This is a genomic window from Streptomyces sp. NBC_00726 (assembly GCF_045161735.1).
Classification (GTDB): domain Bacteria; phylum Actinomycetota; class Actinomycetes; order Streptomycetales; family Streptomycetaceae; genus Streptomyces.
Map to the genome: position 1 here is coordinate 4501705 of NZ_CP108983.1, position 922746 is coordinate 5424450.

The window sequence follows — 922746 nt, forward strand, 5'->3', positions numbered from 1 at the left end:
CCGGGGCTTCGAAGCCGTGGTCCTGGCGGATGCTCGGGTCGACGTTGAAGTAGCAGTAGCTGCCGAGTCCCCAGCCTTCGTGGGTGTTGACCGAGTCGTCCACCTTGTAGGCGGCGTAGCCCTTGATGTCGCCGTTCTGCACGGCGGCCTGGTTGGGGGCGTCGTATGCCTTCTCGTTCTGGAAGAAGATGGTCTTGCCGTTCTCGCCGGACCAGCGGACGTCGTACTTGTTGAAGTGTTCGACGAAGAGTCCGGTGGCCAGGACGTTGTCGCCGTTGACCTGGAGGCCGTAGTCGGAGCGGTTGGTGTCCCAGCCGATGCCCTCGCCGTGGTCGGCGCGCCACAGCCAGGTGTGGTCGATGATCGTGTCGTTGCTGTTGATCACCATGCCCGTGGTCGCTTTGCCGGCGCCCGCGCCGCCGACCCGGACGAACACGTCCTGGACGCTGGTCGGGTTGGCGGAGTGGTTCGCGGAGGCGCCGTCGGGGCCGACCTCGACCAGGGTGTCGCTGTTGGTGGTGCCGGCGTCGATGAGGAGGCCGGCCAGCTTCACGCCGTCCACGTCACCGACCTTGAGGGCGGTGACTCCGTTGTCCGGGATGATCGTCGCCAGGCCGAGGCCCAGCACGACGGTGTCGGCGCGGTCGATGTTGATCGTCTGGTTCACGTGGTAGATGCCGGGTGTGAACAGCAGGTGCAGGCCCTGCTGGACGGCCGCGTTGATGGTGGCGGCGGTGGCCCCCGGCTTGACGACGTAGAACTGGCTCAGCGGGATGGAGTCGCCCTGCGGGGTGCCGTTCCAGGAGACGCCGCGCGCGTTGGTGCGCTTGGCGGGGACGAACACCTTGTAGTCGTTGCCGTCCAGGTAGAGGAACGGCTTCTCCCGGGAGACGGGGGTGTTTTCGAGTGTGGTGTAGGGCGGTTCGGGGAAGCTCTGTGCCGGTGCGCCCTCGACGCCGGAGAACGTCATGTTCCAGACGCCGTTGCCCCAGCTGCCGATGGAGCTGTCACGGGTGTACCACTGCTGTTGCGAGTACGGGCCGACCTGCCCGTCGATCTTGCTGTCGGCGATGTACCCGCCGCTGGCCCAGCCGTAGCCGTTCGGGGCGAGGTTGAGCCCGCCCTTGACGTGCATCCGCCGGAACGGCGCGGCCTGCGACACGGCCCAGCGGTCGGTGCCGTTGACCGGGTTCAGCGCCAGGTTCTCCGCCGAACGCCAGAAGTTCTGCGTGGCGTTCCCGTTGAACCAGCCCGCGTCCACGGTGACATCACCGTTGAACGTGGTGTCGTCGGGCTTGAGGCCGAGACCGGCGATCGAGGTGTAGAAGCCGATCTGCGCGTTGATGTTGTCGTACGTGCCCGGCTTGAACAGCAGCGCGTAGCGGCCGTCACCGAACTGCGCCGACTCCTGCTTCTCGAAGACCTCGTCGACCTTGGCCTGAATGCCCGGCGTCGACGGATCGAACACCAGGACGTTCGGCCCGAGATCGCCACCGCCCTCGACGGCCTGCGCGTCCTGCCCGAAAGCGGTCTGCGCCGCGGGGACGGCCATGAGTAGCGATACGGCGAACGCGGCGAACCCGAGGGCCCTGCCCCGGCGCTTGCGGCGGGATGGTGCGGTGGGGGTGGATGTGGGGGGTGTTGTGGGGGCTTCCGTGGGGGGAAGGTGCATGGACGTACGTCTCCTGGGTCTTGGTGCGGGTGACGCCACGAACAGTCCGGTGAAACGTTCAGAGAGCGCTCTCCGGTGGGTGTTGATGGTTCCGCTGTTACCCGGGACACGTCAAGAGGTGTGCGTCGGAAGCCTGAACCGAACCACGTCGTGCGCAACAAATAATGTCTGCGGCACGGCAATTGGCCCGCTCTGTGGCCAGTTCGGCGTGCTCGTGTGTTCAGGAACTGGCGGTGACTGCCGGGGAGCGCGGGGTACCCGGCCCTCACCGGCGTAACCCACCCCGTAGGGTCGTACGGATGACCGAACTCGACGCGACCCGCGCCTATTACGACACCGTCGCCGAGGACTACGCCGCCCGCGTCCCCGGCCTCTTCGCCGAGGACGTGCCGGGGCGCGCGCTGATCGGCGCGTTCGCGGAGGAGGTCCGCGCGGGCGGCGGGCTCCCCGTCGCCGATCTCGGCTGCGGACCGGGCCATGTGACGGCTCATCTGGCCGGCCTCGGGCTGAACGCCCACGGGGTGGACGTGTCGCCGCGCATGGTGGAGATCGCCCGGCGCCGCCACCCGGAGCTGCGCTTCGAGACCGGAACGATGGGCGCGCTCGCCCTGCCGGACGGCGGCCTCGGCGGGATCGTCGCCTGGTGGTCCATCCTGCACACCCCGCCGGACCTGCTCCCGCCCCTCTTCGCGGAGTTCCGCCGCGCCCTGGCCCCCGGCGGCCGGCTGCTGCTGGGGTTCCACGCCGGGAACGGGGAGCCCTATGTCTCGGAGAAGCGGGCCGGCGGATTCGCGTACGCCATCCACCTGCTGTCCACCGACCGGGTTGTCGGACAACTCGAAGAGGCCGGGTTCACCCTCACCGCCCGGCTGACCACCCCGGGCACGAGGTGGCCCCAGGTGTGCGTGCTGGCCCGGGCGGCCGGTGCGTGACGGGTGACCTGGCCGGCACCTTGGTCAGGTGGGGTGCCGGCCAGGAGCTGTGGGTGCGGGTCAGGCGCGCGTGATGCGGGCGATGGCCTCGACGGTCAGCGCGCGGTCGTGCGGTTCGGTTTCCAGCGCGCGGTGGATGGAAAGGCCCTCGATCAGCGCGTCGAGCTGACGGGCCGTCGCCGGGTCGAAGTGCCACTCCAGGGCGACCCGGCTGCGGCGCATCCACTCGCGGGTCAGCTCGCGGTAGGCGGGCTTGCGGGCGGCGAGGGTGTACAGCTCGTGCGTGAGGACCAGTTCGCGCTGATTGCCGCCGGACAGATGGTGCACCAGATCGGCGACCGCCTCCCGGGCCTCGTCCTGCGTGGTCGCGGCGCCCAGACGCTCCTCGAAGACGGCGACGATACCGCTGGAGAAGCGGGTGAACGCCTCCCGCAGCAGCTCGTCCATGCCGGCGAAGTGGTACGTCATCGAGCCGAGGGGCACCCCGGCACGCGCGGCGACCTTGCGGTGCGAGGTCCCGGCGACCCCCTCGGCCGCGATCAGGTCGAGCGCGGCGGTGATGATGCGCTCCCGCCGCTCGGGGTCGTTCTGTCCGGTCGCCACGCGCTGTCCCTCGTCTAGATCGAACGGATCACCCGGGCCGGATTGCCCACGGCGACCACATTGGCGGGGATGTCCTTGGTGACGACGGCACCCGCGCCGATGACGCTGTTGTCCCCGATGGTCACCCCGGCCAGCACGATCGCCCCGCCGCCGAGCCAGACATTGTCGCCGATCGTGATGGGCCGCGCCGCCTCCAGCTTGTCCCGGCGGGGCTCCGGCTCCACCGGATGCGTCGGCGTGAGCAGCTGGACGTTCGGCCCGATCTGGCAGTCGCGGCCGATGGTGATCGGCGCGACGTCCAGCGCGGTGAGGTTGTAGTTGATGAACGTGTCCTCGCCGACCGTGAGGTACGAGCCGTAGTCGACGTACAGCGGCGGCCGGATGTGCGCCCCCGCGCCGAGCCCGCCGAGGAGTTCGGCGACGACCGGCTGCGCCGCGTCCGGGTCCTCGGTGTAGGCGGCGAGATAACGGGCGGTCAGCCGCACGGCCCGCTTCTGGGCCTCGACGATCTGCGGGTCGTCCGCGATGTACAGGTCTCCGGCGAGCATCCGCTCGTGGTTCGTACGCGGATCGCCCGCGAAGTAGTCCGTCATGGGTACGAGCGTACACTCCAGGCGTACGATCGTACGCTCGTGGCGTCCGCCACCTTTCCGACCGTCTGACGAGGCCCCGCCGTATGGATGCCGCCACCGCCGCCACACGCCGCTGGCGTGCCGCACTGTTCCTCTTCATGCTCGCCGCCGGTACGGGCATGGCCTCCTGGGTCGCGCGCACCCCGGCCGTCCGGGACGGGCTCGACGTGTCCACCGGCGCGATGGGCCTGGTGCTGTTCGGGCTCTCCACCGGTTCCATGGCCGGTGTCATGGCGTCCGGGCCGCTGGTGCGGCGCCACGGGGGCCGGGCGACGATCCTCGGCGGGGTCGCCCTGATCGTCGCCGGGCTGCTGGTCGTCGCGGCGGGCACCGCTCTCTCGCTCGCCGCCGTGGTCTTCGGAGGACTGGCCCTGTTCGGCGGCGGGATGGGGATGAGCGAGGTGGCGTTCAACATCGAGGGCGCCGCCGTCGAGAGGGCCATCGGACGGCCCGTCCTGCCGGTGCTGCACGGCTGCTTCAGCCTGGGCACCGTCGTCGGGGCGCTCCTCGGCATGGCGCTGACGGCGGCCGCGTTCCCCGTCGGATGGCATCTGACACTCGTCGCGGTGCTGATAGCCGCGGCCGGTACGCGTGCGCTCCTCGCCATCCCGCCCGGTACCGGCAAGGACGACGCGCCCGCCGCCGGCCCAGGGCAGGGCGGCCTGCGCGGACAGCTGCACGTCTGGCGCGACCGGCAGCTCGTTTTCATCGGCGTGATCGTGCTGGCGATGGCCTTCGCGGAGGGCGCGGCCAACGACTGGCTGCCGCTGCTCATGGTCGACGGGTACGACGTGAGCCCCACGGCGGGCTCGCTGACCTTCCTGGTCTTCGCCGCCTCCATGACCCTGGGCCGGCTCGCCGGCGGCCCCTTCCTGGAGCGGTTCGGCCGGGCGCTGGTCGTCCGGGTCAGCGGCCTGACCGCCGCGCTGGGCCTGGCGGTGGTCGTCGTCGCCCCGAGCCCCCTGATGGCGGGCGCCGCCACGGTGCTGTGGGGGCTCGGCGCCTCGCTCGGCTTCCCGGTCACGGTGTCCGCCGCGGGCGACCACCCGACGGACGCCGCCGCCCGGGTGGCCGCGGTCTCCACGGCGGGCTACGGCGCCTTCCTGGTCGGCCCGCCCGCCCTCGGCTTCCTCGCCGACCACATCGGCCTGCGCCTCACGATGACCGTGGTGCTCGTCCTGGTGGCCGTGGCGGCGCTGCTGGCCGGGGCGCTGGGCCCCGGCCGCGAGAGCGACGCGGCCGGGACGGAGGCGGCGCCGGTCGCGCCCTGAGGAGGCCGCCCCGTCACGCCTCCTCGTCCCACAGCGCGGTGCTGTGCGCGGCGGTCAGCGCGGCGATCCGGGACAGCGCATCCCCGGCCGGCATGGGGGCGAGCCGGCGGCCGTCGCGCAGGCGGAGCGCGACGAGCCCGGCCGACGCCTCCGCCGCGCCGATCACCACCTGATACGGCACCAGCCTGGCCGCGCGGATGCGGGCGCCCAGGCTGCCGCGCTCCCGGCCGCTGATCTCCGCGCGCAGCCCCAGTCCGGCGCACCGCCCGGCCAGCGCCTCCGCGTCCGGGAGTTCGGCGTCGGACACCGGCAGGACCGCCAGCTGTTTCGGGGCGAGCCAGGCCGGGAAGGCGCCGCCGTGCTGCTCGATGAGATGGGCCACGGCCCGCTCGACGCTGCCGATGACGGAGCGGTGCACCATGACCGGGCGGTGCTTCGCCCCGTCGGCCCCGGTGTAGTGGAGGTCGAAGCGCTCCGGCTGGTGGAAGTCGGCCTGCACGGTGGACAGGGTGAACTCGTGGCCCGCCGCGTCCTCCACCTGGACGTCGATCTTCGGCCCGTAGAACGCCGCCTCGCCCTCCGCCGCCTCGTACGGCAGCCCCGACGCCTCCAGCACCTCGGTCAGCAGCGCGGTCGAGCGCCGCCACAGCTCCGGGGCGTCGACGTACTTGCCGCCCGGCCCCGGCAGCGAGAGCCGGAAGCGGGCCGCGCGGATGCCCAGCGCCTCGTACGCCCGGAGGATCATGTCCAGCGCCCCCCGCGCCTCGTCGGCGACCTGCTCGGCGGTGCAGAAGATGTGCGCGTCGTTCAGCTGGATGGAGCGCACCCGGGTCAGCCCGCCGAGCACCCCGGACAGCTCCGCCCGGTACATCCCGCCCAGCTCCGCCATCCGCAGCGGCAGTTCGCGGTAGCTGTGCGCCCGGGAGCGGTAGATCACCGCGTGATGCGGGCAGAGGCTGGGCCGCAGCACCAGCTGCCGGCCCTCGCCCAGGTCCATCGGCGGGAACATGTCGTCGCTGTAGTGCGCCCAGTGCCCCGAGCGTTCGTACAGCTCCCGCTTGCCGAGCACCGGCGAGTACACATGGCGGTAGCCCGCCCGCCGTTCGGCCTCCCGGATGTACTCCTCCAGGGTGTGCCGCAGCTCCGCCCCGTCCGGCAGCCAGTAGGGGAGTCCCGCGCCGATCAGCGGATCGGTGTCGAACAGTTCGAGCTCGCGGCCGAGTCTGCGGTGGTCGTGCATGGCGGTCTCCTCGCGTGGGAAGGGCGAGCGACCCCACGCGAAAGCCCCGGGGCACTCGCCCCGGGGCTTGTCGGCTGGTCAGCAGTCAGCGCGCCGGGACACTCTCCGGCGTCGTCGTGTTCACGGCGGCACGCTGCATGGTTCCGACGCTAACCGCGCCCCGCGCCCGCGCGCATCCGGTTTTCCCGCCCGTACGCGGGGGAAGGCAGCCGCTCACCCCTTCTTCACCGAGTCCAGGTGCGCGAAGACCACGACGTTGTCCTCGTAGTCCTTGGCCTTCCGGTCGTAGTTGCCCCCGCAGGTGATCAGCCGCAGCTGCGCGTCCGGGGTGTCGGCGTACACCTTGTCGTCCGGGAAGTCCGCCTTGCTGAACGTCTCCACGGTGTCCACGGCGAATGTGGCCACCGTGCCGTCGGCGCGGGTGATGTCGACGGTCGCCCCGGGTTTCAGGAAGCGCAGCTGGAGGAAGACGGCCGGACCGGTCGTGGTGTCCACATGGCCCGCCACGATCGACGCCCCCCGTTCCCCGGGTGTCGCACCGTCCTTGAACCAGCCGACCAGGTTCTTGTCGTTCGGCGGCGGTGCGTCGAGCCGGCCCGAAGCCCCGATGGAGAGCGGGGTGAACGGCGCGTCCACCGCGATCGTCGGGATACGCAGCCTCGTCGGCACCGAGCGCGGCAGCGCGGGCGACTCGCTCGGAGCGGCCTCCGCCGAGGCCGAGGCCGAGGCCGACGGGGACGCGGCGGCGACGGCGGCCGGGGGCGGGGCGGGCGCCTTGTCGTCGGCCGGCGAACCGATGGAGTGGTAGATCAGGGTCATGCCGAGACCGGCCGTCGCGAGGGGCCAGAACAGGGCCCGGCCGAGCGAGCCGGTGCGGGACGCGGCCCCGGGGGAGGGGGTTTCGGAGGTCTGCGGGGCGGCCATGGAGAACGTGCCTTTCGTCCGTACGGGGGCGGTACGAGTGCGGAGGACCGGGGAAAACGCGGGCGCCGCGGCCGCCGGTCCCGGAGGGACGGCGACCGCGACGACAGAGGCCCGCGGGCCGGTCAGGCCATCGCACCGCCGGACGCCTGACGGCGGCGGAGCCGGTACGCGGCCACGCCGGCGCCACCGAGCAGCAGCAGCGAACCGGCCGCCAGACCGCTGCCGGTCATCGCCATCGCACCGCCACCCGTGTGCATGCCGCCGTGCGGCTTGTCCTCGTCCTTGTACTTGCCGCCTTCGTCGCCCGGCTTCCACTCCTCGGCGACCGTCTGCGCCAGCGCGCCGCCGCCCGTGTGGACGCCGCCGTGGGGCTTGTCCTCGTCCTTGTACTTGCCGCCCTCGTCGCCCGGCTTCCACTCCTTGGCGAGGGTGTTGGCCAGCGCACCGCCGCCGGTGTGCATGCCGCCGTGCGGCTTCTCCTTGTCCTTGTACTTGCCGCCTTCGTCGCCGGGCTTCCACTCCTCGGCGACCGACTTGGCGAGGGCGCCGCCGCCGGTGTGCATGCCGCCGTGGGGCTTGTCCTCGTCCTTGTACTTGCCGCCCTCGTCGCCCGGCTTCCACTCCTTGGTGACGGTCTTCGACAGCGCACCGCCACCGGTGTGCATGCCGCCGTGCGGCTTGTCCTTCTTCCACTCGCCGTCGGAGTTGTTGTGCTCGTGGTCGGAGGCGGACGAGCCGCCGTGCTGCTGGTCGGCGGCGACGGTCATCGCGTAGGCCGAGGGAGAGGTGATGGCGAGGACCGCCGTGACGGCGGCCGAAGCGAACAGCGTGCGGGCAGAGCGCATCTGTACACATTTCCTTTCGTCGCCCCTGCGAGGAGTGACGGCATGTCGACTCCTGGTGACGCAGCGGCTACGTGATCCACCGTCAGTCCGAACCCGGGAGCGCGCCATCGGAGAGCGCCGCATTGGGGCTACGGCGTGGGCCCATCGAGTGGCGAAGAGCGGATAATCACCCATTGGACGGCATGCCGCGCCCCACGAGGTTTGGGCGCCGCGCCCCACCTCCCGCGCCGTCAGTTCAGCAGCGCCCGCGCCGCCCGCGCACTGTTGCGCACCGCCTCCGCCACGGCCGGCTCGACCTCCTCCACGACCTGCGCGTACTCCTCCATCTCGGCCGCCCCGCGCAGGAACTCGCCCGCGCGCACCAGCAGCTGGGCGTGCTCGTAGCGCAGCCTGGCCGGGTGCGACGGCAGCAGCAGCGACAGCTCGGCCGCCCACAGCGCCACGGCCGTGTGCTCCGGGCGGGCCGCGGCCCAGGCCCGGATGTTGTTCAGGACCCGCAGCACGACCTCCAGCGGCCGCGCGGGCTCCAGCGACGACGGCTCCCACCGCTCCCCGGTCGCGCTCGTCACCATCAGCTCCGCGTCCTGGTCCGTCAGCGGCCGCCCACCGGCGAACGGATCGGCGAGCACCCGCTCGGCCGGGTCGCCGAAACCGACCACGAAATGACCAGGCAGCGCCACCCCGTACACCGGGGCGCCCGCCCGCCGGGCGACCTCGATCCACACCACCGACAGCAGGATCGGCAGCCCGCGCCGCCGCCGCAGCACCTCGTGCAGCAGGGACGACTCCAGCCGCTGGTAGTCCGCCGCCGCCCCCTCGAACCCGCACCGCTCACCGAGCAGTTCGGCCAGCGCCGACGCCCAGGCATGGGCCCCGCGCAGCCCGTACGGGAGCAGCCCGGCCAGCCGGTCCAGCTCGATCTGGGCCTCGTCCATGCCGTGCGCGTCCAGCTCCGGATCCGCCTCCGCCGCCACCAGCAGGCACAGCATCGCCAGGTCGGGCCGCTCGGCCCGGGCCTCCTCCGCGAACCTGCGGCGCAGCTCCTCGCGGTCGTTCCCCTCGGGCGCCACCGGTCACACCGGCCGGAAGTGGTGGTAGCGGTGGTGCGTCGCGAAGCCCATCCCGTCGTACAGCGCGCGGGCGCCCTCGTTGTCGGCCTCCACCTGGAGCCAGGCGGCGGACGCGCCCTCGTCCAGGGCCTGCCGGGCCAGCGCGGTCATCACGGCGGTCGCCAGGCCCCGCCGGCGGTGCTCCGGAGCCACCTCGACGGCCATGAAGCCGGCCCACCGCCCGTCCACCACACACCGCCCGATCGCGGCCGGCGCCTCGCCGTCCTCGCCGGGCACGGTCGCGAACCACACCGAGGGGCCGCTGTGCAGCACCGCCGTCACCTCAGGCCCCGGCGCCCCGACGCGCTGGTAGCGGGCCAGCCACGCCGCACCGGCCGTACGCTCCAGCCGGACCCGGGACACCTCGGCCGGCAGGTCACCGACCGGGGCGAGCGCCGCGATCCGCACCTCCGCCGTCACCTCGCGCCGCCAGCCGTGCTCCTCCAGCGCCGCGCACAGCTCCTCCTGCGCACCCTCGGCACCGGTCGCGGTCTGTACGTACGGGGGCAGCCCCCGTTCCGCGTACCACTCGCGCACGCGTCCGAGCGCCGCGTCGAGCGGCACGCCCGGATCGCCGAGCGGCAGCACCGAGTTGGCGCGGCGGGTGAATCCGGCGGCGGCGCGCAGCCGCCAGTCGCCCAGCGGTTCGCTCTCCACCGGCTGCCAGGCACGCGCGGTCACTTGGGCGAGTTCGGCGAACGAGGCGGCGGGGCCGCGCCGCCGGGCCGGGGCGGCGGGCACGACCTTGCCCGCCACGAGAGAGGACTCCGCGATCCGCACGGACACGCCGTTCTTGGGTGTGACGCACAGCACACCGTCGTTCCATGATGTGAGAACTCCGACCGTGTCGGTAAATTTCGACCCGTCGGAGCCGTCTCCGCCCAGACGCCGGACTGATACCCGTTTGCCCACGTCAGCTGGTGCAATTCGGACCTCAAGCCGTCCGCCGATGGTGAATTCCACAGCTCTGTCCGCCCCTCCTGTTCGGATCGTGCCCGCGAACGGAGATACTAGGTGTGGGCATCGACGACGCCGCGCTCCCGCGCGAGAGCCAACGCCCTACCGAGGAGGAACGACAGCGTGACCTACGTCATCGCGCAGCCTTGTGTCGACGTCAAGGACAAGGCCTGCATCGAAGAGTGCCCCGTCGACTGCATCTACGAGGGCCAGCGGTCCTTGTACATCCACCCGGACGAGTGCGTCGACTGCGGAGCCTGCGAGCCGGTCTGCCCGGTGGAAGCGATCTTCTACGAGGACGACACCCCGGACGAGTGGAAGGACTACTACAAGGCGAACGTCGAGTTCTTCGATGACCTCGGTTCGCCGGGTGGTGCCTCCAAGCTTGGTCTGATCGAGCGCGACCACGCGTTCATCGCCGCGCTGCCGCCGCAGAACCAGTAACAGCGCCCCGGCACGTGCGCCGCCCCGGTCCCGTACGGCTCGCCGCCGTGCGGGACCGCGGTGTTTCCGGTACCCGCCGGGCCGCCCGCGTGAACTCCGTACGAGAAAGCAGAGAGCCGTGTCCGCAGTCTCCTCCCGCCTCCCGGTCTTCCCCTGGGACAAGCTGGCGCCCTACAAGTCGACGGCCGCGGCCCACCCGGACGGGATCGTGGACCTGTCCGTCGGCACCCCCGTCGACCCGGTGCCCGAGCTGATCCGGCAGGCGCTCGTCGCGGCCGCGGACAGCCCCGGCTATCCGACGGTGTGGGGGACCGCCGCGCTGCGCGACGCGCTCACCGGCTGGGTGGAGCGGCGGCTCGGCGCGGTGTCGGTGGCCCATGAGAACGTGCTGCCCGTCGTCGGCTCCAAGGAACTGGTGGCCTGGCTGCCGACCCAGCTCGGCCTGGGCCCCGGTGACAAGGTCGCCTACCCGCGCCTCGCCTACCCGACGTACGAGGTCGGCGCCCGGCTCTGCGGCGCGGAGCCGGTGGTCTACGACGACCCGACCGAGCTGGACCCGGCCGGTCTGAAGCTCCTCTGGCTCAACTCCCCGTCCAACCCGACCGGCCGCGTCCTCGCCAAGGACGAGCTGATCCGCATCGTCGCCTGGGCGCGCGAGCACGGCGTACTGGTCTTCAGTGACGAGTGTTATCTGGAGCTGGGCTGGGAAGCGGAGCCGGTCTCCGTGCTCCACCCGGACGTTTGCGGTGGTACGTACGAGGGCATCGTCGCCGTCCACTCGCTGTCGAAGCGGTCCAACCTCGCCGGCTACCGGGCCGCGTTCATCGCGGGCGACGCGGCCGTGCTGGGCGAGCTGCTGCTGATCCGCAAGCACGGCGGCATGATGACGCCCGCGCCCGTCCAGGCCGCGACCGTCGCCGCGCTCGGCGACGACACGCACGTCGCCGAACAGCGCGCCCGGTACGCGGAGCGGCGCGCCGCCCTGCGCACGGCCCTGGAGGCCCACGGCTTCCGCGTCGAGCACAGCGAGGCGAGCCTCTACCTCTGGGCCACCCGCGACGAACCCTGCTGGGACACCGTGGCGTACCTGGCGGAGCGGGGCATCCTGGTCGCACCCGGCGACTTCTACGGACCGGCCGGCGACCGCTTCGTCCGCGTCGCGTTCACGGCCACGGACGAGCGCGTGGCGGCGGCGGTCAAGCGGCTCGGCTGACCACCGGCGTACGAGAGGGCCCCGGGAGCACGCGTTCCCGGGGCCCTCTCGCGTCGGGCGGGCGTCAGCCGAGCGGCAGGCCCTTGCCAAGGGCGTCGGTGGGCAGACCGCCCTTGGCCGCGTCGGTGAGTGCGCCGGTGACGTCGGCGCCCTTGGTCGCGCTCTTGCCCTTGGTCGCGCCCTTGGTGGCGCCGGAGACCTTGTTCGCGGCGGGGGCGGCCTTGCCGCCGACGTCGGTGAGCGTCTTGCCCGCCACCGGCAGCGCGGTGCCGACGAGCTTGCCGCCGGTCTCGTTCGCCGCACCCGAGGCCGGCTTGGCGGCGCCTTCGACCGTCTTGCCGAGACCGGAACCCTCGACGCTGGTGAGACCGCCGAGGTCCGGGGCCTGCGGGAGCTCCGCGGCACCCGCGGCACCGGCCGCACCGACCACGGGGGCCGCACCCGCCGCGATCAGCAGCGCGGTACGGGCGATCCGACGGGTCAGGGGGAGGGACATGATGCTCCTTCGACGGGAGAGGAATTCGGGCTGTCCGTGAGCCGGACGCCCTGACAACCGTCGTGGGGGCGGGTGAGGTTGCGGTGTGGCGACGTAAAGACTGAGTAATGCGTCGGATAATCCTCAGCGGAGGAACCCGGGCAAACCGTGCGCTCCGCCGTCACCCGGCGAACCGTCACTCCCCTTGCGTCACAAGGCTCGCGGGAGGCGCGCGACCGGCCCCCGACGGACCTTCGGGGGGCGCCGGGGGGCGCACGGCGGTACCCCCGTCCGGGCGACGGCCCGCACGCCTGCGCGGGCGGCCCCTGGTGCTCTCAGCTCACCAGGCGGAGCCGTACCTCGTCCGTGTCCGACGCCTCGCGCTCCGTCCCCTCGCGCTCCGTGCGCCAGCCCGCGCCGGCCGCCCACACCCGGCCCCCGTACGCGACCTGATCGATGCCCAGCGCCTCCGACTGGGCCACTGCCCAGTGCGCCAGCTCCCAGCCCCGCTGCGGTACGCCGTCCCGGTCGGCGCGGCGGTCCGCCCGCACCGGGACCGTCAGCGCGCCCGAGGCCGAGGGGCCCGACGTGCCGGTGCCGGCCGGGAGCACGCCCTTGCCGAACGCGCCCACCAGGGCCGCCCGCACCTTCGTCGCGTCGCCCGTCCCGGCGGTGGTCCGCGGCGGCTCGCAGTCCAGCGCGGCCGGGGTGCGGCCGGTCAGCGCGGCGGCCAGCAGCGCCGCGTCCGGCTCGTGCTTCGCGTACGCCTGCGGGAAACCGCTGCGCTGGACGCGCTGCGCGGCCTCGGTCAGCGGCAGCCGCGAATATCCCGGCACCTCGGCCAGGTGCTCGTAGAACTTCCCGGCCGCGTACACCGGGTCCATGACCTGCCGCGCGGTGCCCCAGCCCTGCGAGGGCCGCTGCTGGAACAGCCCGAGCGAGTCCCGGTCGCCGTGGTCGAGATTGCGCAGCGCGGACTCCTGCAACGCCGTGGCCAGCGCGATGGTCACCGCGCGCTCCGGCATCCCGCGCGTGGTGCCGACGGCGGAGATCGTCGCGGCGTTTGCGGCCTGCTCGGGCGTGAGCCGGTACGAACCGTCCGCGGACCGCACCGTGCACTGATCGGACCCGCGCTCACCCGAAACGTACTGAACCGCCAGATAACCGGCCACCGCCACGAGCACACCGACGGCCGCCACGACCCGCAGCCGACGACTGCGGCCGGGACGCCGGGGAGCAGCGGAATCGGTCCTGGTCACGGGGCCACCGTACGCGAGGCACTAGGCTCCTAGCCATGGCCGACAGCATGCTTGACCTCGCCCTTGACGGGCCCGCCCTCACCGCCGCGCTGGTGGACTTCCCCTCGGTCAGCGGGGACGAGAAGGACCTCGCCGACGCCATCGAGACGGCGCTGCGCGCGCTGCCGCATCTGAGCGTCGAGCGGTACGGCAACAACGTCGTGGCCAGGACGGATCTCGGCCGCTCCGAACGCGTCATCCTGGCCGGGCACATCGACACCGTGCCGATCGCCGACAACGTGCCCTCCCGGCTCGACGCGGACGGTCTCCTCTGGGGCTGCGGCACCTCCGACATGAAGTCCGGCGTCGCCGTCCAGCTGCGCATCGCCGCGACCGTGCCCGAGCCCAACCGCGACCTCACCTTCGTCTTCTACGACCAGGAGGAGGTCGCCGCCCACCTCAATGGCCTCGGCCGCATCGCCGAAGCCCACCCGGACTGGCTGAAGGGCGACTTCGCCATCCTGCTGGAGGGCTCGAACGGCGAGGTCGAGGGCGGCTGCCAGGGCACCCTGCGGGTCTTCCTCCACCTGGCGGGCGAGCGGGCGCACTCCGCGCGCAGCTGGATGGGGTCCAACGCCGTCCACGCCGCCGCCCCGGTCCTCGCCCGCCTCGCCGCGTACGAGCCCCGGCGGCCGGTGATCGACGGCCTGGAATACCACGAGGGCCTGAACGCCGTACGCATCGAGGGCGGCGTCGCCAACAACGTCATCCCCGACGCCTGCACGGTCGTCGTCAATTACCGCTACGCCCCCGACCTCGGCCAGGAAGAGGCCCTGGCCCACGTCCGCGAGGTCTTCGCGGACTGCGGCGTCGCGGAGTTCACGGTGGACGACCACTCCGGCGCGGCGATGCCCGGCCTTTCCCACCCGGCGGCCAAGGCATTCATGGACGCGGTCGGCGGTGTCGCCCGGCCCAAGTTCGGCTGGACGGACGTGGCCCGCTTCGGCCCCCTCGGCGTCCCCGCGGTCAACTACGGCCCCGGCGATCCGGTCCTCGCCCACAAGCGCGACGAGCACGTCAAGGTCGAGCGCATCACCCACTGCGAGGAGCGCCTGCGCTCCTGGCTCACCGCCTGACCCACGACCTGACCTCCCGGATTCCCCTGTCCGTAACCCGTGGCGATCTACGCTGGCGGGAGACGGAGGCGTCGCAGGGCGCCCCCGACGTCGGCGGAGGGAGCAGATCATGGGCAACCGCGAGGACGCGCGCATTCCCGGGGGTGCGGAGATTCCCGAGGGCGCGGTACGGCCCGAGGAGCAGCGCCTCGGCCCCGTACTGCGCCGCAGGGACCAGGTGCAGCCCGGCACGACCGATCAGCGGCTGCTGGACTCCGAGGACGACTCCGAGTGGGTGCACACCGACCCGTGGCGGGTGATGCGCATCCAGTCGGAGTTCGTGGAGGGCTTCGGCGCGCTCGCCGAACTGCCGAGCGCCATCAGCGTCTTCGGCTCGGCCCGTACGCCCGCCGGTGCGCCGGAGTACGAGGCGGGGGTACGGATCGGCAGGGCGCTGGTCGACGCGGGCTTCGCGGTCATCACCGGGGGCGGCCCGGGCGCGATGGAGGCGGCGAACCGGGGCGCGCGCGAGGCGAGCGGCGTCTCGGTGGGCCTCGGCATCGAACTGCCCTTCGAGTCCGGGCTGAACCCGCACGTCGACATCGGCGTCAACTTTCGCTACTTCTTCGTCCGCAAGACGATGTTCGTCAAGTACGCGCAGGGCTTCGTCGTCCTGCCCGGCGGCCTCGGCACCCTGGACGAACTCTTCGAGGCCCTGACCCTGGTCCAGACGGGCAAGGTCACCCGCTTCCCGATCGTCCTCTTCGGCACGGCGTACTGGGGCGGCCTGGTGGACTGGCTCCGCGACACGGTGGTGGCCCAGGGCAAGGCGTCGGAGCGGGATCTTCTGCTGTTCCACGTGACGGATGACGTGGACGAGGCGGTGGCGCTGGTGACGAAGGAAGTGGGCCGCTGAGCTTTGCGGGGGCCGTGCCCCGCGGGGGCTGCTGTGCCCCGCGGGGGCGCTGCCCCCGCACCCCCGCTCCTCAAACGCCGGAGGGGCTTGGCTTTCCGCCCCTACGCCAACCCCCGCCGTGCGACCGCCGGTGCCCGCCACCCCGCGAGAGACGCCACCATGTCCAGGACATCCCGCGTCTCGGCCACCTCGTGCACCCGGTACACCCGCGCCCCCAGCCACGCGGACACCGCGGTCGTCGCCAGCGTGCCCAGCAGCCGTTCCTTCACCGGCCGGTCCAGCGTCTCGCCCACGAAGTCCTTGTTGGAGAGCGAGACCAGCACCGGCCACCCCGTCTCCGCCATCTCGCCGAGCCGGCGCGTCGCCTCCAGCGAGTGGCGGGTGTTCTTCCCGAAGTCGTGACCGGGGTCGATCATGATCCCGTCGGGCCTGACCCCCAGGGAGACGGCCCGCTCGGCCAGCCCCACGGTCACCCGCAGGATGTCGGCCATCACGTCCTCGTACCCCACCCGGTGCGGCCGGGTCCGGGGCTCCGCCCCTCCCGCGTGGGTGCACACCAGCCCCGCCCCGTACCGCGCGGCGACCTCCGCGAGCTTCGGGTCCACCCCGCCCCACGCGTCGTTCAGCAGATCCGCCCCCGCCTCGCAGACCGCCTCGCCGACCTCGTGGCGCCAGGTGTCGACGCTGATCACCACGTCCGGGTGGCGGCGGCGCACCTCCGCGACGAACCCGACCGTGCGGCGGGCCTCCTCCTCGGCGGTGACCTCGTCGCCGGGCCCGGCCTTGACGCCGCCGATATCGATGATCGCCGCGCCGTCGGCCACGGCCTGCTCGACCCGGGCGAGCGCCGGCTCGTCCCGGAAGGTGGCGCCCCGGTCGTAGAAGGAGTCCGGGGTGCGGTTCACGATCGCCATGATCACCTGCTCGTGCGCCCCGAATTCACGCCGCCCCAGCCGGAGCACACCGCTTGCCATCCGTGTCCCTTCCTGTGAATCCGGCCCCGCACCATCCGCCGGGGCCGACAGCCGACACTAACTGTCAGTGCCGCATGGCACGATCGGACCCGGACGAATTCCGCTCCCGGGGAGATACGCGTGTTCTGGTTCTTGCTGCTGGCGATGGTGGTGGTGGTTGCCGCGGTCACCCTCGCGGTGGTCGGTGGAGGCAGGAGCGCCGTCCTGCAGGACGTGGCGCCCGAGCAGCTGACGGACCCGCTGCCCGCCTCGCGTCCGGTCGGCCGGGCGGACGTCGAGGCGCTGCGGCTCCCCGTCGGCCTGCGGGGGTACCGGATGCCGGAGGTGGACGACGCGCTGGCCCGGCTCGGCGCCGAGCTCGCCGAGCGGGACGCGCGGATCGCGGAGCTGGAGTCGGCCCTCGCCGGTGCGCAGGCGACCAGGACGGGCGGGCCCGACCTGTTCAAGGAGGGGCACGACCAGCCCCGCCGCGACGACGAGGAGCCCGGGCGATGACCGGCGGAGCCGTGGCGGCGGCGGACGGCGGGCTGCGCTGCCCCTGGGGCCTGTCCACCGAGGACTACCTCTGGTACCACGACACGGAGTGGGGCCGCCCGGTCCACGGCGACGACGCCCTGTTCGAGCGGCTGTGCCTGGAGGCGTTCCAGTCGGGCCTGTCCTGGCTGACGATCCTGCGCCGCCGCGAGGGCTTCCGCAGCGCGTTCGCCGGCTTCAGCATCCCGGCGGTCGCGGAGTTCACCGAGGCGGACCGGGAGCGGCTGCTGGCCGACGAGGGGATCATCCGCAACCGCGCGAAGGTCGACGCGACCATGGCCAACGCCCGGGTGCTGGCCGGCTGGGCCACCGGCGAGCTGGACGAGCTGATCTGGTCGTACGCCCCCGACCCGCTGAGCCGCCCGGCCCCGAAGACCCTCGGGGACGTACCGGCGGTCACCCCCGAGTCCACGGCCCTGGCCAAGGAGCTGAAGAAGCGGGGGCTGCGGTTCATCGGACCGACCACGGCCTACGCCCTGATGCAGGCGTGCGGCCTGGTGGACGACCACCTCGCCGACTGCGTCTCCCGCCCCAGCCCCACGTAGGACCCGCCTACCGCCCCAGATACTTCGGCTTCTCCTTCGCGAGGAACGCCCGCACCGCGATCCCGTGGTCCTCGGACACCCCCGCCCTGGTCTGGAGCTCGTCCTCCTTCTCCAGGGCCTCGGCCAGGCTGTGGCTCGCTCCGAAGGCGAGCGACTCCTTGAGTGCCGCGTAGGCGACGGTCGGGCCGTCGGCCAGGGCGCGGGCCACCGCGGCCGCCTCGGCGGCCAGCTCGGCGGCGGGCACCAGCCTGTTGACGATGCCCAGCTCATGGGCGTCCCGCGCGGAGATGGAGCGCGGGAAGAGCAGCAGGTCGGCGGCGCGGCTCTGGCCGATGAGCCGGGGCAGCGTCCAGGAGACGCCCGAGTCGGCGGTGAGCGCGACCCCGGCGAACGAGGTGTTGAAAGAGGCCGTGTCGGCGGCCACCCGGTAGTCGCAGGCGAGCGCGAAGCCGAAGCCCGCGCCCGCGGCGGCGCCGTTGATCCCGGCCACGACCGGCTTCGGCATCTCGGTCAGCGCCCGCACGATGGGGTTGTAGTGCTCCCGCACGGTGCTGAGCGGGTTGCCCCCGCCCGCCGCCTCGGTCTCGGCCAGCTTCGACAGGTGCTCCTTGAGGTCCTGTCCGACGCAGAAGGCGCGCTCCCCGGCCGCGGTGAGCAGCACCGCCCGGACGCCGGTGTCTGCCGCGGCGGACCGCAGCACGTCACGGAGGGCGACCTTCGCGGCGGTGTTCAGGGCGTTCATCGCGTCCGGGCGGTCGATCGTGATGGTCGCGAGCCCGTCGCTGATGTCGTACCGCACCACGTCGTCGTGATCGGCCATGTGAGGGGTCCCCTTTGCGTGTCGTCGACCTGCGTGTCCAGGCAAGCATGGCCGACTTCGCCGAAGGCGGACATGTGACCTGCGTCAAACATTTTCGCGCTGTGGAGGGGCCCAAGGGGCCGGAGTATCCCAGTGAGGTCCCCGAATTGGGTGGTTTTGAGTGAGCGCGTTGCCCAAGAGATGCAGAGCGATGTTGGTCATCGGGGTCGGTGATGCGGGATAATGGCGTGGAAGCATTGTGTTCGATGCCGGTGAGGCAGCGCCTGTCATGGGGCCGCCGGTTGCGATGAGCTGGTTTCAGGAAGGGGAACGAGCATGGCGGCCATGAAGCCGCGGACGGGCGACGGCCCGCTCGAGGTGACAAAGGAGGGGCGGGGCATCGTCATGCGAGTTCCGCTCGAAGGCGGCGGTCGGCTTGTCGTGGAGCTGACGCCGGACGAGGCCGATGCCCTCGGCGACGCCCTCAAGCAGGTCGTCGGCTGAGCAGACGCTCATAACTTCACCGCTGCCCCGGCATGGTTCCCGTGCCGGGGCAGCGGCGCGTCCGGAGCCGGGCGACTTCTGCGTCCGGAGCCGGGTGACTTCTTACGGTGGAGCGGCGTGCTTACGCCTCAGCCGCGCCGGACCGCGCAGAGCAGACCGTCGCCCACCGGCAGCAGCGTCGCCATCAGCTCCTGGCTCTCGCGGACCGCCCGCAGCAGCTCCCGTACCCGCAGCACCTCCGCCGGCTGGGCGGCCGAGTCGACCGTACGGCCGTCCGCGAAGACGCCCTCGAAGCAGACGAGACCCCCAGGTCGCAGCAGGCGCAACGATTCAGCGAGACAGTCCAGGCTCTCCATCCGGTCGCCGTCGCAGAACACGAGGTCGTAGCCGCCGTCCGCGAGCCGGGGGAGCACATCGAGGGCGCGCCCGGGGATGAAGCGGGACCGGTTGGCCGCGAAGCCCGCCGCGCGGAACGCCTCCCGGGCGAACTGCTGGCGCTCGGGCTCCGGGTCGACCGTGGTCAGCACCCCGTCCGGCCGCATCCCGTGCAGCAGATAGATGCCGGACACGCCGGTGCCGGTACCGATTTCCGCCACGGCCTTGGCGTCCGTGGTGGCAGCGAGCAGGCGCAGGGCGGCCCCGGTGCCTGGCGACACCGAGCGGAGCCCTGCCTCGCGGGCCCGGTCCCGGGCCCAGCGCAGTGCTTCGTCCTCGGCGACAAAGGCGTCGGCGAACGCCCAGCTCGTCTGCCGGTTGGCGGTAATGACCCTCTCCTGTCCCCTTAGTTGGCGCAACGGTGACTGTATCCGCTGGACCCGGGAACCCGCAGATGGGACCGGGCGTTGTCCAAAGGCGGGGAGAAGCCCGGTGTCGAGGCCCGCCGGTCGGGTGCGCGGCACGGGTGGGCTTCCGGGGATTTCCCCGGCCCCAGCTGCAAAAAGGCTTATCCGGAGCTAACGGGCGAGGTGGTTATGGTAGGGGCTCCACTGGACACCACCAGAGCCGATAGGGGAGGTGCGGCTGCGCCTGTGGATCGGGGAGGAGTGCTGCGGCGCTTTCTCAGGTCGGCGGGTGAGCCGAAATCCGTGACCGACATTGCTGACCGTTCTTCCAAAGACTCCGCACCGACCGCGACCTTCGCCTCCGATGCGGAATCCCAGGCGTGGACCCCGCCCACATGGGAAGAGATCGTCAGCACGCACAGCGGCCGCGTCTACCGCCTCGCCTACCGGCTGACGGGAAACCAGCACGACGCGGAGGACCTCACACAGGAGGTCTTCGTCCGCGTCTTCCGTTCGCTGTCGACCTACACGCCCGGCACCTTCGAGGGCTGGCTCCACCGCATCACGACCAACCTCTTCCTGGACATGGTCCGCCGCAAGCAGCGCATCCGCTTCGACTCCCTCGGGGACGACGCCGCCGAGCGGCTGCCCAGCCGTGAGCCCTCGCCCCAGCAGGTCTTCAACGACACCCACTTCGACGCCGACGTCCAGCAGGCGCTGGACACCCTCGCGCCCGAATTCCGGGCCGCCGTCGTCCTCTGCGACATCGAGGGCCTTTCGTACGAGGAGATCGCGGCGACGCTCGGCGTGAAGCTGGGCACCGTGCGCAGCCGTATCCACCGCGGGCGCTCCCACCTGCGCAAGGCGCTGCGGCACCGCTCGCCCGAGGCGCGCGCCGAGCAGCGCTCGCTCGCGGGCGCCGGCGCCCTCCTGGCCGGGGAGGGCGGCACGGCGTGAGTGGTCCGGATCCGACCCCCGCGGAACAACACCTGGGGGACCGCCTCGCCGCGCTTGTCGACGGCGAGCTGAAACACGATGCCCGCGACCGGGTGCTCGCCCATCTCGCGACCTGTGCCCGCTGCGCGGCCGAGGCGGCCGCCCAGCGCCGCCTGAAGAACGTGTTCGCGCAGGCCGCCCCGCCCTCGCCCTCCGAAGGCTTCCTGGCCCGCCTCCAAGGGCTTCCGGGCGGACCGCCCGGGGGTGACGACGACCGGCAGGGAAGACCCGAGGGCGCCTCCGGGCGGTTCGGTGACGGACTCTTCCCCGGGACGCGCCCGCCGGGCGGCCGGGCGGACCTCACCACCGCCCCCGGCCCCCTGGACGGCTTCGGCTACCTCCCCGCGGCGCACGGCGGGGCCACGGCGCTGCCCCCGGCCGGTACGGGCTTCCGCATCCATGAGGTGGGGCGCGAGGGCGACCGCTCGCCGTGGCGCGGCCGCAGATTCGCCTTCGCCGCCGCCAGCGCCGTCTCGCTGGCCGCCATCGCGCTCGGCGGCGCCCTCCCGACGACCACCGGCGAGACGCCGACCCGCGCCTCCGGCTCGGGCAACAGCGTGACCCCGGCGGGCGGCGACGCCCGGACCGGCGGCTCCATCCTGGCCGCCCGGCGGAACGGGACGGGGCAGGGCATGCGCCCCATGTCCGGCCGGACGGACCGCTCGGCCCCCCTCGCGGTGAACGCCCCCCTCGCGGTGAACACCGTGTCGGCCGGGTTCGCCGCCCCGTCGCAGCTGGGCACCGGCCGCCTCTCCGGCAATCCGTACGGGCTGGGCCTGCGCTCCGGCATGTCCGCGATACGGCCCGGCGGGGCCGGTTCGCTGCTGGGCCGCAGCCTGGGCGGCGGGCTCGACCCGGTCCTGCCCGCCCCCACCCCGCAGCCCTCCCTGCCGCCCACCTCCGCCGCCGCGAAACCGGCTTCCGCCGACCACGGACTGCCCCTCTCGCCCCGTCGCTGATCCCGCACCCCGTACGGGCTGCGCACCCCCGGCCCAAACCTGGTTGAATTCCGGCAGGATTTTCGGGAGGGACGCCCCTGCGGGGCGTGCGGAGGGCCGGTTGCGGCAGTTGCGGGGAGAACATGGACGACGGGAAGCCGACCGAGCCCAGGGCGAAGTGGTGGAGCCGGCCCACACCGGGGCCGGCCACGGCCGGCGAGGCCCCGGAACCCGCGCCCGCCCAGCCGGCCCAGCCGGCCCCGGCGCCCGTGTCGGCTGAGGCGCCCACGGCGAGCGTGCCCCCGGCAACGCCCAAGGCACCCGAAGCCCACGACGCAGCCGCCCCCGAGGCGCCCGCGTTGCCCGACGCGCCCCACGACGCCCCCGCGCCCCAGCCGCTGCACGAGCCGGACCCGTACGGCACCCCGCCCTACGGCGGCCCGGGCCCCTGGGCGCCCGCCCCTCCCGTACAGCGGCCGACGCCCGCGCACGGCACGCCCGTGCCCCCGCCGTACGCGGGGACGAACGGCGCGGGGATGTCCGTCGCGCCTCCGCCGGCCCCGCAGGACCCGCACCCGCCCGCCCCGCCGTGGCAGAGCTACGACCCCTGGGGCGCACCCCGGCAGCCGCTCGTCACCCAGCCGGGCCCCCCGCTCCCGGACGGCCGGCGGAAGAACCGGCGCGGCGCGATGCTGATCGGCGCGCTGCTCCTCGCCCTGGTCGCGGGCGGCATCGGCGGCGGCATAGGCGCGTACATAGAGCGCAACGGCGGTCTCACCAGCGTCGAGCTGCCGCAGGACGAGCGGGACGGCGGCGGACGCGCCCCGGACAGTGTGGCCGGTATCGCGGCCAGCGCCCTGCCCAGCGTGGTCACCCTGCACGTCAGCGGCGCCACCGAGTCCGGCACCGGCACCGGCTTCGTCCTCGACGACCGGGGCCACATCCTCACCAACAACCACGTGGTCGCCCCGGCCGGTTCGTCCGGCGAGATCACCGTGACGTTCAGCGGGGGCGAGACGGCGACCGCCGAGGTCGTCGGCAAGGACAGCGGCTACGACCTGGCCGTCGTGAAGGTCAGCGGCGTCTCCGGGCTGAAGCCGCTCCCGCTGGGCAACTCCGACAACGTCCAGGTGGGCGACCCGGTCGTGGCCATCGGCGCGCCGTTCGACCTGTCCAACACCGTCACCTCCGGCATCATCAGCGCCAAGGACCGCCCGATCACCGCGGGCGGCGAGAAGGGCGACGGCAGCGACATCAGCTACGTCAACGCGCTCCAGACCGACGCCCCGATCAACCCGGGCAACTCCGGCGGCCCGCTGGTGGACACCGACGCCCATGTCATCGGCATCAACAGCGCCATCCGCGCCGCCGACAGCGGCTCGTCCGGCGAGGGCGGGCAGGCCGGGTCCATCGGCCTCGGCTTCGCCATCCCGATCAACCAGGGCAAGCTCGTCGCCGAGCAGCTGATCAACACCGGCAAGGCCACCCACCCGGTGATCGGCGTCACGCTCGACATGAAGTACACCGGCGACGGCGCCAAGGTCGGCGGGAGCGTGCAGGGGTCCTCGCCGGTCACGGCGGGCGGTCCGGCCGACAAGGCCGGTATCGAGGCGGACGACGTCATCACCGCGGTGGACGGGAAGCGGGTGCACAGCGGCGAGGAGCTGATCGTCAAGATCCGGTCGCACCGGCCCGGGGACGATCTCAAGCTGACCGTGACCCGCGGTGGTAAAGACCTGTCCATAACTTTGACGCTGGGCTCGGCAACCGGCACGTGACGGCCCCGGGACGCTACCGTCCGGACAGATTCGCCGGGTACCGTGTTCGATGTCCGGACCTCATCCGAGCTGGTCGCGGAGAATACGAGGAGCCGCAAGGTGTTCAACGACATAGGCGCACTAGAGCTGCTGACGCTCGCGATTCTCGGCGTGCTCGTCTTCGGTCCGGAAAAGCTGCCCAAGGTCATCCAGGACGCCTCCCGCCTCATCCGCAAGATCCGTGAGTTCTCGGAAAGCGCCAAGGAGGACATCCGCACGGAGCTGGGCCCGGAGTTCAAGGACTTCGAGTTCGAGGACCTCAACCCCAAGACGTTCGTCCGCAAGCAGCTCATGGACGGCAACGACGACCTGGGGCTGAAGGAGATCCGCGAGAGCTTCGACCTGCGCAAGGAGATCACCGAGGTCACCGACGCGGTGAACGGGCGCGGGACCGAGTCCGTCGAGGCGAAGACCGGCGTGTCGGGCGGTGCCTCGGTCACGGCCGCGAACGGCTCGAAGGGCGCTCCGGACCTGCTCAAGAAGGGCGAGCAGCCGCCGAAGGACACCCCGCCGCCGTTCGACGCGGACGCCACCTGAGGGCGGCCAATCCCGGGTCGTCCGGACGGTATGGCTATTCTCCATCTGTCCGGTTGTGAGACGCCCGCGGGGGGCGGGCCGCTCCGGACCCATGGATCGAGGAGGCGGCCGGGCTGATGGAGACGACGAGTCGGGTGGGCGCACAGGACGCGCCGGACACGGTGGAGGCGGTCCCGGCGGCCCGGCTGACGGTGGTCGACGGCTATCTGAAGGCCCCGTTCCCCTGGTACGCGCTGGACGAGGCGTTCACCGGTCCGCGCCGGCTGATGCCGCTGGGCACCGCCGCCGACGGCGAGGTGCAGCACGGTTCCATCGGGCACGGCGACGAGCCGCTGGTCCGGGGCGACGCGGGCGCCGACAAGCAGCGGTTCGCGGTCGTGGTGACCGTCGCCAGCAGCCCCGTACGGCGCAGTGGTGACGGCACCGGGGTGCTGGAGGCGACGACGGTGTCCTCCGCGGCCTGGCTGGCCGGTTCCGGGCTGCTGTCCTGCACCTGGCCCCCGCAGCTCGACCACACCCTGCGCGACGACTGGCTGGACCAGCAGACGGAGACCGCGTTCGAGCTCGCCGACGATCTGGAGGGCCCCGCCTGGTCGGCGCTGTCCCTGCCGGTCGACGGCGTCCCGGTCCCCTTCCACTACCGCGAGTCCGAGTTCGGCTGGGTGCTCGCCGGCTCCGCGCCCGGCGGGGTGCACATCGGCGCCTACGGGCGCGGGATGAGCGCCTATGGGCTGGGCTTCTCGGTGGTCAAGGACATCCAGGCGTACGCGTAAGGCATACGAGAACGGGGAAGGCCGGGGCGTTCGAGCCCCGGCCTTCCCCGTGTCCGTACGCGGGTCAGAACTTGTTGCGCGGGGTGATGCCCAGCGACATGCCGGACAGGCCGCGCTGACGGCCGCTCAGCTTGCCCGCGATGGTGCGCAGCGCCTTGCCGGCGGGGGAGTCGGGGTCGGAGAGCACGACGGGCTTGCCCTCGTCGCCGCCCTCGCGCAGCCGTACGTCGATCGGGATCGCGCCCAGCACCGGCACCTCGGCGCCGACCGTCTTCGTCAGCCCCTCGGCGACCTTCGCGCCGCCGCCCGAGCCGAAGACGTCGACCATCTCGTCGCAGTGCGGGCACGGCATCCCGGACATGTTCTCCACGACGCCGACGATCTTCTGGTGGGTCTGCACGGCGATCGAACCGGCCCGCTCGGCCACCTCCGCGGCGGCCTGCTGCGGGGTCGTGACGACCAGGATCTCCGCGTTCGGCACGAGCTGCGCGACCGAGATCGCGATGTCACCGGTGCCCGGCGGCAGGTCGAGCAGCAGGACGTCCAGGTCGCCCCAGAAGACGTCGGCCAGGAACTGCTGGAGCGCGCGGTGCAGCATCGGGCCGCGCCAGACCACCGGGGCGTTGCCCGGGGTGAACATGCCGATGGAGATGACCTTCACACCGTGCGAGGACGGCGGCATGATCATGTTCTCGACCTGGGTCGGACGGCCGTCCACACCGAGCATCCGGGGCACGCTGTGCCCGTAGATGTCCGCGTCCACGACACCGACCTTGAGGCCGTCCGCGGCCATCGCCGCGGCCAGGTTCACCGTCACCGAGGACTTGCCGACGCCGCCCTTGCCGGAGGCGACCGCGTACACCCGGGTCAGCGAGCCGGGCTTCGCGAACGGCACCTCGCGCTCCGCCGTGCCGCCGCGCAGCGAGGCCGCGAGGTCCTTGCGCTGCTCGTCGCTCATCACGTCGAGGGTGACGTCGACCCGCGAGACGCCCTCGACGAGGGCCACCGCGTCGGTCACGTTCCGGGTGATCGTCTCGCGCATGGGACAGCCGGAGACGGTGAGGTACACCGTGACAGCGACCACACCGTCAGGATCGATGTCGACCGATTTCACCATGCCCAGCTCGGTGATCGGACGGTGGATCTCGGGGTCGTTCACTGTCGCCAGTGCCTCAAGCACCGCGTCTTCCGTAGCCATACATCGATAGTACGGGTGCGCGCAGCGCTTCCTGCAAGGGTGGTGGTGGGCGACGGGAGGGCGGTACGGCGCCTCACCGTACGCGCGGGTAGCTCCGTCAGCGGTCTTCGTCACTCTCGGCGGAGAGCAGGGCCCGGCGGTCGTCCAGGTCCTTCACCAGGTCCTCCAGCTCGGACCGGATCCAGTCCCGGGTGGCCACCTCGCCGAGGCCCATCCGCAGCGCCGCGATCTCCCTGGTCAGGTACTCGGTGTCGGCGATGGAGCGCTCGTTCTGCTTGCGGTCCTGCTCGTGCGTGACCCGGTCCCGGTCGTCCTGCCTGTTCTGCGCGAGCAGGATCAGCGGAGCCGCGTACGACGCCTGGAGCGACAGCATCAGGGTCAGGAAGATGAACGGGTACTGGTCGAACCGCAGGTGTTCGGGCGCGAAGATGTTCCACGCCACCCACACGATGATGATCAGCGTCATCCAGACGATGAACCGGCCGGTGCCCAGGAAGCGCGCGATGCGCTCCGAGAACCGGCCGAACGCCTCGGGGTCGTACTCCGGAAGCAGCCGCCGGCGCGGCGCCTTCGGCTGGTCGAGCCGGTTCCTCGGGGTACGGGTCAGCGCCGTCGAGCCGTTCGACGCGCGGGCGCGGTCGTCACCGGTCACGGAGCACCCCCTCACGGCCGTGGAAGTCCGTCTCCCGCCAGTCCTCCGGCAGCAGGTGGTCCAGCACGTCGTCCACGGTCACCGCGCCCAGCAGCGAACCGCTCTCGTCCACCACCGGCACCGACACCAGGTTGTACGCCGCCAGATAGCTGGTCACCACCGACAGCGGGGTGTCCGGCGGCAGCGGCACCAGATCGCTGTCCAGGAGCGAGCTGACCAGGGTGAACGGCGGGTCCCGCAGCAGCCGCTGGAAGTGCACGGTGCCCAGGTACTTGCCCGTCGGCGTCTCGTCCGGCGACCGGCACACGTACACCTGTGCGGCCAGCGCCGGGGACAGGTCCGACTGGCGCACCCGGGCCAGCGCGTCGGCCACCGTGGCGTCCGGGCGCAGGATGACCGGCTCCGTCGTCATCAGGCCGCCCGCGGTGCGCTCCTCGTACGACATCAGCCGCCGCACGTCCGCCGCGTCGCCGGGGCGCATCAGCGTCAGCAGCCGTTCCTTGTCCTCCTCGGGCAGCTCGGAGAGCAGGTCGGCCGCGTCGTCCGGGTCCATCGCCTCCAGGACGTCTGCCGCGCGCTCCTCCTGGAGCTTGCCGATGATCTCCACCTGGTCGTCCTCGGGCAGCTCCTCCAGGACGTCGGCGAGCCGGTCGTCGTCCAGTGCCGCCGCGACCTCCGCCCGGCGCTTCGGGGTCAGGTGGTGCAGCGCGTTGGCCACGTCGGCGGGGCGCAGCTTCTCGAAGGTGGCCACCAGGGACTCGGCGCCCTGCCCGTGTTCCTCCAGCGAGAAACCTTTCACCGCCGACCACTCGACGGTCAGCGTCTCGCCCTTGCGGCGCAGCGCCCCGCCCCGGCCCTTGCGGACGAAGTACTTGTCGATCTCCCAGTCGCGGCGGGCGGGCAGCTGCTGGATGGCCACGTCCAGGATGGTGACCTCCTCGTCCGTCTCCACCAGACGCACCCGGCGGTCCAGGAACTCGCCGAGCACCAGGCGTTCGGTGGGCCGCTGTTCGAAGCGGCGCATGTTGACCACGCCCGTGGTGATCACCTGCCCCGACTCCACGCCCGTCACCCGGGTCATCGGCAGGAAGATCCGCCGCCGGCTCACCACCTCGACCACCATGCCGAGCAGCCGGGGCGGACGGCCGCCGACGCGGAGCATCGCGACCAGGTCGCGGACGCGTCCCACCTGGTCGCCGTTGGGGTCGAAGACCGGCACACCGGACAGATGCGAGACGAACACCCGGGGCGTCACCGGTGTCATCCCGCACCTCCTCGCTCGCCTCGGACGGCCCCCGGCCGCCCGCTTCCGACAGTTATCGCGCTGTTATGACGTGATCAGGCTAGCCCGTGCGCACGCGGACCGCCCCGGCTGGCCGTCCGTACGGCTCCGGGTCCGATGGCGTAGGCCACCCGGGTACGCTGCCGTCTGCCACCCCCCACCATGGATACGAGAGGCAGTGCGCCTGTGACCTCTTCCGCCCCGGCCGTACGGGCCCGCCGCCGGAACGCGTTCCTCGCCGTCACGCTGTGCGCGGGGCTGACCGCGGCGCTGACCGCCTGCGGGAGCGAGGACCCGGACGAGGGGACCAACGGCGTCGGCAAGCTCTCCGCGCCGGAGATCGAGAAGAAGGCGCAGGCCGCGACGGACTCCGCCGACGCGGTGCGGCTCGCCGGGACGCTGGTCAGCAAGGGCGGCACGTACAAGATCGACATGCGGCTCAAGGACCAGGGCGGCGCGGGCTCCGTCACCTCGAAGAACAGCACCTTCACGCTGCTGCGGATCGGCGACGAGCTCTATCTCAAGGCCGACGCCGGTTTCTGGAGCCACGACGGCAAGGACGGGGCGGACGGTGGCAAGGACGGCGCGGCGGCGGCGGACAAGCTGGAGGGCAAGTACGTCAAGGTCCCCGAGGGCGACCCCACGTACAAGCAGCTGAGCGGCTTCACCGACAAGAAGGTGCTGCTCGACGGGATGCTCACGCTGCACGGCGAGCTCACCAAGGGCGACCGCGACAAGGTCGCCGGGGTGCGCACGGTGCGGATCATGGGCGGCGAGGGCGCGGGCGGCGCGCTCGACGTGGCGCTGGAGGGCAAGCCGTATCCGTTGCGCTTCGCCCGGGGCGGCGGCGGAGGCGTGATCACGCTCGCCGACTGGGGCAAGGACTTCGCGCTGAAGGCCCCCGCGAAGGACGAGACCGTCGACTACGGCAAGCAGCTGCCGAAGACCTCGTCCTGAGACACCTTCATTTGCGCAGGGAGCGCTTCAGCAGACGCGGCAGGCCCGCCGGGACCGGCAGCCGGGTCGTCGCCGTCGTCGGCAGCGGTGCCGCGGCCCCGGAGGTCCCGGGCAGCTCGGTGCGCGCGTCGAGGGGTGTGAGCCGGACGACCCGGCACTCGCGCGCCCAGCGGTCCGTCAGCCGCTCCGCGTCCGGCGCGTTCAGCCGCTTGCCCTTCAGCTCGGCGACGGCGGCCTCCCACTCCTCGGAGTGCGGGGCGAGCACGGCGACCGAGGCGGACCAGGCGACGAGGCGGCCGCCCTTGTCCTTGCTGCGGACGGTCACCTCGGCGGTGGCGCCCTCGGTGAGCCCGGACGGCAGCGGCTGCTCGCCGGGGCCGTCGCCGACGAGGTGGGCGGCGCCCTCGTGCCATACGTGCCACAGGGCCCGCGCCGCGCCGGTGGAGCGCACCCAGACGAGGCCGGACTTCTTCGTGGCCTCCTCGACGAGGGCGGACCCGAGCAGCGTGTCAGCAGCAGTCATGGGCAGAGCTTAGACCGGCCGGTTTCAGAACGTCGGCGTACGGGAAGGGCTCAGAGCCATCCGTTGCGCTTGAGCATGCGGTGGATGGAGAAGCAGACCACGCCGATGAAGCCCAGCACCATCGGATAGCCGTACGTCCAGCGCAGCTCCGGCATGTGGTCGAAGTTCATGCCGTAGACCCCGCAGATCATCGTCGGCACGGCGACGATGGCCGCCCAGGACGTGATCTTGCGCATGTCCTCGTTCTGCGCGACGGTGGCCTGCGCCAGGTTGGCCTGGAGGATGGAGTTCAGCAGCTCGTCGAAGCCGATGACCTCTTCCTGGACCCGCACCAGGTGGTCGGCGACGTCCCGGAAGTACTTCTGGATGTCGGGGTCGATCAGCCGCATGGGCCGTTCGCTGAGCAGCTGCATCGGGCGCAGCAGCGGGGAGACGGCCCGCTTGAACTCCAGCACCTCGCGCTTGAGCTGGTAGATCCGTCCGGCGTCCGAGCCGCGCGCGCTTCCCTTGTCCGGGGTGGAGAAAACCTCGATCTCCACCTCGTCGATGTCGTCCTGCACGGCACCCGCCACCGCGATGTAGCCGTCGACCACATGGTCGGCGATGGAGTGCAGCACGGCGGAGGGGCCCTTGGCCAGCAGCTCGGGGTCCTCCTCCAGGCGGTGGCGCAGCGCGCGCAGCGAGCCGTGGCCGCCGTGCCGGACGGTGATGACGAAGTCCCGGCCGGTGAAGCACATGACCTCGCCGGTCTCCACGACCTCGCTGGTCGCGGTCAGTTCGGCGTGCTCGACGTAGTGGATGGTCTTGAAGACGGTGAACAGCGTGTCGTCGTAGCGCTCCAGCTTCGGGCGCTGGTGGGCGTGGACCGCGTCCTCCACGGCCAGCGGGTGCAGCCCGAACTCCCGGGCGATGCCCGCGAATTCCTCCTCGGTCGGCTCGTGCAGCCCGATCCAGGCGAAGCCGCCCTTCTCGCGGACCCGCAGCATGGCCTCGCGGGCGGTGCGGCAGGTGCCGTCCGCCTCGGCGAGCCGGCGGCCGTCTCGGTAGACCGCGCAGTCGACCACCGCGCTGGAGGCGGACGGGTCGCGGGTGGCGTCGTAGCCGTTGTGCAGGGGGGCGCTCTTGCGCAGGGAGGGGCGCACGACGGCGCGCAGGTCACGGATCATCGACATGGCTGGCTCCTTCACGGAGGGCCGTCGTCGGAGGGCCTGGAACAGCCCGGAATGGGGACGTGGACTCACATCCGCAAAGCGGGCGGCACCGCGGCGGCACGATGACGGCGTTCGCTACAGACAGGCAAAAAGACGTGCTCTTCCGTCATGCGACATGCCAGGGCCCGACCGGGTGTCAGATCACACGGAGGGGCGTCCGGTGGAAGAGCGGTTGGTACTGCACGATCGACTCGGATCCACCGCAGCCCCACCTCCTCCTGCCGGTCCCCCGTGGGGGATGACGTAGCGCCGGGACTTGAGAGCGACGCTTCAGCGTGCTGTCCCGGGCCGACACCCCAGGCTAGCAGCCGGTAGAGGGCCAATCCCTTACTTTGCCCGTTCCATACGCGACCTATGCTCGCGGCATGGCAGAAATTCTTGCTCTGGTCGAGGCTCGTCTGCGGACGGCCCTGGGTGAACCGGACGCACGTGCGGCAGTGACGTTTCTCGGGACTGACCGGATCGAGGTGCTCCGGTTCATCGACGGCGACCTCGTGCGGTACGCCACGCTCGGTATGTCCGCCCAGCCGATGTCCGACCCGACGGCCGTCGTGGCCGACCCGCTGAAGGGTCCGCGCGCCGAGCTGATCCTGTCGGTACGCGGCGGCCTGGCCGACACCGACCAGGTGCTGCGCAAGCTCGCGGTGCTCGCGGCCTCGCCCCAGGTGGAGGGCCTGGTCGTGGCGCCCGGTGCCTCGCTGGACGTCGGCGAACCGCTGTGGCCGGGCGCGCCGTTCACCTCGGTGCTGGTCGCGGAGAGCGGGGGGCTGGTCGAGGATCTGGACTTGGACGAGCCGCTGGAGCCGGTGCGCTTTCTGCCGCTCCTGCCGATGACGCAGAACGAGGCCGCCTGGAAGCGGGTCCGGGGTGCGCAGGAGCTCCAGGAGAAATGGCTGTCGCAGGGGACCGACCTGCGCGATCCCCTGCGACGTTCCGCCGGTCTGGACTGACGGCGTCAGCCGGCGAAGACCGTGACGCCGTCCTCCGTGGCGTGCTTCGGCTCCAGCTCCTCGGCCTCGTGGGTCAGCGCGGAGCGCCGTACCCAGACCACGATCGCACCGGTCACCGAGGCGCCGGCGGCGACCACGAACGGGATGTGGATGTTGCTCCACTCCTCGACCTTCGGGGCCAGGTAGGGCGCCGCGGCGGCGGCGAACCAGCGGACGAAGTTGTAGCCCGCGCTGGCCACCGGGCGCGGCGCGTCCGAGACACCCAGCGCCAGCTCCGTGTACACGGTGTTGTTCATGCCGATCAGCGCACCGGACACGATGGTGCAGACGATGGCCGTGGTGTGGCTTCCGTAACCGAGGACCACCAGGTCGGCGGCGAGCAGCACCAGCGAGGCGCCGAGCACCTTGAGCGAGCCGAACCGCTGCTGGAGCCGGGGCGCGACGAGCACCGAGAAGACCGCGAGCAGCAGGCCCCAGGCGAAGAAGACGGCACCGGACTTGTACGGCGTCATGTCCAGCACGAACGGGGTGAACGCCAGGATCGTGAAGAAGGCGTAGTTGTAGAAGAACGCGGACGCGGCGACGGAGGCGAGCCCGCCGTGGCCGAGCGCCTTGACCGGGTCGAGCAGTGAGGTCTTACGGGCGGGCCTGGGCTGCTCCTTCAGGAACGCCGTGATGCAGACGAAGCCGATCGCCATCAGCGCGGCCGTCCCGAAGAACGGGTAGCGCCAGCTGGCGTCCCCGAGCAGGGCGCCGAGCAGCGGCCCGCACGCCATGCCGAGGCCGAGCGCCGACTCGTACAGCAGGATCGCCGCCGAGCTGCCGCCGGCCGCCGCGCCGACGATCACCGCGAGCGCGGTCGAGACGAACAGCGCGTTGCCGAGGCCCCAGCCGGCCCGGAAGCCGACCAGCTCGCCGACGGACGACGAGGTGCCGGAGAGCGCCGCGAAGACCACCACGAGCGCCAGCCCGGCCAGCAGCGTCTTGCGGCCGCCGATCCGGCTGGAGACGAAGCCGGTCACGAGCATCGCGACGGCGGTGATCAGGAAGTACGAGGTGAAGAGCAGCGACACCTGGCTCGGCGTCGCGTCCAGGCCCTTGGCGATGGACGGCAGGATCGGGTCCACCAGGCCGATGCCCATGAAGGCCACGACGGACGCGCCCGCCGTGGCCCAGACGGCCTTCGGCTGGCGCAGGATGCTGACCGGCTCCTGGTTGAACGGATCCTCTCCCGTTACTGCCTCTGACGGCATGGGCCTCTTCCTCTCCGTCGGCTCCACTGGATCGATGTGTTATGCACAGAATAAGTTAGAGAAGCTAATGAATGCAAGTTACATCTAAATTCCCCGGTGGTGGCCCGGTGGCCGGGACGCGCGCGGGGTAGAGGGGCCTGGTGCGCGGCGCGCGAGGGTGATCGTCCTTGACGCGGCGACGGCCGGAGAGGACCGTAAGAAGGTATGAGGGGCGAACCAAGTTGCCCGAAGTGCGGAGGCCGGGTCAGGGCGCCCGGGCTCTTCGCCGACACCTGGCAGTGCGCCGAGCACGGCAGCGTGCACCCGCTCCAGCCGGTCGTCCCGCCGAGCGTCGAGGCGCTCGGCGTGGTGGTGCACCGCGCACAGGTCCCCGTGTGGATGCCCTGGCCGCTCCCCGTCGGCTGGCTGTTCACCGGCGTCGCCTCGGCCGGGGACGACCGCACCGGCGGACGCGCCACCGCCGTCGCCTGCTCCGGACCCGGACCGCTCGGCGGCATGGGCGAACTGCTGCTCGTCGCCGAGGAGCTGGGCGTCGGGCTCGGCGCGCGGTACGCGGGCATCGACGGACCCGACCCCGGGCCCCTGCTGCGGGTGGACGGCCCCCCGGAATCCAAGGTGCTCGCCGCCGGACGACCCACCCCGCTCTGGCACGTCGGACACGCCCCCGCCGACCGCGCCGTCTTCGCGGGCGAAGCGTGCGGCCTGTGGCTGTGGGCCATCGTGTGGCCCGAGCAGTCCGGGCTGCTCATGTACGACGAGCTGGTGCTCACCGACCTGCGCGACGCCGGGGGAGAGGTCGACCTGGTGCCCTGCGGCGCCCTCACCCCCCGCCTCCTGACGGGCCCCTGAGCGCGGCCGGACCCAGCGCGCGCGCCGGTTATCCTTGAGCGTCCCCCTGTCCGGCCGCGAGCACTGGAGTACGAGTCGTGCGCATCGATCTGCACACCCACTCCACCGCGTCGGACGGCACGGACACCCCGGCCGAGCTGGTCCGCAATGCCGCCGCCGCGGGCCTCGACGTCGTCGCCCTCACCGACCACGACACCGTGCGCGGCCACGCCGAGGCCGCCGCCGCGCTCCCCGCAGGACTCACCCTCGTCACGGGCGCCGAGCTGTCCTGCCGCATCGACGGCGTGGGCCTGCACATGCTGGCGTACCTCTTCGACCCGGCCGAGCCCGCATTCGCCCGCGAGCGCGAGCTGGTCCGCGACGACCGGGTGCCGCGCGCCCGGACCATGGTCCGCAAGCTCCGGGAGCTGGGCGTCCCCGTCACCTGGGAGCAGGTCGCCCGGATCGCCGGCGACGGCTCGGTCGGCCGGCCGCATGTCGCCACCGCCCTCGTGGAGCTGGGCGTCGTCCCGACCGTGTCCGACGCCTTCACGCCCGACTGGCTCGGCGACGGCGGGCGCGCGTACGCGGAGAAGCACGAGCTGGACCCCTTCGACGCGATCCGGCTGGTCAAGGCCGCGGGCGGCGTCACCGTCTTCGCCCACCCGGCCGCCGTCAAACGCGGTCGTACGGTGCCCGAGGCGCGGATCGCCGAGCTGGCCGCCGCCGGGCTCGACGGCATCGAGGTCGACCACATGGACCACAACGAGCCGACCAGGACCCGGCTGCGCGCCCTCGCCCGCGAACTCGGGCTGCTGACGACCGGCTCCAGCGACTACCACGGCAGCCGCAAGACCGTGCAGCTCGGCGCGTACACCACCGACCCCGAGATCTACGGCGAGATCACCCGGCGCGCCACGGGGGCCTTCCCGGTGCCGGGCGCCGGCGGACCCGCCCCCGCGTAACGGCACCCGGGCCCCGCCCGCTCGTTTCTCCTTACGCCCCGCCGCCGTCCGGCATGTCCGGACGGCGGTGCGGTGCGCCTCCCTTCCCCGCGGTCAACCGCCGCACACCCGCTCACTCCCCACAAGGCTCACCCGTGTTCGACGTCGCTGTCTTTGGATCCCTTTTTCTCACCCTTTTTGTGATTATGGATCCGCCCGGAATCACTCCGATCTTCCTCGCCCTCACCGCCGGGCGCCCCGCCAAGGTGCAGCGCCGGATGGCCCTCCAGGCCGTCGCCGTCGCCTTCGGCGTCATCGCCGTCTTCGGCGTGCTCGGCCAGCAGATCCTGGACTACCTGCACGTCTCCGTACCGGCGCTGATGATCGCCGGCGGGCTGCTCCTGCTGCTCATCGCGCTCGACCTGCTGACCGGCAAGACCGACGAGCCGACGCAGACCAAGGACGTCAACGTCGCCCTCGTACCGCTCGGCATGCCGCTGCTCGCCGGGCCCGGCGCGATCGTCTCGGTGATCCTCGCCGTGCAGCACGCCGACAGCGTGGCGAGCCAGGTCTCCGTCTGGGCGGCGATCCTCGCCATGCACATCGTGCTCTGGCTGACCATGCGCTACTCGCTGCTGATCATCCGCGTCATCAAGGACGGCGGCGTCGTGCTCGTCACCAGGCTGGCCGGCATGATGCTGTCCGCCATCGCCGTGCAGCAGATCATCAACGGCGTCACCCAGGTCATCCAGGGCGGCTGAGCGGCCCCCGGACGCAACAGCGCCCCCGCACGATCGTTTCGTGCGGGGGCGCCTCGTCTTCGTTACGACGGCAACTCACATCGGCAAAATATTACGAAGCCGGACTTTCGGCCGGGCGGATATAGATGCGCTGGCCCGTAGCCGCGGCCTGCTGCACGATCCGCTTGACGGAGGCGGCGTCCACAACGGTGCTGTCCACGGCGGTACCGTCGACATCGTCGAGTCGCGTGATCTCGAAGCGCACAAGGCTTCCCTTCGTCTGATCCTCCTGCTGGAGAACTACTGGGAGGACGGTGTCCCGTCCGCAAGGATGAGGAGCGCCAGGCATGCCTGTCGTGCGCCCCACGGTGGATACAACGACTTGCCTCCTGCAATCATTCCCTACGCTAAGGAAATTTTTCGGATGTCTAAGTACCGGCCGGTAATCAGGCGTGCGGGCGCGACGGGACGCGCATGAACGACGTGGAGATCGGCGAGCGGCTGGACCGCACCAACGCCCTGCTCGAACGCGTGCTCGCCGAGGTCTCGAAGACCCCCTCGACCCACGCGATCTTCGTGGACGCGGGCTATGTGTACGCCGCCGCCGGGCTGCTCGTCACCGGCACCGAGGACCGGCGCTCCTTCGACCTCGACGCCGAGGGGCTGATCGAGGCGTTCATCGACAAGGCCCGCACCATCTTCGCGGACAGCAGACTGCTGCGCGTGTACTGGTACGACGGGGCCAGGCGCCGCATCCACACCACCGAGCAGCAGACCATCGCCGAACTCCCCGACGTCAAGGTCAGGCTCGGCAACCTCAACGCCAACAACCAGCAGAAGGGCGTCGACTCCCTCATCCGCACCGACCTGGAGTCGCTGGCCCGCCACCGCGCCATCAGCGACGCCGCGCTCGTCGGCGGCGACGAGGACCTGGTCTCGGCCGTCGAGGCCGCGCAGGGCTACGGCGCCCGCGTCCACCTCTGGGGCATCGAGGCGGGCGAGGGGCGCAACCAGGCGGAACCGCTGCTCTGGGAGGTGGACAGCCAGCGCACCTTCGACCTGGACTTCTGCCGCCCCTACGTGACCAGACGCCCCGTCACCACATACGAGGACGACGCCCCCGTGCCCTCCCGCGAGGACGTCCACTTCGTCGGCGCGCAGATCGCGGCGGCCTGGCTCGCCGCGCGCGGCCGGGAATCCCTGGCCGACCTGCTGCCCGGCCACCCCTTCCTGCCGGGCTCGGTCGACCAGGACCTGCTGCACGAGGCCGAACGCCTCCTCCAGCGCTCTCTGCGCGGCCACCCCCCATTGCGCCGGGCCCTGCGCGACGGCTTCTGGCAGCACCTCCAGTCCCGGTACTGAAAGCCGCGGTGCTTGGGGCCCGCCGGTACGGGGAAGGGCTACAGGCCGTCCCAGAAGGCGGCGAGCGCGGCGGCGGTCTCCTCAGGGCGGCCCGTGTTGGGGGAGTGCTCGGCGCCCGCGATCCGGGTCCGGCGCGCCCCGAGACGTACCGCCATCCCGTCCAGCACCGGCACCGGCCAGACGTCGTCCACCTCGCCGGAGATGACATGGACCGGCAGCCCGGTCGCGGCGAGCTCGGCCACCCGGTCCGGCTCGGTGGCCAGCTGACGGCCCGTCGCGATCAGCTGGGCCGGCCGGTGGAGCAGCCAGCGGCGCCGCAGGTCCTCGCCGCCCGTCTCCGCCTCGGCCGGCGGGTCGAAGGCGCGCATCGCGTCCCAGACCGTGCTCATGGTCATGGTGGCCAGCGCGTCACCGAGGATCTTCAGCTTGACCTGCTGCGCCTCGACCACCTCGGCGGGCCCGGAGGACATCAGGGTCAGCGAGCGGAACGGCGCCGCGTCCCGCAGGACAGCGGCCCGGCAGAGCTGTCCGCCGAGCGAGTGCCCCAGCAGATGCACCCCGCCCCCGGTCTCGCTCCCGGTGGCGCCCCCGTTTTCGCCGGCGCCGAGCGCGGCCGTCTGTGCGAGCACATCACGGGCCAGCTCCTCCTGCGCGTACTCCTGGAGGTCGTCCGTCCCCGGGCTCTCGAACTGCCCGCGTCCGTCGACGGCGACGGCCCGGTAGCCGGCCTCCGCGAGCGGTTCGAGCAGCGCGATGAAGTCCTCCTTGCTGCCGGTGTACCCGGGCACCAGCAGGATGGTGCCGCGCGGGGTCCCGGCGGGGGCCGCGTCCAGCACGGCGAAGTTCCCGCGCGCGGTGGACAGCGCACGGGCGCGGGCGCAGGAGGGCGGGATGAAGGTGGGTGGCCGGCTCATGGAACGAGGTTAATTCGTCCCGCGCGTACGCGAACGACGGGCGGCCCCGGGGAGAGTTCCCCGGGGCCGCCCGTCAGCTGCTGCGTGGTCCGCTCAGCCCTCGGCCTTCGCGGTGGCGCGCGGTGCCCGGCGCCGGCGCGGCTTGGCCTCGCCCTCGGCGGCCGCGGTCTCCGCCACGGCCTCCGTCTTCGGCTTGGACGCCGTGCGTGTACGACGACGGACCGGCTCGGGCTCGGAGATCGGCGCGATCTGGAAGTCGACCTCGTCCTCGGCGGGCTTGATCACCCGGCGACGGCGCGGCCGGGTGACGGCGGGCGCCTCCGGCTCGGCCGCCGGCGCGGCCTGGACCACGGCCTCCTCGGTCACCGGCTTGGCCGCGCGGGCCCGGCGACGACGCGGCTTGGCCTCGTCCTCGGCAGTCGCGCTCTCCGCGACGGCCTCGGCGGCGACGGTCTCCGCCACGGCCTCCGTCTTCGGCTTGGCGCTCCGGGTCCGGGTGCGCTTCTTCGGCGCGGCCTCGGCCTCCGGCTCGGCCACCACGGCCGCGGGGGCCTCGGCCACGGCGACCGCGGCCTGGGCGGCGACGGCCTCCGCCGCGATGGCCTCCGCCGCACCGGCACGGGTGCGCCGGCGGCGGCGCGGGGTGCGCGGGGCGTCGGCCACCGCTTCCGCACCGGCCTCGGCGGCCGGGGCGGGCACGGTCGCGGTGCCCTCGGCGACCGACGCGCCACCACGGGTGCGACGGCGCTGACGCGGGGTGCGCGGGGCCCGCTCCTCGCGGGCGGCCGGCGGGGCGGACTTGCGGCCGCGGCCGCCCGTCTCGCCCAGGTCCTCGATCTCCTCGGCCCCGAGACCGGCGCGGGTGCGCTCGGCGCGCGGCAGGACACCCTTGGTGCCGGCCGGGATGGCCAGGTCCTCGTACAGGTGCGGGGAGGTGGAGTACGTCTCGGCCGGGTCCGGGAAGCTCAGGTCCAGGGCCTTGTTGATCAGCTGCCAGCGCGGGATGTCGTCCCAGTCGACCAGCGTGATCGCGATGCCCTTGGCGCCCGCGCGGCCGGTGCGGCCGATGCGGTGCAGATAGGTCTTCTCGTCCTCGGGGGACTGGTAGTTGATGACGTGCGTCACACCCTCGACGTCGATGCCGCGGGCGGCGACGTCGGTGCAGACCAGCACGTCGACCTTGCCGTTGCGGAAGGCGCGCAGGGCCTGCTCGCGGGCTCCCTGGCCGAGGTCGCCGTGGACCGCGCCGGAGGCGAAGCCGCGCCGTTCCAGCTGCTCGGCGATGTCCGCCGCGGTGCGCTTGGTGCGGCAGAAGATCATCGCGAGCCCGCGGCCCTCGGCCTGGAGGATGCGCGCGACCATCTCGGGCTTGTCCATCGAGTGGGCGCGGTAGACGTACTGCGCCGTGTTCTTGACGGTCGTGCCCTCGTCGTCGGGCGAGGTGGCGTTGATGTGCGTCGGCTGCGACATGTAGCGGCGGGCCAGCGAGATGACCGCGCCCGGCATGGTGGCCGAGAACAGCATGGTCTGGCGCTTCGCCGGCAGCATCGTGATGATGCGCTCGACGTCGGGCAGGAAGCCCAGGTCCAGCATCTCGTCGGCCTCGTCGAGGACGAGCGCGCGGACCTTGGACAGGTCCAGCTTGCGCTGGCCCGCGAGGTCGAGCAGCCGGCCGGGGGTGCCGACGATCACGTCGACGCCCTTCTTCAGGGCCTCGACCTGGGGCTCGTAGGCCCGGCCGCCGTAGATCGCGAGGACCCGTACGTTGCGCACCTTGCCGGCGGTGAGCAGGTCGTTGGTGACCTGCTGGCACAGCTCGCGGGTGGGCACCACGATGAGGGCCTGCGGGGAGTCGGTCAGCTCCTCCGGCTTCGCGCGGCCCGCTTCGACGTCGGCGAGGACGGTGACGCGCTCAAGGAGCGGGAGGCCGAAGCCGAGCGTCTTGCCGGTGCCGGTCTTGGCCTGGCCGATGACGTCGGAGCCGGAGAGGGCGACCGGGAGCGTCAGCTCCTGGATGGGAAAGGGGGACGTGATGCCGACGGCCTCAAGGGCCTCGGCCGTCTCGGAAAGAATCCCGAGGTCTCGGAACGTAGTCAGGGTGCTGCCTCTTCTGTGAGACGCGGTCCGAGGCGAACGAAGGGGGTCGTACCGTGCCGGGGTTGGTCATCCGGCGGATGTGCCGGGTGGCGCGGGACCACTGCCGTCGCTCGAGCGCTCGTGCCGCTGAGGGGGCCCCTCATCTGCGGTCGTACGTGTGCACACACCGCGTGGAGGGCTGTCGGGTCGGAGCCGATCGGGCCACCGACCGGGCATCCTCATTCAATTTCGCGCCACGAGCAGATGCAAAGTGCTCAGTAAGCGCATTACCACTGTACCCCGGATCCGCGCATCTGTGTTGGGCGAATGCGGCGGAACGGTGTGACGTCGGTCGTCGGGCGGGCCCTTACGCCGCTGCCCGGGCGGGCTATTCTGCGCTGCATGGAGACGCCTGACAACGCCAATGAAGCCCCCGCGACGACCAGAATCGCCGACCAGGACTGGGCCACCGCGTCCGAGCAGCCGCAGTACCGGGCCGCCGTCGTGGATCTGCTGGGCGCCCTCGCCTACGGGGAGCTCGCGGCCTTCGAGCGGCTGGCCGAGGACGCCAAGCTGGCGCCGACGCTGGCCGACAAGGCGGAGCTGGCGAAGATGGCGTCCGCCGAGTTCCACCACTTCGAGCGGCTGACGGAGCGGCTGACCGCCATCGAGGTCGAGCCGACCGCCGCCATGGAGCCCTTCGCCCGGGCGCTGGACGACTTCCACCGCCAGACCGCCCCTTCGGACTGGCTGGAGGGCCTGGTCAAGGCGTACGTCGGCGACTCGATCGCCAGCGACTTCTACCGGGAGGTCGCGGTCCGCCTGGACTCCGACACCCGCTCGCTCGTCCTGGCGGTGCTGGACGACACGGGCCACGGCAACTTCGCCGTCGAGAAGGTGCGCGCCGCGATCGAGGCGGACCCGAGGGTCGGCGGCCGGCTGGCGCTGTGGGCGCGGCGGCTGATGGGCGAGGCGCTGTCGCAGGCGCAGCGCGTGGTCGCGGACCGGGACGCGCTGTCGACGATGCTGGTCGGCGGGGTCGCCGACGGCTTCGACCTGGCGGAGGTGGGCCGGATGTTCTCCCGGATCACCGAGGCGCACACCAAGCGCATGGCCGCCCTGGGGCTGGCCGCGTAACGGACCGGCGGGTCAGGCGGCGGCCGAGCGGCGCAGCCGGCGGCTGCGGGGGCGGATCAGCAGGGACACCGTCACGGCGGCGATCAGCACGGCGCCCACCACGACGGGCGCCGCATGGTCCGGGCCGAGCACCGAGTGCATCAGGGACGCGCCGAACAGGCCGCCGAGCGCCCCCGTGCCGAACACGGTCCGGCGGGCCGGCAGCCGGCCGGGGAGCGAGCGCAGCGCCGCCCAGGAAAGGGCCACTCCGAGTACGACGGCGCTCACGGTTTCCAGGATCACGGACGATCACCTCGCAGGTATGCGGAACGGGCGCTTCGGTCCTGCTGGTACTACCCGTGAGCGACCGCTCACAACCCTCCCGCGCACAGGCTTCGCTCAGCCGCCGCACAGCCGGCCCCGGACACGAGAGCGGCCCGGCGGGAAATTCCCACCGGGCCGCTTCTCGCGTTCGTACGCTCTACAGCGCGCCGAACCCCACCCGCCGGGTGCTGGGCTCGCCGATCTCCACATAGGCGATCCGGTCGGCCGGCACCAGGACCTTGCGGCCCTTCTCGTCCGTGAGGCTGAGCAGCCGCGCCTTGCCGGAGAGCGCCTCGGACACCGCGCTCTCGACCTCTTCGGCGGAAAGCCCGCTCTCCAGAACGATCTCCCGGGGCGTGTGCTGCACCCCGATCTTGACCTCCACGGCTATGTCCCTCCGACGGTCAGTCCCTGCGCGGTGAGCCGCGCCGTACGCAGCACACATTAGCCCGCTGAGGGGACTCGTCAGGGCTCCCCGGGGCACGCCCGCAGCGAACACGGGCGGGCGCCGGGCGGTCAGTGCTGATCGATGCCGTGCAGGGGGAAGCCGGCGATGCCGCGCCAGGCCAGCGAGGTGAGCAGCTGGACCGCGGTGTCGCGCGGAATGGCCGACTGGCTGGACAGCCAGTAGCGGGCGACCACCTGGGACACCCCGCCGAGGCCCACCGCGAGAAGCATGGACTCGTCCTTGGACAGGCCCGTGTCGCCCGCGATCACGTCGGAGATCGCCTCGGCGCACTGGAGCGAGACCCGGTCCACGCGCTCGCGCACGGCGGGCTCGTTGGTCAGGTCGGACTCGAAGACCAGCCGGAAGGCGCCGCCCTCGTCCTCCACGTAAGCGAAGTACGCGTCCATCGTGGCGGCGACGCGCAGCTTGTTGTCCGTGGTCGACGCCAGGGCCGTGCGCACCGCCTGGAGCAGCGACTCGCAGTGCTGGTCGAGAAGGGCCAGGTAGAGCTCCAGCTTGCCCGGGAAGTGCTGGTAGAGCACCGGCTTGCTGACCCCGGCGCGCTCCGCGATGTCGTCCATCGCCGCGGAGTGGTAACCCTGCGCGACGAAGACCTCCTGCGCGGCTCCCAGCAGCTGGTTGCGTCGGGCGCGGCGGGGCAGGCGAGTGCCCCGCGGGCGCGCCGCCTCGGTCTGCTCGATGGCTGTCACGCCGCCTCCCAAATTCGTGGTCCGACACAGCCGTTCCGTACGTGCCGCGCCATACCGACATCGTACTTTTGGGTAACCCCGGTATGCGCGGCGCGGACGCAGAATTTCACGGACCGGACGGCTGCGGTAGCCGCAGACCGCCCCTTCCCGTGCGCAGAGCGGGACGTATCAGCGGTAATCGTCCTCATCCTGGGGGACCACGCGGGCCTGGTCCGCCGCGTCCGCCTCGCTGGCGCCGCTGCGGTCGAGGTCCGTGAGCGGTTCGTCGCTCTCCGGACGGAGGTCGGTGTGCTGCTCGGCGGCGTCCGCCTCGGGCGTCTCCTGGTCGGGCTCGTCCGGCTGGACGCCCTCGAAGGTCTCCGGCTCCCTCGGGTCGACCGTCATGGTGACTCCCTTCCTCGGTTCGAGCCTATGAGGTACCCGGTGAAGCCGCTATACGATCGTGTGACGGCGAACACATGAACCCCGGTGTGATCATCTCGTAACATTGCCGCATGTCTTCGACCGAGCTGCCGGGAGTCCGCGCCGCCGCCGCGGCGGTGTCGCCCACGGTGAGCGCCGTCCGGGTCGCGGCGGGGGAGCGGCTGCGCTCCGTCGAACTGCCCGGGCTGACGCTCACCGTCCGTTCGCGGCCGTCCCGGGGGCCCGGGCTGCCGCCCGCCCTCTTCGTGCACGGCCTCGGCGGCTCCTCGCAGAACTGGTCGGCCCTGATGCCGCTGCTGGAGGACCTGGCCGACTGCGAGGCGGTCGACCTGCCCGGCTTCGGTGACTCGCCGCCCCCGGACGACGGCAATTACTCGGTCACCGGACACGCCCGCGCGGTCATCCGTCTGCTGGACGCCCAGGAGCGCGGCCCCGTCCATCTGTTCGGCAACTCGATGGGCGGCGCGGTCGCCACCCGGGTCGCCGCGGTCCGCCCCGACCTGGTGCGTACGCTCACGCTGGTCTCGCCCGCGCTCCCGGAGATCCGGGTCCAGCGCACGGCCGCCCCGACCGCCCTGCTCGCACTGCCGGGCGTCGCCTCCCTGTTCGCCCGGCTCTCCCGGGACTGGACCGCGGAGGAACGCACCCGCGGAGTCATGGCACTCTGTTACGGCGATCCGGCACGGGTCTCCGAGACGGGCTTCCGCGACGCGGTGGCCGAAATGGAGCGCCGGCTGGAACTGCCGTACTTCTGGGACGCCATGGCGCGTTCCGCCCGTGGCATCGTCGACGCGTACACGCTGGGCGGACAGCACGGGCTGTGGCGCCAGGCCGAGCGGGTGCTCGCGCCGACCCAGCTGGTGTACGGCGGACGGGACCGGCTCGTCTCGTTCCGGATGGCCCGCAGGGCGTCCGCGGCCTTCCGCGACGCGCGCCTGCTGACACTGCCCGATGCCGGGCACGTGGCGATGATGGAGTACCCGGAGGCGGTCGCCCAGGCGTTCCGGGAATTGCTCGACGAATGCGGCGGGAGCTGATCCAGGGCGTGGGACGACACAGCCGGAAGGGCCCTGCGCCCAGCGCGCCCGTGACGGGGCAGGCGGAGCCGGACGAAGCGGGGCGCGAGGCCGCCCGGCCCGTCGCCGGCACCGGACGGCGCAGACGGCAGGCGGGACCCGCGCCCTTCGCGGGAGCGCCCGAGGTGCGCGGCGGTCACCCCGAACAGCGTGAACCGGGCGGCGGCTGGGGTGCGGGCCCCATGCGCGCCCCTTCCCGCCCCGGCCTCCAGGCGCCCGCGCCCGGCGCGCGCCCCGGCGCCCCGAACCACCAGCAGGCCACCGGCACCCGGCCGCTGATACCGGGCCCGCGGCGCGAGTTCGTGGAAGCCTTCGACAGCCCGCCCGCACCGCCCGCCCCCTCGGACCCGCACCGGCGCGGCCCGGTGGCCGAGGACCCGTACCGCTCCGTCACCGACTGGGACACCCGCGAGCCGGAGACCCGGCACGACGAGGACGCGGCCCCGGTCAGGGAGGCCAAGGGCGGCAAGGGCCGTACGTTCACCGGTATCGCGGCCGCCGCGGTGACCACCGTCCTCGCGGTCGTGGTGGCCGGGCAGGTCGCCCACGACAGCACCTCGGGGAACGGCGCCGCGCAGGCCACCGAGGTGGACCGGGACGACACGGACGACGCCTCCCGTTCGGACAGCCGTACGACCCCCTCGCCCGAAGCGGTGGCGGTCAAGCCCCTGACGTACGACCAGAAAATGGCCAAGCCCTATCCGCTCTCACCGGCGCTGACGGGCCCGGGGAAGTTCGAGACCGTGCCCGGCACCGCCGAGGCGCCCGGCAAGGGGGCGGTCCACCGCTACCGGATCGACGTGGAGAAGGGCCTCGGGCTCGACGCCGAACTGTTCGCGCAGGCCGTCCAGAAGATCCTGAACGACGACCGGAGCTGGGCGCACGACGGCGATATGACCTTCGAACGGATCTCCGAGGGCAAGCCGGACTTCGTCATCACCCTGGCCAGCCCCGGCACCACCGGGAAGTGGTGCGCCAAGTCCGGCCTGGACACCATGGAGGACAACGTCTCCTGCGACTCGGCCGCCACCGAGCGCGTGATGATCAACGCCTACCGCTGGGCGCAGGGTTCGGCCACCTTCGGACCGGACAAGCTGTACGCGTACCGGCAGATGCTCATCAACCACGAGGTCGGCCACCGGCTCGGCCACAATCACGCGAGCTGCCGGACGGAAGGCGCGCTCGCGCCGGTCATGCAGCAGCAGACCAAGACGCTGGATCTCAACGGCATCAAATGCCGCCCCAATCCGTGGGTCTACCCCACCGCTGAGTAACCCTCAGTTTCTATAGCGCGACAGAACGTCGTCGCGCCGGGAAAGTTACGCCGGTTCACCCCTTTCGGTGGCGCGATGGACAACCGTCCGTCGCGCCACCGGCGTATCCGCTTACGGTCGTCCCGCCGCGAGTCGCCGAAGGAACGGCGGCCGCTCACAAGGGAGATCGGGGGTGCGCTCGTGCGGATCGGACTGCTCACCGACGGTGGTTATCCGTACGCGACCGGTGAGGCCAGGCTCTGGTGCGACCGGCTCGTCCGCGGGCTCGCACAGCACGAGTACGACCTCTTCGCGCTCAGCCGTTCCGCCGAGCAGGAGGCGGCCGGCTGGGTCCGGCTCCCGCACCAGGTCGCCGGCGTGCGCACCGCGCCCCTGTGGACCGCCGACCAGGACACCCTCGGCCTGCACGCCCCCCGGGGACCGCTCGCCCGGCTGCTGACCGGCGGGGGCGCGCGGACATACGCCCGGCGCGAACGGCGGCGCTTCGCCGCGCACTTCGCGGACCTCGCGGCCTCCGTCTGCGCCGAATCCCGCCTCGCGGACGAGCGGTTCACCCGCGGGCTCTACGGCCTCGCCGAACTCGCCCGGGAACACGGCGGACTGCCCGCCGCCCTGCGCTCCGAGACGGCCGTGCGCATCCTGGAGGCCGCCTGCCGCGCCCCCGGCACCGGACGCACCGTGCAGACCGCCACCGTCACCGACCTGCTCGCCTTCACCGCCGAGCTGGACCGGGTGCTGCGCCCCCTCTCCCTCGACTGGTACGAGGACGACGGCCTCGGCGCCGTGGACCTCTGCCACGCGACGGCGGGCGGTGCCGCCGCACTGCCGGGGCTGCTGGCCAAACGCTTCTTCGAGGTGCCGCTGCTGGTCACCGAGTACGCCGTCCGGGTCCGGGCGCACTACCTCGCCTCGGGCGGTGCGCCGTGCAGCGCGCCGGTGCGCGCCCTCCTCGCCAACCTGCACGGACGGCTCGCCACCGAGGTGTACCGGCAGGCCGACCTCATCACCCCCGGCAACACCCACGCCCGCCGCTGGCAGGAGCGCTGCGGGGCCGACCCGGCGAAGCTGCGGACGGTGTACCCGGGCATGGAGGCGGCCCGGTTCGCCGCGCTCGGCGAGAGCGAGGACGACGGGGGGCCCGACACGCTGGTCTGGGTCGGCCGCATCGAGCCCGCCAAGGACCTGACCGGCCTTCTGCACGCCTTCGCCGAGGTGCGCCTCGCCGAGCCGGACGCCCGGCTGCGGATCATCGGCGCCCCGGCCCCGGGCCCCGCGGGCGCCGCCTGTCTGGCCCGCTGCCGCGCCCTGGCCGGCCGGCTCTTCCCCGAGGAGGACGCGGTCGGCTTCGAGGAGATCGGCGGGCCCGAGGTCCCGGAGCTGGCCCAGGCGTACGCGGCGGCCGGGGTCGTCGTCCTCTCCAGCGTGGTCGAGGGCTTCCCGATCAGCCTGGTCGAGGCGATGTTCTGCGGCCGGGCCACGGTGTCGACGGACGTCGGCGCGGTGGTCGAGGTCATCGGCGGTACGGGGCTCGTGGTCCCGCCGCGCAACCCCCGGGCGCTCGCGGACGCCTGCCTCGCGCTCCTGCGCGACCCCGAGCGCCGTGCCCGCCTGGGAGCGGCGGCGCGCGCCCGGGCGCTCGAACTCTTCACCGTCGACCAGAATCTCGCCGCCTTCCACGGCATCTACCTGGAGCTGATCGCCCGGGCGCCGGTACGCGAGAGGCCGCATCCCGCCCCGCACGACGGCCCGCGCCCCTTCGCCACCCCGCCGGAGGCCCATGTCCTGGGCCACTGGCCGGAGCGGGCGGGACCGGAGCACGCCGACCGCACCCCCAGCTGGGCGGGCGCCGGGAGCGGCGATGCGTAGCCACGAGACGGCAGCCCCGGCACCGGGCGAACAGCACCACGGAGGAACGACGATGAGCCGCGAGGGCCACCAGGGGGACGCCGCCCCGGCGGAGGAGGTCACGCCCGGGGAAGCGCCCGGGGAGGCGCCCGCGCGCGCCCCCGAAGTGGCGCACGCCCACCCCGCCGCCGCCCTGCGCAAGGCGGCCGTCGGACGGCGGGGGACCGCCGACCCGGTGCGGGCGCTCATGCACCGGCACCGGGAGCTGTGCGAACGGGCCGTCGACCCGCTGGAGATCGCCGCAGGGCTGGAGGCCCACGGGGTCACCGACCGCACCGCCGCCCGCTACCGGGACGTGTTCTCGCTCGCCGAGGAACTCTTCGCCCGGGTACCCGCGGTCGCGGGGGAGCCCGTGGCGGCGGGCCCCGCTCCGGCGCGCGACGTCACCACGCGCGCCGCCTGGTCCCTGCGCGCCCTGCTGCCCGGCGCCGCCTGCCTCGCGACCCTCGTCGCGCTCGGGCTGACCGACGGGGTGCTCGGCGGCGACGCCCGCCTCGCCCTCGCCTCCGCCGGGGCGCTCCTCGCGCTCACCGGCCTCGCCCTCACCCTGCGCACCGGCCCGCTCAGCGCCCGGGAGGGGGCGGGCTCGTCCGGCGCCGCCGCGCTCGGCGTCTGCTGGCTGCTCGGCTATGTCCTGTACGGCGACGACCTGCTCCACCAGGTCCTCAGCGGCGGCCCCGAGGGCCCCTGGACCCTGACCCCGGCACCCCTGCTCGGGCTCGCCGTCGCGGTCGCCCCGGCCGCCTGGTGCGCGCACCTCTTCGCCCTGGCCGCGCACCGCCGGCTGCACGGCAGCCATGCGCTGGAGGAGTTCGGGGCGGGCGTGCGCCCCCTGCTCTTCGGTGTCGTCGCGCTCTTCGCCTGCGCCCTCGCCGCACTGCTCTGCCTGGCCCGCCTCGGCTTCGGCACCGGCGGCTCACCGGCCGGGGCCGCCGCCCTCGGGATGCTGCTCCTGCTGGCCCGCCTGCTGACCGTCCACGGCTTCCCCGAACCCGCCGCCACCGGAATCGCCGCCGCCTGCGCCATGGAGGCCGCGGCCCCCGCCCTGATCCTGGCCGGGCGGCTGCCCGGGCTGCACGCGGCCGCCCGCCCCGTCGACGCCCTCATCGAGGCGGCGGGCCCCGGGGCCGTGCCCGTACTGGCCTGCGGCACCGCCGCGTTCGGCCTGCTGATCACCGCCGTCCTCGCCCTCTCCCGGGCCTCCGCCCACGCCGCCCCCTGAGGCGGCCCCCGATCCACCCGCGGAGCCGACGCCGCGGGCCGTCACCACCCGCACCGTACGCACCGACGCGTACGGGACAGCCCTCAAGGAGACACCGACATGACCCGCCAATCCCCCGCACCGGCAGCCCGCCGTCGGCCCTCAGGCCGGGGCGGTGCGCGATGAGGGTGCTGCTGCTCGGAGCCAACGGATTCATCGGCCGGTTCGTGGCCGACCGGCTGCTCGCCGACCCCGCCGTCCACCTCACGGCCCTCGGCCGCGGCGACGACGCCGACGTCCGGTTCGACCTCGCGACCGGCAGCCCCGGAGCGCTCACCCGCTTCCTGGACGCCGTCCACCCCGGGGTCGTCGTCAACTGCGCCGGCGCCACCCGGGGCGGTGCGCGCGACCTCACCCGGCACAACACCGTCGCCGTCGCCACCGTCTGCGAGGCGATGCGGCGCAGCCGCTGCACCGCCCGCCTGGTCCAGGTCGGCTGCGCCTCGGAGTACGGGCCCTCCCAGCCCGGGTCCTCCACCGCCGAGGACGCCATCCCGCGCCCCGGCGGCCCGTACGGCGTCAGCAAGCTCGCCGCCACCGAGCTGGTCCTCGGCTCCGGGCTCGACGCGGTCGTCCTGCGGGTCTTCTCGCCGGTCGGCCCCGGCACCCCGGCCGGCTCCCCGCTCGGCCGGCTCGCCGAGGCGATGCGCCGCACCATGCAGGCCGGCGACGGCGAGCTGAAGCTCAGCGGCCTCGGCGTGCAGCGGGACTTCGTGGACGTACGCGATGTGGCGCGGGCCGTGCACGCCGCCTCGCTCTCCGCCGCGCAGGGCGTCGTCAACATCGGCACCGGCCGGGCCGTCCGGCTGCGCGACACGGCGGCCGTCCTCGCCAAGGTCGCCGGATACGCCGGCGCGCTCCACGAGCTGGACACGCCCCCCGCCCGCCTCCCCATCGGCGCGCCCCGCACCTCCACCGAGTCGGTCATCGAACACCTCTCGGCCACCCCGTCCCCGTACCCGGACGGCTGCGGCGCCTGGCAGCAGGCCGATGTGCGCACCGCGCGGGACCGGCTCGGCTGGCGCCCCCGGATCAATCTGGAGGAATCGCTCGCCGACATCTGGATGGAGGCGGCGTGCCGTATCTGACCAGCACCGGCACCGCCCGGCGCACCAGCGGCGCCGACCGGCTCGGCTTCGGCGTCCCCGGCTACGCCCACCCGCTGCTCGCCCCCGCCGAGTGGGCCGAGCTGAGCCGCCCCGGCACCCCGCTGCACTGGGCCGTCCTCAACATCGACAACGGCCCCGGCAGCCGGCCCGACCCGCACTGCCTGGAGGCGGCCGGCCGGCTGCGCAACGCCCGCGCCCGCGCGCTGCGCGAGGGGGACCCGCTCGACGCCGTACGGGCCTATGGCGGCAGGCTGCTCGGGCAGCTCGATCTCGCCCACGGCACCCGGCCGTTCGGGGAACTGCTCGCCGACGCCCGGTCGTACCTGGACTGGTACCGGGTGGACGGCTTCTACCTGGACCGCTGCCCGGCCGGCCGCGCCGAGCTGCCCGCCGTGCGACGGCTCACCGGCACCCTGCGGGCCTTCCTGGGGAAGGACGACGGGCACCTCGTGCTGGGGCACGACACCCATCCGTATCCCGGTTACGCGGAGACGGGGGACCAGCTCGTCACGTTCCGGGGCGCGTGGAGCGACTACCGCTGGTCGCAGGTGGCGGAGTGGACCGCGGCCTACCCGCCCGGCCGCTTCGCACACTTCGTGCACGGCGTTCCGCGCACGCATCTGGAGGAGGCGATGCGCATCGCCCGCTGGCAGGGCGCCGGGACGATCTTCTTCACCGACCGCGGCGGCCGGTCCGGTCCGGGGAACGGCCGGAACGGTCAGGGACAAAGCGATCCATTCGCGGCACTGCCCAGGTACTGGGACGAAATCGTCTCGCGGATCGGACCCGGTATCTCGGAATGAGAGGGGGCGTGGCAGTGTTACGGGAAGAACAACCGTACGTAGTCGAAGTACGTAGAAACCGACCACCTGCATTGTTGAGGTTCCTGTGTCGCTGCCACCCCTGGTCGAGCCAGCTGCTGAGCTCACCGTCGACGAGGTCCGCAGGTACTCCCGCCACCTGATCATCCCGGATGTCGGGATGGACGGGCAGAAGCGGCTGAAGAACGCGAAGGTGCTCTGTGTCGGCGCCGGCGGCCTCGGTTCGCCGGCCCTGATGTACATGGCCGCCGCCGGTGTCGGCACGCTCGGCATCGTGGAGTTCGACGAGGTCGACGAGTCGAATCTCCAGCGCCAGGTCATCCACAGCCAGGGCGACATCGGCAAGTCCAAGGCCCAGTCGGCCAAGGAGACCGTCCAGGGCATCAACCCCCTGGTCAACGTGGTCCTTCACGAAGAGCGGCTCGAAGCCGAGAACGTGATGGACATCTTCTCCCAGTACGACCTGATCGTGGACGGCACGGACAACTTCGCCACCCGCTATCTCGTCAACGACGCCGCGGTCCTGCTGAACAAGCCCTACGTCTGGGGCTCGATCTACCGCTTCGACGGCCAGGCGTCCGTGTTCTGGTCCGAGCACGGTCCCTGCTACCGCTGCCTCTACCCGGAGCCGCCCCCGCCGGGCATGGTTCCGTCCTGCGCCGAGGGCGGCGTCCTCGGTGTGCTCTGCGCCTCCATCGGCTCGATCCAGGTCAACGAGGCCATCAAGCTGCTCGCCGGCATCGGCGACCCGCTGGTCGGCCGGCTGATGATCTACGACGCCCTGGAGATGCAGTACCGCCAGGTCAAGGTGCGCAAGGACCCCGACTGCGCGGTCTGCGGCGAGAACCCCACCGTCACCGAGCTCATCGACTACGAGGCGTTCTGCGGCGTCGTGTCGGAGGAGGCCCAAGAGGCGGCGGCCGGTTCGACCATCACTCCGAAGCAGCTCAAGGAGTGGATCGACGCCGACGAGAAGATCGAGATCATCGACGTCCGCGAGCCGAACGAGTACGAGATCGTCGCGATCCCGGGCTCCCGGCTGATCCCGAAGAACGAGTTCCTGATGGGCAACGCCCTCCAGGACCTTCCGCAGGACAGGCGCATCGTCCTGAACTGCAAGACGGGTGTCCGCAGTGCGGAAGTCCTCGCGGTCCTCAAGTCGGCGGGCTTCGCCGACGCGGTCCACGTGGGCGGCGGCGTGATCGGCTGGGTCAACCAGATCGAGCCCGAGAAGCCGGTCTACTAGCAGACCTCGAAGGGGCCGGTCCGCATCGCGCGGGCCGGCCCCTTCGGCGTTCACCGGTGCCGTTACGAGCAGGTCGTGCCGTCCGCCGGGACCTTCCCGTCCAGGAAGTACGCGTCCACGGCCGACGTCACACAGCTGTTGCCGCCGTACGCGCCGTGCCCCTCGCCCTTGTTGGAGAGCAGCACACCGACGCCCTCGCCCAGCTCGTCCGCCATCCGCCGGGCGCCCTCGTACGGTGTGGCCGGGTCGCCCGTCGTGCCCACGACCAGGATCGGACCGGCGCCCGGAGCGCTCGCCTCCGGATGGTCGTGCTCGCCCGCCACCGGCCAGCCGGAGCACCAGCCCGCCGTGTCCCAGGCCAGGAACGGCCCGAAGACCGGGGACAGCCTCTCGAACTCGGGCAGCAGCGCCTTCGCCTCGGCCGCCGTGGGCCGCGCCTTGCCGTCGGCGCAGGAGATGGCCCGCTGCGCGTGGTTCTGGGTGTCGTAGTGGCCGTTCTCGTCCCGGCCGTTGTACGAGTCGGCGAGCTGGAGCAGCGCGGCTCCGCTGCCGTCCTCGGCCTTGTCCAGGGCGCGGGTGAGGGTGGGCCAGCTGTCCTTGGAGTAGAGGGGGAGCACGATGCCGGTGAGCGCCAGCGACTCGTTGAGCTCGCGGTCCGTGCCGGTCGGCAGCGGCTCGGCGTCGATCCGCTTCAGCAGCGCCGCGATCCGCCGGGTGCCCGCCTCCGGGTCCTGGCCGCGGTCCTTGAGGTAGTTCTCCAGGGCCCGCTGGAAGCCGGTCGCCTGGTTGCGCGCCTGCCCGGTGGCGTCGGCGGTGGGGTCGACGACCGCGTCGAAGACCGTACGCCCCACGTTCTCCGGGAAGAGGTGGGCGTAGGTGCCGCCCAGCTCGGTGCCGTACGACATTCCGAAGTACGTCAGCTTCTCGTCGCCGAGAGCCCGGCGGATCACGTCCATGTCGCGGGCGGCGTTCGTGGTGCCGACGTACGGGAGGACCTTGCCGGACAGGCGGGCGCAGCCGGCCCCGAAGTCGGCGCCGTCCGCCATGAAGGCCGCCTCCTCGGCCGCGGTGTCCGGGGTCATGTCCACATTCTGGAACGCCTTTTCCTGCGCCTGGTCGTCGCGGCACCGCACCCCGGCGCTCTGCGCCACCCCGCGCGGGTCGAAGCCCACCAGGTCGTAGCGGGTGTTGAGGGTGGTGTAGCCGGCGGCGGCGCGCGGCAGGATCGAGACGCCGGAGCCGCCGGGCCCGCCGAAGTTGAAGAGCATCGAGCCCAGGCGCTTGGACTTGTCCGTGGCCTCCTTGCGGATCAGGGCGATGCCGATCGTGTCGCCCTCGGGCTTCGCGTAGTCCAGCGGCACCCGCACCGTCGCGCAGCGCCACTCGGAGCCCGGCGTCTCACCGCCCTCGGGGGCCTTGCAGCGGGTCCAGTCCAGAGACTGCCGCGAGGCGGGCGACGAGGCGGTGCCGCCGTCCGCCCGCTCGCCCGGCTTGTCGTCCGTACCGTCCTCGCAGCCCGCGAGCAAGCCCGTCAGCAGGAGTGCGGCGGCGGCCAGTGCCCCGGCCCGTGCGTGTGCGACCACGTGTGCGTTCCCTCTCCGTCGAGCGCTGCCCGTACGGCAGTTCGCTCATCGTAGGGGGGCGTGCCGCAGGGGCTCAGCCGCAGACGGTGCCGGCCTCCGGGGCCTTGCCGTCGAGCAGATAGCCGCCGACCGCCTTCTGCACGCAGGCGTCGCCGCTGTTGTACGCGCCATGGCCCTGGCCCTTGTACGTCATCCGCACGCCGACGTCCTCGCCCAGCTCGTCGGCCATCGCCTGGGCGCCCTCGTACGGGGTCGCCGGGTCGCCGGTGTTGCCGATGACGAGGATGGGGGCGGAGCCGGGGGCGCTGACGTCGGGGGTCTTCCAGGTGCCCTCGACCGGCCAGTCGGTGCAGCCCATCAGGCCCCAGCCCAGGTAGTTGCCGAAGACCGCCGAGGCGTCGCGGAATTCGGGGAGCTTCGCCTTGGTCTGCTCCAGGGTGAACCGCTCGCGCGAGTCGGCGCAGCTGATCGCGGAGTAGGCGGCGGCGGAGTTGTCGTAGCGCCCGTCGTCGGAGCGGCCGTTGAGGGAGTCGGCGAGCGCCAGGAGCAGGGAGCCGTTCCCGCCGTCGGCCTCGTCCACACCTTGTTCGAGCAGCGGCCAGGTCTCCTTGGAGTAGAGGGCGGCCGCGATGCCGGTGGTGGCCTGGGTCTCGGTCAGCTTGCGGGCGCCGATGCCCTTGATGGGCTTCTCCTCCAGCTGGTCCAGCAGGGAGGCGATGCCCTTCTCGATCTCCTTCGCGTCGGAGCCGGGCAGCTTGCAGGCGTCGCCCCGGTCCGCGCAGTCCTTGGTGAAGTTCTCCAGGGCGAGCTGGAAGCCCTTGGCCTGGCTCAGCGAGGACTCCTCGGCGTTCTCGGTGGGGTCGACCACCGCGTCCAGGACCGCCCGGCCGACCTTCTTCGGGAAGAGGTGCGCGTAGACGCCGCCCAGCTCGGTGCCGTACGAGATGCCGAAGTAGTACAGCTTGTCGTCGCCGAGCACCTGGCGCATCAGGTCCATGTCGCGGGCGGCGTTGGTGGTGCCGACGTACGGGAGCTGTTCGCCGGACCGCTTCTCGCAGGCGGCGGCGAACCGCTTGGTGTCCTGGACGAACGCCTTCTCCTCCGCCGCGTCGTCCGGGGTGCCGTCCTCCTGGTAGCGGGCGTCCAGCTGCTTGTCGGTCTCGCACTCGACGCCGTCGCTGTTCCCCACTCCGCGCGGGTCGAAGCTCACCAGGTCGTACCGGGTACGCAGCTTGTCGTACGCCGTACCGAATGCGGGGAGGGTGGCGACGCCCGAGCCGCCGGGGCCGCCGAAGTTGAAGATGAGCGAGCCGATCCGCTTCTTCGGGCTGATCGCCTTCGCACGGATGAGCGCCAGTTCGATGGTGTCGCCGTCCGGCTTCGCGTAATCGAGGGGGGCCTTCATGGAAGCGCACTCCCAGTTCGCCCCGCCGGGCAGCGGCGACGGCGGTTTGCCGCCCCCCTGTGCCTGGGAAGGGGCGGGGCACTTCTTCCACGTCAGCTTCTGGGCGGCGAGGCCGGACGACGGGCTGCCGGTGGCGGCGTTCGCCGCGCGGGCCTGGCTCGTCGGCTCGGCGGTTTCCTTGTCACCGCCGTCCGCACAGCCGGCGAGGGGGAGCAGCACGGTCACGGTGGCGGCGAGGGCCGCGGCGCGCAGGGCAGGGGAGGTCCTCATCGCTCCATGCTGCGGGGGCGCGTGGGCGCGCGCACGGGGTGCCGGTCCAAGTGGGTGGCCGGTGCACGCAGGTCCTCCGGGCGCTCGGACTTACAGCTGCCCCTTGCGCGTGAGGTGGTTGAAGCACAGCCAGCCGGGAAGGACCGGCAGCCACAGGGTCATCAGCCGGAACAGCAGCACCGCCGGTGCGGCGACCTCCTTCGGCAGCCCGACCGCGATCAGACCCAGCGTCAGCGCGCCCTCGACGGCGCCCATCCCGCCCGGTGTCGGCGCGGCCGAGCCGAGCGCGTTGCCGGCGAGGAAGACCACCGCGATGCTCGCGTAACTGAGGTGCGGGGTGTCCGGTCCGCTGAACGCCCGGACCGAGGCGTCCAGGCACATCACGAAGACACCGGTCAGCAGCAGCATCCCGCCGATCCCGGTGAGCAGCTTCTGAGGGCGCTGCACCACGTCGAGCATGCGGGGCACGACCCCGGCGAACAGCGACCGCACCCGGGTCACCACGAACTTCCGCAGGAACGGGATCGCGGTGACCACCAGGACCAGCACGGCGACCGTCAGCAGCCCGGCGATCACGGTCCTGGACGGGGTGAGCGAGGACGGCGTCTTCTCGGTGCCGGTCAGATAGCCGAAGGCGCCCAGCAGCAGGATGTGGCAGCCGAGCCCGAACAGCTGGGACGCGCCCACGCTGGCCACCGCGAGACCGGGCCGGACCCCGGAGCGCTGGAGGAACCGGGTGTTCAGCGCCACCCCGCCGACCGCCGCCGGTGCCACGATCTTCACGAACGACCCGGCGACCTGCGCCAGGACGGTCCGCCCGAACGACACCCGCTCGGGTACGAAGCCCAGCAGGCTCATCGCGGCGGCCACGTAACTCAGCGCCGAGAAGCCGAGCGCGGCGGCCACCCAGCCCCACTCCGCCTGCTCCACGACCGCCCCGAAGTCGGCCTCGGTGACCTGTGAGATCAGGAAGTACGCGGCGATGGCGCCGGCGATGAAGCTGAACAGGGTGCGCGGCTTGATGCGTTCCAGGCGGACCGGCTCGACCGGGGCCTGCGGCCGGATCAGCAGCACCTCCCGGCGGATCTGGGAGAGCAGGTCCTCCTCGCGCGCCTCTTCGAGGGCGTCGTCCATGGCCCGTTTCTCGGCCTGCTTCTCGGTGCGCAGCGACTTGCGGTCGTTCTTGCGGTCACCGTCCCCGGACAGCTCCGCGTCCTCGGTCCGGGCGCGCTTGGCCGCGTCCGACGCTTCGAGGACCGCTTCGCGTTCGCGCTGCGAGCGTTCCCGGGCGAGCCTGCGCAGCTGCGCCCGGGTGGAGCGGCTGAGCGCGATCGGCTGGAGGAGGGGCAGGCAGTCGGCGACCGCGTCGGGGCCGAGCACGGCGAGCGCGGCGGCCACGGCCCGCTCGGGGCCCACCCGCAGCCCGGTGGTGGTGAGCAGCTGCGCGACGTCCATCCGCAGCACCAGATCCCCGGCCGCGATCTCGCCGCCGCGCAGATCGGTGACGAACACCGTGCCGAAACGATCCACCAGTATGGCGTCACCGGTGAGCCTGCGGTGCGCGATCCGGCGCGACTGGAGGGCCTTGACCTGCCTCCACGCCCCGCGCACCAGATCGTCGGTGATCTCGGAGTCCTCCAGGGCGTCCAGGGACCGGCCGCCGATGTGCTCGTAGACCAGCATCACGGCGTCCGGGCCGAGCTCGGAGGTGGCGATGAGCTTGGGCGCGTTGGCCCCGGCGGCGATGGCCGCGTACGCGAGCAGCGCTTCCTGTTCCAGCGCCTGGCGCAGCGACTGGATGGACCGCCGCTGGGTGATCCCGCGCAGGGTGAGCCTGCGCCACACCCGGTAGAAGAACCCCTGGGCCTGCTGCTCGCGGTCCACGACGGTCACGTCGAGCGGTGGCCCGTCCTCCAGCGAGACCAGATAGCGGCGCCCCCGGTCGCTCTGGTCGCCGGAGTCGGGCGCGTCGTCCGCCCGCATCGCGGTGACCGGCCGGAAGCCGACGTGCCGCAGACCGGCCATCAGGTGCTGGCCGGTCGGGCGGACGTTCGGCGAGCCGACCGCGTACAGCGTGCCGTACGCCACCGTCCAGCCGATGAGCACCGTGAGCACGATGGAGAACGGGGTCGTGTAGCCGCCGACCAGCATCGCGAAGGCGTCCAGCAGCAGCACCACCCACAGCACGACCCGCCAGCGCGGCCGTCTCGCCATGCCGACCGCGGTCATGTACGCGATCACGGGCGCGAGATAGCCGTGTACGGGATCGGTCACCGCGTCGCCGGGCTGCGGCTGGGTCAGCGCGTCCTGGAGGGTGCCGGAGGCGGACTTGGCGACCCACAGATCCGTGGCGAGCGTCACCCCGTGCGCCAGCACCGCGGCCAGCACTCCGTCGGCGATCCGCAGTCCGTCGCGTTTGATCAGCCGCTCGATGGCGAAGGCGACCGGCACGAGCAGCACGGCGATGCTGGAGACCAGCCCGGCGAGCTTGATCAGCAGGTCGGGGGCCTGTCCGGTGCCCTTGTTGATGTCCTGTTCGAGGCCGGTGGTCGTGCCGTGGGCGAAGGCGGCGACGGAGAACAGCACGACGACCGCGAGCACCCCGATGAGCAGGCGCATGAGGTCGGAGGGGCGGTGCACCCGGGCGGGCAGCAGCGGTTCGTCACCGGAGACGCGCTCGGCCTGCGAGGCGTCGGAGCCGGCGAGGGTGGACCCGGCCGAGGTCCCGGCGTCCGTGCCCGGCTCCCGCCGGGGGCTGTCCGGACGCGGCTCGGCATCGGAGGCGTCGGCCGCCTTCGGTGGCTGCACGCCCTGCTCCTTCGTCGCCTCTGATTGGTCTTCGTGTTCTCGTATCACCGGTCACCGCCCGCATGATGGTGGCACGGCCGATGGGCGCAAGGGGGCATCAGGGTGCGATGCGGGGGCGTGCGATGCGCAACATACGCTCCTTTCCCAGCCTGTGCACGCTGTGTGTGCGCGCGAACACGGCGGGGTCGGGGGTGTCGGTGGCGTACGGCAGGATGGGGCGGATGAGCGAACACCCGACGGGCGACGCGCTGCCGGAGTACGCGGAGCGCGTGCTCGATGTCGCCGACCTGATCCCGCCCGGCCGCGTCATGACGTACGGCGATGTCGCGGAGTGGCTGGACGAGGGCGGCCCGCGCCAGGTCGGCCGGGTCATGGCGCTGTACGGGAGCGCGGTGCCGTGGTGGCGCGTGGTGCGCTCCGACGGCAGGCTGCTGCCCGGCCACGAGCTGCGCGCCCTGGACCACTACCGCGCGGAGAGCACCCCGCTGCGCGAGGCCCCGGCGAGCGCGGAGGGCCACCTGCCGCGCCTGGACATGCGGCGCGCGCGATGGGACGGCGTGACGGGCGGCGGTGGGGGAGCTCACACCTGACAGCTTCGGCCATGGGACGGCGGAACGGGCGGATCCGCGTCCGTACGGTGTGCGCCGGGCGTGCGGCGGGCCGTCCGGCGGTGTGCGGCCGGAAGAACGTGACGATCCCCGCAGCCGTCCCGCCGCATTCGGGGGGCGCGCCGGAGTAGCGTCTTCAGTTCGCGGCGGGCGCCGCGCCCTCACCACCCGTACACCCACCAGGACCGGCGAACCCACGTGAGCACCTCCTCCACCACCCGGCACAGTCCTCACCGTCACGCACGGCCGGGGACCACGGGCCCGTACCGGCTGGTGCGCACCCTGCCGGGTTCGGTGGAGCCCCCTCTCCTGGACGCGGCACAGCGCGCGGTGGTTGACCACCCGGGCGGTCCGCTGCTGGTCCTCGCCGGACCCGGTACGGGCAAGACGACGACGCTGGTCGAAGCCGTCGCCGCGCGCATCGCCCGGGGCGCCGACCCGGCCCGCCTGCTGGTCCTCACCTTCAGCCGCAAGGCCGCCGTCGAACTGCGCGACCGGATGGCGGCCCGGCTCGGCGCCGCCCGGGGCCCGCAGGCCACCACCTTCCACTCCTTCTGTTACGCCCTGGTCCGTGCCCACCAGGACGCCGACCTCTTCGCGGACCCGCTGCGGCTGCTCTCCGGCCCGGAGCAGGACGTGACCGTCCGCGACCTCCTGGCCGGCCAGCTCGAACTGGAGAAGGAGGGGCGCCCGCACATCAGCTGGCCCGACGAGCTGCGCGCCTGCCTGACCACGCGCGGCTTCGCCGACGAGGTACGCGCGGTGCTCGCCCGCAGCCGTGAACTGGGCCTCGGCCCGGACGCCCTCGCCGCCTTCGCGCGGCGCACCGGCCGGCCCGACTGGGGCGCTGCCGCCCGCTTCCTCGCCGAATACCTCGACGTGCTCGACGCCCAGGGCGTGCTGGACTACGCGGAGCTGGTGCACCGCGCGGTGCTGCTCGCGGAGCGCCCCGAGGTGTCGGCGCAGCTGGCGGGGGCGTACGACGCGGTCTTCGTGGACGAGTACCAGGACACGGACCCCGCCCAGGTGCGGCTGCTGCACGCGCTGGCCGGTAACCGGGGCAGCGCCCCGGTGGGCGGCGGCGGGCGCGACCTGATCGCCTTCGGTGACCCGGACCAGTCGATCTACGCGTTCCGGGGCGCCGACGTCAACGGCATCCTCGACTTCCCGGAGATGTTCCGGCGGGCGGACGGGGCCCCCGCCCCGGTCGGCGTCCTCACCACCTCGCGCCGCTCGGGGGACCGGCTGCTCGCCGCCACCCGGCTGCTCACCCGGCGGATGCCGCTCACCCGGCTGCCGTCGGCCAAGGTCCGCGCCCACCGCGAACTCGGCGCGGTCCGCGAGGGCGGCTCCGTCGAGGCGTACACCTATCCGACCGCTTCCACGGAGCTGGACAACATCGCGGACCTGCTGCGCCGGGCGCATCTGGAGGACGGGGTGCCGTGGTCCGAGATGGCGGTGCTCGTCCGCGCCGGCGGCCGCATGCTGCCTTTTCTCCGCCGGGCCCTGACCTCGGCGGGCGTCCCCCTGGAGGTCGACGGCGACGACCTGGCCCTGCGCCACGAACCGGCGGTGGGCCCGCTCCTGACGGCACTGCGCGCGGTGGCGGAGGCGGCGGTGCGGGATGGGGTGCCTGAAGAGGGGGAAGCCTCCTGGCTCGGCACCGAGACCGCGCTGACCCTGCTCGCCTCGCCCCTCGGCGCGATGGACGCCGCCGACCTGCGCCGCCTCGGCCGCGCCCTGCGGGACGAGGAGCGTGCCGCCGGGAACAAGGTGCCCGCGCCCTCCGGTGAGCTGCTGGCCCGGGCGCTCGCCGAGCCGGAACGCCTGGTCACGCACGATCCGGCGTACGCCCGGGGCGCCCAGCGCCTGGGCGCGCTGCTGCGTACCGCCCGCGAGCTGCTTGAGGCGGGCGGCACCGCCGAGGAGGCCCTGTGGGCGCTGTGGTCCGGCACCCCGTGGCCGGGCAGGCTGGAGCGGGCGGCCCTGCGCGGGGGCACCGCGGGGCGCAACGCCGACCGCGATCTCGACGCGGTGTGCGCGCTGTTCGAGACCGCCGCCCGTGCCGAGGAACGCACCGGCGGCCGGGGCGCCCTCAACTTCCTGGAAGAGGTCGACGCGCAGGACATCGCGGCCGACACCCTCTCCCGCCGCGCGGTCCGCCCCGACGCCGTCCGGCTGATGACCGCCCACCGCTCCAAGGGCCTGGAATGGCGGCTCGTCGTCGTCGCGGGCGTCCAGGAGGGGCTGTGGCCGGACCTGCGCCGCCGGGGCTCGCTCCTCGAAGCGGACCGGATCGGCCGCGACGGGCTCGCCGAACCGCTGACGCCCGGCGCCCTCCTCGCGGAGGAGCGGCGGCTGTTCTACGTGGCGGCGACCCGGGCCCGCGACCGCCTGGTCGTCACCGCGGTCAAGGCCCCCGCCGACGACGGCGACCAGCCCTCCCGCTTCCTCGCCGAGCTGGGCGCCGAACCCCGCGACGTCACCGGCCGCCCGCGCCGCCCGCTGTCCGTTGCCGCGCTCGTCGCCGAGCTGCGCGCCACCACCGTGGACCCGGCCGCTTCGGACGGGCTGCGTGAGGAGGCCGCCCGCCGCCTCGCCCGGCTCGCGGCGCTCACCGACGACGACGGCCAGCCGCTCGTACCGGCCGCACACCCGTACCGCTGGTGGGGCCTGTACGAGCCGACCCGCTCGGCCGTGCCGCTGCGCGACCGGGACCAGCCGGTGACCCTGTCCGGCAGCGCGCTCGACCAGCTCGCCAACACCTGCGCGCTCCAGTGGTTCCTGGGCCGCGAGGTGAAGGCCGACGCGCCCGCGTCCGCCGCCCAGGGCTTCGGGAACGTCGTCCATGTGCTGGCCGACGAGGTGGCCTCCGGCCGTACGCCCGCCGATCTGGCCGTCCTCATGGAACGGCTCGACTCGGTCTGGGACGGGCTCGTCTTCGACGCCCCCTGGAAGTCGCGCCAGGAGAAGGAGCAGGCCCGCGCCGCCCTCGAACGCTTCCTGCGCTGGCACGTCATGGACCGGGCCGGACGCACCCCGGTCGCCAGCGAGCACGGCTTCGACGTGACGCTGGAGGCGGGGGAGTACGCGGTGCGCATCCGGGGCTCCATGGACCGCGTCGAACGGGACGCCGACGGCCGCGCCTATGTGGTCGACTTCAAGACCGGCAAGCAGTCCCCGACGAAGGACGAGGTCCACCGTCACCCCCAGCTCGCCGTTTACCAGCTGGCGGTACGGGAAGGCGCGGTCGACGGCGCCTTCGGCGGTACGCGGCCGGGGCCGGGCGGCGCCGAACTCGTACAGCTGCGGCAGTCCGCCCCCAAGAAGGAGGGCGGCGACGCCGCGCCCAAGGTGCAGGCGCAGGCGCCGCCGGACGGCGAGTGGGTCTCCGACCTGCTGGCGACCGCGGCGGGCCGGGTCCTGGACGAACGGTTCACACCGACGACCGGCCAGCACTGCGGCCACTGCTCCTTCAAGGCGTCGTGCAGCGCGCAGCCGGAGGGCCGGCACGTCATCGAGTGATCAGTGCTTACGGGCCACCAGGCCGTAGACGCTGACGTCGGCGTCGGTGACGTCGTTGATGTCCTGGTAGCGCGTACGGTCCAGCTCGTCCAGGCCCGCCACGAACTCCGGGTCCGGCTCCGCGGCCTCCGGCAGGTCCACGACCCGCTCGGGACGCCAGCGGTGCACGGGGACGATGCCGGGTTCGAGGAGTTCCAGGCCGTTGTCGGTGACGAACCGTTCCATCTGGGCGTACGAGCGGCGCACCATGGCGAAGCCGCGCTCCTTGAAGCCCTTGGTGATGCTGCCGACCTGCTCCTGGTTGAGGTCCGAGCTGACGTTGCTCAGGACGAGGACGCTGCCCGGGGCCAGCGCGTCGACCAGTTGTTTCACGACCGGGTAGGCCGTCTCGTCCTCGATGAAATGGGTCACGGCCGCGAGGACCAGGGTGACCGGCCGGCCGAGGTCCAGCGTGCGGCGGGCGGCCTCCAGGATGCGGCCGGGGTCCCTCAGATCCGCCTCGATGTAGTCGGTGCGGCCCTCGGGACCGCTGGTCAGGAGGGCCTGCGCGTGCACGAGGACCACCGGGTCGTTGTCCACGTAGACGACGCGCGACTCGGGTGCGATGCGCTGTGCGATCTGGTGCACGTTCGCTTGCGTGGGCAGCCCGGTGCCGACGTCCAGGAACTGCCGGATGCCCTCGTTCGCGGCGAGGGTGACCGCCCGCCGCATGAAGTCCCGGTTGTGCCGCACGGTGAGGTAGCCGCGCGGATTGGCGGCCAGCGCCATGGCCGCGGCCTCGCGGTCGGCCGGGTAGTTGTCCTTGCCGCCGAGGAAGACGTCGTACACCCGTGCGGGATGCGCCTTCGTCGTGTCGATGCGCTTTCTGAGCTCGGTGGCGTCAGGGGCGGGTGCGTCGGCGCTCATATGACCGTCCTCGTAAGGCTGTTGGTGCGACAAGCAGATAATTTAGACCCGCTTCGGTGTGACGGACGCCACCGGGAGGCGGGGATGTGAGCCCCCTCCACGATTTCGTGGGTTGTCGGTGGCGCCGGTTAGCCTCTGTGGAGTGTCCCCGCGCCTCACCGATCCCGAGCAGCTCAAGGAGCTGCTGGGCATCCCCTTCACCCCGGAGCAGACGGCCTGCATCACCGCGCCGCCCGCCCCGCAGGTGATCGTGGCCGGAGCCGGGTCGGGGAAGACCACGGTGATGGCCGCCCGCGTGGTCTGGCTGGTCGGCACCGGCCAGGTCGCCCCCGAGCAGGTCCTCGGGCTCACCTTCACCAACAAGGCGGCCGGTGAGCTCGCCGAGCGCGTACGCAAGGCACTCGTCGCCGCCGGGATCACCGACCCGGACGTGATCGACCCGGACAACCCCCCGGGCGAGCCCGGCATCTCCACGTACCACGCCTTCGCCGGGCGGCTGCTGACCGAGCACGGACTGCGCATCGGACTCGAACCGGGCACCCGCCTCCTCGCCGACGCCACCCGCTACCAGCTCGCCGCCCGCGTGCTGCGCGAGGCCCCCGGCCCCTACCCGGCCCTGACCAGGTCCTTCCCCACCCTCGTCAGCGACCTGCTGGCCCTCGACGCCGAGCTGGCCGAACACCTCGTACGCCCCGACGCGCTCGACGCGTACGACACCGAACTGCTGGACGCGCTCGCGACCGCGAAGCTCAGCAACGACGAGCTGCGCAAGATCCCCACGACCGCCGAGGCCCGCCGCGAACTGCTCGCGCTGACCCGGCGCTACCGCGAGGCGAAGCGGAGCCGCGACCTCCTCGACTTCGGCGACCAGATCGCCCTCTCCGCCGAGCTGGCCCTCACCCGCCCCGAGGTCGGCGCGATTCTCCGCGACGAATACCGGGTCGTCCTGCTGGACGAATACCAGGACACCTCCGTCGCCCAGCGCCTCCTGCTCTCCGCCCTCTTCGGCAGCGGCCCTGGCAGCGACGGGCCGACCGGGCACGCCGTCACCGCCGTCGGCGACCCCTGCCAGGCCATCTACGGCTGGCGCGGCGCGTCCGTCGCCAATCTGGACGACTTCCCGAGCCACTTCCCGCACGCCGACGGCACCCCCGCGACCCGCTACGCCCTCAGCGAGAACCGCCGCAGCGGCGGCCGCCTCCTCCACCTCGCCAACGGACTCGCCGCGCCCCTGCGCGCCATGCACGAGGGCGTCGAAGCCCTGCGCCCCGCCCCCGGCGCCGAGCGCGACGGCCTCGTCCGCTGCGCCCTGCTGCCCACCCACACCGAGGAGATCGCCTGGCTCGCGGACTCCATCGCCCACCTCGTGCGCACCGGCAAGGCACCCGGCGAGATCGCCGTCCTGTGCCGCACGGCCGGTGACTTCCCGGAGATCCAGGCCGCGCTGGTCGCCCGCGACATCCCGGTCGAGGTCGTCGGCCTCTCCGGGCTGCTCCACCTCCCCGAGGTCGCCGACCTCGTCGCCGTCTGCGAAGTCCTCCAGGACCCGGGGGCCAACGCCTCCCTGGTCCGCCTGCTCACCGGCCCCCGCTGGCGGATCGGCCCCCGCGACCTGGCCCTGCTCGGCCGCCGGGCCCGCCTCCTGGTGCACCGCGCCGCCCACGCCGACGACGAGGACCACGACCCCGACCGCAGGCTCGCCGAGGCCGTCGAGGGGATCGACCCGGCCGAGGTGATCTCCCTCGCCGACGCCCTGGACACCTTCCTGGACGGGGGCGGCGAGGCGGACGACCGGCTTCCGTTCTCCGCCGAGGCCCGCGTCCGCTTCGCCCGCCTCGCCGCCGAACTGCGCGACCTGCGCCGCTCCCTCGCCGACCCCCTGATGGACGTCCTGCACCGCGTCCTCGCCACCACCGGCCTGGAGGTCGAGCTGTCCGCGTCCCCGCAGGCGCTGGCCGCCCGCCGCCGCGAGACCCTGGGCAACTTCCTCGACGTCGCCGCCCGCTTCGCCGCCGTCGACAACGAGGCCACGCTGCTCGCCTTCCTCGGCTTCCTGCGCACCGCCGTCCAGTACGAGAAGGGCCTGGACAACGCGCTGCCCGGCGGCGAGAACACCGTCAAGGTCCTCACCGCCCACAAGTCCAAGGGCCTGGAGTGGGACGTCGTCGCCGTGCCCGGCCTGGTCACCGGCCAGTTCCCCAGCAGCCAGTCCCGGGACGCCTGGACCTCCCAGGCCAAGGTCCTCCCGCACGCCCTGCGCGGCGACACCGCCACCCTGCCCGCCCTCCGCGGCTACGACGCCAAGGGCCTCAAGAGCTTCAAGGCGGAGCTGAAGGAGCACCAGCACACGGAGGAGCTGCGCCTCGGTTACGTCACCTTCACGCGCCCCCGCACCCTGCTGCTCGGCTCCGGCCACTGGTGGGGCCCCACCCAGAAGAAGCCGCGCGGCCCGTCCGCCTTCCTGCACGCGCTGTACGAGCACTGCGCTGCCGGGTACGGCGAGATCGAGGTGTGGGCGGACGCCCCGGCGGAGACCGACGAGAACCCGGCCCTGGCCGAGGCGTCCGCCGACCACGCCTGGCCGCTCCCGCTGGACGACACCGCCCTGGCCCGCCGCAGGGCCGCGGCGGACACGGTCATGGAGCTGCTGGACGCCCCGGAGCCCCCGGACGGCGACGAGCACGCGCACTCTCCTCAGCTCCCGGCCCCCCGTCTCACCCCCGAGGAGACCCGCACCCTCGCCTCCTGGGACCGGGACCTCGACGCGCTGGCCGGGGAGCTGCGCCGGGCCCGTGCCACCGTGCGCGACGTCCTCGTCCCCGCCTCGCTCTCCGCCACCCAGCTGCTCCGCCTCGCCGACGACCCGGACGCCTTCGCCCGGGAGCTGGCCCGGCCCATGCCCCGCCCGCCGCAGCCCGCCGCCCGCCGGGGCACCCGCTTCCACGCCTGGGTGGAGTCCCGGTTCGAGGAGCTGCCGCTGCCCATGCTCGGCCCCGACGAGCTGCCCGGGGGCGACGAGAGCGACGCCGACATCGCCGACGAACGCGACCTCGCCGACCTCAAGGAAGCCTTCGAACGCACCCCGTACGCCCGCCGCACCCCGTACCGAGTGGAGACACCGTTCCAGATCACCCTGGCCGGCCGGGTCATCCGGGGCCGTATCGACGCCGTGTACCGCACGGGGGACACATACGAAATCGTGGACTGGAAGACCGGCCGCACCCACACCGCCGACCCGCTCCAGCTCGCCGTCTACCGGCTGGCCTGGGCCGAACTGCACGGACTCCCGCTCACCGACGTCACCGCCACCTTCCTCTTCGTCCGCAGCGGCGAGGCCGTCCGCCCGGCCTCCCTGCCGGGCCGTCCGGAGCTGGAGCGCATCCTCCTGGACGAGCCACTTCCGTCGGACGGATAAGCTGAAGGTCATGAGCGACACCCCGGACAGCGCCGTCCGCACGTACACCGAGCAGCACCGCGCGGCCTTCCTCGAAGACCTCGCCGAGTGGCTGCGCATCCCCTCCGTATCCGCTCAGCCGGAGCACGAGGGCGACGTACGGCGCAGCGCCGAGTGGCTTTCGGCCGAGCTGAAGGAGACCGGATTCCCGGTCACCGAGATCTGGGAGACCGACGGCGCACCCGCCGTCTTCGCCGAATGGCCCTCCGACGACCCGTCGGCGCCCACGGTCCTGGTGTACGGACACCACGACGTGCAGCCCGCCGCCCGCGCGGACGGCTGGAGCAGCGAGCCGTTCGAGCCGGAGATCCGCGACGGCCGGATGTACGGGCGCGGCGCGGCCGACGACAAGGGGCAGGTGTTCTTCCACACCCTCGGCGTCCGGGCCCACCTCGCCGCCACCGGCCGCACCGCCCCCGCCGTGCATCTCAAGCTGCTCGTGGAGGGCGAGGAGGAGTCCGGCTCCCCGCACTTCCGCGACCTGGTCGAGCGGCACGCCGGCCGCCTCGCCGCCGACGCGGTGATCGTCTCGGACACCGGCATGTGGAACGAGACCACGCCGACCGTCTGCACCGGCATGCGCGGCCTCGCCGAGTGCGAGATCGAGTTCCACGGACCGGCACAGGACATCCACTCCGGCTCCTTCGGCGGCGCCGTCCCCAACCCGGCCACCGAGATCGCCAGGCTCGTCGCCGCGCTCCACGACGCGGACGGGAAGGTCGCGGTCCCCGGTTTCTACGACGGCGTGGCCGAGCTGACCGCGACCGAACGCGCGCTCTTCGCCGAGCTGCCCTTCGACGAGGCCGACTGGCTGCACACCGCCAAGTCCCGGGCCGCCTCCGGCGAGACCGGGTATTCGACGCTGGAACGGATCTGGGCCCGCCCGACCGCCGAGGTCAACGGCATCGGCGGCGGCTACCAGGGCGCCGGGAGCAAGACGATCATCCCCGCGTCCGCCCGTGCGAAGATCAGCTTCCGGCTGGTCGCCGGCCAGGACCCGGACCACATCGAGAAGACCGTACGGGCCTGGGCCGAGGCCCGCGTCCCGGCCGGGATCAGCCACCGGATCACCTTCCTCCCCGCCACCCGGCCCTGTCTGACGCCCCTGGACCACCCGGCGCTCCAGGCCGTGGTCCGCGCCATGGGGCGGGCGTTCGGCAAGAAGGTCCTCTTCACCCGCGAAGGAGGCTCCGGACCCGCCGCCGACCTCCAGGACGTGCTCGGCGCGCCCGTCCTCTTCATCGGCATCTCCGTACCGTCCGACGGCTGGCACGCCCCCGACGAGAAGGTCGAACTGGACCTCCTCTTCAAGGGCGTCGAGACCGCCGCCCACCTCTGGAGCGACCTGGCGGCCGCCCTCCGCTGAATTCTCTGAACGCCCGATCCATCCCGGGGGAGTAGGAAGCACCTGTGAGCACCTTCGACAACGCCACCACGGACCGGCCCATCGGTCTGACCGCGCCGAGCGGCATCGACCGCGCGGCGCACCACCGCCTCGACGAGGCATGGCTGTCCGCCGCGTGGAGCCATCCGACGACCCGGGTCTTCGTCGTCTCCGGGGGCCAGGCGCTGATCGACGACACCGACGACGGCACCGAGCTCGTGATGACGCCCGCCTTCGAGGCCCCCGTCACCGAGACCCACCGCTACTTCCTCGGCACCGACGCGGACGGCGTCAGCTATTTCGCCCTCCAGAAGGACACCCTGCCCGGCCGCATGGACCAGTCGGCCCGCCCGGCGGGGCTGCGCGAGGCGGGGATGCTGCTCGGCCCGCGCGACGCCGCCCTGATGGTGCACGCGGTGGCCCTGGAGAACTGGCAGCGGCTGCACCGCTTCTGCTCCCGCTGCGGCGAGCGCACGGTGATCGCGGCGGCCGGCCACATCCGCCGCTGCCCGGCCTGCGGCGCCGAGCACTACCCGCGCACCGACCCGGCGGTCATCATGCTCGTCACCGACGACCAGGACCGGGCGCTGCTCGGCCGCCAGGTGCACTGGCCCGAGGGCCGCTTCTCCACGCTCGCCGGATTCGTGGAACCGGGCGAGTCGATCGAGCAGTCCGTGGCCCGCGAGGTCTTCGAGGAGGCCGGCATCACGGTCGGCGAGGTCGAGTACGTCGCCAGCCAGCCCTGGCCGTTCCCGTCCAGCCTGATGCTGGGCTTCATGGCCCGGGCCAGGACGTTCGACATCAACGTGGACGGCGAGGAGATCGAGGAGGCGCGCTGGTTCTCCCGCGAGGAGCTGACCGCCGCCTTCGAATCGGGCGAGATGCTGCCCCCGTTCGGCATCTCGATCGCCTCCCGGCTGATCGAGCTCTGGTACGGAAAGCCGCTCCCGAAGCCGGTGCGCGCGGGCGTCTGACCCGGGCCCGGACATACGACCGCCCCCACCGGTGCGCGGACCGGAGGGGGCGGGGTGCCCGGGGATCAGGCCCCGAGGGCCTGCTTGACCTGGGCCAGGCTCGGGTTCGTCATCACGACGTCCTGGCCGCCGCTCTCGGGGATCACGAGCACGGTCGGGACCGTCTGGTTTCCGCCATTGGCCTTCTCGACGAAGGCGGCCGACTCCGGGTCCTGCTCGATGTTGATCTCGGTGTAGGCGATGCCCTCGCGGTCCATCTGCCCCTTCAGCCGACGGCAGTAGCCGCACCAGGTGGTGCTGTACATCATCACAGTGCCCGGCATGTCTTCGCGCTCCTCTGTCTCTTCGGTCCCGGCAAATCCCGTCACGCCCGGACGGCCGCCCACGCGTCTGGTACGTCACACGGGGCAGGGGCGTGCGTTGCCGCACGCCAGGTGAACGTCTGCGCCCCGGCAGCCATTCCCGCTCCCGCGTTAGTACGACGGATACCTCGGCCCTGTGGACAACCGCCGCACGCGTCCCGGGCGACCTGGCAGCATGGCGGGGTGACATCAGCAACGCACTCCACCCTCTTCCCCCGGGTCCCGGACACCGCGGACGCCGTCCTCGACGGGCTCGACCCCGAGCAGCGCGAGGTGGCGACGGCCCTGCGGGGCCCGGTGTGCGTGCTGGCCGGAGCCGGTACGGGCAAGACGCGGGCCATCACGCACCGCATCGCCTACGGGGTGCGCGCGGGGATGCTCCAGCCGTCGAGCGTCCTGGCCGTCACGTTCACCAACCGGGCGGCGGGCGAGATGCGCGGCCGGCTGCGCCAGCTGGGCGCGGGCGGGGTGCAGGCGCGCACGTTCCACTCCGCGGCCCTGCGCCAGCTTCAGTACTTCTGGCCGAAAGCGGTCGGTGGCGAGCTGCCCCGGCTCCTTGAGCGCAAGGTCCAGCTGGTGGCCGAGGCGGCGGCCCGCAGCGGCCTGCGGCTCGACCGCAACGAACTGCGCGACGTCACGAGCGAGATCGAGTGGGCCAAGGTCACCCAGACCGTCCCCGCCGACTATCCGGCGGTGGTCGCCAAGGCCCAGCGGGACGCCCCGCGCGACGCGGCGGAGGTCGCCAAGGTCTACGAGACCTACGAGGAGCTGAAGCGCGAGCGCACGGTGATCGACTTCGAGGACGTGCTGCTCCTCACCGTCGGCATCCTCCAGGACCGGCACGACATCGCCGCCCATGTCCGCCGCCAGTACCAGCACTTCGTCGTAGACGAGTACCAGGACGTGAGCCCGCTCCAGCAGCGGCTGCTCGACCTCTGGCTCGGCGACCGGGACAGCCTCTGCGTCGTCGGGGACGCCGGCCAGACGATCTACTCGTTCACCGGGGCGACCCCGGACCACCTGCTCAACTTCCGCACCCGCCACCCCGGCGCGACCGTCGTCAAGCTGGTCCGGGACTACCGCTCCACCCCGCAGGTGGTCCACCTGGCCAACGGGCTGCTCTCCCAGGCCACCGGGCGGGCCGCCGAACACCGCCTGGACCTGGTCTCGCAGCGGGAGCGCGGCCCCGAGCCCGCCTTCGTGGAGTACGCGGACGAGCCCGCCGAGGCCGAGGGCACCGCCCGCCGCATCCGCGACCTGATCGCGGCGGGCGTCCCGGCCGGCGAGATCGCGGTGCTCTACCGGGTCAACGCCCAGTCAGAGGTGTACGAGCAGGCCCTCGCGGACGCGGGCGTGCCCTACCAGCTCCGGGGCGCCGAGCGGTTCTTCGAGCGCGCGGAGGTCCGCGAGGCGGGCGTGGCCCTGCGCGGCGCGGCCCGTGCGGGGGGCAACGACTCCCTGCTGGACCACGCGGACGACCTCCCCGCAGAGGTGCGCGCGGTGCTCTCCACGAAGGGCTGGCGCAGCGAGCCGCCCGCCGGGTCCGGCGCGGTGCGCGACCGCTGGGAGTCCCTGGCCGCCCTCGTCAGGCTCGCCGAGGACTTCGAGCGGGCCCACCCGGGGGCGACGCTCTCCGACCTGGTCGCCGAGCTGGACGAGCGGGCCGCCGCCCAGCACGCGCCCACGGTCCAGGGCGTCACCCTGGCCTCGCTGCACTCCGCGAAGGGCCTGGAGTGGGACGCGGTGTTCCTGGTCGGGCTGACCGAGGGCATGATGCCGATCACCTACGCCAAGACGCCGGAGCAGATCGAGGAGGAGCGCCGCCTGCTGTACGTCGGCGTCACCCGGGCCCGCTGCCACCTCGCCCTGTCCTGGTCGCTCTCCCGGTCGCCCGGCGGCCGCCCCGGACGCCGGCCGACCCGCTTCCTGAACGGGCTCCGCCCCGGCTCCACGGGCCCCGGCGGCCGGAGCGCGGCGGCGGCCGGCCCGGGCGGTGTCTGGGCCGGCGACGGCTTCCGGAGCGGCGAGGGCGGGGCGGCCGGCGGTGGCGGCGAGGGGCGGTCGGCGGCGGCGAGGCGGAAGCCCCGGACGCCGGCCCGGTGCCGGGTCTGCGGCAGGACGCTGACGGACGCCGGCGAGATGAAGCTGATGCGCTGCGACGACTGCCCGTCCGACATGGACGAGGCGCTGTACGAGCGGCTGCACGACTGGCGGGCGGCCCGGGCACGGGAGATCGGCCAGCCCGCCTACTGCGTGTTCACCGACCGGACGCTGATGGCCATCGCGGAGGCGGTGCCCGGCACCGAGGGCGAGCTGGCCGGGATCCCCGGGGTCGGCGCGCGGAAGCTCGGCCGCTTCGGCGCCGCCGTTCTGGACATCTGCGCAGGTGGGGACGGATGCGAGGGTGAGGCGAAGGCCGCCGGGGAGAGGTGAGAAAAACTCGTCGCAAAAATAGTTTGCGCCCGCCCCAGTCATCACCATAGGTTCTTAACCACGGAAACAGCGGCTTCTCTGAAGCCCTGGATCCGTGCTGTACTTATCCGAATACGCAGGACCGGCCCGCCGGTCCCCCCGAGACGCCGAGAGGAGGCGATTGAAGTGATCAGCATCATCGAGACCAACAAAATGACCGATCTCTCGGTCGTCTCCGCCTGCTCGCTCGGCCTTCTCGCCCGTGCCCCGAAGTCCTCCCTGCGCGCCACCGGTGTGTCCGGCGTCTCCGCCGTCGCTCCGATGTCCCTGGCCGGTCTTCCCGTGCGGGAGCGCAATGAGCGACCGACCCAGGCACCGGCAGCAGCAGTAGCGAAGGGACAGGCCCCGGCCTATGCCTTTGCGGCCGTCGGTGCGGGAGCGGAAGCCGGCGTCACCGAGCAGACGAAGCAGCACCACACGATGTGGGCCTTCCGTGGGCCTGAACCCTGGAGTGATCCAGCCTGATCCAGCATCAGGCCGGCGCCTTCAGGGCCGCGGAACCCCACTCGGGATCCGCGGCCCTTTTGTTTTGCCTCAACGGGCGAGACAAGGAGAAGGGGCCTCGGGACAAGCAGGACCTGGTACCAGCCGCCCCCCGGCCAACAGGCCGGAAACGACCAGACGAGGACACCACCACCGTGCAACTCGAAGCGCACGCCCCGTCCGTACCGCCTTCCGACACGATCTCCCCGCCCGGCCTCACGGAGGACTCCACCTTGACCCCCCTCACTGCGCTCACCGCGCTCGACGACGCCATCGAGAACCTCGGTGTGCCCGTCCCCTGCCGCGCCTACGACCCGGAGGTCTTCTTCGCCGAGTCGCCGGCCGACGTCGAGTACGCCAAGTCCCTCTGCCGCACCTGCCCGCTTGTCGAGGCGTGTCTCGCGGGCGCCAAGGAGCGCCGCGAGCCGTGGGGTGTCTGGGGTGGCGAGCTCTTCATCCAGGGTGTCGTCGTCGCCCGGAAGCGGCCGCGTGGCCGTCCGCGCAAGAACCCGGTCGCGGCGTGACCGCCGACCTGGGGGTCCCGGCCCCCAAGCCCATGAAGCGCATCGGAACCATCGACCGTCCCCTGACCCACGATCCCCGAAACCAGGCTCCAATGACCATCCCCACCCCCACGTCCGAGCCCGCCGGCTCCGCGACCCCAGACGTCACCATCATCGGCGCGAACGACTCGCGTCAGAACAGGACCCGCGAAATGCAACTCATCCCAGAAGCCCTGGCCCGTGCGCATATGCACGAGCGCCTGCGCGAAGCCGACGCGGACCGTCAGGCCGTGCGCCTGATCTCCGCCCGGCGGATGCAGCGCCGCGCCGAGCGCGCCTCGATGCGCGCCCGCCGCGCGCTGGCCATGGCCGTCATGCACTGACCGGGCCCGGCCGGCCACGGAGGCCCCCGCCCGGACGCAGCCGCTCTCTGCGCCCGGCGGGCCACGCCTCCAGCACCACCCGCGCAGCAACACCCCACCCCGGGGCCGATCCGCCCAACGGACCGGCCCCGGGGTCGTTTCGGGTGCGGGCGGGGCGGTGCGGGGCGGGGCGGTGCGGGGTAGGGCGTGGCGGGGTACGGGCGGGACCCGGGACCCCGGTCGGCCGGCCCCAGCCCGGCTAGCCGGCGTCCACCGTCTCTGCGGACCTCGGCGCCGGCGGCACGTGCTCCGGGCCCTGGCCCTCCGAGCCTGAGTCCTTCGAGCCCGGGTCCTCCGGGGCCTCCAGGTCCTCCGCGACCTCGTCGCCCGCGAGATCCTCCGAGACCTCCTCGCCTTCCTCGCCCTCCGGCGGCAGGAAGCCCGGGAGCCAGGATTCGAGTTCGTCGCGGAGGCGGACCGCGGCGCCGAGCTGGCACAGCACCCCGATCGTGCTCAGCGTCACCCGGTGTATCAGCAGGTAGGACGGCGGCAGGTTCAGCTGCTTGCCCAACTGGTGGGCCGGGGAACGGGGATCAGCTATCCGGGCCGCCTGATGACGCATCCAGCTCCGGCTGAACGTGAACTCCTCCACCTCGGCCGGCTCGATGATCGGCAGCAGATAGTCCAGCACCGCGTCCGGTTCCAGGTCGATCGAGTCCTTGACGAACCCCTCCGCCCGCAGCATCTCGTAGACCGCGTCCGCGTCGCCCCCGAGCGTCAGCCGCAGTGCGTCCCCGATGGTCTGCGGCAGCCCGCCCGGCAGCCGGTCCACCGTCCCGAAGTCCAGCACCCCCAGCCGCCACGGCACCGTGTCCGCATCCTCGTCGCCGGACGCTTCGGTCTCCGGGTCCGGGGGCAGCAGCCGGAAGTTGCCCGGGTGCGGGTCGGCGTGGAGCAGGCCCGTGCGCGCGGGGCCGGAGAAGAGGAACCTCGCGAGCAGCTGGCCGGCCCGGTCCCGCTGCCCGGCCGTGCCGTCGGAGATCACATCGGCCAGCGGGACCCCGTCCATCCACTCGGTGACCAGCACCTGCGCCGACTGGTGGACCACCGCCGGGACCACGACATCGGGATCGTCCGCGAACTCCTCGGCATGCGCCCGCTGGGACCGCGCCTCCTGCTCGTAGTCCAGCTCCTCGGAGACCCGGTCGCGCATCTCCGTGATCAGCGGCTTGATGTCCATGCCCGGAACCAGCGGGCCCAGCAGCCGCGCGAACCGGCTGAGCTGGGTCAGGTCCGAGAGCAGCGCCTCGCCCGCGCCCGGGTACTGCACCTTCACGGCCACGTCCCGGCCGTCGTGCCACACCGCCCGGTGCACCTGGCCGATCGACGCCGCGGCCGCCGGCTTGTCCTCGAAGGTGAGGAACAGCTCCCGCCATTCCTCGCCGAGTCGTTCCGCCAGGACCGCGTGCACCGTGCCGCTCGGCATGGGCGGGGCGGCCTCCTGGAGTCGGGTGAGCGCCGCGCGGTAGGGCCCCGCGACCTCCTCGGGCAGCGCGGACTCGAAGACGGACAGGGCCTGGCCGAGCTTCATCGCCCCGCCCTTCAGCTCCCCGAGGACCTTGAAGAGCTGGTCGGCGGTGCGCTGCTGCACCTCGCGGGCCACCAGCTCCGCCGACTTCCCGCCGATGCGCTTGCCCAGCCCCCAGGTGGCACGGCCGGCGAAACCCAACGGCAGCGCGGCCAGCTTGGCGGTACGGGTGACCGCCTTCCGGGGAAGATCAGACATATGCCCCTCCAATTCCCAGACTGCCGCGCTGCGTGCGGCGGTTACCCGGCCATTGTGTCGTGCGCCGTGCCGGCTTCGGAGGCGCGGACCCCCTCAGTGTGACCGGCGGCGCCACAGGAACAGTCGAGGTGCGCCCCGATCCGTTCCGACCTCCAGTCCAACAGCGGCAGCGCCGCCTCCCACCGCGCGCCGGTGCTCACGGGCAGCTCGCCGTCCAGGAAGGCCAGCGCGTGCGCCGCCGCGAGCCCCGCCACCGCCGTCGCCAGGCCCAGGTCGCACGCCTGGGCCGCGCCGCGCCGCCCCGACTGCCACTGCGCCAGCATGCGCGGCCACTGCGGATCCCGGTCCCGCCGGTGCAGCTGGAGGCAGCCGGCGCAGGCCGTGCCGCCGGGCAGCACCAGCGGCCCGACGAACCCGGTGGCCTCCATCACCCCCGCGTACAGATGAGGGGTGCCCGAGGAGATCCACGGCTCGGCGGTGCCCGGATCGGGGACGTACGCCGAGAGTCCGTCGCGCGGGGCGACCACGATGAGGGACAGCCCCGGCTCGTGCCCGGCCGGACCGCAGCCCGGGGCCCCGGGCGCCCGGGGCCCCGGGCCGGGGGCCGACCGGCGGACCAGCTGCCGGGCCGCCAGGTCCCTGCGCTCCCCGACCGCGGAGGCGGGCAGCCCGCCCGGGGACACGTCCCCCGGCTCCGTACACCCGCCGTCCATGACCTCCACCCTTCCGACCCCCGCTCCTGAGAGCACCGCCGCGACGGCCGCGCCGACCCGGCCCGCGCCCCTGACCTGCACCCGCATCGAGCGGCGGGCCGCGAGTCTGCGCATCCCCGCGCCGGGCTCGGGATGCACGACGGAGAGCGAGGCCAGGTCGGGCCGGTGGCGCTCCAGGACATCGGACCTGGCCCGCAGCGCTTCCGCCGCCGGTCCGCCCGCCCGTACGTCGTCCACGAGGCCGGCGTCCACCAGCCGCGTCACCAGGGTGTCCACATGACGCTCGGTCAAGTCCATCGCCCTGGCCTGTTCGCGGAGCAGCGGCATGCCTCGGGTGCCGTCGAGCAGTTCCATGAAACAGCCCGTCGCGATATCCATCGGGCCGACCTTCACCGCATGTGCGGGTGTCACTCCGAATTGCACGGTGTCCCCGCCCCGCCAAGCGCGGCGCAGTGCGGGCTTCAACATCGGATGCACGGCTTCCCCCGGTCTGTGTGTCTGTGTCTGCGCGTGTTCCTTTGCCAGAATGCAGCGGGGCGCCGAGACGTGCGGAAAGTTATCCACAGGCGTGGGTATTAGTCGTTCAAATGGTGCAAGGCGTGAAGCCGATCATGGAGAACCGTCCCGGAGGCGGGACTTCCCCCGCACACAGCGGGTAACGTCGAGATGTGCCCGCCGACCCGTCGCCCGGCTCCGCCGGGGAGCCTGCCGTGCCCGGCGCCGGACCCCGCCGGCGCGGTGCGGACCCTGCCCGCCGCGTCCCGGCGACGAGCGCGGTCGAGGTCCGCAGAAGCGCCCGCCGGAGCAGAACGGTCTCCGCCTACCGCGAGGGCGACCGCACGATCGTGCTCATCCCCGCCCGGATGTCCGAGGCCGAGGAGCAGCGCTGGGTGGACGTGATGCTCGACAAGCTGGCCGCCCAGGAGAGCAAGCGCGTCCTCGGCGACACCGAGCTCGCCGCGCGGGCAGAGCGCCTGTCCGCCCAGTATTTCGAGGGCCGGGCCAGGCCCGCGTCCGTGCGGTGGGTGACCAACCAGAACACCCGGTGGGGCTCGTGCACCCCGTCCGAGGGCAGCATCCGGCTGTCGCACCGGTTGCAGGGCATGCCGGAATACGTCGTGGACTACGTGCTCGTCCATGAACTCGCCCACCTCCTGGTCCCCGGGCACGGGCCCCGGTTCTGGCGGCTGCTGGACGCCTACCCCCGCACCGAGCGGGCCCGCGGCTATCTGGAGGGTGTGGTGGCCGCCGACCGGCTGCCGCATCTGCCGGCCGCACGCGGCGAGTGACCGGTGGTGGCGCCGGGTGAGCGGTGCCGGGTGTTTCTGTACCGGGTCTGTACCGGCTTCGCCCGATGCCGGAGTTTGCGGATAGCCTGACGCGACGCATTCACCTTCCGGATGGGGGACGGTCGTTACGCATGGCCAGGGAATTCCAACGCGGCCACAAGGCCAAGATCAGCGATCTCACGCCGGGGACGGACCTGTACGTAGGGGTGCAGATCGCCGGCCCCGGGCTGAGCTTTGACATCAGCTGCTTCGGGCTCGATGCCAATGAGCAGCTCTCCGACGACCGGTATTTCATCTTCTTCAACCAGCCGAAATCCCCCGAGGAGTCCATTCAGCTCCTCGGCGCCCAGGCCGGTGACACCGAGTCGTTCCGCGTCACCCTGGACCGTATTCCGGCGAACATCCACAAGCTGTCGTTCACCGCGACCGTGGACGGTGCCGGACAGATGTCGCAGGTCGGACCCGGATACATCCGGATTGTCGCGGGCGGCGAGGAAGTCGTCAGGTACGCGTTCAACGGCTCGGAGTTCAGCACCGAGCGTGCCGTCATGCTGGGCGACTTCTACCTCAAGGACGTCTGGCGCTTCGCCGCGGTCGGCCAGGGCTTCGACGGCGGCCTCGAAGCGCTGCTGAAGAACTTCGGCGGCGAGGTCGCCGAGGAGGAACCGGCCGCCCCCGCGCCGCCGCAGGGCGCCGCCCCGTCCTTCGCGCCGCCCGCCCAGGCAGCCCCGGCCCCGTCCTTCGGCGCCCCGGCAGCCCCGCAGGCACCCCAGGCACCCCAGCCCCCGCAGCCCGCGCCCTCCTTCGGGACCCCGCCGCCCGCCCCCGGCCCGGCGCCGACCCCGCAGCAGCAGATGCACGCCGCGCCGACGATCATCGCTCCGATGACCCCGCCCGGCGGCACCGTGCCCCCGCCGCCCGCGCCGGCCCCGTACGGGCAGCCCGGCCAGCAGCCGCAGCAGCACTTCGGACAGCCGCCCCACCAGCCCCAGCAGCAGTTCGGGCAGGTCCCTGGCCAGGCGCCCGCGCCCTACGGACAGCAGCCCCCGTCCCCGTACGGCCAGCAGCCTCCCGGCATGCCGCCGGGCGGGCAGGGCATGCCCGGCGGCATGCCGCAGGCCGCCGGTGCCGGTCTCCAGGCCGCGCTCCAGCTGTACAAGGAAACCGAGACCGGCCAGCGCTGGACCCCGCAGAACGGCAAGCTCATGCGGGTCGACCTCGGTATGAGCGGTGGTGCCGGCGTGCTCGCCCGGCAGGGCAGCATGGTGATGTACCAGGGCAAGGTCGACTTCAGCTACAAGGGCGCGGGTTTCGCCGGCCGCCTCGTCGGGAACGCCACCGGCCAGGAGATGCAGCTGATGCGCTGTACCGGCCGCGGACAGGTCTTCCTCGCCGAGGACAGCACTCATCTGCACGCCGTCGAGCTCCAGGGTGACGGCATCTGCGTCTCCGCCGAGAACGTGCTCGCCTTCGACGAGTCGCTCCAGTACGAGGTCCGCCGCATCGAGGGCCACGGCATCCCCGGCGGCGCCCTGTTCACCATGCAGTTCCAGGGCACCGGCACCATCGTGATCAAGACCCACGGAACCCCCGTCGTGCTCCCGGTCACCCCGACCACCTTCGCCGACTGCAACGCCGTCGTGGCGTGGTCGTCCGCATCGCAGGTGATCATCTCCAGCCAGGTCCGGCTGCGCCGCAACGCGTACCCCGGACACAGCGGCGAGACCGTGAACCTCCAGTTCCGGGGCGCGCCCGGGAACTTCATCGTCGTCCAGCCCTACGAGGTCTGAGGGAGCCCGTCATGAACCAGCAACTCGCGGGCTACGCCCCGACCCCCGTCACGGCACGGATGGAGAACCACGGCCATTCCATGCTGAAGGTCGCCATGGCGACCGGCCAGGACCTCTACGCGCGCACCGGATCGATGGTCGCGTACGAGGGCTTCATCCAGTACGAGCCCAACCCGCCGGCCGTCCGCCAGATCGCCTCGCAGTGGATCACCGGCGAGGGCACGCCCCTCATGAAGTGCGCCGGCGACGGGCTGCTCTATCTCGCCGACTACGGCGCCGACGTCGTCGTCATCAACCTCAACAATGACTCGATCTCGGTCAACGGCACCAATGTGCTCGCTTTCGACGGCCACCTCACCTGGGGCGTCGAGCGGGTCAAGGGCCTCGCCAAGTTCGCCGGCCAGGGCCTGTGGAACGTCTGCATCTCGGGCACCGGCTGGGTCGCGATCACCTCGCGCGGCACACCGCTCGTGGTCGACTGCGGACGCGGCGAGGACGAGACGTACGTCGACCCGGACGCGCTGGTCGCCTGGTCGCCGAACCTCAAGGTGAAGGGCAAGCGCAGCTTCAAGGCGGCGTCGCTCATCGGCCGGGGCAGCGGCGAGGCGTTCCAGATGGCCTTCTCCGGCCAGGGGATCGTCGTCGTCCAGCCGAGCGAGGACAGCACCGACCGGCTGCGCGTCCGGCACTGACGGGGAGGGAGAACACACCATGCAGAGTTCGCTTTTCGGCCTCACGGAACAGCAGTCCCAGGACCGCTACACCATCCAGAACCCGCAGCTGCTGAGGGTCGCGCTGACCGGCCACGACGACGTCCTCGCCCGCAAGGGCGCCATGGTCGCCTACCAGGGGCTGATGGAGTTCGACGGCGAGTACCAGTCGAACAGCCAGCGCCGGTCCCGCGCCCACACCGGTGAGGGCCTGGACCTGATGCGCTGCTCCGGACAGGGCACCGTCTACTTCGCCAACCTCGCGCAGTACATCCACGTCGTGGACGTCGACCACGACGGCCTGACCGTGGACAGCTCCTACGTCCTGGCGCTCGACTCCTCGCTGCACACCGAGGTCATCGCGGTGGACAGCCAGTACGGCATCTCGGGCACCGGCAAATATCAGCTCAACATCTCCGGCACCGGCAAGGTCGCCCTGATGACGTCCGGCCAGCCGCTGATGATGCAGGTCACGCCCGACAAGTACGTCAGCGCGGACGCCGACGCCATCGTCGCCTGGTCCACCTCGCTGCGGGTGCAGATGCAGGCCCAGACGCACTCCTCGGGCGTCTTCCGCCGACGCGGCAACACCGGCGAGGGCTGGGAGCTCAGCTTCCTCGGACAGGGCTTCGCCCTGGTCCAGCCGAGCGAGCTGATGCCGCCGCAGAACGCCCAGATCGGACAGGGCCTCGCCGCCCAGTACGGCATGGGGCAGCACGGCGCGCACGGCCAGAACCAGGGCAACGCCTGGAGCTGAGCCACACGGCGAAGGTAAGGGGCGGCCTCCCAGGAGGCCGCCCCTTACCGATTGTCACGTCGTACGGGTGGCTACCGGCCGCCCTCCAGCACCGCGCGCGTACGCTCCATCAGCCGGATCACCGAGGCGTCGGCGACCCCGGCCACCTCGTCGTAGGCGAACCAGCGCAGATCCAGGGACTCGTCGCTGATGCTCTCGGTCGCCCCCGCCGGCGCCACCGCCGCGTACTGCACATCCAGGTGCCAGTGGCACGGCGCGGGGATCGGATGCCGGTCCAGCACCACGGGCCCGCCCGGCAGCAGCGTCAGCCCGGCGATCCCGGACTCCTCCGCGGCCTCCCGCAGCGCGGCCGCCGCGAGCGTGGCGTCACCGGGCTCGCAGTGGCCGCCCATCTGGAGCCACATCCGCAGCTTCCGGTGCAGAGTGAGCAGCACCCGGCCGTGCTCCGGGTCCACGACCAGGGCGCTGGCCGTCAGATGCCCGGCTCCGCAGGACTTCCACATGCCGTCCGGATGGCGCGCCAGGTGCTCCAGATACGTGTCGCGCAGCTCCTCCTGGGCGGGGCCGGCTCCCGCCCCGTAACCCTTCAGTACGAGGACGGCGTCATCGTGCAGGCTCACTTGTCGGAGTCGTCCTTGCCGTCGCCTTCGCCCTCGTCCGGGGCGTCCGCACCCGGCTCGGGCTTCTTCGGGCCGTTCGCCGCCTCGCCGAGCATCTTGTCCAGCTCGGAGAAGTCCAGCTGCTCGTGGTGGACGAAGCCGTCCGGATCGTCCAGGTCGTGAGCGGTCGGGAGCATGTCGGGGTGCTCCCACAGCGCGTCGCGCCCCTCAAGACCGCGCGCGTCCGTGAGCGAGGCCCACAGCCGCGAGGCGTCCCGCAGTCGGCGCGGACGCAGCTGGAGGCCGATCAGAGTGGCGAAGGTCTGCTCGGCGGGGCCGCCGGACGCACGGCGCCGGCGCATCGTCTCGCGCAGCGCGTCGGCCGAGGTCAGCCGGGACTTCGCGGCGGCGTGCACCACCGCGTCCACCCAGCCCTCGACCAGCGCGAGGGCCGTCTCCAGGCGGGCCAGGGCCGCCTTCTGCTCCGGCGTCTCCTCCGGCTGGAACATGCCCTGCTGAAGGGCCTCCTGCAACTGCTCGGGCTGCGAGGGGTCGAACTGGCCGACCACGTCCTCCAGCTTGCTGGTGTCGACCTTGATGCCGCGCGCGTACCCCTCGACGGCGCCGAACAGATGCGAGCGGAGCCACGGGACATGGGCGAACAGCCGCTGGTGGGCGGCCTCGCGCAGCGCCAGATACAGCCTCACCTCGTCCTGCGGGACGGACAGGTCCTTGCCGAACCGCTCCACGTTCAGCGGAAGGAGCGCGGCGCGGCCCGCCGGGCCCAGCGGCAGCCCGATGTCGGTCGAGCCGACCACCTCGCCCGCCAGCACACCGACGGCCTGCCCGATCTGCTGACCGAACATCGCGCCGCCCATCGACCGCATCATGCCGATCAGCGGGCCCGCCATCGCCTGCATCTCCTCGGGCAGCACATCGCCCATGGCGAGGCCCACCCGCTCGGCGACCGGGTCGACCAGCTGCTGCCAGGCCGGGAGCGTCGCCTCGACCCACTCCGCGCGGCTCCACGCCACGCTGGAGACGGCCCCGGACGGCATCGACGTCACCCCGTCCAGCCACAGGTCGGCCAGCCGCAGCGCCTCGTCGACCGCCGAGCGCTCGGCGGGGCCCACGCTCGCGTCCTTGGAGCCGTCCGGCGTGCCCTGCGACACCGTCTGCCGGGCGATCTGCTTGGCCATGTCCCAGTTGACCGGCCCGCCCTCGTAGCTCAGCATCTGGCCGAGCTGCTGGAAGGCCGCGCCCAGGTCGTTCGGGTTCATCGAGCCGAACATGGCGGCGAAGGGATTGTCACCGCCCGCGCCGGGGCCGAAGCCGAACGGGTTCGCCGGACCGCCCGAACCCTGCCCACCTCCGGTGGGGTCGTTCTTCTTGCCCTTGTCGCCGTCGTCCGGCTCCTCCGGCGGAAGGCCGAATCCGAATGGGGTGTCACTCACGGGTTTCCTCGGCTCGTAGGGCCGCCGGGGGAACCGACGGCGACTGCCCGACATCACCATCCAGCGTAGACACCAAGTCCGCTCAGGGCCTCAGTGCTCCGCCCGGTCCGGCCCTGCGGCAGGATGGACGCCACCTGGTACGTACGTGTCACGCGGGTACGTACTGAAGACAACCGCTGGAGCCGCCCGGTGAGTTCCCCAGATCCGCAGGTTCGCGCAGCGCGAAACCTGGCCGACCCGTCACCCGAGAAGAAATCCGCGCCCGGCCGCCCCAGAGGCCGCGGCCCGGTCGTGGCCGTCACCGGAGCCGCGACGGGCGTCGGTGAGCTGCTCACCGCCCGCCTCGCCGCCTCCGAGGAGATCAAGCAGGTCATCGCCATCGACGAGCGCCGGGGCGAGGTCTCCGACGCGACCTGGCACCTCCTGGACGTCCGGGACCCCGCCATCGCCGACAAGCTGCGCTGTGCGGACGTCGTCGTCCACCTGGCGCTCGACCTCGACCTGGAGACCGACCCCGCCGCGCGCACCGCCTACAACGTGCGCGGCACCCAGACCGTGCTGACCGCCGCCGCGGCCGCCGGCGTCCACCGCGTCGTCCTGTGCACCTCCGCCATGGTCTACGGGGCGCTGCCCGACAACGACCTCCCGCTCGCCGAGGACGCCGAGCTGCGGGCCACCGCCGAGGCCACTGGCGTCGGCGACCTGCTGGAGATCGAACGGCTCGGCCGTCGCGCCCCGCGCGCCCACCCCGGGCTGCACGTCACCGTCGTACGCCCCGCCGTGCTGGTCGGCGGCACGGACACCGCGCTGACCCGCTACTTCGAGTCACCCCGGCTGCTCGTGGTCGCCGGTTCCCGGCCCGCCTGGCAGTTCTGCCATGTGGAGGACCTGGTCACGGCGCTGGAGTACGCCGCCCTGGAGAGGATCGACGGGGAGTTCGCGGTCGGCTGCGACGGCTGGCTGGAACAGGAGGAGGTCGAGGAGCTGAGCGGGGTGCGCCGGATGGAGCTTCCCTCCGCCGTCGCGCTGGGCGCCGCCGCCCGGCTGCACCGGATCGGCCTCACCCCCTCGCCCGCGGGCGACCTGGCGTACACCATGCATCCCTGGGTGGTCAGCGTGAGCCGGCTGCACGACGCGGGCTGGCGCCCGGCCTGGACCAACGAGGAGGTGCTCGCCGCGCTCCTGGAAGAGGTGGAGGGGCGCCACACCGTCGCCGGCCGCCGCCTCGGCCGCAAGGACGCCACCGCCGCCGGAGCCGCCGGGGCGACCGTCGCACTGCTCGGCACCGCGGCCCTGGTGCGCCGCGCCCGCAAGGCCCGCCGCCGCATCTGAGCATCCGGTGCCCGGGCACCCTGTAGAAGACTCCAAGACGGGGCGCGGCCCGCCGGGCGAATCGGCAGTTCCGTCCCGTGGGTGCCGTACGGCACGATGGGGTCATGGCACTCACGTACGACCACCCCGGCGAGCAGACGGCGCAGGACCCGATCCGGCTGCTGGACATCCGTGACACGCCGCTGTCGGTGGACGAGGTCTTCCGGGCCGTCGGTGACGACGCCGCGGGCGGCACCACCCTCTTCGTCGGCACCGTGCGTGACCACGACGGCGGACAGGACGTCGACGGACTCGGCTACTCGTGCCATCCCTCGGCCGCCGCCGAGCTGCGCCGGGTGGCGGAGAAGGTCGTCGCCGACTTCCCGGTCCGGGCGCTGGCCGCCGTCCACCGGGTGGGTGAACTGCGGGTGGGTGACATCGCGGTCGTCGTGGCGGTCTCCTGCCCGCACCGCGCGGAGGCGTTCGCGGCCTCCCGGAAGCTCATCGACGACCTCAAGCACGAGGTTCCGATCTGGAAGCACCAGCGCTTCTCGGACGGCACCGAGGAGTGGGTCGGCGCCTGCTGAGCGCAAACCGGAACGGCGGGCATCCGCCCCGATTTGCGTAACCGCACCCCTGCCACGAGCGTTGGTTTTCCACATGGTTAATCTGCTGATCGGCCAGTAGGCCGTATCAGGGGGTAGGGAGGTCGGCATGGCAGCGCTCGCCTGGTTGTTGATTCCGGTTTTCGCCGCGTTCGGCGCGGCGATATGGGGAGGCTGGGCCGCCCGCAACCGCACCACCGGTGACGTCACCGAGCTCGCCGGGTACGCGAGGTTCCGCGAAGCTATGGAGAAGTCCCACTCCGGTTCCGAACCGGTGGAGCAGATATCGAACGTCTGAGGCCGCATCCCGCGTTCTCACCCCGCCCGCCCGCGGCCCCGTACGGACCGGCCCCGGCGGTGCACTGACAGACCCTTCCCGTACTGTCGTTCCATGCCACGCCGCACCGCGACGATGCTCGCCTCCACGCTGATCCTGATCGCGCTGATCATGGCAGGCGTGCTGATCAAAGTGCCGTACTCGGAGATGTCTCCCGGTCCGACGGTGAACACGCTCGGTGACGTCGAGGGCGATCCCGTCCTGCGGATCACCGGCCACAAGACGTACAAGACGTCCGGCAACCTCAATATGACGACGGTCCGCGTCACCGGCGCCGACTACAGCATGAATCTGGTCGAGGCCGTCGCCGGTTGGCTGGGTCACGACAGCGTCGTCGTACCGCACGACACCCTCTACCCGGACGGCAAGACCGAGGAGGAGTCGACGCAGGAGAATGCCGAGGAGTTCAGCCAGTCCCAGGAGAGCGCCAAGGTCGCGGCCCTCAAGGAACTGAACATCCCGGTGACCTCGCACGTCGTGGTCTCCAGCGTCGTCAAGGACAGTCCCTCGCAGGGCAAGCTGCACGCGGGCGACATCATCAAGAACGTCGACGGCACCGCGGTCGAGAAGCCCGAGGACGTCGCGAAGCTGGTCACCAAGCACAAGCCCGGCCAGGACGTCACCTTCACCGTGATCCCGGCCAAGAACGCGGCGGCGGCCGAGAAGGCCGGCAAGGAGCCCGAGGGAACCGAGAAGATCACCCTCACCACCGTGAAGGCCGACCCCGACGAGAACCGCGCGATCGTCGGCATCCAGGCGGGGACCGACCACACCTTCCCCTTCGACATCGACATCAAGCTCGCCGACGTGGGTGGTCCGAGTGCGGGGCTGATGTTCTCGCTGGGCATCCTCGACAAACTGACCCCGGGGCAGCTGACGGGCGGCAAGTTCATCGCCGGCACCGGCACCATCAACGACGACGGCGAGGTCGGCCCGATCGGCGGGATCACCATGAAGCTGGTCGGCGCGCGCAACGCGGGCGCACGCTACTTCCTGACCCCCGACGACAACTGCGCGGCCGCCGCGGCGGACACGCCCGACGGGCTCACCCTGATCCGCGTCAAGAACATCGACGACGCCAGGAAGTCGCTGGACAAGCTCCGTACGGGGGACACGGCCGGGCTGCCGAGCTGCTCGGCAGGCTGACCGCGCCCCCGCGACACACGGCGGCGGTCAGGACTCGAAGGTGGCCGCCAGCGCCTCGGCCAGCCCCGGCACGAGACCGGCGCCGGTCAGCACCTCGCTCGCCGAGTCCTTCTCGCGCAGGCGTACGGCGGACTCGCGCGCCCCGTCCCGCAGGACGGCCACGGTCATCCGCACCTCCTGCCGGTCCGGGTGCTCGGCGACCCACTTGGTCAGCCGTTCGTCGTCCAGCCCGTCCGGCACGGACGCCTCGGCGGACGGCGGCAGCATCAGCCGCTCCACCGTCATCGCACACCCGGCGACCGCGTCGGGCCAGGCGATCGTGGCGAGGAACTCGTCCAGCGCCGTGCCCGCGGGCAGCTCCTCCTGCTCGACGGGGGTCAGCGCGGCGGCCTTCGCACCGTCGTCGTCAAGGCCGAGCTGGGTGGCCAGGCCGGGCTCCTGCGCCCGCAGCCGCGCGGTGTCGACCAGGGCGAAGAGGCGGGCCGGCTGGTCCCAGCCGAGGGTGGAGACGTACTCATCGATTTCGAGCACCGCGACGGTGAGCGGGCTCGCGGCCATCGGGGGGCCTGAGGGGGAAACGTTGGACATGGACAACATCCTGCCTCCTTCCGCCCCCGGAACGGGAACTAGGTAAAGCATCAGTAAGTTGAAGGGATGGGCTCTACGATCGCTGGGCCCGCTCCACACGACCCGCGAACTTCGAGGTGCGCACGTTGGCTTTCCAGATGCCGGACCGCGGCGGAGGCCCGACCGGGCCACGGATCAGAGTCGGCCGCCCGTCCCGGCGCGCCCGAACCCTGCTCATGACTCTGGGCGTCCTGGCGATTCTCGCCATGGCGTTCGTCATGTTCGCCGGGTTCTGGACGGACTGGCTCTGGTACCGGTCGGTCGCGTATTCGTCCGTCTTCACCACCACCCTGTGGACCAAGATCGGGCTGTTCCTCGTCTTCGGACTGCTGATGGCCCTGGCCGTCGGCCTGAACATCTGGCTCGCGCACCGGCTCCGGCCGCCGCTGAGCGCGATGTCGCTGGAGCAGCAGAGCCTGGACCGCTACCGGATGAGCCTCGCCCCGTACAAGAAGTGGGTGCTGCTCGCGGTCACCGCGCTGGTCGGTCTGATCGCCGGCGCCTCCGCCTCGGGCCAGTGGCGGACCTGGCTGATGTACGTGAACGGCGTGTCGTTCGGCCAGAAGGACCCCCAGTTCCATCTGGACGTGTCGTTCTACGCCTTCGATCTGCCCTGGTACCGCTTCCTGCTGGGCTTCGGCTTCGCGGCCACGGTGCTCTCGCTGATCGCCGCCGCGCTGACCCACTACCTGTACGGCGGGCTGCGTGTCACCAGCCCCGGCGCGCGGGCGACGGGCGCGGCCACCGGCCACCTGTCGGTGCTGCTCGGGGTCTTCGTCACCCTGAAGGCCGTGGCGTACTGGCTCGACCGGTACGGCCTGGCGGTGAAGTCCAGTGACTTCAAGGCCACGGACAACTGGACGGGCCTGCGGTACGTCGACGCCAACGCGTACCTTCCGGCGAAGACGATCCTGTTCTGCATCGCCGCGATCTGCGCCGTGCTGTTCTTCGCGACGCTCTGGCGCCGGACCTGGCAGCTGCCGGTGATCGGCTTCGGGCTCATGGTGCTCTCGGCCATCCTGATCGGCGGCCTCTACCCGGCGATCGTGCAGAAGTTCCAGGTCCAGCCGAACGAGCAGGCCAAGGAAGCCCCGTTCATCCGGAAGAACATCGAGGCCACGCGCAACGCGTACGGCATCGATGACGCGCAGGTCTCGGACTACACGGGCAAGTCCACCGAGGACGACGACACCAAGCTCCGGGCCGCGGCGAACGACGCGGCCAGCTACCGGGTGATGGACCCCAACGTCGTCTCGCCGGCCTTCCAGCAGCTCCAGCAGAAGAGGAACTACTACCAGTTCCCCAAGACGCTGGACGTCGACCGGTACAAGGACTCCTCCGGCAAGGAGCAGGACACGGTCATCGGTCTGCGCGAGCTCAACATCCAGGGCATCCCGAAGCGCAACTGGATCAACGACCACTTCACCTACACCCACGGCTACGGCGCCATCGCCGCCCGGGGGACCACGACCGGTAAGAACCCGAAGGGATCTCCCGACTTCACCGAGTCCGGACTGCCGACCACCGGCGACCTGGGCACGTACAAGCAGGAGATCTACTACGGCGAGAAGACCGAGCAGTACTCCATCGTCGGCGGGCCCCAGAAGGAGCTCGACTACGAGGAGGACGGCGAGAAGACCACCAGCTACAAGGGCAACAGCGGGGTCAGTCTCTCCAGCACGTTCAACCGCGCCGCGTACGCCGTGGCGTTCAGCGAGCCGCAGATCCTGTACTCGGGCGCCATCGGCGACGGTTCGCGGATTCTCTACAACCGCACGCCCAAGGAGCGCGTCGAGGCGGTGGCCCCCTGGCTCACCATCGACGGCGACGCCTACCCGGCCGTGGTCAACAAGCGCATCCAGTGGGTGGTCGACGCCTACACGACGACCAACGGCTACCCGTACGCCTCGCGCACCACGCTCGGCGACACCACGGCCGACTCGCTGACCACCAACCAGCGCGCGGTCGTCGCCCAGCAGAACCAGGTCAACTACATCCGCAACTCGGTGAAGGCGACCGTCGACGCGTACGACGGCACGGTCACGCTGTACGAGTGGGACACCAAGGACCCGGTCCTGAAGACCTGGCGCAAGGCGTTCCCCGGGACCGTGAAGTCCAAGGCGGACATCCCGCAGGACCTGATGGACCACCTGCGCTACCCGCAGGACCTGTTCAAGGTGCAGCGCGAGCTGCTGACCCGTTACCACGTCACGAGCCCCGCCCAGTTCTACAGCGGCAGTGACGCCTGGCAGGTCCCGGACGACCCGACCAACAAGGAGTCCGGCTCCGTCCCGCCGTACTACCTGAGCATAAAGATGCCGGGTCAGACGGCTCAGAAGTTCTCGCTCACCACGACGTTCACCCCGAAGGGGCGGCCCGACCTCGGGGCGTTCATGGCGGTGGACGCCGATGCGGCCAGCAAGGACTACGGCACCATAAGGCTCCTGAGAGTCACCGGTGCGGTGAAGGGCCCCGGGCAGGTACAGAGTGAGCTCAACGGCAACGACGACGTCGCCGAGTTCGTGAGAAACCTCAAGGGCACCGACTCCGACATCGAGTACGGCAACCTGCTGACCGTGCCGCTCGAAGGGGGCTTCCTCTACATCGAGCCGGTCTACACGCGCGGTGGTACGCAGAACTACCCGCTGCTGCGCAAGGTCGCCGCCTCGTACGGCTCGAAGATCGTCTTCGAGAACAGCCTCGGCGAGGCCCTGAACGCCGTGTTCGGCGCCGAGGGCTCCGATACGAGCGAGCCACCGGGCGACACCACCGAGCCGCCGGACACCAGTCAGCCGCCGGCCACCGGTGACGCCGCGCTCAAGAAGGCCATCGCGGACGCCCAGAAGGCGTACGACGAAGGCGAGGCGGCCCTGAAGAAGCAGGACTGGACGGCCTACGGCAAGGCGCAGACCGATCTTCAGGACGCGCTGGAGCGGGCCGCCGCGGCCCAGTCCAAGGCGGACAGCGACGGCAAGGCCGACAAGTCCGACGACGGCAAGGCGGCCAAGCCCGACAAGGCGAGCCAGGCCGGCGCTTCGGACAAGGCCGGTGCCACGGACAAGGCCAGTGCTTCGGACAAGGCGGGTGATGAGGGCGGGGGCTGAGTAACCCGGTAAAGCTCCACCTCCGCGTCGTGATACGGTTTGAACACAACGACGCGGGGTGGAGCAGCTCGGTAGCTCGCTGGGCTCATAACCCAGAGGTCGCAGGTTCAAATCCTGTCCCCGCTACTGAAAGACGAAGGCCCGGATCCTCCAGGGGATCCGGGCCTTCGTCGTGCCGTGGTGGCCTGTTTCGCGAGGTGGGCGTGAAGTGCGGTTCGAGGGGCACGAGTTGGCCCGAGACGTGTTTGACTTGTCTCTCTGTGGGCATGTCGACAAAACGCTGAAGTGACGTCACTGACCGCGATATACCAGGTGTACGCGGGTTACAGGTGGTGCGACGATGGTATTTATGGGGGACAGGTCAACTCTGTTGAAGACAGGGCGGTTTGCGCGGGGGCACGTCCATCCGGCGGAAAAGTTGGTGGATGAGGTGTTTGCCGCTGCCGCCGAGCAGTACAAAGACACCATCGAGAGCGCCGAGACTTCCGAGACCGCAGAGAGCATCGAGACCGCCGACGGTGTGGAGAACGCCGAGCGGGCGGAGACCGAGGCGAGCGCGGACGGCGCGGAGACCGAGGCACGCCACCGCCGCGCCGCCGACGCCGGTGACACCGCGTCGATGAGCGTGCTCGGCGCGCTGCTCCTGCGCCGGGGCGACCTCGCCGGCGCCGAACCCTACCTGCGGGGCGCCACCGCCGACGGGGACCGGGCCGCCGCCAACAACCTGGGCGTCCTGCTGCACCAGCGCGGCTACCCCGACGAGGCGGCCGGCTGGTGGCGCACCGCCGCCGTGGCCGGCTCCGCCGCGGCCGCGCACGCCCTGGGCCGGCACTTCCGCGAGCGCGGGGACGAGCCCGCCGCCGAGTACTGGCTGCGCCAGTCCGCCGAGCAGGGCCACGCGCTCGGCGCCTACGCCCTCGCCGACCTCCTGGAGCACCGCAGCGACGTCGGCGCCGAGCGCTGGCTGCGCGCCGCCGCCGAACAGGGCCACCGCGAGGCGGCCTACCGGCTGGCCCGCCTCCTGGAGAGCAACGCCGCCGACGCCGCGCACGAGGTGTTCGGCCGCCCCGGCCTGGGCCCGCGCACGGGCGCGGAGCCCGCCGCGGACCCGGGCACGGACCCCGGCGCGCCCCGCCGTGCCGCCGAGGGCGACGGCCCCGTCGCCGGCCCCGGCCACGCGCGCGGCGGCGAGGCCGAGCAGTGGTACCGGCAGGCCGCCGCGCGCGGTCACCGGCGCGCCGCCCTGCACCTCGGCGCGATCCTCGAACAGCGTGGCGAGCTCAAGGAGGCCGGGCGCTGGTACCTCATGTCGGCCAAGGCGGGCGAGGCCCGGGCCGCCTGTGCGCTCGGCTTCCTGCTGCGCGACGCGGGGGACCGGGAGAGCGCCGCCGTGTGGTGGCTGCGCGCCGCCCAGGACGGCGACGGCAACGCCGCGAATGCCCTCGGCGCGCTGCACGCGGCCCGGGGCGAGCAGCAGACCGCCGAGCGCTGGTACCGCGCGGCGATGGACGCGGGCGACGTCAACGGCGCGTACAACCTCGGGCTGCTCTGCGCCGCCCAGGACCGCACCGCGCAGGCCGAGCAGTGGTACCGCCGCGCCGCCTACGCGGGCCACCGCGAGGCCGCCAACGCGCTCGCCGTGCTCCTGCTCCAGGCCGGCGACCCGGCCGGCGCCGAGCCCTGGTTCTCCAAGGCGGCCGAGGCGGGCAGCGTCGACGCGGCCTTCAACCTCGGCATCCTCTACGCCGGGCGCGACGAGGACCGCACCGCCCTGCTCTGGTACGAGCGGGCCGCCGCGGCCGGGCACACCGAGGCGGCGCTCCAGGTCGGCATGGCGCTCCTGCACCACGGCGAGGAGCAGGAGGCCGAGCGCCACCTGCGCTGCGCGGCGGGCGGCGGCAGCGCGGAGGCGGCCTTCCGGCTGGCCGGGCTGCTGGACGCGCGGCAGCCGCCGCCCGGGCCGCCCGCGCTGGGCGAGCCGCTGCCCGAGAAGACCGAGTGCGAGGAGTGGTACGAGCGGGCCGCCGAACAGGGGCACCGCCGCGCCCAGGTCCGCGTCGGCATGCTCGCCGCCTCCCGGGGCGACGTGGAGAGCGCCGGCCACTGGTACCGGGCGGCGGCCGAGTCCGGCAGCCGCAACGGCGCGTTCAACCTCGGCCTGCTCCTGGCCCGGGAGGGCAGCGAGCGCGAGGCCGCCCTGTGGTGGACCCGCGCCGCCGCCGACGGGCACGGACGGGCGGCGCTGCGCCTCGCCCTGCTCGCCGCGCGCCGCGGTGAGCTGGCGGAGGGGCAGCGCTGGTGCGCCCGGGCGGTCGAGCTGGGCCCGGCGGAGGTCGCGGAGCGCGCGGCGCGGCTGCGCGAGGCCCTGCACCAGGAGCTGACGGCGTGAGCCCCGGGGCGGCCGGGCCGCCCCACGTCAGGGCGGCCCCGCAAACGAAGCCGCGCAACGAAGCCGCGCAAACAAAGCCCCGCAAACGAAGCCGCACAAACGAATTTGCACTGGTCCGAGCCGTCCCGTAGGGTTGTGAACACAACGACGCGGGGTGGAGCAGCTCGGTAGCTCGCTGGGCTCATAACCCAGAGGTCGCAGGTTCAAATCCTGTCCCCGCTACTGAAGACTGAGGGCCGGATCTTTTCGAAGATCCGGCCCTCAGTCGTATGCGTCGTCATATGCGCCGTCGTGTGCGCACGCGAAGACCGCCCCCGGCCCGGGGGCGGTCCGGTGCGTTCAGGCAGCGGCGGCGCAGTCCGGGCAGATGCCCCGGTAGGTCAGCTCGACGCCGGAGATCGTGAAGCCGAAGCGCTCGCCGGCCGGCAGGTCCGCCAGCGGGTCGCCCGACGGGTGCACATCGCGGATGGCACCGCACTGGGCGCACACCAGGTGGTGGTGGGCGCGGTGCGCGTTGGGGTCGTAGCGCTTGGCGCGGCGGTCGGTGGAGACCTCGATGACCTCGCCGAGGCTCACCATCTCGCCCAGCGTGTTGTAGACGGTGGCGCGGGAGATCTCGGGCAGCCGGGCCACCGCGCGGGCATGGACCTCGTCGGCGGTCAGGTGCACATGGTCCCCGTCGAGGACCTCGGCCACGACGCGCCGCTGCGCGGTCATGCGCCAGCCGCGTCCTCGAAGTCGTTCCAGCAGGTCACTCATGGGCGTCATTCTAGCAGCGCACGGGCCAGGTCTTGAATAGGTGCGACTTTGGATGTCCATTTGACTTGGACTTTGTCCAATGTAGGATCGCATATGGCGTCGGCCGGAGGACAGGAAGGCCGGACGCGGGCACGGCATGAAGGCATGGCGTGCGGGAACGACGCAGGAGGCGCACGTGACGCAGGGACCGCTCACCACGGAGGCAGGCGCACCGGTCGCCGACAACCAGAACAGCGAGACCGCCGGGATCGGCGGCCCGGTCCTGGTGCAGGACCAGCTGCTGATGGAGAAGCTGGCGCACTTCAACCGCGAGCGCATCCCGGAGCGCGTGGTGCACGCGCGGGGCGCCGGTGCGTACGGGACGTTCACGCTGACCCGTGACGTGTCGCAGTGGACGCGGGCGAAGTTCCTCTCGGAGGTCGGCAAGCGGACCGAGACGTTTCTGCGCTTCTCGACCGTCGCGGGCAACCTCGGTGCCGCCGACGCGGTACGGGACCCGCGCGGCTTCGCGCTGAAGTTCTACACCGAGGACGGCAACTACGACCTCGTCGGCAACAACACCCCGGTGTTCTTCATCCGGGACGCGATCAAGTTCCCCGACTTCATCCACACCCAGAAGCGCGACCCGTACACCGGCTCCTCCGAGGCGGACAACATCTGGGACTTCTGGGGGCTCTCGCCCGAGTCCACCCACCAGGTGACCTGGCTCTTCGGCGACCGGGGCATCCCCGCCTCGTACCGGCACATGGACGGCTTCGGCTCGCACACCTACCAGTGGCAGAACGAGGCGGGCGAGGTCTTCTGGGTCAAGTACCACTTCAAGACCGACCAGGGCATCAAGAACCTCACCGCCGAGGAGGCCGACCGTCTCGCCGGCGCGGACCCGGACAGCCACCAGCGGGACCTGCGCGAGTCCATCGAGCGCGGCGACTTCCCGTCCTGGACGGTGCAGGTGCAGATCATGCCGGCGGCCGAGGCGGCGACGTACCGCTTCAACCCGTTCGACCTCACCAAGGTGTGGCCGCACGCGGACTACCCGCCGGTCGAGATCGGCAAACTGGAGCTCAACCGCAACCCGGAGAACATCTTCGCCGAGGTCGAGCAGTCCATCTTCAGCCCGGCGCACTTCGTCCCCGGCATCGGTCCGTCCCCGGACAAGATGCTTCAGGGCCGGCTCTTCGCGTACGGCGACGCGCACCGCTACCGGGTCGGTATCAACGCCGACCACCTCCCGGTGAACCGCCCGCACGCCACCGAGGCGCGGACCAACAGCCGGGACGGCTATCTGTACGACGGCCGCCACAAGGGCGCGAAGAACTACGAGCCCAACAGCTTCGGCGGCCCCGCCGAGACGGGCCGGCCGCTCTCGGGAGCCACCCCCGTCACGGGCGTCACGGGCAACCACCCGACCCCGCTGCACGCCGAGGACGACGACTTCGTGCAGGCCGGGAACCTGTACCGGCTCATGTCCGAGGACGAGAAGGCCCGGCTGGTCGGCAATCTGTCCGGCTTCATCGCGAAGGTCTCGCGCGACGACATCGCCGAGCGCGCGATCGGCAACTTCCGCCGTGCCGACGAGGACTTCGGCAAGCGGCTGGAGGCGGCCGTGCAGGCGCTGCGCGCCTGAGTCCCCTCGGTCGTACGACCGGCCCGGCCCCGCACCCGCGGGGGCCGGGCCGGTCGCATGTGCGGGGGTGGTCAGCCGACCAGGGCGGCCGGGCGGGGGCGGGACGGGGACCAGCAGCGGATGATGTCGCGGACCGAGACGATGCCGGCCGGGCCGCCGTCGTCGAGGACGATCAGATGGCGGAAGCCGCCGTGGGTCATGGCCGCCGCGGCCTCTTCGAGCGTCCAGGAGGGCGCGGCGAACACCACATCGGTGGTGGTGTGGGCGGAGGCCGTCTCGGTGTCGGGGTCCTGGCCCGCGCCGACGGCGTTGAGGATGTCGCGCTCGGTGAGGATGCCGAGCCCGCAGGTGTCGGGGTCGTGCACGACGGCCGCCCCGATCCGGCGGGCCGACATCAGCCGGGCGGCCTGGCGCAGCGTATGGGCCGGGCCGATGGTGAGGACCATCGTGCTCATGGCGTCACGGACGAGCATGAAGGGTGCCACCTCCTCGGTGAAGCGACCGCGTGAGCCGATTCACAAGTTCACAAGTGGGGGAATCATCAGAGTTGCACCGATACGGGAAGCCGACAAGGGGTCGCGAAGATCACGAAAGGGGCGTGCGGACCCGGCCGCACGCCCCTCGTATGCCCTTACGCCGCCCTGCGGGCGGGACGCACTCAGTAACGCTGGTTCAGGTAGCCCAGCAGCTCGCGGTGGAGCGCCCCGTTCGACGCCGCGCCGTTCCCGCCGCCCGGCCCGTCCACACCGTCCAGACTGGTGAACCTGCCACCCGCCTCCTGGACGACGATCGCGGTCGCCGCCATGTCCCACAGCGACAGCTCCGGCTCCGCGCACATGTCCACGGACCCCTCGGCGACCATCATGTACGGCCAGAAGTCCCCGTAACCCCGGGTGCGCCAGCAGGCCCGGGTCAGGTCCAGGAAGCCGTCGAGCCGCCCCTGCTCCTCCCAGCCGGTCAGCGAGGAGTACGCGAACGAGGCGTCGGAGACCCGCTCCACGCTGGAGACCCGGAGCCGGGTCGCGGAGGTCAGACTGCGGCCGGTGTACGCCCCCGAGCCCTTCGCCGCCCACCAGCGCCGGTTCAGCGCGGGCGCCGAGACGACACCCACGACCGGCTGGAAGCCCTTCTCCCCTGCCTCCATCAGCGAGATCAGCGTCGCCCAGACCGGTACGCCCCGTACGTAGTTCTTGGTGCCGTCGATCGGGTCGATCACCCAGCGCCGCGGACCCGTGCCCTCGATGCCGTACTCCTCGCCCAGGATCGCGTCGCGCGGGCGCGCCCGGTGCAGATGGCCCCGGATCAGCTCCTCGGCGGCCTTGTCGGCCTCGCTCACCGGCGTCATGTCCGGCTTGGTCTCGACCTTGAGGTCCAGGGCCTTGAACCGGTCCATCGTCACCGCGTCGGCGGCGTCCGCCAGTACGTGGGCCAGGCGCAGATCATCGTGGTAATCGGGCATGCCGTCACAGTATCGACCCGCCGGTGAGCCGGGCCACACCGGCCCGGGGCGGTCAGTGCGCGGAGCCGGAGAGCTGGAGGCCGATCACGCCGAGGATCACCAGCGAGATCGACACCAGCTTGAGCGTGGAGACGATGTCACCGAGGAAGACCATGCCGTAGATGGCCGTCCCCGCCGCGCCGATGCCGGTCCACACCGCGTACGCGGGCCCGACGTCGAGCTTCTTCAGCGACATGGTGAGCAGACCGAAGCTGCCGAGCGCGAAGACGCAGAACGCGATGGTCGGCCACAGCCGGGTGAAGCCGTGCGAGAGCTTCAGGCAGACCGCGAACCCGGTCTCCAGAAGTCCCGCGACCACGACCAGCAGCCATGCCATCGTCCGCACCCTCCCGCATCGCCCACCGCCCCGCACCGGCCGGTGCCGCTGGGCGTGATTATGCACTTACCGGAAGCAAGTGATCGCAAACGTGCCCGGCCCGGTCGCCGCTCAGTCGCCCTCGCGCCTGTTCCGGGTCGAGAGCAGCCGACGCAGCGAGTCCAGCCGCGCCGGGTCCGCGTGCCCCGCTGCCACCCAGGCGTCCAGCGCGCATTCCGGTTCATGGCTGTCGTGGGTGCAGCCGCGCGGGCACTCCTCCGTCCCGGGCTGGAGGTCCGGGAAGGCGTTGATGACCCGCGACGGGTCGATGTGGTTCAGCCCGAACGAGCGCACCCCGGGGGTGTCGATCACCCAGCCCCGGTAGCCCGGCAGCGGCAGCGCCAGGGCCGACGTGGTGGTGTGCCGGCCCCGGCCGGTCACCGCGTTCACGACCCCCGTGGTGCGCCGCTTCTCCTTCGGCACCAGCGCGTTGACCAGCGTGGTCTTGCCGACGCCCGAGTGCCCGACGAAGGCCGTCACCCGGCCGTCGAGCTGTTCGCGGACCCGGTCGGCCGCGTCCCCGTTCTCCAGCTCCTCGCGGCTGGTGACGACGAACGGCACCCCCAGCGGGGTGTACGCGCCCAGCAGCTGGTCCGGGGACGCCAGGTCGGACTTGGTCAGCACCAGGAGCGGGGAGAGCCCCCCGTCGTACGCGGCGACCAGGCACCGGTCGATCATTCGCGGACGCGGTTCCGGATCGGCCAGCGCGGTCACGATCGCCAGCTGGTCCGCGTTGGCCACAACCACCCGCTCGAACGGGTCGTCGTCGTCCGCCGTCCGGCGCAGCACCGAGCGGCGCTCACCGATCCGGACGATCCGGGCGAGGGTGTCCTTGTCGCCGGACAGGTCGCCGACGAGTGAGACGGTGTCGCCCACCACCGCGGCCTTGCGGCCCAGTTCGCGGGCCTTCATCGCGACGATCGTGCGGTCGCCGACCAGGACGGTGAGACGGCCCCGGTCCACGGTGAGGACCATGCCGTCCTCGGCGTCCTCGTGCTTGGGCCGGATGTGGGTGCGGGGGCGGTTGCCCTTGCGGTTGGGGCGGACGCGGATGTCGTCCTCGTCGGGGTTCTTGCCGTAGCGGCGCATGTCTCAGGCCCCGAGCATTCCGGTCCACATCCGCGGGAAGTCCGGCAGGGTCTTGGCGGTCGTCGCCACGTTCTCGATCTCCACTCCGGGGACGGCAAGGCCGATGACGGACCCCGCGGTGGCCATCCGGTGGTCGTCGTACGTATGGAAGGTACCGCCGTGCAGCGGGCGCGGGCGGATGTGCAGGCCGTCGGCCGTCTCGGTGACGTCGCCGCCGAGGCCGTTGATCTCCTTGGTGAGCGCGGCCAGCCGGTCCGTCTCGTGCAGCCGCAGATGGGCGACGCCGCTCAGCGTGGAGGGGGAGTCGGCCAGGGCGGCGACGGCGGCGATGCCCGGGGTCAGCTCGCCGACCTCGGAGAGGTCCACGTCGATGCCGTGGACGCGGCCGGAGCCGGTGAAGGTCAGCCCCTGCTCGGTCAGCTCGCAGCTGCCGCCCATCGCGGTGAAGATGTCGCGCAGCGCGTCACCGGGCTGCGTGGTGCGCGCCGGCCAGTCCGGGATGGTCACCCGGCCGCCCGTGACCAGCGCCGCCGCCAGGAACGGCTGGGCGTTGGACAGGTCCGGCTCGATGGTCAGGTCGCGGCCGAGGAGCGCCGAGGGGGAGACCCGCCAGACGTTCGGCTCGCCGCCCGTCTCCGGCTCGTCCACCTGCGCGCCGACGGCCCGGAGCATGTCCACGGTCATCCGGATGTGCGGCATCGAGGGCAGCCGGTCACCGGTGTGCCGGACCTCCACGCCCTGGTTGAAGCGCGGCGCGGACAGCAGCAGCGCCGAGACGAACTGGGAGGACGAGGAGGCGTCGATCGCGACCGGGCCGCCGTCCAGCGCGCCGCCGCCGTGCACGGTCATCGGCAGCGAGCCCCGGGAGTCGTCGTCGATCCGGGCGCCGAGGACCCGCAGGGCCTCGATCACCCCGGTCAGCGGGCGCTCGTAGGAGCGGGGGTCGCCGTCGAAGCGGACCGGTCCGTCGGCGAGCGTGGCCACCGGGGGCAGGAAGCGCATGACCGTACCGGCGTTGCCGACGTCCACGGTGACCGGGCCGTGCAGCGGGGCCGGGATGACCCGCCACGCCTCGCCCGCGGCCTCCGCCCCGGCGGTCGCGGGCGTCGCCGACGAGCTGGAGGACACCGTCTCCTCGATGCGTACGCCCATCGCGCGCAGCGCGTCCGCCATCAGCAGGGTGTCCCGGGAGCGCAGCGGGCGGCGCAGCCAGCCCGGCTCCGAGGAGAGCGCGGCGAGCACCAGCGCCCGGTTGGTGACCGACTTGGAACCGGGCACCGTGACGGTCGCGTCGACAGCCCCGCTCGCGAAGGGGGCGGGCCAGAGGGCGGGGGTCACGGAGCTTTCGGTCATGCGCTCACTTTAGAGGTTTGGCCAGCAGTGAGCCCGGTCACAGTCCGTCACAGCCCCAGCAGCCAGCGCCCGCCGCCGATCAGGGAGCACAGCGACACCGCGTGGAAGAGGAACAGCCACAGCGCCGCCGGGACGTCGGTCAGGCGGGACAGCTGGTCCGCGTCCGAGTCCGGCGCGCCGCCGTGCCGTCGCTTCGACTGGAGCTCGAACACCGGGCGTACGCCGCCCAGCAGCAGGAACCACACCACGCTGTACGCGAACAGCGACTGCCAGGCGGGCGAGGCCAGCCAGGAGACCAGCAGGAACACCGAACCGGTGAGGATCACCGTCAGCGCCCCGTACACATTGCGGATCATCACCAGCATCACCGCGAGCAGGGCCGTCGCCAGCCACAGCAGCAGCGTGATCCGGCCGTCCACCAGCAGCCAGGCGCCGCCCAGTCCGAGCAGCGAGGGCGCGGTGTAGCCCGCCGCCGCGGTCAGCACCATCCCGATCCCGGTCGGCTTGCCCCGGCTCACCGTCAGGCCGCTGGTGTCCGAGTGCAGCCGGATGCCCGAGAGCTGCCGGCCGGAGAGCAGGGCGACCAGTCCGTGGCCGCCCTCGTGCGCGATGGTGATCGCGTTCCGGGACATCCGCCACAGGATGTTCGGCACGACCGCGATGAGCGCCGCGGTCGCGGTCACCACCACCAGCCACTGCTCGGGGGCGGGCTGGGTGCCGGTGACGCGGTCCCACAGGTTGCCGAGATCGGTGCTGTCCATGGGGCGGGCGGCTCCTTGCCGGATAGGGGTCCGTTCGGGATGGCGGTCGTGGCAGTCTGGCACTCATGTGCGGACGGTATGCAGCGAGTCGGCGGCCCGAGGACCTGACCGGACTCTTCCAGGTGGAGAAGTGGGAACCGGCCGAGGCGCTGGAGCCCGACTACAACGTGGCGCCGACCAAGAAGGTCTACGCCGTACTGGAACGTCCTGTGAAAGACGCGGACGACCAGCGCCCGGTTCGTCAGATGCGGGCACTGAAATGGGGGCTCGTCCCGTCCTGGGCCAAGAACCCGGAGGGCGCCGCCCGGATGATCAACGCCCGGGCCGAGACCGTGCACGAGAAGCCGTCCTTCCGCCGCCCCTTCGTCTCCCGGCGCTGCATCCTGCCCGCCGACGGCTATTACGAGTGGGTGACCGGCGCCGAGGAACGGCAGCTGGAGGAGAAGGGGCGCCGCAAGCGGCCCCGTAAACAGCCCTACTTCGTGACCCCGGCCGACGGCTCGGTCTTCGCGATGGCCGGACTGTACGAGTTCTGGCGCGACCGCACCCTGCCCGACGACCACCCGCAGGCGTGGTGGGTCACCTGCTCGGTGATCACCACTGAGGCGGAGACCACCCCGCTCGCCGTCGCCCCCGCCGACGGACCGGCCTCGCTCGCCGAGATTCACCCCCGGATGCCGCTGATGCTCACCCCGGACCGCTGGGACGACTGGCTGGACCCCGCGCGCACCGACATAGGGGAGCTGCGGGCCCTGCTGACACCGCCGCCGCCCGGCCTGATGCGCGCTCACCCGGTCGCGACCGCCGTCAGCAACGTCCGCAACAACGGCCCCGAGCTGAAGGAGGAGCTGGCCGAGCCCGAGGTGAGCACCCTCTTCTGAGCCACGCACGCGGGGGCCTCGCGCCATCCCCGTACCGGACACCGGGTGTTGGTTGGATGGCGACCGTGAACACCGACGACGTGACCCCCCGGACCGAGACCGTCGAGACCGGCACCGGCACCGCCCGCATCACCTGGCTCGCGGCCCCCGCCCCGCGCCTCGTGCTCGCCCTCGGCCACGGCGCCGGCGGCGGCATCGAGGCCCGCGACCTCAGGGCCCTCGGCGCCGCCCTGCCCGCGCACGGCGTGAGCGTCGCCCTCGTGGAACAGCCCTGGCGGGTGGCCGGCAGGAAGCTCGGGCCCGCCCCGAAGACCCTGGACACCGGCTGGCGCGGCATCTGGCCGGCCCTCGCGGGGCCGGGGCTGCCGGTCGTCGCCGGGGGACGCAGCGCCGGGGCCCGCGTGGCCTGCCGCACCGCCGCCGAGCTGGGCGCCCGGGCGGTCCTCGCGCTCAGCTTCCCGCTGCACCCGCCGGGCCGCCCCGAGAAGACCCGCGCCGACGAACTGCTGGGCTGCGGGGTGGCCGCGCTCGTCGTCCAGGGCGGCAACGACCCGTTCGGGAAGCCCGCCGAATTCCCGCCCGGCGACTACCGGATCACCGAGGTGCCGTACGGGGACCACGGCTTCGCCGTACCGAAGAAGTCCGGGCTCACCGAGGAGCGGGCCATGGAGATCCTCACCGCGTCCGTCACCGAATGGCTGGCGGATGTGAAGTGACGAGAACCACCCTCGCACCCCCGGGAATGCCCGGCGGGGGGCCGCTGTTGTGAGGGACATCGGTACGCCAACGTCGTAAGTGGAGAGGGAGTCCGTCGTATGGGTTCGACCATCTGCCCGCGTCGCTCGAACACCGCTGACCTGGAGTGGACGGTCCTGCACGCGGCCAAGACCACTCCCGAGCGGTCACCCGGCGGAACGGAACGACAGCCCGCGCCGGACCAAGGTCGACTATTCTCCGATTCGAGCGGGTCCGGTTTCGGCTCCGCCCCAGCGTTGGAGGAGGTGGGTCCGGTCACAGGGACCGACACAGGGACCGACGACGGCCGCCCGCAGGAGACGACGGCCGAGCGCAACGCGCGTTTCGAGCGCGACGCCCTCGGTTTCCTCGACCAGATGTACTCGGCGGCCCTGCGCATGACGCGCAACCCCGCGGATGCCGAGGACCTGGTCCAGGAGACGTATGCCAAGGCGTACGGCTCCTTCCACCAGTTCCGTGAGGGCACCAACCTCAAGGCGTGGATGTACCGCATCCTCACGAACACCTTCATCAACTCGTACCGCAAGAAGCAGCGCGAACCCCAGCGCAGTGCCGCCGAGGAGATCGAGGACTGGCAGCTGGCCCGCGCCGAGTCGCACATGTCCACCGGGCTGCGCTCCGCCGAGTCCCAGGCCCTCGACCACCTGCCCGACTCGGACGTGAAGTCCGCGTTGCAGGCGATCCCCGAGGAGTTCCGCATCGCGGTCTATCTCGCCGACGTCGAGGGCTTTGCCTACAAGGAGATCGCGGACATCATGGGGACTCCCATCGGTACGGTGATGTCCCGACTGCACCGGGGCCGCCGTCAACTGCGCGGCATGCTGGAGGACTACGCTCGTGACCGCGGGCTCGTCCCGGCCGGCGCCGGGGAGTCGGACGATCGGAAAGGCTCGGGCTCATGAGCTGCGGAGAGCCGCACGAGACGGAGTGCGCAGAGGTCCTCGACCACCTCTACGAGTTTCTTGACCGGGAGATGCCCGACAGCGACTGCACCAAGTTCGAGGAGCACTTCGTGGAGTGCTCCCCGTGTCTGGAGAAGTACGGCCTTGAGCAGGCCGTCAAGAAGCTCGTGAAGCGCTGCTGCGGCCAGGACGACGTGCCGGCCGACCTGCGCTCCAAGGTGATGGGCCGCATCGACCTCATCCGCTCCGGACAGGCGGTGCCCGAACAGGACGTCGCGGTCTCCGGCCCCGAGGTACCGAGCGCCGCGAAGGAATAGCCGCCCGGCGCCTTCCGCCCCGCCGCTTCACCGCCTCGCGCCGCACCAACCCCCGCTTCACCCGAACGTGCTAATCGCCCCCAACGGCGCCCGCCCGGATCGCCCCGCTCGTTAGCGTGGCCCCTCCATGAGCGGAGCTGGGGGGCGAGCGAGGGTGAGAGCCACACGCGGGGCGGCGCGGGCCCATATCGGTGCCGTCGCCCTCGGCGCGGCCCTGTGCGCCGCGCCCGCCCTGCACCCCGCCACCCCGTGGACTACCCTCGCCCTGCTCGCCGGGCTGTACCTCGCCTGCGAACTCCTCGGCCGCCGCCCCTTCCCGGTCGGCGCCGTCGGCGCGGGCTCCTTCTTCCCGCTGCTGCTCGCCGCCGCCTTCCTGCTGCCGCCCGCGGCGGCGGCGCTCGTCGCCGTCCCCGGCTCCCTCGCGGGCCGGGCCGGGAAACCGCCCGCCGCCGCCCGCCGGATCTGGCGCGCCGCCGAGCTCGCCCTCGCCGTCTGGGCGGCCGCCCGGGTGCACGCGCTGCTCGGCGGGCCCGCCGCGCTCGACAGCCCGCCCGACCTGCCCTACGCGCTGCTGCCCGTCTGCGCGGCGGCCCTCGCCTTCAGCGCCGTGCTCGCCGCCCTCGACGGCTCGATCCTGCTCGCCGCGGAACAGCTCCCGGCCCGGCGCGCCTGGCGCGGGCTCCTGCCGCGCTCACTCGCCCCCCACCTGGTGCACGGCCTCGCCGGGCTGATGATGGCCGTCCTCTGGAACAGCTCGTACGGGCCGCTCACCGCGCTCTTCGTGCTGCTGCCCATGTACATCTCCTGCTGGGTCTACGCCCAGTACCACCGCGAGCACGCCGCGCACCGGGCCACCATCAGGGCGCTCGTCCAGGCCGTCGACATCAAGGACACCTACACCCGGGGCCACAGCGAACGGGTCGGCCGCGCCTCCGTCCTCATCGCGCATGAACTGGGCCTCGACCGGGAACGCGTCGAGGTCCTCCGGTTCGCCGGCATCCTCCACGACGTCGGCAAGCTGGGCGTCCCCACCCGCGTCCTGCGCAAGGACGGCCCCCTCACCCCCGAGGAGCGGCGCGTCATCGAGCTGCACCCGGAGTACGGGCACGAGATCGTCCGGGGCATCGGCTTCCTCGGCGAGGCCAGGGCCGCGATCCTGCACCACCACGAACGCCTCGACGGCAGCGGCTACCCGTACGGGCTCTCCGGCCGGGGCATCCCCGAATGCGCCCGCATCGTCGCCGTCGCCGACGCCTTCGACGCCATGACCTCGACCCGCTCCTACCGGCGGGGCCGGCCGGTCCCGGTCGCCGTGGAGGAGTTGAAGCGGTGCGCGGGCACCCAGTTCGACCCCCAGATGGTGCGGGCCCTGGCGCGCGGCCTGGAGCGCTACGGCTGGTTCGGGGCCGTCACGGCGGACGACGCGCGGCTCCCGCCCCCGCGCACGGAGGACGGCGGCCGGGGCGCTCAGGGAACCGAGGTCCTCAAGGCGCCGCTCGGCCCCGGCCCGCCCGCCGGCCCCCGGCCGCCCGACGCCACCGAGGGGCCGCGGTGACCCCAGGGCCGGTGACCCTCGGTGTGCGCGGCGCCGCCCTGCTGCTCGCCGCCGCCGGGCTCGGCCACACCCTGTGGCGCGGGGTCCACGATCCGGGCCACGCCCTCGCCTTCGGCACCCTCATCACCATCGGGGAGCTGGCCCGCTGGGGCGCCCTGCCCGGGGAACGGGAGCCCGCGCCCCTAGGGGCCGCCGGGGCCCTCGCGTACGCCCTGCTCGGTCGCAGCGGCGGGCAGCCCACCGGCCACGGGGTCCTCCAGGTCGTCGCGGTCCTTGCCGCCGCCCAGCTCGTCGCCTCGGTGCCGCAGCTGGCGCGGGGCGACGGGCCGGGCGCCGACCAGGTGGCCCGGCGGCTGCTCACCGTGACCTTCGCGGCGGTCTGCTTCCAGCCGCTGTACAACGCGGGCCTCAGCGAGCGGTGGTTCGGCGCCGGTCCGTACTACGCGGCCTTCCTGCTCCTGCTGCTCGGCCTGACCGCCCTCTGCGACGCGGTCCTCGCCGCGCTCCTGCGCCGTGCCCGCACCCGGCCACGCGGCTCCCGCGCCGCCCCCGCCCCGTACGGCCCGCTGCTCCGTGACGAGCTGCGGGCGCTCACCGGCATCGGCTCGGCCGTCTGCGCGACCGGTGCGGTCATGGCGCTCGGGGTGGCCGCCGCCGGGCTGTGGGCGCTGCCCGTGCTCTGCGTGCCGCTGCTGCTCACCCAGCTCTCGTACCGCAGGTTCGCCGCCGTGCGCACCACGTACCGGCAGACCATCGCCTCGCTGGCCCGGTCCACCGAGATCGCCGGCTACACCCCGCACGGCCACGCCCGCCGGGTGGCCGAGCTGTGCACGGCCGTCGGGCGCGAGATGGGCCTGTCCGGGCCGGAGCTGACCGTCCTGGAGTACGCGGCGCTGATGCACGACATCGGCCAGCTCTCCCTGGTCGACCCGGTGCCGGACGGGGCGACGGCCCTGCTGCCGGCCGCCGAGCAGCGCCGGATCGCGCTGCTCGGCGGTGCGGTGGTCCGGCAGACCGGGGTGGACGCGAAGGTGGCCGTCGTGGTGGAGCGGCAGGCCGACCCCTATCGCGAGCAGCCGCTGTCCGCCAGGATCGTCCGGGCGGTGAACGCATACGACGACCTCAGCGGGGAAACCCTCTCCGGGCCACTGGGCGCGCTGGAACAGCTCAGGCTCGGCACCGGGCACGACTACCAGCCGCAGGTCGTGGAGTCGCTGGCCCGGGTGCTGGCCCGGGGCGGTCCGACCCCCGTCCCGCCCGGGTAACCGATGGGTAATGAGCGGGCCCCTGGCCCGGCATGGTTGGATGCGAAGAGAGCGGTAGAACGAGGGTGTCCAGTCGGGACAGGCGGGAATCGTGAGGATCTTCGGGAAGGTACGGCATCGGCCGTCCGCCTCTTGGCGGCAGGCCACGGACCGCGCGTTCACGCTGATCGGCGACGGCCGGTACGAGGACGCGGGGGCGCTGCTGACACGCGCCGCGGACCTGGAACCCTGGCTCTCCGAGTCATGGTTCAACCTGGCGCTGCTGCATAAGTTCCGGCACGACTGGGAACAGGCGAGGGCCGCCGGGCTGCGGGCCGTCGCCCTGCTCGACAAGGAGTCCGGAGCGCCGGACTGGTGGAACGTGGGCATCGCCGCGACCGCCCTCCAGGACTGGCCGCTGGCGCGCCGCGCCTGGCAGGCGTACGGCCTGAAGGTCCCCGGCGGCGGGCAGCAGACCCCGGCCGCGGGCAGCGAGCCGGTGGGCATGGAGCTGGGCAGCGCGGCGGTGCGGCTGTCGCCGGAGGGCGAGGCCGAGGTCGTCTGGGGCCGCCGGCTGGACCCGGCCCGCATAGAGGTGCTGTCGATCCCGCTGCCGTCGTCCGGGCGGCGCTGGGGCGAGGTCGTGCTGCACGACGGGGTGCCGAACGGCGAGCGGATCACCGCGGCGGGCCCGTCCTATCCGGTGTTCGACGAGATCGAGCTGTGGGCCCCGTCGCCCGTGCCGACCTGGGTGGTGCTGCTTGAGGCGGCCACCGAGGCGGACCGGGACGCGCTGGAGCAGCTGGCCTCGGACGCGGGCTTCGCAGCCGAGGACTGGTCCTCTTCGGTGCGGCTGCTGTGCCGGTCCTGTTCGGAGAGCCGGATGGAGAGCGACGAGGGCGACGGCGAGCACCTGGACCCGCACGACCACAGCGAGCCGGGGCATCCGGGCCCGCTGGGCCATCGCACGGCCGGTGAGCTGTGGGTGCCGGAGCGCGAGTGCGGTCTCGCGGCCCCGGCCGGACTGGTGCGCGGGCTGCTGGACGGCTGGGTGGCGGACAGCCCGGACAGCCGCGAGTGGCGCGATCTCGAAGAAGTCTGCTGAGCGCCGCCCCGCATCCCGTCCGGCCCCGATCCGCCGGACAGGCCATAGGCTGTACGCCTATCGATTCGGGTTTTGAGGAAGGCGTACGGCGGACATGGCGCAGCAGGAGACGGACGAGCAGGTCAGCGTCGACGAGGAGGGCTTCCTCATCGACACCGAGGACTGTGAGGCGCGCGAGACGGCACACCGCGAGCGCGGTACCTCCCGTCCGATCACGGTCGTGGGCAACCCGGTCCTGCACAAGGAGTGCAAGGACGTCACGGAGTTCGGCGACGAGCTGGCCGCGCTGATCGACGACATGTTCGCGAGCCAGCGCACGGCGGAGGGCGTCGGCCTGGCCGCCAACCAGATCGGCGTCGACCTCAAGGTCTTCGTCTACGACTGCCCCGACGACGAGGGCGTCCGGCACGTCGGCGCGATCTGCAACCCGGTCCTTGAGGAGCTGCCGCCCGAGGCGCGGGTCCTGGACGACTCCGGCGAGGGCTGCCTCTCCGTGCCGACGGCGTACGCCAAGCTGGCCCGCCCGGACTACGCGGTGGTGCGCGGCCAGGACGCCGAGGGCAATCCGGTCCGGGTGCGCGGCACCGGCTACTTCGCGCGCTGCCTCCAGCACGAGACGGACCACCTGTACGGCTACCTGTACATCGACCGGCTCTCCAAGCGCGAGCGCAAGGACGCGCTGCGGCAGATGGCGGAGAACACCCCGCGCTACGAGGTCGTCCCGAACGACTGAGCTTGTGGGGCGAAAAGGCGAACGCGGCGCGGGCCGTTCCCGCGCCGCGTTCGCTTTTCCGCCAACCACCGTTTCTACACGCGTAGTTGACGGACCCCGCCGCATCCGACAGGCTCATGCACCACACCTTCGACCGTGGTAGGGAGCCCCCGTGATCAGACGTTCCGCACGACTCCTGCTCAGCCTTGTCATGGCCATGGCGTTCGCATTGGGCGGTGCCGTGGTCACCGCCGGTACCGCGCACGCCGACGGCTGCTACACCTGGACCCGCACCCTGAAGTCCGGCGCCACCGGCAACGACGTGAAGCAGCTCCAGATCCGGGTCGCCGGCTACCCCGGCTACAACTCGGTGCTGGCCATCGACGGCTCGTACGGCCCCGCCACCACCGCCGCCGTCAAGCGCTTCCAGGCCGCCTACGGGCTGGCCGCCGACGGCATCGCGGGCCCCGCCACCCAGGCCAAGCTCTACGCCCTCCAGGACAACGACTGCACCCCGGCGCACTTCACGTACGCCGAGATGAACCGCTGCAACAGCACCTGGTCCGGCGGCGCGGTCTCGGCGGCCACGGCGAAGGCCAACGCGCTGAGCACCATGTGGAAGCTGGAGGCGCTGCGCCACGCGCTCGGCGACCGGCCCATCAACATCAACAGCGGATTCCGCTCGAAGTCCTGCAACAGCGCCGTCGGCGGGGCCTCGAACAGCCGCCATATGTACGGTGACGCGGCCGACCTCGGCGGGATCGCGTTCTGCACCCTCGCCAAGGAGGCCCGCAACCACGGGTTCAACGGAATCCTCGGCCCGGGCTACCCGGACCACAACGACCACGTCCACGTGAACCAGGGCCCCAGCCACTACTGGTCGGCGCCCAACTGCGGGATCTGACCCGCACGGTGGGGCCCGCCGGTCACCGGCGGGCCCCCTTCGCGCGGACCGCCTCAGGCCGCCTCACCGAGGACGGCGGGCCCCCGGAAGGTGCGCCGGTACGCCTGCGGTGTGGTGTCCAGCGCCCGTACGAACTGATGGCGCAGCGCCGCCGCCGTCCCGAAGCCGGTCCGGTCGGCGATGGTGTCGACGGTCTCGTCGGACGTCTCCAGCAGATGCTGGGCCAGCAGGACGCGCTGGCGCAGCAGCCAGCGGTACGGAGTGGTCCCGGTCTCCTGCTGGAAGCGGCGGGCGAAGGTGCGCGGCGACATGTGCGCCCGGTCCGCGAGCTGTTCGACGGTCATCTCGCGGTCGAGGTGGCGCTCCATCCAGGCCAGCGTGTCGCCCACGGTGTCACACCGGTTGCGCGGCAGCGGCCGCTGGATGTACTGCGCCTGCCCGCCGTCCCGGTGCGGCGGCACCACCATCCGCCGGGCGATGGTGTTGGCGGCGGCCGGCCCGTAAGCCCGGCGGACCAGGTGCAGACAGGCGTCGATCCCCGCCGCCGTCCCCGCCGATGTGGTGACCGGCCCGTCCTCCACGTACAGCACGTCCGGCTCGACGGCGGCCCCGGGGAAGCGGCGGGCCAGGTCGTCGGCGTGCCGCCAGTGCGTGGTGCAGCGGCGGCCGTCGAGCAGACCGGCCGCGCCCAGGAGATACGCCCCCGAGCAGACGCTGAGCACCTTGGCGCCCCGCTCCACGGCCCGGCGCAGGGCGGTCAGGACCTCCGCGGGGAACTCGCGGTGCGGGAAGCGGCTGCCGGCCGGTACGGCGATCAGGTCGGCCTCCTCCAGCCGGTCGAGGCCGTAGGGGGTGTGGATCGTGAAGCCGGCGTGGGTCCGCAGCTCGGGCCCCTCGCCGGAGACCACCGCGAAATCGTGCACCGGCAGGCCGTCGTCACTGCGGTCGAGGCCGAAGACCTCGCAGAGGACGCCGAGTTCGAAGGGGTGGACATCATCGAGCAGCAGGGCGGCGACGTTGTTCAGCATGGAACCAGTGTGGCAGTAATTCGATGCCCTATGACAGTCCTGCCACTGCCGCTTTTCCGCCGGACCGAGGACAGTAGAGGCATGAACACATTCCTGAACTTCCTCGGCATTTCCGCACTTTTCGCCCTCGTCCTGCTGCCCGCACTGGCCGGCGTCGCCCGCGAGCGCCGCATCGACCGCGAGCTGCGCGAAGCGGAACGGGACCGGAGCACCCGCCCACCGCAGAGCGCGGACGCCGCGCGGCCGGTGGCGGCCGCACGGCGTCCGTACGTCAGGAGCTGGGCGAGGATCTAGAAGTCGTCGTCGAAGCCGACCGTGCCCTCGACGGCCACCTGGTACGCCGACGGGCGCCGCTCGAAGAAGTTCGTGAGCTCCTGGACCCCCTGGAGCTCCATGAACGAGAACGGGTTCTGCGATCCGTACACCGCCGGGAAGCCGAGCCGGGTGAGCCGCTGGTCGGCGACGCACTCCAGGTACTCGCGCATCGACTCGGTGTTCATGCCGGGCAGCCCGTCGCCGCACAGATCGCGGCCGAACTGCAACTCCGCCTCGACGGCTTCCTTCAGCATGTCGGTGACCTGCTGCTCCAGGGCGTCGTCGAAGAGCTCCGGCTCCTCCTTGCGGACCGTGTCCACGACCTCGAACGCGAAGTTCATGTGCATGGTCTCGTCGCGGAAGACCCAGTTGGTCCCCGTGGCGAGACCGTGCAGCAGCCCGCGTGAGCGGAACCAGTACACGTACGCGAAGGCGCCGTAGAAGAACAGCCCCTCGATGCACGCCGCGAAGCAGATCAGATTCAGCAGGAAGCGACGGCGGTCCGCCTTCGACTCCAGCCGGTCGATCTTCTCCACCGAGTCCATCCAGCGGAAGCAGAACTGCGCCTTCTCGCGGATCGAGGGGATGTTCTCCACCGCCGCGAACGCCGCCGCGCGGTCGTCCGGATCGGGCAGATAGGTGTCGAGCAGCGTCAGATAGAACTGGACGTGCACGGCCTCCTCGAACAGCTGCCGCGACAGATACAGCCGCGCCTCGGGGGAGTTGATGTGCTTGTACAGCGTCAGCACCAGGTTGTTCGCGACGATCGAGTCACCGGTCGCGAAGAACGCCACCAGGCGTCCGATCAGGTGCTGCTCGGCGGGCGTCATCTTCGCGAGGTCCGCCACGTCGGAGTGGAGGTCGACCTCCTCGACGTGCCAGGTGTTCTTGATCGCGTCCCGGTAGCGCTCGTAGAAGTCCGGGTAGCGCATGGGCCGCAGGGTCAGCTCGAATCCCGGGTCGAGCAGGTTCTTCGTGGTGTTCTCGGTGGTCATTACTGGCATGCCTCGCAGGACTCGGGGTTTTCCAGGGAGCAGGCGATGGCGTCCGCGTCGGGAGCCTGCGCCTGCTGTACGGGGATGGGGGCGGCGGCCGACGCGGTCCCGGACGCGGCACGGGCGATCCGGGTCGCCGGACGCGACCGCAGGTAGTACGTCGTCTTCAGGCCCTGCTTCCAGGCGTACGCGTACATCGAGGAGAGCTTGCCGATCGTCGGCGTCTCCAGGAACAGGTTGAGCGACTGGCTCTGGTCGAGGAACGGCGTACGGGCCGCCGCCATGTCGATCAGGCCGCGCTGCGGGATCTCCCACGCGGTGCGGTACAGCGCCCGCACGTCCGCCGGAATCCACGCGAAGCCCTGCACCGAGCCGTTCGACTCGCGCAGCGCCTCACGCGTCCGCGCGTCCCACACGCCGAGCCGCTTCAGCTCATCCACCAGATAGCCGTTGACCTGGAGGAACTCACCGCTCAGGGTCTCCCGCTTGAAGAGGTTGGAGACCTGGGGCTCGATGCACTCGTAGACGCCCGCGATCGAGGCGATCGTCGCGGTCGGGGCGATGGCCAGGAGCAGCGAGTTCCGCATCCCGCTCTTCGCGACCCGGGCGCGCAGCGCGTCCCAGCGCTCCGGCCAGTTCAGCTCCGTGTCGTAGTGGTCGGGGTGCAGCACGCCGCGCGCGGCCCGGGTCCCGGACCAGGCGGGCAGCGGACCGGACCGTTCCGCGAGGTCGCAGGACGCCTCGTAGGCGGCGAGCATGATGCGCTCGGCGATCTTCGTGGAGAGCGCCCGGGCCTCGGGGGAGTCGAAGGGCAGCCGCAGCTGGAAAAAGACGTCCTGAAGGCCCATCGCGCCCAGGCCCACCGGCCGCCAGCGGGCGTTGGACCGGCCGGCCTGCTCGGTCGGGTAGAAGTTGATGTCCACGACCCGGTCGAGGAAGGTCACCGCGGTGCGCACGGTGGCGTCCAGCCGCTCCCAGTCGATCGAGCCGCCGGCCACGAACGCGCCGAGGTTGACCGAGCCGAGGTTGCAGACGGCCGTCTCGCCGTCGTCGGTGACCTCCAGGATCTCCGTGCACAGGTTCGAGGAGTGCACGACCCTGCCCGGCTCGGCGGTCTGGTTCGCCGTGCGGTTGGAGGCGTCCTTGAACGTCATCCAGCCCTGCCCGGTCTGCGCCAGGGTCCGCATCATCCGGCCGTACAGCTCACGGGCCGGCATGGTCTTGCGGGCCAGCCCCTGCGCCTCGGCCGCCCGGTACGCGGCGTCGAACTCGTCGCCCCACAGGTCGGTCAGCCCGGGCACGTCTGCCGGGGAGAACAGCGACCAGGGGGCGTCCGCGTCGACGCGGCGCATGAACTCGTCCGGAATCCAGTGCGCCAGATTCAGGTTGTGCGTGCGGCGCTGGTCCTCGCCCGTGTTGTCGCGGAGCTCCAGGAACTCCTCGATGTCCGCGTGCCAGGTCTCCAGGTAGACCGCGGCGGCGCCCTTGCGCCGGCCGCCCTGGTTCACGGCGGCGACGGAGGCGTCCAGCGTCTTGAGGAACGGCACGATGCCGTTGGAGTGCCCGTTGGTGCCCCGGATCAGGGAGCCCCGGGCGCGGATGCGGGAGTACGAGAGGCCGATGCCGCCCGCGTGCTTCGACAGGCGGGCCACCTGGTGGTAGCGGTCGTAGATCGAGTCCAGCTCGTCCAGCGGCGAGTCCAGCAGATAGCAGGACGACATCTGCGGGTGACGGGTGCCGGAGTTGAAGAGCGTCGGCGAGGACGGCAGGTAGTCCAGCCGGCTCATCAGCCCGTACAGCGCCGCGACCTCGTCCAGCGCCCGCTCGGAGGTGTCCTCGGCGAGCCCGGCGGCGACCCGGAGCATGAAGTGCTGGGGGGTCTCGATGACCTGCCGGGTGATCGGGTGGCGCAGCAGATAGCGGCTGTGCAGGGTGCGCAGGCCGAAGTAGCCGAAGCGGTCGTCGGCCCCGTCCGCGAGGGACCGTTCCACCAGGGCGTCCAGGGCGGCGGCGTGCAGCGTGACGAACTCGGCGGTCCGGTCCGCGATCAGGCCCTCGCGGTGGCCCACGGCGACCGAGGCGGAGAAGGAGGTGGCGCCCTGGCCCGCGGCCTCGTCCGCGATGGTCCGGGTGAGCAGCCGGGCGGCGAGCCGGGAGTAGGCCGGGTCCTCGGAGATGAGGCCCGCGGCGGCCTCGGTGGCCAGCGAGCGCAGCTCCGCCTCGTCCGACCGGGCGTTGCGGCCGCGCAGTGCGGCGGCGGCGACGCGACCGGGGTCGGTGTCGGGCAGGTCGGCGGTGAGATCGGTCAGGGTCCGCAGCAGTGCGGTGCCCGGTCCGTCGTTCCCGGTCCCCGTTGCTTCGGCCGCTGAAACCGGATCGGCTGGCGCGATGGTCACGTGGTGCTCTCCCTCGCTCGGCTCTGGGCCGGCGGGGAGCGGGGGCAGCCGGGCAGGAGCGGGCCCGGTCGGGGCGGCACTCCGTGCGGCGTCCACCGGCCCATCCACGAGGCCCGGACGTCTGGGCATCCGGTTCGGTCGAGCCGGATGCGCCGTCGGCAGGTCCTCGGACTCCACGGGTGCGCGAAAGCACACCGATCACACCGTTGCGGGACAGTTCCGGATTCGCACCGGATTCCCCTGCGGCGACAGCGAGCATGAGCATACATGTGGGGGCCGCCCTGTCGGGCAGCCCCCACATGTTGTGTCGCGAGGCGTAAAGGTGTGCGGTCAGTGACCGCCCGGGGCTCCCGCCGTGGCCGGCGGCAGCTTCTCCTGGACACCCGGGTCGCCCGCGTCCGCGGTGTAGTCGCCCGGGGAGGTCTCGTCGGTCCCGGCGGGGGCCTTGACCGCGTTCAGGACGAAGGTGAGGACGATGACGACCACGACGTTCAGCACGAACGCGGTGAGGCCGATGTAACCGATCTCACCGAGGCCCGGGATCTCCTTGGAGGACCCGCCGAAGTGCTTCTGCGTCGGGCTCGCGACCCCGTACGCGGCAGCCGTGCCGTAGATCATGCCGACCGCCCAGCCGGCGAGCAGCGCCCAGCGGTGGAACCACCGGGTGAACAGGCCGCCGACCAGGGCCGGCATGGTCTGGAGGATCCAGATCCCGCCCAACAGCTGGAAGTTGATCGCGACGGTCTTGTCCATGGTGAGGACGAAGGCGAGCGCGCCGACCTTGACCAGCAGCGAGACCAGCTTGGAGACCTTGGTCTCCTGCTCGGGCGTCGCATCCGGCTTCAGGAAGTCCTTGTAGATGTTGCGCGTGAAGAGGTTCGCCGCGGCGATCGACATGATCGCGGCCGGCACCAGGGCGCCGATGCCGATCGCGGCGAACGCCACACCCGCGAACCAGTCGGGGAACATGTTCTCGAACAGCTGCGGGATGGCCAGCTGGCCGTTGTCCACCTTGACGCCGGCGGCGATCGCCATGAAGCCGAGCAGCGCGAGCAGGCCCAGCATCAGCGAGTACAGCGGCAGGATCGTGGTGTTGCGGCGGATCACCTCACGGCTGCGGCTGGAGAGCGTCGCCGTGATCGAGTGCGGATACATGAACAGCGCCAGCGCGGACCCGAGCGCCAGGGTCGCGTAACCCCACTGGCCCGCCGCGGCCGGTGCGAGGCCGCCCGCGCCCGCCTTGGTGAACTTGTCCTGGGCGGAGGCGAAGATGTCGTCGAAGCCGCCGAGCTTGATCGGGATGTAGATGATCGCCACGGCGATGACCAGGTAGATCAGCCCGTCCTTGACGAACGCGATCAGCGCGGGCGCCCGCAGCCCCGAGGAGTAGGTGTACGCGGCGAGCACCGCGAACGCGATCAGCAGCGGCAGGTCCTTGACGAACCAGTTGGTGTTCTCGCCGCCGCCGACGCCCATCACGTCCAGCACCGCCTGGATGCCGACGAGCTGGAGCGCGATGTACGGCATGGTGGCGAGGATGCCGGTGACCGCGACGGCCAGCGAAAGACCCTTCGAGCCGAACCGGCCGCGGACGAAGTCCGAGGTGGTGACGTACCCGTGCTTGTGCGAGACCGACCACAGGCGCGGCAGGAAGGTGAAGATCAGCGGGTACACCAGGATGGTGTACGGCACGGCGAAGAAGCCGGCCGCGCCCGCCGCGTAGATCGCCGCGGGCACGGCGACGAAGGTGTACGCGGTGTAGAGGTCGCCGCCGAGCAGGAACCAGGTGACCCAGGTGCCGAACGACCGTCCGCCCAGGCCCCATTCGTCCAGCGTGGCCTCGTTCTCGGCCTTGCGCCAGCGGGCGGCCAGGAAGCCCATGACCGTGACGGCCAGGAAGAAGAAGATGAAGACGCCGAGCGCGACGCCGTTCACGCCGTCCTTCATGCCGACGCACCCCCCTTGCGGGCGCGCTGGTCACGCTGCCACAGCTTGTACGCGATCATGGTGAGCGCGGTCGAGATCAGCACCCAGAGCATCTGGTACCAGTAGAAGAACGGGATGCCGATGAAGGCCGGGTCGAGCTTCGCGTACGAACTCACCCAGAGCATCGCCACGAACGGCGCGATGAGGCACAGGGCGATGACCACTCGCAACGGTGTGACCGTGGGTGGCTTTCCTTCAGGTTCTTCCGCCATGGCGGCGACTCCGTCCCCTCGCTGATCACCTGTAGTGCGCAGGAAATCTAGGCGAGGGATCCGGCCAGCGTCACCCCCCGTCCGTATTGCGGTCCGGCAACGGTCGTCGGGGGACGGGCGGATGGCCCCAATGGCGGCAAACGTCCGTGGCTGGTCCGGACCGGAAAGGCCCCCGGAGGCGGGTCCGGGGGCCTTTCCGGGAGCACGTGTGCGAGGGGTCAGTCCAGCGGCCGCTTCAGGCGGGCCACGAACTTGTAGCGATCGCCGCGGTAGACCGAGCGCACCCACTCGACCGGTTCGCCCTGCTCGTCCAGCGAGTGCCGGGAGAGCATCAGCATCGGCAGGCCCACGTCGGTGCCGAGCAGCCCGGCCTCGCGCGGGGTGGCCAGGGAGGTCTCGATGGTCTCCTCGGCCTCCGCCAGCCGGACGTCGTACACCTCGGAGAGCGCGGTGTAGAGCGAGGTGTACTTGACCAGTGAACGGCGCAGTGCGGGAAAGCGCTTGGCCGAAAGATGCGTGGTCTCGATGGCCATCGGCTCGCCGCTCGCCAGGCGCAGGCGCTCGATGCGCAGCACCCGGCCGCCGGCGTTGATGTCGAGCAGCCCGGCGAGGGTGTCGTCGGCGGTGACATAGCCGATGTCCAGGAGCTGCGAGGTCGGTTCGAGCCCCTGGGCGCGCATGTCCTCGGTGTACGAGGTGAGTTGCAGGGCCTGGGAGACCTTCGGCTTGGCGACGAAGGTGCCCTTGCCCTGGATGCGTTCGAGCCGGCCCTCGACGACCAGCTCCTGGAGCGCCTGGCGCACGGTGGTGCGCGAGGTGTCGAATTCGGCCGCCAGGGTCCGTTCCGGGGGGACGGGGGTGCCCGGCGGCATGGTGTCCGTCATGTCGAGGAGATGTCGCTTCAGCCGGTAGTACTTGGGTACGCGCGCGGTGCGCGTCCCGGCGCCCGCGCCCGTCTCGTTCTCGGAACTGCCCCCGTCGGCGCCCATGGCCCGCCTTCCCGACTGCTGCGTTGCTGCCGTCACCGGCTCCTCCGTCTGTCGCGGCTCACATGGTGGCACGGTCCGGTCACGGCTGGTCGCCCTCCCTCAGGTGTCGGTCCTATAACGGACGCGAGTGCACTTCTTATACACCCTTGACACCCCTAAAGGTCTAGGCCAAGCTCCCGGTACTGGTCTAAACCATTAAAGACCAGGTCCCAGCCCCAGAGGTACTCGTCGACGTTCTCGCGCGGTGGGGAGGGGGTTGCAGCATCCCTGAGGAGGGTGGCGTGAAGCGCAAGCTCATCGCGGCGATCGGCGTCGCGGGCATGTTGGTTTCCATCGCGGCATGTGGTTCGGACGACAAGACGTCCTCGAAGGACCCGAAGGACCGCAAGGAAGACCTGACTGTCTGGCTCATGGGCGAAGCCCAGTCGACCTGGCCCGAACTGGTCAAGGACGTCAACGCCCAGTTCAAGAAGAAGTACCCGAACGTCAACGTCAAGATCCAGTACCAGGGCTGGGCTGACAAGGTCAAGAAGCTCGACACCTCCCTCGGTGGCGACAAGTTCCCGGACGTTGTCGAACTCGGCAACACCGAGACCATGCAGTACATCCTCAACGGTGCGCTCGGCGAGATCGACACCTCGAAGTACGAGAACTCGGACACCTGGATCAAGGGTCTGAAGGACACCTGCTCCTACGAGGGCAAGATCTACTGCGTTCCCTACTACGCCAGTGCCCGCCTCGCGGTCTACAACAAGGACATGCTGAAGGCCGGTACCGGCAGCGACGTCCTCCCGCAGAACGAGGACGACTTCCTCAAGGCGATGGACAAGGTCCAGGCCGAGCTCGCGAAGAAGGACAAGCGCGCCTCGTCCCTGTACTACCCGGGCCGTTACTGGTACGCCGCGATGTCCTACGTCGCGGCCGAGGGCGGCCAGATCGCCAAGTACGACGAGGGCTCGAAGGAGTGGAAGGCCACCCTCTCCACCCCCGAGGCGCAGAAGGGCATCCAGCACTTCATCGACCTGGTCAAGAAGTACAACAAGGCTGACCAGACGAAGGACGAGCAGGACCACGCCAACGTCATGGCCAACGAGAAGGCCGCGGTCATCTACGGCCAGGCTTGGGAGGCCGGCAGCGTCACCGGTGGTGACAACGGCAACCCGAAGCTTGAGGGCAAGATCGCCACGGCCGGTATGCCCGGCCCGAACGGCAAGGCGCTCCCGTCCTTCATCGGCGGCTCCGACCTCGCCACCATCTCCAAGTCCAAGGTCCAGGACCTCGGCGAGGAGTGGATCTCCCTCTTCACCAACGCGAAGTCCATGGACGTCCTCGCGTCGAAGAACATCCTCCCGAACAACGAGAAGCAGCTGGAGCCGCTGAAGGCCAAGCCGGAGACGGCCGCCATCGCCAACGCGGTGCCGGACGCCTGGTTCACGCCGATCGCTCCGGGCTGGGCCTCCATCGAGAAGGAGGAGATTCTGGAGAACATGCTCCTGAAGATCCTCAAGGGCACGTCCGTCGCCGACGCCACCAAGAAGGCCGACAGCGAGATCGACGCACTGATCAACAAGAAGGCGTAAGTCTTCCGATCGCCAGGCGGGGGCCCGGCATTGCGCCGGGCCCCCGCTCCCCTTTAGCTCAAGAACGCCGTGTTATCCGGGGGCTGCCTCGGACCCGCGATGGAAGGTCAGCCACGTGACTGCCGCCGATACCAAGGCCGCCGGGCCACCGGTCCCCGTACCACGTGATCCCCAGGCGGACGGGAGCCCGCTGTCCGATCAGGGCGGCAACGTGCCCCTGAAGCAGAAGAGGAAGCGGAAGAAGGGCGAACTGCTGCCCTACCTCCTGATCCTCCCGGCGATCGTGGCGATCGCCGCCGTCTACCTCTACCCGCTCGCCAAGACCGTCATCATGTCCTTCCAGGACATGGGCCGGCGCGAGCTGTGGACCGGTGATCCCGCACCCTGGGTCGGCTTCGACCAGTTCACCAACATCCTCGGTGACTCCGAGTTCTGGTGGGTGACCTTCCGTACCGTCGTCTTCATGGCCGTCTGTGTGACGCTGACCATGGGCATCGGTCTCCTGATCTCCCTGCTGATGCGCCGGCTGTCCAGCTGGGTGCGGCTCATCCTGACCTTCTGCCTCATCGCCGCCTGGGCGATGCCGCTGATGGTCGCCGCCTCCATCTTCCGGTTCATGGCCGACTCCGACTACGGCCTCATCAACACCCTCATCGCGAAGGTCGTGGGCGAGGACTGGCTCGGCCACAACTGGTACCTCGACCCGGTCCAGGGCTTCGCGATCATCACGCTGCTGGTCGTCTGGGGCGCCATCCCCTTCGTCGTCGTCACCCTGTACGCGGCCCTCACCCAGGTTCCCCAGGAGCTGGAGGAGGCCGCCTCGCTCGACGGCGCCAGCAGCTTCGGCGTCTACCGCTACGTGACCTGGCCGGTCATCAAGCCGGTCTTCTCCATGGTCGCCACGCTGTCGGTGATCTGGGACTTCAACGTGTTCGGCCAGATCTGGCTGCTGCGCGGCAGCAAGCCCGAGCCCGAGTACGAGACCCTCGGCCTCTACTCCTACTCGAAGGCATTCGAGTCCACCTCCTTCAGCCAGGGCACCGCGATCGCCCTGATCACGGTGATCCTGCTGTCCGCGGTGGCCGTGTACTACCTGCGCCAGCTCATGAAGACGGGAGAGGTCGAATGAGCACCACGACCGACACACCACAGGTCCTGCGCCCGGACCGCAAGAAGTCCCGCGTCGGCCTGAACATCCTCGGCCTCTGCATCTCGCTGGTCATGGTCTTCCCGGTCTACTGGCTGGTCGTGAGCGCCCTGCGGCCCAGCCGCGAGATCCGCTCGTACGACCAGACCCTGTGGCCCTCCTCGATCACCTTCGACAACTTCGTCAAGGCGGTCCACCAGCCGAACTTCGGCACCGCGGTCCAGTCCAGCCTGATCGTCACGATCACCGCCGTCGTCGGCGGCATGATCATCGCCACCCTGGCGGCGCTCGCCATCGGCCGGTTCCGCTTCTTCGGCCGCAAGCCGCTGCTCCTGATCATGATCCTGGTCCAGATGCTGCCGCCCACGGCGATGCTCATCCCGATCTACGCCCAGCTCAACGCCATGGGCGGCATCGACGAGTACTGGAGCCTGATCGTCGTCTACCTGGTCTCCACGCTGCCGTTCGCGACGATCATGATCCGCGGCTTCGTGGTGAACATCCCGGTGGAGCTGGAGGAGTCCGCCATGGTGGACGGGTGCACCCGCTTCGGCGCCTTCCGCCGCGTGATCCTGCCGCTGCTCGCGCCCGGCCTCGCCGCCGCGTCGATCTTCGCACTGGTGAACGCGTGGAACGAGTACCTCTTCGCCTACATCCTGATCAACGACAACTCCAAGTACACGCTCAACGTGTGGCTGATGACGTTCACCAGCGAGCGCGGTACGGACTACGGCGCCCTGATGGCGGCGTCCACCATGATCGCTCTTCCGGTCGTCATCTTCTTCATGTTCGTGCAGAAGAAGATGGCCGCGGGGCTCACCTCCGGCGCCGTGAAGGGATAACGCCGCCCCATGACCACCCTCACCTCCACCACGGACACCGTCACCCGTGACGCGCTCGCCGTGCTACAGCCCGGTTTCACCGGCACCACGGCACCCGAGTGGCTGCTCCGCCGGGTCGGCGAAGGGCTCTCCTCCGTCGGCCTGTTCGGCCGCAACATCGAGACGCCCGAACAGCTCGCCGCGCTCACCGCCCAGCTCAGGGCCGAGCGGGACGACGTGCTCGTCGCCATCGACGAGGAGGGCGGCGACGTCACCCGCCTTGAGGTGCGGCACGGCTCCTCCTTCCCCGGCAACCTGGCGCTCGGCGCGGTGGACGACACCGACCTGACCCGGGCCGTCGCCCACGAGCTGGGCCGCCGGCTCGCCGAGTGCGGGGTCAACCTCAACTGGGCCCCGTCCGCGGACGTCAACTCCAACCCGGGCAACCCCGTCATCGGCGTCCGCTCCTTCGGCGCCGACCCGCACCTGGTCGCCCGGCACACCGCCGCGTACGTCGAGGGCCTTCAGGCCGCCGGGGTCGCCGCCTGCACCAAGCACTTCCCCGGGCACGGCGACACCGCGGTCGACTCGCACCACGCACTGCCCCGGATCGACGTCGACCTGGAGACCCTGCACGCCCGGGAGCTCGTCCCGTTCCGGGCGGCCATCGCGGCCGGCTCCAAGTCGGTGATGAGCGCGCACATCCTGCTGCCCGCTCTCGACCCGCACCGCCCGGCCACCCTCAGCCCCCAGATCCTCACCGGTCTGCTGCGCGAGGATCTGGGGTACCAGGGGCTCATCGTGACCGACGCCGTGGAGATGCAGGCCATCGCCTCGACGTACGGGATCGAACGCGGCTCCGTCCTCGCCGTCGCGGCCGGTGCCGACGCGCTCTGCGTCGGCGGCGGGCTCGACGACGACAGCACCGTCCTGCGGCTGCGCGACGCGCTGGTCGCCGCGGTGCGCTCCGGTGAACTTCCCGAGGAGCGGCTCGCCGACGCCGCTGCCCGGGTCCGCGCCCTCGCGTCATGGACGCGGGAGGCCGGGGGGGCTGTACGGGAGCCGGGTGCGGCAGCACAGGAGGGGACCGCGCCCGGCACCGCGCAGAGCACCGGCATCGCCTCGGACATCGGTCTGGTGGCCGCCCGCCGCGCGGTGACGGTGACCGGCCGGGCCGCACCGCTCACCGGTCCCGCCTATGTGGCCGCCTTCACCCCGGTCGCGAACATCGCGGTCGGCGACGAGACCCCCTGGGGCCTCGCGGCCGAGCTGGCCCGGCTCGTCCCGGGCACCGGCACCGACACGTACGACAGCGAGTCCGAGGCCCCGGCCGAGGCCGCGCTGAGGGCGGCGGGGGAGCGGCGCATCGTCGCCGTGGTCCGCGACGCGCACCGGCACGCGTGGATGACCAAGGCCCTGGACGCACTGGTCGCGGCGCGCCCGGACACCGTGGTGGTCGAGATGGGCGTCCCCCAGGCCGAGCCCCGGGGAGCCCTGCACATCGCGACGCACGGTGCCGCCCGGGTCTGCGGCCAGGCGGCGGCGGAGATCATCGCCGGAAGCTGACCCCGCATACGGGAGAGGGCCAGGACACCACGCGGTGTCCTGGCCCTCTCCCGTATGAGAACTACAGCCCCTGCCAGGCCGGCTTCGCCGCGTACGTCGCGCGGAAGTAGTCCGCCAGCTTCAGCTTCGACGCGGCCGCCTCGTCCACGACCACCGTCGCGTGCGGGTGCAGCTGGAGCGCCGACGCGGGCACGATCGAGGCGACCGGACCCTCGACGGTCGCGGCCACCGCGTCCGCCTTGCCCTCGCCCGTCGCGAGCAGGATCGGGTGGCGGGCCTCCAGGATCGTGCCGATGCCCTGGGTGATGACGTGGTGCGGCACCTGGTCGATGTCGTTGTCGAAGAAGCGCGCGTTGTCGACCCGGGTCTGCTCGGTGAGCGTCTTGATCCGGGTGCGGGAGGCGAGCGAGGAGCAGGGCTCGTTGAAGCCGATGTGCCCGTCGGTGCCGATGCCCAGCAGCTGGAGGTCGACGCCGCCGGCCTCGGCCAGCGCCCTGTCGTACGCCTCACAGGCCGCCTGGACGTCCTCGGCGGAGCCGTCGGGGCCCATGAACGCGGCTTCGGAGAGCCCGAGCGGCTCTATCACCTCGCGCAGCACCACGGAGCGGTACGACTCCGGGTGGCCCGCCGGCAGCCCGACGTACTCGTCCAGCTGGCAGACGCGGGCGCGCGAGGCGTCCACGGCACCGGAGCGGACCAGGTCCGCGAGGGCCTGGTAGATGGGCAGCGGGGTAGAGCCGGTGGCAACGCCGAGCAGGGCGTCGGGCTTGCGGCCGAGCAGGGCGCCGATGGCCCCCGCGATCAGTTCGCCGCCTGCCTTGGCGTCCGGGACGATGACAACTTCCACGCGGGGCCTGCCGATCCGATCGAGAGTGACGATATGTGGTATAGACCAATCAAGGTCCCAATCTAGCAGACTCGGCCCGCTTCCCGGGGCCCGTACCGGTACGCGGACGCCCCGCCGGCCGCCGCCCGCTGGCGGCCCCCGCGTACCCCGTGTTCGACTTGGGCGAGCCAGCGCGACCCCCGGGAGGTACCAGACATGTCCGCCACGTACCCGGCCGGTGAGGGCGAGTGGCCCGGCCGCATCATGTCCGGCGAGATGGCCGAGCAGCCCGCGATGCTCCGCCGCGTCCTGGAGCGCGGCGCGCCCGCCATCCGCGAGACCGCCGGGCGGATCGCGGCCAGGAACCCGCGCTTCGTCCTGCTCACCGCCCGCGGCACCTCCGACAACGCCGCGCTCTACGCGAAGTACCTGCTGGAGATCACGCTGGGGCTGCCCTGCGGGCTGGCCTCGATGTCGACCACCACGGCGTACGGCGCGAAGCCGGACCTCCGTGACGTGCTGGTCATCACCGTCAGCCAGTCCGGCGGCTCGCCCGACCTGGTGGCGTCCACCAAGGCGGCCCGGGAGGCCGGCGCGGTGACCCTGGCGGTGACCAACAACCCGGACTCGCCGCTCGCGGCCGTCTCCGAATACCACATCGACATCCTGGCCGGGCCCGAGAAGGCGCTGCCGGCCACCAAGACCTACACCGCGTCCCTGCTCTCGCTGTATCTCCTCGTGGAGGGGCTGCGCGGCGGCGACGGAGCGGCGGCCGCCGTCCTGCCGGACCTCGCGGAAGAGGTGTTGGCCCGCAAGGACGAGGTGCGGGCCCTGGCCTCGCGCTACCGCTTCGCCGAGCGCATGGTCATCACCTCGCGGGGGTACGGCTATCCGACGGCCAAGGAGGCCGCCCTGAAACTCATGGAGACGAGCTACATCCCGGCGCTCTCGTACTCCGGCGCCGACCTGCTGCACGGCCCCCTCGCGATGGTCGACAACATCTCGCCGGTGATCGCCGTGGTGACCGACGGCCGGGGCGGCGAGGCCCTTCAGCCCGTCCTGGACCGGCTGCGCGGCCGGGGCGCCGACCTCTTCGTCGTCGGGCCCGCGGCCCAGGTGGCGGCGGCGTCCGCGGGGTTCGTGCTGCCGACGGCCGGCGTTGCGGAGGAGGTCCAGCCGGTCCTGGAGATCCTGCCGCTCCAGATGCTGGCGTACGAGGTGACGATCGCGCGGGGCCAGGACCCGGACGCGCCGCGCGCGATCGCGAAGGTCACCGAGACCCGCTGAGGCGGGGAGCCCCCGGAAGAACCCGCGGGCCGCGGCGCCGGGCCGGGACCCTCAGCCCGACCAGCACCGCAGCCCGGAGTAGGGCCGCCTTCGCGGGCGGCCGGCTCGGCCGGCGGTGTGCGGTGCCCCCGGCCGGGGGAGAGGCACCGGCGCAGTCAGGGCAGAGAGCGCGGGTACCTCGTTCCGCTCCCCTGTGCGGGGAGAGCGGAAGCCCTACACCAAGCATTGTGGACTAGACCACTGGGCCGTGTCCATCCATGCGCGGCGCCAATGTCGGCCCCGGTTCACCGCACGTACGGGCGGCGCTTCCGGTTCGGACCGGCGCGCATCCACGGGTACGCTCGCACCCGTGCCCTCCATGAACGACCTCGTACGCCAGCACACCGCCCTGAGCGACACCGACCTTGAGTGGCTTCATCTGCTGGTCTCGGAGTGGCAGCTGCTCTCCGACCTCTCCTTCGCCGACCTCGTCCTGTGGGTCCCCACCCGCGACGGCACGCGGTACGTCTCCGTCGCGCAGATGCGGCCCAACACCGGCCCGACCTCCTACCAGGACGACATGGTCGGCCATCTGGTCCCGCGCGGCCGCCGCCCGCTGCTGGACGCCGCGCTGGACGAGGGCCGGATCGTGCGCGAGGGCGACCCGGAGTGGCGCGAGGAGGTGCCCGTACGGGTCGAGTCGATCCCCGTACGCAGGGAGGGCCGGGTGCTCGGCGTGATCGCGCGCAACACCAACCTCCTCACCGTCCGCACCCCGTCCCGGCTGGAGCTGACCTACCTCCAGTCCGCCTCGGACCTGGCCCAGATGATCGCCGCCGGGTCCTTCCCCTTCCCGGGCCAGCAGGTGGACATGGACGCGTCCCCGCGCGTCGGCGACGGCCTGGTCCGGCTGGACGCCGACGGGGTCGTGCAGTACGCCAGCCCCAACGGCCTCTCCGCCTACCACCGCCTCGGCCTCGCCTCCGACCTGGTCGGCCAGCACCTCGGCCAGATCACCGCCGAACTCGCCCCGTCCAGGGGCCCGGTGGACGAGGCCCTGGTCAAACTGGCCAGCGGTTACGCGCCCCGTGAGTTCGAGGTGGAGTGCGCGGGCGGGGTGATCCAGCTGCGCGCGATCCCGCTCAAGCCCAAGGGAGTCCGCATCGGCTCCCTGGTCCTGCTGCGCGATGTGACGGAACTGCGCCGCCGCGAGCGCGAGTTGATCACCAAGGACGCCACCATCCGGGAGATCCACCACCGGGTGAAGAACAACCTCCAGACGGTCGCCGCCCTGTTGCGCCTCCAGGCCCGCCGGATGGACTCCCCGCAGGGCCGCGAGGCGCTCAACGAGGCGGTTCGGCGCGTCGGTTCGATCGCCATCGTGCATGAGACGCTGTCCCAGAATCTGGACGAGCGGGTGGAGTTCGACGACATCGCGGACCGGGTGATCGCCATGGTCGCGGAGATCTCGCCGGGCAAGGTGACCTGCCGCCGCACGGGACGCTTCGGGATACTCGACGCCGAGGTCGCGACGCCGCTCTCGATGGTCCTCACCGAAGTCCTCCAGAACGCCCTGGAACACGCCTTCTCCGTCGCGGAGTCCGGCACCGTCGAGGTCTCGGCGGTCCGGGGCGGCTCGCCCGCCGAGGGGCGGCTGCTCATCACGGTCCAGGACGACGGCTCCGGTCTGCCCGAGGGGTTCGACCCGCAGAAGGCCGGCAACCTCGGTCTCCAGATCGTCCGCACGCTGGTCGAGGGCGAGCTGGGCGGCACCTTCGGCATGGTGCCGGCGCCGGAGCGCGGGACGCAGGTCGTCCTGGACATCCCGGTCCGCAACGAGAAGTAGTGGCGGGACCGCCCGAACACACCGAAGAGCCCGGACCGTTGGTGAACGGTCCGGGCTCTTCGGCCAAGCATGCGCTTCGGGGGTACTGCGCGCTGCGACTCGGGGGGCGGGGTGGTGCGTACACGCTGTACGCGCCGCCTGCGCTGAGGTTCGTAGCGGTGGCGTCGGTCAGGCGCTGGCGTTGCGCGCCCGGTTGCGAGCGGCGCGGCGCTTCATTGCGCGGCGCTCGTCCTCGCTGAGGCCACCCCAGACGCCGGAGTCCTGGCCGGACTCAAGCGCCCACTGCAGGCACTGCTCCATGACGGGGCAGCGGCGGCAGACGGCCTTGGCTTCCTCGATCTGCAGCAGCGCAGGACCGGTGTTGCCGATGGGGAAGAACAGCTCCGGGTCTTCCTCACGACAAACGGCGTTGTGACGCCAGTCCATGGCTGCTACCTCTCCTTGGTGTTACGTACTGTGGCTTGTGAATGTGAACGCTTTCACGAATCCCCCCGCAGGTGCAGGCCCGACGCCCAGATGAACTGGTTGTGGTCCTGTGCAGTGAGGAGGGGTTCTGACTCTCAGTGGAGGCCGTTGTTGCGGGCCGTCCCGATCGCCATGTAGAGATTCGCAAACCTCGGCGGCGGATACAACCCCTTCAGGAAAGTTTTTTTTGATTCCTCGGTGTCGGCTAGGTCACAGCCGTACTTCTAGAGGGTGGAAGCCAGTCCAAACGTTCGAGTTAAAGGACTTTGGTCCCTTCCACTCACACAATCACACGCAGTGCACGGCGTACGCCTGTGAACGTCACACTGGTACGCACTCCGAGGTGGTCACCGTCCATCTGGAAGGGCAGTGGAACCTTTGAATGCAAGGTGAAGTCCGTGAGGTCGTGCCGTGAAACCGCGTGCTTCCCCCGCGGGCCCTTCTCCGGGCTCGACATGAGCAGCTGGGTGGCATAGCGGCCGACCGCCGCCGTGGAGAGTTTCCGCAGGCCCAGCACGTCCAGGGCGGTGTCGAAGGACGCCTTCGGGGCCGCGTACACCGGTCGGTTCCCCAGGTACGTCCACGGGTTCGTGTTGCAGATTATGGAAAGCGCGAGATCGGTGACCGGCTCCTCGCCGGGCACGTCGAGCGTTATCACGCCCTGTCTTCGGTGCGGCTCGTCCAGGAATTGCCGGAGGACCTGGCGCACGTACAGGGCATGGGTCGAACGCTTGCCGCGTTCCCGCTGCTGTTCGACCCGCCCGACCACTCCGGCGTCGAATCCGAGGCCGGCGCAGAAGGTGAACCAGCGCTCCGGCACCGATTCGTCCTCCGTGCCCGGAGTCCCCGCCGCGAGACCGAGACCCACCGTGCGCTCGGTCCGGTTCGCCAGCGCGTCCAGAATGGCGCCGGTCGCCTCCACCGCGTCATTGGGGAGCCCGAGCGCCCGCGCGAAGACATTGGTGGACCCGCCGGGCACCACGGCCAGCTTCGGCAGGCTGTCCAGATCGGGGCCCCGGTGCAGCAGGCCGTTGACGACCTCGTTGACCGTGCCGTCACCGCCGAGCGCCACCACGAGATCGATGTCGTCGCTGTCGGCGGCCCGCCGCCCCAGGTCGCGGGCGTGCCCGCGGTACTCCGTGGAGACGGCCTCCAGCTTCATCTCGCTCGCCAGCGCGTGGATCAGCACATCACGGGTCCGCGCACTGGTGGTGGTGGCGGCTGGATTGACCACAAGAAGTGCGCGCATGACTGCCAGCCTACCTACCGCGGGGTACCCCCCTGAAGTCCTGCCCGCGGAACCTCACGCTCGGTGACGGTACGGGGATGCGGCGGTGGCACGCGCCACCCCGGCTTCCCTTCGCCGGGGCCGGGATGCCAACCTGCAAGGGTGAGCACTCAGCAGAACGCGCCCTCGCCCCTGGCCGAGCCGGCGAAACCGGCCAGGATCACGCTCGTGGCCGCCCTCAGCGGCCTCGAAGGCGCCGCCCTCGTCATCGGCGGGATCTACATGCTGGTGATGGGCCTGCTGGGCAAGCCCGACAGCCCCGAGCAGGCCGAGATGGGCGGCCTGACCGTCATCGCGCTCGGCCTGATCCCGCTCGTCGCCGCCCGCGGCCTGCTGCTGCGCCGCAGCTGGAGCCGGGGCCCCGCGCTCATCACGCAGATCATCGCGCTGCCGGTGGCCTGGACGCTGCTGCGCTCCCACGGCGTGCTGATCCCGGCCGGCATCGTCCTCGCGGCGGTCGCCCTGACCGCGCTCTACCAGCTGGTCAGGCCCGCCACCATCGACGCCCTGGGCATCCGCAGGCCGGGCAGCGCACCCGAGACGGACACCGAGGACGCCTGACGGCTCCCCGCACACACGAAGAGGCCGCCGGAACGACCCGGCGGCCTCTTCCGCGTAAAAACGCGCCCGCTACTCCTCCACGAGCAGCCGCTCGCGCAGCTGCGCCAGCGTGCGGGCCAGCAGCCGAGAGACGTGCATCTGCGAGATGCCGACCTCCTGCGCGATCTGCGACTGGGTCATGTTGCCGAAGAACCGCAGCAGCAGGATGCGCTTCTCGCGCGGCGGCAGGTCCTCCAGGAGCGGCTTCAGCGACTCCCGGTACTCGACGCCCTCCAGCGCCTCGTCCTCGGAGCCCAGTGTGTCCGCCACGGCCGGCGACTCGTCGTCGGTGTCCGGCACGTCCAGCGAGAGCGTGCTGTACGCGTTGGCCGACTCCAGGCCCTCCAGGACCTCCTCCTCGGAGATCCCCAGCCGCTCCGCCAGCTCGTGCACCGTCGGCGAGCGGCCGTGCAGCTGGGAGAGCTCCGCCGTCGCCGAGGTCAGCGACAGCCGCAGCTCCTGGAGCCGGCGCGGCACCCGCACCGCCCAGCCCTTGTCCCGGAAGTGGCGCTTGATCTCCCCGACGACCGTCGGTGTCGCGTACGTCGAGAACTCGACGCCCCGCTCCGGGTCGAACCGGTCGACGGACTTGATCAGCCCGATCGTGGCGACCTGGGTCAGGTCGTCCAGCGGCTCCCCGCGATTGCGGAAGCGGCGGGCCAGGTGCTCCACCAGCGGCAGATGCATCCGCACCAGCCGGTTGCGCAGCTCCGCCCGCTCCGGCGAACCGTCGGCGAGCTTGCCCAGCTCGATGAACAACGCCCGCGCCTCGCTGCGGTCGTTTGGATCGTGGTGCCCGTGCTCGCTCATCTGGCCTGCCCGCTCCGCCTGCGACTGCTCCACCGCGACCGTAATGCCGGCGGGCCCGTCCGGCCCGTCCACCGCACGGGGCGACTTTGCCCCGTCCACCGGATGAGGCAGGGCCTGCTGCTCCGGGATGCCTGCCGCACGCACCACCCCTGGTCGGATCGTCTCGTCCCGCACAGGACCGTCCCCGTTCCCGTCGCTCACGCCGGCCCGGGTCCCGCGCCGCGCTGTTTGTACAGGCTGATGCTGACCGTACGGTCGTCGGCGACCGAGGAGTCGACCTTTCCGGCCAGTGCGGAGAGCACCGTCCAGGCGAAGGTGTCGCGCTCCGGGGCGCGGCCGTCCGTGGTCGGGGCCGCGACCGTCACCTCGAGTGAATCGTCGATGAGACGGAACACGCAGCTGAGGACGGAGCCGGGCACGGCCTGCTGAAGCAGGATCGCGCACGCCTCGTCCACCGCGATGCGAAGGTCTTCGATCTCGTCGAGAGTGAAGTCCAAGCGTGCTGCGAGACCGGCCGTGGCCGTGCGCAGCACCGACAGGTAGGCACCCGCAGCGGGCAGCCGGACCTCTACGAAGTCCTGATTCCCGGGCTCGCCTGCGATCTGGGACACCCTCACCTCCAAGGTGGCACAAACTCATTCGAGGTTCCGGGAGAACGCCCGGAGCCATGCGGTACGTCTTCGGTTGTCGGTCCGGCGACGCTATCGCGATCCATGATGCCGTGTCGCCGGAATCCCTTCCTGTAGCTGTCACTCATGGTAAGCCCATGAGTACACACAGTGCCTAGGGGTCTGCGTCGCTCAATTACGAACAACGCGCGCCGGTTTGACGTACCCGGACGTCAGACGATCGAACCGTCGACAAAGCACCAACGCCACTTCTCGCCCGGTTCGAAGCTCCGCATGACCGGATGTCCGGTCCGCTCGAAGTGCCCCGTCGCATGCCGCCCGGGCGAGGAGTCGCAGCAGCCGACATGGCCGCAGCTCAGGCACAGCCGCAGCTGTACGGGGTGGGTGCCGGCCGCCAGGCACTCGGGACAGGTTTCACCGAGGGCCGCGGGCTCGGGGCGCGGCAGGTCCGGTACATGCGGGCAACCACTCATGATGGCCAGGTTACGACGGATGCGAGGATCATGAGATGGACGCATTGCCCCTGGTGGCGCTGGTCGCGGGCAGTGCCGCGACCGCGGGCCTCGCACGCCGCACCCCGGTGCCGGCCCCGCTTCTCCTGGTCGCCGCCGGCCTGATCGCCTCGTATGTGCCGGGGGTGCCGTCGTACACCCTGGACGCACACATCGTGCTCCCCCTGCTGCTGCCCCCGCTGCTCTACACGGCCGCCGTGGACAGCTCCTACCTGGACCTGCGGGCCAATCTGCGGCCGGTGGCCCTGCTGTCCGTCGGGTACGTCCTGTTCGCGACGGTCGCGGTGGGGTGGCTGGCCCATCTGCTGGTGCCCGGCCTGCCGCTGACCGCCGCGCTGGTGCTCGGTGCCGTGATCGCCCCGCCGGACGCCGTCACCGCCGCGGCCATCGCCCGCCGGGTGGGGCTGCCCGCGCGTGTCACGACGATCCTCCAGGGCGAGTCCCTGGTGAACGACGCCACCGCGATCACCGCGTTCAAGGTGGCGCTGGCCGCCGCCGTGGGGGAGGGCATCAGCTGGGGCGCGGGGGTACGGGAATTCCTGCTGGCCTCGGTCGGGGGCGTCGGGGTCGGCCTGCTGCTGATGGTCCCGCTGCACTGGCTGCGTACGCGTCTCAAGGAACCGCTGCTCCAGAACACCCTGTCGCTCCTCATCCCGTTCGTGGCGTACGCGGCGGCCGAGCGCGTGCACGCCTCGGGGGTGCTCGCCGTGGTCGTCGTCGCGCTGTATCTGGGCCACCGGTCCTGGCAGGTCGACTTCGCCACCCGGCTCCAGGAGGCCGCCGTCTGGAAGATGGTCGCCTTCGTCCTGGAGTCGGCCGTGTTCGCGCTGATCGGCCTCCAGCTGCCGTTCGTGCTCAAGGGGCTCGGCGCCCACTCCGTGGCGGACGCCTTCGGGTACGCGGTGCTGGTCTTCCTGGCCGTGGTGGTGGTCCGGTTCGTCTGGGTCTACCCGGCGACCTATCTGCCCCGGTGGCTGTCGCGGCGGATCAGGGAGCGCGAGAGCGGTACGGACTGGACCTCGCCGCTCATCGTCGGCTGGGCCGGGATGCGCGGGGTCGTCTCGCTCGCCATCGCCTTCTCCGTCCCGCTGGTCACCGCGGACGGCGACGCCTTCCCGGCCCGCAATCTGGTGCTGTTCCTGACGTTCACCACGGTCATCGGCACGCTGGTGGTCCAGGGGCTCACCCTGCCGCTCCTGGTGCGCGTGCTGAAGCTCCCGGGCCGGGACCGGCAGGCCGACACCCTGGCCGAGGCGCAGGCCCAGAGCGAGGCGTCCACGGCCGCCGAGGCCCGCCTGGACGAGCTGCTCACCGATGAGCGCAACCGGCTGCCCCCGCCGCTCGCCGACCGCCTGCGGACCGTCCTGGAACGCCGCCGCAACGCGGTCTGGGAACGCCTGGGCACGGCCAACCCGGTCACCGGCGAGTCGGCGGACGAGACCTACCGGCGGCTGGCCGGCGAGATGATCGAGACCGAGCGGGAGGTCTTCGTACGGCTGCGGGACGAGCGCGGGATCGACGACGAGATGATGCGGACCCTGCTGCGCCGGCTGGACCTGGAGGAGGCGGCGGCCTACCGGGAGGAGTCGTCCTAGACGTCGTCGTCCGGCTCGTCGGGGCGGCCGGTGATCACGGCCGCGACGGTGGTCCCGGCGGGGAAGGCGCCCTCCTCGGTCAGCACGGTGAGCGCGTGCAGCATTTTGGCCACATACAGCCGCTCCACGGGCAGCCCGTGCCGGTCCTCGAAATCCTTTGCGAACGCGTGCAGGGCCGGTGTCGTACGGGCGTAGCCGCCGAAGTGGAACCGCTCGTCCAGCCACCAGTCGCCCGCCGGACCGCCGAACGCCGCCCGCTGGAGCTCCCGCACCGCCTCGCCCAGGAAACCGCCGCGCAGCACCGGGACGCCCAGCGCGCGCTGCCCCGGCGCGAGTCCGGCGGCGAGCCCGGCCAGGGTGCCGCCGGTGCCGCAGGCCACCGCCGCCACATCGGCCACGCCCCGCAGCTCGCGCCCGAGCGCCGCGCAGCCCCGGGCCGCGAGGGCGTTGCTGCCGCCTTCCGGGACGACCTCGCAGTCCCCGTACGCCGCCAGCAGCCCGGCCAGGACCGCCGGATCGCTCTTGGCGCGGTATGTCGCCCGGTCCACGAAGTGCAGCCGCATCCCGTCGGCGGCGCACCGGGCGAGCGACGGGTTGAGCGGGCGGTGGGCCAGCTCGTCACCGCGTACGACCCCGATGGTGCGGAATCCGAGGAGCCGTCCGGCGGCGGCGGTGGCCCGCAGATGGTTGGAGTACGCGCCGCCGAAGGTGAGCACGGGGCGCCCGGCGGCGGCCGCCAGATTGGGCGCGAGTTTCCGCCATTTGTTGCCCGGCAGATCCGGGTGGATGAGGTCGTCGCGCTTGAGCAGCAGCGTCACCCCGTGCCGGGCGAAGCGCCCGTCCTCGGCCTGCTGCACGGGCGAGGGCAGCAGCGGGCGCAGCCGGGACGCGGGAGACGGGGCGGGCATGCCCCCATTGTGGCGGCGGGTCCTGCCGGGGGCTTACTTGAGGCGGTCGTGGATGCGGTCGCGCATGGCGTCCATCGTGAAGCCCTTCGGGTCCACCTTGCCGGGCTGCCACTCGCGGTGGCCGATGACCGAACGGGCGGTCCAGCCGTGGTGCCGGCAGATGGCCGCCGAGACCTTCTCGATCGCTTCGAGCTGGGCGCCGGGCCAGGGGTCCCTGCCGTCGCCGAGGTTCTCGCACTCGAAGCCGTAGAAGTGCCGGTTTCCGTCGGTGTCGGCCTCGTTGTCGTGGGGAAGGCGCTTCTTCTCCGCGATGACCGCGCGCAGGACGTCGCCGTCGCCCATGCCCGCGTGGTTGGCCCTGCCGTAGCCGACCAGGTGGACCCGGCCGTCCTTGGCGATGACGCCGTGGCAGAGCGGGCCCGGCAGGTCGGGGTGGCCGTCGCGGCACAGCTTCACGGTGGCGTCGGTCCCCTTGGTGACGGAGTGGTGGATCATCACCCCGTTCACGGGGCCCCAGGGGCCCTTGTGGTTCCGGTTGTGGCTGCGCCAGTCGCCGACCTCGACGACGGTGAGCCCTTCCTTCTTGAGAGCGGCGAGAAACGCACTCGCGGACATGGGTGAGGACATGACCGGCTCCTTTTGTGTGGGTTGGAGCGCTTCTACCCGGCCGGAAGGGCCCCGACCGTTCGCGCGGCGACGGCGGGGCCCTGTTCGGATCGTGTGCGAGCCGATCCGGACATGCTGTGGCTCAGGAGGCGAGCCACAGGTCGGGGCCGAACACCTCGTAGTGGATGTCGGAGGCCGGGACGCCCTTGGCGAGCAGCTGGGTGCGGACCGCGCGCATGAAGGGCAGCGGGCCGCAGAGGTAGGCGTGGGTGCCGGAGGGGATGACGACCTCGCTCAGGTCGACGAGCCCGGTGCGGTCGGCGGGGTGGCCGTCCTCCGGGTTCTCGTACCAGAAGTGGGCGACGGCGTCGGGCAGCTTGGCGGTGAGCGCGGTGTGGTCGGTGCGCAGCGCGTGGTCGGCGGGGGAGCGGTCGCCGTGCACGACGGTGACCGGGGCGCGGTGCTCCGACTCCGCGAGGTGCTCCAGCATCGACAGGATCGGGGTGCAGCCGATGCCCGCGGACGCGAGCAGCAGCGGGGCCTCGTCGGACTTCAGTACGAGGTCGCCGTACGGGGCCGAGATCCGGAGCCGGTCACCGGCGCGGACCCGGGCGTGCAGGTGGCGGGAGACCTCGCCGTCCGGGGCGTCGTTGCCGTGCACCCGCTTGACCGTGATCGAGCGGACCGCCGAGCCGGGGGCACTGGACAGGCTGTACTGGCGGATCTGACGGGCGCCGTCCGGGAGTTCGACCTGTACGGAGACGTACTGGCCGGGGCGGAAGGCGGGGGCCGGGGAGCCGTCGGCGGGGCGGATGCGGAACCGGGCGACGTCGTCGGTCTCCTCGGTGCGCGAGACGACCTCCCAGTCGCGCCAGACGTCGCCGGCGACGACGCCCTGCTCCGCGTACAGCCGCTCCTCGATCGCGATCAGGGCGTTGGCCATCAGCCAGTAGACCTCGTCCCAGGCGGCGGCGACCTCGGGGGTCACCGCGTCGCCCAGGACCTCGGCTATCGCGGCGAACAGGTGGGTGTGGACGACCTCGTACTGGGCCGGGGTGACCCCGAGGGAGGCGTGCTTGTGCGCGATCCGGCCGAGCATCACATCGGGGCGGGTGTCGGGCTGCTCGACCAGCTGGGTCGCGAAGGCGGCGATGGAGCCGGCGAGCGCCTGGCGCTGGGCGCCGGACGCCTGGTTGCCCCGGTTGAACAGGTCGCGAAGCAGCTCCGGGTGGGCGTCGAACAGCTTCCGGTAGAAGAGATCGGCGATGTCCCCGATGGCCGCGCCGACGGCGGGCAGGGTGGCGCGGACGGTGGCGGTGGACGGCTCGGAGAGCATCGTGACTCCTCGGATTTTGAATTGGCATCTTGGATGCGCATTTAACGGCAGTGTAGGCAACGGGCCGGCGGCCCGGTGCGGCGGGGGTCAGTCCCCGGGGGGCGGCCCGCTGCCGAGGCTGATCAGCAGGGGGCCGGTGGGTGCGGCGGTCAGCTCCGCGATGGTGAGCGGGTCGAGGGAGGCGTAGAAGGCTTCCTGCGCCTCGCGCAGTGCGCCGCGCAGCCGGCAGGCCGCCCGGAGCGGGCACGGGGTGGCGCCCTCGCAGTCGACCACGTCGCCGGGCTCCTCCAGCTCGCGGACGAGGGCGCCGACCGACGCGGTGCGGCCCGCCTCGGTGAGGGTGAGCCCGCCGCCCCGGCCCCGTCGCGCCTCGACCAGGCCGAGGTGCTGGAGGCGGGCCACGATCTTCGCGGTGTGCGAGTACGGCACCTGCATGACCGCCGCCACCTCGCGGGTGGTCGGCGGATCCTCGTGCTTCACGACGGCGAGGCGCATCAGGACGCGCAGCGCGACGTCGGTGAACTTGGTCAGCCGCATGCCGGTCAGATTAGTTAATTGGCATTCCGGATCCAAATTTAGGCCGGCGGAGGTATCGCGCAGCGTTGTGCCCCGCCCAAAGCCCGATTAGTCACACTCTTTTGTGTAATGGCGTTCCCGGTCCTCGTGCTGGAAGTGTTCTTCCCGCAGGTCAGCCGATAGATCGAGAGGACGACAGATGTCCGTTGGTGAAGAGGTTCAGAACGTGCAGGTGCCGCCGCAGCAGAGTCTCGGCACGGCAGCCGCGCGGAACCTCGCGACGACCACCAAGTCCGCTCCGCAGATGCAGGAGATCACCTCACGGTGGCTGCTGAAGATGCTGCCCTGGGTCCAGGTGCAGGGCGGCACGTACCGGGTGAACCGCCGACTGAGCTACTCGGTCGGGGACGGCCGGGTCACGTTCGTGCAGACCGGGGACCGGGTCGCGGTCATCCCCGCCGAGCTGGGTGAGCTTCCGGCGCTGAGGGACTTCGGGGACGAGGAGGTGCTGGCCGAGCTGGCCCGGAGGTGTGAGCAGCGCGACGTCCCCGCCGGCCAGCTCCTGGCGACCGAGGGGGAGGCGGCGGACCGGGTCTACCTGCTGGCGCACGGCAAGGTCGAGAAGGTCGGCACCGGCCCCTACGGGGACGAGACGGTGCTCGGGGTCCATGCGGACGGGGCCTATTTCGGGGACCACTCCCTCATCGAGGGCGACGCCGTCTGGGAGTACACCGCCCGCGCCGTCACCGCGTGCACGGTGCTGACACTCTCGCGCGCCGATGTGCTCAACCTCGCCGAACGCGCCGATTCGCTGCGCAACCACCTCGCCGGGCTGCTGGCCGTCCCGCAGCAGCGCACCAACAAGTACGGCGAGGCGGAGATCGACCTCTCCGCGGGCCACGTCGGCGAGGCCGTCGTCCCACACACGTACGTGGACTACGACGCGGCGCCCCGCGAGTACGAACTGAGCGTCGCCCAGACCGTTCTGAAGGTCCACAGCCGGGTCGCGGACCTCTACAACCAGCCGATGAACCAGACCGAGCAGCAGTTGCGGCTCACGGTCGAGGCGCTGCGCGAGCGCCAGGAGCACGAGCTCATCAACAACCGCGAGTTCGGCCTCCTCAACAACTGCGACTACGGCCAGCGGCTCCAGCCGCACGACGGGGTGCCGAGCCCCGACGACATGGACGAACTGCTCTCGCGCCGGCGCGGTTCCAAGCTCTTCCTCGCCCACCCGCGCGCCATCGCCGCCTTCGGCCGCGAGTGCAACAAGCGCGGTCTCGTACCGGAGAGCGTGGACATCGGCGGGCACCACGTGCCGGCCTGGCGCGGTGTCCCGATCTTCCCCTCCAACAAGATCCCGGTCAGCGACGCCCGCACCACGTCGATCATCTGCATGAGGACCGGCGAGGCCGAGCAGGGGGTCATCGGCCTCCAGCAGACGGGCATCCCGGACGAGATCGAGCCCAGCCTCTCGGTCCGCTTCATGGGCATCGACGAGCAGGCGATCATCTCCTACCTCGTGACGGCCTACTACTCCGCGGCGGTCCTCGTCCCGGACGCCCTCGGCGTCCTGGAGAACGTCGAGGTCAGCCGCTGGCGGTGAGCCACGGGGCCCGGACCCCTCGCGGTCCGGGCCCCCGGCCGCCCGCACGCTCAGCAACCACCCACGTCCCCGCCCCGCCGCGCCGGCGGCCGGGCGGGGCGGCAACGACAGGGGTGACCGATTGACCATGACCCGAACAGACGCCGCGACCGAGGGCAACGAGGCAGCGGCTCTCCTTGAGTACACCCGGACCCTCGTGGACCCGCGTCTGCGGGCGGCGGTCGACTCCCTGCCCGGCTCGATCCGGCGGGTCGCGATGTACCACTTCGGCTGGCAGCACGCCGATGGCAGCCCGGCGTCGGGCGGCGCGGGCAAGGCGATCAGACCGGCGCTCGTCCTGGCGGCCACCCGCGCTCTGGGCGGCGACCCCGAACAGGCCGTCCGGGCCGCCGTCGCCGTCGAGCTCGTCCACAACTTCACCCTGCTCCACGACGACGTCATCGACGAGGACCACACCCGCCGCCACCGGGCCACCGCCTGGACGGTGTTCGGCGTCCCGGACGCCGTCATCGCCGGCGACGCGATGCTGGCCCTCGCCCAGCGGCTGCTCGCCGAGGACGGCAGAGCGATGTCGCCCGGCGCCTCGGCCCGGCTCTCCACCTGTGTCATCGAGCTGTGCGCGGGCCAGCAGGCCGACTGCGCCTTCGAGGACCGCGACCCGGACCAGGTGTCGCTGGACGAGTGCCTGACCATGGCGACGGCGAAGACCGGCGCACTGCTCGGCTGCGCCTGCGCCCTGGGCGCGCTCTACGCGGGCGCCGACGACCGGGCCGTCCGGGCCATGGACGGCTTCGGCCGGGAGGCGGGGCTCGCCTTCCAGCTGATCGACGACCTGATCGGCATCTGGGGCGACCCGGCCCAGACCGGAAAGCCGGTCGGCGCGGATCTCAGCGCCCACAAGAAGTCGCTGCCCGTGGTGGCCGCGCTCACCGCGGGCGGCCCGGCCGCGGCCGAGCTCGCCGAGCTGTACCGGGGCGCGATGAACACCCGCGCCGAGGTGAGCCGGGCCGCGGAGGCGGTGGACCGGGCGGGCGGCCGGGACTGGGCGCAGAGCTGCGCCGCGGACCGCATGGCGCGGGCCGTGCACCACCTGTCCAGGGCGGTTCCGGACCTCTCGGCGGCGGGCGATCTGCTGGCCCTCGCCGAGTTCGTCACCCGCCGCAAGCACTGATGAGGAGCACGGTCGAACCGCCCGCCGAGAGGGGGTGTTGAAGGGCGGGGCCGGCCAGGCGGAGGGCGGCCGGGGCGGTGTCGGAGGCAGGAGCTACAGTCCCTGCTCATGACAGATGAGTCGTGGGCAGGGTGGTACCGGGACCGGCAGGGATCGGACGCCGTCATCCTCACCACCGACGGGCAGCAACTCCGCCTCCGCGTCCGGGGCGTGGACTTCGAGGGCGGCAGCTTCGACGGCCTGCGCCCGGTGGCGGCCGGACCGGCCGAGCAGGGGCTGTTCGCGCTGACGGACGGCGTCCTGGGCGACTGCGTCCTGGAATGGGACCTGCCGTTCCCCGTCATGGCGGAGGGCGTGGAGCGGCAGGCGACCCTGAGCTGTCTGCTCGCGCTGCGCAGGCCCGACCCGTATCTCTTCCTGGAACTCCGGTTCGGCGGGGCGGCCTTCGGTTCGCAGCGGGCCGAGAGTGACTTCGGGTCCGCGCTGGCGACGATCCAGCGGGAGCTGCCGCCCGGGGTCAGCCTGCGGACCTGCATAGCCTGCGCGTTCTCCGACTACTTCCCGGCCCCGGACCCGGTGCGCGGTCTCTCCGGCGGACTCGCCTGCTTCCGGGGCGCCAAGGAGGCGTACCGGGGCACGGCCGGTGAGCAGGACGTGCTCGGGCTGTGGGAGCGGCGGACCGGCTTCGTCCAGGAGGTCTGGAGCTGCCGCGAGTTCGAACCCCGGCCGACGGAGGGCGCGGGTACGGGCCACCGGGGAGCGTTTCCACTGGAAACGGCCTGACCGCCGGGGCGCGCCGAGCCCGCCCGCCGTACCGCCCCGCACCATTCCGCCCGCCGCCCTCTCCCACGTAACTCCGCACCTCGTTGCCGTCACCTTCATTGTTCTACTAACATGCGAACAAGGGAGGTTTCTATGAATCTGAAATCCATCGGCCGCGTGGCGCTCACCGCCCTGCCGTTTCTGCTCGCGCTCGCCGTCGACCTGCTGCTCTTCGCCACCCGCCGCGACCGGCTGCCCGCCCGGCTGGCCAGCCACTTCGTGGGGAACGGCCGGGTGGACGACTACGCCGGCCAGACCTCGTACCTGGTCGCCACCACGCTCGTACTGCTCGGGGTCGGTCTGCTGTGGGTGCTGGCGGCGGGGTTCGGGAAGTTCGCCGGCACGGCCTACCGCGTGATGGTCGCCCTCGGGTACGGCTTCGCCGCCTTCCTCGGCTATCTGATGGGGGCCGTGCTCCTCATCAACGTGGACGCGGTCGAGGACGCGCAGGGCCGGGGCCAGGGCGTCCACTTCCCCATGTGGCACATGGCCGCGGCCTTCGGGGCGGGCGTCGTCGCCTTCGGGATCGGCTACCTCGCGGCGATGCTGACGCCGGTCCCCGGACCGGTCGCGGACGACGGGCCCGAAGGGGACGGCGAGCGCATCGCGCTGGGTGCCGGGGAGGTCGCCGGGTGGGGCCGGGGCGCCGGGTCCTGGTGGCTGCCGCTCACCGGGCTCCTGGTCATCGGGACCGGTATCGCCATGCTGTTCACGGCCAGTTGGCCCTTCGCCCTGCTGCCCCTCGTCCTCGGCCTGCTCATCGCGGCCTTCGCCCGCCCGTACGTCACCGTGGACCGGCGTGGGATCATCGTCTCCGGGCTGCTGCCCCGGCCGCGCATCCGGATTCCGCTGGACCGGATCGAGGCGGCGGCCAGCCGTGACATCCGGCCGCTCAGCGAGTACGGCGGCTGGGGGTACCGCATTCGGCCCGGGCGCAGCGGTGTCATCATCCGGTCGGGGGAGGGCATCGTGGCCCGGCTGACGAACGGCCGCGACTTCGCGGTGACCGTGGACGACTCGGCGACCGGGGCCGCGCTCCTCAACACCCTCATCGACCGGCGCCGAGCGGAGCGCTGACCATGCTCTTCCGGGTCGACCCCACCTCCACCGTGCCGCTCGGCGACCAGATCGCCGCCTGTGTACGGCGCGCCGTGGCCGACGGCGCGGCGGCCCCCGGCGAACGGCTGCCCGCCGCCCGGGTCCTGGCCGAATCGCTCGGCGTCAACGTGCACACGGTGCTGCGGGGCTACCAGCGGCTGCGCGAGGAGGGCCTGATCGAGCTGCGCCGGGGCCGGGGCGCGGCCATCGCGGACGGCGCGTCCCCGCACCGCGCCCGCCTCCTCGAACGGGTCCGCGAGACCGTCGGCGAGGCCAGGGGCCTCGGCCTCACGGTGGACGAACTGCTGACCCTGGTCCGTACCGAATACGGCACCGGCTGACGACACGGCGACACATCGGCACACCGATATGGCGACACGGCGACAGGCCGCCCCGTCCTGCGAGGCGGCCCATCGGCGGGTGGGAGCGGGACCGGTCAGGAAGCGGCCTTGGTCAGCGCGGCCGCGAAGCCGTACTGCCACAGGTAGTTCACCTGGTTGCGCTCATTGGCGTTCGGGTACGGGTTGGTGCAGGACGGGCCGGGACCGCCGCCCGACATCAGCTCGCTGCACGGCCCCGAGTAGTGGTCCGGCAGGCCGAGCACGTGCCCGGTCTCGTGGGTGGTGACCCGGGTCGAGTCGTACTGCCGGTTCTGCGCGTAGTCCAGGAAGATGTAGCCGCGGCCGTGCCCGTCGGTGCTCGCGTACGAGCCCCGGTAGTCGTTGCCCTCGTAGTAAACGAAGTCGGCGTTCGAGCCCTCCTGGAGCCGGACGGTGGAAACCGAGCTGTTCCAGATCGCCGCGCTGTTGGCTATCTGGGTCCGGAAGCTGGGGGCGTTGGCGGCGCTGTAGACGATGGTGATGGACTGGGCGCCGGGGTTGGCCGCCCGCTTCTCGGCCACCGACTTCGTGACGGCCTCGAAGAACGCCTTGTTGGCGGCGGCGTCCTCGTGCGAGGTGGACGCGGCCGAGTACGCCACGTGCGCGGTCGCCTCGGGGGCGGCGATCGCCGGTCCCGCGCCCAGCGCGGCGATGGTGAGGCCGAGTCCGAGCACGGCGGACATGACGGTCCTGGGGTGTCTCATGTGGGGGGTCTCCTACCAGTTACCTGTCAGAGGAACCCGTCCGATGATCGGACTCGGACGGGGGCGGTACGCAGCGAGTGTCGGGGAAACGGAGCCCGCGCGGATGATGTCAGCCGGTGATAACGCGGCCCTATCACCGGTGTGTGGACAACCCGTGCACACCTGTCATCCAGATGCCCAACGCCCGCTGAATCGCCCGCCTTTGGCCGGGTTACGGCCCATGGTGCGGCCCGGCCCGCCGCCCTAACCTCGGCACCATGGAGCTTGAGGTGAGACACCTCAGGGCGCTGTGCGCCATCGCCGACGCCGGCAGCCTGCACCGGGCGGCCCGCACCCTGGGCGTGAGCCAGCCCGCGCTCACCACCCAGCTGCGCCGGATCGAGAACGCGCTCGGCGCCGAACTCTTCAGCCGAGAACGCACCGGCTGCCGCCCCACCCTCCTCGGCCGCGCCGTCCTCAGCCGCGCCCGCCCTCTGGTCGACGGCATGAGCGCCCTGGTCAGCGACGCGAAGGCGGAGGCCGCGGCCGTCGAAGGGCCCCGGCTGCGCATCGGCTGCACCGCCAGCCGGGTCATCGGAGGCTGGCTGCGCCGCCTGCGGCTGAGGCTGCCCGGGACCGACATCTCGCTGCGGGTCGACGTCTCCGCCCACGCCCTGCTCCGCGCGGTCGACGCGGGCCGGCTCGACGTGGCCTTCGTGCACGAGGTGGAGGGCTGCCCGCTCACCGTCCCGGACGGGCTGGAACAGCGGGTCCTGGTGGACCGCGAACCACAGTTCGTCTCCATGGCCCGCGACCACCCGGCCGCCGCGCTGCCCGTGGTCGACCTGGCGGACCTGGCCGCCGACCGCTGGATGGTCGATCCCACGGTGGACGGCGAATGGGACGGGCTGCGCCGGATGTTCAGCGAGGCCGGGCTGGCGCCCGTCATGCTCCACGGCGACTATCTCACCGCCGCCTCTCTCGTCGTCCTCGGTGAGGCGGTCGCCCCCTGCCAGCCGACCTCCGGCCCCCGCGACGACATGGCGATCCGCCCGCTGCGCGACGACCCGCTCGGGGTCCGGCTGCTGCTGGTCTCCCGGCCCGGCGCGGACATGACGGCGGTGTACGCGGAACTGGAGGCGGCCTACCGGGATGCGGCGCGCCGGGTGGCCGGATACCACCAGTGGCTGCTGCGCAACCGCAGCCCGCTGGCCCGCTCCTGAGCCCGGGGGCCCCGGCCCGGCGGCCTGCCCGGGAAGTTCCCGCTTCCGGGCGATTCAGCCGAGAGCGTGGGCCGTTCCGGACCGGGCCGCGACAGGGCAGAGTCGGGGACATGAGGCTTCTGATGCTGGGCGGTACGCAGTTCGTCGGCCGGGCCGTGACCGAAGCCGCCCTCGGGCGCGGCTGGCAGGTCACGGTCTTCCACCGGGGCCACCACGCGCCCCCGCCCGGCACCGCCGAGATCATCGGCGACCGCACCGCCGGCAACGGCCTGGCCGCGCTCGCCGGGGCCCCGGATGCCGAAGGCCCCACCTGGGACCTGGTGGTCGACACCTGGAGCGGCGCGCCCTCGGCGGTGCGCGACGCCGCCCGGCTGCTCTCCGCCCGGGCCGCCCGCTACACGTACATTTCCAGCCGTTCCGTCTACGACTTCCCGACCCCGGCGGGCCTCACCGAGGACGGCCCCGTGGTGCCGGGCGCCTCGCCGGACGCCGGTGACGACCAGTCGTACGCCCTGGCCAAGCGCGGCGGCGAACTGGCCGCCCAGGACGCCTTCGGTGACCGGGCGCTCCTGGCCAGGGCGGGCCTGATCCTCGGCCCCTGGGAGAACATCGGCCGGCTGCCCTGGTGGCTGAACCGGATCGCCCGCGGCGGCCCGGTCCTGGCCCCCGGCACCCCGGACACGGACCTCCAGTACATCGACGTCCGCGACCTCGCCGACTGGGTGCTCGACGCGGCGGGGCACGGGCTGCACGGCCCGTACAACCTGGTCAGCCGGCCCGGGCACACCACCATGGGCGGACTCCTCGACGCCTGCGTGCGCGCCACCGGCTCGGACGCCGAACTGCGCTGGACCCCGGCGGAGAAGATTCTCGCGGCGGGCGTCGAGCCGTGGACCGGCCTGCCGGTGTGGCTGCCGCCGGGCGAGACGTACGACGCCCTCCACCAGGGTGACGTCGGACGCGCCCACGCGGCCGGACTGCGCTGCCGCCCGGTCCAGGAGACCGTCGCGGACACCTGGGCCTGGCTGCGCGAGCTGGGCGGTACGGCTCCGCAGCGCCCCGACCGCCCCGCCGTGGGCCTCGCCCCGGAAACGGAGGCGAAGCTTCTGGCAGGCTGAGAGCGGGCCGCCGCGCCGACGCGGCGAGGGGTTATCCACAGGGTCCGGCCCGAGCCCCGTCACGGCGTTAGCCTCGGCCCATGGCCGAACTGCTGCACCTCACCGAAGCACCCCTCTGGGAGGCGGCGCGCGGGATCGGGACGTACGAGATGTCCACCCGCGGCCGCACCCTGCACGAAGAGGGCTTCATCCACTGTTCGTTGCCCCACCAGCTGCCCGGTGTGGCCGAGCTGTTGTACGGAGCGGAGAGCCGGGCCGGAGCCGCCGGCCAGGAGCTCGTGGTCCTCGTCATCGATCCCGCACGGCTCACCGCGCCCCTGCGGTACGAGGCGGTCGCGCCCGGCGGCGAGGAGTTCCCGCACATCTACGGACCGCTTCCCGTCGACGCGGTCGTCGAGGTGCGCCCCTGGCCGTCCGAGGAGGGCACCCCCGCATGAGCCCCGCCACCGACCCCGCCACCGACCCCGCCACCGACCCCGCATCCGAACCCGCATCCGGGCCCGTCACCAGCGGTCCCCCCACCGCCGTCACCGGGGCGAGCGGCGCGCTCGGCGGCCGCGTCGCGACCCGGCTGGCCCGGGCCGGCGTCCCCGTCCGGCTGCTCGGCCGCGACCCCTCCCGGCTGCCCGCGATCCCCGGCGCCGACCTCGCACCGCCCGCGCCCTACGGCGACGGCGAGGCCATGCGGCGCGCCCTGGCCGGGGCGCACACCCTGTTCCTCGTCTCGGCGCACGAGAGCCCGGACCGGGTCCGGGAGCACACGACGGCGGTGGACGCGGCGGTCGCGGCCGGCGTCGAACGCATCGTGTACGTCTCCTTCCTGGGCGCCGCCCCCGACGCCACGTTCACCTTCGCCCGGGACCACTGGCACACCGAGGCGCACATCCGGACCGCCGACGTCCGGCACACCTTCCTGCGCGACAGCTGGTATCTCGCCGGGCTCCCCGCGATGACCGGCGCCGACGGTGTGCTGCGCGGCCCCGCCGGGGACGGCCGGGTCGCCGCCGTCGCCCACGAGGACATCGCCGACGCCGCGACCGCCGTGCTCCTCGCGGACACCGACCCGACCGGCCCCTCGCACGACGGCCGCACCTACGACCTGACCGGCCCCGAGGCGTTCACGCTGGCCGAGGCGGCGGAGGAGCTGAGCCGGGTCACCGGACGGACCGTCAGCTATGTGCCGGAGACCCGCGAGGAGGCGTACGCCTCACGGGCGGGATACGGGGCCCAGGACTGGGAGGTGGCCGGCTGGGTCACCTCGTACGAGGCCATCGCGGCCGGCGAGATGGCCACCGTCTCGGACGCCGTCCCGACACTGACCGGCCGCCCCGCCACGGACCTGGCCACCTATCTGCGCGAGCACCCCGACAGCTACCGCCACCTCCTGAAGCAGGGCTGACCCGCCGTGCGCACGGAAACCCCCTGGGGCGTCTGGGACCCGCCGCCGCTCGCCGACGCCGTCCGCCTGCTCGCCCCGCTGCGCGCCCCGTGGTGGATCGCCGGCGGGTACGCGGTCGAGCTGGCGGTGGGCCGCGCCTACCGGGAGCACGGGGACATCGACGTGCTCCTGCTGCGCCGCGACCAGGCGGAGGCGCAGCGGGTCCTGGCCGGCTGGGAGTGGTGGGCCGCCGATCCGCCCGGCACGCTGAGGCCCTGGCGCCCCGGCGAGACGCTGCCCGCCGGTGTCCACGACATCTGGTGCCGGCCGGGGCCGGACGAGCCGTGGCGGTTGCAGTTCATGCTGGACGACACGGACGGCGACGACTGGGTGTTCCGCCGCGACCCCCGGGTCCGCCTCCCGCTGGAGCGGCTGGGCCGGGTCTCGCCGGACGGCGTCCGCTACCTCGCGCCGGAGATCCAGCTCCTCTACAAGTCCAGGTCCCGGAGGCCCAAGGACGAGCGGGACTTCGAGGCGGCGCTGCCGGTCCTGGACGACCACGGACGCGCCTGGCTGGCCGAGACGATCACGCTGACCGAGGGCGCGGACCACCCATGGGCGGCCCGGCTGCGGGCGGCACTCGCGGGGTGAGACGGGCGCACCCCGCCGCTCACCCCACGTACGCGCCCCGCCTTCGCCGTATCAAACCGGGCGGGTTCACAGCGTCAGCCAGCCACGCGAAGCCGCCTGTACGCCGGCCTGGAAGCGGGTCTCCGCCCTCAGTTCCCGCATCAGGCGGCTGATGCGCCGGCGGACCGTGTGGACGTGCACATCCAGCCGGCGGGCTATCGCCTCGTCCTTCAGGCCGGAGGACAGCATCGTCAGCAGCTCCCGGTCCTCGTCCGTGACCTGGCTGTTGTCGACCGAGCCGATCGGGACGGCCCGCTCCCACACCGCCTCGAACAGCGGCACCAGCGCGTTGCTCAGCAGCGCGTCGCTGACCACCAGGGCGGTGGCGGTGGGGTCGGCCGCGTCGGTCGGCGGCAGCAGCGTCATCCGGCGGTCGACGGTGATCAGCTTCGTCGGCAGGGCCATGCCGAGCCGGATCTGCACCCCCTCCGCGGCCAGCACGTTCAGCCCGCGCGCCCGCCCGTGGAAGCTCAGCCCCTCCCGGTCGACCACGGCCCGCACGCGTACTCCGCGCCGGACCGGCTCGGCCATGTCGATCGGTTCGGGCATGCCGTCCGGCTCGCTCGCGGCGTACGGGGGCCGGTCCAGCAGGGCCACCTCCTCGGTCGCGGACACCACCAGCGAGGTGACCCGCTCGGCGATCGCCTTACGCCCCCGCAGCGTCTCGATTCCCAGGGTGCGCGGGGTGTGCGAGGCGGACATGAGCTGTGCGGCGATCCGGTCCACGGAGCCGGTCAGCTCCTCCAGTTCCGCCTCGCGCCGCAGCAGTTCCGCCTGGTGCAGATGGATGAGATTGCGCAGCGCGGTGGCCGGGGCGTCCGGGACCGGCAGCCCGGCGCCCCGGGCGGGGCGGGTGAAGCCGCGCTCGGCGAGGCGGTCCAGCGCGTTGCGGAGCTGCCGGGGCGAGAGGGCGACGGCCTGGGCGAGGGCTGCCCGGGTGGCGTTGCCGGGGGTGTTCAACAGCGCCTCGTACACCCGGAGTTCGTCCGCCCCGAGCCCGAGGGCCCGCCACTGTTCGTCCAGATCAGCCCATTTCACCCGCTGATCTTCGCCGCCGCATGCAGGCCACACAAGTGTCCACGTACAGAAGTGTGCTGGTGGAACGCATTGTTCCCACCCCGCTCCGGGTCTTCCATGTCGGCATCCGATAACCGTTCACGCCTTTGTGGCAACCGGAGGAACACCGTGCGGACTTCAGTACGCAGACGAGCAGCCGGCTCCCGGGGACGCCGCACCGGCGTCATGGTCGGCCAGGGCATAGCCGCGCTGCTGGCCACGGCGGGCCTGATGGCCACCGCCGTACCGGCAGCGCACGCCGACACCGCGGCGGCCGCCCCCGCCGCCTCCGACACCACGCCCGGCGGCGAGACCGACACCCCCTCGCTCGTGACCGGCCTGCACGAGGAGGTCGCCGCCACCGGCAGCGCGGCCGACGCCGCCCGGGGCCACCTCAGGGCCAGGAAGGGCCGCTACCACATCGCGGACACCTCGGCGAAGGACCTGACCTCCGTCGGGACCACCACCGAGAAGGGCGGCGGGGAGACGGTCCGCCTCCAGCAGAAGTACAAGGGCGTCGAGGTCCTCGGCGGCCAGTACGTCGTCCGGATGACCAGGAAGGACGGCAAGCGCGCCGTCACCGGCACCTCCGGCAACTACTTCACCAGGCTGAAGCTGGACACGGTCGCCCCGGAGGTCTCCGAGAAGACCGCGATCGAACGCGCGGTCGGCGCGGTCACCGCGCGGTACGACCGTGGCCTCCTGCGCGCCCCCGCCGAGGCCGGCTTCACCGGCACCGCCGGCGCCGTGACGATCCTCCCGCAGGGCACCGGCGTGCTCACCCGGCACATCACCGTCACGGGCACCAACCCGGCCGACGGCTCGCCGGTCCAGCAGGAGGTGTACATCGACGCGCACTCCGGCTTCCCGGTCATGCAGTACAGCGGCATCCAGACCTTCGGCGCGACGACCTCCGGCGGCGGCTCCGTCCAGGGCGCGGCCGCCCCCGCCGACGCCTCGACCGCCGCCGACCAGCTCGTCGTCAAGGGCAGCGGCGTCCGTTACAACGGCCGGAAAGTCGACATCAATCTGTACCAGGACACCAAGGGTGGCCTCCAGATGATCGACTACAGCAAGCGGGCCGCGGATTCCCCGTACGAGGGCCCGATGATCGCCACGTACGACGCCCGCGGCAAGGAGGCGTCCAGCGCCTCCGGCGTCTGGCCCAGCGGCATCCAGACCTTCCGTCCCGCCACCCCGGAGCTGGGCGAGGACTACACCGAATCCGGCGCCGTGGACGCCCACTGGGCCGCCGGCAAGGTGTACGACTACTACAAGAACCACTTCGACCGGGACAGCCTGGACGGCAAGGACGGCTTCATCTACTCCCTGGTCGGGGTCGTCAACAACGGCATGCCGTACAACAACGCCTTCTGGGACGGCACCAAGATGGTGTACGGGCAGGGCGGCGGCGACTACCGCACCTTCTCCGCCGACACCGACGTCGTCGGGCACGAGATGACGCACGGTGTCGTCCAGCACACCGCGAACCTGGTGTACGCGGGCCAGTCCGGCGCCATGAACGAGGCCCTGGCCGACTACTTCGGCAACGCCATCGACCTGGAGGCCAACGGCCAGTCGATGGACGACCCGGACGCCGGGCTCCTCGGCGAGGACCTGTGCACGACGCTGAGCCCGCGCGAGTGCGCCCTGCGCGACCTGAACGACGGCGCCACCACGTCGAAGAACTTCATCGGCGTCACCTACGGCGGTGACAACGGCGGCGTCCACCTCAACTCCACGATCTTCTCCGGCGCGCTCTGGGACATGCGCCAGGACCTCGCCCCCGAGTTCGCCGACCAGATCGTCTACCGCGCGCTCTCCGCGTACATGACCCCCCTGGACGGCTTCACCGAGGGCCGCGCCGCGGTCATCGCGGCCGCGAAGGAGCTGGGCGCCACCAAGGCCCAGCTGAAGACCGTCAAGCGCTCGTTCGACGCGCACGGCATCACGCCCGGGTGGGAGAAGGCGCTCGGCATCGACACCGACACCATCATCTCCAAGGTCAACATCTACAGCACCGGGGTCGGCGCCGGCGGCGGCAAGTACGCAGTCTCGCGCTCCAACGAGGAGGGCAGCGAGCCGTACTCGGTGTGGCTGGGCAACACCTCCGGCAAGGGCCGGCCGCAGCTGGTGAGCCCCAACAACGGTGACTACAACGTCTACGCGACGACTGACGGCACGACCGTGGTCTGGGCGGACTACAGCGCCACCGGCGTCAACATCATGGCGCGGCCGGTCAAGGGCGGCCTCGCCAAGGTGGTCGACTCCATCGGCAGCAACGTCTCCGGCCTCGTCGTGGACGGCGACTATGTCGCGTACACCGCCGTCAACCCGCAGTTCGGGGTGACGAACGTCCGGTACGTCAACATGAAGACCGGCAAGATCGGCCTGGTCGACGACGGCCGTCCCGCCAATGTCTCGGGCCTGGCCTCCATCAAGGACGGGAAGATCGCCTACGCCAGGGTGTACCCCGACGCCAACGGCGACATGCAGGTCGGCGTCGAGGTCTTCGACGCCGCCACCGGTGCCAAGAAGCAGATGCCCGTCGCCGACGGTGTCATGGGCATCGGCCAGACCGCGATCACCGACGACGGCGTCTTCTGGATCGAGGACGACGACGCCACCGACAACGGCCAGGCCGCGGTGCGCCGCGCGAACCTCGACGGTACGAACCCGGTCACCGTCACCCCGGAGGCGGGCGAAGGCTCCCTCTACGCCTACTCGCTGACGGCCTCGGACGACGCGGTCAGCATCTCGACCGCCATGCCGGCCACCTGGTGGGCCAACGACACGCTGATGAAGCTGTATCAGGTCGCGCCCGACGGCAAGGGCGGCCCGCAGCGCATGTCCTGCAACCGCGGCGAGCAGGCGTTCGGCACCGCCGACGAGGGCACCCGCGTCCTGTGGCTGGACGGCACCACCGGCTACACCAACCTGGTCAAGCGCGACCGCCCGGCGGGCAAGTGCTGACCTGACTCCGTGAAACCCGCGCGGCCGGGCCCCTGTCGGCGGGGGCCCGGCCGCTCGGGTTTCAGGCCGGATTCCGGAGCAGGCGCGGCGCCTCCTCGCCAATCGCCTCCGCCGGTGGGCCGCACAGGGCGTCGATCCCCGGTCCGCCCTCCACGAGGTACGACCAGAAGCCGACGGCCGCGTGCGCGTGGAGGCTGCCCGACCGGCCGGTGCGGTCGGCCTCTGCGGCCGGCCGGGGTGCCGGAACCCGTTGCGCTCCCCGTCGAAGAGCACCCCCGCACCGGCGACGTCATGCTCACGCCCGCCGGCGTAGCCTCGCGGGGGTGCGGGTTCGGAGCGCACAGGGCCGCTGCCGGGAGACGCCATGCTGACTTTCATCGCCACTGTGATCCTCGTGGCCCTGTTCGCCCCCGTCGTCCTGGTCGGGCATGGAGTCACCCTGTGGCGCCGCGGAAGCCGCCGACCGGCCGCCGCGCTCTTCTCGACGGCCGCCTCGGTGCTCGTCTACGCGACCGGCCTCCTCTGGTTCGTTGCTTTCGTGGACTTCGCCAAGATGTGCGGCCACGAAGCGGTCCGTCCGCCGCGCGACGCGGACTGGTTCGAGCAGAGCTCCTTCCCACTGACCGCCACCTGCCACTGGAACGACGGCCGCAGCTACAGCTTCGTCCCGCCCTTCGCCAACCCCCTGATCTACGCGTGCATCGCCATCACGGCCCTCTGCATCGCCCTGGCCATCCGCGACCACCACAGGAACGGCCGCACGCCGTGAACGGCACGGATCGCCCCGTGCTGGGCTCAGGACCGGCGGGACGGGAGGAGGACGTCGGGGCGGGGCCGGGCCTCCCCCCGGACCGGGCCACCGGCCCGCCGGGAAGGTAGTGGTCGACGGCGTGGCCCAGCAGGTCCGCGACGGGACCGGGAGGACGCCCCGGGCCACCGGTGCCGTCAGCTCCGTGCCGCACTCGGCACACACGAACACGTCCAAACAGTTTCTTCCTCACCGCAGTTCCGAAATGCCCGGAGGGGTACGACCGCTCGGCGGTCGTACCCCTCCGGGACAGGGCCGGGAGATCAAGCCTTCTTGGTCTCCTAGTAATGGGGCGGGGCGGCGACCTGCGGGGATCTTCCCGGTAGGCCACTGGCCTGGCCTTTTACTGATGGCTGGTGACGGGGTGCGACGGTCCTGATCGGGTGTCTTGCGGACTGTGTGCGGACTGGGCCGAGAGCCCTCGCTTGCGTCTCAGCGATCAATAGCATGACGCAGCGTAGAGCCGACACCGGGAGCGATGGATGTGATCCGGCAAAGGCCGCAGTCGTCGGTTCCAGGAGGTAGGCATGGAGCCCCGTCTCCTGAGCAGGCGCATATCTTCACGGTGCGCTTAATTTCGCTCCCACTCATCGAGAAGCATTGCCAAACGCGTCGTGTGCTCACAGAGCTCTTGGCCCAGCGTGGCGAAGTCGTGCGCCGGGTAATATTCCTCGACCAGCCCGTAATACGGCAAGCTCAAAGACAGCCGGGGTGCAACCCGTTCCTCGGGGGTGTAGTGAACGAGCGTGTTACGGAAGCCTCGCCCCTCTGCGTGCATGATAGTGGCGCTCGACTTATGACTCAGAATGGCGTTCAAGAGGACCAGGGACCTGCTGTTCAGTTTGCTGCCGTACTCGACCTTAAGTTCAGTGAGACTTGAGAGCACGTGGTAAAGCGTGATGAACCTGAGTTTGAGCATGGTTTCTGCCGAAGCAGCTGTCTGGTCAGCTGACAGCATTACGTCGAGAAAGTTAAGCGAGCATTGAAATGCGGATAGTGAAGCCGTTAGCTCATCTGATAGGGCCGGATCGAAGAGGCGCTTGAAGTATCGCTCAGACCGCCGGTCCCTGCTCTTGAGCTCTCCGAATTTCATGGTGGTCATGAACGACGGTCCGTGCCACGGCAGTAACTCGGTTGCCTGGTCCACATAGCGCGCTTGGGACTCGGCCACGGTCATGAAAGCGCGGCCGATGGCAGGGATGTCGGACGTAGCAATAGTGGGGATGCCCATGAAGAAACTGGCCACCTGGGTTGTCGTTACTAGCCGACCTCGGTACCGCCACTCGCCAAGGTCGGTTTCCAACACTCTGGCCGGTGGAAACCAGGTGTTGTTGAGGAACCTCTCTCGACCGGCGGAGATGATCGCTGTGAAGTCACCGAGGACGCCAGAGTGGCCAACCTTGGATCCATCGAACAGCTTGACGCTGTGTCGCGCTTTCTCAATCACGGCTTCGTTGCTGTAAGCCAAGAGCGCCGCTCGCTGCGGGTCGATGACCTTTAGGGTCCTATGCGACTCGTAGATGAAGAGCGAGAGGTAGTTATTCATACAGAAGGCCGGAATGACCGAGTTTTCCTGGTCTGCAAGTATGCTCCCGAGGAAGCGACGAGAGGACATGAGGTCACTTTCGAGGAGCTTGGTGGCTATAACGTTCTTAAGGCTGGCGTTCGTGCTCATCCAAGGTCCTTTTGGCGATACTTGTTGATCAGGTTGGGCTGCCCGCTAGTTGGTTCGCGGATGAACCTAAATCGGCTGCGAGGAGCAGGTGTCCAAACCGTGGATCCGCCGTTTCGGCTGACTGTTTTGAGCCACTGCGGGGCTGGGGTAGCGCGCGGTGACGTACCACTGTGTGTCGCCGTCTCTCATGAAACTTCCAGTTTGAACCTTTTATCTCAAGCTCCACCCGGGTGCACGAACTTGGCTCCCTATCCCCAGCCGTCGAGAGAGACTTCCGGGCCATCTGCGAGGTAATGGTGTAGGGCGCTGGAGGTTGTTCCCACGAAGGCGTCGGGGATGGTGTCGGCGTCGACCCAGCGGACCTGGGAGTGCTTGTGAGGTTCGCGGTTTTCGGGTTCGTCGGTCCATTCGTGGGTGGCGAATACGACCGTGAGGAATCCATTGGGGGACTCAACGCCCCAGGCTCCGTGAATGATGTGCGCGACCTTAAGGGACTCGGGCTTCACCGTGAGGCCGGTCTCCTCGTAGAGCTCGCGGACTGCCGTCTCGGTGATGGGCTCGCCCGGTTCGCTCTTGCCGACGGGCAGGTCCCACATCCCCTGGGCGAACTTGGCGTTCTTGCTGCGCTGGAGTAGGACGACGCGGTTGGTGGCCTTGTCGTGGACGATGACGGCCGCGACCAGCAGCGTCATCGATTCGAGCGCCGGCTTGAGGGCCGGGGGACGGTTGTCGGTCTGCTGGGCCACGGGGTTCCCTTCGTCGGGCGGGTTGTTGGGCATGTTAGGCGAGGGCCTCGCGGGCTCGGCGGGCGAGATCGGCGGCGCCGGGGACGCGGCGGCGCTGGTAGATCGCGAGCGTGGAGCGGATTGAGGTGATGGCCTTGCGGGTGCGGTCGGAGGTCATGCCTTCCATGAGGACCAGGGCCTGGGTCCAGGCGGCGACTGCTTCGTCGGCTCGGGCCTGGGCGGCGAGGCTGTCGCCGAGGTCGGCGTGGGTGAGGGCGTGGACGCGCTTGTACTTCTCCGGGTCCCAGCGGGTGAGCGCGTCGCGGTGCTGCTGTTCCGTTCCGATGTGGTCGGCGAGGTCGGTCAAGGTGCGGGCGGTATGGCTGGCCACGGTGCCGGCGGCGGGGCCGCTGACGCGGGAGAAGCTGGGCTGGGGTCCGTCCTCGCGCAGGAGGGCGTCTTCGGCGGCGAGGAGAGCGCGGGCGGCCAATGGGTTCTTGCCTACGGCTGCGTAGGCGCGGGCGTGCGTGATGTGGAGGAGCGCTTCCGTCTGACCGTCCACGTGGCCGAGGCCGCGGGCGAGGGCGCCTTTGACGAGGTCCACGCAGTGGTGGGGTTGCTTAAGGCTGAGGGACTGGTGGGCGAGGGCGCGCATCATCCAGGCGGCATGGCCGTGGGGGTCGGCTTCGCAGGCGAGCTGGTAGCCGACCTGGTAATAGCGCTGGGCAGCGCCTTCGTGTCCGAGGTCGTGGTGCTTCCACCCTGCGAGGTAGGCGAGTTCGGCGACGGCGCCGAAGGCGGCCTGGCGTAAGGCTTCTGTGGGGAAGCGGCAGCGCAGTATGGGGCTGCCGTGTCGGCGAGGTAGGCGGTGACTGTGGTCAGGCCGTGGCCGCCGCCGAGGCGTTCGTCGGCGGCGCTGAAGGCTGCCGTGATCTGTCGTACGACGTCGATGTCGTCGCTGCCGACGAGGGAGCGGGCGGTGCGGGCGCGGAGCATCCGCGAGGTGGCTTCGTGGTCGTGCAGGAGCGGCATGGCCACGCTGGCCGTGGTGAAGGCGGCGATGGCGAGGAAGCGGCTGCGTTCGACGTCTGCGCGGGCGAGGCCGGTGACTGCGGTGACGGGGTCGGTGTCTGGTGGCGACTCCGTGTCGGGTGAGTGGAGGCCGAGCTCGGTTCGGGTGACGACGCGGCCCAGCCGCCGTGAGAGGGCTTCGGCGAGGTACTGGCCTGTCTGGCCGGTCGGCGTGCGGGCACCGCCCACCCAGTGGGAGATGGCCGACTTGTTGGTCTGGAGCAGTTCGCCGTTCTCGGCGGCGATGCGGCGTACGTCCTTGGCGAGCGCGTCGTACGTGCACCCGGCCGCGTTGATCGTGTCGCGCAGGCGGGAGTTGGCGCTGGTCGGTGTCGGCACGATCGCCTCCGCTCCGGATCCGTAAACCGTGTATACCGCTTGACCTCGGTCACACCGTACCCACTCTGCGTAGCGGGCGGTTCACTTATCGACAGCCGCCCCACTCACGGCATCGCGGGCCGGGCGGCCCCCAAGTTCCGTACGCCCTAACGGGCTCGGGCATTCCTGTGCCCCGGGCCCGGACGATCAGAGACGGAGACACGGTGACCACCATCGACACCGCGACCATCACGGTCGAGCTGCCCGACGCCTTCGACCCGCGCTGGAACCGCCTGCCCGGCATCCACGTGGACGGCCGGAGCGTCACCATCGACCCTGCCGAGTACTTCTTCCGCTTCGAGTCCAGCACCTGGCTCGTCGCCGACTGGGAGCTGGTCAAGACTCAGCTCCTGGACGTGGACGAGACGACCGAGAGCGCGGTCGAGCAGCTCGCGCTCGACTTCATCAAGAGCCACGGCGAGTCCACCTCCGATGAGGCCCGCGTGCTGGCGACGGCGTACGGGGTGTACTCGTACCTCTTCCGCGAGGAACACCTGGACGGCCTCGGCCTCCCGCAGGTCACCGCCGACCACCTGCGCATGCTGCGCGAAGCGGCCACGCTGATGGCGCTCAACAAGGTCGAGCTGGACGGGCACATCTCCAACGTCGGCCCGTGCTGGTTCTTTCCTGCCGCCACCTCCGTCGTCTTCGACCTGGACGACGAGACGGGCGGAATGCTCGACGAGGTCTACCACGGCGGCTGGTTCAACGAGCACCGCCGGATCGAGTCCATCAAGGCCCACGCCGCACTCGGCGGCCGGCTCGTGCACGGCTGCCAGTCCGTGCCGGACCAGTCCGGCGGCGTCGTCGCGCCCTACGGTGCCTCGATGGCCAACTTCCGTGACGACCTGGCCGAGTTCAAGGCGGGCTGGATCGAGCAGGTCTACGCCCACCGCCTGACTGCAGCCGAGTAACCCTGCCCCAGTACGGATCCGGGGCGGGCCAGCTCGCGCGCGCCCGCCCCGGAGCCCACCAGCCCCTGGAGACCCCCATGGACCAGAGCCTGTCCGCCACCCTGCTGGACGACCTGTGCACCCTCGTCGGCAAGCCCCTCCCCAACCGTGCCGAGATTCGCGTCTGGGGCATGTCCGGCGTCGAACGCGTCACCTTCCCCGACGGCACCACAGCCGTTTTCAAGTACGCCAAGGAGCCCTTCGACCGCGAGGCGCAGGCCCTGCGGGCGGCATACCAGAGCGGGCTCCCGGTCCCCGCGCTCCACGCCACCGCGATGCAGGACAAGTGGCTCGGGATGCTCATGGACGACCTCGGCACCCTCGTACGGGACGCCGACGACCTCGACGGCGTCGCCGCCGCCGTCATGCTCCATGCCGCCCGCCCGGCGGGCGGTCTACCCCTCCTCGACGGGGCGGGCCTCGCGGCCCTGCCCGGCCGGGCCCTCGATCACCTCCAGCGGCTCCAGAAAGCCGACCGATGGACGGACTGCGACGACATCGAGACGGCGTTGGGGAAGATCTCCGCCGCAGCCGAGACCCGGGTCCAGGGGGCGACGCTCGACCCGTTCGGCTGGGTGCACTCCGAGTTCCACCCCACGAGCGTCCACATCGGGGAGAACGGATGGCACCTCCTCGACTTCGCACGCGCCTTCACCGGCCCCGGCCTGATCGACCTCGCCTCGTACCACGGCACCACCGACGTGCCGAGCCCTTTCCGCATGCGGGTGTTCCTGGAGCAGTACGTCACCGCAGGCGGTCATGAAGACGCCCTCGCCGCGCGGGGCGGACTGGCCGCAGAGGCATGGGCCCTGGGCTGGCACCGCATGTGGGCCGTGGAGTGGTTCATGGAGCAGGCCATCCGCTGGATCGACGACCCGGCCAAGGACCCCGCGTACATCCCGATTGTCCGTCGCCACCTGGGCGATGTGGTCCAACTCCTGGAGGTCTAGGTGCTCGCTCAGATCTCCCCCTGGTACGCCCACGCAGCCCAGCGCACAGCCGCCGCCCCCGCGCACGCCCTCACCGCACCGGCCCGAATGGAATGGAGCACCCACGCGGGCATCGGTCCCGGCGCCGAGATTCTGGGCCGGGACCTGTACGGCAAACGCGTCCTGGAGCTGGGCTGCGGCCCCGGCCACAACGTGGCCCACCTCGCGAAGCACCACCAGGCCCGCGCCACCGGCGTGGACCTGGTCGTCCTCCAGGTGCGTCGGGCCCGCTCCCACTACGGCCACATTGACGGCGCCACATTCGCTGCTGGCCACGCACTGCACCACCTGCAGGCCACCGGCCGGACCTTCGACGCGATCTACTCCGTCTTCGGTGCCGTCGGCCTCGTCGCCCCCGAGCTCCTCCTCGCTGCCATTTCCCGACGCCTGAAATCGGGCGGTGTCCTGGCGTTCTCCGTCCCTCACCCGGCGCGGGCCGGAAGACATCCATCCACGGACGACGGTCCGCGCGAGGACTACGTCACCATGCCCGACCGCACCCGACTGCCCCTCGCCCGATGGGAGTTCGATTCCCGCCGCTGGGAAGCCCACCTCTCCCGGACCGGCCTGCGCGTCACCTCGGCGTTGGAGCTGCGGCACCCGCGCCGCGACCCGTGGCCCACCACCCTCCTGATCACCGCCCGCAAACGCTGACCGAGAGAAACAACGATGCCCCTGCCCTACCTGCTCCTGGACATCGACGGCGTCCTCATCCCGTTCCCGGCCGCCGACGGCAGCACTCCGCCCACGCACGTCCGCCACACCGTCCTGCCCGCCGGCCGACACCCCGACGACCCCGTGCCCATCTGGCTCGACCCGAGCCACGGCGTCCTTCTCACCGACCTCCTGACCAGCGAACTCGTCACCCCCGTGTGGTGCACGAGCTGGCGCAAGGACGCCACCACGATCATCGGCCCTCTCCTGGGGCTGCCCGACTTCCCATACCTCGACCTGCCTCGCCCCCAGATCACCACCAGCCACCCTGACGGCTACCTCTGGAAACGCGACCACGTCGACGTCTGGCTGGCAGACGCCCCCGCCGTCTGGATCGACGACGACTTCACCGGCCTCGACCACGCCTGGGCGGCGGAGCGCACCGCCAGAGGAGCGCCGACCCTCCTCGTGCAGCCCGACCAACATCTCGGTTTGCAACCCGAGCATCTGACCGAGGTGACGAAGTGGGTCTCGCAGTCACCCACAGCCCGCGCCGTCTGACGACTGATGCCCTCGCCGCCACGAGCAGCGAGGGCATCAGGGTGTTGCTCGTGCGTGAGCCGCCTGCGGTTCGTGGCAGGCATCGGCAACGCCAATGTCGGAGTCGGCTGGAACACTGCGGCTGTGATCAACGAAACAACCCCAGACCTTCCCAACACGCCCGTCAGCTCCCTGCCACCCGCAGCACGGGCGGAGCTCGCCGGAACAGCCTGGGAAGACCTGCCACATATCTGCACGGGCCTGCACGGTGTGCCCGATACACCGGACATCCTCGGCGCCGTGCTCGCCGACGACCCGGCCCACCGAGTGCGAGCGGTTGAGGATCTGTACCAACTGCTTCTCAACGGGGCGCGGGTATTTCCGGCAACCGCCTCGGCGGCCCTGGTCCTCACTCGCCTTCTCGACGACCCGCGCACCCTCGCCGAGGACCGATGGGGGCGCAGGGCCGGCCGACGACCGCTCCGCGCCGAACTGCTGAACTGGCTGGCCTCGTTCGCTGACATCAGTCGCCTGGACATCGAGGACGGTGCCGGGGCCGCGCAGGATCTGACCGCTGCCCGTGCGGCACGGCCAGTGCTTCACGTCCGCATCGCGGAATTCTGTGATGCCAATGATCCACTGGTGAGAGAGGCCGCGCTCGCGGCCACCGCCCTGCTCCTGGCCGACCCCGCGCTCGCGCCGGCTGTCCCCCGATACGCACCCGCCGTCCGTACGGTCCTCGCTGTGAGCGCAGACTCGTACTACCGGTGGATCGCCCGGGAGCGCCTGGCAGCCTGGGGCGAGGACGTCACCGATCTCGTCGCCGCAGAGAGGGACCATCACGCGGCCCTGAACAGGGCACACGCTCTGGCGGACGACCCGTTCGGGGAGGGCCAGGAGCAGGCGATCCGCTGGTTGGAAGAGCAACCCGAGGACACTGCAGCTCCGGAACAACTCAGCCGCCGGAGTGAGGACCGGACCGCGCCACTACAGGCGGCTCCTCACGAGTCAGCACCCGAGCCGCCCATTGCCAATCCGGGGAGCGAGGCGGGGTACCTCGGCGCCTGGCGGATCGCCAGGGAAGAGGAGCGCGCCGAGTGGACGTTCACGCCGTACGTAGGAGTCGGCCCCCTGCGTTTCGGGATGACCCTGAAGGAGATCACAAGCGCCCTCGGGGAAGAACCGGTCGTCTTGTCCCACTCCAGTCACGGCGAAGACCAACAGCTCAACTACGCTGATTTCGCAGAGAGTGGGGTCAGAGCCCTCTTTGAGGGAGGCCGCCTCGGGTGTGTCGCCGTGAACGCCCTCACCGGCCCCCAGGTGAGACTGGACGCAGCCCCGCTGACCGGCTGCGCACCTTCCCACGTGGAGGACTGGCTCGTCCACCGGACAACACGGTCCGGGAGCCTGACGTACAGCCCCGCCGCCGATCCGGTCTTCCACGACCTCGGCCTGGCGATCAGGTCCCAGCGGGCCGGCGACATCGTCCTGACCCGACCGCTCTTCCTGCTCCATGACTGGCTCGACCTGTGGCACTCGCTGCCCAGCGAAGAGTGGAACTACGCCTGAAAGGGCGTGGCGAGAGCATCTGCCCAGGCCGTCAGCGGTGTCGGCTGCGCTCTTCGGGCCTCCTGACCACTGATATAGCTGAAGGGCGCGGCCTGGCGGACGTGGACGTCGTTTCGCTGGTGATGCTTCGGCTGCGAGCCGCTTGCCTCCGCCGGTTCGGCTGAGCGGTGATGCGCCAGTTGAGGACCTCGGCGGGGCGCTCGGCGCTGTCGGCCCGCCGAAGACCGCGAAGTCACGTCGGACGGTCCCCGTCGGGGAGGTCGTCACCGACGCGCTCCTCGGACACCTCGCCGCGCGCCCCTCCACGGAGTGGCTGTTCACGATGGAGGAGGGGGAGCCCCTCAACTACCGCCGCTGGAAGACCGAGTGGAACTGCGCCCGTAGGGCGCTCCAGGCGGAGGAGAGCGAGGCGGCCAAGAACGAGGGCCCGCAAGCCCGTCGAGCTGCCGCACCTGGTGACCCACGACCTGCGGCACTTCTACGCCTCCGCGCTCATCGCCGGCGACGCGAGCGTCAAGCAGGTCCAGATGGTCCTCGGCCACGCGTCCGCCGTCATCACGCTGCGGATCTACGCGCACCTGTGGCCGGGGGAAGAAGACCGCACCCGGTCCGTGATGGACGCCGTTCTCGGCGGCCTGCGGACCGGGTGCGGACAGGTAGGCGACATGACCAGCGAAACCGCAGGTCAGACGGCCTAGCCAGAGATCAAGCCTTCTTGGTCTCCCAGAAGATCTTGTCGATCTCCGCGATCAGGTCCAGCGCCTTCTGGCCGGTGGCCGGGTCGGTCGAGCCCTTGGCGGCCGAGAGGGCCTTCAGGGCGTCGTTGACCAGCTGGTGCAGCTCCGGGTACTTCTCGAAGTGCGGGGGCTTGAAGTAGTCGCTCCACAGCACCGAGACGTGGTGCTTCGCGAGCTCGGCGCGCTGCTCCTTGATGACCACGGCGCGGGCCCGGAAGTGCGGGTCCTCGTTGGCCTGGAACTTCTCCTGGACGGCCTTGACGGACTCCGCCTCGATGCGGGCCTGGGCCGGGTCGTACACGCCGCAGGGCAGGTCGCAGTGGGCGCTGACCTTCACCTTGGGGGCAAACAGGCGGGAGAGCATTGAGCTGTCCTTCCTCGTGATCGTCTTCTCAGGTGGGACATTACTCCGTGAGAAGCCCGTTTCAGCTAGTGCCCCCAGGGGCTTAGGCCAAAAGTCCGGGATGAGTGTGGGACCAGTGGCCGAATGTACGAAACCCTGTGGGGAACGGAGATGAGGGAGGTGCCGGAGGTGCCGGAGCCGGCCGATGAGCAGCCCGTGCGCGGGCTGGCGGGGCGGGTGCCGTTCCAGGTGGTGGAGGTGACGGGGCCCTCGATGGTGCCCACGCTCTATCACGGGGACTGGCTGCTCGTGCAGTACGGGGCGCCGGTGCGCCCCGGTGACGTGGTGATCCTGCGCCACCCGTTCCAGCAGGACCTGCTGGTGGTGAAGCGGGCCGTGGAGCGGCGGGCCGGGGGCTGGTGGGTGCTGGGGGACAACAGTTACGCGGGCGGGGACAGCACGGACTACGGGGCGGTGCCCGAGGAGCTGGTGCTGGCCCGGGCCCGGGCCCGGTACCGGCCGCTGACGAAGGGTCAGCGCTCGGTGCGCGGGGTGGTGACCTGGGCGGTCTCCGCACTGCGCCCGGTCTCGGCGGCCCGCTCCGTCTCCAGGCGCTTGCGGGCCCGGTAGGCCGCCACGTTCGCCCGGGTCGCGCAGCGGTCCGAGCAGTAGCGGCGGGAGCGGTTGGTCGAGGTGTCCAGATAGGCGTTGCGGCACGGCGCGGCCTCGCACAGGCCGAGCCGGTCCACGCCGTACGAGGTGAGGTGGAAGGCCAGGCCCATGGAGGCGATCGCGGCGTAGCCCGCGGTGGCGTTGGACGGGTGGTCCGCCAGATGCATGTGCCAGTCCGGCCTGCCGTCCACGTCGCGCTCCTCGTGCCCGGAGACCTGCGGGCTGACCGGGAACTCCATCAGCAGCGAGTTCAGCCGGTCCACCGCCAGCCGCTCGTCCCCGGTGTCGGCCGCCTCGAACACCGCGCGCAGCCGGGCCCGTACCGAACGGAACCGGGTCACATCCGCGTCGGTCGCCCGGCGGGCCGCCGAGCCGCTCGGGCCGAACAGGTCACGGACCGCGTCGACGGAGGTGAGGGTGTCCGTGTTCCGGGCCGGCTGCTCGGTGTTGACCAGGCGCACGGCGTAGTCCGCGTAATAGGCGAGTTCCACGAGGTGTCCTTACGGCGTCGGGCCAGGGGCGGTGCGAAGCAGGCGTAATGGGTCGCTCAGCCTACAGGGTATTACGGGCGAGGGGTGGGGTGTTCGGGAGGCCGAGGCGCCCCGAAATCACCCCGCGCGGGCCGCAACCCGCCGGGCCGGCCACCGCACTGGAAGGGTGAGACGGTCCGCGCCCGCGGGCCGGGGGAGGGACGACCGGATGCGGAGCGATGACCACGCCGCGCTGCACGCCTTCGTGGAGGACAGACGTACCGCCCTGTTCCGCAGCGCGTTCCTGCTCTGCGGCGACCGGCACGAGGCCGAGGACCTGGTCCAGACGACCCTGGTCAAGGTGGTGCTCGGCGGCCGGCGGCACGGGCGGCTCGACAACATCGAGGCGTATGCGCGGGGGACCCTGGTCAACACCTTCATCGCGGGCCGCCGCCGGTTCTGGCGCCGCGAACAGGCGTACGGGGAACTGCCCGAGCGAGCCGTCGAGGCACCCGACACCGACACCGGCCTGGCGGTACGGGCGGCGCTCGCCCGGCTCACGCCCAGGCAGCGGGCGGTGCTGGTGCTGCGCTACTGGGAGGACCTGAGCGTGGAGGCCACGGCCGAGACGCTCGGGATGCGGGAGAACACGGTCAAGAGCCACGCGGCTCGGGGGTTGGCGGCGCTGCGCGCCGAGATGGCGGAGGTATGGGTATGAACGACGTGCGTGAGCTGCTGGGGAGGGCCGCCGCCGATGCCGGACGGCCCGTCATCAGCACGGAGGCGGTCTACGCGAAGGCCGCCCGGGTCCGCCGGCAGCGGCGGGCCACGGTGTCGGGGACGGCGGTGTGCGCGGTGGCGGCGGGGGTGTTCCTGGTGCCGGGGCTCACCGGCTCCGCGCCGGCCGGCCCGCAGACCTCGTCCGTGGCCTCGTCGGACGGGTCGCCCGCCGCCACCGGGCGGGCCGCGCGGCTGACCGCGCTGCTGCCGAAGGGGGTCGGCGCGGTCGAGGAGGTGTCGTTCGCCGACATCATCAAGCACGCCTCGCCCCTGCCGCCCGAGCCGCCCAGGACCGGGCCGCTGGACGGGCAGTACGCCGTCCGGCGGGACGGCGGAGTCGGCTATCTGACCGTCGACGTCATGGACGCGAAGGCGGTGGAGAAGAAGCTCGGTGGCGGGGCGCCGGCCGTGGACCTGTGCCACCCGACGAACGGGGAGCCGGCCCCCGGCGACTGCGTCCGCGAGGAACTGTCCGGCGGCCGGGTGCTCACCATCTGGAGCGACGGCATGGACTACGGCGACGGCACCCCGCAATGGGGGCCGGAGCTGGCCGCCCGGCTCACCCTGGCGGACGGCACCCTGCTGGGCGTACGCGACAGCACCGGCTTCCAGGCCGATGTCGTCCAGGGCCCGCTGCTGAAGACCCCGCCGCTCACCCGCGCCCAGCTGCGCGCGCTGGTGCTGCGTACGGAGCTGCTGCCGGGGAAGTGACCCGGGGAAGCCGGAAGGGCGGTACGGACCACGTGGTCCGTACCGCCCTTCCCCGTAACGCCCGTAACGCCTGTAACACCCGTACCGCCTAGAGCACCTTCGACAGGAACGACTTCGTCCGGTCGTGGTGCGGATTGGTCAGGACGTCGCGCGGGTGGCCCGACTCGACCACCACGCCGTCGTCCATGAAGACCAGCGCGTCGCCGACCTCGCGGGCGAAGCCCATCTCGTGCGTGACGACGATCATCGTCATGCCGTCCTCGGCCAGGCCCCGCATCACGTCGAGCACATCACCGACCAGCTCCGGGTCGAGCGCCGACGTGGGCTCGTCGAAGAGCATCAGCTTCGGCTCCATGGCCAGCGCCCGGGCGATGGCCACCCGCTGCTGCTGCCCGCCGGAGAGCTGCGAGGGGTAGTTCCCGGCCTTGTCGCGCAGGCCGACCCGGTCGAGCAGCCGCTCGGCGCGGGCCCGGGCGACCGCCTTGGCCTCGCGGCGCACCTGGACGGGCGCCTCCATGACGTTCTCCAGCGCCGTCATGTGCGGGAACAGGTTGAAGCGCTGGAAGACCATGCCGATGTCCCGGCGCTTCAGGGCGACTTCGCTGTCCTTGAGCTCGTAGAGCTTGTCGCCCTTCTGGCGGTAGCCCACCAGCTCGCCGTCCACGTACAGCCGTCCGGCGCTGATCTGCTCCAGGTGGTTGATGCACCGCAGGAACGTCGACTTGCCGGAACCGGACGGGCCGATCAGGCAGAAGACCTCCCGCGGGGCGACCTCCAGGTCGATGCCCTTCAGGATGTGCGCGGTGCCGAAGGACTTGTGGACGCCCTCGGCCTTCACCATCGCGGTCATGCGATGCCTCCCTTCGGGCGGCCCACCGAGAGCACGGTGGCCCTCAGCTTCTGGAACGGGGTCGGCGGCAGGCTGCGGCTCGATCCACGCGCGTAGTACCGCTCCAGGTAGTACTGCCCGACGCTCAGCACCGAGGTCATGATCAGATACCAGGCGGCGGCGAGGAAGTACATCTCCACCGGCGAACCGGAACCGCTCCCGATGTCCTGGGCGTTCTTGAAGAGTTCGTAGAACTGCACCGCCGCCACCAGCGAGGTCGTCTTCAGCATGTTGATGACCTCGTTGCCCGTGGGCGGCACGATCACCCGCATGGCCTGCGGGATCACGACGCGCCGGAGGGTCTTGGCGTGGCTCATGCCCAGCGCGTGCGACGCCTCGGTCTGGCCCTCGTCCACCGAGAGCAGACCGGCCCGGCAGATCTCCGCCATGTACGCGGCCTCGTTGAGGCCGAGTCCGAGGAGCGCCGTGAGCAGCGGCGTCATGAAGCTGGACCAGTAGTCCTTGTAGATCGGCCCGAGGTTGATGTACTCGAAGACCAGACCCAGGTTGAACCACACGAACAGCTGCACCAGGACCGGGGTGCCCCGGAAGAACCAGATGTAGAACCACGAGATCGACGCGGTCACCGGGTTCTTCGACAGGCGCATGACGGCGAGCAGGACGCCGCCGACCACGCCGATCAGCATCGACAGGGCGGTGAGCAGCAGGGTCTGGCCCACACCGTCGATGATGCGGTCGTCGAAGAAGTAGTCCGGGATCGCGCCCCAGTTGATCTTGCCCTGGCTGAAGGCGTAGACGAGGGACGCGAGTACGGCGATGGCGACCAGCGCCGAGACGTACCGGCCGTAGTGCCGGACCGGGATGGCCCGGATGGCCTCCGGTGCGGGTGCCGCCGCCGTGGCGGCGGATGCGGGCGGCTCGTCGGCCGGTCCCGTCTTCTTGATGTCAGTCACGGCTGATGCCTTTCAGCGCGGGATCCGGTCAGGACCCGCCGTTCACCTTGGCCTCGGTGACCGCACCGGCCTCGACGCCCCACTTGGCGATGATCTTGTCGTACTCGCCGCTCTTGATGATCTCGTTCATGGCCGCCTCGATGGCCTGGGTGAGCTTGTCGTTGCCCTTGGCGACGGCGATGCCGTACGGGGCCGCCTCGACCTGGTCGCCGACGATCTGGAAGTCCTTGCCGCCGCCCGAGGTCTTCACGGCGTACGCGGCGACCGGGAAGTCGGAGGAAACGGCCTGGACACCGCCCGAACGGAGCCGGGTCTGGGCCTCCAGATCGGTGTCGTACGGCTCGATGCCGACCTTCTTGCCGCCGGTGCACTTCTTGGACTCGTCCTTGGCCAGGTCGTGCGAGACCGTGTTGCGCTGGACGGCGATCTTCTTGCCGCAGAGGTCGGACCAGGTCTTGATGCCCTGGTCGTCGCCCTTCTTGGTGTAGATCGAGACACCGGCGGTGAAGTAGTCCACGAAGTCGACGCCCTCGCCGACCTTCTTCTTCGTCTCCGGGTCGATGCCCTCCTGGCGCTCCTTGCTGTCCGTCATCGCCGACATCGCGACGTCGTAACGCTTGGCGCGCAGGCCGGTGACCAGGGTGTCGAAGGTGCCGTTCTCGAACTTGAACTCGACGCCCAGCACCTTGCCGAGCGCGTCGCCGAGGTCGGGGTCGATACCCACGGTCTTGCCGGACTTGTCCTTGAACTCGACCGGCGGGTAGGCGATGTCGGAGCCGACCCGGATGACGCCCTTGGACTTGATGTCCGCGGGCAGCAGGTCGGCGGGGGAGGACGTACCGGCGGAGGTGCCGGTGCCGGCCTTGGTCGACTCGGCGTCGTTGTTCTTGGTCTGGTCGCCGCAGGCGGTCAGCAGCATGGTGCCGGCGACCGCGATGGCGCCGACCGCGGCGATGCGGGTGGTCGCGGCCGTACGACGGGTGGAGCGTGCGGTCATGTTCGGGTTCCTCCGGCAGGTGGGGATGGTTCGCCAGGCGGTAATGGCACGCGGCGTCGGGTGTCGCCGCCTTGTGTGATTACGGCATGTTGCCATGCGGATTAGCCCGAACAGGGGGCCCGGCATGTCAAAATCGGATAACGGGCGATCCCCGAACCTCTTGAGGCCGGTACACCAAGGCCGGACCTTTTATGGGGTTTCCTTCTCACGGCCGGAGGATCTGCGGCGCGTCTCGCGTGCCGGACTCAGCTCCGGCACAAGGCTGACCTGTTGAAATGGCAGCCAGGTATGAGTCATGTCACGGAGCGCATATGGACTCGTCCGTGACCAGGTCCGTCCGGTAAGAAAGACCTTTACACCCCTCATCCGGGGCTCAGGGCGCGTGTGCGGCGCGCCCGCGCGTACGTATCTCCCCCTGCCGGGGCGGGCCAACCGCCAGGCGCAGGGCACGTACGCGGGTCCGCCCACCCCTCCTCAACCAGGAGTGGCCACCCTCAAACGATGAAGACTTAAGGGGTCAACACCATGGCAGCGGAGATCGTCAATCCTCGCAGCGACAGCAGTACCGACAGCACCACCGACGAGCCGTTCGATCCGGCCTTCGCGCTCCACCGGGGCGGCAAGATGGCCGTGCGGGCCACCGTCCCGATCCGGGACCGGGACGACCTGTCCCTCGCGTACACGCCGGGCGTGGCGAAGGTGTGCAGCGCGATCGCGGAGCAGCCGGAGCTCGTCCACGACTACACCTGGAAGTCGCAGGTCGTCGCCGTCGTCACGGACGGCACGGCGGTGCTCGGCCTCGGCGACATCGGTCCCGAGGCGTCCCTCCCCGTGATGGAGGGCAAGGCCATCCTCTTCAAGCAGTTCGGCGGGGTGGACGCGGTGCCGATCGCGCTCGCGACCACCGACGCGGACGAGATCGTGGAGACCGTCGTCCGGCTCGCGCCCTCCTTCGGCGGGGTCAACCTGGAGGACATCTCGGCGCCGCGCTGCTTCGAGATCGAGCGCAAGCTCCAGGAGCGGCTGGACATTCCGGTCTTCCACGACGACCAGCACGGCACGGCCGTCGTCACGCTGGCCGCCCTGCGCAACGCCGCGAAGCTGTCCGGGCGCAGCCTGGGCGACCTGCGCGCGGTGATCTCCGGCGCCGGTGCGGCCGGGGTCGCCATCGCGAAGTTCCTGCTGGAGGCGGGTCTCGGCGACGTGGCCGTCGCCGACCGCAAGGGCATCGTGAGCCGGGACCGCGAGGACCTGACCGACGTCAAGCGCGAGCTGGCGGAGCTCACCAACCGGGCGGGCATCTCCGGCCCCCTGGAGGTGGCGCTGGCCGGCGCCGACGTCTTCATCGGCGTTTCCGGCGGTACGGTGCCGGAGGCGGCGGTCGCCTCGATGGCGCCGGGCGCCTTCGTCTTCGCGATGGCCAACCCGAACCCGGAGGTCCACCCGGACATCGCCCACAAGTACGCGTCCGTCGTGGCGACGGGGCGGTCGGACTACCCGAACCAGATCAACAACGTGCTGGCCTTCCCCGGGATCTTCGCGGGGGCGCTCCAGGTGCGGGCGTCGCGGATCACGGAGGGCATGAAGATCGCGGCGGCCAACGCGCTGGCCGACGTCGTCGGCGATGAGCTGGCGGCGGATTACGTGATTCCGTCACCGTTCGACGAGCGGGTCGCTCCGGCGGTGACGGCCGCGGTGGCCGCGGCGGCACGTGCGGAGGGTGTGGCCCGGCGCTGACGTTCCCGGGGGCGCTGCCCCCGGACCCCCGCTCCTCAATCGCCGGAGGGGCTTGATCTGGCCGAGGCCACTTCAGGCCCCTCCGGCGTTCGTGCGGGCGCCCCCGGCGCGCGGTGCGGGTCACAGTCGCAGGCGGTTACGTACCGGTACGGTGACGCCTATCGTCGGCGGCATGTTCGCCGCCTACGCAGCCGCCCTGGACCCCGCCCACCCCCTCAACGGCCTCGAACTGGGCGACCGCCCAGCCCCGCGGGCTCGCCCCGGGTGGACCACCGTCGACGTCCGGGCCGCTTCCCTCAACCACCACGACCTCTGGTCCCTGCGCGGCGTCGGCCTCGCGGAGGACAAGCTGCCGATGATCCTCGGGTGCGACGCCGCCGGGATCGACCAGGACGGCAACGAGGTCGTCCTGCACTCCGTCATCGGGCAGACCGGGCACGGGGTCGGGCCGGACGAGCCCCGGTCCATCCTCACCGAGCGCTATCAGGGCACGTTCGCGGAACGGGTCACCGTTCCCACGTACAACGTGCTGCCCAAGCCCCGGGAGCTGAGCTTCGAGCAGGCCGCCTGCCTGCCGACCGCCTGGCTCACCGCGTACCGGATGCTGTTCAGCAACGCCGGGGTGCGCCCCGGGGACTCGGTGCTCGTGCAGGGCGCCGGCGGCGGGGTCGCGACCGCCGCGATCGTGCTCGGCCGGGCGGCCGGGCTGCGGGTCTACGCCACCAGCCGGGACGAGGCCAAGCGCCGGCGGGCCGTCGAGCTGGGCGCCGTCGAGGCGTTCGAGGCGGGCGCCCGGCTGCCGCACCGGGTGGACGCCGTCATCGAGACGGTCGGCGCCGCGACCTGGTCCCACTCCGTCAAGTCGCTGCGCCCCGGCGGCACGCTGGTCATCTCCGGCGCGACCAGCGGCGACCGCCCCTCGCACGCCGAGCTGACCCGGATCTTCTTCCTGGAGCTGAAGGTCGTCGGCTCGACCATGGGCTCCAAGGACGAGCTGGAGGACCTGCTCGCCTTCTGCGCCACGACCGGCGTGCGCCCCGTGATCGACGAGGTGCTGCCCCTGGACCGCGCCCGGGAGGGCTTCGAACGCCTCGCGGCGGGCGACCAGTTCGGGAAGATCGTGCTCACTGTCAACAATGGTTGACAAGGTCGAGGTGTCAATGTAAGTTGACATCATGACCGAAGCAACGGATCTCGCCGAGCGGGCGGGCGACCGCGACCCCCGGGTGGGGCTGCGGTCGGTCGCCGCGCTGCGGCGGCTGCTGGAGCAGCTGGAAGCCGTACAAGTCAGAAGCGCCCGCGCCAAGGGCTGGTCCTGGCAGGAGATCGCCGCCGAACTGGGCGTCAGCAGGCAGGCCGTGCACAAGAAGTACGGGAGGCATTGATGTTCGAGCGATTCACCAAGGAAGCCCGTGCCACGGTGACCGGCGCCGTGGACCATGCCGAGCGGACCGGGGCCGGCGCGGTCACCGGGGAACATCTGCTGCTCGCCCTGCTGGACCGGGAAGGCGGCCGGGCCGCGTTCGCGCTCACCGCGCTGGGGCTCGTGGACCGCAGGGAGTCCGTCGCCGCCGCGCTCGCCGAGGCCGGCCGGCGCGGCGGCATGAGCAGGGCCGACGCCGACGCGCTCGCGGACATCGGCATCGACCTCACCGCCGTCGTCTCGCGCATCGAGGAGGCGCACGGCGAAGGGGCCCTGCGGGGCGGCGGCGGCCGCCGCCGGGCCGGCCGCCCGTCCTTCTCCCGGGAGGCCAAGAAGACCCTGGAGAAGTCGCTGCGCGTCGCACTCGGACGCGGCGACCGCTTCATCGGCGGCGAACACCTCCTCCTGGCCCTCACCGCGAACCCCGGCCCCGTCGCGGACGTGCTCGCGGACCACGGGGTGACGTACGCCTCGGCCGGGCGCGCGCTGTACGGGAACGGAGGCGCGGACGGCGAGGCCCGCAAGGCGGGCTGACCCCGCGGGCGGCCCGCGTCCAGGCCCTAGCTCTCCCCGTCCCCCCGCAGCACCGCCCCCACCTGTGCGACCGCCGTCGCCAGGTGGTGGCGGGCCTCCGTGAGCTGGTCCTCCGTCACTCCGTGGTCTCTCGCCGCGTCGCGGATCTCGTCGCGGAAGCGGTCGAGCAGCCGGTCCAGGTCGCGGGCCGGGTCGCCCGTGCCGGCCGTGTCCCGGGCCCACTCGGTGCCGGCGGGGTCGGGCTTGGCGTGCGGCCCCCAGCTCCCCGTACGGGCGAAGCCGCCGAGCTGGCCGGTGATCTCGGCCAGGCCCTCGCGGACCCCGGCCGGCCAGTCGCCCCGGGCGAAGTGCTCCTGGACCTGGCGGGCGGCGTTCTGCATCTGCTCGCGCGCCCGGTCCTGGGCCTCCTTCGCCTGGCGGCGGGCCTGCTGGGCGTCCTGGCGGGCGCGCCGGGACTCGTCCTTGGCGCGGCGGGCCTGCTCCTTCCACTCCTGCTTGGCCCTGCGCAGCTCGTCCTTGGCGGTACGCCACGTCTCGTGGTCGCCGAACGGGTCCCTGCCGCCCGAAGCGCCGCCCGGCGTGTGGCGCGACTCGTCGGCCGCCGCCCGCATCTCGCTGCGCAGCTTGCCCGCCGCGCCGCGCACGTCGTCGCGCATCTCGGCGGCCAGCTCGGAGACCGACTCGCGGATCTCCAGCTCCAGATCGGCCAGCTCCCCGGTGCGGTCGGCCAGTTCGGCGCGGCCGGCGTCGGTGATGGAGTAGACCTTGCGGCCGCCCTCCGTGGCGTGCGTGACCAGGCCCTCCGCCTCCAGCTTGGCGAGCCGGGGGTAGACCGTGCCGGCCGAGGGGGCGTACAGGCCCTGGAAGCGCTCCTCCAGGAGGCGGATCACCTCGTAGCCGTGCCGGGGGGCCTCGTCCAGCAGCTTGAGGAGGTACAGCCGGAGCCGGCCGTGGGCGAATACGGGGGGCATGTCAGAGCACCTTCCCGGTCTGCTCGGTGTCGTACGGTTCCTCCTCGGCCGGCGGGCGGCGCAGCAGCGCGATCGACCCCGATACGGTCGTCGCCCGCAGGGTGCCCGTGCCGGGGCCCAGTGTGCCGGTGATCTTCTTCGCGCCCCACTGGCCGCTGACCCGCAGGTCGTCGAAGCCGTTGGAGACGGAACCGCTCGCCGTGTTCGCCTCCACCCGCGCGTCGGCGGGGTGCGGCAGCCGGATGGCGATCTCGCCGGAGACCGTGGTCAGCCGGATGTCCGTGGGCTTCCCGGTCGGGTCCAGATCGAGCACCATGCCGCCGCTGACGGACTCCGCCTTCACGGAGGCGCCCGCGCCCTCGACCACCGTCAGCTCGCCGGAGACCGACTTGAAGCGCAGGTCCCCGGTGACGGACTGCGCCTCGATGCTGCCCGACACCGTCTCCGCGCCGACCGGCCCGGAGAGCTTGACGAGCGTGGTGTCACCGGTGACGCCACGCACCTCCGTACGGCCCCGGACACCGGAGACGAACGCCCCGGCGCCGACCACGCCGACCTCCACCGAGGAGCCGGCGGGCACCGCGAGCGAGACGACCGCGCTGCGGCGCCACTCCTTGCGGTCGAACCACTTCAGCAGGTTCTGCCAGGCCAGATCCTCGTACGCCACGGTCAGGACGCCGTCCTCCTGCGTCACGACCAGCGGCGGGCCCTCGATGGCGGAGACCTCCAGGCGCGCGGTCGGCTCGTCGGTGCCGACCACGTTGACCGTGCCGTTGACGACGCGCACCTTCAGCGCGGTCACGGGGTCCTCGAAGGTCAGTTTCCGGGGCTCGGCGACGGCCCACGTCGAGACAGGCATGGATCTGACCTCCCGATAGCACTGACGACGCAACATATCGCGTCTCTTGAAGAACACGATATATCGCGGCTTCGGGAAGTCAAGAAAACGGACTCCGGTGCGGGTGGGCGGGGTGCGCAAAACCCCGCAAGCAGGGGCAAGGTGTCCTACGGTGTGAGGCATGGACGCGACCTCACCCGTGGGTGCCCTGCTGCTGTGCCGGACCGTGCCGGACGCCGTGCGCCCGGTCGCGCAGCTGCTCCGCGAACCGCTGCTGCTCGCGCCGGCCGGACCGGGCTGGAGCGTTCTCGTACCGGAGGGGGAGCCCTGGCAGGGCGGCCGCCGGGCCAGGGCGGGAGAGGGGGAGCGGGCCGAGCCCGTCGACCGGGTGCTGGGCGGCTGGGCCACCGCGCTCGCCGTCGGCTCCACCTGGCCGGTGCTCGCGCTGTGGTGGGACGGCGACCGGGCCGGATACACGCTGGCCTCGGGATTCCGCCGCCCCGTGGGCTACGTCTGGCTGGCGGACGGCACCCCGGCCGGTGAGGACGAGGCCATGCGTACGTTCGCCGAGCGGCTGGGGCTCGACCCCGTACTGGACGTGCAGTCGCTCGAAGCGCTCACCCGGCCCGACCCGGACGCCGACGCCCGGGCCCGGCTGCGCGGGCTGCTCGCCGTGCTCGGCCGCACCGGCCTCGCGCTGCCGGCCGGGAGCGAGCCCGGCAGCGAGGCGTGGGAAGGGGCCGAGCGCATCGAATGGCCCGGCTGGCGCGACGCGGTCAGGGTCGACCTGGGCGCGGTGGAGCACAGCCGGCTCGGACCGTGGGTGCGGGGCCCGCGGGCACGGGCCCTCGCGGGCGCCCAGCTCGCGGCCGGACTGCCGCTCGCCCTGTGGGGAGCGGCCCGGCGCAGCGGCGGCTGGGCCTTCGCCGGGGTGCTCCTGATGGCGCACGGGGCGCTGGGACTCGCGTACGACCGCGTACGCGGAGGGCACCCCGGCGGGGAGTGACCCTTACCGGGGAGTGAACCCCTACTCGTCCTCGTCCTCGTCGTCCAGACGGGCCAGCCAGGTCGCGAGGCGCTCGACCGGCACCTCGAAGTCGGGATTGAGATCGACGAACGTACGAAGCTGCTCGGCGAGCCACTCGAACGTGACCTCTTCCTCGCCTCGCCGCTTCTCCAGCTCCTCGATACCGCGGTCGGTGAAGTACATGACCGCAAGTCTAGAGGCGCCTTCGCACACCTCTGGACGCCTCCTCGCCGATCCGCCCCGCATCCGCCGACTACGCCGGTTAATCTGCGGGTAGTTGGCGAACGGGGGGTGTCATGGGTGACAGTGGGTCCCGTATTACGCGCATTGAGCTGCCGGACGGTACGCCGGTCTGGGCCAGGATCTCCGGGGCCGAGGAGCTGACCGCTCCCGCGCCCGGCGGCGGTCCGACTTACACGGACACCGGGTTCGGGGACTTCGCGGACCAGGTGCAGGCCCGGGTCGAGAGCCTGCACTCCGTGGTGACCGGGGTGGCGCGCTCGCTCGCCGTGCCGCTGCGCGCGGTGCGGCCGGACGAGGTGAGCGTCGAGTTCGGTATCGAGCTGACCGCCAAGGCCGGGAAGATCGTCGGGCTGCTCGCGGACGGCGAGGCCAAGGGTGCCATCACGGTCACCCTCACCTGGAACGGCGGCGGGCCACCCGTCGACCCGCCCCCGCCCGCCCCCGTACCGGCGCAGACGGCCCCGCCGGACCCCGTGCCCTTCGCGCCCCCCGCACCACCCCCCGGCACGCCGCCGGGCGCCGGCGCACCTCCGGGCCGCCCGCCCGCCGGGGCACCCCCCGGCGCACCGGCACACCCCGGCGGTGCGGGCGACACCGACGGCGGCGGGGCATGACCTTCGGGGAACAGGGGGGCGCAGAGGGGGCCCTCGGCCCCGCTCAGGCCGCCCTCATGGACCTCGTCCAGGACGCCACCGTACGCATCCATCGCCCGCCGTCCGGGTATGCCCAGGACGGGCCGGAAGGGGACTTCCTGGGCAGCGGCTTCTTCGTCGCACCCAGCTGGGTCCTCACATGCGCGCATGTGGCGATGCGGGGGGAGGCGGGCATGGTGGGCGTGTGGTTCAAGGAGGACCGCTACAGCACGGAACTGACCGAGGTGCCGGGCCGCGTCGTCGCCGCCCTGCCCGGCACCCGCCCCCCGGGCCCGGGCGGCTGGCCCGCCCCCGACCTCGCGCTCATCCAGCTCCAGCGCCCCGTCGAACACCCCTGCGTGTACGTCACCGAGCGGTCCGAGGCGATGCTCCGCAGCCGCGAGGTCCGCTGCGTGGGCTGGGCGCCCGTCCAGGGCGGCGGCCTCCGGAACCGCAGCGGCGTCTGCGTCGTCAAGGGCTCGTACGGGGCATCGGGCGACGCCGAACAGGTCGTCAGGATCGACGGCGACTGGGTGGAGCTCGGCATGTCCGGCGGCCCGCTGGTCGACCTGGCCCGGGGCGAGGTCGTCGGCGTCATCAAGTCGCAGATCGACGGCCACCAGGGCGGCACCGCCGTCGGCGTCGAACGGCTGCGCACCCTGGAGGTGCCGGCCGGGCCCGTCGAGACCGAGACCGACGACATATACCAGTCCGTCTTCCACGCCCACGACCGCTACCACGCCGACCGGCACACCAGCTCCGCCGGCGCCGAGCGGACCTGGACCGACGCGCAGAGCGAGCTGCCCGACCCGCCCGGCGGCATCCTCGGCCCCAAGCTGCGCGCCGAACTCCTGGGCCGGCTCGCCGAGCTGTCGCCCCCGGCCAGCACCCGGTCGCTGCTGACGCTGCTCGACCGGCTGCCCGGGGTCTACGCCCGCGACCACCGCCCGGCCCCGCGCGGCTGGCGCGACGGACTCGGCGCGCTGTACGACGCCCGCGCCCGCGACCGCGAGGCGCGGTTCGAGCTGATCATCCGCTACTGCATGGGCGTTCTCGCGGCGGACCACCCCTGCGGCCGGCTCTCCGAGCGAGGCGTCAAGGGGCTCTGGGACTGGGTCAAGCGCATCGCCGAGAGCGAACTGCCCCGCGACCTGCGCCGACAGCTCGACGTGGAGTGGGCCGCGATCCGGCTCCGGCTGGAACAGAACCGCGGGCGGGCCGCCCGTGCCCCGGCCGGCGACCCCGTCCGCCACGGCGAACGCGACTGCGTCGTGCTCCATGTGGACCTCCAGGGCTGGGCCCGGGACCAGTACGACTGGCGGGTCGCCGTGGACCGCCGGGCCGGCGAGGCGGAGCCCGTGGACGAGGACAGCCGCGGGGTGCCGCTCGGCACCGTCCCGGACCGGCTCGCCGCCGCGCTGACCGAGGCGTTCCGCCGGTGCGACGAACCGGACAGCCCCGCCATGCTCCAGGTCGTCGTCGCGCCCGCGCTCTTCGGCCTCCCGGTGGACGACTGGGAGCTGCCGCCGTCCGGGATGCGCCTCGGAGCCGTACGGCCCGTGGTGCTGCGCAGCCCCTACCAGGGGGCGGCCGAGGAGCGGCCCGCCCGGTGGGACGCGGGTCTCGCGGCCGCGATCCGGGCCGAGGTCGTCGACTGCGAGGACGAATTGCGGGTACGTGTACCGGAGTCGGCGCGGCTGCGCGCCATGGCCCACGAGACCGTGCCCGTCCTGTGCCGCTACGGAAGCCCGGACCCCGATGTGACGGCCGGGGTGGTGCGGCTGCTCGACAGCGGCTTCGGTGTGGCGCTGCTCCAGCGGCGCACGGCGGAGGGCGACACCGTCTGCAAGGAGTTCCACCGGCGCGTGGCCGAGGCGGTGTCGGACACCCGCACCCATGACCGGCTGCCGTGGAAGATCCACGAACTGCGACGCGGGGTGAGCGCGGGGCGGACGGAGATGTACTGGTCCGCCGGCGCCGCCCTCTACTACGACGATCCACACCGTCCGCTGCCGGGCTCCGACTTCCTGGAGGCGCCGTGAGCCACCGCGCAAAGCATCAGTCGTGTACGCGAACTGACCTTCCCCTTACGGGTGTTGAACAGGATCGCTACGGTAGGGCACGTCCGACGCAGGCCGCCCCTGGCGGACGAGTGACAACGAGGGGCACGCTATGAGCGAACCGAGCGAGTGGCTCATCTACCGGGGCATCGGCGAACCGCACGACCAGGTTCCCCAGCTGCCGCCCCCGCCGCCCTGGCGCGACTTCACCGGAGGGCGCGGGCCCGGCGGGGCGGACGGCGGCGAGTCCGCCGACCGGCGGCTCGGCATCCCCGGCCGGGTCGCCGAGGAGCACCGGCCCGGCGCCGAGGAACTGGAGATGATCAACGCGGCGCTGTATCTGCGCCGCCCCCTGCTCGTCACCGGGGACCCGGGCGCCGGCAAGAGCACCCTGGCGCACTCCGTGGCGCGGGAGCTGGAGCTGGGCAAGGTGCTGCGCTGGCCGGTGGTCAGCCGCACCACCCTCCAGGACGGCCTCTACCACTACGACGCCATCGCCAGGCTCCAGGACGTCCAGATCGCCTCGCACGCGGCGGCCGGCGGCGCGGAAGGGGCCGACGCGGCCCAGAGCGTGGGCAGTTACATCCGGCTCGGCCCGCTCGGCACCGCGCTGCTGCCCTCGGACCGGCCGCGCGTCCTGCTCATCGACGAGCTGGACAAGAGCGACATCGACCTCCCCAACGACCTGCTGAACGTGCTGGAGGAGGGCGAGTTCGCCATCCCCGAGCTGGAGCGGATCGCCGACCGGCTGCCCGACGGCGAGGCGGACGTCCTCGACCACGACGGCAACAAGGTCCGCATCAAGGGCGGCCGGGTGGAGTGCCGGGCCTTCCCCTTCGTGGTGCTCACGAGCAACGGCGAACGGGACTTCCCGGCCCCGCTGATGCGCCGCTGCATCCACCTGGAGCTCGGCCGCCCCGACCACAAGCGCCTCGCCTCCTTCGTCAAGGCCCACCTCGGCGAGGAGGCCGCCCGCGCCAGCGACGACCTGATCGCCCACTTCCTGGAGCGGTCCCGCACCGAACTCCTCGCCACGGACCAGCTGCTGAACGCCATATACCTCACGCACGCCGCTTCACCGGCGGGCCGCGACCGGCTCGCGGACCTGCTCATCCAGCGACTCGACCGGCCGAGGTGAGGCGCTGATGCCCGGTGCGGCGGACGAGAGCGGTGGCGGCGGGCCCGGGGCCCCGGAGCTCCACGACGACGGCTTACTGCCCGAGCTGGTCGCGCGGCTGCGCGGCGCCGGGCTCGACCCGGACGTCGAGCAGCTCTGCGACGCCCTCTGGCTGGCCCGGTGGACCCGCCGCGCGTCCGTGCCCGACGAGGAGGGCGCCGGCCGGGACCCCGCGCACCGCCCCGGCCGCCGTCCCGCCGAAGAACGCCCCGTCCCCCGCCGCACCGCCACCCCGGACGTCCGCTCCCCGGGCACGGCCCCGGACGCCCGCCGAGAGGAGACGCCCGCACCGGGGGACGGCGAGCGGATCTCCCTGCACCCCGTCCCCGGCCGCACGCGGACCGGCGGCCCGGACCCGGCGGCGGACCCGGCACCGGACCCGGCGGACATCCGGCCCGGCGCGGACGCCCGCGCCGCCGTGCTGCCCCTCGGTGTACCGGCCGCGCCCGTGCTGCCCGCCCCCCTCGAACTGACCCGCGCACTGCGCCCGTTGCAGCGCTACCGCCCGGTATCCGCACCCCTGCGCCAGGTCCTGGACGAGTCCGCGACCGCCGAACGCAGCGCCCGCGCCGGGGGCGTGGTCATGCCGGTCTTCCGGGGGGTCCGGCGCGGCGACGCCGTGGTGCAGTGCGTGATGGATGCCTCCTCCTCGATGCTGGTCTGGGACCGGCTGTTCGAGGAGCTCCAGCAGATCTTCGCCCGGATCGGCGCCTTCCGGGACGTCCAGATCCGCTACCTCCACCCCGGACCCGACGGCGGCTGCACGGTCAGCCGCAGCCCCGACCCCACCGCCGCCCCGCTGCACTCCGCGGACCGGCTCAGCGACCCCACCGGACGCCGGGTGACCGTCGTGGTCAGCGACTGCGCGGGCCCTCTCTGGCGCACCGGACACGCCCACCGGCTGCTGCACCAGCTCGCCCGGCTCGCCCCCGTCGCCGTGCTCCAGCCGCTGCCGCAGCGCATGTGGAACCGGACCCGGCTGCCGGTCACCTTCGGCTCGCTCACCCGGGGCGAGGGCCCGGCCGGGGCCACCCTCCTCAAGGTCAGCGGCGACGCCGGAACGGGCCCCGCGCACCCCGGCGCCCTCGCCGTCCCGGTGCTGCCGCCGGTCGCGGACGCGCTCGCCGCCTGGGCCCGGCTGCTCTCCGGCACCGGCGCGGCCTCGGTGCCGGGCGCGGTCGGCTGGGTCCGGGCCGACCAGCCGGCGGCCCCCGCCCGCCGCGCGGGCGAGGCCCCGTCCTCGCTGCAACTCGTCAGCCGGTTCCGCTCGACGGCCTCCCCGGCGGCCGGCCAGCTCGCCGTCTACCTCGCGGCGGCCCCCCTCTATCTGCCCGTCATGCAACTCGTGCAGCGCACGATGCTGCCCCACTCCGGCCCCTCCGAACTCGCCGAGGTCCTGCTGAGCGGACTCCTCAAGCGGCAGGGCGGCGGCACCGGACGCGGACAGTGGTACGTCTTCGAGCCCGACGTCCAGGAAGCACTGCTCGGTCCCCTCGGCCGCGACGAGGCCCTTCTCGTGCTCAAGCACTGTTCGCAGTACATAGAGCAGCGGTTCGGCAAGGGCGGGCCCAACTTCCCGGCCCTGGCCTACGCCCAGCTCGGCGACGGCACCACCGGCGACGCCGCGCACGGCACCCCCTGGCCCCTCCCGGGCACGGACACCGGGGCCCGCGACGCCGACGCCGACGACGGTGAGGAGAACGAGGAGAACGACGGGAACGGGGGGACCGGGAGACCCGGGGGTCCGCGTGTCCCCCACGCCTTTGCCGAAGTCGCAGCCCGTGTACTGGAGCGATTCATGCCCGTACCGCCACGATTCGTCACCCGGGAAACCAGGCCCTCCGGAAGCCTCCCGGCCGCCGGGCTCGCCGTGCACCGCGCGCGGGAACTCGTGCGCCACTTCGAGACCGACAAGATGGTGCAGCGCCTGATCGACGCCGTACAGCTGCTCAGAGGCGCCGCCGAGCACGGCCGGGCCGCCGCCGACGACACCGAACTCCAGGCGGAGTACGCGCGCTGCGTGCTGCGCCTGTGGGAGGTCCAGGGCGGCGCCGACCTGCTCGAAGAGGCCGAACACGCCGCGGAACGGGCCGCCGCCCGCCCCGGCGCCGTACGGGAACGCGCGGTGCTCGCCAAGGTGCTGCACGCGGCCGCCGACGACCGGCGCAGACGCGGCGACCGGCGCGGCGCGCTGGAGCTGCTGCGGCGCGCCGACCGCGAGTACACCGCGGCCTGCGCCAGCCCCGGCCTGGAGCCCGGCGAAGCCCTCCGCCTCACCCTGGAACGGGTCCGGGCCCTGGAGGCGCAGTGGCGGCTCGACGGCGACACCGCGCTGCTCCAGAGCGCCTGCGGCATGCTCGAAGCCTTCGCCGACGCCTGGCCCGACCAGGAGAACCGCCCCGCCGTCCTGCCCCTCCAGCACGGCCGCACCCTCCTGAAGCTGGCCCGCGCCACCCAGGACGGCGAACAGTCCCGTGAATACGCCCGCCAGTCGGCCCGGTCCCTGCGCACCGCGTTCGCCCGGAGCACCGGGCAGACCATGGGCACCGAGGTCCGCATCGTCCTGGACCTGGTCGACGCGCTGCTCGCCTCGGGCGCCGAGCCGGAGGAGGCCGCAACGCTCACCGCCCAGTCGCTGGCGACCGTACGCGACCAGCGGCAGCGTGCCCAGCTCCAGACCCGGGCCGGCCGGGTCCGGACCGCCCGCTACGAACACACCGGCGACCCCGCCGAACTCGTCGCCGCCGCCGAGTGGTTCGCCCGCGCGGCCCGGGGCATCCCCCGCGACTCCCGCGCCTACACCGACCTGCTCGCCGAATGGGGCGCCACACTGCTGCGCCGCGCCGAACTCCCGGACGGCGGCGCGCACATCGGCGCGGCGGTCCGGGTGCTGCGCGACTGCCGCTCCGAGACGCCGGCCGGCGGCGCCCAGCAGTCCGAGCGGCTGCTGATGCTGGGCCGCGCCCTGATGCTGCGCCACCGCGCCACGGCGGACCGGGTCGACCTGCGGGAGGCCGAATACCTCTTCAAGCTGGCGGCCGAGGAGGCCATCGCCCCGCTCACCGCCGCCCGCTGCTGGCTGGAGCTGGGCCGGGCCCTCCTCCAGGCGGCCGGTGTCCTCGACCGCCCGGCCCGCCGCGACGAGGCCGCGGAGGCGTTCCGGTCGGCCGCCGACGCGGCCGGCGAGGCACAAATGGAGCCGGAGAGTCCACAACATCTCCGGGAAGCCGTGGAGTTGGCTGCTACAGCCAACCACTGGCGGGGTATGACGTACGAGAGGGCGGGACGCCCCCGGGCCGCGCGCGACGCGTACCGGGCGGCCCGCCGGGAGTGGCGCAAACTGCCGGACACCGGCGGCGCGGCGGGTGAGGCGACCGACGAGCGGCTGGCGGAGCTGGAGCGGTGAGAGCGGTGCGCTCGACGGCGAGCGCGCCCGGGCTCCGGCGCACACGCCGGGCAGAGGGACGACGGAGCAGGTCAGGGATGCGGGACCGGCGGGACGCGCTCAACGGCGAGCGGGTCACCGGCCGGCCCGGTGCTGCGGTACGGGGAGACGTGATGAGCGAGTCGACACGGTACGAGGGAACGGGTGCGGCCGGCGCGGGCGAACTGCCGGACCTGCTGGGCCTGGACCTGGCGACCCTGCGGACGATGGACCACCCGGTGCTGTCCGAGGTGGTGGCCGATCTGCGCGGCCGGGCGGAGCAGCCGAAGGAGATGCTCTGGGGGTTCACCAACGCCTTCTGATGAGCGCCGGACCCGCACGGTTTCGGCCGGGGGTGTGCCCGATCCGGACATCATGGCCCGGGCCGGGCCTGCGTCCGCCGTACCCCGGGGACACTCACCCCGGGCCGGCGGCGGGGCCATCCCGGCCGGCGTACAGCACGGGGGTGCTCGAATGGCTGGACCGACGACGCCTCGGGGGGCCGCGCCCGCGCCGCGAGGCGATACCCGTGCGCACCCGGTGCCCTTCGGGCAGTTCATCGTGAAGGTGCACGGCCGCTGCAACCTGGCCTGCCGCTACTGCTATCTGTACGAGGGGCCCGACCGCACCTGGCGCGACCGCCCGTCCGCCGCTTCGCCCGCCGTCCTCGACCGCACCGCCGCCCGGATCGCCGAGCACGCGGCCGCCCACGGGCTCGGCGGCATCGCCCTCGTCCTGCACGGCGGCGAACCCCTGCTCGCCGGGCCCGGCCGGCTGGCCGCCCTCGCCGACGCGGTGCGCGAACGGGCGCCGGCCGGCTGCGCCGTTCACACCACGGTGCAGACCAACGCCACCCTGCTCACCGGACCCGCCGTCAGCACGCTCGCCCGGCACGGCATCCGCATCGGCATCAGCCTCGACGGCGGGCTCGCCGCCCACAACACCCTGCGCACCGACCACGCGGGCCGCCCCTCCTGGCCCGCCGCCTCCCGGGGCGCCCGGCTCCTGGCCGACCACCACCCCGAGGCGTACGCGGGCATCCTCACCGTCGTGGACCCGGCCACCGACCCGGTGGAGATGTACGAATCCCTGCTCGCCCTGCGCCCGCCGGCCCTGGACCTCCTGCTGCCGCACGGCAACTGGTCCAGCCCGCCGCCGGGCCTTTCCGCCGCGACCGGTCCGGGGCGCCCCACCCCGTACGGCGACTGGCTGTGCACGGTCTTCGACCGCTGGTGGGGGGCGCCCCGGCGGGAGACCCGCATCCGGCTGTTCGAGGAGTGCTTCGCCCTGCTTCTCGGGCTGCCCGCCGCGACCGAATCCCTCGGCCTGGACCCGGTCAACGCGGTCGTGGTCGAGACGGACGGCTCCATCGAGCAGGTCGACTCGCTGAAGTCCGCGTACGACGGCGCGGCCGCCACCGGCCTCGACGTCTTCCACCACACCTTCGACGAGGCGCTGCGCCACCCGGGCGTGGCCGCCCGCCAGGCGGGGGCCGGCGCGCTCGCCGCCGCCTGCCGCGCCTGCCCGCTGCTGACCGTGTGCGGGGGCGGCCACTACGCACACCGCTACCGCGCAGATAACGGCTTCCGGAACCCCTCCGTCTACTGCGCCGACCTCGAACGGCTGATCCGCCACATCGCGGACCGGCTCGCCGACGCAACCGCTGGAGGCCCCCCATGAGCCCCGTCCCCGACCACGTCCTGCGCGAACTCGGCCGCACCGAGGGCGACGCCGCATCGCTGGGCCTGCTCGTCCGCGACCAGGACACCCGCCGCCTGGTCCTCCTGCGCGCGGTGCTCGACGCGGCGGAGGCCGCCCCGGCCACCGTGTGCCCGCCCCCGCTGCTCGACCGGCTCCGCGCGGACTGGGCCCTCCTCGAAGCCGCCGAACACGCGGACCGGGGGGCGGTGCGCACGGTTCTCTTCCACCCCTTGGCCGGACCCTGGGCGCAGCGGCTGCTGGGCGGGCTGACGGCGGAGGCGGCGGCCGGACCCGACCTGCTGGCCGACCTGGCCCATTTGACGGCGCTGGTCGCCGCCGCCGGGGCGCGGGCGGGGGTGGAGTTCCGGGTGCGGCTCGGTCCACGCGGCGGGCTCCTGTCGCTGCCCACGCTGGGAGCCGTGCGCGCGGACACCGGACCGGTCGAACTCCACTGCCGTGCGGGCGAGCTGACGGTACGCCCCGCCGTCGGCGCGCCCTTCACCGTCCGGGTCCAGCCGGACGGGGCCACCAGCTCGGCGGACCCGCGCTGGGTGCCCCTGGTCATGCTGCCCGCCACGGTGCCCGGGGCGGGGCCCGTGGTGCTGGACGACCTCGACCCGTACCGGACGGGCGGCGGCGGGCTCGCGGGGCACGGGCTGAGCGGGTCGGCCCAGCTGGACGACTGGGAGCGCAAGGCGTGGACCGAGTCCTGGTCCGGAGTCGAACCGCTGCTGCGGCTGGGCGGGGAGCACCGGCTCACCGAGGCCGCCGTCCTGCTGCGCTGCATGGTGCCGCTCGGGCCGCCGCCCGGCTCCGGGCCCACCGGGCGCAGCGCGGCGCATTGCAGCGGCACCCGGCGCGAGGCGTTCGGCGCGGTCCTCAGCAGCAAGCCCGCCACCGCCGCGTACTTCGCCTCCACGCTCGTGCACGAGCTCCAGCACACCAAGCTCGCCGCGCTCTGCGCCCTCGTCCCGCTGCACCACGAGGACGCGACGCCCCGGCACTTCGCGCCCTGGCGTCCCGACCCCCGGCCCTTCGACGGGCTGCTCCAGGGCGCCTATTCGCACCTCGCGCTCGCCGACTACTGGCAGCGGTTCGCGCTGCACGCCCGGCGCGTCGCGCACCGGGACCCGGCCTGGGCCGAGCACGCCCGCTGCCGGCAGCAGGTCGGGGCCGTACTGCCGGTGCTGGCCGGCTCGGCCGCGCTCACCGCCGAGGGACGCACGCTCGTCAACGAGATGATCACCCTCTACCACCGTCTGGAGGATTCGCCGCCACCCACGGGTCACCTCGCGCGTGCGGAGGCGTACGTGTCCACCGCCAAAGTGATATGGCAGCAGAGGAACGGCTCATCCAGGAGGTGAGCGGCCACGCGATCGCGACCGGCGCGCGCATGCCCCGGTGTATCTTGAAAAAGCTCACAACGAGGTCAGGGAGACGGTTCAATGCCCGCTACGCGTAAGCAAGTTGGAGCAATCGGGGCGCAGACCATCACCCTGAGCTTCGCCGGGTACAACCGGGCCTGGGCGGCATGGATCTCGGACCGGCTGGAGCGGCGCGGGGTGACCGTCGTCCAGCAGCGCTGGGACCCGCCGGTCGATGTGCCGCTGGAGGATTCGCTCCGCGACCTGATGCTCGCGCGCGGACAGATCATGGTCCTGCTCAGCGACTGGTACTTCCAGCTCGGGCCGCGCAGCCACGAGGAGTGGAACCGGGCCCTGCGCGAAGTGGTCGTGCCCGACCCGGACCGCTTCGCCGCCGCGTCCGTCACCACCGCGGCCCTGCCCGGCGCGACCTCGGTGTTCGCCGCCGCCGACCTGACCAACGTCGGCGCGGACGAGGCGGAGCGCCGGCTGCTCGTCCGGCTGGGACTGCCCACCGACCCGCTCCCGGAGACCGCCGCCGCGCGCCCGGGGCCCCGCTACCCGGCGGACATCCCCGAGGTCTGGGGCGGGGTGCCGCGCCGCAACACCCGGTTCACGGGCCGCGAGGGGCTGCTGGCCGAGACGTACCAGGCGCTCCAGGAGGCGGGCAGCGGCGCGGGCGTGGTGACGCTGCACGGCATGTCCGGCGTCGGCAAGACCCAGCTCGCCGCCGAATACGTCTACCGCTTCGGCTCCGAGTACGACGTCGTCTGGTGGGTCCCCGCCGACCGGCGCGCGCTCTACCGGCAGAAGCTCGCCGAACTCGCCCCGGAGCTGGGCCTGTCCACCGGTGCCGAATACGGCCAACGGCTCCGCGCCGTCCGCGACTCGCTGCGCCGGGGCAACCCGCACTCCCACTGGCTGCTCGTCCTGGACGGCGCCGACGAACCCGACCAGATCTGGGACCTGGTGCCCACCGGGCCCGGGCATGTGCTCATCACCTCCCGCAACCCGGAGTGGAGCGAGCACAACAGCAACCTGGTCGAGGTGCCCGTCTACCGGCGCGACGAGTCGGTGGCCTTCATCCGCCGCCGCGCCCCGCGTCTGACCCCGGCCGACGCCGACCAGCTCGCCGACGCGCTGGAGGACCTGCCGCTGCTCCTCGACCAGACGGCGGGCTGGCTGAACGACTCCGACATGTCCGTCGAGGAGTACATCGAACTCCTCAACGGCGGGATCGACCAGGACGTCGTCAAGGTGTCCGCGGACTTCCCGCTCGCCTTCCAGACCGCCTGGTCGATACTGCTGAACAAGCTCCGGGACACCGTCCCCGAGTCCGTCGACCTGCTGCGCCTGTGCAGCTTCTTCGCACCCGGCTCCATCCCCGTACGCCTGCTGAAGGAGATGCCGGCCGGTGAGCTGCCCGAACAGCTCTCGGGGCTGTTGAACGACCCGCTGCTGTGGAACAGGGCCATCGGCCAGCTGCGCCAGTACTCCGTGGTGCGGCTGGAGTCCCATGAGACCGCCGTCGACGAGACGTCCTCGGGCGAGTCGGTCTACCTGCACCGCATGGTCCACCAGATCGTCCGCAAGGACATGCCGGACCAGGACCGGCGGGAGTTCATCGACGTCGTCCGCCGCGCACTCGCCGCCGCCGACCCCGGCCGCCCGACGGACACCAGGCTCTGGCCGCGTTACGCCGAGATCACCCCGCACCTGAAGTGGGCCGACGTCCTGCGCAGCACGAACCCGGCCGTGCACAACCTGGTGCTCAACTGCCTGCGGTACATGTACATCTCGGGCGAGTACCGCGCCGGGATCAAGCTGGGCGAGCGCGCCATGACCGCCTGGCGCGAACTGCTCGGGGAGAACCATCCGCGCGTCTGGGACCTGAGCTACAACTACGCCAACCTGCTGCGGGCCGTGGGCGACTACGCCGGGACCGAGGCCATCGAACGGGCCGCGGTCGAACACCTGCGGGCCGAACGCGGGCCCCAGGACCTGGAGCACATCCGTGCGGCCGGCGGCCTCGCGGCGGACCTGCGAGGGCTCGCCCGTTACGAGGAGGCGCGGGAGCTGTCGAGCTGGATCCTGACGCAGTACCGGGAGCTGCTGGGCGAGCAGGACTACCGCACACTCAACGCCCAGAACAACCTCGGTACGTCCATGCGGCTCCTCGGCCGCTACGAAGAGGCACTGGGCCTCAACCGCCGCACCCTCGAAGCACGCCGCCAGCTGCTGCGACCGCGTCACGCCTGGACGCTCTACTCCGAGATCCACTACGCGACCGACCTGCGCCTGCTCGGCCGCTACGAGGACGCCAAGTCGATCCAGGAACGGAGCGTCGGCGTCCACCAGACCGTAATGGGCGCCGACAACCCGCAGACCCTGAGTGCCGAGCACAACCTGGCGCTCTGCCAATACCGCGCGGGTGAGCGGAACAAGGCGGCGGCGCTGTTCACCGGCGTGCTGGAGCGGGCCGAACGCGTGCTCGGCGAGAGCGACCCGCTGACCTTGATGTTCGCCGCCAGCCAGAGCTTCTTCGCGCGCGAGCACGGCGACATCGACCAGGCCAGGGCCATAAGCGAGAAGGTCGTCCAGGGCTATGTGGACATGCTGGGCGAGGAGCATCCATTCGTGGCGGGCACCCGCGCCAACCACGCCCTGATCCTGCGCAGTGTGGGGGAGCGCCAGCAGGCGCACCATCTGTCGGAGCAAGCACTTGCCGACCTCGGTCTTGCTGTCGGAGAGAACCATCCCTGGACGCTCGGCTGTGCCGTCAACACCTCCGCCATGCGCAACCTGGTCGGTGATGTGGAAGGGGCCGTGGCCCTGACCGACTCCCTGGTCACACGCGCCATCGAGGTCCTGGGGCGTACGCACCCCCTGACGCTCTCCGCCCGTATCGCCCACGCCGCGGACCTGCGCGGAATCCGGGAGAGGCAGCGGGCGGACAAGGTCGAGTCGGAGGCGCTGGACGACCTGGTGGCCACGCTCGGCGCGCAGCACGTGCACACTGTGTCGGCGCGCTCCCGCAACCGGCCGTACTGGGACTTCGAGCCGCAGATCATCTGACGGCATGGCGTAGATGATTGCCAGTCAGTAACCTTGCTGTATAAGGCAATTGGGTAATTCAGGGGGCAGTGATGGCGGTAGTCGTGGGTTCACCCGCACCGGGCGAGGACGCCCCCATCCCGGTGGTCGTGGACGCGGACGCGTTCGCCGCCACCGGGGTGCCCGTCACCGATGCGGACTCCCTGTACGGGAGCGAGGAGACCCGGGACGGCGCCGGGCGCCGGGCGCTCGGCACGGCGCGGGATCTGTACGGGGACGGCCTCGACCTCGCCCGGCGCTGCGCGTCGCAGGCGATGCGCAGGCTGGGCGATCTCGGGGACGGGCTGCGGCCCGACGAGGTCGAGCTCCAGGTCGGCATCACCTTCGAGGCGGGCATGGCCGCCGTGGTGAAGGCCGGGGCGGAGGCGCAGATCCAGGTCACCTTCCGCTGGCAGCCGGGGCGCGAGGAGCGGGTGTCCACGGCGGTGGCGCCCTCGTGAGCGAAACGGCGGCCGAGGCGTTGTCCGCGCCGATCCTCCCGTACAGCCGCATCGTCGGGCAGGACGAACTGAAGCTGGCCCTGGAGCTGAACTTCATCGCACCGGCCATCGGCGGCGTCCTCATCGCCGGACAGCGCGGCACGGCCAAGTCCACCGTGGTGCGGGCCTTCGCGCTGATGACCGGCGGATGCCTGCCCGTCACGCTGCCGATCAACGCGACCGACGACCGGGTGCTCGGCGGCTGGGAGCTCGACGCCCTGATGCACGGCCGGGCGCGCCGGCAGCCCGGCCTTCTGGAGGAGGCCCATGAGAAGGGCCTGCTGTACGTGGACGAGGTCAACCTGCTGGACGACCACATCGTCAACATCATCCTCGACGTCGTCTCCACCGGGGTCCTGTCCGTGCAGCGGGAGGGCATCGACACCGAGGCCCACGTCTCGTTCGGGCTCGTCGGCACGATGAACCCCGAGGAAGGCAGTCTGCGGGCCCAGCTGCTCGACCGGTTCGGGCTGATGGTGACCGCGGCCGAGCTGGACATCGAGGAGCGGCACCGGATGATCACCACCGTGCTCGCCTTCGAGGAGGAACGTCTCGTCGCGGACTCCGCCTGGTTACGGGAGGCCGAGGACGACAACAGACGCCTGCGGGACGCTCTGGTCACCGCCCGCGAACGGCTCACGGCGGTCCGGCTGGACCCGGACATCAGCAGGCTCTGCGCCGAGGCCGCCGCCCGCACCGGGGCCGTCGGCCAGCGGGGCGACCTGCTCGTGGCCAAGGCCGCCCGCGCCCTCGCCGCGCGGGAGGGCGCCCCGGCCGTGGCGCGTGCCCACGTACGACGGGTGGTGCCGCTCGCCCTGCGCCACCGCCGGCCCGACTCGGTGCACGGACCCGAACCGGCCTGGGGGCAGGAAGAGGAATCCGTGCTGGACGAGCTCTTCGGCTGACATGGGGACGCCGGCGCACACGACAGGGGACCAGGACCCGGAGGAGCCGGACGGGGTCCTCCGGCGCCTGCTCACCGTGCTCGCCTCCGCCGCGCTGGAACCCTCGCTCGCCGGGGTCCTGCTCTTCGACCTCCCGCCCGAGCACCTGCCCGCCGTCTCCCGGACGTTCGCCCGCCTGCTCGGCCGCGCCACCGACGCCGGCCGCCCCGCGCCCCGGACCGTGCTGGACTCCGCCACCGTGGACGAGGACCTGTGGATACGCCCCCGAGTGCGCCGGGGTCCCGAAGGCATCGGGTTCACCTTCGGCCCCGGGCCCCTCGCCGAGCCGGACGCCGGGCCCCGCCTGGTCGTCGTCCCCGACCTCGCCCGGCTCAGCGTCCCCGGCCGGCGCGCCGCCGTCCAGCTGCTCGGCGCGGACACCGCTGCCCTGGAGCACTCCGGCATCCGGCACCACTGGCGGCCCCGCGCACGGTGGCTGGCCTGCTGCCGGTCCGAGGACGCCGCACTCCTCTCCCCGCACCTCCTGGACCGCTTCGCCCTGCGCCTCGCCGCCCCCGGCCTGCGCCCGCACCCCGGACCCGACCCGCTCGGCCCGCTCCCCGCCGGCTGGGCGACGGCCCTCGCCCCGCAGACCCCCCGGCCCCGCGCCACGCTCACCGGCGAAGCGGCCTCCGCCGTGCTGGACCTCCTGGACGAGCAGGAGGGCGGCGGCAACCGGCGCGCCCTCGCCCTGGCCCGCATCGCCCGCGCCCTGTCCCGGCTGGACGGCCCGGCGGACGCGGCGGGCACCCCGGAGCACGGTCTCCCCGTCACCCCCGCCCACGTCGACCGTGCCGCGCGCCTCATCCGGCTCCGCACCCCGCACCGCCCGGAAGCGCGGCCGGAGCACGCCCCGGACCGGGAGCCGCCCGAGCCGCCGGGGGCGGGGCGGCCGTTGCCGTGGCCGGAGGTCCCGCGCGGTGCGGAGCAGGAGGCCGAAGCGGGGGTCCCTGTGCACGGGCCGGAATCCGCGCAGCCGCTCGGCCCGGCGGCGACCCCCGGGGAACCGGCACCGCCCGACAACCTCCCGTACCCGGAGGACGCGGCCGGTCCGGGGCACCACGAGGCCACGCTGCGCGTGCCGGTCCGGCGTGGCGCGGGGGCGCGGGCCTCCCGGGGGCCCGTCATCGGGGTGCGGCGCGCCCGTGACCTGTGGGACCTGGCCCCGGTCCGCACCGCGATGGAGGCCGCGAAACACCGGGCCGTCCGGGGCGGTAGGGGAGGCCGGCTGGTGATCGCCCCGCCGGACCTGCGCGGCTATGTCCGGGCCCCGGAGCCCGTACGGATGCTCACCGTCGTCCTCGACCACACGTGCCGGGGCGGCTGGGACTGGTACCCGGCCCTCGAACCGTTCCTGCGCTGGGCGTACGTCACCCGGGCCGCCGTCCATGTGGTCGAGGTCGGCGGCGGGGGCGAGCCGGACGAGCTCCGGGCCCGCGCGTTCACCGCCCGCTCCACCCGGGACCCCCGCATCGCCGCCGCGCTGGCCAGGCACCCCGGCCGGGCCACCCCGCTCGCCCACGGACTCGACCTCGCCGGGCAGGCGCTGCGGCGGGCGTTCCGGCACCACGGCGCCGGACCGGTCGAAGCGCTCCTGGTCGTCGCCACCGACGGCCGGGGCAACGTCCCGCTCGCCGTGAGCCGCAGCGGCCGGCCGGGGCCCGGCCCGGTGTGCCGTACGGGCGTGGACGACGCCGTGGCCGTCGCGGCACACATCCGCGCCCTCGGCCGCAGCCGCCTCCGCAGCGTCGTCGTGGACCCCGGCCGGCCCCCGTACACCCGCCTCCCGGCCGCCCTCGCCGAGGCCCTGGGCGGCGGGGTCGTCGCGCGCGCCGACGAGCAGGACGCCCCCGGCGCCCCGGACCGGGAGGCGCGCCATGGCTGACGGCCGGCTCCGGCTGATCCGGAGCATGGTCGCCTCCGCCGCACAGGCGCTGCCCGGCCAGCGCCCGCCGGGCCCGGGGGACGCGCGCACCGCGGAGCCACGCGGTCTGGGCGCCGCACCCGTGGACGCCGCCCGCCCGCCGGACACGGCGTACGCCCGCATCCGGGTCGGACGCCACCACACCGGGGCCGGCGACCCCGACGCGTTCGGGATCGAGGCGTGGTGCGCGGGCGTGGACCACCTCCCGTACACCACGGGACCCGGCCAACTGCGGCCCGGGGACATCGGATTCGGCCATGCGCGCCGGGGCGGCACCCCGCCCTCCGAGCTCTTCCGGTCCATCCGGCGCTGGTCGAGGTACCAGGACCGGCTGACCGGCTGGATCAACCGGTGCCGGCGGGTGCACGGCGAAGCCCTCCAGATCGTCGTCCTGGACCAGACCGGCTTCGAACTGCCGTGGGAGGCCCTGGACCTGCCCCCGGAGCCGGGCGCCGGGCTGCGCGGCGGGCCGCTCGGCGCGCTCGTGGACGTGGCGCGCTGGCTGGACGACTTCCCGGACCGGGCGGTCGCCCCCGACGGCCGGGTCCTGAGCTTCTTCCACGCCGACATGACCCACGACCAGCAGTTCTTCGACCCGTACGAACACCGGCCGCACTTCGGCATCGAGAGCTTCCTGAACAACCTGGACGATCTCGCCGAGCAGCGCACCGGCCTTGTCTACATGGGTTGCCACGGCACCTTCGGCCAGGAACTCGGCAAGGTCACCCTGGCCGGCGGCACCTGGGCCGACTACCACGACCTCGACATGCGCCTCCTGGGCCGCGACGAGGCCCTGGTCTGCCTCAACGCCTGCCACTCCGGACGCTTCCTCGACTACGGCGGCGACGGCAGACAGTATCTGCGCGGGTTCACCCAGATCTTCCTGCGCAACGGCGCCGGCGGCTGCATCGTCTCGGCGGGCGCGGTCGGCGACCCCGAGGCCCGGGTGATGATCCGCCGCATCGTCGACACCGTGACCGAGGACTCCGGCCGGCCCGTCGCCGGTGCGCTCCGGGCCTTCCGCGCGGAGGTCCACGACAGCTTCCTCGCGGGCGGCGGAGTCCCGATGATGGTCACGGACGACGGCACCTTCGACGCGGACCGGCAGCGGAACGTGCTGCGCCTGCTGTACAGCCTGATGTTTCAGTACTACGGGCATCCGCTCAGCACCCTGCGCCTCACCGCACGCCCGCACGGCTCACCCGTACCGGCCGGGGCGGGTGGGCGGCCATGACCCGTGACGCACGCCCGCTGCTGATCGAACCCGTCGTGGGCTGGCTCCCCGAGGTGGAGCCGGGCCTCGTCCAGTGCGTCAGCGTCGACCTGCGCGGCCCGCTCGACGCCCGGGGCGACACGGACGGCGACGCCTGGCCGTACGACGAGGAGGAGCTGACGTTCAGCGTCGCCCTGGAAGGCGCGCCGCACTTCGTCTGCGAGGCGATCGAGGACCCCGGCCTCGTCCTGCACCGCTTCGGCGGTACGTACGGTCCCGCGACGTTCCTCGTCACCGCGGGCCCGGCGGCCGGCCCAGGGGTGCTGCGGCTGACCATCTTCAACCAGTGGGGCGCCTCGGTCCGCAAGGCCGAACTGCCCTGTGCCATCACGGAGTCGGCCGCGCCCGGCGCGGTGGTACGGGGCACGGTCGCGACGCGCCCGAACGCGTGGGCCCCGCCCGGGCCCCCGCAGCCCGACGCGGGCATCACCATCGGTGCCACCGGATACGACCGGGCCTGGGCGGTGTGGATCGGGCACCGGCTGGAGCGGCGCGGGGTACCGGTGAGCCACCGCGAGTGGGACCCGGCACCCGAAGTGCCGCTGGAGGAGGCCCTTGAGGATCTCGCCGCCCGCGCATCGGGCCGCGTCCTCCTGCTGCTCAGCGGCTCGTTCTTCCGGCAGGGCTCTCGCGGCCACGACGACTGGGACCGGGTCCTGCGCGCCGTCGTCGCCCGCGACCCGGACCGCTTCGCCGCGGTGACCCTCACGGCCTCCGCGCAGCCCGGCGCCGCCACGGCCCTCAACGCGGCGGACCTCACCCATGTCGGCGCGGACACCGCGGAGTCACGGCTGCTCAAGCGGCTGGGACTGCCCACCGGCCCCCACGCGTCCACGGAACCGGCCGGCCCCCGCTTCCCGCCGGACCCGCCCGCCGTATGGGGCGGCGTCCCCCGCCGCAACAGCCGCTTCACCGGCCGCGACGAAACGCTGGCGGCCGTGCACGACCTCCTGCGCGCCACCGGGACCCGGCCCGGCCGTGTCGTCCTGCACGGCATGCCCGGCATCGGCAAGACCCAGCTCGCGCTGGAGTACGTGTACCGCTTCGGGTCCGACTACGACGTGGTGTGGTGGGTGCCCGCCGAGCGGCGCGCCGCCTTCCGGCAGCAACTCGCCGACCTCGCCCCGGAGCTGGGGCTCTCCACCGGGGCCGAGTACGGCGAACGCCTGCGCGCCGTCCGGGACGCGCTGCGGCGCGGCGAACCCCACCCGCGGTGGCTGCTCGTCCTGGACGGCGCGGACGACCCCGAGCAGATCCAGGACCTCGTACCCACCGGACCCGGCCATGTCCTGATCACCTCCCGCAACCCCGAGTGGACCGAGCACGGCTGCGCGGCCCTCGACGTCCCCCCGTACACGCTTCAGGAGTCCGTCGCCTTCGTCCGCCGCCGGGCCCCCCGCCTCACCCGGGAGGAGGCCGCCCGGCTGGCCGGGGCCCTGGACGGGCTCCCGCTCCTGCTCGACCAGGCGGCGGGCTGGCTGAGCGAATCCGCGATGCGGGTCGAGGAGTACATCGCACTGCTCGAAGAAGGCGCCGAACAGGACGTCCTCAGGGTGTCGGCCGACTTCCCGGTCGCCTTCCGGACCGCCTGGTCGCTCCTGCTGAACCGGCTCCGCGAGACCGCCCCGGAAGCCGTCGAACTGCTGGACCTCTGCTGCTTCTTCGCACCCGGCGCCATCCCCGTACCGCTGCTCGGATCCGTACCGCCGGAGGTGCTGCCCGAAAGGCTCGCCCGGCTGATGAACGATCCGGAGCTGTGGAACGGCGCACTGCGCCGGCTGCGCCGGTTCTCCGTCATCCGGGTGGAGTCCCGGGGGACCGAGGAGTCCGTCCACCTGCACCGCATGGTCCACCAGATCATCCGCAAGGACCTGCCCGAGCGGGAGCGTCGGGCGCTCGCCGAGGGGGCCGCCCGGGCGCTCGCCGCCGCCGACCCGGGCGACCCCTCGGACCCGCGCCACTGGCCCGCGTACGCCGCACTCACCACCCACCTCGAATGGGCGGAGGTCCTGGACAGCACGGACCCGCGGGTCCACCAGCTGGTCCTCAACTGCCTGCGCTACATGTACCTCTCCGGCGAGTACGGCAGCGGCATCCGGTTCGCCGCCCCGGCGATGCGGTCCTGGGAGAGCGCTCTCGGCGCCGCCGACCCGCGGATCTGGGCGCTGCGCCACCATTACGCCAATCTGCTGCGGGCCCTCGGCGACTACCGCAGCAGCGAGCGCGTCGAGCGCGCCACCGCGGACTCCCTGGCCGCCGAGCGCGGCGAACTGGACCTGGACCATCTGCGGGCCGCCGGCGGGCTCGCCGCCGATCTGCGCGGGCTCGGCCGCTACCAGGAGGCGGTGGAGCTGTCCGCGTCGATCCTGGAACGCGACCGCCGGCTCCTCGGCGCCGAGGACCCGCGCACCCTCAACGCGCAGAACAACCTGGCCGTCTCGCTGCGGCTCGTCGGCCGGTACGGGGACGCGCTCGCCCTGGACGAACACTGCCTGGAACTCCGCCGGGCGGTGCTCTCGCCGGACGCGCCGCCCGCGCTGTACTCGGAGCTCAACCTCGCCATGGACCTGCGGCTCCTCGGCCGGTACCGGGAGGCGGAACACGCGCTGCGGGAAACGGTCGACCACCATCTGCGGGTGCTCGGGGGCAACGCCCCGCAGACCCTGCGCGGCCGCTACCACCTGGCGCTGTGCCGGTACGAGACCAGAGGCGCCCCGGCCGTGCTGGAGGACCTGAACCGCATCAGGGCGGACGCCCTGCGCACCCTGGGCGAGTACGCCCCGCTCACCCTCATGATCAGCACCGGCACCGCGTCCGTGCGGCGGGAGGCGGGCGAACCCCGCGAAGCCCTGGACCTCCACGAACAGGTGGTGGCCGGCTACCGCAGCATGCTGGGCGACGAGCACCCGTACACCATCGGCACCCGGGGCAACCTGGGGCTGATGCGCTGGACGGCCGGCGACCGGGACCGGGGGGCCGAGGGCATCGAGCGGGCCGACGTCCGGATGGCCCGGGCCGTCGGCGACGGGCACCCCTGGGCGATCGGCTGGGCGCTGAACGTGGCGCTGGTGCGGCCCGCGGACCGGCGGCTGCCGGGGCGTACGAACAGCGCCCGGGCCGACGAGGCGCTGGGCCCCCGCCACCCGCTCGCCATGGCCTGCCGTCAGGTGGTCACCGCCGGCCCGGCGGACCCGCTTCCCCGGTTCTGGCCCTTCGAACCACTCGTCACCTGAGCCGGCACGGCCGAGGGGCCCGCCTCGCGAACGGATCGCGGGACGGGCCCCTCGGGCGTACGGGCTGCCGGTCAGGCTTCGAAGACCTCGTTGACCAGCTGGGTCTGCTCCGCCTGGTGGCGCTTGGCCGAGCCGACCGCCGGGGACGAGCCGCGCGGCCGCGAGATGCGGCGCAGGCGCTCGCCGTGCGGCACGTCCGCGCCGACGGCCAGGTCCAGGTGGTCGATCAGGTTCAGCGCGATGAACGGCCAGGCACCCTGGTTGGCCGGCTCCTCCTGGGCCCACAGGTACTTCGCCGCGTTCGGGTACTTGGCGATCTCGGCCTGGAGCTCGGCACCCGGCAGCGGGTACAGGCGCTCCAGCCGGATGATCGCGGTTTCCGTGTCGCCACGCTTCTGACGTTCCGCCTCAAGGTCGTAGTACACCTTGCCGGCGCAGAAGACGACCTTGCGGACGGCGCTCGGCTCGACCGTGTCGTCGCCGATGACCGGGCGGAAGCCGCCGGAGGTGAACTCCTCCACCTTCGACGCCGCCGCCTTGAGACGGAGCATCGACTTCGGGGTGAAGACGATCAGCGGCTTGTGGTGCGGGTTGTGCACCTGCCACCGCAGGAGGTGGAAGTAGTTCGACGGCAGGGTCGGCATCGCGACCGTCATGTTGTCCTGCGCGCACATCTGGAGGAAGCGCTCCGGGCGGGCGGACGAGTGGTCCGGGCCCTGGCCCTCGTAACCGTGCGGCAGCAGCAGCGTGACGCCGGAGGTCTGGCCCCACTTCTGCTCGGCCGAGGAGATGAACTCGTCCACGACGGTCTGCGCGCCGTTGACGAAGTCACCGAACTGGGCCTCCCAGATGACCAGCGACTCCGGGCGGGCCAGCGAGTAGCCGTACTCGAAGCCCATCGCCGCGTACTCGCTGAGGAGCGAGTCGTAGACGTTGTAACGGGCCTGGTCGTCCGTCAGGTAGAGGAGCGGGGTGTAGTCCTCGCCCGTGACCTGGTCCACCAGCACCGCGTGGCGCTGGCCGAAGGTGCCGCGGCGGCTGTCCTGGCCGGCGAGCCGGACCGGGGTGCCCTCCATCAGCAGCGAACCGATGGCCAGGGTCTCGCCCATGCCCCAGTCGATCGTGCCGTTCTCCACCGAGGCGGCACGGCGCTGCATCTGCGGCATCAGCCGCGGGTGCACGGTGATCGACTCGGGGATGTTGACCTGCGACTCGGCGATCCGCTTGACGACCTCGGCGGAGACCGCGGTGCTCACGGCGACCGGGAAGTGCGCCTGCGGGTCGGAGACATGCGGCTGCGCGGGCTGCGAGGTGGCCTCGCGGACCTCGGCGAACACCTTCTCCAGCTGGCCCTGGAAGTCCTGGAGCGCCTGCTCCGCCTCTTCCAGGGTGATGTCGCCGCGACCGATCAGGGACTCGGTGTAGAGCTTGCGCACCGAGCGCTTCTTGTCGATCAGGGTGTACATCTGCGGGTTGGTGAACTCCGGGTTGTCGCCCTCGTTGTGACCGCGGCGGCGGTAGCAGATGAGGTCGATCACGACGTCCTTGTTGAACGCCTGGCGGAACTCGAAGGCCAGCCGGGCGACCCGGACGACGGCCTCGGGGTCGTCGCCGTTGACGTGGATGATCGGCGCCTCGATCATGCGCGCCACGTCGGTGGCGTACATCGAGGAGCGCGAGGACTCCGGGGCGGCGGTGAAGCCGACCTGGTTGTTGATCACCACGTGCACGGTGCCGCCGGTGCGGTAGCCGCGCAGCTGCGACATGTTGAGCGTCTCGGCGACGACGCCCTGGCCCGCGAAGGCCGCGTCGCCGTGCAGGGCGACGGGCAGGACGGTGAAGTCCGTGCCGCCCTTGTTGATGATGTCCTGCTTGGCGCGGGCGATGCCCTCCAGGACCGGGTCGACCGCCTCCAGGTGCGAGGGGTTGGCGGCCAGCGAGACCTTGATCTGCTCGCCGTCCAGGCCGGTGAAGGTGCCCTCGGCGCCCAGGTGGTACTTCACGTCGCCGGAGCCGTGCATCGAGCGCGGGTCGAGGTTGCCCTCGAACTCGCGGAAGATCTGGGCGTACGACTTGCCCACGATGTTCGCCAGGACGTTCAGCCGGCCGCGGTGGGCCATGCCGATGACGACCTCGTCCAGGCGGGCCTCGGCGGCGGAGTCGATGACCGCGTCGAGCAGCGGGATGACGGACTCGCCGCCCTCCAGCGAGAACCGCTTCTGACCGACGTACTTGGTCTGGAGGAACGTCTCGAACGCCTCGGCGGCGTTCAGCCGGCGCAGGATGCGCAGCTGCTCCTCGCGCTCCGGCTTGGGGCGCGGACGCTCCACCCGGTCCTGGAGCCACTTGCGCTGCTTCGGGTCCTGGATGTGCATGAACTCGATGCCGGTGGTGCGGCAGTACGACTCACGCAGCACGCCGAGGATGTCGCGGAGCTTCATCATCGACTTGCCGGCGAACCCGCCGACCGCGAAGTCCCGCTCCAGGTCCCACAGGGTGAGGCCGTGCTCGGTGATGTCGAGGTCGGGGTGCTTGCGCTGGTGGTACTCCAGCGGGTCGGTGTCGGCCATGACATGGCCTCGGACCCGGTAGGAGTGGATCAGCTCGAAGACCCGCGCGGCCTTGGTGACGTCGTCGTCGTGCGAGGCGTCGATGTCCTTGAGCCAGCGGACCGGCTCGTAGGGGATGCGCAGCGCCTTGAAGATCTCGTCGTAGAACTCGTTCTCGCCGAGCAGCAGCTGGGAGAGGATGCGCAGGAACTCGCCGGACGCGGCACCCTGGATGACCCGGTGGTCGTAGGTCGAGGTCAGGGTCATGACCTTGGAGATGCCCAGCTTGTTCAGGGTGTCCTGCGAGGTGCCCTGGAACTCCGCCGGGTAGTCCATCGCGCCGACGCCCATGATGAGGCCCTGCCCGGGCATCAGGCGGGGCACCGAGTGGACGGTGCCGATGCCGCCGGGGTTGGTCAGCGAGGCGGTGACGCCGGTGAAGTCGTCCATGCCGAGCTTGCCGTTGCGGGCGCGCCGGACGATGTCCTCGTACGCCTGCCAGAACTCGAAGAAGTTGAGCGTCTCGGCCTTCTTGATGGCCGCGACGACCAGCTGGCGGTCGCCGTTCGGCTTCACCAGGTCGATGGCGAGGCCGAGGTTGACGTGCTCCGGCTTGACCAGGGTCGGCTTGCCGTCCTTCTCCGCGAAGGAGTAGTTCATGGCCGGCATGGTCTTGAGCGCCTGCACCATCGCGTACCCGATGAGGTGCGTGAAGGAGATCTTCCCGCCCCGGGCGCGCTTGAGGTGGTTGTTGATGACGATGCGGTTGTCGAAGAGCAGCTTCACCGGGACGGCGCGCACGGACGTGGCCGTGGGCAGCTCCAGCGAGGCGTTCATGTTCTTCGCGACCGCGGCGGACGGGCCGCGCAGCGTCACGTACTCGGGACCGGCCGGCGCCTCGGTGTCCGCGGCGGCCCTGGCCTTCGCGGCGGGGGCCTTGGCGGCCGGAGCCGGGGCGGCCTTCGCCGGAGCCTTGGGGGCGGCGGGCGCGGCCGGGGCCGCCTGGGCCGGTGCGGCGGGCGCCGCCGGGGCCTGGGCGGCGGGCTGTGCCGGGGCCGCCGGTGCGGTGGTGGGGGCGGCCGGGGCCGCGGGCGCAGCAGCCCCCGCGGCTGCGGCGCCGGTCTTGTCCGCCGTGCCGGTCTTGCCCGGCTTGTAGTCGGCGAAGAAGTCCCACCAGGCACGATCGACCGAATTGGGGTCCTGGAGGTACTGCTGGTAGATCTCGTCGACGAGCCACTCATTGGCGCCGAACGCCGCGGCCGGGTTGGTGCCCGGGCCGGCCTGGTCGGTCGAGATGCTCGAGTTACTGGGGGACTGAGACGACACGGCGGTGACCGCCCTCTTCCGCTTCGCAAGGTGATGGACAGCGGGAATCAAGGCTACGCCTCCGCGGCCGTTCCTTGCAGGCCGGGGAGGTCTTCGTCGTGCAAGTCACATCGGAAGCCGGGTTTCGGCACTGGAAATGGCGGGAAACAAGCATGGTTCCGCTTCACTCCGGGTACGCGAGGCCGCCGCGGCGGCCCCCTGGACCGTACCCCTTGAGAAGAACACGCAGAACGTGCCCTTCCGGTTCGAACCCTATGTCAACCTCGCTGTTGAGGAATCCCTGGAAGGGTGACGCGGATGCGGCAGCCGCGTGCAGATTCGGCCACGCCGATCCGGCCGCCGTGGAGATCCACCGCCCAGCGGGCGATGGCCAGGCCGAGCCCCGTACCGCCGTCGCTGCCCGGGCCGTGCGGGGATGCCACATCGCCCCGGTTGAACCGCTCGAAGACCCGGTGGCGCTCGGACTCGGGAATGCCCGGGCCCTCGTCCACCACCTCCAGAATCAGCGACTCGGCCTGCGGGCCGCGCCGGGCCAGCACCGTGACCCGGCCGTGCGGCGGGCTGTGCTTGACGGCGTTGTCGATGAGATTGGCCACCACCTGGTGCAGCCGCTCCGCGTCCGCGTGCGCGGTCAGCTCCGGCGGCGACACGTCCAGGTGCAGATGGACGTCCGTACGGGAGTGGTTGCCGGACCCGGAGGAGAGCCGGCGGTGCGCGGCGGCGAGGTTCGCCTCCTTCAGCACCCCGGACAGATAGGGCCACACCTCGAAGCGGTTGGCCTTCAGCGTGACGACGCCGTTGTCCAGCCGGGACAGGTCGAGCAGCGTCTCCACGAGACGGCCCAGGCGCTCCGTCTGTTTCAGCGCGGTCCGCATCGTCTCCGGATCGGCCGACGACACCCCGTCCACGACGTTCTCCAGGACGGCTCTCAGCGCCGCGATGGGCGTGCGCAGCTCGTGCGAGACATTCGCCACCAGCTCCTTGCGGTGCCGGTCCACGGCCGCCAGGTCGTCGGCCATCAGATTGATGGTCTGCGCCAGGTCGCCGAGTTCGTCGCGCCGGCCCGCGCCGTTGACCCGCCGCGTGTAGTCGCCGTGCGAGATCGACCGGGCCACCGCGCGCATCTCGTCCAGCGGCGCGGTCAGGCCGTGCGCCACGAACTGGGTGATCAGCAGGGTCGCGATGACCGAGAACACGGTGATGAACCGCAGCTCGGTCCGCGTACGGAAGGCCACCATGATCAGCCCGGTGGTGATGAACACCGAGACCACCACCAGGGTGCCCAGCTTGGCCTTGATCGAGAACGGCCGCAGCCCCGGTCCGGGCGAGGTCATGGCGCGGGGGTCTCCAGCGCGTAACCGACGCCGTGCACGGTACGGATGCGCTCCGCGCCGATCTTCCGGCGCAGCGCCTTGATGTGGCTGTCGACCGTCCGGGTGCCCGAGGCGTCCGCCCAGTCCCACACCTCGGCGAGCAGCTGCTCCCGGGAGAGCACCGCGCGCGGGGTGTTGGCCAGGCAGACCAGCAGGTCGAACTCGGTCGGGGTCAGATGCACGTCGTCGGCGCGGACCCGGACCCGGCGCTGCGCGTGGTCGATCTCCAGCTCGCCGAGGCGGAGTATGCCGCTGCGCGGCGTCACCGCGGCCAGCGCGGCCCGCTCCACCCGGCGCAGCAGCACATGCACCCGGGCGGCCAGCTCGCGCATCGAGAACGGCTTGGTCATGTAGTCGTCGGCGCCGACCCCGAGCCCGACGAGCATGTCCGTCTCGTCGTCGCGCGCGGTCAGCATCAGCACCGGCACCGGCCGCTGGGCCTGGACCCGGCGGCAGACCTCCAGGCCGTCGAAGCCGGGCAGCATGATGTCGAGCACCATCAGGTCCGGCTGCCATGCCTCGGCCGCGTCCACGGCGGCCGGGCCGTCCAGCGCGGTCTGCACGAGAAAGCCCTCCGCCCGCAGCCGGGCGGCAATGGCATCGACGATCGTGGCGTCGTCCTCGACCACCAGCACCCGGCGCTGCGCGCCCGGGGTGGCCGCGACGCCGGTGTGGGTGGTGTGTGTCTGTTCCATCGCCCCGCCCCTGCCCGTTCTCACGGAGGCCATTCCCCCGGACGTACGGTTTTCGTTCGTGAATTTCGTGGGTGATCCCGCTACCGGTCAGCAGCGTAGAGGCAGCGGAGGCTTTCCGGCTACGCAGGGTGCAAGGCCGGACCGCCCCGCGCGGCCCCCGGACAGGGCGGAGTGTCGCGCTTGTGGGCCTTGGCCCCGGGGCGTTCGGGGGCTTTCGATACCCGCCGGGGGGATCTCAGTCGCCCCGGACTGCGAGATGGACCACGTCCGGCACACCTCGGGCAACGCCCACTTCTTCCGCCCGTACCCCCTGGAACCCGGCATTCCGTAGGGCCTGGTCGAATGCGGCGGACGGTTGCGCGGACCAGACGGCGAGCACCCCGCCCGGGTTGAGCCGCGCCCGGCAGTCCGCGAGCCCGGCGGGGGAGTAGAGGTCGTCGTTGTCCTCGGTGACCGTCCAGTCCGGCCCGTTGTCGATGTCCAGACACAGTGCGTCGTAACGGTCCGTAGTCGTACGCAGATACGCGACGAGGTCGGTCGTCAGGATCTCCGTACGGGGGTCGGCGAGCGCGGGCCCCGAGATCCGGTCCAGCGGCCCCCGCCGGTGCCAGTCCACGATCGCCCCCTCCCGCTCGGCGACCGCGATCCGGCCCCACCGGGGCTCGCCGGCGGCCCGGGCGAGCGAGAACCCGACCCCGAGCCCCCCGATCAGCACCGCGGGCGCGGTGCGGCCGGCCGGCAGCGCGGCGAGCGCGGCGTCGACCAGCAGCCGCTCGGACCGCCCGTCCGAGGTGTCCATCAGGAAGCACCCGTTGGCGATGATCTCGAAGTCCTCCCCGCGCCGCCGGAGGACGACCTCCCCGTACGGTCCCTCGCGGCGGTCCAGGGTGACGGGGGCGTTGGCGTCGGGGCCGAACGTGTGGGGCATGGCACTGATCTCCGGTGGCCGGGGCGGACTGTCCCCGCCATCCTGTCGCGCGGGGGCGGGCGGGGGCCAGCGGGTTCGTACGAGGGACCGCCTCGGTCAGCCGCCTTCGCGGCGCGCCCCGCGTACCGCGTAGAGCGCCGCCCCCGCCGCGAACGCCGCCGCCGCGACGGCCCACGCCCACACCTGCGGCCCCGGCTGCATCGGCCAGGCCCACACGGACGCGGCTCCGCCCGGGGCGCGCGGCGCGGCCAGATAGACCGCGCCGGTGTACACGGTGACCGGCAGCCAGCTGAGCCGGGCCCCGATCAGGGCGGCCGCGGCGGCCGTGATCCCGGTCGCGCCGAGCACATTGCGCACCATGCCGGGCGCGCCGAACGCCTCCGGGTGCCCGGGGACGGCCAGCGCGAGGGCGGCGGCGGCCGGGACGGTGAGCGCGAGCAGGTGCGCCAGCCGTCGGGGCCACCAGCGCCGGACCGCCGTCCGGTCGAGCTCGTCGGCGGCGGCGTACAGGCTCGTGCCGATGGCCGACGCGGCCAGCAGCGGCGCGAGGACCAGGACGGGGACGCGGGCGCTGTGGTCGAAGGTCGGCTGTGCCTGGATCCAGTGGGCGGCCCAGGCGGCGAGCAGGGCCGTGCAGGCCACGGCGGCCGCGGTACGGGGGAGGGCGCGGGAGCGGAGATAGAGGACGGGGAGGCTCACAGGACCGGCACCTCCGAGGGGTCGCAGCTGGTGCGCGTGGCCATGTAGCGGCCGAGCCAGGCGCGGCGCTCGGCGTCGGGCATGGCTTCGAGGCGGCGGAACTCGGGGGACTCCTCGTCACCGGGGACCGACGCGGAGGGGCCGTTGAGCCAGCTCGCGACAGCGTGGTCCGTCGTCCGAACCCGACCGTCGTCGGCGTCCATGGAGTCCGAACCGTGGCATCCCCGGTCCGTCAAGTGGTAACCCACCTGCCAGGCGTAGTCCTCCGTGTGCTGCAACCGTCCACGCAGGAGGTACCAGCCTGCGTTCGGCGTTGGAATCCATGTGTCGTCGGGGCGTTGCTCGGGAAGGCGGTCGACGTAGCGCTCGGGTGCGCCCCGCACCCCCTCCAGCCGCCCGGTCAGCTCCGACAGCGCCTCGGCGACCTGGGGCAGCAGGTGCTTCTGGCGCCCGCTCAGGCATATCTGCGGGCTCCCCTCCGTGCAGGCGAGGTGGTGGGCCGCCGGGTCGTCCCGGAACAGGCCGTCGCCCGTGGACACGACCAGCGGGGCGACGGCGGCCGCCACGGCGAGCGGTACGAGAGCGGTGAGCCGGCGCCGGGCCGCGACGGCGGTGAGCGCGGCGGCCGCGAGTCCGCCGGTCCAGGCCACCATGGCGGGGGCGAACCACCACACGGGCAGCTGGTCCCACAGCGCGTACTGCTCGGCCGGGTCGAGGTACCGCGCCGGGGATTCCGAGTAGTTCGGCACCCCGAGCACCAGGTACATCAACGCGGCGAGCACGGGCGCGGCCAGCCGCCACCGGCACAGCACGCCGACGGAGAACCCGAGCAGCGCCACGGCCGCCAGGAAGGCGGCGTCCACGACGACGAGCGAGGGAAGCGGGCCGCCGCCGCCCGCGTACGGCCAGGTGGCCCCCAGCGCCCCGGCCAGCGCGACCACGTACCCGGCGACCGCCCACAGCGCGAGCGGCAGCGCGGCCACCGCCATGCGCCGCCACCGCGCACGCGGCGTCGAGCGCCACAGCTCATCGGTGGCGCGCCGGTGGTCGCGGGCGCCCTGCCAGCAGGCAGCCGCGGCCACCAGCGGGCCCGCGAGCAGGGTGGCGCCGGAGTGCAGGAGGCTCTGGGTCTCGATCCAGTCGCCCTGCCAGTCGTCGGCCTTCGCGGCCATGGTCACGCCGAGCGTGAGCGCGGTGGACAGCCCGGTCCACGGGCCGATACCGCGCCGCGCCTCGGCCCGCAGCGGGGGGCTTGGGGTCTTGCGCCGTACGGGGGCTTCGGTGACGGTCATCGGGCGCCCGCCGTCGCCCGGTGGGAGCGCAGGGCCGTCGTGTATCCGCGCTCGATAGGGCTGCCGTGGAGCGCGTCCGGATCGTCGTCGTCCTTGCCGAGGGCCGCCAGCTCGTCCGTCGTCCCCCGGTACGCGACGCGGCCCGCCTCGATCAGCGTCACGTCCTCGCAGGCCGCCACCACGTCCTCCACCAGGTGTGTGGAGAGGATGACCGTCGCGTCCTTCCCCAGGTCCCGCATCAGGGCCCGGAACTCGACGCGCTGTTCCGGGTCGAGCCCGGCGGTCGGCTCGTCCAGGAGCAGCAGCTCCGGTTCGTTGACGATCGCCTGGGCGATGCCGACGCGCCGGACCATGCCGCCGGACAGCGTCTTCATCCGGGAGTCGATCCGGTCGGCAAGACCCACGCGGTCCACCGCGCGCTCCACGGCGGCGGCCGCCCGGGTCCCGTCCATTTCCTTGAGCCACGCCACATAGGCGACGAACTCGCGGACGGTGAACCCGGCATAGTGCCCGAACTCCTGCGGCAGATAGCCCAGCCTGCGCCGGACCTCCGCCCGGGCGCGGTGGTCGGACGCCGCCCCCACGTCGGCGCCCAGCAGCTCGATCCGCCCGGCGTCCGGCGCGGTGGCCGTGGACAGGACCCGGATCAGCGAGGTCTTGCCGGCGCCGTTGGGGCCCAGGAGCCCGTGCACTCCGGGCCCGAAGGCGAGATCGACGGCGTCCAGGGCGGTCCGGCGGCGGTGCCGCACCGTCAGCCCCGACGCTCTCACGGTGCTGATCGCGCTCATGACGTCTCCAGATGGTCGAAGGATCGGCGGCGCAGGACGAGCAGCGCCGCACCGAGCACGGCCGCCACCGCCCACGCGCCCTGTGCGGGCAGCCCCGCGAAGTAGCGGAGCGCCGTCGGCGTTCCGTCGAGCAGTGCGGCCGGGGAGGTGTCGAGCGCCGGTACGGTGACGGCGGCCGCCCACCCCGCCGCGACGACGAGCGCCGAGGTGCGGCAGCCGACGTACGAGCCGAGCCCCAGCGCCGCGAGCGTCAGCGCGAGCCCGGGCAGCAGCCAGGCCAGGGGCCCCGGCCCGCCGGCCGACGCGGGCAGCACCAACCAGGCCAGCGCGAGCACCGGAACGGTCACCCCGAGCACCGCGGCCGTCCTGGCCAGCAACAGCCGCAGTCCGCCGCCGGGCGAGGTGGCGATGATCTCGTGCAACGGGTCGGCGGAGCGCCCGTACGAAACCCCGACCCCGGCAAGCGGCAGCACAGGCGCGACAAGCAGCAGCAACGCCCGCACCGCCCCACCGAACCCACCCCCGTACGCCAGCGCGACGGCCGCGCACACCACCAGCGCCAGGGCCCCGGTCCACGGCCCCCGCAGGGCGGGCCCGGCCGCCCACCACACCCGGCCGACGTGGTGGCGCCCGGGCAGACGGCGCCAGGCGGCCCCGGGCCCCACACCGAGCGCCCGACGCCGCGCCCCCGCCGCCGGAACCGGCCGCGCCGCCGCCTCCGCCAGGACCGCCGTCCGGATCGCGTCCAGCGCCATGGCCCCGGCCCCCCGGTCGCGTACCGCAGCCGACACGCGTTCCGCGCAGTCCGTGCAGGACTCGACGTGTCTCTCCACGGACCAGGCGTCCGGTTCGGGGGTGGTGCCTGCCGCGTAGCGGAGGGCGAGGACGTTCGTTACGTGCCAGGTCTTCATGCCGTGCCTCCCAGGGGGCCGGTCTCCGCGGTCAGCCGGTCGAGGGCGGTGCGTAGTTCGCGGCGGGCGCGCATGGCTCGGGTCTTGACCGTGCCCTCGGGTATGCCGAGGAGCCGGGCGGCCTCTCTGGTGGTGAGGCCGTCGACCACCGTGGCCCGCAGGACCTCCCGGAGTTCGGGGGAGATGCGGTCGAGCGCGGCGCCCACGTCGCCGTATTCCAGGCCGGCCAGGACGCGGTCCTCGGCGGATGGTGCGGGGGAGGTCCAGCGGGTGTCGCCCGCCTGTCCGGCCGCTGCCGCGCGTTCCGTACGGGCCCGGGTGCGCTGGGCGTCGACCAGGCGCCGGGCGGCGATCACCCAGAGCCAGCCGCCCGCCGCCGTGCCCCGGTGCGCGGCGGCGGAGCGCCAGACCGTCACGAAGGTGTCCTGGACGACCTCCCGTACGGTCTCCGGGTCCGGGCAGCGGCGGCCCAGCCGGACGAGAAGCCAGCCGGCGTGCCGGTCGTAGAACGCGGCCAGGGCGGCCGTGTCCCCCTGCGCGACGGCACGCAGCAGCGCCTCGTCGGTCCGGTCGTCCCCCGAGGGGCGCAAGTCGCTCACACCCCCTCTATCGGCGGTCGCCCGCCGACCGGTTCACGCGCCCGGCGGCGCCGTGAACCGTACGGCCGAGGCAGGCGTGGTGACGTCCGCGTCCGCGCTGATCGCCCAGGCGGCGACCCGGGAGACAACGGCGGCGGGCACCGCTGCGCTGATCCCGGGCGCGGGCGGGACGTCGTGCGTGGCGTGGGCGTCGTGCGGGAGGACGGCCCGGTAGCCCAGCTCCAGGGCGGTGCGGGCCGTCGCCTGGACGCACATCTCCGACATGACGCCGCAGACGGCCAGCGATTCGACGCCCGCCTCCGTCAGCACGGCGCCCAGGGACGTGTCCTTGAAGCCGTCGTCCCAGGTCTTGCGGATCACGGACTCCCGGGGCCCGGCCCCGACGGGCAGATGCAGCGCCCAGCCCGGCGTGTACGGCTCGTCGCCCGACCCGGGGTCGCCGTCGTTCTGGAGGTGGACGACGACCGCGCCCGCCCGCCGGGCCCGCGCCAGCAGCCCCGCCGTACGGTCCAGCAGCACACCGGCCCCGGGGACGGCCCCCGCGCCGGTCACCCCGTCCTTCTGCACATCCACGACGATCAGGGCCTGCACGGGGAGCGGGGTCTCGGTCATGCGGCCATCCTGTCCGGTGCGGGGCCGGCGCTCCACGGAATATCGGGGCCGCCGCGCAGGGGCCCGCCGCTCAGGGCCGGGGCATAAGCGTCCCGCGCAGCTGGTTGATCCCCGTGTGCCAGGGCCCGTCCTCCGCTTCCTCCCAGAGCTCCAGCGCCTCGGACGGTTCCGTCAGGACCCGGTCCAGCGCCCGGAGCGCGAGTTCGCGCAGGCCGGTCAGGTCCGGAAGGGGCTCGTCCGGGCCGTACGCGGAGTCGGCGGGGGCACCCCCGGGGCACTGCGCCGCGACCAGGGCGGCCGCGGCTATCGCCTCGTTGGCCACGTCCGAGTCCAGGTAGTCGGTGGTGCCGGCCGTCTCGGCCAGCGCGGCCCGGACCATCCCCTCGCGCGCCTCCGGTGCGGCGTCGTCCAGCCCTCCGCACCAGTCGGCGGCGGTGTCGTTGTCGAACGGGCCCACGTCCCACGTACCCATATGCGTCTCCTTGCCGAATCGATCTCCACGCATCGTGACAGGCACCACTGACAACGGGCCCATGCCTGATCGCTCAGAGCGAACAGCCCCGGGGAACATTGCGGGGCTCACAAGCATTGAGTCGGTATAGCTCAACTTGACTGCCGAAGGGGAGATCATGGCTACTGAGTCCACTGCCGTCACACCACTCACCCTGCCCGTGCTGCCGCTTGACGACGAGGTCGTGCTGCCGGGAATGGTGGTGCCGCTGGACCTGTCGGACACCGAGGTGCGCGCCGCCGTGGAGGCCGCGCAGGCCGCCGTCCGGGAGGGCGGGGGCAAGCCCGAGGTGCTGCTCGTCCCGCGCATCGACGGGACGTACACCGGGATCGGTGTCCGCGGCACCGTCGAGCAGGTGGGGCGGCTCTCCGACGGTGACCCGGGCGCCCTCATCCGGGGCCGCGACCGGGTCCGTATCGGAGCGGGCACCGGCGGCCCCGGTGCCGCCCTCTGGGTGGAAGGGGTCCGGGTGGGCGAATCCGTCCCCGACCCCCTGCCCGGGTCCGTCGCCGAGCTGGTCAAGGAGTACAAGGCGCTCGCCACCAGCTGGCTGAAGAAGCGCGGGGCCTGGCAGGTCGTGGACCGGGTGCAGCAGATCGAGGGCGTCTCCGCGCTCGCCGACAACTCGGGGTACTCGCCCTTCCTCACCACCGCCCAGAAGGTCCGCCTCCTGGAGACCACCGACCCGGTCGCCCGGCTGAAGCTGGCCATCCAGTGGCTGGGTGAACACCTCGCCGAGCAGGACGTCGCGGAGTCCATCGCCAAGGACGTCCAGGAGGGCGTCGACAAGCAGCAGCGCGAGTTCCTGCTGAGGCGCCAGCTCGACGCCGTACGCAAGGAACTCTCCGAGCTCAACGGCGACGCGGAGGACGAGTCCGACGACTACCGGGCCCGTGTCGAGGCCGCCGACCTGCCCGGGCACGTCCGGGAGGCCGCGCTCAAGGAGGTCGACAAGCTGGAGCGCGCCTCCGACCAGAGCCCCGAGGGCTCCTGGATCAGGACCTGGCTCGACACCGTCCTCGAACTGCCCTGGACCGAGCGCACCGAGGACGCCTACGACATCAAGGGCGCCCAGGCGATCCTGGACGCCGAGCACGCCGGCCTCCAGGACGTGAAGGAGCGCATCACCGAATACCTCGCGGTCCGCAAGCGCCGGGCCGACCGCGGCCTCGGCGTCGTCGGCGGCCGGCGCGGCGGTGCGGTGCTGGCCCTGGTGGGGCCGCCCGGCGTCGGCAAGACCTCGCTCGGGGAGTCCGTCGCACACGCCATGGGCCGCAAGTTCGTCCGCGTCGCGCTCGGCGGTGTCCGGGACGAGGCGGAGATCCGCGGCCACCGGCGTACGTACGTCGGGGCGCTGCCCGGACGCATCGTGCGCGCCGTCAAGGAGGCCGGCTCGATGAATCCGGTCGTCCTCCTGGACGAGATCGACAAGGTCGGCTCCGACTTCCGGGGCGACCCGGCCGCCGCCCTTCTCGAAGTCCTCGACCCCGCGCAGAACCACACCTTCCGCGACCACTACCTGGAGGTCGAGCTCGACCTCAGCGACGTCGTCTTCCTGGCCACCGCCAACGTCCTGGAGGCCATCCCGGAAGCCCTGCTGGACCGCATGGAGCTGGTCAGGCTCGACGGCTACACCGAGGACGAGAAGGTCGTCATCGCCCGTGACCACCTGCTCCCGCGCCAGCTGGAACGGGCCGGTCTGGAGAAGGACGAGGTCGCCCTGGACGAACCGGCGCTGCGCAAGCTGGCCGGCGAGTACACCCGCGAGGCCGGCGTACGGAATCTGGAGCGCGCCGTCGCCCGGCTGCTGCGCAAGGTCGCGGCCCAGAGCGAGCTGGGCGACCGCGCGCTGCCGTTCACGGTCGGCGCGGACGACCTGCGCGGCCTCATCGGCCGCCCGCACCATGTGCCCGAGTCCGCCCAGGACCCGGCCGAGCGCCGTACGTCGGTGCCCGGCGTGGCCACCGGGCTCGCGGTGACCGGGGCCGGCGGGGACGTCCTCTTCGTGGAGGCGTCGCTGGCCGACCCGGAGACCGGGGCATCCGGTCTCACCCTCACCGGCCAGCTGGGCGACGTCATGAAGGAGTCCGCGCAGATCGCGCTCAGCTTCCTCCGGTCGCACGGCGCGGAGCTGGAGCTTCCGGTCGCGGACCTCAAGGACCGGGGCGCGCACATCCACTTCCCGGCGGGCGCGGTCCCCAAGGACGGCCCGAGCGCGGGCATCACGATGACGACCGCGCTGGCCTCGCTGCTCTCCGGCCGGCTGGTCCGCACGGATGTGGCGATGACCGGTGAGGTCTCGCTGACCGGGCGGGTGCTGCCGATCGGCGGCCTGAAGCAGAAGCTCCTGGCCGCGCACCGGGCGGGCATCACCACCGTGGTGATCCCCAAGCGGAACGAGGCCGACCTGGACGACGTCCCGGCCGAGGTGCTGGAGACCCTGGAGGTCCACCCGGTCACCGACGTCCGCCAGGTCCTGGAGATCGCCCTGGCCCCGGCCACGGCGGAGCGCCGGATTCCGGCGGCGCAGGCCGCGTAACGGCGGCGACGGCAGCCACGGACGCGGAACGGCCCGGACGCGCGGGCCGTTCCGCGTACCGCCGCGCCCGGCTCCGTACCGGACCTACGGGCGGTAGATCGTGCCCGGCACCGGCTCGGCGGGAGCCATCAGCTGGGGGACCGTCACGAAGGTGTAGCCCTGCTTCTTCAGGGTGTCGATGATCCCGGGCACGGCCGGCACGGTGCCCTTGTAGATGTCGTGCAGCAGGATGATGCCGTCCTTGCTCGCCTGGTCGACTATCCGCTTCTTGATCAGCGCGGAGTCGGTGGTCGAGTAGTCCTTGGCGGTGGCGCTCCACAGGATCTGGGAGAGCCCGAGGTCCTTGCAGATGCCGGAGATCGTGTCGTCGGTGCGGCCCTGCGGCGGGCGCATCAGCCGGGGCTTCTTGCCGGTGATGTCCGCGATCGCGTTCTGCGTCTTCTCCAGCTCGGCGCGTATCTCGGCCGGCTTCCGGTCGGTCAGGATCTTGTGCGACCAGGTGTGGTTGGCGATCTCATGGCCCTCGGCCGCGAGCCGCCGCACGGTCTCCGGGTGCTTCTTCACGTGGTTCTTGCCGAGCAGGAAGAACGTCGCGTGGACCTTCTTCTCCTTGAGGATGTCCAGCAGACGGGGCGTGTCCTCGGCCGGGCCCGCGTCGAAGGTCAGGGCGATGCACTTGGCCTTGCGGCAGTCCACCGGGCCCATTGGCGCCTTGGCGTCCGACGCGGCGTCGTCGCGGGCCGAGGCGGGCGCGGTGGTCTCCATCGCGCAGCCGCTCAGGGTGAGCGTGAGCGCTGTCACAAGAGCGGCGGCCAACCCCGTACCGATGGACTTCCTCTTACTGGGCACGGCGTGCCACTCCCTCTGGTGAACGGACGCACTGGTGTGCGACCTGGAACGATGACTATACCTGTGATGTATACACCGGGTTCATAGTGGGGTGTCCGGGACGCGAAGAAGCCCGGCGACGGGGGATGTCACCGGGCTTCGCGCCGTACGGGGAGGCCGGCGCCGCTATCCGTTGGCGAGTGCCTGTACGCGGTCGAGGGCGCCGTTGAAGTGGTTGTGGTCGCCCACCGTCGGACCGGAGGACGTGTACTGCCAGATCGTGTAGAAGCCCCAGCCGGCCGGGAGCTCGCCGACCGTGGTGTTGTAGCGGGCCACCCAGAGCGGGTTGGTGGTCGCGAAGCCGGCGTTGTTGCCGGTGCAGTCCTTCCACCAGCTGGTCGCGGTGTAGATCACCGCGTCGCGCCCGGTGCGCGCCTTGTACGTGTTCACGAAGTCACGTATCCACGCGACCATCTGGGCCGCGCTCTTGCCGTAGCACTGCGCGCCGTACGGGTTCCACTCGATGTCGAGCACGCCCGGCAGGGTCTTGCCGTCCCTGGACCAGCCGCCCCCGTGGTCCACGAAGTAGTTGGCCTGGACGGCGCCGCTCGTGGTGTCGGGCGTGGCGAAGTGGTACGCGCCGCGGATCATCCCGACGTTGTACGAGCCGTTGTACTGCTGCGCGAAGTAGGGGTTCCGGTAGTACGTCCCCTCGGTGGCCTTGGTGTAGGCCCACTTCACACCGCTGTTCCAGAGCGTCGGCCAGGCGACGTTGCCCTGGTAGCTGGCCACGTCCACGCCCTCGGTCTGGACGGCGCGGCTCTCGATGGGCAGGCCGCCCTTGCCGTCGTGGGCGATGACGCCCATGCCCATGGTGGCGGTGCCGCGCGCGGGTGCGGTGGGGTCGCCGCCCGCCGCGTTCGAGGCGCCGGGAAGCGCGATGAGGAGGGAGAGGGCTGCGAGCAGGGTGCCGGCCGCGGCGAAGCGCGAGCGGCGGGACTTCGTGGAGCCGGATCTGTGCACGGGCATTGCGTGCCTCCGAGAGCTCGGTGGGGGGATCTGCCGACCCGGGAGGCGCCGCACGGCGACCCCGGCGGCATGCCATGGTGTGGACATGCCATGCATGACGCTACGCACGTAGACCCGTGCCGGGAAGGGGGGCTGGACGGCGCCGTTGGTCTACTCCTGCGAAATACTGGCGGAGCTGCGGCGATGGCCGTCGGCGGAAGAAACTTTCATCTGCGGGAAAGCTCTTGAGGGGAGTTGACGTGCACGGGAGTGAAAGCGGGCGTAAACCCGGCGCTACCGGAGGAAGTGGTGTGGACCACGAATTCCTCGCCCTGGAGCTGGAGTTGGCCGTCTTTCTGCGCCGCGCGCGGGCCAATTCCGGCGAGATGGCACGCGAGGTCCATCCCGAACTGGAGGCGGCCGCCTACGGCCTCTTCGTACGCCTGGAATCCGCCGGCCGGCAGCGGGCCACCGATCTCGCCGCCTACTTCGGCGTCGGCAAGGCCACCATGAGCCGGCAGCTCCGCGCCCTGGAAGCGCTCGGCCTGGTGGCGCGCGAGCCCGATCCGGCCGACGGGCGCGCGTTTCTCGTGCACCTCACCGAGGAAGGGCTGGCCCGCTTCCGGAGCGTCCGCGACGCCCGCCGCGACCGCTACGTCCGCAAGCTGGCCGACTGGGACCGCGCCGAGGTCGCGGAACTCGCCCGCCTGCTGCACCAGCTGAACGCGCGCGCCGAGGACTGAGCGCGCGGGGTGCGCGATGCCTCACAGCCGTACGTACGCCGCCGTCGCGTCGTCGTGGGTCTTGCCCCGGAGATGCTTACGCTCCGTGTCCGCGTCCTCCAGGGCGCGGACCCGGTCGATCAGCGCCTGCGGGCCCTCCTTCTCCAGGATTCCGAGGCATGCCGCCCAGTCGCCCTCGCCGAACATCTCCGTCCAGCGGCTCGCCCCGTCCGTCAGCGCCGCCAGGGCCCGCACCCCGGCGCGCGGCGTCCGCCCGGTGACCGCGCGCTCCGCCACGGCCGGGTCGGCGGCGGCCGTGAAGAAGCCGCCCTCCTTGTTGCGCGCCCGGGCGTCCGCCACCGCGTCCGACACCAGAAACTCCCGGGGCAGCCGGTCGAGCCGGTCGTCCAGCACCGCGCGGACGTCCCCGGCGGGCGAGGCGAGCAGCAGCACCGAATCGGACAGCACCAGGTGCTCCACCTCGGCCTCGTCCCAACGCACCACGACGACGGTTGCCTGCGGCGTACGTACGTGAGAAAGGTCACAGGTCGAGCGGTGAGCGTCCGCGGTGCGCCGGATGGACTCCGCGAGGACCTCCCGCAAGGTCAGATCCCGCCGCGAACCGGACAGTTCAACCAGGGCCCCACCCAGCCGGGCGGTGAACCACGGAACCGGGTGCACACAACCGGCATCGCCCTTCGGCGGGGTCACACCGTCCAGCAGCACCAGCCCGCCGCCCCGACCGGAGGCGGGGAGGACCGAGGCCGTCCAGTCCTCGTTCGGGCGGTCCGGAGCGCCGGGGGCGGTCGCGAGTTCGATACGCATACGGTCAGTCTGCACGATGCCTTCACCGTGCCTGCACCGCACCGCGATTGGTGTGTACCAGCAGGTCAGAAGCGTGACGGGGCGGAAGGAGCCCCTCCGCCCCGAGATGCGGGCGGGCATCCTGCCAAAGCCCGGGCGGAAGTTCCAGCCGGTGTCCACGCATGGCGCCGGGTCCCGCCGGGGAGACTTGTTCGCCAACTCCGGAGTGTTGTTCACTCGTTCGTGTGGCGGAGCGGTTGATGCGCGCCCCCTCCTGAAAAGCACTGGAATGGTCGGAAGCCGTACCAGGGGGCGGGACGCTCGTTCATGTGACCGTGCGTCACCTCTGCTTCAAGGGCGGACGAGTCGAGATTGCGAGCACCGGTGCAGAAGAAGCGGCCTCGGAGCAAGGGCGGCAGCAACAGCGGTTCCGAGGCGGCGCCGACGGACCGGGCCGAGGGCGGTCGCCGTGTACGCGTCCGCAGCCGGCTGGTCGCGGGTGTCGCCGTCGTCGGGATCACCGCCATAGCGGCGGGGACACCGGCCGTGCTCGCCGCCTCGTCCGACCTCACCGACTCGCAGCACCTGGTCACCCTCGCCCAGCTGAACCAGCAGGCGATTTCCCTGGCCCACTCCCTCGCCGACGAGCGCGACGAGGTCACCGTCTACATCGCGGGCGGCCGGGACGGCGAGCCGGGCGACCGGGGCGCCCGCGTCGACCAGCAGGTGGACGAGATCCGGGCGGCGGCCCCGGCCGACCTCCTGCGCGACCTCTCCACCGTCCCGTCCCTGCGCCGCGACGCGATCAGCGGCAAGGGCACGGCCCTGGAGGCCCATCGGGCGTACTCCGAGGTCATCGCCAAACTCCACGGCCTCGCCGACCAGCTCGCCCGCTCCACCCCGCCGCGCGCCGCCGACGCCACCCGCACCCCGCAGGCGCTCGGCCGGGCCACCGAGGAGGCGTCGGCCGCCCGGGGGCTGCTGCTCGCCGCGCTCGCCGTGCCCCGCCCGGAGCCGGCGCCGCCGCGCACCGACCCGTTCACCGGGCTGCCCGTGCAGAGCGAGGACGAGGGCGAGACCAAGGAGGACCGCACCCGGGACGAGCTGAGCGCCGCCGCCCAGCGGGCCCGGGTCGGCGAACTCTCCGCGCTCGCCGACTTCGACCAGTCCGCCGGCGCCACCGCCCGCGACAAGCTGGCCTCCACCGTCACCGGACCCGAGGTCAACAGCGCCGAGAAATACCTCGCCGAGCTGACCGACCGCCCCGAGCTCTCCGACGACGACCTGAAGGTCAGCGGCAAGAAGGTCGCCGCGGCCCTCACCGCCCGCGTCGACCGGATGCGCTCCGTGGAGGCCGCGCTCGGCACCACCCAGGTCCGGGGCCTCGAACAGCTCCGCGACGACGACGTCACCGCCCTGGAACTGCGCATCGCGCTCCTCGGCGGCTGCTTCCTCGTCGCGGTCGCCGTCTCCACCGCCGTCGCCCGCACCCTCACCCAGCCGCTCGCCGTGCTCCGGATCGGCGCCGCCCGCCTCGCCGCCGAACCCGCCACCGCCGAGCCGGTCCGCTACACCGGCCGCAACGACGAGTTCGCCCAGACCGTCCGCTCCATCAACGCCCTGCACGGCCGCCTGCGAGAGCTGCTTCAGCAGTTCGACGGGCGCTTCGAGAACCTGGAGACCGAGCGCGCCGAACTGCTCGCCGGACGCGAGGCCCTTACGGTGCAGCGCGCCGAACTCCAGGTGCACGCGGCGGACCTCGCGACCCAGCTGGAGAAGCTGAGGAACACCGTCCACCACACCTTCGTCAACCTCTCGCTGCGCACCCTCGGCCTGGTCGAACGGCAGCTCGGCGTCATCGAGTCCCTGGAGGAGCGCGAGCAGGACCCGGAACGGCTCGCCACCCTCTTCAAGCTCGACCACATGGCCACGGTCATGCGCCGCCACAGCGAGAACATGCTGGTCCTGGCGGGCGCGGACCACGGCCACGGCCACCCGGGCCCGATCCCGCTGGTCGACGTCCTGCGCGCGGCCGTCAGCGAGATCGAGCGGTACGAGCGGGTCACCATCCAGTCCCTGCCGCCGCACGCCCAGGTCGCCGGGTTCGCCGCCGACGACCTCAGCCATCTGGTCGCGGAGCTGCTGGAGAACGCCACCTCGTTCTCGCCGCCCGACTCTCACATCCAGCTCTCCGGCTGGCTCCTGGAGAGCGGCGAGGTGATGCTCTCCGTCCAGGACGAGGGCATCGGCATGTCCGCCGTACGGATGGGCGAACTCAACACCCGCCTCGCCGACCCGGCCCTCTTCGAGGCCGGCGAGCAGAACGCGGACGGGGCCGGGCTCGGCCTCCAGGTCACCTCGCTGCTCGCCGCCCGGCACGGCGTACGCGTGGAGCTGCGCGAGCAGAAGGGGAGCGGGGTGACCGCGGTCGTCGTCCTCCCGGGGGCCCTGCTGCCCAAGGCCCTCCCGGCGGCGACACCCCCACCCGTAACCGCCCCGGGCGACGCCCCCACGCTGAACCTCCCCGGCTCGGTCGCCGAGGCCAACTCCAACACCCTGCCGGGGCGCGGTGCGCCCACCTCGGACGACCCGATGATCGCGGCGGCGGAACGGGCCCTGGCGGAGGCGCCGGATGCGCCGGAGGGCCCTGAAGCCGATGTGACCCCCGAGCCGGAGCCCGCCCCCGAGCCGGAGCCCGAGGCCGACCCCGAGCGCACCCTCCAGGTCCGCCTGCCCAAGCCGCCGCAGGCGGCGGACGCGGCAGATCCGGCGGACGCCGGCCCCTACGCCATCGGCCCCGACCGCCACGAGCGCGCCGCCGACGAGGCCCCGGCCCCCGTGACCACCGAGGCCCCCGCGCCGGCGGACGCCGTGCCCGCCCCCCGTCGGCCCGAGGCCGACCCGGTCACCGACAAGGGGCTGCCCAAGCGGACGCCCAAGGTCGTGCGGCCCGCCGGGGCGCCCGTGGCCGAGCGGCGGGGGAGCGTCGACAAGGAGGCCCTGCGGCGCAGGCTCGGCGGCTTTCAGCAGGGGGCCAGGGACGGCCGCCGTGACGTCGAGGCCGAACTCGCCGAGGGCGCGAGCCCCACACGTACCGAGCACGCCGAGCCGGCAGGCCGTAGCGACGGCCGGACCGGAGAGACGGGGGACACAGTCGAGGAGGCACGCAGTTGACTGCGCCCAGCACATTCGGGCTGAGTACCGAGGCCCGGAACCTGCACTGGTTGCTGAGCAATCTCGTGGAGGAGGTGCCAGGGGTCCACTCGGTCACCGTCGTCTCGTCCGACGGGCTGATGCTGCTGTCCTCCGACCCCGGCCACCACGCCGCCGAGCCGGCGGCCCCGCGGAGCGGACCGCGAGGTTCCAGCGCCGACCTGGCGACCATCGTCTCCGGCATCGGCAGCCTCACCGTCGGCGCCGCGAAGCTGATGGACGGCGGCGGCGTGAAACAGACCATGGTCGCCATGGAGGAGGGCAGCGTCTTCGTCATGTCGATCAGCGACGGATCACTGCTCGGGGTGCACGCCGCGCCCGACTGCGACATGGGCGTCATCGCGTACCACATGGCGCTGTTCGTCGGCCGAGCCGGACACGTACTCACCCCCGAACTCCGCAGTGAGCTGCGCAAATCGATGGAGAGCGCCCAGTGAGCCACGCCGCAGCCGGACCCGCCCGCAAACTGCCCGTCCGGGGGGCCGGCAAACGGCCCGCGCGGGTCCGCCCGTACTCGCTCACCGGCGGCCGCACCCGCTTCGGACACGTCCTGCTGGTCGAGACGTTCGTCGCCGCGCTGGAGGCCCCCGAGGAGCGCCGCGAGCTCACCAACGGCAATCTGGCGACCCGTCTGATGCCGGAGCTGAGGGCCATCGTCGAGCTCTGCCGCCGGATGCGTACCGTCGCCGAGATCTCGGCGCTGCTGAAGATGCCGCTCGGCGTGGTCCGGGTGCTGCTCAGCGACTTGGCCGACCAGGGAAAGATCCGCGTGTACGGGACCGGGCACGGCACCGGCCAGCCCGACCGCGCACTGCTCGAAAGGGTGCTCGATGGACTCCGCCGTCTCTGAGTCGCTGTTCGCGCCGCGGCAGCCGGGCCCGGAGGAGCGGCCCGAGGAGCAGCTCCAGCCCTGGCAGCTGGACCGCACCCGGGCCCCGATCGCCACGAAGATCGTGGTCGCGGGCGGCTTCGGCGTCGGCAAGACCACCTTCGTGACCGCGGTCTCCGAGATCACCCCGTTGCAGACCGAGGCCATGATGACCCGGGCCAGCGAGGACACCGACGACCTCAGCGCCACCCCGGACAAGGCCACCACGACCGTCGCCATGGACTTCGGCCGGCTCACGCTGGACGACGACCTCGTGCTGTACGTGTTCGGCACCCCGGGCCAGCAGCGGTTCTGGTTCATGTGGGACGACCTGGTGCGCGGTGCGATCGGTGCCGTCGTCATGGCCGACACCCGCCGCCTCGCCGACTGCTTCCCCGCCCTCGACTACTTCGAGAGCTGCGGACTGCCGTACATCGTGGCCGTCAACCACTTCGAGGGGACGCCGGGCTTCGAGGCCGAAGACGTCCGGGAGGCCCTGACCGTACCGGCGCACGTGCCCATAGTGATCATGGACGCGCGCAACAGGATCACGGTGGTCGAGTCCCTGCTGGCCCTCGTCGGCCACGCCCTCGACGCCACCCCGGCCTAGAGCCTTTCTGATCACACACAACGGAGAACCGCGATGCGGAAGATACTGATAGTCGGAGCCGGTCAGTCCGGGCTCCAGCTCGCCCTGGGACTTCAGTCCAAGGGATACGAAGTCACCCTGATGTCCAACCGCACCGCCGACGAGATCCGCTCCGGGCGGGTCATGTCCACGCAGTGCATGTTCCACACCGCGCTCCAGCACGAGCGGGACCTCCGGCTCAACTTCTGGGAGTCCCAGGCCCCCCGCATCGAGGGCCTCGGCGTCTCGGTCGCCGCCCCCGATTCCTCGCGGGCCGTCGACTGGGTCGGCAAGCTCGACGGATACGCCCAGTCCGTGGACCAGCGCGTCAAAATGGCCGGCTGGATGGACACCTTCGCCCAGCGCGGCGGCCAGCTCGTCATCCACGGCGCGGCCGTCTCCGACCTGGACTACTTCTCCCGCACCTACGACCTGGTGATGGTCGCCGCGGGCAAGGGCGAGCTGGTCTCGATGTTCGGCCGGGACGCCGCCCGTTCGCCGTTCGACGCGCCGCAGCGCGCGCTGGCCGTCGCCTACGTCCACGGCATGGGCCCGCGCCCGGAGCACCCCGACTTCGACGCGGTCCGCTGCAACCTGGTCCCGGGCGTCGGCGAGCTGTTCGTGATGCCGACCCTGACCACGTCCGGCCGCGCCGACATCCTGTTCTGGGAGGGCGTCCCGGGCGGGCCGCTCGACGCGTTCCAGGGCGTCAAGGACCCCTCCGAGCACCTGGCGAAGACCCTGGAGCTGATGGAGACCTTCACGCCCTGGGAGTACGCCCGCGCCACCAAGGTCGAGCTGACCGACGCCAACGGCACCCTCGCCGGCCGCTACGCCCCCACCGTCCGCAAGCCGGTCGGCCGGCTGCCCGGCGGCGGTCTGGTGCTCGGCGTCGCGGACGTCGTCGTCGCCAACGACCCGATCACCGGACAGGGTTCCAACTCGGCGTCCAAGTGCGCGGCCGCCTACCTCGACGCGATCGTGGAGCACGGCGACCGCGAGTTCGACGAGGCGTGGATGCGGGCCACGTTCGACCGGTACTGGGACACCGCCCAGCACGTCACCAAGTGGACCAACGCGATGCTCGGCGTCCCGCCGGAGCACGTGCTGAATCTGATCGGCGCCGCCGGACAGCTCCCGCCGGTCGCGGACCGCTTCGCCAACGGCTTCAACGACCCGGCGGACTTCGAGAACTTCTTCTTCGAGCCGGAGAAGGCCGACGCCTACCTCGCCTCGGTGGCGGGCCCGGCCGCCTGACCCGGCGCCCCTCCGGTCCCGGCCGTTACGAGGCCGGGGCCGAGGAGGAGCCGTACCCCTCGTCCGAACCGTCCGTCGCCCCGGCGGGCAGCTCCGGGCCCCGGTACGAGGCGAGCGGCGTGCCGGCCGGGTCGGGCCGGACCGCGCCGAGCACCGGATTGGACGCCACGGGCGACACCTTCACGCTGGCGCCGGGCCGGGGCGCCTGCACCACCAGGCCGTTGCCGATGTACAGCGCCACATGGGTCGCCTCCGGGAAGTACACCACCAGATCGCCGGGGCGCAGCGCGTTCATCGGGACCCTGGTCAGCTGCCGCCACTGCTCCTGCGAGGTGCGCGGGATGACGCGGCCGGCACTCGCCCACGCCTGCGAGGTGAGCCCGGAGCAGTCGAACGAACCGGGTCCCTCCGCGCCCCACACATACGGCTTGCCGATCTGCCGGACCGCGTACCCGACGGCCTCGCCGCCCTGGGCGGTCGGCGGCCGGGACGAGGACAGCGCGCCGGAGGCCACCAGGGCGCTCTGGGCCTGGTCCGTGTTCTTCCGCTCCAGCCCCGAGACATCGGCGAGCTGATCCGCGGAGAGCGAGGCGATCTTCGCCTCCACCTGTTTCAGCCGGGTGCGTACGGTGTCGCGGTCCTTCTTCTTCCGCGCGGCCAGGGTCCGCTGCTCGGCGAGCACCTTCCGGGACTCCTTCGCCAGCTCGCCGGCCCGTTTCTCGGCCGCGCCGAGCCGCTGCACGGCCGCCACCCGCCCGGCGGCGAGGCGCTGGATGACCTGTCCCTGGGTCAGGGCGGCCTCCGGGTCGCGCATCAGCAGCAGCCGCAGATACGCGGAGAGCTCGGACCGCCCCTGATACTGCTCGCGGGCCAGCTGCCCGGCCGCGTCACGCCCCCTGTCCAGCGAACGGCGCGCGGCGACGAGGGCCGCGTCGAGCTTCTTCGCCCGCGCGGTCCGCTTCTTCAGCTCGGCCGCCGTGCCGTTGTACGTCTCGGTGGCCGCTTCGGCCTGCTGGTAGAGCCGCTGCAACTCGGTCAGCAGCCCGGCGACGCTGTCACCCGGCGGGGGCGAGGGGGCGGCTACGGCGGTGGCCGGCGAGACCACGACGACGGCGGCCAGCGCCGCCGTACCGAGGGAACGCACCAGGGTGCCCGACGACACGACATCACCTCCGGAACCGGGGTGAATCGTGCGACTACCCCATGAGTGAGCGCAATTCGTCCATACGCTCACCCGTGCGACGGGGCGATGCAAGAAGCCACGGCCGTGGGGACCCCCTGCCGCCTTCCGGATTCGCCCGGAAGGCGGCGGCCCGTACGCCGGGCGGGTGCGGTGCGGTCAGGCGACCGGGAACGCGTACACCGTGCGGCCGCGCCGGACGACCGCCGTCTTGTCGTACGTCAGCACCTGGTAGCCGGCCTTGACGGGCTCGCCGTCCGGAGCCTGGTTGCCGATGTCCTGGAACTTCCAGAGGCGCTTGCCGTCGGAGGCCGCGAACGCGGTGACCTGGCCGGGGTCGGCCGCGAGCACCGTGCTGCCCGAGCCGCTGACGGAGATCACGGGAGCCTTGTGGCCCGCCGCCTCCGTGGACCGGTGCCACTTCGGCTTCCCGGTCTTGGGGTCGAGCGCCCCCACCTCCTGGTTGCGGTTCGTGGTGTAGAGCAGGTCGCCCGAGGGGAGGGACGTCCCGAAGACGGAGCCCCGGGTGCCCTTCAGCGTCCACTTCGCCTTGCCGGCGGGCGTCTCGAAGGCGCGCAGATCAGCGCCGTCCGCCGCGTAGATGGTGCCTTCCGCGTCGCCGGCCGCCGCTCCGTCGAGGGCGACGTTCCCGAACCTGCGGCTCCACTGCGCCTTGCCGGTCTTACGGTCGAAGCTGCGGAAGACGCCCTTCTTCTTGGCGGCCTTCAGGGCGGCCGGGGCGAGCGTCCGAGAGTCCTGCCGCACGACGATGGCGTCGGGCCGGATCGCGATCAGCCGGAAGACGGGCGCGATCGGGCCGCGGCCGCTGGGCACCGGGGTCCGCCACAGCTCCTTGCGCTGCACGATGTCGTACCCGAACAGGTACGACTTGACGACTTGCTGGTCCTTGCCGGGCTTCTGGCCCTTCTTCGGCTTCGGAGCCTTCACGGTGGTCCGGTGCGAGCCGGTGAACCAGATGGTCGCGCCCTCCGACCCGATCAGCGTGCGGATCGTCATGCCGGGCACGCCCTGGAAGCCGTCGGAGAACGGGACCCGATGGGCCGTCTTGCCGTCCTTGGCGGACAGCCACAGAAACTCCGTCGGCGTCGCGACGAAGCAGAACTCGTCGTCCGCGGCCAGCGCCGCCTGGCCCTTCGCGCCGTCCGCGTTCTGCCACAGCCGGCGGCCGGTCCGCAGGTCGACGGCTGTGGCCTGGCTGTCGTCGGTGAGGACCAGCAGGCGGTTCCTGCAGACCGCGGCGGTCCGGGGGAGCGGATCGGAGGCCGGGTGGTTGTAGACCCACTGGGGCTGCGGGGGGAGCCCTGCCACGCTGGGCCCGCCCGACGTCGGTGCCGGCTTCGGGTCCGGGCCCGGCTTGTCGTCGTCCTCGCCGGACGTCAGCGCGTACAGTGTCCCGCCGCCGACCAGCAGCCCGGCCACGCCGCCCACCGCCCCGAACAGCAGCCCGCGCCGGCTGGGCCCGGAGCGCCGCGGCTCGGCGGGCGGTGCGATGTTCGGGATGGGCGCGGGCGGCAGCGGTACGGGGGCGGGCTGAGGAGCCTGGTGCTGGTACGGGTGCTGGGGCTGGGCCTGCGGGTACCCGTACGCGGACGGGTCAGGCCAGGGAGCCTGCTGCCCGGGCTGGACGGGCGGGACAGGCTGCCCCGGCTGCCCGATCGCCCCGAGCTGCGTGGTGCGGGTGTCCGGGATGGCGGACGTGTCGGGGCCCGTGCTGCCACCGGCGACTGTCGGCTGCTGCCACTCGGGCACCGGCGTCGGCTCGTGCCGCGGCGGCACGGCGTCCTGTATGTCGGGCTCGGGCTCCGGCCGGGGCGCGGGCGCGACGGCGTCCCAGACATCCCCGTACGACTTCGGGGCATTCGAACCCCGGGCGCCCGAGGGGTTCTCGTCGGACACCGGATACTGATCGGACACGGGGTTCTCCACAGACGTGTTCTTTACGGGCACGGGCAGGTTCACGGGCGGGGCGGTGCTTACGGGCGTGGCGTCGGCGCCGGTCGGCGAGTCCGCCCCTCCCGCCAGCCGCCGGGCCCCGGACCCTTGTTCGGCCACCGCCGCCGCCAGCTCCTCCGGGAGCCAGCCGGACGCGGCCAGGGCGGCCGCTCCCTCCAGGGCGAGTTCGGCGGCCACCGTGCCCGCCGTGGGACGGTCGGCCGGGTCCTTCGCCAGGCAGCGAGCGATCAGGTCGCGCAACTCGTCGGGGACACCGCCGAGTTCCGGGGCGGCCTCGGCGATGCGGTCGGCGGCCTCGGCCGGAGGGCCATCCGCCAGCGGGGTCGTCCCGGTCGCGGCGTAGGCGAGCAGCAGGCCGAGCACGAAGAGGTCGGAGGCTGGGCCCGCCTCCTCGCCCGCGAGCTGTTCGGGGGTCAGATAGCCGAGCCGCACGGAGAGCCGGCCGCCCGGGCCCGCCGATGCCTCGGCCGCCGCGCCCAGCGGGCCGAAGGCGGTGAGCCGGGGGCCGTCCTCGGCGAGCAGCACGGTCCCGGGCGCGAGGCCGTGCAGCACGGCGCCGGTGGCGTGGACGCGGGACAGGGTCTCGGCCAGGCCCGCGCCCAGTATCCGCACAGCACGCGCGGGCAGTGGTCCCGCGGCCTCTATGGCCTCGGCCAGGGTCAGCGCGGGGACGTACACCGCGGCGGTCCACGGCGCGTCGGACCCGTCCGTGCGGGTCTCCAGCGGCCCGTCGACCCAGCCCCCGGCGAGCCGGCCCGCAAGGCGCGCCTCCGCGTCGAAGCGGTGGCGGAAGGCGGGCGAGGCGGCGAGCCCGGGCCGGGCGGCGGTGACCACGACGAGCTCGGCGGGATCCGTACCGTATGCGAGGTACTGCGCCGCGGCGGCCGTCTCACGCAAGCGGGCCAGCACGGTGTACGAACCGAAGCGGCGTGGCTCGTCCTGACGCGGCGCCTCCATGGCGCATCCCCCCTTGTGACCGTCCCGTCCCGTCCCCAGGGACCAGACGTTCGATCCTAGTGGGGTGGTTCCTGCCGCCCACCGCCCGGCTTCGACCACGGCCACCGCGCCCGCTCGCGCCCCTCGGGGGCGTACTCGTAGATCCACCCCCGCTGGATGCCGAGCCGCTTCGTGTGACCCGCCGGGGTCCTGCGGTACGCGTACACCGCGGGCGGTCCGCCGGCCGCGTCCGGGACCGGGACCTCGTACCACTTGGGCGGGTGGCCGGTCGCGCCGGTCAGGACGGGCAGCACCCGGCCGTCCAGCGGGCCGCCGACGAAGGCGGTGTTCTCACTTCTCACCGGGTCAGTCTGACCGATCACTCCGGCGGCAGCAGATGCGCGGCCGCGCCGGTCAGCGGGGCCAGCCGGTCCGCCAGGCGTCCCGCCGGGCCCTCCACGGTCTCCAGGGGGAGCAGCGCGGCCACGGCGGCCGCGGTCCGTGGGTCCGAGGACGAGGTGACGGCCAGCAGGCCGATGAACTGGTCGACCAGCCAGTCCCGCAGCTCGGCGGCGTCCGGCCGCTTGCCCTCGTCCAGCCAGATCAGCGAGGCGGCCTCGACCGCGGCGATCCAGGTGCGCACCATCATGCTCATCCGGGGCGCGGGTTCGCTGTGCGCGTCCTGCCCCAGATGGCACAGGATCTGCTCGGCCGCCGCGCGCCGCACCTCGTCCACGATGGTGGTCGTCCGGGACGTCTCGGCGACGCTGCCGCCCCGCAGCAGTGCGCTGAAACCGGCGTCGTGCTCGTCCACGAAGGCCAGATAGCGGTCGAGGACGCGGGTCACCCGCTCGGTCGGCGGGCCCTCGGGCGGCTCGGTGAAGCACAGCTTCAGCTGCTCGGCGGCGGAACGGAGCGCCGCCTCGTACAACTGCTGCCGCCCGCCCGGGAAGTAGCGGTAGACCAGCGGGCGCGACACCCCTGCCACCGCCGCGACCTCGTCCAGCGAGACCTCGTCGGGGGACCGGTGCGCGAAGAGCGTGAGGGCCGCGCCGAGCAGCTGGGTGCGGCGCTCCTCGACGCTGAGTCTTCGGTACGCACGTCCGGTCGGCGCGGCGGCTGGGGTCATGGCCCCCAGACTAGGGCCTGTATTGAGTTGTGGCGCGGGAGAAGGAGCGGCGTTCGGTGCGTGCGATCACGGTGCGGTCGGGATGTCCTCGTAGCGGAGCTACTTGGGTATTTCGGCCGTGCCGTGAGCGTGCGTGCCGGGCGTCGCGACGCCGCGCCACAACTCAATACAGGCCCTAAGCGCACCCACCCTCACGCCAGCAGGCCCGAGCTCTTCCAGAGCCGGCGCCCCACCCCGTTCAGGACGCCGATGTCCTCGAAGAAGTCGGTCAGCCGCCGGGCGCCCGTCTGCATGACCTCCGCCCGGTGTCCGCTGGCCTTGACCTGGGCGACCGCCTCGTGGCGGTTCAGCCCGACGTTCTCGTACACCCGCGGGTTGATGAAGCAGACGGAGAAGACGCGGGCGGCCTGGCCACAGCTGACGCGGGCCAGTTCGCGTTCCCAGCGGGGCGCGGTCACCATCTGGCGGCGCAGCTCCTCGCGGGCGTAGCGGACGTGCCGCGCCTCCTCGATGACGTGGATGCGGGTCACTCCGCGTACCAGGGGCTGGACGCGCTCGTCGGGGAAGGTCAGCCGCTGCATCCAGTCGAGGATTTCCTCGCCGAGGAGCGTCCCGGCGAACGAACCCGGCGTCGTGGACACGCTCTTCAGGACGCGCGCCATGTTGTGGTAGCGGCGCGGCACGGTGTACGTGGGCCCGCCGCCCCAGGTGATCATGCGGCCGAACATCATCGAGTGCCGGCACTCGTCGGCGATCTCGGTGAGCGCGTAGCGGACGTGGTTGCTGGTCGGGGGCTTGTCGTAGACATGCCGTACGAGCAGCTGCATGAGGATGATCTCGAACCAGATGCCGAGCGAGGCGAGGGACGCGGCCTCGTGCCGGGCCAGCTCCTGCCGCTGGTCGTGCGACATCCGCCGCCACAGCGGGGTGTCGTACAGCGAGACCAGCTCCGGCGGCCAGAACCACTTGCCGTCCTCCGGCGGTGTGTCCCAGTCGAGCTCCTTGTCGGGGTCGAAGGAGTGCTTGGCGGACGCCTCCAGGAGCCGTTCGGCGATCTGCTCGCGGCCGCGCAGCGGGCCGAGTGCGTCGCGGAGCGTCTGGAGGTCGCTTTCGGTCACGGTCGTCATCGCGGATCCACCTCACCCATGGGTTACCGACGGTCACCCGCTATGAGACTGCTTGTCAGCAAGGCCGTCAATCCCTTGCGCGCGACTTGTTGACCGCGCGTCTACCAACGTGTGAACCTGCCAACTGAGCGGGGAGCCCGCCGACTTCCCGGCAGTCGCGAGGCTAAGGAGCCCGTCCGTGTCGACCCACGACCTCTACACCACCGCCCCCCAGGAACCGCTGTGGACCGTGCCCGCCACCGGCGCCGCCCGCTTCAGCTGGGACTACGACGACGGCCGTGAGCGCCTTCTCGCCCTGTACCAGAAGGGCAAGGACAAGCAGTGGGACGGCAACAAGCGCATCGACTGGAGCCTGGAGGTCGACCCCGCCGACCCGCTCGGCACCCCCGACGAGGCCCTGACCCTGTACGGCACCCCGCACTGGGCGCGGATGACCGAGAAGGACCGGGGCGAGCTGCGGCAGCACTACACCTCCTGGCAGTTCAGCCAGTTCCTGCACGGCGAGCAGGGCGCGATGATCTGCGCCGCCCGCATCGTGGAGGCCGTCCCCGACCTGGACGCCAAGTTCTACTCCGCGACCCAGGCGATGGACGAGGCCCGGCACGCGGAGATATACGGCCGCTTCCTGCACGAGAAGATCGGGATGCTCTACCCGGTCAACAGCAACCTCCAGGGCCTCCTCGGTGACACCCTGCGCGACTCCCGCTGGGACATGCCCTACCTCGGCATGCAGGTCCTCATCGAGGGCCTGGCCCTGGCCGCCTTCGGCATGATCCGCGACACCACGACCCGGCCGCTGCCCAAGCAGATCCTGGCGTACGTGATGCAGGACGAGGCCCGCCACGTGGCCTTCGGCCGGATGGCGCTGCGCGACTACTACCAGCAGCTCAGCGACGCGGAACGGCGCGAGCGCGAGGAGTTCGTCATCGAGGGCTGCTACCTGATGCGCGACCGGCTCAGCGGGGTCGAGGTCCTGGAGAACTTCGGCGTGGGCAAGCAGGAGGCGAAGGAGCTCTCGGAGCACTCCGAATACCTCCAGCTCTTCCGCAAGCTGCTGTTCAGCCGCATCGTCCCGTGCGTCAAGGACATCGGCCTGTGGGGCGAACGGCTCCAGAAGGCGTACGTCGACATGGGCGTCCTCGAACTCGGCGACTCCAGCCTCGACCTGCTCATGGCCCAGGACGAGGAGATAGCCGAACAGCTCGACAAGGACCGCTTCGAGGCGGAGGAGCGGGCGCGGGTGGCGGAGGTGTCCGAGGCGATCGCACAGGGCGGGGTGGAGGGGTGAGCCCGTGCGGGGGAGCGCACGGCGGGGCCCGCCCCGGAAAGCGGTGCGTACGCATGCCGTAGCTTGTGCGGCATGAGCATGCCCCCGCCGCCGCAGGACCCTTACGGTGCACCCCAGGGCCCCTACGGGCCGCCGCAGCCCCAGCCGAATCCGTACGCCCAGCAGCAGCCCTGGGGAGCCCCGCAGGGCGCCGGGCCCCAGCCCTGGGGAGCCCCGCCCGGCGGGCCCCAGCCGTGGGGGGCTCCGGTCGGCGGGCCCGGGTTCCCGCCGCCCCGGCGGACCCGGCCCGGGGTGATCGCGGCGGTCGTCGTCGGGGCGCTCCTGGTGGCCGGCGGCGTCGTCTTCGGCGTCGTACAGCTGGGGGACAAGGCCGACGACAAGCTGCCGGTGTCCGGCGGGTCCGGCGGGTTCCCGGCGGCCGAGTACAAGCTCACCGTGCCGAAGACGCTGCTGGAGGGCGACTACACCCTTCTGGCGGACACCTCGGCGACGGACGGCAAGGACATCGAGGACACGTACGACCCGACCATCCGCGACCCGAAGGCCGTGGTCACGCAGTACACGTCCAAGGACGGCGGGACGCTGATCGTCTCCGGGATGTGGGGCCGCATCAAGAAGCCCGAGTTCTCCCGCGACACGATCCTCAAGGGGGCCGCCGAGGCCGAGGGGATGACCGTGGCGGTGCCCGCCCGGGAGTTCACCCCCGCGGGCTACGGGATCACCGTCGCCTGCGAGGTCGTCCGCTCCGAGGACGGGGACATCACCAGCACCCTGCCCATGTGCGCCTGGGGCGACGACAACACCGCCTCCTTCGTCGCCGTCGTCACCCCCGAGACCGCGCTCCAGGACCCCGACGAGGTCGACCTCGCCGAGGCGGCCCGGCAGGCGGCCCAGGTCCGCAAGGAGATGCGCAAGCCGATCGGGGCGGGGACGGGGGTGGCCGGCTGACCGGCCGTCACTGCGAGACCTCGATGATGTTGCCGTCCTTGTCGAGGCTGTGCTCGTTCCAGTACGTCCACCACTTGTCGTCCACATGCTCCGGGACCTTGCCCTCGGGGTAGCGGGCGTACCCCTCGGGCGGCTCCTCGCCGTCCTTCACGCACGCGCTGCCCGTGCTGCCGACGTACAGCACCGGGTACTCGCCGCCGGAACACACCGCGTCCGCCGTCGAGCACGCGGACGTGAGCAGCGCGAACACCGCACCGCCGGCGGCGAGGGCGGCGGTGGTCCGCAGCGAACGGGGACGACTGGTCGTACGCATCGTGGCACTCCTCCAAAGAACGGTGGTCGCGGTCCAGGCTGCCTGCCCCGCCCTCCGGCCGCCCTGAGTACACGTACTCATCCACGAGGTCCGCGTACCCGTGCGAACGGCGCACCCGGCCCCCACAGCGCCCGCTCCACCGCCCCCGCCGCGCCCAGCAGTTCCGCGTCCCGCCCCCGGGCGGCGACCAGCTGGAGCCCCACCGGGCAGCCGTCCCCGGTGAACCCGGCGGGCACGCTCGCCGCCGGCTGCCCGCCCAGGTTGAACGCCCAGGTCAGCGCGGTCGAGAAGGTGTCGCCCGGGCCCTCGTGGCCATGCGGGCGGTTGGGCGTGACCGGGGTCAGCAGCAGCGGCGTCCGGGCGAAGAAGGCGTCCAGCCGGCGATCGTTCTCCGCCCGCACCTCCGCCTCCGGCGGCCGTACGTTCCCGTCCCGCACCGCCGCCTCCGAGGCCCGTACGCCCCCGCCTCGCACCGCGAACCACGCCGCCGCCGGGTCCAGCAGATCGCAGCCGCCCCCGACGAGCCGCACGGCCCCGGCCGCCTCCAGCTGCCGCACCGCGCCCCGCACCACCGCCGCCACCTCCGGCTCGGTCTCCGCGAAGCCCAGGTCCGGGCTGTAGGCGGCGGACAGCGGCAGCACCGGCGAAACACGCGCGTACCCGTCCAGGACACAGCGCAGATACGTCCCCGCCTCCGCCGCCGAGGCCGCCAGCACTCCGGCCGACGCGAGCCCCGACCGGTCCGGCGAGGGCAGCAGGCCGTTCGTCGTCTTCAGGCCGAACACCCCGCACCAGGCGGCCGGAATGCGCACCGACCCCGCCCCGTCACTCCCCGTCGCCAGCGGCACCAGCCCCGCCGCGACCGCCGCCGCCGAGCCCGCCGAGGAACCGCCCGGAGTCCGGTCCGGGCGCCAGGGGTTGGCCGTTCGGCCGTGCCGGCCGAGGCCCCACGTCTGCCAGTACGTTCCCGGGCCGGGCACGGAGGTCGAGCCGACCGGGACGCCGCCCGCCGCGATCAGCCGGCGCGCCGCGTACGAACGGAGGCCGGTGGGGCCCTTCACCGCGAAGGGGAGACCGGACAGCGGGAGCCGGGACGCGGCGGGCAGCCGGGCGAGCGCGTCCTCGGGCCAGACGTCGAGGAAGGCGCACAGGGCCGGGTCCTCGCGGTCGATCGAGGCCAGCACCTCGCGCAGTTCGCCGCGTATGTCCCCGGAAGCGGTCATGCGTTCAGTCTTCCAAAGCCGCCTCCATCACGGCACGGGCGATCGGGGCCGCGCTGCCGCCGCCGCTGATGTCGACGCGGTCGGCCTCGGCGTCCTCCACGACGACGGCGACCGCGACCGCCGGGCGGGCCGCGCCGTCCGCCTGCGCCCAGGAGATGAACCAGGCGTACGGCAGGTCGGAGTTGTCGACGCCGTGCTGGGCGGTGCCGGTCTTGCCGCCGACCGTCGCCCCGTCGATCGCCGCGTTCGAGCCCGTACCGTCCTGGACGACGTCGACCATCATCTGCCGCAGCCGCGTCGCCGTCATCGGGTTCATCGCCCGGTGGTACGACTTCGACCCCGTGGTGCGGACCGTGGCCCCGTCGTGCTTGGTCGTCCGCTCCACCAGGTGCGGGTACATCAGCTCCCCGCCGTTGGCGACGGCCGCCGCGACCATCGCCATCTGGAGCGGGGTCGCGGTGGTGTCGAACTGGCCGATCGAGGACTGCGCCAGCTGGTCGTCGCTCATCTCCGTGTCGAAGTTGCTCTTCGCCACCCCGGACGGGATCTTCAGCCCGGTGTCGTTGAAGCCGAACCGCTCGGCCGCCGCCACCATCCCGTCCAGCCCGACCCGCACCCCCAGGTGCGCCATCACGGTGTTGCAGGAGACCCGGATCGCGTCCGCGAGGGACGCCTTCTCGCAGCCGCGCGACTCGTTGGGCAGCACGGTCGAGGTGCCCGGCAGGACATACGGGGACGGGGTGTCGGTCTCCTCGTCCGGATCGGTGACGACCTCCGCGTCCAGCGCGGCCGCCGCCGTCACGATCTTGAACGTGGAGCCCGGCGGATAGGTCTGCCGGATCGCCCGGTCGAGCATGGGCCGGCTCTCCGCGTCGTTCAGCTCCCGCCAGGCGCCCGTGACGGCCGCGCCGGTCCCGGACAGCCGCCCGGGGTCGTACGAGGGCGTGGAGACCAGGGCCAGGATGCGCCCGGTCGACGGTTCGACGGCGGCGACCGCGCCCCGCCGGTTGCCGAGACCCTCGTACGCGGCACGCTGCATCGCGTCCCGGACCGTGGTCACGACGTCCCCGCCCGGCTGCTGCGTCCGGCTCACCTCGCCCCACAGGGGGAGCGGGGCGAGCAGCGGGTCGGTGCCGGCGAGGATGCCGTCCTCGGCGTTCTCGATGAGGGTGGTGCCGTACGTCTGCGAGGCGTATCCGGTCACCGGCGCGTACAGCGGCCCATAGCGGTAGGTCCGCTCGTACGCCAGCTGCTCGCCGGTGTCCTTGGAGCCGGTGACGGGCCGTCCGTCGACCAGGATGTTGCCGCGCGGCTGGTCGTAACGGGCGATGGTGTTACGCCGGTTGGCCGGGTTGTCGTCCAGTGCGTCGGCCTCGAAGACCTGGACCCGGGCGGCGTTGGCCAGCAGCGCCACGAGCAGCAGCAGACAGAACGCGGCGGCGTGCCGGATGTAGCGGATCACCGCTCGTCCTCCGCGGCCGGCGGCTCCGGGGGGCCCGCCGGGACCGACGCCACCACGCCGGGCTCCACCTCGTCCGGCGCCGGCCTGCGGGCGAGATCGCTGACCCGGATCAGCAGCGCCACGATGATCCAGTTGGTGACCACGGACGAACCGCCCTGCGCCAGGAACGGCATCGCCATCCCGGTCAGCGGGATCAGCCCCGTCACCCCGCCCGCGATCACGAAGACCTGGAGCGCCAGGATCGAGGCGAGGCCGATCGAGAGCAGCCGCCCGAACGCGTCGCGCAGCGCGAGCCCCGCCCGGAAACCCCGCGCCACCAGCAGCGCGTACAGCAGGAAGAGCGCGGTCAGCCCGGCGTACCCCAGCTCCTCGCCGGCCGTCGCCAGGATGAAGTCCGACTTGGCGGCGAACCCGATCAGGACGGAGTGCCCGAGCCCCAGCCCCGTACCGAGCATCCCGCCGGCCGCGAAGGCGAACAGCGACTGGGCCAGCTGGCCGGGACCGCGCCCGGCGTCGATCGAGGCGAACGGATCGAGCCAGTCCTGCACCCTGCTGTGCACATGCGGTTCGAACGAGCCGACGACGAACGCGCCGACCGCCGCGAGCAGCAGCCCCACCGCGATCCAGCCCCGGCGCCCGGTCGCCACGTACAGCAGGATCACGAACAGGCCGAAGAACAGCAGCGAGGTGCCCAGATCGCGTTCCAGGACCAGCACGCCGACGCTGAGCAGCCAGATCGCCACGATCGGGCCGAGCACCCGTCCGGTCGGCAGCTGGAACCTCCAGACCTTGCGGCCGGTGTACGCGAGCGCGTTGCTGTTCGCCGCGAGGTAGGCGGCGAAGAACACCGCGAGCAGGATCTTGGCGAACTCGCCGGGCTGGAAGGAGAAACCGCCGGCCCGGATCCAGATCTTCGCCCCGTTCACCGCCGGGAAGAAGATCGGCACGATCATCAGGACCAGCGCGGCGGCCACCGACACATACGCGTACCGCTGGAGCATCCGGTGGTCGCGCAGGAACACCACGACCGCGATGAAGAACGCGACGCCGATCGTGGACCAGATCAGCTGGGTCGTCGCCGCCCGGTCGCCCGAGGTCTCCAGATCGAGCCGGTAGATCAGCACCAGGCCGATCCCGTTGAGCAGGACGGCGATGGGCAGCAGCAGCGGATCGGCGTACGGGGCGCGGAGCCGTACCGCGAGATGCGCGAGCAGCGCCAGCAGCCCGAGCCCGCCGCCGTACCCCGCGACATCGGGCGGCACCGCGTCGTCGTGGGCGAGCCCGACCGCGGCGTAGCCGTAGACGGAGATCAGGACGGCCCCGATGAGGAGCGAGAGTTCCACGCCGCGCCGCCGGGGCAGGCGCAGCTCGGGCGGGGGTGCGTCCGCCGTGGATGCGGTCATGCCCCGCAACGTAGCAAGACCCGGGTGGTATGTCGGCTATGTCGCGGCGCGTACGGGCGGCTGCCCGCCCTCCGGGCCCAGGTACCGGGGCAGCGTCAGCCGGGCCACCGCGCCGCCGTCCGGCGCGTTCCCGAAGGTGAGCGCCGCACCCATCACCTCGGCCTGGCCGGCCGCGATGGTCAGCCCGAGGCCGTGCCCCTTGCCGCCGCCCTCGGTGCGGAAGCGCTGCGGGCCGTCCGCCGTCAGGTAGTCCGGGAAGCCGTCGCCGTGGTCCCGCACGGTCACCACGGGCCCGTCGACGGTGAGCACCACGGGCGGCCCGCCGTGCCGGTGGGCGTTGCTGATCAGGTTGCCCAGGACGCGTTCCAGGCGCCGCCGGTCCGTCTCGACGCGCACCGGCTCCCCGGTGACCTCGACCCGGGTGTCGGTGCCCCGCGCCACCCGGGCGGCGAGCGGGGGCAGTTCGTGGACGGCCAGGTCCACGTGCTCGGTGCGGGCGTCCAGGCGGGAGATCTCCAGCAGGTCCTCGGTCAGCGCGCGCAGCGCCCGGGCCCGGTCCCGCACCAGCTCGGACGGGCGGCCCGGCGGCAGCAGCTCGGCGGCGGCCGACAGACCGGTCAGCGGGGTCCGCAGCTCGTGCGCCACGTCCGCAGTGAACCGCTGCTCCGCCTGGAGCTTGCGCTGGAGCGTCGATGCCATGGTGTCCAGCGCCCCAGCGACGACGGCGACCTCGTCCTGCCGCCGCGACGGGTCCGCGGTGCGCGGGTCGCCGACCCGGGCGTCCAGGTCACCCGCCCCGATCCGCCGGGCCACCCGCGCGGTCTGGTGCAGCCGCCGGGTGACCCGGGTGACCGCGAAGGCGCCGGCCAGCAGCGTGGCGCCGATCGCCAGCACCGAGGAGCCGATGATCGCCCCGTCCAGGCCGTTGATGGTGCGGGCGCTCTGGCTGTAGTCGGTCCAGGCCGCCAGCGCGTGCCCGCCGTCCGCCGGGGCCGCCGCCCACATCGCGGGCCGCCCCCGCAGCCGGCCGACCATCGTCCCGCGCCGCCCGCCCGCCGCCAGCGCCCGCAACGGCCCCGGCAGCCCCGGCGGATCGACCCCGGAACGCGGCGGCAGCGCCTCGCCCGCCTCGTAGGCGCGCGACACCTCGGCCAGCCGGGCGAGGGACTTCTCGCGGGCGTGGCCGACGGTCTGGCGGGTGACCGCGGTGTGCACCAGGACACCGAGGAGCGCGGCGAGCACGCAGCACATCACGGTGATGAAGACGGCCGCCTTCCAGGTCAGCGTCGCCGTCCAGGCCGGAAGCCGCAGCCGTGACCGCAGCCGCAGCCGTGACCGCGACCGCCGCCGAGGCGCGTCCACCAGGCGGCTCACCGGCGCTCCGCCGGCACGGAGGCCGTGGGCCGGGGCGTGCGCGGCGCGGAGGGCCGTGGCACCGGAGTGCGCCGCCCACCGTCCCGGGTGCGCAGGATCTCGTCCTGCGCCGGCAGCATCGCGCGCTGCCGCCCGTCCCAGGACCAGGCCGTGCGGTATTCGTACCCGGTGATCGCCGACGGCGCCCGCATGATCAGGTCGCGCCCGGCCAGCTGGACGCTGATGACCGCGTCCGACGTGGACATGATCCGGGTCAGCCCGCCGGACTCCGGCATGTAGACCCGTACGGACAGCTGACGGCCCGGCATCCGGACCGCGAGGACCATCTCGTCCCGCCCGTCGCCCGTGAGGTCCCGGAAGTACGGCGGCAGCACCGGGCAGGTCCGGGGCACGGACTCGCAGGCTTCGACCAGCCGCACGGTCCGGGCCGGCAGCTCACCGCCCCCGCCGGCCCGCTCGGGCGGCACCTTCAGGCCCGCCCGCACCACCGCCACCGGGTCGAGCCCGCGCACATCGCCGCCGGTGACCCGGATGCCGGGGATGCGCGCGGTCTCGCCCTCGCCGTAGTCGTAGGGGGCCGCGGACGCCGGCGGGAGCGTCGGCCACAGCCGCACCGGGCCGTCCGCGGGCGCCGCCCGGCCGGCGCTCCGCAGCTCCCCGCCGGTGCCGCAGCCGGCCAGCAGCACGACGCCCAGGGTCGCCAGGGCGGGCAGCCGCAGACGCATGACTTCCTCCGTTCCCGGCGGCCGGACGGGCCGACCCCGCCGACCCTATGCGGAAGGAAGTCTCTAATGTGTATTTAGTGCCGGTTCGGCCCCGAGGCGCCCGGCGCGTACCCCTGCTGCGGCGCCTGGCCGTACGGATTGCCGCCCTGCGAGGCCACCTGCTGGGCCAGCAGCTGCTCGGCCTGCTCCTTCGGTATCCGCTGCTCGCCGCCGCAGAACGTGCACTGCGTGGCGTACGAGGTCGAGATCGGGAACAGCGGCACGAAGAACAGCGTGAACTTCGTGACCCGCTTGCGCAGCGTGTGCGCCGCCGGATTCCCGCACCAGCCGCAGACCAGCGTGAGGATCGCCAGCTGGTACAGATAGCCTCGCGTGCCGAAAATGATCATGTCGTTTCCTTCCCCGTGTTCCCCGGGAGCGCCCGCCGGCAGAACGCCAGCAGCTTTTCGTCGGTGTACGTGTCGTGGCTGCCGCAGTCGCCCTCCGGCGCGTTGTGACGGCGTACGGAGGTGAGTTCGGCGCGCAGCACACGTGCCGCGTCCGACCCTGCACCGGCGGGTCCCATCCGCGCCAGGCATTCCGCCACCCGGACCCGGACCCGGTGGTTCTGCCCCCAGGCGGCCAGCAGCACCGGGACGGAGTCCTCGGCACGACCGGAAACCTCCCACAGCGCGATCGCCGCGTCCACCCGCAGCCACACGTTCCCGTCGTACAGCAGCTCCCGCAGCCGGGGCGCGCCCGCCGCCGCCCGCCAGCCCAGGCGCCCCACCGCGCCCGCCGCCGCCCGCCGCGCCTCCCCGTCCCAGGTGCCCAGCCCCGCGATCAGCGCGGGCAGCACCGCGTCGGCGTCCCCCTCCACCGCCCACAGCGCCCCGGCCGCCTCCGCAGCCTCCACCGTGCCGGTCCGCCGCAGCAGGGCCCGCAGCTCCGGTACGGCGCAGCCGGCGGCGGGCCCGAAGGCGGCGAGGGCCCGCAGCGCCGCCGTACGCACCCGCTCGCCCCCGAAGTCCGGGGCCCCGCGCAGCACCCGCAGCACCTCCGGGGCCGCCCCGCCCGCCCGGAGCGCGGTGAGCGCGCCGAGCAGCGGGCCCACCCGCTCGTACGCCCGCTCGTCCAGCACCGCGTCGCCCAGCCGCTGCCGCAGCGCACCGGCCAGCGGCAGGGCCGCGTCGCCCAGGCGGGCGACCCCGGACGCCACCTCGGCTGGCACCAGGGGATGGCGGAGGGCCGCCGTCAGGGCGGGCAGGGCGCGCGGGTCGCCCAGCCGGGCCAGGGCCGTCGCCGCGCTGCCCAGCCGGGTCCGCCCGTCCGGCCAGGTCCGTACCCAGGCCCCGGGGTCCGCCGCGACCCGTTCCGCCAGCGCGTCGGCCGCCGGGGCGGCCAGCCCGGACAGCCCCTCCAGCAGCTGCGCGGCGGACTCGGCGAGCCTCGGTTCGGGCGCGGCCAGCTGCTCGCCCACCAGCCGCACCAGCTCCGCGTACGAGCCCCGCCGGCCGCCGATCAGCCGGTCGCTCATGCGGACGGCGTCCACCCGCTCCCAGGGGTCGGGGCTGCGCAACTGGTCGGCCAGGAGCGCGGTCCGCTCGGCGACCCGGTCGTTCAGCCCGGCGTGCAGGGTGCGCAGCAGATCGGCCGTCCAGGGCGCGGCCCGCCCCGCCGCCTCCTCGGCGGACAGCGCCCGCACCTGCCCCCGCAGGGTCAGCGGGACCGCCTCGGCGCCCTGATCCGGCGGCTCCACGGGGCGCGCCCGGGTGCCGCCGGGCCCCGCGGACGCGGTGCGCAGCTGCCGCAGCAGGCCCGTCACCACGGGCACCACATCGGCCGGCAGCGAGCACGGGGCGCAGCGCGCCAGCTGGGCCAGGGCCGCGAGCCGCAGCCCCGGCGGGCCGGCGTCGCCGGCGAGCCGGCCGAGCCATTCGGCGACCGGGCCGGCCAGCGGCCGGTGGCGCAGGGCGAGCCGCCCCGCCGCCTCGACCAGGGCGAGCCGCACCTCCTCGTCCCGCTCCGCCGCCAGCCGCGCCCGCAGCAGGGCCAGCACCCTGGCCGGCTCGTCGTGCAGGGCGGCCAGCGCGAGCGGGGCGCTCAGCCGTACGCCCTGGTCCTCGTCGGCCAGCAGCGCGAAGAAGACCCCGGCCCCGGCGGAGACGGCCGCCGCCGCCATCGCGTAGTTCGCGGCGCACTCCGCCTCGTCCTCGCCGATCTCCTCCTCGTCGTCCGAGCCCAGGTCGATGCCGCCGATGCTGGTCAGCAACTCGACTATGTCGCCCCGGTCCGGCACCCACGGATCGGCGACCAGCTCGAAGAGGAAGGGGATGCAGGCCAGCGTGCACGGATAGACGTCACCCTGGTGGTGCACCGCCCCGTACATCCCGTCCAGCGCCCGTTCCCGCTCCGCCGGATCGGCGGAGGCCAGCCCCCGTAACAGCGCCGGCACATCGTCCGCCGGCCCGTAGGCATGTCTCATCGAGGCCCAGTCGACCTCTTCGATCCCCGCGAACACGCCATCGCCTCCCCGCCGACGTCACACACGCAGTGTCTGCCGCAGAGTGTGCACCACCGCTCGGACGATCCGACCATCTCCGGCACGCATTTGCCCTGGAGCATGACAAGAATCGCGTGCTTACGGTATGGGCGGGGCGGGTGCGCGCGGTCAGACCGGAAGCGGCCGTCCCGCGTCCGGATCGCAGAGCGGGGCCAGCAGATCGCCGTGCCGGGCCAGCCGCGCCGCCATGCCGTCCGCCAGGAACACCAGATCGCCGGGGGAGCGGCAGCCCTCGATCTCCGCCCAGGTGACCGGCGCCGAGATGGCCGGCTCGGCGCGGGCCCGCAGGGTGTAGGGCGTGGCGGTGGTCTTCGCGGCGGCGTTCTGGCTGAAGTCGACGAAGACCTTGCCCGGCCGCAGCGCCTTCCGCATCCGGTGCACCGCCAGGTTCGCGAGCTCCTTCTCGGCGCGGACGGCGAGGCCCTTCGCGTACGCCGACACCGCCGCCGAGTCCGTGGGGACGATCGGGACCAGCAGATGCAGGCCCTTGGCGCCCGAGGTCTTCCCGTACGCCGTCAGGCCGTCCTCGGCCAGCCGCTCCCGCAGCCACAGCGCGACCCGGCAGCACTCGACCACCGTGGCGGGCGGCCCCGGGTCCAGGTCGAACACCAGCCGGTCGGCCACCGCGGGGGTTCCGGCCCGCCACTGCGGGGTGTGGAACTCCACCACCAGGTTGGCCGCCCACATCAGCGAGGCCAGATCCGCCACGACCACCTGCTCGGACGGCTCGCTCCCGTGGTGCGGCACCGGGGCCCGGCGTACCCAGGACGGAGTACCGGGCGGCGGGTTCTTGGTGAAGAACAGCTGGCCCTCCGGCCCGTCCGGATAGCGCAGGAAGGACACCGGCCGGTCCCGCAGATGCGCGAGCAGCGCCCCGGCCGCCGTGGCCGCGTAATAGTGCAGCACCTCGCCCTTCGTGGTGCCGGTGGCCGGATACAGCACCTTGTCCAGATTGCTCAGGGACAGCCGTCGCCCCTCCACCTCGGTGATCGGCGTCATACGATAAGAATCACACGCGAAACGCTGCTTTCTTCGTATAAGCGGATGCAAGGGGTGAACCGGTGAGATCCATCTGGAACGGCGCCATCTCCTTCGGGCTGGTCAGCATCCCGATCAAGCTGGTCAACGCCACCGAGAACCACTCGATCTCGTTCCGGCAGGTCCACGTCGAGGACGGCGGCCGCATCCGCTACCGCAAGGTGTGCGAGCTGGACGGGGAGGAGGTGACGCCCGCCGAGATCGGCAAGGCGTACGAGGACGCCGACGGCACCATGATCCCGATCACCGACGAGGATCTGAGCCGGCTGCCGCTGCCCACCGCGAAGACCATCGAGATCGTGGCCTTCGTCCCGGCCGACGCGATCGACCCGCTCCAGATGGACGCGGCCTACTACCTCTCGGCCAACGGGGTCCCGGCGGCGAAGCCGTACACCCTGCTGCGCGAGGCCCTGAAGCGGAGCCGGAAGGTGGCCCTCGCCAAGTACGCCCTGCGCGGGCGCGAGCGGCTCGGCATGCTCCGGGTCGTGGACGATGTGATCGCCATGCACGGGCTGCTCTGGCCGGACGAGATCCGGGCCCCCGAGGGCGTCGCCCCGGAGTCCGACGTGACCGTCCGGGACGCGGAGCTGGACCTCGCGGACGCCCTGATGGACACCCTCGGCGAGGTCGACATGGACTCGCTGCACGACGACTACCGGGAGGCGGTCGAGGAGCTGATCGCCGCGAAGGCGTCGGGCGAGGCGCCGGAGCCGGCCGAGCCGGGCGCGAAGGGCGGCGGCAAGGTCATCGATCTGCTCGCGGCCCTGGAGAGCAGCGTCAAGGCGGCGAAGGAGGCCCGGGGCGAGGAGGAGGACTCCGTGGCGGACGTCACGTCCCTGGCCGACCGCAAGTCGTCCGGCGCCGCCAAGAAGTCCGCCTCCGCCCCGAAGACCGGCGGCGGCAAGAAGTCCACGGCGAGCGGCACGGGCAAGCAGGCGGCCAAGAAGACGGCCACCAGGAGCACCGCGAAGAAGACGGCCGCCAAGAAGACGACGGCGAAGAAGACGGGCTCGAAGAGCACGGCGTCCCGCAAACGCGCCTCGGCCTGAGCCTCTGCGAATGAACGTGGGGCCGCCACCAGGATCGGTGGCGGCCCCACGCCTCGTCCCAGCGCCGGGCGGTCAGCGCCGGCGGTAGGAGTTCACATAACCGGCGGCCGGGGTGCCGACGCCCGTCACGTCGTCGTAGCCGCGCACGGCCGCCAGCGAGGCGTCCTTGCCCAGGCTGCGCACGGTGGTCCGCAGACCGTCCGCCGCGTCGAAGCCGTTGACGTAGTCGACCCGGACGACCGCCAGGTCACGGTGTGCGCCCAGCGGGTGGTCGGTCACGTCGTGGTACGCCTTCGAGTGGTACCGGGCGTAGATCGCCGGGTTGGCGAAACCGATCGGCCGCCCGTGCCGGGCCTGCTGCGCCAGCGCCTGGATGCCCGCGATGACCGGGGCCGCCAGCGAGGTGCCGCCGATGCGGTATTCGTCGTAGCCCAGCGAACCGTCGGGCAGGGTCTGGGTCTGCCCGACCAGGAAGCCGGTGTTCGGGTCCGCGACGGCCGCGATGTCCGGGGCCGTGCGCATCCGGGTCTTCCCGTTCGCCCGCGCCAGCGAGTCGGGCACGATCCCGCGCTGGTAGAACGGCTGCTTCACGGTGGAGCTGGTGCCGCCGCCCGCGCCGGAGGTGTACCCGCCGGGGAATCCGTCCCAGCTGCGGCCGTCCGCCGCCAGCGGGGCGTTCAGCGTGCCCCAGCCGGTCTCCCAGAGGTACTTGTCGTGCTTGCCGACCGAGAGCGCGGTGCCGCCGACCGAGGTCACCCAGGCCGAGTTGGACGGCACGTCGATCTGCTTGGTGCCGGTCGACGCGACGTTGTCGCCCGCGTCGCCGGAGGAGAAGTAGAAGCCGATGCCCTCGACCGCGCCCATCTTGAACACCTGGTCGTAGGCGAGCGCCAGGTCCGGGGTCTGGTTGGCCTCCACATCGCCCCAGGAGTTGGAGACGATGTCCGCGAGGCGGTGGTCGACCACCTTGTTCAGCGAGTCCAGCAGGTCGTCGTCGTAGCAGGAGGCGCCGCCCACGTACACGATGTCGGCGGCGGGCGCGACCGCGTGCACGGCCTCGACGTCCAGGGTCTCCTCGCCGTACCAGCCGGAGGCCCCGCACTCGTCGGTCTTCGTGTAGTCGTCCGGCAGCACCTGGCTCAACTGCCCCCGCTTGTACGGCGCGTCGCCGTGGCGCTTCGCGTACTCTGCGGCGTCCTTCGCGATGGTCGGCGAGGCATACGCGTCGGTGATGGCGACGGTCACCCCCTTGCCGGTGTAGCTCCCGGCCCCGTACGCGGCGCGCAGCTGCTTGCCGGTGTAGCCCTTGACGGCGTACGGCGCCTTCGACCCGTACGCCTTCGGCAGCGAGGAGGCCGTCTTCGACCCGAAGTACGAGGAGAACGGGCCGGAGTTGCGGAACACCGCGTCCGGCGGCGGCAGCACGTCGTCGTGGCGGGCGGTGTGCGGGGCGTTGTCCAGCCCGGACACGGCGAGCACGGCGTCACCGAGCGCGGCGGGCACCGAGGCGGTGGCGGCCGGGGCCCGGTAAGTACGCCCGCCCTTGCGGTAGTTACGCAGCTGGGTGGAGAACACCTTCTCGGCGGCGGCCACATCACCGGTGGCCGAGACGTAGTGCTCGTTCGCCCCGGTGACCGTCAGCCCGCCGTCCTCCAGCCACTGGGAGACCTGCTCGATCTGCTCCCGGCTCGCCCCGAACCGGGCCCGCGCCCGCGCGGGGCTCAGGAACTTCCCGTACGAGGACGAGTCCGGGTCCGACACGGCCGCGGCGTAGGCGGCCAGCCCCTTCGCGTCCCGGCCCGCCAGGTGCACCCGGACGGCCACCTTCGTGCTGTCGGACGCGGCCCCCTGGTCGGCCGAGGCGGTGGCCCAGGCCGGTTTGGTGCCCTGCAACGCGTTCCGGCCCCCGTGCCCGGCATCGGCACTGGCGTCGGGCATCCCGAGGGCGAGCGCCCCGGCGAGCAGCGGCAGTGTCACTGCCATGCTCAGCCCGGCGCGTCGTCCTGCGCGGCTGAATATCAAAACAACCCCCTGCGATATGGGTCTCGCGTACGGAGCATGTGCCGAATGAAGTGCACATGTAATGCGCCACTCTTGCGAGGAACGCTTCATGCAGGGGGCATGCGTTACCCAAGACTCGACCAAGTGCCGTGGGAACCGGGCCGGTTCACTTACCGCCGGGCGCCCGGCCCGGCCGCCCGGTAAGGTGCGGAGGGCCGCGACTGGCGCGCATCCCTCACGGGGTGCTCAGTGGAATCGACCACGAGGGAGCGGCACACCCCGGGCGTGCCCGGGGGCGTCATGCCGGAGAGCCGTCCGCCTGGGCATCCGGGTCCACGCCGCAGCCATGCGACCGACCCGGGAGGAACCCGTGACCGCGTCCGTACCCGCACAGCCCCGCCACCCCGCCCTGCTGGCCGCTGATCCGGAACTCGCCGCCCTGGTGGCAGCCGAGGAGCGGCTTCAGGCGGACACCCTGCGCCTGATCCCCAGCGAGAACTACGTCTCCGCCGCCGTGCTCGAAGCGTCCGGCACGGTGCTCCAGAACAAATACTCCGAGGGCTACCCCGGCAAGCGCTACTACGAGGGCCAGCAGGTCATCGACCAGGTCGAGACCCTGACCGCCGAGCGCGCCCGCGCCCTCTTCGGCATGGACCACGCCAACGTCCAGCCGTACTCCGGCTCACCCGCCAACCTCGCCGTCTACCTGGCCTTCCTCAAGCCCGGCGACACCGTGCTCGGCATGGCCCTGCCCATGGGCGGCCACCTCACGCACGGCTGGGGCGTCTCCGCCACCGGCACCTGGTTCAACGGCGTCCAGTACGGCGTACGCCGCGACACCGGCCGCGTAGACCTGGACGAGGTCCGCGACCTGGCCCTCGCCGAGCGGCCCAAGCTCATCTTCTGCGGCGGCACCGCCGTGCCCCGCACGATCGACTTCGCGGGCTTCGCGGAGATCGCCCGCGAGGTGGGCGCGGTCCTGGTCGCCGACATCGCGCACATCGCGGGCCTGGTCGCGGGCGGCGCCCACCCCTCGCCCGCGCCGCACGTGGACGTCGTCTCCACCACCACCCACAAGACCCTGCGCGGCCCGCGCGGCGCGATGCTCCTCAGCCGCGCCGAGCACGCCCGCGCCCTGGACCGCGCCGTCTTCCCCGGCCTCCAGGGCGGCCCGCACAATCAGACCACGGCGGCCATCGGCGTAGCCCTGAGCGAGGCGGCCACGCCTGCCTTCTGCTCCTACGCCCACGCGGTGGTGGCCAACGCCCGCGCGCTGGGCGAGGAGTTGGCGGCCCGGGGCTACGACCTGGTCTCGGGCGGCACGGACAACCACCTGCTGCTGGTGGACCTCACGGCCAAGGGCGTCCCGGGCAAGCCGGCGGCCAAGGCCCTGGACCGGGCGGGCATCGTCGCCAACTACAACGCGGTGCCGTACGACCCGCGCAAGCCGTTCGACCCCTCGGGCATCCGCCTCGGCACCCCGGCGCTCACGTCCCGGGGCATTCCCGTCTCGGAGATGGCCAGGATCGCGGACTGGATCGACCGCGTGATCACGGGTGACGAGGACACGATCGGGAAGGTCCGCGCCGAGGTGAAGGACCTGATGGACGCGTATCCGGCCCCGGGCCTGCCGGTGGGGTGAGCCGCCGCGTGCGACAGTGCCCCGCGCCGGAGGTGTCCGGCGCGGGGCTCAGGCGTCCGCGGGGACGCCGATGGCTTCCGTGATCGCGGCCACGGCATCGGCGCGCATCATGCCGAGGTGCACGTACGGCTTGCCGCTGTGGGTGACCATCGGCCGCGCGTTGACCCAGACCCGTTCCGGCAGCCCCAGTCCGGCCAGGGCCGCCCGGAGAGCGTCGGCCGCGTCGTCGGCGGCCTGGCGGCCGTCTCGATAGGTCTGCATGTCCATCGGCATCAGTGGCTCCCCGAGGCATGGTCGCGGATCTTCGTGGCGTGCCGCGCGGCCTGCCAGACGTCCCCGGCCTCCTTGGCGGACTTGAGACTCCGCCACTCGGTACCGCAGGTCGTGCAGCCCGGGGCCGGGGCACAGTCCAGCAGCCAGGCGTAGAAGCCCACGGGAAGGTCGATGGGTGGCTCTTGGGTGCTCTTGTGTCGCATCGTCAATTCTCCCCGGCTGCGAACAGGTGTGGTGGGAGAGCCCTGGTCGGCCCTGCGGCGACGCTAGGGAACACCTGTGCCGGGGCTCCAGTTCCTTGCACAAGCTTGCACGGCAATTACGCCTGCATAGGGGGGTCTTGACGTATCTGCACAGGTCGGGAAGGCTGATGCAAGTCTGAGCAAGCACCTGATTCGGGAGGCTGGCATGTCCGTGGAGTTCGTAGGGATCGACCCCAACACCGACCGCGACCACTGCCCGACCGTGTGGGCCGACGGGGAGGCGCAGGAAGTTCTCCTCCAGGGCTGGAAGCCTGACGCCAAGACCCATGCCCAGTGTGAGGCGACCAGTCCGGCGAACGGCTCCGTGCCGGACACCGAAGCGATCGTCCGGATCCCGGCCCGGATGATCCCGATGATCAGGGAGGCATGTGATGCCGTCGAGCGTGCCCAGCTTCGGTGAGCTGCTGGGCAAGTGCCAGCGGACCGCCGTCCATCTGGAGCTGCGCGACTCCTACGCGCCCACGGAACGATTCGAGGCGTGGCAGCGGGGCGAGCGCATCAACTGGGCCGATCGTGAGTCCTGGTGGCATCCGTACGACCAACTGATCTCCGAAACCGTGGCCCGTGGCGTCACCATCCGGCGTGCCCGGATCGTCTCGGAGCCGGTGAGCGAGTACATCCGCTGGGAGCACTACGTCACTCACGCCAACGTGACAGTGGGTGAACAGGTCCGATGGCTGCCCAGAAGGTTGGCGACCGGCATCGCGCTGCCGGGAAACGACTTCTGGCTGTTCGACGGCACCCTGTTGCGGGTTCACCATTTCTCGGGTGACGGTGCCGTGGTGGAGGACGAGATCACGAACGAGCCGGCCGTTGTGGCGCTGTGCCGCTCCGCGTTCGATACGGTTTGGCAACTCGCCACCCCGCACGAACAGTTCGAGATCTGACAGAACGGCCGGTTCGTTGTCCCAACACCCGTCGCCCAACGTCCAGAAGGCGCGTGAGGCGATAGCTGCCCGCCTGCGGGAGCTACGTCTGGACGCCGGTATTTCAGGGCGCGAACTGGCCGTTCGCTGCGGATGGCACGAGTCGAAGTCCTCGCGCATCGAGAACGCTCGAACGCCCCCTTCGGACGCCGACATCCGGGCCTGGTGTGCCACCTGTGGCGCCCCTGGGCAGGCGGACGACCTGGTGGCGGCCAACCGGCAGTCGGCGGAGTCGTACGTCCAGTGGAGGCGCCTCCAGGGCACCGGCTTGCGACGCTTGCAGGAGAGCGGGGCATCCCTGTACGACCGGACCAAGCTGTTCCGCGTCTACTGCTCCGACGTGATCCCCGGGTTCCTGCAGACGCCTGAGTACGCCACGGCGCTGCTCTCGTCCATCGCGGCCTTCCGGGGGACCAAGAACGACGTGGGCGAGGCCGTGGCGGCCCGCATGGACCGCAATCGGGTCATCAGGGAGGGCAACCGCCGGTTCCTGATCGTGCTGGAGGAGTCGGTCCTGCGGTACCGCGTCGCCGACGCCGAGACGATGGCCGTCCAGTACGGGCACCTGCTGGCCGCCATGGCCCTGCCCAGCGTCGCCCTGGGCATCATCCCGTTCGCCGCTGAGCGCACCGTCTGGCCGATGGCCACCTTCACCATGTTCGACGGGAAGAGGATCCACGCCGACACGCTCGACGCTGCCCAGACCCTCGTTGAACCGAGCCAGGTGACCCTGTATGCGCGGGCATTCGATCGGCTCTCAGAACACGCCGTACGGGGGCAGGCGGCCCGCGGAATCATCGCGAACGCCATTGCCGCTCTCGACTCCTGATCGGCGCTCGGATCTCGAAACCCGGAGCTCGGGTTCCGGGCGCCGTGGGGGAGTCGTGTTCGGCGCCCGGGTAGCGCTTGAGCTTCGGGATTCGAGGTCCGAGCCGTGTTCTTCGTCCGGCGGGTAGGTGAGGGATGGGGAAACCCTCCTGCCCTCCCCACCCCGTCACGGCCAGCAAGTATGACTAATAGTGAGCGAATTGCAGCGGAAAGTCGCGACTGCTTACGGTGCCCCCAACGAAACGACCCCGACGCGGTGTAGTCGCACCGGCCGGGGTCTGACCCAAGATCGACCCAGCGGAAAGTCCCGATCTCATGGCTGCCCAGCACTTTAGTCCCGCCCTGCCCGTCTCCGCCGAAGGCCCCCGCGCGGCCCGCCCCGGCTACGGCAAGCGTTCCGCGCCGCCCGGTCAGGACGCACCCCGCCCCGCAGACTTCACCGGCCTCCCCGAGCGCGAGCGGTACGTCGCCGCGTACATCGACCGCTTGCCCGACGGCGCTGCGATGGACATCAAGTCGCTCGCCAAGGACCTCCCCCTGTACGGCCAGATGGCCATCGGCTCCGCCCTGCGCGCGCTCGCGGTGGCCGGGCACCTGCGCCGCGTACGGCGGCGGGTCGACGGGGAAGGCACATGCCGGTGGGTGACGTACACGTACTGGTCCCGGACCGCCCGCGACAATGAGTGGTGGAGCGCCGCGCTTTCCGGACCGGCCGATGTGCCCCCGCAGCGCATCGCCCCCGAGCCGCCCGCGCCGCCGAAGGCTCCCGGCGCACCCTCCGACGCGTACCGCGCCCTCGCCGGACTCGGCCGCCGCGAACCCCGGCTGGCGCTCTCCGCCGCCGACTGCGCCGCCCTGGAACCGCTGGCCGCCGCCTGGTTCGCACGCGGCGCGGGCGCCGAGCACCTGACGGCGGCGCTCACTGCCGGGCTCCCGGAGCACGTCGCGTTCCCGCTCGGGCTCGTGCGCCGCCGCCTGGCCGACAAGATGCCGCCCGAGCTGCCGGACGCGGGGGCCCCGGCGGGCGGCCTGAGGGTCGAGTGCGTGGAATGCGGCCGCCCGGGCCCGGCGGAAGCCCTCCCGGACGGCCTCTGCGGCCCCTGCCGTACGTCCCCCGCGACGCCCTCGGACGACACCGCTGACGTCCCGGCCCGGGTCGCCGGGCTACGGGACCTGATGCGGGCGCGCTGACCGCGTACTCCGCACCGGAGTACGCGGGTTGCTGCTGGTGCGCGCCGTGGACGTAGCGCCAGATTGAACGCATGACACCACTGCCCGCCGCGGTCGCCCCCCACGCCCCCGCCACCGCAACCGAGTTCACCCAGCGCTTCAGCTCCACCCCGCGCGGCGCCCGCCTCGCCCGGCGCCTCACCCTGCACCAGCTCGACGCCCGGGGCGAACGCCGCCCGTCCACCGGGGACGTGCCCGATCCCGCGCCCCTCGCCGAGGACGGCCGTGGCCTGCTCCTGGTCTCGGCGCTCGCCGACCGGTGGGAGGTGCTGGACCGTGTGCCGCTGGGCAAGACGGTGGTGGCCGAGCTGGAGCCGGCGGGCTGAGGGCGAGGACTCCCCAGTAGCCGGCAACACCTCCTCTCGGGCCGCCGTGCCCCTGCGAGGGGATTCGGAAGTTCCGAAAGTAGGAATCTCTCACTTTCCTGCCGGTTCGGGTACGCTGGTGCCACGAGGCAGACACGGAATGCGGATAGGGAGGTCACTCATGGCTGCGACCACGTTCCATGCCGGCGTGCGCGACAAGGGGCAGCTGACGCTGCCCGCAGGGGTCCGCGAGGCGCTGGGAGTCTCCCCGGGCGACGAGCTTGAGTTCGCCATCAACGACGACGGCGTTGTCGAGGTGCACGGACTACGCAAGATCCGCACGGACCAGGCGTGGTTCTGGACGGAGCGGTGGCAGGCGGGTGAGCGTGACGCGAGCGAGGACATCGCCGCGGGGCGCACCACCCGGCATGAGGACGCGGACGAGATGTTCGCGCACCTCGCCGAGGAGAACTGACCCCGACCCCTGGGAGGCCCATTGCCGACTTTCGAGACGACCGCTCGCTTCGACCGTGATTTCAAGAAGCTCCTCCCCGAGGAGCGGGCACGGTTCCAGGACTGCGTTCGCAAGAAGTTCGTGCCGGACGCGGCCAACGGGCGGTTTCGGCCCGGCCTCCGGGTCAAACCGGTCCAGGGAGTGCCACTCCCAGCCGGCGCGCGTCCCGTCATGGAGATGACATGGGTGCCCGACGGGCGTGCCACCTGGCAGTACGCGGATGAAATCCGCGCGGGTGAGCCGCATATCGTCTGGCGCCGAGTCGGTGGGCACGAGATCTTCGATCCCGGCCCCGCTTGAGGGACAGAGGGCCGCATCCGACGAGGTGCGGCCCTCGGTGCTTTACGCCGGCGGCCTTACGGCTCCGGCAGGGCGCCCGTACATACGCGAAGACCCCGACCTCAGCGTTTCCGCTGACGGCGGGGTCTTTGGCACCTTCTGGAGGTGCCCCCGGCAGGATTCGAACCTGCGCACCCGGCTCCGGAGGCCGATGCTCTATCCCCTGAGCTACGGGGGCGTATCGCTGTGCTGCTCTGCGACGGGTGAAACACTACCAGCTCCGGCGGGGTGCCCGTGAACAGGTATTCCGCGTCATCGCGTGACGGTCCGCGCCCCCTCGTACACACATTCAGCCATCCTTACGGGGCCGCTTCCGGGGGCGGAAGTGGGCAAAACCCGGACGCAGCCCCTCCGGCGCGCCTACTCTCGAAGGGTGTCTGGGGCATGCGGCCGCGTGCTTGTTGTCGACGACAACAAGGTCATCCGGCAGTTGATCAGGGTCAACCTTGAGCTGGAGGGCTTCGAGGTCGTGACCGCGGGCGATGGTGTCGAGTGTCTGGATCTCGTGCACCGCGTCCGGCCCGACGTGATCACGCTCGATGTGGTCATGCCCCGGCTCGACGGCCTCCAGACCGCCACCCGGCTGCGGTCCGACCCGCGCACCGGGCATCTGCCGCTCGCGATCGTCAGCGCCTGCACGCCGTACGAGGTGGACAGCGGGGTCGCCGCCGGGGTCGACGCGTTCCTCGCCAAGCCCTTCGAGCCGGCCGAGCTGGTGCGGCTCGTGCGCCGGCTGATGGAGCGCGGGCGGCGGGCCGCGCTCGACGGGCGGGCGGAGAGCGCCGTCGGCTGACCGGATGGCGAAACCGGTTCGCGAAGGGCCCCCCTTCCTCCCATACGCTTGTCCCGTGACCCCCGTCGATCTCTCCACGACCGTGCTGCACGCCGTGCGCCGCGCGGTCCGCGAGGACGCCCTGCGCGCGCCCGTGCCCGCGCGCGTACGGGTGGAGAGGACCCGGCCCGGCGGGCGCGGCGACTACGCCAGCGCCGTCGCCCTCCAGCTCGCCGGCCTCGCCGGCCTCCGCGCCGGCGAGGTCGCCGAGATCCTGCGCGACCGGCTCGCCGGAGCCCCCGGAGTCGCCGGCGTCGAGATCACCGGACCCGGCTTCCTCAACTTCACGCTCGACGCCGCCACCGGCGCCGCCGCCCACCGCGACCTCGTCCACCGGGTCCGGGAGCAGGGGCGGCGGTACGGACACGGGGACGCCCTCGCCGGACAGCGGCTGCGGCTCGGCCACGCCCGCGAGGTCCGGGCCGCCGTCACCGCCGACGCCGTCCGCCGGCTGCTGACCGCCCAGGGCGCCGACGTACACCTCGCCTGCGACGGCGAGCCGGACCCGGACTGGGCGCGGCTCGGGGTGGGTACGGAGGCGTACGGGATGCCGCAGGCGGAGGCGCCCGGCGCGGCGCACGACGAACCGCGCGTCCCCGGAGCCCAGGCGGAAGCCCTCATACGCCCCGTCCCCGCAGGCGACACCGCCGCCGCCCTGCCGGCCCGGCTCGGCCGAGACGCCGCCCGCTGGGGTCTGCTCAGTGTCGCCGGGCACGACCGTGCCCCCCTCGGGCCCGGGCTCCTCGCGCAGACCGAGGCCAACGGCCTCTTCCGTGTCCGGTACGCACACGCCCGCGCCCGCGCCGTGCTCCGGGGCGCGGACCGGCTCGGGGTCGCCGTCGCGGGGCCCGGCGAGGACATCGACGCGACCGGGGCCGCCGGCCTGCTCACGCTGCTCGACGCGCACCCGGGCGTCCTCGCGGGCGCCGCCCGCCACCGCGCCCCCGACCGGCTCGTCCGGCACCTCGACGCGGTCGCCGCCGCCTTCTTCGACTTCCACGACGCCGCCCCGCCGCTGCCCGTCGGGGAGGAGAAACCCTCGGCCGCCCACCGCTCCCGGACGGCCCTCGCCGAAGCCGCCGGGACGGTGCTGGCCGGCGGCCTGTCCCTGCTCGGCGTCAGCGCGCCCGAACACCTCTGACCACCCGAGAGAGCCGAGCCCACACCATGAGCCGATCCGCACACCCCGCCGGACCCCGTCACGCCGACGTCATGTCCGACGGCCACTACCTCGCCCCCGCCGACGACCTCAACGTCCTGGACGAGAAGGTGTGGTCCAGCACCGTCACCCGTGACGAGCACGGCGCCCTGACCGTCGGCGGGCTCACCGTCTCCCGCCTCGCCGAGGAGTTCGGCACCCCCGCCTACTTCCTGGACGAGACCGACTTCCGGGCCCGCTGCCGCGCCTGGTCCGACGCCTTCGGGCCCGGGGCCGACGTCTTCTACGCCGGCAAGGCGTTCCTCTCCCGGGCCGTCGTGCGCTGGCTCAAGGAGGAGGGGCTCAACCTCGACGTCTGCTCGGCCGGCGAGCTGACCACCGCGCTCGACGCCGGAATGCCCGCCGAGCGCATCGCGCTGCACGGCAACAACAAGTCCGTCGAGGAGATCGAGCGCGCCGTCACCGCGGGCGTCGGCCGCATCGTCCTCGACTCCTTCCAGGAGATCGTCCGCGTCGCCCACGTCGCGCAGCGCCTCGGCAAGCGCCAGCGCGTCCAGATCCGGGTCACCGTCGGCGTCGAGGCGCACACCCACGAGTTCATCGCCACCGCCCACGAGGACCAGAAGTTCGGCATCGCGCTCGCCGGCGGACAGGCCGCCGAGGCCGTGCGCCGGGCGCTCACCCTGGACGGGCTCGAACTCGTCGGCATCCACTCCCACATCGGGTCCCAGATCTTCGATATGGCCGGCTTCGAGGTCTCCGCCCGGCGCGTCGTGCAGCTGCTCGCCGAGGTGCGCGACGAGCACGGCGTCGAACTGCCCGAGATCGACCTCGGCGGCGGCCTCGGCATCGCGTACACCTCCGAGGACGACCCGCGCGAACCGTACGAGATCGCCAAGTCGCTCGGCGACATCGTGACCCGCGAGTGCGAGGCCGCCGGGCTCGCCACCCCCCGTATCTCCGTCGAGCCCGGCCGCGCCATCGTCGGCCCGACCGCCTTCACGCTGTACGAGGTCGGCACCATCAAGCCGCTGGAGGGCCTGCGCACCTACGTGAGCGTCGACGGCGGCATGTCGGACAACATCCGGACCGCGCTGTACGACGCCGAGTACAGCGTCTCGCTGGCCTCGCGGACCTCGGACGCCGAACCGATGCTCGTCCGGGTCGTCGGCAAGCACTGCGAGAGCGGCGACATCGTGGTCAAGGACGCCTTCCTGCCGGCGGACCTGGCCCCCGGCGACCTGATCGCCGTGCCCGCCACCGGCGCGTACTGCCGCTCCATGGCGAGCAACTACAACCACGCCCTGCGCCCGCCGGTCGTCGCCGTGCGGGACGGCGGGGCGCGGGTGATCGTCCGGCGCGAGACGGAGGAAGATCTCCTGCGTCTCGACGTCGGCTGATGCCGTATTTCCGGGGGCGTACCACGCTGTCCCGGTAAACATCTCAGGATCCGGACGGGTGGCGGGAACACCCGTCCGGTGAGTGAGACTGGTCCGTACTACAGGTGTAAAGGAAACGAGGTCGGATGATGCGTACGCGTCCGCTGAAGGTGGCGCTGCTGGGCTGTGGTGTGGTCGGCTCAGAGGTGGCGCGCATCATGACGACGCACGCCGACGACCTCGCCGCGCGCATCGGCGCGCCGGTGGAGCTCGCCGGTGTCGCCGTCCGCCGGCCCTCCAAGGTGCGCGAGGGCATCGACCCCGCGCTGATCACCACGGACGCGACCGCCCTGGTCAAACGCGGCGACATCGACGTCGTCATCGAGGTCATCGGCGGCATCGAGCCCGCCCGTACGCTGATCAGGACCGCCTTCGAGTACGGCGCGAGCGTCGTCTCCGCCAACAAGGCGCTGCTCGCCGAGGACGGCGCCGCCCTGCACGCCGCCGCCGAGCAGCACGGCCGGGACCTCTACTACGAGGCCGCCGTGGCCGGTGCCATCCCGCTCGTACGGCCGCTGCGCGAGTCCCTGGCCGGCGACAAGGTCAACCGGGTGCTCGGCATCGTCAACGGCACCACCAACTTCATCCTCGACAAGATGGACACCAGCGGCGCCGGCTACTCCGAGGCGCTGGACGAGGCCACCGCCCTCGGTTACGCGGAGGCCGACCCCACCGCCGACGTGGAGGGCTTCGACGCCGCCGCGAAGGCCGCCATCCTCGCCGGGATCGCCTTCCACACCCGGGTGAGGATCGGCGACGTGCACCGCGAGGGCATCACCGAGGTCACCGCGGCCGACATCGCCTCCGCCCGCCGCATGGGCTGCACCGTCAAGCTCCTCGCCATCTGCGAGCGCGCCGCCGACGGCGCCTCCGTGACGGCCCGCGTGCACCCCGCGATGATCCCGCTCAGCCACCCGCTCGCCTCGGTGCGCGAGGCGTACAACGCGGTGTTCGTGGAGGCCGAGGCGGCCGGACAGCTGATGTTCTACGGTCCCGGCGCGGGCGGGTCGCCCACCGCGTCCGCGGTCCTCGGCGACCTCGTGGCCGTCTGCCGCAACAAGCTCAACGAGGCCCCCGGGCCCGGCGAGTCCGCGTACACGCGCCTGCCGGTGAGCCCCATGGGCGACGTCGTCACGCGGTACCACATCAGCCTCGACGTGGCCGACAAGCCTGGCGTGCTCGCCCAGGTCGCGACGGTCTTCGCCGACCAGGGCGTATCCATCGATACGGTCCGCCAGCAGAGCCGGCCGGACAGTCAGGAAACCGACGGCGAGGCATCGCTCGTCGTCGTCACCCACCGCGCGCCCGACGCCGCCCTCTCAGGGACCGTCGAGGCGCTGCGCAAGCTCGACACCGTACGCGGTGTCGCCAGCATCATGCGTGTTGAAGGGGAGTAAGGACCCATGACCACCAAGGGCACCCACCAGTGGCGCGGCATCATCGAGGAGTACCGGGACCGTCTCCCGGTCACGAGCACGACGCCGGTCGTCACGCTCCGTGAGGGCGGTACGCCGCTCGTCCCCGCTCAGGTCCTCTCCGAGCGCACGGGCTGCGAGGTGCATCTCAAGGTCGAGGGCGCCAACCCCACCGGGTCCTTCAAGGACCGCGGCATGACCATGGCCATCACCCGGGCCAAGGAGGAGGGTGCGAAGGCCGTCATCTGCGCCTCCACCGGCAACACCTCCGCCTCGGCCGCCGCCTACGCGGTCCGGGCCGGCATGGTCTGCGCGGTCCTCGTGCCGCAGGGCAAGATCGCGCTCGGCAAGATGGGCCAGGCGCTCGTGCACGGCGCCAAGATCCTCCAGGTCGACGGCAACTTCGACGACTGCCTCACGCTGGCCCGCTCGCTCTCGGACAACTACCCGGTCGCGCTGGTCAATTCGGTCAACCCGGTCCGTATCGAGGGCCAGAAGACCGCCGCGTTCGAGATCGTCGACGCGCTCGGCGACGCCCCGGACATCCATGTCCTCCCGGTCGGCAACGCGGGCAACATCACCGCGTACTGGAAGGGCTACACCGAGTACGCCGGGGACGGTGTGTCGACGCACAAGCCGCGCATGTGGGGCTTCCAGGCGTCCGGTTCCGCGCCCATCGTGCGCGGCGAGGTCGTCAAGGACCCGTCGACCATCGCCACCGCGATCCGGATCGGCAACCCGGCCTCCTGGAACTACGCGCTGGCCGCGCGGGACGAGTCGGGCGGCTTCATCGACGAGGTCACGGACCGTCAGATCCTGTCCGCTTACCGGCTGTTGGCCTCTCAGGAGGGCGTCTTCGTGGAGCCCGCGTCGGCCGCTTCGGTCGCCGGACTGCTCAAGGCCGCCGAGGAGGGCAAGGTCGACCCCGGCCAGCGCATCGTCTGCACGGTGACCGGCAACGGCCTCAAGGACCCGGACTGGGCCGTCGCGGGCGCCCCGCGGCCCGTCACCGTCCCGGTCGACGCGGCCGCCGCCGCCGAGAAGCTGGGCCTGGCGTAATCACGTAACGCCTCACCCCCGGGCCGGTCCGGACGACGGCCCGGGGTCAGGGCCTTTCGTTTGGATCATGCCGGGCTCGCGGGGCCTGGTGCCGCACCTCGCGGCGTTGTCGTCAGTCACCAACGCTCCGCGTTGCCTCAATCCTCCGCCTTGCGATGCACGGCACCAGGCCCCGCTCCCTGATCCGGTCTGATCCAAACGAAAGGCCCTGCGCGACGACTCGTCAGAAAGGGCGCCCTACCGGCCCTTTCCGGCAACAAGAGCGCACCGCGGGCGTGCGACACGCATCGTGCGCCTCCCGTGCGCCCTATGTCGCCACGGAACCTTCCTTCGATAAGCTGTACCCAACCCGCCCCGCCGCATCTGCCGGGGTGCCCCGGGCCGTTGCGGCTCCCCCGAAGAATCCCCGCCCGCAGCCCCCGGAATCCCCGCCGCCTCACAAGGAGAGTCGTCACAGCGATGGCCGGTCCCGCCTTCCGAGCCGCCGCCGTCCGGGTGCGCGTCCCCGCGACCAGCGCCAACCTGGGCCCCGGTTTCGACACCCTCGGCCTGTCGCTCGGCCTGTACGACGACGTCGTCGTCCGCGTCGCCGACTCCGGACTGCACATCGACATCGCCGGCGAGGGCGCGGACACCCTGCCCCGCGACGAGAAGCACCTGCTCGTACGGTCCCTGCGCACCGCCTTCGACCTGCTCGGCGGACAGCCGCGCGGCCTGGAGATCGTCTGCGCCAACCGCATCCCGCACGGCCGCGGCCTCGGCTCCTCCTCCGCCGCCATCTGCGCCGGAATCGTCGCCGCCCGCGCCGTGACGACCGGCGGCGACGCCCGGCTGGACGACGCCGCGCTGCTGGAGCTCGCCACCGAGATCGAGGGCCACCCCGACAACGTCGCGGCCTGCCTGCTCGGCGGATTCACGCTCGCCTGGATGGACGGCGCATCCGCCCGCGCGATCAGGATGGACCCCGCTGATTCCATCGTTCCGGTGGTTTTCGTCCCCGGCAAGCCGGTGCTCACCGAAACCGCCCGCGGACTCCTGCCGCGCACCGTCCCGCACGTCGACGCCGCCTTCAACGCAGGCCGTGCCGCCCTCCTCGTAGAGGCCCTGACCAGGCGCCCCGAGCTGCTGCTCACGGCCACCGAGGACCGGCTGCACCAGGACTACCGCGCGCCCGCCATGGCCGAGAGCGTCGAACTCGTCGGCCGGCTGCGCGCCGAGGGCGTCCCCGCGGTCATCTCCGGCGCCGGACCGACGGTGCTGGCCCTGGCCGGGGACGGCGACGCCGACAAGGTCGCCCGGCTGGCGGGCGAGGGCTGGGCGGCCAACCGGCTCGCCCTCGACGCGCGGGGCGCGAGCGTCCTGCCGCTCGCGCCGTAGCCGCGGGGCCGCTGGCCGAGAAGTGATTGCCGGTGAGTGAGAGGGGGAATGTTTGTTGGAGCCGGTAGTGTTAACCTCAAGTCTGCAATCGACGTCCATGAGGCGCGTTGCTTCGTGTCCCCTTCGGGACCACCATTTCTTCCGGGAGCCTCCCCAACTGCCTGAGCAGCCTGCCTGAGCAGTTGCGAGCACGCTCCGGAACCGGCACGACACCCCTCGCTCGTCCAGGAGTGGGCCGAGCAGGGGGATGCTCGCGCCGGGCACATGCACACCTCATCTCTCCGCCGTTCCATCCGGCGGACCACCGCCCCGGCACGGGCCGCACCAACCGAGGACCGCAGCCGGACAGCACAACCGGTCGCCGAGCCAGAAGGCCGACGTCCGCTCCAGGGAAGGACCCTTCGTGAGCGACACCACCGATCTGATGGGCGTGACTGCCGACAAGAGCGTCGACAGCGCCGCGCCCGCCGAAGGTGCTGCCACTGGCACCACCGCACGGCGCCGCCGCTCCGGCACCGGCCTTGAGGGCATGGTCCTGGCCGAGCTCCAGCAGGTCGCGTCCGGCCTCGGTATCAAGGGCACCGCGCGGATGCGCAAGAGCCAGCTGATCGAGGTCATCAAGGAGGCCCAGGCCGGCGGCGGCTCCTCCGCCCCCAAGACCAAGGCCGCCGCGGCCCCCGCCGAAGGCGCCGAGACCAAGCCGAAGCGCCGCGCCACCTCCAAGGCGCGCACCGGCGCCGACGAGGCCGCCCCGGCCGCCGCCGCGCCCGTCGAGAAGGCCACGGCCCAGCAGCAGATCGACATCCCGGGCCAGCCGGCCAGCGACGACCAGCCCGCGGGCGAGCGCCGCCGTCGCCGCGCCACCGCGCAGGCGGGCAGCCCGGAGAGCAAGCCGGACGCCAAGGCGCAGACCAAGGACCGCGCCCAGGACGAGCCGAAGCAGGAGCAGAAGCAGGAGGCGCCCGCCGAGGACCGCTCCGCCGACTCCAGGACCGAGTCCAAGGCCGAGTCCGGCGCGGACAACGCCGAGGGCCGCCGCGACCGCGGCGACCGCCAGCGCGGCGACCGGGGCGGCGAGCAGCGCCGCGACCGCCAGCGCGACCGGCAGCGCGGCAAGGGCGACGACCAGGGCGGCAACCGGCGCCAGGGCGGCGGCCAGAACCAGGGCGGCAACGGCCCGCAGGACGACGGCTTCGACGACGACGGCGGCCGGCGCGGCCGGCGCGGGCGCTACCGCGACCGCCGGGGCCGGCGCGGGCGCGACGAATTCGCTGACGCCCCGCCCGTCACCGACGACGACGTCCTGATCCCCGTCGCGGGCATCCTGGACATCCTCGACAACTACGCGTTCATCCGGACCTCCGGCTACCTGCCCGGCCCGAACGACGTGTACGTCTCGCTCGCCCAGGTCCGCAAGAACGGCCTGCGCAAGGGCGACCACGTCACCGGTGCGGTGCGCCAGCCCAAGGACGGCGAGCGCCGCGAGAAGTTCAACGCGCTGGTCCGCCTCGACTCGGTCAACGGCATGGCGCCCGAATCGGGCCGCGGCCGCCCCGAGTTCCAGAAGCTGACCCCGCTCTACCCGCAGGACCGGCTCCGCCTGGAGACCGACTCCAACGTCCTGACGACGCGGATCATCGACCTGGTCGCCCCCATCGGCAAGGGCCAGCGCGGTCTGATCGTGGCCCCGCCGAAGACCGGCAAGACCATGATCCTCCAGGCCATCGCCAACGCGATCACGGTCAACAGCCCCGAGTGCCACCTGATGGTCGTCCTCGTGGACGAGCGTCCGGAAGAGGTCACCGACATGCAGCGGTCGGTGAAGGGCGAGGTCATCTCCTCGACCTTCGACCGCCCCGCCGAGGACCACACCACGGTCGCCGAGCTGGCCATCGAGCGCGCCAAGCGCCTGGTGGAGCTGGGCCACGACGTGGTCGTCCTGCTGGACTCGATCACCCGCCTGGGACGCGCGTACAACCTCGCCGCCCCGGCCTCCGGCCGCATCCTGTCCGGTGGTGTCGACTCGACCGCGCTCTACCCGCCGAAGCGCTTCTTCGGTGCCGCGCGCAACATCGAGGACGGCGGCTCGCTGACCATCCTGGCCACCGCGCTGGTCGAGACCGGCTCGCGCATGGACGAGGTGATCTTCGAGGAGTTCAAGGGCACCGGCAACATGGAGCTCAAGCTCGACCGCAAGCTCTCCGACAAGCGGATCTTCCCGGCGGTGGACGTCGACGCGTCCTCCACCCGCAAGGAGGAAATCCTGCTGGGCGGCGAGGAGTTGGCGATCGTCTGGAAGCTGCGCCGGGTGCTTCACGCGCTCGACCAGCAGCAGGCCATCGAGCTCCTGCTCGACCGGATGAAGAAGACCCAGTCGAACGCGGAGTTCCTGCTCCAGATCCAGAAGACGACGCCGGCCCCGGGCAACAACGACTAGTCGCAGCCCCCGGCCGCACACAGGGCCGCCCCCGCACTTCCGGTGCGGGGGCGGCCCTGTGCCGTACCCCGTTGCCGTTCCGAGACCTTCGCCACACGGGCGCCGGCGCGCAGCACCCCGTACAACCGTTGTACGGGCCACGAAACCGCAGGTGGGCGCCGGAATACCGGCCGGCACCGCACCCGCGCGGGCCGGTCCGGGCGCAGCCGGGGGCCACAGCCGCCTGTGCCAACCTTTTCGTCGCCACCACCGCAAGGGGGTCACCGACGGAACGAGGGAGACGCATGAGCGAGCCAAGCGGGAGCAGCGGCCGAATACGGGCCACCGGCAAACGCCGGAAGAAGCCGTCCCGCGGTCGCAGGGCCACCCGGATCGCCCTCTGGGGCCTGGCCGGCGCGGTCGTCGTCGGCGGTGCGGGGCTCGGTTACGCGTACGTCCATCTCAACGGAAACCTCCAGGCCGTCGACATCAACACCGCGCTCGGCAAGGACCGCCCCGAGAACATCGACAACGGCTCCGAGGACATCCTCGTCCTGGGCTCCGACTCCCGTTCCGGCGCCAACGGCGAATACGGCGAGGACGGCGGCGCGGCCCGCTCCGACACCGCGATGGTCGTCCACGTCAACAAGGGACACCGGACCGCGAGTGTGGTCTCCATCCCGCGCGACACCCTCGTCACCCGCCCCGACTGCACCGGCGCCGGCGGCGACCCGGTGGCCGGGCAGCGGCGGGCCATGTTCAACACGGCGTACGAGGTCGGCGGGCCGGCCTGCGCGGTGAAGACCGTGGAATCCATGTCCGGCATCCGCATGGACCACTACATCGAGGTCGACTTCACCGGCTTCAAGAAGCTGATCGACAAGCTCGGCGGCGTCGAGATCACCACCACCGAGGCGATCGACGACCCCGACAGCCATCTGGACCTCGAACCCGGCACCCACACCCTGGACGGCGAGCAGTCCCTCGGCCTGGTCCGCACCCGGCACAGCGTCGGCGACGGCAGCGACCTCGGCCGCATCCAGCTCCAGCAGGCGTTCATCAAGGCGCTGATGCAGCAGGTCAAGAGCGTGGGCGTGTTCGACGGCACCAAGCTCTACGGCATCGCGGACACCGCCACCAAGGCGGTCACCACCGACTCCGACCTCGGCTCGGTCACCAAGCTCGCGGGCTTCGCCAAGGGCCTCAAGGGCCTCGGCTCCGACGACGTGAACATGGTGACCCTGCCCGTCGAGTACGACCCCGCCGACCCCAACCGGGTCGTCCCGCTGGAGGAGGCCGGCCAGCAGGTCTGGGACGCCCTGAACGCCGACAAGCCGATCCCCGCCTCCGCGACGGAGCAGTCGGCCGGCGACAAGGGCGACGCGGGCAAGATCGTCCGGTGACCCGGACCCCCGGCCGCACACCGGGGGAATACCCGGCCCTCCACCCTGGTTTTGGGAGATACGGCCGGTCCTGGCAGACTGGTACGTCGGCCCCGGTTCACGGACGCGCAATCCGCGCGTACGACCCGGAGCCCTCCCGAACCTAGGAGACACCCTTGAAGCGCGACATCCACCCCCAGTACGTCGAGACGCAGGTCAGCTGCACCTGTGGCGCGTCGTTCACCACCCGCTCCACGCTGGACAGCGGCACCATCCGTGCCGAGGTCTGCTCCGAGTGCCACCCGTTCTACACGGGCAAGCAGAAGATCCTCGACACCGGTGGCCGTGTGGCCCGCTTCGAGGCCCGCTTCGGCAAGGGCGCCAAGGCCGCCGGCAAGTAGCGAGCCGTCCGCGCCGGTCCGCGGTGCCCTCTTCCCGGGGGCGCCGTGGCCGGCGTTTTTTTCCGGTCCGGGCACGGGGTCTCCGTACCCCGGCCCCGGCAGGCACCCACCGGCCGGCAGGCACGACGAGCGAAGGAACCAGGAGCCCGAGATGTTCGAGGCGGTCGAGGAACTGATCGGTGAGCACGCCGATCTTGAGAAGCAGCTCGCCGACCCCGCGGTCCACGCCGACCAGGGCAACGCGCGCAAGCTCAACAAGCGCTACGCGGAGCTGAGCCCGATCGTCGCGACGTACCGCTCCTGGAAGCAGTCCGGTGACGACATCGAGACCGCCCGCGAGTTCGCCGCCGACGACCCCGACTTCGCCGCCGAGGTCAAGGAGCTGGAGCAGCAGCGCGAGGAGCTCACCGAGAAGCTCCGCCTCCTGCTCGTCCCCCGGGACCCCAGCGACGACAAGGACGTGCTCCTGGAGATCAAGGCCGGGGCGGGCGGCGACGAGTCCGCGCTGTTCGCCGGCGATCTGCTGCGCATGTATCTGCGCTACGCCGAGCGCGTCGGCTGGAAGACCGAGATCATCGACTCCACCGAGTCCGAGCTCGGCGGCTACAAGGACGTCCAGGTCGCCGTCAAGACCAAGGGCGGCAACGGGGCCACCGAACCCGGCCAGGGCGTCTGGGCCCGGATGAAGTACGAGGGCGGGGTGCACCGCGTGCAGCGCGTGCCGTCCACCGAGTCCCAGGGCCGCATCCACACCTCCGCCGCCGGTGTCCTCGTGACCCCCGAGGCCGAGGAGGTCGACGTCGAGATCCACGCCAACGACCTCCGCATCGACGTCTACCGCTCGTCCGGCCCCGGCGGCCAGTCCGTCAACACGACCGACTCCGCCGTCCGCATCACCCACCTGCCGACCGGTGTCGTCGCCTCCTGCCAGAACGAGAAGAGCCAGCTCCAGAACAAGGAGCAGGCGATGCGCATCCTGCGCTCCCGGCTGCTCGCCGCCGCCCAGGAGGCCGCCGAGCAGGAGGCTTCGGACGTACGTCGCAGCCAGGTGCGAACGGTCGACCGTTCCGAGAAGATCCGGACGTACAACTTCCCGGAAAACCGGATCTCGGACCACCGCGTCGGCTTCAAGGCGTACAACTTGGACCAGGTGCTCGACGGCGACCTGGACGCGGTGATCCAGGCGTGCGTCGACGCCGACTCCGCCGCCAAGCTGGCCGCCGCCTGAGCCCACCGCCCGCCCCGCCCCGCTCGTGAACCCGTACGGAGAGACCGCGATGAACCTGCTGCTCGCCGAGGTGGCCCAGGCCACCCAGCGGCTGGCCGACGCCGGTGTTCCCTCACCGAGATTCGATGCCGAGGAACTCGCCGCGTTCGTGCACGGCGTCAAGCGGGGCGAGCTGCACAACGTGCCGGACGCCGACTTCGACGCCCGCTACTGGGAGACCATCGCCCGCCGCGAGGCCCGCGAACCCCTCCAGCACATCACCGGCCGCGCTTTCTTCCGCTACCTGGAGCTCCAGGTCGGGCCCGGCGTCTTCGTGCCCCGCCCGGAGACCGAGTCCGTCGTCGGCTGGGCCATAGACGCCGTCCGCGCGATGGACGTCGTGGAGCCGCTGATCGTGGACCTGTGCACCGGCTCCGGCGCCATCGCCCTCGCCATGGCCCAGGAGGTCCCGCGCTCCCGGGTGCACGCCGTGGAGCTCTCCGAGGACGCCCTGAAGTGGACCCGGAAGAACGCCGAGGGCTCCCGCGTCACCGTCCACCGCGGCGACGCGCTCACCGCCCTGCCCGAGCTGGACGGCCAGGTCGACCTCGTCATCTCCAACCCGCCCTACATCCCGCTCACCGAGTGGGAGTACGTGGCGCCCGAGGCGCGCGACCACGACCCCGAGATGGCGCTGTTCTCCGGCGAGGACGGCCTCGACACCATCCGCGGCATCGAGCGCACCGCGCACCGGCTGCTCCGCCCCGGCGGCCTCGTCGTCATCGAGCACGCCGACACCCAGGGCGGCCAGGTGCCCTGGATCTTCACCGAGGAACGGGGCTGGGCCGACGCGGCCGACCACCCCGACCTCAACCGGCGGCCCCGGTTCGCCACCGCCCGCAAGGCGATGCCGTGACCCGGGCCGGCGCCCCGCACCCCTACCCGTACATGCTTGAGGAGGCCGGCTGATGGCACGGCGATACGACTGCAACGACGCGACGGACCGCACGACGGGGCTGCGCGAAGCCGCGTCGGCCGTCCGCCGCGGCGAGCTCGTCGTGCTGCCCACCGACACCGTGTACGGGATCGGCGCGGACGCCTTCGCCTCCGAGGCGGTCGGCGACCTGCTGGAGGCCAAGGGCCGGGGCCGCAACATGCCCTCGCCGGTCCTCATCGGCTCCCCGAACACCCTGCACGGCCTGGTCACCGACTTCTCCGAGCAGGCGTGGGAGCTGGTCGACGCCTTCTGGCCGGGCGCCCTGACCCTGGTCGCCAAGCACCAGCCCTCGCTCCAGTGGGACCTCGGCGACACCCGGGGCACCGTCGCCGTCCGGATGCCGCTGCACCCGGTCGCCATCGAGCTGCTCACCGAGGTCGGCCCGATGGCCGTGTCCAGCGCCAACCTGACCGGCCACCCCTCGCCGGAGGACTGCGACGCCGCCCAGGAGATGCTCGGCGACGCCGTCTCCGTCTACCTCGACGGCGGCCCGACCCCCGGCATCGTGCCCTCCTCCATCGTGGACGTCACCGGCAAGGTGCCCGTCCTGCTGCGTGCCGGGGCGATCTCGGCGGAGGAGCTGCGCAAGGTGGTCCCCGACCTTGAGGTGGCCAATTGACCGCCCCCGAGGGGCGTGGCATAGCGGGGCGGCCCGACACTTTCCGCATCCTCCACGTCAGCACCGGCAACGTCTGCCGCTCGCCGATCACCGAGCGGCTGACCCGGCACGCCCTGGTGCACCGGCTGGGGGACCCGCTCCAGGGCGGGCTGATCGTGGAGAGCGCCGGGACCTGGGGCCACGAGGGCGCCCCGATGGAGGCCAACGCCGAGGTGGTCCTCGCCGACTTCGGCGCGGACGCCTCCGGCTTCACCGGCCGTGAGCTGCTGGACGAGCATGTGATCCGGGCCGACCTCGTGCTCACCGCCACCCGCGACCACCGCGCCCAGGTCATCTCCATGGGCCACTCGGCCGGGCTGCGCACCTTCACGCTCAAGGAGTTCACCAGGCTGGTCCGGGCCATAGACCCGGCCACCCTGCCCGACGCCCGCGAGGAGGGCGTGGTCGAGCGCGCCCGCGCCCTGGTCCGGGCCGCCGCGGCGCTGCGCGGCTGGCTGCTGGCCCCGACCGCGGACGCCGACGAGGTCCACGACCCGTACGGCGCCCCGATCACCTTCTTCCGGTCCATCGGCGACGAGATCAGCCAGGCCCTGGACCCGGTCGTCACCGCGCTGACCGGCGTCTCCGCGCACCGCTGACCCCGGCGGCGGGCTTCCCGCGGGGGCCCTCGATGATCTTCCTGAGCGGTGCCGTGCAACCATCGCGGACAGCTTCGTGTCCTCAACCATGGGACCTGTCTAGTTAAGGTGTGGGCTGAGATGGCCGGCGATATCTGTGGGGCAGCCCGTGCGTGATTACCTGCTGACACTCTGTGTCACGGCCGCTGTGACCTACTTGCTCACCGGTCCGGTGCGCAAGTTCGCCATCGCGGTCGGGGCGATGCCCGCGATCCGCGCGCGCGACGTCCACCGCGAACCGACCCCGAGGCTCGGCGGCATCGCCATGTTCGGCGGGCTGTGCGCGGGGCTCATCGTCGCCAACCACCTGGCCAACCTCGACGGCGTCTTCGAGCTCTCCAGTGAACCGAGAGCGCTGCTCTCCGGGGCGGCGCTGATCTGGCTGATCGGGGTCCTGGACGACAAGTTCGAGATCGACGCCCTGATCAAGCTGGGCGGGCAGATGCTCGCCGCCGCCGTGATGGTCCTCCAGGGCCTCACGATCCTGTGGCTGCCGATCCCGGGCGTCGGCACCGTCGCCCTCACCCCGTGGCAGGGCACGCTGCTCACCGTGGCGCTGGTCGTCATCACGATCAACGCGGTCAACTTCGTGGACGGCCTGGACGGGCTCGCGGCGGGCATGGTGCTCATCGCCGCCGCCGCGTTCTTCCTGTACACCTACCGGCTCTGGTACGGGCACACCATCGAGGCCGCTGCCCCGGCGACGCTGTTCGCGGCGATCCTGATGGGCATGTGCCTCGGCTTCCTGCCGCACAACATGCACCCCGCGCGGATCTTCATGGGTGACTCGGGGTCGATGCTCATCGGCCTGGTGCTCGCGGCGGGCGCGATCTCGGTGACCGGGCAGGTCGACCCGGACACCATGAAGATCTTCGAGGGCAGTGAGCGCCAGGCGACCCACGCGATGCTCCCGGTCTTCATCCCGCTGCTGCTGCCGCTGACCATCATCGCGATCCCGGCGGCCGACCTGGTGCTGGCGATCGTCCGGCGCACCTGGAACGGCCAGTCGCCGTTCGCGGCGGACCGCGGTCACCTGCACCACCGGCTGCTCAACATCGGCCACTCGCACAGCCGGTCGGTGCTGATCATGTACTTCTGGTCGGCGCTGATCGCGTTCGGCGCGGTGGGGTACTCGGTGCACTCGACGTCCCTGTGGATCGTGATCGTGATCGTGGGGCTGAGCGCGCTCGGGCTGATCCTGCTCCTGATGCCCCGCTTCACCCCGCGCGCCCCGCACTGGGCGGAACGCTTCGTGCCGCCGCGCTACCGCCGCAGACGGCGTCGGGCGGAGGAGCCGGGTGCCGCCGTGCCGGGTGCCGCCGCGCCGGAGGAGGCCGGGGAGGCCGCGGAGGGCCAACAGGGCGCCGTGGACGGCCAGATGGGGACTGGTGGGGCCGGTGGGGCCGGTGAGGCCGTGGACGGTGCCCAGGAGCGTGAGGCGGCCGCCGGGGCGCCCGTCGCCGCGGGTGTCTCGGGCGTCAACGGAGCGACCGCTATCGGCCACCGTTCGCGTACGAGCGACCGCCGGGCGGCCGGTTCCACCCGCCGCTGAACCGGTCACCGGCACCCAATAGCAGACAAAGCGAAGCCGCGCCTCGCTCACACGTGCTTATTAGCCCTCACGTGTGACGGCGAGCACACTTTCTTGGTAAAGACCTCATCAAATAGTTTGTGATACCGTTCACGAAGCCCGGTGACACAGCCGAAGGACCTGATGTAGCACGGTCCATCGGCCCGAGGGATTCACTCGGACCGGGCCTACGCTCGTCCATGACGACACACTGCCCACCCCCTGCAAGCGGAGCTGCCGCCATGCCGTCCAACGACGTCCGGACTCTCCTCCAGACCGCCGTACCCACCGCTGTCGCCGGCGCTGTCGCCGCCGCGATCAGCGCTGGCGTCGCCGGCGGCAAGGGAGCCCTGGGCGCGATCGTTGCCACGGTCGTGGTGATCGTCTTCATGGGGATCGGGCTGGCGGTTCTGCAACGGACGGCCAAGTCCCTGCCGCACTTGTTCCAGGCGATGGGGCTGATGCTGTATACGGCTCAGTTGCTGCTGCTGTTCATTTTCGTCGCCGTGTTCAAGAACACCTCGCTGTTCAACCCGAAGGCGTTCGCGATCACCCTGGTCGCGACGACCCTCGTGTGGATCGGCGCACAGGCGCGTGCGCACATGAAGGCCAAGATCCTTTACGTGGAACCCGAATCCGAGAAGGCCGACAAGGCCGGAAACCGGGGTCCGAAGCGTGAAGGGTAGGGGCGGAATAAGCGCGGGGTCAGGACCCTGCTATCGTCCGGTTCCAACTGCGGCACTGCGGGCGCGTGCATGTGAGCTGACGCCTGCTCGATCGCGAGGCTCACATGCCTGACTGCCGCTCACACATCCGAAACACCAGTCCAGTGCCGAACCGCGGCTGCGCGCCGCGCCGACACAACGAGGTTGCCGTACCTATGCGCCACGCTGAAGGAGCCCGCGGTGAGTGCTGACCCGACACAGGTGCTCGCCTTCGAGACCGATTGCCACATCTTTTCCGGCTGTGGTTTCGATGCACCTGGCTTGCATTCGTTCCTGTTCGAGCCTCTGTGGGGTGACGCGGACAGCAACCTGTACTTCAACAAGACGATGCTGCTGGCCCTGCTCGGCTCGATCATCATCGTCGGCTTCTTCTGGGCCGCCTTCCGCAAGCCGAAGATGGTGCCCGGCAAGCTCCAGATGACGGCCGAGGCCGGCTACGACTTCATCCGCCGCGGCATCGTCTACGAGACGATCGGCAAGCGTGAGGGCGAGAAGTACGTTCCGCTCGTCGTCTCGCTGTTCTTCTTCGTCTGGATGATGAACCTCTGGTCGATCATCCCGGTCGCCCAGTTCCCGGTGACGGCGATCATCGCGTACCCCGCAGTGCTCGCGGCGATCGTGTACATCGTCTGGGTCAGCCTGACGTTCAAGCGCCACGGCTTCGTCGGAGCGTTCAAGAACTTCACCGGCTTCGACAAGTCGCTCGGCGCCGTCGCGTATCTGGCCGCCGCGATCGAGCTGTTCTCGAACCTGCTGGTGCGGCCGTTCACGCACGCGGTCCGACTGTTCGCGAACATGTTTGCCGGCCACACGCTGCTGCTGCTGTTCACGATCGCCAGCTGGTACCTGCTCAACGGCATCGGGTTCGCCTATGCCGGCGTGTCCTTCGTGATGACCATCGTGATGACCGCCTTCGAGCTTTTCATCCAGGCGCTGCAGGCGTACGTCTTCGTGCTCCTGACCTGCAGCTACATCCAGGGCGCGCTCGCCGAGCACCACTGAGTCCCGCCCGCACCACTCGCAGTCGTCCGGTGGCCAACCCCCACCGGTCCGTGAAAGAAAAGGAAGAACTGGCATGTCCCAGACTCTTGCTGCCGTCAGCGGCTCCGTCGGCTCCATCGGTTACGGCCTCGCCGCCATCGGCCCCGGCGTCGGCATCGGCATCATCTTCGGTAACGGCACCCAGGCGCTCGCCCGCCAGCCCGAGGCGGCCGGCCTGATCCGTGCCAACCAGATCCTCGGCTTCGCCTTCTGTGAGGCGCTCGCCCTCATCGGTCTGGTCATGCCGTTCGTCTACGGCACCTGATCCCCGGATCACAGACCAGCCCCCTAGACGAAAGGCACTGACGTGAGCCAGTTGCTTACGGTCGCGGCCGAGGAGATGGAAAATCCCCTCATCCCGCCGATTCCCGAGCTCGTCATTGGCCTCATCGCTTTCCTTATCGTCTTCGGCTTCCTCGCCAAGAAGCTCCTCCCGAACATCAACAAGGTTCTGGAGGAGCGCCGCGAGGCCATCGAAGGCGGTATCGAGAAGGCCGATGCGGCCCAGACCGAGGCCCAGAGCGTTCTTGAGCAGTACAAGGCTCAGCTCGCCGAGGCCCGCCACGAAGCCGCTCGTATGCGCCAGGAGGCGCAGGAGCAGGGCGCCGTGATCCTGGCGGAGATGCGCGCCGAGGGCCAGCGCCAGCGCGACGAGATCGTCGCCGCCGGCCACGCCCAGATCGAGGCCGACCGCAAGGCCGCCGCCGCCGCGCTGCGCCAGGACGTGGGCAAGCTCGCCACCGACCTGGCCGGCAAGCTCGTCGGTGAGTCCCTGGAGGACCACGCCCGGCAGAGTGGCACCGTCGACCGCTTCCTCGACGAGCTCGAAGCGAAGGCCGAGGCCGTCCGATGAACAGCGCGAGCCGCGAGGCACTGGCTGCCGCACGCGAGCGTCTCGACGCACTGACCGACTCCACGTCGGTCGACGCGGCGAAGCTCGCCGAGGACCTGGCCGGCGTCACGGCGCTGCTGCACCGCGAGGTGTCGCTGCGCCGGGTCCTGACCGACCCGGCGCAGCCGGGCGAGGCCAGGGCCGAGCTGGCAGGCCGCCTGCTCGGCGGCCAGGTGGGCGGCGAAGCCGTCGACCTGGTCTCCGGCATGGTCCGTTCGCGCTGGTCGCAGTCGCGTGACCTGGTCGACGCGGTCGAGGAGCTGGCGAACACCGCCGACCTCACCGCCGCCCAGCGCACCGGCGACCTGGACGACGTCGAGGACGAACTCTTCCGGTTCGGCCGCATCGTCGCCTCGGACACCGCCCTGCGTGCCGCGCTCACCAGCCGGACCGCGACCCCGTCCGCCAAGGGCGAGCTGCTCCGCAGCCTGCTCGGCGGCAAGGCGCGGCCCGCCACCGAGCGCGTCATCGTGCGGCTTGTCACCCAGCCGCGTGGACGTAGCCTGGAAGCGGGACTCGACTCCCTGTCCAAGCTCGCCGCGGAGCGCCGGGAGCGCACGGTCGCGATCGTCACCTCCGCGGTGCCGCTCAGCGACCGGCAGAAGCAGCGCCTGGGCGCCGCCCTGGCGAAGATCTACGGCCGCCAGATGCACCTGAACCTGGACGTGGACCCCGCGGTCCTCGGCGGGATCGCGGTGCGCGTCGGCGACGAGGTCATCAACGGCACCATCGCGGACCGCCTCGACGAGGCGACCCGCCGTATGGCCGGCTGACGCAGGCGCAACAGAACAGAGCAAGACCAGCGGCCCGGTTGGGCCGTGCAGAAACTGCAGAAGATTCCTGGGGGTCGCCCCCAGACCCCCTTAAGAAACTTCGGGCCCAACAAGGAGAGCAGGGAACCCAGATGGCGGAGCTCACGATCCGGCCGGAGGAGATCCGGGACGCGCTGGAGAACTTTGTCCAGTCGTACAAGCCGGACGCGGCCTCGCGCGAGGAGGTCGGTACGGTCAGCGTTGCCGGCGACGGCATCGCGAAGGTGGAGGGCCTGCCCTCCGCCATGGCGAACGAGCTGCTGAAGTTCGAGGACGGCACCCTCGGCCTCGCCCTCAACCTTGAGGAGCGCGAGATCGGTGCCATCGTCCTCGGCGAGTTCAGCGGCATCGAGGAGGGCCAGCCGGTGCAGCGCACCGGTGAGGTGCTCTCCGTCGGCGTCGGCGAGGGCTACCTCGGCCGCGTCGTCGACCCGCTCGGCAACCCGATCGACGGTCTCGGCGAGATCGCGACCGACGGCCGCCGCGCCCTTGAGCTGCAGGCCCCTGGCGTCATGGTCCGTAAGTCGGTGCACGAGCCGATGCAGACCGGCTACAAGGCCGTCGACGCCATGGTGCCGATCGGCCGCGGCCAGCGTCAGCTGATCATCGGCGACCGTCAGACGGGTAAGACCGCTCTGGCCGTCGACACCATCATCAACCAGCGCGACAACTGGCGCTCGGGCGACGTGAACAAGCAGGTGCGCTGCATCTACGTCGCCATCGGGCAGAAGGGCTCCACGATCGCGTCCGTGCGCGGCGCCCTCGAAGAGGCCGGTGCGCTGGAGTACACGACCATCGTCGCCGCCCCGGCGTCCGACCCGGCCGGCTTCAAGTACCTCGCGCCGTACACCGGTTCGGCCATCGGCCAGCACTGGATGTACCAGGGCAAGCACGTCCTGATCATCTTCGACGACCTCTCGAAGCAGGCCGACGCCTACCGCGCCGTCTCCCTGCTGCTGCGCCGTCCGCCGGGCCGTGAGGCGTACCCCGGCGACGTCTTCTACCTCCACTCGCGTCTGCTGGAGCGCTGCGCCAAGCTCTCCGACGACATGGGTGCCGGTTCGATGACGGGTCTCCCGATCGTCGAGACCAAGGCGAACGACGTGTCGGCGTTCATCCCGACCAACGTCATCTCCATCACCGACGGCCAGTGCTTCCTGGAGTCCGACCTGTTCAACGCCGGCCAGCGTCCGGCCCTGAACGTCGGTATCTCGGTCTCCCGCGTCGGTGGCTCCGCCCAGCACAAGGCCATGCGCCAGGTGTCCGGCCGGCTCCGCGTGGACCTCGCCCAGTACCGCGAGCTGGAGGCGTTCGCCGCCTTCGGTTCCGACCTGGACGCGGCCTCCAAGGCGTCGCTGGAGCGCGGTAAGCGCATGGTCGAGCTGCTGAAGCAGCCGCAGTACGCCCCGTTCCCGGTCGAGGAGCAGGTCGTCTCCGTCTGGGCCGGCACCAACGGCAAGATGGACGACGTCCCGGTCGAGGACATCCGCCGCTTCGAGACGGAGCTGCTGGAGTACCTGCGCCGCGAGCGCAAGGACCTCCTCACCAGCATCCGCGAGGGCGCCAAGATGTCCAACGACACGCTGGAAGCGATCGCCGACGCCGTGGCCGCCTTCAAGCAGCAGTTCGAGACCTCGGACGGCAAGCTCCTGGGCGAGGGCTGATCGATGGGCGCTCAGCTTCGCGTTTACAAGCGCCGCATCCGCTCCGTCACCGCCACGAAGAAGATCACCAAGGCGATGGAGATGATCGCCGCCTCGCGCATCGTCAAGGCGCAGCGCCAGGTGGCGGCGTCGACGCCGTACGCCACCGAGCTGACCCGCGCGGTGACGGCGGTGGCGACCGGCTCCACCACCAAGCACCCGCTGACCACCGAGGCCGAGTCCCCGGCCCGGGCCGCGATCCTGCTCATCACGAGCGACCGCGGTCTGGCCGGCGGTTACTCCTCCAACGCCATCAAGGCCGCGGAGAAGCTGACCGAGCGGCTGCGCGGTGAGGGCAAGGAGGTCGACACGTATGTGATCGGCCGCAAGGGTGTCGCCTACTACGGGTTCCGCGAGCGCAAGATCGCGGGCTCGTGGACCGGCTTCACCGACAGCCCGACGTACGCGGATGCCAAGCGGGCCGCTGCCCCGCTGATCGAGGCGGTGTCCAAGGAGACCGCCGAGGGCGGCGTCGACGAGCTGCACATCGTCTTCACGGAGTTCGTGTCGATGATGACGCAGAACCCGGTGGACGACCGGATGCTGCCGCTCAGTCTCGGTGCCACGGAGCAGGAGACCGGCAAGGGCGAGATCCTGCCGCTCTTCGACTTCGAGCCGTCGGCGGAGGACGTCCTCGACGCCCTGCTTCCGCGGTACGTCGAGAGCCGTATCTACAACGCGCTGCTTCAGGCCGCTGCTTCCGAGCACGCCGCCCGCCGCCGCGCGATGAAGTCGGCCACCGACAACGCCGGTGAGCTCATCAAGACGCTCTCCCGGCTTGCCAACGCGGCCCGCCAGGCCGAAATCACCCAGGAAATCAGCGAGATCGTCGGTGGTGCCAGTGCGCTGGCCGACGCGACCGCGGGGAGTGACAAGTAATGACGACCACAGTTGAGACGGCCGTTGCCACGGGCCGCGTCGCCCGGGTCATCGGCCCGGTCGTCGACGTGGAGTTCCCCGTCGACGCGATGCCGGACATCTACAACGCGCTGACCGTCGAGGTGGCCGACCCGGCCGAGGACGGCAAGCTCAAGACGCTGACGCTCGAGGTCGCCCAGCACCTCGGTGACGGCGTGATCCGCGCGATCTCCATGCAGCCCACCGACGGTCTGGTCCGCCAGGCCCCGGTGACCGACACGGGCACGGGCATCACCGTCCCCGTCGGTGACATCACCAAGGGCAAGGTGTTCAACACCCTCGGCCAGATCCTCAACAAGCCCGAGGCCGAGGCCGAGGTCACCGAGCGCTGGCCGATCCACCGCAAGGCGCCCAACTTCGACCAGCTCGAGTCCAAGACCGAGATGTTCGAGACCGGCGTCAAGGTCATCGACCTCCTCACCCCGTACGTCAAGGGTGGAAAGATCGGTCTGTTCGGTGGTGCCGGTGTCGGCAAGACCGTGCTGATCCAAGAGATGATCTACCGCGTCGCCAACAACCACGACGGTGTGTCGGTGTTCGCGGGCGTCGGTGAGCGCACCCGTGAGGGCAACGACCTCATCGAGGAGATGGCCGACTCCGGCGTCATCGACAAGACGGCGCTCGTCTTCGGCCAGATGGACGAGCCGCCGGGGACCCGTCTCCGCGTCGCCCTGGCCGGTCTGACCATGGCGGAGTACTTCCGCGATGTGCAGAAGCAGGACGTGCTCTTCTTCATCGACAACATCTTCCGGTACACCCAGGCCGGTTCCGAGGTGTCCACCCTGCTCGGCCGTATGCCGTCCGCGGTGGGTTACCAGCCGAACCTGGCCGACGAGATGGGTCTGCTCCAGGAGCGCATTACGTCGACCCGCGGTCACTCGATCACCTCGATGCAGGCGATCTACGTCCCCGCGGACGACCTGACCGACCCGGCGCCGGCCACCACCTTCGCCCACCTCGACGCGACGACGGTGCTCTCCCGCCCGATCTCCGAGAAGGGCATCTACCCGGCCGTGGACCCGCTGGACTCGACGTCCCGCATTCTCGACCCGCGGTACATCGCGGCGGACCACTACGCGGCCGCCATGCGTGTCAAGGGGATCCTCCAGAAGTACAAGGACCTCCAGGACATCATCGCGATCCTCGGTATCGACGAGCTGGGCGAGGAGGACAAGCTCGTTGTCCACCGTGCCCGTCGCGTCGAGCGCTTCCTGTCGCAGAACACCCACGTCGCCAAGCAGTTCACCGGCGTGGACGGTTCGGACGTTCCGCTCGACGAGTCGATCGCCGCGTTCAACTCGATCTGCGACGGTGAGTACGACCACTTCCCCGAGCAGGCGTTCTTCATGTGCGGTGGCATCGAGGACCTGAAGGCCAACGCCAAGGAGCTCGGCGTCTCCTGAGCCCCCGGCTCACCGAGGGGGGCGGGTGCGTCCCGTCCCCCTCACCACGCCCCGTAGAATTGACCCAACACCCGGCACGACCGCCGGGTGGTGACCCGAGGAGCCACCCTTGGCTGCTGAGCTGCACGTCGAGCTGGTCGCCGCGGACCGCAGTGTCTGGTCCGGCGAGGCCACCCTGGTCGTCGCGCGCACCACGTCCGGCGACATCGGCGTCATGCCCGGTCACCAGCCGCTTCTGGGTGTGCTGGAATCGGGCCCGGTGACGATCCGTACGAGCGAGGGCGCGACCGTCGTCGCCGCCGTGCACGGCGGTTTCATCTCGTTCGCCGACGACAAGCTGTCGCTTCTCGCGGAGATCGCGGAGCTTGCCGACGAGATCGACGTCGAGCGCGCCGAGCGCGCGCTTGAGCGTGCGAAGTCGGACACGGACGCCGCTTCCGAGCGGCGCGCCGAAGTACGACTGCGTGCGGTGGCGGCACACTAGCCACCTCACGACAGGTTTTACCCTCAGCCGCGGCCCGTGCCGGAGACCTCTCCGGACCGTGTCGCGGCTGAGGCGATGCAGATGCAGGTGACGTACGGACGGTGTCCGTCTACTCGATGATGCGAGGAGGTCGGTGGAGATGTACCTCGCGCTGTGGGTGGGCGGACTGGTCGTCGCACTGGTGGCAGTGGGGCTCTTCGTCTTCGGTCTGCGCCGGCGGCTGATCCAGCGCTCCGGCGGGACCTTCGACTGCAGTCTCCGGTGGAATGTGCCGGAGGAGCCCGACCTGTCCGGCAAGGGCTGGGTGTACGGCGTCGCCCGCTACAGCGGCGACAAGGTGAACTGGTTCCGGGTCTTCAGCTACTCGCCGCGCCCGCGCCGGGTCCTGGAGCGGTCCGCGATCGAGGTCGTGGCCCGCCGGATGCCGGAGGGCGAGGAGGAGCTTGCGCTGCTCTCCGACGCGATCGTGCTCGGCTGTCTCCACCGGGAGACCCGCCTGGAGCTGGCGATGAGCGAGGACGCGCTGACCGGTTTCCTCGCCTGGCTGGAGGCGGCCCCGCCGGGCCAGCGAGTCAATGTGGCCTGAGCGGGCGTGCGCACACGCGAAAAACCGGGGAGACAGGGGGCGGACCTGTCTCCCCGGCGTTTTTCGGGGGGTGGCGCTCGGGGTTACTTGAGGCCGGTGTTCATCGCGCTCACGAGTTCACCGTTGCTGGTGTCCCCGCTGAACTCCCAGAAGAACGCGCCTCCCAGGCCCTGCGTCTTCGCCCAGGCCATCTTCGACTTGATGGTGGCCGGGGTGTCGTAGCTCCACCAGTTGCTGCCGCAGTGGGCGTACGCGGTGCCGGCGATCGTGCCGGTGGTCGGGCAGGTGTTCTTGAGGACCTTGTAGTCCTCGATGCCCGCCTCGTACGTGCCAGGGGCGGCGCCGGTGGCGGTGCCGCCGGGCGCGTCCTGGGTGACGCCGGTCCAGCCGCGGCCGTAGAAGCCGATGCCGAGCAGCAGCTTGGACGCGGGGACGCCCTGGGCCTTCAGCTTGGCGATGGCGTCGGCGGAGTTGAAGCCGTCGATCGGGATGCCGGAGTACGAGTTCAGCGGGGAGTGCGGGGCCGTCGGGCCCTTCGCGTCCCAGGCGCCGAAGAAGTCGTACGTCATCACGTTGTACCAGTTGAGCGACTGCGCGGCGCCGGCGTAGTCCGCCAGGTCGATCTTGCCGCCCTGGGAGCCGTCGGCCGTGATGGCGGCGGTGACCAGGTAGTCCTTGCCGAACTTGGTACGCAGCGCCGAGGTGAGCTTCTTCAGCGCGTCCGGGCCGCTGGTGTCACAGGTGAGACCGCAGGCGTTCGGGTACTCCCAGTCGATGTCGATGCCGTCGAAGACATCGGCCCAGCGCGGGTCCTCGACCAGGCTGTAGCAGGAGTCGGCGAACGCGGCCGGGTTCTGGGCCGCCTGGCCGAAGCCGCCGGACCAGGTCCAGCCGCCGAAGGACCACAGCACCTTGATGTGGGGGTACTTCGCCTTCAGCTTGCGCAGCTGGTTGAAGCTGCCGCGCAGCGGCTGGTCCCAGGTGTCGGCGACGCCGTCGACGGACTGGTCGGCGGTGTACGCCTTGTCGTAGTCGGCGTACGAGTCGCCGATGGTGCACTTGCCGCCCTGGACGTTGCCGAAGGCGTAGTTGATGTGCGTGATCTTCGCGGCCGAACCGGACGTGTCCAGGTTCTTGACGTGGTAGTTGCGCCCGTAGACGCCCCACTCGGCGAAGTAGCCGAGGTTGACCTTGTCGCCGGTCTCGTCGCCGCCGTCGTCACCGCCGCCGCCACCGGTGGTGTGGACCTTGACCGCGCCGCTGACCGGGCCGGTCTGGTCGGCGGTGTCCCGCGCCTGCACGCTGTACGAGTAGTCCGTGCCCGCGGTGAGGCCGGTGTTCGTGTACGTGGTGCCGGTGACCGTGGCGACGACCGCGCCGTCGCGCAGGACGTCGTAGTTCTTGACGCCGTTGTCGTCGGTGGCCGCGGTCCAGCTGATCTTCGCCGAGGTGTCGGTGATGGAGCTTGCGGTGGGCGTGCCCGGCGCCGACGGAGGATTGTCACCCGGGACGGTGGGGCCGCCGTCGCAGGAGGCGCCGTTCAGCGTGCAGTTGGTGGCGGCGCCGCTGCCGGAGCCGGTGCCGTTGAAGCCGAAGGAGACGCTGGCGCCGGGGGCGACGGTGCCGTTCCAGCCGACGTTCTTGGCGGTCCAGTGGTCACCGGTGTGGGTGACGGTGGCGTCCCAGGCGGAGCCGACGCCGGTGCCGCTGGGGAAGTCCCACTCGATGGTCCAGGAGCTGAGGGCCGTGGTGCCGGTGTTCTTCACCGTCCACTGGCCCTCGAAGCCGGTGCCCCAGTCGGACTTCTTGACGTACGTGGCCGTGGCGGAGGTCGCCGCCTCGGCGGGGGAGGCCATGCCGACCATGGCGGCAAGCGGAAGGAGCAGTGCGGTGAGGCCCGCGACGGCTCTGGTTCTGGTACTGGTGGCTTGACCGGACCCGAGTCTGAATCGGGTCCGGCGGGGGGTCTCAGTGCTCAACGGTGCTCCTCGGGTGAGGTCCGGACATACGGGGTGGTCCGTGAACTGCAACCCTGCGCCGCCCTGAGCCCACCTTTGTCATGGCAGGCTCACCGCAGTGTGTTCGGTGAGATTAGGAAGGTCTGGACCAATCGTCAAGAGGTCTGGACCAAAGATCGTGACCACTCGCTGAATAAACCTCAGACCCCCAACTCCTGTGCCAGGAGCGCCGCCTGGGCCCGGCTGCGCGGCCCTAGCGCTCGCCGCCCGGCACCCACAGGACGTCGCCGACCTCCTTGTTCGCCACCCTCGCCAGGATGAACAGCAGGTCGGAGAGGCGGTTGAGATAGGTCGCCGTCAGCGGGTTCATCACCTCGCCGTGCACCTCCATCGCCGCCCAGGTGGACCGCTCGGCGCGCCGGACCACGGTGCACGCCTGGTGCAGCAGCGCCGCGCCCGGCGTACCGCCCGGAAGGATGAAGCTGCGGAGCTTCTCCACCTGTTCCAGGTAGTGGTCGCAGTCGCCCTCCAGCTTGTCGACGTACGACTGCTCCACCCGCAGGGGCGGGGCCATCGTTTTTGAAAGAGCCGGGTCCTCGACCACCGGCGTGGAGAGGTCCGCGCCCACGTCGAACAGGTCGTTCTGCACGCGGACGAGGACCTTCACGACGTCCTCGGCCAGCTGCCCGAGGGCGATGGCGGTGCCGATGACCGCGTTGGCCTCGTTGGCGTCGGCGTAGGCGGAGATCCGCAGATCGGTCTTGGCGGTGCGGCTCATGTCGCCGAGGGCGGTGGTGCCGGTGTCGCCGGTACGGGTGTAGATGCGCGTCAGATTGACCATGCGGCCAGCCTAGTTATGTCCCGGCACCTTCCGGAGGGACCTGCTGGGCGAAAAGGTGCTCAACTATGCCCGGCGCGCCGCCGAATGACGGCCCCCGGTGTGATGTCCGTCATTTGAGACGTGACGCGCATCTCTTCGTGGCCCCAGCACCCGCCCCGGGTACTAACCTCCGCCGGAGGGCATGGACCGGAACCGGCGACACATGCCGAAGCGACACATACAGAGGGGTGCCAACGTGGCCAGGAAGCTCGCCGTCATCGGAGCCGGACTCATGGGGTCCGGCATCGCGCAGGTCTCCGCCCAGGCCGGCTGGGACGTCGTCCTGCGCGACGTCACCGACGCGGCCCTGACCCGCGGCCGCGACGGCATCAAGGGCTCCTTCGACAAGTTCGTCGCCAAGGGCAAGCTGGCCGCGGCCGACGCCGAGGCCGCGCTGGGCCGGATCACCACGACCACCGACCTCGACGCCGTCGCCGACGCGGACATCGTGGTCGAGGCGGTCTTCGAGAAGCTGGAGGTGAAGCACGAGATCTTCCGGTCGCTCGACAAGATCGTCCGGGACGACACCGTGCTCGCCTCCAACACCTCCGCCATCCCGATCACCAAGATCGCGGCCGTGACGGAGCGCCCGGAGCGCGTGGTCGGCGTGCACTTCTTCTCGCCGGTCCCGATGATGCAGCTCTGCGAGCTCGTACGCGGCTACAAGACCAGCGACGAAACCCTGGCCGCCGCGCGGGAGTTCGCCGAGTCCGTCGGCAAGACCTGCATCGTCGTCAACCGCGACGTGGCCGGCTTCGTCACCACCCGGCTGATCTCGGCGCTCGTGGTCGAGGCCGCCAAGCTGTACGAGTCGGGTGTCGCCACGGCCGAGGACATCGATGTCGCCTGCAAGCTCGGTTTCGGCCATGCGATGGGGCCGCTCGCGACCGCGGACCTCACCGGGGTCGACATCCTGCTGCACGCCACGAGCAACATCTACACCGAGTCGCAGGACGAGAAGTTCGCCGCCCCGGAGCTGATGCGCCGGATGGTCGATGCAGGTGACATCGGGCGCAAGAGCGGGCAGGGCTTCTACACCTACTGATCATTTTCGGTCCGGTCCGGCTGATCCGCTGTCAGCCAGACCGGGTGCCGTTCGGGGTACACCGTCCGGATCCACCGGATCCACCAGCGTCCGTGACCATCCCGTATCACTCCTCGGAGTGAATTCGGTATCGGTTCGCTTACAGACGGCAACTACCCTGTCGCTGCCGCAGTCAGTTGGGGCAGAGACAGTTTCGGACAGACGGACCGGGCCACGGAGCATTCCAGGGGAGCGCGTATGTACATCAGGGGCGACCACGCCGAGCTGGTCGTCGGGGGCCGCCTCGACGTCCGAAGCGCGGCGGACGCCCGTACGGTCCTGCACTCGGCCCTGGACGACGGCGTCGGTGATCTGGTGCTCGACCTGACCGAGCTGGATTCGTGGGACGCGACCGGCCTCGGCGTCATCATGGGCGCACACCGCAGGGCCGGGCGCGCCGGACGGCGCCTCGTGCTGCGCGGCGTGCCTCCGCAGATGCAACGCCTCCTGGTGGCCACCCGGCTGCACCGCATCCTCGCCATCGAGGGCGGCATCGCGGCGGAGTCCCTGCCCCGCGTCTGAATCCGAAGGGGCTTTACGGGGACACCGCGTCGCCCCCGCCCGACCCTCGGTGACCGTACGGCAAGACGGCACACAATCCTCACGAGACCGTGATCTCGGGGCGGCGCGCCAGCCCGGATGGTCGTGGATACTGTGCGAAGGTTTAGGGTTCGGCCGTCTGCCGATTGACGGACCCGACCCGGCGGACACCGGACCGTGGGCGGCATCTGGACGTGCGAGGCCGGGAGGGGCAACCGTGCTCGACGCGTCTTGGGAGCTTTGGCGATGGACCCGATACACCGGGGGCCGGAAGAGTTCGGCCACGACAGCAACGACTTCGCCGACGAGGCCGGCCCGCGCCGCCCCTCCCGCGATCCACTGACCCCGGATTTCGGTCAGCAAACACCTCAGCAGGTCCGCATGGTCACCCTCGTCGCCGGCGACCTGACGCTCACCGTCAACCCCGTCGACGGCAGCGAGGTCGAACCGTGCCCGCCCGGTGAGCGGCCCGCCGCGCCCGTCCGCCGCACCCCCGAGGAGCGCGCCGCCCGCGCCCGCTCCGCGACGCCCCCCGTCCCGCCCGGCCCGCCCGTCCTCCAGCTCCCGCTGCTGCGGCGCGACGAGGAACGCGAACGGCTGACCCGCCTGCTGGCCCGCGGCCGCTCCGTCCGGCTCACCGGACCGGCGGGTTCCGGCCGTACCGCCCTGCTCGACGCCGTCGCCGCCGACTGCGCGGACTTCGCGCCCGACGGGGTCGTCCGCCTCAGCGGTCACAAGCGCACCGCCACCGATCTGCTGTACGCGCTCTTCGACGCCGTCCACGACGCCCCCCTGCACCGGCCGGACCGGGCGCTCCTGCTGGAGACGCTGCGCTCCACCGGCGCCGTCGTCGTCCTGGACGACCTGGAGCTCGGCGGCGCCGCCCTGGACGAACTCCTCGACGCGACCCCCGAGTGCGCCTTCCTGTTCGCCGCCACGCCGGAGACCGCCGCGCCCGGCGCGGACTCCGCGCTCGAAGAGGTCTTCCTCACCGGCCTCGACCGCGCCACCTCCCTCGACCTGCTGCGCCGGGTGGTCGAACGCCGGCTCACCGAGGAGGAGGCCAACTGGGCCGGAGACCTCTGGTTCGAGTCCGAGGGCCTGCCGCTGCGCTTCGTCCAGGCCGGTGCGCTGCTGCGCCGGCGCGACCAGCTGCACACCGACGCCACCGCGTACGACGAGTACGGCTATCTGGAGAACCGGCCCGCCGAGGCCCCGCCCGCGCCCGAGGCGACCGAGGAGCCCGAGGTGCCGCTGCCCAGCCTCGGCGAGGGCGCGGCGCCCGCGGCCCTGCTCGCCTCCCGGCTGAGCGGCGCCGCCCGGGACACGCTGCGGTTCGCGGTGGCCCTCGGCGGTGAGGTGCCGCACCAGGCCCATCTGCCCGCGCTCATCGGGGACACCCATGCCGACGCCGCCCTCGGCGAGCTGGCCGGCTGCGGGCTCCTCTCCCCGTCCGGCTCCCGCTACCGGCTGGCCGCCGGGGTCCTGGCCCAGCTGGCGGCGGCCGGTTACGAGGACGACGCCGCCGACCGCGCCCGCACCGCCGCCCAGCACTACGCCTGGTGGACCGGGCACCCCTCGGTCACCCCCGAACGGGCGGCCGCCGAGGCCGACGCGATCATCGCCGCCATGGGCCGGCTGGTGCCCGGGGAGGCGGCCGGCGGGACCAGCGCCGCCGTGCTCCTCGCCCGCAGCGCGGCGCCCGCCTTCGCGGCCGGGCTGCTCTGGGGGGCCTGGGAGCGGGCGCTCCGGATCGGCCAGGAGGCCGGGCGGCTCGCCGGGGAGGTCGCGGAAGAGGCGTACTTCCACCACGAGTTGGGCGTCCTCGCGCTCTGCACCGGTCACCCCGACCGGGCCAGGGCCGAGCTGGAGACCGCGATCAGCATGCGGGGGGCGCTCGCCGACAAGAGCGGCGCGGTGGCCGGGCGGCGCGCGCTCGCCCTGGTCGAGGACCGGACCGCGGGGCCGGCGACGGGGGGCGACGCGGCGTCGCCGCCGCTGGGTGTGCCGGCCGTCGTGCCGGTCTCGATGACCAGTGCGTTCGCCGAGACCGCCGTGGTGCCGCGCCAGGAGCCGGTGACGGCGCCCGTGCCCGCGCCCGTGCCTGCGGCGGGCGGCGGCAAGGGTGCGGCGCGGGGCGGGCCGCTGGCCCTCATCGGCGGGGCCCGGCGCAATCTGGTCGCCGCCGGGGCGGGCGTGCTGCTCGCCGGGGTCCTCGGCACGGTGGTGACGCTCGGGCTGACGTCGAGCAGCGACCCGCAGGGCGGGGCCGGTACGTCGACCGAGCAGGAAGTGCCGGACGACGACGGCATCTACGACGAGGAGCTGGAGACCGGGGAGCCGGCGGACGGGCCGCCCACGACCGGGGCGCCTTCCGAGTCCGCGTCCGCCTCGGCCTCGGTGACGCCGTCCGCCACGGGCAGCGAGTCGGGGCCGGCGGTGCCGCCGCCCTCGGCGACGTCCTCGGCGCCGGGCACGCCGTCGTCCCCGGGGTCGCCGTCGTCGCCCCGGGCCACCGAGTCGTCGGTGAAGCCGACGTCGGCCTCGCCGACGCCCACGAAGACGGCCACCTCGCCCACGCCGACGGAGACGGAGACGGAGCCCCCGAGCCCGACGGAGACGGACACCCCGGACCCGGACGATCCGGGCACGAAGCCGGGCACCCCGGAACAGGCGAGCGGCTCCTCCACCACGGTGAGCGGCAGCCCTTCGGAGACGTAGCCCGCCACGCGGGGCCCCGGCCCCACCGCTCAGAACAAGCGCAGCTTGTCGTCCTCGATGCCTCGCATCGCGTCGTAGTCCAGGACCACGCAGCCGATGCCGCGGTCCGTGGCGAGGACCCTTGCCTGTGGCTTGATCTCCTGGGCGGCGAAGATGCCCTTCACCGGGGCCAGGTGCGGGTCGCGGTTGAGGAGTTCCAGATAGCGGGTCAGCTGCTCGACGCCGTCGATGTCGCCGCGTCGCTTCAGCTCGACGGCCACCGTCCGGCCGTCCGCGTCGCGGCACAGGATGTCGACCGGGCCGATCGCGGTGAAGTATTCGCGGCGGATCAGCGTGTAGCCCTCGCCCAGGGTCTCGATGCGGTCCGCCAGCAGTTCCTGGAGGTGCGCCTCGACGCCGTCCTTGATCAGCCCCGGGTCGACGCCCAGCTCATGGCTGGAGTCGTGGAGGATTTCCTCCATCGTGATGATCAGTTTTTCGCCCGCCTTGTTCACCACGGTCCAGACACCCTCGGTGTCACCGCTGCCCTCCTTCAAGGTGCAGGGCGGCGACATCCAGTTGAGCGGTTTGTACGCCCTGTCGTCGGCGTGAATCGACACGCTCCCGTCCGCCTTCACCAGGATGAGGCGGGGAGCGGAGGGCAGGTGGGCCGTGAGCCGGCCGGCGTAATCCACGGAGCAGCGGGCGATGACGAGACGCATGGTCGGCAACGCTACTCGACGTCGGGGGCCCGGCGCGATTCACCCATCCGTCACTCCCGCCCCTTCCGGAGTTGACGCTTTCTGTCTTGCCCCTCTTTGAACCCCTTCGTTATTGGCCGGTTGTGTTCCCATTCTCCTGGTGCGGCCCGGACTGCGCCCTTACCGTGGAAGCGGGAGGTCGCCGTGCGTGCACGCTGCGTCGTCGTCGGCCTTCTTCCCTGCCCGTAAGGCTCCGGTAATCCGCCGGGGCCGCGAGAGGAGAACCCATGTCGCTCGACGTCTCACCGGCGCTGTTGGAACAGGCCGAGCGAGGCGAGGTCGACGAAGCCGACTTCGTCGACTGCGTCCGGACCTCCCTGCCCTACGCATGGGAGATGATCAGCTCGTTGGTGGCTCAGCTGAAGGTCGACGGCGGGGAGTTCGCCGACAACCAGACGCCGCCGCCCAACGAGCAGGCACGTGGTCAGCTGCTGCGCGCGCTCGCGAGTGATGCGATACGCGGAGCGCTTCAGCGGCACTTCGGGGTGCGCCTCGCATTCCAGAACTGCCACCGGGTCGCGGTGTTCCCGCTGGACGCCTCGGTCGACGACCGACTGGCCAAGTTCACCTCGGTGAGGGGTCAGTTGCTCAACCAGTCGCCCGAACTACGGGACTGCTGAACGCTTCCGTCGCCGTTCCGGGCCGCGGGAGGTGCAACTGGTCCGGGGCGGCGGCTCCGTACGCACACCGCCGTACACCCTTCCGTCCGCGTGCGGGGGTCATTCGAGGAGCGGCCGTACCTCCGTGCCCAGCCGCGCTACGTTCTCCTCCGTGGCGACGAGATCTCCGGACCCCTCCACCAGGAGCGCGAAGCGGGTGATGCCCGTGCGCTCGGCGGTGACCGCGAGGCGCTCGGCCGCCAGCTCCGGCGTGCCCACCGGATGAAGGCCGCACAGCAGCTCCGCGTACCCGACGGGGTCCCGCATCACGCGGTGCCGGCCGTCCACGGTGACATGGGCGCCGAGCCCCTGGCGCAGCCAGCCCGGCATCGCCTTCACCAGCGTCTCGACGGCGTCCTCGGTGCGGTCGGCGATCTGGGCCACCCCGGCCGAGACATGTCCCGCCCCGTGCACGCGCTCCGGCGCATGGCCGGCCGCCAGCGCGCGGGACCGCCAGAGCGCCGCCATCTCCGCCTTCTCCTCGTCCCCGCAGTGCATGCCGAGGAGCATCGGCAGACCCCGGTCGGCGGCGAGCTCCACGGTCTTGCGGGAGGTGCACGCGACGATCACCTCGGGCCCGGCCCGCTCCGCCCCGTCCGCGCCGATCAGCTCGCCGGCCCGGGGGACGACCGCGACCTCGCGGAAGGCGTACCGCCCGCCCCGGCCGGCCACACGCGGCTCGCGCAGCCAGTCGAGCAGGAGCCCCAGGGACTCCGGGAACTCCTTCTCGTACGCCTCCAGACCGCCGCCGAACACCTCCAGGTCCACCCACGGACCGCCCCGCCCGACCCCGAGGCTGAACCGGCCGCCGCTGGTCAGATGGAGCAGCGCGGCCTGCTCGCCGAGCGCCACCGGATGCTGCGTGGGCAGCACGCTCACCGCCGTACCGACGCGGATGCGGCGGGTCCGGCCGAGCAGCTGCGCGGCCAGGGTGACGGCGGACGGGCAGACCCCGTACGGCACGAAGTGGTGTTCGGCCAGCCAGACCGAGTCGAGCCCGGACTCCTCGGCGACCTCGGCGGACCGGATCGCGCGGTGCAGCGCTTCCCCCGGCCCCTGGCCCGGAAACTGGGCCGCCAGTACGAACGTTCCGACACGCATCGCCAATTGCCTCCTTGCGGCCGACCCGGCTCTCCCCTACTGGCAACAACGTCTGACACGTGCCAAAGGCACGGTCCGGCACGGAGTTGTTGCGATTTTCCGGTAACCGCTCGCGCCACGAAGCCCGGAAGTCGGGCACCCCGCCCGAATGGCCCTACGCTGGACGAGTCCCGCCCAGCCCGTTCCGTGAGGTGAAACACGTGTCCCCGCGCCACAACCGCCCCCGAGGCGGCGAGAGCCGCAACGACAGTGCGAGCGAGTCGGCGGACCGGTACGGCGGGGGAGGGCGTACCGAGGAGTGGCAGGGCGAGGAGTGGTCGGTGCGCCCGGTCAGCGGCGCGAGCGCGGCCGGCAAGCGCTACCGCTGCCCCGGCTGCGACCAGGAGATCCCGTCCGGCGTCCCGCATCTGGTGGCCTGGTCCGAATACGGCGGCGTCGACGACCGCAGGCACTGGCACAAAGCCTGCTGGAACGCGAAGGACCGCCGCACCACGAAGGTGCAGCGGTCCCGGAACGCGCCCCGCTACTAGGGCCTCAGACGTCGCGCTGGTTCATCGACAGGTACGCCCCGCCCATGGCCAGTCCCGTCACGACGAGGAGAATCCACAGCGGCTCCCAGCCGGACGGGCCGCCGGACGACGTGACCGAGTTGTCGTAGAAGACGCTCAGCTGATTGGGGATCGAGTACTCCAGCAGCTTCTCCTGGAGCGTCGAGAGCGACGACGCGAACATGAAGATGGCCAGCACGAGCGGCAGCAGCACCACGCCGATCATGATCGTGATCGCCCCGGCCGAGTGCCGGATCAGCGCCCCGACGGCGAGCGCCAGCAGCCCCAGCGTCGCCACATAGAGCCCGACACCGACCGTGGCGCGCAGCCACTCCTCGCCGGTCGGCGACACCGCGTCCAGCATGGACGACTGAATCAGGGCGACGATCGACGTCATCACCGTGGTGATGACGAAGGTGAGCAGGAAGAAGACGAGCGCCTTGGCGCCGAGCACCCGGCCCCGGCTCGGGCAGGCCGTCAGCGTCGTACGGATCATGCCGGTGCCGTACTCCGAGGCGATCGTCATCACGCCGAGCGTGATCACGCAGATCGTGCCGAGCAGCACCCCGAAGAAGCCGAGGCTCAGCACCGGCGTCTCGCCCATCTCCGCGTCGGACGCGGAGACGGCGACGGCCGCGAGCACCCCGATGACCAGCAGCAGCGCGGTCAGGACACCGAGCGTCCACACGGTCGAGCGCACGGACCGGATCTTGGTCCACTCCGAGGCGATCGCGTCCCCGAGCGTCGCCGGACGCAGCGGGATCGGCGAGACGTAGGAGCCCGGTGCCTGCTGGTACGCCTGCTGCGGCGCGGGCTGCTGGTACGGCGCCTGCGGCGCCGGCGGCGTGCTCATCGGGGGTCCTCGCTGGTCTCGCGCTTGGTCAGGTCTGCGGGGGCGGGCGCCGCCGGGGCGGCGGCCGGTGCCTCGGCCGGGGGCACGGGCGCCTGGGCCGGTGCGCCGACCGCGTACGGGTTCTGTCCGGGCGGCGGCGGGGCGTACCAGCCCTGCTGCGGCACGTCCGGCACGGGCTGCTGCGGCGGCGGCGCGTACCCCGGCTGCTGCCCGTAGCCGGGATGCGGGGGCCGCTGCTGGAGGTGGGCCCGCTGGTCGGCCGTCGAACGGTAGTCCACGGCGCCCTGCGTCATCCGCATGTACGCCTCCTCCAGCGACGCCTGGTGCGGCGAGAGCTCCCAGAGCCGGACGTCCGACCCATGGGCCAGATCGCTGATCCGGGGGAGCGCCAGGCCGGTGACCCGCAGGGCGCCGTCCGGCTCGGACAGGACCTGGCCGCCCGCCTCGGTCAGCGTGGCCGTCAGCTTCTCCCGCTGCTCCGGAGTCTCGTCCGGGACGCGCACCCGGGCGAAGTCGGCCGAGTTGGCCGAGATGAAGTCCTTGACGCTCATGTCGGCCATCAGCTGGCCGCGCCCGATCACGATCAGATGGTCGGCGGTGAGCGCCATCTCGCTCATCAGGTGCGAGGAGACGAAGACCGTGCGGCCCTCGGAGGCCAGCAGCTTCATCAGATTGCGGACCCAGAGGATGCCCTCCGGGTCGAGGCCGTTGACCGGCTCGTCGAACAGCAGCACCTGCGGGTCGCCGAGCAGCGCCGCCGCGATGCCGAGCCGCTGCCCCATGCCCAGCGAGAACCCCTTGGAGCGCTTACGGGCCACGTCCTGGAGGCCGACGACACCCAGCACCTCGTCCACCCGGGCCTCCGGGATACCGGCCAGCTGGGCGAGCGAGAGCAGGTGGTTGCGCGCGCTGCGCCCGCCGTGCACCGCCTTCGCGTCGAGCAGGGCGCCCACCTGGCGGGGCGCGTTCGGCAGGCTCCGGAACTCATGGCCGCCGATGGTGACCCGGCCGGCCGTCGGCCGGTCCAGGCCGAGGATCATGCGCATGGTGGTCGACTTGCCCGACCCGTTGGGACCGAGGAACCCGGTGACGGCACCCGGCCGCACCTGGAAGGAAAGGTTGTACACGGCCGTCTTCGCGCCGTAGCGCTTGGTCAGGCCGACTGCCTCGATCATGGTCCAGCCCCATCGGCTCATCGGTCGTCGGGGCACACGACGTCCGGCCGTACGCCCCCGTAAGAGTTAGGAGGATATCCGCGCCTTGACGGTTCCGGCCAAGTCGTTACGGGGGTGAGTCCCGGGCCACCCTGTCGTACGGGGCCCTCAGGCGTCCCGCTTCTTCAGTACGAGGAAGCCGCCGAGCACCGCGGCCGCCACCCAGCCCACCATGATCAGCAGCCCGGCCCACGGCCCGTACGGCCCCGCATCGCTGTTCATCGCGTGCGGCACCACCTGCATGATCTTGGAGCCCGCCTGGTCCGGGAAGTACCGGGCGACGTTCTTGGCACCCGGCACCGCCGACAGGATCTGCGAGACCAGGAAGAAGAACGGCATCAGGATGCCCAGCGACAGCATGGAGCTGCGCAGCATCGCCGCCACCCCCATGGAGAACAGCGCGATCAGCCCCATGTAGAGCCCGCCGCCGACGACCGCGCGCAGCACGTTGTCCGCGCCGATGTCCGTACCGTGGTCGCCCAGCAGCGCCTGGCCAAGGAAGAACGTGACGAAGCTGGTGACCAGCCCCACCCCCAGCGCGAGGGCCCCGGCCACCAGCATCTTGCTGAGCAGGAAGGTCGCCCGCTGCGGCACGGCCGCCAGCGAGGTGCGGATCATGCCGGAGCTGTACTCCGTACCGACGACGAGCACCCCGAACACCACCATCGCCAGCTGGCCCAGGATCATCCCGGAGAAGCTGATGAGCGTCGGGTCGAAGGTCAGCCGCTCGGCCTCCTTGAGGTCGTCGAACTGGGCGTTCATCACCGCGCACAGGGCCGCGCCCATCGCCACGGTGACCAGGAACGCCGAGATCAGCGTCCAGGTGGTGGAGGAGACCGTGCGGATCTTGGTCCATTCGGAATTCAGGACCGCGGGAACCGAAGCCATCGTTATGCCCCCTCTCCGCCGCCGGGCCGCTGGACCCAGCCCTCGCCCCACTGCGCGCCCTCGGGCGGTGGTGCGCCGCCGCCCGGCTCCGAGTGCGCGTGGTACTCGACGGAGCCCGCCGTCATCTGCATGAACGCCTCCTCCAGCGACGCCCGCTGGGCGCTCAGCTCGTGCAGTGTGATCGAGTGCCGGGCGGCCAGCTCGCCCAGGTCCTCGGTGGTGGCACCGTCCACCTCCAGCGTGCCGCCGTCCGCCTCGACGGCGACGACGCCCTCCTGGTGCAGCACGTCCCGCAGCCGCTCCTGCTGCGGGGAGCGCAGCCGGACGTAACTGCGCGAGTTCTCCTGGATGAAGTCGGCCATCGACGTGTCGGCGAGCAGCCTGCCCTGGCCGATCACGATCAGATGGTCGGCGGTCAGCGCCATCTCGCTCATCAGATGCGAGGAGACGAAGATCGTCCGGCCCTGCGAGGCGAGCGTCTTCATCAGGTTCCGGATCCAGTGGATGCCCTCGGGGTCGAGCCCGTTGACCGGCTCGTCGAACATCAGGATGCGGGGGTCGCCGAGCAGCGCCGACGCGATGCCCAGGCGCTGGCCCATGCCGAGCGAGAACCCCTTCGACTTCTTCCGCGCCACCGCGGTCAGACCGACGGTCTCCAGCACCTCCGCCACCCGCTGTTCGGGAATGCGGTTGCTCTGCGCCAGGCAGAGCAGATTGTTGTACGCGCTGCGCCCGCCGTGCATCGCCTTGGCGTCCAGCAACGCCCCGATGTACTTCAGGGGTTCTTCGAGTTCGCGGTAGTGCTTGCCGTCGATCCGTACCGAACCGCTGGTCGGGTTGTCGAGATCGAGCATCATCCGCATCGTGGTGGACTTGCCCGCCCCGTTGGGTCCCAGAAAACCCGTCACCATTCCCGGTTTGATCACACACGACAACTGGTCGACGGCGATCTTGTTCCCGTACCTCTTCGTGAGGCCATCGAGCTCGATCATGCGTTCACGCTAGAGCGCCCGCGTGCCCGGCGCCACCACAAAGGCGGAACCGGGCACGCGGGCCTGCGAAAACGGGTGCTGCTTCCCGGGTCAGCGGGTCTGCTGGGCCGGGACGCCGCGGGAGGCGGGCTCCTCGTCGGCGGGGGTGCCGGCGGCGGCCACCGCGGCACCGGTCAGCGTCGCCAGCATCTCGCGGACGTTGGTCAGCTGCGCGTTGATCGAGTCGCGGCGGTTGGTGAGGGCTGCGAGCTCGCGCTCCGACTCGCTGCGGATGCGGTCCGCCTTCGCGTTGGCGTCCGCCACGATGTCCTCGGACTGGCGCTGCGCGGTCTCCACCGTCTGACGGGCCCGGCGCTCGGCGTCCGTGCGCAGCTTCTCGGCCTCCAGGCGCAGCTGCTCGGCGCGGTGCTCGATCTCGGCGAGGCGCTTCTCGGCCTTGGCCTGGCGGGACGCGAGGTCGCGCTCCGACTGGTCGCGGCGCTTGGCGAGGTTGGTCTCGAAGTCCGCGGCGGCCTGGGCGGCCTTGGCGCGGGTCTCCTCGAAGAGGGCGTCGGCCTCCTCGCGCTTCTGCGCCGCGTCCTTCTGCGCGTCGGCGCGCAGCGCGGTGGCCTCACCCTTGGCCTTGTCCACGATGCGTACGCCGTCGTCCTCGGCCTTGGCCTTGCGCTCGGAGGCGAAGGTCTCGGCGTCGTTGCGCACCTGCTGGGCGGCGGACTCGGCGAGCTCGCGGTGCTGCTCGGCGGCGCGACGGGCCTCCTCGCGCAGGTCCTTCGCCTCCTCCTCGGCCAGGCGGAGAATCTTCTCCACACGCGCGCCGAGACCCGCGTACGACGGCTCCGCGTCGTTCACCTGGGCCTGGGCGTTCTGCGTTTCGAGGTGCAGCTCCTCGATGCGCTTTTCCAGCGATGTGATGCGGGCGAGAGCACTATCACGGTCGGCGACGAGCTTGGTAATGCGGTCATCCACCTGACCGCGGTCGTAACCACGCCGCACGAGTTCGAAGCCGAAGGGGGAGGAAGGGTCACTCATGGGGTTCCTGTCGAAGTGAGACCGGTGAGGTGATAGAGGGAATCCTAGGGGCCGAAACGGCGTGTCATCGAGCGGATGCCGGTTTGATCTGGAGAATGACACCCCTTTTGAGTGGCTGACCCCCGTAACCCTTGCCACTCGGACGAATGACGGTCCATGCGGAACCACGGACGACGGCCCGTCGGCTAGCCATCGGACTGCTTGCCACTCGATCGAGTGCCCGCCGCGGCCCCGGCCTTGACGCCGCCGGCCGGTGCGGAGCCGCCGCCCTTACCGCCCGCCGCGGGGGTCTCGAAAGACTCCAACGCCTCCAGCACGTCCTGGACACGGGAGATCTCCGTGTTGATGTCCTCGCGCCGGCGCACCAGGACCTCCAGCTCGTGCCGGCCCTCGTCCACCACCCGCTTGGCCTCCGTCTCGGCGTCCGCCCGCAGCTTCTCCGCCTCGCGCACCAGGCTGGCCTTCTTCTGCTCGGCCTCCTTCAGCAGCGACTCGGCCCGCTTCACGGCGGCGATCCTGACCTTGCTCGCCTCCGAGTTGGCGTCCGCCAGCAGCTCCTTGGACTTCGCCGCGGCCTCCTCGCGCTGCTCGGTGGCGGCCTTGATCAGCTTGTCGACGCGCTCGCCGACCGTCTTGACCTGCTCGGCCGTCTCCCGGCGCGCCCGGTCGTGCAGCTCCTGGACCTCGGTCTCCGCCCGGGTCTTCAGCTCCTCGGTCCGCTCCCGGATCTGCGTCGCGTCCCGGCGCGCGCCGACCAGCAGCTCGTCCGCGTCCGTCCGGGCCCGCTCCACCAGCGCATTGCCCTCGACCGTCGCCTCGGAGGTGATCCGCACGGCCTCCTTGCGCGCCGCCCCGACCATCGTGTCGGCCTGCTCCTCGGCCTCCGTGGCGGCCCGCAGCGCCTCCTCCTGAGCCTTGGCGATGAGCTGGTCCGCCTGCTCGGCCGCATCCGCCCGGCGCTTCGACGCCGCCTCGCGCGCCTCGTCCAGCAGCCGGTCCGCCTCCTGGCGCGCCTCGGCCCGCATCTGTTCGGCCGCCGCCTCCGCGTCCGACCGCAGCCGCTCCGACTCCTCCCGGGTGCGCGCCGCGTGCTCCTGCGCGGAGCCCACCGTGGCCGAAGCCTCCGCGCGCATCCGTTCCGCGTCGCCCGCCGCCTCGTCCACCGTCCGGGCCGCCCGGCGCTCCGCGTCCGTGCGCAGCCGGTCGGACTCGGCGGTCGCCTCGGACACCAGCTGGTCCGCCTGGGCCGCCGCCTCGGTCCGCATCCGGTTGGCGTCCTCGCGGGCCTCCGCCCGGCTGCGCGAGGCGTCCTGCTCGGCGGACGCCAGCGCGTCCGACGCCTCGGTCCGCATCCGCTGGCTGTACTCGGCGGTGTCCGCCCGCAGCCGCTCGGACTCCGCGATCGCGTCGGAGACCGTACGCTCCGCCATCGCCTTCGCGGCGTCCGTCTCCTCCTTGGCCACCTGGCGGATGCGCGAGGCGTCCTCGCCCGCCCGCTCCCGCTCGGCGTGCGCGTCGGACCGCAGCCGGTCGGCCTCCTCCTGGGCCTCCGACTTCGTCCGCTCCGCGACATGCTCCGCCGTCGAGCGCAGCCCGGCGATCTCCGCCTCGGCCTGCTCCTGGAGCCCGCTGACCGAGTCCCGCACCTGCTGGGCGGTCTGCTCGGCCGCCGCGACCAGCTCGGCCGCCCGGGTCTCCGCCTCGCCGGTCAGGCGCTGCGCCTCGGCCTGCGCCTCCTCGACCCGCTTGCGCGCGGAGGCCAGCAGCTCCTCGCTCCGCTCACGGGCGCGCTCACGCTCCTGGTCCGCCTCGGAGCGGGCCGCGTCCAGCGTCTCCTCGGCCGCGCGCCGGCGCCGGTTCGCCTCCTCCTGGGCGGCGGCCAGCGCCTCCGCGGCCTCCGTGCCGACCCGCTCCGCGGCCGCCGCGGCCTCCGCACGCATCCGGTCGGCGCTCTCCTGCGCCTCGGTCCGCAGCCGCTCCGCCTCGGTGGCCGCCTCGGTGCGCAGCCGTACGGCGACGGCCTCGCCCTCCGCACGCGACTGCGAGGCGTCCGCCGCGGCCTCGTCGCGCAGCCGCTGGGCTTCGGCCTCCGCCTGCTCCTGGAGCGTCCGCAGCCGCTCGGCGGACTCCGCGCGCAGCCGCTCGGACTCCTCACCGGCCTCGCGCCGGATGCGCTCCGACTCCGTACGCGCCTCGCCCAGCGCCTGCTCGGCGGCGGTGACCCGGGCCGCGGCCTCGTCCTTGAGCCGGGTCAGCTCACCGGCCGCCTCCGACTGCCGGGCCGCGACGGCGAGCTCGGTCTCCTCGCGCAGCGCGGCCGCCGCCTCCTCGGCAGCGGTCCGCGCCGCCTCGGCCTGCTCCTCGGCCTCGGTGCGCAGCTGCTCGGCCTCCGCGCGGGCCCGGTCGAGCGCGTCCTCCGCCTGCTTGCGCAGCGCGGCGGCCCGCTCCGTGGCCTCGGTCCGTACGCGCTCGCCCTCGGCGGTCGCCGTGCCGCGCAGCTCCTCCGCGTCGGCCTTGGCCTTCGCCAGCAGCTCCTCGGCGGTCTTCGCGCCCTCCTCGATCTGCTGAAGGGCCTCGCGGCGGGCCTCGCCCCGGATGCGCTCGCCCTCCGCGACCGCCTCGGCCCGCAGCTGCTCGGCCTCCCCGCGCAGCCGGCGCGCCTCCTCCTGGAGCTCGACCGTCTTGGCCCGGTACTCCTTGGTGTCGTCCTTGGCCGCGCCCTTGAGCTGGTCGGCCTGCTCGGCCGCCTCGCCGCGCAGCCGGTCCGCCTCCGCCTCGGCCTCGCGGCGGATGCGCTCGGCCTCCTCGCCCGCCGCCCTGGTGGCCGTCTTCGCGTCGTCGGACGCCTTGGTCAGGATCTCCTCGGCGGACCGGGCTGCCTTCGCGAGCTGGGCCGCCGCGTCCTCGGCGGCGGCGGTGCGCGCGGTCTCGGCCGCCTCCGAGCGCAGCCGCTCGGCCTCGCCCCGGGCGTCCGCGAGCGCCTGCTCGGCCTCTGCCTTGAGGGTCTCGGACTCCTTGGTCGCCTCGCCGACCAGCCGGGCGATCTCCGTCTTGGCGGTCCGGGTGCGCTGCTCGTTCTGCGACTCGGCCGAAGCCAGCCGCTTGACCGCGGCCTCCTTGGCCTCGGCGAGGACCTTCTCGGCCTCCAGGCGGGCCTCGCGCAGCCGGGTCTCGGCCTCCTGCATGCGCTGCTCGGCGGCCCGGTTCAGCTCGGTCGTCCGCTGCCGGGTCTGCTCGGTCTCCGCGGTCGTCGTCAGCCGCAGCTGCTCCGCGTGGCTGGTGGCCTCCTGGGCCTGGCCGGCCGCGGCGCCGAGCATCCGCTCCGCGTCCTTGCGGGCCCGCATCAGGATCGACTCCGCCTCGGCCCGGGCGGACTCCGCCTCGGAACCGACGCGCTGCCGGGTCTCCTCGGTCAGCCGGGCGGCCTCGGTCCGGGCGGTGGCGAGCGCCTGCTCGGCCTCGGCCCGGGACTCCTCCATCAGGCGGCGGGCCTGCGACTCCGTCCGGGCGCGCAGCTGCTCGGCCCAGGCGACGTTCTCGTTGACGTGGGACTCGACGGTCTGGCGGCGCTCCGCCAGCTCCTGGTCGAGCTGCTGGCGGCGCTGGACCGCCTCGGTGTGCAGCTCGGCCTGGAGGCGGGCCTGGTGCTCGGCGTGCTCCTGGAGGATGCGCTGGGTCTGGGCGCGGGCGTCGCGCAGCTCGCGTTCGGCGTCGCTGCGCAGCTGCTCGGCCTGGACCTGGGCGTTCCGGAGCAGCTGCTCGGCCTGGTAGCCGATGTCCGCGCTGTCGTAGGCGGGACGCGTCGCCAGACTGCGCCGTGCCTCGTGCAGCTTGGCGCGCAAGACCTCGACCTGATAGCCGAGGTCCTCGGCGTGCTGGACGGCCTTCTCCCGGTCGGTCCTGAGCCGGTCCATCTCGGCCTCGAACCGCGAGAGATGGTCCTCTTCAGCTCGGTGGCTCTCCTGGCGTTCGTAGCCCCGCACTGCGCGGTCCCATCCTTCCCCGAGCTCTCAACGTTCGGGGAATGGTGACAGATCAACGGCTGGGGACGCGGCGCACCCCCGACCCGGCCCCGGCCCGGAAGAGCCCACTCTACCGGGCGGGTATGGCTGGGGTCAGTGCTCCGTCTTCGCCGTGACCAGTTCGGTGAGGACGCCGTGGCAGTCCTTCGGGTGGAGGAAGGTGATCCTGGACCCCATCGAACCCGTCCTGGGCTCGTCGTACAGCACCCTGACCCCCTTCTCGCGGATGTCCGCGGCGTCCGCGTCGACGTCCGCCGTACCGAAGGCGATGTGGTGCACACCCTCCCCGTTCTTGGCCAGCCATTTGCCCACGGCCGAGTCCTCGCGGGTGGGCTCCAGGAGCTGGAGGTAGGAGGCGCCGCCGTCGGACGTATCGTTGATCTTGAGCATGGCCTCGCGTACACCCTGCTCCTCGTTGACCTCGGTGTGGAGGACCTCGAACCCGTAGGTCGAGCGGTAGAACTCGACGGTCGCGTCGAGGTCGGAACAGGCGATTCCGATGTGGTCGATTCGCGTCAGCATGGGACCAGTGCAGCGCGCTCCGGATGGTTACGCAACGTGCGCGCGATCACACCCGCGGGCGGATGACGGGGCGGGTACCGCTCAGTACATTCAAGCGGAGGGGCCGGCATGTGAGGGGTGGAAGAAGGAGCAGGGCCTGGTGCGTGCAGCTGCAAGGCGGAGGAGGGAGGCGTGGCGGAGCCACGCCGACCGACGACAACGCCGCAGATGTGCGTGCCAGGGCCTGTGACGCCGCCCCTCACATGCCGGCCCCTCCCACCCTCGTTCACATCTAACCCAAGGGGCTGTGCCTCATGTCAGGAACGACCGGTACCACCTCCGTGATCGTCGCGGGCGCCCGGACGCCCATGGGCCGGCTCCTCGGCTCCCTGAAGACCTTCTCCGGCGCGGACCTCGGCGGGATCGCCATCAAGGCGGCGCTGGACCGGGCCGGCATCGGCGGCGACCAGGTCGAGTACGTGATCATGGGCCAGGTGCTCCAGGCCGGCGCGGGCCAGATCCCCGCCCGCCAGGCCGCGGTCAAGGCCGGCATCCCGATGAACGTCCCCGCGCTCACCGTCAACAAGGTGTGCCTCTCCGGGCTCGACGCCATCGCCCTGGCCGACCAGCTCATCCGCGCCGGTGAGTTCGACGTCGTCGTGGCCGGCGGCCAGGAGTCCATGACGAACGCCCCGCACCTGCTCCCCAAGTCCCGCGAGGGCCACAAGTACGGCGCGATCGAGATGCTCGACTCGATGGCGTACGACGGTCTGACCGACGCGTACGAGAACATCCCGATGGGCGAGTCCACCGAGAAGCACAACACCCGCCTCGGCCTGGACCGCGCCGCCCAGGACGAGATCGGCGCCCTCTCCCACCAGCGCGCCGCCGCCGCCCAGAAGAACGGCCTGTTCGAGGCCGAGATCACCCCGGTCGAGATCCCGCAGCGCAAGGGCGACCCGGTCCTCTTCGCCAAGGACGAGGGCATCCGCCCCGAGACCACCGCGGAGTCCCTGGGCAAGCTGCGCCCGGCCTTCGCCAAGGACGGCACGATCACCGCGGGCACCTCCTCGCAGATCTCCGACGGCGCCGCCGCGGTCGTCGTCATGAGCAAGGCCAAGGCCGAGGAGCTGGGCCTGGAGTGGATCGCCGAGATCGGCGCCCACGGCAATGTGGCGGGCCCGGACAACTCGCTCCAGTCGCAGCCGTCCAACGCGATCCGGCACGCCCTGAAGAAGGAGGGCATCGGCGTCGAGGACCTGGACCTCATCGAGATCAACGAGGCGTTCGCGGCCGTCGCCGTCCAGTCGATGAAGGACCTCGGCGTCACCTCGGACAAGGTCAACGTCAACGGCGGCGCCATCGCGCTCGGCCACCCCATCGGCATGTCCGGCGCCCGTGTGGTGCTGCACCTGGCGCTGGAGCTGAAGCGGCGCGGCGGCGGCACCGGTGCGGCGGCGCTGTGCGGCGGCGGTGGCCAGGGCGACGCGCTGATCCTGCGCGTGCCGGGCAAGTAGAGCGGTACGGAAACGAGCGTCGAGCGGAACGGAGCGGTGATGGTGGACGTCCCCACCCTGGTGGAGCAGGCCCGCGCGGGCGGACCCCGGGCGGTGGCCCGGCTCATCTCCCTGGTGGAGGGGGCCTCGCCGCAGCTGCGCGAGGTGATGGCGGCCCTGGCGCCGCTGGCGGGCCGCGCGTACGTGGTCGGCCTGACCGGTTCGCCGGGCGTCGGCAAGTCCACGTCGACGTCGGCGCTCGTCTCCGCGTACCGGAAGCAGGACAAGCGGGTCGCGGTGCTCGCCGTCGACCCGTCCTCGCCGTTCTCCGGCGGGGCGCTGCTCGGCGACCGGGTCCGGATGTCGGACCACGCGTCCGACCCGGGCGTCTACATCCGCTCCATGGCGACCCGCGGCCACCTCGGCGGCCTCGCCTGGGCGGCCCCGCAGGCGATCCGGGTGCTGGACGCGTCGGGCTTCGACGTGATCCTGGTCGAGACGGTGGGCGTCGGCCAGTCCGAGGTGGAGATCGCCTCGCAGGCCGACACCTCGGCCGTCCTCCTCGCCCCCGGCATGGGCGACGGCATCCAGGCCGCGAAGGCGGGCATCCTGGAGATCGGCGACGTGTACGTGGTGAACAAGGCGGACCGGGACGGCGCGGACGCCACCGCCCGCGAGCTCAACCACATGCTGGGCCTGGGCGAGTCCCGGGCCCCCGGCGACTGGCGCCCGCCGATCGTCAGGACGGTCGCCGCCCGGGGCGAGGGCGTCGACGAGCTGGTCGAGGCCCTGGAGAAGCACCGCGCCTGGATGGAGGAGCGCGGCGTCCTCGGCGAACGCCGGGCGGCCCGCGCCGCCCGCGAGGTCGAGACGATCGCGGTCACCCGCCTCCGCGAACGCATCGGCTCCCTGCACGGCGACCGCCGCCTGGACACCCTGGCCGCCCGCATCGTGGCCGGCCGGCTGGACCCGTACACGGCGGCGGACGAACTGGTGGCGGGACTGACGGGCGAGAGCTGACGGCCTCTCCCGGGGCGCGGCGTGCGGGCCGCGCCCCGGGAGTGCCCCCGGACCGGCTCTGCGTGCCTCAACTCCCTTGCCCCCGTGGCAGGATGGCCGCCGGTTCCGGCACCGGCGGACGAGGCCGACCTGCTCCTCGCCGGTGACCGTCTCGTCGCGGTGGGCGAGGCCGTCACCGCCGTGAAGGCCGCGGACGGCGCCCGGCAGCTGCTCTGTTCGGGCCGCGAAGGTCTGACGATCGTGGACATGGAGGCCCCGGACAAGCGCCGCACCGTCGCCCCCGGCGCATGGAGGGATACGGGCCCGGAGCCATTCCCCTGAACTCAGTCCTCGTCCCGGCCGTCCGCCGTGACGACCCCCGTCAGCGCGTCCACCGACAGCTCGTGCTCCCCGCCGTCCTTGCCGCGCACGTCCGTCTCCCAGTGCGCTGCCCCGCCGTGCCGGCCCTCCAGCTCCACCGACGTCACCACGCCGGGCACCGACTTGAGTGCGGCGCCCGCTGCCTCCTCCAGCGAGACCGAGACCGTCCGGGGCGCGCTCCGGCTGTCGTCCTCGTCCCGGTCCACCCGCTTGCCCAGCACCTTTCCACTCTCCGCGTCCACCGTCACATCGCGCCATACCTTGTCCGCCCCGTACACCTCCAGTTCCCAGCGGAGCCGCCCGTCCTCCTCGTCGAGCTCCGCCTCGGTCACCGTGCCGGGGACGGCCTTCCGGCCGGCCGCGACCGCCTCGCCGACCGTGACGCGCGAGGCGGCGGCACGCGCCGTACCGCCGCCGTCGTCGTCCGCGAGGGCGACAGCGGTCGCCGTCCCGCCACCGATCAGCACCGCCGCCGTCACCACACCGATCACGATCTTCCGCTTCATGAGGGTTCCTCCCGGAATCGATACGAACCACTGAGACGCCCCCACACTGCCCGCGCCACCCTGAACGCAGCCTGAAGCCACCTGAAACCGTCTTCAGCTTCCGTTTGGGACGCTGGGCGCATGCGCCTGTTGATCGTGGAGGACGAGAAACGGCTGGCGATCTCCCTGGCCCGGGGGCTCACCGCCGAGGGATTCGCCGTGGACGTCGTGCACGACGGGGCCGAGGGCCTGCACCGGGCGACGGACGGCGCCTACGACCTGGTGATCCTCGACATCATGCTGCCCGGGATGAACGGCTACCGCGTCTGCGCAGCCCTGCGCGCCGCAGGCCACGACGTACCGGTGCTGATGCTGACCGCGAAGGACGGCGAGTACGACGAGGCGGAGGGCCTGGACACGGGTGCCGACGACTACCTGACCAAGCCGTTCAGTTACGTGGTGCTGGTCGCCCGGGTCCGCGCCCTGCTGCGCCGCCGGGGCGGCACCGGCTCGCCGGTGGTCACCGTGGGGGCCCTGCGCATGGACACCGCCGCCCGCCGCCTGCACCTCGACGGCGAGGAGATCGCACTGACGGCCAAGGAGTTCGCCGTGCTCGAACAACTCGCCCTGCGCGCCGGTCAGGTGGTGAGCAAGGCGGAGATCCTGGAACACGTCTGGGACTTCGCGTACGACGGCGACCCGAACATCGTCGAGGTGTACGTCAGCACCCTGCGCCGCAAGCTCGGCGCGGCCGCCATCCGCACGGTGCGGGGCGCCGGTTACCGGCTGGAGGCGCTGTGAGGTCGGTACGGGCCAGGGCCGCGCTCGGCGCCACCGTGGTCGTCGCCCTCGCCCTGGGCGCCGCCGGGATCGCCGTCCTGCTCGTTCTGCGCGCCAACCTCACCGACCAGGCGGGCCTCCAGGCCGAGGTGACGGCCCGGGAGGTCGCCGGACAGCTGGCCCTCGGTGTGCCGTACGCCGAGCTGGACACGGGTGACGAGGAGGAGCACCCGGTCCAGGTCACCGACGAGGACGGGCGCGTGGTCGCCGTCTCCAAGGACCTGGAGTCGATATCCGGCACCGGCACGGACCGGGTCGACGCATCGGGGACGGCAGGGGCGGGCGACGACGACCACGACGACGACCGCGACGGTGACGACGACCCGGGCCGCGGCGAGGTCTCCACGGACGAACCGGACTTCGGCAACGGCACCGCCACCGTGGACGGCGACCGCGCCGACTACCGGTTCGCCGCGGTCGAGGCGACGGACCCGGCGGGACGCACCCTGACCGTCCACGCGGGCGCCCCGCTCGCCGCCGAGCGGCGGGCCGTGGAGAGCGTGCGCTCGGCGATGCTGGCCGGGCTGCCCGTGGTGCTCCTGGTCGTCGCCGGGGTGACCTGGCTGGTGACCCGGCGGGCCCTGCGCCCGGTGGAGGGCATCCGGCGCGAGATGGCGGCGATCACCGCGTCCGAGGACCTGGCCCGGCGGGTGCCGGAACCGGGCTCCCGTGACGAGGTCGCGAGGCTGGCCCGTACGACCAACGAGACCCTCGCCGCGCTGGAGGAGTCCGTCGGCCGGCAGCGGCGCTTCGTGGCCGACGCCTCGCACGAGCTGCGCAGCCCGATCGCCTCGCTGCGCACCCAGCTGGAGGTGGGCGCCGCGCACCCGGAGCTGCTGGACGTGCCGGGCGCGGTCGCCGACACCGTACGCCTCCAGGCACTCGCCGCGGACCTGCTGCTGCTGGCCCGGCTGGACGCGGGGGAGCGGGCGGGGCTCACGCGGCTCGACCTGGGGGCGCTGGTCCGCGAGGAGGTCTCCCAGCGCGTCGGCGACCGCGTCCCGGTCACGGTGTCCGTGAGCGACGGCGGCCTCGACGTGGCCGGTTCGCACGCCCGCCTGGCCAGGGTCCTCGGCAACCTGCTGGACAACGCCCAGCGGCACGCGGTGCGTTCGGTGTCCGTCACGGTGGCCCGGGACGCCGCAGAGGTGCTCGTCGCCGTGACGGACGACGGGGCCGGGGTGCCGGATGCGGAGTGCGACCGCGTCTTCGAACGCTTCGTCCGCCTCGACGAGGCGCGCGCCCGCGATGACGGCGGGGCGGGCCTGGGCCTGGCCATCGCCCGAGACGTGGCCACGCACCACGGCGGAACCCTCACGGTGTCGGGAGCCCGCTTCGAGCTCCGGCTCCCGCCCACAGGCCCGCCGCGGGCGTAACGCACCCGCACCCGCCCCCAAGGCCCCCTACCGCTGTCCCCGCAGATGCTCCGCCACCGGCGTCAACGCCGCCCGCAGCTCCGCCAGCCCCTCCGCCGACAGCAGGTCCACGAAGTGCCTCCGCACGGACGCGACATGGTGCGGTGCCACCCGCCGCATCGTCTCCGCGCCCTCCTCCGTCAGCACCGCGTACAGCCCCCGCCGGTCCGACTCGCAGTTCTCCCGCCGTACCAGGCCCGCGTTCTCCATACGCGTGATCTGGTGCGACAGCCGGCTCTTCGACTGAAGGGTCGCGCCCGCGAGATCGCTCATCCGCATGCGGAGGTCGTCCGACTCGGAGAGGTTGACGAGGATCTCGTAGTCGTTGTTGGTCAGCCCGAACGGCTGGAGGTCCTTCTCCAGCTGGTGCATCAGCAGCCTGCTGACGTCCAGGTGGGTGCGCCAGGCGCACTGCTCGGCGTCGCTCAGCCAGCGGGTGGCCGTCTCGGTCTCCATGTATGGATTCTACCTAAGAAGTTGAAAGCCGGACGAAGTGTGGGGATGTGACACCCGGCACCGCGCCGCCCGCACGGGCGGCCCGCACCGGGGCGCAGACGTTCGACGTCACACTCCGCAGACTACCGTTCACGAACCGAAGCGACGCTGGAGGTCCCCCCGCTGACCACCCGGCACCCCCGCCTGCTGCGGCACCGCCCCCGCCGGCTGTTCGGCCATCAGCTCCTCGGAGGACTGGAGCAGCACCGTACCGGCGCCGACGAACTCGAACTGGTGCTCCTCGCCGGAGGCACCGCCGAATCCGGTCAGCCCGCGCAGGCCGCCCAGGAGGCCGGTCATGTAGCCGTGGTCGTAGTGGTGGCAGGGGGACGGGCAGTCCGCCCAGCCGACCAGGGCCTGCGGGTCCACCCGCAGCGGGGGTTCCATGAAGACCACCGGCCCGTTGGACGCGGCGACGAACTTGCCGGTGCCGATCAGCGTCAGGAACCCGGGCACGATCGACTGCTTCAGCGCCAGCGACGGCTGGTACGCGAGCAGGTTGCCGGACCGGATGGTCAGGTTCCCGTCGTCCAGGTCGTACGAGTTCACATCGAACGCCCGGTCCGCGAGCAGCATCTTGCCGCTGCCCTCGGCCACCACCCAGTCGCTCGCGTGCAGCGGGGAGTGGAAGCTCGACCGGACCAGCCGCTCGAAGCGGCCGTGTCCGATGCCGTCGAAGCCGATCTGCCCGTAGTAGGCGATCATCTTGCCCTTCTGGAGGAACCACTGGCTCCCCTTGAGCTCCACACAGAAGGTGTACGCGTTGACGTTGTCGTCCGCCGGCAACGTCATCGGGTCGAAGACCACGGGCCCGTTCACAGCTTCTCCTCCGACGCCTGGACGTACACCGCACCGCTGCCGCTCAGCTCCAGCTGGAAGCCCTCGCCCGAGCCGCGGCCCACCATCTCGCGCCAGCCGATCGCGGTGGAGAGCTTGTTGCGTACGTCGCCGTGGTGGGCGACGTACGCCTGGGGGTCGACGTGCACCGTGCGGCCCGGCGCGATCGGCAGCTCGATCACCCCGCCGTGCGCCATCACGGCCACCGCCCCGTGCCCCTGGAGCGTCGTGGTGAACAGGCCCTGCCCGGTCACCTGGCCGCGCACCATGCCCATCACCCCGCCCTGCGAGCCCATGAACATCGTGCCCTGCCGGAGTGTGCCGTCGAAGGCGAGCAGCCGGTCCGCCTCCACGTAGAGGGTGTCCCCGGAGAGGCTGATCACATGGATGTGGTGGCCGCCGTGGCCGAACATCACCGTGCCGTTGCCCTCGACCGTCATCAGCGGGGTCGCCTCGTTCGCCATCCGGCGGCCGATCATCGACATCATGCCGCCCTGACCGCCCTGGATGTTCGGCGTGAACGCCACCTCACCCCGGTACGCGAGCATCGCCCCGCGCTGGCTGAACATCTTCTGGCCGGGGACCACCGTCGCCTCGACCATCTTCGAGTTGATCTCACGGAACGGCATCAGACGTTCCCCCCGATCGTGTTCCGCTCGCTGGGCTGCACGTAGACCAGTCCGTCGCCCTCGAACCGGATCTGGAAGGACTCGCCGGAACCCTCGCCGATCAGCGTCCGGAAGTTCACCCCGGACTGGAAGTTCTGCTGGAGGCTGCCCTGGTGGGCGATGTACGCGCCGGGGTCCACGAACAGCGGGTACTGCGGGGAGACCCGCAGCACCACGGCCGTGCCGTCCGACATGATCGCCGCCTGGCCGGACCCCTCCACGGTGGTGGTGAACAGGCCGTTGCCCGTCGCCCCGCCGCGCAGGCCGGTGAACGTGGTGCCGGTGCGCAGACCCGCGTCGGTGCAGAGCAGATTGCTCGCCTCGACGTACAGCTTGTCGCCGTGCAGCGTGACGAGGTTGATCTCGCTCGCCCGGTCCGCGAAGTAGCAGGTGCCCTGGCCGGTGACCTGCATCACCGCCATCGACTCACCGGTCAGTCTGCGGGTCACCATCCCGCGCAGTCCCTCACCGCCGCCCGTCATCTTCTTGAACGTCATCTGGCCCTCGTACGCGACCATCGAGCCGTTCTTCGCCTTGACGGCATCGCCTGCCAGATCGACGGCGAGCGTCTTGCTTCCCTCAAGCCGGAACATTGCCACCCGCCGAAAATAGCCGCAGCCACCGCCGCCGGGCCAGGGGGGTGGTACCCGGCGCCGGAGGTGCCCGCCCGCGATGTCACAATGGGTGCCGCTTGTGCGTGCGTTCACAAGCCGTCACGCCCCTCCCACCGAAGGTGCCCCCGTGGACATCAAGACCGCTAACGCCCTGCACCGGCTGCGCCTCATCTCGATTCCCGAGGCGCTGTCCTTCCCGGCGCTGATCCTCTTCGGCTCGGTGCTGAGCCGGGTCTCCGACATCGACTTCCTGATGATGCCGCTGGGCATGCTGCACGGCGTGCTCTTCGTGATCTACGTGGTGCTGCTGCTCGACGTGTGGGCGAAGACCCAGTGGCCGCTGAAGCGCGTCGCGTTCTTCTTCCTGCTGTGCGTGCTGCCGTTCGGCGGTCTGTACGGGGACAAGGTGCTCAAGCGCTACGAGGCGGACAGCGTGATCGCCGCCCGGGCCCGCCGCGAAGGCACGGTCAGCGCATGATCGTCGCCTTCTCCGTCAGCCCGCTCGGAGTCGGCGAGGACGTCGGCGAGTACGTCGCCGACGCCGTCCGGGTCGTCCGCGAGTCGGGGCTGCCCAACCGTACGGACGCCATGTTCACCTCCATCGAGGGGGAGTGGGACGAGAGTGGGGTCTCCCCTGCTCGAACGTAGTTGAGAGCTTGGGGAAGGATGTCGTCAAGCGCGCGGTGGCCGCTGTCGAGGCGCGGGCGGGCCGGGTCTCCCTGGTCCTGAAGGCGGACATCCGCCCCGGGGTCACCGACGGTCTGACCGCCAAGGTCGAGACGGTCGAGCGCTACCTCGCGGAGTGACCCCGTACCGCCCATGAGCCCCTGCCGGACCGGCGGGGGCTCTCCTCATTCCGGGACCGCCAGCGTGATCCCCAGCGGCGTCCGCTCGTACAGCACCTGGTGTCCGTAGCGCCGCGAGGTCAGCAGTCCCGCCGCCCGCAGCACCGACAGATGCTCCGACACCGAGGACGGCGCCAGGCCCAGCCGGTGGGCGAGCGCGCTCGTGCCGGCCGGCTCGTCCAGCGCGCACAGCACGTCCGCCCGGGCCCGGCCGAGCAGCCGCGCCAGCGCCTGAGGGGTGCTCGCGCCCGGCTCCGTCCACAGGCCCCCGATGCCGCGCGCCGGGTAGACGACGGCCGGGAGCCAGGGGTCCTCGAAGCCGGCGACCGTGGCCGGCCAGACGAACACGGACGGCATCAGCACCAGACCCTGGCCGCCCAGCACCCGGGAGTGCCGGCTCTTCGTGTCGGTGATGGTCAGCGTCGAGCCGGACCAGCGCAGCCGGGGGCTCAGCTCACCGAGCAGCTGCTCGAAACCGACCGCCGCCAGCCGCCGCGAGTGGTACGCCACGTCCGCTTCGAGCAGCGCGCGCAACCGGGGCCAGTGCGGCGCGACCAGCACCTCCCAGGCCCGCTCCAGCAGGTCCGCCAGCTCCCGCACGCTCCGTGCCGGATCGGCCAGCAACGCCTGCCCGACGGGCGAGCCAAGCGCCCCCGGCCGGTCCCGCAGCGAGGCCGCGATGTCCTGGCGGGCCAGCTCGGGACCGACCGCCCGCACCGCCGCGATCTCCTCCTCGAAGGAGGCCAGCGGCCCCACGGGCGGCGGCGAGAAGAAGTCCGGGCAGTGCCCGCCGTCCGGCATCAGCAGCCACAACGGCTCCAGTTCCAGCCCGGCCGCCGCGTCCCGGATCCGGCGCAGCCACGGCAGGTGGTAGCCCTGCTGCTCCGGCCGCGCCAGCACCCGTACGGCCGCCTGGGTCTCCCAGAGCGGGGAGACGGCGAAACGGCAGCGCAGCAGATCGCTCCCGTCGAAATGCAGCTGGGAGGACATCGGCGCACCCCGGGAAGATTCGGCTGGGCCCGAAAGTCTACGCCCCGGGCCGCCCGGTCGCGCAGGCTGCGCCCATGCCGAGAAACACCCCCGGGCCCCGGTCGGGCCCGCAGACCCCCGAGCCCGGGCCGGGCCCGCAGACCCCCGACACCCGCGGCCCCGCCGCGCCCCGCGGCTACCGTGCCGTCTTCGGCCTCCGCGAGTTCCGGGCCGTCTTCGCCGCGCATCTGCTCTCGCTGCTCGGTGTCGTCGTCAGTGAGCTGGCGCTCATCGTGCTGGTTTACGACCTCACCGCCTCGCCGCTGCTCAGCGCGCTGACCTTCGCGCTCGGCACGCTGCCGTATCTCGTCGGCGGCACGCTGTTCGCCGGGGTCGCCGACCGGTATCCGGCCCGTCGGGTGCTGGTCACCTGCGACCTGGTGTGCGCGGTCTGCGTCGGGCTGATGGTGCTGCCGGGCACCCCGGTCGCCGGGCTGCTGGTGCTGCGCTGCCTGGTCGCCGCCGTCTCGCCGGTCTTCACCGGGACGCGGATGGCCGCGCTGACCGACATCCTCGGCGAGGGCGAGCTGTTCGTGCTGGGGCGCTCGCTGCTGCGGATCGTCTCGCAGGGGTCGCTGCTCGCCGGTTTCGGCGTCGGCGGGGTGCTGCTGACCGTGCTGTCGCCGCGCGGCGCGATCACGATCACCGTCGCCACCTTCCTCTGCTCGGCGGCGCTGCTGCGCTTCGGCACGCGTGACCGGCCCGCCCGTGAAGGCGGCGGCGCCGGTCTGCTGCGGGAGTCCCTGTCCGGCGCCCGGCTGGTCCTCGGCCACCGCCGCCTCCGGGCCCTGATGCTGCTCTTCTGGCTGCCCCCGCTGTTCATCGTCGCCCCGGAGGCGGTCGCCGCGCCGTACGCCGACGAGATCGGCGTCGGCCCGGCCGCGCTCGGGCTGCTGATGTGCGCCATGCCGGTCGGCCACATCGCCGCCGAGCTGTACACGGGCTCCGCGCTGCGCCCGCGCACCCGGGAGCGGATCGTGCTGCCGCTGGCCGCCGCCGGGCTGCTGCCCCTCGCGGCGTACGCGCTGACGCCGGGCGTCGCGGCGGCCGGCGTCGCGCTGATGGTGGCCGGGGCCTCGTCCGCGTACGTCATCGGCCTGGACCAGTGGTTCGTCGCCGAGGTCCCGGAGGAGCTGCGCGGGCGGGCCATGACCCTGCTGACCGCCGGGCTCATGACGCTCCAGGGCGTCGGGATGGCGCTCACCGGGCTCGCCGCCGAGTTCTTCCCCGTGCACCGGGTGGTCGCCGGGGCGGCCGTCCTCGGTACGCTCTGCCTCCTTCCGCTGGTCGCCGAGGTCCGCAGAACCGCACCCGTTGCCGGGAGCCGGACCGAAGTGCGAGACGGGGAGGACCGACAAGTTCCCCATGGGTAAGGTCGTGGCCGTGCCGAAGCCGCTCAGCCTTCCCTTCGATCCCATCGCCCGCGCCGACGAGCTCTGGCAGCAGCGCTGGGGCCCGGTCCCGTCCATGGGGGCGATCACCTCGATCATGCGGGCGCAGCAGATCCTGCTCGCCGAGGTCGACGCCGTCGTCAAGCCGTACGGACTGACCTTCGCGCGGTACGAGGCGTTGGTGCTGCTCACCTTCTCCAAGGCCGGTGAGCTGCCGATGTCCAAGATCGGCGAGCGGCTGATGGTCCACCCGACGTCCGTGACGAACACGGTGGACCGGCTGGTGCGCTCCGGCCTGGTCGACAAGCGCCCGAACCCGAACGACGGCCGGGGCACGCTGGCCTCGATCACCGACAAGGGCCGCGAGGTGGTGGAATCGGCCACCCGGGAACTGGTCGCGATGGAGTTCGGACTCGGGGTGTACGACGCCGAGGAGTGCGCCGAGATCTTCGCGCTGCTGCGGCCCCTGCGCATCGCCGCGCAGGACTTCGAGGAGATCTGAGAGACGCGGTTCCGGTGCCCGGCCCGCTGCAAGATCGCCCCGGACGTCCGGTTACGCTCGTTGGCATGAAACGCAGTGTGCTGACCCGATACCGGGTGATGGCTTACGTCACCGCCGTCATGTTGCTGATCCTCTGCGTGTGCATGATCTTCAAATACGGCTTCGACAAGGGCGAGGGTCTGACGCTCGTCGTCTCCCAGATCCACGGCGTGCTGTACATCATCTACCTGATCTTCGCCTTCGACCTGGGCTCCAAGGCGAAGTGGCCGCTGGGCAAGCTCGCCTGGGTGCTCATCTCGGGCACGATCCCGACGGCCGCGTTCTTCGTGGAGCGCAAGGTCGTCCGCGAGGTCGAGCCGCTGGTCGCCGACGCGACGCCCGCGGCCGCCGCGAACGTCTGACCTCACCGAACCGCCCCGCGCGAAGCGCCGGGCGGTTGGTCATCGACATTTACTAGGACGTCCTAGTAAATTGGTGGGCATGGACGCTGACGCGATCGAGGAAGGCCGCCGCCGCTGGCAGGCCCGTTACGACAAGGCCCGCAAGCGTGACGCGGACTTCACCACGCTCTCGGGCGACCCGGTCGAGCCGGTCTACGGCCCCCGCCCCGGGGACGCGTACGAGGGCTTCGAGCGGATCGGCTGGCCCGGGGAGTACCCCTTCACCCGGGGCCTCCACCCGACCGGCTACCGGGGCCGCACCTGGACCATCCGCCAGTTCGCCGGCTTCGGCAACGCCGAGCAGACCAACGAGCGCTACAAGATGATCCTGGCCGCCGGCGGCGGCGGGCTCAGTGTGGCCTTCGACATGCCGACGCTGATGGGCCGCGACTCCGACGACCCCCGCGCGCTCGGCGAGGTCGGCCACTGCGGCGTCGCCATCGACTCCGCCGCCGACATGGAGGTCCTGTTCCGGGACATCCCGCTCGGTGACGTCACGACGTCGATGACGATCAGCGGCCCGGCCGTCCCGGTCTTCTGTATGTACCTGGTCGCCGCCGAACGCCAGGGCGTCGACCCGGCCGTCCTCAACGGCACGCTTCAGACCGACATCTTCAAGGAGTACATCGCGCAGAAGGAGTGGCTCTTCCAGCCGGAGCCCCATCTGCGCCTCATCGGGGACCTGATGGAGCACTGCGCCGCCGCCATCCCCGCGTACAAACCGCTGTCCGTCTCCGGCTACCACATCCGCGAGGCCGGGGCGACGGCCGCGCAGGAGCTGGCGTACACCCTCGCCGACGGCTTCGGCTACGTGGAGCTCGGCCTCTCCCGCGGTCTGGACGTCGACACCTTCGCGCCCGGCCTGTCCTTCTTCTTCGACGCGCACCTCGACTTCTTCGAGGAGATCGCCAAGTTCCGCGCCGCCCGCCGCATCTGGGCCCGCTGGATGAAGGAGACGTACGGCGCGAAGACCGACAAGGCCCAGTGGCTGCGCTTCCACACCCAGACCGCCGGGGTCTCCCTCACCGCGCAGCAGCCGTACAACAACGTCGTACGCACCGCCGTCGAGGCCCTGTCCGCCGTCCTCGGCGGCACCAACTCGCTGCACACCAACGCCCTGGACGAGACCCTGGCGCTCCCCTCCGAGCAGGCCGCCGAGATCGCGCTGCGCACCCAGCAGGTGCTGATGGAGGAGACCGGCGTCGCCAACGTGGCCGACCCGCTGGGCGGTTCCTGGTACGTGGAACAGCTCACCGACCGCATCGAGGCCGACGCCGAGAAGATCTTCGACCAGATCAAGGAGCGCGGCACCCGCGCCCACCCGGACGGGCGGCACCCGGTCGGCCCGATCACCTCCGGCATCCTGCGCGGCATCGAGGACGGCTGGTTCACCGGCGAGATCGCGGAGTCCGCGTTCCGCTACCAGCAGTCCCTGGAGAAGGGCGACAAGCGGGTCGTCGGCGTCAATGTGGCGCACGGCTCGGTCACCGGCGACCTGGAGATCCTGCGCGTCAGCCACGAGGTCGAGCGCGAGCAGGTCCGCGTCCTCGCCGGCCGCAAGGAGGCCCGCGACGACGCCCGGGTCAAGGGCGCCCTCGACGCGATGCTGGCCGCCGCCCGCGACGGCTCCAACATGATCGCGCCGATGCTCGACGCGGTCCGCGCGGAGGCGACCCTCGGCGAGATCTGCGGCGTCCTGCGCGACGAGTGGGGCGTCTACACGGAGCCGGCGGGCTTCTGACCGTACCGCCGCATCCGCGCCGGAAGAGCATCGAGCCCCCGTCAGTTCGCCGACGGGGGCTCGCTGTTGTCCGTACGGGAGGCGACTGCCGGGTAACAAGATGATCAATGTGCGGATCACTTTGCCCGTTCTTGGGGTCCGTGACCCTTTGCGGAAGTTTCTTTGATCTTCCCGTGAAGATCAACACATGACATGGTCACAGGACAAGCGGCAGCGTCGACTCGTGGGGGAGGCGGGAACGCCGGCGGTGCCGTGCGGGAGGAGTGCGACTCGGGCGGTGGGCCCTGTCATGCCCACGTAGAACCGCTGCCGGAAGATCCGAGAGATCAAGGCAGACATGTCAATGCTCAGAGACGTCGGCAGACGCCGGCGTCGCATACGTTCCGCACTGGCGGGAGCCACCGGCGCGACAGCGCTGCTCACCGCCGCCGCCGTACTGGCGGGCATGCTCCAGGCTCCCCAGGCGATGGCCGCCCCCACGCCCGAGGAGGACACCGGGGTCAGCCGCAACAGCATCGGCCAGACCGTCCGGCGGGACCGCTGCCTCGCCGGCGTGGCGCTGCACATCGGCGGCCCCCGGATGAAGGCCAAGGCCATCGAGGGCCTGACCGGCACCGGCGAGAAGCTGCACGACGTCGTCGTCGGTGACTACGACTGGATCGGCTACGGGCCCCTCGGGGACGCCGGAACCGCCGACAAGGAGGACGGCCAGAGCTACTGGAGCGCCAGCACCGCGCGTACCCAGGGCCTCGACGAGGCCAACAAGCCCTACGTCGAATCCGCCTGGGCCAGCGACGACATGGAGTGGCACGCACCGCAGTTCGGTGCGGACGTCGACTACTTCACCGCGCTCAGCCAGGTGCAGCTCGCCACCCCGCTCGGGACCGACGGCCACAGCGAGGCCGGCGCGGAGGCGATCGCGCGCGCCGAGGAGATCACCGAGCAGAACCGCGGCAAGGACAGCTGGCACGACGCCGCGGCCGACCTCATGCTGCGCGACGTCGGAAGCGAGTACTCGGGCGGCACCACCTCCAGCGACATCGCCGCCTACCTGCGGCGCGGCGGGTTCGCCGCCGAGGCGCCCGCCGAGGACTCGGCCGAGTACCGCGTCGAGGTCGAGGACCTCAAGCAGGCATGGGCGGCCTGTGACCACCAGAATCCGCTCGACCCGCGACGCATGCTCAACGCCCCGGTCATGACCGCGATGGCCGAGTGGGAGACGGAGTACGCGGGGCAGGCCCCGCAGCGCGCCGTCATCGTGCAGGCGGAGGCCGACGCCGCCGCCGCGACCCGGTCCGCCACGGACCACATGGTCGAGGCCATCGGCGAGGCGTGGCGCGTCGAGCAGATCCTGATCTGGCGCAAGTACTGGCAGGACGAGCTCGCCAACGACCCCGACACCATCTTCGAGAAGCCCGACCAGGCGTTCTACGACAAGGCCACGGCGGACCTGGCGGCGGCCCGTACCAAGGTGGCCGCCCTGGTCGTCTCGGCCAAGGAGGAGGCCGGCAAGGCCGCCACGGCCGCGCAGCGGGCCGCGACCGCGCAGCAGGAGGCGTGGGCCGTCGCCGACACCACCGGTGTGCCGCGCGGCCGGGGGCTGATGTACGCCCAGCAGTCGGTCCAGGTGGCCCGCGCCTCGGCCGCCGCCGCCGACGCCGCCGCCAAGGCGACCGAGACGGCACTCGGCGCCGCCGACGCGACGGTCGCCGACGTGGGCGCCCTGCTCGCCAAGGCGCAGACGGACGCGCATGCCCTGAGCACCGAATTCCGCCGCGTCGCCGCCGAGGAGGCCGCCGCCCAGGCGAAGGCCGCCGCCGACAGCGCCGAGACCAACGCCTCGGCCGCCGCCGACCGGGCGAAGACGGCGAAGACCGCCCGCACCACGGCGGAGCAGAAGCGCGACAAGGCCGAGACCGCCGCCGCGACCGCCGCCACCCAGCGGGCCAAGGCGCAGGCGGAGAAGGCCAACGCGGCCGCCTCCCGGGCCACGGCCGCCACCGAACGGGCCAAGGCCGAGGAGGCCGAGCAGCGGGCGGAGACCCAGCACACCACGGCCACCGCCGCCGACACGACGGCCGGGACCGCGACCGCCGACGCGACCGCGAAGCGCAAAATCGCCGACGAGAAGGCCAAGGCCGCACAGACGGCGCGCGAGAAGGCCGTCGCCGCGCTCCAGGCCAAGCAGGCCGTCGCGGCCCGCGCCGCCGCGCTCGAAGCCGCCGCCACGGCCGCCGAAGGCACCGACGCGGCGACGGAGACCCGGACCGCGGCCACCGCCGCCCGCACCGCGGCGAACGAGGCGGCCCAGGCGGCCACCGCCGCGCAGACCGCGGCGGGCGAGGCGACCACCGCCGCCGTCACCGCGCGGACCGCCGCGACCAAGGCCGAGGGCGCCGCCAAGCGCGCCGAGGCCGACGCGACCAAGGCATGGTCCGCCTACCGCACCTCGCTCGGCGCGGCCTCCTCGGCGCACTCCGCCGCGGCCGTCGCACTCGACGCGGCACAGGAGGCGGCGCTCCTCGCGGACAACGCCGCCACCGCGTCCGGAAACGCCACGACCCTGGCCGGGAAGGCCGAGCGGGAAGCCGTGAAGGCGGGAGGCGACGCGGCCGATGCCGTGAAGTCGGCCGCCACGGTGGCCGGACGCGCCTACGCGGCCGGGCAGGCGGCACTGGCGGCACGCGACAGCGCGAACCAGACGATCGCCGCATCCGACGAGGCCGTCGCCGCGGGCACCCCCTACCGGGTGACGGACAGTTCCGCCGCGTTCGCCGTACTCGTCGGCCAGTCCTCCAAGACGATCGCCGAACAGCACGCGGCGGCCGCCGAGGCCAAGGCCGCCGAGGCCGCCTCGGCATCCGAGGCCGCCCAGGAGGCCGCCACCCGGGCCACCGGCGACGCCAAGCTCGCCGCCGAGGCCGCCGCACGGGCCGCGAGCGATTCGCTGCGCGCCGTCGAGGCCGTGGCCCGCGCGCAGGCGTCCGCCACCGCGGCGGCCGACGCCCGCAAGGGTGCCGAGGCCGCGTCCACCGCCGCCGCCGGCTACTCCGAGCAGGCCGGCACCGACGCGGCCGCCGCCGCCCTCCTCGCCCAGGACGCGAGCGACACCGCCGACCAGGCGGACCGCGAGGCGACCGAGGCCGAGCGGCACGCCGCCGAGGCCGACGGCAGGTCCGGCCGGGCCGCCGAAGCCGCCAAGGATGCCCAGGACAAGGCGACCCGGGCGGAGACGGACGCGAAGGAGGCCGAGGACAGGGCCTCCGACGCGCAGGGCGACAGCACCTCCGCCGAGGACGCCGCGGCCCGGGCCGAGCAGGAACAGCGCGAGAAGAACGAGGCCGCGCACAAGGACGCCCTCACCGAGGGCGTCACCCCCATCGAGGGCGGCGCCGCCAACTGGCCGGCCCTGGGTGAGCGGGAGGAGAAGATCCTCCTCGACGCCTGCGGCCAGACCTGCGTGGACGACTACCGCGAGGGCCTGAAGGCCGTCTCGGTGGACCTCGTGGCCTGGACGAAGGCCAACGGCGGACAGATCCTCTTCGACCAGCTCGACGCGGCCGAGGTGAAGAAGTGCCTGGCCCGCTACGACGTGGAGGAATGCCTCTGGGACCTCGTCGACATCGCCTCCGCCGCCCCGGTCGTGGGCCGGATGCCCGCGCTCGCCCAGGCGGTCGAGAAGGTGTCCGAGGGCGCCCGGCGGATCTTCATCGACGCCGACAACGCCCTGCGCCGGCTCACCGAGCTGACCGCGGTCATCAGTGACGTCCGGTCCACGCCGCGCCTCAACCAGTGCGTGGCGGGAGTCGCCCTGCACGCGGGCGGCGCCCGGATGAAGGCCAAGGCCATCGAGGGCCTGACCGGCACGAACGACGAGCTGGCCGCCACCATCGGCGACCTCGGCATGATCGGGTTCATGCCGCTGGGGCAGGCCCGCGACCAGGACGAGGCGGATGCCTACGCCTTCCTGGACGCCATGGCCGCCCGCGAGGCCGTCCTGGAGGACGCCAACCGGCCGTACGCGATGAGCTCGTTCGACGACGGGATCACCCTGCACGCGCCGACGTTCGGCGAAGACATCCTCGGGTTCACCCTCGCCGCACAGGCCGACCTCTCCCACCGGCTGGGCTGGGACGGTCACACCAACGCGGGCGACGACGCGCTGGCGAAGGCGCGGGAGATCACCGAGGAGAACCGCGGCAAGGACAGCTGGTTCGACGCCGAGGCCGACGTCATGCTGCGGTACGGCAGCGTGAGCAACACCCGGTACTCCGGAGGCACGACCGCTGCCGACATCGCCGCCTACCTGCGGCACGGCGGCTTCCTCGACAAGAAGGTCACCGAGGACTCCGCCGAGTTCCGGATCGAGGTCGAGACCCTCAAGCAGACCTGGGCCTCGTGCAACCACCAGGACCCGGTGGACCCCCGCAACTCCCTGAGCGAGGTCGTCTCGCAGGCTTCGGCCGAGTGGGAGGCGGAGTACGCGGGCCAGGCCGCACCGCGCGCCGTCATCGTGCAGGCGGAGGCCGACGCCGCCGCCGCGACCCGGTCCGCCGCGGACAACATGGTCGAGGCCATCGGCCAGGCATGGTTCGCCGACCAGATCCTGCGCTGGCAGAAGTACTGGCACGACACGCTTGAGAACGACCCGGACGACATCTTCAAGCCGAAGCAGGCCCTCTTCGACAAGGCGAAGACGGACCTGGCGAAGGCCCGGGGCAGGATTCAGGCGCTCGTCACCACCTCCCAGCAGCAGGCCACCGCTGCCACGGCCGCCGCGCAGCGCGCGGTGACCGCCCAGCAGCAGGCATGGGCGATCGCGGACGCCGCCGAGGTGCCGCGCGGCCGCGGGCTGCTCTACGCCCAGCAGTCGGTCCAGGTCGCCCGCGCCTCCGGCGCCGCCGCCACGGCCGCCGCGAAGGCCACGGAGACCGCGCTCAACGCGGCGAACGCCACCGTGTCGACGTCCGAGGCGCTGCTCGCCCTGGCCCAGACCGAGGCGCACGCGGTGAACACCGAGTTCCGCCGTATCGCCGCACAGGAGGCCGCGTCCCAGGCGAAGGCCGCCGCGGACAGCGCCGACGCCTACGCCACCTCGGCCGCGGCGAACGCCGCCAAGGCCAAGAAGGCCAAGGAAACCGCACTCGCGGAGGAGGAGGACGCCCGCAAGGCCGCGGCCGAGGCCCAGCGCACGCGTGCCGTGGCCGAGCTGGAGCGCGCCAACGCGGCGGCCTACCGGGCCACCGCGGAGCGCGAGCGGGACAAGGCCGCCACGCATGAGGCGGACGCGGTCGCGCAGGGCCGGATCGCCGCCGAGGCCCGTTCCTCGGCGGAGGCGTCCGGAGCCACGGCCTCGGCCCGCAGATCCGAGGCCGAACAGGCGGAGCGCGACGCGGTCGCCGCCCGTAACAAGGCCCTTGAGGCCGAGCGGCTGCGGGACTCGCTGAAGGCCAAGGCCGCCGCACTGGAGGCCCACGCGGCCGCCGTCGACGGCACGGACGCCGCCGGGGAAGCCCGTACCGCGGCGACCGAGGCACGTAGCGCAGCCGACACCGCGACCACGGCGGCGACCAACGCCCGTTCGGCGGCGAACGCCGCGACGACCGCCGCCACGAACGCCCGTGAGGCGGCCACCAAGGCGCAGGGCGCGGCATCCCGGGCCAAGGCGGCGTCCGACGCCACTTGGGCCTCCTACTTCGTCGCGGTGGGTTCCGCGGCGGCCGCCCACGCCGCGGCGGCCGAGGCGATCGACGCCTCCGAGGAGGCGGCGATCGACGCCGAGGGCGCCAAGGAGGAGTCGGAGAAGGCCGGCACCGCGGCCAAGACCGCCAAGAACGAGGCCACCGCGGCCCGCACCGAGGCGGTCCAGACGGCGAACTGGGCGGCGACCACGGCGGGCAAGGCGCTCGCGGCCGTGCAGGCGTCACTCGCGGCGCGGGACTCCGCGGCGGCGGTGAACAAGCCGGCGAACGAGGCGATCGCGCTCGGCGGTCCCTACCAGGAGACCGACAGCTCGGCGGCGTTCGCCACGCTGCTCGGCCAGCAGTCCCTGACGCTCGCCGAGCAGCAGGCGGCGGCGGCCGGTGCCACGGCCGGTCTGGCCGAGGAGTTCTCCGCGGCGGCGAAGGCCCGTGCGGAGCAGGCCGCGGCGGACATGAAGCTCGCGGCACAGGCGTCCGCGGCTGCGGCGTCCGACGCGTCCCGCGCGGCCAAGGCGTACCAGCGGGCCCTGGCCTCGGCCGGCCAGGCCGCGGCGGACGCGAAGCTCGCCGGGGCATCGGCGAACCGTGCCGACGGTTACGCGCAGTCGGCCGGCGCGGACGTGGCCAGGGCGTGGACCGCGGCGAGCGACGCCCAGACGGACGCCAACGCGGCGGACAGCGCGGCCACCGAGGCGGAGCACGACGCCGCTTCGGCCCGTGCCGCCGCGACCAAGGCCGAGGAGGACGCGGCCAGCGCCCGGGACACCGCCACCCAGGCGGAGACCGACGCGACGGCTGCGGAGAAGGCCGCGGAAGGTGCCTGGGACGCGGCGAACGAGGCCCAGGAGGCCGCGGACCGCACGGAGAAGGAGGTCAGCAACGAGCAGATAGCCGAGGGCGCCACCACCGGGATCGGCGGGGTGTGGCAGGTCCTGGACCACATGGAGTTCATCGGCGAGCCGAAGAACGTCGTCAAGGACAACTGCAACCCGATCATCCACGTCGGCGACTGCACGATCACGGCCACCGTCACCTACCGGCAGCACTACGACGTGTTCATGTGCCTCGCCGAACAGGGCACCTACGCGGGCAGCTGCCCGGACGTGGACACGGTCTACCTGGGCCGTGACGTCTCGGATCCCAAGACCGAGGAGATGTCGTACACGCTGACGATGGTCGAGTTCAACTCGGGCATCGATCCGATCGACATCATGCTCGGCGACTTCATCGGCTGCGCGAAGAAGATCAACCCGTTCGTATCGGGCGGCACCTGGGGCGACTGCGCCTGGGTTGTGGGCTTCTTCGTCGCCGGGGCGCTGTTCAAGGCGGCGTCGACGGCCGTGACGGCACTGGACGGCGCCGCCAAGACCGGAATCGGCTTCCTCGACGCGTGGAAGGCGCTGAGGACTCTCCGGATGTCGGAGGCCGCTGCGGCCGGCGTCGCCAAGAAGGTCGCGGAGAAGTTCTACAACGTCTGCCGGAAGAAGCCGAGATTCGCCTCGCTCGCCCCGCAGTCGCGGGTCGGGACCATCGCTCCGATGGGCACAATCGGGAGCCCGGTTCCCGAGTACTCCTGCGTCGGACTGGTCGGCTACAACAGCACGGATCTCGCCAGTGCCGCATACCAGGCCAGAATCAAGGCTGGTTTTGGGGCCTACGGCAAAAGGAATGTGGCCGTTGCCCGGGTGACGGGCTGGAAGGACCCGAAGACCGGAAGCGATCTCGTCATCGGTTTCAGTAAGGGAGGCGGATTCCACGCCGAGGACGACATTCTTGAGCAGCTCGCCAAGGCAGAGGTCTCACCGAAGAAGATAACCGCGCTCTACAGCGAACGGCAGCCCTGCCCCGTGTGCGGGCCGAATCTGGAAGAATTCCTTGAGGACGGCACAGAGATCACCTGGTCCGTGCAGTGGGGATCGGACGGGCTGATGAACAGTGCGTTCGAGGAGCTACTGGCAGGAATGATCCAGGCTCAGTGATTCCTCTGGCCCCCGAATCCGGCCGGCCAGGCCCGTAAGATACGGAGGGGTGGGTGACCCCCTGACCGGTCACCCACCCCTCCTTCCAACCTCGCGTCGAAATGGTGGCAAACAGAAATGTTCGAAGTCGAGAAGGCGAGCGAGGCGGAGGCCGCCGAAAGGAACGATCTGGCCGACAAGGCGGCCGAAGCGCTGATATTGGCGGGCTTTACCGTGCACCGGGATGTGAACGAGCCGTCCGGCGCCCGAGGCCCCCTGGTCTGGGCCGATTTGACCGCCGACTCCGGGGGCGGAGTCTTCGTCAAGTGGCTCATCGATCCGGCGCTCAGCCGTGCGGCGGTGGAGAGTGCGCAGCGCGGGAACGTCGGTTCGGCGGCATTCCGGCACTACGGTTTCGTGACGAAGCACATGCACGCCACATTGCTCGCGATTCTCGGATCCGCCGGAATCCAGGCCGAAGACGCCGATGACGACATGAGTCCCTACCTGATCCGGGTCGTGGGGTGACCTCGGAGAAGGGAACACAGCAGCCCGCCCGGGCGTGGGCGCAGCACCACCCCGGGCGGGCTGCCGCCGTCAGTCCGTGACGTCCCCGATCCGGTCGAGCTGCGCCTGTACGAACACCTTCGGGATCGCCGCCTTCTTCTCGTCCAGCATGTTCACCCCGTAGAAAACAGCGATCACACCCCCACTGCGCACCACCGTGTACGTCATCGGCACCTTCTGCTTTCCGACGTCACCCGTGATCCGGTAGTCGACGCTCTCGTCGCCGAAGTCCCGCGCGGGCAGCTTCTCCACCTTGCCGTACGTCAGGCCCAGCGTGTGGAATCCCTTGGGGCACGCGGTGACCGCCTTCCGCAGGTCCTTCATCACCTGAACGGCGTTCTTCTCGGAATGCGAGGCGAGCCACATCGAGCCCACCGTCGCATCGGTCGCCTCGACCGGCGTGAGGGAGCGGTGCGTCTCGCTCACGGCGTTGATGTGCGTAAAACCGCCGATGAGGCTGGCGAGCGGCTGGCATTCCTTCTTGTCCGCCTTCATACCGCGCCCGGCCTCGACCTCCGCCTTGGCCACCTTCTTGGCCTCGACGCCCTTGACCTTTCCCGTGACGGTCACCTTTTCCAGGTGCTTGGTGTCCAGGGCGCCGAGCCGCTCGGCCTCCGCGGCTTCCTTCTCTTCGGCGCTCTGCGCTTTGTTCGCCTTCGGCTTCCCTTTTCCGGAATCCGTCGATTCGCCGCTGCAAGCGGATGTCACCAACAGGGCCGAAAGAACGGCGACGATCGGGAGGGCGGCCCTGTGCAGTCTCATGTGGTGATTCTTTCCTGGCGTCTCTCGCGGGCGAAGCAAAGCGAAAATGATCTTACTGTCGCCAGGAACTCTCTCTCGTCACAATTTGAGATCAACCGGCGGCGGCCGCGCCCAGCCCCGCCAGCAGCAGCAGCGTGAAGCGCCGGGCCCAGTCCGCGTCCACCGGTTCCGCGCTCACCAGCGTCCGGTGCACCACCGCACCGGCGATCACATCGAAGATCAGGTCCGCGGTCAGGTCCGCCGTGGCGTCGTCCGTCTCGACGGGCAGCTCGCCCCGCTCCTGCGCCCGCCGCCGGCCCTGGAGTACGAGCCGCTTCTGGCGGTTGACGATCGAGTCGCGGATACGGGCCCGCAGCGCCTCATCGCGCGTCGACTCGGCGACCACCGCCATCAGCGCGGTCCGGGTCTCCGGCCGGTCGAGCAGCGCGGCGAACTGGAGCACCACCGCCTCCACATCGGCGGCCAGGCTGCCCAGGTCCGGCATCTCCAGCTCGTCGAAGAGCACCGCGACCGCGTCCACGACCAGTTCGTTCTTGCCCGCCCAGCGCCGGTAGAGGGTCGTCTTGGCGACCCCGGCCCGCGTCGCCACGTCGCCCATGGTCAGCTTCGACCAGCCGAGGTCCACGAGCGAGGCTCTGGTCGCCTCCAGGATCGCCTCGTCGGCCTCGGCGCTGCGAGGACGTCCCGATCGTGCGGGTTTGGGGTGGCTACGGCTGAGCATGCGGCGACCATACCCGTCAGTAGGTAAATCCGACCGGCCCCGGAAGCCGTGAGACAGATCACCGGGCACTCTTGTGCGCGAGGGGGCATGGCCAGTTACGCTACGGGTCGTAGCGTAAGACGACGGTCCGGACCGTCGTGGGCGCCACGAACGAACGACAGCCACAGGCGCCGGGTGGGGACCGGGCGCCGAACCGGGTCTTTCAGGGGCCTGGGGGTGTCTTGTCGGCCCTGGCCGACAAGACACCCCCTTACGACCGTGTCTGTCCGTCCACCCCGCACACCGGCGGGGGCCGCGGACGGGCGCGGTTCACGTATCGCTTTCCGGAACGGCGCACCGAGGGGGGAGGATGTACCTATGCAGCCCAGAAACATGTCCATGAGCGGCGTGGTCGACCTCGCCGCGGTGAAGGCGGCCGGAGAGGCCAAGGCGAAGGCGGAGCAGGCGCGCGCCGAGTCCGCACGCCAGGGCGGTCCCGCAGCCGTCCCCGCGTCCTCCCTCGTGATCGACGTCGACGAGGCGGGCTTCGAGAACGATGTCCTCCAGCGCTCCGCCGAAGTGCCCGTCGTCATCGACTTCTGGGCCGAGTGGTGCGAGCCGTGCAAGCAGCTGGGCCCGCTTCTGGAGCGCCTGGCCCATGAGTACAACGGCCGCTTCCTGCTGGCCAAGGTCGACGTCGACGCCAACCAGATGCTGATGCAGCAGTTCGGCATCCAGGGCATCCCGGCGGTCTTCGCGGTGGTCGCCGGACAGGCGCTGCCGCTCTTCCAGGGCGCGGCTCCCGAGGCCCAGATCCGGCAGACCCTGGACCAGCTGATCCAGGTCGGCGAGGAGCGCTTCGGCCTGACCGGCATCGCGGTCGACCCGACGGCGGCCGGTGAGCCGGCCCAGGCGGCGGCTCCGGTTCCGCCCGGCCCGTACGACTCCCTGCTGGAGGCGGCGGCGCAGGCGCTGGACGCCAACGACTTCGCGGGCGCCGTCCAGGCGTACAAGAACGTGCTGTCCGACGACCCGGCCAACACCGAGGCGAAGCTGGGCCTCGCCCAGGCCGAGCTGCTGTCCCGGGTCCGGGCGACGGACCCGCAGAGGGTGCGCGCGGAGGCGGCGGAGAAGCCGGCCGACGCGGACGCGCAGCTGGCGGCGGCCGACCTCGACCTCGTCGGCGGCCATGTCGAGGACGCCTTCGGCCGGCTCGTGGAGACCGTGCGGCGCACGTTCGGCGAGGACCGCGACCGGGTGCGGCTGCGGCTGCTCGACCTCTTCGAGGTGATCGGCCCGGAGGACCCGAGGGTCGGCGCCGCGCGTACCGCGCTCGCGCGCGTCCTGTTCTGACCCGGTCTGTCCGATCCGATTGTGCTGAACTGACAACACGGCCGCGGCCGCCTCCGGGCGCCGCGGCCGTTTTCGCGATCAGGCGATAAGAGCGGGCCTTGCTTTACCAAATCTTGATAAAAGCACGGCCTGTTACTCGCAGTAAATCGATCTTTGCGATCTGCCCCGTTTCGCTCACTCTTCCTCCTCTTCGTCCATTGGTCCGGGGCAACCCTGTGTGGCCGCCCGGTGCCGGCAGGTCGTGGCCCGGTTATGGGGGCATTACCAGCGAGTAACGAACCCCCTTGTGTCCCGGCCGGGAATGGACCACGATCGGCCACGCTCGGTCCAATGACGCCAGCCCGGTTGCCAGCCGGGAGCGGCGGCTCCGTTGGGTCCCCACCGGGCGGGCCGGCGGCAGTGGCGCCGGCTCCGGACAGGGGGGTTCCTGCCGGTCGGCAGGGCCTGTCCGATCAGGTCGCGTACCTGCGTGACCAGTGGTTGTCGCTCGGGGGTGATCGCCGGTGAAGCGGACGCGCTACAGCCTCCGTTCGCGGGCGTTCCCCTTTCCGAGGACGTAGCACTTCTCCCATCCCAGGTCGGGCAGGATGCCTGACCGGAGATGTACGTCCGAGAAGGAGGAAAAGTATGAGTTCCCAGGTTCGCGGTGGCACGAGATGGAAGCGTTTCGCTGTCGTCATGGTGCCGAGCGTCATAGCCACCGCCGCCGTCGGCGTCGGTCTGGCCCAGGGCGCGCTCGCCGCGTCCTTCAGCGTGTCGGGGCAGGAGTTCAAGGTCACGGCCGAGGAACTGGACGGTGAAAACTTCGTTCAGTACGGCAGCATCGCGACCGAGGACGGCGCCGTAGCCACGAAGGAGGGCAAGGCGCACGCCGTGGCCGTCTCCGGGTTCAGCAGCGCCAAGATCACCAAGATGTGCCAGTCGGTCGTCACGCCCAACCTGCCGTTCGGGCTGGGCAGCATCACGCTGAAGCTCAAGGCGGGCGACCCGGGGAATGCCACGGGTGACGAGCGCGAGAAGAAGCTGGTCCACGCGACCGGCCTCTACCTCGACGTTTCGGATCTCAACGCTGACGCCGAGTTCCGCAACATCGACATCGGTGTGGGCGCGGGCCAGCTGCACGACCCGGGCATCCAGCCCAACGCCGACAAGTACGTCAACCCGAACGGCTTCGCGCAGCGGGCTGAGCACGCCAACCTGAAGAACGTCAAGCAGAAGGCGTGGGCCACCACGGCAGGAACGTTCAAGCTGCCGGGTCTGCACCTTGCGCTGTCCAAGGGCGTCGACGAGTGCTACTAGGGCACTAGCCCGGGCGGCCGGGGGCGCACGACGGGTCCCCGGCCGCCCACCCTTCTCTTTCTCACAGCAGTACCGGTTCCCAGGGAGCTGTTTTCCATGAGCCCCGAATCCCAAGGGCAGAACGAGCACTACCTCACCCTCTCCCGGCGAGGCTTCCGCACCTGGCGGGGTGACCGGCCGTTCTGGGCCGGACTGTTCACCATGCTGGGCGGCGTGCCCATCATGTACTTCCCGTACGCGAACATGCACCTCGGCAATGTGACGCTGGCGATGTCCACCACCGCCGGCGCCGGTTCGCTGATCATCGGTGTTCTGCTCGTCACGCTGGGCCTGACGATGTGGTTCCACAGCATCGTCCGCGTGTTCGCCGGTGTCGCCGCGATTCTGCTGGCCCTCATCTCCATACCCGTCGCCAACATCGGCGGCTTCCTGATCGGCTTCATCTTCGCCCTGCTCGGCGGCGCGCTCTCGGTGGCCTGGGCCCCCGGCGAACCCCCGGCCGAGGCGGAGCCCGCTTCAGCCGAGGAGGCCCCGGAGACCGTTTCGTTCGCAAAGGGCGACGAGCCGCTTCCCGAGGGCGCGCTGTACGGGGCCGGTGTTCCCGAGCAGCCGCAGGCCCCGTACGACACCACGGTCGATGCCGAGGGCGGGAGGCACCGTGCGGGGTGACGACGAGCAGGTGAACGGCGCGGGCGAGAACGGGACCCGCGAACGCAGAGGTCCCCGCCACGCCGCCCCCAGGAAGTCGCTGCTGACGAAGCTCCACATGCCCGCGGGCAAGAAGGCGTTCGCGCTCGCCGCGATGCCGACGGCGGTCTTCGTCGGGATGGGGCTCACGCCCCGGCTGGCGATGGCCGACGACACGACGGACATCCCCTTCGCACCCGGCCCCTGCGTCACGCGCTCCGACGAGCCGAGCGAGTCGGCGGACCCGACGCCCTCCGCGTCGAAGACGCCGTCGCCGTCCACGAGTGCGAGCGCGAAGCCGACGCCGGGGACGACGACCGACAAGGCGACCCCGATGCCCACGGCCACGGACTCGGCGGACGACACCGCGAAGAGCACCGACACCGCGAAGAAGAGCACCGAAGCGGCCCCGGCCGAGACCCCGGCCGCCACGCCGTCGCCCACGAAGACGCGGAACCCGCTCGACCCGCTGGGCCTCGGCGACGCGCTCAAGGACCTCTTCGACGGTGACAAGGACAAGGAGACGGCGAGCCCGTCCCCGAGCCCCACCACGGCGTCCCCGAAGCCGTCCGCGACCGCGGACGCCGAGGACTCCAAGGACGAGACCGCGGACAAGGCCACCGACGCGGCGAAGGACGCGAAGGACGCGGTGCAGGACACCGCCGACAAGACCACCGAGGCCATCCGCGACGCGGCCGGCAAGGCGGGCCGCACGGTCGAGGAGCTGGACGAGGACGTCAAGGGCACCGACGCCAAGAAGGACGAGGACATCCCGGACGGCGCCAAGGAGCCGTTCCCGTGCCCCACCGCGGACCCGGAGGCCCTGGCCAACGCGAAGCTGGAGCCGGGCATCCCGAGCCTGCCCACCGACCCGTGGATTCTGGAGAGCTCGCTGCTCACCCTGAACGGGCTCGACTACAAGGGCATCGTGGAGGTCCGCAAGGGCGACGGCTCCATCAAGAAGGTGCTGAAGTTCACCGCGTCCTCGATCGACATCAAGGACCTGCACCAGCTGACGACCGGCCCGGTGCCGGGCACCACGGGCCATGTGCAGGCGCGGAAGGGCTCCACCTCCACGATCCGCAACGGCACGGTGACGATGTACACGGAAGAGCTGAAGGGCAACCTCTTCGGCCTCATCCCGATCACCTTCAGCCCGGAGACCCCGCCCCCGCTGAACGTCCCCTTCGCCTTCTTCACCAAGGTGAAGGTCACCCAGGCCGGCCAGTTCGGCGGCACCCTGACCGTCCCGGGACTGCACAACTACTTCACCGAGGACGGCGCCTGACGCGTCCGCAAGCAGCGCAAAGCCTGTGGGCCGCACCCCGAGGGTGCGGCCCACAGCCACGTTCGGGCCCTGCCGCCGGCCGGGGCCCTATGCTTTCCGGTCTCCTTGCCACGTCACCGATTTCAAGGTGGCCGGCCCTCCGTGCGCCATGCCCCGGTAGGTCACTTTCCGCAGGTCCCCGAGTTCGTGGGCGACTCGTCGCGCCAGATCCTCTCCCTCACGGAACTGCCGGAGCGCGATGTCCTGATACCCGGCCTCATCCCGATCCTGGAGGTACGCGTTCATCCCGTCGTCGATGCTCCGAGCCCATGCGTAGAGGTCGGCCACCAGGGCCCCGGACAGCGCCAGCGCGGCCGCCGGATCATCCGGGAAGAAATCCCCGAACCCGTCGGACCGCAGCGGCCCGAACTTGAACTCCCCCTCGACCGAGATGTCGACGGGATGCGGCGGAGTGCCGTGGCTGTCCCGCTCCCAGTGAAGCCGATCGCAACCCCAGCAGACCCATTTCGTCGTTCCGTGTGGTTCATCCCAGTAGCGCACGGCCCACGACGGCCCAAGATGTCTGGCCACTCCCTGGGTGACCTTCAAGCCGCGCGCCGCGTGTTTGCGTACCGCGGCACGGGAGCCGGACCCCTCCGGAGGGCGGGACGCGGCCCAGAAGCCGAGCGCCTCCGCCAGATCGGCGGGCAGAAGCAACGAGGCGTCGTCCAGCGGAACATGGCGGGTGAAGGAATCGACGTCGGCGTCCGCTCCCTCCGAAGAGGTGTACAGCGGAGACGCTTCGCCGCGGGCCCGCACAAGCAGTGCGCGTGGCTTCTCGGTCATGCGGTGTCTGCCCTCGTGCCGGTCCGGACACGGCGGTGCCCCCGGCCCGGAACATTCCGGGGCCGGGGGCACCGCCCGTGTCGTGCGGGTCAGTCCTGGCCGCCCACGTGGTGGACGCGGACCATGTTGGTGGTGCCGGGGACGCCGGGGGGCGAGCCGGCGGTGATGACCATCGTGTCGCCCGTGTTGTAGCGGCCGAGCTTCAGGAGCTCCGAGTCGACCAGGTCGACCATCGCGTCCGTGTTGTCGACGTGCGGGACGACATGGGCCTCGACGCCCCAGCTGAGGGCCAGCTGGTTGCGGGTGGACTCGTCCGTGGTGAAGGCCAGGATCGGCTGCGCGGCGCGATAGCGGGACAGACGGCGGGCGGTGTCGCCGGACTTGGTGAAGGCGACCAGGGCCTCGCCGCCCAGGAAGTCGGCGATCTCGCAGGCCGCGCGGGCGACCGAACCGCCCTGGGTACGGGGCTTCTTGCCCGGGACCAGCGGCTGGAGGCCCTTGGACAGCAGCTCCTGCTCGGCGGCGACCACGATCTTCGACATGGTCTTCACGGTCTCGATCGGGTACGCGCCGACCGAGGACTCCGCCGAGAGCATGACCGCGTCCGCGCCGTCCAGGATCGCGTTGGCGACGTCGGACGCCTCGGCGCGGGTCGGGCGGGAGTTGGTGATCATCGACTCCATCATCTGGGTCGCCACGACCACCGGCTTGGCGTTGCGCCGGCACAGCTCCACCAGGCGCTTCTGCACCATCGGGACGCGCTCCAGCGGGTACTCGACGGCGAGGTCGCCACGGGCGACCATCACACCGTCGAACGCCATGACGATGCCCTCCATGTGCTCGACGGCCTGCGGCTTCTCCACCTTGGCGATGACGGGGACCCGGCGGCCCTCCTCGTCCATCACCTTGTGGACGTCCTTGATGTCATTGGCGTCGCGGACGAAGGAGAGCGCGACCAGGTCGCAGCCCATCCGCAGGGCGAAGCGCAGGTCCTCGACATCCTTCTCGGACAGGGCCGGGACGTTGACCGCGGCACCCGGCAGGTTGATCCCCTTGTGGTCGGAGATCACCCCGCCCTCGATGACGATGGTGTGGACCCGGGGGCCGTCCACGGAGACGACCTTCAGCTCGACGTTGCCGTCGTTGATCAGGATCGGGTCGCCCTTGGCGACGTCACCGGGCAGACCCTTGTAGGTCGTGCCGCAGATCGACTTGTCCCCGGGGACGTCCTCGGCGGTGATGACGAACTCGTCCCCGCGGACCAGCTCGACCGGACCCTCGGCGAACTTCGCCAGGCGGATCTTCGGGCCCTGGAGGTCGGCGAGCACGCCGACCGCCCGCCCGGTCTCGGCGGCGGCCTTGCGGACCCGGTCGTAACGACCCTGGTGTTCCGCGTGGGAGCCGTGACTGAAGTTGAAACGGGCCACGCTCATGCCGGCCTCGATCAGAGCGACGAGCTGCTCGTGGGAGTCGACGGCGGGGCCGAGGGTGCAGACGATTTTGGAACGGCGCATGAGGCGGATCCTATCGGTTTGTTTCGCTGCGGAATATTCCGGCTGGTGGAAGATACAAAAGGGCGGGGGTCCGCTCAGTTGTCGACCAGGGTGAAGGTCTGGGTGGCGATCTCCAGCTCCTCGTCGGTCGGCACCACGGCGACCGCGACCCGTGCGTAATCCGGCGAGATCAGCCGCGGTACGCCGGACCGTACGGCGTTGAGATCCGCGTCCACCGCGAGGCCCAGCTCCTCCAGGCCGGCGATGGCAGCCTCCCGTACCGGAGCCGAGTTCTCGCCCACCCCCGCCGTGAAGACCACGGCGTCCACCCGGCCGAGGACCGCCGAATAGGCGCCGATGTACTTCTTCAGCCGGTGCACGTAGATGTCGAAGGCGAGCGCCGCACGCTCGTCGCCCTCGTCCACCCGGCGCCGGATCTCCCGCATGTCGTTGTCACCGCACAGCCCCACCAGGCCGCTCTTCTTGTTGAGCAGGACGTCGATCTCGTCCGCCGACATCCCCGCCACCCGCTTCAGATGGAAGGTGACGGCCGGATCGATGTCCCCGGACCTGGTCCCCATCACCAGCCCCTCCAAGGGGGTCAGGCCCATCGACGTCTCCACGCACCGCCCGCCCGCGACCGCCGACGCGGACGCCCCGTTGCCCAGGTGCAGCACGATGACGTTGACGTCCGCCGGCTCCTTGCCCAGCAGCTCGGCCGCCTTGCGGGAGACGTACGCGTGTGACGTGCCGTGGAAGCCGTAGCGGCGGATGCGGTGGGCGTCGGCCGTCGCCACGTCGATCGCGTACCGCGCCGCGTACTCCGGCATCGTCGTGTGGAACGCCGTGTCGAACACCGCCACCTGCGGCAGGTCCGGGCGCAGCGTCACGGCGGTGCGGATGCCCGTGATGTTGGCCGGGTTGTGCAGCGGCGCCACGGGGACCAGGCGCTCGATCTCCTTCAGGACCTCGTCGGTGATCACGGTCGGCTCGGTGAACCGGAGCCCGCCGTGCACCACCCGGTGCCCGATCGCCGCCAGCTCCGGGGAGTCAAGCCCGAGCCCGTCGGCGGCCAGCTCCTCGGCCGCCGCCTTCAGCGCCTCGTCGTGGTCGGCGATCCGGCCCTCGCGCTCCCGGGGCCCGCCGCCCCCGGCCGGCGGGGTGTGGACGAGCCGCGAGGTCTCCTCGCCGATCCGCTCGACCAGGCCGGACGCCAGCCGGGAGCGGTCGTCCATGTCGAGCAGCTGGTACTTCACGGAGGACGAGCCGGAGTTGAGCACGAGCACCCGGCTCGGCTTCCGGGCCGCCGCGTCTTCGGTGTTCGGGGTGGTCATGCGGGTTACTCCTCGCCCTGGGCCTGGATCGCGGTGATGGCCACGGTGTTCACGATGTCCTGCACGAGCGCGCCCCGGGACAGGTCGTTGACCGGCTTGCGCAGCCCCTGGAGGACCGGGCCGACCGCCACCGCGCCCGCCGAGCGCTGCACGGCCTTGTAGGTGTTGTTGCCGGTGTTCAGGTCCGGGAAGATCAGGACCGTCGCCTGCCCGGCCACCTCGGAGCCCGGCAGCTTGGTCGCGGCCACGCTCGGCTCGACCGCCGCGTCGTACTGGATGGGCCCCTCGATCCTGAGGTCCGGGTGGCTCCCGCGCACCCGGTCCGTCGCCGCGCGCACCTTGTCGACGTCGGCGCCGGTGCCCGAGGTCCCGGTCGAGTACGACAGCATCGCGATCCGGGGCTCGACGCCGAAGCGGGCGGCGGTGGCGGCGGACTGCACGGCGATGTCCGCGAGCTGCTCGGCGTCCGGGTCCGGATTGACCGCGCAGTCGCCGTACACCAGCACCTTGTCGGCGAGGCACATGAAGAAGACCGACGAGACGATCGAGGCATCGGGTTTCGTCTTGATGATCTCGAAGGCCGGCCGGATCGTCGCCGCCGTGGAGTGCACCGCCCCGGAGACCATCCCGTCGGCCAGCCCCTCCTGGACCATCAGGGTGCCGAAGTAGTTGACGTCCGAGACCACGTCGTACGCCAGCTCGACCGTCACTCCGCGGTGCGCCCGCAGCTGTGCGTACCGCTCGGCGAACGACTGGCGCAGCTCCGAGGTCTGCGGGTCGATGAGCTGGGTCTCGGCCAGGTCGATGCCGAGGTCGGCGGCCTTCTTGCGGATCACGTCCGGGTCGCCGAGCAGCGTGAGGTCGCAGACGTCCCGGCGCATCAGCACGTCGGCCGCGCGCAGCACGCGTTCCTCGGTGCCCTCCGGCAGCACCACCCGGCGCCGGTCCGCGCGCGCCTGCTCCAGCAGCTCGTGTTCGAACATCATCGGCGTGACCCGGCCGCTGCGGGCGACCGAGATCCGGTCGAGGAGGGCGCCGGTGTCGACGTGCCGCTCGAAGAGGCCGAGCGCGGTCTCCGCCTTGCGCGGGGTCGCCGCGTTCAGCCTGCCCTCAAGCGCGAAGAGTTCCCCGGCGGTGGGGAAGGAGCCGCCGGCCACCGAGACGACCGGGGTGCCCGGTGCGAGCCGTGCGGCCAGCGTGAGTATCTCCTCGCCGGGCCGCTCGTCCAGGGTGAGCAGCACCCCGGCGATCGGCGGCGTCCCGGCGCTGTGGGCGGCGAGCGAGCCGACCACCAGGTCCGCGCGATCCCCGGGCGTCACCACCATGCACCCCGGGGTCAGCGCCTTCAGCAGATTCGGCAGCATCGCCCCGCCGAAGACGAAGTCCAGCGCGTCCCGGGCCAGCCCGGAGTCGTCGCCGAGGAGCACCGTGCCGTCCAGGGCCGCGGTGATCTGGGCGACCGTCGGCGCCGAGAGGGCCGGCTCGTCCGGCAGCACCGAGCAGGGCACCGGCAGGGTCGCGGTGAGGCGTTCCGCGATGACGTCCCGGTCGGCCGGGGCCACCCGGTTCACGATCATCGCGAGCACATCGCAGCCCAGGCCCGAGTAGGCCCGGTACGCGTTGCGGGTCTCGGCGCGCACCGACTCCGCGTTCTGGTCCCGGCCGCCGACCACCGCGATCACCGAGGCGCCGAACTCGTTGGCCAGGCGGGCGTTGAGCGCCAGCTCGTCCGGGAGCTGGGTGGCGGCGAAGTCGGTGCCGAGGACGAGGACCACCTCGTAGTCGACGGCCACCCGGTGGAAGCGCTCGACCAGCCGGGAGACGAGTTCGTCGGTGCCCTGCTCGGCCTGGATCGCGGACGCCTCGTGGTAGTCCATCCCGTAGACCGTGCCCGGGTCCTGGGAGAGCCGGTAGCGGGCCCGCAGCAGCTCGAACAGCCGGTCGGGGTCGTCGTGCACCAGGGGGCGGAACACCCCGACCCGGTCCACCTGGCGGGTCAGCAGCTCCATGACGCCCAGGTCCACGACCTGGCGGCCGTCTCCCCGGTCGATCCCGGTCACGTACACGCTGCGCGTCACGCGTGTCTCCCGTCGTCTCTGGTCCGGTATGGTGCCCGGTTCGCGTGGTAATCGCCCGTTTGACGATACCCGTGGGGGTGGCGGGGCCGCCCGCCGGACGACTGCCCCGCGAGGGCGTCCGCGGGCCGCCCCGGAGCAGCCGGGAGCGCGGGCCCCGCGCCCGGCGTGGGACACTCGTCGTGACTCACGGTACGGGGGAGGCGGAAGCGACCCCCGTACCGGATGCCAGTGGAGCGGGCCCAGCGAGCAGGAGACGGAACAGGATGCGCATCGGAGTTCTCACCGCAGGCGGCGACTGCCCCGGCCTGAACGCAGTGATCCGCTCGGTCGTCCACCGGGCCGTCGTCGGCCACGGCGACGAGGTCATCGGCTTCGAGGACGGTTTCAAGGGCCTCCTCGACGGCCACTTCAGGCCCCTCGACCTGAACGCGGTCAGCGGCATCCTCGCCCGCGGCGGCACCATCCTCGGCTCGGCCCGCCTGGAGCGCGCCCGGCTGCGCGAGGCCGCCGAGAACTGTGCCGAGCTGAGCCGGCGTTACGGCATGGACGCGCTGATCCCGATCGGCGGCGAGGGCACCCTGACCGCCGCCCGGATGCTCGCGGACGCCGGAATGCCCGTCGTCGGCGTCCCGAAGACCATCGACAACGACATCTCCTCCACCGACCGCACGTTCGGCTTCGACACCGCCGTGGGCGTCGCGACGGAGGCCATAGACCGTCTGAAGACCACCGCCGAGTCCCACCAGCGCGTGATGGTGGTCGAGGTGATGGGCCGCCACGCGGGCTGGATCGCGCTGGAGTCCGGCATGGCCGGCGGCGCCCACGGCATCTGTCTCCCCGAGCGCAAGTTCGAGGTGGACGACCTGGTCAAGATGGTCGAGGAGCGCTTCGCGCGCGGCAAGAAGTTCGCCGTCATCTGCGTCGCCGAGGGCGCGCACCCGGCCGAGGGCTCGATGCCGTACGCCAAGGGCGAGATCGACCAGTACGGACACGAGCGGTTCCAGGGCATCGGCAACCGGCTGGCCGTCGAGCTGGAGAAGCGGCTCGGCAAGGAGGCCCGCCCGGTCATCCTCGGCCACGTCCAGCGCGGCGGCACCCCGACCGCGTACGACCGCGTCCTCGCCACCCGCTTCGGCTGGCACGCGGTGGAGGCCGCGCACCGGGGCGACTTCGGCCGGATGACCGCGCTGCGCGGCAACGCCATCGAGATGGTCCCGCTCGCCGAGGCGGTCACCCAGCTCAAGACGGTCCCGCTGGACCGGATGCACGAGGCCGAGTCGGTCTTCTGAGCGCGTCTTCCGCGCTTGCGTTACGCGGGAGGGCCGGCCCGTTACGCCGGAGGCCCGGCCGCCTCCCAGAAGCGGGGCACGATCCCGGCGAGGAAGGCCCGGCCCTCCTCGCCGGTGTTGCCCGGCCGGTCCGTGCCCGCGCTGCTCCAGCTCAGCGTGGAGACCATCAGCGCCTGGTAGTCGCCGTGCAGCCGCTCCAGGACCTCCTGGACCCGGCGCCGGTCCACCGGTGCCAGCTTGGCCACCGGCCGGGCGTACGCCTGCCACCGCGTCGTCACCGCGCTGCGCAGCAGGTCCGCCAGCTCCTCCTCGCGCCCGGTCGCCGTCACGAAGTCCGCGGGCGTCAGGCCCAGCGCCTCGCTCAGCGCGGCGGACTGGCGCTCGTTGCCCCGCCAGCGCCCCGACTCCTCCATCCGCAGATACGCGGCGGCGGCCATTCCCACCCGGGCGGCCAGCTCGTCCGGCGACAGCTCCCGGGAGACCCGGTGCTCGCGCAGGCTGCGCGCGGCCGTCAGCAGCTCGCCCGGGGCGCACCACAGCACCCCGGCCAGTGCGGTGAGTTCGTATTCCGAGGGGATCGCGAGCCCGCGTTCCCAGGCGGCCACCGTCTCGGCGGTGATCCGTAGTCCGTACTGAGCGCCGAGGCCGTAGGCGACATGGCCGGGAGCCATACCCAGGGCCTCGCGGAGTCTTCGGGCGGCGGGGGCGTTGAAAGGCGGAGAGGGGTGCACGGGGACACCGTAAGGAGGTCGGGGCCCCGCTGACTACGGTGTGTTCGCCCGAGAACACGGCTCATAGGAAGGTCCTAGGTACAAAAGCCGCACCACGGGACCGGTCGCCCCTCACCTCGCCCTCTCCGGCCGCCTCCGCTCAGCGTCCCTCCGGCCGCCACCGGTAGTGCAGCTCGGGCCGCCCCACCTGCCCGTACTGCGGACTGCGCACCGCCCGCCCCGCCGTCACCAGGTGTTCCAGATAGCGGCGCGCGGTGATCCGCGAGATCCCCAGCTCCAGGCCCGCCGCCGAGGCCGTCAGACCGTCCGGGGCCGCCCGCAGCGCCCCGGTCACCGCCTCCAGGGTCGGCGCGCTCAGCCCCTTGGGCAGCCGGGCCGGCTCCGGGGCCCGCAGCGCGGCGAGCGCCCGGTCCACCTCGTCCTGCCCGCTCGCCTCACCGGCCGCCGCCCGGAACTCCGCGTACCGCACGAGCCGGTCCCGCAGCGTGGCGAAGGTGAACGGCTTCAGCACGTACTGCACGACGCCCAGCGAGACGCCCTCCCGGACCACGGCCAGGTCGCGGGCCGAGGTCACCGCGATCACGTCCGCCGCGTGCCCGGCCGCCCGCAGCGAGCGCAGCAGCTGGAGCCCGTGCCCGTCGGGCAGATAGAGGTCCAGGAGCAGCAGGTCGACCGGGGTGCGCTCCAGCGCCCGGACGGCCTCGGCGCGCGAGTGCGCCACGGCGGCCACGGCGAAGCCCGGCACCCTGCCCACGTACAGCCGGTGCGCGTCCGCCGCCACCGGGTCGTCCTCCACCACCAGGACCCGGATCACGACCGCACCCCCGCGCCCAGCGGCAGCCGTACGGTGAATTCCGCGCCGCCGTCCGGACCCCGCTCCAGCGCCACCGTCCCGCCGCCCCGGTGCGCCGCCTGCCGGACCAGGGCCAGGCCGAGGCCGCGCCCCGCGCCGTGCGTCGACCAGCCGGCCCGGAACACCTCGGCCGTGTCCGCCGGGGCGACCCCGGCCCCGTTGTCCGCGACCCGCAGCAGCAGTTCGCCCCCGTCGGCGAGCGCGGTGACGGTGACCCGGCCGCGCCCGGGCGCCTCCCGGGTCACCGCGTCCACCGCGTTGTCGATCAGATTGCCGAGGACGGTCACCAGATCGCGGGCGGGCAGCGACGCGGGCAGGGCGCCGTCGTCTATCAGGCTGTCCTCCGCGAGCACCAGCTCCACGCCCCGTTCGTTCGCCTGCGCCGCCTTGCCCAGGAGCAGGGCGGCGAGCACCGGTTCGGCGACCGCGCCCACCACCCGGTCGGTGAGCGCCTGGGCCAGCTCCAGTTCGGCCGTGGCGAAGCCCACCGCCTCCTCCGCCCGGCCCAGCTCGATCAGCGAGACCACGGTGTGCAGCCGGTTCGCCGCCTCGTGCGCCTGGGAACGCAGCGCCCGGGTGAAGCCGCGCTCCGAGTCCAGCTCACCGGAGAGCGCCTGGAGCTCGGTGCGGTCGCGCAGGGTCACCACGGTCCCGCGCCGCTCGCCGCCGACCACCGGACGGGTGTTGACGACGATGATCCGGTCCGCCGTCAGATGCACCTCGTCCACCCGCTCCTCGGAGGCGAGCAGCGCCCCGGTCAGCGGGGCCGGCAGATCGAGGTCGGCGATCCGGCGGCCCACCGCGCCCGGGGCCAGGCCGAGCAGCTCCCGGCCCGCGTCGTTGACCAGGGCGATCCGGCGCTGCCCGTCCAGCATCAGCAGTCCCTCGCGCACCGCGTGCAGGGTCGCTTCGTGGTAGTCGTGCAGCCGGCTCAGCTCCGCCGCGTTCATCCCGTGCGTGTGCCGGCGCAGCCGCGCGTTGATCACGTACGTGCCGAGCCCGCCGAGCACCAGGGCCGCGCCGGCCGCCAGCGCCAGGGCGCCGAGCTGCGCCCGCACCTGTGAGGAGACCCGGTCCACGGTGATGCCCGCGCTGACCAGGCCGGTGATCCGGCCGCCGTCGCGGACCGGGGTGACGACCCGGATCGAGGGGCCGAGCGTGCCGGTGTACGTCTCCGAGAAGGTCTCGCCGCGCAGCGCCCGGGCGGTGTGCCCGAGGAAGGTCTCCCCGATGCGGTCGGCGTCCGGGTGCGTCCAGCGGACCCGGTCCGGGCTCATGATCGTGATGAAGGCGATCCCGGTGTCCTTGCGCACCCGCTCCGCGTACGGCTGGAGCGCGGCGGACGGGTCGTCGGTGCGGATCGCCTCCCGGACGGACGGCGATCCGGCCACCGAGAGGGCCACCGCCCGCGCCTGCCGCGCCGCCGTCTCCTCGGCCTGGCCGCGCCCGGAGACGTACGCGAAGCACGCGCACCCCGCCACGACGGCCGCCACCAGCACCACCTGCCACGCGAACAGCTGGCCGGCCAGACTGCGCGGTCGGGTACGGGGGAAACGCATGCGGATAAGTGTGCCTGGCCGAAAACCTGGGTGGGGCCGGCCACCGGTGAACGAAATGCACGCAACGGTGACCGGCGTCACAGCGGGCGGGATAGTCGCCGGGACCCCCGGCACGGGGGTGGGACGAGGACGACCCGAGGAGACCCCCGTGGCAGTGAGCGCCGCCGAAACGGAACGCACCAAGCCGGACCGTACGAAGTATCTGTACATCGCCGTGATCGTGGCCGTGGGCCTCGGCATCCTGGTGGGCTTCGTCGCCCCCGACGCGGCCGTCGAGCTCAAGCCCATCGGCACCGGGTTCGTGAACCTGATCAAGATGATGATCTCGCCGATCATCTTCTGCACGATCGTGCTGGGCGTCGGCTCGGTCCGCAAGGCCGCCAAGGTCGGTGCCGTCGGCGGGCTCGCCCTCGGCTACTTCCTGGTCATGTCGACGGTCGCGCTGGCCATCGGCCTGATCGTCGGCAACATCCTGGAGCCCGGCTCCGGCCTCCACATCACCGAGGCGGTCCGCGCCGCCGGCGAGAAGCAGGCCGCGGGGGCCGGCGAGTCCACCACGGACTTCCTGCTCGGGATCATCCCGACCACCCTGGTCTCCGCGTTCACCGAGGGCGAGGTCCTCCAGACCCTGCTGATCGCCCTGCTCGCGGGCTTCGCGCTCCAGGCCCTGGGCCCGGCGGGCGAACCGGTGCTGCGCGGCATCGGGCACATTCAGCGCCTCGTCTTCCGCATCCTCGCCATGATCATGTGGGCGGCGCCCATCGGCGCGTTCGGCGCGATGGCCGCGGTGGTCGGCGAGACCGGCGTGGACGCGCTGAAGTCCCTCGCGGTCATCATGATCGGCTTCTACGTCACCTGCGCGCTCTTCGTCTTCGTGGTGCTCGGCGCGATCCTGCGGCTGGTCGCGGGGGTCAACATCTTCGCGCTGCTGAAGTACCTCAGCCGCGAGTTCCTGCTGATCCTGTCCACCTCCTCCTCGGAATCGGCGCTGCCCCGGCTGATCGCGAAGATGGAGCACATGGGCGTCAGCAAGCCCGTCGTCGGCATCACCGTGCCGACCGGCTACTCCTTCAACCTGGACGGCACCGCGATCTACCTCACGATGGCCTCGCTGTTCATCGCCAACGCGACCGGCGACCCGCTGAGCATCGGCGAGCAGATCTCGCTGCTGGTCTTCATGGTCATCGCCTCCAAGGGCGCCGCGGGCGTCACCGGTGCCGGTCTCGCGACCCTGGCCGGCGGCCTCCAGTCGCACCGCCCCGAGCTGGTGGACGGTGTCGGCCTGATCGTCGGCATCGACCGCTTCATGAGCGAGGCCCGCGCCCTGACGAACTTCGCGGGCAACGCGGTCGCCACGGTCCTCGTCGGCACCTGGACCAAGGAGATCGACCGCGAACGGGTCGGCCAGGTGCTCTCCGGCGCGATCCCCTTCGACGAGAAGATGCTCAGCGACGAGGGCCCGGCCGAGCCGTACGTCCCCGAGGCCCGCGAGGGCGGCGAGGACCGGCCCTCGCTCACCAAGGTCTGACCGGCCCGCATTCCTCCTTGCCTTGACGTCGGCGTCAAGGATTACGGTCGCGGTATGCGAATCGGGGAGCTGGCCGAACGGGCCGGGACGACGACGCGGACGCTGCGCTACTACGAGTCGCGCGGGCTGCTGCCCGCGCGGCGCGCGGTGAACGGCTACCGCACGTACGACGAGAGCGACCTCAGGCTGATCCGGCAGATCCGGACCCTCCAGGACTTCGGGTTCGACCTGGAGGAGACCCGGCCCTTCGTGGAGTGCCTGCGCGCCGGGCACCCCGCCGGGGACTCCTGCCCCGCCTCGCTCGCCGTCTACCGGCGCAAACTCGGCGAGCTCGACCGGCTCATCGAGCAGCTGCGGGGCGTCCGCGCGGAGGTGGGCGCCCAGCTGGCCCGCGCCGAGCTGGAGGCGTCCGCCGAACTGCCCGGCGGCCCCGAACCACGCTGCGAACTGGGAGGATGACAGATGATCCACGTAACGGGCGTCGACGAACTCACCGACGAGACCTTCGACGCCGAGGTGCTGGGGGAGACCCGGCCCGTCCTGGTGGAGTTCACCGCCGAATGGTGCGGCCCCTGCCGCCAGCTCGCCCCGGTCCTGGGCGCCATCGCCGAGGAGGAGCGCGAACGGCTCCGCGTCGTCCAGATCGACGTCGACCGCAACCCGGGCACCAGCACCCGGTACGGCGTCCTGTCGATGCCGACCCTGATGGTGTTCCGGGACGGCGAACCGGTGAAGTCCATGGTCGGCGCCCGCCCGAAGCGGCGGCTGCTCCAGGAGCTGGAGGACGTACTCTGAAACGCCCGGGGGCGGGGCCACCGCGGCCCCGCCCCCCGTCGCGTCACGTCACGTCACGCCGGCTTGAACCACACCGTCGCCAGCGGCGGCAGCGTCAGCGACACGCTCGACGGCCTGCCGTGCGACGGTACGTCCTCCGGCTTCAGCGGCTCCTCGTTGACCACCCCGCCGCCCCCGTACCGGGCCGCGTCCGTGTTCAGGACCTCCGCCCACAGCCGGGGACCCTCCGGCACCCCGAGCCGGTAGTCGTGCCGCACCACCGGTGAGAAGTTGGAGACCGCCAGCAGCGGCGCGCCCTTCGCGTCGTGGCGCAGGAACGCGAACACGTTGTCCTCCGCCGCGCCCCCGTCCACCCAGGCGAAGCCCTCCGGACGGGTGTCGCGCTGCCAGAGCGCGGGCGTCGCCCCGTACACCCTGTTCAGCTCGCCCACCAGCTCCCGCACCCCGCGGTGGTCGCCGGACGCCTCGTACGACGGGTCCAGCAGCCACCAGTCCGGGCCGTGCCCCTCCGACCACTCCGCGCCCTGCGCGAACTCCTGCCCCATGAACAGCAGTTGCTTGCCCGGGTGGGCCCACATGAAGCCCAGGTACGCGCGGTGGTTGGCGCGCTGCTGCCACCAGTCGCCCGGCATCTTGGAGACCAGCGCCTGCTTGCCGTGCACCACCTCGTCGTGCGAGATCGGCAGCACGTAGTTCTCGCTGTACGCGTACACCATCGAGAACGTCATCTCGTTGTGGTGGTACTTGCGGTGCACCGGCTCCTTGGAGATGTACACCAGCGAGTCGTGCATCCAGCCCATGTTCCACTTCAGCCCGAAGCCGAGCCCGCCGTGGTCGGTGGCCCGGGTCACGCCGTCCCAGGCGGTGGACTCCTCGGCGATGGTGACCACACCCGGATTGCGCCGGTAGACCGTGGCGTTCATCTCCTGGAGGAAGGCGACCGCGTCCAGATTCTCCCGCCCGCCGAACTCGTTGGGCGACCACTGGCCGTCCTCGCGCGAGTAGTCCAGGTAGAGCATCGAGGCGACCGCGTCCACCCGCAGCCCGTCGATGTGGAACTGCTCGCACCAGTACGTGGCGTTGGCGACCAGGAAGTTACGCACCTCGGTCCGCCCGTAGTCGAACTCCAGGGTCCCCCAGTCCGGGTGCGCGGCCCGTCGCGGGTCCTCGTGCTCGTACAGCGGCCGGCCGTCGAACTCCGCGAGCGCCCAGTCGTCGCGCGGGAAGTGCGCCGGCACCCAGTCCATGATCACGCCGATCCCGGCCCGGTGCAGCGCGTCCACCAGGAAGCGGAAGTCGTCCGGCGAGCCCATCCGGGAGGTCGGCGCGTAGAACCCGGTGACCTGATAGCCCCAGGAACCGCCGAAGGGGTGCTCCGACACCGGCATCAGCTCGACGTGCGTGAAGCCCAGCTCCTTGACGTAAGCGGGCAGTTGCTCCGCCAGCTGCCGGTACGAGAGACCGGGCCGCCAGGACGGCAGATGCACCTCGTACACCGAGAACGGCGCCTCGTGCACCGGCACGTTCCCCCGGTTCGCCATCCACTCCTGGTCCTGCCACACATGGTGCGCGGCCGTCACCACCGAGGCGGTGGCGGGCGGCACCTCGGTGTGCCGGGCCATCGGGTCCGAGCGCGTCGTGTGCGAACCGTCCGGGCGGCAGATGTCGAACTTGTACAGCGCGCCCTCCCCGGTTCCCGGCAGGAACAGCTCCCACACCCCGGACGCGCCCAGCGACCGCATCGGGAAGCCCGTGCCGTCCCAGTAGTTGAAGTCACCGCACACCCGCACACCCCGGGCGTTCGGCGCCCACACCGTGAACCGCGTCCCGGCGACCCCCTGGTGCTCCATCGGCCGCGCCCCGAGCGCGTTCCACAGCTCCTCGTGCCGCCCCTCCCGGATCAGGTGCAGATCCAGTTCCCCGAGCGCGGGCAGGAAGCGGTACGGGTCGTGGACCTCGATCTCGTTGTCCTCGTAAGTCACCAGCAGCCGGTACTCCGGCACCTCCGGCAGCGGCAGCACCCCGGAGAACAGCCCGTCCCCGTCGCTGTGCAGCGGCGCCCGCAGCCCCTTCGCGAGCACGGTGACCGCCCGGGCGAACGGGCGCAGCACCCGGATCTCCACCCCGTCGCCCACCTGGTGCGCGCCCAGCAGACCGTGCGGGGCGTGATGCTCGCCGGCCAGCAGCCGGCCCCGGTCGGCGTCGTGCAGCGGGGTGGCCGGGCGCAGCTCCTGACTGCCGGCGCTGCGGGGCTTGGGCGGTGCGGCGGCGGCCTTCTTCGTGCGCTTGGCCGGGGCGGCGGCGGCCCCCGACGCGGAGGTCTTCTTCGGGGCGCGCTTCTTCGCGGGCGGCCCGGCCTGCGGGGAGGACAGCGTGGCGGCGATCGGTTCCCCGGCGGGCGGGAGCTCGGCGGCGGGCGCGGCGGGTGTGGCGGACACGGCGGGCTCGGACTTGCGGGACGGCTTGCGGGCGGTCACAGGGACAGCCTCCTCGGAGATGTCGGCGGGGCGGTACGGATGGGGCGGTACGGGGGAGGGGGCATCCTCAGCCGGCGGAGTCCGCGGCCAGGCGGTGGATCGCGGCCATCGGGACCGGCAGCCAGTCGGGCCGGTGCCGGGCCTCGTACAGCACCTCGTACACCGCCTTGTCGGTCTCGTGGGCGCGCAGCAGCTCCGGTTCGGCGCGCGGGTCGGCGCCCGCCGCCTCGGCGTAGCCGTCGCAGTAGGCGTCCCGGCAGCGGGCGGCCCACTCGGGCTTCCAGGGCCGGTGCGAGCGGGCCGCGTAGTCGAAGGAGCGCAGCATCCCGGCCACATCGCGCACCGGGGGCTGCGGGCTGCGGCGCTCCGGCAGCGGCCGGGCCGGCTCGCCCTCGAAGTCGATCAGCGACCAGAAGCCGTCGGCGCCGCGCAGGGTCTGGCCGAGATGGAGGTCGCCGTGCACCCGCTGGGCGGCCCAGCCGCACCCCCGGTGCCCGAGCGCGACGACCGCGTCGAAGGCGGTGCGCAGCCCCGGGACGTACGGGACCAGCTCCGGGACCGCGTGGGCGGCGGCCTCCAGGCGCTCCACCATGGCGGCGGCCAGCTCGTCGGTCTGGGCGCGGCGGAGCACCGGGGTGGGCAGGGCGGCGGCGAGGGCGGTGTGCACCTCGGCGGTGGCCCGGCCCAGCGCCTTCGCCTCGGCCAGGAAGTCGTGCCCGGTGGCGAGGGCGCGCAGGGCGAGCTGCCAGCCGTCCTGGGCGCCGCGCAGGAAGGGCTGGAGCACCCCGAGCGTCAGCCGCTCCGGTGTCGCCGCCTCGAACCAGGCGACCGGCGCCGGGACCCGCCCGCACCCCTCGCGGGAGAGCGCGAGCGGCAGTTCCAGGTCGGGATTGGTGCCCGGGAAGACCCGGCGGAAGATCTTCAGGATGTACGCGTTGCCGTACACCAGTGAGGAGTTGGACTGCTCGGTGTCCAGCACCCGGGGCGGCAGGTCCTCCGGGATGGGCTCCGGGCCCCGGTCGAAGCGGACCGCGCCGAGCCGGCCGGGGCTGCGCAATCGTTCCAGCAGCAGTGCGGCGAGGCGTGCGTCGTGCAGCCCGTCGTAGACCGCGAGCCCGGCCAGCGGCCCGTCGGGCACCCGGCCGATCGCGGCGGGCGCGAGGTGCTGGGGCAGCGCGGCGCGGACGCCGAGGAGCAATTGGTAGCAGTCCACCGGGGGCTGGGCGGGCATCGTGGGCTGGTGGACCCGCACCAGCAGGTGCAGCAGTCCGGGGGTGGTGCCGTCGCCGTCCACCGGCAGTATCTCGGTGGCCGAGACGAGCGAGAAGGCGGTGATGGACCGTCCCTTGCCCGCGAACCACCGCTGCCGGGGCAGCCATTCATGGAGCAGCGGTCCGAGAGACGGGATCAGGGCTGTGCTGTTCGCCAGGGTGACCTGAGCGGATGCAGCCTCCGACATGGCATCGCGTCCTTTCCCCGGGCACACCACAGGATGCGAAGAGTGTCCCGGATTGCGGCATTGGCTGTCCGGCTGTGCGGGACGTGTCGGGTCAGGATGATCCGTACGGACTCGACATGAGGGGATCGAAACGCCAGGAGGATCCAGGAAGCTTCCTGAACCACCCGGTATGGGGGCGGGTGCCCGGTGCGGGGCGGCGGAAACCGCCCCGCACCGGGCTTTGCGCGTCAGCTCGGCGGTGCGTCCTTGCGCAGCCGGAACCAGTAGAAGCCGTGTCCCGCGAGTGTCAGCAGGTAGGGCCACTGACCGACGGCGGGGAAGCGCACCCCGCCGATCAGCTCCACCGGATGACGCCCGTTGAAGGACCTGAGGTCGAGCTCCGTCGGCTGTGCGAACCGGGAGAAGTTGTGGACGCACAGCACGAGGTCGTCCCCGTGCTCACGGGTGAAGGCGAGCACGGCCGGGTTCGACGACGGCAGTTCGTTGTAGGTGCCGAGGCCGAACGCGGGGTTCTGCTTGCGGATCTCGATCATTCGCCGGGTCCAGTGCAGCAGCGAGGACGGGGAGGCCATCGACGCCTCGACGTTGGTGACCTGGTAGCCGTAGACCGGGTCCATGATCGTGGGGAGGTAGAGCCGCCCCGGATCGCTGGAGGAGAATCCGGCGTTGCGGTCGGGCGTCCACTGCATCGGGGTGCGGACCGCGTCCCGGTCGCCCAGCCAGATGTTGTCGCCCATCCCGATCTCGTCCCCGTAGTAGAGGATCGGGGAGCCCGGCAGCGACAGCAGCAGGGCGGTGAACAGCTCGATCTGGTTGCGGTCGTTGTCCAGCAGCGGCGCCAGCCGGCGGCGGATGCCGATGTTGGCCCGCATCCGGGGGTCCTTGGCGTACTCCGCGTACATGTAGTCGCGCTCTTCGTCCGTCACCATTTCGAGCGTCAGCTCGTCGTGGTTGCGCAGAAAAATGCCCCACTGGCAGTTGTCCGGGATCGCCGGGGTCTTCGCCAGGATTTCGGATACCGGGTAGCGGCTCTCGCGCCGTACGGCCATGAAGATGCGCGGCATCACGGGGAAGTGGAACGCCATGTGGCACTCGTCCCCGCCGGAGCCGTAGTCTCCGAAGTAGTCCACCACGTCCTCGGGCCACTGGTTGGCCTCGGCGAGCAGGACCGTGTCCGGGTAGTTGGCGTCGATCTCCTTGCGGACCCGCTTGAGGAAGTCGTGCGTCTCCGGCAGGTTCTCGCAGTTGGTGCCCTCGCGCTGGTAGAGGTACGGCACCGCGTCGACCCGGAAGCCGTCGATGCCCAGGTCCAGCCAGAAGCGGAGCGCGGAGATGATCTCCTCCTGCACCGCCGGGTTCTCGTAGTTGAGGTCGGGCTGGTGCGAGAAGAACCGGTGCCAGTAGTACTGCTTGCGCACCGGGTCGAAGGTCCAGTTGGACGACTCGGTGTCCACGAAGATGATCCGGGCGTCCGGGAACTGCTTGTCGTCGTCGGCCCAGATGTAGTAGTCGCCGTACGGCCCGTCGGGGTCGGTCCGGGACTGCTGGAACCACTCGTGCTGGTCGCTCGTGTGGTTCATGACGAAGTCGATGATCACGCGCATGCCGCGCTGGTGCGCGGCGTCCACGAACTCCACGAAGTCGGCGAGATCGCCGAACTCCGGCAGCACGGCGGTGTAGTCGGAGACGTCGTAACCGCCGTCGCGCAGCGGTGACTTGAAGAAGGGCGGCAGCCAGAGGCAGTCGACCCCCAGCCACTGGAGGTAGTCGAGCTTGGCGGTGAGCCCCTTCAGGTCTCCGATGCCGTCGCCGTTGGAGTCCTGGAAGGACCGGACGAGCACCTCGTAGAAGACGGCACGCTTGAACCAGTCGGGATCGCGGTCCTTGGCCGGGGTGTCCTCGAACGTGTCGTGGACGGGCTCATTGACGATCATGGTGTGGGTGACCCTCCGGTCGGCGGGGACGGTCGCAGGACGGCGATGTGCGCGGGCGTCACGCCCGGCTCAAGGCGCACATAGAACGTCCTGCCCCAGTGATAGGAAGTGCCGGTGAGCTCGTCGCGCACCGGCACGCTCTCGTGCCGGTCGAGGCCGAGTTGCGGCATGTCCAACGAGACGGTCGCCTCCTGGGTGTGGTGCGGGTCGAGGTTGACGACCACCAGAAGGATGTTCGAACCGGAACGCTTGCTGTACGCGATCACCGCGTCGTTGTCCGACGCGTGGAAGTGCACGTCACGCAGCTGTTGCAGGGCCGGGTGGCGGCGCCTGATCCGGTTGAGCGAGGTGATGAGCGGGGCGAGCGAACGGCCCTCGCGCTCTGCGGCTTCCCAGTCCCTGGGCCGGATCTCGTACTTCTCCGAGTCGAGGTACTCCTCACTGCCGTGATGGATCGGGGTGTTCTCGCACAGCTCGTACCCCGCGTACACCCCCCAGGAGGGGGAAAGGGTCGCCGCGAGCACCGCCCTGGCCTCGAAGGCGGGCCGGCCGCCCTCCTGAAGGTATCCGGGAAGGATGTCGGGGGTGTTCACGAAGAAATTCGGCCGCATGAACGCGGCGGTCTCACCGGCCAGTTCGGTCACGTAATCCGTGAGTTCCCGGCGGGTGTTCCGCCAGGTGAAATACGTGTACGACTGCTGGAATCCGATGGCGCCGAGGGTGCGCATCATCGCGGGGCGGGTGAATGCCTCGGCCAGGAAGATCACATCGGGATCGGTGCCGTTGATCTCCGCGATGACCTTCTCCCAGAAGATCACCGGTTTGGTGTGCGGATTGTCGACACGGAAGATCCTCACCCCCCGGTCCATCCAGAACCGCAGGATGCGGACGCTCTCCGCGACGATGCCCGGAAGATCCTTGTCGAAGGCGATCGGATAGATGTCCTGGTATTTCTTCGGCGGATTCTCCGCGTACGCGATCGAGCCGTCGGCCCGGTGCTGGAACCACTCGGGGTGCTTCGCCACCCACGGATGGTCGGGCGAGCACTGGAGGGCGAAATCCAGGGCCACTTCGAGACGCAGACGACGGGCCGTCTCCACGAAATGGACGAAGTCCTCCAGCGTGCCCAGATCCGGGTGGACCGCGTCGTGCCCGCCCTCCGCCGAACCGATCGCCCAGGGCACGCCCACATCCTCGGGGCCCGGGGTCAGTGAGTTGTTCGGGCCCTTGCGGTGGGCCGTGCCGATGGGGTGGACGGGCGGCAGATAGACCACGTCGAAGCCCATCGCGGCGACCGCCGGAAGCCGCTCGGCCGCCGTCCGGAAGGTGCCGCTGACCAGCCGGGCCGGCTGCGCCTCGGCGGCCTTGGCGCCCCGGCCCCTGCGCGGCTTCGGGGTCTCGTAGCGGGCGCCCTCGGAGCGCGGGAACATCTCGTACCAGGAGCCGTACAGCGCGCGCCGGCGCTCGACCACCAGCGGGTGCGGCCGGGACGCGGTGACCAGCTCGCGCAGCGGGTGGCGGTCCAGCGCCTCCCGGGCCTCGGGCGCCAGGGCCGCCGCCAGCCGCGCCTCGGCGGGGCGGGACGCGTCGCGCAGCGCGTCCACCGCCGCGAGGACCGCCTCCCGGCCGTCGCGCTTCGGGACGCCCTCGGCGGCGCGCTCGTACAGCTCGGCGCCCTCGGCGAGGACCAGCGCGGTGTCGATGCCCGCCGGGATCTTGATCCCCGCCGCGTGCCGCCAGGTGGCGACCGGGTCGCTCCACGCCTCGACGGTGTACGTCCAGCGGCCCTCGGCGTCCGGGGTGACCTCGGCGCCCCAGCGGTCGGTGCCCGGCGCCAGCTCGCGCATCGGCGTCCAGGGGCCCGGGCGGCCGCTCGGGCTGTGCAGCACCACATTGGCGGCCACCGCGTCATGGCCCTCGCGGAAGACGGTCGCGGTGACCTGGAAGGTCTCACCGGCAACGGCCTTGGCGGGCCTTCTGCCGCAGTCGACGAGCGGATGGACGTCGAGAACGGGAATGCGACCGATCATGGAATCACCTGGGGGCTGGAGCTCGGACTCGGCAAAGTGGGCAGCGTGCGCCGAGGGCTTTACGCGCGCGCCGCGAAGGTGGGGATGCGTCCTTTCTAGTCGCTCCGTGGATGACTGGTGGGGTGTGGGCATGGCCGCTCCTGTGCGCGTTCACTCGAATGGCAGTCCAAACAGGTCGTATACGAACCGGGGGGCCGGTCACCGTGGGCCGGGGAATGAAGGACACGCGTGCCGGAGAAGCCTTTCCCCGCAACATGATGGGCCAATCCGGTGAAATGTCGTCCGAGGAGAAAGAACCGGCCATAACCTCTGTGGCGTACGGGTCCGGTGAACCCTTCCGGTACGGACGGGGCATACGGGAAATTCACGCGCCGTGTCCGGCGCGCCGGGGGCCCGGCTACCGTCGAGGGTGATGGAGCGGTGCACATGGAGGTGCGTCCCGCTCGGATTCGTACGTCCCCTGTAAAGGTGGAATACGTGAAGGCCATTCGTCGATTCACCGTGCGTCCCGTCCTTCCGGACTCCCTCCAACCCCTCAGCGACCTGGCGCGGAACCTGCGCTGGTCCTGGCACACCGAGACCCGCGAGCTCTTCCGGTCCGTCGACCCGGCGGCCGGCTCCGGCGCGGAGTGCGATCCCGTACGCCTGCTCGGCTCCGTGTCCGCGGGGCGGCTCGCCGAGCTGGCCCGGGACGAAGCGTTCCTGCGCCGGCTCGCCGAGGCGTCCGCCGACCTCCGCGCCTATCTCCAGGGCCCCCGCTGGTACCAGGAGCAGCGCGAGCAGGACGCCGCGCTCCCCGCCGCCATCGCCTACTTCTCACCCGAATTCGGGGTGACCGCCGCCCTGCCCCAGTACTCCGGCGGGCTCGGCATCCTCGCCGGGGACCACCTCAAGGCCGCCAGCGACCTGGGCGTGCCCCTCATCGGCGTCGGGCTGCTCTACCGCCACGGCTATTTCCGGCAGAGCCTGTCCCGGGACGGCTGGCAGCAGGAGCACTACCCGGTCCTCGACCCGAACGAGCTGCCGCTCACCCTGATCCGCGAGGCCGACGGCACCCCGGCCCAGGTCGTCCTGGACCTGCCCGGCGGCCGCTCCCTGCACGCCCAGATCTGGCAGGCCCACGTCGGCCGGGTCCCCCTGCTGATGCTCGACTCCGACGTCGAGGAGAACGCCCCCGGCGAGCGCGAGGTCACCGACCGGCTGTACGGCGGCGGCAGCGAGCACCGGCTGCTCCAGGAGATGCTGCTGGGCATCGGCGGGGTCCGCGCCGTGCGCGCGTACTGCCGGCTCACCGGCCACGCCGCCCCCGAGGTCTTCCACACCAACGAGGGCCACGCCGGCTTCCTCGGCCTGGAGCGCATCCGCGAACTCGCCACCACGGGCCTGGACTTCGACGCCTCGGTGGAGTCCGTCCGGGCCGGCACCGTCTTCACCACGCACACCCCGGTCCCGGCCGGAATCGACCGTTTCGACCGCGAACTCGTCGCCCGCCACTTCGGCGAGGACGGCGAACTGCCCGGCGTCCCCGCCGACCGCGTCCTGGAACTCGGCACCGAGACCTACCCCGGCGGCGACCCGGGTGTCTTCAACATGGCGGTCATGGGGCTGCGGCTGGCCCAGCGCGCCAACGGGGTCTCCACGCTGCACGGCGCGGTCAGCCGGGAGATGTTCGCCGGGCTCTGGCCGGGCTTCGACGCGCCGGAGGTCCCGATCACCTCCGTCACCAACGGGGTCCACGCGCCGACCTGGGTCGCCCCCGAGGTCTACCGGCTGCGCGCCGAGTCGGGCTCGGCCCCGGGCCGCTGGGACTCCGTCGCGGACATCCCGGCCCGCCGGCTCTGGGACCTGCGCCGCACCCTGCGCGAACAGCTGGTGGCCGAGGTCCGGCAGCGGCTGTACGCCTCCTGGCGGCACCGGGGCGCCCAGCCCGCCGAGCTCGGCTGGATCGACGGGGTGCTCGACCCGGACGTCCTCACCATCGGCTTCGCCCGCCGCGTCCCCTCGTACAAGCGGCTGACGCTGATGCTGCGCGACCGGGACCGGCTGCGGGCGCTGCTGCTGCATCCGGAGCGGCCGGTCCAGATCGTCGTCGCGGGCAAGGCGCATCCGGCCGACGACGGCGGGAAGCGGCTGGTCCAGGAGCTGGTCAGATTCGCCGACGACGCCCGGGTCCGGCACCGGATCGTCTTCCTGCCCGACTACGGGATGGCGATGGCCCAGAAGCTCTACCCGGGCTGCGACGTCTGGCTGAACAACCCGCTGCGCCCGCTGGAGGCGTGCGGCACGAGCGGGATGAAGGCCGCGCTGAACGGCTGTCTCAACCTGTCGGTGCTGGACGGCTGGTGGGACGAGTGGTTCGAGCCGGACTTCGGCTGGGCGATCCCCACGGCCGAGGGCGGTGCGCTGGACGAGGACCGGCGCGACGACCTGGAGGCGAACGCCCTGTACGAGCTGATCGAGGACCGGGTCGCCCCGCACTTCTACGAGCGCGGGGACGAGGGGCTGCCGGGCCGCTGGACCGAGATGGTCCGCCGCACGATGGGCACCCTGGGGCCCAAGGTGCTCGCCGACCGGATGGTCGCGGAGTACGTGGAGCGGCTGTACGCCCCCGCCGCGCTCGCCCAGCGCGCGCTGGACGGGCCCCGGGCGCGGGAGCTGGCGGGCTGGAAGGCGAAGGTCCGGGCCGGCTGGCCGAGGGTGGCCGTCGACCATGTGGAGGCGGTGACGCCGACCGCCTCCGGCACGACGGCGGAGCTGGGGTCCACGCTGGCGCTGCGGGTCCGGGTCTCGCTGGGCGCGCTGGCGCCGGACGACGTGGAGGTGCAGGCGGTGGCCGGTCGGGTCGACTCGGCCGACGCGATCTCCGACGCCCAGGTCTTCCCGCTGAAGCCGGCGGGCGGCCAGGACCTGGAGGGCCACTGGCTGTACGAGGGCCCGCTCGCCCTGGACCGCACGGGACCGTACGGCTACACCGTGCGCGTGCTGCCCGCCCACCGGCTGCTGGCCGGCGGCGCCGAACTCGGCCTGGTCGCGCAGCCGACCGGGGCCATGGGCGACGGCGGGGGCGTGCTGCTGCGCTGAGCCGAGCGGCCCCCGGGGCCCGGCACCGGGAGAGGGCTTCCCGGTGCCGGGCCCTTCGCTTTCCGAAGACAGCAGCCTCCGCCGGGCCGGCCGCCACCCCGGCCCGGGCCGCCGCCCCCGCGGCCTTCACCCACCCCGGCGTACTCGTCAGCCGCCCCCAGCTCGACTTCGTACGCTCCAAGGTGCAGGCGCCCAGCCCTGGAAGAGCGCCTACGACCAGACAGCCGTTACGCGCAGAAGGCGATCGGGATCATGGATGCCTGGTCGGCCGTGATCAGGGACCACACCAACAGCAACGCCCCGCTCCAGACCGGCTGGGCGGGCTCCTCCTGGCCGCGGGCCGCCGAGATCATCAAGTACACGTACAACTCCTGGCCGAACTCCGGCCGCTTCGCCGCCATGCTGCGCGACGTCTATCTGCCGAAGGTCATCAACGGCTCGAACAGCAACGGCAACTGGGAGCTGTCCATGACCGGGGCCGCGATCGGCATCGCGGTCTTCCTGTGGGAGACCCTGACCCACGCGAACAACCCGAACTGAGCACATGGGACAGCCGCCCGGGGGGAGATGTCTCCGCCCGGGCGGCTGCGTCGGGTCAGTGACGGGTCATGCGGTGACCCGCGCACTGGTGGGGGTGGCGCTCAGGTGGTTCAGAAGGTCAGCTTGAAGCTGTTGATCGTGCCGCCGTAGTAGTAGTAGACGTCCTGGACCCGGAGCTTCCAGGTGCCGTTGGCGTTCTCCGACGAGGCGTTGACGGTGTACGTCGTCTTCACGTTGCTCGCCGAGTCGTAGTACGAGGCGTTCTTCAGCCGGTACGCGGTGCCGTCCGGTGCGACCAGGTCGATGACCAGGTCACCGCGCCAGCTGTGGGTGATGTCCACGCCGACCTTCAGGGCGCTGGGCGCCTTGCCGGAGCGGCCGGTGACGGTGACCGCGCTGGTGACGGCCGGGCCGGCGTCGGGGATGGTCACCGGGGTGTTGTTCTGGAAGACCGTGCCGTCGCCCGGGTCCGTGGGGTCGGTGCCGCCGCCGGAGCGCTCGCCCACGTTGATCCCGGCCCAGGCGTCCTGGACGGCCTTGTACTCGGCGCTGCTGGTGCCGTACAGCTCACCGGCCGCCGCGAGGGTGCCGGTGCGGGCGCCCGCGTAGTTGGTGGTGGAGGTGAACTTGGTGGAGAGCGCCTTGAACCAGATCTGCTCGGCCTTCGCGCGGCCGATGCCGGTCACCGGCAGGCCGTCCGAGGTCGGGGAGTTGTAGCTGACGCCGTTGATGGTCTTCGCGCCGCTGCCCTCGGACAGCAGGTAGAAGAAGTGGTTGGCCGGGCCCGACGAGTAGTGCACGTCGGTGTTGCCGATGCCCGAGTACCAGTTGTCGGGGGAGATGCCGTCGCGGCTCGGCTTGTCCTGGTAGCGCAGCGGGCTGCCGTCGCCGTTGATGTCGATCTTCTCGCCGATCAGGTAGTCACCCTTGTCGGTGGCGTTGTTGGCGTAGAACTCGACGGAGGTGCCGAAGATGTCGCTGGTCGCCTCGTTGAGGCCCCCGGACTCACCGCTGTAGATCAGTCCGGCGGTGTTCGCGGTGACGCCGTGGCTCATCTCGTGGGCCGCCACGTCCAGCGCGGTCAGCGGGTGGGCGTTGCCGCTGCCGTCGCCGTACGTCATGCAGAAGCAGCTGTCGGACCAGAAGGCGTTGACGTAGTTGTTGCCGTAGTGGACGCGGGAGTACGCGCCGACGCCGTTGCCCTTGATGCCGTTGCGGCCGTGGACGTTCTTGTAGTAGTCCCAGGTCATGGCCGCGCCGTAGTGGGCGTCCGCGGCCGCGGTCTCCGGGGTGGTCCCGTTGCCGTCTCCCCAGACGTCGTCGGAGCCGGAGAACAGCGTGCCCGTCCCGGAGGACGTGCTGTGGTTCAGGTTGTACGTCTTGTGGTTGCCGCGCGCGGTGTCGGTCAGGTTGTACGAGCCGGAGGACCCGGAGGTGCCCAGGGTGACCTGGCCGCTGTACTCGGTGTTGCCGACGCCGTTCTCGATGGCCTGCCACTCGAAGAGCTTGGCCCCGGACGTGGCGTCGGTGATGACGTGCAGCTCGTTCGGGGTGCCGTCCTCCTGGAGGCCGCCGACCACGGTCTCGTACGCGAGCTGCGGGGTGCCGGAGGCCATCCAGACGACCTTGCGGGGCGCCTGGTCCGCCTCGGCCTTGTCCGAACCGGCCGCCTTGGCCGCGCCGAGCGCCTGCTTGGCGGCCGCCGCCGGGGCGATGTCCGCGACCGTGTCCACGGCCTTCAGCTGGGAGGCGGTGGCGGGGGACGCCTTGACGACGCTCTGGGTCGCGCCGGCCTTGGTCTCCTGGACGACCAGGTCGCCGCCGAGGACCGGGAGGCCGTCGAAGGTACGTTCGTAACGGGTGTGCGTGGTGCCGTCGTTGTCCTGGACGACGTCCTTGACGACGAGCTTCTCCTGGGCCCCGAGGCCGAGCTCCTTCGCCGTCGCGGCCCGGCTCGCGGTGGCCTCGCGGATCAGCTCGGCACGCTGCGAGGGCGAGAGCTGCTTGGGCAGGGCGCCGGGGTTCGCCTTGCCGGCGGTGGCGGTCCTGGTGGTGCCGTTGTCCGGGGCGGCGGAGGCCGGTCCGGTCTGGACGCCCACGGCGAGGAGGGCTGCTGCGGCTATGAGAGCGCCGGTCGCGGTGGCACGACGGCTGTGCGTGGATCTCACGCGGACTCCTTCTGCGAGGGGGGTACCGGCGGCTGGGTGAGCCGTCCGGACAGAGCAAGCAGAGCGCGGAACGGGGTGAAGAGTGTCAGGAGTCGGCCATCTCTGTCAGGACCGCGTCAACAACTTGGCTGGAATTCGTTCGTTGCCGGAAGATGCGTGTTCGTTAAGCGGACGTTTCCCGGGCGGTGATCAAGGGGTGCCGAGGGGTGCCCCGAGGGCTCCTGCGGCCCGAAAGTGCAGGGCGCGTCGTGGTTACCGGCGGAAGGGCGGAGTGCGACGCGAATGTGAACAAGCGGAAAGTTCCCACCTGTCGAGACAGTGCGCGGGTGTGGCGCGATCCGGCTGTCCGCCCTCGTGACAAATGGGGCGGACGGCCGGGGCGGTCCCGGGCCGTCAGGCCAGGCTCTCCCGCCAGGCCCGGTGCAGGCCGGCGAAGCGGCCCGTGCCCGCGACGAGTCCGGCCGGTGTGCCGTCCTCCACGATCCGGCCGTGCTCCATCACGAGCACCCGGTCCGCGACCTCCACGGTCGAGAGCCGGTGCGCGATGACCACCGCGGTGCGGCCGTGCAGCACCGTGTCCATCGCCTGCTGGACCGCGCGCTCACCGGGAATGTCCAGCGAGCTGGTCGCCTCGTCGAGGATCAGCACCGCCGGGTCGGCCAGCAGCGCCCGGGCGAACGCCACCAACTGCCGCTGCCCCGCCGAGATCCGGCCGCCCCGCTTGCGTACATCGGTGTCGTAGCCGTCGGGCAGACCGGTGATGAAGTCATGCGCGCCGATCGCCTTCGCGGCCCGCTCGATCTCCTCCCGGCCCGCCTCCGGGCGGCCGATCGCGATGTTCTCCGCGACCGTTCCGGAGAACAGGAACGCCTCCTGGGTCACCATCACCACGCCGCGCCGCAGCTCGGGCGTGGCCAGGTCGCGCAGATCGGTGCCGTCCAGCAGGACCCGGCCCGCGCTCGGGTCGTAGAACCGGGCCAGCAGCTTGGCCAGCGTCGACTTGCCGGCCCCCGTGGAGCCGACCACGGCCACCGTCTGCCCGGCCGGGATCGTCAGGTCGAACGGGGGCAGCACCTCGCCGCCCGTCCGGTATCCGAAGCCCACCCCGTCGAAGACCACCTCGCGGCCCGGGGTGTCCCCGGTCCGGGCCGGCAGCGCGACGGGCTCCAGTGCCTCCGGGACCGTCGGCGCCTGGGCCAGCAGCCCGGCGATCTTCGCCAGCGAGGCCGCCGCGGACGAGAAGGAGTTCAGGAACATGCTGAGCCGGTCGATCGGGTCGTACAGCCGCCGCAGATAGAGCACCACCGCGGCCAGCACCCCCAGCGCGAGACCGCCGTCCGCCACGCGGTAGGCACCCCACAGCACGATTCCGGCCACCGCGGTGTTGGCGACGAGCCGCGAGCCGACGACGTACCGCGCGTTCTCCATCATCGCGGCGCTGTTGGCGGACCGGTGCCGCGTGTTCAGCGCCAGGAACGCCGCTTCGTTCACCGGCTCGCGGCGGAACGCCTGGACCGGCCGGATGCCGTTCATGGTCTCCGCGAACTTCACGATGACCGACGCGATCGCCGTCGAACGGGCCGCGAACAGCACCGAGGCGCGCTTCCGGTAGAGCCGCACCAGCAGATACAGCGGCAGGAACGACGCCATCGCCACCGCGCCCGTCGCCGGGTCCAGCCAGAGCAGCACCACGGAGATGGACACGAACGACAGCACGACGTGGATCAGCTCCTGGAGCCCCTCGTCCAGCAGCTCCCGCAGCGACTCCAGGTCCGTCGTGGACCGCGAGATCAGCCGGCCCGAGGTGTACCGCTCGTGGAAGTCCACGCTCAGCGCCTGCGCATGCCGGAAGATCCGGCCGCGCAGGTCGAGCAGGACGTCCTGGCTGACCCGCGCGGACAGCCGGATGAACGCGTACTGGAGGGCGCCCGAGACCACCGCGCACAGCGCGTAGCCCAGCGCCACGGCGATCAGTGGCCCGTAGTCGTCGTCGCGGAAGGCGGGCACCCCGCTGTCGATGGCGTACGCCACCAGCAGCGGGCCCGCCTGCACCGCGGCCTGCTGCAACAGGATCGCCAGGGCGGACGCCGCCACCCGCCTCCGCATCGGCCGCAGCAACGAGCCGAGCAACTGCGCTGTCGCGCCGCGCGGGGCCGGCAGGTCGTCCTGGTCGAACGGGTCCCCGGCCGCCGCGTCCGGGGCGACCGGCTGCTCGTCCGCCTCACCGCCGGGCTCGGCGGGCCGTCCGGTCGTCGTGCTGGTCATCGGGTGCTGCCTTCCTCGGCGGGGGCCTTCGCGCCCGGGGGATCGGTGGGGCCGGTGCCGGGTACGGGCTTCGCCTGCGCTACGGGCTCCGCCTCCGCGCCGCCCTCCGCCTCCGCCCCCGACATCAGCCACGCGTACTCCGCATTGGTGCGCAGGAGTTCCTGATGCGTGCCGACCGCGCTGATCCGGCCGCCGGACAGCAGCGCCACCCGGTCCGCGAGCATCACGGTCGACGGGCGGTGTGCGACCACCACCGCGGTGGTATCCGCCAGGACCTGGCGGAGTGCCGCCTCCACCAGGGCCTCCGTGTGCACGTCGAGCGCGGAGAGCGGGTCGTCGAGGACGAGGAAGCGCGGGCGGCCGACCACCGCACGGGCCAGGGCGAGGCGTTGGCGCTGGCCGCCGGAGAGGCTCAGGCCCTGCTCGCCGACCTCCGTGGCGATGCCCTGCGGCAGCTCGTGGACGAAACCCGCCTGGGCGACCGAGAGCGCCCTCAGCAACTCCTCCTCGCCGGCCGCCTCGTCGCCCATCAGGACGTTCTCGCCGACGCTCGCCGAGAAGAGCGTCGGCTCCTCGAAGGCCACCGACACCAGCTCCCGCAGCCGGGCGCGCGGCATCGCGGAGATGTCCTCGCCGTCCAGGGTGATCCGCCCGGCCGTCGCCTCGTACAGCCGGGGCACGAGCGAGGTGAGCGTGGTCTTGCCGGACCCCGTCGCGCCGACGAGGGCCATCGTCTCGCCCGGCCGGATGCGCAGATCGATGCCGGCCAGCACGGGCGCCGAGCCCTCCTCCGCGTCGGGGTAGCGGAACTCGACGCCCTCGAAGACCATCCCGCCCGGCCCGGCGGTCCCGGGCGCGGCCGGCTGCCCGGCGTCCTCCTCCTCCTCGGCGGCGTCCATCACCTCGAAGTACCGCTCGGTCGCCGTCGCCGCCTCCTGGCTCCACGCGAGCATGAAGCCGATCGACTCGACGGGCCAGCGCAGCGCGAGGGCGGTGGACAGGAAGGCGACCAGGGTGCCCGCGGACAGCTCACCGTCGGCGACCTGGATCGTGCCGAACACCAGCGCGGCCCCGATGGCGAGTTCGGGCAGCGTGGTGATGAGGGCCCAGATCCGGGCGAGCAGCCGGGCCTTGCCCAGCTCCGTGCCGCGCAGCTTCCCGGCGAGCGCCCGGAAGGCGTCGGACTGGCTGCGGTGGCGGCCGAAGCCCTTGATGATGCGGATGCCGAGGACGCTCTCCTCGACCACCGTGGTCAGGTCGCCGACCTGGTCCTGAGCGCGGCGGGCGACCTTGGCGTACTTCGCCTCGAACGCCGAGCAGATGAGCATGAGCGGGACGACCGGGGCGAGCAGCACCAGCCCCAGCGTCCACTCCTGGACCAGCAGCACCACGAACCCGGCGAGGATCGTCGTCGCGTTGACCAGCAGGAAGGTCAGCGGGAAGGCCAGGAACATCCGCAGCAGCATCAGGTCCGTGGTCCCGCGCGACAGCAACTGCCCCGACGGCCACCGGTCGTGGAAGGCCACCGGAAGCCGTTGCAGATGCCGGTACAGATCGGCCCGCATCGACGCCTCGACCCCGGCCAGCGGACGCGCCACCATCCACCGCCGCACCCCGAACAGCACCGCCTCCAGGATGCCCAGGAGCAGCAGACACAGCGCACCGAGCCAGACCCCGCCCGGGTCCGAGTGCGCGACCGGCCCGTCCACGATCCACTTCAGGACGAGCGGGATCACCAGGCCCAGACAGGAGGCGACGACCGCCACCAGGGCGGCGCCGAAGAGCCGTACCCGTACCGGCTTCACGTACGGCCACAGCCGCAACAGTGAGCGCACGGCCGACCGGTCCTTGGCTTCTACATGTTCCTGGTGCATCAGGAAGGAGCCTACGGTCCGTCCGTATATCGGTCCTCCGGTTTTATCCCGCCAGGCGGCGCACCGGGGCGGACCCCCAGGGGTCGTACGGGCCATCAACCGATCGGCCGATGCCGGTTCGAGCGCGATGGCCGATACCGGGGCGGGCCCGGCGGGCGGATGCTCGGTGCCATGGCAATCATCGAAGCGAACGGGGTGCGTAAGTCCTACGCCGGCCGCCCCGTGGTCGACGGCGTCTCCTTCGCCGTCGAAGAGGGGGAGATCTTCGGAATTCTCGGCCCCAACGGCGCGGGCAAGACCACCATCGTCGAGTGCGTCGCGGGCCTGCGGGTCCCCGACGCGGGCACCGTCCGGGTCGCCGGGCTCGACCCGGTCGCCGACCGCTACCGGGTGACCGGGCTGCTCGGCACCCAGCTCCAGGAGAGCGAACTCCAGCCCAAGATCACCGTACGCGAGGCCCTGGACCTGTACAGCGCCTTCTACCCCCGGCCCGCCGACTGGCGCCCGCTCGCCGAACGGCTCGGCCTGGACGGCAGGCTGGACACCCGCTTCCACCGGCTCTCCGGCGGCCAGAAGCAGCGGCTGTCCATCGCGCTCGCCCTCGTCGGCCGGCCCCGCGTGGTCATCCTGGACGAGTTGACCACCGGCCTGGACCCACGGGCCCGGCGCGACACCTGGCAGCTGATCGAGGACATCCGGAACGGCGGCGTCACCGTCGTGCTCGTCACCCACTTCATGGAGGAGGCCCAGCGCCTCTGCGACCGCATCGCCGTCATCGACCGGGGGCGCGTCGTCGCGCTCGACACCCCGGCCGGTCTGGTCGCCGGCGCCGACGGCTCCACCGTCATCTCCTTCACGCCCTCCGCCCCGCTGCCCGAGGCCGAACTCGTGGGCCTGCCCGGCGCGGTGTCGTACGAGACCGAGGGCGGCCGGGTCGTCATCAACGGCACCGACGAGACCGTCAACGCCGTGATCTCGCTGCTGGCCCGGCTCCGCGTCACCGCCCACCGCCTGCGCGTCTCCGAGGCCACCCTGGACGACGCCTTCCTCGACCTCACCGGCCCCGCCGACGGGCCCGGCCGCACAGAACGGGCAGCCTGAGATGGCCACAGCGCACACCGCACCCACCGCACCCGCACCCGCGCCCCGCACCGCCGTGCCCGGCGCGACGCTCGCCGTCCTCAAGGCGGAGACCCGGCTCTTCCTGCGCGAACCGGGCAGCCTGTTCTGGATCGTGGTCTTCCCGACCGTGCTCCTGGTGATCCTCGGCTTCGTCCCCTCCTTCCGGGCGCACGACGACGGACTCGGCGGCCGGCGCGTCATCGATCTGTACGTGCCCGTCTCGGTGCTGCTCGCCCTGATCATGTCCGGGCTCCAGGCGATGCCGCCCGTCCTCACCGGCTACCGCGAACGCGGCATCCTGCGCCGGATGTCGACCACCCCGGTGCGCCCCGCCGCCCTGCTCGGCGCGCAGATCGCGCTGCACGGCGCGGCCGCGCTGCTTTCCGCCCTGCTGGTCGTCGTCGTGGGCCGGACCGCCTACGGGGTGCGGCTGCCGGAGCAGCCGTTCGGCTATCTGCTGGCGCTGCTGCTCGCGGTCGCCTGCGTCCTCGCCATCGGCTCGCTGATCTGCGCGCTCTCCCGTACGACGAAGATCGCCGCCGCCGCGGGCTCGCTCGTCTACTTCTCCATGATGTTCACGGCGGGCGTCTGGGTCCCCGTCCAGGCCATGCCCGACGCGCTGCGCCGCGTCGTCCAGGCCACCCCCTTCGGCGCCGCGTCCCAGGCCCTGGACCAGGCCGCCCGGGGCTCCTGGCCGGGCTGGGCCTACCTCGGAGCGGTCGCCGCCTGGGCCCTCGCGGCCGGGTGGACCGCCATCCGCACCTTCAGGTGGCAGTAGCCGGGACCGGGGGAGACTTTCCCGTATGAGCGCACACGTCACGACGGCCGAGCAGTGGTGGGGACGGTTCTTCCGCTACGGCCCCTACGGGCTGCTCGGCCTGTCCGCCGTCGTCTCGGCCGTCACCCGCAACCTCGTCATGTCCCCGGCCGACGTACGCGCGGCCGCGCTGCTCCTCCCGGCGGCGCTCGGCCTCCAGCTGTGGTGGTCCCGCACCGCGTCCGGCGCCGGACCGGGGGCGAGCGTCTGCTACTTCGGCGCCCGCACCCTGCTCGCCTTCGGGCTGACCTGGTGCAACCCCTTCTTCTCCATCTACGCGGTGTTCGGCTACTTCGACGCCGGCCGGGTCCTCCCGCAACGCGTCTTCCGGGCCGGGCTGCTGGCCGTCGCGGTCATCATGGCGGCCGCGCAGAGCGGCAGCCCGCTGCCGCCCGCCACCCTGATGAACTGGATCGTCTTCGGCGTCGTCCTCGCCGTGCACGCCACGCTCACCATGGTCTTCGCCCAGATCGGAGACCGGGAGGCCGAGCAGGACCGGTCCAGGAACGCGACCATCACCGCCCTGGAGACGGCCAACGCCCGCCTGGAACAGGCCCTCGCGGAGAACGCCGGGCTGCACGCCCAGCTCCTCGTCCAGGCCCGCGAGGCCGGGGTGGCCGATGAGCGGAGCCGGCTGGCCGCCGAGATCCACGACACCATCGCGCAGGGCCTCACCGGCATCATCGCCCAGCTCCAGGCCGCCACCTCCACCGGCGACACCGACCCGGACCTCGCCCGCGAACACCTCGTCCGGGCCGCCGCCCTCGCCCGGCACAGCCTCGGCGAGGCCCGCCGCTCGGTGCACAACCTGCTGCCCGCGGCCCTCGAACACGACGACCTGCCCGGCGCGCTCAGGAAGACCGTCGCCGCCTGGTCCGGGCGTACGGGCGTGCGCGCCGAGTTCACCGTCACCGGCACCGTCGCCCCCCTGCACGACGAGGTCGGCGCCACCCTGCTCCGCATAGCCGAGGAGGCCCTGGCCAACGCGGCCCGGCACGCCGGGGCGTCCCGGGCCGGGGTCACCCTGTCGTACATGGGCGACGAGATCACGCTCGACGTCCGCGACGACGGGCGCGGCTTCGACCCGGCCGAGCTGCCCCCGTACCGGGGCGCCGGCGGATTCGGCCTCGGCGGCATGCGCTCGCGCGCCGAACGCATCGCGGGCACCGTCGAGGTGGAGACCGGACCCGGCCTCGGCACGGCGGTCAGCGCCCGCGTCCCGCTGGTGCCGCACGGCTGACCCGGTCCCGTACGGTGTCCGTCATGGACTGGGAACCCGCGCGCGTCATCACCCTGATCGTCGTCGACGACCACCCCGTCGTACGGGACGGGCTGCGCGGGATGTTCGCCTCCGCACCGGAGTTCCGGGTGCTCGGCGAGGCGGCCGACGGGGTGGAGGGCGTCGAGATGGCCGCCCGGCTCGACCCCGACGTGGTGCTCATGGACCTGCGGATGCCGGGCGGCGGCGGGGTCGCCGCGATCACCGAGCTGACCCGGCGCGGCGCCCGCTCCAAGGTCCTCGTCCTCACCACGTACGACACCGACTCCGACACCCTCCCCGCGATCGAGGCGGGCGCCACCGGCTACCTCCTCAAGGACGCGCCCCGCGAGGAGCTGTTCACCGCGGTCCGGGCCGCCGCCGAGGGCCGGACCGTGCTCTCACCGGCCGTCGCCTCGCGGCTCGTCTCGGCGGTCCGCGCCCCGGCCGCCCCCGGCAACGAGACGCTGTCCGCCCGCGAGCGCGAGGTGCTGGCGCTCGTCGCCCGGGGCACCTCCAACCGGGAGATCGCCGCCGAGCTGTTCATCAGCGAGGCCACCGTGAAGACCCACCTCACCCACCTCTTCGCCAAACTGGGCGTCAAGGACCGCGCCGCCGCCGTGGCCACCGGCTACGACCGCGGCATCCTCGGCTGAGAGGGCCCGCCCCCTCACTCCCGTACGCGCAGCAGCAGCACCGACCGCTCCGGCACCGTCAGCCGCTCGCCGCCCCGGTGCACCGTGCCCGGGGGTTCGCTCTGGTCCTCGCGCGAGGTGTCCAGGACCCGTTCGTACGCCTGGGCCCACGGCGGGCCCGGCAGCAGGAAGTCCGCCGGTTCGTGGCCCGCGTGCAGAACGGCCAGGAAGCTGTCGTCGGTCACCTGCTCCCCGCGCGCGTCCCGCCCCGGGATGTCCCGGCCGGAGAGATAGAGGCCGACCGTCGCCGCAGGCGCGTACCAGTCGGCCTCGGTCATCTCCGTGCCCGCACCGGTGAACCACGCCAGGTCCCGCAGCCCGTCCGGGGCCTGCGGCCGCCCGGAGAAGAACGCCCGCCGCCGCAGCACCGGATGGCGGTGGCGCAGCGCGAGCACCCGCGCGGTCAGCGCCGCCAGCTCCCGCCACTCCGGCTGGTCGAGCAGCGACCAGTCGACCCAGCCGGTCTCGTTGTCCTGGCAGTACGCGTTGTTGTTGCCGCCCTGCGTACGCCCCATCTCGTCGCCCGCGACCAGCATCGGCACCCCGGTCGACAGGAGCAGTGTGGTGAGCAGGTTGCGCAGCTGCCGGCGGCGCAGCGCGTTGATGTCAGGGTCGTCCGTCTCGCCCTCGGCGCCGCAGTTCCAGGCCCGGTTGTCCGAGGTGCCGTCCCGGTTGTCCTCGCCGTTGGCCTCGTTGTGCTTCTCCTGGTAGCTCACCAGGTCGCGCAGGGTGAACCCGTCGTGCGCGGTGACGAAGTTGACCGAGGCGTACGGGCGGCGCCCGCCCCACGCGTACAGGTCGCTCGACCCGGTCAGCCGGTAGCCGAGATCCCGTACGTCGGGCAGCGCGCCGCGCCAGAAGTCCCGTACGGCGTCCCGGTAGTGGTCGTTCCACTCCGTCCACAGCGGCGGGAACGCCCCCACCTGGTAGCCGCCGTTGCCGACGTCCCACGGCTCGGCGATGAGCTTGACCCGGCGCAGCACCGGGTCCTGGGCGATCACCGCGAGGAACGGGGAGAGCATGTCCACGTCGTGCATGGACCGGGCGAGCGCCGCCGCGAGGTCGAAGCGGAAGCCGTCCACGCCCATCTCGGTCACCCAGTACCGCAGCGAGTCCGTGATGAGCCGCAGGACGTTCGGCTGGACGACGTGCAGGGTGTTGCCGCAGCCGGTGTAGTCCGCGTACCGGCGGGCGTCGGCCTGGAGGCGGTAGTGGCCCCGGTTGTCGATGCCGCGCAGCGACAGCGTCGGGCCCAGCTCGCCCGCCTCCGCGGTGTGGTTGTAGACGACGTCGAGGATGACCTCGATGCCCGCGTCGTGCAGCGCGCGCACCATCCGCTTGAACTCGCCGACCTGGCCGCCCGCCGTGCCGCTCGCCGAGTAGCCGGCGTGCGGGGCGAAGTAGCCGATGGAGTTGTAGCCCCAGTAGTTGCGCAGCCCGCGCCGCAGCAGATGGTCCTCGTGCGCGAACTGGTGCACCGGCAGCAGCTCCACCGCCGTCACCCCGAGGCGCTTCAGATGCCCGATCGCCGCCGGGTGCGCGAGCCCGGCGTAGCTGCCGCGCAGCTCCTCGGGGATGCCCGGGTGCCGCTGGGTGAAGCCCTTCACATGCAGCTCGTAGATGACGGAGTCCGCCCACGGCGTCTTCGGCCTGCGGTCGTCGGCCCAGTCGTCGTCCTCGTGGACGACGACCCCCTTCGGTACGTACGGGGCGGAGTCCCGTTCGTCCCGCACGGTGTCCGCGAACCGCTGGTCGGGCCAGTCCCTCACATGGCCGTACACCTCGGCCGGAAGGGTGAATTCGCCGTCCACGGCCCGGGCGTACGGATCGAGCAGCAGCTTCGCCGGATTCCACCGGGCGCCCGTCCACGGGTCCCACCGGCCGTGCACCCGGTATCCGTACCGCCGGCCGGGCAGGACCCCGGGCACGAAGCCGTGCCAGACCTCGTGGGTGAGCTCGGTCAGCGGGAGCCGGGTCTCGGTGCCGTCCGCTTCGAAGAGGCACAGTTCGACGGCCTCCGCGCCGCCCGCCCAGAGCGCGAAGTTGGTGCCCGCCACCCCGTCCGGTCCGGTCCTGAAGCGGGCGCCGAGCGGCATCGGCGCCCCCGGCCACACCACCGGCGGGCGGGGCCCGGACGCCGCGGCGGCGGCTTCCGCCCCGGTCCCCGGGTCCGTCTCCGGTACTGCCTGCTGCTCGGCTGCGCTCGACACCTGCTCGCCTCCCGCGGCTCGTGGGACCGGCACCGGAAGGGGAGTGTGCGGCGTCCCGGCCGCGGCTCCCCGAGTGCGGCCGTCCCCTGTGTTCTGCCCACCGGGCGGCCCGCACTCACGTTTCCCCCGACCGGCCCCCGTCGTTGGGGGGACATGACTGACGTAGCGAAGAAGGCAGGGGCGCGCCCGGTCACCCCGCCGCCCGTGCGGGGTCTGCTCGCCGTGCTGGCGCTGCTGGCCGTGCTGACGGGCTGTTCGGGCGCCGGTTCGTTCATCGGCGGGAAGGGGAAGCCGCAGGAGGCCATCCGGGTCACGCCCGCCGACCGGGCCGAAGGCGTCCGGGCGGACGACCGGGTCGGGGTGGAGGTCCCGGACGGCCGGCTGGAGAGCGTCCGGGTGCGGCGGATCGAGGACGCGCGGGAGCAGGAGGTGCCGGGCCGGATCGCCGAGGACGGCCACTCCTGGGCGCCGGCGAAGGGGGCGCGGCTGGGGCTCGCCGCCAAGTACAGCGTCGACGCGGTCGCGGTGGACGGCGGCGGCCACCGCGCGGCCCGGCACACCACCTTCACCACCGCCGTCCCCAAGGACCGCTTCATCGGCTACTTCAAGCCGGAGAACCGCTCGACCGTGGGCACCGGGATGATCGTCTCCTTCGAGTTCAACCGCCCCGTCACCCGGCGGGCGGCCGTGGAGCGGGCGATCCGGGTGACCGCCGATCCGCCGGTCGCGGTGGCCGGGCACTGGTTCGGGAAGAGCCGCCTGGACTTCCGCCCCGAGGAGTACTGGCGGTCCGGCACCGAGGTCACGGTGGACATCGGGCTGGCCGATGTGGAGGGCGCGCCAGGGGTGTACGGCAGCCAGCGCAAGACCGTGCGCTTCACGGTGGGCCGGGAGCAGATCTCCCGGGTGGACTCCGCCGCGCACACGATGGAGGTGCGCCGGGACGGGCAGCTGGTCTCCACGGTCCCGGTCACCGCGGGTTCGCCGACCACCACCACGTACAACGGGAAGATGGTGGTGAGCGAGATGCACGAGGTGACGCGGATGGACGGGCGGACCGTCGGCTTCGGCGGCGAGTACGACATCAAGGACGTGCCGCACGCCATCCGGCTGACCAGGTCCGGCACCTTCCTGCACGGCAACTACTGGTCCGACGACAGCGTCTTCGGCTCCACCAACGTCAGCCACGGCTGCATCGGGCTGCGGGACGTCCAGGGCGGCAGCGGCTCGACCCCGGCCGGCTGGTTCTTCGACCGCACCCTCATCGGGGACGTCGTCGAGGTCGTCAACTCCCCGGACAAGACGGTCGCACCGGACAACGGGCTCAGCGGCTGGAACCTGGACTGGACCCGGTGGCGGGCGGGCTCCGCACTCCGTTAGGGCCTGGCCGGGCGGGGTGGGCGGCGCTTCGCGGCCACTTGGGACGGAACGGTGACATTCCCGGGAGGATCTGCCCACAGTCGGTGTGATTATCTCTTTGATGAGCGCGCATTCTGTAGCGCGCGGGGGCGGGAACCCACGGGTTCCCCGGGCCTTGGCGGGGCCAGGCCGTGTGAGGGGAGACGACCACATTGAACGGGCAGCCGATATCGGGGACATCGGCCGGGACGGGCGGCAGGCGGCGGCTGCGGGGAGCCACCGGTCTGCCGGCCCTGGCGGTGGGTGCGCTGTTGCTTCTGGTGACGGCATGCGGCGGGGGAGCCGGTGGCGGCGGAACCGCGGACGCCAAGGCGGGCGGGGTCAAGGAACAGGACACCAGCGCCTCGCAGGCGGTGGTGACCGTCGCGCCCAAGGACGGGACCGGTGACGTCGCGACGAGCGGTGCGCTGAAGATCACCGCCGCGCAGGGCAAGCTGACGGTCGTCAAGGTCTCGGACCCCAAGGGCGGCGAGGTCGAGGGGAAGATCGCGGCGGACGGCGCGAGCTGGGTGCCCGACCATCACCTGGCGGCGGCGACCAAGTACAAGGTCCACGCGGTGGCCAAGGACGCCAAGGGCCGCGAGTCCGCCAAGGACACCTCCTTCACCACGCTCGTCCCCCAGAACACCTTCATCGGCCAGTACACCCCGGAGGACGGCTCGACCGTCGGCGTCGGCATGCCGGTCTCCATCCACTTCACCCGGGGCATCACCGACCCGGAGGCCGTCGAGAAGGCCATCAAGGTGACCGCCGAGCCGGCCGTCCCCGTCGAGGGCCACTGGTTCGGCAACGACCGCCTGGACTTCCGCCCCGAGCAGTACTGGGCCGCCGGCACCAAGGTCACCGTGAAGCTCAACCTGGACGGTGTCGAGGGCCGCCCCGGGGTCTACGGCAAGCAGGCCAAGACCATCTCCTTCACCATCGGCCGCAGCCAGGTCAGCACGGTCGACGCGAAGACGCACCGGATGAAGGTCGTCCGGGACGGCGAGCAGATCAAGGACATCCCGATCTCGGCGGGCGCCCCGGCCACCACCACGTACAACGGCCAGATGGTCATCAGCGAGAAGCTGCGGGTGACCCGGATGAACGGCGACACCGTCGGCTTCGGCGGCGAGTACGACATCAAGGACGTGCCGCACGCGATGCGCCTGTCCACCTCGGGCACCTTCATCCACGGCAACTACTGGGGCGGCCCGGGCGTGTTCGGCAACGCCAACACCAGTCACGGCTGTGTCGGCCTCCAGGACGTGCGCGGCGGCGGCAGCTCGTCCACGCCGGCGGCCTGGTTCTTCAACAACTCGCTCATCGGCGACGTGGTCGTCGTGAAGAACTCGCAGGACAAGACGATCAGCCCGGACAACGGCCTCAACGGCTGGAACATGAGCTGGCCGGAGTGGACCGAGTAGGTCCACACCCCTCACCCCCGGCGGGCCCGGCACCGAGATTCACGGTGCCGGGCCCGCCCGCGTCCGCCGTGACGCACGGCACCGCCCCCGGCCCCTACGAGGCCGCGTTAGCGCCGGTTAACCTGCACCCCATGACCGTAACCCTCGAAGTACGCGACGGCGTCGGCACCATCCGCCTGGACCGTCCGCCGATGAACGCCCTGGACGTGGCGACCCAGGACCGGCTGCGCGAGCTGGCCGAAGAGGCGTCCCGGTGCGACGACGTGCGCGCCGTGGTGCTCTACGGCGGCGAGAAGGTGTTCGCGGCGGGCGCGGACATCAAGGAGATGCAGGCGATGGACCACGCGGCCATGGTGCTGCGCTCCAAGGCCCTCCAGGACTCCTTCACCGCCGTCGCCCGCATCCCCAAGCCCGTCGTCGCGGCCGTCACCGGCTACGCGCTCGGCGGCGGCTGCGAACTGGCCCTCTGCGCGGACATCCGCATCGCCGGGGACAACGCCAAGCTCGGCCAGCCGGAGATCCTGCTCGGTCTCATCCCGGGCGCCGGCGGCACCCAGCGCCTCGCCCGGCTGGTCGGCCCCGCCAAGGCCAAGGACCTCATCTTCACCGGCCGGCACGTCAAGGCGGACGAGGCCCTGGCGATGGGGCTCGTGGACCGCGTGGTGCCCGCCGCCGAGGTGTACGAGCAGGCGCACGCCTGGGCGGCCGGGCTGGCCAAGGGGCCGGCGCTGGCGCTGCGCGCGGCCAAGGAGGCCGTCGACGCCGGTCTGGAGACGGACATCGACACGGGCCTCACGATCGAACGGACCTGGTTCGCCGGTCTGTTCGCCACGGAGGACCGGGAACGCGGCATGCGCAGCTTCGTGGAGGAGGGCCCGGGCAAGGCGAAATTCCTCTGACCGGCAGCTGGTTGAAACCCCGCCCGAACGCCGGTGGAGAACGCGGACAGGCGCGTTCATCCGTGCGGGCGGATTAGCGGAACCTTAAGAGAACCTTAAGAGCCACCGCGTCCGGGGCGTCGGCGAACCCGACCGGAGGGATTGTTTTCGCAGGTCAACCGGGCTGTCTTCAGTGGCGCAGTGCCAGTGGCATATGCCGGACGCCCCTCGGGGAACGACTGATTGGGGGTCGGGTATTCCCCCGGAACGGCCCCGGAAGGCCCGCTGTGCAGCCATGATGGTGTGCATGGCGGGCCTGGAGGGTGTGGAGCAGCCGCGACCGCGCAGCAGCGCGACAGCGGCACGGAGATTGCCGGCCGTCGAGGACGAACAGGCGTTCAAAGCGCTGGAGTTGTTCGGGAACCCGACGGAGGAAGAAGTCCGGCTGCCCTCTCGCCCGGAGTCCGCGGCCACCGCGCGCCGGCTCACCTCGTGCGTCGTCCTGCATCAGTGGGCGCTCTCCGAGCAGACCGCCGAACACGCCGTCCTGCTCGTCTCCGAGCTCGTCGGGAACGCCGTGCGGCACACCGGGGCCCGGGTCTTCGGACTGCGCATGCTGCGCCGCCGCGGCTGGATCAGGATCGAGGTGCGCGACCCCTCGCGCGGGCTGCCGTGCCTGATGCCGGTCCGCGAGATGGACATCAGCGGCCGCGGCCTCATGCTCGTGGACAAGCTCTCCGACCGCTGGGGCGTGGACCTGTTACCCCGGGGCAAGACCACCTGGTTCGAGATGCGCATCTCCGACCGCTGAGCGCCGGCTTCGCGGCCGCCCCCGGGCAGACAGAAGCCCCCGTGTCGGCCGTGGTGCGGCGCCTCGGGGGCTTCTGTGGGGGACCGTGAAATGGGGGGTGTTGTTCACGGCCGCTCTTGACGACCTGGCCCGGGTCAATGGGGGTCGTGCCACCGACTATGACAGACGGAAGACTCCGCAGCCAAAGCCGCATACTTCATATATGGCCACACATCCGGACATTTCATTGAAGAAACGCAGGTGTGGTGGGTCACGTGCCTGGAAATCAATGAATATCCATGGGTTCACGCGCATGATCCATTGATCGTCCACGATGTGGACGGCGTGTGCCGCTTCGCTGCCCCTCCCACGCGTCGGCCCGGCCGGAGCGCCCGATAATCTGAGCCCCGTCAGACAGTCATACGAAGGGGCGGAACAGTGGCGGACATCGAGTCGGCGCGCAAGGCGTTCGAGCGGTACGACCTGAACGGCGACGGGCTGATCTCGGCCGCCGAGTACAAGAGCGTCATGGCCCAGCTGGGCGACCCGTACGTCACCGAGCCGGTCGCGCAGGCCGTGATCAACTCCCACGACGCGAACGGCGACGGGCTCCTCACGTTCGACGAGTTCTGGGCCGCGCAGAACAAGGGCTGATCCGGGACAGACTCCGGGCCATCGGTTCCGGCCACCGGTGGCCACCCGGCCCCCGCCGGGACGCGCGGGGGACCGGGTGGCGAGAAATGTCCGGAAATCGCTGACACGGCCGCGCGCGCCGGTCCCGGTCACTGCCCCGCCCGCGCCCGCTCCGCCCCTTTTCCGCCCCGTCAGGCCGCGAAGTTACGGGACATCGCCCCGCCCTCCTCGATCTCCGTCAGCTCCGGGCGGGTGTAGCGCTCGGCCCGGGCGTGGTAGTCGAAGTCCCCCCGTACGAGCCCCCGGTAGTCCAGGACGCAGCGCTCCAGGGCGATGCGCGTCGGGCCCTCGATTCCCGCCGCCTCGATCTCCTGGACGAGTTCCTTCTCGGCCCGCTGCACCCGGTCGGCGATACGGCCGAGCAGAATTCCGGCCTCCTCCACCGCCTCCTGGAGGGTGCACCCCCGGTCGCGCTGGAGCAGCCGGACGGTGTTGTGCTCGTATCCGAGCATCGCCTCCTTCTCGAACGAGCAGATGTCGTTGCAGAGCCCGGAATGGTCGGCCACCGCATTGCGCAGCGCGATATAGGCGGGCAGGCTCCGGGCGGATTCCGGGAGGTCGATTCCGGCGGTGATCTCGTGCAGATCCAGGAACGGCTGCATCGCCACGGAATCCCGCCGGTGCTTCACGAAGTCGGCGGTGCTCGGCACATGCCCGGCCGCCCGGTCCACGGCCTCCGCGTAGTACGTCCACAGCCAGGCCGCCGTGTCCCGCCGGAACTGCCGCACCCAGTGCGCCGGACGGTCCACGCAGGTCCGGGCGAGCAGTTCGTCCAGCGCGTGCTCCATGCGGCCGACGGGCGCCCGCATCCCGTCCAGGACGTCCACCAGACGCCCGATCGCGCTCTCGCACAGCCGGGGGTCGCGCCCGGCCGGCCCGTCGTCGAACTCGTCGTCCACCAGAAAGGCCCAGAAGAGCCACTGGCAGAAAAGGTCCAGATGCTTCTGCGAGGCCCGGGGGAATATCAGCGAGATCCAGAGCTCCGGGCGGGTCCGGATCATTTTCTTCACGGCCACGGGTGACAGGACGAGTTCACTGGCCTCCGCCCATTCCCAGGCGGCCTTTTTCGTCTTCTCAACTCCCGGATGGCATCCCGCACTTTCGAACGGCATGTGGAATGCGGGAAGCGCGATCTTGCTCATGGTGCACCTCGTCGTGACGATAAGAACAGGGCAGGGGGATGCGCGAGACGGACACGCGCACGCGGAACGCGCGACGACGAGTGGCGGACGCGCGTGAGGCCGTGCCCCCGGCCGTACGGCAACACCCCGCACCGGCCCGGCGGGAGCGCGGCGGGACCGCCGCCCGGACGCGACGGCGCCCGCCGCGCCCCCGGAGCGGGAAGGGCGCGGCGGGCGGTCGCCGCCGGACACCCGGCCGCCCCCTCCGGACGGCCGTGCCCGGCCCGTACGGCCGGATCACGCCGCGGGCGTGCCGGGGAAGGGGCGGCTGGCATGGCTGTCCTCTTTCCTCCGCGCGGACCGGGCGGCCGGAGCGGGGCCCGGGGCAGCGCACCGCCTGACGTGCGCGGCGGTCGCGTCACCACTCGTCACGTCCAGTGAACTCCCCGCGAGCGAGGGAGGGAAGGCGCCGGTGACCGAAAATGTGTCATCGGCGCGAACTCCTGCGCGCTTGTGAGCAGTTGGCGCACTCCTGGGCCGCCCGGGAGCCGGTCAGTTGTAGCCGAAGCCCGCCGGCAGCGGTGACGCCTCGAAGAGCCGGGCCGGGACCGCCCCGGCGAGGGCCCGGTAGCCGGCCGGGTTCAGATGCAGATGGTCGCCGTCGTCCAGGGACGCGCGGATCGCGGCGGGCCGGTGCGGATCGCGGACCGCCCGGTCGAAGTCCAGCACCGCATCGAACCGGCCGCCGGCGCGTATCCAGGAGTTGACCGTACGCCGGGCCTCCTCGCGGTACCCGTCCGGATCGTCGTAGTCCGTGTTGCCGCCGAACGGTGTCAGCGTCGCCCCGTACACCCGGATGCCCTGGGCGTGGGCGCGCGTGATGATCTGGTCGTACGCGGTGATGACGGCCTCGGCCGTGCGCTTCTGGGCCGCCGGGGTGGCGGCCGCCGTGCCGATGTCGTTGACGCCCTCGAAGACGATCAGCCGGTCCGTCCCGCTCTGCGCCAGGACGTCGCGGTCGAGCCGGGCCAGCCCGTTGGGGCCGAGGCCGTCGGCGAGCAGCCGGTTGCCGCCGGCCGCCTGGTTGACCACGGACGTACGGTCCGTCAGCCGCTTCTGGAGCACGTCCGGCCAGCGGTCGTTGCCGTTGGTCGTGGAGCCCCGGCCGTCCGTCAGCGAGTCCCCGAGCACGGCCGTCGCCGACGTGGTGCCCCGGGCCCAGACCTCGACCCCGCTGAGCAGATACCAGTGGTCGGTGGTCGTCGCGCCGGGCAGGTCCCCGTCCCGTACGTGGTCGCCGCGCAGCAGGTACGAGGTCGTGCGGGAGCCCGGGTGCGAGGTGAGGGCGGTGGACGCCTGCCCGGTCGCCAGATAGACCGTCGCCGTGAGGTTGGACCCGGGGGCGATCCGGAAGTCCAGCGGGTCGGACACGGCCTGCGCCCCGGCCGGTACGTCGATGGACGCCGAGCCCCGGAAGGTCACCCTGTGCGAGGTCCCCGGACGGATCGCCCCGGTCCCCGCCCTCCCGTCCAGCGGGAGCGCCACGGAGACCTCGGTGATCGGCAGCACCGCGCCGCCGAACGCGTTGGAGAACCGCAGCCGGATGTGGTCGCCGCCCGCCGAGACATGGACGGTCTGCCGCAGCGTCGTGTCCGTCAGCACGGAGTCGTCGCCGGTGAAGGGGGCCGGCGGCATGTTCGACGGCTCGGTCAGCTGGGGCATCGACGTCCAGGTGCTCACCCAGTGCGCGCCGCGTTCCCGGGGGCCGGGCACGCGGCAGATTAGCGCCACCGAAACTTTCGGTCAACGGTTCGAAATATTTCGACGGGGAGTGAGGGCGCCCCGGAACGCGAAATCGCCCGGCCGGAAGGACCCGGCCGGGCGACGACGTACGACTGTGCGGGACTACTGGGCGCCGAAGCGCGCGCGCCACGCCTCCAGGTCCTCGTCGGTGATCTTGGCGAAGAGCACCGGCGGCACCGTGAACGCGGTCCCGGCCGGCACGGACGCCAGGGCGCGGGCCTCGTCGGCGCCCACCCAGGTCGCGGTGTCGTCCGCCAGGGCGAACGCCTCGCGCATGGCCCGCGCGGACGACGGGATGAACGGCTCCGAGACCACCGCGTACAGGTGGATCAGGTTCATCGCGGTGCGCAGCGTGAGCGCGGCACCCTCCTGGTCGGTCTTGATCTCCAGCCAGGGGGCCTTCTCCTCCAGGTAGGAGTTGCCCGCGCTCCACAGCGCGCGCAGGGCCTGGGCCGCCTTGCGGAACTGGAGCGCCTCCAGGTGGCCCTCGTACTCCGCGAGCAGCCGCGCGATCTCCTCGCCCAGCTTCCGCTCGGCCTCCCCGGCCTCCTTGCCCGCCGGGACCTCGTCGCCGAACCGCTTGCGCGAGAAGGACAGCACCCGGTTCACGAAGTTGCCGAGGGTGTCGGCCAGGTCCTTGTTGACCGAGGTGGCGAACAGCTCCCAGGTGAACGACGTGTCGTCCGACTCGGGGGCCTGCGCCATCAGGAAGTAGCGCCAGTAGTCCGCGGGCAGCAGCTCAAGGGCGGTGTCCGAGAAGATGCCGCGCTGCTGCGACGTCGAGAACTTGCCGCCGTAGTAGTTCAGCCAGTTGAACGCCTTGACGTGGTCGACCCGCTTGACCGGCTCACGGGTGCCGATCTGCATCGCCGGGAACATCACCGTGTGGAACGGGACGTTGTCCTTGGCCATGAACTGCGTGTACCGGACGTCGGACGCCTCGTACCACCAGGACTTCCAGTCCCGGGACTCCGGCTCCAGGTCCGCCCACTCCTTCGTCGCCCCGAGGTACTCGATGGGGGCGTCGAACCAGACGTAGAAGACCTTGCCCTCGGCCGCCAGCTCCGGCCAGGTGTCGGCCGGGACCGGCACGCCCCACTCCAGGTCACGGGTGATCGACCGGTCGTGCAGGCCCTCGGTGAGCCACTTGCGGGCGATCGAGGACGCCAGGTGCGGCCACTCGTCGCTCGTCTTGTCGATCCACGCCTCGACCTCGCCGGACAGCTTCGACTGGAGGAGGAAGAGGTGCTTGGTCTCCCGGACCTCCAGCTCGCTGCTGCCGCTGATCGCGGAGCGCGGCTCGATCAGGTCCGTCGGGTCCAGCACCCGGGTGCAGTTCTCGCACTGGTCGCCGCGCGCCTTGTCGTACCCGCAGTGCGGGCACGTACCGACGATGTAGCGGTCCGGCAGGAAGCGGTCGTCGGCGATCGAGAAGACCTGGCGGATCGCCCGCTCCTCGATGAAGCCGTTCTCGTGCAGCTTGCGGGCGAAGTGCTGGGTGATCTCGCGGTTCTCGGCGGAGGAGCTGCGCCCGAAGTAGTCGAACGCGAGCCCGAACCCGTCGTAGACCGCCTTCTGCGCGTCGTGCTGCTGCGCGCAGAACTCGGCCACCGGCAGCCCGGCCGCCTTCGCGGCCAGCTCCGCCGGGGTGCCGTGCTCGTCGGTGGCGCAGATGTACAGCGCCTCCTCGCCCCGCTGGCGCAGATACCGCGTATAGACGTCCGCCGGGAGCATCGACCCGACCAGGTTCCCCAGGTGCTTGATCCCGTTGATGTAGGGAAGCGCGCTGGTGATCAGGTGTCGAGTCATCGTCGGATGCTCCCAGTTTCTAAGGTGCCGGTGCCTCTGTCGCAGGCCGTTTGCATCTTATCGAATGGGGGAGAGCCCCCTTTACCGGATTTACGGGCCCTCGGCTCCGCGGACCCTCAGCACTCGATGATGTTCACCGCGAGCCCGCCCCGCGCGGTCTCCTTGTACTTGACCGACATGTCCGCGCCGGTCTCCTTCATCGTCTTGATGACCTTGTCCAGGGAGACCTTGTGGCTGCCGTCGCCGCGCAGCGCCATCTTCGCGGCAGTGACCGCCTTCACCGCGGCCATGCCGTTGCGCTCGATGCACGGGATCTGGACGAGGCCGCCGACCGGGTCGCAGGTCAGGCCCAGGTTGTGCTCCATGCCGATCTCGGCGGCGTTCTCCACCTGCTCGGGGCTGCCGCCCAGGACCTCGGCGAGGGCGCCGGCGGCCATCGAGCAGGCCGAGCCGACCTCGCCCTGGCAGCCGACCTCGGCGCCGGAGATCGAGGCGTTCTCCTTGAACAGCATGCCGATCGCGCCGGCCGCCAGCAGGAAGCGGACCACGCTGTCGTCCTTCTCGGCCTCGGTCGCGCCGCCCGCCGCGAAGTTCATGTAGTAGTGCAGGACGGCCGGGATGATGCCGGCCGCGCCGTTCGTCGGGGCGGTGACCACGCGGCCGCCCGCCGCGTTCTCCTCGTTGACCGCCATCGCGTAGAGGGTGATCCACTCCATGGCGTGCGTCTGGGGGTCGCCCTCCGCGCGCAGCTGGCGGGCGGTCTTCGCGGCGCGGCGGTGCACCTTGAGGCCGCCGGGCAGGACGCCCTCGCGGGACATCCCGCGCGTCACGCACGCCTGCATGGCCCGCCAGATGCCGAGGAGCCCGGAGCGGATCTCCTCCTCGGTGCGCCAGGCGCGCTCGTTCTCCAGCATCAGCGAGGAGATCGACAGACCGGTCTCGCGGGCCAGCCGCAGCAGCTCGTCGCCGGTGCGGAAGGGGTGCTTCAGGACCGTGTCGTCCAGCACGATCCGGTCCTCGCCCACGGCGTCCTCGTCCACGACGAAGCCGCCGCCGACCGAGTAGTACGTCTTCTCCAGGAGCGGGGCGCCCTCGGCGTCGTACGCGAAGACGGTCATGCCGTTGGCGTGGTACGGGAGTGCCTTGCGGCGGTGCAGGACCAGCTGCTCGTCCGCGTCGAAGGGGATCTCGTGCATCCCGAGGAGGTTGATCCGGCCGCCGGCGCGGATCGCCTCGACGCGCTCGTCGGCCGTCTCGACGTCCACGGTGCGCGGGGACTCGCCCTCCAGGCCGAGCAGGACCGCCTTGGGGGTGCCGTGGCCGTGGCCGGTGGCGCCGAGCGAGCCGTACAGCTCGGCCCGGATGGCGGCGGTGTGCGCGAGCAGGCCCTCGTTCTTCAGGCGCCGCGCGAACATACGGGCCGCGCGCATGGGGCCGACCGTATGGGAGCTGGACGGGCCGATGCCGATCGAGAACAGGTCGAAGACCGAGATGGCCACGGGGGACTCCTAAGGGTTGGTAGACGCCGTTGTCTGCCGGGTGGTGCGTACGGGCCGGGTCGGCCCGGAGTGCATGAGACAAAGCGGAGGGAACAAGGGGCGGGGCACCGTGCTCACTCTCCAGTGTGCGCGGTGCCCCGCCCCGACGTGCGATCACGCAGGTCCGGCTACTTCAGGCCGGGGTACAGCGGGAACTTCTCGGCGAGCTTGGTGACCCGGGCCTTCAGGTCGTCCGCGTCGTAGGACGGCTTGAGGGCCGAGGCGATGATCTCGGCGACCTCGGTGAAGTCCTCGGTGCCGAAGCCGCGGGTGGCCAGGGCCGGGGTGCCGATCCGGAGGCCGGAGGTGACCATCGGCGGGCGCGGGTCGTTGGGGATGGCGTTCCGGTTGACCGTGATGCCCAGCTCGTGGAGCCGGTCCTCGGCCTGCTGGCCGTCCAGCTCCGAGTTGCGCAGGTCCACCAGGACCAGGTGCACATCGGTGCCGCCGGACAGGACGGAGACGCCGGCCTCGGTGACGTCGGGCTGCACCAGGCGCTCGGCCAGGATGCGGGCGCCCTCCAGGGTGCGCTGCTGGCGCTCCTTGAACTCCTCGCCCGCCGCGACCTTGAACGAGACCGCCTTGGCCGCGATCACGTGCTCCAGCGGGCCGCCCTGCTGACCGGGGAAGACCGCCGAGTTGATCTTCTTGGCGAGCTCCTGGGTGGAGAGGATCACACCGCCGCGCGGACCGCCGAGGGTCTTGTGCGTGGTGGTGGTGACGACGTGGGCGTGCGGCACCGGGCTGGGGTGCAGGCCCGCGGCGACCAGGCCGGCGAAGTGCGCCATGTCGACCATCAGGTACGCGCCGACCTCGTCCGCGATACGGCGGAAGGCGGCGAAGTCCAGCTGGCGCGGGTAGGCGGACCAGCCGGCGACGATCAGCTGCGGCTTGGCCTCCTTGGCCAGGCGCTCGACCTCGGCCATGTCCACGACACCGGTGTCGTCCACGTGGTACGGGACCACGTTGTAGAGCTTGCCGGAGAAGTTGATCTTCATGCCGTGGGTCAGGTGACCGCCGTGCGCCAGATTCAGGCCCATGATCGTGTCGCCCGGCTTCAGCAGCGCGAACATCGCGGCGGCGTTCGCCTGTGCACCGGAGTGCGGCTGGACGTTCGCGGCCTCGGCGCCGAAGAGCGCCTTGATCCGGTCGATCGCGATCTGCTCGACCACGTCGACGTGCTCACAGCCGCCGTAGTAGCGGCGGCCGGGGTAGCCCTCGGCGTACTTGTTGGTCAGGACGGAGCCCTGTGCCTCCATGACCGCGACCGGAGCGAAGTTCTCCGAGGCGATCATTTCGAGCGTGGACTGCTGGCGCAGGAGCTCGGCGTCGACGGCGGCGGCGACGTCCGGGTCCAGCTCGTGGAGGGAGGAATTGAGAAGCGACATCAGGTGGTCCCTTGGGGTCTCAGTTGCCGGAGAACTCGGTGTACTCGTCGGCGGAGAGCAGGTCCTTCGGCTCCTCCGCGACACGTACCTTGAACAGCCAGCCGCCTTCGAACGGAGCGGAGTTGACCAGCGACGGGTCGTCCACGACGTCCTGGTTGGACGCGGTGATCTCACCGGTCACCGGCGAGTACAGGTCGCTCACCGACTTGGTCGACTCCAGCTCGCCGCAGGTCTCGCCCGCGGTCACCTTGTCGCCGACCTCGGGAAGCTGCGCGAACACGACGTCACCGAGTGCGTTGGCCGCGTGCTCGGTGATGCCGACCGTCGCCACACCGTCCTCGACGGGCGACAGCCACTCGTGTTCCTTGCTGTACCGCAGCTGCTGGGGGTTGCTCATGGTCTGAATTCTCCTGTACGCGGGGAGTGCGGATGAACGATGGTCTTACGGTGTGAGACGGGACCGCGTCACGTGTGCGGCACCGGCCGGGTCCTACGGTTCTACTTCTCGCGCTTGTAGAAGGGGAGCGCCACGACCTCGTACGGCTCGTGGCTGCCCCGGATCTCCACCGAGACTCCGGCGGTGCCCGGCTCGGCGTGCGCCGCGTCGACGTACGCCATGGCGATCGGCTTCCCCAGCGTCGGGGAGGGGGCCCCGGAGGTGACCTCGCCGATGACCTCGCCGTTCGCCACGACCGGGAAGCCGGCGCGCGGCACCCGGCGGCCCTCGGCGACCAGGCCGACGAGCTTGCGGGGCGGGGCGGTCGCGGCGCGCTCCGCGGCGGCCTCCAGCGCCTTGCGGCCGACGAAGTCGCCGTCCTTCTCGAACTTCACGACCCGGCCGAGCCCGGCGTCGAACGGGGTCAGCGAGGTCGTCAGCTCGTGCCCGTACAGCGGCATGCCCGCCTCCAGGCGCAGCGTGTCACGGCAGGACAGGCCGCACGGGATCAGGCCGTGCGCGGCGCCCGCCTCGGTCAGCGCCTTCCACAGCTGCTCGGCGTGGCCGGGCGCGACGAACAGCTCGAAGCCGTCCTCGCCGGTGTAGCCGGTACGGGCGATCAGCGCGGGCACCCCGGCGACCGTGCCGGGCAGTCCGGCGTAGTACTTCAGGCCGTCCAGGTCGGCGTCGGTCACGGCCGCCAGGATCGCCGGGGACTCGGGGCCCTGCACGGCGAGCAGCGCGTACGCGTCGCGGTCGTCGCGGACCTCGGCGTCGAAGCCGGCGGCGCGCCCGGTCAGCGTGTCCAGGACGAGCTGGGCGTTGCCGGCGTTGGCGACGACCATGTACTCCGTGTCCTGGAGGCGGTAGACGATCAGGTCGTCCAGGATGCCGCCGTCCTCGGCGCAGATCATCGTGTAGCGGGCCCGGCCGGTGGAGACCGTGCCGATGTTGCCGACCAGCGCGTAGTTCAGCAGGTCCACGGCCTGCGGCCCGGTGACCGTGATCTCGCCCATGTGGGACAGGTCGAAGAGCCCGGCCTTCGTGCGCACGGCGTTGTGCTCGTCGCGCTCACTCGCGTAACGCAGCGGCATGTCCCAGCCCGCGAAGTCGGTCATGGTGGCGCCCAGCGACCGGTGCAATGCGTCGAGGGCGGTGAGACGAGGGGTGCTGCTCATGAAAACGGGCTCCCAGGGCATGACGACGACGAGGACGATCCCTCCCCATCTGTCATCGGAACCTGAGAGGTTCGCCGAGAGACCCCACAGGGGTTCGGCTTGCACCTTGGGTGGAGCCGCCGGGCGGCTCGCTTTTCAGATCTGCCTCATCCACGCGGTACGGGGCCTGAGAGATTCAAGGGAGGATCTTGCTCCTTCGGCGCCCGGCACGGTGACCGGGACTCTCCCGCGCGGATTCAAGCGGCCTGTATGCAGTTGGCGGGGTCATCATCGCACGCATTCCGGGGGAGCGGGGCGCCGGGACGGGTGGACCGGGTCACGGTTGCGCGGCGGGCCGGGTCGCGGTCGCGAGGTGCGTCGGAGGCTTGTGCCGTATTACCTTTTCTTTACACTTCAGGGGTAGGTATCGGTCCTGCACGCGTCGGCCGTACGGCCAGGGGGAGGCGACGACGTTGCGCCATGCGCCCCATCCGCCCGTCGTCCGCGACCTGCGCGGCCGGTCCGGGCACGGCCCGGTCGCCCTGAGCTTCGCCGCCGGGGACGTCGTGGTCGTCTCCGGGCTCCCCGGCGCCGGCAAGTCGACGCTGATCGCCCGCACCGCCCCCGGGCAGGCGGTCGACTCCCAGGACACCCGGGACCGCTGGGCCCGCCGGCTGCCCCGCTTACTCCCCTACGTCCTCTACCGCCCGCTCGTCCGCCTCGCCCACTACCGCGGGCTGCGGCGGACGCTGCGCTCCGGCGCCTCCGCCGTCGTCCACGACTGCGGTACGCAGAGCTGGGTCCGCGCCCTGCTCGCCCGCCATGCCCGGCGCCGGGGCGGCGGCCTGCATCTCGTCCTGCTCGATGTCTCCGCCCGCACCGCGCGCGAGGGCCAGCGCGAGCGCGGCCGGGGCGTCTCCGCGTACGCCTTCGCCCGGCACCGCAGAGCCGTCGGCCGGCTGCTGCGCGACACCGAGGCCGGGCTGCTGCCGCACGGCTGCGCCTCGGCGGTGCTGCTCGACCGCGAGGCGGCCGGGGCGCTCACCCGCATCACATTCGCGAACGCACAGACCGACGGCTGAAAATGGACCGTCCAACGGCTGGACGGTAGCCGGGACGGGCAGTTTCCGGACAGCCCCGGGACAGCCCCGGGGAGCGACGGAGTCCCGCCGAGGCCGTACCCTCTTGCTGCACGGCAACGGGGTGAGAGGGAAGCAGTGGACATTCCGGCACAGACCGGGAGCCTGCCGCAGGGCGGCTGGCCGGCCAATGAACTCGAAGAGGTGCTGAGCGCCTCGCTCGGCGCTCCGGAGGCGGGCGGCCGCCTGCTGGAGGTGCTGGGCCGCAGCCATGTCTGGGTGCCCCTGCCGAACGGCGGCGGACCCGACGCCCGGGACCTGGACCTGCCCGCGCTGGAGATCGACGGCGCCGCGTACGTCCCCGTCTACAGCTCCGAGCACCAGTTCCTCAGCTGCGTCGGCGCCCAGCTGTCCTTCACCGTCGCCCCCGCCGTCGAATTCGCCCGCGGACTGCCCCCGCAGCTCGGTATCGCCGTCAACCCGGGCGGCGCCGTCGGACTGCCGCTGCCGCCGCCCGCCGTCGCCGAGCTGTGCCGGGCCGGGCGCACCCCGCTCGACGGCTCCGCGACCGGGGGCCGGGTCCGGCTGTACGAGCCGGACTGGAAGGAGGAGCCCGTCGACTTCCTGGCCGCCGCCGCAGGCGAGTTCCAGGAGAGCGGCGTCGTCCGCACCGCCCGCCGGGTCCTGGCCGACGTCGAGGGCGACGGCCCGGTGCTCTTCGTCGGCGTCGAGTTCGCCACCTGGGACGGCGCCGGACAGAGCGCCCCGATGGACGCCCTGGGCCGGGCGCTGGGCCGCGTCGCGGTGCCGTGGCCGGTCAATCTCGTCCTCCTCGACGTGGCGCAGGACCCGGTCGCCGACTGGATGCGCGAGCGGGTGCGGCCCTTCTACACACGCGCCCCGGAGTGACGGGCGGCGGCCGCGGCGTCAAGCCGGTGACAGTGCGGCCGCATAAGCTGGTTTGATGGCTGAAGGCCGATGCCCGGTGGCCGAAGCAGAGGATCTACGAGGGGCGGGACCAGGGTGAGTGCGTCAGGCACCGCGGCGGCCGGTCAGGTCGAGCACATGCTGCGACAGGTCGCTCCCGGGCGGTACGACGCGTACGAGGCGCTGCTCCGGGCCCTCGCGTCCGGCCGGGTCTGGATGCTCCTGTGGCACGGCCGCCCCGGCGCCCCCGACGCCCAGTACGGGAACATGGAGGTCGACGGCCTGGGCTACGCCCCGTGCGTCACCTCCCCCCAGGAGCTCACCGCCAGCGGCTGGAACCGGGACCACGAGGTCGTCGCCGGACTGGACATCGCGCGCGCCCTCTACCCGGACCGCTGGGGCGTCTGGCTCAATCCGCACGCCCCGGGCGGCGGCGTCGGCATCCCCTGGCTGGACCTGCGCCGCATCGCGACCGGCCTCGACCGGATGCCCGCCGGCCCGCTGCGGATCGGCGAACCCGCCCTCGACCTCGCGCAGTTCTACGCCCAGCTCACGCAGAACGCCCACCACACCCCCGCGATCCGCTCGCTGCGCCGCGCCTGGGTGCAGCCCGCGCTCGGCGCCCCGTATCTCGCGGTCGGCCTCGACCTGTACGACACGAGCCGGGCGTCCGTCGACGCGGTGCGCGCGATGATGGGCCAGTCGGTCGGCGCCGTCCCGGACGGGCTGCCGGTCTCCACGGTCGCGATGTCCGACGAGTACGACCCGGTCGCGATGTGGCTGCGGGCCAACTCCCGCCCCTTCTACGACCGCGAGGCGCACGCCGCGCCCGGTTACGGCTACCCCCAGGCACCCACGTACTGATTCCGCGTCAGATCCCTGCCGTATCGGGGGCATTGCGGGCACTTCGGTGTTCGTGCGCGAAGTGTTCGTTATCGCTGTTTTGCGACCGAGAGGCCCGAATTCCGAGCCCGGCTGTTCGGATATCGGAAGCATTCTGACGTCATCACGTTTGAGCAAACATTCCCCGCCAGGTCTGGCGGGTGTGCAGGCCGTGGCTGAAGACTCCCACGCAACTAGCTATGTACGAGCCGCTACCGCGGCGGTCACGGGCCGGCCACCGCCGGCCGAGAGGGGTCTCCAGCGCAATGACGGCACCTATCGAGACCACCAGGGCGGATGCGCGGCCCGAAGCGGTGCTGGAAGGCGCGGGCCGCAAGGAGATCGAGGGCCGTTCGCTCGGCCGCATCGCCTGGACCCGGTTCAAGCGGGACAAGGCCGCGATGGCCGGTGGCATCGTTGTCGTCCTGCTGATCCTGACCGCGGTGCTCTCCAAGCCGCTCCAGTCGCTCCTGGGCCTCGACCCCAACGCGTTCAACCAGACGCTGGTCGACCCCGTCATGCTGGCGCCCAAGGGCAGCTTCGGCGGGATCAGCTGGGACCACCCGTTCGGCGTCGAGCCGCAGACCGGCCGCGACATCTTCGCGCGCATCCTCGAAGGCTCCTGGGTCTCGCTCGTCGTGGCCGTCGGCTCCACCCTGCTCTCCGTCGTCATCGGCGTCGTCATGGGTGTCGTGGCCGGTTTCTACGGCGGCTGGGTGGACAGCCTGATCAGCAGGCTGATGGACACCTTCCTGGCCTTCCCGCTGCTGCTCTTCGCGATCTCCATCTCCGCGTCCCTCCAGGGCAACGCCTTCGGGATGGAAGGGCTCACGCTGCGGATCGCGGTCCTGATCTTCGTGATCGGCTTCTTCAGCTGGCCGTACATCGGCCGCATCGTGCGCGCGCAGACGCTGTCGCTCCGCGAGCGCGAGTTCGTGGAGGCCGCCAGGTCGCTGGGCGCCCGCGGGCCGTTCATCCTCTTCCGCGAGCTGCTGCCCAACCTGGTCGCGCCGATCCTCGTGTACGCGACGCTGCTGATCCCCACGAACATCCTCTTCGAGGCGGCCCTGTCCTTCCTGGGCGTGGGCATCGCACCGCCGCAGGCGTCCTGGGGCGGCATGCTCACGCAGGCGGTCGACCTCTACGAGGTGGACCCGATGTTCATGGTCATCCCCGGCATGGCGATCTTCATCACCGTGCTGGCCTTCAACCTGCTGGGGGACGGGCTGCGTGACGCACTCGACCCTCGTGGCAAGTAAACGCGGCAGTCGCCGCACAGGACTAGCGAGGGGGCTTTCCTCAGCATGCAGAACAGAAAGACAGCGGCGCTCATCGCCGTCGCGATCGCGGTGTCGCTCGGCGCCACGGCGTGCAGCAAGGACTCGGACGGCGGCAGCGGCAAGAGCGGCGGCGGCAGCGCCAAGGCCGACGCGGGCCTGACGAGCATCGTCAACGCCAGTGACAAGAAGGGCGGGACGGTCACCTACGAGCACACCAGTGGCCCGGACTCCCTGGACCCCGGCAACACGTACTACGGCTGGGTGCAGAACTTCGCCCGCCTGTACGCCCGTTCGCTGGTGACCTTCAAGCCGGCCGCCGGCAAGGAGGGCCTCCAGGTCGTCCCCGACCTCGCCACCGGTCTCGGCAAGGCGAGCGCGGACGCGAAGACCTGGACGTACACGCTGCGCAAGGGCGTGAAGTTCGAGGACGGCTCCGAGATCACCTCGCAGGACGTCAAGTACGCCGTCGAGCGCTCCAACTTCGCGCCGGAGGCCCTGTCCAACGGCCCGACGTACTTCAAGGCGTACCTTGAGGGCGGCGACAAGTACAAGGGTCCCTACAAGGACAAGTCCACCGCGGGTCTGAAGTCCATCGAGACCCCGGACAAGTACACGATCGTCTTCCACCTCAACAAGCCGTTCGCGGACATGGACTACCTGGCCGCGTTCTCGCAGACCGCGCCGATCCAGCAGAAGGCCGACACGGGCGCCAGCTACGTCCAGAAGATGGTCTCCTCGGGTCCGTACAAGTTCTCGGCGTACGACGAGAGCAAGGGCGCGACCCTGGTCCGCAACCCGGAGTGGGACCCGAAGACGGACCCGATCCGCAAGGCGCTGCCGGACAAGATCGAGCTGAAGTTCAACGTCAACCCCACCACCGTCGACGAGCACCTGCTCAACGACGAGACCACCGCGGACATCGCGGGCACCGGTCTCCAGTCCAAGACCCAGCCCAAGGTCCTGAGCAAGGCGTCCGAGAAGGCGAAGACGGACAACCCGTACGCCGGCGCCCTCCAGTACCTCGCGCTGAACGTCAACGTGAAGCCGTTCGACAACGTCGAGTGCCGCAAGGCCGTCCAGTACGCGGTCGACAAGCAGAGCATGATCGACTCGATCGGCGGCTCGGTCAAGGGCGACCCGGCGAGCACGGTCATCCCCCCGACCGTCGCCGGCTACAAGAAGTTCGACCTGTACCCGAGCGAGGGCAGCAAGGGCGACGCGGCCAAGGCCAAGGAGCACCTGGCCAAGTGCGGTCACCCGGACGGCTTCAAGACCACGCTGACGGCGCGCTCCGACCGTCCTGACGAGGTCACCGCCGCCACGCAGCTCCAGAACAGCCTGAAGGCGATCGGTATCACCGCCGAGATCAAGCAGTTCCCGGCGGACAAGTACTTCACCGACTTCGCGGGCGTCCCGGCCTGGGTCCACAAGAACAACGCGGGCATGATGATGATGGCCTGGGGTGCCGACTGGCCGACCGGCTTCGGCTTCCTCGACCAGATCGTCAACGGCTCGGCCATCAAGCCCTCCGGCGGCACCAACCTGATGGAGCTGAACGACAAGGCGATCAACGACCTCCTCGTCAAGGGCATCGGCACCGTCGACACCACGGAGCGCAACGCCACGTGGGGCGAGGTCGACCAGAAGGTCATGGAGAACGCCTCGGTCGTTCCCCTCTTCTACCGCAAGAACCTGCTCTACCGCCCGTCCTCCGCGGCGAACGTCACCGTCACCGACGCGTACCTCGGCATGTACGACTACGTGCTCATGACGTCCAGCAAGTAGTAGCGCCTGTTCATCAAAAGCATCCCCTGAAAGGCAGGTGAAGGCGCCGGGCGGCGGGGTTTCCCGCCCCACCCGCCCGGCGCCGCACGGCTGTGGCTGCGTATATCATCCGACGCGTATTCGCCGCGGTGTTGCTGCTGCTGGTGGTCAGCGCAGTCACGTTCGCGATCTTCTTCCTGGTGCCCCGCCTCGGCGGGCAGACCCTCGACTCCATGGCCGCCCAGTACGTGGGGAAGAGCCCCGACCCCGACGTCATCGCCGCGGTCAAGAAGAACCTGGGGCTGGACCAGCCCCTGTACCTCCAGTACTGGCACTTCATCAAGGGCCTCGTGGTCGGCGCCCAGTACCAGTTCGGCCCCGACCCCGTCACCTGCAACGCCCCGTGCTTCGGCTACTCGTTCAAGACGCACACCGAGATCTGGCCGCAGCTCGTGGACCGGGTCCCGGTCACCCTCTCGCTGGCCGTCGGTGCCGCCGTCATCTGGGTCGTCTCGGGTGTCGCCATCGGCGTCGTCTCCGCGCTGAAGCGGGGCTCGCTCTTCGACCGCCTCTCCATGGGCGTCGCCCTCGCCGGTGTCTCGCTGCCGATGTTCTTCACCGGCCTGGTCGTCCTGGCGCTCTTCGGCAACGGGGAGTACGTGCCCATCACCGAGGACCCGGTCGCCTGGGCGGGCAGCCTGGTGCTGCCCTGGTGCACGCTCGCCCTGCTGTACTCCGCCCTCTACGCCCGGCTCACCCGGGCCGGGATGCTGGAGACCATGAGCGAGGACTACATCCGCACCGCGCGCGCCAAGGGCCTCCAGGAACGCAAGGTGGTCGTCAAGCACGGGCTGCGGTCCGCGCTCACCCCGCTGATCACGATCTTCGGCATGGACTTCGCGCTGCTCCTCGGCGGCGCGGTCATCACCGAACGCGTCTTCTCCTTCCAGGGGCTCGGCGCCTTCGCCATCCAGGGCGTGACCACCGCCGACCTGCCCAAGGTGATGGGCGTGACCCTGGTCGCGGCCTTCTTCATCGTCATCTGCAACCTGCTGGTGGACCTCGTGTACGCCGCGATCGACCCCCGGGTGAGGCTCTCATGAGCGGCGCGACCAAGAAGGACTCGACCAAGAAGGACGCGGCCGGGAAGGACGCGGCCGTCCCGGCCCCGCGCCCGGGCGACGGCCGCCCGTTCCTCTCCGTACGCGACCTCAGCGTCCACTTCGACACCGACGACGGCCTGGTCAAGTCCGTGGACGGCGTCAGCTTCGACCTGGAGGCCGGCCGGACCCTCGGCATCGTCGGCGAGTCCGGCTCCGGCAAGTCCGTGACCTCGCTGGGGATCATGGGCCTGCACACCTCGGAGCGGGCCCGCATCGGCGGCGAGATCTGGCTGGAGGGCGAGGAGCTGATCGGCTCGGGCGCCGAGCGGGTACGGAAGCTGCGCGGCCAGAAGATGGCCATGATCTTCCAGGACCCGCTGTCCGCCCTGCACCCGTACTACACGATCGGCGCGCAGATCGTGGAGGCCCACCGGGTCCACCACAAGGTCGACAGGAAGACCGCCAGGAAGCGCGCCGTCGACATGCTCGACCGGGTCGGCATCCCCGAGCCGCACCGCAGGTTCGAGGACTATCCGCACCAGTTCTCCGGCGGCATGCGCCAGCGCGCGATGATCGCGATGGCCCTGGTCAACAATCCGCAGCTGCTCATCGCCGACGAGCCGACGACCGCCCTCGACGTCACCGTCCAGGCGCAGATCCTCGACCTGATCCGCGATCTCCAGAAGGAGTTCGGCTCTGCGGTCATCATGATCACCCACGACCTCGGCGTCGTCGCCGAGATCGCGGACGAGATCCTGGTGATGTACGCGGGACGGTGCGTCGAGCGCGGCTCGGCCGAGAAGGTGTTCTACGAGCCCCAGCACCCGTACACCTGGGGCCTGCTCGGCTCGATGCCGCGGATCGACCGGGAGCAGACCGAGCGGCTGGTCCCCGTCAAGGGCTCGCCGCCCAGTCTCATCAACGTCCCGCCGGGCTGCGCCTTCCACCCGCGCTGCCCGTACGCCGACGTCCCGCCCGACAACATCACCCGCACCGAGCGTCCGGAGCTGCGCCAGGCCGGCGACGGGCACTTCTCCGCGTGCCACATGTCGCCCGAGCAGCGCGACCGGATCTGGACCGAAGAGATTGCGCCGAAGCTGTGACTGAGCTGAACAAGAAGACTCCCGCGCCCGCCGCGGCCGGGTCGGACGGGTCCGGCGCCGAACCGCTGCTCAAGGTGGACGGCCTGGTCAAGCACTTCCCGATCACCAAGGGCGTGCTGAAGCGCAAGGTCGGCGCGGTCCAGGCCGTGGACGGGCTCACCTTCGACGTGCGCCCCGGGGAGACCCTGGGCGTCGTCGGCGAGTCGGGCTGCGGCAAGTCGACCATGGGCCGGCTGGTGACCCGGCTCCTTGAACCGACCGGCGGCAAGGTCGAGTTCCAGGGCCGCGACATCACCCATATGTCCGCCGGACGGCTGCGGCCGATGCGGCGCGACATCCAGATGATCTTCCAGGACCCGTACGGTTCGCTGAACCCGCGCCACACGGTCGGCGGGATCGTCTCCACCCCCTTCCGGCTCCAGGGCGTCAAGCCCGAGGGCGGCGTGAAGGCGGAGGTCCAGCGGCTGCTGGAGCTGGTCGGGCTCAATCCCGAGCACTACAACCGCTATCCGCACGAGTTCTCCGGCGGCCAGCGCCAGCGCATCGGCATCGCCCGGGCGCTCGCGCTCAAGCCGAAGCTGGTCGTCGCGGACGAGCCGGTCTCCGCGCTGGACGTGTCGATCCAGGCCCAGGTGGTGAACCTGCTGGACGACCTCCAGGACGAGCTGGGTCTCACGTACATGATCATCGCGCACGACCTGTCGGTGATCCGCCATGTCTCGGACCGGATCGCGGTCATGTACCTCGGCAAGATCGTGGAGCTGGCGGACCGCAAGTCGCTGTACGAGGCGCCCATGCACCCGTACACGAAGGCGCTGATGTCCGCGGTGCCCGTGCCGGACCCGCGCCGGCGCGGTGCCAAGAGCGACCGCATCCTGCTCAAGGGCGATGTCCCGTCGCCGATCTCGCCGCCCGCCGGCTGCCGGTTCCACACCCGGTGCTGGAAGGCGACGAAGGTCTGCGGCACGACCGAGCCGCCGCTGCTCCGACTGAAGACCGGGCACCAGGTGGCCTGCCACCACCCGGAGAACGGCGAGGACCAGGCACCGGGCGACGCACCGCTGGTCACGGATGTGATCACGGTCCGGTCGGCACCGGCGGAGCCCACGGAGGTGCCCGCCGAGGAGGCACCGGAGGAGCCCGCGAAGTCCGCCGAGTCCTCCGAGCCCGCCCCGGACGGTACGAAGGAGTAGTACGGGCACAATTGCCCGGTGCTCAACGAACTGTTCACGCCCTCCGTCCAGCACGCGCTCGACATCGTGGGGATCTTCGTCTTCGCGATCTCGGGCGCCCTGCTCGCCGTACGCAAGAACTTCGATGTCTTCGGCATCGCGGTGCTCGCCGAGGTGACCGCGCTGGGCGGAGGGCTCTTCCGCGATCTGATCATCGGCGCGGTACCGCCCGCCGCCTTCACGGATCTCGGGTACTTCACCACCCCGCTGCTCGCCGCCGGACTCGTCTTCTTCCTCCACCCGCACGTGGAGCGCATCCAGGTCGGCGTGAACGTCTTCGACGCGGCCGGCCTCGGGCTGTTCTGCGTGACCGGCACGGTGAAGGCGTACGACTACGGGCTCGGCCTCACCTCGTCGGCGGCGCTCGGGCTCGCCACGGCGGTCGGCGGCGGTGTGCTGCGGGACGTCCTGGCCAACGAGGTGCCCTCGCTGCTGCGCTGGGACCGGGACCTGTACGCGGTGCCGGCCATGGTGGGCGCCACCATGATCGTGCTCTGCATCCGCTTCGACACGCTCAACGCCCTGACCAGCGGCGCGGCCGTGATCACCGCGTTCGTCCTGCGGCTGCTCGCGCTCCGCTTCCACTGGCGGGCCCCGCGCGCCTACAACCGGCGCTCGGCGCGGGCGGACGAGGGGTGACGAGGGGGCGAGGGGTGACGAGGGGTGGCTCACTCCGGCAGTCAAAAAGCTACCGCTCAGTAATACAATCGGTGTACGGTGCGTCCATGGCACAGGCAACCATCGGGGACAGCGAGTTCGACCGGGACACCGCGGTCACCCTGCGCGAAGAGGGCGTCTACGACGCGGAGCTCTCGGCGGGCTGGACGATCATCCACGCCGTCAACGGCGGCTATCTGCTGGCGATGCTGGGCCGCGCGCTCGGCGAGGCCCTGCCGCACGCGGACCCGTTCTCCGTCTCCGCGCACTACCTCACCGCCTCCGTGCCCGGCCCGGCGGTGATCCGGACCCAGGCCGTCCGCACCGGCCGCACGCTCTCCACCGGTCAGGCGTCGCTCTTCCAGTACGCCGAGGACGGCACCGAGGTCGAGCGCATCCGCGTCCTCGCCACCTACGGCGACCTGGACGCGCTCAGCGACGACGTCCGCACCGCCGCGAAGCCGCCGGCCATCCCGCCGCGCGAGCACTGCCTCGGCCCGAGCGACGGACCGGCGCCGATCCCGGGCAGCTCCGCGATCACCGACCGGCTGGACATCAAGCTGGACCCGGCGACCCTCGGCTGGGCGATCGGGCAGCCCTCCGGCAAGGGTGAAATGCGCGGCTGGTTCGGTCTGGCCGACGGCCGCGACGCCGACGCGCTCTCCCTGCTGCTCACCGTGGACGCGCTGCCGCCGACCTCGTTCGAGCTGGGGCTCAAGGGCTGGACGCCCACCATCGAGCTCACCACGCACATCCGCTGCCGCCCGGCCCCGGGCCCGCTCCGCGTCTCCATCACCACCCGCAACCTGGCGGGCGGCTTCCTGGAGGAGGACGCGGACGTCTGGGACAGCGCCGACCGCCTGGTCGCCCAGTCCCGCCAGCTCGCCCGCGCCCCGCGCGGCTGACCCTCCCGGCCGTTCTTCTTCTCAGGCGCCCTGGGCCGGCTCGTCGAGCCAGTGCAGGGCGCCGAGTGCGATGAGCCGCAGCCGGCGCCCCGCCGTGCGGGCTACCCGCTCGTCGTCCGCCGGGCCCGTGTCCAGCAGGGCCGACGCGGTGATCACCATGTGGTCCACATAGAGACCGCCCAGCATCAACAGGTCCTCCTCGGACCAGCCCGCGGACTCCGGCTCGGCCGCGAGGGCCGCCGCCACCTCCTCGGCGAACCGCCGCAGCTGTGCCGCGATGGCCTCGCGGACCGGGCCGACCCCGCCGTGCTGCTCCCGCGCGATGAAGCGGAAGTGCGCGGGCTGCTCCCGTACGTGACGCCGTATCAGCTCCACGCTGCGGTCGAGCCGGGCCTCGCTGTCGCCGGTCCCGGCGAGGATCGCGCCGATCATGCCGTGCAGGCTGCCCAGGGTCTGTTCGACCAGGGCGACCCCGAGTGCGGGCACGCTCTCGAAGTGCCGGTAGAAGGCCGTGGGCGTGATGCCGGCCGCCCGGGTCACCTCGCGCAGTCCGAGACTGCTCAGGCTCTGCTCCGCCAGCAGCCCCAGCGCGGCGTCCAGCAGCGCCTGGCGCGTGCGCAGCTTCTGGTTCTGGCGGACCCCCGCGGTGTGACTCATGCCATTCAGTAAACAACTGTTCTCCGGGGCGGGGAAGGGCTGTACGGGTTTAGACTCAGGAGTCAGTGAACAGTCGTACTCTCAATGGTCCGTCCGCACACGGAAAGGCCGAACATGATCGTCCTCGTCGCCGCCCTGCTCCTGCTGGGAATCGTGCTGGGAGCGGTGGCCCAGATCCCGCTTCCCCTGTCGCTCGTCCTCGGCGCCCTCATCGCCTGCTGGCTCCTGGTCTTCGCGGTACGCGAGCGGGCGCGGAGCACCCGGTGAGCGCCCCGGCGCAAGCCGCCCCGCGCACCCGCCGGGACGCCGACGGACTCGCCGTCGCCTCGTTCGTGCTGGGCCTCGTCGGGCTCCTGGTGATGAACCTCCTGCTGGGCCCCGCAGCCATCGTGATGGCCCTGGTGGCCCTGGCCCGCTCCACCACCCGGCGCACCCGCGCCTTCCTCGGCCTCGCGCTCGGCGTCGCCGACCTGGTGGTCCTGGCCTTCCTGGTCACCGGAAACGGCGTCGTCTCCTGGGGCTTCGGCGCCTGACCCGCACGGCCGTCGCGCGGCGCGCGGGCCCGGGACCCGATGCGCCCGCCGTACGCCCCATCGGGGGCTCGTAGAATCGAGCCCACCATGGCTTACCTCGACCACGCCGCGACCACGCCGATGCTTCCCGAGGCGATCGCGGCGATGACCGCGCAGCTCGCCGTCACGGGCAACGCGTCCTCACTCCACGCCGCCGGGCGCCGGGCCCGCCGTACCGTCGAGGAGTCCCGGGAATCCCTCGCCGACGCCCTCGGCGCCCGCCCCAGCGAGGTGGTCTTCACCTCGGGCGGCACCGAGGCGGACAACCTCGCGGTGAAGGGCCTGTACTGGGCCCGCCGCGACGCCGACCCCCGCCGCACCCGGGTCCTCGCCAGCCCCGTCGAGCACCACGCCGTCCTGGACGCGGTCGACTGGCTGGCCGCCCACGAGGGCGCGACCGTCGAATACCTGCCCGTCGACCGGTACGGGCGGGTCCACCCCGAGGCGCTGCGCGAGGCGGTCCTGCGCGACCCCGACGACCTCGCGCTGATCACCGTGATGTGGGCCAACAACGAGATCGGCACGATCCTGCCGGTACGCGAACTGGCCGAGGTGGCCCGCGAGTTCGACATCCCGATGCACGCCGACGCGGTCCAGGCGTTCGGGCAGCTCGATGTGGACTTCGGCGCGTCCGGGCTCGCCGCGATGACCGTCAGCGCGCACAAGATCGGCGGGCCCACCGGTGTCGGCGCGCTGCTGCTCGGCCGCGAGTACACCCCGGTGCCCGTGCTGCACGGCGGCGGGCAGGAGCGCCATGTCCGCTCCGGCACCCTGGACGTGGCGGGCATCGCCTCCTTCGCCGTCGCCGGAACGATCGCCGCCGACCGGCGCGCGGACTTCGCCCGGGAGACCGGCGCGCTCCGCGACGAGCTTGCCGCCGCCGTCCTGGCGGAGGTCCCGGACGCCCTCCTGGGCGGCGACCCGGCACCGGGTGGCCGGCTGCCGGCCAACGCGCACTTCACCTTCCCCGGCTGCGAGGGCGACTCGCTCCTGCTGCTGCTGGACGCCCAGGGCATCGAATGCTCCACCGGCTCCGCCTGCACCGCCGGAATCGCCCAGCCCAGCCATGTGCTGCTCGCCACCGGCACCGATCCGGACCTGGCCCGGGGCACCCTGCGCTTCTCGCTCGGCCACACCTCGACCGGGCAGGACGTCCAGGACGTGGCCCGGGCGATCGGCCCGGCGGTGGAACGGGCACGCTCGGCGGGGCTCAGCTAGCCCTGCCGGCCTTCCCGGACGCCTTCCCCCGATGTCTTCCCGGACGTCTTCGCGCGCCGGACCAGCTCCATATAGCGGTCCCAGTCCCAGCCGCGCCCCGGGTCCGTGTGGTCGGCGCCCGGGACCTCCACATGTCCGATGATGTGCTCCCGGTCCACCGGGATGCCGTACCGCCCGCATATCGCCGCGGTGAGCTTCGCCGAAGCCCCGTACATCGCGGCGGTGAAGTCCTGCGGGCGCTCCACGAAGCCCTCGTGCTCGATGCCCACACTGCGCTCGTTGTACGAGCGGTTGCCCGCGTGGAACGCCACGTCCAGCTCGCGGATCATCTGCGTCACATGCCCGTCCTTGCGCACCACGTAATGCGCCGCGGCCCGGTGGCCCGGGTCCTGGAAGGCACGGACCGCGCTGTCGAAGCCGCCCTGCGTGACATGGATGACCACCCGGTCGATCCCGTAGTCGTCGGGGCGGTCGGCCCGCCGCCAGTTCGCGTCCGAAGCGGCGACCCACTTCGCCGCCGCGTAGTCCACCGCCCCCGGAGTGCGCGGCTTCTCCACGCCGGGCAGCCGCCACCAGGCGCGCTTCAGCCGGTCCCGTGCCAGCGCCGCCGTGGCCACGGCCGTGACGGCGCCACCGATCACCACCGACCGCCGGCTGATCCCGGTCCCGGTGCCGCCGCCGGCCGTCCCCTTGGTCCCCATGTGACGGACAACGCTTATCCGCGAGCTTTCGGTTCCCGCTCCCACGTACCCTGGTGGGGCTATGACTGAGACTCCCCAGCGCCCCCTCCGCGTGCTCGCCGCCATGTCGGGCGGTGTCGACTCCGCCGTCGCCGCGGCCCGCGCCGCCGAGGCGGGCCACGATGTGACCGGTGTGCACCTCGCCCTCTCCGCGAACCCGCAGTCCTTCCGGACCGGCGCCCGGGGCTGTTGCACCATCGAGGACTCCCGGGACGCCCGCCGCGCCGCGGACGTCATCGGCATCCCCTTCTACGTCTGGGACCTGGCGGAACGCTTCCGCGAGGACGTCGTGGAGGACTTCGTCGCCGAGTACGAGGCGGGGCGCACCCCCAACCCGTGCCTGCGCTGCAACGAGAAGATCAAGTTCGCCGCGCTCCTCGACAAGGCCCTCGCGCTCGGCTTCGACGCGGTGTGCACCGGCCACTACGCCACCGTGGTCACCGGCGCCGACGGCCACCGCGAGCTGCACCGCGCCTCGGACATGGCCAAGGACCAGAGCTATGTGCTCGGCGTGCTGGACGAGCGCCAGCTCGCCCACGCGATGTTCCCGCTCGGCGACACCCTCACCACCAAGGACGAGATCCGCGCCGAGGCCGAGCGCCGGGGCCTCGCGGTCGCCAAGAAGCCCGACAGCCACGACATCTGCTTCATCGCCGACGGCGACACCCAGGGCTTCCTGGCGAACCGCCTCGGCGGCAAGGCGGAGGGCGACATCCTGGACGAGTCCGGTACGAAGCTCGGCACCCACGAGGGCGCCTTCGGCTTCACCATCGGCCAGCGCAAGGGCCTGCGCATCGGCCACCCCGCCCCCGACGGCAAGCCGCGCTACGTCCTGGACATCTCCCCGGTGAACAACACGGTGACCGTCGGCCCCGCCGAGGCCCTGGACGTCACCGCGCTCACCGCGATCAAGCCCCGCTGGTGCGGAACCCCCCCGTCCGGCCCGGGGGCGTACACCGCGCAGCTCCGCGCCCACGGCGGCGAGACCGAGGTGACCGCCGAGCTGACCGGCACCACCCTGCACGTCACGTTCACCGAACCGGTCCGGGGCGTCGCCCCCGGCCAGGCGGTCGTGCTGTACGACGGCACCCGCGTGGTCGGCTCCGCGACGATCGCGACGACGGCACGCCGGGAGCGCGCCGCGGCGGGCTGACCTCGGCTCGTGCGCGAGCCCGGCCGGCTACGGCGGACCGGGCTCGGTGCGAGCGGAGCGTTCCGTCGCCGCGGGGAAGCGGCGCGGGCCTCTGAGAGCGAGGGACACCGCGATCAGCTGTCGGGTATCGGCGTCGAGACTGTCCCCGACCGACTGCATGATGTCGACCGCCCGGTCCGTGGCGGCATCTCCGGACGCCTGCGCACGCAGTGCCCTGGGCAGGTGTTTCGCGACGGTCTCGGGCGATGCGCCGGTCCCCACTCCGCAGGCGGCCAGGTGCGGGCTGAGACGGACCAGCCCGTCCCGGCACTCGATCACTCGCCGGTAGTACCGCCGGTGGATGCCCCAGGCGTGCAGCGTCTCGCGCCATGGTGCGGCCGGGGAGCCGCGCAGGGTGTTCTCGGGGAACACCTCGTGGAGGCCGAGCCACAGCGGCGCGAGCTGCCGGTAGTTCCGCCGGTGCCGGATCCAGATCTGTACGGAGGCGAGCCGGGCCATGATGCTCGCGTAGCTCAGACCCGTGGCGAACAGCAGGATCGCCGGTGTGAGGAGTTGCCGGCAGACGTGGTCCAGCCGGCCCGGGAAGAGCCACTCGCACCAGCGGGCCAGTGTGCTGAGCTCGAAGACCACGTTGGCCGCCAGCATGCACGCCAGCGACGCCGCGGTCAGGCGCAGCCCGGTGGCCACGGCGCCGTCCGAGATCCTCACGTAGCCCCAGGTCCACCACAGCGCCATGGCGAGCGTGTACATCAGATACAGGGGCGGGACGGCGTGGAGCGCGACGACCGCGGGCGCGCTCATGTCCCCGTAGCCGAAGAGGCTGCTCCGGGCCGCCGGTGGCGTCGCCAGGAAGGCCGTGGTGACGCAGGCGACCGCGAGGGAGAGCAGAAGCGTCTCGCGGCGGACTCGAAGGGCGGACCGCCGGGAGACCGGCAGTAAGTGGAGGTAGAAGCGCACCAGCCAGTAGGCCGTGTCCATGGCGAAGATCTCCGCCAGCAGCCGGCCCGTGCCGGGGCCCAGTACGGAGCTGAGCGCGGCCGACACGGATGGCAGGAGGAGGCACAGTTCGGCGGCCCGGCAGGCCAGGCACAGCGAGACCGCGCGCAGGGCACGGTCGCCCGGCGCCCTGGACAGCTGGTAGAGCTTCCAGACCACGGCGAGTCCGAGCAGCACGGTGACCGGGACCTCACCCACGATCACAGCCATCCCCGCCGGTCGCCCAGCGCGGCCTGGATGCGTCGCAGTGAGGGCTCGCTCGCCGCATGCGGTGCGACATGGTCGAGGACCGAGGCCCAGCCCAGAACGATGGTGGCGATCAGCTCCGCCTCGCGTTCCTCCACGGCCTCGTACGAAGTGCGGCGCAGGGCTCGTCTGATGGTCCTGGGTGAGATGTCGGGCATCTCCTGCTGCCAGAGTGCCTCGTCGGGGTAGTCCTCGTCGTTCCGGTGCCCGGCGAGAATATGGCCCACTTCGTGCAGGATGATGTGGTCCTGGTGCGGCTTCGTCGTGTTCTGCTGGTACAGCACGTAGTCGGCCGTTCCGGTGGCGATCCAGGCGCCGTAAGGCCCCGGCACCGGCATCGGGTAAGGGACGAGGTGGAGCGGGCGCCCCCTGCGCTCGCCGAGCAACTGGCACACTTCCGCCACTTGCAAGGGGGGTTGGATGCCCAGCTCCCGGAGTACCCGCTTGCAGTGGCGTCGCAGCCGCCATTCCGTAAGCCGGTCATGGACGGACCAGTTCGACAGACCCACTCCAGCAACCCCCTGTCGCGCCCCCCGGCGCACGAGTCAGTCACTCGAGGCGGACCGACGTTCTGCCTGTTCCAACTTGTAGACGACATCGATTAGTTCCATCACCTGCTTGCGACGCGCCGGCGACAGTTCGCCGGCGCGCATGGCCATCAGCCGCACATCCCGCCCCCCGTTCTGCGCGAGCCGGTCCTGTTCGGCCCGCAGCGACGTGAGCTGGCCCTCCACGCGGCGGGCGACACCGTTGTCGAAGAAGTAGGCGGCCGGGACACCGAAGAAGTCGGCCAGCGCCTGAAGATGGCGGAGGGTCGGGTTCTCCTTGCGCCGCTTGCGGAGCTGCCAGATGTAGCTCTGCGAGATGGGGACGCCGGTCTTCCTGATCGCGGCGGCCACCTGCTCGTTGCTGTACTCCTGGCCGCTGTCCGGGCCCACTGTGGCGAACAGATGATTGAGCCGATCCGCCAGGGTCGTGCTGTTCTCATCGGACATGGCTCTGCCACCTTCTCTGCGCTCGCACCCGGTACATCCGCTTCGGCCCGCTGCCGGGTCAGCGTCCGAACTTGTCCGTGATCTTCCGGGTGTGCCTGCGTGCATTGTACGGAGGTGAAGGGTTCACCCGGTCAGGATTCGATATCAGTTGCATGGCGATCGAGCGGTGACCTAGTGTTCTCATCGCCGAGTCTCCACTGATGTGAAGAAGTGACCCCGAGGGCTGCTTGCATGAGTGGAAGATCCCCCGGCTCATGGTGTCTGGCGCAAGGAAACGGGAGTCGCTACGTGACCGATCCGACAGAGGTGCACGTGGCGGTGAAGCCGGCAGTCGGCCGGCGCCTGCGCGTGCTGACGCGGGCGCTCGCGGGGCAGCTTCGGCGACAGCCGCCGGACTGCGCCGGACCCGGCGTGGCGGTGATCCGCCACTCGGCGGAAGTGCGCCAGGCGGTGTGGGCTCTGACTCTGTGCGAGATCCCCGTCGCCTTTCTGGTCTCGTCGATTCTGCCGGTGCCCGCCCGGGTGCCGCACGCGTTGCTGGAGGCGGCACTGATCCTCCTGGGCTTCAGCGTGCTCGCGGCGATGGCGAGGCATCCGCACACCGTTTCGTCGTCTCGGGTGGTGCTGAGCACCGGGTTTCTCGGGGAGATCTCACTCCCGCGCGACCGGGTGCAGTCGGCATCCCGGTCGATGAAGACCCTCCCGGGCCGCGGGCTGCGCGCGATTCCGGGCGAACCCGGTGCCCTGGCGTGCTCACTCGGCGGTTCGGTGAGCATCTGCGTCCGGCTCGACCCGCCCGTACATGTCGACCTCGGCAAGGGCGGAGCGGTCGAGGCCACCGCGGTCTATGTGTCGGCGGACACCCCGGAGGCGTTCCCCCGGGCCCTGAGCAACTCCAGAGCATGCTGATCCTCAAGAAGGAGCCCTCTGTGACCCGCGAGTCCCGTTCCGCGGAAGCGATGGTCGTGGACCGTCAGATGGATGCGTACAACCGGCAGGCCCTGGACGAGTTCCTGGACTGCTACGACGATGCGGTGGAACTCTTCGCGGACGGTGCGGCCTTCGCGTCGGGCAGGGCGGCGCTCCGCGAGGTCTACGGTCCGCAGTTCGCGTCGGCCCGGGTGCGCGCAACCTCCCTGGCCAGGATTGAGCAGGCCCAGTGGGTCGCCGACCACGAACTGGTCGAGGCCGAGGGCGCGGCCGCCCTCACCGTTCTGGCGCTCTACCGGGTCCGGGAAGGCCGCATCGACCAGGTCCACTTCCTCGGGCAGGAGGCGGGCGCGTGAACGCGGAGTCCAGTGGTGCCGGGCGGGTCTCGGTCTTCTTCCCGATCATGCCGGTGAAGCCCGAGACCATCGTGGGATTCGCCGAACTCGTACGTGACGCGGGGCTGGCCAGGCTGTGGATGGGGCAGAGCCTCACGTACGACGCCTACCATCTCTTCGCCTATCTGGCCGGTCGGGGGCTACGCATCCCCACGGGCACCGCCGTCACGGTGATGGGCTTGCGACACCCGTACGAGGCGGCGGTGCAGGCCCGTTCGGTCGCGTTGTTCACGGGGCGGCCGATGACCGTCGGGTTCGGTCCGGGCAGCCCCGAAATGGTCGCCTCGTTGCGAGGCAGGCGCTTCGCCAGCCCGCTCACCGCGAGCCGCGAGTACCTGTCCATGGTGCGTTCCCTGGTGAACGGTGAACCGGTCAGGCGCTCCGGGGAATACCACTTCCTGGAAGGCGCTCTGCCCGCGATGCCCGCCGGTGAGCCGGAGATCCGCGTGGGTGCCGGGGTGCTGCGGTCCGGCATGGCACGGGTGGCCGGCGAGGTCGCCGACGCGGCCATCACCTGGCTCACGCCGCTGCCCTACATCCAGGAGGTGCTGGCTCCCGCGTTGCGGGAGGGGGCACAGAGCCGGGGCCGTCCGACACCGGCCGTCGTCTCGATGGTGCACTTCGCCGTGGACCGCCCGGGTGTCGACCCGCTGGCCATGGTGCTGGCCGCCAACCGGGATCACCTCGGCACCGAGCACTACACGGCGATGCTGCGCAGCGCGGGTCTGGCGGCGGATCCCTCGGACCCCGAGGCCGGAGCGAAGGGGCTGGTGGACTCCGGGGTCTTCCTGACCGGATCGGCCGAGGAGATCGCCAAGAGGGTGGCCGAGCACCTTCGGGGAGGCGTGGACGAGGTCGTGCTGTCTCCGGGCGGTGTTCTGCTGACCCGCGGGGTGGAGGCGGCGTTGGCCGACCTCCGCGACGTGGTGGCGGAGCTGGAGCGTCTCGGTGGCTGACGGCGACATACCCGGCGCCTCGGGGGGCGTGGTGTTCACGCCGCGCCGGCTCCTGCTGGTGGGCACCGGGTCGATCGGGGCGGCGTTCCTGCCGTACTGGATGAACTGGCTGGCGATGGCGCTGCCCGAGGTGGAGTGCAGGGTCGTGGTGACCCGGAGCGCGGAGCGTTTCGTCACCCGTGCCGCACTGTCGGCGGTCAACTCGACTCCGGCTCTCCTGGACGTCTGGCCGGATGAGCCCCGTACGGGGGCGCTGCACGTCGAGTGGACCGAGTGGGCCGAGGCGGTCGCCGTCTATCCGGCGACCGTGGACTTCATCAGCAGAATGGCCGCGGGCCGGGGTGACAGCCCTGCGATGCTGGCGCTCCAGTGCACGGAGGTGCCCGTGGGGATCGCTCCGTCACTCCCCCCGGGAGCCGTGCGCAACCCCCTCCTGGCGCAGCACCTGAAGAAGCTCCGGGAGCGGCCCAATATCTGTGTGGCGACGCCTGAACCGGGGGAGAGCAGCACGACCGGCCGCCAGGACGCCTATGTGCCGCCCGCGTTGCCGAATCTTCTGGCGCTGATGGAACGGGCTGGGGTCCGTGCCGAACGATGACCGCCTCTTTCCGGGTGCGAGTCCGGTCGACTCCTACGGAACGGGGTTCACCAGTACGGCTGTCTACCGCCTGCCGGCGGGGGGCGGGTTCCGGTGGGTGCGCTCCGCCGGTCCGCAGCGGTCCGAGCCGGTGCGCCCGCCGCCCGCAGTCGTACTCGGCCGCATACGCGCCCTGCCGGCCGAAGGGATGGATTTCGCGCTTCCGGAAGCCCGGGGACATCGGCTCGTTCACGCGGCCAACGGTCCGGAATCGCTCGCGAATATTTTGATGACACAGAGCCGGGAATATTCCTATCCGAGAGCTTGTGATCTGCTCGGGAGGCTCGGGAAGAATCTGGGAGAGCTGCATTCCATTTCTGGCCGTGACATGCAGGGGAAAGGGCATTTGGGGATTTCCAGACTCTCCGGATGGCTGGGCGACGGGAGCGGAGCGGGGGAATCCGGACGGCTCTTCACGGCTGCGAGGAAGCGGCTGGGGAGCGCGCGGTGGGATCTGCTCCGCGACTGGTGCGACGCATGCGCGGAGCCGTCACCCGACGACGTTCTGCTGCACGGCAAACCCGGTACCGGGCTCGTCGTACCCGGATTGAACGGCAGCCGGGCCGCGCTGCTCACCGGCGAGGACATGGCGGTCGGCCGACCGTCGCTCGACGTCGGATGGGTGCTGGGCGAGCTCGCGGAGCTGCGTGGAGTCATCCGTGACCAGGCCGGTGACGCCGCCGCCGCGGAGTGGTCCACGCTGGGCAGCGCCTTCGCCGGCGGTTACGGGCGAGCTCCGACCGCTGAGACGGGCCGGGTCGCCACGTTGTGCGTGCTCAACCACGTCAGGGACTACTGCGCCCATGTGGAGTGGAGCGAGTGGTGGGTGCCGACGGTGCTGAACTTTGTCGCCGATGAATGCGACCGGGGCGGGTCGGGGACGCTTGCCTGGGGAGAAGCCGGTGGCGGATAGGCGCGGGTAGTTCCATCGAACGGGTGCGGTGAATGGAGCCTGATCGACGAGTCGATCGGGCTCCTTCCCGTGCCCTTTTTCTTCGGCGGGGAGATCTCGAAATTCTGCCGGAAAACCCTTTCCTGGAATGTCGAAAGGGTGCTAGAAATGAGAACGCAAGGGCGCTTCGGGCAATTCCTGGAGCGTGTATCGACTATATGAGGGGAATCCCTATGGACGCCGAGAAGCTCATCGAGGGTTACACCGTGTACACCGACGCCGAGGAGCTGGCGGCGGCGCCGGAGGTCGACGAGGCGCCGGCCACCGTCGCGCTGTCGGTCGCCACGGGTCTGCTGACCTGGAAGAAGGGCTGCTGACCCGACGTCAGGGTCTGCCTGAGAGCCGGGGCGCCGGAGCCGACTGATCCCGCTAAGTATCGAGTCGGCTCCAGCACTCCGGATCCATGATAGGGCCGGGGGCGCCGTCCGGAAGGACTGCGCCCCCGGCGGACCTGTGTGCACCGTGCGCGGTGCACACCGAGGGGACCGACACTTCATGACCCGGTTGCGTCGGCTGACGCTCACCAACGGCCTCCGCGTACTCCTGGCGCCCGCGCCCTTCGCGCCGGCCGTCGCGGTCGCCGTGCACTACGACGTGGGATTCCGGTCGGAACCGGAGGGGCGCAGCGGCTTCGCCCACCTCTTCGAGCACCTCATGTTCCAGGGGAGTGCGCGCTATCCGAAGCTCGAACACTGGAGCTATGTCCAGGGGCTCGGCGGCACTGCCAACGGATCGACCCACCAGGACTACACGGACTACTACCAACTGGTACCGGAGCGGGGCCTGGCAGGCGTGCTCGCCATGGAGGCCGACCGGATGGGTTTCCCTCTCATCACGGACGAGAACCTCCGCAACCAGCGAGCGGTTGTCAAGGAGGAGGTCGGTCTCAACATCCTGAACCGGGCCTACGGCGGCTTCCCGTGGATACCGCTGCCGGCTCTCCTCTACCGTTCGTACGCGAACACCCACAACGGCTACGGCGAGTTCACGGATCTGGACCGGGCGACGGTCGATGAGGCCCGGGACTTCCACGCCACGTACTACGCGCCGTCGAACGCCGTGCTGAGCATTGCGGGAGCCTTCGACGAGGCCGCCGTCGCAGCACTGGTCGAGAACCTCTTCGGCGGGCTGCCGGCCCGGCCGAAGCCGGACCCCGCCCTCCTGAGCGAACCCCCGCCCGTGAACCCGCGGCACGGTGACTGGGCGGACGTCCACGCCTCCAGGCCGGCCCTGGCCCTCGGCCACCAGCTGCCGGACCCTGCTCGGCAACTGAACGCGTACGTGGCATGGATGACCGTGTGCGAGCTGCTGACCGGCGGCCCGACGGCCCCCCTGGAACAGAGGCTCGTGCGGGACACCGGGCTGGCGGTCCGGGTCACGGCCGGCTGCGGACTGTTCGATTCGCTGGATGCCCGCGCGCCCGACACGCTCGCCCTCGTCGTCACCCATCACGACCACGCCGAACAGGACGCCCTGCTCGCCGTGATCGACGAGGAGATCGAGCGCCTGACCGACCCGTCCACAGCGGCCTCGCGCCTCCCCGTGGCCACGGGGAGGCTGTCGGCACGCGTCTCCCGGCGCAACGCCGATCTGATGGCCCGCACCAGAGCCCTGGGAGCCTGCGAGCTCCTTCACGGCCGTGCGGCAGTCGTGGACGAACTCCCCTCCATCACGGCCGAGGTGACCGCACAGGCTGTCGCCGATGCGGCCGGTGAACTCCTCACGGGAGCGCGCGCCGTACTGCGTCTGCTCCCCGGCCGGTCGGCCGCAGGCGCCGACGGCACCACGCAGAAGGCGGCACTCACATGACAGACGTACGAGCAGACACCCGTGTCGTTCTCGACCGGACCCTGTCCAACGGGCTCCGAGTGGTCGCCGTCCCGGACGCCACCGCACCACTGGTGGAGCTCCGGCTGAGCATCCCCTGCGCCGGACCCGGGGACGCGCACGCGGCCCGTGCCCAGGTCCTCGGCGACGTGCTGCTGCCGTCGGCCGCCGAGCTGCCGCCGGAGCGCGCGCTGCACTGGGAGATCGCCGGTCTGGCCGCCGGCCGTGACGTCAACCGGCTGGGGGTCTTCGGCTGCATACCCACCGCATCGCTCGTGCCCGTACTGAGGGAGACCGCCGCCGCGTTGGCGGCTCCGCGCTACCCCGACGAACGGGTCCTCGAATCCCGGCAGCGCGTGGCCGCGGAGGTCGCCATAGGGCGTAGCGAGGCCCGCTGGATGGCGCTGGCCGCGCTGTTGCGCCGATGGAGTCCGCACCAGGTGGCGCCCTGCGACATCCCGCCTCCGGAGGCGCTGCCCCAGGTGGAACCCGAGAGCGTGAGGGAGCTGCACCGCGGCAGGCTCATGCCGCGCGGAGCGGTCCTCGTACTGGTGGGAGACTTCGCACCGGACGGGATCATGGCCACCGTTGACCGGGCGTTCGCGGAGTGGCGGGGGGACGAGAGAACGGCGTCCGCCCCGGAGCCGCTCCTGCCCGGGGCCGTTCCGGGTGACGTCGTCCTGGTGCACCGCCCGCGTTCCACGCAGGCCGAGCTGCTGCTCGCGGGGCCGGCGCCGCACCGGACCGCCCCGGACCGCCCCGCCTTCGACATGGCCAACGTCCTCTTCGGCGGCGGGGTCTCTTCCCGGCTGAGCCGGAACGTCCGCGAGGAGAAGGGGTACGCGTACGTGGCGGCATCCGCGGTGGAGGTGGTCGCGGGCCTGCCCACCGCCTTGGTGAGAGTGGCCGTCGGCGGTCCGGCCGTGGCCGATGCCCTGGCCGAGACGCGCCGGGAGCTCGGCGCGCTCGTGGGCTCCCCGCCGACCGAGCGCGAGATCGGTCACGCGAAGCAGCTGCTGGCAGGCCGGATCGGGACCGCGGCCGTCTCGCCCTCCTCGTACGCGACGTTCCTGGCCAATCTGCTGGCCGAGGGGGCCGATCCCCAGTGGGGCGCCGGATACCGGGACCGGGTCGACGCGGTTGCCGCCGAGGACGTCGTCTCGGCGGCGGGCCGCTACCTGAACCCCGACCGTCTCACCGTCGTGCTGGTTGGTGACGCGGACGTGCTGGCGGACCGCCTGGCGGGTCTGCCCGATACCCGGGTACAGCGCTTCGAGCGGCTGGAACTCGTGACGCCGCAGCAGAGGGCACGATGACGACGACCCGACGCCGCTATCTCACCCGGGCCACCGATCTTTCGCAGGTCCCCGCCGTCGCGGCGTTTCTACGCCGTCTCGGTCTCGGCGAATTCGTTCCGGAGGGCCTGGTGTCGCACACCGGGCGCAACGAGAACTGGTCCGGAACGACCACTTCGGGCCACGCGGTCTTCGTCAAGAGACTGGGCGGCGACTCCCAGGACGTGCGGCGACGTCTGCGCGGCATCATCGCTTTCGAGGAGCTCCGGGCGGACGCCCCCGGCACGACGCCGCGTGCCCCGAGGTGCCTGGGGTGGAGCGAGGAGGACGCCCTGGTGGCCTTTGAGATGCTGCCTCTGTCCCGTACCGGGGCGGAGCTCGCCGACGCGAAGGAGTTCGACGAGGGCCACGCGCGGCAGATCGGCGAGCTGATCGGTGAACTGCACGGCCTCAAGCCCTCCGGATGCGTCCGTCTCGACGCGTCGGTGCCGAGCCAGCCCTCGCCGGCCGCCTTCGAGGCACTGCCCCTGGAGGTCCACCGGGCGTCGAGCGCGGCAGAGCTTCGAGCCTGGAGCATCCTTCAGCAGGACACGGAACTCGTCGGAGCCGTCGAGGAATTGCGACGGGTCGAGGCCGCGGCCGCGACCTGTCCGACGCATGGCGATCTCCGCCTGGACCAGTTGCTGCTCTCCGGGCCCGGCTTCCATCTTCTCGACTGCGAGGAACTGCGCCTCGGGGATCCGGCTCGCGACACCGGCGCGTTCATCGGGGAGTGGCTCCACCGCGCGGTCGCCACCCTGCCGGGCCCGGCACGGAACGAGCCGGCCGGCGCGGTGCCGGCCGACCGCGAAGTGATCGCCAGGGGTGCTCGGGAGCTCCACCGCGTACGCCCCCTCGTCCGGCGATTCCACGAAGGCTATGTCTCCACCGGACGGCCCGTTACGCACGGCCTGCAACTCCAGAGCGTGCGGTACGCCGGCTGGCACCTCATGGACCGGGTGCTGGCGCAGGCGTCCCAGAGTTCGGTGCTGCATCCGGTGCAGCGTGCCGCGATGGGCATCGCCCGGACGGTGCTGCTCACTCCCGAAGCGCTCCTCACCACTCTCGGCCTCAAGGACTGAACCGATGCCGCACACGATGCTTCACCCGAGGCTGCGCGCCGCGGTCGGCCTGGTCGACATGGGTGCGGACGGGCACACCGCACGCGTACAGGGGGCGCCGGTCGCGGCGGACACCAGGGCCGCACTGCGCCACGCACTGGCCAACAGGCTGTACGAGGTCTTCCACGCCGGTCTGGAGAGGGACGACGGGCCGCGTCCCCGGACCCTGCGGGACCCTGGGTTCGAGGCCCTTCTCGCGGACGCTGTCCCGCACAGCGAGACGCGGCTGCGCGTTCCCGCCGACTCGATCGTCCGGAACGAGGACCCCGAATACCTCGTGGTGCCCGTGGACGGCGTACGGACCCTGATTCCGGTGGCGTCGGTGGACGAGGAGACGATGCCGGACGGCACGAGGACGGTGCGCTACCCGGCCGGGAGGCCCGCGCTGTCGGCCGGGTTCTTCCTGGTGGACGGCTCGGCGGGGCGGCCGGACGACCACGAGGCGACCACCCGCTTCTACCTCCATGTCGTGAACGCGGACGCGGCACCCGCCCTGTGGGGCGGTCTCCTGGAGCACCTGGAGGAGCGCGGACTGAGGTATCGCACCAAGGTCAGCTCGTCGCGGCTCTTCTACCCGCGGCGCGACGCGATCGTCGTCTACCTCCGCACCGCCGACGCCGCGGGGGCGGGGCTCGTCGAAGCGACCGCCGGACGCCCCGGAGTCGGGCGGCAGACCTCGGTGTTCGCCCAAGAGCTCGCACCGGGACTGGCCACTGCTTGCGAGCCGTCCGACAACCGCAAAGGCATGGCGTCCATGAGCTTCGGACAGCACAGGGCCCATGCCGTGGCGGACGGCCTGCTGGACCATTCCGGGGCCGGGCACGAGGGCACCCTCGGTGAGGCCGTCTGCCATGCCCTGAACAGAGCCGGAGTGCGGCCCGACGCGCCCTGGCTCAATCTCCCGCCCACGAGCCATCATGACGACTGAGGAGCGACAGATGCCGAGCGGTCCGCTGCGGGAAAACGGGCGGGTGGTGCTGATCACGGGGGCGACGGCCGGGCTGGGCCGCCACATCGCGGGTCGGCTGGCGACTCCGGGCACGACCCTCCTGCTGCACGGACGTGATCCGGCCGCCCTGCACGACCTGGGTGCGATCCTGAAGGACAAGGGAGCGACGGTCCACACGTACCGCGCGGACCTCGCCTCGCTCGACGAAGTCCGTGACCTGGGCCGGTCCGTGCGGGACAGACACCACCGGATCGACGTGCTCATCAACAACGCGGGCGTCGGCCCGGGCGCTGAGGGTGCCGGGCGGGAATCGAGCAAGGACGGACATGAGCTGCGGTTCGCCGTCGGATACCTCGCGCCCTATGTGTTCACCCGGCTCCTGCTCCCCGCGCTGAGGTGTTCCGCCGCGGCGAGGGTGATCAACGTCGGATCCGCCGCCCAGTCCGAGATCGACCACGACGATCCGGAGATGACGGCGTCCTACCACGGATGGGTCGCCTACAGCCGTACGAAGCTTGCTCTCGCCTCGTTCAGCAGGGACCTGGCGGACGAGCTCAAGCCGTACCGGATCGCGGTCAACTGTGTGCACCCCGCCGATCTCATGGACACCGCACTGGTACGGGACACCGGGCTCGCGCCGCAGTCGACGGTCGCGCAGGGCGGCGACGCGGTCCTCGCCCTGATGAGCCAGCCGTTCACGGAGGCCGGCACCGGCGGCTACTACAACGGCCTGGAGCGGGCCGAGCCGCACGAGGATGTACAGGATGCCGTGAAGCGCCGCAGACTTCGTGAGATGACCGAGCGGCTCCTGTCCGGCCGGTAGCAGCATGAGGTGAGCCCCGCACGGCCACGCCCGACCCCAGTACGGGCGTGGCCGCGCGGGGCGCTCAAGGGTGTGCGCACCACGCATTTCAGGGTCCGTCACCCGGCCGCCCGCCGCATCCCGGCGGCGGCCCCGCACGGGGCGGGCCTTACCGTGGCAGCCATGAACATCTGCGTCTTCCTCTCCGCCGCCGATCTCCCCGACCGCTACACCGTGCCCGCCCGTGAATTCGCCGAGCTGCTGGGGCGCGGCGGGCACACCCTCGTCTGGGGCGGCTCCGAGAGCGGCCTGATGAAGGTCGTCGCCGACGGCGTCCAGGAGGCGGGCGGGAAGCTGGTCGGGGTCTCGGTGGACTTCCTGGCCGCCAAGGCGCGTACCAACGCCGACGAGATGGTCATCGCCCGCGACCTCGCCGAGCGCAAGGCGCTCCTGCTCGCGAAGTCCGACGCGATCGTGATCATGGTCGGCGGCACCGGGACGCTGGACGAGGCGACCGAGATCCTGGAGCTGAAGAAGCACGGCAAGCACACCAAGCCGGTCGTCCTGCTCAACACCGCCGGCTTCTACGACGGCCTGCGCGAGCAGTTCCGGCGCATGGAGGACGAGGGCTTCCTGCCGCTCCCGCTGACCGAGCTGGTCCTCTTCGCGGAGGACGGCGTCGGCGCCCTGGCCTACCTGGAGGAGTCGGCCGGCCTGCGGTGATGTGCCGTACGGGGGCCAGGCGGCGGATGCGACGATGGGGGCCATGTCCACTCACCTCATCACCGGTGCCGGCTCCGGCATCGGCGCAGCGGTCGCCCGGCGTCTCACCGCGCGCGGGGACGACCTCGTCCTGCTGGCCCGCGACGCCGGCCGCGCCAAGGAGCTCGCCGCGCTCCACCCCGGCGCCCGCACCCTCGTCGGCGACCTGTCCAACCCGGACCGGCTCTCCTGGGCCCTCGCCCAGCAGTCCGTCCCGGAACGGCTCGACTCGCTGCTGCACATCGCGGGCGTGGTCGAGCTCGGCCCGGTCGGTGAGCTGACCCCCAAGGCGTGGCACCTCCAGCTCAACGCCAACCTCGTCGCCCCCGCCGAGCTGACCCGGCTCACCCTGCCCCAGCTGCGCGTCGCCCAGGGCCATGTGCTCTTCGTCAACTCCGGGGCCGGGCTCTCCGCGAGCCCCGAGTGGAGCGCGTACGCCGCCAGCAAGCACGGCCTGAAGGCGCTCGCGGACTCGCTGCGCCACGAGGAGCACGGCAACGGCGTCCGGGTCACCACGGTCTACCCGGGCCGCACCGCCAGCCCCATGCAGGAGAAGGTCCACCGGCAGGAGGGCAAGGAATACGACCCCGCCCGCTGGATCGACCCCGACTCCGTCGCGACCACCATCCTGATGGCGCTCGACCTGCCCCGCGACGCCGAGGTCAACGACCTCACCGTCCGGCCCGGCCGCTGATCGCGGGGGCCCAACGACCTCGCCCGCGGTCGTTACCCTTCTCGCGTGAGCGAGATCAGCGAGTTCAGCGACTGCCCGGCCACCGGGATCGGTTCGATGCCCGGGGGAGACGCCCGGGAGGCGGCGAAGACCGTCACCGGCTCCTTCGGCGACGGCGAGGGCATGCCGTACCTGGCGGAACTCCCCGCCCGCGGGCCCGGCGCCGACATGACCGGCCGCACGATCGGACTGCTCTCCGAGCTGTACGGGCACGTCGAGCCGAGCGGCTGGCGGATCAGCGACCGCCCCGGCCGCGACACCCGCCGCGCCCGGTCCTGGCTCGGCGAGGACCTGGACGCCCTGGAGGAGTTCACCCAGGGCTACGAGGGCCCGCTCAAGGTCCAGGCCGTGGGGCCCTGGACCCTCGCCGCCGCCCTGGAACGCCGGGGCGGCGAGGCGTTCCTCGGCGACCCGGGAGCCTGCCGCGACCTCGCGGACTCGCTCGCCGAGGGCCTGCGCGGCCACCTCGCCGAGGTGCGCCGCCGGGTCCCCGGGGCGCGGCTCGCCCTCCAGCTGGACGAGCCGTCGCTCACCGCCGTACTGCGCGGCCGGGTCCGGACCGCCAGCGGCTACCGCACCCACCGGGCGGTGGACCGCCAGATCGTGGAGGCCACCCTGCGCGAGGTCCTGGCGGCGGCCGGGGACACCGCCACGCTGGTGCACACCTGCGCCCCCGAGGTGCCGTTCGCGCTGCTGCGCCGGGCCGGGGCGGACGGTATCTCCTTCGATCTCTCCCTGCTCACCGAGCGTGAGGAGGAGGCGGTCGGGGAAGCCGTCGAGGGCGGCACCCGGATGTTCTTCGGGGTCGTACCGGGCACCGACCCGGCCTCGGGCCGATTGTCCGACCCGGGCGGTAGCGTCATGGGTGTCAGGACGCTGTGGCGCAGGCTGGGGCTGAATCCGGGGACTCTCACCGAGTCCGTGACGGTCACCCCCTCGTGCGGACTCGCGGGTGCCTCGCCCGGGTACGCACGGGCCGCGCTCGCCCACTGCGCCCGGGCCGCGAGATCGCTCGCAGACAACCCTGAGTAGCGGGACGCTGGGTAACGGGAGGACGGGACGATGGCCGGCGAAGAGCAGACGGCGGTGCCAGCCGAGGCGCGGGAGCGGCACAAGCTCCTCGCGGAGCAGATCGAGGAGCACCGCTTCCGGTATTACGTGAACGACCAGCCGGTCGTCAGCGACGCCGAGTTCGACCGGCTGCTGCGCGAGCTGGAGGCCCTGGAGGAGTCCCACCCCCCGCTGCGCACCCCGGACTCGCCGACCCAGAAGGTCGCCGGTCCTTACCGCACGGAGTTCACGTCGGTCGAGCACCGCGAGCCGATGCTGTCCCTGGACAACGCCTTCGACGACGAGGAGCTGGCCGCCTGGGGCGAGCGCATCGCCCGGGACGTCGGCGCGCCCGGCTACCACTTCCTGTGCGAGCTGAAGATCGACGGCCTCGCCGTCAACCTCACGTACGAGCACGGCGTGCTGACCCGCGCCGCGACCCGGGGCGACGGCCGCACCGGCGAGGACATCACGCCCAACGTCCGCACCATCGCGGACATCCCGCACCGGCTCAAGGGCGACCGCGTGCCGCCGCTGGTCGAGGTGCGCGGCGAGGTCTTCTTCCCGATGGAGGGCTTCGAGAAGCTGAACGCCCGGCTGGTCGAGGCCGACGAGAAGCCCTTCGCCAACCCCCGTAACGCGGCGGCCGGTTCACTGCGCCAGAAGGACCCCAAGGTCACCGCCACCCGCCCGCTGCACATGGTGGTGCACGGCATCGGCGCCCGCGAGGGCTTCGACATCGACTGCCTTTCGCACGCCTACGAACTGCTGCGCGAGTGGGGCCTGCCCACCGCCAAGTACAACAAGGTGGTCGACTCCCTCGCGGGCGTACGGGAGTTCATCGCGCACTTCGGCGAGCACCGGCACTCCGTGGAGCACGAGATCGACGGCGTCGTCGTCAAGCTGGACGAGATCCCGCTCCAGGGCCGGCTGGGCTCCACCTCCCGCGCCCCGCGCTGGGCCATCGCCTGGAAATACGCTCCGGAGGAGGTCAACACCAAGCTCGTCAACATCCGCGTCGGCGTCGGCCGCACCGGCCGCGTCACCCCGTACGCCCAGGTCGAGCCGGTCGTGGTGGCCGGCTCCGAGGTCGAGTTCGCCACCCTGCACAACCAGAACGTGGTCAAGGCCAAGGGCGTCCTGATCGGCGACACGGTGGTGCTCCGCAAGGCCGGGGACGTCATCCCGGAGATCCTCGGCCCGGTCGCGGACCTCCGCGACGGCACCGAGCGGGCGTTCGTCATGCCGGACCACTGCCCCGAGTGCGGCACCGAGCTGAAGCCCATGAAGGAGGCGGACGTCGACGTCCGCTGCCCCAACGCCCGTTCCTGCCCCGCCCAGCTGCGCGAGCGCGTCTCCTATCTCGCCGGCCGCAAGTGCCTCGACATCGACCACTTCGGTTACGTGGTCGCCGCCGCGCTGACCGCACCGCTGGAGCCCGCCGAACCGCCGCTGCGCGACGAGGGCGACCTTTTCGGGCTGACCGTGGACGAGCTGCTGCCGATCCGGGCCTATGTCCTCGACCAGGACAGCGGGCTGCCCAAGCGCGACCCGAAGACCGGCGAGGAGAAGATCGCCCGGGTCTTCGCCAACCAGCAGGGCGAGCCCAAGAAGAACGCCCTCGCGATGCTCGACGCCATCGCGGCGGCCAAGGACGCCCCGCTGGCCCGTGTCCTCACCGGGCTCTCCATCCGCCATGTCGGCCCGGTCGCCGCCCGGGAGCTGGCCCGCCAGTTCCGGTCCATCGACCGCATCGAGGAGGCCACTGAGCAGGAGCTGGCCGACGCCGACGGGGTCGGGCCCATCATCGCGGCCTCGGTCAAGCAGTGGTTCGCCGAGGACTGGCACCGCGAGATCCTGCGCAAGTGGCGCGCGGCCGGTGTCCGGATGGAGGACGAAGGGGCCGGCGAGGACGAGGGCCCCCGCCCCCTCGAAGGGCTCACCGTCGTCGTCACCGGCACCCTGACCGGGCACACCAGGGATGGCGCGAAAGAGGCCCTGCAAAGCCGGGGAGCGAAGGTCACCGGTTCCGTTTCCAAGAAGACCGCCTTCGTCGTCGTCGGCGACAACCCCGGATCCAAGTACGACAAAGCGGTCCAGCTGAAGGTCCCCGTGCTGGACGAGACCGGCTTCGCGGTGCTGCTCACCGAGGGCCCGGACGCGGCCCGCGAGGCGGCCGTCCCGACCGGGGAACCGGCCCCGGACCCGACTCCGGAACCGGCCCCGGAACCGGCCCCGGCGGAGGGCCCCGCCCCCGGAGAGTGAACGGCCGCCGACACTCCGTCGAAACGTCACCCGATCGGCGCATAGCAGATGCTGACGGATAGTCGGTTCGCATTCGGGCAAGACCCGTAGACCGCTGCCCGTAGCACCCCTCCGCGGCCTACTGTGGTCTGACACGCCCTCGAACCTGGCCACCGGGCGGGGCCGGGGTGCGTCGTGGCACGGCACGCATTCATCGGGTGACATCGGCATCGCCGGCTGTGAGAGGGACGGAATGAAACCGACCGAGAGCGCCGCACCGGTGGCGCGGCTGCAAGGTTTCGTGGGACCCGCGCCCAAAGTGGGCGCCGTCGTGGTGGCCCTGGCCACGATCCAGCTCGCGACCGGCTTCTCCCGCGCCCTCGGCCAGGGGCACGCCCTCTTCCCGGACGGCCGGGCCGGCTGGTCGCTGGCCGTGCTCACCGGCATCGTCGTCGGCCACCTCGTCGCGCTCGGCCGGGACCGCTGGTGGGGCGGCACCGGCTCCGGCGCCGCCCTCACCCTGGCCGTCCTGCTGCTGTACGGCTGGGTGCCGGCCGGACTCGTCAGCCTCGTCGTGGTCGTCCTCGTCGGCGTCGCCCGCCGGCACCGCTGGTGGCAGGGGCTTCTCCACGGCGCCGTGGACATCCTCGGGGTCGGCGCGGCGGCCCTGGTGCTGGCCGCGTTCGGCGAGGTGCAGTCCGTCGAGTCACCGTGGCGGCCACTCGACTGGGGCATCGACGCCGTCCCGGAGGTCCTGCTTGCCGCCGCCACGTATCTGCTCGTCACCCGGGTCCTGCTGTGGTATTCGCGGGCCCAGCCCGGCGGCGGCCTGCCCACCGTCGCCCGCACCGCGATGCTCCGCCAGGGCCTCGTCGCGGTCGCCCTGCTCGGCATCGCCCCGCTGATCTGCGTCGTCGCGATGGCCCGGCCGGTCCTGCTGCCGCTCTTCGCGGTGCCGCTGATCGCGCTCGACTCCACGCTCTGGATCGCCCGCGCCCGCGCCGAGGAGCAGCTGAAGGACCCGCTGACCGGGCTGCCCAACCGCCAGTGGCTGCTGGAGCGGACCTGGAGCGCGCTGGAGGAGGCGGAGAGCGTCGGCAGCCGGGTCGCCCTGGTCCTCATCGACCTCGACCGCTTCCGGGCCGTCAACGACACCCTCGGCCACCTGGCCGGCGACCGGCTGCTGCTCCAGATCGCGGAACGGCTCCGGCTCGCCCTGCCGCGCGGCGCGGAGGCGGCCCGGCTCGGCGGCGACGAGTTCGCGGTCCTGCTGCCCACCGCCGACTCCACCACCAGCGCCCAGCGCGTCGCCCGCCATCTGGTCGCCGAGCTGTCCTCCCCGCTGGACCTGGACGGGCTGACCCTGGTCCTGGAGGCCAGCGCCGGCGTCGCCGTCTTCCCGGACCACGCGCTGGACGCGGAGGGGCTGCTGCGCCGCGCCGACGTGGCGATGTACCAGGCCAAGCGGGACCGCACCGGTGTGGAGGTGTACGAGTCCAAGCGCGACAGCAACACCCCGGACCGGCTCGGCCTCCTCGGCGACCTGCGCCGGGCGCTGGACGCGGGCGAGGTGGAGCTGCACTACCAGCCCAAGGTCCGCTTCGACGGCCAGGTCGCCGGGCTCGAAGCCCTGGTGCGCTGGGTGCACCCGGAGCGCGGCCGGGTGCCCCCGGACGAGTTCATCGCCATCGCGGAGTCCTCCGGGCTGATGCCGCACCTCACGGAGTACGTCCTGGAGACGGCGCTCGCCCAGGTCGCCCGGTGGCGGGCCCAGGGCCTCTTCGTCCCGGTCGCCGTCAACGTGTCGCCGCGCGATGTGCATACGCCCGGGTTCGCCGGCGGCGTCGCGGCCCGGCTCGCCCGGCACGGCGTCCCGGCGGGAGCGCTCCAGCTGGAGATAACGGAACACGTGCTCCTGGAGGACCCGCAGCGGGCGGCGGACACGCTCGCCGGGCTGACCGGGCACGGCGTGAAGATGTCCCTGGACGACTTCGGCACCGGGTATTCCTCGCTGGTCCATCTGCGCCGGCTGCCGGTCAGCGAGCTGAAGATCGACCGCTCCTTCGTGGCCCGGCTCGCCATCGACCACGAGGACGCCGAGATCGTCCGCTGCACCATCGACCTGGCCCACTCGCTCGGCCTGCTGGTCGTGGCCGAGGGCGTCGAGGACGACGAGACCTGGGAGCGGCTGCGGGACCTGCGGTGCGACGCGGTCCAGGGCTGGCTGGTGGCGGCCGCGATGCCGCCCCAGGAAACCACCGCCTGGCTGCGGGCCCGCGACGAGCACGGCTGGCGCCGCCCGGCGGAGCTCGCCGCGGCGGCGGGCGCGACGACCCCGGCATCCGCCGCGACCCCCACGGCCCCGGCGGCCGAGCTGGAACAGCGCCCCTCCGGCCGCACGACGGGCCCGCGCCCGGCGACGACGTAGCGGCCTCCCGTAAAACCGTGTCCTCGGGCATGCGGCCGACCCCATAGGATTGGGGGCCTGCGGCACATTTCCACCTGCCGCCGGCCCCCGGCAAAACCACACACCAACCCCTGAGGATCGCTGCATGCCTGGCATCACGCGCGAGGAGGTTGCCCACCTCGCTCGGCTGGCGCGTCTGGAGCTGAAGGGCGAAGAGCTCGATCACTTCGCCGGACAGCTCGACGACATCATCGGCGCGGTCGCCCGCGTCTCCGAGGTCGCCGACCAAGACGTACCGCCGACCTCCCACCCGCTGCCGCTGACGAACGTCATGCGGGCGGACGTCGTCCGTCCGTCTCTCACCCCCGAGCAGGCGCTCTCCGGCGCCCCGGCCCAGGAGCAGCAGCGTTTCAAGGTGCCGCAGATCCTGGGGGAGGACTGACAGCCATGACGGACATCAGCAGCATCATCAAGCTCACCGCGGCCGAGATCGCCGCGAAGATCGCCTCCGGCGAGCTCACCGCCGTGCAGGTCACCGAGGCCCACCTGGCGCGGATCGACGCCGTGGACGAGAAGGTGCACGCCTTCCTGCACGTCGACCGCGAGGGCGCGCTCGCCCAGGCCCGTGCCGTGGACGCCAAGAAGGCGGCCGGCGAGAAGCTGGGCCCGCTGGCCGGCGTCCCGCTCGCGCTCAAGGACATCTTCACCACGAAGGACATGCCGACCACCGTCGGCTCGAAGATCCTCGACGGCTGGATTCCGCCGTACGACGCGACCCTCACGCAGAGGCTGAAGGCCGCCGACGTCGTCATCCTCGGCAAGACCAACATGGACGAGTTCGCCATGGGGTCCTCCACCGAGAACAGCGCCTACGGCCCGACCGGCAACCCCTGGGACCTGACCCGCATCCCGGGCGGCTCCGGCGGCGGCTCCTCGGCCGCCCTCGCCTCCTTCGAGGCCCCGCTGGCCATCGGCACGGACACCGGCGGCTCCATCCGCCAGCCCGCCGCCGTCACCGGCACGGTCGGCGTCAAGCCCACCTACGGCGGGGTCTCCCGCTACGGCATGGTCGCCTTCTCGTCCTCCCTGGACCAGGGCGGGCCCTGCGCCCGTACGGTCCTGGACGCGGCGCTGCTGCACGAGGCGATCGCCGGCCACGACCCGATGGACTCGACGTCGATCGACGCGCCGGTGCCGCCGGTCGTGGAGGCCGCGCGGAGCGGCTCCGTGCGGGGCATGCGCGTCGGCGTCGTCAAGCAGTTCTCCGGCGAGGGCTACCAGGCCGGGGTCGTCCAGCGCTTCAACGAGTCCGTCGAGCTGCTGAAGTCGCTCGGCGCCACGGTCGTGGAGCTGGACTGCCCGACGTTCGACCTGGCCCTTTCGGCGTACTACCTGATCGCGCCGTCCGAGTGCTCCTCGAACCTCGCCCGGTTCGACGCCATGCGCTACGGCCTGCGCGTCGGGGACGACGGCACGAAGTCCGCCGAGGACGTCACCGCGCTCACCCGCGAGGCCGGCTTCGGCGACGAGGTCAAGCGCCGCATCATCCTCGGTACGTACGCGCTCAGCTCCGGCTACTACGACGCGTACTACGGCTCCGCGCAGAAGGTCCGTACGCTGATCACGCGCGAGTTCGAGCAGGCGTTCGAGCAGGTCGATGTGATCGTCTCGCCGACCACGCCCACCACTGCCTTCCCGATCGGCGAGCGCGCCGACGACCCGATGGCGATGTACCTGGCCGACCTGTGCACCATTCCGACCAACCTCGCCGGCAACGCCGCCATGTCGCTGCCCTGCGGCCTGGCCCCCGAGGACGGTCTGCCCGTCGGACTCCAGATCATCGCCCCCGCCATGAAGGACGACCGGCTGTACAAGGTCGGAGCCGCCGTCGAGGCCGCTTTCGTGGAAAAGTGGGGACACCCGCTGCTGGAGGAGGCTCCGTCGCTATGAGCACCATGGCCAAGGCCAAGAACTTCAAGAAGTCGAAGACCGGGCTGTACGTGTCGATGGGCACCACCGCGTTCGGCGCGCTGAGCGTCGCCAAGCAGGCGAAGGCGGCCCGCTCGGACAACGACATGCTGCGCCTCATCGACGCCGCCGTGTCCGCCGCCGCCATCGTGACCGGCCTCGCGATCCTCTATCGCGAACTGAAGCGTCTCGGCGACGACGACGTCCTGCTGGGCTGAGAGGGAAAGTTTTCCGTGACTGTCATCGACCTGGAGTCGTACGAGGACGCCCTCGCGACGTACGACCCCGTCATGGGCCTTGAGGTCCATGTGGAGCTCGGCACCAAGACGAAGATGTTCTGCGGCTGCTCCACCGAGCTGGGGCAGGACGCCAACACGCAGACCTGCCCGGTCTGCCTCGGGCTGCCCGGCGCGCTGCCGGTCGTCAACGAGATCGGCGTGGAGTCCGCGATCAAGATCGGCCTCGCGCTGAACTGCGAGATCGCCGAGTGGTGCCGCTTCGCCCGGAAGAACTACTTCTATCCGGACATGCCGAAGAACTTCCAGACCTCCCAGTACGACGAGCCGATCGCCTTCGACGGCTATCTGGACGTCCAGCTGGAGGACGGCGAGGTCTTCCGGGTGCAGATCGAACGCGCCCACATGGAGGAGGACACCGGCAAGTCGACGCACGTCGGCGGCGCCACCGGCCGTATCCACGGCGCGTCCCACTCCCTGCTCGACTACAACCGCGCGGGCATCCCGCTCATCGAGATCGTCACCAAGCCGATCGAGGGAGCGGGCGCACGCGCCCCCGAGGTCGCCAAGGCGTACGTCGCCGAGCTGCGCGAGCTCATCAAGGCGCTCGGCGTCTCCGAGGCCCGCATGGAGATGGGCCAGATGCGCTGCGACGTCAACCTGTCGCTGCGCCCGAACGGCACCGAGAAGTTCGGTACGCGCTCCGAGACGAAGAACGTGAACTCGCTGCGTTCCGTCGAGCGCGCCGCCCGCTTCGAGATCCAGCGGCACGCCGCGGTGCTGAACTCCGGCGGCACGATCGTGCAGGAGACCCGGCACTTCCACGAGGAGGACGGCTCCACCACGGCCGGCCGCATCAAGGACAACGCCGAGGACTACCGCTACTTCCCCGAACCCGACCTGGTGCCGGTCGCCCCGGCCCGGGAGTGGGTCGAGGAGCTGCGCAAGGACCTCCCGGAGCTGCCGCGCGTCCGCCGCGCCCGGCTCAAGGAGGAGTGGGGCGTCTCCGAGCACGACATGCAGTCCATCCTCAACGCGGGCGCGGTCGACCTGATCGTCGCCACGACCGAGGCGGGCGCCCCGTCGGACCAGGCCCGCAAGTGGTGGATGGGCGAGCTGGCCCGTAACGCCAACGAGGCCGGCCGCGGCCTGGACGAGCTGCCCGTCACCCCGGCGCAGGTCGCCCGGGTCGCCGAGCTCGTCGCCGCGGGCGACCTCAACGACAAGCTGGCCCGCCAGGTCCTGGAGGGCGTGCTCGCCGGCGAGGGCGACCCGGACACCGTGGTCGAGAAGCGCGGCCTGAAGGTCGTCTCCGACGAGGGCGCGCTGTCCACCGCCGTGGACGAGGCCATCGCGGGCAACGCCGCCATCGCGGACAAGATCCGCGGCGGCAAGGTCGCGGCGGCCGGCGCGCTGGTCGGCGCGGTCATGAAGGCGACCCGGGGCCAGGCGGACGCGGCCCGCGTCCGTGAGCTGATCCTGGAGAAGCTGGGCGTCGAGGGCTGACGCCTTCCGCGTACGCCGAAAGGGGCGGTGGGTCCGGTGGGAACCGGGCGCACCGCCCTTCGCCGTGACCGGCTCCCCGGAGTGGACGCGGCCATGTCGCCCATAAGGGGATGTGCCCGCTGTGACCCTGCCCACGAAACGGGCAAATGATCTCGAATGGCTGCGAGAGTGGCCGTTCTCAGGTCATGCGTTCTCCTACGGGCGGCTTTCGCCGGTCCCGGGACGACCACGAACCCGCAGGGAGTACGTCCCTTGGCTGCCATCGCCCGCTGGTGCGTCACGCACCGCCTCATCGCCGTCCTGATCTGGCTGCTCGCCCTCGGGGGCACGGCCGCCGCCGCGGGGTTCGCGGGGTCCGCGTACACCAACGACTACGAGGCACCGGGCACCGAGTCCGGGCGGGCCGCGGAGCTGCTGAAGAGTGGGTTCACCGACCTCGGCGGGGACACCGACACCATCGTCTGGCACACCGACGACTCCACGGTCCGGGCCACCGACGTCGAGCAGAAGATGACCCGCACCCTGCACGCCGTGGAGCGGCTGCCCGGGGTCGGGGCGGTCGACAGCCCCTACACCGAGACCGGGGCCGCGCAGATCAGCACCGACGGGCACACCGCGTACGCCACCGTCACCTTCGACCAGCGCGCCGACGACGTCCCCGTGGCACAGGCCCGGGCGGTCGTGGACACCGCGAAGACGGCCGAGAGCCCGCATCTGCGCGTCGAACTCGGCGGCCAGGCCATCGGGCTCACCGAGGCGCCCGCCGCGCATCTCAGCGAGGCGATCGGGGTCGCCGTCGCGGCCGTCGTGCTCTTCCTCGCCTTCGGCTCCCTCGCCGCGAGCCTGCTGCCCATCGCCACGGCCCTCGTCTCGGTCGGCACGGCGTACGCGGGCATCGTGCTCCTCGGCCATCTGATGACCGTCGCCGACTTCGCGCCCATGCTCGGCATGCTGATAGGGCTCGGCGTGGGCATCGACTACGCCCTGTTCATCGTCACCCGGCACCGCAGAGGGCTGCGGCGCGGCATGACCGTGCCGGAGGCCGCGCAGCACGCGGTGGCGACGACCGGGCGGGCCGTGGTCTTCGCCGGGGCCACCGTCTGCATCGCGCTCCTCGGCATGCTGATCCTCCGGCTGAGCTTCCTCAACGGCGTGGCCATCGCCGCCTCGCTCACCGTCGTTCTGACCGTGGCCGCGTCGGTGACCCTGCTGCCGGCTCTCCTCTCGCTCATCGGACTGCGGGCGCTCAGCCGGCGCGAACGGGCCCGGCTGGCCGCGCACGGGCCGCAGCCCGAGCCGCCCACCGGTTTCGCCGCCCGCTGGTCCGCCTTCGTGGAGCGGCACCCCAAGCTGCTGGGCGCGGTGGCCGCCGTGGTGATGCTGGTCCTCGCACTGCCCACCTTCTCGCTCCACCTCGGCAGCTCCGACCAGGGCAACAACGCGGAGACCGCCACCACCCGGCAGGCGTACGACCTGCTCGCCGACGGCTTCGGCCCCGGCGTCAACGGACCGCTGACCGTCGCCGCGCACCTCGACGGCGCCGACGACCGGCTCGCGATGGACGCCCTGCCCGCCACCCTGCGCAAGGTTGACGGGGTGGCGTGGGCCCACCCGGTCACGTACAACGCGGCGGGCGACACCGCGTACGTCACCGTCGTCCCCGACTCCTCCCCGCAGTCCCGCGCGACCAGCGAGCTGGTGGAGCGGCTGCGTACGGACGTGCTGCCGAAGGCGGCCGACAACACCTCGCTGGAGACCCATGTCGGCGGGGTGACGGCCAGCTACGACGACTTCGCGCAGATCATCATCGGCAAGCTGCCGCTGTTCATCGGCGTCGTCATAGGACTCGGCTGCCTGCTCCTGCTGCTGGCCTTCCGGTCCGCCGGCATCCCGCTGAAGGCGGCGGCGATGAACGTCGCGGCGGTCGCCTCGTCGTTCGGCGTCGTCGTCGCGATCTTCCAGTGGGGCTGGGGCAGCGGGCTGCTGGGCCTCGGCAGCCCGGGCCCCATCGAACCCTTCCTGCCGGTGATCATGGTCTCGGTGCTCTTCGGCCTCTCCATGGACTACCAGGTCTTCCTGGTCGGCCGGATGTACGAGGAGTGGCTGGAGACCCGCGACAACCGGCGCGCGGTCCGGGTGGGCCTCGCCGAGACCAGCCGGGTCATCAACTCGGCCGCTGTGATCATGATCTCGGTGTTCCTCGCCTTCGTCCTCAGCGGCGACCGCGTCATCGCGATGTTCGGCATCGCCCTCGCGGCGGCCGTGGCCCTGGACGCGTTCGTCCTGCGCACCCTGCTCGTCCCGGCCCTCATGCACCTGCTGGGCGGCGCCAACTGGTGGCTCCCCGGCTGGCTGGAGCGCCGGCTGCCCCGCCTCAGCATCGAACCGCCGGACCGCCCGGTGGCGCGGGTGCCGGTGCCGGGTGTGCGGACGTACGAGGACGAGCCGGCCGAGCGCGTCCACTGACCGCCCGCCGGGGCGACGGAGGGCGTTAAGGGACCTCTCATCTGCGGCACCTAGCGTGCGCCGCATGAACCCCACCACGCCCGAAGCCGTCGCCGACGGCGAGAAGACGACCGACGACACGACCGAAGCGACAGCCGCCGCTACGGCCGGCCGCGCTGTCGCGGAGAATCCGGAACCGCAGGACCAGGACGAGACGGGCCCGGGGACCGGGCCGGCAGCCGTCGATGAGGCCGACGCCGACGCCGATGCCGATGCCGATGCCGATGCCGATGCCGACGACTCCGACTCCGACGACGAGGAGACCTCCGGGCGGCTCGCCGCCGCCTCCGCGGCCGTCGTCTCCGCCGGACTCGGCGTCGTCGGCCTCACCGGCGCCTGGAGCGGCCGGGTCGCCGCCGAGCGCGAGACCCTGATCGGGCAGATCAAGACCTCGTCCGGCGGCTCGGCCGCCCAGCAGATCAACGAGATCTACGGCGACGCCTGGCACGCCACCGCCCTGGTCAACGGCCTCTTCGGGCTCCTCGCCCTGCTGGTCGGCAGCTATGTCCTGGTCCGGCCCGCGTTCGGCGCCCCGGCCCGGCAGCCGCAGGCCGGCTGGGTCCGCGCGGTCGCCCGGGGCGGCATCGCCCTCGGCACCCTCGGCGTGCTGCTCTCCACAGCCATGTACTTCGACCTCATCGTCGCGCTGCCCACGACGGCCGGCTAGGACGGTCCGCGGCGCCCGGACCCCTCGCCTAAGGCATGTCCGGATGGTTTCAAGGACCCTGGGCGGTGGTAAGGCCCCGCGCCTAAGGCACCCGTACGCCACAGATGCGGAACACGCCCGATGTGGCGCACCCCCCTGGGGGACGAGAGTGGTGGCACGGCAGAAGAACTGCCGCCACCGAGGCCCGCAAGGGCCCTCACCCCAGGGGGACGATCCCATGTTCGAGTACGAACTTCACAAGGCCATGCACGCCGAACTCCTCCGCCGCGCCGACCTCCAGCGCCTCGCCGGCGAGGCGACCCGCGCCCGTCGCGCCCGCCGCGACGCCCGCCGGACCGTACGCCAGGAACCGGAGGGGCCGGTGAGTACCGGCGGCGTACGGGACCGGTTCACGCACGCCGCCTGAGGCGGTGGCGGTGGACCGGGGGCCTTTCGGCCCACGGCTGATCCGGTCCGCACTGTCGGACCCGTGTGCGATGCTCGCCCACGTGGAGACCAGGTCAGTCAGCCCCGTGTTCGTCGGCCGCACCGGCGAACTCAACTCGCTCACCGGCGCGCTCACCCGCGCCACCAAGGAACCCTCCGGCACCGCCGGAGGGTTCTGCGGCGCGCCCCAGGCCCTGCTCATCGGCGGCGAGGCCGGCGTCGGCAAGACCCGCCTCGTGGAGGAGTTCCTGGCCGTCGCCGCCCGCCGCGACACGGTCGTCGCCGTCGGCGGCTGCGTCGAGATCGGCGCCGAGGGCCTGCCGTACGCCCCCTTCTCCACCGCCCTGCGCGCCCTGCGCCGCACCCTGCCCGACGAGATGGCCGCCGCCTGCGCCGGCCAGGAGGGCGAACTGGCCCGGCTGCTCCCCGAGCTCGGCGAGACCGGCCGCGACGGCAACGACGAGCTCGGCACCGCCCGCCTCTTCGAACTGACCGTCCGGCTCCTGGAACGCATCTCGGCCGACCGGGCCGTCGTCCTCGTCCTGGAGGACCTGCACTGGGCGGACTCCTCCACCCGCCACCTGCTCGCCTACCTCTTCCGCACCCTGCGCAGCGGCCGACTCGTCGTCATCGGCACCTACCGCGCCGACGACATCCACCGCCGCCACCCGCTGCGCCCGCTCCTCGCGGAGATCGACCGGCTCCGCACCGTCCGCCGGATCGAACTCTCCCGGTTCACCCGGTCCGAGGTCCGCCGCCAGCTCGCCGGCATCCTCGCGGACACCCCCGACCCCGCCCTGGTGGACGAGATATTCGAGCGCTCCGACGGCAACGCCTTCTTCGTGGAGGAGCTGGCCTGCATCCTGGAGTGCGGCGACGGGGACGGCGACGGCCTGCCCGAATCGCTCCGCGACCTCCTCCTCGTCCGCGTCGAGACCCTGTCCGCCGACGCCCAGAAGGTCGCCCGGATCGTCGCCGAGGGCGGCTCCGCCGTCGAGTACGAACTGCTCGCCGCCGTCGCGGGACTCAGCGAGGACGACCTCATCGCGGCGCTGCGCACGGCCGTCGGCGCCAACCTCCTCCTGACCACCCCGGAGGGCGACGGCTACCGCTTCCGCCACTCCCTGGTCCGCGAGGCCGTCAGCGACGACCTGCTCCCCGGCGAGCGCTCCCGCCTCAACCGCCGGTACGCGGAGGCGCTGGAGGCCGACCCCGCCCTCGTCTGCGACGGCGAGCGCGCGACCCGCCTGGCCAGCTACTGGTACGGCGCGCACGACCCCGCCAAGGCGCTGCCCGCCGTCCTGAAGGCATCGGTCCGGGCCCGCCGCCGCAACGCCTACGCCGAACAGCTGCGCCTCCTGGAACGCGCCCTCGAACTGTGGGACGACGCCCCCGAGGACGTCCGCCGCACCCTGCGCCCCATCGACTACGCCGAGGTCTACCCGACCGGCGGGCGGGACGCCTCGACCCCGCTGACGTATCTCGACCTGATGACCGAGGCCACCGTCGCCGCCCGCCTCGGCGGGGAACGCGAACGGGCCTTCGCCATCTGCAAGAAGGCCCTGCGCATCCTGGAGGGCGAGGACGACGCGCTGCGCGCCGCCTGGTTCTGGGTCCAGCGCTCCCGCCTCGTCCAGGACCTCACGCGCGGCGACGGCTGGGAGGAGCTGGCCACCGCCGAGCGCCTGGTCCGGGGCCTGCCCCCGTCCGCGGTGCACGCGGACGTCCTGATGCTGGTGGCCGGCTGGGGCGCCCTGCACCGCCCCGGCGCCGAGACCCTGGCCGCCGCCGAACGGGCCGTGGAGTACGCCCAGCTCGTCGGCGACGAGTACATCGAGCTGCACGCCCGCCTCACCCGGGGCTGGCTCAACGCGGACGCGGGCGCCGTGGACGAGGGCATCGCCGAGATGTACACCGTGCGCGACCGGGCCGACGAGCTGGGTCTCATCGACATCATGGGCCGGGCCAGCATCAACCTGCCCTCCACCCTGGAGGCCATGGGCCGCTCCCTGGAAGCGGTGGCCGCCGCCGACCACGGCATCCGCATCTGCCACGAGCACGGCGTCGCGGACATGGAGGCGTGGGTCCGTACCAACCAGGCGATGTCCCTGTTCTCGCTGGGCCGCTGGGACGAGGCCGCCGCCACCACGGAGGCCGCCGCCCGCAAGTCGCTGTCCCGCAAGTCCCAGGGCCTGGTCGCCTCCCGCCGTACCGAACTCGCCGTCGCCCGCGGCGACCTCGCCGAGGCCGAACGGCAACTCGCGCTGACCCGCCGCTGTTTCGGCTCCAGCGACCCCCAGCCCCAGCACTTCATCAACCCGGTACGCCACGCCATCCAGATCGCCGTGACGCAGGGCCGGCTGCCCGAGGCGCGCGCCGCCTTCGAGGCACAGGCCGCCGAGGGCTTCCCCACCGGCACCCAGCGCTACGCCTTCCCCATGCTGCACGCCGTCGCGGCGGCCGAGGCCGACGCCCGGGGCCTGCCCGCCACCGAACCGGGCCGCCCCGCCGTCCTCGGCCTGGTCCGGCGCCACCTCAAGCGGCTGCCGGTCCTCGTCCCCGTCTGGTCCGCCTACGCCCTCCTGATCGAGGCGGAGCTGGCCAGGGCCGAGGGCACCGACACCCCGGACCACTGGGAGGGCGCCGCCCGGGCGTTCACCCCGCTGCACCGCCCGTACGAGCTGGCGCAGATCCACCACCGCTGGGCGGAGGCCCTGCTCATCGCCTCCGGCGACCGCGCCGCCGCCACCGGCCTGCTGCGCGACGCCCACACCACCGCCGCCCGGCTCGGGGCCCGCCCGCTCACCGAGACCGTCGAGCTGCTGGCCGGCCGCGCCCGCATCACCCTGGCCGGCGAGCCCGAGGAGATCCCGCCCGCGGTCGTCGTCTCCGACGAGCCCGGCCCCGCCCGCGACCCCTCCGAGGAACAGCTACGGGCCGCCGCGGCCGCGGTGGAGTCCTTCGGCCTGACCCCACGCGAACAGGACGTCCACCGCCTGGTCGCGGCCGGCCTCACCAACCGCCGCATCGCCGAGGAGCTGTACATCTCCCCGAAGACCGCGAGCGTCCATGTCTCCAACATCCTGGCCAAGCTGGGCGTAACGGGCCGGGGCGAGGCCGCGGCACTGGCGCACCGGTTGCGGCTGTATCCGGTGCCGGAGCAGCGGTGAGGCGTCCGGCGGCTAGGTGACCCGCACCAGCACGATCTTGTCGTCGCCCGGCTTCGGCGTGCCCCGGCCGTCCGTCTCGCTCGTGACCAGCCACAGCTTGTCGCCGCCCGCCGCGAGGACCGTGCGCAGCCGGCCGTACTCGCCCTTCAGGAAAGCCTGCGGATCGGCCAGGGGCTCCTGTGCGGCCCCGCCCTCGCGGGAGAGCGGGATGCGCCACAGGCGTTCGCCCCGCAGCCCGGCCATCCAGATGGAGCCCTTGACGTACGCGATGCCGCTCGGCGACGCCTCGGAGGTCTTCCACTGGGCGACCGGGTCGTGGAAGCCCTTCTGGTGCGCGGTGCCCTCGACGTCCGGCCAGCCGTAGTTGCCGGCCGGCTCGATCAGGTTCAGCTCGTCCCAGGTGTCCTGGCCGAACTCGGAGGCCCACAGGCGTTTTTCCGCGTCCCAGGCGAGGCCCTGGACGTTGCGGTGGCCGTACGAATACACCACGGAGTCGGCCTCCGGGTTGCCGTGCAGCGGCTCGCCGTCGGGGGTCATCCGCAGGATCTTGCCCGCCAGGGACTTCTGGTCCTGGGCGCGGCCGTCGTCGCCCGTCTCGCCGGTGCCCGCGTACAGCGCGTGGTCGGGGCCGAAGGCGATCCGGCCGCCGTTGTGGATCTGGCCCTTGGGGATGCCGCGCAGAATCGTGTCCGGGGCGCCGAGCAGCCGGCCGGGCGAGCCGTTCTCGTCGTAGATCATGCGGGCGATGCGGTTGTCCGACGCGGTGGTGAAGTACGCGTACACCTGGTGGTCGGTGCCGAAGTCGGGCGATACGGCGAGGCCGAGCAGCCCGCCCTCACCGGCCGGGGCGACCCCGGGGACCGTGCCGAGGAGCTTCTTCTCGCCGGTCTTCGCGTCGATCCGGGTGATCGTGCCCTTGTCCCGGGAGCCCACCAGGAGGTCGCCGCCGGGGAGCGCGGCCAGCCCCCACGGGGAGTTCAGCCCCTCGGTGAGCGTCGAGACCACCTTCGCCGAGCCCTTGGCGGGGGGCCGGCCGGCCGGGGGGAGCGAGACGGACGGCGACGGGGAGGCGGACCCGGCGGCCGATGCGGTGGGGGAGTGCGCCGGAGAGCTCGCGCCCGCCGGACTCCCCGTGCCCTCCGGCGAGCCGCACCCGGCGGCCATCAGCAGGGCCCCGGCCGCCAGCACGGCCACCGCGCCCCGCCGCGCCCCCGGACCGCCCCCGCCGTGCCCCGTACGACGCCCCTCGGAGCCCTGCACTGATCCCACCACCGCACCCTGTCCCTTCAACGGCCGCCTGTCCCCTGTTCTTACACCGAGCCGGCTCCGACCGGGGCGCTTTCCGGACCGGCGCACAGGCCCTAGGGCCTGTCTGACAATTCCCGTCTGCCGGGCGGCGCCATGCACGCACTCTCGCCGCACCGGCCCCAGACCCCAGTACGTCCAGTACAGGGGTCTGGGGCCGGCACGCCGAGAGCACCCGCCTGACGCCGCCCGGCCCGCCCTCCGGGCGGACGACGCGAATTGTCAGACAGGCCCTAGTCCCAGGACTCGCGCGGCGCCGGCAGCCGGTCGATCTCCGCCAGGTCCCGTTCCGTCAGGGTCAGCCCCGCCGCGCCCGCGTTCTCCACCGCCCAGTCCGCCCGCTTGGTGCCGGGCACCGGCACCACCTGGGGGCCCTGGTGCAGCACCCAGGCCAGGGCGACCTGCGCGGGTGTCGCCCCGTGCCGCTCGGCGACCCGGCGCAGCCCCACCACCAGCGGCTGGTTCGCCGCCATCATCTCGGCCGTGAAGCGGGGGTGCCGGGCCCTCAGGTCCTCCGGCTCGAACCCCTGGCCCGGTGTCAGCGTCCCCGTCAGGAAGCCGTTGCCCAGCGGCATCGCGGCCAGGAAGCCGACGCCCCGGTCCGCGCACCACGGCAGCAGCGACTCCAGCGCCTGCGGCGACCACACCGACAGCTCCGCCTGCACCGCGCTGACCGGGAAGACCTGCTGCACCCGCTCCAGCTGCCGGATCGTTCCGTCATGCATCCGGGCACCCGGCCGCCGCGCGGCCCGCGCACCGACCGCGCACAGCCCCAGCGCCCGCACCTTGCCCGCGCCCACCAGCTCCGCCATCGCGCCCCAGGTCTCCTCGACGGGCACCTCGGGGTCGGCGCGGTGGAGCTGGTAGAGGTCGATCACATCGGTCTGGAGCCGCCGCAGCGAGGCGTCGCAGGCCCTCCGTACATAACCCGGCCTGCCGTTGGCCACGATGTGCTGATCACCCACCAGGAGCCCGCACTTGGTGGACACGAACGCCTTCGCCCGCCGCCCCTTGAGGGCCCGCCCCACCAGCAGCTCATTGGTGAAGGGGCCGTACATGTCGGCGGTGTCGAGCAGATCGACGCCCGCGTCCAGGGCCGCGTGGACCGCCCGCAGCGCGCGGTCGCCCCGCTGCTGCGAGGCGCTGTACGCCCAGCTCATCGGCATACAGCCGAGACCGACCGCACCCACGGCGAGCGCCGCCGCACCGAGACTCCTGCGCTCCAACTCCCCGAACCCTCCCTCGCACCCACAACAACCTAACCTCTGCGCTCCCGAGGGCTTCGCATAGCCTCCTGGCCATGACTTCCACCACGCATTCCGCCCCCGCCCCCGAGGTCTGGCTGCCCCTGCGCGCTGACGAGATCGACGGGCTTCCCGAGGGTCTGACGTACCACTTCTGGGACGGCGGGAAGGACTACCCGGCCGACCCCGCCGACTGCGCCTACTACGTCGTCCCCTACATGAAGGGCATGGAGATCGCGGTCCGGCCGCTCGGTGCCATGAGCCGCGTCCAGGTCGTGCAGACGCTGTCGGCCGGCACCGACCACGTCGAACCCGGCCTCGCCGGACTGCACGCCGGCGTGCGGGTGTGCAACGCCAAGGGCGTCCACGAGGCGTCCACCGCCGAACTGACCCTCGCGCTGATCCTGGCCTCACTGCGCGGGTTCCCCGGCTTCGTGCACGGCCAGGACGACGAGGAGTGGCGGTCCGGCTTCTACCCGGCGCTCGCCGACAAGTCCGTGCTGATCGTCGGGTACGGATCGATCGGCTCGGCCATCGAGGACCGGCTCGTGCCGTTCGAGTGCGCGCGGGTCGCGCGCGTCGCGCGCTCCGCACGGACAACCGCACGCGGCCCCGTACACACACTCGACGACCTCCCGGCCCTGCTGCCCGAGGCCGATGTGGTCATCCTCTCCACCCCGTTGAACGCCTCCACACAAGGGCTGGCGGGCGCGGACTTCCTCGCCGCGATGCGCGACGGGGCGCTTCTGGTGAACGTCGCACGGGGCGGAGTGGTCGACACCAAGGCCCTGTTGTCCGAACTCGAGTCCGGCAGGCTGCGCGCCGCGCTCGACGTCACCGACCCGGAACCGCTGCCTTCCGGCCATCCCCTCTGGCATGCTCCCAACGTCCTCATCACCCCGCATGTCGGCGGCAGCACCTCCGCGTTCCTGCCGCGTGCCAAGCGGCTGATCGCCGGACAGCTCACCCGCTTCGCCGCGGGGCAGCCGCTGGAGAACGTCGTACGCACCACCGGCTGACCACGCAACGAGCGCGCCCGGCTCCCCTCAGTGGCCACAACACCGCAGGTCGTCACGGAGAGTAGAGGAACTATGTCCCTGAGTGACGAGTCTGGTGTATCGTCCCGAAAGGGGTGTCGCGCCGTGGCAGGGACGGCGCCGGGGAGCCAGCCACACGCGAGGGGGCGACGGGCGATGGACGGCCGATGGGCGAACGATCCGACACGGCGAGGCCGACGACGGCGCGCGGAGGGCCCGGTGAGCCGGTGGCGCAGCCGGCCGGGGACCACGGGAGGGCCGCGGTGAGCGCCCCGGTGAGCACCCGCGGAGCCTTCCTCGCCCGGCAGTCCGGGGCGGGCCGCACCTCCGCGCTGCTCCCGCAGCTCGTCCTCGGCCTCGTCTGCGGCGGTTACGCGGTGGGCGCGGCCACCGGCTGGGGCTCGGCCCGGGTCGCCCTGTTCATGGGGGACTTCGGCCTCAGCGCCGCCGCCCTCGCCGCCGCCGTCTCCTGCTTCCTCTTCGCCCGCGTAGCCGACCCGCGATTCCGCCCGGCCTGGCTGCTGTTCGCGCTCTCCTCGCTGATGGCCGCCGGCGGCAACGCCGTCTGGGGCTGGTACGAGTGCGTGCGCGCGGTCCGGGTCCCGAGCCCGTCCCTCGCCGACGTCTTCTTCCTCTGCTTCGCACCGCCCGCCATCGTCGGGCTCCTCGTCCTCGCCAAGCGGCCCGTCACCCGCGCCGGCTGGGTCTGCCTGGCCCTCGACTCCTGGCTGATCGGCGGCTCGCTGCTCACCCTGTCCTGGAGCCTCGCCCTCGCCCACACCGCGCATGTCGCGGACATCGAGGGCGACAGCGTGGCCCGTGCCGCGCTCTCGCTGGCCTACCCGCTGCTCGACATCGTGCTCGTCTCGATGGTCCTCGCCCTGCACTTCCGGCGCTCCAGCGTCAACCGCGCCGCGGTCAACACCGCCATCGCCGCGCTCGCCCTGACCGTGCTCTGCGACGCCCTGTTCACCTCGCCGCTGCTCCGCCAGACCTACCATTCCGGCCAGTTGCTCGACGCCGGCTGGTTCGCCGGCTCGCTGCTCCTCGCGTATGCCCCCTGGGGCGCCGCGCGCGACACGGACAACGCTGTCCAGGCCGAGGACGAGTGCGCGGACCCGGCCGCCCCGGGCGCCGCCGGCCGTCCCATCGCCGGCTCACTGGCCGCGCTGACCCCGTATCTCGCCGCGGCCGTCTGCACCCTGGGCATCCTCTACAACGTGATCGAGGGCCGTCGGGTGGACCGCGTCGTCGTCCTCACCGGGTGCACGGTGGTCCTCGCACTCGTCGTCCGCCAGGGCATCATGCTCCTCGACAACATCGCCCTCACCCAGGAACTGGCCCAGAAGGAGAACCACTTCCGCTCCCTGGTGCAGGGCTCCAGCGACGTCATCATGATCGCCGCCCCCAGCGGCGTCCTGCGCTACGTCAGCCCCGCCGCCGCCGGTGTCTACGGGCGCGACGCGGACGAGCTGGTCGGCGCCGAGCTGTCCTCGATCATCCACCCCGACGACCTCGGCCGGGTCGTCCACGAGGTCCGCCGCTTCCTCGCCGCCCCGCCCGGCGAGGAGCCCAGCGCACGCATCGAGTGCCGCTTCCGGTCCGGCTCCGGCGACTGGCTCAACGTCGAGTCCACCGTCAACCGCCACCAGGGCGGCCTGCTCCTCAACAGCCGGGACGTCACCGAACGCGTCCGCCTCCAGGCCCAGTTGCAGCACAACGCCGAGCACGACCCGCTCACCGACCTGCCCAACCGGGCCCTGTTCACCACCCGGGTCCGCCAGGCGCTCTCCGGCCGCCGCGCCGGCGACGCGGGCACCGCCGTCCTCTTCATCGACCTGGACGGCTTCAAGGCGGCCAACGACCGGCTCGGCCACCAGGCGGGCGACGAACTGCTCGTCCAGGCCGCCCGCCGCCTCCACGAGTCCGTCCGCTCCGGGGACACCGCCGCCCGCCTCGGGGGCGACGAGTTCGCCGCCCTCATCGTCGGCGACGCCGGCCGCGAGCAGGACGCCCGTGAGTGCCAGGTCCACGAGATCGCCGACCGGCTGCGCCTCACGCTCTCCGAGCCCTACCGCGTCGGTGACGGCGAGGTCCGCGTCACCGCCTCCATCGGCGTCGCCTTCGCCGAGCCCGGCATCACCCCCAACGACCTCATGCGCAACGCGGACCTCGCCATGTACCGCGCCAAGGCCGGCGGCAAGAACCGCGTCGAGCTGTACGCCCCGCAGATGCAGGCCGACGTGGTCCGCCGTTCCGAGCTGGCGACCCGGCTGCGCGGCGCCCTGCGCGACGGCGAGTTCGCGCTCCTCCACCAGCCCGTGGTGCACCTCGCCACCGGCCGGGTCGCCGCCGTCGCCGCCCAGGCCCGCTGGCGCTCCGCCCAGGGCATCCTGTTCACCCCCGCCGAGTTCCTGCGGATCTCCGAGGACGGCGACCGCACCACCGAGCTGGGCCGCTGGCTCCTCGAAGAGGCCGTCGAGCAGGCCGCCGACCGGGCCAGGGCCGGCCACCGGACCGCGGTGTCCGTCCGCCTCCCGGCCCGCCGGCTGCTCGACCGGGGCTTCCCGGCCGGCTCCGTCGAGGCGCTGCTGACGCGGCACGGGCTGCCCTCCGGGGCGCTCATGATCGAGGTCGCGGACAGCGACCCCCGGGTCTCCTTCGAGGACCTGGAGCAACGGCTGGCCGCGCTGCGCCGGCTGGGCGTCCGGATCGCGCTCGACGGCTTCGGCAGCGGATACGCCGCGATCAACGCCCTGCGCCGCCTCCCCATCGACGTGCTCAAGCTGGACCGGGGCCTGGTGGAGGGCGTCGTGGAGTCGGCCCGGCTGCACAAGATCACCAGCGGGCTGCTCAGGATCGCCTGCGACCTCGGCATGCAGTCCGTGGCCGACGGCGTGGACGTCCCGGAGCAGGTCCTCGCCCTGCGCGCCATGGGCTGCACGCACGGCCAGGGCGCGGCCTTCTCCGGGCCGCTGGACGAGTACCGGCTGCGCCGCGCCCTGGCCCGGGGTACCTACCCGGTGCCGGCCGGGGTGCCCGCACAGAAGGTGCTCACGGGCGGTGCGGCCCCGTCCCTCAGCCGCTCACATGGTGAGACACCCGTCCCACCCACTTGACACCCCGCGTGCGTCGGAGAGAGGGTCAATGCCATGCGCACCCGAATTCTCGTACTTGGAAAGCGCGTCGGCTGAAGCAGAGTCACTCCATGACACTCTGCGGACCGCACCGGCGCGCTCCCCTCGCTTGCCTCACGGCACGGGGGGTTTTTTGTTGCACCGGACCAGGCAAAACGTCGTAAAACACTCGCAAAAACCTCAGCTTCGAGAAGAGTATGCCGATGACCGAGCAGGCCACCGGGGCCCACCATCCCCAGCCGCGGGCCCGTACCGGCGGATCCCCCTCCGCCACCGTTGAGCACGTCACGGGTGCGCAGTCCCTCATTCGCTCCCTCGAAGAGGTGGGCGCCGACACGGTATTCGGTCTTCCCGGCGGCTGCATTCTCCCGGCGTACGACCCGCTGATGGACTCCACCCGGGTCCGCCATGTCCTGGTCCGCCATGAGCAGGGAGCGGGCCACGCGGCCACCGGCTATGCCCAGGCGACCGGCAAGGTCGGCGTCTGTATGGTCACCTCGGGTCCGGGCGCCACCAATCTGGTCACCCCGATCGCCGACGCGGCCATGGACTCCGTGCCGATGGTCGCGATCACCGGTCAGGTGGCCTCCAGCGCCATCGGTACGGACGCCTTCCAGGAAGCCGACATCTGCGGCATCACCATGCCGATCACCAAGCACAACTTCCTGGTCACCCGCGCCGAGGACATCGCCCACACGATCGCCGAGGCATTCCACATCGCCTCGACCGGCCGCCCGGGCCCGGTCCTGGTCGACATCGCCAAGGACGCGCTCCAGACGAAGACGACCTTCAGCTGGCCGCCGGTCATGGACCTGCCCGGCTACCGCCCGGTGACCAAGCCGCACGCCAAGCAGATCCGCGAGGCCGCCAAGCTCATCACCCAGGCCAGGCGCCCGGTGCTGTATGTGGGCGGCGGCGTCATGAAGGCCGGGGCCACCGCCGAACTCAAGGTGCTGGCCGAGCTGACCGGAGCGCCCGTCACCACCACCCTGATGGCGCTCGGCTCCTTCCCCGACAGCCACCCGCTGCACGTGGGAATGCCCGGGATGCACGGTGCGGTCACCGCCGTCACCGCGCTCCAGAAGGCCGACCTGATCGTCGCCCTCGGCGCCCGCTTCGACGACCGCGTCACCGGCAAGCTCGACAGCTTCGCCCCGTACGCCAAGATCGTCCACGCGGACATCGACCCGGCGGAGATCGGCAAGAACCGCGCCGCCGACGTCCCGATCGTGGGCGACGCCCGCGAGGTCATCGCCGACCTCGTCCAGGCCGTCCAGGCCGAGCACACCGAGGGCAACACCGGCGACTACAGCGCCTGGTGGAAGGACCTCAACCGCTGGCGCGAGACCTACCCGCTCGGCTACGACCTCCCCGAGGACGGCAGCCTCTCGCCGCAGCAGGTCATCCAGCGCATCGGCGAGCTCGCCCCGCCGGACACGATCTTCGCCGCGGGCGTCGGCCAGCACCAGATGTGGGCCTCGCACTTCATCCAGTACGAGCAGCCCGCCACCTGGCTCAACTCCGGCGGCGCCGGGACCATGGGCTACGCGGTGCCGGCCGCGATGGGCGCCAAGGCCGGCATGCCCGACCGCACGGTCTGGGCGATCGACGGCGACGGCTGCTTCCAGATGACCAATCAGGAGCTCACCACCTGCGCCCTGAACAACATCCCGGTCAAGATCGCCATCATCAACAACGGCGCGCTCGGGATGGTCCGCCAGTGGCAGACCCTGTTCTACAACCAGCGGTACTCCAACACCGTGCTGCACTCCGGCGCCGACACCGAGGGCAACGCGGCGAAGGGCACCCGGGTGCCCGACTTCGTGAAGCTCTCCGAGGCCATGGGCTGCTACGCGATCCGCTGCGAGGACCCGGCCGACCTGGACAAGGTCATCGCCGAGGCGAACTCGGTCAACGACCGCCCGGTCGTCGTGGACTTCATCGTCCACGAGGACGCCATGGTGTGGCCGATGGTCGCCGCCGGCACCTCCAACGACGAGGTCATGGCCGCCCGGGGCGTCCGCCCCGACTTCGGCGACAACGAAGACGACTGAGAGACAGAGAGAGACCGACCTCATGTCCACCAAGCACACGCTCTCCGTCCTGGTCGAGAACAAGCCCGGTGTCCTGGCCCGGATCACCGCCCTGTTCTCCCGCCGCGGCTTCAACATCGACTCGCTCGCGGTCGGCACCACCGAACACCCCGACATCTCGCGCATCACCATCGTCGTGAATGTCGAGGACCTGCCCCTGGAGCAGGTCACCAAGCAGCTCAACAAGCTGGTCAACGTCCTCAAGATCGTCGAACTCGAGCCGTCCGCTGCGATCCAGCGGGAGCTCGTCCTGGTGAAGGTCCGCGCCGACAACGAGACCCGCTCCCAGATCGTCGAGATCGTCCAGCTGTTCCGCGCCAAGACCGTCGACGTCTCGCCCGAGGCCGTCACGATCGAGGCGACCGGCGGCGCCGACAAGCTGGAGGCGATGCTCAAGATGCTGGAGCAGTACGGCATCAAGGAGCTCGTCCAGTCCGGCACCATCGCCATAGGGCGCGGCGCGCGCTCGATCACCGACCGGTCCCTGCGCGCCCTCGACCGCTCGGCGTAAAGCCAGAGGTCCCGCCGCCCCGCTCGTATGGCGAGACCCCGAAACGTATCTGACGCACCCCGCCGTACGGTGGGACGCAACACCTGCACACCAAGGAGAAGACCCAGTGGCCGAGCTGTTCTACGACGACGATGCCGATCTGTCCATCATCCAGGGCCGTAAGGTCGCGGTCATCGGTTACGGCAGCCAGGGCCACGCCCACGCGCTGTCGCTGCGTGACTCGGGTGTCGATGTCCGTGTCGGTCTGCACGAGGGTTCGAAGTCCAGGGCGAAGGCCGAGGAGCAGGGCCTGCGCGTGGTGACCCCGTCCGAGGCCGCTGCCGAGGCGGACGTCATCATGATTCTGGTCCCGGACCCGATCCAGGCCCAGGTCTACGAGGAGTCCGTCAAGGGCAACCTGAAGAAGGGCGACGCGCTGTTCTTCGGGCACGGTCTGAACATCCGCTTCGACTTCATCAAGCCCCCGGCGGACGTCGATGTCTGCATGGTCGCGCCCAAGGGCCCGGGCCACCTGGTGCGCCGCCAGTACGAGGAGGGCCGTGGTGTTCCGTGCATCGTGGCCGTGGAGCAGGACGCCTCGGGCAACGGCCTGGCGCTGGCTCTCTCGTACGCGAAGGGCATCGGCGGCACCCGCGCCGGTGTGATCAAGACGACGTTCACCGAGGAGACGGAGACCGACCTCTTCGGCGAGCAGGCCGTTCTGTGCGGTGGCACGGCGGCTCTGGTGAAGGCCGGGTTCGAGACGCTGACCGAGGCGGGTTACCAGCCGGAGATCGCGTACTTCGAGTGCCTGCACGAGCTGAAGCTGATCGTGGACCTCATGTATGAGGGGGGTCTGGAGAAGATGCGCTGGTCGATCTCGGAGACCGCCGAGTGGGGTGACTACGTGACCGGTCCGCGGATCATCACGGACGCCACGAAGGCGGAGATGAAGAAGGTTCTCGCGGAGATCCAGGACGGCACCTTCGCGAAGAACTGGATGGCCGAGTACCACAACGGTCTGCCCAAGTACAACGAGTACAAGAAGGCCGACGAGAACCACCTCCTGGAGACCACCGGCCGCGAGCTGCGCAAGCTCATGAGCTGGGTCAACGACGAGGACGCGTAACACCCCTGCCCCGGGGGCGGGTCACCCCCGCCCCCGGGGCCCACGCACTCGTGCGGGTGATCCTTCCGAAGGGGCGCTGATCGGGGTCTCGCGCATGACTACACTGCTCCACATACACGCGTCAGGCCCACAGTGTCGTGCGTCTTCCACGCGGCAAGCCCCTCCACGCCTGCGGCCGTCGGGACGGCCGTCCGCACTGGATCTGTGAGGACTCACGTGAGCTCGAAACCTGTCGTACTCATCGCTGAAGAGCTGTCGCCCGCCACGGTGGACGCCCTGGGCCCGGACTTCGAGATCCGGCACTGCAACGGCGCCGACCGCGCCGAGCTCATCCCCGCCATCGCCGATGTCGACGCCATCCTGGTGCGCTCCGCCACCAAGGTCGACGCCGAGGCCATCGCCGCCGCGAAGAAGCTGAAGGTCGTCGCCCGCGCGGGCGTCGGTCTGGACAACGTCGACGTCTCCGCCGCCACCAAGGCCGGCGTCATGGTCGTGAACGCGCCGACCTCCAACATCGTCACCGCCGCCGAGCTGGCCTGCGGCCTCCTGGTGGCCACCGCGCGCCACATCCCGCAGGCCAACACCGCCCTGAAGAACGGCGAGTGGAAGCGCTCGAAGTACACCGGCGTCGAGCTGAGCGAGAAGACCCTCGGCGTCGTCGGCCTCGGCCGCATCGGCGTCCTGGTCGCCCAGCGGATGTCCGCCTTCGGCATGAAGATCGTCGCCTACGACCCCTATGTGCAGCCCGCGCGCGCCGCCCAGATGGGCGTCAAGCTCCTCTCGCTGGACGAGCTGCTCGAAGTCGCCGACTTCATCACGGTGCACCTGCCCAAGACCCCCGAGACGCTGGGCCTGATCGGCGACGAGGCGCTGCACAAGGTGAAGCCCACCGTGCGCATCGTCAACGCCGCGCGCGGCGGCATCGTGGACGAGGAGGCGCTGGCCTCCGCGCTCAAGGAGGGCCGCGTCGCCGGCGCCGGTCTCGACGTGTACGCGAAGGAGCCCTGCACGGACTCCCCGCTCTTCCAGTTCGACCAGGTCGTCTGCACCCCGCACCTCGGCGCCTCCACCGACGAGGCCCAGGAGAAGGCGGGCATCGCGGTCGCCAAGTCTGTGCGCCTCGCGCTCGCCGGTGAGCTCGTCCCGGACGCGGTCAACGTCCAGGGCGGCGTCATCGCCGAGGACGTGCGCCCCGGGCTGCCGCTCGCCGAGAAGCTGGGCCGGATCTTCACCGCGCTGGCCGGCGAGGTCGCCGCCCGCCTGGACGTCGAGGTCTACGGCGAGATCACCCAGCACGACGTCAAGGTGCTCGAACTCTCCGCGCTCAAGGGCGTCTTCGAGGACGTCGTGGACGAGACCGTGTCGTACGTGAACGCTCCGCTGTTCGCCCAGGAGCGCGGGGTCGAGGTCCGTCTGACCACCAGCTCCGAGTCGCCCGAGCACCGCAATGTGGTCACCGTCCGGGGCACCCTGGCCGACGGCCAGGAGGTCTCCGTCTCCGGCACCCTGGCCGGCCCCAAGCACCTCCAGAAGATCGTTGCGATCGGTGAGCACGATGTGGACCTGGCGCTCGCCGACCACATGATCGTGCTCCGTTACGAGGACCGCCCCGGCGTCGTCGGCACGGTCGGCCGCATCCTCGGCGAGGCCGGTCTGAATATCGCGGGCATGCAGGTCTCCCGCGCCGACGTGGGCGGCGAGGCGCTGGTCGTTCTCACCGTGGACGACGACGTCCCGGCGACCGTGCTCACTGAGATCTCCTCGGAGATCGGCGCCGCCTCGGCCCGCTCGGTGAACCTCACCGACTGACCTTCCGGACCTCACGGGTCCCAGCCGCACCCGGTATGTAGACGCGCGTCTTACACAAACGTCTGCATGCCGGGTACGCTGCTGTCATGGGACATCGTGAGGATCTGCTCGAAGGCGCCAAGCGCTGCCTGCTGGAGAAGGGGTACGCGCGCACCACGGCGCGCGACATCGTGGCCGCGTCGGGCACGAATCTCGCCTCCATCGGCTACCACTACGGCTCCAAGGACGCGCTGCTCAACCTCGCCTTCCTCAGGCTGACGGAGGAGTGGGGCGATCTCGCGACCAAGGAGGACGAGGGGGAGCGGGCGGCGGAGGCGCAGGCCGCGCCGCTCGACCAGTTCCGGGGCGCCTGGGAGCGGGTGATCGGGAGCTTCGAACAGAGCCGGGCGGTCTGGCAGCTCCAGATGGAGGTCGTCTCCCGGATCCACACCGACCCCGAACTGCGGAAGGCCCTCGTCGGCCCGCAGCGCGAGGGCCGTAACGGCCTCGCCGAGAACATGCTCGGCATCGACCCCGGGACCGACCCCGAGCGCGCCCGCGTCGCCGGCCTCTTCTGCCAGGCCCTCCTGGCCGGGGTCATGGTCCAGTGGCTGATGGACCCCGAGTCGGCCCCGTCCGCCCAGGACCTGACGGACGGCCTGAAGCTGGTCCTGGAAGGACGCGGCCCGGCCCCCGAGTGCGCCCGGTGACCGTCCGGGCCGGCGAGCCCTTCGACCTCGCGCGCACCGCCGCCGAGGTGGCCGCCCTGCTCACCGCCCCGCTCCCGGCCGCCGGCCCCACCGCGGCCGGGGGCGACCCGGACACGGGGGAGTGGCGGGCGACCACCGGCGAGGGTTTCCGGGCCGTCCCGCTCTGGGAGTCCGACGGCGATGACGACGACCCCGACGCGGCCGAGGCCCGGCTCGACGCCCTAGTCGCGGAGCTGGACACCCACTGGGGCCCGGACCGGGGGACCGCTGGGTCGGTGTGAGCGTCGGCCGCAGCGACGGCGACGCGCCCCTGGTCATGGCCGCCGTGGTCAGCGACCGCCCGATCACGGCCCCGCCGCCGCCCGCCCGGCGGTGAGGCCCCCGCCTCACCGCAGCCGGGCCGCCTTCAGGGCCATGTGGAGCAGTAGCCGGTCCTCGCCGTCGTTGAGGTCGAGGCCGGTCAGCTGCTGGACGCGGGACAGGCGGTAGTACAGCGTCTGGCGGTGGATGCCCAGCTCGGCGGCGGTCCGGGACGCCTGGCCCGCGCAGTCCAGGAACACTTCCGCGGTGCGGGCCAGCTCCCGCTGGGCCGGGGTCAGCAGGGGGCGCACGGCAGGGTCGGGCAGGGCGTCCGGGGCGAGCGCGGTCAGCGTGCGGTACGGGCCGATGGCCGGCCAGCCGGCGACCGGGCCGTACCGGGTCTCCGCCGCCGCGGCCCGGGCCGCCGCCGACGCCTCCTGCCAGGCGTCCGCCAGCTCCGCGAGGCCCCGGCGCGGGACCGCGATCCCGGCGGTGGCGCCCTCCCCGGCGGCGGTGCGCAGCCGGCCGGCGGCGGCGAGCGCGGGGTCCAGGACCTCCGGCGACCGCAGCCGGATCAGCGCCGCCAGCGCCGGCGGCCCGGACCGGCCCGGCAGCGGGGCGGCGGTCAGCGCCGCCGCCGAGGGGACGGTGCGCACGGCGGGCGCGGCGTCCGGCCACGGGGCCACGCACACCACGGTGTGCAGCCCGTCCGCGTCGGGGCCCAGCGCCTCGGCGAGCGCGGCGACCGCCATGTCCCGCTGCCAGCCGCGCCCGGCGGCCAGCACCGCGCCGAACTCCCGGGACAGATCGGTGCCCGCCCGCTCCTCGTCGGCCAGCAGCGCGCCGATCCGGGCGGCGACGTCCATCGCCGCGTCGAGCTGGCGGTCGGTCGGCCCCGGATCGGCGTCGAGCAGCCACACGTAACCGAGCACGACACCCCGATGGCGTACCGGCAGGCAGATGCGGTCGCGGTAGACGCCGGCCTCGGGGGCGGCGGGGATGCGCAGGGGGCCGGTGGCGCGGGTGATGCCGAAGTTCTCGAACCAGGCGCGGACCGCCGGGGTCGAGCGGCGGGTGAGGATCGACCGGGTGCGGACCGGGTCCATCGCCGTGGTGTCGTCGCTGTCGTGGGCCCCGAAGGCGACCAGCCCGAAATCCCGGTTCTCCAGCGTCGCCGGGACGCCGAGCAGCGCGGAGATCTCGTCCACCAGCTCCTGGTAATCGCCCTTCACCCGGCCATTCTCGCACCCCCTTCAGACATATGTCTGAGATCCAGTCCACGGATGTGTGGCAGCTGTCGATGGCAGGGAATCGGCGCGATCCTTAGATTTCACGGTGGTTCTTCGTGCTGTACCGCTTATGTTCGTCACACGGCATATACGGCGGTGTGGCCTCGTTCGTACTTTCCGTGGAGGTGCCCGTGCTGGGTCCCGTGATTCTCGCCGCGTCGCGCAGCGACAAGATGCGCCGGTTCATCTCGGCCGCGCCCGGCACCAAGCAGGTCGTGGACCGCTTCATCGCCGGTGAGACGGTCGACCAGGTCGTCCCGGTCATCGAGGACGCCGCCGGCAAGGGCCTCGAAGTCACCCTCGACGTCGTCGGCGAGGACATCACCACGCCCGAGCAGGCTGCCGCCGCGCGCGACGCCTACCTGGAGCTGGTCGAGCGCCTCAAGGACCTCGGCCTGGGCACCCGGGCGGAGATGTCCGTCAAGCTCTCGATGTTCGGCCAGTCCCTGGACGGCGGCCACGAGCTGGCCCTGGCGAATGTGCGCCCCGTCGTGGAGGCCGCCGCCGCGATCGGCACCACGGTCACCCTGGACGCCGAGGACCACACCACCCTCGACTCGATGTTCGCCATCCACGAGGAGCTGCGGAAGGACTTCCCGCAGACCGGCTGCGTCATCCAGGCGTACCTGTTCCGCACCGAGGAGGACGCCCGCCGCCTTGCCGACGCAGGCAGCCGCGTGCGTATCGTGAAGGGCGCCTACAAGGAGCCCGCCTCCGTCGCGTACCAGGACAAGGCCGAGATCGACAAGGCGTACGTCCGCATCCTGAAGACCCTGATGGAGGGCGAGGGCTACCCGATGATCGGGTCCCACGACCCCCGCCTGATCGCCATCGCCCAGGAGCTGGGCCGCAAGGCCGGGCGCAAGCTGGACGAGTACGAGTTCCAGATGCTGTACGGCATCCGCAGCGACGAGCACATCCGGCTCGCCGCCGAGGGCCACCGCATGCGTGTCTACACCGCGTACGGCACCGACTGGTACGGGTACTTCATGCGCCGCCTCGCCGAGAAGCCGGCCAACCTGCTGTTCTTCGGCCGTTCCGTCCTCACCAAGGGCTGAGCCCCCCTCCACCCCCCTCTACTTGAAGGAGCACTGGACACCATGGACGCTGTGACCCAGGTCCCCGCGCCGGTCAACGAGCCGGTCCACTCCTACGCCCCGGGCTCCCCGGAGCGCGCCCGCCTGGAGGCCAAGCTCAAGGAGCTCAGCCAGAACCCCGTCGACCTGCCGATGACCATCGGCGGCGAGAAGCGGATGGGCGGCGGCGAGCGCGTCGACGTCGTGCAGCCCCACAACCACAAGGCCGTCCTCGGCACCTTCGCCGGTGCCACCGAGCAGGACGCCCAGGACGCGATCGACGCCGCCCTGGCCGCCGCCCCGGCCTGGCGCGCGATGTCCTTCGACGACCGCGCCGCGATCATCCTGCGCGCCGCCGAGCTGCTGTCCGGCCCGTGGCGCGAGACGCTGGCCGCCTCCACGATGCTCGGCCAGGGCAAGACCGCCCAGCAGGCCGAGATCGACTGCCCCTGCGAGCTGGTCGACTTCTGGCGCTTCAACGTGCACTACGCGCGCCAGATCCTCGCCGAGCAGCCGCCGGCGAACTCCCCGGGCGTGTGGAACCGCATGGACCACCGCCCGCTGGAGGGCTTCGTCTACGCGATCACGCCGTTCAACTTCTCGGCCATCGCCGCCAACCTGCCGACCGCGCCCGCCCTCATGGGCAACGTCGTCGTGTGGAAGCCGTCCCCGACGCAGACCCACGCCGCCGTGCTGCTGATGCGGCTCCTGGAGGAGGCCGGTCTGCCCAAGGGCGTCATCAACCTGGTGACCGGCGACGGCATCGCCGTCTCCGAGGTGGCCCTGAACCACCGCGACCTGGCCGGCATCCACTTCACCGGCTCCACCCCGACCTTCCAGCACCTGTGGAAGACCGTCGGCAACAACATCGCCAACTACCGCACCTACCCGCGGCTCGTCGGCGAGACCGGTGGCAAGGACTTCGTCGTCGCCCACCCGTCGGCCGACCCCGCGATCCTGAAGACCGCGCTGACCCGCGGCGCCTTCGAGTACCAGGGCCAGAAGTGCTCGGCGACCTCGCGCGCCTACATCCCGGCCTCCATCTGGAACGCCGGCTTCAAGGAGGCGTTCGCGGCCGAGGTCGACTCGATCACCATGGGTGACGTCACCGACCTGTCCCACTTCATGGGCGCCGTCATCGACGACCGCTCCTTCGCGAAGAACAAGGCCGCGATCGACCGCGCCGCCGCCGACCCGGCGTGCACGATCGTCGCGGGCGGCAGCTACGACGACTCGGTGGGCTACTTCGTCCGCCCGACCGTCATCGAGTGCACCGACCCGGAGAACGAGGTCTTCACGACCGAGTACTTCGGCCCGATCCTCGCCGTGCACGTCTACGAGGACGAGCAGTACGACGCGATGCTGGAGCAGATGGAGTCGGTCTCCGACTACGCCCTGACCGGGTCCGTCATCGCGAACGACCGCGCGGCGGCCGCGTACACGATGGAGAAGCTGCGGTACGCCGCGGGCAACTTCTACATCAACGACAAGTCGACCGGTGCCGTCGTCGGCCAGCAGCCCTTCGGCGGCGGCCGCGCCTCGGGTACGAACGACAAGGCCGGCGCCCCCCAGAACCTCCAGCGCTGGACCCTCACCCGGGCCATCAAGGAGACCCTGGTCCCGCCGACCGAGTACACCTACCCCCACCAGGGCTGACGCCCCCGGGGTGCCCGTCGCCCCGCCCCGAGTCCCGCCCCCCGTCCGGTTCCCCTGCCGGACGGGGGGCGGTTTCCATATACGGGTCAGCCGGCCCCACCCGTATACGGGTCAGCCCCACCCGTGCACGATCAGCCCGAGCCCGGCCGCGAAGCCGACGCCGAGCAGCGCCAGGTAGCGCCCGTACAGCCGGCGGTGGCGGCGCAGCAGCAGGCCGAACGCGGCGAACGCGAGCCCCACCGTCAGCGTCCGCCCGCCCCGGGCCGCCGCCGAAGCCGCCACCCAGTCCGCCGCCGGCACCGAGGCCCGCCCCGCCTCGGCCCCGTACACCTTGAACGGGATGCCGTTCCACGGCTGGTGGCGGACGGCCCGCGCGCCCTCCACCGCCAGCTCCGCGCGCACCTCCGCTCGCATCCGGTCCGTGGTCAGCGGGGCCGGCAGCCGCACGCCCGCCGCCGCCAGGTGCAGCGCGAGCAGCCCGCCCGCCAGGCTCCCGGCCAGCGCGCCCAGCGACATCTTCAGGGCCGCGCGCGGCACCGCCACGCACACCACGCCCAGCAGCAGCTCCGGCATCAGCGGCCAGCTCAGCGCCTCCGCGAAGGCCCAGCAGAAGGCCAGCGGCAGCCCCACGCGGGACGTGACGACCGAGGCGACCCGCCTGCGCACCGCCGAGTCCCGGAGCGGTTCGGCGGCCGTACGGTGGTGCAGCGCGCGCACCGCGTCGCGGGCCGCCTCCGGGGTGACCCCGGCGGGCAGCGGGGCCCCGACCGTCACCCGGACCAGCGACGAGCGCAGCCGGCCGTGCTTGGGCAGCAGCCGGTCCGTGCCCGCGATGCCCACCGGCACCACCGGGACGCCCGCCTCCTCGGCCAGCACCAGCGCGCCCTTGTGGAAGGAGCCGAGGGTGCCGTCCTCGGCGCGGGTGCCCTCCGGGAAGAGCACGACCGCCCGGCCCTCGCGCAGCTCGCCGGTCATCGTCAGCAGATCCGCCATCCCGCCGCCCGCCCGCCGGACCGGGAAGCCGGCCGCCAGCCTGCGGCAGATCCGGCGCCGCCACGGGGAGGCGAACCAGTAGTCCGCCGCCGCGCCGATCGCCGGGCTGTGCCGGGCGTCGAGCGCGGCCAGGAGCGCCGCCGTGTCCGCGTGCGAGCTGTGGTTGGCGACGACCACGCAGCCGCCGTGCGGCAGCCGGCCGCGCCGCTCGATGCCGCCGGTGAGGCTGAGCACGCCCCACCACAGCCCGCGCCGCAGCGCGGAGGCGACGCGGGAGCGGACCGGGAGGACACCGGAGGTGCGTACGAGAGTGCTGTCAGCAGGTGTCACGTCATCACCATCGCCAGGAGAAGGGCAACCAGCAGGGAGTCGATCCGGTCGAGCAGGCCGCCGAAGCCCGGCAGCCAGCTGCCCGCGTCCTTCACCCCGGACTCGCGCTTGACCATGGACTCGACCAGGTCGCCGAGCACACAGCCGCCGACGACCGCCGCCCACAGCCCCGGGCCGAACACGCCGAGCACCGCCAGCAGCGCCCCGGTGGCGGCGGCCGCGCCCAGCACCCCGGCCCATGTCTTGTTCGGGGAGAGCGGCGACAGCGGCCGGGCGAGCGGACCGCGCCGCCCCAGCGCCGTACCGCCGCACCAGGCGCCGACGTCCCCGAGCGCCACCGCCAGGCCCACCGCGACCGCCGTGTCCCCGAGCGTGACCAGGCCGGTCAGCGCGACCGGAATCCACAGCAGTCCGAAGGCGGTCCGGGCGGTGCGGGTGAAGCCCGTGCGGTCGTCGCCGCCCAGCACGGAGGGGAGCGCCGCCGCGACGAGCAGCAGGGCCGCCGTCCGCAGGTCCAGCGTGTGCGGGGCGAGCCAGGCCAGCGCCGGGAAGGCCGCCGACGCCACCGCGAGGACGGCCAGGTCGCCCCGGCGCAGCCCGGCCATCCGGGCGTACTCACCGGCCGCGACCACGCCCAGCCCGGCGGCCAGCGCGTACGTGCCGCCGCCGCCCAGGAAGAACGCCCCCAGGAAGACGGGGGCCACCAGCGCCCAGGTCCGCCAGCGCCTGCGCAGCTCGGCGCGCATCCGGACCCGCGCGGGCAGCACCGCGACGGCGACCCCGCCCACGCCCAGCACGCCCGCGACCAGCGGCACCGCGCGGACGGCGGCCTCCTCGGCGATCAGGACGGCGCTCATGCCACCTCCCGCCAGAGGCCGGCCAGCCGGAGCGCGGCGGTGAGCAGGGAGCCCGCGGCGATCACGGCCAGCACCGGGACGACCCAGCCGCTCGCGGCGGCGATCACGACGAGCAGGCAGCGTTCGGTCTTGCCGACCGGGCCCCCGTTGCGCCGGGGCGCCCCGGCGGCGGCCCCGGCCAGCGACACCCAGGAGGGCAGCGTGGCCGCGAGCCCGGCCAGCGCGACCAGCCAGAGCGGGGCGAGCGCCAGGAAGCCGGCGAGCACGACGAGGTCGGCGGCCCGGTCGCCCAGCTCGTTGAGGACGGCGCCGCGCCGGGTGGTGCGGCCGGTGTCCCGGGCGAGCGCCCCGTCCAGGTTCGCGAAGGCGAGCCGCGCCGCGAGCAGGACGGCGACCGGCAGCGCGGCGACCGGGGCGGGCAGCCAGGCCAGGGTGGCGGCGGCACCGGCCGCGGCGGCCACCCCGGCGGCGGTGAGGGTGTCGGGCGACACCTCGTGCCGGACCAGCGAGGCGCGGACGCCGGCGAGCCGGTCCGCGTACCAGGGCTTGAGAGCGTAGAGGCCGTTCATGGCTGCAACTCTCGTGCGACGCACGTTCTTTCGACACGGCCCGGGTACTCAATTACGCCTGAGTACGCGGGCGGCCCGGCCGCCCCACTCGCCCAGGAAGCCGTCCACGACCGTGACGTCCGGACTGTTCCTGGCGCGATCCGCGGCCGTCCGGGCCCTGATCAGGGAGCTGAGGGTGAGCGGCAGATGAGCGGCAGTCGAGCCGGCGCAAACCGCCGTCTCAGATAGTAGGAAGTCCGAGTAATTGTGGAGACAGACCGGCCGGGCTGCTTTAGCTTTGTAGAAGCCGAACGTCTCGCTAGATCAAGCGACTGGCGGTCGAGAGCGCGCGCCCTTGCGCAGGCAACCCCTGCGGCGTCCGTTCCCCGCCCCTTCCGGCGCCTCGAAATCAACGATCTCGACATCACCCCACGCTGTTCGATCTCGAAATCCTCGCGATCTCAAGGAGTCGATCCACCATGGCCGAGACCATCACCCGCCGTGTCCGTCACGCCCACCGCCCGACCGAGTCGGAGCGCCGTGCTGCCGCCGCCGCCCTCCAGCGCGCCCTCGACCGCAGGGACAACGGCGGCTCCACCGGTCACTGACCGGGACCCTCTCAGCCCCGGCTGATCTCGAAGTGGTCGATGCGCTCGCCTGACTCGGCGAGCGCGGTGACCCTCATCCGGGCGTGCCGCCCGGCCCCCACCTCCACCGCGAGGAACGAGAAGCCGGGTTTGACCTCCACCCCTGCCGTCCTGGTCAACAAACGACGCCCAGCCCGCGTCGTGGACCGATTTGGCCAGGCGGGTTTGGGCGAGCGCCGCGCGTCGGCCACCTGCGCGTACGGGACACGTACAGCTGCTCGCATGTCCGTATGGTGGACGCGACGTGTCATGGGGTGGGACGAGCAGTAGGGTGCCAGCATGTCTCGCAGCATCAATCTCGCAGTGATCCCCGGTGACGGTATCGGCCAGGAGGTCGTGGCCCAGGGCCTCAAGGTCCTCAACGCTGTTCTTCCGCAGGATGTGAAGCTGGAGACCAAGGAGTACGACCTTGGCGCCCAGCGCTGGCACCGTACCGGTGAGACCCTTCCCGACGCGGAGCTCGACGCCCTCAAGGGGCACGACGCCATCCTGCTCGGCGCGATCGGCGACCCGTCCGTGCCCTCCGGCGTCCTGGAGCGGGGGCTGCTGCTGAAGCTGCGCTTCGCCTTCGACCACTTCATCAACCTGCGGCCGTCGAAGCTCTTCCCGAACACCGAGACCCCGCTCGCCGGCCGTCCGGACATCGACTTCGTCGTCGTCCGCGAGGGCACCGAGGGCCCGTACACCGGCAACGGCGGCTCGCTGCGCACCGGCACGGAGCACGAGGTCGCCACCGAGGTCAGCCTCAACACCGCCTTCGGTGTCGAGCGGGTCGTCCGGGACGCCTTCGAGCGCGCCGCCGCCCGCCCGCGCAAGAAGCTGACGCTGGTCCACAAGAACAACGTCCTGGTCTACGCGGGCCACCTGTGGAAGAACATCTTCGACAAGGTCGCCGCGGAGTACCCGCAGGTCAGAACCGACTACCTGCACGTCGACGCCGCGACGATCTTCTTCGTGACGCAGCCGGAGCGCTTCGACGTCATCGTCACCGACAACCTCTTCGGCGACATCCTCACCGACCTCGCCGCGGCCGTCTCCGGCGGCATCGGCCTGGCCGCCTCCGGCAACATCAACCCGACGGGTGCCTTCCCGTCGATGTTCGAGCCGGTCCACGGCTCCGCCCCCGACATCGCGGGGCAGGGCAAGGCCGACCCGACCGCCACGATCCTCTCCGTCGCCCTCCTGCTGCGACACCTCGGCTACGAGGCCGAGGCCGTGCGCATCGAGGACGCCGTCTCCGCCGACCTCGCGGAGCGCGACGGCAGTGCCCGTACGACCGACGAGATCGGCGACGCCCTCGCGGTACGGGTAGCGGGCTGACCGACGACTCCCACAGAAGCCGCCGGGTAGCAGCCGCACCCGGCGGCTTCTCCTGTGCGGCCCCGGGTGTCACCATCGAACCCTGGACCGCATTCACGCCATTTCGTGCACGGCAGCCGTCGAGAGATAATCGAACGGGGCCGTGGCTCGCAGCGAAGCTCGGACGTCCTAGCACTTGAAGGCGTGCGCGCGGTCCTACACACACATCACGGTGAAGGACACGCACTCATGACGACCACGATCGAGCTCAAGCCCTCCTCGAACCCGCTGTCCGACGCGGAGCGCGAGGCGATCCTGGCCCAGCCCGGATTCGGCCGCTACTTCACCGACCACATGGTGACGATCAAGTGGACCGAAGGCCGCGGCTGGCACGACGCCCAGCTCGTGCCGTACGCCCCCCTGTCGATCGACCCCGCCAACATGACGCTCCACTACGGCCAGGAGATCTTCGAGGGCCTGAAGGCGTACCGCCAGCCCGACGGCTCCGTCGCCACCTTCCGCCCCGAGGCCAACGGCGAGCGCTTCCGTTCCTCCGCCCGCCGCCTCGCCATGCCGGAGCTGCCCGTCGAGACGTTCGTCGCGGCCTGTGACGCGCTCGTCCAGCAGGACGCGGCCTGGGTCCCGGCCCACGGCGGCGAGGAGTCCCTGTATCTGCGCCCCTTCATGATCGCGACCGAGGTCGGCCTCGGCGTGCGCCCGGCCAACGAGTACCTGTTCCTGGTCATCGCCTCGCCGGCCGGTGCCTACTTCCCGGGCGGTGTGAAGCCCGTCTCCATCTGGCTCTCCGAGGACCGGGTCCGCGCCGTCCCCGGCGGCATGGGCGACGCCAAGACCGGCGGCAACTACGCGGCCTCCCTGCTCGCCCAGGCCGAGGCCGCCGCCAAGGGCTGCGACCAGGTCGCCTACCTCGACGCCGTCGAGCACAAGTGGGTCGAGGAGCTGGGCGGCATGAACCTCTACTTCGTGTACGGGGACCGGATCGTCACCCCGTCCCTCACCGGCTCCCTGCTCGCCGGCATCACCCGGGACTCGCTGCTCAAGCTCGCGAGTGACCTCGGCTACACCTCCGAGGAGTCCCGCGTCTCCATCGAGCAGTGGCGCGAGGACACCGCCGCCGGCACCCTCACCGAGGTCTTCGCCTGCGGCACCGCCGCCGTCATCACCCCCGTCGGCACGGTGAAGAGCGCGGGCGGCGAGTGGACCCAGGGCGACGGCACCCCCGGCCCGGTCACCCTCAAGCTGCGCGAGCGCCTGCTCGACATCCAGCGCGGCACCGCCGAGGACACCCACGGCTGGATGCACTCCCTGGCCTGAGCACGCCGTACGGGGGTGCCCCGGCCTCTCGCCCGAGCACCCCCGTACGACCGCATCCTGAGACGGGCGGTTCACGGCGGCGGTCCTTGTGCCAGACTGCTTCCGTGTCCTCGTACGTCATGATTATTGGCAGCAGGCGCGCCGGTCCGCAGTGATCGTTCCGTACCACCACGTACGGCACGGCCACCGTGCCCCAGACCCGCGCGCAGACCTCTCGCACCCGCGAGGGGTTTTTTGTTTTCCGGCCTCCACCTCGGCCGGAGAACGCGGCGCACGGGATGATGGGGGCAAGTGGAGCCAGACCGTCCGGATCCACTCATCCGACAGGAGTCAGACCAGCAATGACCAACAAGGCCAAGCCCACCGACGACAGCTTCCATGTCTTCGACACCACGCTGCGTGACGGTTCACAGCGTGAAGGCATCAACCTGACGGTCGCCGACAAGCTCACCATCGCCCGGCACCTGGACGAGTTCGGCGTCGGCTTCATCGAGGGCGGCTGGCCCGGCGCCAACCCCCGCGACACCGAGTTCTTCGCCCGCGCCCGCCAGGAGATCGAGTTCAAGAACGCCGAGCTGGTCGCCTTCGGCGCGACCCGCAGGGCGGGCGGCACCGCCGCCGAGGACCCCCAGGTCAAGGCGCTGCTGGAGTCCGGTGCCCCGGTGGTCACGTTGGTCGCCAAGTCCCACGACCGCCATGTGGAACTCGCCCTGCGCACCACGCTGGAGGAGAACCTGGAGATGGTCCGCGACACCGTCGCCCACCTCCGCGAGCAGGGCCGCCGGGTCTTCGTGGACTGCGAGCACTTCTTCGACGGATACCGCGCCAACCCCGAGTACGCCAAGGCCGTCGTGAAGGCCGCCGCCGGGGCCGGCGCCGACGTGGTCATCCTCTGCGATACCAACGGCGGGATGCTCCCGGCCCAGATCCAGGCCGTCGTCGCCACGGTCCTCGCGGACACCGGCGCCCGGCTCGGCATCCACGCCCAGGACGACACGGGCTGCGCCGTCGCCAACACCCTCGCCGCCGTCGACGCGGGCGCCACCCACGTCCAGTGCACCGCCAACGGCTACGGCGAGCGCGTGGGCAACGCCAACCTCTTCCCGGTCGTCGCCGCGCTGGAGCTCAAGTACGGCAAGCGGGTCCTCCCCGACGGCGCCCTCGCCGACATGACCCGCGTCTCGCACGCCATCGCCGAGGTGGTCAACCTGACCCCCTCCACGCACCAGCCGTACGTCGGTGTCTCGGCCTTCGCCCACAAGGCCGGGCTGCACGCCTCCGCCATCAAGGTCGACCCGGACCTCTACCAGCACATCGACCCCGCCCTGGTCGGCAACACCATGCGGATGCTGGTCTCCGACATGGCCGGGCGGGCCTCCATCGAGCTGAAGAGCGACGAGCTCGGCATCGACCTCGGGGGCGACCGAGAGCTGGTCGCCCGGGTCGTCGCCCGGGTCAAGGAGCGCGAGCTCAGGGGCTACAGCTACGAGGCCGCCGACGCCTCCTTCGAACTGCTGCTGCGCGCTGAGGCCGAGGGCCGGGTGCGGCGCTACTTCCGTACCGAGTCCTGGCGGGCCATCGTGGAGGACCGCCCGGACGGCACCCACGCCAACGAGGCGACCGTGAAGCTGTGGGCCAAGGGTGAGCGGATCGTCGCCACGGCCGAGGGCAACGGCCCGGTCAACGCCCTGGACCGGGCGCTGCGGGTGGCCCTGGAGCGGATCTACCCGCAGCTCGCCAAGCTGGAGCTGACGGACTACAAGGTCCGCATCCTGGAGGGCCGCACCGGCACCGACTCCACCACCCGCGTCCTGATCACCACCGGCGACGGGACCGCCGAGTGGTCGACCGTGGGGGTCGCCGAGAACATCATCTCCGCGTCCTGGCAGGCGCTGGAGGACGCGTACACCTACGGGCTGCTGCGCGCCGGCCTCGAACCGACCGACTGAGCCGCACGGCACCGCCTCCGCACCCGCACGCCCCCGTCCGCCCGCCGCAACCGGCAGGGCGGACGGGGGCGTTCGCGTGTACGGCCCCGTACGGGCACCGAGTGAACGGGATTCAGGGGCCCGCGTCAAGAGGTGTTTTCGTTCAGAAGTTGAACGCAAGGACCGTGTTCTTCTCGTTATCAGATGGGTACGGACCAATCTCGACGTGAAGTATTGACGGCGGTGTTTCTGCGGGGTTAACTCACGCCACCAACGCCGGTACCGGTTCCGGAACCGGTTGCGGTACCGGTTCCATCGCCGGCCGTCGCGGCCGTTCTCATCTGTCCCGTTGTGTCCTGGAGGCCCGATGCGCGTCACCATCGCTGATGTCGCCCGCGAGGCCGGCGTCAGCAAGACGACCGTCTCCCGGGTCATCAACACCAAGGGCGAGGTGGACGGCTCGACGGCCGCACGCGTTCGCGAAGTGATCGCGCAGCTCGGTTACGTGCCCAGCTCGGGCGCCGTCGGTCTGGCCCGCGGCAGCAGTCGTACGGTCGGCATGCTGGTGCCCTCGCTGACCTGGCCCTGGATGGGCGAACTCCTCCAGGGCGTGGTCGACACCGTCGAGGCCGCCGACTACGGGCTGCTGCTGTTCACCTGCAATCGCGGGGCCGAGTCCGTCGAGCGCTTCACCAGCCAGGTGTCGGCGCGGGCCTTCGACGGCCTGGTGGTGGTGGAACCCGAGAACACCCTGGACCACCTCACGGAACTGCACCGCGGCGGCCTGCCGATCGTGCTCATCGACGACCGCGGCCACCACCCCGAATTCCCCTCCGTCGTGACCACCAACCACGAAGGAGGCGCGTCGGCCGCCCGTCATCTGCGGGACGCCGGTCGCACCAGGCCCGTCGTGATCACCGGCCCCGCGCACTTCGGCTGTGTACGCGACCGGCTGGCCGGGTTCGTCTCGGTCCTCCCCACGGACCACGTCGTCCTGGGGGACTTCACCGAACGCTCCGGCCGGCTCGCCGTGGAGGAACTCCTCGCCTCGGGCACGGAGTTCGACTCGGTCTTCGCGCACAACGACATCACCGCGGCGGGCGTGCTGCGGGCGTTGCGCGCCGCGGGGAAGACCGTGCCCGGTGACATCGCCGTCGTCGGCTTCGACGACATCCCGATGTCCGAGCACACCGAACCGCCCCTGACCACCGTGCGCCAGCCCACCCGGCAGATGGGTGAGATGGCCGCCCGGATGCTGCTCTCCCACCTGGGCGGCACACCGGCACCGGACACCCCGGTCGTGCTGCCCACCGAATTGGTCGTGCGCCACTCGGCGCCCTAGCGAGGGTCCCCCCAGGCCCGTACCGCACCCGCACCCGCACCGCCCGCGAAGCAACGCCCGTACAAGGCGTGCCGAGCGCTGCCCGTTTCCGGATCCCAAGACCCGCCAGTCCCTCCTGGAGTCGCTATGTCCGCACGCCGTCACACGCTGAGAGCCGCCGCGCTCGCCACCGCGGTGGTCGCACTCGCCGCAGGCTGTTCCTCGGCCAACTCGAACCACAACAAGAACGGCGGCAGTGCCGCTTCGGGCGTCCTGAACATCGGCAAGCCGGACGGGCCGCAGACGGACAACAGCAACCCGTTCCTCAACACCTCGGCCGGCGCCACCCTCGGCTACCGCTGGATGATCTACGAGCCGCTGGCGATGGTCAGCCAGATCCGGCCCGCCGACAAGCCCGACCCGTGGCTGGCGACCGACTGGAAGTGGGACCTCAACTTCACGAAGGTCACGCTCACCATGGACGAGCGCGCCAAGTGGGCCGATGGCAAGCCGCTGACCGCCGACGACGTGGCGTACACCTTCAACCTGCTGAAGAAGCACCCGGCCCTCAACGCCGACGGCATCCAGTGGGGCGGTGTCGAGGTCAAGGACAAGAAGGTCATCCTGACCTTCAACACCTCGCAGTACGTCAACCAGAACAAGATCCTCCAGCAGTACATCGTTCCGAAGCACATCTGGGAGAAGGTCGACAACCCGGAGACCTGGCCGAACCGGCACCCCGTCGGCTCGGGCCCGTACAAGCTGAAGAGCTTCACCCCACAGACCACCACCCTGACCGCGACGCCCACCTACTGGAAGGGCTCGACCAAGGTCAAGGAGCTGCGCTACAGCACGTACAACGACAACAACGCGGCGACCACCGCGCTGGCCAGCGGCAAGCTGGAGTGGTCGTTCGTCTTCATGCCGGACTTCAAGAAGCTGTTCATCGACAAGGACCCGAAGAACCACAAGCTGTGGTTCCCGTCCGGGCTCGGCATCCACGGCCTGTGGATCAACACCGCCCGCAAGCCGTTCGACAACGCGGCGCTCCGCAAGGCCATGGCGATGGTGGTCGACCGCAACGCCATCTACACGCAGGCCGAGGCGACCCTGTACCCGGAGATCACCAACCCCACCGGCATCCCGCTGCCGGCCGGTGAGTCCTTCATCTCCGACGAGTACAAGAATGCCACCACCAAGCCGGACGTCGAGGGCGCCAAGCAGGTCCTGGAGAAGGCCGGCTTCACGCTCAGCGGCGGCGTCCTCAAGGACCCGTCCGGCAAGCCGGTGAAGCTCACCCTCACCGACCCGGCCGGCTGGAACGACTACATCACCGGCCTGTCGATCATCAAGGACAACTTCAAGAAGATCGGCATCGACGCCAAGGTCAAGACGCAGACCGCGGACGCCTGGGGCGCGGACGTCGCCAACGGCAACTTCGACGCCACCCTGCACTGGACCAACAGCGGCGCCACGCCGTACGACATGTACCAGAACATCATGGACGGCGCCCTGCTCCAGCCGATCGGCAAGCCGTCCCAGTCCGGCAACTTCGGCCGCTTCAAGAGCACCGAGGCGACCGAGGCGCTGAAGGACTTCGCCCAGGCCACCACGGACACCGCCCGCAACGAGGCGATGAACACGCTCCAGAAGATCATGGTCGAGCAGGCGCCGATGATCCCGACCGCGGCGGCACCCGTCGGCGCGGAGTACTCCACGAAGAACTGGGTGGGCTGGCCCACCGAGGACAACCCGTACGCGGACCCGCAGCACACCCAGCGCACCTCGCTGGAAGTCGTGCTGAATCTCAAGCCCGCCAAGTAGTACGCAGGGATCAGGTACCGGCCATGTCTGAACAGCCAGAGAACAACCACATCGTGCTCGAAGCACGCGGAGTCACCAAGCACTTCGCCGTACGGCGCAACGCCCGCGATCTCCTCGCGCGCACGCGCCGTACCGTCCACGCCGTGGACGACGCCTCGCTGCAACTGCGGCGCGGCACCGTCACGGCACTGGTGGGGGAGTCGGGCTCCGGGAAGTCCACCGTCGCCAGACTGCTCGCGCAGCTGTATCCGCTCACCTCGGGCGAGATCCACCTGAACGGGCAGCCGGTGAAGGCCGGACGTGGCCGGTCCTTCCGCAGTTACGTACGCCGGGTCCAGCTCATCTTCCAGGACCCGTTCGCCTCGCTGAACCCCGTGCACACCGTGCGCTACCACCTGACCCGGTCGCTGAAGATCCACGGCCGGGCGGGCAGCGGCGAGGCGGAACTGGAAAAGAACCTGACCGCTCTGCTGAACCGCGTCCAGCTGACTCCTCCTCATCAGTACCTGGACAAGTTCCCGCACGAGCTGTCGGGCGGTCAGCGTCAGCGCGTGGCCATCGCCCGCGCGCTCGGCGCCGACCCCCAGGTCCTCCTCGCCGACGAGCCGGTCTCGATGCTGGACGTCTCCATCCGGCTCGGGATCCTCAACCTCCTCAAGGACCTCAAGGACCGCTTCCAACTGGCGATCCTCTACATCACCCACGACATCGCGTCCGCCCGCTACTTCGCCGACACCACCCTCGTGATGTACGCGGGCCGGATCGTCGAGGGCGGTGACAGCGAGACCGTCACCCAGCGCCCCGCCCACCCGTACACCCAGCTCCTCATCGCCTCCGCCCCCCACCCGGACCGGGCGGGCGACGACGAGGACGCGGAGGAGAACGGCACCGGCGAGCCGCCCTCCCTCATCGCCCCGCCGGCCGGCTGCCGCTTCCACCCCCGCTGCCCCAAGGTGATGGAGCGCTGCCGCACCGAGCTGCCGCCCCGGTTCGACCTGGCCGACGGCCAGTGGGCCGCCTGCTGGCTGTACGACGGCACCGGCACCGCCCGCACCGACGACCACGAGAAGGAGGCTGCGAAGTGAAGTTCCTGCTCCAACGGCTCGCCTTCTACCTGGTCACGGCCTGGGCCGCCATCACGATCAACTTCCTCATCCCGCGGCTGATGCCCGGCGACCCCGTCCAGGCACTCATGGCCCGCTTCCAGGGCCAGCTGGACACCAACGCCATCGACTCGCTGAAGGCCCTCTTCGGCCTCGACCAGCAGCAGTCGGTCTGGCAGCAGTACATCGACTACTGGGTGCACCTGTTCCACGGCGACCTCGGCCTGTCGTTCACCTTCTTCCCGACCCCGGTCAGCGAGGTCATCGCGCAGTCGCTGCCCTGGACCCTCGCCCTCGTCGGCATCACCACGCTGATCAGCTTCCTGCTCGGCACCGGCATCGGGGTCTTCACGGGCTGGCGGCGCGGCTCCTGGATGGACAACCTGCTGCCCGTCACCACCTTCATCTCGTCCATCCCGTACTTCTGGCTCGGGCTCATCGCGATCTCGCTGTTCGCCGTGAAGTGGCCGCTCTTCCCGGCCGACGGCGGCTACGACAACTCGCTGGTGCCCGCCTTCGACTGGCCGTTCATCTCCAGCGCGCTCTACCACGGGGTGCTGCCCGGCTTCACGATCGTCCTCAGCGCGGTCGCCGGCTGGATTCTCGGCATGCGGAACATGATGGTGACGGTGTCCAGCGAGGACTACGTCATGGTCGCCCAGGCCAAGGGCCTCTCCGAGCGCCGGGTGATGTTCGGTTACGCGGCACGCAACGCGATCCTGCCCAACATCTCCGGGTTCGCCCTCTCGCTCGGCTTCATCGTCGGCGGCACGCTCCTGGTGGAGATGGTCTTCTCCTACCCGGGCATCGGCTACCAGCTCTTCCAGGGCGTGGGCGCCAAGGACTACCCCCTCATGCAGGGCATCTTCCTCATCATCACGCTCTCCGTCCTGGCGGCGAACCTCCTCGCCGACATCCTCTACATGCTCCTCGACCCCCGTACCCGAAGGGAGGCGTAGGACATGGCCGTCACCGCCACCGAGGTCGCCGTACTCGATGCCGCCGAAAGCCCGGCAGCGAGCAAGCGCAAGTTCCGGTTCCTGCGCGGCCGGAAGACCGTCATCGGCCTGGGCATCCTGCTCTTCTTCGTGCTGATCGCGATCATCGGCCCGTGGATCGCCCCGTACGACCCCAGCGCGATGAGCCAGGACCTGCTGGAGGCGCCCTCCGGTTCGCACTGGTTCGGCACCACGCAGACCGGTCAGGACGTGCTCTCGCAGATCCTCGTCGGCACCCGGGGCGTGCTCGTCGTCGGCTTCGTCGCGGGCATCCTCGCCACCGCCCTGTCGGTGCTGATCGGCGTCACCGCCGGGTTCCTCGGCGGGCTGGCCGACGAGGCGCTGTCGCTGCTGTCCAACGTCTTCCTGGTCATCCCGGGACTGCCGCTGATCATCATCATCGCCAGCTTCGTCACGGACGCCGGCGACCTGCTCATCGCCTTCGTCATCGCCCTCACCTCCTGGGCCTGGGGCGCCCGCGTGCTGCGCGCCCAGACGCTGTCGCTGCGCCGCCGCGACTACGTGGAGGCGGCCCGCGCCACGGGTGAGCCGACCTGGCGGATCATCATCTTCGAGGTGATGCCGAACCTCACCGCGGTCATCGCGTCCGGATTCGTCGGCACGGTCATCTTCGCGATCCTTTCCGAGATCACCCTGGCCTTCATCGGCGTCGCCGACATCTCCAACTGGAACTGGGGGACCGTCCTGTTCTGGGCGCAGTCCAGCCAGGCACTCGCCCAGGGCGCCTGGTGGTGGTTCGTCCCGGCCGGGCTCTGCATCGCCCTGCTCGGCATGTCCCTCGCCCTGATCAACTTCGGCATCGACGAATTCGTCAACCCTCGCCTGCGCACCGAGACCGGCGGCTCCAAGAAGGTCCGGATGCGCGTCGGCTTCACCCCGGTCGCCCGCTCCGGCAACGGCACCCCGCGCCACAAGGAGACCCGCTCATGAGCGAGCCCGTCCTCACCATCAGCGGCCTCAACGTGGACTACGGGACCGGCACCGACGCCGTGCACGCCCTGCGCGACATCGACCTCACCCTGCACCGCGGCGAGGTCCTGGGCCTGGCCGGTGAGTCCGGCTCCGGCAAGTCCACCCTGGCCTACGCGGTCACCCGGCTCCTCTCCCCGCCCGGCGTCATCACCGGCGGCGAGGTGCATTACCACGGGCGCGGCGGCGAGGCGATGGATCTGCTCGCCATGTCGGCGGCCGAGCTGCGCGCCTTCCGCTGGGCGGAGCTGTCCATCGTCTTCCAGGGCGCGATGAACTCGCTGAACCCGGTCTACACGGTGCACAACCAGCTCACCGACGTACTCCAGGCGCACCGCCCGGAGATGAAGAAGGCCGACCGCACCGCCCGGGCCCGGGAACTCCTCAGCCTCGTCGGGATCTCCCCGGACCGGCTCGGCGCCTACCCGCACCAGCTGTCCGGCGGCATGCGCCAGCGCGTGATGATCGCGATGGCGCTCGCCCTGGAACCCGAGATCGTCATCATGGACGAGCCGACGACCGCGCTCGACGTGGTCATGCAGCGGCAGATCCTGCGCCAGCTGGTCCGGCTCCGCGAGGAGCTGGGCTTCTCGGTCGTCTTCATCACGCACGACATCTCGCTGCTGATCGAGTTCTCGGACCGGATCGCGATCATGTACGGCGGCCGGATCGTGGAGGAGGCCGGCGCCACCGAGATCTACCGCGACCCCCACCACCCCTACAGCGCCGGGCTGCTGCACTCCTTCCCCGCGCTGCACGGACCCCGCCGCGAGCTCAGCGGCATCCCCGGCTCGCCGCCGCACCTGTCGTCCATGCCGTCCGGCTGCGCCTTCCACCCGCGCTGCGCCAAGAAGGTCGAGGGCTGCGACACCCACGTCCCGGTGCTCGCGGCGCCCGGGACGGACGGCTCCCGCTCGGTGGCCTGCTGGCTCCACCACGAGGCCCCGGCCACCGCCGCCCGCGCCTAGCCCCCGCCGGCCGCCGCCCCGAGCAACGCCCACCACAGGAGAACCATGAACCTCGTCACCCCCCAGGCATACGCCCGCGAGATCGCCGCCCAGGCCGTACCGGGTCTGCCCGCCGGCTTCCGCTGGGGCGTCGCCACAGCCGCGTACCAGATCGAGGGCGCGGCGGCCGAGGACGGCAGAACGCCGTCCATCTGGGACACGTACTGCCGGGTGCCGGGCATGGTCGTGCGCGGTGAGAACGGTGACGTGGCGTGCGACCACTACCACCGCATGCCCGAGGACGTGCGGCTCATCGCGGACCTCGGCGTCGACACGTACCGCTTCTCGCTGGCGTGGCCGCGCATCCAGCCGGGCGGCCGGGGCCCGGCCAATCCGAAGGGCCTCGACTTCTACAAGCGGCTGCTGGACGAGCTGGAGGCCAAGGGAGTCACCCCCTGGGTCACCCTCTACCACTGGGACCTGCCGCAGGAGCTGGAGACGGGCGACCTCAGCGGTTCCACCGCGGGGGGCGGCTGGCCGGTGCGCGACACCGCGTACCGCTTCGCCGAGTACGCCGCGCTCGCCTACGACGCCTTCGGCGACCGGGTCAAGCACTGGACGACGCTCAACGAGCCCTGGTGCTCCGCGATGCTCGGCTACGCCTACGGCGGCCAGGCGCCGGGCCGGCAGAACTTCGGCGAGGCCATCCACGCCGTGCACCACCTGCTCCTCGGCCACGGACTTGCCTCCCAGTACCTGCGCGAGCAGGCCGCCGCCCGGGGCAACGACCTCGAACTCGGCATCACCCTCAACCTGGGCACCGCCACCCCGGAGACCGGCAGCCACGAGGACGCCGAGGCGTGCCGCCGCGCCGACGGCCTGGGCGCCCGGCTCTATCTGGACCCGGTCGTCAAGGGCACCTACCCCGAGGACATCGTCGCCGACCTCGCCGCCCAGGGCATCGAACTGCCCGTCCAGGACGGCGACCTGGCCGCGATCTCGACGCCGCTGGACGTGCTCGGGGTCAACTTCTACCGCGGTTCGCTGTTCTCCGGCGTCACGGAGGACGGCGCGACCACGGACGCGGAGGGGCTGCCCGTCACCCGTCAGGTGGAGCGCGAGCTGCCGCGTACCGCCATGGACTGGGAGATCACCCCCACCGCCCTCACCGACCTGCTCGTCCGTCTGGAGAAGGACTACGGCCTCCCGACGGTCATCACGGAGAACGGCGCCGCCTTCGACGACACCGTCTCCGAGGACGGCGAGATCCACGACGCCGACCGCACCACCTATCTCGCCGACCACATCGCCGCCGTCGCCGCCGCCCGCGCCCAGGGCGCGGACGTGCGGGGCTACTTCGCCTGGTCGCTGATGGACAACTTCGAGTGGTCCTACGGCTACGACAAGCGGTTCGGCATCGTCCGCGTCGACTACGACACGCAGGTGCGGACGCTCAAGGACAGCGCCAAGTGGTACCGCGACACCATCCGGCTCACCCGCGACGCGTCGTAGCCGCGACCGCGGGTGTGGCCGCTCACCCTCACCGATACGAACGGGATACCCCACCATGCCCTCTCGTACGACCCTGGCAGCCACCACCGCCGCTCTGATCGCCCTCGCCGCCCCCATGGCGTTCGCCGCCCCGGTCCCCAAGCCGGCGGCGGCGCAGGCCGCGGCCTGGGACACCGACCGGGCCGCCGCCGCCCACACCGCCGACCCGGACTCCGTCACCGCGTCCGGGAGCGAGAACGCCGCCTCCGGACCGGGGGCGGCGGCCGACGGCGACTCCACCACCCGCTGGTCCAGCGACTTCGCCGACGACGCCTGGATACGGGTCGACCTCGGCTCCGTCATCCGCGTCAGCAGCGTCACCCTGGACTGGGAGGCCGCCTACGGCAAGAAGTACGTCCTGGAGGTGTCGAAGAACGGCACCGACTGGACCACCTTCTACACCGAGGACGACGGCACCGGCGGCAGCGTCACCGCGCACACCTACCCGCAGGAGGTCACCGGCCGCTATGTCCGGATGCGCGGCATCCAGCGCGCCACCCCCTGGGGCTACTCGCTGTATTCCTTCAAGGTGTACGGAGGAGAGCCCGCCCCGGCCTCCACCACCCGCAGCAACCTCGCCCTCAACCACCCCGCGTACGGCGACTTCTACCAGCACGCCGGCAACTCCCCGGCCTTCGTCACCGACGGCGGCTGGCCCGCAGACCTGAAGGCCGACCAGTCCCGCTGGTCCAGCGACTGGAACGCCAACCGCTGGGTGGGCGTCGACCTCGGCGCCACCTCCACCATCGACAGCGTGGACCTGTACTGGGAGGCGGCCTACGCCGTCGACTACCGCATCCAGGTCTCCGACGACAACCGCACCTGGCGCACCGTCTACCAGCCGTCCGCCGCCGAGGCCGCCGCCCGCCGTGCGGACGTCAAGTCGCCCGGCGACGCCGTGGGCCGGCACGACACCGTCCAGCTGCCCACCCCGGCGACCGGCCGCTACGTCCGGATGCTGGGGGTCGAGCGGCGCTCCTTCTACAACCCCGCGCCCGCCACCGCCCAGTTCGGCTACTCGCTCTACGAGTTCCAGGTGTGGGGCACCGGGGGCAGCGCGAACGCCGCCTACCCGGCCCTCCCCAGGGACCCCGGCGGCGCCTACACCACCACCTTCTTCGACGACTTCAACGGCTCCGGCCTCGACCGCGACAAGTGGCGGGTCGTGCGCACCGGCACGGAGATGAACCCGGTCAACGGGGAATCCCAGGCATACGTCGACTCGGCGGACAACATCCGTACCGAGAACGGCTCCCTGGTCCTGCAATCGAAGTACTGCAAGGGCTGCACCCAGACCCCGGCGGGCACCTTCGACTTCACTTCCGGCCGCATCGACACCAACACCAAGTTCGACTTCACCTACGGCAAGGTCAGCGCCCGCATGAAGCTGCCGGTCGGCGACGGCTTCTGGCCCGCCTTCTGGATGCTCGGCAGCGACGTCGACGACCCGGACGTCTCCTGGCCCGGCTCGGGCGAGACCGACATCATGGAGAACATCGGCTACGGCGACTGGACCAGCTCAGCCCTGCACGGCCCCGGCTACTCCGCCGACGGCAACATCGGCAAGCAGCAGACGTACCCGAACGGCGGCCGCGCCGACGAATGGCACACCTACGGCGTCGAATGGACGCCCGAGGGCATGACGTTCACCGTGGACGACCGAGTCGTGCAGACGACCTCCCGCTCCAAGCTGGAGTCCACCCGCGGCAAGTGGGTCTTCGACCACAACCAGTACGTGATCCTCAACCTGGCGCTCGGCGGCGCCTACCCCGCCGGGTGGAACCAGGTCACCAGCCCTTACTGGGGCCTGCCGCAGTCCAGCGTCGACCGCGTCGCGCAGGGCGGCGTCAAGGCGGAGATCGACTGGGTGCGGGTGGAGCAGAAGAAGTAGCTCACCCCGGCCCCCCCCGAGCCCCCCCCACGCACCACCACCCCCCACAGGCACGTCACCTCCCGGTACCACCCGCGTCCCGCGCGCGGCCCAGCACCCCCGCTGCGCCGCGCGCGGGCACCGTACGAAGGAGTCGCACAGATGCCACCCCGCACCCGTCGCCGGGCCAGACCCGCGACCGCTGTGCTGGCCGCCGCCACCGTGGTGGCCGGCCTGCTCGCCGGCGCGGTCCCGTCCACGGCGGCCCCGGCCGCCGACGAACCGGCACCGGTCGCCATCGACCGCTTCGAGGGGGAGGTGCCCTTCGCCGGTCAGCCGGCCGAGGGCATCTTCACCTGGGGCGGCGACGCCGACGACCCGCCCACCCTGGCCCTGAAGGACCGGGCCGACGCCCCCGAGGGCGACAAGGTCCTCGAAGGCACCTACGACATCAGCGGCTACGGCGGCTTCAGCCACGACTACGCCGCCGACGCACAGCCGCACGACTGGTCCGCCCACAAGGGCATCCGCTTCTGGTGGTACGGCCAGAACACCGCGCCGCTGCCGCCCGGTTCGGGCAAGCGGATCAACTTCGAGATCAAGGACGGCGGCGCCAACGGCGAGGCGTCCGAGCTCTGGACCACCTCGTTCACCGACGACTGGGAGGGCTGGCACCTCGTCGAGATCCCGTTCGCCGACTTCACCTACCGGGGCGACTACCAGCCCGTCGGCGGCATCGACCAGGTCCTCGGCCTGAACGAGATGTGGGGATACGCCCTCACCCTGCCGACCGGCGCCCCCGGCACGTTCGCCATCGACGGCATGGAGCTGTACGGGAAGGCCGACGCGGCCCTGAAGGCGAGCGTCGTCACCGAGGCGGCGGTGGTCCCGGTGAAGCAGGGCGCGTCCGCGTCCCTCGGCTTCACGCTCACCACGACCGGGTCCGTCCCGCTGGACGAGCCCGTCACCGTCGCGTACGAGACGAAGGGCGGCACGGCCGAGTCCGGCACCGACTTCACGCCGGTCAGCGGCACGTACACCTTCCCGGCGGGCACCGCCTCCGGCACCACCCACCAGGTGAGGATCGCGACCAAGAAGGTCTCCGGCGCCGCCACCGCGAAGACCGTCCCGCTGGAGCTGACCGTCACCGGCGCCCGGCCGCCGAAGGAGAACCCGCAGGCCGTCATCGACGCCCACGGGCTGCCGTACCAGAACGCGAAGCTGCCGGTGAAGCAGCGCGTCGCCGACCTGCTGTCCCGGATGTCGCCCGCCGAGAAGGCCGGCCAGATGACCCAGGCCGAGCGCAACGCGCTCTCCTCGCAGGGCGACATCGCCGCGTACGACCTCGGCTCGCTGCTCTCCGGCGGCGGCTCGGTCCCCTCGCCCAACACCCCCGAGGCGTGGGCGAAGATGATCGACGGCTACCAGCTGCGCGCCCAGGCCACCCGCTTCCAGATCCCGCTGATCTACGGCGTGGACGCGGTGCACGGCCACAACAACCTGGTCGGCTCGACGATCATGCCGCACAACGTCGGCCTCGGAGCCACGCGCGATCCGAAGCTGGCCGGGAAGACCGGTGCCGTCACCGCGAGCGAGGTCCGCGCGACCGGCGTCCCGTGGGACTTCGCGCCCTGCCTCTGCGTCTCGCGCGACGAGCGCTGGGGCCGCTCCTACGAGTCGTACGGTGAGGACCCGGCCCTCGTGAAGTCCCTGGAGACCGTGATCCAGGGCATGCAGGGCGCCGCGTCCGGCAAGGACCTGGACCGCAACGACAAGGTGCTGGCCACCGCCAAGCACTACGTCGGCGACGGCGGTACGGAGTACGGCTCGTCCACCACCGGTTCGTACACGACCGACCAGGGCGTCACCAAGGTCACCCGGCAGGAGCTGGAAGCCGTCCACCTCGCGCCCTTCGAGGAAGCGGTCGACCGGGGCGTCGGCACGGTCATGCCGTCCTACTCCTCGCTCGACATCATCGGGGACGACAAGGGCCCGGTGAAGATGCACGCCGACGCCGAGATGATCAACGGCGTCCTCAAGGACCGCATGGGCTTCGAGGGCTTCGTCATCAGCGACTACGCGGCGATCGACCAGATCCCCGGCGACTACGCGAGCGACGTGCGCACGTCGATCAACGCCGGGCTCGACATGATCATGGTCCCGACCAACTACAAGGACTTCACGAGGACGCTCCAGGACGAGGTCACCGCGGGCCGCATCCCGCAGTCCCGGATCGATGACGCGGTCTCCCGCATCCTGACCCAGAAGTTCAAACTGGGCCTCTTCGAGAAGCCGTACGCGGACACCGCCAACCTCAAGAAGATCGGCTCGGCGGAGCACCGGGCCGTGGCCCGCGAGGCCGCCGCCAAGTCGCAGGTGCTGCTGAAGAACGACGGCGGCGTGCTGCCGCTGAAGTCCTCGCAGAAGGTGTACGTGGCCGGCTCCAACGCCGATGACATCGGCAACCAGGCCGGCGGCTGGACCGTCAGCTGGCAGGGCTCCTCCGGTGCCATCACCACGGGCACCACGATCCTGTCCGCCATGAAGAAGGACGCCGCGTCCGTCACGTACTCCAAGGACGCGTCCGCCGACACGGCCGGCTACGACGTCGGTGTGGTCGTCGTCGGTGAGACCCCGTACGCGGAGGGCGTCGGGGACGTCGGCAACGGGCACGACCTGAAGCTGTCCGACGCCGACCGGGCCGCGATCGACAAGGTCTGCGCCGCGATGAAGTGCGCCGTCCTGATCGTCTCGGGCCGCCCCCAGCTCATCGGGGACCAGCTCGACGGCATCGACGCGCTGGTGGCGTCCTGGCTGCCGGGCTCCGAGGGCGACGGCGTCGCCGACGTCCTCTTCGGCAAGCGGGCCTTCACCGGGCAGCTCCCGGTGACCTGGCCCAAGTCCGAGGCACAGCTCCCGATCAACGTGGGCGACGCCTCGTACGACCCGCAGTTCCCGTACGGCTGGGGCCTCACCACGCTGAAGAAGCCCCCGGCCGGCGGCGAGGTCACGCTCGCCCTGCTCGGCCTGGCCGCCCAGGTCACCGAGCGCGCCGGACTCGGGAAGACCGGGATCGGCCGGGAGATCGTCGGGCAGGCCCGGCTGCTGGTCCAGCAGAAGACCGGCGGCAAGCTGACCGAGAAGGTGTCCAAGCCGTTCGCGGACGCCGACCACCTGCTGCTCACCGGTGATCTGACCGGTGCGGTGGCGAAGCTCAGGACGGCCTACCGGGCCGCCTGAGGGCGCGGAACGGGCGGGCGGCACCAGGAGGCCGCCCGCCCGTTCCGTACGTCTGGACCCGTTTCATACGGGTGTGCGTTAGCTTGGGAGTATGCGGAACAGGCCGTTTTGCGTGCTTACGGCCCCGGCGGCGCTTCTGGCGGGGCTCCTGGCCCTGCTGTCCGCCCTCGCCCTCTTCCTGGCCCCCGCCGCCCCCGCCGCGACCGGGGCCTCCACCGTCAACGACGTCGCCCAGGCCCTGCGCAAGGGGCCCGTCTACGTCGACCCGGCCGCGTCCGACGAGCTCTCCCGGAGCCAGGCCGCCGCGCTGAGCAGGAAGATCGAGGACGCGGACAAACCGGTCTTCGTGGCCGTGCTGCCGAACACCGCCGCCTTCCCCAAGGACACCGTGCTGCGCACCCTGCGCGCCGAGACCGGCATCTCCGGCGTCTACGCGATCCGCCTCGGCGACGGCTTCAGCGCGGGCGCCGACCCGCGGGTGATGTCCCGGAACGCGGTCATCAACCTCACCGCCGCGGTGAAGACCCCCGGAGCGGACACCGACGCGGCGACCCAGCTGGGCGCCTTCGTGGACCGCGCCCTCGAACAGGCCCGGGGCAGCGCCCCCGCCTCCTGGAGCGGCGGCGAGCACTCCGCGTCCACCGGCCGCTCGACCGCCGTCGGCCTCGCCGTGACCGGGGCCGTAGTAATCCTCGGCGGTGCCGCCGCGTACACGGTCGTACGCCGCAACCGCAGGCGCAAGGAGGAAGAGGAGCGGGTCGCGCTCGACCGGCTGCGGGTGGTCGTGGACGAGGACATCACGGCGTACGGGGAGACCCTGGAACGGCTCGACTTCCACCCGGCGGAGCCCGGCGCCGACGACACGATGCGCGGCGACTACGAACGCGCCCTCGACTCCTACGAGAGCGCCAAGTCCCGGATGGCCGGGGCGAAACACCCCTCGGACGTGCGTGGCGTGACCCAGGCCCTGGAGGACGGCCGCTACTCGCTCGCGGTGCTCGACGCCCGCCGCTCCGGCCGCGAACTCCCGGCCCGCCGTCCGCCCTGCTTCTTCGACCCGCGGCACGGTCCCTCCGTCGCGGACATCCGCTGGGCCCCTGCGGGCGGCAGCGCCCGGGAGGTCCCGGTGTGCGCGGCGGACCGGACGCGGCTGGACGAGGGCGAGGACCCGATGAGCCGCACGGTCGAGGTGGGCGACGGCACCCGCCGTCCGTACTGGGAGGCGGGCCCGGCCTACGGGCCGTGGGCGGGCGGCTACTTCGGCGGCGGCCTGCTCCCGGGCCTCCTGATGGGCACGATGCTCGGCTCGATGCTGTCCACCCCGGCCTACGCGGCGGACTACGGCGGCGGCGACTACGGCGGTGGCGGCGACTTCTCCGGAACGGACTTCGACTCGTCCGGCTTCGGAGGCGGCGGGTTCGGGGACGGCGGGGGCTTCGGGGACGGGGGCGGGTTCGGCGGGGGCGGGGACTTCGGGGGCGGGTTCTGAGAGCGCCGCTTCCGGCGGCATGACGGAGGGGGTACGGGGCCCGCGCCCCGCACCCCCTCCGTCATGGTCCGACCGGCTCAGCGACCCCCGTGGGCCCGCTCGAACGTGGCGAAGGCCGCCTCCTGGCGCCACTCCGTCGCCGCCTTCGGGCTTCCCGCGAGGTAACGCGCACAGCGCGCGCTCGGGTGGGCGGTGCCGGGGCGGTCGGCCCGGCAGGCCGCGACCGTGCGGTAGGCGGAGGGGGCGGTGCCGGTGGCCCACAGGCTGCGGCCGTCGCGGAAGGCGTACTCCAGCGAGGCGCGGGCCAGGTCCTTCAGCTCGGTGTACGAGAGGCGGTAGGTCTTCGCCGCGTACTGGTACTCGTGGCTGATGTCGATCCGGGAGACGCCCGGGTCGTCCGTGGAGAGGACGATCGGGACGCCGTAGCGGCGGTACGCGTTGAACGGGTGGTCGTCGCCCGCGATGCCGAGGATCTGCTTGTTGCTGGAGAACGGCACCTCGACGGCCACATGGCGCCGGGCCATCGTCCGGGCCAGCGCGCGCCAGTCGTCCTCGTGGACCAGGTCGACGCCGTGGCCGATGCGCTCGGCGCCGGCGACCCGGACCGCCTCGTTGATGTGGAAGGTCAGGTCCTCCGGCTTGACCAGGCCCGGAGCCAGCTCACCGGCGTGCAGGGTGAGGTGGGCGCCCGGGTACCGCCCGCGCAGGTACTTCAGCATCCGCATCTGAAGGCTGTAGTCGCGCAGCGAGGTTTCGCCGTCCTCCGGCTGCACGAGGTTGACCGCGACGAACCTCGGGTCGCGCTCGGCCAGCCGCATGCCGACGGCCATCTGCGTGAACACGCGGTTCGGGGCGCTGCCCCGGGACACCTGGGAGATCCACCGGACCGGCAGCTTGCAGGCGGGGGCGGGGCGCGGGGTGTCGCAGTGGGCGGCCTCGCGGAACTGCGCGTCGCTGTCGTCGGCCTCCTGGACGGCCTCGTCGATGACCTTGTCCAGCTTGCCGCCCGCGACCAGCTTGCGGTGGAACGCGGCGAAGTCGGCGTCGTAGCCCACCTCGTCGGCCAGCTTCTTGGCGCTGTCCGAGGCCGGGCTGACCATCGTCTCCAGGTAGAACTGGTTCTGCTTCACCACGGTGTTCGCGACATTGGCGAGCATCTTGCCCCGGGCGTACCAGGTGGCCATGCCGAACTTGCCGAAGGTGTCGAAGAAGTGGTCGTGCCCGGACTCGTCGGCCGGGAAGTCCTGCATCGACCAGGCCCGGATGATCTGCTGCTTGAACGCGGCGTCGGTGCGCGCGTCGGAGGCCGGCCGGGCGCCCGGGGCGCACGGCGAGGCCACCGCGGTCATCGTCGCGTCGACGCAGAGCCCCTGCTCGATCGCGAGTTGGAGCAGATATTCGGTGGTCACCGCGCCGGACAGGTGATTGTGCAGGTCACCGCCCTTGGGCAGCTCCTTGAAGAAGGCCCGCAGCTGAGCGGGCCGCTCCCGCAGCGAGTCCAGATAGGCGGCGGTACGGCGTTCGGCGGGCGTCACCGGGCGCGGCGCCGCGTACGCGGTGGTGCGTACGGCGCTGTCGCGCGCGGGAGCGGCGGCGGTCGCGGGGAGCGCCGGAATCAGACTCAGCAGGGCGAGCGCACCGCCGAACCCGGCCAGCAAAGGGGACTTGGGACGGCGGACCGTCCGGTTGGTAGAGATCACCGACGCATGATCGCGCTCGCCAAGGTCATTTGCCCGCGAATCATGCCTATGCGCGGGAACGTCCACCCGAACGAGTGGGGTCCGGCCTGGCGGACCGGCCCGGGGCGCGGAAAGTTCCGGCGGGCGGCGGGCGTTCGCGCTGCTCACACGGGCGGGTCATGGTCTAGACCACTAACGAAGGGCGAAAACTGTTTACCGGAGGGCCGCTTCTGTGGCTGACTATGTCGTGTTCGCGACAAGTGGACGCGCGTAGACCCATGCGTGAAGCGTGCTGCCCGAGCGGCCGGCCCCGGCCGCTTCCCCCACCAGCAGGAGGCTCCTCATGATCACCCGCAAGAGACTCACCGCGGCCGGCGTCCTCGGTACGAGCGCGGCACTGCTGCTCGGCCTGATGTCCGGCACCGCCTCGTCGGCGCCCCGCCACGACAACCCCGTCCCGCTCGGCAAGGGGTACATGGGCGTCGGCTACGTCCAGGACGGCAAGGACTTCAAGCCCGACACCCGGCAGCTCGCCCTGGACGCGGCCCCGGAGGCCAACCTCAAGGCGAACCCGGCCGGCATCGACGTCTCCAGCTGGCAGGGCGGCATCAACTGGAGCTCGGTGCGCGGCGCGGGCATCGAGTTCGCCTGGATGAAGGCCACCGAGGGCCTGACGTACAAGGACCCGACGTTCAGCGCCAACTACCTGAACGCCTACAACGCGGGCGTCATCCGGGGCGCCTACCACTACGCGCGCCCGGACGTCTCCGGCGGCGCGGCGCAGGCCGACTTCTTCGCCGGCAACGGCGGCGCCTGGTCCCGCGACAACCTCACGCTCCCGGGCGTGCTGGACATCGAGGGCACCTGCTACGGCTACTCGCAGGCCGGGATGCGGCAGTGGATTCTCGACTTCTACAACAAGTACAAGGCCCGCACCGGCCGCGACGTCGTGATCTACACCAGCCCGAGCTGGTGGAACACCTGCACCGGCGGCTGGAACGGCATGTCCGCCCGCAGCCCGCTCTGGGTCGCCCACTGGACGTCCGCGGGCAGCCCCAGCATCCCGTCGGGCTTCCCCTTCTACACCGTCTGGCAGTACAGCTCCACCGGATCGGTGAGCGGCGTCTCCGGCAACGTCGACCGGGACCGCTTCGGCGGCGACCGCTCCCGCCTCCTCGCCCTGGCGAACAACACGCCGTGAACGTAAACGTATAGGTGTACGAGCCGGAGCGGCCCGACCCGGGCCGCTCCGGCCCCCACCAGCCCCCCACGACCGTTCACGAAGGAGTACGTCATGACCCCACCCCTGAGCCGGCGCGGCGCCCTGATCGCCGGGGCCGCGGCCCTCGCCGGCGGTCTCGGCCCGGCGGCCGGCGCGGCGGAGGCGGCCCTCCGGCTGCCGGAGAGCACCCGCCCCCGCTTCTCCGCCCTGTCGCCCCTCCAGCGCGCCGGGCAGCGCGTCATCCACTCGTACCCGGGTCTCACACCCCCCGCCTCCCTGATGACCGCGATCAAGCAGGGCCACACGGCGGGCGTCATCTTCTTCGGCGAGAACGTCCAGAACCTGACGCAGATAGAGGGCGTGATCCGCTCCATGAACGAGGCCCGCGCCTCGTCGCCCATCCAGGCCCCGCTGCTCCTCATGACCGACCAGGAGGGCGGCCTGGTCCGCCGCCTGCCGGGGGAACCCGTCAAGTCCGCGAAGGCCGTCGGCGCCTCCTCCGACCCGCACTACTGGGCCGACTTCACCGGCAGCGGCGCGGGCCTCAACCTCGCGGGCGTCGGCATGAACGTCAACCTCGCCCCGGTCCTCGACGTCTACCGCGCCAACGGCGACTTCACCGACCAGTACGAGCGCTCGTACAGCAAGTCGGCCGCCGCCGTGGCCAGTTGCGGCGCCGACTTCATCACCGCCCAGCAGCGCGAGGGCGTCGCCGCGACCGCCAAGCACTTCCCGGGCCTGGGCCCGGCGACGGCGAGCCAGAACACCGACCTGCGGTCCGTCACGATCACCACCTCCGCCGCCACCCTCCGCAGCGTGGACGCGGCCCCGTACAAGGACGCCATCGCGGCGGGCGTCAAGCTCGTCATGCTCTCCTGGGCGATCTACACGGGCCTGGACTCCGCCCGTCCCGCCGGCCTCTCCCCGACCGTCGTCGGCGAGCTCCGCAACCGGCTCGGCTTCAAGGGCGTCACCGTCACGGACGCCCTGGAGGCCGGCGCCCTCTCGTCCTACGGCAGCACGTCCCGGCGCGCCGTCAAGGCCGCCGCCGCCGGAATGGACCTCCTGCTCTGCTCGGCCCGCGACGTCTCCCAGGGCGACGAGGCGGTCACCGCCCTGGCGGACGCCCTGGGCGACACCCTGGACCCGGCCGCCTTCGACGCGGCGGCGGCCCGGGTGAACGCGTTGCGCGGGGGGTTGTGAGGGGGCGCCCTGCTGCCGGCCCTTCCGCCATGGCCTGCCATGGGTATCGGCTTGAAGCGACCTCTATCGTTCCCCTATGCGAATAGAAAGATCAACAGCATGGCGGGGGGTGGTCGCCGTGCTTTCCACGGCGCTCCTCCTCGGCGTGGGGTCCGTGGGACAGGCGTCCGCACTCGACACCGTGCCCGGAGACCCGGGGAACAACGCCCACACCGTCGAGCCGCTGCGTGTGATGACGTGGAACGTGTGCGGAGAGGCCGGTGGGGCGGGACCCTGGGCATCGGGGTACTGCCCGGAACGCAACACCCGGCTGCCCGACGGCACCAACACTCTGAAGAAGGCGGCGCAGATCTCCGACGTCGTCACCGGGGAGAACCTGGACGCCGTTCTGCTCCAAGAGGTCTGCGCCGGCACGCGGAACAGCAACGGAACGCGAGGTGCCAGTCAACTCGACCAGATCCTCGGCATGCTCAATCGAACGGACACGTCTTGGAGCGCCGTATCGGCCATCACCCCGCGTCCGAACGGTGATTCCGACTGCCGGGGCAGCCTGTCGGGGGACGTGAGCGTGGCGATTCTGGCGAAGGGCGGTATCGACTGGAAGCGCGAGACGCAGCTGCCGGCACCGGCCGGAGTGCAGCAACGCGGAAAGGTGCTGTGTGCGGGGGTCGCCGGATGGGAGACCCATCTGTGCACGACGCACCTCACCAACTACGACACCTCCCTGCCGTCCGGTGAGGCCGCAGCGGCGTACCAGGCACAGATCGGGGCCGTCTCCGACCAGGTGGACGACTTCCGGCAGGTCGTCCTGGGAGGTGACTTCAACACGCGGGTGCGTGACAGCCTGCAACCGCTGTACCGGACCTTGGCCGAATGCGACCAGCAGGGCTACTACGCCGGTGACACGCCGAATGAGATGACCAAGGTCACGAACCAGTGGCTTCCGACGGCGGACGGCACTCTTACACAGGGAACGGTCCAGACCTCGAAGATCGACTACCTGTTCGCCACAGCCGGGTTCGGGGGCTGCGACTCCCTGCCCGAGCTGGCGGACAGCGCCGACTACTCCGCCCAGCCCGACTGCACCACGAGCAACGGGGCGGCCTGCGTACCGAACGCCCCCTCCGACCACGCCCCGTTGCTCGGGACGGTGAAGGGCGGGCCACGCCTGAACTGGTCGCTCCGCAATGAGCAGGGCCATTCCGGTTCTGCGCAGGGTGGTGTCGGCTGGAGCACCGAACACGGAGGCGCTGCGATACTGGACGGAACGACAGGGGAGATCGACGCTGGCGGCCCCGTCGTGGACACCACGCGGAGCTTCACCGTCTCCGCCTGGGCCAAGATCGACCCGGACGCGGGCACCTCCGTAGTGATGGCGCAGGACGGCTCCAGGATCAGCGGCATGATGCTCTGGTTCAACCAGGGGGACCGGACCTGGCGGTTCGGTATGCCCAAGGCCGACAGCAACACCTGGGACATGGACCAGGCGATTTCCCGGACGCCCGCTGTGCCCGGCCGCTGGACCCGTCTCACCGGAACATTCGACGCGCTGAGTGGTGCCATCACCCTGTATGTCGACGGTGTCCCGGTCGGCTCTGCCGTCCACCCGGCGACTTGGCGGGCCACCGGAGCCTTCACCGTCGGCCGCGACAAGGTGTCCGGCCACGCCAACGCGTTCTGGAAGGGGTCCCTCCAGTCGGTCACGACGTTCGATTACGCGATGACCGCCGCCCAGGTCGCCTCCGCGGCGGGTGCGCTCACCGCACCCACCCGGACCGGGACAGCCCCCGGCACAGAGACGAACGGGCCCGGGTGCCACAACGGGAGCTACACGGCCGGGGACTTCGGTACCGTCCCCACCACTACCCCCGAGCTGACCGCGTACGTGGCACACCCGGACCCCTCCCACGACGTCTGGGCCGAATTCTCGATCTGGGACAACACCGACCCGCAGCAGCCGCAGCCGATCTACCTGGGGGGCCCGGGCTCCGCGAGCGGAAAAGTGCTGGGGGAGGGCACGGTCTCGGTCCGGCCGACGCTGCTCGCCGGACACAAATACGGCTGGTACGTCCGGACCGCAGACGGCACCTCGGCCCCGTCGCCGACGGCAGCGGTCTGCCACTTCACGGTCGCTTCGTCGTGACCCGAGAAGGCGGCATCGTCGGTCAACGGGGCTTATCGGGGACCGGAGTCGCGTCATAGACTTCGCGACCATGACCTTCGAAACGGTGTACACCGACGCGCCCGTGCGCTGGTAGCGGCACCCGTGTCCTCGCCCGAGCCCGGCAGCGCCGCCGACGTCGTCCGTACGTGGGACGCGCGTGCGGACCACTACCTCCGGCTTTTCCGCCACGAGCTGGACGGCAAGCCGTACGACCTGGCGGTCCTGCGCGCGTTCGCGCGGCGGGTCGGCGTGGGCGGCAGGGTGTACGACGCGGGCTGCGGGCCCTGCGGCCATGTCACGGCGCTGCTCGCCGCCCAGGGCCTCGACATGCTGGGCATCGACCTCTCACCCCGCTGCGTCGCGCTGGCGCGCCGGGAGCAGCCGGGCGTGCGGTTCGCGGTCATGGACCAGGGCGCGGTCACCGGCGGCCCGCTCGACGGCCTCGTCGCGTACTACTCGCTCCACGACCAGCCCAAGCACCGGCTCCCCGACACGATGGCGGCCTGGGCCGCCGCGATACGCCCCGGCGGCCGGCTCCTCGTCGTCGCGAAGGAGGGCGCGGCGGACGGCGTCATCGACGACCCCCTGGGTAGCGAACTCCGCGTCTACTGGGCGGAGTTCACCGCGTACGAACTCCGCAGGGCGGCCCACGGGGCGGGCTTCAGTACCGACGACTGCACGGTCCGCGAGGCGTACGAGGACGAGATCCCGGCCCGCCGCGTCTACCTCGCGGCCACGAGGCGTTAGGCGTTCGCCCGGAGAAAGGCGTCCCAGGCGGCGGGCGGCACGGTGAGCATGGGCCCGTCGGCCACCTTGGAGTCCCGGATATGCACGGCCGCGGGGTGCGCGGCGACCTCGACGCAGTCGCCGCCTTCGCTGCCGCTGTAGCTCGACTTGCGCCAGTTGTAAGCCACTTCGAGGCAGTCGCCGCCCTGGCTGCCGCTGTAGCTGGACTTGAACCAGTTGAGGCCGGTGCGGGTCATCTCTCTCCAAGCAGGTGTTCCAGTAGGCGGATGCTCTCCTCGGGCGTGAGAGCCTGCGACCGGAGCATCCCATATTTCTGCTGGAGAACGCTGACGTCATCCGGATCATCGTGGAGGAAGCTGACCAACTGCCCTTCCACATAGGCGAGATAGTCGTGGTCCGGGGTTTCGAGAAGGACCATCGGGCCGTCAAGGGCGGCGTGCTTGGGCAGGTTCGACGGCATGATCTGAATGCTCACGAAGGGGAGTTCGGCGCACTCGCGAAGGCGCTCGATCTGCCTGCGCATCATGCCGGGCTCTCCCATCTCGCTGCGCAGGACACTCTCCTCGATGATGAAGTGCAGCATGGGGCGCGGCTTGCGGGTCAGGAGCTTTTGCCTGGCCATACGGGCCGCTACCTGGTCTTCCTGCTCGTGCTCCTCCAAGGGTGGGTACTGGCAGGACAGAACGAACCGCGCGTACTCCTCTGTCTGAAGCAGTCCGGGGACGACCTGGTTCTGGTACGACATCAGGCTCAGCGCGTTCTGCTCGTAGTCGACAAAATCCTGTACGAACGCCGGGAACCGCTCCTTCTGCGGCATCTTGGAGACGGCGACCTGCAATGCTTGCTTGGTGTCCAGGAGCTGGTCCAGGACCATCGCGAAGTCCAGTTGCAGCGCGCGACGCCCCTGCTCGATCGACGCGATCGTGTCCTCGCTGACCCGGCACAGGTCCGCGAGGGCGGCCTGCGTTAACCCGGCGGCTCGCCGGAAGGTCGCCACCTGGGCGCCGATCAGGTGCCACGACGTAATCCGCTTCTTACTCGTCCGCTGCGCTTTCTGCATGCAGTGCCTCTCCCCGCTACGACCGCGTGATGACCCGTCAGCGCTCGTACATTGACTCCGTACGACCTGACGCGGTGCACAACGGTAGTGACGATGTGTGACCTTCGTCTCATGAACGAAGCAACTCAACTCCTCGAATTCCGCGAAGCCTTCTACCGCCGGGAGCGCCGGTCCGTACCGCTCGTACGGAAGTTCGCGCGGCAGGCCCTGGTCGACTGGGCGTGCGAGGAGCACCAGGTGAACACCGACGACGTACTGCTCTGCGTGAGCGAACTCGCGACCAACGCCCTCGTGCACGGCGTGCCGCCGGGGCGGGGCTACCGCCTCTTCCTGTACTGGGACCGCGCCGAGGCCCGGCTGAGGGTCGAGATCCACGACAGCGGCGACGGCGAGGTCCCGGAGATGGCCCCGTCCCCGGACCCCACCGCGGAACGCGGCCGCGGCCTGATGCTGGTCGCTGCCCTGGCCGCCAAGTGGGGCGTCGGCGAACGCAACCCGGGCAAGATTGTCTGGTGCGAGTTTGCCACCTAGGCAAGGAACCTTTGCTGAAGCATGGGCATGTCACCGTGCAACCGTGATGCAGGCCGCACCTGGAATGGGTGGTTCTAAGTCGTGCGCCCGACTTCTCCTGGCTGCTGACCAGCGGATTTGCTGTTTAGGGTCTGGGATGGTTCCCGCCCTCAGGGAATTTTCACAATGTGACTTCTCTGAGGTGGGGGTATGTGGGTGCGTGTGCGAACGCGCGGTGGTGCTGGAGCGCTCTCGGGGTTGCAGCCTGTCGTGGTGCTTCACGCTGCAAAGGCACGTCGTGAGCGGGGCGGGGAGAATATGCAAAGAAGAAGACGTCACAGCCAGCAGCGTTGGTTGGGGGCGGTGCTCGCGGCCGCGCTCGGGGGAGCGGTGCTGCCTGGCCTGTCGATAACGGCAGCCGCTCCGGCGGCCGCCGCTTCCAGTGAGACCGCCGCCGACACCGGCGATGCGTCGGCCGGGGCGGCTTCGGAGTCCGAGGCGCTGGCACAGGCGAAGAAGTCTGGCAAGCCGGTCGAGGTGCTTGCCCAGCGGGGTGAGACGCGGGAGGTCTTCGCGACGGCTGACGGGAATCTGGAGGCGCGGGAGTACCTGCGTCCGGTCTGGACCCGGTCGGGCAAGGGCTGGAAACACATCGACACCACGCTGGCGCGACAGGATGACGGCACGGTCGCCCCGGCCGCGACTACGGTGCAGCTGGCGTTCTCCGGCGGCGGTGCCAAGGAGCCGCTGGTGCGTCTGGAGCGAGCGGGCCGTGCGGCGAGCCTGACGTGGCCGACGTCGCTGCCGGCCCCGGTATTGGACGGTGCGGTAGCCACCTACCCGTCGGTGCTGCCGGGCGTGGATCTGCGAATGACGGCCCAGGAGGACGGCTTCTCGCAGCTTTTGGTGGTCAAGACGGCCGAGGCTGCGCAGAGCGAGGAGCTGGCTGAGCTGCGGTTGAAGCTCGGTACCGAGGGCCTGGACGTCAAGGAGACCAGCCAGGGCGGATTGCAGGCGGTCGACCGCGGTGCCGGCGGCACGGTATTCGAGGCGCCGCAGCCGTTGATGTGGGACTCCAGCAAGGGCGATGCGCCGGCGGCGAAGTCGCTGGGCGTCACGGCCACGGCCACCGACGGCGGAGACGGGGAGCCGGGGGCCGCCGAGTCGGGGCAGCTGGCACCCGTCGGCGTGGATGTCACCACGGACGATGAGCTGGTACTGACCCCGGATACCCAGGTGCTCAAGGGAGAGGGCACCACCTACCCGGTGTTCATCGATCCGCAGTGGTATTCGCCGCATGCGTCGGCGTGGACGATGGCGTCGAAGTACTGGGCGTCGTCGCCGCAGTGGAAGTTCAACGGTGACTCGGACTCCGGTATGGGTTACTGCAACTGGTCGTATTGCCAGCCCAATGACACCAAGCGGCTCTTCTACCGCATCCCGGTGTCCACGTTCGCGGGCAAGTCGATCCTGTCGGCCGAGTTCGTCGTGCACAACACATGATCGGCGTCCTGCTTGGCGCGTTCGGTGGAGCTGTGGGAGACAAAGGGCATCTCGTCGTCGACGACGTGGAACTCGCAGAACGCTTCGGGGTTCTGGGTCAATAAGCTGGCCTCCGACTCGTTCGCGTACGGCTACAGCGGCTGCTCGGCCAAGGACGCCGAGTTCAACGTGAAGTCGGCCGTGCAGTCGGCGGCGAACGCGCACGACTCGACGATGACGTTCGGTCTGCGGGCGGGCAACGAGAATGACGGCTATGGGTGGAAGCGGTTCTCGGACAAGGCATTCCTGCGGGTGCAGTACAACCGTCCCCCGTCGCAGCTGAAGTCTTCGCAGCTGACGATGGAGTACGGCGGTACCTGCAAGCCCGCGTCGAAGGCCGCGCGGGTGCGTACCCTGGGCAAGATCACCGCGAACAATGTGACGGACCCGGACAAGGACAGCGTCTCGGTGCAGTTCCAGGCGAGCTGGGACGGGGGTTCGTGGAGCCCGGCCAGGACCGGTGCCAAGAAGTCGGGTTCCGACTTCACGATCAGCTTGCCCTCGTCCATCCCGGCCAACAAGACGGTGAACTGGTATGCCCGCGTCTACGACGGCGCGCAGTACTCACCATGGTCGTATGCCGGCGACCCGCAGGCTTGCTACTTCGTCTACGACACGTCGGTGCCCAAGGCGCCTGCCGTGGCCTCGGGCCAGTACCCGGAGTCCGATCCGAGCGATCCGGACGACCCGTGGTACGACGGGGTGGGGCAGTACGGGTCGTTCACGATCGACTCGGCCAGTACGGACGTGACGTCGTATTGGTACGGCATCAACACCGACCCGTCCTCCAAGAACAAGATCACGACCTCGGGTGGGGCCGCTCAGATCGCGAAGGTGCTTCCCGCCAAGCCGGGCGTGAACTTCGTGACGGCGCAGGCTTTCGACTCGGTCGGCAACGGCAGCGAGATCCGGACCTATCAGTTCCGGGTGAAGGCGGGGCAGCCGGCCCGGGCGACCTGGCAGCTGGACGAGGCCGCAGGTGCGAGCGAAGCCAAGGGGTCCACTCCGGGGCGCGCGCTGGGGCTGCACGGTGGCGCGACCCCGGGCGTGGCGGGGGCGGATGGCACGGCGGTGCATTTCAACGGCACTGACGCCTACGCTTCCACCGATCTCTCGCCGGTCGACACCAGCAGGGGCTTCGCGGTCTCGGCGTGGGTGAAGCTCGACAAGATTCCGACCGCGACCGCGGATGTGGCCCTGATCCCGGGCAACAACGCGCCTGGCATGGAGCTGTACTACTCGACGACGTTCGGCTGGTCGTTCAACCAGTACAAGTCCGACGACGCCTCCGCCGGCCTGGCGCGCGCCGACCAGGGTGACACCAGCAAGGTGAAGGCGGGGACCTGGACCCATCTGGTCGGCTCCTACTCGAACTCCGCCTCCACCCACGAGTTGCAGTTGTTCGTGGACGGTGTGCTGGCCGAGACGGTGCCCTACGACGCGCCGTGGATCGCGCGGCGCGGCCTGCTGGTGGGCGGCAAGAACTTCACCGGCACTCCGAGCGCCCTGTTCCCGGGCACCATCGATGATCTGCAGATCTTCGACAAGCCGCTCGCCCAGGACGAGGTCGACAAGCTCAAGGCCAAGCAGAGCGTGGGCGACCCCGGCCGCCCCGCCATCGCCGTCTTCGGCATGGACGACGCGGCCGATGCCACCGAACTGAGCGGACACGGCGGCGTCCTGCCCGCCAAGTACAACGGCACGGTCACCACGGGCGTGGAGGGCATCGCCGGCAAGGCCGCCAAGTTCAACGGCACCAACGCCTACGCGAAGATCGGCCAGACCAGCGGCCCGCACGTCAACACCGAGCGCAGCTTCACCGTCTCGGCCTGGGCCAAGCTCGACAAGAAGCCGACCGGCGCCGCGGTGATCACCGCACAGGCAGGCCAGGTGGCTCCCGGCTTCGAGCTGTACTACTCGGCCGGCTATGACCGGTGGGTGTTCAACCAGTACTCCGGCGACAGCGCCGACGCCACGCCGATCCGTGCGATGCAGCCCGACGGCACCACCGCCCGGGTGGGGGAGTGGGTGCACCTGGTCGGTGTCCACGACACCGTCGCCAACACCCTCACCCTGTACGTGAACGGAGCCAAGGCCGGCGCGACGACGCTGGAGGGGGCCTTCTACGCGAACCAGTCGATGTACATCGGCGCGTCCAACTACAGCGGAGCCATGGGCTCCTACTTCCCCGGCACCATCGACGACGTCCGGATCATGGACCGGCCCGTCTCCGCCGAGGAGGCGGCGCAGATGTTCCGCCAGCGCCCGCTGGTCAAGGCCCGCTGGAACTTCGAGACCGTCACCACCGGGTCCCCGGTCACCAGCCCGGACTCCTCCGACAACGCCAACACGATGACCCTGGGTGGTCAGGCCCAGCAGGGCATGGGCTGGATCGACTTCAACGGCCTGCAGCTGGACGGCGTGGACGACTACGCAACCGCCACCAGCCAGCCGCTGGATACCTCCTCCAGCTTCACCGTCACCGCATGGGCCCAAGCCGCCGCACTGCCCACCCAGAACGCCAGTGTGGTTTCCGCCGCCGGCACTCACACCAGCGCCTTCGACCTGCACTTCACCCCCGATGCCGCGAACGCGGACGGGATGGGCAGCTACAGCGCGGACATCCGCACCGAGGACACCGTCGACGCCGACACCGACAGCGTCTCGAACTCCGAGTTCTACGACGCACGGGACTGGAACCACCTGGCCCTCGTCTACGACGGCTTCGCCAAGGAAGCCCGGCTGTACGTCAACGGCGTGCTTCAGGAGACCGCCTGCACCGACGCCGACGGCAACGGCGACGCGGACGACACCTCGTGCCAGGACCTGATCGCCTGGGCCGACAACGTCCTGGCGTTCAAGGCGGGCGGCACCCTACAGGTCGGCCGTGCCAAGACCGGGGACGCGTTCGGGCAGTACTTCCCCGGCGTCATCGACGACGTCTGGACCTTCCAGGGCGCGCTGAACGATGACCAGATCGCCCAGCTGGCCAGCTCATTCTTCGACATTCCCACCGACGTCCCCAGCGGCAACCAAGGCTGATCCACGAGCGTCGGGTGGGCGGGCCTGTCAGTGGTCCGCCCACCCGGCACACGCGGTTGCCTCTGCGATATCTCCACCTGATTTTCCGCGCCCGGCCCATCAGAGTGGCCAGGCGCCCGACAGCGATGGACACGTCACGTATGAAAGCCAGTCCCGGGGCAAGACTGCTCCGCAGAACCTCACTCGCCCTGTCCACGGTCCTCATAGGCAGCCTGCTACAGGGTGTAGCAACCCCGGTCGCGGCTGCGGCGTCGAGCCTGCCCGGTCTGCCGGCGTCGGAGAAGCCCGTCGCGGGCACCAAGGACACAAAGGTCAAACCGCGGGCACAGCACAAGGGATCCCGCGTCCCGACAGGCACCCCGCACAGTACGCTGCCGAAGGCGACCGAGGTCACCACGTCGCTGCCGGCTGCGGGTGCCAAGGGCGCGAAGCGGTTCGCCTCGCCGAAGGGGCAGCCGATCGGGATCGCGCGCGCCACGAGCAGCGCGGCCGGCAAAAGCAGGGCGAAGAGCGGCCCGGCGAGCGATGCCCTCGCGCTGAACGGCGTCACCTCACGCGTATTCGATTCCCAGCATGCCGAGCGCGCGGGAGTGAAGGGCATGCTCTTCACTCTCGCCCCGAAGGCCGCGGATCCCGCTGCCAAGGGGAAGGCGCCGGTTGACGTCTCCGTCGACTACTCCTCCTTTGCTCAGTCCTTCGGCGGCTCCTACGCGTCTCGCATGCAGCTGGTGGAACTGCCGGCCTGTGCGCTGACGACGCCCGAGCAGGACAAGTGCCGTAAGGCGCAGCCTGTTGCGGCGGTCAACGACACGGACCAGCAGACACTGACCGCCAGCGCCATGTCCCTCCAGGCCGGCGCACCGACGGTGCTGGCGGCCACGGCGGAGGCGGAAGGGGACAAGGGCGACTACAAGGCCACCTCCCTTTCGCCGTCCTCCACCTGGTCGACGAGCCTCAACACCGGTGCCTTCACCTGGTCCTACGACTTCCAGACCCCCGAGGTGCCGGGCGGGCTGAAGCCGAGCGTCGGTCTCTCGTACTCGTCGGGTGCCATCGACGGGCGCACCGGAGGCACGAACAACCAGGGCTCGTGGGTCGGTGACGGCTTCGACCTGTGGCCCGGTTCCATCGAGCGCCGCTACAAGCCGTGCGCGGACGACGGGGTCAAGAACGCCGACGGCAACAAGCCCGGCGACCTGTGCTGGGCGTACGACAACGCCTACATCTCGTTCAACGGCGCGAGCGGCGAACTCGTACAGACCGGCACCAACACCTTCAAGCTCAAGAACGACGACGGCACGAAGATCGCCCGTAGCTACAACACCGCCCTCGAAAACGGTGACAACGACGGCGAGTACTGGCGTGTGACCACCCCGGACGGTACGAAGTACTACTTCGGCCTCAACCGGCCCAGCGACTGGAAGGAAGGCGACGAGGACACGAACTCGGCCTGGACGGTTCCGGTCTACGGGAACGACGCCGGCGAGAAGTGCCACGGCGCCACGTTCGCGGAATCCTGGTGCCAGCAGGCTTGGCGGTGGAACCTCGACACAGTTGTTGACACACACGGCAACGCCATCACCTATCACTACGGCAAGGAGACGAACTCCTACGGCCGCAACCTCAAGGCCGACGACGACACGACGTACGTCCGCGGCGGATACCTCGACAAGATCAACTACGGCCTGAGGCAGGGCGCCTATTACGCCCCGCCGCTGGCCCAGGTCGTCTTCGACAACAAGGAACGCTGCCTGCCCCAGACCGGCGTGACCTGTGCGTCCGACACGATCGACTCCAAGTCGGCCTACTGGTACGACACCCCCTGGGACCTGAACTGCAAGGCCGGTACCAGCTGCGACAACGGCCGGCTCTCCCCGTCCTTCTGGACCCGCAAGCGACTGACCGGCATTACCACCCAGGTACGCAACACCGCGGGCACCTACGACAAGGTCGACTCCTGGAAGCTCGACCACCACTGGGGCACCGCGGACACCGACTACCAGCTCCTGCTGGACAGCATCCAGCACACCGGTGAATCGGCGACCCCGGCGATCACGCTTCCCAAGACCACCTTCGATTACACACAGCTGGAGAACCGGCTCGACAAGACCGGCGACGGCTACGCCCCGTTCATCAAGGCCCGGCTCTCGACTGTCGCGGACGAGTCGGGTGGTCAAGTCGATGCCAACTACTCCGCTCCCGCGTGCGACTGGAGCGAGTTGCCGACCCCCGAGACGAACACCACGAGGTGCTTCCCGCAGTACATCGGCGGGGACAGCACCGATGACGCGGACCTGCAATGGTTCAACAAATACGTCACCACATCCGTGACCAAGACCGACCGGACAGGCGGGTCGCCGGACCAGGTCACGTTGTATGACTACCTCGGTGACGCCGCTTGGCACTACGACGATGACGACGGCCTGACCAAGGAGAAGGAGAAGACCTGGTCCCAGTGGCGTGGCTACCAGCACGTCAGGGTCAGGACCGGCGGCCAGGGCGGCGCCACCGAGATGAAGACACAGCAGGACAGCTACTTCCTGCGTGGCATGAACGGCGACCGCAAGGATGCCTCCGGAGGTACCAAGTCCGTCTCCATCACGCTGGGCACGGACGAGGGCGACCCCATCACCGACCACGAAGCCGTTCCCGGCTTCGGCTACAAGACGGTGACCTTCGACAAGCCCGGCGGCAAGGTTCTCGGCAAGACGATCAGTCGTCCCTGGTACCACCAGACCGGGAAGAAGGTCCGGGACTGGGGCACCGTCACCTCGAACTTCACCGGAACCTCCAGCAGCAAGACCTGGACCTCGCTGGACGCGGGTGCGGGTGCCAAGTGGCGCACCACCGCAACAGCGACCAAGCACGACACCATCGCCGGCCGAATCACCGAAGCCGACGACTACGGCGACGACACCACCTCCACGGACAACACATGCACGCGTACCACCTACGCGGGGGATGCGAGCAGCGCGATTCTCAGCATGCCGGTTCGGGTTGAGACGGTTGCGAAGGCATGTGACGCACCTGTCGACAAGACCAAGGATGTCCTGAGCGACGTCCGCACGGTCTACGACAGCGGCACCTACGGCGCCGCGCCCACGAAGGGCAACGTCACTGCTGCGGCCACGTTGAAGAGCCACGACGGCACGAAGGCGACCTACCTCGAAGCCGGGGCCACCTTCGACAGCTACGGCAGGCCACTGACCGCCACGGACCTGACCGCCAACGTGACGGTCACGGACGACGGCACCCCTGTCCGCACCGCACGTACCGACGGCCGCACCACCACGACCACCTACACACCCGACACCGGCTTCGCCACCCAGACGAAGGTGACGACGCCACCGGCCAAGGCGTCCGACGCAACGACGGCCCAGGCCACCACCACGGACATCGATCCGGTACGAGGGCTGGTCGCCAAGCAGACCGACACGAATAACAACGTCACCGAGTACGCGTACGACGCGCTCGGCCGGACGATCAAGGTCTGGGCCGCCGATCGCCGCAACACGCAGACGCCGACCAAGCAGTTCGCCTACACAGTCGATGAGGGCAAGCCGGTCACTGTCGCGACCAAGTCGCTGAACAATACCGGCGGACAGATCACGTCCTACGAACTGTTCGACGGATTCCTGCGAAGCCGGCAGGCTCAGGACCCTGGGCCCGACGGCGGCAGCGTCATCACGGACACCTTCTACGACGAACGCGGCCTCGTCAGCAAGACCTTCGAGCCCTACTACGTCACGAACGCGCCCAGCGCCGAGCTGTTCAAGCCGGACGACGCGCTCTCGGTCGAGACCCAGACGCGCACCGCGTACGACGGACTGAACCGCGCTGTACAGACCCAGCAGATAGCCGGCAACGGGGACGGCGGCCAGGTCCTCAATACCACCAAGACCATCTACGGTGGCGACCGCGTCACCGTCATTCCGCCGGTCGGCGGTACAGCCACCACGACCCTGAGTGACGCCCGCGGCAACACGACCGAACTGCGCCAGCTGCACAGCCGTTCCGCCGACGCCGCCTACGACACCACCACCTATCACTACACACCGCGCAACGAACTGGACAAGGTCACCGACCCTGCCGGAAACCACTGGACGTACACCTACGACCAGCTCGGCCGGAAAATCTCCACGACCGACCCCGACCAGGGCACCACAACCACCACCTACGACGACCGCGGCCAGGTGACCTTCACCAAGGGCTCGCGCACCGACGTACCCGGACTGGCATTCCTCTACGACGGTCTCGGCCGCCAGACAGAGGTACGCGAGAAGACCGCGACTGGAACCCTGCGGACCAAGCAGGTCTACGACACGGTCGCAGGCGCCAAGGGGCAGCTTGCCGAATCCATCCGGTACGTGGACGGCCAGGCGTACACCTCGAAGGTCACCGCCTACGACAGGCTCTACCGCCCCATCCGGTCTGCGGTCGTCATTCCCGCCGCTGAGGGCGCCCTCCAGGGCACCTACCAGACGGGGGCCACCTTCCTGCCCTCCGGCCTCGCCGCCGGCGTGAGCTACTCCGCGGCCGGCTCCCTGCCGGGCGGCTCCGCCAACTACACCTACGACAACGCGACGCTCCGCCCGGCCACGGTCTACGGCGAGGGCATGACGTCCAGCGTCAGCTACAGCCTCACCGGCAAGCCGCTCCAGTACCAGATGAGCCTGACCTCCGGCGGCAAGATCACGCAGGTCACCAACACCTACGAGTGGGGCACCCAGCGCCTGGCCACCTCCCGCGTCGACCGCCAGGACCAGCCCGGAGTCGACCGCTACGCCACCTACCACTACGACGAGGTAGGCAACGTCCGCTCGATCTCGGACACGTCCCGGACCGGCACGGACAACCAGTGCTACACCTATGACTACCTCGGCCGGCTCACTGAAGCCTGGGCCCAGCCCACGGCGACCTGCGTAGCCGCGCCCGCGGCGTCCCAGGTCGGAGGTCCCGCCCCGTACTGGCAGTCCTTCACCTACGACAAGTCCGGCAACCGCGCCACCCAGACCCGGCACGACGTCACGGGTGACACGGCCAAGGACCTCAAGGACACCTACACCTACCCCACGCCCGGCGCGGCCCAGGCGCACAGCCTGAGCTCCCGGACCACCACCGGGCCTGCCGGTTCCACCACCGACACCTACACCTACGACTCCTCCGGGAACACGATCACCCGCCCGGGCCAGTCGCTGACCTGGGACGCCGAGGGCCACCTGGCAAGCGTCACCAAGAGCGGCGAGACCACCAGCTACCTCTACGACGCCTCCGGCAATCGGCTCATAGGCCGAACCCCGACCGAGACCACCCTGTACCTGGGGAACACCGAAGTCACCCTTCCCGCCGGCGCCACCAAGGCAAAGGCCACCCGGTACTTCGACCTCGGCGGCGGCCAGATGGCCATCCGCAGCGACGACGGCACCTTCGCCTTCACCGTCGCCGACCAGCACGGCACCGGCGAACTGTCCATCCAGGCATCCAGCCTCGCCCTCACCCAGCGCCGCACCCTCCCCTTCGGCGGAGAACGCGGCACCACACCGACAACCTGGCCCGGTACCAAGGGATTCGTCGGCGGCACCGACGACACCAAGACCACCGGCCTCACCCACCTCGGCGCCCGCGAATACGACGCCAACCTCGGCCGCTTCATCTCAGTCGACCCGGTCCTCGACCTAACCGACCCCCAGCAGATGAACGGCTACACCTACAGCAACAACAGCCCCGTTACATACTCCGATCCCACCGGCCTGTGGCTCGATGACGGCACTGGCCACAACGAGCCACGCCCTGGCCAGCATCGCGAGGATGCCGGCAAGGCACCCGGAGGTACTGGAGAGAATGGCTGTTACTACACCTGTGACTATGGCACCGGAGACGGCGGCGTAATTCCGTCGGCCGGCAGCTTGCCCGCCGCTCCCACCAAGAGTTCAGGTGTGCCGAGTCCGCAGCCTCAGGCTCCACCCTTGACGATCCCTGGCTGGGTCTGTGATCACATGTGCTCAGCGGAGAACTTCGAGCGCAGCACTCTGGGACTCGTTCCTGCGGCAACAATTATGAAGTGCAAGCAAGGGGCCGTGGCGAGTTGTGCTCTACTCGCGGCCGAATTTGCGCCCTGGGGTAAGATTCTTGGGAGTGCGCTCTCTGCAGGGGCCCGGGTGCTGGCTGTTAGTCGACTACTGGCTACGCACGATGCCACCGTCGTGGCTGCCATTACCGGACTTCGATCGACATGGCATATCGGGAAGAGGCGTGTAGTTGCTTCCGGTCTTCTCCAGACAGAGGACGGGACCACTATTATGAGGTCGGCAAGCGGTCCCGATAAAGCTGGCCTTCTTGAAACCCCGAGAAATCCAGTTTTTGCGACCAAAGATACCGGGATTGGTTATAGTTTCAATCGGGGTGCTGACGCGGAATACAAAGTCATGGAAGAGGCTGCGCGGGTTCTTGGGGAGCCGGTGGGGCAGCGAGGTATCCTCACCATCAGGGTGAGTAAGACCCCGTGTACTTCCTGTGGTGGCGTGATAGATCAGTTCAGGGAACGCTATCCGAACGTCTGGCTCCGGATTGCGATTGGAGAGTAAAGCGCGTAAGTAGTTGTTGGGCATCCGGTCGAGGCTGGATGCCCAACAACTGTCATTTAATCTGTGGAGGTTGAGTTGAGTTATATCGATGGTTACAAAAGGGCGCTTGGGCTTGGCGCCTCAAAGGGGTTCGTTCGTCTCGAAGTAAATGGAATGTCGTCCGCCGAGATTCAAGAGGTTGAGCTTGACCAGGGGGTGTGCTTGCCACGCGCGTACAGAGAGTTTCTGGAGATTTGTGGAAGTTCTCGCGGTGGCGTATTGGGTTCCGAAGATGTCTACTATCCAGACTTGATCGGAATCAAGGATGCCGCGTATGAGATTCTGCGAGATGGTGGGGATGAGATTTCACTGGATGGCTATGTAGTATTTTTTATGCATCAAGGATATATTTTCTATTGTGCGAAGGCTGATTCTGTCGACCCGTCGGTATTTGGGTATTCGAGCATGGAGGGGGGTGAACTGATTCCGCAAGGAGTTACACTTTCGGAGTTCATTGCCCAAATGATTGCCCACGGGCTCTAGCTGTTGGTTCCAGGCGTACTTGTCGTCAGGCAGGGCCCTGAGCTGGGATAAGGGGTCATGTCCAGGCGACGGGTCAGTGATTTGTTCGGGTAATCTGGGGATGGGGATGGGGATGGGGATTGAATTTGATTAAGATCGGTGTCCTCGGAAAGATTGTCGAAGACTATCCTTCGCTCATTGAATTCTTCAAAGAAGGTCAATGGGTAGTGCAATGGCGCCGATTTCCCGGGGTGTGTGAAATATTCCGTCACTGAGCGTTTTCAGAGCGGCCACCGATCGAGTGACGGCGGGAAGGCTGCAACGCACGAGGCGGTGCGACCTTGCGTCTGCGTGGGGCGTTTTGCCGCATCGGCAAGTATGTTTGCCGCGAAGGGCGGTTGCGCGCACCATCTCCGTACATGGAGGAGGTTCGCATGAGCGACAACACGCAGGCGTACGACGTAGTGGTGATCGGTGGCGGGGTCGCCGGGCTGAGTGGGGCGCTGGCCCTGGGGCGGGCGCGGCGGTCCGTGCTGGTGGTTGACGCGGGGGACCCGCGCAACGCGCCCGCCGCGCACGTGCACAACTACCTGGGGCGTGAGGGCACCCCGCCCCTGGAGCTCGTGGCGATCGGGCGGGACGAGGTCGCCGGGTACGGGGTCGAGGTCGTGACCGGTGAGGTCACCGTGGCCGAGCGGCTGCCGGAGGGGGCCGGGTTCCGGGTCGTGCGCGGGGACGGGGCCGCCGTCACGGCGCGGCGGCTGCTGGTCGCGACCGGGCTGGCCGACGAGCTGCCGCCGGTCCCGGGCCTGGCCGAGCGGTGGGGGCGCGAGGTGCTGCACTGCCCGTACTGCCACGGCTGGGAGGTGCGCGACGCGGCGATCGGGGTTATCGCGGTCAGCCCCATGGCCGTGCACCAGGCGCTGCTGTGGCGGCAGTGGAGCGAGGACGTCACGCTCTTCCTGCACAACGGGCCGGAGCCCACGGACGAGGAGTACGAGCAGCTCGCCGCGCGCGGCATCGCGGTCGTGGACGGCGAGGTGGCCGGACTGGAGGTGGCCGGCGACCGGCTGACCGGCGTCCGGCTCGCGGGCGGCCGGGTGGTCGAGCGGGCGGCCGTGGTCGTCCAGCCGAGGTTCACGGCGCGTTCCGGCGTACTGGAGAGCCTGGGGCTGCGCCCCGTACCGCTGGAGGCGGGCGGACACACGCTCGGCTCGTACATCGAGGCGGACCCGGCCGGTGCGACGGCGGCCGCCGGGGTGTGGGTCGCCGGGAACGTCACCGGGCTCATGGACCAGGTCATCGGCGCGGCGGCGGCCGGGCTCAAGGCCGGCGCGGCCATCAACGGGGACCTGGTCACCGAGGACACCCGGCGCGCCGTGCAGGCCCGCAACGCGCCCTCCGACGCGGAGCTGTGGGACAACCGCTACCGCGAGAGCCACCGCATCTGGAGCGGCAGGCCCAACACCGTGCTCGTCCGCGAGGTCGAGGAGCTGGCGCCGGGCCGGGCGCTGGACCTGGGCTGCGGCGAAGGCGCGGACGCGGTCTGGCTGGCGGGCCGGGGCTGGCACGTCACCGCGACGGACATCTCGCGGGTGGCGCTCGGCCGGGCCGCCGAGCACGCGGCGGATGCCGGGGTCGCCGACCGGGTGGACTGGCAGTTCCACGACCTGGGCGCCACCTTCCCCGAAGGGGCGTACGACCTGGTCTCGGCGCAGTTCCTGCACTCCATGGGCGACCTGCCCCGGGAGCGCATCCTGCGCCGGGCGGCCCGCGCGGTCGCCCCGGGCGGGGTGCTGCTGATCGTGGGGCACGCGGGCTTCCCGGCCTGGGACGACCGGCACGCCGACATGAAGCTGCCGACGCCCGACGAGGTGCTGGCCGCGCTGGAACTGCCGGCGGGGGAGTGGGAGGTGCTGCTCAGCGGGGAGCACGAGCGCGTCCAGAACGACCCGGACGGCAATCCCACCACCCGTACGGACAACGCCCTGAAGGTCAGGCGGCGTTGACCGTGCGTACAGGACCGGATCTGACCTAATGCGCTCGTACTGTCGGTTCTGACGGCGGAACAGGAGCGACGGAAGGCAGCACCATGAACGCCAGCGAGACGGCCACCGTGACCACCGGCTCGGACGAGCGGGCGGACCTCCTGGAGGCGCTGGGCAAGCAGCGGCACTTTCTGCGGTTCACCACCCGCGACCTGACCGACGAGGAGGCCGGGAAGCGGACCACGGAGAGCGAGCTGTGTCTCGGTGGCCTGATCAAGCACGTGACCTCGGTCGAGCGGAACTGGGCCCGCTTCATCGTGGAGGGCGCGGCCGCGATGCCGGACTTCACCAGGATGACCGAGGCCGACTTCGCGAAGCGGGCCGACGATTTCAGGATGCTGCCGGGCGAGACGCTGGCCGGCGTGCTCGAAGCGTACGAGAAGGTGGCGGCGGCGACCGACGAGCTGGTCGTCTCGCTGCCGGACCTGGGCGCCGCGCACGCGCTGCCGAAGGCGCCCTGGTTCGACGGGGACGCGAAGTGGTCGGCCCGCCGTGTGCTGATGCACATCGTCGCGGAGACCGCGCAGCACTCGGGCCACGCGGACATCATCCGGGAATCCCTGGACGGCGCGAAGTCCATGGGCTGACCGCCCGGCACGGCCCGCCGCCCCGCTCCCGTACGACGGGGCGGGGCGGCGGGCGTTCAGGCGGGTGGCCGGGCCGGCGGCCGGGAAGGGGTCACGCCCGCGGGGCGGCCTTGATCGCGGAGATGTCGAAGTTCAGCTTCACCTTGTCGCTGACCATGACACCGCCGGTCTCCAGCGCCGCGTTCCAGGTCAGGCCCCAGTCGGAGCGCAGGATCTCGGCACCGCCCTCGAAGCCGACGCGCTCGTTGCCGTAGACGTCGGTCGCGGAGCCGTTGAACTCCAGGTCGATGGCGAGCGGGCGGGTCACGTCCTTGATGGTCAGGTCGCCGGTGACGCGGTACTTGTCGCCGCCCAGCTGCTCGGCGGAGGTCGAGCGGAACGTCATCAGGGGGAACTTCTCGACGTCGAAGAAGTCGCCGCTCACCAGGTGGCCGTCGCGGTCCTTGATGCCGGTGTCCACGCTGGCGATCTTCACGTCGATGGAGGCCGTGGAGTTGCCCGGGTCGCTGCCGTCGAGCTTCAGCGAGCCCTCGTGCTCGGCGAACGAGCCGCGTACGTTGGTGACCATGGCGTGACGCACGGTGAAGCCGATGCTGCTGTGCGCCGGGTCGATCGCGTAGTCACCCGTCAGCGCGGCCAGGGCGGGGTCGACGTCGGCCGTGGTCGTGGCGGCGGCAGCGGCGTCGGCGGACTTGCGGTTGAACAGAGCCATGGCTCCTCCTCGAAGACCTGGCCGAGTGGACTCGACCTGTTGTTTAACCTTCAACGACTTCGACTGTAGACCTATCTTGTTCAAAGTTCAACATCTATGCCGAGGATCGTCGCATCGTCCGCGATCTGTTCACGCGGCCGTTACGCGAAGCCCCCTGGCGACGCGCGTAGAACTGGGGCACCATCTCCCCTGCCCCTTTGTCATGCACAGGAGGAGAATCCCCCCATGGTCTTCCACGCACCCCGGCTCCCCCGGATGACGCTGCGCCCCGTCCTGACCGCCCTCGCCCTCGTGCTCGGCGTCCTCTTCGCGCCCGGCTTCGGCCTGGTGAGCGGCACGACCGACGCGTACGCCGTCACCAAGCTCACCCACAGCCAGGCGACCTCCCGCTTCAGCTCCTCCGGCGTCACCTGGTCGTCCTCCGGCGGCTGCTCCAACCGGAACGTCTCCACCTGCACCTCCTTCGACCAGCTCAACCTGCCGACCGCACAGGGCGCCCAGACCCTGAAGAGCGCCACCGGCTGCGCCCTGAACATCACCGGCGGCACGGAGACCGGGCACGCGAGCGGCACGTACTCGCACTGGAACGGCTACAAGCTGGACTTCGGCAAGACCACCTGCCTCACCAACTACGTGAAGAGCGCGTTCACCTACATCGGCCTGCGCGGCGACGGCGCCCCCCAGTACAAGTCCGCCTCCGGCAACGTCTACGCCGACGAGGGCAACCACTGGGACGTGACCTACTACAACTGCGGCGGCTGCTGACCGCCTCCCCACAGGAGCTGCCCATGCACGCCAACAACCCGAGCCGCCGCGCCCTGCTGCGCACCGGCGCCGGAGCCGCCCTCGCCGCGGCCGGGATCGCCGCCGGGACGCCGGCCGCGAGCGCCGCGTCCTTCGTCACCGGCGGCAAGGTCCGCAATCTCACCGGCCCGGCGGAGACCGGCCGCTTCGCCGCGCCCTGGACCGACCTCGGCATCCCGGCCCGCTGCCCGGACGGCTCGATGCTCTTTGTCTGCGGCGACACCTTCGACGGCGGCGGGGTCGGCGGGCCCGACTGGCGCGCCCCGGTCGGCCTGCGGGCCTCGAACCCCTCCCTCGGCTCCCTCGTCATCGACGGGAGCGTCGGCGGCGCCCACGCCGGCGGGCTCGTCCCCGAGGGGCACGCGGGCGGCACCACCGCCATCCCGTCCGATGTGTTCACCATCGGCTCCACGATGTACATGCACCTGATGCGCGGGGTCATCTACCGCACCCACCACTCGGACTTCTGGCGCTCCGACGACAACGGCAACACCTGGCAGTACCTCTGCCAGTGGCCCGGCGACCAGTACGGCGGCCAGTTCCAGCAGAAGACGTACGCGGTCGCCGACGACGGGTACTGCTACGTCCTGTCCACCGCCTTCAACCGGGACGTCACCTCGGGGCTGCTGCTCCACCGCGTACGGCAGGACGCCCTCGGCAACCCGGCCGCCTACCAGCCCTGGGGGTACGCGGGCGGGGCCTGGGCCTGGGGGAACGCGCCGACCACCATCACCGGGGCCCGCCGCTGGGGCGAGATCTGCTTCCGGGCCATGGGCGGCAAATATGCCCTGACCTGGCTCAACATGGCCCCGCTCGACATCCGGGCCCAGGTCTTCGCGCTGCCCACGTCGAATCTGTTCGCCACCCCCGAACAGACCGTGATCGTGCCGACCGTGCCCGGTCTGGAGGTGGGGAACGCGGTCGCCAGCCCGTACGGCGGCTTCATCGTCCCCGGATCGACGTTCGCGGACTTCCACCTCGCCGTCAGCCAGTGGTTCGACAACCAGAACTACCGGGTCATGCAGTACCGCATCAACGGACTCGCGGCCTGAGTACGCGCCGACGCATGGGGAAGGACCCCCGTCCCGCCCGGACGGGGGTCCTCCCGGTCTGCGGGCGAGGTCAGGAACCGACGCTCACCGTGAACCGCCTCGGGTTGCCGTCGTTCGCGGCGCCCGAGACGTCCGGCTGCCCGTCCGGACGCACGTCGTCGTACGGGAAGGCGTAGCCGATCGGGCTGTTGGCGTGGACGATCCGGGACCAGTGGTTGGTCACCGCGCCCTGGTAGTAGTCGGACACCGAGGTGCCGTTGGGCTGGTCCGGGTGGCTGAGCATGATCGAGCGGTTGAAGCCCGCGGCGAGCCGGGCCAGCAGGGCCTTCTTGTCGTCGTTGTCCGCCGGGTTGTTGGTGAAAGGACCGTGGTTGCAGGTGAAGATGTCCTTCGACACCGGCTTGCCGAAGGTGTGCCCGCCGTCGAACGTCAGCGTGTCCCCGCTGACCCGGCCCGTGCGCACGCCGCGCCCGCCCTGGAGGTCGATGCGCAGGTCCGTCGAGCGGTACTTCTCCCAGACCTGGTCGATCTGCGCCGTGAACAGGTCGCGGAACGGCATCTGGTCGGGCCGGTCGAAGTAGGGCGCCATCAGATTCTGCGGAGAGATGACCCGCAGCACGCTGCCGTCCGCGCCGCGGGTCACCAACTGGTCCCAGGGCTGGCCGTCGGCGGCCGCCTGGGCGATGAGGCCGTCGGCGATCCGGTTCACGGCGCCGTCGGGGAGCGGGGCGACGGTGTGCGTGGAGTCGCCCTCCAGGGTCAGGCCGATCGGGAGCGCGGTCACCAGGTCGACGTAGCTGATGTTGGCGTACAGCTGCTGCGGGTTGAACGTGAACTCGCAGAACGACCAGGTGCGCCCGTAGTTCGGGTCGGTGGAGGTGGCGAACGCGGGCTCGACCAGGGCCGGGCCCGGGTTGAGGTAGAAGGTCAGGGTGTCGTCGCGGACGAAGTAGACCCGGGCGCCGTACATCTGAGGCAGAGTCAGTACGACCGGCGCGCCGCCCGCCCCGTTCAGCGGGATCGCGCAGTCGACCGGCAGCGGGGTCTGCGGCGCCGAGGGGGAGTCGGGGTGGTAGGCGCTGCCGTCGGCGCGGAGCAGGACCCAGCGGCCGGTGCCCTGCTCGTGGCCGGTGACATAGGCGTTGACGCGGCCGGGCAGCGACTTGTTGACCAGGGCCAGTTCGCAGGTGGCGGCGGAGGCCGACGCGCTCGGGCTCAGCGCGCTGCCCCAGAGCGGGTAGCTCAGTGCGGTGGCGGTGGCGGCGGCTCCGCCCGTCAGGAACTTCCGGCGCGAAATCATGAGGCGACTCCGGGGTTACGTGGGGGGCGCGGACGGGTGGACCGTACGGGGGAGGTGGAGCGGGGGCGTCCGCGGTGCGCACCACTTTCTCGACGCGCGGCACGGGCGTCAAGACTTGTGACTGAGAGCGCTCTCAAAAAGAAGAACTCTTCACAACTCGACGCTGGTGGGCAGCACTTGCCTGCATGGCGCTCGCCCCCCGCAAACCCCGTGATCAGAAACTGAACACGGCGCCCCGGATGTCCCGGTCCCGCCCCGCTTGGGCTGGAACGGGAAGCTCATCGACGACGTACGTCGAGCTGATCGCCGGTGACGGCGGCGACGGCAACGACCACGCGGACTGGGGCAGCGCCCGCTTCCACCGCGGCTGAGATCCCCGGGCCCCGCTTCCCCCCCCGTGTCCTTGTGTCCGGACACTGGGAAGCGGGGCCCGTGCGCGCGTACGCTCTTCGGCCATGGGGGAGTTGAGAGCGGACTGGCGACTGCGGTTACGCCGGGACGGCCCGCGGGGCGAGGTGTGCGGGGCCGGGGTGCTGATCACCCAGGACCGGATGCTGACCTGCGCCCATGTCGTCGGGGAGTCCGACGCCCGGATGTGGGTCGAATTCGCCGAGAACCCCGCCATCCCGCCCGTCGCCGCCCGGGCCGCCCCCGACGGCTGGCTCGACGGCCGCGAGGACATCGCCGTCCTCGCCCTGGACGGCCCCCGCCCCCAGGCCCAACCCGCGCCCCTGTCCCGGCGCCTGGAGCGCGGCGCCGAAGTCTGGCTCGGCGGCTACGCGGCACCCTTCGACGCCGACGGGATGTGGCTCGCCGCACGGATCAGCGGCCTCCACGGCGACTGGGTGCAGCTCGACGCCCGCACCAACGCGGAGGTGGTGCGCCCCGGTTTCAGCGGCGCCGCCGTCCACACCGGGTGCCGGGGCGAGCGCCCCGAGAGCGTCGTCGGCCTCGTCGTCAGCTGGCGCGGCGACCTGGAAATGGCGCTGCCCACCGACAACGACCTCGCCTTCTCGTACATGATCCCCGTCGACCGGATCGCGGAACTCGTGCCCCTGGTCGCCGAGCTGAGCGGCCCGGACGGCTGGGACCACGCCTTCGCCGCCCGGCTGCGGCGCTGGTTCGCGGGCACCGACCAGCCCGCCGTGCGCTTCGGCGTCGTCCCGGCGGGCGGCGGCCGCGACCGCACCCTGCGCCACCAGCTGCACCGCGCCCACCTCGTCCACCACGGCGGACGCCACCGGCCCGACGAGCTCGTGGACACCCTGGTCGCCCAGCTGCGGCCCCCGCGCCACCAGCGCAACCGCTACCGCGACTGGCTCCTCGAAGGCGGCGACGAACCCGAACGCTCCCTCGCCGGACGCCCCGCCGCCGGCCCGGTCCTCGCGGTGGTCGGCCTGGACGAGGAGCCGGACCCGGCGGCGCTCGTCCGCGTCCTCGCCCGGGTGCGCGCCCTCGGCTTCCGGCTGCTCGTCGTCGTACGCGGCACGGACGGCCCGGCCCCCGGCGCGGTCGAACGCGACCTGCTCGTACCGGCCCTGGACGAACGTGCCGAGGAACTGGTGCGCGGGGCCGAGCGGATGGAGCGTGCCTGGGCCCGCCTGGACGGCCTCACCGACTCCGCCTCGGCGCCCCCGCGCCCGGCCACCGACCCGGCGGCCCGCCGCCGGCGCCTGGCGGAGCTGCGGGCGCTGCGCGAGCCGCACGCCCGGCTGGTAGGGCTCAAGCAGCTGTTACGCGACTTACGCGCCGACCTCGGCGGGCCCGCCGGACTGCCCGGACAGCGCACCGGACCCATGGGCCGCCCATGAGGATTCCCTGCCCGCACCGCCGCTTCACCGGCGGCCCCTGCACCGGCGCCGTCCGGTCCACCGGCTACTGCGACACCTGCGGCCGCGGCGAGACCGCCCCCGGCCTGCCGCCGCTGCCCGGCGCGCCCGAGGACCACGGCCCCGCCGGGCTCCTCGAACTCCCGCTGCTCGACCCGGGCAGCCCGGCCGAACGGCTCGCCGCCGCCGAGCACCCCGTGCGCATCGTGATGACCTGCTCCGTCAAGTCCTGCTCCACCGCGTTCGTCCCGCCGCACACCGCCGCGCCGCCCCCGGACGAGGGGTACTGCCCGGTGTGCGGGGCGCGCTACTCGTACCGCCCCGAGCTCACCAAGGACGGCCCGCCGCTCCAGGACCAGTACGTCATCCGGGGCCCCATCGCGCACGGCGGGCAGGGCTGGGTCTACCTCGCCGAGGACACCCACCTGGAGGACTTCGTCGCCGTCAAGGGGCTCCTCAACCGCTACGCCGAGCGCGGCGCCGCCCAGGCCGGTGAGGAGCGCCGCAGCCTGGTCGCCATCCGGCACGAACGGATCGTCCAGATCCGCGACTTCGTCTCCACGGCCAACGCCGACGGCACGGTCTCCGGCGGCTACATCGTCATGGAGGACGTCGGCGACCGCACCCTGTCCGCGCTGGTCGAGTCCGTCCGGCGGGGCGCCTTCGTCCTCGACATCGAACATGTCGTCACCTACGGCTGCCAGATCCTGGAGGCCCTGTCCCATCTGCACGGGATGGGCTTCCTCTACGGGGACATGAAGCCGTCGAACGTGATCCACCACCTCGACGGCATCAAGGTCATCGACCTCGGGGGCGTCCGCAAGGCGGGCAGCGTCGACCCCCCGCCCGTGATCACCCCGTACTTCGCGGCCCCCGAGACGGACGGCACCAAGCCGCTCACCGTGGCCCACGACGTGCACACGGTCGGCGTCACCCTCGACGAACTGGCCCGCTGGGCGGTCGGCGACGACGTCCCCGGGCTCGGCACCAGCTCCTTCCGGCTCGTCGTGGCGCGGGCCACCGCCGAGGACCCCGAGGAACGCTTCGGCACCGCCGAGGACATGGCCGGGCAGCTGCGCGGGGTGCTGCGCGAGATCCGGGCCCTGCGCGGCAAGCGCGACCAGCCCGAACCCTCCGCCCACTTCACGCCCTCCACCGAACTGCTCGGCGCCCGCCTCGGCTCGGTCCCGGACTACGCGCACTGGCTGCGCCGCCCGCTGCACAGCCGCCGCGAGACGCCCCCGGCGCCCACCCTGGACCCCGGCACGCCGACCCCGACCGAGATCGCCCGCCGGCTGCCGGTGCCCCGGCCCTACCCCGGCGACCCGCAGGCCGCCCGCTTCGGCGTCAGCAGCTACGACCCCGGCCAGCCGCTCGCCCAGCCCGCCGAGGGGGAGCGGTCCGTCGAAATCTGCCTGCACAACGCCCGGTTGCTGCTCGGCCAGGAGGGCCCCGACGCGCTGGCCGCCGCCCAGGAGCAGGTCGAGGCGGCGGCCGCGATCCCCGGGCCGGGACCGGTGCGGCAATGGCGCCTCAGCTGGCACCGCGGCCTGGTCGCGCTGCGCGGCGCGGACGTGCGCGAGGGGGAGCGGCAGGCGCTGCTGACGGACGCGCACGGCCACTTCTCGGCCGTGCACCGCGCCCTGCCCGGCGAGTACGCGGCGAAACTGGCCCTCGCGTACTGCGCGGAGCAGGTCGGGCCCGGCACGTCCACCGGCCACCCGCCAAGGTCCGGCACGTCCACCGGCCACCCGCCGGGCCCGTCCGCGTACGAACTGTTCCGCGCGGTGCACGCCCGCAACCCCTCGCACGTCGGCGCCGCCCTCGGCCTCGCCCGGCTCGCCCTGGCCCGGGGCGACCGGACCGCCGCCGGCCACGTCCTGGACCTGGTCCCCGACGAGTCCCGCGACCACACCGTGGCCCGCGTCGCCGCCCTGCGCATCCGGGCCGCCCGGCTCGCCTCGGGCGCGCACCCGCTGCCCGGGCCGGGCGAGATCGACGCCGCGCTCGCCGCGCTGACCGGCCCGGTCGTCGCGGGCGACGAGGCGGCCTGGCTGCTGCGCACCGAGCTGTACGAGTGGAAACTCGACGCGGTCCGCGCCACGGCCGCCCCCCGGCCCCCGCACCGGACATGGCTGCGCAGGGGCCTCCCGCCGCCGCCCGTCCCCGGCGAACGGGAGGTCCGCGCGGAACTGGAGCAGTGCTACCGCTGGCTGGCCCGCCAACGCCAGAAACCGGCGGAGTACGAACGGCTCATCGACCTGTCGCACGCGGTGCGCCCGCAGACGCGGTTCTGAGGTGCGGCGGGCCCCCACGAACCGCCCGCGCCCCGACGCCCTACCCCAGGAGATCCGTTTCATGGCCGCACCCGACCCGTCGCCGACCGGGCTCCGGTTCGCCGTGTCCGTCGACGTCCGGCGCGACCAGCAGCCGCACCACGACACCCGGATCGACGCCCATGTGCGCGTCAAGGCCACCGGCACCGGGCCCCGCGACCAGCGGCCCGCCACCGAGCTCGCCGTCGTCCTCGCCCTGGACGTCGCCCCCGCGCGCCGGACCGACGCCGCCACCGCGCTCGCCGCCGCCCTGCGCGCCCTGCCGGACGGGCTGTCGTTCGCCGTGCTCGGGGGCGCCGGGGACGACGAGCCCGGGCGCTGCTACCCGCTGCGCGGGCCCTGGGCGCTCGCGGACACCGACGAGAAGCGGCGTGCCGCGTTCAGCGCGGGGCGCGTCGCCCCGACCCCCGACGACCGGCCGGCACCGGGATACGGGGCCTGGCTCACCGCCGCCCGGACCCTCTTCGGCCAACGCACCCTGCCCGTACGCCATCTGATCCTCGTCACCGACGGCGGCGGGCACGACCCGGCGGGCGAGGCGGCCCTCGGCGCCGGGATCGCCGCGTGCGAGGGGCAGTTCAGCGCGGACGTCCTCGCGCTCGGCGCCGACTGGGACCCGGCACCGCTGCTCGCCCTCACCGAAGGGCTGCACGGCACGGCCGAGACCGCGCCCGACCGCTTCGCCCCCGCCGTCACCGGGACACTGCGTCGGCTGCGCCGGGTCCGGAGCCCCGAACTGCCCGTCACCGTCACCGGCCGCCCCGCCGTCACCGGGATCGCCCTCAGCGAGCGGCAGCCCCGGCAGCACCCCCTCGTACCGGTGACCGCACCCGGGCACCCGCACCGGTACGACTTCGCCACCCACCAGTGGGAGCCGGGCGCCCGGGACTACCTGCTCTCCGTGCGGGCGGACGCGAGCGCCGACCCGCTCGGCGTGCTGCTCCAGCTCGCCACGGTGTCCGTGGGCGAGGCCACCGCCCCGCTCGTGGTCCGCTGGCTGCCGCCCGGCGTCGCCGTGGGCGCGGGCGGCGGCGGGGGCGGCACGCTCGACGCGATGAACGCCGCCACCCGGATGCGGACCGCGCTCGACCGGGGCTACGCGGCGCTGGACCCCCTCAGCCGGGAGGAGGCCGAGCGGCATTTCGGGCTCGCGGTCCGGCTGGCCCACGAGATCGGCGCCGCCTGGGTCCTCGCCGACGTCCGCAAGGTGGCCGACATCGTGGACGGGGCGCGGGGCCTGGTCCGCGTCGGGGCCACCGTCGACCTGGGGACCGTGCGCGAGGGGCGGCTGCACGCCGCCTCCGGACCCCTGCTCGATCTGCCCGCGCACACCGGGGGCCCGCCCGGCAAGTGCCCCGGCTGCCGCCACCCCGCCGGCCCGGGCGCCCGGCACTGCATCGTCTGCGGGAGGCATCTGTGAAGCCCCGGCCCACCCACTGGACGCGCGCCTTCCGGGCCCGCGGGCTCACCGGCTCCCGCACCCGGCGGCTGCTCGAACTCCACCTGGCCGTCATCGTGCTCGCCGCGCTCGTCTCGATGACCGCGCTCCTCGTCTCGTACCGCGAGGTCCAGAACGCGGCCGGGGAGATGCGCACCCACGCCGCCCCCGCCGTCCAGGGCGTCGCCGCGACCCAGCTCGCCCTGCTCCGCGCCCACCAGGAGGCCGAGGTCTCCGTGCGCTTCGGGATCGACGAGGTCGTCGGCGCCGGGGCCCGCTACGAGGCCCAGCTCTCCGCCGCGAGCCAGGGCCTCTCCCGGCTCTCCGACGTCCAGATCGACGGCGAGCGCGGCCGGGGCGTCCTGGCGACCGTCACCGGGGTGCTCACCTCGTACAGCGGCTCCATCACGCCCGGCACCGTCAAATATGTGCACGACGACCTGATGCAGCGGCAGAAGATGAGCGACGCGGACCGCCAGCTGAACCGGCCCGGCACCGGCGTCGTGCCCCGTCTCGACGTCCTCCAGGACCACCAGATGCGCCGGATGGGCCGGATCAGCACCCTCGGCCCCCTCCAGGTCACCGGCTGGGCCGTCGCCGAACTCGGCCTGCTCGTCCTCGCCCTCACCACGCTCAGCGCGCTCCGGCTGCTGCGCCGCCGCTGCGGGTACAGCCTGGACCCGTGGCTGCTGCCGACGCTCCTGGTGGCCGTCGCCCTCGCCGTCGTACCGCTGTGGGCGACCGCCGCGACCCAGGAGCGGCTGGACGCGGCGCGCCACCAGCTGGTCCGGATCGAGCACACCGCCCGCGACCCCGCCGTACGGTCCGCGGACACCGCCCGCGACCCCGACCGGCTCGCCGACGCCCAGCAGTACGTCACCCGCGCCTCCACCGAGCTGCGCGGCGGACTCGCCGCCCGGAGCTGGCAGAGCTGGACCTACTACGGGGCGCTCGGCGCGGGCGCGCTGGTCCTGCTGCTGCCGGCCGCCGGGCTCAGCCGCAGACTCAACGCCGACTACTACTGGAGGGCCGGATGAGGCGGCCGCCCCGGGCACTCCTGCTCGTCCTCGCCCTGCTCCTGACCGCCGCAGGCTGCGGCCTCGCGGCCCCCGGCGGCAGCGACGCCGAACCCCGGGTGACGATCCTCGGACCCTGGACCGACGCGCAGGAACGGCAGTTCAAGGACGTCCTGGACGGCTTCGGCATCCCGTACACCTACCAGGGCACCGCGGCCACCCGCGAGGTGCTGCTCGCCGAGGTCCAGGCCGGGAACCCGCCCGACATCGCGATCCTGCCCGGCGTCGGCGAACTCGTCGAGTACGCCGCCGACAACCGGCTCAAGCCGCTCACGGACCTCTACGACCACGAGGAGTACGGCCACCCGTGGCTGCCGGAGGCGGAGGGCATAACGAAGGATCTGTGGGTGCCGCTCAAGGTCGACCTCAAGTCCATCGCCTGGTACCGCGAGGGCGAGACCCCGCGGCCCGCCCCGGCCCCGCTCGCCGCCTGGTGCGCCGCCATGGGCGACGACGGCTCCTCCGGCTGGCCCGGCAGCGACTGGATCGAGGACCTGCTGCTCCAGCAGGCGGGCGCGGTGCTGTACGCGCGCTGGGCCACCGGCGACCTGCCCTGGACCGCCCCACACGTCGTCACCGCCTGGACCACCTGGGCGGGCCTGCTCGCCCAGGGCTCGCGCGAGGCGCGCCTCAAGATCCTGGAGGGGGACCACCGCGGCCCGGCCGGCGGACACGGGCTGCTCTTCGGCGGGGGCGGCTGCTCCCTGGAACACCAGGGCTCCTTCGCCCGCTCGTTCTACGGGGACCGCAGCGCCGGGGCCGCCTTCACGGACTCGGCGCCGCTGCTGCCCGGGGGCTCCTATACCGTGAAGGCCCACGAGGTGTCGGCGGACTTCGCCGCGCTGTTCGGGGACGGTGACCGGGCCCGGACGATGATCCGGCACCTCACGTCCGAGAAGGCCCAGGAGCGGTGGGGCCGTGCGGGCGGGGTCTTTTCGGCCAACTCCGCGGTCCCGGCCCGCAAGGGCGCGGTCGAGCGGGAGGTCGGGCGCCGGCTCACGGACCAGCGGGTGCCGTTGTGCCTGGACGCGTCGGACGTGATGCCGGCCGCGGTGCGGGACGCCTTCTACGAGGCGGTGCTGCTGACCGTGGCCCACCCGGACGAACCGGTGCTGCCGCGCCTGGAGGACATTCAGAAGGTCCAGGACGCCCAGCTGGACCGGGTGCCCCGGCTCACCGGCGTGTGCGGCAGACCACAGTGAACCCTTTGTGGGACCCCCACAAGCAGAACCCGGTACCGGCTGGTACTTCGCCTGCATGGGCCCGGGCATCTGTCAGGCTCCACCAGTAATCCGGGCAGGAGACTGTACGGAGTCGACGGCGAGATTTTCTTGGCGGGGTTCGTAGGGTCGTTACATGACCGTTGTGGACGAAACCCAGGGCGAGCCGAGCGACACCCGCGGCCGTGTGGCCGAACTGCTGGCACTGCGCGAGCAGGCCCGGCGCGGACCCAGTGACCGGGCGACCGAGGCACAGCACGCCAAGGGCAAGCTGACCGCCCACGAGCGCATCGAGCTCCTCCTCGACCCGGGTTCCTTCCACGAGGTCGAGCAGCTGCGCCGGCACCGGGCGACAGGTTTCGGCCTGGAGGCCAAGAAGCCGTACACCGACGGTGTCGTCACCGGCTGGGGCACGGTCGAGGGCCGGACGGTCTTCGTGTACGCCCACGACTTCCGGATCTTCGGCGGCGCCCTGGGCGAGGCCCACGCCACGAAGATCCATAAGATCATGGACATGGCCATTTCGGCCGGTGCGCCGCTGGTGTCCCTGAACGACGGCGCCGGTGCCCGTATTCAGGAGGGTGTGTCCGCGCTCGCCGGATACGGCGGTATCTTCCAGCGCAACACCAGGGCGTCCGGTGTCATCCCGCAGATCAGTGTGATGCTCGGCCCTTGTGCGGGTGGCGCGGCCTACAGCCCCGCTCTGACGGACTTCGTGTTCATGGTCCGTGAGACCTCGCAGATGTTCATCACCGGTCCGGATGTCGTGAAGGCGGTCACCGGCGAGGAGATCACCCAGAACGGCCTGGGCGGCGCGGATGTCCACGCCGAGACCTCGGGCGTCGCGCACTTCGCGTACGACGACGAGGAGACCTGCATCGCCGAGGTCCGGTACCTCATCGGGATGCTCCCCTCCAACAACCGGGAGAACCCGCCCACCGCGGCGAGCGACGACCCGGCCGACCGGCGCGGCGACGCCCTCCTGGACCTGGTCCCGGCCGACGGCAACCGCCCGTACGACATGCACAAGGTCATCGAGGAGCTCGTCGACGACGGCGACTACCTGGAGATCCACGAGCGCTGGGCCCGCAACATCATCTGCGCCCTGGCCCGGATGGACGGCCAGGTCGTCGGCATCGTCGCCAACCAGCCCCAGGCCCTGGCCGGTGTGCTGGACATCGAGGCGTCCGAGAAGGCCGCGCGATTCGTCCAGATGTGTGACGCCTTCAACATCCCCATCATCACTCTTCTGGACGTACCCGGCTTCCTGCCCGGCGTCGATCAGGAGCACGGTGGGATCATCCGGCACGGCGCGAAGCTGCTCTACGCGTACTGCAACGCGACGGTGCCGCGGATCTCCCTGATCCTGCGCAAGGCGTACGGCGGTGCCTACATCGTCATGGACAGCCAGTCCATCGGCGCGGACCTCACCTACGCCTGGCCCACCAACGAGATCGCCGTGATGGGCGCGGAGGGCGCCGCCAACGTCATCTTCCGGCGGCAGATCGCGGAGGCCGAGGACTCCGAGGCCATGCGGACCCGCATGGTCAAGGAGTACAAGACCGAGCTGATGCACCCCTACTACGCCGCCGAGCGCGGCCTGGTCGACGACGTCATCGACCCGGCCGAGACCCGCGAGGTCCTGATCGCCTCGCTCGCGATGCTCCGCACCAAGCACGCCGACCTGCCGTCCCGCAAGCACGGCAACCCGCCGCAGTAGAAGACGGAGAACCCACTCATGACCACTGCCACCGCCGAATCCGTGCTGCGCGTCGAGAAGGGCCTCGCGGACCCCGAGGAACTGGCCGCGATCACCGCGGTCCTCCTCGCCCGCGCCGCCGCCCAGCCCGCCACCGCCCCCACCCGGGTCCGCGACACGGCCGGCTGGCGCCGCCTGGAGCGCACCCCGGGCTTCCGCGCCCCGCACAGCTGGCAGGGCTGACCCCCGCTGCTTACGCCGATGGCCCCGTACTCCTCGGAGTACGGGGCCATCGGCGTAACGGAAGCTCCTACCGCAGGCGCGCCATCAGAGCGTGCTCGACCAGCGTGATCAGCGCACTCTTCGCGTCCGCCCGGTGCCGCGCGTCCGTCGTCAGGATCGGCGTGTCCGGCCCGATCTGAAGCGCCTCGCGCACCTCGTCGGGTGTGTAGGGCTGGTGGCCGTCGAAGCCGTTGAGGGCGATGACGAAGGGGAGCCCGCTGTTCTCGAAGTAGTCGACGGCCGGGAAGCAGTCGGCGAGGCGGCGGGTGTCCACCAGGACGACGGCGCCGATGGCGCCGCGTACCAGGTCGTCCCACATGAACCAGAAGCGGTCCTGGCCCGGCGTACCGAAGAGGTACAGGATCAGGTCCTGGTCCAGGGTGATGCGGCCGAAGTCCATCGCCACCGTCGTGGTGGTCTTGTCCCCCGTGTGCGTCAGGTCGTCGATGCCCGCCGAGGCGGACGTCATCACGGCTTCGGTGCGCAGCGGATTGATCTCCGAGACGGCACCGACAAACGTGGTCTTACCCACGCCGAAGCCCCCTGCCACCACGATCTTCGCCGAGGTAGTGGAGCGGGCCGCTCCGCCGCTAGAGCTTGCGAAGTCCACTGAGCACCCTTTCGAGCAGTGTCACATCTGGCTGGCCGCCGGCGGACTCGTCGCCGCCGGGCTGGTGGATAGCGACGAGTCCGGCCTCGGCCAGGTCGGCAACGAGAATCCGGGCAACGCCGAGGGGGATCGAGAGGAGGGCCGAGATCTCGGCCACCGACTTGATCTCGAAGCAGAGCCGGCAGATCCGCTGGTGCTCGGGCAACTGCCCTTGCAGCCGGGACGGATCGGCCGTCGTACTGACCAACGCCTCAATGGCGAGTTGGTAGCGCGGTCGGGTCCGGCCACCTGTCATGGCGTACGGACGGACCAGCGGATTGTGCGCGGCCGGAGCCGCCGGCTCGGGAGCCCGCCGGGGCTGCACCGGCTGAATCCGGGGCTGCTGCGGCCCGTCGAGGCGATGGGGGCGCCGGAGGTGCTGAGGCTGCTGCGAGGGCTGCTGACCGCCCTGTCTGCCGGGTGCGGAGGGGAAGTTGAAACGTTCGTCCCCGTGCCCACCCGGAACATACCGGTCACCGTCGTACCGGTGCCCGCCTGGGGGTGTACCCACGATTCCTCCTCCGCCTGCCGGTCCCGATCCAGTGGACCGCGCCACCGCACCCTATGGCGCGGTGACGCGAAACGCACTGTCTGGTTACTGGATAAGACTAGTTAAGAAGACTTCCCTGGAGTTCGGCACGGAGGTCCGGAGTCAGAACGCTGCCCGCGCGGTCGACCAGGAGGGCCATTTCGTACCCGATGAGGCCGATGTCCGCATCCGGGTGTGCGAGAACGGCCAAGGAAGACCCGTCGGAAACGGACATGATGAAGAGGAATCCTCGCTCCATCTCCACAACCGTCTGATTGACCGCGCCGCCCTCGAAGATCCGCGAGGCACCCGCGGTCAGCGAGGTCAGCCCGGAGGCGACCGCCGCCAGCTGGTCCGCGCGGTCCCGGGGGAATCCCTCGGACATCGCCAGCAGGAGTCCGTCGGCGGAGACCACCACCGTGTGCGACACCCCGGGGGTGTTGTCCACGAAGTTGGTGATCAACCAGTTCAGATTCTGCGCCGCCTGGCTCATCGGGCTCACACTAACGCTCCTGGTTGTAGGTAGTACTTGTGTCCGTACCCGCGTTGCGTCCCCGGAGGACACCGCGCCGCAGGTTGCTCAGCCTGCCACGCACGTCTTCCGGAGCGCGGGAGACCTGGGGGCCGCCCTGCTGGGTCTGTTCGGCGGTGCCCTCGACCAGGTTGGCCTTGGGCACGCGCCGGGGAAGACCGGACGGGGTTATCCCGCCCGCCTTCGGCTCCCGGAGCTGCTCGGCCCGCTCCCAGCGCTCGTCGTTGGCCGAGCGCCAGTCGTCGGTGCCGTCGGTTCCGGCGTCTCCGTCGGTGGCCTGCTGCGCCGGGGCCGGCCGCTGCGGCAGTTCGTGCTGCTGCGGACGCTCCTGCGCTCCACCGGGCCGGCCGTTGCCGCGGCCGGTGGGCTGCCAGTGCTGCTGGCCGCCCCGGCGCGGCAGACCGGCGTCGGTCAGTTCGTGGCCGGTGTTCGGGGCGGGGCCCGAACGCTCGAAGCCTACGCGCTCCTGCGGCTCGGCGGGAGCGCTCACCGCAGATTCCGGTTCGGCCTGGGCGACCGGCTTGTAGCCGCCCTGGTACGTGCCCTGATCTGCCCACTCTTCCTGCTGGGGCTGGGCAGCGTACTGCCCGTCATAGCCCTGCGCGGGTGCCTCGGGGACCGGGTAGGCCGCCTCCGGATAGCCGCCCTGGGCGTCATAGCCGGTCGCCCCGGCGTACGGGTCGTAGCCGCCCTCGTACTGCTGCGCGGCGTAGCCGTCCTGACCGTTTCCGGCGTAGGCCGCCGCACCGTTCCCGGCGTAGGCGTCCTGGCCGTACGCGCCCTCGGCGTACACCTGCTCGGGCTGCGCCTGCTCCGGCTGGTCCGGGAACGCCTGGCGCTCGCCGCCGGCGGCCTGGGCCTCCAGCGCCGCGCGGCGCTCCTCGCGCATCAGCGAGCGGCCGACCGGGTCGAGCTGCGCGGAGTCCGCCGCGCCCTCGTCGTAACGCGAGTCGTCGAAGCCGAGTTCGGCTGCCGTGCGCAGCTGCGGCTGCTGCGGCAGCGCGTCGAACGCCTGCTGCTGCGGGATGATCGAGGAGACGGTGAAGTCGTCCTGCTCCGGCGCGTCGCCGCCGCCGCCGTGGGTGATCGCGTCCGGCAGCATGACCAGCGAGGTCGTGCCGGCCTGCTCGCCCGAGGGGCGCAGCTGGACGCGGATGCCGTGCCGGTCGGCGAGCCGGCCGACCACGAACAGGCCCATGCGCTGCGAGACCGCAGCGTCCACCGTCGGCGGGTTGGCCAGCTTGTGGTTGATGTCGGCGAAGTCCTCGGCGGTGAGGCCGATGCCCTTGTCGTGGATCTCGATCATCACGCGGCCGTCGGGCAGCCGGGTCGCGGTGACGCGGACCTTGGTCTGCGGCGAGGAGAACGTGGTGGCGTTCTCCAGCAGCTCGGCGAGCAGGTGCACGAGGTCGGTGACGGACTGGCCGTGGATCTCGGTCTCCGGGACACCAGAGAGCTCGATGCGCTCGTACGACTCCACCTCGGAGGAGGCGGCGCGCAACACGTCCACCAGCGGCACCGGCTGGTTCCAGCGGCGGCCGGGCTCCTCGCCGGCGAGGACGAGCAGGTTCTCGCCGTTGCGCCGCATGCGGGTCGCCAGGTGGTCCAGCCGGAACAGGCTCTCCAGCTGGTCCGGGTCGGCCTCGTTGTTCTCCAGGTCGGTGATCAGGGTCAGCTGGCCCTCGATGAGCGACTGGTTGCGGCGCGACAGGTTGGTGAAGATCGCGTTGACGTTGCCCCGGAGCATGGCCTGTTCGGCGGCGAGCCGGACCGCTTCCTGGTGGACCTGGTCGAAGGCGCGGGCGACCTCGCCGATCTCGTCCTGCGAGGTGATCGGGATGGGCTGCACCCGGGTGTCGACCCGGCCCGGGTCGGTGCGCGAGAGCTGGTCGACCAGCGAGGGAAGCCGCTGCTCGGCGATCCCGAAGGCGGCGGTACGCAGCCGGCGCATCGAGCGGCTCATCTGGCGGGCCATGAGCCCGGCCAGGAGGAACGCGGCCAGCAGGGCGACGACGACGATCGAGGCGTTGACGATGGCGTCGGTCCGGGCGTCGGAGGAGATCTCCGCGGCCTCGGCCACGGCCTTCTCGACCAGCTCGTTCTCGACCGTGGTGTAGCCGTCGAACTTGGCGGTGGCGGCGGCCATCCAGGTCTCGGGGGTGATCCCCTTGGCCTTCAGCTCGTCCTGGTCCCGGCCGAGGCCGATCTCCTTGGCCATGCCGTCGTAGACCGAGCCGTCGATGGAGGGCGGCGCCACGAACGGCACACCGGCCGTGGCGGCCTTCGCCTTGGCGTCCTTCAGCTCGGCGGCGCCGGCGGCCGCCTTGGCCTCCATGACCTTGCGCAGCCGGGTCGCGTCGGCCTCCGTACCACCGGAGGTGAACTCACCGAGGGCGATCTGCTCCAGGTAGTTGTACGAGCCGAATGCCTTGACCTGGTCGTTGAACTTGCCGCCCTCCTTGCTGGGGCGGACCAGGAGGTGCATGCCGATGGAGCGCTGAAGCGATTCTGCAGCCTTGGCCAGCTCGATCGCGTAGACGGTCCGGCCGTAGCTGGTGATGTTTCCGGTGCCGAGGCCCAGTTCGTTGCAGAACTCCATCAGGGAGTGCTGGACCTGGACGTAGCCCTCCTCGGTCTTCACCGGGTCCATGGCCGCGGTGTAGGCCGCCTTGCGCAGCCGCGGGAGCTTCGGCTCCTCCAGCTTGAACAGCTTGAGACGGCGCTCCAGGCCCTCCTTGGCCGGCATGTCCTTGACGGCCTCGGCGAACTTGGCGGCGGCCGTGTCGGTGGTGGCCCGGGTCTGCGAGACGACCTCGTCGTCGCGCTTGTTGGACAGCAGCGGCTGGGCGGTGAGGTCGCGCTCGTTGAGCAGCGCCTGTCCGTACTCGGCGGCGGCCCGCACGATCAGCGCGGTCTTCTCCGCGTCCTGGGCCTCCTGCCAGGTGTCGACCGAGCCCTTCACCTGGAAGCCGCCCATGACGAGGCCGACCAGCACCGGGATCAGGAGGATCGCGTTCAGCCGGGTGGGCACCCGCCAGTTGCGCGGCGACAGCCGGCTGGTGCTGCCACCGGCCGGTGCCCCTTCGGACACGTCGGCGGACGGCGCCGCGGCACGCGACGGCGGGGTGAAGTTGCCCCGCTCCGCCTGCGCCGTCGCGCCCTCGTTGTTACGCCTCACTCGACCAACAACCTCTCGGCGTCGGCACCTACGCTGTGCCGGGTTTAGTTCAGGGCCGTACTACCTACTCGGGAGTTGGTCGAATTGCAGCACGGCTGACGGTCGCGTTCCAAACAGTCGGAATGGGCGATTCCGAGTGGCTCACGCCTCAGATAAATCGGGCATAAAGAGCGAGCCCCGCCAAAAGGCGAGGCTCATGTGAGCGCAGCGACACCGCTCGTACGCATCCGGTGTCGGTCGCGGGGCAATTCTCTTTCGAAACGTTATGAATACGGGGGCGGATCGTGTCAAAGGACACAGCCCGCCCCCGTGTGACTACGGTAACTGCCGTATGCCACTTCCTACTTGTGACTACTTCAGCCTGGCCATCAGAGCGTGCTCGACCAGCGTGATCAGGCCGCTCTTCGCGTCCGCGCGGTGCCGCGCGTCCGTGGTGATGATCGGGGTGTCGGGCCCGATCTGAAGGGCTTCGCGTACCTCGTCGGGGGTGTACGGCTGGTGGCCGTCGAAGCCGTTGAGGGCGATGACGAAGGGGAGCCCGCTGTTCTCGAAGTAGTCGACGGCCGGGAAGCAGTCGGCGAGGCGGCGGGTGTCCACCAGGACGACGGCGCCGATGGCGCCGCGTACCAGGTCGTCCCACATGAACCAGAAGCGGTCCTGGCCCGGTGTACCGAAGAGGTACAGGATCAGGTCCTGGTCCAGGGTGATGCGGCCGAAGTCCATCGCCACCGTCGTGGTGGTCTTCCCGCCGGTGTGCGTGAGGTCGTCGATGCCCGCCGAGGCGGACGTCATCACGGCTTCGGTGCGCAGCGGATTGATCTCCGAGACGGCACCGACGAACGTGGTCTTGCCCACGCCGAACCCACCGGCCACGACGATCTTCGCCGAGGTGGTGGCCCGGGTCGCCGCGCCGCCGTTAGAGCTTGCGAAGTCCACTGAGCACCCTTTCGAGCAGTGTCACATCCGGCGCGCCGCCGGCCTCTCCATTGCCCGGCTGGTGGATGGCCACCATGCCGGCTTCCGCCAGGTCCGCGACGAGAATCCGCGCCACACCGAGGGGCATCGACAGCAGGGCCGAGACCTCGGCCACCGACTTGACCTCGCGGCACAGATGGCAGATCCGCTGATGCTCGGGAAGCAGAGTCCCCAGATGCGCGGGATCGGCCGTGGTGCTGACCAGTGCTTCTATCGCTAGCTGATAGCGCGGCCGGGTGCGTCCACCGGTCATGGCGTACGGACGGACCAGCGGCTGGTCGCCCTCACCTTCGTACGACGCGTGGCTGGACGCGCCGTACGGATCGGGTGAGGCGGGTGGCGGGGTCATGAATCCTCCGGGCGTGACAGCAGGGTGTCGGCTTGCCGTCTGAAGGGGCCGGTGGGGGGCTGTAAGCGGCCGGACGGTCGAGGGTTGGTTTTCGGGTTGATCGTCTGTGTCACTGGTTCACGGCCGCCTAGTGGAGCAGGCTGCCCTGGAGCTCTGCGCGGAGGTCCGGGGTCAGGACGGTGCCCGCCCGGTCCACCAGCAGGGCCATTTCGTAGCCGACCAGACCGATGTCGGCGTCCGGGTGGGCCAGTACGGCGAGCGAGGAGCCGTCCGAGATGGACATCAGGAACAGGAAGCCCCGCTCCATCTCCACCACGGTCTGGCTGACGGCGCCGCCCTCGAAGATCCGGGAGGCGCCGGCCGTCAGCGAGGTCAGCCCGGACGCGACGGCCGCCAGCTGGTCGGCGCGGTCGCGCGGGAAACCTTCGGACATCGCCAGCAGCAGCCCGTCCGCCGATACCACCACCGTGTGCGACACCCCTGGGGTGTTGTCCACGAAGTTGGTGATCAGCCAGTTCAGATTCTGTGCGGCCTGACTCATCGGGCTCAACTAACGCTCCTGCTGGTGAGTGGGGCCGAGGGGGAAACTGCCGGTCTGACCGCTGCCCGCCTGGCGCCCCTGCTGGATGCCCCGGCGGAGATTGGTCAGACGCCCGCGCACGTCATCGGGCGCGCGCGAGACCTGCGGACCGGCCTGGTTGTCCTGCTGCTGGGCGGTACCCGGCACCAGGTTGGCGCGCGGGACCCGGCGCGGCAGACCGGACGTGGTGATTCCGCCCGCTGCGGGCTTCTTCACCCGCTCCGCCTGCCGGACGATCTCATCGTTCGGCGACGCCCGCCAGGCGCTCTGCGCCCCGCTGTCGCCGAGGGTCCGCTGCGGCGCGGGAGGAGCCACCGGCTCCGGGGCCGGCTGCGGCGGGAAGTCCTGCGCCGGGGCGGCCGGCGGCTGCTGCGGGGCACCCGGCTGCGGACCGCGGAACCAGTTGGTCTCCAGCGTGTCGTACAGCGGGGTGCGGCCGTCGCCCGGCCCGGCCGGCGGCAGCGCCTCGGGCTGCTGCGGCTGCTGGGGCACCACCGGGCGGTACGGGGCCTCGGGTGCCTGGCCGCCCATGGGCGGACGCGGCGCGCCGAAGTCCTGGTTGTCGCGCTGCCGGGGCGCCGGCTGCTGCGGTCCGCCGAAGTCCGGACGGGCGAACTGCGAGGTGCTCGCCACGTCGGGGTTCTGCGGGCCGTTGCCGTACGCGCCGTTGTGCTGGGGGCCGTTCGGCTGCGGTACGCCGCGCTGCGGCAGACCGGGCAGCGGGCCGTTGTGCTGCGGCGCGTTGTGCTGCGGTGCCTGCGGGCCGCCGCCCTGCTGCTGGTTGTGCTGCGGCAGACCGGGCTGCTGACCGTTCGGCGCGGGCGCCGAGAAGTCGGGCCGGGCGAACTCCGCCGTGGCGCCGGGGCCCTGGCGGTCGTCGGCCGGCAGGCGCGGTGCCTGCGGGAAGCGGCCCGTGGTCTCCGACTCCTCGTGACCGCGCGGCGCGTCGAGCGGGGTGCGCCGGGGCGCGGACGGCTCGTCGGTGCCCCAGCTCGTCGTCTGCGGGCGCTGCGGGGCGGGGAAGCCGGGGCCTCCGGGGCCCTGGCCCTGGTTCGGGGAGCCACCGGGCAGCTCGGCGCGCGGACCGCCGACCGGCGGCAGCTGGCGCTCGCCCCGCCCCGGACCGCGCGGCGGCTCGAAGGCGTTGCGCCCGTCCTGACCGCCCTGGCCGGGCTGGTCGAACCGGGCCTGCTGGGGCTGCGGGGCCTGCGGGGCCGCGGGGCCGTTCTGCTCGGGGCGCCGCTGGTCGAAGAGGCTGGGCCGGCTGGTGTCCGCACCGCCGTCGCCCTGACTGCCGGCGCCGAGCCGGGCACCGCCGAACGCACCGGCCAGGCCGCCGCCCTGACGGGGGCCGTCCTGGGCCGGGCGGCCCTGCGGGTTCTGGAACGCCGAGTCCTGCGCGCCGGGTCCGCCCTGCGGGTTCTGCGGGCGGTTGCCGTCGCGGGCGGGCAGCGCGGCCCGGGGACCGGAGCCGGCGCCGACCTGGCCGCGCTGGGGAGCGGGGCCCGCTGCGGGGCGTCCGCCCTGGGCGTCGTTGCCGCCGCCGAGCAGCCCGCCGGGGGCCTGCTGACCGGGCGCCTGCTTCGGGGCCGGCTGCCGGCCGCCGTGCGCGACGTCCACCGGGAGCATGACCAGCGCGGTGGTGCCGCCGGAGTCCGAGGGGCGCAGCTGGATGCGGATGCCGTGACGCAGGGAGAGCCGGCCGACCACGAACAGGCCCATGCGGCGGGAGACCGAGACGTCCACGGTGGGCGGCGAGGCGAGCCGCTCGTTGATCGCGGCCAAGTCCTCCGGGGAGAGCCCGATGCCGGTGTCGTGGATCTCGACCAGCACCCGGCCGTCGGGCAGGGCATGACCGGTGACCCGGACCTTCGTCTGCGGCGAGGAGAACGACGTGGCGTTCTCCAGCAGCTCGGCGAGCAGGTGCACGAGGTCGTTGACGACCCGGCCCGCGACCTCGGTGGCGGGCACCGCGGCCAGTTCGATGCGCTCGTACTGCTCCACCTCGGACGCGGCGGCGCGGAGCACGTCGACCAGCGGCACGGGGCGGGTCCACCGGCGGCCCGGCTCCTCACCGGCGAGGACGAGAAGGTTCTCGCCGTTCCGGCGCATACGGGTCGCGAGGTGGTCGAGCTTGAAGAGCGAGGACAGCTGGTCCGGGTCGGCCTCGCGCGACTCCAGCTCGGAGATGAGCGACAGCTGGCGCTGGATGAGGCCCTGCGAACGGCGCGAGAGGTTGGTGAACATCGCGTTGACGTTGCCCCGCAGAAGGGCCTGCTCGGCGGCGAGACGGACCGCCTCGCGGTGCACGTCGTCGAAGGCCGCGGCCACCTTGCCGATCTCGTCACGGGAGTGCACACCGACGGACTCGACCGAGGTGTCGACGTCCTGCGGGTCGGACTCGGAGAGCTGCTTGACGAGCTCGGGCAGCCGGTCCTGGGCGACACGGGTCGCGGTGTCCTGGAGGCGGCGCAGCGAGCGGATCATGGACCGGGCGACGACGAAGGCGCCGACCAGCGAGACACCGAGCACGAGCAGGATCAGCGCACCGGAGATGATCGCCTCGCGCTGGGACTCCTCGCGCAGCTCGCGCGCCTTGCTCTCCATGTCGCTCAGCAGGGTCTCCTCGACCCGCTTCATGGTGTTGATCTTGGTGGTGTCCTGGTCGTACCAGTTCATGTACGAGCGCCGGGCCTTGGAACCGCCCATGGCGAGCGGGTTCTCCAGCATCTTCTGCGCGTACGTGTCCGCGGCCTTGATGTCCGGGTTGCCGTCGTCGAGCGTCGAGGTCAGCTCGTCGGCGTCCTTGCCGGTGGAGGTGTAGATCGCCTCGAACGAGGTCCGGGCGGCCTGCTCCTTGCTCCGGGCGGCCAGACCGAACTGCTGGTCGTTGCGGTCGAGGTCGGGCTTCTTGTCGTCGCTGGTGGGCAGTGCGGCGGCGATGATCGCCCGCTGGATCGAGGCGTACTCCTTGGCGGAGGAGAACGCCGCCAGCGCACGGGTCCGCTTGATCATCTCGGGGCTGCTGGTCGCCTGGGCCATGTCCTGGGACAGGCTCAGTAGCGAGGTGATCAGCTGGCTGTAGGCGTCGACCGTCTGAAGGGTCGGGCTGCCCTTCTCGTACGCGTGCTTGCGGATGTCGCGGATCGAGCTGAGCCGGGTCGCGATCTGCTGGACGCTGGTGTGGATGCTCTCCAGGGTGTCGTCACCGGTGGTGTCACCGATGTCGCCCGTGCCGTGGAGGAACGCCAGCTGCGCCTTGTCGGTCTTCTGCCGGGGCGCGGTGATCTTGAAGTCGGTCGCCGGCACGCCGTTCGACAGCGGACCGGCCGTCTGGTCGCGCTCCTCCTGGAGCGCCTGCGCCAGCGAGGTCGCCTGCTTCGTCATCTCGGTCAGCAGCTGCATGTGCTCCAGCTGCTGGATGTCGTTCAGCGAGTCGTTGATGCGCAGGCCGCCCAGCGTGGTCGCGGCGACCACGGGGAGGGCGAGCAGGGACACCAGGCGCGTGCTGATGCGCCAGTTGCGGAGAGCTACCCGCGAGCCCGTGTTGACGGGGCCCCGGGGCTTGGGTGCGGCGGCCTGCTCGGGCTCGCCGCCGGGCGGAGCGGCGCCAGGGCGCCGGTCGCGGTCACCTTGGTCACCGGCCGCGGCCGATCCGGGGTTCTGGGCGTGCTGGGGCGAGGAGCCGCGGTCGGTCCCGCCGCGCGGCTCCTGTTCCGCCGCAGCGCTGCCATCCCTCTTGAAACGTCCCTGCACTAGCGTCGCAACCTCTGGACCAGGCGTTCCTCCGTCATGAACGGAGAAAACGGTGTCGGCGTGTGTGGGGCGATGTCCCGCCCCATTGGTGGTCGTGAGTGACCGGCGCTCTTCCCCTTCCCGCCGCCACTCGGCGCTGCGTTGCGCCCCTGCGCGCCGGCTTGAAACCCGCGGCGGTGCGTGGAATTTCAGCACAGTGCTGGATCTCCAACAAGGGCCAGGTACCGGGCTGTGACCTGCGTGACACCGTGTGATGGGTGCGTAACAAGCGGTGGAGGCGGTTAGCGGACATTCCGGACTATTCGGGGTGAGTTCGAGCGGAGTGCAGGGTGTCCCAGTCGCCATGATCAGGAGCGGAATGGACGGTTCAGGGGCGACATGTCCGTTTTGAAGGCCCGGGTCGCCTGTCCGTATTGACGCGATTGTCGTGGTCCTCGTGAGCAAACTCACACGAAGATCGCTGTCTTTTCCGGGTCACCGAAGGGAATTGAATGTTTAGCCTGACGCTTTACTGGGATGGCAGAACCGACAACCGGCGCCCCCCTCGTACGGGCGGCGCCCCGACGACAGGGCCGTACGGCAGATGAACACGACGAAGCTCCGCCACCTCGCCAACCCCCGCCGCACCACGCTGGCGCACCTCAAGGACGCCGACGCGCTCCGGGCGGCGGAACTCCCGGAGCACGCGGTCCAGCTGCCGACGCAGACCGCCAACCCGCGCCGCACGATCCTGATGACGGCCCCCGCCGCCGTCACCGCCGCCGCGGAGTAATCCCGCGCGGAAGCGCCCCTCACCCGCGCTAGCCTGGAGCGTCAGTCTTTCTTTTCAGGCACCCAGCAAGCAGTGAGGGGCGACAGCAACCCGTGCGCATCGCCAGGTTCTCCATCGACGGCAATGTCGCCTTCGGCGCGGTCGAGGGCGACGGGCCCGACGGTCTCGTCCTCGACATCATCAAGGGCATCCCGTACTCGGAGTTCGAGCTCTCCGGGACCAAGGTCCCGCTGAACAAGGTGCGGCTGCTGCCGCCCGTGCTCCCCAACAAGGTCGTGGCCATCGGCCGCAACTACGCGGAGCACGCCGCCGAGCTCGGCCACGAGGTCCCCGACGTCCCCGTCGCCTTCTTCAAGCCCACCACCTCGGTGATCGGCTCCGGCGACGCCATCGAGTACCCCTCCTTCTCCGACGAGGTCCACCACGAGGCCGAGCTGGCCGTGGTCATCGGCCGGATGTGCCGCGAAGTGCCGCGCGAGCGGGTCAAGGACGTCATCTTCGGCTACACCTGCGCCAACGACGTCACCGCCCGCGACGCCCAGAAGCGGGAGAAGCAGTGGGCCCGGGCCAAGGGCTTCGACACCTCCTGCCCGCTCGGCCCCTGGGTGGAGACCGACCTCGACCCCACCGACCTCGCCATCCAGGCCACGGTCAACGGCGAGCAACGCCAGCTCGGCCGGACGAGCGACATGATCCGGTCCATCGAGGACCTGGTCGTCCACATCACGGAAGCCATGACGCTGCTTCCGGGCGATGTGATCCTCACCGGAACCCCCGCGGGGGTCGGACCCCTCCATGTCGGCGACGAGGTCGCCGTCACCATCGAAGGCATCGGCACTCTCACCAACAAGGTGATCAAGCGTGGCTAACGCACCCGTACGTGTACGTTTCTGTCCCTCCCCGACCGGCAACCCGCACGTGGGCCTGGTCCGGACGGCCCTGTTCAACTGGGCCTTCGCCCGGCACCACCAGGGCACCCTGGTCTTCCGCATCGAGGACACCGACGCGGCGCGCGACTCCGAGGAGTCGTACGAGCAGCTCCTCGACGCGATGCGCTGGCTCGGCCTGGACTGGGACGAGGGCCCCGAGGTGGGCGGCCCGCACGCGCCGTACCGCCAGTCGCAGCGGATGGACATCTACAAGGACGTCGCGGAGCGGCTGCTCGCCGGCGGTTACGCGTACCCCTGCTACTGCACCACGGAGGAGCTGGACACCCGCCGCGACGCCGCCCGAGCAGCCGGCCGCCCGTCCGGCTACGACGGCCACTGCCGCGAGCTGACCGACGAGCGGAAGGCCGCGTACGAGGCCGAGGGGCGCACGTCGATCGTCCGCTTCCGGATGCCCGACGAGGCGATCACCTTCACGGACCTGGTCCGCGGCGACATCACCGTCCAGCCGGAGAACGTCCCGGACTACGGCATCGTCCGCGCCAACGGCGCCCCGCTCTACACGCTGGTCAACCCGGTGGACGACGCGCTGATGGAGATCACCCACGTCCTGCGCGGCGAGGACCTGCTCTCCTCCACCCCGCGCCAGATCGCCCTGTACCGGGCGCTCATCGAGCTGGGCGTCGCCAAGGACGTCCCGGCCTTCGGGCACCTGCCGTACGTGATGGGCGAGGGCAACAAGAAGCTCTCCAAGCGCGACCCGCAGGCTTCGCTCAACCTCTACCGCGAGCGCGGCTTCGTGCGTGAGGGGCTGCTCAACTACCTCTCGCTGCTGGGCTGGTCGATCGCCGAGGACCGCGACATCTTCGACATCGACGAGATGGTCGCCGCCTTCGACATCAAGGACGTCAACGCCAACCCGGCCCGCTTCGACCTCAAGAAGTGCGAGCACGTCAACGCGGAGCACATCCGCCGCCTCGACGTGAAGACCTTCACCGAGGCGTGCGGCCCGTGGCTCCGGGCGCCGTTCGCCCCCTGGGCCCCGGAGTCCTTCGACGCGGCGGTCTTCGCCGAGATCGCCCCGCACGCCCAGACCCGGGTCACGGTGCTCTCCGAGATCACCGCCAACGTGGACTTCCTGTTCCTGGACGAGCCGGTGCACGACGAGGCGTCCTGGACCAAGGCGATGAAGGCGGGCTCCGACGCCCTCCTCGTCACCGCCCGCGCCGAGCTCATCGCCGCCGACTGGAACGCGGACGCCCTGAAGGCCGCCGTCCTCGCCGCCGGCGAGCGGCACGGCCTCAAGCTCGGCAAGGCCCAGGCCCCGGTCCGGGTGGCCGTCACCGGCCGCACGATCGGCCTCCCGCTCTTCGAGTCCCTGGAGATCCTGGGCCGCGAGAAGACGATCGCCCGCATCGACGCGGCCCTGGCCAAGCTGACCGCGTAACACCGCACCGCCACCAGGCACGGGCCCGGCAGCCGCACCCCGCGGCCACCGGGCCCGTCCCGCTGCACAGGGCCGCGCGTAGAGTCGGCCCATGCCCATCAGAGCCGTCCTCTGGGACATCGACGACACACTGTTCGACCACACGACGGCCGCCGCCACCGGGATGACCCGGCACCTCGCCGCAGAGGGCCTGCCCCCGGGGCACGCCTCGGCCGAGGCGGCCGTCGAGGCATGGCAGCGGCTCACGCGGCGGCACTGGGCGCGGTTCTCCGCCGGGGAGACCGACTGGCAGGGGCAGCGACGGGACCGGGCCCGGGAGTTCCTGGGCCGGGCGATGGCCGACGACGAGGCCGACGCCTGGTTCGCCCGCCACATCGCGCACTACGAATCCGCCTGGTCGCTCTTCCCGGACACCGTCCCGGCGCTCGACGCCCTGGCGGGGACGTACCGGCACGCCGTGCTGTCCAACTCGGCCCTGGAGCCCCAGCACCGGAAGCTGACGGTGCTCGGGGTGCGCGACCGGTTCGAGTCCCTGCTGTGCGCCGCCGAGCTGGGCGTCTCCAAGCCGGACCCCGGGGCCTTCCTGGCCTCCTGCGAGGCGCTGGGGCTCGATGCGCGCGAGGTGCTGTACGTCGGGGACGAACCCGACATCGACGCCGCCGGGGCCACCGCCGCCGGCCTCGCGGGCGTCTGGCTGGACCGGCGCGGCCGGGGCGGGCGGCCCGGGCTCGTGCGGATCACGGGGCTGGAGCAGCTTTCCGGGCTGCTCGCGGGCGATACCCGTTTTGGAGCGCCGGACACCTTCGGGTAATGTTCTTTCTGCGCCGCCCGAGCGGGCCGAAAGAACCGGCCGGGAAGCGCAGACAGGAACAAGGCCCCCAGGGGTTGCGTTTCAGTGGGCTATGGTGTAATTGGCAACACTACGGTTTCTGGTACCGTCATTCTAGGTTCGAGTCCTGGTAGCCCAGCGCAGTACAGAGCAAGTTGCAGGACAAGCCCCCGTTGTGTAGCGGCCTAGCACGCTGCCCTCTCACGGCAGTAGCGCCGGTTCGAATCCGGTCGGGGGTACAGATCCTTCCCGCGAGATCACCTGGGTCGCACCCACGGTCTCGATGCAGGATCGCTAGGGCCCCCGTTGTGTAGCGGCCTAGCACGCTGCCCTCTCACGGCAGTAGCGCCGGTTCGAATCCGGTCGGGGGTACTTGAAACACCATGGGCTATGGTGTAATTGGCAACACTACGGTTTCTGGTACCGTCATTCTAGGTTCGAGTCCTGGTAGCCCAGCGCAGTACAGAGCAAGTTGCAGGACAAGCCCCCGTTGTGTAGCGGCCTAGCACGCTGCCCTCTCACGGCAGTAGCGCCGGTTCGAATCCGGTCGGGGGTACAACAGGCAAGAGGCGAAGGCCCTTCACTCCGGTGAAGGGCCTTCCGCTTGTACGCGGCACGGGGCCGCCCCCGCTCAATACCCGTACCGCCGGGCCGACTCCTCCTCCTGGGCCAGCTTGCGCAGCGACGTCAGCAGCGGCTCGTACAGCACCGCCGACGCCACCGCCATCTCCACCTGCTGCACACTCGTCGGGTAGTTCTCCATCAGGTCCAGATCCCGCGCGGCCACCTCGTGCATCAGCCGCGCGTACTCCTCCAGATGCGCGCTCTCGTACGGGTAGCCGAGGCGGGTGAGCGTGGCCAGACCCGCGACGACCGAGCGGTAGACGGGGGACAGCTCACCGATCTCCCGGGCCCCGGCCCAGCCCAACCGGTCGAGCAGCGCATCGACTTCCGCCCGCGCCGCCGCCGTCTCCGGGGCCTCCTCGTCCGGCTCCGGCCCGTGCGGCAGCGCCCAGAGGGCCGCGCCGAGCCGGATCGTACGGCTCAGCGACTCGTCGTCCACATGCCCCAGCACCTCACGGGCCGTGGCCACCGGCAGCCGGCCCACCTGGATCAGCGCCCGGACCAGCCGCAGCCGGCGCAGATGGCCCTCGCCGTACTCGGCCTGCGTCGCGCTCACCCGCTCTCCCGGCGGCAACAGCCCCTCGCGCAGGTAGTACTTGATCGTCGCGGTCGAGACACCGCTCCGCTCGCTCAACTCCGAGAGACGCATGCCGTCCTTCCCTTGCGCCCGCCCTTGGACAGTGCCACTATCCAATCATTGGGCAGTGCCGCTATCCCATGCCTGTCAGGGGGCCCCAGTGTTCGCGAACATCATGCCGGGACGGACGACCGCCGCAGCCGAGGGCGATGTCGTCGTCCTGCTGATCGGCATGCGGATCAACCACTTCAGGGGCGTGCACCACTGGCTGCCGGTCATGCTGGCGATGCTGCGCATGCTGCGGGAGCTCAAGGCGGACCGGGCCAGGGGGCTGCTCGGCCACGTCCTGCTGTCCGGCTCACCGAGGACGTACTACGTCGTCCAGTACTGGCAGTCGAAGGAGAAGCTGTACGCGTACGCCTCGGCGCCCGACATGTTCCACCGGCGGGCCTGGGCGCTGCTCAACCGCAAGGAGAAGAAGTCCCGGCGGCATGTGGGGCTGTGGCACGAGACCTACATCGTGCCCGAGGGCGGCTACGAGTCCATCTACGCCGATATGCCGGCGTACGGACTGGCCGCGGCGACCGGGTCGCTGCCGATCGAGGGGCGGGGCCGCCGGGCGGCGGACCGGCTCGCACACCGGTCGGGCGCTGCCGGCACCAGGTGAAGCGGTGCGGGGCCGAGCGGGAGGCGAGCGGGGGTGTTGAGAAGGGGGTGTTGAGAAGGGGGCCGCCACGACGCTGGGGCGGCCTCGGGGGAGGGGGAGGCGCGGGGCCGGGGCTCAGCCGCTGCGGCGCAGCGCCTCGCTCAGCCGGGCGGCCGAGTCGATGACCGCCTGGGCGTGCATCCGGCCCGGGTGCCGGGTCAGCCGCTCGATCGGCCCGGAGACCGAGACCGCGGCGACCACGCGGTTCGACGGGCCGCGCACCGGGGCCGAGACCGAGGCCACGCCCGGCTCGCGCTCACCGATCGACTGGGCCCAGCCGCGCCGCCGTACGCCGGAGAGCGCCGTCGCCGTGAAGCGGGCGCCCTGGAGGCCGCGGTGCAGCCGCTCCGGCTCCTCCCAGGCCATCAGGATCTGCGCCGAGGAGCCCGCCTTCATGGTCAGCGTGGAGCCGACCGGCACGGTGTCCCGCAGCCCGGACAGCCGCTCCGCCGCCGCCACGCAGATCCTCATGTCGCCCTGCCGGCGATAGAGCTGCGCGCTCTCGCCGGTGATGTCCCGCAGATGCGTGAGCACCGGCCCGGCCGTGGCCAGCAGGCGGTCCTCACCGGCCGCCGCCGCCAGCTCGGAGAGCCGGGGGCCGAGAATGAACCGGCCCTGCATGTCCCTCGCCACCATCCGGTGGTGTTCCAGTGCCACGGCCAGCCGGTGGGCCGTGGGTCGTGCGAGCCCGGTCGCCGCGACCAGCCCGGCGAGGGTGGCCGGCCCGGACTCCAGGGCGCTCAATACCAGAGCTGCCTTGTCGAGAACGCCGACGCCGCTAGAGTTGTCCATACGACGATACTCGCGTCTCACTCTGTGAAACGCAAGTTCAATTTTCCCGGGAAGTTGCGAACCTGTACCGGCGGCCCCACAACGGCCCGTAGCCACCGCCCCGCACGGGGGTCCGGACGGGGGCGCACCGAATCTCTAGTTGGGCCGGCGATGACGCCGGCCGGAGGGAAAGCGATGGGTAGGACACTCGCGGAGAAGGTTTGGGACGACCATGTCGTCCGGCGCGCCGAGGGCGAGCCCGACCTCCTCTTCATCGATCTGCACCTGCTGCACGAGGTGACCAGTCCCCAGGCGTTCGACGGCCTGCGGCAGGCCGGCCGCCCGGTGCGGCGGCTCGACCTCACCATCGCCACCGAGGACCACAACACCCCGACCCTCGACATCGACAAGCCGATCGCCGACCCGGTCTCCCGCGCCCAGCTGGAGACGCTGCGCAAGAACTGCGCGGAGTTCGGCGTCCGGCTGCACCCGCTGGGCGACGTCGAGCAGGGCGTCGTGCACGTGGTCGGCCCGCAGCTGGGCCTGACCCAGCCCGGCACCACCGTGGTCTGCGGTGACTCCCACACCTCCACGCACGGCGCGTTCGGCGCCCTCGCGTTCGGCATCGGCACCAGCCAGGTCGAGCACGTGCTGGCCACCCAGACGCTGCCGATGGCCCGCCCGAAGACCATGGCGATCACCGTCGACGGCGAACTGCCCGACGGCGTCACCGCCAAGGACCTGATCCTGGCGATCATCGCCCGGATCGGCACCGGCGGCGGCCAGGGCTACATCCTCGAATACCGCGGCTCCGCCATCGAGAAGCTCTCGATGGAGGCCCGGATGACCATCTGCAACATGTCGATCGAGGCCGGCGCGCGGGCGGGCATGATCGCCCCCGACGAGACCACCTTCGACTACCTGAAGGGCCGCGACCACGCCCCGCAGGGCGAGGACTGGGACGCCGCCGTCGCGTACTGGAAGACGCTGCGCACCGACGACGACGCGGTCTTCGACGCCGAGGTGGTCATCGCGGCCGCCGAGCTGGCGCCGTTCGTCACCTGGGGCACCAACCCCGGCCAGGGCGCGCCCCTGTCGGCCAACGTCCCCGACCCCGCTTCGTACGAGGACGCCTCGGAGCGCAACGCCGCCGAAAAGGCCCTGGAGTACATGGGGTTGACCGCGGGCCAGCCGCTGCGCGAGATCAGCGTCGACACCGTCTTCGTGGGCTCCTGCACCAACGGCCGCATCGAGGACCTGCGCAACGCCGCCGCGATCCTGGACGGCCGCAAAGTCGCCGACGGCGTACGGATGCTGGTCGTCCCGGGCTCCGTCCGGGTCGCCCTCCAGGCCGTCGACGAGGGCCTGGACAAGGTCTTCACCGCCGCCGGCGCCGAATGGCGGCACGCGGGCTGCTCGATGTGCCTCGGCATGAACCCCGACCAGCTGGCCCCCGGCGAGCGCTCCGCCTCCACCTCGAACCGCAACTTCGAGGGGCGGCAGGGCAAGGGCGGCCGCACGCACCTGGTCTCCCCGCAGGTGGCCGCCGCCACCGCGGTGCTGGGCCACCTGGCCTCGCCCGCCGACCTGTCCGACACCCGTACGCCCGCCGGAGTCCGATAACCATGGAAGCCTTCACCACGCACACCGGCCGGGCCGTTCCGCTGCGCCGCAGCAACGTCGACACCGACCAGATCATCCCCGCCCACTGGCTCAAGAAGGTCACCCGGGACGGCTTCGAGGACGGCCTCTTCGAGGCGTGGCGCAAGGACGAGACCTTCGTCCTCAACCGCCCCGAGCGCCAGGGCGCGTCGGTCCTGGTGGCCGGCCCCGACTTCGGCACCGGCTCGTCCCGCGAACACGCCGTCTGGGCGCTCCAGAACTACGGCTTCAAGGCCGTCATCTCCGCCCGGTTCGCCGACATCTTCCGCGGCAACTCGCTGAAGAACGGTCTGCTGACCGTGGTCCTGGACCAGCAGACCGTCGACGCCCTCTGGGAGCTGACGGAGGCGGACCCGACGGCCGAGGTGACGGTCGACCTGGAGGCCCGGCAGGTCCGCGCCGAGGGCATCACCGCCGACTTCGAGCTGGACGAGAACGCCCGCTGGCGGCTGCTGAACGGCCTGGACGACATCAGCCTCACCCTTCAGAACGAAGCCGACATCGCGGCTTACGAGGCGGCCCGGCCGGCCCACAAGCCCCGCACAATTTCGGCCTGATCAGCGCGTTTTCGGGACTGCGCCCCCTGCCTTCTGGTAGGGGGCGCAGTCGTTTGTTGGGACCCCGTCGGGCGACAACTCGCCCCAGATGGCACAATCGGTGCATGGAACGCGACAGCCAACTCAAGATTTACGGCCAAGTCGCCGACCAATTGAAGGAAGCGCACTCCCGGGTGCGCGCACTGCAAGTCCCGGACGGCGTAAGGATGGCGTTGAACCGGAAGCTGTTGGCCGTGACGGCCGCGGCGAAGCACGATCTCCCGGGCGCGGCAAGGCGTCTGGACCGGTTGATGAAGGACCTCGACGAGGGCCGATTCCCCGAAGGTGACTGACTCCGCAGAACTGCGCAGCGGTCGACTTCGTTGCGGCACTAGGGTGATTAGCCCGTTTCGTGTTTGATTTGCGGTATATATCTGCCTAACGTGCGAAAAAGCCGGACAGATTCGTTCCGGCAATGTCTCCGAAGGGGAAGACGTGAACAAGGCGCAGCTCGTAGAAGCGATTGCCGACAAGGTCGGCGGTCGGCAGCAGGCCGCGGACGCCGTCGACGCGGTGCTCGACGCGATCGTCCGTGCGGTTGTCGCGGGGGACCGGGTCTCGGTCACCGGCTTCGGCTCGTTCGAGAAGGTCGACCGCCCCGCCCGCTACGCCCGTAACCCTCAGACGGGTGAGCGCGTGCGGGTCAAGAAGACCTCGGTGCCCCGCTTCCGCGCGGGCCAGGGCTTCAAGGACCTGGTCAGCGGCTCCAAGAAGCTCCCCAAGAACGACGTGGCCGTGAAGAAGGCCCCCAAGGGCAGCCTCTCCGGCGGCTCTTCCACCCGTACGACGGCCAAGGCCGCCGCCAAGAAGGCCACCGCGAAGAAGGCCGTGGCGAAGAAGGCCACCGCCAAGAAGGCCACCCCGGCGAAGAAGACCACCGCCGCGGCCAAGAAGACCACCGCGAAGAAGACCTCGCCGGCGAAGAAGACCACCGCCGCGAAGAAGGCCACCCCGGCGGCGAAGTCGACGGCGGCCAAGAAGACCACCGCCGCCAAGACCGCGCCCGCCAAGAAGACCACGGCGAAGAAGGCACCCGCGAAGAAGACCACCGCGCGCAAGACCACGGCCAAGAAGGCCACCGCGCGCAAGAAGTGAGACCGGGCCGCACAGGCCCCCACACGCGCCGGGCCGGGCTCCCTCCGGGGAGCCCGGCCCGCGGGCTGTCCGGGGCACGCGCCCCCGCAGAAGCCTCAAAAGGCCCAGCAGGCCCAGCAGGCCCAGCAGACTCAGAACGTCTGAAGCGTCACCAGGCTGATCCGCAGCCCGGCCCCCTCGCCCTCGCCCTCGATCCGCACCCGCTGCCCCGGCCGCAGCAGCCGCAGGCCGCCCGCGTCGAAGGCCGCCGCGTCGAAGTCCACCGGGGTGCCGTCGTCGAGCAGCACACTGCCGCTCCGCGTCTCGGGGTCGTACGTGTACGAGGTCGCCTGCATGGGTGCAGACTATCGGTCCCGTACGAACGCCCCGGCGGCCCAGCGGCCCGCCGTGAACGGGCCGACGCCCAGCTCCAGTGCCACCCGCAGATCCTCGCCGGTGTCCACGTCCCGGCGCACCGAATCGATCCCCGGCAGCGTGATTTCCACCGCGCCCGACGCCAGATGGTGCACCCGGGACGGGCCGCCGAATGCGGGCTGCAATTCCACTCCCGGCGCAGCCGACAGAAATGTCGTCCCGATTCCCGCCGCATCGGGAACAAATGCGCGGGGAAAAGCGGCGGCGAATTCGAGAACCCGGGACAATTCCGCCGGCCGCAGCGCGGGCAGATCCGCGTTGAGCGCGGCCAGCGGCGCCCCCGGCCTGCCCGCCCTGGCCGCCCGCTCACCGTGCGCGAGGGCCGCGTTGAGCCCCGCCCCCGGCGCATCGGGCACCACCAGGGCGCCGAGCGCGGCCAGCGCCGCCCCCGCCGCCGTGTCGTCCGTGACGACCACCACATCCGCCACATCCGGGCAGGACAGCGCGGCGGCCACCGTGTCCCGGGCGAAGGCGAGGGCGAGCCGGGGCCGCAACAGCGCGCCGGAGGCGGGCGCCAGCCTGCTCTTGGCCCGCGCCAGGGGCTTCAACGGGACGACCAGGGACCAGCGCCCGCCCGGGTCGGTGTTCGTGGCGGTCCCTCCCTCGATACGCATCGCCGCCTATTCTCGCCTGCCGGTGCGCCGACCCGGAGGGTCGCTCCCCGGGGCGAGGCGTACGGTGTTCTCGACAGAGCAGGGGCCTGGGGCGAGACTTGACCCTCGGTAGTCAGACAGCAGACAGTTCCACGGTCTTGTTCACAGAGGAAAGGTGTCCGAGTGTCCCGCCGCAGAATCGGCTTCTGGTACCGCCTGGCGGCGGTCATCGCGAAACCGCCGCTGGTGGTTCTGTTCAAGCGCGACTGGCGGGGAACGGAACACATTCCGGCCGACGGCGGATTCATCACAGCGGTCAACCACAACTCGTACCTGGACCCGCTCTCGTACGGGCACTTCCAGTACAACACCGGCCGCGTACCGCGCTTTCTGGCCAAGGCGGGGCTCTTCAAGGGTGCCTTCATCGGCACGATGCTGCGCGGCACCGGCCAGATCCCCGTCTACCGCGAGACGACCAACGCGATGGACGCCTTCCGGGCCGCCGTCGGCGCCATCGAGCGCGGCGAGTGCGTCTGCTTCTACCCCGAGGGCACCCTCACCCGCGACCCCGACATGTGGCCGATGGCCGGCAAGACCGGCGCCGCCCGCGTCGCGTTGATGACCCGGGCCCCCGTCATCCCGGTCGCGCAGTGGGGCGCCAACGAGGCGATGCCGCCGTACGCCACGGAGAAGAAGATGCGTCTCCTGCCCCGCAAGACCCTTCGGGTCAAGGCCGGGCCGCCCGTCGATCTCTCCCGGTTCTACGACCGGGAGCCGACGCCCGAGGTGCTGCGCGAGGCCACCGAGGTGATCATGCGGGCGATCACCGCGCAGCTGGAGGAGATCCGCGGGCAGCAGGCCCCCGCCGAGCCCTACGATCACCGCAAGGCCCGCGCCGAACAGCGGCGCAAGGCCCAAGGAGAGGGACGCACGTGACGCACCGCCCGAAGGCCGCCGTCTTCGGAACCGGCTCCTGGGGTACCGCCTTCGCCGTCGTCCTCGCGGACGCGGGCTGCGAAGTGACGCTCTGGGGCCGCCGGGCCGAGGTCGCGGAGGCCGTCAACACCACCCGTACCAACCCCGAGTACCTGCCGGGCATCGAGCTGCCCGACTCGGTCCGGGCCACCACCGACGCGGCCGAGGCGCTGCGCGGCGCCGACTACGCGGTGCTCGTCGTGCCCTCCCAGACGCTGCGCGCCAACCTCGCCGACTGGGCCCCGCACCTGGAACCGCAGACGGTGCTCGTCTCCCTCATGAAGGGCGTCGAACTCGGCACCGCGAAGCGGATGAGCGAGGTCATCAAGGACGTCACCGGGGTCTCCGACGACCGCATCGCCGTCATCACGGGACCCAACCTCGCCAGGCCCATCGCCGAACGCCTCCCCGCCGCGGCCGTCGTCGCCTGCCGGGACGAATCGGTGGCCAAACGCCTCCAGGCCGCCTGCCACACCCCGTACTTCCGCCCGTACACCAACACCGACGTGGTCGGCTGCGAGCTCGGGGGAGCGGTCAAGAACGTCATCGGCCTCGCCGTCGGCATCGCCGACGGCATGGGGCTCGGCGACAACGCCAAGGGCTCGCTCATCACCCGGGGCATCGCCGAGACCACCCGGCTCGGCCTCGCCATGGGCGCCGACCCGCTGACCTTCTCCGGACTCGCCGGTCTCGGCGACCTGGTGGCGACCTGCTCCTCGCCGCTCTCGCGCAACCACACCTTCGGCATGAACCTCGGCCGCGGGATGACGCTTGAGGAGACCATCGCCGTCACCAAGCAGACCGCCGAGGGCGTGAAGTCGTGCGAATCGGTGCTCGACCTGGCCCGTCGGCACGGTGTCGACATGCCCATCGCCGAGACGGTCGTCAGCATCGTCCACCAGGGCAAGCCGCCGCTCGTCGCGCTCAAGGAGCTCATGTCGCGCAGTGCCAAGCCCGAGCGGCACTGACAGCCCGCCCCGGGCGGCCCGTGCCGCGCTGACGCCACCGGTACCAGCAGGTACGCTCATCGCGATATGAGCAGCGAGAACCTCCCCCAGAGCCCGGAGCAGCAGCTCCGCAAGCCGCGCGTGGCCGTCGTGTTCGGCGGCCGCAGCTCCGAACACGGCATTTCGGTGGTCACGGCCGGCGCCGTCCTGAACGCCATCGACCGGACCAAGTACGACGTCCTGCCGATCGGCATCACGACGGACGGCCGCTGGGCGCTCACCGCCGACGAACCCGAACGCATGGCCATCGCCGACCGGACCATGCCGGACGTGGCGCAGCTGGCCGAGTCCGAGGAGGGCGGGGTCGTGCTCTCCGTCGACCCCGGCAGCCGCGAAGTGGTCTACACCGAGCCCGGTGCGGTGCCCAAGGCGCTCGGCGAGGTCGACGTCGTCTTCCCCGTCCTGCACGGCCCGTACGGCGAGGACGGCACCCTCCAGGGACTCCTGGAGCTGTCCGGTGTGCCGTACGTCGGCGCCGGGGTCCTCGCCTCGGCCGTCGGCCAGGACAAGGAGTACATGAAGCGGGTCTTCACCTCCTTCGGGCTCCCCGTCGGCCCGTATCTCGTGGTCCGCCCCCGTGAGTGGGAGAGCGACCCGGCCGCCGCCCGCGAGCGCATCACCGGCTTCGCCGCCGAGCACGGCTGGCCGCTCTTCATCAAGCCGGCCCGGGCCGGCTCGTCCATCGGCATCACCAAGGTCGAGGACGCCTCCGGTCTCGACGCGGCCATCGCGGAGGCCCGCCGCCACGACCCGAAGTTCCTGGTCGAGTCGCTGCTCAGGGGCCGCGAGATCGAGTGCGGCGTCCTGGAGTTCGAGGACGGGCCGCGCGCCAGCGTGCCGGCCGAGATCCCGCCGGTCACCGCGCACGACTTCTACGACTTCGAGGCCAAGTACATCGACTCCGCCTCCGGGATCGTGCCCGCGCCGCTCACCGGGGAACAGACCGCAGAGGTCCAGCGGCTCGCCGTCGAAGCCTTCGACGCCTGCTCCTGCGAGGGCCTGGTGCGCGCCGACTTCTTCCTCACCGAGGACGGCGGCTTCGTCATCAACGAGATCAACACCCTGCCGGGCTTCACCCCGATCTCCATGTACCCGCGCATGTGGCAGGAGAGCGGCGTCAGCTACCAGCAGCTGGTGGACCGGCTCATCCAGGCCGCGCTGACCCGCCCGACCGGCCTGCGCTGACCCGGCGGAACACGGCGAAGGGGTGTGCGCCCGCGAGGTGCGCACACCCTAGGGCGTGTCCGGAAAGTCCCGTCTGGCCCGCGACGCCTGGCACGCACTCTCGCCGCACCGGCCGAAATCCCAAGTACATCCAGTACGAGGGATTGCGGCCGGCACGCCGAGAGCACGCACCATGCGCCGCGGGCCACGCCCTCCGGGCGTACGACGGGACTTTCCGGACACGCCCTAGAACCGGTTCGGGATCGTCTTCTTCACCGCCGGGGCGAACGCCGCGAGCGGCGTCGTGTCATGTGCGTACGCCTCCGAGAGCGACACCTCGACATACGTCTTGCGCAGGGTCGTGGTGAGCCGGGGGCCGTCGCCGTCCCGCTGCTCCAGCATCCAGTTGACCCCGCTCGCGGTGATGCCCTTCGACTGGTCGTCGTCCATCTTCGTGGGGCGTTCCACACCGCAGCGCAGTACGATCGCCCCGTCCCCCCACCCGGCGGTCAGCACCGAGGCGGGTTCGGGGTCGTTCCGCTCCAGACCGCCGACGGTGTCCGGCAGTTCCCCGTCCAGCGCGCGGCAGTAGGCTGCGGCTTCCGGGGACGGGGAGGGCGCCGTGACCGACGCCGTCGCCCCGCCCCCGGAACAGCCCGCCACCAGCAGCATCAGGGCGGCGGACGGACCGAGGAACACGGGGTGCGGGAGCCGGCGGCTGGAGGACGTCACCGGCCCAGCGTAGACGGGGGCTAGAGGTGAACGACCGGGCAGGTCAGGGTTCGGGTGATGCCGTCCACTTGCTGGACCCGCGCCACCACCATGCGCCCGAGTTCGTCCACCGTGTCGGCCTGGGCACGCACGATCACGTCGTAGGGACCGGTGACGTCTTCTGCCTGGATGACTCCCGGGAGCTTGGAGATGGTCTCGGCGACGGTCGACGCCTTGCCCACCTCGGTCTGAATGAGGATGTACGCCTGTACCACGGAACCTCCAGGGCGGCCACGAGGATCATGTGGGGGAAAGGGACGCCACGTTATCGCGTCGCCGCGCGGAGCGGGGAGACCCGCGGGCCGGATGACGTCCTCAGCGTGGCGTACACAACGCGCAAGTTGACGTAACTCTTGACAGTACCGACAGCAGAGACCGCACGCGACCGCGAGTGGGGCGGCGCGCACGGGGGACAGGCCGGAGCGTCCGGCCCGACAGATGAGAGGTGACACTCGGTGAAGGCAACCGTGGGCGAGTTGGGGGAGTTCGGGCTCATCAAGGAGCTCACGTCCCGGCTCACCACCACTCCGGCGGTCCGGCTCGGCCCGGGCGACGACGCCGCGGTCGTGACCGCCCCCGACCGCAGGGTCGTGGCCAGCACGGACATCCTGCTGGAGGGACGGCACTTCCGGCGCGACTGGTCGACGGCGTACGACGTGGGCCGCAAGGCCGCCGCGCAGAACCTCGCCGACATCGCCGCCATGGGCGCCGTGCCCACCGCGCTCCTGCTCGGCCTCGTCGTCCCCGCCGAACTCCCGGTCACCTGGGCCGCCGAGCTGATGGACGGACTGCGCGACGAGTGCCAGGTCGCGGGGGCGGCCGTGGTCGGCGGGGACGTCGTGCGCGGCGACCTCATCACCGTCTCGATCACCGCGCTCGGCGACCTGCGCAACCACGAACCCGTCACCCGGGCCGGCGCCCAGCCCGGGGACGTCGTCGCCGTCACCGGCTGGCTCGGCTGGTCCGCCGCCGGATACGCCGTGCTCTCCCGGGGCTTCCGCTCCCCGCGCGCCTTCGTGGAGGCCCACCGCCGCCCCGAACCGCCGTACCACGCGGGCCCCGCCGCCGCCGGGCTCGGCGCCACCGCCATGACCGACGTCAGCGACGGGCTCGTCGCCGACCTCGGGCACATCGCCGAGGCCAGCAAGGTCCGCATCGACCTGCGGTCCGGGCTCATCGACGTGCCGTCCCAGATGTCGGACATCGGGCAGGCCGTCGGCGTCGACCCCATGCAGTGGGTGCTGACCGGTGGCGAGGACCACGCCATCGTCGCCACCTTCCCGCCCGACGTGAAGCTCCCGGCCCGCTGGAAGGTGATCGGCGAGGTCCTCAACCCCTCGGCGCTGCCCCAGGTGACCGTCGACGGAGCGCCCTGGACCAGCAAGAACGGCTGGGACCACTTCGCCGACATCGAGGACGCCTAGCCTCTGCCCGGACACGCCCTAGTAGATTGCGGCGTATGCCGATAACCACCCCCGTACCGCCCCGCGTGCTCACCGTCGCCGGATCCGATTCCGGCGGCGGTGCGGGCATCCAGGCCGACCTCAAGACGATGCTCGCCCTGGGCACGCACGGGATGAGCGTGCTCACCGCCGTCACCGCGCAGAACTCCCGCGGCGTCCAGGGCGCCTGGGAGCTGCCCCCCGAGGCGGTCCGCGCCCAGTACCGCAGCGTCGTGGACGACATCGGCGTCGACGCAGTCAAGACCGGGATGCTGGCCTCCGCCCCGCTCGTGGAGACCGTCGCGGAACTCCTCGCGGACACCGCGGCGCCCGTCGTCGTGGACCCCGTCGGCGTCTCCAAGCACGGCGACCCGCTCCTCGCCGCCGACGCCCTGGAATCCGTCCGTACGAAGCTGCTCCCCGTCGCGACCGTGGCGACGCCCAACCTGGACGAGGTGGCGCAGCTCACGGGCATCGCCGTCACCGACGAGGCCGGGATGCGCCGGGCCGCCGGCGCGCTGCTCGCCTTCGGACCCCGCTGGGTCGTGATCAAGGGCGGCCACCTGCCCGGCGAGCCCGTCGACCTGCTCACCGACGGCAGCGAGGAGCACTGGCTGCGCGCCCCCCGCCACGACAACCGGCACACCCACGGCACCGGCTGCACCCTGGCCTCCGCCATCGCGAGCCACCTGGCGCGGGGCGCCGGGGTGCCGGAGGCGGTCCGGGCCGCGAAGGCTTATGTCACCGGGGCGATCGCGGCGGGCTTCCCGCTGGGCACGGGCATCGGCCCGGTCCGCCACGGCTGGCGGCTGCGCGACGCGGGCTGACCGGGAGGCACGGCCCCGTACGGGCACAGCAAAAAGCCGGTCCACCGAGGTGGACCGGCTTTTCGGGCAACCGGTAGGGCTGCGCTACGACGGGAACGTCAGCGCGCGACCTTGCCGGCCTTGATGCACGAGGTGCAGACGTTGAGCCGCTTCGGCGTCCGACCGACCACGGCACGCACGCGCTGGATGTTGGGGTTCCAGCGACGGGACGTACGGCGGTGCGAGTGCGAAATGTTGTTGCCGAAGCTCGGCCCCTTGCCGCAAACGTCGCAGTTGGCAGCCACGGGTCACTCCAAAGACTTCAGATGCACTTACAGTGAATTCCGGTACGCCGGATTCAAGAACTGAAGTGGCGGTACCGGGGGAATGTCCCGACTCTCGTCGGGCAACCGAAGCAGCATACAACGCCTGCTCCGGAGATACGAAACTACCATGTCTTCCACCCCCGCCCTGCCCGCCCCCGGACCGCCCGCACCCTCCGACCGGGGCTAACCTGCGGTGCAGCCAGCCGCCCCGCCCCCGTCACGAGTCCCCGTTCCGAGTCCCGTCCGAGGAGGACCCGAGGTGCCGCAGACCGCCGACGAACCGGATGCCGTCGCGGTACGGAGCTGGTGCTCCCTGGCCCTCGAAGCGCTCGGCCGGGAGCGGGCGGCGATCGACGCGATCAACGTCTATCCCGTCGCCGACGGGGACACCGGCACCAATCTCTACCTGACCGTGGAATCCGCGGCCGCCGCCGTCGAAGCGGTCTTCGCCGCCCACGAGACCGGCACCTCGGTACCCTCCGCCGCCGACGCGGTACGCGCCATGGCCCACGGCGCCCTCATCGGCGCCCGCGGCAACTCCGGCACGATCCTCGCCCAGCTCCTGCGCGGCATGGCCGGCGTCCTCGCGGAGGGCACCGGCGGCGACCGGATGCGCCTCGCCCTCCACCGGGCCGCCGCCTGGGCCCGCGAAGCCGTCGCCCACCCCGTCGAGGGCACCGTCCTCACCGTCGCGGACCGGGCCGCGGCCGCCGCCGGACAGGCCGCCCCCGGCGCGGACACGGCCGAGGTGGCCCGGGCCGCCTACGAGGGCGCCCGCGCCGCGCTGGACGCGACCCCCGGACAGCTCCCCGCCCTCGCCAGGGCCGGGGTGGTCGACGCCGGCGGGCGCGGCCTGGTCACCCTGCTCGGCGCCCTGGTCGAAGCCGTCTCGGGACGCGGTCCGGAGCGGCCGTACGAGGCCCCCGTCCCGTTCGTCCCGGCCGGCGGCGACGACCCGGAGTGCCCGGCCGGCGACGACGGGGAGGCGGGCGGCCCCGCCTTCGAGGTGATCTACCTGCTGGAAGCGGACGACGAAGCCGTCGAGCGGCTGCGCGCCCGGCTGGACGCCCTCGGCGACTCCCTGGTGGTGGTCGGCGGCGACGGGCTGTGGAACGTCCACGTCCATGTGGACGACGCCGGCGCCGCGGTCGAGGCGGGCGTCGAGGCCGGCCGCCCGTACCGCATCCGCATCACCCACTTCGCCGCCGACCGCGCCCGGGCCCGCCCCGAGCCCGCCCGGCGCGCGGTCGTCGTGGTCGTCCCGGGCGACGGACTCGCCGCCCTCTGCCGGGAGGCCGGCGCGACCACCGTGCTCGCCCGGCCCGGCGAACCCCCCGCCAGCGGCGAACTGGCCGACGCCGTCCGCCGCGCCCACGCCCGCGAGGTGGTCCTCCTCCCGAACGACGCGGACCTGCGCCACACCGCGGCCGCCGCCGCCGAACAGGCCAGGGCCCAGGGCGTCCGGGTCGCCGTCATCCCGACCCGGGCCGCCGTCCAGGGCATCGCGGCCCTCGCCGTCCACGAGCCGGACCGCAGCTTCGACGAGGACGTCGTCGCGATGACCTCGGCCGCGGGCGCCACCCGCTACGCCGAACTCGCCGTCGCCGAACGGCAGTCCTGGACCACGGCGGGCATCTGCCAGGCCGGGGACGTCCTCGGCCTCATCGACGGCGATGTGGCGGTCATCGGCCAGGACGTCCCCGGCACCGCCCGCAAGGTGCTGGACCGGATGCTCGCGGCCGGCGGCGAACTGGTCACCCTGGTCCTGGGCGAGAACACCCCGCCCACGCTGGCCGAAGCCCTGGAACAGCACGTCCGCGACGGCCACCTCGCGGTGGACACCACCACCTACCGGGGCGGCCACCAGGGCGCGCCGCTGCTCATCGGCGTCGAGTAGCACCCGGCGCGACGACGGGCCAGGGCGGCGGCCGACGGACAACTGTCACCGCCGTGGTGTGCAATGGACCGCGTGTCTGCGTTCGAAGAACCCCTCAAGAAGCTGCTCGGCGGGCCCACCGCGAAGGTGATGGCCGAACACCTCGACCTGCACACCGTCGGTGATCTCCTCCATCACTACCCGCGCCGGTACGAGGAGCGCGGCCGGCTCACGGCGCTGACCGACCTCCCGCTGGACGAGCACGTCACGGTCGTCGCCCAGGTCGCCGACGCCCGCGTGCTCACCTTCAACGGCGGCCGCGGCAAGCGCCTCGAAGTGACCCTCACCGACGGCCACGGCCGCCTTCAGCTCGTCTTCTTCGGCCACGGCGTCCACAAACCGCACAAGGACCTGCTGCCCGGCCGGCGCGCGATGTTCGCCGGCAAGGTGTCCGCCTTCAACCGCAGGATGCAGCTCGCCCACCCCACGTACCAGCTGCTCGACACCGCCTCGACGGACGACGCCGGGGCGACCGAGGCGGTGGACGCCTTCGCGGGCAAGCTGCTGCCGATCTACCCCGCCTGCAAGCAGCTCGACTCCTGGCGGATCGCCAAGGCGGTCGACGCGGTGCTGCCCAGCGCCCGGGAGGCCGTCGACCCGCTCCCCGAAGCCCTGCGCGAGGGGCGCGGTTTCACCTCGCTGCCCGAGGCCCTGCTCAAGATCCACCGCCCGGCCACCAAGGCCGACGTGGCGGCGGCCCGGGACCGGCTCAAGTGGGACGAGGCGTTCGTCCTCCAGGTCGCCCTGGCCCGCCGCAGGTACGCCGACACCCAGCTCCCCGCCGTCGCCCGCAGGCCCGTCCCCGACGGCCTCCTGGACGCCTTCGACGCGAAGCTGCCGTTCACCCTCACCGACGGCCAGCGGAAGGTCACCGGGGAGATCTTCGACGACCTCGCCACCGAGCACCCGATGCACCGCCTCCTCCAGGGCGAAGTCGGCTCAGGGAAGGCGCAGCCCCTCGACTCACTGGTCCTGACGCCTGCCGGCTTCAGGAGGATGGGGGACATCTCGGTGGGAGACCGGGTCGTGCTCCCCAGCGGTGAGGTCAGCTTCGTCGGCGGTGTCTTCCCTCAGGGCGAGCGGGACGTATGGCGTCTCGTACTGTCCGACGGCACCTCCGTGGAATGCGATGACGAACATCTGTGGATCGTCGGAACCAGCTGCGCCTGGGTTCGGGGACAGGCCCCCAAGGTCATGACGACCCGCGAGATTCGCACGGATACGTTCGAGGCCAACGGTTCTTCGAAGTGGTACCTCCCGGTGGCCACCCCGGTGGATCTGTTCGATGGCACGGCACCGCCTTTCGACCCCTACCTCTTCGGTCTCCTGTTGGGAGACGGGTCCTTCCGGCACGACCTGCGCTTTTCGACGGCCGACGAGGAGCTTTTGGCTGCCGTGCGCTCGACTCTGGCTCCGGACTGCGCGGTCACACCGGTTTCCGGCTCGCGCTGCGACTACACCATCGGGCCGGCAGGCCCCAGGGGCGGCACCCGACGGAACCCGGTGATCAGCGTGTTGCGTGAGCTCGGTCTCTGGGGACTCACTTCCCACGACAAGTTCCTGCCCCTCGCCTTCAAGAACACATCGGTCAAAAACCGTCTGGCGGTCCTGCAAGGGCTCATGGATACGGACGGGACAGTGGATGCCCAAGGTCTGAGAGTGTCGTTCTGTTCTGCCTCCCGGCTGCTGGCCGACGATGTGGCATGGCTGGTCCGCTCGCTGGGAGGACGGGCTCGAGTCCTGCCGAGCAAGGCAGCGTTCGATGTCTCCGTCGCATTGCCCGACGAGTACGTCCCGTTCCGGCTCGACCGGAAGGCGCGTCGCATGCGCCCGAGGCCGAAGTACAACACCTTCCGACGCGGGATCCGTGCGGTCGAGTACGTCGGACGCAAGCCCGTGCAGTGCATCAGCGTCACCGACGCGAGTCATGCGTACGTCACTGATCACTTCACCGTGACTCACAACACCATGGTTGCGTTGCGTGCCATGCTCGCCGTCGTCGACTCCGAGGGCCAGGCCGCCATGCTCGCGCCCACCGAGGTGCTGGCCCAGCAGCACCACCGGTCGATCACCGAGATGATGGGGGAGCTGGCCGAGGGCGGCATGCTGGGGGGCTCCGACCAGGGCACCAAGGTCGTCCTGCTCACCGGGTCCATGGGCACCGCCGCCCGCCGGCAGGCCCTGCTCGACCTGGTCACCGGCGAGGCCGGCATCGTCATCGGGACACACGCCCTGATCGAGGACAAGGTCAAGTTCCACGACCTCGGCCTGGTCGTCGTGGACGAACAGCACCGCTTCGGGGTCGAGCAGCGCGACGCCCTCCGCTCCAAGGGGAAGCAACCGCCCCACCTCCTCGTCATGACCGCGACGCCCATTCCCCGTACCGTCGCCATGACCGTCTTCGGTGACCTGGAGACCTCCGTACTCGACCAGCTCCCGGCCGGCCGCTCGCCCATCGCCAGCCATGTCGTCCCCGCCAAGGACAAGCCGCACTTCCTCAGCCGCGCCTGGGAACGCGTCCGCGAGGAGGCCGAGAACGGCCACCAGGCGTACGTCGTCTGCCCCCGCATCGGCGACGACGAGGACGACCCCGCAAAGAAGAAGGGGAAGAAGGCGGCAGCGGAGGAGGAAAGCGACAAGCGCCCCCCGCTCGCCGTCCTGGAGATCGCCGGACAGCTCGCCAAGGGCCCCCTGCACGGACTGCGCGTCGAAGTGCTGCACGGCAGGATGCAGCCCGACGACAAGGACGACGTGATGCGCCGCTTCGCCGCCGGCGAGGTCGACGTCCTGGTCGCCACCACCGTCATCGAGGTCGGCGTCAACGTCCCCAACGCCACCGCGATGGTCATCATGGACGCCGACCGCTTCGGCGTCTCCCAGCTGCACCAGCTGCGCGGCCGGGTCGGCCGCGGCTCCGCCCCCGGACTCTGCCTGCTGGTCACCGAGGCCCACGAGGCGAGCCCCGCCCGCGCCCGGCTCTCCGCCGTCGCCGCCACCCTGGACGGCTTCGAGCTCTCCCGTATCGACCTCGAACAGCGCCGCGAGGGCGATGTGCTCGGCCAGGCCCAGTCCGGGGTGCGCTCCTCGCTGCGCGTCCTCAGCGTCATCGACGACGAGGAGGTCATCGCCGCCGCCCGCCAGGAGGCCGTCGCCGTCGTCGCCGCCGACCCCGAGCTGGAACGGCTGCCCGAGCTGCGCACCGCCCTGGACGCCCTGCTCGACAAGGAGCGCGAGGAGTACCTGGACAAGGGGTGAGCCGGCCCGCGCCGGGAAGCCCGGGGCGCCCCGCCCCGCCCGACGCCATATCGTGGGAGGTACGGCGCCCACGGCACCCCGCGCGCCGCCCCGACCCGAGGACCAGTCACCCATGACCCGCGTGATCGCAGGCGTGGCCGGCGGACGCCGCCTGGCCGTCCCGCCCGGCACCGGCACCCGGCCCACATCCGACCGCGCGCGCGAGGGCCTGTTCTCCACCTGGCAGGCGCTCCTGGGCACCCTCGACGGCATCCGGGTCGCCGACCTCTACGCCGGCTCCGGCGCCGTCGGCCTCGAAGCGCTCTCCCGGGGCGCCGCCCACGCCCTGCTCGTGGAGGCCGACGCCAAGGCCCTGCGCGCCGTCCGGGACAACGCCCGCACCCTCGGCCTGCCCGGCGCCGAGGTCCGCGGCGGCAAAGCCGAACAGATCGTGACGGGTCCGGCACCCGCGGAGCCGTACGACGTGGTCTTCCTGGACCCGCCGTACGCCGTCACCGACGACGATCTTGGGGAGATCCTGCTCACACTCCGTACCCAGGGGTGGCTCACGGGCGACGCACTCGTCACCGTGGAACGCAGCACCAGAGGCGGAGAATTCAGCTGGCCCAAGGGTTTCGAGCCATTGCGGGCCCGTCGCTACGGCGAGGGAACGCTTTGGTACGGTCGCGCCGCCGCCACGTGCGAAGACGCACGATGACCGGACCGGAGAGCGAGGGAATCAAGTTGCGCCGCGCCGTATGCCCGGGGTCGTTCGACCCCATCACCAACGGACATCTCGACATCATCGGCCGAGCCTCGAAGCTGTACGACGTCGTGCACGTCGCGGTGATGATCAACCAGTCCAAGAAGGGCCTGTTCGCGGTCGAGGAGCGGATCGAGCTGATCCGCGAGGTCACCGCCGAGTTCGGCAACGTCGAGGTCGAGTCCTTCCACGGCCTGCTCGTGGACTTCTGCAAGCAGCGCGACATCCCGGCGATCGTGAAGGGCCTGCGGGCCGTCAGCGACTTCGACTACGAACTCCAGATGGCCCAGATGAACAATGGGCTCTCCGGCGTCGAGACGCTCTTCGTGCCGACCAACCCCACCTACAGCTTCCTGTCGTCCTCCCTGGTCAAGGAGGTCGCGGCCTGGGGCGGCGACGTCTCCCACCTGCTGCCGCCGGTCGTCCAGCAGGCGCTGACCGAACGCCTCGCGCGGAGCTGAGCCACTGACGGTACGTCAGCGTCACGCACCGCGGGTGTCGGGCGGGCACCGACTGGCCGTACAGTCGTCCCGTCCGTCTCCAACCGGCAGTAGAGAGTGGCGAGCACACGGTGGACGTGCAGAAGAAGCTGGACGAGATCGTCGCGACGGTCGGGAGCGCCCGGTCCATGCCCATGTCGGCGTCCTGCGTGGTCAACCGCGCCGACCTGCTCGCGATGCTCGAAGAGGTGCGCGAGGCCCTGCCCGGCTCGCTCGCCCAGGCCGCCGAGGTCATCGGCGGCCATGAGCAGCTGGTCGAGCAGGCCCGCCAGGAGGCCGGCCGCATCATCGAGAACGCCCACGCCGAGCGCACCTCCCTGATCTCCGACACCGAGATCGCCCGGCGCTCCCAGGCCGAGGCGGACCGCATCCTCGCCGAGGCCCGCAAGGAGGCCGACGAGGTCCGCGCCGAGGCCGACGAGTACGTCGACAGCAAGCTCGCCAACTTCGAGGTCGTCCTCACCAAGACCATCGGCTCCGTCGACCGCGGCCGCGAGAAGCTCCTCGGCCGCGGCCAGGGCTTCGACGACCAGGGCTACGAGGACCCGGACTTCGCCGACGCCCCCGAGCGCAGCGCCGACCCGGACACGCTCCGCGAGCGCGCCGACGCGTACGTGGACACCAAGCTCGGCGCCTTCGAGGCGGTGCTCGCCAAGACCCTGGAGGCCGTCGGCCGGGGCCGGCAGAAGCTGCACGGCCGGGTCGCCACCGACGAGCTCGGCGCGCACATCGCCGCCCAGGACGCGGCCGGTGACCAGGGCCACACCAGCGACGAGGACCACTGGGCCGGCCTCGCCGAGGTCGCGGCCCCGCAGCCGCTGCCGATCCCGCACCAGACCGAGCCGCAGTACGCGCAGCCGGAACCGCAGTACGCCCAGGGCTACGGCTACCAGGACCAGCAGCAGGACGCGTACCAGCAGGACGTCTACGGCTACCAGCAGCAGCCCGACCCGTACGCGGCCTACCAGCAGCAGGGCTACGACGCCTGGCAGCAGCAGCCTCAGCAGCCGCTTCCGCAGCAGGGCGATGCCGCCCTGGACGAGACCAGCCTCTTCGACACCAGCATGATCGACCTGGACCAGCTGCGCCGTTACGAACAGGAACGCTGACCCCCCCCCACGGGGGTCGTCCGGGCCCGGATTGGGAGCTGGGCGGTGTGTCCAGTATCCTGGCTCTTCGGTCGCGCGTATGTCCGCGATCCCGGCTGCCCGCTTCGACTCCGGACGGGCCGGCCCCTCCCACCACGCGTGACGCGTTCGATCCGAAAGCAGGAGAAGCCCTGAACGGCCACCTCGACCACCGAAACCCCCTCGTGTTCGACACGCACGAGCTGGGCCGGCGTCCGGGTGCCATGAAGCGGCTGACCCGCACGGCGGACGCCCCCGCCGACCTCGGGATCGGCGACGTCATCGGAGTGCCGCAGGGCGCGCCGGTGGAGCTGGACCTCCGTCTCGAATCCGTCATGGAGGGCGTGCTCGTGACCGGGACCGCCCGTGCGACGGTCGAGGGGGAGTGCGTAAGGTGTCTGGAGCCGCTGAGCCGTGAGGTCGAGGCGGACTTCCAGGAGATGTTCTCGTACCCTGACGCCGACGACCGGAACCACGGCAAGCCCGCGGATCCGGCCGACGACGCCGAGGACGACGAGGACAGGCTTTTCCTTGAGGACAGCCTGTTCGATCTCGAACCAGTGCTGCGTGATGCGGTGGTGCTCGCACTGCCGATGCAGCCGGTGTGCAAGGAATCCTGTGCCGGTCTGTGCTCCGAGTGCGGAGTGCGGCTGGACGAGAATCCGGGCCACCACCACGATGCCGTCGACGCTCGTTGGGCGGCACTGCAAGGACTCGCCGAGACCATTCAGGACGGCGAGAAGGACAACATGGGCGGCGCCGCACCCGGCGTCGACAAGAAGCAGGAGAAGTAGCCGTGGCTGTTCCGAAGCGGAAGATGTCGCGCAGCAACACGCGCCACCGCCGGTCGCAGTGGAAGGCTGCGGTCCCCACCCTGGTTTCGTGCGAGCGCTGCCAGGAGCCGAAGCTCCAGCACATCGCGTGCCCCAGCTGCGGCACGTACAACAAGCGCCAGGTCCTCGAGGTCTGAGCGGCTGGTGAGAGGCCCGATGTCTGAGTTGTCCCACGCCAAGAAGCAGGCAGACAACGTCAACACAGCCTCGTCCCACACGCTTCTGGAAGGGCGGCTCGGGTACCAACTCGAGTCCGCCCTTCTGGTGCGTGCGCTGACCCACCGTTCGTACGCGTACGAGAACGGCGGTCTGCCCACCAACGAGCGGCTGGAGTTCCTCGGGGACTCCGTGCTCGGCCTGGTGGTCACGGACACGCTGTACCGCACCCACCCCGATCTGCCCGAAGGCCAGCTGGCCAAGCTTCGGGCCGCGGTGGTCAACTCGCGTGCGCTTGCGGAGGTGGGCCGCGGCCTCGAACTCGGCTCCTTCATCCGGCTCGGCCGGGGTGAAGAGGGCACGGGAGGCCGGGACAAGGCGTCCATCCTCGCCGACACCCTGGAAGCGGTGATCGGCGCGGTCTATCTCGATCAGGGCCTGGACGCGGCGTCCGAGCTGGTTCACCGGCTCTTCGACCCGCTGATCGACAGGTCCTCGAACCTCGGCGCCGGCCTGGACTGGAAGACCAGCCTCCAGGAGCTCACCGCGAGCGAGAGCCTCGGAGTCCCCGAGTACCTCGTCACGGAGACCGGCCCGGACCACGAGAAGACCTTCACTGCTGCCGCCCGCGTCGGTGGTGTCTCGTACGGCACCGGCACCGGCCGTAGCAAGAAGGAAGCGGAGCAGCAGGCGGCCGAGTCCGCCTGGCGGGAGATCACCGCCGCCGCCGAGGCACGGGAGGCGGCGAAGACCGCCGCTGACGGAGGGGCCGCCGACACCCCTGCCGACCCCGCGCCGTCCTCGGACGTCGCTCCGGCCTGACCTGCGAGAACCCCCCGGCGCCACCGTGCGCCGGGGGGTTCTTCCTTTCTCTTCACGCCCTTCGCCCCAGGAGCCCGCCCGTGCCCGAACTGCCCGAGGTCGAAGTCGTCCGCCGAGGTCTGGAGCGCTGGGTCGCCGGGCGGACGGCCGGTGAGGTCGAGGTCCTGCACCCGCGCGCGGTCCGCCGCCACCTCGCGGGCGGCGTGGACTTCGCGGCCCGGCTCACGGGAACGCGGTTCGGGACCGCGATGCGCCGGGGCAAGTATCTGTGGGTGCCGCTGGACGACGCCGGCTCGCTCCTCGGCCACCTGGGCATGAGCGGTCAGCTGCTCGTCCAGCCCGAGGGGGCGCCGGACGAGAAGCATCTGCGGATCAGGATCAGATTCGCCGACGCGGTCGGCACCGAGCTGCGCTTCGTGGACCAGCGCACCTTCGGCGGGCTCTCGCTCCACGAGAACACCCCGGACGGGCTGCCCGACGTCATCGCGCACATCGCCCGCGACCCCCTGGACCCGGCCTTCGACGACGCCGCCTTCCACACGGCGCTGCGGCTGCGGCGTACGACGGTCAAGCGCGCCCTGCTCGACCAGTCGCTGATCAGCGGGGTCGGCAACATCTACGCGGACGAGGCGCTGTGGCGCGCCCGGCTGCACTACGACCGGCCGACCGCGACGCTCACCCGCCCCAAGTCCGCCGAACTCCTCGGCCACGTCCGCGATGTGATGAACGCCGCCCTTGCCCAGGGCGGCACCAGCTTCGACAGCCTCTATGTCAACGTGAACGGTGAGTCCGGCTACTTCGACCGCTCGCTGGACGCCTACGGCCGCGAGGGCGAGCCCTGCCACCGCTGCGGTACGGCGATGGCGCGGCGCCCCTGGATGAACCGGTCCAGCTACTACTGCCCCCGCTGCCAGCGCCCGCCGCGCGTCAGGCCCTAGCCTCGTCGCGCGCCTCGTCGTAGCGGGCCCGGGCCGCCAGGACCTCGGGCATCCGGCCCTCCACGAAGTGGATCAGGCCGAGCAGCCGCTGAGCGACCTCGCGGCCCAGCGGGGTCAGCTCGTAGTCCACTCGGGGCGGATTGGTCAGCTGGGCCTCGCGGTGCACCAGGCCGTCCCGCTCCAGCGCGTGCAGCGTCTGGGACAGCATCTTCTCGCTGACCCCGTCGACCTTGCGGCGCAGCGCGTTGAACCGGAGGCTGCCCTCGTACAGCGCGCCGAGCGTGAGGCTGCCCCAACGGCCGGTGGCGTGCTCAAGCAGCCCACGCGAGGGGCACTCCTTGGAGAACACGTCGAAGGGCGGGATCACGTCCTGCCACTCCTCGGGCGATGCGGTGCTCTGGTCCATGAAACCAGCGTACGCCCGCACAGCGCTTTCCCTGAGTCAGCGTGATTCGGGGGAGGCGAGTGGGGCGTACGAGGTGGTGGTTACGGCGGTGGTGCGGGTCAGAAGCCGAAGTCCTGGGTCCACCAGGGGCCGCCGGCCCCGTAGTGGACGCCGACGCCGAGCGTCTTGTAATCGCAGTTGAGAATGTTTGCGCGGTGGCCGTCGCTGTTCATCCAGGCGTCCATCACGGCCTGTGCGTCGGCCTGTCCGCGGGCGATGTTCTCGCCGCCGAGGCCCGAGACACCGGCCGCGTCCGCCCGGTCCCAGGGGGTCTTGCCGTCGGGATCGGTGTGGTCGAAGAAGCCGCGTGCCGCCATGTCGTCGCTGAAGCTCTGGGCGAGCGAGGCGAGCGAGGCGCTGGCGGTGACCGGGCTGCATCCGACCTTGCCGCGCTCCTCGTTGACGAGGGCCAGGATCGCGGCCTGGGTCGAGGCGGCGGTGGTCGTCGGCGTGCTGCTCTTCGACGGGGCCGGCGCGGAGGACTTCGCGGCGGCCTTGGTCTCCGGGGCCTTCGAGGCCGAGGAGGAAGAGGAGGAGGGCTTGGCCGGCTCCTTCTTCCGCACCGACGCCTTCTTGCTCGCCGTGGTCTTCGACGGCGAGGCGGTCCTGGCGGGCGACGCGGTCTTCGACGGCGACGCGGACTTGGACGGCGAGGCCGTCTTCGAGGGCCCGGCGGAGGCGGAAGCGGAAGACGAGTGCGAGGCGCTGGGCGAGGCCGAGCCGGAGGGCGTCGACGTCGCGGAATGCGACTTCCTGGGCGCGGCGGGGCGGTCGGTTCCGCGGCTCGCCGGGGTGGAAGCGGAGGACCGGTCGGAGGGCGATGCGGTGACGCCCCCCTGGGTGAGCAGGTCCGGGGCGGCCTGCGAGCGGATCTGGTCGGCGGCCGGACCGCCGCCCACGGTGTAGCCGTCCCCGCCGGGCAGCAGACCCGACGCCACCGCGACGGCGCCGACGGCCACGGCCGCCGAGACACCTATGAGTCCGGTGCGCACGGGGATCGCGGACCGCTTCCTGCGGCCCGTCCCGCGCTGCCGGGCCGGGGCCCCGTCCGTCTGTTCCTCAGCGGCGGGGGCCGCGGCGCTGCGTCGATGGCGTCCCATCTGCTGTGCCCTTCTGACGACCTGAACGCCGTTTTCGACGCCCGTGCTCACCCGAACGAGTGAAGCTTTTGCGAGGGGACTGTACGCCATGGCGATCCGCCGAGAGGTGCTTCGAAAGGAAGGGGGCCGATAACGTTCGGGCATGAACGAAGATGCACGGCTCACCGCTTGGGTACGCGGCCGAGTACAGCAAGTAGGCTTCCGATGGTTCACCAGGGCAAACGCTTTGGAGATCGGCGGCCTCACCGGTTTCGCGCTCAATCTGGACGACGGCCGGGTGCAGGTCGTGGCGGAGGGTCCGCGTGAGAATTGCCACCGTCTTCTCGACTGGCTCCGCTCGGACGACACACCCGGCCGCGTTGACGGCGTCACTGAGATATGGGACACGCCGCGCGGCGGATACGAGGGATTCGCGATCCGCTGAGACCGCCCCCGAAACGCTCCTGAAACGGGCCCGTGTTCGGCCCGTGTTCGATGCGCGGCGGGCGGTGACGGAATGCGCCCCCGTCGCGCGTACACATGAAATGACCTGCGGAATGTCCTGATGGTTGCCAAGATTCGGTTGGCATGCCAGGCTGCCGCCCTAAGGATGATCTCCGTACCCCTGAGGGCCCCGTCGGAGAGCCGCGCCGCATGATCGTCTCGCCGCGCGCCCCGGGACGCCCGCCTCTGTGGGGTGTGATCGTGTTGACCGTCAAACTTTTTGGTGAGACTCTGAAATCCCCGCGCACCTCAGCTGTTCGGCAGAGCTGGTAGGCAGCAGGACAGCAGTGACAGTGAGCACTGCCGAACACCGCGGGTGCGATCCCTCACGACCCACACCGCATCGGTCGGTCACTCATTGTGGAGGACCATCCATCATGGCAAAGGCGCTTCTCGGTTACGTCGGCGGTTCCGACCCGCGACTCCTCGCCGAGATGCGACGGCTCCAGCAGCGCGTCCAGGACCTCGAATCCGAGCTTGTACGGATTCAGGAGGAGAACGACGCGCTCAACGCCGCCGCCCAGCACCAGTCGCTGCTCGACAGCATCGACATCGACGTACCCCAGGCGGAGCCGGCACTCACCTGACCCGCACGGCGATCTGATCCGCAGAATCACCAGAATCACAGGGGACGCTTCGGCGTCCCTTCTTTCTTTTCCGCCCGCCTCGCGCAGGTCCCGCCCCGGACGTACACCCCTTCCCTTACCGTCTGATGTGCCCTGCACCTTCATCAGCGAAACCGAGAGCGAAAGGTAGAGTCCGGCGGCGTGCACCTCAAGGCCCTGACCCTGCGCGGTTTCAAGTCGTTCGCCTCCGCCACGACGCTGCGGTTCGAACCCGGTATCACCTGCGTCGTCGGGCCCAACGGGTCGGGAAAGTCCAATGTGGTGGACGCGCTCTCCTGGGTGATGGGTGAACAGGGTGCGAAATCCCTGCGCGGCGGCAAGATGGAAGACGTGATCTTCGCCGGGACCACCGGCCGGCCGCCGCTGGGCCGGGCCGAGGTCTCGCTGACCATCGACAATTCCGACGGCGCCCTGCCCATCGAATACGCCGAAGTCACCATTACGCGGATCATGTTCCGCAACGGCGGCAGCGAATACCAGATCAACGGCGACACCTGCCGGCTCCTGGACATCCAGGAACTCCTTTCCGACTCCGGTATCGGCCGCGAGATGCACGTCATCGTCGGCCAGGGCCGGCTGGACTCCGTCCTGCACGCCGACCCCATGGGCCGCCGCGCCTTCATCGAGGAGGCGGCCGGCGTCCTCAAGCACCGCAAGCGCAAGGAGAAGGCGCTGCGGAAGCTGGACGCGATGGGCGCCAACCTCGCCAGGGTCCAGGACCTCACCGACGAACTGCGCAGACAGCTGAAACCCCTCGGCCGGCAGGCCGCCGTGGCCCGCCGCGCCGCCGTCATCCAGGCCGACCTGCGCGACGCCCGGCTGCGCCTCCTCGCCGACGACCTCGTCACGCTGCGCACCGCCCTGCGCAGCGAGATCGCCGACGAGGCCGCGCTCAAGCAGCGCCGCGAGGCCGCCGAGGCGGAGCTCAAGGCCGCCCTCGCCCGCGAGGCCGAACTGGAGGACCGGGTACGGCGGCTGACGCCCAGGCTCCAGCGCGCCCAGCAGACCTGGTACGACCTCTCCCAGCTCGCCGAGCGGGTACGCGGCACGATCTCGCTGGCCGACGCCCGGGTGAAGAGCGCCACCGCCCCGCCCGAGGAGGAGCGCCGCGGCCGCGACCCCGAGGACATGGAGCGCGAGGCCGCCCGCATCCGCGAGCAGGAGGCCGAGCTGACCGCTGCCCTGGAAGCGGCCGAACACGCGCTGGACGACACCGCGTCCCACCGCCAGGAGCTGGAGCGCGAGCTGGCGGCCGAGGAACGCCGCCTCAAGGACGCCGCCCGCGCCCTGGCCGACCGCCGCGAAGGGCTCGCCCGGCTGCACGGCCAGGTCAACGCCGCCCGCAGCCGCGCCGGTTCGGCCCAGGCGGAGATCGACCGGCTCTCCGCCTCACGAGACGAGGCCCGGGAGCGGGCCGTCGCCGCCCAGGAGGAGTACGAGGAGCTGAAGGCCGAGGTCGACGGCCTGGACGCCGGGGACACCGAACTCGGCGAACAGCACGAGGCCGCCCGCCGCGCCCTGAAGGACGCCGAGGCGGCGCACTCCCGGGCCCGCGAGGAGGCCACCGCGGCCGAACGGCAGCGCGCCGCCGTCGCGGCCCGGCACGACGCGCTCGCCCTCGGCCTGCGCCGCAAGGACGGCACCGGGGCGCTGCTCGGGGCCCGCGACCGGCTCACCGGCCTGCTCGGGCCCGCCGCCGAACTGCTGACGGTGGCCCCGGGCCACGAGGTCGCGGTGGCGGCGGCGCTGGGCGCGGCGGCGGACGCGGTCGCGGTCACCGACCCGGCCACCGCGGCCGAGGCGATCCGGCTGCTGCGGAAGCAGGACGCGGGCCGCGCCGCTCTGCTCCTGGGCGGGCCGGCGCGGGCCGCCACCGGGGACGGCGACGCGACCGGGCATGTACCCGGCCAGGGCACCTCGGCACACCCGCCGCACCACGGGGACGCCACGCACGTCGCGCTTCCCGGCCGGAGCACGGACGGCGGGGGAGCGGCGGAGGCCGCACCGGCGACCCGGGCGCCGGACCCCGTGCACACCGCGCGGGCCCTCGCCCCCACCGCCGCCCATGTCGCCGATCTCGTCAGCGGCCCCGCCGAACTGGTGGCCGCCGTCCGCAGGCTGGTCCGGGACATGGTGGTCGTCGCGACCCTGGAGGACGCCGAGGACCTGGTCGCCGCGCACCCGGAGCTGACCGCGGTGACCGGTGAGGGCGACCTGCTCTCCGCCCACTTCGCGCACGGCGGCTCCGCCGGGGCGCCCAGCCTCCTCGAAGTCCAGGCGTCCGTGGACGAGGCCGCCGCCGAGCTCGCCGGGCTCGCCGTGCGGTGCACCGGACTGGCCGAGGACCAGCGGCTGGCGGCCGGGCGGCGGACCGAGTCGGCGGCGCTGGTCGAGGAGTTGGGGGAGCGGCGGCGCGCCGCCGAGCGGGAGCGGGCGGGCGTTGCCCAGCAGCTCGGGCGGCTCGCCGGGCAGGCGCGGGGCGCCGCCGGTGAGGCCGAGCGCATGGACTCCTCCGCCGCCCGGGCCCAGGAGGCGCTGGAGCGGGCCACCGAGGAGGCGGAGGAGCTGGCCGAGCGGCTGCTCGTCGCGGAGGAGGCGGCCGGCGACGGTGCCGACGACGAACCGGACACCGGCGTGCGCGACCGGCTCGCGGCCGACGGTGCCAACGCCCGCCAGACCGAGATGGAAGCCCGCCTCCAGGTCCGTACCCACGAGGAACGCGTCAAGGCCCTCGCCGGGCGCGCCGACTCGCTGGACCGGGCCGCGCGCGCCGAGCGCGACGCACGGGCCCGGGCCGAGCGGCGGCGGGCCCGGCTGCGCCACGAGGCGGAGGTGGCGGCGGCCGTGGCGTCGGGGGCCCGGCAGCTCCTCGCGCACGTCGAGGTGTCCGTCGTACGGGCGGAGCGGGAGCGGGCGGCGGCCGAGGAGTCCAAGGGGGAGCGGGAGCGCGAGCTGGTGGCGGAGCGGCTGCGCGGCCGGGACCTCAAGGGGGAGCTGGACAAGCTGACGGACTCGGTGCACCGGGGTGAGGTGCTGGGTGCCGAGAAGCGGCTGCGGGTGGAGCAGCTGGAGACCAGGGCGCTGGAGGAGCTGGGCGTCGAGCCGGCCGGTCTGGTCGCGGAGTACGGCCCCGACCAGCCGGTGCCGCCGTCGCCGCCCGCCGAGGGCGAGGAGCTGCCGGCGGACCCGGAGCATCCGCGTAACCGCCCCAAAGCGTTCGTCAGGGCCGAGCAGGAGAAGCGGCTCCGGTCGGCCGAACGGGCGTATCAGCAACTCGGGAAGGTGAATCCGCTCGCCCTTGAGGAGTTCTCCGCGCTGGAGGAACGGCACAAGTTCCTCTCCGAGCAGCTGGAGGACCTGAAGAAGACCCGGGCCGATCTGCTCCAGGTCGTCAAGGAGGTCGACGAGCGGGTCGAGCAGGTGTTCACCGAGGCGTACCGGGACACCGCGCGCGAGTTCGAGGGCGTCTTCTCGCGCCTCTTCCCGGGCGGTGAGGGGCGGCTGATCCTGACTGATCCGGACCACATGCTCACCACCGGGGTCGATGTCGAGGCCCGGCCGCCGGGCAAGAAGGTCAAGCGGCTCTCCCTGCTGTCCGGCGGCGAAAGGTCCCTGACGGCGGTGGCGTTGCTGGTCTCGATCTTCAAGGCGAGGCCCAGCCCGTTCTACGTGATGGACGAGGTCGAGGCGGCGCTGGACGACACCAACCTCCAGCGGCTGATCCGGATCATGGAGGAGCTCCAGGAGAGCTCGCAGCTCATCGTCATCACGCACCAGAAGCGGACGATGGAGGTCGCCGACGCGCTGTACGGCGTGTCGATGCAGGGCGACGGCGTCTCGAAGGTCATCAGCCAGCGCCTGCGCTGAGCACGGCGGCAGCCGAGTGGTGGCGGGGCCGAACCTGTGCGCCACTTGAGATCAGCTGACCCATGCCCGATGCCGCGGTCCCGTCCCAGGGAGGCCATACGTGACCAGTCCATCGCAGGGACCCGGACCGGAGTCCGGGGCCCGTTCGGCCCACCCGGACCACCTCGGCCATGTCATCTTCATCACCGCCGCGGCCGCGATGGGCGGCTTCCTGTTCGGCTACGACAGCTCCGTGATCAACGGCGCCGTCGAGGCGATCCGCCACCGTTACGACATCGGCTCCGGCACCCTCGCCCAGGTCATCGCCATCGCGCTGATCGGCTGCGCGATCGGCGCCGCCACGGCCGGCCGGATCGCCGACCGCATCGGGCGCATCCGCTGCATGCAGATCGCCGCCGTCCTGTTCACCATCAGCGCCGTGGGCTCCGCGCTCCCGTTCGCGCTCTGGGACCTGGCGATGTGGCGGATCATCGGCGGCTTCGCGATCGGCATGGCCTCGGTGATCGGCCCCGCCTACATCGCCGAGGTCTCGCCGCCCGCCTACCGGGGCCGGCTCGGCTCCTTCCAGCAGGCCGCGATCGTCATCGGCATCGCCATCTCCCAGCTCGTCAACTACGGCATCCTCCAGATCGCGGACGGCGACCAGCGCGGCAAGATCGGCGGCCTGGAAGCCTGGCAGTGGATGCTCGGTGTGATGGTCGTGCCCGCCGTCCTCTACGGGCTGCTCTCCTTCGCGATCCCCGAGTCGCCGCGCTTCCTGCTCTCCATCGGCAAGCGCGAGCGGGCCCGGAAGATCCTCGAAGAGGTCGAGGGCAAGAACGTCGACCTCGACGCGCGCGTCGAGGAGATCGAGACCGCGATGCGCCGCGAACACAAGTCGTCCTTCAGGGATCTGCTCGGCAGCCGCTTCGGCTTCCTGCCGATCGTCTGGGTCGGTATCGGCCTCTCGGTGTTCCAGCAGCTCGTCGGCATCAACGTGGCGTTCTACTACTCCGCGACGCTGTGGCAGTCCGTCGGCATCGACCCGACCGACTCCTTCTTCTGGTCGTTCACCACGTCGATCGTCAACATCATCGGTACCGTCATCGCGATGATCCTGGTGGACCGCGTCGGCCGCCGCCCGCTCGCCCTCGTCGGCTCCTGCGGCATGGCCGTCGCCCTCGCCTTCGAGGCATGGGCCTTCTCCGCCGACCTGGTCGACGGCAAGCTCCCGACCGTCCAGGGCGCGGTGGCCCTCACCGCCGCCCACGTCTTCGTGCTCTTCTTCGCCCTGTCGTGGGGTGTCGTGGTCTGGGTCTTCCTCGGCGAGATGTTCCCCAACCGCATCCGGGCCGCCGCGCTCGGCGTGGCCGCGTCCGCGCAGTGGATCGCCAACTGGGCGATCACCGCCAGCTTCCCGAGCCTCGCGGACTGGAACCTCTCGGGCACGTACATCATCTACGCCTGCTTTGCCACGCTCTCGATCCCCTTCGTCATCAAGTTCGTGAAGGAGACCAAGGGCAAGGCGCTGGAGGAGATGGGCTGAGCCCCTTCGTCAGGGCCTCGCAGGGCGGCCCGGGCGCGGCAGTACCGCGTACAGGCCGCCCGAGACGAGTGCCGTGGCCGCCCAGCCCAGGCCGCTGCGGCCCGGCCAGGTGGCGGCGAGCGGGCCGGTGAACCACTCCACGCCGGTGAACAGCAGCCCCACCACGAGCCCCGCGCCCCACGCGGCCACGGCGGGCCACGCGACACCGCCGGTGTACCAGTACGCGCCGCCCCGGCCGGTGTCCATCAGCGCCACCGGGTCGTAGGCCCGGCCGCGCAGCATGTCCGTGGCGAAGACCCCGATCCACGCCGAGAACGTCACCGCGAGCAGCCGCAGGAACGACACGAAGGCGTCGATGAAGCTGCTCGCCACCATCATCAGGAGCGCGCCCAGGAACAGGCTGATCGCCGCGTTCACCCCGACGGCCCAGGCGCGCGGCACGGTGAAGCCGAGGGTCTGCGCGGTGAACCCGGCCGAGTACATCGACAGCGCGTTGATCAGCACCATGCCCGTGACCGCCATGACCAGATACGGGACGGAGAGCCAGGTCGGCAACAGGACCCCGATGAAGGAGACCGGATCACGGGTCACGGCCAGCTCCGGCGTCCGCACCGCCATCACCGCTCCCAGCACCACCAGCGGCACCAGCACCACCAGCGCCCCGCCCACCGTCGCCGCGACCATCGCCCGGCCCTTCGACGCGCGCGGCAGATAGCGGGTGAAGTCCGGACCGGACGGTGCCCAGCTGATCCCGCCGGCCGTCAGCGTGCCGATGCCCGCGATCACCGCCGGCACCGCACCGGGCGGCCGGTCCAGCACCGCGCGCCACGGCACCACCACCGCCAGATGCGCCAGCACCAGGACGCTGAAGGCGCCGAAGAGATACGCCGACCAGGTGCAGCACACCCGCAGCGCCCGCAGCCCGAGCCCCGACAGCAGAAAGCTGCCCGCCACGAACGCGAGCAGCGTCGCCATGATCAGCGCGGGTGTGCTCCGGACCCCGAACAGCACCTGGCCCACGGTCAGCAGGGCGTACGCGCCGGTGACCGCGTTCATCGTCTCCCAGCCCCACCGCGCCACCCAGATCAGCGCGCCCGGCGCCAGATTGCCCCGCACACCGAAGACCGCCCGGGACAGCGCCATGCCGGGGGCGCCGCCCCGCGTCCCGGCCGACGAGACGAAGCCGACCAGGCCGAACGAGATCAGGGGCGCCACCACGGCCGCCACCAGCACCTGCCAGAGGCTCAGCCCGTCCAGCACGACGAGCCCCGCGCCCACGGTGACGAGCAGCACGGTCATGTTCGCCGTGGCCCAGGTGGGGAAGAGGGCCCGGACCCGGCCGGTGCGCTCCTCGTCGGGCACGGGGTCCAGGCCACGGGTCTCCACGGCCAGGATCGTACCTTTCCGGCATACCGGTCGTAACGACCGTAAGGGTGCACAGGCCCGCGATCCTTCGCCGAACCCGTCCCTCCCTCGATTGCCGACCCGGGTGACCGATACTGGGAGGGTTATGGAATTCGTCATCCTTGCTGTAGTCATCGCCCTGGTCGCGGTCGGCGTGATCAGCGGGCTCGTGGTCAGCAGCCGCAAGAAGAAGCAGCTGCCCCCGGCACCGTCGAGCACGCCGACCATCACACCTCCCGCCGAGCCCCGTGCCGGCGAGGAGGCCGAAGAGCCGCGCGAGGAATCGCGCCGCACCATCGAGGACGTCGCGGCCCCGCCCGCCGAGGCCGAACCGGAGACCGCCGAACCGGAGACCGCCGAGCCGGCGGCCCCCGCGCTCGACGTCCCCGAGCCCACCGCCGGCCGGCTCGTCCGGCTGCGCGCCCGCCTCGCCCGCTCGCAGAACACCCTCGGCAAGGGGCTCCTCGCCCTGCTGTCCCGGGACAATCTGGACGAGGACACCTGGGAGGAGATCGAGGACACCCTCCTCACCGCCGACGTCGGCGTCGCCCCCACCCAGGAGCTGGTCGAGCGCCTGCGCGAGCGCGTCCGGGTGCTCGGCACCCGCACCCCCGAGGAGCTGCGCGCCCTGCTCCGCGAGGAGCTGCTCACCCTGCTCGGCACCGACTTCGACCGCGCCGTGAAGACGGAGGGCGGTCTGGAGACCCCCGGCGTCGTGATGGTCGTCGGCGTCAACGGCACCGGCAAGACCACCACCACCGGCAAGCTGGCCCGGGTGCTCGTCGCCGACGGCCGCAGCGTCGTGCTCGGCGCGGCCGACACCTTCCGCGCCGCCGCCGCCGACCAGCTCCAGACCTGGGGCGAGCGCGTCGGCGCCCGCACCGTGCGCGGTCCGGAGGGCGGCGACCCGGCCTCCATCGCCTACGACGCGGTCAAGGAGGGCATCGCCGAGGGCGCCGACGTGGTGCTCATCGACACCGCGGGCCGGCTGCACACCAAGACCGGGCTGATGGACGAGCTGGGCAAGGTCAAGCGCGTCGTGGAGAAGCACGGCCCGCTGGACGAGGTGCTGCTCGTCCTGGACGCCACCACCGGGCAGAACGGCCTGGTGCAGGCGCGGGTCTTCGCCGAGGTGGTCGACATCACCGGCATCGTCCTGACCAAGCTGGACGGCACCGCCAAGGGCGGCATCGTCATCGCCGTCCAGCGCGAGCTGGGCGTCCCGGTCAAGCTCGTCGGACTCGGCGAGGGCCCGGACGACCTGGCCCCGTTCGAGCCGGAGGCGTTCGTGGACGCGCTGATCGGGGACTGACCCGACCGGACAGCCGGAAGCCCGGCCGCGCACACCCGCGCGGCCGGGCTTCCGGCTGTCCGGGCTGAGAGCGGCCCCGGGCTTCGGGCAGCCGCCCGGCCGGTGCGCGGCTCAGCCGCAGGGCGCCGCCCACCGATGGCAGAGGTAGGCCAGCGTGCCCAGCAGCAGCCGGGCCTCCGGCGGGGTCGCGCTGTCGGGCCCGGGCGCCCGCAGCCAGCGGACCGGGCCGAGCCCGCCCCGGTCCGAGGGCGGCGCGGTGATGTGGCCGCCCGGGCCGAGCGCCCGCAGATCGAGCCCCGCGTCGTCCCAGCCCATCCGGTACAGCAGCCGGGGCAGCCCGGCGGCGGCGCCCGGCGCCACGAAGAACTGCGCCCGGCCCTGCGGGGTCACCGAGACCGGGCCCAGCGGCAGCCCCATCCGCTCCATCCGCACCAGGGCCCGGCGCCCGGCCGCCTCCGCCACGTCGAGCACGTCGAAGCTCCGGCCCACCGGGAGCATCATCGAGGCGCCGGGCACCTCGGCCCAGGCGTCCGCCGCCGCGTCGAGGGTCGCCCCGGCGGGCACCTCACGGGCGAACTCCAGCGGATGCGCGCCCGGGGCGGCGCAGCCCGGGTCCCCGCAGGAGCAGATGCCGTCCGCCGCGCGGGCGCCGGGCACCACGGCCCAGCCCCACAGCCCGGTGTACTCGGCCACCTCCGTACCGCCGGCGGTGGCCCGGGCGCGACGCCGTGCGCCGGTGCGCATCTCGCGGATTCCGATCGTGAAGCCCATGCCCCCTCCAACGGGTCCGGTTCGCCGGTGGTTACGAAGAGAGCGTGCGACCGTCCGCGCGCCCCCGGGCGCTTCCTCACGCCCGTGCGAATCGTCCTGTCAAGTGAATCGCGGCCCACGGGGGTGGCGTTCAATCGAAGGGGTGGCGAATGGTGGCGATTACGCAAAGGGCCTCGCCGGGCCCGTGATCGTAGGATTACCGTCGGTACACGAACCATGGAAGTATGTGCGCCCGTGGGTATGCCGCAGGCAACCCGGTTTTCTGTTCGATCGGGCCCAACGCCCGTGCGGGCGGCATGAGTTCGGGGCATTCTGGTAGTGCTTCGCGCGACACGTATTCGGCGGGATGGGGGCTTATCCGTGAGTGGCAGCGGCGCAGGCGAGACGAATGCCGGCAAGCGCCCGAACGGCCAACTGGGGTCATGGTTCGTGCGCAGCGGCTGGTCGAAGGGCGAGCTGGCGCGGCAGGTGAACCGCCGGGCGCGCCAGATGGGCGCCCACCACATCAGCACCGACACCTCCCGGGTGCGGCGCTGGCTGGACGGCGAGCAGCCGCGCGAGCCGATCCCGCGCATCCTGTCCGAGCTGTTCTCGGAGCGCTTCGGCAGCGTCGTCGCCGTCGAGGACCTGGGGCTGCGCACCCCGCACCAGGCGCCCTCGGTGGCCGGCGTCGACCTGCCGTGGGCGGGCCCGCAGACCGTCGCCCTGCTCAGCGAGTTCTCGCGGAGCGACCTGATGCTCGCCCGCCGGGGCTTCCTCGGCAGCTCGCTCGCCCTCGCCGCCGGTCCCGCGCTCATCGAGCCCATGCAGCGCTGGCTGGTGCCGGTCGCGGCCGCCCCCGCCGCCGAACCGGAACCCGCCGCCGCCCGCCGTCCGTCCAGGCTCTCCGGCCCCGAGCTGGACCTGCTGGAGTCGACCACCGCGATGTTCCGCCAGTGGGACGCGCAGTGCGGCGGCGGGCTGCGCCGCAAGGCCGTCGTCGGCCAGCTCCACGAGGTCACCGACCTGCTCCAGGAACCCCAGCCCGCCGCCACCGCCAAGCGCCTGTTCCGCTGCGCCGCCGAACTGGCCGAGCTGGCGGGCTGGATGAGCTACGACGTCGGCCTCCAGCCCACCGCCCAGAAGTACTTCGTGCTCGCCCTGCACGCCGCCAAGGAGGCCGGCGACAAGCCGCTCGGCTCGTACGTCCTGTCCAGCATGAGCCGGCAGATGATCCACCTCGGCCGCCCCGACGACGCCCTGGAGCTGATCCACCTCGCCCAGTACGGCAGCCGCGACTGCGCGACCCCGCGCACCCAGGCCATGCTGTACGCGATGGAGGCCCGCGCCTACGCGAACATGGGCCAGCCCAGCAGGTGCAAGCGGGCCGTCCGGATGGCCGAGGACACCTTCCAGGACGCCGGCGTCGACGGCGAGCCCGAGCCCGACTGGATCCGCTTCTTCTCCGAGGCCGAGCTGAACGGCGAGAACTCGCACTCGTACCGGGACCTCGCCTACGTGGCCGGCCGCAGCCCCACGTACGCCACGCTCGCCGAGCCCGTCATGCAGCGGGCGGTCCGGCTCTTCGGCGAGGACGACGAGCACCAGCGCTCCTATGCGCTCAATCTGATCGGCCTCGCCACCGTGCACCTCCTCAAGGGCGAGCCCGAGGCGTCCACCGTGCCGGCCGGGCAGGCGCTGCGCGTGGCCAAAAAGGTGCGCTCCGAGCGGGTCAACACCCGGCTCCGCAAGACCGTCGACACCGCCGCCAGGGACTTCGGGGACGTGCCCGAGGTCGCCGAGCTCACCGAACTCCTCATCGAACAGCTGCCCGAAACTGTGGAAACCGTCTAGCGACGGCCATCGGGCCCCAGACCCCGGCCACGACGATCACCCAGCACAGACCGACTTCGGCTCCCCCCATTGCCAGGTCAACGGGTGATCGCCGTGGCCGGTTCGTGTGGTCGTTCCCCCGCCGGAGCGTCGTAACCGCACCGTATGCGGCCCGGGCCGCAGAGTGGGCGCGAGCGTGGGTACGGCACGCGCGGTTCATGGGGACGTAACACGGCGCTTCCCTTCGTCACTGCCGCGAAACATCGCGGCGCACCGGCCGAAACCGCGCTGGGCGAATCTCGTGGCTCATAACGGCCCGCCCCCTTCCCCAGTGGTCCCGCAGTGGTTGTGCCCCCACCGCCCGCACGCGGCCGCACCGACGACGAGGAGACGCCGATGCCCCCAGGCATCACGACGCTTGCCGCAGACACCCCGACGCTGTCTGCCGCCAACACCGGCTTCATGCTCATCTGCTCGGCCCTGGTGATGCTCATGACCCCGGCCCTCGCCTTCTTCTACGGAGGCATGGTCCGCGTCAAGAGCACCCTCAACATGCTGATGATGAGCTTCATCAGCCTCGGAATCGTCACGATCCTGTGGGTGCTGTACGGCTTCAGCCTGACCTTCGGCACCGACGCAGGCTCGGTCATCGGCTGGAGCCAGGACTTCCTCGGCCTCAGCGGGATCGGCGTCAACGAACTCTGGGACGGCACCACCATCCCGGTCTACGTCTTCGCCGTCTTCCAGCTGATGTTCGCCGTCCTCACGCCCGCCCTGATCAGCGGCGCCCTGGCCGACCGGGTCAAGTTCACCTCCTGGGCCCTGTTCATCACCCTCTGGGTCACCGTCGTCTACTTCCCGGTCGCGCACTGGGTCTGGGGCGCGGGCGGCTGGCTGTACGAGCTCGGCGTCATCGACTTCGCCGGCGGGACGGCCGTCCACATCAACGCCGGTGCGGCCGCCCTCGGCGTGATCCTGGTGATCGGCAAGCGCGTCGGCTTCAAGAAGGACCCGATGCGGCCGCACAGCCTGCCGCTCGTCATGCTCGGCGCCGCGCTCCTCTGGTTCGGCTGGTTCGGCTTCAACGCGGGCTCCTGGCTCGGCAACGACGACGGCGTCGGCGCGGTCATGTTCGTCAACACCCAGGTCGCCACCGGTGCCGCGATGCTCGCCTGGCTCGTCTACGAGAAGATCCGCCACGGCGCCTTCACCACCCTCGGTGCCGCCTCCGGCGCGGTCGCCGGACTCGTCGCCATCACCCCGGCCGGCGGCGCGGTCAGCCCGCTCGGCGCCATCGCGGTCGGCGCCATCGCCGGTGTGCTGTGCGCCATGGCCGTCGGCCTCAAGTACAAGTTCGGCTACGACGACTCCCTCGACGTCGTCGGCGTCCACCTCGTCGGCGGCATCATCGGCTCCCTGCTCGTCGGCTTCTTCGCCACCGGCGGCGTCCAGTCCGACGCCAAGGGCCTCTTCTACGGCGGCGGGCTCGACCAGCTCGGCAAGCAGGCCGTCGGCGTCTTCGCGGTCCTCGCGTACTCTCTCGTCGTCTCCGCGGTCCTCGCCCTCCTGGTCGACAAGACCCTCGGGATGCGGGTCGACGAGGACGACGAGATCTCCGGCATCGACCAGGTCGAACACGCCGAGACCGCGTACGACTTCAGCGGCGCCGGCGGCGGCGCGGCCTCCCGTACCGCCGCCCCCGCCCCCGGCCCGGCCGCCCCGACGAACAAGAAGGTGGACGCATGAAGCTCATCACCGCAGTCGTGAAGCCCCATCGGCTGGACGAGATCAAGGAAGCCCTCCAGGCGTTCGGCGTCCAGGGCCTCACCGTCACCGAGGCCAGCGGCTACGGCCGGCAGCGCGGCCACACCGAGGTCTACCGGGGCGCCGAGTACACCGTCGACCTCGTCCCCAAGATCCGCATCGAGGTCCTGGTCGAGGACGAGGACGCCGAACAGCTCCTCGACGTCGTCGTCAAGGCCGCCCGCACCGGCAAGATCGGCGACGGCAAGGTCTGGACCGTCCCCGTCGAGACGGCCGTCAGGGTCCGTACGGGCGAACGCGGCCCGGACGCCCTCTGACCGGCCCCCGCCGACTGTTTCGCACGGTTCCGCACACGGAAAGGGCAGCTGGGTGACGAGCACCGAAGCGACCACCGAATCCGAGGACTCGCGCCCCAGCGGCTACGCGGCGGCCCGGCTGCGCCTTCTCCAGGAGAAGGAGCGGCCCGGGCCGCCGCGCCGTGCGGCCCTCGCCGCCCTCACCGACGACTGGCTCACCACCCTGTTCACCGGCGCCGCCCAGCACGCCGGGGTCCGGGGCGCCGCCCTCGTCGCCGTCGGCGGCTACGGCCGCGGCGAACTCTCCCCGCGCAGTGACCTCGACCTCCTCCTGCTGCACGACGGCACCGCCGACGCCGCGGCCGTCGCCGCCCTCGCCGACCGGATCTGGTACCCCGTCTGGGACCTGGGCCTCGCCCTCGACCACTCCGTCCGCACCCCCGCCGAGGCCCGGAAGACCGCCGGCGAGGACCTCAAGGTCCAGCTCGGACTGCTCGACGCCCGCCCCGTCGCCGGCGACCTCGGCCTCGTCGCCGCCCTGCGCACCGCGATCCTCGCCGACTGGCGCAACCAGGCCCCCAAACGCCTCCCCGGCCTCCACGAGCTCTGCCGCGAACGCGCCGAACGCCACGGCGAACTGCGGTTCCTCCTCGAACCCGACCTCAAGGAGGCCCGGGGCGGCCTGCGCGACGTCACCGCCCTGCGCGCCGTCGCCGCCTCCTGGGTCGCCGACGCCCCCCGCGAAGGACTTACCGAGGCCCGCCGCACCCTCCTCGACGCCCGCGACGCCCTCCACCTCACCACCGGCCGCGCCACCGACCGGCTCGCCCTCCAGGAACAGGACCAGGTCGCCCAGGCCCTCGGCCTCCTCGACGCCGACGCCCTGCTCCGCCAGGTCTACGAGGCCGCCCGCACCGTCTCGTACGCCACCGACGTCACCTGGCGCGAGGTCAACCGGGTGCTGCGCGCCCGCTCCGCCCGGCCCCGGCTGCGCGCCCTGCTCGGCGGCGGCCGAAGCCCCGCCCCCGACCGGACCCCGCTCGCCGACGGCATCGTGGAGGCCGACGGCGAGGCCGTCCTCGCCCGCACCGCCCGGCCCGAACGCGACCCGGTGCTCGTGCTGCGCGCCGCCGCCGCGGCCGCCCAGGCCGGACTGCCGCTCTCCCGCCACGTCGTACGCCACCTCGCCACCACCGCCCAGCCGCTCCCCGTGCCCTGGCCGGCCGAGGCCCGCGAGGAGCTGGTCACCCTGCTCGGCGCCGGCGAGGCCACCATCCCGGTCTGGGAGGCGCTGGAGGCCGAGGGGCTGATCACCCGCCTGCTGCCCGACTGGGAACGCGTCCACTGCCGCCCCCAGCGCAACCCCGTCCACACCTGGACCGTCGACCGCCATCTGGTCGAGGCGGCCGTCCGCGCCGCCTCGCTCACCCGCCGCGTCGGCCGCCCCGATCTCCTCCTCGTCGCCGCCCTGCTGCACGACATCGGCAAGGGCTGGCCCGGCGACCACTCCGTCGCCGGGGAGGTCATCGCCCGCGACATGGCCGCCCGCATCGGCTTCGACCAGCACGACGTGGGCGTCATCGCCACCCTCGTACGCCATCACCTGCTGCTCATCGAGACCGCCACCCGGCGCGACCTGGACGACCCGGCCACCGTCCGGGCCGTCGCCGACGCCGTCGGCAGCGCCGCGACCCTGGAGCTGCTGCACGCCCTCACCGAGGCCGACGCGCTGGCCACCGGGCCCGCCGCCTGGTCCGCCTGGCGCGCGTCCCTCGTCACCGAACTCGTCAGACGCGTCGCCCAGGTCCTGGCCGGGGAGGCCCCCGAGGAGCCCGAGCCGGCCGCCCCCGGCGCCGAGCAGGAACGCCTCGCGATCGAGGCGCTGCGCACCGGTAACCCCGTCCTCGCCCTGCACACCAGGACCGAGACCCCGCACGAGGAGGACGGCCCGGAACCGGTCGGCGTCGAACTCCTCATCGCGCTGCGCGACCGGCCCGGCGTGCTGCCCGCCGCCGCGGGCGTCCTCGCCCTGCACCGCCTCACCGTCCGCGCCGCCGACCTGCGCGCCGTGGAGCTGCCCACGGAGCTGGGGGACTCCGCGGACCTGCTGCTGCTCAGCTGGCGCGTCGCCGCCGAGTACGGCTCGCTGCCCCGGGCGGACCGGCTGCGCGCCGACCTCGTACGCGCCCTGGACGGCACCCTGGACATCCCCGCCCGCCTCGCCGAGCGGGAGGCGGCCTACCCCCGGCGGCGCGGGGTGAAGGCGCCACCGCCCCGGGTGACGGTGGCCCCGGCGGGCTCCCGGCTCGCCACGGTGATCGAGGTCCGCGCACAGGACGCCCTCGGCCTGCTGCACCGCATCGGGCAGGCACTGGAGCGGAGCGCGGTACGGGTGCGCAGCGCCCATGTGTCGACGCTCGGGGCGAACGCCGTCGACGCCTTCTACGTAACGGACACCGGCGGGGAGCCGCTGCCGGCGGCGCGGGCGGCGGAGCTGGCCCAGGAGGTCGAGAAGGCGCTCGGCTGAGGCCGGAACCGGGCGAGGTCTTGGCGTTCCCCGGCGTCCGGATACCCTGGGAACCTACTGACCCGACCCGCCCCCGACCCTGAGGACCGACGAGCGCCGTGTTCGATACTCTCTCCGACCGCCTTGCCGCGACTTTCAAGAACCTCCGGGGCAAGGGCCGCTTGTCCGAGGCGGACATCGACGCCACGGCTCGCGAGATCCGTATCGCCCTGCTCGAAGCCGACGTGGCGCTGCCCGTCGTCCGGTCCTTCATCGCCAACGTCAAGGAGCGGGCGCGCGGCGTCGAGGTCTCCCAGGCGCTGAATCCGGCGCAGCAGGTCGTCAAGATCGTCAACGAGGAGCTCATCTCCATCCTCGGAGGCGAGACCCGGCGGCTGCGGTTCGCCAAGAACCCGCCCACCGTGATCATGCTCGCCGGTCTCCAGGGCGCCGGTAAGACGACCCTGGCCGGAAAGCTCGGCCTCTGGCTCAAGGGCCAGGGCCACTCCCCGCTGCTCGTCGCCTGTGACCTCCAGCGCCCCAACGCCGTCAACCAGCTGAGCGTCGTCGCCGACCGCGCCGGTGTCGCGGTGTACGCCCCCGAGCCGGGCAACGGCGTCGGCGACCCGGTCCAGGTCGCCAAGGACTCCATCGAGTATGCGAAGACCAAGGTCCACGACATCGTCATCGTGGACACCGCCGGCCGCCTCGGCATCGACCAGGAGCTGATGCGGCAGGCCGCGGACATCCGCGACGCCGTCAGCCCGGACGAGATCCTGTTCGTGGTCGACGCGATGATCGGTCAGGACGCGGTCAACACCGCCGAGGCGTTCCGCGACGGCGTCGGCTTCGACGGCGTGGTGCTCTCCAAGCTCGACGGCGACGCCCGCGGCGGTGCCGCCCTGTCGATCGCCCACGTCACGGGCAAGCAGATCATGTTCGCGTCGAACGGCGAGAAGCTGGACGAGTTCGACGCGTTCCACCCGGACCGCATGGCGTCCCGGATCCTCGACATGGGTGACCTGCTCACCCTGATCGAGCAGGCGGAGAAGACCTTCAGCCAGGAAGAGGCCGCCAAGATGGCCTCCAAGCTGGCGTCCAGCAAGGGCAAGGACTTCACGTTCGACGACTTCCTGGCCCAGATGGAGCAGGTCAGGAAGATGGGCTCCATCTCCAAGCTGCTCGGCATGCTGCCCGGCATGGGCCAGATCAAGGACCAGATCAACAACATCGACGAGCGCGACATCGACCGCATGGCCGCGATCATCAAGTCGATGACCCCGAAGGAGCGGGCCGACCCGACGATCATCAACGGCTCGCGCCGCGCCCGTATCGCCAAGGGCTCCGGTTCCGAGGTCTCCGCCGTCAAGGGACTGGTCGAGCGGTTCTTCGAGGCCCGCAAGATGATGTCGAAGATGGCTCAGGGCGGCGGCATGCCGGGGATGCCCGGGATGCCGGGCATGGGCGGCGGTCCGGGCCGGCAGAAGAAGCAGGTCAAGCAGGCCAAGGGCAAGCGCAAGAGCGGCAACCCGATGAAGCGCAAGGCCGAGGAGCAGGCCGCGGCCGCCCGCCGCGAGGCCGCGCAGAACGGCGTCCCCGGCCTCCCGGCCGGCCAGGACGGCCAGAACTTCGAGCTGCCCGACGAGTTCAAGAAGTTCATGGGCTGACGCCCGCGTCACGTCCTGCCGGAGGGGCGCTCACCGTACGGGGTGGGCGCCCCTCCGGCGTACACCCAAGGGTGTGCGTTCACGGGCGTACGTTCACGGGCTCATGTTCACGTCGTGCAGACCAGGTACCGGAACACGTTGGACATCCACACCGTGCCGTCCGGCCGCCGGTGCGGGTGCAGCGCCTCGGCCAGCTCCTTCTCCACCTGCCACCGGTCCGTCGCCCGGACCGCCGCCTCGAACAGCCGGGTCGACAGCAGGCCGCGTACCGCGCTGTCCAGGTCCGCGTAACCGAACGGGCAGGCCACCCGGCCGGAGCCGTCCGGCCGCAGCCCGGCCCTGAAGGCCACATCCTCCAGATCGTCGCGGCGCGGTCCGCGCCAGCCGCCGCCCGGTCCGCGCCCGTCGTCGGCGAGCCGACCGGCCACCCGGAGCACCGACTCCGTGGCGCACCGCTCCGGCGGGCCCCAGCCGGTCAGGACGACCGTGGCGCGCCGGTCCGCCGACGGCACGGTGGTCTCCAGCGCCCGCACCAGCTCCTCGCCGTCGCCCGCCGCGCAGCCGATCGGGGTGAACGCGGTGATCAGGCTGTGCGGCCCGCCGTCCGCCGCCTCGGCGACGCCCTGTGTGAGCAGCGGGGCGGCGGCCGGCGCGGTGCGGTCCTCCGGCGCGGGCAGCAGCCGGGTCCTGGCGAGGGCGAGGCGGTCCGGGTCGGTGTCCACACCGGTGACCGCGGCGCCCCGGCCCACGGCCATCAGCAGCGCCAGGCCGGAGCCGCAGCCGAGCGAGAGCATCCGCGTGGCGGGCCCCACCTCAAGGCGCGTGTACACCGCTTCGTACAGCGGTGCCAGCATCCGTTCCTGAATCTCCGCCCAGTCACGGGCGCGGGAGGCGCCGTCCGCGAGGGCGGACGGCTCCGTGTGCCGGTGGTGCCGAACGAGGGTTGGTGTCATGGAATGCGCCCCAATCCGCCGAGGTTGCCGGTTCTGCCGATCGGTCGTGCCCGAGTGGACGGCCGTCCCGTCCAGTGACGCGCGCTTCCCCCGTATGCCAGAGAACTGCGCATCCGCCGCCGCGTCCAGAGGTCTGCGGGGCGTGGTTGTCCGCACGGCCGTCCGGCGCACGCCGGCACCGGCGCACCCGGGATCCCAGTCTCACCCGACACGCCGGTGGGGGCACGTCGGGCACATCACGGCGGTGCGGGTACCCTCGCCCCCTGCCGTCCGTCCCGGAGGGGGCGCGTACCGCGTCCGTGCGCGCAGGCGTACGCGCCGCTACGTACCGGCTTGGTGCGAGCTGTGAGGCTTCTCCGCAGATCAGCGCACCCGCCCTCGTCGCGACGCATCAAGGGTCAACCGACTGGTACGTGCAAAATATTTGGGATGGCCCGGAATCGGAACACCGAGGGCCCCGCGCTCGTTGGTCACGACGTGAGCACGACACCACCTGTACTTGCCGCAGAGCTGGCGCAGGCGTGGGCCGACATTCAGCGGTACCACCCCGAGCTGCCCGATCTCGCCGCACCCGAGTCCCTGATCGGAGAGTCCTCGTCCGCCTGTGGCGCCGAGCTCTCCTTCGAGCGACTGCTCCACGAGGCAGTCCACGGCATCGCCGCCGCCAGAGGTGTCCGGGACACCTCGCGCGCCGGCCGCTATCACAACCGACGATTCCTGGCGATCGCCGAGGAGCTGGGCCTCGATCATGCCGAGGAGCCCCATCCCAGCAGCGGCTTCTCGCTGGTCACGCTCAACCCCGAGGCCAAGCGCCGCTACCGGCCGACGACGGAACGGCTACAGCGCGCCCTCAAGGCGCACACCGTGGCCACCGCCGCCGACACCAAGCGCTCCTTCCGCGGCCCGGCCGCCCGGCACGGCTCCTCCGGAGGGGGCGTGCGGGTCAAGGCCGTCTGCGACTGCGGCCGCAATGTGCGCGTGGTCCCCTCGGTCCTCGCCCAGGCGCCGATCGTCTGCGGCGGCTGCGGAAAGCCGTTCCGGATCCCGGAGACCGCGGTCGCGGTGGGGTGAGCCGATGGGGTGTGGCACAATGGCTAGCTGTACTCGACAGTCGCACAGGACCCCTCTCTCCTCCGGCTGACGCGTCCATCGGGCACCCGAGTACCGCAACCCCACGTGGCATCTTCGTTGTGCCCAACCACGTCATAGACCAGGAGACACCACTTCCGTGGCAGTCAAGATCAAGCTGAAGCGTCTGGGCAAGATCCGTTCGCCTCACTACCGCATCGTCGTCGCCGACTCCCGTACCCGCCGTGACGGCCGGGCCATCGAGGAGATCGGCCTGTACCACCCGGTGCAGAACCCGTCGCGCATCGAGGTCAACTCGGAGCGTGCGCAGTACTGGCTGTCCGTCGGCGCCCAGCCGACCGAGCCGGTCCTCGCGATCCTGAAGCTCACCGGCGACTGGCAGGCGCACAAGGGCCTCCCGGCCCCGGCCCCGCTGCTTCAGCCGGAGCCCAAGGCCGACAAGCGCGCCCTGTTCGACGCCCTCTCCAGCGATGGTGAGGAGTCGAAGGGCGAGGCCATCACGCCGAAGGCGAAGAAGGCCGACAAGAAGGCGGACGAGGCTGCTGCCGCCTCCGCCGAGTCGACCGAGGCCTGAGCATGCTCGAGGAGGCTCTCGAGCACCTCGTGAAAGGCATTGTCGACAACCCCGACGATGTGCAGGTCGCCTCGCGCAACCTGCGCCGTGGCCGCGTGCTTGAGGTCCGGGTCCACCCCGACGACCTCGGCAAGGTGATCGGCCGCAACGGCCGCACCGCACGCGCGCTGCGTACCGTCGTGGGCGCCATCGGCGGCCGTGGCATCCGCGTCGACCTCGTCGATGTGGACCAGGTTCGCTGACAGAGTTGAACACCGGCACGGGCCGGGGAGGGCCAAGCGCCCGCCCCGGCCCGTCGTCGTACGACAGGAGAGACACAAGGTGCAGTTGGTAGTCGCGCGGATCGGCCGCGCCCACGGCATCAAGGGCGAGGTCACCGTTGAGGTGCGCACGGACGAGCCGGAGCTGAGGCTCGCGCCCGGCGCCGTCCTGGCCACCGACCCCGCCACGACGGGCCCGCTGACGATCGAGACCGGCCGGGTGCACAGCGGCAGGCTGCTGCTGCGCTTCGCGGGCGTGAAGGACCGTACGGCCGCCGAGGCGCTGCGCAACACCCTGCTGATCGCCGACGTCGACCCGGCGGAGCTCCCGGAGGACCCCGAGGAGTTCTACGACCACCAGCTGATGGACCTGGACGTGGTCCTCGCCGACGGTACCGAGGTCGGCCGGATCACCGAGATCACGCACCTGCCCTCGCAGGACCTTTTCATCGTGGAGCGGCCGGACGGCAGCGAGGTGATGATCCCGTTCGTGGAGGAGATCGTCACCGAGATCGATCTGGACGAGCAGCGTGCGGTGATCACCCCGCCGCCCGGCCTGATCGACGCGAGCGAGGCGGTCGTGGCGTCCGCGCGCGACGCGGAGTCCGAGGACGGGACCGAGGGTTCAGCGGCGAAGGCCGAGGACGCCTGATGCGGCTCGACGTCGTCACGATCTTTCCCGAGTACCTGGAACCGCTGAACGTCTCCCTGGTCGGCAAGGCCCGTACGTCCGGCCGCCTCGACGTCCATGTGCACGACCTGCGCGACTGGACGTACGACCGCCACAACACCGTGGACGACACCCCGTACGGAGGCGGCCCCGGCATGGTCATGAAGACCGAGCCGTGGGGCGAGGCCCTGGACGAGGCCCTCGCGGACGGTTACGAGGCCGGCGCGCACTCCCCGGTCCTCGTGGTGCCCACGCCGAGCGGACGGCCGTTCACACAGGAGCTCGCCGTCGAGCTGTCCGCGTGCCCCTGGCTGGTCTTCACCCCGGCCCGCTACGAGGGCATCGACCGGCGGGTGACCGAGGAGTACGCCACCCGGATGCGGGTGGTCGAGGTGTCCATCGGGGATTACGTGCTGGCAGGCGGGGAAGCCGCGGTGCTGGTGATCACCGAGGCGGTGGCCCGGCTGCTGCCCGGCGTCCTCGGCAACGCGGCCTCCCACCAGGACGACTCCTTCGCCCCCGGCGCGATGGCCAATCTGCTGGAGGGGCCCGTCTACACCAAGCCGCCCGAGTGGCGCGGCCGGGGTATCCCCGATGTGCTGCTCAGCGGCCACCACGGGCGGATCGCGCGCTGGCGGCGGGACGAGGCGCTGCGCCGTACGGCCGCCAACAGGCCCGATCTGATCGAGCGGTGCGAGGCGTCCGGCTTCGACAAGAAGGACCGGGAGATGCTGTCCATCCTCGGCTGGTCCCCGGAGCCGGGTGGCCGATTTTGGCGCAGGCCCTCGGACGTGGAAGAATAGGCCGCTGCCGTCCGTCCGGCGTGCGCCCCTGCCACAGGGGGACACGACGCCCGTCCGACGCACCGGCCCCTAGCATTCATCACTCTCCCGTCGATGACCTGTGGCATCGGCGAAGAAAGCAGACAACATGGCTTCCCTGCTCGACGACGTCAATGCCGCGTCGCTGCGTACCGACGTCCCGGCCTTCCGCCCGGGTGACACGGTCAACGTTCACGTCCGCGTGATCGAGGGCAACCGCTCCCGTGTCCAGCAGTTCAAGGGTGTCGTCATCCGCCGCCAGGGCGCGGGCGTCAGCGAGACCTTCACGGTCCGCAAGGTCTCCTTCAGCGTCGGCGTCGAGCGCACCTTCCCGGTGCACAGCCCGATCTTCGAGAAGATCGAGCTCGTGACCCGCGGTGACGTCCGTCGCGCCAAGCTGTACTTCCTCCGTGAGCTGCGCGGCAAGGCCGCGAAGATCAAGGAGAAGCGCGACCGCTGAGCTGACTGCCTGGTCCACAGGGTGTCCGGTTAAGCTCTGGCCCCGATGGACACGCACGCAGAACTCCAGGAGCGCGACCTCTCCGCCGCACCCGATCCGGGTCCGGGGGAGGGGTCGCGCTCTTCGCGTGTCCGTGCCCGGCTCACCGGACCGAGGTCCTGGCGGCTGTCCTGGCGGGGCACGCTCGGGCTCGGCGCGGTCTGCGCCGTGTTCGTGTTCCTCTTCAGCACCTTCGTGGTGCAGCCGTTCCTGATCCCCAGCGGCTCGATGGAGCAGACGCTCCGGGTGGGCGACCGGGTGCTCGTCAATAAACTGGCGTACCGCTTCGGTGCCGTCCCCCGCCGCGGTGACGTGGTGGTCTTCGACGGCACCGGCTCGTTCGTACGCGAGGGGGCGGAGCAGAACCCGGTCGGCGCGCTGCTGCACGGGGCGGCGGCGTCCCTCGGGCTCGCCGAGCCCGCCGAGACCGACTTCGTGAAGCGGGTGGTGGGCGTGGGGGGCGACCGGGTGGTCTGCTGCGACGCGACGGGCCGGATCGAGGTGAACGGCCGGCCGCTGGACGAGGACTACCTCTTCCCCGGGGACGCGCCCTCGAAGGTGCCCTTCGACATCGTGGTGCCGGAGGGCACCCTGTGGATGATGGGCGACCACCGCTCCCGCTCCCGGGACTCCCGCGACCACCTGGGGGAGCCGGGCGGCGGCATGGTGCCGGTGGACCGGGTGATCGGGCGGGTCGACTGGCTCGGCTGGCCGCTGGGCCGGGTCGGCTCGCTGCCGGGGACCGCCGCCTTCGACTCCGTACCGGCGCCCGGCGCGTCGCATGGGTAGCCACGGGCGCCACGGTGCCCCGGCGTCGGACGGCGAGGCGCGCTCCCTGCCCACCCGGGCCGAGCGGCGCAAGCTGGCCCGCAAGGTGAAGCGCAAGCGCCGCAGATCGGCGATACGGGAGATCCCGCTGCTGATCATGGTGGCGCTGCTGATCGCGCTCGTTCTCAAGACCTTCCTCGTACAGGCGTTCGTGATCCCGTCCGGGTCGATGGAGCAGACCATCCGGATCGGTGACCGGGTGCTCGTGGACAAGCTGACGCCCTGGTTCGGCTCGAAGCCGCAGCGCGGCGACGTCGTGGTGTTCCGCAACCCCTCGGACTGGCCGCCGCCGAACCAGGAGAGCCCCGGCGAGTCACCCGTCGTCGTCAAGCAGGTGAAGCAGGTGCTCACCTTCGTCGGGCTGCTGCCCTCGGACGACGAGCAGGATCTGATCAAGCGGGTCGTGGCCGTGGGCGGCGACACCGTGAAGTGCTGCGCGCCGGACGGGAGGCTCCTCGTCAACGGAGTGGCGGTCGATGAACCGTACGTCTATCCCGGGGATTCACCCTCCACCATCAAATTCGAGGTAAAGGTTCCGGCTGGCCGCCTCTTCGTCATGGGCGACCACCGCTCCAATTCCGCCGATTCCCGCTTCCACATGGACAGGACGGCGGACGGCACGATCTCCGAGGACGCGGTCGTGGGACGGGCCAAATGGATCGTCTGGCCCTTCGGGCACTGGTCAGGACTGGAGCAGCGCTCGGCGTTCGCCTCGGTCCCGGACGCGCGCGCCGGTACGGAGGCGGCCTCGGAGCCGTCGAATAGTGTGTCCAGTGATCCAGGCGGATCGATCCGGCTCCCGACCCCTGCGGAACTCCCGCTCGTTATGGGAGTGGTGGGCCTGCGTCGGCTAGGACGCGGGCGGTGGCACGGAGTAAGGAGTGGATGTGGGGGATTTGGCGGTCGGCGCACGATCCGGACACGACGAACCCGAGGACCGGCCGGGCCGTCCGGCACATTCCGAGCCCGCCGCGGAGGCGGAGGACGGGACGACGGTGAGCGGGACGGACGATGACGGCGGCGCGTCCGGGGGCAGCACGGCCCGGAAGAAGAATCCCCGCCCGTTCTGGAAGGAGCTGCCGCTCCTCATCGGCGTCGCCCTCGTCCTGGCGCTGTTGATCAAGACGTTTCTGGTGCAGGCGTTCTCGATTCCGTCGGATTCGATGCAGAACACGTTGCAGCGGGGTGACCGGGTCCTGGTGGACAAGCTGACGCCGTGGTTCGGTTCGGAGCCGGAGCGCGGCGAGGTCGTCGTCTTCCACGACCCGGGCGGCTGGCTGGAGGACAGCCAGGCCCCCGAGCCGAACGCGGTGCAGAAGTTCCTGAGTTTCATCGGCCTCATGCCCTCGGCCGAGGAGAAGGACCTGATCAAGCGGGTCATCGCGATCGGCGGTGACACGGTGGAGTGCAAGAAGGGCGGCCCGGTCCAGGTCAACGGCAAGGCGCTGGACGACAAGTCCTTCATCTTCGAGGGCAACAGCGCCTGCGACGACGAGCCGTTCGGGCCGATCAAGGTGCCCAAGGGCCGGATCTGGGTCATGGGCGACCACCGGCAGAACTCCCTGGACTCGCGCTACCACCAGAACCTGCCGGGCAACGGCACCGTCTCCAACGACGAGGTGGTCGGCCGGGCCATCGTGATCGCGTGGCCGGTCGGCCGCTGGGCGACCCTGCCGGTCCCGAAGACCTTCGACCAGCCCGGCATCAACGCCGCCGCCGCGGCGGCCCCCGGGGTGATCGGCCTCGCGGGAGCGGTGCCCCTGGTGCTCTGGCGCAGGCGGCGCCGGACCACGACCGCCGGCACAGTGAGGAACGACGCGTGAGCGATCTGGCAGACGGAGCACAGTCCGAACAGGCGGGGTCCGCGGAGCCTTCCGCCACCGAGCCGTCCACCGTGGAGCCCTCGGCCGCTGAGTCTTCTTCCGGCGAGTCCTCTCCGAGCGAGCCGGCGGCCGGCAAGAAGAAGAATTCCCGGCCGTTCTGGAAGGAGCTGCCGCTCCTCATCGGCATCGCGCTGGTCCTGGCGCTGTTGATCAAGACGTTTCTGGTGCAGGCGTTCTCGATTCCGTCGGATTCGATGCAGAACACGTTGCAGCGGGGTGACCGGGTCCTGGTGGACAAGCTGACGCCGTGGTTCGGTTCGGAGCCGGAGCGCGGCGAGGTCGTCGTCTTCCACGACCCGGACGGCTGGCTGGACGGCGAGCCGACCCCGAAGCCCAACGCCGCGCAGAAGTTCCTGAGCTTCGTCGGGCTGATGCCGTCCGCCGAGGAGAAGGACCTGATCAAGCGGACGATCGCGGTCGCCGGTGACACGGTGGAGTGCAAGAAGGGCGGCCCGGTCCAGGTCAACGGCAAGGCGCTGGACGACAAGTCCTTCATCTTCGAGGGCAACAGCGCCTGCGACGACATGCCCTTCGGGCCGTTCAAGGTGCCGGACGGCAAGATCTGGGTGATGGGCGACCACCGCCAGGACTCGGCGGACTCCCGCTACCACACCGACGACGTGAACAAGGGCTTCGTGCCGGTGAGCCAGGTCGTGGGCCGGGCCGTGGTCGTCGCGTGGCCGGTGAACCGCTGGTCCGTGCTGTCCGTCCCGGACACCTTCGACCAGCCCGGGATCAGCGCCGCGGCCGGTGCCGCACCGGGCGTCCTGGGGCTCGCGGGCGCGGTCCCGTTCGTGCTGCGGCGCCGGCGGAGGCTGACCGCCGGGCGTACTGCCGGGTAGGGTGCCCACGCGGATCAGCGATTGTCGATCTCCGATGGGGGACGCCGGTATGGGTGCAACAGGTCGTACGGACGACGGCCGCGGCCGGCTCGGCAGCAGGCTGTCCGGGGCGGCGGTGGCCCTCGGCTGCCTGCTCTTCCTCGGCGGCTTCGTCTGGGGGGCGTTCGTCTACCTGCCCTACACGGTGCCCACCGGGTCGATGTCGCCGACGGTCGACGCGGGCGACAAGGTCCTGGCGCAGCGCGTGGACGGCAGCGAGGTCCGGCGCGGTGACATCGTGGTGTTCAAGGACCCGGATTGGGGCGACACCCCCATGGTGAAGCGGGTCGTCGGCGTCGGCGGCGACAAGGTCGCCTGCTGCGGCAAGGACGGCCGCCTCACGGTCAACGGCATACCCATTGACGAACCGTATCTGCGGTCGTCCGACCGTGCCTCGGCCCAGGACTTCACCGCCGAGGTCCCCAAGGGCCAGCTCTTCCTGCTGGGTGACGACCGCACGGTCTCGCTGGACTCCCGGGTCCATCTGGAGGACGCCATGCACGGCTCGGTGCCCCGGGACGCCGTGGAGTCCAGGGTCGACGCCATCGCCTGGCCGCTGGGCTCCATGACCGACCGGCCCGAGGCGTTCGCCGCGCTGCCGGGCGGTGTCTCGTCGGCCGGGCCGCTCAGGCTTCAGCTGACCTCGATGGTGGTGGGCATCGTGCTCATCCTGGGCGGGGCGGCGTACGGCCCGCTCGCGGCCCGGTCCGCCAGGCCGAAGCGGAGCGCGAAGAGGGAGGCGGCCGCCGGTGTCCGCTGAGGTGCGCAGGGTCGCCCGTCTGGTGCTCCTCGATCCGGAGGACCGGATTCTGCTGATGCACGGCTTTGAACCGGAGGACCCGGCCAGCACCTGGTGGTTCACCCCGGGCGGTGGTCTGGAGGGCGACGAGAACCACGAGCAGGCCGCGCTGCGCGAGCTGGCCGAGGAGACCGGGATCACCGAGGCCGAACTGGGCCCGGTGCTCTGGCGCCGCCGATGCTCCTTCACCTTCGACGGCCGGCGATGGGACCAGGACGAGTGGTACTTCCTGGCCCGTACGGCACAGACCGCCACGGACACCAGCGGCCACACATGGCTGGAACGCCGCAGTGTCACGGACCTGAGGTGGTGGACCTCCGCCGAACTGTCGGCGGCGCGTGAGACGGTGTACCCCACCGGGCTCGCCGACCTGCTCCGGAGGCTGCTCGAAGAGGGCCCTCCGCGTACGCCGGTGGACCTGGCCCCCGGAAGCGGCTGAGCGGCCGGGGCGCCGGAGCCCGGCGCACAATGGGGAAACGCACGGCTGAAGGGGAACATGCCAATGAGCGCCGAGGACCTCGAGAAGTACGAGACCGAGATGGAGCTGAAGCTCTACCGGGAGTACCGCGATGTCGTCGGTCTGTTCAAATTCGTGATCGAGACCGAACGGCGCTTCTACCTCACCAACGACTACGAGATGCAGGTGCACTCGGTCCAGGGCGAGGTGTTCTTCGAGGTGTCCATGGCGGACGCCTGGGTCTGGGACATGTACCGGCCCGCCCGGTTCGTGAAGCAGGTACGGGTGCTCACGTTCAAGGACGTCAACATCGAGGAGCTCAACAAGAGCGATCTCGAACTTCCGGGTGGCTGAGTTATCCACAATCGCCCGCTTGTCCACCAAGATCCACTGAAGTAGGGCGGACGCGTCAGAGTCGGTGCCGGAGGTGGTGCCGATATGAACGCACGGGGGGCTCTCGGGCGGTACGGCGAGGACCTGGCGGCGCGGCTGCTGGCCGACGCCGGCATGTCCGTACTGGAACGGAACTGGCGCTGTCGCGCCGGTGAGATCGACATCGTCGCGATGGACGGGGACGCGCTCGTCATCTGCGAGGTGAAGACCCGCAGATCGGGTGCGTACGAGCACCCGATGGCCGCGGTCACCCCGGCGAAGGCCGAGCGGCTGCGCCGGCTGGCCGCGCTCTGGCTGGAGCGGCACGGCGGCCCGCCGCCGGGCGGGGTGCGCATCGACCTGGTCGGGGTGGTGCTGCCCGAGCGCGGCGCGCCCCTGGCCGAGCACGCGCGGGGGGTGGCCTGAGATGGGGTTCGCACGTGCCTGCTCGGTCGCCCTGGTGGGCGTCGAGGGCGTGGTGGTGGAGGTCCAGGCGGACCTGGAGGCCGGTGTGGCGGCGTTCACGCTGGTGGGGCTGCCCGACAAGAGCCTGACGGAGAGCAGGGACCGGGTCAGGGCGGCCGTGGTCAACTCCGGGGCGGAGTGGCCGCAGAAGAAGCTCACCGTGGGGCTCTCCCCGGCCTCGGTGCCCAAGGGCGGCTCGGGCTTCGACCTGGCCGTGGCCTGCGCGGTCCTGGGCGCGGCGGAGCGGATCGACCCCGAGTCGATCGCCGATGTGGTGATGATCGGGGAGCTGGGGCTCGACGGCCGGGTCCGCCCGGTACGGGGTGTGCTCCCCGCGGTCCTGGCGGCGGCCGACGCCGGCTACCGCCAGGTGGTCGTCCCGGAACAGACCGCGGGCGAGGCGGCCCTCGTCCCCGGCGTCTCCGTGCTCGGGGTGCGCAGCCTGCGGCAGCTGATCGCGGTGCTGTGCGACGAACCGGTGCCGGACGAACAGCGGTCCGAGGAGGAGGGCCGCCCCGATCCGATGCTCGCCGGGCTGATGGTGCCCGGCGCCGGACTGGGCACCGGCCTCGCCAGGGGCCCGGCGGCCGGGGACGGCGCCCGGCCGGACCTGGCGGACGTGGCGGGCCAGGAGCGGCCGCGCAAGGCCCTGGAGGTCGCCGCGGCCGGCGGCCACCATCTGCTGCTGACCGGTCCGCCGGGCGCGGGCAAGACCATGCTGGCCGAGCGCATGTCCGCGATCCTGCCGCCGCTGACCCGGCAGGAGTCCCTCGAAGTGACCGCCGTCCACTCGGTGGCCGGCATCCTGCCCCCGGGCGAGCCCCTGATCGCCCGGCCGCCGTACTGCGCGCCGCACCACTCGGCGACCATGCAGTCGCTGGTCGGCGGGGGCAACGGACTGCCCAGGCCGGGGGCCGTCTCGCTCGCCCATCGCGGAATCCTCTTTCTGGACGAGGCGCCCGAGTTCTCCGTGAAGACACTGGACGCGCTGCGCCAGCCCCTGGAGTCCGGGCATGTCGTGGTGGCCCGCAGCGCCGGGGTGGTGCGGCTGCCGGCCCGGTTCCTGATGGTGCTCGCCGCCAACCCGTGCCCCTGCGGGCGGCACACCCTGAGCGGTGAGGGCTGCGAGTGCTCGCCGTCGGCGGTGCGGCGGTATCAGGCCAGGCTCTCCGGGCCGCTCCTCGACCGGGTGGACCTCAGGGTGACCGTCGAACCGGTCACCCGGGAGGACCTGATGGGCCGGGGCGCCCGGGGCGAGTCCACGGAGACCGTCGCCGCCCGGGTGCGGGAGGCCCGGGAGCGCGCGGCCGAGCGGCTGGCCGGCACCCCCTGGACGACCAACAGCGAGGTGCCGGGCCACGAGCTGCGCACCCGCCTGGCCGCGGTCCCGGGCGCACTGATGGCGGCCGAACGGGACATGGAACGCGGCCTGCTCACGGCCCGCGGCCTGGACCGGGTGCTGAGGGTGGCATGGACGGTCGCGGACCTGCGCGGCGCGCCCCGCCCGGACGCGTCGGACGTGGCCGCCGCCCTGGAACTGCGCAGCGGCATCCTGCGCGGGGTGCCGCTGGGGGCGGGGGCGCTGTGACGGGGGGTGGGGGAGACGGGGCGGACCTGACCGGGGGCGCGGGCCTGGCATCGGGCGGGGGCGCGGATCGCGCGGGTCCGGCGGTCGGCAGGAGTGCGGATCGTGCGGGTCCGGCGGTCGGCAGAGGTGCTGACCGTGCGGGCCCGGCGGTGGCCGGAAGTGTGGGTGGCCCGGGGGCGGTCGCCGGTGCGGCCGAGCGGCTGGCGCGGGCGGCGTTGACCCGGGTGCTGGAGCCCGGCGACGAGCGGGGCGGGCGGTGGCTGCGGGAGTGCGGCGCGGTCGGGCTGTGGCGGCGCATCACGGACCCGGCCGGGGAGGCGGAGCGGCTGCGCGGCATGACCGTGCGGCGGCTCGCGGGCTACCGGCTGCGGGCCGCCCGGGCCGACCCCGAGCGGGATCTGGCCGCCGTCGCCGCGGTCGGCGGACGCTTCGTCTGCCCGGGCGACCGCGAGTGGCCGACGCAGCTGGACGACCTGGGCGACGCACGGCCGACCGGGCTGTGGGTGCGGGGCGGGCCCGATCTGCGGCTCTGGGCGCTGCGCTCGGTCGCCGTGGTCGGCGCCCGCGCCTGCACCCCGTACGGGGCCCACATGGCGACGACGCTGGGCGCGGGGCTCGCGGAGCGCGGCTGGGTGGTGGTCTCGGGCGCCGCGTCCGGGGTGGACGGCGCGGCGCACCGGGGTGCGCTGGCGGCGGGCGGGGCCACGATGGCGGTGCTGGCCTGCGGGGTGGACGTGGTCTATCCGCCGGGCCACGCCGAGCTGATCGGGCGGGTGGCCGGACAGGGGCTCGTCATCGGGGAGCTGCCGCCGTCCGAGCACCCGACGCGCAGCCGGTTCGTCCTGCGGAACAGGGTGATCGCCGCGTTGACGCGGGGGACGGTGGTCGTGGAGGCGGAGTACCGCAGCGGTTCGCTGGTGACGGCGCGGGTCGCCCAGCGGCTGGGGCGCTTCACCATGGGGGTGCCGGGGCCGGCGACCAGCGGTCTGTCGGCCGGTGTCCACGAACTCCTGCGCGGGGAGGGCGTGCTGGTGACGGACGCCGCCGAAGTGGCCGAGCTGGTGGGCGACATCGGGGACCTGGCCCCGTCCAGGAGCGGTCCGGTGCTGGCCCGGGACCTGCTGGACGCCGTCGCCGGGCGGGTGCTGGACGCGCTGCCGGCGCGCGCCGCCGTCGATGCCCGGGAGGTGGCGCGGGGCGCGGGGACCAGCGCCGACGAAGCCCTCGGCAAGCTGTACGAACTGCTCTCACTGGGATACGTCGAACGCGTGGGTGGGGGATGGAGGTTGACGCGGAGGCCGACTTGCCGGGACGACGCGCGGCGAGGCGGTTCTTGACCTGGGGCATTCGGGTGAAAAGGTGATGCCGATGACCTCGGCGGACGCTTCGGCGGTGACTCCGGGGCCGGTGGGCGCCCGGTCTCCATCCTCTATCCTGCGCGCACCGCGACAAGCCAGTCACGCTACGCTCACAAGGATTCCGCCCCAGAGACAAGTCCCAGTACTTCACGGCAGAACGGCTCAAGGCACCACATGCCCCCTCACACCTCCGGGTCTGACCGCGCGGCAGTACCACCGGCTGCGCGTGGCACTGTGCGCCCTCCCGCCCCGTCCTCGCTCGACGAGTTGTGGCGCTCGTACAAGACGACCGGCGACGAACGGCTGCGGGAGCAGCTGATCCTGCACTACTCGCCCCTGGTCAAGTACGTCGCCGGGCGGGTGAGCGTGGGCCTGCCGTCCAACGTCGAGCAGGCGGACTTCGTCTCGTCCGGGGTGTTCGGGCTGATCGACGCGATCGAGAAGTTCGACGTCGAACGGGCCATCAAGTTCGAGACGTACGCGATCACCCGCATCCGGGGCGCGATGATCGACGAACTCCGGGCGCTGGACTGGATCCCGCGCTCCGTGCGGCAGAAGGCACGCGCCGTCGAACGCGCCTACGCGACCCTGGAGGCGCAGCTCCGCCGCACCCCCTCCGAGGCGGAGGTGGCGGCGGAGATGGGCGTCACGCTGGACGAACTGCACGCCGTCTTCAGCCAGTTGTCCCTGGCCAACGTGGTCGCGCTGGAAGAGCTGCTGCATGTGGGCGGCGAGGGCGGCGACCGGCTGAGCCTGATGGACACCCTGGAGGACACCGCCGCCGACGATCCGGTCGAGGTGGCGGAGGACCGGGAGCTGAGACGGCTGCTCGCCCGGGCGATCAACACCCTCCCGGACCGCGAGAAGACGGTCGTCACGCTCTACTACTACGAGGGCCTGACCCTCGCCGAGATCGGCAACGTCCTCGGGGTCACCGAGAGCCGGGTCAGCCAGATCCACACCAAATCGGTGCTCCAGCTCCGCGCGAAGCTGGCGGACGCCGGGCGCTGAGCCGGTGCGCCGGGCACCCGGACCGGTCACCTCGGCCCGTGCGCATACCTCCCGGCCGCGGTCGCCGTAGAGTGGAGTCGTGCCCAGGATTCGAGCGGCCTCCGTGGCCGAGCACCGGACCATGCAGCGCGGCGCCCTCCTGGACGCAGCGCGCTCCCTGCTGTCCGAAGGGGGTACGGAAGCGCTGACCTTCCCCGCCCTCGCCGAACGCACGGGCCTCGCCCGGTCCTCCGTCTACGAGTACTTCCGCTCCCGCGCCGCCGTCGTGGAGGAGCTCTGCGCCGTCGACTTCCCCGTCTGGGCGGCCGAGGTGGAGAGCGCGATGGAGCGGGCGGGGACGCCCGAGGAGAAGATCGAGGCGTACGTCCGGCGCCAGCTCGACCTGGTCGGGGACCGGCGCCACCGGGCCGTGGTCGCGATCTCCGCCAGCGAACTGGACGCGGGCGCCCGCGAGAAGATCCGGGCCGCGCACGGCGGGCTCATCGCCATGATCGTGGAGGCGCTCGGCAACCTCGGCCACACGGAGCCCCGCCTCGCGGCCATGCTGCTCCAGGGCTCCGTGGACGCCGCCGTCCGGCGCATCGAGCTGACCGTCGCGGAGGAGCCCGGGATCATCGCCGACACCGCCGTGGCCATGATCCTCGACGGTGTCCGGGGCCCCGGCCCCCGAGGCTGACCCGGCCGCGCCCGGGCCGGGCCGGGCCGCACCGCGCCCGCCCCCACCGCGCCGGCCGCACCGTCCCCACCACGGCACCCCGAGCACCACCAGCAGGCCCGGCCCGGCGGCCCCCTGCACGGCCGGCGCCCCCGCCCCCGGCAGCTCCGGCAGAGGCACCCCGTACACCGGCAGCAGGCGCGAAGGGCCGTGCCGCAGCAGTGACGGCGGCAGCAGCGACAGCGGGTCCAGATACGCGGCGCCCCGGCGCAGCCCCCAGTGCAGGCAGCCCGCCGCGCAGTGGGACGGCCCCGCCGCCAGCACGGCCACCGCCTGGCCCGCCGTGACCTCGTCGCCCTCCGCGACCAGCGGGCGCACCGGCTCGTACGTCGTCCGCAGCGGCGGGTCGCCCGTCCCCGCGAGCTCGACGGAGACCACCCCGCGCCCGGCGACCGGCCCCGCGAACGAGACCCGGCCCGCGGCGGCCGCCAGTACCTCGGTGCCCGGGGCGGCGGCCAGGTCCACGCCCCGGTGGCCCGGCCCGTAAGGACCGGCGGGCGGCTCCCATCCCCGTACGACCGAAGGACGCCCCGCCAGCGGCCAGACCCGCGCCCCGCCGCCCGCCGCCACGGCCGCGCCCGGCCATCCGCCCCACGCCGTCAGCACGGCGAGCAGGACGGCCCAGGGCAGCCACCACCGCGCCCGTTCGCTTGTGATTCGCATGGCGCCACCGTCCCCCGGACCCCGCCCGCGTGGGGATCATGAGCCGGATCTGTGGACTACCGGCCGGTTGTGGACAGCGCCGTCACCCGGGACCCGGACGGTCCCGTACACTTCTTCAGGCGACCCGGGTCACCGGGTCGACTTCGCACGCCCCGCCACCACCCGTTCAGCGGAGGTGGCCGCGCCCCTCGGTCCCTTGCGGCACGGCGCGCCGGGGCGTCAGGCGCGACAGCAATCCTGCTGCCGCGGCAACCGAGAAAATCAAGGAGTACGGCCATGGCCGTCGTCACGATGCGGGAGCTGCTGGAGAGCGGCGTCCACTTCGGTCACCAGACCCGTCGCTGGAACCCGAAGATGAAGCGCTTCATCTTCACCGAGCGCAACGGCATCTACATCATCGACCTGCTCCAGTCGCTGTCGTACATCGACCGCGCCTACGAGTTCGTCAAGGAGACCGTCGCGCACGGCGGCTCCATCATGTTCGTGGGTACGAAGAAGCAGGCCCAGGAGGCCATCGCCGAGCAGGCGACGCGCGTCGGCATGCCGTACGTCAACCAGCGCTGGCTCGGTGGCATGCTCACCAACTTCTCCACCGTCTACAAGCGCCTCCAGCGCCTGAAGGAGCTGGAGCTCATCGACTTCGAGGACGTGGCCGCCTCCGGCCTCACCAAGAAGGAGCTCCTGGTCCTCTCCCGTGAGAAGGCCAAGCTGGAGAAGACCCTCGGTGGTATCCGCGAGATGCAGAAGGTGCCGAGCGCCGTCTGGGTCGTCGACACCAAGAAGGAGCACATCGCCGTCGGTGAGGCGCGCAAGCTCCACATCCCGGTCGTCGCGATCCTCGACACCAACTGCGACCCCGACGAGGTCGACTACAAGATTCCGGGCAACGACGACGCGATCCGCTCCGTCACCCTGCTCACCCGCGTGATCGCCGACGCCGTCGCCGAGGGCCTCATCGCCCGCTCCGGCGCCGCCACCGGCGACTCGAAGCCGGGCGAGAAGGCCGCCGGCGAGCCCCTCGCCGAGTGGGAGCGTGACCTGCTCGAAGGCGACAAGAAGGCCGACGCCGAGGTCCAGTCCTCCGTCGAGACCGAGAAGGACGCCGCCGCCGACGCGAAGCCGGAGGCCATCGCCGCCGACGCCGAGCAGGCCGAGGCCCCGGCCGCGGACGCCGAGCAGGCCTGACACCCGTCACGGCTGAAGACGGCGGGGGCCGGTGCACTGGCACCGCCCCCGCCGTCCACCCGTAGATCTTTCAGACTTCGAGAGAGAACACAGACTCATGGCGAACTACACCGCCGCTGACGTCAAGAAGCTCCGCGAGCTCACCGGCGCCGGCATGATGGACTGCAAGAAGGCGCTCGACGAGGCCGACGGCAACGTCGACGCCGCCGTCGAGGCGCTGCGTATCAAGGGCCAGAAGGGCGTCGCCAAGCGCGAGGGCCGTTCCGCCGAGAACGGCGCGGTCGTCTCCCTCGTCTCCGAGGACAAGACCTCCGGCGTTCTGGTCGAGCTCAAGTGCGAGACCGACTTCGTCGCCAAGGGCGACAAGTTCCAGGCCGTCGCCAACGCCCTCGCCGCGCACGTCGCCGCGACCGCCCCGGCCGACATCGAGGCGCTGCTCGCCTCCGAGATCGAGCCCGGCAAGACCGTCCAGGCGTACGTGGACGAGGCCAACGCCAACCTCGGCGAGAAGATCGTCCTGGACCGCTTCGCGCAGTTCCAGGGTGCCTTCGTCTCGGTCTACATGCACCGCACCATGCCCGACCTGCCCCCGCAGATCGGTGTGATGGTCGAGCTGGACAAGGCCGACGCCGACCTGGCCAAGGGCCTCGCCCAGCACATCGCCGCCTTCGCGCCGAAGTACCTCGCCCGCGAGGACGTCCCGGCCGAGGTCGTCGAGGCCGAGCGCCGCGTCGCCGAGGAGACCACCCGCGCCGAGGGCAAGCCCGAGGCCGCCCTCCCGAAGATCGTCGAGGGTCGCGTCAACGGCTTCTTCAAGGAGGCCACCCTCCTCGGCCAGCCGTACGCGCTGGACAACAAGAAGTCGGTCCAGAAGGTTCTGGACGAGGCCGGTGTCACCCTGAAGCGCTTCACGCGTATCAAGGTCGGCATCTGAGTCCGTCCGCGAAAAACGGCGGACCCGGTAGGGTCTGGTGCAGTCGACGGCCGCACACCGCCGTACGACCGCAGATCTGACGAGGAGGCCATTGCCGCAAGGGACACCAGACCCATCGGCAATGGCCTTCTTCGTATGTGCACGAGGAGAACCCATGAACAAGGGCGCGGACGCCGCCAAAGACGACGACAAGCGCGAGGACGGCAAGGTGCGCGGACGCTTCATGCTGAAGCTGTCCGGAGAGGCGTTCGCCGGTGGCGGGGGCCTCGGTGTCGACCCCGACGTCGTGCACGCCATCGCCCGCGAGATCGCGGCCGTCGTCCGGGACGGCGCGGAGATCGCGGTCGTCATCGGCGGCGGCAACTTCTTCCGCGGCGCCGAGCTCCAGCAGCGGGGCATGGACCGGGCGCGCTCCGACTACATGGGCATGCTCGGCACCGTGATGAACTGCCTCGCCCTCCAGGACTTCCTGGAGAAGGAGGGCATCGACTCCCGCGTCCAGACCGCCATCACCATGGGTCAGGTCGCGGAGCCGTACATCCCGCTGCGCGCCGTGCGGCACCTGGAGAAGGGCCGCGTCGTGATCTTCGGCGCGGGCATGGGCATGCCCTACTTCTCCACCGACACCACCGCCGCCCAGCGCGCCCTGGAGATCGACGCCGAGGCGCTGCTCATGGGGAAGAACGGCGTGGACGGGGTCTACGACTCCGACCCGAAGACCAACCCGGCCGCGGTCAAGTTCGACGCGCTGGAGTACAGCGAGGTGCTCGCCCGCGACCTCAAGGTCGCCGACGCCACCGCCATCACGCTCTGCCGTGACAACGAGCTGCCGATCCTCGTCTTCGAGCTCACCGCCGCGGGCAATATCGCCCGCGCGGTCAAGGGTGAGAAGATCGGCACGCTCGTGAGCGACCAGGACACCCGCGCCTGACCACCGGCGCGCCCACCGGGGAGACCCGGTGGGGCAGGGGTGCGGGACCGCCCCGGAAGATGGACAACGGCCTGCCGGTCGGACACCGTGCAGGTGAGGACGCGACGCAGGACCCGCCGGGCCCGCCGGGCCCGGTCAAGACACGCAGGAGCACGTGGTGATCGAAGAAACCCTCCTTGAGGCCGAGGAGAAGATGGAGAAGGCCGTCGTCGTGGCGAAAGAGGACTTCGCCGCGATCCGCACCGGCCGTGCGCACCCGGCGATGTTCAACAAGATCGTCGCCGACTACTACGGCTCGCCGACCCCGATCAACCAGCTGGCCTCGTTCTCGGTGCCCGAGCCCCGTATGGCCGTCGTGACACCGTTCGACAAGACCGCGCTGCGCAACATCGAGCAGGCCATCCGCGACTCGGACCTCGGCGTCAACCCGAGCAACGACGGCAATATCATCCGGGTCAACTTCCCCGAGCTGACCGAGGAGCGCCGCCGCGACTACATCAAGGTCGCGAAGACCAAGGCCGAGGACTCCAAGATCTCGATCCGGGCCGTCCGCCGCAAGGCCAAGGAAACGCTCGACAAGCTCGTCAAGGACAAGGAGTCCGGCGAGGACGAGGTGCGCCGTGCCGAGAAGGAGCTCGACGACACCACCGCGAAGTACGTCGCGCAGGTGGACGAGCTGCTGAAGCACAAGGAAGCCGAGCTGCTCGAAGTCTGATGAACGACTCTTCCTGGGGCGCTCCGCAGGGCGCCGGCCACCGGGGCGCGCCGGAGATGCAGGGCGCTGCGGCGGGTCCTGCCTACGATGTGCACGACGCCCAGCAGACTCGGCCCATGCCCATCGTGCCGGACGTTCCCGACGCAGGTAGAGACGCTGAAGACCGTGATCACCGGGACCAGGGGGCCGGACGCCTGAGCGGCGGCCCCCTGGTCCGCGACGAGAAGCCGCAGGAGCCCATGCCGACCGAGCCGACGCCCCCGCCGCCTCCGCAGAAGAAGCGCGCGGGCCGGGACCTGGGAGCCGCCATAGGGGTCGGCCTGGGGCTCGGCGCCCTGGTCGTCGTCTCGCTCTTCGTCGTCAAGGCCGTCTTCGTCGGCGTCATCGTGCTCGCCGTCGTGGTCGGCCTCTGGGAGCTCACCTCCCGGCTTGAGGAGCGCAAGGGCATCAAGGCGCCCCTCGTGCCGCTCGCCGTCGGCGGCGCCGCCATGGTCGTCGCGGGGTACGCGCGCGGGGCCGAGGGCGCCTGGATCGCCATGGCCCTGACCGCCCTGGCGGTGCTCGTGTGGCGGATGGCGCAGCCGCCCGAGAACTACCTCAGGGACGTCACGGCGGGTATCTTCGCCGCGTTCTACGTGCCCTTCCTGGCCACCTTCGTCGCCATGCTCCTGACCGCCGACGACGGGCCGCAGCGGGTGCTGACCTTCCTGCTGCTGACCGTGGTCAGCGACACGGGGGCGTACGCGGTCGGCTGGCGGTTCGGCAAGCACAAGCTGGCTCCGCGCATCAGCCCCGGCAAGACCCGCGAGGGCCTGTTCGGGGCGGTCACCTTCGCCATGGTGGCCGGCGCGCTGTGCATGCAGTTCCTGATCGACGACGGTTCCTGGTGGCAGGGGCTGCTGCTGGGCCTCGCGGTCGCGGCCAGCGCCACCCTGGGCGACCTGGGCGAGTCCATGATCAAGCGGGACCTCGGGATCAAGGACATGGGCACGCTGCTGCCCGGCCACGGCGGGATCATGGACCGGCTGGACTCGCTGCTGCCGACCGCCCCGGTGGTCTGGCTGCTGCTCGTGCTGTTCGTCGGCTCCGGCTGACCGGCTCCGGCCTGCGGTTTTCCGCGCGAAGGCCCGTCGTCCACAGGGCGGCGGGCCTTCGCCGTTCCGTCTGCGACACTGGAAGAACCATGCCTAAGCCCGGAGAACTCACTTTCGTCGCGCCCCGCGGAGCCAAGAAGCCGCCGCGGCACCTCGCCGACCTCACGCCCGCCGAGCGCAGGGAGGCCGTCGCCGCGATCGGCGAGAAGCCGTTCCGCGCCCAGCAGCTCTCGCAGCACTACTTCGCGCGGTACGCGCACGACCCGGCCGAGTGGACCAACATCCCGGCCGGATCGCGGGACAAGCTCGCCGAGGCGATGTTCCCCGACCTGATGTCCGTCGTCCGGCACATCAGCTGCGACGACGACACCACCCGTAAGACCCTCTGGAAGCTGCACGACGGGACGCTGGTCGAGTCCGTCCTGATGCGCTACCCGGAGCGGGTCACCATGTGCATCTCCTCGCAGGCCGGCTGCGGGATGAACTGCCCGTTCTGCGCGACCGGGCAAGCCGGTCTCGACCGGAACCTGTCGACCGCGGAGATCGTCCACCAGATCGTGGACGGCATGCGCGCCCTGCGTGACGGCGAGGTCCCCGGCGGCCCCGCCCGGCTCTCCAACATCGTGTTCATGGGCATGGGCGAGCCGCTGGCCAACTACAACCGCGTCGTCGGCGCGATCCGCCGGCTGACCGACCCGGAGCCCGACGGTCTCGGCCTCTCGCAGCGCGGGATCACCGTGTCCACCGTCGGCCTGGTGCCCGCGATGCTGCGGTTCGCCGACGAGGGGTTCAAGTGCCGCCTCGCGGTCTCGCTGCACGCCCCGGACGACGAGCTGCGCGACACCCTGGTGCCGGTCAACACCCGGTGGAAGGTGCGCGAGGTGCTGGACGCCGCGTGGGAGTACGCGGAGAAGTCAGGCCGCCGCATCTCCATCGAGTACGCCCTGATCCGCGACATCAACGACCAGGCGTGGCGCGGCGACCTGCTGGGCCGCCTCCTCAAGGGCAAGCGGGTCCACGTCAACCTCATCCCGCTGAACCCGACGCCCGGCTCCAAGTGGACCGCCTCGCGGCCCGAGGACGAGCGGGCGTTCGTGGAGGCCATCGCGAGCCACGGTGTGCCGGTCACCGTCCGCGACACCCGGGGCCAGGAGATCGACGGCGCCTGCGGGCAGCTGGCGGCCTCCGAGCGCTGAGGACGAGCGGCCCCGGGACCCGGCCGAAAACGGCCGTGTAGCCTGGGGCCGAAATCAACTGCATATTCCGACAGGGGAGCGCCACAGCGCTGAGAGTGCGGCACCAAGGACAGGTTGGCCGCAGACCCTCTGAACCTCGCCCGGGTCATTCCGGGTAGGAAGTTCGGACCTTACTCAAGCTGTTGCGCCCTGCCCGCTTCCGGCTCCGGCCGGTGTGCGGGCGGGGCCGCGTCTCTTCCTGGTCACTCCAGGAGGAATCACACATGAGCACCACCCAGAAGGCCGCCGTGGCGGCCGTCGCAGCCGCGCTCGGCGTCACCGCGCTGGCCGGCTGCGGAAGTTCCGACGACTCGGCGTCCGGTTCCGGCTCGGCCAAGGGCTCCGGTTCCAAGACCGTCACCCTGGTCAGCCACGACTCCTTCAACGCCTCCAAGGACGTGCTGAAGGAGTTCACCCGGGAGACCGGCTACACCGTCAAGGTCCTCAAGAGCGGGGACGCGGGTGCCGCGCTGAACCAGGAGATCCTGACCAAGGGCTCCCCGCGCGGCGATGTGTTCTTCGGCGTCGACAACACCCTGCTCTCGCGCGCCCTGGACAACGGCCTGTTCACCCCGTACGAGGCCAAGGGCCTGGACCGGGTCCCGGCCGATGTCCAGCTGGACGCGGACAAGCACCGGGTCACCCCGGTCGACACCGGTGACATCTGCGTCAACTACGACAAGAAGTACTTCGCCGACAAGAAGCTCGCGCCGCCGAAGACCTTCGCCGACCTGGCGAAGCCCGCGTACAAGAACCTGCTCGTCACCGAGAACGCCGCGACCTCCTCGCCCGGCCTCGGCTTCCTCCTCGGCACCATCGGCACCTTCGGCGAGGACGGCTACCAGGACTACTGGAAGAAGCTGAAGGACAACGGCGTCAAGGTCGTGGACGGCTGGGAGCAGGCGTACAACGAGGAGTTCTCCGGCTCGGCCGGCGGCAAGAAGGCCAAGGCCGACCGCCCGCTCGTCGTCAGCTACGCCTCCAGCCCGCCCGTCGAGGTGCTGTACGCGGACCCGCAGCCGAAGACCGCGCCGACCGGGGTCGCCACCGGCACCTGCTTCCGCCAGATCGAGTTCGCCGGTCTGCTGGACGGCGCGAAGAACGAGGCGGGCGGCAAGGCCCTGCTGGACTTCCTGATCGGGAAGAAGTACCAGGAGGACATGCCGCTCACCATGTTCGTCAGCCCGGTCGCGAAGGACGCCAAGGTGCCCGAGCTGTTCACGAAGTTCGGCGCCACCGCGGACAAGCCGGCGACGGTCGCCCCGGACGCCATCGCCGAGAACCGTGAGCAGTGGGTCCAGTCATGGTCCTCGCTCGTAGTGAAGTAGCGAAGACCCCCGTACGCGGACCGGGCGCGCGCGGGAGGTCCGCACGCGCCCGGGCCCGGCGCGGGACCGCGGTGCGGCTCGGCCTGATGGCCGTGCCCGTCGTGTTCTTCGCCGTGTTCTTCGCCTACCCGGTCGCCGCGATCGTCGGCCGGGGGCTCAAGGCGGACGGCGTCTGGCAGTTCGGCAGGTTCGGCGAGGTGCTGGCCCGGCCGGAGATCCGGGACGTCCTGTGGTTCACGCTGTGGCAGGCGCTCGCCTCGACCGCGCTGACGCTGCTGATCGCGCTGCCCGGCGCGTATGTCTTCGCCCGGTTCGACTTCCCCGGCAAGCAGGTGCTGCGGGCCGTGGTCACGGTGCCGTTCGTGCTGCCGACCGTCGTCGTGGGCACCGCCTTCCTCGCGCTGCTCGGGCGCGGCGGGCTGCTGGACGAGCTGTGGGGCGTACGGCTCGACACCACCGTGTGGGCGATCCTGCTGGCGCACGTCTTCTTCAACTACGCGGTCGTCGTCCGGACCGTGGGCGGGCTCTGGGCGCAGCTCGACCCGCGCCAGGAGGAGGCCGCCCGGGTGCTGGGCGCGAGCCGGTTCACCGCCTGGCGGCGCGTCACGCTGCCCGCGCTCGCCCCGGCCGTGGCCGCCGCCGCGCTGATGGTCTTCCTCTTCACCTTCACCTCCTTCGGGGTCGTGCAGATCCTCGGCGGTCCCGGCTTCTCCACACTGGAGGTGGAGATCTACCGGCAGACCGCCCAGCTGCTCGCCCTGCCCACGGCCGCCGTGCTCACGCTCGTGCAGTTCGCCGCCGTCGGCGCGATCCTCGCCGTGCACGCCTGGACCGTACGCCGCAGGGAACGCGCCCTGAAGCTGGTCGACCCGGCGGCGACCGCGCGCAGGCCGCACGGGGCCGGGCAGTGGACCCTGCTCGCCGGGGTCCTGCTGAGCGTGCTGCTGCTCGTCCTGCTGCCGCTCGCGGTGCTGGTGGAACGCTCTCTGGGCGGCTCCGGTTTCGCCTACTACCGCGCGCTGACCTCGGCGGACGCCAACAGCGGTACGTTCCTGGTGGCGCCGGTCGAAGCCATCGGGAACTCGCTGCGCTACGCCCTCGTCGCGACCCTGATCGCCCTTGTCGTCGGCGGGCTCGCCGCCGCCGCGCTCACCCGGCGGGCGGGCCGGCTCGTCCGGGGCTTCGACGCGCTGCTGATGCTGCCGCTCGGGGTCTCCGCGGTCACCGTCGGCTTCGGCTTCCTGATCACCCTGGACGAGCCGCCGCTGGATCTGCGCACCTCCTGGATTCTGGTGCCGCTCGCCCAGGCGCTGGTCGGGGTGCCCTTCGTCGTACGGACCATGCTGCCGGTGCTCCGGGCGGTGGACGCGCGGCTGCGCGAGGCGGCGGCGGTGCTCGGAGCCTCGCCGCTGCGGGCCTGGCGCGAGGTGGACTTCCCGCTCGTACGGCGGGCGCTGCTGGTCGCCGCCGGGTTCGCGTTCGCCGTGTCGCTGGGGGAGTTCGGCGCGACCGTGTTCATCGCGCGGCCCGACAACCCGACGCTGCCGGTGGCCGTGGCGCGGCTGCTCGGCCGCTCCGGGGACCTCAACTACGGGCAGGCCATGGCCCTCAGCACCGTCCTGATGCTCGTGTGCGCGGTGTCGCTGCTGCTGCTCGAACGCATCCGCACCGACCGATCCGGGGAGTTCTGAAACATGCTGACGCTCGAATCGGCCACCGTCCGCTTCGGTGACCGGGCCGCGCTCGACGGGGTCGACCTGGAGGTCGCCGACCATGAGACCGTCTGCGTCCTCGGGCCGAGCGGCAGCGGCAAGTCCACCCTGCTGCGTCTGGTCGCCGGGCTCCAGGAGCCGGACGGCGGCCGGGTTCTGCTCGATGGCACCGACCAGGACGGCATCCCGGTCCACCGGCGCGGCCTCGGCCTGATGTTCCAGGACCACCAGCTCTTCCCGCACCGGGACGTCGGCGCCAACGTCGCCTTCGGCCTGCGGATGCACGGGGCCGGCCGGGGCGAACAGGACCACCGGGTCGCCGAACTCCTCGACCTCGTCGGCCTCCCCGGCGCCGAACGCCGCGCCGTCGCCGCGCTCTCCGGCGGCGAGCAGCAGCGCGTCGCCCTGGCCCGTGCCCTCGCCCCCAGCCCCAGGCTGCTGATGCTCGACGAGCCCCTGGGCCAGCTGGACCGCAGCCTGCGCGAACGGCTCGTCGTGGAGCTGCGCGCCCTCTTCGGCCGCCTCGGCACCACCGTGCTCGCCGTCACCCACGACCAGGGCGAGGCGTTCGCGCTGGCCGACCGGGTCGTCGTGATGCGCGACGGCCGCGTCGCCCAGGCGGGCACCCCGCTGGAGGTGTGGCAGCGCCCCGCCTCCGCCTTCGTGGCCCGCTTCCTGGGCTTCGACAACGTGGTCGAGGCGACCGTCGAGGGGGCGGCGGCGGACACGGCCTGGGGCGAGGTGCCGGTCCCGGTGGGGTCACCACAGGGCGCCTGCGATCTGCTGGTGCGGCCGGCCGGCGTCCGGATCGGCGGCCCGGGGAAGGGACTGCGCTGCGTCGTGGGCGCGCGCACCTTCCGGGGCAGCCATGTCGCCGTGACCCTGCGCCCGGAGCGCGGTCCGGTGCTGGAGGCCGAGTGCTCGCTGCGCGGGACGCCGGAGGAGGGCGAGCGGGTGGGCGTCACCTTCGACGCGTCGGAGTGCGTGGTGCTGCCCGCGCTGTTCTGACCGGGCCGCGCGCCGTCGGCCGTGTCGTCGGACGCGCCGCCGGACACGCCGCCGGACACGCCTTCATACGGGCCGGCGGAGCGCGTCGACCAGGGCGCGGGGGTCGTCGGCGTGGAAGCGGATGGTGTGCGCCCCCTCCGGAGCGCCGAGCGGGCGGGTGAAGGGCAGCGGCCGGTTCAGCTCCAGGGTCACCGAGGTCTGGCTGCCCACGATCAGGTCGAGGACCCCGTCGTCGGAGAGGCTGATCAGGCGGCCGTCCGGGTAGCGCCGGTCGACCCGGGCCGAGACGACCGCGTCGCGCGGCACGACGAGATCGAAGAGTGCCCCGTAACGGATCCGCAGAGAGCCGTCGGGGCGCACGACATGCGGCCGGGTGACGCAGGCCGCGTGCAGGGCCAGCACCAGGACGAGGCCGTACAGGTCGAGCACCAGGAACACCCGGTGCACCACCGGCCACGGGATGAGGAGGGCCAGGCCCACCGTCTCGACGGCCATCACGAAGAGCATCCCGTACATCATCGCGGTCTGCGGCGCGGTGTACGCGACGGCGAGGTCCCCGGGGCGTACACCGTGCGTGCGGCGCCGGACCCATCGCGCCAGGGACGCGACAGCGCGCAGCTCGTGGAGGACCAGGCGGCGGACCGCCACCGGCACCGCCTGCTCCACGGCGGCCCGCCGCGCCGCCCGGGGGTCCGCGCCGCCGGCGCGCGCCGCGGCGTACAGCGAGCGCAGCACCCGGGCCTCCAGGAGCAGCACGGCGAGCACCAGCGCCTCGGCGCCCGCCAGGGCCCACCCGGGCGGCCGGACCCCGGCCACCAGGCAGGCCGCCAGGGCCAGTTCCCCGGACAGCACGGCGGCTGCGGCGACCCGGGCCGTCCGTACGCCGCTCATCCCCGGCCCCGCGCGACGAACGCCTCCATGAGCCGGCTCACGACCTCCGCCTGCGCGGGGGCGTACTCGGCGAGCATCGCCTCCTTGAGCCCGGCCACGACGACCCCGTCCGCGGGAATCGCGGCGAACAGTTCCTCGGGGACGGCCGCCATCAGATCGGCCGCCAGCGGGGCGATCCGAGGATCGTCGGCCGGCGCGTCGGCGAGCGCGTCCAGGCGCTCGTACAGTGCGCTGACCGCGGGGTCGGTGACCAGCGTTCCGAACAGCGCGAACATGTCCTGGGCACCGGTGCCGGGCGCGTCCATCAGCGTGAGGTGGTCGCGGTCCTTGGCCGCGCTTGGCGAATCGGTCTCCGGGGCCTGTGCCAGCAGCGCGGCGAGGGCGGGCGAGACGGGCCCGGTGGCACCGGGCGGCTCGGCGAGCAGGGCTGCGAGGCGGCGCCGGCGCTCCCGGATGGCCGCCTCCTGACGGGCCAGGTCCGCGTCGAGCTCCGCCAGCACCTCGGCCAGGTCCCGCCCGGCGTCGTCGGCGAGGACGTCGCGCACCTCATCGAGCCCGAGACCGAGCTCGGTCAGCCGGCGCACCCGGGCGAGCAGTACGGCATCGCGGATGCTGTACGCCCGGTAGCCGTTGGGGCGCCGCTCCGGTTCCGGGAGCAGCCCGACGTGGTGGTAGTGCCGGACGGCCCGGGTGGTGAGCCCGACGAGCGCGGCGATCTCTCCGATTCGCATGCCGCCAGTAGAAACCCTGCCGCTGCGTCAAGGTCAACCGCGGGCCGCTCACGAAAAGTCGCGTTTAACCGGCCGGGCAAGGGGCCCGGCCGGTCCGGTGGTCGCGTCCGGCCGCGCTCAGGGGGTCAGCGGCAGCGCGGCCAGTTCGGCGATTGCCCAGGTGAGCGGGGCGAAGAGGGCCAGCAGCGCCACCGCGCGCAACGCGGTCGCCGCGCGCAGCGCCGAGGCCGGGGCCCCGAGCCGTAGCAGCGCCCTGGCCGTCTCGGCGCGGGCCTGGCGGGCCTCCAGGGCCGAGGTCAGCAGCGTCGCCGTGGTGCAGCCGACGACGAGCACCGCCCCCAGCGCGGTGAGCGGGCCGAACGGCCGGGGCCCGGTCCCGTACAGCGCGAAGGCGGCGATGACCGCCGACAGGACCGCGCAGACGATGCCGAGCGGGCGGCCGATCCGGCGCGCCTCGTCCATCAGGACCCGGCCGGCCAGCAGGCGTACGGCACCGGGCCGGGCCGTCTGGAGCAGCTTGCCGCACAGGTAGGTCAGGCCGGGGCCCGCCGTGGCCAGGCCGATCGCCGTGAGCGTCCAGCCGACGAGCACCCAGGCCGGGGTGGAGTCCAGTTTGCCCGGCAGCGGGAAGGGGCTGCCGGGCGTGCCCCGGCTCGCGTACGCCTCGACCGCGAGACCGGCCGCGGTCAGGGCCACCCCCCAGGGCAGCCCGCCCGGCGGCGCGGCGGGGGCCGGGATCTCCTCGGCGGGCACCGGGTCGCCGCCGTCGTCCGTCTCGCGCGCCGCCCCCGCCGGGCGGCCGCGCAGCGCCAGCGCACTGCCCGTCGCGGCCGCCACCGGCACCAGGGCCAGCAGGACCAGCACGGCGGCGATCGGCAGCGACGCGTCCGCGCCGAGCAGCCCGGCGGCGGCGCCGTCGAACGGCAGTCCGGACAGGTCACCGCGCAGATGGAGGAAGAACAGCAGCGCCACCGCGGAGCCGAGCGTGCACGAGACGGCGGTGGAGACCGCGGCGAGCACGCTGAGCTTCACCGGCCCGAGGCCCACGGCGGACAGCCCGCTGCGCGGCCGGGTGCTCGGGTCCGTACGGGCCACCGCGACGGCGAACTGCACGGTGGCGGCCAGCGGGATGAAGCACCACAGCAGCCGCAGCACCGAACCCGCCGAATCCGGGTGCCCGGCGGCGTAACCGAGGGCGCACAGGAGGAGGAAACCGACCCCGGCGGAGGCGGCCGCGACCAGCAGCCGCCGCATCAGGACCAGTGGATGGGAACCGCGGGCTAGACGGAGAGCGAGCACGCCGCGCGCCCCTCCGGATCGGCTTCGGCGGGCAGCCCGACGGTGGCGACCCGGCGCCCGTCGAGCAGCGGCACCACGCGGTCGGCGAGCGCGGCGATCTCGGCGTCGTGCGTGGCGAGCACCACCGTGATCCCGTGCGAGCGGGCGGCACTGGTCAGGGTCCGCAGGACGTGCGTGCGGTCCGTGCGGTGCAGCGTCGCGGTCGGCTCGTCGGCGAAGATCACCGAGGGCCCGGCGGCCAGCGCGCGGGCCACGGCGATCCGCTGCCGCTGGCTCTGCTGGAGGGTGTGCGGGCGCTTCTTGGCGCAGGTGCCGATGTCCAGGCGCTCCAGCCACTCCATGGCGGCCTTCCTGGCCTCCCGGTGCGAGGCGCCGCGCAGCAGGAGCGGCAGGGCGGTGTTCTCCCAGGTGTTCAGCTCCGGGACGAGCTGCGGTTCGGGGGCGATCCAGCCGAACTTGTCGCGGCGCAGCCGCTCGCGCAGCCGCGGCCCCATCGTGTGCACGGGCACGCTGTTGAACCAGACCTCGCCCTGCTCGGGCACCAGCTGGCCGGAGAGGCAGTGCAGCAGCGTCGTCTTGCCGCTGCCGCGCGGACCGGTGACCGCGAGGATCTCGCCGTCGCGGATGCCCAGGGAGACCCCGCCGAGCGCGGGTGAGCCGTTGTGGGAGTGCTGTAGGGAACGCGCCCAGATCACATCGTTGTCCGGCGGGGCCACCATGGCGTACACCTCGGTTCAGATCAGATATCCCGTCCCCTGTACGGGGGAACGAAGAGGGGGCCGATCGGTCACTCGGCACCGTAAGGATTCGGATCGCGGTGAGCGGACAGCACGCGGCCCGGGCCCGCCTCTTCCCACTCGATCGGGCGCATACCGGCCGCTCCTGAGCCCGGGGGAAGCCTCGCCCGGCACAGCACACCGGTGCCCGACTACGCTGGTCGTCTCACCCATTGGACATTTACGAGGAGGGGTGGCCGTGACCGCCGAGGTACGCCGTCTGCGCAACTACATCAACGGGGAGTTCCGGGACGCCGCCGACGGGCGGACGATCGACGTGGTCAACCCGGTGACCGAGGAGGTCTACGCGACCTCGCCGCTCTCCGGCCCCGCCGACGTCGACGCCGCGATGGCCGCCGCCGCGGCCGCGTTCCCCGCCTGGCGCGACGCCACACCGGCCGAGCGCCAGCGCGCCCTGCTCAGGATCGCGGACGCCTTCGAGGAGCGGGCCGAGGACCTCATCGCCGCCGAGTCCGAGAACACCGGCAAGCCGCTCGGGCTGACCCGCACCGAAGAGATCCCGCCGATGGTGGACCAGATCCGCTTCTTCGCGGGCGCCGCCCGGCTCCTGGAGGGGCGCTCGGCCGGTGAGTACATGGAGGGGCTGACCTCCATCGTGCGCCGCGAACCGGTCGGCGTCTGTGCGCAGGTCGCGCCGTGGAACTACCCGATGATGATGGCCGTCTGGAAGTTCGCCCCGGCGCTCGCCGCGGGCAACACCGTCGTCATCAAGCCGTCCGACACCACGCCCGCCTCGACCGTGCTGATCGCCGAGATCATCGGGCAGCTGCTGCCCAGGGGCGTCTTCAACGTCATCTGCGGCGACCGCGACACCGGCCGCGCGATGGTCGAGCACCGGACCCCGGCGATGGCCTCCATCACGGGCTCGGTGCGGGCGGGTATGCAGGTCGCCGAGTCGGCCGCCAAGGACGTCAAGCGGGTCCACCTGGAGCTCGGCGGCAAGGCGCCCGTCGTCGTCTTCGAGGACACCGACCTCGCCAAGGCCGTCGAGGACATCTCGGTCGCGGGCTACTTCAACGCCGGCCAGGACTGCACGGCCGCCACCCGCGTGCTGGTTCACGAGTCCATCCACGACGAGTTCGTCACCGCGCTCGCCAAGGCCGCCGCCGACACGAAGACCGGCCTGCCGGACGACGAGGACGTGCTCTACGGCCCGCTCAACAACGCCAACCAGCTGGCCCAGGTCAGCGGCTTCATCGAGCGCCTTCCCGCCCACGCCCGGGTCGAGGCCGGCGGCCACCGGGTCGGCGACAAGGGCTACTTCTACGCCCCGACCGTCGTCTCCGGGCTCAAGCAGGACGACGAGATCATTCAGCACGAGGTCTTCGGACCCGTCATCACCGTCCAGTCGTTCCGCGACGAGGCCCAGGCAGTGGAGTGGGCCAACGGTGTCGAATACGCCCTCGCCTCCTCGGTGTGGACCAAGGACCACGCGCGCGCCATGCGGATGTCCAAGAACCTGGACTTCGGCTGCGTCTGGATCAACACCCACATCCCGCTGGTCGCCGAGATGCCGCACGGCGGTTTCAAGAAGTCCGGTTACGGCAAGGACCTCTCGGCCTACGGCTTCGAGGACTACACGCGCATCAAGCACGTGATGACGTCCATCGAGGGCTGAGCGAACACCCCGCGCCCCCGTGCGAACCGGCCGGTTCACACGGGGGCGCGGCCCGTGCTGCCCTCTACCGGGGGTGGCGTAAAGAGCCGGTAAATGCGGGCGTACGCTGCGGACATGAGCGAGCAACGCGCCTTGCGACGGCGTATACGCGTGTGGTTGGTCGTCTTCATCGTCTGTCTGGTACTGAGCGGGCTGACCGCCTTCCCGCTCGTCCACGAACTGCGGTGGACCGAGGATCTGCTGACGTCCTCGGCCTCTCCCGTCCCCGAACACCTCCCCGGCCTGCTGGACTGGATCACCCGCGTCCGCACCGGCCTCGACGAGGCCGACGCCCGGTATCCCTTCGTGCTGTACGGCACCGACTGGCTGGCCTTCGCCCACCTGGTCATCGCGGTCGCCTTCTACGGGCCCTTCCGCGACCCGGTCCGCAACATCTGGGTCATCGAGTTCGGCATGATCGCCTGCGCCGGGGTCATCCCGCTCGCGCTGATCTGCGGCCCGATCCGCGACATCCCGTTCTGGTGGTCGGTCATCGACATGTCGTTCGGCGTCTTCGGAGTGATCCCGCTGCTGATCGTGCACCGCAAGATCAAGCGCCTTGAGGCCATGGAGCGGGCACCTGAGCCGGAGCCGGTGGCGGCCTGACGCGACTGCGGTACGGGGGCCGGGTCACCGGCCCCCGTACCGGTCGATCAGCTTGCGGAGCACGTCGATCCGGTTGGTGGTGACGGAGTCCACGCCGTGCGCGAGCAGCCGGCGCATCGTCCGCCCGGTGTCGGCGGTCCAGGCCGAGACCAGCAGCCCGTCGCGGTGGTTGCGGTCCGCCAGCTCCCGGCTGACCAGACCGAACCGGTAGTTCAGCCAGCGCGGCCGGACCGCGTCGAGCAGCGCCGCACGCGGCGGGGCGAGCGTCGTCCAGGTCATCGCGATCTCGGCCGACGGGTCGGCCGCCCGCACCCGCAGCATCGCCTCGGGCCCCGCGCAGTAGTACACGCGCTCACCGGCCCCGCACTCCCGCACCACGCCCACCGTGCGCTTCACCGACTCCGGTGTGGAGCCCGGCAGATCGATCATCACGCGGTGCGCGCCGACGGCGAGCAGCGCCTCGCGCAGTGACGGCACCCCGCCCGCCGTCAGCTCGGTCAGCTCCTGGTGGCTGAGCCGGTCCAGCCGCAGGTCATGGCCCCACAGCCGGTCCAGCGTGGCGTCGTGCAGCAGGACCGGCACCCCGTCCCGGGTGACCCGGACGTCGATCTCCACCGCGTCCGCCCCGCGTTCGAGCGCGGAACGGATCGAGGCGAGGGTGTTCTCGCGGGCGCGGTACGGATCGCCGCGATGCGCGACGGCGGTGACAGGCATGGGGATGGGCATGGGGCCATTGTCACCGCCGGTGCGTCAGCGCCCGGCGCGGGTCAGCCAGTTGGCGGTGTACGTGTCGATCTCGTCGGACAGCGTCCGCTTGCCGGCCGGGTCCAGGAAGGACGCCTCGACGGCGTTCTTCGCGAGCGCGGCCAGACCCTGCTCGTCCAGGCCGAGGATGCGGGCGGCCACCGCGTACTCGTTGTTGAGGTCGGTGCCGAACATGGGCGGGTCGTCGCTGTTGATCGTGACCAGTACCCCGGCCTGGACCATCTCGCGGACCGGGTGCTGCTCGATGTCCTGCACGGCCCGGGTCGCGATGTTGGACGTGGGGCAGACCTCCAGGGCGATACGCCGCTCGGCGAGGTGGTCCAGCAGCTTGGGGTCGGCGACCGAGCTGGTGCCGTGGCCGATGCGCTCGGCGCGCAGCTCGGTCAGCGCGTCCCAGACGGTCTGCGGGCCCGTGGTCTCCCCGGCGTGCGGCACCGAGTGCAGGCCCTCGGCGATCGCGCGGTCGAAGTAGGGCTTGAACTGCGGGCGGTCCACACCGATCTCCGGGCCGCCGAGGCCGAACGACACCAGCCCCTCCGGCCGCAGGTCCACCGCGAGCCGGGTGGTCTCCTCGGCGGCCTCAAGACCGGCCTCACCGGGGATGTCGAAGCACCAGCGCAGTACGACGCCGAGCTCCCGCTCGGCCGCCTTGCGGGCGTCCTCGATCGCCTCCATGAACCCCTGCTCGGGAATGCCGCGCCGGGTCGAGGAGAACGGGGTGACCGTCAGCTCCGCGTACCGGATGTTCTGCCGGGCCATGTCCCGGGCGACCTCGTACGTCAGCACCCGGACGTCCTCCGGGGTGCGGATCAGGTCCACGACCGACAGGTAGACGTCGATGAAGTGGGCGAAGTCGGTGAAGGTGAAATAGTCGGCCAGCGCCTCGGGGGCGGTGGGGACCTTGGAGTCGGGGTGGTGCGCGGCCAGCTCCGCGACGATGCGGGGGGAGGCCGAACCGACGTGGTGGACATGGAGCTCGGCCTTGGGCAGCCCCGCGATGAAGGGGTGCAGGTCGGTCATCGGGGCCTCCGTGGGAGTGGCGTGTGACGGGCTCCGGTCGTGGGGTGACCGGGGCGGGGGACGGGAGTCATCGTAGGACGGGCCCGTAGCATGACCGCATCACGATGGGGGAGGCCCATGTCAGACAACACGGATCAGCCTGCGGACGGGGCCGCACCGATCGATCCCTGGGCACCGCCGGAGCGGCGCACACCGGCGGCTCCGGGCGGCCCCGAGCCCTCGGACAGCCCGGCGCCCCCGGTCGGCCGCGTGCCCCTGGACAAGAAGCCCGGCGCCGGGACCCCCGGCCCCGACGCCCCGCACACCCCGGCCGGCGGAACCCCGGCCGACGGAATACCCGGCGACGGCATATCCGGCGCCCCGCGCCCGCCCGCCGTGCACGACCAGCAGACGGTCACCTCCATGCCGGGCATCGGTACGGGACCCGTCCCGCCCACCGGATTCGGCACCCCGCAGACCGGGCCCGCCGGATGGGCCGCGCCCGGAACACCCGGGTCACCCGGAACACCCGGAACGCCCGGGTCCGTGCCCCCGCCGCCGGTCGGGCCGAACGGCCCGGGCCAGGCCGGACCGCCGCCGCAGGACGGCTTCCCGGGCACCCAGCCCCAGGAGGGCTACCCCGGCACCCCGCCGCAGTACGGCTACCCCGGCCCGCAGGCCCCCGGATACGGCTACCCCGGCGCCCAGCCCCCGCAGTTCGGCTACCCCGCCGGGCAGGCGCCGCAGTACGGCTACCAGGGCTACCCCGGCTACGGGAACCCCTGGGGCGGACCGGGGCCCGCCAACGGGATGGGCATCGCCGCCCTGGTGCTCGGCATCATCGCGACGGCCGGCTTCTGCATGTACGGCCTGGGCATCGTCCTCGGCGTCCTCGCGCTGATCTTCGGCATCATCGGCCGCGGCCGCGCCCAGCGGGGCGAGGCCGACAACGGGGGCGTGGCGCTGGCCGGGATCATCCTCGGCTCCATCGGGATCGTCATCAGCGCGGCCTTCCTCGGCTTCTTCATCTGGCTCGTGACCAACGACGAGTTCGACAACGAGGACAGCGGGTCCGACTACGAGCCCGCGCCCGTCTCCCTGGTCGCCGAGGCGCGCGGACTCCCGCCGCTGGGCCACTTCTCCGTACGGGCCTGAGCGCACCGGGACCACGGCTCGCGGGGCGACGGGGGACACCCCCGCCGCCCCGCGAGCCGTCTCATACGGACTCCGCCGCGCCCCGCAGCTCCCCCCGGGCCGCCATCAGCGCGAACCCGAGCAGATTGAGCCCGCGCCACTCCGCGGGGTCCTGGGCGCGCGGGTCGTCGGCCGCGAGCCCGATGCCCCAGATCCGGTCCATGGGGCTCGCCTCCACCAGCACCCGGTCGCCGGTGCGCAGCAGGAACGCGCCCAGCTCGGGGTCCTGGCCGAACTTGTGCGCGCTGCCCGCCACCACCAGGCCGTACCGCTCCCGCTTCCAGACGGTGTCCTCGAAGCCCCGGACCAGGCGGCCGATCTTCTTCGCCTCGGCCGGGCTCTTCGCCGCCACCGCCCGCTCCGCCGCCTCCGCGTCGCCGAACAGGCGGGCCTTGCCGGCCATCATCCAGTGCTCCGCCGACGCGTATGTCACTCCGTCGACCGTGAACGGCGAGGGCCACCACTGACTGAGGCAGCTCGCGCCGATGGAGCCGTCCGGGCGCGGCCGGTGCCCCCAGAAGCGCAGGTACTTCACCTTCTCGCCGCGGCCGGCCAGCCCGACGAGGTCTTCGATACTGCGCACGTCCCCCATGTGTTCCATGCTCCGGAGTCTGCCACCCGCCACTGACAACGGTCCGGCGTGACCTAGATCACTACCAATGAGTAGCCGAACCCGCGTCATGAACGGGCCCGGGCCCGCTCTCTCCCGTGAACGCGCCCGCCGCCCGGCCGGCGCGACCCGGACTACGGAGGCGGGCCATGAAGGGCTCGGAGGTCAGGGCAGCGGTCGAGTGGCTGGCGTCGGCGGCGCCCGATCCGCTCGCCTGCCGGTGGGACTGGGAGCGCGATCCGCGGGGGATCGCGCTGCTGCCCGCCGGCCGGCGCTGGGACGTACTGATCCTGCCGGGGGAGCTGGGCTATCCCACGCTCGACGTGCTCACCCGGCTCATCGACCGGCCCGGCCCGGTCCTCGCGGACTTCGGTGAGTCCCGGATGGGGTTCTTCGTGCCGCCGGGCACCGTCGCCCGCTGGGTCGGCACGGGCATCCGGGGGGCCGGGCACGGCACCTGGATCGTCGTCCCACACCCGGGCCGCCCGGCCGGAAAGGTGCGCTGGCTCGTCCCGCCCGACGGCTCCGGCACCCTCACCGACGCCGCGCTCCTGGAGCTCGCGATGCACGAGGCGGCGGCCGGTCCCGCAGGCGGCGAGGAGGTCTGACGGTGCCAGAGGTCTTGACAACCCGATTGGTCTGGACCATGTTGTGCGCGCCGCATCAATTCCCCGCGTCGCACCAATTCCCCCCTGTACGGAGGCCGTTGTGGAACGCACAAGACCCCCCGCCCGCCTGACCGGACTTGTGGCCGCCTTCTCGGCCGCCCTGCTCGCCGCGGGCGGTCTCGCCGCCTCGGCCCCCACCGCCGCCGCGGCCGACGCCGAGCTGGCGACCAACGGCACCTTCGAGGCCGGGCTGTCCGGCTGGAACTGCTCCGGCGGCAGCGGAGCGGCCGTCAGCACCCCCGTACACGGCGGGACTTCGGCGCTGAAGGCCACTCCGGCCGGCAGCGACAACGCGCAGTGCTCGCAGTCCGTGAAGGTCAAGCCCGGCTCCACGTACACGCTGAGCGCCTGGGTGCAGGGCAGTTACGTCTACCTCGGAGCCTCGGGCACCGGCACGACGGACGTCTCCACCTGGACGCAGTCCGCCCCCGGCTGGCAGAAGCTGACGACCACCTTCACGACCGGGCCGTCCACCACCTCGGTCGGCATCTACACGCACGGCTGGTACGGCACCCCGGCCTACTACGCCGACGACATCAGCCTCATCGGCCCCGGCGGCGACCCGGTCGTGCTGCCCTCCGCCCCCACGGCCCTCAAGGCCGGTACGGTCACCTCCTCCTCGGTCGCCCTGTCCTGGACGGGCTCCTCCGAGGCCACCGGCTACAACGTCTACCAGGGCGGCACCAAGGTCCGGAGCGTCACCGGGACCTCGGCCACCGTGACCGGACTCAGCGCCTCCACCGCGTACAGCTTCCAGGTCAGCGCCGTCAACGAGGCGGGCGAGTCCGCCAAGTCGGCCGCGGTCTCGGCGACCACCGGCAAGGGCGGCGACGACGGCGGTGACGGCGGTACCGGTACCCAGCTGCCGGCCCACGCGCTCGTCGGCTATCTGCACGCCAGCTTCGCCAACGGCTCCGGTTACACGCGCATGGCGGACGTCCCCGACTCCTGGGACGTCATCGACCTGGCCTTCGGTGAGCCGACCTCCGTCACCTCGGGCGACATCCGCTTCAAGCTCTGCCCGGTCGCCGAGTGCCCGAACGTCGAGTCGGAGGCCGAGTTCAAGGCGGCCATCAAGGCCAAGCAGGCCGCCGGCAAGAAGGTCCTGATCTCCATCGGCGGCCAGAACGGCCAGGTGCAGCTCGCCACCACCGCCGCCCGCGACATGTTCGTCTCCTCGGTGAGCAAGATCATCGACGAGTACGGTCTGGACGGCCTGGACATCGACTTCGAGGGCCACTCGCTCTCGCTGAACACCGGGGACACCGACTTCCGGAACCCCACCACCCCGGTGATCGTCAACCTGATCTCGGCGGTGAAGACCCTCAAGGCCAAGTACGGCGAGAAGTTCGTCCTCACCATGGCCCCGGAGACCTTCTTCGTCCAGCTCGGGTACCAGTACTACGGCTCCGGTCCCTGGGGCGGCCAGGACCCGCGCGCCGGTGCCTATCTGCCGGTGATCCACGCGCTGCGCGACGACCTCACCCTGCTGCACGTCCAGGACTACAACTCGGGCTCCATCATGGGCCTGGACAACCAGTACCACTCGATGGGCGGCGCCGACTTCCACATCGCGATGACCGACATGCTGATGGCCGGCTTCCCCGTCGCCGGTGACCAGACGAAGGTGTTCCCCGGACTGCGGCCCGACCAGATCGCGATCGGCCTGCCGGCCTCCACCCAGGCGGGCAACGGACACACCTCGCCCGCCGAGGTCACCAAGGCGCTCAACTGCCTCACCAAGAAGACCGACTGCGGCTCCTACACCACCCACGGCACCTGGTCGGGCCTGCGCGGCCTGATGACCTGGTCCGTCAACTGGGACCGCTTCAACAACTGGGAGTTCTCGAAGAACTTCGACGCCTACTTCGGCTGAGCACCCCGTACAACAGCAGGAGCAGCAGCCCGCACAGGAACCAGCTGCCCAGCACATCCAGCGGCCAGTGATAGCCGCGGAGCACCAGACCGATGCCCGTCATCGCCGTCAGCAGGACGGCGATGACGGGCATCATCCACCTGTGCCGCCCCCGCCCGGCGAGCAGCAGCGCCGAAGCCCCGTACGCCACCGCCGCCGTCGCCGCGTGCCCCGACGGGTAGTAGCCGGTGGCCTCCGTCAGCGGCCCGGGCCGGGCGATCCAGTCCTTCAGCGGTACGACGACCAGGGGCACCGCCGCCATCGCGAGCACTGCGGCCGGCGCCTCCCGCCACCGCCCGCGCAGCACCGACCAGCCGATCGCACAGGCCAGCACCGGAAGGGCGACCTGCATGTTGCCGAGATCGGCGAGGAATTCGGTGAGCCACCGGGGGCCGTGGCCGACGAGCGCCCGCCCGGCGCGCTCGTCGAGGCCGCGCAGCGGGCCGTCGGCGGCGATCTGCCAGGTGGTCAGCGCGAAGAGGGCCGACAGACCCGGGACCAGGGAGAGGAAGAAAGCCGTCCGCCCCGGAACTGGGGGGGTTGTTCCGGAGCGGACGAGTGGACCGGTTTGCCGCGCGCCCCGGGGGGTGTGGGGCGGGCGGCCATCCGATCGGTGAGGAGTTCCGGAGCGTGATGCCCCAGTGGTGTGCGCGAAGGCACGCCCGGGACGGTGCCGGGAAGGCTCCGACCCGGAATCACCCGCAGTCCCCTGCGGGCGGGGTGTTTCTCTCATCTGCGGAAACCGTACGTCAGGCGGAAGGGGACCGATAGCGGGTACGGTATCCCGCCATCGGCCCCCCACCTTTTCTTCACAGGCCCGCACGCGATCCGGGATCAGATCCCGGCGAAGGCGCCCTCCAGGACGTCCAGACCCTCGTTGAGCAGGTCCTCGCCGATCACCAGCGGCGGCAGGAAGCGCAGGACGTTGCCGTAGGTGCCGCAGGTCAGGACGAGGACGCCCGCGGCGTGGCACGCCTTCGCGAGCCGCGTCGCCGCCTCCGGGTGCGGGTCCTTCGTGCCCGGCTTCACCAGCTCGATCGCGATCATCGCGCCGCGGCCCCGGATGTCACCGATCAGCCCGCCGTTCGGCAGCGTCGCGCGCATCCCCTCCAGGCGGCCCTTCATGACCTCCTCGATGCGCTTCGCCTTCTTGTTCAGGTCCAGCTCGCGCATCGTCTCGATCGCCCCGAGGGCGCCCGCGCAGGCGACCGGGTTGCCGCCGAACGTACCGCCGAGGCCGCCCGCGTGCGCCGCGTCCATGATCTCGGCGCGGCCGGTCACGGCCGACAGCGGCAGGCCGCCCGCGATGCCCTTGGCCGTGGTGATCAGGTCCGGGAAGATGCCCTCGTCCTCACAGGCGAACCACTGGCCGGTCCGGCAGAAGCCCGACTGGATCTCGTCGGCCACGAAGACGATGCCGTTGTCCTTCGCGAACCGGGCGATCGCCGGCAGGAAGCCCTTGGCCGGCTCGATGAAGCCGCCCTCGCCCAGCACCGGCTCGATGATGATCGCGGCGACGTTCTCCGCGCCGATCTGCTTGCTGATCTGGTCGATGGCCTGGGCGGACGCCTCCGCACCGGCGTTCTCGGCACCGGTCGGCCAGCGGTAGCCGTACGCCACCGGCACCCGGTACACCTCCGGCGCGAACGGGCCGAAGCCCTGCTTGTACGGCATGTTCTTGGCGGTCAGCGCCATCGTGAGGTTCGTCCGGCCGTGGTAGCCGTGGTCGAACACGACGACCGCGGTGCGCTTGGTGTACGCGCGAGCGATCTTCACCGCGTTCTCGACGGCCTCGGCGCCCGAGTTGAACAGCGCCGACTTCTTCGCGTGGTCGCCCGGGGTCAGCTCGGCGAGCCGCTCGCAGACCTCCACGTACCCCTCGTACGGCGTGACCATGAAGCAGGTGTGGGTGAAGTCCGCGAGCTGCGCGGAGGCCCGGCGCACGACGGCCTCGGCGGAGGCGCCGACCGAGGTGACGGCGATGCCGGAACCGAAGTCGATCAGCCGGTTGCCGTCCACGTCCTCGATGATCCCGCCGCCCGCCCGCGCGGTGAACACCGGCAGCGTGGAGCCGACGCCCGCGGCGACCGCCGCGAGCCGGCGGTCTTGCAGCTCCACCGACTTCGGACCGGGGATGGCGGTGACGAGTCGGCGCTCCTGCGGGATTTCGGTCATGCGGGGCTCCTGGGGGTGTTTCGGACGCTTCTTCGTTGTGCAGGCTAGGCGCGGGACCGGGGGCGGGGCATGCTCCGATCGGTAGTGGTCGCGTACGTGTCGTTGTCCGCGAAGGACAGAAGCCGGTGCGGGCGTACGGGGCGCGATCCCGGCGGTCACCATCCGGGCGCGTTGCTGAACTCACCGTGTGCGCGCACTAGATTGACCGGTGCAGCGACGGACCTGGCTGGTCAAGGGGGCAACGGTTCATGGACAACGACGGTACGCACGGCGTGTGGGACACACGGGGCGCACAGCCGCCCGGCGCGCGGTCCGGAGGCTCCGTACCGCGTCCGGCCGGCCCGCCCCCGGCCCACCCGCCGGCCGTCCCGCCACCCGCCCGGCCCCCCGCCGCGCCGGTCCCCCTCGCGCACAGCCCGGCCCCGGGCACCGCCTCGCCCACCGCCGACTGGTTCAACGCCCGCCGCCCCGACGCCGGACCCGGCGTCTGGCGGTACGGATTCACCCCCCGGCCCGCCGAGCGCCCGCCGCGCCCCTCGCTGGTCGGCCCGGCCGCGACGCTGATCCTCTGGCTGCTGCTGTGGCTGCTGCTCTCGGCGCGCGCCGTCCCCTATGTGTTCAAGCCGATCGAGATCATCACCGGACCCAAGTGGTGGGTCCTGGGCGGCCTGCGGGAGGACGCGCCGGGCCTGGTGGTCGACTCCACCACCCTGTACTACGAGGTCCTGGTGCTCATCCTGGGCTTCTACGCCGCCCGGATCGGCGGCTGGGCCCACGTCCTGCGGTACTTCGCCGGCGAGCGGTTCGAACGCGTCCGGCTGACGCTGTCGGTGGCCGGCGCGGCGCTGCTGCTGTGGCTGGCCTGGACCCCGAAGGTGCCGCTGCTGCTCGTGCTCATGGGATCGGCGCAGGGGTGGCTGCTCAGCGGCGACCGGTTCAAGGCCACCGCGGCCGCCTACACCTGCTACGCGCTGACCACCGCCATCGTCGTGTGGCCCATCGCCCGCGCCGCGCACTGGGCGGACGCCCTCCGCGACCTCCGCGCCGGACGCGCGCCCACCCGCCCCCAGGGCGCCGAAGCCACCGCCCCGGCGGACGGCCCCCCGCGCGCCCAGTGGCCCGAGCTGCGCGCCGCCGGCTCCGCCGACGCGGCCGAGGCGCTGACCGCCGCCGTGTACGCGGGCCGGATGAACGACGTGGACTGCGTACGGGTGGGGCACGCCTGGACCGGGGCGCGCGGCCGCCCCGACCGCCTGGCCTCCTTCACCGAGACCGTGCTCCGCAAGGGCGCCGACGCCTTCCTGCACCCCTCCGGCCTCCGGGACGTGCCCCGGCGCACCGCCCCCCACGACCCGCTCACCGGCCAGGTCCGCATCGGGGAGTGCGCCGACGACCCGCGCAACCCCTACACCCGCCGGGGCTCCGGCCTGGCGCTGGACCCCGCGTCGCTCGGCACCTCCCTGCTCGCCGTCGGCCCGCCCGGCTCCGGCAAGACCGAGCGGATCGTCCGGCCCGTCGTGGAAGCCCTCGCGCTGCGGGCGCTCACCGGCCAGGCCGCGGTGCTCGCCGTCGGCGGGGCGGGCGGCGGGCTCGGCCCGGACGACGCCTACGACGTCGTCATCCGCATCGGCGACCCCGCGTCCCTGCACGACTTCGACCTGTACGGCGGCACCACCGACCCGGACGAGGCGGCGGAGGCCCTCGCCGAGGGGCTGGCCGGGGACATCCCCACCCTGGAGACCCGGCGCGCCGCGACCGTACTCGGACAGCTGCTCGGCCCGTTCCGCACGGTCCACGGCCGCTTCCCCTCCGTACCCGAGCTGCGGGAACTCCTCGAAGGCTCCGCCGCCGCGCTCGGCGCCCTGCGCCGGGCCCTGGCGGCCGGGGCACACCAGGCGATGCTGCGCGAGCTGGAGGCCCGGGCCCGCCAGGCGGGCGGCGGTGCCGACCCGGCCGCCGTCCTGGCCGACCGGATCGCCACGCTCGACCGGCCCGCCTTCGCGGGGTTCTTCGCCACCGGCGAGGACGCCCGGCCGTTCTCGCTGCGCTCCCTGGGCCGGCACCCGCTGCGGGTCCGCGTCGACCTGCCGGAGCGGGGCCACGCCGAGGCGTCCCGCATCCTGGCCCGCCTGGTGCTCGCCCAGTTCAACGCCGTCACCGCCGCCCGCACCGACCGCTCGCTGTTCGTCTGCCTCGTCCTGGACGACGCCACCCACGCCGTCACCGCCGACACCGTCCGGGGCATCCGCCGCCTCCGGTCCGTCAACGCGGGCGCGGTCCTCGCCCTGCGCACCCTGGACGACGTGCCGGAGGGGCTGCACACCGCGCTGCTCGGGGCCTTCGGCTGCACGATGGTCTTCCCCGGCCTCACCACCTGGGACGGCAAGCGCTTCGCGGAGGCGTGGGGGAAGGAGTGGGTGGAGGTCCGCGAGGTCGCCGAGCACGGCGTCTTCGCCGCCCAGCCGCTCACCCGCGCCCTGCACTCGCTGCGCAAGATGGCCACCGGCAAGGCGGTCACCACGGACGCGGTGACCGTCCGCCAGGTCGAGCGCGAGCGCTGGTCCGCCTCCGCGCTCGCGTACGAACTGCCGCACGGTCACGCGGTGCTCTCCCTGACCACCGTGGACGGCGAGCACATGCCCCCGCTGCTCGTACGGCTGGCCCGCTGAGACGGGGGAGGGGCGGCAGGGGCGCACGGGACACGAGTGGCAGCGGTGACAGAAACTCTGCCAACCTGGCAGAATCGCAGTGAGCCGTTCATACGGGACGGCGAAATCACTCCCTGCTGAATCGCCCCCTGCCGAAGGCCCTCACCCTCATGCCGCCCACGCTCGCCTCGCTCGTCCAGCACTCGGCGCTCAAACTCACGGTGCGCGCGGGGGCGGACCGCCTCGGCACACCGGTGCGCTGGGCGCACGCCAGCGAGCTGACCGACCCCGTCCCCTATATGGAGGGCGGCGAACTGCTGCTGGTCACCGCGACCAACCTGGACGCGGAGAACCCGGAGGCGATGGGGCGTTACGTGCGCCGGCTCGCCGACGCCGGGGTCGCCGGGCTCGGCTTCGCCGTCGGCGTCAACTACGACGAGGTGCCCCGGCCGCTGATCGGCGCCGCCGAGGAAGCCGGGCTGCCGCTGCTCGAAGTGCCCCGCCGCACCCCCTTCATCGCCATCGCCAAGGCCGTCTCCTCGCAGATCGCGGCCGACCAGTACCGCGCGGTCACCGCCGGCTTCGAGGCGCAGCGCGAACTCACGAGCGCGGCGCTCGCCGGGGACGGCCCCGCCGCCCTCCTCACCCGCCTCGCCGCCCACGTCAACGGCTGGGCCGCCCTCTACGACACCGCCGGGACCGTCGTGGCCGCCGCCCCCGACTGGGCGGCCCGCCGTGCCGCCCGGCTCACCCCCGAGGTGGAGCGGCTGCGCGCCCGCCCCGCCCCGGCCAGCATGGTCGTCGGGGACACCGACGACCGCGTCGAGCTCCAGTCCCTGGGCACCGGCCGCAGGGTCCGCGGCGCCCTCGCCGTCGGCACCGGGGCCGCCCTCGGCACCGCCGAGCGGTATGCCGTGCACTCGGCGGTCGCCCTGCTCACCCTCACCACCGCCCGCTCCCGCGCCCTCCAGGGCGCCGAACAGCGCCTCGGCGCGGCGGTGCTCCGGATGCTGCTCGCCGGCCAGCCCGACCACGCCCGCGCGGTCGCCGGGGACCTCTACGGCGGGCTGCTCGACGCCCCCTTCCGGCTGCTCATCGCCGAGGGCCAGGACCCCACGGCCACGGCACTCCTCGCCGACGCCCTGGACACCGCCGCCGACCGGTCCGGCGAGACCCTGCTGATGGTCCCCGAGGGTGAACGCCTCCTGGTGCTGGCCGCCGACGGCGGCGCGGCGGTGACCGCCTGCCAGGCGTATGCCGAGGCGCAGGACGGGCTGACCCCGCGCGAGCCGGCCGCCGCCCAGGAGAGCGATGTCGTGGTGGGCATGTCCGCCCCGGCCGGACCGGTCGCCGTCTCCGCCGCGTACAAGCAGGCCGAACAGGCCCTCTCGGTGGCCCGCCGCCGGGGCCGGGCGCTGGTCGAGCACGCCGAGCTGGCCACCGGGTCCGTGCTGCCGCTGCTCGCCGACGACGCGGTGCGGGCCTTCGCGGACGGGATGCTGCGCGCGCTGTACGAGCACGACGCCAAGGGCCGGGGCGATCTGGTCGCCTCCGTGCGCGCCTGGCTCTCGCACCACGGGCAGTGGGACGCGGCCGCCGCCGACCTGGGGGTCCACCGGCACACCCTGCGGTACCGGATGCGGCGGGTGGAGGAGATCCTCGGGCGCTCGCTGGACGACCCGGACGTCCGGATGGAGCTCTGGCTCGCCCTGAAGGTCACCACACCCCCTGGCCAATAAGGCGCGCCCCGGCCCCGCTCTGCTCCACCCAGGACAAACGCCAGGCGGCCCCGGCGGCCCTACCGTGGGGGCCGACACACCCCACGCCATCGAAGGGCCGGAACTCCATGACCTCCACCCACGCCTTCTGGCTGGCCGGCCGCCAGGCCACCGGCGAGGAAAGCTTCGACGTCACCAACTCCTGGGACGGGCGCCTCGTCGGAACGGTCTCCGTACCGACCGCGGCCCAGGTCGAGGAGGCCGTCGCCGCCGCGCACGCCGTGCGCGAGGAGTTCGCCGCGACTCCGGCCCACGTCCGCGCCGCCGCGCTCGACCACGTGGCCCGCCGGCTCGCCGAGCGCACCGAGGAGCTCGCCCAGCTGATCTCCGCCGAGAACGGCAAGCCCGTCAAGTGGGCGCGCGGCGAGGTCGGGCGCGCCGTGTCCGTGTTCCGCTTCGCCTCCGAGGAGGCCCGCCGGTTCAACAGCGGCGAGGCCCAGCGCCTGGACACCGACGCCGGCGGCACCGGCCGGCTCGGCCTCACCCGGCGCTTCCCGCGCGGCACCGTCCTCGGCATCGCGCCCTTCAACTTCCCGCTGAACCTGAGCGCCCACAAGGTCGCCCCGGCCATCGCCGTCGGCGTCCCGATCATCCTCAAGCCCGCCCCGGCGACGCCGGTCTCCTCGCTGGTCCTGGGCGAACTGCTGGCCGAGACGGACCTCCCGGCCGGCTCCTGGTCGGTCCTCACGGTCCCCAACGACCGGATGCCCGCCCTGGTCCAGGACGAGCGGCTGCCCGTGATCTCCTTCACCGGGTCCGCCCCCGTCGGCTACGCGATCATGGACTCGGTGCCCCGTAAACACTGCACGCTGGAGCTCGGCGGCAACGGCGCCGCCGTCGTCCTCGGTGACTTCGCCTCCGACGAGGACCTGGACTGGGCCGCGACCCGCATCGCGACCTTCTCCAACTACCAGGGCGGTCAGTCCTGCATCTCGGTCCAGCGCGTCATCGCCGACGCGGCGGTGTACGACCGGCTGCTGCCCAGGATCGTCGCCGCCGTGCAGGCCCAGGTCACCGGCGACCCGTCCGACCCCACCACCGACGTCGGCCCGCTGGTGGACGAGGCCGCCGCCCGGCGCGTCGAGTCCTGGGTCGACGAGGCCGTCGCGGCGGGCGCCCGGCTCCTCGCGGGCGGCGAGCGCGACGGGTCCACGTACGCCCCGACCGTCCTCGCCGACCTGCCCGACGGCGTCACCCTCGCCACCGAGGAGGTCTTCGGGCCGGTCCTGTCCGTGCAGAAGGTCAACGGCGAGGCCGAGGCGTTCGCCGCCGTCAACGCCTCGCAGTACGGGCTCCAGGCGGGCGTGTTCACCCATGACATCCAGGCCGCCTTCCGCGCCCACCGCGCGCTGGAGGTCGGCGGTGTGATCATCGGCGACGTCCCCTCGTACCGTGCCGACCAGATGCCGTACGGCGGCGCCAAGCAGTCCGGCGTGGGCCGCGAGGGCGTCCGCTACGCGATGGACGACTACACCTACGAACGCGTCCTCGTCCTCACCGGCCTCGCGCTCTGACACCCACCCGGACGCCTCCCGCACCCGGCGGCGGGCAGCGGAGTGGCGACCGACCCGATCGGCGCCCCGAGGCTGGTCGAGTCAGCCGGAATCGGGTACATACGGACGGTAGGGCCTGTCCGGCGGACAGGCCCTAGAACCGGACAGGTACGCGCGCACGGACGGACTCCGCCGCCCGTGCGCCTGCCGGGTCCGCCACCCGACGACGCGGCGAGGTGAGCCCTCATGTCCGCTCCATCCGCACAACAGCCCACGCCCAAGGTCACCGAACGCGAAGCGCGCCAGGTCGCCGAGGACGCCAGGGAACAGGACTGGCGCAAACCCAGCTTCGCCAAGGAACTCTTCCTCGGCCGCTTCCGCCCGGACCTGATCCACCCGCACCCGCAGCCCGCCGGCGAGGACGTCCGGCGCGGCGAGGAATTCCTCGCCAGGCTCCGCGAGTTCTGCGAGAACCGGGTCGACGGCGCCCTCATCGAACGCGAGGCGAAGATCCCCGACGAGGTCGTGAACGGCCTCAAGGAGCTCGGCGCGCTCGGCATGAAGATCGACGTCGAGTACGGCGGCCTCGGCCTGACCCAGGTCTACTACAACCGGGCCCTCGCCCTGGCCGGCTCCGCCAGCCCCGCGATCGGCGCGCTGCTCTCCGCCCACCAGTCGATCGGCGTGCCGCAGCCGCTGAAGACCTTCGGCACCCAGGAGCAGAAGGACACCTTCCTGCCCCGGCTGGCCCGTACCGACATCTCGGCCTTCCTCCTCACCGAACCGGACGTGGGCTCCGACCCCGCACGGCTCGCCACCACCGCCGTCCGGGACGGGGACGACTACGTCCTCGACGGGGTGAAGCTGTGGACCACCAACGGTGTCGTCGCGGACCTGCTGGTCGTCATGGCACGTGTACCGAAGTCCCCGGAGGGGAAGGGCGGCATCACCGCTTTCGTAGTCGAGGCGGACGCCCCCGGCATCACCGTCGAGCACCGCAACTCCTTCATGGGCCTGCGCGGCATCGAGAACGGCGTCACCCGTTTCCACCAGGTGCGGGTGCCCGCGGCGAACCGCATCGGCCCCGAGGGCGCCGGGCTCAAGATCGCGCTCACCACGCTCAACACCGGCCGGCTCTCGCTGCCCGCGATGTGCGTCGGCTCCGGCAAATGGTGCCTGAAGATCGCCCGCGAATGGTCCGCCGTCCGCGAGCAGTGGGGCAGGCCGGTCGCCCGGCACGAGGCCGTCGGCTCCAAGATCGCCTTCATCGCCGCGACCACCTTCGCCCTGGAAGCCGTGGTCGACCTCGCCTCGCAGATGGCCGACGAGGACCGCAACGACATCCGTATCGAAGCGGCGCTCGCCAAGCTGTACGGCTCCGAGATGGGCTGTCTGATCGCCGACGAACTGGTCCAGATCCGCGGCGGACGCGGCTTCGAGACCGCCGCCTCCCTCGCCGCCCGGGGCGAACGGGCCGTGCCCGCCGAACAGATGCTCCGCGACATGCGGATCAACCGGATCTTCGAGGGCTCCACGGAGATCATGCACCTGCTGATCGCCCGCGAGGCCGTCGACGCCCACCTCAAGGTCGCCGGCGACATCATCGACCCCGACAAACCGCTCTCCGCCAAGGCGAAGGCGGGCGCCAACGCGGCCGGCTTCTACGCCAAGTGGCTGCCCAAGCTCGTCGCGGGCCCCGGTCAGCTCCCCACCACCTACGCCGAGTTCCACCCGGCCGGCCACCCGGACCTGGCCACACATCTGCGGTACGTCGAACGCGCCTCCCGCAAGCTGGCCCGCTCCACGTTCTACGCGATGTCCCGCTGGCAGGGCCGGATGGAGACCAAACAGGGCTTCCTCGGCCGGATCGTGGACATCGGCGCCGAACTCTTCGCGATGAGCGCCGCCTGCGTCCGCGCCGAGCACCTGCGCGCCACGGACGAACACGGCCGCGAGGCGTACCAGCTCGCCGACGCCTTCTGCCGCCAGGCCCGCATCCGCGTCGAGGAGCTGTTCACCCGGCTCTGGTCCAACACCGACGACCTGGACCGGCGCGTCGTGGAGGGCGTCCTGTCCGGCACGTACGGCTGGCTGGAGGAGGGTGTGGTCGACCCGAGCGGCGAGGGCCCCTGGATCGCCGACGCCACCCCCGGCCCGTCCACCGAGGAGAACGTCCACCGCCCGATCCGCTGAGCCACCGGGCTCCGGGCCGGCCACCGCTCCGGGTCACCGGACACCGCGGGGCGCGTCCAGTCGCTGGACGCGCCCCGCCGCACGCCCCGGTACACGGCAGGATGGACGCCCGTGACCGTCATCCATGTCCCCGGCTCCAAGTCCGTCACCGCGCGCGCCCTCTTCCTGGCCGCCGCCGCGAACGGCCGCAGCACGCTCGTACGCCCGCTGAGCTCCGACGACACCGAGGGCTTCGCGGCCGGGCTCACCGCGCTCGGCTACGAGGTCGGGCAGGAGGCGGACGCCTGGCACATCACCGGCCGCCCCGCCGGGCCCGCCGCCCCCGAGGCCGACGTCTACTGCCGCGACGGGGCCACCACCGCCCGCTTCCTGCCCACCCTCGCGGCGGCCGGCGCCCGCGGCAGCTACCGCTTCGACGCCTCCGCCCAGATGCGCCGCCGCCCCCTCGCCCCGCTCACCGAGGCCCTGCGCACCCTCGGCGTCGACCTGCGCCACGAGCAGGCCGAGGGCCACCACCCGCTGCGCATCGAGGCCGCCGGCATCAAGGGCGGCGAACTCACCCTGGACGCCGGGCAGTCCAGCCAGTACCTCACCGCCCTGCTGATGCTCGGCCCGCTCACCGGAACCGGGCTGCGGATCACCGTCACCGACCTGGTTTCGGCGCCCTACATCGAGATCACCCTCGCGATGATGCGCTCCTTCGGCGCCGAGGTCACCCGGAGCGGCCCCGACGGCACCGTCTTCACCGTGCGGCCCGGCGGCTACCGCGCCACCACCTACGCCGTCGAACCCGACGCCTCCACCGCGAGCTACTTCTTCGCCGCCGCCGCCCTCACCGGCCGCGAGATCACCGTCCCCGGACTCGGCGAGGGCGCCCTCCAGGGGGACCTGCGGTTCACCGACGTCCTGCGCCGCATGGGCGCCGACGTGCACATGACCGCCGACTCCACCACGGTCCGCTCGAACGGCACCCTCAGCGGCCTCACCGTCAACATGCGCGACATCTCCGACACCATGCCCACGCTCGCCGCGATCGCCCCCTTCGCCTCGGGACCCGTCCGCATCGAGGACGTCGGCAACACCCGCGTGAAGGAGTGCGACCGGCTGGAGGCGTGCGCGGACAACCTGCGGCGCATGGGCATCACGGTCACCACGGGCCCCGACTGGATCGAGATCCAGCCCGGCACACCCGGGCCTGTCGAGATCGAGACGCACGGCGACCACCGCATCGTCATGTCGTTCGCCGTCGCCGGCCTGCGCACCCCCGGCATCACGTACGACGACCCCGGCTGCGTACGCAAGACGTTCCCCGGCTTCCACGAGGCGTTCGCCGCCGCCACCCGCTGACGGGGGAGCGCGGGGACGGGGGACACGGACGGGTCAACCCGGGACACCCTGTCCCCGCGCACAGCGGGAGCGGCGACAATGGGGCCCATGACCGACAGCCCTGCCCCTCTCGCCGACCCGCACCTCGTCTTCGACGCCGTGGAAGGACGCCGGGATCTCGTCATCCTCGGCTCCACCGGGTCCATCGGCACCCAGGCCATCGACCTGGTGCTGCGCAACCCCGACCTCTTCCGCGTCACCGCGCTGTCCGCGGCCGGCGGCCGGGTCGCCCTCCTCGCCGAGCAGGCCCGCCTGCTCAAGGTGCGCACCGTCGGCGTCGCCTCGCCCGAGGCCGTGCCCGCCCTGCGCGAGGCGCTGCGCCAGGAGTACGGGGCGGGCGAGCCGCTTCCCGAGATCCTCGCCGGGCCCGACGCGGCGACGGAGCTGGCCGCGAGCGACTGCCACACCGCGCTCAACGGGATCACCGGCTCCATCGGCCTCGCCCCGACCCTGGCCGCCCTGAAGGCGGGCCGCACCCTGGCGCTCGCCAACAAGGAGTCCCTGATCGTCGGCGGCCCCCTGGTCAAGGCGCTGGCCGCCCCGGGGCAGATCATCCCCGTCGACTCGGAGCACGCCGCGCTCTTCCAGGCGCTCGCCGCCGGCACCCGCGCCGATGTGCGCCGGCTCGTCGTCACCGCGTCCGGCGGCCCCTTCCGCGGCCGCACCAGGAGCGAGCTGGCCGAGGTCACCCCCGAGCAGGCCCTCGCGCACCCGACCTGGGCCATGGGCCCGGTCATCACCGTGAATTCGGCCACCCTGGTCAACAAGGGCCTCGAAGTCATCGAGGCGCACCTGCTCTACGACATCCCCTTCGACCGCATCGAGGTCGTCGTCCACCCCCAGTCGTACGTGCACTCCATGGTCGAGTTCACCGACGGCTCCACGCTCGCCCAGTGCACCCCGCCCGACATGTGCGGCCCGATCGCCATCGGCCTCGGCTGGCCGCTGCGCGTCCCGGACGCGGCGCCCGCCTTCGACTGGACGAAGGCGTCCAGCTGGGAGTTCTTCCCGCTGGACACCGAAGCCTTCCCGTCCGTCGGCCTCGCCCGGCACGTCGGCGCGCTGGGCGGCACCGCGCCCGCCGTGTTCAACGCGGCCAACGAGGAGTGCGTCGACGCGTTCCTGTCCGGGAAGCTGCCCTTCAACGGCATCATGGACACGGTCACCGCGGTGGTGGGCGAACACGGAACGCCCGCCTCGGGAACTTCTCTTACCGTCGCGGACGTACTGGAAGCGGAGACCTGGGCGCGGACCCGGGCCCGGGAACTCTCGGCCGAGGCCATCGCGGAGGCACACGCATGAGCATGACGACGATCCTGCTGACGATTCTCGGCATCGTGATCTTCGCCTTCGGCCTGCTGTTCTCCATCGCCTGGCACGAGCTCGGCCATCTGTCGACGGCGAAGCTGTTCGGCATCCGCGTCCCCCAGTACATGGTCGGCTTCGGCCCCACCATCTGGTCCCGCAAGAAGGGCGACACCGAGTACGGCATCAAGGCCATCCCGGCCGGCGGCTACATCCGCATGATCGGGATGTTCCCGCCCGGCGCCGACGGCAAGCTGGAGGCCCGCTCCACCTCGCCCTGGCGCGGCATGATCGAGGACGCCAGATCCGCCGCCTTCGAAGAGCTGGAACCGGGCGACGAGAAGCGCCTCTTCTACACGCGCAAACCGTGGAAGCGCGTGATCGTCATGTTCGCCGGGCCCTTCATGAACCTGGTCCTGGCCGTGGCGATCTTCCTCGGCGTCGCCATGTCCTTCGGCTTCCAGACCAACACCACCGAGGTCGCCGGCGTCCAGAAGTGCGTCATCCCGCAGAGCGCGGAGCGCGAGACCTGCGAGAAGACCGACGCCGTCTCGCCCGCGCAGGCCGCCGGGCTGAAGAAGGGCGACAAGATCGTCGCCTTCGACGGCGAGCGGATGGACTCCTGGGACACCCTCTCCGACCGCATCCGCGACACCATCGGCCCCGCCACCATCACGGTCGAACGCGACGGACAGGAGAAGGACCTGCACGCGGTCCTCCTGAAGAACGCCGTCGCCAAGAAGGACTCCCACGGCGAGGCGGTCGCCGGCGAATTCGTCACGGCCGGCTACCTCGGCTTCGCCGCCCGGACGAAGATCCTCCCGCTCTCCTTCGGCGACTCGGTCGTCCGCATGGGCGACATGGTGGAGAACGGCGTCGACTCGATCATCGCCCTGCCCTCCAAGATCCCCGCCCTGTGGGACGCCGCCTTCGGCGACGGCGAACGCGCTGCGGACTCCCCGGTCGGCGTCGTCGGCGCGGCCCGCATCGGCGGCGAGGTGATGACGCTCGACGTCCCGGCGGAGAACCAGATCGCGATGATGCTGTTCCTGCTGGCCGGCTTCAACCTCTCGCTGTTCCTCTTCAACATGCTGCCGCTGCTCCCGCTCGACGGCGGCCACATCGCGGGCGCCCTGTGGGAGGCACTGCGCCGGAACACCGCACGCGTCTTCAAGCGCCCCGACCCCGGCCCGTTCGACGTTGCCAAGCTGATGCCCGTCGCCTACGTGGTCGCCGGGGTCTTCATCTGCTTCACCCTGCTCGTCCTCGTCGCCGACGTGGTCAACCCGGTCAAGCTCACCTGACCGGGGCCCGCCGGACGGCCCGACATTCCGTGCGGGCCGGACGCGGTGTGCTCCCGGCCGCCGCCGGTGACGTAACCTCGAAGGCCGGAGCCCGCCGATACCGGGACCTCGATCCACACCTTGGGGATGCTCAGCGCATGACTGCGATTTCTCTCGGAATGCCCGCCGTTCCGACCAAGCTCGCCGACCGGCGGGTCAGCCGGAAGATCCAGGTCGGCTCGGTTGCGGTCGGCGGGGACGCGCCCGTCTCGGTGCAGTCGATGACGACGACCCGTACGTCCGACATCGGCGCGACGCTTCAGCAGATCGCCGAACTCACCGCCTCCGGCTGCCAGATCGTCCGCGTGGCCTGCCCGACGCAGGACGACGCGGACGCCCTGAAGATCATCGCGGCCAAGTCGCAGATCCCGGTGATCGCGGACATCCACTTCCAGCCGAAGTACGTCTTCGCCGCGATCGACGCCGGCTGCGCCGCGGTGCGCGTCAACCCGGGCAACATCAAGCAGTTCGACGACAAGGTCAAGGAGATCGCGCGCGCCGCGAAGGACGCCGGCACGCCGATCCGGATCGGCGTCAACGCCGGCTCGCTGGACGCCCGGCTGCTGAAGAAGTACGGCAAGGCCACCCCCGAGGCCCTGGTCGAGTCCGCGCTCTGGGAGGCGTCCCTCTTCGAGGAGCACGACTTCCGCGACATCAAGATCTCGGTCAAGCACAACGACCCGGTCGTGATGGTCAACGCCTACCGCCAGCTCGCCGCCCAGTGCGACTACCCGCTGCACCTCGGCGTCACCGAGGCGGGCCCCGCCTTCCAGGGCACCATCAAGTCGGCCGTCGCCTTCGGCGCCCTGCTCAGCGAGGGCATCGGCGACACCATCCGCGTTTCGCTCTCCGCCCCGCCCGCCGAAGAGGTAAAGGTCGGCATCCAGATCCTGGAGTCGCTGAACCTGCGCCAGCGCCGCCTGGAGATCGTCTCCTGCCCCTCCTGCGGCCGCGCCCAGGTCGACGTCTACAAGCTTGCCGACCAGGTCAGCGCCGGCCTTGAGGGCATGGAGGTCCCGCTGCGCGTCGCCGTCATGGGCTGCGTCGTCAACGGCCCCGGCGAGGCCCGCGAGGCCGACCTCGGCGTCGCCTCCGGCAACGGCAAGGGCCAGATCTTCGTCAAGGGCGAGGTCATCAAGACCGTGCCCGAGTCGAAGATCGTGGAGACCCTCATCGAGGAGGCCATGAAGATCGCCGAGCAGATGGAGAAGGACGGCGTCGCCTCCGGCGAACCCGAGGTCTCCATCAGCTGACCCGCTCCGCCCCCGGCAGCGCCCCGCGAGGACCCCTCGGCGGGGCGCCGCCATGTGTACGGGCCACGGCGGATGCGCGGAGCCGTTCCCGGGCACGAGCGGCGTCACTCAGGCTCTTCGGTTACAGTGCGGAAATCAGCAGACCGCATGGTGAGGCCCCCTCGTGTTGACGCACACCACTACCCGGGTCCTCGAACCCAGCGACCTCGGCGCCGCGCTCGCCATCCTGGAGAGCGAGCCCGTGGCCAACGCCTTCGTGACGTCCCGCGTGCAGATCGCCGGACTCGACCCCTGGCGCCTCGGCGGCGAAATGTGGGGCTGGTACGCCGACGGCCGGCTCCGCTCCCTGTGCTACTCGGGCGCCAACCTCGTCCCCATCTGCGCCGGGCCCGAAGCCGTCCGCGCCTTCGCCGACCGCGCCCGCCGGGCCGGCCGCCGCTGCTCCTCGATCGTCGGCCCCGCCGAGCCCACCGCCGAGCTGTGGCGCCTCCTCGAACCGGGCTGGGGCCCCGCCCGCGAGGTCCGGGCCAACCAGCCCCTCATGGTTACCGAGAGCCCGTCCGCCGACATCGAACCCGACCCGCTCGTCCGCCGCGTCCGCAAGGACGAGATGGACATCCTGATGCCCGCCTGCATCGACATGTTCACCGAGGAGGTCGGCGTCTCCCCGCTCGCCGGCGACGGCGGACTCCTCTACCAGGCCCGCGTCGCCGAACTCATCGGCGCCGGCCGCTCCTTCGCCCGGATCGATGACGGCGAGGTCGTCTTCAAGGCGGAGATCGGCGCCACCACCCCGCAGGCGTGCCAGATCCAGGGCGTGTGGGTCGCCCCCGAACACCGCGGCCGCGGCCTCTCCGAGACCGGCATGGCCGCCGTACTGCGATACGCGCTGGCCGACGTCGCCCCGGTCGTCAGCCTGTACGTGAACGACTACAACACCCCCGCCCGCAAGGCGTACCACCGCATCGGCTTCCGGGAGACCGGCGCCTTCATGAGCGTGCTCTTCTGACCGGCCCCCGACCCGGGGCCCCGGACAGTAGGGTCGGCCCATGGCAGCAGCTTCCGGGGGCGGCCCCCGCACCACCGGTGTCCGGGTCGGGCCGATCGACCTCGCGGCCCGCGTCGACGAGGCCCTGGCCGTCCAGGCCGTCGCCTTCGGCCTGAGCGCCGGGGAGATCGAGGTCCGCCGGCACATCGTGCTCCGGCACCTCGACCACCCGCACGCCCGCGCGCTCGGCGCCCTGACACCCGAGGGCCGGCTCGTCGGCTTCGTCTACGGCATGCCCAACGACCGCGGCCACTGGTGGTCCACCGTCGTGGAGCCCTATCTCCGCGCCACCGGCAGCGCCCACTGGCTGAACGACGCCTTCGTGATCACCGAGCTCCACGTCCACCCGGACTTCCAGAACCGGGGCGTCGGACGCACCCTGATCACCACCATCACCGACGCCGTCGCCCAGCCCCGCTCGATCCTCTCCGCGATCGACACCGAGAGCCCGGCCCGCGGCCTCTACCGCTCCCTCGGCTACCAGGACCTCGCCCGCCAGGTGCTCTTCCCCAGCGCCCCCAAGCCGTACGCGGTGATGGGGGCGCCCCTGCCACTGCGCCGTACGTGAGGGAATGGATTTCCGCCCGCACGGGCCGCCCCGCTAACCTCGGGCCCATCACCCTTTCCGAGCAGGAGTTCACCATGGCCCAGGTCCAGCGCATGTCCCGATTGATGATCAAGACACTGCGCGACGACCCGGCGGACGCCGAGACGCTCAACCACAAGCTCCTCGTCCGAGCCGGCTACGTACGACGCACCGCCGCCGGAATCTGGTCCTGGCTGCCGCTCGGCAAGAAGGTCCTGGAGAACATCACCCGCGTCGTCCGCGAGGAGATGGACGCCATCGGCGGCCAGGAGGTCCTGCTCCCCGCGCTGCTGCCCAAGGAGCCCTACGAGGCGAGCGGCCGCTACGACGAGTACGGCGACCTGCTGTTCCGGCTCCAGGACCGCAAGGGCTCCGACTACCTCCTCGGCCCCACGCACGAGGAGATCTTCACCCAGGTCGTCAAGGACATGTGCTCGTCCTACAAGGACCTGCCGGTCATCCTGTACCAGATCCAGACGAAGTACCGCGACGAGGCCCGCCCCCGGGCCGGTGTGCTGCGCGGCCGCGAGTTCCAGATGAAGGACTCGTACTCCTTCGACACCACCGACGAGGGCCTGGTCGAGGCGTACCAGCTGCACCGCGCCGCGTACATCCGCATCTTCGAGCGGCTCGGCCTGGACCACCGCATCGTGTCCGCCGTCTCCGGCGCCATGGGCGGCTCCGCCTCCGAGGAGTTCCTGGCCCCGGCACCCGCCGGCGAGGACACCTTCGTGGACTGCCCGAACTGCGACTACGCGGCCAACACCGAGGCCGTCACCTTCAACGCCACCCCCGGCGACGCCGCGTCCGCCGGCCCCGTCGAGGAGCTGGACACCCCCGACACCCCGACCATCGAGACCCTGGCCGTGCACCTCGGCGTGCCGGCCTCCGCCACGCTGAAGAACCTGCTGGTCAAGGTCGACGGCGAGATCGTCGCCGTGGGCGTGCCCGGCGACCGCGAGGTGGACCTCGGCAAGCTGGGCGAGCACCTGACCCCGGCCGTGGTCGAGCTGGTCACCGCCGAGGACTTCGTCGGCCGCCCCGACCTCGTACGCGGCTATGTCGGCCCCCAGGGCCTGGAGAAGGTCCGCTACATCGCCGACCCCCGCGTCGCCCCCGGCACCGCCTGGATCACCGGCGCCAACAAGGACGGCAAGCACGCGAAGAACGTCGTCGCGGGCCGCGACTTCGAGGTGGACGACTACCTGGACGTCGTCGTGGTCGAGGCGGGCGACCCCTGCCCCAAGTGCGGCACCGGCCTCCAGGTCGACCGCGCCATCGAGATCGGCCACATCTTCCAGCTCGGCCGCAAGTACGCCGACATCTTCGCGCTCGACGTGCTCGGCCAGCAGGGCAAGCCCGTCCGCGTCACGATGGGCTCGTACGGCATCGGCGTCTCCCGCGCCGTGGCCGCCCTCGCCGAGCAGACCGCCGACGACAAGGGCCTGTGCTGGCCCCGCGAGGTCGCCCCGGCCGACGTCCACGTCGTCGCCGCGGGCAAGGCCCTCCAGACCGAACTGGCCCTGGAGGTCTCCGACAAGCTGGCCGCCGCCGGACTGCGCGTCCTGGTGGACGACCGCGCCGGCGTCTCGCCCGGCGTCAAGTTCACCGACTCCGAGCTGATCGGCGTCCCGAAGATCCTGGTCGCCGGCCGCCGCTCCGCCGAAGGCGTCCTGGAGCTGAAGGACCGCCGCACCGGCGAGCGCGAGGAGCTGACGGTCGAGGAGGCCATCGCCCGCCTCTCCGAGCAGCAGGACTGACGCTCCTTACGCGTGAGGGCCCCGCACGGAATGTTCCGTGCGGGGCCCTCACGCATGTCTTACAGCCAGCCCGCGAACTCCAGGGTCACTTCGCCCTCCTGGCGGCGCCCGGCCGCCAGCGCCCGGGTGCCCGACTCCACCGCGCGGAACAGCGTCCAGCCGTGCAGCCGCTCCTGGTCCACGTCCAGCGAGTCCGCGAGCTTCTTGACCCGGCGCCGGGCCGTCGTCGCCCCGGCGGGCGAGGCGATCAGGTCCTCCACCCGGTCCCGGACCAGCCGCGCCAGATCGTAAGCCCGCTCACCGACCAGCGGCTCGGGCCCGACCGTCAGCCAGGGCGCCCGCTCACCCGCGAGCACCTTGCTCTGCCGGAAGTTGCCGTGCAGCAGCAGCGTCTCGGAGGAGCCGGCGACCAGCCCGTCGCGGGCCGCGAGCGCCGCGGTGACCAGGGGTTCGAGCGCGGGGTCGGACGCGGCGGCGGCGCGCATCGCGTCCACCCGCCGCCCGGTCCGCTCGGCGACCGTCTCGAAGCCGTGCCCGGCCGGCGGGTCCACCCACAGCCGGCGCACCGTCCCGGCCGCTTCGAGGAGCGCCTTCGCCTCCGGCAGCGACCGCAACGACATCTCGGGGTGCAGCCGCTCCAGGAGCAGCGCGCCCGCCACCGGCCGCCCGCCGTCCGCGGGATCGAGCAGCCGCACCGCGCCCCAGCCGTTCCAGTGCGCCAGCGCCGCCTGTTCGAGCCCCGGCGCGGCACCGGACGGGGCCAGCTTCAGGGCGGCCGGGGTGCCGTCGGCCCCCCGGACCAGCAGAACCAGACTGCTGCGCCCGCCGGGGGCCGCGACCCGCTCCACGACCGGGGCGCGGCCGGTCGCGGCCAGCGCCTGCCCGGTCAGTGCGGGAAGCCCCGCGAGCCATTCCCCGGCGGCCGTATCCCCGTACGACTCGCCGAGCGCTCGCACCAGACGCTGCGGCGGTTCAAAACCCATACGTGCTGTGTTCCCTTTCAAGCCTTCTCGTGTGCGCCCTTTTCAGCGCGCGGTGGCGGCCCCGGCCCGCGTCTCCGTGCCGGCCTCGGCACCGGCCCGCTCCGCGAGCCCGGGAAAGGGTACGCCGCTGCCCCGCCAGCGCGCCGCGCGTACCGCGGCCTCCCGCAACGCGTCCGCCGCGCTGCGCCGCAGCGACCCCTCGGCGGCCCGGACCAGGTCGGAGTAGACGTACCCGACGCGGTCCTCAAGCACCGCGGCGAGCCGGACCGCCGCCGCCGCGTCCGGCACCGCGAACGGCAGAGCGTACGCGGCGTCCGAGGCCACCGGCTCACCGCCCAGGTCCCGGACCGTGCGGACCAGGGCATCGCGGCGGGCGCGGTGGGCGTGGAAGGCGGCGGTGGCCTCGGCCCGGCGCGCTGCCGCGACCCGGCCGCCCGCGACCCCGTAGCCGTAGACGGCGGCGTGCTCGGCGGCCAGCGCCGCCTGGGCAGCCTCCAGCGGGCCGTCGTTCTTGCCGTCGCTCATGCCGGGGTCTCCTTGGCCAGTTCGGTCAGCAGGTAGGCGTGCGCCGCGCAGGCGGCGGCGACCGAGGCCAGCAGCCGGGCCAGCTCCCCGGGCGCCTCCGGGAGCAGCGCGGTGTAGGCGTCCGCCGCGGCGCGCTCCGCCGCCGCCAGCTCCTTGACCGCGGCGGCGGGCCCGGTGGCGCGCGAGCGGGCCATGCCGAGCGCGGGGGTCTTCTCCGGGGAGAGCGCCTTGAGATGGGCGCGGACCGCGTCACGCAGCGGGGTGAGGGCCGCCGTCGTCGTCGGATGGGCCCGCAGCACCTGCTCGTAACCGGCGAGCAGGGTCGCCGTGGTGCGGGTGGCTCCGGTGCGCAGCGCCTTCTCCGCGCGCGCCGAGGATGCCTTGCCGGCGGCGGTCCGCGCGCCGCTGTGCGCGGAGCCCTTGGTGGACCCGCCCGTGTCGTCGTCGCTTCCGCAGCCGGACAGCACCGCCCCGGCGGCCAGCGCGCCGGTCGCCGCGAGCGCGCCCCTGCGCGTCGTCCCCGTACGCCGCACTTGCTCTCCTTCGGGCTGGACCTGTCTTGACTGGATCTGTCCGGAAGTGATCACCGCTTGTGAGCGTACCCGCGCCCGGGGGACCGGCTGACAGCAACACCCCTTGCGACCGGATACCCTTTGACCAGACACGCGAGATCCCCACAACAGCACACGCGGCCGAGGAGTCACCCGGATGAGCACCACCCAGAGCGAGAGGCTGCGCGGGCTGGTCGAACCGCTCGTCAGCGCCGAGCAGCTGGAGCTGGAAGAGATCGAAGTCTCCCGGGCAGGCCGCCGCAGGGTGCTGCGGATCGTGGTGGATTCCGATGAGGGTGTCGAGCTCGACACCTGCGCGGAGCTGAGCCGCGCGATCTCCGCGAAGCTGGACGAGACCGATGTGATGGGCGAGGACGAATACGTCCTGGAGGTCAGTTCGCCCGGCGCCGACCGCCCGCTCTCGGAGCACCGCCATTACGTACGCGCCACCGGGCGCCTCGCCAGGCTGACCCTGCGCGAGGGCGGCGAGCTGGTGGCCCGCATCCTCGCGGTGGACGAGGACGGTCTCGACCTGGAGGTGCCGGGCGTCAAGGGCCGCAAGCCCACCGCCCGCCGGATCGCCTTCGACGAGATCGCCAAGGCCCGCGTGGAGCTGGAATTCAACCGCAAGGACAAGAAGGAAGAGGAGGCGTAGCCGTGGACATCGACGTGAAGCTCCTGAGGGGCTTGGCGCAGGACAAGGAGATCCCGTTCGACGTCCTGGTCGAGGCGATCGAGTCGGCCCTCCTCATCGCGTACCACCGCACCGACGGCAGCCACCGCAGGGCGCGTGTGGAGCTGGACGAGCGCGGTCATGTGACGGTGTGGGCCAAGGAGGACCCGGCCGATCTGGAGGAGGGGCAGGAGCCCAAGGAGTTCGACGACACCCCGTCGGGCTTCGGCCGGATCGCCGCGACCACCGCCAAGCAGGTCATCCTCCAGCGTCTGCGCGACGCCGAGGACGACCGCACGTTCGGCGAGTACGCGGGCCACGAGGGCGATGTCGTCACCGGCGTCGTCCAGCAGGGCAAGGACCCGAAGAACGTCCTGGTCGACATCGGCAAGCTGGAGGCCATCCTGCCGGTGCAGGAGCAGGTGCCCGGCGAGGAGTACACCCACGGCCTGCGGCTGCGCACCTACGTGGTGCGCGTCGCCAAGGGCGTGCGCGGCCCCTCCGTCACGCTGTCGCGGACCCACCCCAACCTGGTGAAGAAGCTCTTCGCGCTGGAGGTCCCGGAGATCGCCGACGGTTCCGTCGAGATCTGCGCGATCGCCCGCGAGGCCGGCCACCGCACCAAGATCGCGGTCCGCTCGACCCGCTCCGGCCTCAACGCCAAGGGCGCCTGCATCGGCCCGATGGGCGGACGTGTGCGCAATGTGATGGCCGAGCTGCACGGCGAGAAGATCGATATCGTGGACTGGTCGGACGACCCGGCCGAGCTGGTCGCCAACGCGCTGTCACCCGCCAGGGTGAGCGAGGTCGAGGTCGTTGACCTCGGCGCCCGTTCCGCCCGGGTGACCGTGCCGGACTACCAGCTCTCGCTGGCGATCGGCAAGGAGGGGCAGAACGCCCGCTTGGCCGCCCGCCTCACCGGCTGGCGCATCGACATCCGCCCGGACACCGAGACCGACGCCGAGCGCGACGTCGCCGACCGCGAGCGCGCCGAGCGGGCCCGGGAGCGCTCGGACCGGCGCTGACGCGCCCCTGAGCGGCACCGGGGAATAGATCCCGTCGACCGGCCGCTGAGATCACGACAACGTCCGTTCGATTTTTGCCCCAAAGGGGTGAGGTCGGTGCGGGGAGGTAGACTTAACCGTGTCTGGCCGGACGCAAGCCCGCGCTTGCCCTGAGCGAACCTGTGTGGGATGCCGGGAGCGGGCGGCCAAGAACGAGTTGCTGCGCATCGTCGTGGACGGGGACGCCTGCGTCCCCGATCCTCGCGGTACGCTGCCCGGCCGGGGTGCCTATGTGCATCCCGTCCCCGACTGTCTGGACCTGGCGGTTCGCCGCCGGGCATTCCCCCGGGCCTTCAAGGCCAAGGGGCCGTTCGACCCGACCGCGGTACAGCGGTTCGTCGAGCGGGTGACACCGTAAGAAATGAACGGCACGGGTCCCCGTGCGGTCAGGTACCTCGCGAGTTGGAAGTAGGTCGAGATTGCGATGAGCACTCGATGAGTACGCGATGAGTACGCCCATGAAGTAGCGACGGTCCGGCGGTAACCCGGACCTAAAAGGAGCGAAGTGGCTAAGGTCCGGGTATACGAACTCGCCAAGGAGTTCGGTGTGGAGAGCAAGGTCGTCATGGCCAAGCTCCAAGAACTCGGTGAATTCGTCCGTTCGGCGTCCTCGACGATCGAGGCGCCGGTCGTGCGCAAGTTGACTGACGCACTGCAGGGGCCCGGCGGCAACGCCGGCAAGCCCGCTGCCAAGCCGGGCGCGCCTCGCAAGGCCGCCCCCGCCAAGCCCGCGGCGCCCTCACCGGCCGCGGCACGTCCCGCTGCCCCGAAGCCCGGCGCCCCGGCCCCCAAGCCGGCCGCCGCCGAGGCCCCGAGCAGCACCCCCGCCGCCCCGTCGGCGCCGGCCCCCGGCCCGCGTCCGGGCCCGAAGCCCGCGCCGAAGGCCCCGGTCACGCCGGTGCCCGCCGCGGAGTTCTCGGCCCCCGCCCCGGCCCAGCCGGCCGCGCCGCAGGCCCCGCGCCCCACCGGCGCGACCCCCGGCCCCCGTCCCGCGCGTCCGGCCCCGTCCGGTCAGCAGGGTGGCGGCCAGCGTGACGGCGGCCGCGGCGGCGAGCGCCCCGCGCGTCCCGCCGGCCAGGGCGCCCCGCGCCCCGGCGCCCGTCCGGCCGGTCCCCGTCCGGGCAACAACCCCTTCACCTCCGGTGGCTCGACGGGCATGTCCCGTCCGCAGACACCCCGTCCCGGCGGCGCCCCGCGTCCCGGTGGCGGCCAGGAGCGTCCCGGCGCCCCGCGTCCGCAGGGCGGTCCCGGTGGCGCCCCGCGCCCGCAGGGCCAGGCCGGCGGCGGTGCCCCGCGTCCGACTCCGGGCGGCATGCCCCGGCCGCAGGCGCCCCGTCCGGGCGGCGGCCCCGGTGGTAACCGACCCAACCCGGGCATGATGCCGCAGCGTCCCGCTGCCGGTCCCCGTCCCGGTGGTGGCCCCGGCGGTGGCCGCGGTCCCGGCGGCGGCGGTCGTCCGGGCGGCGCCGGCCGTCCCGGCGGCGGCTTCGCGGGCCGTCCGGCCGGTCCCGGTGGCGGTGGCGGCGGCTTCGCCGGCCGTCCCGGTGGCGGCGGTGGCGGCGCGGGCCGTCCCGGCGGCGGCGGTGGCTTCGGCGGCCGTCCCGGCTTCGGCGGCCGTCCCGGCGGCCCCGGTGGCCGTGGTGGCACGCAGGGTGCCTTCGGCCGTCCCGGTGGTCCCGCGCGTCGTGGCCGCAAGTCGAAGCGGCAGAGGCGCCAGGAGTACGAGGCCATGCAGGCCCCGTCGGTCGGCGGCGTGATGCTGCCTCGCGGCAACGGACAGGCCGTCCGGCTGTCGCGCGGTGCCTCGCTCACCGACTTCGCCGAGAAGATCAACGCCAACCCGGCTTCGCTGGTCGGCGTCATGATGAACCTCGGCGAGATGGTCACCGCCACGCAGTCCGTCTCCGACGAGACGCTGAAGCTCCTCGCGGACGAGATGAACTTCGTCCTGGAGATCGTCAGCCCGGAGGAGGAGGACCGCGAGCTGCTGGAGTCCTTCGACATCGAGTTCGGCGAGGACGAGGGCGGCGACGAGGCCCTGCTGCCGCGTCCGCCGGTCGTGACCGTCATGGGTCACGTCGACCACGGTAAGACGCGACTCCTGGACGCGATCCGCAAGACGAACGTCATCGCGGGCGAGGCCGGCGGCATCACCCAGCACATCGGTGCCTACCAGGTCGGTGCCGAGGTCAACGGCGAGGACCGTCGGATCACCTTCATCGACACCCCGGGTCACGAGGCGTTCACCGCCATGCGTGCCCGTGGTGCGAAGTCGACCGACATCGCGATCCTCGTGGTGGCGGCGAACGACGGTGTGATGCCCCAGACGATCGAGGCGCTGAACCACGCCAAGGCGGCCGACGTGCCGATCGTGGTCGCGGTCAACAAGATTGACGTCGAGGGTGCCGACCCGACCAAGGTGCGCGGCCAGCTCACCGAGTTCGGTCTGGTGGCCGAGGAGTACGGCGGCGACACCATGTTCGTCGACATCTCCGCCAAGCAGGGTCTGCACATCGACCAGCTGCTGGAGGCCGTCGTCCTCACCGCCGACGCCTCGCTCGACCTGCGGGCCAACCCGGAGCAGGACGCGCAGGGCATCGCGATCGAGTCCCACCTCGACCGCGGCCGCGGTGCCGTCGCGACCGTCCTGGTCCAGCGAGGCACCCTGCGGGTCGGCGACACGATGGTCGTCGGCGACGCCTACGGCCGGGTCCGCGCGATGCTCGACGACAAGGGCGAGAACGTCGAGGAAGCGGGTCCGTCGACCCCCGTCCTCGTGCTGGGTCTCACCAACGTCCCGGGCGCCGGCGACAACTTCCTCGTCGTGGACGAGGACCGTACGGCCCGCCAGATCGCCGAGAAGCGTGCCGCCCGCGAGCGCAACGCCAACTTCGCCCGCAAGGGTGTCCGGTTCTCCCTGGAGAATCTGGACGAGGCGCTCAAGGCCGGTCTGGTCCAGGAGCTCAACCTCATCATCAAGGGCGACGCGTCCGGTTCGGTGGAGGCTCTCGAGTCCTCGCTGCTCCAGCTCGACGTCGGTGAAGAGGTCGACATCCGGGTCCTGCACCGCGGTGTGGGTGCGGTCACCGAGTCGGACATCGACCTGGCGACCGGCTCCGACGCCATCGTGATCGGCTTCAACGTGCGCGCCGCCGGGCGTGCGCAGCAGATGGCCGACCGCGAGGGTGTGGACGTCCGTTACTACTCGGTCATCTACCAGGCGATCGAGGAGATCGAGGCGGCCCTCAAGGGCATGCTCAAGCCGGAGTACGAAGAGGTCGAGCTCGGTACGGCGGAGATCCGCGAGATCTTCCGCTCGTCCAAGCTGGGCAACATCGCCGGTGTGCTCGTCCGGTCCGGCGAGGTCAAGCGCAACACCAAGGCGCGCCTGCTGCGCGACGGCAAGGTCGTCGCGGAGAACCTCACCATCTCCGGTCTGCGCCGCTTCAAGGACGACGTCACCGAGATCCGCGAAGGCTTCGAGGGCGGTATCAACCTCGGAAACTTCAACGACATCAAGATCGACGACGTCATCGCGACGTACGAGATGCGCGAGAAGCCGCGAGGCTGACCCGTACCTCAACAGTCGGGGCCGGTCGACGGGACCTATTTCCGTCGATCGGCCCCGGCCGTTCCGTGTACGGTTCTTGTGTCCCCGCCGATCATCGGCGGGGCGCGAACCCGAACCGGCGGGACATCCGGGCATACATGTATGTGGGGACACTGTCCTTCGACCTGCTTCTCGGCGACGTACGGTCGCTGAAGGAGAAGCGCTCCCTGGTCCGACCGATCGTCGCCGAACTCCAGCGCAAATACGCGGTGAGCGCGGCGGAGACGGGCGGACAGGACCTCCATCGCAGGGCCGAGATCGGCCTCGCCATGGTTTCCGGGGACACCCGGCACCTCACAGACGTACTCGACCGGTGCGAGCGCCTTGTCGCCGCCCGGCCGGAAGTGGAGCTGCTGTCCGTACGGCGGCGGCTGCACAGCGACGAAGACGATTGAGCAAGGCGAAGGAGACGGACCAGTGGCCGACAACGCGCGGGCTAAGAAGCTGGCGGACCTCATCCAGGAGGTGGTCGCCGGGAAACTGCAGCGCGGCATCAAGGACCCGCGCCTGGGGACCCACGTGACGATCACGGACGTCCGCGTCACCGGTGACCTGCGGGAGGCCACGGTCTTCTACACGGTCTACGGCGACGACGAGGAGCGGGCCAGCGCGGCGGCCGGCCTCCAGAGCGCCAAGGGCATCCTGCGGTCGGCGGTCGGCTCGGCGGCGGGGACGAAGTTCACCCCGACGCTCACCTTCGTGGCCGACGCCCTCCCGGAGAACGCCCGGGCCATCGAGGACCTGCTCGACCGGGCACGGGCCTCGGACGCCAAGGTGCGCGAGGCGTCCTCGGGCGCCACGTACGCCGGCGAGGCGGACCCGTACCGCAAGCCGGAGGACGAGACCGACGAGGACGCAGCCTCCGAATGACGCAGAACAAGACGCCTCAGGAAGGGGGCGGGAGCGCAGCGACCCCGGGCAAGGGCGGTGGCGGGCGACGGGAGGGCGGCCTTGTCATTGTCGACAAGCCGTCCGGCTTCACTTCGCATGACGTCGTCGCCAAGATGCGCGGCATCGCCCGTACCCGCCGCGTCGGCCACGCCGGCACCCTGGACCCGATGGCGACCGGTGTGCTGGTGCTCGGCGTCGAGAAGGCCACCAAGCTCCTCGGCCACCTCGCGCTGACCGAGAAGGAGTACCTGGGCACGATCCGGCTCGGCCAGAACACCGTCACGGACGACGCGGAGGGCGAGATCACCTCGTCCGCCGACGCCTCCGGCGTGACGCGTGAGGGGATCGACGCCGGGGTCGCCGCCCTGACCGGCGCCATCATGCAGGTGCCGTCCAAGGTCAGCGCCATCAAGATCGACGGCAAACGGTCCTACGCGCGGGTGCGCGGCGGCGAGGAGTTCGAGATCCCGGCCCGGCCGGTGACCGTCTCGTCCTTCCGCGTCTACGACGTCCGCGAGGCCGTCGCCGAGGACGGTACGCCGGTGCTCGACCTGGTCGTCTCGGTGGTCTGCTCCTCGGGGACGTACATCCGGGCCATCGCCCGTGACCTGGGCGCCGGGCTCGGGGTGGGCGGTCATCTGACCGCCCTGCGGCGGACCCGCGTCGGCCCGTACGGGCTGGACGCCGCGCGCACTCTGGACCAGCACCAGGAGGAGCTGACCGTGATGCCGGTGGCCGAGGCCGCCGCATCGGCGTTCCCCCGCTGGGACGTGGACGAGAAGCGGGCCAAGCTGCTGCTGAACGGCGTACGCCTGGACATGCCCGCGTACCCGCCGGGGCCGGTCGCGGTCTTCGGGCCGGACGGGCGGTTCCTGGTGCTGGTCGAGGAGCAGAAGGGCAAGGCCAAGAGCCTCGCCGTCTTCGCCTGACCGGACACCGGCGCCTTACCGGACCTCATCGTGGAGCGGGCAGAGCCCCCTCGTACCCGCTCCACGATCCCCCCACCCATTCCTGTCCGGCGAACGCCCCCGATTCACCCCAACGGGCAGGCGCTCGGAGTGAATCAGGGGGTGACGGGGGCGCTTTCGCCCTGAGTGGTCCGCGCGGGGATCTTCGGCGGCCTACCGTCGGATCATGGGATGCGGGGACCGGGCGACGCTGGTACGACTGTGCGATCCGGCCGGCAGGCCGCGGGGGACCGGCTTCGTCGCCGACGACCGGGGCACGGTGGTCACCAGCCACGAGGCGGTCGACGGCCTTCCGTACCTCCTGCTGCACGGCACGGACGGCCGCAGCCACCGCGTCGGGGCCGCCGACATCACCGCCGTGCCCGAATGGGACCTCGCCCTGCTGCCCACCGGCGGCCCCGACACCCTCGGCGTCCGGCCACTGCCCGTGTGCGTACGCGAGCGCATCGACCCCGGTACGTATGTGACGGTCGCCGCCCACGGTCTGCGCGAGGCGCGCATCCTGGGCCGCACACCGGTCACGTACACCAGCCGCGGCCGCACCCACCGGATCGACCAGGCCCTGGAACTGGCCCTCGGCACGGACGGCAGCGACGCGCTCCGGCTGGGCGGCGCGGCGGTCGGCGGGCCCGTGCTCGACCCGGACAGCGGGGCCGTCATCGCCGTCATCGGACTCGCCCTGCGCGCCTCCCACGCCACCGCCGGCTGCGCCGCGCCACTGGCCGGGGCGCCCGCCGACGGGCCGCTGGGCGAGCTGCTGCGGCGCAACGCCGCGACCGTCCCCGGCTACGGCCCCGATCTCAACCTCGCCGGGGCCCTCCAGCTCACCGCCATGTCCGTCGGCTCGGCGGGCGGTCCGGGCGAGCGGTACGAACCGGTGGAGCGGCCCGACGTCCGCGCCGAGGCCGAGGCGTTCGCCGGGCCCTTCGCCGAGCCCTTCGCGGCGACCGAACCCCTCGCGGCGGCCGGGCCCTTCGCCGCGGCCGGCTCGGACGAACCCGCCGTGGTCCTCGGCCTCGTCGGCGAACCGGGCACCGGACGCACCACCGAGCTGGCCGCCATCGCCGCGCGCCGGGCGACCGGCCCGGTGCCCGCGCCCACGCTGTGGCTGCGCGGCGCCGACCTCCTCGCGGACGACACCTCCGTCGCCGACGCCGTCGGGCGCACGCTCCAGCAGGCCGGGCGCATCGTCGGCGCCGCCGGAGCCCCGGGCGACATGGCGAGCGCCACGCCCGAGCGGGTCGCCCGGCTCGCCGCGGCCTCCGGCGTGCCGCTCCTCGTCCTGCTGGACGCCCCGGAGGAGATGCCGCCCGTCCTGGCCCACCGGCTCGCCCGCTGGACCACCGGCACGGTCGGCTGGCTCCGCGAGAACGGCGCCCGGCTCGTCGTCGGCTGCCGCCCCGAGCACTGGGAGACGGCCGGCGCGCTCTGCCCGCCCGGGGCCCTGCACCGGCCCGCCAGGCCCGTCCGGCGGCTGCCCCCGGCGGTCCGTGTCACCGACTTCACCGCCGCCCAGGCCGAACGTGCCAGGGAAGCGCTCGGCCTCCCGCCCGACGCCCTCGCCGCCGGCCACGACCGCCATCCGCTGACCCTCCGGCTGCTCGCCGAGGTACGCGAGGCCCTGCCACCGGACACCGCAGGGCGCCCCGGCACGGAAGAGGTCTTCGCCGCCCACCTCGACCTGATGTGCCTGCGCATCGCCGTCCGCATCGCCGCCGGGAGCCGTCCCGGGCCCACAGCGGTGCGGCGGCTGGCGGCCCGGGTGGCCGGACAGGTCCACGAGGCGGCCCGCCGCTGCCTCGGCCCCGGCCAGGGCGAGCTGGACCGGGCCGCCTTCGAGGAGCTGTTCCCCTGGCGTACGGGATGGGCCCCGGCGGTCCTCACCGAAGGGCTCCTCGTCCCGGCCGGGGCCGGCTACCGCTTCGCCCACGAAGAGGTGGGGGACTGGATCCAGAGCACCCACCTCGACCTGGACGCGGCCCTGCGCGCCCTGGTGCACCGGTGGCACGCGGAGCCGGCGGAGGACGACGACAGGGTGCCGCGCCCCCGCCGGGGCGGCCCCGCCGAGGACCCGCCGCCGGCCGGACCGCGCAGCCTGCCCGTGCCCCGGCACCGCATCGGCCCGGTCATCCAGGCCCTCCTGCTGCTGGCCCGCCGCCACGGCACGGCCGCCCTGGCCCACCGGCTCGCGGACCTCATCGAGGCGCTGGACCGGCTGCCGGAAGGGGCGGCGGACGGCGACCGGGCCCTGCCCCTGTCCGACCCGCGCTGGTGGGCCGCGCGCCTGCTCGCCGAGACGCTGCTGAGGGTGCCCGACGCCCGTCCGTATCTCGGCGTGCTCCGGCTGCTCGCCGGGCGTGTCGTGCGGAGTTCCGCCGAGGCGGGCGGGGGAGGGGCGCGCGGGGGAGGGGCGCGCGGGGCGTACGCCGAATTCGGGCCCTGGTTCTGGCGGGGGCCGCGGCTGCCCGAGGCGGACCGGATGGACCTCTTCCGCCGCCTCGTCCCCGCCGACGGGCCACCGGGCGAGGGGGACGGCGACGCGCGGTTCCTCGACGCCGTCGCCCGGCGGCTCGCCGCCCATCCGCGTACCGTCATGCCCCTCCTGTGCGCGTGGTTCACGGACGAACGGACGCTCGCCACAGCCCCGGACACCCCCGTGCGCCCCACCGTCGCCGCCGCCGCGCAGGCCCTCCTGCACGCCCGCCGGGACCTCGCGGTCGACGACCTGGCCGACGCGCTCGTCGCCGCCGGGCACCCCCGGGCCGAGGAGCTGCTCGCCGCGCTCGCCGAGGATGAGCCCACCGCGCTCTGCCGGGCCGTCGAACGCTGGGCCGGGGACGAGGACCGGCGCGCCCGCCGGGTCGCCGCCGTCTCGTACGCGACGCTCGTCACCCCCCACATCACCCTGGACGCGGACCGCGACCGGGTGCGCCGGGCCGTGCTCGCGGTGCTGGCCCGCCCGGCCGACAGCGAGCTGCACGGACCGGTCCTCGCCCTGCTCGTCGCGGACCCCCGGACCCGGGCCCGCTACCTCCCGCAGGCCGTCCGGGCCTTCGTCGCCGAGGGCCCCCAGGACGTGCGGGTGCCCGCCGCCGCGCTCGCCGCCGCTCTGCCCACGCACGCGGACATCGTGGTGACCGCCTACCGGGACCGGCTCGCGCGGCCGGACCAGGGCGCGGGCGAGGTGCTGCGGGCGCTGGCCGGGATCGACGCCCCGGAGCTGGCGCTGCACGCCGCCGGACTCGTACGTGCCTATGCCGAGGGCCATCCGGAGGACACGGCGCACACCGCCGCCTATCTGGACCGCCGGCTGGAGCACGGGCCCGCCGCGCGCGCCCTGCTGCTGCCGCTGCTCACCGGGCTGCTCCGGGACCGCCCGGCGGCCGCGCCGGTCCGGGGATCGCTGGCCGCGGTGCTCGCCTCGCCCGGCAGCCCCGCGTCGCAGCCCGCCCGCGACGAGCTCCTGGAGGTGCTGCTGGACGCCGAGCAGCGCGGCGGGACCCCGGACCCGGTGGTCCTGGAAGCCCTGCTGAGGGCCGCCGCGGCCGGCTGCGCCGGGCGGTCACCGGTGCGCACCAGGGCGCTGGTGCACCGGACCGGAATGCTCCTCGTGCGTACCCCCGAAGGGGCCGCCCTGTTCGACCGGCGGCTCGTCGCGCTGGTCCGCGAGGTGCCCGGGTTCGGCGCGCTGGTCGCGGGCTGGCTGGCCGACGCGCCGCAGGAGTGGGCGGCCGTCGTGGGGCCCAGCGCGCGGCGCACGGTGGAGGCGCCGCATGCCCCGATGACCATGCCGATGCAGGCCGCAGGGCGTGAGCATGGCAGTCTTAGACCTGCGTAAGCGAGATATCCACGTACACAGGTTCGGGCGAGGAGCGGTCAGAGTGCAGCGCTGGCGAGGCTTGGAGGACATCCCCCAGGACTGGGGGCGCAGCGTCGTCACCATCGGCTCGTACGACGGGGTGCACCGCGGACACCAGCTGATCATCGGCCGTGCCGTCGAACGGGCCCGCGAGCTGGGCGTGCCGTCGGTCGTCGTGACCTTCGACCCGCACCCCAGCGAGGTCGTCCGGCCCGGCAGCCACCCCCCGCTGCTCGCCCCGCACCACCGGCGCGCCGAGCTGATGGCGGAGCTGGGTGTGGACGCGATGCTGATCCTGCCGTTCACCACGGAGTTCTCGCGGCTCGCCCCGGCCGACTTCATCGCCAAGGTGCTCGTGGACAAGCTGCACGCCCGGCTGGTCATCGAGGGCCCCAACTTCCGTTTCGGCCACAAGGCCGCGGGGAACGTCGAGCTGCTGGCCGAGCTGGGTGCCGAGCACGACTACCGCGTCGAGGTCATCGACCTGCGGGTGAGCGGCGCGGCGGGCGGCGGCGAGCCGTTCTCCTCCACGCTCACCCGGCGCCTGGTCGCCGAGGGTGACGTGGCCGGGGCCGCCGAGATCCTGGGCCGCCCGCACCGCGTCGAGGGCGTCGTCGTCCGGGGCGCCCAGCGCGGCCGCGAGCTCGGCTTCCCCACCGCGAACGTCGAAACCCTCCCGCACACCGCGATCCCCGCCGACGGCGTCTACGCGGGCTGGCTGCACGCGAACGGCGAGGCGATGCCCGCCGCGATCTCGGTCGGCACCAACCCGCAGTTCGACGGCACCGAGCGCACCGTGGAGGCGTACGCGATCGACCGCGTCGGCCTCGACCTGTACGGCCTCCACGTGGCCGTGGACTTCCTGGCGTACGTACGCGGAATGCTGAAGTTCGACACGATCGACGACCTGCTGGTGGCGATGGCCGCCGATGTGAAGCGGTGCAGCGAGCTGGTCGCCGCCGCCGAGGCCGGACAGGACTGACCACGCGGGTTTCCCGGCCGGGCGGGCCGGGAAACCCGGACGGCCGTCAGGACGTGGGCGCGGCCACCTCCGCCGTGGCCCAGTGGCACGCCACCTGCGTCTCCCCGCCGCCCGACAGGACCGGCAGGTCCTGCGTACGGCAGGCGTCCGCGACGCCCGCCCGCTCCGCCTCGCCGGATGACAGCACCTGGCAGCGGGCGTGGAAGCGGCAGCCGGACGGCACCCGGGACGGGTCCGGCGGCTCGCCCGTGAGCACCACCGGATCGCCCGGCGCCTCCGGCAGCACCGACAGCAGCGCCCGGGTGTACGGATGACGCGGGGCCGTCAGGATCTGCTCGACGGCACCCGTCTCCACGATCCGGCCCAGATACATCACCGCGACCCGGTCCGCGATGTTCCACGCCAGACCGAGATCATGCGTCACGACCAGCGCGGAGAGACCCAGCTCCTCGCGCAGCCGCAGCAGCAGCGCCAGGATCTCGCCGCGCACCGACGCGTCCAGCGAGGCGACCGGCTCGTCCGCCACGATCAGCTCCGGCTCCAGGACCAGCGCCCCCGCGATCACGACGCGCTGGCGCTGACCGCCCGACAGCTCGTGCGGGTAGCGCAGGAAGAACCGCTCCGGCGGCCGCAGCCCGGCCCGCGACAGCGCGTCGTGCACCGCCTGCCGCTCATCGCCCGCGTAGCCGTGGATGCGCAGCCCCTCGGCCACCGCCTCGTACACCGTGTGGCGCGGGTTCAGCGAGCCGCTGGGGTCCTGGAGGACCAGCTGGGCGCGCTTGCGGTACGCCTTGAGCGCCCGGCTCCCGTAGTCCAGCGGCTTCCCGTCGAACGTGACCTGACCGGCCGTCGGCGGGACCAGGCCCAGCAGGGAGCGGGCCAGCGTCGTCTTGCCGCACCCCGACTCGCCGACCAGGGCGACGATCTCGCCGGGCCGGATGTCCAGGTCGACCCCGTCCACCGCACGCGCGGGTCCGGCGCCGTGCCGGCCGGGGAAGGTGATCCGGAGCCCCTGCGCGCTGAGCAGGTCCACGGGGGTCGTCGTCATGATGTGCTCCTCGCTTCCTCGGCGCCCGGCAGGACCGGCGCCGCCCCCTCCGTACCGACCAGCACGCACGCGGCCTGCCGCCCGTCGCCCGCGTCCCGCAGCTCCTGGTCCTGTGTGGCGCAGGAGTCCAGGGCCAGGGCGCAGCGCGGGTGGAAGGTGCAGCCGGCCGGCAGCGCCGACGGGTCGGGCGGGTCGCCGGGCAGGCCCTGCGGCGCGAACCGGGACGACAGGTCCCCGATGCGCGGGAAGGCGCCCGACAGGGCCCTGCTGTACGGGTGGTGCGCGCTCTCGTAGACCTCGGACGCCGGGCCCTCCTCCACGACCCGGCCCGCGTACATCACGGCGAGCCGGTCGCAGGTGTCGGACAGCACCGCCAGGTCGTGGCTGATCATGATCAGGCCGAGGTCCTGCTCGGCGACCAGCTGCTCGATCAGGCGCAGGATCTGGGCCTGGATCATCACGTCCAGGGCCGTCGTCGGCTCGTCGGCGATGATCAGGCCCGGATCGCAGGCGAGCGCCATCGCGATCATCACGCGCTGCCGCTGCCCGCCGGACAGCTCGTGCGGATAGGCGTCCGTCCGGGCCGCGGGCAGCCCGACCTGTTCCAGCAGCTCACCGGCGCGCTTGCGGGCCGCCACCGGGGTCGTCTTCCCGTGCAGCAGGATCGGCTCGGCGATCTGGTCCCCGATGCGGTGCACGGCGTTCAGCGAGTGCATGGCGCCCTGGAAGACGATCGACGCGCCCGCCCAGCGGACGGCCCTGACCTGGCCCCACTTCATCGCGAGGACGTCCTCGCCGTTCAGCAGGATCTCGCCGGTCACCTTCGTGCTCGCGGGCAGCAGCCGCAGCAGGGCCAGCGCCAGGGTGGACTTGCCGCAGCCGGACTCCCCGGCGATGCCCAGCTTGCGCCCGGCCTCGACCCGGAGGTTCACGCCACGGACGGCCTGCGCCCCGCCGGCGTACGTCACCGTCAGATCGCGTACCTCCAGAAGAGGCGTCTTGCGAATGCTCGTCGTGCTCAACGGGCCACCCCCAGCTTGGGATTGAGGACGGACTCGATGGCGCGGCCGCACAGTGTGAACGCCAGGGCCACCAGGGCGATGGCGATGCCGGGCGGTGCCAGATACCACCAGTCGCCGGCGCTCACCGCCCCCGCGGCGCGCGCGTCCTGGAGCATGCTGCCCCACGAGGTGATGGTCGGGTCGCCGAGGCCGAGGAAGGCCAGGGTGGCCTCGCTCAGGATCGCGCCGGAGATGGCCAGCGTGGTCTGGGCGAGCACCAGCGGCATCACGTTCGGCAGGACGTGCCGCAGCATGATGTGGCCGTGGCCGCCGCCCAGCGCGCGGGCGCGCTCGATGTACGGGCGGGACTCCACGGCGAGCGTCTGGGCCCGGACCAGCCGGGCCGTGGTCGGCCAGGTCGTGACGCCGATCGCGATGATGATCGTCCACAGCGAGCGGTCCATCACCGAGGCGAGGGCAACCGCGAGGACCAGCGTCGGCATCACCAGGAACCAGTCCGTCACCCGCATCAGCACCGTCGAGTACCAGCCGCGGAAGTGGCCCGCGACGATCCCCACGATCGTGCCGATGGCGACGCACAGGAACGCCGCGAGCAGCCCCACGGTCAGCGAGACACGGGCGCCCCACACCAGGAGCGCGAGCACGCTGCGCCCGAACTGGTCGGTGCCGAGCGGGAATTCACCGCTCGGCGATTCGAGCGCGCCGCCGGACGCCTCGGTGACGCTCTCCGAGTCGGCGCCGACCAGCTGGGGCGCGGCCAGGGCGACCAGGGCGATCAGGATCAGGCCGCCCAGCCCCCACATGCCGCCCTTGTGGCGGCGGTACTCCCGCCAGAAGCGGGCCGCGGACTGGCGTTTACGGGCCCGGGCCAGGGCGCGGGCGCTCCGGACGGGCTCGGGCGGGGCCGGTGCCGGGGTCGGCGTGGGCATGGAATCGGTCGTGGTCATCGGCCCACCCGGGGATCGAGCAGCGGATACAGCACATCGGCCAGGGTGTTCGCCAGGATCACCGCGGTGGCGAAGACGAAGAACAGGCCCTGGACGAGTGGCAGGTCGGGGGTGCTGAGGCCCTGGTAGAACAGGGAGCCGAGGCCCGGCCAGGAGAACACGGTCTCCACCAGGATCTGCCCGGCGACCACATGCCCCAGGTTGACGAACATCAGTGTGAAGGTGGGCAGCATCGCGTTGGGCACGGCGTGCCTGCGCCGTACGACGTCGTCCCGCAGCCCCTTGGCGCGGGCCGTCGTCAGATAGTCGCTGCCCATCTCGTCCAGCAGCGAGGACCGCATCACCAGCAGCGTCTGCGCGTACCCGACCGCCACCAGCGTAATCACGGGGAGCACCATGTGATGCGCCACGTCGATGACGTAATCGAAACCGCTCGTGTCGCCCGATGACATCCCCCCCGTCGGGAACATGCCCGGGATCGGGCCGACGCCCACCGAGAACACGATGATCAGGAGCAGCCCGAGCCAGAACGACGGCACCGAGTACAGCGTGAGCGCGAGCGCGGTGTTGAACCGGTCGCCGGCCGAGCCGTTGCGCCAGGCGGTGCGGGTGCCGAGCCAGATGCCGATGATGCTGTAGAGGACGTAGGCGGTGCCGGTGAGCAGCAGCGTCGCCGGCAGCTTCTCCACGATCTTGTCGATGACCGGTGCGTGGTACGCGAACGAGACGCCGAAGTCGCCGGTGAGCGCGTCCCCGATGTAGCTGGTGAACTGCTGCCACATCGGCTGGTCGAGCCCGAGCTGGTGGCGCAGCGACTCCAGCTGTTCGGCCGATACGGGCCGGCCGCCCGTCATCTGCTTGACCGGGTCGCTCGGAATGAGCCGGAAGAGGAAGAAGCTGGTGACCAGAACCGCGAACAGCGAGACGACGGCGCCCGCGATCTTGGCGGCCACGTATTTCAGATAGGCCGTGGTGTTGCGCGCCCGTGGACCGCGCGCGGCCGAGGGTCCGGCCGGAGGGCCGTCCGCGGCCGCGTCCGCCTGTTTCACGAGCGCCGGAGTGCTGTCAGCTGTCATGGGGAACTCTCGTTACTCGTGTCGTTCCTGGAAGAAGCCGGCCGGCGCGAGCTTCGTACCGCATCCGCGCCGGCCGGCCCCTTTCCTCCCGTTCGAGAACCTACTCGCGATCGTCCGCGGTGGTGCGGCGGCGCCGCGAGATCAGGAAGCCGCCACCTGCGAGGACCACGACTGCCACCACGATTCCGATGATCACACCGGTGGAGGAGCCGGAGCCGTCGCTGTCCGAGCCGCCGTCGCCGCTCGCCGGCACGGCCGACCACCAGCTCCAGTAGCCGTCCTGGCCGTAGATGTTGCCGGCCGCCTCGGGCATGGTCGTGATCGACTTGATCTGGTCGGTGCGGTATGCCTCGACCGCGTTCGGGTACGCCATCACGTTCATGTACCCGGAGTCGTACAGCCACGACTGCATCTGCCCGACCAGCTCGGTGCGCTTCGCGGGGTCGTACTCGGCGAGCTGCTTCCGGTACAGCTCGTCGTACTTCTTGTCGCAGATGAAGTTGTCCGTGGTCGCGCTGGCCTTGGCCTTCGTCGGCAGGGCCGCGCAGGTGTGGATGCCGAGGACGAAGTCCGGGTCCGGGTTGACCGACCAGCCGTCGAAGGCGAGGTCGTACTCACCGGCGTACCAGGGCACGGAGACGTCGTCCAGGCAGTCGACCTTCAGCCCGATGCCGAGCTTGCCCCACCACTCCTTCAGGTACTTGCCGACCGCCTTGTCGTTCGGGTCGGTGGCGTGGCACAGGAGGCGCAGGTCGAGCGGCTTGCCGTCCTTGCCGACGCGCTGGTCGCCCTTGAGCTTGTAGCCCGCCTCGTCCAGCAGCTTCGCCGCCTTGTCGGGGTCGTAGCTCAGCGCCTGGTCGGCGGAGGGCTCCCAGGTGTACGCCGAGAAGCGCGGCGGGATGTAGCCCTTGCCCTCGACGGCGTGGCCCTGGAAGACCTTGTCGATGATCGTCTCGCGGTCGACCGACAGGAACAGCGCCTGACGCACCTTCTGGTCGAGCAGCGCCTTGTTGCCGTTGCCGAACTTCTTGCCGTCCTTGGTCTGCGCGCCGGGGTTGGTGGCCAGCGCGTAGAAGCGGCGGCCGGGACCCTCGTTGACCTTGATGTTCTTGTCGCCCTTGAGCGAGTTCGCCTGAGCGGGCGTCAGCGCGGGCGAACCGGCGACGAAGGAGACCTCACCCTTGCGGAGGGCGGCGACGGCGGCGTCCTGGTCCTTGTACGTCTTGAAGACCAGCTCGTCGAACTTGGGCGCGCCGCGCCAGAAGTCCTTGTTGGCCTTGAGCTTCACGTACTGGTCGACCTTGTAGTCCGTCAGGATGAACGGGCCGTTGCCGACGACGGGGAACTTCGTGTCGTTGTTGAACTTCGAGAAGTCGCCGACCTTCTCCCACACGTGCTTCGGCACGATCGGCACGTCGAGCGCGGCCATGGTGGCCTGCGGCTCCTTGAGCTCGATGACCAGCTCGGTCGGGCTGGGGGCCGTGACCTTCTTGAAGTTGGTGACGAAGCTGCCGTTGGCCTGGGCGGCGGCCTCGTCGTCCATCATCTTGTTGAACGTCCAGGCGGCGTCCTCGGCGGTCGCCTGCTGGCCGTCGGACCACTTCGAATCGCTCCGAATGGTGTACGTCCACGTCAGCTTGTCGGCGGAGGGCTCCCACTTGGTCGCCAGGCCGGGGATGGCGTGGTTGTCCTTGGCGTCATAGTTCGTCAGGAAGTCGTACATGAGCCGCGAGACGCTGGTGCTCAGCAGCTTCTGGGCGAGGAACGGGCTCAGGGAGTCGACGCTCTGCGCGACCGCGACGGTGAGCGTCTTGTTGCCGCTGTCGGCGGCCTGCGCCTGCTGGGGCGCGGCTCCGAGGGGCATTCCCGGCACAACGGACCCGGCCGCGAGAGCGAGGGCGGCGGCACCGGAGGCCAGGAGCACACGCAGACGTGAGCGTGGCGGGGCGGAGGACGGTGGAACTCTTACGACCATGGTCTGGGACCTCGCGTCATGACTCGCACGGGAAGGTGTGTTGAACATCGGTTCGCCGGCTGGTGTTGCGAAGGTTTATCAGCGGTGGTCGAGCCGCGTCAACGGTCCCCGAAACGGCGTGTGGTCTGCGGATATGCCAAAAGGGTCCGCATCGCGGAGGCGATGCGGACCCTCATTGGTTTAGACCTCTGACGCCTTACTGCTGAGGCGCTGGCGGCGGCTGCTGCTGCCATCCGGCGGGCGGTACGGGACCTTGCAGCCCGGGCTGCGCGGGCTGTCCGGGCTGATCACCCTGCGGCTGGGGCTGCGGGTACGGCTGCTGGGCCTGGGCCGGGGGCTGCTGCTGCCAGTTCTGCCCGGCACCGGGACCCGGCTGCGGGGGGTAGGGCTGCGGCTGGCCGCCGTACGACTGGGGCTGCTGGGGCTGCGGATAGGGCTGACCGGGTTGCTGTGGTGCGTACGGCTGTCCGGGGTACGGCTGCTGGGGTGCGTACGGCTGCTGGGCCGGGGCCTGCTGACCGGGGGTCTGCTGGGCCGGGATCTGCCGGCCCGGCAGTGGCGGGGCGTACTGCGGCGGCGGGCCGCTGCCGTCCGATGTCCACAGCCCCTGCTGCTGCTGGGCGCGCGCGAAGTCCTCGGCGACCAGGGCGGAGAGGTTGAAGTACGCCTCCCGGGTCTTCGGCCGCATCATGTCGAGGTCGACCTCCGCACCGGCCGACAGGTGCTCGTCGAACGGCACGACGACCACCCCGCGGCAGCGCGTCCGGAAGTGCTGCACGATGTCGTCGACCTTGATCATCTTGCCGGTCTCGCGGACACCGGAGATCACTGTGAGGGACCGCTGGACCAGCTCCGCGTACCCGTGCGCCGACAGCCAGTCCAGGGTCGTGGACGCACTGGAGGCGCCGTCGACCGAGGGCGTCGAGACGATGATCAGCTGATCGGCCAGATCCAGCACCCCGCGCATCGCGCTGTACAGCAGACCGGTGCCGGAGTCCGTGAGGATGATCGGGTACTGCTTGCCGAGCACGTCGATCGCACGCCGGTAGTCCTCGTCGTTGAAGGCCGTGGAGACCGCCGGGTCCACGTCGTTGGCGATGATCTCCAGCCCGGAGGGCGCCTGCGAGGTGAACCGCCGGATGTCCATGTACGAGTTGAGGTGCGGGATCGCGTGCACCAGGTCGCGGATGGTCGCCCCGGTCTCGCGGCGCACCCGCCGGCCCAGCGTGCCGGCGTCCGGGTTGGCATCGATGGCGAGGATCTTGTCCTGCCGCTCGCTGGCCAGGGTCGCCCCGAGCGCGGTGGTGGTCGTGGTCTTGCCGACGCCGCCCTTGAGGCTGATCACCGCGATCCGGTAGCAGGACAGCACGGGCGTACGGATGAGCTCCAGCCTGCGCTGCCTCTCCTGCTCCTCCTTCTTGCCGCCCAGCTTGAAGCGCGAGGCGCCCGACGGGTTACGGCTGCTCCGGGTCTTCTGCTTGCCCCGGATGAGCCGGTCGGAGGTGAGTTCGACGGCCGCGGTGTAGCCCAGCGGGGCGCCGTGCGCGGAACGCGGGGCGGGGGTGGGCCAGGAGGTGCCGACCCGGGGGTCGACGGGGGGCTGGGGCTGCTGGGGCTGTTCGGGCTGTGGCTGGGCCTGTGCGGGAAGGTTCGGGGTGCCGGTGGCCGGGGTGCCGTTGGCCGGAGGCTGGGCGCTCTGGGGGACTTGGGGCTGGGGCTGCTGCTGTGCGGACCAGGGGGTCTGCGGCTGCGGCGCCTGGGGGGCTTGCGGGGGCTGCGGTGCCTGAGGGGGCTGCGGTGTCTGAGGGGTCTGGGGCGCGGGCGGCTGCGGGCGCTGCGCCGGGAGGTTGGCGGCCGGGAGGGGCTGCTGGGGCTGCGGTTCCGGCTGGTGCGGCTGCGGGGCGTGCGGTGCCTGCGGTTCCGGCTGGGGGAAGCCGTAGCCGGACTGCGGGGCGGGGGGCTGGGGCTGCGCGGCTTGGGGCTGGACGGGCTGCGGGGTCTGCGGCTGTGGGGCCTCCGGCTCCTGCGTGGCCGGCTGGAAGGCGGGCGGCAGCGGCGGGAGACCGCCCTGCGCGGGGGCGGCCGGCGCCCAGGGGGACGGCGAGGAGTCCTGCGGCGCACTGTCCGCCGGTACGCCGAGGGGTGCCGCGTCGTCAGGGGCGGCGTCGTTCACCGGAGCGTCGTCGTCCGCCTTGAGGGAGCCCGCCTCGGGGGAGCCCGCCTCGGGGGAGCCCGACTCGGGGGAGCCCGACTCGGCGGGGGGCTCGTCGGCGGGCACGGCGTCGGACGGCACCGCGTCGGACGGTTCCATATCGCGCGGCTTCAGGCTGTACGGCTCCGAGGACGCGTCGGCCGACGCGAGGCCGGCGCCATCGCCCTCCGCGCTGTCCCCGGTCCCGTCGGTCCCGTCCGAGGACTTGGGCGTCGTCGCCGCCTCCTCGGGCTCGAAGTCGAAGACCCTTCCCAGGACGTCGTCCCAGGACTCCTCCGGCTCCGCGCCGGGCGTACCCGCCTCCTCGTCGTCCGAAACGGCACGGGCGGCCCCGGCCGCGTGGTCGCCGGCATCGGACGGCGCATCGGCGTCCGGCTCCGCCGCGCGCTCCCGCTCCTCGATCTCCCGCTTCAGCGCGGAGGCCGAGAACCGCATGGTGGCGCCGCTGTCGAGGTCGCCGGTGCCCTGCACGCCCGCGTCCAGGGGCTCCGCCGGGGCGGGTGTCCAGTCGAGGTCGAAACCGCGCTGCGCAGGCGGCGGGGGCAGCGGCACCGGGTCCCCGCTCGGCGGCGGGGGCGATGCCGGAGGCGTACCGGCGCCGCCCGAGGAGTCGCCCGGCGCGTTCTGCGTGTACCAGGCGGGCGGGGTGTAGTCGATGGTGAACTCACCCGTCGCCTCGGCGGGCTCCGCGTCGGACGACTCGTCGACGGGCTTGTCCCAGCCCCCGCGCATCTCGTCCCGATCGCCGTTCACTTTGCCTCCTGGTGTGGTCGAGCACCCTTGTGCCGTGGTGGGTGGGGGCCGTTCCCGTAACGCGAAACCGCCCGGCTCTCCCCCTGGGACGCACATGGCCTGCCCTCGGGTTCTCCGCCGCGTCCGGCCCCAGCCTAAACGCCATGCACCCCGTCATGGCAGGCCGTACGACGCCGCGAACACTGTCCCGTACGTCACGTACTGCACCCAAGTGGACTGAGTGCGACAGGGAGTAAAACCCAAAGCGGTCAAATGCGCGCAACCGCACCGTGAATCGTGTCCGCCGCGCCCCTGTACCCCCTACCGCACAGCGGTAATCCCAGGCGTACGCCCGTCAGTCCACCCGGCGCGCGGCGCCCAGCAGCCCCGTCTCCGCGTCGGTCGCCCGGGTCGTCACCAGCCGGCTCTCCCGTCGCGTGCACCAGAGGGTGGCCCCGTCCGCCAGGGCGGGCAGCGCGCGGACCGCACCGGCCGGCAACCGCAGGAGGCGCCCGGCCTCCGCCGCCTCGTCGGGCGACACCCGCTGCACGCCCACCAGCGACGCCCTCTCGATCAGCCCGGACGCGGCGGCACCCAGATAAGGCAACAGGGTCAGCACCGACTGCCACGGCCCGGACCCGGCCCGCCCGGGCGGCGGACGCATGCCGCAGTCCCGTACGACGATAACCGGCGAGGCCGCCGAGGGGCCCAGCGGCGGCACCCGGCCGACCTCGTGCAGTGCGACGCACCCGCTGCCGCCGGCGGCCCGGGCCAGGCTCGCCCAGGCGGGCGCCCGACCCGTCTCCACCACGATCCGCGCACCCGTCGCCGCTGTCCGCAGCGCGAGCACCTGCGCCGTCCACAGCCCGCCGACGAGCGTGATCTCGTACGGGGAAGGGCGGTTGAGGCCGAGCACGGCGGGGAAGCCCTCCTCGTCCGCGCCGATCACCACCCCGTCGTCGCCCACCGGCATGCCCAGCGAGGCCAGTTGCTCGGGTCCGATGGTGTACCGCCGCCGGCGCGGCCCGACCGGCCCGAAGCCCAGCCGGCCCCGCACCCGCCCGGGCGCCGCCATCAGCGGACCCCGCCCAGCGGCAGCGTGGCGAGCACCCCGGGCAGCTGCTCGCGGTCCAGCCGCACGAGCGAGACCCGCACCCCGCGCGCCACCCGCTCCAGTTCACGCCGCGCTGCCCGAAGTTCCTCACCGGTGCGCGCGCTGATCCGCAAGTGCCCCGCCGCCGCGACCTCCTGCCGGTCACCCCGCGCCAGCGTCAGGCTGAACGTCGTGGCCGGCGCCGGCACCGAACTGAGCAGCGCGACCAGCCGGGGCATCGGCACCTCCCCGGAGCGCGGCCACCGGCGCACCCAGTACGCGGTGTGCCGGTGCCCGTCGCAGCTCCACGTCCGCGAGGTCTCCCGGGTGCGACGGGCGGGCCGCGCGGGCTCGTCGGCACGGGGCGCACCGGCCGCGTCCACGCAGGCCGCGGTGGCGAGCGCGGCCGCAATCTCCGGCTCCGTCAGCACGGTCGCGCCGAACCCCGCCCCGGCCAGCCGGCCGGACAGCTGGTCGGCCGCCCGCGACAGACACCGCTGCGCCCCGGTGAGACCGCCGCCACGCATGCGTACCGCCTCCGGGCAGAGCTCCGGATCGAGCGTCAGCGTGACCCAGGTGATCCGCACCGCCGGTGACCCCGTACGGGCCTGGAGGGGCGCGTAGTTGAGCGTGGCGACCGAGTCGCCGGGGAAGTGCGGGGCCGGCGCGGGCCGGGTGTGCTGCACGATCCGCGCCGACTCCAGGCGGATGCCGTCGACGTCCATCGCATCCCGGACGAGCCCCAGCGGCAGCGGCCGCACGGTCCGGTCCGCCCGCAGCACCGTGTCCGCCGCGTCCACCCGCACCACCACCGTGAGGTGCGTACCGTCGCCGACCATCCCCACCGGCCGCCGGTCCCGGTACGTGAACGAACAAGTACGCAGGCCCGGTACGCACTCGGCCAGCGGGGCCACCAGGGACCCGGTACCGGGGCCGGCGGCCGGCATCCGCGCGGCAGCCCTTCGGTTCCGCACCCGGAACGCGACCACCGTGGCCAGCCAGGCCGGAAGGGAACGGCGGCGCCTGCGCACGACGGCGAGCACCACGAGCAGCGCGGCCGTCATGCCCGCAGGCCCCAGGAGCGCGGGGCCGACGACCCAGGCGCACAGCAGGACCGCCACCGCGACTTCGAACAGGACCAGCTGTTGCAATCGAAAAGTACCGATCGGGCCGAACCGCCGGTTCAGCCGCGCCCCACTCCTGTTCGCCATCCCGCCCTGCCCCCGTCCGTGCCGTCCCGGTCCGCGCCGCACCCGCCCCGCCGAGTGCTCCGACGGAAGCGCACAGCGTATCGGCCTTTGATCAACACCCAGGTACGGGCGGCATAGTGGTCGCCGACAGCGGGAAGCCCCACCGAAGCGCAGGCGGTGGGCGCCCGCAGGTGTGCGGTGCGGGCGGAGAGGGAAGGCGGACCGGTCATGGTGACCCGACGGGACGAGCTGAACGCGTACACATTTGCGAAGAGAAGGGTCCTCGCCGCCTTCCTTCAGCCCTTACCCGACTGCTCCGACGAGGGCGCCCCGCGCCCGCTGCGCGCCGTCCTTCCCGGGGTGCTCACCGGCGCCCTGCTCCTCGCCGGCTTCGGCGCGTACGGCATGTTCCGCCCGGTCGCGCCCAAGGGCTGGGACCGCCCCGGCGCCAAGGTCGTCGTCGGCCGGACATCGACCACCCGCTACGTGGTGCTCACCGCCGGCCGGGGCGCCCATCGCCGTACCCGGCTGCACCCCGTCCTGAACCTCGCGTCCGCCCGGCTGCTGCTCGACCCCGGCGACTACGGCGTCGTCCAGGTCGCCGACGACGTCCTCGACGCGGAAGGACCCCCGCGCGGACCGGTCATCGGCATCCCGTACGCCCCCGACCGGCTCCCCGGGAAGCGGGACGCGGGCACCGCCAAGCGATGGGCCGTGTGCGTACGGCCGGGCGGCGGAGGCACCGGTGTGCAGAAGGCCGGCTTCGTCCTGGCCGCCCGCGACCACCGGCTGACGGAGGGCCCGGACCGGCTCACCGGCGGCCAGGTCCTCTACGTACAGGACCCGCACGGCACCCGGTATCTCGTGGACGCGCGGGGCACCAAATACCGTGTGGACGAGCGGGCCGGCGACCTCGGACACCTCACCGACGCCCTGGTCGGCCGCGCCCGGCCGCGACCCGTCACCGGAGACTGGCTCGCCACCCTGCACACCGGCAGCCCCGTCGCCTTCCCCGTCGTCCCCGGCGAGATCGGCGCCCCCGCCCGCGTCGAGGGCCGGCTGTCCGCCCGCGAGAACCGGGTCGGCGCGGTGCTGCGGACCAGGACCGGCGCGGGCACCGCGTACCACGTGGTGCTCGACGGGAGGGTCCGGTCCGTCTCCGAGTTCACCGCCTGGCTGATCGTCAACTCCCCGCAGACCGCCGCCCTCGACCAGGCCGGCACCGCCTACCCGGCGGGGCTCCAGGACTTCGTTCCCGACCCCGCGCCCTTCGCCGGCCAGGCCGCGCACTGGCCCGCCCGCAAGGCCGTCCGCGTCGACACCGCGCACCGGAACACCGTCTGCTCCGTACTGCGCGCGATGGACGGCAAGGGCCGCACCACCCTGAGCACCTGGGCCGGCACCACGTATCCCGCCGCCGTCGGCACGGGCGGCACCAGCACCTACGTCACCCCCGGCAGCGGGCTCCTTTACACCCAGGTCCGGGGCCACCAGACCAGGCCCGACGGATCACTCTTCCTGGTGACGGACACCGGATTGCGGTACGCGGTTCAGGGGAACGGCGACGGCGACCCCGGGCACTCCGCGCTCCCCGCCGGCACACCCTCCGGCGGCACCCCGCACAGTCCGGGGCGGGCCAACGAGGCTCAGATCCGGCTCGGTTACGAGGGCGTGCGGCCCGCCCTCGTACCGGCCGAGTGGTCGGAGTTCCTTCCCCGCGGACCACGGCTCGACACCTCCAGCGCGCGCCGCCCGCAGGGTTCCTGACATGGCGGCGAACCGGCCGATGGCGGCCCTCGCCGCGCTGGCCACCCTCGCCGTGGCCCAGCCCGCGCACGCGGCCACCGGGCCGGACGGCGGCGCGTGCGTCCTCCCGGTGAACCGGCGGTTCGAGGGCCGCCCCTGGCCGTTGCAACGGGTGCTCCTGGACGAGCTGTGGCACGACACCCGGGGCGAGGGCGTCCGCGTCGCCGTCATCGACACCGGGGTGGACGACACCCACCCCCAGCTCGCGGGCGCGGTCGCCCCCGGCGCCGACACGCTGGCCCCCGGCGGCGACGGCACCGGCGACCCGGTGGGCCACGGCACCCTGGTCGCCGGGCTCATCGCGGCCCGCCCGCGCGAAGGCACCGGATTCGTCGGGCTCGCCCCCGGAGCGACCGTCATCCCGGTCCGCCAGAACGACGCGCGCGGCCACGGCACCGACGCGACGCTCGCCGCCGCGATCGACCACGCCGTCGCCCGGGGCGCCCAGGTCATCAACATCTCGCAGGAGACCGTCCGCCCGCCGGTCCCCGGCTCCGCCCTGGAACGCGCGGTGGCCGAGGCCGTCCGCCGGGACATCGTGGTCGTCGCCTCCGCCGGCAACAACGGCGCCGACGGCGGCCGTACGCCCGCCTACCCGGCCGCGTTCGACGGGGTCCTCGCGGTCGCCGCGTCCGGCCGTGACAACGAACGCGCCCCCTTCTCCCGGCCCGGGAGCTTCGTGGACATCGCCGCGCCGGGCGTCGACATCGTCTCCACCGCCCCCGGCCGCGGCCACTGCGCCGACAGCGGAACCAGCTTCGCCGCCCCCTACGTCAGCGCGGTTGCCGCACTGATGCGCGCCAAGTACCCGCACTGGACGGCCGCGCAGATCGCCGCCCGTATCGAACAGACCGCGGAACGCTCCGTCAACGGCCGTGACGACTTCGTCGGATGGGGTGTAGCCGACCCGGTCCGCGCCCTGTCCGGCGACGACGCCCCGCAGGACACCCCGCACCCCGACGAGCCGCCCCCCGGCGCCCGCGCACCCGACCCCGCGCCGCTGCCGGCAGCCGACACCCCGCAGCGGCGCGACCGCCGCCACGCCGCCTGGGCCATGGCCCTCACGGCCCTCCTGACCGGCGCGGTGGCGGGCGCCGCAGCCGTCGCACGAGAGCTGCGCCGACGCCGTACGCGATGAGCCGGAGGGTTCCCGGAAGCCGGCTTCGTACACCCGCGAGGGGCGTTCGAGGCGAGCGGGAACGGGCGCCGGACTGGCTAGCCTGAGCCGCCTGAACGGCCCAGAGAGAGGACCTCGTATGACCAGCCCCACGGGTGGATTCGCGCTCGCCGACGATCCGGTCGTCCAGGCCAGGAACAAGATCGTCCACACCGCCGATGCGGTGTCCCGGCAGGCCCGGGAGCTGGCCGACGTCCTCGCGACGGTGGGGGCCGGCTGGACCGGCGCCGGAGCCTCGGGGTTCACCTCCGCGCAGCTCGTGGTCAACGAGGACCACGACGAGATCCGGCGCCTCCTCGGCGTACTGCTCAACGCCGTCGACGGCACCAGGAATCTCAGCAACGCCAATGACGAAGAGGTCCGCGCGGCCTTCAAGGCGGTACGGGAACCGGCTTCCGCAGGCGGCTCCTCCGCCCTGAACGGCGTCTGAAACCGGCGCTGTTCCCCCGATACGACCAGAGGAAACCCGATGGGGCAAGACCCGCACACCAAGGTCAGGTACGAGAGCGTCCAGGAGGTCGCCGACCGCATCCGCGCGGTCTCACGGAACATCTGCCGGGACCTGGAGGAGATGGACGGCGCGCTCAAGGTCGTCACCGACACCTGGGACGGCCAGGCGCACGCCGAATACGTGGCGCTCCAGCACAAGTACCGCAGCAAGGCCGACCACATGAGGGCCCGGCTCGACGAGGTCGCGAGGCTCATCGAGACCGGCAAGGACCACTACCGGGCCACCGACCTCCGGTCCTCACGCCTGTTCACCGAGGCTTACTGAGCCGGCGGCACAGGGGCCCGGACGCACGAAGGGGGCACGTTCACCCGAACGTGCCCCCACGCCTGCCGGCGTCGCCTACGGAAGGTCGAACTCACCGTCCCTGGCGCCCAGGACGAATGCCTCCCACTCGGCCTCCGTGTACCTGAGCACCGTGTCCGGGTCCAGGGAGGACCGCATGGCCACCGCGCCACCGGGCAGGTGCGCGATCTCGACGCGCTCCTCCTCCTGCTCCGTCCCGGGAGCACACAGCCACTTCACCTCCGAGATGTCGAGTGCGTACAGCTCGTCCTTCTCCGCCTGCGTGCCCATCGTGAGGGCTCCTTTCGTACCTGGCTCTGCACGGCACCGTACAGGCAACACGGCGGCCGGGGACCCGCTCCGCCGAAGCCCCGCCACCCGGCCCCGCGCTCAACCCCGTTCCGGCAGCCAGCCGGTCTGCACGAGGCTCTTCCCACCACGCCGGGTCGCCATGCACGCACGGCCAGGCGGCATCGGGCGGGCACGTACCGAGCCGACCAGATCGCCCTCCGCCGGATCGCCCGACAGCACCACGCCCTGCGCACCCAGCTCCTTGATCCGTTGCAGGAACGGCTCGTACAGCGCACGGGAGGCGCCGGCACAGTTGCGCGCGAGAACGAAGCGCACCCCGGTGTCCCGTGCGAACGGCAGACAGTCCGTCAGCGCGGCGAGCGGGCCGCCCGTACCCGTCGCGACGAGGTCGTAATCGTCCACGACGACGAAGATCCGCGGCCCCGACCACCAACTGCGCTCCCGCAACTGCCGGGGCGTGACGTCCGCCGGCGGCCGGCGCCGCGCGAATACCCCGGCCAGCGCCTCCATATGCGTCGCGAGCGCGTCCGGTGTCGGCGCGTACTCCAGCAGGTGGCTCTCCGGCAGGGCGCCCAGCAGCCCCCGCCGGTAGTCCCCGACGACGAGCTTCGCCTCGTCGGGGGAGTAGCGGCGGGCGATCTGCCGGACGAGCAGCCGCAGCAGCGCGGTCTTCCCCGATTCGCTCTCTCCGAACACCAGAAGGAAGGGATCGGCGTCGAAGTCCACGAAGACCGGATCGAGATCGGCCTCGGCGATGCCGATCGCGACACCCCGCTCCGGGAATTCGTCCCCCTTGGGCAGCCGCTCGGCGGGGAGCACTGCGGGCAGCAGCCGTACGGGCGGGGCCGGCGGACCCGCCCAGCCGGCCCGGACCCGCCCGGCCAGCGCCGCCGTACGGTCGGGGAGCCCGGCCGCGTTCTCCACCGGGCCGAGGCACGGCGAGGCGGCCAGGAAGTGCAGTCCCTCCGCCACCTGGCCCCGGCCCGGCACCCCGGCGGGCACCTGCGCGGCCACCCTCCGGTCGAACTCGGAGTCCGACACATCGCCGAGCCGCAGTTCCAGCCGCCCGGTCAGCTGGTCCTTCAGCGCGGCCCGCACCTCCAGATAGCGGGCGGCGCTGAGCACCACATGCACCCCGTAACCGAGCCCCCGGGCCGCGATGTCGGTGACGACCGGCTCCAACTCCTCGTACTCCGTACGGAAACCGCCCCAGCCGTCCACGACGAGGAAGACATCGCCCCACGCCTCACCGGGCAGCCCGCCCCCGGCCCGCTCGCGCCGGTACGCGGCCATGGAACCGATGCCCCGCGCCCGGAACAGCTCCTCACGGGCCCGCAGCACCCCGGCCACCTCCGCGACCGTCCGCCGCACCCGCTCGGGATCCAGCCGCGAGGCGACCGAGCCCACATGCGGCAGGCCCGACAGCGACGCCAGCGCGCCACCGCCGAAGTCGAGCCCGTAGAACTGGACCTCACGCGGTGTGTGGGTGAGCGCGAAGGACATCACCAGCGTGCGCAGCAGCGTCGACTTGCCGGACTGCGGCCCGCCGACCACCAGCATGTGGCCCGCCGCGCCGGAGAAGTCCTGGAACAGCACCTCCCGCCGCTGCTCGAACGGTTTGTCGACAAGCCCGAGCGGAACGACCAGCTCACCGGGTTTGCCATCCCCGACAACGGTGAACCCGCGCTCCGGGTCCGTACCGAGGTCCGGCAGCAGCGCATCCAGACCCGGCGACCGGTCCAGCGGCGGCAGCCACACCTGGTGGGCGGGCACGCCCTGCCCCGCAAGCCGCCGCACCACCACATCGAGCACGGACTTTGCGACGGCGTCATCCCCGCGTACCTCCGCGACAGACGCGGGCGCAGGCGGAGGCACAGACGCGGTCGTGGTCGCAGCCACAGGCACGGACGCAGGCACCGGCAGCGCGCTGAACAACGCCGCCGCAAGGCTGCCCGTCCCCTCCCCGGCGGCCCGCCCAGGCCCACCCGGGCGGTAGGGCCCCGAGACGTACGCCGCTTTGAAGCGCGTCAATTCCCGCGTACCGGTCATCAGAAACCCCGAACCGGGCACCGGCGGCAGGCCGTAGGCGTCCGGCACCCCCAGCGCGGCCCGCGACTCCTCCGCCGAGAACGTGCGCAGCCCGATCCGGTACGAGAGGTACGTCTCCAGGCCCCGCAGCCTGCCCTCCTCAAGGCGCTGCGACGCCAGCAGCAGATGCACGCCCAGCGAACGGCCGATGCGCCCGATCCGGATGAACGTGTCGATGAAATCGGGTTTGGCGGTCAGCAGTTCGGAGAACTCGTCGATGACCAGCACCAGCGTGGCCAGCGGTTCCAGCGCGGCGCCCGCCGCCCGCGCACGCTCGTAGTCATGGATGCCGGCGAAATTGCCCGCCGCCCGCAGCAGTTCCTGACGGCGCTGGAGTTCACCGCGCAGCGCGTCCCCCATCCGGTCGACCAGCGCCAGATCGTCGGCCAGATTCGTGATGACGGCCGCCACATGCGGCATCCCCGCCATCCCCGCGAACGTCGCCCCGCCCTTGAAGTCCGCGAGCACGAAATTCAGCGTTTCGGAGGAATGGGTGACGGCAAGACCGAGCACCAGCGTCCGCAGCAGCTCGGACTTCCCCGAACCGGTCGCGCCCACACACAGCCCGTGCGGCCCCATCCCCTCCAGCGCCGACTCCTTCAGATCGAGCACCACCGGGGCACCGTCCTCACCCACCCCGATGGGCACCCGCAGCCGCTCCGCGACCGGCCGGGGCCGCCAGGTCCGCGCCACCTCCACCGCACCGGCGTCCCCCAGGCCCAGCAGATCCGTGAAGTCCAGCGCGGCCAGCAGTGGCTCGTCCCCGTCCCGCCCACCGGCCCGCAACGGAGCCAGCCGCCGGGCCAGCGCCTCCGCCGCAGCCAGCGACAGCCCGTCCGGCACACCCACCCCGCACTCCGCCTCCAGCACACCGGGACGCACCCGCACACACAGCGCACCGTGCGACCCCGCCGCATCACCCGGGGCCGCGTCCCCCGGGACGACCTCGACCAGCGTCACCCCTTCCACGCCACCCGCCGCACCCAGCACCGAACCCGCAGCCACCCCCGCCCCGTCCAGCACCACGACGACATGCGGCCGGTCCGGCGGCGGTGCCCCCTCCGGCACGAAACGCCCCCGCCCCTCCAACAGCGCCCCGAGCAGCGGCTCCAGCCCAGCCGTGTCCCGCGCGAACAGCCGCTTCGTACCGGCCCCGTCCACCTCACCCGGCACCTGGACATGCGGCAGCCACTTCACCCACTCCCAGCACACCGCCGCCTCCCGCGCGGCCACCACCGCCACCACCAGGTCCCGGGGCGAGTGCAGCGTCACCAGCTGCGCCACCAACGCCCGCGCCGCCGCCCTGACCGGCTCCGTCGCACCGCTCAGCCGCACCCGGTACGCCTCCCGCAGCGGAACGCACAACGGCAGCCCGTGCAGCGAGCCGTGCACCGCCACGAACCGCCGGAGCGCGTCCGCGCACACCGGCTCCGGCTCACCCGGGGCGGGCTCCGGCACCGCCAACGGCGTCGCGAGCGGCTGCCTGCCGAGCCCGATCCGCACCACCCCGAAGTCCGCGTCGCCGGGCCGCCGCTCCCACACCCGGCTCCCGCCCGCGACCACCGACCACAGCTGGCCGGGCGCGGGATGCGTGAACAGCAGCCCGTCGCGCTGGGCCCGCGCCGTCCGCCGCACCGCACGGCGGGTCCGCGCCAGCCGGGCCAGACAGTCGCGCCGCGCATCCGCCGACCGCCCCTGCGTACCGCGCCGGTAGCGCACCACCTGGGCTACCACCATCGCCAGCGTCGACACCAGCATCAGCACACCCATCACCCGCATGAACGGCGGCGCCTGCGGCGAGAAGAAGAACACCACCGACGACGCCATGCCCAGCACCGGAAGAAGCTGCATCAGCACCCCCTCGCGCTGCCCGCGCGGTTCCACCGGAGGAGGCTCCAACAACACCTCTTTCGTGGGAACTTCCGGCGGCAGCAGCCGGGGCGGACGCTTCACGACGATCTGACTCACCGGTGCATCGATCCTTGGGTGCGGGCGGGTGTGGGGCGCCGCCGAACGGGGAAGAGCGAGGCGGCCGGGCCGCACACAGGACGAGCCCACCCCCATCGGCCCCGCTCGAAGCGCCCATGATCCTACGCACTGTCATCCTTCGCCCCGATCCGCCCGATAGGGTGACCCGCCCATCGTGCGGACACCGCCGACCAGTGAGGAAGCGGACACCGCCGACCAGCGACGAACAGGGGCCCCCGACACGTGAGTCCGACCGCAACGACCGGCTTCCGCCGCGTCACCGTCGTCACGCCCGACACCCGCATCGACGTCGCCCTGCCCGAGGACATCGCCGCCGCCGACATCTGGCCCGAGATCCTGCGCCTCACCGGACCGGCCGCACCCGACACCGCCCCACCCGACACCACACCCCCCGGCCACCACCTCGTACGGCTCGACGGAACGGTCCTGGACGGCGACCGCACCCTCGCCGCACAACGCGTCCTCGACGGCGAGATCCTCACCCTGCGCCCCTTCGCCGCCTCACTGCCCCCGCCCGTCTACGACGACGTCGCCGACGCCATCGCCTCGGCCACCCGCCGTGACCGCCACCTGTGGAGCGACGACCTGCTGCGCGCTGCAGCCCCGGCCGCCGGCGCGCTGCTCCTCCTCCTGGCGGCCCTCGCCCTGTGGCAGGCCGACCCGGTCCGCCACGACCTGCACGGACCGCCCGGGGCCGTCGCGGGCGCCGCCGGACTCCTGTCGGCCACCGTCGCCGCCGTACGCGCCCGGGTCTACGCCGACCGCGTCACCGCCGCCGCGCTCGGCCTGGGCGCCCTGCCCCTCGTCCTCCTCGCCGGCTCCGGCCTCATCGCCCCGGACCCGGGCGGCGGAGCGGGCCGGCTGCAATTCCTGCTCGGCTGCGCCGCCGTCCTCGTCGTCTCGGCCGCCCTCACCGCGCTCGCCCCGAGCGGCGACGCCCCCTTCGCGGGCGCCGCCCTCCTCGCCGGCGCCGGAGCGCTGGCCGCGTTCGCCGCGATCCTCACCGAGGCGTCCGCCACCGCCACGGCCGCCGTCTGCGTCCCCGTGGCCCTCGGCCTCATCGCGTTCCTGCCCGGCCTCTCCGCCCGTTTCGCCCGGCTCCCGATCGGGTACGCGCCGCCCCGGCCGACGGGCCCCTACAGCGACGAGGGCGACGAGGGCGAGGACCCGGCCGCCCCGGACGCCGCCCCCGTCGACACCCGCCTCGTCGCGGACCGGGCCCGGCGCGGCCACGAACTGCTGCTCGGCCTGGCCGGGGGCTGCGCGGGCCTGGCCGCCACCGCGTCCGCCGTCCTCGGCGCCTCGGACAACACCTGGGCCCGGCTCCTCGCCCTCGCCGCCGGGCTCGCACTGCTCCTCCGCGCCCGCCTGTTCCGCTACACCGCCCAGGCCGGCTGCCTGCTGGTCGCGGGCATCGGCGCGCTCGCCGCCCCGGTCACCGGCCTCGCCCTCACCGCCCGGACGGACGACCCGGCCCTGTATCCCCGTACGACCGGACTGTGCGCGGCGCTCGTCGCCGGCGCCCTGCTCCTCGCCGCCGCCGGGGCGACCGTCCCGCGCAAGGGCCTCTCCCCGTTCTGGGGCAGATTTCTGGACCTGGCCGAAAGCGCGCTCCTGCTCTCCCTCGTCCCGCTCTGCCTCGCCGTCCTGGACCTCTACGCGCGCGCGAGGGAGCTCACCGGCTGACGACCGGCAGGGGCGGTCCGGGCGGCTGGTATCCTGGCTGCGGCCGTTTGTGTACGCGTTCCCGGTTCGCTCTGGGAGCTGCGCTCATCGGACCCTCGCTCCCGAGTCACCCAAGCTCCCCTGAGAACCAGACCAGGGGCACTCGTGAGCGCATCGAACACCAAGAGGAGTACCGCGTGCCGCTCGACGCCGCTACGAAGAAGCAGATCATGACCGAGTTCGCGACGAAGGAGGGCGACACCGGTTCCCCCGAGGTTCAGGTCGCCATGCTCTCGCGCCGCATCTCGGACCTGACGGAGCACCTCAAGACGCACAAGCACGACCACCACTCCCGTCGTGGTCTGCTGATCCTGGTCGGCCAGCGTCGCCGCCTCCTTCAGTACCTGGCCAAGAAGGACATCCAGCGCTTCCGTGCGCTCGTCGACCGCCTCGGCATCCGCCGCGGTGCGGCCGGCGGCGCCAAGTAAGGACGCTGCACAAGGGAGCGGTTCCCTGACTCGGGGAGCCGCTCCCTTTGCCGTACGTGCGGTACCGGGGGGAACCTCAGTAACCTGGACGTACAACAACAGACGAGGAGAGGCGCCGCACGGCCGCCGCCGGTCCTCGGTAGTGGCCCCCGGGACAATGCCCGGGAGCTTCGATCGAAGACCGGCCCCGCACAGACTGCGCGCTTCTCCGCTCCGTCCGGCGCCACACGGGCGCCCGGACGAAAGACGACGAGTATGGAGAATTCACTAGTGGAGAACGAGACCCACTACGCCGAGGCCGTCATCGACAACGGCACCTTCGGCACCCGCACCATCCGCTTCGAGACGGGCCGCCTGGCCAAGCAGGCCGCCGGCTCCGCCGTCGCGTACCTGGACGACGACACCATGGTGCTGTCGGCCACCACCGCCTCCAAGCGGCCCAAGGACAACCTCGACTTCTTCCCCCTCACGGTGGACGTCGAGGAGCGGCAGTACGCCGCCGGCAAGATCCCCGGCTCCTTCTTCCGCCGGGAGGGCCGCCCCTCCGAGGACGCGATCCTCACCTGCCGCCTGATCGACCGCCCGCTGCGCCCCTCCTTCAAGAAGGGCCTGCGCAACGAGATCCAGATCGTCGAGACGATCATGGCGCTCAACCCCGACCACCTGTACGACGTGGTCGCGATCAACGCCGCCTCCGCTTCCACGATCCTGGCGGGCCTGCCCTTCTCCGGCCCGATCGGCGCTACCCGCGTCGCCCTGATCAAGGGCCAGTGGGTCGCCTTCCCGACGCACACCGAGCTCGAGGACGCCGTCTTCGACATGGTCGTCGCGGGCCGCGTCCTGGAGGACGGCGACGTCGCGATCATGATGGTCGAGGCCGAGGCCACCGAGAAGACCATCCAGCTGGTCAAGGACGGCGCCGAGGCCCCGACCGAGGAGGTCGTCGCCGCCGGTCTGGAAGCCGCCAAGCCCTTCATCAAGGTGCTCTGCAAGGCCCAGTCCGACCTCGCCGCCAAGGCCGCCAAGCCCACCGGCGAGTTCCCGGTCTTCCTCGACTACCAGGACGACGTCCTGGAGGCCCTCGCCAAGGCCGTCAGCACCGAGCTCGCCAAGGCGCTCACCATCGCCGGCAAGCAGGAGCGCGAGGCGGAGCTCGACCGCATCAAGGAGATCGCGGCCGAGAAGCTCCTCCCCGCGTTCGAGGGCCGCGAGAAGGAGATCTCCGGCGCCTACCGCGCGCTGACCAAGAAGCTGGTCCGCGAGCGCGTCATCAAGGACAAGGTCCGCATCGACGGCCGAGGCGTCACGGACATCCGTACGCTCGCCGCCGAGGTCGAGGCCATTCCGCGCGTGCACGGCTCCGCCCTGTTCGAGCGTGGCGAGACCCAGATCCTGGGCGTCACCACCCTCAACATGCTCCGCATGGAGCAGCAGCTGGACACCCTCTCCCCGGTGACCCGCAAGCGCTACATGCACAACTACAACTTCCCGCCGTACTCCGTCGGCGAGACCGGCCGCGTGGGCTCGCCCAAGCGCCGCGAGATCGGCCACGGCGCGCTCGCCGAGCGCGCGATCGTGCCGGTCCTCCCGTCCCGCGAGGAGTTCCCCTACGCGATCCGCCAGGTCTCCGAGGCCCTGGGCTCCAACGGCTCGACGTCCATGGGTTCGGTCTGCGCCTCCACCATGTCCCTGCTGAACGCCGGTGTGCCCCTCAAGGCCGCCGTCGCCGGCATCGCCATGGGCCTGATCTCCCAGGAGATCGACGGCAAGACCCACTACGTCGCCCTCACCGACATCCTCGGTGCCGAGGACGCGTACGGCGACATGGACTTCAAGGTCGCCGGTACGAAGCAGTTCGTCACCGCGCTCCAGCTCGACACCAAGCTCGACGGCATCCCCGCCTCGGTCCTGGCCGCCGCGCTGAAGCAGGCCCGCGACGCCCGCCTCCACATCCTCGACGTGATGAACGAGGCCATCGACGTCCCGGACGAGATGTCCCCGAACGCCCCGCGGATCATCACCGTCAAGATCCCGGTGGACAAGATCGGTGAGGTCATCGGCCCCAAGGGCAAGATGATCAACCAGATCCAGGAGGACACCGGCGCCGACATCACGATCGAGGACGACGGCACCATCTACATCGGTGCCCAGCAGGGCTCGCAGGCCGAGGCCGCCCGCGCCACGATCAACGCGATTGCCAACCCGACCATGCCGGAGGTCGGCGAGCGCTACCTGGGTACGGTCGTCAAGACCACCACCTTCGGTGCGTTTGTTTCGCTCATGCCGGGCAAGGACGGCCTGCTGCACATCTCGCAGATCCGCAAGCTGGCCGGCGGCAAGCGCGTGGAGAACGTCGAGGACGTTCTCGGCGTCGGCGCCAAGGTCCAGGTCGAGATCGCCGAGATCGACTCCCGCGGCAAGCTCTCCCTCGTCCCCGTCATCGAGGGCGAAGAAGACGAGAAGAAGGACGACACCGACAAGTGACGTCCCGTAGTTCCGCGACGACGGCCCGCCCCTCCTCGGAGGGGCGGGCCGTCGCCCGTACCCAAACGCTTCTCAAGGGCAGCAACGGCATCGGCACGGTCCGTCGTACGGTCCTCCCCGGCGGCCTCCGCGTCGTCACCGAGACCCTGCCCTCCGTACGCTCCGCCACCTTCGGCATCTGGGCGAACGTCGGCTCACGCGACGAGACGCCCGCCCTGAACGGCGCGACGCACTACCTTGAACACCTCCTCTTCAAGGGCACCGCCAAGCGCAGCGCCCTCGACATCTCCTCCGCCATCGACGCGGTCGGCGGCGAGATGAACGCCTTCACGGCGAAGGAGTACACCTGCTACTACGCGCGGGTCCTCGACACGGACCTGCCGCTCGCCATCGACGTCGTCTGCGACATGCTGACCGGCTCGCTGATCGCCCCCGAGGACGTCGACGCCGAGCGCGGCGTCATCCTCGAAGAGATCGCGATGACGGAGGACGACCCGGGCGACTGCGTGCACGACCTGTTCGCGCACACCATGCTCGGCGACACCCCGCTCGGCCGCCCGGTCCTCGGCACCGTCGACACGATCAACGCGCTGAACCGCGGCCAGATCGCCCGCTTCTACAAGAAGCACTACGACCCGACCCGCCTCGTCGTCGCCGCCGCGGGCAACATCGACCACGCCACCGTCGTACGCCAGGTCCGCAAGGCGTTCGACAGGGCCGGCGCCCTCTCCCGTACGGACGCGGTCCCCACCGCGCCCCGCGAGGGCTCCCGCGCCCTGCGCACCGCCGGCCGGGTCGAGGTCCTGGGCCGCAAGACCGAGCAGGCCCATGTGGTCCTCGGCATGCCCGGCCTGGCCCGCGCCGACGAACGCCGCTGGGCCCTGGGCGTCCTCAACACCGCCCTCGGCGGCGGCATGAGCTCCCGCCTCTTCCAGGAGGTACGGGAGAAGCGCGGCCTCGCCTACAGCGTCTACTCGTACACCTCGGGCTTCGCCGACTGCGGCCTGTTCGGCGTGTACGCGGGCTGCCGCCCGAGCCAGGTGCACGACGTCCTCAAGATCTGCCGCGACGAGCTCGACCGGGTCGCTTCGGACGGGCTGAGCGACGAGGAGATCAGCCGCGCGATCGGCCAGCTCTCCGGCTCCACCGTCCTCGGCCTGGAGGACACCGGCGCGCTGATGAACCGCATAGGCAAGAGCGAGCTGTGCTGGGGCGAGCAGATGTCGGTGGACGAGATGCTGGCCCGTATCAGCGAGGTGACACCCGACGACATCCGCTCCGTCGCGGGCGAGATCCTCGGACACCGCCCCTCGCTGTCCGTCATCGGACCGCTCAAGGACAAGCAGGCCGCCCGTCTCCACGAAGCGGTCGCCTAAAACTCCCAAGGAAGCAGAGCAATGAGCAAGCTGCGCGTGGCCGTCCTCGGTGCCAAGGGCCGTATCGGCGCCGAAGCGGTACGAGCCGTCGAGGCCGCCGAGGATCTGGAGCTGGTGGCCGCACTCGGCCGGGGCGACAAGCTGGAGACCCTTACGGAGACCGGCGCCCAGGTCGCCGTCGAGCTGACCACTCCCGCCTCGGTGATGGAGAACCTCGAATACTGCGTCGGCCACGGCATCCACGCGGTGGTCGGCACCACCGGCTGGTCCGACGAACGGCTCGCGCGGCTCGACGGCTGGCTCTCCGCCTCCCCGGAGACCGGTGTGCTCATCGCACCGAACTTCTCCATCGGCGCGGTCCTCACCATGAAGTTCGCCCAGCAGGCGGCCCGCTACTTCGAGTCCGTCGAGGTCATCGAGCTGCACCACCCCAACAAGGCCGACGCCCCCTCGGGCACCGCCGCCCGCACCGCCCAGCTCATCGCCGCGGCCCGCCGCGAGGCGCACTGCGCCCCTCAGCCGGACGCCACCAGCACCGCGCTGGACGGGGCACGCGGCGCCGACGTCGACGGCATCCCGGTCCACTCGGTCCGCCTGCGCGGCCTCCTGGCCCACCAGGAGGTGCTGCTCGGCGGCGAGGGCGAGACCCTCACCATCCGGCACGACTCCCTGCACCACAGCAGCTTCATGCCCGGCATCCTGCTCGGCGCCCGCCGCGTGGTGACCACTCCCGGCCTCACGTTCGGCCTGGAACACTTCCTCGACCTGAACTGACTGGCCCCGCCATGCGCGCAAAGATCACTTACGTCGTCACCGCTGCCGTCCTGGTCTTCTACTTCGTCCTGGTCGGCAGCCGTGGCGTCCTGCTCATCAAGCACGGCACCCTCATCACGGTGACCTTCGGAGTCGCCGTGCTGGTCCTGCCGGCGATCGGCGTGTGGTTCCTGTGGAAGAACACCCAGTTCGTCCGCAGGGCCAACGCCCTGGCCGCCGAACTGGACGCGGAGGGCGGCCTCCCCGTCGACGAACTGCTGCGCACACCCAGCGGCCGCATCGACCGCGCCTCCGCCGACGCGGTGTTCGAACGCCGCCGCGAGGAGACGGAGGACACCCCGGACGACTGGCGCTGCTGGTTCCGCCTGGCGGTCGCCTACCAGGACGCCCGAGACACCCCCCGAGCCCGCAAGGCCATGCAACGAGCAATCGCCCTGCACCGCTCAACCGCTACCGCGGCCGATACTCATCTCCCCACGCCTCAATCGTGTCCGCAGCCCGATCGAACGCCTCCCCCCGCGCGAGAAAATCCGCGTTCGAGTCCGTGAGCAGCGGCGGCACCGCGTCCCCGCCCTTACGGACGACGATCAGCGCCTGGCCCTGCACGGTACGGGGGAATCCGAGCCACTTCACCGGCTGCTGCACCGTACGTACGGCGGTGGCCCGGCTCCACGGAACGGTCGTCGTACGGAAGAAGCCCACCCGGCGCACACCGTGCCGGCTCACCCAGGCGCCGATGCGCAGCATCCGCAGGGCACACAGGATGATCGCGAGGGCGAGCGCCAGACACGCCCCCGCCCCGGGCAGCGCCCCGGCGAACGCGATGATCATCCCCGCGAACAGGATGAACGAGGCGAGCAGCAGCAGACCGGCCGCGGCGGCGACCCGCCACGGACCGGGACGGTAGGGCCGCCGCCAGCTGTCGTGGTCGTCGAACGGCAGCGCGATGTCCTCCGCATTCGCGTCAAACGCGCGGTCGGCCGTCAGGAAGGGCAGGGGCACGACTGATCCTCACTCACAAGCACGCTCGATTGCTGTGCCCGGTGAGGCTACCGAGGAGATGCCCGGACCGACCACCCCAGGGGGTCCGTCCGGGTCAGCGCCCGTGCGCGGCCTCGGTCTGCTGCGTGTGCGCCGACGTCTGCCCGGGGGCCAGAGCGGGCAGGCCGAGGAGCAGGGACCCCGCTATCCCGCCGAGGACGACGAGGCCGATCAGGACGTGTCCCGCGCGCTCGGAGACCGTACTGCGGGGGCGGGGAGGCGGTGTGACGTTGCTGCGGAACCGCTCGGACTCGGCCACGAACGAGAACGGGACGGATTCACGCCGGCGGAACATGGGGTGGCTCTCCTTGGGATCTTTCGCGGGTGGTGCTATCGAGTCAGACGTACGACCACCCCGTTCGGTGCCCCGAATCGCCCGACGAAATCAGAAAAAACCGGAAAGACGTTCCCGCCCAAGCCGAGCGCAAACGCTGTGCGACCGGCCCGTAGAGTGGGCGCCGCCCGAGCGACGCCATTGGAAGGACCCTGCCGGTGACCGACGACACCCCCGAGCCCACGAAGGCCCATTTCCGCAGCGACGTCACCGTCGACCTGGTGAAATCCGCTGCGGGCGACGCCGACGTGCTGTTCGCCGCCCGTGTGTCCACGGCCGGCGAGCAGTCCCTGGAGGAGATCGCCAAGGACCCCGAGCGCTCGAAGGGCCTCATCAACTACCTGATGCGGGACCGGCACGGCAGCCCGTTCGAGCACAACTCGATGACCTTCTTCATCAGCGCCCCGATCTTTGTGTTCCGCGAGTTCATGCGGCACCGCGTCGGCTGGTCGTACAACGAGGAATCGGGCCGCTACAGGGAGCTGCAACCGGTCTTCTACGTCCCCGACACGTCCCGCAAGCTCATCCAGCAGGGCCGCCCGGGCAAGTACGAGTTCGTCGAGGGCACGCCCGAGCAGCACGCGCTCACCACCCGTGCCATGGAGGACTCGTACCGGCAGGCGTACGAGGCGTACCAGGAGATGCTGGCGGCGGGGGTGGCCCGCGAGGTGGCCCGCGCGGTGCTCCCGGTCGGCCTGTTCTCCACGATGTACGCCACGTGCAACGCGCGCTCCCTGATGCACTTCCTCGGCCTGCGTACGCAGCACGAGATGGCGAAGGTGCCCTCGTTCCCGCAGCGGGAGATCGAGATGGTGGGCGAGCAGATGGAGGCCCACTGGGCCCGGCTCATGCCGCTCACCCATGCAGCCTTCAACAAAAATGGACGTGTCGCCCCATAGGGCGGTGTCCGTATTGCGGCGTTTCGAGAAGTTCATCTAGGCTGATCAAACGGACCCGGCACTGCTTGAACCCCCGAGCAGGCAGTGCCGGGCTCCTCTTGCTTGTCCCCCGAGGGGGCACCGTGCGTCGAGCAGCGAGTAGCGTGTTACCCATGGCTCCGATCTCCACTCCGCAGACCCCCTTCGGGCGGGTCCTCACCGCTATGGTCACGCCGTTCACGGCGGACGGCGCTCTCGACATCGAGGGCGCGCAGCGGCTCGCCACCCACCTGGTGGACGCAGGCAACGACGGCCTGATCATCAACGGCACCACCGGCGAGTCCCCGACCACCAGCGACGCGGAGAAAGACCAGCTCGTCAGGGCCGTCCTGGAAGCCGTGGGGGACCGGGCGCACATCGTCGCCGGCATCGGGACCAACGACACCCGGCACAGCATCGAGCTCGCCCGCACCGCCGAGCGCAGCGGCGTCCACGGCCTCCTCGCCGTGACCCCGTACTACAACAAGCCGCCGCAGGAGGGCCTGCTGCGGCACTTCACCGCCATCGCGGACTCCACCGGCCTGCCGGTGATGCTGTACGACATCCCGGGCCGCAGCGGTGTGCCGATCGACACGGAGACGCTCGTACGGCTCTCCGAGCACCCCCGGATCGTCGCCAACAAGGACGCCAAGGGCGACCTGGGCCGCGCGAGCTGGGCCATCGCCCGCTCGGGCCTCGCCTGGTACTCCGGCGACGACATGCTGAACCTTCCGCTGCTGTCCGTCGGAGCGGTCGGTGTGGTCTCCGTCGTCGGCCATGTCGTCACCCCGGACCTGCGGGCGCTCATCGAGGCCCACCTCGGCGGCGACGTACAGAAGGCCACCGAGATCCACCAGAAGCTGCTGCCGGTCTTCACCGGCATGTTCCGCACCCAGGGCGTGATCACCACCAAGGCCGCACTGACGCTCCAGGGCCTCCCGGCGGGACCGCTCCGACTGCCCCTGGTCGAGCTGACCGCGCAGGAGACGGCCCAGCTCAAGATCGACCTGGCCGCCGGCGGGGTACAGCTCTGACAACGGACTTCACAACTGAATACGCGAAACACAGCTGAACACGTGGGGAAACCCGCAGCACAGCACCACCCAAGACAACAGCAAGTGCACGAATGACATGCGCGCCACGTGCCCAAGCGGTACGTGGCGCGCGTGGTAAGGAGAGTCTTTTGAGTCATCCGCATCCTGAACTCGGCACCCCGCCGAAGCTCGCGAAGGGCGCCCTCCGGGTCACCCCGCTCGGCGGCCTCGGCGAGATCGGCCGGAACATGACGGTCTTCGAGTACGGCGGCCGCCTGCTCATCGTCGACTGCGGTGTCCTCTTCCCCGAGGAGGAGCAGCCCGGCATCGACCTGATCCTGCCGGACTTCACGACCATCCGGGACCGCCTGGACGACGTCGAGGGCATCGTCCTCACGCACGGCCACGAGGACCACATCGGCGGCGTCCCGTACCTGCTGCGCCTGAAGCCGGACATCCCGCTCATCGGCTCCAAGCTGACCCTCGCGCTGATCGAGGCCAAGCTCCAGGAGCACCGCATCCGTCCGTACACCCTGGAGGTGGCGGAGGGGCAGCGCGAGCGCATCGGCGTCTTCGACTGCGAATTCGTCGCGGTCAACCACTCCATCCCGGACGCCCTCGCGGTCGCCATCCGGACCCCCGCGGGCATGGCCGTCGCCACCGGTGACTTCAAGATGGACCAGCTCCCGCTGGACGGCCGCCTCACCGACTTGCACGCCTTCGCCCGGCTGAGCGAGGAGGGCATCGACCTTCTGCTCTCCGACTCCACGAACGCGGAGGTCCCGGGCTTCGTACCGCCCGAGCGGGACATCCAGAACGTCCTGCGCAACGTCTTCGCCAATGCGCAGAAGCGCATCATCGTGGCGAGCTTTGCCAGCCATGTGCACCGCATCCAGCAGATCCTGGACACGGCCCACGAGTACGGCCGCCGGGTCGCCTTCGTCGGTCGTTCGATGGTCCGCAACATGGGCATCGCCCGTGACCTCGGCTATCTGAAGGTCCCCGCCGGGCTCGTCGTGGACGTCAAGACCCTGGACGACCTGCCGGACGACGAGGTCGTGCTCGTCTGCACCGGTTCGCAGGGCGAGCCGATGGCGGCCCTCTCCCGGATGGCCAACCGCGACCACCAGATCCGCATCGTCCAGGGCGACACGGTCATCCTGGCCTCTTCCCTGATCCCGGGGAACGAGAACGCGGTCTACCGCGTGATCAATGGCCTCTCGCGCTGGGGCGCCAACGTCGTCCACAAGGGCAACGCCAAGGTCCACGTCTCGGGCCACGCCTCGGCCGGCGAGCTGCTGTACTTCTACAACATCTGCCGCCCGAAGAACCTGATGCCGGTCCACGGCGAATGGCGCCACCTGCGGGCCAACGCCGAGCTCGGCGCCCTGACCGGCGTGCCGAAGGACCACATCGTCATCGCCGAGGACGGCGTGGTCGTGGACCTCATCGACGGCAAGGCGAAGATCGTCGGCAAGGTCCAGGCCGGTTACGTGTACGTCGACGGCCTCTCCGTCGGCGACGTTACGGAGACCTCGCTCAAGGACCGCCGCATCCTCGGCGACGAGGGCATCATCTCGGTGTTCCTGGTGGTCGACAGCACCTCGGGCAAGATCGTGGGCGGCCCGCACATCCAGGCCCGTGGCTCCGGAATCGACGACGCGGCGTTCACCGCGGTCGTTCCGAAGATCGAGGACGCTCTCAACAAGTCGGCCCAGGACGGCGTACTGGAGCCGCACCAGCTCCAGCAGCTGATCCGCCGCACGGTGGGCAAGTGGGTCTCGGACACCTACCGCCGGCGCCCGATGATCCTCCCCGTCGTGGTCGAGGTCTGACCTTCCGACAGGCGCGAACTCCGGAGCGGGGCCCCCGATTTGCATCGGGGCGCTCCGCTCCAGTACGTTTACGTCTCCACCTCACCGGGAAGAAGCGAGCGCACCTGTGCGCCCCGAGGCTTCCGAGAGGGAGTGGAAATTCCGACTCAGAACTTCTGATAAAGTCGGAGCCGCCGGAAAGGGAAACGCGAAAGCGAAGAACTGGAAAGCGAAAATCGTTTGACTCGCTTCGGCCGGGAATCGGACACGAAAGAGTCTGATAGAGTCGGAAACGCAAGAACGAAGGGAAGCGCCCGGAGGAAAGCCCGCAGGGGTGAGTACGAAGGAAGCGTCCGTTCCTTGAGAACTCAACAGCGTGCCAAAAGTCAACGCCAGATATGTTGATACCCCGGCCTGCTTCGGCAGGTTGGAGGTTCCTTTGAAAGCCCTACACGGCCCTTCGGGTTCGGGTAGGCAAAACACAGCGAGGACGCAGTGGACGACAGGTCATATTCCGACCTGATTGTTCCGCTCTCGTGATGTGTTCCCCGATTACGGGAAAACATTCACGGAGAGTTTGATCCTGGCTCAGGACGAACGCTGGCGGCGTGCTTAACACATGCAAGTCGAACGATGAAGCCCTTCGGGGTGGATTAGTGGCGAACGGGTGAGTAACACGTGGGCAATCTGCCCTTCACTCTGGGACAAGCCCTGGAAACGGGGTCTAATACCGGATAATACTTTCTCCCTCCTGGGAGAAGGTTGAAAGCTCCGGCGGTGAAGGATGAGCCCGCGGCCTATCAGCTAGTTGGTGGGGTAATGGCCTACCAAGGCGACGACGGGTAGCCGGCCTGAGAGGGCGACCGGCCACACTGGGACTGAGACACGGCCCAGACTCCTACGGGAGGCAGCAGTGGGGAATATTGCACAATGGGCGAAAGCCTGATGCAGCGACGCCGCGTGAGGGATGACGGCCTTCGGGTTGTAAACCTCTTTCAGCAGGGAAGAAGCGAAAGTGACGGTACCTGCAGAAGAAGCGCCGGCTAACTACGTGCCAGCAGCCGCGGTAATACGTAGGGCGCAAGCGTTGTCCGGAATTATTGGGCGTAAAGAGCTCGTAGGCGGCTTGTCACGTCGGTTGTGAAAGCCCGGGGCTTAACCCCGGGTCTGCAGTCGATACGGGCAGGCTAGAGTGTGGTAGGGGAGATCGGAATTCCTGGTGTAGCGGTGAAATGCGCAGATATCAGGAGGAACACCGGTGGCGAAGGCGGATCTCTGGGCCATTACTGACGCTGAGGAGCGAAAGCGTGGGGAGCGAACAGGATTAGATACCCTGGTAGTCCACGCCGTAAACGTTGGGAACTAGGTGTTGGCGACATTCCACGTCGTCGGTGCCGCAGCTAACGCATTAAGTTCCCCGCCTGGGGAGTACGGCCGCAAGGCTAAAACTCAAAGGAATTGACGGGGGCCCGCACAAGCAGCGGAGCATGTGGCTTAATTCGACGCAACGCGAAGAACCTTACCAAGGCTTGACATACACCGGAAAGCATCAGAGATGGTGCCCCCCTTGTGGTCGGTGTACAGGTGGTGCATGGCTGTCGTCAGCTCGTGTCGTGAGATGTTGGGTTAAGTCCCGCAACGAGCGCAACCCTTGTTCTGTGTTGCCAGCATGCCCTTCGGGGTGATGGGGACTCACAGGAGACTGCCGGGGTCAACTCGGAGGAAGGTGGGGACGACGTCAAGTCATCATGCCCCTTATGTCTTGGGCTGCACACGTGCTACAATGGCCGGTACAATGAGCTGCGATGCCGTGAGGCGGAGCGAATCTCAAAAAGCCGGTCTCAGTTCGGATTGGGGTCTGCAACTCGACCCCATGAAGTCGGAGTTGCTAGTAATCGCAGATCAGCATTGCTGCGGTGAATACGTTCCCGGGCCTTGTACACACCGCCCGTCACGTCACGAAAGTCGGTAACACCCGAAGCCGGTGGCCCAACCCCTTGTGGGAGGGAGCTGTCGAAGGTGGGACTGGCGATTGGGACGAAGTCGTAACAAGGTAGCCGTACCGGAAGGTGCGGCTGGATCACCTCCTTTCTAAGGAGCACTTCTTACCAAGCTTTGCTTGGTCAGAGGCCAGAACACCGGCGAGTGTCCGGTGCTGGTAGCTCATGGGTGGAACGTTGACTACTCGGCACGGCACATGAGTGTTCACCAGTACTGCTCTTCGGGGCGTGGAACGTGGAGGCGAATGGGTCGGGTCGGGCACGCTGTTGGGTATCTGAAGGTACGGCCGTGATGGTCGTTCTTCGGTTGCCGGCCCCAGTGAACTTGTTCTTCGGAGCAGGGTGGTGGGTGGCTGGTCGTTGTTTGAGAACTGCACAGTGGACGCGAGCATCTGTGGCCAAGTTTTTAAGGGCGCACGGTGGATGCCTTGGCACCAGGAACCGATGAAGGACGTGGGAGGCCACGATAGGCCCCGGGGAGCTGTCAACCGAGCTTTGATCCGGGGGTGTCCGAATGGGGAAACCCGGCAGTCGTCATGGGCTGTCACCCGCTGCTGAACACATAGGCAGTGTGGAGGGAACGAGGGGAAGTGAAACATCTCAGTACCCTCAGGAAGAGAAAACAACCGTGATTCCGGGAGTAGTGGCGAGCGAAACTGGATGAGGCCAAACCGTATGCGTGTGATACCCGGCAGGGGTTGCGTATGTGGGGTTGTGGGATCTCTCTTTCATGGTCTGCCGGCCGTGAGACGAGTCAGAAACCGTTGATGTAGGCGAAGGACATGCGAAAGGTCCGGCGTAGAGGGTAAGACCCCCGTAGCTGAAACATTGACGGCTCGTTTGAGAGACACCCAAGTAGCACGGGGCCCGAGAAATCCCGTGTGAATCTGGCGGGACCACCCGTTAAGCCTAAATATTCCCTGGTGACCGATAGCGGATAGTACCGTGAGGGAATGGTGAAAAGTACCGCGGGAGCGGAGTGAAATAGTACCTGAAACCGTGTGCCTACAAGCCGTGGGAGCGTCGCATGCAAGCTTGCTTGCATGTCGTGACTGCGTGCCTTTTGAAGAATGAGCCTGCGAGTTAGCGGTGTGTAGCGAGGTTAACCCGTGTGGGGAAGCCGTAGCGAAAGCGAGTCCGAATAGGGCGTTTGAGTTGCACGCTCTAGACCCGAAGCGGAGTGATCTAGCCATGGGCAGGTTGAAGCGGAGGTAAGACTTCGTGGAGGACCGAACCCACCAGGGTTGAAAACCTGGGGGATGACCTGTGGTTAGGGGTGAAAGGCCAATCAAACTCCGTGATAGCTGGTTCTCCCCGAAATGCATTTAGGTGCAGCGTCGTGTGTTTCTTGCCGGAGGTAGAGCACTGGATAGGCGATGGGCCCTACCGGGTTACTGACCTTAGCCAAACTCCGAATGCCGGTAAGTGAGAGCGCGGCAGTGAGACTGTGGGGGATAAGCTCCATGGTCGAGAGGGAAACAGCCCAGAGCATCGACTAAGGCCCCTAAGCGTACGCTAAGTGGGAAAGGATGTGGAGTCGCAGAGACAACCAGGAGGTTGGCTTAGAAGCAGCCACCCTTGAAAGAGTGCGTAATAGCTCACTGGTCAAGTGATTCCGCGCCGACAATGTAGCGGGGCTCAAGCGTACCGCCGAAGTCGTGTCATTCATACACATAGGGTTAACGCCTGTATGGATGGGTAGGGGAGCGTCGTGTGCCGGGTGAAGCAGCACTGGAAGGTAGTTGTGGACGGTTCACGAGTGAGAATGCAGGCATGAGTAGCGATACACACGTGAGAAACGTGTGCGCCGATTGACTAAGGGTTCCTGGGTCAAGCTGATCTGCCCAGGGTAAGTCGGGACCTAAGGCGAGGCCGACAGGCGTAGTCGATGGACAACCGGTTGATATTCCGGTACCCGCTTTGAAACGCCCAGTACTGAGCCCATTAATGCTAAGTCCGTGAAGCCGGCCTGATCTCTTCGGAGTTGAGGGTAGTGGTGGAGCCGATGAACCAAGGTGGTAGTAGGTAAGCGATGGGGTGACGCAGGAAGGTAGTCCAGCCCGGGCGGTGGTTGTCCCGGGGTAAGGGTGTAGGCCGTGTGGTAGGTAAATCCGTCACACGTTAAGGCTGAGACCTGATGCCGAGCCGATTGTGGTGAAGTGGATGATCCTATGCTGTCGAGAAAAGCCTCTAGCGAGTTTCATGGCGGCCCGTACCCTAAACCGACTCAGGTGGTCAGGTAGAGAATACCGAGGCGTTCGGGTGAACTATGGTTAAGGAACTCGGCAAAATGCCCCCGTAACTTCGGGAGAAGGGGGGCCATCTTTGGTGATAGCACTTGCTGCTTGAGCTGGGGGTGGCCGCAGAGACCAGCGAGAAGCGACTGTTTACTAAAAACACAGGTCCGTGCGAAGCCGTAAGGCGATGTATACGGACTGACGCCTGCCCGGTGCTGGAACGTTAAGGGGACCGGTTAGCTGCTCTTCGGGGTGGCGAAGCTGAGAACTTAAGCGCCAGTAAACGGCGGTGGTAACTATAACCATCCTAAGGTAGCGAAATTCCTTGTCGGGTAAGTTCCGACCTGCACGAATGGCGTAACGACTTCTCGACTGTCTCAACCATAGGCCCGGTGAAATTGCACTACGAGTAAAGATGCTCGTTTCGCGCAGCAGGACGGAAAGACCCCGGGACCTTTACTATAGTTTGATATTGGTGTTCGGTTCGGCTTGTGTAGGATAGGTGGGAGACTTTGAAGCGGCCACGCCAGTGGTTGTGGAGTCGTCGTTGAAATACCACTCTGGTCGTGCTGGATGTCTAACCTGGGTCCGTGATCCGGATCAGGGACAGTGTCTGATGGGTAGTTTAACTGGGGCGGTTGCCTCCTAAAGGGTAACGGAGGCGCCCAAAGGTTCCCTCAGCCTGGTTGGCAATCAGGTGTTGAGTGTAAGTGCACAAGGGAGCTTGACTGTGAGACCGACGGGTCGAGCAGGGACGAAAGTCGGGACTAGTGATCCGGCAGTGGCTTGTGGAAGCGCTGTCGCTCAACGGATAAAAGGTACCCCGGGGATAACAGGCTGATCTTCCCCAAGAGTCCATATCGACGGGATGGTTTGGCACCTCGATGTCGGCTCGTCGCATCCTGGGGCTGGAGTCGGTCCCAAGGGTTGGGCTGTTCGCCCATTAAAGCGGTACGCGAGCTGGGTTTAGAACGTCGTGAGACAGTTCGGTCCCTATCCGCTGTGCGCGTAGGAATATTGAGAAGGGCTGTCCCTAGTACGAGAGGACCGGGACGGACGAACCTCTGGTGTGCCAGTTGTTCTGCCAAGGGCATGGCTGGTTGGCTACGTTCGGAAAGGATAACCGCTGAAAGCATCTAAGCGGGAAGCCTGCTTCGAGATGAGTATTCCCACCCTCTTGAGGGGTTAAGGCTCCCAGTAGACGACTGGGTTGATAGGCCAGATGTGGAAGCCTGGTAACGGGTGGAGCTGACTGGTACTAATAGGCCGAGGGCTTGTCCTCAGTTGCTCGCGTCCACTGTGTTTGTTCTGAAATAACGAACGGCTGTGTTGTTGTCCGGTGTTGGTTAATTTCATAGTGTTTCGGTGGTCATTGCGTTAGGGAAACGCCCGGTTACATTCCGAACCCGGAAGCTAAGCCTTTCAGCGCCGATGGTACTGCAGGGGGGACCCTGTGGGAGAGTAGGACGCCGCCGAACTCCTTTTAGGAAGAGCCCCGTGCCCTTGTGGCACGGGGCTTTTTCGTGTTTCCGGGGGTGCCCGGTACCCCTCTACACCCGCCGGCCCAGGCGGTTTTGCATACCCCCTGGATCAGGGTATGCTTTAGCTCGTTGCCGCAGGGCAGCAAGGCCCCAATAGCTCAGTCGGTAGAGCGTCTCCATGGTAAGGAGAAGGTCTGCGGTTCGATTCCGCATTGGGGCTCAGAAGAAGGAAAGGCTCCGCCAGTAGGCGGGGCCTTTCTTCATGTCTGGGGCCCACTCCTGCCGATAGCTGCCATGTCAGTGCCGCGGTCTACGGTGCGGTCATGTCGTTTGTCCTGCCTGACGGGCTGCCTTCCGGCCGGTTCCGGTCTTCCGGTCCTACGTGTGTGTGGATCTCTGATGATTTCCCTCAAGCCGTCGAGCAGTTGTGGCCTCGACTGCTGAGCGAGCAGAGGGCCCGTGGCCTGGTTCCGCTCCTGTGCTGGCCCGATGCCATGGGGAGGCCGCCCGGCCTGGACCACGTCGATGCCGTCCGCCTGGAGGAGGTGTTGGCAGCGGACTACGCCGAGTACCGGCGTACGAGACTGCCCTTCTGGATGGACCCGACACCGGTCCCGGTGCCTGAGGGAATCGAACCATGGCCCCACGACCCGGGGCCGCCCTTCGAGCAGTGGCCGGGCCTGGCACCGCAGGTGCCGGCTGCGTCCGCAGGCGCGAGGCCCGAGGACGCAGCGGCAAGCCTGGTTTCCCAGCTCGTTGAGACGGGGCAGTTCGGGCTGGACGAGTGTCGACTCGTGCTTGTTCCGGCTCGGCGGGGCAGCGACGCGTTGGCGTCGATTGGCTGGTCCGCTGAGGCACCGCTGGCTCTGCTGTGTGCACTCCTGCGGAGTTGGGAAGACCGGTTCGGCGCCCGGGTCGTGGCAGCGTTCGGCAGCGAGTTGCACGTATCGGTCGCGAGGCCGCCCGTTGAGGCCGAGCATGCGAACCTGCTCGCTTTGGAACACGTGCTGTCGTCCGCGGACAACATCGTCGACGACCCGCCCACACCGTTCCCCGACTACGCGACGGAACTCAGGGGACGGACCGCCTGGTCGTTCTGGTGGGACTAGGCGTGACGGCCTAGTGGGGTTCCGGAACCCTCATGGTCAGGATGGCCATGTCGTCCGAGGGGGGCTCGGCGGCGAAGCGTTCGACGGCTCGGAGGATGCGTGCGGCCACCGCGCCGGCCGTGAGCCCCGTGCAGTGGGCGAGCACGTCCGCCAGGCCGTCGTCGCCGAGCATCCGCGTACCCTCACGGCGCTCCGTCACACCATCCGTCACGCACAACAGGACATCGCCCGGCTCCAGCGTGAACTCCTGCTCGTACAGCTCCAGGTCCTCCATGACGCCCAGGAGCGGCTGCGGGTCCGCCGCCGGCTCCACCGAGCCGTCCTGGCGCAGACGCAGCGGCAGCGGGTGGCCCGCGCAGACGACCTTCAGAAGCGCGCTGCCGTCCTCCTGCGGCCACAGCTCGCCGTAGAGCAGGGTGAGGAAGCGGCTGCGAGTCCCCTCGTCGAGGATCGCCGCGTTGAGCCGCTCCAGGACCGCGGGGCCGCCGAAGCCCTCCCGGGCCAGCAGGCGCAGCGCGTGGCGGGCCAGGCCCGTGACGGCCGCCGCCTCCGGCCCCGTACCGCACACGTCGCCGATGGCGAACCCGTACGCGCCGTCGCGGATCGGGAAGACGTCGTAGAAGTCGCCGCCGACCTCGTTGCCCTCGCCGGCCGCGCGGTAGATGACGTCCACCTCGACGTTGGGCACGGCGGGCAGGCCCGGCGGAAGGAGGCTGCGCTGAAGGGACTGGCTGATCGTCGTGCGCTCCGAATAGAGGCGGGCGTTGTCCAGGGCCAGGGCGGCCCGGCGGGACAGGTCCTCGGCCAGCTCCAGGATCTCCTGGCGGAAGTGGTCGTCGGACGGCTTGCCGAGCGTCAGCATGCCGATGACGCGGTTACGGGCGACCAGGGGCAGCACGACGGTCTCGCCGCCCACCGCCGCGGCGGTCGCCAGCGTCGTACGCGTGGTCGAGCCGAGGCCGCCCGCGTCACCGATCCCGATACTCCGCATCGACGTCCGCAGCGCCGCTTCGTGGGCGGCCTGGGAAGGCGCGGCCCACACCCGCGCCCCAGGGGTCCGTACGGGCTCCGGCGGGGAAATCCGGGTGAGCAGGCTCTTGAGCCCGTCGATGCGCTCCTCGTCCTCGTGCAGCACGTAGGAGAGCTCCGGGTCCGAAGCCGGGTCGGCGATCGTGTAGACGGCGCACCACGTCGCCAGCGTCGGGACCGTCATCTGGGCCATCAGGGCCAGCGTCTGGTCCCGGTCCAGGGTGCCCGCCAGCAGGTCCGACGCCTCGACGAGGAAGGACAGCGAGCCGCGGCGCAACCGCTCCAGCTCGCCGAGGCGCGCCGACTCGACGGCGAGGGCGATCCGGTCCGCGGCGAACTGGAGGCGCAGCGCCTCCTCGTTGGAATAACGGCCCGCGGCCTCGGCCGCGACGCCCAGCGAGCCCGTCAGGCGCCCCTCGACCTTCAGCGGGACCGTGACAACCGAACGCATGCCGGTGTTGCCTAGCAGCGGGACCGCGCCCGGGACGGCGTCCAGGTCCTCGTGGACGGCGGGCATCCTGGCGGAGCCGTACCGGCCGGTGCCGGCCTCGACGGGGACGCGGGCGAAGCGCTGACGGGCGGAGGGCAGGCCGGTCGTGGCGCGCACCTCCAGCTCGGTCTCGTCGTCCGTGGCGAGCAGGAGGAAGGCGGCGTCGGCGTCCAGCATGTCGCGCGCCCGTTCGACGGTGCGCTGGAGCAGGCCGTCGAGGTCGTCGGGGGCGGGGGAGCCGATGAAGACCTCGAAGGGGTCCGTCTTGTGGCTCTCGGCGGTGTCCGAGACCGGGGCGCGCGCAGGGGTCTGGAGGACCGCGCGCTCGTAGTCGCGCACCAGCAGGCAGACCGTGGACGGTTCGCCCTGAGGGTCCCGTACGCGCAGGTGGGAGCCGTAGACCGGGATGGTGCGGCCGTCGGCGCCCCGGATGCCGTAGCTGCCCTCCCAGCGGGACAGACGCAGGGCGTCCGCGATGCCGGTGCTGGTGCCGGGGGTCTGCGGCCAGGCGGTGAAGTCGGTGAGCTGCTTGCCGGTGACCTGGTCCGCCGTGTAGCCGAAGAGGTACGCGGCGTCGTCGTTCCACGCGGCGACGGCGCCCTCGCTGTCGACCTGGACGACGGCGACCCTGACGTGTTCGTCGGTGACCGGGAGCAGGCCCACGGGCAGCAGTGGACCGGCCGAGCGGACGCCCACCGGGCGGTCCGGGAGGTCGAGCTGGAACCAGACATGTTTGCGCGTGGGGGAGTATTCGACGCCCCACCGGGAAGCGAGAGCCGCGCACAGCAGCAGACCGCGGCCGTTCTCGCTGTCCAGGCTGTCGAGATCGAGGGCGGCCGGCTGGAGTGGGATCTCCCGTTCCGGGTAGTGGTCGGCGATCTCCACCCGGACGCCGTCCTCCGTGCGCAGGCACAGCACGTCCGCGGCGGTGCCGGCGTGGATCACGGCATTGGTGACGAGCTCGCTGGTCAGGACGACGGCGTCGTCCACGACGTCGGTGTATCCCCAGCCCTGGAGCGTGTCGCGGACAAAGGCACGGGCCGTCGCGACGGAGCGCGCCACCGGGTCGAAGGTGGCAGCCGCACGCGCCGTGATCACAGCACTCCCCATATGGTGTCTCGTCGCTTCCCCGAGTCCGTGCCCGTTTCTCGCCGCTTCGATTCGCCTGCCAGGCTAGACGCTCCCCCCGCACACCGGGTACACGAGGGCGGACTTCGGACAGGGCCGGGCGGGAACGGAGGACGACCGGACAGGATGGGCTTCCCCTCGGAGGGATGTGGGACAACCATGGGAGGTTCCACCCCGACCGGTTCCCGCCTGGTACGTTTCAACGATTTGACGTCCGCATGGTCACCCGTCGACGGTGGGCTGTGGCGGTGAGCCATGGAAGTTCTGGGCAGGCTCTCGGACGAGGTTCTAGCTAGAAGGTCAACCCCTGCGGGAGGGACACGGTGGAGTCTGACGTGGCGGCGCGGGGTTCGGGTACGCGCAGTAAGGGCGGGCAGTCCGTGAAGAAGCAGCGCAATGGGACCGTCGAGGTAGACGCGGCGGCGCTCCACAGACTGCTGGCCGGTCTGGTCGCCATGCGCGACGGCAACTTCCGCAGGCGCGTCACGGTCTCCGGTGAAGGCGTGATGGCGGAGCTCGCCGCCGTCTTCAACGAGGTCGCCGACCGCAATGTGCACCTCACCGGCGAGCTGGCCCGGGTGCGCCGCGTCGTCGGGCGGGAGGGCAAGCTCACCGAGCGCCTGGAGACGGGTGCCTGCGAGGGCTCCTGGGCCGCCGCGATCGATGCCTCCAACGAGCTGGTGGACGATCTCGCTCGCCCGGTCTCGGAGGTCGGGCGGGTGCTGTCGGCGGTGGCCGACGGTGATCTGGAACAGCGGATGGAGCTGCGCTCCCACACGGCGGACGACACGGTACGGCCGCTGCGCGGCGAGTTCCTGAAGGTCGCCCGTACCGTCAACAACCTGGTCGACCAGCTGTCGGCGTTCACCGAGCAGGTGACGCGGGTGGCGGTCGAGGTGGGGACCGAGGGCAAGCTGGGCGGCCAGGCGCAGGTGCGCGGGATGTCCGGTTCGTGGAAGGACCTCACGGACTCCGTCAACACCATGGCGTACCGGCTGACCGCACAGGTGCGCGATATCGCGCTGGTGACGACGGCCGTGGCCAAGGGTGACCTGTCGCGGAAGGTCACCGTCCACGTGGCCGGTGAGATGCTTCAGCTGAAGAACACCGTCAACACGATGGTCGACCAGCTGTCCTCGTTCTCCTCCGAGGTGACCCGGGTCGCCCGCGAGGTGGGCACGGAGGGCGAGCTCGGCGGCCAGGCCGTGGTGCCGGGCGTGGCCGGGGTGTGGAAGGACCTCACGGACTCCGTCAACACGATGGCCGGCAACCTCACCTCCCAGGTGCGCGGCATCGCGGAGGTGACGACGGCGGTCGCCAATGGTGACCTGTCGCAGAAGGTCCAGGTCAGCGCGCGCGGCGAGGTCGCCCAGCTCGCCGAGACGATCAACCAGATGACCGAGACGCTGCGCACCTTCGCGGACGAGGTCACCCGTGTGGCCAGCGAGGTCGGCGGTCAGGGTGTGCTCGGCGGCCAGGCGCAGGTGCCGGGCGCCGCCGGGACCTGGAAGGACCTCACCGACTCGGTGAACACGGTCTTCCGGAACCTGACGACCCAGGTCCGCGACATCGCCCAGGTGACGACGGCGGTGGCCAGTGGCGACATGACGCAGAAGGTCACCGTCGATGTGGCCGGCGAGATGCTGGAGCTGAAGAACACCGTCAACACGATGGTGGACCAGCTCCAGTCCTTCGGTTCGGAAGTGACCAGGGTGGCCCGGGAGGTCGGTGTCGAGGGCCGCCTCGGCGGGCAGGCCGAGGTGCCGGGCGCCGCCGGGACCTGGAAGGACCTCACGGACTCCGTGAACACGGCCTTCCGTAACCTCACCGGTCAGGTCCGCGACATCGCGCAGGTGACGACGGCCGTCGCCAACGGCGATCTGTCGCAGAAGGTCACCGTCGACGTGGCGGGCGAGATGCTGGAGCTGAAGAACACCGTCAACACGATGGTGGCGCAGCTCTCCTCGTTCGCCGACCAGGTCACGCGGATGGCGCGTGACGTGGGCACCGAGGGCCGCCTCGGCGGTCAGGCGCGGGTCGACGGCGTCTCCGGTACGTGGAAGGAGCTCACCGACTCCGTCAACTTCATGGCGGGGAACCTCACCTCCCAGGTGCGCCAGATCGCGCAGGTCACGACGGCGGTGGCGCGGGGCGACCTGTCGCAGAAGATCGATGTGGACGCGCGCGGCGAGATCCTGGAGCTGAAGAACACCATCAACACGATGGTCGACCAGCTCTCCGCCTTTGCCGAGCAGGTGACCAGGGTCGCCCGCGAGGTGGGTACGGACGGGCGGCTCGGCGGTCAGGCGCAGGTGCCAGGTGTGGCCGGTGTGTGGCGTGATCTGACCGACTCGGTGAACGGTATGGCGGGGAATCTGACCGCTCAGGTCCGTAACATCGCACAGGTCGCCACGGCGGTGGCACGCGGTGATCTGTCGCAGAAGATCGATGTGGACGCGCGCGGCGAGATCCTGGAGCTGAAGAACACCCTCAACACCATGGTCGACCAGCTCTCGAATTTCGCGGAGCAGGTGACGCGGGTGGCCCGCGAGGTGGGTACCGAGGGCATTCTGGGCGGTCAGGCCGAGGTGCAGGGGGTCTCCGGTACGTGGAAGGACCTCACGCAGTCCGTCAACGGCATGGCCAACAACCTCACCCTTCAGGTGCGGAACATCGCCGAGGTGACGACGGCCGTCGCCAACGGTGACCTGTCCAAGAAGATCACCGTCGACGCCAAGGGCGAGATCCTCGAACTGGTGACGACGGTCAACACGATGGTCGACCAGCTGCTCAACTTCGCCGACGAGGTCACCCGCGTCGCACGTGAGGTGGGCACCGAGGGCATCCTCGGCGGCCAGGCGCGGGTGCGCGGGGCGACGGGCATCTGGAAGGACCTCAGCGACAACGTCAACCTGATGGCCAACAACCTGACCAGCCAGGTGCGTAACATCTCCCGCGTCTCGTCGGCCGTGGCCAACGGCGACCTGACGAAGAAGGTCACCGTCGAGGCGCGCGGCGAGGTCGCCGAGCTGGCCGACACCGTCAACACGATGGTGACGACGCTGTCCTCGTTCGCGGACGAGGTGACCCGCGTCGCCCGCGAGGTGGGCACCGAGGGCGAGCTGGGCGGCCAGGCGCGCGTCCCGGGCGTCTCCGGTACGTGGAAGGACCTCACCGAGTCCGTGAACTCGATGGCGTCCAATCTGACGGGCCAGGTGCGCCAGATCGCCGCCGTCACGACGGCCATCGCCAAGGGTGATCTGACCAAGAAGATCGACATCGATGCGCGCGGCGAGATCCAGCAGCTGAAGAACACCATCAACACGATGGTCGACCAGCTGTCGTCGTTCGCCGAGCAGGTGACCCGGGTCGCCCGCGAGGTGGGCACCGAGGGGCAGCTGGGCGGTCAGGCGCGGGTGCGCGACGTGGACGGCACCTGGCGCGATCTCACCGAATCGGTGAACGAGATGGCCGGAAACCTCACCCGTCAGGTGCGCGCCATCGCGGCCGTCGCCACGGCGGTGACCCGCGGCGACCTGAACCTGAAGATCGACGTGGACGCGGCGGGCGAGATCCAGGCCCTCCAGGACAACATCAACACGATGATCGCGAACCTGCGCGACACCACCGCCACCAACAAGGAACAGGACTGGCTGAAGGGCAACCTGGCCCGCATCTCCGGTCTGATGCAGGGGCGGCGCGATCTGGACGACGTCGCCTCGCTGATCATGAGCGAGCTGACTCCCGTGGTCTCCGCGCAGCACGGCGCGTTCTTCCTGGCCACGCCCACCGGCGAGACCGATGCGCTGGGCGCTGAGGCCGAGGGGGTGTACGAACTGCGGATGCGGGGAAGCTACGGCTACTCCGCCGGCTCCATGCCGACGTCCTTCCGGCCGGGCGAGACGCTCATCGGCACGGCCGCCGAGGAGAAGCGGACGATCCAGGTGGACAACGTTCCGCCGGGATACCTGAAGATCTCCTCCGGGCTCGGTGAGGCGCCGCCCGCGCATGTGATCGTGCTTCCGGTGCTGTTCGAGGGCAAGGTCCTCGGAGTCATCGAACTGGCCTCGTTCCAGCCGTTCACACACATTCAGCGGGACTTCCTGAACCAGCTCGCGGAAATGATCGCCACGAGCGTCAACACCATCAGCGTCAACACGACGACGGAGAAGCTGCTCGAACAGTCGCAGGAGCTCACCGAGCAATTGCGTGACCGCTCGCAGGAATTGGAGAACCGGCAGAAGGCCCTTCAGGCGTCCAACGCCGAACTGGAGGAGAAGGCCGAGCTGCTGGCCAGGCAGAACCGCGACATCGAGGTCAAGAACACCGAGATCGAGGAGGCGCGGCAGGTCCTGGAGGAGCGCGCCGAACAGCTCGCCGTCTCGATGCGCTACAAGTCCGAGTTCCTGGCGAACATGTCGCACGAGCTGCGTACACCGCTCAACTCGCTGCTCATTCTGGCCAAGCTGCTCGCGGACAACGCCGAGGGCAATCTCTCGCCGAAGCAGGTGGAATTCGCCGAGACGATTCACGGGGCCGGTTCCGACCTGCTCCAGCTGATCAACGACATCCTCGATCTGTCGAAGGTCGAGGCGGGCAAGATGGACGTCAGCCCGACGCGGATCGCCCTGGTGCAGCTCGTGGACTATGTGGAGGCGACCTTCCGGCCGCTCACCGCGGAAAAGGGGCTGGATTTCTCCGTACGGGTGTCGCCGGAGCTGCCGGCCACGCTGCACACGGACGAGCAGCGGCTTCTTCAGGTGCTGCGCAACCTGCTGTCCAACGCGGTGAAGTTCACCGACAGCGGGGCCGTCGAGCTGGTGATCAGGAATGCCGGCCAGGAGGTGCCGGACGCCATCCGCGAGCAGTTGCTGGAGGCCGGTTCGCTGCGGGACGCGGACGGCGAGCTGATCGCCTTCTCGGTGACGGACACCGGCATCGGGATCGCGGCCAGCAAGATGCGGGTCATCTTCGAGGCGTTCAAGCAGGCGGACGGAACGACCAGCCGCAAGTACGGGGGCACCGGCCTCGGTCTGTCCATCAGCCGCGAGATCGCGCGGCTGCTGGGCGGTGAGATCCACGCGGCGAGCGAGCCCGGCCGCGGCTCCACCTTCACCCTGTACCTGCCGCTGCACCCGAGTGAACTCCCGCCGCAGGGCTACCCGCAGCTCGCTCCGGGGCAGTCCGACATCCAGACCGGCGCGATCGAGGGAGGCCGGACGCCGGAGGCCGGGCAGGTGTACGTGCCGGAGGCCGTGCAGGCCGTACCGCGCCGCCGGCGCAAGGCGCTGGGAGGCGCGCAGCAGCAGCCCGCGCTGCCGCCGCGTGCGGTGTCCGCGCCCGCTCCGCAGCCGGCCCCGGCCGCTGAGCCGGAGGCATGGGCCGCGGACGGTCAGGAGGAGCCCGAGCAGCCGCGCAGGACGTTCCGGTTCGGCGGCGAGAAGGTGCTGATCGTGGACGACGACGTGCGCAACGTCTTCGCGCTCACCAGCGTGCTGGAACAGCACGGCCTGACGGTCCTCTACGCCGAGAACGGGCGCGAGGGCATCGAAGTCCTGGAGCAGCACGACGATGTGACGGTCGTACTGATGGACATCATGATGCCGGAGATGGACGGTTACGCGACGACCTCGGCGATCCGCAGGATGCCGCAGTTCGCCGAGCTGCCGATCGTGGCCCTGACCGCCAAGGCGATGAAGGGCGACGAGGAGAAGGCGTTCGAATCGGGTGCGTCCGACTATGTCACCAAGCCGGTCGATCCCGACCATCTTCTTTCGGTCATGGAAGGGTGGATGCGCGGGAAGTGAGCACTCACTGAGAGAATCCACCAAGATTTGTCGACCGGTGGTGTCCGGAGGAGTGTGGGAACGCGGATTGCGGGGAACCTTCAGGTCTCCCGCCACGTTTCCGATACGTGCACAGTGACATCACGGTGACAGGGTGTGGTGACCGCCGGGGTGCGGCTACCATGACCGGCACAAGGACGGGCGGCGTAAGGGAGCCGTCCCCCGGGGCGGCGCCCGGTGCAATTCCGGGGCGAGGAGGGCGGGCCATGGTGCAGAAGGCCAAGATCCTCCTGGTCGATGACCGGCCGGAGAATCTGCTGGCGCTGGAGGCCATCCTCTCTGCGCTCGATCAGACACTGGTACGGGCATCGTCAGGGGAGGAGGCGCTCAAAGCGCTGCTCACGGACGACTTCGCGGTCATTCTGCTGGACGTCCAGATGCCGGGCATGGACGGTTTCGAAACCGCCGCGCACATCAAGCGGCGGGAACGGACCCGGGACATCCCGATCATCTTCCTCACCGCGATCAACCACGGCCCGCACCACACCTTCCGGGGTTACGCGGCCGGCGCGGTGGACTACATCTCGAAGCCGTTCGACCCCTGGGTGCTGCGCGCCAAGGTCTCGGTCTTCGTCGAGCTGTACATGAAGAACTGTCAGCTGCGGGAGCAGGCGGCGCTGCTGCGGCTTCAGCTGGACGGCGGCGAGACGGGTGCCCAGCAGGAGCGGGAGCCCGCCGGTCTGCTGGCCGAGCTCTCCGCGCGGCTCGCGGCCGTCGAGGAGCAGGCGGAGGCGCTGTCGAAGCAGCTCGACGACGAGTCCGCGGACGCGGGCGCGGTCGCGACAGCCGCCCATCTCGAACGGAAGCTGACCGGTCTGCGCCGCGCGCTCGACGCGCTGGAGCCGGGCACCGGCGGCGCGTCGGCGGCCATTCCCTCGTAACGGCGCAATCCGCCTTGTGCGCGGGGCTTCTTCGGGGGCGCCCGGGCAACCGGCCGGCGGCTGCGGGGTTTCGGCGCGGGTCCGCCGGTGAAGGCGCGTCAGTTTCCCGCCCGCGCAGGGCGACACGGACGGGTGAACCGGCACGCACCGGTATCCACAGACGTGGACACCGGTAACCTCGGCCCCATGGCCTCACGTACGTCCGGCAAGGGTTCCCAGGGCACTGCGGGCACCGCGAAGCGCGTCGGCGGTGGCCCGGGTCCGGCGAAGAAAGCCGCGCCCGCCAAGAAGACCGCAGCGAAGAAAGCGCCCGCGAAGAAGGCCCCGGCCAAGAAGACCGCGGCGAAGAAAGCCGCCCCGCCACGCCCGGCGCCTTCGCCCACGAACGGCGTGTACCGGCTGGCCCGGGCCCTCTGGCTCGGCGCCGCCCACGCCATCGGCGCGATGTTCCGCGGCATAGGGCGCGGCGCCAAGGGCCTCGACCCCGCCCACCGCAAGGACGGCGTCGCGCTGCTGCTGCTCGGCCTCGCGCTGATCGTCGCCGCCGGCACCTGGTCGAATCTGCGCGGTCCCGTGGGCGACCTGGTGGAGATGCTGGTCACCGGAGCGTTCGGCCGGCTCGACCTGCTCGTCCCGATACTGCTGGGCGCCATCGCGGTGCGGCTGATCCTGTACCCCCAGCGGCCCGAGGCCAACGGCCGCATCGTCATCGGCCTCTCCGCCCTCGTCATCGGCGTGCTCGGACAGGTCCACATCGCGTGCGGTTCGCCGGGGCGCGACGAGGGAACCGAGGCCATGCAGGACGCGGGCGGCCTCATCGGCTGGGCCGCCTCCAAGCCGCTGATCTTCGCCATGGGCGAGGTGCTGGCCGTGCCGCTGCTCCTGCTGCTCACCGTCTTCGGGCTGCTGGTCGTCACGGCGACCCCGGTGAACGCCATCCCGCAGCGGCTGCGGCTGCTCGGCGTCAAGCTGGGCATCGTGGAGCCGGCGTACGACCCCGAGGCACAGGAGGGCGACGACGAGCGGTACGACGAGCAGTGGCGCGAGGCGCTCCCGCCCCGCTCCCGCCGCTCCCAGGCGCCCGACGCGTACGACCCGGACGTCGCGGAGTCCGAGGCGCTGTCCAAGCGCCGCAGGCCGCGCAGGCCCTCGGCGCAGCCCGCGATGAACCGCACGATGGACGCGGTGGACGTCGCGGCCGCCGCTGCCGCCGCGCTCGACGGGGCCGTGCTCAACGGCATGCCGCCCTCGCCGGTCGTCGCCGACCTGACCCAGGGCGTCTCGGTGGACCGCGAGCGGGCGGGCACGCCGGTGCCGGGTGCCAGGGAGGCGGAGCGGGCCGGGAAGCGGGCGGAGGCCACGCCCGGGGCCGGTGTGCCCGATCTGACCAAGCCGGCGCCCGAGCCCCCCGAGGCCCAGTCGCTGCCGGCCCGGGCCGAGCAGCTTCAGCTCTCCGGCGACATCACGTACTCGCTGCCCTCGCTCGACCTGCTGGAGCGCGGCGGTCCCGGCAAGACCCGGAGCGCCGCCAACGACGCGATCGTCGCCTCGCTGACCAACGTGTTCACCGAGTTCAAGGTGGACGCCGCCGTCACCGGCTTCACCCGCGGGCCGACGGTGACGCGGTACGAGGTGGAGCTCGGCCCCGCCGTGAAGGTCGAGCGGATCACAGCGCTCACCAAGAACATCGCGTACGCCGTCGCCAGTCCCGACGTCCGCATCATCTCGCCGATTCCGGGTAAGTCCGCGGTCGGCATCGAGATCCCCAACTCCGACCGGGAGATGGTCAACCTCGGTGACGTGCTGCGGCTGGCGGACGCGGCCGAGGACGACCACCCCATGCTCGTCGCGCTCGGCAAGAACGTCGAGGGCGGCTACGAGATGGCCAACCTCGCGAAGATGCCGCACGTCCTGGTGGCCGGGGCCACCGGCTCCGGCAAGTCCTCCTGCATCAACTGCCTGATCACCTCGATCATGGTGCGGGCCACGCCGGAGGACGTCCGGATGGTCCTGGTCGACCCGAAGCGCGTCGAGCTCACCGCGTACGAGGGCATTCCGCACCTGATCACGCCGATCATCACCAACCCCAAGAAGGCCGCCGAGGCGCTTCAGTGGGTCGTCCGGGAGATGGATCTGCGCTACGACGACCTCGCGGCCTTCGGCTACCGACACATCGACGACTTCAACCACGCGGTGCGCACCGGCAAGCTCAAGACGCCGGAGGGCAGTGAGAGGGAGCTCGCGCCCTACCCGTATCTGCTGGTGATCGTCGACGAGCTGGCCGACCTGATGATGGTCGCCCCGCGCGACGTCGAGGACTCGATCGTCCGCATCACCCAGCTGGCCCGCGCCGCCGGCATCCACCTGGTGCTCGCCACACAGCGCCCGTCGGTGGACGTCGTCACCGGCCTGATCAAGGCGAACGTGCCCTCGCGGCTCGCCTTCGCCACGTCCTCGCTCGCCGACAGCCGCGTCATCCTGGACCAGCCCGGCGCCGAGAAACTCATCGGAAAGGGTGACGGACTGTTCCTGCCGATGGGTGCGAACAAGCCGACCCGTATGCAGGGCGCCTTCGTCACCGAGGACGAGGTCGCGGCCGTCGTCCAGCACTGCAAGGACCAGATGGCCCCGGTCTTCCGCGACGACGTGGTGGTCGGCACGAAGCAGAAGAAGGAGATCGACGAGGACATCGGCGACGACCTCGACCTGCTGTGCCAGGCGGCCGAGCTGGTCGTCTCCACCCAGTTCGGATCGACCTCGATGCTCCAGCGCAAGCTGCGGGTCGGCTTCGCCAAGGCCGGGCGGCTCATGGACCTGATGGAGTCGCGCAACATCGTCGGACCGAGCGAGGGCTCCAAGGCGCGCGACGTCCTGGTGAAACCCGACGAGCTCGACGGGGTGTTGGCACAGATTCGTGGGGAAACCGCTTCGTAAGAGTTTTACGGGCAACCGTTTCGCCGGGCCGTACGTCAAGTTGAAGGGAGGGACGGAAGGTCCTTCCCCGGGGCGTCCCGGCGAAACCGGCTCTGTTCGAATCTGATGGCGTACAAAGTCCACCCGCCCGGTTGCCCCACCCTTTCGTACCCCCCCTAGACTGAACACCCAGCAGGTGGCTCACGCTCGAAAGGCGCCCCCGTGTCCATCGGCAACTCCCCCGAAGACGACCGGCCTTCGATCGGTCGAGTGCTCCAGCAGGCTCGCCTCTCCGCAGGTCTCACGGTCGAAGAGGTCAGCACGTCCACCCGGGTGCGCATCCCCATCGTGCACGCGATCGAGCAGGACGATTTCTCCCGCTGCGGCGGCGACGTGTACGCCCGCGGCCACATCCGTACGCTCGCCCGTGCCGTCGGCACCGATCCGGAACCGCTGATCGCGCAGTACGACGCCGAGCACGGCGGCCGTCCCGCGCCCACCCCGGCGGCGCCGCTGTTCGAGGCCGAACGCATCCGCTCCGAACCCCGCAGGCCCAACTGGACCGCGGCCATGGTCGCGGCGATCGTCGCCGTGGTCGGTTTCGTCGGCTTCACCTTCTTCAAGGGTGGCGACGACGCGCCCTCGACGGCGGGCCGTGTCGCCGAGGGCCCGACCTCCGACAAGATCGCCCCGAAGCCCTCCACCAGCAAGCCCGCCGATCCCAAGCCGGCCCCGTCCGAGAGCGCCATCGCCGCGGCACCCCAGGACAAGGTCACCGTCAAGCTCAGCGCCACCCAGGGCAAGAGCTGGATCTCCGCCAAGGACCACAACGGCCGGGCCCTCTTCGACGGCACCCTCCAGCAGGGCGAGTCGAAGACCTTCCAGGACAAGGAGCGCGTCGACCTCATCCTCGGCAACGCGGGCTCGATCGAGCTCTTCGTGAACGGGAAGAAGGTCGAGGACCAGTTCAAGCCCGGACAGGTCGAACGCCTCTCGTACACCAAGGGCGACCCCGAGGTCGGCTGACCGGCCACCCGCAGACAGCACGGCGCGGCGAGCGCCCGGCCACCGCGCCGGGCGCTCGCCGTCTTTGTCACCGTGGGTAACGGCGCAACCCTCCGCGGCAGGGTCGGTGCCGGGACAAAGTAGTCTTGAGTCCATGCCCGAACGCCGTACCGTCGCCCTTGTCACTCTTGGCTGCGCCCGTAACGAGGTGGACTCGGAGGAGCTTGCAGGCCGCCTGGCAGCGGACGGCTGGGAGCTCGTCGAGGAAGCCTCCGATGCCGATGTCGCCGTCGTCAACACCTGTGGGTTCGTGGAGGCCGCCAAGAAGGACTCCGTCGACGCCCTCCTCGAAGCCAATGATCTGAAGGACCACGCCCGCACCCAGGCCGTCGTCGCCGTCGGCTGCATGGCCGAGCGCTACGGCAAGGACCTCGCCGAGGCCCTGCCGGAAGCGGACGGCGTCCTCGGCTTCGATGACTACGCCGACATCTCCGACCGCCTCCAGACCATCCTCAACGGCGGCATCCACGCCTCCCACACCCCCCGCGACCGCCGCAAGCTGCTGCCGATCAGCCCCGCCGAGCGGCAGGACGCCGCCGTGTCCCTGCCCGGTCACGCGCAGGAGACCGCCCCGGCCCCCGCCCCCGCCGACCTGCCCGAGGGCGTCGCCCCGGTCTCCGGCCCGCGCGCGCCCCTGCGCCGCCGGCTGGGCACCAGCCCCGTCGCCTCGGTCAAGCTGGCCTCCGGCTGCGACCGGCGCTGCTCCTTCTGCGCCATCCCGTCCTTCCGCGGTTCCTTCATCTCCCGCCGTCCCTCGGACGTGCTGGGCGAGACCCGCTGGCTCGCCGAGCAGGGTGTGAAGGAGGTCATGCTGGTCTCCGAGAACAACACCTCGTACGGCAAGGACCTGGGTGACATCCGTCTCCTGGAGACCCTGCTGCCCGAGCTCGCGGACGTCGACGGGATCGAGCGCATCCGCGTCAGCTACCTCCAGCCCGCCGAGATGCGGCCCGGCCTGATCGACGTCCTCACCTCGACCCCGAAGGTCGCGCCCTACTTCGACCTGTCCTTCCAGCACTCCGCGCCCGGCGTGCTGCGGGCGATGCGCCGCTTCGGCGACACCGACCGCTTCCTGGAGCTGCTGGACACGATCCGGGGCAAGGCGCCGCAGGCCGGTGCCCGGTCCAACTTCATCGTCGGCTTCCCCGGCGAGACCGAGGACGACCTCGCGGAGCTGGAACGGTTCCTCACGGGCGCCCGTCTCGACGCCATCGGCGTCTTCGGCTACTCCGACGAGGACGGCACCGAGGCGGTCGGCTACGACGACAAGCTCGACGCCGACGTCATCGCGGAGCGCCTCGCGCACATCTCGCAGCTCGCCGAGGAGCTGACCTCGCAGCGTGCCGAGGAGCGCATGGGCGAGACGCTCCAGGTGCTGGTCGAGTCCGTAGAGCCCACCGAGGACGAGCCGCGCGCCTTTGGCCGTGCCGCGCACCAGGCGCCCGAAACCGATGGCCAGGTGCTCTTCACCACACGCGAGGGCCTGGTCCCGGGCCGTATGGTCGAGGCAAAGGTCGTGGGCACCGAAGGCGTGGACCTGATCGCCGAGTGCAGTGAGCTTGTGGAGGTAGCCAGATGACCGGAGTCCCGGCATCCGCGGCAGGCGGTTCCGGCGCGACGCCGGTCCGCGGCGGAAAGCTGGGCGCCGCTGCGGTCAATCAGGCCAGTCTGTGGAACATCGCCAACCTTCTGACGATGGCCCGGCTCGTGCTCGTCCCCGGCTTCGTGGTGCTGCTGCTCCACAACGGCGGATACGACCCGGCCTGGCGCTCCTTCGCCTGGGCCGCCTTCGCCATCGCCATGATCACCGACCTGTTCGACGGGCATCTGGCGCGCACGTACAACCTGGTCACCGACTTCGGGAAGATCGCCGACCCGATCGCGGACAAGGCGATCATGGGCGCGGCACTGATCTGTCTGTCGTATCTGGGCGACCTGCCCTGGTGGGTGACGGGCGTGATCCTCTTCCGCGAGCTGGGCATCACGCTGATGCGGTTCTGGGTGATCCGGCACGGGGTCATTCCGGCCAGCCGCGGCGGCAAGATGAAGACGTTGGCGCAGGGGACGGCCGTCGGGATGTACGTCCTGGCGCTGACCGGTCCGCTGGCCACGCTGCGCTTCTGGGTGATGGCGGTGGCCGTCGTGTTGACGGTCGTCACCGGTCTCGACTACGTCCGCCAGGCCGTCGTGCTGCGGCGCCAGGGCCTCGCGGCGGAACGGGCGGCCGGGGAAGCGCCCGAGGCCGCCGCCGGGGAGACCGGCACGGTCGCCGGGGCGACCGGGGCCAGGGGATCGGCGGAGGCCGAGCGGTGACTGCGGCGGGCCGGGTGCTGCGGCTCCTTGTCGAGCGGGGGGAGACCCTCGCCGTCGCGGAGTCGCTGACCGGCGGCCTGGTCGCGGCCGAACTGACGTCCGTACCGGGCGCCTCCCAAGCCTTCAGAGGCTCGGTGACGGCTTACGCGACCCCCCTCAAGAGTGAAGTCCTGGGCGTGGACGCCGGTCTCCTGGCGGAGCGCGGAGCGGTCGACGCGGACGTCGCGCGCCAGATGGCGACAGGCGTGCGGCGGGCTCTGGGCGCAGACTGGGGAGTGGCGACCACCGGCGTCGCAGGCCCCGAACCGCAGGACGGCCGGCCCGTCGGAACGGTCTTCGTCGCGGTCAGTGGCCCGGACGGCACCGAGAAAGTGTCCGCGCTGCGGTTGAACGGCGACCGGGCGGACATCCGTAAGAAGAGCGTACGAAGCGCGCTCGACCTGCTCTCAGGCGAACTCCACGAGAATGCGAGCGCACAGGATACGGAAGAGAACGGGGGGAATTGATGTTTGCAGCCCTGAGTGAACACGACATCGCTCCCCGCACGGCCGCAGCGCTAGGCGGTACGGTGGGGCGTGAAGGATGCGGCTACGCGGTCCGAGGAGGGAGCCACCGATGATTCTGCTCCGTCGCCTGCTGGGTGACGTGCTGCGTCGGCAGCGCCAGCGCCAAGGCCGTACTCTGCGCGAAGTCTCCTCGTCCGCCCGAGTTTCGCTCGGCTATCTCTCCGAGGTGGAGCGGGGGCAGAAGGAGGCATCCTCCGAACTGCTCTCCGCCATTTGCGACGCGCTTGACGTACGGATGTCCGAGCTCATGCGTGAAGTGAGCGATGAGCTGTCCCTGGCCGAACTGGCCGAGTCGGCAGCGGCCGGCGATCCGGTCCCTGTACCGGTGCGCCCCATGCTCAACTCCGTCTCCGTTACCTCGGTGGCGGGTGTACCGACGGGGCGGGTGACCATCAAGGCACCCGCGGAAGCGGTGGACGTAGTCGCCGCCTGACCGATCGGTTCGGTGTGAAGCCGAAGCCCCGGTCTTCCCCCTGTGCGGGGAGGGCCGGGGCTTTTGTGTGCCTGGATGGCGTTTTGGTGCGCCGTGCGTGTGTCAGCGGGAACTTCCTCGAATGACTGTTTTGCTTCGTTTGTGCCATCGTGGGTGGTGCTGAACGGAACGGATTCCAGATCGGAGACGTGCATGTCTGTGGTGAAGAGCCCACTGTCCGAGACCGACCTCAAGACCGTCGGAGACGCCCTTCAGGGCGCCCTGGTGGATCTCCTCGACCTTTCTCTGGTGGCCAAACAGGTCCACTGGAACGTGGTCGGGCCGCGGTTCAGGTCCGTGCACCTCCAGCTCGACGACGTCGTGGACACCGCCCGCCAGCACTCCGACACGGTCGCGGAGCGGGCCTCCGCACTCGGCGTCAACCCGGACGGCCGAGCCGCGACGATCGCCAAGAGCACGGCCATCGCCTCCGTGTCCGAGGGCTGGATCAAGGACGTGGACGCGGTGAAGACCCTGGTCGACGCCCTCGGCGTGGTGATCGGACGGATGCGCGAGCGCATCGAGGTGACCGAGACCCCGGACCCGGTCAGCCAGGACATCCTGATCTCGCTGACCGCCGACCTCGAAAAGCACGCGTGGATGTTCCAGGCCGAGAGCGCCTGAGCACACGCCCTCACCCACCGGACTTCTCCAACGGAGGTACGAGCATGAGCAACGAAGGCGCGAAGGACAAGATCACCGGCAAGGCGAAGGAAGCCATGGGCAAGATGACCGGCGACCGTCGCAAGGAGACCGAGGGCAAGGCGGACCAGGCCAAGAGCAAGGCCAAGGACGCCATGGACGGCGCCCGCGACCGGGCGGACGGCATCAAGGACTCCCTGAGCAACGACAAGGACTGACCCGCCCCCGGCGAGCCCCCACCCGCGCGGTGGGGGCTCCGCGCTGAGAAGGACCGGTGCGGGGTGGTGCGAACGGCCCCGTGCGCGCCGGGGACGCAACGGTGCGCTCTCGCCCCGGCGGAACGGGCGCGACTAGGGTCCTTCGTTTGGATCAAGCCGGAGGAGGCGGCCATGGTACGGCGATGGGTGCCGGCGCTCGTTCTCTGCGGCCTGTGGTGGTGGGCCGTGCTGCGGCTGATACTGGCCCCGGCGCACGCGGGGGTGGTCGAGGGAGCGGTGGCGGCGGGCGGCTGGGGGCTCAGCCTCCTGCCGGTACACGTGGCCGCGACGGCCAGACCCCTCGGCATCTTCGACGCGGGTACGGGCCTGCTGCGGCGCGGCACGGCCTGGGCCCGGAGGCGGGCGGGGGCGTGGCGGCGGTGGGTGGTCCGGTAGGTGCGGGGGCGGGCCCTCCGGCTGCGCGGTCCGGCGGGGTGGTCCGCGCGGGCACCGGAGTACGTCAGGTGGGCCCCGGGCCGGTCTGGCAGCCGGGGCACCAGTACGCGGGGCGGTCGTCCTGCTCGGCCGCCCGGATCGGAGTTCCGCAGCGCAGGCAGGGGCGGTGCGTCCGGCCGTAGACCCAGAGGTTCTCGCTCGGTCTGCGCGTGCGGGCGGCGGCGCTCGCGACCGTACGGGAACGGCCCCCGGCCGTCGTGACGCGGTTCGGGCGGTCGCGGTTGGCGTCGAGCAGCTGGTGCGCCGTGCTGATCAGCAGGGTGGCCGTCCGGGCGGGCAGCTCGCCGATGGGGAGCCAGGGCGTGGCACGGGCCAGGAAGCAGAGCTCGGCCTTGTAGATGTTCCCGATGCCGGCCAGGTTGCGCTGGTCGAGCAGGGCTTCGCCGAGCGGGCGGGCCGGGTCGCTCAGAAGATTGCGCAGCGCGGTGCCGGGGTCCCAGTCCGGCCCGAGCAGATCGGGGCCGAGATGGCCGACCGCCTGCTCCTCGTCCTGGGTGCGCAGGAGCTCCAGGACCGGGAGGCGGTAGCCGACGGCGGTATGGGCCGCGTTGCCCAGGACGGCGCGGATCTGGTGGGCGGGGCCGCCGCGCCAGCGCTCGCCCGGGGCGTAGATCCGCCAGGCGCCGTCCATCCGGAGGTGGCTGTGCAGGGTGAGCCCGCCCTCGATCCGGGTCAGCAGATGCTTGCCCCGCGCGGTGACGTCCAGCACCGCCCGGCCCGTGAGGTCGGCGGTGGCGAACCGGGGGACGCGGAGGTCGGACGTGGTGAGGACCTGTCCGGCCAGCGCGTGATGCAGCCGCGCGGCGGTCTGTAGGACGGTGTCTCCTTCGGGCATGCCTCCATGATGCGTGGGACGGGGGTGCGGGTCCTCGTGCCCCGGGGCCGGGGTTACGCCGCGCGCAGGCGCAGGCCCCTCGGGGTGGCGAGGAAGCCGGCCGCCTCAAGGGTCCGCCCCAGGGGCGAGGTCAGGGACGAGGCGCCGTTGGTGCGCTCGACCGTCACCGTGCCGAGGGCCCCGGCGCGGGCCGCCGAGGCCAGCGCGCCGGCCGCCGCCCGGAGCGCGGGGTCGTCCGGATCGGTCGGCCAGGCCAGCAGCGTCTTGCCGCCGCGCTCCATGTACAGCGTCAGCTCACCGTCGACCAGGACCACGAGCGAGCCCGCCTTGCGGCCCGGCTTGTGCCCGGCCCCGTCCGGCGGCTCCGGCCACGGCAGAGCGGCGCCGTACGCGTTGGCCGGGTCGGCCGCCGCGAGGACCAGGGCGCGGGGGTCGGCTCCCGGCTCCTTGCGGTCCCGGGCCGTGGACACCGCGCGGAGCCGGTCGACCGCGCCGTCCATCGCGAACTGGGCGGCCCCCAGCCCCTCCACGACGTACCCCCGGCGCGCCTGCCCGTTGTCCTCGAAGACCGACAGCACCCGGTACGCCGCCGAGAAGCCGCCCTCGACGCCCTCGGCCTGCACCGCGCCCCGGGTCACCACCCCGTGGCGGTCGAGCAGTGTGCGCGCCAGGGCGTGGGCGCGGTGCGTGGGCTCGGGCTCGACGGCCGGCAGCAGGGACCAGCGGCCGGAGACCGTGGGTGGCCCGGTGCGCGAGGCCGGGCGGGCGGCGGCGGTGAGGGTGCCGTAACGGCCGCGCGGCACATTCCGCCGGGCACGGTGCGCGGTCGAGCCGGCCGTGCGGCCCGAGCCCAGGAGGGAGCGCAGCGGCGCGAGCGTGTCGTTGGTCAGCCGGCCGGACCAGGCGAGGTCCCACAGGGCGTCCGCCAGTTGCGGATCGGTGCAGTCGGGGTGGGTGGTGGCGCGGACCTGGTCGGCGATCTGGCGGAAGAACAGGCCGTAGCCGCCGCCGAGCGCGGTCAGCACGGACTCGTGCAGTGCGCTCAGCTCCAAGGGGCGCGGTGGGGGGAGAAGCAAGGGGGCGCTGTCGGCGAGGTAGAGGGAGATCCAGCCGTCCTTGCCGGGCAGGGCGCCCGCACCGGCCCAGACGACCTCGCCGGTGGTGGTCAGCTCGTCCAGGAGCGCGGGGGTGTAGCCGGTGACACGGCCGGGCAGGACGAGCCGTTCCAGCGCGGAGGCGGGGACGGGCGCCCCCTGGAGCTGCTCGACGGCGCGAGCCAGTCCGTCGATGCCACGCAGGCTGTTGCCGCCGAGATGCTGCCACTGCGGCAGGAACCCGGCCAGGGCGGTGGGCGGGACCGGCTCCAGCTCATGGCGGAGGGCGGCCAGCGAACGGCGCCGCAGCCGTCGCAGCACCGTGGCGTCGCACCACTCCTGGCCGATGCCGGCGGGGTGGAACTCGCCCTGGACGATGCGGCCCGACGCCGCGAGCCGTTGCAGCGCCCCGTCGGTGACGGCCGTGCCGAGGCCGAACCGGGCCGCCGCCGCGGTGGAGGTGAACGGGCCGTGCGTACGGGCGTACCGGGCGAGGAGGTCGCCGAGGGGGTCCTTCACCGGCTCGGTGAACGCTTCGGGGACGCCGACCGGGAGCGCCGTGCCCAGGGCGTCGCGCAGCCGCCCCGCGTCCTCGATCGCCGCCCAGTGGGCCGCCCCGGAGATCCGGACGCGGATGGCGCGGCGGGCGGACTCCAGCTCCTGCGCCCAGGCGGACCCGGCCCCACGCTCGGCCAGCTCCTCGTCGGTGAGCGGGCCGAGCACCCGCAGCAGGTCCGCGACGCCCTCGGCATCCTTGACCCGGCGGTCGTCCGCCAGCCACTGGAGCTCCCGCTCCAGCTCGGTCAGCACATCGGCGTCGAGCAGTTCGCGCAGCTCCGCCCGGCCCAGCAGCTCGGCGAGGAGCCGGGAGTCCAGGGAGAGCGCGGCGGCGCGCCGTTCGGCGAGCGGCGAGTCGCCCTCGTACAGGAACTGGGCGACATAGCCGAAGAGGAGGGAGCGGGCGAACGGGGAGGGCTCCGGGGTGGTGACCTCGACCAGGCGGATGCGCCGGGCCTCCAGGTCGCCCATCACCTCCGTGAGCCCCGGGACGTCGAAGACGTCTTGGAGGCATTCGCGGACCGCTTCGAGAACGATGGGGAAGGAGCCGAATTCGGAGGCGACCTGGAGGAGCTGCGCGGCCCGCTGGCGCTGCTGCCAGAGCGGGGTGCGTTTGCCGGGGCTGCGGCGGGGAAGCAGGAGCGCCCTGGCTGCGCACTCGCGGAACCGCGAGGCGAACAGGGCGGAGCCGCCGACCTGGTCGGTGACGATCTGCGCGATCTCGCTCTTGTCGAAGGCGACGTCGGCCGCGCCGACCGGGGGCTGATCGCTGTCGAAGGCGGTGTTGGCCGGGGCGAGCGGTGCGGAGGCGTCCTGGCCGGGCTCCTGCGGGTGCTGCTCCGGGTCCTGCGCCGGGTCGAAGTCCAGGAGGTCCAGGCCCATCATGTCGGCGTCGGGCAGCCGCAGCACGATGCCGTCGTCGGCATGCATGACCTGGGCGTCCATCCCGTACCGCTCGGCGAGGCGGGCGTTCAGCGCCAGCGCCCACGGGGCGTGCACCTGCGCGCCGAACGGGGAGTGCACGACGACCCGCCAGTCGCCCAGCTCGTCCCGGAAACGCTCGACCAGGATGGTGCGGTCGTCGGGGACATGACCGCAGGCCCGGCGCTGTTCGTCCAGATACGCCAGGACGTTGTCGACGGCCCAGGTGTCGAGGCCCGCGGAGAGCAGGCGGCCACGCGCGTCCTCGGGGGAGAGCCCGCCGAGCTCGCGCAGGAAGGCCCCCAGGGCGCGGCCCAGCTCCAGCGGACGGCCCAGCTGGTCGCCCTTCCAGAACGGCAGCCTTCCGGGGACACCGGGCGCGGGCGAGACGAGGACCCGGTCGCGGGTGATGTCCTCGATCCGCCAGGAGGTCGTGCCCAGCGTGAAGACATCGCCGGCCCGGGACTCGTAGACCATCTCCTCGTCCAGCTCACCGACCCGGCCGCCGCCCTTCTTGGGGTCCGCTCCGGCGAGGAACACCCCGAAGAGGCCCCGGTCCGGGATGGTCCCGCCCGAGGTGACGGCAAGGCGCTGCGCACCGGGGCGGCCCGTGACCGTACCGGCGACGCGGTCCCAGACGACGCGGGGCCGCAGCTCCGCGAAGGCGTCGGACGGATAGCGGCCCGCGAGCATGTCGAGGACGGCGGTGAACGCCGACTCGGGCAGCGAGGCGAAGGGGGCGGCCCGGCGGACCACCGCGAGCAGGTCGTCCACCTGCCAGCTGTCCAGCGCGACCATCGCGACCAGCTGCTGGGCCAGCACGTCCAGCGGATTGGACGGGACGTGCAGCGCCTCGATGGAGCCCGTCCGCATCCGCTCGGTGACCACGGCCGCCTGCACCAGATCGCCCCGGTACTTCGGGAAGACGACACCGGTGGAAACCGCGCCCACCTGGTGGCCGGCGCGGCCGACGCGCTGGAGGCCGGAGGCGACCGAGGGCGGCGACTCGACCTGGATCACCAGGTCGACCGCGCCCATGTCGATGCCCAGCTCCAGGCTGGAGGTGGCGACCACCGCGGGCAGCCGGCCCGCCTTCAGGTCCTCCTCGACCTGGGCACGCTGCTCCTTGGAAACCGATCCGTGGTGGGCCCGGGCGAGCAGCGCGGGGGCACCCTTGGCCGCGCCGGACTCCGCCATGAGCTCGGCGGGGGAGTGGTCCTCCGGCATGGTCTCGCCGGTGGCTCTCTCGTACGCGATCTCGTTGAGCCGGTTGCACAGGCGCTCCGCGAGCCGGCGGGAGTTGGCGAAGACGATCGTGGAGCGGTGCGCCTGGACGAGATCGGCGATCCGCTCCTCCACATGCGGCCAGATCGACGGCTTCTCGGCCTGCCCCGAGGTGTCGTCGGTGGCGGGGGAGCCGCCCAGCTCGCCCAGGTCCTCGACGGGCACCACCACCGACAGGTCGAACCGCTTGCTGGACGGCGGCTGGACGATCTCCACCTTGCGCCGGGGCGACAGGAAGCGCGCCACCTCGTCCACCGGCCGGACGGTGGCCGACAGACCGATGCGCCGGGCCGGCCGGGGCAGCAGCTCGTCCAGGCGCTCCAGCGATACGGAGAGATGGGCGCCGCGCTTGGTGCCCGCGACCGCGTGCACCTCGTCCAGGATCACCGTCTCGATGCCGGACAGGGCCTCGCGGGCCGACGAGGTCAGCATCAGGAACAGCGACTCGGGCGTCGTGATCAGGATGTCCGGCGGACGGGTCGCCATCGAGCGGCGCTCGGCGGCCGGGGTGTCGCCCGACCGGATGCCCACCCGGACCTCGGGCTCCGGCAGTCCCTGGCGCACCGACTCCTGGCGGATACCGGTCAGGGGTGAGCGCAGATTGCGCTCCACGTCGACCGCGAGCGCCTTGAGCGGCGACACGTACAGCACGCGGCAGCGCTTCTTCGCCTCCGCCGGCGGGGGGACGGCCGCCAGCCGGTCCAGGGCGGCGAGGAAGGCGGCCAGCGTCTTGCCCGAGCCGGTCGGCGCGACGACCAGCACGTCCGATCCCTCGCCGATCGCCCGCCAGGCACCCTCCTGCGCGGCGGTCGGCGCGCTGAAGGCCCCCGTGAACCAGCTGCGGGTCGCGGGGGAGAAGGAATCGAGTGCGGAGCCGGTCATGCCCCCATCGTGCACCCCGCCACTGACAACGGCCCCGACAGCCGCCTCGCAGACCCCGCGACCGGCGGCCGGACCGCCCGCGAGCTGGGAGAATCCCACCATGGCAGGAGCACAGCAACCGGGGGAGTGGGCGCGGCACTGGAGTTACGCGGAGCTGCCCGACCTCGACCTGCTGCGGGCCCGCTACATCCGGCACACCTTCCCGCGCCACAGCCACGAGGGCTATGTCTTCGCCACGGTGAGCCAGGGCGTCGAGGCCATCGGAACGCCCGCGGGGACCCTGCACGCGGGGCCCGGGACCGTCGTCATGATCAACCCGGAGGTACCGCACAGCGCCCGCGCGGGTGTGCCCGAAGGCTGGGTGTACGACACGCTCTACCCGTCCGCGCAGGTGATCAACGACATCGCGGCCGATACGACGCGCCTGCGCGGCACCGTCGGCTTCGCCGAGACCGCCGTGGCCGATCCGTACGCGGCCCGGCTGATAGCGGAGGTCCACCGGGCGGCCGAGGAGGGGAACGCGCTGGCCGCCGACAGCGTGCTGCGGGTCGTCGTCACCCGCCTGCTCACCCGGCACGGCACCGCGTTCCCCGCCTCCGCTCCCCGCGCCGCCGGCGCCCGTGACGCGGCGCGCGCCCGGGCCCTGCTGGAATCCCGGATGGCCGAACCGCCGACCCTGGAGGCGCTGGCCGCCGAGCTGGGCACAAGCCCGTTCGCGCTGCTGCGCGCGTTCAAGAAGCAGTACGGCATGCCCCCGCACACCTGGCTCACCGACGCCCGGGTGCGCCGTGCGCGCCGGATGCTCGACGCGGGCACGGCCCTCTCGGTCGCGGCGACGGAAGTCGGCTTCACCGACCAGCCGCATCTCAATCGTCACTTCACCCGGATCGTGGGTGTGCCTCCCGGCGCCTACCAGCGCGAACGTGCAAGAACGTACAAGACCGGTCCGGAACCGCCCCGGTAGCGTGCGGACCGTGGCCAAACAGACAACACCCCTCCGCACCACCGCCGACCCGGCCGGCGGCAGCACACTCGACGCCGGGACCAAGCCGGACTCGGCCGTCGTACGCGACGCGCTCGGCGTCGGCATAGCCGTCGGCCTCTCCGGCTTCGCCTTCGGCGTCACCTCGGCGGGCTCCGGCCTGAGCCTGCTCCAGACGTGCGCGCTCAGCCTGCTCGTGTTCACCGGCGCCTCACAGTTCGCCCTGGTCGGCGCGCTCGCCGCCGGCGGCAACCCGTACACCGCGGCCGCCGGGGCCTTCTTCCTCGGCGTACGCAACGCCTTCTACGGTCTGCGGCTCTCCCAGCTCCTCGCCCTGCCGCGCGCCCTGCGTCCGCTCGCCGCCCAGTGGGTCATCGACGAGACGACCGCCGTGACGCTGTCCCAGCCCACCCGGCGGGCCGCGCGGATCGGCTTCACCGTCACCGGGCTCACCCTCTACGTGCTGTGGAACCTGACCACCCTGGTGGGTGCCATGGGCGCCGAGGCGCTCGGCGACACCGACGCCTGGGGGCTCGACGCGGCCAGCCCGGCCGTCTTCCTCGCACTGCTCGCCCCGATGCTGAGGTCCACGACGGAGCGTGTGACGGCGGCGCTCGCCGTCCTGCTCGCCCTCGGCCTCCTGCCGGTACTGCCGGCCGGGGTGCCCGTACTACTGGCCGCGCTGGCCGCGCCCGTCGTCCTGTTCCTGATGGGGCGGGCCAAGGGCGACGGCATGGGCGGGGCCGATGCCGAGGACGCCGGTGCGACCCGGGCGGAGGGCGGCCGATGAACATCTGGATCGCCATCGCGCTGACCTGTGTCGGCTGCTATCTGGCCAAACTCCTCGGCCTCCTGGTGCCCGCCGGCGCACTGGAACGGCCGCTGGTGCAACGTCTGGCCGCCCTGCTTCCGGTGGCTCTGCTGGCCGCGCTCACCGCCCAGCAGACCTTCGGCGACGGACACCACCTGACCCTGGACGCCAGGGGCGCGGGACTCGCGGCCGCGGCGCTCGCTCTTGTCCTGCGCGCCCCGTTCCTGGTGGTCGTGGGTGCTGCCGTGGTCGTCACCGCGGGGGTGCGCGCGCTGGGCTAGGGCGTGTCCGCTCCCGGAAACGTAAGGGGCACGCCTCCTGGGGCGTGCCCCTTACCGGTGCGCCTTTCCCCGCGGTGCCGCCCTCTCAAGACAGGGCGCGGCCGTGCGCCCGCAGCGTTTCCAGTGCCCTGAGGGTCACCAGGGGGCGCCCCTCCAGTGCCGTCCCGGGGGCCCACTGCCGCCAGGTGACCGGCCAGCCGCCGTCCTCCTCCTGTGCGGCGGCGAGATGGTCGAGCGAGTGCTCCATCTCGGTGTCGGAGAACCATCGCCGGGCGAGCGACGCGGGTGTACGGGCGTAGTCGTACGGGAAGTGCTGCTCGCCCGGTGCGTACCCGGGGGCCACCGGGTACTCCGCGCGCCGGTCCGGATCGAGCACGGCGAGCCGCTGGTCGCGGACCAGCCGCCCCAGCCGTTCGGCGGCGGCCTCCGCCCGGCGCCGGTCCGGCACCCCGTCGAGAAAGGCGACCGCAGCCTCGATCTCGTACGGATGCGACACCTCCAGGGCGTCCACGGCCGACCAGCAGAAGTCCGTCGCCCGGAAGAGCCAGGCATGCCACACCTCATTGCGGTGCAGCAGCCCGACGACCGGCCCGGTGGCCAGCAGCTCGGCCGGCGGGTCGTCCACGATCGGGATGAAGGGCGCCGCCGGATAGTCGCGCTGGGAGGGCAGCAGCGCGGGCAGGGCACCCTCCTTGGTGGACACGTCCGTCAGATACCGGCAGATCCGTTCCACCCGCAGACCGCCGCACCGGCCGATGGTGTCGAGGACGCTGAGCGCGTGGGCGGTGTGCAGGGGCTGACTGACGGGGCCCCGCAGATCGGGTTCGAGCGCGTGGCCGTAACCGCCGTCCTCGTTGGCATACGCGGAGAGGGCTGTCTCCACCGCGTCCGCACCTCCCTCCAGGTATTGATGGGCGAACCGCCGCTGTTCGAGGACACGGGCCGTGAGCCAGATGAACTGCTCGGCGCGGGCGAGGGGGTCTGTTCCAGTTGCAGCCATGGACCGACCGTAGGGCTTGGGGCCCCCGAGCAGGGCCGATGCGGCCCGGCTGCACTCTCAGGAGCGGGATACTGAAGGCATGCGGTTGACGATTTTCTGGGAACGGATGGCGGACCACTTCGGCGCGGCCTACGCGGACTCCTTCGCACGTGACCATGTGATGGCCGAGCTGGGCGGACGCACGGTCCATGAGGCGCTGGCGGCCGGCTGGGAGGCGAAGGAGGTCTGGCGCGGGGTCTGCACCGCCATGGACATCCCCGCCGACCGGCGCTGAGCCGGGGGCTGGAACGTCACCTTCCGGGGTGCGCGAGGGGCTGTCACCCACATAGGCGAGACTTGCCTCGTGGCCCCCACAGACGAGACCGCTCAGATCCAGCCGCCGCGCACGCCGCCCGTACCACCGGCCGCGCCCCCGGCCCCGCCGTCCGGCGCCGGGCCCGCCCGCATGCCCGCCTGGCTGCCGCGTGCCATGGTTCTCGCCCTCGCGCTCTACGCCTGCTTCCGGCTCGGCAGCTGGGCGTTCGACCAGCTCATCGGCCTGCTGATCAATGTGCTGATCGCCTTCTTCCTGGCGCTCGCCATCGAACCCGCGGTGAGCCGGATGTCCGCCCGCGGCATGCGCCGGGGCCTCGCCACCTTCCTGGTCTTCCTCCTTGTGCTGGTCGCCGGGGCCGGTTTCGTCTTCCTGCTCGGCTCGATGCTCGCGGGCCAGATCGTGGACATGGTGGAGGACTTCCCGAAGTACCTCGACTCGGTGATCAACTGGGTCAACCAGACCTTCCACACGGACCTTTCCCGCGTCGAGGTCCAGGACAGCCTGCTGCACTCCGACTGGCTCCAGAAGTACGTCCAGAACAGTGCGTCCGGCGTGCTCGACGTCTCAGCGACCGTCCTCGGCGGCCTCTTCCGCCTGCTGACGATCTTCCTGTTCTCCTTCTACTTCGCGGCGGACGGCCCCCGGCTGCGCCGCGGGCTGTGCTCCGTGCTGCCCCCCGCCCGTCAGGCCGAGGTGCTGCGGGCCTGGGAGATCGCCGTCGACAAGACCGGCGGCTATCTCTACTCGCGTGGCCTGATGGCGCTCATCTCCGGCATCGCGCACTACATCCTGCTGGCCGCCCTCGGCGTGCCGTACGCGCCGGCGCTCGCGGTCTGGGTCGGGCTGGTCTCCCAGTTCATCCCCACGATCGGCACCTACCTCGCGGGCGCCCTGCCGATGCTGATCGCCTTCACCGTCGATCCCTGGTACGCGCTCTGGGTCCTCGGCTTCGTCGTGGTGTACCAGCAGTTCGAGAACTACATGCTCCAGCCCAAGCTCACCGCGAAGACGGTGGACATCCACCCCGCCGTGGCATTCGGCTCGGTCATCGCGGGCACGGCGCTCATGGGCGCCGTCGGCGCGCTGATCGCCATCCCGGCCGTGGCCACGCTCCAGGCGTTCCTCGGCGCGTACGTGAAGCGCTACGACGTCACGGACGACCCGCGCGTCCACGGCAGCCGCCCCGGCGTGCGGGGCGAGCCCCTGTGGACGCGCCTGAGGCGCATGCGCGCCGCGTTCGCGGGCGAGGACGGCCGGGGGCCGGACGGACGGGCGGGCGGCGGCGGGCCGGACGGTGGCGAGCCGGAGGAGCCGCGCCGGCCGGGCCCGTAGTCTGAGGCGCGGGATCTCGTGACCCTGGGGGTGGGGGGAAGATGCAGTGGTTGTCCCTGGCATCGGCTGCCGCGGCCGCCTGCGGTCCCGGGACAGCGCGATTACATGGACCGGTACGGGGCTTCCCTGGCATGGGCCGCGTTCGATCTCCAGCGCAGGCTGTTCAACATCCTGAACGGCCATGACATCGATCAGGACCCCGCGCGCGGGGACGGCTTCCTGACGGGTTTCCTCACCTGGGGCAATCCTCGCGAGGCGGACTTCGTCCGGCGCAGCACGGTCTTCGTACTGGCCGAGTATCTGGGCTGGGTGGAGATCCTGCGCCGCGACGTCCAGTTCCTCGACCTGGGCAGGAGCCGCGTCAACGCACAGGTCATGAAGCAGATCTCGCGGATCGGCAACAGCCTGGCCAGGATCGACGCGGTGAGCAACGAGCTCCGTCTGCTCAGCGCCCAGCAGCGGGCCATCGGTGAGCTCATGGTCCACCCCGACGGTGAGCCGGGGCGGCGCCGCTGCCTGGGGTACGCGGAGTTCTGCTCGAAGCTGGAGAACGACCCGGAGTTCGCCGCGTGGTTCACCGATCCGCTGGCGGACGTGGACGGACTCGCCGCCGACGCGGGGCCGGCCGTGGGCCGCCTCAAGGATCTCCAGGTCCAGCTGGTCGCGCTGATCGATCTGCTGGACCCCCGGCGGGAACGCTTTCCCCAATTCAGGCTTGCCTACAGCCCCCGCGACCGCCCCCGGCGCTGACCTGGCCGCGCCTCCGGCCCGTCCGGGAGGGGCGGCGTGGTGCGCTTGACACTAAAATCGAACATCTATTCTCATGGGATTCCGGCCGGGTTTTCCCGGGCCCGACCGTGGAGTTGTCCACAGGCCGGGAGGACGTCGAGGCCCATTGTCAGTGGCAGGGGTTAGCGTCTTTGACGTGAAGCGATCGACTCAAGCAAATCGGGTGGAACCCATGGCAGGAACCGACCGCGAGAAGGCGCTGGACGCCGCACTCGCACAGATTGAACGGCAATTCGGCAAGGGCGCGGTGATGCGCCTCGGTGAGCGGCCGAACGAGCCCATCGAGGTGATTCCCACCGGGTCCACCGCGCTCGACGTCGCGCTCGGCGTCGGCGGTCTGCCGCGCGGCCGTGTGGTGGAGGTGTACGGACCGGAGTCCTCCGGTAAGACGACGCTGACGCTGCACGCCGTGGCGAACGCGCAGAAGCTCGGCGGCTCGGTGGCCTTCATCGACGCGGAGCACGCGCTCGACCCGGAGTACGCGAAGAAGCTCGGCGTCGACATCGACAGCCTCATCCTGTCCCAGCCGGACAACGGTGAGCAGGCCCTTGAGATCGTGGACATGCTGGTCCGCTCGGGCGCCCTCGACCTCATCGTCATCGACTCCGTCGCGGCCCTGGTGCCGCGCGCGGAGATCGAGGGCGAGATGGGCGACTCGCACGTGGGTCTCCAGGCCCGCCTGATGAGCCAGGCGCTCCGGAAGATCACCAGCGCGCTCAACCAGTCCAAGACCACCGCGATCTTCATCAACCAGCTCCGCGAGAAGATCGGTGTGATGTTCGGCTCGCCGGAGACCACCACCGGTGGCCGGGCGCTCAAGTTCTACGCCTCGGTGCGCCTCGACATCCGCCGGATCGAGACGCTCAAGGACGGCACCGACGCGGTCGGCAACCGCACCCGCGTCAAGATCGTCAAGAACAAGGTCGCGCCGCCCTTCAAGCAGGCCGAGTTCGACATCCTCTACGGCCAGGGCATCAGCCGCGAGGGCGGCCTGATCGACATGGGCGTGGAGCACGGCTTCGTCCGCAAGGCCGGCGCCTGGTACACGTACGAGGGCGACCAGCTCGGCCAGGGCAAGGAGAACGCGCGCAACTTCCTCAAGGACAATCCCGACCTCGCCAACGAGATCGAGAAGAAGATCCTGGTGAAGCTGGGCGTCGGAGTCCGGCCGGAGGACGCCGCGGAGTCCGGCGCGGACGCGGCGGGCGCGGCGGCTCCGGCCGAGACCGCGGCGAAGCCGGCGACGGCGGCGGCCGGCAAGACCAAGCCGGCCAAGGCGGCCGCGGCCAAGAGCTGATCCGTGACGCGTCGTACTGAGTGGCCGGCCGGCGCCGTCGACCCCGGCGCGGCCCCCGGATCCGATGAGGGAGCGGGACGCCGTTCCCGCTCCCGGTCCAGTGACAGCGGTTCCCCCTCCTCGTCGAGGGCCGAGAAGGGGGAACCGCGTGACCCGGTCGAGCAGGCCCGCAACATCTGCCTGCGCCTGCTCACCGGTACACCGCGCACCCGCAAGCAGCTCGCGGACGCCCTCCGCAAGCGGGAGATCCCGGACGAGGCGGCCGAAGAGGTGCTGTCCCGCTTCGAGGACGTCGGGCTGATCGATGACGCCGCGTTCGCCGACGCCTGGGTGGAGTCCAGGCACCACGGCCGGGGGCTCGCCCGCCGGGCGCTGGTCCGTGAGCTGCGGACCAAGGGCGTGGACGCCGCCGTGATCGATGAAGCCGTCGGGCAGCTCGACTCCGAGCAGGAGGAGGAGACCGCGCGGGAGCTCGTCGCCCGCAAGCTCCGGTCCACCCGGGGACTGGACCGCGACAAACGCCTGCGCCGCCTCGCGGGCATGCTCGCCCGCAAGGGGTACGGCGAGGGGATGGCCCTGCGTGTGGTGCGCCGGGCGCTGGAGGGAGAGGGGGAGGACACGGAAGGGCTGGACGAGCCCTTCTGAGCCGGCTGCCGCTACTGGCCGGCGCGGGCCGCGCGGCTGATGGTGGCATCGATCAGTGCGAGGGCGTCCTCGGCGGTGCGTCCCGGGTAGCGATTCCAGGGACCGATCAGCCCGGTCCAGCCCTGGGAGCGGAGCTCCGCGATCAGCCAGGCCCCGGCCCGGTCGACCGTCTCCGCCGAGCCGTAGCCCAGGCGGTGCGCGGTGAGCATGGCACCACAGACACAGCGAGCGCCCCGGATATTGCGGAGCCGGTACGGGGTGTTCTGCCAGCCCCACTCGGTCAGGATCCGCCGGGCATGGGCGAGATGGACGGACGGCAGCACATCGGGCCGCCCGACGCGCCGCCACGCGTGGAGCCGGTCGGGCAGGATCGCACCGACGCGCCCGGGAAGCGGACGCTCGCGCGGCGCGGCGGCGGGCAGCGCCCGCACGCTGTCGGCGATCAGCCGGTCCACCGGCACGGAGAGCAGGGCACGCCAGTCGGCAGCGGGGGCCGGCGCGGCCGGGGCGCCGATCGCGGGACTCGGGGACTCGGGGGGCACCGGGGCGGTCAGGTCCCACCCGGTGACGATCTGGCGCCAGGCGTCCGTGTCATGGAGGCGCGCGGCTTGCGCGTCGAGTTCTTCGGGCGTGAGGGCGGTGGTCGGCATCGGCGCGTGCTCCCCGTCGTAGTCGGCGTACCGGCGCTCTGACGACGCCCCGGCGGACGGGCAGGCCCTCACCCGCCATGAGGCGAATGTCAGCCCGCCACCGGGGCCGCTCCACCTGAGCGACGCCATACGGGTGTGTCACGGGGCATTCCGGTGGCGCCCCACGGCTGAGACGCCCGCGCCGAGCGGTGAACGGCGCCGCGCGCCACGGGCTTGACGGGGCACCGGTGCCCGGCTCCTCGCGGGACTGGGCCCCGGCGGTCCCGCCGCGCGGAGCCGGGGCCGAGGGCCGGCGGTGACTGGTCCGGCGCCGGCACGGCTGCGCGGGCGTTGGTATGCCGCGTCTGTGGCGGCGTGCGTACTTCGGTGCGGCATACTCCGGGCCGTGTGGAACCGCGCCCCGCCCTGTGGCGGGCCGCTCGTCCGGCGCGGTGTTCTCGCCGCCGTGGAGCCGGACCGGGGTCCGTAGCGGTGAGCCGGTCCGGCATCGACACGGCTGCACCGGCGCCTGTGCGCCGTATCCGCACCCCTGTGCGGATCGCTCCGGGGCCGCGATTCCCCCCGGCCCTGCGGCGAGGCGTACCACCCCGCGCGGAGCCGGGCCGCGAGGTCGGGCGGCGAAGTCGGCGTCGGCCGTAACGGTGCCCGCGTGCCGCGTCTGCGTCCATGCGGAGCCGCGCTCGCGCCCGGTGATCCGACCTCCGCGCCCAGCGACGTGCCAGCGCCGCACCCGATATGGGGAGGTCCCAGCGCCCGCGCGCAGCCGTACTACCCGAGCCCCCGGCCGCTCCCGACCCCCGCGCCGCATCCGCTCCTCGTGCGGGCCGCCGCCTTCCTGATGGCGGGCGTGCTCCGGCGGACGGGGCCGATGAGCACCCTGGCCACCGCGAACGTCCGGGGAAACTCCACCCGGATGGCCTCCGTCGTCACCCCGCTCACCCTGCTCATTGGCATGACCTGCACGGTCCTCTTCCTCCAGCCGACCGTCGGCGACGCCGCGCGCGCCCAGGCCAGGGACGGCATCCGCGCCACCTGGGTGCTCGGCGCGCAGGGGCCGGGCGTTCCGTCGGCGGCCATGGAGGCGGTCCGCGCGACGCCCGGTGTCACCGCCGCCACTGAGGTCGTACGGACGACCGTGCGGGTGGGCCTGGAGAAGTACGCCGCACAGGGCGTCACCGGTCCGGGGCTCACCCGCACCTGGGACCCGGGCGTGACGAGCGGTTCCCTCGCCGCGTTCGCCGCAAACGAGCGGGCGGCCGCGATCAGCGAAACCGCCGCCGACCGGCTCGGGCTGCACGTCGGCAGCGGACTCGCCCTGCACCTCGGGGACGGCACCCCCACCACCCTCACCGTCGCCGCCGTCTACCGACGGGGCCTCGGCTTCGGAGACCTCACTCTGCCGCACGACCTGGTCGCACGGCACATGGACAACCCGCTCGCCGCGACGGTCCTGTTGGCCGGAGACGCGTCCGGGAGCGAACTGTCCGCCGCCGTGACGAAGTTCCCCGGTGTCGAGGTCGCCACACCGGCGGTCGCCGACCGCCTCCAGGCCGAGCGAGGGCAGGAGAACGCCGAGGTGAACCTCCTCGCCATGGGGCTGGTCCTCGCCTTCACCGCGATCGCCGTCGTCAACACGCTGGCCATGTCGGTGTCGGAACGGTTCAGGGAATTCGCCCTGCTGCGCCTCGCCGACGCTGCCCGGCCGGTTCGCGCTGCGGACCCGCCCGGTGGAGGTGGCCGCGGGCCGGTGACGAGGAGGGTGTGGGGGCGGCGCGGGCCGCCCCCACAGCTCACGGCTCGACCGGAAGGCCCGCCGCGCGCCACGCCTGGAAGCCGCCCACCAGGTCCGTCGCCCGGTGCAGACCGAGCCGGTGCAGCGATTCGGCCGCCAGGCTCGACGCGTAACCCTCGTTGCAGATCACCACCACCCGCAGGCCGTGGTCCACCGCCTCCGGGACACGGTGGCTCCCCCGCGGGTCCAGCCGCCATTCCAGCTCGTTGCGCTCGATGACCAGCGCCCCCGGGATCAGCCCGTCCCGCGCACGCAGCTCCGCGTAACGGATGTCCACGAGCAGGGCGCCCTCGGCGGCCGCCGCCCGCGCCTCCTGCGGGCCGAGCCGTTCGTAACCGGCCCTGATCCGCTCCAGCAGCTCATCGATCCCGAGAGGTTCGTCGCTCACTGCCAGTCCTCCGGTCCCTCGGTCTGCTCCAGGCGAAGCACCGCGCCGGTGCGGCTGTAACGCCGGATGCGCGGCAGCGGCGGGTAGTACGCGTGAACGGAGACGGCGTGCTCCGTGGCCGACTCGTTCAGCACCTCATGGACGTGATGGCGGCCGAAGGCCCTGCCCCGGCCGGGCGTCAGCTCCCGGGTGCGGTCGATGCCCTCGGCCAGCTCCAGGGTCTTCCAGCCGTCGGTGGGCAGCCGGGCCGCGAGGGAGTGCTCCCTGAGCGTGCCGGCCGCGGTGAGGAAGGCGCCGATCGAGTCGGCGTGGTCGTGCCAGCCGGTGCCGGCACCCGGCGGCCAGCCGATCAGCCATGCCTCGCTGCCACCCGGACCGTCGAGCCGGATCCAGGTTCGGCCCTCGGGATCGAGGGGAAGGGAGGCGATGAGTGCGGTGTCCCCGGCAGTGCGGCGGACGAAGTCGAGCAGTTCCGCGGCGGTCGGAGCCGGAGCGGACGTGCGCATGGGCACGGGGACAGAGGGGAAGGGAGAGGCAGACACGGAGACCGTCCTGAGAGTTCGCGCGGACGCCCCGCCGTACGGCACAGCGCACGGCGACGGCAGGTGAAGGCGATTCAGCAGGACGGGCGACACACGCAGCCCGCATAGCGGAGCAGGTCCATATGGACCCTCCGCCACAGGCGCACATCGGTGTCGGTCATGACCGGGAGTAGACCATGCGCGCCCGTGAGGGTCAATTGACGTCCGCGGTCCTGTCGGCACGCACCGACGTCCGGGCAGCACCGCCGCGCGCCGCGTCCGCCGCCGCGAACAGCTCGGCCGGACGCACTCCGCCGAACGCCTCCACGAGATGCCCGTCCGGCCTGACCAGCAGAACCGTGTGCGCGGACGCCCCCGGATAGCTCTCGGCCACCAGCAGTTCGGCCTTCACCGGCAGCCCCGCGACGGCCTCCGCAAGCCGGGGCATCACTCCGGCGCGCATCCAGTGGCGCCGGTCCCATACTCCGGTCCCGGGCGCCACCAGCACCACCAGCAACTGCCCCTGCCCCAGCCGCTCCCGCAGCCGCACCGGGGTGCCGTCGGGCGCGGTGACCCGCACATCGGCCACCGGCGCACCGGGGGGCGTGCCCACCGAGGCGTGCGCCTCGGTGCGCGCGGGCGCAAGGGGGGACAGGGCGTAGGAAGGGGGCGCACCGAGGGGGCCGCAGCCCAGATGCCCGTCCATCAGCAGCGTGTCGTGCCCCCGTGCGCTCCCCGGTACGAGCGTCCGCAAACCTCCGCCGCCCCGCAGTATCGGCAGCGACTGGTCGGCGGCACGCAGCCGTGCGGCGACGGCGGCCCGGCGTTCGGCCTGGTAGCTGTCGAGGAGCGCGTCGGACGCCCCGTGGTGCCAGGCCAGAGCCAGCTTCCAGGCCAGGTTTTCGGCGTCCCGCAGCCCCTCGTCGAGCCCCTGGGTGCCCAGGGCGCCCAGCAGATGGGCGGCGTCCCCGGCGAGGAAGGACCGCTTCACCCGCCAGCGACGGGCCAGCCGGTGGTGCAGCGTGTAGACCCCGGTGTCCAGCAGTTCGTACGGGGGTGTCTCGCCGCACCAGCCGGCCAGGGTGTCCCGGACCCGGGTGACCAGCGCGTCCGGCGTGACCAGTTCACCGCGCGCGGGCAGCAGCCAGTCCAGCCGCCACACGTCGTCGGGCAGCGGGCGCGCCGTGACCTCGGCGCCGCCGGTGCGCCAGGGCGGCGACCGGTGCAGCACGGCCTCACCGGGCCGGGGCAGCTCGGTGCGCAGTGCGGCCACGGCGTGCCGTTCCACCGCCGTGCGCCCGGGAAACCTGATGTCGAGGAGTTTGCGCACGGTGGACCGGGCCCCGTCGCAGCCGACCAGGTAACTCCCTCGCCACCAGGTCGATCCGGGCTCCCTGGTGTGCACGGTGACCCCGGCCGGGTCCTGCTCCAGTGCGTCGATCCGGCTGGGCCCGGCGGACCGCACCAGCTCCTGCGCGGCCACCGCGTCCCGCAGACCCCGCACGAGCGCGTGCTGGGGTACGTGGACGGGGGCGGCCGGTACAGCGCTGCCCGGGACCGGGTCCTCGCCGAGCGGCAGTTCGCGCACCGGCTGCCTGCGCCGCACCGAACGCCAGCCGGACCAGCGCAGTCCCTCGTCCCGTAGCGCCTTGCAGCCCAGACGTTCCAGGAAGGCTGCGGTGTCCTCGCGCAGCACGACCGTACGGGCAGGGCGTGTCTCGTCGTTGTCGGGGTCCTCGTCGAGCAGCACGGACGGCACGCCCTGCGCGGCGAGGGCCAGCGAGAGCGCCAGGCCGACCGGCCCGGCACCGACGACGATCACCGGGTCCACGGCGCGTCCCCCGTCGGAAGCGCGGTGAAACGCAACGGTCCGGTGAAACGGAACGGAAGGTGCGTGGGCGTCGAAGGGGGTGCTGCGGCGTCGGGGACTCGGTGCGCGATCACAGAACGTATGCAACCTACTGCCGGTGCTTGCGTCAAGCGACGCCGGAACGCGGCGAGGGGCGGTGGCAGGTGTGCCACCGCCCCTCCCGGACGTCGTACGACGAGCCGTCAGACGGCGCGTCCGTCGTCCACGTTGAGCGACGGCGCACCGATCGTCTCCAGCTCGCCCCCCGGGCCGGTGCCGACGACCGCGCCCGTGCTCTTCTTCCCGCGCCTGAGCCACCGCTCCAGCCAGCTCGCGAAGGACGTCAGGGCGAAGTTCAGCGCGAGGTAGACCACGGCGACGATCGTGAAGCACGCGATGGTGTTCGACCCGTAGTTCGCGGACATCGGCCGGACCGAGGCCAGCAGCTCCGGGTAGCTGAGCACGGCGCCGCCGAGCGCGGTGTCCTTCACGATCACCACGAGCTGGCTGACGATGGCCGGCAGCATCGCGGTGACCGCCTGCGGCAGCAGCACGAAGACCATCGTCTGCCCCTTGCGCATACCGATCGCCTTGGCCGCGTCCGTCTGCCCGCGGGGGAGCGTCAGGATGCCCGCTCGTACGATCTCGGCGAGCACCGAGGCGTTGTAGAGCACCAGGCCCGTCACGACGGCGTACAGCAGTCGTGTGTCCGGTTCGAGGTCGGTGTACTCGGAGTACGCCTGGTTGGCGATGATCATCAGGAGCAGTACGGGGATGGCGCGGAAGAACTCCACGATCACCCCGCCCGGAACGCGCACCCAGCGGTGGTCCGAGAGCCGCCCGATCCCGAACAGCGCGCCCAGCGGCAGCGCGATGATCAGCGAGTAGAACGCCGCCTTGATCGTGTTCTGGAAGCCCGGCCAGATGAACGTCTGCCACGCCTGGGTGTCGGCGAAGAACGGCTTCCACTTGACCCAGTCGAGCTGGTGCTTCTCGGCGAGGCCGTCGTACACCCACCACAGCACCGCTGCGGCGGCCAGCACGAAGAGCACGGTGTACAGGATGTTGCGCCGCTTGGCGCGGGGCCCCTGCGCGTCGTAGAGGACGGAACTCATCGCTTCACCGCCACCTTCTTGGCCACCCATCCGAGGATGAGACCGGTCGGGAGGGTCAGGATGATGAAGCCGAGAGCGAAGACGCCGGAGATCAGCAGCAACTGTGCCTCGTTCTCGATCATTTCCTTCATGAGGTACGAGGCTTCGGCCACGCCGATCGCCGCTGCGACGGTGGTGTTCTTCGTCAGCGCGATGAGCACGTTGGACAGCGGGTTGACCACCGAGCGGAACGCCTGCGGGAGCACGATCAGCCGCAGTGCCTGAGTGAAGCTGAGCCCGAGTGCCCGGGCCGCTTCCGCCTGGCCGACCGGCACCGTGTTGATACCCGAACGCAGGGCCTCGCACACGAACGACGCGGTGTAGACGACGAAGGCGAGCACCGCGAGCCGGAAGTTGACGCCCTTGATGTCGGAGGAGCCGAGGGCGATGCCGAGCGTTGAATACAGGCCCAGCGAGGCGAACAGAATGATCACGGTCAGCGGAATGTTCCGGATCACGTTCACATAGACGGTCGCGAAACCGCGCATCAGGGGGACCGGGCTGACCCTCATGCCGGCCAGCAGCGTTCCCCATATGAGGGAGCCGAGGGCGGAGAACACGGTGAGCTTCACCGTGACCCAGAAGGCCCCCAACAGGTCATAACCATCAAGAAAGTCGAACACGATCTCCCGCGCTTCCGCGTGTAGGAGGGCGCGGCGCGCCGCCGTTCAGCGGCGGCGCGCCCGGTCAGCCCTGCTTCACTTGACGACATTGCCGATCTTCGGGGCGGGCTCGTTCTTGTAGCCGGCAGGACCGAAGTTCGCGTCCACGGCCTTCTGCCACGAGCCGTCCGAGACCATCTTGGTCAGCGCGTCGTTGATCTTCTTCTTGAGGTCGGCGTCGCCCTTCTTCAGGCCGATGCCGTAGTTCTCGTTGGTCATCTTGAAGCCGGCCAGCTTGAACTTGCCCTTGTTGGCCTCCTGCGAGGCGTAGCCGGCGAGGATGCTGTCGTCCGTGGTCAGCGCGTCGACGGCGCCGTTCTCAAGACCGGTCAGGCACTCCGAGTAGCCGCCGTACTCCTGCAGATCCGCCTTCGGGGCCAGCGTGTCGTGGATGTTCTGCGCCGAGGTCGAACCGGCGACCGAGCAGAGCTTCTTGTTGTTGAGGTCCTCGGGCTTCTTGATCTTGTTCTCGTCCGCGCGGACCAGGATGTCCTGGTGGGCGAGCAGGTACGGACCGGCGAAGTCGACCTTCTTCAGACGCTCGTCGTTGATCGAGTAGGAGGCAACGATGAACTTGACGTCACCGCGCGAGATCGCCGTCTCGCGGTCGGCGCTCTTCGTCTCCTTGAACTCGATGTTCTTGGCGTCGTAGCCGAGCTCCTTGGCGACGTACGTGGCGACGTCGACGTCGAAGCCGGTGAACTTGCCGTCCGGCGTCTTCAGACCGATACCCGGCTGGTCGATCTTGATGCCGATGGTGATCTTCTTGCCGCCACCCGAACCGGCCGAGTCGTCCTTGTCGTCGGAACCACAGGCGGTGGCGGTGAGGGCGAGGGCGAGCACGGCGGCCGAGGCGGCGGTGACCTTACGAAGCTGCATGGTGAAATTCCCTAGAGTTGACGCGAAGTGAGTGATCAGCGGATACCGGAGCCGGTACGGCGGGCTCCGTCAGTGGTGAAGGATCTTCGACAGGAAGTCCTTGGCCCGGTCACTGCGCGGGTTGCTGAAGAACTGGTCGGGCGTGGCCTCTTCGACGATCTTCCCGTCCGCCATGAAGACGACCCGGTTCGCCGCCGAGCGCGCGAAGCCCATCTCGTGGGTGACGACGACCATCGTCATGCCCTCCCGGGCGAGCTGCTGCATGACCTCAAGGACCTCGTTGATCATCTCCGGGTCGAGCGCCGAGGTCGGCTCGTCGAAGAGCATGACCTTCGGGTCCATCGCCAGGGCCCGGGCGATCGCGACACGCTGCTGCTGCCCGCCGGAGAGCTGGGAGGGGTACTTGTCCGCCTGCGTACCGACGCCCACCCGGTCGAGCAGCGAACGCGCCTTGTCCTCGGCCGCCTTCTTGTCCGTCTTGCGGACCTTCAGCTGCCCGAGCATCACGTTCTCGAGGACCGTCTTGTGGGCGAAGAGATTGAACGACTGGAAGACCATGCCGACGTCGGCACGCAGCCGCGCCAGCTCCCTGCCCTCCGCGGGCAGCGGCTTCCCGTCGATCGTGATCGCGCCCGAGTCGATCGTCTCCAAGCGGTTGATCGTGCGGCACAGCGTGGACTTGCCGGACCCGGACGGCCCGATGACGACCACGACCTCGCCGCGGGCGATCGTCAGGTCGATGTCCTGGAGCACATGCAGCGCGCCGAAGTGCTTGTTGACGTTGCTCAGCACAACCAGATCGCCGGCGGGCGCGGGTGCAGCGTCCTCGGCGCCCTTGGTCACTGAAACTCCGCTCATCGGCTTCTTGCTCCGTCCTCCTCGGTTGGGAAGGACCCTAGTGACGCAGTGCTACGAACGTCATTACATCTGAGCGGAAATTGAGCATAACGATCCGGCGGCAACCGGACACTCCGCGTGAACGGGACGTCACGCCGGTCGTATCGGCCGTACCGGGTGCATAACAGAAACCCGGATACAACGGGCAGGCCCTTGACTGTCCACCGCGCATCGGCGTGGATTCCCTGGTACACCCCTACGTGAAACACCCCGGAACGGGGAAGTGACCGGGGGCGTACGCGACCGTACGGACCGGCCGCCGACACACGCCACTGCCAGAGGGGGGCCATGAGACTGCTGCTCGTCGAGGACGACAACCATGTCGCCGCCGCCCTGTCCGCGATCCTCGCCCGCCACGGCTTCCAGGTGGTCCACGCCCGCACCGGCGACGAGGCCCTGCAAGCGCTCCTGCCCACCGACACCGAGCCCTTCGGCGTCGTGCTCCTCGACCTCGGCCTTCCCGACCAGGACGGCAACGAGGTGTGCGGCAAGATCCGCAAACGCAGTTCCGTGCCGGTGATCATGGTCACCGCCCGTGCCGACGTACGCTCCCGCATCCACGGACTCAACCTCGGCGCCGACGACTACGTGACCAAGCCGTACGACACCGGGGAGCTGCTGGCCCGTATCCACGCCGTCAGCCGGCGAAACGCGAGCAACGAGGACACCCTCTCCACGCCCGTCGCGGCGCTGCGCCTGGGCCACGTCAGCATCGAACTGCCCACCCGCCGGGTCAGCGTAGACGGCACGGAGGTGCAGCTCACCCGCAAGGAGTTCGACCTGCTCGCGCTGCTCGCCCAGCGGCCCGGAGTGGTCTTCCGCCGCGAACAGATCATCAGTGAGGTGTGGCGCACCAGCTGGGAGGGAACGGGCCGCACGCTGGAGGTGCACGTCGCCTCGCTCCGGTCCAAGCTGCGGCTGCCCGCCCTGATCGAGACGGTACGCGGAGTCGGCTACCGCCTCGTCTCCCCGTCCGCGTAAAGGCGTACGTCCCCGGTGCGTACCCGGCTGCTCCCGCTGCTCATCGTCCTGATGGCGAGTGTCCTGCTCGCCCTCGGCTTCCCGCTCGCCGTCAGCGTGGCCGCCGCCGAACAGCAGCGCGTCGTGATCGACCGCATCGACGACACGGCACGCTTCGCCGCACTCGCCCAGTTCATCACCGAGCGCACCAGCGGCTACGACGAACGGCGCCGTACCCTCCAGACCGAGCTGGAAACGTACAACTCGGTGTACGGAATCCGCGCAGGTGTCTTCTACCGCGACGACTCCGCCATGGCGAAGGCCCCCGACGCGTGGCGGCTGCCCGTCGAGGGGGAGGGGCGCGCCGCGTTCAACGAAGCGCTGCTCGGCCGCCGCAGCCACGACCCGCCCCAGGTCTGGCCCTGGCAGAACGGCCGGGTGGTCGTCGCCTCACCCGTCGTACGCGACGGAGACGTCATCGCCGTCGTGGTCATCGACTCGCCCACCGGCCAGATGCGCGGCGACACGATCCGCGGCTGGCTGCTGATCGCGGCGGGTGAGGCGGTCGCGATGCTGGTCGCCGTCGGCGCCGCGATCCGGCTCACCGGCTGGGTCCTGCGGCCCGTCAGAACCCTGGACGTCGCGGCCCACGACATCGCCAGCGGCCGGATGCGCTCCCGGGTCGCCGCATCCGGCGGGCCCCCGGAACTCAGACGGCTGGCCCGCTCGTTCAACGAGATGGCCGACAACGTCGAGGACGTGCTGGAGCAGCAGCGCGCCTTCGTCGCCGACGCCTCCCACCAGCTGCGCAACCCGCTGGCCGCCCTGCTGCTGCGCATCGAACTGCTCGCCCTCGAACTGCCGGAGGGCAACGAGGAGATCGCCTCCGTGCGTACCGAGGGCCGCCGGCTCGGCCAAGTCCTGGACGACCTCCTCGATCTCGCGCTCGCCGAGCACGCCGAGAGCGACCTCCGGCTCACGGACATCGGCGCCCTCACCGCGGAACGGGTCGCGTCCTGGCGGCCGGTGGCCGAGGAGAAGGGCGTACGGCTCCGAGCCGACGGACCGCCCGCCGTCACGGCCTGGGCGGACCCCATCGCCCTGTCCAGCGCGCTCGACGCCATCATCGACAACGCCCTCAAATTCACGCCCGCCGACGAGGAGGTCCGCGTCACCGTCGCCTCCGGCGGCCAGGACGTCACGGTGGCCGTCGCGGACGGCGGCCCCGGCCTCACCGACCAGGAGCTGGAACGCGTCGGCGACCGCTTCTGGCGCAGCTCCCAGCACCAGAACATCCAGGGCTCGGGCCTCGGCCTCTCCATCTCCCAGGCGCTCCTCGCGGCGGGCGGCGGCTCACTCTCGTACGCGCGCAAGGAACCGTACGGGCTCAGCGTCACGGTCTCCGTGCCGCGCCACGACCCCAAGGGCTGAGAGCTACGGCTTGACCGAGCGGTAGTAGCGCTTCGCCCCTTCGTGCAGCGGGAGCGGATCGGTGTAGATGGCCGTCCGCAGGTCCACCAGCTGCGCCGCGTGCACCTCGCGCCCGATGCGGTCGCGGCTGTCGATCACGGTACGGGTGAACGCCTCGGTCATCGCCGCGTCCGTGCGGTCCGTGGTGACCAGCACATTGGCGACCGCCACCGTGGGCACGGCCTGGCCCTGCTGCGCGTTGCGGTACGCGTCGGCGGGCATCACGGCCGACCGGTAGTAACGGGTGGAACCGCCCGCCGCCTGGAGCTGCTTGATCAGCGAATCCTCCAGCGGGACCAGCCGGACCGGGAAGCGGTCCGACAGATCGGCCACCGCCGTCGTGGGCAGCCCGCCCGACCAGAAGAACGCGTCGATCCTGCCCTCCTCCAGCAACTTCGGCATCGTGTCGATGCCCACCGGCAACGGCGTCACATCGTTGACCGGATCGAGCCCGGCGGCCGTCATCAGCCGGTCCGCGACCAGCTTCACCCCGGACCCCGCCTGCCCCACCGCGACCGTGCGGCCACGCAGATCCGCCACCTTGTCGATGTCCGAGCCCCGCTTCACGACCAGCTGTATGTAGTCGTCGTACAGCCGGACACAGCCGCGCAGCCGCTCGAAGCCGGGCTTGCGGGCGCGCAGATAGGTGGCGACGGCATCGGTGGTGGCGATGGTGAAGTCCGCCTCGCCCGCCGCGACCCTGGCCAGGTTCTGCTGCGAACCCTCGCTCGTCTGGAGATTTATCGACACATCGGGCATATCCTTGGCCAGTGCCCCCTTCAGCCGCTCCCCGTAGCGCTGATAGACGCCGCTGCGCACCCCCGTACTGAAGGACAGGGTGCCGGTGGGCGCCGGGTCGCCGAGCGGGAGCAGCCACCAGAGCAGCAGTCCGAGCACGACGGCGAGGGCGGCGCCCGCCCGCAGGGAGCGACGCCGGCCGATTCGGGACAGGGCCGGGAGCATGGCGGCGATCCTGCCAGGTCGTTCCCGGCCGTGGCCAGGGGCGTCGTCGGATCGCCCGCCCGAGGCGGAGAGAGCCCGGACACCACCTACCCTTGTCACATGAGCAGCGGCAACCGGAGCGAAGCAGTGGACGTCAGAAAAAGCTATGAGGTGCGCACCTACGGGTGCCAGATGAACGTCCACGACTCCGAGCGCTTGTCGGGGCTCCTGGAGGACGCCGGCTACGTGCGCGCGCCCGAGGGCTCCGACGGCGACGCCGACGTCGTCGTCTTCAACACCTGCGCGGTCCGTGAGAACGCGGACAACAAGCTCTACGGCAATCTCGGCCGGCTCGCCCCGATGAAGACCAAGCGCCCCGGTATGCAGATCGCCGTCGGCGGCTGCCTCGCCCAGAAGGACCGGGACACCATCGTCCAGCGGGCACCCTGGGTCGACGTCGTCTTCGGTACGCACAACATCGGCAAGCTGCCCGTACTGCTGGAGCGCGCCCGCGTCCAGGAGGAGGCGCAGGTCGAGATCGCCGAATCCCTGGAAGCCTTCCCGTCCACGCTGCCCACCCGCCGCGAGTCCGTGTACGCCGCCTGGGTCTCCATCTCCGTGGGCTGCAACAACACCTGCACGTTCTGCATCGTTCCGGCCCTGCGCGGGAAGGAGAAGGACCGCCGCACCGGCGACATCCTCGCCGAGATCGAGGCCCTGGTCGCCGAGGGCGTCTCCGAGATCACCCTGCTCGGCCAGAACGTCAACGCGTACGGCTCCGACATCGGCGACCGCGAGGCGTTCTCCAAGCTGCTGCGCGCCTGCGGGAAGATCGAGGGCCTGGAGCGCGTTCGCTTCACCTCGCCGCACCCGCGCGACTTCACCGACGACGTCATCGCCGCCATGGCCGAGACGCCGAACGTGATGCCGCAGCTGCACATGCCGATGCAGTCCGGTTCGGACCGGGTCCTGAAGGCGATGCGCCGCTCCTACCGGCAGGAACGCTTCCTCGGGATCATTGAGAAGGTGCGGGCCGCGATGCCCGACGCCGCGATCTCCACCGACATCATCGTCGGCTTCCCCGGCGAGACCGAGGAGGACTTCGAGCAGACGATGCACGCGGTCCGCGAGGCGCGCTTCGCGAACGCCTTCACCTTCCAGTACTCCAAGCGGCCCGGCACCCCCGCCGCCGACATGGACGGCCAGATCCCCAAGGAGGTCGTCCAGGAGCGCTACATGCGCCTCTCCGCCCTCCAGGAGGACATCTCCTGGGCGGAGAACAAGAAGCAGGTCGGCCGCACCCTGGACGTCATGGTCGCCGAGGGCGAGGGCCGCAAGGACGGCGCCACCCACCGGCTGTCCGGCCGCGCCCCCGACAACCGCCTGGTCCACTTCACCAAGCCGGACCAGGACGTCCGCCCCGGTGACGTGGTGACCGTCGAGATCAGCTACGCCGCCCCGCACCACCTGCTCGCCGAGGGCACCCCGGTCGCCGTGCGCCGGACCCGTTCCGGCGACGCCTGGGAGAAGCGGAACGCCGCCGCGGCCGCCAAGCCGGCCGGCGTCATGCTGGGCCTGCCGGGCATCGGAGCCCCGGCACCCCTGCCCGCGGCTGCGGCCCCGGGCTGCGGCTGCGACTGAGGCCCCGGGCTGCGGCGGCTGCGGTCTGAGCCCCCCGGGCTGCGGCTGCGACCGAGGTACGGCGCAGTACGCTGCCGACCATGCTTGTCGCCGCCGCTGTCTGCCCCTGTCCGCCGCTGCTCGTCCCCGACGTGGCCGCCGGTGCCGCACCCGAACTGGACGACGCCAGGACGGCGTGCACCGACGCCCTGGGCGTCCTCGCCGCCTCCCGGCCCGACCTGCTCGTGGTGATCGGCCCGGCCGGGCCCGACGGGCGCGGCACCCATCCAGAGGGCGCCGCCGGCGGTTTCCGGGAATTCGGCGTCGATCTGGAGGTTCGGCTCGGCCGGGACCGGGGAACGCGTGACGCCCGCCCTCTCCCACCCTCGCTCGCGGTGGGCGCCTGGCTCCTCGCCCGTACGGGATGGGCCGACGCCCCCGTCGAGGGCCTGGGCGTCGGCGAGCCGCTGGAGACCGCGCGCTGCACGGAGACCGGGCGGGAGCTGGCCCGCCGGGCGGACCGGGTCGCCCTGCTGGTGATGGGCGACGGCAGCGCCTGCCGCACGGTGAAGGCCCCGGGCTATCTGGACGAGCGCGCGGCAGTGTTCGACGCGGAGGCCGCGCGGGCCCTGGGCGCCGCCGACCCGGAGGCACTGGCCGCACTGGACGAGGCACTCGCGTACGAGCTGAAGGCCGCGGGGCGTGCGCCCTGGCAGGTGCTGGCGGGCGCGGCCGAGGGGGCGGGCCTGGGCGGCCGGCTGCTGTACGAGGACGCGCCGTACGGCGTGGGCTACCTGGTCGCCACCTGGTCCTGACGACCGGCGGAACGTGTGGAGGGCCCCGGAGCGAGCGTCGCTCCGGGGCCCTCCACACGTTCCGCCGTCAGGCCGCCGACGGGGGCGAGGGCGGCGTGCCGCCGTCCTTGTTCGCCAGCTTGTCCACCGCGTCCTTGGCCTTCTGCCGGCCCGTCACGATCTTGTCGCTGTACTTGCCCTTGGTCTTCTCGTCCACCGTCCGGGCCGCCTTCTCAAGCCCTTGGCCGATCTTGTCCCCGTGCTGCTGCGCGAGGTCGCTGACCTTCTCCTTCGCCGGGGCCAGCTTCGCCTTCACATTGTCCATGAAGCCCATCGGGCACCTTCTCCGCTCGGGAACTGTGAGAAATAACCCATATGTACAACCACTGTACGGGGAAGGCCGCACTGTCGCGTCACCTTCCCTGCCCGGGCTTCCCTCATTCGGGATACGCGGCGCAGGTTTGAGGGAGACTGAGCCGGTGACAAGCTCAGCTCCCGCACCTCGGGTCATCACCGTCGTCGGTCCCACCGCAGCAGGAAAATCCGACCTGGGCGTGTACCTCGCCCAGCAGCTCGGCGGCGAAGTGATCAACGCCGACTCCATGCAGCTCTACCGGGGGATGGACATCGGCACCGCCAAGCTGACGCTCGCCGAGCGCGCCGCCGTACCGCACCGGCTGCTGGACATCTGGGACGTCACCGAGGCCGCCAGCGTCGCCGAGTACCAGCGCCTCGCCCGCGCCGAGATCGACCGGCTCCTCGCCGAGGACCGCACCCCGATCCTGGTCGGCGGCTCCGGCCTGTACGTGAAGGGCGCGATCGACGCCCTGGAGTTCCCCGGCACGGACCCCGGCGTCCGGGCCGCGCTGGAGGCGGAGCTGGACGAGCACGGCTCCGGAGCACTGCACGCACGGCTGGCCGCCGCCGACCCCGAGGCCGGCCGCGCGATCCTCCCGAGCAACGGCCGCCGCATCGTCCGCGCCCTGGAGGTCATCGAGATCACCGGCAAGCCGTTCACCGCGAACCTCCCCGGCGACGACGCGGTCTACGACGCCGTCCAGATCGGCGTCGACGTGGAACGCCCCGAACTCGACGAGCGCATCGCCCTGCGCGTCGACCGCATGTGGGACGCGGGCCTCGTGGACGAGGTGCGCGCCCTGGAGGTGGAAGGACTGCGCGAAGGGCGTACCGCCTCGCGGGCCCTCGGCTACCAGCAGGTGCTGTCCGCGCTCGCCGGCGAGTGCACCGAGGACCAGGCGCGCGCCGAGACCGTGCGCGCCACCAAACGCTTCGCGCGCCGTCAGGACTCCTGGTTCCGCCGCGACCCGCGCGTCCAATGGCTCAGCGGCGCCGTGGAGCACCGCGGGGAACTCCCCAGCCAGGCGCTGGCGTTGGTCGAACGAGCGGTTACAGCCTGATCACGTGATGGCATCGGGACGCTCCGCCCGTCATTTCGGCGACCGCGGCCGTGCCATCATCGAGCATCGATCGACTGGAGTCCGAGTTGGGAGGGCGCGTGGCGATGGAGGCCGGCCCTCGCGACACGGAACAAGACGCACCGGAACACGGCGCACCGGACGCCGGGCGTGAGGCGGACAGCCTCAGCCCGGACGGACCGGACGAGCTCGAAGTGACCCCCGAGGTCGAGGTCGAGCTGCGGCCCGCCCGCCGGCTGCGCATCTGGCAGCTCGCGCCCATCGTCATGCTCGCCGCGGTGGGCTCACTGATGTTCGCCTTCCCGCTGGCCTTCGAATTCGGCGACGGCGGCGCGGTCGTCGCCATGCTGGGCCTGCTGATCAGCTGCTGCGCCGCCGGATGGTCCATGATGGCCGCCCGCCGCGTCGGCTACGCCTGGCCCGGGCTGCCCTCCAGAGGCTCGTCGCAGCGCGCGGACTGGCGTGTGATCGCGCTCTACGCCGGGGTCTGCGCCGTGCTCGTCGCGCTCGCCGTCTGGCGCGTGGCGCGGCTGCGCTGACTTCCGCGCGGCGGACCGTTTCCCGGCTGTCGGCGCCGCCTCGTACAGTTGTCCCGTGACCACCTCGCAGATCGCCTTCCTCAAGGGCCACGGCACCGAGAACGACTTCGTGATCGTTCCCGACCCGGACAACGCCCTCGACCTGCCCGCCTCCGTCGTCGCCCGGCTCTGCGACCGCCGCGCGGGCATCGGCGGCGACGGCCTGCTGCACGTCGTGCGCTCCGCCGCGCACCCCGAGGCGAAGGCGATGGCCGAGGACGCCGAGTGGTTCATGGACTACCGGAACTCCGACGGCTCGGTCGCCGAGATGTGCGGCAACGGCGTGCGGGTCTTCGCCCGCTACCTCCAGCGCGCCGGCCTGATCGAGCCGGGCGACCTCGCGGTCGCCACCCGGGGCGGCGTCAAGAAGGTCCACCTCGCCAAGAACGGCGACGTCACCGTCTCCATGGGGCGCGCCCTGCTCCCCGCCGACGGCGTCACCGTCACCGTCGGAGACCGGGCCTGGGACGCCCGCAACGTCAACATGGGCAACCCCCACGCCGTCGCCTTCGTGGACGACCTGGTCCACGCCGGCGATCTGCTCACCGAGCCGTCCTTCGCCCCGGCCGCCGTCTACCCCGAGGGCGTCAACATCGAGTTCGTCGTGGACCGGGGCCCCCGCCACGTCGCCATGCGGGTCCACGAGCGCGGCTCCGGCGAGACCCGCTCCTGCGGCACCGGCGCCTGCGCGGTGGCCGTCGCGGCCGCCCGCCGGGACCAGGCCGACCCCGCGCGGACCGGCGAGCCCGTCACGTACACCGTCGACCTCCCCGGCGGCAGCCTCGCCATCACGGAGCACCCGGACGGCGGGATCGACATGACCGGGGCGGCCGTCATCGTCGCCGAGGGCGTGATCGATCCGGCCTGGCTCGAAACGCCGAACGAGTAACGCTTCGCTCGAATGGGTGATCCGTTTCACGCTGGGCGAGAGCGGGACTCCGCCACGTGGTGGGCTCGGTAGCATCAAGCACCGGCCCGGAGGCGCGCCACGCCTCCCCACCGCCGGTCGACGTCGCCGGAGGTGCCCCCATGAGTGCAGAGGCCACCAGCCCAGGTGCCCCCATCCGCAGGCGGGGCCGTCCCCGGATCGACCTCCGCAGGCTCGGCAGAGCCGCGCTCTTCGGTCCGGTCTCCCGTGACCGGCTCCCCGACGCCATCGCGCATGTCGCCGAGGTGCACCGGGTCCACCATCCCGACGCCGACCTCGCGGTCCTGCAACGCGCCTATGTGCTCGCCGAGAGCTCGCACCGGGGGCAGATGCGCAAGAGCGGTGAGCCCTTCATCACCCACCCGCTCGCCGTCACCCTCATCCTCGCCGAGCTGGGCGCCGAGACGACCACACTGACCGCCTCCCTGCTCCACGACACCGTCGAGGACACCGAGGTGACCCTCGACCAGGTGCGGGAGGAGTTCGGCGAGGAGGTCTGCTACCTCGTGGACGGCGTCACCAAACTCGAAAAGGTCGACTACGGGGCCGCCGCCGAACCCGAGACCTTCCGCAAGATGCTCGTCGCCACCGGGGACGACGTCCGCGTCATGTCGATCAAGCTCGCCGACCGGCTGCACAACATGCGCACCCTCGGCGTGATGCGCCCCGAGAAGCAGGCCAGGATCGCCAAGGTCACCCGCGACGTGCTGATCCCCCTCGCCGAACGGCTCGGCGTCCAGGCGCTCAAGACCGAGCTGGAGGACCTGGTCTTCGCCATCCTCCACCCCGAGGAGTACGCCCGCACCGACGCGCTGATCACCGAGGCGGCCGACGGCCCCGACCCGCTCGGCGCCACCGCCGGGAACGTGGCCTCCGTGCTCCGCGAGGCCGGCATCCCCGCTGAGGTCCAGGTCAGGCCCCGGCACTTCGTCTCCGTCCACCGCGTCCGCATCAAACGCGGCGAACTGCGCGGCAGCGACTTCGGACGGGTCCTGGTGCTCGTCGGTGAGGACGCCGACTGCTACGCGGTCCTCGGTGAGCTGCACACCTGCTTCACCCCGGTGATCTCCGAGTTCAAGGACTTCATCGCCGCCCCCAAATTCAACCTGTACCAGTCGCTGCACACCGCGGTCGTCGGCCCGGACGGCGAGGTCGCCGAGATCCTCATCCGCACGCACCGCATGCACAAGGTCGCCGAGGCCGGCGTCGTCGCCCTCGGCAATCCGTACGCCTCCGAGGGCGCCCCCCAGACCGCCGAACCGGCCGACGGCGAACGCGCCGACCCCACCCGCCCCGGCTGGCTCTCCCGCCTCCTCCAGTGGCAGCAGTCCGCGCCCGACCCCGACACCTTCTGGACCACCCTGCGCGCCGACCTCGCCCAGGACCGCGAGATCACCGTCTTCCGCACGGACGGCGGCACGCTCGGCCTGCCCGCCGGCGCCAGCTGCGTCGACGCGGCCTACGCCCAGCACGGCGACGCCGCCCACGCCTGTATCGGAGCCCGGGTGAACGGCCGGCTGGCCACACTGAGCACCGTGCTCAAGGACGGCGACACCGTGCAGCCGCTGCTGGCCGAGGACGCCGCCTCCGGCCCCTCGCCGGACTGGCTCGACCACACGCGCACCCCCGCCGCCCGCATCGCCATCACCGGCTGGCTCGACGCCCACCCGCAGCCTGCGGAGACCGGCCGGCCCGGCATGCAGGCCGACCCCGGCCCGCAGCCCGTTCCGCCCCCGGCGCCCCGGACCGCCCGCGCCCGCACCGCGACCGCAGTGACCGAGCGGCCGGACGCCGTGGTCCGGCTCGCCGGCTGCTGCACGCCCGTGCCCCCCGACGAGGTCACCGGCATCCCCGTACGCGGCGGTGCCGCAGTCACCGTGCACCGGCTGGAGTGCCCCGCCGTGGCCCGCATGGAGGCGGTCGGGCGGACACCGGTCGCGGTGAGCTGGGGCGAGGAGCAGGCGTGCCGGGTGACCCTGGTCGCTGAATCGTTCGGCCGCCCCCGGCTGCTCGCCGACCTCACCGAGGCGATCGCGGGCGCCGACGCCGCGGTGATCTCCGCGACCGTCGAGCCGCCGAGCGAACAGCGCGTACGGCACACCTACACGCTGCGGCTCCCGGACGCGGCCGGTCTGCCCGCGCTGATGCGCGCCATGCGCGAGGTGCCCGGCGTGTACGACGTGAGCCGCGCCCAGCATCCGGCCGGGGCGCTCTGAGGCACCGGACCGGCAAACCGCGTTCTCATTCGGGTGGCGCGGCGCGCGCCGCGCCCGTCCGGCGGGGCGGCGCTGATAGCCGTAGTCCATGCCGTTCCTCTCCCGCCGCTCGCGGGCCGCCGTGCTGGCCGCCGCTTCGGCTGCCCTCGTTGCCGCCACCCTGCCCGCCGACCCGGTGCCCCTCGGCATCGGCGACCCGCTCTTCCCGCACCTCGGCAACCCCGGCTACGACGTGCTCGCGTACGACATCGGCCTCACCTACAAGGGCCGCAACGACGAGCCACTGGACGCCGTCACCACCATCGACGCACGGACCACCGAGCCGCTGGACCGGATCAACCTCGACTTCACCCGGGGCACCGTGCGCTCCGTCGCCGTCAACGGGCTGCGCGCCGGCTTCGAGACCGCGGGCGAGGACCTCGTCGTACGGCCGGCGGGCCGCATCCCGGCCGGAGTGCCCCTGCGGATCACCGTCCGCCACACCAGCGACCCCACCGGCGAACAGGACGACGGCGGCTGGGTGCGCACCGCCGACGGGCTCGCCATGGCCAACCAGGCGGACGCGGGACACCGGGTCTTCCCCAGCAACGACCACCCCGCCGACAAGGCGTACTTCACCTTCCGCGTCACCGCGCCCAACGACCTGACCGTAGTCGCCAACGGCCTGCCCACCGGCCGCCGCCGCACCGGCTCCAACACCACCTGGACCTACCGCACCCAGCACCCGATGGCGACCGAACTGGCCCAGGTCAGCATCGGCGGCTCGACCGTCGTGCGGCGCACCGGACCGCACGGACTGCCGGTGCGCGACGTCGTACCGACCGCCGACCGGGACCGGGTGGAAACCTGGCTCAAGAAGACCCCGGACCAGCTGGAGTGGATGGAGCGGCAGGTCGGCCGCTACCCATTCGAGAACTACGGAATCCTCGTCGCCGACACCGAGACCGGATTCGAGCTGGAGACCCAGACCCTGTCCCTCTTCGAGAAGCGCCTGTTCACCGACACGCGCTTCCCCGCGTGGTACGTCGAGTCGGTCATGGTCCACGAACTGGCCCACCAGTGGTTCGGCGACAGCGTCTCCCCGGAGTCCTGGTCCGACCTCTGGCTGAACGAGGGGCACGCCACCTGGTACGAGGCGCGGTACACCGAGGACCACATGGACGCCCCGCTGGAGGCGCGCATGCGGAACGCGTACATCCGCTCGGACACCTGGCGCGCCGCCGGAGGGCCGCCCGCCCGGCCCGCCGCCCCGAAGCCCGGCCAGAAGATCAGCCTGTTCCGGCCCGTCGTCTACGACGGCAGCGCCCTCGTCCTGTACGCGCTGCGCCAGGAGATCGGGCACGACGCCTTCGGCCGGCTGGAACGGCTCTGGGTCCACAAGCACCGCGACTCCAACGCCGCCACGGCCGACTTCGTCCGGCTCGCCTCACAGGTGGCCGGACGCGACCTGACCGCCTTCTTCGACGGCTGGCTGTACGGGACGAAGACACCGCCCATGCCGGGGCACCCGGACTGGCGGAGCACCGCGCCGGCCGCCTCGTAAACCAGGGTGACGGCCCGCGCCGGCCGTGCCACTATCGACGGGTCGCCGAGGCGGCCGGAGCGGCGGAATTCCCCCTCGGGAATCTTCCGCACAGGTCACGCGTTGTGACTGATGCAACCACTTCTATCGACGTAAGGATCCAATGACCTCCTCTTCTTCCCTTCCCCAGGACGCGCACAACGCGCAGAGTGCCACGGAGAACGCGACCGAGAGCCTCACCGAGGGCCTGCGGGCCGACGCCCTGATGGAAGAGGACGTCGCCTGGAGCTTCGAGATCGACGGAGAGCGGGACGGCGAGCAGCTGGACCGCTCGGAGCGTGCCGCGCTGCGACGCGTGGCCGGCCTCTCCACCGAGCTTGAGGACGTCACCGAGGTCGAGTACCGACAGCTGCGCCTGGAGCGCGTGGTGCTCGTCGGCGTCTGGACCTCGGGCACCGTGCAGGACGCGGAGAATTCGCTCGCCGAGCTGGCGGCCCTCGCCGAGACGGCGGGCGCCCAGGTGCTCGACGCCGTCTTCCAGCGCCGGGACAAGCCCGACCCGGCCACGTACATCGGTTCCGGCAAGGCGCTCCAGCTGCGTGACCTCGTCGTGGAGACCGGGGCCGACACCGTCGTCTGCGACGGTGAGCTGTCCCCGGGCCAGCTGATCCACCTCGAAGACGTCGTCAAGGTCAAGGTGGTCGACCGGACCGCCCTGATCCTCGACATCTTCGCCCAGCACGCCAAGTCCCGGGAGGGCAAGGCGCAGGTCTCCCTGGCGCAGATGCAGTACATGCTGCCCAGGCTCCGTGGCTGGGGTCAGTCGCTGTCCCGTCAGATGGGCGGTGGCGGCACCAGCGGCGGTGGCGGCATGGCGACCCGTGGTCCCGGTGAGACCAAGATCGAGACCGACCGGCGCCGGATCCGCGAGAAGATGGCGAAGATGCGCCGGGAGATCGCGGAGATGAAGACCGGCCGCGACCTCAAGCGCCAGGAACGCCGGCGCAACAAGGTGCCCTCGGTCGCCATCGCCGGCTACACCAACGCCGGCAAGTCCTCGCTGCTCAACCGCCTGACCGGAGCGGGTGTGCTGGTGGAGAACGCCCTGTTCGCCACCCTCGACCCGACCGTGCGCCGGGCCGAGACGCCGAGCGGCCGGGGCTACACGCTGGCCGACACCGTCGGTTTCGTACGGCATCTGCCGCACCACCTGGTCGAGGCGTTCCGCTCCACCATGGAGGAGGTCGGCGACTCCGATCTCATCCTGCATGTGGTGGACGGCGCGCACCCGGTGCCGGAGGAGCAGCTGGCCGCGGTGCGCGAGGTGATCCGCGAGGTCGGCGCGACGGACGTGCCCGAGATCGTCGTGATCAACAAGGCGGACGCGGCGGACCCGCTGGTCCTCCAGCGCCTCCTGCGCAACGAGAAGCACGCCATCGCGGTCTCCGCCCGCACCGGAGCCGGCATCGACGAGCTGCTCGCGCTGATCGACAGCGAGCTGCCCCGTCCGTCGGTCGCGGTCGAGGCACTCGTGCCGTACACCCGGGGCGGACTCGTCTCCCGGGTGCACGCCGAGGGCGAAGTGGTCTCCGAGGAGCACACCTCGGAGGGCACGCTGATCAGGGCGCGGGTCAACGAGGAGCTGGCCGCCGAGCTCGCCTCGTTCATCCCCGCCGTGCACTGAGCCGTACCGCACCCGGAACGACCGGAAGGCCCGTCCCCTCGCGAGGGGACGGGCCTTCCGGTTACAAGTCCTACTTGTCCGCGTACTTGTCGCTGACCGCGTCGTAGATGCCCTTGGCCTCCGGGCCGAGGCGCGGGCCGGCGAGCCAGCCGGCCGTCACCGGGCCGATCGAGGTGTTCGAGACCAGCGCGGGCTTGCCGTCCTGGCCCTTGGCGACCCAGCCACCGCCGGAGGAACCGCCGGTCATCGAGCAGCCGATGCGGTACATCGTCGGGTCGTCCTTCGCGAGCGACAGCCGGCCCGGCTTGTCCTTGCACTGGAACATCTTCTGGCCGTCGTACGGCGCCGCGGCCGGGAAGCCGGTGGCCGTCATGTCGGTGATCTCGGGCACCGCCGGGGCGTTGAACTCGACCGGCAGGGCGGCGCCGACCGTCTCCTCCAGGGACTTGGTGCCCGAGCCCTCCTCGGGCGTGACGTGCAGCACGGCGAAGTCGTACGGGGCGCCGAGACCGCCGACCGAGGCGCCCTGGTCGATCCACTGCTGGGAGGTCTGCGCCCAGGTGCCCCACCAGATGCCGTAGGGGGCGACCTTCTCCTTCGGCGGGTTGTCCCGCAGCTCGGCCGTCGACAGACCGCTGTTGTTGTACGAGGGAACGAAGGCGATGTTGCGGTACCAGCCGCCCTTCTTGCCCGCGTGCACACAGTGGCCGGCGGTCCACACCATGTTGGACTTGCCGGGGTGCGCCGGGTCCTTCACCACGGTCGCCGAGCAGACCATCGAGCCCTCGGGGCCGTCGAAGAACAGCTTGCCCGACTCCGGCGCGTTGTCGTGGTACTGCGTCTGCACGCCGACGGCGCGGACCGGCACGGGCGTCGGGTCCGTCACGCCCTCGTCGCCGGAGATGTCGTTGTCGACCGGCTTCTCGGGCGGCTTGTCGGCGTCCTGCATACGGTCGGGGTCCCAGAGGCCCGCGATGATCGGGTTGATGTAGTCCTTGGCCTCACGCAGCCACTTGTCCTTGTCCCAGTTCTTCCAGTCGCCGTTCTTCCACTTGTCGATGTCTATCCCGTGCTCTTTGAGCCGGTCCTTCAGATCGTCCGGGACGGTGATCTTGCCGTCCGACGTCGAACCGGCCGAGCTGCTGGTGCTCGGCTCGGAGTTCGCGTCGTCCTCGGTCGGCCCGCAGGCGGTGGCCGTGAGCGCGAGGACGGCGGTGAACGCGGCGGTGACGAGCACGGGGGAGGAGGCGCGACGCGCACTCCTGCCGCGACGTGCGGTGCTTCCTGGTCGAACGAGACGCATCTGCTGATCCCCCTGGGACTTCGTAACTCAACGCTTCCGTACTGCACTTGTGTCCGGCGCGCCGCATGGTCCGCCGAACGGGCAGGGAGCAGCGCGGTCTTCGGGACATGCCCGAGCCCGGCGCGGCCCCCCACTATGCCGGTGCCGCTGTCGGCGGTACGCGGCAGGGTTGCGCTCCGCAAGGATCTTCGGATTTACCCGTGATCCTTCGCCCCCTCGGTCGTTGGTACGCGTGGGGGGCACGGAGACAGCGTTCACCCTCGCAGGCCGTCCTTGCGAAATCGTACTGACGTGCAACGCAACTGTTACAGCGGGAGGATCAAGAGCCGTGGCCGTGACCGAACCAGCTCCGGCGCCACCCCTGCCGGCCCACGAAGGCATCCTGCGCCGCCAGTCGTCGCGTGAATCGGCCGCCCGCACCTACGCCAGGTCGCTGCCGATCGTGCCGGTGCGGGCCCGGGGACTGACCATCGAGGGTGCGGACGGGCGGCGGTATCTCGACTGTCTGTCCGGGGCGGGGACGCTGGCCCTCGGCCACAACCACCCGGTCGTTCTGGAGGCGATCAAGAGGGTCCTCGACTCGGGCGCCCCGCTGCATGTGCTCGACCTGGCAACGCCGGTCAAGGACGCGTTCGTCACGGAGCTGTTCAGCACCCTGCCGAGGGAGTTCGCCGACAACGCCCGGGTCCAGTTCTGCGGACCCGCCGGCACGGACGCGGTCGAGGCGGCGTTCAAGCTGGTCCGCGCCGCCACCGGCCGCAGCGGCCTGCTGGCCTTCACCGGCGCCTATCACGGCATGACGACGGGCGCCCTCGCGGCCTCCGGCGGCGCCGAGGACGTACGGGTGACCAGGCTGCCCTTCCCGCAGGACTACCGCTGCCCCTTCGGTATCGGCGGCGAGGCCGGCGCGCGGACCGCCGCCCACTGGACCGAGAACCTGCTGGACGACCCCAAGAGCGGGACGCCGGCCCCGGCCGGAATGATCCTCGAACCGGTCCAGGGCGAGGGCGGGGTCAACCCCGCGCCCGACGGCTGGATGCGCCGGATGCGCGAGATCACCGAGACCCGGTCCATCCCGCTGATCGCCGACGAGGTCCAGACCGGCGTCGGCCGGACCGGCGCCTTCTGGGCCGTCGAGCACAGCGGCATCGTGCCCGACGTTATGGTGCTGTCCAAGGCCATCGGCGGCTCCCTCCCGCTCGCCGTGATCGTCTACCGCTCGGAGCTCGACACCTGGCAGCCCGGCGCCCACGCCGGCACCTTCCGCGGCAACCAGCTCGCCATGGCCGCCGGCACGGCCACCCTCGCGTACGTACGGGAGAACGGCCTCGCCGAACGGGCCGGGGTCCTCGGTGGCCGCATGCTGGTGAGCCTCAGGTCGCTCGCCGCCGACCACCCGTGCGTCGGCGACGTCCGGGGGAGGGGCCTGATGATCGGCGTCGAGATCGTGGACCCCGAGGCCCGCCCGCAGGGCACCGGCACCGAACCGCCGCCGGACCCGGTCCTCGCCGCCGCCGTCCAGCAGGAGTGCCTGAGCCGCGGGCTCATCGTCGAACTCGGCGGCCGGTACTCCACCGTCGTACGCCTGCTCCCGCCCCTCACGCTCACCGACGAACAGGCGACAGCGGTGGTCGACCGCCTCGCCGACGCCCTGGCAGCGGCGGAGCGCTCGCCGCACCGCCGCCTGCCGACCGGATCGCTCCGCTGACCACGGACACCAGCACAGGAAGACCGCCGTGAACCCCACCCCCGCGCCCGAGGCCGACGGCCCTCCCTCCAGCCACCTCCCCGAGTCGGACGCCCCCGGCGGGCTCGCCGTCGAGGCGACGACCGTGCCGCGCCAGAAGGAGACCCCGCACGACCTGTGGCGCGCCTCGCGGCCCGCTTCCCCGCCGCAGACCGCCGTACACCAGGAAAACCCGGCGGCGACCGCCCCGGACGACCCGGCCGCCGACCCGCTCGACCAGCCCGACCCGCTCCGCGCCGCCGACGCGGCCGGCGTCGAGAACCTGCTGCGCTGCTGGGTCCGCGAGAACGACCTGCCCCAACCGGCCGGAGGGATCCTGCGCGTCCCGCTCCCCGCGAGCGGCACCGCTCTGCTCGTCCCCGTCCGCCACTGGTCCGCCACCGGCTGGCACCGCTTCGGACTCCCCGCCCTGGAGCAGGCACCCGCCGCCGCGCCCCCCGCCGACGCGGTCACCGTGGCCGCCCTGCTCGGCCGGGAGGCCGGACACCACGACGGCGCCGACATGGCCGGCCGGGTCGCCGACTCGGTACGGCGCACCGCCTCGTTCATCGAGGAGCGGCGCCGCCAGCCCGCCGCGCCCGACGAGGCGGACCTCTTCCGCACCGCGGAACAGTCCCTCCTCCTCGGCCACCCCCTGCATCCTTCGCCCAAGAGCAGGGAAGGGCTCACCGACGCCGAGGCGCGGCTCTACTCACCCGAGCTCCACGGCTCCTTCCCGCTCCACTGGATGGCCGCCGACCGCTCCGTGCTCGCCACCGACTCCGCGTGGACCGACCAGGGCCGCCCCGTGCCCGCCGCCGACCTCGTCGCCCGGCATGCCCCGGGCCTCGCCTTCCCCGAACACACCGCGCCCCTTCCCCTCCACCCCTGGCAGGCCCGCGAGCTGCGGAGCCGGCCCGAGGTCGCCGCCCTGCTCGACGCCGGCCTTCTGTACGACCTCGGCCCGTACGGCGCCCCCTGGCACCCCACCTCGTCGGTGCGCACCGTGCACTCGCCGGGGACCGACCTGATGCTGAAGCTCTCCCTCGGCGTCCGGATCACCAACTCCCGCCGGGAGAACCTCCGCAAGGAGCTCCACCGGGGCGTCGAGGTCCACCGGCTGCTCCGGACCGGACTCGCCCGCGAGTGGCACGCGGCGCACCCCGGCTTCGACATCGTGCGCGATCCCGCCTGGCTCGCCGTCGACACCCCGGACGGCGAGCCCGTGCACGGCCTGGACGTCATGCTCCGGCACAACCCCTTCGGCCGGCAGGACGACGCCGTCTGCATTGCCGGGCTCACCGCGCCACGCCCCTGGCCGGGCCGGACGGGGCTGCACTCGCGCCTCGCCGATGTGGTCCACCGTCTCGCCTCGGCCACCGGACGGACGACGACCGCGGTGGCCGCCGAGTGGTTCCTGCGCTACCTGGAGCGCGTCGTCCACCCGGTGCTGTGGCTCGACGCCCACGCCGGGGTCGCGCTCGAAGCCCACCAGCAGAACACCCTCGTCCTGCTGGACGCCGACGGCTGGCCCACCGGCGGCCGTTACCGTGACAATCAGGGCTACTACTTCCGGGAATCGCACCGCACCGCGCTCGATCACAGGCTCCCCGGCATCGGATCGGTCAGCGACACCTTCGTCTCCGACGCCGTCACCGACGAACGCTTCGCCTACTACCTCGGCATCAACAACGTATTCGGACTGATCGGCGCGTTCGGCTCCCAGGGTCTCGTCGATGAACAGATGCTCATCGACGCCTTCCGGCGCTTCCTGAAGTCGGCGTGCGAACTGGGTTCGCCCTTCCCCGCCCACCTGCTCGAAAACCCGCGCCTGCGCTGCAAGGCCAACATGCTGACCCGTCTGCACGGACTCGACGAACTCGTCGGCCCCGTCGACACCCAGTCCGTCTACGTCACCATCACCAACCCCCTGCACAGCTGAGGGCAGAGCCGAACGACCGATCGCCGGAAGCACCGCCGAGAGCCGAGAGAGGAGCACCACCCGTGTCTCCCCCCGACGCGCCCGCCGACCCCGTCCTCCGGGCGGAATGGGCCCCCGTCCCCACACCGGCCGGGGAGTTCCAGCTCGTCCCCGTCCACCCGGAGCGCGATCTTCCGACCCTCACCCGCTGGATGAACGACCCTGTCGTCGCCGCCTTCTGGGAACTGGCCGGCGACGAGAGCGTCACCGCCCGGCACCTCGCCCCCCAGCTCGCCGGCGACAGCCACAGCACCCCGTGCATCGGGGTGCTGTCCGGCACGCCCATGAGCTACTGGGAGCTGTACCGCGCCGACCTCGACCCGCTCGCCCGCCACTACCCGGCCCGGCCGCACGACATGGGCGTCCACCTCCTCATCGGTGAGGGCCGCCACCGGGGCCGGGGCACTGGCACGACGCTGCTGCGCGCCGTGACCGGCCTCGTGCTCGACCACGTCCCCCGCTGCACCCGGGTCGTGGCCGAGCCCGACATCCGCAACGCCCCGTCCGTCTCCGCGTTCCTGAGCGCCGGCTTCCGCCTCTCCGCCGAGATCGAACTCCCGGAGAAGCGAGCCGCGCTGATGATCCGCGACCGAGCCCACCGCACCCGGCCATGAACGCATCCCCGACCCGTCCGCACCGCTCGAACCCCATCGGTTCCCACCCGAGGAGTCCCCGTGCCCACATATCCCGCGCATGACGACGCAACGGAGCCGCCCGCACTGCTCACCACCCCGGAGCTCAACCGGGACGCCTGGGACCGGGCCGCCTCCCGGATGCTCGCGAAGATGCTCGGTGAATTCGCCTACGAGGAAGTCATCGAGCCGACTCCGCGAACCGCCGGCGGCAGCACATACACCCTCCCCCTGGACGACGGCGGCAGCCTCGCCTTCACCGCCCGGCGCGGCGTGTACGGCAGCTGGCGCGTCGACCCCGGATCGATTCGCGCGCAGGGCCCCGACCCCGCGGCGGGCAGCGTCCCGTTCCGTGATCCGCTGCTGTTCGTGACCCGGGCCCGCCGCCTCCTCGGCCTCGACGGCGCCACGCTCGGCCATCTCCTCCGCGAGCTGACGACCACGCTCGCCGCGGACGCCCGCCTCGACCACACCGCGCTCGCCGCCGCCGAACTCGCCGCTCTCGGCTACGCGGAGCTGGAGGGCCACCAGACCGGCCACCCCTGGATCGTCGCCAACAAGGGCCGGCTCGGCTTCTCCGCCACCGACGCCGCCCGCTACACCCCGGAGGCCCGCGAGCCCGTCCGGCTGCCCTGGCTCGCCGTATCCCACCGGATCGCCGAGTACCGGGGCGTGCCCGCCCTTTCCACCTCGGACCAGCTCTACACCCAGGAACTCGACCCGTTCGTCCGCGCGTCCTTCGCCGACAGCCTGCGCGCCCGCGGCCTGGACCCGGACGCCTATTACTACCTGCCGGTGCATCCCTGGCAGTGGGACGAGTGGATCGTGCCCCTGTTCGCACCGGCCATCGCCGCCGGAGACATCGTGCCCCTGCCCGCCGACCCGGACGTACGGCTGCCGCAACAGTCCATCCGTACCTTCGCCAACCTCGCGCGGCCCGACCGGCACACGGTCAAGCTGCCGCTGTCCGTCCTCAACACCCTGGTCTGGCGCGGGCTGCCCACCGAGCGCACCATCGCCGCGCCCGCCGTCACCGGCTGGGTGCTGGGGCTGCGTGACAACGACCCGTTCCTGCGCGACACCTGCGGCGTGATCCTCCTCGGCGAGGTCGCATCGGTCACCGTCGAGCATCCGCTGTACGACCACCTCCCCGAAGCGCCGTACCAGTTCAAGGAGATCCTCGGGGCGATCTGGCGCGAGCCGCTGCCGCCGCGCCTGGCACCGGGGGAGCGGGCCCGTACCCTCGCCTCCCTGCTTCACACCGACCCCGGGGGACGCGCCTTCACCGCGGAGCTGGTCGCCCGCTCCGGACTGGCGCCCACCGTCTGGCTGACCCGCCTCTTCGCCGCCCTGCTGCCGCCGCTGCTGCACTTCCTCTACCGCTACGGCACCGTCTTCTCCCCGCACGGAGAGAACGCGATCGTGGTCTTCGACGGGCAGGACGTGCCCGTGCGCCTCGCGATCAAGGACTTCGTGGACGACGTCAACGTGAGCGCGCAGCCGCTGCCGGAGCACGACACCATGCCGGCGGACGTGCGCAGTGTCCTGCTGACCGAGGAACCGGCGTTCCTCACCCAGTTCATCCACTCCGGGCTTTTCACCGGGGTGTTCAGGTTTCTCTCCCCGCTCTGCGAGGAACAGCTCGGCGTTCCCGAGGGCGAATTCTGGTCACTCGTCCGGGCGGAGATCCTGCGCTACCACGCCCGCTTCCCCGAGCTGAAGGAGCGGTTCGAGATGTTCGACATGCTCACCCCGCGCATCGACCGCCTCTGTCTGAACCGGAACCGTCTGCATCTGGACGGCTACCGTGACCGGCCCGTACGCCCGCACGCGGCGGTCCACGGCAGTGTGGCCAACCCGCTCCACCTCTCCGAGTGAGGCCGGGAGTGCCCGTCGATGTCAGTGGCGCCCCGTAGGCTGGCCGGGCTATGACGAAGCCATCCCTCCCAGAGCTCCTGCACGCCGCCGTGACCGCCGTCGGCGGTACGGAGAGGCCCGGCCAGGCCGCCATGGCCGCCGCCGTCGCCGAGGCCGTAGACGACCAATCCCACCTGCTCGTCCAGGCCGGCACCGGGACGGGCAAGTCGCTCGGCTACCTGGTGCCGGCCCTGGCGCACGGCGAGCGCGTCGTCGTGGCCACGGCGACGCTGGCCCTCCAGCGCCAGCTGGTGGAGCGCGATCTGCCGCGTACGGTCGACGCGCTGCATCCGCTGCTGCGCCGCCGCCCCCAGTTCGCCATGCTCAAGGGCCGGTCGAACTACCTCTGTCTGCACCGGCTTCACGAGGGCGTGCCGCAGGACGAGGAGGAGGGGCTGTTCGACCAGTTCGAGGCGGCGGCCCCGTCCAGCAAGCTCGGCCAGGACCTGCTGCGCATGCGTGACTGGGCCGACGAGACGGAGACCGGCGACCGGGACGACCTCACGCCCGGCGTCTCGGACCGGGCCTGGGCGCAGATCTCGGTCTCCTCGCGGGAGTGCCTGGGCGCGAGCAAATGCGCCTACGGAGCGGAGTGCTTCGCCGAGCAGGCCAGGGAGCGCGCCAAGCTCGCCGATGTGGTGGTCACCAACCACGCACTCCTGGCGATCGACGCCATCGAGGGCGCCCCGGTGCTCCCTCAGCACGAGGTCCTGATCGTGGACGAGGCACATGAGCTGGTCTCCCGGGTCACCGGTGTGGCCACCGGCGAGCTGAATCCCGGCCAGGTCAACCGCGCGGTGCGCCGCGCCTCGAAGCTGGTCAACGAGAAGGCGGCCGACGCGCTGCTGACCGCCTCCGAGGGCTTCGAGCGGGTCATGGAGCTGGCGCTGCCCGGCCGCCTTGAGGAGGTGCCGGAGGACCTGGGATACGCGCTGATGGCCCTGCGGGACGCCGCGCGTACGGTGATCTCCGCGATCGGCGCCACGCGGGACAAGTCCGTCCAGGACGAGGACGCGGTCCGCAAGCAGGCGCTGGCCTCGGTGGAGTCCGTCCACGCCGTCGCCGAGCGCATCACGCAGGGCTCCGAGTACGACGTCGTCTGGTACGAGCGCCACGACCGGTTCGGCGCCTCGGTGCGGGTCGCCCCGCTCTCTGTCTCCGGGCTGCTGCGCGAGAAGCTGTTCGCCGAGCGCTCCGTCGTGCTCACCTCCGCCACCCTCAACCTGGGCGGCGACTTCAACGGCGTGGGCGCCTCCCTGGGGCTCGCCCCTGAGGGCACGGCCGGCGAGGACGTCCCCCAGTGGAAGGGCCTGGACGTCGGCTCCCCGTTCGACTACCCGAAGCAGGGCATCCTGTACGTCGCCCGGCATCTCGCGACCCCCGGCCGCGAGGGTTCCCGGACGGACATGCTGGACGAGCTGTCCGAGCTCATCGAGGCGGCCGGCGGGCGCACGCTGGGGCTGTTCTCCTCCATGCGGGCGGCCAAGGCGGCGGCCGAGGAGCTGCGCGACCGGCTGGACAAGCCGATCCTGCTCCAGGGTGAGGAGACCCTGGGCGAGCTGATCAAGAACTTCGCCGCCGACCCGGAGACCTGCCTCTTCGGCACGCTGTCGCTGTGGCAGGGCGTGGACGTCCCGGGGGCGAGCTGTCAGCTGGTGGTCATGGACCGGATTCCGTTCCCCCGGCCCGACGACCCGCTGATGAGCGCGCGCCAGAAGGCGGTCGAGGAGGCCGGGGGCAACGGCTTCATGGCGGTGGCGGCCACCCATGCCGCGCTGCTGATGGCGCAGGGTGCCGGCCGTCTCGTACGGGCCACGGGGGACAAGGGCGTCGTCGCGGTGCTCGACCCGCGCCTGGCCAATGCCCGCTACGGCAGCTATCTGCGCGCCTCGCTCCCCGACTTCTGGTACACCACCGACCGCAACCAGGCCCGCCGCTCGCTCGCCGCGATCGACACGGCGGCCAAGGCGGACGGGCGGTAGCCCCTCGGGGGGCGTACACATCCCGCAAGGGCGTACACGAAAAGGGGCCCCGGGCCCGGCGCGAAGCCGGACCGGGGCCCCTTCTCCCAGAGAGCGTGAGGTGCGGGTCTCAGACCCTGCGCAGTACCGCGACGACCTTGCCGAGGATCGTGGCCTCGTCGCCGGGGATCGGCTGGTACGCGGCGTTGTGCGGGAGCAGCCAGACATGGCCGTCCTCGCGCTTGAAGCGCTTCACCGTGGCCTCGCCGTCCAGCATGGCGGCCACGATGTCGCCGTTCTCCGCGACGGGCTGGCGGCGCACGGTGACCCAGTCGCCGTCGCAGATCGCGGCCTCGATCATCGAATCACCGACGACCTTGAGGACGAAGAGCTCGCCGTCGCCCACCAGCTGGCGGGGGAGCGGGAAGACGTCCTCGACGGACTCCTCGGCGAGGATCGGCCCACCGGCGGCGATCCGGCCCACCAGCGGCACATACGAGGCGGCGGGCTTGCCCGTGGTGTCCGTCGGCTGCGTGCTCGGCTGGTCCGAGCCGCGCACCTCGTACGCCCGGGGGCGGTGCGGGTCGCGGCGCAGGAAGCCCTTGCGCTCCAGCGCCATCAGCTGATGGGCTACGGAGGAGGTGCTGGAAAGACCCACCGCCTGACCGATCTCCCGCATCGACGGCGGATAGCCGCGCCGCTGTACGGAATCCCGGATGACCTCGATCACCCGCCGCTGCCGGTCCGTGAGCCCCGAGCTGTCCGCCCGGATTCCGGGAGGCCGTCCGGGAAGCGAGCGCGCTGGGCGCCCGGGCTCCGGGCTCTCCGTGTTCGTGACTGAGTCATTCATGGCATGCACCGGCTCGAGTCGGCTCTGGGAGCGGTCCTGGGCAGTGATGATGGCACTGTCTGCGGTCGTGGTCACGTCGGCGGCCCCTCTCGAATGGTCTCCCTGGCTGCACAACGGTAGTAGCTTTCGAAAGGTTGCGCCAAACACACGTTCGAGTGAAAAACGAATAAAAGACTGTCGGGGCTCCGATGTCAGGTGTATGAGGCTGCCTACAGTGCGCGACGAGCGCGTGCCGCCGAGGACGTCGCCGCTCGCTCCCGCGGTGGTTTACGGCCGTCTCCGGACGGCGACGCGGCGCCCCGTACTGGTCCTTCGCGGAGCTGCCGCCCGGTCGTACGTCGTCCGGGTGCTTCCCGTACCCTCTTGGTCGGCCTTACGCTGCCTTCCGGCCGCCCTCAGGTGCGACACGCGTGTAGGGCCGAATGCGCGGCCGGACCCAAGATCTAGTGGTTGGATACTTCCGACCGCCCCGAATGTAGTGGTCCCCCGTCTATAGGGGGTGCGGTCATCGCCTATGCTTGAGACCGCTTCGAGGGCCCCCGACCGGGCCTGAAGAGGCTATTCAGTCGTGCTGTGAAGGAGGGTTGGGAGCCATGCACTGCCCCTTCTGCAGGCACCCCGACAGCCGGGTCGTCGACAGTCGCACCACCGACGACGGGACCTCGATCCGCCGGCGCCGCCAGTGCCCCGACTGCTCCCGCCGCTTCACCACGGTGGAGACGTGCTCACTCATGGTGGTCAAGCGGAGCGGGGTCACCGAGCCCTTCAGTCGCACCAAGGTCATCTCGGGTGTGCGCAAGGCGTGCCAGGGGCGGCCCGTCACCGAAGACGCCCTCGCCAAATTGGGCCAGCGGGTCGAGGAGGCGGTGCGCGCGACCGGCAGCGCGGAGCTGACCACGCACGACGTGGGCCTGGCCATCCTCGGCCCCCTACAGGAACTCGACCTCGTCGCGTACCTGCGCTTCGCGTCCGTGTACCGGGCGTTCGACAGCCTCGAAGACTTCGAGGCCGCCATCACGGAACTCCGTGAGCGGCGGCCCCACGCGGAATCATGCGGGAGCGGCGAGACCCTGGTGGTCCCCGTTCCCGCCGTCGCCGCCGACTGAGCGGCAGCCGCCGGCCGCGCCGATCCGGGGATCGCGCGGGCCGGCACCTGGACCTTGCTCCGGGCGACGTATGACGAATGCGGCGGCCGAAGCATCAGACACACACTGTGCCGGGGAAGTTCTCGGCACTTCAGGGCGTTTTTGCCCACATATGGGAGGCGGCATGACAGAGACGGCGAGCGGCCCGGCACGGGGTTCCCGCAACAAGGGGACCAAGTCGACTGCGTCCAAGCAGGGCCTGCGTATCGAGCGCATCCACACCACCCCCGGCGTGCATCCGTACGACGAGGTGGTCTGGGAGCGCCGTGACGTCGTCATGACCAACTGGCGCGACGGCTCGATCAACTTCGAGCAGCGTGGCGTCGAGTTCCCCGACTTCTGGTCGGTGAACGCGGTCAACATCGTCACCAGCAAGTACTTCCGGGGCGCCGTGGGCACCCCGCAGCGCGAGACCGGTCTCAAGCAGCTGATCGACCGGATCGTCAAGACGTACCGGAAGGCCGGCGAGGACTACCAGTACTTCGCCTCCCCCGCCGACGCGGAGATCTTCGAGCACGAGCTGGCGTACGCCCTCCTGCACCAGATCTTCAGCTTCAACTCCCCGGTGTGGTTCAACGTCGGCACGCCCCAGCCGCAGCAGGTCTCCGCCTGCTTCATCCTGGCCGTCGACGACTCCATGGAGTCGATCCTCGACTGGTACAAGGAAGAGGGCATGATCTTCAAGGGCGGCTCCGGCGCCGGCCTGAACCTCTCCCGTATCCGTTCCTCCAAGGAACTCCTCTCCTCCGGCGGCAACGCCTCCGGTCCCGTCTCCTTCATGCGCGGCGCCGACGCCTCCGCCGGAACGATCAAGTCCGGTGGCGCCACCCGCCGTGCGGCCAAGATGGTCATCCTCGATGTCGACCACCCCGACATCGAGAACTTCATCGAGACCAAGGTGAAGGAGGAGGAGAAGATCCGCGCCCTGCGCGACGCGGGTTTCGACATGGACCTGGGCGGGGACGACATCACGTCCGTCCAGTACCAGAACGCCAACAACTCGGTCCGTGTGAACGACGAGTTCATGAAGGCCGTCGAGTCCGGCGGCAAGTTCGGGCTGCGCGCCCGGATGACCGGTGACGTCATCGAAGAGGTCGAGGCCAAGTCCCTCTTCCGCAAGATGGCCGAGGCCGCCTGGGCCTGCGCCGACCCGGGCATTCAGTACGACGACACGATCAACCACTGGCACACCTGCCCCGAGTCCGGCCGGATCAACGGCTCGAACCCGTGCAGCGAGTACATGCACCTGGACAACACCTCGTGCAACCTCGCCTCGCTGAACCTGATGAAGTTCCTCAAGGACGACGGCAAGGGCAACCAGTCCTTCGAGTCCGAGCGCTTCGCCAAGGTCGTCGAGCTGGTCATCACCGCGATGGACATCTCCATCTGCTTCGCCGACTTCCCGACCGAGAAGATCGGCGAGAACACCCGCGCCTTCCGCCAGCTCGGCATCGGTTACGCCAACCTCGGCGCCCTGCTGATGGCGACCGGCCACGCGTACGACAGCGATGGCGGCCGAGCGCTCGCCGGCGCCATCACCTCGCTGATGACCGGCACCTCGTACAAGCGCTCCGCCGAGCTGGCCGCCGTTGTCGGCCCGTACGACGGCTACGCCCGCAACGCCGAGCCGCACCAGCGCGTCATGAAGCAGCACGCCGACGCCAACGCAGTGGCCGTGCACGCCGACGACCTGGACAACCCGATCTGGGCCGCCGCGACCGAGGCGTGGCAGGACGTGATCCGGCTCGGCGCGAAGAACGGTTTCCGCAACGCGCAGGCGTCGGTCATCGCGCCCACCGGCACCATCGGTCTCGCCATGTCCTGCGACACCACCGGTCTTGAGCCCGACCTCGCCCTGGTCAAGTTCAAGAAGCTGGTCGGCGGCGGCTCGATGCAGATCGTCAACGGCACCGTCCCGCAGGCCCTGCGCCGCCTGGGCTACCAGGAGGAGCAGATCGAGGCGATCGTCGCCCACATCGCCGAGAACGGCAATGTGATCGACGCGCCCGGTCTGAAGACCGAGCACTACGAGGTCTTCGACTGCGCGATGGGCGAGCGGTCCATCTCCGCGATGGGTCACGTGCGCATGATGGCGGCCATTCAGCCGTGGATCTCCGGCGCGCTCTCCAAGACGGTGAACCTGCCGGAGACGGCCACCGTCGAGGACGTCGAGGAGGTCTACTTCGAGGCGTGGAAGATGGGCGTCAAGGCGCTCGCGATCTACCGCGACAACTGCAAGGTCGGCCAGCCCCTCTCCGCCAAGACCAAGGAGAAGGAGAAGGAGGCCGTCACGGCCAAGGCCGAGGACACCATCCGTACCGCGGTCGAGAAGGTGGTCGAGTACCGCCCGGTCCGCAAGCGTCTGCCCAAGGGCCGGCCTGGCATCACCACCTCGTTCACGGTGGGCGGCGCCGAGGGCTACATGACGGCCAACTCCTACCCGGACGACGGCCTGGGCGAGGTCTTCCTGAAGATGTCCAAGCAGGGCTCGACCCTCGCGGGCATGATGGACGCCTTCTCCATCGCGGTCTCGGTCGGCCTGCAGTACGGCGTCCCGCTGGAGACGTACGTCTCGAAGTTCACCAACATGCGCTTCGAGCCGGCCGGCATGACGGACGACCCGGACGTGCGGATGGCGCAGTCGATCGTGGACTACATCTTCCGCCGCCTGGCACTCGACTTCCTGCCCTTCGAGACCCGCTCGGCGCTCGGTATCCACTCCGCCGAGGAGCGCCAGCGCCACCTCGACACCGGCTCCTACGAGCCGACGTTCGAGGAGGAGCAGCTGGAGGCCGAGACCCTGGCCCAGACCGCCCCGGTACGGACGGAGACGCTGAAGGCGGTCGCCCCGGTCCAGGAGACCGAGAAGGCCGAGCCGAGGACGGCGCACACCTCGGCCGAGCTGGTCGAGATGCAGCTCGGCATCAGCGCGGACGCCCCGCTCTGCTTCTCCTGCGGTACGAAGATGCAGCGCGCCGGCTCCTGCTACATCTGCGAGGGCTGCGGCTCCACCAGCGGTTGCAGCTGATCGATAAGCGGTGAGTGCGGGCAGGTCTTCCGGGGAAGACCTGCCCGCACTGCTTGTACTGCTTGTACTGCTTGTACGCGACTGCTTGTACGCGGCGCCTACGCGCCGAACGCACGGCCGCCCATCGCCGCGGCGAACTCCTCCGGGTCGCCGTCGAAGCCCCGGACGGTGCCGTGGAAGTGCCAGCCGCCGGATTCGTCCCGTACGAATTCGGCCACGACGGCCGCGGTGGCGCCGCCCACCGCGGAGAAGTCGTTCTCCGCGAGCGTGGTGTAGCCCTCGCGGACCTGGACCCCGGTGTTCTCTATGACGCCGAACGTCTTGCGGCCGTCGCGCTGCTGGATGGCGACGCCGACGACGACCCGGGCGTAGTTGTCGGACAGCCGGTCCAGCTCCAGCGTCATCACCTCGTCATAGCCGAAACCCTGACCCGTCCTGCTGTCCCGGTCGAGGGTGATCGTGCCGTCGGGCGCCCGGCTGTCGAAGTGGACGAGGTACGCCGGACTGCCGTACGGCTCGTCCGCCGGGTAGGTCGCCGCGATGATGTCGAGGTCGTTGGGAGCCTCGCCCCGGTCGCTGGGATCCCACTTGATCCGCACTTCGACCTTGTCGAGATCCTTGTTGGGAGTGCTCATCGGACTTCCCTCCTGCGCGCGGGGACGCTCCGGTTCCATCCCCCGATCATGTCCGTAACTTGCCCCGGAACCAACCGGCTTGGGCGCGAGCGGCTGAAACGGGCCAGGATCGGGCGGGAGACGGCCGGTTCCGGCGGACTCCGCGGGAGCGTGACCCGCGCCACGTCCGACCGCCGTACGATGGCGCAGTGCTGGTCAAGTGGATTCGCTGCAATGTGTCGGACCGTCGGGGATTCGAACAGGGTCAGCGGAAGTGGGCGGGGCTGCTGGGTGAGCCGGGCTTCAGGGGGCAGGGCGGCGGCTGGAGCCGCGTCCGGCCGGAGGTGGCGCATGTCTTCGCCTTCTGGGAGAACCGGGTCTTCTACGACTCCTTCATGGCGCGCGGCCACGACACCCTGGCCGCGGCGCAGTCCGGCACCTACCAGGACCTTCAGGTCAAGCTCTTCGAGTACCGCTTCGACGTGAAGACCGGATTCGAACCCCGGTTCACGGACGCGGATGTGCTCAGGGTGGCCCACAGCCGGGTCCACGAGGACCGGGTCGAACACTTCGCGCTGATGCAGCAGCGGGTGTGGAACCCGGCGATGGCGGGCTCGCCGGGGATGCTGCGGGGGGTCTTCGGCGAGGCACCCGGACACGAGTTCCTGGTCCTGTCGATGTGGCAGTCCGGCGCGGAACGCGGGAAGTACCGGCCGGGCAGCGTGGACCGGCTCTCACAGCGCGCGGGTACGGAGGAGGACGTGGCGGCGCTCGACGGCGACGTGGTGCAACTCGAACCGTCCTGGACGGTGTGACGGCCCGGGGCGACGGGTACGGCCGCGACATGCACCGACGATTTCCGGACAGGTGCTCGAACGGCGACGACTCGATCTAGTGTCGTTGTATGGCACGACCGCAACGAATCGTTCTTGTCCGGCACGGTGAGTCCGAGGGCAACGCCGACGACACCGTGTACGAGCGCGAACCCGACCATGCGCTGAGGCTCACCCCCACCGGGTTGCGCCAGGCCCGCGAGGCGGGGGAGCGGTTGCGCGGGCTGTTCGGGGAGGAGCGGGTCAGCGTGTACGTCTCTCCCTACCGGCGCACCCACGAGACGTTCGCCTCCCTCGGCCTGGACGCCGGGCGGGTACGGGTCCGGGAGGAGCCCCGGCTGCGCGAGCAGGACTGGGGGAACTGGCAGGACCACGACGACGTCAGGTTGCAGAAGGCTTACCGGGACGCCTACGGGCACTTCTTCTACCGCTTTGCGCAGGGCGAGTCCGGGGCGGACGTGTACGACCGGGTCGGCGCCTTCCTGGAGAGCTTGCACCGCAGCTTCGAGGCTCCCGACCACCCGCCGAACGTGCTGCTGGTCACCCACGGTCTGACCATGCGGCTCTTCTGCATGCGCTGGTTCCACTGGACCGTGGCCGAATTCGAGTCGCTTTCCAACCCCGGGAACGGGGAATCGCGGACCCTGGTGCTCGGCAAGGACGGGCGGTACACGCTCGACCGGCCCTTCGCGCGCTGGCGTACTCCTGAGCCCTACGGCATCTCCGGATAGAGTGGAAGCGATGACCGAATCCGCTTTCGACCAGCGCCTCGAACGCACCCTGGCCAGCCTGCGCGGCCTGTCCGTGGGAGACGCCCTGGGCTCCCAGTTCTTCGTGCCCGTCAACTATCCGCTCCTGAAGGACCGCGCCCTGCCGGCCGGGCCCTGGCAGTGGACCGACGACACGGAGATGGCCTGCTCCGTCGTGGCCGTACTCCAGGAGCACGGCCGCATCGACCAGGACGCCCTGGCCCTGTCCTTCGCGCACCACCACGACTTCGACCGCGGCTACGGCCCGGCCGTGAACCGCATGCTGCGGCTGGTCCGCGAGGGCGGCGACTGGCGGGAGCTCGCCTCCTCCCTGTTCAACGGACAGGGCTCCTGGGGCAACGGCTCCTCTATGCGCATCGCGCCGCTCGGCGCCTGGTACGCGGACGACCCCGAGCAGGCCACGCATCAGGCGGAGATCTCCTCCTACACCACGCACCAGCACCGGGAGGCCGTCGTTGGCGCGATGGCCGTCGCGGCGGCCGCGGCGCTCGTCGCCTCACCGGCCGGGCCGCCCACGCCGGAGGACCTGCTGGACGGCGTCGTCGCGCTAGTCCCGCGCAGCGCCGTGGGGGCCGGGCTGCGCCGGGCCCGGGACATGCTCGACTACAAGGACGCGGGCACCGTCGCGGCGGTCCTCGGCAATGGACGCCGCACCAGCGCGCACGACACCGTTCCCTTCGCCCTGTGGTCGGCGGCGCGCAGCCTCGGCGACTTCGAGGAGGCGTTCTGGGTGACGGCCCAGGCGGGCGGCGACGTCGACACAACCTGCGCCATCGTCGGCGGCGTGATCGCGGCAGGCACTACGGGCGCCCCTCCGGCGCACTGGACGGCCCAGACGGAGCCCCTGCCGGACTGGACACCCCACTAGCGAGCACGGCAGGCGCGCAGCCGCAGGCCCGGCACCGGACCCGGCTCTGTCAAGTGTCACGGTCCTGACACAGCACGCCCCCGCACGACTGTCGGCCGTGACACGGGGTTACTCTTTCGGCCACGCCGCCCTCGGTGATCATGACGACGGGTGCGCACCGAATGAGACGCCGGGGGACCGCGCGCTGCCCAGAGCTCGCGTGAGCGGACCCCGGTGGGGAGGGGTCCCATGTCCGAAACACCACCAGAATCACCCCGGCCAGAGCCCACGCCGGACGAACCCGCCCCACCCGGGCCCACGCCGGCGGACGAGGGGGAGCCTGAGCGGCGCGACACCGGGCGGGATGGCGCCGGGCGGGCTGAGCCGGAGCAGGGCGTGCCGGAGCGGGGCGTGCCAGAGCAGGCCGACACCGGTCGGGCCGCACCCGGAACCGCCGCCGTGGGGGAGCGGGGCGAGCAGGTACCCGCGTCGGTCGCCGCCCCCGGAGCCGTAGGCAGAGGCGAGGCGGAAGGCGGTACGGCGTCGATGCCTGAGCCCCCCAAGATCCCCGCCTACGCGGCGCAGCGCCCCGGTGGGCAGAGACAGCCGAGCCCCTGGGGCAAGCCACCGCCCTCCGCGACGGCGCGGCTCCGGGCCATGAAGGCGGGGCCCGTTCACACCGGCACCCTCTGGGCCACCCTCGCGACGGCCCTGCTCAGCATGACCCTGCTGGGCGACGGCATCGGGCTGAACTTGCTCATCGTGGCGCTGCCCGCCTCGGCCGGCGCCTACATATCCGCCAGGGCGGCAGGCCGCAGGCTCCGCCCCTGGACCGCCGTATGGGCCATCGGGGGGCTCGCGCTCCTGGCCGTTCCCGCTCTCCGGGACGCCGGCTGGCCCACCTTCCTCGCGATGGTGTCCGCGTTGGCACTCGGCTCGCTGGCCCTGCACGGCAGCCGGAGCTGGCTCGGCGTGTTCCTCGGTTCCCTGGGCGTGTTCACCTCCGTGTTCGAATCGCTGGGCTGGGGCGTCCGCGGTGTGCGCGAGCGCATGTCGGGGTCCCGGGGCCGGTTCGGCGTCGTGTTCCGGTCCGTGGCCGTGGCCATCGTCCTGGTCATCGTGTTCGGCGCGCTTTTCGCGAGTGCCGACGCCGCCTTCGCGGACCTGCTGGGCAACCTGACCCCGGACGTGTCGGTCGGTGACGGTCCATGGCGGATCTTCCTGGGCCTCCTCGGTCTGGTCGGCGCCCTCGCCGCGGCCTACACCGCCGCCGCCCCGGTCCGCTGGGACAGGGTGACCGTACGGCCGGGCAAGGCGCGCGGCCGGCTGGAGTGGGCTCTCCCGCTCGTCGTCCTGAACCTCCTCTTCGCGGCGTTTCTCACCATCCAGCTCACGGTGCTGCTCGGCGGCTACGACAAGGTGATGGCCGAGACGGATCTCAGCTATTCCGAGTACGCCCGCCAGGGCTTCTGGCAGCTGCTCTGGGCCACGGTGCTCACGCTCGGCGTCATCGCGCTCGCCCTTCGCTGGGCCCCGCGCGGCGGCACCAGCGACCGCACCCTCGTCCGCTGTGTACTCGGCACCCTGTGCTTCCTCACGCTCGTCGTGGTGGCCTCGGCCCTGCGGCGTATGGACCTCTACGTCGACGCGTACGGCCTGACCAGGCTCCGGATCTCCGTGGCCGCCGTGGAGCTCTGGCTCGGCGTCGTCCTCGTGCTGATCATGGCGGCCGGCGTGTTCGGCCCCCGTCTGCTGCCGCGCGCGGTCGCGGCGAGCGCGGCCGTCGGCGTACTGGCCTTCGGCCTTCTCTCGCCCGATGGGCTCATCGCCGAGCAGAACGTCCAGCGCTACCGCAACGACCACTCGATCGACATCGAGTACCTCAAGGGTCTGTCGGCCGACGCCGTACCCGCTCTCGACACCTTGCCCGAACCTCTGCGCTCCTGCGCGTTGCAGGACATTCAGCGCACGCTCCGCGACTCCGACGAACCCTGGTACGCGACGAGTTGGGGCGAAGCGCGAGCCCGGGACATCCTTGGTGACTGGGACCCCGGCTACCGTGCACTCGACTGCCGGGGGCTGAGCACGGGCGACAACGGCGACGAGCGCGGCGGGACGGGCGACGTCTACGACCCGTACGACCCGTACTGATCACCCCGTAAGCGGTTGGGGTGAGGCGTCCTCCGCAGCTCCAGCCGTGCCGATCGATCGCACGGGCCGTTCCTCAGGGGGCGGCCCGCAGCGGTCCTCCGCTCCGCTCAGCATTCCCGCGGGTCAGGCCACCGGCCCTCCCGCGGCGGCTTTCCCGCTCAGGGCGTCCAGGTCGCTTTTGCGTACCCGGATGACCAGCAGCGCGGTCAGCAGGGCGAGGGCGGCCATGGCCACTGCGGCGAGGAAGGCGGTGGATATGCCCTGGGCGAGCACCGCATGGCCCCAGTCGCCCGGCAGCTCCCGGCTCTTGGCGAACTGCGCCTTCTGCTCGGGTGACGCCTGCGTCAGGAACGCGGGCACCTGCTTCTCCGCCTCGTTGCGGCTGGCGGTTCCGAAGACCGTGACCAGGATGGACAGCCCCAGCGAACCACCTACCTGCTGACTTGCGTTGAGCAGGCTGGAAGCCGCACCGGCCTCATGCTGGGCGACTCCGGAGACCGCCGTCAGCGTGAGCGTCACGAAGTTGAGCCCCATGCCGAAGCTGAATACCAGCATCGGACCCAGCACCCCGGACAGGTAGGAGCTGTCGGGTGAGATGAAGGTGAGCCAGAACAGCCCCACTCCGGCGAGCGCCGAACCGGTGATCATGAACGGCTTCGGCCCCAGAACGGGAAGGAACCGCTGTGAGAGCCCGGCTCCGACGATGATCGAGACGGTAACGGGCAGGAAGGCCAGGCCGGACTTGATGGGGCTGTAGGACAGGACGTTCTGCACGAACAGCACGATGAAGAAGAACATGCCGAACATGGCCGCGGCCAGGCTGAGCATGATCACGTACGTCCCCGAGCGATTGCGGTCGGCGAACATCCGCAGGGGCGTGATCGGCTCCTTGGCCCTCAGCTCCACGAGCACGAAGGCGGCCAGCAGCAACACCGCCGCTCCGAACGACGCCAGCGTGAGTGAGTCCCGCCAGCCCTCCTCGGAAGCCCGGATGAATCCGTAGACCAGCGAGGCCATCCCGAGCGTCGACGTCAGGGCCCCTGCTATGTCGAAGCGGCCCGAATGCCGGTCGGACTCGTTGATGTACATAGGGGCCAGGACCGCGATCAGGACGCCGATCGGCACATTGACGAAGAAGACCCAGCGCCAGTCCAGCCACTCGGTGAGCATCCCGCCCGCCAGCAGCCCGATGGCGCCGCCGCCGGCGGACACTGCGGCGAAGACACCGAACGCTCGGTTCCGCTCGGGGCCCTCGGGAAAGGTCGTGGTGATGAGCGCGAGCGAAGTCGGTGAGGCGATGGCGCCTCCTATGCCCTGGAGCGCGCGGGCCATGAGCAACTGCCAGGGCTCCTGGGCGAATCCACCGAGGAGCGAGGCGAGGGTGAAGACGAGGATGCCGGTCATGAACACCCGGCGGCGGCCGAGGATGTCTCCGGCGCGGCCGCCGAGCAGGAGCAGGCCGCCGAAGGTGAGCGTGTAGGCGCTGAGGACCCAGGACAGATCCGTGGTCGAGAAACTCAGGGCGTCCTGGATGTGCGGGAGCGCGATGTTGACGATTGTGGAGTCGAGCACAACCATCAACTGACAAGCGGCGATGACGGCCAGGGCGATACCCGGGCGGCCTTGCCGGCGTGCCGCGCCCGGTGCGCTCCGTGCGTCTAACTGAGAGGTTGTCACTGGAGGTCCCCCACAAGAGAATTAGTGAACGGCTCCGTTCACTGTTCCGTCAACGTTACTGAGTCCCCTCCAGGGAACGCAAGCGTTCACTGGATCTTCGTTGTCGGATATTTCCGGAGCCTTCGACTCCGGTCGGGAACTGCTCGATCCCGTGCCGGCCCTTCCGCTTCCGTGTCCGTCCGGCTTCGATTCCGGGGGATTCGCGGAGGCGAACCGAACCTGTCCGATGGAGAGAAGCAGATGGTCACTTCGCGATCGGCCGCCGCCGCTCGGCAGCCGGTGGTGTCCCTGCGCCGACGGGGATCCGTGCTGGAACGCGCGATCCTCGAAGCGGCGCTGGAAGCGCTGAGTACGGTGGGCTGGAACGGCCTGACGATGGAAGGTGTGGCCGCGGGCGCCCAGACGGGGAAGGCGGCGATCTACCGGCGCTGGTCCTCCAAGGAGGAGCTGGTGGCCGAGGCGCTGCGCAGCGCGATGCCGGCCCTGGGCCGTGCGCCGGACTCGGGCAACATCCGCGACGATCTCTACCAGCTGTGCCGGGGCATGCGCGACGCGATGCTGTCCACCTCCGGCTCGGCCCTGCGCGCGGTCATTCACGAATGCGACGCGGGCACGGCGGAACGCTTCCAGTCAGTGATCCTCGACGGCGTGATCCGGCCGTCCACCGACCTCATCAGGGAAGTGGTGGGCCGAGGTGTCGAGCGAGGCGAGGTCCGCCCAGGGGTCATGCGGGAACTGGCCTTCGACGTCATTCCCGCGATGATGATGTACCGCACCAAGGTATGCGGCAGCGAGTGGGACGATGCGGAGATCGAGGCGCTGATCGACCAGGTCGCCGTGCCGTTCTTCCGCTCCGGTCCTCACTGAACGCCCTGCCAGGAGCCGTGGGGCGCGCGCCTTCCGGCGCGTGACCGCCGGTGCGAGCCCGAGAGGGGTGCCCCGGGGTGTTCCTGGCGCCCCCTTCGGCGTACGCTGACAGACGCCATGCCGTACGAACCACCCACGCACACCGTCGAGCGCTCACTGCGCGCCACCACCGGTGCCAAGATCGTCGCTGGTGTCGACGAAGTCGGACGCGGAGCGTGGGCGGGCCCTGTCACGGTGTGCGCCGCGGTCACCGGCCTCCGCAGGCCCCCCGCCGGACTCACCGACTCCAAACTGATCAGCCCCAAGCGCCGTGCTGAACTCGCCCCGCTGCTGGAGAGCTGGGTCACCGCGTACGCCCTCGGTGACGCCTCCCCCCAGGAGATCGACGCACTCGGCATGACCGCCGCGCTACGGCTCGCGGCCGTACGGGCCCTGGAGGCCCTGCCGGTCCGCCCCGACGCGGTGATCCTGGACGGCAAGCACGACTACCTGGGCAGCCCCTGGCAGGTCCGTACCGTCATCAAGGGGGACCAGTCCTGCGTCGCGGTGGCCGCGGCCTCGGTCATCGCCAAGGTCCGCCGGGACGCCATGATGGCCGAACTCGGCGCGCGGAACGGTGAGTACGCGGACTTCGGGTTCGATGCCAACGCCGGGTATCCGTCCCCCGTACACAGGGCCGCGCTTGAGGAGCGTGGGCCCACCGCCCACCACCGTCTCTCGTGGTCCTACCTTGACGCGCTGCCCAGGTGGCAGCACCTGAAGAAGGTCCGTTTCTCCGCCGAGGCGGCCGCACTGGAAAGCGGGGGCCAGCTCGGCTTCGACTTCTGATCGCGCATATGTGCCCACCCGCCGATGCCTGCGGTATCGGCGTTTGATAGACAACCACCCATGCCTCTCATCCCCGAGGAGCCTCAGATTCACGAGAGCGCCCAGGGTCCCCGCGCCACCCCGGCCACCGGCCGCGCCGCGTCGACCCCTCGTCCCGTACCCGGTCCGCGTACAGCGGCCACGCCGCGCCCCGGTCGCCCGGTGCCCGGCCCGCGGCCTGCGCCCCCGGCGCAGCGCCGGCACTCCAGCTCCGGCAGGCCCCAGGCGGCTCCGTCGGAGAATCGTTCCGCACCGCAGCTCCAGGTGATCCCCGCAACGGCCGACGGGGCGCTCGACGCCGCCGACGAGGCGGTGGATCTGCTGCTCGACTCGGGTCGCGCACCCGGCGACATCCTGGTGCTGACCACGGGCGACCAGCACCCGTGGGCGACCCACGAGCTCACCTTCGGTGAGGCCGCCTACTGGGCCCAGCACGAAGCGGGCGACGACGTCTTCTTCGCCGCGGCTGCGGCGGCGGACAGGGTCAAGCCCCGGCCCGTGGTGATCGTTGCGGTCAACAGCCCGGCCGACGACGCGGCCGCGCGGGCACTGGCCAAGGGGCGGGAGTCCGCCGGTGCGCTGCTGATCGTCTGCGGCGACCCGCAGCGGATCAACGCCGTGCTCGGCGCCGGCGTCTGAGGATCGGCGCCGGCCGGTCCGTGGCTGGTTCCAACCCGGCACGACCCGGCGGCTTCGGCGGTCCGGCTGTCCGAGAGGGCTGTCGGGCCGCCGAAGTGTGCCCAGTCAGCGTGCGGCGGAGCGATGCAGTGCCTGCGCCGCTCCGCCACCAGTACGCGACGGAACCTGCTCGGAAGTCAGGGCGGTGTCCGAGAGGGCTGAGGGCTGCGACAGTGAGTTGGGACGGCGGCCGCCCCTGCCCTCGCCGAGCACCTGCCAGCCGCCCCGGGTCAGCGTGATGTACGCGCCGCACCGCAGCCCGTGCAGTGTGCAGGCGTCCCGCAACCCCCACATCCACGCTCCGTCCTCCTCCGTCCAACGCTCGTCACCTTCACGGCAGTAGAGCAGTACCGCGGTGCGGACGGGCGTACGGCGGCGCAGATCATGCGGGATGACGCGGCGCAGGTGCGCCAGCAGTGAGTTCCGGAACTCCCAGCCGTCGGCCGTCACCGAGCGGCGGGCGAACGAGGCGCTCGCCGTCAGGCGCTCCTCGTGGTCCAGGACGGCGACCACGGCGGTGGCCGGCGTCGGCCGGTGCCTGGCATGCAGACCGCTGACCACCTCACGCGGGCTGCGCAGCAGAGGTATTCCGGCCGCTGCCCACTCGGCCGGTTCGAGCATTCTGGCAAGGCGGTTGGCGGAGTCGGCGGCTGCCGACATCGAAGTGGCTGCGGACGGAGCGAATCCGAAGGTCACGGTCCTCCCTTCGCATACGCGCCCACGATGCGGGCAGGGTCGGGTGAGGGCGCGCCGCGGCACAGCCCTTTCGGGCCCGCGAAAGGACCGTGCGGGGAGCGAGTCCAATTCTTCCTGGCGTATCGGCAGGCGGCAACGAGCAATTGGCGAGGCTGACGGTATTCAGCCGGAATGACACGGATATCCCTGCCCAGTCCGGCCCCGTCTGACGCCTCCTGTCACGCCTGAACAGCGAGGACCAGCGGAAACACCGCCTCCGCTCCGGCCCGACGCAGCAAGCGGGCTGCCACGGCGAGCGTCCAGCCGGTGTCCGAGAGATCGTCCACGAGCAGTATCGGTCCGTCCACGGCCGCCAGGGCATCCGCGAGGTCGGGCGCGACGACCAGCCTCTCGTGCAGGGCGCGGACCCGCTGCGCGCTGTTGGTCTGCGACATCCGGACCGCATCGGCGTCCGGAGCCAGGGCCACACATCCCAGCAGGGGCATCCGCCCCACTCTGGCGATGTGCCTGCCGAGCGATTCGATGAGCTGGGGTCTGCGGTCCGAGGCCATGGTGACGACACCGACCGGGCGGGGCACGGCGGCGACGGCCCCAGGCGCCCAGCCGCCGGGACCTCTGGCCCAGTCGGCCAGCACGGTCACCACGGCATCGGCCACGTCACCCGGCACCGGAGCGTCGGATGCCTGGGCCGCCAGTATCGGGCGCAGCCTGTTGCCCCAACCGATGTCGGTGAGCCTGCCCAGCGCCCGGCCGGCGCCGGAGAGCTCCGTCATGGGAATCCTGCCCTTGAGATCGACCCCCACCGACGCGAGCCCGGTCGGCCACATCTTGCGAGGTTCCACCTCCACACCAGCCCTGCGAAGCTCACCCTTCGCGGTGTCCAGAGCGGCATCGGAGACTCCCGCGCCGAACCGGGCCCCGGCACAGTTGTCGCAGCGCCCGCACGCGGTCGCCGCCTCGTCGTCGAGCTGACGGCGCAGGAACTTCATCCGGCAGCTGTCCGTCGTGGCGTAGTCGCGCATGGCCTGCTGCTCGGCAGCGCGCTGACGGGCCACCCACGCATAGCGTTCGGCGTCGTAGACCCAGGGCTCTCCCGTCGAGGTCCAGCCGCCCTTCACTCGTCGGACCGCCCCGTCGACGTCGAGGACCTTGAGCATGCTTTCCAGCCGTGCGCGGCGCAGGTCGACCAGCGGCTCCAGGGCGGGCAGCGAGAGTGGCCGTCCGGCCTGGCCCAGCGCGTCGAGGGTGCGCCGGACCTGCTCCTCCGGCGGGAAGCCGACCGACGCGAAGTACTGCCAGATCGCTTCGTCCTCCTTGCCCGGCAGGAGCAGCACCTCGGCATGTTCGACTCCGCGTCCGGCGCGGCCCACCTGCTGGTAGTAGGCGATGGGGGAGGACGGCGAACCGAGGTGCACGACGAAGCCGAGGTCGGGCTTGTCGAAGCCCATGCCGAGCGCGGAAGTCGCCACCAGCGCCTTGATGCGGTTGGCCAGCAGATCGTCCTCGGCCTGCTGCCGTTCCGCGTTCTCGGTGCGGCCGGTGTAGGAGGCGACGGTGTGCCCGCACTGGCGGAGGTACGTGGTGACCTCCTCGGCGGCCGCAACCGTCAGTGTGTAGATGATTCCCGAGCCCGGAAGCTCCTTGAGGTGGTCCCCCAGCCATGCCAGGCGGTGGGCCGCGTTGGGCAGTCGCAGCACGCTGAGGCTCAGACTCTCGCGATCCAGCGAGCCTCTCAGCACGAGCGCGTCCGCGTCGGCACCGGTACCGAGCTGCTCCGCCACGTCCGCGGTGACCCGGGCGTTCGCCGTGGCGGTGGTGGCGAGCACCGGGACGCCGGCGGGAAGGTCGGCGAGCATCGTCCGCAGTCGGCGATAGTCGGGCCGGAAGTCGTGGCCCCAGTCGGAGATGCAGTGCGCCTCGTCCACGACGAGCAGACCGGTGGTCAGGGCGAGCTGGGGCAGAACCTGGTCGCGGAAATCAGGATTGTTGAGGCGTTCGGGGCTGACCAGCAGGATGTCGACCTCACCGGCGGCCACTTCGGCCTGCACGGTGTCCCACTCCTCCATGTTGGACGAATTGATCGTGCGCGCGCTTATGCCGGCGCGGGCCGCCGCCGCGACCTGGTTACGCATCAGCGCCAGCAGCGGCGAGACGATGACCGTCGGTCCGGCGCCCCGGGCGCGCAGAAGGGAGGTGGCGACAAAGTACACTGCGGACTTTCCCCAGCCGGTGCGCTGGACCACCAGTGCTCGACGCCTGTCCGCGACAAGTGCCTCGATGGCCCGCCACTGGTCCTTACGCAGCCGCGCGGTACCCGAGGCATCTCCGACGAGTCGGGCCAGTACGGAATCGGCCGAAGCCCTGAGCTCTGCGCGGTCTGCGTTGGTCATGCCTCCCATGCAACCCGATGACTCCGACAACCGCGAACAGCCGATTACCCTCTGTGGATAAGTTATCCACAGGGGGTAGCGGAAATGTGCGGGTCGCGAGACGGTCTGGCCATGAACAAGCACCCCGAATCAATCGGTCCCTCCGAGGAACAGCAGATCACCCTGCGAGGCCCGGCCGAGCTGGCCGATGCTCTCCCCTATCTCATGGGCTTCCATCCGAGCGACAGCGTGGTCATGGTCGGCCTGCACGGTGGCCGTGGCCGGTTCGGATCCAGGCTCAGGCTCGGTATTCCGCATTCCCCGTCGGAATGGCCGACGGTCGCCGATCAGCTCGCCGAGTGCCTGATCAAGGGAAGTGAGCGGCGTGACGCCCGGCCCGACGCCATCGTCGTCTTCCTCTGTCAGGACCCGGTGGACGGCGAGACGGGCAATCAGACCATGGAGCGCCTGCGGCCGTTCGCCCAGCGGCTGCGTACGGCGTGCGGAGCGCTGGACGTGCCCGTCCTCGAAGTGCTGTGCATCTCGGGCAACCGCTTCTGGTCCTATGTCTGCCCCGATGCCCGCTGCTGCCCGGCAGAAGGGAACCTGCTGGCCATGCCCGGCACCTCGGTGATGGCGGCGGCGGCCACCTACGCCGGCATTCAGGTGCGGGGATCGCTGCGCGAGATGGAGGCGAGGCTCACCCCGCACACTCGCACATCGGCCACCGCCCAACTGCGCGCCCTGGACGCGGCGGGCAGCGCGATGGTGCCGTTGCTGCTCGACCGGGAACGCCGCCAGGAGCTCGGCGCTGAAACACTGAAGCTCGCCGGCCGCCTGCTGGACCGCCTCGGGAAGGCGCCCGCGACGACGCCATCCCTCGCGGACATCAACGACGACGGACTGATCAGCGACGAGGAGGCCGCGTCGATGATTCTCGGCCTCCAGGACAGGGAGATCCGCGACCGGGCGGCCGAGTGGATGGAAGGGCCGAAGGCGTATGCGGCCTTGAGGCTCTGGCGAGCGCTGGCCCGCCGCTGCGTCGCCCCGTATGAAGAGCACGCCGCAGCTCCGCTCACCCTGGCGGGCTGGGTCTCCTGGTCGACCGGCGACGAACCGGCGGCGCGCGTCGCGCTGGGGCTCGCCCTGCGCCTCGACCCGCATTACACCTTCGCGCAACTGCTGCATGAGGCGTGCAATCAGGGCCTCGACCCGGAAACGCTGCGGCGCTGTCTGCGGGGCGAGCGCAGCGAGCGGGCAGCCCGGCACGGCCGGCGTGCGGAACGGGTCGCGGGGGCCCGTCCTGCACGGGTGAAGCCTGCCGGGCGCGCCAGGACGCGCCCTGGTTCCACTCGGCCCGGCCCGGGCGCGGCGGACAGGCGGCGGTCCGCCCGGCCAGGGGTGCAAGGACGTCGCGGGACCAGGACCGGCCGTTGAGACCAGTGCGGCGCCGGGTTCCGGCGCCGCACGCGGGGCCGGCTGTATGCCTCGCGCCGACACGGGGATGCCCGGCCCGCGCTTTTCCGGAGGCCCGGGAGCGGGCTCCGGGGGCTGGCGAAGAGTCACCGGGAAGGGAGTGTTTATCGTCAGGAAGACGACTATGATCGCGGCATGCCGCCCTACGACCCGTCGACTTTTCCACCGTTCGCCGTCACCGTCGACCTGGTGGTGCTCACGGTGCGTCGGCACGCCCTCTGCGCGCTGGTGGTACGTCGGGGCGAGACCCCGTTCCAGGGCAGATGGGCACTGCCGGGCGGTTTCGTCAGGGCGGATGAGGATCTGGGCGCCGCGGCGGCACGTGAGCTTGCCGAGGAGACCGGCCTGTGCGCACAGGATCCGGTCGCCCCGGCCGTAGGCAACGGTGCCCACCTGGAACAGCTCGCCACGTACGGGGATCCGGCCCGGGACCCGAGGATGAGGGTTGTCAGCGTCGCCCATCTCGCACTGGCCCCCGATCTGCCCGCTCCCAGAGCGGGAGGCGACGCGAACAGCGCGCGATGGGCGCCCGTCGAGGACCTGCTCGGACCTGAGGGCGGCTACGCGCCGGATGGCGAGCACCAGGCGCCGTTGGCCTTCGACCACGCGAAGATCCTCGCCGACGGGGTCGAGCGGGCCCGGTCCAAGATCGAGTACTCCTCGCTGGCCACGGCCTTCTGCCCACCCGCCTTCACGGTCGGAGAGCTGCGCCGGGTGTACGAGGCGGTGTGGGGCGTGGTGCTGGATCCGAGGAACTTCCACCGCAAGGTGACGGGTACGCCAGGCTTCCTGGTGCCGACCGGGGGCACGACAACGCGGCAGGGGGGCCGTCCGGCCCAGCTGTTCCGGTCAGGCACAGCGACCGTGCTCAACCCGCCGATGCTGAGGCCCGAGGTCTAGGCACTCCCAGCCCTGGGTGGAGACATGGGACGCCGCGCGCTCCACCTTGCGTAAAAAGTTCAATATGTCGGGTTATCGTGCTGCGGTACTCACTCGCCGCGGGCGGCTCCGCCTTCGCCGTCCCTGTTCCTGCGAGAGAAGCGATGCTCCAGGCCGTCGGACTCACCAGCACCCCCTCCCGTGGACAAGCCCCCGCCGTGGACGACCTCACCTTCGACGCGGAGCCGGGATGCGTCACCGCACTGCTGGGGGCGCCGGGTTCCGGGAAGACCGCGGCCCTGCGGTTGATGCTCGAACTGGAGCAGGGCCGGGGGGTGACCTACTTCCGAGGCCGGCCGCTGCACCGCGTCCCGAACCCGGTCGGTGAGGTGGGAGTGGTGCTGGGTGATGTGCCGGGGCACCCCGCCCGCACCGTTCGCGGGCAACTCCGCATGCTCTGCACCGCGGCGGGCGTACCCGTATCCAGGGCCGACGAACTGCTCGACGCGGTGGGCCTTGCCGGTCTGCGGGATCAGCGCATCGCCACGCTCTCCCTCGGCATGGACCGCCGGCTGGCGCTCGCCTGCGCGTTGCTCGGGGACCCGCATACGCTCCTTCTGGACGATCCGGCGGAGGGTCTGGCGCCGAGGGAGGCCGACTGGGTGCACGGGATGCTGTGCTCCCATGCCGAGCGCGGTGGAACCGTCCTGTTCGCGACCAGGGATCCCAAGGAGGCTGCCCGCTCGGCGGGTCATGTGGTCACCCTCGACGGTGGGCGCATGGTCGCCGACCAGGATGGGGCGGCCTTTTCCCGTACCCGCCTGCGGCCTCGTGTGGCGGTCCGCTCCCCGCAGGCCGCCCGCCTTGCCGTGATCGTCAGCCGGGAAGCGCGTGCTGCCCGGCGATCCGTGGAGGTCGTCGCCGAGGCGGCCGGCAATCGGCTCTCCGTGTACGGCAGCAGCTGCGCGGAAGTGGGCGACGCCGCGTTCCGGCACGGGCTTCCCGTTCACCAGCTCGCCGACGAAGTGGGCGACGCACGTCCCGTGGGCGCGGCTGCGGCCCCGGCCGGCCATCGCACCGCCGATGACCACCCCGGCGCATCCTCCCGCCCCCCACTCGCCGTCGCGCGGGGCGAGCTTCCGCCGCCGATCAGGCGGCGTCCGGCCCGAGGTCCGTTGCGGCCGGTGCGGTACGAACTACGCCGCCTGTTCGGTGTGCGGACGACAACTGTGATCCTGGCCGTCGTTCTGGCCGTTTCCGTTGGCCTCTCCGTGCTGCTGGCCCGTGACGGCCGCACCCCGCTCGTCCATGTGATCGCCGCCTGGCCTTCGCTGCTGCCGCTTCCGCCCGCCGCACTCGGGGCCGGCCTTCTCGGGGCGCTCTCCTTCGGCGACGAGTTCCGCTATCCAGCGCTCGCCGCGGGGCGGGGGAGTGTGCCCCGCAGACTCGGGCTGCTCCTCGCCAAGCTGGCGGTGTCCGGGGGAGTCGCCCTCCTGCTGGCGCTGTTCGTCGTGCTGGGCTCGGCTGCGACCCTGCGCGTCGTGTACGGCGGGAGCCTGCTCGATGTCCCCTCGAACGTGGTGTCGCTGGCGGTGAGCTGGTCCGCTCTGACCGTCGGTTGCGCCTGGGCCGGGCTGCTGGCCGCCGGCGTCTTCCGGGTGACGACCGCGGGCATCGCCGCCGTGCTCGCCGTACCCGTGGTGATGGTGCCGCTTGTCGAGCGAATGCCGAAAGTGGCGAGCACGCGTTCGATGGCTGGGCTTCCGGGCCGGCTGCGGGACCTGGCCTGGCTCCAGTGGCCGGGAGGGGTGGACCGGTGGATGTTGGCCGGTGCGCGAATCGTGGCGCATCCCGTGGGGGCGGCCCTGGCGCTGTCCCTGTCCGCTTTGACCTGCGCGTTTCTTCTCGCCGGCCTTCGCGGGAGGGTGCGGTGGTGAGCGCGCGGCAGGGCGGGCGGCAACCTCTCCGTAACCCCTACTGTGAAACGTCCGGTTTATACCAGTAAGGCGTCAATTGAGGGGCCGGTGCCGATCACCCTTTCGTGTGCTTTTCAGCAAAGACCTCAAGGGGTGGATGAGACCCGCCGACAAAGGATGCGTGAGTACCCTTGCGCACACCATGATGACCACCGCCCGCTCCGCCGATTCCGGCCTCGCCGGCCCGGGTGAACTCGACCGTTACTCGTACGCGGATGCGCCGGCCGGCGAGCGTGCCGCCGCGCGCTCCTGGGACGGCGCCGAAGCCGAACTCGGCCGGGTGGGCCGACGAGGCTCGGCCAGCCGCGGCCGCGGGCTCCACGGCCAACTTGTTCAGCAGCTGGGGCAGATGATCGTCTCCGGCGACCTCGGCGCGGACCGCCCCTTGGTGCCCGAGGAGATCGGCCAGCGTTTCGAGGTTTCCAGGACTGTCGTGCGGGAATCACTGCGCGTGCTGGAGGCGAAAGGGCTGGTCAGCGCCCGCCCCAATGTCGGTACCCGGGTGCGGCCGGTCAGTGACTGGAATCTGCTCGATCCCGACATCATCGAATGGCGCGCCTTCGGCCCGCAGCGTGATGACCAGCGCCGTGAGCTGGGCGATCTCAGGTGGACGATCGAGCCGCTTGCCGCCCGCCTTGCCGCAGGCCATGGGCGCGAGGATCTTCAGCAGCGTCTTGTCGACATGGTCGAGATCATGGGGCACGCGCTCGGCCAGGGTGACATGATCACGTGCGCCCGTGCCGATGCGGAGTTCCACTCTCTGCTCATTCAGGCCGCCGGCAACCGCATGCTGGAGCACCTTTCCGGGATCGTGTCCGCGGCGTTGCAGGTGTCCGGCGGCCCGGCCACCGCATGTGACCGGCCCAGTGAGGCATCGCTCGCCCTGCACGCGCGCATCGTGGACGCCCTCGCGTCCGGTGACTCGGCGGGCGCCGAGTCGGCCATGCGCCAGTTGCTGGTCGGGCACCACGAGACGGAACGCGTGGTGCCGGCGCCGCGCGAGCAGCACTGACCGGGGCGCGGTCAGGGTGTACGTGCCACGTGCCGTCGGACCTCGGCGGTCCGGCGGCGCAGGGCGAAGAGATGTCGCCTTGGTCGTGTTCATCGCAAATGAGGTGTGACTCGGGCCACGCGGAACGGCCGTAACACTCCTTGAAACAGCGCGATGACTTAAGAGGTGACCGTCGCAGAAGGAATACAGCAGCCGTTCAGGGCGCTGTGCAGTTCTGAGGCCAAGCCCGCGCCGTCGGTGCATTCCCCGCCCGTCGGTCGTCGGTTCCAGCCCTCTTCGGGCCGGGCCGGAAGCCGTTTCCATCGTTCCGAGAGGTTGTTCGTGTCGGCCAGCACATCCCGTACGCTCCCGCCGGAGATCGCCGAGTCCGAATCTGTGATGGCGCTCATTGAGCGGGGAAAGGCTGATGGGCAGATCGCCGGCGATGACGTGCGTCGGGCCTTCGAGGCTGACCAGATTCCGCCAACCCAGTGGAAGAACGTTCTGCGCAGCCTCAACCAGATCCTCGAGGAAGAGGGTGTGACGCTGATGGTCAGTGCCGCGGAGCCGTCGAAGCGCGCCCGCAAGAGCGTTGCAGCGAAGAGCCCGGCCAAGCGCACCGCCACCAAGACCGTCGCGGCCAAGACGACGGTGACGCGGACCGTGGCGGCGCCCGCCGCACCGGCCGCCGAGCCCGCGAGCCCGGCGGCCGAGGAGACCCCTGCGGCCGCGCCCGCGAAGAAGGCCGCAGCCAAGAAGACGGCAGCCAAGAAGACCGCCGTGAAGAAGACGGCGGCCAAGAAGACGGCCTCCAAGAAGGCCGGCAAGCAGGACGAGGAGATTCTCGACGGCGACGACGTCGTCGAGGAGGTCAAGGCCGGCAAGGGCGAGGAAGAGGAGGGCGAGGGCGAGAACAAGGGCTTCGTCCTCTCCGACGACGACGAGGACGACGCGCCCGCGCAGCAGGTCGCCGTCGCCGGTGCCACCGCCGACCCGGTCAAGGACTACCTCAAGCAGATCGGTAAGGTCCCGCTCCTCAACGCAGAGCAGGAAGTCGAGCTCGCCAAGCGCATCGAGGCGGGTCTGTTCGCCGAGGACAAGCTGGCGAACTCCGACAAGCTCGCCCCCAAGCTCAAGCGCGAGCTGGAGATCATCGCCGAGGACGGCCGTCGCGCCAAGAACCACCTGCTGGAGGCCAACCTCCGCCTCGTGGTGTCGCTGGCCAAGCGCTACACCGGCCGCGGCATGCTCTTCCTGGACCTGATCCAGGAGGGCAACCTCGGCCTGATCCGCGCGGTGGAGAAGTTCGACTACACCAAGGGCTACAAGTTCTCCACGTACGCCACCTGGTGGATTCGTCAGGCGATCACCCGCGCCATGGCCGACCAGGCACGCACCATCCGTATCCCGGTGCACATGGTCGAGGTCATCAACAAGCTCGCCCGTGTCCAGCGCCAGATGCTTCAGGACCTGGGCCGCGAGCCCACCCCGGAGGAGCTGGCCAAGGAACTCGACATGACCCCCGAGAAGGTCATCGAGGTCCAGAAGTACGGCCGTGAGCCGATCTCCCTCCACACCCCGCTGGGTGAGGACGGGGACAGCGAGTTCGGTGACCTGATCGAGGACTCCGAGGCGGTCGTCCCGGCCGACGCGGTGAGCTTCACACTCCTCCAGGAACAGCTCCACTCGGTGCTGGACACGCTGTCCGAGCGTGAGGCGGGCGTGGTCTCCATGCGCTTCGGCCTCACCGACGGACAGCCGAAGACGCTGGACGAGATCGGCAAGGTCTACGGCGTGACGCGCGAGCGCATCCGTCAGATCGAGTCCAAGACCATGTCGAAGCTGCGCCACCCGTCGCGCTCTCAGGTCCTGCGCGACTACCTGGACTAGGCCGCAACGGCGTCAGGTCGGAGTGAGGGCCCGGATTCCATGGGGATCCGGGCCCTCGCCGTGTCGTGTCCCGATCTTCACGTGCGGCGCAAGGCGAAAGTGCGCATCAGTGTTGGTGGAATGACTCTGGGTAGGCATGGTCCATCACAGAGTCAGGAGTACGCATGTCCCGCACTGTCGTCCGCACCTTGACCGGGGCGCTCGCCCTTGCCGCCACAACGGCCGTGATACCGCTCGCTTCCCCCGCCCCGGCGGCCGCCGACAGCATCATCATCGGAGGCCGGCCGGCCCACGTGGCGGACAGCCCCTGGGTGGTGGCGCTGTCCAGCCGTGACCGGTTCGGGGGTACCCGGGCCGGTCAGTTCTGCGGCGGTGTCGTGGTGGAGCCGAAGAAGGTGCTCACCGCGGCCCACTGCCTGAGCCGGGAGGCGCTGGGCACGGAGGTGGACCAGGTGAGCGATCTGCGGATCATCTCCGGCCGGGACGAGCTGAACGGCACGGGCGGCAAGGAGATCCCGGTGAGCGGGACGTGGGTCAACCCCGGGTTCGACGCCACCACCAACAGCGGGGACGTCGCCGTACTGACCCTTTCCGAGGCGCTGCCCCAGGGGGACGCGATTCCCCTGGCCGAGGCCGGTGACTCGGCGTACAAGGCGGGGACCCCCGCCGTCGTCTACGGATGGGGTGACACCACCGGATACGGCGACTACGCGTCGTCACTCAGGTCCGCACAGGTGGATGTCCTGCCCGACAGCTCGTGCGAGCGGGCGTACCCGGGCGGCAGCACCGGCACGTACGACGCCTCATCGATGCTCTGCGCGGGCGAACCGGAGGGCGGGTACGACGCCTGCCAGGGAGACAGCGGAGGGCCTCTGGTGGCGCAGGGGAAGCTTGTGGGGCTGGTGTCGTGGGGGAACGGCTGCGGGCGTGCCGGGAGCCCCGGTGTCTATACGCGGATCTCCGCCGCCATCGGCTGGATGGCGAACGCCGGCTGACGGCGCGGGCTCCCGCAGGTACGAGAACGGGCGGCTTCCCTCACGGGGAGGCCGCCCGTCGGCCGGTCCGGGACCGGCCCCTGGCTCGTCGTGGATGCAGAGGTGTCAGTGTTCCTCTTCGGCGGCTTGGGCCTGCACGGCCGTCAGCCGGTCCGTCTCATCCTGTATTTCCGCGGCGATCTTCTTGAGTTCCGGCTCGAACTTGCGACCGTGGTGGGCGCAGAAGAGCAGTTCACCGCCACTGATGAGTACGACGCGCAGGTATGCCTGGGCGCCGCAACGGTCACAGCGGTCTGCTGCGGTCAGCGGGCTCGCGGGGGTCAGAACAGTAGTCACGTCGCCTCTTCTCTAGCTCGACGAGCTGTCGTACCAGGGTCAACATCCAACCAGGCCGAAAACGTTCCCGCTCGTGGCTTTTCTTCGAAACTTCTTCTCGGGATGGCTGTCTGTTGCCGGTTCGCGGCGAATGTGCCGTATTGCGTGGCGCTACGGGTTTCGCGTTGCTTGGCTTGGTCAGTCCGGGCCGGCTGGCTTGCCGGTTGTTCATGAGGACGTGCCCGGAGCCTAAATGGTTCATGCCTGGAAGGGAACGTGATGTGCACGTCACCCCTGCGAGGGGATCGAACATGTATGCGAGCCTGGTTTAGGGTGAGGTTCTTCTAGGGTGGCGTTTCACCCGCTCTACCAGGCATCGGTACCCTCACAGCGGCACCGAAGCCGAGCCCGTGACCCACAGGGCCCCAAATGAAATTCAGCGAGGAGCGAACCGCGTGACCGCCGATACGTCCGTGCCGTCCACTGCGCTGCTGACCGGAGCAGACCGAGACGGCTCCAACTACACCGCGCGGCACCTGCTCGTACTCGAGGGGCTCGAAGCGGTTCGCAAGCGCCCGGGTATGTACATCGGGTCCACCGACAGCCGCGGTCTGATGCACTGCCTCTGGGAGATCATCGACAACTCCGTCGACGAAGCCCTCGGCGGCTACTGCGATCACATCGAGGTCGTACTCCACGACGACAACTCCGTCGAGGTCCGGGACAACGGCCGGGGCATTCCTATCGACGTCGAGCCCAAGACGGGTCTTTCCGGCGTCGAGGTCGTCATGACCAAGCTGCACGCCGGAGGCAAGTTCGGTGGCGGCTCCTACGCCGCATCCGGCGGTCTGCACGGTGTGGGCGCCTCCGTCGTGAACGCCCTCTCTGCCAGGCTCGACGTCGAGGTCGACCGCAACAGCGCGACCCACTCGATCAGCTTCCGGCGCGGTGTCCCGGGGATCTTCACCGAGCAGGGTCCGGACAGCCCGTTCGACCCGGCCAATGGGCTGCGCAAGGGCAAGCGCGTCCCGAAGACGCGCACCGGCACGCGGGTGCGGTACTGGGCCGACCGGCAGATCTTTCTCAAGGACGCCAAGCTCAACCTGGAGACGCTTCACCAGCGGGCCCGCCAGACGGCCTTCCTCGTCCCCGGCCTGACCATCGTCGTGCGCGACGAGCGTGGCCTGGACGGAGCGGGCAAGACGGAGGAGACCTTCCGCTTCGACGGAGGCATCAGCGAGTTCTGCGAGTACCTGGCCCAGGACAAGGCCGTCTGCGACGTCCTGCGCCTGACCGGGCAGGGCACGTTCAAGGAGACCGTCCCGGTCCTGGACGACCGCGGACACATGACGCCCACCGAGGTCACCCGGGAACTGGGCGTGGACATCGCGCTGCGCTGGGGTACCGGGTACGAGACCAACGTGAAGTCGTTCGTCAACATCATCGCCACCCCCAAGGGCGGCACCCACGTGACCGGGTTCGAGCGCTCCGTGACCAAGACGGTCAACGAGGTGCTGCGCTCCGCGAAGCTGCTGCGCGTGGCGGAGGACGACATCGTCAAGGACGATGCCCTTGAGGGCCTTACCGCGGTCGTGACCGTACGCCTGGCGGAGCCGCAGTTCGAGGGCCAGACGAAGGAGGTGCTCGGCACCTCGGCGGCCAACCGGATCGTCGCCAACGTGGTGGCCAAGGAGCTCAAGGCGTTCCTGACCTCCACCAAGCGGGACGCGAAGGCTCAGGCCAGGGCCGTCCTCGACAAGGCGGTGGCGGCCGCTCGCACCCGGATCGCGGCCCGCCAGCACAAGGAGGCGCAGCGCCGCAAGACGGCGCTGGAATCGTCCTCCCTGCCGGCGAAGCTCGCCGACTGCCGCAGCGACGACGTGGAGCGCAGCGAGCTGTTCATCGTGGAGGGGGACTCCGCGCTCGGTACGGCGAAGCTCGCCCGGAACAGTGAGTTCCAGGCGCTCCTGCCGATTCGCGGCAAGATCCTCAACGTTCAGAAGGCGTCGGTTTCCGACATGCTGAAGAACGCCGAGTGCGGTGCGATCATCCAGGTCATAGGAGCCGGCTCCGGGCGCACCTTTGACATCGACGCCGCCCGGTACGGCAAGATCGTTCTGCTGGTCGACGCCGATGTCGACGGCGCCCACATCCGGATCCTGCTGCTGACGCTCTTCCAGCGGTATATGCGGCCGATGGTCGAGGCGGGCCGGGTCTTCGCCGCCGTGCCACCGCTTCACCGGATCGAGCTGGTCCAGCCCAAGAAGGGCCAGGACAAGTACATCTACACCTACTCGGACAACGAACTGCGCCAGCGGCTCATGGAGCTCCAGCGCAAGAACATCCGCTACAAGGACTCGATCCAGCGCTACAAGGGGCTGGGTGAGATGGACGCCGACCAGCTGGCGGAGACGACGATGGACCCCCGCCACCGCACGCTGCGGCGGATCAACATCGGTGACCTGGAGTCCAGCGAGAAGGTCTTCGACCTGCTGATGGGCAACGAAGTGGCGCCGCGCAAGGAGTTCATCACCAGCTCGGCGGCGACGCTGGACCGCTCGCGCATCGACGTCTGAGCCACCGCTTCAGGGCCCGGCCGGTGTTCGGCGCGGGCCCGGATTCCGATGTCGTCTCCACCCGTGGGTGGAGACGACATCTCCACCCATGATCCACCCGGGAGCCGATCTGCTGGGCCGGGTCCTTCCGTAGCTTCGGAGATGCAGAACTTCTCGCGCATCTCGGAGGCGCCCATGTCCGGGCTCGTCAATGTCCTGGTGATCATCGCGGTCATCGCCCTCGTCGTGGTCCGTCAGTGCTCGGCGCAACGGATCTCCGGCGGCCGGCGCTGGTGGGTGCTGCCCGGTGTTCTGTGCTTCATGGCCCTGAGGGAGCCGGGACTCGTGGATCCGCACCATCGGATAGCCTCGGCCGTCGTCCTGGGCGCCGAACTCGTCGTCGGGCTGGTCATGGGTGCCGGATGGGCGTGGACATCCCGCGTCTGGCGTGCTGAGGACGGCTCCCTGTGGAGCAAGGGGACCCGGGCCACCGCCCTGGTCTGGGCCGGCGGACTGGCCCTGCGGGCGGCTCTGTACGGCGTCGCGGTGGTGCTGGGCGTCCATCAGGGCAGCCCCGCCCTGATGGCGGGTCTCGCGGCGACTCTGCTGATACGGGGCGGGCTGCTGGCACGCCGGGCCGCAGCGATATCCGGACCGCAGGGCGGGCCCGTCGTCGGCGCCGCGGTGCGGCAGGAGTGGAAGGACCGCGTGTGACACCCGATGCCTGGACGAGCTGGCCGTCGAGGGAAGCACTCGCCCGGGACACCCCTAGTCGCCCCCGCAGAGTGTTCGCCTGGTCGGTGCGGGCCGGCCTGCTCACGCTGATGCTGTGGGGGACCTTCACCAACGGGCAGTTCGGGCCCTGGGAGATCGTCGTCGGGCTGATCGGGGTGCTCGTCTGCGCACTGCTCGCCGTCGCCTTCTTCCGGACAACTCTCGACAACCGCCTGTGGCCGTCGCTCGGTCTGCTCGGGATGCTCATGCTGGCCGGATTCGGGGCGGGGCAGGCGGGGGCGACCGTACCCGCGACGGTGCTCTGGTGCGCCTGCGCCGTCGCCGCCCTGGAACGGCTGCCGCTGGTGGCGGGAGCGCCGGCCACAGCGGTGGCCCTCGGCGCCTACGTGGTGGTCGACACCGACGACTGGCTGACCACCGCGGCGACCACGGTGGGGCTCTGCCTCGCCGGGTATGTGCTCCGGCTGGACGCAGAGGCCCGGGGCAGTGCGCAACGGCTGCTCGCCCAGGAACGGGCGGCCCTGGTCGCGGAGGCGGAGCGGGCCGCGCTGGATGAGCGTTCCAGGATCGCCCGGGAGATCCACGACGTGCTGGCCCACAGCCTCTCCGCGCAGCTGGTGCACCTGGAGGCCGCACGCCTGCTGATCGAGAGGGAGCCCGAGGGGGAGTTCCGGGATCAGGTTCTGCAACGGGTGGTCGCGGCCCGGTCGATGGCCAGGGAGGGCCTGTCCGAGACCCGCCAGGCGCTCTCCGCGCTACGGGGTGAGGTGGCGCCGGTGGAGGACTTCCTGAGGCAGCTGGTGACGGCTGAGCCGGCCGAGGTCAGGGTCGAGGGTGCGCGGCGCACCCTGACCGCCCAGGCGTCGCAGGCGGTCCGGCGAGTGGCCCAGGAGGCCCTGACCAACGTGCGCAAGCACGCGCCCGGAGCCAGGGTGCAGCTCCGGCTGGAGTACCAGCCCGACTTCGTCGTGCTGGAGGTCAAGGACTCGGGAGGGCGGAGTCCGGAAGGGGACCTGGCTGTCAGCGGTTCCGGATACGGTCTGCTCGGGATGCGGGAGCGGGCCGAGCTGCTGGGCGGCACGCTGGAGGCAGGCCCGGGCAAGGAGGGGTTCGTGGTGAGTCTGCGGGTGCCCGCGTGACGGCGCGGGTGGTGGTGGCCGACGACCAGGCGGTGGTACGGGAAGGCATCGTTATGCTGCTCGGCCTGCTGCCCGGCATCGAGGTCGTCGGATCGGCGAAGGACGGGGAGGAAGCGGTCGCGCAGGTGGCCGAGCATGCGCCGGACGTGGTGCTGATGGACCTGCGGATGCCCCGCTGCGACGGGGTGGAGGCGACCCGGCGCATCCGTGAGGAGTTCCCCGGCACGCAGGTCGTGGTGCTCACGACCTTCGCGGACGACGACTCCCTGTTCCCCGCGCTCCGGGCGGGGGCGCGGGGCTACCTCACCAAGGACGCCGGGGGCGACGAGATCGTGAGGGCCGTCCACGCCGTCCTCTCGGGTGAGGCGGGGCTCTCGCCGACGGTGCAGCGCCGACTCCTGGAGCAGGTGACCGACGGGCCCCTCGTGACCGGTGGCGGCGGTGAGCCGGAGCCGCCGGACGGGATGACTCCACGGGAGGCCGAGGTGCTGGTCCTGATCGCCGAGGGGATGTCCAACGCGGACATCGCCCGCGCCCTCCACATCTCGCAGGCCACGGTGAAGAGCCACATCAACAACCTCTTCGCCAAGGCGGGCCTGCGCGACCGGGCCCAGGCGGTGCGCTATGCGTACCAGCGGGGGATGGTGCGCCCTCCCGGGAGATCCTTCACCTGAAGAGGTGAAGTCTCGCGAATGAAGTGCCCTGGATCTTCCCGATCTGCCCATTCTTGGATATGCGGCCGAAGTGGTCCGTGGACAAGGGGAGTTGTTCGGTGGAGAAGGAAGCAGGGCGCGAGTCCGCGGCGATGCGGCTCGACGACCCGTGGGACGACGCGCTGACCTCCGGGTGGGGCGAGCCGGACGACGCGGCCGGCTCCACGCCCGCCGTGGTGCCCGGACCGGCCGCACCACGCGGTGGCCACAGCGCGGCCGACATCTATCTGGAGGTGCAGCGCAGCGAGGCGTTCCAGGAGGTGCGCCGCCGCTACCGGCGTTTCGTCGTACCCGCCACCACGGCCTTCTTCGTCTGGTACCTCGCCTATGTCGTCACGGCGGTGACCGCGCCGGGGCTGATGGCGCGGCCGGTGGCCGGGGCGGTCAACGTGGCGATGGTGGTGGGACTCGGCCAGTTCCTGACCACGTTCCTGCTCACCGGGGCGTACGCGCGGCACGCGCGGCTGCGCAGGGACCGGGCCGCGCTCGATCTGCGGTGGGAGACGCAGGAGATGACACGGGGGGCGGGGCGTTGAGCGGCGACCACCAGACCCTGGCGCTGCTGCTGTTCAGCGCCTTCATCGCGGTCACCCTGGGCATCACCACGTGGGTGAGCCGCAACAGACACGGCTCGGCGGAGGAGTTCTACGCGGGCGGCCGTCTGTTCTCGCCCATGGAGAACGGTTTCGCCATCGCGGGCGACTACATGTCCGCCGCCTCCTTCCTGGGCATCTCCGGGCTGATCGCCCTGTTCGGCTACGACGGCATGCTGTATTCGGTCGGCTTCCTGGTCGCCTGGCTCGTCGTCCTGCTGCTCGTCGCCGAACTCGTGCGGAACTGCGGCCGGTTCACCCTCGCCGATGTCGTCGCGGCCCGGATGGCGGAGCGCCCGGTCCGCATCGCCGCGGGGACGTCCTCCGTCACCGTGTCCGTGCTCTATCTGGTGGCGCAGATGGTCGGTGCCGGGAGCCTCGTCGCGCTGCTTCTCGGCGGCACGAGCGGTGTCGCCCGCTCCTGGACCGTCGTCGGCGTCGGGGCGCTCATGGTCGTGTACGTCTCGCTCGGCGGGATGCGCGCCACCACCTGGATCCAGATCGTCAAGGCCGTCCTGCTGATGGCGGGCACCGTGGTGCTCACCGTGCTCGTGCTGGTCCACTTCCACGGGAACTTCAACGCGCTGCTCGACTCCGCCGCCGACCGCAGCGGGTACGGCAAGGACTTCCTGTCGCCCGGACTGCGGTACGGCGGGAGCTGGACGGCGCGCATCGACTTCATCAGCCTCGGCCTCGCTCTGGTGCTGGGCACGGCCGGACTGCCGCACATCCTGTCCCGCTTCTACACCGTCCCCACCGCCCGTGCCGCCCGCCGGTCCGTCGTCTGGTCCATCGGCCTCATCGGCAGCTTCTACCTGATGACCATCGTGCTCGGGTTCGGGGCCGCCGCGCTGGTCGGCTCGGCCGACGTACGGGAGTCGAATGCCGCCGGGAACACGGCCGTGCCGCTGCTGGCCATGGCGCTGGGCGGGGGCGAGGGCTCCACCGGCGGGACGATCCTGTTCGCCGTGGTCGCCGCCGTCGCCTTCGCGACCATCCTGGCCGTCGTAGCCGGGATCACCCTCGCTTCGTCGGCATCCGTCGCCCACGATCTCTACGCCTCGCTCAAGCGGCCCGGCGCCAAGCAGCGCAGCGAGGTGGCCGTCGCCCGGGTGGCGGCGGCAGGCATCGGTGTCGCCGCCATCGGGCTGGGCCTGCTCGCCCAGGATCTCAACGTGGCGTTCCTGGTGGGGCTCGCCTTCGCCGTTGCCGCGTCGGCCAACCTCCCGGTCCTGCTCTATTCGCTGTTCTGGCAGAACTTCACCACGCGCGGGGCGGTCTGGTCCGTCTACGGAGGGCTGATCCCCGCCGTGCTGCTCGTCGTGCTCTCCCCGGTCGTTTCCGGCGGCCCCAGCTCGCTCTTCCCCGGCGTCGACTTCCAGGTCTTCCCTCTGGAGAACCCCGGTCTGGTCTCCATCCCGCTGGGCTTCCTCGCCGGCTGGATCGGCACCGTTACCGGGAATGAGCCACCGGACGCGGCCAAGCACGCGGAGATCGAGGTGCGCGCGATGACCGGGGCCGGGGCCGTCTGAGCGCCGGCCGCCCCGACAGTCGGAGTCCGTCCGTGCAGAACACGCACTCCCCCCAGAACGGCAGCCCGTTCAGGACCTGGTGACGTACGTGGGACTCATGTCCCGAGGGGTGCCTGGGCCGGGTGGTGGCGGGTACGGTGGCGCCGGTGGGGGAGCGGAGGGACGGTCCGCGGGGGACTTGCTGAAATTCGTCTCTGATTCCGACCCCACGCAATCTGCTTGCGTTTCTTGCGCTAATCTTGCGTGTATGACGCGACGACTTGCTCAGGTGGCACAGAAGGTTGGAGTCAGCGAGGCCACGGTCAGCCGGGTACTCAACGGCAAGCCGGGCGTTTCCGACGCCACGCGGCAGGCCGTCCTCTCCGCGCTGGACGTCCTCGGCTACGAGCGCCCGACCCAGCTGCGCGGTGAACGGGCCCGCCTGGTCGGCCTCGTCCTGCCCGAACTGCAGAACCCGATCTTCCCCGCCTTCGCCGAGGTCGTCGGCGGCGCGCTCGCCCAGCAGGGCCTCACTCCGGTCCTCTGCACCCAGACCAAGGGGGGCGTCTCCGAGGCGGACTACGTCGAACTGCTTTTGCAGCAGCAGGTCTCGGGTGTGGTCTTCGCCGGTGGTCTCTACGCCCAGGCCGACGCCCCGCACGACCACTACAAGGTGCTGGCCGACCGCAAGATCCCCGTAGTCCTGATCAACGCGGCCATCGCCCATCTCGGCTTCCCCTGCGTCTCCTGCGACGACTCCGTGGCCGTCGAGCAGGCGTGGCGCCATCTGGTGTCGCTGGGTCACGAGCGCATCGGTCTGGTGCTCGGCCCCTCGGACCACATGCCCTCGCAGCGCAAGCTGGCCGCCGCCCGGGCGCTAGCGGAGGAATCCGGCACGACCATCCCGGACGAGTGGGTGACCCGGGCGATGTTCTCGCTGGAGGGCGGGCAGGCCGCCGCCACGCGCCTGCTGGACGAGGGTGTCACCGGCTTCCTCTGCGCCAGCGACCCGCTGGCCCTCGGGGCCGTGCGCGCGGCGCGGCGGCGGGGCCTTTCGGTGCCCGACGACGTGTCCGTCGTGGGATACGACGACTCGGCCTTCATGAACTGCACCGAGCCTCCGCTCACCACCGTTCGCCAGCCGATCGAGGCGATGGGGCGGGCCGCCGTGGAACTGCTCTCCGTGCAGATCGGCGGCCGCGCCGTGCCGTCCGACGAGCTTCTTTTCGAACCGGAGCTGGTCGTCCGGGGTTCCACGGCCCAGCCCCCGCGCACGGCTTCCCGCTGATCGTCGGGATTTTGCACCACTGAAGCTGCCAATTGCGTGCTCACGGGGACGGGGGTGGCTGGGGCGGCCGGGGGCCGGTGTAGTGCCCGCTGGGGCGCATCCGCAGCGGGCGTTCCCCGTACTCCTCCAGCGCATGCGCGATCCAGCCCGCCGTACGCGAGATCGCGAACACCGTCTCGCCCGCCTCCGCGGGCATGCCCGAAGCGGCCGAGAGCACGGCCAGCGCCAGATCGACGTTGGCGTGCAGAGGGACGTCCCGCGCGGTGGTGGCCACCACATCGCGGGCGGCGGCCAGGGCCGGTCCGGCTTGCGGGACGCGTTCCAGCAGGCCGAACAGCGTACGGGCGCGAGGGTCCTCGCCCGTGTACAAGCGGTGCCCGAGCCCCGGCACCCGGCGCCCCGCCCGCAGATGGTCCGCCACCACCGGCGCGGCGCCACCGCGCTCCAGGACCTCGGCCAGCATGCGGTGGGCCAGCCCGCTCGCCGCCCCGTGCAACGGGCCTTCCAGCACGCCGAGCCCCGCCGACACCACCGCGTACGGATGAGCCCGGGCCGATGCGGCGACCCGGGCCGCCAGCGTCGAAGCGGCCAGATCGTGGTCGATGAGCAGCGCAAGTGCGGTGTCCAGCACGGCGAGCGACGGTTCGTCGGGTCGGCGAGCGGTGAGTTTCGGCCACAGTTGGGCAGCCAGGCCGGAGGATGCGCCAGGTTCGTCCGGATCCGCCGTGCCGCTCTCGCGGCCACCCGCCGTCGGCAGCGCCGCGACCAGCGCTGGAATCAGGCTGCGCGCCCCGCCGAGCACCGTCTCGCGCGACAGGTCGAAGCGCAGCGGATCGGCGGCAGCGGCGGCCACCACCGCGACCCGGAGCCGGTCCGTGGACCCGCAGTGCACCGGCAGCGCACCGACCGCTCGCCGGGCCGCCGCCACCGCCTGCTCCGGGGCCGTGAAGCGGATGCCCGGCCGCAGCTCACCGGTCCACAGCCACTCGGCGACCTCCTCGTACGCATAGCGCGAGGCCAGCTCCGTCGCGTCCACGCCCCGGAAGTAGTAGCGGTTGTCGGCGATGAGGGTGATGCCGGTCCGGACGGCCGGCTCGCCCGAAGCGGAGGCCGGCTCCCTGCGCCCCGTACGCCGGGCCAGCGCGTCGACCTCCGCCGCGTCGAACGTACTGCCGCGACCGCCCGGCGCGCGGCTGCTGCTCAGCTGCCCCCGGCTCACATACGCGTACACCGTCTCGGGCTTCACCCCCAGGCGCTCGGCCGTCTCCCGCGTCGTGAGCCGCTGCCCGGCCGCCTCTGATCGCTCCGTCATGTCGCCACCGTATCCATATGCCGCCCTCGGCATCCATGCATTCATATTGATTCAATCAACATTGACAGGAATCTGGTCATGCATGGACAGTCGAATCAATATCAAGGAGTCACCCGACTGTCCACGGAGGAAGCAATGACGACCATGACCGGCGGAACACCGCTCGACGTCCCCCGAGGTCTCGCGGGTGTCGTCGTGACCGATACGGCGCTCGGCGACGTCCGGGGCCGCGAGGGCTTCTACCACTACCGCCAGTACTCGGCGGTCGAGCTGGCGCAGGCCCGGAGCTTCGAGGACGTCTGGTACCTCATGACCGAGGGCGAGCTGCCCGGCCCGGAAGCCCGCGCCGACTTCGCCGCCCGCACCGCCGCCCTGCGCGTACTGCCCGATGCCGTACGCGAGGCGCTGCCCGCCATAGCGCGGGCGAGCGCGGTGTCCGGCCCGCTCTCCGGGCTGCGTACGGCGCTCTCCCTGCTCGGCGCGTCGGCCGGATTCCGGCCGGTGTACGACATCGACGCGGACCGGCGCCGGGCCGACGCCCTGGCCGTCTGCGCCGCCGTCCCCACCGTGCTGACCGCCCTGCACCGCCTCGGCCAGGGCCTCGAACCCGTCGAGCCGCGCGCCGACCTGCCGCACGCGGCCAACTACCTGTACATGCTCACCGGTGCCGTCCCGGATGCCGCCCGGGCCAGGGCCGTCGAGCAGTATCTGATCTCCACGATCGACCACGGCTTCAACGCCTCGACGTTCACCGGACGGGTCGTCGCCTCGACCGGAGCGGACGTCGCCGCCTGCCTGGTGGCCGCCGTCGGAGCACTCTCCGGCCCCCTGCACGGCGGCGCCCCGAGCCGCGCCCTGGACACGCTCGACGCGATCGGCACCCCCGACCGCGTCGACGGCTGGATCCGCGAACGCGTCCTCGCCGGCGACCGCATCATGGGCTTCGGCCACCCGGTCTACCGCACCGAGGACCCCCGCTCGCGCATGCTCCGGTCCATCGCCCAGAGCTTCGGCGGCCCGCTCGTGGAGTTCGCCGTCGAGGTGGAACGCCAGGTCGAGGCGATCCTCGCCGAGCTCAAGCCGGGACGTGAGCTGCACACCAACGTCGAGTTCTACGCCGGAGTGGTCATGGAGCTGTGCGGGCTGCCGCGCGAGATGTTCACACCCACCTTCTGCACGGCGCGGGTCGTGGGCTGGAGCGCCAATATCCTGGAACAGGCGGAGGACTCCAAGATCATCCGCCCGGCGGCCCGCTATGCCGGCCCGCCCCCGCCGCAGCCGGTCCCGGCCGTCTGACCCCGCAGGAAGGCACCCGTTGAGCTCGTCGTCGCCCCACCGCCCCCGTATCCCCGTCGTCGTCCTCGCGGGATTCCTGGGATCCGGCAAGACGACGCTGCTCAACCACCTCCTGCTGCACCGCGCGGGCAACCGGATCGGCGTGATCGTCAACGACTTCGGGGCCATCGAGATCGACGCCATGACGGTCTCCGGGCAGGTCGGGTCCACCGTGTCGCTGGGCGGCGGCTGCCTGTGCTGCGCGGTCGACGCGAGCGAACTGGACACCTATCTGGAGACCCTGACCCGGCCCTCCGCCCGGCTCGACGTCATCGTCATCGAGGCGAGCGGCCTCGCCGAGCCGCAGGAACTCGTCCGCATGATCCTCGCCAGCGACAACCCGCACATCGTGTACGGGGGACTGGTCGAGGTGGTCGACGCCGCCGAGTTCGAGGCGACCCGGGAACGCCATCCGGAGATCGGCCGCCATCTCGCGGTGGCCGATCTCGTCGTGCTCAACAAGACTGACCGGGCCGGGGACGAGGAGTGCGCCCGGGTCCGCAAGGCCGTCGCGGAGACCGGAAGCACGGCCGCCGTCATCCCGGCCACGTACGGGCGCATCGACCCCGAGCTGCTCTTCGATCCGGCGCTGCGGCCCGAAGGCGAGGAGAAGGCCCGTCAGCTCACCTTCGAGGACCTCTATCTGGAGGAGTGCGCGGCGGAGGACGGTGACGGGCACGGGGGCCATCTGCACACCGCGTACGAGAGTGTCGACTTCGACTCCAGTGTGCCGATGGACCCCCGCAGGCTGATGCGGTTCCTCGACTCACGGCCCGAGGGGCTGTACCGCATCAAGGGGTACGTCGACTTCGGCGCGGGCGACCCCGGCAACGCCTACGGGGTGCACGCCGTAGGCAGGTTCCTGCGGTTCGCCCCCAGGCCCTGGACCCGCGGCGAGCCGAAGCGGACCCAGCTCGTCCTGATCGGCTCAGGCATCGACGTACCGGCCCTGCGCGAAGAACTGAGGGGCTGCGGGATTACGGAGGACCAGGCCGGGGAAACGCGACAGGACGCCGCACACGAGCGAGCTATGTGGGGCGTCCTGCGTTACGTACAACAGCCCGGCGACGACGACGCGTAGGGGCGCGCCCCGGCGCCGGGCCGGACGGCCTACGCCGGGCCGGCGATCACCGCGACCGGGCTCTCCAGCGGCGTCCCCGAACCGTCGCGCCGTGGGTCGGGCTCGGGCAGCGACGCCGGAGCGCCGTTCTTCTGCGCCGCCCTGGCCGGCAGCGCGCCCGCCCAGGCGAACACCAGCACGTCTTCGCCCTTCAGGAACCGCTGACAGCGCACCCCACCGGTCGCCCGGCCCTTGCGCGGATACTGGTCGAACGGGGTGAGCTTGCAGGTCAGGACCGAGTCGTCCAGCGTGCCGTTCGAACCGGCGACCGTGAACACCGCGGCGTCCGCCGCCGGGTCCACCGCCGCGAACGACAGCACCCTGGCACCCGCCCCCAGCTTGACGCCCGCCATACCGCCGGCCGGCCGCCCCTGCGGGCGCACCTGCGCGGCCGGGTAGCGCAGGAGCTGCGCGTCCGACGTGATGAAGACCAGGTCCTCCTCGCCCGTCCGCAGCTCCACCGCACCGACGATCCGGTCACCGTCCTTGAGGGTGATGACCTCCAGCTCGTCCTTGTTGGCGGGATAGTCCGGCACCACGCGCTTGACGACGCCCTGCGACGTACCGATGGCGAGACCCGGTGAAGCCTCGTCGAGCGTGGTGAGGCAGACGACCTCCTCGTCCGCCTCCAGTGTCAGGAACTCCCCAACCATCGCCCCGCCCGACAGATTGGGCGCCGCGTGGGTGTCCGGCAGCTGGGGGAGATCGATCACCGGGAGCCGCAGCAGCCGCCCGCCGGACGTCACCACTCCGACGTCACCGCGAGCCGTCGCCGCCACCGCCGAGACGATCGCATCGTGCTTGGCCCGCTTGGCGCCCTCGGCGACGACGATCGGCTCGTCGTTGGCCGTACGCGCCAGCAGGCCCGTCGAAGACAGCAGCACCCGGCACGGGTCGTCCGCCACCTCCAGCGGCACCGACGCGACCTGCGAACCGGCCGACTCCAGCAGCACCGTGCGCCGGGCCGTGCCGAACTTCTTCGCGACCGCGGCCAGTTCCGCGGAGACCAGCTTGCGCAGCTCGGTGTCCGATTCCAGGATCGTCGTCAGCTCGGCGATCTCGGCGGTCAGCCGGTCCCGCTCGCTCTCCAGCTCGATCCGGTCGAAGCGGGTGAGCCGGCGCAGCGGGGTGTCCAGGATGTACTGCGTCTGGATCTCGCTCAGCGAGAAGCGCTCCATGAGCCGCTCCTTCGCCTGCGCCGAATTGTCGCTGGACCGGATCAGCCGGATGACCTCGTCGATGTCGACCAGCGCGACGAGCAGACCCTCGACCAGATGCAGCCGGTTGCGACGCTTGGTCCGGCGGAACTCGCTGCGCCGGCGCACCACGTCGAAACGGTGGTCGAGATAGACCTCCAGCAGCTCCTTCAGGCCCAGCGTGAGCGGCTGGCCGTCGACCAGTGCCACGTTGTTGATGCCGAAGGACTCCTCCATCGGCGTCAGCTTGTAGAGCTGCTCCAGCACCGCCTCCGGCACGAAGCCGTTCTTGATCTCGATCACCAGACGCAGGCCGTGCGCGCGGTCCGTGAGGTCCTTGACGTCCGCGATGCCCTGGAGCTTCTTCGCCGAGACCAGGTCCTTGATCTTGGAGATGACCTTCTCGGGGCCGACGGTGAAGGGAAGTTCGGTGACGACAAGGCCCTTGCGGCGCGGCGTGACGTTCTCCACGGCGGCGGTGGCACGGATCTTGAACGTGCCGCGGCCCCTGGCGTAGGCGTCCTTGATGCCGCTGAGGCCCACGATCCGACCGCCCGTCGGCAGGTCGGGACCGGGGACGTACCGCATCAGCGTCTCCAGGTCCGCGCCCGGATGCTTGATCAGATGCCGGGCCGCGGCGATGACCTCGCCCAGGTTGTGCGGCGGCATGTTGGTCGCCATGCCGACCGCGATCCCGGCCGCGCCGTTGACCAGGAGGTTGGGGTAGGCCGCCGGGAGGACGACCGGCTCCTGCTCCTGACCGTCGTAGTTCGACTGGAAGGCGACCGTCTCCTCGTCGATCGACTCCGTCATCAGCGAGGTCGCGTCGGCCATCCGGCACTCGGTGTACCGCATGGCGGCCGGCGGGTCGTCGTTGCCCAGGGAGCCGAAGTTCCCGTGCCCGTCGACCAGGGGGAGACGCATGGAGAACGGCTGGGCCATGCGCACCAGCGCGTCGTAGATCGACGCGTCGCCGTGCGGGTGCAGCTTGCCCATGACCTCGCCGACGACCCGGGCGCACTTCACGAAACCGCGGTCCGGGCGCAGGCCCATCTCGTTCATCTGGTACACGATGCGGCGGTGCACCGGCTTCATGCCGTCACGGGCGTCCGGGAGGGCTCGTGAGTAGATCACCGAGTACGCGTACTCAAGGAAGGAGCCCTGCATTTCGTCGACGACGTCGATGTCGAGGATCTTCTCCTCGAAGTCGACCGGCGGCGGGGTCTTCGTGCTGCGGCGGGCCATCGCTGCTGCGACTCCTTCACGGATTTCGAGCGGGCAACCTCAGGTTCCCTCAGGTTCTGACGCGGTCCATTGTGGACCGCCGCACTGACAACCCCGACCTCGACCCGTCCCAAAGCCCCCTCGACGTCCGTCCCGAGGCGGCGGAGGACCACCTTCCGGGGAATTTCGCTCGCAGCTTCGTCACACGGGAACTTCGGCAGGTGCCGGTTCGCTTGCATACAGTGGCGGGTGTCTTGAAGCAATCTTCGAAGCAGCCTCCCGCAGCGGCTTCTTCATATGGACATCCAGTAGCGCGATCGAAGGGACGTACATGCCCATGGGTCACACGGCCACAGCCCAGGCCGGCTCCGGCGGCTTGACAGCGACCGAGCACCGTCTGGCCAACGGCCTGCGCGTGGTGCTCTCCGAGGACCATCTGACCCCGGTCGCGGCGGTGTGCCTCTGGTACGACGTCGGCTCACGCCACGAGGTCAAGGGCCGTACGGGCCTGGCCCACCTCTTCGAGCACCTGATGTTCCAGGGCTCCGGCCAGGTCAAGGGGAACGGACACTTCGAGCTGGTGCAGGGTGCCGGCGGTTCGCTCAACGGCACCACCAGTTTCGAGCGGACCAACTACTTCGAGACGATGCCCACGCACCAGCTGGAGCTGGCCCTGTGGCTCGAAGCCGACCGGATGGGCTCGCTGCTCGCCGCGCTCGACGAGGAGTCCATGGAGAACCAGCGCGACGTCGTCAAGAACGAGCGCCGCCAGCGCTACGACAACGTCCCGTACGGCACCGCGTTCGAGCGGCTGACCGCGCTGGCCTACCCCGAGGGCCACCCGTACCACCACACCCCGATCGGCTCCATGGCCGACCTGGACGCGGCGACCCTGGAGGACGCCCGCGCCTTCTTCCGTACGTACTACGCGCCGAACAACGCGGTGCTTTCGGTCGTCGGCGACATCGACCCCGAGCGGACCCTCGCCTGGATCGAGAAGTACTTCGGCTCCATCCCCTCCCACGACGGCAAGCAGCCGCCGCGCGACGGTTCGCTGCCCACGATCATGGGCGGCCAGCTGCGTGAGGAGGTACGCGAGGAGGTGCCGGCGCGCGCCCTGATGGCCGCGTACCGGCTGCCCCACGACGGCACCCGCGAGTGCGACGCCGCGGACCTCGCCCTGACCGTGCTCGGCGGCGGCGAGTCGTCCCGGCTGCACAACCGCCTGGTCCGGCGCGACCGTACGGCCGTGGCCGCCGGGTTCGGACTGCTCCGGCTCGCCGGCGCGCCCTCCCTGGGCTGGCTGGACGTCAAGACGTCCGGCGGCGTGGAGGTGGCGGAGATCGAGGCCGCGGTCGACGAGGAGCTGGCCCGGTTCGCCGAGGAGGGCCCCACGGCCGAGGAGATGGAGCGCGCCCAGGCCCAGTTGGAGCGCGAATGGCTGGACCGCCTCGGTACGGTCGCGGGCCGCGCCGACGAACTCTGCCGGTATGCCGTGCTGTTCGGCGACCCGCAGCTCGCGCTGTCCGCTGTGAACCGGGTCCTCGACGTCACGGCCGAGGAGGTCAAGGCCGCCGCGCAGGCGCAGCTGCGGCCCGACAACCGGGCGGTCCTGGTCTACGAACCGGTCGAGCCCGCCGAAGAGGCCGACGCCGCCACCGACACCGACGCGCACGAAGGGGCGGACCAGTGACCGACGCTGCCGCGACTGGAGTTTCGATGCAGTACCACCCCCAGCCCGCACCCGGCGTGGCCCGGCCCTGGGCCTTCCCCGCACCCGAGCGGGGCTCCCTGCCCAACGGCCTCACCGTCCTGCGCTGCCACCGCCCCGGCCAGCAGGTCGTCGCCGTCGAGATCTTCCTCGCCGCCCCCCTGGACGCCGAGCCCGAGGGCCTGGACGGCGTGGCCACGATCATGTCGCGTGCCCTGTCCGAGGGCACCGACAAGCAGAGCGCCGAGGAGTTCGCCGCCGAGCTGGAGCGGTGCGGCGCCACCCTCGACGCCCACGCCGACCACCCCGGCGTCCGGGTCTCCCTGGAGGTCCCGGCCTCCCGCCTGGCCAAGGCGCTCGGCCTGGTCGCCGAGGCGCTGCGGGCGCCGGCCTTCGCCGACAGCGAGATCGAGCGCCTGGTGCGCAACCGGCTGGACGAGATCCCGCACGAGCAGGCCAACCCGGCCCGCCGCGCTGCCAAGCAGCTCTCCAAGGAGCTCTTCCCGGCCACGGCCCGCATGTCGCGCCCGCGCCTGGGCACCGAGGAGACCATCGAGCGGATCGACGCCGCGGCCGTGCGCGCCTTCTACGACGCGCACATCCGCCCCGCCACCGCGACCGCCGTGGTCGTCGGCGACCTCACCGGCATCGACCTGGACGCGCTGCTCGCCGACACCCTCGGCGACTGGTCCGGAAACGCCGCCGAGCCCCGTCCCGTCCCGCCGATCACGGCCGACGACACCGGCCGGGTGATCATCGTGGACCGCCCCGGCGCGGTGCAGACCCAGCTGCTGATCGGCCGCATCGGCGCCGATCGCCACGACAGCGTGTGGCCCGCCCAGGTCCTCGGCACCTACTGCCTGGGCGGCACGCTGACCTCCCGGCTCGACCGGGTGCTGCGTGAGGAGAAGGGCTACACCTACGGCGTGCGGGCCTTCGCCCAGGTGCTCCGCTCCGGCGCCGCCGACTCCGCCTCCGGTGCGACGGGCGCCGCGATGCTCGCCATCAGCGGTTCCGTGGACACCGAGTCCACCGGACCGGCGCTGGACGACCTGTGGAAGGTCCTGCGGACGCTGGCCGCCGAGGGCCTGACGGACGCCGAGCGCGAGACGGCCGTGCAGAATCTCGTGGGCGTCGCGCCCCTGAAGTTCGAGACGGCGGCCTCCGTCGCGGGCACCCTCGCCGACCAGGTGGAACAGCACCTCCCGGACGACTACCAGGCGACGCTGTACGCCCGCCTCGCCGAGACCGGCACTGTCGAGGCGACCGCGGCCGTGGTCAGCGCCTTCCCGGTGGACCGGCTGGTCACGGTCCTGGTCGGTGACGCCTCGCGCATCGAGGAGCCGGTCAAGGCACTCGGCATCGGAGAGGTATCGGTCGTCACGGGCTGATCTGCCACCCGGCCCGTTCAAAACGGGTGGCGGAGGAAAGTCCGGCCCGAGGAGGGTCCGGCGCGCGGTCGCGCCGGACCCTCCTCTGTGGGACGCGCTACAAAACCCCCTGTCCGTTTGGTGGCGGGAAGTCCGTCCGCTTAGCGTCGGGTCCGCTGTCCGCCACTCGTACGTACATCCGTGACGTACCGGGCAGCCTTCGCCGTTCCCGCGCCTCCCCTCACACCTTCCGCCGCCCGGCCGCGGCCAAAAGATATTCATGAATTCCCGCCCGGCATCGGAAATGCGAGCGCATTGCAATAGAGTCACGCCAGAGGTGTCGATCGGCCGCTGTTCGCGGGGATTGAGGCGGAGGTTCGGACATGCGTGTTCCGGCGCATTCGGTATGCACGGCAATCCGTGACGACATCATCTCCGGTGTCTTCGAACGCGGCAGCCGGCTCACCGAGGAGGTGCTCGCACGGCGTTACGGGGTTTCCCGCGTCCCGGTACGGGAAGCGCTGCGCACCCTGGAGTCGGAGGGCTTCGTCGTCACCCGGAGACACGCCGGAGCCTGCGTCGCCGAGCCCTCGGAGCAGGAGGCCGCTGACCTCCTGGAGGTCCGCATGCTGCTGGAACCGCTGAGCGCGGCCCGCGCGGCCCAGCGCCGGACGGACGCCCACCTCAAGGTGTTGCGCGGCCTGGTCAGGCTCGGCCAGGAGCGGGCCCGCCGGGGTGAGGGCGAGGACCTGCGCTCCCTGGCCGGCTGGTTCCACGAGACGCTGGCCCAGGCGTCCAGCAGCCCCGGCCTCATCGCCCTGCTCACCCAGCTCCGCCACAAGATCGCCTGGATGTACGCGGTCGAGCAGCCGGCCCGCCCGGCCGAAGCCTGGGCCGAGCACGGCGCCCTCGTGGACGCCGTGGCGCGCGGGGACGCGGAGCGGGCGCGTGCCCTGGCCGCGCAGCTCGCCGAACGTCACGGCGCCGCGCACCGGCTCCGCCGCACCGCCCGCCCCGCCACCGTGCCCCGGGCCGGCCGTGTGAGGGCTTCGCAACGTGCCGTAAACACCGCGAGCGGCCGGAATTAACAAAGGGCGCGTACAAATAAAGAAAGGCGCGTGTAAAAAAACCGGAAAAGGAGTCGTCCGCCTATCCGGTCCGTGTCCGCCTATTCGGCCCGTGTCCGTCCATTCGGTCCGCGCCGTCATGGCTTCGGCCCGCGCACGCAAAAGCCGCGGCGCCCCATGCGGGGGGCCGCGGCTTTCCCGTAAGAATTCCGGCGGTGCCGGCCGCTCGGGCTCAGACGGTCTCCGGAAGCTCCTCAAGACCCTCGGCGACCAGCTTCGCCAGGCGGTCCAGGGCGGCCTCGGCGTTGTCCGCGTCGGACGCGAGCACGATCTCCTCGCCGCCCTGGGCGCCGAGACCGAGCACCGCGAGCATGGAGGCCGCGTTCACCGGGTTGCCGTCCGCCTTGGCGATGGTGACGGGGACGCCGGAGGCCGTGGCGGCACGGACGAAGATGGAAGCGGGGCGGGCGTGCAGGCCCTCGGCCCAACCGACGTTTACGCGGCGCTCAGCCATGGTTCTGCCCTTCAAGAATCAACGGTTGTCTAGACCAGTGTCTCATGTGGTGCGCGATGCTCCGGGCAGACCCGCGGGCCCTCCCGGGCGCCGCGCCCACGGTCGTCCGGAGACCTCAGACTGCCCCGGCCCCGGCACCGCCGCGACCCGTGCGACAGCCGTAGGCTTTCCTCATGCAGCCCTCTCCGGAGCAGAGTCCGCATCACGCCTACCCCGATCACTGGGAGGCGGACGTGGTGCTCCGCGACGGCGGCACCGCGCGGATCAGGCCGATCACCACGGACGACGCCGAGCGCCTGGTCAGCTTCTACGAGCAGGTTTCCGACGAGTCGAAGTACTACCGCTTCTTCGCGCCCTACCCCCGGCTCTCGGCCAAGGATGTCCACCGCTTCACCCATCACGACTACGTCGACAGGGTGGGTCTGGCCGTCACGGTGGGCGGCGAGTTCATCGCCACCGTCCGCTACGACCGGATCGACGCGACCGGCCGGCCCGCCTCGGCCCCCGCCGACGAGGCCGAGGTCGCCTTCCTCGTCCAGGACGCCCACCAGGGCCGGGGCGTGGCCTCGACCCTCCTCGAACACATCGCGGCCGTCGCCCGCGAACGCGGCATCCGGCGGTTCGCCGCGGAAGTGCTGCCCGCCAACACCAAGATGATCAAGGTGTTCCGGGACGCCGGCTACACCCAGCAGCGCAGCTTCGAGGACGGCTCCGTCCACCTCACCCTGGACCTCGAACCCACCGCCGAATCCCTCGCCGTCCAGCGCGCCCGTGAACAGCGCGCCGAGGCCAGGTCCGTGCAACGGCTGCTCGCCCCCGGCTCCGTCGCCGTCATCGGCGTCGGCCGCACCCCCGGCGGCGTCGGCCGCACGGTCCTGCGCAACCTGCTCGGCGCGGGCTTCACCGGCCGCGTCCACGCGGTCAACAGCGCCCTCTCCGCGGAGCAGGGCACCATCGACGGGGTCCCCGCGCACCGCTCCCTGGGCGAGATCGGCGAGCCGGTCGACCTGGCGGTGGTCGCCGTGCCCGCCGACCGGGTCCCGGAGGCCGTCGCGGACTGCGGTGAGCACGGCGTCCAGGGGCTGGTGGTCCTCTCCGCCGGCTACGCCGAGTGGGGCGCCGAGGGCCGCGAGCGTCAGCGGGAACTGGTGCGCCAGGCCCGTTCGTACGGCATGCGGATCATCGGACCGAACGCGTTCGGCATCATCAACAACTCCGAGGCGGTCCGGCTCAACGCCTCGCTCGCCCCGGACCGGCCCGCCTCCGGGCGCATCGGCCTGTTCACCCAGTCCGGCGCCATCGGCATCGCGCTCCTCTCCGGGCTCTACCGGCGCGGCGCCGGCCTCTCCACCTTCATCTCGGCCGGCAACCGGGCCGACATCTCCGGCAACGACTTCCTTCAGTACTGGTACGAGGACCCGGACACCGATGTCGCCCTGCTCTACCTGGAGTCGCTGGGCAACCCGCGCAAATTCACCCGCCTCGCCCGCCGTACCGCCGCTGTGAAGCCGGTGGTCGTGGTCAAGGGCGCCCGGCACAGCGGCTCCACCCCGCCCGGCCACGCCGTCCCCATCAGCCGCATCCCCGACTCCACGGTCTCCGCGCTGATGCGGCAGGCGGGCGTCATCCGCGTCGACACGGTCACGGAGATGGTCGACGCCGGGCTGCTCCTCGCCGACCAGCCGCTCCCGGCGGGCGGACGCGTCGCGATCCTCGGCAACTCGGAGTCCCTGGGGCTGCTCACGTACGACGTGTGCCTCGCCGAGGGGCTTCGCCCGCGCCCGCCCATCGACCTCACCACGTCCGCCACTCCGCAGGACTTCCGGGACGCGCTGTCGGCGGCGCTGGCCGACGGGGCGTGCGACGCCGTGATCGTGACGGCGATCCCCTGGGTCGGCGAGAACGGTGAGGCGGAGTCGGGCGACGGCGAGGTCCTGGCCACCGCCCTGCACGCGGCGGCCGCCGCCGGACCGGCCAAGCCGGTCGCCGTGGTCCACGTCGAGATCGGCGGCCTTGCGGAGGCGCTGTCGGCGGCCACCAGCACGGTGGCGCCGCCGCGCCCGCCCACCCGGCCCCTCGCGACGGCGACACCCCCCACCCGGCCCCTCGCGACGGCGACACCCCCCGCGCGGCCCACCGCGCCGTCCGCCACACCGCCCCCCGCCACGGACACCAGCACCCCCCAGACCACCCCCCGCCCAGGCCGTATCCCCGCCTACCCCGCCGCCGAGCGCGCCGTGCGGGCGCTCGCCGAGGCCGTGCGGTACGCGCAGTGGCGGCGGCAGGCGGCGGTGCCCGGTAAGGTGCCCGACTTTCTGGACGACACCACCGACGCCCCGGGCGCCGCTGCCCTCATCGACGCGCTGCTCGGTGCGGACCCGGACCCGCGCGGCCGGCAGCTCGGACATGACGAGGCCCGCGAACTGCTCGCCTGCTACGGGATCGCCGTGCGCCCCACGCTGCCCGCCCCCGGTCCGGAGGAAGCGGTGGCGGCGGCCGCCCGGCTCGGGTATCCGGTGGCGCTCAAGACGACCGCGCCGCATCTGCGGCACCGGGCCGACCTCGGCGGCGTACGTCTGGACCTGGACAGCGAGGCGGCGCTGCGCCGTGCGTACGGGGATCTCACCGAGCTGCTCGGCAAGCCGGCGGAGCTGCGGCCCGTGGTCCAGGCCATGGCGCCGCGCGGCGTCGACACCGTCGTACGGGCCACCATCGACCCGGCCGCGGGCGCCGTGCTCTCCTTCGGTCTGGCCGGGGCGCCCTCCGAACTGCTCGGCGACACCGCCCACCGTCTGGTCCCGGCCACCGACCGCGACGCCGCCGAGCTGATCAGGTCCATCCGCGCGGCCCCGGTCCTGTTCGGCTGGCGGGGTGCGGCGCCGGTGGACACCGCCGCGCTGGAGGAGCTGCTGCTGAGGGTGTCCCGGCTGGTCGACGACCATCCCGAGGTGGTCTCGATCGCCCTGGAACCGGTCGTGGTCGCCCCGCAGGGCCTCACCGTGCTCGGGGCGAGCGTCCGCCTCTCGCCGCCCCCGGCCCGGAACGACCTCGGCCCGCGCCGCCTCTCCAACTACTGACCCGGCCCCCGCTCGCGTCCCCCGGACCGGCCGGGGCGGGGCTCCGGCGGCGTCCCCGGCAGCCATCCGGCCCCCGTAGGATGGTTCCCATGGCTAAGACCGGTACGACGACCCAGGGGCTGCGCGCGGCGATCGAGCGCAGCGGCTACTACCCGGCCCTCGTGGCCGAGGCGGTGGAGGCCGCCGTGGGCGGTGAGCCGGTCGCTTCGTATCTGGTGCACCAGGAGACGACCTTCGACTCCAACGAGGTGCGCCGGCACGTCACGGTGCTGGTGCTCACGGACACCCGCTTCATCGTCAGCCACACCGACGAGCAGAACGCGGACACCAGCTCCCCGTCGCCGTACGCCACCACCTCGACGGAGTCGGTCAAGCTGGACCGGATCTCCTCGGTCGTGGTCAGCCGCGTCGTCGCCAATCCGGAGAAGTACGTTCCGGGCACCCTGCCCCGCGAGGTCGTCCTGACCATCGGCTGGGGCGCGGTCTCCCGGATCGACCTGGAGCCCGCCGCCTGCGGCGACCCGAACTGCGAGGCGGACCACGGCTACACCGGCAGCACCACCGCCGACGACCTGAGCCTGCGGGTCAGCGAGGCCGGCGACGGCCCGGACACCGTGCGCCAGACCCTCGCCTTCGCGCAGGCGCTCTCCGAGGCCACGGCCGCGACCCCCGCGGCCGGTCGCTGATGGTCCAGCCGGCCTGGCAGGACGACTTCGTCCCGCTGCCCGTCGACACCGCGCCCGTCCCGGAGTACGGCAGTGGCTCGCTGGCCGACCTGCTGCCGACCCTGCTCGCGGGCCAGGAAGTGCCCGGCTTCGACGCGGCCATCGGCGAACTCGCCCCCGCCGACCGGAATTGCGTCTTCCTGATCGACGGCCTCGGCTGGGAGCAGATCAAGGCCCACCCCGACGAGGCCCCGTTCCTGCACTCGCTGCTGCCGACCTCGCGCGGCGGCACCGGCCGCCCGGTCACGGCCGGCTTCCCGGCCACCACGGCGACCTCGCTGGCCTCCGTCGGCACCGGCCTGCCCCCCGGCGAGCACGGCCTTCCCGGTTACACCGTCCGTAACCCCGAAACCGGCGAGCTGATGAACCAGCTCCGCTGGAAGCCGTGGACCCCGCCGAAGGCGTGGCAGCCCCACCCCACCCTCTTCCAGCTCGCCGACGCCGCCGGTGTGCGCACCGCCCAGGTCTCCGCCCCGGCCTTCGAGCAGACCCCGCTGACCAAGGTCGCGCTGAGCGGCGGCTCCTTCCTCGGCCGGCTCAGTGGCGAGGAGCGGATGGACACCGCCGCCGAACGGCTGGCCGCCGGCGACCGCTCGCTCGTCTATACGTACTACAGCGAGGTCGACGGCAAGGGGCACCGCTTCGGCACCGACTCCGACGCCTGGCGCGGACAGCTGATGTACGTCGACGGGCTGGCCCGGCGCCTGGCCGAGCAGCTTCCGGCGCGCTCGGCGCTCTACATCACCGCCGACCACGGCATGATCGACATCCCCTTCGACGAGCAGTCCCGGATCGACTTCGACGAGGACTGGGAGCTGAGCGCCGGCGTCGCGCTGCTCGGCGGCGAGGGCCGGGCACGGCATGTGTACGCGGTCCCGGGCGCAGCCTCCGACGTGCTGGCCGTCTGGCGCGAGGTGCTGGGCGAGCAGTTCTGGGTGGCGAGCCGGGACGAGGCCGTCACGGCGGGCTGGTTCGGCCCCCGTGTCGACGAGCGGGTGTACGGCAGGATCGGCGACGTGGTCGCCGCCGCCCACGACGACGTAGTGATCACCGCCTCGCGCAACGAGCCGCATGAGTCGGCCATGGTGGGCATGCACGGCTCCATGACCCCCGTCGAGCAGTTCGTCCCGCTGCTCGAAGTACGCTCGTAGCCCGTTCCGCCCCGACCGGCCGCTCCCTCTTCCCGTCCCGAAAGGTGCTCAACCCCTCATGCCCGAGCTTGTGTTCTTCTCCGGAACGATGGACTGCGGAAAGAGCACCCTGGCCCTCCAGATCGGCCACAACCGCTCGGCGAGGGGCTTGCAGGGCGTGATCTTCACCCGGGACGACCGGGCGGGGGAGGGGAAGCTCTCGTCCCGCCTCGGCCTGGTCACGGAGGCCGTCGAGGCCGACGAGGACATGGACCTGTACGCGTATCTCGTCGCCCAGCTGTCCAAGGGCGGCCGGGTCGACTACGTGATCGTGGACGAGGCGCAGTTCCTGGCCCCGGCCCAGATCGACCAACTGGCCCGGGTCGTGGACGACCTGGAGATGGACGTCTTCGCCTTCGGCATCACAACGGACTTCCGCACCCGGCTCTTCCCCGGCTCGCAGCGGCTGGTCGAGCTCGCCGACCGCATAGAACAGCTCCAGGTCGAAGCCCTCTGCTGGTGCGGCGCCCGCGCCACGCACAACGCCCGGACCGTGGACGGCGAGATGGTCGTGGAGGGCGCACAGGTCGTCGTCGGCGATGTGAACCGCCCGGCGGGCGAGGTCGGTTACGAGGTCCTGTGCCGCCGCCATCACCGCCGCCGCGCGACCGCGGCATCCGCCCAGGCGGCCGCGCTCTCCCCGGACGTCCTGCCGGTGAGCTCCGCCTGACGCCCGGCCCGCCCCCGGTCCGGTCGAACCCTCAGCGTGCCGCCGTGCGCTGGATCGTGAAGACCGCGCCCTCCGGGTCCGTGACCGTCGCGACCCTGCCGCTCGGGCCCTCCCGCGGCGGGCTCAGAACCTGCCCGCCGAGCTCCGCGACCTGCTGCGCGGCCTCGTCCGTGTCGGCCACCTCGAAGTACGTCATCCAGTGCGGCCCCCGGTCGCGCAGCAGTGCGTGGCCGACGCCGTGCAGCGAGGCGACCGGACGGTCCTGGAGATGCAGGGTCTGGTAGTCGAAGTCCGCCGAGACGACGGCCTTGGTCTCGTAGCCGAAGACCGCCTGGTAGAACTTGGCGACCGTCGACGTCTCCCGGGTCACCAGCTCGTTCCAGACCGGGGTACCGGGCGTCCCGGCCAGCGTGGTGCCGATGTGCGCGGCGCCCTGCCAGATCCCGAAGACGGCCCCGCCCGGGTCGGAGGCGATGGCCATGCGGCCCGCATCGCCCGCGTCGATCGGCCCGACGCCGACCGTGCCGCCGCAGGCCCGGATGGCCTCCGCGGTCTGATCGGCGTCGTCGGTGGCCAGATAGGTCGTCCAGGCGATCGGAAGATGCCGGTCCGGCGGCAGCTGGCCGATGCCCGCGACCCCCTTCCCGTCGATCAGCGCCCGTACGTACGGGCCGAGCTGCTCGGGGCCGGGTCCGAACTCCCAGCCGAACAGCTCGGCGTAGAAGTTCTGGGTCGTGCGCAGGCCGTGCACGATCAGGCTCACCCAGCAAGGTGTTCCGGGTGTACGCCGAGCGGCAGCCTCGGTCATCGGTCACTCTCCTCGGACCATCGTGGTGGCCGTACGGGAAAACGGGGCCGGCGCGCCGGGGTGCGGTGCGAGTCGTGTACGCCCCGTGCAGATGCTTGCACCACCGGGCGCGGGATGCGCTCCGGCCGCGCCGTCATGTCCGGGATCTCGTCCCAGTCGGACCGGTTTGTCCCGGTATAAGTGCTTGGCCGTTGTTACGGGCAGCCGGGCGTCTGCGCGAGGATGGCACGTATGAAGCCCATCATCTCCGCATCCGAATGCGCGAGCGAACTGGCGGGACCGCGTCCGCCGGTGCTCCTGGACGTACGTTGGCAGCTGGGCGGCCCGCACGGCCGGCCCGACTACGAGGCCGGGCACATCCCCGGCGCGGTCTTCGTGGACCTCGACGCGGAGCTGGCCGGCCCGGCGGGCAGCGGCGGCCGCCATCCGCTGCCCGACCCGGAGGAGTTCGGCGCCGCGATGCGCCGCGCCGGAGTCCGCCAGGACCACCCGGTCGTCGTCTACGACGGCGGTCAGGGCTGGGCGGCCGCCCGGGCCTGGTGGCTGCTGCGCTGGGCGGGGCATACCGGCGTACGAGTGCTGGACGGTGGTCTCGCGGCCTGGCCGGGGGAGCTGTCCAAGGAGACCCCGGACCCGGCCGAGGGCGACTTCGCGCCAGCCCCGGGAGCGCTGCCGCTGCTCGACGCGGACGGCGCCGCCGCCCTGGCCCGCTCGGGTGTCCTGCTCGACGCGCGGGCGGCCGAGCGCTACCGGGGCGATGTGGAACCCATCGACCGGGTCGGCGGCCACATCCCCGGCGCGCTCTCCGCGCCGACCGGCGAGAACGTGGACGCGGACGGCCGCTTTCTGAGCCCCGAGCGCCTGGCCGCCCGGTTCGCCGGGCTGGGCGTCGAAGGGGAGGTCGGCGTCTACTGCGGCTCGGGCGTCTCCGGGGCCCAGCAGGTGCTGGCACTGGAGCTCGCCGGACACCGGGCCGCCCTCTACGCGGGCTCCTGGTCGGACTGGTCCGCCGATGAGTCGCGCCCGGTCGCCACCGGACCCGACCCCAGGTAACGGCACGCCGTCGCGCGAGGACGACGCGCAAGGGCCCGTACGCGCTCGCGTACGGGCCCTTGGCATGCCGTCTAGTCCTGCTTCTTGCGGCGAGTGCCGAAGACGATCTCGTCCCAGCTGGGCACCGCGGCCCGGCGCCCGGGCCGGACCCCGTCCGCCTCGGCCTGCCGGTCCGTCGTCCCCGTCAGCCGGTCGCGGTGACCGGCGACCGCGCGCGGCATCAGGACGTCCGCGTAAGCGGAGCCCGCTCCGGCCGACGCGGCCGGCGGCTCCTCGGCCTCCGGCTCCCGCTCCGGCGGCTCGATCGCCGGGGGCTCGGGCGGCGCGGGCCGCTCCGGTACGACCATGTCACCGCGGAAGCTGGGCACCGCCTCCAGCAGGCTGGTGAGGGAATCCCGCTCGCTCGCGGTCACCCCGGCGATCCGCTCCTCCGGCTCCGGGGGCGGCGGCGGGGCCGGACGCTCGATCTGCCGGTCCAGCGCGCGGTCCAGCGGCCGGTCGCGCGGCAGCCGGGCGATCCGGGGCACGAACGGGAAGCTGGGCTCGGGCGCGGCGACCTCGTCCGTCTCGCCGATCAGCGAACGGGCCTCGTCGTCCACGGCCTGGACCAGCCGGCGCGGCGGGTCGTACGTCCAGCTCGCCGAGTGCGGCTCACCCGCGACCCGGTAGACGAGCAGGACCTCCCAGGTGCCGTCGTCGCGGCGCCAGGAGTCCCACTGGACGGTTTCCTTGTCGGCGCCGCGCAGCAGCAGCCGCTCCTGCACCGCCTCGCCGAGCTGGGGGCCGGTGTTCTCGCCGGGACGGCGCACGGGGGTCTTCCGGGCCCGCTCGGCCATGAAGGCGCGCTCCGCGAGCACGGGGCCCTCGAAGCGGCGGACACGGTCGACGGGGATCCCGGCGAACTGGGCGACCTCCTCGGCGGAGGCGCCGGCTCGTATCCGTGCCTGGATGTCGCGCGGGCGGAGGTGGCTCTCCACCTCGATCTCGATCTGGCCGAGCCGGGCGCGGTCGTTGCGCACGGCGGCTCGCAGCCGCTCGTCGATCGGAAGCGTGTACTCCGTACTGTCCGCAGCCTTGAGCACCAGTCGTGTGCCGTCGTTGGAGACGGCCACGACACGCAGTTCGGGCATGGGGACCTCCCGGGTGGTGCCTGCCGACGTCACGTGCGTCGCTGCTTCCGCTAGTCGAGTGTGGCCTGCCCGGGTGCAGCCTGCCACAACATTGCCGTGTTGCCCGGCGTGTCGGGCGTGAGCCCTTGATCGCCGGTATGCCACGGTAGCCCTTGCGCAACGCAAAGTGACCGATGGTCACTCCGTGTAGCTGGCCGCCGTGCGATGCCGTGCGCCGCCGGATCGAGTGCCTCCTTCGGCCCCCTCCCGAAGGTTCCGGACGCCCGCGCGGGTGTCCGGCCCCAGGGCTCGCCACAGTACTCCATTCGGGCCATGTGGGTGGACCGCCGCGCCGCCGAAGTTCTCGTGAGGTGCGGGAGTTGGCCTACCCCTCCAGACGCCTCCCGTTCATGATCCGTGTCGTGCTTCACACAATCCACGCAACCGGAACTTTTGACTTCGCTCGCGTGTCCCTAGTTGGTGCATGGTGGGAGAGATGTCAATCAAGGGCTGGAAATGGTGCAGAAGCCGGAAAGCGACATAGAACCCAAGGAGAGGCGGATCGATCTGAGCCTGCCCCAGGTGGCGGGCAGTGCGGTCGCCGCGGTGGCGGCGGCCGTGGCGGCTTCCCAGCTCGGTGTGTACGGAACCATCGCGGGCGCCGGCATCATGAGCGTCGTGGCGACCTGCGGCGGCTCGGTCTTCCAGCACTTCTTCCGTCGTACGGGGGAGCAGATCCGCGAGGTCACGGTCCAGGTGAAGCACCCGGACCGCGAGGTGACCGTCCACACCCGTGAGACCGGTGCGCCGGAGCCCGCACCGCGGGAGACCGTCCTGCTGGGGGCGGTGGACGGCCCGGGAGCGGTGGACGACGCCACGACGGTGCTGCGCCGGGCGAACCCGGACCCGCGGCCGGACGAGACGATGCTCCTGCGCGGCCCCGCCGTCGGCGCCGGGCCGGACGAGGAGTTCTCCGAGGCGACCACGCACGGCACCCGGCTGCGTGGCTGGAAACGGTCGGCCATCGGCGCGGCCGTGGTCTTCGCGGTCTCGATGGCCGGCATCACCACGTACGAACTGATCTCCGGCGGCGACCTGAGCGGCGGACACGGTACGACCGTGGGCTCCGTCGTACGCGGTGGGCACGGCAGCGGGTCTTCCACGCCCGGGCCCGCCGAAACCACCGGCCCCGGCCAGGACGGGACGAACCCCGGCCGGCCGGACGGGAACGGCACGGCCACCCCCGGCACCGGCGGCCAGGACGAGGACGGCACCGCTCCGCAGCCGGACCGCAGCGGAGCCCCCACCGAGGGAACGACGCCCTCGCCCACCCCCTCGGACCCGGCGGGCGGTGGCGTCGCGCCCACGCCCACGCCCACCCCGAGCGCCACGGACGGCGGCGAGAGCGCGACGCCCGACCCGGCGGCCACGGACGGCGTCCCGGCGCCCGCGGGCACCGGGACGGGGGAGTGAGCCCGCGTCAGTCGCCCAGCACCCGGCGCAGATAGTCGTTGCCGAACAGCCGGTCCGGGTCCAGCCGGTCGCGTACGGCCGTGAACTCGCCGAAGCGCGGATACACCCCGGAGAGGTACGCGGCGTCCCTGGTGTTGATCTTGCCCCAGTGCGGGCGGCCGCCGTGCGCGGTCATGATCCGCTCCACCGCCGTGAAGTACGCCTGATAGGGCGTGCCCCGGTACATGTGGACGGCGATGTACGCGCTCTCCCGGCCCGACGCCGTGGAGAGCGCGATGTCGTCGGCGGGGGCGGTGCGCACCTCCACCGGGAAGCTGATCCGCAGCGGTGAGCGGTCCACCATCGCCCGGACCTCGCGCAGCGCCTCGACGGCGGCCTCACGCGGCAGCGCGTACTCCATCTCCACGAACCGCACCCGGCGCGGGCTGGTGAACACCTTGTACGGGATGTCGGTGTACGTACGCGCCGACAGGGCCCGGCTGGAGATCCTGGCGATCGAGGGGATCGTGGCCGGGACGGCGCGGCCGAGCGCGCAGGCGACCTGGAAGACGCCGTTGGACAGCAGCTCGTCCTCGACCCAGCCGCTGACCCTGCCGGGCGGGGCGGCGGGACCGGCGCTGCGGTTGTTGCGCTTGGTGTTGCAGTTCCCGGTGTGCGGGAACCAGTAGAACTCGAAGTGCTCGTTCTCGGCCACGAGCTGATCGAAGTCGGTCGTCACCCGGTCGAAGCCCATCGGCTCCTCGCGGGCGGTCAGCAGGAAGACCGGCTCCACGGCGAAGGTGATCGCGGTGATCACGCCCAGCGCGCCGAGCCCGATCCGCGCCACCGCGAACACGTCGGCGTTCTCGGTCTCCGAACAGTTCAGCACCGTGCCGTCCGCGGTGACCAGCTCCAGGGCGCGTATCTGCGCGGATATGGACGCCGAGTCCCGGCCGGTGCCGTGCGTGCCGGTGGAGGTGGCTCCGGCGACCGTCTGCTCCATGATGTCGCCCATGTTGGTGAGCGAGAGGCCCTCGCGTGCCAGCGCGGTGTTCAGGCGCTTCAGCGGGGTGCCCGCCTCGACCGTCACCGTCATCGCCCTGCGGTCGATCTCGCGGATGCCGGTCAGCAGATCGGGCCGGATCAGCAGCCCGTCGGTGGCCGCGGTCGCGGTGAACGAGTGCCCGGTGCCGACCGGCTTCACCCGCAGCCCGTCCTCGGACGCCCTGCGCAGCGCCTCGGCCAGCTCGTCCACGGAGGCGGGGGCCACGGTCCGGGCCGGCCGCGCGGTGACGGTCCCCGCCCAGTTGCGCCACGGGCCCGTCGCCGTCCGTGCGTAGGTCTCGGTCATCTTCCCCGCGCCCTTCCCTAGGAACCGGCCCACCCAGCCGGCGCTTTCCCCGGCCGGAAACCACGGGTTACCGGCCGGTTGGAGGGGGATCATACTCACGGCTCCCGCATATGCATCCACCCCTCCCGCCACCCCTCCGGGGGCCGGAAGCACCCGGTCCGGACGTCGGTGCCACCCCGCCCCGCCGCGAGTGGCAGGATCGACGGCATGTCCGATCTGCGCGACCCCGCCCCCTACGACGCCCTGCTGCTGCTCTCCTTCGGCGGCCCCGAAGGCCCGGACGACGTGGTTCCGTTCCTCGCGAACGTGACCCGCGGCCGGGGCATCCCCGAGGAACGGCTCAAGGAGGTCGGCAAGCACTACTTCCTGTTCGGGGGCGTCAGCCCGATCAACGCCCAGAACAGGGCCCTGCTCGACGCGCTGCGCAAGGACTTCTCCGAGCACGGGCTGGACCTGCCCGTCTACTGGGGCAACCGCAACTGGGCCCCGTACCTCACCGACACCCTGCGCGAGATGGCCGACGACGGCCACCGCCGCATCGCCGTCCTGGCGACCAGCGCCTACGCCTCCTACTCCGGCTGCCGGCAGTACCGCGAGAACCTCGCCGAGTCACTGGCCGCCCTGGAGGCCGAGGGCCTTCCCGTGCCGCGCGTGGACAAACTCCGGCACTACTTCAATCACCCCGGTTTCGTGGAGCCCATGGTCGAGGGTGTCCTCGCCTCGCTGGCGGACCTGCCCGACGAGGTGCGTCCGGGCGCCCACCTGGCCTTCACCACGCACTCCATCCCGACCTCGGCGGCCGACACCTCGGGCCCCGTGGAGGCGCACGGGGACGGCGGCGCCTATGTCGCCGAGCACCTCGACGTGGCCCGGCTGATCGTGGACGCGGTGCGCGAGCGGACCGGCACGGCGTACCCGTGGCGGCTCGTCTACCAGTCGCGCAGCGGCGCGCCGCACATCCCGTGGCTGGAGCCCGACATCTGCGACCACCTCGACGCCCTCCACGGCGACGGGGTCCCCGCCGTCGTGATGGCGCCCATCGGCTTCGTCTCGGACCACATGGAGGTCCTGTACGACCTCGACACCGAGGCCACCGCCAGGGCCGCCGAGCTGGGCCTGCCGGTACGCCGCTCCGCGACGGTCGGCGCCGATCCCCGGTTCGCCGCCGCCGTGCGCGATCTCGTCCTGGAACGGGCCGCCGCCGAGCAGGGCCGCGAGCCGCGGCGGTGCGCCCTCGGCACGCTCGGCGCGAGCCACGACCTCTGCCCGGTGGGCTGCTGTCCGGCCCGGGCGCCCAAGCCCGCCGCCGCGGGTGCCGACAGCCCCTGTGCGTAAGCCCCCGCCCTTCCCCGTCCGATTCCCTCTCAACCCCTTAGGAACGCCGTGACCCGAGTCGAACACTCAGTGGAGACCCTGCTCGAACTCGGCCGGGAGGCCGCGCAGCTCGCCGGCCGCCTGCTGCGCGACGGGCGTCCATCCGGACTGGGTGTGGCCGCGACCAAGTCCAGCCCGGTCGACGTCGTCACCGAGATGGACATCGCCGCCGAGAAGCTGATCACCGACTTCCTGATCGACTTCCGCCCCCTCGACGGCTACCTCGGCGAGGAGGGCGGCACGACAGCCGAGGGCGTCAGCGGTGTGCGCTGGGTGATCGACCCGCTCGACGGCACGGTGAACTATCTCTACGGACTCCCGTCCTGGGCCGTCTCCATCGGCATCGAGATGTACGGCGAGCGGGTCGCCGGTGTGGTGGAGGTCCCGATGCGCGGCGAGACGTACTTCGCGCACCGCGGCCGCGGGGCCTTCGTCACGGGCGGCGTCCACGGCCGCAAGGACGTCCCGCTGCGGTGCCGGGCCGACGCCCCGCTCGCCGAGGCACTGGTGGCCACCGGCTTCAACTACGTCGCCGAGGTCCGGGCCCACCAGGCCGAGGTGGCGCGCGACCTCATCCCGCAGGTCCGGGACATCCGGCGCGGCGGCTCCGCCGCGCTCGACCTCTGCGACGTGGCCGCCGGCCGGCTCGACGGCTACTTCGAGCGCGGGCTGCACCCCTGGGACCTGTCCGCGGGCGACATCATCGCCCGGGAGGCCGGTGCCCTCACCGGCGGGCGCCCGGGCAGGCCGGCCGACGGCGAGCTGACCGTCGCCGCGACCCCCGGGGTCTTCGAACCGCTCCAGGCCCTCCTGGACGAGCTGGGCGCCTGGCACGACTGACCCGGGGCCGCCGTGCCCGTACCGGGGCAGCGGAAAGGCCCCGCGGCCGCCGTACAGCGGCTGCGGGGCCTTTCCGCCCGAAGCGACGGGTCAGGCGTTCGTCGGCGTGCTGATCCGCACACCGTGCTCGGCGGCGAGACGACGGAGGTCGTCCAGCTCGCCCTGCTCGACGTCCGCGAGGAAGTCGTCGCCCGTCTCGCGGGCCTTCGTGAGGTCGTCCTCGGTCGTCTTGATGCGGTGCAGCAGACCTGCGGTGAAAGCGTCCATGGAGCGCCCCCTCAGCGTCGTGGGTCGGTGGCACGGGGGTGTGCCCGGGTTTCCCTCCGCCGAGGCGGTAGGGCGGGTGATCACGCACTCTCCGGGGGACGGAGGGCCTGTGGCAACGCCACATGGGAAGACGTGATCGCGGGTGTGAATGCGTACTCCCCCGCCCGAAGCTCAGAGAAACCTCAACTGGCCCGGAAATCCCGTTGCTTCCCCGAAGCCGCAGGTCGGGGCGGGACGTCTTACCGCCGGTTTATGCGGGTTACGGGCAGGATGGAGCCGCACAAGTGTGCCGGGGCCGTGCCCGCGGCGCGGGCGGCCGGGCCGTCCCGGACGCCCGGAGCCCCGTGATGCAGACCGCTTGCGAAGTTCTAGGGAAGGAAGCGCCGTGCGCGTACTCGTCGTGGAGGACGAGCAGCTGCTCGCCGATGCGGTGGCCACCGGATTGCGCCGGGAGGCCATGGCCGTCGATGTCGTGTACGACGGGGCCGCGGCCGTGGAGCGCATCGAGGTCAACGACTACGACGTCGTGGTGCTCGACCGCGACCTCCCGCTGGTCCACGGCGACGACGTCTGCCGCCGGATCGTCGAGCTGGGGATGCCGACCCGGGTGCTCATGCTCACCGCGTCCGGGGATGTCAGCGACCGGGTGGAGGGCCTGGAGCTGGGCGCCGACGACTATCTGCCCAAGCCCTTCGCGTTCAGCGAGCTGACCGCCCGGGTACGGGCCCTCGGCCGCCGTACCACCGTCGCCCTGCCGCCCGTCCTGGAGCGGGCCGGCATCAAGCTGGACCCCAACCGCCGGGAGGTGTTCCGGGGCGGCCAGGAGATCCAGCTCGCACCCAAGGAGTTCGCCGTCCTGGAGGTCCTGATGCGCAGCGAGGGCGCCGTCGTCTCGGCGGAGCAGCTGCTGGAGAAGGCATGGGACGAGAACACCGACCCGTTCACCAACGTCGTCCGGGTGACCGTCATGACCCTGCGCCGCAAGCTCGGCGAGCCGCCGGTGATCGTCACGGTGCCCGGCTCCGGCTACCGGATCTGATGCCCGTGCCCGCCGCCCCGCCGCCCGCGCCCCCCAAGCCCACCTGGGAGCCCAAGCAGCAGGAGCCCTCCTACCCCTGGCTGCGTCCGACCATCCGGATACGGCTCACGCTGCTGTACGGCGGCATGTTCCTGATCGCGGGCATCCTGCTGCTGTCGATCATCTACATGCTGGCGGCGCAGGCTCTGCACGTGGGCAGTGAGCTGCCGTTCAAGATCGTCGACGGCATCATGTCCAGCAAGGTCTGCAACCTCCTGGAGCACGGCAACTCGCCGAGCGCGGTCAACGCCGCGATGAACTCCTGCGTGAACCACCAGCGCCAGCAGGCCCTGGACACGCTGCTCAACCGGTCGCTGCTGGCCCTGGTGGGGCTCAGCATCATCGCCTTCGCCTTCGGTTACGGCATGGCGGGCCGGGTGCTCTCGCCGCTGGGCCGGATCACCCGCATCGCCCGGACCGTGGCCGGCACCGACCTGTCCCGGCGCATCGAGCTGGACGGGCCCGACGATGAGCTCAAGGAGCTGTCCGACACCTTCGACGACATGCTGGACCGGCTGGAGCGGGCCTTCACCGCGCAGCAGCGGTTCGTCGGCAACGCCTCGCACGAGCTGCGCACGCCGCTCGCCATCAACCGCACGCTGCTGGAGGTCCACCTCTCCGACCCGGAGGCCCCGCCGGAGCTCCAGCAGCTGGGCAAGACGCTGCTGGCCACCAACGAGCGCAGCGAGCAGCTGGTGGAGGGCCTGCTGCTGCTGGCCCGCAGCGACAACCAGATCGTCGAGCGCAAACCCGTCGACCTGGCCGAGGTCGCCTCGCGCGCCATCGACCAGGCGCGCGGCGAGGCCGAGGAGCGGGGCGTGGAGATGCGCGACGAGCTGGCCGAGGCCGTCGTCCAGGGCAACGGCGTCCTGCTGGAGCGCATCGCGCTGAACCTCGTACAGAACGCCGTCCGCTACAACGTCCCGGAGGGCGGCTGGGTCGAGGTGAGCACGGAGCTGCTGCCCGGCCAGGCGGTGCTCGTCGTCTCGAACACGGGCCCCGTGGTCCCGGCGTACGAGATCGACAACCTCTTCGAGCCCTTCAGACGGCTGCGTACGGAGCGCACGGGCAGCGACAAGGGGGTCGGGCTCGGGCTGTCGATCGCGCGGTCCGTCGCTCGCGCCCACGGCGGCCGTATCATCGCCGAGCCCCGCGAAGGCGGTGGTCTTGTGATGCGTGTCTCACTGCCGGTCTGACCCTCCGGGAGAGGGCTTTGCGCACTGATTATTTTTTGTTCGCTTTGAGCGGAATTTTCGGGACCTGATCCCGAAGGGGCCGTGTGTGATCGATCACAGGAGCGAATATCTCCCTGTCCACGCTCCGTGACCAGGGAACTCACCGGAAACCCGGCGAATCACCGGGTTTCCGGGGTTGGGCATGACGGGAAGTACACGGGGTGGCGCCTGCGAAGGGCGCTGCCGGGACCGTGTACGGTCCCCATCGCCACCCAAGCCGATCACTCCCGAGCGGTCCTTTTGGGTGTCGATTGAGTAACAGACCTTGATGTGAGGCAAAATCTCCGCCTCAGGTCGGGCACAAGTCCGGCCTCTCACGCGTTACGAGCGCTGAGACACCGCAGACACCCAGAGGGGGAGAGCGACATGGCAACGGATTACGACACCCCACGCAAGACCGACGACGACGTCGATCAGGACAGCCTTGAAGAGCTGAAGGCGCGCCGGAGCGACAAGACGGCGTCCGCCGTCGACGTCGACGAGTTCGACGCGGCCGAGGGCCTTGAGCTGCCCGGCGCAGACCTGTCCAACGAGGAGCTGGCCGTACGGGTCCTGCCCAAGCAGGCCGACGAGTTCACCTGCATGAGCTGCTTCCTCGTGCACCACCGCAGCCAGCTGGCCCGCGAGAGGAACGGCCAGCCGATCTGCCGCGACTGCGACTGAGGTCCGGTCGGCCGTGGCAGGGGACACACCGTTCCGCAAGCGGCGCCCCTGGGGCAGAAGGCCACCGGAGGCGCACCAGGGCGGTACAGGCCCGGCAGAAGGCGCAGAGGCGTCTGCCGAGCGGTCCGCCCTGCCACCTTCGCCGGACGGACAGGACGACGAGCGGGGCCTACAGGCGGCCTCGCTCGAAGCAGCCGAAGTAGCGGTACGCGCAGCCCGTGAGGCTGCCGGAGTCGACACGGCCGATGGGGCCGGACAGGTCGGCAGGACGGAGCCCGCGACCGGGGCAGGCCGTCTGAGTTCAGTGAAACGGGGCGTACGCAAGGGCGGGGAGAGCGCCAAGGAAGCGATCGGTCAAATCGCGGACCTGATCATCCACATCGCTCCCCGCGTCCCTGTGCGCGACCTCGCCACCCTGCGCAAGCACTTTCCCGGCCTCGGGCCGGAGGAGATCGCGGACCGGCTCGTCGTGGGCGCGAGCCGCGCGACCGCCACCGTCGGCGCCGGAATCGGCGCGGCGGCCATGATGCCCGTGCCGCCCGCGATGCTCGCCGAGCTGGCCACCGAGGTCACCGGCGTCGCCGCCATAGAGATGAAGCTCGTCGCCGAACTGCACGAGGTCTACGGACGCCGTCCCCCGGGCGGCATCGGCCGGCGCTCCACCGCCTACCTCACCGCCTGGACCGAGGAACGCGGCATCGAGATCACCCGCCCCGCCACGGTCGACGCGGCGCTGAGCGGCCGGATGAAGCGCGAGCTGCGCCGCCAGATCATGAAGCGCACCGTGCGCAATCTGCCGAGCCTGATCCCGTTCATGGTCGGCGCCGCGGTCGGCGCGTCCATGAACCGGCGCGACACCAGGAAGCTCGCGGAACGGGTCCGGAAGGACCTGCGCGAGAAGCGGATCCCCTGGGACCGCCTCCCAGAACAGCCCCCGCTGAGACCCGAAAGCTGAGCCCCGGGCCCTTGAGACCCGCGAGCCCCTAGGGCCTGTCTGACAATTCCCGTCTGCCGGGCGGCGCCATGCACGCACTCTCGCCGCACCGGCCCCAGACCCCAGTACATCCAGTACAGGGGTCTGGGGCCGGCACGCCGAGAGCACCCGCCTGACGCCGCCCGGCCCGCCCTCCGGGCGGACGACGCGAATTGTCAGACAGGCCCTAGGCGGCCCGGACCGCCGAGGTCAGCGCCGCCACCAGCGCCTGCGGGTCGCGCGTCGAGAGATAGACGTACGGGGTCGGGTCCGCCGGGTCCGTGACCTCCACCCGGACCGCCGTCGGGATGTAGCTGCGCAGCAGCATGAAGGCCCGGACGTCAGCCTTGTGCGTCCGCCAGGCGCGCGCCTCCTCGGCGTCCAGCACCTCGGCCGCCCCGAGCGCCGAGACCGGAATCCGGGCGTCCCCGGCGACCAGCGCCCCCGCCACCACCCGGATGCGGGCGGAGCCGTACGAGCTGACCGCGACGGCCGACAGGACCGTGCCGCCGGCCAGGCCGGCGAGCAGCGGCAGAGTGCCCAGCGGCAGCAGCATCAGCGCGCACGCGATGCCGATCAGGACGGCGATCAGCCACCACGAACGGGGTGCGGTGAGGCGTTCGTCGTAGGGCGGGGTCGAAGGCTGCATGGCTCCAGCTTGGCACGGCGCGACCGCCGGGTACCCGCGCGGGTAAGGTCTGCGCCTGTGAGTGGAACATCTGCGGCTCTGACGCCCCCGGCCGACGCGGTGAAACCGGTCCGGCACCCCGAGGCCCCGGCACCCGGCGAGCTCCTCGGCGCGCACTACGAGCACTGCTTCGGCTGCGGCTCCGGCCAGCCCCACGGGCTGCACCTCCAGGCGCGGGCGGGTGAGGGGGTCAGGGTGACCGCCGAGTTCACCGTGAAGGCCGCCCACCAGGGCGCCCCGGGCCTGGCGCACGGCGGCGTGCTGGCCACCGCGCTGGACGAGACGCTCGGCTCGCTGAACTGGCTGCTGCGGGTCATCGCGGTCACCGGACGGCTGGAGACCGACTTCGTGCGGCCCGTCCCCGTCGACACCGTACTGTTCCTCGACGCCGAGGTCACCGCCGTGCGCGGCCGGAAGATCTACTCCCGGGCCACCGGCCGGATCGGCGGCCCGGACGGCCCGGTCGCGGTGCGCGCCGACGCCCTCTTCATCGAGGTCAAGGTCGACCACTTCATCGAGAACGGCCGGCCGGCCGAGATCCAGGCGGCCATGGCCGACCCCGACCAGGTCAGGCGCGCCCGCGCCTTCGAGGTGAACCCGTGACGCGCCACCCCGTCGACGTACTGATCCGCCGGGTCGACCCGGACGTTCCGCTTCCGGCCTATGGGCACCCCGGCGACGCCGGCGCGGACCTCGTGACGACCGAGGCCGCCGAGCTGGCACCGGGGGAGCGGGCCGTACTGCCCACCGGGGTTTCGATCGCCCTGCCCGACGGGTACGCCGCGTTCGTGCACCCTCGATCCGGTCTCGCCGCCCGCTGCGGAGTCGCCCTGGTGAATGCCCCGGGGACGGTCGATGCCGGGTACCGTGGAGAGATCAAAGTGATCGTCATCAATCTCGACCCGCGTGAGTCCGTGCGGTTCGAGCGGTTCGACCGGATTGCCCAACTGGTCGTGCAGCAGGTCGAGAAGGTGCGCTTCCACGAGGTGTCGGAGCTTCCCGGCTCGGCGCGGGCCGAAGGGGGCTTCGGGTCCACCGGCGGCCATGCCGCCGTTGATGTTGATGGCGTCCGGGGCGGGGTTCCCCAGGGCGGGAACAGCTACGCTTCGGTCGAATCCGACCGGGAAGGACAGTGACGTGTTCGGACGTCGCAAGAACAGTGGTGCCGCCGATGACACGGCGGACGAGGCGCGCGAGGCCGAGCAGGTCGTCGACGAGCAGGAGGACGCCGAGGGCGAGTCCCGCCGGACGAACCTTCCGCCGGCACCGCGCCCGGACGGTCCGTGGGACATCAGCGAGGTGTCCCAGCCCGGCGACGGCCGGGTCGACCTGGGCGGCATCTTCGTGCCCGGCGTCGAGGGCATGGAGCTGCGCGTGGAGGTCGCCGGTGACGCGATCGTCGCCGCCACCGTCGTGATGCGCGACAGCGCGATCCAGCTCCAGGCTTTCGCCGCCCCCAAGAAGGAGGGCATCTGGGGCGAGGTCCGCGAGGAGATCGCCTCGGGCATCACCCAGCAGGGCGGCATCATCGACGAGGTCGAGGGCCCGCTGGGCTGGGAGCTGCGCGCTCAGGTCCCCGTACAGCTTCCCGACGGGGCGAACGGCGTGCAGCTGGTGCGCTTCGTCGGCGTCGACGGCCCGCGCTGGTTCCTGCGCGGTGTGATCTCCGGCCAGGGCGCCGTGCAGCCGGAGGCCGCCGGGCTCCTGGAGTCGGTCTTCCGGGACACCGTGGTCGTCCGCGGCGAGGGCCCGATGGCCCCGCGCGACCCGATCGTCCTCAAGCTCCCCAACGACGCCCAGATGGTTCCCGAGGGCGTGCAGCAGGAGGAGCAGGAGGGCTCGAAGTTCTCCGGCGGCATGGCGGGCCTCCAGCGCGGACCCGAGATCACCGAGGTGCGCTGACCCGCACCCGCGGACACCGGCCGGTGGGCCGCACCCCTTCCCGGGGTGCGGCCCACCGGCCTCTGCCCATTGCCCGGTCCCGTGCCACCTGCACATACTGGCGGCCGACAGGACCGAGGACCCACGGGGGAACGCCATGACCGAGAACACCGCCGACGCCGGCACCGGCGGGGGCCCCGGCACGGCCGTCGTAGACGCCCCCATGGTCCGCGTCGAGGACCTGCACCGCTCCTACGGCTCCGGCGCGGGGGCGGTGCACGCGCTGCGCGGCGTCTCCTTCGAGGTGCCGCGCGGCGAGCTCGTCGCCCTCAAGGGGCGCTCCGGCTCCGGCAAGACGACCCTGCTCAACCTGGTCGGCGGCCTCGACACCCCGGACGGCGGCCGGATCACCGTCGACGGCACCGACCTCTCCTCGCTCGGCGAGAACGGGCTCCTGGAGCTGCGCCGGGACCGGATCGGCTTCATCTTCCAGTCGTTCGGCCTGATCCCGATCCTCACCGCCGCCGAGAACGTGGGCGTGCCCCTGCGGCTGCGCAAGGCCGACCCCAAGGAGCGCGAGGAGCGGGTGTCGCTGCTGCTCTCCCTCGTCGGCCTCGCCGACCACGCCGCGCAGCGCCCCGGCGAGCTCTCCGGCGGCCAGCAGCAGCGCGTGGCCATCGCCCGCGCCCTCGCCAACCGGCCCGCCCTGCTGATCGCCGACGAGCCGACCGGGCAGCTCGACGCCGAGACCGGCCTCGCGGTGATGGAGCTGCTGCGCGCCGTGGTGCACAGCGAGGGCGTCACCGCGCTCGTCGCCACCCACGACGCCCAGCTCCTCGGCCTCGCCGACCGGGTCCTCGAACTCGGCGACGGCCACATCGTCGAGCACTGACCAGCGGCCGGGGCAGCGGTATCGGGGTCACGTCGAATACCGGTATCAGGGTTGCGTCAAATCCCGCCGTTCCCCCATCCCCATCCGATATGCCGGAAATTCACCAGGTACTTTCGAACCACGGCTGCCACGGCGGCAGCCGCCTGTTCCGGAAGACGATGGGGCCATGGCGCGCGGCAAACTTCGGATCTACCTCGGTGCGGCACCCGGCGTCGGCAAGACGTACGCGATGCTCGCCGAGGCGCACCGGCGTGTCGAACGCGGCACCGACTGCGTCATCGGCTTCGTGGAGCACCACGACCGCCCGCGCACCGAGACCCTGCTGCACGGCCTCGAAACGGTCCCGCGCCACGAGATCGAGCACCGCTCGGCCGTCTCCACCGAGATGGACGTCGACGCCGTCCTGGAGCGCGCCCCGGCCGTCGCCCTGGTGGACGAGCTGGCCCACACCAACGTGCCGGGCTCCCGTAACGCCAAGCGCTGGCAGGACGTCGAGGAACTGCTCCAGGCCGGCATCGACGTCGTCTCGACCGTCAACATCCAGCACCTGGAATCCCTTGGCGACGTGGTCGAGTCCATAACCGGCGTACGCCAGCGCGAGACCGTGCCCGACGAGGTCGTCCGCCGGGCCGACCAGCTCGAACTGGTCGACATGTCGCCCCAGGCCCTGCGCCGCCGCATGGCCCACGGCAACATCTACAAGCCCGACCGGATCGACGCCTCCCTCTCCAACTACTTCCGCCCCGGCAATCTCACCGCCCTGCGCGAGCTGGCCCTCCTCTGGGTCGCCGACCGGGTGGACGAATACCTCCAGCAGTACCGGGGCGAGCACAACATCCGCACCACCTGGCAGGCCCGCGAACGCATCGTCGTCGGCCTCACCGGAGGCCCCGAGGGCCGCACCCTCATCCGCCGCGCCGCCCGGATGGCGGCCAAGGGCTCCGGCAGCGAGATCCTGGCCGTCTACATCGCCCGCAGCGACGGGCTGACCTCCGCCTCGCCCAAGGAGCTGGCCGTCCAGCGCACCCTGGTGGAGGACCTGGGCGGCACCTTCCACCATGTCATCGGCGACGACATACCCTCGGCGCTCCTGGAGTTCGCCCGGGGCGTCAACGCCACCCAGATCGTCCTGGGCTCCAGCCGCCGCAAGACCTGGCAGTACATCTACGGACCCGGCGTCGGCGCCACCGTCGCCCGCGAGTCCGGCACCGACCTCGACGTCCACATCGTCACCCACGACGAGGTCGCCAAGGGCCGCGGGCTGCCCATCGCCCGGGGCGCCCGCCTCGGCCGGGCCCGCATCATCTGGGGCTGGGCGGTCGGCGTCGGCGGCCCGGTCCTCCTCGCCGTGCTCCTCAAGGCCCTGGAATCCGGCCCCGGGCTCGCCAACGACGTCCTGCTCTTCCTCTTCATGACCGTCGCCGCCGCCCTGATCGGCGGACTGCTGCCCGCCCTCGCCGCGGCCGCCGCGGGCTCCCTGCTCCTGAACTACTGGTTCACGCCGCCCACCCACACGCTCACCGTCCAGGACCCGGAGAACTTCGTCGCCATCGTGATCTTCTTCGCGGTCGCCGTCGCGGTGGCCTCCGTGGTGGACCTCGCGGCCCGCCGCACCCACCAGGCCGCCCGGCTGCGCGCGGAGTCCGAGATCCTGTCGTTCCTGGCCGGCAGCGTGCTGCGCGGCGAGACCACGCTCGCCGCCCTCCTGGACCGGGTCCGGGAGACCTTCGGCATGGGCTCCGTCGCCCTGCTGGAACGGCGCAGCGACGTCGACCCCTGGACCAGCGCCGGCAGCGTCGGCCCGGCCCCGGCCGCCCGGCCCGAGGACGCCGACGTGGACATGCCCGTCGGGGACCATATGGCCCTGGCCCTCACCGGCCGGGTGCTGCCCGCCGAGGACCGCCGGGTGCTCGGCGCCTTCGCCGCCCAGGCCGCCGTCGTCCTGGACCGCCAGCGCCTGGTGGACGAGGCCGAGGAGGCCCGCAGACTCGCCGAGGGCAACCGCATCAGGACCGCGCTCCTGGCGGCCGTCAGCCACGACCTGCGCACCCCGCTCGCCGCGATCAAGGCCGCCGTCTCCTCGTTGCGCTCGGACGATGTCGCCTGGTCCGACGACGACGAGGCGGAGCTCCTGGCAGGCATCGAGGCCGGCGCCGACCGCCTCGACCACCTCGTCGGCAACCTCCTGGACATGTCCCGCCTCCAGACCGGCACGGTCACCCCGCTCATCCGCGAGATCGACCTGGACGAGGTGGTGCCCATGGCGCTGGGCGGCGTCCCCGAGGACAGCGTCGACCTGGACATACCCGAGACGCTGCCCATGGTCGCCGTCGACCCCGGCCTCCTGGAGCGGGCCGTCGCCAACATCGTGGAGAACGCCGTGAAGTACAGCCCCGAGGGCGACCGCGTCACCGTGGCGGCCAGCGCGCTCGGCGCCCGCGTCGAACTCCGGGTCGCCGACCGCGGCCGGGGCGTCCCCGACGAGGGCAAGGAGCGCATCTTCGAGCCCTTCCAGCGGTACGGGGACGCGCCGCGCGGTGCCGGGGTCGGCCTCGGGCTCGCGGTGGCCCGGGGCTTCGCCGAGTCCATGGGCGGCACGCTGGACGCCGAGGACACCCCCGGCGGCGGCCTCACCATGGTCCTGACCCTCAAGGCGGCCCCCGGCCACGCCCCGGCCGCCCCGGGCCTTCCCGCGCGGGTCACGTCGTGAACCGCCCGGACCGCCCGAATCTCTCGGACCGCCCGGACCGCCCGGACCGCCCGGACCTCCCCGTACAGACACACACCCCGCAGAAAGGCAGGACCCCGATGACCCGGGTGCTCGTGGTCGACGACGAGCCGCAGATCGTACGCGCTCTCGTGATCAACCTGAAGGCGCGCGCGTACGAGGTGGACGCCGCCCCCGACGGGGCCACCGCCCTCCAGCTCGCCGCCACCCGCCACCCCGATGTCGTCGTCCTCGACCTCGGGCTGCCCGACATGGACGGCGTCGACGTGATCCGCAGCCTGCGCGGCCGGACCCGGGTCCCGATCCTGGTCCTCTCGGCCCGCCACACCTCCGACGAGAAGGTCGAGGCGCTGGACGCGGGGGCCGACGACTATGTGACCAAGCCCTTCGGCATGGACGAGCTGCTGGCCCGGCTGCGGGCCGCGGTGCGCCGGGCCGAGCCGGTCGGCCAGGACGGCGGCGACCAGGCCGTCGTCGTGGAGACCGCGGGCTTCACCGTCGACCTCGCCGCGAAGAAGGTGCACCGCGACGGCCGCGACGTACGGCTCACGCCCACCGAGTGGCACCTGCTGGAGGTCCTGGTCCGCAACGGCGGCCGGCTCGTCAGCCAGCGCCGGCTGCTCCAGGAGGTCTGGGGGCCCTCGTACGGCACCGAGACCAACTATCTGCGCGTCTACATGGCCCAGCTCAGGCGCAAGCTGGAGGCGGACCCGTCGCACCCCCGCCACTTCGTCACCGAACCCGGCATGGGTTACCGCTTCGAGCGCGCCTGAAACCCACGGACGGGCCTGCACCTGTCCTCCGTACGGGTGAGACGGCGGCCACCCGCCATGACCTCGCAGGACCGGTACCCTTCGGGTATGAGTGCTGTCCCTCGATCCGAGAAGCTCCACAAGGGCGACCGGCCGTCCGGGCGCTTCCGGCGCATGCTCGACCGGCTTTCCAGCTCCCAGGAGGACCTGGAGTGCGAGGAGCTGGAGGAGGACTCGCAGGCGTCGGGGTGCACCCTGATCTCCGAATGCACCGACCGCCAGATCGTGAAGGTCACTGGTACCTTGCGGACGGTCACCCTGCGGCCCCGCGCCGGAGTGCCCGCCCTGGAGGCGGAGCTCTTCGACGGCACCGCACCGCTCGACGTGGTCTGGCTCGGCCGCCGCTCCATCCAGGGCATAGAGCCGGGCCGCAAGCTCATCGCCTCCGGCCGGATCGCGATGAGCCACGGCCGCCGGGTGCTGTTCAACCCCAAATACGAACTCCGACCGCTCGGCAAGGAGTAGCCGGTGACGTCTCTCGACAAGCCGACGTCCGACACGGACCGCACCACCGACCAGCAGGAGGCCGACAGCAGGGCGGTCACCGAGGCCGCGCTCTTCGAAGCCTTCGGCGGCGTGAGGGGCATGGTGGAGACGGTCCTGCCCGGGCTGCTCTTCGTCACGATCTTCACCATCGACAAGAACCTCACCTACTCGGCCATCGCGGCCCTGGCGGTGTCGCTGGCGCTCGTGGTCGTCCGGCTGATCCGCAGGGACACCGTCAAGCACGCCTTCAGCGGCGTCTTCGGTGTGGCCTTCGGCGTGGTCTTCGCCAAGATGACGGGCAACGCCAAGGACTTCTACCTCCCGGGCATGCTCTACACCCTGGGCCTCGCCCTGGCCTATCTGGTCACCGCGGCCGCCGGCCTGCCGCTGATCGGCCTGATCCTGGGCCCGGTGTTCAAGGAGAACCTCTCCTGGCGCACCCGTAACCCCGGCCGCAAGAAGGCGTACACCAAGGCCAGCTACGCCTGGGGGCTGATCCTGCTCGCCAAGTGCGCGATCCTCTTCCCGCTGTACTGGTGGGCAGACACCACCCAGCTCGGCTGGGTGCTGGTCGCGCTGAAGATCCCGCCGTTCCTGCTGGCGGTCTACCTGACCTGGGTCTTCCTCGCCAAGGCGCCGCCGCCGATCGACGTCTTCGCCGAGATGGAGGCGGAGGAGGAGGCCGAGAAGGCCCGCAAGGCGGCCGCCGCCGAAGCAGCCGGCGGCCAGGAGTTCTGAGGCGTACGTGAGAGGGGCCCCGCCACCGGCTGGTGGCGAATTCGAGGGGTCGTTGCAACACTGCTGGTCAGCTGGCTAGGTCCAGTAGCTTAGCGAGGCGCTCGGCTGGGGTTTCCCAGCCGAGCGTTTTGCGTGGGCGGCTGTTGAGTTCGGCGGCCACGAGCTCCAGGTGGTTGGGGGTGTGAGCGCTCAGGTCGGTGCCCTTGGGGAAGTACTGCCGCAGCAGGCCGTTGGTGTTCTCGTTCGATCCCCGTTGCCAGGGACTGGCCGGGTCGCAGAAGTAGACGGGGATGTTCGTGGCCACGGTGAAGGCTTTGTGGGCGGCCATCTCCGAGCCCTGGTCCCAGGTCAGGGAACGCCATAGATGCGGCGGCAGGGCCTGGACAGTGGCGGCGAGCGCGTTGCGGGTCGCGACAGCACTGTGCCCGATCGGCAGGTGCACGAGCATCACGTAGCGGGTGGCTCGCTCGACGAGGGTGCCGATGGCGGAGCGGCCGTCCTTGCCGATGATGAGGTCGCCTTCCCAGTGGCCGGGAACTGCCCGGTCAGCGGCTTCGGCAGGGCGTTCACTGATCAGGACCATGTCCTTGATGGGGCGGGAGGTGCGCTTGTGGGCCTGGCGCTGCGGACGCCGGCGGGCCCGGCCCGTGCGCAGGGAACGGGTCAGCTCCCGGCGGAGTTCTCCGCGGCCCTGGACGTAGAGGGCCTGGTAGATCGTCTCGTGGGTCACGTGCATCTCCGACCGGTCGGGGAAGCGTGCCCGCAGAGCCTGGCAGATCTGCTCAGGGCTCCACCGCATCGTGAGGTGGTCCTGGATGAAGTCCCGCAGTTCGGGGTTGTGGCCGATCTTGCCGATCTTCGGGCGAGGCCGGCGGGCGTCTGCACGGGCCTGGGCGGTGTGAGGCCGGTAGTACCAGCCTCCCTTGGGCATGGTCCGCCGGTTGCGGCGTATCTCGCGGCTGATGGTGGACGGGCTGCGGCCCAGCTCGGCGGCGATCTGCCGGATGGACGCCTTCTCGCGCAGCCGGTCGGCAATGTGGATGCGGTCGCGCTCCTGGAGGAACCGCGAGGGGCCGCAAGACGGCGACTCCAGATCTTCCGCAGCCACGGACGCGTGCCCGAGCTCCTGGTAGAGCGGAGGAACTGCCTTGCGGCCCCTCTTGTGACCGTTGCGCCACTTCTTGCCCGTGCGGCGGTCGATGCCGACGATTCGGGCCGCTTCCCGGGTGCTGTAACCCTGCTCCATGAGCTGGAAGTATGCGGCCCGTTCCCGGGTCAACGGCTTGCGCCCCTGCCGGTTCCTGTCCTTGCGGATTTCGAAGTCCATGACACCCCTTGAACTGGGGTGTTGCAACGACCACTAGAACTTAAGGGTGACGGGGCCCCTCTCACGTACGCCTTACGCCTCCGAGTCGCCCCGGCGCACCGACAGCAGGTCCTCCAGCTGCTCCTCGCGTGCCTGCGCGGCCACGAACAGCAGCTCGTCACCGGCCTCCAGGCTCTCCTCCGGGCTCGGCGTCAGCACCCGCTGACCCCGGATGATCGTCACCAGCGAGGTGTCCTCCGGCCAGGCGACCTCCCCGACCTGGGTGCCCGCCAGCGCCGACTCCGGCGGCAGCGTCAGCTCCACCAGATTCGCGTCGCCGTGGCTGAAGCGCAGCAGCCGGACCAGATCGCCGACGCTCACCGCCTCCTCGACCAGCGCCGACATCAGACGCGGCGTGGACACCGCCACATCGACGCCCCACGACTCGTTGAACAGCCACTCGTTCTTCGGGTTGTTCACCCGGGCGACGACCCTCGGCACGCCGTACTCGGTCTTCGCCAGCAGCGAGACGACCAGATTGACCTTGTCGTCGCCCGTCGCCGCGATCACGACGTTGCAGCGCTGGAGCGCCGCCTCGTCCAGCGACGTGATCTCACAGGCGTCCGCGAGCAGCCACTCGGCCATCGGCACCCGCTCCACCGAGATGGCGGTCGGCGCCTTGTCCACGAGCAGCACCTCGTGCCCGTTCTCCAGCAGCTCGCCCGCGATGGAACGCCCCACCGCACCGGCCCCGGCAATCGCGACACGCATCAGTGACCGCCCTCCTCGGGGCCCTCGGCGAAGGCCGCCTCGACCTTCGCGATCTCGTCCGTACGCATCATCACGTGAACGAGGTCGCCCTCCTGGAGCACCGTCTGCGACGACGGCAGTATGGCCTCGCCCAGCCGGGTCAGGAACGCGACGCGCACGCCCGTCTCCTCCTGGAGCGTGCTGATCTTGTGACCGATCCAGGACGGCGTGGTGTGCACCTCCGCGAGCTGCACCCCGCCGCTCGGGTCGCGCCACAGCGGCTCCGCGCCCGACGGCAGCAGCCGGCGCAGCATCTGGTCCGCCGTCCAGCGCACGGTCGCGACCGTCGGGATGCCCAGCCGCTGATACACCTCGGCGCGCCGGGGATCGTAGATCCGCGCCGCGACGTTCTCGATGCCGAACATCTCGCGCGCCACCCGGGCCGCGATGATGTTGGAGTTGTCGCCGGAGCTCACCGCCGCGAACGCGCCGGCCTCCTCGATCCCCGATTCGCGCAGCGTGTCCTGGTCGAAACCGACCCCGGTGACGCGACGGCCGCCGAACCCGGAGCCGAGACGCCGGAACGCGGTGGGGTCCTGGTCGATGACGGCGACCGTGTGCCCCTGCTGCTCCAGGGTCTGCGCGAGAGCGGCTCCCACTCGCCCGCAGCCCATGATGACGATGTGCACCTTGCGCCTACCTCGCAGTCCTGGTCATCCGGCTGACCTGCGAAAACACCCTGCTCACACTCTTTCCTCGGCTGGCCGGGCAAACAACGGGGCAACGGTGTGCCCCGTCGCCCGGTTACGAGCTTATGCCGCGCCGGTCGCGTCGCCTCATCCGAGTGTGCGCATCGCGGCGCGGCTGTGGCAAAAGCGACGTGGCCGGGGCCCTTTCCGGCGGCGCGGCGCAAGGATCGCGTTAAGGATTCCACGGCGTTTCCGGCCGAGCGCAGGACACGGGCGGGCCACGCCGGTGCAGCGGGGGCGGGCCCCATGGCGAACCCTTACGATCCACTGCGTGTCCAAACTGACCGACGTGCCCAAACGGATCCTGATCGGACGGGCCCTGCGCAGCGACAAGCTGGGGGAGACGCTCCTCCCCAAGCGCATCGCGCTTCCCGTCTTCGCATCCGACCCGCTGTCCTCGGTGGCGTACGCACCCGGAGAAGTCCTCCTCGTGCTGTCCATCGCGGGTGTGTCGGCGTACCACTTCAGCCCCTGGATCGCGGTCGCGGTCGTGGTCCTGATGTTCACGGTCGTCGCCTCCTACCGGCAGAACGTCCGCGCGTACCCGAGCGGCGGCGGCGACTACGAGGTCGCCACCACCAACCTCGGCCCCAAGGCCGGGCTGACCGTCGCCAGCGCGCTGCTGGTCGACTACGTCCTGACCGTGGCCGTGTCGATCGCCTCCGGCGTGGAGAACCTGGGCTCCGCGATCCCCTTCGTGGTCGAGCACAAGACGGCGTGCGCGGTCGTCGCCATCGTTCTGCTGACCCTGATGAATCTGCGCGGCGTCAAGGAGTCCGGAAAGCTCTTCGCCATCCCCACGTACCTCTTCGTGGCCGGCGTCTTCCTCATGATCATCTGGGGTGCCTTCCGCGGGCTCGTCCTCGGCGACACCATGCACGCCCCGACCTCCGGATACACGATCAGGGCCGAGCACCAGGGGCTGGCCGGCTTCGCGCTCGTCTTCCTGCTGCTGCGCGCCTTCTCCTCCGGCTGTGCGGCGCTCACCGGTGTCGAGGCGATCAGCAACGGCGTGCCCGCGTTCCGCAAGCCGAAGAGCAAGAACGCCGCGACCACGCTCGCGATGATGGGCCTGCTCGCCGTCACCATGTTCTGCGGCATCATCGGCCTGGCCATGGCCACCGACGTCAAGATGGCGGAGAACCCGGCGAAGGACCTGATCAGCGACGGCAGCCCGGTCGGCGCGGGCTTCGTCCAGGACCCGGTGATCTCGCAGGTCGCGGCCGCGGTCTTCGGCGACGGCACGTTCTTCTTCGTGATCCTCGCCGCCGCCACCGCCCTCGTCCTCTTCCTGGCCGCGAACACCGCGTACAACGGCTTCCCGCTCCTCGGCTCGATCCTGGCCCAGGACCGCTATCTGCCCCGCCAGCTGCACACCCGCGGCGACCGGCTCGCCTTCTCCAACGGCATCGTGCTGCTGGCCGGCGCCGCGATCCTGCTGGTCGTGATCTACGGGGCCGACTCGACCCGGCTCATCCAGCTGTACATCGTCGGCGTGTTCGTCTCCTTCACGCTCAGCCAGACCGGCATGGTCCGGCACTGGAACCGCCATCTGGCCGTCGAGAGGGACCAGGCCAAGCGCCGCCACATGATCCGTTCCCGGGCGATCAACACCTTCGGCGCCTTCTTCACGGGCCTGGTGCTCGTCGTCGTCCTCGCCACGAAGTTCACCCACGGGGCCTGGGTGGCGCTCCTCGGCATGGTCATCTTCTTCGGCACGATGACCGCGATCCGCAAGCACTACGACCGGGTCGCCGAGGAGATCGCCGCCGACGAGAGCGCCCCGGACGAATCGATCCGCCCCTCCCGGGTCCACTCGATCGTCCTGGTCTCCAAGCTCCACCGCCCCACCCTGCGCGCCCTCGCCTACGCCAAGCTGATCCGCACGGATCACCTGGAGGCGCTCTCCATCAGCGTGGACCCGGCCGAGACGAAGGCCCTCAGGGAGGACTGGGAGCGGCGTGGCATCAACGTACCGCTGAAGATCCTCGACTCCCCGTACCGCGAGGTGACCCGCCCGGTCATCGAGTACGTCAAGAGCCTGCGCCGGGAGAGCCCGCGCGATGTGGTGAGCGTCTACATCCCGGAGTACGTCGTCGGGCACTGGTACGAGCATCTGCTGCACAACCAGAGCGCCCTGAGGCTCAAGGGCCGGCTGCTCTTCACACCCGGTGTGATGGTCACCTCGGTCCCGTACCAGCTGGAATCCTCCGAGGCGGCGAAGAAACGCGCCCGCAGGCGTGCCGACTGGAACGCGCCGGGCTCGGTGCGCCGGGGCCCGGTGGAGCGCAAGCACAAGGAGCCGACGCCGAAGGGCTGAGGCGGGGCCGCCGCGTGTGGTCGGCGGCCGGGCGACACCGACGTAGACTCGTAGGTTGTTGTCCGGCCGCCGGCCGTCCCCTTCCCTCCCTGGAGCCCGCCCCTCATGCAGAACGAATCCACGTCGCCGCTGACCGGGGAGACACAGCCGGAGTCGCTGGTCGGGCGGGAGTACGAGGTCGAGGTCGGCCCGGTCGCGCACGGCGGGCACTGCATCGCCCGCACGGACGAGGGCCGGGTGCTGTTCGTACGCCACACCCTGCCGGGCGAGAAGGTCGTCGCGCGGATCACCGACGGCGCCGAGGACTCGCGCTTCCTGCGCGCGGACGCGGTGGAGATCATCGACGCGTCCAAGGACCGGGTGCCGGCCCCCTGCCCGTTCGCCGGTCCCGGCAAGTGCGGCGGCTGCGACTGGCAGCACGCCAAGCCGGGCGCCCAGCGCCGACTGAAGGGCGAGGTCATCGCCGAACAGCTCCAGCGCCTCGCGGGCCTCACCCCGGAGGAGGCGGGCTGGGACGGCACGGTCATGCCGGCCGAGGGCGACAAGCTCCCGGCGGGCGAGGTGCCGGCCTGGCGGACCCGGGTCCAGTACGCGATCGACGCGGACGGCCGCGTCGGCCTGCGCAAGCACCGCTCGCACGACATCGAGATCATCGACCACTGCATGATCGCCGCGCCCGGGGTCTCCGAGCTGGGCGTCGAGCAGCAGGACTGGCCGCAGATGGCCACGGTGGAGGCCATCGCCGCCACCGGCTCCCACGACCGCCAGGTCATCCTGACCCCCCGCCCGGGCGGCCGGCTGCCCCTGGTCGAGCTCGACAAGCCGGTCTCCGTGCTCCGCGTGGACGAACGCGACGGCGGCGTGCACCGGGTCCACGGCCGCGGCTTCGTCCGCGAGCGCGCCGACGACCGCACGTACCGCGTCGGCTCCGGCGGCTTCTGGCAGGTCCACCCGCAGGCCGCGAACACCCTGGTCCGCGCGGTCATGCAGGGCCTGCTGCCCCGTAAGAACGACACGGCCCTCGACCTCTACTGCGGCGTCGGCCTCTTCGCCGGCGCCATCGGCCAGCGCATCGGCGAGAAGGGCGCGGTCCTCGGCATCGAGTCCGGCAAGCGCGCGGTCGAGGACGCCCGCCACAACCTGGCGGACCTGGACCGCGTCCGCATCGAACACGGCAAGGTCGACCAGGTCCTGCCCCGCACGGGCATCACCGAATGCGACCTCATCGTCCTGGACCCGCCCCGCGCGGGCGCGGGCCGCGCCACGGTGAAGCAGCTGGTGGGCCTGGGCGCCCGCCGCATCGCGTACGTGGCCTGCGACCCGGCGGCGCTGGCCCGGGACATCTCGTACTTCGCGGAGGGCGGGTACCGGGTGCGGACGCTGCGGGCGTTCGATCTGTTTCCGATGACGCACCATGTGGAGTGCGTGGCGATTCTGGAGCCGGTCGCCAAGGGCGCCTGAGCTGGGGAGCCGACTGCACCTCGCCGACGGCGATGTGGTCCGGGGTCTTGAGTGGCTGGTATCGTCTCGCCGCTCAGATACCAGTCCGGTATCATTCCTGTATGGCGATGACACTCCGACTCCCCGAAGACCTTGACGCGAAGCTCACCGAGCGGGCTCGTCGGGAGGGTCGCAGCAAGCAGGAACTTGCCATCGAGGCCATCCGTGACGCTCAGCACCGGGCCGAGCTGAAGGTCGATGACGTCCTGGCCGAGCTGATGGACAGCGATGCGGAGATCCTGGACTACCTGAAGTGACGCGAGTGCGCTACATCCATATCGACGAGATCCTGGCCATCGCCCGCACGGTCAACGATACCGAGCACAGCGTGCGTGACATGGGACTCCTGGTGTCAGCGGTCGAACGGCCCCGGACGAACGTGTTCGGGGCCGAGCTGTATCCCGCGCTGCACGAGAAGGCGGCGGCACTGCTGCACTCCGTCGCTCGCAATCACGCGCTGATCGACGGCAATAAGCGCACCGCCTGGCTTGCCATGCGTGTCTTCCTGCGGTTCAACGGCGTCAGCGCCGGTACCGCCCCGCCATCCGTCTCCGTGGCCGGCCCGTTCGTCGAGGAAGTCGCGCAGGACAACATCGATGTACCGGCTATCGCCAAGCGCCTGTCGGCCTGGTTCCCCGTTTCCTGACGTTCGACGTCGTGAACCGTGGAGAACCGTGCGGCTTCGTGTCCGATGCCACGGAGCCGCACGGTGGTTACCTCGGAAGCCGACGCCCGGATCGTCCGTTATCTACGTCCGATGCGGAGGACGGAGCAGGGGAACTCGTGCTCGCGGACCGGCCGGGTGTCCGCGCGGCGCCCGGGCCGTCCGGGCGGTCGACCCGTACGTTCAGGCTCCCCGCCGCCGGAGCGTCCGCCTCCTCGCCGGACGCAGTGAGAGCGCGCTCCTCGGTGATGCGTTCGACCTGGGTGGAGGGAAGCTCCCGCAGCCCTTCCCGGGCGAGATGCCACGCTCTGGCGCGCCGCGTGCAGCAGGGAGGAGCCGGTGAGACGGCTCGCGCCGTCCTGATCCGTCAGCTTCTCCAGGAGAGCCAGGGCCATCTCGGCCTCCACGTCCGACCGGTCGGCCCGCAGGCGCGTGCAGACCCGGTGGACCGTCCCGGTCAACCGGGGCAGGGCCAGCCAGATGGCCAGGAGTTTCCCCGTGCTGTCTGGAGTCAGGTCGCTCTGCGCCGTGCGGATGACCTCTTTTGAGGCGAACGCACTGCTGTGCGGTGGATACATTATGGAATGTCCTCTCTTTGGACTGCGGAAGCCTGAGTCCGGAGGTGCTGGAGATACCGAGATGCGGAGCCGAGAGACGGACCCGACCTGCGAGTCGGGATCGCCGTCAGGGGCGGGGGTCGGGGGTGGGGCGGTGGGTGTGCAGCTGATAGACCATTTCGTCCGGGCACCGTTCCAGGCGGGCCTGGCGCCAGGCGGATTCGTAGGGCAGGGGGGTTGTGCTGCGTCGTTGGACGAGCAGGGCCCGGAGGCTGGTCAGGGGGTCCAGTAGCGCCCACCACAGGACGGGGGTCATGGATGGGCCCTTCGAGGTGACCGGTCGGGCCCGGGCAGGTCCGGCGGCTCGGTATTGCTGGGCAGGCTGCCGCCGTTCAGTGCCTTGAGGGAGTCGGAGAGCACGACCATGGCCTGCTGCCGCTTTTCGATGTCCGTGAACCCTTGGCCGACCTGCTGCCACTGTTCCAGGAGCGGGAACCACCATTGGTCGCAGGAGCGGATGAGGCGCGCGAGGCGCTGGAGTTCGGCGATGTGCTCGTCGCCCAGGGCGCCGGGGGCGTGGTGTTCGAGTTGGTCCAGGACGATGAGGTCCGGGTGGTCGTAGAGGTTCTTCTTCAAGAAGCGCAGGCGGCGGACGCGTTGCTCGTCCGCGGCCTCCTGCGCCAGCAGTTCCTGTGCCGCGCCGGGCAGGCCGAGGGCCACCTTGGCGCTCAGCAGGCAGTGGTTCGGGGCGCGGCGAGGCAGGCGGCCCAGGGTGGCGTTGACGGCGTCCTGGGCAGCGGGCACGTCCGAGGCTCGCAGGCGTACCGCTGTCTCGGCCGCCGCGGCATGCACGGTGGCGCGTGCTGTCTCCTCCACGTTGGAAGGCACTCGCCACAGCGGTCGCCAGGTGATGGTGTACCGGGCCTCGAAGGCGATCCCCTCGGTGGCGCTGGGCAGCAGCCGCGGCTGGGCAGACCTGCTCGTACGGACCGCGCGGTGCCACGGCCACCTCATGCGAGGTCCTCTTCGAGCGGGAAGACCGGGCGCAGGCGGCTGTCGACGAGATGGCTGTAGAAGTCGTCGGCCACACTGACGGTCCCGGAGGTGTAGATGCCACGCAACCCGTTCATGAACCTCAGGCCGGCCTCGAACATGTTCTGGCCGCGCAGCGCCGGCAGCAGCTGGTCACGCAGCTGTGTGTAGGCGCCGGGATCGTCGGCGCAGGCACGGATCCAGTCCGTCAGGCGTGAGATGACCTCGGCGGCGGTCTCGGATGAGGACAGCAGATCGTGGACGCCACGCTGTACGTCGATGTCCGGGGGAGCGGAACCCACGAGCCACGGTGTGCCGTCCTGGCGCAGGGTCATCAACGCGAGGAAGGCCAGGGCGCCGCTGCGTGCGGAGGAGACCTTGCCCTGCTGCCAGCCCCGGACCTCACCGGCCAGGCGCTGGACGACGGCGGGATGCCGGAGCAGAGCGTCGAAGGCGGCCTGGACCTGGCCGACCACGGCCGCGTCGGTGTTCTTGTGCGCGACCCGGCGCAGGCGCACCATGGCCCGCTTGGCCAGAGACGTGGCGACGGAGGAGTCCTCCAGGACGCGCCGGCAGAGCGCGATCACGATGGGCGCGTAACTTTCCTTCTCCGCCCACCCGTACAGCGCCTCCCAGACGAGGCGTCCGACGTGTTCATTGCGTACGGCGCTCTCCATGACCGCGCCGAGCACCTTCGGACTGCTGCTGCCGACCAGGCTGCCCAGTGTCGTGAGGTAGTCCGCCGATCCGTGCCGCACGGTGAGTTCGGCCAGCGCGGTCACCGCGTGGTCATCCGGATCAGTGCTCTGAGCCGTCGCGACGAGCCAGGTGAGCAAGGGCTCACGCATGACGTCGTAGTTGTCCCAGACGTACTCCAGCACCGCGCGTCCATAGGCGGGCCGGTCGAAGACCACGGTGTCCTGCGTGTCGACCCGGCCTCCGACATCCTGGATGCGGCGACGCATTCCCCGTCCGGCCAGCGCGTTGAGCGGCGGTGAGAATCCCGTCGCCGTGCCGGGGGTGTCGGGGGCGCCCTCGACGGCCTTCAGCAGTGCGGCGGCGCTGCGTGCGATGACGGGCAGGGGTGCCGACTGCCGCACGGCCAGAGCCAGCAGGAGGCAACGGTCGTCCACGGTGAGCGAGGGGTTGTCGTGGGTGTGCAGACCGTTCATCTCGCCGAACCTGCGGTCGAGTTCCACGCGCCAGTCGGTCAGCGCGGCAGTGACACGGCCTTCGAGGCCGGTGTCGGCTTCCGTCTCGCCTTCGGCCTGCGTGAACGAGTGCTCGGAGCTGGCGCGGAGGTGCTCCTCCCAGGCCATGACGACGGTGCGCGCGGCCCGTACGGCGGCCACTGCCGTCAGTCCGCGCAAGGAGGCCGTGGCTTTGGGGAAGGAGTGGAGTGAGGTGACGAGCCGGTCGTAGCCGTTGGCGGCCAGATGCGCCTCGACGACGCGTTGGGCATCGGGCGGCTCGTGCAGATGAACTACCCGGATGCCGTCACGATCGCTGAGGCGGTGGTCCTTCCACAGGTCCTGTGCGACGGTCAGCACGAGATAGGAGCGGCAGTCGCGCAGGTGGGAGGCGTGTTTCGACAGGGCGTTCAGGAAGTCGGCGGACACCTGGTCGTTGTCCGGATGCTTGAGGTCGAGTTGGTACGCGTGCGCCTTCTCCAGCGGCAGGCGTCCCTGGCGGGGGGTGTCCCAGTCGGCGTCCAGCTGAACCACGGTGGTGTCGTCAGCGGTGTGCTCGGCCAGCAGTCGCAGAGCGAGGGTGGTGGAGCCGTACGAACGCGGTGCGACGATGACGAGGACAGGGCGGTGAGGGCGGCCGGTGACGGGATCGACCAGCTGCTCCCAGACCTGGTCCCAGTGCGGGTTCCGAACGAACGGCTGGTCGAGCAATTGCTTCCGGCTCTGCTCAACGCCCTCCAGCAGATCCCGTTTCCGGGTTTCCAGGATCACTTGCTCGATGTGGTGGGCGACGACTTCGGGGTTGCCGTACACGTTTGTCGTGTCAGGCCGATCGAACGGTACGTCGGACATGCGGGAACTCCAGTGTGAGTACGGGGTGGGCAGTCGGGCGGATGGCCGGACGCGTCACGGCCGGCGACGATCGATCCGCACGGTGCCGATGCTGGTGGCGATCGTGGCGTCGGTGACCTGACCGTGGAACTGGAACGTGCCGCCACTGCCGGCAGCCGGTGTCGCCGGTGCGTCGCCCGGCCGCGCAGTGGAGGCGGGAGCGGCGGCCGGCGATGCGGTGTCCGTGACGTAGGGGCGTACGGCCGGTCCGGTCAGGCCCGGCACGTGAATCCGGCAGGGCTGTGCGACGAAGCCGGGCTTGTCGCCGACGTGGGCGACCGCTTCGAGGAAGTGGTGCGGGCCCAGGTCCGGTGTGCGTCCCGCGTGCAGGGTGCGGTGGTAGACGGTCTCGGAGAGCGCGGCGGCCAGGAAGCCGCCGCTGTCCTTCGCCGCGGACAGCGCCTGGCGGGTCGCCCGGCTGTCGAGCAGCCGGACGGTGTCGTTGATGGCGTCACCGCGGTGGTGGGGCAGGGACAGCGGGCCGATGTGCACACTGGCCCGCAGCCGCAGGGCGGGACTGCTGGCCAGCCGGTGTCGCTCGTAGCGCACCAGAGCCGCGTTGAGCCGGCCCAGCAGCGGGTCCACGAGCCGGGCCAGGGCCGACGGCGGGAACAGCAGGATCGCCCCGTCGCCCCTGTCCTTGCAGCCGCCGGGAAGCTCCTGCGGGTCGGGCAGCCGGCACTCGGCGAGCACGGTCGCCACGATGTCGTCCACGTCGCACCGGGCGGCGGTCATCCTCGCTTCGGGGATCTGGCTGTAGCTCTCCATGTCGATCGCCACGAGGGCGAAGTCGGCGGGTACGTCCAGGGGTTCTGCGGGCAGCGGCGCATTCATAGGGCACCGTCCTTTCAGCACAGGCGGTCAGGGGAGTGACCATGCTGATCGGGCGGGACGGCCGCCGCTGCCCAGTAGTGGGCACGCCTGAAGTGCGGCCCGTCACTCCTGCGTACGCGCGTGCGACTGGATCGAATGGATGTCCCGTACGAGGAGCCCGCCGCTGGACGTGGTGCGGACCCAGTCCTGCTCGCGCCAGGGCTTGAGCGCGTTGACGACCGCGTTGCGGGAGGCACCGATCATCTGGGACAGCTCCGTCTGGGTCAGCCGCACGGCGAGCGCCGAATCCGACGTGGACGCGGCCTCGACCAGCCGCGACAGCGCCGATGCCAGGCGCAGTGGGACGGAGGCTGTGGCCAGTTCGAGCCGGACGGCTTCCGATTCCCTGACCCGGGCGATGGCATGACGCAGGAGAGGGGCCAGCAGATCGTGCTCCTCGACGAACGTGAGGAAGGCGGCGGCCGGGATGATGCGCACCCGGCAGGTCTCGGCGGCGATGACCGTGGCGGTGCGCGGCTGGGAGTCCAGCACGGCCAACTCGCCCAGTAACTCACCGGTGCCGCGTACGGCGAGAAGCGTCCTCTGCCCGCAGTCGCCGGCCAGGGTGATCAACGTCGACCCGGACTCCAGCACGATCACGTGCGTCGCCGGGTCTCCCTGACGGAGCAGCACACTCCGAGCGGGCCTGACGCGCTGTGGTGCGAGCGCCGTCAGGTGTGCCCATGACTTGTCGCCGATCACCGTGGCATGTGGCTGGTACATGCGTCCCCCCCTGCTGTGCGGCCCCGACACACTCAGGTGATCTTCTCAACCAAGCAGAATGTTGCTCAATAGGCACATTCCAGCCATCAGAAGTGCTGCTAGGGCAAAATCGACCGACAGGCGGGCCGTCCGCAGCTTCCTGTCCGCCAGCCAGGCCAGCACGTGCAGTCGGCGGCCCTCGACATGCCGTTCCAGCTCCCCGCGGGCGGCCGTGTTCGCGCCGGCCCGATGGTGTGCGAGCGCCTCGCGCATCAATTCGGTGTACAGCCCCGTCCTCGGGACCGCGGGCCGCAGCGCGAGCAGCGCGGCCCCTGTCGCGGCCATCAGCAACAGGCACATCAGGACCAGGGAGGCGACTGCGACCGGGGGCATGCCGGGCGTGGCCGACAGCACCGCGACCCCGGCGGCCAGCAGGCCGCCGGCTATTCCGCACAGCGCCGTTGCCTTGGTGTCGGCCCTCTGCACCTCGACGAAGGCGCGTTCCGCGTGTCCTCGCAGCCGGTCCGTCTCCGTCGGCGTACTGCCTGGCTCGTGCATGCCGTTGCACATCCCTCCGTGGCCGTCGCCCGCTTGTCGTGGCAGTTGCCAGCCTGCGCCCGGCGGGCGGGGTCCGATGCCCACCGCGGGGCAGGGGGAGCGGAAGGTTGCTCACTCCGCGATGGTTCGCCTTTGGTCCAGACCTGTTTGGTCCAGACCTATTGACGGGTTGGGTCAGCCCTTCTACGATCCCGTCGATCGTCGCACTGCGTTTCTCCAGTTCATTCGAGGCCGTGCGGCCACGCCCCCCCACGCTCACGTCCACGGCACGTGGCGAGAATGGAGCACAGCATGTTCCGTCGGAGGATTCGTACGCTGCCCGGGGTGGATGACGGGCATTCGGCCGCCGTCCGGGCCCGGCGCGGTTCGACCGTACTGACCCGTGCGATTGCCGGGGTGAGCGCTGCCACGGTCATCGGTGCCTGTGTCACGCTGGTCGGTTCCGGGTCGGCCGGGGCCGCCGATGCCGCCAATCTGGTGACCAACTCCGGGTTCGAGAGCGGGCTTTCGGGGTGGTCCTGCACCGATGGCTCGGGTGCGGCTGTCAGCAGTCCGGTGCACTCCGGCTCGTCCGCGTTGAAGGCGACGCCGTCCGGGCTCGGCAACGCCCAGTGCAGTCAGACGGTGAGCGTGCAGCCCAACTCGGCGTACACGCTGAGCGCGTTCGTCCAGGGCAGTTACGTCTATCTCGGGGCCAGTGGCACCGGTGCCAGTAGCGAGCCGCAGACGTGGACGCCCGACTCCTCCTCGTACAGCGAGCTGAGCGTCGGCTTCACCACCGGTGCGAACACCACGTCGGTGACGGTCTATCTGCACGGCTGGTACGGGACGCCCGCGTACCTGGCGGACGATGTGTCGCTCACCGGTCCCGGTGGCACGACGCCGCCGCCGACCGACCCGCCGACGACACCCCCGCCCACCGACCCGCCGACCACCCCGCCGCCCACCGATCCGCCGACCACGCCGCCGCCGACCGACCCGCCGGGCGACGCCACCTGTGCCACGAAGCCCAAGCCGGCCGGCAAGGTGCTTCAGGGGTACTGGGAGAACTGGGACGGCGCGTCGAACGGGGTGCACCCCGGTATGGGGTGGGTCCCCATCACCGACAGCCGGATCGCGCAGCACGGGTACAACGTCATCAACGCGGCCTTCCCGGTCATCCTTTCGGACGGGACCGTCCTGTGGGAGGACGGCATGGACGCGGGCGTGAAGGTGTCGACGCCGGCGGAGATGTGTGAGGCGAAGGCGAACGGCGCCACGCTCCTGATGTCGATCGGCGGCGCGACCGCGGGCATCGACCTGTCGTCGAGCCAGGTCGCCGACCGCTTCGTGGACACGGTCGTCCCGATCCTCAAGAAGTACAACTTCGACGGGATCGACATCGACATCGAGACCGGGCTGTCCGGCAGCGGGAACATCAACACGCTGTCCGCCTCCCAGTCCAACCTGATCCGCATCATCGACGGTGTGCTCGCCAAGATGCCCGCGGGCTTCGGCCTGACGATGGCGCCCGAGACCGCGTACGTCACCGGCGGCAGCGTCACGTACGGGTCCATCTGGGGCGCGTACCTGCCGATCATCAAGAAGTACGTCGACAACGGCCGGCTGTGGTGGCTCAACATGCAGTACTACAACGGCAGCATGTACGGCTGCTCCGGCGACTCGTACCAGGCCGGCACCGTGGAGGGCTTCGCCGCTCAGACCACCTGCCTCAACAACGGCCTGACCATCCAGGGCACCACGATCAAGGTGCCGTACGACAAGCAGGTGCCCGGCCTCCCGGCCCAGCCCGGCGCGGGCGGCGGCTACATGGCGCCCGGTCAGGTCGGCCAGGCGTGGAACACGTTCAACGGGTCGCTCAAGGGCCTCATGACGTGGTCCCTCAACTGGGACGGCTCGAAGGGCTGGTCCTTCGGCGACAACGTCAAGTCGCTCCAGAACCGCTAGCCGGATCCCAGCCGCACGTGGACCCTCGTCCGCTGCCCTGAAACTGCCTCCCGGGCCGCCGGTCGCGGAGCTGCCCCGGCCTTAGCGTCGGGGCACAGCACCAATCCGTCGAATGGGAATGGGAGGGGCAGGATGAACAAGGGTCTGCGTACGGCCGCGGTTGCGGCGGCTCTGGTCACCGGGATGGTCGCGGCGGGCAGTGCGCCCGCCGCGGCGGCGGGGCGCTCCGAGCGGATCACGTCGCAGGAGCAGCTCGCCGCGAACCTCGCCAAGGCCGTCGCCGTGGAACAGGCGAACGGCGCGGTGGACCACGGTGTCATCGGCGGCATGGTCGTCACCGCGACCGACGTCCGACCGGCGAGCTGCTAGGGGTGCGGAGGTGACCACCGTGGACGGGTCCGCGGGGCAGGCGCCCCTGAACTGGTGTCCCTCCGGCGACGCGAGTCGTCCGGAGAGCGTGGTCCTCGGCGTCCGCTCCGGCGACGGCGGCGAGGTCGTCTACCTGGCCGAACCGGTGCCGGCCGCCGATGTCCTCGGCGCCGTGCCGGAAGGCATCGCGCCCAACCGGGTGCTGCGGTTCGCCTCGCACTGCGTGTCGGAGTGCGCGAACCGGGTGGGCGACGCGTGCGGCCTGATCGAGCGGATGCGCGTCGTCCCGCCGGAGGACGGGGCGGACGAGCGGTCCCTGCCACGGTGTCACCTCCGCCCGCAGTGCAAGTGGTGGAACCAGGTGGGCGTCGAGGGCTGCCGTCGCTGCCCCGCCGTCGTCACCCTGAATCCGCACGACGACGAGCTGAGGGTTCTCGTCGCCGGCCCGGACACCACTCTGGAGCAGGTGGAGGAGTGGATGGCCGCGGCCGAGTAGACCGTGGGCACCACCCGGAACAGCAGGGGCCCCGCGCCGGGCGAAACGGTGCGGGGCCCCGTTCGTTGCATGTACGGGGCGAACGGGCCCCACGACCGAGAGAGGGATGTTCCATGGCCGACTGGATACGCCGTTTCCACCCCGCGCCCCACGCACCCGTCCGGCTGCTGTGCTTCCCGCACGCGGGCGGCACCGCCGCCGCCCAGTACGACCTGTCGGCCGCGGTCAGCGGGACGCTCGACCCGCTGGTGGTGCAGTACCCGGGCCGGCACGACCGCTTCGGGGAGCCGCCGGCCGAGCGGGCGGAGCAGATCGTGGGGGCGGTGCTGCGGGAGCTGCCGGACCCGGCGGACCGGCCGCTCGCGCTGTTCGGGCACAGCATGGGCGCCCTGCTGGCGTTCGAGACGGCCCGGATGCTCCAGGACCTGGGCCGTCCGCCCGCTGCGCTCTTCGTGTCGGGGCGCGGCGGGCCCTCCCTGCCGCTCCCGGCACGCTGGTCGGAGGAGCTGTCCGACGACGGACTCCTCGCCGAGATGCGGCTGCTGGCCGGGACGAGCGAGGATCTGCTCGCCGACCCCATGCTGATGGAGCTGGCGCTGCCCCCGCTGCGCGCGGACTACCGGCTGCTCGGGCGTTACGCGTATGTGCCCGGGCCTCCGCTGCGCTGCCCGGTGGTGGCGCTGGGCGGCGACGCCGACCCACGGGTGCCCGTGGCCGAACTGGCCGCCTGGGAGCGGGAGACGGCCGTCGGCCTGACCACGCACGTCCTGCCCGGCGGCCACTTCTACCTGGACGCCGTGCTGCCGGAGGTGGTGCGGCTGGTGACGGGCGCCCTGGGACGGGTCCGTAAGGCACCCGTGGCGTACTGAACCACCGCGACGCGGGAGGGGGTCGGCGGATGTTCCGCCGGCCCCCTCCCGCCGTTGGCCCCTACACGTTCTCGAACTCGCTGAGCAGCGCGTCCAGCGCGTCGTCGGGGCTGCCCGACGCGACGATCCGCCGCGCCAGCTCGTCCAGCGTCAGCTCCTCCAGGAACAGGGTGAGCGGGACATCGAGGCCGAGGTCGTCGCGCAGGCAGCCGACCAGGTGGACGGCGGCCAGCGAGTCACCGCCCGCCGCGAAGTAGGTCATCCCCATGTCCTGCTCGCCCGCGAGCCCCAGGGCCTCCACGATCAGCGCCCGCACCGCGGCGTCCGGACCCGCGTCCGGCCCCGTGTTCTCCGGCGCCTCCACCGCCCCGGCCGGAGTCCGCACCGCGTCCAGAGACAGCGCCCCGAAGCTCTCCCCGGCGAACGGATACCCGGGCAGCGAGACACGGCGGCCCCGGTCCGGCCCGTCCGGCAGCTCGCCCCGCAGCCACGCCTCGCCCCGCGCACGCGGCCCGGCCGGGTCGCCGGGCCGCGCGCCGGGGCGGCCGAGGGCCAGCCCGTCGAGCCGTGCCGCGGCCTCCGCGTGGTCCCCGGCCACCACATACCCGCGGACCGCCAGCGGGGCACGGCCCAGCCGCAGCGTGCGGGCGACGTCGGCGAGGTCCGGCGCCGCCGGGCCGCGCAGCGCGGCGGCGAGCCGGCCCGCGAGCGCCCGTAGCGCGTCCTCGCTGTGCGCGGACAGCAGCAGCGCCTCCGGCTCCCGCTCCGACGGCGCCCCGGCGGCCGCGGTGCGCGGCGGGGCCTGCTCCAGGACCACATGGACATTGGTGCCGCCGATGCCGACGGAACTGACCCCGGCCCGGCGCGGCCCGCCGGCGGGCTCCGGCCACGGCTCGGCCTCGGTGACCACGTGGAACGGCGAGTCGCCGAGCCCCAGTTCCGGGTTGGGGCGGCCCGCGCCCGCCGTCGGGGCGATGACACCGTGCTCCAGCATCAGCACGGTCTTGATCACCCCGGCCACGCCCGCCGCCGCGTCCAGGTGCCCGAGGTTGGCCTTCACCGAGCCGAGGGCGACGGACCCGGTGCCGGCGCCCGCGAACGCCGCGCCCGCGGCGCTCGCCTCGATCCGGTCACCGAGCCGCGTCGCCGTGCCGTGCGCCTCCAGGTACTGGGCGTCCGCCGGGTCGAGACCGGCCGACGCCCACGCCTCCCGGATCGCGGCCGTCTGCTGGTCCACACCCGGCGCGGTGAAGCCGACCCGGGCGGCGCCGTCGTTGGTGACCGCGCTGCCCCGGACCACCGCGCGGACCGGGTCCCCGTCGGCGAGCGCGTCCGCCAGCCGGCGCAGCACGACGACACCGACGCCGTTGCCCGGCACGGTCCCGCCCGACGCCTCGTCGAACGGGCGGCAGCGGCCGTCGGCCGAGAAGATCCCGCCCTCGTAGTGCACATAGCCCCGCCTGCGTACGGAGTCCACGGCGACGCCCCCGGCGAGCGCGGTGTCGCAGTCACCGAGCAGCAGCGCCTGGCAGGCGAGGTGCAGCGCGCTCAGCGAGGTCGAGCAGGCCGTCTGCACGGTCAGGCTCGGACCGTCCAGGCCCAGCCGGTACGAGATCCACGGCGCCAGGAACTCACGGTCGGTGAGGATGCGCGTCTGGAGCGCGCCGTGCTGCGCCGCGAGCGCCGGATCGGTCTGCGCGGCCAGCATGTGCTCGGTGACCCCGCCGCCGACGTACACGCCGGTGCGCGCCGGCGCGCCGAGCGGGTTCAGGCCCGCGTCCTCCAGCGCCGACCACGCCGTCTCCAGCAGCAGCCGGTGCTGCGGATCGAGGACGGCGGCCTCGGTGCGGTTGAAGCCGAACAGGGCCGGCTCGAAGCGGTCGGCGCCCTCCAGCACGCCCTTGGACGGCACATGGTCGCGGCCGGCGACCTGGGCGGGGTCGGCGCCGTCGGCGAGGAGTTCCGCCTCGGTGAAATCGGTGACGGAGACGACCCCGGCCAGCAGGTTCTGCCAGTAGGCCGCCAGATCGGGCGCGCCGGGGAAGCGGCCGCTCATGCCGATGACGGCGATGGCGGAGTCGAGGGTGTCGGGGGCTGCGGGCTCGGTCATCGTGACATGCCTTTCCGGGAGCGGAGTCGTCCGGCCGCGGCGTGCCGCTGATGGCGCACCCGGCCGTGGGCGGTGGAGCCGCCGGGGTCCGCCGGGGCGGCGGGGCGGTCCGTACGGATCTGGTCGAGGCGGCCCGCGAGGGCGGCGACCGTGGGGAGGCGGAACAGGTCGACGAGCCCGAGACGCCCGTCCGCGCCGGCCTCCCGGAGCGCGACCAGGACCCGCGCCAGGCGGACGGAATTGCCGCCCAGCTCGAAGAAGTTGTCGTGCAGGCCGACCCGGTCCGTCGTCAGCACCCGGGCCCAGATCCCGGCGACGAACCGCTCGGTCGGGGTGCCGGGGCCCGCGCCGGCCGGCTCCGGGGCGCGCCGGGTGACGGACGGCTCGGGCAGCGCCGCCCGGTCGGTCTTGCCGTTGCTGCTGAGCGGCAGTGCGTCCAGGCGTACGAAGACCTCCGGGAGCATGAACGCCGGCAGCCGCTCGGCCAAGTGGGCGCGGAGCACGTCGTCGGCGGGCGCGGCGGCCGGGTCCCGGCCCACCACATATGCGACGAGCCGCTGGTCCGCGCCCGTGCCGCGCACCGCCGCAGCGGCGACCCGCACCCCCGGGTGGGCGGCCAGCAGCGACTCCACCTCGCCGAGTTCGAGCCGTACACCGCGCAGCTTCACCTGGAGATCGGCACGGCCCAGGTAGGCGACCGCGCCGTCGGCGTCGACGCGCCCGAGATCGCCCGTGCGGTACATCCGGGTGCCCGGGGCGCCGAACGGGTCGGCGACGAAGCGCTCGGCGGTGAGGCCCGGCCGCCCGGCATAGCCGCGGGCGAGCCCCGCGCCGGTCACGTAGATCTCGCCGGTGACGCCGACGGGCACCGGGCGCAGCAGCTCGTCGAGAACGTAGGCGCGGCTGCCGGGCACCGCGCGGCCCAGCACCACCGGGGCACCCGGCAGGAGGTCGGCGGTGTGCGAGTAGACGCTGACCTCGCTGGGCCCGTAGGCGTTGACGACCCGCCGGCCCGGCGCGTGCAGCCGCCCGACCAGCTCGGCGGGGCACGCCTCGCCGCCGACCGCGACGGTGCGCAGGTCGGGCAGGGCGCCTTGGATGTCGGGCAGCAGCATGGCGGCGGACGGCGGCAGGAACACGTAAGTGATACGGGAGTCGCGCAGCCGGTCCAGCAGCGCCTCGCCGAGCCGTTCCTCCTCGGTCGGTACGTGCAGTTCGGCGCCGGCGACCCACGGGAAGAACAGGTCGGACACGGCGACGTCGAAGCCGAACGCGACGAACTGGAGCACCCGGTCGCCGGCCTCGACCGGGAAGGCGCGGCGCACGGCCATGGTGAGGTTCGCCAGCGCGCGGTGCTCCACGGCGACCCCCTTCGGGCGGCCCGTGGAGCCCGACGTGAACAGGACGTAGGCGAGGTCGCCGGGGCCGGGGGCCGGGCCGTCGTGGACGGGCGGCGGCTCGGCCGCCGGGACGTGGTCGACGCGCAGCTGCGGCACGCCGAGCGCACCGGCCCGTGTGGTGGTGGCGTCCGAGGTGACGAGCAGCGCAGTGCCGGAGGTGGCGAGCATGTCGCGGAGCCGGTCGTCGGGGTGGGCCCGGTCCAGCGGCACGTACGCGCCGCCCGCCCGCAGCACCGCGAGCGCGGCGATGCCCTGGAAGGCCGAGCGCGGCAGCAGCAGCCCGACACGGGTGCCGGGGCGCACCCCGGCACCACGCAGCCGCGCGGCCAGCGCGTCGGCACGCGCCAGCAGCGCCCGGTAGTCGAGGCGTTCACCGTCGTGGACGAGGGCGGTGGCGTCCGGGCGGGCCGCCGCGACCTCGGCGATCAGGTCCGGCACCAGCCGGCCGGCGGGGGCGGCGTCCGCGAGGCGGTCGTTCTGCGCGAGGAGCAGCCGGCGTTCCCCCGGCGGGACCATGTCGAGACGCGACAGCGGGGCGTGCGGGTCGGCGAGCAGGGCGTCGAGCAGGGCACGGAAGTTGCCCGCCCAGCGGGCCGCGGTCGCCGGGGCGAACAGGTCGGTGCGGTAGATGAACTGCGCCGCCAGGTCCTCGCCCCAGCGCTCCACATGCAGATGGAAGTCGAACTTGGCGGTGTCCAGCGAGAGCGCGAGCCGCCGGGTGTCCGTCCCGGCCAGGTCCAGGGCGAGTTCGGTGTCGTCGTCGTACGAGAGGACGACCTGCACCACCGGGTCGTGGCCCGGCTCGCGTACGGGGTTGAGGGCGTCCACCACCGCCTCGAACGGGGCCTCCTGGTGCGGGGCGGCGGCCCGCAGGGCGGCGCGCACCCGGCCGGTCAGTTCGTGGAAGGACGGGTCGCCGCCCACGTCCACCCGCAGGGCGAGGGTGCCGGCGAGCATCCCCACGGTGTGCTGGAGGTCGGCGTGCTCACGGCCGGAGACCGGGTAGCCGACGACCAGGTCGGTGCGGCCCGTCAGGCGGCACAGGAACGCCGCGTACGCCGCGAACAGGGCGGCGAACGAGGTCGCGCCGGCCGCACCGGCCGCCTCGGCCAGCCGGGCCCGCACGGTGACGTCCAGCGCGAACGGCACCGAGCCGCCGTCGGCCGAACGCACGGTGGGACGCGGCCGGTCCGTGGGCAGTTCGAGGACGGCGGGTGCGCCGCGCAGGGACTCCGCCCAGTGCGCGACCGCCGCCGCGTGCTCCCCGGCGGCCGCCCGCCCGCGCTGCCACAGGGTCGCGTCGGGGAATTGCAGGGGCGGTTCGGGCGGGCTGTGCGGCCGCCCGGCCGCCTCGTCCCGGTAGGCCGCGCCCAGCTCCCCGAGGATCAGGCCCAGTGACCAGCCGTCGCAGACCAGGTGGTGGGCGTTGAGCAGCACCCGATGGGTGCCGTCGTCCAGTGCGTACACCGAGGCGCGCAGCAGCGGTCCGGTGCCCGGGTCGAAGGGGCGGGCCGCGTCCCGCCGCAGCAGTTCCCCGGCCCGGCCGGCGGGCACGTTCCGCTCGACGGTGAGCGCGGCGCCGCCGGTGGCGCGGACGAGCTGGGTCCGGGTGCCGTCGGGCGCGACCCGGAAGACGGTGCGCAGCGCCTCGTGCCGGGCGACCAGGACGTCCAGCGCACGGCCGAACGCGCCGGCGTCGAACGGTCCGGTCACGGCGAACGCCGCGGGCACGTTGTACTGCGCGGTGCCGGGGTTCAGTTCGTCGAGCACGAGCAGGCGCGCCTGGGCGTCGGAGACGGGGAACTCGTACTCCTCGTCGGCGGCCGGCCCGGCGAGGCAGAGGGTCTCGGTGGTCATCGCTCACTCCCCCCGGAGGGTGGTTTCGAGGACCTGGGCGACCCGTGCCGCCTGGTCCGGCTGAAGGACTTCGCTGTGCGCGCAGTCGAGTTCGTGTACGTGGAGGGCGGCGGCCACGGACCGCCAGGCGGCCGCCTTCTCGGCGGTGCCGGCGTGCGCCGCCCGGGTCGCGGAGAAGAGCGTGACCGGTCCGTCGTAGCGGGACGGGCGCCAGGCGCGCGCCAGATGGATGTGGTGGACGCCGGTGTCGGCGAGCGCGTGCAGCACCCGGTCGTCCATCGCGGCCAGCGCCCCGTCGGCGGCGCGGACCGCGGCGAACACCGCCGCGCGGTCCAGCCTCCCGGCGGGCCCGGGGACACCGGGGGCGTGGCTGTGGAGCAGGATGCGCAGTGACTCCTGCTCGGCCACGTCGTCGCCGACGCGGGGGGTGCCGGGCGGCTGCGGCATGGCGTCCAGCACGGCCAGGACCCGCACCCGCTGCCCCTGCGCGCGCAGCCGTACGGCGATCTCATGGGCGACGGTGCCGCCGAAGGAGCGGCCGGCCAGGGCGTACGGGCCGTGCGGCAGCAGGGCCCGGATGCGCGCGGTGTACTCCTCGGCCAGCGCGGCGACGCTGTCCGGACGGCCGGCCTCGGGCGAGGTCAGCGCGGGAGTCTGGAGGGCGTACACCGGCCGGTCCGGGTACAGCCGGGGCAGCAGCGCGGCGAACGACCAGCCGAGGCCCAGCGCCGGGTGGACGCAGATCAGGGGCGTGCGGTCGCCGCCGCCGCGCAGGGTGAGCACGGGCGTCAGATCGGCGAGGGGTTCGGCGGGCGGCGCGACGGCCGCGGCGAGGCGGGCCGGGGTCGGGGCCGCGAACAGGGCGGCCAGCGGCACCCCGGACAGGGACGCGAGGCGCAGCGCGGTGAGCGAGTGGCCGCCCGCCGCGAAGAAGTCCGTGTCCGGGCCCACCTCGGGCACCCCCAGCACCTCGGCGAACCGCTCACGCAGCAGCCGCTCACGCTCGGTGCCCGGGGCACGCTCCGGGCCGGGGCGGATGCCGTCGCGCGGGGCGGTGAGCACGCCGGCGGGCTCGGGCAGCGCGGCCCGGTCCGTCTTGCCGTGCGGGGTGAGGGGGATCTCCGCGATCTCCGCCCACACGGCGGGCACCAGGTGCCCGGGAAGCTCCCGGGAGGCGTACTCCCTTACCCGGGCGAGGAGTTGGCCCGGGGCGGAGTCCATGGACGAGCCGGGTGCGGGAAGCAGCCAGGCGGCGAGGCGTCTGCCGCCCGAGGCGTCCGGGCGGGCGGCGACCACCGCCCGCCGTACACCGGGGCAGCGGGCGAGCACCGCCTCGACCTCGGCGGGCTCGATCCGCACGCCTCGTATCTTGAGCTGGTCGTCGGCCCGGCCCCGGAAGTCCAGCAGACCGTCGGGGCGCCGCCGGACCAGGTCGCCGGTGCGGTACATCCGGGAGCCGGGCGGCCCGTACGGGTCGGCGACGAACCGCTCGGCGGTCTGCCCGGGCCGGGCGAGATAGCCGTCCGCGAGACCGGTCCCGGCGATGTACAGCTCGCCGGTCCCGCCCGCCGGGACCTGACGCAGCAGGGCGTCCAGGACGTGGGCACGGGTGTTGTCCAGCGGACGTCCGACGGGGACCGGGCCCGGGGCCCCGTCCGCGGTGTGCGCGGTGGCGAAGACGGTGGTCTCGGTGGGCCCGTAGCCGTTGACGACGGCGGTGCCGGGGCAGTGGGCGCGCAGCCGGGCCACGGTGGCGGGGTCGAGCACATCACCCCCGGCCCACACCTCGGCGACCCCGCCGAGCGCGTCGGGCGCGATCTCGGCCAGGGTGCGCAGGAGTTCGGGCGTGAGGAACAGCGCGGTGATCCCCTGACGGGCGGTCACCCGGCGCAGCACCTCGGGGGTGACCGGGCCGGGCGGTGCGACGACGACGGTCCCGCCGTTCAGCAGCGGCACCCATGTCTCGTACGTGGACGAGTCGAAGGTGTACGGGGCGTGCGCGAGCACACGGCGGTGGGCGGCGCCCCGGAACCGGGCGTCGGTGGCGAGCTCCACGACGGCCCGGTGCGGCACGAGCACCCCCTTGGGCGTGCCGGTGGACCCGGAGGTGTACAGCACACAGGCGCCCGAGCCGGGGTGCGGCGCCGGGAGGCGGCCGCCGGAAGGGGCGGCGGGGGAGCGGACGGGCATGGCCGTCAGTCCTGCGGGCAGCGCCGGCGGGGAGGCGGCCGTCAGGGCCAGGCGGGCGCCCGTCTCCCGGACGGCCGCGGCCAGCCGGGCCGGTGGGTGGGCCGGGTCCAGGGGGAGCCAGCGGGCCCCCGCCTTCAGGACGCCGAGCTGGGCCACCACGACGTCCGCCGAGCGGGGCAGCAGCAGCGCGACGGTGTCGCCGGGCGCCGTCCCCGCGTGGACCAGCCGGGCGGCCAGCGCGTCGGACGCGGCGTCCAGCGCCGCGTAGGTCAGGACGCCGGATTCCGACTCGACGGCCGGGGCGTCCGGGGTGCGGCCGGCCTGTTCCGCGAACCGCCCGGTGAGGGTGGCGGGCCCGGCCTCCGGCCGGTGCGGGCCGGCTGCCAGCGCGGTCAGCCGCCGGTGCTCGGCGGACGGCAGCACGTCCAGCGTGTCCGCCGCACGCCCGCCCCCGGCCGCGAGGAGTTCCAGGGCGCGGGACGTCCGGGCGGCGAGGTCCGCGGCGGACAGGCCCCGGCGGCAGCCGACCGAAAGCAGCAGCCGTTCGCCGGCACCGACCGCCAGCGTCACCGGGTAGTGCGTGGCGTCCGCGACCTCGTGCAGGGCCAGTTCACCGGGGCCCGGGTCGCTCTCGGCGCGCTGCGGGAAGTTTTCGAACGCCAGCACGGAGTCGAACAACTCGCCCGTCCCGGCGGCGCGCTGGACGTCGGCGAGGCGCGCGTGCTGGTGCGCGGCGAGCCGGGACTGCTCGTCCTGGAGCCGGATCAGCAGGTCGTCCACCGACTCGCCGCCGCGCAGCCGTACCCGTACCGGCAGGGTGTTGACGAACAGGCCCACCATGCTCTCGACGCCGGGCAGCTCGTGCGGGCGGCCGGAGACGACCGCCCCGAACACCACGTCACGGGAACCGGTGGTGCGGGCGAGCACCAGCGCCCAGGCCGCCTGGACCACGGTGTTGAGGGTGACCCCGGCCTGCCGGGCGCGGCGCGCCAGGGCGGCGGTGTCGTCGGCGGTCAGCAGGACCCGGGCGCGGTCGAGAGCGGGGCCGCCGCCGTCCGAGGGGGCGGCGGGGCCGAGGAGGGAGGCGGCAGGGCGCAGATCCGCCAGCGCATCGGCCCACGCCGCACGTGCCTTGTCGGCGTCCTGCCGGGACAGCCAGGCGAGATAGTCCCGGTAGGGGGCGGCGGGCGGCAGCGGACGGCCCGCCGTCAGGGCGGCCAGGTCCGCCTCGACCACCGGCATCGACCAGCCGTCGAGCAGCAGGTGGTGGAAGGTCAGGACCAGCTCGGAGCCGTCGTCGCGGCGGACGAGCGTCGCCCGCAGCAGCGGTGGCCGGGCCGGGTCGAAGCGGCGGGCCGCGTCCGCCCGCAGCAGCCGGTCGGTGCGGGTGTCCGCCTCCGGCGCGGTGAGACCGGTGAGGTCCGCCTCCCGCCACGGCACCCGCACCGCGCGCGGGACGACCTGCACGGGCTGCGCCAGGTTCGCGTGGCGGAAGCAGGCGCGCAGGTTCGGGTGGCGTTCCAGCAGCGCGGACAGGGCCGCCCGCACCCGCCCCGGGTCGACGCCGGGGCCGATCCGGAAACGGGCCTGGACCAGATAGGGGTCCGGTCCCGCGGTGTCCCGCAGGGTGTGGAAGAGCAGGCCCTCCTGGGCCGGGGACAGCGGCAGGACGTCCTGCACGTGCGCGTTCACCGTCCGGCCTCCTCGGTGAAGCCGTCCGGGAACCCGTCCCCGAGGTCGTCCCCGAGGTCGTCCCCGAACTCCTCCCCGAAGGTGTCCTGGAACTCCAGGCCCCCCACCAGCGCGTCCAGCTGACCGGCGTCCAGGTCCACCAGCGGGAAGTCGGACGGGGTGTGGCCGGCGGCGGGGGCGTCCACGGCGTCGGCGGCCAGGGCGGCCAGCTCGGCGGACCACAGACCGGCCAGCTCCTCGGCCTCCTCCGCGGTGAGCACGCCCTGGGCGTACGAGAAGGTGGCTTCGAGACGCGGAGCCTCCTCCGTGCCCCGCGCCAGGACGTCGATCTCCAGGGCGTGCGCCACGGGCACCGCGTCCGGACCGGTGTCGAGCAGCCGGCCGCCGGCCGCGTCGTCCCCGGCGAAGCGGCCCAGGTAGGCGAAGCGGACGTCGGGCACCGGCAGCTCGGCCAGCGCCGGACCGGCGGTCGGGTGCAGATGGCGCAGCAGGCCCCAGCCGATCCCCGCCGACGGAACGGCCCGCAGCTGTTCCTTGACCCGCTTCAGCGCGGCGGCGCCGGTGTCGGTGCCGAGGCCGAGGCGGACCGGGTACTGGGTGACGAACCAGCCGACGGTGCGCGAGACGTCGACCGGTACGGACAGGGTCTCGCGGCCGTGCCCCTCCAGGTGGAGCAGCAGCCCGCCGCCCCCGCCGCGCCGCCGCACGGCCGCGCGGACCAGGGCGGTCAGCAGCACGGCGTCGGCACCGCAGTGGAACGCGGCGGGCAGCTCGATGAGGGCGGCCCGGGTCAGCGTGGCGTCGAGCTCGGTGGTCACCGCGCCCCGGCGCCGGCCGGACACACCGGGGGAGCGGTGCCCGGCCGGAAGCAGCCGGTCCTCCTCCGCGCCCGTCAGCCGGCTCTCCCACCAGCCGAGTTCACCGGACACACCCTCCGCCTCCGCGGGCAGCGACCGGGCCCAGTGGGCGAACGGGGTGCCCAGGCCGGCCGTGGGCGCGGTGCCGTGCTCCAGCAGGTGCGCCAGGTCCTCACCGAGGACCCGCCACGAGACCCCGTCCACGACGAGGTGGTGGACCAGGAGCAGCAGCACCCCGGGCCGGTCCGGACCGGCGTCGTACCACGACGCACGCAGCATCTCGCCGCGCTCCGGGTCGAGTTCGGCGCGCAGCGCGGCCGCGCGGGCCGGGTCCAGCGGGTCCGTGCCGGCGGGCACCGGTATCCGCTCGGTGACCGTGCCGGCCGGGGCCGGCTCCAGCGCCCAGTCGCCGGCCCCGCCGGCCGGCCGGACCAGCCGCGTCCGCAGGCTCGCGTGCCGCTCGACCAGCGCGGTGACGGCGTCGCCGACCCGCCCGGGCGCGGTGCCGGCGGCCACCGGGAACGCCATCGCCTGGACGAACGCGGTGGGCCTGCCGTCCTGTTCGCGCCACCAGCGCATGATCGGGGTCAGCGGCAGCCCGCCCTCCGCCGGATCCGGACCGGCGGCCGCCTCCCGGCTCACCGGACGGGCCGTCAGGGCCAGCCGGGCCGGGGTGCGGCCGGTGAAGACGTCCCGGGGGGCGAGCAGGAGGCCCGCCGCACCGGCCCGGGCCGCGAGCTGGATCGCCATGATGCTGTCGCCGCCGAGCCGGAAGAAGTCCGCGTCCGGGTCCACCTCACCGGTCCCGAGGAGTTCCCCGTACAACGCGCACAGGATCTGCTCGGCGGTGGAAGCGGCCGGGCGGGCCGTTCCCGGCGCCCCGGCGCGGCCGCCCGTCCGGGGGGCGGGCAGCGCGGCCCGGTCGACCTTGCCGTTCGCGCTCAGCGGGAACGCGTCGAGGACCACCACGTCGGCCGGGACCATCGCGGCGGGCAGCCGCAGGGCCGCGTCGGCGAGCACGGCGTCCGGGTCCGGGGCCTGCCCGGCGGCCGGCACCACGTACCCGACGAGCTGCGGGCGGCCGGCCGCACCCTCCCGTACCACCGCCAGCGCACGGGCCACGCCGGGGTGTTCGGCGAGGGCGGCGGCGATCTCGGCGGGCTCCATCCGCAGGCCGCGCAGCTTCAGCTGGTCGTCGTCGCGCCCCAGGAAGCGCAGGGTGCCGTCGTCGTCCTGCCGGGCCAGGTCGCCGGTGCGGTACATCCGGGCGCCGGGCGGTCCGTAGGGGTCTGCGGTGAAGCGTTCCGCGGTCAGCCCGGGCCGGTGCAGATAGCCGTCGGCCAGCGGGCCGGTGAGGTAGAGCTCGCCCCGGGTGCCCGGGGGGACCGGCCGGAGCCGTTCGTCGAGCAGCCGCACGCCGGTGCCGCGCAGCGGACGGCCCAGCGGCGGTCCGGTCCGGTCGCCCGCGGCCAGCGGCGCGGACAGGGTGACGGCGACGGTGGCCTCGGTGGGCCCGTAGACGTTGTGCAGGCGGCGGCCGTCCACCGCCCAGCGCTCCACCAGCTCCGGGGGGCACTCCTCGGCGCCGACCGCCACGGCCCGCAGCCGTGGGTAGTCGCCGGCCGGGACGGTCGCCAGCACGGACGGTGTCGTCATGGCCGCGGTGACCCGCCGCACGAGCAGTTCGCGCCCCAGGTCCTCGCCGGCCAGCGGGCCGGGCGGCGGGAGCACCAGGGTGGCGCCGGCGCCGAAGGCCATGCAGAGGTCGGCGACCGAGATGTCGAAGGTGGGCGGCCCGAGCTGGAGCACCCGGTCCCCGGGGCCCAGGCCGAGCCCTTCCACCAGCGAGGCGGCGAGCGCCGCCAGTCCGGTGTGCGGCACGACGACGCCCTTCGGCACGCCGGTCGACCCGGAGGTGTGAATCAGATACGCGGGCGCGGCCGGCGGGGGCTGCGGCCCGTCGAACGCGGGCCCGGCGCAGGGCTCTTCACCCGGCACGAGCACGGGTACGGCACCGGAGACCGCCGTACCGGGTGCCTCGTCCGCGACGAGCAGGACCGGGGCCACATCCGCCAGCGTGCGGCGCAGCCGTTCCGCCGGGTGGTCCGGGTCCAGCGGCAGGCAGGCCGCCCCCGTGCGCTGCACGGCCAGTGCCGTCACCGGCCAGTCCGTGCCGCGTCCGCGCAGCATCGCCACGATCCGGCCCGGTCCCGCCCCGCGCCGGGCCAGTTCCCCGGCCAGCAGGTCGACCCGGCCGGCCAGTCCGGCGTACGACAGCACTTGGCCGCCGAGGTCGAGCGCGGGTGCGTCGGGGGTCTCGGCCGCCCGGCGCGCCACCAGCGCGGGCAGCGCCAGCGGTTCGGTGCCCGCCGCCCCGCCCGACGCCAGGCCGAGCAGCCGCTCGCGCAGCTCCGGCGGCACGATGTCGATGTCGCCGACGCGCCGCGCCGGGTCGGCCGCGACCTCCCGCACCAGCTGTACGTAGCACTCCGCCCAGCGGGCCACCGCCTCCGGCGCGAAGGTGTCGGCGCGTACCTCGAAGCTGCCGATCATCTCGTCGCCGCTGTCCTTCACCACGCCGACGAGATCGTGCTCGCCGCCGGTGTGTATCCGCTCGGGTTCGGCGAACTCGCGTACGACCGACACGCTGGGCTGCTGCGTGAGGTGCATGAACACCCACTGGAACAGCGGGGACCGGCCGAGGCTGCGCTCCGGCGCGGTGGCCGCGACGATCCGGCCCACGGGCAGGTCCGCGTTGGCCACCAGCTCCGGGAAGTCGGCGGCGAACCCCGCCAGGAGGTCCGTGAAGGAGAGGCCGGGGCGCACCCGCCACCGGGTGGGCACGGCGTTCATGACGTATCCGACGACCCGGTCCAGGCCCTTCGCGGACCGGTTCGCGACCGGCGTGCCCAGCACCATGTCCTCGGCGCCGGTGACCCGGTGGGCCAGCACCGCGAACGCCGCCATCAGCACCCCGTACACGGTGGTGCCGGAGCGGCGGGCGAGCGCGCGGACGGCGGCGGCGTCGCGCGCGTCGAGGGTGAAGCCGATGTGCACGATGCCGTCGCGGTCCCGCCGGGGCGCTTCGGCGGCGGTGCCGTGGCCGACGGGGACGAGCGGGGCGGGCAGATCGGCCAGGTAGCGGCGCCAGAAAGCGAGCCGCTCCCCGAAGACGCCGGCCTCCTCCAGATCGTCCTGCCAGGCGGAGAAGTCGGCGTACTGCACGGCCGGCCGGCCGGTGCGGTGCGGGGTGCCGTCGCGGAACGCCAGGTACGCCTCCGCGAACTCGTTCTGGAGTACGTCGAAGGACCACCAGTCGGCGATCACATGGTGGACGCTCAGCATCAGCGTGGTGCGCCGGTCGTCGACCCGGACGAGCCGGGCCCGCACCAGCCGGCCGCCGTCCAGCTCGAACGGGCGCCGCCGGAAGGCGTCGAACGCCCGGTGCACGGAGGTGCCGGTGCCGCGCAGGTCGTCGTGTTCCAGCTCGAAGGGACCGGCCCCGGGGAAGTCGACGTCCAGCGTGCCGTCCGGTGCCTGGGTGACCCGGGTGCGCAGGATGTCGTGGTGCTCCTGGAGGCGGGTGAACGCCGCCTCCACATGCGCGGGGTCGACGGGGCCGGTGAAGTGGTAGGCGCTGCACAGGTTGAGGGCGGGGGTGCCGGGATACAGCGCCTCGTACGCCCACAGGTCCTGCTGGGCGGGGCTGAGCCGGACCGGGCGGCCGGGGTCGCGGGGCGGGACCACGGCGGGCACGTCCCGCACCCGGCCGGCGGCCACCAGCCTGCGCAGCAGTTCGACCCGCTGTTCGCGGCCGAGGGCGCTGAAGCGGTCGGCGAGGGAGCCGGCCGGCCGCGCTCCGGGGATGACGGGGGCGGTCATGACAGGCTCGCCTTCAGTTCGGCCAGCCGTTCCAGGCCGGCGAGTACGGAGTCGGTGCCGATGCCGAAGTCGATGAAGCAGGCGACCTCGTCCACGCCCAGGTCGGCCAGGTCGGCCAGCATCTTGGCGCAGTGGCCGGGCGAGCCCAGCAGGCTGCCCCAGTTCAGATAGCGCTCGAAGGCGAACTCCGCGAGCAGCGCGGTCTTCTCCTCGGTGAGCGCGGCGGTGTCCGCGTCGGCGGTGCGGTTGGCGGAGGTCTGGCGCAGATAGGAGGCGAGGTACGCCTTCAGGGGGGCGGCGGCCAGCCGGCGTACCTCGGCGTCATCGGCGCCGACGTAGGTGTGCGCCATCAGCGTCACCCTGCCGTGCGCGTCGGTGCCGCGCTGGTCGGGTGCGGCGGCGCAGGCGGCGCGGTAGCGGGCGATGCGGTCGGCGAGGTCGTCGCGGCTCTGGCCGACGGTCGCGCCCAGCACACCGCAGCGCAGCCGGCCGGCCGCCTCCCAGGTCGCCGGGTTGCCGGAGGTGGTCACCCACAGCGGCAGCGTCTCCTGCACCGGCCGGGGCTGGGGCAGCACGTGCACCGGGGTGCCGGTGCCGTCCGGGAACTCGGCGCCCTCGCCCGCCCACAGGGCGCGGAGCAGGGGGATGCTCTCCAGCGTGCGGGCGCGGCGGTCCGCGTACCGGCCGGGGGCGAGGGTGAAGTCCGCGGAGTGCCAGCCGGTCGCGACGGAGAGGCCGGCCCGGCCGTGCGAGAGGTTGTCGACGACCGCCCAGTCCTCCGCGACCTTCAGCGGGTGGTGGAGCGGCAGGACGACGCTGCCGGCCCGGATGCGGATGCGGTCGGTGGCCACGGCGAGCGCGGCGCTCAGCACCGGCGGGCTCGGGAAGACCTGCCCGACCTGCTGGAAATGGCGCTCGGGCGTCCACAGGGCGTGGAAGCCGAGCCGGTCGGCGGTGCGGGCGACGGTGAGGATGTCCTCGTACGTGCGTTCGTGCCGCACCTCACCGGTGGCGGTGCTGTCCGCACCGAAGAACATCACACTGAGGTCCACTGCCTGTCCTCCTGGACACGGGTGCCGCGGTGGGCCGCGGCCGGCTGGGGGGTGGGGGCGGCGCCGCGCGGGATGCGCGGCGCGCGCGGGATGGGGGCTGCCGCCGGACGCGCCGGCCCGGTGGCGGCTTCGAGTTCCGCCGAGAGCGTGGCCACGGTGGGCGTGGCGAAGAGCTGCGCGGCGGTCACCGGACGGCCGGGGGTGCTGAGCCGGGCGGCGACGCGGACGGCGCGCAGCGAATTGCCGCCCAGCGCGAAGAAGTCGTCGTCGCGGCCGACCCGGGCCACGCCCAGGACCTCGCGCCACACCGTCCCGATGCTCTCCTCGGCGGGGCTGCCGGCCTCGGCCGGTGCGGGGCGGACGGGCGCCGGCAGCCGGTCGCGGTCGTCCGCGCGGCGCGGCGGCGCGGGCAGGCCGAGCGCGGACAGCGGGGTGTCCGGTGTGTCGGCCAGGGCGTCCAGGGCGCGCGGCAGGGTGTCCGCGAGCCAGCCGACGAACGGCTCCTCCAGCGCCCCCGTCCGGTATTCGAAGGTGAGGGTGAGGCCGCCGGGGGTGCCGTCGGCCGCGGTGTCCTCCGAGACGTCGACCAGCAGGTCGAAGCGGGCTGACCCGGTGCGCACGAGCTCCACGCCCCCTTCGGCGCCGGGCAGGGCGACCTCGGCGCGGGCGTTGTTCTGGAGCGCCAGCACCACCTCGGTGAACGGCTGCCGGCCGTGCCTGCGGGCCGGGTTGAGGGCGCCGACCACCTGCTCGAACGGCACGTCCTGATGGGCGAGGGCGCCGAGGTCGGCGTCCCGGACCCGGGCCAGCAGCCCGGCCGGTCCGGGGTCGCCGGCCGCGTCGACGCGCAGGACCAGCAGATTCACGAAGAAGCCGACGACGTCCTCGACATCGGTCTCCGCGGCCCGCGCGGCCACCGGCGCGCCGATCGCCGTGTCCGGTCCGGCGCCGGCCGCCAGCAGTGCGGTGAGCAGCGCGGTGTGCAGGGCCATGAACAGGGTGGCGCCCCGGGCCCGCGCGGCCTCCTCGATCCGGGCGTGCGCCGCGGCGTCCAGCCGCCGTACGACGACCCCGGCGTCCGGGCCGGGCGCCGCGGGGGCACCGGGCCGGCGCGGCAGCAGCGGGCCGTCGGCGTCGAGCCCGGTCAACCGCTCCTTCCAGTAGTCGATCTGGCGGGCGGCCGGGGAGGCGGGATCGGTGGGCCGGCCGAGCCGCGCCATCCGGCGGCGGGCGTGCTCGGCGTACGGGACGGGCAGCCGGGGCAGGGCGGCGGCCCGGCCCTCGGTGCGGGCGGCGTAGGCGCGCGAGAGGTCGCGGAACAGCGGGCGCAGGGACCAGCCGTCGCCGGCGATGTGGTGCACCAGGACCAGCAGCGCGTGTTCGCCGGGCCGCTCGCGGAGGGTGAACAGCACGGCCCGGAAGGGCAGTTCGCCGGCCAGGTCGAAGCGGTGCCGGGCGGCCAGCTCGACGCGCGCGGTCAGTTCGGCCTCTCCGACCACCTCGTGCGTGAAGGACGGCCGGGCCCGGTTCCCGGTCCGTACGCGCCGCACGGGGATGCCGTCGCTCTCGCCGAACAGGGTGCGCAGCACCTCGTGGCGGCGGGCCACGTCGGTGAGCGCTCCGGCGAGCGCGTCCGGGTCGACGGTTCCGCGCAGCCGGACCAGCATCGGCAGGTTGTAGGCGGCGCCCGTCCCGGTCCGGTCCAGGAACCACAGCCGCTGCTGGGCGTCGGAGACGGGCAGCGGGCCGGCCGCGGTGGCCGGCGCGGGCCGCCGCACCGCGGCCGGAGCGCGGTCGGCGAGGCGGGCGAGCCCGGCCGGGGTCGGCGCCTCGAAGACCGTCCGGATGCCGATCTCGACGCCCAGCGCGGAGCGGATGCGCCCGGTGAGGCGCGCGGCGAGCAGCGAGTTGCCGCCCCGTACGAAGAAGTCGTCGTCGGCACCGGCCGGCACCCCGAGGATTTCGGAGAACAGCGCGCACAGGGCGGCCGTGGCCGGGTCGGCGGAGCCGTCCGCCCCGGTGGTGTCCGAGGGTGCGGCGGGGGCCGGCAGCGCGGCCCGGTCCAGCTTGCCGCTGGGCGTCAGCGGCAGCGCGTCCAGGGCGACGAAGGCGGCCGGCACCAGGTGGTCGGGCAGCAGGGCGGCGGCGTACGCGCGCAGGGCGGTGGCGGGGGGCGCGGGGGCGGTGCGCGGGACGACGTACGCGGTGAGCCGACGGTCGTCCGCCGGGTGGGCGTGGACGACGACCGCGGCCCGGTCCACGTCCGGGTGTCCGGCGAGCGCGGCCTCGATCTCGCCGGGCTCCACGCGGAAGCCGCGTATCTTGACCTGGCTGTCGGCCCGGCCCAGATGCTCCAGCACCCCGTCGGCGCGGCGGCGCACCAGGTCGCCGGTGCGGTACAGGCGTTCGCCGCCGGGGCCGGCCACGAAGCGCTCGGCGGTCAGCGCGGGCCGGCCGGTGTACTCGCGGGCGAGGCCCGCACCGGCCGCGTACAGCTCGCCGGTGGCCCCGTCGGGGACCGGGCGGAGGTCCTCGTCGAGCACGTACAGGCGTTTGCCGGCGAGCGGGCGGCCTATCGGGAGCGGGCCGCCGGCCGCCAGATCCGCGTCGGTGACCCGGTGGGTGGTGAGGAACACCATGCACTCGACGGGGCCGTAGCCGTTGCTCAGCCGCAGGCCGGGCCGGCGGGCCAGGGCGCGGGCGACGTGCGGGGGCGACAGCGCCTCGCCGCCGACGATCAGTTCGGCCGGCCCGTCGAGGGCCTCCGGGTATTCGTCCACCACCACGTTGAACAGCGACGACGACAGGTACATCGAGGTGACGCCGTGCTCGGCCGCCAGCCGGGACATCTCCAGCGGCTCGGGCCGGCCGGGCGGGTGCAGCACACAGGTCCCGCCGTTGACGAGCGGACCCCACAGCTCCAGGGCGAACGCGTCCCAGGACAGCGGCGCGCACTGGAGCCAGACCGCGCCGGGGCCGAAGGACGCGAAGTCCTGGCCGGTCAGGGTCGCCGTGACCGCGTGGTGCGGCGCGGCGGCCCCCTTGGGGCGGCCGGTGGAACCGGAGGTGAACATCACGCAGGCGGGGGCGAGCGGGCTCACCGGGACCGCGCCGTGCGGCAGCGGGGCCAGGCCCGCGGCGTCCTCGGGGTGGACCGGCCGCCCGGGGACGCCGTCGGACGGCGTGCCGCGCGGCGCGACCACGGCGGTGACACCCGCGTCCGCCGCCATCGCGGAGAGCCGCGCCGCCGGGAAGGCGGGGTCCAGGACGACATAGGCGGCGCCGGCCTTGAGGATGCCGAGGACGGCGGTCACCAGGGCGGCCGACCGCTCAAGCCGCACGCCGACGGTGTCGCCCGGCCGCACCCCGCGCGCCACGAGCAGAGCGGCGAACCCGGCCGCGCGCCGGTCGAGTCCGGCGTACGTCAGCCGCTCGGCGCCGGCCACCAGGGCGAGCGCGCCGGGGCGGGCGAGGGCCTGTTCCTCGACGTGTTCATGGACGCACTTCATCGCGGACCTCCTCGTGGCGCTCGGCCCGGTCACCGGTGAGCCCCTGTGCGGCGGGCGTGTCCCCCGTGACGGGGGTGGCGTCGGCGTCGGTCATCACCGTGTCGATCTCGCGGATGTTGCGGCTGGCGAGACCCCACAGGGAGACCCCGATGCCGGCGAGACCGGCCAGGAAGAACATCCCGGCCATTCCGCTGCCCGGGCCGTCGCCGAACAGCGGGCCGAGGACGGTGAACAGGCCCGAGCCGCGGGCGGCCGCCGGTTCGAAGACGGAGTCGGCGAGCGGACCGGCCAGGGCGGTGGCCAGCGGTACGGAGATGTATCCGAGGAACATCACCGCGCCGAAGACCCGCCCCTGCCAGTCCTGCGGGACCTTGGTCTGCACGATCGCGTTCATCTGGGAGTTGACGATCGTCATCAGCAGGGCGCCGATCAGCACGGCGGCCGACCAGCCGGCCGTGGAGTCCGCGAAGGCCATGCCGACCAGGGCGGACAGGCACATCCCGATGACGCCGAGCATCATGCCGCGCCCTCGGTCGCGCGGGCCTCCCCAGGCGGCCATCAGCAGTCCGCCGGCCACCCCGCCGATCCCGATCGCGGTGTTGACGGTGGCCAGCGCGGCCTTGTCGGCGCGCAGCAGGACCATCGGCTGGATCAGTGCGAACCCGAAGACCATCACCAGGTTGACCACGCAGAAGTTCACGATGAGGTCCCGGAGCCCCGGGGTGCGGAAGAGGTAGCGCAGGCCCTCGCCGGACTCCGCGGTGATCCGGCGGCGCGGCCCGGTGGGCGGCGGCGCGGGCCGGTCGCCGGTCAGCCGCACCACGCGTACGCCGATCAGCGCGACGGTGTAACTGACGAGGTCCAGGAGCAGGGTCGGGCCGATCCCGAAGACGGTCAGCATCAGCCCGCCCAGGGCCGGGCCGCCGATGCTCGCGGCGCTCTTCGCACTGCCCAGCAGCCCGTTGGCGCGCCCGAGCTGGTCCTTGCGGACGAGCAGCGGCACGGCCGAGGACAGCGCCGGGAGCTGGAAGGCGGACGCGGCACCGAGCAGCGCGGTGGCCACGTAGACGTGCCAGGGATGCAGGGCGCCGAGATAGTGCAGCAGCGCCAGGCAGCCCACCACCAGCAGGCCCCCGGCGTCGGCCAGCTGGAGCGCGGTCCGTTTGCGCATACGGTCGACGATCGCGCCCGCGACCGGGCTGAGCAGGGCCTGTGGGAGCAGCGCGCACAGCGAGAGCGCGGTGACGGCGCTCGCCTTCTCCCCGGAGGACCAGACGCTGACGACGAAGGCGAACCGGACCGCCGCGCTGCCGACCAGCGAGACGGTCTGGCCCGACCAGACCAGTAGGAGCGGGCCCATGCCGGCGAACCGGCCGGGCCCGGAGTCGGTTGGAGTTGCTGTCACTGCACTGCCCCCAGGACGGTCGCGTGCGGTCGGGGACACCGGGACGGGTGGCCCGGGTCCGCTCTCTCATGGGCCGTCAGCATGGGGCGGGCGGATACCGTCGCGTTCCCGCCGGGATCACCTGAACGGGAATAAAACGGGAACGGAACGGGATCGGATCGGAAGGCGCCGGGGTCAAGGTCCCGGTGTCGTTTGTCCGCACACCCGCAGAAGGAGTGCTGCCGTGAGAGACCCGCGGGACCGATCGCCGGATGGGACCGAACTCGCCCACGCGCTACAGGACCTGACGTCCGTGGAGCGCTGGGCGGAGCTGGCCGCGACCGGCGGCTCGCCCTCGTTCGTCACCGACGCACCCACCGAGGGACCCATATTCAGCGTGGAGACGGAGACGGTCGACGGGATGCACAACGTGTCCCGGATCGCCCCGCCGCCCGACGGTGAGGCGGAGCGGGCGGCCATGCGTTCGCTGGTGCGTTCGCTGCTCGATCTCGCCGGCCATGAGTCGGGACCGGCCCGCACCCAGGTGGTACTGACCACCGCCGGACCGAAGGTGGTGGCCTGTAGTTTGAGCGAGTAGTCCCAGGTCGGAGGCGGTTCCCGGGTGTTCCCGGGGCCGTTCCCGATGCGTTCCTGCGGGGCGGTAACGCGTGAGGACCGGGCGGGGAACGGCTCCCCGGAAAGTCAGTGGTGTCAGGAGGCGGAAACACCGCCAAGACGAACAGACACTACTTAAGGGGCAGATAATGGGACGCAAGGTCGCCGGGTTCATCGCTCTGATCGCCGTCGCTCCGGTCATCGCTCTCGGCGGTCACACCGTCTCGGCGGACACCTTCCGGGCCGACAACCAGAACCCGACCGTCCCGCCCGCCCCGGTCGTCCAGATCGACAACCAGAACCCGACGGTGACCGACCCGGGTGTCGTCCAGATCGACAACCAGAACCCCACCGTGACCGACCCGGGCGTCGTCCAGATCGACAACCAGAACCCCACCGTGACCGACCCGGGCGTCGTGCGGATCGACAACCAGAACCCGACGGTGGTCACCCCGGGCGTGGTGCAGGTCGACAACCAGAACCCCACCGTGACCGACCCGGCCACGCCCGACGACCACCAGAACCCGACCGTCCTCGCCGTCTGAGCCGGCCGGGCGGAAGCCCGGCGGAGGACCCGGCAGAGCCCCGGCGGCGGCTCAGCGGCGGCGCCGGTCCGGCGCGACGCCCATCCGCTCGAACAGCTTCTCCGCCGCGACCCGGTGACCGGTGACGTCCGCCTCCTCGCCCGCCGCGTCCGCGAGACCGCTCAGCGCGTACGCCTCCTCGATCCGGTAACTCATCGACGCGGCCAACTCCCTCGCGTTGGAGTGGAGCTCGCAGGCGGCCCCGCGCTCGCCCTGGCGCCTTCGAAGCCGCCCCACGATGTTCTCCACCTTCGCGCGACGCAGCGGCGACGCGTTCGACGCCACCAGCTCCAGCGCCTGTTCCGCCAGATCCGGCACCCGCGCCGGCCGTCCCAGGTGCTCGTCCACATCGGCCGACAGCGCCAGGGTCACCGCCACGTTCCCGGGGTCGGCGCCCTCGTCGAGGCGGGCGCGCGCCCGGTCCAGACTCAGGGCCGCGTCCTCCCACAGGCCCAGGCCGGCGTAGGCGAAGGCGAGGTCGGTGAAGGCGCTGAACTGGTTCTCGAACTGGCCGAGCTCCGTCTGGAGCTCTATCGCGCGCAACGCCGCGGCCTTGGCCTCCTCGTGCCGGCCCCACTGCTCGTAGAGCGTGCTGAGCAGGGTGAGACTGTCCGCCTCGGCGCGCGGGACGCCCAGTTCCCGTTCGTACGAGACGGCCCGTTGCAGATGCGCCAGCGCCTCGGGGAAGTTGCCGAGCAGGCTGTTGAACTGGCCGAGGGTGCCCTCGCTGTGCGCCACGGTGTGCCGGTCGCCGATCCGGGCGGCGACGTCAAGGCCCTCCCGGGCCGCCTCCAGCCCCTCCTCGAAGCGGCCCAGCCGCCAGCAGGCGACCCCCAGGTTGGACAGGCTCGCGCCCAGCAGCGCAAGGTCGCCCAGCTGCTTCGCCGCCGCCACCGAGGCCCGTCCGATGGCCCCGAACTCCTCAAGGTTTCCACGCGCGTTGAGCTGGAATACGAGGTTGCGGCTCAGGCAGACGACATACCGGTGCAGGCCCCGCCGCTCGGCCAGGGTCACCGCGGCCAGCAGCGCGTCCTGCTCCTGTGTGAACCAGGTCTGCGCCCGCTCCGCGTCACTGAGGTCCGGCAGGTCCGCCGCGGACTTCTCGATGCCGGTCGGGCGGTGCCGGCGGCCGGGGTAGAGGACGTCGCAGGCGGCCTCGGTCGCGGTGAGGTAGTAGCAGAGCAGCCGTTCCACGGAGACCACCGCCTCCTCGCCGCTGGGGTCGTCGGCGTCGAACAGGCTCTGCGCGAAGCTGCGCACCAGGTCGTGAAAGGAGTACAGCCCGATGTCCGGCTGGCGCAGCAGGTGTACGTCGAGCAGCCGCTCCAGGACGTCCTCGGCGTCCCAGGTGCCGCAGCCGAGCAGCGCCGCCGCCGCGTGCACGTTGATGTCGCCGCCCGGGTGCAGCGACAGGATGCGGAAAGCGGTCCGGCTCTCCTCGTCCAGCGCCTGGTACGACAGGCGCAGGGTGGCGGAGACGCTGCGCGCCCCGGCGCTGAACTCGTCCAGCCGGCGCGTCTCGTCCCGTAGCCGCTCCGCGAGGTAACGCAGCGTCCAGCGCGGCCGGTTGCGCAGCCGGGCGGTCGCGATGCGCAGCGCGAGCGGCAGATGATCGCAGAGCCGGGCCAGCTCGGCGGCGGCCTCCGGCTCGGCGGCGACCCGCTCCGCGCCCAGGGTCTCGGCGACCAGCGCGGCGCTCTCGCGCGGCGACATCACGCCGAGCGAGATCCAGTCCACGCCGTCCAGGTCGATCAGCCGGCTCCGGCTGGTGAGGATCACCAGGCAGCCGCTGCCGGTGGGCAGCAGCGGGCGGACCCCGGCGGCCTCGGCGGCGTTGTCGAGCAGGATCAGCAGCCGCTTGCCGGCGAGCGTGGCCCGCCACAGCGCGGTACGCCCGGCCGTGTCGTCGGGGATGCGGTCCCCGGGGACGCCGACCGCCCGGAGCAGGCCGTCCAGCGCGGTGCCGGTGGACACCGGCTGGTCGCCGGGGGTGTAACCGCGCAGGTCGATGTGGAGCTGGCCGTCCGGGTACTCGCCGACGAGCCGGTAGGCGGCCCGCACGGCCAGTGAGGTCTTGCCGCTGCCGCCCATGCCGTCGAGCGCCACGATCCGGGGGCCCTGCTCGCCCTTGTGGGTCGCCCTGCGCATCAGTTCGGCCAGCTCCACCTCGCGGCCGGTGAAGTCCGCCAGGTCGTAGGGCAGGGTGCACGGCGGCTCGGCCGGGAGCGGGGCCGCGGCGGCGGGCGGCGGCGGTGCGGCGGGCTCGGGGCCGCCCAGCTCCGGGCTCTCCCGCAAGATGCCCTCGTACAGCTTGGCGAGCTGCGGGCCGGGGTCGACCCCGAGTTCCTCGACGAGCAGTTCCCGTACCTTGCCGTACTCCTCCAGCGCCTCGGCCTGCCGCCCGGACCGGTACAGCGCCAGCATCAACTGGCCCCGCAGGGTCTCCCGCAACGGGTGCTGGGCCGTCAGCGCCCGCAGGTCCGGTATTAGTTCGGCGGATTCACCGAGAGTGAGGCGCAGGGCAAGGTACTCCTCCCAAACCCCCAGCCGGCGTTCCTCGATGGTCGTCGCCGCGGCCTCAATGACCGGGCCCCCGGTGCCGGAGAGGACCGACCCGCGCCACAGCATCAGCGCGGAGCGAAGGATTTCGGCCGCCTCGGAAAGCCGTTGTCCGGCCACGGCGCTTTTCGCCGCCTGGACCAGCATTCCGAATTCGGCCAGATCGCTCTGGTCCTCCTCCAGTTCCAGGCGATATCCGGGCCCGTCGGTGAACAGCACGTCCATGCCGCCGGGGATACGTTTCCGCAGGTCTGCTACGGCCTTCCGGACCTGGTGGGAGGCCGTGGCCGGCGGGTCCTCGTCCCAGGCCGCCTCCACCAGCCGGGTCACCGGAAGCACCTTCCCGGGATCGAGCAGCAAAGTGGCCAGAACTCGTTCCTGAATGACCCCGCCGAGTTTCAGTCGTACCCCGTTCGACCATCCCTCCACGGGACCGAGCACATTGAACCGAAGCCGTTCTCCTGGCGCCGCCGTCACCGACGACCTCCCCCCTGGGTTTCGTCACTGCCGAGTCGTCCGCTCCGCGCGGAGGTGATTTTAACTTCCCGGGCAAGGGTGCGGTACTGCGCCGGGAATGGTTCGGGAACGACCTGTTCCAGTCTCTTCCCGTGGCAGGCAGCACGGCCGGCTACGGGGGACCCGCCCGGCATCCGGCGGGGCCGAGGACGAAGGAGACACCGATGAATTCCGATTCCGCACCCGGCCTCGATGCGCTGCTGCAGAACGCGCGGCGGCGGGCGGGACTCACCCAGGTCCAGCTGGCCGGCCTGGCCACCGTGAGTGTGCGCGCCATCCGCGATCTGGAGCAGGGCCGGGTCCGCAGCCCGCGCAAGGACACCCTCCGGCTGCTCGCCGACGCCCTGCGGATGAGCGACGCCCGCCGCGTCGAACTGGAACTCGCCGTCGACGCCCACGCCGCCGGCCGGGTCCTCCAGTCCCTCTACAGTGCCGAACTCGCCGCCCCGCCGCCCCCGTTGCACCCGCTGATCGGCCGCCGCGCCGAACTGGACGCGCTGGTCGAGCGGCTGGAGACCGGCCGCGACCGGCTGCTGACCCTCGTCGGCCTGCCCGGGGCCGGCAAGTCCCGGCTGGCGCAGGAGGCCGCGCTCGTCCTGCACGCCCGCAACCGGATGCCGGTGGTGTGGGTGCCGATGGACGGGGCGGCGGACGCCGTCGCCCGGGGACCGCAGGCCCCGCTGGCCGACTGGGTCCGTACGCTGGTGCGCGACGGCGACCGCTTCGAGGAGCTGACGGCGGTCATCGGTGCGAAGCCCACCCTGATCGTGCTGGACGGCGCCGACGACGCGGTGCCCGTGGCATCGGTGCTCAGCCTGCTCAGCGCCTGCGAACAGCTCAGGGTCGTCGTCACCTCGCGCCGCGCGAGCCGGCCCCCGGCCGGGCGGCTGCTCCCGCTGGCCCCGCTGCCGGCGCCCGCCCCGGGCCCCGCCGGACCCGTGCGGCCGGGCGACTCCCTCACCACCGGGCGGCCCGCGGTCGAGCTGATGCTGTCGTACGTCAGTCACATGCGGCCCGACCTGCTGCTCACCGACGCGGTCGTCGCCTCCGTGGCCGGCATCTGCCACCACATGGACGGCATTCCGCAGGCGCTGGAGGCCGCCGCCTCCTGGCTGCTGCTGTACTCGCCCCACCAGCTCTTGGAGACGGCGCGCACGGCACCGCTGACGCTGGTCGACGGTGTGGTGCCGGCGGCGGAGGGGGCGGGCGGCGGACTCGGCGCGATGCTGGGCGCCGCGCTCGGCGAACTGGAGCCCGAGGCGGCCGGACTGCTCACCGTCCTGGCCGGGCTGCCCGAGCCGTGGACGGTGGACGCGGCGGCGCGAGCGGCCGGCCGGCCGCTCGCCGACACCGCGCGCGATGTGCACGGCCTGCTGCTGCGCGGGCTCGTCCGGCAGCACGCCCCGGAGCCGGACGGCCCGGTCGGCTTCACCGTCCTGAACCTGGTCCGCGCGCTGACGGCGGCCCGCCTGCCGTCCCCGGCACTGACCGCCGCCGCACGCTGAACCGCGCACCCCACGTACCCCTTCCACCACCCCGTCGAAAGGCACCCCCATGCGCAACCTCATCTCGCTCGCCGACCTCACCCCGGCCGAGCTGCACCGGATCGTGCGGCGCGCCGCGTTCTTCGGGAAGGAGGGCGTCGACCGGCGCTCGCTCGCCGGGAAGCAGGTCGGCGTCTACTTCCGCAAGTCCTCCACCCGCACCCGTACGTCCTTCTGGAGCGGGGCCACCCGGCTCGGCGCCGACGTCGTCACCTTCGGCCCCGACGAGCTCCAGCTCTCCACCGGCGAGACCGTCGAGGACACCGCACGGGTGCTCGGCCAGTACCTGGACGCCCTGGTCGTGCGCACCAACGGGGACGTCGAGGAGATCCGCCGGCTCGGCAGCAGCCCGGACCTCGCGGTCGTCAACGCGCTGAGCCTGGACGAGCACCCCACCCAGGCCGTCGCCGACCTGGCCACGCTCACCGAGCGGTTCGGCTCGCTGGACGGGCTGCACCTGCTCGCCGTCGGCGAGGGCAACAGCTCGGGCGCCGCCCTGGCCCTCGCCACCGCGCTCACCCCCGGCCTGCGGCTGACGCTGCTGTGCCCGAGCGGTTACGAGGTCCCCAAGGACAAGCTGGACCTGGCCGACGAACTGGCGGGCGGACGCGCCTCGGTCACCCAGGTGACCAGCCCGGACGAGGTCGAGGGCGCGGCCGACGCGATCTACACCAGCCGCTGGCAGACGATGGGCGTGCCGAAGGCCGACCCCGATTGGCTGGCCGCGTTCGAGGGCTTCCGCATCGACGACGCCTTCCTCGACCGGTTCGGCGGACCGGACACGGTGTTCCTGCACGACCTGCCCGCGGTGCGCGGCCAGGAGGTCACCGACGAGGTGCTGGACGGCCCGCGCAGTGTGGCCTGGCGGCAGGCGCACCACAAGATGACGGCGGCGATGTCGGTCCTGGAATGGTGCGTGACCGGCTGAGCGCGGAAAAGGGGCCGGCCGGACTGGATTCCTCCAGTCCGGCCGGCCCCTTTTTTTCCGGTCTCAGCCCGCCAGCGCGGCGACGACCGAACGCGGACGCATATCCGTCCAGTTGGCCTCGATGAAGTCCATGCATTCCTGCTTTCCGCTTTCTTCCTTCACCGTGTTCCAGCCGGCCGGCCGCTCGATACGCGCGGGCCAGAGGGAGTGCTGCCCCTCGTCGTTGACGAGTACGACATAACGGCCCTCGGAGTCCTCGAACGGATTCGTCGTCATGATGACCACCTCTGCGAAGTCGGTTGGTGGAAAAGACGTTAGATCCCGGCGGGCACGGACGCGGGCAGCGCGCCGGGCAGTTGGGCGGCACCCGGGCGGTGCGCGACGACCGCGATGCCGGTCGCGACGGTGGCCGCCCGCACGGACGCCAGCGCCTCGCGCAGCAGCTCCGCCCGCTCGGCGGCGCTCCCGTCAGGACCCGGCCGGCCCGCCCGTACGAGAATCGACGCGGCCTCCAGCACCGCCACCTGTGCCTCGCCCAGCGCCTCGCTGCGGTCGATGCCGACCCGGGCGCGGTCCAGTACGTCCTCCAGCGTCTCGGTCATGTCCTCGCTCCTCACTCGGATGTGGTGCCGTCAGTATCGGGAGCGGACGAGCCCCCGGCGGCCCTCGGACGCCAACTGCTGCCGTGCTGCCCGCTGGTTGCCGCCGGTGGCGCCGGAAGCGCGGCCGGACCGAATCTACGGTGATGTCCGAAGGGAATCCCCGGCACCCGTCCGGTACCGGCGGAATTCCTTTCTTCCCTGTCATCCCATGATGTGGACGAAGCGAACATGAAGCCTGTGGAATGGGCGGATCGCCCTCGATCCGGGCCGCTGGACGTCGTCGTTACCGGGCTGCCGTCCGATGCGCACACCTGGAATCTCGTATTCATCCAGTTGCTGCTCGAAGACCTCGGGCACAAGGTCGTCAATCTGGGTCCGTGTGTTCCCCAGGACGAAATAGTGGAATCCTGCTGCAAGTACGAACCCGACCTGCTGGTCGTCAGCAGCGTCAACGGGCACGGCCACCACGACGCCGGGCCGCTGATCGCGGCGCTCAGGTCCCGCTGGGAACTGGCGGGGCTGCGGACCGTCATCGGCGGCAAGCTCGGCGTCGGCGGCGAGGACCGGCAGCGGTCCGGCGCACTGGTCCGGGCCGGCTACGACGCGGTCTTCGAGGACGGCGGCGACCTCGAAGCATTCACCTCCTACGTCGGCTCGATCGCGGTGACACCGTGAGCTCCGGGGCGCCCATGCCGTCCTTCGGGCGTTTCGTCGCCGCAGCCCAGGCACGCGGGACGCTCGTGGTGCAGCCGCGGATGGGGTTCTCGGACCCGGTCCGGATGCGGGCGGGACTGCGGGCCACCCGGGACGCCGCCGACGCGGTCGTCGGCACCCTCACCATCGACAGCTACACCCGGGTCGGCGACGAGCCGTCCGCGGTACGGGCCCTGCGCGACGGGGTGCCGCTCAACGGATTCCCGATCAGCTCCTACAGCCCGCACACCACGGCATGGGTGCTGGACGGCGGGCCGAGCGCCGGCTTCCCCGTGCAGGTCAGGCACGGCTCGGCGCGCCCCCGGCGGATCGTCGCCGCGCTGACCCGGCTCGGCCTGGACGCCACCGAGGGCGGCCCGGTGTCCTACTGCCTGCCCTACGGCCGGGTCCCGCTGCTGGACTCGGTACGCAACTGGCGCGAGAGCTGCGAGGCGCTGGCCGCGCTGCGGGCGTCCGGCGCGGAACCGCACCTGGAGACATTCGGCGGCTGCATGCTCGGCCAGCTCTGCCCGCCGGGCCTGCTCGTGGCGATCAGCGCACTGGAGGCGCTGTTCTTCCACGCCGCCGGCCTGCGCAGCATCTCCCTGAGCTACGCCCAGCAGACCAGCCCCGCCCAGGACCGGGACGCGGTGCACGCGCTGCGCCGGCTGGCCGGCGAACTCCTGCCCGACACCGACTGGCACATCGTCCTCTACACCTACATGGGCCTGTTCCCCGGCACCCGGCGCGGTGCCCTGGACCTCCTGGAGCGCTCGGCCGAACTGGCCGTCGATACCGGCGCCGCCCGGCTCATCGTGAAGACGACGGCGGAGTCGCACCGCATCCCGACCGTCGCCGAGAACGTCGAGGCGCTGCGGACCGCCTCCCGCGCGGCGGCCCGCCACCTGGCCCTGCCCGGGGGCACCGCACGGCCCGCCGTCGACACCGGCAACCCCGTCTACACGGAGGCCCGCACCCTGGTGGACGCGGTGCTCGAACTCGACCGGGACCCCGGCCGGGCCCTGCTGAAGGCGTTCGCACGCGGTGTGCTCGACGTCCCGTACTGCCTGCACCCCGACAACGCCGGCCGGAGCAGGAGCGCCATCGACCGTGCGGGCCGCCTGGTGTGGTCGGAGATCGGTGCGATGCCCATCGGCGGCGTCTCCCGGCGCGGACGACGCCTGACGGCGGCGGGCCTGTACGACGCGCTGTCGTTCGTACAGCGCCGCCACGACACCCCATACACCCAGGAGGCAGCAGCATGACCAGCACCAGTTCGCCCGCGTTCCCGACCTCTCCCGACCAGCACCTGACGCGGGAGGCCACCCGGGCCACCCTGCGGGTGCAGTCCCGGATGCTGGCCGCGACGCGCGCCTTCCTGACCGCGCGCGGCTTCCAGGAGCTGCTGCCGCCGGTGGTCGGTCCGGTCACCGATCCCGGCATCCGCGGTTCCAAGCAGGTCGACGTCGACTTCTACGGTCACAAGTACAAGCTGATGACCAGCGCGATCCTCTACAAGCAGGCGTCGCTGCTGGCGTTCGACAAGATCTTCTACATCGCGCCGAACGTCCGCCTCGAACCTCTGGAGACGGCCGTCACGCACCGCCATCTCGCCGAGTTCCACCAGATCGACGTGGAGATACGCGACGCCCGCCGCGAGGACGCGATGGAGACCGCCGAGGAACTGGTGGCGCACGTCGTGGCCGAGGTGGTCCGGGAGCAGCCGGGCGACCTGGAGCTGCTGGGCCGGGACGCCGACGCCTTCCGCGAGGTCGTCCAGGGCGCCTTCGCCCGGACCACGCACCGCGAGGCGACCGCCGATCTGCTGGCCCTCGGCCACCCGCAGGACGCCGGCGCGGAGATCGACTGGCAGGGCGAGGAGATCATCTCCGCGAAGAGCAGCAGGCCGTTCTTCGTCGTCGACTATCCCAAGGGCTCGCGCGGCTTCTACGACCGCGAGGACCTCGCGAACCCCGGCGTGCTGCGCAACTTCGACCTGATCGCGCCCGAGGGCTACGGCGAGCTGGCCAGCGGCAGCGAGCGCGAGCACGACTACGCGGCCCTGGTCACCCGGATGCGGGAGACCGGCGAGAACCCCGCGAAGTACGGCTGGTATCTGGACCTGGCCCGGCGCGGCATCCCCGCCAGCTCCGGCTTCGGCATCGGTCTTGAGCGCTTCACCCGTTACGTCACCGGCCGCACCGCGGTCTGGGAGGCCAGCGCCTACCCGAAGGTCCCGGGAGTGGTGTCGGCATGAGCGCGCACCTGACCGCCGCCGGCTTTCCCGAGGAGCGGGTAAGGCACCGGGCCAGGACCGGCGCCGCCGCGGTGTTCCCCGCCCTGGAGGGCTACGGCAGCGGGCTGCTCGGCGCCGTCCCGGCCGGGCAGGACCCCGAGGACCTGCTGGAGCGGGCCCGGATCGTGCCCCCGGTCTTCATGCCGGAGCGGCTGAAGAAGCTCATCGAGCTGGCCCGCGAACCGCTGTACACGGACGTCGAACTCGACGCCGTGATCGGTGGGTTCGCCGCGCCGCTGCCGCTGTACGTGTCGGCGTTCGGCTCCACCCAGGTCGCCAGCCGGGACCTCGGCGAGGCCGCGGGCCGGCAGGCCGGACGGCTCGGCATCCCGATGGTCGTCGGCGAGAACGTCGTGCCCGTCAACGGCTACCGCGCCGCGGCCGAGGCCGCGGTCTCGCCGCTGCTCGGCCGTATCGCCGCCTACGCCGAGGCGTCCGCCGCGAGCGGCAACGACGCGCTCGGCGGGGTCGTCGTACAGCAGTCCACCGAGGACGCCGACGCCGAGGTGTGGAACCAGGTCTACAGCGACCCGGTGACCGAGCCCCTGCTGTCCTCCGGCCGGCTCGCCTTCGAGCTGAAGGTGGGCCAGGGCGCGAAGCCCGGCCTCGGCGGCCTGACCGTCCTGGACCGCGAGGCCGCCGGACGGGTGGCCGGGCAGTACGCCACCGACGAGGTGTTCGGCGCCGGCGACCGCGTGCTGAGGATCAGCAGCCCCGGCACCTTCACCGAGGAGATCCTGCGCCAGCAGATCCGGCTGATGCGCAACAACTTCCCCCGGGCCCGGGTGTGGGTGAAGCTGCACCCCGGCCGGGACGTGGCCCACGCGGCGGCCACCGCGTGGGCGGCGGGGGCGGACTCCGTCACCGTCGACGGCGCGGAGGGCGGCACGGCCTGGGCGCCCAGCGGCTTCCTCGACCGGGTCGGGCTCCCGCTCGGCGAGTGCCTGGCCCGGATCGGCCGCACCGGCAACTGCCTGCTGGCCAGCGGGCGCATGTGGGAGGGCACCCGGGCAGTGAAGGCGCTCGCGCTCGGCGCCCACGCGGTGGGCCTCGGCCGGGCCGCGCTGCTCGCGGTCGACGAGTCCCCGGACGACGGGCTCGTACGGCTCGTCGAGAGCATCGCCCTGGAGATGCGGCTGCTGATCAGCGCCGTCGGCAAATACCGGGTGGACGCGCTGGACGCCGAGGACGTCCTGCTGCCGGCCCCCTGACCCGCGAGGCACGTCCCGCAGTACGCCCGGCCGCGCCCGGGTCCACCAGCACCGCCCGTTCCGCCCGCCCCGTTCCGCCCGCCCCGAGCTTCCGGTCAACCGAGCCTCCCGAGAAGGTGTGTCGAGATGTCCCCTCAGCAAGCCGAACCGCGTAATCCCCAGGGCGCCGACAGCACGGCCGCCCGCGTCAGCGCGTACAACGACACCGCGGCCGACCTCCCCGTCGGAACCCTGCACGGGATGTTCGGCGCGCAGGCGGCCCGCACCCCGGACGGGGTCGCCCTGGTGGCCGGGGACCGCGAGATCACCTACCGGGAGCTGGACGCCGCGTCCGACGCGCTGGCGCACCGGCTGGCCGCCGCCGGGGTGCGCCCGGCCGACGCGGTCGGCCTGCTCTTCGACCGGTCCGCGGCGTATGTGGTGACCGTGCTGGCCGTGCTCAAGGCCGGCGGCGTGTATGTGCCGCTGGACCCGCGCCAGCGCGCCGAGCGGCAGAGCTGGATCCTGGACAACACCTCCGCCGTCATGCTGGTGACGGACCGTCACGAGACCACGGAGACCGCCTTCGTAGGCGAACGGCCCGTCCTGCGGGTGGACGACGCCGGCGTGCTGGCACACCCGGCGCTGCCCGCGCCGGACGTCGAGATCCACCCCGACCAGCCGCTGTACGTCATGTTCACCTCCGGCTCCACAGGCACTCCCAAGGGGGTCGTCAACACCCACCGCAACGTGGTGGAGCTGGCCCTCGATCCCGGCTTCGGCACCGCCGCCCATGAGCGGGTCCTCGCCTACTCGCCGCTGGCCTTCGACTCCTCGACGTACGAGCTGTGGGTGCCGCTGCTGCGCGGCGGGCTGGCCGTCGTCCTGTCCGCCCCGAAGATCGACCTCGGGGAGCTCGCCGACGCCGTGGTCCGCCACGGCGTCACCGCCGCCTACTTCACCACCGCCCTGTTCGACGCGATGGCCGGCGAGGCCGTCGGGGCGCTGGGCCGGCTCCGCGAGATCTGGACCGGCGGCGACGTGCTGTCGGCGACCGCGCTGCGCCACGTCCTCGACACCTGCCCGGACACCCGGGTCGTGCACGTGTACGGCCCCACCGAGGCGACCGTTTTCTGCAGCTACCAGGCGTTCGACCCCGAGACGCGCACCCTGGAGCGGCTGCACCTCGGCGTGCCGATGGCGAACACCTCGATGTACGTGCTCGACGCCGGACTGCGGCACACCGCACCCGGCGAGACCGGTGAACTGTACGTCGCGGGGCCGCACCTCGCGCAGGGCTACAGCCGCCGCCCCGGCACCACCGCCGAACGCTTCACCGCCGACCCGTACGGCCCGGCCGGCAGCCGCATGTACCGCACCGGCGACCTCGCCGCCTGGAACGAGCACGGCGAGATCGTCTTCCAGGGCCGCGCCGACCAGCAGATCAAGCTGCGCGGCAACCGCATCGAGCCCGGCGAGATCGAGACGGTCCTCACCCACCACCCCTCCGTGGTCCAGGCCGCCGTGATCGTCCGCGAGGACCGCCCCGGTGACAAGCGCCTGGTCGCCTATGTCGTCCCGGCCGCCGGTCAGAGCGTCGACCCCGCCGCGCTGACCCGGTACGCCGCCGGTGAACTGGTCGAGTACATGGTCCCGTCGGCGGTCGTGCCGCTCGACGCGCTGCCGCTGACCGCCAACGGCAAGCTGGACCGGCGGGCCCTGCCGGTGCCCGCCACCGCCACCAGGGCGGACGGCCGCACCGCCCGCAACGGAGTCGAGGAGGTCCTGGGCGGCCTGTTCGCCCATGTCCTGGGCGTGCCCTCGGTCGGGATCGACGACGACTTCTTCAATGTCGGCGGCCACTCGCTGCTCGCCACCCGCCTGGTCAGCCGGGTGCGGACGTCCCTCGGCGTCCAGCTCTCGCTGAAGGAGTTCTTCGAGTATCCGACGGTCGCCCGGCTCGCCGAGCACATCACCTCCGCGACCGGCGGGCCCGGCCGCCCCGAACTGACCGCGGCCGAAGGACGGCCCGATCTCCTCCCGCTGTCGGCGGCCCAGCAACGGCTGTGGTTCCTGGACCAGCTGGAGGGTCCCTCGGCCACCTACAACATCCCGCTGACGGTCCGGGTACGCGGTGAACTCGACGTGCGTGCACTGGAGTCGGCCTTCACCGACGTGGTCGCCCGGCACGAGAGCCTGCGCACCGTCTTCGTCGCCGGCACCGCCGGAGCCCGGCAGCGCGTGCTGCCCGCGGACGCCGCCCACGTCGAACTCGCGGTCACCGCAACGGACGCCACGGCGGCGCCGGGACTGCTGGCCGCCGAAGCCGCCCGGTCCTTCGACCTGGCCGGTGAACTCCCGCTGCGGGCCCACCTTTTCAGCCTCAGCCGGCGCGAACACCTGCTGCTGGTGGTGATGCACCACATCGTGTCGGACGGCTGGTCCTACCAGCCCCTGATGCGGGACCTCTCCACCGCCTACACCACCCGTGCGCGCGGCCAGCGGCCCGCCTGGGAGCCGCTGCCGGTGCAGTACGCCGACTACACCCTCTGGCAGGAGGAGCTGCTACGGGGCTGCGAGGAGGAACAGCTCGACCACTGGCGGACCGCGCTGGCGGACCTGCCGGACGAGGCGACGCTGCCGGCCACCCGCCCGCGCCCCGCCGTCGCCTCCTACCGCGGTGCCACACACACCGTGCACTGCCCGCCCGGGGTGCACGCGGCGCTCGCCGCGCTGGCCCGCGAGTCCGGGGCCTCGGTGTTCATGGTGGCGCAGGCCGCGGTGTCGACCCTGCTGTCGCGGTCCGGCGCAGGCACGGACATCCCCGTGGGCTCCCCGATCGCCGGCCGCACCGACCAGCAACTGGACGACCTCGTCGGCTTCTTCGTCAACACCCTGGTGCTGCGGACCGACCTGAGCGGTGACCCGACCTTCCGCGAACTGCTCACCCGGGTACGGGCGACCGACCTCGCGGCCTGGGCCCACCAGGACCTGCCGTTCGACCGGCTGGTGGAGGTCCTGAACCCGGAGCGGTCCGCGTCCCGGCATCCCCTGTTCCAGGTGATGCTGACCCTGACGGACGCGGCGACCCCGACCCTGACCGCCGACGGGCTGGACACCGAGGCCGAGTTCACCTGGCTGCGGGCCGCCAAGTTCGACCTGACCTTCTCCTTCGCCGAGCACCGCGGCCCGGACGGCACCCCCGGCGGCCTGGACATCACCGTCGAGTACGCCACCGACCTCTACGACGCCGACGCGATCGAGGCGAGCGCCGAACGCCTCCTGCGCCTGCTGCACGCGGCGGCCGGCACACCGGACGTTCCGGTCGGCGAACTGGATCTGCTGTCGTCCGATGAGCGGGAGTTGTTGCTCGCGGGGCGTGCGGGTGCGGTCACGGAGGATGCGGGTGCGGGGTTGGGTGAGCTGTTTGCGGCTCAGGTGGCTCGTACTCCGGATGCGGTGGCGTTGGTCGGGGGCGGGCAGGAGTTGACGTTCCGGGAGTTGGACGGTCGGGCGAATGCGTTCGCGCGTCGGCTGATCGGGGAGGGCGTGGTGCCGGGGAGCCGGGTCGCGTTGTTCCAGGAGCGGTCGTTGGATGCCGTGGTGGCGACGCTGGGTGTGGTGAAGGCGGGGGCGGTTTACGTTCCGTTGGACACGCGCTACCCGATGGAACGCGTGGAGTTGGTGGTCGGGCAGTCGGATGTTGGGTTCCTGGTCACGGACCGCGACCTGGGGGAGCTGCGGTTGCCGGCGGGTGTCAAGGTGCTGACGCGTGGAGTGATTCCCGCTGATGCCGCTGATCCGGGTGTGTGGGTGCATCCGGATCAGGTGGTGTATGCGATGTTCACGTCGGGTTCGACGGGTGTGCCCAAGGGTGTGGCGGTGACGCACCGTAATGTGGCGGATCTGGCGCGGCAGTTGATGTATGCGAATGGTGCGCATCGTCGGGTGTTGTTGCACTCGCCGTTGGCGTTCGATGCGTCGACGTATGAGTTGTGGGTGCCGTTGCTGTCGGGTGGCACGGTGGTGGTGGCCCCGGCGGGGCATCTGGATCCTGTGGTTTACGGGCGGCTGATCGCGGAGCACGGTGTTTCGGCGTTGTGGCTGACGGCCGGGCTGTTCCGGTTGGTGGCGGAGGAGGCGCCGGAGACGTTCGCCGGTGTTTCGGAGGTGTGGGCCGGGGGTGATGTGGTGCCGCCGGAGGCGGTGCGGCGGGTGCTGGACCGTAATCCTGGTATCGCGGTGGTCAACGGCTACGGGCCGACAGAGACCACCACGTTCGCGGCGACGCACCGTGTGGAGGAGGTGCTCGCGGGTTCGGGTGCGGTGCCGATCGGGCGGGCGTTGGACAACCACCGCCTGTACGTACTGGACGCGGGGCTGCGCCTGGTGGCGCCGGGCACGCCGGGGGAGTTGTACATCTCGGGTGCTGGTCTGGCGCAGGGGTATCTGGACCGTCCGTCACTGACGGCGGACCGTTTCGTCGCCGACCCCTACGGCCCGGCCGGCGAGCGGATGTACCGCACAGGCGACCTGGTGCGTTGGAACGGTCAGGGTGCGCTTGAATACCTGGGCCGGGCGGACCAGCAGGTCAAGCTGCGTGGTTTCCGTATCGAGATGGGTGAGATCGAGTCCGTGCTCGCCGGCCACCCGTCCGTGGGGCAGGCGGTGGTCTCCGTACGCGAGGACCGCCCCGGCGACAAACGCCTCGTCGCGCACATCGTGGGCGACGGCCTCGACCTCAACGAGCTGCGCCGGTATGCCGCCGCCCTGCTGCCCGAGTACATGGTGCCGTCCGTCTTCGTGCCGATGGACGCGATCCCGCTCACCGCCAACGGCAAGGTCGACCGCAAGGCCCTGCCCGCACCGGCGGTCGGTCAGGACGCCGGGGACGGGCGCGCGCCGCGCACGCCGGGCGAGGAGCTGCTGTGCGGGCTGTTCGCGGAGATCCTGGGCCTCCCGGTCGTCACCGTCGAGGACCACTTCTTCCACCTCGGCGGGCACTCGCTGCTCGCCACCCGGCTCATCAGCCGGGTCCGGGAGGCGTTCGGCGTGGGCATCACGGTCAAGGACCTGTTCCAGGGGCCCACCCCGGCCGCGCTCGCCGAGCTGGTCGAGGCGCGGGCCGACGACGACGTGCAACGCCCGGCGCTGCGGCCGGCCGCCCGGCCCGAGCGGGTGCCGCTGTCGTTCGGGCAGCGCCGGCTGTGGTTCCTGGACCAGCTGGAAGGGCCCTCGGCCACCTACAACATCCCGCTCGCGATGCGGCTCACCGGGGCCGTGGACACCGAGGCGCTGCGGCTCGCGCTGACCGACACCGTCGTACGCCACGAGAGCCTGCGCACACTGTTCTCGGCGACGGACGGCGAGGCCGGGCAGGTCGTGCTGCCGGCCGGCGAGATCCGCCTCGACCTGCCGGTCGTGCCCGCCGAGGAACACACCCTGGACGACCTGCTCGGCGCGGAGGCCGCCCGCACCTTCGACCTGGCGGCCGAACTCCCGCTGCGCGCGGCGCTCTTCCGCACCGGTCCACGGGATCACGTGCTGCTCGTCGTCATGCACCACATCGTCTCGGACGGCTGGTCCACGGCGCCCTTCCTGCGGGACATGGGCACCGCCTACGCCGCCCGCGCCGAGGGCCTGGCCCCCGCGTGGGAGCCGCTGCCGGTGCAGTACGCCGACTACACCCTCTGGCAGGAGGAACTGCTGGCCGCGGACGGCGAGCGGCAGGCCGAATTCTGGCGGCGGACCCTGGGGGAGCTGCCGGAGGAGGCCACCCTTCCCTCCGACCGCCCGCGCCCGGCGACCGCGACCTTCCGCGGTGCCACGCACGCCGTCCGGTGCCCGGGCGAGCTGCACGAGGGGCTGACCCGGCTGGCCCAGGAGACCGGCACCACGCTCTTCATGGTGGTCCAGGCCGCGGTGGCGACCGCGCTGGCCCGCTCCGGCGCCGGCACGGACCTCCCGATCGGGGCGCCGATCGCCGGCCGTACCGACCAGCGCCTGGACGACCTCGTCGGCTTCTTCGTCAACAGCCTGGTGCTGCGCACCGACGTCGAAGGGGACCCGACCTTCCGCGAACTGCTCGGCCGGGTCCGGGAGACCGACCTCGCCGCGTGGGCCCACCAGGAACTGCCGTTCGACCGGCTGGTGGAGATCCTCAACCCCGAGCGCAGCACCGCCCGGCACCCGCTGTTCCAGGTCGCGCTCACCCTCCAGGACGCCGCCAAGCCGGTGCTCGAACTCTCCGGCGTGCACACCGAGTCGGGCTTCACCCCGCTGGAGATCGCCAAGTTCGACCTGACCTTCTCCTTCCACGAGCACCGCACACCCGACGGCCGGCCGGACGGTCTGGAGGTGGCCGTCGAGTACGCGACGGACCTGTACGAGGCGCGGACCGTCGAAGGGCTCACCGACCGCTTGGTGCGGCTGCTCGGGTCCGCCGTCGCCGCCCCGGAACTGCCCGTCTCGCAGCTGGAGTTCACTGGGCCCGAGGAGCGGGAGCGGCTGCTGGAGCTGGGCGCGGGCCCGGTCACCGACGGCGCCCTGCCCGAGGCCGGTCTCGCGGAGCTGTTCGCCGCGCAGGTGGCCCGCACCCCGGACGCGGTCGCGGTGGCATCGGACGAGCGCACCTTCACGTACGCCGAACTCCACGCCGAGAGCGACCGGTTCGCGACCCGGCTGACCGGCCTCGGGGTCGGCCCGGAGTCCGTCGTCGCCGTGATGATGGAACGCTCCGTCGACCTCCTCGTCGCCATGCTCGCGATCGTCAAGGCGGGCGGCGCCTACGCGCCCCTCAACCCGGCCGACCCGGACACCCGGCACGCCCAGATCCTCGGCGAACTGGACGCGCCGGTCCTGATCACCGACCGGGCGCTGGCCGACCACACCCTCGTCACCACCGCCCGGGAACGGGGCCTGGTGGTCGACGCCAAGGAGCTCTCCGGCCGCCCCGTGCGCCGGCCGGGCATGGCCACCCACCCCGACCAGTGGCTGTACGTCATGTTCACCTCGGGTTCGACCGGCGTCCCGAAGGGCGTCGCGGTGACCCATCGCAACGTCGCCGACCTGGCCCGGCAGCGGATGTACGCGGGCGAGGCCCACCGCAGGGTCCTCTTCCACTCCCCGCACACCTTCGACGCCTCCACCTACGAGGTCTGGATTCCGTGGCTGACCGGCGGCACGGTGGTCGTCGCACCTCCCGGGCACCTGGAGGCCGACACCCTGGGCGGTCTGCTCGCCCGGAACGAGATCACCAGCCTGTGGCTGACGGCGGGCCTGTTCCGGGTGCTCGCCGAGGAGGTGCCGCAGGCGTTCGCGACCGTCCGGGAGGTGTGGGCGGGCGGTGACGTGGTGCCGCCCGAGGCGGTGCACCGTATCCAGGAACACTGCCCGGACACCACGGTCGTCAACGGCTACGGGCCCACCGAGACCACCACCTTCGCCGCCACCCACCGGGTGCACCGCCCCTGCGACTACCCGGGCACCGTCCCGATCGGCGAACCCCTCGACAACCACCGGCTCTACGTACTCGACCCGGCGCTCCAGCCCGTGCCGGCGGGCGCGCCCGGCGAGCTGTACATCGCCGGTGCCGGACTGGCGCGCGGCTACGTGGGCCGCCCGGCGCTGACCGCCGAGCGCTTCGTCGGCGACCCGTTCGGCGCCCCGGGCACCCGGATGTACCGCACCGGCGACCTGGTCCGCTGGGACCGGAACGGCTCCCTGGAATACCTGGGCCGCGTCGACCAGCAGGTCAAGCTGCGCGGCTTCCGCATCGAGCTGGGCGAGATCGAGACCGCGCTCACCGCGCACCCGGCCGTCGTGCGGGCCACCGTGATCGTCCGCGAGGACCGCCCCGGGGACAAGCGGCTCGTCGCCTACCTGGTGACCTCCGAGAGCGGCGTCGACCTGGGCGACCTGCGCCGGCACACCGCGGAGGCGCTGCCCGAGTACATGGTCCCCGCCGCCTTCGTGCTGCTCGACGCGATCCCGCTCACCGCCAACGGCAAGATCGACCGGCGCGCGCTGCCCGCGCCGCAGGTCGTGGACGACGTCGTCGGACGCGCCCCGCGCAACCCGCGGGAGGAGATCCTGTGCGGGCTGTTCGCGGCGGTCCTCGGACTGCCCTCGGCCACCATCGACGACCACTTCTTCCACCGCGGCGGCCACTCGCTGCTCGGCACCCGGCTCATCAGCCGCATCCGGCAGGCGTTCGGGGTGCAGCTCGGCGTCAAGGACCTGTTCCGGTACCCGACCGTGGTCGCCCTCGGCGAGCGGGTCACCGAGCGCATCGCCGAGAGCAGCGGCGAGGCGCCCCGGGCCGCGCTGACCCGGGCCGCCGAGCGTCCGGAGCGCGTCCCGCTCTCCTCCGCGCAGCAGCGGCTGTGGTTCCTGGACCAGATGGAGGGGCCCTCGGCCACCTACAACATCCCGATGGCGCTGCGGCTGACCGGGGCGCCGGACGTCGGCGCGCTGCGGCAGGCCCTGACCGACCTGGTGACCCGGCACGAGAGCCTGCGCACCGTCTTCCCCGTCCACGACGGCAAGGCGTACCAGGAGGTGCGCGCCCCGCAGCCCGTGGAGCTGCCGGTGCTGCCGGTCACCCCGGACACCCTCGCGGCCGGGCTGGCGGAACTCTCCGCCACGGCCTTCGACCTCGCGGCGGGCTTCCCGCTGCGGGCGGGCCTCTTCCGGCTCGGCGAGGAGGACCACGTCCTGCTGCTGGTGATCCACCACATCGCCTCCGACGGCTGGTCCAACGCACCGCTGTTCCGCGACCTGTCCGCCGCCTACGCGGCGCGCACCGAGGGCCGCGAGCCGAACTGGCAGCCGCTGCCGGTGCAGTACGCCGACTACGCGCTCTGGCAGCAGCAGCTCATGGCGGACGACGAGGAGCGCCAGCGCGACTTCTGGCGCCGGACCCTGGCCGACCTGCCCGAGCAGGCCACCCTGCCCGCCGACCGTCCGCGGCCGGCCACCGCGTCCAACCGCGGCAGCACCTGCACCGTGCGTACCGGCGCGGCCCTGCACCGGGCCCTCACCTCGCTGGCCCTGGACACCGGTACGAGCCTGTTCATGGTCGCCCAGGCCGCCGTGTCCGCCCTGCTGGCCCGCTCCGGCGCCGGGTACGACGTGCCGCTGGGCTCCCCGGTCGCAGGCCGCACCGACCAGCAACTGGACGACCTCGTCGGCTTCTTCGTCAACACGCTGGTGCTGCGGACCGATCTGAGCGGTGATCCGACCTTCCGCGAGCTGCTGCACCGGGTGCGGGAGACCGACCTCGCGGCCTGGTCCCATCAGGACCTGCCGTTCGACCGGCTGGTGGAGATCCTCAACCCGGAGCGCACCCCCGCACGGCACCCGCTCTTCCAGGTCATGCTGACCCTCGGGGACACGAGCGCCGAACCGCCCGAACTCCCGGGCCTGGCAACGGCGTACGAGTTCTCCAAGGTGGAGATCGCCAAGTTCGACCTCACCTTCGGCTTCGCCGAGAACCGGGGCCCGGACGGTGCGCCGGACGGCCTGGACATCACCGTTGAGTACGCCACCGACCTGTTCGACGCGAGCACCGTGGAGGCGAGCGCCAACCGGCTCGTCCGGCTCCTGGAGGCGGTGACGGAAGACCCTGAAACGCCCTTCACCGAGATCGAGTTGCTGTCGTCCGATGAGCGGGAGTTGTTGCTCGCGGGGCGTGCGGGTGCGGTCACGGAGGATGCGGGTGCGGGGTTGGGTGAGTTGTTCGCGGCTCAGGTGGCTCGTACTCCGGATGCGGTGGCGTTGGTCGGGGGCGGTGAGGAGTTGACGTTCCGGGAGTTGGACGGTCGGGCGAATGCGTTCGCGCGTCGGCTGATCGGGGAGGGCGTGGTGCCGGGGAGCCGGGTCGCGTTGTTCCAGGAGCGGTCGTTGGATGCCGTGGTGGCGACGCTTGGCGTGGTGAAGGCGGGGGCGGTTTACGTTCCGTTGGACACCCGCTACCCGATGGAACGCGTGGAGTTGGTGGTCGGGCAGTCGGATGTTGGGTTCCTGGTCACGGACCGCGACCTGGGCGAGCTGCGGTTGCCGGCGGGTGTCAAGGTGCTGACGCGTGGAGTGATTCCCGCTGATGCCGCTGATCCGGGTGTGTGGGTGCATCCGGATCAGGTGGTGTATGCGATGTTCACGTCGGGTTCGACGGGTGTGCCCAAGGGTGTGGCGGTGACGCACCGTAATGTGGCGGATCTGGCGCGGCAGTTGATGTATGCGAATGGTGCGCATCGTCGGGTGTTGTTGCACTCGCCGTTGGCGTTCGATGCGTCGACGTATGAGTTGTGGGTGCCGTTGCTGTCGGGTGGCACGGTGGTGGTGGCCCCGGCGGGGCATCTGGATCCTGTGGTTTACGGGCGGCTGATCGCGGAGCACGGTGTTTCGGCGTTGTGGCTGACGGCCGGGCTGTTCCGGTTGGTGGCGGAGGAGGCGCCGGAGACGTTCGCCGGTGTTTCGGAGGTGTGGGCCGGGGGTGATGTGGTGCCGCCGGAGGCGGTGCGGCGGGTGCTGGACCGTAATCCTGGTATCGCGGTGGTCAACGGCTACGGGCCGACAGAGACCACCACGTTCGCGGCGACGCACCGTGTGGAGGAGGTGCTCGCGGGTTCGGGTGCGGTGCCGATCGGGCGGGCGTTGGACAACCACCGCCTGTACGTACTGGACGCGGGCTTGCGCCTGGTGGCGCCGGGCACGCCGGGGGAGTTGTACATCTCGGGTGCTGGTCTGGCGCAGGGGTATCTGGACCGTCCGTCACTGACGGCGGACCGCTTTGTCGCCGACCCTTACGGCCCGGCCGGCGAGCGGATGTACCGCACAGGCGACCTCGTCCGGTGGGACCGCAACGGCTCCCTGGAGTACCTGGGCCGGGCGGACCAGCAGGTCAAGCTGCGTGGTTTCCGTATCGAGATGGGTGAGATCGAGTCCGTGCTCGCCGGCCACCCGTCCGTGGGGCAGGCGGTGGTCTCCGTACGCGAGGACCGCCCCGGCGACAAACGCCTCGTCGCCTACCTCACCGCCCAGGACGGCGCGCCGGTCGACCTCGCGGACGTGCGGCGGCACACCGCGAAGCTGCTCCCCGAATACATGGTTCCGTCCGCACTGACGGTGCTCGACGCGATCCCGCTCACCGCCAACGGCAAGGTCGACCGCAAGGCCCTGCCCGCACCGGAGGCGCCTGATGAGGCCCCGGCCGGGCGTGCGCCGCGCACCCCGAAGGAGGAGGTGCTCTGCGGGCTGTTCGCCGAGATCCTGGGCCTCCCGGTCGTCACCGTCGACGACCACTTCTTCCACCTCGGCGGGCACTCGCTGCTCGCCACCCGGCTGATCGGCCGGATTCGTAGCGCGCTGGGGGTCGAGGTCTCCGTGGCGACCCTCTTCGAGAACCCGATCGTGGCAACGCTTGTCGAAAAGCTCGACGGCGCCGAGGCCGCAAGGCCCAAACTGCGGCCGATGCGCCGGATGGGAGCGACCAAGTGATCCCCTTGTCCTTCGCCCAGCAGCGTCTGTGGTTCCTCGCGCAGATGGAGGGGCCCTCGACCACCTACAACATCCCGCTCGCCGTCCGGCTGACCGGGGCGCTCGACCAGGACGCGCTGCGGGCCGCGCTGACCGACGTCATCGCCCGGCACGAGAGCCTGCGCACCCTTTTCCCGGACGACAACGGAACCCCCTACCAGCACATTCTCGACGAGAACGAGGTGGACTTCCCGCTCCCCGTGGTGTCGGCCGCCGAGGATTCCCTGGCCGCCGTCCTCGCCGACGAGTCGGCCCAGGTCTTCCACCTCGCAGAGGACCTGCCGATCCGGGCCCGGCTGATCGCGCTCGCCGAGCAGGAACACGTCCTGCTGGTCGTCATGCACCACATCGTCACCGACGGCGGCTCCACCGGCCCGCTCCTCACCGACCTCGCCGCCGCCTACGGGGCGCGTGCCCGGGGCGCGGCCCCCGACGGGGAGCCGCTGCCGGTGCAGTACGCCGACTACACGCTGTGGCAGCAGGAACTGCTCGGCGACCCCGACAAACCGGATTCCACCGCCTCCCGCCAACTTGCCTTCTGGCAGGAAGCGTTGACGGGGCTGCCGGAGGAGACCACGCTGCCCGCCGACCGGCCCCGGCCGGCCGCCGCCTCCTACCGGGGGGCGCTGTGCACCCAGCACCTCCCGGCCGACCAGCACAGCGGACTCACCGCGCTGGCCCGGGAGTCGGGGGCCACCCTCTTCATGGCGGTCCAGGCCGCGGTCGCCACGGTGCTGTCCCGCACCGGCGCCGGCTCCGACATCGCCCTCGGCTCCCCGGTCTCCGGGCGCATCGACGAGGCCCTGGACGGACTGGTCGGATTCTTCGTCAACACCCTGGTGCTGCGCACCGATCTGTCCGGCGACCCGAGCTTCCGGGATCTGCTGGGCCGCGTACGCGCCACCGACCTGGCGGCCTGGAACAACCAGGACCTGCCGTTCGACCGGCTGGTGGAGGTCCTCAACCCGGAGCGTTCGGCGTCCCGGCACCCGCTGTTCCAGGTCATGCTGACCCTGGGCGAGGCCGGCTCGAACGCGGTCGGCTTCCCCGGCCTGGACGCCCGGACCGAGTACAACGAACTCCAGATCGCCAAGTTCGACCTGACCTTCGGCTTCGCCGAGCACCGCACCGGCGACGGGCGGCCCGACGGCCTGGACATCACCATCGAGTACGCCACCGACCTGTACGAGGCCCGCACCGTCGAGGCCCTGATGGCCCGGCTGCGGCGACTGCTCGAAGCGGTGCTGACCTCCCCGGACACCCCGCTGTCCGTGCTGGACCTGCTGGGCGAGCACGAACGCCGGCTGCTCCTGGAGGAGTGGGCCGGCCAGGTCACCGAGGCGCCGGACACGGGCCTCGCCGAACTGTTCTCCGCGCAGGCCGCCCGCACCCCGGACGCCGTCGCCATGGTCGACGAGTACGAGGACCACAGCTACCGCGAACTGGACGAGCTGACCAACCGGCTGGCGCACCACCTGATCTCCCTCGGCATCGGCCGCGGCGACGTGGTCGGCGTCCTCATGGAACGCTCCGCCGGGCTGCTCACCGCGCTGCTCGCGATCGTCAAGGCGGGCGCGGTGTACGCGCCGCTGAACACCACCGACCCCGACACCCGGCTGAGCCAGATCCTCACCGACACGGGCGCCCCCGTGCTGCTCACGGACCGGGCGCTCGCCGACCACCCGGTCGCCGCCTCGACCGCGGCCCGCGTCGTCGTCCTGGAGGGCACCGAGCTCCCCGCGGACCTGCCGGTCACCCCGCCGGTCACCGGCGCCCACCCCGACGAGCCGGTGTACGCCATGTTCACCTCGGGTTCGACCGGCGTCCCGAAGGGTGTCGCGGTGACCCACCGCAACGTCGCCGACCTGGCCCGGCAGCGGATGTACACCGGCGGTGCCCACCGCAGGGTGCTGTTCCACTCGCCGGCCGCCTTCGACGCCTCCACGTACGAGATATGGGTGCCGTGGCTCAACGGCGGCACCCTCGTCGTCGCCCCGTCCGGCCATCTCGACCCCACGGCCTACAAGGACCTGGCCGACACCTACAACATCACCTCCATGTGGCTGACGGCCGGCCTGTTCCGGGTGCTTGCCGAGGAGGCCCCGGAGACCTTCGCCGGGGTCCGGGAGGTGTGGGCGGGTGGTGACGTGGTGCCGCCCGAGGCGGTGCACCGTATCCAGGAACACTGCCCGGACACCACGGTCGTCAACGGCTACGGGCCCACCGAGACCACCACCTTCGCCGCCACCCACCGGGTGCACCGCCCCTGCGACTATCCGGGCACCGTCCCGATCGGCGAACCCCTCGACAACCACCGGCTCTACGTACTCGACCCGGCGCTGCGGCTGGTGCCGCCCGGCACACCGGGCGAACTGTATGTGGCGGGCGCCGGGCTCGCCCAGGGCTATCTGAACCGGCCCGGCCTCACCGCGGAACGCTTTGTGGCCGACCCGTTCGGTGCCGCCGGCACCCGGATGTACCGCACCGGCGACCTGGTCCGCTGGAACCACGAGGGCTCCCTGGAATACCTGGGCCGGGCCGACCAGCAGGTCAAGCTGCGCGGCTTCCGCATCGAGCCCGGCGAGATCGAGAGCGCCCTCACCGCGCACCCGGCCGTCGCCCAGGCCACCGTGATCGTCCGCGAGGACCGCCCCGGGGACAAGCGGCTCGTCGCCTACCTGGTCGGCACCCGGGACAACCGGCCCGACCCGGAGGAGGTGCAGCGGGAGGTCTCCGCCGCACTGCCCGACTACATGGTCCCGTCCGCCTTCGTGGTGCTCGACGCGCTGCCGCTGACCACCAACGGCAAGGTCGACCGGCGCGCGCTGCCCGCACCCGCGCAGAGCACGGACGGCGGCGGCCGCGCCCCGCGCAACCCGGCCGAGGAAGTGCTGTGCGGGCTGTTCGCGGCGGTCCTCGGACTGCCCTCGGCCACCATCGACGACCACTTCTTCCACCGCGGCGGCCACTCACTGCTCGGCACCCGCCTCATCAGCCGCATCCGCGCCGTGTGGGACGCCGACATCACCATCCGCGACCTGTTCCGCTGCCCGACCGTCGCGCTGCTCGCCGAACGGCTCGCCGAGGCCGAGGGCGGCGTCCGCCGCCCCGCCCTCGCACCCCAGGAACGGCCCGGGCGCGTCCCGCTCTCCTCCGCGCAGCAGCGGCTCTGGTTCCTGGACCAGATGGAGGGGCCCTCGGCCACCTACAACATCCCGATGGCGCTGCGGCTGACCGGCGCCCTCGACCCGGACGCCCTGCGGCTCGCCCTCACCGACCTGGCCGCCCGGCACGAGACGCTGCGCACGGTCTACCCGGTGCACGACAACACCCCCTGGCAGCGGGTCCTGCCGAGCGCGCCCGTCACCCTGCCGCTCACCGCCGCCACCGAAGCGGACCTGCCGGCTCTGCTCGGCGCCGAGGCCGCGCACACCTTCGACCTGAAGGGCGAACTCCCCTTCCGGGCCCGGCTCTTCCGGCTGGGGGAGCAGGCACACGTACTGTCCCTGGTGATCCACCACATCGCCACCGACGGCTGGTCCAACGCACCGCTGTTCCGCGACCTGTCCGCCGCCTACACGGCCCGGACCGAGGGCATCGCACCCGAGTGGGAGCAGCTGCCCGTCCAGTACGCCGACTACGCGCTCTGGCAGCAGCGGCTGATCGGCGACGACGAGGAACGGCAGCTCGCCCACTGGACGGACGCCCTCGCCGGGCTCCCCGAGGAAGCGACCCTGCCCACCGACCACCCCCGCCCGGCCACCGCCTCCAACCGGGGCCGCACCCACACCGTCCACACCGACGCGGCCCTGCACCGGGCGCTGACCGCGCTGGCCCAGGAGACCGGCTCGACCCTCTTCATGGTCGTTCAGGCCGCGGTCTCCACCCTGCTGTCCCGCTCCGGGGCCGGACCGGACGTGCCCCTCGGCTCCCCGGTCGCCGGCCGCACCGACCAGCAACTGGACGACGTCGTCGGGTTCTTCGTCAACACCCTGGTGCTCCGCGCCGACCTGGCCGGCGACCCGAGCTTCCGCGAACTGCTGCGCCGGGTCCGGGAGACCGACCTCGCGGCCTGGGCCCATCAGGACCTGCCGTTCGACCGGCTCGTCGAGGCGCTGAACCCCGAGCGCACCGCCGCCCGGCACGCCCTCTTCCAGGTCATGCTCACCCTCGGCGAGGCGTCCGCGGATGCGCCCCGGATCGGCGGTCTCGACGGCGAGTTCCTCTTCCCCTCAGCCTCGGTGTCGAAGTTCGACCTGACCTTCGCCTTCGCCGAGCGGCGCGGCCCGGACGGCGCGCCGGACGGCCTCGACGTCACCATCGAATACGCCACCGACCTCTACGAAGCGAGCACCGTCGAGGCGACCGCCGACCGGCTGCTGCGGCTGCTCGCCGCCGCCGTCGCCGACCCCGGACTCCCGGTCACCGAACTGGAGTTCCTGTCCGGCGGGGAGCGGGCCCAGGTGCGGGAGTGGAGCGGCGCACAGCGGCCGGCCCCCGTCCTCGGACTGGACGGTCTCTTCGCCGCACAGGCCGCCCGGACCCCCAACGCCCTCGCCCTGGTCCACGAGGACCAGCGGCTGACCTACGCCGAACTCGACATCTGGTCCAACCGGCTGGCCCGGCACCTGACCACGCGCGGCGTGGCCCCCGGCACCCTCGTCGCCCTGCACCTGGAACGCTCACCGCACCTCATCGCCGCGATCCTCGCCGTGCTGAAGGCGGGCGCCGGCTACACCGTCCTCGACCCGCAGTTCCCGGCCGGCCGCCTCACCACCGTGCTCGACCAGACCCGGCCGTCCGCCCTGGTCACCCAGAGCCACCTGACCGAACTGCCCACCGGGACCGTCCGCATCGACCTGACCGAGGACTCCCCGGCGGTCAGCGCCCTGCCCGGCACGGCCGTGGAGACCGGCGGACACCCGGAGGCCACCGCCTGCGTCATGTTCACCTCGGGCTCCACCGGTGTGCCCAAGGGCGTCGCCGCCTCGCACCGGGCGCTCGCCGCCACCTTCATCGGGCCGGACTACCTCGACTTCGGCCCCGGACAGACGTACTTGCAGAGCTCCCCGGTGTCCTGGGACGCCTTCGCGCTGGAGGTGTTCGGGCCCCTGCTGCACGGCGGGGTCTGCGTGCTCCAGCCCGGCCAGCACACCGACCCGCACCAGATCGCGGAGCTGGTGGAGCGACACGGGGTCACCACCCTGCAAATGTCGGCAAGTCTCTTCAACCACATGCTGGACGAGCACCCGGCCGTCTTCGCCCGGGTACGGGAGGCCATGACGGCGGGCGAGGCCGCCTCACCCGCCCACACCGCCCGCGCCCTCGCCGACCACCCCCACCTGAACCTGGTCAACGGCTACGGCCCCGCCGAGAGCATGGGCTTCACCACCGCCCACCGCATCACCGGCCCGGCCCCCGCCATCCCCATCGGCCGGCCGATCGCCGGGAAGCACGCCTACGTCCTCGACGGAAACCTGCGGCTCCTGCCGCCCGGCGTCCCCGGCGAGCTGTACGTGGCGGGGCACGGCCTCGCCCACGGCTACGTCGGACGGCCCGCGCTCAGCGCCGAACGGTTCGTCGCCGACCCGCACGGGCTGCCCGGCAGCCGCATGTACCGCACCGGGGACCTGGCACGCTGGAGCAGGGAGGGCGCGCTGGAGTACCTGGGGCGTGCCGACCAGCAGATCAAACTGCGCGGGTTTCGCATAGAACCCGGCGAGATCGAGTCCGTGCTGCTGCGCCACCCCGACGTCGCCCAGGCCGCCGTGCTGATCCGCGAGGACCGGCCCGGCGACAAACGGCTGGTGGCCTACGCGGTCGCCGCCGACGCGACGAACCGGCCCATCGACGTACCGGAGCTGCGCCGGCACGCGGCGGCCGCCCTGCCCGAGTACATGGTGCCCGCCGCCGTCGTCCCGCTGGACGCGCTGCCGCTGACCGTCAACGGCAAACTGGACCGGCGCGCCCTGCCCGAGCCACCGCTCACCGAGGCCGCCGCCGGGCGGGCGCCGCGCACCCCGGCCGAGGAGATCCTCTGCGGTCTGTACGCGGCGGTGCTCGGGGTGCCGTCGGTCTCCGTCGACGACCACTTCTTCCACCTCGGCGGCCACTCCATGCTCGCCACCCGGCTCATCGGACGCATCCGTGCGGTCTGGGGCACCCCGGTCACCATCCGGGACCTGTTCCAGCACCCCACCCCGGCCCAGCTCGCGGAGCACATCGACCGCGACAACGGCGGGGACCCGCTGGAGACGATGCTGCCCATCCGCGCGCTGCCCGCCCCCGGCGCCGCGGACCCCGGGCAGGCCCCGCTGTTCTGCGTCCACCCGATCTCCGGGATGAGCTGGTGCTACGCCGGACTGCTGCGGCACCTCGGCGACCGGCCGCTGTACGGGCTCCAGGCACGGGAGCTGACCGATCCGGCGGGCCGCCCGCCGAGCGTGCCGGACATGGCGGACGACTACCTCGCCGAGATCCGCGCCGTCCAGCCGCACGGCCCCTACCACCTGCTGGGCTGGTCCTTCGGCGGCCTGGTCGCGCACGCCGTGGCGGCCCGGCTGGAGGAGGCCGGCGAAGAAGTCGCGCTGCTCGCGCTGCTGGACGCCCACCCGCTGCCCGACGGGTTCACCGCCCCGGCGGTCGACGGACACGAGGTGCTCACCGCGTTCCTCGGCGCCCGGGGCGCCGAACTCGACGTGCGGTGCGCCCGCTCGGCACCCGACCCGGCCGAACTCGCCGAGGTGCTGCGGCGGGAGGACCCGATCCTCGGCGCCCTGGAACCGGTGCAGGCGGCGGCCGTCGTCGAGGCCACCGCGGCCCACCTGCGGATGCGCTACCGGTACGTGCCGGAGCGGCGGTTCAGCGGCCCGGCGGTCTTCTTCGGCGCGGCCCGCACGCCGGCCGCGGCCACCGGCGCCGAGGCATGGGCGCCGTACGTGCTCGGCCGGGTCGAGGAGTACGAGATCGACTGCGAGCACTGGGCGATGACGGGCACCGAACCGCTGCGCGAGATCGGCAAGGTGCTGGCCGAACAGCTCAAGGGGGTGTCCCGCTAGGCGTGTCCCACCAGGTGCCCGGATCTGCCATGCGGCGGGTCCGGGCACCTTCGCGTGTCCGGGCGCCGGTCCGCCGCCAACCTGCCGCTCCCGCCGCCGGAACGGAGGGTGCGCGCGCCATAGCGTAACGGTGTCCGCAGGCCACGGCTTCATCGGCGACAGAGAGTCAAGGACATGGTGGATCATTCCGACTGGCGTGTCGGGGCAGCCTCGGCCCCCGTCCATCACGGCGAGATTCTGCAAGGTGTCTTCACCGGCCGCGAGGGACTCGTACGGGGACTGGTGACACTGCCCTGCACCATTCACACCACCCGGGCGACCTTCACCCCGGCGCCCGGCGCCGCGGTCACCGTGTCGCCGGAGTGGCGGAGCAAGGCGCGGCGCGCGGCCGAACTGGCTGTGCGGACGGTGGTGCCGGCGGCCGCCGGACCGGTCGGCGGCCACCTTGAGCTGGCGGGCGACGTCCCGCTGTGCCGGGGGTTCGGCTCCTCCACCAGCGATGTGCTGGCGGCCGTCTGGTCCGTGAAGGACGCCTTCTGCGCCCCGCTGCCGGCCCGCGAGGTGGCCAGGCTCGCGGTGCGCGCGGAGACCGCCTCCGACTCCCTGATGTTCGAGGACTCCACGGTGCTGTTCGCGCAGCGCGAGGGCACCGTCATCGAGGACTTCGGCTACCGGATGCCGCCCCTCAGGGTGCTGGGCTTCGGCTCCCGCCCCTCCAACCGGGGCAAGGGCGTCGACACGCTCACCCTGCCGCCCGCCCGCTACGACGCGGCCGAGATCGACCGGTTCGCCGAGCTGCGCCGGCAGCTGCGCGAGGCCATACAGACGAAGGACTGCGCACTGCTCGGCGCCGTGGCCACGGCCAGCGCCGAGATCAACCAGCGGCACCTGCCGGTCCCCGGCTTCGACCGGATACGCGAAGCCGCCCGCGCCTCCGGCGCGGTCGGTGTACAGGTGGCGCACAGCGGGGACATCGCGGGGCTCCTCTTCGACCGGGACGACCCGCAGGCCGACGCGCACGTCGCGGCCGCGAGCGAACTGCTGCGCGGCAGCGGCATCGACGAGCAGTGGAACTACACGACGGGTGACTGACATGACGACGACCCTGCCCCGAGCCCATTCCTCGATCGTGGAGGCCACCGAGCTGCCACGCATCATCAAGGTGGGCGACAACCTCTACGCGGCGGCCTTCAGCCTGATGAAGCTGCTGCCGGCCCGCTACATCATCGACCGGGCCGAGGCCGCCGGGGTGCTCACCCCGGGCACCCCGGTCATCGAGACCTCGTCCGGCACCTTCGCGCTGGGCCTGGCGATGGTGTGCGGGCTGCGCGGCTACCCGCTGACCATCGTCGGCGACCGCGCGATCGACCAGGAACTGCGCACCCGGCTGGAGATGCTGGGCACCACGGTGGAGATCGTCGAGCACACCGGCGAGGCCGGCGGCATCCAGGGCGCCCGGCTGGCCCGGGTCGCCGAGCTGTGCCGGCAGCACCCGGACGCCTTCGTCCCCGGCCAGTACGACAACCCCGACAACCCGGGGGCGTACGGAGTCGTGGCCGACCTGGTCGCCGACACCGTCGGAGCCGTCGACTGCCTGGTGGGCCCGGTCGGTTCGGGCGGCTCGACCGGCGGACTGGCCGCCGCGCTCCGGCCCCGCAACCCGCAGCTCCACCTGGTCGGCGTCGACACCCACGGCAGCATCATCTTCGGCACCCCGGACGGCCCGCGCACCCTGCGCGGCCTGGGCAGCAGCATCCACCCGGGCAACGTGCGGCACAACGCCTACGACGAGGCGCACTGGGTCACCGCCCCCGAGGCGTTCCACGCGACCCGCGAGCTGTACCGGGGCCACGGCCTGTTCATGGGCCCGACCAGCGGCGCGTCCTTCCAGGTGGCGTCCTGGTGGGCCGCGGCCAACCCGGACAGCACGGTCGTGATGGTGCTGCCCGACGAGGGCTACCGCTACCAGTCCACCGTCTACAACGACGCCTGGCTCGCCGAGCAGGGCATCGTGCCCGCGCCCGCCCCCGGCGGCGCCCCCGTCACCGTGGACCACCCGCTGGACGCGCCGCCCGTCTGGTCGCGGCTGCTGTGGGCGCGGCGCGGCTTCGACGACGTGATGATGCCGGAGATGCCGTCGTGAGCGGGCGGCTGCTGCTCCTGGTGGAGTCCAACACCACGGGAACCGGGCGGCTGTTCGCCCGCCGGGCCGTCGAACTCGGCGTCGAGCCGGTGCTCCTGTGCACGGACCCGGACCGCTACCCGTACGCGGCCGAAGACGGTCTGCGCACCGTCGTCACCGACACCGCCGACCCGGACCGGCTGGCCGCCACCGCCGAACGGCTGGCGGCCGGCACACCGGTGGCCGGCGTGCTGACCAGCTCCGAGTACTACGTGCCGGCCGCCGCCGCCCTGGCCGCCCGGCTCGGCCTGCCCGGCCCGTCCGCGGACGCCGTGCGGGCCTGCCGGGACAAGGCCGAGCAGCGCCGGGCGCTGGCCGCCGCCGGAGTGGGCGTGCCCACCTTCGCCGTCGTGTCGACCCCCGCCGCAGCCCAGTCCGCGGCGGCCCACCGGATGCCGGTCGTCGTCAAGCCCTCGCAGGGCTCCGGCAGCCTCGGCGTGCGGCTGTGCGCGGACCTCGACGAGGTCGCCGAGCACACCCGCACCCTGCTGGCGGCCGGCGTCAACGAGCGCGGGGTGGCCGTCCCGGGACGCGTCCTGGTCGAGGAATACCTGACCGGCGCCGAGTTCTCCGTGGAGGTGTTCGGCACCGAGGCGGTGGTGACCGTCGCCAAACACGTCGGCCCGCTGCCCTCCTTCGTGGAGGTCGGCCACGACCTGCCCGCGGCGCTCCCGGCCGAGACGGAGCGGGAGCTCAGACGCACCGCGGTACGGGCGGTGACCGCCCTCGGCCTCGGCTGGGGCGCCGCCCACGTCGAACTCCGGCTCGACGGGGCGTCGGCCAAGGTGATCGAGGTCAACCCCCGGCTGGCCGGCGGCATGATCCCCGAACTCGTCCGCCGCGCCTGCGGCGCCGACCTCGTGCGCGCCCAGGTGCTCGCCGCCCTCGGCCGCCCCGCACACCCCGAGCGCACCGGCCCGGGCCGCGCCGCCATCCGCTTCCTGACCACCGACCACGACGGCGTCCTGGCGCCCGACCCGGCCGGCCCCCTCGCCCGCGCCCGGGCCGTGCCTGGGGTGGCGGAGGCGGTCCTCTACCGCTCGCCCGGCGAACCGGTCGGCCCCGCCGTCGACTTCCGGGGCCGGCTCGGCCACGTCATCGCGGTCGCCGACCGTGCCGCCGCGGCGGCCGACGCCGCCGAACTGGCGGTCGCGGAGCTGGCCGGAGCGATCACCCGCACGGCCACCGACCGCGAGGAGGCCCTGACATGAGCGTCACCGGCCTCCTGCCGCTCCACACCCCCGAGGAACCGTCATGACCGCCCTGTCGCACGACGGGGTCCGCACCGGCCGGCTCAGCTCGGCCCTGGACCCCGAGGCGCACGCCATCGTCTACGCCCCGTTCACGCCCGCGGGGAACGCCGACCCGCTCGGCGACGAGCTGCGCCGCATCAGCGAGGTCGACCGCGCCCACCTGATCATGCTCACCGAACGGGGCGTCGTGCGGTCCGGCCCCGCCGCCGCCCTGCTGCGGGCCGTGGAGGAACTGCGCGCCGCCGACTTCGGACCGGTGCGCGGCCGCCCCATGCCACGCGGGGTGTACCTGGCGTACGAGGGCCACCTCATCGAGCAGCTGGGGGACACCGTCGGCGGCGTCCTGCACACCGGCCGCTCCCGCAACGACCTCAACGCCACCACCGCCCGGCTGCGCGCCCGCACCCCGTTCCTCGCCCTGCTGGACGCGGTGGACGGGCTGGCCGACGTGCTGCTCGCGCGGGCCGCCGCGTACGCGGACGTGACCATGCCCGCGTACACCCACGGCCAGCCGGCCGTACCGATCACCTACGGCCACTACCTGGCCGGCGTCGCGGGCGGCGTGCTCCGCGCCTACGGCGGGCTCCTCGCCGCCGGCGACCAGCTGGACGTCAACCCGCTGGGCGCCGGAGCCGTCGGCGGCACCTCCGTCCCCGTCGACGCGGAACGCACCGCGGAACTCCTCGGGTTCACCGCGACCGTGCCCAACTCCGTGGACGCCGTGGCCTCCCGCGACTTCGCCCTGGCCCTGCTGTCCGCGTCCGCGATGCTCGGCGTCACCCTCGCCCGGGCCGCCCGCGACCTCGGCGTGTGGACCTCGGAGGAGTCGGGGCTGCTGCGGGTCACCGACACCATGGTCGGCTCCAGCTCGATGATGCCGCAGAAGCGCAACCCCTTCCCGCTGGAGCACGTCCAGGGCCGCGCCACCGCGAGCCTGGGCGCCTTCGTGGCCGCCGCCTCGGCGATGACCACGGCCGGCTACACCAACGCCATCGCCGTCGGAACCGAGGCCATGCGCCACCTGTGGCCGGGCCTCGGCGACACCACCGACGCCGTGACGCTGCTGAGGCTGGTCGTGGCCGGGACCGAGCCGTGCCCCGACCGGATGACCGAACGCGCCCGCGACGGCTTCACCGCCGCCACCTACCTCGCCGAACGGCTCGTCGCCGACGGCATGCCGTTCCGCGCCGCGCACCACCGGGTCGGCGAAACGGTCCTGGAGGCCCTGGATTCGGGCCGCTCCCTGGAGGAGACGGCCCGCTTCGACGGCGACCTCGCCCCCGACCGGGTCGCGGCCGCCTGCGCCTTCGGCGGCGGCCCCGGCGCGGACGGGCTGCCCCCGCTGCGCGACCTGCTCACCCGGCACCGCGCCGACGCCGCCGCCCGGCGCGCACGCTGGTCGGCCGCGGCCGCGCTCCTCGACGACGCCGTCGGAAAGGCGGTACGCGCATGAACAGCGAACCGGTCGCGGAAACCCCGGCACCGCCGGCCCCGTCCCTCGCCGGACACCGCGACTTCCGCCTGCTGTGGACGGGCGAGACCACCAACCGCGTCGGCATCAACATCACCACCGTCGCGATGCCGCTGGTCGCCGTGGTCACCCTGAACGCCAGCACCCTCGCGGTCAGCGTGCTGGCCGCCGTGCCCTGGCTGCCCTGGCTGCTGATCGGCCTGCCGGCCGGCGCCTGGGTGGACCGGATGCGCCGCCGCCCGCTGATGCTGGTCTGCAACGTCTCCTCGGTCGTGCTCCTCGCGAGCGTCCCGGTCGCCGCCTGGCTCGGCGTGCTCACCATGACCCAGCTCCTCGTGGTGGGCCTCCTCAACGGCCTGGCCGCGGTGTTCTTCGGCATCTCGTACAAGGTCTATCTGCCGTCCATCGTGGACCGCCGCCTGCTCCAGCAGGCCAACGCCCGGCTCCAGGGCAGCGAATCGGTCGCGCAGGTCGCCGGCCTCGGCGGCGGCGGCCTCCTCGCCCAGGCGTTCGGCGCCGTCTCCGGACTGCTCGTCAACGCCTGCACCTTCGTCGTCTCGGCGCTGTGCCTGCTCGGCATCCGCAGCCGCGAGAAGATGCCCGAACCCCCGGCCGAGCGCACCCCGCTGCGCCGCGAGGTCGGCGAGGGCCTGCGCTACGCCGCCCACGACCCGTATCTGCGGGTGCTGACCGCCTACGGCACCGTCACCAACCTGCTGCTGACGGCGTATCAGGCGATCATGCCGGTGTTCATGATCCGCCAGCTGGACGTCCCCGAGGCCGCCACCGGCTGGCTGATGGCCTCCAGCAGCATCGGCGGCATACTCGGCGCCATCGGGGTCAGGCGGGTCACCGCCCGCTGGGGCACCGCCCGCGGTCTGCTGGTCGCCACCATCGGCACCGCCCCCTTCGGCCTGCTGATCCCGATGGGCGACAAGGGCTGGATGCTCGCCGCGCTCGTGGCCGGCAACGCCCTGCTCGCCGTCGGCGTGGTGCTCGCCAACGTGATCCAGGGCGCCTTCCGCCAGCAGTACTGCCCGCCCCAGCTGCTCGGCCGGGTCACGGCCTGCATCTCGGTCGCGAGCTTCGGCGCCATCCCGTTCGGCTCCCTGCTCGGCGGTGTGCTCGGCACGGTGCTCGGACTGCGGCCGACGCTGTGGCTGCTGACGGCCGGACTCGCCGTCACTCCGCTGCTGCTCCTGGCCGGACCACTGCGTGCCCGACGCGACCTGCCCACCGCGCCCGGTGACGCGTGACACCCGGCCGGACCCCGCGAGGACGAACAGGAGGGATGATCCCGTGGACCGCGTGGACGGAACACCGCCGTGGGTCGCCCGTGAGCTGCCGGCCCTGGGCTCGCCCGACCTCTGGCTGCTGAGGGTCTCGGACGCCGCCGCCGGTGCCCTGGACGAGGCGGTGCTCGACGTCACCGAGCGCCGCCGGGCCGCCGCCCTCGTGCACGGCAGGGACCGCGTCCGGTTCACCGCCGCGCACGTCGCCCTGCGGCGCCTCCTCGGCGCCTACCTGCGCCGGCCGCCCGAGGAGATCCGCTTCGGCCGGGAGACCTGCCCCTGCTGCGGCGGGCCGCACGGCAGGCCCACCGTGCTCGGCCCGGGCCGCGACGAGCTGTTCTTCTCCCTGTCCCACCGCGGTGACCTCGCCCTCGTCGGCACCGCCGCCGTACCGATCGGCGTCGACGTGGACCTGGTCGCCGATCCGGAGGCCGGCGCCGAACTGGCCACCATGCTGCACCGCACCGAGCAACGGGAACTCGCGGCGCTCCCGCCCGCCCTGCGGCCCCGCGCCCTGGCCCGGCTGTGGACCCGCAAGGAGGCGTACCTCAAGGGCCTCGGCTCCGGACTGGGACGCGACCCGTCCCTGGACTACGTCGGCTCCGCACCCGGGGGCCCGGCACCACCGGCCGGCTGGACCCTGCTGGACGTGCCGGTGGACCGCGGCTACGCGGCGGCGGTGGCGGTACGCGGCGAACTCGCCGTACCCGACCCGACCGTCGTCCGCCTTGAGGGCCCCCTGGCCGCCGAACTGGTCCGCGCGGCGCCGCCCGTGCTCCTGACGGGAGGGAGGCCGAGCTGACCGCCCCCCGCCCGGCACACCACACCATTCTTCCTACGAACCTTGGGACCGACCATGTCACATGCTGTGCAACAGGCCCCCGCGGCCCACCTCCCGCGCGCCCACGCCGCCGACGGAACCATGACCGGCGCCCAGTCACTGATCCGCGCCCTCGAAGAGGCCGGCGCGGACACGGTGTTCGGGATTCCCGGCGGTGCGATCCTCCCGGCGTACGACCCGATGATGGACTCCACCAGGATCCGCCATGTCCTGGTCCGGCACGAGCAGGGCGCGGGCCATGCGGCCACCGGTTACGCGCAGGCCACCGGGAAGGTCGGGGTCTGCATGGCGACCTCGGGGCCTGGTGCGACCAATCTGGTCACGCCGATCGCCGACGCGTATCTGGACTCGGTGCCGATCGTCGCGATCACCGGCCAGGTCTCGTCGCAGGCGATCGGCACGGACGCCTTCCAGGAGGCGGACATCGTCGGCATCACCCTGCCGGTCACCAAGCACAACTTCCTGGTCACCTCGGCCGACGACATCCCCCGGGTCATCTCGGAGGCGTTCCATCTGGCCGCCACCGGCCGGCCGGGCCCGGTGCTCGTCGACATCACCAAGGACGCCCTCCAGGCTCGCACCCGCTTCGTCCCGTCCGGCGCCGCCCACCTGCGCGGATACCGGCCGCGCACCCGCCCGCACCCGGGTCAGGTCCGGGAGGCGGCCCGGCGGATCATGGCCGCCGAGCGCCCCGTCCTCTACGTCGGCGGCGGCGTCCTGAAGGCGCGGGCCACCGCCGAGCTGCGCGACCTGGCCGAGCTGACCGGCGTACCCGTGGTGACCACGCTGATGGCGCTCGGAGCCTTCCCCGGCAGCCACCCGCAGCACCTGGGCATGCCCGGTATGCACGGGGACGTGGCCGCGGTGGCCGCGCTCCAGAAGGCGGACCTGGTCGTCGCCCTCGGCGCCCGCTTCGACGACCGGGTCACCGGCCGCCCGGACACCTTCGCCCCGCACGCCGCCGTGATCCACGCCGACGTCGACCCGGCGGAGATCGGCAAGAACCGCGCCGTGGACGTGCCCATCGTCGGCGACGCCCGCGAGGTGATCGCCGCTCTCGCGGAGGCCGTCCGGGCCCAGGGCGGGGCCGTTCGGCGCACCGCCTGGTGGCAGGACATCGACCGCTGGCGGACCACCTACCCGCGCGGCTACGAGCTGCCCGCCGACGGCACCCTTTCCCCGCAGCTCGTCATCGAACGCATCGGGCAACTGGCCCCCGAGGGAACCCTGTTCGCGTCGGGGGTCGGCCAGCACCAGATGTGGGCGGCGCAGTTCCTGCCGCACGAGGAGCCCGGCACCTGGTTCAACTCCGGTGGCGCCGGGACGATGGGCTACGCGGTGCCGGCCGCGATGGGTGCCAAGGCCGGCATGCCCGGCCGCACCGTGTGGGCGATCGACGGCGACGGATGCTTCCAGATGACCAATCAGGAGCTCACCACCTGCGCCCTGAACAACATCCCCATCAAGGTCGCCGTCATCAACAACGGCGCCCTGGGCATGGTCCGCCAGTGGCAGAACCTCTTCTACGACGCGCGGTTCTCCAACACCGTGCTGCACGACGGCGCCACCAACGCCGCCACCGGCTCCACCCTGGGCGTCGGCTCCGCCGCCAACCGCGGCACCCGCGTCCCGGACTTCGTCATGCTCGCCGAGGCGATGAACTGCGTGGGGCTGCGCTGCGAGACCCCCGAGGAGCTCGACGCGGTCATCGACAAGGCCAACTCGGTCACCGACCGTCCCGTGGTCGTGGACTTCATCGTCCACGAGGACGCGATGGTCTGGCCGATGGTCCCGGCCGGCACCTCCAACGACGACATCATGGCCGCCCGAGACGTCCGTCCGGACTTCGGTGACGCGGCGGACGACTGAGAGGACCCTCCGACATGAACCAGCACACGCTCTCCGTCCTGGTGGAGAACACCCCGGGCATCCTGGCCCGGATCGCCGCGCTGTTCTCCCGCCGCGGCTTCAACATCGACTCGCTCGCCGTGGGCACCACCGAGCACCCGGACCTCTCCCGCGTCACGATGGTGGTCCGCGTCGAGAACGAACTGGCCCTGGAGCAGATCACCAAGCAGTTCAACAAGCTCGTCAACGTCCTGAAGGTCGTCGAGCTGGAGAGCACCGACGCGGTCCAGCGGGAACTGGTCCTGGTGAAGGTCCGGGCCGACAACACCGCGCGCGCCCAGGTACTGGAGATCGCCGGCCTGTTCCGCGCCCGCGTCGTCGACGTGGCCCCCGAGTCGGTGACCCTGGAGGCGACCGGCGACGGCGACAAGCTCGACGCGATGCTGCGGATGCTGGCCCCGTTCGGCATCAAGGAGCTGGTCCAGTCCGGGGCCATCGCCATCGGCCGGGGCTCCCGCTCGCTCACCGAACGCACCGCACGCGAGGCCCGCCCGCTCCGCATCACCGCCTCCCCGGCGAAGACCGCCCGCACCGCCTGATCCGTCACCCTCAATCCGCACACCAAGGAGAAGACCCAGTGGCCGAGCTGTTCTACGACGACGATGCCGATCTGTCCATCATCCAGGGCCGTAAGGTCGCGGTCATCGGTTACGGCAGCCAGGGCCACGCCCACGCGCTGTCGCTGCGTGACTCGGGTGTCGATGTCCGTGTCGGTCTGCACGAGGGTTCGAAGTCCAGGGCGAAGGCCGAGGAGCAGGGCCTGCGCGTGGTGACCCCGTCGGAGGCGGCCGCCGAGGCGGACGTCATCATGATTCTGGTCCCGGACCCGATCCAGGCCCAGGTCTACGAGGAGTCCGTCAAGGGCAACCTGAAGAAGGGCGACGCGCTGTTCTTCGGGCACGGTCTGAACATCCGCTTCGACTTCATCAAGCCCCCGGCGGACGTCGATGTCTGCATGGTCGCGCCCAAGGGCCCGGGCCACCTGGTGCGCCGCCAGTACGAGGAGGGCCGTGGTGTTCCGTGCATCGTGGCCGTGGAGCAGGACGCCTCGGGCAACGGCCTGGCGCTGGCTCTCTCGTACGCGAAGGGCATCGGCGGCACCCGCGCCGGTGTGATCAAGACGACGTTCACCGAGGAGACGGAGACCGACCTCTTCGGCGAGCAGGCCGTTCTGTGCGGTGGCACGGCGGCTCTGGTGAAGGCCGGGTTCGAGACGCTGACCGAGGCGGGTTACCAGCCGGAGATCGCGTACTTCGAGTGCCTGCACGAGCTGAAGCTGATCGTGGACCTCATGTATGAGGGGGGTCTGGAGAAGATGCGCTGGTCGATCTCGGAGACCGCCGAGTGGGGTGACTACGTGACCGGTCCGCGGATCATCACGGACGCCACGAAGGCGGAGATGAAGAAGGTTCTCGCGGAGATCCAGGACGGCACCTTCGCGAAGAACTGGATGGCCGAGTACCACAACGGTCTGCCCAAGTACAACGAGTACAAGAAGGCCGACGAGAACCACCTCCTGGAGACCACCGGCCGCGAGCTGCGCAAGCTCATGAGCTGGGTCAACGACGAGGACGCGTAACACCCCGGCCCCGGGGGCGGGTCAGCCCTGCCCCGCCCCGGCGGCCGGAGGCGTGTTCCCCCGCAACGCCTCCGCGATGACCTGCACCAGATGCCGGCTCTCCAGGCCCGCCAGATCCTGGACCTGCGTGCGGCAGGAGTAGCCGTCCGCGAGGATGCGGCGGTCCGGGGCGGCGGCCGCCCCGGCGAGGATGCCCTCCCGGGCGATCTTCACGGACACCTCGTAATGACCCTTCTCCATACCGAAGTTGCCGGCCAGCCCGCAGCAGCCCGCCGAGACTTCGACGTCGCAGCCCATGGACCGGAGCAGCGCCCGGTCCACCTCATAGCCCATCACCGCGTAATGGTGGCAGTGCGGCTGGACCAGGAGGCGTTCCGCCGCCTCCGGGGGCGTCCAGCCGATCGAGGTGAGGAATTCGGCGACCGTCCTGACCGCGCCCGCGAGTTCCGCCGCGCCCGGGTCGTCCGGCAGCAGCTCCACCAGGTCCGAGCGGAGCGTAGCCGTGCAGCTCGGCTCGATGCCGATCACCGCCCGGCCGGCCCGGACACGGGGGAGCAGCAGGTCCACCGTGGACCGGAGCTTCGCCTTGGCGGCCGTCAGCTGGCCCGTGGAGATCAGGGTCAGCCCGCAGCACGCGCCCGGGGCGGCGATCTCCACGTCGCAGCCGGCCGCCGTCAGGACCTCCACCGCGTCACGCGGGATGTCCGGCGCGAGCGCGTCCGAGAAGGAGTCGACCCAGAGCAGCACCTTGGGGCCGCCCGCCCTCGAAGCGGCGGCCCCGCCCCACCGGAACGGCTTCGCCGGCAACGCCGGAAGCGAGCGGCGCGAGTCCGCGCCCATCAGGCTCATCATCGTCCGCCGCAGCACCGGCACCCGGCCCGCCAGGTTGACCAGCGGGGCCACCGGCGCGAGCAGGCGCAGCCACTGCGGGAGCCGCCCCAGGGTGTAATGGCTCAACGGGCGGCGACGGCCCTTGTACGTCTGGTGCAGGGCCTCCGACTTGTACATGGCCATGTCGATCCCGGTTGGGCAGTCGTTGGCGCACGCCTTGCAGCTCAGGCACAGGTCCAGCGCCTCGTGGACCTCCGGGGAGCTCCAGCCCGCCGAGACGAAGCCGCCGTTCAGCATCTCCTGGAGCGCCCGCGCCCGGCCCCGCGTCGAGTCCTTCTCGTCGCGGGTGGCCGTGTACGAGGGGCACATGAAGCCGCCCCGGCCGCGCAGGTCCGCCCGGCACTTGCCCACCCCGACGCACCGGTGCACGGCATCCGTGACGTCCCCGCCGTCGTGCGCGAAGGCGAAACCGTCGCTCGCCCGCAGCCGGCGCGCCCCCGGCCGCCGGAGGTCCGCGTCCAACGGTGCCGGGCGCACCACGACCCCCGGGTTCATGACGTCGTCCGGGTCCAGCAGGGCCTTGAACGCCTCCATCGCGCGCAGCGCCTCGGGGCCGTACATCGTCGGCAGCAACTCGGAGCGGGCGCGGCCGTCGCCGTGCTCGCCGGAGAGCGATCCGCCGTGCTCGGCGGCCAGGGCGGCGGCGCGCTCCAGGAAGTCGCGCATCGGCCCGCCCCCGGCGTCGAGCGGGAAGTCGATCCGGGCGTGGACGCACCCGTCGCCGAAGTGCCCGTAGGCCAGCCCGGAGAGCCCCTTCTCGGCCATCAGTGCCTGGAGCCCGCGCAGATAGTCCCCGAGCCGTTCCGGCGGCACGGCGGAGTCCTCCCAGCCGGGCCACGCCTGCTTGCCGTCGGCGGTGCGCCCGGCCAGCCCTGCGCCGTCGGCGCGGATCTGCCAGAGCCGGGTCGCCTCGGGGCCCGCCGGCAGGACGACACCGTCGGCGGCGTGCGAGGCCGCGACGAGCGAGCGTGCCGCCTCGACCGCCTCCGCCGAGGTCGCCCCGCCGACCTCGGCGATCAGCCAGCCGCCGCCCTCGGGCAGCGTGGGGACGGCCGCGTCGCCGTGCGCCCGGCGCACCACGTCCACCAGCCGCGCGTCCAGGCCCTCCAGCGCGAGCGGGCGGAACGGCAGCAGCTGCGGCACGTCGTCGGCGGCCGTCGCCATGTCCGCGTAACCGAGGACGGCGAGCGCCGGAGCGGGTGCCCGCGGGACGAGCCGGACCGTCGCTTCGAGCAGGACGCCGCAGCTGCCCTCCGTGCCGGTCAGCGCGGCCGCGAGATTGCGCCCGTTCTCCGGCAGCAGGTGTTCCAGCGAGTAGCCGGAGATCTGCCGCCCGAACCGCCCGAACTCGGTACGCAGCACCGCCAGATGCTCCGCGACGAACGCGTCCAGCCCCGGCACCGCGTGCAGCGCCTCGGGACCCGAGCCCGCCGTGATCACCTCGCCGCTTCCCGTCAGCCAGGTCATCGACACCACATTGTCGGCCGTACGCCCGTACGAGAGGCCGTGCGGCCCGCACGCGTTGTTGCCGATCATCCCGCCGATCGTGCAGCGGGTGGCCGTCGAGGGGTCCGGTCCGAACCGCAGCCCGTGCGGCAGGGCCTCCTGCTGAAGGGTGCTCAGAACCGCGCCCGGCTCGACCACGGCCGTCGCGGTAGCGGGGTCGACGGACAGCACCCGGTTCATCGACCGGGAGAAGTCGATCACCAGGCCCGGCCCCACCGCGTTCCCGGCACACGAGGTCCCGCCGCCCCGGACCGTGACCGGGACTCCGTGCTCACGCGCGATTCCGGCCGCGGCGATCACGTCGTCCTTCGACCGGGGCATGAGCACCGCCCCCGGAACGATCCGGTAGTTCGACGCGTCGGTCGAGTAGACCGCCCGGGTCGTCGCCGAGGCGTCGACACGATCGCCCAGCTTCCCGCGCAGGGCGTCGAGAAACGCCTCGGTGAGAGGGATCGGGGCGTCTGCCATGGTCGCGTCCATCGGATGCTGCTCCTGGGGGCGTCGGTTCTGGTGGTGCCGGCACGGTCCCGCCGTGCCGAAGGCGTAAGCGCGGTCACGTCATCCTCGTCGCAACACCGGGCGTGGTCCCGCAGCCACCGCCGCGCACGGCTGAAGCGGCGGTGACCAGCCGTGTAATGGCCGAGTAACGGCAGGTTTCTAGGTTGCGCGCACCCCGTATGTACCGTCACTCGGAGGAGTGCTCGATGCCCCTGCTCCAACCGTCCAGGCGCAGACACGCCGTGTGGACGGTGGCCTCGCTCGCCGCGGCCGCCCTGCTCACGACCCCGCTGCCCGCCCTGGCCGCGGACTCCCCGGCTCCCTCGGCCGCCGCCTCGGCGAAGATCGACTCCGCGCTCACGAGCGCGGTGCGCAACGGCGAGGACGCCACCTTCTTCGTGGTCCTGAAGGACCAGGCCGACCTGGCCGGCGCCAAGAAGCAGAAGACGCATGCGAAGAAGGCCAAGGCCGCGTACGGCGAACTCCGTGCGCACGCCAAGTCCAGCCAGAAGTCGCTCACCGCCTTCCTCGACAAGAAGAAGGTCGGCCACCAGGACTTCTGGATCGCCAACGCGGTCAAGGTCACCGGCGACCAGGACCTCGTCGACGAGCTTGCCAAGCGCTCGGACGTGGCATCCGTCGTCAAGCGGCACTCGTTCCAGCTGGACGACATCGAGACCTCCGACAAGAAGGTCACTGCCTCGCGCACCGCCGCGCTGCACACCGACTCGTCCGCCGACGGCACCGACGCCCCGGCGTGGGGCGTCGCCGACATCAAGGCCGACCAGGTCTGGGACCAGTACCAGGACCGCGGCGAGGGCATCGTCATCGCCAACGTCGACTCCGGCGTCCAGTACGACCACCCCGACCTCGTCGCCAACTACCGGGGCAACAACGGCGACGGCACCTTCTCGCACGACTACAACTTCTACGACGCGAGCGGGCAGTGCCCCACGACCGCGCCGTGCGACAACAACGGCCACGGCACCCACACGATGGGCACCATGGTCGCCAAGAACGGCCTCGGTGTCGCACCGAACGCCAAGTGGATCGCCGCCAAGGGCTGCGCCTCCGACGTCTGCTACGACGACGAACTGCTCGCCGCCGGCCAGTGGATTCTCGCGCCGACCGACCACAACGGCCAGAACCCGCGCCCGGACCTGGCCCCGAACATCGTCAACAACTCCTGGGGCAACAAGGACACCAGCACCCCCTTCTACCAGGACATCCTGGCGGCCTGGGACGCGGCGGGCATCTTCGAGGCGTTCGCGGCCGGCAACGACGGCGACGGCGTGACCTGCTCCACGACCCACCCGCCGGGCGCGCAGGCCGATTCCTACGGCGTCGGCGCCTACGACGCGGACGGCAAGATCGCCGGCTTCTCCGGCTTCGGCCCCTCGCCGACCGACGGCAGCGAAAAGCCGAACATCTCGGCCCCGGGCGTCCAGATCCCGTCGACCTGGCCGGGCAACGATTACAACACGATCAACGGTACGTCGATGGCGACTCCGCACGTCGCGGGCGCCGTCGCGCTGCTGTGGTCGGCGGCCCCCTCGCTGATCGGCGACATCGAGGAGACCCGCAACCTCCTCAACGAGGGCGCGCGCGATGTGGACGACACCCACTGCGGCGGCACCGCCGAGATGAACTACGTGTGGGGCAACGGCAAGCTCGATATCCTCGCCTCCGTCGAGAAGGCCCCGCACACCGCGGCCGTCGTCAGCGGCAGGGCCACCGACGAGGCCACCGCCAAGGCCCTCCCGAACATCACCGTGCAGGCCACCGACGCGGCCGGTGCGGTCCGCACGGTCACCACCGGCCCGGACGGCACCTACCGCCTGCCGCTGGCCGCAGGCACGTACACCTTCGCGTTCAGCGGTTACGGTTACGCGAACGGCTCGGCCGCCGACGTCACGCTGGCCGAGAGCCAGGAGTTCACCCAGGACGTCGCGCTGACCGCGGTCGCCTCGCACAAGGTCTCCGGCATCGTCCGCGATGTCACCGGCAAGCCGCTGCCCGGCGCCACGGTCGAGCTGAACGGCACACCGCTGCCGGCCGCCACCACCAACGCCAAGGGCAGGTACACCTTCAAGAAGGTCGCCGAGGGCTCCTACGGCCTCGCCGTGAAGCCCGCCGCGCCGGTCCAGTGCAACGGTGTCTACACCGGTCCCGCCGCCGTCGGCGCCGCCGACCTGAAGAAGAACGTGCGGGTCCCGAACCGCACGGACCACTCCGGCAACATCTGCGTCCCGGCCGGCTACTCCTGGATCGCCGGTTCCAAGAAGGTCGCCCTGACCGGTGACGAGGACTCCGCCACGGTCTCGCTGCCGTTCCCGGTGAAGCACTACGGCGTCTCGTACTCCACCGCGTCGGTCACCACCGACGGTCTGGTCAACTTCCTGTCCTCCCGCGTCGGCGACTACAACAACACCGCCCTGCCGACCGCCGGCGTGAACGGTGTGAAGGGCATCGTCGCCCCGCTGTGGGACGACCTGACGCTCGACAGGAAGTCCTCCGTCCAGACCGCCACCACCGGCACCAGGGGCAGCCGCAAGTTCGCCATCGTGTGGAACAACGCGGCTTATGCGAACGGCACTTCGGGCCGCTCCACCTTCGAGGCCGTCTTCGACGAGGCCACCGGCGCCGTCACCCTCCAGTACCAGTCCGTCGCGGACCAGGGCGCCGGCGCCACCGTGGGCATCGCCGACCAGTCCGGCACCGACGCCCTCCAGTACTCCTTCGACCAGTCCGTGATCGCCGACGGCACCGCCATCAGCTTCACGCAGGGAGCCAAGTAATGAGACCCCAGCACTCCCGGCGGGCGCTCCAGCTCGCCGCCGGCCTCGTCGCGGCGGGCCTCTGCCTGACCGCCGCCCCGCAGGCCCTGGCCGCCGACAGCGGCAGCGGTACGCCGATGAAGCTGACCAGCGCCCAGGCGGAGAAGCTTGCCGCGAACGTCAGCCTCGATCCGTGGGTCAAGGCCGAGGACACCACCGGTACGCAGAAGGAGGACGCGACCGCTGCCGCCAAGGCGGGCGCCGCGACCACCGACGCCGACCCGGCCACCCCGGTCACCATGACCGCGAAGTCCACGCTGGAAGGCGTGCGCGGTCTGGGCGCCACGGTGCCGGTCGGCAAGAAGGGCGACTACTTCTCCGTCAACGCCATGGGCAACGTCCAGCGCCACGCCGCCGACGGCAGCGAGACCTGGGCCCGCACCAGCAGTTCGCTCTTCACGGACTGGCAGGTCAAGCCGCTCCAGGTCTGGCGCGTCGAGCCGTACCCGCCCCAGATCCTGATGGGCTACAACGCGGTCTCGCCGTTCTCGCCGAACTCGGACTCCGGCTACTCGGCCGGTGACCTGACCGGCGACGGCGTCCCGGACCTGGTGTTCTCGGCACGGGTCGGCAGCACCCCGTACCCGCGGCCCTTCTCCTCGCCCGGCTCCGACCTGAGTACCGGCACCTTCGTGACCGTCCTCGACGGGAAGACCGGGGCCACGGTCTGGTCGAAGCTGTACAACTACGCCTCCATGGTCAAGATCGTCAAGGGCACCCTGCTGATCGCCGACGCGCCCCGGATGAGCGGCGACGCCAAGGTCCCGGCCGACGCGACCGCCACCCTGACCGGTATCCGTTTCTCGACGGGTACGGACGGGAAGCTCACTCCGGCGCAGACCTGGTCCTTCGACACCAAGGAGGCCCGCTACACCAACTGGGGCGACATCCAGGACCTCGGCAAGGGCAAGGTCGCCGTCTCCTGGAACCTCGCCAAGGCCACCGGCGTCGACGGCCGCGGCCACACCGCCGTGCTCGACACCGCCGACGGCTCGGTCACCTGGCGCACCGACAGCGTGCTGTACAGCCGCATCATGCGCCCGGACGCCGGCCGCAAGCGCCTCGTCGCGGTCGAGCAGGCGGACGTCAACGACGCGGTGCACTACGAGGTCGCCGCGTACGACCTGAAGACCGGTCACCGCGCCACGCTGAGCGGCCGCGACAACGTGGTGCCCACCGCGCTGGCGGTCGGTGAACTCAAGGCCGGCAGGGCCGGCGACGAATACGCGGTCGCGGAGTCCTCGTTCGACGAGAACCTCGTCATCAACGCGAGCACCATCCGCGTCGTCAACGGTGACAAGGCGGACAAGATCCTCTGGTCGAGCACGACCAAGCGGGATGCCGCGAACGGCCATGACGGGCCCAGTGTCTGGGGCCTCGGGGTGATCGACGGCAAGCTCGTCGCCTCCGCCCAGGACGACCGGAAGATGAACGAGCCCGAGAACCGGGGCAGCCTGCGCTACGCGTCGCTGACGGTCTTCTCCGGCAACGGCACCGTCAAGTGGCAGTCCAGGGGCGTCGCGGCCTCCCCGATGTTCCAGGATCTCTACAGCGACGCTCAGGGCTCCCACGTCCGGGTGATCGACCAGGGCCAGAACATCCGCACCTTCAAGCTCGGCAACGGCAAGGCGCAGAAGGTCACGCCGCTCCAGGGCGACATCGCCTACGCCAAGGGCGCCGACCTCAACAAGGACGGCAGGACCGACGTCGTGATGGGCGGCTCGTCCAACGGCGTGTGGGCCTACTCCGGACCGTCGCTGGTGAACGGCTCAAAGCCCGAGAAGCTGTGGCAGGCCACCGTCCCGGGCAGTGTCCACGACATCCAGATCGGTGACGTCAACGGCGACGGCAAGCCCGAGATCGTCGTCGCGGCCGACACCGCGACGGTCGTCCTCAACGGCAAGAACGGCAGGACGCTCGCCACGATCGAGGCCGGCGAGGGCCAGTTCGTCCGCTCGGTGCAGCTGGCCGATCTCAACGGTGACGGCGAGCAGGACATCATCGTCCCGACGGACGCGGTACGCGCCTACTACGGCGACGGCCACGCCATCTGGACGTACAACGCCCCGAAGGACGCGGGCGACGTTCGCTTCGGGGCCACATCCGTCAACGACGGCCGGGTGTACACCTCGTACGCCACCCTGGGGGCGTACGACCAGCCCACCCCGGTCACGGGTGCCGTCGCGCTCAACGCCAAGAACGGCAAGGCCCGCTGGTCCCAGGCACCCGAGGCCCCTGCGGGAGCGGTCGCCGGCATCCGCGGCCTCGACCCGAACCAGGGTGTCTTCGCCTCCAAGGAGATCCCGTACGCGGGCGGCCACGCCGTGGTTTATCTGTGGGTGGTCAACGCGCCGCTCAACATCGGCGGTCAGCAGATGCTCAGCCCGCAGAACTACTTCGAGATCCGTGACGGCCGCACCGGTGAGGTGCTGCACACCCTGACCTCGGGTGGTCTGTGGACGCACAACAACTTCTTCGCCAAGGACGGGACGTTGTACGAGGCCGGCACGTCTTCGTTCCGCCGCTTCGCGGCGAACGGCAACGACACGACGCAGCTGCTCACGCCGCAGACGTACAACGGCGGATTCATCACCGGTCCGGGGGGCCGGGAGCTTCTGATCTCCGGCGCCGAGGCCGGCCTGTACCTCTTCGACCCGAGCATCCTCGAAACCGAGGACACCTGGGGCAACGCCGTCGGCAGCAGCGGCGCGCTCAACGGCGCCCGCAACTACTTCGCGGGTGACCTGGACGGGGACGGCGTCGACGAGGTGCTGAGCCTCAACGGCGACGACCACGGCCGGGACCGGGCAGCCGCCGAGTTCGGCGGCGGCTACTACATCACCGACAACGGCATCCACCAGGTCACGGCATACAAGCTCTCCTGACCTGAACCGCCTGCCACGGGCCCTCGGGACGAGGTGCGGACTCTGTTGGTTGATCCGGGCTTCGCGTGACGTCGGCTTTCAAGACCTGGTTGTGGTCTTGAAGGCCGACGTTGTCGTATGGGGTGGGTGTCGATGTCGATGCAGCCGAAGGAGCCGGTGATGCAGCGAGGCCGAACGCAGCCTGCAACGCGTCCGCAGTGGGAACGATGACAATCGCATTTCCCTGAAGTTCCACAGGAAGGTGACGACGCTCCTTCTCGTGGAAGATCAGCGCGCTGCCTTCCTGAGGGACGATTGAGGCTCCGAGCGCTGCCGCCACTCGGGAGAGCACGCCAAGCATCGCGCCTTTGGTGAAGTGCGTCGCCGTCACGCCCGTCATCCCGCCCTCGCTGTGGGACTCGTGGTAGAGATCCGCTTCGCCCCCGTCCTCCGCGCGGAGCTGGGAAAAACCGTCCTTCGGGCTGCCCGCCACCACGTATGGCTCCGTCACTTGTCGGAACCGTTCGGCGTCCAACGCGACAACCTCGCCGTCCACGAACCGGAGCAGGAAGATGCTGTAACTCACGGACACACTTTCCCATCGTCATGATCCGCCGGACAGTGCCTAGGTGCCTTTGCGTAGCCCCGACGCTCCGCGAGTGGTGCCCGCCCGGGCCACTGGGCTCCGGCAGGCCGCGAGAATCCCGTGCAGGACCCGCAAGAGCCCTGCACGAGCAACTCGCGGTGTGCTCCCGCAAGACCTGCGCTGTCCTGACCCGGCCTCGACTCCTCGGACACGAGGGTCTCCCCTCGTCATCTCCCCACAGGCGACCGGGGAGGGAATGGGTCAGGTCTTCATGAGGTACGCATCGATCGCGGCGGCGATTTCTCGCACCAGGTTGTCCCACTCGCTGCTGGATCCGTCGGGGTACTGCAATTTGTCGATGTCCACTTTCACGTTGTACCGGCGGAAATACAGTGAAGTGATCCGTGTCTCGGGCTTATAGCCGGAGGTGGCCGGGTTCGTGATCCGCCGGATCCAGAGCGCCTCGTCCCCGAGGGCCGGTTCGGAGGCCGTGAACTCCCCGGCCCCCAGGCTCTTGCCCGACTTCCATTTCTCGAACCGGCGCACGAGGTCCTTCCGGTTCTCGGAGAGGGTCACCGAGATGGCAAGGCTCGACTTCTCGGAGGGGCTGTCCCATGTGCAGGAGAGGGTTCCGGGACCGAGCTTGTACGGCCCCCCTTCCTTGGCGCCTGGCACCCACCTCTTCAGGTTCGGGTTCTTCCTGACCATGTCGCACACATGCGGAGGAGAACTGAACTTTGTGTCATCTTGCTCTCGTTTGACGAGATAGGCCGCGACGGCTGACAGACAGACAAGAACAGCGAAGATGCGAACGGTGCGCCAGACCTGCTTCGAGGAAAGGGTGAGGCGCCGCCTCGGGTAGTGGTAGTGAACGCCGCCCAGGATGGTTCCCGCCTGCACCACCGGTCCGTGGATCTCGTTGTCGGTGAGCTCGTTGCGTACGGAATTCGCCGGTGTGGCCGTGACGGGACTCTCGCCCCGTTGCTCCTCGTCCGTCACCACAGCCTCCGCCTCTTCCCCCGAACCTCTGCGATGTGACTGGTTCGAATTATGGGGCTGGAGGGCCAAGGTACCTACCGGCGATCCACGGCCGCACCAGAGACCGACCCAGCGGACCCGAGGCGGAGGCTCAGCCCGGCCAGGAACGCCGAGAGCGCGCCGTACAGTGCGTCCGGCCGCTCCAGATGCAGGTCGTGGCCCGTGCCGGGGACGCTCACGGCGTGCGTGTCCGGGCGCCGGCGCAGCATCCCGGCCACCTCCTCGGCCGGGATGAAGCTCTTCTCGGCGAGGACGAGGAGGGTGGGACACGCGACCCGGTCCCACTCCTCGTGGAAGGAGCGCCGGGCGTTCTCCGTGACGGACCCGGTCATCACGTCCCGGTCGAAGCGCGGGCCCCAGCCGCCGTCGCGTTCCGCGAGCCCCGCCGCCCAGCCCGCGCCGGCCGGGCCCCCGCCGAAGAACGCGGCCGCCGCCTCGCGGGAGGCGAACGGCACCGGCCACGAGTCGAGCCAGCGGCCGATGTGCTCGTCCAGGCCGGGCGCCGGCCCCCCGGCCCCGGCCTCCACGAGCACGAGCGCGCCCGGCAGCCCCGGATGGGCGGCGGCCGTCAGCATCGCGGTGTGCCCGCCGAGCGACTGCCCGACGAGCACGGGACGCTCCAGACCCAGCTGCTGTACGACGGCGACGACGTCCGCCACGTACGCGGCACGGGACACGTCGTCCGGCCGGCGCTCGCTCGCGCCGTGCCCGCGCTGGTCGACCGCGACGACCCGGTGCCGGGGCGCCAGCCGCTCGGCCAGCGCGTCCCACTCGCCCGCGTGGCCCGCGAGCCCGTGCAGCAGGACGACGGGCGGGCCGGACCCGCCCGCGTCCCGGCAGACGAGCCGGACCCCTTCGCGTACGACGGTGTGCTCGGTCCATGACATGGCGCCCCCAGGTGTTCGTGTGCTCAGAGCCGGCGCAGGAGCGCGGCCAGCGTCTCGGTCTCCCGCGCGGTCAGCTTGTCGGTGAAGTGACGGCGTACGGCGGCCTCCAGGCCGAGGTGTACGGCGGCGACGGTGCGGTGGCCCGTCTCGGTGAGGGTGACGACGGTGGCGCCGCCGGACCGTTCGCGGGCGACGAGATCGCGCTTGCTCATGCGGGTGAGCTGGTGCGAGACGCGGGTGCGGTCCCAGCCGAGGGACGCGGCCAGCTGGCTCTGGCGCAGCGCACCGTCCGCCTTGGTCAGGCTGACCAGGATCGTCAGGTCCGGCTCGGACAGGCCCGCCGCGTCGGCGGTGTCGGCGATCACGCGCGCCCTGACCACCTCGTGGGCCCGCTTGAAGGCGGACCAGAGGTCCACGGGGCCCGAGACCGTGCCGCCCGATGTTGACATATCAACGTACCCGTTCCTGGTGTTGAGATGTCAACGCTAGCAGGGGCCGGCTTCCGCCGTTCGGCGGACTGCGCGCCCCGGACGGCACCTTCGTCGGCATCGAGGGCCGCCCCGCCCATGCGAAGAACGCGCTCGCCCACTCACTGCGCCGCGAGCTGGGTATCGGCGTCACGGCCTATGGCGTCCTCGCCCACGGCCTGCTCACCGGCACCTACCGGCAGTCCGCCGGGGGCGACCGGCGCGCCGGCTGGCTGCCTCGCTTCCACCCCGGCAACCTGGCCGCCAACCTCGCCCCGGTGGACCGGCTGCGCCCGCCGCCCGCACCGCATCGCGGAGGCCGTGGCGGCGGCCGAAGTCGCCCTGACCGAGGCCGGCATGGCCGCGATCGACGCGGCGGTCCCGGCCGGCGCGGTGGCGGGCACGCGGTATGCGGCGCCCCTGATGGCGCTGCCGGACAGCGAGTCCTGAAGGCCGGGCCCCGGACCGTGCCCTGCGCGGTGAGCCGGTCGTTGAGGAGTCGACGGGGCGGGTGAAGCGGGATGGGTTCCCGTGTGGGCACCGCTCCGGAACGGAGCACTGCCAATGAAACGACCGGCCTCCCCCTCGATCCCGTACCGGCGCCCGCGCGGACCGGCCCGCGTCCGGACCCTGTGTCTGGCGTTCCTGCTCGCCGTGGCGGGCGTGCAGTTCATGGTCGCCCCGGCGCACGCGGTCTCCTCCATCAGCGTCTCGACCACCACGGTGGCCGCCGGCGACACCTTCACCATCGACTTCACCGGCACCGCGGACACCCCCAGGAACGGCGCCGGCGAGAACTTCTACGCCGGTTCCACCGACCTCGGCACGCTCGACGCGTTCACCGGCATCGAGTCGTGCACCGGCAACACGGCCCCCTGTACCGAGGTGGCGGATCTCGGCCCCCGCGTCCCGCTCGGGAACCTGGCCGGCGGGCAGTCGTTCGGCGGCTCGATCACCCTGCGCGTCGACCCGGAGACCCCGGCCGGCACCTTCGTGCTGCGCTACCAGCTCTACGCCAACGGCGGCGAGGCCACCGAGAACGGCCCCACCATCACCATCACCAACACGCCGGCCGAGGCGGACCTGGACGTGACCCTGGGCGCACAGCCCCGCGTCGGCATCCTGGTGCCCCACCTCTCGTACGCCCTCACCACCCACAACAACGGCCCCGACGACGCCACCGACGTCACCGTGACCGCGACGCTCCCCGCCGGAAAGACGGCCACCGACGTTTCCCCCGGCTGCACCACAGCCCCCGGCAAGGTCACCTGCACCTACCCGGCCATCACCGCGGGCGCCGACGCCACGTCCACCTTCCGCCTCCCCATCGGCCTCCTGGACTTCGGCCCGGTCAACGCCACCGCCACCCGCACCGAGTCCACCCCCGACGACCCGAACCCGGCCAACGACACGGCGGGCGCCACCTGCACCGTCATCTCGATCGCCCTGGCCGGCTGCGCCTGAGGGACAACGATCCGCCCCTCCGCCCGGCCGGCGGAGGGGCACCGGGATAATTCGTGCGGTGAACGAACGCGTGGAGTTGCCGCAAGGGCTGAGCCTGCGCCCCTGGGAGACGGCCGACGCCCCCGCCGTACGGGAGGCGTTCGCCGAACCGGGCATGGAACGGCAGGCCGACGCACCCATCGGCTCGGTGCCCGACGCCCTGCTGTGGATTCGCGGGCGGCAGGACCAGTGGAGCCGGGGGGCCGCCTTCGCGTTCGCCGTCGCGGACGCGTCGGGCGCCGCACTCGGCGGCGTGGCCGTGAGCAGCCTGGACGCCCGGCATGCCACCGGGTGGGTCTCCTACTGGACCGGTTCCGCCGCACGCGGCAGAGGCGTGGCCACTCTCGGCTGCCGCGCGCTCGCCGACTGGTGCTTTGCCGAACTGGATCTCTTCCGGCTGGAGTTGGGGCACCGTACCAACAACCCGGCCTCCTGCCGGGTGGCGCTCGCAGCCGGCTTCGCCGCCGAGGGCCTGCAACGGCAGAAGCTGGTGTACGACGGCGTCCGCCACGACGTCGAGACGCACGCCAGGCTCGCGACGGACGCGGTCGCCTGAGGGGTCCGCCCCGGCGCGTGCGGGCGCTACCCTCGCCGCCATGGTCGAACGCGAAGCCCTCTCCGCCACCCGTGCCGCCTACGACGACGCCGCCGAGCTGTACGCGCGGCTGTTCGGCGACTCCCTGCGCGACAGCCCGCTGGACCGGGCGATGCTGGACGCTTTCGCGGAGTCCGTCGGCGCGGGCGGGCGGGTGGCGGACCTGGGGTGCGGGCCGGGGCATGTCACCGGGCACCTCGCGGGGCTGGGGCTCGACGCGTTCGGGGTCGACGCCTCGTCCGCGATGGTCGGGATCGCCCGCCGGGCCCGGCCCCGACTGCGCTTCGAGGTGGGGGAGATGGGCGCGCTCGACCTCGCCGACGGCGCGCTGGACGGCGTGCTGTCGCGGTGGTCCGTCATCCACACCCCGCCCGCCGCGCTGCCACCGGTCCTGGCCGAGTTCAGCCGCGTACTCGCACCCGGCGGGTACCTCCTCATCGCCTTCTCCGCGACCGACGGGCCCGACCGCCCCACGCAGTCCTTCGACCACGCCGTCGCGACGGCCTACCGGTGGGCGCCCGGCCGTCTCGCCGGACTGCTGCGGGAACACGGGCTGACCGAGACGGCCCGGATGGTCCGCGAGCCCCGGCCGGACGACCGGCGCCAGTTCCAGGAAGTGCACCTGCTCGCCCGCAAGGCGTAGGGCTGGAGAGCTGCCCGTGTCCAAGGGGCGCCCACGGCCCGAAAAATACCCTGGGGGGTATCTCTGTTACGGTGGGAGCCAGATACCCCCCGGGGTAATGAGCCGACCGTGATGGAGGGAGTCGACCGTGTTCTTCGTGGACACCCTGGAGACCGAGGGCCTGGGCAACCGCAGCTATCTGGCCGGCGGGCAGGCGACGGCAGTCGTCGTGGACCCCCCGCGCGACGTGGAACGGGTCCTCGCGGCGGCCGCCGCGCGGGGCGTGCGGATCGCGTACGTGGCGGAGACCCATGTGCACAACGACTACGTCACCGGCGGCCCGGAGCTGGCCCGGCTGACCGGCGCCCGGTATCTGGTCCCGGCCGCCGCCCGGGTCTCCTTCGCCCGGGTCCCCGTCGCGGACGGCGACCGGTTCGCCGTGGACGCGGGCCTTGAGCTGAGGGCCCTCGCCACCCCCGGGCACACCCCGCACCACACCTCGTACGTGCTCGCCGAGGACGGCCGGGAGACCGCCGCGTTCACCGGGGGCTCGCTGCTCATCGGCACGGTCGGGCGCCCCGACCTCGTGGAGCCCCGGCTCACCGAGCAGCTGGCCCGGGCCCAGCACGCGTCCGCGCACCGGCTGGCCGGGGAGCTGCCCGACGACGTCCGGGTCCTCCCCACCCACGGCTTCGGCAGCTTCTGCTCGTCCGCGCAGGCCGAGGGCGACACCACGACCATCGGCGCCGAGCGGACGGGCAACGACGCCCTGACCCAGGACGTCGACACCTTCGTGGCCGGGATGCTCGCCGGCCTGGAGGACGTCCCCGCGTACTACGCGCACATGGCACCCCTGAACGCTGGCGGCCCCGCCCCTGTGGACCTGACCCCGCCGGAAACCGCCGACGCGGAGGAGATCGCGCAGCGCCTGGCCGCCGGTGAGTGGGTGGTCGATCTCCGCAGCCGTACCGCGTTCGCCGAGGGGCATGTGGCGGGGACCTTCAACTTCGAGGGCGAGGGCAAGCTAGCCACGTACCTCGCCTGGCTGATCCCGTGGGGCAAGCCGGTGACCCTGCTCGCCGCCACCGCAGGACAGCTCGCGGACGCCCAGCGGGAGCTGGTCCGGGTCGGCATCGACCGCCCGGCCGCCGCCGCCACGGGCGGTCCCGGCACCTGGCTGCGCGCGGGCGACGAGCCCCGCTCCTTCCCCCGGACCGACTTCGCCGCCCTGAAGCGGGCCCGCGAGCGCGGTGACCGGATCGTGGTGCTCGACGTGCGCCGCGAATCGGAGCGGGCCGACGGGTACGTACGGGACTCCGTCCACATACCCGTACACGAACTGCACGAGCGCTCCGGCGAGCTGCCGGACGGCGAGGTGTGGGTGCACTGCGCGGGCGGGATGCGCGCGGCCATCGCCGCGTCCCTGCTCGACGCGGAGGGCCGTGCGGTCGTCGCCGTGGACGACGGCTTCGAGGGAGCCCGGCAGGCCGGGCTGACGGTGGCGCCCGGGACCGGCCGCGGCTCCGCCGCGTGAGCGTGCTGCTCCTGGCCCTGGCCGCCGGGGCCGTGGTCGGTCTCGCGCTCGGCGCACTGGGCGGGGGCGGCAGCGTCCTCGCGATCCCCGCGCTCATCTATCTGCTCGGCCTCAGCCCGGCCGCCGCGACCACCGCGAGCCTGTTCGTCGTCACCGTCACCTCCGCGACCGCCCTGTACGCCCATGCCCGCGCCGGACACGTCCGCTGGAAGGCCGGGGCAGCGTTCGCCGCGGCGGGCGTCGTCCCGGCGGCGCTGGCCGGGCTCGCCGCGACCCGGCTCCCACAGGCGGTCCTGACGGCCGCCTTCGCCGCGCTCGCCGCCCTCGCGGCGGTGCGGATGCTGCGCCCCGGGCCCGAGGGCGCGCCGGGCGAGGTGCGGCCGCTGCGGGCCGGGGGAGCGGGGGCGGGGCTCGGCGCGGTGACCGGGCTGCTGGGGGTGGGCGGCGGCTTCCTGGCCGTCCCCGCCCTGGTGACGGTCCTGGCGTTCGAGATGCAGGCGGCCGTCGGGACGAGCCTGCTGGTCATCACCGTCAACTCGCTGACCTCGCTCATCACCCGTTCCGGTGGTGCGGCGGGCATGGACTGGGCGGTGACGGCCCCGTTCGCCGGCGCCGCGATCCTGGGCGCCTGGGACGGGAAACGCCTCGCCGCGCGGGTCTCCGGGCGCGGGCTCCAGCGGCTGTTCGCCTGGGCGCTGCTCGCGGTCGCCGCGTTCATGCTGGCCGACGCCCTGACGTAAGAGAGCCGGCCGACGCCCTGACGTAAAGAAAGGGCGTCGGCGCCTCTCACGCCAGGGACAGGAACAGCTTCTCCAGCCGGGTCCGCATCTGGTCCCGGTCCATCGCCGGCCGGTCGCCGTCGGTCATGCACTGCTGGAGACCCGTCGCGATGATGGCGAAGCCGGCCCGGTCCAGGGCGCGGGAGACGGCCGCCAGCTGCGTGATCACGTCCTCGCAGTCCCGGCCCTCCTCGATCATCCTGACGATCCCGGCGATCTGGCCCTGGGCCCGCTTCAGCCGGTTGAGCACCGACTTCAGCTCGTCGGCCGCCATGTCCAGCTCCACGATTCCTCCCCTGTCCAGGGCCTCGGTGACGGTTTCATACCCCTAGGGGTATATCCTACCCCGTTCGGCTCCCCGTCCGGCGTACACCCGCTTGTGGGGCCCCGTACGCCGGGCGAGGGTGGCGGTGCCCGGGCCCGCGCGGGACCGGCGGCCGCCGTCGCGAGGGAGACCACCATGCCGCAGGACAACGACGCCAAGCCCGCCGAGCGGACGGTGGCGGAGGCGAACCGGGCGGTACGGCGCGACTACCCCTTCGGCGACACCCAGGACCTGGAGGACGCCCGGCGCGGCTTCATGGGCACCGCGCGGGACCCCCTGATCCGCGACGCCACGGGCAACGCCGTATGGGACCTGGAAGCCTATGGGTTCCTCGGCCAGGAGTGCCCGGACACCGCCAACCCGAGCCTGTGGCGGCAGAGCCGGCTCTGCTCCGAGCACGGGCTCTTCGAGGTCACCGAGGGCATCTACCAGGTGCGCGGCTTCGACCTGTCCAACATGACGATCGTGGAGGGCGACCGGGGCATCCTCGTCATCGACCCCCTGGTGTGCGCCGCCACGGCCGCAGCCGGCCTCGCGCTGTACCGCGCCCACCGGGGCGAGCGGCCCGTGACGGGCGTGCTCTACACCCACAGCCACGTCGACCACTTCGGTGGCGTACGCGGCGTGCTGACCGACGAGGACGTCGCGGCCGGAGTCCCGGTGCTCGCCCCGCACGGCTTCCTGGCCCACGCCGTCAGCGAGAACGTCTACGCGGGTACGGCGATGAGCCGGCGCGCCGCCTACATGTACGGCGCCGCCCTCCCGAAGGGGCCCCGGGGGCAGATCGGCACGGGCCTCGGGCAGAGCGTGTCGACGGGCGCGCCCGGACTGATCCCGCCCACCCTGGACATCACCCGCACCGGCCAGACGGAGACCGTCGACGGCATCCGCATGGTCTTCCAGCTCACCCCCGGCACCGAGGCCCCGGCCGAGCTGAACATCCACTTCCCGGACCACTCGGCCCTGTGCATGGCGGAGAACGCCACGCACAACCTGCACAACTTGCTGACCCTGCGCGGCGCCGAGGTCCGCGACCCGCACGGCTGGTCCCGCTACCTCACCGAGTCGGTCAGCCTCTTCGGCGAGCTGTCCGACGTGGCCTTCGCCTCGCACCACTGGCCGGTCTGGGGCCGTGAGCGCGTGATCGCCTTCCTGCTGGAGCAGCGCGACCTGTACGCGTACCTCCACGACCAGGTCCTGCGGATGCTCAACCAGGGGCTCACCGGACCGGAGATCGCCGAGGAGATCGTGATGCCGCCGGCGCTGGAGCGGGTCTGGCACACCCACGGCTACTACGGCTCCGTCAGCCACAACGCCAAGGCGGTCTACCAGCGTTATCTGGGCTGGTACGACGGCAACCCCGCGCACCTGTGGCAGCACCCGCCGGCCGAGGCGGCCCGGCGCTACGTCGAGTTCATGGGCGGCGCGGACGAGATCGTGCGCAGGGCCCGGCAGTCCTTCGCGGACGGCGACTACCGCTGGGTGGCCGAGGTCGTCAACCACGTGGTGTTCGCGGACCCGGACCACGCGGGGGCGCGCGCCCTCCAGGCCGACGCCCTGGAACAGCTCGGCTACGGCAGCGAGAACGGGACCTGGCGCAGCGTCTGCCTGATGGGCGCCCAGGAGCTCCGCCACGGCAGCCTCGGCACCCCCACCACCACGGCCTCGCCCGACGTCCTGGCAGCCCTCACCCTGGACCAGCTGGTCGACTCCCTCGCCATCCGGGTCAACGGCCCCCGCGCCTGGGACGCCGACATCACCGTCCGCTGGGACCTCGCGGGCGGCGAACCCCTCACGATGCGGCTGCGCAACGGCGTCCTCACCCATGTCACGGGCACCGGACCGGCCGTGGGCGAACCCGACGTCACCTTCGCGCTGACCGAGGCCGACCTGCGGGACGTCCTGGTGGGCGCCGTACTCCCCGGCGACCTGCCCGCCCGCCCCGGTGTCGAGACCACCGGCGACGCCGGCCGGCTGACCGAACTCCTCGGCCATCTCGACACCCCGGACCCGGACTTCGCCATCGTCACCCCCTGAACGAATGTATCGCGCCACACGGGGGAGTTACCGGTGCCCGGGTGTTTCCATGACGGGGAGGCACGGCGATACAGTCCGGCAGTGGCGAGGCCGGTAACCAGGGGGAGGGGCCGACATGTTGGAGGTTGTGGCGCTCGGTGCGCTGACCACGTTCCTCATGGGGGTGGGTAACGGAGCCGCCGGGGAGATGGGGAAGAACGCGTTGCTGTCGGCCGGCGCCCTGGTGCGGCGGACGCTCGGGCGGGAGACGCCCTTGCCGGCCGACCCGGAGAGCCGCCTGGCGCTGGCGCAACGCGTGCACGCGAGCCTGGGCCGCGACCCGCGCCGGGCCGGTGAATGGGCGCTGATGCTGGAGGGCGCCCCGGACACGTCCGTCGAACCGTCCCGGGGTGCGATGCCCCCGGCGCCGTGGGCCTTCACGAATCAGGAAAAGGTGCTCAGGCAGCTTGTGAGGGAGGCCGACCGTCCCTGGGCGGGCCGGCCCCGGGTGGTCCTGCTGTCGGGCCCCACGGGCAGCGGCTCCACCTCGGTGGCGCTGCGGCTGGGAGCGGAGACCCGTGACCGTTTTCCCGACGGCCAGTACTACGTCGACCTGCGGACCGCGTCCGGGGAGACGGGCCCGGAGCCCGCGGGCGTCCTGCTGCGGCTGCTACTGGAGATGGACGTGGACCCCGATCTGATTCCGGCCACCGAAGCGGACCGCGAGCGGCTGTACCGGAAGCTCACCGAGGGGCGGAAGATGCTCGTGGTGATCGACCACACGGTCTCGCTCGCGCAGGTGCGTGCTCTCGTGCCCTCGACACCCGGTGTCCTGCTGGTGGTGGTCGTGTCGGGGCCGCCGCTGCTGCTGGAGGCCGAGCGCGTCGCCGTTCCGCCGCTGAGCGACCGTCATGCCAAGCAGCTCGTACGGAAGGTGGCCGGTCCTGAGTACGCCGACCGGGTCAAGGCCCAGCTGCCCGGAGTGCTCGAACGCTGCCGGGGCAACGCGTTCGCCCTCCACACCGAGGCGCGGCTGCTGACCAGGGCCGACGGTCCCGGGACCGCCTCCGACGACCGCGCGCCGGTGGGTGCGGACCATCCCGTACGAACCACCGCGCGCTCCGCGTCGCTCCGGCTCGGCCCGGACGCGGCGCGTCTGTGCCGGCTCATCGCGCTCGGCGGCTGGCCGTCCACCGGTGTCGCGCTCGCGGCGGCCGCCGCCGAGGTGGACGGGGTGACGGCCGCCCGGCTGCTCGAAGAAGCGGTGGAGGTCGGTCTTCTGGACGCGCTGCCCGACCGGCGGTACCGCTTCCGGCCCGAGATCAGGAGGCAGCTGGCCGAGACCGCCGCTTCCGAGTACGGCCTCGACGTGTGCGCGGAGGCCGTACGGCGGATGCTCGAAGCGCTGCTTGAGCTGGTGTTGCCGGCGTCCCGCGCCGCTCTGCCGGAGAGCTGGCGGACCGAGGTGCCGGCGGAGTACAGGGCCGCTTCCGCGGCCGTTCCGGACGGCATCGCGGTCCTGGCCGCCGAGGTCGCCAACGTGGCCCGCGCGGTCGTGGTGGCCGAGGAGCACGGGCACACCGGCACGGTCCTGTGGCTGGCGCGCTCCCTGTGGCCGTTGCAGTTGAAGGCGGGGTACTGGGACGAGGTGCTTCCCGCGCTGCGGACCGCGGCCCGGTGTGCCGAGGAGAACCGGGCGGACGAGCGGATGGCGGCCGCGCTCCACTTCCAGCTGGCCCACTGTCTGGGGGAGATGAGGCGCGGCGAGCAGGCGAACCGGGCCGCCCGGGCCGCCGTCACCTATGAGCGGGCCGCGGGCCACCTGCGGGGCGAGGCGTCGGCCGTGGAGCTGTTGGGCCTGCTGAGCCTGAACAACTGGTCGTACGAGGACGCGTACGAGAGATTCATCGAGGCCGAGTCCGTCTACCGGAGGATCGGCCCTGGCGAGGAAGGCGTGTCCGACCTTCCGCGGGCCCTTGCCCTGGTCGGGCGCCACCAGGGACGGGCCCTGCGTGGCATGGACAGGCTGGAGGACTCACGGCGGTGTCTGGAACGTGCGGCCGACTTCTTCGCGGGACGCACCGGGGCGCCGCCCGAGGCGTACAACCGGGCGCGCACCCTCACGGACCTGGCGGAGACCCTCCACGAGGCCGGTGACGACACGGCGGCCCTGGCCAGGATCACCGAGGCCGGGCCGCTGTTGCCGGACTACGCGGCTCCACACCGCGCCTACCTCGCGGGTCTGCGGCGGCGGTGCGAGGCGGGCACCGCCCGGTAGCCCGTCAGCCGCTCGCCGCCACGTGGAACGGGTGCACGCGGCCGGCGCTGTGCATCCGGAGCACGATTCCCTGCTCGGGGACCACGCCGCCGTACGCCAGCCACGCATGGAACGCGCCGGCGTAAGCGGCCGGGTCCGCGTCCGCTCCGGCGTCCGTGTCGGCGGACAGCTGGAACGTGCCCTGCCGCCCCCGGCTGCGTACGACACAGGTGTGCGGCCCGCTCACATACGCGGCGGTCGAACAATGGGGGTGCAGGCGGAGCACCTCGTCGGTCCACGCGCCCGGGCTGCCCAGCCGGAGGTCGTCGGCCGGCCCGTCGCGCGAGATGACGTCGGCCACGTCGAGGTCGCCGGGGTGCCGTGTCTCCTCGTGCACGGCGAGGTGCGCGTCGCCGGACGCCCCGGCGGGATGCCCGGTGGACCGCTCGACGACGATGTCCGTCCCCTCGGCACAGGTCCGTACGTGCAACGGGGACGTCACCTTTCCCGGGCGGTACGACGGGAGCGCGAGCGGTTCCATGGACGCGCGGCCGGGCGGTTCGGGGAGATCCATCAGCGCGTAGAGGTGCCGGCGCAGGAGTTCGGCCGACCGTCCCGGCGCCGAGGTGACGAACCCGGCGGCGGGGCCGGGGCGGTGTGTGCCGATGCCGCGTTCCACCTGGAGAAGCAGCGGAGCGCGGGGATCCAGCCGGGGCGCGCGACGGACGAACCGGGCCAGCGGCGCTTCCGGATCGAGCACGCCGGTCCCGTCGGCTGCCAGGAGTACGGGTGTGTTCAGGGCGGCGGCATAGTAGGAGACCGCGCCGAAGTCCCCGATCACGAGGTCGGCGGCGAGCAGGGCCTGCCGCCATTCGTGGACGGGGTCGATCAGGGTCAGCCCGTTGCGCCGGGCCAGGTCCAGCCATGCCCGGACCTGGCCGGGGCCGTGCCCGTACCAGATGTTCGGGTGGAGAACCGCGGCCAGCCGGTAGTCATCGGCGGGCAGCTCGGCGGCGAGCCGGGGCAGGAGGCCGGGTAGGAGGTCCTGCCCGCCACCGGTGCCGAAGAGGCCCTCCGGGTTCCAGGTCGAGTTGAGGAGGACGAGCCGCTGTCCGCTCCGGACTCCGAGTGCCCGCCGGAACCTGTCCCGGTACGGACGCGCGGCGAGCATGCGGTCGAAGCAGGGGTCCCCGGCGAGTACGGCCGAGGGCATCGCGTCCGGGCATACCCGGGCCAGCCGTTCCACCTGCTCGGGGTGAGAGAGGACGAGCCCGTCGACGAAGTGCCGCCCGTCGGCCAACAGCCACTCGGGCGACAACCCGAACGTCGGCGTCCCGGCTCCCGGCTCCCGGCTCCCGGCTCCCGGCTCCCGGCTCCCGGCTCCCGGCTCCCGGCTCCCGGCTCCCGGCTCCCGGCTCCCGGCTCCCGGCTCCCGGCTCCCGGCTCCCGGCTCCCGGCTTGCCTAGTTTCTTAGTGTATCCGACACCGTGTGACAATACTACCAACTTGCCCTGAATGGCGTTGAGTTCACCGCCGAAGCTCGCCGATACCGCGAGGTCCACCGGAGTCGACAGGGCCTGTTCCCATGGCAGTTCAGGAAGTTGCAGATCGTGGAAGAGCTCGCGGATGCCGCCCTGGAAGGCGGAGGAGCCCGTCGAAGTGACCAGTGTCTGGACCCGGAAGTCGTCGTGGAACAGCGGCAGCACGTCCAGCAGACGGCCGGCCGAGGTGACGTTGTGAACCACGAGCAGGACGCGCCGCCGCGTCGTACGGCTCGTCCACCGACCGGACCCTTCCCCGACCGGAACGCGAATCGCCGGGGGTTCTGGCCCCACCCGTAACCTCCTGAGCGAGTGTGGTGTGTCGTCGCGCGAGTACCTTATCCGCCTCCCGGCATGACCGATGGCCCGCACATTCCCCTACGGAATCGTGCGGGCCGCCGCCGGTCCGCCTCAGTGAGCCGGCCGCAGAACAACCGGCAGGCTCTGGTGGCCGTTGCTGATCAGGGACGGCAGCGGGAGCAGGTCCTCGGCCGGGACCGCGAGGCTGATGCCGGGGAAGCGTTCGAAGAGCCGGCGGAGGGCCGTGGCGATCTCCAGGCGGGCCAGCGGGGCGCCGAGGCAGAAGTGGACGCCGTGGCCGAAGGCCAGGTGGTCCTTGGCGGTGCGGGTCAGGTCGAAGGCGTCGGCGGTCTCGCCGTGCCAGTCGGGGTGGCGGTTGGCGGGGGCGAAGGAGACCAGGATCGCCTCGCCCCGGGCGATCTTCCGGCCGTCCGGCAGCGGGATGTCCGAGACGGCGAAGCGCATCGGGATGTGCTTGACCGCGGGCTCGTGGCGCAGGGTCTCCTCGACCACGTCGTTCCAGTCGGCGCGGCCCTCGCGGAGATGGGCCAGCTGTTCCGGCTGGGTCAGCAGGGCGGTGATCGCCTGGTCGATGACGTTGACCGTGGTGTCGTAACCGGCGGAGATCATCAGGAGCAGCGTGTCGCGCAGCTCCTCGTCGCTGAGGCGGCCGCCGTCGCCCTCCTCGTCGCGGGTGGCGAGCAGCAGCGAGGTCATGTCGTCGCCCGGCTGCGCCCGCTTGGCGGCGATGAGCTGGTCGAGTGCCCCGTACAGACCGGCCGTGTTCGCGGTGGCCTCCTCGACGGTGAGGGTGGTGTCGAAGACGCCGTCGACCTTGGAGCGGAAGCCGTCGAGCTGGTCCTCGGGAACGCCCATGAGCCGGCCGATCACCGCGATCGGGAGCGGGTAGGCGAGCGCGGTGCGCAGATCGACCGTTTCACCGGCGGGCCGGCCGGCGAGGCCGTCCAGGAGCTCGTCGACGACCTTCTCCACCGAGATGCGCAGGTCCTGGATGCGGCGGGCGCTGAACGCGGGGGAGATCATCCGGCGCAGCCGCCGGTGGTCGCCGCCGTACGCGGTGAACATGTTGTTCACCGCCACCCACAGGGCGAGCGGCCAGGTGGCCACCGTCTCGGCGAACGCCGGCCAGTGCGCGCGGGCGTCCTTCGAGACCTGGGAGCTGGTCAGCAGCTCCTTCAGGAGGACCGGGTCGCTGACGGACCACGCGGTGACCCCGAGGACGTCGACGCGGGTGGCGGCACCGCGCTCGCGCAGCGCCCGGTACTCCGCGTGGCGGTCGGTGCCCGCGGGGTCGAGGACGATGATCGGCTGCTCGGACATGGGTCTCCTTCAGTGGGAGGCGTGGAAGACGATCGGGAGTGATTCCAGCGCGCGGTGGAACGGGCCCGGGCGCCAGCGCAGTTCGTCGGCCGGGACCGCGAGGTCCATCTCGGGCAGGGCGTCGAGCAGATGGGTGACCGCGGTCTCCGCGATCAGATACGCGTGCGAGCGCGCCGGGCAGGTGTGCGGGCCGATGCTCCACGCCAGATGCGCCCGGTTGCCCGCGATGCCGCCGGACGCCTGACTGATCGCCGGGTCGTTGTTGCAGCCGGCCATCGAGATCAGGACCGGCTGATGGGCGGGGAGCAGCACCCCGTCGATGTCCGCCGGGTAGGGCGGATAGGTGATGCAGTAGTTCGCCATCGGCGGGTCGGTGTAGAGGACGGTGTCGAGCGCGTCCCGCACGGTGGAGTGCCCGGAGTGCAGCCCGGCCGAGAACTCCTCGTCGGTGAGGATCTTCAGCTGGGTGTTGGCGATGAGATTGGTCAGCGGCTCGATGCCCGCCCCGTACAGCGTGACCAGCTGGTGGCTCATCTCCTCGTCGGTCAGCTGCGCCGCGTGGCCGATCAGCCGGGAGGTGATGTCGTCGGCGGGGTGGCGCCGGCGCAGCTCGACGAGGTCGGCGACCGCCTGGCCCAGGATCTCGTTGCCCCGCTGGGCGTCCGTGGCCTCGAAGATCCGGGACATGCCGTCCGCGATGCGCGCCCCGATCTCGTCGGGGCAGCCGAGCAGGGCGCTCAGCACGCGGAAGGCGATCGGCCACGCGTACTGGGTGAGCACATCGGCCCGGCCCGCCGTGATGAAGTCCGCGATGGCGGCCTCGGCCAGCTTCTCCACCCGGGCCCGCAGCTCGTGCTGGTCCACGGCGTCGATCGCGGTGGTGTTGGCGGACCGGTAGCGGGCGTGCGCGGTGCCGCCGCTGCGCAGGGCGTTGGGCCGCCACTCCATCATCGGCCGCACCGGGCAGGAGGCCGGCACCTGCTCCTGCCAGACCCGCGGGTCGTGCGGGAAGTACAGCGGGTCGTTGAGGATGCGCCGGGCCTGGAAGTAGCCGATCACCAGGGTGGCGGGGATACCCGGGGACAGCTCGACGGGCACCAGCGGCCCGTAGGCCGCCCGCATCCTCTCGTACGCGGCATGCGGGTCGGCGGCGTACGCCGGGTCGTAGAGCGCGACCCGGCCCGACGGGGCCGACGGCAGGGTGCTGCTGGGGGACGTCATGGCGTGGGCTCCAGGGAGAGGGCCGGTCGTTGTGCGGCGAGGTGTTCCGTGAGCGTGATCAGGGCGTACACGCAGGAGGTACGGTCCCGGGCGTCACAGGTCGTCAGGGGCGTCCCCGGGTCCAGCGCCAGGGCCTCGCGGATCTCGGCGAGGCCGTATCCGGGCGCGCCCGGGAACACGTTGATCGCGACCGCGTACGGAATGCCCTGGTCCTCCAGGAGCCCCAGCGCCTCGTGGCTCGCGTCCAGGTCCCGTGTGTCGGCCAGCACCAGGCAGCCGAGCGCGCCGTGCGCCAGGTCCTCCCACACCGGCTGGAACCGCACCTGTCCCGGCAGGCCGAACAGATAGAGGGCGAGGGCGCCGCCGGCCAGGTGGATGCGGCCGAAGTCCATGCCCACGGTCGTCGTGGTCTTGTCCGGCACCCCGCGCAGATCGTCCACGCCGACGCTGTCCTCGGTGATCGGCTCCTCCATCCGCAGCGGCCGGACCTCCGAGACGCTGCCGATGAAGGTCGTCTTGCCGACGCCGAAGCCGCCGGCGATCACGATCTTCGCGGACTGGGTCACCGTGGCCGGCACGTACGAGACGCCGTTCGACGCGCTAGACCAGTTCTCGGAGTCCATCGAGCACCTTCTGGAGGAGGTCGTTTCGGGGCTGGTCACCGGCGGCGGGGGCCGGGCTGGCCAGATGGCCGCTGTCCATCAGGCAGGACACGATGATCCGGACGGTGGAGGGCGGCAGCTGGAGCGCGGCCGCGATGTCGGCGACGGCCAGACCGCCCCGGCCCACCGCGAACAGGCTCATCACCCGCCGCGCGTCGGGCCCCAGCTCACCGGCCGGGCCCGGCGCGGCGACGACCACGCTCTCCAGGCGCACATCCCGGTCCGGGCGGACCCGGCCGCCGGTGCGGACGTACGGCCTGACCATGTCCGGATCGTGCCGTGGGCCGCTCATGCGGCGGGGCCGCCGTCCGGCTGGAGGACCGGGGTGCGTTCCCTGGTGCCCAGCTGCTCGCCCAGGCGGACGACCAGCAGGGCCATGTGGTGGCTGATCAGGCCGACGTCGGCGTGCGGGCCCGTGGTGACGACGGACAGCATCGTGTGGTGCCCGGCCGCGGTGGTCAGCCCGATGGCCGACACGGACTCGATCAGCTGCTGCCGCACACCCTGCCCGCCGGTGAACTCGTCCCAGGCGCGGCCCGAGGCGCGCAGCGACGCGGTCAGGGCGGCCAGCTTCTCGCCGTCCTCCTGGCTGATGGTGCACGTCCGCGCCTTCAGCAGACCGTCGCCGCTCATCAGCACGGCGTACCGGACGCCCTCCACCGATCCGAGCTGCTCGTCCAGGAGCCAGCCCAGGGTGTTCGCGTGCGTGTCCGACATGATCAACGTCCTTCGTCCGTACGAGCGGTGTTCTGGTTGTCCCGGCTGCGGCGGCTGCCCGCCATCCACGCGGCGGCCACCGCGGGCCGGCCCGGCTCGACCTCGGGCTCCGGCCCGGGCCGCGCCCCGGCGGCGGGCCGTGTCCCGCGCCGACGGACGGTGAGCCCACTGGCCGTGGTCGCCGTGGTCGCCGTGGTCTCCGTGGTCTCCGGCGCGGGCCCGGCGGCGGGGGCGGCGGGCACGGGCCCGGTCATGGGCGGGGCCTCCGGGGGCGGGGACGGCCGGCGGGCCGGCGGGACGGTGGCCGCCTTCCGGGCCGTGGGCAGGGCCTGCGCGGGCACCGCCCGGGACGGCCCCGGCGTCGTCAGCAGCTCCTGCGGCAGCACGATGATCGCCCGGGTGCCCCCGTACAGGTTCGGCGCGGTCAGCTCGACGCGGAAGCCGTACTGGTGGGCCAGGACCGAGGCCACCCGCAGACCCGTCTGCGGGTAGGCGCCCAGCCGCGTGATGTCGTCCCGCTGCTCACCGGACATCACCTCGCGGGCCCAGGTCAGCCGCTCGTCCTCCATCCGGAGCCCGGCGTCGTCCACGACGAGGAACGCCGCGTTCGCCCCGTGCTCCAGGGAGACGTGGACCAGGGCGTTGGGCGGCGAGTAGCGCAGGGCGTTGTCCAGGAGCACCGCCAGGGTGTGGACGACCGCCTCCACGGACCGGCTGCGCACCGCGAAGGACTCCAGGTCCGTGTGCTGGACACGCTGGTAGCCCTCGACCCGGCCCATCGCGGTGCGGACCACATCGGTCAGCGTGGTGGCGGGCCAGCGCCGGGACAGCTTGTCACCGGCCAGGACGCCGTAGCCGGACGCGGTCAGCAGCATCTGCTGCGCCAGGTGGTCCATCTCGACCAGCGTCGCGTACGCGTCGTCCGACACATGGCGCCGCACCCCGGCGCTGATCGTGCTGCTCAGCTTCGCCGCGCGGTGCACGGTGCTGGACGCGAAGGCGCGTACCGCCGCCCGGGCCGTGTCCACCGACTCCCGGCGGGCCTGGGCGACCTGACGCTCCGTCTCGGACCAGACCTGGGTGAGCTGTTCCTCCGCGGCGTTCTGCGCGAGGCGGCCGGCCATGGTGATCGCGGAGCGCACCTGATTGGCCAGCGCGGTCAGCCCGTTGGCGAGCTGGGTGTGGGCCAGCTGGGGCGGGATGGCCGAATCCGGCTGATAGGCGCGGCCGGTCTGCGCCTCGGACGCTGCCGCCTGGACGACGCTCTGGGAGATATGCGCCACATACTGCTCGGCGGCCCGGATCTGCTGGGCCAACTGCTCGCGCTGCTGCCGCAGTTCGTCGGCCCGCCGCCGCTCGGCGCGGGCGCTGCGCAGGAACCACAGCGAGGCGCAGCCCCCCGCCACCAGCGCGAGCAGAATCAATATCGGTTCGGTCATGGGGTCCTCGCGGGAATCAAAAGGGGACGTTTCCACCGACCGCGCGGGCGCCGGCGCCCGCGCGATCAGCTCGCGATCAGCGAGGGGGACATGACAGAACACTAATCAGAAATGACCAAGGACCGTACACAGTACGACTGTTGACGATGTATCGGTGGCCGAAAAGTGGAACCGCCCGGCCGTCCACGTTCCGGACACCCCTCGCTAGGATTCGGGTGCGGGCCCCGACCGCGAAGGAGCGGGCCAACCAGCGCAAACGCAAGCGTACTTCCGCGCCTGCGCCCGGTCGGGAGAGCGGCCGGGCGGACGGCCGGGACAACAAGTGAGTGGAGAGCCAGTCATGCGTGGAGGCAGCATCGCCGTGGTCGGCGGGAGCATAGCGGGGTGTGCCGCGGCCCTGGCCGCGTCGCGCGCCGGAGCCGACCGGGTCACCGTCTTCGAGCGCGCCGACGCCGAACTCCGGGACCGGGGCGTCGGAATCGCCCTCCAGAGCGACCGCTACGAGGAGCTGAGAGAGGCCGGATACGTAGCCCCCGAGATGCCCTGGGCGCCGCTGACCCGGCGGGTGTGGAGCGTACGGGACGGAGACACGCCGTACGGCCGGGGCTTCGGGCAGCAGACGTTCCCGTTCCGCGCGTACAACTGGGGTTCACTGTGGAGCGAGCTGCGCAGCCGGGTCCCCGAGGGCGTCGACTACCGCTCCGGCGCAGTCGTCGGCGCCGTGCGGCCGGCCGACGACGGCGTCACGCTGCGGCTCGCCGACGGCCACGAGGAGCGGTTCGACCTCGTCATCGGCGCCGACGGCTACCGCTCCGTGGTCCGCGAGGCCATGTTCCCCGGCATCAGCCCCGAGTACGCCGGCTACATCGGCTGGCGCGGCGCGTCCGAGGACGTCGAGGGGCTGCCCTCGGACGGGCTCGACGCCCACAACATCGTCTTCCCCGGCGGCCACTGCATGATCTACCACATCCCGGACGGCACCGGCGGCCACCGCCTCAACTGGGTGCTCTACACCACGCCCCCGCAGGCCGGCGGCCTCCACCCGGACCTGCGCACCCCCACCTCGCTCCCGCCCGGCCGCCTCAACTCCGAGCTCACCGACTGGCTGCGCACCCTGGTCGCGGAGCACTTCCCGCCCTTCTGGGCCGACAAGGTGCTCGGCACACCCGCCGGGACCACCTTCATCCAGCCCATCTACGACCTGGCCGTCCCGCACTACACCTCGGGCCGCATGGTGCTCGTCGGCGACGCCGCCAGCGTCTCCCGCCCGCACGTCGGCGCGGGCAGCGTCAAGGCGCTCCAGGACGCCACCGCCCTGGAGGCCGCCTGGAACGCCGGGGCCGGCTGGAAGGACGTGCTGGAACGCTACGACGCCGGCCGCGGCCCGGTCGGCCCCGCGATGGTCGCCCTCGCGCGCCGCATGGGCAGCACCCAGGTCGAGAACACCCCGGACTGGTCGGCCATGGGCCAGCCCGAGTTCGAAGCCTGGTGGCAGGACCAGAACAGCGGCTCCGACCGCAGCAGCGGCTTCGGCGGCCACAGCCTGAAGGTCAAGTAGCCGCGAGCGCGAGGGGGTTCGCGCCCCCTCGCGCTCATCAGGGCGCCGAGGGCGCGAGCTCCAGCGCCGCGTGGAGGGCCGTCGGGTCCTTACGGGCATCCGCCCCGGCCAGCCGCAGTGCCACCCGGCCCGACGTCAGGACCGTGAGCGTGTCCGCGCACCCGGCCGCCGTCGCCGGGCTCGGCGACACCAGGAGTACGGCGATGCCCTCGTCGGCCAGCGTCCGCACCAGGTCGTGCACCTGACGGACCAGGGCCGGCGCCAGGCCCTCCGTCGGCTCGTCCAGCAGCAGCACGCTCGGCGAACCGAGCAGCGCCCGGGCCAGGGCCAGCATCTGCTGCTCCCCGCCCGACAGGTCCGTGCCCCGGTTCCCCCGGCGCTCGCCCAGCCTCGGCAGCAGGTCGAGGACCCGCTCGGGCGTCCACACACTCGGCCGCGAGGCGTCGCCCCGGCGCGGCGGACGGTGCGAGAGCCGCAGGTGCTCGGCGACGCTGAGGTTCGCGAAGACCCGGCGGCCCTGCGGCACGAGACCGATCCCGGCGCGGGCGATCCGGTGCGCCGGCTGCCCGGTCAGGTTCCGGCCGGACAGCCGCACGGTGCCCGCGTCCGGGCGCATCAGACCGGCGACGGTGTGGACGAGCGTCGTCTTGCCCGCGCCGTTGTGGCCGACGACGGCGTGCACCGTGCCGGCGGGCACGGCGAGATCGAGGCCGTGGAGGACCGTGCCGCCGTGGTAGCCCGCGGTCAGGCCCGTGAGTTCGAGCATCGGGGGTCGGTCATCCTCTCGCTTCGGGGCTGCCGGTGACGAGGTCCGGCACGGTGTTCCGGTAGGCGTCGCGGACCTCCGGGTGGGCCAGCGCCTCCCCGGTCGGCCCGGTCACCAGCACCCGGCCCGCCGCCAGCACCGTCACCGATGTGGCGACCTGGGCGACGACCTCGACATGGTGCTCGACCAGCACGACCGCCACGCTCGCGGGCAGCGCCCCGAGGATGGCGAGCAGCCGGCCGATGTCGCCGTCGGTCAGCCCGGCCGCCGGCTCGTCCAGGAGCAGCAGCCGCGGATCGCCCGCCAGGGCCGCGGCCAGGTCCAGCATGCGGCGCTGCCCGTGCGAGAGCTCCGAGGCCGGCCGGTGCGCCAGATGCGCGAGGCCCACGGTCTCCAGGTGCCGCCCCGCCGACTCGGTGTGCAGCCGGTAGCGGGCCGGGCTGCGCCAGGCGCCCCGGCGTTTCGGGTGGTGCGCCCAGCCGGCCAGCACGATGTTGTCGAGCACCGTCAGTTCACCGATGACGGAAGGCTGCTGGAAGCTGCGCGCGATGCCCAGCCGGCTGCGCTTCGCGGTGGACGCCCGGGTGACGTCCGTACCGTTCAGCGCGATCGTGCCCCGGTCCGGCCGGTCGGTGCCGGCGATGAGGTTGAGCAGGGTCGTCTTGCCGGCGCCGTTGGGCCCGATGACGGCGTGCCGGGCGCCCGGGGGCAGCCGCAGCGCGACGTCGTCCACGGCGGTGAGGCTGCCGTATCCGCGGGTCAGGTGGTCGAGGTCCAGCACGGGGGGCGCGGCCTCGGGGGCGGGCGTCATGGGGAGACCTTCCCGGCGGGGGACACGGTGGACGCGGCCGGCCCGGGACGGCCGGCGAAGAGGCGCAGACCGGCCAGGCCGCGCGGCAGCAGGTACACGGCGCCGATGAACAGCGCCCCGAGCAGCAGCGGCCCGTGACCGGGCCAGGAACCGGCGACCCAGTCCCGGGTGAACACGATCAGCCCGGCGCCGAGCAGGGCGCCGATGACCGACGTCGTACCGCCGATGACGACCGCGAGCAGCGCGAACGCGGCGATCTCGAAGCCGACGTCGGCGGGGGAGAGGTACTGCTGCACGGTGACCATCAGCGAGCCGCCCACCCCGGCGAGCGCGCCCGCGCAGATGTGGGCCACCAGGAGATAGCGCCCCACGGGGTGTCCGGACGCGCGCATCCGCGCCTCGGCGCCCCGGGTGCCGGTCAGCAGCTTGCCGGCCGGGGAGCGCAGCACCAGCAGGGTGAGGGCGACGGCGACGACCGCGACGACCACCGCGTACACGTACAGCTCGCGTTCCTCGGTCATGCCCTCGCCGCCCCACAGCGCCCGGGTGGCCGGGAAGCCGACCAGCCCGTCGGCGCCGCCGGTGAGGGACTTGACCTGGTTGATCACCGCACTGGTCAGCTCGCCCACCGCCAGGGTGATCATCAGCACGGTCGTGCCCCGGGCGCGGATCACCGCCGGCCCGGTCACCGCCGAGAACACGGCGGCCGCGAGCGCCGACAGGACGATCTGGACCGGGCCAACCGTCCACCCGGCGTCGGCCAGATTGGCGGTGGCGTACGCGCCGACGGCGAACGGGGCGGTCTGCCCGAGCGTGGGCAGCCCGGCGTACCCGGTCAGGACGGTGACGCTGACCGCGAGCAGCCCGAGCGCCAGGGCGGACCCGGCCAGCGAGATGCTGTACGAGTCGAGCATCCCCGGGAGCGCGAGGAGCACGGCGAGCAGCACGAGCAGCGGCACGGCCTGCCGCCACCCGGCCGAGTGCAGCCGGGCGGCGAGCCGTCCTGGGGCGGCCGGAGCGGGCGCCGCCGTGCGCGGCCGGTTCTCCCACCGCGCGGCGAGGAGCCTGCGCAGCCGGGAGACCGGGTCGGCGGACGGGCCCCGCTCCTCGTGCGCCTCCGGCTCCGTGAAGCGGGAGCGGAACACCAGCACCGCCGCCATCGCGGCGAACAGCAGATACGGCGCCAGGTCCGGCAGCACCGAGACGCCCAGGGTCTGGACCTCGCCCACGGCGACCGCCGCGGCGAACGTCGCCCACAGCGAGCGCAGCCCGCCGAGGACGACGACCACCAGGGACAGCATCAGCACGTTCTCGGAGGTGCCGGGCCCGGGGCCGATGATCGGCGCCCCGAGCACGCCCGCCGCACCGGCCAGCGCGCCCGCCGCCGCGAGCACCCCGGTGTGCACGGCGCGGGGGCTGTGGCCGGTGGCGGCGAGCATCTGGGGGTCGTCCGCCGAAGCGCGTACCGCCGCACCCACCCGGGTCCGGGTGAGCACCCACGTACCGAAGGCCGCCAGGACGACGGCCATGGCGATGAAGCAGAGCCGGTAGGCGGGGTAGCGGTGGCCCAGCAGATGGACCGAGGAGTCGAGCGCGCCGGGGACGCGGACCGGCAGCTCGTCCGCGCCGAAGAGCTGGATCAGCAGGTCCCCGCCGACGAGGGCGATCCCGAACGTCAGCAGGGCCTGCGCCAGATGCCCACGCCGGGCGAGCGGAACGGTGGCGGCGGAGAGCCCCGCCCCGGCGAGGGCCGCGGCCGCCGTTCCGGCCGCGAGTCCGAGGGCGAGGCCGCCCCACGTTCCGTCGCTCAGCTCGGCGCCGGTGTAGGCGCCGATCGCGTACAGCATGCCGTGCGAGAGATTCAGCACGCCGGCCGTGCCGAACGCGAGGCTCAGGCCGGCGGCGACGACGAACAGCAGCAGCCCGTAGGCCACGCCGTCCACCGCCGGCACGAGGTGGGCATCGAGCAGATCCATGTCAGCCGCCGAGCGTCGCCAGGTCCTGGACCATGACGTTGGACAGCTGGTTGCCGTCCGGACGCACCTGGCGCAGGTACCACGTCTGCACCGGGGCGTGCGCCTTCTCGCTGAACTCCCAGTTGCCGCGCGGGCTGTCGATCTGGCCCAGGCCCGCGATGGCCTTGTTGATCGTCTCCGAGGTCACGTCACCCTTCTTCGCGGCGTCCGCGATCGCCTTGTCGAGCACGGCGGCCGCGTCGTAGGACGACATGGCGTAGGTGGTCGGCTGGGTGTCGTGCTCGGCGGTCCAGTCGGCGGCGAACTTGCGGTTGGCCGCGTTGTCCAGGTCCGGCGCGTAGTTCAGGACGGAGTAGATGTCCTTGGCGGCCTGGCCCTCGGCCTGGAGCACGCTGCCCTCGGTGACGAAGGCGGTGTACAGCGGCAGGTCGGCGACGTCGGACTGGGCGTACTGCTTGGCGAAGTCGATCGCGGCCTTGCCGGCGTAGAAGCAGTAGACCGCCTTGGCGTCGGTCTTGGCGATCTCCGCGAAGTACGGCATGAAGTTGGTTGTCTTCGGGAACGGCGTCCACTTGGTCTTGCCGTCCGGGTTGGCGAGCTTGCCGCCGATCCGCTTGAACTCGTCGGTGAACCCGCGCAGTTCGTCGTAACCGCCCTGGTAGTCCGGGCCGATCGCGTAGACCGGGCCGTTCACCTTCTCCTTGACGTACGGGGCGATGGCCTTGCCCGGCTCGTCGGACATGAAGCTCGTCGTCCACACGTACTCGGGGTCCTTGACCTCGGGACGGGCGTTGGAGCCGAGGAAGGGGATCTTCGCCTGGCCGACCAGCGGCAGCACCGCGTTGACCGAGCCACCGCTGACCAGGCCGGTCAGCACGTCGACCTTGTCCTTCTTGACCAGCTTGGTGGCGGCCGGCACGGCGGTCGGCGGACCGTCGCCCTCGTCGGCCACGATGAGGTCGACCTTGCGCCCGCCCAGCTTGTTGTCGTGCGTCTTCAGATACAGCTGGAAGCCGTCGCGCAGGTCGGTGCCGACCGGCTTGTAGGTGCCGGAAAGCGAGGCGACCAGGCCGATCTTGACGGTCTTGTCGCCGGAGCCGCTGTCGCTGCTGCACCCGGTGACGGCGGCCAGGCCGAGGGCGAGGGCGGCGGCACCGACGGGCCTGACGAATCTGCGGTGGCGGGTGCGGCGGGGTATGTCGAAGAACATGAGTGCTCTCATCGGGGGAGTGTCGGACAACGGTATGACCCGACCGCGGAGTGTGGGCTCCGCGGACGGGTCGGTACGGCCGTGGGGGACGGCCGGGTCAGAGCGAGGAACGGACCTGGGGGGACAGCGAGTCACCGACCTGGTTGATCAGCTCGGACATCATGTAGCTGACCTCGCCGATGTCCGCGTCCCTGGTGGTCATGACCAGGAGCGAGGCGCCGCTGGAGACGGCCATGGAGAACATGTAGCCGCCCTCCATCGCGGTGAGGCTGTGCTCCACCGGGTCGGTGTCGGTGAGCTGGGCGGCCGCGGACAGCAGGTTCACGACGCCGGAGGCGATGGCGGCCAGCCGGTCGGCGTCGTCGCGCTCCACGCCGGTGTACGCGAGCGCGAGTCCGTCCACGGACACGGCTATCGCCTGGGTGACCTCCGGGATGCGTCCGGCGAAGTCGCTCAGGATCCAGCTCAGGTCGGTGGGTGAGGTCATTTCTTGGTCCGTTCGGTGTCGTCATTGTTGGCGGGACGCCCGCGGGGGTTCGTGCTCCGGCTGATGCCCTGGGCGTAGGCCGCCAGGACGTCGGATACCTGCCGGGAGTCCCGGCGTCGGGGGGTCGGCCGCGGCGCACCGGCGCCGGACCGCTGCTCGGTGGCGGCCCGCTTCTCCCGTACGGGCCACTGCTGGGGCGCGGTGCGCTTGCGGACCGGGAGGCCGGAGGCGCTGACGCCCGCGATGCGCGAGTCCGGCTCGTCGTGCACGGGGTGCGGGGCGGGCGGGTCGGCGACGTCGGTACGGGCCGGGGCCTCGTGCTCCTCGCGCGCGGCCGGGTCCGCCGGCCTGCCGGGGCGGGCGCCGAGGCCCGCGCCGACCGGGCGGCCGACCCGTCCGCGTACGGCGTCCTTCTTCCGGCGGGTGACGACCGTACGGGGTGACTCGAAGCCGTTCTCCGTCGGCGGCGCCGGCTCCTCGGAGACCTCGGCCAGCACCTCCTTGGGCAGGGTGACCTCGGCGATGGTGCCGGGGCCCGAGGAGTCGCGCAGCTCGACAACGATGCCGTGCCGGGCGGCGAGGCGCGCCACCACGTGCAGACCCATGGACCGCACGTCCCCGATGCCCGTCTTCGGCTCGCGCAGCCCGGCGTTGAGCACGGCGCGCCGGTCCGCCGAGATGCCCACGCCCTCGTCCACGATCTGGACGACGGCCCGGTCCCAGAGCCGCCAGACGGCGACCCCGACCTGGGCGTCGGGCGGGGAGAAGCGGGTGGCGTTGTCGAGGAGTTCCGCCAGGATGTGCGCGACGTCGTGCACGGCACGGGCGGCGATGCCGATGCCCGCCTCGACCGCACCGAGGGACACCCGGTCGAAGCGCTCGATCTGCTGGGCCGCCGCCACGATGACGGTGGAGCAGCCGATGTCCGCGGAGCGCACCCGGGCGTTGCCGTAACCGCCCAGCACCAGCAGGTTGTTGGTGTTGCGTTCCATGCGGATGGCGAGGTGGTCGAGTGCGAAGAGCGTCTTCATGCGCTCCGGGTCGGCCTCGTCGCGCTGCACGGTGTCCAGCTCGGACACCATGACGCTGGTCAGCTGGGCGCCGCGGCGGGCGACCCGGACCAGGGTCTCGGCGAACTGCTCGTGCACCCGGGCCTGTTCGGCCGCGAGGCGCACCGCCTCGTGGTGGACGGCGTTGAACGCCTCGCCGACCTCACCGATCTCGTCCCCGCTCGTGGTCTCGACGGGGTTGCCGGTGCGTTCGGCGACCTGCTCGGGGGTGGACCCGCTCAGCGCGCCGGGCTGGGACAGCTCGCTCATGACGGCGGGCAGCCGGGTGTGGGCCACCTCGTGCGCGGCGTTGCGCAGGTCGCGCAGCCGGTGGATCATGACGCGGCCGAGGCGGATGGCGACGAGGACGACGCCGACCAGGGTCAGCAGCACCAGGGCGACCTCGCCGCCGGCGGTCCACAGCAGCCTGGTGCGCTCGGCGTCGACGGTGGCGGCGACGGACTCGTCGATCCGCTCCTCCACCTGGTGCAGCAGGGTCTGGCGGTCGTCGGACGCCTTCTGCCACGCCTCGGGGGTGACGCCGATCGGCTTGCTGGTGTCCGTGCGGCCGATCCGGTCCTCCAGCTTGCGGGAGGCCAGGGCCTTCGGGCCGGAGAGGGTGCGCTCCAGCCAGGTCCGCCACTCGGCCGGCCCGAGGCCGAACATGACGCCGGTCGACTCGGTGTAGCCGAGCCGGCTCGCGTCGAAGGTGCGCTGGGACGCCGCGGTGAAACCACCCGCGGCCTGCGCCCTCATGACGGTGATCTGCTGCTGCGCGGTGTGCTCGGCGGCCTCGGACAGGGCCGCGGCGGCGCGGATGCGGTCGGCGATGTCGGCGTCGACACCGTCGGCCTGCGCGATGCCGTCGCGGTAGCCGTTGAGGTCCGCGATCACGATCCGGTAGCCGAAGGCGAGCGCGGAGATGGTGGTGCTGCCCGAGCGCACCTGGGCGCGCAGGGCGGGGAGTTCATTGATGAAGCGGTCGATGCGGTCCAGCGACTCCTGGGCGCTCCCGGGCACCTCGGAGAGTCCGCCGGCGCGGCTCTTGAAGGTGGCGATGCTCTTGTCGGTCGCGTCGGAGCTGGCCTGGAAGGCGGATGAGTCCCCCTGATCGGAGACCAGTGCGGTGGCGGCCGCGCGCTCACGCTGCAACTGGTGGGTTAAGTCGGCCGCGCCGGCGGCGACGTCGACCATGTGGGCCAGCCGGTTCGCCTGGAGTGCCTGGTTGGTGGCGGGCGCGAGGGCCAGGGCCGAGAACGTGACCGCGACGGTGAGGGGAGCGGTGACCAGCAGGACGAGGCGGCGATTGATTTTCACTGCGCGGCTCCGTCGCCGGAACCGGGCTTGAGTATCGGTGACACGCAGATACCTGTTAACGGGTTGGGGGGTGTCGGTGGGGACGCTCGTACGTCGTGCGCACAGTTACAGAGGGAACGGATGGGGTGGGTGGGGCTCGCGTTGCGCGGCTTGATCCTATGCCTAGTGCACAACGCCAGATGCGTGCAGCGTCGAAAATTTGCGTTCAGTTCGCTGTGTGAAAGCGGTCGGATTCGGTCAAGTGTGGCTGCGGAGTGCCGGATTGGCCCAGGTGTGCGCGGCCTGACAGCCTCCACACAGATGCGCGAAGTCAGGAGAAGTCGCGTCCGATTAGCGAAGGCGACGATGCGTCACTCCGCCCACCCCGGAGCGAACAGGCCATCCTGCGGCGGCACATGCTCCTACGGCACGCCGCCTTGACCTGACGCATGAAAGCGCCCGCCCGGCCACCACGGCTCGGACGGGCGCCGGTTACTCGCTCAGGCCCCCACGTACTGCGCCAGATGCTCGCCCGTGAGCGTCGAGCGCGCCGCGACCAGATCGCCGGGGGTGCCCTCGAAGACCAGCGTGCCGCCGTCGTGGCCGGCGCCGGGGCCCAGGTCGATGATCCAGTCGGCGTGGGCCATCACGGCCTGGTGGTGCTCGATGACGACGACCGACCTGCCGGAGTCCACCAGCCGGTCCAGCAGCCCCAACAGCTGCTCCACGTCCGCGAGATGGAGTCCGGTGGTCGGCTCGTCCAGCACGTAGACCCCGCCCTTCTCGCCCATGTGCGTGGCGAGCTTCAGCCGCTGCCGCTCACCGCCGGAGAGCGTGGTCAGCGGCTGGCCGAGGCTGAGATAGCCGAGCCCGACGTCCACCAGCCGTTCGAGGATTCGGTGCGCGGCCGGTGTGCGCGCGTCACCGGAGCCGAAGAACTCCTCGGCCTCGGCGACCGGCATCGCCAGCACCTCGCTGATGTCCCGCCCGCCCAGCCGGTATTCGAGGACCGACGCCTGGAACCGCTTGCCCTCGCACTCCTCGCAGACCGTGGCGACGCCCGCCATCATCGCCAGGTCCGTGAAGACGACGCCCGCGCCGTTGCACGTCGGGCACGCGCCCTCCGAGTTGGCGCTGAACAGCCCCGGCTTCACGTCGTTGGCCTTGGCGAACGCCTTGCGGACCGGGTCGAGCAGCCCGGTGTACGTGGCGGGGTTGCTGCGCCGCGAACCGCGGATCGCGCTCTGGTCGACGGTCACCACACCGTCCCGCCCGGCCACCGAACCGTGGATCAGCGAGCTCTTCCCGGACCCGGCGACACCGGTGACGACGGTCAGCACGCCGAGCGGGATGTCCACATCGACACCGCGCAGGTTGTTCGCCGATGCGCCCCGCACCTCCAGCACGCCGGTGGGCTTGCGGGTGTCCGCCTTGAGCGTCGAACGGTCGTCGAAATGGCGCCCGGTGACGGTGTCCGAGGCGCGCAGCCCGTCGACGGTGCCCTCGAAGCAGACGGTGCCGCCCGCCGTACCGGCACCCGGGCCGAGGTCCACGACGTGGTCCGCGACCACGATCGTCTCCGGCTTGTGCTCCACCACCAGCACGGTGTTGCCCTTGTCGCGCAGCCGCAGCAGCAGGTTGTTCATCCGCTGGATGTCGTGCGGGTGCAGCCCGGCGGTCGGCTCGTCGAAGACGTACGTGGTGTCGGTCAGCGAGGAGCCGAGGTGGCGGATCATCTTGACGCGCTGCGCCTCGCCGCCGGACAGCGTGCCGGCGGGCCGGTCGAGCGCGAGGTAGCCGAGGCCGATCTCCACGAACGAGTCGAGGGTCTGCCCGAGCGCGGTGAGTAGCGGCGCCACCGAGGGCTCGTCCAGCTCACGGATCCAGGCGGCCAGGTCGCTGGTCTGCATCGCGCAGGCGTCCGCGATGCTGATGCCCGCGATCTTCGAGGACCTTGCGCCCTCGCTGAGCCGGGTGCCGTCGCAGGCCGGACAGGTGGTGAAGGTGACCGCGCGCTCCACGAAGGCCCGGATGTGCGGCTGGAGCGCGTCCTTGTCCTTGGACAGGAACGACTTCTGGATCTTGGGGATCAGCCCCTCGTACGTGAGGTTGACGCCCTCCACCTTGACCTTGGTGGGCTCCCGGTACAGGAAGTCCCGCATCTCCCTCTTGGTGTACTTCGCGATCGGCTTGTCGGGGTCCAGGAAGCCGGACTCGGCGTAGACCCGTACGGTCCAGAAGCTGTCGGACTTCCAGCCGGGGATGGTGAACGCGCCCTCGGCGAGGGACTTGGAGTCGTCGTAGAGCTGGGTGAGGTCGATGTCCGAGACCGTGCCCCGGCCCTCGCATTCGGTGCACATGCCGCCGGTGCGGTTGTAGGTGGCCTTCACGGTCTTCTTGTTGCCGCGCTCGACGGTGATCGCACCACTCGCCTTCACCGACGCGGTGTTGAAGGAGTACGCGCTGGGCGGGCCGATGTGCGGGGTGCCGAGGCGGCTGAAGAGGATGCGCAGCATGGCGTTGGCGTCGGTCGCCGTGCCCACGGTCGAGCGGGTGTCGCCGCCCATCCGCTGCTGGTCCACGATGATCGCGGTGGTCAGCCCCTCCAGGACGTCCACCTCGGGGCGGGCCAGGGCGGGCATGAACCCCTGAACGAACGCGCTGTACGTCTCGTTGATCAGCCGCTGCGACTCGGCGGCGATCGTGTTGAACACCAGCGAGCTCTTGCCGGACCCGGAGACGCCCGTGAACACCGTCAGCCGGCGCTTGGGGATCTCGATGCTGACGTCCTTGAGATTGTTCACGCGCGCCCCGTGCACACGGATCAGATCGTGGCGGTCGGCGGCGTGCGGCCGCGTGCCTGTGGCCCTGCTCATGGTGTCTCCCTGGATTGGCGGAGCCGTCGCACAGCCCGTCGTCACCGGCGGCTTTCCCGGTTCATGCCCTCACGCTAGCGGCGTCCCCCGCAGCGGGGCTTCTCGATTCCTGACCGGCCGCGTCACCTGCTTCGCCACGCAGGACGGCAGGCCCGCGGTGGCCTGCGCCGCCTCCTGCCGGTAGACGCTCGGCGGCATCCCGACCAGCTCCGTGAAGCGGGTGCTGAACGTGCCGAGCGAGGAGCAGCCGACCGCGAAGCACACCTCGGTGACGCTCATGTCCCCCCGGCGCAGCAGCGTCATCGCGCGCTCGATGCGCCGGGTCATGAGGTAGCCGTACGGGGATTCCCCGTACGCCCTCCGGAACTCGCGGCTGAGGTGGCCCGCCGACATGTGCGCGCCCCGCGCCAGCGCCTCGACGTTCAGCGGCTGGGCGTACTCGCGGTCGATCCGGTCGCGGACCCGGCGCAGCCGCGCGAGATCGCGCAGGTTCTGCGTGGCGTCGGATTTGCTCGTCACGCTCGAAGCGTACGTCGTGGGGGAGCGGCCCGCCCGGGTATCGCGCCCCGGGATCAGGTGCGGGTGGCCGTGTCGCAGTCCGCGGCGTCCCGGTCCTTCATCCGCTCGTCCATCGAGGTGCCCCGCTCGTACGGGTCGATCTTCGTGGCGTCGTCCGAGGGCCCCCGCTCCTTCTCGAAATCGGGGCGGAAGTAGCCGGTGGTGTTGTCGCAGCCCCCGTTGGCGGAGTCCAGCCGGTACGACTTCAGCGCGAAGGTCCCCGGTGTGCCGATCACCTTCTCCGGGTCGTCCCAGCTCATCACGATCTCCCGGCGGGCGATCGTACGGGCGACCTCGTCGCCGTCCCCGGACGCCCGCACGAGGGCGTAGACGAAGGTGACGTCGGCGGTGATCTCGACCGCGCCGCGCTCGCCCTCCCGGTAGGTGAGCGCGCCGCGCGTCTTGATCACGTCACCGGCCAGGCGCGCGTACGCCGGGTCGAAGCGGCTGAACAGCAGCAGCGGGTCGTACTTCCGGGTCGGGCTGTCGAAGGCGTTCGCCAGGTACTCCTCGATGCCGGGCTGCTTGGTGTTGAGGGCCGCGATGGCCTTCGCCGGCCGTTCGCCGCGCAGCACCGCCGGGTCGAGGCCGGCGTCGGAGAGGAAGGCCAGGCTGTTGTCGAGCGCGTCGGACACCTGCTTCTCGCTCATCCACCCGGTCGCCCGCGCCGACGGCATCGTGATCCCGGCCGTCCCGGCGGCCCAGTGCTCCGCCGGTGACCCCTTGAACGGGTCGTCGAGGGTGGGCCGCCCGGGCGCCGCCGTGGAGTCGCCCGGGCCGTGGAAGCCGAGCCAGCCGGCCGCCCGGCCGGGGACCAGCGCCACGACGAGCAGTGCGACGACGACCACCAGGCCCACCACGTACCAGGTCCTGCCGCGTCGCCGGGGCGGCTGGTGGGTGCGCCATCCCGGGGGCGGTGCGGTCTCCTCGCGCAGCCGCTGGGCCACCATCCGGGCCCGGGCGGACGGTTCCTCGGGGGCACCGGGGGTTCCGGCCTCGGCCTCCCGCAGGAAGCGCTCCCACTCCTCGTCCGGTATGGATGACCCGCCCGTGTCCACGCTGTGCCCCCGTCCCCTCCGGCCTGCCCGCCGGTCCGTCTTTTCCCGCATCATCACACAGCCCGGTGACACCCGACCGGCCATCGGGCCGCGGCCGATGAGGCCCGTGCGTTACGGCTTGCGGCCGACCGCGACATAGCCGGGGGTGACGATCTCGCCGGTGCCGGGGACCGGCTCGCCGAGCTCGGGGTGCCATGCCTCGGCGGCGACGATGCCGGGCTCCACGATCTCCAGCCCGTCGAAGAACGAGGCGAACTCGTCGCGGGTGCGCGGCGCGAGCGTCAGGGTGTTGGCCTTGTACATCTTGTCGACCTCGCGCGCCTCCTTCGGGTGGAAGTCGGCGGTGATCTGCGAGATGACCATGTAACTGCCGGGCGCGAGCACATCGGTCAGCCGGCGCACCAGCTCGTGCGCGCCGTCCTCGTCGCTCACGAAGTGGAGCAGCGCGATCATCGACAGCGCGACCGGCTTGCCGAAGTCCAGCGTCTTGCCCGCGTGTTCGAGGATGGTGTCGACGTTGCGGGCGTCGGCCTGGACGTAGTCGATGACGCCCTCGGGCGTGCCCTTGAGCAGCGCCTCGGCGTGGGCCAGCACGATCGGGTCGTTGTCGCAGTAGACGACCCGGGTGGCGGGGGCGGCCTCCTGGGCCACCTGGTGAAGGTTGGGCTCGGTGGGTATGCCGGTGCCGATGTCGAGGAACTGGCGGACGCCCTGGGTGGACAGCCAGCGCGTCGCGCGGTGCATGAAGGCCCGGTTGATCTTCGCCATCACCGGGACGTTCGGCTCGACGGCCAGCATCTGACGGCCCATGGCCTCGTCCACCGGGTAGTTGTCCTTGCCGCCCAGGAACCAGTCGTACATCCGCGCGGGATGCGGCTTGCTGGTGTCGATGAGCGGGGCGGTGGGGTCGTTCTCCGGTCGGGACATGGCCAACTCCAGGGTGCGGGAGGCGCTGCGGATGATCAGCTCGGCCCCACCTTAAGTAACTCGGCCGCCGAGCAGGGAGAGTTCGCGGGCCGATGACAGTTACCAATGCGTAACTTACTCATGGGTTACCACCGGTAAGCCCCGCTGTTAGCTTGCGCTCACCCGTACTTCCGGAGCAGAGCGAGGAGTGAGCCTTGAGCCGCAAGGACCGTTCGCGTTCCCCCCTTCCCCCACGCCGCGTCCGACCCTTCCGCGCCGCGGCCGTCGCCGTGACCGCGGCGGCCTGCGTGACCGCGGCGGCCTGCGTGACCGCGGCGGCCTGCGTGGCCGCGTACGCCGCGCCCGCGTCCGCCACGGACGGCACCGCGCCCGTGGTGTCCCGGGGCGTGACCATCCCCGACTTCTACGACCCGCCCGCACAACTGCCCGCCGCCAACGGCGCGCTGATCCGGACCGAGCCCCTGCCGCTCGCCCTGAGCCTGCCGGGCCTGGACGGCCGCCCGATGCCGGGCACCGCCACCCGCCTCATGTACCGCACGACCGACTCCAACGGCCGGCCGGCCGCGGTGACCGGCGCCTACATCGAGCCCTCGGCCGGCTGGAAGGGCGGCGGCGCCCGCCCGCTGGTCGCGCTGGCCTCCGGCACCATGGGCCAGGGCGACCAGTGCGCCCCCTCGCTGGCCCTCCAGCACCCGCTGGCCATCACCCCCGAGTCCGTGTCGGTCGGCTACGAGACCCTGGCCGTCTACCGGCTGCTGGCCGCCGGAGTCGCCGTCGTCGTCACCGACTACGTGGGCCTCGGCACCACCGACCGGCTGCACACCTACGTCAACCGGGTGGACGAGGGCCATGCGCTGCTCGACGCGGTCCGCGCCGCGCACCAGCTGCCCGCCACCTCGCTCACGGCCGCGTCCCGGACGGGCCTGTACGGCTACAGCCAGGGCGGCGGGGCCAGCGCGTCCGCCGCCGAGCTCCAGCCCTCGTACGCCCCCGAGATCCAGCTCGCCGGCACCTACGCCGGGGCGCCGCCCGCCGACCTGACCGCGACCATGAAGGGCATCGACGGCAGCGCCCTGGCCGGGGCCCTCGCCTGGTCGATCAACGGCTTCGCGCAGGCCGACGCGGATCTGCGCGAGGTCGTGGAGGCCAACATCAACGACGCCGGGCGGGCCGCGCTGAAGGACGCCTCGACCATGTGCGTCGGCGACGCGATCCTCGGCTACGGCTTCGCGAAGAGCTCCAAGTGGACGACCACCGGCAAGTCCCTCGGCGAGATCATCGCCGCCGAGCCCAAGGCACAGGCCGCGCTCGACAAGCAGCGCATCGGCACCCTCAAGCCGTCCGGCCCGGTGCGGGTGGCGACCGGCATCCAGGACGACATCGTGCCGCACCGCCAGGCGCGTCAGCTCGCCGTCGACTGGTGCCGCAAGGGCGGTGACGTCACCTACGACGCCGTCATCCTGCCCAACCTCGGCGACAAGATCCTCACCAACCACCTGGTCCCGCTCATCACCGACCAGGGCGACGCCATCTCCTGGATGACCGACCGCCTGGCGGGCAAGCGCACCACCTCCAACTGCTGGACGATGCCGATCCAGCCCTGACCGCTCGCCCACCCGCCCCGGCCCGCGCCCACGGGAAACCCCGTGCGCGTGGACCGGGGCGACGGTTAGGGTCGGCACATGAACATTCACCAGCTCTACGGCTGACGCGGCCGGGGCCCGCCCCCGACCCCGTCCGGCACACCGTGTCCGCGCGCCCGACGACCGGCCTCCGCCGGGGTGGCGACGCGCCGGTCCGCCGCGTCCACTCCCGCCGCAGAACTGAAAGAGTGATCCCATGTCACGCCGCCGTGCCCATATCGCCATGATCGGCATCCCCGCCGTGAGCCACGTCCTGCCGAGCATCGAGGTCATCCGCGAACTGGTGGCCCGCGGCCACCGCGTCACCTACGCCAACGACCCCGTGATGGCCGAGCGCATCGAGGCCACCGGCGCCACCTTCGTACCGTACGACTCCGTGCTCCCGGTCGGTGACAACGTCTGGCCCGACGACCCGATCGCCGCCATGGGCCTCTTCCTGGACGACGCCGTCCAGGCCCTGCCGCAGCTGCGCGCCGTCTACGACGAGGACCCGGCCGACCTCTACCTGTACGACATCGGCGCGTACCCGGCCCGGGTGCTGGCCGAGTCCCAGAACCGCCGCCTGATGCAGCTCTACCCGACGTTCGTCGGCTGGCGGAGTTACGAGAAGGACGTGGCGGCCCAGCTGTGGACGCTGCCGGGGGCCGACGCGTACCGGACGAGGTTCACCGAGTGGCTGGCCGGGAACGGCGCGACCACGCGGGACATGGACGCCTTCACCGGCCGCCCCGACCACACCCTCGCCCTGATCCCCCGGGCGATGCAGCCGCACGCGGACGACGTGGACATGGACACCGTCACCTTCGTCGGGCCGTGCTTCGCCGGGCGCGGCGAGGAGCAGAACTGGACCCGGCCCGCCGGGGCGGACAAGGTGCTGCTGATCTCGCTGGGCTCCGCGTACACCAACCGCCCGGAGTTCTACCGCAATTGCCTGGCGGCCTACGGCGACCTGCCCGGCTGGCACGTCGTGCTCCAGGTCGGCAAGCAGACGGACCTGGCGGAGCTCGGCACCGTACCCGGCAATGTCGAGGTGCACCGGTGGGTGCCGCAGCTGGCCATCCTCCAGCAGGCGGATGCCTTCGTCACGCACGCCGGGATGGGCGGCAGCTCCGAGGGGCTGTTCAGCGGGGTGCCGATGATCGCCGTGCCGCAGGGCGTCGACCAGTTCATGAACGCCGACAAGCTGGCCGAGCTGGGCGTCGCCCGCCGCATCGACACCGACGACGCCACCCCGGAGGCCCTGCGCGCAGCGCTCACCGCGCTCGTCGACGACCCCGAGGTCGCCCGGCGTTCGGCGCGGCTGCGCGAGGACGCCCGGGCGGAGGGCGGCACCCCGCGCGCCGCCGGCCTGGTGGAGGAACTGCTCGGCTGAAACGGGACCGGCCGGGGCGGTGAGCGGTTCTCCGCGCTCAACGCCCCGGCCGGGCACTCCAGCTGAGGGAGTATCAGCCCTTGCGGGTGTTGATCTCCTCGGTGAGCTGGGGGACGACGTCGAAGAGGTCGCCGACGACGCCGTAGTCCACGAGGTCGAAGATCGGGGCCTCGGCGTCCTTGTTGACCGCGACGATGGTCTTCGAGGTCTGCATGCCGGCCCGGTGCTGGATCGCGCCGGAGATCCCGTTGGCGATGTACAGCTGCGGGGAGACGGACTTGCCGGTCTGGCCGACCTGGTTGGTGTGCGGGTACCAGCCCGCGTCCACCGCCGCACGCGAGGCGCCCACCGCGGCACCCAGCGAGTCCGCCAGGGCCTCGATGACCGCGAAGTTCTCCGCGCCGTTGACACCACGGCCACCGGAGACCACGATCGCGGCCTCCGTCAGCTCCGGACGGCCCGTCGACTCACGCGGCGTACGCGACAGCACCTTCGTACCCGTGGCGGCGGCGGAGAACTCCACCACCAGGGCCTCCACCGCACCCGCACCGGCGACCGCCTCGACCGGAGCCGAGTTCGGCTTCACCGTGATGACCGGGGTACCGTGCGTGATCCGGGACTTCGTGGTGAACGACGCGGCGAACGCCGACTGCGTCGCCACCGGACCCTGGTCACCGGCCTCCACGTCGACCGCGTCCGTGATGATGCCCGACCCGACCCGCACCGCGAGACGCGCCGCGATCTCCTTGCCCTCCGCCGAGGAGGACACCAGCACCGCGGCCGGGGACACCACCGCGAAGGCGGCCTGGAGCGCGTCCACCTTCGGCACAACGAGGTAGTCGGCGAACTCGGGGGCGTCGGCGGTCAGCACCTTGACCGCACCGTGCTCGGCGAGCACGGCGGCGGTGCCGGCGGCACCGGCACCCAACGCGACGGCAACCGGGTCACCGATACGCCGCGCGAGCGTCAGCAGCTCCAGCGTCGGCTTACGGACCGCACCATCCACATGATCGACAAAGACGAGAACTTCAGCCATCAGACCCACTCCTGCACATCAGCGAAAACGAACGACGGAACCCCGAAGCGGGATCAGATGAACTTCTGGCCGGCCAGGAACTCGGCCAGCTGCCTGCCGCCCTCGCCCTCGTCCTTCACGACCGTCCCCGCGGTACGGGCCGGACGCTCCGTCGCGGAATCCACCGCACTCCACGCACCCGCCAGACCCACCTCGTCCGCGTCGATCCCCAGATCATCCAGATCCAGGGACTTCACCGGCTTCTTCTTCGCCGCCATGATCCCCTTGAACGACGGATAACGCGCCTCACCCGACTGGTCCGTCACCGACACCACCGCCGGCAACGACGCCTCCAGCTCCTCCGACGCACTGTCCCCGTCACGACGCCCCCGCACCACACCACCCTCGACCGACACCTGCGACAGCAACGTCACCTGCGGCACACCCAGCCGCTCCGCGAGCAGCGCCGGAACCACACCCATCGCCCCGTCCGTCGACGCCATCCCCGAGACCACCAGGTCGTACCCGGTCTCCTCCACCGCCTTCGCCAGCACCAACGACGTACCCAGCACGTCCGTACCGTGCAGACCGTCGTCCTCGACGTGAACCGCCTTGTCCGCACCCATCGACAACGCCTTGCGCAACGCGTCCTTGGCATCCTCCGGACCCACCGTCAACACAGTGACCTCCGCATCACCAGCCGCCTCCGCGATCTGCAACGCCTGCTCGACCGCATACTCGTCCAGCTCCGACAACAGACCGTCGACATCCTCACGATCCAACGTCAGATCATCGGCAAAACGCCGGTCACCCGTCGCATCGGGCACATACTTCACACAGACAACGATCCTCAAGCTCACGCCGGCCTCTCCCTACCTGGTGGTGTCCTACGGGAATCTTAATGGCACTCAGTACCCTTCGTAAAGGTACCCAGTGCCGAACAGTCGCTTTCGGTGTTACGTTTCCGCCATGACCGAAGACCGCCGGCCGGCCAAGAAGCCCCCCATGCGTGACGTGCTCGCCGAGGCGGCCTTCGCGCTGTTCCTGGAGCGCGGGTTCGAGGGGACCACGGTGGACGACATCGTCGCCCGGGCCGGGGTGGGGCGGCGCTCCTTCTTCCGCTACTTCCCCTCCAAGGAGGACGCGGTCTTCCCCGACCACGAGGGGTGCCTCGCGGACATGACCGCCTTCCTGGCGGACGCCGACGGCACGGACCCGGTCGCCACGGTGTGCGACGGGGCCCGGCTGGTGCTGCGGATGTACGCGGAGAAGCCCGAGTTCTCCGTACAGCGCTACCGGCTCACCCGCGAGGTGCCCGGCCTTCGCACGTACGAGCTCTCCGTGGTGCGCCGTTACGAGCGGACCCTCGCCGGCTATCTGGAGCGGCGCTGGGCCGGGGACCCGGACGCCGGGCCCGACGCCGCCCTGCGTGCCGAGGTGATCGCCGCCTCGGTCGTCGCCGCGCACAACAACGGGCTGCGGTCCTGGCTGCGTTCGGGCGGCAAGGGTGATGCGGGGGCCGAGGTGGACCGGGCCCTGGAGCTGGTGCGCGCGGTGTGGGGCGGGGCGGACACGCGGCCCGCCGCACCCTCGCCGGAGCCTTCGCCGGACCCCGTGACCGCGCCCATGATCGCCCCCGTGACCTCCTCCGTGGGCGACGACGAGGTGATTGTCATGGTCGCGCGCAAGGGCGCCCCGATGTGGCGCGTGGTGCAGCACATCGAATCCGCGCTCGGCACCGCCTGACCGGCCCCGCGAGATTCGATCATCATTTCGCGGCACTCAGTGCCTTTACTCCTGGAACTAAGTGCCATACGGTGCCGGTGTGCCGCCGCCGAAGCTGCGGCGACCGAGTCGAGCGCGGGAGGCGGAACGTGTTCAGTACCGGAACCGACGTGATGGGGCGGCCGGCCCGCGAGGCGGCGGACGCGCACAGCCAGGAAGGGCTCGTCTATCAGGTGTGCCGCTGGTGCCACACCGCCTCCTTCCGCAAACTCCTGTGCCCCGTCTGCGCGTCGAGCGATCTCGAATCCGAGCACAGCGAGGGCCACGGCGTGGTCATCCGCTCCAACGTCGTCAACCGCTACTCGCGCGTGATGCGCAACGAGTCCCTGGTCCGCTTCCCCGAAGGCTTCGTCTACCGCTGCCGGATCGTGGGCGCGGCCCCGCACATGGTGAACGTCGGCGACCGGGTGCGACCCCTCGGCGGCCGCACCTCCGTGGCCGGCGAGGTCGTCCTCGAAGTCTGCGACCCGCCCGGCTCGGCCGGCTGGTACTGAGGGCACCACGCCCCGAAGTCATCCGATGAACTTTGCGCCCGCCCTTCACCCGGAGGGGCGGCGCCGCTACCATCGGGACGCGAAATGGGAGCGCTCCCACATCCGTTCACGCCCTTAACCGCCGTTGTCGGCGGCCCTGTTCGGAGGAGACGTTTCCGTGCGCAGAAGCGCAAGACCCTTCGCTGCCCTGGTGGCGGCACTCACCCTCACCGCCGGGCTCTTCGCCGCCGGTGCGCCGGCGTCGGCGAAGGACAACGACGCCGCGCCCATCGCCCAGGCATCCGATGTGTCCCTCGCGGCGGACACGTACGACTGGAAGAACGTCCGCATCGACGGCGGCGGTTTCGTCCCCGGGATCGTCTTCAACCGGACCGAGAAGAACCTCGCCTACGCCCGCACCGACATCGGCGGCGCCTACCGCTGGGACCAGTCGGGCAAGCGGTGGACGCCGTTGCTGGACTGGGTGGACTGGGACCACTGGGGCTGGACCGGCGTGGTGAGCCTCGCCTCGGACTCCGTCGACCCGGACAAGGTGTACGCCGCCGTGGGTACGTACACCAACGACTGGGACCCCACCAACGGCGCGGTGCTGCGGTCGTCGGACCGGGGCGCGACCTGGCAGGCGAGCACACTGCCCTTCAAGCTCGGCGGCAACATGCCGGGCCGGGGCATGGGCGAACGCCTCGCGGTCGACCCGAACAAGAACTCCGTGCTCTACCTCGGCGCGCCCAGCGGCAACGGCCTCTGGCGGTCCACCGATTCGGGCGCCACCTGGTCCGAGGTGACGGCCTTCCCCAACCCGGGGAACTACGCCCAGGACCCGACCGACACCAGCGGCTACGGCAACGACAACCAGGGCATCGTCTGGGTGACGTTCGACGAGCGCAGCGGCAGCGCGGGCAGCGCGACCCAGGACATCTACGTCGGGGTCGCCGACAAGGAGAACACCGTCTACCGCTCCACGGACGGCGGGTCCACCTGGTCGCGGATCGCCGGACAGCCGACCGGATACCTGGCGCACAAGGGCGTACTCGACTCCGACAACGGCTATCTGTATCTGACCCTCAGCGACACCGGCGGCCCGTACGACGGCGGCAAGGGACAGATCTGGCGGTACACCACCGCGACGGGGGAGTGGACGGACGTCAGCCCGGTCGCCGAGGCCGACACCTACTACGGCTTCAGCGGGCTCACCGTGGACCGGCAGCATCCCGGCACGGTGATGGCGACCGCGTACAGCTCCTGGTGGCCCGACACCCAGATCTTCCGCTCCACGGACAGCGGTGCGACCTGGACCCAGGCGTGGGACTACACCAGCTACCCCAACCGTTCCAACCGCTTCACCCAGGATGTCTCCTCGGTGCCGTGGCTGACCTGGGGCGCCAACCCGACGCCGCCGGAGACCACACCCAAGCTGGGCTGGATGACGGAGGCGCTGGAGATCGACCCGTTCGACTCCGACCGCATGATGTACGGGACCGGCGCGACGATCTACGGCACCGAGAACCTCACCGAATGGGACTCCGGCAGCCAGTTCGCGATCACCCCGATGGTGAAGGGCCTGGAGGAGACCGCAGTCAACGACCTGGCCAGCCCGCCGTCGGGCGCGCCGCTGCTCAGCGCGCTCGGTGACATCGGGGGCTTCCGGCACACCGACCTCGACGCCGTGCCGGACATGATGTTCACCTCGCCCAACCTCACCTCCACCACGAGCATCGACTTCGCCGAGAGCAGCCCGAACACGGTGGTCCGGGTCGGCAGCGCCGACGCCGCCCCGCACATCGGCTTCTCGACGGACAACGGCTCCAACTGGTTCCAGGGCTCCGAGCCGTCCGGGGTGACCGGCGGCGGCACCGTCGCGGCGGCGGCCGACGCGAGCGGCTTCGTCTGGAGCCCGGAGGGCACCGGTGTGTACCACACGACCGGGTACGGGAGTTCGTGGTCGGCGTCCACGGGGATACCGGAGGGCGCGACGGTCGAGTCGGACCGGGAGAACCCGGAGAAGTTCTACGGGTTCAAGGCCGGCACCTTCTACGTCTCCACGGACGGCGGCGCGACCTTCACGGCGAAGGCGTCGAGCGGCCTGCCCACCGAGGGCAACGTCCGCTTCAAGGCGGTCCCCGGCACCGAGGGCGACATCTGGCTCGCGGGCGGCGCCACGACGGGTGCGTACGGCCTGTGGCACTCGACCGACTCGGGGGCGACCTTCACGAAGCTGACCGGCGTCGACGAGGCGGACTCGGTCGGCTTCGGCAAGGCGGCGGCGGGCGCCTCGTACCAGACGCTGTTCGTCTCCGCGAAGATCGGCGGGGTACGCGGCATCTTCCGGTCCACCGACGCGGGCGCGACCTGGACCCGCATCAACGACGACGCCCACCAGTGGGGCTGGACCGGCGCCGCGATCACGGGCGACCCGCGCGTCTTCGGCCGGGTGTACGTGTCCACCAACGGGCGCGGGATCATGTACGGCGACTCGGCGGCCGGCGACGGCGGCACCGACCCGGGTACCGACCCTGGTACCGACCCCGGTACTGATCCGGGTACGGACCCGGGTGACGCGGCCTGTTCGGTGACGTACAAGGTCACCAACGAGTGGTCCGGCGGCTTCCAGGCCGATGTGACCCTCACCAACACCGGCAGCACCGAGCTGGACGGCTGGCAGCTCGCCTGGACCTTCCCGGACGGGCAGCAGGTCGGCCAGATGTGGAACGCGACGGCCGGTCAGGACGGGGCGAAGGTGACGGCCACCAACGTCTCCTGGAACGGCCGGGTGGCGCCGGGCGCGTCCGCGGGCTTCGGCTTCACGGGCACGCTGACCGGCGGCAACACGGCACCGGACGCCTTCTCGCTCGGCGAGGAGGTCTGCGCCACCGGCTGACGCGGGGCGCGGGGCCCCGCGCCGGGGGGCGGGCCGGGCGGCCCGGGCCCGTCCCCCGACACGGTCTTACTGGCCCCGTACAGGTTCGTCGGCCATACTGCCCGCCGTGGAGCAGCGCATAGACCCGAAGACCCAGCCCGCGTACGCCGCAGGGACCGACCCGGCGTACATCCCCGGTCTCACGGCCCCCCGACCCGCGGAAGCGGTGGAGGAGGAGCCGGAGAACACCGAGGAGCCCGCCCCCGCGGAAGCCGTCGCGGACGCCGTCGCCGAGCCGCCGGCCGACGAGGCGCCGGAGGCGAAGGAGGAGACCGAGGAGGACGAGCAGGAGGAGAGCGACGAAGAGGCCGCCGAGGGGCCCTCGTTCGAGGTGAGCGACCGGCGCGGCTCGATCTCGGCCGGGCCCGAGGGCGTCCGGTTCACGCTGGACGACCAGCAGGCGGACTTCGGCTGGGACGAGATCGGCGCGGTCGAGCTGAAGCCGGCCCGCCTCGGCCGCCGCTTCACCGTCACCGTCCACCTGTCGTCCCAGCGCTGGTTCAACGGCGAGGTCGAGGCGCCGTCCCGCGGCACCCTCAAGGAGTGGACCGAGGGCTTCGACGCGATCCTGGACACGCACTTCGAGGAGTCCTGACCGGGGGCGTTGCCCCCGAACCCCAGTCCTCGAACGCCGGACGGGCTGAAATCCAGCCCCGTCCGGTGTTTGAGGCGCGGTACGGCATCAGGCGTCCGCCAGCACCACCGAGCGCGTCAGGTGGCGCGGCGCGTCCGGGTCGAGCCCGCGCGCCGTGGCGCGGGCCACGGCCAGGCGCTGGACGCGGACCAGGTCGGCCAGCGGGTCCAGACCGCTCTCCACCCAGCGGGCGCCGGTCTCCAGGAGCTGTGCGCGCAGCCCCTCGGGCGCGGCGCCGAACATCCAGGTGGCGGTGGTGTCGGTGGCGATGGAGATCGGC

At 71.8% G+C, this 922746-nt stretch carries 763 protein-coding genes, 9 tRNA genes, 3 rRNA genes, 10 pseudogenes and 4 riboswitches (2 of these 789 cut by a window edge); of the genes and pseudogenes, 502 read left to right on the forward strand and 283 right to left on the reverse strand.

The features are described from left to right. Window positions 1–1672, reverse strand: partial view of a coagulation factor 5/8 type domain-containing protein gene (locus tag OG338_RS20270; RefSeq protein ID WP_405938674.1) — the 5' portion only. 140 nt of this gene lie to the left of the window's left edge; the window shows 1672 of its 1812 coding nt (coding positions 1–1672); its start codon is at window positions 1670–1672; the stop codon falls past the left edge of the window. 299 nt (window positions 1673–1971) lie between these two features. On the opposite strand from OG338_RS20270, the gene OG338_RS20275 reads away from it, so the two are divergent. Next, complete coding sequence (locus OG338_RS20275) at window positions 1972–2604, forward strand: class I SAM-dependent DNA methyltransferase (RefSeq protein ID WP_405938675.1); 633 nt, start codon at window positions 1972–1974, stop codon at window positions 2602–2604. 60 nt (window positions 2605–2664) lie between these two features. Here the strand turns inward: OG338_RS20275 and OG338_RS20280 are convergent, their stop codons facing one another. Beyond that, window positions 2665–3207, reverse strand: a complete 543-nt coding sequence (locus tag OG338_RS20280) for a TetR/AcrR family transcriptional regulator (protein ID WP_018520906.1) — start codon at window positions 3205–3207, stop codon at window positions 2665–2667. Between the two features lie 14 nt (window positions 3208–3221). Further along, window positions 3222–3800 (reverse strand): sugar O-acetyltransferase, encoded by a 579-nt coding sequence (locus tag OG338_RS20285; protein ID WP_405938676.1) that lies wholly within the window; start codon window positions 3798–3800, stop codon window positions 3222–3224. Between the two features lie 83 nt (window positions 3801–3883). Between OG338_RS20285 and OG338_RS20290 the strand changes: the two genes are divergently transcribed. Next, window positions 3884–5110, forward strand: coding sequence for an MFS transporter (locus tag OG338_RS20290; protein ID WP_405938677.1), 1227 nt, complete (start codon window positions 3884–3886; stop codon window positions 5108–5110). A 13-nt stretch (window positions 5111–5123) separates the two neighbouring features. Here the strand turns inward: OG338_RS20290 and thrS are convergent. From thrS to OG338_RS20315, 5 genes and pseudogenes are all read right to left on the reverse strand, one after another. Next, window positions 5124–6356, reverse strand: a pseudogene (gene thrS / locus OG338_RS20295) (threonine--tRNA ligase); the annotation flags it as partial. Between the two features lie 207 nt (window positions 6357–6563). Continuing rightward, window positions 6564–7274, reverse strand: a complete 711-nt coding sequence (locus OG338_RS20300) for a class F sortase (protein WP_405938678.1) — start codon at window positions 7272–7274, stop codon at window positions 6564–6566. A 122-nt stretch (window positions 7275–7396) separates the two neighbouring features. After that, entirely contained in the window at window positions 7397–8119 is a 723-nt protein-coding gene (locus OG338_RS20305; protein ID WP_405938679.1) for a hypothetical protein, read from the reverse strand. 230 nt (window positions 8120–8349) lie between these two features. After that, window positions 8350–9189, reverse strand: a complete 840-nt coding sequence (locus tag OG338_RS20310) for a tetratricopeptide repeat protein (RefSeq protein WP_405938680.1) — start codon at window positions 9187–9189, stop codon at window positions 8350–8352. A gap of 3 nt (window positions 9190–9192) precedes the next feature. Further along, window positions 9193–10191: a GNAT family N-acetyltransferase gene (locus tag OG338_RS20315; RefSeq protein WP_405938681.1), complete on the reverse strand. Its 999-nt coding sequence runs from the start codon at window positions 10189–10191 to the stop codon at window positions 9193–9195. Between the two features lie 117 nt (window positions 10192–10308). Here OG338_RS20315 and fdxA point away from each other — a divergent pair, with 117 nt between their 5' ends. Together fdxA and dapC are read left to right on the forward strand one after the other, a co-directional pair. Beyond that, window positions 10309–10629: a ferredoxin gene (gene fdxA, locus OG338_RS20320; RefSeq protein WP_018105475.1), complete on the forward strand. Its 321-nt coding sequence runs from the start codon at window positions 10309–10311 to the stop codon at window positions 10627–10629. 118 nt (window positions 10630–10747) lie between these two features. Further along, entirely contained in the window at window positions 10748–11842 is a 1095-nt protein-coding gene (dapC, locus tag OG338_RS20325; protein WP_405938682.1) for a succinyldiaminopimelate transaminase, read from the forward strand. 64 nt (window positions 11843–11906) lie between these two features. Here the strand turns inward: dapC and OG338_RS20330 are convergent, their stop codons facing one another. Both OG338_RS20330 and OG338_RS20335 read right to left on the reverse strand, forming a co-directional pair. Beyond that, window positions 11907–12338, reverse strand: coding sequence for an ATP-binding protein (locus OG338_RS20330; RefSeq protein WP_405938683.1), 432 nt, complete (start codon window positions 12336–12338; stop codon window positions 11907–11909). A gap of 314 nt (window positions 12339–12652) precedes the next feature. Further along, the gene (locus OG338_RS20335) at window positions 12653–13576 is read right to left on the reverse strand and encodes a hypothetical protein (protein ID WP_405938684.1); all 924 of its coding nucleotides are present in this window, start codon (window positions 13574–13576) and stop codon (window positions 12653–12655) included. A gap of 35 nt (window positions 13577–13611) precedes the next feature. Between OG338_RS20335 and dapE the strand changes: the two genes are divergently transcribed. Next, a complete protein-coding gene (gene dapE, locus OG338_RS20340; protein WP_405938685.1) occupies window positions 13612–14691 on the forward strand; it encodes a succinyl-diaminopimelate desuccinylase in 1080 nt (359 codons plus the stop codon). Between the two features lie 109 nt (window positions 14692–14800). Beyond that, window positions 14801–15586: a TIGR00730 family Rossman fold protein gene (locus OG338_RS20345; protein WP_405938686.1), complete on the forward strand. Its 786-nt coding sequence runs from the start codon at window positions 14801–14803 to the stop codon at window positions 15584–15586. A 101-nt stretch (window positions 15587–15687) separates the two neighbouring features. Here the strand turns inward: OG338_RS20345 and folP are convergent, their stop codons facing one another. Continuing rightward, window positions 15688–16548, reverse strand: a complete 861-nt coding sequence (gene folP / locus OG338_RS20350; protein ID WP_405940481.1) for a dihydropteroate synthase — start codon at window positions 16546–16548, stop codon at window positions 15688–15690. 132 nt (window positions 16549–16680) lie between these two features. Here folP and OG338_RS20355 point away from each other — a divergent pair, with 132 nt between their 5' ends. Beyond that, on the forward strand, window positions 16681–17055 hold the full coding sequence (locus OG338_RS20355; RefSeq protein WP_405938687.1) for a DivIVA domain-containing protein: 375 nt from the start codon (window positions 16681–16683) through the stop codon (window positions 17053–17055). Further along, window positions 17052–17639 carry a DNA-3-methyladenine glycosylase I gene (locus OG338_RS20360; RefSeq protein WP_405938688.1) on the forward strand — a complete coding sequence of 196 codons (588 nt, stop codon included), beginning with the start codon at window positions 17052–17054 and terminating at the stop codon, window positions 17637–17639. Before OG338_RS20355 ends, OG338_RS20360 begins: the two co-directional genes overlap by 4 nt. Window positions 17640–17646: 7 nt before the next feature. On the opposite strand, the gene OG338_RS20365 is transcribed toward OG338_RS20360, so the two are convergent. Beyond that, on the reverse strand, window positions 17647–18459 hold the full coding sequence (locus tag OG338_RS20365) for an enoyl-CoA hydratase/isomerase family protein (RefSeq protein ID WP_405938689.1): 813 nt from the start codon (window positions 18457–18459) through the stop codon (window positions 17647–17649). 315 nt (window positions 18460–18774) lie between these two features. Between OG338_RS20365 and OG338_RS20370 the strand changes: the two genes are divergently transcribed. Continuing rightward, the gene (locus OG338_RS20370; RefSeq protein ID WP_018105485.1) at window positions 18775–18942 is read left to right on the forward strand and encodes a DUF3117 domain-containing protein; all 168 of its coding nucleotides are present in this window, start codon (window positions 18775–18777) and stop codon (window positions 18940–18942) included. A 128-nt stretch (window positions 18943–19070) separates the two neighbouring features. On the opposite strand, the gene OG338_RS20375 is transcribed toward OG338_RS20370, so the two are convergent. Continuing rightward, complete coding sequence (locus OG338_RS20375) at window positions 19071–19736, reverse strand: O-methyltransferase (RefSeq protein WP_018105486.1); 666 nt, start codon at window positions 19734–19736, stop codon at window positions 19071–19073. A 177-nt stretch (window positions 19737–19913) separates the two neighbouring features. Here OG338_RS20375 and sigE point away from each other — a divergent pair, with 177 nt between their 5' ends. The 5 genes from sigE to OG338_RS20400 all read left to right on the forward strand — a co-directional run bounded on the left by sigE (window position 19914) and on the right by OG338_RS20400 (window position 24785). Next, window positions 19914–20681, forward strand: a complete 768-nt coding sequence (gene sigE, locus OG338_RS20380; protein WP_405938690.1) for an RNA polymerase sigma factor SigE — start codon at window positions 19914–19916, stop codon at window positions 20679–20681. Beyond that, the gene (locus OG338_RS20385; protein WP_405938691.1) at window positions 20678–21679 is read left to right on the forward strand and encodes a zf-HC2 domain-containing protein; all 1002 of its coding nucleotides are present in this window, start codon (window positions 20678–20680) and stop codon (window positions 21677–21679) included. The genes sigE and OG338_RS20385 overlap by 4 nt, the downstream gene beginning before the upstream one ends. Window positions 21680–21801: 122 nt before the next feature. After that, window positions 21802–23436: a S1C family serine protease gene (locus tag OG338_RS20390; RefSeq protein WP_405938692.1), complete on the forward strand. Its 1635-nt coding sequence runs from the start codon at window positions 21802–21804 to the stop codon at window positions 23434–23436. A gap of 99 nt (window positions 23437–23535) precedes the next feature. Continuing rightward, window positions 23536–24012, forward strand: a complete 477-nt coding sequence (locus OG338_RS20395; protein ID WP_405938693.1) for a sec-independent translocase — start codon at window positions 23536–23538, stop codon at window positions 24010–24012. A 116-nt stretch (window positions 24013–24128) separates the two neighbouring features. Continuing rightward, entirely contained in the window at window positions 24129–24785 is a 657-nt protein-coding gene (locus OG338_RS20400) for a hypothetical protein (protein WP_405938694.1), read from the forward strand. Between the two features lie 64 nt (window positions 24786–24849). On the opposite strand, the gene OG338_RS20405 is transcribed toward OG338_RS20400, so the two are convergent. The 3 genes from OG338_RS20405 to OG338_RS20415 form a co-directional block, all read right to left on the reverse strand. Further along, complete coding sequence (locus tag OG338_RS20405; RefSeq protein ID WP_132900081.1) at window positions 24850–25983, reverse strand: Mrp/NBP35 family ATP-binding protein; 1134 nt, start codon at window positions 25981–25983, stop codon at window positions 24850–24852. Between the two features lie 97 nt (window positions 25984–26080). Continuing rightward, the gene (locus tag OG338_RS20410; RefSeq protein WP_018105493.1) at window positions 26081–26635 is read right to left on the reverse strand and encodes a DUF1003 domain-containing protein; all 555 of its coding nucleotides are present in this window, start codon (window positions 26633–26635) and stop codon (window positions 26081–26083) included. Beyond that, window positions 26625–27899, reverse strand: coding sequence for a magnesium transporter MgtE N-terminal domain-containing protein (locus OG338_RS20415; RefSeq protein WP_093706487.1), 1275 nt, complete (start codon window positions 27897–27899; stop codon window positions 26625–26627). The genes OG338_RS20410 and OG338_RS20415 overlap by 11 nt, the downstream gene beginning before the upstream one ends. A 204-nt stretch (window positions 27900–28103) precedes the next feature. Here OG338_RS20415 and OG338_RS20420 point away from each other — a divergent pair, with 204 nt between their 5' ends. Further along, window positions 28104–28874 (forward strand): hypothetical protein, encoded by a 771-nt coding sequence (locus OG338_RS20420; protein ID WP_405938695.1) that lies wholly within the window; start codon window positions 28104–28106, stop codon window positions 28872–28874. A 7-nt stretch (window positions 28875–28881) separates the two neighbouring features. Here OG338_RS20420 and OG338_RS20425 read toward each other — a convergent pair whose 3' ends face one another. Next, entirely contained in the window at window positions 28882–29397 is a 516-nt protein-coding gene (locus OG338_RS20425; protein WP_405938696.1) for a hypothetical protein, read from the reverse strand. A 50-nt stretch (window positions 29398–29447) separates the two neighbouring features. Continuing rightward, window positions 29448–30569, reverse strand: coding sequence for a magnesium and cobalt transport protein CorA (locus tag OG338_RS20430; protein ID WP_405938697.1), 1122 nt, complete (start codon window positions 30567–30569; stop codon window positions 29448–29450). A gap of 404 nt (window positions 30570–30973) precedes the next feature. Between OG338_RS20430 and OG338_RS20435 the strand changes: the two genes are divergently transcribed. Then, the gene (locus OG338_RS20435; RefSeq protein ID WP_405938698.1) at window positions 30974–31558 is read left to right on the forward strand and encodes a suppressor of fused domain protein; all 585 of its coding nucleotides are present in this window, start codon (window positions 30974–30976) and stop codon (window positions 31556–31558) included. Window positions 31559–31563: 5 nt separating this feature from the next. On the opposite strand, the gene OG338_RS20440 is transcribed toward OG338_RS20435, so the two are convergent. After that, entirely contained in the window at window positions 31564–32811 is a 1248-nt protein-coding gene (locus tag OG338_RS20440) for an MFS transporter (protein WP_405938699.1), read from the reverse strand. A 204-nt stretch (window positions 32812–33015) separates the two neighbouring features. On the opposite strand from OG338_RS20440, the gene OG338_RS20445 reads away from it, so the two are divergent. The 3 genes from OG338_RS20445 to OG338_RS20455 all read left to right on the forward strand — a co-directional run bounded on the left by OG338_RS20445 (window position 33016) and on the right by OG338_RS20455 (window position 35344). Further along, complete coding sequence (locus tag OG338_RS20445; protein ID WP_405938700.1) at window positions 33016–33660, forward strand: DUF6758 family protein; 645 nt, start codon at window positions 33016–33018, stop codon at window positions 33658–33660. 77 nt (window positions 33661–33737) lie between these two features. Continuing rightward, the gene (locus OG338_RS20450) at window positions 33738–34604 is read left to right on the forward strand and encodes a PHP domain-containing protein (protein WP_405938701.1); all 867 of its coding nucleotides are present in this window, start codon (window positions 33738–33740) and stop codon (window positions 34602–34604) included. 134 nt (window positions 34605–34738) lie between these two features. Beyond that, window positions 34739–35344 carry a MarC family protein gene (locus OG338_RS20455; RefSeq protein ID WP_405938702.1) on the forward strand — a complete coding sequence of 202 codons (606 nt, stop codon included), beginning with the start codon at window positions 34739–34741 and terminating at the stop codon, window positions 35342–35344. 91 nt (window positions 35345–35435) lie between these two features. On the opposite strand, the gene OG338_RS20460 is transcribed toward OG338_RS20455, so the two are convergent. Next, on the reverse strand, window positions 35436–35588 hold the full coding sequence (locus OG338_RS20460; RefSeq protein WP_405938703.1) for a hypothetical protein: 153 nt from the start codon (window positions 35586–35588) through the stop codon (window positions 35436–35438). A 209-nt stretch (window positions 35589–35797) separates the two neighbouring features. Here OG338_RS20460 and OG338_RS20465 point away from each other — a divergent pair, with 209 nt between their 5' ends. Beyond that, window positions 35798–36685, forward strand: a complete 888-nt coding sequence (locus OG338_RS20465; protein ID WP_405938704.1) for an NYN domain-containing protein — start codon at window positions 35798–35800, stop codon at window positions 36683–36685. 38 nt (window positions 36686–36723) lie between these two features. Here OG338_RS20465 and OG338_RS20470 read toward each other — a convergent pair whose 3' ends face one another. Together OG338_RS20470 and OG338_RS20475 are read right to left on the reverse strand one after the other, a co-directional pair. Beyond that, window positions 36724–37599 carry an alpha/beta fold hydrolase gene (locus OG338_RS20470; protein ID WP_405938705.1) on the reverse strand — a complete coding sequence of 292 codons (876 nt, stop codon included), beginning with the start codon at window positions 37597–37599 and terminating at the stop codon, window positions 36724–36726. Window positions 37600–37692: 93 nt separating this feature from the next. Then, window positions 37693–39606 (reverse strand): DEAD/DEAH box helicase, encoded by a 1914-nt coding sequence (locus OG338_RS20475; protein WP_405940482.1) that lies wholly within the window; start codon window positions 39604–39606, stop codon window positions 37693–37695. Window positions 39607–40077: 471 nt separating this feature from the next. Between OG338_RS20475 and OG338_RS20480 the strand changes: the two genes are divergently transcribed. Then, window positions 40078–40812 carry a ferritin-like fold-containing protein gene (locus OG338_RS20480; protein ID WP_405938706.1) on the forward strand — a complete coding sequence of 245 codons (735 nt, stop codon included), beginning with the start codon at window positions 40078–40080 and terminating at the stop codon, window positions 40810–40812. Window positions 40813–40824: 12 nt separating this feature from the next. On the opposite strand, the gene OG338_RS20485 is transcribed toward OG338_RS20480, so the two are convergent. The 4 genes from OG338_RS20485 to OG338_RS20500 form a co-directional block, all read right to left on the reverse strand. Then, entirely contained in the window at window positions 40825–41094 is a 270-nt protein-coding gene (locus OG338_RS20485) for a hypothetical protein (protein WP_405938707.1), read from the reverse strand. Between the two features lie 178 nt (window positions 41095–41272). Next, on the reverse strand, window positions 41273–41500 hold the full coding sequence (locus OG338_RS20490; protein WP_405938708.1) for a DUF3107 domain-containing protein: 228 nt from the start codon (window positions 41498–41500) through the stop codon (window positions 41273–41275). Between the two features lie 131 nt (window positions 41501–41631). Beyond that, window positions 41632–42273, reverse strand: coding sequence for a TetR/AcrR family transcriptional regulator (locus tag OG338_RS20495; protein ID WP_030915445.1), 642 nt, complete (start codon window positions 42271–42273; stop codon window positions 41632–41634). Window positions 42274–42441: 168 nt separating this feature from the next. Continuing rightward, window positions 42442–42657: a hypothetical protein gene (locus tag OG338_RS20500; protein ID WP_405938709.1), complete on the reverse strand. Its 216-nt coding sequence runs from the start codon at window positions 42655–42657 to the stop codon at window positions 42442–42444. Between the two features lie 110 nt (window positions 42658–42767). Here OG338_RS20500 and OG338_RS20505 point away from each other — a divergent pair, with 110 nt between their 5' ends. From OG338_RS20505 to moeZ, 7 genes are all read left to right on the forward strand, one after another. Further along, complete coding sequence (locus OG338_RS20505; RefSeq protein ID WP_405938710.1) at window positions 42768–43733, forward strand: alpha/beta fold hydrolase; 966 nt, start codon at window positions 42768–42770, stop codon at window positions 43731–43733. Further along, a complete protein-coding gene (locus OG338_RS20510; RefSeq protein ID WP_405938711.1) occupies window positions 43718–45046 on the forward strand; it encodes a DUF3152 domain-containing protein in 1329 nt (442 codons plus the stop codon). The genes OG338_RS20505 and OG338_RS20510 overlap by 16 nt, the downstream gene beginning before the upstream one ends. A gap of 180 nt (window positions 45047–45226) precedes the next feature. Continuing rightward, window positions 45227–46912, forward strand: a complete 1686-nt coding sequence (locus OG338_RS20515) for a glycosyltransferase (protein ID WP_405938712.1) — start codon at window positions 45227–45229, stop codon at window positions 46910–46912. A 52-nt stretch (window positions 46913–46964) separates the two neighbouring features. Further along, window positions 46965–48173, forward strand: coding sequence for a hypothetical protein (locus tag OG338_RS20520; RefSeq protein ID WP_405940483.1), 1209 nt, complete (start codon window positions 46965–46967; stop codon window positions 48171–48173). A 161-nt stretch (window positions 48174–48334) separates the two neighbouring features. After that, a complete protein-coding gene (locus OG338_RS20525; RefSeq protein ID WP_405938713.1) occupies window positions 48335–49300 on the forward strand; it encodes an NAD-dependent epimerase/dehydratase family protein in 966 nt (321 codons plus the stop codon). After that, window positions 49288–50124 carry a spherulation-specific family 4 protein gene (locus OG338_RS20530; protein WP_405938714.1) on the forward strand — a complete coding sequence of 279 codons (837 nt, stop codon included), beginning with the start codon at window positions 49288–49290 and terminating at the stop codon, window positions 50122–50124. Before OG338_RS20525 ends, OG338_RS20530 begins: the two co-directional genes overlap by 13 nt. 85 nt (window positions 50125–50209) lie before the next feature. Next, window positions 50210–51388, forward strand: coding sequence for an adenylyltransferase/sulfurtransferase MoeZ (gene moeZ / locus OG338_RS20535; RefSeq protein ID WP_018105519.1), 1179 nt, complete (start codon window positions 50210–50212; stop codon window positions 51386–51388). Window positions 51389–51450: 62 nt separating this feature from the next. On the opposite strand, the gene OG338_RS20540 is transcribed toward moeZ, so the two are convergent. The 3 genes from OG338_RS20540 to OG338_RS20550 form a co-directional block, all read right to left on the reverse strand. Continuing rightward, window positions 51451–52971, reverse strand: a complete 1521-nt coding sequence (locus OG338_RS20540) for an alpha/beta hydrolase (protein WP_405938715.1) — start codon at window positions 52969–52971, stop codon at window positions 51451–51453. A gap of 73 nt (window positions 52972–53044) precedes the next feature. After that, window positions 53045–54646 (reverse strand): alpha/beta hydrolase, encoded by a 1602-nt coding sequence (locus OG338_RS20545; RefSeq protein WP_405938716.1) that lies wholly within the window; start codon window positions 54644–54646, stop codon window positions 53045–53047. A gap of 90 nt (window positions 54647–54736) precedes the next feature. Beyond that, window positions 54737–57454: a lysylphosphatidylglycerol synthase domain-containing protein gene (locus OG338_RS20550; protein WP_405938717.1), complete on the reverse strand. Its 2718-nt coding sequence runs from the start codon at window positions 57452–57454 to the stop codon at window positions 54737–54739. Window positions 57455–57675: 221 nt separating this feature from the next. Here OG338_RS20550 and OG338_RS20555 point away from each other — a divergent pair, with 221 nt between their 5' ends. Further along, the gene (locus tag OG338_RS20555) at window positions 57676–58044 is read left to right on the forward strand and encodes an MGMT family protein (RefSeq protein WP_405938718.1); all 369 of its coding nucleotides are present in this window, start codon (window positions 57676–57678) and stop codon (window positions 58042–58044) included. A 216-nt stretch (window positions 58045–58260) separates the two neighbouring features. Continuing rightward, a complete protein-coding gene (locus OG338_RS20560) occupies window positions 58261–61587 on the forward strand; it encodes an ATP-dependent helicase (RefSeq protein ID WP_405938719.1) in 3327 nt (1108 codons plus the stop codon). Here OG338_RS20560 and OG338_RS20565 read toward each other — a convergent pair whose 3' ends face one another. Beyond that, window positions 61588–62493, reverse strand: coding sequence for an SAM-dependent methyltransferase (locus OG338_RS20565; RefSeq protein WP_405938720.1), 906 nt, complete (start codon window positions 62491–62493; stop codon window positions 61588–61590). It lies immediately after the preceding gene. A 142-nt stretch (window positions 62494–62635) separates the two neighbouring features. On the opposite strand from OG338_RS20565, the gene OG338_RS20570 reads away from it, so the two are divergent. The 3 genes from OG338_RS20570 to nudC are packed head-to-tail and all read left to right on the forward strand — an operon-like array spanning window position 62636 to window position 68305. Next, a complete protein-coding gene (locus tag OG338_RS20570; protein WP_405938721.1) occupies window positions 62636–65908 on the forward strand; it encodes a UvrD-helicase domain-containing protein in 3273 nt (1090 codons plus the stop codon). Between the two features lie 10 nt (window positions 65909–65918). Next, complete coding sequence (locus OG338_RS20575) at window positions 65919–67313, forward strand: dipeptidase (protein WP_405938722.1); 1395 nt, start codon at window positions 65919–65921, stop codon at window positions 67311–67313. A 44-nt stretch (window positions 67314–67357) separates the two neighbouring features. Then, window positions 67358–68305: an NAD(+) diphosphatase gene (gene nudC / locus OG338_RS20580; protein ID WP_405938723.1), complete on the forward strand. Its 948-nt coding sequence runs from the start codon at window positions 67358–67360 to the stop codon at window positions 68303–68305. Between the two features lie 65 nt (window positions 68306–68370). Here the strand turns inward: nudC and OG338_RS20585 are convergent, their stop codons facing one another. Continuing rightward, on the reverse strand, window positions 68371–68628 hold the full coding sequence (locus OG338_RS20585; RefSeq protein WP_405938724.1) for a glutaredoxin domain-containing protein: 258 nt from the start codon (window positions 68626–68628) through the stop codon (window positions 68371–68373). 222 nt (window positions 68629–68850) lie between these two features. Here OG338_RS20585 and OG338_RS20590 point away from each other — a divergent pair, with 222 nt between their 5' ends. The 4 genes from OG338_RS20590 to OG338_RS20605 all read left to right on the forward strand — a co-directional run bounded on the left by OG338_RS20590 (window position 68851) and on the right by OG338_RS20605 (window position 72508). Further along, window positions 68851–71100 carry an ATP-dependent DNA helicase UvrD2 gene (locus OG338_RS20590; protein WP_405938725.1) on the forward strand — a complete coding sequence of 750 codons (2250 nt, stop codon included), beginning with the start codon at window positions 68851–68853 and terminating at the stop codon, window positions 71098–71100. Between the two features lie 165 nt (window positions 71101–71265). After that, the gene (locus OG338_RS20595) at window positions 71266–71604 is read left to right on the forward strand and encodes a hypothetical protein (protein ID WP_405938726.1); all 339 of its coding nucleotides are present in this window, start codon (window positions 71266–71268) and stop codon (window positions 71602–71604) included. A 173-nt stretch (window positions 71605–71777) separates the two neighbouring features. Beyond that, complete coding sequence (locus OG338_RS20600) at window positions 71778–72146, forward strand: WhiB family transcriptional regulator (protein ID WP_018105532.1); 369 nt, start codon at window positions 71778–71780, stop codon at window positions 72144–72146. Between the two features lie 32 nt (window positions 72147–72178). Further along, window positions 72179–72508 (forward strand): hypothetical protein, encoded by a 330-nt coding sequence (locus tag OG338_RS20605; protein ID WP_405940484.1) that lies wholly within the window; start codon window positions 72179–72181, stop codon window positions 72506–72508. 238 nt (window positions 72509–72746) lie between these two features. On the opposite strand, the gene OG338_RS20610 is transcribed toward OG338_RS20605, so the two are convergent. After that, window positions 72747–74273 carry an ABC1 kinase family protein gene (locus OG338_RS20610; RefSeq protein WP_405938727.1) on the reverse strand — a complete coding sequence of 509 codons (1527 nt, stop codon included), beginning with the start codon at window positions 74271–74273 and terminating at the stop codon, window positions 72747–72749. A gap of 41 nt (window positions 74274–74314) precedes the next feature. Next, window positions 74315–75463 (reverse strand): ThiF family adenylyltransferase, encoded by a 1149-nt coding sequence (locus OG338_RS20615; RefSeq protein ID WP_405938728.1) that lies wholly within the window; start codon window positions 75461–75463, stop codon window positions 74315–74317. Window positions 75464–75654: 191 nt separating this feature from the next. On the opposite strand from OG338_RS20615, the gene OG338_RS20620 reads away from it, so the two are divergent. The 4 genes from OG338_RS20620 to OG338_RS20635 all read left to right on the forward strand — a co-directional run bounded on the left by OG338_RS20620 (window position 75655) and on the right by OG338_RS20635 (window position 79532). Beyond that, window positions 75655–76275: a M48 family metallopeptidase gene (locus OG338_RS20620; RefSeq protein ID WP_405938729.1), complete on the forward strand. Its 621-nt coding sequence runs from the start codon at window positions 75655–75657 to the stop codon at window positions 76273–76275. 131 nt (window positions 76276–76406) lie between these two features. Further along, on the forward strand, window positions 76407–78065 hold the full coding sequence (locus OG338_RS20625) for a TerD family protein (RefSeq protein WP_405938730.1): 1659 nt from the start codon (window positions 76407–76409) through the stop codon (window positions 78063–78065). Window positions 78066–78076: 11 nt separating this feature from the next. Next, entirely contained in the window at window positions 78077–78757 is a 681-nt protein-coding gene (locus OG338_RS20630) for an AIM24 family protein (protein WP_405938731.1), read from the forward strand. A gap of 19 nt (window positions 78758–78776) precedes the next feature. Further along, a complete protein-coding gene (locus OG338_RS20635) occupies window positions 78777–79532 on the forward strand; it encodes an AIM24 family protein (protein WP_405938732.1) in 756 nt (251 codons plus the stop codon). 71 nt (window positions 79533–79603) lie between these two features. Here the strand turns inward: OG338_RS20635 and OG338_RS20640 are convergent, their stop codons facing one another. Continuing rightward, window positions 79604–80152: an NUDIX hydrolase gene (locus OG338_RS20640; protein ID WP_405938733.1), complete on the reverse strand. Its 549-nt coding sequence runs from the start codon at window positions 80150–80152 to the stop codon at window positions 79604–79606. Continuing rightward, on the reverse strand, window positions 80149–81585 hold the full coding sequence (locus tag OG338_RS20645; RefSeq protein ID WP_405938734.1) for a zinc-dependent metalloprotease: 1437 nt from the start codon (window positions 81583–81585) through the stop codon (window positions 80149–80151). Before OG338_RS20645 ends, OG338_RS20640 begins: the two co-directional genes overlap by 4 nt. Window positions 81586–81774: 189 nt before the next feature. Between OG338_RS20645 and OG338_RS20650 the strand changes: the two genes are divergently transcribed. The 4 genes from OG338_RS20650 to OG338_RS20665 all read left to right on the forward strand — a co-directional run bounded on the left by OG338_RS20650 (window position 81775) and on the right by OG338_RS20665 (window position 84984). Beyond that, window positions 81775–82917, forward strand: a complete 1143-nt coding sequence (locus OG338_RS20650) for an SDR family oxidoreductase (RefSeq protein WP_405938735.1) — start codon at window positions 81775–81777, stop codon at window positions 82915–82917. A gap of 104 nt (window positions 82918–83021) precedes the next feature. Further along, window positions 83022–83483: a molybdenum cofactor biosynthesis protein MoaE gene (locus OG338_RS20655; protein WP_405938736.1), complete on the forward strand. Its 462-nt coding sequence runs from the start codon at window positions 83022–83024 to the stop codon at window positions 83481–83483. Window positions 83484–83610: 127 nt separating this feature from the next. Continuing rightward, on the forward strand, window positions 83611–83799 hold the full coding sequence (locus tag OG338_RS20660; RefSeq protein WP_018520835.1) for a hypothetical protein: 189 nt from the start codon (window positions 83611–83613) through the stop codon (window positions 83797–83799). Window positions 83800–83892: 93 nt separating this feature from the next. Then, window positions 83893–84984: a PDZ domain-containing protein gene (locus tag OG338_RS20665; RefSeq protein WP_405938737.1), complete on the forward strand. Its 1092-nt coding sequence runs from the start codon at window positions 83893–83895 to the stop codon at window positions 84982–84984. A 27-nt stretch (window positions 84985–85011) separates the two neighbouring features. On the opposite strand, the gene OG338_RS20670 is transcribed toward OG338_RS20665, so the two are convergent. Then, complete coding sequence (locus tag OG338_RS20670; protein ID WP_405938738.1) at window positions 85012–85581, reverse strand: PPA1309 family protein; 570 nt, start codon at window positions 85579–85581, stop codon at window positions 85012–85014. Between the two features lie 128 nt (window positions 85582–85709). Between OG338_RS20670 and OG338_RS20675 the strand changes: the two genes are divergently transcribed. The 4 genes from OG338_RS20675 to OG338_RS20690 all read left to right on the forward strand — a co-directional run bounded on the left by OG338_RS20675 (window position 85710) and on the right by OG338_RS20690 (window position 91326). Continuing rightward, complete coding sequence (locus OG338_RS20675; protein WP_405940485.1) at window positions 85710–88715, forward strand: UPF0182 family protein; 3006 nt, start codon at window positions 85710–85712, stop codon at window positions 88713–88715. Between the two features lie 52 nt (window positions 88716–88767). Continuing rightward, a tRNA-Met gene (locus OG338_RS20680) sits at window positions 88768–88841 on the forward strand. 214 nt (window positions 88842–89055) lie between these two features. After that, complete coding sequence (locus OG338_RS20685; protein WP_405938739.1) at window positions 89056–91104, forward strand: sel1 repeat family protein; 2049 nt, start codon at window positions 89056–89058, stop codon at window positions 91102–91104. Between the two features lie 148 nt (window positions 91105–91252). Next, window positions 91253–91326, forward strand: a tRNA-Met gene (locus OG338_RS20690). Between the two features lie 117 nt (window positions 91327–91443). On the opposite strand, the gene OG338_RS20695 is transcribed toward OG338_RS20690, so the two are convergent. Further along, on the reverse strand, window positions 91444–91863 hold the full coding sequence (locus OG338_RS20695) for a Fur family transcriptional regulator (RefSeq protein ID WP_405938740.1): 420 nt from the start codon (window positions 91861–91863) through the stop codon (window positions 91444–91446). 136 nt (window positions 91864–91999) lie between these two features. On the opposite strand from OG338_RS20695, the gene OG338_RS20700 reads away from it, so the two are divergent. After that, the gene (locus OG338_RS20700) at window positions 92000–93490 is read left to right on the forward strand and encodes a catalase (RefSeq protein WP_405938741.1); all 1491 of its coding nucleotides are present in this window, start codon (window positions 92000–92002) and stop codon (window positions 93488–93490) included. 71 nt (window positions 93491–93561) lie between these two features. Here OG338_RS20700 and OG338_RS20705 read toward each other — a convergent pair whose 3' ends face one another. From OG338_RS20705 to OG338_RS20730, 6 genes are all read right to left on the reverse strand, one after another. Then, a complete protein-coding gene (locus OG338_RS20705; protein WP_405938742.1) occupies window positions 93562–93963 on the reverse strand; it encodes a cyclic nucleotide-binding/CBS domain-containing protein in 402 nt (133 codons plus the stop codon). Between the two features lie 185 nt (window positions 93964–94148). Beyond that, window positions 94149–94949, reverse strand: a complete 801-nt coding sequence (gene hisN, locus OG338_RS20710) for a histidinol-phosphatase (protein WP_405938743.1) — start codon at window positions 94947–94949, stop codon at window positions 94149–94151. 52 nt (window positions 94950–95001) lie between these two features. Then, window positions 95002–95325 (reverse strand): DMT family transporter, encoded by a 324-nt coding sequence (locus tag OG338_RS20715; protein ID WP_405938744.1) that lies wholly within the window; start codon window positions 95323–95325, stop codon window positions 95002–95004. A gap of 111 nt (window positions 95326–95436) precedes the next feature. Further along, on the reverse strand, window positions 95437–96453 hold the full coding sequence (gene rsgA, locus OG338_RS20720; protein WP_405938745.1) for a ribosome small subunit-dependent GTPase A: 1017 nt from the start codon (window positions 96451–96453) through the stop codon (window positions 95437–95439). A gap of 3 nt (window positions 96454–96456) precedes the next feature. Beyond that, window positions 96457–97806, reverse strand: coding sequence for a 3-phosphoshikimate 1-carboxyvinyltransferase (aroA, locus tag OG338_RS20725; RefSeq protein WP_405938746.1), 1350 nt, complete (start codon window positions 97804–97806; stop codon window positions 96457–96459). Window positions 97807–97853: 47 nt separating this feature from the next. Then, complete coding sequence (locus tag OG338_RS20730) at window positions 97854–98567, reverse strand: M50 family metallopeptidase (RefSeq protein ID WP_018105556.1); 714 nt, start codon at window positions 98565–98567, stop codon at window positions 97854–97856. 65 nt (window positions 98568–98632) lie between these two features. On the opposite strand from OG338_RS20730, the gene OG338_RS20735 reads away from it, so the two are divergent. From OG338_RS20735 to OG338_RS20775, 9 genes are all read left to right on the forward strand, one after another. Further along, window positions 98633–99448, forward strand: a complete 816-nt coding sequence (locus OG338_RS20735) for an SOS response-associated peptidase (RefSeq protein ID WP_405938747.1) — start codon at window positions 98633–98635, stop codon at window positions 99446–99448. A gap of 56 nt (window positions 99449–99504) precedes the next feature. After that, the gene (locus OG338_RS20740) at window positions 99505–100164 is read left to right on the forward strand and encodes an alpha/beta family hydrolase (RefSeq protein ID WP_405938748.1); all 660 of its coding nucleotides are present in this window, start codon (window positions 99505–99507) and stop codon (window positions 100162–100164) included. A gap of 285 nt (window positions 100165–100449) precedes the next feature. Next, window positions 100450–101106, forward strand: a complete 657-nt coding sequence (locus tag OG338_RS20745) for a sigma-70 family RNA polymerase sigma factor (protein WP_018105559.1) — start codon at window positions 100450–100452, stop codon at window positions 101104–101106. Beyond that, the gene (rsrA, locus tag OG338_RS20750) at window positions 101103–101423 is read left to right on the forward strand and encodes a mycothiol system anti-sigma-R factor (RefSeq protein ID WP_164401170.1); all 321 of its coding nucleotides are present in this window, start codon (window positions 101103–101105) and stop codon (window positions 101421–101423) included. The genes OG338_RS20745 and rsrA overlap by 4 nt, the downstream gene beginning before the upstream one ends. A 154-nt stretch (window positions 101424–101577) precedes the next feature. Then, a complete protein-coding gene (locus OG338_RS20755) occupies window positions 101578–102978 on the forward strand; it encodes an HD-GYP domain-containing protein (RefSeq protein ID WP_405938749.1) in 1401 nt (466 codons plus the stop codon). Next, complete coding sequence (locus OG338_RS20760; protein ID WP_405938750.1) at window positions 102975–104243, forward strand: HD-GYP domain-containing protein; 1269 nt, start codon at window positions 102975–102977, stop codon at window positions 104241–104243. Before OG338_RS20755 ends, OG338_RS20760 begins: the two co-directional genes overlap by 4 nt. Before the next feature lie 91 nt (window positions 104244–104334). After that, window positions 104335–105327, forward strand: coding sequence for a hypothetical protein (locus OG338_RS20765; RefSeq protein WP_018549909.1), 993 nt, complete (start codon window positions 104335–104337; stop codon window positions 105325–105327). Between the two features lie 94 nt (window positions 105328–105421). Next, on the forward strand, window positions 105422–106060 hold the full coding sequence (gene def, locus OG338_RS20770) for a peptide deformylase (RefSeq protein WP_405938751.1): 639 nt from the start codon (window positions 105422–105424) through the stop codon (window positions 106058–106060). A gap of 151 nt (window positions 106061–106211) precedes the next feature. Beyond that, window positions 106212–106943, forward strand: coding sequence for a D-Ala-D-Ala carboxypeptidase family metallohydrolase (locus OG338_RS20775; RefSeq protein WP_405938752.1), 732 nt, complete (start codon window positions 106212–106214; stop codon window positions 106941–106943). Window positions 106944–106996: 53 nt separating this feature from the next. Here the strand turns inward: OG338_RS20775 and OG338_RS20780 are convergent, their stop codons facing one another. Further along, window positions 106997–107971: a GlxA family transcriptional regulator gene (locus OG338_RS20780; protein ID WP_405938753.1), complete on the reverse strand. Its 975-nt coding sequence runs from the start codon at window positions 107969–107971 to the stop codon at window positions 106997–106999. 81 nt (window positions 107972–108052) lie between these two features. Here OG338_RS20780 and OG338_RS20785 point away from each other — a divergent pair, with 81 nt between their 5' ends. Then, entirely contained in the window at window positions 108053–108265 is a 213-nt protein-coding gene (locus tag OG338_RS20785; protein WP_405938754.1) for a hypothetical protein, read from the forward strand. Here the strand turns inward: OG338_RS20785 and OG338_RS20790 are convergent. The 5 genes from OG338_RS20790 to OG338_RS20810 all read right to left on the reverse strand — a co-directional run bounded on the left by OG338_RS20790 (window position 108262) and on the right by OG338_RS20810 (window position 114864). Further along, window positions 108262–109281: a ribonucleotide-diphosphate reductase subunit beta gene (locus OG338_RS20790; protein WP_405938755.1), complete on the reverse strand. Its 1020-nt coding sequence runs from the start codon at window positions 109279–109281 to the stop codon at window positions 108262–108264. The genes OG338_RS20785 and OG338_RS20790 overlap by 4 nt on opposite strands. Further along, window positions 109281–111677 carry a ribonucleoside-diphosphate reductase subunit alpha gene (locus OG338_RS20795; protein WP_405938756.1) on the reverse strand — a complete coding sequence of 799 codons (2397 nt, stop codon included), beginning with the start codon at window positions 111675–111677 and terminating at the stop codon, window positions 109281–109283. Before OG338_RS20795 ends, OG338_RS20790 begins: the two co-directional genes overlap by 1 nt. Window positions 111678–111816: 139 nt before the next feature. Beyond that, window positions 111817–111949, reverse strand: a riboswitch (cobalamin riboswitch). A gap of 58 nt (window positions 111950–112007) precedes the next feature. Then, window positions 112008–113624 (reverse strand): monocarboxylate uptake permease MctP, encoded by a 1617-nt coding sequence (mctP, locus tag OG338_RS20800; protein WP_405938757.1) that lies wholly within the window; start codon window positions 113622–113624, stop codon window positions 112008–112010. Continuing rightward, window positions 113621–113875, reverse strand: a complete 255-nt coding sequence (locus tag OG338_RS20805) for a DUF3311 domain-containing protein (RefSeq protein ID WP_405938758.1) — start codon at window positions 113873–113875, stop codon at window positions 113621–113623. Before OG338_RS20805 ends, mctP begins: the two co-directional genes overlap by 4 nt. Window positions 113876–114093: 218 nt before the next feature. Further along, window positions 114094–114864, reverse strand: coding sequence for a GntR family transcriptional regulator (locus tag OG338_RS20810; RefSeq protein WP_405940486.1), 771 nt, complete (start codon window positions 114862–114864; stop codon window positions 114094–114096). Between the two features lie 281 nt (window positions 114865–115145). On the opposite strand from OG338_RS20810, the gene OG338_RS20815 reads away from it, so the two are divergent. From OG338_RS20815 to OG338_RS20830, 4 genes are all read left to right on the forward strand, one after another. Next, entirely contained in the window at window positions 115146–116444 is a 1299-nt protein-coding gene (locus tag OG338_RS20815; protein ID WP_405938759.1) for an extracellular solute-binding protein, read from the forward strand. A gap of 115 nt (window positions 116445–116559) precedes the next feature. Then, window positions 116560–117573, forward strand: a complete 1014-nt coding sequence (locus tag OG338_RS20820; RefSeq protein WP_405938760.1) for a carbohydrate ABC transporter permease — start codon at window positions 116560–116562, stop codon at window positions 117571–117573. Then, the gene (locus OG338_RS20825; RefSeq protein WP_405938761.1) at window positions 117570–118433 is read left to right on the forward strand and encodes a carbohydrate ABC transporter permease; all 864 of its coding nucleotides are present in this window, start codon (window positions 117570–117572) and stop codon (window positions 118431–118433) included. The genes OG338_RS20820 and OG338_RS20825 overlap by 4 nt, the downstream gene beginning before the upstream one ends. Window positions 118434–118442: 9 nt before the next feature. Beyond that, on the forward strand, window positions 118443–119978 hold the full coding sequence (locus OG338_RS20830; protein ID WP_405938762.1) for a glycoside hydrolase family 3 protein: 1536 nt from the start codon (window positions 118443–118445) through the stop codon (window positions 119976–119978). Window positions 119979–120039: 61 nt separating this feature from the next. On the opposite strand, the gene nagB is transcribed toward OG338_RS20830, so the two are convergent. Further along, on the reverse strand, window positions 120040–120825 hold the full coding sequence (gene nagB, locus OG338_RS20835; RefSeq protein WP_405938763.1) for a glucosamine-6-phosphate deaminase: 786 nt from the start codon (window positions 120823–120825) through the stop codon (window positions 120040–120042). 195 nt (window positions 120826–121020) lie between these two features. Here nagB and OG338_RS20840 point away from each other — a divergent pair, with 195 nt between their 5' ends. Further along, a complete protein-coding gene (locus OG338_RS20840; protein ID WP_405938764.1) occupies window positions 121021–122091 on the forward strand; it encodes an SIS domain-containing protein in 1071 nt (356 codons plus the stop codon). A 358-nt stretch (window positions 122092–122449) separates the two neighbouring features. Continuing rightward, on the forward strand, window positions 122450–123916 hold the full coding sequence (locus OG338_RS20845; protein ID WP_405940487.1) for a sensor histidine kinase: 1467 nt from the start codon (window positions 122450–122452) through the stop codon (window positions 123914–123916). 168 nt (window positions 123917–124084) lie between these two features. Here the strand turns inward: OG338_RS20845 and OG338_RS20850 are convergent, their stop codons facing one another. Continuing rightward, entirely contained in the window at window positions 124085–124342 is a 258-nt protein-coding gene (locus OG338_RS20850) for a WhiB family transcriptional regulator (RefSeq protein WP_003953983.1), read from the reverse strand. A 319-nt stretch (window positions 124343–124661) separates the two neighbouring features. Continuing rightward, complete coding sequence (locus OG338_RS20855; RefSeq protein ID WP_405938765.1) at window positions 124662–125630, reverse strand: diacylglycerol/lipid kinase family protein; 969 nt, start codon at window positions 125628–125630, stop codon at window positions 124662–124664. Between the two features lie 207 nt (window positions 125631–125837). Between OG338_RS20855 and OG338_RS20860 the strand changes: the two genes are divergently transcribed. After that, complete coding sequence (locus OG338_RS20860; protein WP_405940488.1) at window positions 125838–126230, forward strand: hypothetical protein; 393 nt, start codon at window positions 125838–125840, stop codon at window positions 126228–126230. 69 nt (window positions 126231–126299) lie between these two features. Here OG338_RS20860 and OG338_RS20865 read toward each other — a convergent pair whose 3' ends face one another. The 3 genes from OG338_RS20865 to OG338_RS20875 all read right to left on the reverse strand — a co-directional run bounded on the left by OG338_RS20865 (window position 126300) and on the right by OG338_RS20875 (window position 128181). Continuing rightward, window positions 126300–127253: an RNA polymerase sigma factor SigF gene (locus tag OG338_RS20865; RefSeq protein WP_405940489.1), complete on the reverse strand. Its 954-nt coding sequence runs from the start codon at window positions 127251–127253 to the stop codon at window positions 126300–126302. A 23-nt stretch (window positions 127254–127276) separates the two neighbouring features. After that, a complete protein-coding gene (locus OG338_RS20870) occupies window positions 127277–127690 on the reverse strand; it encodes an anti-sigma regulatory factor (RefSeq protein WP_018105584.1) in 414 nt (137 codons plus the stop codon). 230 nt (window positions 127691–127920) lie between these two features. Continuing rightward, window positions 127921–128181, reverse strand: a complete 261-nt coding sequence (locus OG338_RS20875; RefSeq protein WP_405938766.1) for a UBP-type zinc finger domain-containing protein — start codon at window positions 128179–128181, stop codon at window positions 127921–127923. Between the two features lie 35 nt (window positions 128182–128216). Here OG338_RS20875 and OG338_RS20880 point away from each other — a divergent pair, with 35 nt between their 5' ends. Further along, window positions 128217–129815, forward strand: coding sequence for a Na+/H+ antiporter (locus tag OG338_RS20880; RefSeq protein WP_405938767.1), 1599 nt, complete (start codon window positions 128217–128219; stop codon window positions 129813–129815). On the opposite strand, the gene OG338_RS20885 is transcribed toward OG338_RS20880, so the two are convergent. From OG338_RS20885 to OG338_RS20900, 4 genes are all read right to left on the reverse strand, one after another. Continuing rightward, window positions 129812–130723, reverse strand: a complete 912-nt coding sequence (locus tag OG338_RS20885) for a 1-aminocyclopropane-1-carboxylate deaminase/D-cysteine desulfhydrase (RefSeq protein ID WP_405938768.1) — start codon at window positions 130721–130723, stop codon at window positions 129812–129814. The genes OG338_RS20880 and OG338_RS20885 overlap by 4 nt on opposite strands. A gap of 33 nt (window positions 130724–130756) precedes the next feature. Beyond that, window positions 130757–131350: an N-acetylmuramoyl-L-alanine amidase gene (locus tag OG338_RS20890; protein ID WP_405938769.1), complete on the reverse strand. Its 594-nt coding sequence runs from the start codon at window positions 131348–131350 to the stop codon at window positions 130757–130759. Window positions 131351–131471: 121 nt separating this feature from the next. Continuing rightward, entirely contained in the window at window positions 131472–132665 is a 1194-nt protein-coding gene (locus OG338_RS20895) for a globin domain-containing protein (protein WP_405938770.1), read from the reverse strand. Window positions 132666–132752: 87 nt separating this feature from the next. Continuing rightward, entirely contained in the window at window positions 132753–133202 is a 450-nt protein-coding gene (locus OG338_RS20900) for an RrF2 family transcriptional regulator (RefSeq protein WP_405938771.1), read from the reverse strand. 178 nt (window positions 133203–133380) lie between these two features. Here OG338_RS20900 and OG338_RS20905 point away from each other — a divergent pair, with 178 nt between their 5' ends. The 5 genes from OG338_RS20905 (at window position 133381) to OG338_RS20925 (ending at window position 138219) form a co-directional block, all read left to right on the forward strand. Then, window positions 133381–134787, forward strand: coding sequence for a family 2B encapsulin nanocompartment shell protein (locus OG338_RS20905; RefSeq protein WP_405938772.1), 1407 nt, complete (start codon window positions 133381–133383; stop codon window positions 134785–134787). Window positions 134788–134914: 127 nt separating this feature from the next. Beyond that, window positions 134915–135958, forward strand: coding sequence for a family 2 encapsulin nanocompartment cargo protein polyprenyl transferase (locus tag OG338_RS20910; protein WP_405938773.1), 1044 nt, complete (start codon window positions 134915–134917; stop codon window positions 135956–135958). Between the two features lie 108 nt (window positions 135959–136066). Then, a complete protein-coding gene (locus tag OG338_RS20915) occupies window positions 136067–136741 on the forward strand; it encodes a DUF6304 family protein (protein ID WP_405938774.1) in 675 nt (224 codons plus the stop codon). A 132-nt stretch (window positions 136742–136873) separates the two neighbouring features. Continuing rightward, window positions 136874–137857 carry a DUF1648 domain-containing protein gene (locus tag OG338_RS20920; RefSeq protein ID WP_405938775.1) on the forward strand — a complete coding sequence of 328 codons (984 nt, stop codon included), beginning with the start codon at window positions 136874–136876 and terminating at the stop codon, window positions 137855–137857. 2 nt (window positions 137858–137859) lie between these two features. Continuing rightward, complete coding sequence (locus OG338_RS20925) at window positions 137860–138219, forward strand: GntR family transcriptional regulator (protein ID WP_265541263.1); 360 nt, start codon at window positions 137860–137862, stop codon at window positions 138217–138219. 95 nt (window positions 138220–138314) lie between these two features. Here OG338_RS20925 and snpA read toward each other — a convergent pair whose 3' ends face one another. Beyond that, window positions 138315–138941, reverse strand: a complete 627-nt coding sequence (snpA, locus tag OG338_RS20930; protein ID WP_405940490.1) for a snapalysin — start codon at window positions 138939–138941, stop codon at window positions 138315–138317. Window positions 138942–139219: 278 nt separating this feature from the next. Between snpA and OG338_RS20935 the strand changes: the two genes are divergently transcribed. The 5 genes from OG338_RS20935 (at window position 139220) to OG338_RS20955 (ending at window position 143311) form a co-directional block, all read left to right on the forward strand. Next, window positions 139220–140164, forward strand: coding sequence for a LysR family transcriptional regulator (locus OG338_RS20935; protein ID WP_405938776.1), 945 nt, complete (start codon window positions 139220–139222; stop codon window positions 140162–140164). A gap of 122 nt (window positions 140165–140286) precedes the next feature. Beyond that, window positions 140287–141282 carry an NAD-dependent epimerase/dehydratase family protein gene (locus OG338_RS20940; protein ID WP_405940491.1) on the forward strand — a complete coding sequence of 332 codons (996 nt, stop codon included), beginning with the start codon at window positions 140287–140289 and terminating at the stop codon, window positions 141280–141282. Window positions 141283–141362: 80 nt separating this feature from the next. After that, window positions 141363–141719 carry a DUF952 domain-containing protein gene (locus OG338_RS20945; RefSeq protein WP_405938777.1) on the forward strand — a complete coding sequence of 119 codons (357 nt, stop codon included), beginning with the start codon at window positions 141363–141365 and terminating at the stop codon, window positions 141717–141719. Beyond that, on the forward strand, window positions 141716–142681 hold the full coding sequence (locus OG338_RS20950) for an SDR family oxidoreductase (protein ID WP_405938778.1): 966 nt from the start codon (window positions 141716–141718) through the stop codon (window positions 142679–142681). Before OG338_RS20945 ends, OG338_RS20950 begins: the two co-directional genes overlap by 4 nt. A gap of 6 nt (window positions 142682–142687) precedes the next feature. Further along, entirely contained in the window at window positions 142688–143311 is a 624-nt protein-coding gene (locus OG338_RS20955) for a nucleotidyltransferase domain-containing protein (RefSeq protein ID WP_405938779.1), read from the forward strand. Window positions 143312–143377: 66 nt separating this feature from the next. Here the strand turns inward: OG338_RS20955 and OG338_RS20960 are convergent, their stop codons facing one another. Beyond that, a complete protein-coding gene (locus OG338_RS20960) occupies window positions 143378–144388 on the reverse strand; it encodes a LuxR family transcriptional regulator (protein WP_405938780.1) in 1011 nt (336 codons plus the stop codon). 204 nt (window positions 144389–144592) lie between these two features. Between OG338_RS20960 and OG338_RS20965 the strand changes: the two genes are divergently transcribed. Together OG338_RS20965 and OG338_RS20970 are read left to right on the forward strand one after the other, a co-directional pair. Next, on the forward strand, window positions 144593–147379 hold the full coding sequence (locus OG338_RS20965; RefSeq protein WP_405940492.1) for a M4 family metallopeptidase: 2787 nt from the start codon (window positions 144593–144595) through the stop codon (window positions 147377–147379). A gap of 364 nt (window positions 147380–147743) precedes the next feature. Further along, the gene (locus tag OG338_RS20970) at window positions 147744–148148 is read left to right on the forward strand and encodes a hypothetical protein (protein WP_405938781.1); all 405 of its coding nucleotides are present in this window, start codon (window positions 147744–147746) and stop codon (window positions 148146–148148) included. Window positions 148149–148758: 610 nt separating this feature from the next. Here OG338_RS20970 and OG338_RS20975 read toward each other — a convergent pair. The 3 genes and pseudogenes from OG338_RS20975 to OG338_RS20985 form a co-directional block, all read right to left on the reverse strand. Continuing rightward, the gene (locus OG338_RS20975) at window positions 148759–149862 is read right to left on the reverse strand and encodes a hypothetical protein (RefSeq protein ID WP_405938782.1); all 1104 of its coding nucleotides are present in this window, start codon (window positions 149860–149862) and stop codon (window positions 148759–148761) included. 248 nt (window positions 149863–150110) lie between these two features. Then, on the reverse strand, window positions 150111–150641 hold the full coding sequence (locus OG338_RS20980; protein ID WP_405938783.1) for an NUDIX domain-containing protein: 531 nt from the start codon (window positions 150639–150641) through the stop codon (window positions 150111–150113). A 1-nt stretch (window position 150642) separates the two neighbouring features. Continuing rightward, a pseudogene (locus OG338_RS20985) lies at window positions 150643–151997 on the reverse strand (tetratricopeptide repeat protein). A gap of 203 nt (window positions 151998–152200) precedes the next feature. Between OG338_RS20985 and OG338_RS20990 the strand changes: the two are divergent. The 5 genes from OG338_RS20990 to OG338_RS21010 all read left to right on the forward strand — a co-directional run bounded on the left by OG338_RS20990 (window position 152201) and on the right by OG338_RS21010 (window position 156741). Further along, on the forward strand, window positions 152201–152950 hold the full coding sequence (locus OG338_RS20990; RefSeq protein ID WP_405938784.1) for a hypothetical protein: 750 nt from the start codon (window positions 152201–152203) through the stop codon (window positions 152948–152950). Window positions 152951–153027: 77 nt separating this feature from the next. Beyond that, window positions 153028–153939: an aminoglycoside phosphotransferase family protein gene (locus tag OG338_RS20995; protein WP_405938785.1), complete on the forward strand. Its 912-nt coding sequence runs from the start codon at window positions 153028–153030 to the stop codon at window positions 153937–153939. Beyond that, window positions 153940–154632 carry an SAM-dependent methyltransferase gene (locus tag OG338_RS21000; RefSeq protein ID WP_405938786.1) on the forward strand — a complete coding sequence of 231 codons (693 nt, stop codon included), beginning with the start codon at window positions 153940–153942 and terminating at the stop codon, window positions 154630–154632. Between the two features lie 15 nt (window positions 154633–154647). After that, window positions 154648–155193, forward strand: a complete 546-nt coding sequence (locus tag OG338_RS21005; RefSeq protein WP_405938787.1) for an HAD domain-containing protein — start codon at window positions 154648–154650, stop codon at window positions 155191–155193. Between the two features lie 54 nt (window positions 155194–155247). Next, window positions 155248–156741, forward strand: coding sequence for a hypothetical protein (locus OG338_RS21010; protein ID WP_405938788.1), 1494 nt, complete (start codon window positions 155248–155250; stop codon window positions 156739–156741). 31 nt (window positions 156742–156772) lie between these two features. Here the strand turns inward: OG338_RS21010 and OG338_RS21015 are convergent. Further along, window positions 156773–156961: pseudogene (locus OG338_RS21015) on the reverse strand (mobilization protein); the annotation flags it as partial. Here OG338_RS21015 and OG338_RS21020 point away from each other — a divergent pair. Beyond that, a pseudogene (locus OG338_RS21020) lies at window positions 156944–157439 on the forward strand (tyrosine-type recombinase/integrase); the annotation flags it as partial. The pseudogenes OG338_RS21015 and OG338_RS21020 overlap by 18 nt on opposite strands. Before the next feature lie 7 nt (window positions 157440–157446). Here the strand turns inward: OG338_RS21020 and sodN are convergent. Further along, complete coding sequence (sodN, locus tag OG338_RS21025) at window positions 157447–157842, reverse strand: superoxide dismutase, Ni (RefSeq protein WP_405938789.1); 396 nt, start codon at window positions 157840–157842, stop codon at window positions 157447–157449. Window positions 157843–157992: 150 nt separating this feature from the next. Between sodN and sodX the strand changes: the two genes are divergently transcribed. Beyond that, a complete protein-coding gene (gene sodX / locus OG338_RS21030) occupies window positions 157993–158451 on the forward strand; it encodes a nickel-type superoxide dismutase maturation protease (RefSeq protein ID WP_405938790.1) in 459 nt (152 codons plus the stop codon). Here the strand turns inward: sodX and OG338_RS21035 are convergent. Further along, window positions 158355–158984: a CGNR zinc finger domain-containing protein gene (locus OG338_RS21035; RefSeq protein ID WP_405938791.1), complete on the reverse strand. Its 630-nt coding sequence runs from the start codon at window positions 158982–158984 to the stop codon at window positions 158355–158357. The two genes, sodX and OG338_RS21035, sit on opposite strands and share 97 nt — an antisense overlap. 208 nt (window positions 158985–159192) lie before the next feature. Here OG338_RS21035 and OG338_RS21040 point away from each other — a divergent pair, with 208 nt between their 5' ends. Both OG338_RS21040 and OG338_RS21045 read left to right on the forward strand, forming a co-directional pair. Then, window positions 159193–159681, forward strand: coding sequence for a SigE family RNA polymerase sigma factor (locus OG338_RS21040; RefSeq protein ID WP_405938792.1), 489 nt, complete (start codon window positions 159193–159195; stop codon window positions 159679–159681). Further along, a complete protein-coding gene (locus OG338_RS21045; protein ID WP_405938793.1) occupies window positions 159678–160454 on the forward strand; it encodes a hypothetical protein in 777 nt (258 codons plus the stop codon). The genes OG338_RS21040 and OG338_RS21045 overlap by 4 nt, the downstream gene beginning before the upstream one ends. Before the next feature lie 88 nt (window positions 160455–160542). Here OG338_RS21045 and OG338_RS21050 read toward each other — a convergent pair whose 3' ends face one another. Genes OG338_RS21050 through OG338_RS21060 form a run of 3 tightly spaced genes read right to left on the reverse strand, consistent with a single transcriptional unit; the run spans window position 160543 to window position 163254 of the window. Continuing rightward, window positions 160543–161304 carry an amino acid ABC transporter ATP-binding protein gene (locus OG338_RS21050; protein ID WP_405938794.1) on the reverse strand — a complete coding sequence of 254 codons (762 nt, stop codon included), beginning with the start codon at window positions 161302–161304 and terminating at the stop codon, window positions 160543–160545. Continuing rightward, window positions 161301–162257 (reverse strand): amino acid ABC transporter permease, encoded by a 957-nt coding sequence (locus tag OG338_RS21055; protein WP_405938795.1) that lies wholly within the window; start codon window positions 162255–162257, stop codon window positions 161301–161303. Before OG338_RS21055 ends, OG338_RS21050 begins: the two co-directional genes overlap by 4 nt. 28 nt (window positions 162258–162285) lie before the next feature. Next, window positions 162286–163254: an ABC transporter substrate-binding protein gene (locus tag OG338_RS21060; RefSeq protein WP_405938796.1), complete on the reverse strand. Its 969-nt coding sequence runs from the start codon at window positions 163252–163254 to the stop codon at window positions 162286–162288. 525 nt (window positions 163255–163779) lie between these two features. Between OG338_RS21060 and OG338_RS21065 the strand changes: the two genes are divergently transcribed. From OG338_RS21065 to OG338_RS21080, 4 genes are all read left to right on the forward strand, one after another. Then, window positions 163780–164991 (forward strand): NADP-dependent malic enzyme, encoded by a 1212-nt coding sequence (locus OG338_RS21065; protein WP_383306381.1) that lies wholly within the window; start codon window positions 163780–163782, stop codon window positions 164989–164991. A 172-nt stretch (window positions 164992–165163) separates the two neighbouring features. Continuing rightward, the gene (locus OG338_RS21070; RefSeq protein ID WP_405938797.1) at window positions 165164–166135 is read left to right on the forward strand and encodes a zinc-binding dehydrogenase; all 972 of its coding nucleotides are present in this window, start codon (window positions 165164–165166) and stop codon (window positions 166133–166135) included. 31 nt (window positions 166136–166166) lie between these two features. Further along, a complete protein-coding gene (locus tag OG338_RS21075) occupies window positions 166167–166376 on the forward strand; it encodes a helix-turn-helix domain-containing protein (RefSeq protein WP_018102716.1) in 210 nt (69 codons plus the stop codon). Next, entirely contained in the window at window positions 166376–166948 is a 573-nt protein-coding gene (locus OG338_RS21080) for a Clp protease N-terminal domain-containing protein (RefSeq protein ID WP_405938798.1), read from the forward strand. The genes OG338_RS21075 and OG338_RS21080 overlap by 1 nt, the downstream gene beginning before the upstream one ends. A 26-nt stretch (window positions 166949–166974) precedes the next feature. On the opposite strand, the gene OG338_RS21085 is transcribed toward OG338_RS21080, so the two are convergent. Together OG338_RS21085 and OG338_RS21090 are read right to left on the reverse strand one after the other, a co-directional pair. Continuing rightward, a complete protein-coding gene (locus tag OG338_RS21085; RefSeq protein ID WP_405938799.1) occupies window positions 166975–167919 on the reverse strand; it encodes a helix-turn-helix transcriptional regulator in 945 nt (314 codons plus the stop codon). Window position 167920: 1 nt separating this feature from the next. Next, window positions 167921–168778, reverse strand: a complete 858-nt coding sequence (locus OG338_RS21090) for a DUF4097 family beta strand repeat-containing protein (protein WP_405938800.1) — start codon at window positions 168776–168778, stop codon at window positions 167921–167923. 160 nt (window positions 168779–168938) lie between these two features. Here OG338_RS21090 and OG338_RS21095 point away from each other — a divergent pair, with 160 nt between their 5' ends. Next, complete coding sequence (locus OG338_RS21095) at window positions 168939–169763, forward strand: hypothetical protein (RefSeq protein ID WP_405938801.1); 825 nt, start codon at window positions 168939–168941, stop codon at window positions 169761–169763. A 21-nt stretch (window positions 169764–169784) separates the two neighbouring features. Here the strand turns inward: OG338_RS21095 and OG338_RS21100 are convergent, their stop codons facing one another. Further along, entirely contained in the window at window positions 169785–169967 is a 183-nt protein-coding gene (locus OG338_RS21100) for a DUF6104 family protein (protein ID WP_003961784.1), read from the reverse strand. 113 nt (window positions 169968–170080) lie between these two features. Here OG338_RS21100 and OG338_RS21105 point away from each other — a divergent pair, with 113 nt between their 5' ends. The 13 genes from OG338_RS21105 to fxsT (OG338_RS21165) all read left to right on the forward strand — a co-directional run bounded on the left by OG338_RS21105 (window position 170081) and on the right by fxsT (OG338_RS21165) (window position 191352). Further along, complete coding sequence (locus OG338_RS21105; protein ID WP_405938802.1) at window positions 170081–170641, forward strand: CU044_2847 family protein; 561 nt, start codon at window positions 170081–170083, stop codon at window positions 170639–170641. A gap of 56 nt (window positions 170642–170697) precedes the next feature. After that, the gene (locus tag OG338_RS21110) at window positions 170698–172701 is read left to right on the forward strand and encodes a trypsin-like peptidase domain-containing protein (RefSeq protein ID WP_405938803.1); all 2004 of its coding nucleotides are present in this window, start codon (window positions 170698–170700) and stop codon (window positions 172699–172701) included. A gap of 130 nt (window positions 172702–172831) precedes the next feature. Next, window positions 172832–173857, forward strand: coding sequence for an AAA family ATPase (locus tag OG338_RS21115; RefSeq protein WP_405938804.1), 1026 nt, complete (start codon window positions 172832–172834; stop codon window positions 173855–173857). 7 nt (window positions 173858–173864) lie between these two features. Continuing rightward, on the forward strand, window positions 173865–177302 hold the full coding sequence (locus tag OG338_RS21120) for an SAV_2336 N-terminal domain-related protein (protein WP_405938805.1): 3438 nt from the start codon (window positions 173865–173867) through the stop codon (window positions 177300–177302). Between the two features lie 152 nt (window positions 177303–177454). Then, entirely contained in the window at window positions 177455–177643 is a 189-nt protein-coding gene (gene fxsA, locus OG338_RS21125) for an FxSxx-COOH cyclophane-containing RiPP peptide (protein WP_202542778.1), read from the forward strand. Between the two features lie 217 nt (window positions 177644–177860). Next, window positions 177861–179000: an FxsB family cyclophane-forming radical SAM/SPASM peptide maturase gene (locus tag OG338_RS21130; protein ID WP_405938806.1), complete on the forward strand. Its 1140-nt coding sequence runs from the start codon at window positions 177861–177863 to the stop codon at window positions 178998–179000. Then, window positions 178997–180385 (forward strand): aKG-HExxH-type peptide beta-hydroxylase, encoded by a 1389-nt coding sequence (locus tag OG338_RS21135; RefSeq protein ID WP_405938807.1) that lies wholly within the window; start codon window positions 178997–178999, stop codon window positions 180383–180385. The genes OG338_RS21130 and OG338_RS21135 overlap by 4 nt, the downstream gene beginning before the upstream one ends. Before the next feature lie 81 nt (window positions 180386–180466). Next, complete coding sequence (gene fxsT / locus OG338_RS21140; protein ID WP_405938808.1) at window positions 180467–183460, forward strand: FxSxx-COOH system tetratricopeptide repeat protein; 2994 nt, start codon at window positions 180467–180469, stop codon at window positions 183458–183460. A 71-nt stretch (window positions 183461–183531) separates the two neighbouring features. Then, on the forward strand, window positions 183532–183939 hold the full coding sequence (locus tag OG338_RS21145; protein WP_405938809.1) for a CU044_2847 family protein: 408 nt from the start codon (window positions 183532–183534) through the stop codon (window positions 183937–183939). Beyond that, the gene (locus OG338_RS21150) at window positions 183936–184883 is read left to right on the forward strand and encodes an AAA family ATPase (protein ID WP_405938810.1); all 948 of its coding nucleotides are present in this window, start codon (window positions 183936–183938) and stop codon (window positions 184881–184883) included. The genes OG338_RS21145 and OG338_RS21150 overlap by 4 nt, the downstream gene beginning before the upstream one ends. A 1-nt stretch (window position 184884) precedes the next feature. Continuing rightward, entirely contained in the window at window positions 184885–186807 is a 1923-nt protein-coding gene (locus OG338_RS21155; protein WP_405938811.1) for a hypothetical protein, read from the forward strand. Then, window positions 186800–188080, forward strand: a complete 1281-nt coding sequence (locus OG338_RS21160) for a CHAT domain-containing protein (RefSeq protein WP_405938812.1) — start codon at window positions 186800–186802, stop codon at window positions 188078–188080. Before OG338_RS21155 ends, OG338_RS21160 begins: the two co-directional genes overlap by 8 nt. Next, complete coding sequence (gene fxsT, locus OG338_RS21165) at window positions 188077–191352, forward strand: FxSxx-COOH system tetratricopeptide repeat protein (protein WP_405938813.1); 3276 nt, start codon at window positions 188077–188079, stop codon at window positions 191350–191352. Before OG338_RS21160 ends, fxsT (OG338_RS21165) begins: the two co-directional genes overlap by 4 nt. 71 nt (window positions 191353–191423) lie before the next feature. On the opposite strand, the gene OG338_RS21170 is transcribed toward fxsT (OG338_RS21165), so the two are convergent. From OG338_RS21170 to OG338_RS21220, 11 genes are all read right to left on the reverse strand, one after another. Continuing rightward, the gene (locus tag OG338_RS21170) at window positions 191424–195227 is read right to left on the reverse strand and encodes a multifunctional oxoglutarate decarboxylase/oxoglutarate dehydrogenase thiamine pyrophosphate-binding subunit/dihydrolipoyllysine-residue succinyltransferase subunit (protein ID WP_405938814.1); all 3804 of its coding nucleotides are present in this window, start codon (window positions 195225–195227) and stop codon (window positions 191424–191426) included. Between the two features lie 257 nt (window positions 195228–195484). Further along, window positions 195485–196561, reverse strand: a complete 1077-nt coding sequence (locus OG338_RS21175; protein WP_405938815.1) for an ATP-binding protein — start codon at window positions 196559–196561, stop codon at window positions 195485–195487. Then, window positions 196558–197295, reverse strand: a complete 738-nt coding sequence (locus OG338_RS21180) for a response regulator transcription factor (RefSeq protein ID WP_148020697.1) — start codon at window positions 197293–197295, stop codon at window positions 196558–196560. Before OG338_RS21180 ends, OG338_RS21175 begins: the two co-directional genes overlap by 4 nt. Before the next feature lie 235 nt (window positions 197296–197530). Then, window positions 197531–198223: a spermidine synthase gene (locus tag OG338_RS21185; RefSeq protein WP_405938816.1), complete on the reverse strand. Its 693-nt coding sequence runs from the start codon at window positions 198221–198223 to the stop codon at window positions 197531–197533. Window positions 198224–198319: 96 nt separating this feature from the next. Next, complete coding sequence (locus OG338_RS21190; RefSeq protein WP_405938817.1) at window positions 198320–198922, reverse strand: hypothetical protein; 603 nt, start codon at window positions 198920–198922, stop codon at window positions 198320–198322. Continuing rightward, window positions 198919–200214, reverse strand: a complete 1296-nt coding sequence (locus OG338_RS21195; protein WP_405938818.1) for a hypothetical protein — start codon at window positions 200212–200214, stop codon at window positions 198919–198921. Before OG338_RS21195 ends, OG338_RS21190 begins: the two co-directional genes overlap by 4 nt. After that, window positions 200211–201002 (reverse strand): ATP-binding cassette domain-containing protein, encoded by a 792-nt coding sequence (locus OG338_RS21200; protein WP_405938819.1) that lies wholly within the window; start codon window positions 201000–201002, stop codon window positions 200211–200213. The genes OG338_RS21195 and OG338_RS21200 overlap by 4 nt, the downstream gene beginning before the upstream one ends. Then, window positions 200999–201913 carry a hypothetical protein gene (locus OG338_RS21205; RefSeq protein ID WP_405938820.1) on the reverse strand — a complete coding sequence of 305 codons (915 nt, stop codon included), beginning with the start codon at window positions 201911–201913 and terminating at the stop codon, window positions 200999–201001. Before OG338_RS21205 ends, OG338_RS21200 begins: the two co-directional genes overlap by 4 nt. Then, window positions 201910–202512: an RNA polymerase sigma factor gene (locus OG338_RS21210; protein WP_405938821.1), complete on the reverse strand. Its 603-nt coding sequence runs from the start codon at window positions 202510–202512 to the stop codon at window positions 201910–201912. The genes OG338_RS21205 and OG338_RS21210 overlap by 4 nt, the downstream gene beginning before the upstream one ends. A 33-nt stretch (window positions 202513–202545) precedes the next feature. Next, window positions 202546–203124 (reverse strand): isochorismatase family protein, encoded by a 579-nt coding sequence (locus OG338_RS21215; RefSeq protein WP_405938822.1) that lies wholly within the window; start codon window positions 203122–203124, stop codon window positions 202546–202548. A 70-nt stretch (window positions 203125–203194) separates the two neighbouring features. Further along, a complete protein-coding gene (locus OG338_RS21220) occupies window positions 203195–203596 on the reverse strand; it encodes a DUF4259 domain-containing protein (protein WP_073862981.1) in 402 nt (133 codons plus the stop codon). Between the two features lie 157 nt (window positions 203597–203753). On the opposite strand from OG338_RS21220, the gene lon reads away from it, so the two are divergent. Further along, window positions 203754–206174, forward strand: coding sequence for an endopeptidase La (gene lon / locus OG338_RS21225; protein ID WP_405938823.1), 2421 nt, complete (start codon window positions 203754–203756; stop codon window positions 206172–206174). 84 nt (window positions 206175–206258) lie between these two features. On the opposite strand, the gene OG338_RS21230 is transcribed toward lon, so the two are convergent. Together OG338_RS21230 and OG338_RS21235 are read right to left on the reverse strand one after the other, a co-directional pair. Beyond that, a complete protein-coding gene (locus tag OG338_RS21230; protein ID WP_405940493.1) occupies window positions 206259–206939 on the reverse strand; it encodes a polysaccharide deacetylase family protein in 681 nt (226 codons plus the stop codon). A gap of 249 nt (window positions 206940–207188) precedes the next feature. Next, window positions 207189–208031, reverse strand: a complete 843-nt coding sequence (locus OG338_RS21235; protein ID WP_405938824.1) for a lysozyme — start codon at window positions 208029–208031, stop codon at window positions 207189–207191. A gap of 239 nt (window positions 208032–208270) precedes the next feature. On the opposite strand from OG338_RS21235, the gene OG338_RS21240 reads away from it, so the two are divergent. Further along, window positions 208271–208753 carry a MarR family winged helix-turn-helix transcriptional regulator gene (locus OG338_RS21240; RefSeq protein ID WP_405938825.1) on the forward strand — a complete coding sequence of 161 codons (483 nt, stop codon included), beginning with the start codon at window positions 208271–208273 and terminating at the stop codon, window positions 208751–208753. A 21-nt stretch (window positions 208754–208774) separates the two neighbouring features. Here the strand turns inward: OG338_RS21240 and OG338_RS21245 are convergent, their stop codons facing one another. Next, window positions 208775–209557 carry a hypothetical protein gene (locus tag OG338_RS21245; RefSeq protein WP_405938826.1) on the reverse strand — a complete coding sequence of 261 codons (783 nt, stop codon included), beginning with the start codon at window positions 209555–209557 and terminating at the stop codon, window positions 208775–208777. 363 nt (window positions 209558–209920) lie between these two features. Between OG338_RS21245 and OG338_RS21250 the strand changes: the two genes are divergently transcribed. Genes OG338_RS21250 through OG338_RS21270 form a run of 5 tightly spaced genes read left to right on the forward strand, consistent with a single transcriptional unit; the run spans window position 209921 to window position 215502 of the window. Continuing rightward, window positions 209921–212710, forward strand: a complete 2790-nt coding sequence (locus tag OG338_RS21250) for a nitrate- and nitrite sensing domain-containing protein (RefSeq protein ID WP_405938827.1) — start codon at window positions 209921–209923, stop codon at window positions 212708–212710. Then, entirely contained in the window at window positions 212707–213186 is a 480-nt protein-coding gene (locus OG338_RS21255; protein ID WP_405938828.1) for a roadblock/LC7 domain-containing protein, read from the forward strand. Before OG338_RS21250 ends, OG338_RS21255 begins: the two co-directional genes overlap by 4 nt. After that, window positions 213183–213599, forward strand: coding sequence for a DUF742 domain-containing protein (locus OG338_RS21260; protein WP_018102680.1), 417 nt, complete (start codon window positions 213183–213185; stop codon window positions 213597–213599). The genes OG338_RS21255 and OG338_RS21260 overlap by 4 nt, the downstream gene beginning before the upstream one ends. Continuing rightward, window positions 213580–214227, forward strand: a complete 648-nt coding sequence (locus OG338_RS21265) for a GTP-binding protein (RefSeq protein WP_405938829.1) — start codon at window positions 213580–213582, stop codon at window positions 214225–214227. The genes OG338_RS21260 and OG338_RS21265 overlap by 20 nt, the downstream gene beginning before the upstream one ends. Window positions 214228–214260: 33 nt before the next feature. Then, entirely contained in the window at window positions 214261–215502 is a 1242-nt protein-coding gene (locus OG338_RS21270; RefSeq protein ID WP_405938830.1) for a styrene monooxygenase/indole monooxygenase family protein, read from the forward strand. Between the two features lie 25 nt (window positions 215503–215527). Here OG338_RS21270 and OG338_RS21275 read toward each other — a convergent pair whose 3' ends face one another. The 5 genes from OG338_RS21275 to OG338_RS21295 all read right to left on the reverse strand — a co-directional run bounded on the left by OG338_RS21275 (window position 215528) and on the right by OG338_RS21295 (window position 221848). Continuing rightward, complete coding sequence (locus OG338_RS21275) at window positions 215528–216664, reverse strand: NlpC/P60 family protein (protein WP_405938831.1); 1137 nt, start codon at window positions 216662–216664, stop codon at window positions 215528–215530. Between the two features lie 177 nt (window positions 216665–216841). After that, the gene (locus tag OG338_RS21280) at window positions 216842–219613 is read right to left on the reverse strand and encodes a PQQ-binding-like beta-propeller repeat protein (RefSeq protein WP_405938832.1); all 2772 of its coding nucleotides are present in this window, start codon (window positions 219611–219613) and stop codon (window positions 216842–216844) included. A gap of 56 nt (window positions 219614–219669) precedes the next feature. Continuing rightward, window positions 219670–219954, reverse strand: coding sequence for a hypothetical protein (locus OG338_RS21285; RefSeq protein WP_405938833.1), 285 nt, complete (start codon window positions 219952–219954; stop codon window positions 219670–219672). A 17-nt stretch (window positions 219955–219971) separates the two neighbouring features. Then, window positions 219972–220721: a TetR/AcrR family transcriptional regulator gene (locus OG338_RS21290; RefSeq protein WP_405938834.1), complete on the reverse strand. Its 750-nt coding sequence runs from the start codon at window positions 220719–220721 to the stop codon at window positions 219972–219974. 191 nt (window positions 220722–220912) lie between these two features. Further along, entirely contained in the window at window positions 220913–221848 is a 936-nt protein-coding gene (locus OG338_RS21295; RefSeq protein ID WP_405938835.1) for a diiron oxygenase, read from the reverse strand. 178 nt (window positions 221849–222026) lie between these two features. Here OG338_RS21295 and OG338_RS21300 point away from each other — a divergent pair, with 178 nt between their 5' ends. Further along, window positions 222027–223136: a ferritin-like domain-containing protein gene (locus OG338_RS21300; RefSeq protein ID WP_405938836.1), complete on the forward strand. Its 1110-nt coding sequence runs from the start codon at window positions 222027–222029 to the stop codon at window positions 223134–223136. A gap of 72 nt (window positions 223137–223208) precedes the next feature. Next, a complete protein-coding gene (locus OG338_RS21305; protein WP_405938837.1) occupies window positions 223209–224084 on the forward strand; it encodes a hypothetical protein in 876 nt (291 codons plus the stop codon). 7 nt (window positions 224085–224091) lie between these two features. Here the strand turns inward: OG338_RS21305 and OG338_RS21310 are convergent, their stop codons facing one another. The 9 genes from OG338_RS21310 to ligD all read right to left on the reverse strand — a co-directional run bounded on the left by OG338_RS21310 (window position 224092) and on the right by ligD (window position 234125). After that, entirely contained in the window at window positions 224092–224397 is a 306-nt protein-coding gene (locus OG338_RS21310; RefSeq protein WP_405938838.1) for an SCO0607 family lipoprotein, read from the reverse strand. Between the two features lie 77 nt (window positions 224398–224474). Continuing rightward, entirely contained in the window at window positions 224475–225620 is a 1146-nt protein-coding gene (locus tag OG338_RS21315; RefSeq protein ID WP_405938839.1) for an amidase family protein, read from the reverse strand. A 4-nt stretch (window positions 225621–225624) separates the two neighbouring features. After that, window positions 225625–227082, reverse strand: coding sequence for a penicillin-binding transpeptidase domain-containing protein (locus OG338_RS21320; protein ID WP_405938840.1), 1458 nt, complete (start codon window positions 227080–227082; stop codon window positions 225625–225627). Then, the gene (locus OG338_RS21325; RefSeq protein WP_405938841.1) at window positions 227079–228485 is read right to left on the reverse strand and encodes an FtsW/RodA/SpoVE family cell cycle protein; all 1407 of its coding nucleotides are present in this window, start codon (window positions 228483–228485) and stop codon (window positions 227079–227081) included. The genes OG338_RS21320 and OG338_RS21325 overlap by 4 nt, the downstream gene beginning before the upstream one ends. A 36-nt stretch (window positions 228486–228521) precedes the next feature. Next, window positions 228522–229859, reverse strand: a complete 1338-nt coding sequence (locus tag OG338_RS21330) for an ATP-binding protein (protein ID WP_405938842.1) — start codon at window positions 229857–229859, stop codon at window positions 228522–228524. Continuing rightward, on the reverse strand, window positions 229856–230584 hold the full coding sequence (locus OG338_RS21335) for a hypothetical protein (RefSeq protein WP_405938843.1): 729 nt from the start codon (window positions 230582–230584) through the stop codon (window positions 229856–229858). Before OG338_RS21335 ends, OG338_RS21330 begins: the two co-directional genes overlap by 4 nt. Before the next feature lie 74 nt (window positions 230585–230658). Next, entirely contained in the window at window positions 230659–230973 is a 315-nt protein-coding gene (locus OG338_RS21340) for a zinc-ribbon domain-containing protein (protein WP_405938844.1), read from the reverse strand. Beyond that, complete coding sequence (locus OG338_RS21345) at window positions 230970–233084, reverse strand: PBS lyase (RefSeq protein WP_405938845.1); 2115 nt, start codon at window positions 233082–233084, stop codon at window positions 230970–230972. The genes OG338_RS21340 and OG338_RS21345 overlap by 4 nt, the downstream gene beginning before the upstream one ends. A 150-nt stretch (window positions 233085–233234) precedes the next feature. Continuing rightward, complete coding sequence (gene ligD, locus OG338_RS21350) at window positions 233235–234125, reverse strand: non-homologous end-joining DNA ligase (protein WP_405938846.1); 891 nt, start codon at window positions 234123–234125, stop codon at window positions 233235–233237. A gap of 62 nt (window positions 234126–234187) precedes the next feature. On the opposite strand from ligD, the gene OG338_RS21355 reads away from it, so the two are divergent. Continuing rightward, entirely contained in the window at window positions 234188–235213 is a 1026-nt protein-coding gene (locus OG338_RS21355; protein ID WP_405938847.1) for a Ku protein, read from the forward strand. A gap of 72 nt (window positions 235214–235285) precedes the next feature. Here the strand turns inward: OG338_RS21355 and OG338_RS21360 are convergent, their stop codons facing one another. After that, complete coding sequence (locus tag OG338_RS21360) at window positions 235286–237196, reverse strand: protease pro-enzyme activation domain-containing protein (protein WP_405938848.1); 1911 nt, start codon at window positions 237194–237196, stop codon at window positions 235286–235288. A 225-nt stretch (window positions 237197–237421) separates the two neighbouring features. Beyond that, window positions 237422–237546, forward strand: a riboswitch (ZMP/ZTP riboswitch). Between the two features lie 14 nt (window positions 237547–237560). Between OG338_RS21360 and glyA (OG338_RS21365) the strand changes: the two genes are divergently transcribed. Beyond that, window positions 237561–238856 (forward strand): serine hydroxymethyltransferase, encoded by a 1296-nt coding sequence (glyA, locus tag OG338_RS21365; RefSeq protein WP_405938849.1) that lies wholly within the window; start codon window positions 237561–237563, stop codon window positions 238854–238856. A 48-nt stretch (window positions 238857–238904) separates the two neighbouring features. Here the strand turns inward: glyA (OG338_RS21365) and OG338_RS21370 are convergent, their stop codons facing one another. Then, the gene (locus OG338_RS21370; protein ID WP_405938850.1) at window positions 238905–239129 is read right to left on the reverse strand and encodes a hypothetical protein; all 225 of its coding nucleotides are present in this window, start codon (window positions 239127–239129) and stop codon (window positions 238905–238907) included. Next, on the reverse strand, window positions 239129–239332 hold the full coding sequence (locus OG338_RS21375; RefSeq protein ID WP_405938851.1) for a hypothetical protein: 204 nt from the start codon (window positions 239330–239332) through the stop codon (window positions 239129–239131). The genes OG338_RS21370 and OG338_RS21375 overlap by 1 nt, the downstream gene beginning before the upstream one ends. A 205-nt stretch (window positions 239333–239537) precedes the next feature. Between OG338_RS21375 and OG338_RS21380 the strand changes: the two genes are divergently transcribed. The 7 genes from OG338_RS21380 to OG338_RS21410 all read left to right on the forward strand — a co-directional run bounded on the left by OG338_RS21380 (window position 239538) and on the right by OG338_RS21410 (window position 243495). Then, on the forward strand, window positions 239538–239792 hold the full coding sequence (locus OG338_RS21380) for a hypothetical protein (RefSeq protein WP_405938852.1): 255 nt from the start codon (window positions 239538–239540) through the stop codon (window positions 239790–239792). Further along, entirely contained in the window at window positions 239764–240279 is a 516-nt protein-coding gene (locus OG338_RS21385; RefSeq protein ID WP_405938853.1) for a DUF6879 family protein, read from the forward strand. The genes OG338_RS21380 and OG338_RS21385 overlap by 29 nt, the downstream gene beginning before the upstream one ends. Before the next feature lie 16 nt (window positions 240280–240295). Next, the gene (locus OG338_RS21390) at window positions 240296–241147 is read left to right on the forward strand and encodes a helix-turn-helix domain-containing protein (protein WP_405938854.1); all 852 of its coding nucleotides are present in this window, start codon (window positions 240296–240298) and stop codon (window positions 241145–241147) included. A 314-nt stretch (window positions 241148–241461) separates the two neighbouring features. Next, the gene (locus OG338_RS21395) at window positions 241462–242337 is read left to right on the forward strand and encodes a MarR family transcriptional regulator (RefSeq protein ID WP_405938855.1); all 876 of its coding nucleotides are present in this window, start codon (window positions 241462–241464) and stop codon (window positions 242335–242337) included. Between the two features lie 71 nt (window positions 242338–242408). Then, the gene (locus OG338_RS21400) at window positions 242409–242702 is read left to right on the forward strand and encodes a hypothetical protein (protein ID WP_405938856.1); all 294 of its coding nucleotides are present in this window, start codon (window positions 242409–242411) and stop codon (window positions 242700–242702) included. A gap of 160 nt (window positions 242703–242862) precedes the next feature. Continuing rightward, window positions 242863–243156 (forward strand): AbrB/MazE/SpoVT family DNA-binding domain-containing protein, encoded by a 294-nt coding sequence (locus OG338_RS21405; protein ID WP_405938857.1) that lies wholly within the window; start codon window positions 242863–242865, stop codon window positions 243154–243156. 21 nt (window positions 243157–243177) lie between these two features. Beyond that, the gene (locus OG338_RS21410; RefSeq protein WP_405938858.1) at window positions 243178–243495 is read left to right on the forward strand and encodes a hypothetical protein; all 318 of its coding nucleotides are present in this window, start codon (window positions 243178–243180) and stop codon (window positions 243493–243495) included. A gap of 145 nt (window positions 243496–243640) precedes the next feature. On the opposite strand, the gene OG338_RS21415 is transcribed toward OG338_RS21410, so the two are convergent. Then, a tRNA-Arg gene (locus OG338_RS21415) sits at window positions 243641–243712 on the reverse strand. A 216-nt stretch (window positions 243713–243928) separates the two neighbouring features. On the opposite strand from OG338_RS21415, the gene OG338_RS21420 reads away from it, so the two are divergent. The 24 genes from OG338_RS21420 to OG338_RS21535 all read left to right on the forward strand — a co-directional run bounded on the left by OG338_RS21420 (window position 243929) and on the right by OG338_RS21535 (window position 268648). Next, a complete protein-coding gene (locus OG338_RS21420) occupies window positions 243929–244327 on the forward strand; it encodes a response regulator (RefSeq protein WP_405938859.1) in 399 nt (132 codons plus the stop codon). A gap of 55 nt (window positions 244328–244382) precedes the next feature. Continuing rightward, on the forward strand, window positions 244383–245507 hold the full coding sequence (gene nrtL, locus OG338_RS21425; protein ID WP_405938860.1) for an ArgS-related anticodon-binding protein NrtL: 1125 nt from the start codon (window positions 244383–244385) through the stop codon (window positions 245505–245507). Between the two features lie 26 nt (window positions 245508–245533). Continuing rightward, window positions 245534–246925, forward strand: a complete 1392-nt coding sequence (gene lysA / locus OG338_RS21430) for a diaminopimelate decarboxylase (RefSeq protein WP_405938861.1) — start codon at window positions 245534–245536, stop codon at window positions 246923–246925. Window positions 246926–247050: 125 nt separating this feature from the next. Next, window positions 247051–248361 carry a homoserine dehydrogenase gene (locus OG338_RS21435; protein ID WP_405938862.1) on the forward strand — a complete coding sequence of 437 codons (1311 nt, stop codon included), beginning with the start codon at window positions 247051–247053 and terminating at the stop codon, window positions 248359–248361. A 6-nt stretch (window positions 248362–248367) separates the two neighbouring features. Beyond that, window positions 248368–249438 carry a threonine synthase gene (thrC, locus tag OG338_RS21440; RefSeq protein ID WP_405938863.1) on the forward strand — a complete coding sequence of 357 codons (1071 nt, stop codon included), beginning with the start codon at window positions 248368–248370 and terminating at the stop codon, window positions 249436–249438. A gap of 459 nt (window positions 249439–249897) precedes the next feature. Next, complete coding sequence (thrB, locus tag OG338_RS21445) at window positions 249898–250815, forward strand: homoserine kinase (RefSeq protein WP_405938864.1); 918 nt, start codon at window positions 249898–249900, stop codon at window positions 250813–250815. A 403-nt stretch (window positions 250816–251218) separates the two neighbouring features. Next, entirely contained in the window at window positions 251219–253252 is a 2034-nt protein-coding gene (rho, locus tag OG338_RS21450; protein ID WP_405938865.1) for a transcription termination factor Rho, read from the forward strand. A 284-nt stretch (window positions 253253–253536) separates the two neighbouring features. Then, window positions 253537–254634 (forward strand): LCP family protein, encoded by a 1098-nt coding sequence (locus OG338_RS21455; RefSeq protein ID WP_405938866.1) that lies wholly within the window; start codon window positions 253537–253539, stop codon window positions 254632–254634. Between the two features lie 155 nt (window positions 254635–254789). Beyond that, on the forward strand, window positions 254790–255014 hold the full coding sequence (gene rpmE / locus OG338_RS21460) for a 50S ribosomal protein L31 (RefSeq protein ID WP_018102644.1): 225 nt from the start codon (window positions 254790–254792) through the stop codon (window positions 255012–255014). A gap of 151 nt (window positions 255015–255165) precedes the next feature. Further along, window positions 255166–256242: a peptide chain release factor 1 gene (prfA, locus tag OG338_RS21465; RefSeq protein WP_018102643.1), complete on the forward strand. Its 1077-nt coding sequence runs from the start codon at window positions 255166–255168 to the stop codon at window positions 256240–256242. A gap of 49 nt (window positions 256243–256291) precedes the next feature. Next, on the forward strand, window positions 256292–257137 hold the full coding sequence (prmC, locus tag OG338_RS21470) for a peptide chain release factor N(5)-glutamine methyltransferase (protein ID WP_405938867.1): 846 nt from the start codon (window positions 256292–256294) through the stop codon (window positions 257135–257137). Window positions 257138–257189: 52 nt separating this feature from the next. Then, window positions 257190–257837 (forward strand): L-threonylcarbamoyladenylate synthase, encoded by a 648-nt coding sequence (locus tag OG338_RS21475; RefSeq protein ID WP_405938868.1) that lies wholly within the window; start codon window positions 257190–257192, stop codon window positions 257835–257837. After that, complete coding sequence (locus OG338_RS21480) at window positions 257834–258475, forward strand: protein-tyrosine-phosphatase (RefSeq protein WP_405938869.1); 642 nt, start codon at window positions 257834–257836, stop codon at window positions 258473–258475. The genes OG338_RS21475 and OG338_RS21480 overlap by 4 nt, the downstream gene beginning before the upstream one ends. 136 nt (window positions 258476–258611) lie before the next feature. Beyond that, entirely contained in the window at window positions 258612–260066 is a 1455-nt protein-coding gene (locus OG338_RS21485; RefSeq protein ID WP_405938870.1) for an MraY family glycosyltransferase, read from the forward strand. A gap of 260 nt (window positions 260067–260326) precedes the next feature. After that, entirely contained in the window at window positions 260327–260770 is a 444-nt protein-coding gene (locus tag OG338_RS21490) for a hypothetical protein (RefSeq protein WP_405938871.1), read from the forward strand. A 204-nt stretch (window positions 260771–260974) separates the two neighbouring features. Beyond that, window positions 260975–261811 (forward strand): F0F1 ATP synthase subunit A, encoded by an 837-nt coding sequence (gene atpB, locus OG338_RS21495; protein ID WP_405940494.1) that lies wholly within the window; start codon window positions 260975–260977, stop codon window positions 261809–261811. A gap of 73 nt (window positions 261812–261884) precedes the next feature. Continuing rightward, window positions 261885–262115 (forward strand): ATP synthase F0 subunit C, encoded by a 231-nt coding sequence (atpE, locus tag OG338_RS21500; RefSeq protein WP_405938872.1) that lies wholly within the window; start codon window positions 261885–261887, stop codon window positions 262113–262115. Window positions 262116–262157: 42 nt separating this feature from the next. Further along, window positions 262158–262703 carry a F0F1 ATP synthase subunit B gene (locus tag OG338_RS21505; RefSeq protein ID WP_405938873.1) on the forward strand — a complete coding sequence of 182 codons (546 nt, stop codon included), beginning with the start codon at window positions 262158–262160 and terminating at the stop codon, window positions 262701–262703. Continuing rightward, window positions 262700–263515, forward strand: coding sequence for a F0F1 ATP synthase subunit delta (locus OG338_RS21510; RefSeq protein WP_405938874.1), 816 nt, complete (start codon window positions 262700–262702; stop codon window positions 263513–263515). Before OG338_RS21505 ends, OG338_RS21510 begins: the two co-directional genes overlap by 4 nt. A gap of 131 nt (window positions 263516–263646) precedes the next feature. Continuing rightward, the gene (gene atpA, locus OG338_RS21515) at window positions 263647–265218 is read left to right on the forward strand and encodes a F0F1 ATP synthase subunit alpha (protein ID WP_018102633.1); all 1572 of its coding nucleotides are present in this window, start codon (window positions 263647–263649) and stop codon (window positions 265216–265218) included. Between the two features lie 3 nt (window positions 265219–265221). Beyond that, window positions 265222–266136, forward strand: coding sequence for a F0F1 ATP synthase subunit gamma (locus OG338_RS21520; protein WP_405938875.1), 915 nt, complete (start codon window positions 265222–265224; stop codon window positions 266134–266136). Continuing rightward, entirely contained in the window at window positions 266136–267578 is a 1443-nt protein-coding gene (gene atpD / locus OG338_RS21525; protein ID WP_329028984.1) for a F0F1 ATP synthase subunit beta, read from the forward strand. Before OG338_RS21520 ends, atpD begins: the two co-directional genes overlap by 1 nt. Window positions 267579–267687: 109 nt before the next feature. Beyond that, window positions 267688–268062: a F0F1 ATP synthase subunit epsilon gene (locus OG338_RS21530; RefSeq protein ID WP_143619738.1), complete on the forward strand. Its 375-nt coding sequence runs from the start codon at window positions 267688–267690 to the stop codon at window positions 268060–268062. 139 nt (window positions 268063–268201) lie between these two features. Then, window positions 268202–268648: a DUF2550 domain-containing protein gene (locus tag OG338_RS21535; protein WP_405940495.1), complete on the forward strand. Its 447-nt coding sequence runs from the start codon at window positions 268202–268204 to the stop codon at window positions 268646–268648. 83 nt (window positions 268649–268731) lie between these two features. Here OG338_RS21535 and OG338_RS21540 read toward each other — a convergent pair whose 3' ends face one another. Both OG338_RS21540 and OG338_RS21545 read right to left on the reverse strand, forming a co-directional pair. Then, the gene (locus tag OG338_RS21540) at window positions 268732–270627 is read right to left on the reverse strand and encodes a glycosyl hydrolase family 18 protein (RefSeq protein ID WP_405938876.1); all 1896 of its coding nucleotides are present in this window, start codon (window positions 270625–270627) and stop codon (window positions 268732–268734) included. 232 nt (window positions 270628–270859) lie between these two features. Beyond that, entirely contained in the window at window positions 270860–271447 is a 588-nt protein-coding gene (locus tag OG338_RS21545; protein ID WP_405938877.1) for a cob(I)yrinic acid a,c-diamide adenosyltransferase, read from the reverse strand. Between the two features lie 235 nt (window positions 271448–271682). On the opposite strand from OG338_RS21545, the gene OG338_RS21550 reads away from it, so the two are divergent. The 3 genes from OG338_RS21550 to OG338_RS21560 all read left to right on the forward strand — a co-directional run bounded on the left by OG338_RS21550 (window position 271683) and on the right by OG338_RS21560 (window position 275831). Beyond that, window positions 271683–272531, forward strand: a complete 849-nt coding sequence (locus OG338_RS21550; protein WP_405938878.1) for a 3-hydroxyacyl-CoA dehydrogenase family protein — start codon at window positions 271683–271685, stop codon at window positions 272529–272531. A gap of 237 nt (window positions 272532–272768) precedes the next feature. Beyond that, the gene (locus OG338_RS21555; RefSeq protein ID WP_405938879.1) at window positions 272769–273092 is read left to right on the forward strand and encodes an STAS domain-containing protein; all 324 of its coding nucleotides are present in this window, start codon (window positions 272769–272771) and stop codon (window positions 273090–273092) included. A gap of 264 nt (window positions 273093–273356) precedes the next feature. Next, complete coding sequence (locus OG338_RS21560; RefSeq protein ID WP_405938880.1) at window positions 273357–275831, forward strand: ATP-binding protein; 2475 nt, start codon at window positions 273357–273359, stop codon at window positions 275829–275831. A 29-nt stretch (window positions 275832–275860) separates the two neighbouring features. Here the strand turns inward: OG338_RS21560 and nucS are convergent, their stop codons facing one another. Beyond that, a complete protein-coding gene (nucS, locus tag OG338_RS21565; protein WP_405938881.1) occupies window positions 275861–276532 on the reverse strand; it encodes an endonuclease NucS in 672 nt (223 codons plus the stop codon). A 266-nt stretch (window positions 276533–276798) separates the two neighbouring features. Here nucS and OG338_RS21570 point away from each other — a divergent pair, with 266 nt between their 5' ends. Beyond that, entirely contained in the window at window positions 276799–277191 is a 393-nt protein-coding gene (locus tag OG338_RS21570) for an SCO5389 family protein (RefSeq protein ID WP_018102614.1), read from the forward strand. Window positions 277192–277290: 99 nt separating this feature from the next. On the opposite strand, the gene OG338_RS21575 is transcribed toward OG338_RS21570, so the two are convergent. Continuing rightward, entirely contained in the window at window positions 277291–278331 is a 1041-nt protein-coding gene (locus OG338_RS21575) for an LLM class flavin-dependent oxidoreductase (protein ID WP_405938882.1), read from the reverse strand. A gap of 200 nt (window positions 278332–278531) precedes the next feature. Here OG338_RS21575 and OG338_RS21580 point away from each other — a divergent pair, with 200 nt between their 5' ends. Continuing rightward, window positions 278532–278861, forward strand: a complete 330-nt coding sequence (locus tag OG338_RS21580; protein WP_405938883.1) for an ATP/GTP-binding protein — start codon at window positions 278532–278534, stop codon at window positions 278859–278861. 4 nt (window positions 278862–278865) lie between these two features. Here OG338_RS21580 and OG338_RS21585 read toward each other — a convergent pair whose 3' ends face one another. The 7 genes from OG338_RS21585 to mce form a co-directional block, all read right to left on the reverse strand. Continuing rightward, the gene (locus OG338_RS21585) at window positions 278866–279732 is read right to left on the reverse strand and encodes an ABC transporter permease (protein ID WP_405938884.1); all 867 of its coding nucleotides are present in this window, start codon (window positions 279730–279732) and stop codon (window positions 278866–278868) included. Beyond that, the gene (locus OG338_RS21590; RefSeq protein WP_405938885.1) at window positions 279729–280907 is read right to left on the reverse strand and encodes an ABC transporter ATP-binding protein; all 1179 of its coding nucleotides are present in this window, start codon (window positions 280905–280907) and stop codon (window positions 279729–279731) included. Before OG338_RS21590 ends, OG338_RS21585 begins: the two co-directional genes overlap by 4 nt. A gap of 147 nt (window positions 280908–281054) precedes the next feature. Then, window positions 281055–281834 carry an ABC transporter permease subunit gene (locus OG338_RS21595; RefSeq protein WP_405938886.1) on the reverse strand — a complete coding sequence of 260 codons (780 nt, stop codon included), beginning with the start codon at window positions 281832–281834 and terminating at the stop codon, window positions 281055–281057. 2 nt (window positions 281835–281836) lie between these two features. Further along, complete coding sequence (locus OG338_RS21600; protein ID WP_405938887.1) at window positions 281837–282826, reverse strand: ATP-binding cassette domain-containing protein; 990 nt, start codon at window positions 282824–282826, stop codon at window positions 281837–281839. A 90-nt stretch (window positions 282827–282916) separates the two neighbouring features. After that, window positions 282917–283855, reverse strand: a complete 939-nt coding sequence (locus OG338_RS21605; protein WP_018102607.1) for a hypothetical protein — start codon at window positions 283853–283855, stop codon at window positions 282917–282919. A gap of 185 nt (window positions 283856–284040) precedes the next feature. Further along, window positions 284041–287838, reverse strand: coding sequence for a polarized growth protein Scy (gene scy / locus OG338_RS21610; RefSeq protein ID WP_405938888.1), 3798 nt, complete (start codon window positions 287836–287838; stop codon window positions 284041–284043). Between the two features lie 132 nt (window positions 287839–287970). Continuing rightward, window positions 287971–288399, reverse strand: a complete 429-nt coding sequence (gene mce, locus OG338_RS21615) for a methylmalonyl-CoA epimerase (protein ID WP_405938889.1) — start codon at window positions 288397–288399, stop codon at window positions 287971–287973. Between the two features lie 293 nt (window positions 288400–288692). On the opposite strand from mce, the gene OG338_RS21620 reads away from it, so the two are divergent. From OG338_RS21620 to OG338_RS21630, 3 genes are all read left to right on the forward strand, one after another. Then, window positions 288693–289895: an acetyl-CoA C-acetyltransferase gene (locus tag OG338_RS21620; RefSeq protein WP_405938890.1), complete on the forward strand. Its 1203-nt coding sequence runs from the start codon at window positions 288693–288695 to the stop codon at window positions 289893–289895. Window positions 289896–289934: 39 nt separating this feature from the next. After that, entirely contained in the window at window positions 289935–290894 is a 960-nt protein-coding gene (gene meaB, locus OG338_RS21625) for a methylmalonyl Co-A mutase-associated GTPase MeaB (RefSeq protein ID WP_405938891.1), read from the forward strand. A gap of 84 nt (window positions 290895–290978) precedes the next feature. Further along, window positions 290979–291215 (forward strand): hypothetical protein, encoded by a 237-nt coding sequence (locus OG338_RS21630; protein WP_405938892.1) that lies wholly within the window; start codon window positions 290979–290981, stop codon window positions 291213–291215. 2 nt (window positions 291216–291217) lie between these two features. Here OG338_RS21630 and OG338_RS21635 read toward each other — a convergent pair whose 3' ends face one another. Continuing rightward, window positions 291218–291760: a PepSY domain-containing protein gene (locus tag OG338_RS21635; RefSeq protein ID WP_405938893.1), complete on the reverse strand. Its 543-nt coding sequence runs from the start codon at window positions 291758–291760 to the stop codon at window positions 291218–291220. A 120-nt stretch (window positions 291761–291880) separates the two neighbouring features. On the opposite strand from OG338_RS21635, the gene OG338_RS21640 reads away from it, so the two are divergent. Together OG338_RS21640 and OG338_RS21645 are read left to right on the forward strand one after the other, a co-directional pair. Beyond that, a complete protein-coding gene (locus OG338_RS21640) occupies window positions 291881–292540 on the forward strand; it encodes a response regulator transcription factor (RefSeq protein WP_161207155.1) in 660 nt (219 codons plus the stop codon). After that, window positions 292537–293955: an ATP-binding protein gene (locus tag OG338_RS21645; protein ID WP_405938894.1), complete on the forward strand. Its 1419-nt coding sequence runs from the start codon at window positions 292537–292539 to the stop codon at window positions 293953–293955. Before OG338_RS21640 ends, OG338_RS21645 begins: the two co-directional genes overlap by 4 nt. Window positions 293956–293982: 27 nt before the next feature. Here the strand turns inward: OG338_RS21645 and OG338_RS21650 are convergent, their stop codons facing one another. From OG338_RS21650 to OG338_RS21665, 4 genes are all read right to left on the reverse strand, one after another. Next, window positions 293983–294450 (reverse strand): MarR family winged helix-turn-helix transcriptional regulator, encoded by a 468-nt coding sequence (locus tag OG338_RS21650; protein ID WP_405938895.1) that lies wholly within the window; start codon window positions 294448–294450, stop codon window positions 293983–293985. Between the two features lie 129 nt (window positions 294451–294579). Then, a complete protein-coding gene (locus tag OG338_RS21655) occupies window positions 294580–295308 on the reverse strand; it encodes an AIM24 family protein (RefSeq protein WP_405938896.1) in 729 nt (242 codons plus the stop codon). Then, a complete protein-coding gene (locus tag OG338_RS21660) occupies window positions 295305–295955 on the reverse strand; it encodes an AIM24 family protein (protein WP_405938897.1) in 651 nt (216 codons plus the stop codon). The genes OG338_RS21655 and OG338_RS21660 overlap by 4 nt, the downstream gene beginning before the upstream one ends. Beyond that, the gene (locus OG338_RS21665; RefSeq protein ID WP_405940496.1) at window positions 295955–296587 is read right to left on the reverse strand and encodes an AIM24 family protein; all 633 of its coding nucleotides are present in this window, start codon (window positions 296585–296587) and stop codon (window positions 295955–295957) included. Before OG338_RS21665 ends, OG338_RS21660 begins: the two co-directional genes overlap by 1 nt. A 148-nt stretch (window positions 296588–296735) precedes the next feature. Between OG338_RS21665 and OG338_RS21670 the strand changes: the two genes are divergently transcribed. Continuing rightward, window positions 296736–297086: a DUF3817 domain-containing protein gene (locus OG338_RS21670; protein WP_405938898.1), complete on the forward strand. Its 351-nt coding sequence runs from the start codon at window positions 296736–296738 to the stop codon at window positions 297084–297086. Continuing rightward, window positions 297083–297414: pseudogene (locus OG338_RS21675) on the forward strand (MTH1187 family thiamine-binding protein). The gene OG338_RS21670 and the pseudogene OG338_RS21675 overlap by 4 nt, the downstream one beginning before the upstream one ends. 45 nt (window positions 297415–297459) lie before the next feature. Here OG338_RS21675 and OG338_RS21680 read toward each other — a convergent pair. Next, window positions 297460–298443 carry a DUF5937 family protein gene (locus OG338_RS21680; protein WP_405938899.1) on the reverse strand — a complete coding sequence of 328 codons (984 nt, stop codon included), beginning with the start codon at window positions 298441–298443 and terminating at the stop codon, window positions 297460–297462. Window positions 298444–298517: 74 nt separating this feature from the next. Here OG338_RS21680 and OG338_RS21685 point away from each other — a divergent pair, with 74 nt between their 5' ends. From OG338_RS21685 to OG338_RS21710, 6 genes are all read left to right on the forward strand, one after another. Further along, entirely contained in the window at window positions 298518–299855 is a 1338-nt protein-coding gene (locus tag OG338_RS21685; protein ID WP_405938900.1) for an MFS transporter, read from the forward strand. Between the two features lie 10 nt (window positions 299856–299865). Next, on the forward strand, window positions 299866–300375 hold the full coding sequence (locus OG338_RS21690; RefSeq protein ID WP_327708784.1) for a MarR family transcriptional regulator: 510 nt from the start codon (window positions 299866–299868) through the stop codon (window positions 300373–300375). 65 nt (window positions 300376–300440) lie between these two features. After that, window positions 300441–300776 carry a DUF3817 domain-containing protein gene (locus tag OG338_RS21695; protein WP_405938901.1) on the forward strand — a complete coding sequence of 112 codons (336 nt, stop codon included), beginning with the start codon at window positions 300441–300443 and terminating at the stop codon, window positions 300774–300776. 79 nt (window positions 300777–300855) lie between these two features. Further along, window positions 300856–302556 carry a methylmalonyl-CoA mutase gene (locus OG338_RS21700; RefSeq protein WP_405938902.1) on the forward strand — a complete coding sequence of 567 codons (1701 nt, stop codon included), beginning with the start codon at window positions 300856–300858 and terminating at the stop codon, window positions 302554–302556. 337 nt (window positions 302557–302893) lie between these two features. Next, window positions 302894–310237: a nucleic acid/nucleotide deaminase domain-containing protein gene (locus OG338_RS21705; protein WP_405938903.1), complete on the forward strand. Its 7344-nt coding sequence runs from the start codon at window positions 302894–302896 to the stop codon at window positions 310235–310237. Between the two features lie 117 nt (window positions 310238–310354). After that, on the forward strand, window positions 310355–310744 hold the full coding sequence (locus tag OG338_RS21710) for a hypothetical protein (protein ID WP_405938904.1): 390 nt from the start codon (window positions 310355–310357) through the stop codon (window positions 310742–310744). Window positions 310745–310813: 69 nt separating this feature from the next. Here the strand turns inward: OG338_RS21710 and OG338_RS21715 are convergent, their stop codons facing one another. Next, on the reverse strand, window positions 310814–311545 hold the full coding sequence (locus OG338_RS21715) for a hypothetical protein (protein WP_405938905.1): 732 nt from the start codon (window positions 311543–311545) through the stop codon (window positions 310814–310816). Window positions 311546–311636: 91 nt separating this feature from the next. Beyond that, window positions 311637–312266 (reverse strand): TetR/AcrR family transcriptional regulator, encoded by a 630-nt coding sequence (locus OG338_RS21720; RefSeq protein ID WP_405938906.1) that lies wholly within the window; start codon window positions 312264–312266, stop codon window positions 311637–311639. Window positions 312267–312623: 357 nt separating this feature from the next. Here OG338_RS21720 and OG338_RS21725 point away from each other — a divergent pair, with 357 nt between their 5' ends. The 4 genes from OG338_RS21725 to OG338_RS21740 all read left to right on the forward strand — a co-directional run bounded on the left by OG338_RS21725 (window position 312624) and on the right by OG338_RS21740 (window position 316872). Continuing rightward, window positions 312624–313598: a tetratricopeptide repeat protein gene (locus OG338_RS21725; protein WP_405938907.1), complete on the forward strand. Its 975-nt coding sequence runs from the start codon at window positions 312624–312626 to the stop codon at window positions 313596–313598. Window positions 313599–314276: 678 nt separating this feature from the next. After that, a complete protein-coding gene (locus OG338_RS21730; protein ID WP_405938908.1) occupies window positions 314277–314897 on the forward strand; it encodes a DUF6230 family protein in 621 nt (206 codons plus the stop codon). Window positions 314898–314993: 96 nt separating this feature from the next. Beyond that, window positions 314994–315566 (forward strand): DUF6114 domain-containing protein, encoded by a 573-nt coding sequence (locus OG338_RS21735; RefSeq protein ID WP_405938909.1) that lies wholly within the window; start codon window positions 314994–314996, stop codon window positions 315564–315566. Then, window positions 315556–316872, forward strand: a complete 1317-nt coding sequence (locus OG338_RS21740; protein ID WP_405938910.1) for a hypothetical protein — start codon at window positions 315556–315558, stop codon at window positions 316870–316872. Before OG338_RS21735 ends, OG338_RS21740 begins: the two co-directional genes overlap by 11 nt. An 87-nt stretch (window positions 316873–316959) precedes the next feature. On the opposite strand, the gene OG338_RS21745 is transcribed toward OG338_RS21740, so the two are convergent. From OG338_RS21745 to pta, 4 genes are all read right to left on the reverse strand, one after another. After that, window positions 316960–317697 (reverse strand): hypothetical protein, encoded by a 738-nt coding sequence (locus OG338_RS21745; protein WP_405938911.1) that lies wholly within the window; start codon window positions 317695–317697, stop codon window positions 316960–316962. Between the two features lie 89 nt (window positions 317698–317786). Beyond that, complete coding sequence (gene pyk / locus OG338_RS21750; protein WP_405938912.1) at window positions 317787–319211, reverse strand: pyruvate kinase; 1425 nt, start codon at window positions 319209–319211, stop codon at window positions 317787–317789. Between the two features lie 74 nt (window positions 319212–319285). After that, entirely contained in the window at window positions 319286–320524 is a 1239-nt protein-coding gene (locus OG338_RS21755; protein WP_405938913.1) for an acetate kinase, read from the reverse strand. 5 nt (window positions 320525–320529) lie between these two features. After that, a complete protein-coding gene (pta, locus tag OG338_RS21760) occupies window positions 320530–322602 on the reverse strand; it encodes a phosphate acetyltransferase (RefSeq protein WP_405938914.1) in 2073 nt (690 codons plus the stop codon). Between the two features lie 263 nt (window positions 322603–322865). On the opposite strand from pta, the gene OG338_RS21765 reads away from it, so the two are divergent. Continuing rightward, a complete protein-coding gene (locus tag OG338_RS21765) occupies window positions 322866–323891 on the forward strand; it encodes an ATP-dependent 6-phosphofructokinase (protein ID WP_405938915.1) in 1026 nt (341 codons plus the stop codon). 41 nt (window positions 323892–323932) lie between these two features. On the opposite strand, the gene OG338_RS21770 is transcribed toward OG338_RS21765, so the two are convergent. The 3 genes from OG338_RS21770 to OG338_RS21780 form a co-directional block, all read right to left on the reverse strand. Further along, window positions 323933–324562, reverse strand: a complete 630-nt coding sequence (locus tag OG338_RS21770) for an XRE family transcriptional regulator (RefSeq protein ID WP_405938916.1) — start codon at window positions 324560–324562, stop codon at window positions 323933–323935. Window positions 324563–324761: 199 nt separating this feature from the next. Continuing rightward, window positions 324762–325436, reverse strand: a complete 675-nt coding sequence (locus tag OG338_RS21775; protein ID WP_405938917.1) for a response regulator — start codon at window positions 325434–325436, stop codon at window positions 324762–324764. Then, complete coding sequence (locus OG338_RS21780) at window positions 325433–327034, reverse strand: ATP-binding protein (protein WP_405938918.1); 1602 nt, start codon at window positions 327032–327034, stop codon at window positions 325433–325435. Before OG338_RS21780 ends, OG338_RS21775 begins: the two co-directional genes overlap by 4 nt. Before the next feature lie 154 nt (window positions 327035–327188). Here OG338_RS21780 and OG338_RS21785 point away from each other — a divergent pair, with 154 nt between their 5' ends. Genes OG338_RS21785 through trxA form a run of 3 tightly spaced genes read left to right on the forward strand, consistent with a single transcriptional unit; the run spans window position 327189 to window position 329357 of the window. Further along, entirely contained in the window at window positions 327189–328562 is a 1374-nt protein-coding gene (locus OG338_RS21785; RefSeq protein WP_405940497.1) for a cation:dicarboxylate symporter family transporter, read from the forward strand. A gap of 54 nt (window positions 328563–328616) precedes the next feature. Continuing rightward, window positions 328617–329021, forward strand: a complete 405-nt coding sequence (locus OG338_RS21790) for a MerR family transcriptional regulator (protein WP_405938919.1) — start codon at window positions 328617–328619, stop codon at window positions 329019–329021. Between the two features lie 3 nt (window positions 329022–329024). Further along, a complete protein-coding gene (trxA, locus tag OG338_RS21795; protein WP_405938920.1) occupies window positions 329025–329357 on the forward strand; it encodes a thioredoxin in 333 nt (110 codons plus the stop codon). A 53-nt stretch (window positions 329358–329410) separates the two neighbouring features. On the opposite strand, the gene glgB is transcribed toward trxA, so the two are convergent. From glgB to OG338_RS21815, 4 genes are all read right to left on the reverse strand, one after another. Then, entirely contained in the window at window positions 329411–331834 is a 2424-nt protein-coding gene (gene glgB, locus OG338_RS21800; RefSeq protein WP_405938921.1) for a 1,4-alpha-glucan branching enzyme, read from the reverse strand. A gap of 67 nt (window positions 331835–331901) precedes the next feature. Then, window positions 331902–333293, reverse strand: coding sequence for a maltokinase N-terminal cap-like domain-containing protein (locus OG338_RS21805; protein WP_405938922.1), 1392 nt, complete (start codon window positions 333291–333293; stop codon window positions 331902–331904). A gap of 227 nt (window positions 333294–333520) precedes the next feature. Next, the gene (treS, locus tag OG338_RS21810; protein WP_405938923.1) at window positions 333521–335227 is read right to left on the reverse strand and encodes a maltose alpha-D-glucosyltransferase; all 1707 of its coding nucleotides are present in this window, start codon (window positions 335225–335227) and stop codon (window positions 333521–333523) included. Further along, entirely contained in the window at window positions 335224–337257 is a 2034-nt protein-coding gene (locus tag OG338_RS21815) for an alpha-1,4-glucan--maltose-1-phosphate maltosyltransferase (protein ID WP_405938924.1), read from the reverse strand. The genes treS and OG338_RS21815 overlap by 4 nt, the downstream gene beginning before the upstream one ends. 477 nt (window positions 337258–337734) lie before the next feature. Here OG338_RS21815 and glgP point away from each other — a divergent pair, with 477 nt between their 5' ends. Then, window positions 337735–340338, forward strand: a complete 2604-nt coding sequence (gene glgP, locus OG338_RS21820; RefSeq protein ID WP_405938925.1) for an alpha-glucan family phosphorylase — start codon at window positions 337735–337737, stop codon at window positions 340336–340338. After that, window positions 340335–340842, forward strand: a pseudogene (locus tag OG338_RS21825) (hypothetical protein); the annotation flags it as partial. The gene glgP and the pseudogene OG338_RS21825, both read left to right, overlap by 4 nt. Window positions 340843–340988: 146 nt before the next feature. Here the strand turns inward: OG338_RS21825 and OG338_RS21830 are convergent. The 3 genes from OG338_RS21830 to OG338_RS21840 form a co-directional block, all read right to left on the reverse strand. Continuing rightward, a complete protein-coding gene (locus OG338_RS21830; RefSeq protein WP_405938926.1) occupies window positions 340989–343046 on the reverse strand; it encodes a M4 family metallopeptidase in 2058 nt (685 codons plus the stop codon). Window positions 343047–343439: 393 nt separating this feature from the next. Beyond that, entirely contained in the window at window positions 343440–345311 is a 1872-nt protein-coding gene (locus tag OG338_RS21835) for an ABC transporter ATP-binding protein (protein WP_405938927.1), read from the reverse strand. Beyond that, the gene (locus tag OG338_RS21840; protein ID WP_405938928.1) at window positions 345308–347185 is read right to left on the reverse strand and encodes an ABC transporter ATP-binding protein; all 1878 of its coding nucleotides are present in this window, start codon (window positions 347183–347185) and stop codon (window positions 345308–345310) included. Before OG338_RS21840 ends, OG338_RS21835 begins: the two co-directional genes overlap by 4 nt. Window positions 347186–347356: 171 nt before the next feature. Here OG338_RS21840 and OG338_RS21845 point away from each other — a divergent pair, with 171 nt between their 5' ends. The 4 genes from OG338_RS21845 to OG338_RS21860 are packed head-to-tail and all read left to right on the forward strand — an operon-like array spanning window position 347357 to window position 351038. Further along, entirely contained in the window at window positions 347357–348286 is a 930-nt protein-coding gene (locus tag OG338_RS21845; RefSeq protein WP_405938929.1) for an ABC transporter ATP-binding protein, read from the forward strand. Between the two features lies 1 nt (window position 348287). Further along, window positions 348288–349085 (forward strand): ABC transporter permease, encoded by a 798-nt coding sequence (locus OG338_RS21850; protein ID WP_405938930.1) that lies wholly within the window; start codon window positions 348288–348290, stop codon window positions 349083–349085. A gap of 25 nt (window positions 349086–349110) precedes the next feature. Further along, window positions 349111–350364, forward strand: coding sequence for a sensor histidine kinase (locus OG338_RS21855; RefSeq protein WP_405938931.1), 1254 nt, complete (start codon window positions 349111–349113; stop codon window positions 350362–350364). 23 nt (window positions 350365–350387) lie between these two features. Next, complete coding sequence (locus tag OG338_RS21860; RefSeq protein ID WP_405938932.1) at window positions 350388–351038, forward strand: response regulator; 651 nt, start codon at window positions 350388–350390, stop codon at window positions 351036–351038. A 14-nt stretch (window positions 351039–351052) separates the two neighbouring features. Here OG338_RS21860 and glgX read toward each other — a convergent pair whose 3' ends face one another. Then, a complete protein-coding gene (gene glgX / locus OG338_RS21865) occupies window positions 351053–353287 on the reverse strand; it encodes a glycogen debranching protein GlgX (protein WP_405938933.1) in 2235 nt (744 codons plus the stop codon). A gap of 153 nt (window positions 353288–353440) precedes the next feature. Here glgX and OG338_RS21870 point away from each other — a divergent pair, with 153 nt between their 5' ends. From OG338_RS21870 to OG338_RS21890, 5 genes are all read left to right on the forward strand, one after another. Beyond that, complete coding sequence (locus OG338_RS21870; protein ID WP_405938934.1) at window positions 353441–354667, forward strand: Ig-like domain-containing protein; 1227 nt, start codon at window positions 353441–353443, stop codon at window positions 354665–354667. A 191-nt stretch (window positions 354668–354858) separates the two neighbouring features. After that, entirely contained in the window at window positions 354859–356112 is a 1254-nt protein-coding gene (locus OG338_RS21875; protein ID WP_405938935.1) for an Ig-like domain-containing protein, read from the forward strand. Between the two features lie 131 nt (window positions 356113–356243). After that, the gene (locus OG338_RS21880) at window positions 356244–357011 is read left to right on the forward strand and encodes an enoyl-CoA hydratase/isomerase family protein (RefSeq protein WP_405938936.1); all 768 of its coding nucleotides are present in this window, start codon (window positions 356244–356246) and stop codon (window positions 357009–357011) included. Between the two features lie 274 nt (window positions 357012–357285). Further along, on the forward strand, window positions 357286–357801 hold the full coding sequence (locus tag OG338_RS21885; protein ID WP_405938937.1) for an ATP-binding protein: 516 nt from the start codon (window positions 357286–357288) through the stop codon (window positions 357799–357801). A gap of 417 nt (window positions 357802–358218) precedes the next feature. Further along, window positions 358219–358434, forward strand: a complete 216-nt coding sequence (locus OG338_RS21890) for an EF-hand domain-containing protein (protein ID WP_018102550.1) — start codon at window positions 358219–358221, stop codon at window positions 358432–358434. Between the two features lie 170 nt (window positions 358435–358604). Here the strand turns inward: OG338_RS21890 and OG338_RS21895 are convergent, their stop codons facing one another. The 7 genes from OG338_RS21895 to gcvT form a co-directional block, all read right to left on the reverse strand. After that, window positions 358605–359615, reverse strand: coding sequence for a terpene synthase family protein (locus OG338_RS21895; protein ID WP_408997404.1), 1011 nt, complete (start codon window positions 359613–359615; stop codon window positions 358605–358607). Between the two features lie 531 nt (window positions 359616–360146). Then, the gene (locus OG338_RS21900) at window positions 360147–361316 is read right to left on the reverse strand and encodes an SGNH/GDSL hydrolase family protein (protein ID WP_405940499.1); all 1170 of its coding nucleotides are present in this window, start codon (window positions 361314–361316) and stop codon (window positions 360147–360149) included. Between the two features lie 183 nt (window positions 361317–361499). Further along, window positions 361500–363206, reverse strand: a complete 1707-nt coding sequence (metG, locus tag OG338_RS21905; RefSeq protein ID WP_405938938.1) for a methionine--tRNA ligase — start codon at window positions 363204–363206, stop codon at window positions 361500–361502. 116 nt (window positions 363207–363322) lie between these two features. Next, entirely contained in the window at window positions 363323–364705 is a 1383-nt protein-coding gene (locus OG338_RS21910; protein ID WP_405938939.1) for an L-serine ammonia-lyase, read from the reverse strand. Window positions 364706–364872: 167 nt separating this feature from the next. After that, window positions 364873–366132 carry a serine hydroxymethyltransferase gene (glyA, locus tag OG338_RS21915; protein WP_405938940.1) on the reverse strand — a complete coding sequence of 420 codons (1260 nt, stop codon included), beginning with the start codon at window positions 366130–366132 and terminating at the stop codon, window positions 364873–364875. A 19-nt stretch (window positions 366133–366151) separates the two neighbouring features. Beyond that, the gene (gene gcvH / locus OG338_RS21920) at window positions 366152–366529 is read right to left on the reverse strand and encodes a glycine cleavage system protein GcvH (protein ID WP_405938941.1); all 378 of its coding nucleotides are present in this window, start codon (window positions 366527–366529) and stop codon (window positions 366152–366154) included. Between the two features lie 101 nt (window positions 366530–366630). Next, window positions 366631–367746, reverse strand: coding sequence for a glycine cleavage system aminomethyltransferase GcvT (gene gcvT, locus OG338_RS21925; protein WP_405938942.1), 1116 nt, complete (start codon window positions 367744–367746; stop codon window positions 366631–366633). Window positions 367747–367891: 145 nt separating this feature from the next. After that, window positions 367892–367985, reverse strand: a riboswitch (glycine riboswitch). 213 nt (window positions 367986–368198) lie between these two features. Here gcvT and OG338_RS21930 point away from each other — a divergent pair. The 10 genes from OG338_RS21930 to OG338_RS21975 all read left to right on the forward strand — a co-directional run bounded on the left by OG338_RS21930 (window position 368199) and on the right by OG338_RS21975 (window position 378657). Next, the gene (locus tag OG338_RS21930; RefSeq protein ID WP_405938943.1) at window positions 368199–368807 is read left to right on the forward strand and encodes an AAA family ATPase; all 609 of its coding nucleotides are present in this window, start codon (window positions 368199–368201) and stop codon (window positions 368805–368807) included. Window positions 368808–368942: 135 nt separating this feature from the next. Beyond that, entirely contained in the window at window positions 368943–369713 is a 771-nt protein-coding gene (locus OG338_RS21935) for an enhanced serine sensitivity protein SseB (RefSeq protein ID WP_405938944.1), read from the forward strand. A gap of 114 nt (window positions 369714–369827) precedes the next feature. Continuing rightward, on the forward strand, window positions 369828–370595 hold the full coding sequence (locus OG338_RS21940) for an enhanced serine sensitivity protein SseB C-terminal domain-containing protein (protein WP_405938945.1): 768 nt from the start codon (window positions 369828–369830) through the stop codon (window positions 370593–370595). A 284-nt stretch (window positions 370596–370879) separates the two neighbouring features. Continuing rightward, a complete protein-coding gene (locus tag OG338_RS21945; protein ID WP_405938946.1) occupies window positions 370880–371872 on the forward strand; it encodes an ABC transporter permease in 993 nt (330 codons plus the stop codon). 45 nt (window positions 371873–371917) lie between these two features. Further along, window positions 371918–373678 carry an ABC transporter substrate-binding protein gene (locus OG338_RS21950; protein WP_405938947.1) on the forward strand — a complete coding sequence of 587 codons (1761 nt, stop codon included), beginning with the start codon at window positions 371918–371920 and terminating at the stop codon, window positions 373676–373678. Window positions 373679–373770: 92 nt separating this feature from the next. After that, window positions 373771–374760: an ABC transporter permease gene (locus tag OG338_RS21955; protein WP_405938948.1), complete on the forward strand. Its 990-nt coding sequence runs from the start codon at window positions 373771–373773 to the stop codon at window positions 374758–374760. Continuing rightward, window positions 374757–375863 (forward strand): ABC transporter ATP-binding protein, encoded by a 1107-nt coding sequence (locus tag OG338_RS21960; protein WP_405938949.1) that lies wholly within the window; start codon window positions 374757–374759, stop codon window positions 375861–375863. Before OG338_RS21955 ends, OG338_RS21960 begins: the two co-directional genes overlap by 4 nt. Next, the gene (locus OG338_RS21965) at window positions 375860–377056 is read left to right on the forward strand and encodes an ABC transporter ATP-binding protein (RefSeq protein WP_405938950.1); all 1197 of its coding nucleotides are present in this window, start codon (window positions 375860–375862) and stop codon (window positions 377054–377056) included. Before OG338_RS21960 ends, OG338_RS21965 begins: the two co-directional genes overlap by 4 nt. Window positions 377057–377074: 18 nt before the next feature. Next, window positions 377075–377734, forward strand: coding sequence for a trimeric intracellular cation channel family protein (locus tag OG338_RS21970; RefSeq protein ID WP_405938951.1), 660 nt, complete (start codon window positions 377075–377077; stop codon window positions 377732–377734). An 86-nt stretch (window positions 377735–377820) separates the two neighbouring features. Next, entirely contained in the window at window positions 377821–378657 is an 837-nt protein-coding gene (locus OG338_RS21975; RefSeq protein ID WP_405938952.1) for a thioesterase family protein, read from the forward strand. Between the two features lie 21 nt (window positions 378658–378678). Here the strand turns inward: OG338_RS21975 and OG338_RS21980 are convergent, their stop codons facing one another. Continuing rightward, the gene (locus OG338_RS21980; RefSeq protein WP_405938953.1) at window positions 378679–379314 is read right to left on the reverse strand and encodes a TetR family transcriptional regulator; all 636 of its coding nucleotides are present in this window, start codon (window positions 379312–379314) and stop codon (window positions 378679–378681) included. Between the two features lie 114 nt (window positions 379315–379428). Between OG338_RS21980 and OG338_RS21985 the strand changes: the two genes are divergently transcribed. From OG338_RS21985 to OG338_RS21995, 3 genes are all read left to right on the forward strand, one after another. After that, window positions 379429–379581 (forward strand): hypothetical protein, encoded by a 153-nt coding sequence (locus OG338_RS21985; protein WP_405938954.1) that lies wholly within the window; start codon window positions 379429–379431, stop codon window positions 379579–379581. Continuing rightward, entirely contained in the window at window positions 379578–379847 is a 270-nt protein-coding gene (locus tag OG338_RS21990; protein ID WP_405938955.1) for a DUF4190 domain-containing protein, read from the forward strand. Before OG338_RS21985 ends, OG338_RS21990 begins: the two co-directional genes overlap by 4 nt. A gap of 87 nt (window positions 379848–379934) precedes the next feature. Continuing rightward, window positions 379935–381104, forward strand: coding sequence for a cysteine desulfurase family protein (locus tag OG338_RS21995; RefSeq protein WP_405938956.1), 1170 nt, complete (start codon window positions 379935–379937; stop codon window positions 381102–381104). Here OG338_RS21995 and OG338_RS22000 read toward each other — a convergent pair. Continuing rightward, the gene (locus OG338_RS22000) at window positions 381101–381805 is read right to left on the reverse strand and encodes an N-acetylmuramoyl-L-alanine amidase (RefSeq protein WP_405938957.1); all 705 of its coding nucleotides are present in this window, start codon (window positions 381803–381805) and stop codon (window positions 381101–381103) included. The genes OG338_RS21995 and OG338_RS22000 overlap by 4 nt on opposite strands. A 61-nt stretch (window positions 381806–381866) precedes the next feature. On the opposite strand from OG338_RS22000, the gene mnmA reads away from it, so the two are divergent. Beyond that, window positions 381867–382997 (forward strand): tRNA 2-thiouridine(34) synthase MnmA, encoded by a 1131-nt coding sequence (gene mnmA, locus OG338_RS22005; RefSeq protein ID WP_405938958.1) that lies wholly within the window; start codon window positions 381867–381869, stop codon window positions 382995–382997. Between the two features lie 27 nt (window positions 382998–383024). Here mnmA and OG338_RS22010 read toward each other — a convergent pair whose 3' ends face one another. The 3 genes from OG338_RS22010 to OG338_RS22020 all read right to left on the reverse strand — a co-directional run bounded on the left by OG338_RS22010 (window position 383025) and on the right by OG338_RS22020 (window position 385234). Next, window positions 383025–384203: an MAB_1171c family putative transporter gene (locus OG338_RS22010; protein WP_405938959.1), complete on the reverse strand. Its 1179-nt coding sequence runs from the start codon at window positions 384201–384203 to the stop codon at window positions 383025–383027. Then, a complete protein-coding gene (locus OG338_RS22015) occupies window positions 384194–384577 on the reverse strand; it encodes a hypothetical protein (RefSeq protein WP_405938960.1) in 384 nt (127 codons plus the stop codon). Before OG338_RS22015 ends, OG338_RS22010 begins: the two co-directional genes overlap by 10 nt. Window positions 384578–384784: 207 nt before the next feature. Further along, complete coding sequence (locus tag OG338_RS22020; RefSeq protein ID WP_405938961.1) at window positions 384785–385234, reverse strand: XRE family transcriptional regulator; 450 nt, start codon at window positions 385232–385234, stop codon at window positions 384785–384787. Window positions 385235–385522: 288 nt separating this feature from the next. Between OG338_RS22020 and OG338_RS22025 the strand changes: the two genes are divergently transcribed. The 24 genes from OG338_RS22025 to OG338_RS22140 all read left to right on the forward strand — a co-directional run bounded on the left by OG338_RS22025 (window position 385523) and on the right by OG338_RS22140 (window position 412811). Further along, the gene (locus OG338_RS22025) at window positions 385523–386143 is read left to right on the forward strand and encodes a hypothetical protein (RefSeq protein ID WP_405938962.1); all 621 of its coding nucleotides are present in this window, start codon (window positions 385523–385525) and stop codon (window positions 386141–386143) included. Window positions 386144–386163: 20 nt separating this feature from the next. Then, window positions 386164–386520: a nuclear transport factor 2 family protein gene (locus OG338_RS22030; protein ID WP_405938963.1), complete on the forward strand. Its 357-nt coding sequence runs from the start codon at window positions 386164–386166 to the stop codon at window positions 386518–386520. Beyond that, complete coding sequence (locus tag OG338_RS22035) at window positions 386517–387515, forward strand: LLM class flavin-dependent oxidoreductase (protein ID WP_405938964.1); 999 nt, start codon at window positions 386517–386519, stop codon at window positions 387513–387515. Before OG338_RS22030 ends, OG338_RS22035 begins: the two co-directional genes overlap by 4 nt. After that, window positions 387508–388113: a flavoprotein gene (locus OG338_RS22040; protein WP_405938965.1), complete on the forward strand. Its 606-nt coding sequence runs from the start codon at window positions 387508–387510 to the stop codon at window positions 388111–388113. Before OG338_RS22035 ends, OG338_RS22040 begins: the two co-directional genes overlap by 8 nt. After that, on the forward strand, window positions 388100–389065 hold the full coding sequence (locus OG338_RS22045) for a hypothetical protein (RefSeq protein ID WP_405938966.1): 966 nt from the start codon (window positions 388100–388102) through the stop codon (window positions 389063–389065). Before OG338_RS22040 ends, OG338_RS22045 begins: the two co-directional genes overlap by 14 nt. Before the next feature lie 212 nt (window positions 389066–389277). Further along, window positions 389278–389421 carry an LxmA leader domain family RiPP gene (locus tag OG338_RS22050; RefSeq protein ID WP_405938967.1) on the forward strand — a complete coding sequence of 48 codons (144 nt, stop codon included), beginning with the start codon at window positions 389278–389280 and terminating at the stop codon, window positions 389419–389421. A gap of 178 nt (window positions 389422–389599) precedes the next feature. Beyond that, on the forward strand, window positions 389600–390913 hold the full coding sequence (locus OG338_RS22055; RefSeq protein ID WP_405938968.1) for a M16 family metallopeptidase: 1314 nt from the start codon (window positions 389600–389602) through the stop codon (window positions 390911–390913). Then, the gene (locus OG338_RS22060) at window positions 390910–392247 is read left to right on the forward strand and encodes a M16 family metallopeptidase (protein ID WP_405938969.1); all 1338 of its coding nucleotides are present in this window, start codon (window positions 390910–390912) and stop codon (window positions 392245–392247) included. The genes OG338_RS22055 and OG338_RS22060 overlap by 4 nt, the downstream gene beginning before the upstream one ends. Next, window positions 392244–393347 carry a class V lanthionine synthetase subunit LxmK gene (gene lxmK, locus OG338_RS22065; protein ID WP_405938970.1) on the forward strand — a complete coding sequence of 368 codons (1104 nt, stop codon included), beginning with the start codon at window positions 392244–392246 and terminating at the stop codon, window positions 393345–393347. Before OG338_RS22060 ends, lxmK begins: the two co-directional genes overlap by 4 nt. Before the next feature lie 4 nt (window positions 393348–393351). Next, entirely contained in the window at window positions 393352–394314 is a 963-nt protein-coding gene (locus OG338_RS22070) for a T3SS effector HopA1 family protein (RefSeq protein ID WP_405938971.1), read from the forward strand. Between the two features lie 10 nt (window positions 394315–394324). Then, entirely contained in the window at window positions 394325–395158 is an 834-nt protein-coding gene (locus OG338_RS22075; protein ID WP_405938972.1) for an SDR family NAD(P)-dependent oxidoreductase, read from the forward strand. A gap of 162 nt (window positions 395159–395320) precedes the next feature. After that, window positions 395321–395860 carry a TIGR00730 family Rossman fold protein gene (locus tag OG338_RS22080; protein ID WP_405938973.1) on the forward strand — a complete coding sequence of 180 codons (540 nt, stop codon included), beginning with the start codon at window positions 395321–395323 and terminating at the stop codon, window positions 395858–395860. 43 nt (window positions 395861–395903) lie between these two features. Continuing rightward, window positions 395904–396593 (forward strand): SDR family oxidoreductase, encoded by a 690-nt coding sequence (locus OG338_RS22085; protein ID WP_405938974.1) that lies wholly within the window; start codon window positions 395904–395906, stop codon window positions 396591–396593. Window positions 396594–396638: 45 nt separating this feature from the next. Continuing rightward, window positions 396639–397664 (forward strand): methionine synthase, encoded by a 1026-nt coding sequence (locus OG338_RS22090; RefSeq protein ID WP_405938975.1) that lies wholly within the window; start codon window positions 396639–396641, stop codon window positions 397662–397664. Between the two features lie 30 nt (window positions 397665–397694). Continuing rightward, a complete protein-coding gene (gene ligA, locus OG338_RS22095) occupies window positions 397695–399947 on the forward strand; it encodes an NAD-dependent DNA ligase LigA (RefSeq protein WP_405938976.1) in 2253 nt (750 codons plus the stop codon). Between the two features lie 232 nt (window positions 399948–400179). Beyond that, complete coding sequence (locus tag OG338_RS22100) at window positions 400180–402354, forward strand: putative bifunctional diguanylate cyclase/phosphodiesterase (protein ID WP_405938977.1); 2175 nt, start codon at window positions 400180–400182, stop codon at window positions 402352–402354. A 124-nt stretch (window positions 402355–402478) separates the two neighbouring features. Further along, window positions 402479–402775 (forward strand): Asp-tRNA(Asn)/Glu-tRNA(Gln) amidotransferase subunit GatC, encoded by a 297-nt coding sequence (gatC, locus tag OG338_RS22105; RefSeq protein ID WP_018102521.1) that lies wholly within the window; start codon window positions 402479–402481, stop codon window positions 402773–402775. A 5-nt stretch (window positions 402776–402780) separates the two neighbouring features. Then, window positions 402781–404283 carry an Asp-tRNA(Asn)/Glu-tRNA(Gln) amidotransferase subunit GatA gene (gatA, locus tag OG338_RS22110; RefSeq protein ID WP_405938978.1) on the forward strand — a complete coding sequence of 501 codons (1503 nt, stop codon included), beginning with the start codon at window positions 402781–402783 and terminating at the stop codon, window positions 404281–404283. Then, window positions 404280–404519: a hypothetical protein gene (locus OG338_RS22115; RefSeq protein ID WP_405938979.1), complete on the forward strand. Its 240-nt coding sequence runs from the start codon at window positions 404280–404282 to the stop codon at window positions 404517–404519. Before gatA ends, OG338_RS22115 begins: the two co-directional genes overlap by 4 nt. Window positions 404520–404534: 15 nt before the next feature. Further along, window positions 404535–406043, forward strand: coding sequence for an Asp-tRNA(Asn)/Glu-tRNA(Gln) amidotransferase subunit GatB (gene gatB, locus OG338_RS22120; protein ID WP_405938980.1), 1509 nt, complete (start codon window positions 404535–404537; stop codon window positions 406041–406043). A gap of 252 nt (window positions 406044–406295) precedes the next feature. Beyond that, the gene (locus tag OG338_RS22125) at window positions 406296–408509 is read left to right on the forward strand and encodes an MMPL family transporter (RefSeq protein ID WP_405938981.1); all 2214 of its coding nucleotides are present in this window, start codon (window positions 406296–406298) and stop codon (window positions 408507–408509) included. A 64-nt stretch (window positions 408510–408573) separates the two neighbouring features. Continuing rightward, on the forward strand, window positions 408574–409215 hold the full coding sequence (locus OG338_RS22130) for a hypothetical protein (RefSeq protein ID WP_405938982.1): 642 nt from the start codon (window positions 408574–408576) through the stop codon (window positions 409213–409215). A gap of 217 nt (window positions 409216–409432) precedes the next feature. Beyond that, the gene (locus tag OG338_RS22135) at window positions 409433–409621 is read left to right on the forward strand and encodes a hypothetical protein (protein ID WP_405938983.1); all 189 of its coding nucleotides are present in this window, start codon (window positions 409433–409435) and stop codon (window positions 409619–409621) included. A gap of 70 nt (window positions 409622–409691) precedes the next feature. Further along, a complete protein-coding gene (locus OG338_RS22140) occupies window positions 409692–412811 on the forward strand; it encodes an AAA family ATPase (RefSeq protein WP_405938984.1) in 3120 nt (1039 codons plus the stop codon). 12 nt (window positions 412812–412823) lie between these two features. Here the strand turns inward: OG338_RS22140 and OG338_RS22145 are convergent, their stop codons facing one another. Next, complete coding sequence (locus tag OG338_RS22145) at window positions 412824–414005, reverse strand: PQQ-dependent sugar dehydrogenase (RefSeq protein WP_405940500.1); 1182 nt, start codon at window positions 414003–414005, stop codon at window positions 412824–412826. Window positions 414006–414349: 344 nt separating this feature from the next. After that, window positions 414350–415342: an aldo/keto reductase gene (locus OG338_RS22150; RefSeq protein WP_405938985.1), complete on the reverse strand. Its 993-nt coding sequence runs from the start codon at window positions 415340–415342 to the stop codon at window positions 414350–414352. A gap of 74 nt (window positions 415343–415416) precedes the next feature. Here OG338_RS22150 and OG338_RS22155 point away from each other — a divergent pair, with 74 nt between their 5' ends. The 8 genes from OG338_RS22155 (at window position 415417) to OG338_RS22190 (ending at window position 426025) form a co-directional block, all read left to right on the forward strand. After that, window positions 415417–416379 (forward strand): 2-hydroxyacid dehydrogenase, encoded by a 963-nt coding sequence (locus tag OG338_RS22155; RefSeq protein WP_405938986.1) that lies wholly within the window; start codon window positions 415417–415419, stop codon window positions 416377–416379. A gap of 293 nt (window positions 416380–416672) precedes the next feature. Then, window positions 416673–419516, forward strand: coding sequence for a putative bifunctional diguanylate cyclase/phosphodiesterase (locus tag OG338_RS22160; protein WP_405938987.1), 2844 nt, complete (start codon window positions 416673–416675; stop codon window positions 419514–419516). A gap of 215 nt (window positions 419517–419731) precedes the next feature. Next, window positions 419732–421588: an acetolactate synthase large subunit gene (locus tag OG338_RS22165; protein WP_405938988.1), complete on the forward strand. Its 1857-nt coding sequence runs from the start codon at window positions 419732–419734 to the stop codon at window positions 421586–421588. Between the two features lie 22 nt (window positions 421589–421610). Beyond that, window positions 421611–422138 carry an acetolactate synthase small subunit gene (gene ilvN, locus OG338_RS22170; RefSeq protein ID WP_018102507.1) on the forward strand — a complete coding sequence of 176 codons (528 nt, stop codon included), beginning with the start codon at window positions 421611–421613 and terminating at the stop codon, window positions 422136–422138. A 106-nt stretch (window positions 422139–422244) separates the two neighbouring features. After that, window positions 422245–423246 (forward strand): ketol-acid reductoisomerase, encoded by a 1002-nt coding sequence (gene ilvC / locus OG338_RS22175; RefSeq protein WP_405938989.1) that lies wholly within the window; start codon window positions 422245–422247, stop codon window positions 423244–423246. Window positions 423247–423462: 216 nt separating this feature from the next. Continuing rightward, complete coding sequence (gene serA, locus OG338_RS22180) at window positions 423463–425055, forward strand: phosphoglycerate dehydrogenase (RefSeq protein ID WP_405938990.1); 1593 nt, start codon at window positions 423463–423465, stop codon at window positions 425053–425055. A gap of 86 nt (window positions 425056–425141) precedes the next feature. Beyond that, entirely contained in the window at window positions 425142–425744 is a 603-nt protein-coding gene (locus OG338_RS22185; RefSeq protein WP_405938991.1) for a TetR/AcrR family transcriptional regulator, read from the forward strand. Then, window positions 425741–426025, forward strand: coding sequence for a hypothetical protein (locus tag OG338_RS22190; RefSeq protein ID WP_405938992.1), 285 nt, complete (start codon window positions 425741–425743; stop codon window positions 426023–426025). Before OG338_RS22185 ends, OG338_RS22190 begins: the two co-directional genes overlap by 4 nt. Window positions 426026–426130: 105 nt before the next feature. On the opposite strand, the gene OG338_RS22195 is transcribed toward OG338_RS22190, so the two are convergent. Then, window positions 426131–427276 carry a PucR family transcriptional regulator gene (locus OG338_RS22195; protein WP_405938993.1) on the reverse strand — a complete coding sequence of 382 codons (1146 nt, stop codon included), beginning with the start codon at window positions 427274–427276 and terminating at the stop codon, window positions 426131–426133. Window positions 427277–427464: 188 nt separating this feature from the next. Here OG338_RS22195 and OG338_RS22200 point away from each other — a divergent pair, with 188 nt between their 5' ends. Both OG338_RS22200 and pruA read left to right on the forward strand, forming a co-directional pair. Continuing rightward, window positions 427465–428391, forward strand: coding sequence for a proline dehydrogenase family protein (locus OG338_RS22200; RefSeq protein WP_405938994.1), 927 nt, complete (start codon window positions 427465–427467; stop codon window positions 428389–428391). A 42-nt stretch (window positions 428392–428433) separates the two neighbouring features. Further along, complete coding sequence (gene pruA / locus OG338_RS22205) at window positions 428434–430065, forward strand: L-glutamate gamma-semialdehyde dehydrogenase (RefSeq protein ID WP_405938995.1); 1632 nt, start codon at window positions 428434–428436, stop codon at window positions 430063–430065. Window positions 430066–430176: 111 nt separating this feature from the next. On the opposite strand, the gene OG338_RS22210 is transcribed toward pruA, so the two are convergent. Genes OG338_RS22210 through OG338_RS22220 form a run of 3 tightly spaced genes read right to left on the reverse strand, consistent with a single transcriptional unit; the run spans window position 430177 to window position 432814 of the window. Continuing rightward, window positions 430177–431388 (reverse strand): lysophospholipid acyltransferase family protein, encoded by a 1212-nt coding sequence (locus tag OG338_RS22210; RefSeq protein WP_405938996.1) that lies wholly within the window; start codon window positions 431386–431388, stop codon window positions 430177–430179. Further along, complete coding sequence (locus OG338_RS22215) at window positions 431385–432245, reverse strand: phosphatidate cytidylyltransferase (RefSeq protein WP_405938997.1); 861 nt, start codon at window positions 432243–432245, stop codon at window positions 431385–431387. The genes OG338_RS22210 and OG338_RS22215 overlap by 4 nt, the downstream gene beginning before the upstream one ends. Further along, window positions 432242–432814 (reverse strand): CDP-alcohol phosphatidyltransferase family protein, encoded by a 573-nt coding sequence (locus OG338_RS22220; protein WP_405938998.1) that lies wholly within the window; start codon window positions 432812–432814, stop codon window positions 432242–432244. The genes OG338_RS22215 and OG338_RS22220 overlap by 4 nt, the downstream gene beginning before the upstream one ends. A gap of 458 nt (window positions 432815–433272) precedes the next feature. Between OG338_RS22220 and OG338_RS22225 the strand changes: the two genes are divergently transcribed. Next, the gene (locus OG338_RS22225; protein WP_405938999.1) at window positions 433273–433401 is read left to right on the forward strand and encodes a hypothetical protein; all 129 of its coding nucleotides are present in this window, start codon (window positions 433273–433275) and stop codon (window positions 433399–433401) included. A gap of 11 nt (window positions 433402–433412) precedes the next feature. Here OG338_RS22225 and OG338_RS22230 read toward each other — a convergent pair whose 3' ends face one another. Next, window positions 433413–433541: a hypothetical protein gene (locus tag OG338_RS22230; protein ID WP_405940566.1), complete on the reverse strand. Its 129-nt coding sequence runs from the start codon at window positions 433539–433541 to the stop codon at window positions 433413–433415. 178 nt (window positions 433542–433719) lie between these two features. Here OG338_RS22230 and OG338_RS22235 point away from each other — a divergent pair, with 178 nt between their 5' ends. The 13 genes from OG338_RS22235 (at window position 433720) to OG338_RS22295 (ending at window position 453335) form a co-directional block, all read left to right on the forward strand. After that, entirely contained in the window at window positions 433720–434760 is a 1041-nt protein-coding gene (locus OG338_RS22235; RefSeq protein WP_405939000.1) for a 3-isopropylmalate dehydrogenase, read from the forward strand. 228 nt (window positions 434761–434988) lie between these two features. Beyond that, window positions 434989–436074 (forward strand): branched-chain amino acid aminotransferase, encoded by a 1086-nt coding sequence (locus tag OG338_RS22240; protein ID WP_405939001.1) that lies wholly within the window; start codon window positions 434989–434991, stop codon window positions 436072–436074. Between the two features lie 341 nt (window positions 436075–436415). After that, a complete protein-coding gene (gene cimA, locus OG338_RS22245; protein WP_405939002.1) occupies window positions 436416–438023 on the forward strand; it encodes a citramalate synthase in 1608 nt (535 codons plus the stop codon). Window positions 438024–438369: 346 nt separating this feature from the next. Then, entirely contained in the window at window positions 438370–439344 is a 975-nt protein-coding gene (locus OG338_RS22250) for a LacI family DNA-binding transcriptional regulator (protein WP_405939003.1), read from the forward strand. Window positions 439345–439470: 126 nt separating this feature from the next. Next, window positions 439471–441147, forward strand: a complete 1677-nt coding sequence (locus OG338_RS22255) for an ABC transporter substrate-binding protein (protein WP_405939004.1) — start codon at window positions 439471–439473, stop codon at window positions 441145–441147. A gap of 23 nt (window positions 441148–441170) precedes the next feature. Next, on the forward strand, window positions 441171–442232 hold the full coding sequence (locus OG338_RS22260; RefSeq protein ID WP_405939005.1) for an ABC transporter ATP-binding protein: 1062 nt from the start codon (window positions 441171–441173) through the stop codon (window positions 442230–442232). After that, entirely contained in the window at window positions 442229–443209 is a 981-nt protein-coding gene (locus OG338_RS22265) for an ABC transporter permease (RefSeq protein ID WP_405939006.1), read from the forward strand. Before OG338_RS22260 ends, OG338_RS22265 begins: the two co-directional genes overlap by 4 nt. A 3-nt stretch (window positions 443210–443212) precedes the next feature. Beyond that, window positions 443213–444199, forward strand: a complete 987-nt coding sequence (locus tag OG338_RS22270; protein ID WP_405939007.1) for an ABC transporter permease — start codon at window positions 443213–443215, stop codon at window positions 444197–444199. Next, entirely contained in the window at window positions 444196–445206 is a 1011-nt protein-coding gene (locus OG338_RS22275; protein WP_405939008.1) for an ABC transporter ATP-binding protein, read from the forward strand. The genes OG338_RS22270 and OG338_RS22275 overlap by 4 nt, the downstream gene beginning before the upstream one ends. A gap of 45 nt (window positions 445207–445251) precedes the next feature. Then, entirely contained in the window at window positions 445252–446697 is a 1446-nt protein-coding gene (locus tag OG338_RS22280; RefSeq protein ID WP_405939009.1) for a GH1 family beta-glucosidase, read from the forward strand. Between the two features lie 55 nt (window positions 446698–446752). Continuing rightward, on the forward strand, window positions 446753–448627 hold the full coding sequence (locus tag OG338_RS22285; protein WP_405939010.1) for a discoidin domain-containing protein: 1875 nt from the start codon (window positions 446753–446755) through the stop codon (window positions 448625–448627). 141 nt (window positions 448628–448768) lie between these two features. Next, window positions 448769–451846 (forward strand): glycoside hydrolase family 3 protein, encoded by a 3078-nt coding sequence (locus OG338_RS22290; protein WP_405939011.1) that lies wholly within the window; start codon window positions 448769–448771, stop codon window positions 451844–451846. Between the two features lie 91 nt (window positions 451847–451937). After that, the gene (locus tag OG338_RS22295; protein WP_405939012.1) at window positions 451938–453335 is read left to right on the forward strand and encodes a hypothetical protein; all 1398 of its coding nucleotides are present in this window, start codon (window positions 451938–451940) and stop codon (window positions 453333–453335) included. Between the two features lie 77 nt (window positions 453336–453412). Here the strand turns inward: OG338_RS22295 and OG338_RS22300 are convergent, their stop codons facing one another. Further along, a complete protein-coding gene (locus tag OG338_RS22300) occupies window positions 453413–455035 on the reverse strand; it encodes an adenosine deaminase (protein ID WP_405939013.1) in 1623 nt (540 codons plus the stop codon). A 322-nt stretch (window positions 455036–455357) separates the two neighbouring features. Between OG338_RS22300 and OG338_RS22305 the strand changes: the two genes are divergently transcribed. From OG338_RS22305 to OG338_RS22320, 4 genes are all read left to right on the forward strand, one after another. Further along, window positions 455358–456215, forward strand: a complete 858-nt coding sequence (locus OG338_RS22305) for a GH25 family lysozyme (protein WP_405939014.1) — start codon at window positions 455358–455360, stop codon at window positions 456213–456215. Window positions 456216–456308: 93 nt separating this feature from the next. Further along, window positions 456309–457439, forward strand: a complete 1131-nt coding sequence (locus OG338_RS22310) for a glycoside hydrolase family 3 N-terminal domain-containing protein (RefSeq protein WP_405939015.1) — start codon at window positions 456309–456311, stop codon at window positions 457437–457439. Window positions 457440–457548: 109 nt separating this feature from the next. Next, window positions 457549–459582 carry a LamG-like jellyroll fold domain-containing protein gene (locus OG338_RS22315; RefSeq protein ID WP_405939016.1) on the forward strand — a complete coding sequence of 678 codons (2034 nt, stop codon included), beginning with the start codon at window positions 457549–457551 and terminating at the stop codon, window positions 459580–459582. A 123-nt stretch (window positions 459583–459705) separates the two neighbouring features. Continuing rightward, entirely contained in the window at window positions 459706–460350 is a 645-nt protein-coding gene (locus OG338_RS22320; protein WP_405939017.1) for a class I SAM-dependent methyltransferase, read from the forward strand. Here OG338_RS22320 and OG338_RS22325 read toward each other — a convergent pair. Further along, window positions 460347–460586, reverse strand: coding sequence for a DUF397 domain-containing protein (locus OG338_RS22325; protein WP_405939018.1), 240 nt, complete (start codon window positions 460584–460586; stop codon window positions 460347–460349). The genes OG338_RS22320 and OG338_RS22325 overlap by 4 nt on opposite strands. After that, window positions 460583–461410 carry a Scr1 family TA system antitoxin-like transcriptional regulator gene (locus tag OG338_RS22330; RefSeq protein ID WP_405939019.1) on the reverse strand — a complete coding sequence of 276 codons (828 nt, stop codon included), beginning with the start codon at window positions 461408–461410 and terminating at the stop codon, window positions 460583–460585. Before OG338_RS22330 ends, OG338_RS22325 begins: the two co-directional genes overlap by 4 nt. Before the next feature lie 111 nt (window positions 461411–461521). Between OG338_RS22330 and OG338_RS22335 the strand changes: the two genes are divergently transcribed. From OG338_RS22335 to OG338_RS22360, 6 genes and pseudogenes are all read left to right on the forward strand, one after another. Further along, entirely contained in the window at window positions 461522–461941 is a 420-nt protein-coding gene (locus OG338_RS22335) for an ATP-binding protein (protein WP_405939020.1), read from the forward strand. Between the two features lie 297 nt (window positions 461942–462238). Next, a pseudogene (locus tag OG338_RS22340) lies at window positions 462239–466504 on the forward strand (LamG-like jellyroll fold domain-containing protein). A gap of 140 nt (window positions 466505–466644) precedes the next feature. Then, a complete protein-coding gene (locus tag OG338_RS22345; protein ID WP_405939021.1) occupies window positions 466645–473088 on the forward strand; it encodes an RHS repeat-associated core domain-containing protein in 6444 nt (2147 codons plus the stop codon). Window positions 473089–473151: 63 nt separating this feature from the next. Beyond that, complete coding sequence (locus OG338_RS22350; RefSeq protein ID WP_405939022.1) at window positions 473152–473610, forward strand: SMI1/KNR4 family protein; 459 nt, start codon at window positions 473152–473154, stop codon at window positions 473608–473610. A gap of 413 nt (window positions 473611–474023) precedes the next feature. Next, window positions 474024–475598, forward strand: a complete 1575-nt coding sequence (locus OG338_RS22355) for an FAD-dependent oxidoreductase (RefSeq protein ID WP_405939023.1) — start codon at window positions 474024–474026, stop codon at window positions 475596–475598. Window positions 475599–475681: 83 nt separating this feature from the next. Continuing rightward, a complete protein-coding gene (locus tag OG338_RS22360) occupies window positions 475682–476224 on the forward strand; it encodes a DinB family protein (RefSeq protein WP_405939024.1) in 543 nt (180 codons plus the stop codon). Between the two features lie 91 nt (window positions 476225–476315). On the opposite strand, the gene OG338_RS22365 is transcribed toward OG338_RS22360, so the two are convergent. Continuing rightward, window positions 476316–476936, reverse strand: a complete 621-nt coding sequence (locus tag OG338_RS22365) for a YceI family protein (RefSeq protein WP_405939025.1) — start codon at window positions 476934–476936, stop codon at window positions 476316–476318. Between the two features lie 225 nt (window positions 476937–477161). On the opposite strand from OG338_RS22365, the gene OG338_RS22370 reads away from it, so the two are divergent. Both OG338_RS22370 and OG338_RS22375 read left to right on the forward strand, forming a co-directional pair. Continuing rightward, the gene (locus OG338_RS22370; protein ID WP_405939026.1) at window positions 477162–477701 is read left to right on the forward strand and encodes a hypothetical protein; all 540 of its coding nucleotides are present in this window, start codon (window positions 477162–477164) and stop codon (window positions 477699–477701) included. 23 nt (window positions 477702–477724) lie between these two features. Beyond that, entirely contained in the window at window positions 477725–478792 is a 1068-nt protein-coding gene (locus OG338_RS22375) for a DUF4185 domain-containing protein (RefSeq protein WP_405939027.1), read from the forward strand. A gap of 70 nt (window positions 478793–478862) precedes the next feature. Here the strand turns inward: OG338_RS22375 and OG338_RS22380 are convergent, their stop codons facing one another. Continuing rightward, window positions 478863–480092, reverse strand: a complete 1230-nt coding sequence (locus tag OG338_RS22380) for a glycoside hydrolase family 64 protein (RefSeq protein ID WP_405939028.1) — start codon at window positions 480090–480092, stop codon at window positions 478863–478865. Window positions 480093–480277: 185 nt separating this feature from the next. Between OG338_RS22380 and OG338_RS22385 the strand changes: the two genes are divergently transcribed. The 8 genes from OG338_RS22385 (at window position 480278) to OG338_RS22420 (ending at window position 489933) form a co-directional block, all read left to right on the forward strand. Next, a complete protein-coding gene (locus OG338_RS22385) occupies window positions 480278–480463 on the forward strand; it encodes a hypothetical protein (protein WP_405940567.1) in 186 nt (61 codons plus the stop codon). Window positions 480464–480547: 84 nt separating this feature from the next. Continuing rightward, window positions 480548–481903: a serine protease gene (locus tag OG338_RS22390; RefSeq protein ID WP_405939029.1), complete on the forward strand. Its 1356-nt coding sequence runs from the start codon at window positions 480548–480550 to the stop codon at window positions 481901–481903. After that, entirely contained in the window at window positions 481900–484218 is a 2319-nt protein-coding gene (locus OG338_RS22395) for a tetratricopeptide repeat protein (RefSeq protein WP_405939030.1), read from the forward strand. The genes OG338_RS22390 and OG338_RS22395 overlap by 4 nt, the downstream gene beginning before the upstream one ends. A 61-nt stretch (window positions 484219–484279) precedes the next feature. Continuing rightward, entirely contained in the window at window positions 484280–485677 is a 1398-nt protein-coding gene (locus OG338_RS22400) for a hypothetical protein (RefSeq protein ID WP_405939031.1), read from the forward strand. After that, a complete protein-coding gene (locus OG338_RS22405) occupies window positions 485674–486732 on the forward strand; it encodes a hypothetical protein (RefSeq protein ID WP_405939032.1) in 1059 nt (352 codons plus the stop codon). Before OG338_RS22400 ends, OG338_RS22405 begins: the two co-directional genes overlap by 4 nt. Then, complete coding sequence (locus OG338_RS22410; protein WP_405939033.1) at window positions 486729–487973, forward strand: carbohydrate ABC transporter substrate-binding protein; 1245 nt, start codon at window positions 486729–486731, stop codon at window positions 487971–487973. The genes OG338_RS22405 and OG338_RS22410 overlap by 4 nt, the downstream gene beginning before the upstream one ends. 154 nt (window positions 487974–488127) lie before the next feature. Beyond that, on the forward strand, window positions 488128–489711 hold the full coding sequence (locus OG338_RS22415; RefSeq protein WP_073863128.1) for an acyl-CoA carboxylase subunit beta: 1584 nt from the start codon (window positions 488128–488130) through the stop codon (window positions 489709–489711). Between the two features lie 18 nt (window positions 489712–489729). Further along, window positions 489730–489933: an acyl-CoA carboxylase subunit epsilon gene (locus tag OG338_RS22420; RefSeq protein WP_018102441.1), complete on the forward strand. Its 204-nt coding sequence runs from the start codon at window positions 489730–489732 to the stop codon at window positions 489931–489933. A gap of 67 nt (window positions 489934–490000) precedes the next feature. Here the strand turns inward: OG338_RS22420 and OG338_RS22425 are convergent, their stop codons facing one another. The 8 genes from OG338_RS22425 to OG338_RS22460 all read right to left on the reverse strand — a co-directional run bounded on the left by OG338_RS22425 (window position 490001) and on the right by OG338_RS22460 (window position 500520). Next, a complete protein-coding gene (locus OG338_RS22425; protein WP_014048542.1) occupies window positions 490001–490582 on the reverse strand; it encodes an ATP/GTP-binding protein in 582 nt (193 codons plus the stop codon). Further along, window positions 490563–491132 carry a DUF742 domain-containing protein gene (locus tag OG338_RS22430; RefSeq protein WP_405939034.1) on the reverse strand — a complete coding sequence of 190 codons (570 nt, stop codon included), beginning with the start codon at window positions 491130–491132 and terminating at the stop codon, window positions 490563–490565. The genes OG338_RS22425 and OG338_RS22430 overlap by 20 nt, the downstream gene beginning before the upstream one ends. A gap of 97 nt (window positions 491133–491229) precedes the next feature. Next, window positions 491230–491643, reverse strand: coding sequence for a roadblock/LC7 domain-containing protein (locus tag OG338_RS22435; protein WP_018102439.1), 414 nt, complete (start codon window positions 491641–491643; stop codon window positions 491230–491232). 10 nt (window positions 491644–491653) lie between these two features. Continuing rightward, the gene (locus tag OG338_RS22440; protein ID WP_405939035.1) at window positions 491654–494860 is read right to left on the reverse strand and encodes a nitrate- and nitrite sensing domain-containing protein; all 3207 of its coding nucleotides are present in this window, start codon (window positions 494858–494860) and stop codon (window positions 491654–491656) included. A 351-nt stretch (window positions 494861–495211) separates the two neighbouring features. Continuing rightward, entirely contained in the window at window positions 495212–495796 is a 585-nt protein-coding gene (locus OG338_RS22445; RefSeq protein ID WP_028444348.1) for an ATP/GTP-binding protein, read from the reverse strand. Then, on the reverse strand, window positions 495777–496184 hold the full coding sequence (locus OG338_RS22450) for a DUF742 domain-containing protein (protein WP_018521347.1): 408 nt from the start codon (window positions 496182–496184) through the stop codon (window positions 495777–495779). The genes OG338_RS22445 and OG338_RS22450 overlap by 20 nt, the downstream gene beginning before the upstream one ends. 127 nt (window positions 496185–496311) lie before the next feature. After that, window positions 496312–496725: a roadblock/LC7 domain-containing protein gene (locus tag OG338_RS22455; protein ID WP_006127850.1), complete on the reverse strand. Its 414-nt coding sequence runs from the start codon at window positions 496723–496725 to the stop codon at window positions 496312–496314. 9 nt (window positions 496726–496734) lie between these two features. Further along, the gene (locus OG338_RS22460; RefSeq protein WP_405939036.1) at window positions 496735–500520 is read right to left on the reverse strand and encodes a nitrate- and nitrite sensing domain-containing protein; all 3786 of its coding nucleotides are present in this window, start codon (window positions 500518–500520) and stop codon (window positions 496735–496737) included. A gap of 583 nt (window positions 500521–501103) precedes the next feature. On the opposite strand from OG338_RS22460, the gene OG338_RS22465 reads away from it, so the two are divergent. From OG338_RS22465 to OG338_RS22505, 9 genes are all read left to right on the forward strand, one after another. Beyond that, entirely contained in the window at window positions 501104–501292 is a 189-nt protein-coding gene (locus OG338_RS22465) for a hypothetical protein (RefSeq protein ID WP_405939037.1), read from the forward strand. A gap of 92 nt (window positions 501293–501384) precedes the next feature. Then, on the forward strand, window positions 501385–502161 hold the full coding sequence (locus OG338_RS22470; protein WP_405939038.1) for a fumarylacetoacetate hydrolase family protein: 777 nt from the start codon (window positions 501385–501387) through the stop codon (window positions 502159–502161). Beyond that, entirely contained in the window at window positions 502154–503626 is a 1473-nt protein-coding gene (gene gltX, locus OG338_RS22475; protein ID WP_405939039.1) for a glutamate--tRNA ligase, read from the forward strand. Before OG338_RS22470 ends, gltX begins: the two co-directional genes overlap by 8 nt. Before the next feature lie 91 nt (window positions 503627–503717). After that, entirely contained in the window at window positions 503718–504437 is a 720-nt protein-coding gene (locus OG338_RS22480) for an HAD family hydrolase (protein ID WP_405939040.1), read from the forward strand. Window positions 504438–504522: 85 nt separating this feature from the next. Beyond that, a tRNA-Gln gene (locus OG338_RS22485) sits at window positions 504523–504594 on the forward strand. A gap of 27 nt (window positions 504595–504621) precedes the next feature. Further along, window positions 504622–504694: transfer RNA gene (locus OG338_RS22490), tRNA-Glu, on the forward strand. 60 nt (window positions 504695–504754) lie between these two features. Further along, a tRNA-Glu gene (locus OG338_RS22495) sits at window positions 504755–504827 on the forward strand. Between the two features lie 12 nt (window positions 504828–504839). Further along, window positions 504840–504911 (forward strand) — tRNA-Gln (locus OG338_RS22500). Window positions 504912–504938: 27 nt separating this feature from the next. Continuing rightward, a tRNA-Glu gene (locus OG338_RS22505) sits at window positions 504939–505011 on the forward strand. A gap of 75 nt (window positions 505012–505086) precedes the next feature. On the opposite strand, the gene OG338_RS22510 is transcribed toward OG338_RS22505, so the two are convergent. Further along, entirely contained in the window at window positions 505087–505728 is a 642-nt protein-coding gene (locus tag OG338_RS22510) for a MerR family transcriptional regulator (protein ID WP_405939041.1), read from the reverse strand. 103 nt (window positions 505729–505831) lie between these two features. On the opposite strand from OG338_RS22510, the gene OG338_RS22515 reads away from it, so the two are divergent. After that, a complete protein-coding gene (locus OG338_RS22515; protein WP_405940501.1) occupies window positions 505832–506323 on the forward strand; it encodes a DUF4188 domain-containing protein in 492 nt (163 codons plus the stop codon). A gap of 114 nt (window positions 506324–506437) precedes the next feature. On the opposite strand, the gene ndgR is transcribed toward OG338_RS22515, so the two are convergent. Next, on the reverse strand, window positions 506438–507154 hold the full coding sequence (ndgR, locus tag OG338_RS22520; RefSeq protein WP_026237628.1) for an IclR family transcriptional regulator NdgR: 717 nt from the start codon (window positions 507152–507154) through the stop codon (window positions 506438–506440). A gap of 174 nt (window positions 507155–507328) precedes the next feature. Between ndgR and leuC the strand changes: the two genes are divergently transcribed. The 4 genes from leuC (at window position 507329) to OG338_RS22540 (ending at window position 510486) form a co-directional block, all read left to right on the forward strand. After that, a complete protein-coding gene (leuC, locus tag OG338_RS22525) occupies window positions 507329–508756 on the forward strand; it encodes a 3-isopropylmalate dehydratase large subunit (protein ID WP_405939042.1) in 1428 nt (475 codons plus the stop codon). Between the two features lie 2 nt (window positions 508757–508758). After that, the gene (gene leuD, locus OG338_RS22530; RefSeq protein ID WP_405939043.1) at window positions 508759–509352 is read left to right on the forward strand and encodes a 3-isopropylmalate dehydratase small subunit; all 594 of its coding nucleotides are present in this window, start codon (window positions 508759–508761) and stop codon (window positions 509350–509352) included. Between the two features lie 104 nt (window positions 509353–509456). Then, the gene (locus OG338_RS22535) at window positions 509457–509684 is read left to right on the forward strand and encodes a hypothetical protein (protein ID WP_405939044.1); all 228 of its coding nucleotides are present in this window, start codon (window positions 509457–509459) and stop codon (window positions 509682–509684) included. 142 nt (window positions 509685–509826) lie between these two features. Next, window positions 509827–510486: an HU family DNA-binding protein gene (locus OG338_RS22540; RefSeq protein WP_405939045.1), complete on the forward strand. Its 660-nt coding sequence runs from the start codon at window positions 509827–509829 to the stop codon at window positions 510484–510486. Between the two features lie 131 nt (window positions 510487–510617). Here OG338_RS22540 and OG338_RS22545 read toward each other — a convergent pair whose 3' ends face one another. Continuing rightward, the gene (locus OG338_RS22545) at window positions 510618–510821 is read right to left on the reverse strand and encodes a hypothetical protein (RefSeq protein WP_018102423.1); all 204 of its coding nucleotides are present in this window, start codon (window positions 510819–510821) and stop codon (window positions 510618–510620) included. 9 nt (window positions 510822–510830) lie between these two features. Further along, a complete protein-coding gene (cofC, locus tag OG338_RS22550; protein ID WP_405939046.1) occupies window positions 510831–511514 on the reverse strand; it encodes a 2-phospho-L-lactate guanylyltransferase in 684 nt (227 codons plus the stop codon). A gap of 162 nt (window positions 511515–511676) precedes the next feature. Between cofC and OG338_RS22555 the strand changes: the two genes are divergently transcribed. From OG338_RS22555 to OG338_RS22565, 3 genes are all read left to right on the forward strand, one after another. Continuing rightward, entirely contained in the window at window positions 511677–512429 is a 753-nt protein-coding gene (locus OG338_RS22555) for a lysophospholipid acyltransferase family protein (protein WP_405939047.1), read from the forward strand. After that, entirely contained in the window at window positions 512426–513436 is a 1011-nt protein-coding gene (locus OG338_RS22560) for an NAD(P)H-dependent glycerol-3-phosphate dehydrogenase (protein ID WP_405939048.1), read from the forward strand. Before OG338_RS22555 ends, OG338_RS22560 begins: the two co-directional genes overlap by 4 nt. A gap of 66 nt (window positions 513437–513502) precedes the next feature. Then, window positions 513503–514660 (forward strand): D-alanine--D-alanine ligase family protein, encoded by a 1158-nt coding sequence (locus OG338_RS22565; protein ID WP_405939049.1) that lies wholly within the window; start codon window positions 513503–513505, stop codon window positions 514658–514660. A gap of 225 nt (window positions 514661–514885) precedes the next feature. Here the strand turns inward: OG338_RS22565 and OG338_RS22570 are convergent, their stop codons facing one another. Beyond that, window positions 514886–515371 (reverse strand): DUF3515 domain-containing protein, encoded by a 486-nt coding sequence (locus OG338_RS22570; protein ID WP_405939050.1) that lies wholly within the window; start codon window positions 515369–515371, stop codon window positions 514886–514888. Between the two features lie 20 nt (window positions 515372–515391). Further along, window positions 515392–515625 (reverse strand): Lrp/AsnC ligand binding domain-containing protein, encoded by a 234-nt coding sequence (locus OG338_RS22575; protein ID WP_361029000.1) that lies wholly within the window; start codon window positions 515623–515625, stop codon window positions 515392–515394. A gap of 240 nt (window positions 515626–515865) precedes the next feature. On the opposite strand from OG338_RS22575, the gene OG338_RS22580 reads away from it, so the two are divergent. Both OG338_RS22580 and thiD read left to right on the forward strand, forming a co-directional pair. Next, a complete protein-coding gene (locus OG338_RS22580) occupies window positions 515866–516834 on the forward strand; it encodes a thiamine-phosphate kinase (RefSeq protein ID WP_405939051.1) in 969 nt (322 codons plus the stop codon). Between the two features lie 35 nt (window positions 516835–516869). Further along, window positions 516870–517679, forward strand: a complete 810-nt coding sequence (gene thiD, locus OG338_RS22585) for a bifunctional hydroxymethylpyrimidine kinase/phosphomethylpyrimidine kinase (RefSeq protein ID WP_405939052.1) — start codon at window positions 516870–516872, stop codon at window positions 517677–517679. A 98-nt stretch (window positions 517680–517777) separates the two neighbouring features. Here the strand turns inward: thiD and rpmB are convergent, their stop codons facing one another. Next, the gene (gene rpmB / locus OG338_RS22590; RefSeq protein ID WP_026171429.1) at window positions 517778–517963 is read right to left on the reverse strand and encodes a 50S ribosomal protein L28; all 186 of its coding nucleotides are present in this window, start codon (window positions 517961–517963) and stop codon (window positions 517778–517780) included. Window positions 517964–518243: 280 nt separating this feature from the next. Between rpmB and OG338_RS22595 the strand changes: the two genes are divergently transcribed. The 9 genes from OG338_RS22595 to mutM all read left to right on the forward strand — a co-directional run bounded on the left by OG338_RS22595 (window position 518244) and on the right by mutM (window position 528293). Then, window positions 518244–519881 (forward strand): DAK2 domain-containing protein, encoded by a 1638-nt coding sequence (locus tag OG338_RS22595; RefSeq protein WP_405939053.1) that lies wholly within the window; start codon window positions 518244–518246, stop codon window positions 519879–519881. A gap of 63 nt (window positions 519882–519944) precedes the next feature. After that, window positions 519945–523175 carry a helicase-related protein gene (locus OG338_RS22600; protein WP_405939054.1) on the forward strand — a complete coding sequence of 1077 codons (3231 nt, stop codon included), beginning with the start codon at window positions 519945–519947 and terminating at the stop codon, window positions 523173–523175. A gap of 112 nt (window positions 523176–523287) precedes the next feature. Continuing rightward, on the forward strand, window positions 523288–523872 hold the full coding sequence (gene rsmD, locus OG338_RS22605) for a 16S rRNA (guanine(966)-N(2))-methyltransferase RsmD (protein ID WP_405939055.1): 585 nt from the start codon (window positions 523288–523290) through the stop codon (window positions 523870–523872). 26 nt (window positions 523873–523898) lie between these two features. After that, window positions 523899–524378, forward strand: coding sequence for a pantetheine-phosphate adenylyltransferase (coaD, locus tag OG338_RS22610; RefSeq protein WP_405939056.1), 480 nt, complete (start codon window positions 523899–523901; stop codon window positions 524376–524378). Window positions 524379–524488: 110 nt separating this feature from the next. Then, window positions 524489–525526, forward strand: a complete 1038-nt coding sequence (locus tag OG338_RS22615; RefSeq protein ID WP_405939057.1) for a cell division initiation protein — start codon at window positions 524489–524491, stop codon at window positions 525524–525526. Window positions 525527–525729: 203 nt separating this feature from the next. Beyond that, window positions 525730–526338, forward strand: a complete 609-nt coding sequence (locus OG338_RS22620) for a YceD family protein (protein ID WP_405939058.1) — start codon at window positions 525730–525732, stop codon at window positions 526336–526338. A gap of 2 nt (window positions 526339–526340) precedes the next feature. Further along, window positions 526341–526514: a 50S ribosomal protein L32 gene (gene rpmF, locus OG338_RS22625; protein ID WP_003965982.1), complete on the forward strand. Its 174-nt coding sequence runs from the start codon at window positions 526341–526343 to the stop codon at window positions 526512–526514. 19 nt (window positions 526515–526533) lie between these two features. Beyond that, window positions 526534–527355 (forward strand): ribonuclease III, encoded by an 822-nt coding sequence (gene rnc / locus OG338_RS22630; RefSeq protein WP_405939059.1) that lies wholly within the window; start codon window positions 526534–526536, stop codon window positions 527353–527355. Window positions 527356–527435: 80 nt separating this feature from the next. After that, complete coding sequence (gene mutM, locus OG338_RS22635; RefSeq protein WP_405939060.1) at window positions 527436–528293, forward strand: bifunctional DNA-formamidopyrimidine glycosylase/DNA-(apurinic or apyrimidinic site) lyase; 858 nt, start codon at window positions 527436–527438, stop codon at window positions 528291–528293. Here the strand turns inward: mutM and OG338_RS22640 are convergent. Next, window positions 528283–528699 carry a winged helix-turn-helix transcriptional regulator gene (locus OG338_RS22640; RefSeq protein WP_405939061.1) on the reverse strand — a complete coding sequence of 139 codons (417 nt, stop codon included), beginning with the start codon at window positions 528697–528699 and terminating at the stop codon, window positions 528283–528285. The genes mutM and OG338_RS22640 overlap by 11 nt on opposite strands. 98 nt (window positions 528700–528797) lie before the next feature. Beyond that, entirely contained in the window at window positions 528798–529838 is a 1041-nt protein-coding gene (locus OG338_RS22645; protein WP_405939062.1) for a CAP domain-containing protein, read from the reverse strand. 142 nt (window positions 529839–529980) lie between these two features. On the opposite strand from OG338_RS22645, the gene OG338_RS22650 reads away from it, so the two are divergent. The 4 genes from OG338_RS22650 (at window position 529981) to OG338_RS22665 (ending at window position 536339) form a co-directional block, all read left to right on the forward strand. After that, window positions 529981–530262, forward strand: a complete 282-nt coding sequence (locus tag OG338_RS22650) for an acylphosphatase (protein ID WP_051093064.1) — start codon at window positions 529981–529983, stop codon at window positions 530260–530262. A gap of 436 nt (window positions 530263–530698) precedes the next feature. Then, the gene (locus tag OG338_RS22655; RefSeq protein WP_018102403.1) at window positions 530699–530908 is read left to right on the forward strand and encodes a hypothetical protein; all 210 of its coding nucleotides are present in this window, start codon (window positions 530699–530701) and stop codon (window positions 530906–530908) included. Window positions 530909–531088: 180 nt separating this feature from the next. Continuing rightward, a complete protein-coding gene (locus tag OG338_RS22660; RefSeq protein WP_405939063.1) occupies window positions 531089–534814 on the forward strand; it encodes an AAA family ATPase in 3726 nt (1241 codons plus the stop codon). A 100-nt stretch (window positions 534815–534914) separates the two neighbouring features. Next, window positions 534915–536339, forward strand: a complete 1425-nt coding sequence (locus tag OG338_RS22665) for a sugar porter family MFS transporter (protein WP_405939064.1) — start codon at window positions 534915–534917, stop codon at window positions 536337–536339. 9 nt (window positions 536340–536348) lie between these two features. On the opposite strand, the gene OG338_RS22670 is transcribed toward OG338_RS22665, so the two are convergent. Then, window positions 536349–537725 (reverse strand): purine-cytosine permease family protein, encoded by a 1377-nt coding sequence (locus tag OG338_RS22670; protein WP_405939065.1) that lies wholly within the window; start codon window positions 537723–537725, stop codon window positions 536349–536351. Between the two features lie 124 nt (window positions 537726–537849). Between OG338_RS22670 and ftsY the strand changes: the two genes are divergently transcribed. Then, window positions 537850–539055 (forward strand): signal recognition particle-docking protein FtsY, encoded by a 1206-nt coding sequence (gene ftsY, locus OG338_RS22675; RefSeq protein ID WP_405939066.1) that lies wholly within the window; start codon window positions 537850–537852, stop codon window positions 539053–539055. 111 nt (window positions 539056–539166) lie between these two features. Here the strand turns inward: ftsY and OG338_RS22680 are convergent, their stop codons facing one another. Then, window positions 539167–539826, reverse strand: a complete 660-nt coding sequence (locus tag OG338_RS22680) for a bifunctional DNA primase/polymerase (RefSeq protein WP_405939067.1) — start codon at window positions 539824–539826, stop codon at window positions 539167–539169. A 360-nt stretch (window positions 539827–540186) separates the two neighbouring features. Here OG338_RS22680 and OG338_RS22685 point away from each other — a divergent pair, with 360 nt between their 5' ends. From OG338_RS22685 to ffh, 5 genes are all read left to right on the forward strand, one after another. Further along, entirely contained in the window at window positions 540187–541659 is a 1473-nt protein-coding gene (locus OG338_RS22685; protein WP_405939068.1) for a hypothetical protein, read from the forward strand. A 375-nt stretch (window positions 541660–542034) separates the two neighbouring features. Then, window positions 542035–543384 (forward strand): ammonium transporter, encoded by a 1350-nt coding sequence (locus OG338_RS22690; RefSeq protein WP_405939069.1) that lies wholly within the window; start codon window positions 542035–542037, stop codon window positions 543382–543384. After that, a complete protein-coding gene (locus OG338_RS22695) occupies window positions 543381–543719 on the forward strand; it encodes a P-II family nitrogen regulator (RefSeq protein WP_018102395.1) in 339 nt (112 codons plus the stop codon). The genes OG338_RS22690 and OG338_RS22695 overlap by 4 nt, the downstream gene beginning before the upstream one ends. A gap of 52 nt (window positions 543720–543771) precedes the next feature. Further along, window positions 543772–546225: a [protein-PII] uridylyltransferase gene (locus OG338_RS22700; protein ID WP_405939070.1), complete on the forward strand. Its 2454-nt coding sequence runs from the start codon at window positions 543772–543774 to the stop codon at window positions 546223–546225. 98 nt (window positions 546226–546323) lie between these two features. Beyond that, a complete protein-coding gene (gene ffh / locus OG338_RS22705; RefSeq protein ID WP_405939071.1) occupies window positions 546324–547871 on the forward strand; it encodes a signal recognition particle protein in 1548 nt (515 codons plus the stop codon). 107 nt (window positions 547872–547978) lie between these two features. On the opposite strand, the gene OG338_RS22710 is transcribed toward ffh, so the two are convergent. Beyond that, window positions 547979–548824, reverse strand: a complete 846-nt coding sequence (locus OG338_RS22710; RefSeq protein ID WP_405939072.1) for a class I SAM-dependent methyltransferase — start codon at window positions 548822–548824, stop codon at window positions 547979–547981. Between the two features lie 477 nt (window positions 548825–549301). On the opposite strand from OG338_RS22710, the gene OG338_RS22715 reads away from it, so the two are divergent. The 18 genes from OG338_RS22715 (at window position 549302) to OG338_RS22800 (ending at window position 563055) form a co-directional block, all read left to right on the forward strand. Next, complete coding sequence (locus tag OG338_RS22715) at window positions 549302–549895, forward strand: hypothetical protein (RefSeq protein WP_018521397.1); 594 nt, start codon at window positions 549302–549304, stop codon at window positions 549893–549895. A 157-nt stretch (window positions 549896–550052) separates the two neighbouring features. Continuing rightward, window positions 550053–550487 carry a 30S ribosomal protein S16 gene (gene rpsP, locus OG338_RS22720; protein WP_405939073.1) on the forward strand — a complete coding sequence of 145 codons (435 nt, stop codon included), beginning with the start codon at window positions 550053–550055 and terminating at the stop codon, window positions 550485–550487. Window positions 550488–550489: 2 nt separating this feature from the next. After that, complete coding sequence (locus OG338_RS22725; RefSeq protein ID WP_005311361.1) at window positions 550490–550729, forward strand: RNA-binding protein; 240 nt, start codon at window positions 550490–550492, stop codon at window positions 550727–550729. A 79-nt stretch (window positions 550730–550808) separates the two neighbouring features. After that, on the forward strand, window positions 550809–551399 hold the full coding sequence (rimM, locus tag OG338_RS22730; RefSeq protein ID WP_405939074.1) for a ribosome maturation factor RimM: 591 nt from the start codon (window positions 550809–550811) through the stop codon (window positions 551397–551399). Beyond that, complete coding sequence (gene trmD, locus OG338_RS22735; RefSeq protein ID WP_405939075.1) at window positions 551399–552220, forward strand: tRNA (guanosine(37)-N1)-methyltransferase TrmD; 822 nt, start codon at window positions 551399–551401, stop codon at window positions 552218–552220. The genes rimM and trmD overlap by 1 nt, the downstream gene beginning before the upstream one ends. 127 nt (window positions 552221–552347) lie before the next feature. Then, a complete protein-coding gene (rplS, locus tag OG338_RS22740) occupies window positions 552348–552698 on the forward strand; it encodes a 50S ribosomal protein L19 (RefSeq protein WP_018102387.1) in 351 nt (116 codons plus the stop codon). A 45-nt stretch (window positions 552699–552743) separates the two neighbouring features. Continuing rightward, window positions 552744–553526, forward strand: a complete 783-nt coding sequence (lepB, locus tag OG338_RS22745) for a signal peptidase I (RefSeq protein ID WP_405939076.1) — start codon at window positions 552744–552746, stop codon at window positions 553524–553526. Beyond that, a complete protein-coding gene (lepB, locus tag OG338_RS22750; RefSeq protein ID WP_405939077.1) occupies window positions 553519–554580 on the forward strand; it encodes a signal peptidase I in 1062 nt (353 codons plus the stop codon). The genes lepB (OG338_RS22745) and lepB (OG338_RS22750) overlap by 8 nt, the downstream gene beginning before the upstream one ends. After that, complete coding sequence (gene lepB, locus OG338_RS22755) at window positions 554462–555388, forward strand: signal peptidase I (protein WP_405940502.1); 927 nt, start codon at window positions 554462–554464, stop codon at window positions 555386–555388. The genes lepB (OG338_RS22750) and lepB (OG338_RS22755) overlap by 119 nt, the downstream gene beginning before the upstream one ends. Then, a complete protein-coding gene (lepB, locus tag OG338_RS22760) occupies window positions 555385–556290 on the forward strand; it encodes a signal peptidase I (RefSeq protein ID WP_405939078.1) in 906 nt (301 codons plus the stop codon). The genes lepB (OG338_RS22755) and lepB (OG338_RS22760) overlap by 4 nt, the downstream gene beginning before the upstream one ends. Before the next feature lie 49 nt (window positions 556291–556339). Beyond that, entirely contained in the window at window positions 556340–557089 is a 750-nt protein-coding gene (gene lepB, locus OG338_RS22765) for a signal peptidase I (protein WP_405939079.1), read from the forward strand. Next, window positions 557079–557567 (forward strand): NUDIX hydrolase, encoded by a 489-nt coding sequence (locus OG338_RS22770; RefSeq protein WP_405939080.1) that lies wholly within the window; start codon window positions 557079–557081, stop codon window positions 557565–557567. The genes lepB (OG338_RS22765) and OG338_RS22770 overlap by 11 nt, the downstream gene beginning before the upstream one ends. Window positions 557568–557630: 63 nt before the next feature. After that, complete coding sequence (locus tag OG338_RS22775; RefSeq protein WP_043444228.1) at window positions 557631–557939, forward strand: DUF2469 domain-containing protein; 309 nt, start codon at window positions 557631–557633, stop codon at window positions 557937–557939. 84 nt (window positions 557940–558023) lie between these two features. Then, window positions 558024–558383, forward strand: coding sequence for a YraN family protein (locus OG338_RS22780; protein ID WP_018102379.1), 360 nt, complete (start codon window positions 558024–558026; stop codon window positions 558381–558383). Window position 558384: 1 nt separating this feature from the next. Continuing rightward, window positions 558385–560010 (forward strand): YifB family Mg chelatase-like AAA ATPase, encoded by a 1626-nt coding sequence (locus OG338_RS22785; RefSeq protein WP_405939081.1) that lies wholly within the window; start codon window positions 558385–558387, stop codon window positions 560008–560010. Window positions 560011–560171: 161 nt separating this feature from the next. Then, window positions 560172–561347 (forward strand): DNA-processing protein DprA, encoded by a 1176-nt coding sequence (gene dprA / locus OG338_RS22790; RefSeq protein ID WP_405939082.1) that lies wholly within the window; start codon window positions 560172–560174, stop codon window positions 561345–561347. 195 nt (window positions 561348–561542) lie between these two features. Continuing rightward, window positions 561543–562379, forward strand: a complete 837-nt coding sequence (gene whiG / locus OG338_RS22795; RefSeq protein WP_365685622.1) for an RNA polymerase sigma factor WhiG — start codon at window positions 561543–561545, stop codon at window positions 562377–562379. A gap of 103 nt (window positions 562380–562482) precedes the next feature. Next, a complete protein-coding gene (locus OG338_RS22800; protein ID WP_405940503.1) occupies window positions 562483–563055 on the forward strand; it encodes a TetR/AcrR family transcriptional regulator in 573 nt (190 codons plus the stop codon). Window positions 563056–563202: 147 nt separating this feature from the next. Here OG338_RS22800 and OG338_RS22805 read toward each other — a convergent pair. Then, window positions 563203–563652 (reverse strand): annotated as a pseudogene (locus tag OG338_RS22805) (murein hydrolase activator EnvC family protein); the annotation flags it as partial. A 381-nt stretch (window positions 563653–564033) separates the two neighbouring features. On the opposite strand from OG338_RS22805, the gene rpsB reads away from it, so the two are divergent. The 9 genes from rpsB to OG338_RS22850 all read left to right on the forward strand — a co-directional run bounded on the left by rpsB (window position 564034) and on the right by OG338_RS22850 (window position 573899). Further along, entirely contained in the window at window positions 564034–564942 is a 909-nt protein-coding gene (gene rpsB / locus OG338_RS22810) for a 30S ribosomal protein S2 (protein WP_405939083.1), read from the forward strand. 97 nt (window positions 564943–565039) lie between these two features. Next, window positions 565040–565876 carry a translation elongation factor Ts gene (gene tsf / locus OG338_RS22815; RefSeq protein ID WP_405939084.1) on the forward strand — a complete coding sequence of 279 codons (837 nt, stop codon included), beginning with the start codon at window positions 565040–565042 and terminating at the stop codon, window positions 565874–565876. Window positions 565877–566030: 154 nt separating this feature from the next. Beyond that, window positions 566031–566807, forward strand: coding sequence for a UMP kinase (pyrH, locus tag OG338_RS22820; protein WP_018102372.1), 777 nt, complete (start codon window positions 566031–566033; stop codon window positions 566805–566807). Window positions 566808–566964: 157 nt separating this feature from the next. Beyond that, window positions 566965–567522 (forward strand): ribosome recycling factor, encoded by a 558-nt coding sequence (gene frr, locus OG338_RS22825; protein ID WP_405939085.1) that lies wholly within the window; start codon window positions 566965–566967, stop codon window positions 567520–567522. Beyond that, complete coding sequence (locus tag OG338_RS22830; RefSeq protein WP_405939086.1) at window positions 567522–568616, forward strand: phosphatidate cytidylyltransferase; 1095 nt, start codon at window positions 567522–567524, stop codon at window positions 568614–568616. The genes frr and OG338_RS22830 overlap by 1 nt, the downstream gene beginning before the upstream one ends. 89 nt (window positions 568617–568705) lie before the next feature. Continuing rightward, window positions 568706–569812, forward strand: a complete 1107-nt coding sequence (rlmN, locus tag OG338_RS22835; RefSeq protein ID WP_164401695.1) for a 23S rRNA (adenine(2503)-C(2))-methyltransferase RlmN — start codon at window positions 568706–568708, stop codon at window positions 569810–569812. Between the two features lie 62 nt (window positions 569813–569874). Beyond that, a riboswitch (TPP riboswitch) is annotated at window positions 569875–569991 on the forward strand. Between the two features lie 84 nt (window positions 569992–570075). Beyond that, complete coding sequence (locus tag OG338_RS22840) at window positions 570076–571179, forward strand: thiamine ABC transporter substrate binding subunit (protein ID WP_405939087.1); 1104 nt, start codon at window positions 570076–570078, stop codon at window positions 571177–571179. Window positions 571180–571265: 86 nt separating this feature from the next. After that, window positions 571266–572870 carry an ABC transporter permease gene (locus OG338_RS22845; protein ID WP_405940504.1) on the forward strand — a complete coding sequence of 535 codons (1605 nt, stop codon included), beginning with the start codon at window positions 571266–571268 and terminating at the stop codon, window positions 572868–572870. Window positions 572871–572873: 3 nt separating this feature from the next. Next, window positions 572874–573899 carry an ABC transporter ATP-binding protein gene (locus OG338_RS22850; RefSeq protein ID WP_405939088.1) on the forward strand — a complete coding sequence of 342 codons (1026 nt, stop codon included), beginning with the start codon at window positions 572874–572876 and terminating at the stop codon, window positions 573897–573899. Window positions 573900–573962: 63 nt separating this feature from the next. On the opposite strand, the gene OG338_RS22855 is transcribed toward OG338_RS22850, so the two are convergent. The 4 genes and pseudogenes from OG338_RS22855 to OG338_RS22870 all read right to left on the reverse strand — a co-directional run. Then, window positions 573963–574790 carry a hypothetical protein gene (locus OG338_RS22855; RefSeq protein WP_405939089.1) on the reverse strand — a complete coding sequence of 276 codons (828 nt, stop codon included), beginning with the start codon at window positions 574788–574790 and terminating at the stop codon, window positions 573963–573965. Continuing rightward, the gene (locus tag OG338_RS22860) at window positions 574787–575521 is read right to left on the reverse strand and encodes a MerR family transcriptional regulator (RefSeq protein ID WP_405939090.1); all 735 of its coding nucleotides are present in this window, start codon (window positions 575519–575521) and stop codon (window positions 574787–574789) included. Before OG338_RS22860 ends, OG338_RS22855 begins: the two co-directional genes overlap by 4 nt. 117 nt (window positions 575522–575638) lie before the next feature. After that, window positions 575639–576775, reverse strand: a complete 1137-nt coding sequence (locus OG338_RS22865) for a hypothetical protein (RefSeq protein WP_405939091.1) — start codon at window positions 576773–576775, stop codon at window positions 575639–575641. A 26-nt stretch (window positions 576776–576801) separates the two neighbouring features. Next, window positions 576802–577455, reverse strand: a pseudogene (locus tag OG338_RS22870) (ABC transporter ATP-binding protein); the annotation flags it as partial. A gap of 340 nt (window positions 577456–577795) precedes the next feature. Here OG338_RS22870 and OG338_RS22875 point away from each other — a divergent pair. Further along, window positions 577796–579235 carry a gamma-aminobutyraldehyde dehydrogenase gene (locus OG338_RS22875; RefSeq protein WP_405939092.1) on the forward strand — a complete coding sequence of 480 codons (1440 nt, stop codon included), beginning with the start codon at window positions 577796–577798 and terminating at the stop codon, window positions 579233–579235. A 114-nt stretch (window positions 579236–579349) separates the two neighbouring features. Then, window positions 579350–579880, forward strand: coding sequence for a hypothetical protein (locus OG338_RS22880; protein WP_405939093.1), 531 nt, complete (start codon window positions 579350–579352; stop codon window positions 579878–579880). A gap of 24 nt (window positions 579881–579904) precedes the next feature. Here OG338_RS22880 and OG338_RS22885 read toward each other — a convergent pair whose 3' ends face one another. Together OG338_RS22885 and OG338_RS22890 are read right to left on the reverse strand one after the other, a co-directional pair. Next, on the reverse strand, window positions 579905–580606 hold the full coding sequence (locus OG338_RS22885) for a glycerophosphodiester phosphodiesterase (RefSeq protein WP_405939094.1): 702 nt from the start codon (window positions 580604–580606) through the stop codon (window positions 579905–579907). Window positions 580607–580630: 24 nt separating this feature from the next. Further along, window positions 580631–581665 carry an adenosine deaminase gene (locus OG338_RS22890; RefSeq protein ID WP_405939095.1) on the reverse strand — a complete coding sequence of 345 codons (1035 nt, stop codon included), beginning with the start codon at window positions 581663–581665 and terminating at the stop codon, window positions 580631–580633. A gap of 249 nt (window positions 581666–581914) precedes the next feature. Between OG338_RS22890 and OG338_RS22895 the strand changes: the two genes are divergently transcribed. Continuing rightward, the gene (locus tag OG338_RS22895) at window positions 581915–582799 is read left to right on the forward strand and encodes a DUF4190 domain-containing protein (RefSeq protein ID WP_405940505.1); all 885 of its coding nucleotides are present in this window, start codon (window positions 581915–581917) and stop codon (window positions 582797–582799) included. Window positions 582800–582860: 61 nt separating this feature from the next. Here the strand turns inward: OG338_RS22895 and OG338_RS22900 are convergent, their stop codons facing one another. Continuing rightward, entirely contained in the window at window positions 582861–583430 is a 570-nt protein-coding gene (locus OG338_RS22900; RefSeq protein WP_405940506.1) for an NADAR family protein, read from the reverse strand. Between the two features lie 167 nt (window positions 583431–583597). On the opposite strand from OG338_RS22900, the gene OG338_RS22905 reads away from it, so the two are divergent. Together OG338_RS22905 and OG338_RS22910 are read left to right on the forward strand one after the other, a co-directional pair. Continuing rightward, window positions 583598–584056, forward strand: a complete 459-nt coding sequence (locus tag OG338_RS22905) for a hypothetical protein (protein ID WP_405939096.1) — start codon at window positions 583598–583600, stop codon at window positions 584054–584056. Window positions 584057–584156: 100 nt separating this feature from the next. Then, the gene (locus OG338_RS22910; RefSeq protein WP_405939097.1) at window positions 584157–585992 is read left to right on the forward strand and encodes a chitinase; all 1836 of its coding nucleotides are present in this window, start codon (window positions 584157–584159) and stop codon (window positions 585990–585992) included. Here the strand turns inward: OG338_RS22910 and OG338_RS22915 are convergent. Continuing rightward, window positions 585946–586764, reverse strand: a complete 819-nt coding sequence (locus OG338_RS22915) for a phosphatase PAP2 family protein (RefSeq protein WP_405939098.1) — start codon at window positions 586762–586764, stop codon at window positions 585946–585948. The genes OG338_RS22910 and OG338_RS22915 overlap by 47 nt on opposite strands. A 101-nt stretch (window positions 586765–586865) precedes the next feature. After that, the gene (gene gabT / locus OG338_RS22920) at window positions 586866–588206 is read right to left on the reverse strand and encodes a 4-aminobutyrate--2-oxoglutarate transaminase (RefSeq protein WP_405939099.1); all 1341 of its coding nucleotides are present in this window, start codon (window positions 588204–588206) and stop codon (window positions 586866–586868) included. 248 nt (window positions 588207–588454) lie between these two features. On the opposite strand from gabT, the gene OG338_RS22925 reads away from it, so the two are divergent. The 11 genes from OG338_RS22925 to OG338_RS22975 all read left to right on the forward strand — a co-directional run bounded on the left by OG338_RS22925 (window position 588455) and on the right by OG338_RS22975 (window position 604999). Then, window positions 588455–590875: an ATP/GTP-binding protein gene (locus tag OG338_RS22925; protein ID WP_405939100.1), complete on the forward strand. Its 2421-nt coding sequence runs from the start codon at window positions 588455–588457 to the stop codon at window positions 590873–590875. 149 nt (window positions 590876–591024) lie between these two features. Then, window positions 591025–592593: a PucR family transcriptional regulator gene (locus OG338_RS22930; RefSeq protein ID WP_405939101.1), complete on the forward strand. Its 1569-nt coding sequence runs from the start codon at window positions 591025–591027 to the stop codon at window positions 592591–592593. 107 nt (window positions 592594–592700) lie between these two features. Beyond that, window positions 592701–594146, forward strand: a complete 1446-nt coding sequence (locus OG338_RS22935) for an aldehyde dehydrogenase family protein (protein ID WP_405939102.1) — start codon at window positions 592701–592703, stop codon at window positions 594144–594146. Window positions 594147–594371: 225 nt separating this feature from the next. Further along, a complete protein-coding gene (locus tag OG338_RS22940; RefSeq protein WP_405939103.1) occupies window positions 594372–596318 on the forward strand; it encodes an acyl-CoA dehydrogenase family protein in 1947 nt (648 codons plus the stop codon). A 111-nt stretch (window positions 596319–596429) separates the two neighbouring features. Then, window positions 596430–597665 carry a 3-phosphoshikimate 1-carboxyvinyltransferase gene (gene aroA / locus OG338_RS22945; RefSeq protein WP_405939104.1) on the forward strand — a complete coding sequence of 412 codons (1236 nt, stop codon included), beginning with the start codon at window positions 596430–596432 and terminating at the stop codon, window positions 597663–597665. 78 nt (window positions 597666–597743) lie between these two features. After that, window positions 597744–599006, forward strand: coding sequence for a 1-deoxy-D-xylulose-5-phosphate reductoisomerase (dxr, locus tag OG338_RS22950; RefSeq protein ID WP_405939105.1), 1263 nt, complete (start codon window positions 597744–597746; stop codon window positions 599004–599006). Beyond that, entirely contained in the window at window positions 599003–600313 is a 1311-nt protein-coding gene (locus OG338_RS22955; RefSeq protein ID WP_405939106.1) for a M50 family metallopeptidase, read from the forward strand. Before dxr ends, OG338_RS22955 begins: the two co-directional genes overlap by 4 nt. Before the next feature lie 137 nt (window positions 600314–600450). Next, a complete protein-coding gene (gene ispG / locus OG338_RS22960) occupies window positions 600451–601605 on the forward strand; it encodes a flavodoxin-dependent (E)-4-hydroxy-3-methylbut-2-enyl-diphosphate synthase (RefSeq protein ID WP_405939107.1) in 1155 nt (384 codons plus the stop codon). A gap of 163 nt (window positions 601606–601768) precedes the next feature. After that, window positions 601769–602614, forward strand: a complete 846-nt coding sequence (locus OG338_RS22965) for a GNAT family N-acetyltransferase (protein WP_405939108.1) — start codon at window positions 601769–601771, stop codon at window positions 602612–602614. A gap of 40 nt (window positions 602615–602654) precedes the next feature. Then, window positions 602655–603221: a GNAT family N-acetyltransferase gene (locus OG338_RS22970; protein ID WP_405939109.1), complete on the forward strand. Its 567-nt coding sequence runs from the start codon at window positions 602655–602657 to the stop codon at window positions 603219–603221. A gap of 74 nt (window positions 603222–603295) precedes the next feature. Further along, complete coding sequence (locus OG338_RS22975) at window positions 603296–604999, forward strand: proline--tRNA ligase (protein WP_405939110.1); 1704 nt, start codon at window positions 603296–603298, stop codon at window positions 604997–604999. A 59-nt stretch (window positions 605000–605058) separates the two neighbouring features. Here the strand turns inward: OG338_RS22975 and OG338_RS22980 are convergent, their stop codons facing one another. Genes OG338_RS22980 through OG338_RS22990 form a run of 3 tightly spaced genes read right to left on the reverse strand, consistent with a single transcriptional unit; the run spans window position 605059 to window position 607040 of the window. Beyond that, window positions 605059–605982: an aminoglycoside phosphotransferase family protein gene (locus OG338_RS22980; RefSeq protein WP_405939111.1), complete on the reverse strand. Its 924-nt coding sequence runs from the start codon at window positions 605980–605982 to the stop codon at window positions 605059–605061. A gap of 42 nt (window positions 605983–606024) precedes the next feature. Further along, complete coding sequence (locus OG338_RS22985) at window positions 606025–606507, reverse strand: ferritin-like domain-containing protein (RefSeq protein WP_405939112.1); 483 nt, start codon at window positions 606505–606507, stop codon at window positions 606025–606027. Next, complete coding sequence (locus OG338_RS22990) at window positions 606504–607040, reverse strand: hypothetical protein (protein WP_405939113.1); 537 nt, start codon at window positions 607038–607040, stop codon at window positions 606504–606506. Before OG338_RS22990 ends, OG338_RS22985 begins: the two co-directional genes overlap by 4 nt. Before the next feature lie 175 nt (window positions 607041–607215). On the opposite strand from OG338_RS22990, the gene rimP reads away from it, so the two are divergent. From rimP to OG338_RS23035, 9 genes are all read left to right on the forward strand, one after another. Beyond that, window positions 607216–607713 (forward strand): ribosome maturation factor RimP, encoded by a 498-nt coding sequence (gene rimP / locus OG338_RS22995; RefSeq protein ID WP_405939114.1) that lies wholly within the window; start codon window positions 607216–607218, stop codon window positions 607711–607713. A 2-nt stretch (window positions 607714–607715) separates the two neighbouring features. After that, window positions 607716–608756 carry a transcription termination factor NusA gene (nusA, locus tag OG338_RS23000; protein ID WP_405939115.1) on the forward strand — a complete coding sequence of 347 codons (1041 nt, stop codon included), beginning with the start codon at window positions 607716–607718 and terminating at the stop codon, window positions 608754–608756. A 118-nt stretch (window positions 608757–608874) separates the two neighbouring features. After that, window positions 608875–609153 carry a YlxR family protein gene (locus OG338_RS23005; RefSeq protein WP_405939116.1) on the forward strand — a complete coding sequence of 93 codons (279 nt, stop codon included), beginning with the start codon at window positions 608875–608877 and terminating at the stop codon, window positions 609151–609153. Window positions 609154–609300: 147 nt separating this feature from the next. Further along, window positions 609301–612366 (forward strand): translation initiation factor IF-2, encoded by a 3066-nt coding sequence (gene infB / locus OG338_RS23010; RefSeq protein WP_405939117.1) that lies wholly within the window; start codon window positions 609301–609303, stop codon window positions 612364–612366. A 137-nt stretch (window positions 612367–612503) separates the two neighbouring features. Next, window positions 612504–612800 carry a DUF503 domain-containing protein gene (locus OG338_RS23015; protein ID WP_405939118.1) on the forward strand — a complete coding sequence of 99 codons (297 nt, stop codon included), beginning with the start codon at window positions 612504–612506 and terminating at the stop codon, window positions 612798–612800. Between the two features lie 22 nt (window positions 612801–612822). Further along, window positions 612823–613275: a 30S ribosome-binding factor RbfA gene (rbfA, locus tag OG338_RS23020; RefSeq protein WP_330313952.1), complete on the forward strand. Its 453-nt coding sequence runs from the start codon at window positions 612823–612825 to the stop codon at window positions 613273–613275. Continuing rightward, entirely contained in the window at window positions 613272–614225 is a 954-nt protein-coding gene (gene truB / locus OG338_RS23025) for a tRNA pseudouridine(55) synthase TruB (RefSeq protein ID WP_405939119.1), read from the forward strand. Before rbfA ends, truB begins: the two co-directional genes overlap by 4 nt. Window positions 614226–614430: 205 nt before the next feature. Then, window positions 614431–618102: a trypsin-like peptidase domain-containing protein gene (locus OG338_RS23030; RefSeq protein WP_405939120.1), complete on the forward strand. Its 3672-nt coding sequence runs from the start codon at window positions 614431–614433 to the stop codon at window positions 618100–618102. 43 nt (window positions 618103–618145) lie between these two features. Further along, on the forward strand, window positions 618146–619105 hold the full coding sequence (locus tag OG338_RS23035) for a bifunctional riboflavin kinase/FAD synthetase (protein ID WP_391268646.1): 960 nt from the start codon (window positions 618146–618148) through the stop codon (window positions 619103–619105). A 46-nt stretch (window positions 619106–619151) separates the two neighbouring features. Here OG338_RS23035 and OG338_RS23040 read toward each other — a convergent pair whose 3' ends face one another. From OG338_RS23040 to eccE, 8 genes are all read right to left on the reverse strand, one after another. Beyond that, complete coding sequence (locus OG338_RS23040) at window positions 619152–620153, reverse strand: ABC transporter ATP-binding protein (protein WP_405939121.1); 1002 nt, start codon at window positions 620151–620153, stop codon at window positions 619152–619154. Next, window positions 620150–621175, reverse strand: coding sequence for an ABC transporter ATP-binding protein (locus OG338_RS23045; protein ID WP_405939122.1), 1026 nt, complete (start codon window positions 621173–621175; stop codon window positions 620150–620152). The genes OG338_RS23040 and OG338_RS23045 overlap by 4 nt, the downstream gene beginning before the upstream one ends. Continuing rightward, the gene (locus tag OG338_RS23050; RefSeq protein WP_405939123.1) at window positions 621172–622122 is read right to left on the reverse strand and encodes an ABC transporter permease; all 951 of its coding nucleotides are present in this window, start codon (window positions 622120–622122) and stop codon (window positions 621172–621174) included. The genes OG338_RS23045 and OG338_RS23050 overlap by 4 nt, the downstream gene beginning before the upstream one ends. Further along, the gene (locus OG338_RS23055) at window positions 622119–623198 is read right to left on the reverse strand and encodes an ABC transporter permease (protein WP_405939124.1); all 1080 of its coding nucleotides are present in this window, start codon (window positions 623196–623198) and stop codon (window positions 622119–622121) included. Before OG338_RS23055 ends, OG338_RS23050 begins: the two co-directional genes overlap by 4 nt. Window positions 623199–623298: 100 nt before the next feature. Next, on the reverse strand, window positions 623299–625173 hold the full coding sequence (locus OG338_RS23060) for an ABC transporter substrate-binding protein (protein WP_405939125.1): 1875 nt from the start codon (window positions 625171–625173) through the stop codon (window positions 623299–623301). A 196-nt stretch (window positions 625174–625369) separates the two neighbouring features. After that, window positions 625370–628138 (reverse strand): SCO5717 family growth-regulating ATPase, encoded by a 2769-nt coding sequence (locus tag OG338_RS23065; RefSeq protein ID WP_405939126.1) that lies wholly within the window; start codon window positions 628136–628138, stop codon window positions 625370–625372. 334 nt (window positions 628139–628472) lie between these two features. Then, window positions 628473–629192 carry a hypothetical protein gene (locus OG338_RS23070; RefSeq protein ID WP_405939127.1) on the reverse strand — a complete coding sequence of 240 codons (720 nt, stop codon included), beginning with the start codon at window positions 629190–629192 and terminating at the stop codon, window positions 628473–628475. Then, window positions 629192–630421 carry a type VII secretion protein EccE gene (gene eccE, locus OG338_RS23075; protein WP_405939128.1) on the reverse strand — a complete coding sequence of 410 codons (1230 nt, stop codon included), beginning with the start codon at window positions 630419–630421 and terminating at the stop codon, window positions 629192–629194. Before eccE ends, OG338_RS23070 begins: the two co-directional genes overlap by 1 nt. 207 nt (window positions 630422–630628) lie before the next feature. Between eccE and eccB the strand changes: the two genes are divergently transcribed. From eccB to OG338_RS23095, 4 genes are all read left to right on the forward strand, one after another. Next, window positions 630629–632167 (forward strand): type VII secretion protein EccB, encoded by a 1539-nt coding sequence (gene eccB / locus OG338_RS23080; protein WP_405939129.1) that lies wholly within the window; start codon window positions 630629–630631, stop codon window positions 632165–632167. Window position 632168: 1 nt separating this feature from the next. Next, on the forward strand, window positions 632169–633344 hold the full coding sequence (gene mycP / locus OG338_RS23085; protein ID WP_405939130.1) for a type VII secretion-associated serine protease mycosin: 1176 nt from the start codon (window positions 632169–632171) through the stop codon (window positions 633342–633344). A 118-nt stretch (window positions 633345–633462) separates the two neighbouring features. Next, the gene (locus OG338_RS23090; RefSeq protein ID WP_405939131.1) at window positions 633463–633813 is read left to right on the forward strand and encodes a hypothetical protein; all 351 of its coding nucleotides are present in this window, start codon (window positions 633463–633465) and stop codon (window positions 633811–633813) included. 39 nt (window positions 633814–633852) lie between these two features. Next, window positions 633853–634158 carry a WXG100 family type VII secretion target gene (locus OG338_RS23095; RefSeq protein WP_405939132.1) on the forward strand — a complete coding sequence of 102 codons (306 nt, stop codon included), beginning with the start codon at window positions 633853–633855 and terminating at the stop codon, window positions 634156–634158. Between the two features lie 75 nt (window positions 634159–634233). On the opposite strand, the gene OG338_RS23100 is transcribed toward OG338_RS23095, so the two are convergent. Together OG338_RS23100 and eccCa are read right to left on the reverse strand one after the other, a co-directional pair. Beyond that, window positions 634234–634467, reverse strand: coding sequence for a DUF397 domain-containing protein (locus OG338_RS23100; RefSeq protein ID WP_405939133.1), 234 nt, complete (start codon window positions 634465–634467; stop codon window positions 634234–634236). A gap of 99 nt (window positions 634468–634566) precedes the next feature. After that, the gene (gene eccCa, locus OG338_RS23105) at window positions 634567–638544 is read right to left on the reverse strand and encodes a type VII secretion protein EccCa (RefSeq protein WP_405939134.1); all 3978 of its coding nucleotides are present in this window, start codon (window positions 638542–638544) and stop codon (window positions 634567–634569) included. Between the two features lie 243 nt (window positions 638545–638787). On the opposite strand from eccCa, the gene eccD reads away from it, so the two are divergent. The 6 genes from eccD to OG338_RS23135 all read left to right on the forward strand — a co-directional run bounded on the left by eccD (window position 638788) and on the right by OG338_RS23135 (window position 645900). Further along, the gene (eccD, locus tag OG338_RS23110; protein WP_405939135.1) at window positions 638788–640251 is read left to right on the forward strand and encodes a type VII secretion integral membrane protein EccD; all 1464 of its coding nucleotides are present in this window, start codon (window positions 638788–638790) and stop codon (window positions 640249–640251) included. A 176-nt stretch (window positions 640252–640427) separates the two neighbouring features. Next, entirely contained in the window at window positions 640428–640718 is a 291-nt protein-coding gene (gene rpsO, locus OG338_RS23115; protein ID WP_018102307.1) for a 30S ribosomal protein S15, read from the forward strand. 270 nt (window positions 640719–640988) lie between these two features. After that, window positions 640989–643202 (forward strand): polyribonucleotide nucleotidyltransferase, encoded by a 2214-nt coding sequence (locus tag OG338_RS23120; protein ID WP_018102306.1) that lies wholly within the window; start codon window positions 640989–640991, stop codon window positions 643200–643202. Further along, window positions 643199–644578 carry a M16 family metallopeptidase gene (locus OG338_RS23125; protein ID WP_405939136.1) on the forward strand — a complete coding sequence of 460 codons (1380 nt, stop codon included), beginning with the start codon at window positions 643199–643201 and terminating at the stop codon, window positions 644576–644578. The genes OG338_RS23120 and OG338_RS23125 overlap by 4 nt, the downstream gene beginning before the upstream one ends. Window positions 644579–644599: 21 nt before the next feature. Then, window positions 644600–645352 carry a 4-hydroxy-tetrahydrodipicolinate reductase gene (gene dapB, locus OG338_RS23130; protein WP_405939137.1) on the forward strand — a complete coding sequence of 251 codons (753 nt, stop codon included), beginning with the start codon at window positions 644600–644602 and terminating at the stop codon, window positions 645350–645352. A gap of 11 nt (window positions 645353–645363) precedes the next feature. Continuing rightward, the gene (locus OG338_RS23135; protein WP_405939138.1) at window positions 645364–645900 is read left to right on the forward strand and encodes a hypothetical protein; all 537 of its coding nucleotides are present in this window, start codon (window positions 645364–645366) and stop codon (window positions 645898–645900) included. Here OG338_RS23135 and OG338_RS23140 read toward each other — a convergent pair. Both OG338_RS23140 and OG338_RS23145 read right to left on the reverse strand, forming a co-directional pair. Further along, window positions 645803–646354 carry a hypothetical protein gene (locus OG338_RS23140; protein ID WP_405939139.1) on the reverse strand — a complete coding sequence of 184 codons (552 nt, stop codon included), beginning with the start codon at window positions 646352–646354 and terminating at the stop codon, window positions 645803–645805. The genes OG338_RS23135 and OG338_RS23140 overlap by 98 nt on opposite strands. A gap of 94 nt (window positions 646355–646448) precedes the next feature. After that, window positions 646449–646688, reverse strand: coding sequence for a hypothetical protein (locus OG338_RS23145; RefSeq protein ID WP_405939140.1), 240 nt, complete (start codon window positions 646686–646688; stop codon window positions 646449–646451). A 197-nt stretch (window positions 646689–646885) separates the two neighbouring features. Between OG338_RS23145 and thyX the strand changes: the two genes are divergently transcribed. The 8 genes from thyX (at window position 646886) to OG338_RS23185 (ending at window position 657319) form a co-directional block, all read left to right on the forward strand. Next, on the forward strand, window positions 646886–647626 hold the full coding sequence (gene thyX, locus OG338_RS23150; RefSeq protein WP_161211431.1) for an FAD-dependent thymidylate synthase: 741 nt from the start codon (window positions 646886–646888) through the stop codon (window positions 647624–647626). Between the two features lie 152 nt (window positions 647627–647778). Beyond that, window positions 647779–648678: a 4-hydroxy-tetrahydrodipicolinate synthase gene (dapA, locus tag OG338_RS23155; protein WP_405939141.1), complete on the forward strand. Its 900-nt coding sequence runs from the start codon at window positions 647779–647781 to the stop codon at window positions 648676–648678. Between the two features lie 149 nt (window positions 648679–648827). Then, on the forward strand, window positions 648828–650513 hold the full coding sequence (locus OG338_RS23160; RefSeq protein ID WP_405939142.1) for a ribonuclease J: 1686 nt from the start codon (window positions 648828–648830) through the stop codon (window positions 650511–650513). 544 nt (window positions 650514–651057) lie between these two features. Continuing rightward, window positions 651058–652583, forward strand: a 16S ribosomal RNA gene (locus OG338_RS23165). A gap of 305 nt (window positions 652584–652888) precedes the next feature. After that, a 23S ribosomal RNA gene (locus tag OG338_RS23170) occupies window positions 652889–656011 on the forward strand. A 79-nt stretch (window positions 656012–656090) separates the two neighbouring features. Then, a 5S ribosomal RNA gene (gene rrf, locus OG338_RS23175) occupies window positions 656091–656207 on the forward strand. Together the 16S, 23S and 5S rRNA genes with 1 tRNA gene alongside form the textbook arrangement of a ribosomal RNA operon. 150 nt (window positions 656208–656357) lie before the next feature. Beyond that, window positions 656358–656430 (forward strand) — tRNA-Thr (locus OG338_RS23180). Window positions 656431–656533: 103 nt separating this feature from the next. Further along, window positions 656534–657319, forward strand: a complete 786-nt coding sequence (locus OG338_RS23185; protein WP_405939143.1) for a DUF4253 domain-containing protein — start codon at window positions 656534–656536, stop codon at window positions 657317–657319. Between the two features lie 10 nt (window positions 657320–657329). On the opposite strand, the gene OG338_RS23190 is transcribed toward OG338_RS23185, so the two are convergent. Further along, a complete protein-coding gene (locus OG338_RS23190; RefSeq protein WP_405939144.1) occupies window positions 657330–659936 on the reverse strand; it encodes a SpoIIE family protein phosphatase in 2607 nt (868 codons plus the stop codon). Between the two features lie 410 nt (window positions 659937–660346). On the opposite strand from OG338_RS23190, the gene OG338_RS23195 reads away from it, so the two are divergent. The 11 genes from OG338_RS23195 (at window position 660347) to OG338_RS23245 (ending at window position 675317) form a co-directional block, all read left to right on the forward strand. Next, entirely contained in the window at window positions 660347–665773 is a 5427-nt protein-coding gene (locus OG338_RS23195) for a HAMP domain-containing protein (protein ID WP_405940507.1), read from the forward strand. 245 nt (window positions 665774–666018) lie between these two features. Beyond that, a complete protein-coding gene (locus OG338_RS23200; RefSeq protein ID WP_405939145.1) occupies window positions 666019–666693 on the forward strand; it encodes a two-component system response regulator in 675 nt (224 codons plus the stop codon). A gap of 186 nt (window positions 666694–666879) precedes the next feature. After that, the gene (locus OG338_RS23205; RefSeq protein ID WP_405939146.1) at window positions 666880–669627 is read left to right on the forward strand and encodes a DNA translocase FtsK; all 2748 of its coding nucleotides are present in this window, start codon (window positions 666880–666882) and stop codon (window positions 669625–669627) included. A gap of 201 nt (window positions 669628–669828) precedes the next feature. Then, a complete protein-coding gene (locus tag OG338_RS23210; RefSeq protein WP_405939147.1) occupies window positions 669829–670632 on the forward strand; it encodes a helix-turn-helix domain-containing protein in 804 nt (267 codons plus the stop codon). 133 nt (window positions 670633–670765) lie between these two features. Further along, window positions 670766–672250, forward strand: coding sequence for a 30S ribosomal protein S12 methylthiotransferase RimO (gene rimO / locus OG338_RS23215; protein ID WP_405939148.1), 1485 nt, complete (start codon window positions 670766–670768; stop codon window positions 672248–672250). Then, the gene (gene pgsA / locus OG338_RS23220; protein ID WP_405939149.1) at window positions 672247–672984 is read left to right on the forward strand and encodes a CDP-diacylglycerol--glycerol-3-phosphate 3-phosphatidyltransferase; all 738 of its coding nucleotides are present in this window, start codon (window positions 672247–672249) and stop codon (window positions 672982–672984) included. The genes rimO and pgsA overlap by 4 nt, the downstream gene beginning before the upstream one ends. After that, window positions 672981–673490, forward strand: a complete 510-nt coding sequence (locus tag OG338_RS23225; RefSeq protein WP_018105284.1) for a CinA family protein — start codon at window positions 672981–672983, stop codon at window positions 673488–673490. The genes pgsA and OG338_RS23225 overlap by 4 nt, the downstream gene beginning before the upstream one ends. A gap of 109 nt (window positions 673491–673599) precedes the next feature. Next, window positions 673600–673983: a helix-turn-helix domain-containing protein gene (locus OG338_RS23230; protein WP_030927058.1), complete on the forward strand. Its 384-nt coding sequence runs from the start codon at window positions 673600–673602 to the stop codon at window positions 673981–673983. A 192-nt stretch (window positions 673984–674175) separates the two neighbouring features. Next, entirely contained in the window at window positions 674176–674646 is a 471-nt protein-coding gene (locus OG338_RS23235) for a Dps family protein (RefSeq protein WP_405939150.1), read from the forward strand. Window positions 674647–674690: 44 nt separating this feature from the next. After that, entirely contained in the window at window positions 674691–674882 is a 192-nt protein-coding gene (locus OG338_RS23240) for a CsbD family protein (protein ID WP_405939151.1), read from the forward strand. A gap of 171 nt (window positions 674883–675053) precedes the next feature. Continuing rightward, window positions 675054–675317: a hypothetical protein gene (locus OG338_RS23245; protein ID WP_018105288.1), complete on the forward strand. Its 264-nt coding sequence runs from the start codon at window positions 675054–675056 to the stop codon at window positions 675315–675317. Window positions 675318–675381: 64 nt separating this feature from the next. On the opposite strand, the gene OG338_RS23250 is transcribed toward OG338_RS23245, so the two are convergent. Next, window positions 675382–676212, reverse strand: a complete 831-nt coding sequence (locus tag OG338_RS23250) for a DNA-formamidopyrimidine glycosylase family protein (protein ID WP_405939152.1) — start codon at window positions 676210–676212, stop codon at window positions 675382–675384. A 53-nt stretch (window positions 676213–676265) separates the two neighbouring features. Then, window positions 676266–680951, reverse strand: coding sequence for a DEAD/DEAH box helicase (locus OG338_RS23255; protein WP_405939153.1), 4686 nt, complete (start codon window positions 680949–680951; stop codon window positions 676266–676268). Window positions 680952–681051: 100 nt separating this feature from the next. Here OG338_RS23255 and OG338_RS23260 point away from each other — a divergent pair, with 100 nt between their 5' ends. From OG338_RS23260 to OG338_RS23270, 3 genes are read left to right on the forward strand one after another with little or no spacing between them, the layout of a single operon-like run. Beyond that, the gene (locus tag OG338_RS23260; protein ID WP_405939154.1) at window positions 681052–681915 is read left to right on the forward strand and encodes an AraC family transcriptional regulator; all 864 of its coding nucleotides are present in this window, start codon (window positions 681052–681054) and stop codon (window positions 681913–681915) included. Between the two features lie 10 nt (window positions 681916–681925). Then, a complete protein-coding gene (locus OG338_RS23265) occupies window positions 681926–682723 on the forward strand; it encodes an AzlC family ABC transporter permease (protein WP_405939155.1) in 798 nt (265 codons plus the stop codon). Further along, a complete protein-coding gene (locus OG338_RS23270; RefSeq protein ID WP_405939156.1) occupies window positions 682720–683025 on the forward strand; it encodes an AzlD domain-containing protein in 306 nt (101 codons plus the stop codon). The genes OG338_RS23265 and OG338_RS23270 overlap by 4 nt, the downstream gene beginning before the upstream one ends. A gap of 85 nt (window positions 683026–683110) precedes the next feature. On the opposite strand, the gene OG338_RS23275 is transcribed toward OG338_RS23270, so the two are convergent. Further along, on the reverse strand, window positions 683111–684025 hold the full coding sequence (locus OG338_RS23275) for a hypothetical protein (RefSeq protein WP_405939157.1): 915 nt from the start codon (window positions 684023–684025) through the stop codon (window positions 683111–683113). A gap of 79 nt (window positions 684026–684104) precedes the next feature. Between OG338_RS23275 and OG338_RS23280 the strand changes: the two genes are divergently transcribed. The 5 genes from OG338_RS23280 to recX all read left to right on the forward strand — a co-directional run bounded on the left by OG338_RS23280 (window position 684105) and on the right by recX (window position 688404). Continuing rightward, complete coding sequence (locus OG338_RS23280; RefSeq protein WP_405939158.1) at window positions 684105–684299, forward strand: DUF3046 domain-containing protein; 195 nt, start codon at window positions 684105–684107, stop codon at window positions 684297–684299. Between the two features lie 171 nt (window positions 684300–684470). Next, on the forward strand, window positions 684471–685673 hold the full coding sequence (locus OG338_RS23285) for an AI-2E family transporter (RefSeq protein WP_405940508.1): 1203 nt from the start codon (window positions 684471–684473) through the stop codon (window positions 685671–685673). Window positions 685674–685778: 105 nt separating this feature from the next. Further along, window positions 685779–686423 carry a hypothetical protein gene (locus OG338_RS23290; RefSeq protein ID WP_405939159.1) on the forward strand — a complete coding sequence of 215 codons (645 nt, stop codon included), beginning with the start codon at window positions 685779–685781 and terminating at the stop codon, window positions 686421–686423. A 211-nt stretch (window positions 686424–686634) separates the two neighbouring features. Beyond that, complete coding sequence (recA, locus tag OG338_RS23295; RefSeq protein WP_405939160.1) at window positions 686635–687759, forward strand: recombinase RecA; 1125 nt, start codon at window positions 686635–686637, stop codon at window positions 687757–687759. A gap of 3 nt (window positions 687760–687762) precedes the next feature. After that, a complete protein-coding gene (gene recX, locus OG338_RS23300) occupies window positions 687763–688404 on the forward strand; it encodes a recombination regulator RecX (RefSeq protein ID WP_405939161.1) in 642 nt (213 codons plus the stop codon). Between the two features lie 11 nt (window positions 688405–688415). Here recX and OG338_RS23305 read toward each other — a convergent pair whose 3' ends face one another. After that, window positions 688416–689054: a hypothetical protein gene (locus OG338_RS23305; RefSeq protein WP_405939162.1), complete on the reverse strand. Its 639-nt coding sequence runs from the start codon at window positions 689052–689054 to the stop codon at window positions 688416–688418. A gap of 808 nt (window positions 689055–689862) precedes the next feature. On the opposite strand from OG338_RS23305, the pseudogene OG338_RS23310 reads away from it, so the two are divergent. Then, window positions 689863–690756, forward strand: a pseudogene (locus tag OG338_RS23310) (ABC transporter permease); the annotation flags it as partial. Window positions 690757–690844: 88 nt separating this feature from the next. Here OG338_RS23310 and OG338_RS23315 read toward each other — a convergent pair. From OG338_RS23315 to OG338_RS23350, 8 genes are all read right to left on the reverse strand, one after another. Further along, a complete protein-coding gene (locus tag OG338_RS23315; RefSeq protein WP_405939163.1) occupies window positions 690845–691234 on the reverse strand; it encodes a rhodanese-like domain-containing protein in 390 nt (129 codons plus the stop codon). Then, window positions 691231–691740 carry a cysteine dioxygenase gene (locus OG338_RS23320; RefSeq protein ID WP_405940509.1) on the reverse strand — a complete coding sequence of 170 codons (510 nt, stop codon included), beginning with the start codon at window positions 691738–691740 and terminating at the stop codon, window positions 691231–691233. Before OG338_RS23320 ends, OG338_RS23315 begins: the two co-directional genes overlap by 4 nt. 110 nt (window positions 691741–691850) lie before the next feature. Beyond that, entirely contained in the window at window positions 691851–691937 is an 87-nt protein-coding gene (locus OG338_RS23325; protein ID WP_311307652.1) for a putative leader peptide, read from the reverse strand. A gap of 32 nt (window positions 691938–691969) precedes the next feature. Further along, window positions 691970–693586, reverse strand: a complete 1617-nt coding sequence (locus tag OG338_RS23330) for an FAD-dependent monooxygenase (protein WP_405939164.1) — start codon at window positions 693584–693586, stop codon at window positions 691970–691972. A 221-nt stretch (window positions 693587–693807) separates the two neighbouring features. After that, entirely contained in the window at window positions 693808–694719 is a 912-nt protein-coding gene (locus OG338_RS23335; RefSeq protein ID WP_405939165.1) for an amino acid ABC transporter permease, read from the reverse strand. Further along, on the reverse strand, window positions 694716–695381 hold the full coding sequence (locus OG338_RS23340) for an amino acid ABC transporter permease (protein ID WP_405939166.1): 666 nt from the start codon (window positions 695379–695381) through the stop codon (window positions 694716–694718). The genes OG338_RS23335 and OG338_RS23340 overlap by 4 nt, the downstream gene beginning before the upstream one ends. A 75-nt stretch (window positions 695382–695456) precedes the next feature. Further along, on the reverse strand, window positions 695457–696299 hold the full coding sequence (locus OG338_RS23345) for a glutamate ABC transporter substrate-binding protein (protein WP_405939167.1): 843 nt from the start codon (window positions 696297–696299) through the stop codon (window positions 695457–695459). Window positions 696300–696368: 69 nt separating this feature from the next. After that, on the reverse strand, window positions 696369–697157 hold the full coding sequence (locus OG338_RS23350) for an amino acid ABC transporter ATP-binding protein (protein ID WP_405939168.1): 789 nt from the start codon (window positions 697155–697157) through the stop codon (window positions 696369–696371). A 327-nt stretch (window positions 697158–697484) separates the two neighbouring features. Here OG338_RS23350 and OG338_RS23355 point away from each other — a divergent pair, with 327 nt between their 5' ends. Both OG338_RS23355 and OG338_RS23360 read left to right on the forward strand, forming a co-directional pair. Further along, complete coding sequence (locus tag OG338_RS23355; protein WP_405939169.1) at window positions 697485–698177, forward strand: response regulator transcription factor; 693 nt, start codon at window positions 697485–697487, stop codon at window positions 698175–698177. 15 nt (window positions 698178–698192) lie between these two features. Then, complete coding sequence (locus OG338_RS23360; RefSeq protein ID WP_405939170.1) at window positions 698193–699587, forward strand: sensor histidine kinase; 1395 nt, start codon at window positions 698193–698195, stop codon at window positions 699585–699587. Between the two features lie 3 nt (window positions 699588–699590). Here OG338_RS23360 and OG338_RS23365 read toward each other — a convergent pair whose 3' ends face one another. Further along, complete coding sequence (locus OG338_RS23365) at window positions 699591–700589, reverse strand: TAXI family TRAP transporter solute-binding subunit (protein WP_405939171.1); 999 nt, start codon at window positions 700587–700589, stop codon at window positions 699591–699593. A gap of 99 nt (window positions 700590–700688) precedes the next feature. On the opposite strand from OG338_RS23365, the gene miaB reads away from it, so the two are divergent. Both miaB and OG338_RS23375 read left to right on the forward strand, forming a co-directional pair. After that, on the forward strand, window positions 700689–702209 hold the full coding sequence (miaB, locus tag OG338_RS23370; RefSeq protein ID WP_405939172.1) for a tRNA (N6-isopentenyl adenosine(37)-C2)-methylthiotransferase MiaB: 1521 nt from the start codon (window positions 700689–700691) through the stop codon (window positions 702207–702209). An 80-nt stretch (window positions 702210–702289) separates the two neighbouring features. Continuing rightward, entirely contained in the window at window positions 702290–703003 is a 714-nt protein-coding gene (locus OG338_RS23375) for a class III extradiol dioxygenase subunit B-like domain-containing protein (protein WP_405939173.1), read from the forward strand. 67 nt (window positions 703004–703070) lie between these two features. On the opposite strand, the gene OG338_RS23380 is transcribed toward OG338_RS23375, so the two are convergent. Further along, window positions 703071–703316, reverse strand: a complete 246-nt coding sequence (locus tag OG338_RS23380; protein WP_405939174.1) for an antitoxin — start codon at window positions 703314–703316, stop codon at window positions 703071–703073. A 145-nt stretch (window positions 703317–703461) separates the two neighbouring features. Between OG338_RS23380 and miaA the strand changes: the two genes are divergently transcribed. The 6 genes from miaA to hflX all read left to right on the forward strand — a co-directional run bounded on the left by miaA (window position 703462) and on the right by hflX (window position 711346). Next, on the forward strand, window positions 703462–704400 hold the full coding sequence (gene miaA / locus OG338_RS23385; RefSeq protein WP_405939175.1) for a tRNA (adenosine(37)-N6)-dimethylallyltransferase MiaA: 939 nt from the start codon (window positions 703462–703464) through the stop codon (window positions 704398–704400). A 104-nt stretch (window positions 704401–704504) separates the two neighbouring features. Beyond that, on the forward strand, window positions 704505–704957 hold the full coding sequence (locus tag OG338_RS23390) for a hypothetical protein (protein WP_405940510.1): 453 nt from the start codon (window positions 704505–704507) through the stop codon (window positions 704955–704957). 55 nt (window positions 704958–705012) lie between these two features. Next, complete coding sequence (gene dapF / locus OG338_RS23395) at window positions 705013–705885, forward strand: diaminopimelate epimerase (protein WP_405939176.1); 873 nt, start codon at window positions 705013–705015, stop codon at window positions 705883–705885. Between the two features lie 140 nt (window positions 705886–706025). After that, the gene (locus OG338_RS23400) at window positions 706026–708140 is read left to right on the forward strand and encodes a RelA/SpoT family protein (protein ID WP_405939177.1); all 2115 of its coding nucleotides are present in this window, start codon (window positions 706026–706028) and stop codon (window positions 708138–708140) included. 88 nt (window positions 708141–708228) lie between these two features. Beyond that, a complete protein-coding gene (locus tag OG338_RS23405; RefSeq protein WP_405939178.1) occupies window positions 708229–709683 on the forward strand; it encodes a M1 family metallopeptidase in 1455 nt (484 codons plus the stop codon). A gap of 142 nt (window positions 709684–709825) precedes the next feature. Continuing rightward, window positions 709826–711346 (forward strand): GTPase HflX, encoded by a 1521-nt coding sequence (hflX, locus tag OG338_RS23410; protein ID WP_405939179.1) that lies wholly within the window; start codon window positions 709826–709828, stop codon window positions 711344–711346. 70 nt (window positions 711347–711416) lie between these two features. Here the strand turns inward: hflX and OG338_RS23415 are convergent, their stop codons facing one another. Beyond that, on the reverse strand, window positions 711417–712649 hold the full coding sequence (locus OG338_RS23415) for a trypsin-like serine peptidase (protein WP_405939180.1): 1233 nt from the start codon (window positions 712647–712649) through the stop codon (window positions 711417–711419). A gap of 328 nt (window positions 712650–712977) precedes the next feature. Here OG338_RS23415 and OG338_RS23420 point away from each other — a divergent pair, with 328 nt between their 5' ends. Genes OG338_RS23420 through OG338_RS23440 form a run of 5 tightly spaced genes read left to right on the forward strand, consistent with a single transcriptional unit; the run spans window position 712978 to window position 720887 of the window. Then, window positions 712978–714357: a diaminobutyrate--2-oxoglutarate transaminase family protein gene (locus OG338_RS23420; RefSeq protein WP_405939181.1), complete on the forward strand. Its 1380-nt coding sequence runs from the start codon at window positions 712978–712980 to the stop codon at window positions 714355–714357. A 28-nt stretch (window positions 714358–714385) separates the two neighbouring features. Beyond that, window positions 714386–716317 carry an IucA/IucC family protein gene (locus OG338_RS23425; RefSeq protein WP_405939182.1) on the forward strand — a complete coding sequence of 644 codons (1932 nt, stop codon included), beginning with the start codon at window positions 714386–714388 and terminating at the stop codon, window positions 716315–716317. Continuing rightward, window positions 716212–716970 (forward strand): GNAT family N-acetyltransferase, encoded by a 759-nt coding sequence (locus OG338_RS23430; protein ID WP_405940511.1) that lies wholly within the window; start codon window positions 716212–716214, stop codon window positions 716968–716970. The genes OG338_RS23425 and OG338_RS23430 overlap by 106 nt, the downstream gene beginning before the upstream one ends. A gap of 60 nt (window positions 716971–717030) precedes the next feature. Beyond that, a complete protein-coding gene (locus tag OG338_RS23435; protein WP_405939183.1) occupies window positions 717031–718866 on the forward strand; it encodes an IucA/IucC family protein in 1836 nt (611 codons plus the stop codon). Between the two features lie 50 nt (window positions 718867–718916). Further along, on the forward strand, window positions 718917–720887 hold the full coding sequence (locus OG338_RS23440) for an ATP-dependent DNA helicase (protein WP_405939184.1): 1971 nt from the start codon (window positions 718917–718919) through the stop codon (window positions 720885–720887). Window positions 720888–720996: 109 nt separating this feature from the next. On the opposite strand, the gene lexA is transcribed toward OG338_RS23440, so the two are convergent. Beyond that, window positions 720997–721791, reverse strand: a complete 795-nt coding sequence (gene lexA, locus OG338_RS23445) for a transcriptional repressor LexA (RefSeq protein ID WP_405939185.1) — start codon at window positions 721789–721791, stop codon at window positions 720997–720999. Between the two features lie 518 nt (window positions 721792–722309). Between lexA and nrdR the strand changes: the two genes are divergently transcribed. Next, complete coding sequence (gene nrdR / locus OG338_RS23450; RefSeq protein WP_405939186.1) at window positions 722310–722822, forward strand: transcriptional regulator NrdR; 513 nt, start codon at window positions 722310–722312, stop codon at window positions 722820–722822. A gap of 163 nt (window positions 722823–722985) precedes the next feature. Continuing rightward, entirely contained in the window at window positions 722986–725889 is a 2904-nt protein-coding gene (locus tag OG338_RS23455) for a vitamin B12-dependent ribonucleotide reductase (protein WP_405939187.1), read from the forward strand. A gap of 98 nt (window positions 725890–725987) precedes the next feature. Here the strand turns inward: OG338_RS23455 and OG338_RS23460 are convergent, their stop codons facing one another. Next, window positions 725988–726524: a TerD family protein gene (locus tag OG338_RS23460; protein WP_405939188.1), complete on the reverse strand. Its 537-nt coding sequence runs from the start codon at window positions 726522–726524 to the stop codon at window positions 725988–725990. A gap of 188 nt (window positions 726525–726712) precedes the next feature. On the opposite strand from OG338_RS23460, the gene OG338_RS23465 reads away from it, so the two are divergent. The 4 genes from OG338_RS23465 to OG338_RS23480 all read left to right on the forward strand — a co-directional run bounded on the left by OG338_RS23465 (window position 726713) and on the right by OG338_RS23480 (window position 731104). Beyond that, window positions 726713–727318, forward strand: coding sequence for a YdbC family protein (locus OG338_RS23465; RefSeq protein ID WP_405939189.1), 606 nt, complete (start codon window positions 726713–726715; stop codon window positions 727316–727318). A gap of 89 nt (window positions 727319–727407) precedes the next feature. Next, complete coding sequence (locus tag OG338_RS23470) at window positions 727408–728067, forward strand: histidine phosphatase family protein (protein WP_405939190.1); 660 nt, start codon at window positions 727408–727410, stop codon at window positions 728065–728067. 10 nt (window positions 728068–728077) lie between these two features. After that, window positions 728078–728974 (forward strand): ADP-ribosylglycohydrolase family protein, encoded by an 897-nt coding sequence (locus OG338_RS23475; protein WP_405939191.1) that lies wholly within the window; start codon window positions 728078–728080, stop codon window positions 728972–728974. 636 nt (window positions 728975–729610) lie between these two features. Next, window positions 729611–731104 (forward strand): DUF4153 domain-containing protein, encoded by a 1494-nt coding sequence (locus OG338_RS23480; protein ID WP_405940512.1) that lies wholly within the window; start codon window positions 729611–729613, stop codon window positions 731102–731104. A gap of 123 nt (window positions 731105–731227) precedes the next feature. On the opposite strand, the gene OG338_RS23485 is transcribed toward OG338_RS23480, so the two are convergent. Then, entirely contained in the window at window positions 731228–732781 is a 1554-nt protein-coding gene (locus tag OG338_RS23485; RefSeq protein WP_405939192.1) for an MFS transporter, read from the reverse strand. Between the two features lie 240 nt (window positions 732782–733021). On the opposite strand from OG338_RS23485, the gene OG338_RS23490 reads away from it, so the two are divergent. The 3 genes from OG338_RS23490 to OG338_RS23500 all read left to right on the forward strand — a co-directional run bounded on the left by OG338_RS23490 (window position 733022) and on the right by OG338_RS23500 (window position 735154). Then, complete coding sequence (locus OG338_RS23490) at window positions 733022–733648, forward strand: TetR/AcrR family transcriptional regulator (protein WP_405939193.1); 627 nt, start codon at window positions 733022–733024, stop codon at window positions 733646–733648. Between the two features lie 117 nt (window positions 733649–733765). Next, entirely contained in the window at window positions 733766–734476 is a 711-nt protein-coding gene (locus tag OG338_RS23495; RefSeq protein WP_405939194.1) for a ribonuclease HII, read from the forward strand. 60 nt (window positions 734477–734536) lie between these two features. Continuing rightward, a complete protein-coding gene (locus tag OG338_RS23500; RefSeq protein WP_405939195.1) occupies window positions 734537–735154 on the forward strand; it encodes a hypothetical protein in 618 nt (205 codons plus the stop codon). A 105-nt stretch (window positions 735155–735259) separates the two neighbouring features. Here OG338_RS23500 and OG338_RS23505 read toward each other — a convergent pair whose 3' ends face one another. Beyond that, the gene (locus OG338_RS23505) at window positions 735260–735889 is read right to left on the reverse strand and encodes a hypothetical protein (protein ID WP_405939196.1); all 630 of its coding nucleotides are present in this window, start codon (window positions 735887–735889) and stop codon (window positions 735260–735262) included. A gap of 218 nt (window positions 735890–736107) precedes the next feature. Continuing rightward, complete coding sequence (locus OG338_RS23510) at window positions 736108–738279, reverse strand: RecQ family ATP-dependent DNA helicase (RefSeq protein WP_405939197.1); 2172 nt, start codon at window positions 738277–738279, stop codon at window positions 736108–736110. Window positions 738280–738390: 111 nt separating this feature from the next. Between OG338_RS23510 and OG338_RS23515 the strand changes: the two genes are divergently transcribed. From OG338_RS23515 to OG338_RS23540, 6 genes are all read left to right on the forward strand, one after another. Continuing rightward, on the forward strand, window positions 738391–739695 hold the full coding sequence (locus tag OG338_RS23515; RefSeq protein ID WP_405939198.1) for a DUF4192 domain-containing protein: 1305 nt from the start codon (window positions 738391–738393) through the stop codon (window positions 739693–739695). Between the two features lie 174 nt (window positions 739696–739869). Then, complete coding sequence (locus OG338_RS23520; protein ID WP_405939199.1) at window positions 739870–740634, forward strand: NUDIX hydrolase; 765 nt, start codon at window positions 739870–739872, stop codon at window positions 740632–740634. A gap of 143 nt (window positions 740635–740777) precedes the next feature. After that, window positions 740778–742550, forward strand: coding sequence for an ATP-binding cassette domain-containing protein (locus OG338_RS23525; protein WP_405940513.1), 1773 nt, complete (start codon window positions 740778–740780; stop codon window positions 742548–742550). A gap of 136 nt (window positions 742551–742686) precedes the next feature. Next, complete coding sequence (locus OG338_RS23530) at window positions 742687–743601, forward strand: FadR/GntR family transcriptional regulator (RefSeq protein WP_405939200.1); 915 nt, start codon at window positions 742687–742689, stop codon at window positions 743599–743601. Window positions 743602–743922: 321 nt separating this feature from the next. Beyond that, a complete protein-coding gene (locus OG338_RS23535; RefSeq protein ID WP_405939201.1) occupies window positions 743923–745470 on the forward strand; it encodes an RNA polymerase sigma factor in 1548 nt (515 codons plus the stop codon). A gap of 164 nt (window positions 745471–745634) precedes the next feature. Next, the gene (locus OG338_RS23540) at window positions 745635–746465 is read left to right on the forward strand and encodes a S1 family peptidase (RefSeq protein WP_405939202.1); all 831 of its coding nucleotides are present in this window, start codon (window positions 745635–745637) and stop codon (window positions 746463–746465) included. A 105-nt stretch (window positions 746466–746570) separates the two neighbouring features. On the opposite strand, the gene OG338_RS23545 is transcribed toward OG338_RS23540, so the two are convergent. Then, window positions 746571–746801: a hypothetical protein gene (locus OG338_RS23545; RefSeq protein ID WP_018105354.1), complete on the reverse strand. Its 231-nt coding sequence runs from the start codon at window positions 746799–746801 to the stop codon at window positions 746571–746573. Window positions 746802–747235: 434 nt separating this feature from the next. On the opposite strand from OG338_RS23545, the gene OG338_RS23550 reads away from it, so the two are divergent. From OG338_RS23550 to OG338_RS23580, 7 genes are all read left to right on the forward strand, one after another. After that, entirely contained in the window at window positions 747236–749356 is a 2121-nt protein-coding gene (locus OG338_RS23550; protein WP_405939203.1) for a type IIA DNA topoisomerase subunit B, read from the forward strand. Window positions 749357–749530: 174 nt separating this feature from the next. Further along, complete coding sequence (locus OG338_RS23555) at window positions 749531–750049, forward strand: DUF1453 domain-containing protein (RefSeq protein ID WP_405940514.1); 519 nt, start codon at window positions 749531–749533, stop codon at window positions 750047–750049. Beyond that, window positions 750046–751209 (forward strand): sensor histidine kinase, encoded by a 1164-nt coding sequence (locus OG338_RS23560; RefSeq protein WP_405939204.1) that lies wholly within the window; start codon window positions 750046–750048, stop codon window positions 751207–751209. The genes OG338_RS23555 and OG338_RS23560 overlap by 4 nt, the downstream gene beginning before the upstream one ends. After that, window positions 751206–751883: a response regulator gene (locus OG338_RS23565; protein ID WP_405939205.1), complete on the forward strand. Its 678-nt coding sequence runs from the start codon at window positions 751206–751208 to the stop codon at window positions 751881–751883. Before OG338_RS23560 ends, OG338_RS23565 begins: the two co-directional genes overlap by 4 nt. Before the next feature lie 131 nt (window positions 751884–752014). After that, window positions 752015–752458 (forward strand): DUF485 domain-containing protein, encoded by a 444-nt coding sequence (locus OG338_RS23570; protein ID WP_405940515.1) that lies wholly within the window; start codon window positions 752015–752017, stop codon window positions 752456–752458. Continuing rightward, the gene (locus OG338_RS23575) at window positions 752455–754047 is read left to right on the forward strand and encodes a cation acetate symporter (RefSeq protein ID WP_405939206.1); all 1593 of its coding nucleotides are present in this window, start codon (window positions 752455–752457) and stop codon (window positions 754045–754047) included. Before OG338_RS23570 ends, OG338_RS23575 begins: the two co-directional genes overlap by 4 nt. Window positions 754048–754294: 247 nt before the next feature. Next, complete coding sequence (locus OG338_RS23580) at window positions 754295–755314, forward strand: LacI family DNA-binding transcriptional regulator (RefSeq protein WP_405939207.1); 1020 nt, start codon at window positions 754295–754297, stop codon at window positions 755312–755314. A gap of 40 nt (window positions 755315–755354) precedes the next feature. On the opposite strand, the gene OG338_RS23585 is transcribed toward OG338_RS23580, so the two are convergent. Then, window positions 755355–756626, reverse strand: a complete 1272-nt coding sequence (locus tag OG338_RS23585; RefSeq protein ID WP_405939208.1) for a citrate/2-methylcitrate synthase — start codon at window positions 756624–756626, stop codon at window positions 755355–755357. Between the two features lie 135 nt (window positions 756627–756761). Between OG338_RS23585 and OG338_RS23590 the strand changes: the two genes are divergently transcribed. Together OG338_RS23590 and OG338_RS23595 are read left to right on the forward strand one after the other, a co-directional pair. Next, window positions 756762–757922 carry a citrate synthase/methylcitrate synthase gene (locus tag OG338_RS23590; protein ID WP_405939209.1) on the forward strand — a complete coding sequence of 387 codons (1161 nt, stop codon included), beginning with the start codon at window positions 756762–756764 and terminating at the stop codon, window positions 757920–757922. A gap of 19 nt (window positions 757923–757941) precedes the next feature. Then, the gene (locus OG338_RS23595; RefSeq protein WP_405939210.1) at window positions 757942–759042 is read left to right on the forward strand and encodes a CobW family GTP-binding protein; all 1101 of its coding nucleotides are present in this window, start codon (window positions 757942–757944) and stop codon (window positions 759040–759042) included. A gap of 29 nt (window positions 759043–759071) precedes the next feature. Here OG338_RS23595 and OG338_RS23600 read toward each other — a convergent pair whose 3' ends face one another. After that, the gene (locus tag OG338_RS23600) at window positions 759072–761522 is read right to left on the reverse strand and encodes a DNA topoisomerase (ATP-hydrolyzing) subunit A (RefSeq protein ID WP_405939211.1); all 2451 of its coding nucleotides are present in this window, start codon (window positions 761520–761522) and stop codon (window positions 759072–759074) included. Between the two features lie 310 nt (window positions 761523–761832). Here OG338_RS23600 and OG338_RS23605 point away from each other — a divergent pair, with 310 nt between their 5' ends. The 3 genes from OG338_RS23605 to OG338_RS23615 all read left to right on the forward strand — a co-directional run bounded on the left by OG338_RS23605 (window position 761833) and on the right by OG338_RS23615 (window position 765670). After that, complete coding sequence (locus OG338_RS23605; protein WP_405939212.1) at window positions 761833–763194, forward strand: M16 family metallopeptidase; 1362 nt, start codon at window positions 761833–761835, stop codon at window positions 763192–763194. Window positions 763195–763220: 26 nt separating this feature from the next. Further along, entirely contained in the window at window positions 763221–764603 is a 1383-nt protein-coding gene (locus tag OG338_RS23610; RefSeq protein ID WP_405939213.1) for a M16 family metallopeptidase, read from the forward strand. A 362-nt stretch (window positions 764604–764965) separates the two neighbouring features. Beyond that, window positions 764966–765670, forward strand: coding sequence for a GntR family transcriptional regulator (locus OG338_RS23615; protein ID WP_405939214.1), 705 nt, complete (start codon window positions 764966–764968; stop codon window positions 765668–765670). Window positions 765671–765881: 211 nt separating this feature from the next. On the opposite strand, the gene OG338_RS23620 is transcribed toward OG338_RS23615, so the two are convergent. Then, a complete protein-coding gene (locus OG338_RS23620; RefSeq protein ID WP_018105371.1) occupies window positions 765882–766163 on the reverse strand; it encodes an HPr family phosphocarrier protein in 282 nt (93 codons plus the stop codon). A gap of 173 nt (window positions 766164–766336) precedes the next feature. On the opposite strand from OG338_RS23620, the gene OG338_RS23625 reads away from it, so the two are divergent. The 4 genes from OG338_RS23625 (at window position 766337) to OG338_RS23640 (ending at window position 771825) form a co-directional block, all read left to right on the forward strand. Continuing rightward, window positions 766337–769240, forward strand: coding sequence for a GNAT family N-acetyltransferase (locus OG338_RS23625; protein ID WP_405939215.1), 2904 nt, complete (start codon window positions 766337–766339; stop codon window positions 769238–769240). 89 nt (window positions 769241–769329) lie between these two features. Beyond that, window positions 769330–769926 (forward strand): DUF5998 family protein, encoded by a 597-nt coding sequence (locus OG338_RS23630; RefSeq protein WP_018520601.1) that lies wholly within the window; start codon window positions 769330–769332, stop codon window positions 769924–769926. Continuing rightward, window positions 769926–771116, forward strand: coding sequence for an alkaline phosphatase family protein (locus tag OG338_RS23635; protein ID WP_405939216.1), 1191 nt, complete (start codon window positions 769926–769928; stop codon window positions 771114–771116). Before OG338_RS23630 ends, OG338_RS23635 begins: the two co-directional genes overlap by 1 nt. A 58-nt stretch (window positions 771117–771174) precedes the next feature. Beyond that, the gene (locus tag OG338_RS23640; protein WP_330314030.1) at window positions 771175–771825 is read left to right on the forward strand and encodes a thymidine kinase; all 651 of its coding nucleotides are present in this window, start codon (window positions 771175–771177) and stop codon (window positions 771823–771825) included. Window positions 771826–771856: 31 nt separating this feature from the next. Here the strand turns inward: OG338_RS23640 and OG338_RS23645 are convergent, their stop codons facing one another. Beyond that, window positions 771857–772633: a VOC family protein gene (locus OG338_RS23645; protein WP_405939217.1), complete on the reverse strand. Its 777-nt coding sequence runs from the start codon at window positions 772631–772633 to the stop codon at window positions 771857–771859. A 231-nt stretch (window positions 772634–772864) separates the two neighbouring features. Between OG338_RS23645 and OG338_RS23650 the strand changes: the two genes are divergently transcribed. Beyond that, entirely contained in the window at window positions 772865–773686 is an 822-nt protein-coding gene (locus tag OG338_RS23650; RefSeq protein ID WP_405939218.1) for a sulfurtransferase, read from the forward strand. A gap of 71 nt (window positions 773687–773757) precedes the next feature. Here the strand turns inward: OG338_RS23650 and sepH are convergent, their stop codons facing one another. After that, window positions 773758–774816, reverse strand: coding sequence for a septation protein SepH (gene sepH, locus OG338_RS23655; protein ID WP_018105380.1), 1059 nt, complete (start codon window positions 774814–774816; stop codon window positions 773758–773760). Between the two features lie 495 nt (window positions 774817–775311). Between sepH and OG338_RS23660 the strand changes: the two genes are divergently transcribed. Beyond that, window positions 775312–776268, forward strand: a complete 957-nt coding sequence (locus OG338_RS23660; protein WP_405939219.1) for a hypothetical protein — start codon at window positions 775312–775314, stop codon at window positions 776266–776268. A gap of 7 nt (window positions 776269–776275) precedes the next feature. On the opposite strand, the gene OG338_RS23665 is transcribed toward OG338_RS23660, so the two are convergent. Continuing rightward, on the reverse strand, window positions 776276–777598 hold the full coding sequence (locus OG338_RS23665; RefSeq protein ID WP_405939220.1) for a D-arabinono-1,4-lactone oxidase: 1323 nt from the start codon (window positions 777596–777598) through the stop codon (window positions 776276–776278). 207 nt (window positions 777599–777805) lie between these two features. On the opposite strand from OG338_RS23665, the gene OG338_RS23670 reads away from it, so the two are divergent. Beyond that, window positions 777806–778933, forward strand: a complete 1128-nt coding sequence (locus OG338_RS23670; protein WP_405939221.1) for a ferrochelatase — start codon at window positions 777806–777808, stop codon at window positions 778931–778933. A gap of 48 nt (window positions 778934–778981) precedes the next feature. After that, the gene (locus tag OG338_RS23675; RefSeq protein ID WP_405939222.1) at window positions 778982–779812 is read left to right on the forward strand and encodes an inositol monophosphatase family protein; all 831 of its coding nucleotides are present in this window, start codon (window positions 778982–778984) and stop codon (window positions 779810–779812) included. A 90-nt stretch (window positions 779813–779902) separates the two neighbouring features. Here the strand turns inward: OG338_RS23675 and OG338_RS23680 are convergent, their stop codons facing one another. Further along, window positions 779903–780079, reverse strand: coding sequence for a hypothetical protein (locus OG338_RS23680; RefSeq protein ID WP_405939223.1), 177 nt, complete (start codon window positions 780077–780079; stop codon window positions 779903–779905). 385 nt (window positions 780080–780464) lie between these two features. Between OG338_RS23680 and OG338_RS23685 the strand changes: the two genes are divergently transcribed. The 4 genes from OG338_RS23685 (at window position 780465) to OG338_RS23700 (ending at window position 784010) form a co-directional block, all read left to right on the forward strand. After that, the gene (locus OG338_RS23685; RefSeq protein ID WP_405939224.1) at window positions 780465–781118 is read left to right on the forward strand and encodes a response regulator transcription factor; all 654 of its coding nucleotides are present in this window, start codon (window positions 780465–780467) and stop codon (window positions 781116–781118) included. After that, the gene (locus OG338_RS23690; RefSeq protein ID WP_405939225.1) at window positions 781118–782353 is read left to right on the forward strand and encodes a sensor histidine kinase; all 1236 of its coding nucleotides are present in this window, start codon (window positions 781118–781120) and stop codon (window positions 782351–782353) included. The genes OG338_RS23685 and OG338_RS23690 overlap by 1 nt, the downstream gene beginning before the upstream one ends. A gap of 405 nt (window positions 782354–782758) precedes the next feature. Next, the gene (locus OG338_RS23695; RefSeq protein ID WP_392186614.1) at window positions 782759–783055 is read left to right on the forward strand and encodes a DUF4193 domain-containing protein; all 297 of its coding nucleotides are present in this window, start codon (window positions 782759–782761) and stop codon (window positions 783053–783055) included. A gap of 13 nt (window positions 783056–783068) precedes the next feature. After that, entirely contained in the window at window positions 783069–784010 is a 942-nt protein-coding gene (locus OG338_RS23700; protein ID WP_405939226.1) for a hypothetical protein, read from the forward strand. 205 nt (window positions 784011–784215) lie between these two features. Here the strand turns inward: OG338_RS23700 and OG338_RS23705 are convergent, their stop codons facing one another. Beyond that, on the reverse strand, window positions 784216–784677 hold the full coding sequence (locus OG338_RS23705; RefSeq protein ID WP_405939227.1) for a DUF3093 domain-containing protein: 462 nt from the start codon (window positions 784675–784677) through the stop codon (window positions 784216–784218). 57 nt (window positions 784678–784734) lie between these two features. On the opposite strand from OG338_RS23705, the gene OG338_RS23710 reads away from it, so the two are divergent. From OG338_RS23710 to OG338_RS23745, 8 genes are all read left to right on the forward strand, one after another. Next, on the forward strand, window positions 784735–785319 hold the full coding sequence (locus OG338_RS23710; RefSeq protein ID WP_405939228.1) for a PaaI family thioesterase: 585 nt from the start codon (window positions 784735–784737) through the stop codon (window positions 785317–785319). Next, window positions 785316–785852: a dUTP diphosphatase gene (gene dut / locus OG338_RS23715; RefSeq protein WP_405939229.1), complete on the forward strand. Its 537-nt coding sequence runs from the start codon at window positions 785316–785318 to the stop codon at window positions 785850–785852. Before OG338_RS23710 ends, dut begins: the two co-directional genes overlap by 4 nt. 1 nt (window position 785853) lies before the next feature. Beyond that, window positions 785854–786618, forward strand: a complete 765-nt coding sequence (locus OG338_RS23720; protein WP_405939230.1) for a DUF3710 domain-containing protein — start codon at window positions 785854–785856, stop codon at window positions 786616–786618. Window positions 786619–786754: 136 nt separating this feature from the next. Beyond that, window positions 786755–787489, forward strand: coding sequence for an ABC transporter ATP-binding protein (locus OG338_RS23725; protein WP_405939231.1), 735 nt, complete (start codon window positions 786755–786757; stop codon window positions 787487–787489). Between the two features lie 166 nt (window positions 787490–787655). Next, window positions 787656–790199, forward strand: a complete 2544-nt coding sequence (locus tag OG338_RS23730) for an ATP-binding protein (protein WP_405939232.1) — start codon at window positions 787656–787658, stop codon at window positions 790197–790199. A gap of 98 nt (window positions 790200–790297) precedes the next feature. Beyond that, on the forward strand, window positions 790298–790990 hold the full coding sequence (locus tag OG338_RS23735) for a response regulator (RefSeq protein WP_405939233.1): 693 nt from the start codon (window positions 790298–790300) through the stop codon (window positions 790988–790990). A gap of 87 nt (window positions 790991–791077) precedes the next feature. Beyond that, the gene (locus OG338_RS23740) at window positions 791078–791494 is read left to right on the forward strand and encodes an OB-fold nucleic acid binding domain-containing protein (RefSeq protein ID WP_405939234.1); all 417 of its coding nucleotides are present in this window, start codon (window positions 791078–791080) and stop codon (window positions 791492–791494) included. A 3-nt stretch (window positions 791495–791497) separates the two neighbouring features. Further along, window positions 791498–792253: a DUF3159 domain-containing protein gene (locus tag OG338_RS23745; RefSeq protein WP_405939235.1), complete on the forward strand. Its 756-nt coding sequence runs from the start codon at window positions 791498–791500 to the stop codon at window positions 792251–792253. A gap of 67 nt (window positions 792254–792320) precedes the next feature. Here the strand turns inward: OG338_RS23745 and OG338_RS23750 are convergent, their stop codons facing one another. The 3 genes from OG338_RS23750 to OG338_RS23760 all read right to left on the reverse strand — a co-directional run bounded on the left by OG338_RS23750 (window position 792321) and on the right by OG338_RS23760 (window position 794998). Beyond that, window positions 792321–793499 (reverse strand): IS30 family transposase, encoded by a 1179-nt coding sequence (locus OG338_RS23750; RefSeq protein ID WP_405940414.1) that lies wholly within the window; start codon window positions 793497–793499, stop codon window positions 792321–792323. A gap of 153 nt (window positions 793500–793652) precedes the next feature. Continuing rightward, the gene (locus tag OG338_RS23755) at window positions 793653–794330 is read right to left on the reverse strand and encodes a TrkA family potassium uptake protein (RefSeq protein ID WP_018105403.1); all 678 of its coding nucleotides are present in this window, start codon (window positions 794328–794330) and stop codon (window positions 793653–793655) included. Continuing rightward, window positions 794330–794998, reverse strand: coding sequence for a TrkA family potassium uptake protein (locus OG338_RS23760; RefSeq protein ID WP_018105404.1), 669 nt, complete (start codon window positions 794996–794998; stop codon window positions 794330–794332). Before OG338_RS23760 ends, OG338_RS23755 begins: the two co-directional genes overlap by 1 nt. A 331-nt stretch (window positions 794999–795329) precedes the next feature. On the opposite strand from OG338_RS23760, the gene OG338_RS23765 reads away from it, so the two are divergent. The 4 genes from OG338_RS23765 (at window position 795330) to OG338_RS23780 (ending at window position 799524) form a co-directional block, all read left to right on the forward strand. Beyond that, on the forward strand, window positions 795330–797378 hold the full coding sequence (locus OG338_RS23765; protein ID WP_405939236.1) for an APC family permease: 2049 nt from the start codon (window positions 795330–795332) through the stop codon (window positions 797376–797378). Between the two features lie 105 nt (window positions 797379–797483). After that, complete coding sequence (locus OG338_RS23770) at window positions 797484–798839, forward strand: class I SAM-dependent RNA methyltransferase (RefSeq protein WP_405939237.1); 1356 nt, start codon at window positions 797484–797486, stop codon at window positions 798837–798839. A gap of 101 nt (window positions 798840–798940) precedes the next feature. Beyond that, window positions 798941–799135: a ribbon-helix-helix protein, CopG family gene (locus tag OG338_RS23775; RefSeq protein ID WP_030566796.1), complete on the forward strand. Its 195-nt coding sequence runs from the start codon at window positions 798941–798943 to the stop codon at window positions 799133–799135. Next, entirely contained in the window at window positions 799132–799524 is a 393-nt protein-coding gene (locus OG338_RS23780; protein WP_405939238.1) for a type II toxin-antitoxin system death-on-curing family toxin, read from the forward strand. Before OG338_RS23775 ends, OG338_RS23780 begins: the two co-directional genes overlap by 4 nt. 702 nt (window positions 799525–800226) lie before the next feature. On the opposite strand, the gene OG338_RS23785 is transcribed toward OG338_RS23780, so the two are convergent. The 6 genes from OG338_RS23785 to OG338_RS23810 form a co-directional block, all read right to left on the reverse strand. Beyond that, complete coding sequence (locus OG338_RS23785) at window positions 800227–800415, reverse strand: hypothetical protein (protein WP_405939239.1); 189 nt, start codon at window positions 800413–800415, stop codon at window positions 800227–800229. Beyond that, window positions 800412–801113 (reverse strand): hypothetical protein, encoded by a 702-nt coding sequence (locus tag OG338_RS23790; RefSeq protein WP_405939240.1) that lies wholly within the window; start codon window positions 801111–801113, stop codon window positions 800412–800414. Before OG338_RS23790 ends, OG338_RS23785 begins: the two co-directional genes overlap by 4 nt. Next, window positions 801110–803173 (reverse strand): hypothetical protein, encoded by a 2064-nt coding sequence (locus OG338_RS23795; RefSeq protein ID WP_405939241.1) that lies wholly within the window; start codon window positions 803171–803173, stop codon window positions 801110–801112. Before OG338_RS23795 ends, OG338_RS23790 begins: the two co-directional genes overlap by 4 nt. A gap of 54 nt (window positions 803174–803227) precedes the next feature. After that, window positions 803228–804046 (reverse strand): hypothetical protein, encoded by an 819-nt coding sequence (locus tag OG338_RS23800; protein WP_405939242.1) that lies wholly within the window; start codon window positions 804044–804046, stop codon window positions 803228–803230. Window positions 804047–804148: 102 nt separating this feature from the next. Further along, window positions 804149–804808, reverse strand: a complete 660-nt coding sequence (locus OG338_RS23805; protein WP_405939243.1) for a Crp/Fnr family transcriptional regulator — start codon at window positions 804806–804808, stop codon at window positions 804149–804151. A 45-nt stretch (window positions 804809–804853) separates the two neighbouring features. Further along, a complete protein-coding gene (locus OG338_RS23810; RefSeq protein WP_405939244.1) occupies window positions 804854–805345 on the reverse strand; it encodes a hypothetical protein in 492 nt (163 codons plus the stop codon). A 291-nt stretch (window positions 805346–805636) separates the two neighbouring features. Here OG338_RS23810 and OG338_RS23815 point away from each other — a divergent pair, with 291 nt between their 5' ends. From OG338_RS23815 to OG338_RS23830, 4 genes are all read left to right on the forward strand, one after another. Continuing rightward, on the forward strand, window positions 805637–807292 hold the full coding sequence (locus OG338_RS23815) for a carbohydrate binding domain-containing protein (RefSeq protein ID WP_405939245.1): 1656 nt from the start codon (window positions 805637–805639) through the stop codon (window positions 807290–807292). 132 nt (window positions 807293–807424) lie between these two features. Then, window positions 807425–807661, forward strand: a complete 237-nt coding sequence (locus OG338_RS23820; protein ID WP_405939246.1) for a hypothetical protein — start codon at window positions 807425–807427, stop codon at window positions 807659–807661. A gap of 19 nt (window positions 807662–807680) precedes the next feature. Then, a complete protein-coding gene (locus tag OG338_RS23825) occupies window positions 807681–808157 on the forward strand; it encodes a hypothetical protein (protein WP_405939247.1) in 477 nt (158 codons plus the stop codon). Window positions 808158–808270: 113 nt separating this feature from the next. Beyond that, on the forward strand, window positions 808271–809026 hold the full coding sequence (locus OG338_RS23830) for a thioesterase II family protein (RefSeq protein WP_405939248.1): 756 nt from the start codon (window positions 808271–808273) through the stop codon (window positions 809024–809026). Window positions 809027–809087: 61 nt separating this feature from the next. Here OG338_RS23830 and OG338_RS23835 read toward each other — a convergent pair whose 3' ends face one another. From OG338_RS23835 to OG338_RS23865, 7 genes are read right to left on the reverse strand one after another with little or no spacing between them, the layout of a single operon-like run. Next, on the reverse strand, window positions 809088–811136 hold the full coding sequence (locus tag OG338_RS23835; RefSeq protein ID WP_405939249.1) for a beta-ketoacyl synthase N-terminal-like domain-containing protein: 2049 nt from the start codon (window positions 811134–811136) through the stop codon (window positions 809088–809090). Further along, entirely contained in the window at window positions 811133–814393 is a 3261-nt protein-coding gene (locus tag OG338_RS23840; RefSeq protein WP_405939250.1) for a non-ribosomal peptide synthetase, read from the reverse strand. The genes OG338_RS23835 and OG338_RS23840 overlap by 4 nt, the downstream gene beginning before the upstream one ends. Before the next feature lie 3 nt (window positions 814394–814396). Beyond that, window positions 814397–818275 (reverse strand): amino acid adenylation domain-containing protein, encoded by a 3879-nt coding sequence (locus OG338_RS23845; RefSeq protein ID WP_405939251.1) that lies wholly within the window; start codon window positions 818273–818275, stop codon window positions 814397–814399. Beyond that, window positions 818272–823014 (reverse strand): amino acid adenylation domain-containing protein, encoded by a 4743-nt coding sequence (locus OG338_RS23850; RefSeq protein WP_405939252.1) that lies wholly within the window; start codon window positions 823012–823014, stop codon window positions 818272–818274. The genes OG338_RS23845 and OG338_RS23850 overlap by 4 nt, the downstream gene beginning before the upstream one ends. Further along, window positions 823011–824066, reverse strand: coding sequence for a MupA/Atu3671 family FMN-dependent luciferase-like monooxygenase (locus tag OG338_RS23855; RefSeq protein WP_405939253.1), 1056 nt, complete (start codon window positions 824064–824066; stop codon window positions 823011–823013). The genes OG338_RS23850 and OG338_RS23855 overlap by 4 nt, the downstream gene beginning before the upstream one ends. After that, on the reverse strand, window positions 824051–827575 hold the full coding sequence (locus tag OG338_RS23860; RefSeq protein WP_405939254.1) for an amino acid adenylation domain-containing protein: 3525 nt from the start codon (window positions 827573–827575) through the stop codon (window positions 824051–824053). The genes OG338_RS23855 and OG338_RS23860 overlap by 16 nt, the downstream gene beginning before the upstream one ends. After that, window positions 827559–828980 carry an MFS transporter gene (locus OG338_RS23865; RefSeq protein WP_405939255.1) on the reverse strand — a complete coding sequence of 474 codons (1422 nt, stop codon included), beginning with the start codon at window positions 828978–828980 and terminating at the stop codon, window positions 827559–827561. Before OG338_RS23865 ends, OG338_RS23860 begins: the two co-directional genes overlap by 17 nt. A 223-nt stretch (window positions 828981–829203) precedes the next feature. Between OG338_RS23865 and OG338_RS23870 the strand changes: the two genes are divergently transcribed. After that, on the forward strand, window positions 829204–829557 hold the full coding sequence (locus OG338_RS23870) for a hypothetical protein (RefSeq protein ID WP_405939256.1): 354 nt from the start codon (window positions 829204–829206) through the stop codon (window positions 829555–829557). 166 nt (window positions 829558–829723) lie between these two features. Then, window positions 829724–830119, forward strand: coding sequence for a hypothetical protein (locus OG338_RS23875; protein ID WP_405939257.1), 396 nt, complete (start codon window positions 829724–829726; stop codon window positions 830117–830119). 51 nt (window positions 830120–830170) lie between these two features. Here OG338_RS23875 and OG338_RS23880 read toward each other — a convergent pair whose 3' ends face one another. Continuing rightward, window positions 830171–833047 (reverse strand): BTAD domain-containing putative transcriptional regulator, encoded by a 2877-nt coding sequence (locus OG338_RS23880; RefSeq protein WP_405939258.1) that lies wholly within the window; start codon window positions 833045–833047, stop codon window positions 830171–830173. Between the two features lie 350 nt (window positions 833048–833397). On the opposite strand from OG338_RS23880, the gene OG338_RS23885 reads away from it, so the two are divergent. Both OG338_RS23885 and OG338_RS23890 read left to right on the forward strand, forming a co-directional pair. Continuing rightward, the gene (locus OG338_RS23885; RefSeq protein WP_405939259.1) at window positions 833398–834738 is read left to right on the forward strand and encodes a helix-turn-helix domain-containing protein; all 1341 of its coding nucleotides are present in this window, start codon (window positions 833398–833400) and stop codon (window positions 834736–834738) included. Between the two features lie 49 nt (window positions 834739–834787). Further along, entirely contained in the window at window positions 834788–835705 is a 918-nt protein-coding gene (locus OG338_RS23890; RefSeq protein ID WP_405939260.1) for an ornithine carbamoyltransferase, read from the forward strand. Window positions 835706–835768: 63 nt separating this feature from the next. Here the strand turns inward: OG338_RS23890 and OG338_RS23895 are convergent, their stop codons facing one another. Both OG338_RS23895 and OG338_RS23900 read right to left on the reverse strand, forming a co-directional pair. Further along, window positions 835769–835981: an MbtH family protein gene (locus OG338_RS23895; RefSeq protein ID WP_405939261.1), complete on the reverse strand. Its 213-nt coding sequence runs from the start codon at window positions 835979–835981 to the stop codon at window positions 835769–835771. Window positions 835982–836019: 38 nt separating this feature from the next. Beyond that, window positions 836020–836307, reverse strand: coding sequence for a hypothetical protein (locus OG338_RS23900; RefSeq protein ID WP_405939262.1), 288 nt, complete (start codon window positions 836305–836307; stop codon window positions 836020–836022). A 228-nt stretch (window positions 836308–836535) separates the two neighbouring features. On the opposite strand from OG338_RS23900, the gene OG338_RS23905 reads away from it, so the two are divergent. From OG338_RS23905 to ilvC (OG338_RS23975), 15 genes are all read left to right on the forward strand, one after another. After that, window positions 836536–836982, forward strand: a complete 447-nt coding sequence (locus OG338_RS23905) for a cobalamin B12-binding domain-containing protein (protein ID WP_405939263.1) — start codon at window positions 836536–836538, stop codon at window positions 836980–836982. 14 nt (window positions 836983–836996) lie between these two features. After that, a complete protein-coding gene (locus OG338_RS23910; protein WP_405940516.1) occupies window positions 836997–838265 on the forward strand; it encodes a methylaspartate mutase in 1269 nt (422 codons plus the stop codon). Next, window positions 838262–839257 (forward strand): asparagine synthetase A, encoded by a 996-nt coding sequence (locus OG338_RS23915; protein WP_405939264.1) that lies wholly within the window; start codon window positions 838262–838264, stop codon window positions 839255–839257. Before OG338_RS23910 ends, OG338_RS23915 begins: the two co-directional genes overlap by 4 nt. After that, complete coding sequence (locus OG338_RS23920; protein WP_405939265.1) at window positions 839254–840507, forward strand: glutamate synthase-related protein; 1254 nt, start codon at window positions 839254–839256, stop codon at window positions 840505–840507. Before OG338_RS23915 ends, OG338_RS23920 begins: the two co-directional genes overlap by 4 nt. A 126-nt stretch (window positions 840508–840633) precedes the next feature. Continuing rightward, window positions 840634–851985, forward strand: coding sequence for an amino acid adenylation domain-containing protein (locus tag OG338_RS23925; protein ID WP_405939266.1), 11352 nt, complete (start codon window positions 840634–840636; stop codon window positions 851983–851985). Then, entirely contained in the window at window positions 851982–859082 is a 7101-nt protein-coding gene (locus tag OG338_RS23930) for an amino acid adenylation domain-containing protein (RefSeq protein ID WP_405939267.1), read from the forward strand. Before OG338_RS23925 ends, OG338_RS23930 begins: the two co-directional genes overlap by 4 nt. Window positions 859083–859256: 174 nt before the next feature. Next, complete coding sequence (locus tag OG338_RS23935) at window positions 859257–860174, forward strand: kinase (protein WP_405939268.1); 918 nt, start codon at window positions 859257–859259, stop codon at window positions 860172–860174. A 1-nt stretch (window position 860175) separates the two neighbouring features. Continuing rightward, complete coding sequence (locus OG338_RS23940; protein ID WP_405939269.1) at window positions 860176–861225, forward strand: PLP-dependent cysteine synthase family protein; 1050 nt, start codon at window positions 860176–860178, stop codon at window positions 861223–861225. Beyond that, window positions 861222–862475 (forward strand): ATP-grasp domain-containing protein, encoded by a 1254-nt coding sequence (locus OG338_RS23945; RefSeq protein ID WP_405939270.1) that lies wholly within the window; start codon window positions 861222–861224, stop codon window positions 862473–862475. The genes OG338_RS23940 and OG338_RS23945 overlap by 4 nt, the downstream gene beginning before the upstream one ends. A gap of 43 nt (window positions 862476–862518) precedes the next feature. Continuing rightward, entirely contained in the window at window positions 862519–863970 is a 1452-nt protein-coding gene (locus OG338_RS23950; RefSeq protein WP_405939271.1) for an argininosuccinate lyase, read from the forward strand. Continuing rightward, complete coding sequence (locus tag OG338_RS23955) at window positions 863967–865244, forward strand: MFS transporter (protein ID WP_405939272.1); 1278 nt, start codon at window positions 863967–863969, stop codon at window positions 865242–865244. The genes OG338_RS23950 and OG338_RS23955 overlap by 4 nt, the downstream gene beginning before the upstream one ends. A gap of 43 nt (window positions 865245–865287) precedes the next feature. Next, window positions 865288–866082: a 4'-phosphopantetheinyl transferase family protein gene (locus OG338_RS23960; protein WP_405939273.1), complete on the forward strand. Its 795-nt coding sequence runs from the start codon at window positions 865288–865290 to the stop codon at window positions 866080–866082. Window positions 866083–866202: 120 nt separating this feature from the next. After that, window positions 866203–867990, forward strand: coding sequence for an acetolactate synthase large subunit (locus OG338_RS23965; protein ID WP_405940517.1), 1788 nt, complete (start codon window positions 866203–866205; stop codon window positions 867988–867990). Window positions 867991–868004: 14 nt separating this feature from the next. Then, window positions 868005–868568 carry an acetolactate synthase small subunit gene (gene ilvN / locus OG338_RS23970; protein ID WP_405939274.1) on the forward strand — a complete coding sequence of 188 codons (564 nt, stop codon included), beginning with the start codon at window positions 868005–868007 and terminating at the stop codon, window positions 868566–868568. 38 nt (window positions 868569–868606) lie between these two features. Continuing rightward, complete coding sequence (ilvC, locus tag OG338_RS23975) at window positions 868607–869608, forward strand: ketol-acid reductoisomerase (protein ID WP_405938989.1); 1002 nt, start codon at window positions 868607–868609, stop codon at window positions 869606–869608. A gap of 21 nt (window positions 869609–869629) precedes the next feature. Here the strand turns inward: ilvC (OG338_RS23975) and OG338_RS23980 are convergent, their stop codons facing one another. Next, the gene (locus OG338_RS23980; RefSeq protein WP_405939275.1) at window positions 869630–872485 is read right to left on the reverse strand and encodes an FAD-binding and (Fe-S)-binding domain-containing protein; all 2856 of its coding nucleotides are present in this window, start codon (window positions 872483–872485) and stop codon (window positions 869630–869632) included. 224 nt (window positions 872486–872709) lie between these two features. On the opposite strand from OG338_RS23980, the gene OG338_RS23985 reads away from it, so the two are divergent. Together OG338_RS23985 and OG338_RS23990 are read left to right on the forward strand one after the other, a co-directional pair. Then, a complete protein-coding gene (locus tag OG338_RS23985) occupies window positions 872710–875301 on the forward strand; it encodes a S8 family serine peptidase (RefSeq protein WP_405939276.1) in 2592 nt (863 codons plus the stop codon). After that, window positions 875301–878225, forward strand: coding sequence for an FG-GAP repeat domain-containing protein (locus OG338_RS23990; protein WP_405939277.1), 2925 nt, complete (start codon window positions 875301–875303; stop codon window positions 878223–878225). The genes OG338_RS23985 and OG338_RS23990 overlap by 1 nt, the downstream gene beginning before the upstream one ends. Here the strand turns inward: OG338_RS23990 and OG338_RS23995 are convergent. From OG338_RS23995 to OG338_RS24010, 4 genes are all read right to left on the reverse strand, one after another. Next, window positions 878203–878790, reverse strand: a complete 588-nt coding sequence (locus tag OG338_RS23995; RefSeq protein WP_405939278.1) for a hypothetical protein — start codon at window positions 878788–878790, stop codon at window positions 878203–878205. The genes OG338_RS23990 and OG338_RS23995 overlap by 23 nt on opposite strands. A 261-nt stretch (window positions 878791–879051) precedes the next feature. Next, window positions 879052–879789, reverse strand: coding sequence for a hypothetical protein (locus tag OG338_RS24000; protein WP_405939279.1), 738 nt, complete (start codon window positions 879787–879789; stop codon window positions 879052–879054). Between the two features lie 74 nt (window positions 879790–879863). Next, window positions 879864–880715 (reverse strand): alpha/beta fold hydrolase, encoded by an 852-nt coding sequence (locus OG338_RS24005; protein WP_405939280.1) that lies wholly within the window; start codon window positions 880713–880715, stop codon window positions 879864–879866. Window positions 880716–880738: 23 nt separating this feature from the next. After that, window positions 880739–881164 carry a MarR family winged helix-turn-helix transcriptional regulator gene (locus OG338_RS24010; protein WP_405939281.1) on the reverse strand — a complete coding sequence of 142 codons (426 nt, stop codon included), beginning with the start codon at window positions 881162–881164 and terminating at the stop codon, window positions 880739–880741. A gap of 339 nt (window positions 881165–881503) precedes the next feature. Here OG338_RS24010 and OG338_RS24015 point away from each other — a divergent pair, with 339 nt between their 5' ends. The 6 genes from OG338_RS24015 (at window position 881504) to OG338_RS24040 (ending at window position 886176) form a co-directional block, all read left to right on the forward strand. Further along, window positions 881504–881632: a hypothetical protein gene (locus OG338_RS24015; protein ID WP_405939282.1), complete on the forward strand. Its 129-nt coding sequence runs from the start codon at window positions 881504–881506 to the stop codon at window positions 881630–881632. A gap of 114 nt (window positions 881633–881746) precedes the next feature. After that, entirely contained in the window at window positions 881747–882646 is a 900-nt protein-coding gene (locus tag OG338_RS24020) for a hypothetical protein (protein WP_405939283.1), read from the forward strand. 58 nt (window positions 882647–882704) lie between these two features. Beyond that, window positions 882705–883241 carry a GNAT family N-acetyltransferase gene (locus tag OG338_RS24025; RefSeq protein ID WP_405939284.1) on the forward strand — a complete coding sequence of 179 codons (537 nt, stop codon included), beginning with the start codon at window positions 882705–882707 and terminating at the stop codon, window positions 883239–883241. Window positions 883242–883281: 40 nt separating this feature from the next. Further along, window positions 883282–883923 (forward strand): class I SAM-dependent DNA methyltransferase, encoded by a 642-nt coding sequence (locus tag OG338_RS24030; RefSeq protein WP_405939285.1) that lies wholly within the window; start codon window positions 883282–883284, stop codon window positions 883921–883923. Between the two features lie 127 nt (window positions 883924–884050). Further along, a complete protein-coding gene (locus tag OG338_RS24035; protein WP_405939286.1) occupies window positions 884051–885436 on the forward strand; it encodes a rhodanese-like domain-containing protein in 1386 nt (461 codons plus the stop codon). Continuing rightward, window positions 885433–886176 carry a sulfite exporter TauE/SafE family protein gene (locus OG338_RS24040; protein WP_405939287.1) on the forward strand — a complete coding sequence of 248 codons (744 nt, stop codon included), beginning with the start codon at window positions 885433–885435 and terminating at the stop codon, window positions 886174–886176. Before OG338_RS24035 ends, OG338_RS24040 begins: the two co-directional genes overlap by 4 nt. 46 nt (window positions 886177–886222) lie before the next feature. On the opposite strand, the gene OG338_RS24045 is transcribed toward OG338_RS24040, so the two are convergent. Next, on the reverse strand, window positions 886223–886501 hold the full coding sequence (locus OG338_RS24045) for a metal-sensitive transcriptional regulator (protein ID WP_405939288.1): 279 nt from the start codon (window positions 886499–886501) through the stop codon (window positions 886223–886225). A 174-nt stretch (window positions 886502–886675) separates the two neighbouring features. Here OG338_RS24045 and OG338_RS24050 point away from each other — a divergent pair, with 174 nt between their 5' ends. Next, the gene (locus OG338_RS24050; RefSeq protein ID WP_405939289.1) at window positions 886676–888577 is read left to right on the forward strand and encodes an alkyl/aryl-sulfatase; all 1902 of its coding nucleotides are present in this window, start codon (window positions 886676–886678) and stop codon (window positions 888575–888577) included. A gap of 115 nt (window positions 888578–888692) precedes the next feature. Further along, a complete protein-coding gene (locus OG338_RS24055; protein WP_405939290.1) occupies window positions 888693–890834 on the forward strand; it encodes an ATP-binding protein in 2142 nt (713 codons plus the stop codon). A gap of 4 nt (window positions 890835–890838) precedes the next feature. On the opposite strand, the gene OG338_RS24060 is transcribed toward OG338_RS24055, so the two are convergent. The 7 genes from OG338_RS24060 to OG338_RS24090 all read right to left on the reverse strand — a co-directional run bounded on the left by OG338_RS24060 (window position 890839) and on the right by OG338_RS24090 (window position 898034). Continuing rightward, a complete protein-coding gene (locus OG338_RS24060; protein ID WP_405939291.1) occupies window positions 890839–892131 on the reverse strand; it encodes a hypothetical protein in 1293 nt (430 codons plus the stop codon). A gap of 634 nt (window positions 892132–892765) precedes the next feature. Next, window positions 892766–893995 (reverse strand): cytochrome P450, encoded by a 1230-nt coding sequence (locus OG338_RS24065; RefSeq protein WP_405939292.1) that lies wholly within the window; start codon window positions 893993–893995, stop codon window positions 892766–892768. A gap of 9 nt (window positions 893996–894004) precedes the next feature. Continuing rightward, window positions 894005–895216, reverse strand: a complete 1212-nt coding sequence (locus OG338_RS24070) for a cytochrome P450 (protein WP_405939293.1) — start codon at window positions 895214–895216, stop codon at window positions 894005–894007. Further along, window positions 895213–895839 carry a GTP-binding protein gene (locus tag OG338_RS24075; protein WP_405939294.1) on the reverse strand — a complete coding sequence of 209 codons (627 nt, stop codon included), beginning with the start codon at window positions 895837–895839 and terminating at the stop codon, window positions 895213–895215. Before OG338_RS24075 ends, OG338_RS24070 begins: the two co-directional genes overlap by 4 nt. After that, complete coding sequence (locus tag OG338_RS24080; RefSeq protein WP_405939295.1) at window positions 895817–896143, reverse strand: DUF742 domain-containing protein; 327 nt, start codon at window positions 896141–896143, stop codon at window positions 895817–895819. Before OG338_RS24080 ends, OG338_RS24075 begins: the two co-directional genes overlap by 23 nt. Before the next feature lie 23 nt (window positions 896144–896166). Further along, on the reverse strand, window positions 896167–896595 hold the full coding sequence (locus tag OG338_RS24085) for a roadblock/LC7 domain-containing protein (RefSeq protein WP_405939296.1): 429 nt from the start codon (window positions 896593–896595) through the stop codon (window positions 896167–896169). Between the two features lie 2 nt (window positions 896596–896597). Further along, entirely contained in the window at window positions 896598–898034 is a 1437-nt protein-coding gene (locus OG338_RS24090) for an ATP-binding protein (protein ID WP_405939297.1), read from the reverse strand. A 340-nt stretch (window positions 898035–898374) separates the two neighbouring features. Here OG338_RS24090 and OG338_RS24095 point away from each other — a divergent pair, with 340 nt between their 5' ends. Next, the gene (locus tag OG338_RS24095; protein WP_405939298.1) at window positions 898375–899592 is read left to right on the forward strand and encodes an FAD-dependent monooxygenase; all 1218 of its coding nucleotides are present in this window, start codon (window positions 898375–898377) and stop codon (window positions 899590–899592) included. Between the two features lie 37 nt (window positions 899593–899629). Here the strand turns inward: OG338_RS24095 and OG338_RS24100 are convergent, their stop codons facing one another. The 10 genes from OG338_RS24100 to OG338_RS24145 all read right to left on the reverse strand — a co-directional run bounded on the left by OG338_RS24100 (window position 899630) and on the right by OG338_RS24145 (window position 912606). Then, a complete protein-coding gene (locus tag OG338_RS24100; protein ID WP_405939299.1) occupies window positions 899630–900358 on the reverse strand; it encodes an ABC transporter ATP-binding protein in 729 nt (242 codons plus the stop codon). A gap of 10 nt (window positions 900359–900368) precedes the next feature. Continuing rightward, complete coding sequence (locus OG338_RS24105; protein WP_405939300.1) at window positions 900369–901169, reverse strand: ABC transporter ATP-binding protein; 801 nt, start codon at window positions 901167–901169, stop codon at window positions 900369–900371. After that, window positions 901166–903145, reverse strand: coding sequence for an ABC transporter permease subunit (locus OG338_RS24110; protein ID WP_405939301.1), 1980 nt, complete (start codon window positions 903143–903145; stop codon window positions 901166–901168). The genes OG338_RS24105 and OG338_RS24110 overlap by 4 nt, the downstream gene beginning before the upstream one ends. 1 nt (window position 903146) lies before the next feature. After that, window positions 903147–904355 (reverse strand): ABC transporter substrate-binding protein, encoded by a 1209-nt coding sequence (locus tag OG338_RS24115; protein WP_405940518.1) that lies wholly within the window; start codon window positions 904353–904355, stop codon window positions 903147–903149. Between the two features lie 97 nt (window positions 904356–904452). Continuing rightward, window positions 904453–904842, reverse strand: a complete 390-nt coding sequence (locus tag OG338_RS24120) for a roadblock/LC7 domain-containing protein (RefSeq protein ID WP_328902891.1) — start codon at window positions 904840–904842, stop codon at window positions 904453–904455. Further along, window positions 904839–907208 carry a nitrate- and nitrite sensing domain-containing protein gene (locus OG338_RS24125; RefSeq protein ID WP_405939302.1) on the reverse strand — a complete coding sequence of 790 codons (2370 nt, stop codon included), beginning with the start codon at window positions 907206–907208 and terminating at the stop codon, window positions 904839–904841. The genes OG338_RS24120 and OG338_RS24125 overlap by 4 nt, the downstream gene beginning before the upstream one ends. A 479-nt stretch (window positions 907209–907687) precedes the next feature. Next, entirely contained in the window at window positions 907688–910063 is a 2376-nt protein-coding gene (locus tag OG338_RS24130; RefSeq protein WP_405939303.1) for an ATP-binding cassette domain-containing protein, read from the reverse strand. Window positions 910064–910132: 69 nt separating this feature from the next. After that, window positions 910133–910582, reverse strand: a complete 450-nt coding sequence (locus tag OG338_RS24135; protein ID WP_405939304.1) for a helix-turn-helix transcriptional regulator — start codon at window positions 910580–910582, stop codon at window positions 910133–910135. A 53-nt stretch (window positions 910583–910635) separates the two neighbouring features. Beyond that, window positions 910636–911679 (reverse strand): hypothetical protein, encoded by a 1044-nt coding sequence (locus OG338_RS24140; RefSeq protein WP_405939305.1) that lies wholly within the window; start codon window positions 911677–911679, stop codon window positions 910636–910638. A gap of 111 nt (window positions 911680–911790) precedes the next feature. Then, entirely contained in the window at window positions 911791–912606 is an 816-nt protein-coding gene (locus tag OG338_RS24145) for an SAM-dependent methyltransferase (RefSeq protein ID WP_405939306.1), read from the reverse strand. A gap of 194 nt (window positions 912607–912800) precedes the next feature. Between OG338_RS24145 and OG338_RS24150 the strand changes: the two genes are divergently transcribed. Together OG338_RS24150 and OG338_RS24155 are read left to right on the forward strand one after the other, a co-directional pair. Beyond that, window positions 912801–914210, forward strand: a complete 1410-nt coding sequence (locus OG338_RS24150; protein WP_405939307.1) for a lipase family protein — start codon at window positions 912801–912803, stop codon at window positions 914208–914210. Window positions 914211–914445: 235 nt separating this feature from the next. Further along, the gene (locus tag OG338_RS24155; RefSeq protein ID WP_405939308.1) at window positions 914446–915621 is read left to right on the forward strand and encodes a macrolide family glycosyltransferase; all 1176 of its coding nucleotides are present in this window, start codon (window positions 914446–914448) and stop codon (window positions 915619–915621) included. Window positions 915622–915694: 73 nt separating this feature from the next. Here OG338_RS24155 and OG338_RS24160 read toward each other — a convergent pair whose 3' ends face one another. Then, complete coding sequence (locus OG338_RS24160) at window positions 915695–916657, reverse strand: electron transfer flavoprotein subunit alpha/FixB family protein (RefSeq protein ID WP_405939309.1); 963 nt, start codon at window positions 916655–916657, stop codon at window positions 915695–915697. A gap of 53 nt (window positions 916658–916710) precedes the next feature. Continuing rightward, complete coding sequence (locus tag OG338_RS24165; protein WP_405939310.1) at window positions 916711–917496, reverse strand: electron transfer flavoprotein subunit beta/FixA family protein; 786 nt, start codon at window positions 917494–917496, stop codon at window positions 916711–916713. Window positions 917497–917605: 109 nt separating this feature from the next. Here OG338_RS24165 and OG338_RS24170 point away from each other — a divergent pair, with 109 nt between their 5' ends. The 4 genes from OG338_RS24170 (at window position 917606) to OG338_RS24185 (ending at window position 922427) form a co-directional block, all read left to right on the forward strand. Beyond that, a complete protein-coding gene (locus OG338_RS24170) occupies window positions 917606–918382 on the forward strand; it encodes a TetR family transcriptional regulator (RefSeq protein ID WP_405939311.1) in 777 nt (258 codons plus the stop codon). Between the two features lie 128 nt (window positions 918383–918510). Further along, window positions 918511–918915 (forward strand): Zn-ribbon domain-containing OB-fold protein, encoded by a 405-nt coding sequence (locus OG338_RS24175; protein WP_405939312.1) that lies wholly within the window; start codon window positions 918511–918513, stop codon window positions 918913–918915. 157 nt (window positions 918916–919072) lie between these two features. After that, window positions 919073–921793, forward strand: a complete 2721-nt coding sequence (locus OG338_RS24180) for a cellulose binding domain-containing protein (protein ID WP_405939313.1) — start codon at window positions 919073–919075, stop codon at window positions 921791–921793. Window positions 921794–921899: 106 nt separating this feature from the next. After that, a complete protein-coding gene (locus OG338_RS24185; protein ID WP_405939314.1) occupies window positions 921900–922427 on the forward strand; it encodes a hypothetical protein in 528 nt (175 codons plus the stop codon). 87 nt (window positions 922428–922514) lie between these two features. Here OG338_RS24185 and OG338_RS24190 read toward each other — a convergent pair whose 3' ends face one another. Then, on the reverse strand, window positions 922515–922746 hold the final stretch of the coding sequence (locus OG338_RS24190; RefSeq protein ID WP_405939315.1) for an SIS domain-containing protein. Its footprint extends 653 nt past the window's final position; the window shows 232 of its 885 coding nt (coding positions 654–885); the start codon falls outside the window, past its right edge; the stop codon is at window positions 922515–922517.

What these genes read in the sequence shown, in the direction of transcription:
- OG338_RS20275 (WP_405938675.1), top strand. Translation starts at nt 1,972, where the DNA reads ATGACCGAACTCGACGCGACCCGCGCCTATTACGACACCGTCGCCGAG.
- OG338_RS20285 (WP_405938676.1), bottom strand. Translation starts at nt 3,800, where the DNA reads ATGACGGACTACTTCGCGGGCGATCCGCGTACGAACCACGAGCGGATG.
- OG338_RS20290 (WP_405938677.1), top strand. Translation starts at nt 3,884, where the DNA reads ATGGATGCCGCCACCGCCGCCACACGCCGCTGGCGTGCCGCACTGTTC.
- OG338_RS20300 (WP_405938678.1), bottom strand. Translation starts at nt 7,274, where the DNA reads ATGGCCGCCCCGCAGACCTCCGAAACCCCCTCCCCCGGGGCCGCGTCC.
- OG338_RS20305 (WP_405938679.1), bottom strand. Translation starts at nt 8,119, where the DNA reads ATGCGCTCTGCCCGCACGCTGTTCGCTTCGGCCGCCGTCACGGCGGTC.
- OG338_RS20330 (WP_405938683.1), bottom strand. Translation starts at nt 12,338, where the DNA reads ATGTCCCTCCCCCTGACCCGTCGGATCGCCCGTACCGCGCTGCTGATC.
- dapE (WP_405938685.1), top strand. Translation starts at nt 13,612, where the DNA reads ATGGCCGACAGCATGCTTGACCTCGCCCTTGACGGGCCCGCCCTCACC.
- OG338_RS20345 (WP_405938686.1), top strand. Translation starts at nt 14,801, where the DNA reads ATGGGCAACCGCGAGGACGCGCGCATTCCCGGGGGTGCGGAGATTCCC.
- OG338_RS20360 (WP_405938688.1), top strand. Translation starts at nt 17,052, where the DNA reads ATGACCGGCGGAGCCGTGGCGGCGGCGGACGGCGGGCTGCGCTGCCCC.
- OG338_RS20365 (WP_405938689.1), bottom strand. Translation starts at nt 18,459, where the DNA reads ATGGCCGATCACGACGACGTGGTGCGGTACGACATCAGCGACGGGCTC.
- OG338_RS20370 (WP_018105485.1), top strand. Translation starts at nt 18,775, where the DNA reads ATGGCGGCCATGAAGCCGCGGACGGGCGACGGCCCGCTCGAGGTGACA.
- sigE (WP_405938690.1), top strand. Translation starts at nt 19,914, where the DNA reads ATGGTAGGGGCTCCACTGGACACCACCAGAGCCGATAGGGGAGGTGCG.
- OG338_RS20390 (WP_405938692.1), top strand. Translation starts at nt 21,802, where the DNA reads ATGGACGACGGGAAGCCGACCGAGCCCAGGGCGAAGTGGTGGAGCCGG.
- OG338_RS20400 (WP_405938694.1), top strand. Translation starts at nt 24,129, where the DNA reads ATGGAGACGACGAGTCGGGTGGGCGCACAGGACGCGCCGGACACGGTG.
- OG338_RS20405 (WP_132900081.1), bottom strand. Translation starts at nt 25,983, where the DNA reads ATGGCTACGGAAGACGCGGTGCTTGAGGCACTGGCGACAGTGAACGAC.
- OG338_RS20415 (WP_093706487.1), bottom strand. Translation starts at nt 27,899, where the DNA reads ATGACACCGGTGACGCCCCGGGTGTTCGTCTCGCATCTGTCCGGTGTG.
- OG338_RS20425 (WP_405938696.1), bottom strand. Translation starts at nt 29,397, where the DNA reads ATGACTGCTGCTGACACGCTGCTCGGGTCCGCCCTCGTCGAGGAGGCC.
- OG338_RS20430 (WP_405938697.1), bottom strand. Translation starts at nt 30,569, where the DNA reads ATGTCGATGATCCGTGACCTGCGCGCCGTCGTGCGCCCCTCCCTGCGC.
- OG338_RS20435 (WP_405938698.1), top strand. Translation starts at nt 30,974, where the DNA reads ATGGCAGAAATTCTTGCTCTGGTCGAGGCTCGTCTGCGGACGGCCCTG.
- OG338_RS20440 (WP_405938699.1), bottom strand. Translation starts at nt 32,811, where the DNA reads ATGCCGTCAGAGGCAGTAACGGGAGAGGATCCGTTCAACCAGGAGCCG.
- OG338_RS20445 (WP_405938700.1), top strand. Translation starts at nt 33,016, where the DNA reads ATGAGGGGCGAACCAAGTTGCCCGAAGTGCGGAGGCCGGGTCAGGGCG.
- OG338_RS20465 (WP_405938704.1), top strand. Translation starts at nt 35,798, where the DNA reads ATGAACGACGTGGAGATCGGCGAGCGGCTGGACCGCACCAACGCCCTG.
- OG338_RS20470 (WP_405938705.1), bottom strand. Translation starts at nt 37,599, where the DNA reads ATGAGCCGGCCACCCACCTTCATCCCGCCCTCCTGCGCCCGCGCCCGT.
- OG338_RS20480 (WP_405938706.1), top strand. Translation starts at nt 40,078, where the DNA reads ATGGAGACGCCTGACAACGCCAATGAAGCCCCCGCGACGACCAGAATC.
- OG338_RS20500 (WP_405938709.1), bottom strand. Translation starts at nt 42,657, where the DNA reads ATGACGGTCGACCCGAGGGAGCCGGAGACCTTCGAGGGCGTCCAGCCG.
- OG338_RS20505 (WP_405938710.1), top strand. Translation starts at nt 42,768, where the DNA reads ATGTCTTCGACCGAGCTGCCGGGAGTCCGCGCCGCCGCCGCGGCGGTG.
- OG338_RS20510 (WP_405938711.1), top strand. Translation starts at nt 43,718, where the DNA reads ATGCGGCGGGAGCTGATCCAGGGCGTGGGACGACACAGCCGGAAGGGC.
- OG338_RS20520 (WP_405940483.1), top strand. Translation starts at nt 46,965, where the DNA reads ATGAGCCGCGAGGGCCACCAGGGGGACGCCGCCCCGGCGGAGGAGGTC.
- OG338_RS20525 (WP_405938713.1), top strand. Translation starts at nt 48,335, where the DNA reads ATGAGGGTGCTGCTGCTCGGAGCCAACGGATTCATCGGCCGGTTCGTG.
- OG338_RS20545 (WP_405938716.1), bottom strand. Translation starts at nt 54,646, where the DNA reads ATGAGGACCTCCCCTGCCCTGCGCGCCGCGGCCCTCGCCGCCACCGTG.
- OG338_RS20555 (WP_405938718.1), top strand. Translation starts at nt 57,676, where the DNA reads ATGAGCGAACACCCGACGGGCGACGCGCTGCCGGAGTACGCGGAGCGC.
- OG338_RS20565 (WP_405938720.1), bottom strand. Translation starts at nt 62,493, where the DNA reads ATGAGCGCCGACGCACCCGCCCCTGACGCCACCGAGCTCAGAAAGCGC.
- OG338_RS20575 (WP_405938722.1), top strand. Translation starts at nt 65,919, where the DNA reads ATGAGCGACACCCCGGACAGCGCCGTCCGCACGTACACCGAGCAGCAC.
- OG338_RS20585 (WP_405938724.1), bottom strand. Translation starts at nt 68,628, where the DNA reads ATGCCGGGCACTGTGATGATGTACAGCACCACCTGGTGCGGCTACTGC.
- OG338_RS20605 (WP_405940484.1), top strand. Translation starts at nt 72,179, where the DNA reads ATGAAGCGCATCGGAACCATCGACCGTCCCCTGACCCACGATCCCCGA.
- OG338_RS20610 (WP_405938727.1), bottom strand. Translation starts at nt 74,273, where the DNA reads ATGTCTGATCTTCCCCGGAAGGCGGTCACCCGTACCGCCAAGCTGGCC.
- OG338_RS20625 (WP_405938730.1), top strand. Translation starts at nt 76,407, where the DNA reads ATGGCCAGGGAATTCCAACGCGGCCACAAGGCCAAGATCAGCGATCTC.
- OG338_RS20630 (WP_405938731.1), top strand. Translation starts at nt 78,077, where the DNA reads ATGAACCAGCAACTCGCGGGCTACGCCCCGACCCCCGTCACGGCACGG.
- OG338_RS20635 (WP_405938732.1), top strand. Translation starts at nt 78,777, where the DNA reads ATGCAGAGTTCGCTTTTCGGCCTCACGGAACAGCAGTCCCAGGACCGC.
- OG338_RS20655 (WP_405938736.1), top strand. Translation starts at nt 83,022, where the DNA reads ATGGCACTCACGTACGACCACCCCGGCGAGCAGACGGCGCAGGACCCG.
- OG338_RS20660 (WP_018520835.1), top strand. Translation starts at nt 83,611, where the DNA reads ATGGCAGCGCTCGCCTGGTTGTTGATTCCGGTTTTCGCCGCGTTCGGC.
- OG338_RS20665 (WP_405938737.1), top strand. Translation starts at nt 83,893, where the DNA reads ATGCCACGCCGCACCGCGACGATGCTCGCCTCCACGCTGATCCTGATC.
- OG338_RS20670 (WP_405938738.1), bottom strand. Translation starts at nt 85,581, where the DNA reads ATGTTGTCCATGTCCAACGTTTCCCCCTCAGGCCCCCCGATGGCCGCG.
- OG338_RS20675 (WP_405940485.1), top strand. Translation starts at nt 85,710, where the DNA reads ATGCCGGACCGCGGCGGAGGCCCGACCGGGCCACGGATCAGAGTCGGC.
- OG338_RS20685 (WP_405938739.1), top strand. Translation starts at nt 89,056, where the DNA reads ATGGTATTTATGGGGGACAGGTCAACTCTGTTGAAGACAGGGCGGTTT.
- OG338_RS20695 (WP_405938740.1), bottom strand. Translation starts at nt 91,863, where the DNA reads ATGAGTGACCTGCTGGAACGACTTCGAGGACGCGGCTGGCGCATGACC.
- OG338_RS20700 (WP_405938741.1), top strand. Translation starts at nt 92,000, where the DNA reads ATGAAGGCATGGCGTGCGGGAACGACGCAGGAGGCGCACGTGACGCAG.
- OG338_RS20705 (WP_405938742.1), bottom strand. Translation starts at nt 93,963, where the DNA reads ATGCTCGTCCGTGACGCCATGAGCACGATGGTCCTCACCATCGGCCCG.
- hisN (WP_405938743.1), bottom strand. Translation starts at nt 94,949, where the DNA reads ATGCCCGATTACCACGATGATCTGCGCCTGGCCCACGTACTGGCGGAC.
- OG338_RS20715 (WP_405938744.1), bottom strand. Translation starts at nt 95,325, where the DNA reads ATGGCATGGCTGCTGGTCGTGGTCGCGGGACTTCTGGAGACCGGGTTC.
- rsgA (WP_405938745.1), bottom strand. Translation starts at nt 96,453, where the DNA reads ATGCGCCGCTACGGCAAGAACCCCGACGAGGACGACATCCGCGTCCGC.
- aroA (WP_405938746.1), bottom strand. Translation starts at nt 97,806, where the DNA reads ATGACCGAAAGCTCCGTGACCCCCGCCCTCTGGCCCGCCCCCTTCGCG.
- OG338_RS20730 (WP_018105556.1), bottom strand. Translation starts at nt 98,567, where the DNA reads ATGGACAGCACCGATCTCGGCAACCTGTGGGACCGCGTCACCGGCACC.
- OG338_RS20735 (WP_405938747.1), top strand. Translation starts at nt 98,633, where the DNA reads ATGTGCGGACGGTATGCAGCGAGTCGGCGGCCCGAGGACCTGACCGGA.
- OG338_RS20740 (WP_405938748.1), top strand. Translation starts at nt 99,505, where the DNA reads ATGGCGACCGTGAACACCGACGACGTGACCCCCCGGACCGAGACCGTC.
- rsrA (WP_164401170.1), top strand. Translation starts at nt 101,103, where the DNA reads ATGAGCTGCGGAGAGCCGCACGAGACGGAGTGCGCAGAGGTCCTCGAC.
- def (WP_405938751.1), top strand. Translation starts at nt 105,422, where the DNA reads ATGGCGCAGCAGGAGACGGACGAGCAGGTCAGCGTCGACGAGGAGGGC.
- OG338_RS20780 (WP_405938753.1), bottom strand. Translation starts at nt 107,971, where the DNA reads ATGCTGAACAACGTCGCCGCCCTGCTGCTCGATGATGTCCACCCCTTC.
- OG338_RS20785 (WP_405938754.1), top strand. Translation starts at nt 108,053, where the DNA reads ATGAACACATTCCTGAACTTCCTCGGCATTTCCGCACTTTTCGCCCTC.
- OG338_RS20790 (WP_405938755.1), bottom strand. Translation starts at nt 109,281, where the DNA reads ATGACCACCGAGAACACCACGAAGAACCTGCTCGACCCGGGATTCGAG.
- mctP (WP_405938757.1), bottom strand. Translation starts at nt 113,624, where the DNA reads ATGAAGGACGGCGTGAACGGCGTCGCGCTCGGCGTCTTCATCTTCTTC.
- OG338_RS20805 (WP_405938758.1), bottom strand. Translation starts at nt 113,875, where the DNA reads ATGGCGGAAGAACCTGAAGGAAAGCCACCCACGGTCACACCGTTGCGA.
- OG338_RS20810 (WP_405940486.1), bottom strand. Translation starts at nt 114,864, where the DNA reads ATGGGCGCCGACGGGGGCAGTTCCGAGAACGAGACGGGCGCGGGCGCC.
- OG338_RS20825 (WP_405938761.1), top strand. Translation starts at nt 117,570, where the DNA reads ATGAGCACCACGACCGACACACCACAGGTCCTGCGCCCGGACCGCAAG.
- OG338_RS20830 (WP_405938762.1), top strand. Translation starts at nt 118,443, where the DNA reads ATGACCACCCTCACCTCCACCACGGACACCGTCACCCGTGACGCGCTC.
- OG338_RS20840 (WP_405938764.1), top strand. Translation starts at nt 121,021, where the DNA reads ATGTCCGCCACGTACCCGGCCGGTGAGGGCGAGTGGCCCGGCCGCATC.
- OG338_RS20845 (WP_405940487.1), top strand. Translation starts at nt 122,450, where the DNA reads ATGAACGACCTCGTACGCCAGCACACCGCCCTGAGCGACACCGACCTT.
- OG338_RS20850 (WP_003953983.1), bottom strand. Translation starts at nt 124,342, where the DNA reads ATGGACTGGCGTCACAACGCCGTTTGTCGTGAGGAAGACCCGGAGCTG.
- OG338_RS20855 (WP_405938765.1), bottom strand. Translation starts at nt 125,630, where the DNA reads ATGCGCGCACTTCTTGTGGTCAATCCAGCCGCCACCACCACCAGTGCG.
- OG338_RS20875 (WP_405938766.1), bottom strand. Translation starts at nt 128,181, where the DNA reads ATGAGTGGTTGCCCGCATGTACCGGACCTGCCGCGCCCCGAGCCCGCG.
- OG338_RS20880 (WP_405938767.1), top strand. Translation starts at nt 128,217, where the DNA reads ATGGACGCATTGCCCCTGGTGGCGCTGGTCGCGGGCAGTGCCGCGACC.
- OG338_RS20885 (WP_405938768.1), bottom strand. Translation starts at nt 130,723, where the DNA reads ATGCCCGCCCCGTCTCCCGCGTCCCGGCTGCGCCCGCTGCTGCCCTCG.
- OG338_RS20890 (WP_405938769.1), bottom strand. Translation starts at nt 131,350, where the DNA reads ATGTCCTCACCCATGTCCGCGAGTGCGTTTCTCGCCGCTCTCAAGAAG.
- OG338_RS20895 (WP_405938770.1), bottom strand. Translation starts at nt 132,665, where the DNA reads ATGCTCTCCGAGCCGTCCACCGCCACCGTCCGCGCCACCCTGCCCGCC.
- OG338_RS20900 (WP_405938771.1), bottom strand. Translation starts at nt 133,202, where the DNA reads ATGCGGCTGACCAAGTTCACCGACGTCGCGCTGCGCGTCCTGATGCGC.
- OG338_RS20905 (WP_405938772.1), top strand. Translation starts at nt 133,381, where the DNA reads ATGTCCGTTGGTGAAGAGGTTCAGAACGTGCAGGTGCCGCCGCAGCAG.
- OG338_RS20910 (WP_405938773.1), top strand. Translation starts at nt 134,915, where the DNA reads ATGACCCGAACAGACGCCGCGACCGAGGGCAACGAGGCAGCGGCTCTC.
- OG338_RS20915 (WP_405938774.1), top strand. Translation starts at nt 136,067, where the DNA reads ATGACAGATGAGTCGTGGGCAGGGTGGTACCGGGACCGGCAGGGATCG.
- OG338_RS20920 (WP_405938775.1), top strand. Translation starts at nt 136,874, where the DNA reads ATGAATCTGAAATCCATCGGCCGCGTGGCGCTCACCGCCCTGCCGTTT.
- OG338_RS20925 (WP_265541263.1), top strand. Translation starts at nt 137,860, where the DNA reads ATGCTCTTCCGGGTCGACCCCACCTCCACCGTGCCGCTCGGCGACCAG.
- snpA (WP_405940490.1), bottom strand. Translation starts at nt 138,941, where the DNA reads ATGTCCGCCGTGCTCGGACTCGGCCTCACCATCGCCGCGCTGGGCGCG.
- OG338_RS20935 (WP_405938776.1), top strand. Translation starts at nt 139,220, where the DNA reads ATGGAGCTTGAGGTGAGACACCTCAGGGCGCTGTGCGCCATCGCCGAC.
- OG338_RS20940 (WP_405940491.1), top strand. Translation starts at nt 140,287, where the DNA reads ATGCTGGGCGGTACGCAGTTCGTCGGCCGGGCCGTGACCGAAGCCGCC.
- OG338_RS20945 (WP_405938777.1), top strand. Translation starts at nt 141,363, where the DNA reads ATGGCCGAACTGCTGCACCTCACCGAAGCACCCCTCTGGGAGGCGGCG.
- OG338_RS20950 (WP_405938778.1), top strand. Translation starts at nt 141,716, where the DNA reads ATGAGCCCCGCCACCGACCCCGCCACCGACCCCGCCACCGACCCCGCA.
- OG338_RS20965 (WP_405940492.1), top strand. Translation starts at nt 144,593, where the DNA reads ATGGTCGGCCAGGGCATAGCCGCGCTGCTGGCCACGGCGGGCCTGATG.
- OG338_RS20970 (WP_405938781.1), top strand. Translation starts at nt 147,744, where the DNA reads ATGCTGACTTTCATCGCCACTGTGATCCTCGTGGCCCTGTTCGCCCCC.
- OG338_RS20975 (WP_405938782.1), bottom strand. Translation starts at nt 149,862, where the DNA reads ATGAGCACGAACGCCAGCCTTAAGAACGTTATAGCCACCAAGCTCCTC.
- OG338_RS20980 (WP_405938783.1), bottom strand. Translation starts at nt 150,641, where the DNA reads ATGCCCAACAACCCGCCCGACGAAGGGAACCCCGTGGCCCAGCAGACC.
- OG338_RS20995 (WP_405938785.1), top strand. Translation starts at nt 153,028, where the DNA reads ATGGACCAGAGCCTGTCCGCCACCCTGCTGGACGACCTGTGCACCCTC.
- OG338_RS21005 (WP_405938787.1), top strand. Translation starts at nt 154,648, where the DNA reads ATGCCCCTGCCCTACCTGCTCCTGGACATCGACGGCGTCCTCATCCCG.
- sodN (WP_405938789.1), bottom strand. Translation starts at nt 157,842, where the DNA reads ATGCTCTCCCGCCTGTTTGCCCCCAAGGTGAAGGTCAGCGCCCACTGC.
- sodX (WP_405938790.1), top strand. Translation starts at nt 157,993, where the DNA reads ATGAGGGAGGTGCCGGAGGTGCCGGAGCCGGCCGATGAGCAGCCCGTG.
- OG338_RS21040 (WP_405938792.1), top strand. Translation starts at nt 159,193, where the DNA reads ATGCGGAGCGATGACCACGCCGCGCTGCACGCCTTCGTGGAGGACAGA.
- OG338_RS21045 (WP_405938793.1), top strand. Translation starts at nt 159,678, where the DNA reads ATGAACGACGTGCGTGAGCTGCTGGGGAGGGCCGCCGCCGATGCCGGA.
- OG338_RS21050 (WP_405938794.1), bottom strand. Translation starts at nt 161,304, where the DNA reads ATGACCGCGATGGTGAAGGCCGAGGGCGTCCACAAGTCCTTCGGCACC.
- OG338_RS21060 (WP_405938796.1), bottom strand. Translation starts at nt 163,254, where the DNA reads ATGACCGCACGCTCCACCCGTCGTACGGCCGCGACCACCCGCATCGCC.
- OG338_RS21065 (WP_383306381.1), top strand. Translation starts at nt 163,780, where the DNA reads ATGGCAGCGGAGATCGTCAATCCTCGCAGCGACAGCAGTACCGACAGC.
- OG338_RS21070 (WP_405938797.1), top strand. Translation starts at nt 165,164, where the DNA reads ATGTTCGCCGCCTACGCAGCCGCCCTGGACCCCGCCCACCCCCTCAAC.
- OG338_RS21075 (WP_018102716.1), top strand. Translation starts at nt 166,167, where the DNA reads ATGACCGAAGCAACGGATCTCGCCGAGCGGGCGGGCGACCGCGACCCC.
- OG338_RS21080 (WP_405938798.1), top strand. Translation starts at nt 166,376, where the DNA reads ATGTTCGAGCGATTCACCAAGGAAGCCCGTGCCACGGTGACCGGCGCC.
- OG338_RS21085 (WP_405938799.1), bottom strand. Translation starts at nt 167,919, where the DNA reads ATGCCCCCCGTATTCGCCCACGGCCGGCTCCGGCTGTACCTCCTCAAG.
- OG338_RS21090 (WP_405938800.1), bottom strand. Translation starts at nt 168,778, where the DNA reads ATGCCTGTCTCGACGTGGGCCGTCGCCGAGCCCCGGAAACTGACCTTC.
- OG338_RS21095 (WP_405938801.1), top strand. Translation starts at nt 168,939, where the DNA reads ATGGACGCGACCTCACCCGTGGGTGCCCTGCTGCTGTGCCGGACCGTG.
- OG338_RS21100 (WP_003961784.1), bottom strand. Translation starts at nt 169,967, where the DNA reads ATGTACTTCACCGACCGCGGTATCGAGGAGCTGGAGAAGCGGCGAGGC.
- OG338_RS21105 (WP_405938802.1), top strand. Translation starts at nt 170,081, where the DNA reads ATGGGTGACAGTGGGTCCCGTATTACGCGCATTGAGCTGCCGGACGGT.
- OG338_RS21110 (WP_405938803.1), top strand. Translation starts at nt 170,698, where the DNA reads ATGGACCTCGTCCAGGACGCCACCGTACGCATCCATCGCCCGCCGTCC.
- OG338_RS21115 (WP_405938804.1), top strand. Translation starts at nt 172,832, where the DNA reads ATGAGCGAACCGAGCGAGTGGCTCATCTACCGGGGCATCGGCGAACCG.
- OG338_RS21120 (WP_405938805.1), top strand. Translation starts at nt 173,865, where the DNA reads ATGCCCGGTGCGGCGGACGAGAGCGGTGGCGGCGGGCCCGGGGCCCCG.
- fxsA (WP_202542778.1), top strand. Translation starts at nt 177,455, where the DNA reads ATGAGCGAGTCGACACGGTACGAGGGAACGGGTGCGGCCGGCGCGGGC.
- OG338_RS21135 (WP_405938807.1), top strand. Translation starts at nt 178,997, where the DNA reads ATGAGCCCCGTCCCCGACCACGTCCTGCGCGAACTCGGCCGCACCGAG.
- fxsT (WP_405938808.1), top strand. Translation starts at nt 180,467, where the DNA reads ATGCCCGCTACGCGTAAGCAAGTTGGAGCAATCGGGGCGCAGACCATC.
- OG338_RS21145 (WP_405938809.1), top strand. Translation starts at nt 183,532, where the DNA reads ATGGCGGTAGTCGTGGGTTCACCCGCACCGGGCGAGGACGCCCCCATC.
- OG338_RS21155 (WP_405938811.1), top strand. Translation starts at nt 184,885, where the DNA reads ATGGGGACGCCGGCGCACACGACAGGGGACCAGGACCCGGAGGAGCCG.
- OG338_RS21160 (WP_405938812.1), top strand. Translation starts at nt 186,800, where the DNA reads ATGGCTGACGGCCGGCTCCGGCTGATCCGGAGCATGGTCGCCTCCGCC.
- fxsT (WP_405938813.1), top strand. Translation starts at nt 188,077, where the DNA reads ATGACCCGTGACGCACGCCCGCTGCTGATCGAACCCGTCGTGGGCTGG.
- OG338_RS21175 (WP_405938815.1), bottom strand. Translation starts at nt 196,561, where the DNA reads ATGACCTCGCCCGGACCGGGGCTGCGGCCGTTCTCGATCAAGGCCAAG.
- OG338_RS21180 (WP_148020697.1), bottom strand. Translation starts at nt 197,295, where the DNA reads ATGGAACAGACACACACCACCCACACCGGCGTCGCGGCCACCCCGGGC.
- OG338_RS21185 (WP_405938816.1), bottom strand. Translation starts at nt 198,223, where the DNA reads ATGCCCCACACGTTCGGCCCCGACGCCAACGCCCCCGTCACCCTGGAC.
- OG338_RS21195 (WP_405938818.1), bottom strand. Translation starts at nt 200,214, where the DNA reads ATGACCGTCACCGAAGCCCCCGTACGGCGCAAGACCCCAAGCCCCCCG.
- OG338_RS21200 (WP_405938819.1), bottom strand. Translation starts at nt 201,002, where the DNA reads ATGAGCGCGATCAGCACCGTGAGAGCGTCGGGGCTGACGGTGCGGCAC.
- OG338_RS21205 (WP_405938820.1), bottom strand. Translation starts at nt 201,913, where the DNA reads ATGAAGACCTGGCACGTAACGAACGTCCTCGCCCTCCGCTACGCGGCA.
- OG338_RS21215 (WP_405938822.1), bottom strand. Translation starts at nt 203,124, where the DNA reads ATGACCGAGACCCCGCTCCCCGTGCAGGCCCTGATCGTCGTGGATGTG.
- OG338_RS21220 (WP_073862981.1), bottom strand. Translation starts at nt 203,596, where the DNA reads ATGGGTACGTGGGACGTGGGCCCGTTCGACAACGACACCGCCGCCGAC.
- lon (WP_405938823.1), top strand. Translation starts at nt 203,754, where the DNA reads ATGGCTACTGAGTCCACTGCCGTCACACCACTCACCCTGCCCGTGCTG.
- OG338_RS21230 (WP_405940493.1), bottom strand. Translation starts at nt 206,939, where the DNA reads ATGGAGACCACCGCGCCCGCCTCGGCCCGCGACGACGCCGCGTCGGAC.
- OG338_RS21235 (WP_405938824.1), bottom strand. Translation starts at nt 208,031, where the DNA reads ATGCCCGTGCACAGATCCGGCTCCACGAAGTCCCGCCGCTCGCGCTTC.
- OG338_RS21245 (WP_405938826.1), bottom strand. Translation starts at nt 209,557, where the DNA reads ATGCGTATCGAACTCGCGACCGCCCCCGGCGCTCCGGACCGCCCGAAC.
- OG338_RS21265 (WP_405938829.1), top strand. Translation starts at nt 213,580, where the DNA reads ATGGACTCCGCCGTCTCTGAGTCGCTGTTCGCGCCGCGGCAGCCGGGC.
- OG338_RS21270 (WP_405938830.1), top strand. Translation starts at nt 214,261, where the DNA reads ATGCGGAAGATACTGATAGTCGGAGCCGGTCAGTCCGGGCTCCAGCTC.
- OG338_RS21280 (WP_405938832.1), bottom strand. Translation starts at nt 219,613, where the DNA reads ATGGAGGCGCCGCGTCAGGACGAGCCACGCCGCTTCGGTTCGTACACC.
- OG338_RS21290 (WP_405938834.1), bottom strand. Translation starts at nt 220,721, where the DNA reads ATGACCCCAGCCGCCGCGCCGACCGGACGTGCGTACCGAAGACTCAGC.
- OG338_RS21295 (WP_405938835.1), bottom strand. Translation starts at nt 221,848, where the DNA reads ATGACGACCGTGACCGAAAGCGACCTCCAGACGCTCCGCGACGCACTC.
- OG338_RS21305 (WP_405938837.1), top strand. Translation starts at nt 223,209, where the DNA reads ATGAGCATGCCCCCGCCGCCGCAGGACCCTTACGGTGCACCCCAGGGC.
- OG338_RS21310 (WP_405938838.1), bottom strand. Translation starts at nt 224,397, where the DNA reads ATGCGTACGACCAGTCGTCCCCGTTCGCTGCGGACCACCGCCGCCCTC.
- OG338_RS21315 (WP_405938839.1), bottom strand. Translation starts at nt 225,620, where the DNA reads ATGACCGCTTCCGGGGACATACGCGGCGAACTGCGCGAGGTGCTGGCC.
- OG338_RS21325 (WP_405938841.1), bottom strand. Translation starts at nt 228,485, where the DNA reads ATGACCGCATCCACGGCGGACGCACCCCCGCCCGAGCTGCGCCTGCCC.
- OG338_RS21335 (WP_405938843.1), bottom strand. Translation starts at nt 230,584, where the DNA reads ATGCGTCTGCGGCTGCCCGCCCTGGCGACCCTGGGCGTCGTGCTGCTG.
- OG338_RS21340 (WP_405938844.1), bottom strand. Translation starts at nt 230,973, where the DNA reads ATGATCATTTTCGGCACGCGAGGCTATCTGTACCAGCTGGCGATCCTC.
- ligD (WP_405938846.1), bottom strand. Translation starts at nt 234,125, where the DNA reads ATGACGCCGATCACCGAGGTGGAGGGGCGACGGCTGTCCCTGAGCAAT.
- OG338_RS21360 (WP_405938848.1), bottom strand. Translation starts at nt 237,196, where the DNA reads ATGGCAGTGACACTGCCGCTGCTCGCCGGGGCGCTCGCCCTCGGGATG.
- glyA (WP_405938849.1), top strand. Translation starts at nt 237,561, where the DNA reads ATGCGACCGACCCGGGAGGAACCCGTGACCGCGTCCGTACCCGCACAG.
- OG338_RS21370 (WP_405938850.1), bottom strand. Translation starts at nt 239,129, where the DNA reads ATGCCGATGGACATGCAGACCTATCGAGACGGCCGCCAGGCCGCCGAC.
- OG338_RS21375 (WP_405938851.1), bottom strand. Translation starts at nt 239,332, where the DNA reads ATGCGACACAAGAGCACCCAAGAGCCACCCATCGACCTTCCCGTGGGC.
- OG338_RS21380 (WP_405938852.1), top strand. Translation starts at nt 239,538, where the DNA reads ATGTCCGTGGAGTTCGTAGGGATCGACCCCAACACCGACCGCGACCAC.
- OG338_RS21385 (WP_405938853.1), top strand. Translation starts at nt 239,764, where the DNA reads ATGCCGTCGAGCGTGCCCAGCTTCGGTGAGCTGCTGGGCAAGTGCCAG.
- OG338_RS21395 (WP_405938855.1), top strand. Translation starts at nt 241,462, where the DNA reads ATGGCTGCCCAGCACTTTAGTCCCGCCCTGCCCGTCTCCGCCGAAGGC.
- OG338_RS21400 (WP_405938856.1), top strand. Translation starts at nt 242,409, where the DNA reads ATGACACCACTGCCCGCCGCGGTCGCCCCCCACGCCCCCGCCACCGCA.
- OG338_RS21405 (WP_405938857.1), top strand. Translation starts at nt 242,863, where the DNA reads ATGGCTGCGACCACGTTCCATGCCGGCGTGCGCGACAAGGGGCAGCTG.
- lysA (WP_405938861.1), top strand. Translation starts at nt 245,534, where the DNA reads ATGAGCCGATCCGCACACCCCGCCGGACCCCGTCACGCCGACGTCATG.
- OG338_RS21435 (WP_405938862.1), top strand. Translation starts at nt 247,051, where the DNA reads ATGATGCGTACGCGTCCGCTGAAGGTGGCGCTGCTGGGCTGTGGTGTG.
- thrC (WP_405938863.1), top strand. Translation starts at nt 248,368, where the DNA reads ATGACCACCAAGGGCACCCACCAGTGGCGCGGCATCATCGAGGAGTAC.
- thrB (WP_405938864.1), top strand. Translation starts at nt 249,898, where the DNA reads ATGGCCGGTCCCGCCTTCCGAGCCGCCGCCGTCCGGGTGCGCGTCCCC.
- OG338_RS21455 (WP_405938866.1), top strand. Translation starts at nt 253,537, where the DNA reads ATGAGCGAGCCAAGCGGGAGCAGCGGCCGAATACGGGCCACCGGCAAA.
- prfA (WP_018102643.1), top strand. Translation starts at nt 255,166, where the DNA reads ATGTTCGAGGCGGTCGAGGAACTGATCGGTGAGCACGCCGATCTTGAG.
- prmC (WP_405938867.1), top strand. Translation starts at nt 256,292, where the DNA reads ATGAACCTGCTGCTCGCCGAGGTGGCCCAGGCCACCCAGCGGCTGGCC.
- OG338_RS21475 (WP_405938868.1), top strand. Translation starts at nt 257,190, where the DNA reads ATGGCACGGCGATACGACTGCAACGACGCGACGGACCGCACGACGGGG.
- OG338_RS21490 (WP_405938871.1), top strand. Translation starts at nt 260,327, where the DNA reads ATGCCGTCCAACGACGTCCGGACTCTCCTCCAGACCGCCGTACCCACC.
- atpE (WP_405938872.1), top strand. Translation starts at nt 261,885, where the DNA reads ATGTCCCAGACTCTTGCTGCCGTCAGCGGCTCCGTCGGCTCCATCGGT.
- OG338_RS21510 (WP_405938874.1), top strand. Translation starts at nt 262,700, where the DNA reads ATGAACAGCGCGAGCCGCGAGGCACTGGCTGCCGCACGCGAGCGTCTC.
- atpA (WP_018102633.1), top strand. Translation starts at nt 263,647, where the DNA reads ATGGCGGAGCTCACGATCCGGCCGGAGGAGATCCGGGACGCGCTGGAG.
- OG338_RS21520 (WP_405938875.1), top strand. Translation starts at nt 265,222, where the DNA reads ATGGGCGCTCAGCTTCGCGTTTACAAGCGCCGCATCCGCTCCGTCACC.
- atpD (WP_329028984.1), top strand. Translation starts at nt 266,136, where the DNA reads ATGACGACCACAGTTGAGACGGCCGTTGCCACGGGCCGCGTCGCCCGG.
- OG338_RS21535 (WP_405940495.1), top strand. Translation starts at nt 268,202, where the DNA reads ATGTACCTCGCGCTGTGGGTGGGCGGACTGGTCGTCGCACTGGTGGCA.
- OG338_RS21545 (WP_405938877.1), bottom strand. Translation starts at nt 271,447, where the DNA reads ATGGTCAATCTGACGCGCATCTACACCCGTACCGGCGACACCGGCACC.
- OG338_RS21555 (WP_405938879.1), top strand. Translation starts at nt 272,769, where the DNA reads ATGTACATCAGGGGCGACCACGCCGAGCTGGTCGTCGGGGGCCGCCTC.
- OG338_RS21560 (WP_405938880.1), top strand. Translation starts at nt 273,357, where the DNA reads ATGGACCCGATACACCGGGGGCCGGAAGAGTTCGGCCACGACAGCAAC.
- nucS (WP_405938881.1), bottom strand. Translation starts at nt 276,532, where the DNA reads ATGCGTCTCGTCATCGCCCGCTGCTCCGTGGATTACGCCGGCCGGCTC.
- OG338_RS21570 (WP_018102614.1), top strand. Translation starts at nt 276,799, where the DNA reads ATGTCGCTCGACGTCTCACCGGCGCTGTTGGAACAGGCCGAGCGAGGC.
- OG338_RS21575 (WP_405938882.1), bottom strand. Translation starts at nt 278,331, where the DNA reads ATGCGTGTCGGAACGTTCGTACTGGCGGCCCAGTTTCCGGGCCAGGGG.
- OG338_RS21585 (WP_405938884.1), bottom strand. Translation starts at nt 279,732, where the DNA reads ATGAGCACGCCGCCGGCGCCGCAGGCGCCGTACCAGCAGCCCGCGCCG.
- OG338_RS21590 (WP_405938885.1), bottom strand. Translation starts at nt 280,907, where the DNA reads ATGATCGAGGCAGTCGGCCTGACCAAGCGCTACGGCGCGAAGACGGCC.
- OG338_RS21595 (WP_405938886.1), bottom strand. Translation starts at nt 281,834, where the DNA reads ATGGCTTCGGTTCCCGCGGTCCTGAATTCCGAATGGACCAAGATCCGC.
- OG338_RS21600 (WP_405938887.1), bottom strand. Translation starts at nt 282,826, where the DNA reads ATGATCGAGCTCGATGGCCTCACGAAGAGGTACGGGAACAAGATCGCC.
- OG338_RS21605 (WP_018102607.1), bottom strand. Translation starts at nt 283,855, where the DNA reads ATGAGTGACCCTTCCTCCCCCTTCGGCTTCGAACTCGTGCGGCGTGGT.
- mce (WP_405938889.1), bottom strand. Translation starts at nt 288,399, where the DNA reads ATGCTGACGCGAATCGACCACATCGGAATCGCCTGTTCCGACCTCGAC.
- OG338_RS21620 (WP_405938890.1), top strand. Translation starts at nt 288,693, where the DNA reads ATGTCAGGAACGACCGGTACCACCTCCGTGATCGTCGCGGGCGCCCGG.
- meaB (WP_405938891.1), top strand. Translation starts at nt 289,935, where the DNA reads ATGGTGGACGTCCCCACCCTGGTGGAGCAGGCCCGCGCGGGCGGACCC.
- OG338_RS21635 (WP_405938893.1), bottom strand. Translation starts at nt 291,760, where the DNA reads ATGAAGCGGAAGATCGTGATCGGTGTGGTGACGGCGGCGGTGCTGATC.
- OG338_RS21640 (WP_161207155.1), top strand. Translation starts at nt 291,881, where the DNA reads ATGCGCCTGTTGATCGTGGAGGACGAGAAACGGCTGGCGATCTCCCTG.
- OG338_RS21650 (WP_405938895.1), bottom strand. Translation starts at nt 294,450, where the DNA reads ATGGAGACCGAGACGGCCACCCGCTGGCTGAGCGACGCCGAGCAGTGC.
- OG338_RS21660 (WP_405938897.1), bottom strand. Translation starts at nt 295,955, where the DNA reads ATGCCGTTCCGTGAGATCAACTCGAAGATGGTCGAGGCGACGGTGGTC.
- OG338_RS21665 (WP_405940496.1), bottom strand. Translation starts at nt 296,587, where the DNA reads ATGTTCCGGCTTGAGGGAAGCAAGACGCTCGCCGTCGATCTGGCAGGC.
- OG338_RS21680 (WP_405938899.1), bottom strand. Translation starts at nt 298,443, where the DNA reads ATGTCCTCCCAGCTGCATTTCGACGGGAGCGATCTGCTGCGCTGCCGT.
- OG338_RS21685 (WP_405938900.1), top strand. Translation starts at nt 298,518, where the DNA reads ATGCCGAGAAACACCCCCGGGCCCCGGTCGGGCCCGCAGACCCCCGAG.
- OG338_RS21695 (WP_405938901.1), top strand. Translation starts at nt 300,441, where the DNA reads ATGAAACGCAGTGTGCTGACCCGATACCGGGTGATGGCTTACGTCACC.
- OG338_RS21700 (WP_405938902.1), top strand. Translation starts at nt 300,856, where the DNA reads ATGGACGCTGACGCGATCGAGGAAGGCCGCCGCCGCTGGCAGGCCCGT.
- OG338_RS21705 (WP_405938903.1), top strand. Translation starts at nt 302,894, where the DNA reads ATGTCAATGCTCAGAGACGTCGGCAGACGCCGGCGTCGCATACGTTCC.
- OG338_RS21710 (WP_405938904.1), top strand. Translation starts at nt 310,355, where the DNA reads ATGTTCGAAGTCGAGAAGGCGAGCGAGGCGGAGGCCGCCGAAAGGAAC.
- OG338_RS21715 (WP_405938905.1), bottom strand. Translation starts at nt 311,545, where the DNA reads ATGAGACTGCACAGGGCCGCCCTCCCGATCGTCGCCGTTCTTTCGGCC.
- OG338_RS21720 (WP_405938906.1), bottom strand. Translation starts at nt 312,266, where the DNA reads ATGCTCAGCCGTAGCCACCCCAAACCCGCACGATCGGGACGTCCTCGC.
- OG338_RS21725 (WP_405938907.1), top strand. Translation starts at nt 312,624, where the DNA reads ATGCAGCCCAGAAACATGTCCATGAGCGGCGTGGTCGACCTCGCCGCG.
- OG338_RS21730 (WP_405938908.1), top strand. Translation starts at nt 314,277, where the DNA reads ATGGTGCCGAGCGTCATAGCCACCGCCGCCGTCGGCGTCGGTCTGGCC.
- OG338_RS21735 (WP_405938909.1), top strand. Translation starts at nt 314,994, where the DNA reads ATGAGCCCCGAATCCCAAGGGCAGAACGAGCACTACCTCACCCTCTCC.
- OG338_RS21745 (WP_405938911.1), bottom strand. Translation starts at nt 317,697, where the DNA reads ATGACCGAGAAGCCACGCGCACTGCTTGTGCGGGCCCGCGGCGAAGCG.
- pyk (WP_405938912.1), bottom strand. Translation starts at nt 319,211, where the DNA reads ATGCGCCGTTCCAAAATCGTCTGCACCCTCGGCCCCGCCGTCGACTCC.
- OG338_RS21755 (WP_405938913.1), bottom strand. Translation starts at nt 320,524, where the DNA reads ATGACCACCCCGAACACCGAAGACGCGGCGGCCCGGAAGCCGAGCCGG.
- OG338_RS21765 (WP_405938915.1), top strand. Translation starts at nt 322,866, where the DNA reads ATGCGCATCGGAGTTCTCACCGCAGGCGGCGACTGCCCCGGCCTGAAC.
- OG338_RS21770 (WP_405938916.1), bottom strand. Translation starts at nt 324,562, where the DNA reads ATGGCTCCCGGCCATGTCGCCTACGGCCTCGGCGCTCAGTACGGACTA.
- OG338_RS21780 (WP_405938918.1), bottom strand. Translation starts at nt 327,034, where the DNA reads ATGCGTTTCCCCCGTACCCGACCGCGCAGTCTGGCCGGCCAGCTGTTC.
- OG338_RS21790 (WP_405938919.1), top strand. Translation starts at nt 328,617, where the DNA reads ATGCGAATCGGGGAGCTGGCCGAACGGGCCGGGACGACGACGCGGACG.
- trxA (WP_405938920.1), top strand. Translation starts at nt 329,025, where the DNA reads ATGATCCACGTAACGGGCGTCGACGAACTCACCGACGAGACCTTCGAC.
- OG338_RS21805 (WP_405938922.1), bottom strand. Translation starts at nt 333,293, where the DNA reads ATGTCGGAGGCTGCATCCGCTCAGGTCACCCTGGCGAACAGCACAGCC.
- treS (WP_405938923.1), bottom strand. Translation starts at nt 335,227, where the DNA reads ATGATCGTCAATGAGCCCGTCCACGACACGTTCGAGGACACCCCGGCC.
- OG338_RS21815 (WP_405938924.1), bottom strand. Translation starts at nt 337,257, where the DNA reads ATGATCGGTCGCATTCCCGTTCTCGACGTCCATCCGCTCGTCGACTGC.
- OG338_RS21835 (WP_405938927.1), bottom strand. Translation starts at nt 345,311, where the DNA reads ATGACCAGCACGACGACCGGACGGCCCGCCGAGCCCGGCGGTGAGGCG.
- OG338_RS21840 (WP_405938928.1), bottom strand. Translation starts at nt 347,185, where the DNA reads ATGCACCAGGAACATGTAGAAGCCAAGGACCGGTCGGCCGTGCGCTCA.
- OG338_RS21845 (WP_405938929.1), top strand. Translation starts at nt 347,357, where the DNA reads ATGGCAATCATCGAAGCGAACGGGGTGCGTAAGTCCTACGCCGGCCGC.
- OG338_RS21850 (WP_405938930.1), top strand. Translation starts at nt 348,288, where the DNA reads ATGGCCACAGCGCACACCGCACCCACCGCACCCGCACCCGCGCCCCGC.
- OG338_RS21855 (WP_405938931.1), top strand. Translation starts at nt 349,111, where the DNA reads ATGAGCGCACACGTCACGACGGCCGAGCAGTGGTGGGGACGGTTCTTC.
- OG338_RS21860 (WP_405938932.1), top strand. Translation starts at nt 350,388, where the DNA reads ATGGACTGGGAACCCGCGCGCGTCATCACCCTGATCGTCGTCGACGAC.
- OG338_RS21870 (WP_405938934.1), top strand. Translation starts at nt 353,441, where the DNA reads ATGACTGACGTAGCGAAGAAGGCAGGGGCGCGCCCGGTCACCCCGCCG.
- OG338_RS21880 (WP_405938936.1), top strand. Translation starts at nt 356,244, where the DNA reads ATGACCGTAACCCTCGAAGTACGCGACGGCGTCGGCACCATCCGCCTG.
- OG338_RS21885 (WP_405938937.1), top strand. Translation starts at nt 357,286, where the DNA reads ATGATGGTGTGCATGGCGGGCCTGGAGGGTGTGGAGCAGCCGCGACCG.
- OG338_RS21895 (WP_408997404.1), bottom strand. Translation starts at nt 359,615, where the DNA reads ATGAGCAAGATCGCGCTTCCCGCATTCCACATGCCGTTCGAAAGTGCG.
- OG338_RS21900 (WP_405940499.1), bottom strand. Translation starts at nt 361,316, where the DNA reads ATGCCCCAGCTGACCGAGCCGTCGAACATGCCGCCGGCCCCCTTCACC.
- metG (WP_405938938.1), bottom strand. Translation starts at nt 363,206, where the DNA reads ATGACTCGACACCTGATCACCAGCGCGCTTCCCTACATCAACGGGATC.
- glyA (WP_405938940.1), bottom strand. Translation starts at nt 366,132, where the DNA reads ATGTCGCTTCTCAATTCCTCCCTCCACGAGCTGGACCCGGACGTCGCC.
- gcvH (WP_405938941.1), bottom strand. Translation starts at nt 366,529, where the DNA reads ATGAGCAACCCCCAGCAGCTGCGGTACAGCAAGGAACACGAGTGGCTG.
- gcvT (WP_405938942.1), bottom strand. Translation starts at nt 367,746, where the DNA reads ATGAGCAGCACCCCTCGTCTCACCGCCCTCGACGCATTGCACCGGTCG.
- OG338_RS21945 (WP_405938946.1), top strand. Translation starts at nt 370,880, where the DNA reads ATGACGGCACCTATCGAGACCACCAGGGCGGATGCGCGGCCCGAAGCG.
- OG338_RS21950 (WP_405938947.1), top strand. Translation starts at nt 371,918, where the DNA reads ATGCAGAACAGAAAGACAGCGGCGCTCATCGCCGTCGCGATCGCGGTG.
- OG338_RS21960 (WP_405938949.1), top strand. Translation starts at nt 374,757, where the DNA reads ATGAGCGGCGCGACCAAGAAGGACTCGACCAAGAAGGACGCGGCCGGG.
- OG338_RS21975 (WP_405938952.1), top strand. Translation starts at nt 377,821, where the DNA reads ATGGCACAGGCAACCATCGGGGACAGCGAGTTCGACCGGGACACCGCG.
- OG338_RS21980 (WP_405938953.1), bottom strand. Translation starts at nt 379,314, where the DNA reads ATGAGTCACACCGCGGGGGTCCGCCAGAACCAGAAGCTGCGCACGCGC.
- OG338_RS21985 (WP_405938954.1), top strand. Translation starts at nt 379,429, where the DNA reads ATGATCGTCCTCGTCGCCGCCCTGCTCCTGCTGGGAATCGTGCTGGGA.
- OG338_RS21995 (WP_405938956.1), top strand. Translation starts at nt 379,935, where the DNA reads ATGGCTTACCTCGACCACGCCGCGACCACGCCGATGCTTCCCGAGGCG.
- OG338_RS22000 (WP_405938957.1), bottom strand. Translation starts at nt 381,805, where the DNA reads ATGGGGACCAAGGGGACGGCCGGCGGCGGCACCGGGACCGGGATCAGC.
- mnmA (WP_405938958.1), top strand. Translation starts at nt 381,867, where the DNA reads ATGACTGAGACTCCCCAGCGCCCCCTCCGCGTGCTCGCCGCCATGTCG.
- OG338_RS22010 (WP_405938959.1), bottom strand. Translation starts at nt 384,203, where the DNA reads ATGGCTGTGATCGTGGGTGAGGTCCCGGTCACCGTGCTGCTCGGACTC.
- OG338_RS22015 (WP_405938960.1), bottom strand. Translation starts at nt 384,577, where the DNA reads ATGCCGGTGCCGGGGCCTTACGGCGCCTGGATCGCCACCGGAACGGCC.
- OG338_RS22020 (WP_405938961.1), bottom strand. Translation starts at nt 385,234, where the DNA reads ATGTCCGATGAGAACAGCACGACCCTGGCGGATCGGCTCAATCATCTG.
- OG338_RS22050 (WP_405938967.1), top strand. Translation starts at nt 389,278, where the DNA reads ATGGACGCCGAGAAGCTCATCGAGGGTTACACCGTGTACACCGACGCC.
- OG338_RS22055 (WP_405938968.1), top strand. Translation starts at nt 389,600, where the DNA reads ATGACCCGGTTGCGTCGGCTGACGCTCACCAACGGCCTCCGCGTACTC.
- OG338_RS22060 (WP_405938969.1), top strand. Translation starts at nt 390,910, where the DNA reads ATGACAGACGTACGAGCAGACACCCGTGTCGTTCTCGACCGGACCCTG.
- lxmK (WP_405938970.1), top strand. Translation starts at nt 392,244, where the DNA reads ATGACGACGACCCGACGCCGCTATCTCACCCGGGCCACCGATCTTTCG.
- OG338_RS22070 (WP_405938971.1), top strand. Translation starts at nt 393,352, where the DNA reads ATGCCGCACACGATGCTTCACCCGAGGCTGCGCGCCGCGGTCGGCCTG.
- OG338_RS22075 (WP_405938972.1), top strand. Translation starts at nt 394,325, where the DNA reads ATGCCGAGCGGTCCGCTGCGGGAAAACGGGCGGGTGGTGCTGATCACG.
- OG338_RS22080 (WP_405938973.1), top strand. Translation starts at nt 395,321, where the DNA reads ATGAACATCTGCGTCTTCCTCTCCGCCGCCGATCTCCCCGACCGCTAC.
- OG338_RS22085 (WP_405938974.1), top strand. Translation starts at nt 395,904, where the DNA reads ATGTCCACTCACCTCATCACCGGTGCCGGCTCCGGCATCGGCGCAGCG.
- ligA (WP_405938976.1), top strand. Translation starts at nt 397,695, where the DNA reads ATGGCCGGCGAAGAGCAGACGGCGGTGCCAGCCGAGGCGCGGGAGCGG.
- OG338_RS22100 (WP_405938977.1), top strand. Translation starts at nt 400,180, where the DNA reads ATGAAACCGACCGAGAGCGCCGCACCGGTGGCGCGGCTGCAAGGTTTC.
- gatC (WP_018102521.1), top strand. Translation starts at nt 402,479, where the DNA reads ATGCCTGGCATCACGCGCGAGGAGGTTGCCCACCTCGCTCGGCTGGCG.
- gatA (WP_405938978.1), top strand. Translation starts at nt 402,781, where the DNA reads ATGACGGACATCAGCAGCATCATCAAGCTCACCGCGGCCGAGATCGCC.
- OG338_RS22115 (WP_405938979.1), top strand. Translation starts at nt 404,280, where the DNA reads ATGAGCACCATGGCCAAGGCCAAGAACTTCAAGAAGTCGAAGACCGGG.
- OG338_RS22130 (WP_405938982.1), top strand. Translation starts at nt 408,574, where the DNA reads ATGAACCCCACCACGCCCGAAGCCGTCGCCGACGGCGAGAAGACGACC.
- OG338_RS22135 (WP_405938983.1), top strand. Translation starts at nt 409,433, where the DNA reads ATGTTCGAGTACGAACTTCACAAGGCCATGCACGCCGAACTCCTCCGC.
- OG338_RS22140 (WP_405938984.1), top strand. Translation starts at nt 409,692, where the DNA reads ATGCTCGCCCACGTGGAGACCAGGTCAGTCAGCCCCGTGTTCGTCGGC.
- OG338_RS22155 (WP_405938986.1), top strand. Translation starts at nt 415,417, where the DNA reads ATGACTTCCACCACGCATTCCGCCCCCGCCCCCGAGGTCTGGCTGCCC.
- OG338_RS22165 (WP_405938988.1), top strand. Translation starts at nt 419,732, where the DNA reads ATGCCGATGACCGAGCAGGCCACCGGGGCCCACCATCCCCAGCCGCGG.
- ilvN (WP_018102507.1), top strand. Translation starts at nt 421,611, where the DNA reads ATGTCCACCAAGCACACGCTCTCCGTCCTGGTCGAGAACAAGCCCGGT.
- OG338_RS22185 (WP_405938991.1), top strand. Translation starts at nt 425,142, where the DNA reads ATGGGACATCGTGAGGATCTGCTCGAAGGCGCCAAGCGCTGCCTGCTG.
- pruA (WP_405938995.1), top strand. Translation starts at nt 428,434, where the DNA reads ATGGACGCTGTGACCCAGGTCCCCGCGCCGGTCAACGAGCCGGTCCAC.
- OG338_RS22215 (WP_405938997.1), bottom strand. Translation starts at nt 432,245, where the DNA reads ATGAGCGCCGTCCTGATCGCCGAGGAGGCCGCCGTCCGCGCGGTGCCG.
- OG338_RS22220 (WP_405938998.1), bottom strand. Translation starts at nt 432,814, where the DNA reads ATGAACGGCCTCTACGCTCTCAAGCCCTGGTACGCGGACCGGCTCGCC.
- OG338_RS22225 (WP_405938999.1), top strand. Translation starts at nt 433,273, where the DNA reads ATGGCCGAGACCATCACCCGCCGTGTCCGTCACGCCCACCGCCCGACC.
- OG338_RS22235 (WP_405939000.1), top strand. Translation starts at nt 433,720, where the DNA reads ATGTCTCGCAGCATCAATCTCGCAGTGATCCCCGGTGACGGTATCGGC.
- OG338_RS22240 (WP_405939001.1), top strand. Translation starts at nt 434,989, where the DNA reads ATGACGACCACGATCGAGCTCAAGCCCTCCTCGAACCCGCTGTCCGAC.
- cimA (WP_405939002.1), top strand. Translation starts at nt 436,416, where the DNA reads ATGACCAACAAGGCCAAGCCCACCGACGACAGCTTCCATGTCTTCGAC.
- OG338_RS22250 (WP_405939003.1), top strand. Translation starts at nt 438,370, where the DNA reads ATGCGCGTCACCATCGCTGATGTCGCCCGCGAGGCCGGCGTCAGCAAG.
- OG338_RS22255 (WP_405939004.1), top strand. Translation starts at nt 439,471, where the DNA reads ATGTCCGCACGCCGTCACACGCTGAGAGCCGCCGCGCTCGCCACCGCG.
- OG338_RS22260 (WP_405939005.1), top strand. Translation starts at nt 441,171, where the DNA reads ATGTCTGAACAGCCAGAGAACAACCACATCGTGCTCGAAGCACGCGGA.
- OG338_RS22270 (WP_405939007.1), top strand. Translation starts at nt 443,213, where the DNA reads ATGGCCGTCACCGCCACCGAGGTCGCCGTACTCGATGCCGCCGAAAGC.
- OG338_RS22275 (WP_405939008.1), top strand. Translation starts at nt 444,196, where the DNA reads ATGAGCGAGCCCGTCCTCACCATCAGCGGCCTCAACGTGGACTACGGG.
- OG338_RS22280 (WP_405939009.1), top strand. Translation starts at nt 445,252, where the DNA reads ATGAACCTCGTCACCCCCCAGGCATACGCCCGCGAGATCGCCGCCCAG.
- OG338_RS22285 (WP_405939010.1), top strand. Translation starts at nt 446,753, where the DNA reads ATGCCCTCTCGTACGACCCTGGCAGCCACCACCGCCGCTCTGATCGCC.
- OG338_RS22290 (WP_405939011.1), top strand. Translation starts at nt 448,769, where the DNA reads ATGCCACCCCGCACCCGTCGCCGGGCCAGACCCGCGACCGCTGTGCTG.
- OG338_RS22295 (WP_405939012.1), top strand. Translation starts at nt 451,938, where the DNA reads ATGCGGAACAGGCCGTTTTGCGTGCTTACGGCCCCGGCGGCGCTTCTG.
- OG338_RS22305 (WP_405939014.1), top strand. Translation starts at nt 455,358, where the DNA reads ATGATCACCCGCAAGAGACTCACCGCGGCCGGCGTCCTCGGTACGAGC.
- OG338_RS22310 (WP_405939015.1), top strand. Translation starts at nt 456,309, where the DNA reads ATGACCCCACCCCTGAGCCGGCGCGGCGCCCTGATCGCCGGGGCCGCG.
- OG338_RS22325 (WP_405939018.1), bottom strand. Translation starts at nt 460,586, where the DNA reads ATGACCCGCACCGGCCTCAACTGGTTCAAGTCCAGCTACAGCGGCAGC.
- OG338_RS22330 (WP_405939019.1), bottom strand. Translation starts at nt 461,410, where the DNA reads ATGCAGAAAGCGCAGCGGACGAGTAAGAAGCGGATTACGTCGTGGCAC.
- OG338_RS22335 (WP_405939020.1), top strand. Translation starts at nt 461,522, where the DNA reads ATGAACGAAGCAACTCAACTCCTCGAATTCCGCGAAGCCTTCTACCGC.
- OG338_RS22345 (WP_405939021.1), top strand. Translation starts at nt 466,645, where the DNA reads ATGAAAGCCAGTCCCGGGGCAAGACTGCTCCGCAGAACCTCACTCGCC.
- OG338_RS22355 (WP_405939023.1), top strand. Translation starts at nt 474,024, where the DNA reads ATGAGCGACAACACGCAGGCGTACGACGTAGTGGTGATCGGTGGCGGG.
- OG338_RS22360 (WP_405939024.1), top strand. Translation starts at nt 475,682, where the DNA reads ATGAACGCCAGCGAGACGGCCACCGTGACCACCGGCTCGGACGAGCGG.
- OG338_RS22365 (WP_405939025.1), bottom strand. Translation starts at nt 476,936, where the DNA reads ATGGCTCTGTTCAACCGCAAGTCCGCCGACGCCGCTGCCGCCGCCACG.
- OG338_RS22370 (WP_405939026.1), top strand. Translation starts at nt 477,162, where the DNA reads ATGGTCTTCCACGCACCCCGGCTCCCCCGGATGACGCTGCGCCCCGTC.
- OG338_RS22375 (WP_405939027.1), top strand. Translation starts at nt 477,725, where the DNA reads ATGCACGCCAACAACCCGAGCCGCCGCGCCCTGCTGCGCACCGGCGCC.
- OG338_RS22380 (WP_405939028.1), bottom strand. Translation starts at nt 480,092, where the DNA reads ATGATTTCGCGCCGGAAGTTCCTGACGGGCGGAGCCGCCGCCACCGCC.
- OG338_RS22385 (WP_405940567.1), top strand. Translation starts at nt 480,278, where the DNA reads ATGGCGCTCGCCCCCCGCAAACCCCGTGATCAGAAACTGAACACGGCG.
- OG338_RS22390 (WP_405939029.1), top strand. Translation starts at nt 480,548, where the DNA reads ATGGGGGAGTTGAGAGCGGACTGGCGACTGCGGTTACGCCGGGACGGC.
- OG338_RS22395 (WP_405939030.1), top strand. Translation starts at nt 481,900, where the DNA reads ATGAGGATTCCCTGCCCGCACCGCCGCTTCACCGGCGGCCCCTGCACC.
- OG338_RS22400 (WP_405939031.1), top strand. Translation starts at nt 484,280, where the DNA reads ATGGCCGCACCCGACCCGTCGCCGACCGGGCTCCGGTTCGCCGTGTCC.
- OG338_RS22410 (WP_405939033.1), top strand. Translation starts at nt 486,729, where the DNA reads ATGAGGCGGCCGCCCCGGGCACTCCTGCTCGTCCTCGCCCTGCTCCTG.
- OG338_RS22415 (WP_073863128.1), top strand. Translation starts at nt 488,128, where the DNA reads ATGACCGTTGTGGACGAAACCCAGGGCGAGCCGAGCGACACCCGCGGC.
- OG338_RS22420 (WP_018102441.1), top strand. Translation starts at nt 489,730, where the DNA reads ATGACCACTGCCACCGCCGAATCCGTGCTGCGCGTCGAGAAGGGCCTC.
- OG338_RS22435 (WP_018102439.1), bottom strand. Translation starts at nt 491,643, where the DNA reads ATGAGCCAGGCGGCGCAGAATCTGAACTGGTTGATCACCAACTTCGTG.
- OG338_RS22450 (WP_018521347.1), bottom strand. Translation starts at nt 496,184, where the DNA reads ATGACCCCGCCACCCGCCTCACCCGATCCGTACGGCGCGTCCAGCCAC.
- OG338_RS22455 (WP_006127850.1), bottom strand. Translation starts at nt 496,725, where the DNA reads ATGAGTCAGGCCGCACAGAATCTGAACTGGCTGATCACCAACTTCGTG.
- OG338_RS22465 (WP_405939037.1), top strand. Translation starts at nt 501,104, where the DNA reads ATGAACACGACGAAGCTCCGCCACCTCGCCAACCCCCGCCGCACCACG.
- OG338_RS22480 (WP_405939040.1), top strand. Translation starts at nt 503,718, where the DNA reads ATGCCCATCAGAGCCGTCCTCTGGGACATCGACGACACACTGTTCGAC.
- OG338_RS22510 (WP_405939041.1), bottom strand. Translation starts at nt 505,728, where the DNA reads ATGCGTCTCTCGGAGTTGAGCGAGCGGAGCGGTGTCTCGACCGCGACG.
- OG338_RS22515 (WP_405940501.1), top strand. Translation starts at nt 505,832, where the DNA reads ATGCCGGGACGGACGACCGCCGCAGCCGAGGGCGATGTCGTCGTCCTG.
- ndgR (WP_026237628.1), bottom strand. Translation starts at nt 507,154, where the DNA reads ATGGACAACTCTAGCGGCGTCGGCGTTCTCGACAAGGCAGCTCTGGTA.
- leuC (WP_405939042.1), top strand. Translation starts at nt 507,329, where the DNA reads ATGGGTAGGACACTCGCGGAGAAGGTTTGGGACGACCATGTCGTCCGG.
- leuD (WP_405939043.1), top strand. Translation starts at nt 508,759, where the DNA reads ATGGAAGCCTTCACCACGCACACCGGCCGGGCCGTTCCGCTGCGCCGC.
- OG338_RS22535 (WP_405939044.1), top strand. Translation starts at nt 509,457, where the DNA reads ATGGAACGCGACAGCCAACTCAAGATTTACGGCCAAGTCGCCGACCAA.
- OG338_RS22545 (WP_018102423.1), bottom strand. Translation starts at nt 510,821, where the DNA reads ATGCAGGCGACCTCGTACACGTACGACCCCGAGACGCGGAGCGGCAGT.
- cofC (WP_405939046.1), bottom strand. Translation starts at nt 511,514, where the DNA reads ATGCGTATCGAGGGAGGGACCGCCACGAACACCGACCCGGGCGGGCGC.
- OG338_RS22565 (WP_405939049.1), top strand. Translation starts at nt 513,503, where the DNA reads ATGAGCAGCGAGAACCTCCCCCAGAGCCCGGAGCAGCAGCTCCGCAAG.
- thiD (WP_405939052.1), top strand. Translation starts at nt 516,870, where the DNA reads ATGCCGATAACCACCCCCGTACCGCCCCGCGTGCTCACCGTCGCCGGA.
- OG338_RS22600 (WP_405939054.1), top strand. Translation starts at nt 519,945, where the DNA reads ATGGACCGCGTGTCTGCGTTCGAAGAACCCCTCAAGAAGCTGCTCGGC.
- rsmD (WP_405939055.1), top strand. Translation starts at nt 523,288, where the DNA reads ATGACCCGCGTGATCGCAGGCGTGGCCGGCGGACGCCGCCTGGCCGTC.
- rnc (WP_405939059.1), top strand. Translation starts at nt 526,534, where the DNA reads ATGTCTGAGTTGTCCCACGCCAAGAAGCAGGCAGACAACGTCAACACA.
- OG338_RS22640 (WP_405939061.1), bottom strand. Translation starts at nt 528,699, where the DNA reads ATGGACCAGAGCACCGCATCGCCCGAGGAGTGGCAGGACGTGATCCCG.
- OG338_RS22645 (WP_405939062.1), bottom strand. Translation starts at nt 529,838, where the DNA reads ATGGGACGCCATCGACGCAGCGCCGCGGCCCCCGCCGCTGAGGAACAG.
- OG338_RS22650 (WP_051093064.1), top strand. Translation starts at nt 529,981, where the DNA reads ATGAACGAAGATGCACGGCTCACCGCTTGGGTACGCGGCCGAGTACAG.
- OG338_RS22655 (WP_018102403.1), top strand. Translation starts at nt 530,699, where the DNA reads ATGGCAAAGGCGCTTCTCGGTTACGTCGGCGGTTCCGACCCGCGACTC.
- ftsY (WP_405939066.1), top strand. Translation starts at nt 537,850, where the DNA reads ATGGAATTCGTCATCCTTGCTGTAGTCATCGCCCTGGTCGCGGTCGGC.
- OG338_RS22680 (WP_405939067.1), bottom strand. Translation starts at nt 539,826, where the DNA reads ATGGGCTTCACGATCGGAATCCGCGAGATGCGCACCGGCGCACGGCGT.
- OG338_RS22690 (WP_405939069.1), top strand. Translation starts at nt 542,035, where the DNA reads ATGCCCCCAGGCATCACGACGCTTGCCGCAGACACCCCGACGCTGTCT.
- OG338_RS22695 (WP_018102395.1), top strand. Translation starts at nt 543,381, where the DNA reads ATGAAGCTCATCACCGCAGTCGTGAAGCCCCATCGGCTGGACGAGATC.
- OG338_RS22710 (WP_405939072.1), bottom strand. Translation starts at nt 548,824, where the DNA reads ATGACACCAACCCTCGTTCGGCACCACCGGCACACGGAGCCGTCCGCC.
- OG338_RS22725 (WP_005311361.1), top strand. Translation starts at nt 550,490, where the DNA reads ATGCTCGAGGAGGCTCTCGAGCACCTCGTGAAAGGCATTGTCGACAAC.
- trmD (WP_405939075.1), top strand. Translation starts at nt 551,399, where the DNA reads ATGCGGCTCGACGTCGTCACGATCTTTCCCGAGTACCTGGAACCGCTG.
- rplS (WP_018102387.1), top strand. Translation starts at nt 552,348, where the DNA reads ATGGCTTCCCTGCTCGACGACGTCAATGCCGCGTCGCTGCGTACCGAC.
- lepB (WP_405939076.1), top strand. Translation starts at nt 552,744, where the DNA reads ATGGACACGCACGCAGAACTCCAGGAGCGCGACCTCTCCGCCGCACCC.
- lepB (WP_405939077.1), top strand. Translation starts at nt 553,519, where the DNA reads ATGGGTAGCCACGGGCGCCACGGTGCCCCGGCGTCGGACGGCGAGGCG.
- lepB (WP_405939079.1), top strand. Translation starts at nt 556,340, where the DNA reads ATGGGTGCAACAGGTCGTACGGACGACGGCCGCGGCCGGCTCGGCAGC.
- OG338_RS22775 (WP_043444228.1), top strand. Translation starts at nt 557,631, where the DNA reads ATGAGCGCCGAGGACCTCGAGAAGTACGAGACCGAGATGGAGCTGAAG.
- OG338_RS22780 (WP_018102379.1), top strand. Translation starts at nt 558,024, where the DNA reads ATGAACGCACGGGGGGCTCTCGGGCGGTACGGCGAGGACCTGGCGGCG.
- OG338_RS22785 (WP_405939081.1), top strand. Translation starts at nt 558,385, where the DNA reads ATGGGGTTCGCACGTGCCTGCTCGGTCGCCCTGGTGGGCGTCGAGGGC.
- whiG (WP_365685622.1), top strand. Translation starts at nt 561,543, where the DNA reads ATGCCCCCTCACACCTCCGGGTCTGACCGCGCGGCAGTACCACCGGCT.
- rpsB (WP_405939083.1), top strand. Translation starts at nt 564,034, where the DNA reads ATGGCCGTCGTCACGATGCGGGAGCTGCTGGAGAGCGGCGTCCACTTC.
- tsf (WP_405939084.1), top strand. Translation starts at nt 565,040, where the DNA reads ATGGCGAACTACACCGCCGCTGACGTCAAGAAGCTCCGCGAGCTCACC.
- pyrH (WP_018102372.1), top strand. Translation starts at nt 566,031, where the DNA reads ATGAACAAGGGCGCGGACGCCGCCAAAGACGACGACAAGCGCGAGGAC.
- OG338_RS22830 (WP_405939086.1), top strand. Translation starts at nt 567,522, where the DNA reads ATGAACGACTCTTCCTGGGGCGCTCCGCAGGGCGCCGGCCACCGGGGC.
- rlmN (WP_164401695.1), top strand. Translation starts at nt 568,706, where the DNA reads ATGCCTAAGCCCGGAGAACTCACTTTCGTCGCGCCCCGCGGAGCCAAG.
- OG338_RS22840 (WP_405939087.1), top strand. Translation starts at nt 570,076, where the DNA reads ATGAGCACCACCCAGAAGGCCGCCGTGGCGGCCGTCGCAGCCGCGCTC.
- OG338_RS22845 (WP_405940504.1), top strand. Translation starts at nt 571,266, where the DNA reads ATGGCCGTGCCCGTCGTGTTCTTCGCCGTGTTCTTCGCCTACCCGGTC.
- OG338_RS22850 (WP_405939088.1), top strand. Translation starts at nt 572,874, where the DNA reads ATGCTGACGCTCGAATCGGCCACCGTCCGCTTCGGTGACCGGGCCGCG.
- OG338_RS22855 (WP_405939089.1), bottom strand. Translation starts at nt 574,790, where the DNA reads ATGAGCGGCGTACGGACGGCCCGGGTCGCCGCAGCCGCCGTGCTGTCC.
- OG338_RS22860 (WP_405939090.1), bottom strand. Translation starts at nt 575,521, where the DNA reads ATGCGAATCGGAGAGATCGCCGCGCTCGTCGGGCTCACCACCCGGGCC.
- OG338_RS22865 (WP_405939091.1), bottom strand. Translation starts at nt 576,775, where the DNA reads ATGCGGCGGCTGCTGGTCGCGGCCGCCTCCGCCGGGGTCGGTTTCCTC.
- OG338_RS22880 (WP_405939093.1), top strand. Translation starts at nt 579,350, where the DNA reads ATGAGCGAGCAACGCGCCTTGCGACGGCGTATACGCGTGTGGTTGGTC.
- OG338_RS22885 (WP_405939094.1), bottom strand. Translation starts at nt 580,606, where the DNA reads ATGCCCATCCCCATGCCTGTCACCGCCGTCGCGCATCGCGGCGATCCG.
- OG338_RS22890 (WP_405939095.1), bottom strand. Translation starts at nt 581,665, where the DNA reads ATGACCGACCTGCACCCCTTCATCGCGGGGCTGCCCAAGGCCGAGCTC.
- OG338_RS22900 (WP_405940506.1), bottom strand. Translation starts at nt 583,430, where the DNA reads ATGGGGGACGTGCGCAGTATCGAAGACCTCGTCGGGCTGGCCGGCCGC.
- OG338_RS22905 (WP_405939096.1), top strand. Translation starts at nt 583,598, where the DNA reads ATGAAGGGCTCGGAGGTCAGGGCAGCGGTCGAGTGGCTGGCGTCGGCG.
- OG338_RS22915 (WP_405939098.1), bottom strand. Translation starts at nt 586,764, where the DNA reads ATGAGAGAAACACCCCGCCCGCAGGGGACTGCGGGTGATTCCGGGTCG.
- gabT (WP_405939099.1), bottom strand. Translation starts at nt 588,206, where the DNA reads ATGACCGAAATCCCGCAGGAGCGCCGACTCGTCACCGCCATCCCCGGT.
- OG338_RS22925 (WP_405939100.1), top strand. Translation starts at nt 588,455, where the DNA reads ATGGACAACGACGGTACGCACGGCGTGTGGGACACACGGGGCGCACAG.
- OG338_RS22930 (WP_405939101.1), top strand. Translation starts at nt 591,025, where the DNA reads ATGCCGCCCACGCTCGCCTCGCTCGTCCAGCACTCGGCGCTCAAACTC.
- OG338_RS22935 (WP_405939102.1), top strand. Translation starts at nt 592,701, where the DNA reads ATGACCTCCACCCACGCCTTCTGGCTGGCCGGCCGCCAGGCCACCGGC.
- OG338_RS22940 (WP_405939103.1), top strand. Translation starts at nt 594,372, where the DNA reads ATGTCCGCTCCATCCGCACAACAGCCCACGCCCAAGGTCACCGAACGC.
- dxr (WP_405939105.1), top strand. Translation starts at nt 597,744, where the DNA reads ATGGGGCCCATGACCGACAGCCCTGCCCCTCTCGCCGACCCGCACCTC.
- OG338_RS22955 (WP_405939106.1), top strand. Translation starts at nt 599,003, where the DNA reads ATGAGCATGACGACGATCCTGCTGACGATTCTCGGCATCGTGATCTTC.
- ispG (WP_405939107.1), top strand. Translation starts at nt 600,451, where the DNA reads ATGACTGCGATTTCTCTCGGAATGCCCGCCGTTCCGACCAAGCTCGCC.
- OG338_RS22970 (WP_405939109.1), top strand. Translation starts at nt 602,655, where the DNA reads ATGGCAGCAGCTTCCGGGGGCGGCCCCCGCACCACCGGTGTCCGGGTC.
- OG338_RS22975 (WP_405939110.1), top strand. Translation starts at nt 603,296, where the DNA reads ATGGCCCAGGTCCAGCGCATGTCCCGATTGATGATCAAGACACTGCGC.
- OG338_RS22980 (WP_405939111.1), bottom strand. Translation starts at nt 605,982, where the DNA reads ATGGGTTTTGAACCGCCGCAGCGTCTGGTGCGAGCGCTCGGCGAGTCG.
- OG338_RS22985 (WP_405939112.1), bottom strand. Translation starts at nt 606,507, where the DNA reads ATGAGCGACGGCAAGAACGACGGCCCGCTGGAGGCTGCCCAGGCGGCG.
- rimP (WP_405939114.1), top strand. Translation starts at nt 607,216, where the DNA reads ATGAGCACCACCCAGAGCGAGAGGCTGCGCGGGCTGGTCGAACCGCTC.
- OG338_RS23015 (WP_405939118.1), top strand. Translation starts at nt 612,504, where the DNA reads ATGTATGTGGGGACACTGTCCTTCGACCTGCTTCTCGGCGACGTACGG.
- truB (WP_405939119.1), top strand. Translation starts at nt 613,272, where the DNA reads ATGACGCAGAACAAGACGCCTCAGGAAGGGGGCGGGAGCGCAGCGACC.
- OG338_RS23030 (WP_405939120.1), top strand. Translation starts at nt 614,431, where the DNA reads ATGGGATGCGGGGACCGGGCGACGCTGGTACGACTGTGCGATCCGGCC.
- OG338_RS23040 (WP_405939121.1), bottom strand. Translation starts at nt 620,153, where the DNA reads ATGACGACGACCCCCGTGGACCTGCTCAGCGCGCAGGGGCTCCGGATC.
- OG338_RS23050 (WP_405939123.1), bottom strand. Translation starts at nt 622,122, where the DNA reads ATGACCACGACCGATTCCATGCCCACGCCGACCCCGGCACCGGCCCCG.
- OG338_RS23055 (WP_405939124.1), bottom strand. Translation starts at nt 623,198, where the DNA reads ATGACAGCTGACAGCACTCCGGCGCTCGTGAAACAGGCGGACGCGGCC.
- OG338_RS23060 (WP_405939125.1), bottom strand. Translation starts at nt 625,173, where the DNA reads ATGGTCGTAAGAGTTCCACCGTCCTCCGCCCCGCCACGCTCACGTCTG.
- OG338_RS23070 (WP_405939127.1), bottom strand. Translation starts at nt 629,192, where the DNA reads ATGGCGGCGCCCGGGCGGGTGCGGGGCCGGCTGGGCTTCGGGCCGGTC.
- eccE (WP_405939128.1), bottom strand. Translation starts at nt 630,421, where the DNA reads ATGGCGAACAGGAGTGGGGCGCGGCTGAACCGGCGGTTCGGCCCGATC.
- eccB (WP_405939129.1), top strand. Translation starts at nt 630,629, where the DNA reads ATGGTGACCCGACGGGACGAGCTGAACGCGTACACATTTGCGAAGAGA.
- mycP (WP_405939130.1), top strand. Translation starts at nt 632,169, where the DNA reads ATGGCGGCGAACCGGCCGATGGCGGCCCTCGCCGCGCTGGCCACCCTC.
- OG338_RS23090 (WP_405939131.1), top strand. Translation starts at nt 633,463, where the DNA reads ATGACCAGCCCCACGGGTGGATTCGCGCTCGCCGACGATCCGGTCGTC.
- OG338_RS23095 (WP_405939132.1), top strand. Translation starts at nt 633,853, where the DNA reads ATGGGGCAAGACCCGCACACCAAGGTCAGGTACGAGAGCGTCCAGGAG.
- OG338_RS23100 (WP_405939133.1), bottom strand. Translation starts at nt 634,467, where the DNA reads ATGGGCACGCAGGCGGAGAAGGACGAGCTGTACGCACTCGACATCTCG.
- dapB (WP_405939137.1), top strand. Translation starts at nt 644,600, where the DNA reads ATGAGCAAGCTGCGCGTGGCCGTCCTCGGTGCCAAGGGCCGTATCGGC.
- OG338_RS23135 (WP_405939138.1), top strand. Translation starts at nt 645,364, where the DNA reads ATGCGCGCAAAGATCACTTACGTCGTCACCGCTGCCGTCCTGGTCTTC.
- OG338_RS23145 (WP_405939140.1), bottom strand. Translation starts at nt 646,688, where the DNA reads ATGTTCCGCCGGCGTGAATCCGTCCCGTTCTCGTTCGTGGCCGAGTCC.
- dapA (WP_405939141.1), top strand. Translation starts at nt 647,779, where the DNA reads ATGGCTCCGATCTCCACTCCGCAGACCCCCTTCGGGCGGGTCCTCACC.
- OG338_RS23185 (WP_405939143.1), top strand. Translation starts at nt 656,534, where the DNA reads ATGTCGTTTGTCCTGCCTGACGGGCTGCCTTCCGGCCGGTTCCGGTCT.
- OG338_RS23200 (WP_405939145.1), top strand. Translation starts at nt 666,019, where the DNA reads ATGGTGCAGAAGGCCAAGATCCTCCTGGTCGATGACCGGCCGGAGAAT.
- OG338_RS23205 (WP_405939146.1), top strand. Translation starts at nt 666,880, where the DNA reads ATGGCCTCACGTACGTCCGGCAAGGGTTCCCAGGGCACTGCGGGCACC.
- rimO (WP_405939148.1), top strand. Translation starts at nt 670,766, where the DNA reads ATGCCCGAACGCCGTACCGTCGCCCTTGTCACTCTTGGCTGCGCCCGT.
- pgsA (WP_405939149.1), top strand. Translation starts at nt 672,247, where the DNA reads ATGACCGGAGTCCCGGCATCCGCGGCAGGCGGTTCCGGCGCGACGCCG.
- OG338_RS23230 (WP_030927058.1), top strand. Translation starts at nt 673,600, where the DNA reads ATGATTCTGCTCCGTCGCCTGCTGGGTGACGTGCTGCGTCGGCAGCGC.
- OG338_RS23235 (WP_405939150.1), top strand. Translation starts at nt 674,176, where the DNA reads ATGTCTGTGGTGAAGAGCCCACTGTCCGAGACCGACCTCAAGACCGTC.
- OG338_RS23240 (WP_405939151.1), top strand. Translation starts at nt 674,691, where the DNA reads ATGAGCAACGAAGGCGCGAAGGACAAGATCACCGGCAAGGCGAAGGAA.
- OG338_RS23245 (WP_018105288.1), top strand. Translation starts at nt 675,054, where the DNA reads ATGGTACGGCGATGGGTGCCGGCGCTCGTTCTCTGCGGCCTGTGGTGG.
- OG338_RS23250 (WP_405939152.1), bottom strand. Translation starts at nt 676,212, where the DNA reads ATGCCCGAAGGAGACACCGTCCTACAGACCGCCGCGCGGCTGCATCAC.
- OG338_RS23255 (WP_405939153.1), bottom strand. Translation starts at nt 680,951, where the DNA reads ATGACCGGCTCCGCACTCGATTCCTTCTCCCCCGCGACCCGCAGCTGG.
- OG338_RS23260 (WP_405939154.1), top strand. Translation starts at nt 681,052, where the DNA reads ATGGCAGGAGCACAGCAACCGGGGGAGTGGGCGCGGCACTGGAGTTAC.
- OG338_RS23270 (WP_405939156.1), top strand. Translation starts at nt 682,720, where the DNA reads ATGAACATCTGGATCGCCATCGCGCTGACCTGTGTCGGCTGCTATCTG.
- OG338_RS23275 (WP_405939157.1), bottom strand. Translation starts at nt 684,025, where the DNA reads ATGGCTGCAACTGGAACAGACCCCCTCGCCCGCGCCGAGCAGTTCATC.
- OG338_RS23280 (WP_405939158.1), top strand. Translation starts at nt 684,105, where the DNA reads ATGCGGTTGACGATTTTCTGGGAACGGATGGCGGACCACTTCGGCGCG.
- OG338_RS23285 (WP_405940508.1), top strand. Translation starts at nt 684,471, where the DNA reads ATGCCCGCCTGGCTGCCGCGTGCCATGGTTCTCGCCCTCGCGCTCTAC.
- OG338_RS23290 (WP_405939159.1), top strand. Translation starts at nt 685,779, where the DNA reads ATGGACCGGTACGGGGCTTCCCTGGCATGGGCCGCGTTCGATCTCCAG.
- recA (WP_405939160.1), top strand. Translation starts at nt 686,635, where the DNA reads ATGGCAGGAACCGACCGCGAGAAGGCGCTGGACGCCGCACTCGCACAG.
- OG338_RS23305 (WP_405939162.1), bottom strand. Translation starts at nt 689,054, where the DNA reads ATGCCGACCACCGCCCTCACGCCCGAAGAACTCGACGCGCAAGCCGCG.
- OG338_RS23320 (WP_405940509.1), bottom strand. Translation starts at nt 691,740, where the DNA reads ATGCGCACGTCCGCTCCGGCTCCGACCGCCGCGGAACTGCTCGACTTC.
- OG338_RS23325 (WP_311307652.1), bottom strand. Translation starts at nt 691,937, where the DNA reads ATGACCGACACCGATGTGCGCCTGTGGCGGAGGGTCCATATGGACCTG.
- OG338_RS23335 (WP_405939165.1), bottom strand. Translation starts at nt 694,719, where the DNA reads ATGAGTTCCGTCCTCTACGACGCGCAGGGGCCCCGCGCCAAGCGGCGC.
- OG338_RS23345 (WP_405939167.1), bottom strand. Translation starts at nt 696,299, where the DNA reads ATGCAGCTTCGTAAGGTCACCGCCGCCTCGGCCGCCGTGCTCGCCCTC.
- OG338_RS23350 (WP_405939168.1), bottom strand. Translation starts at nt 697,157, where the DNA reads ATGAGCGGAGTTTCAGTGACCAAGGGCGCCGAGGACGCTGCACCCGCG.
- OG338_RS23355 (WP_405939169.1), top strand. Translation starts at nt 697,485, where the DNA reads ATGAGACTGCTGCTCGTCGAGGACGACAACCATGTCGCCGCCGCCCTG.
- OG338_RS23365 (WP_405939171.1), bottom strand. Translation starts at nt 700,589, where the DNA reads ATGCTCCCGGCCCTGTCCCGAATCGGCCGGCGTCGCTCCCTGCGGGCG.
- miaB (WP_405939172.1), top strand. Translation starts at nt 700,689, where the DNA reads ATGAGCAGCGGCAACCGGAGCGAAGCAGTGGACGTCAGAAAAAGCTAT.
- OG338_RS23375 (WP_405939173.1), top strand. Translation starts at nt 702,290, where the DNA reads ATGCTTGTCGCCGCCGCTGTCTGCCCCTGTCCGCCGCTGCTCGTCCCC.
- OG338_RS23380 (WP_405939174.1), bottom strand. Translation starts at nt 703,316, where the DNA reads ATGGGCTTCATGGACAATGTGAAGGCGAAGCTGGCCCCGGCGAAGGAG.
- OG338_RS23390 (WP_405940510.1), top strand. Translation starts at nt 704,505, where the DNA reads ATGGAGGCCGGCCCTCGCGACACGGAACAAGACGCACCGGAACACGGC.
- OG338_RS23400 (WP_405939177.1), top strand. Translation starts at nt 706,026, where the DNA reads ATGAGTGCAGAGGCCACCAGCCCAGGTGCCCCCATCCGCAGGCGGGGC.
- OG338_RS23405 (WP_405939178.1), top strand. Translation starts at nt 708,229, where the DNA reads ATGCCGTTCCTCTCCCGCCGCTCGCGGGCCGCCGTGCTGGCCGCCGCT.
- hflX (WP_405939179.1), top strand. Translation starts at nt 709,826, where the DNA reads ATGACCTCCTCTTCTTCCCTTCCCCAGGACGCGCACAACGCGCAGAGT.
- OG338_RS23415 (WP_405939180.1), bottom strand. Translation starts at nt 712,649, where the DNA reads ATGCGTCTCGTTCGACCAGGAAGCACCGCACGTCGCGGCAGGAGTGCG.
- OG338_RS23440 (WP_405939184.1), top strand. Translation starts at nt 718,917, where the DNA reads ATGACGAAGCCATCCCTCCCAGAGCTCCTGCACGCCGCCGTGACCGCC.
- nrdR (WP_405939186.1), top strand. Translation starts at nt 722,310, where the DNA reads ATGCACTGCCCCTTCTGCAGGCACCCCGACAGCCGGGTCGTCGACAGT.
- OG338_RS23455 (WP_405939187.1), top strand. Translation starts at nt 722,986, where the DNA reads ATGACAGAGACGGCGAGCGGCCCGGCACGGGGTTCCCGCAACAAGGGG.
- OG338_RS23460 (WP_405939188.1), bottom strand. Translation starts at nt 726,524, where the DNA reads ATGAGCACTCCCAACAAGGATCTCGACAAGGTCGAAGTGCGGATCAAG.
- OG338_RS23470 (WP_405939190.1), top strand. Translation starts at nt 727,408, where the DNA reads ATGGCACGACCGCAACGAATCGTTCTTGTCCGGCACGGTGAGTCCGAG.
- OG338_RS23475 (WP_405939191.1), top strand. Translation starts at nt 728,078, where the DNA reads ATGACCGAATCCGCTTTCGACCAGCGCCTCGAACGCACCCTGGCCAGC.
- OG338_RS23480 (WP_405940512.1), top strand. Translation starts at nt 729,611, where the DNA reads ATGAAGGCGGGGCCCGTTCACACCGGCACCCTCTGGGCCACCCTCGCG.
- OG338_RS23490 (WP_405939193.1), top strand. Translation starts at nt 733,022, where the DNA reads ATGGTCACTTCGCGATCGGCCGCCGCCGCTCGGCAGCCGGTGGTGTCC.
- OG338_RS23495 (WP_405939194.1), top strand. Translation starts at nt 733,766, where the DNA reads ATGCCGTACGAACCACCCACGCACACCGTCGAGCGCTCACTGCGCGCC.
- OG338_RS23500 (WP_405939195.1), top strand. Translation starts at nt 734,537, where the DNA reads ATGCCTCTCATCCCCGAGGAGCCTCAGATTCACGAGAGCGCCCAGGGT.
- OG338_RS23510 (WP_405939197.1), bottom strand. Translation starts at nt 738,279, where the DNA reads ATGACCAACGCAGACCGCGCAGAGCTCAGGGCTTCGGCCGATTCCGTA.
- OG338_RS23515 (WP_405939198.1), top strand. Translation starts at nt 738,391, where the DNA reads ATGAACAAGCACCCCGAATCAATCGGTCCCTCCGAGGAACAGCAGATC.
- OG338_RS23520 (WP_405939199.1), top strand. Translation starts at nt 739,870, where the DNA reads ATGCCGCCCTACGACCCGTCGACTTTTCCACCGTTCGCCGTCACCGTC.
- OG338_RS23525 (WP_405940513.1), top strand. Translation starts at nt 740,778, where the DNA reads ATGCTCCAGGCCGTCGGACTCACCAGCACCCCCTCCCGTGGACAAGCC.
- OG338_RS23530 (WP_405939200.1), top strand. Translation starts at nt 742,687, where the DNA reads ATGAGACCCGCCGACAAAGGATGCGTGAGTACCCTTGCGCACACCATG.
- OG338_RS23540 (WP_405939202.1), top strand. Translation starts at nt 745,635, where the DNA reads ATGTCCCGCACTGTCGTCCGCACCTTGACCGGGGCGCTCGCCCTTGCC.
- OG338_RS23555 (WP_405940514.1), top strand. Translation starts at nt 749,531, where the DNA reads ATGTCCGGGCTCGTCAATGTCCTGGTGATCATCGCGGTCATCGCCCTC.
- OG338_RS23570 (WP_405940515.1), top strand. Translation starts at nt 752,015, where the DNA reads ATGCGGCTCGACGACCCGTGGGACGACGCGCTGACCTCCGGGTGGGGC.
- OG338_RS23580 (WP_405939207.1), top strand. Translation starts at nt 754,295, where the DNA reads ATGACGCGACGACTTGCTCAGGTGGCACAGAAGGTTGGAGTCAGCGAG.
- OG338_RS23585 (WP_405939208.1), bottom strand. Translation starts at nt 756,626, where the DNA reads ATGACGGAGCGATCAGAGGCGGCCGGGCAGCGGCTCACGACGCGGGAG.
- OG338_RS23590 (WP_405939209.1), top strand. Translation starts at nt 756,762, where the DNA reads ATGACGACCATGACCGGCGGAACACCGCTCGACGTCCCCCGAGGTCTC.
- OG338_RS23600 (WP_405939211.1), bottom strand. Translation starts at nt 761,522, where the DNA reads ATGGCCCGCCGCAGCACGAAGACCCCGCCGCCGGTCGACTTCGAGGAG.
- OG338_RS23605 (WP_405939212.1), top strand. Translation starts at nt 761,833, where the DNA reads ATGCCCATGGGTCACACGGCCACAGCCCAGGCCGGCTCCGGCGGCTTG.
- OG338_RS23610 (WP_405939213.1), top strand. Translation starts at nt 763,221, where the DNA reads ATGCAGTACCACCCCCAGCCCGCACCCGGCGTGGCCCGGCCCTGGGCC.
- OG338_RS23615 (WP_405939214.1), top strand. Translation starts at nt 764,966, where the DNA reads ATGCGTGTTCCGGCGCATTCGGTATGCACGGCAATCCGTGACGACATC.
- OG338_RS23620 (WP_018105371.1), bottom strand. Translation starts at nt 766,163, where the DNA reads ATGGCTGAGCGCCGCGTAAACGTCGGTTGGGCCGAGGGCCTGCACGCC.
- OG338_RS23625 (WP_405939215.1), top strand. Translation starts at nt 766,337, where the DNA reads ATGCAGCCCTCTCCGGAGCAGAGTCCGCATCACGCCTACCCCGATCAC.
- OG338_RS23630 (WP_018520601.1), top strand. Translation starts at nt 769,330, where the DNA reads ATGGCTAAGACCGGTACGACGACCCAGGGGCTGCGCGCGGCGATCGAG.
- OG338_RS23635 (WP_405939216.1), top strand. Translation starts at nt 769,926, where the DNA reads ATGGTCCAGCCGGCCTGGCAGGACGACTTCGTCCCGCTGCCCGTCGAC.
- OG338_RS23640 (WP_330314030.1), top strand. Translation starts at nt 771,175, where the DNA reads ATGCCCGAGCTTGTGTTCTTCTCCGGAACGATGGACTGCGGAAAGAGC.
- OG338_RS23645 (WP_405939217.1), bottom strand. Translation starts at nt 772,633, where the DNA reads ATGACCGAGGCTGCCGCTCGGCGTACACCCGGAACACCTTGCTGGGTG.
- OG338_RS23650 (WP_405939218.1), top strand. Translation starts at nt 772,865, where the DNA reads ATGAAGCCCATCATCTCCGCATCCGAATGCGCGAGCGAACTGGCGGGA.
- sepH (WP_018105380.1), bottom strand. Translation starts at nt 774,816, where the DNA reads ATGCCCGAACTGCGTGTCGTGGCCGTCTCCAACGACGGCACACGACTG.
- OG338_RS23660 (WP_405939219.1), top strand. Translation starts at nt 775,312, where the DNA reads ATGGTGCAGAAGCCGGAAAGCGACATAGAACCCAAGGAGAGGCGGATC.
- OG338_RS23665 (WP_405939220.1), bottom strand. Translation starts at nt 777,598, where the DNA reads ATGACCGAGACCTACGCACGGACGGCGACGGGCCCGTGGCGCAACTGG.
- OG338_RS23670 (WP_405939221.1), top strand. Translation starts at nt 777,806, where the DNA reads ATGTCCGATCTGCGCGACCCCGCCCCCTACGACGCCCTGCTGCTGCTC.
- OG338_RS23680 (WP_405939223.1), bottom strand. Translation starts at nt 780,079, where the DNA reads ATGGACGCTTTCACCGCAGGTCTGCTGCACCGCATCAAGACGACCGAG.
- OG338_RS23690 (WP_405939225.1), top strand. Translation starts at nt 781,118, where the DNA reads ATGCCCGTGCCCGCCGCCCCGCCGCCCGCGCCCCCCAAGCCCACCTGG.
- OG338_RS23695 (WP_392186614.1), top strand. Translation starts at nt 782,759, where the DNA reads ATGGCAACGGATTACGACACCCCACGCAAGACCGACGACGACGTCGAT.
- OG338_RS23705 (WP_405939227.1), bottom strand. Translation starts at nt 784,677, where the DNA reads ATGCAGCCTTCGACCCCGCCCTACGACGAACGCCTCACCGCACCCCGT.
- OG338_RS23725 (WP_405939231.1), top strand. Translation starts at nt 786,755, where the DNA reads ATGACCGAGAACACCGCCGACGCCGGCACCGGCGGGGGCCCCGGCACG.
- OG338_RS23730 (WP_405939232.1), top strand. Translation starts at nt 787,656, where the DNA reads ATGGCGCGCGGCAAACTTCGGATCTACCTCGGTGCGGCACCCGGCGTC.
- OG338_RS23735 (WP_405939233.1), top strand. Translation starts at nt 790,298, where the DNA reads ATGACCCGGGTGCTCGTGGTCGACGACGAGCCGCAGATCGTACGCGCT.
- OG338_RS23740 (WP_405939234.1), top strand. Translation starts at nt 791,078, where the DNA reads ATGAGTGCTGTCCCTCGATCCGAGAAGCTCCACAAGGGCGACCGGCCG.
- OG338_RS23750 (WP_405940414.1), bottom strand. Translation starts at nt 793,499, where the DNA reads ATGGAGCAGGGTTACAGCACCCGGGAAGCGGCCCGAATCGTCGGCATC.
- OG338_RS23755 (WP_018105403.1), bottom strand. Translation starts at nt 794,330, where the DNA reads ATGCGTGTCGCGATTGCCGGGGCCGGTGCGGTGGGGCGTTCCATCGCG.
- OG338_RS23770 (WP_405939237.1), top strand. Translation starts at nt 797,484, where the DNA reads ATGCAGAACGAATCCACGTCGCCGCTGACCGGGGAGACACAGCCGGAG.
- OG338_RS23775 (WP_030566796.1), top strand. Translation starts at nt 798,941, where the DNA reads ATGGCGATGACACTCCGACTCCCCGAAGACCTTGACGCGAAGCTCACC.
- OG338_RS23785 (WP_405939239.1), bottom strand. Translation starts at nt 800,415, where the DNA reads ATGACCCCCGTCCTGTGGTGGGCGCTACTGGACCCCCTGACCAGCCTC.
- OG338_RS23790 (WP_405939240.1), bottom strand. Translation starts at nt 801,113, where the DNA reads ATGAGGTGGCCGTGGCACCGCGCGGTCCGTACGAGCAGGTCTGCCCAG.
- OG338_RS23795 (WP_405939241.1), bottom strand. Translation starts at nt 803,173, where the DNA reads ATGTCCGACGTACCGTTCGATCGGCCTGACACGACAAACGTGTACGGC.
- OG338_RS23800 (WP_405939242.1), bottom strand. Translation starts at nt 804,046, where the DNA reads ATGAATGCGCCGCTGCCCGCAGAACCCCTGGACGTACCCGCCGACTTC.
- OG338_RS23805 (WP_405939243.1), bottom strand. Translation starts at nt 804,808, where the DNA reads ATGTACCAGCCACATGCCACGGTGATCGGCGACAAGTCATGGGCACAC.
- OG338_RS23810 (WP_405939244.1), bottom strand. Translation starts at nt 805,345, where the DNA reads ATGCACGAGCCAGGCAGTACGCCGACGGAGACGGACCGGCTGCGAGGA.
- OG338_RS23815 (WP_405939245.1), top strand. Translation starts at nt 805,637, where the DNA reads ATGTTCCGTCGGAGGATTCGTACGCTGCCCGGGGTGGATGACGGGCAT.
- OG338_RS23820 (WP_405939246.1), top strand. Translation starts at nt 807,425, where the DNA reads ATGAACAAGGGTCTGCGTACGGCCGCGGTTGCGGCGGCTCTGGTCACC.
- OG338_RS23830 (WP_405939248.1), top strand. Translation starts at nt 808,271, where the DNA reads ATGGCCGACTGGATACGCCGTTTCCACCCCGCGCCCCACGCACCCGTC.
- OG338_RS23835 (WP_405939249.1), bottom strand. Translation starts at nt 811,136, where the DNA reads ATGACCGAGCCCGCAGCCCCCGACACCCTCGACTCCGCCATCGCCGTC.
- OG338_RS23840 (WP_405939250.1), bottom strand. Translation starts at nt 814,393, where the DNA reads ATGACCACCGAGACCCTCTGCCTCGCCGGGCCGGCCGCCGACGAGGAG.
- OG338_RS23850 (WP_405939252.1), bottom strand. Translation starts at nt 823,014, where the DNA reads ATGACCGCCCCCGTCATCCCCGGAGCGCGGCCGGCCGGCTCCCTCGCC.
- OG338_RS23860 (WP_405939254.1), bottom strand. Translation starts at nt 827,575, where the DNA reads ATGAAGTGCGTCCATGAACACGTCGAGGAACAGGCCCTCGCCCGCCCC.
- OG338_RS23875 (WP_405939257.1), top strand. Translation starts at nt 829,724, where the DNA reads ATGGGACGCAAGGTCGCCGGGTTCATCGCTCTGATCGCCGTCGCTCCG.
- OG338_RS23885 (WP_405939259.1), top strand. Translation starts at nt 833,398, where the DNA reads ATGAATTCCGATTCCGCACCCGGCCTCGATGCGCTGCTGCAGAACGCG.
- OG338_RS23890 (WP_405939260.1), top strand. Translation starts at nt 834,788, where the DNA reads ATGCGCAACCTCATCTCGCTCGCCGACCTCACCCCGGCCGAGCTGCAC.
- OG338_RS23895 (WP_405939261.1), bottom strand. Translation starts at nt 835,981, where the DNA reads ATGACGACGAATCCGTTCGAGGACTCCGAGGGCCGTTATGTCGTACTC.
- OG338_RS23900 (WP_405939262.1), bottom strand. Translation starts at nt 836,307, where the DNA reads ATGACCGAGACGCTGGAGGACGTACTGGACCGCGCCCGGGTCGGCATC.
- OG338_RS23905 (WP_405939263.1), top strand. Translation starts at nt 836,536, where the DNA reads ATGAAGCCTGTGGAATGGGCGGATCGCCCTCGATCCGGGCCGCTGGAC.
- OG338_RS23910 (WP_405940516.1), top strand. Translation starts at nt 836,997, where the DNA reads ATGCCGTCCTTCGGGCGTTTCGTCGCCGCAGCCCAGGCACGCGGGACG.
- OG338_RS23915 (WP_405939264.1), top strand. Translation starts at nt 838,262, where the DNA reads ATGACCAGCACCAGTTCGCCCGCGTTCCCGACCTCTCCCGACCAGCAC.
- OG338_RS23920 (WP_405939265.1), top strand. Translation starts at nt 839,254, where the DNA reads ATGAGCGCGCACCTGACCGCCGCCGGCTTTCCCGAGGAGCGGGTAAGG.
- OG338_RS23925 (WP_405939266.1), top strand. Translation starts at nt 840,634, where the DNA reads ATGTCCCCTCAGCAAGCCGAACCGCGTAATCCCCAGGGCGCCGACAGC.
- OG338_RS23935 (WP_405939268.1), top strand. Translation starts at nt 859,257, where the DNA reads ATGGTGGATCATTCCGACTGGCGTGTCGGGGCAGCCTCGGCCCCCGTC.
- OG338_RS23940 (WP_405939269.1), top strand. Translation starts at nt 860,176, where the DNA reads ATGACGACGACCCTGCCCCGAGCCCATTCCTCGATCGTGGAGGCCACC.
- OG338_RS23950 (WP_405939271.1), top strand. Translation starts at nt 862,519, where the DNA reads ATGACCGCCCTGTCGCACGACGGGGTCCGCACCGGCCGGCTCAGCTCG.
- OG338_RS23955 (WP_405939272.1), top strand. Translation starts at nt 863,967, where the DNA reads ATGAACAGCGAACCGGTCGCGGAAACCCCGGCACCGCCGGCCCCGTCC.
- OG338_RS23965 (WP_405940517.1), top strand. Translation starts at nt 866,203, where the DNA reads ATGACCGGCGCCCAGTCACTGATCCGCGCCCTCGAAGAGGCCGGCGCG.
- ilvN (WP_405939274.1), top strand. Translation starts at nt 868,005, where the DNA reads ATGAACCAGCACACGCTCTCCGTCCTGGTGGAGAACACCCCGGGCATC.
- OG338_RS23980 (WP_405939275.1), bottom strand. Translation starts at nt 872,485, where the DNA reads ATGGACGCGACCATGGCAGACGCCCCGATCCCTCTCACCGAGGCGTTT.
- OG338_RS23985 (WP_405939276.1), top strand. Translation starts at nt 872,710, where the DNA reads ATGCCCCTGCTCCAACCGTCCAGGCGCAGACACGCCGTGTGGACGGTG.
- OG338_RS23990 (WP_405939277.1), top strand. Translation starts at nt 875,301, where the DNA reads ATGAGACCCCAGCACTCCCGGCGGGCGCTCCAGCTCGCCGCCGGCCTC.
- OG338_RS24005 (WP_405939280.1), bottom strand. Translation starts at nt 880,715, where the DNA reads ATGTCATGGACCGAGCACACCGTCGTACGCGAAGGGGTCCGGCTCGTC.
- OG338_RS24010 (WP_405939281.1), bottom strand. Translation starts at nt 881,164, where the DNA reads ATGTCAACATCGGGCGGCACGGTCTCGGGCCCCGTGGACCTCTGGTCC.
- OG338_RS24020 (WP_405939283.1), top strand. Translation starts at nt 881,747, where the DNA reads ATGAAACGACCGGCCTCCCCCTCGATCCCGTACCGGCGCCCGCGCGGA.
- OG338_RS24030 (WP_405939285.1), top strand. Translation starts at nt 883,282, where the DNA reads ATGGTCGAACGCGAAGCCCTCTCCGCCACCCGTGCCGCCTACGACGAC.
- OG338_RS24050 (WP_405939289.1), top strand. Translation starts at nt 886,676, where the DNA reads ATGCCGCAGGACAACGACGCCAAGCCCGCCGAGCGGACGGTGGCGGAG.
- OG338_RS24055 (WP_405939290.1), top strand. Translation starts at nt 888,693, where the DNA reads ATGTTGGAGGTTGTGGCGCTCGGTGCGCTGACCACGTTCCTCATGGGG.
- OG338_RS24065 (WP_405939292.1), bottom strand. Translation starts at nt 893,995, where the DNA reads ATGTCCGAGCAGCCGATCATCGTCCTCGACCCCGCGGGCACCGACCGC.
- OG338_RS24070 (WP_405939293.1), bottom strand. Translation starts at nt 895,216, where the DNA reads ATGACGTCCCCCAGCAGCACCCTGCCGTCGGCCCCGTCGGGCCGGGTC.
- OG338_RS24075 (WP_405939294.1), bottom strand. Translation starts at nt 895,839, where the DNA reads ATGGACTCCGAGAACTGGTCTAGCGCGTCGAACGGCGTCTCGTACGTG.
- OG338_RS24080 (WP_405939295.1), bottom strand. Translation starts at nt 896,143, where the DNA reads ATGGTCAGGCCGTACGTCCGCACCGGCGGCCGGGTCCGCCCGGACCGG.
- OG338_RS24085 (WP_405939296.1), bottom strand. Translation starts at nt 896,595, where the DNA reads ATGTCGGACACGCACGCGAACACCCTGGGCTGGCTCCTGGACGAGCAG.
- OG338_RS24090 (WP_405939297.1), bottom strand. Translation starts at nt 898,034, where the DNA reads ATGACCGAACCGATATTGATTCTGCTCGCGCTGGTGGCGGGGGGCTGC.
- OG338_RS24095 (WP_405939298.1), top strand. Translation starts at nt 898,375, where the DNA reads ATGCGTGGAGGCAGCATCGCCGTGGTCGGCGGGAGCATAGCGGGGTGT.
- OG338_RS24100 (WP_405939299.1), bottom strand. Translation starts at nt 900,358, where the DNA reads ATGCTCGAACTCACGGGCCTGACCGCGGGCTACCACGGCGGCACGGTC.
- OG338_RS24105 (WP_405939300.1), bottom strand. Translation starts at nt 901,169, where the DNA reads ATGACGCCCGCCCCCGAGGCCGCGCCCCCCGTGCTGGACCTCGACCAC.
- OG338_RS24110 (WP_405939301.1), bottom strand. Translation starts at nt 903,145, where the DNA reads ATGGATCTGCTCGATGCCCACCTCGTGCCGGCGGTGGACGGCGTGGCC.
- OG338_RS24115 (WP_405940518.1), bottom strand. Translation starts at nt 904,355, where the DNA reads ATGTTCTTCGACATACCCCGCCGCACCCGCCACCGCAGATTCGTCAGG.
- OG338_RS24120 (WP_328902891.1), bottom strand. Translation starts at nt 904,842, where the DNA reads ATGACCTCACCCACCGACCTGAGCTGGATCCTGAGCGACTTCGCCGGA.
- OG338_RS24130 (WP_405939303.1), bottom strand. Translation starts at nt 910,063, where the DNA reads ATGAGCAGGGCCACAGGCACGCGGCCGCACGCCGCCGACCGCCACGAT.
- OG338_RS24145 (WP_405939306.1), bottom strand. Translation starts at nt 912,606, where the DNA reads ATGTCCCGACCGGAGAACGACCCCACCGCCCCGCTCATCGACACCAGC.
- OG338_RS24155 (WP_405939308.1), top strand. Translation starts at nt 914,446, where the DNA reads ATGTCACGCCGCCGTGCCCATATCGCCATGATCGGCATCCCCGCCGTG.
- OG338_RS24160 (WP_405939309.1), bottom strand. Translation starts at nt 916,657, where the DNA reads ATGGCTGAAGTTCTCGTCTTTGTCGATCATGTGGATGGTGCGGTCCGT.
- OG338_RS24170 (WP_405939311.1), top strand. Translation starts at nt 917,606, where the DNA reads ATGACCGAAGACCGCCGGCCGGCCAAGAAGCCCCCCATGCGTGACGTG.